A 922,746-nucleotide genomic window follows, 5' to 3' on the forward strand; every position below is an offset into this window, starting at 1 on the left:
TGTGATAAGTTTTGCTGCTTCTGCAATGTTTTGCGGAACGCCTAGTGTGCGAGAGAAGTCATTGCAAGTTCCGCCTGGAATGATTGCAAGTGTAGGTCTAGTTTCAAGAGGTGCTAAGCCGTTTGTGCATTCAAATACTGTTCCGTCACCACCAAAGACGATAATTAAATCTACTTTACTAGCAAACTCTTGGCAATATTTTGTTGCATCACCTTGTTTTTTCGTATGAAGGATATGTAAGTCAGGAAAAGCTGCGGCAAGAGGTGGTACGATTTTCGTTAAATTTGTATGTAAGTCGCCTTGTCCAGCTTTTGGATTTACGATGAGGAGTACTTTTTCAAATTTTGTTTTTGTCATTTTTCATCTCTCCCTGTTTTTTTTGGTAATGGAAAGTAAGGAGCTGTTCCGATGTATTTCAGAACAGCTTTTTCCTATTAATAAGGCGCTAAGATTGTCAGTTATTGTCGGTAAGTCGATATATTTAAAAAATCGCCGATATACATTTTATGTACTATCGATTTTTTAAGTTATACGATTATTCCGTTACAACTGAAGCAATGAATGGTAAGTTACGATATTTTTCTGCACAGTCGATACCGTATCCAACGATGAATTCGTCTGGAATTTGGAAGCCAACATATTCAGCTGTTAAGTCTACTTTACGACGTTCTGGCTTATCAAGTAATGTACAGAACTTGAGTGCCTTTGGTTTATGCATAAAGAAGTGGTCTTTTAGGAAATGAAGTGTTAAACCAGAATCGATAATGTCTTCTACGACAATGACGTTTTTTCCAGTAATGTTTACATCGATATCTTTTAATAGTTTAACTTTTCCAGTTGTTTCTGTTTGATTTCCGTAGCTAGATGCAGAAATAAAGTCGATTGTTACATCGTTTTTAATGTGACGAATTAAATCAGCAGCAAATACGAAAGATCCTTTTAATACAGCAATGACTACGATTTCTTCTCCTTCAAAGTCACTTTCGATTTGAAGTGCTAGTTCTTTTACTTTTTCTTGTAATTGTTCTTCAGAAATTAAAGTGTCTTTTATTTCAATATTCATTGGAGTCCTCCTACAGTGTAAAACTTGTGAACATTTCGACTGTAAAGGATAGAAAGAAAAAAGTCAAAGGAGATAGTAATTTTTTACAAAGATAACGACAAAATCATCTGATGATATGATATAATAAGCATATTAAGAAAACGCTTCCATAAAGGGTGAATATGATGAAGAAGAAACAGTACACAAGTGTAACATTTATAAAAGCATTACTTTTAACAATTGTTCTTGGCCTGTTGGCTTACGTAATTGATGTACCTGCGATTCGTATTTCATTAATTGGAATGACTTTAGTGTTAGGAGCAATTTCGCACGGTATGATGTCGCAGCTAAAAGAAGCTGGACTTGATGATATGAGAGATCATATAGATACAAAGTAAGAAACCTTCATTATATAGAGTGAAGGTTTTTTTGTTTCTTACAAAAATGTAAGGTAGTTGTAAGGCAAATCGATAGTTGCATAAGAGCATTTTGGATAAACTATGGGTGTAAGGTAAAAGGCAAGCATATTTTAGGTAAATTAAGTTTTAGGCACTCTATATGTGAAAAAGGAGTAGGAGGGCATGGAGAAACGTTGGACGACCTTTTCTTTTTTAGCAACTAGCAACACCGTAATGCTAGCTGGCGAGATGGATTTTTTGCACTTGTTTGATCAAGAAGATGATCATTCTTCTTCTAAATTTACAATGAAATGGAATAAATGGAGCGAAAGTTGCAGGTTTGAAGAAGAGGCCCCTAACGAAGAGCAAAAGATTATTTTGACAAACCCTATTAAAGCGTGGGTTGTTCAACGTCGTAAGTGTAACGTCAAAAATCACTTAAAGAAAACTGAGCCGAGACAATTAGTTATCGCTCCGGCCTGTTCTACTTCTACATCACGCGAAAGTAATATGTAAATATTGAGACACACACCCGAAAAAACATCGTATATATTGCGATGTTTTTTTATTTCTCTACAATGAAATCTTTAAATGAAATATATTTCATCTGCATCTTAAATTTATATCTCTTGTTTATTCTAGTGATACATCCGATGCGAAGTGATGTAAAACGTATAAGAGGAGAGAAATAAAATGAAAAAGAAACTATTACCAATTTGTGCGATGGCACTTTTAACAGTAGGATATTCTTCAGTAGCAAGTGCTTCAACTGGAACATTGACAAAGGAAGAAGCAGCGCAAATACAGCAAGATATAGCAAAAAAAGAAGCAGCGATTCAGGCGCAGCAAAAAAATGATACAGAGAAAAAACAAGCGGCGCAAGCGCAAGAGAAGAATGAAGTAGCGAAAAAGCAAGCGGCACAAGTACAAGAAAAAGAAAAAAGTAATATGGCTAAAGAAGTAGTAGCGCCACAAGTGAAAGAAAAGGAAGCTATTGCAAAAAAAGAAGCTGGAGAGAAATTACCAAACACAGCATCTAATAATGTAGCAATGATGGGACTAAGCGCATGTCTTGTAGCACTAGGTACATTATTTGGTTTGAATCGTCGGAATAAAGTTAAGGCATAAATCAAATATTGTCCTATAAAGAATGGCATAATTTCATATATTAAAAATGGTAGGTTATTCCTACCATTTTTTGCATGGAGGGATGAAACATGAAGATACTCAATTATATCGGTATCATATTGATGGCTATAGGGCTATTTATGGGAGCATATTACGCTGTCGAATGGTATAAAGGAAAAAGCTCTGCTCAACAATTAACAAAAAAAGAACTAAAGAGCCTTGAAAATATACAAGATAATGAACTTTCTTCCGAAACACCTGTAACTTCCCAAGTGCCTTCTTCTCAAACAGAACATAAAGAAGGAGAAAAGGTAGCGATGTTAAACATACCAAAAATAGGGAAGAAGTTTTCTATATATTGGGGAGCGGATGATACGACTTTGAAAAAAGGAGTGGGTATGTTCGTTAGTGATTTAACGACAACGCCATCTGGAGGTGGACATACTGTTTTGAGTGGACACCGGGATACTGTATTTACCGATTTAGGGGAGTTAAAAGAAAAAGATACGCTTGTTTTAGAGTATGATAATAAAATTTACACATATGAAATTCAAAAGACGTGGATTACCCACGCGGATGATCGTACTGTTATTATAAAAAAAGAAGAACCGGTATTAACACTGACGACTTGCTATCCATTTGATTATATAGGGGATGCACCAGATAGATATATTATCGAGGCGAAGTTAACGGCTAGTTATTCAAAATGAAGTGATAGTTTCTGAAAACGGAAGGGGATACATAAGTTATGTCAAAAAACATTTTAATTGTGGAAGATGAAGATATTTTGCGTGAAATATTAAAAGATTATTTTTTGAGTGAGCAATATGTAGTGTTTGAAGCAAGAGATGGAAAAGAAGCTTTAGTTGTATTTGAGCAAGAAAAGGTGGATTTAGTTATTTTAGACATTATGTTGCCAGAACTCGATGGATGGTCTGTTTGCCGAAGGATTAGGAAGACGTCCGAGGTGCCTATTATTATGCTGACGGCGCGCGTAGATGAAGACGATACGTTACTTGGTTTTGAACTTGGAGCAGATGACTATGTGACGAAGCCGTATAGTCCGCCAATTTTATTAGCAAGAGCGAAACGATTATTAGAAAGTAGAAAAGCATCGAAGAAACCTTTAGAGAACGAAGATGATACGTTATCGATTCATGGCATCCATGTCCATTTTCCGTCGCGTACTGTTACTGTTGATGAGGCAGATGTTAGTTTAACGCATACGGAGTTTGAAATATTGGTGTATTTCATGAAAAATCAAGGAATAGTTTTAACGCGAGAGCAACTCATTTCAAGAATTTGGGGATATGAATTTGCTGGCGATGATCGAACGGTGAATAGCCATATTCGTAATTTAAGAAATAAATTAGGAGAGAAAGCAAAGTATATTACAACTGTAGTACGAACTGGTTATAAATTTGAGGGGAATGTATGAGAAAAGGAATTGTACTAAAATTATTTACCCTCACAACAGCATTATGCATGTTAATTTTAGTGACGATATTTATTGGACAAACGATATTTTTTAAACAATATTATGCGAATCGAAAAGTAGAAGATATTAAAGTGAACTTAAATTCCTTTGAGAAGAGTTATTTGAATTATGTAGGAAATGCAGAAGAAATTAAGCGACTGGAGCAAGACTTTTTAAGAGAAAATAATACGTGGATTACGACATTAGATCAGAATGGGAATTTAAAACATGCGGATGATTTTTATTTTGAGGTAACGATAGATCGTAGGCAACAAAAGAGCTTTGGACAACAAATATTCAAAATTCCTTTATACAATCTCATCAATATAGAGGAGATTGATAATAAATCATCAAATGCATTTTTAGGGCAAGAAATTTATTTTTCTGGCGTGAAAAAAGATGATAATTATATTCCATTCTCTTTCACGTTAGGCAAGCAAAATTTAAGTGGATCTAATAAACCGTTAGAAAAAGCGTTTCAGGAGAAAATGAAATTAAATGAGGAGAAAAAGAGAGCAGCCGAAGAACAACTTGCTAAGGAAAAGAAACCAGCTGTCCAGAAAGAATCTGCTCAAGAATTAGATGCTTACATAGGTGGGCGTGTTACGAAAGTTCAGCTTCCTGATGTAACAGGTCCTATAAATCAAATTTATAAAAATAGCATCTTTTTAGATAACATAAAAGAATTTCAAACGGATTTATTATTAAAAGAGAGCAAGCATATACAATATGCAATACAAACAATGGACTATGAAAAGAATGATATAAAATATAAATTATTAATTAAGCCGATAAAAGAAAAAGGCGGATCAGTAACATATATTTATGCGATGGCTTCTTTACAGCCCGTAGATGAGGCTGTACAAATGGTGCAAGATTATTATATCTATATCATTGCATTTGTAGTCGTTCTTATTTTTTTAGCTTCGTTCTATTACTCAAAACAAATTGCAAAGCCATTATTGAAAATAAATGATACAACGAAGAAAATAGCGCATTTAGACTTCACAGAAAAAATACCGATTACTTCAAAAGATGAAATTGGGGATTTATCAAAAAATATTAATGTGCTATCAAATAAACTCCATTCGCATATTGGACAGTTAGAAGAAGATATTGAAAAGGAAAGAAAGTTAGAAAAGACGCGAAAAGAATTCATTTCTGGTGTTTCACATGAATTAAAAACACCGCTAAGTATTATGAAAAGCTGTATTTCTATTTTAAAAGACGGGGTAGCTGAACATAAAAAAGAGTATTATTTTCAGGCAATGGAGAGAGAAGTAGACAAAATGGATACGTTAATTTTGGATATGCTTGAGCTAGCTAAATTTGAATCTGGTACATATAAAATGAAAAAGGCTTCGTTTTATATTGATACAGTAATTGAAGATATATGTGAACATCTATCTGTGGAAATAGAGAAAAAAGAACTTCATGTTCATAAAAATATATGTTCATTTGAAGTAATTGCAAATCAAGGCCGGATTGAACAAGTCATCGTGAACTTTATTACGAATGCCATACGCTACACACCAAATAAAGAGGATATTATTATTTCTACAATAGATGAGAAGGATCGTATAAAAGTGTGTATTGAAAATAAAGGTACTCACATTGAAGAAGAACAATTAGATAAAATTTGGGATCGTTTTTATCGCGTGGATACAGCTCGTCAGCGTTCACAAGGTGGGACGGGGCTTGGGCTTGCCATTTCAAAGAACATTTTAGAACTACATGATGCTGAATATGGGGTAAAAAATACAGAAAATGGTGTGTTATTTTATTTCTATTTACCGAAAAAAGCGTAGATCATATTATCTACGTTTTTTTAATTTATTTTCATATTATCTTTACCTAATCTTTATTTTTAATCAGTATAATTTGTTTAGAATATGAGGTTATGTAAGGAGTCGATGAACCGTGCATAGCAATTGGCTAAGTATGATGGTATTTATTTTCTTTTGCGCATTTATTGTATTTTTAATTGATATTACGATATGAAAAAAGAGCGCTCATTAAGCGCCCTTTTTGTTTGCATTTATTTGATAAGCATTGATGCTTTTGAATAATCGTGGTGAAGTAAGGAATAAAAATATAAGTAAAACTGTACATAAAATAAAAGAACCGAGCATTGTACTGCCGTTTACGATTAATGAATATAACACAGCTGATTGACCTTTCGGTGCATATTGTCCCCAGAAAATAATGCCAGCAATAAAGTGGCAGAAATAGCGAGCAAAGCTACCGATAAATGTAGCAAGGATAATATAAGCAAGGACTTTCTTACCCTGGTTTTGTTTTGATGAAGGTTTGTCTTTACGGCTACCTAAATTTGATTGTTCTAAGCTATTTTCATTAGATGTTAAAAGTGCTTTTTGAATTGGACGATAGAATAAGCCAGCAAATCCAATAAAAGCAAAGGCAATGAAGTACTCAATGAATGCTTGAACAGGTGTTAAAATGTAAGCATCTCCCACGACAATTTGTAATAGTCCCCAAACTAAACCGCCTAAGAAAGCTGATTTAAAGCCCCAGCGGTAAGCAATAATAAAAATAGGAATCATAGCAAATGAAATGGAACCGCCTGTTGGAAGTTTAATTGATAATGGTAAAATGTCGATGATCATGGCGAAGGCTGCAAGAATAGCAGATTCGATCATCGCTTGTAAATTGGTGTTACGCATGTTGTCTCCCCCTAAATCCAAGTTGTACAAAAAAGAATAGATATCATAGGAGGATACGAAATACGTAAATAAAAAAGAGGTATGTATTTCGGACGTTTGCACAATCCCTGCGTTAGCATTAACTAACAGGTTCGAAGGGTCGGAACGAAGTGTTCCCTCTCAGCGGCATGGCTCCCCCTGTGATAACGAAATTCTTTATTTGTTATTGTTTATTGTAAGCGAAATGGATGAGAATGGCAAACGAATCTATTATGACAATAATTGAAATAAAATTGTAGAGAAATGTTAATAAATATGAAGTCAAAGGGTATAGTGCTCAAGAAATAGAGTGTGCTATAATTCTTTTGAAAATAATTATCATTCTCTTCGGAGGGGGAAGGTTATGAGCTTAGTAGATATTAAAATTGGTGAGAAAGTGTTAGTAAAAAGTATTCAGTCGTTAGATCAGTTACTAAAGAGAAGACTGGCTGCTTTTGGTCTTTCTGAAGGAAGCGAACTTCGCATGAAGCAAAAAGCGATGTTCAAAGGTCCTTGTACATTGGAGTGTCGTGGACAGTTAATTAGTATTCGTCATTGTGACGCGAAAATGATAAAGGTGGAATTAGCGTGAATAAGGTAGCTTTGCTAGGGAATCCGAATACAGGGAAAACATCATTATTTAATGCACTTACTGGTTCTTATGAGTATGTAGGAAACTGGAGCGGTGTAACAGTAGAAAAGAAGGTTGGTAAATTAAAAGATAAGCAAGGAACATTAATTGATTTACCAGGTGTCTATGATTTAAATCCAGTTTCACGTGATGAAGGTGTTGTAACAAACTTTCTATTAACAGAAGAATTTCAGCATATGTTAAATATTGTGGATTCTTCGCAGTTTGAACGAAATATGCATTTAACGTTGCAATTACTTGAATTTGGTAAGCCCGTTTCAATTGGTTTAAATATGATTGATGTGGCGAAGCAAAGAGGCATTGTAATTGATGTTAAACGATTATCAGAACTATTAGGTGTAACAGTCGTTCCTGTCGTTGCAAGAAGCGGAAAAGGTTGTGAAGAACTACTTGCGACGCTTAAAGAAAATGACAAAAATGCGAAAAAGCCATTCATTATTTCATATGGTGTACGAATGGATGAAGGAATTGGAGGAGTAATTTCTCTTTTAGAGAAAGCGAATTACGAGCATCCGAGATGGTTAGCTCTTCAATTTTTAAGCAATAACGAAGTAGTAGAAAAAGAGATGAAAGCATTACCAATTTATAAGGAACTTGCAGCCATTCGATCTCGCTTAGAAGAAAAACTTGATTGTACGTTGGAAGAGCACATTTACAAAACTCGTGAAGCGTATATTGAAAAGTTAAAAACAAATGTTATGAAGCATGAGAAAGAAGGAAAAATTCCTTTTTCAGAAAAAATTGATAGATTAATTACACATAAAATTTTAGGACTTCCAATCTTTTTAGCAGTTATGTTTTTTATTTTTCAGGTTACGTTTACGTGGATTGGTACACCTTTATCGGATATGTTAGATGAGTTTTTTGGTGGCCAGCTTACGGATTGGGTGACAGCTGGACTTACAAGTGTCGGAGCTTCTGATTTTATTCAAGCACTCGTTACAGAAGGTATTATTGCCGGTGTTGGTGCGGTATTAGTATTCGTTCCACAAATCTTTGCACTATTCTTTTTCATTTCATTATTAGAAGACTCAGGATATATGGCGCGAATTGCAGTTGTTATGGATAGAATTATGGAGTTCTTCGGTTTAAATGGAAAAGCATTCATTCCGATGATTATCGGTTTTGGATGTAATGTTCCAGGTATTATGGCAGCGAGAACGATTGAACAAGAAAAAGAACGTTTACTTACAGTTCTTGTAACACCATTTATGTCTTGTTCGGCACGTTTACCTGTATACGCATTATTTGCGGGAGTATTCTTCCCTCATAGTCAGGCAACTGTTGTGTTTTCTTTATATGTTGCAGGTATTGTTCTTGCATTATTAGTTACAAAAATTATGTCTCTTACCATTTTAAAAGCGGAAAAGTCTATTTTCGTCATTGAACTACCTCCTTACCGCGTGCCACAAGCGAAAACGTTATGGCTAAGCACGTGGGAGAAAGGTAAGGGATTTGTTCGTAAAGCAGGTACATTCATCTTCGGTGGTTCTGTTGTCATTTGGTTATTAAACTACGCAGGTCCATCAGGATTTGGTGTGGATATGGGAGACAGTTACTTAGCGATGATTGGTGGATTTATCGCACCACTATTTGCACCGCTCGGCTTTGGAACGTGGCAAGCTGCAGCATCTCTTTTAACAGGATTTTTAGCGAAAGAAGTTGTCGTTTCTACAATGGCAATTATTTATGCGGTGAAAGAAGATGTGCTTGGAAATGTAATGGGAGCACATTATACTGCGTTATCAGCATATGCATTTATGTTCTTTATTTTATTATATGTTCCGTGTTTAGCGACAGTAGCTGTTATTAAACGTGAAACAGGATCAGCGAAATGGACGATTTTCTCAGTCGTTTATCCGCTCGTAGTTGCTTACGTATTAACGCTCATTATATACCAAGTCGGATCCTTACTCGGATTCTAGAAGGAGATGTATTGTGATGATGGTCAATATTATAATTGGAGCTATCATTTTTGGTTATGCAGCATACACGTTAGTTCATTTTGTAAAGAGAAGTAAAAAAGGAAAATGCGCGGCATGTTCTTTAAATAAGTCATGTCAGTCGCAAACTTGTAGTCCGGATATGGAGCAAATTGCTCATAATAAATAGAAAAAAGCTTTGCGAATTTCGCAAAGCTTTTTTATTACTTCTTAATTTTTACAAGTTGTGATGATTCTACACCATTCTTTCCAGGGAATTCTTTACTTGGGTCTTTATCAAATTTTAATACACCTACAGATTTTTCTTCACCTTTTACATTTCCGTATGTTGCATCATCAACAACCGCGAACATGTCGGCATATGCACGGCCACTACCGATAATTGTATTGCCTTCGTATTTTAATTTTGCCCCATCAAGTGTAGCATTTTCTACTTTTTCTTTTGCGAATAATACACCTTGTTCTGTTGTTACAGCTGGTAATTTATCAAGTGGCTTCGTGTCGTCTTTTGCATCCACTTTGCTAAGTAACTCTTTCTTCACAAGTTCTTCACCAGTTTTCTTATCCATGACAAGAACTTTTTTACCGTCTAATGTTGTCATTTTCATTTTATAGAAGTCTTTTTCTTTCACTTCTTTTTTATTTTTATCTGCAATTTGTGTTACTTGATCTTCTGTTCCGTACAGTACAAATCCGTTTGCTTTTTCTCCTAATAAAGAACAACCTGATAATGCTCCGAATGAAATTGCTGCTGCTAATCCGATTCCTACTAATTTTTTCATGATGATTTCTCCTTTTTAATGTTTTATAGTAAATACAATTTTTGTATTAGTTTTGAAATGATGAGAAGCTTGTTTGTTGCTTCTGGTATTAGTGTATAAGAAATATGGAAACGTAACTATCGAGTTAGCTTACAGTAATATTACACTTATGTAATTTAGTGAAATTGCAAAAAAGTAAGTTAATTTTAAAGGGAGATAATGAGAATATATTAGAAATACAATATTGCATCTAGAATGTCATATTATAATGGATGTATTTTGGAAATAACATGTAAGTACATCTTCATTTTGTTATAATAAACACATAGCTGTAAAAATTACTATTCTTTACTGTTAAGGAAGATTTTTATTTTTCCAAGTAGTGAATTTAAAATATGAGGTATATCATAGGAGGAATTTAGATGTCTGTATTTAAACGATTACGAGATTTAACAATGTCGAATGTGTATTCATTAATTGAAAAAGCGGAAGATCCAGTTAAGATGACGGATCAATATTTACGCGATATGCAAGCTGATGTACAAGAAGCTGAGAAAAGTGTAGCAGCTCAAATTGCGCTTGAGAAGAAATTCAAAATCTTATTTGAAGAGCAAGAAGCACTTGTGAAAAAACGTGAAGAACAAGCTCATATGGCTGTTCAAGCTAGTAACTTAGATCTTGCGCGCCGTGCACTAGAAGAAAAACAAAATGCAGAGCAAAAGATGAATGAGTATAAAGCAAGCTATGAGCAAAACAAAGCTGCTGCTGATAATCTGCGCCTGAAGCTAGAAGAAATGCGTAAGCAATTAAATGAACTGAAAAATAAACGTGAGACACTTGTAGCACGTGTAAATGCGGCGAAAGCACAAAAGAATATTAATCAGGCGATGTCTGGATTTGATTCAAACTCAGCAAAAGCTGGTTTAAGCCGTATGGAAGAGAAAGCTCTTCAATTAGAGGCTGAAGCAGAAGCAAGCGGTGAAGTGTACAAAAAAGAAAAATCATTAGATGATGAATTCGCAAGCTTAAATAAAAATTCTGCTGTTGACGATGAATTAGCTCGTATTATGAAGCAGTATGAGAAATAATATAGAATAGAGACAAATGAACCGACATGTCTAAACAAATTCATGTCGGTTTTCTATTATTTTTTAGAGGAGGTTTTGCAATGACATGGACAAATGTGTTAGCCATGCTTGTATGGACTGGAGCGAGTGCAGTACTTTTATTTGCAATTATGTGGGTTGATTCAATTTTTACAAAATACAATGATTTAAAAGAAATCAAAAATGGAAATACAGCTGTAACAACTCGTTTTATTATGAAATTATTTGCACAAGGGTACATTTTATCCCAATCGATAACGAAAGCAAATGATTTATGGCAAGCACTTCTTGCATCAGCAGTTTCTTTCGTTATTTTATTAGTGGTAGAAATGTTTATCGAATTCGTATTAAAGAAAATGTCTGGTCTTGATTTAGAAGAGGGTACGAAAGAAGGTAGCGTTGCACATGCGATGCTAGCCGGATCATTACATATTGTTGGTGCACTAATTTTAGGTGCGTGTTTATAAAGAGAAAAGGAGGGGTAGATCATGAGTTTATTTAAACGAATTAAAAATATAATGAAAAGCCCAGAGCCACCGAAGCCGGAAAAGAGTCTTTTAACGTTAGCTCCTGGCGATATGATTGAAGTTTCATTAGTTATGTATGAATTAATTGGGAAAACGAGTATGCATTCTCGTAAAGAAATTGTTTTGACACTGCAAGACGGGAAAGATATTCGTTATTTAAAAATTGAAGACCGTGAAAATACGTATTACAAATTATATACTCCAATTGATGGTCGCTTAGATTCAATTGATGAAATTCCGACGACAATTGAAATGGATGATACCGAGTACCATATGGAAGAACAATATAACGGACGTGTTGTTGTGATGGGAAAAACTCCATTCTCAGCTTCAGAAGAACAGTATATATGGGAATTCCAATCAGATAATCGAAAATTATTGCGTATTGAATGGCAAAATGGTCGCACAATGATGTATGAGGGAGAAGCAATCATTCCTGCTGATGTACAAATTATAAGAGCAACGTAAGGGGGCGTAATCATGTCAAACCGATTGTTTACCATGATTAAATCGTTTGTGATCCCTATACTTGCTATCGTTATATTACTTGTTGTTGCTGGTTATGCCTTATCAGGTTGTCAAGGCGGGCAGACAAAGTCGATTCAAGACCGTTATCCACTTGAATCTGTTGCCAAGGAAGGTAAACAAGAATCTTACGTGTATAGGGCCGCCAATCGGTCGGTTCCTGAAGTAGCGAAGGAACTCATTAACGAAAGAGAACCGAAGCAAGCATCTAAAGAAGACGAAAATCAAATGTTCCTCGTTTATTCTGATAAGATTTATAACCTGCAAAAGGATAAAGAGAAACCATCTGATACGTTAATTGAAATAAGTAATAAAGAATTTGTCCGTCAAAATTACCAACCGTCCTTCTTGCAAGGGTATATTATGGGAAGTATATTAAATGATATATTTGGTTCACGAAAATCATCGTACGGTGATTACCGCGGGTATAATGACAGACAAAATCATAAACCGGTTATTCCAGAGAGACCGCCTACGAAAGAAGAAAAGAAAACCCCTCCTCCAATTACGAAGGAAGGAAAAGGGTCTATCATTAAGCGAGGCGATCATGTAGATTCGAAACCTTCCGTAGGAGATACAGGAAGTATTACTAAAAAAGGAAGTAGTACGCCTCCGCCTCCTACTGGAAGCAAAGGGAAAATAACGAAAAATCCAGGTGGTTCAAGCGGATCAGATGTGAAGCCAAAATCATCTATTAAAACCCCGCCAAGGAATACATCTCCTCCGAAAACGAGGGTCGGTGGTTCAGGAAAGATTACGAAGAGAAGATAGTGTAGAGACCGAAAAGTGTGAGTTGCTTTTTGGTCTTTTTTCTTGTTATGGGAATTAATTCCTTATTATTAGTGCGATTTAGGCATAAGGGGGAGAGTAAAAATATATCAGCGATTATTGAAATATATCGACTTACCGACAAAAACTGACAACGATAGCAACTTAATAATAAAAAGAGGGTGTGCCAAATTGTTGGCACACCCTCTTTTTCATAACGATTAATGAATATCACGTTTCTTGAAATTACCGCCTTTTACTTCTGCTACATCATAAACTGTAATAAAAGCGTGTGGATCGATTTCATTAATAAGTTCTTTCATTTTACTTTCTTCTAAACGGTTAATTACACAAGAAATTTCTTTGAACTTCTCTCTTGAATAACCACCGTATACTTCGTTATATGTTGCACTTCGGCCTAAACGATCGCGAATTGTTTCTACCATTAATTCAGGCTCTTTTGTAATGATTTTAAATGCTTTTGAACCACTTAAACCAACTTCAACGATATGAATCACTTTCGAAGCGATAAAGTAAGCAATTGCCGAAAGGATAGCTCCTTGAAGGCCGAATACCGTTGATACGAAAATAAATACGAACATGTTTAAGAATAAAATAAGGTCACTCGTTCCAAATGGTAACTTACGAGAAAGCAATACAGCAAGCATATCGATTCCATCTAATGCCCCACCGTTACGTAATGCTAGTCCCATACCAAAACCGATGATAATACCACCAACAACTGTAACTAATAATGTATCACCTTCAATAATAGCTGGTATTCCGTGCATGACAACGGTACCTACTGCTAATGAAGCAATTCCGATAATAGAATAAATCGCAAAGCTTTTACCGATTTGCTTATACCCTAACCAAACGAAAGGAATGTTAATAACTGCGATTAGAGCTCCTAATGGCAATCCAAATAATCTTGAACTAACGATACTTAAACCAGTTACACCACCGTCTGATACGTTATTTGGAATTAATACCGCTTCTAATCCGTACGCTGTGATAAATGCCCCAATAATAATCATCAAAGCTTTTGAAGCAATTTTTAGCTTATTGGGCTTGTTTTTGATAATTTTCTCCATATAATTTCCTCGTTTCAAACTAGTTTCTTATTTGTTACGTTATTCACACCTAAATTTCATTTTAACATTTAATTTGAAAAAATTCTCCTTTAATGGATGTATGCAGGGAATATTATCACCATATTATCTTTAAAATATTTTTGAAATGAGTATAAGAAATCCCATCCTTTCAAAGGATGGGATACTATTAAGAAAATATAAAACTAAGTACTGATATGAATAAAGCGAAACCTAAAATAGTTCCACATATTTTCATATGACGCTTACGTCCCATTACGACAATTGCAACATATTCACGAATCATTGCGTTAGGCCAGTAATAAAATGCAGTTTTTGACCCGATTCCTTGGCTATTAAGACCAGCTTGTCTAGCGTATATACCAGCGCGGAAAAGGTGGAAATTATTCGTTGTAAAAATACTTTTATATTTACCTTCAGGTTTTAAAGAATCCATAATTTCTTTAGAGAACAACATATTTTGATATGTGTTTACAGAGCGATTTTCTTGTACTGTATGTTCAAGCGGAATTCCTTTTTCAACAGCATAATTTTGCATTGCTTCTGCTTCTGGAAGGCCTTCATCTGGACCTTGACCACCAGAGAAAATAATTGTTGGTGGTGTATTCACAGCGGCTTGTTTCCAATAGAAGTCGATAGCTTTATTAATGCGGCTTGCAAGTAATGGTGGTACTTTATCATTAATTAAGCCGCTACCAAGAACGATAATGAAATCTTGATTACGTCTTGGTCTGTTGAATTGGTATAAAAAATATGCGCTTAAGAAGTTAGATAAGTGTATAAAGAAATAGAAGCTTATAAGAGAAATAGCTGCAAAAATAGGCTCTAAATGCGATGAAACTAAACTTGCTGGGTTTATGATAGGGAGCGTTATAAAGAATAAAATCCCTAAAGCAGCAATTAAAGTTAAAGAGTTTGTGAAACGCCTTCCTTCACGTTGCATTAAAATTTTTGCATTAAGAAAAAGTCCGAACATTAAAGCGACTATAGCAAAAGGTATCATTACAAGTAGTGCTAACATGGGGATGATAACGATAAAATGTAAATCGTTATTACCAGACTCAAATGAGGCTATAGCGCAAAATAATAGAAATGAACAGATAAAGGCATTAAATAAAAAGCCGTTTATTATTTTTCGCGGATCTTTTAAATACGAGATAAGAAAAATAATAAACAGTATAAGAGGAATAATTCCAAAATACATCATAAATATAGTACACCTCAACTTGTATAAGAATTTGACATACCTTTTATATTACATGATTTTATAATTGAAAATGAAAGAAAAAGGATTTTGAATTTTCTCAATAAAATATATAGATACATATGTTACAATATATTCAAAGCGATATATTAAAAGTAAAATGGTTGAAAAGGCACTCAGTAGAGTGCTTTTTCTTTTTGTATGCAATTGTGCATATTATATTTTTTTTCAAAGGCAGAGGATTACAATATAAGTTGTAGACAGACTTTATAAAGCAGAATTTAATACAAACATTTCCCTCTACTTTTTGTATCTAACAATCATATAACAATAAATAATTCTGTTTTATAGTGTCTGTTTTTGAAAGTTGTCTTTTTTGAAGGCACCTTTTTTTATTAGTATAGATAGTTTTCACTGTTAGCATAGTGTAAACTATCTATACTAAACATTAGCAATCTTCCGTATAAACATTATCAATTTACTATATATTCCAGTGGTGTTAATCTACATATGAAAGGCTTTCTTTTTCAAAATATTACCCCTAATAAAATTTTGAAGAAGTCAACTGTCTCCAAACTTGTCTTTATGCTTAAAGAAAAAGCACTCAAATTGAGTGCTTTTTCTTATTAAAACATGCTATTTTTCTAGGCGATTTTCATAAAATAAAAGTAAAGAAATGAAAGTGGGTGACAAAATGCCGGCAGTTGTGGAAGGTGTTATTATTGAAAATTGCAATGGAACAATTAATGTAGGTGACAAATATAACGTACAGCCGATTGAAAAGACGAAGGCTTATAATGGATCGGGATCATCAAATACAGGAATGAAAGTACAAACATTTAGCGGGATTAGTACAGCTGATGTATGGGATAATGATGCGAATGATCAGGGAATACAGTTTACTTTATAGTGTGATATGCAAAGTTGCATAAAATGATGAACTTGTCCTGTGCTACAATCTAGCTGTGAGCTGTTAATGATTCTTCTGTAGTATAGTTGTTAGATTAGAAATATAACATCTTATCGAAAATCATACGTATAAAAAAGACACTTCAAATGAAGTGTCTTTTTTTTACCTTAGTGATACCCTTTAGCAGAGTCTTTATGAATTTTATTTTTAAAGATACTGTAGCTCCAAAGCTGATATCCAATAACGATTGGTACCATGACCATTGCAACGAAGAACATAATTTTTAAGTTTAATTGACTACCAGCTGCGTTGTATAACGTTGTACTGTATGCATCGTTAATACGAGATGGTAACATTCTTGGGAACATACCTGCAAAGCCAGTTGTCATAAACATTGCGATTGTTAGGCAAATGAATGTGAATGCAAGGCCAATTTTATGTTTGTACACCATAATAAGTGCGAGTACACTCATTAACATTGCAAGTACTGGAAGAATGAATAGTACCGGATATTCCGTAAAGTTTTGGAATAAGTTTGTCCGATTAGCAGTTGCTACATAGAAGATAGCTAAAATGATAGCAGCTGCCATTGAAAACGGTCTTGCGATTTTATAAGCACGATCAGATACTTCACCAGTCGTTTTAATCATGACCCAAAGGGCACCGGATACGACAAATATAGCAGTGAAGAAAAGACCACCTAATATACCGTAATGGTTTAATAAGCTAAGCAAATTTCCTTCATAGCCATTTTTTCCGATTTGTAGTCCATAATACAAGTTAGCGAATGTAACACCGAATAAGAAGGCGATTAGGAAACTGCCAATTGCAAATGCCCATTTACAAGTTTTTTGCCAAATTGGTGAATCATCTTTATGCATGAATTCTAGTCCAGCGGCACGAGCAAACAGTGCAAGTAATACTAAGAATAATGGTGTATATAAATAGCTAAACATATTAGCATATGTGACTGGGAAGGCAGCAAATGTTGCGCCACCAGCTGTAATCAACCATACTTCATTACCGCCCCAGAACGGGCCAATTGCTTCTTGTAATTGATTTCGTTCTTGTCGGTCTTTCGTAACGAAGGGAAAAATCATTCCGTTACCAAGTGCATACCCGTCAAGAATGAAGTAAACTGTCCAAATCACGCCCCATAAACCGAACCAGATGATTGCAAGCATATCATGAGACATGGGCTACACCTCCCTCAGTAGCAGGTTCTTCTAATGCTGCAGGTCCTTTTTTCGCGAACTTCAGCATTAAGTATACGTCTGCGATTAAAAGTAAAGTGTAGAACAAAATTAAACTAATTAATGAGAACCAAATTTGTGGAACTGATATAGGCGATACAGATTCCGCTGTACGCATTAGTTTATATACTGTCCATGGTTGACGACCTACTTCAGCGACAATCCATCCTGCATTAATCGCAATATAAGGAAGTAAGACAGACCATATTGTAATTTTTAAATAGCGTTTTGAGTTTTCTAGTTTTCCTTTTCGGTTTAAATAGAAGCCGTACCAAGTTAATGCCATAAAGAACATACCAAGTGCAACCATTAAGCGGAAGCTATAATACACGAGGTTAACATTTGGACGTTCATCTTTCGGAATATCTTTTAAACCGACAATTTCGCCATCAAATGAGTTTGTATAGAAGAAGCTTCCGAGTTTTGGAATCGTAAGGAATTCCAAGTTCTTTTCATTTTTCACATCAGGAATTTGAACAATTGAGAAGCCTTGTCCTTTTCCAGTTTCCCAAACTGCTTCCATCGCAGCTCCTTTTGCGGGTTGATATTTAGCTGCTGATACACCAGATTGATGTCCCATAAACGGTGTAATTGTTGCGGCGAATAAGCCTAACATTAAACCAAACTTAAATGATTTTTTGAAGAATTCTACTTCATTTTTACGTAATAAGTGATAGGCACTAATTGCCATAACGAAGAAAGAACCTACGATATAACAACCAACTACAGTATGAAAGAACATATTCCAAGCGTATGGATTCGTAACGAGTGCCCAGAAATCATTTAATTCAGCGCGACCGTTACGTACTACATAGCCAACAGGGTTTTGCATAAAACCATTTGCTGTAATAATCCAAAGGGCGGAAATATTTGTTCCAAGTGCAACCATCCACATACAGAAGGCACGAAACTTTGGTGAAATTTTGTCTTTACCGAATAACCATATTCCCATGAAAGTAGATTCTAAGAAGAAGGCAACAAGTGCTTCGATTGCGAGAGGTGATCCGAAAATATCTCCCATATATTTGGAGTACTCAGACCAGTTTGTTCCAAATTGGAATTCCATCGTAATCCCGGTTATAATCCCCATTACGAAGTTAATTGTAAATAATTTACCCCAGAAATTTGCCATTTTGTGGTATGTTGGATTCAATGTGCGGGCGTATTGAGTCTCCATACATGCTACCAAAATAACAAGTCCAATTGTCAAAGGTACAAATAAAAAGTGATAAAAAATAGTAATTGCAAATTGAAAACGACTCAGTAACAGAACGTCGGACATAATAAATATTCACTCCTTTTTTACATTATCTACAATCAGTTTATAGTGAAAATACGTTTAAAGTATGTGAGACTTGTTACAAAGCTGTGTGTATATTTTGAAAGAATTATGTCGATTATCTGAAAACATCTTATTTTTACTATAAAGCGATATCCTTTTTGAGTTTTTCATATTTTGGTACACTATATAAGTAATGTAAATGAGAGAAAAGAGGGTAACTAACTGTTACGATTTATTTAACCAATTATAACTAAAGTTAATTAAATATATCAGTAAGCCCTGCTAGTCAAGTGATTGGCTAGTAGTGAGGGTTAACTGCGGGCAATCCCTAAAGCTGATTGAACTACAACGTGGCTAGAAATAGCGAGCGTGAATGTTGCGAAAGCAGAAAAAATCAATCAGATGGTGCAAGGTTAAATCCTAAACACTAGAACAATGGGTCTTCCGCATCGAATCATCTAAGTCAAAATGGATAAGATGAACGTTCAACGACTATCTCGTGTAACTGACGAGAGTACATCACAAGCCTATGGTGATGGAAAAATCCTCTATCTCTAAAGAGATAAACATATAGTCTGCGCTCATGTGAAAACATGAGAAGTTCATAAGAGAACTGGCTAAGGAATTGCGCCCTTAGTTGAACGAGATACATTTAATTAAATCTATCAAACCTCATTGAATATATCGAACGTATGTACTATGTTAGATTCAATGAGGTAAGAATAATAATGAAATTTTTACGAGTTAGTCAAGTATCAGAATTAACAGGTTTGCATCCGAGTAGTCTCAGGAGAATGCTGGTGGAACACGCTACTATTCAGAAGAACAAATCTTTCATTATCTGAAAGGTGAGTGCCTGAATAATCGCACAGTAAAGGAGTAGACTTCTGATGATATTGGCGAAGAAAGTTAGACTAATCCCAACGCCTGAACAAGAAAAAGTGCTTAGAAACCATGCTGGTGCTGCAAGATTTGCTTATAACTATTGTAAAAGAATGAGTGATAGATATTATAAGCTATTTGGAAAATCTGTTTCACAGTTAGTTTTACAGAAACGATTTACAAAGATCAAGAAGCGAAAGAGATATGAGTGGTTAAATGACATCAATGCACAAGTTCCCAAACAGGCTTCAAAAGATTTTGATACGGCGAGAAAAAATTCGTTCAAAAAGTACAAAAATGGTTATCACACTTCTTATAAATCCAAAAAAGATTTAATCCAAGGATTTTATGCCAATTATGAAAGACTAATTATAGGAAAGAAAGTAGTTCATATTCAGTCTATTGGAGAAGTGAAAACAAGCCAACAACTACCAAGAAACAAAAAACCATCCAATCCAAGAGTTACCTTTGACGGTCGTCACTGGTGGATTAGTGTAGGGTTCCAAGAAGACTTTGAATCACAAGAACTAACCGATGAGTCGATTGGTGTGGATGTTGGTTTAAAAGAGCTGTTTGTAGCTTCTAATGGTACGAAAGAACGAAATATAAACAAAGATGCCAAGGTTAAAAAACTTTTGAAAAGGAAAAAGTCAGCGCAAAGAGATATGTCTAGGAGATTTAAAAAAGGTGTAAAAATTCAATCTACCGGATATGAAAAAGCGAAAGCTGAGCACCTGCGGTTATCTAGGAAAATTACGAATATCCGAAATAACCATATCCATCAAGCAACAGCTAAATTGGTGAAAACCAAACCAATGAGGATTGTTGTGGAAGACTTATCTATTTCAAACCTGTTAAAAAACAAAAAACTATCGAAAGCATTTTCATTTCAAAAATTACACTTCTTCTTTCAATGTTTATCATACAAGTGTGAGAAGTACGGCATTGAGTATGTAAAAGCTGATAAATGGTTCGCTTCAAGTAAGATTTGCTCATATTGCGGCGTAAAATACGACCATTCAGTTCAACCAGAAGGACAGTGGAGTTTAAAGATTCGTGAATGGTGTTGTGCTTCATGCAATAGCCATCACGATAGGGATGTAAATGCGTCGATAAATTTATCAAGATGGGTAAAATAAATGCTTGATAATAGGAGGTAACGATACTGCCTCGTGTGGAGTGTTATACCCCTCGTCCCTTTGGGGCTGCGAGAACACGATGAAGCACAAACTTGTGTAAATTTGATTGAATTGTATAGATTTAGTTAAGTTTATCGTATCGGTTCTTTACTATGAAGTCATTAGAAGAGATTTTACAATACAATGAAAAATTTGTTGAAGAGAAAAGATACGAAGAGTATGAAACGGGAAAATTCCCGAATAAAAAAATGGTAATTATCTCTTGTATGGATACTCGTCTTGTTGAATTATTACCAAAAGCAATGAATATGCGTAACGGTGATGTGAAAATTATTAAAGTAGCAGGAGCTGTTATCTCACATCCATTCGGAAGTATTATGCGTAGTATTTTAGTTGCTGTATATGAACTTGGTGCTGATGAAGTTTGTGTAGTTGGTCACCACGATTGCGGTATGGCAAAAATTCAGGCAAGCAGTACAATTGAGAAGATGAAAGAGCGCGGTATAACAAATGAGAAATTAGATACACTCCGTTATTCTGGAATCGATTTAGAAAGATTCCTACAAGGGTTCTCTAGTGTAGAAGAAAGTGTAGAACATAGTGTATCAATACTTCGCAACCATCCATTACTTCCAGAAGAAGTACCTGTTCACGGTCTTGTTATAGATCCTGATACAGGAAAATTAGATTTAGTTGTGAATGGTTACGACAATTAAGAATTTACTTTGTCATCCTTTTTATCTGGGACAGGATCAAATCCTCCCGGGTGGAAAGGGTGACATTTTAATATACGCTTACAAGTAAGCCAAAAGCCTTTGAATGCACCATGTTTTTGGAACGCCTCTAATCCGTAATGAGAACAAGTCGGATAAAAACGGCATGTTGGTGGTGTCATCGGAGAAATGAACTTTTGATAAAAGCGTATAATCCCAATAAAAATCTGTTTCATAACGGTCTCCTTTTCAGCATATTCTTAAAGTATTATAGCACGACTGTACATAATACTTTACTAATGTGCATTTCCGTTATATCATATTGGATATAACGGAATTAAATTAAAAGCGGGAGAGATGTTGTATGCCATCAGTAGAAAGCTTTGAATTAGATCATACGATTGTAAAGGCACCTTATGTAAGACATTGCGGAGTTCACAATGTAGGTAGTGACGGTATTGTAAATAAATTTGATATTCGTTTCTGCCAACCGAATAAACAAGCAATGAAACCAGATGTTATTCATACGTTAGAGCATTTATTAGCATTTAATTTACGTAAATATATTGATCGTTATCCGCACTTTGATATTATCGATATTTCACCGATGGGCTGCCAAACAGGATATTATCTTGTAGTAAGCGGAACACCGACAGTACGAGAAATTATTGATTTATTAGAACTAACATTAAAAGATGCGGTTCAAATTACAGAAATTCCAGCTGCAAATGAAACACAATGTGGTCAAGCGAAGCTTCACGACTTAGAAGGAGCACAACGCTTAATGAACTTCTGGTTAAGCCAAGATAAAGATGAACTTGAGAAAGTGTTTGGATAAAGAAAAACTGCCTGTTAAAGGGCAGTTTTTTTATTTGTAAAAGAGAAAAGTACAGATTTTATAGAAAAACAATGAGTTTCACTTATGAGCATTTTTAAGAAATGAAAGGCAGTAGGTGAACATATTAATGAGAGCTCCTGTTTGAAAAACAGGAGTTTTTTGTGTGAATGGAGTATTGACTTTAACGTATACGTCAAAGTTTATAGTGAAGATAAATAAGGCGTGAGGAGGAAACGATGGATAAGTATAGCATTGGTGAAATTTCAAAAGAAACGAATGTAACGACGAGAACACTTAGATATTATGAGGAAATTGGATTATTAAAACCGTCGTACGTTGCTGAGTCAGGATATCGTTACTATTCAAAAGATGATGTAATTACATTGCAACAAATAACAACGTTTAAAAAGCTTGGTTTTAAGCTTTCGGAAATAAAAAAAGTGTTAAAAGAGGAAAAGGGGAATTCAGAAGAAAGATGGAAAAGTGCAATTCAAAATGAAATTCAAACAATACAAGCGGAAGTAAAAAGATTAAAGGACTTAGAAAAACTATTATATACAGCATTTCATTCCATTGAATTAACAGGAGAGCTTAAAACAGAAGATTTAATGTTATTCATAAAATCAGTACAGGGAATTGAGCAGAGAGAAAATTTCCGACAAAAATATTTTACGGAGGAAGAACAGAAGGTTATAGAGGATTTACCAACACTTGAAGAAAACGATGAAAGAACAAAAGAATGGTTACAAGTATTAAGAGAAATTCGTCAGCGTATAAATGAACCAGTAGATTCACCGGAAATTCAAATGTTAGCGGAAAGGGTAGTGGCTTTTTCAATGCACGTATTTCATGAAGATGAACAATTAATAAATAAGTATTGGGATTTAATTAAACCTGAAGAGGGAGAGATTGCAAGAGTATACGGACTTGATTTAGAAACGATGAATTATATAGAAAAGATGATAGATTGTTATTTAAAAAAGGAGGAGGGTAAATGACTGGCGCGGGAAAAGAGAAGCTATATGGAATTAAGCATGCGCGGATGGAGAGGCAATATTTTTATAAGCATCTGGGGATTTTCATTTTTGCACAGCTTCTATTTATTTTTATAGTAGGGCTTGTACCAGCTCAAGAGTTGCCAAGCGGTTCCTATTTCCTTCATATGAAAGAGTGGATTTTAAATAAACAAATTGGATTTTATAAAAATGAAACGATTAATACGATTACAAGTGTCTGGACATCAGTGCTTATTATTCATTTTATATGGGCGATGTCTTACATTCTTTTTCCGAAAAAGAAGCGTAATTCTTCGAAACAAGAAACAAGAGAAGAGATAAAAGAAGAAGTGAAAAAGAAAAAGGAGATTAGCATAAATAGGGCGTGGATGTATTTAGTATTTGGGGGCTTAATTGAAATATATTGGGCGACAGGATTAAAAACAAATTCAATGAGTATTTTGACACTCATTGCAATTTTAGTGAGCTTTCAACTACTAATTGAAGCAACTAAAAAAATTCCAATTGGTACGGCATATGCAGTATTTACTGGGATTGGTACAGTTGGAACGATATTGGTAGATATTTTATATTTCAAAGAACCATTTTCGCTCATCAAAATTTTCCTCGTTTGCTTATTGGCACTATTTATTATCGGATTGAAATTTAGTGGGAATAAGGAAGAGGTGAAATAAAGTGGCATGGATCTATTTAATTATAGCTGGGCTCTTTGAAATTGTCGGTGTAATTGGGATAAAGAAAGTAGCAAAAAATAATAGTTGGACGAATAATATTATTTTAATAGGTGGTTTTATTATTAGTTTTCAATTTTTAACGATGGCGCTTCAAGAAATTCAGTTATCGATCGCATATGCAGTTTGGACTGGAATCGGAACGCTCGGGGCAGCAGTTGTCGGTATTTTATTTTTTCAAGAACCTAAAAACGCTTTTCGGATTATTTGTATTGTTGGGATTATGGGGACGATTATTGGATTGAAAGTAGTGAGTTAAAGAAGAGCACACAAGCTCTTCTTTTTTATGGAAGTATGTCAGAAATCTCAACGAAGAAAGTGATTATCCCAACTATAAAACAAAAGATAGCTTTCGATTTTTGCTTTTGTTGTATTTCAGCAACTCCCGAAAGAATAAATGTGATGCTTAAAAGGATAAATACATAAGAGAAAAGAATAGAAATTCGTGTAAAAAGACTAAAAAAAGCAAGAATAAAAGCAATAGCAGATAGTAAGATTCGAAGGTTTGTTAGCATAGTATCCTCCAATTTATTAACTGTTTAAAAAATCCAAATTAGTGAGAGGTAATGGTCAGTAGGTGATTGGAAATTACATGTTATCTTTAGTGAAAGTAGTTCGATATTACAATGAAGAGCATAAGACTAGAAACGAAAAAATGCGAGATACCCATTGATTTTCTTCCGGATTTCAGTTCATTAATTCCTAGAAGAATAAAGAAACAACTGAGAGCAAATTGCATGTATGGGAGAAGTGTGAAGTTGTCGGTAGCAAGAGAATAAGTGCAAAGAGAGAGTGTGAGAAGCATGAAAAAATAGCGTAATCCAGTTAGCATTGTATACCTCCTTTAAAGAGACTATTTATCGAAATATTTCTGAGAAGCCAAGAAATAAAGCACCAGCTCCTGCTAACAGAGCAAGTATACTACCACCTTTTTGCTGTTTTAAGATTTCCTCTATACTAATAACGAAAGCCATCATCCCTAAAAAGATGAACATATAAGGCATAATTTCTCTATTACTAGAAAAGAAACTATAGATTGCTATACATAAAGCAATAAGTGATAAAGTAATCCGTACTCCTTTTAGCATGCATGTACCTCCTTTTATTTTATATAGCTAATGATGAGAACAATCCAAATGAAAGCACCGGAAATAATACAAATAAGCCCAGTTGCTGCCTCCTTTTTCTTTATTTGTTCAAATGCGATGAGAAACATTAAAGCCCCTAATAGAAATTGTGAAAGAGGTAGAAAATTATTTTGACCTGTATATAATCCAATTGCCGACATAACGAACACAGTGAGTGCGATTGTGATGCGGAGTATACGAAGCATATTAGGAATTCTCCTTATTCTTTTTTGTATAAGGATTATCTTCTAGTTTATCAACGGAATGTTTATAAGCATAGCCTTTATTAATTGTCATGATGGAGAGTACGAGGATGATTAGGACGATGATAATACCGATAATTAATATTTTGAACATAAAACCCCTCCTTTTCTTTATTTTACATAATTTTGTAATTGATGAAAACAATAGAAAATAAAAGGATGAAAGAAGGGTGTTACATGGAAACGAAAAAAACATATTATATATCAATAGGAAATGGTCAAATTTCACAAGTGAAGACGGCGGATACGTATAATTTTGAAATTTATGCAAATGATGAGGAAATTACGGAATTAAGAGAGCGCTTCGATCAAGCATATGTAGAAGATTTAGGTTCATTTGTACGCTCTCACGTTCCATTTGTTGAGTATCATCACGATTCAAATAATGACCGATATGATGAACAACTACAAAAAGCATATAGAATGATTTACGATTTAGGAAATCATGAGACGAAAGAATTAGTCGCGCAAATGGGAATAATCAATGGATTGTAATTGGATAATATTATGCAGAAAAGCGAGAATATGCTACAATTTGTGGTAGGAAAAACTTGTAACCATCAATAGGGGAGTAATGGCATGTACAAATTTAAAGATTATTACCACAACACTGTACAATTATCGTTTGAACGTTATCCATTTTCTCCTGAGCCAAAGCATGTTTGGGTTGTATGCCGGTACGGGGATCAATGGTTATTAACGCATCATTTACGTCGCGGTCTTGAATTTCCAGGTGGTAAAGTAGAACTAGGGGAAACACCGGAAGAAGCGGCAGTTCGAGAGGTTCATGAAGAAACCGGCGGCATAGTTTCTGATTTAACTTACTTAGGACAATACAAAGTATCTGGAAAAGACAAAATAATCATTAAAAACATTTATTTTGCAACAATTAGTGCGGTAGAAGAACATACGCATTACGAAGAAACGAAAGGGTCTGTTTTATTAAAAGACATTCCTGACAACATTAAAACGAATAGAAAATTTAGCTTTATAATGCGCGATGACGTATTAGCGCGTACGATGAAACATATAGAAGAAATCGGCTGTTTTACGAAGTAAAGTAGCCGGTTTCTTTTTTTGTATGTAAGAATAAATGTAAATATATCTTTATATTATTTTGGGTATATTATACAATTTTGTAAAGATATATTTACATTTTAGGAGGGGGAAGATGGATAAAAGAAAAGAAACGACTGTTACTGTTTCGATGGTTAAATTAAACTTTTCTTTATTTTTTATAATAATTGCTTTGGCGTTTGGAATTGGTTATTTACATATATTTCTTTCAGGTGGGGTTCAAGTTGAAGTTACATTATTAACGATGTTTCTTTTTATTATAGCAATAATTGTTCTCGTTTGTATTCATGAAGCGATACATTTAATTGGCTTTCGCTATATCGGAGGTGTTCCGTGGAGTGAACTAAAATGGGGCGTTAATTGGAAATTAGGTGTTGCATATGCTCATTCTAAACAGGCGGTTACAGTAAAGCAAATGAAGAAAGTGTTAATGCTTCCATTTTTACCAACTGGAATTTTGCCAATTGTATTGGGATTAGCTATGAATCTGGAGCTACTCTCATTTTTAGGAATTCTACTAACAGCAGGTTGTATCGGTGACATTGCCTTATATCAAAAAGTTTCAAAGTTTCCAGATGATGCGCTAGTAAAAGATCATCCGAGTAAACCACAGTTTACAGTGTATGAATAATAATAGAAGGCGTTTTTGAACAACACCTCCTATTATTATTTTTATTTTTTTTCAGTAAATCGATATGTTGTGAAAATCATTGATATAATTTAATTACTATTATTGTGTTTTTATCCCGTTATTTGTCCGTAAAAGCCCGATTGGTGAGGGCTGATTAAAGTTTCACTTTATCTCCACTTCTAAAAACGAAAGCACCTCCAACAAATCATCTACGATACGTGAATGCTTAAAATCACCCCAAAACGAATCTTTTTTCCAAACACCAAGAATCCCTACTTGTTCAGAACCAAGCACATCGTTTTCTGGATGATCTCCAACATAAAGACATTCTTCTGCCTTAACATCTAGTCTTTGCAAAGCACGTTCGAAAATTTCAGGATGAGGTTTTTTAATTCCTTGAGCTTCTGAAACGAGAATGGTGTTTGCATACGTATGTATATGTAGTGCTCGAAGGTTGCTCATCTGAAAATCAGTAAAACCGTTTGTAATAATACCAATTTTAATGTCTCGCTGTTTTAACTGTTGAAGTAGTTCATGCGTGTTTTTGAAAGGAATACAATGATGTTGGAAGTTTGTAATGTAGTCGTGCAGCAGTTGCTCGTGCGTTAAAGTAGTAATGTTATATTCGGAAAGGAGAGTAGCATATACTTTATCTTTCCACGTATAGCCATTATTATCGAGTTCGAGAAATCTAGAACAATACTTTGATTTCTCTATACTCATCAAATGTGAGGAGAAGCGATTATATTGCTCACAAATAAATTGTTCTAAAGATTGGCGCCGATCTAATAGTGTTCCATCTAAGTCGAATAAGATTGCACGAATCATGAGAAGCCTCCTTGCAGTTTTTATAATTAATTATCGCATATTCGCAAAAAAATGATTATGATATTTTGTAGAATGGAGTAATGGGGGATTGTATGAAGGAACTATATGGCAAGTTAGTATGTTGTATTATAGCAAGCAGTTTAGTTGCAGGATGCGATAGTGCTCTCGAGGTTACGAAAGAAAAAGAAATTTGTAAAACAGAAGAAGAGTGCAAGCAAATAGGAGATAAAACATTACAAAAAGTGTATAAAAAGATAGAGGGACTTTCAGAACTTGAAAAAGTAGAGGATTATGACATAGAAGAGTATGAAAGTATGAATATGAAAGAGGCGGAACAGAAAAAAGAAGAGGATGATAATTACTTTTTTTTAGCTTCTTATTATATCGATGATGATGAAATTGTAGATCCTTATTTTGAGAAATTAGATCGTAAAAGATTGAATAAAGCTTTTGCAGATGACGAAGAAGCAAAAGATGATTTGTTAAGCCAGCGGCAAGATAGAGAGTATCATGAAACTTTATGGGACATGTATCGCACTCTCATTCCAGTGAAATATCGTGAGAATATAACAGGGTTTGATCTAATAACGGATGGTTATGACGGCGTTGTTGCTCATGTCATGCCAAGTATGGATGACCCGAGAGATTGGGTGCTTAGTTTAGACGTGCTTGATTCTGGGGTGAATATAGATGAAGTGATGAAAACATTAATTCATGAAACGGCTCACGTATTAACGATTGGACATAAACAAGTACCAGTGGATAGAAAGTATTTAGAGGCGTTTGATGAAGAGAAAGACATTTCATCATATCGAAATAAATGTAAAACGCTGTTCGTGAAAAATGGATGTGTGAGAAAAAGTTCGTATATTAACCAATTTTATAATGAATTTTGGAAACCAATTGAGCAAGAGTGGACAGAAAAGAAAGTAGAAGAAAGTGAAGAGGCACAAGTTGAATTTTATAAAGAAAAGCATGATGATTTTGTATCGCTGTATGGAACAACAAATGTAACGGAAGATATCGCAGATACATTTACAGCGTTCATTTTACAAGATTCAAAAAAGGTGAAAGAAGGTACAGAGTTAAAATATAAGAAAATTGCTTTCTTCTATCAGTTTCCTGAACTTGTAAAAATGAGAGCGGAAGTGCTGTCAGGATTAGATGATGTTTCGAAAACGATAGAACAACAAAGTGGAGATTAATGTGAGTTATGTGTTCGATATAGTTTCGTTAAAGCAAAACGCAAAGAATTAAAAATTCTTTGCGTTTTTTCTTATGTTGATGAAATTGAAAATTCTGTATTTTTTATTTAAAAGAAGAAGGAACTGGCGGTATAAAATAGAATTAGTATAAAAATGTCACAATTTAGACACAATTATAATGCACGTGTTGTAGGGACTATAAGTTTACTCTCGAGGAGGTAATGAAACGTATGAAAACGATTCTTGCTGTTGCTGGTCTCATTTGGGTAATGTCTCACGGTTTTCCGATTTTTGAAGGGGAGCAAATTCGTAGTGCTTTGAATGAAAAGTTTAATGATTATCATGTGATAGATCGAAAAGATAATGTCGTTACAGTACGTGTGAAAGACTGTTTTCATACAGTTACGGTTGCGGATGGAAACATTACAAATGAAACGAAAATGTGTGATAAAAGGTAAAAGAAAGAAGCTGACTATAGCGCACTGTTTTGAGTCAGCTTCTTTTTCTTGTTCCAATTAGAATTTTTTCAAATGCCTCGACAAATACATACATAAGAGTTGCGAGAACACATGTGAGTAGTACGCTAAGTAAAACGAGTGTGAAGTTAAAGACTTGGAATCCGTAGCTAATTAAGTAGCCAAGTCCTTGTTTGGAAACGAGAAGTTCACCGAAAATAACACCGACCCAGGATAAACCAACATTTACTTTTAACGTTGAGATAATTGCTGGAAAGGATGCAGGGAGGACGACTTGCTTATAACATTGCCATTTATTTGCGCCAAATGTGTTCATTACTTTTATATAGTTAGAATCGACTTCTTGAAATGCACTGTAAATAACGAGAATGGTAATGATGATGGAAATGATTACTCCCATTGCGATAGAAGATGAAATGTTTGGACCGAAAATAACGATGATGATTGGACCGAGTGCAACTTTTGGCATTGCATTTAGGACGACGAGGTAAGGATCAAGCACGCGGGCTAGAAGTGGCATCCACCAAAGAAACGTGGCAATAATAGCACCGAGTACCGTTCCAAGAATGAAGCCTAATCCTGTTTCCAGCAATGTCGTCCATATGTGGACCCAAAGTGAACCGTCGATCCATTTCGTTAAGAAGAGATCCCAAATACTCGAAGGAGAGCTAAAGAGTAAAGGATCGATCCATTCTTTTTTGCTAGCTATTTCCCATAGTGCAAAGAAAAGAATAAGTAGTAAAAGCTGTAGTGAGCGAGCAATCCAAGCACGCCTGCGTTCTTTCTTTCGAAATTGTTCATGTAGTTGTTTTATATTATCCAAGTCGTTCCAGCTCCTTCCATATATCTTGAAAGAGGGCTGGGAAATCGTAGTGATGGCGTGCTTCTAATGGTGATAAAGAACGAATACTTTCCGGGACGATAAAGGTTTTCGCGATTTTTCCAGGATTCGCTTGCAGTAAATAAATACGATCACTCATCGCAATCGCTTCTTCAATATCGTGAGTAACAAGTAATGATGTTTTCTTATATTTATTTAGTAAATTGAAAACGAGTTCTTCTAGTTTTAACTTCGTTTGATAATCGAGTGCGGAGAATGGTTCATCTAGTAATAAAATTTTCGGATTAGTCGCTAACGTTCGAACGAGAGCGGCACGTTGACGCATACCGCCGGATAACTCACGAGGATATTGTCCTTCTACCCCATGTAGACCGACTTGTTTTAAAAGATTTAAAGTATGTTTTTTCATCTGTTCATCATAAATCTTTCGAATATGAAGTCCAAGCATAATATTTTCTTCAATAGTTTTCCACGGGAATAAGTAATCTTGCTGCAACATATATCCCATAGATGAAGTTTTCGTTGTAATCGGTTCACCATCTAAAAAGACGATACCGTCAATTGGATCAAGTAGTCCAGCAATGATTGAGAGGAGCGTTGTTTTACCGCAACCACTTGGGCCGAGTATAGAAATAAATTCGCCTTCTTCCACTTGTAAGCTCATATCTTCGAGAATAAGTTTGGCATTCTCTTTTGCAAAAAAGCAGTGAGAAACGTTACGTATTTGTAAAAAACTCATACAATTCGCCTCTATTTCTTAATAACGCTTTCGGCAATTTTTGTATTGACGAGCGCTTCATGTGGGACTTCTTTTTGTAATTCACCAGCGTCTTTCATAATCGTTTGGAGCTGTTTCCATTCTTCCGCATCTAATAGTGGATTTGTCGCATAAGAATGTTGCTTTTTATATCGTTCAATTACTTTTACTGTAATGTCTTTTGAAGTGTCTTTAAATAGCGGGGAAACAACATTAGCAATCTCTTCTGGGCTATGTGTATCAACCCATTGCTGTGCTTTATAGAGCGCACGTGTGAACTTTTCAGCAGCAGCTTTATCTTTCTTTAAGAAACTTTCTTTTGCCATGAACGTTGTATAAGGAACAGTACCAGATTCATTTCCGAATGAAGCGACGATATAACCTTTACCTTCTTTCTCAAGTATACTTGCAGTCGGTTCAAAGAGCTGTACAAACTCTCCAGTACCAGATGCAAAGGCATTTGCAATATTAGCAAATTCGATGTTTTGAATTAAGTTTGTGTCTTTGTGAGGATCAATGCCATTTTTCTTTAAAACGTATTCTCCAACCATTTGTGGCATGCCGCCTTTACGCTGTCCTAAAAACGTAACACCTTTTACGTCATTCCAATTAAAAGAGTCTAATTTTTTACGCGAAACTAAAAATGTTCCATCTGTTTGTGTAAGTTGTGCGAAGTTAATAATCGGGTCTTTTGCGCCTTGTTGATGAACGTAAATAGATGTTTCAGAACCGACGAGAGCAATATCAATCCCACCAGATAATAGGGCCGTCATCGTTTTATCTCCGCCCGCTGTTGTTTGGAGGTCAACATTTAATCCTTCATCTTTAAAAAATCCTTTTTCAATCCCGACATATAACGGGGCATAGAAGAGAGAGTGGGTAACTTCGCCGACTCGAACATTTTGAGTTTGTTCTTTTGTACCTTCTTTTTTACTACTGCAAGCAGTAAATGTGAAAACAGCTAGTAACGTGATACAAAAAACAGCTATTAATTTTTTCACTATATAACACCTCCTAGAAGTCACTCTACAAGCATGATATGTAGGTAAGTGCCCATATGTGAGTGTAGATAGAAGGAATTTTTCTGGTGATAAAGAAGTACAAATATAAGGGGTGATAAAATGGAGTACGAATATGATGATAGCGTACATTTACATCTTGATTATTTCGGAACAGAATGTGATATGGAATCGATTGCTTATAAGAGGAAGAATGAAGACGTATGGGATGTGTATTTTAATTTTGGAGTATACGGTATTCAGAAAGACGATGTAGAGTTAGGTAGGTTTATGGATGAATATGCTGGTCATTACGTTTTTTCTGTACATGCTCGCGATCTTAGCTGGGAATTTGGAAGTGCCCAGTTTGAAGAGTGGGTTTTGAAAAATCGGATAGTAGAAAAAACGCTACAAAAATAGGAAGAATTTTGTGATTGGATTTCTCATCGTATTATTTATTTTTTTAGCCGGATTTTTTATCATGCAAATACTTATTTACCGATTTGCAAAGAAAAACATCCATAAATATACAAAAATAAAATGGTTTCATATGTGTTTACATATGAATATGAAAAAAGGTCCAAGATTAGATTTTTTTGATTTTGTAATTATAGTACTCGTATGTATCGTATGGAAAATATGGCTGCTTCTCTTTATATAATATACATGCTAATCATTTTCTCTTTTCGTTATAGTAATAGTTATCAAAAACTTGCATTTATAAGTAAAACAGTGAGTGGTGTTGTGAAAGAGATTTTGACAAATACAGAAACACATACATACGGAATTAAAGTACGATTACAGAATGTACAAATTGGCCGTGTGTAAAGTGTTGGATAATAAGAAAGAGGTCGGCCATCTGTGGCCGACCTCTTTCTTATTATGCTTGGTTAGTGCGGAAGAATGGAAGCTTCTGCACAATGTGAATTAATCCGTATGCAAGAATTAAGCACATAAGAGGATTAATGAAAAATCCGTAGCGGTTAATTGCTAAGAATAAGTTTGAGAAGATAATGTAAATAATAGAACTTGCTACTAGCATCATAACGCGTTTATGTTTAAATGAATTTAGCATGAGGCAGAAGCTGCTCAAGAATGTACCGATGATAAACACTCTATGACATAGTTGCATAAAGTTATGAATACGGTATTGGTCTACAGCAGGAGCTGTTTTGAATAACTCAATTGTTTTACCGACAGTGAACCAAGAGAACCAATAAGTGAAGTCCGTCTTAAATCCATTCTTGATTAATTCTTTAGCGTATGCACCTTTGTCATCTAAGCCTTTAGCTCTCATTTCATTTACTATATTTTCATAGCCAATTTTATTAAATGGATCTGCACCGGCAATCAGTGGATCTGCACCTTGGGTTGAGAATAAAATAAATTGGTTGAGCGCTAAATAGTTACGAACAACCCATGCGCCAATAATCAAGAACGGTCCGATAAACCATAACAATCCGATTCGAATGGAGTCTTTAAATCCATATGTAAATAACACAACAAGAACAGGAATGAGCATCATTGGAGCTGGATTTGGACGGAACATAAGTAAAATTGAAACGACAATTCCAAACCATATATGGAATTTCGTTTTATTGTATTTCCATGCGAGAACAAATACATATACACATAACGCCAATAAGAATATGGATGGAACTTCTGTTAGTAATGTACGGAAGTATGTATAGTTACTTGGATAAATAGCATATAAAATACTTGCAACAATTCCATAAATGTTTTTTTCGAACAATTCTTTTCCTATTAAGAATACTAATAGTACTGTACAAAGGTTCATGATCATGTTAATAACAGTTGCTACGTAATAGTAAGGAATGGATGTAATATCAGAAATAATCATAGCGCCAGCTAATAGTAATGGCTGACCTGGTGTGATATATGCATTTTTCCCTGGAACCTCACTAGGTTCTAAATACACATAACCAAATACACCATGTTTTAATAGTTGTTCAGCTGTTAACGAATAGTTAAATGCATCATTTGCACCATATGTTACTTTGACTAACTCTCCATCTAGTCCTGGCTGTTTTACTAAACAAAAAACGTGCAACAGGAAAGAAAGCGCCAAAATTGCATATACCGCTTTAGGCAAACTCTTAAACTTAGTAAGCAAAAATGAGCAACTCCTTTTTTATTAATTCTTTCGTATTTTCATGTGAAATCTTTAATAGTATTAAGGATTTCCAAAACATAGTTATTATATCATAAAGTAGAATATTGAAATTAGGTTTTTCAAGAATGAGTAATTTGTATGCCAAAATTTAACTATTTATTAAGGGAATATTAAGAAAATACATCCATGATAGAAGCAAGTATGCAGACGAAATATGTAATATATGTTATTTTAATAGAAATAGTTTTTTCGATGCGGGGTGAAATTAATACATAGAAACGAGGGAATGAATTGAAGTATGGTTCTACACTTTTTCATCTTCCAAAAAGAAATATATTAATTTCTAGCATTATAAGTAGTATGGTGACTTTATTAGTAATAACTATGCTGTTTATAATTTTAAAGGTTTTTAATTTAGACATGATGAAAGATCATTTAAATCAAAAGCTTGTTTTAAGTGTTATGATGATTTTCATATGGGGCATAACGTTTTATATTACGCATTTCAATAAAAAAGAGATGTCTATACTTAGAGCATCCCTGCGAGTGCATTTTATATTATTTTTGCTAGCTCATACAGTAGCGTTATTTTATATTGTCATGCAAGTTAATATGAGTTTCATAGAGGCAATGAATTGGATTTACTTTTATAATATGCAGTTTATATTAAGTTTTGTAGTAATTTATGCAATATATATTCTTGTATATAATTTAATAGGTAAGGTTTTTCTAAGTATGGTTTTAACGAGCTGTACGTTAGTCATTTTATGTATTGTGAATTATTTGAAGCTTATTTTCAGAGGTGATCCGTTATATCCTTCTGATTTCACACAAATTACGCATATGCAATCAGTTATACCGATGGTGATGGACTATTTTAGCTGGAGTTATATGTTTATCATTATCGTAAGTGTCGTAGTTTGTATTGTAGCAGGGATATATATGAGAAGGTATATTCAAAATGTAAAGATTCATCTAGGAATAAGAGCCTTATTAGTAGTAGGATCTATTTTTGTTCTATATGCGTATGGTAATTTTGCGAATACATTTATGAATAAAGTATTTCAAAAATCAGGTGTAGATTTTGTTTTGTGGAATCAAAATGAAAACTATGCTTCAAATGGTTTTGTACTTGGGTTTATTAGCAATTTAGATACAACAGTTATGGAAAAACCAAAAAATTATTCTAATGAAAATATGCTTCAAATAGCAAACGATATAAAAAAACAATATAGTGGAAATATAGGGAATCAAAAGAAAAAAGAGAAACCGAATATTATTTTTGTAATGAGTGAATCGTTTTGGGATCCCACGAAAATAACCAACCTTTCTTTTAGTGAAGATCCTGTACCAAATTTACATCATTATATAGAAAACTTTCCTGGTGGACAAACTATTTCTCCTACATTTGGGGGAAATACGGCGAACGTTGAATTTGAGGCATTAACAAGTTATTCAATGAGTTTGTTAAAGCCAGGTTCTATACCATATCAGCAAGTTATTACAAATAAGAAAGAAATTCCATCAATCCCTACGGCGTTGAAAAAAGAAGGTTATTACACAAGTGCAATTCATTCATTTGGTCGCACATTCTTTAAACGTGATGATGTATATAAGGTGTTAGGATTTGATAAGTTCAATGCAGAGGATACGATGGAAAATGTGGATATTGATGGAGATTATATTAGTGATTTAGCGATGAGTAAAGAGATAATTGCTGAGTTAGAGAAACAAAAACAACCTACATTTATTCATGCTGTTACGATGCAAAATCATTTTCCGTTTACAGAAGGCCGATTTGGTGAAAACCTAATAGAAATTAGCGGCCTAGAAAATGAAGAATCAAAGGGAGAATTAGAGACGTATACAGAAGGATTAAGACGTTCAGATGAGGCACTTCAATATTTAATTGAGCAACTAGATAATTTAGATAGACCTACATTATTAGTATTCTTTGGAGATCATCTTCCATCATTAGGAACCAATAAATCTTTTTATAAAAAAAATGGGTATATAACGAATGAAAAAACACCAAGTGAACGTTTAGGGATGGCGGAAACGCCGCTATTAATGTATGCAAACTTTGATATGCCAAATGATAATTTAGGTTTAGTAAGTCCAATTCATTTTTCTAATCTTATTTTTGATTATGCAGGATTAAATAAATCCTCATTTTATCAATTTTTATCGGAACTTTACAAGGAAATACCAGTGCTTAGAGATGAATTAAAAGTTGATAAAAATGGAGAAGTAATCAATGATTTAACAAAGAAACAAAAAGAAATGTTAGAGCAATATAAAATGCTCCAATATGATTTACTCGTCGGAAATCAATATAGTAAAGATATCCTCTTTAAATAAAAGAAACAAAAAGAACTTGTATAACGATACAAGTTCTTTTTTCATAGTATTTAACGGGGTAACCAGACAAGCTGGGTTTAGGGAGTATTACTTGTACATTTAGTATATATGAAAATGTAATCGTTTTATTTGTGTATTTGTGAGAAATGTGTGAATTTTATGTTTTGTAAAAAATCGATCATATTAACTTTCATTCTTGTATTGCAGTTGTTATGCATGTAAAAATTTTATCAGTTCTTTATTTAATTCATTCGCTTGATCGATTGGTGAACCATGACCACTATTTGTAAGAGCATGTAACTGAGAATTTTTAATTCGTTGTTGCGTAAGCTCAGCGCTTTTGTAAGGAATTAGTTGGTCGTGAACGCCGTGGAAGATTTTTGTTGGAACGTTAATTTTATTTAAATCTTTCGTTACATCTTCATTTGCAGCTGCTTGTAAAATTTTGATAAGGGCATAAGAAGCGGACTGCATACCGAGATAAGAAAACCATTCAAGGGTTGCGGCTCCTAAGTTTCTATTGAAAAAGGACAAAGATACATCATTTAAAAATTTTGGTAAATTAGCATAAATTTGATTAATAAGGGCATCTGCTTGTTCTTTCGGTACACCGTAAGGGGACTCTTGATTTTTAACGAAAGAGGGGGAGACAGCGTCAATTAATGCGAGCTTAGAAATGCGGCGCCCATTATAGCGAGACATATAGCGAATAGAAAGAGCACCACCAACTGAGAAACCGACTAACGTAGCGTTCTCTACTTGGAGTGCTTCTAGAACAATTGCGATATCATCGGCTAATCGATCATACGTGTAACCAGTCCATGGCTTATCAGATTGCCCATTTCCTCGTATATCCATGGCGATACAGCGAAAGCCATGCTCTGGTAAAACATTGAGTTGATATTGATACATTTGATGATTTAAAGGCCATCCGTGAACGAAGAAAACAGTCTTACTACCTGGACCAGGATTAACGTCTTGCACAAAAATATGCACATCTTTCTCGACCGTAACAAACATAAAACTCCCCCTGTTCTATCAATAGGTTCCATTCTAAAAGCTTTGTTTTACTTTTTGGGCCGTCTATATAAAACATCCTCCATAATATACGTATTAATGATCATAGATTTTATGCTCTGTATATAGTCTAAATATATTGCGTTTTTGGTACGATTTTCCTCAAATGTTCGATTTATCTTTGTTTGTCTGTGAAAATCATTTATTATAATAAATGGTATTCTTTGAGATGTTATTTTGAAGGGGTGTTGAAGTGAAAGAAAGTTTCCTATCATATAAAGAAGAAGAAAGGAATGCAAAAATCCTTTTATGGGTGTTATATGTCATTGTTATTGCATATCAAATTTTTTATGCAATCGTATTAGAAGATAAATCAATAATGGATAAGGGATACAACATAATATGGCAAGTTATTTGCGGAGTAGCAATACTGTGCGTGAATATATATTTACTAAAAAAAGAAAAGGCAAACCTTGTTAAATATGCATGGATATTTGCATACATAGGGATAGAAATCGCTAATATAATTTCGTATATTTTTTATAATAAGGCGGCGTTTGATGCGACAAATATAATAGAGATTATTCTCATTTTCTTTGTACCCATATTTTTAAATAAAAAATTTTATGTGTTTTTGCTTTCCTCTATTGTAGGAAAATATTTAATTTATTTATTTGTATTAGAGGAAATAAAAGCATTTATGTTCCTTATTATGTATACCCTTATGTTAATAGTTGCATATATCATTTTAAACCGATTTTTACAATATCTTTCAGCTGTAAAGGAAAGTATTGCGATTGCTAGTGAATCACAAAAATTAGCAGTAATCGGAAAAATGGCAGCGACGGTTGGACATGAAATTAAAAATCCACTCGCTTCATTAAAAGGATTTACGCAATTACAAAGAGAGAAGCATGAAGAGGATCCTGTTTATAAACGTATGATTTTTGAAATAGAAAATATGAATAATATGATAAGCGAGTTGATGGAAGTTGCTACATGCAAGCCTTCTATTTATAAGAAACATGATCTAGGAAAGATTGTATTACAAGCAACAACAACTCTTCGCGAAAAAATGAATGAATTAAATGTGCAGCTTATTTCTAATGTGGAAGAAAAAACAATAGAAGTTGAATGCGATGAACGAAAAATAAGAGGAGTCTTTTTATATACAATAAAAAACGCTTTAGAAGCAATGGAGCAAGGTGGCATATTACATTTACGATTAGAGAATAAAGGAAAAGAGTATGTAATGATCAGCTTAATTGATAATGGTCATGGTATTAAGCAAGAAAACTTAGCCCGTGTTACAGAGGCCTTTTATACAACGAAACAAGATAAAATTGGTCTGGGTCTTACAGTAGCGAATCGAATTGTCACCGAGCACCTTGGTGAGCTACATATTTCAAGTGAAAGAAATACTGGAACGAGAATAGACATTATTTTGCCAAGGAAGTGTGGAAATACTGAAATCCAAGTGGAAGAAAAGCTAGGAGTTACCATATGAATAAAGGCTATATATTTAAAAATGAAGAAATAAAGGCGTTGAAAGTATTTTTAAGTTTATTTTTTATTATATTTTTTGTGTATGATCTTGCCTATGAATTTATCGTACCTTTAATCGCGGGAGAGCAAGAAGGCGTAGGAAAGTTTGAAGATGGTTTAGGTTTATGGCTTTACTTTTTGATGGTAGTATTGTTTTGCATTGGAATATACTTTATGAAATGGAAGAATGTTTTTCCGGTAAAGTATATTATTCTAATTGGCTATAATGTATTAGATTGTATCCATAACATTATGATTTATTATGGTAGCGATGCGGAATTTGACGGTGGAAATATAGTAGAAGTATTTTTTATTTTGTTCGCACCAATCTTTGTAAATAAAAGATATTTCTGGTTAGTTCCAGCGATACTTGTTGGGAAGTACGCTCTTACAGGAATCATTATTCAATCTTCTCTCGTTTTAATCCCAATGGCATTATATAGTATATTTACTATCATATGTTGGATTATATTTTTGAGGGTTCAGTCTTACGTTCGAACGCTTGAAATGATGGACAAAGAAATAAAACAGACAGAAAAACTAGCAGCTGTTGGAAAGATGGCAACGGTTATTGGTTATAAGATTAGAAGACCTTTAGCAAACTTAAAAAAACTTGTGAATAAACAAGCAGACAAGCATCCGGAAGATAAAATTTATAGTGATATTATGAAACAAGAAGTAGATCGGATCCATATAATTGCTACAGAACTTAGTGGATTTGAGAAATCTAAATCACTAGAATCAGAAACTCATAACATACAAGAAATTATCTCTTATGTTATTCGAGTTATGGAAAAGCCTGCTTTAAAACAAGGAGTTCACATACAAGGTATTTACAGTAAAGACTTACCGTCAATTACATGTGATGAAAAACGATTAAAACAAGTCTTTTTTAATTTAATCAAAAATGCAATTGAAGCAATGTCAGTTGGCGGAACAATTACGATTAAAGTTACTGTAAAAGATGGAATCATCATTCAAGTGAAAGATGAGGGATGTGGTATTCCGAAAGATAAAATTCCAAAGTTAAATGAAGCCTTTTATACAACGAAAGAAACAGGAACTGGTCTAGGTTTAGTAGTTACAGAAAAAATTATTAAAGATCACAATGGTAAAATGAGTTTTGAAAGTGAAGTTGGGGTTGGAACGACGGTTGAGGTTATGTTACCACTGCATTAACTACAAAAAACATCACTTATTTGGAAGTGATGTTTTTGTGTTCTTCTTAGGTAGACGTTCTAAAAAAGAGGACGATAACGAAAAATAATATATTGATAGTGAAAAAAGAAAATAATGGATGTTTTACTATGAAAAATATATAATGGCTTTGTCTGTTATTTGTTGTAGTTCATTTATATTTCTATTTGTTGACCCGAATCTCGGGTCTTTTTTTATGAAATGAATTGCTATATATCAGTAATTAGAAAAATAGAACATACAGCACTTGCGGCATGAATATAAAGACAGGTTGTATTCTCCCTCAAAAATAGGTTTCCAGCTATAATACTGGTAGGTTCGTTTTCTGGCACAACGAAAGCATTTACGTTGGTACATGTGCGTTCTCATTTATTCAGCTATTTGCCGGGCAGTCCGATTGGTGAGGGATGATAATCAGTGGGGGATGAAGACCCCCCACTGATTAAGGTTTCACTTTATCTATTTTTCTGTGGTCGATTGTATTGTGTATATAAATTAAAAAAATGATAGTGTTAGAGCCACCATTTTTCCTGTGGAAGCAAAATAACATCCACATCAAAATTCTCTTTAAACCAATCATACATCAATGTCTCTTTCACTAAATATTCAGAGGCAGAGTGTGACACACCAATTAGAGACATATTCGTTTCTTTTACATAATCCATAATGAGTGAGTATTTATATCGGCCGTAATCATTGTCGATATGGCAATGGATTTCTCCTGTAATATATGCTTCAGCACCTTTTTCTTCTGCTTCCTTCATTAAAGATACAACATCGCCACATCCAGCGATAATTGCGATTTTTTTGATGGAATCATGTCGTTTACCTTCGAAGTCTGTGTAAGGAATCTGGAAGAGTTTTTTTAGATGTTTTTGGAGTGCTTCTGTTGATGTTTCATCTATTTCACAAATAAGGCCAACTGGTTCTTGTTCTGGACCTCCATATGCAAAGTCGTCCACTACAGTAGCGTTTAATGCTTTTGCAATTGAAATACTCGTTCCATGCGTTTGATGAAAATCCATTGGTACGTGACATGTATATATAGAAAGTTGTTTTTCTTTTATTTCTTGCAAATATTTTTCAGGAATTGGTATGAAACCTCGACCGGATCTTCCAATTGGATCACCGCACTCCATTACAAGGGGATGGTGCATAAAGAGTAAATCACCGGGTGTGGATTGTGAAATGAATGTTTCAAGAACGTCATCTGTAGGGAATACAGCTAAAAATACTTTGGTTACATGTTCAGATCCGTGCATCATAAGGCCGTTAAATAAATCTACAAAATTTGCTTCAAAAAATTGTTGCCAAGGAAATTTGATAGGATCATATACGGCTGGTATAAATCGACTAAAGGCACTATCTTTTCCGTATTTTTCAATTTGAAATAAGTGATCGAGTGATTGCTCTATTTTTTTTAAGGCTGGCATGTTTAATAATCCTCCTTAAGATGATTCTTGCTTTATGAGTTGTTTATATTCTTCGTAGCAAAATAAGAAGCGGATAGGAAACAAATAAAACCTAGAATCCAGCTAATAGAAGGAGAATAGGGAAGTACATGCTGTAATAGCCTTCCGCTAGAAATGAAGAAAATACTAAATAGACCTAATAACATAGGATAGCGTTGTAGTTTGAACACAGATAGTAAACATCCTTTCTCCTGCATGAACTACTCATAAAAGCTCGATTGCTGAAACTTTATCACATACATTGTATATTAGTCTTAATTTTCTGTATATAACTTTTAAGAAAAATGGTGATACAATATATGAATGATAAGAGAAGAGAGGATGAAGATTAACATATGTACGTTACTGTAACAGAAGCAGCATATAAAAAGATTATGGATACGATTCCAAGTGAAGCGAAATATATAAAGTTATTTTACGATAATGAGGGTTGCGGTTGTGTCATGAGCGGAATCATCGATTTAGTAGCTGTAGCAGAGAAAGATGAGCGCGATGTGGATATTGAATCAAGCACAATGAATTTTATCGCTGATCGTACAAAGCTTGTATTTATGGACGATAAGTTAACGGTTGATTGGCATGAAGGTGGAGGAACTTTTCAGCTGAAGAGTCCGAGCCAATTTTATAATCCGAATATGAAGTTACATGTTCGAGTGTAGTAAAGGAAAGGTGGTCCAAAATGTATGTTGGAACCACCTTTTTTTATTGTATAAGTTGCTATTATTGTCGTTTTTTGTTGATAAGTCGATATATTTAAAAAATCGCTGATATAATTCGAGTTGCGCCGATATATTCGAAAAATCGCCGATATAAATTCATACACCAAATAACGTACACCTCTCCTGACAATACGAAGATTTTTTCACATAATGAAATGTACATGTGATTGAATTTTCTGTATAATCTTCATTGCGGAGGGGATACGCATGAGAAGATGGGGAATTGAGTTATTAATTTTAAGTGTTGTTATTATTTGGGGGATTAACTATACAATTGCGAAGTATGGACTTTTAGAATTTACAGCAATTGAGTTTACTGCACTTCGTATGATGGCGGCGGCACCGCTTCTGTTACTCCTTACCTTTTTTATTGAAAAGTCGGTTTATATGGAGCGAAAGGATATACCTAGATTAATCATCGTTAGCGTTGTAGGTATTGTACTGTATCAAACGCTATTTATGGAAACTGTCAAATATACATCCGCTACAAATGCCTCTTTACTCATTTCTATATCACCTATTTTTACAACTGTATTTGCGATTTTTCTGAAACAAGAAAATTTTTCTTCTCGAAAGTTAATCGGTTCTATGATTGCTTTTGTTGGTGCAGCATTAGTTTTAGTAGCAGGGCATTCACTTACTAGTTCTTTTTATGGCAATGGAATTGGACTTATTACATCAATATGCTGGGGGCTTTATCCTGTTTTAGCAGGACCATTAATTAAAAAATATTCAGCATTACGTGTTACAGCATGGTCTGCGCTAGTGGGTGCGATTCCGCTATTATTGTTAAGTGGTCCGCATGTGTTTGTCATGCCATTTCACATTATTCACGGAATGACACTATTTGCTTTACTATATTCTATTTTCTTTGTAACAGTATTTGGTCTAGTAATGTGGTATGTTGGTGTTCAAAAAATTGGAGCGTCACATACGATGGTATATATGTATATAACGCCGCTTGTAGCTGTTTTATTTGCAGCTGTCTGGGCAAATGAATATGTATCGTTTCAACAGATCATCGGTGGAATTATCATTTTTGTCGGTCTATGGTTTGTGAAATCCGAGAAAGGAAAAGTTCATTCTATTGCAGGGGAACCTATATCAAAATAGGAAAACAGATCACCTATGATCTGCTTTCCTATTTTTTTATTTTTGGTAAGAAGATGAGAAATAAGATAGCAGTAAGAAGTGGAATTAAGTTTAAAAATGGAATACGGAAGAGTGTAATAAGAATAATACCTGGAAGAAGAACACCGAGGACAGCGTAAAAAATGCTATGATTTTTCGTGTACCAATACAATGAAAGTCCAATAAGTGCAGGGATAATGAGGTGAATGAGAGCCATTAAAAAATAAATCATTAGACGCCCCCTTTATTTGTGTGCTTATTACATCATATCCGTATGTTCATAGATTGATATCATTTTTTTCATAAATGGACGAAAAAAGTTTGAAAAACCGTCACAAAATATGAGAATATGATGTTTGAAATCTTGTATAATATTATTTTCTAAAAACATTTAAACAACATAAACATACTGTTTATGTTATTTTTAATTTAAATGAAATGGATTTAAGGAATATGAATTTGAAAGAAATTTTTTGTTGGATAGATAAGAACGAATGAAGAGAGGTACAGCATGATTAGTATGTCACTAAGATCATTTAAAATCCAATCGTATTATATACTAGGTATTTTGTTACTAGGATGGATGTTAACACCGTTTTCAGCACACTTTTTAGGCGCTGGAATTGGGCTTATTGTAAGTATGTATTGCGTTTGGCTTTTAGGGAGAAGAATTGAGAAGCTTGGAGATAGTATTGTAAAGAAGACGAAAGCACCGACACTCGGTATGTTTAACCGTTTTGCAGCTGCCATTTTGGGTGCTATTATTATGTACGAAATTGAGCACCACATGGTTATGTGGGCGTTTGCAGTAGGGATTATGGGTGGTTATTTCTTAATCGTTGTGAATTTAGGTTACTATAGCATGAAAGATGAGAAAGAACTAACAAAGAGCTAAAAAAGATAAAAAGATAAAAGAATTCTTTTTAGATGGAATAGATGATCCAGCCACGGATAGAAGCGGTCAGGGCCTTTTTTAGCCCCATGTGATGTGAAACCCGAGAGATGTAGTGAGTAGGGATATAATTTATATGTTCGAAGCCATGATTTGTCTCTGTTGAAATGGGTTTACTCTGGGATAAGTGATTCAGTGATGGATAGTACAGCAGGAAGCATAACTTTACATAAAATACAGGTTTCTGCTTCCAATAAGTTAACATGAAATTACGTATTAGTATGACTCTTAGCTTCTTTAAAAAAGTTGGATATAAGACAGCAAACTATTCCGGTAATTAGAATAATATATTTTATCGTTTCACTTGTATGCTCAAATAAATTAACGTTAAGCATTACAAGTCCCCAAAAAACTTGAATCGCTCCATAACTGAATAAAATTTTTCCTGTACGAGAAAAATTTTTCATAGGTCTCACCCTTTCCTGTATATGTAAATTGTATCATAAAAAAACTAAAAACGAATAAATATAAAGTGAATTTTCTGTAAAATTATAGATGTTGGCATGCCATTTTATGATTTAAGTCACAGATCAAGAGATTAACGTTTCACTTTATATAAGATATAGAAAGAAGCTTACGTTTTCACGTAAGCTTCTTTTTTATGTAAGTGTGTGTAACCGTTAAGCCGCATTGGGTTTTGTCGGTGAGTACGCGAAACTTTACGTTTACACGACACTTATTCATATGAGTAAAGGGTTATTCCAACAGAAATTTTTAATTTAAGCGATTGGGCCGCCTAAGTTAATAATATCTTCAGAAACGCTTTCGAACTTTTTGAAGTTCTCTTTGAATTCATTTGCAAGCTCGATTGCTTTTGATTTGTAAGCAGCTTTATCAGCCCAAGTTTGTTCAGGCATTAACACTTCGTCAGGTACACCTGGTACGTGAAGTGGAACTTCAAGACCGAAGATGTCATGTTTAGCTGTTTCAGTTTTTGCAAGTTCGCCGCTTAATGCTGCTTGAATCATTGCACGAGTGTAACCTAAGTTCATACGTTTACCAACGCCGTATTCGCCACCAGTCCAGCCAGTGTTTACTAAGAATACTTTCGCATCGTGTTTCTCGATTTTTTCACCAAGCATTTCAGCGTAGCGAGATGCATCAAGTGGTAAGAATGGTGAACCGAAGCAAGTTGAGAATGTAGCTTGCGGAGATGTAACACCGCGCTCTGTTCCTGCTAGTTTACTAGTGTAACCACTTAAGAAATGATACATAGCTTGTTCTTTTGATAACTTACTGATTGGAGGCAATACGCCAGATGCATCAGCAGTTAAGAAAATGATGGTATTTGGGTGTCCAGCAACACTTGGCAGTACGATATTGTCGATCGCATGCATAGGGTATGCAGCACGAGTATTTTCTGTTAAAGTAGTATCGTTGTAGTCTGCGATACGCGTTTGGTCATTAATGATAACGTTTTCTAAAACAGATCCAAATTTGATTGCATCGAAAATTTGTGGTTCTTTCTCGTGAGAAAGGTTTACACATTTTGCGTAGCAACCGCCTTCAATATTGAATACACCGTTATCAGACCAACCGTGCTCATCATCACCAATTAATTTACGGTTTGGATCAGCAGATAAAGTTGTTTTACCTGTTCCAGATAAACCGAAAAATAGTGCTACGTCACCTTCTTCACCTACGTTTGCAGAGCAATGCATAGAAAGAATATCTTGTTCAGGTAGTAAGAAATTCATAATAGAGAAGATTGATTTTTTCATTTCTCCAGCGTATTCTGTACCACCAATTAGTACAATACGTTTTTCGAATGAAACCATAATGAATGCTTCAGAGTTTGTACCGTCAACAGCTGGATCAGCTTTGAAGTTCGGTGCAGAAACAATTGTGAACCCTGACTCATGAGTTGTTAATTCTTCTTCAGTTGGACGAATGAATAATTGATGTACAAATAAATTGTGCCATGCATATTCATTAATAACTTGAATTGGTAGGCGGTAATTGCGGTCAGCGCCTGCAAATCCTTTGAAGACGAATAACTCTTCTTTTTCTTTTAAGTATTCTAAAACTTTAGTATATAATTTATTAAAATGTTCTTCAGAAATCGGTTGGTTTACAGCTCCCCAAGCAATTTTGTCAGCAACCGATGCTTCTTTCACAATAAATTTATCTTTAGGAGAACGTCCTGTATATTTTCCTGTTGAAGCAGAAACGGCACCAGTAGAAGTTAATTTCCCTTCATTTCGCATTAATACTTTTTCCACTAATTGCGGAACACTTAGTTGAATCTGTGCATTGCTTCCGTTCAATAATTCATGTAAACCAATTTGGACATTCACAGTACTCATATTTATATACCATCCTTTTCATTTAATGAAATATTTCTCGTAATCCCCAACAATAGTATAACACAATTATATAAATAATGTATACTATTTATTTCTTTTTGTTTGTGTGAATACATTATTTCCTTATTAATATTTCATTTTAGGCGCATTGAGAAAAACTTTCACGAAAATGTGAATATTAATTGACAAATGAATATCATTTCTTTAGTATAGGTTGGGACGGATACTCTCTTATCCCGAGCTGGCGGAGGGACAGGCCCGATGAAGCCCAGCAACCTCACTTGTATTGATAAATGCAGGTGAATAGGTGCTAAAACCTGTGCGAGGCTACAGGTCTCGAACGATAAGAGCGAAGGGCAAAAAGCAGTATGCAAGTAGCAAATTAAACCTTTCCTCTATATAAAGTAGGAAAGGTTTTTCTGTATGCTTGTGTGGGAGAATAAATGTATGTCGCAATCTGTGGCAAATTAAGGATGAGTTCCGTACAATATATACAATTACTGTAGGGAGGTTTACCACATGACAAAAAAACGTCATCTGTTCACATCTGAGTCTGTAACTGAAGGACATCCAGATAAAATTTGTGACCAAATTTCTGATTCAATTTTAGATGCGATCTTATCAAAAGACGCAAATGCACGTGTAGCTTGTGAAACAACTGTAACAACTGGTTTAGTATTGGTAGCGGGGGAAATTACGACTTCTACTTACGTAGATATTCCAAAAATCGTTCGTGAAACAATTCAAGGCATTGGTTACACACGCGCAAAATACGGATTCGATGCAGAAACTTGTGCAGTTTTAACATCTATCGATGAGCAATCTGCTGACATCGCTATGGGTGTTGACCAAGCGCTAGAAGCGCGCGAAGGTCAAATGACTGACGCTGAGATTGAGGCAATTGGTGCAGGAGACCAAGGTTTAATGTTTGGTTTCGCATGTAATGAAACACAAGAGTTAATGCCACTTCCAATCTCGCTTGCTCACAAATTAGCTCGCCGTTTAACTGAAGTACGTAAAGATGATACGTTATCATACCTACGTCCGGATGGAAAAACGCAAGTTACAGTTGAGTATGATGAAAATGGTAAACCAGTACGTGTTGATACTATCGTAATTTCTACACAACATCACCCAGATGTTACATGGGAAGAAATCGATCGCGACTTAAAAGAGCACGTAATTAAAGCTGTAGTACCAGCAGAATTAATCGATGGAGAAACGAAATTCTTCATTAACCCAACTGGCCGCTTCGTAATTGGTGGACCACAAGGTGATGCTGGTTTAACAGGACGTAAAATCATCGTTGATACTTACGGTGGATACGCTCGTCACGGTGGCGGTGCATTCTCTGGTAAAGATGCAACGAAAGTTGACCGTTCTGCAGCATATGCAGCTCGTTATGTTGCGAAAAACATCGTAGCAGCTGGTCTTGCTGAAAAAGCAGAAGTACAACTTGCATACGCAATTGGTGTAGCACAACCAGTATCAATTTCAGTTGATACATTCGGCACTGGTAAAGTATCTGAAGACGTATTAGTAGAACTAGTTCGTAACAACTTCGATCTTCGCCCAGCTGGTATTATTAAAATGCTAGACTTACGTCGCCCAATTTACAAACAAACAGCAGCTTACGGCCACTTCGGACGTACTGATGTAGATCTATCATGGGAACGTACAGACAAAGCTGCAGCTTTAAAAGAGCAAGCTGGTCTATAATATATGAAAAAAAGCTTTGCGCAGTGAGCGCAAAGCTTTTTTTATTTATAATTACGTTGGAATAAAGCGAAGAGTTCAATGTCATGCCAAGTGCCGTTGCGGAATATAGCTTCTTTACAAGTTCCTTCATGTTGAAAACCGAGTGATTTATATAATTTAATTGCTCTCTCGTTGAAAGAAAATACTCGTAAAGAAAGGCGATGTAAATTTAATTCTAAAAATGCATAATTCAATAATAAAGTGAAAGCTTCCTTCCCATAACCTTGCCCCCAGTAATCCTTTTTACCAATATCAATAATGCATTCAGCGTTTCGATTATACGAATCAATATGAATTAAAGAAGTAATACCAATTGGAAGATGCGTAGCTTTTTCTTCAATGATATAGCTTTTAGAGTTTGAAGAATGAATAAATTGCTGTCAAAGTTTTTCTGTATCTTGTAAGGAATATTTATCAAGGTTAAGGGTAGTTGAACTCATAACGTCTATATCATTATGCCATTTATAATACGTTAGAATATCATCTTCGGAAAACTTTCGTAACTGGATACGGTTTGATTCAAACAATATAAGCCCACCTTTTGTATTTACTAGTTTTTGTTCATTATTTCAATACACGAGCTACAATAAATGTGTCCTTCTAGTTCAATATACTTTCTTATATTAGTCATACCATTTGCCGGAAATGGCATATGAATCCACGCTTTTTCATACGTTTGTATTTCTTTTTCACATGATTTACAAAGGATTGGTTTCTTCTTGAACATATGTAATCAACCTTTCATTTGACGTGCTTTACTTGCGCAAAAGGCACTACTTAGTAAAAATAGTGTCGCGAATATAATGCTTACTAATGTAGCGTATGGAATTGCGCCTTTTAAGGAAAAGCCGACAGTGATGGAAGCGACGAATAAGAGGATGAATGTTGTTGTTAATTTTTTATAAAGTTCCATACTATGTAGACCTCCAATCTATTTTTTAGTACAAGTTTTAAAATTGAATTCTATTATGTAGAAAATATAAAGAGTAGCTAAAGATGTGTAGTCTAGGAGTATAAGAAATTGCACTTTCCTTTTTGTGGGTTAGTATACTTATATTGTATCATGGCGCATGATTGGCTTCATACATAATTGTGTAAAGGTATGTATGATAAAATGAAGAAAAGTCTTTAAGAAAGGAAAGATAAAAAATGAGTGTAACTGAACATAAAAAACAAGCTCCAAAAGAAGTGCGTTGCAAGATTGTTACGATTTCCGATACACGTACGGAAGAAACAGATAAGAGCGGACAACTATTACATGAATTGTTAAAAGAAGCGGGACATAAAGTAACTTCTTATGAAATTGTAAAAGATGATAAAGAAAGTATTCAGCAAGCAGTGTTAGCTGGTTATCATAAGGAAGATGTAGATGTTGTATTAACAAATGGCGGTACTGGTATTACGAAACGCGATGTCACAATTGAAGTAGTATCAGCGTTATTAGATAAAGAAATTGTTGGATTTGGTGAGCTGTTCCGTATGATTAGTTATTTAGAAGATATCGGAAGTAGCGCAATGTTAAGTAGAGCGATTGGTGGTACAATTGGGCGCAAAGTAGTTTTCTCGATGCCGGGGTCTAGCGGAGCGGTTCGACTTGCGATGAATAAATTAATTTTACCGGAATTAGGCCATATTACATTTGAGCTGCATCGCCAATGAGTAAGTGTGCTGGAATTGTATTAGCGGGCGGTATGTCGAGTAGATTTGGTGAGCCGAAAGCGTTAGCAATTTGGAAGGGAACTACTTTTGTTGAGCATATTGTGAAAGTGATGGGAAATACTTTGCAAGACATTGTAGTAATTAGCCATACTGATATAAAAGAGCGAGTAGAGCAATTCGTACAAGTTCCTGTTATAGAAGATATCCCGCACTATAAAGGGAATGGACCGCTGGCCGGCATTGTATCAGGTATGGAATACATAGAAGCAGATTGGTACGCTATTATGCCTTGCGATGCGCCAAATGTTTCGCATGAGTGGTTTACCATTTTATTAGAGCAAACGAGCAATGAATATGATGCGGTTGTACCTATTATTAATGGAAGGAAACAACCGTTACTTGCAGCGTATCATAATCGAGTGAAAGAAAAGATTTATGCTTTGCTTCAGGAAGAAAAAAGAAGTATGGGCCAGCTTTTATCACAATGTAATGTGAAGTATATTGTTGGTGAAGATGTACAAGCGAATGCGGATTGGTTTATAAATGTGAATACGAAAGAAGAATATGTGCAGGCTCAAAAAGACCTTTCAAATGAATGAAAGGTTTTTTTGGATACAGAAATTGGGGAACAATTACTGTATAAAGGTATGTGAGTAAATTGATTTTAAGGGGAATTTCTTAAAATCACTATACAGTTAAAATAGTGTATAACCATATATTAATTTTTATGGGTTTTTATTACAAGTCTGTTTAGTTATGTTTATTTTTGATATAATGAATATAGAAATAAAACAATGTTTAACCTTATGTATTATTTATGAAACTAAAATTTATAACTGTGTAATAAACTCCCTTCGTCTAGTTGAAGGGAGTTCTTCTGTTTAAGCGAGTAATTCTGATGCGGTGTGCTGAAGGACTTCTTCATATTGGTCAAGTAACCCACGGAAAATCTCATCCCAGCTTTTTGTTTTAGCATAAGACGAAGCAGCTATGCCCATTTGTATAAGCTGCTCTTCATTTCGCAATAAAGAATGGATGGATGATAGAAATGAATCCGCATGTTTGGGCGGGCAAAGAATTCCTGTTTTTCCATCTGCAATAATATTTTTAACCCCACCACTATTTGCACCGATGACAGGTGTACCGCATGCAAGTGATTCGAGTACGACATTTCCGAACGTTTCAGTAGCAGATGGAAATATCATGATGTTAGAACAAGCATATACTTCAGCTAAATCTTTACCTTGTAAATATCCAGTAAAAGTGACATTTGCTTTCGGAACAGCTTCACGTAAATTTGTTGCTAGAGGACCGTCTCCTGCGATGAGCCAATGAATGTCATTTCGAGTATGGGCTGTTTTGACGATAAGGTGTTGCAACGTATCAATATCTTTTTCAGGGGCAATCCGTCCAACGTAGGAAAGGACATACTTCGCTGTAATATTATATTTTTTTCGGAATAGGTCTGTATTGTAAGATGGATGAAAGAGTGTGCAATCTACACCACGTCCCCAAATGGATAGGGCCTGAAAGCCTTTATTTTTTAGTTGGTGTAACGTTTCAAAAGAAGGAACGAAATTTTTTTGCATATGACTATGAAACCATTTTAAATAGTTCCAAAGCATATTAGAGAGAAATTCGATTTTGTAATAGCGTAAATAAGCATCGAAATCAGTATGATAAGAACCGACAACTGGGATGTTTAACTTTTTTGCATAATATAATCCACAAAGTCCCATGTTGAAAGGTGTAGCAATGTGAATAATGTCAGGCTTAAAGGAAAGAAGTTCTCGTTTAATGCGCGGAGTAGGAAAAGAAAAGCGACATTCTGGATATAATATTGTTAACGGGATACTTCTCATCTTGTTCACATTGGCCACGAAATTATCTTCAGCTGTATGCTGAGGGGCGAAAACAGAATAGGCGATCTGTTCTTTCTGAAAATATTGTGTTATTCGCTCTAACGTTTTCGCAACCCCGTTAACTTGTGGCGTAAAAGTATCGGTAAAAATGGCGACTCTCATCATATCACTCCTTTATGTGAAAAGTGGGATGAATTGATAAAAAGAGATGATGCCAGAGCAAGTGCCAAGGCACATACCGACGAATACATCTGACGGATAGTGAAGTCCTAAATAAATGCGAGAAATACCGACGCATAATGCTAACGGTAATAAAAAAACAAATAAACTTGGATTATAACAAATAAATGGAATAAGGACAGAGAAAACGGCTGTTGTATGACCAGACGGGAAAGAGTGGTCTTTTAATGGGTGGACTGGATATTTCGCGTCCTGAATTGTTAAATAAGGACGTTTTCGTGGATAACATCTTTTTAATATTTGTACAGGAATATGGCTAATTGTTAAAGAAATAGCAGATGCGATTGCAGTTTGATGCAAAGTCCCTTTTGCAAAAAATAAAAAGAACAGTGTGAGTGCGATTGAGAAAGTAGCACCACCTATATGAGTAATATTGCTGAAAAAGATATTTAATGTTTTTTGATCAAAGTATCGGTTAATTCCTTTGAAAATGTAACATTCTATTTTATACAGTCCACTGGCCTTCATGAAAATTCTCCTCCCTTGCTTACATATATATGGAGATATTAGCTTTTATTTTAATAAGATTTTATTGAGGGAGTAATAATGTTTTGTAAAGAAAAAGTTAGTTTTTATAAAAAAAGCTGCCACTTTAATGGCAGCTGGAAAAGTTACTTCTGTAATGATTTATAATACTGACCTTTTTCAACATATTGTGTGCGAATTCGCTCCATGTCTTTACGGTCTTCCTCCGTTAACTCACGAATGACTTTCGCTGGGCGACCGAAAGCTAACGTGTTTGGCGGGATTTTCTTTCCTTGTGAAACGAGGCTTCCAGCACCGATGAAGGCTCCTTCGCCAATTTCAGCACCATCTAATATAATAGATCCCATTCCAATTAAAGCATCTTGTTTAATATGACAGCTATGTAAAATAACTTGATGCCCAACGGTAACATCGTCTTCTAAAATAAGAGGATACTGCGGGCTTTGGTGAAGTGTACATTGGTCTTGTACATTTACTCGGTCTCCAATGATTGTTGGTGACACATCAGCGCGTATGACTGTATTAAACCAGATACTTGATTCTTCACCAATGGAAACATCGCCTGTAATGGTAACATAATCAGCGATAAAAGCACTACTCGCAATTTTCGGATTTTTTTCTTTGTAAGGATATATCATGTAAAGCCTTCCTTTCCTAGAGACTAGTTTCAGTGTATCAAATTATGAAAAAGAGTGAAATGGAGGAGGTCCGTATGTGGAATTATGAAGCGGAGGAAGCAAAGGCTGTAATCATTATTGTGCACGGCGCGATGGAATATCACGGACGTTACGAGGCTGTTGCAGAAATGTGGAATCATATCGGCTACCACGTCGTGATGGGGGACCTTCCGTCACATGGAACGACTTCAAGAAATAGAGGACATATTGATTCGTTTGATGAATACATAGAGGAAGTTAAATTGTGGGTGAAAGAGGCAAGAAAGTATCGGTTACCTATTTTTCTATTCGGTCATAGTATGGGCGGTCTTATCGTCATTCGTATGATGCAAGAAACGAAGAGAGAAGATGTAGACGGCATTATTTTAAGTTCGCCATGTTTAGGGGTAGTGACTGGACCTTCAGCACCGCTTCAAGCTGCCTCAAAAATATTAAATATTATCGCTCCAAAATTGCAATTTGCAACGAATCTTACAGTGGAAATGTCAACTCGTAATCATGAAGTGAGAGACGCGATGGAGAATGATTCATTGTTCTTGCGCAAAGTATCAGTACGTTGGTATAGTGAATTGATTAAGTCTATCGAAATTGCTCATAAAAAAATAGATGATTTTCCAGATGTTCCGCTCTTGCTAATGCAAGCTTGTGAGGATAAACTTGTAGATAAAACACGTGTCCGCACTTGGTTTGATAATGTTAAAATAAGTGATAAGGCTTTTAAAGAATGGCCGAATTGTTATCACGAGCTATTAAATGAGTATGAGCGTGATGAAATTTTGAGTTATATTCAGTCATTTACTGAAATGCATGTCAATAATATAGTAAAAACAAACAAATAAATCATTATTTGTACATTTAATAGAGGAGATGAAGGAAGAAGTGAACGTACCGAGTAATCCCATAACGCTCATGGCGAAAGTATACCGTGATGTGTTTCCGGTTGTACACCATGAGCTAGCGATGTGGAAAGAGCGTGCCTACCATATTCCGAATGATGAGCTTCATAGTCAGGCAATCGCAAGTATTGAGCATAAAACGTTTCATTGTGAGGGCGGTGGCATTTTAGCTCTGCTAGCAAATGAACACCGAGAAGAATGTATTCGTTTTATCGTAGCGTATCAAACGATCAGCGACTATTTAGATAATTTATGTGATCGCAGTACATCACTTGATCCAAATGATTTTGCCGCACTGCATGAATCGATGTTAATGGCATTATCACCTGAAGTAGAAGGCGGCGGTAATTATTATCGTTATCGTGATGATCAAGATGATGGTGGTTATTTAGATGAACTTGTTGAAACATGCCAAGATGTTTTAAAGAAAACGAAGCACTATGACAAAATTGCTCCTGTTCTTCATGAACTTGCTTGTTATTATTGTGATTTGCAAATTCATAAACACGTGAAATTAGAAGAAAGAGAGCCGCGCCTGAAAAACTGGTTTGAAGCACATAAAGAAAACTTACCTGAGATGAGTTGGTTTGAATTTTCAGCATGTGCCGGTTCTACACTTGGAATTTTCTGTCTTGTCGCATATGCATTTCATGATGAATTACATGATGAAGATATTGCGAAAATTAGACAAGGATACTTCCCTTACGTACAAGGACTTCATATTTTGCTTGATTATTTCATTGATCAAGAAGAAGACCGTATAGGCGGAGATTTAAATTTCTGTAGTTATTACGAAAACGAGCAAGTGATATTAGATCGTATGAAACATTTTGTAGAAGAAGCAGAGAAGAGCATTGGTGATTTGCCTCATGCGAAGTTTCATCGTCTCATAAGCCGAGGATTACTTGGTATTTATTTATCAGACCAAAAAGTATCAGCACAAAAGAATATGCACAAAATGGCACGGCGCATTGTAAAATACGGAGGTCTCACTTCACGATTCTTCTATTGGAACGGGAAGATGTACCGAAAGAAAACGGCGCAGTGATGAAGAAAACCACTCATGTAGAGTGGTTTTCTTTGTTATAATATGGTAAAGGTGGTGGCGGAAATGAAGAGATTGTTTCAAAAGCTATATGACCATATTGAGGTTACATTACTCGTGCTACTTTCCATTTCATTTGTAACTGGAATATATATGATGATGAATAGGCCAAGTGGTCCTACTATGATGGATTATGTGCCCCAGGTAATAATTGGCGTAATTATTATAGTAGATATCGTCTTTTTAATAAGTGGTAGAAAAAAAGAAAATAGTAAATAAAAAAGCATTTGTACAAGGGAGTACAAATGCTTTTTTACTATGAGCGTATTTTTGAAAATACATATATAAGAAGTTCAATCGCAAAAATAACTAAAACAGATAGTCCGAATAAAGGCATGACAGCGCCTAGTATAACCATCATGATAAAGAAAACGAATATGCTTTTCTTATCTCTTTGCTTTGGCGGTGCTGCTAATTTTCCTTTCGGCTTTCTTGCTAACCACATTTTTACTCCGTAATAAATGAGAAGTAATAAAGATAATGTCGTTAGTAAGCATAATATTTTATTTGGCCATCCGAATAAATGTCCTTCGTGAAGCGGGATACCGTAAGTGAACCATTGTGCAAGTAATCCATAATCACGATAGTCTGTTTTCGAAATGAGTTCCCCGCTATATTGATTAAAGTAAGCTGTTATTTCTTCATTTGGTGCAACATGCATACCTGTAATACCAGAACCGCTTGATTTCGAAACTGTGAATACGCCTTTCGGATCAGCTGGTAGTGAGATAACGTATGGCTTCTTTATTTCAATTCCTTTTTGTAATTCATCGACAGAAATAGCTTTCGGTTCATTTGAATCCGATTCAGGAGGAGCTGCTTTTCTTGTTGCCCATGGCAATTCTTTTACCTTTGATTCAGGCGGCGCCATATACAATTTCGGATATCCGAGCGATTCATTCGACGATGCGATTTTATAAATTTGGTTACCCATAAATCCTGACCATGGCAATCCAGATGCGACTAGCAGAACGAGTGGAATTGTAAATATAATACCGATAATAGAATGACGTCGTTTTGCTTTTTCTCGCTTATTGGATGCCGGTGTATTTTTGAATTGGCGTATACTCATGTACAACCCAGTCACAATTAAGAATATTGTCCAGCATGCCGCAAGTTCTACAGTATAGTTGATGACAGTGCCACCAACTAAAAGAGAACTATGTAATTCCCGCATTATATTGGCAAACGTTTCACTTGCGTTTTGATCTCCGACAATTTGATTATTGCTATCTAAATACACATATTTTTGTTGTCCCGTATACTCATTTGCAATCGTAAGTCTCGTATTATAATCCCCATTAAACTCGCTAATTTTTGCCACGCTATAATGTGGATATTTTTTCTCTGTTAAGGAAATAGAATCAGCCATCGAAATAGATTCTGTTTGGGCGCTCTTCCCAAAATATAAATCTTTATAGATTAAATCTTCAACCTCTTCCCGAAATAAATATCCAATGCCACTCAGTGACAACGTAATAAGAAGCGGCGTAATAAAAAGCCCAGCATAAAAATGCCAACGCCAAAAAATGTAATGAAGCGAACGATTTACTTTCATACTTTCAGTTCCCCTAACCTTCCCTATATGAATAAATTCCTCATTTTAATATAGCGAGATTAAGTGTGATTACTTTGAAAGAATTGTGAAGAAAGTTAAAAGTTTATGGGATTTTTATTAAACATAAAACACATTTTAGAAGGAGTGTTTTCTATGTTTATGAAGATCTCTTTATATTTGATAAGTACATCCTAACAACCGCTTTCGCAAGACATTGAGAAGAATCAACAAAATCCTCACTAGCCACAACATTCAAATCAGTACATGCGATAATTGCGGTAGCTACTTCATCCTTCAACTGCACAACGAGTGCGCTCCATAATTTGCGAGCTTCTTCAACTTCTCCGCTTTTAATATACGTAATAATTTGATTAATCATCGTTTGCCATTTTTCATAATGAATGTACTCTATATTACGTTTTGCAATCCCATCTTGATAAATACCAGACTGGATTGTCGCTTCTGTTGCGAGAAGAGCGACTCTTTTTGTATTTTTAGGAATTGCTTGTAACGTCTCATCGACTATATTTAAAATTGGAATGGACAGAGAATGCTGTAATTCCTCGAAATAAAGATGCGCCGTATTGCACGGCATAGCGATAAAGCTTGCGCCAGTACTTTCAAGCTTTTGTGCTCCTTCAATAATTGCTTTTTTCATCGCTTCGTGATCAATAGGGCGATCCATGTAAAACGGTGTTGGACATGAATAAATCATCATATGAGGAAAGTCCATATCATGCTTTGCTCCGTATATTGTTTTGCAATTTGCTACAACTGTATCGACGAATGGCCCAGTCGATTTTGGTCCCATTCCTGCTAGTATTCCAATCATTGTTTCGTCTCCTTTAAGAATGTTTATATCCATTATATAGGAAAATAATAAAAAGACGTGCAGTGAATGCACGTCTTTTTTGTTACGTTTTGTCGAACAATCGATATATCCGAGAAATCGTTGATATATTGTAAGTTATGATAGATATATATCGAAAAAATCGTTGATATATTACCCCGCATTAACGGGCAGTAAAACTCCCACCTTAAAATTCGGCTGGAGCAAAGAAATTAGTTGGGAGATAAACTGCCCATAAATGCCCGATTGGTTCAACTAATGATCAGTGGGGGATTCCCCCCACTGATTAAAGTTTCACTTTATCGTTTCTCAATCGCCACAATAAATGGTGGGTTATTTTGCTGGTTAATGAAGCCATATCGCAGTACGTGAGCTTGTTTTTGGTCTAGTTCTTCGGCGAATTTGAGAACAGCGTCGCGTTCTACTTGTCCTTCTGGATGTCCGTGGTAAATGACAAGGACGATGATACCTTGAGGCGTCATTACTTCTAGTAATTGTTCAATTGCTGAAATTGTTGAGTTCGGTTTTGTGACGATATGTTTGTCTCCGCCAGGAAGGTAACCTAAGTTGAAAATTGCGCCTGTTACTTTTCCTTTTGCACCTTCTGGTAATACGGATAGGAGTGTATCGTGACTATCATGAACTAAAACAGTACGTTCGAAAAGTTCTTTTTCTTTTAGACGAGTTGTTGAGCTTTCAATCGCCTCTTTTTGAATATCAAATCCAAATACTTTTCCGTTATCGCCAACGATTTCAGCTAGGAAGCAAGTGTCATGGCCGTTTCCTAAAGTTGCATCTACAGCGTAATCGCCTTCTTTTACTGCCGTTTGCAAGAGAGTGCGAGCAAACGGTAATACACGTTCTAATTTCATTTTTGTTTCTCCTCATTTGCATATTTTCCTTGCCAGCTTCCGCGGCGTACAAATTCTGCATCAATGGAATTTAATACTTCCCATTTATTTAAGCTCCACATTGGACCAATCATTAAATCAGGTGGACCGTCACCTGTGATACGGTGCACAATTACGTCTTCTGGAATAATTTCAAGTTGGTCAACAACGAGATTTACGTAATCCTCAAGAGAAAGGAATTCTAGTTGTCCTTTTTCATATTGTTTCACCATTGGTGTTCCTTTTAATAAGTGAAGTAAGTGGATTTTAATTCCTTGTACATCAAGCTTCGCAACTTCACGAGCTGTTTCCATCATCATGTCGTAATCTTCAAGTGGAAGGCCGTTAATAATATGAGAGCAAACTCGAATACCATGCTTGCGTAATTTATTTACACCTTCCACATAAGACGGATAATCGTGAGCGCGGTTAATAAGGTTTGCAGTTCGTTCATGAACAGTTTGTAGTCCGAGTTCAACCCAAAGGTATGTGCGTTTATTTAAGTCCGCTAAATATGCAACAACATCGTCTGGTAAACAATCTGGACGAGTTGCGATAGAAAGACCGACAACGTCTTTTTCTGCTAGAAGCGGTTCGAATTTTTCTTTTAACACTTCAAGTGGTGCATGTGTATTTGTGTACGCCTGGAAATAAGCGATACATTTTCCGTCTTTCCACTTTGAGCGCATTTTTTCTTTCATTTCATGATATTGCGTTATAACATCATCGCGGCGATTGCCAGCGAAGTCACCAGATCCAGCAGCACTGCAAAATGTACAACCGCCATAAGCAACTGTACCATCACGGTTCGGGCAATCGAAGCCAGCATCTAATGAAACTTTAAAGATTTTTTCACCAAATTCATTTCGTAAATGGTAATTCCATGTATGATAACGTTTATTGTCGTTTGTATATGGAAAAGGGTTTTGAACCTTCATTATTTTCCCTCCTAAGCCGAGTCAAAATGAAACAAAATACATTATAACATACTCATAAGGTTTAGATGGAAGGGACACACTAAAGGGGAATTGAAGCAAGGAGGGACAATTATGGCAGAGCGTCAATCACTTGAATCGTATATTACACAAGCGGAACAAGCGGTGGAATATGCGAAAGAACAATTAGACCAAGGCATGAGACAAGAGCATTACAATACGATGGAGTATTCGGATGCGCAGTTACAATTAGAACAAGCATATAACGATTTACAAACGATGCAACAACATGCGAATGATGAGCAACGTGAGCAGTTAAATAGAGCACGTATGGCAATTCGCCAATTGCAACATCAAATGATTATTACACCCCACTAATAAGGAGTGAATGTAATGGCGAAACGTTCAGATCAAAATAACCCAGAGCAAAAAACGCAAAATGGACATAACGCAGAGTTTTCAAATGAACTTGATCCGATTGTTCAAGTAAAACAGCGTAACAGTAAAAAAGGACAACCGCAAAAATCGAAACAATCAGAGTAAACCAGGTCGAAATATGACCTGGTTTTATTTTGTTATATGACAATAATGTAAGATTGCTGTAAGGTTTGCCGATAGTTGTAAAATCACATTTCCAGTAGAGTAAGGGAGGATTACATTTTAGACAAGGAGTTGCTTTATGAGGAACAATATTACAAATAAACGAATTGATGAGTTAGATTACATTCGTGGCTTCGCACTACTGGGGATTATTTTAGTAAATATTCTTGCACTACTTAACATTAAAATTCCAGATCCTAATACAGTAGATGCCAGCTATCAAAGGTTTCTATACTTATTTGTAGAAGGTCGTTTCTTCTCAATTTTCTCATTCTTATTTGGAGTAGGATTCTATATCTTTATCTCTAGAGCAATTGCGAAGGGGAAGAATGGATATATTCTATTTCTACGCCGCTTAGTGGCACTATTTATTTTCGGTTTGATTCATTACATGTTTCAGCCTGGAGAAGCATTAACGTTATATGCAATTTGCGGGTTAATCGTTTTGCCATTTTATAAAGCGAAAAAACAAGTGAACTTAGTTATTGGTCTTATTTTAACAATTGTTTTTAGTGTAATGGGTGTTAAAGAACTATTACCACTTGGCTTAATTTTATTAGGACTTGCTGCAGGACAATATCGTGTATTTGAAAATCTCACGCAGAACATAAAGAAAGTCGCTATTTTTACAGGTGTTATGTTTGTTTTAAGTGTCGTAGCTGTATGGTATCAATACGGGCACGTGCCTGCTGATCCATTTGTAAATATGATACTAATGAATGAAGATGGAACAATGGACGCTGCAAGCCAATTTTTAAAAATTGGTGTTACAGTGGGACCAATCATTTCAGCTTTCTATGTTGGAGCGTTAATTTTATTACTTCAATTAAAACCAGTTCAAACATTATTAGCACCACTGAAATATTATGGACGTATGGCGTTAACAAATTATATTGGACAAACTGCAATGATTTTAATTGCCGGTAGTGTATTTAACTTTGCAGGAAACTTAACATACATGCAGACGTTATATGTGTGTATCGCAATTTATGCGATTCAAATTGTATTTAGTATGATTTGGATGAAAATCTTTAAGATGGGTCCACTAGAATGGATTTGGCGTGTTATTACGTATTGGACGGTAACACCTTTAAAGAAATAAAGTGAAACTTTAATCAGTGGGGGTCTTACTGCCCATTAAAGCGGGATAAAGAAAGAAGTGGGCTGTTCCTTTTGCGGAACAGCCTATTTGTATTGTCAGTTTTTGTCGGTAAGTCGATATATTTTGAAAATCGCTGATAAAAGTGAGGGAATCGCCGATATAATTTCATTTATCGATTTACTGTGTCAAAAAACGAACTAGTAGTAAAAGCCAAGCTTACAAGCACACCTTTTTTATATTACAAAAGTGTAAGGTAAATGTAATGTTAACAAATAGCAGTTCATCGCCAAAAGGCGCAAAATAGGTAATGGAAAAACAAGCGTAGGAGGATATATATGACGAAACCAGTTGTAGACGTGAAAAACGTTCAAAAAGTGTACGGTAAAAAAGGTGAGAATCAATCACACGCGTTAAAAGGTGTTTCATTCTCAATTCAAGAGGGTGAGTTTGTAGGGATTATGGGACCATCTGGTTCTGGTAAAACGACATTATTAAATGTAATTTCAACGCTGGATAAAGCAACGGGCGGCGTTGTTGAAATTGCAGGTACGGATATTACAAAAATGAAACAAGGTGAGCTTTCAGATTTCCGTTCACAAAAGTTAGGATTCATCTTCCAAGATTTTAATTTATTAGAAAACTTATCTATTTATGAAAACATCGCACTTCCACTTTCCTTGCAAGGTGTTCCATCACGTAACATTGGACCAAAAGTCGAGAAAGTAGCGGATATGTTAGGAATTACAGAAATACTTCAAAAGTACCCATCTGAAGTATCTGGTGGGCAAAAGCAACGTTCGGCAGCAGCGCGTGCTTTAGTGCATGAGCCTGCAATTATTTTAGGGGACGAGCCAACAGGAGCGCTTGATTCTAAAAATGCAGCGAGTTTACTTGATGCGATGACAAACTTAAATAAAGATCAAGGCGTATCTATTATGATGGTTACACATGATCCGTATAGTGCAAGTTACTGCCAGCGTATTTTATTCATTCAAGATGGTGAGCTATATAAAGAAATTCATCGAGGCGGTACACGTGAAGAGTTTTATAAAGAAATTTTAGACGTGCTTGCAGACTTAGGCACACAAAAAGCATAAGAAGGGAGGTTCTAGAGCATGTTATTTAAACTTTCCATGTCAGGGCTAAAAAGTAAGCTGAAAGATTATATCGTCTTACTTGTTGGTCTTGTCATGTCCATTTCAATTTTTTATATGTTCCAAACATTAGCGTTAAATGAGGCCTTCCTTAAGGAAAATTCTACTATTGGTCAAATTGGATTTGTATTCCAAGCAGGTTCATTTTTACTAGCTATTATAACGTTCTTCTATATTTTATATGCGAACTCTTTCTTACTATCTCTTCGTCAAAAAGAGTTTGGTATGTATATGATGTTAGGAGCAAAAAAGCATAAAGTTACATTACTTATGTTTATCGAAACAATCGTACTAGGTGCTGCGTCTCTTGCGATTGGTATTATAGTTGGAGTAGGCCTTGCAGAAGGTATCGGACAGCTATTAATGAAACAATTAGAATTTGCTGGTAAAGGCTATAAAGCATTTTATTTACCATCAATGACTGTTACTTGCATCTTCTTCTTTGCACTATTTGTATTATCCGCAATTATGAACAGTATTAAATTATCACGTATTTCTGTACTGCAACTTGTACATGCAGATGCACAAACAGAACGTGTTGCGGTAAAAGGAAAAATGACAGGTGTAGTTGCATTCCTTGCGGTTATTTTATTAGGAATGGGCTATGCATCAATGATTTACATGGAAAAACTAAGAGAAATGGGAATCATTATTGCATTAATTACAACAACAGCTGGTACTTACATGCTGTTTGGATCACTTCTCCCAGTCTTTATTAAAAAGTTAAAGGGTAATAAAAAGCGTAGTGAAAAAGGACTTAACGCTTTTACATTTGCACAATTAAATTTCCGTATTAATAGCCTAACAAAGGTACTTGCAACAGTAGCGATGTTAGTTGCTCTTGGAGCCGGTGCAATTTCAGGTGGTATGGCGTTTAAAAATAACGTTATAAAAATGGTTGATGGTTTAGTAATTTACGATTCAGTTGTTCATAATCCAACAGCTGAAGAAAAGAAAGTTTTAGACGGTATTACATTTAAAGAGAAAAATGAATATCGTTACAAAGTTGATAATAAATATGTTTACTATGTAAAAGAAGATTTAGAGAAAAATCGTCCTTTAGTAAGAGATATGGCAAAGATGAAATCGATGAAGGATTTAGTGAACACGAAGAAAGTTTCAGCAGAACTGCCAGTAGGTGCAGTTTCTAGAGAAATGAATGAAAAAGATGCGAATGCTAAAGCACTTCCAGAAGAATGGGATGAGGCTTTTAGAACAATCCAGCCATTCTATGTACATGAAGATCATGCAATTAAAATTGTAGATCAAAAAATGTACGATACTGTAAATGGTAAAGAAGGAATTGTATTTACTGGAAAAACAGATGATTTTGAAGCACACATAAAAGAATGGAAAAAACTTGACGAGTTGCAACTAGATAAATATAAAAATATAGCAATTGAAAGATTAGATAGTAAATATCGAGCTTACGACATGTTCTATGGCGTTGCGAGCGGAACAGTATTTATGGGCTTCTTCCTTGGAATTGCTTTCTTAGCAATGATGGCAAGTTGTCTTATGTTTAAAATTCTCTCTGGTGCATCAAAAGATATTACGCGTTATCAAATGCTTCGTAAAATCGGGGTGCGCCGTGAATTATTAACAAAATCAATTTATAAAGAGTTATTCTTAGTATTCCTATTCCCAGCAATTGTAGGTATTGCACACGTATTAGTTGGTATGAATATTTTCGGATTTATTTTAATCGATCCGTACTTCCGTATTTGGGTGCCAATTGTAATTTTCGTAGTTATTTACACGATTTATTACTTCATTACAGTTCAATTGTATAAAGGAATTGTTCTTCCTAAGGAAGATTAATAAAAAAAACCGAGCGAAACTGCTCGGTTTTTTTATTTTCAGAAAAAATACTTTGACGTTACTGAAATATATAATATAATGTAAATAAGTAACGTAATATAAAAGTAGAAGTAGCTGGATAGGGAAAGGAGGAATCCAATCTGTAGAAAGAAATTGAACTTTTATCCCCACATTTTTTACCGCAACGTATTTATACAATCGTAAGTTTCCACATTGAAAATTTTCAGAACCACCTGAGTATATTGTGAAAATAATGGATAACACATGGAAATCTCATAGCATGATAAGGTAAAATGGACAACATAATGAAAAAATTACCGTTCATAAGATGAGGAGAATACATGTATGGAAGTTGTAGAGCCATTAAAAGATATAAGCCAAATTGAGGCTATGAAAAAATATTTAAAAGAGCACTCCCAGCGAGATTATCTTTTATTTGTTATGGGAATTAACACAGGATTAAAAATTACAGAACTACTTAGTATGAAATTTGAAGATGTATTAAATGAAGATGGGACTGTTAAAGAGTTTTATACTCTTCCTGTGAAAGATGAAAAATTTAAACAAGATATTTATTTAAATACAAAAGTAAAAAAAGCGCTTTTAGATTACGTACAATCTATTGGCGTTAAAAGAGAAAATTACGTATTTCAATCTAATAAAACGCCAAATTCAATTACGCGCCAACAAGCGTATCGTGTAATTCATAATGCTGCAGAAGCAGTTGGAGTTGTTGGTAAGATTGGAACAAATTCAATGCGAAAAACGTTTGGATTTCATGCGTACAAAAGAGGGATAGCGATTGCGTTATTGCAAAAACATTTCCATCACGCGACTCCATCAGAGACGCTAAAGTATTTAGGTATCTCAAAGGATGAGCCCTTTAAAACGGAGATTGATGTCGATTTATAAAAGCCGTAACTAAAAAAATTAGGAGGCGGAAAATATGAATATTAGAGAGAGTGAACTGCCGGGTATTGGATGTAAGTTTGAAGTGATTACAAAAGGTAATGAAAAGATGGTTATCGTTATTCATGATGATGGCCGAAGAGAAATGTACCATTTTGATGCTGATCATGAGGAGAGTATTTCAAGCGTCTCTCTTCGTGATTCCGAAGCGAGACAAATTGCAGCTATATTGGGCGGAATGGTATATAGACCACAAGCTTTAGATACAATTGAAATGGCTTTTGAAGGATTATCAATTGAGTGGTTTAAGGTGGAAAATAATGCACCAGTCGTACAAAAAACAATTGGTAGTTTACATGTCCGAAACACATATAACGTAACGATTATTGCCATTTTGAAAAAAAATATGAAGAAGTTCTTTAATCCAGGTCCAGATTCTATCATTGAAGCTGGTGATATGCTCGTATTATCAGGCGAGAGACATGAAGTAAAAAGAATTATTAATGAGTTGCTTTCAGTAGGAGGGGATTCATAATCGATGGATACTTTAATCTTTGAAGTTGGAACTGCGTTAGTATTAGTCGCTTTTGCAGCTATTCTCGCTGCAAAGTTAAAGTTCTCGATTATTCCGTTTCTCATAATACTCGGCATGCTAGTGGGTCCCCATGCCCCGGATTTAGGGCTTATCGATTTAAGATTTATTGAAAGCGGAGAAGTTATTTCCTTCCTCGGCCGTGTTGGCGTTATATTCCTCTTATTCTATTTAGGCTTAGAATTCTCAATTAAAAAATTAATTAAATCAGGAAAATCAATCGCTTTTGGAGGAACTGTTCATATATCGCTTAATTTTATATTAGGTTTACTTTACGGATATATAATGGGTTTCCCCTTATTAGAAACATTAATTATTGCTGGGATCATAACAATTTCATCGAGTGCAATTGTTGCGAAAGTAATTGTTGATTTAAGAAGATCTGGTAATAAAGAGACGGAGCTAATTTTAGGAATCATTATGTTTGATGATATCTTTTTAGCGGTATATTTATCAGTGGTTTCAGGGTTAGTACTCGGAGGGGCAACGTCATTTGTAGGTGCTCTTACATCTATTTTAATCGCAGTAGGGTATATGTTATTATTCTTTATAGTTGCTAGAAAAGCTACACGATTTTTAAATAAAATGTTAGATATTTCGTCCAATGAAATTTTTATTATTGTAATATTCGCTATTTTGTTCTTTGTAGCAGGATTTTCAGAAACGATTCATGTTGCAGAGGCAATTGGAGCATTATTACTAGGACTCGTTTTTTCTGAAACAGAGCATAGTGATCGAATTGAACAGCTCGTTGTTCCGTTTCGTGATTTCTTTGGAGCTATATTCTTTTTCAGCTTCGGTTTAAGTATAGATCCATTTTCACTTGGCGGAGCAGTGTGGTTGGCATTAGGAGCAGTTTTCATTACTCTTATCGGTAATTTTACCGCTGGAATGGTTGCGGGGCGTAAAGCGGGATTATCGCATAAGGCTTCTACGAATATTGGTTTAACACTTGTATCACGCGGAGAGTTTTCCATTATCGTCGCGAATATTGGAATTGCGGGTGGCTTAATGGCAACGATTAAACCATTCTCAGCCTTGTATGTTTTAATATTGGCATCGTTAGGACCTTTGTTAACGAAAGAATCTGGGAGAATATATTCTTTACTAGATAAAATATTTAAATGGAGCGCTAAAGAACGTGCGAAGCGAGAAAAAGAAGCTGGATAGTACAAATAAGGGTGGACTGCATGAAAATTTCATGCAGTCCACCCTTTTATATATTGTTACTGTTGTCATTTTTTGTCGGTAAGTCGATATATTTTAATAATAGCTGATATATTTGTAGTTGCGCCGATATATTCTAATAATCGCTGATATAATCCAAGTAGCAATCAGTATAATTTCATTTACCGATGAACCGTTATCTGAATTTCATCAACTATTAATCAGTTGCCTTCCTATTTAAAAACGACTACAATTTTACTGTTATATATATGAACGAAAAAAATAGAATAGGAGGGGAAACTATGCCAAGGAAAGTATGGCTATTAGTAGCTGGGATGATTATTAATGTCACGGGTGCTTCTTTTTTATGGCCTTTTAATACAATTTATTTGCATGATCACTTAGGAAAATCTTTATCTGTGGCCGGAATGGTATTAATGATTAACTCGCTTACTGGTGTAATCGGAAACTTGCTCGGCGGTGTTTTATTTGATAAATGGGGCGGTTATAAATCAACTTTAGTAGGGATTGTGATTACACTTGTATCAATTTTAGGTCTAGTGTTCTTCCACGGTTGGCCTTTATACGTTGTGTGGCTAGCGTTAATCGGCTTCGGTTCTGGAATGGTCTTCCCATCGATGTATGCGATGGTCGGTACAGTTTGGCCAGAGGGCGGAAGACGAGCATTTAATGCGATGTATGTTGGACAAAACGTTGGTATTGCGATTGGAACAGCGTGTGGTGGATTAGTTGCTTCGTATCGTTTTGATTATATTTTCTTAGCGAACTTTATTTTATACTTTGTTTTCTTCTTAATTGCTTTTATTGGATTCCGTGGTATGGAAGACAAGAAGAAGCCAGGAGTACAAAAAGAAGTCGAAACGAAAAAAGGTTGGTCACTTACACCTGGATTTAAAGCACTTCTTATCGTGTGTGTAGCATATGCTTTATGCTGGGTTACATACGTACAGTGGCAAGGTGCAATTGCAACACATATGCAAGAATTAAACATTAGTCTTCGTCATTATAGTTTATTATGGACGATAAACGGAGCAATGATCGTTTGTGCGCAACCACTTGTTAGTATGCTAATTCGCTGGATGAAGCGTTCTTTAAAACAGCAAATTATGATTGGGATTTTCATTTTTGCGGCGTCATTCATTGTGTTAAGCCAAGCGCAGCAATTTACGATGTTCCTCGTTGCGATGGTAACATTAACAATTGGTGAGTTATTTGTATGGCCTGCGGTTCCAACGATTGCAAATATACTTGCACCAAAAGATAAATTAGGTTTTTATCAAGGGGTTGTAAATAGTGCGGCGACTGTAGGGAAAATGTTCGGGCCGGTCGTTGGCGGAGCAATTGTGGATTTATACAATATGGAAGTATTGTTTATAGCAATCATGGTAATGCTTGTAATAGCGCTTATAGCAACGAGCATTTATGATAAACGAGTAAAAGTAGAAGATACAGTTGAAGAAAAAATTGCAGTTTAGTTTGACGGAACATGTAACATGTTTTAGAATATATTTAAATAAAACAACCTTTAGAACAAGGGAGATAGCTCGGCTGTCTTAAGATGAATTCGTTAGTTATTAAGAGTAACGATTAACCGAGAAGTCCTCGCTTTAAGTAAGCTCTTAAGAGATACTAGGTGAAGGATAGTTCACTTAACTTATATGTGTAATAACAGTGAGAAGGAGTAGTAGTAATAGAAGCTGGTTTAGAGAGTTGACGGTCGGTGCAAGTCAATCCACGTTTCGTTATGAACTCGCCTTTGAGTTGCAGTTGTGAAACTAATAGTAGCAATTGCCGTTAATCCACGTTACGGATCTAAGCGAATGTATATTTGTACATTAATTTAGGGTGGTACCGCGGGAATCTATAACCTCTCGTCCCTTTCTAGGGATGAGAGGTTTTTTGTATTTTGGGCGGTGAAAATAAATAGAATTTCAAGGAGGGTATCTCATGAGCTTTAATCATCAAGAAATTGAGAAGAAGTGGCAAGGGTACTGGGAAGAGAATAAAACATTCCGTACGCCAGATGAGACAGAAAAACCAAAATTTTATGCACTAGATATGTTCCCATATCCATCAGGTGCAGGCCTACACGTAGGACATCCAGAAGGTTATACAGCGACAGATATTTTATCTCGTATGAAGCGTATGCAAGGATATAATGTTCTTCATCCAATGGGATGGGATGCATTCGGTCTTCCAGCAGAGCAATATGCACTTGATACTGGAAACAGCCCAGCTGAATTTACAGAGCATAATATTAATACGTTCCGTAACCAAATTAAATCATTAGGTTTCTCTTACGATTGGGACCGTGAAGTAAATACAACAGATCCAAACTATTACAAGTGGACACAATGGATTTTCCTAAAACTATTTGAAAAAGGCTTAGCTTACGTTGATGAAGTACCTGTAAACTGGTGCCCAGCACTTGGTACAGTACTTGCAAACGAAGAGATCATTGACGGTAAGAGTGAGCGCGGTGGACATCCAGTTGAGCGTCGTCCGATGAGACAGTGGATGTTAAAAATTACAGCTTACGGAGATCGTCTATTAGAAGATCTAGATGAGCTTGATTGGCCTGAAAGCTTAAAAGATATGCAACGTAACTGGATCGGTCGCTCTGAAGGTGCAGAAGTACATTTCAACATCGACGGTACAGATGAGAAGTTCACAGTTTTCACAACACGCCCTGATACACTATTTGGAGCAACATACTGTGTACTTGCTCCGGAACATGCACTTGTTGCAGAAATTACAACAGCAGAACAAAAAGAAGCGGTAGAAGCTTACATTAACGCTGTAAAAATGAAGAGTGACCTAGAGCGTACAGAACTTGCGAAAGAGAAAACTGGTGTATTCACTGGTGCTTACGCAGTTAACCCAGTAAACGGTGAGAAATTACCAATCTGGATCGCTGACTACGTTCTTGCAACTTACGGAACAGGTGCTGTAATGGCAGTTCCAGCTCATGATGAGCGTGACTATGAATTCGCATCAGTATTCAATCTTCCAATGAAGGAAGTTGTAAAAGGCGGAGACATTACGAAAGAAGTGTACACAGGTGATGGTGCACACGTAAACTCAGCATTCCTTGATGGTTTAAATAAAGAAGAAGCAATCGCAAAAATGATTGAATGGCTTGAAGTAACAAGCGCAGGAAATCAAAAAGTAACGTACCGTCTACGTGACTGGTTATTCAGTCGTCAACGTTACTGGGGTGAGCCAATTCCAGTAATTCACTGGGAAGATGGCACAATGACAGCTGTGAAAGAAGAAGAATTACCATTAGTTCTTCCAAAAACAGAAAACATCCGTCCTTCAGGTACAGGTGAATCACCACTTGCTAACATTGATGAGTGGGTAAATGTTGTTGACCCTGAGACTGGTAAAAAAGGTCGTCGTGAAACAAATACAATGCCACAATGGGCTGGTAGCTGCTGGTATTACTTACGTTACATCGATCCAAACAATAGTGAAGCACTTGTAGATCCTGAAAAAGTAAAACAATGGCTTCCAGTTGATATTTATATCGGCGGAGCAGAACACGCTGTACTTCACTTACTATATGCTCGTTTCTGGCACAAAGTATTATACGACATCGGTGTAGTTCCAACGAAAGAGCCGTTCCAACAATTATTCAACCAAGGTATGATTCTAGGTGAAAACAACGAGAAAATGAGTAAATCAAAAGGTAACGTTGTAAACCCTGATGATATCGTAGCAAGCCACGGTGCAGATACACTTCGTCTATACGAAATGTTCATGGGACCATTAGATGCTTCAATCGCTTGGTCTGAAAATGGCCTTGATGGAGCTCGTCGTTTCCTAGACCGTGTATGGCGTTTATTCGTTCAAGAGAACGGTGAATTAAGTGAGAAAATTACGGATGCACCAAATAAAGAGCTTGAAAAAGCTTACCACCAAACAGTGAAGAAAGTAACAGAAGACTATGCAGAGCTTCGCTTTAACACAGCGATTTCTCAAATGATGGTATTCATCAACGATGCATACAAAGCTGAAACACTTCCGAAAGAATATGTAGAAGGTTTCGTAAAAATGATTGCACCAGTTGCACCTCACATCGGGGAAGAGCTATGGAGCAGACTTGGATACAATGAAACAATCACATATGCAAGCTGGCCAACATTTGATGAGTCTAAACTTGTAGAAGATGAAGTTGAAATCGTTGTTCAAGTCATGGGCAAAGTTCGCGCGAAACTAACAATGAGTAAAGACGCATCAAAAGAAGAAATGGAACAACTTGCACTTGAAGCAATTCAAGACCAAATTGAAGGGAAAACAGTTCGTAAAGTAATTGTTGTTCCTGGAAAACTTGTTAACGTTGTTGCAAACTAATTAACGCTAAATAAAAGCTCAGAGCATTTAGGCTCTGAGCTTTTTTGTGTAGAAAATCATCTCTGGATTAGATTAGTCTAAGTTTTTAATTATTCCATTACGTACAAATAAAAGAGCGGAATTCCCATACAGACAAACACCTATTTTTCTATAGGAAATATGATAAAAAAGGTAGGCTAAATTGAGTAGAAGAGGTGAAAGGAATGAAAGGGATGGACAATAATGCACCACATGGCTTCTTCGGAGGTGGATCGGGTAGTTATGAACAAATGATGTTAATGGGAGGAGCTGACCAACAAGCATACGGTGGAATTCCGAGCTGGATGGGTGGAGGCTCGGGCGGATTTCCAACATCGGTAGCTGGCATGCAAACTGGAATGCCTACATCAATGGGAGGCTTTTCGACAGCAGGGGTTGGAATGCCTACAGTAACAGGAAGCTTCCCAACATCAGTAGCTGGCGTACAGACAGGATTTCCGGTACCAGGAATAGGTGTTGTAGCTGGAGGAATAGGTGGGTATCCGCAAGTTGTTCACGGTCATCATGGACATCACCACCATCAAGGCCATCATGGACACCATCATCACCAAGGTCAACACGGTCATCATGGACACCATCATCACCAAGGTCAACACGGCCATCATGGACACCATCATCACCAAGGTCAACACGGCCATCATGGACACCATCATCACCAAGGTCAACACGGCCATCATGGACACCATCATCACCAAGATCAACACGGTCATCATGGACATCATCATCAAGGCCAACACGGTCACCATGGACACCACCATCATCAAGGTCAACACGGCCACCATGGTCATCAACAACAAGTACATCACCACGGTCACCACCACATTCATCCGCAAGCTGTTCTTTATCAAATGCACCAAGGCCAACAAGGTCAGCACGGCCACCATGGTCAGCACGGCCATCAAGGTCAGCACGGCCATCAAGGTCAGCACGGTCATCAAGGTCAGCACGGCCAACACGGTCAACAGCACCAACAATACCAACAGTATCAACAACAATCTTCTCCTTGGACAGGAGGAATTGGAGCAGGAGGAGCAGGGGCAGCGGCAGGAGCGGCTAGCATTAGTGGAGCAGCAGGGCACGCTGGACACGTGGGTCATTAATGAATTCCAGAAAAAAAGACATAATAAAAAACTGCTAGGAAATTCTAGCAGTTTTTTTCAGCTTCTTGGCGCTGACGTTCGATTTCAGCACGAAGTTGTGGTTCTGGTGCTTGCCAGCCTTCTGGTTTTAGAATTTTGCCGTCGCCTTCACGGAATCGAGGTTTTCCATCAGGGAATAGTTTTGCCATGTTTGCGTTATTTACAATTTCGAATCCTTTATCAGGACGTACACCCATTTCGGCAAACGTTCCGAATGCAAAGTAAATAAGGTCAATTAGTGCATCATATTGATCTTCAACAGTCGTTGCTTCCAGAAATTCTTCTAGCTCTTCTTGCATAAAACTTGCACGGATTTTTGCACGTTCTTCTGTTAGTTTTGTTGGAGTATTTGTCACAGGGTGTCCGAACTCTTTATGCATTTTTGCAACAAGTTCGTATCCTTTATCTAGACCTTTTTCGTTTGTCATGTTGTTTCATCCTTTCTCGCTTTGTCCGAATTTCATTGTAACATAGGGTGATTATGAAATGAAAAGGGACTGTTCAAAAGTTTCATCTTTTAGTTAAGATAGGGAAAGATTATATTGACTAAACGACAAAACATAAACCAATTAATAAAAGAAAGCCATCCCGGAATACTTTTGGGACGGCCCTGCTCGTTATTTTTCTTCTTTTATTAAAATGGATAAAATAAGGTCGATGCCAAACATACCGACGAGCAACATTGGTATAACGACAAGTAAATAACGTGTGAAGGAAACATTTTTTAAATATGTATGAGCAAATAAAAAGACGGTGAGAAATAAAATACCATTTAAAATAGGCTTTACTAATTTTTTAGACATAAGCTCCCCCATAAATATCTTCTCTCTATTTGATAATAAAAAACTCCTCTCTCCGTTGTATCATGCTGGAGAGAGGAGTTCAATCATTTCTCATTCAATTACACCAGAATTTGTAATATCTACGGTGTATTTTATAGTAACTGGAACATCTTTGTACATTTGTTTCCACTTTTCTAATTTAAATGGGCGATAATGTTGCTTATATTTAGCTCCTAGCCCGAGAGGATCGACATCTAAAGATTTAAACTGCTTAATTAATTTCTTACCTTGTGTCTCCAATTGTTTTTGAACGACCTTCTCAATCTTTTTTGTGTTCTTAGCATTCTCTAAGTTAATTTGTTTCGATACTTCTTGAATACGGGCATCAAGCTTCACATGAATGGAAAAGGAGGGCTTTCCGTTTTTTATTTTTATATCGTATGTTGGAACAGAACGAATATTGTTAATCATTACGTACCCAGGATCTGCTTTAAATTCATGTGAATCTAACTTATGCTCTTCTAACAGTCCTTTAAATATAAACATATCTGTTTCCGCGATTTTACCAACGTATTTATCCTTTTTAAAAAGACCAATTCCCGTGATTTTTATTTTATCACCATGTTTCTTTAAAATTGGAATATAGTAGTCTTGCCCTACTTGATAATAACGGAATGCTCCTACATGCAGATTATCTGTTGGTAAAGGACCGGTCTCCATATTATGTTCTAGCATTTTTTTTATATAAATCGCAACGTTGGATGAAGTCGTGTATTTTCCTTTTAAAAGTTCAGTACCATTACCTTCAAGTAAAGCAACATATAAGGCATTACCAATGTTTACATCGCGAATTAATGTATCGAAGGAAGCAACCATTCCTTTCTTAGCGATTCGGGTGGTAAATAGAGCAACCCGCATTTGCCCACTAGCAAATGGTTGAGAAGACTCTAAAGATGTGTCAGCTTTTACTTGTTTTACCGCATTTGCTGTTCCTTCAAAAACTTGAACTTTGTTCCCTTTTTGCTGAATAGGACAAACAAATGTTACCTTTATTTTATTATCTTTTGCTACATCGAAGACAGTTCCTTGGATAAGGTGTACGTCATCAATAATATTTTTTTGTAAACATCCAGTTAGACTAAAGAGTGTTATACAAGAGATAAGTATTAATTTATTTTTGATTTTTTCCATTTTCTTTTCACCCACACAATAATAAATAGAATTGGGATGTATACATAAATGAGCCAAAAGCTTCCTTTTGATGCATTACTAATAAAATTATTAATATCGTGTCTGTTTGTTAAAAGTTGTGAAACAATGAGGGTGATAATGATAAAAGCGATTAAAACACCTCTTTGTTTTACACGGAATATTTCGTGAGTTGCTCTCATTGACGCCCATAAAGGGAGGATAAAACTTGAAATAATAACGAGTGCATAGCCTGAGATTGCAATATATTCTAATCTTTCTATAAATGGTAATTGAATAACTTGGGTCATAGAAAGTTGGGCCCATATCGTTTTTAATAATTGTTTTTCACTAAAAAACGAAAAGGCTAAAAGGGTGCTAAATAAATATAGAAGGTTTGAGAATAGTGCCCCATATTGAGCAAATTTATGAGATTGTTTAGGGTTTTTCACAAATGGATAAACCATGAGGTAAATCTCAAAACCAGTCATACTGTAGATTGACAGTTGAGCGGATTTTAAAATATCTGAAAAAGAATGTGTGAAAATGGGTAATAAATTCTCCCAATGTGAGTATTTCAAAACGAATAAGCTTAGAAATAAATACCCTAGTGTACCACCAACAGAGATGACGCAAATGCCAGTAATGACACGAAATCCAGAAGAAATGATGTAATAGCTAACTAGGCACAAAAAAAGTGTTAACATAAAGGTGGAGGCAGTTGGGAACATCCATACTTGAATAATTTCAACATACGTTCGAATAACCGAAATACTGACGATTAAAAAATAAGCTGCAAAGATGATATTAAAGACGTTCCCTATCCACTTTCCAAAGGTTTGTCGTTGTAAATCAATTAAATTTCCGTTTGTTTCTTTTAATAAAAAATACATCATCCATATAAGAATCTGGATACAGATTCCTGTGATTAGAACGCCTATCCATCCGTCGTATCCAGCGGCTTTTGCGGTGATTCGAGCGAATCCGAGAACGCCAGCACCAAACTGTGCACCGTGAATTAAGAAGAAAACAAAGATAGGAGATATTTGATATTTTTCTTGAACTTTACTCATCAATGCACCTCATTCCTTAATCATCAAAGTCTGATCTATGTTTTGTTGAAATTCCTTTTGCTGATTTTTTTACATGTTGTGGCCTCGCTTGTACATCCCTTGTATCAATCATTGTTAAGGGAAAACGAATCCAAGAATCTTTAACAGATTGTTGTCTTGTTGGATAAAACAAAGCGTATGGCTTACGTAAGGAAGTAAGTCTAAATAGATGAGTAAATAAAAAGATAAATCCAAGAGAAATCCCGAAAAGTCCTCCTATTTCTGCAAATATGAGAAACGGAAAGCGTAGTAACCGAACAGCGTTCCCCATTTTATAAATAGGTGTAATAAAGGAAGCAAGTGCTGATAAGGCAACGATAATTAATAAAATATTACTCGTTAAACCAGCTTGTACAGATGCTTGCCCAATTACGATACCGCCTACAATACCAAGTGTTTGACCGACCTTCATTGGTAACCTTGCACCAGCTTCTCTTAACAAATCGATAACTAATTCCAAAAAAAGTGCTTCAATTAGAGGTGGGAATGGGACTTGCGCTCTAGATAAAATTAATGTTTCCAGCAAATCACTTGGAATGAGTTCATAATGATAATTTAAAACAGCAACATATAATGGAGCTGCACAAATTGAGAAAAGAACAGCGATAAGGCGTAAAACTCTTGAAAATGTTGCATATAGCCAAGAGACATTATAATCTTCTGGTGAAATAAAGAAATCGAAATATGATACAGGAGTTAATAGAACGTTCGGTGAACCGTCGACAAAGATAGCGATTTTTCCATCAATTAGTGCTTTTGTAACTCTATCATTGCGTTCTGTATTGATATAGAGTGGGAAAATTGATTTTTCACCCGTTAATTCTTGTAAGTAAGCACTATCATTAATTTGATCATATTCAAGAGCACGTAATGATTCCTCTAGAAACTCTACATTCTCTTTTTCAGCAAGATTATCTAAATACATCATGACAACCTTTGTTTTTGAAAATTCGCCGACAATTATTTCTTTTGTTTGTAAATCTAAAACAGGAAGACGTTTTCGAACTAAATTAATATTTGTATCAATATCCTCTACAAAACCTTCTTGAGGACCGATAACAGTCGATTCGTTTAAAGGAGGGCTTGGTGCCCGATACGTATCAATTGCAATGTTTGCAAGCAGACACTTTTGATTTTGCTGATTCAATTGAATAATTGCATGCCCCTTTAAAACCATATCCTCAATTTTTTGTAGGTCATTCGTAATTGTAATCCCGCTCATCGGAATATGTTCTTTTAGTTCTTCTAGTGAAGCGTTAGGTCGTTCTAAAAGAGTAGGCATTAAGTACTTTTGTAATTTCTCTCCATCAAGCGAAGGTCGATAGTAAGAAATCCAATAAGGCATCGTTTCATCGTCAGATGTATGGTAATTAACAAAATCACTAGACTTTTTGAGCTTTTCTATTAAATCTTGTAGAGAATGAATACGGTCTTCTTCTGGTTTTGTAAAGTCATAAATACTATTACTTCCAGAGCTTTGCTGTTTATCTTGATTCGAATCATCTTGTTTAGAGCGTTGCTGTTTATCCTGAGCTGAGTCGTTTTGCTTAGAATCTTGCTGTTTATCCTGGTTGGATTCATCTTGTTTCAAACTTTGTTGTTTATCCTGAATTGATTCGTCTTGTTTAGAGCTTTGTTGTTTATCTTGATTCGAGTCATCTTGTTTAGAGCTTTGTTGTTTATCCTGATTCGATTCGTCTTGTTTAGAGTTTTGTTGTTTATCTTGATTCGAGTCATCTTGTTTAGAGCTTTGTTGTTTATCCTGATTCGATTCGTCTTGTTTAGAGCTTTGTTGCTTACCCTGAATTGATTCGTCTTGTTTAGAGCTTTGTTGCTTACCCTGAATTGATTCGTCTTGTTTAGAGCTTTGTTGTTTATCTTGATTCGAGTCATCTTGTTTAGAGCTTTGTTGCTTACCCTGAATTGATTCGTCTTGTTTAGAGCTTTGTTGTTTATCCTGAATTGATTCGTCTTGTTTAGAGCTTTGTTGTTTACCTTGATTCGAGTCATCTTGTTTAGAGCTTTGTTGTTTATCTTGATTCGAGTCATCTTGTTTAGAGCTTTGTTGCTTATCCTGAGCAGAGTCGCCCAGTTTAGAATTTTGCTGTTTGTCTTGAGAAGATTCCTTATGTTCCTCTTTTTTTTGTTCTCCATTGTTATCTTTATTATGTTTCATACTTCTAGTCTGTTCTTTGTTATCATCATCTTGATTGTTAGGTTGTTGCTCCGAATTATCTGTTTCGTTTTTTTCTGTCGTATTTGATTTTTTTTTCTTACGTAACCAATTCCAAATCATATGTACGCCCTCTTTAATCTTGTAATATAGTGCTATTTTGTGGCTAATTTTGTATATTATTCATTTATTTATGAAAAGAAGAAGGAGATTAGTTTGCATGGAAAAAAATCTTTAGTAAGCAGTTCATACTATAACGGAGAGAGGAAGAGTCTGTGCAAATTGTAAAAAAGGAGAAGTTTGTGTTAAAAGAGTTTACGTTTGAAAATGGCAGAGAAATTCCTATTCAAATGGGATACGAGACATATGGCACTTTAAATAGAGAAAGGTCAAATGTGATTTTGGTTTGTCATTATTTTAGTGCAACAAGTCATGCGGCAGGAAAATATACAGTGCATGATGAGGAGTCTGGTTGGTGGGATGGGCTCATTGGACCTGGAAAAGCAATTGATACAAATAAATATTTTGTTATATGTGCAGATAATCTTTGTAATGTGCAGGTGAGAAATCCATATGTGATTACAACAGGACCGAAATCAATTAATCCAGAAACTGGAGAAGAATATGCTATGGATTTTCCGGTTTTTACATTTCTTGATGTAGCTCGTATGCAATATGAGTTAATAAAAGGTATGGGAATTTCAAGGATACACGCTGTAATTGGACCGTCGGCGGGGGGAATGATTGCACAACAATGGGCGGTTCACTATCCACATATGGTAGAGCGGATGATTGGCGTTATTACGAACCCACAAAATCCAATTATTACGTCAGTAAACGTAGCGCAAAATGCGATTGAAGCAATTCGGCTGGATCCAAGTTGGAAAGATGGAAAATATGGAGAAGAGCAGCCGATAAAGGGGCTTCATTTAGCAAATAGAATGATGTTTATGAACGCGTTTGATGAGCATTTTTATGAAATGGCATTTCCTCGTAACAGTATAGAGGTAGAACCTTATGAAAAGTTTTCTACATTAACATCATTTGAAAAAGAGATAAATAAAGCGACATATACAAGTATAGAGTTAGTAGATGCAAATTCATGGATGTATACTGCGAAGGCAGTTTTATTGCATGATATTGCACATGGGTTTTCTTCACTAGAAGAATCTCTTTCTAACATAGAAGCGAATGTACTTATGATTCCGTGTAAACAAGATTTGCTTCAGCCGTCTCGTTACAACTATAAAATGGTAGATATTTTGCAAAAACAAGGGAAGTATGCGGAAGTGTATGAGATAGAAAGTATAAATGGGCATATGGCGGGAGCATTTGATATTCATTTATTTGAAAAGAAAGTTTATGAATTTTTAAATCGGAGAGTATCTAGTTTTGCTTAGAAGACAAATGATGGGGAAAAGGTGCAATGTTTGTAGTAGGCACCTTTTTTTACATGATTTGTAGACGGAAAATATATGTAGCGATTGCTATACCGAAAAACGCTATGCTAAGCAATAGAAATAAGAATGACATTTCTTGTGTTGATTTTATTTTTTTATTATTTTTCATACTAAGAGTAATAATTGCAGCGATTAAGAAAATGATGCCCATTATGAAAAGGGAAAGTGTCATTTTCATTGGCTCCTTTCATAAAACAAGTATATTGAGGATACAATGCAAGAGTTATGTTTGTAAAGAATAAGTTTTGCGAGAAAATTGAGAAATAGTTTTTCGATTCTTTGCGTTCTTTCTTTTGCGTGCTAAAATTGGTAGAGAATGTTTGTGAAAAAGAAACTAAAGGTTTTATTGTATATAAGGAGGAACTACATATGACAGAAGTTAAAACAATTACTACAGAAGAGGTACAAGAGCGTTTAGAAAATGGAGAAACGTTATTTTTAGTAGACGTAAGAGAAGATGAAGAAGTAGCGGCAGGAAAGATTCCAGAAGCTGTACATATTAAAATGGGCGATATCCCACATAAAGTAGATTTCTTTAATAAAGAGAATGAATATATCTTTATTTGTCGTTCAGGAATGCGCAGTGAAAATGTATGTCATTATTTAAATGAGCAAGGATTTAAAACAGTGAACATGGTTGGCGGTATGCTTCAATATGAAGGTGAAACGAAATAGTTAATAGCTAAAAACTTGAAACGAGTCTGTTTCAAGTTTTTTTCTTTTGCATACAGTATAAAAAAGGAGGAGGGGGAAATGGGGATTAATTTGCGTAAAGTAAAAATTATTAATAATACAGGAGCTGTTAATGTCGGCGACTGTTATGATATCTCGCCTTTAGCTGTAGCAAAAGTATATGCAGGTGCTGGAGGGTCGAGTGCGGCTATTTTTTTAAATGGGAAAAGACAGCCAGAAGCGGTCATTAGAACATCAGTGTTTCTTCCGCCATTAGCAACGAGTACACGTACATTAGGTTCATAGATGAAAGGTAGAGTGTAATTATGCCTGCTCATATAAAAGAGTTTGTTATTGTGAATAATACTGGAAATATATTTACCGGTGATAATTTGAGTGATACTTCATTTACTGCTTCGAAATCATACAGTGGTTCAATGGGGTGCACTTGGATTGATGTTGTTACAGTAATAGGGACGGAGACGAAGCTTTGTTTACAGCCGGGTGATTCGGTGACGACAACATATACAAGAGGCACTCCTGCTGGTACTGTAACAGGAACAAACATGGGGCAAAGTGCAAATGTTTCGAGTATAGCACAAGCTGTCCCTAATACAGATAATTTTGATTCGACTGCTGGACTCCCCTAAAATCATAGAGGGAGTTTTTGTTTATAAGAAGAGTTTATATAGCATAAAAATAGGAGTAATTGTTTGAAAAGTAGTATTGGAGGCCTTTTTGAAAAATACAATTCAAATAGAAGGTGGGTTTTTATCCCGCATTAACGGGCAGTAAGACCCTCCTACAAAATATGTTTCACCTTATATGAAACATATTTTGTAGTTGTATTTTTTGGGAGGTGGTGGGAGTAGTGGAAGGAAATGATGAAAATCAAAAAATACAGAGGTTGATAAATTCTAATTTTAAGTTATCCTCAGATCTTGTCGGCCCTACTTTCCCTCCAGTACCGACTGGAATGACAGGGACAACGGGAAGTACCGGGGCCACAGGAGTCACGGGTCCAACTGGGGATACAGGGGTAACAGGAGCAACCGGAGAAACGGGTTCAACGGGAAGTACCGGGGCAACCGGAGAAACAGGTCCAACGGGAGTAACGGGTTCAACCGGAAGCACAGGACCAACAGGAAATACGGGGTCAACGGGAAGTACAGGAGCCACGGGAGATACAGGTCCAACGGGAAATACAGGAGTCACGGGAAGTACCGGAGCAACTGGGAGTACGGGAGCAACCGGGAATACAGGAACAACCGGAGAAACGGGTTCAACGGGAAGTACCGGGGCAACCGGAGAAACAGGTCCAACGGGAGTAACGGGTTCAACCGGAAGCACAGGACCAACAGGAAATACGGGTTCAACGGGAAGTACAGGAGCCACGGGAAATACCGGTCCAACGGGAAGTACCGGAGCCACGGGAAGCACAGGAGTAACCGGAAATACAGGAGCCATAGGAACTACGGGAGCAACCGGAGAAACGGGTTCAACGGGAAGTACCGGAGCGACGGGAGATACGGGTTCAACCGGAAGTACGGGTCCAACGGGAGATACGGGTTCAACCGGAAGCACAGGACCAACAGGAAATACGGGGTCAACGGGAAGTACCGGAGCCACGGGAGATACAGGTCCAACGGGAAGTACAGGAGCCACGGGAGATACAGGTCCAACGGGAAATACAGGAGCCACGGGAAGTACGGGAGCAACTGGGAGTACGGGAGCAACCGGGAATACAGGAACAACCGGAATTACCGGAGTAACAGGAGATATCGGTCCAACAGGAAATACAGGTTCAACGGGAGTAACGGGTTCAACCGGAAGTACGGGATCGACAGGAAGCACAGGACCAACGGGAAGTACTGGGGCAACCGGAGAAACAGGTCCAACGGGAGGTACGGGATCGACAGGAAGCACAGGACCAACAGGAAATACGGGAGCCACAGGAGAAACGGGTCCAACGGGAAGTACGGGAACAACAGGAGTTAGTACAACTGCAACGTATGCGTTTGCGAATAATACATCAGGAAGTCTTATTTCTGTTTTGTTAAGTGGTACGAATATTCCTTTACCAAACAATCAAAATATTGGACCAGGAATAACCTTTAGTGGTGGGAATACTGTATTTACAGTTGCGAATGCAGGAAACTATTATATAGCTTATACAATTAATTTAACGGCGGGATTACTTGTAAGTTCTCGTATAACTGTAAATGGCAGTCCACTTGCGGGAACGATAAACGCCCCGACAGTGGCTACTGGCTCATTTAGTGCAACAATAATTGCTAACTTGCCTGCTGGAGCTGCTATTAGTCTGCAATTGTTTGGATTAGTTGCAATAGCTACATTATCTACGGCAACACCAGGAGCTACTTTAACGATTATTAGATTAAGTTAATAAGCAGAAAACCTTGAAACTTTTATGTTTCAAGGTTTTTTTATCTTTGTATTTGTAAGTAAACCTCGTTAACCAGGTGGAGTGGATCCCCTCTAATTATTTAAAGTTTCACTTTATTCACTTGAGCAAAAACATCGCAGTTCGAAAATATATTATAATAGAATGAAAAGAAAGAAATTTGGCAGAAAGGGAGGGTGGCGATGCAGGAGATGGTTAAAGATTTTTTTAGACGCCCACTTCAAGATTTACGTATATCTGTCATTGATCGTTGCAATTTTAGATGTACATATTGTATGCCAGCGGAAATATTTGGGCCAGATTATGCTTTTTTGAAAGATGAGTTTTTACTAACTTTTGATGAAATTGAGCGTTTGGCAAAATTATTTATTAGCATCGGTGTACGGAAAATTAGACTTACTGGCGGTGAGCCACTGCTTCGTAAAGATTTAACAAAACTTATTGCACGTCTTGTGAAAATTGATGGGCTAATAGATATAGGGTTAACGACAAATGCTATCCATTTAACGAAACAAGCGAAGGCATTAAAAGAAGCTGGATTACATAGAGTGAATGTTAGTTTAGATGCGATAGATGACGACATATTTAGGAATATTAATGGTCGAAATATTAATACAAAACCTGTGATTAAGGGAATTATAACAGCTAAAGAGGCGGGGCTGGCAGTAAAGGTAAATATGGTTGTGAAAAAAGGGATGAACGATCATCAAATACTTCCGATGGCTGCGTATTTTAAAGAGCAAGGAATCACGCTTAGGTTTATTGAGTTTATGGATGTTGGTAGTACAAATGGGTGGAATTTTGATCAAGTCGTTACAAAACGAGAATTGATTGAGATGATTCATAAGGTGTATCCGCTTGAGCCAGCTGAAGCACATTACTTTGGTGAAGTTGCGAAGCGATATCGATACGTTGGAACAAATGTTGAAGTTGGTTTTATTACATCTGTTTCTGAGTCATTTTGTTCCTCTTGTACGAGGGCGAGAATTTCGGCAGATGGAAAGTTTTATACGTGCTTATTTGCGACAGAGGGTTTGGATGTAAGAGAACTTCTTAGAGGAGATTTTTCGGATGAGGAGTTATTAAGTGTTATACAAGATGTATGGATGAATAGAAAAGATAGGTATTCGGATGAACGGACAGAAGAAAGTGCAAAAAATCGTCCGAAAATCGAAATGTCTTATATAGGAGGATAAGAAAGGGGGCTATCGTATGCAGGAGCGATATTCAAGACAAATATTATTTTCTGGTGTTGGAGAAGAAGGACAGAAAAAAATAAGAGAGAAGCATGTGCTTATTATTGGTGCTGGTGCTCTCGGTGCGGCAAATGCAGAAGCGATTGTTAGAGCAGGTGTTGGAAAAGTAACGATTGCTGATCGTGATTATGTAGAATGGAGTAATTTACAAAGACAACAACTATATACAGAAGAAGATGCAAAACAGTATAAACCAAAGGCGGTAGCGGCAGCAGAGCATTTAAAAGCGATTAATTCTGAGGTGGAAATAAATCCTGCTGTGACGGATGTAACGGTGCAAGAAATGGAAGAGTTAGTACGTGATGTAGATTTAATATTAGATGCGACAGATAATTTTGAAACGCGTCTTCTTATTAATGATATTTCACAAAAGTATAATATTCCGTGGATATATGGTGGGTGCGTTGGAAGCTACGGAGTAACGTATACAATTTTACCAGGGAAAACACCGTGTTTTCGCTGTTTAATGGAGCATCCGGCGAGCGGAGCAACCTGTGACACAGCTGGTATTATACAACCGGCAGTACAATTAGTAGTTGCGCATCAAACTACGGAAGCGCTGAAAATATTAGTAGAAGATTACGGGGCGCTTCGTGAAACGATGTTATCGTTTGATCTTTGGAATAATCAACAGATGGCATTTAAAGTGAATAGGCAGAAAAAAGATTCTTGTTTATCTTGCGGAAGGTTACGTACATATCCAAGTTTAACATTTGAAGCACAAACGAAAACAGAAGTGTTATGTGGGCGAAATACAGTGCAAATTCGTCCAGGTGTGCGGAAGAATTTTAATTTAGAAGAAATTAAAAAGCGCTTACAAAGAAGCGTAGAGATAAAGGCGACACCTTATTTATTATCGTTTCCGGTAGAAGAATATCGTTTTGTTTTATTTACAGATGGCAGAGCGTTCATTCATGGGACGAATGATATAAATGTAGCGAAAAGTTTATATGCAAGATATATAGGTTGAACCTAAAGGAAATCCTTTAGGTTCAACGGAGAAAGGATTATGAATTTCTCGTATAATCTCCACTTTTTCCACCTGTTTTTTCAAGTAAGTGCGTTTCGCCGATAATCATACCTTTATCGACAGCTTTACACATATCATACACAGTAAGAGCGGTAGCCGAAGCAGCTGTTAAAGCTTCCATTTCAACACCGGTGCTACCTTCTGTTTTAACTTTTACTTCAATGAGTAAACGATATTGTTCTTCTGATTGTTTCCAATCGAAAGAAACGTCAACACCTTTTAATAGTAAAGGATGGCACATTGGGATAATATCAGAAGTTCGTTTCGCAGCCATAATTCCTGCGATTTGCGCAACTGCTAATACGTCACCTTTCCCAATTTCATTGTGGGAGATTTTATCGTAAATTTCTTTCGTAACGACAATGCTAGAGCACGCAATTGCTGTTCGAACGGTTGCTTTTTTGTCGCTTATATCAACCATTTTTGCGCGTCCTTGGTCATTAAAGTGTGTGAATGAAGACATGGAATTCCTCCTTGAAGTAATTTCTATTTAATATATAAAGTTTAATCGAGATAAAAAAAATTGCAAATATGAGGTGAGAAACGATGGTAGAAAAACGAATTCCAATTCAAGTTGCTGAGGCAGTAGAACGGGTAATGAAATATGCAAAGCATGGTGAAGTAGAAGAAATTTCTATTACGGAAAGTTACGGGAGAATTCTTGGGGAGGATGTTGTGTCTGATCATGACGTTCCTCATTTTGATCGTTCTCCTTACGATGGTTTCGCCATTCGAGCAGAAGATACGAAAGAAGCAACTCAAGAGAATCCAGTTGAATTTGAAGTAATAGGAGAAATCGGGGCGGGTTCTGTTTTTTTAGAAGAAGTAGGCGCTTTTGAAGCGGTTCGTATTATGACAGGAGCAGCTATTCCAGAAGATTGCAATGCAGTCGTAATGCTAGAGCTGACAGAAGGGTTTGAGAAGAACGGGAAAACATATATGAAGTTAAAACGCTCTTTTAATAACGGTGACAATGTGTCGATTAAAGGAGAAGATATTAAACAAAATCAAGTTCTCGTTAAGAAAGGTGTTGCAATTAACCCTGGAGTTGCGGCCCTACTAGCAACGTTTGGATATAGTACTGTGAAAGTTATAAAACAGCCTATTGTCGGTATTGTAACGACAGGAAGTGAATTATTAGAAGTACATGAGCCTTTAGAACCGGGGAAAATTAGAAATAGTAACTCGTATATGATCGCAGCTCAAATTATGAAAGCTGGCGGGAAAGTTCGTTATTATGGTAAACTCGCGGATGAGTTAGATGCATGTTTTACAGCTGTTCAATCAGCGATGGATGAGGTCGACATTTTAATTACAACAGGTGGTGTATCAGTAGGAGATTATGACTACTTACCAGCTATTTATGAAAGGTTACAGGCGAATGTACTCTTTAATAAGATAGCCATGAGGCCCGGAAGTGTAACGACAGTAGCTGAAGTTGATGGAAAGTTACTCTTCGGTTTATCAGGAAATCCGTCTGCTTGTTATGTAGGCTTTGAATTATTTGTGCATCCAACTATAAAAACGTATTTGTATGCGAAGGAACCTCACGTATATAGAGCGGTTGCTATTTTACAAAAAGATTTTCCAAAGCCAAATCCATTTACTCGTTTCGTAAGAGCGAACGTAACAATTGTGAACGGGGCGTTACAAGCGATGCCGGTTGGTTTAGATAAATCGAGTGCGGTATCTTCACTTGCAGATGCGAATGCTTTTATCGTGTTACCTGGAGGAACGAGAGGATTTGAGACCGGAATGAAAGTGTCCGTATTATTGTTAGAGCACTCTGAGGGATGTGATTGGCCATGGGCAAAGCCCCTTCAATCTTACAAATAGTAGGATATCAAAATAGCGGAAAAACGACACTTGTAGAGAAAATTGTGCATGCAGTAGCTGAAAGTGAAATGAAAGTTGCTACAATTAAACATCACGGGCACGGAGGCTTTCCAGAAGTAGCGCAAAAAGATAGCGAAAGACACCGTAAAGCTGGTGCTGTGGTAAGTAGTGTAGAAGGTGCTGGATTGCTTTCACTTTCTTCACTAAGAAAGAAATGGTCTTTGCAAGAAATTATTCGCTTATATGAGTTTTTTGAAGTGGATACAATTTTAATAGAGGGCTATAAAAAAGAGAATTACTCGAAAGTAGTGTTACTTCGTTCTGCGGAAGACGTTGAGATTTTACATAAAGTAGAAAATATAGTGGCGGTTATTACGTGGTATGATGTTCCGGCAAATATACGAGAAGAATATAAAGTATTTCATATAACAGAAGAAGAGCTGTACATAGACTGGTTTTTACAAACGGTTAGGAGTGCGAAATGATAAAGACATATTATGAAGTAATTGACACAGAAATCTCGATTGAAGAGGTAACGAAGAAAGTAATTCGACGTGAATGCGGTGCTGTTACAACATTTATTGGAACGGTTAGAGAGTTTACGAAAGGGCGTCGTACATTATACTTAGAGTATGTTGCTTATAAGACGATGGCAGAAAAGATGCTAGAGAAAATTGGCCTGGAAGTGAAAGAGAAATGGCCAGGTACATATGTTGCCATTACACATCGCATCGGTACGTTGCAAATTTCTGATATAGCGGTTGTTGTTGCTGTTTCAACACCACACCGTAAAGCGGCTTATGAAGCGAACGAATATATTATGGAACGCATAAAACAAATTGTTCCGATTTGGAAAAAGGAGTTTTGGGAAGATGGTGACTCATGGATTGGTGATCAATTAGAAAAAACACCATATCCGGCGGGAGAGCCTGGGAAGGAGCTATAAGTATGATTCGAGTATTGTTATTTGCGCACTTGCAAGAAGAAGCAGGGGCAAGTGAATTACAAATAGAGAAAGAAAATATTACAGTTGCACAGTTAAAAGATGTTGTTGCGAACGAATATAATGTACCAGTTTCAGAGCCAATTATGGTTGCGATTAATGAAGAATACGCAAATGAAGATGACAGAGTCCAATCTGGTGATGTTGTTGCACTAATTCCACCAGTGAGTGGTGGTTAATATTGGATTCATTAAAACGACTTTCCTACATAGGTAAAGTCGTTTTTTTATGGCAGTTTTGAGAACACTAATCTATAGAACAAGGAGGGAACTATGAAAAAAATATGTGTAGTTATCACAATGCTATGTGTGGCCTTTTTCTCTTCTCCAATTGATTCTTTCGCGAAAGAATCAAGAGAACAGCTTTTAGAGAGTGCATTATCAAATAGGTACTATTCAGTTATTAGACAAGTGACAGAAGACCAATATGAATGTGCTTCAGTTATAAATATAAAACGTCTCGGCAAGAAAGGTGAGTTCGTTCCTAGATATGAAGTGACGCTACAATTTCTTACATTTCAAGGAGCGCATAATCCGCCGAATGACAAAGTTACGCTTACTTTGGAAGATCGTTTAGATCACGTAAAGATAAAGAAAGTGGAGCGAGAAAAGAATGTTTCTGGCGCTATTGTAGAAAAAGTTTGTGAACGGGAAAAAGAAAAAATAAAAGCTCACTCTAACGACTTAGAGTGATAACCTATGGCGTTTAGTAAAGAAAGGTAATGAGTGATGGATATATTTTTAGCGATTTTACCAGCTATATTTTGGGGAAGTATTGTGTTATTTAACGTAAAACTGGGCGGGGGACCGTATAGTCAAACGCTCGGAACAACGTTTGGAGCACTTATTTTCTCAATTGTTGTTTATATTTTTATGAAGCCAGTATTAACACCTACCGTTATTGGAGTTGGAGTTGTGTCAGGTTTATTTTGGGCGCTTGGTCAGGCGAATCAATTGAAAAGTATTGATTTAATGGGTGTTTCGAGGACGATGCCAATTTCAACAGGACTTCAATTAGTCGCGACGACTTTATTTGGCGTTATCGTATTTCATGAATGGTCCACGACAATATCGGTCGTCCTTGGGATTCTAGCACTCGTTTGTATTATTATCGGTGTTATTTTAACATCGCTTCAAAGTGAAGAAGAAAAAAATGCAGAGCAAGCAGCAAACTTTAAAAGAGGTATCGTAATTTTATTAATTTCAACAGTCGGTTATTTAGTTTACGTAGTAGTGATTAGGTTATTTAACGTAGATGGTTGGTCGGCTTTGTTGCCACAAGCAGTTGGTATGGTGTTAGGTGGGATTTTGCTTACCTTTAAACATCATCCATTTAATAAATATGCAATTCGAAATATTATTCCAGGATTAATTTGGGCAGCTGGAAATATGTTTTTATTCATTTCGCAGCCGCGAGTTGGAGTCGCAACAAGTTTCTCGCTATCGCAAATGGGGATTATTATTTCCACGCTTGGTGGGATTCTTATATTAGGTGAAAAGAAAACGAAACGTCAATTAACGGGTATCGTTGTCGGTATCGTTTTTATTATCGCAGCCGGAATTATGTTAGGTATAGCCAAAAGTTAAAGGAGGTATGGAAATGTATAGTGATTTAGCAGGGAAAGTTGTCGTTATTACAGGATCAGCAACTGGTCTCGGAAGAGCGATGGGAGTGAGGTTTGCTAAGGAAAAAGCGAAAGTGGTTATTAATTATCGCTCACGAGAATCAGAAGCGAATGATGTGTTAGAAGAAATTAAAAAGGTGGGCGGCGAAGCGATTGCTGTAAAAGGTGATGTAACCGTCGAATCAGATGTTGTGAATCTCATTCAATCTGCTGTGAAAGAGTTTGGTACGCTTGACGTTATGATTAATAATGCAGGGATAGAAAACGCGGTACCGTCGCATGAAATGCCGCTTGAAGATTGGAATAGGGTAATTAATACAAATTTAACAGGTGCTTTTTTAGGAAGTCGTGAAGCGATTAAATATTTTGTAGAACATGATATTAAAGGGTCTGTCATTAATATGTCTAGTGTTCATGAGAAAATTCCGTGGCCACTATTTGTACACTATGCAGCAAGTAAGGGTGGCATTAAACTGATGACAGAAACGTTAGCGATGGAATATGCGCCAAAAGGTATTCGAGTAAATAATATTGGACCAGGTGCAATTAATACGCCAATTAATGCCGAAAAGTTTGCTAATCCTAAAAAGCGGGCTGACGTAGAAAGTATGATACCGATGGGCTATATTGGAAAACCTGAAGAAATTGCAGCAGTAGCAACTTGGCTTGCTTCTTCAGAGGCGAGTTATGTAACGGGAATTACGCTATTTGCAGATGGTGGAATGACGTTATATCCATCGTTTCAAGCTGGGCGTGGGTAATATAAAAGGACGAAGAGATAAAACTCTTCGTCCTTTTTTACAAAAAAAATAGCGGCCAGCTATTTTAAATTTAGTGATTAATTGTATCTTGAAGATATTCTGTTGCTTGATGTTCAGAAACATTTTGTACGAGTGCAACTTCACTAATCATCATTTTTCGGGCGTTATCTAGCATTTGTTTTTCGCTCGCATTTAAAGTTCTCTCTTTATTGCGGCGAAGTAAATCACGAACAACTTCTGCACTATCTAGCAGATTGCCGTTTTTCATTTTTTCCATATTCATTGTATATCTTTGTTTCCATGAGAGTGATGGGTCTGACTCCCCGTTTTGAAATTCAAGAAGTATATCATCTAACGTACCTCGATCAACGATATAACGAATACCTGATTTTTTTAATTGATCCATCGGAAGCATTACTTGCATATCTTTACTAATGATGCGTATCACACAATATTGACGTGAAGTACCTAATATTTCTTTCTCTTCAATTGCTTCGATGATTCCTGCACCGTGCATTGGATAAACGATTTTATCACCAATTTGAAACAAATCATCCACCTCCATATGTGGTAACCACTTTTAATGATAGCATACGTATGTAAAAATGTCAAATTTTATATAATAACATAATATTTATATTTGAGTCAATAATGTAAAGCGCTTTTTTTTTAGATCTTATTTATCCCGCATTAACGGGCAGCCCGATTGGTGAGGGCTGATAATCAGTGGGGGATGAACAAAACCCCCCCACTGATTAAAGTTTCACTTTATAGTGATTTTTTTAGAAAAATAGTACAGGTGAGAAAGAAGGCATATCCACTTATTTTTAAGCATAAAATGTAAAAGCGCTAATACAATATACCTAAATCCGTTCTTTGCAAAGGAGGGAGAGAAGGTGGGGCGCACAATAAAAATTGATATTACAAATAAAGTTGTAGCTAAATTTAGACCAAATTATTTGGAATTATATACGAGTAAATTTATGATAGGTAAGTTTTATGTCTATACTGAAGATAAAAAATATGTGTTAGAAGACGGATATATATATGAGAATGGAAAGTTTTATCGCATCATAGATACGCACCGTGGCAATAATCAAGCGGCGGAGGGCTGCGATCTAGGATGGTGTTAACATGATTCGTGTGAAAGTGTTTGATGAAAGTCACGAAAAAGACTTAGAAGACGCTGTGAATGTGTTTTTGAAAAAGATTGATGATAGCAACTTTGTAGATATTAAGTACCAAGTCGGTGTTTCTATTAACGATGACGAAAACCAAATTTATTGTTTTTCAGCAATGATCGTTTATAAAGCATAAAAAAGAGCTGGATGAGCCAGCTCTTTTTTATGCTTTATGTTGGGACAACATGTGTCGGTAATACGTTCATAATAGATTGGGTTGTGCCTAATTTCTTTGTCGTTAAAAGAGGCTCCCCTGTCTCATGATTTTGGGCATCTTTACACATACCAAGGTGATAACGATCACCTAAAAATGGATCAATATAAAAACCATTTTTGAATACTTTATCATTCGGATGTTTTTCATGGTGAATATCAGAGCAGTTAATGCAATAGAACATAGCGTTCAACCCCTTTTTATTTTGTTTGAAAAAAGTGAGTCGGTAGTCATTTCGCTCCTAAGGAAATGTTGAGGAGAAGAGAAATAACTACCTACTCAAATGGTGGGCATATTCCTTCTGATTTTTCATATCCCGCGTAGTGTCCCTGAGGGAAGGAGGAGAGACGAAATACGCATGATATACGTAAGGCGCTTCTTTCAAGATGAATGATGGAGTTTCATGTTGAGAGAAGTTTTTATTTTTTGTTGCCTTTGTGAGTATATTATGAGGAAATGTGCAGAGGGTGTTTGTCCTGTTGAAAAAATGTTGAGAATTTCTCAACAGTAAAAAAGAATTAGCGTTGACATGAAACTAAAAGGTGTTATATTATCTAAATGAAATCAAAAGGTGTTATATTTGAGTGCTGTATAAAGGAGAATGAAAATGGAACAACAAAATACATTAACTGATATTAAACAAACGATCGTTTTTAACGCGTCTATTCAAAAAGTATGGAATGTAGTATCGACTGCAGAGGGGATTGCATCATGGTTTATGCCAAATGATTTCGAATTAAAGGTAGGACATGAATTTCATGTGCAATCACCATTTGGGCCATCACCATGTAAAGTGCTAGAAATTGATGAGCCAACCCACCTATCTTTCTCATGGGATACAGATGGCTGGGTTGTTTCATTTAATTTGAAAGACCTAGGAGATAATAAAACAGAATTTACATTAATTCACGGCGGCTGGAAACATCCTGATGAAATTCTTCCGAAAGCGAATGCGAAGAGCTCTATTATTCGCGATAAAATGAGCGGCGGCTGGGTAGCGATTGTAAATGAAAAACTGAAAAAGGTTGTCGAAGGCTAAGTGTCCTCATCAGCAGCAAAATATGATGTATTTCAAGCAATTGCTGACCCAACCCGCCGAGAAGTAATACGGTTATTAAGTGATAAAGAGTTACCGATTTCCAAAATAACGGATCACTTTCCTATGAGTCGTACTGCGGTTGTAAAACACCTTCATATTCTTTCAGAAGCGAATTTAGTAAGCGGAAGAAAGAGCGGAAGAGAGAAGATATATCGTTTGCATCCAGAACCATTAGAAGAATTACAACAGTGGCTCTCGTATTATGAACGTTTTTGGGATAATAAATTATCCATGCTGAAACATATTGTGGAGAATGAAGAGTAAAAAGAGGATGACCGAAATGGTCATCCTCTTTATTATTGCTCATTTGTTTGTGTAGCGGGCTTTAATAAAAGCCAAGCGATAATTAATGTACATACTGCTAATACGAAAGTGCTCATATAAATGACGTGTACACTTGCTGCTAATGCGGATTGTGATTCAGTTGCTACACTTGCTGTAGCCCCGCCGTGTCCGCCAGATACAAGATCAAGGTTTTTAATGCCACGTGCGTGAATCATCGTATTGAAGATTGTTCCAAAGATTGCAGCACCTAACGTTTGACTAAATGTGTTAATAAATGTGTTTAAACCAACGGCTGTTCCGCGTGTATGAGCTGGTACAGCTGCTTGAATTGTTACCATGTAAATCGGTGTCACAAGCCCCATTCCTAAGCCAAATAATCCGACTGCTACATAAATAAGGAACGATGGTGAATGTGTTGATAATGTAAATAATAAGAACGTAGCGACTGATAAAATGCTAGCTCCAAGTAAAATGATTTGTTTCGTTTTTAATTTGCCTACTAAGTTACCAGAGAAGATAGCACCAAATGTCCACATAACAGGAATTGGCATTAAAATAAGTCCGGCTTCCGTTGCATTTTTTCCTAATACACCTTGGCTCCAAATTGGAAGGTACATTGTAATACTAATAATCATTGCGCCAGCAATAAGCGTTAATATGTTTATTGTAGATAATGTACGGTTAGAGAAAAGTGCTAGCGGAATTAATGGTTCCGGAGATTTTTTCTCGATGAATAAGAAAATAATGAATGAAACGACGGCGAAGATTAATAGGCCGATAATTGTTATGTCTCCCCAGTTTTGCTTACTGCTACCTGTTAATAATGCGTATAGTAGAGCGATCGTACTTAATGAGAAGACTGTTGCACCAAGATAGTCGATATGGTGTTTAGCGGGCTTAATAGATTCTTTGTAGTAAATGGCAATCATTAAGCAAGCGATAATGCCGAATGGAACGTTTAAGAAGAAAATATAACGCCAAGATAGGGAGTCAACTAAAAATCCACCTACTAACGGTCCGATAACACCAGATACACCCCAAACGGCACTCATCCAGCCCTGTGCTTTCGCGCGGTCTTTCGCTTCGCTATATAAGTCTCCAATAATTGTCATTGTAATCGGCATAACAGCACCAGCACCGATACCTTGAAGAGCGCGGAAGAAAATTAATTGTTCCATCGATGTAACGACTCCGCAAAGTGCAGAACCGACTAAAAAGATTGTAGCTCCGATAAGTAAAACTTTTTTACGGCCAAACAAATCAGCAAGCTTTCCGTATATTGGAGTCGAAACAGCTGTTGCAAGCATATAAATTGCATATACCCAACTAACAAGTTCGACGCCTGACAAATCACTCGTTATACGAGGGATTGCTGTACTAACAATCGTTCCTTCTACTGCAGAAAGAAACGTCATTAGCATTAAAGACATCATGACTTTTTTTCTCATACGTTTTCCCCTTACCCTTTTTCAAATATTCAACAATATAAAATATAAAGGTACTAAGGTATATAAAGCAACAAAAAAGCAATGGGAAGTTAAGGGGAGGGGATGTTTGTCGTTTTTTGTCGGTAAGTCGATATATTTGAAAAATCGCTGATATAAGTAGCAGAATCGCTGATATATTTGAAAAATCGCCTATATAAGTAGTAGAATCGCTGATATATTTACAGAATCGCCGATATAATTTCATGTACTTAAAAAAAGAAACAGGAATCCCTGTTTCTCGGTTTAATATTGCATTTTCGCGTTTTCTCCAGCTGTTGTTCCGGCAATTCTACCAGTAACAAGAGCAGATGTAATATTATAGCCACCAGTATAACCGTGAATATCAAGAACTTCCCCACAGAAATATAAGCCGTTCGTGAATTTAGAAGACATTTCTTTCGGATTAATTTCTTTAACGGATACACCGCCGCCAGTCACGAATGCTTTTTCAATTGACTGCGTACCATTTACATTCACAGTAAATTCTTTAAAGTCTTTCACAAGTGCACGAATCTTTTCGTGAGAAATTTGTCCAGCTTGTTCGCTGCCATCAATTTCATTTTTTTCTAATAAGAATAGGAAGTAACGCTCAGGTACATAACCTTTTAACACGTTTTTAATTCCTTTTTTCGGATCTTCTTTCATTTGTTTCAGCATGCGTTGGAATAGTTGTTCACTATTTTCGTCTGGCAATGCATCGATACTCATTTGAATGGTATTTGTTTTGAACTTTTTCAGTGCTTTCACGACGAATTGACTACAGCGAAGTGCAGCAGGACCAGATAGGCCGAAATGAGTGAAGAGCATGTCCATTTTGTGAGAAATAATAGTTTTTCCTTTTGGGTTTAATACGCTTAAGTTTACATCGCGTAAAGCTAGACCTTGTAAGGAGCGATCACGAATAAATGGTTCGTTTGAAAGGATTGGTACTTCTGTTGGGAATAATTCTGTAATTGTATGCCCGGCTTTTTTAGCCCAAGCATATCCGTCTCCAGTAGATCCAGTTTGAGGAACAGATTTTCCACCAACAGCGATAACGACGTGATTTGTTTCTAACACTTCGCCAGTTTGTAGTACAACTGCTTTCGTTTGACCATTCTCATATTCAATCGTTTCAACGGGTGTATTCGTACGGATTTTTACACCTAAGTCTTTTAATCGTGTTAAAAGTGCGTCTACTACCGATTGTGCTTTATTTGATACAGGGAACATGCGACCATGATCTTCTTCTTTCAGTTTTACACCGAGATTTTCGAAGAATGTAATAATATCTTCATTATTGAAAATAGAAAAAGCGCTGTATAAGAAGCGGCCATTTCCTGGTATATGTTTAACGATCTCATCAAGTGGTAGACGGTTCGTTACGTTACAACGGCCGCCACCTGAAATTGCAAGTTTACGCCCTAGTTTATTTCCTTTATCAAGAAGTAAGACGCTTGCGCCTTCTTCTGCAGCACCGATTGCAGCCATTAGCCCAGAAGGACCGCCGCCGATGACAATAACATCATAATGCATAATATATCGACCTCATTTTCTACATTTCCTGCCTAAAAGAATAGCATGTTTTCCCTTAAAAGAAAAATAGAGTGAAGTACTGCTTAATGAGAGAATTGTGGTACAATACAAAAGTTAGAGTTCAGTACTATCCTGCCATTTGTAGGTGATAAGACTAAAACCTCAAGATTTAGGAGAAGTAAATAGGGAGTTTGTTAGCCTGTAAATGCTCGAATGGTTCAACTAATAAGGAGTAGGAGAGAAGTCTCCAACTAATTATAGTTTCACTTTATGTAGATGTAGGAGGATTTTTGTATGTCCGATTCGAAATTTCTGCGCGGAACGCTTATTGTTACGCTAGGGACATTTTTAGTAAAGTTCTTAGGCATGATTTACGTCTTTCCGTTTCATGCATTAGTAGGAACAGAAGGCGGAACGCTCTATACATATGGATACATTCCATATACGATCTTTTTAAGTATCGCAACGGCAGGTGTGCCACTTGCTGTTTCAAAATTTGTTTCCAAATATAATGCGCTTGGCGATTATAAAACGAGCCGGAGAATGTTCCGCTCGGGAATGGTTATGATGATAGTAACAGGAGTTCTTTCGTTCCTAGTACTGTACATGACGGCGCCATTGTTTGCAGAAGCGATGCTTGGTAAACAAAGTATACACAATAATGTAGGAGAAGTTACGACGATCATTCGTCTTGTAAGTTTCGCACTTATTGTTGTACCAGCAGCGAGTTTAATTCGTGGTTATTTCCAAGGTCACCAGTCTATGGGACCAACTACCGTTTCACAAATTATTGAACAAATTATTCGTATCGTCTTTTTATTAGCAGGTAGTTTTATCGTTATTAAAGTACTTGGCGGTACAGTTGCAACAGCAGTTGGAGTAGCGACATTTGCTGCGTTCGTTTCAGCGGTTGGAGCACTCGGAGTGTTAATTTGGTACTGGTTAAAACGTAAAAAATATTTGGATCAATATTTAATTGAACAAACTGTACCAGAATCAACAGTAAGCACCGTTCAATTGTTTAAAGAATTATTTGCATATGCGATTCCTTACGTTGTAATTGGGTTAACAATTCCTTTATATCAACAAATTGATACATTGACATTTAACTCAATTATGCAGGCGATTGGTCAAGGTGATATCGCAGAGCGAGCCCTCGGTATTTTCACAATGTGGACGCATAAGTTAATTATGATTCCTGTATCACTTGCGACAGCGTTTAGTTTAACGCTTGTACCAGCAATTACAAAATCATTTACTGAAAAACAATACCGCTATTTGAAATTACAAATTACACAAACATTCCAGGCGAATATGTTTTTAACATTGCCAGCAGTTGTCGGTATTTCTTCACTGGCATATCCAATTTATACTGCGTTTTACGATTCAGATCCACTAGGTGGACAAGTATTAATGTGGTATGCACCAGTTGCGTTGTTATTCGCTTTATTTACAGTAACAGCGGCAATCCTGCAAGGTATTAACCAGCAGAAGCATGCGATTATTGCGCTTATAATGGGCGTTATTTTGAAATTTGTATGTAACGTAATCTTTATTCGTTATTTCGGTACAGTAGGAGCAATTCTAGCGACAGCAGTTGGTTTCTTAGCTTCTGTTTGGTACACAAATCAACAAATTAAAAAATACGCACACTATTCATTCGGTGTTGTATATAAAAGAACATTCCAAATTGCAGTACTGACACTTATAATGGTCGTTACTGTAAAACTATCACAATGGATTCTATCCTTCATGATTTCGCCTGATGGCCGTATTGGTGCTCTTATAACAGTTGCGATTTGTGCAGGTATTGGCGGTTTTGTTTATGGATTGTTAGCAATTCGCACAGGAGTACTTGAAAGAGTATTTGGCGGAGAAGCATTAGATAAAATTCAACGTAAACTTGGTAGTAGATTTAAAATAAAGTTGAAATCAAGAGGGGCGTAATTACGTCCCCTTTTCTATGATAAATAAAGAAGGTGAAAAACGTGAGATTAGATAAATTATTAGCGAATATGGGATATGGAAGTAGAAAAGAAGTAAAGAAATTATTGAAAGATGGCGTTGTGAAAATTGATGGAACGCCAGTAAAAGATGCAAAAGTTCATGTAAATGTAGAAGAGCAAGAAGTTATGATTCACGGTGAAGTTGTGGAATACAAAGAGTTTGTTTACTTAATGATGCATAAACCACAAGGTGTTATTTCAGCGACGGAAGATGATAATCATGAAACAGTAATAGATTTATTAGAATTAGAAGATGCTATCTTTGATCCGTTCCCAGTTGGACGACTTGATATCGATACGGAAGGTTTCTTATTGATAACAAATGATGGGAAGTTATCGCATCAATTATTATCCCCGAAAAAGCATGTGCCGAAAAAATATTATGCACACGTTGCAGGAGTAGTAACAGAAGAGGATGTAAAAGAGTTTGCTAAAGGTGTTATTTTAGACGATGGCTATGAAACAAAGCCAGGTGCACTTACAATATTGAAAAGCGATGATATTTCTGAAATTGAGCTTGTGATTACGGAAGGGAAATTCCATCAAGTGAAGCGTATGTTTGAAGCGGTAGGGAAAAAAGTAGTCTACCTAAAGAGAACAGAGATGGGTCCGTTAGTATTAGATGAGGAACTAGAACTTGGACAATACCGAGAGCTAACAGATGAAGAAGTAGAAATGTTAAAAACATATCAAGTAGATACTGAAAAGTAGTACCTTTATAGGCGCAGAAAAGACCCCTTTCTAATTATTAGAAAGGGGTATGTATTTATTTACCATACAATTATTTTTCGTTATGAGGTCATTCTCACTTTCTTTCCTGTTGTTGTCCACTTACCGCGGCAAGGGCTATACACGAGTTCATTAAACTGCAACACATTTAGATCACGTTGTATCGTTCGCGGTGTGATCCCGAACTCATCTACAAGGTCTTTCGTCGTTACCGTTCCGTTTTCATTGATGTACATATAAATTGATTTAATGCGTGTTAGCATACGAGTAGTTGTAGGTTTCAAGAGAAAACCACTCCTCTACTAGTTTTTTTGACCCCATTCAGGAAAGAAGGTCGTTACTACCATTGTACTCTACATGATAAAATTCATGCTTTAATCTACTTAAATTTTACAGAAATTTAACAAATATTCATATAGAAAAATATTGGTAGTTGACATTGTATATATGGTCAGTCAACTAACACATAAAATTCTACGTAAAACGCCAAATTCCTGCAAATTTTTTTAGAAAAATAAAAGAAAAACTAATGAGAAATATCTGAAATATTACAATTGTTCGGTATTTGATTTTCGTGTATGGCATAAGAGATTTCGGTTTGTTATGATGAAAGAAACAATATAGTGAAGGGTGGATGCGTGATGTCAGCAATTAATTGGACAGAAGAAGTTGCAAAACGAAAAGATGATTTAATTCGTGATACACAACAATTTTTACAAATTAAAAGTGTATGGGAAGAAGAGTCAGCGAAAGAGGGCGCACCATTCGGTGAAGGTGTAGAAAAAGCTTTATCTTTCATGTTACATAAAGGAGAAAATGAAGGTTTTACTTCTAAAAATTTAGAAGGATATGCAGGTCATCTTGAAATGGGACAAGGAGAAGAGTTAGTAGGTATTCTTTGTCACGTTGACGTTGTACCAGAAGGAGATGGCTGGACAACTCCTGCATATAGTGCAGATATTCGCGACGGAAAGATTTTTGCGCGTGGTGCAATTGACGATAAAGGTCCAACGATGGCAGCATATTATGCGATGAAAATTGTGAAAGAATTAGACTTACCTCTTTCAAAACGTGTTCGTATGATTATAGGAACAGATGAGGAAAGCAATTGGAAATGTGTAGATCACTACTTTAAAAATGAAGAAATGCCAACGATTGGTTTTGCACCAGATGCAGACTTTCCAATTATTAATGCAGAAAAAGGAATTTCTGATATACAAGTTGTGCAAAATGGTAGTGAAGAGAAAAAAGGTACATATGAACTTGTTTCATTTGATTCAGGGCGCCGTTTAAATATGGTCCCTGATTTTGCAGAAGCGGTTATTACAGGAGAAGATGTAAATGCACTTACAGTAGCATATGAAGAGTATTTACAAACTGCTAAAAAAATAGGGAAATCGACTATAGAAGGAAATACAGTGAAGTTGCAAATAGAAGGAATTTCAGCGCACGGATCTACTCCTGAAAAAGGAGAAAATGCAGGTTTATTATTAGCAAACTTCTTAACTACAGTTTCACTTGATGGAAAAGCAACTGCATTTGCGACATTTGCAACAGAAACATTTACTGGTGATATTTTTGGTGAAAAAGCTACTATTGCTTATAAAGATGAAATTAGCGGTCCGTTAACAGTGAATGTCGGTCGCATTTCTTATACGAAAGAAAACGGTGGTAACTTAGGGCTAAACGTACGTTACCCAGTTACAACTAACTTTGAAGAAACAATTGTGAAGTTGAAAGAATATGTTGGTACGCATGGTTTTGAAGTGGCTGACTATTCTAATTCTCGCCCACATCACGTCGATAAAAATCACGTATTAATCCGTACGTTACAACGTGTGTATGAAGAACAAACGGGTGAAAAACCAGAACTATTAGCAATCGGCGGCGGTACTTATGCTCGTTCATTAAAAGCTGGTGTGGCATTTGGTCCGCTGTTCCCTGGAAAAGAAGAACTTGCGCATCAAAAAGATGAGTATATCGAAATTGAAGACTTATTAAAAGCAACAGCAATTTACGCGCAAGCAATTCATGAATTAGCGAAGTAATGGATATATAAATAATGTCCGCTCTCTATTTTGGAGAGCGGCTTCTTTTTACCTGAATGAGATAAGAAAGAAAAGCAACAATAGAAAGAAGGAGAAGATGTACATGGAACTGCATTATTTTGTCGCAATTACGTTACCGAATCATATAAAAGAAATGCTGTCTAACTATAAAGAGGACATGCAAGAGGAATTGCAATTTCGTTCATGGGTACATAAAGAAGACTATCATATTACCCTTTCATTTTTAGGGAGTGCAACGGAGGAACAGTTAGAGGGAATAAAGAATGGATTACAAACAATTGCAGAAACAAAAGAACTATCGTTCACGTTACAAGGTTTTTCAACGTTTGGTAGGGAAGATCAGCCCCGTATTTTTTGGGCGAAGGTAAGTGAAAATCACGATTTGTTTCAGTTGCAAAAGCAAATACATGCCATTTGTGAAGAAAATGGATTTTCTCTAGAAACACGCCCGTATCACCCGCATATTACCGTTGCTCGTAAATGGATAGGAGAAGAAAAGTTCGATTTAGAACTTATAAAAGAAGTGCCTAAAATATCATTTCAAGCAGATACAATTACTTTATACGAATCCCACGTGAAAGAAACCCCGAAGTATAAATCGATTGCTGAAATAAAATTACAAAAATAGAATGTTGAAAACGTTTTTTATGCAGGTGAATATACTATAGAGAAGAATGGAGTTACTGTATAGAGTCTTGTTGATAAGAAAAGTCTTATCATTTGCAGCTCATTTTATCTCGCCTAATTGGTGAAGGCTAATAATAAGTGAGGATCGAAAAGTTTTCTCGCTCATTAAAGTTTCACTTTATTTTAACTTTGAGAATGATGGTGATTTTTTTATGTTGAAAGTAAAACGTCCATTTGATGCCTATTTAGATGAAATGAATAAAATTACAATTTTGCTCCCACATGCGTATGGAACAAGTCGGACATTTCGTTTGCAAGAAGGAAGTAATGTGAAAGATTTACCGATTGCTCATACTATTGCGCTTCCAGATGCAACGAAGTATGAGTGCTTTATAGAAGAGCCGCTAGATGTGGGGAAGTATTATACAGTACGAGATGAACGGAATGAAGAAACTGATTTACAAATAGGTGCTGTTATTCGAACGACAATTTTCGATGAAAAGTATTATTACGAAGGTACAGATTTAGGTGCTGTGTATCAAAAAGAAGAAACGACATTTAAAGTATGGGCCCCAACTGCAAGGCTTGCGAAAGTAAGAATTTATAAGAGTGATAAAGAATATATCGATCATGAAATGTACAGGGGAGAAAACGGAGTTTGGATTCAAACATTACAAGGTGATTTAGACGGAGCACGCTATACATTTCTTGTTTGTATTAATTTAATATGGAACGAAGCTGTGGATCCTTATGCAAAGTCGGTGACGGTAAACGGAAAACACGGTGTTGTTATCGATTTAGAAAAAACGAATGTAACAAGACGAGAGGGATTACCAACATTACAATCAATGACAGATGCCATATTGTATGAACTGCATATTCGTGATGCGACTATACATCAAAATAGTGGAGTAATTCAAAAGGGAACATATAAAGGATTGATGGAGGATGGAACAACAGGACGGAACGGGGCGTTAACAGGGTTGTCTCATATAAAAGATTTAGGTGTTACACATGTTGAACTATTACCTTTATATTGTTTCGGTGGTGTAGATGAGGCGAATCCTTCATCCGCCTATAATTGGGGATATAATCCATTATATTACAATGCACCAACAGGATTTTATGCTACAAACCCCTCTGATCCGTATAACAGGATAGTTGAGTGTAAACAACTAATCGAAACATTTCATGAACAAGGTATTAGGGTGATTATAGATGTTGTATATAATCATGTTTATGAAAGAGAGCTATCATCATTTGAGAAGCTTGTTCCAGGATATTATTTTCGTCATGGTGAAGATGGTATGCCTTCTAATGGGACGGGAGTTGGAAATGATATAGCATCTGAACGGAAAATGATGAGGAAATTCATTGTAGAGTCTATTTTATATTGGCTTACTGAATACAATGTCGATGGATTCCGATTCGACTTAATGGGAATTTTAGATGTTGATACAATGAATATGATAGAAAAAGAAGTGCGAAACATAAAACGAGATGCTTTGTTATTAGGGGAAGGATGGGATTTACAAACACCGCTTCCTGCCAAAGAAAAAGCAACGTTAAATAATGCGAAGAAAATGCCACATATCGCGCAGTTTAATGATCAATTTCGTGATGGGATAAAAGGGAGTACATTTCATATAAATAAGCGTGGTTTTGCATTTGGTGGGCATGTAGACTGTAACCATTTGCAGTATATTGCAGCAGGAAGTCTTTTAAGTATGAAAGAAACGGGGCTGTTTCTAGAGCCGGCGCAAAGCATTAACTATGTAGAATGTCATGATAATATGACGATGTGGGATAAACTAGTGCGCAGTAATGAAGAATCAGAAGCGATTTTGAAAAAACGTCACCTGTTGGCGAGCGCGATGGTTATTCTTTCACAAGGCATTCCTTTCTTACACGCAGGGCAGGAGTTTTATCGTACGAAGAAAGGAAATGAAAATAGTTATAATGCAAATGATGAGATCAATCAATTAGATTGGGATCAAAAAGAGAAAGAGATAGAGACCGTTAACTATATAAAAGGTTTAATTGCGATTCGTAAAGAGCATGGGGCATTCCGATTACAAAACGCAGACCTTATAAAAAAACATATGACTTTTTTACAAACATCTACAGAAGTACTTGCATATCATCTAGAGCATGCAGAATCGTTTGGGCCGTGGAAAGAGATTGTCGTCTTATTTAATAGCTGTTTAGAAGTCAAAACTGTGCAGCTTCCGAAAGAAGCAACGTGGCATGTGTTAGTAAACGAAAACGAAGCGAAAATAGAGCCAATTTCTTCATTTAGAGGAAAGGAACTTAAGCTGGCTCCAATTAGCACGTATATATTGACGATAATGTGACAAATCGCTACTTGACGATGAGAATGTAATAAATGTAGAATTGACAAAGGTGACGATTTTGATAAGTTGTCATTCTATGACAGGTTTTGTAAAATAAAATAGAGGATTTTTGGCTTAGGCTAATTTTTCTTTTCATTTACAGTAAAATATATGAATCCACAACATATGTAGAAATGTTGCGGTTTTTCTTTTCATAACTATAAAAGATAAGGATTTGTTAACGGGTAATGAATATGGAATGGTTGGAACAATTATTAGGAAAAGAGTGGAGTCTTGTACCGGCTGGTGGAGTAACGGGCGATGCATATATTGCGCAAAACGGACAACAGAAGTTATTTTTAAAGCGGAATACATCGCCCTTTTTAGCGGTATTGTCAGCAGAAGGAATTGTTCCAAAATTACTTTGGACAAGAAGGGTAACGAATGGTGATGTAATTTCTGCTCAAAAATGGCTTCCGGGACAGAAGCTAGAGCCAGAGGATATGAAACTAGAACGTGTTGCGAAACTTTTGAAGAAAATACACTCCTCTAAAGCGCTTGTACAGATGATTCAAAGACTTGGGAAGCAGCCGCTTCACGCACAAGAGTTATTACAACAGCTGCAACTCGTTTTAAGAGGAGATATAAGGGATGATGAAACAATTCAGCAAGGCCTTCAATATTTAATGGATTCATTAAAAGCTATTGAATACAATGAATTCGTTGTATGCCATTGTGATGTAAACCATAACAACTGGCTATTGTCGGATGAAGATGAGTTGTTTTTAATTGATTGGGATGGAGCTGTAATTGCTGACCCAGCTCTAGACCTCGGTATGTTATTATATTGGTACATTCCGCGCCAGGAGTGGAGTGAGTGGCTCGGTTATTATGATATTGAAATGGATGAATCGCTGCTTAGGCGTATGAGATGGTATGTGATAGCACAAACGATTTTGTCTATTCAATGGCACACAACAAAAAAGCAGCAAGCAGAAGCTGAATATTGGCATCAATATTTACAGCAACTACTTGCTTCAGAATAATACTTAAGAAAAATTGTCCATTCCAGCAATCCACTGAGTAAGTTGTTCTTGATTATTGGAAATATGGTTGTCCAAATTAGAGGAAGATTTACCCGATTGACTATAAGAATATACATCGTTTAGCATTGCTTTAGCGTCACTACTTATATTATCGTTTGCGAGTAACGATTGAATGAGGCGCTCTAATTGCTCGCATTCTGAAACTGTCCCGCAACAATCACTTTGGTGGTTGACTAAAATATCTTTCAGCACTTCTAATTGATGTTGTTGATTAATTGGCATGAACGGATCATCCTTTCGATTGTTTTTCTCTTCAAATGTAAGAGAAAAAGCTGTTTCGTCATGGAATGTTTAATGCTGTATGTAGTTTTTATCAAAATGGTACATCTTATACTTGAAAGAAACGGACCGAGTGCTCGTACGTACTTGGTTTTTTGTTTGGTAGATTGATTAAAAAAGAAAGAAGGAATTATTCCTTTAAAATAGCTATGTAAAGAGAGGGAAACATCTATGCGTTTAAGACATAAACCGTATGCAATGGATCGAATTAATGAATATTCACATATCGTAATCGGAAACCCAGAGGAGCGCGCTGGTAGCTGGAAAGAAGTATTTGGAAACGAACAACCAATTCACATTGAAGTAGGTACAGGTCGTGGCCGCTTCATGTATGATATGGCAAAAGCGAATCCACATATTAATTATATTGGAATTGAAAAATTCACAAGTGTTGTTGTAGATGCACTTGATAAATTAATTGAAGAAGAATTACCAAACTTAAAGTTAATTAATAAAGATGCTGAAGATTTAACAGTTTTCTTTGCGAAAGGTGAAATTGATCGCGTTTATTTAAACTTCTCAGATCCATGGCCAAAGAAACGTCATACGAAGCGTCGTTTAACGTATAAAACATTTTTACGTAATTACGAAGAAGTATTAGTAGAAGGCGGAGAAATTCATTTCAAAACAGATAACCAAGGTCTATTTGAATATTCTCTTATGAGTATGGCTGAGTATGGTATGTTACTAACGTACTTAAGCTTAGATCTTCATAACAGCGACTTTGAAGGTAACATCATGACTGAATACGAAGAGAAATTCTCTAGTAAAGGTCATCGTATTTACCGAGTTGAAGCAAAATATCGTACAGAGCCTATGCAGTAATGCATAGGTTTTTTTACAGCTAAAATAATCAGAATTTTATGTTAAGATTAATTGAAAGGGGGATGTGTAATGGAACAGTTACAAATTGGAGATATAAAAGTAACGTGGTTAAAAGGCGGGAATACACATTTAGATGGAGGAGCAATGTTTGGTGTTGTGCCGAAAGTACTTTGGTCACGTAAATATAAACATAATGACACAAATCATATTTATTTACGAACAGATCCGTTACTTTTGCAAACGAAAGACGGAAATATGCTCATTGATTCCGGGATAGGAAACGGTAAGTTGAATGAGAAGATGAAACGAAATCAAGGTGTAACAGAAGAATCATCGGTTTATGAATCATTAGAAAAATTAGGATTAAAGCCTGAAGATATCGACTACGTCTTGATGACACATCTTCATTTTGATCATGCATCTGGTCTAACAAAATGGGAAGATGATCACCTTGTACCAGCATTTCCAAATGCGAAAGTTTACGTAAGTGAAACAGAATGGAATGAAATGAGGAATCCAAACATTAGATCACGTAATACATATTGGAAGGAAAATTGGGAGCCAATTGTAGATCAAGTTGTTACGTTCCAGCAAGAAATAGAAATTACAGATGAAATCAAGATGGCGCATACGGGTGGTCATAGTGATGGACATGCAGTTATCACTTTGGAGAGTCAAGGGGAGACGATGCTACACTTAGCAGACCTATTGCCGACGCACGCGCATCAAAATGTATTATGGGTAATGGCATACGATGATTATCCTATGACCTCGATTGAAAATAAGCAAAAGTGGATGAAGTATGGTGCTGAAAAAGATGCTTGGTTTACGTTTTATCATGACGCGTATTATCGCGCTGTGAAGTGGAATGAGGAAGGGCATATTGTAGAAAAGATAGAGAGAAAAACGAGTATAGAAGCATAGAAAGAGGAGGTTGTTCCATCATATTTATTGGAGCAGCTTCTTTTTTATTGTCGGGTTTTGTCGGTAAGTCGATATAATTGGGAAATCGCCGATATAATTTGAGTTGCGCCGATATAATTGAGGAATCGCTGATATAAAACGAGTTGCGCCGATATATTCGAAAAATCGCTGATATAATTTTAATCAATAGCCGCAATTTCAAAAAAATAAGAGGTTCACCTAATGGGAACCCTCCTTTTTATGCTGCTATAACCTCTAAAACAGTACCTGTTTTAGCATCAACTAAAAATTCAAATCGTTCTTGTATATCATCTAACATTGTTGTAAGACCGCCGCGATAAACTTCATATGCGACATCATATTTTTCAAATGTCTCTGGAACCATATGTACCCAAGAGCCAGTAATTTCACCTTTATGACTTAATGCTTGTTTCACCATTTTCAATGCTTTTTCTGAAGAAATATGGGATTGTTCTTGTACTTTGTTTGCAACGAGACAACCAGCTGCGAACCCAACGCCAAGACCTGCTACTAAACCTTTCCAGCTCATATATTCACCTCAATTCTATAAAATAAAAATAGTGTACCGATAATAATTATAAAGCAAATACAGCCAAAAAAGAAGAAACTAGAAACATTTCGAAAATTTCGTTACAATAAAAGAGGTATTCTACTAAGGTTTGAAAGAAGGGGACTTCGTGAATAAAGAGACATTACAATTATTTCGTACGTTAACAGAATTACAAGGTGCATCAGGTTTTGAACATGATGTACGCCGTTTTATGAAACAAGAATTAAGCAAATATGCGGATGAAATTGTACAAGACGGTTTAGGTAGCGTATTTGGTCTGAAAAAAGGGGACGAAACTGGCCCGCGTGTTCTTGTAGCAGGTCATATGGATGAAGTAGGTTTCATGATTACGCAAATTACGAAAAACGGAATGCTTCGTTTTCAAACGTTAGGCGGATGGTGGAGTCAAGTTCTATTAGCACAGCGTGTACAAGTTATGACGAAGAATGGTCCTGTTATTGGGGTTGTTGGTTCTATTCCTCCTCATTTATTAAGTGACGCGCAACGTGCAAAACCGATGGATATAAAAAATATGTTAATTGATATAGGTGCAGATAGTTATGAAGATGCGATTGAAATTGGTGTAAAACCAGGACAACAAATCGTGCCGATTTGCCCATTCACGCCGATGGCAAACGAAAAGAAAATTATGGCGAAAGCTTGGGACAACCGTTACGGATGTGGCCTTGCAATCGAATTGTTAAAAGAATTAAAAGATGAAACATTACCAAACACATTATACTCTGGTGCTACTGTACAAGAAGAAGTAGGTCTCCGCGGAGCGCAAACAGCTGCCAATATGATTCAACCAGACATTTTTTATGCGCTTGATGCAAGTCCAGCAAACGATGCATCTGGTGACAAAACGCAGTTCGGTCAATTAGGAAAAGGTGCTCTTCTTCGTATTTATGATCGCACGATGGTAACACATAGAGGAATGCGCGAATTCATTTTAGATACAGCAGAAACAAACAACATTCCGTACCAATACTTTATTTCACAAGGTGGTACAGATGCGGGCCGTGTACATACAAGTAACTCTGGTATCCCATCAGCAGTAATTGGTGTTTGTGCACGCTACATCCATACACATGCTTCAATTTTACATGTTGATGATTATGCAGCGGCGAAAGAATTAATTACGAAGCTTGTAAGAACAACAGATAAAACGACGTTAGAGACAATTAAGAATAACGCGTAGAAGAAAGGGCTAAAAGCTCTTTCTTTTTTTAGGTAGGAGAGATGACCCAGCGGTGTGTGGTGGCGGTCAGTGCCTAATGGATGCTCGAATGATGTGTGAAGACCGCGCGTAGGAAGAAAGAAGAAGCCTGTTTTTGTGTCTAGGACCAGTAATATTGTGGAAAGCCACCTTCTTTTATAGGTAGAAGGGATTCCCTGGTGGTATGTGATAGTGGTTGATACTTAATTCGTATTTGATGCGGATATTAGAATAGAATGATGAATTTTTATAGAGGTGGACGAAATGAAAGTAGTAGTTGGATCGAAGAATAAAACGAAGGTTGGGGCTGTGGAGAAGGTTTGGAAAGATGCTGAAATTACATCTCTTTCTGTTCCATCAGGAGTATCAGCTCAGCCTTTCTCAGATGAAGAGACGATGGAAGGAGCGATTAATAGAGCGAAGCGAGCGCTAGAGGAAGGAGAAGCTCCAATTGGTATTGGGCTAGAAGGCGGTGTAATGAAAACGGAGCACGGTTTATTTATGTGTAACTGGGGCGCGCTAGCAACAAGTGATGGGAAAGTATTTGTGGCCGGAGGAGCGCGTATTACGTTACCAGACGATTTTTTAGCACCTCTTGAAGATGGTAAAGAATTAAGCGAAGTGATGGAAGAGTTTGTGCAGCGAAAAGATATTCGTAGTCACGAAGGTGCGATTGGTATTTTTACAGATGATTATGTCGACCGCACGGAATTATTTGTACACGTTGTTAAGTTGTTAGTTGGGCAATATAAGTATGACAAAAAGCAAGCATAAACCTTGCACCGTGCGCGATGTATGGTAGTATAAAAGAAAGATTATAACATGAAAAATGCACTCGTTAGAGGAGGAAATATAGATGAAGTCATTAGAAAGCATGGAGCAATTCCAAGATTTAAAAAATGAAGAGAATGTAGTCTTTATGTTCTCAGCAGAATGGTGCCCAGACTGCCGCTTTGTAGACCCATTTATGCCAGAAGTAGAAGAGAAATATAGTGATTTCTCATTTTACTATGTAGATCGCGATGAGTTTATTGATCTATGTGTAAAATTAGACGTATTTGGCATTCCGAGCTTTGTAGCGTACAATAAAGGTGAAGAAACTGGTCGCTATGTAAACAAAGATCGTAAAACACAAGAACAAATCGAAGAGTTTATTGAAGGTTTAAAATAAGGCAATTTGCCAATTGAATTGTAAAACAACCTCTACCTTCGCGGGGGAGGTTATTTTTTTGGAAGGGAGGAAAAAGAGATGAAGATGACAAGTAAAAAGATGAAAGATGAGTTAATAAAGAAATTATCTCGCCCAGAATGGGACTTTCAGTATGATAGTGAGAAAGAAGTTTTACGTATTGAACAAAAAGACTCCAAAAAAGGTATTAACGTATCGCTTCCAGGAGTTGTGGCAAAATGGGAAGTGAACAAAGAAAAGGCAATTGAAGAAGTTGCTTATTACGTACAAGAAGCGCTAATTGCGATGCATAAAGAAGAAAATAGCGGAGCGAAAATTTTACCTGTTATTCGCTCTACTTCTTTCCCGAAACAAGCAGAAGAAGGAAATCCGTTTATTATGACGGATCATACGGCGGAAACACGTATTTACTATGCGTTAGATTCGAATAAAACGTATCGACTAATTGATGAGCGTCTATTACAAAAATTAGAACTTACAGAACAGCAAGTGCGTGAAATGGCATTATTCAACGCACGCTCGTTAGGTTATGAATTTAAACAAGACACAGTAGCGGGTAATACATTCTACTTTTTAAACACAAATGATGGGTATGACGCGACTCGTATTTTAAACGAATCGTTACTACAATCGATGCGTGAAAAGATTTCTGGTGACATGGTTGTTGCTGTTCCTCACCAAGATGTATTAATTATTGCTGATATCGTCAACGAAATCGGTTATGATATTATTGCACAAATGACAATGAAATTTTTTGCCGAAGGGCATGTTCCGATTACATCACTTTCATTCGTATATGAAGATGGAGAATTTGAACCAATCTTTATTTTAGCGAAAAATCGGAAGAAGACAGATGGAAAAGAGAAAGGATGAACGAAGTGAACGTTTTTTACAACCTTGAAGGAATTGGTGACACTTTAATTGTTGCCTTACAAGATATTACTTTAGAGAACCGTACTTTTGATCGCAAAGGAGATGTTGCACGCGTATACGATCGTGAAAGCAACGAGACAGCAGGATTCAACATCTTTAATGCATCTTCTTACTTAGAAGTAAAAGAAACAGGAAACCTTACATTAACGAAAGAGCTTGTAGAGAAAATCAACGAAATTTTAGCGAAGAATGGCTTTGAAGAAACAGTAGAAGCAGATCTTTCTCCGAAATTTGTTGTAGGCTATGTAGCTGAAAAAGAAAAGCATCCAAATGCTGATAAGCTAAACATCTGTAAAGTAGAAATCGGTACAGAAACATTACAAATCGTATGTGGCGCACCAAACGTTGATGCAGGACAAAAAGTTGTCGTTGCAAAAATTGGTGCTGTAATGCCAAGCGGTATGTTAATTAAACCAGCAGAACTTCGCGGTGTTCCTTCTTCTGGAATGATCTGCTCTGCACGTGAATTAGAGCTTCCAGATGCTCCACAAGAAAAAGGTATTCTTGTATTAGAAGATAGCTTTGAAGTTGGACAAGAGTTTAAATTTTAATTGATATAAGAAAAGAGAGGTTGTCCTTTTGGACAACCTCTCTTTTTTTGCGTTCTTTGTCGGTAAATCGAAATTTCGTGTTGAATCGTTGATATATTGAGAGTTGTGATAGATATATTTAAAAAATCGTTAATATGATAAGGATGTCACCTTTTTTCTTAAAATCTATATTGTATTTTATAAACAAACTAGTTAAAATTTAGAAAAATAGAAGGGGATAGACGTATGAAACAACAACTAAAAATCGCAGAACTTCTAAAACGAATTGAAACTTCAAAACAGCAAGATGTTGAGCTAGGCACTTATGAAATATATGTGTTTAGTGAAAGTGAATTAGAAAAAGGACAAATCGGTTATCGATATGATAAACATAAAAATTCATTAATAAGTGAAGAAAACGGAAAGTGGCAAGAAGGATGGATTACAATTGGATATGAAACGGATATGGGCGATCCAGTTTTCGTAAATATAGATGATGACGCTTATCCGGTTTATACTGCAGAACGTGGTACAGAAAAATGGCAGCCAGTTTATATTGGAAATATGGATGAGATTATAGGGCAATTATAAGAAAAACTTTGAATCCGGTGCAAAGTGATGGGAGAGAAGTATGAAGTATATAAAAATAATGAGCATGATTGCATTCATTGGAATATATATGGCCGGTTGTTCACAAGAGCAGCCGAAAAAAGAAACTACATCTTCTATACAAGAGAAAAACAAAGATACCAAAGAAGACGCACCGGTAGAAAAGCAGCAAGAACAAGAAAAGAATGAAGAGTCACAAGCAATTCAAACGAATGAGCAAGTAGAACATAAGCAAGAGGAAGTATCATCTGAGGAAAAGAAAGAAGAAACTACGCCAGTACAGCCAACTGAGCAACCAGTGCAAAATAATGAACAAAAAGTAGAGAGTAATGAAAAACAAGAGAAGTTTCTCGTCGTTATTGATCCAGGGCATCAACAAAAAGCGAATTTAAATTTAGAGCCGATTGGACCAGGGGCAACAACGCAAAAATATAAAGTGACAGACGGTACAACAGGTGTTGTGACGAAAAAGAGAGAGGCTGTACTTGTATTAGAAATGGCTTTTTTATTAAAAGAAAAGCTTGAAGCAAAAGGGATACAAGTATTAATGACGAGAACATCACAAGACGTTGATATAAGTAATAAAGAACGGGCGACATTCGCAAATAATCATAAGGCGAATTTATTTTTACGTCTTCATGCAGATGGTTCTGAAAATCCAAACCAAAGTGGATTTGCTGTATTGACGCCGGCAGAAGGAAGTCCGTATACGAGAGAGATTTATGCGGAAAGTCTTCAAATCTCTCAAATGATTGTAAATAAAATGAGGGAGAACCAGCAAGTAAAAGTAAATGGAATTAAATTTCGGGATGATCTTTCTGGATTTAATTGGGCAAAGGTTCCTGGTGTGTTATTAGAACTTGGGTTTATGTCAAACCATGAAGAAGATAAAAAATTATCTGACCCGCAGTATGTAAATTCTTTATTGCAAAGTGTAACGGATAGTATAGATGTATATCGGAAGAGTAAAGCTTAAGCGCAGTCTTACATGAAAGGCTGCGTTTTTCTATATGAAACACTCGTAAATTAGAATATTGTGGATAAATATGACATGCTTAATTTTACCTGCACTTTTTGCCGAATGCTGATACAATAAAGGATGTTACTATTTAGTAGAAAGAGTGGTAAGCATGTTAGATTGGATGAAAAAGCTGTTTAACAAAGAGGAAGAACAAACAGCGATGAATAAAGAAGTACCAAAGCAAATTGAAAGTCAGCCGAAAATTCCTCGTGTAAACCACTACACTGAAGCAAGAGAAGCACAAATGGCAAGTAGGAATGCAGGTAAATGCCGTTTTCCTTTAGTACCGGATAATGGGTTCGATGAAGAGGATGAAAGCGAAGTAAATCGCTTCGAAGAACAACCTGTTCAAGGAGTAACATATGAAGAACCGACTGCCCAAAGAGGAATAAAGGTGGAAAGAAGCAGACGACCGTATGTGGAAAAGGTAGTTTCTACATATGAAGAGCCGGAAGTGCAATATGAACCGGTGCGGGAGTCTGTCGTTAAAAAGGCATCTGTACCTTCGCAAGAGAGTAACCGTAGACCATTTCGTCCAACAGAAATGATTTCGCCAATTTATGGATATAATCGTCCTTCAGTAGAGAAAAAGAAAGAAAAGCAGGAGGAAGTAAAGGAAAGAGAAGACCTTGAAATATCTGTAGAGGGTAAATCAGTCGTTGATGCATGGTTAGAGAAAAAAGGATATACATTATCTGATTTCTCGGAAGGACAAGCACCAACTTCTTCTAGTCATAGAGCTGCTAACCAGCATGGAGAGCAACAATATGAAGAGAATAAAAAGGAAGAAAAGTCAGTAGTTGATCAATGGCTAGAGAAAAACGGTTATGAAATTGAACGCCAAGTGCCTTTAGTAGAAGAAAAAGAAGTGATTCAAGAAATGAGTACACCGCAGGAAGTTTCAGCGGATGAATTACTTCATAAAACAGTAGCTGAGCAGATGGAAAGTGCTAAGCTAGAAAAAGATGTAGTGGTGTTAAACGAAAACAATCTACAAGAAGAATTAGTAGCTTCTAAAGTAGAGCACGAGGATACAATATTATCAGAAGAAATTAAACGTAATACAGAAATAAAACAACCTACTATTGAAGTAGAAAAGCAAGCTCCAGAAGAATCAGTGATTGTCAAAGCAGAAGAAAAACTTGAAGAAACAATCATTGTGGAAATACCAGAAGAAGTGTCAAAAGTAGAAGTAATTGCAGAAACGGAAGAGTTTGAAGAAGTAGTTATGGAAACAGAGGCACCTGAAGAAGTGGAAGTAATTGCGGAAACAGAAGAGTCAGAAGAAGCTGAAGTAGTTATGGAAACAGAGGCACCTGAAGAAGTGGAAGTAATTGCGGAAACAGAAGAGTCAGAAGAAGCTGAAGTAGTTATGGAAACAGAGGCACCTGAAGAAGTAGAAGTAATTGCGGAAGCAGAAGAGCTAGAAGAAGTAGAAGTAATTGCGGAAGCAGAAGAGCTAGAAGAAGTAGAAGTAATTGCGGAAGCAGAAGAGCTAGAAGAAGTGGAAGTAATTGCGGAAACAGAAGAGTCAGAAGAAGTGGAAGTGATTACAGAAACAGAAGAGTCAGAAGAAGTGGAAGTAATTGCGGAAGCAGAAGAGCTAGAAGAAGTAGAAGTAATTGCGGAAGCAGAAGAGCTAGAAGAAGTGGAAGTAATTGCGGAAGCGGAAGAAACAGAAGAAGTGGAAGTAATTGCGGAAACGGAAGAAACAGAGGAAGTGGAAGTAATTGCGGAAGCAGAAGAGTCAGAAGAAGCTGAAGTAATTACAGAAGCAGAAGAGTCAGAAGAAGTAGAAGTGATTGCAGAAATAAACGCGCCTGTAGTAGAGACATTTGTAGCACTTGAGGACATTCAGCAAGAAGATGAAGCAATTGAACAAAAGAATGAATTCATACATGTTGCTGAGGCTGATGAACAAACGAAGAAAGATGTTCAAAGCTTTGCGGATGTTTTAATTGCAGAAGAACAACCAGTTGCAGAGGAAGCACGGATTGCAGAAGAACAGCCAACTGCCGAGGAAACACCGGTCGTAGAAGAACAACCAGTTGTACAAAAAGAAGAACCAAAACGTGAGAAAAAGCGTCATGTACCATTTAATGTTGTTATGTTGAAACAAGATAGAACACGATTAATGGAAAGACATGCAGCTAGAGCAAATGCAATGCAGCCTTCTGCTAATGTACGAGTAGAGAATAAGCCAGTACAACAAGAGGTAGCAGAACCACAAGTGGAAGAACGCCCAGTGCAGCAAGTAGTAGCAGAGCCACAAATGGAAGAACGCCCAGTGCAACAAGAGGTAGCAGAACCACAAGTGGAAGAGCAACCAGTGCAGCAAGTAGTAGCAGAGCCACAAATGGAAGAACAATCAATACAGCAAGTAGTGGTAGAGCAAGTACAAAAGCCAATTTCAAGTACGGAAGTACAAGAGAAAGCATATGTTGTAAATCAAAGAGAGAACGATATGCGAAATGTATTGCATACACCACCGACATATACTGTTCCACCATTAGCGCTGTTGTCGATTCCACAGCAATCAGCGTTAGATAATACAGAATGGTTAGAGGAGCAGAAAGAATTATTAGATACAACGTTTAATAATTTTCACGTTGGAGCACATGTTATTAATGTATCGCAAGGGCCAGCGGTAACTCGTTTTGAAGTACAGCCAGACCCAGGTGTGAAAGTAAATAAAATTACAAACTTAAGTGATGATATTAAGTTAAGTTTAGCTGCGAAAGATATTCGTATTGAAGCGCCGATTCCAGGGAAGAGTGCAATTGGAATTGAAGTTCCAAATAAAGAAAGTAAGCCGGTATTTCTTCGCGAAATTTTAAGAAGTCCTGTATTCACAAAGAGTGAATCACCGCTTACTGTTGCGCTTGGACTTGATATTTCAGGGGATCCAATTGTAACGGATATTCGAAAAATGCCACATGGACTTATTGCGGGTGCAACCGGTTCTGGTAAAAGTGTGTGTATTAACGCCATTTTAACGAGCATTTTATATAAAGCGAAACCACATGAAGTGAAGTTAATGTTAATCGATCCGAAGATGGTTGAGCTTGCACCATACAATTCTGTTCCGCATCTTGTAGCACCTGTTATTACGGATGTAAAAGCAGCAACAGCTGCATTAAAATGGGCAGTTGAGGAAATGGAACGCCGTTATGAATTGTTTGCACACGCAGGTGCTCGTGATTTAACTCGCTACAATACGATTGTAAGTGAGCGAGAAATTCCAGGAGAGACATTACCTTATATCGTTATTGTCATTGACGAGTTAGCCGATTTAATGATGGTAGCACCTGGTGATGTTGAGGAAGCGATTTGTCGCATTGCGCAAAAAGCACGTGCTTGTGGTATTCATTTATTAGTAGCGACGCAGCGTCCATCTGTAGATGTTATTACAGGTTTAATTAAGTCAAACATTCCAACGCGTATTGCGTTTACTGTATCATCTCAAGTTGATTCGCGTACGATTATTGATATTGGGGGCGCGGAGAAATTACTTGGCCGTGGTGATATGTTATTCTTAGGGAACGGTACATCTAAGCCAGTTCGTGTACAAGGTGTATATGTATCGGATGATGAGATTGAAAAAACAGTTGATCATGTGAAAAAGCAAATGAAGCCGAATTACTTATTTAAGCAAGAGGATTTATTAGCGAAAACAGAACAAGCTGAGTCAGAAGACGAATTGTTCCTTGATGCATGTCAATTTGTTGTAGAACAAGGGGGAGCGTCCACATCTTCTGTACAGCGAAAATTCCGCATCGGTTATAATCGCGCGGCACGTCTCATTGAAGAGATGGAATCGCAAGGGATTATTTCTGAAGGTAGAGGAACGAAACCGAGAGATGTCCTTATTTCTGAGGATGAATTTGCCGCTATGCAGGAAACAAATGTATAGTAAAAGGTTTTGCTGTATACTAAGAGAAAATGTTGGATAGTAAAGTAGGGAGTAAAGCGACATGAAAGAAATTGAATTAAAATTAAAAGGTGAAATAAATAGACTAACAAATAAAACATTTAAATTTGACGAACGTGTTGGAGAAGGTTGGTTCTCTGCCGTTTACTTTTTAAAAACTAGAGAAATCATCGAAGAATTTCGCCCGAAAAGTGTTGTAACGATGCAATTTTTCCAAAAGGAAAATGCAGTTCTTTGCGGAACGGATGAAGTAATTGCATTGCTACAAACATTCGCTAAAAATCCTGAGGAACTTGAAATTAACTCTTTAAAAGATGGCGATAAAATTAGTCCATTTGAAACAGTGTTAACAATTCATGGTCCTTATGAAAATTTCGGATTTTTAGAAGGTGTCATTGATGGGATTTTAGCTCGTCGTACATCGGTTGCGACAAACGTATATAACGTTGTCCAAGCTGCGCGTAGCGTAGATAAAGAAAAACCAGTTATTTTCATGGGAGATCGTGACGATCATTATACACAACAAGCTGGTGACGGTTATGCAGCATACATCGGAGGTATGAGCGCACAAGCGACGCATGCGATGAATGAATGGTGGGGCAAAAGTGGTATGGGGACGATGCCTCACGCATTAATTCAAATGTTTAATGGTGATGTTGTAGAAGCTGCAAAAGCATATCATAAGAAATTCCCAGAAGATGAATTAGTTGTATTAATTGATTACAACAATGATGTCATTACAGATGCACTTCGCGTAGCGCGTGAATTTGGATCAACATTAAAAGGTGTACGTGTAGATACGTCCCGCACGATGATTGATCAATACTTCATTCGCCACCCAGAAGTACTTGGAACATTCGATCCACGTGGTGTAAACCCATCGCTTGTATTCGCACTTCGTAAAGCACTTGATGAAGAAGGATTCCAGCATGTAGACATCGTTGTAACTGGTGGATTTGATGAGAAGCGTATTCGTGAATTTGAAGCTCAAAACGTACCTGTTGACATATACGGGGTAGGAAGTAGCTTATTAAAAATGAATATTGGCTTTACTGGTGATAACGTAGAATTAAATGGAAAACCAGAAGCGAAAGCTGGTCGTAAATATCGTCCAAACCCACGTTTAGAGCGTGTTCAATTAGAAAAAAGAGAAGAGATGTAAAAGAGAGAAAAACTGATAGGTGATTGACCCTATCAGTTTTTCTGTTATCATAGTATAGCGGCTTCTTTTTTGCTATAATGGACTTGTTATAGACATATAAAGAAGTACGTACGAGTTTATCCTGATAAGTGAAGGGAAAGAATAACTTCACTACATCAAAAATGTATGATGATTACCAAAATAAGAAAAGATTCATATACTGTCTTATAGATAGGCCGTTGTATTAGTTCGAAATGTTGGAGGTTCTTTAAGATGACAGTTTACCATTTTGTAGGAATTAAAGGAACAGGAATGAGTTCATTAGCGCAAATTCTTCATGATATGAAGCATACTGTTCAAGGGTCTGATTATGAAAAGCGTTTCTTTACACAAACAGCGTTGGAAAAGCGTAGTATCTCGATCCTTCCTTTTGATAAGAATAATGTAGAAGAAGGACAAGTGATTATTGCAGGAAATGCATTTCCTGATACGCATGAAGAAATCGTAGCAGCAAAAGAATTAAACATCCCAGTCCATCGTTACCATCATTTCTTAGGTGACCTGATGAACCAATACACAAGTGTTGCTGTAACTGGTGCACATGGAAAAACATCAACAACTGGTTTGTTAGCCCATGTAATGCAAGGTGCACACCCTACATCTTACCTTATTGGAGATGGAACAGGGCATGGGGTAGAAAATAGTAAGTATTTTGTATTTGAAGCTTGTGAGTATCGTCGTCATTTCTTGTCTTATAATCCAGACTATGCAATTATGACGAATATTGATTTTGATCATCCAGATTATTTTGCAGACATCAATGATGTATTCAGTGCATTCCAAGAGATGGCATTGCAAGTGAAAAAAGGCATTATTGCATGTGGAGATGATGAAGAACTTCAAAAAATTCAAGCGAAAGTACCTGTTATTTTCTATGGATTTGGAGAAGATAATGATTTCCAAGCACGCAACATCCAAAAGAGAACAGATGGCACGATATTCGATGTATTCGTTCGTAACACGTACTATGATACGTTCAAAATTACAGGATACGGCAATCACAGCGTATTAAATGCGTTAGCAGTAATCGCGCTTTGCCATTATGAAAATGTTGATGTAGAAGCAGTAAAACATCAATTAACAACTTTTGAAGGCGTAAAACGTCGTTTTAATGAAAAGCCGATGGGAGAGCAAGTAATCATCGATGACTATGCACACCATCCGACAGAGATTAATGCAACGATTGAAGCTGCTCGTCAAAAACATCCAGAGCGTGAAATTGTCGCTGTATTCCAGCCACACACATTCTCACGTACAGAAAAGTTCTTAGATGAGTTCGCAGAAAGCCTAAGCAAAGCTGACCAAGTATATTTATGTGATATTTTCGGATCAGCACGTGAAAACAAAGGTGAATTAACAATTGAAGATCTGCAAAAGCGTATTGACGGTGCAGAACTAATTACAGATACAACAACGGATGTATTAAAGAAACATAAAAACGGCGTTCTAATTTTCATGGGCGCAGGTGACATCCAAAAATTCGAAGCAGCTTATGTAAAAGAAGTTCAAGTTGCAGAGAAGTAATAGGAAAGACGCATAGCTTGGCTGTGCGTCTTTTTTTGTTGTCTTGGTTGTGTATTAATGTTGAAACGTCGATATATATGGAGTTGTGTTCGATATATTTCAAAAATCGTTGATATATTGGTACGCGTTTTGAAATGTAAGTGTTAGAATAATAAGAAAACTAAAAAGGGGACTAAAAAACATGTTCACACTCCGAGTAGATGACGAAATCGAACTACAGTTATTAGAAAAACATCATAAAGAGGAATTATATCAATTATTAGATCAAAACCGTAATCATTTACGGAAATGGCTCCCTTGGGTAGATGGGACAAAATCTGCTGATGCTTATGATGAGATTTTTCCGATGTGGTTAAAGAAGTTTGCAGAGGGAGATGGTTTTGAAAGTGGCATACGTTACAAAGGAAAGCTCGTTGGGATGGTAGGTATTCATCCAGTGAGCTGGGGGAAGAAAGCGACGAGTCTTGGGTATTATCTTGCAGAAGATGCTGGCGGGAAAGGTATTATGACGCGTAGCGTAAAGGCTGTACTTCACTATGCATTTGAAAATTTAAAGCTGAATAAAATTGAAATTCGTTGCGGTGTTGGAAATGCGAAGAGTCGCGCAATTCCAGAGCGTTTAGGATTTAAGTTAGATGGTATTTTACGAGATGAAGAATGGCTATATGATCATTTTCATGATATCGCTGTATATAGTTTACTAGCTTCAGAATGGAAAGAGATTCGATGAACGAGAAGATTCGTATTGTTCCATATGAAGGTACGTTTCAAGAGGAAATAGTAGATCTTATCGTTCATATTCAGCAAAAAGAGTATAATGTTCCCATTACGAAAGAAGAGCAACCTGATTTACTTGAAATAGAAACGTTCTATCAAAAGGATCACGGAAACTTTTGGGTAGCAATTTATGATGGTAAAGTAGTTGGAACAGTAGCTTTATTAGATATTGAGAATCATCAAGTAGCGCTAAGAAAAATGTTCGTGAAGAAAGAGTTTCGCGGAAAAGAATGGGGCGCATCATATATGTTGCTTCAAACAGCAATTTCATGGGCTGAGGATAAAAAGTTGAAAGATATTTATTTAGGAACAACAGTAAAATTTTTAGCGGCACATCGTTTTTATGAAAAGAATGGTTTTCAAAGTGTGAGTATAGATGAGTTGCCGAAAAACTTTCCGGTGCTACAAGTAGATAAGGAATTTTATAGGTACATTGTGTAAAAGGTCATTTAGAAATGGCCTTTTTCTATGAACCAAAATGGAAATATTGGTATAATTTGGATTAGGGGGTGTAGGTATGAACTTTCCAATTCAAAGAAGTAAGTCAGTAGTCATTTTCGTTTGTCTTACGTTAGCTTTTATGTGTATATATCCAATTGTCATGCTTTTCACTAATAGAGCGCATTGGATGTCAGCGTTGATTGGGATGGGTTTATGCTTCCTTGTAAATGTACCACTCGTTTGGGAAGTATTTATTAAAAAACATAAAGTAGAAAATGGTGTATTAAAGTACGGCATTTTAAATGACGATATCGTATTGAAAGAGATAAGAATCATTCGTCAAGTTGGGAAATACCTTGAAATTACGACGAATGCATACAAAGTACATATGGTTGCGATGCCGCAAAATATGAATGAATTTTTGGCGCTTATCGAGAAAGAAAATCCACATGTGAAAATAGAAATGGTAGGGAAGAAATAAAAAAAAGCTCGGAGAAAATTCCGAGCGTTTTTATTATTATTTTAAGTTCTCTGGGTTTAAAGCTTCTAATTCAGGTACAACGAAGCGTCCGTCTTTACGGATTAGTACGTCGTCGAAGTAAATTTCGCCACCGCCGTATTCAGGGCGCTGGATGCATACTAAATCCCAGTGAATGTTCGAGTTGTTGCCGTTCCATGCATCGTCGTAAGCTTGTCCAGGAGTGAAGTGGAAGCTGCCATCGATTTTTTCATCGAATAGGATGTCTCCCATTGGATGTAAGATGTATGGGTTTACGCCGATTGCGAACTCACCAACGTAGCGTGCGCCTTCGTCTGTATCGAAGATTTTGTTAATGCGTTCTGAATCGTTTGCAGTTGCTTCAACGATTTGACCGTTCTCAAACTTAAGTTGTACATTTTCAAATGTATAACCGTTGTAAGGAGATGGTGTGTTGTAAGAAACTGTACCGTTAACAGAATCACGAACTGGTGCAGAGTATACTTCACCGTCTGGAATGTTTAAATGACCTGAGCATTTAATTGCTGGAATGTCTTTAATAGAGAATGTTAAGTCAGTTCCGGGACCAGTTAAACGAACTTTATCTGTTTTATTCATTAATGTAACAAGGCTATCCATCGCCTTATCCATTTTACCGTAGTCTAAGTTACAAACTTCGAAGTAGAAGTCTTCGAAAGCTTCTGTACTCATTTTAGCAAGCTGTGCCATAGAAGCATTTGGGTAGCGAAGAACAACCCAGCGCGTTTTCGGAACGCGAATGTCTCTATGAACTTTTTTACCAACTGTTTGGCCATGAACTTTCATACGCTCACTTGGAACGTCAGCTTGTTCATTAATATTATCGCCAGAGCGAAGGCCGATATAAGCGTCCATGTCTTTCATTACGCTTGCTTCATATGCAGCGATTTGTTCGAAATGTTCTTCAGTAGCACCCATTAATAAAGAGCGATCTACTTGATGATCTTTTAAAGAGACGAATGGGAAACCACCAGCTGCATATGCTTCTTTTACAAGTGCAGTTACAAGTTCTTTTTGTAAGCCAAAGTTTTCAATTAATACTTTTTCACCTTTTTGTAAGCGGATAGAGTAGTTAATTAAATTGTATGCTAACTTTTCAATACGTGGATCTTTCATATGTAAAGCCTCCCTACTAATTATGTATCCTCTCCTATTGTAACCTACTTAGTGGAATTTGTTGAATGATTTATGTTACAGTTAACGAATAAGTATGAAAATTCTAATGATGAGATAGGGATTAGAATGAAACGGAAAATGATTGTATAATAGGGGAAAGTATGAAAAAGATAAAGGAAGTGATGAAATGCAAGTTCTTTTATATGTAAGTGCGGCTATTATCGCGGTTGCTTTCGCAGTATTAGTAGTGTATGTATGCAGAACGTTGTTATCGGTTCAGAAGACGTTAGAAAACGTTGCAAGCACGTTAGAAGGTTTAGAAAAACAAATGCAAGGAATTAGCGTAGAGACAGAGCAATTATTACATAAGACGAATGCGTTAGCTGATGATATTCAACAGAAGTCACAGTCATTAAATAAAGTGGTAGCGGGTGTAGATGGGATTGGAACGACAATCCAATCTTTAAATACGAAGCTTCGTAATGTATCAGACTCTGTAACGGATGAAATTGAAAATAACGCTGATAAAGTAGCGCAAGTTGTACAGTGGAGCAGTGCGGCGATTGAAGTATACAATCATTACCGTGCGTCGAGACAAGAGAAGAAGGTTGAAAAAGAAGAGCGTAAATTAGAAAGAATTGAGAAAAAAGCTGAAAAGAAAGAGAAGCGCTCTAGATTTCGTATGAGAGGTGAATCGTGATGAATATGACAAAACTTGAAACAATTGAAGAGCTTGAAGTCTTGGTAGAAAAGAATGAGCCGTATGTTCTTTTTAAACATAGTACGACATGCCCGATTAGTCACGGTGCATACACAGAATTTCAAGCGTATTGCAGTGAAGAAAGAGCGGTACCAGCGTATTACTTATACGTACAAGACGCGAGAGATGTGTCGAATCGTGTTGCAGAACAGTACAGCATTAAACATGAATCTCCGCAAGTGTTATACATAAAAGATGGGATCGTAGTATGGAATACGTCTCATTGGAACATTAAAAAAGACGCTTTAGAAGAGAATATTAAGTAAAAAGAAGCAAGCTAAAGGTGCTTGCTTCTTTTTTTTGTTTTTGTTGAAATATATTTAATGGTACACTGTTATTAGTTCAAATTAAATAACTAGATTGTTGAAAGTAGGTTTTAAGTAATGAAGAAAATGGCATTATCCTTCGCGGTCGTAAGTTTATTACTGGGAGCTTGTAGTAACGATAGTAATACGATTAGTAAGAAGGATGAAGTTATACAAAAAGATACAAAAGAAAAAAGTATGATTCCGAGAACTGCTGTTTCTAAAGATTATTATAGAACTGTTATTCCTTTAAAAGAACAAAAGGTTATTAATACAGCTAATATAAAAACAAATTCTAAATTAGATTTAGCAGAGTATGAAAATGGTTTAATAAATATTGCAACGCAACAATTTGATACAGAGAGTCACGTACTGCAATTAAATCAGTATATTCCAGAGAAACTAGTTGATGAACTAGTTGCGAAAGTAGAAGCGCCAGTTTTGACGAATATTATAGAACAAGACTATTTTGGAAAACAGAATTCAAATGAATTAAGTTTATCTGGTGTTATGATTGGCTTAGCTATGTCTTCAAGTGTATCGAATGAAGAAGCTATGTCTAAAGGGTCTGAAGTTGCTAAACAACTTATTGAAGCTATTAACAAAAATGATAAGTATAACAAATCTCCAATTACGTTTGCTATCTTTAAGCAAGAAAGTACTAGTTCTTTAAAAAATGGTACGTATATTGCTAGTGCTACTGTTCAAAAGAATGATACGAACCTTGGAAATTGGAGTACAATTGATGAAAAGTCGTATTCATATCCTTCTGATGAATTTACACAAGCACATGGAGAAGATAATACAAAAATAAATAACTTTGCTAAGGAAATAAAAGGTTTTTCTAATGGAGATTTTATTCCAGTCAACGCTAAAGTTTCTTATAAGAAAGATCAAATGGATACATTAAATATGAATATTGTTATTAAATATAACGGTAAAACAGAATTAATGGCTCTTACCCAATTGGCTGCTCAAGGCATGTTAGACAAATTGCCTAAAAATGCGAAAGTACAATTACAGATTAAGTCCGAGAGTAAAATTGAGGCCGTTATTATAAAAGAGAAAAACAGTGATAAACCGTTTGTTTCCTTCTTGTAAAAAAGACAGTATGTAAACTGTCTTTTTTTTTATTTTAAATAAAAATATACAATGTTTTTTGATAGTAATTCATTGCTGTATATCGTGTGACAATCGTATATGTATCAGCTATAATAAGTTATCTTAAAAAAGTAATATATAGGAATTTGAAAGAGGTGGCTTTCTTATGGCATCACAACAATTAGGTCGTTTACGTTCTGAGATTGATCAACTTAATTTACAAATATTAGAGTTACTAAACGAAAGAGGTCGTCTCGTACAAGAAGTTGGTAATTTAAAAGAAATACAAGGTGTGAAACGTTTTGATCCTGTACGTGAAAGAAATATGCTGGATTTAATTGCAGAGAATAATAATGGTCCATTTGAAACTTCGACTTTACAACATATTTTCAAACAAATTTTTCAAGCTGGTTTAGAGTTACAAGAAGATGATCATCGTAAAGCATTACTTGTTTCTCGTAAGAAAAAAACAGAAGATACAATTGTTGAAATTAATGGTGAAAAAATTGGTGACGGAAATCAGCATTTTATTATGGGACCGTGTGCAGTGGAAAGTTATGAACAAGTACGTCAAGTTGCTGAAGCAATGAAAGAGCAAGGTCTGAAATTAATGCGTGGTGGTGCGTTCAAACCACGTACTTCACCGTATGATTTTCAAGGTCTTGGATTAGAGGGATTACAAATTTTGCGCCAGGTAGCAGATGAATATGATTTGGCTGTTATTAGTGAAATTTTAAATCCGAATGATATTGAGATGTCATTAGATTACGTTGATGTTATTCAAATTGGCGCTCGCAATATGCAAAACTTTGATTTGCTCAGGGCAGCTGGTGCTGTAAATAAACCAGTATTATTAAAACGTGGTCTATCAGCAACGATTGAAGAATTCATTAATGCGGCAGAATATATTATGGCAAAGGGAAATGGAAACATTATTTTATGTGAACGAGGTATTCGCACGTATGAAAGAGCGACGCGTAATACGCTTGATATTTCCGCTGTGCCGATTTTAAAGAAAGAAACACATTTACCTGTCGTTGTCGATGTAACGCATTCTACAGGGCGACGTGACCTTGTCTTACCAACTGCAAAAGCAGCGATGGCAATTGGTGCAGACGCAATTATGGCTGAAGTACATCCAGATCCAGCTGTAGCTTTATCAGATGCGGCGCAGCAAATGAATATACCGCAGTTCAATGATTTTATGAATGAATTAAAATCATTTGGAAGTAAATTATAAAAACTTTTAATGAGCTGTTCCAAGAAGGCATTTTGGAACAGCTTTCTCCTATTGTATAGCGACTGTCATTGTCGATTTTTGTTGGTAAGTTGATATATTTAAAAAATCGCTGATATAATTAGAGTTGCGGTCGATATATTTGGAAAATCGCTGATATATTTCGAGTTACAGTCGATATATTCGAAAAATCGCCGATATAAATTTCATTTACTATCGTACTGTTTAAAATAAGATTTCTACTTAGGAAACATCTATTTTTTTACAAAAAATGCCCTTTTTTCATAAAAAATACGAAAATACGAGAAAAGAAGCGAATTTTTTCGAAACTTTTGCGGGAAAATATTGTATGAGCCTGCGTTTTTATCGTATCATTAGTAAAAGGAAGAACTCGGGACGATTGGTGGCATCTGCAAATAGAGTTGATGTCTTTTTTTCATTCAAGTAACCGATACATAAAAATAGATAACAAAAATAGAAGGAGTGTGCGATGAGATGAACGTAACAATATATGATGTAGCGCGCGAAGCAAACGTTTCAATGGCTACCGTATCACGCGTTGTGAACGGTAACCCAAATGTAAAGCCTACAACAAGAAAGAAAGTATTAGAAGCAATTGATCGTTTAGGATACCGCCCAAATGCGGTAGCACGTGGACTAGCAAGTAAGAAGACAACTACAGTAGGTGTTATTATTCCTGATATCTCAAATACGTTTTATGCAGAACTTGCACGTGGAATTGAAGATATCGCAACAATGTACAAATATAACATCATTTTAAGTAACTCTGATCAAAACAAAGAGAAAGAGTTCCATTTATTAAATACGATGCTTGGAAAACAAGTGGACGGAATTGTTTTCATGGGTGAAGATATTACAGACATTCACATTGAAGAATTTAAAAAATCTCCAGTACCAATTGTATTAGCAGCGTCATTTGATGAGCAAAATGAAACTCCATCAGTAAATATTGATTATACACAAGCAGCTTATGATGCAATGAAGCACTTTATTGAGCAAGGACATAAGCGTATCGGTTTCGTCTCTGGTCCTTTCATTGATAAAGCAGGAAGTGCGAAGAAGTTACAAGGTTATAAAAAAGCTCTAGAAGAAGCAAGTATTTCATATGATGAAAATCTTGTAATCGATGGAGATTACACATATGATTCAGGTATTGAAGCATTCGAAAAGCTTTGGAGCAATGATGAAAAGCCAACAGCAATCTTCGTGTCTTCTGATGAAATGGCACTAGGTGTAATCCATGCAGCACAAGACGCTGGATTAAACGTACCAACTGACGTAGAAGTACTTGGTTTCGATAATACACGTCTTGCATTAATGGTTCGTCCGCAGCTTTCAACAGTTGTTCAACCGATGTATGATATCGGTGCAGTAGCAATGCGTTTATTAACAAAGTATATGAACAAAGAAAAAGTGGAAGATCACACTGTTATCTTACCTCACCGTATCCAATTTAGAGATTCAACCAAGTAAGTATAAAAAAGCTCACAGCATTTGCTGTGAGCTTTTATTCGGATTCAGGATAGTATTTTTGTACGACTGTATCCACCGCTTTATTTTTCTTAACGTGTAAAAATCTTGCGTACAATTCTTTTCCAGTTTTAAAGGGGGTATCGTCTAATTCAAACACATGTAACACTTTTCGGAACGTCCACGTTACTTGCTCATCGTACATATTATCGTACGTATCTTCAGATTGCATAGCAATTTTTTTACCAAGTTCGTGAGCATCCTCTAAACTGTTTGCTTTAACAAGAATAATGCTTTCTTCAAAAAGTGTATTGTGATTCTCTTCATAATGCCCATCAATTTTCGTAGAATTAGGCTCACTAGAATGAACAGACTCAAACAATAATTTTACAGCGTACATATTATGCTGCATGTTTCACTTTATAAACAATACTTGCGACAAGCGAAGCAGGTATTGTAAATACGTTACTTTGATAATGGTAATGTACTTGGGATTCTTCATAAGACATATTGTCATATAGTTCGTTTTGTGAGACATTCATTTTTTTCTGTTTTTCTTTGAGCATTTTAATGTAGTTGTACTGTATTGGGACGAGAATGATGAAATAAGCTAATACGATTAGTGAAATCCAAATCATTATGAACACTCCCTTACAAAGGATATTTGTATATGGTAATTATATCAATTTACATGAGGGATATCCATATTTTTCTAGTGGTCAATTTCTTTTCCAAAATGCAAAAAGTTCTTCAGGACTTCGTAAATTATGTTCAAGGCATGTTTGTGAAGTGCGTTTAAAATATCCTACAATATCATCTTCCAATTGAAATCCTCCCTAGTATATAGCTTACCTGGAAGAGTTCTCTATAGATTGTATGATTCCTTGTTATATGTCACATAAGTGTAAAAATAACTATTATAGGGCAATGTCATGTATAATAGAAAGAAAAGGCTTGTGAGGGGGGAAAAGAGATGATCGTTCTTTGGATAATTACGCTTTGTATGACTGCTATTTTTGCATATATGACGTTAAAACAAAATGGTTTAAAGCGATTTGTTCCAGGAAGTATTCTTGCAGGAATTGCCCTTATCACGTATGTAATTTCTATTTTTATTGAAAGTGTATCAGTAGATATGAGCAAAAGTTTAATGTTTATTGGTATTACACTATTTGCAGGTAGCATTATGGTACTTATGGTTGCTGGTATTATTTTGTTTATTCATATGAATTCGGAAACGTTATAGCATATAGAAAAGGCATGTACCCTTGGGGACATGCCTTTTTATCCGTTCAATTATGCTCTATCTTTAGAAGAATTTTGTTGCTTTAATAAGTCACGAATTTCGCCAAGAAGTTCTTCTTCTTTTGTTGGTTCCGGAAGTGCCTCTTCTTTTTCTTCTTCTCTCTTAGATGTTAGTTTGTTGAATACTTTAACGAACATAAAGATAGCCGCTGCAATAATTAAGAAATCAAAAATAGTTTGGATGAAGTTACCGTACATAATAGATGATTTACCGAATGTAATTTTTAAATCTGTAAAGTCAACGCCACCTAATACCATACCAAGTAATGGTGTGATGATATCTTTTACTAAAGAACTAACGATTTTACCGAATGCAGCACCGATTACAACCCCGACAGCTAAATCGATTACATTCCCTTTGAAGGCGAATTTTTTAAACTCGTTCCACATGTGTTAATCCCATCCTTTCCACGATTCATTATGAAATTTATAATTCCTATCAACATATTCTATAGAAATTTGTGACAGAAATAAAGGGGGAATGGGAATGAAAGTAAATTCTGAAAAATGTATCCGTTTTAATTTTTGCTTACATTATCTAGTAGAGATTGCAATAGTTGCTGCGTTTTTAATCCTTCTAATCCATCTACAACAGGCTTTGTATCTCCGTGTACACATTCAATAAAATGACGAACAGCATCTTCAAAACCACGTTGTTTTAACGTCGTATCCCATGATGGGGAACCACTTTGTGAAACTGAGTTTTCCTGTTCAATTTCAAATGTATTCATATTTTTTACGCGAATGATTTTCCCTGGCGTTACAAGTTCAATTTGTTCTAAATTAGTACCGGCATGGCGATGCATTGCAGTAGAAAGTAATAGTCCACTTGGAGTTGTATATGTATGATGTCCGTAAAGAAGTTCATTCTTTTCATTGATTTGTATCATATTGTGAACGGCGTTAAGGTCATCATTAGCTAACCAGCGAGCAGTATCTACAATGTGTAAATAATCATCTAACATAGTGAAGTCGTACGTATATGGCCCGACTTTATTTGTACGATGCTTTTCAATGCGAATCCATGAAATATCATTAGCCTGTTCTTTGGCAGCGACATACATAGGAACGAATCTGCGATTAAATCCGACCATTAATTTTCGGTTATACTTCTCGCTTAACTCGACTAGTTGCTCAGCTTGTTCCACTGTAGCTGCTAGTGGCTTATCAACATAAACGTCGATTCCCTTTTTCAGAAGTTCAGAAACGATTTCATAATGTGAAGCAGTTGAACTATGAACGAAGATTGCATCGCATTCCGAAGCTAACATTTCAATAGAATGAAAGTCTTGAATACGGTATTGCTGGCAAACTTGTTTTCTTTTCTCAGCGTTAGGTGTAAACGCCCCTACAAAATTCCAATCTGTTTCTTTTGTAAGTGTTGGAAGGTAGGCTTTTTGCGCAATACTTCCAAGTCCAATCATCCCAATTTTAGGTTTGTTCATGTGTATTCCCACCCTATTAATAGTAATGTAACGGGTTAAATGTAGCATAGGGTGGGGGAGGAAGGCAAAAAATAGCTTTTTACTTATTCCCTTCTAACAAAATCTTCTCTATCTCTTCAAAGTTATGAGCACGAGCATGCTCTAGCGGGGTAACACCATCGTTGTCTGGAATAGTTACATCTGCGCCGTGCTCAATAAGAAGGCGAATGACTTGTTGCTGTGTTTCGTTTCCGTTACTTAGTACGATGGCTTCCATTAAAGCTGTCCATCCCAGGTTATTTACATGATTTACATCAATATTTGTTCGAGTGAGGAGTTCTTTTATAACGTCAATATAGCCATGTTCTGAGGCTGGGATAAGAGCTGTTCCGCCGTAAAGATTTGTAATCGTAGGATCTGCACCAGCATCAATTGTTAGTTTTAAAATGTCTAAGTAACCTTCCGCACCGGCGTATAGAAAGGGATTGTTTTTCATGTCATCTTGGATATTTACGTCAGCACCAGCTTCGATAAGTGCTTTTGCGGTTTTTACATCATTTTTGTATGTAGCAATCATAAGAGGGGTACGTCCTTGATTATCCGTCGCATTTATATTTGCACCTTGTTTTAGTAAAGATATAACAGTATTCGTTTCATTTTTTTCAGTAGCTGCTAGTAGTGCAGTCTCCATGTTTGTCATCTCCTTTTTGACTTCTTGTTCTTGCGAGCATCCTTGTAAAAAAATTACGCAACATATCATACTGAATGTTTTTTTGAACATGGAATTTCAACCTCCTAATTTCAACTGTAAAATAGGAACATTAAATTTTTATAAACTGACGCTAAAATTACTATAAAATTGCTTGAGTAATTGAACATATATTTTTATGCTTATAAATAATAAGGTTTGATAAAGTGAGGATTTAAGATATGTCTATTAAAACAAGGTTTTTATTTTCTTATATTGCTGTTATCCTCGTTTCCATTACGCTTATATTAGTCGCGGGATTTTTAATCGTTTTTTCGATAACAGGTGACTTGGAAGCAGTAAAAAATTTCTATAAAAGTTCTTATATTCAAAAGCCACTTACACCAGAAGAAGAGAATGCCTATCTTGAGTTGAAGTCAGCAGCTAAACAGCATCAATCTCAATTGTTAGATGAGTCGTTTGTCTCAGCAATAGAAAAAGAGGGTGTGAAAATAGTAGTAAGAAAAGGAGAAACACTTTCATATGCTTCAAACGTATTTGAAAGTGTATCTTTAAAAGAAGCCCTTCCGAAATTTGAAGCGGCAAATATTAATAGTCGTGGTACAACGGAACTAGGCGATACATTTTATCGATATGTAAAGTTTGATTTTTATTTTCCTCAGGAAGAAGAGGGAAGTATATTTGTACTAAAAAAGCAAAGTTCATTTGTAGATCTTACACAAAAATTATTTCCAATCTTATTCGTATCTCTCTTACTACTAGCCATTTTACTCATTGGATTATTAAGTTACCTCGTTTCAAGAAGTGTAATAAAACCAATTTTTGTATTGAAAGGCGCAACGGAGAAAATTAAAGAAGGAAATTTAGATTTTCAAATACCAGTTACATCACACGATGAAATAGGGCAATTAAATCAAGGATTTGAGGAAATGAGGAAGAGATTAAAAGAATCGATAGAGATGCAAACACAGTATGAAGAAAATAGAAAAGAGCTTATTTCAAACATCTCTCATGACTTAAAAACACCGATTACATCAATTATCGGATATGTAGAAGGAATAAAGGACGGGGTAGCAAATACGCCAGAAAAAATGGATAAGTATTTAACAACTATCCATACGAAGGCAAAACATATGGACACACTAATTGATGAACTCTTTTTGTTTTCGAAGCTCGATTTGAATCGAGTTCCCTTTCAGTTTGAAACGGTTGAATTAAATATGTTTATGCAAGAGTTAATCGAAGAGATGCAAATGGATTTAAGTAAAGAAGGTATAGAAGTTAACTTACAATTACATGCATCACCACTATATGTAACGGCTGATTGCGAAAAGATCAATAGAGTTATATCAAATTTAATTCATAATAGTGTGAAATACATGGATAAAGAAGAGAAGAAAATTACTGTAACAGTATCGAGTGATAATAATAAAGTTATTGTGAAAGTGATGGACAATGGATCAGGTATAGAATCTGATACATTGCCGTATATCTTTGAACGTTTTTATCGTGCAGAACAATCGCGGAATTCTAGCACAGGTGGAAGTGGACTTGGTTTAGCAATAGCGAAGCAAATTGTTGAAGAACATGGCGGGGAAATTTGGGCGGAAAGCGAGCTTGGTAAAGGGACAAGCATTTTCTTCTCATTGGAAAAAGTAGAGGAATGTGGTGAGTAAATTGAAAAGAATTTTACTAATAGAAGATGAAGTAAGTATTGCAGAATTACAGCGAGATTATTTAGAAATTAATGATTTCCAAGTTGATGTAGAGCATTCAGGAGAAATAGGTTTACAAACAGCCTTGCAAGAAGACTATGATTTAATTATTTTAGATATTATGCTTCCGAAAATGAACGGATTCGAAATTTGTAAACAAATACGTGCTGTAAAAGATATCCCGATTTTACTTGTTTCAGCAAAAAAAGAAGATATAGATAAAATTCGCGGACTCGGATTAGGAGCGGATGATTATATAACGAAACCGTTTAGCCCGAGTGAATTAGTCGCAAGAGTAAAAGCACATATTGCCCGTTATGAAAGATTATTAGGAAATGTGAGTAAGCAACGTGATACGCTATATATTCACGGAATTTCTATCGATCAACGAGCGAGGAAAGTTTTTATAAACAATGAAGAAATCGCGTTTACAACGAAGGAATTTGATTTATTGACATTCTTTGTAACGCATCCAAACCAAGTATTAAATAAAGAACAGTTATTTGAACGCATTTGGGGATTAGATTCCGCTGGTGATTTAGCCACTGTTGTCGTCCACATTAGAAAACTACGTGAAAAAATTGAAAGAGATCCTGCTCACCCGCAATACATTGAAACGGTATGGGGAGCTGGTTATCGTTTTAATGTGTAGGGAACCTGTCAAAGTTTTGGCAGGTTTTTTTATGTGATCAAAAGGGGAAAATAGGTAATTTATGTTAAAATATAAAGAGAGATAAAACATAGGAGAGTGTGAGAGGGCGTGCTACATTTTGGGAGATACATTAAAAGATAATAAATCAAACAAGGCTTTAAAGATTGGAACCAATATCATACTTATCTTATTAATTATCGGTGCAATACAAATGTTTTATGATGAAGATTATACAAATGATCATTTTGGTTGGTTATTTATGATGGTCTTTTTTGCAATTAAAATAGTTTCTAGTTTTCTAATAAGTTTAAAAGAAGGAGATAAAAAGGCAGTATTTATTGATTTAGGTTTAGTGGTTTTGTGTGTTCTTCTTTTAATTGTTACTAGTTGAAATACTTCTTTTGAAAAAAGCTCATAGTCTCATAGAGGCTGTGAGCTTTCCTTAATAATAACGGTACTGGCGTAATGATTTATAAAATGTTTGAGTAGTAGAAGTAAACTGAGCAGCTTCTTCTAAAAAAGGATAATGATTACTCTCTTCAAGTGTCACAAAAATAGAATTACGTATGCCCTCATGCATATCGATAGAACACTGAATCGGGCACTGCACATCGTGTCTTCCGCATATAATAAGGGTCTTTGTTTGGATGGAAGATAAATTCTTTCTTAAATCAAATGAAAGATATTCATTGGTGAAAGCATTCATACGGCTAGCGGACATAGTTTTTTGGATTGGTTTACAAAAATAAGAATTGTAGTTTTCCGGTTTATATAATGATAATTTTGTTCTCTTAGTAGATAGCTCTTTCCGTTCTTCACTTGTAAGGAGAGGGTTTTTTAAGTTTTCGATGAGTTTTTGCATATAATGAAACTGCGGATGTTCTAGATGATAAATGCAAAAGGGTGTTTCGGTGTAGTTGCTTGCTGCCGCTCCAACGAGTACTAATGATTGTAAGGAATTTGGATAGGTAATTGCATATAAAAGTCCAAGCATACCACCTGTTGAATGACCGGCGAAATGCCATGTTGGAAGTTGTAATGCTTCTCGGATGGCTTCTAAGTCGTGGATTGTTTCAATCATGCTTAATTCGTTTTCTGACTGGGCGGTTACAGAGCGACCAGTATCTCGTAAATTAATGAGAAATACACGATGCGTAGCAGTAAAAACATCCGCAAAGTAATCACCAGTTTCATTAAATTGTGAATAGTGATGTGTAATACAAAGCGATTCGCCATTTCCTTTTGTAAAGAGTTCAAATGTACCGCGTTTCGTGTTGATTATTTGTTGTGTCCACATAATATCACGACCTTTTCTCATAAAAGTTGGGCCAGACTGTTATGAAATAAAAATATATCAGCGATTATTAGAATATATCGGCGCAACTCGGAATATATCAGCGATTATCAAAATATATCGGCGCAACTCGGAATATATCAGCGATTATTAAAATATATCGACTTACCGACAGAAAACGACAATAATAGCAAGCTTTAAATAAAAGGAGGCTATTCAAAAACGAGCCTCCTTTTCGTTTAGTATAAAGATTTTGTCATATTATTCCGAATAATTTCAAGGGATTTCGCTACAGTTAATGCATTCTTTTCTTCAATTTCTGGTTTACGGGGGATAGGTTTATACATGTTGTCTGGATCTTCCCATGTGAGGGGAAGTTCTGTTTCTGCTTGTCCTTTCCAAGCTTCAATCCATTCTGGAGGGAGATAACCTGAGATGTTGTGGATGTTGTTCATTTCGAGCCAAATGAGTGCCCAAGCTCTTGGAACGACACGCCAGTGATCATAGCCACCGCCGCCGACAGCAATCCAGCGACCGTCGCAATATTCGTTAGCGATTTCGCGAGCGAGCTTCGGTATTTCGCGGTAAATATTCATTGTCGCACAAAGATGTGTAAGTGGGTCGTAGTAATGTGCGTCAGCACCATTTTGCGTTAAAATAATATCCGGTTTAAAGTACGCTGCAACTTCTTTTACAACAGTTCGATATGATTCTAAGAACGATTCATCTTCTGTAAAAGCATCGAGTGGAACATTAAAAGAATAACTATAACCATTACCTTGTCCACGTTCGTTTACAGCGCCAGTTCCAGGGAATAAATAGCGACCAGTTTCATGCAGTGAAACGGTGCATACGTTAGGGTCATCATAAAACGACCATTGTACGCCATCACCGTGATGAGCATCTGTATCAATATATAAGACGCGTAAACCGTATTTCTTTTGAATATATTTCATTGCGATAGAACTGTCGTTATAAATACAAAAGCCAGATGCTTTGCCGCGAAAGCCGTGATGTAAGCCGCCGCCCAAATTAAGTGCGTGTTTTACTTTTCCGGAAAGAACAGCATCGACAGCTGTTAACGTACCGCCAACGAGCAATGCGCTTGCTTCGTGCATATTTGGGAACATCGGTGTATCTTCTGTTCCGAGTCCATATGTCATCGCAATTGATTTTTCTAACTTTCCTTCTCCAGCACGTTTTACCGCATTTATGTACTCCTCTGTATGAACGTAGGCAATCTCTTCATCTGTAGCCATCCGTGGTGAGATGATTTGAGAGGGAGAGATGAAACCGCCCTTTTGTAATAAATCATACGTAAGTGTGACGCGCAGTTGGTTAAAAGGATGATCAGGGCTAAATGAATAGCCCAGAAAATCATCCGAATAAATAAACGCGCTACTCATGCTTGCATCCCCATGATGTTTGGCCATAATACGCGGTAGCCTTCTGCTTCAAGTGCATCAATCACTTTTAGAGGATTCATCGTTTGAATGCGGAAAACGAGTACTTTATCATTCTCATCTTTTGCTGGGTAGACGAGAACGCTCACGATATTTATTTGTAAATCACTAAAAATAGCAACGACTTTTCCAAGAATACCAGGTTCATTTTTTACTTGAATTTCAATTTGCGAACTTGGTTGATGTGCTCCTGTTAATTTTACTAACGTGTGCAGTACTGTAGATTCTGAGATTATTCCAACTAACTTCCCAGCTTTTGTAACAGGAAGACAGCCAATTTTATTTTCAAAAAATAAAGTAGCAATTTCCTCAACGAAATCGAGAGGGTGGCAAGTCATTACAGGATGTTTCATAATAAGTTCAAGCGGTTGCTGTAGCATATCGAGTGAAACTTGTTCATCTAGAATAGACGGACTTGCATCTCTTACATCCCGATCAGAAATAATGCCTACGACGTGATTATTTTGATCGACAATTGGAATGTGCCGAATGCCTTTCGTGCGAATCGTTCGGATTGCTGTTTCGATTGTATCGTTTGGATGTAGTGTAACTACATTTTGATTCATAATTTCTTCTACAATCATTCCAGTTGCCCCCTTTATTAATACATAAAACGATTGTGAAAACGTAGACGATCAAAAGCTTGAATAGAATCCGTATCAACGCGTTTACCGATGCGGACCATTAAACAGTTGGCGGGATGTGAACAAATTTCAGGATCGTCTGTAGCCATCCATTGTAACCCGCCGGCATTCATCATCTTTTCCATTACTTTTCGGTATTCCCAAACATTTAATCCTGTTTGTTTCAAATCCCAGTGCCAATAATATTCAGTCGTCAATATAATGTAATCTTCCATATAATCGTCCATCATAGAAACCTCTAGTAAGTTCTTTCCGACAGAACTCCCGCGGAAGGCTGGGACTACTTCAATTGCCCCAAGCTCAATTAAGTTTTCTATTTTTCCTTCTGACCATCGTTCAAGTGGATCAGGATATAAATATGTAACATATCCAACAATCATCTGGTCATGTCTAGCAATAATGAGTCGAGCTTCTGGTAATTTAGAAATTTCGACAATTGCTTTATATTGCTGTTCAGCAGGACGAAATGCAACTAAATCTGGATGAAATTCATACATTTCAAGATTATGTGTAGAGACAGGACCTTCAATAATTAAAGTGCCTTTCGCTGTTTTTAAGTTTCTAGCATTGTATATTTTTTTATGAATCAATGTATTGCTCACCACCTTGAGGGTTTGTGAATCTATTAATATCGTACTTTATAATATATGCGATGTGAATCGAATTTTGTCATTAAAAATTTGTCTAAAAATCAACAAATATACTGAAAATTTTAAATAATGTCATTATAATAGATAATAGAATACATAGGAGGGGGATGTAAAGTATGAAAGTAGAAACGCTTCCTGTCATTAAAGGAGAAAATAATTTGCCGAATTATGATGAGGCATACGCGAATTTTAACTGGGAAGAGGTTAATAAAAACTTTACTTGGAATGAAACAGGCCGAGTAAATATGGCGTATGAGGCAATTGATAAGCATGCGAAATCCGATCGAAAGAATAAAGTAGCTCTTTATTATCAAGATGGATCGCGAAAAGAGAAATATACATTTAAGGAAATGAAGGATTTTTCTAATAAAGCAGGAAACGTCCTTAAGAATTATGGCGATGTAGAAAAAGGCGATCGCGTTTTTATTTTTATGCCACGTTCTCCAGAGTTATATTTCGCACTTTTAGGTGCAGTGAAATTAGGAGCAATTGTTGGACCGCTATTTGAAGCATTTATGGAAGGCGCAGTTCGCGATCGCTTAGAAGATAGCGAAGCAAAGGTGTTAATTACAACGCCTGAATTGTTAGAGCGCGTACCATTAAATGATTTACCGGCTTTAAAAACAGTTTTCCTTGTTGGAGATAATGTAGAAGAAGGCGGTAAAACGGTAGCGTTCAATCCTTTATTTGAACAAGCTTCAAAAGAATTACATATTGAATGGTTAGGCCGTGAAGACGGTTTGATTCTACATTACACGTCTGGCTCTACTGGTAAGCCAAAAGGTGTGCTTCATGCGCAAAACGCAATGGTTCAGCACTATCAAACGGCGAAGTGGGTATTAGATTTAAAAGAAGACGATGTATATTGGTGTACTGCTGACCCGGGCTGGGTAACTGGAACAGCTTACGGTATTTTCGCACCGTGGTTAGTTGGAGCGTCAAATGTTATTTTAGGTGGACGCTTTAGTCCAGAAGCTTGGTATGAAGCACTGCAAGATTACGGTGTGACGGTTTGGTACAGCGCACCAACAGCATTCCGTATGTTAATGGGAGCTGGACAAGACGCAATTAAAAAATATGACTTATCACAAGTTCGTCACGTATTAAGCGTTGGTGAGCCGTTAAATCCAGAAGTAATTCGCTGGGGTATGAATGCATTTGGACTTCGTATTCATGATACGTGGTGGATGACAGAAACAGGTGGACAAGTTATTTGTAACTACCCTTGTATGGAAATCCGTCCAGGTTCAATGGGTAAACCAATTCCAGGTGTGAAAGCAGCGATTGTTGATAATGAAGGAAATGAAGTGCCTCCTTACACAATGGGTAACTTAGCGATTGCGAAAGGTTGGCCATCTATGATGCGCGGGATCTGGAATAACCAGCAAAAGTATGAATCTTATTTCATGCCGGGAGATTGGTACGTATCAGGCGACTCTGCCTATATGGATGAAGATGGATACTTCTGGTTCCAAGGACGTATTGACGATGTAATTATGACGTCAGGTGAGCGCGTTGGTCCGTTTGAAGTAGAAAGTAAATTAATCGAGCATGCTGCTGTTGCAGAAGCTGGTGTAATTGGTATTCCTGATCCGGTGCGCGGCGAAATTATTAAAGCATTTATCGCACTTCGAGCAGGATACGAACCATCTGATGAATTAAAAGAAGAAATTCGTCAATTTGTAAAGAAAGGCCTAGCAGCTCATGCAGCGCCACGACAAATTGAATTTAGAGATAAATTACCGAAAACGAGAAGTGGTAAAATTATGCGCCGCGTATTAAAAGCGTGGGAGCTGAATTTACCAACAGGTGACTTATCAACGATGGAAGATTAAGAGAGAAAGGTCTGAACGAAAAATGTTCAGGCCTTTTTTTTGTCAATAATAAAGGAGCTAATATAGATGAAGATACCGAATTTAGAAGGAGACATAGTGTGTTTACGTTCTGTAGAACCTGAAAAAGATTACACCGAGTGGTATGAGGCAATGAAAAATGCCGATATGCATCGTTGGACGGGGAATACAGTCCCGAAAGATAGTAATGAAATTAAAGAGTTGTTATACACTTATAAAAATTTGAAAGATATTATGGCTTGGTCAATTATAATGAAACAATCAAAGGAAATGATAGGGACATATTGGATTTCTATGCCAACTGTGAATGAAAATAAAAAGTTAATTGTGAGTGCAGAGGCTCAACGGATTGCACGTAAGTTTTGGCGTACAGGTGTTAATCGAGAGGCGAGAAATTTAATATATAATTATATATTTTTAAATTTAGATGTGGATGAAGTTCATGCACAGGCTTGGGATAAAAATATCAATTCATGCAGGTCTATGGAGAAAATAGGATTTAAATTAGAGAAACAAGTGAAACGCTCATTCCCTAAATACAATGAAATATTTTTGGAAAACCATTATGTACTATATAAAAAGGACTGGCTTACATAAAAGGTTATGGTTGAAAAAGATATTTGTTGATGTAAAATAAAAGAAACTTATATATACGAGTTAAAGGGGAGAGGAAAATGAAACCAGAAAAGGAAAAGATGATACTAGGAGAAATGTATATACCGGCTGATCCAGTTTTAGTACAAGAAAGAGAGCAAGCACGTATATTAACGAGAAAATTAAATGATACGCCAGAAGAGCAATTGAAAGAGCGTAGCGAAATCATAAAAGAATTATTCGGAACGACAGGAGATAATATTCATCTTGAATCTTCTTTTAGATGTGATTACGGCTATAACATTCATGTCGGTGAAAATTTTTACGCGAACTTTGACTGTACGATTTTAGACGTATGCCCGGTAACAATCGGAGTGAACTGTATGTTAGCTCCAGGTGTTCACATTTATACAGCAACGCACCCGCTTGATCCGGTAGAGCGTATAAGCGGATCAGAATACGGAAAACCAGTTACAATTGGCGATAACGTATGGATTGGCGGAAGAGCAATTATTAATCCAGGTATAACAATTGGAGACAATGCGGTGATCGCATCTGGTGCTGTCGTAACGAAAGATGTACCTAATAATGTAGTAGTTGGCGGGAATCCTGCAAAGATTATAAAAAAACTAAAATAATATTTGAACGAAGTGCCTTCCTCATCTGTATACATTTATGAAAGAATAGATGAGGGAGGCTTTTTTATATCTAATAAATTACTCTTTGCGACGTTGTAAAGGATTGGAGAGAAGTGAAATTCCACCTCTATTTGACACGCCTATATAAATGATGGTATAAAGAAAAGTATATGAATAATTGAGCGTGGAAAGGGAGAAGTAGTGATCATTTCCCTGTTTTAGAGAGCTGATGGCCGGTGAAAATCAGCACATAGATGATCGCGAATTACGCCCCTAGAGCATCTTTTTTCGATTGAATTGTATTCAAAAGGGAAAAGACGGTGCTAAGCCGTTATGTAAATAAGGTGGTAGGCTTTTTTGCCTGCAACTAGGGTGGTAACGCGATAATCAAAATCGTCCCTTATTTGAAGGGGCGATTTTTTTATGTTTTCAACCTTCACGCCAGTAATGAACTTAAAGGAGAGTATGTAGGATATGGGTATTTTACAAGATCTTGAATTTCGCGGTCTAATTAATCAGCAAACAGATGCTGAGGGCCTTGAGCAATTATTAGAAAAAGAAAGCGTTAAATTATACTGTGGTTTCGACCCGACAGCGGATAGTTTACATATTGGTCATATGTTACCAGTATTAATGTTACGTCGTTTCCAATTAGCTGGCCACCAACCAATCGCACTTGTTGGCGGTGGTACTGGTATGATCGGTGACCCGAGTGGTAAAAAAGCAGAACGTACATTAAATACGAAAGATACAGTTGCTTACTACACAGAAAGCATTAAAAACCAACTTTCAAACTTCTTAGAGTTTGAAAACGTGGACAACCCAGCAACGATGGCTAACAACTATGACTGGCTTGGTAGCTTAGATGTAATTTCATTCTTACGCGATATCGGTAAAAACTTCGGTTTAAACTATATGTTAGCAAAAGATACAGTAGCATCTCGTTTAGAAACTGGTATTTCATTCACTGAGTTCAGTTACATGATTTTACAATCATACGACTTCTTAAACTTATACCAACAACATAATTGCCGTCTGCAAATCGGTGGTAGTGACCAATGGGGGAACATTACAGCTGGTCTTGAATTAATCCGTAAATCAGAAGAAGATGCGAAAGCATTCGGTTTAACAATTCCACTTGTTACAAAATCTGACGGTACGAAGTTTGGTAAAACAGAAGGCGGCGCAATTTGGTTAGACCCAGAGAAAACAACTCCTTACGAGTTCTACCAATTCTGGATTAACACAGATGACCGCGATGTTGTTAAATACTTAAAATACTTCACATTCTTATCTCATGAAGAAATTCTTGAGCTTGAAAAGCAAGTAGCTGAAGCGCCAGAAAAACGTGCAGCACAAAAAGCGTTAGGTTCTGAAATGACAAAACTTGTTCACGGCGAAGAAGCATTAGAGCAAGCGATTAAAATTTCAGCTGCATTATTCAGCGGTTCTGTAGCAGAACTGACTGCAAGCGAAATCGAGCAAGGATTCAAAGACGTACCATCTGTAGAACGTACTGCAGAAGATACAGTATTAATCGACTTACTTGTAGAAAGCAAAATCTCTCCATCAAAACGTCAAGCACGTGAAGATGTAACGAACGGCGCAATCTACGTAAACGGTGAGCGTACACAAGCATTAGACTACGTTGTAACAGAAAACGACCGCATCGAAGGTAAATTCACAATCATTCGCCGCGGTAAGAAGAAATATTTCTTAATTCGTTACTAATCAGAAACGAATATAAAACAAATAGTACCCCGAATTGTAGGCTGAAAAGTCTATGATTCGGGGTTTTTATGTATGAATTTAGATTGCCTGATCTTTTCTTGTAAATAGAATATGAAGAATTAATATGAGCATATAAAGTAAGCTAATGAGCATAACAACAAATGCTGTTGGATAAAATTTTGCCGCATATATAAAGAAATCGATTTGATAAATATCTTGGTAATTTGAAACGGTACCTTTAAAGTAATTCGTAAACTTAGCGCTATATTTCCATTCATCAGGATAATCTATTAGATTACTCCCCTGATACCAACTTATAAGTGCTGAAGTAATAAACAACATAAATGAACTTCCGAGTTGAACCATTTGGTTTATTGTCAAAAAGAATCCACCTCCTATTTTATGGTTATTATAGCGTGCATTCGTATGCCTGTAACCTTTTTGTTGTAATCTCCTTTTCGAGTTCATACGGAAATCACATGTAAGCGGTATGATAAACGTATAACAATTAGAAAGGAGTGGTAAAACGAAATGTCACTAGAAGCATTGATTATTTTTTCTTTGCTAAACGCGGGTCAACTTGCAGAGAATTCGAAGGTTGATATACATAAAGAGCAGAAAGATGCTTATGTATATGTTCAAAAAGAGGAAAATAAATAACTTTATTTTATATATAAACTTCAAAAGCCAATCCATTGGATTGGCTTTTTGTCAGGTTGTTGGAAAAAGAGCGTACATTTTTCTCTTTTAAACATTAGCTAAAATTTGATCATAGCACGAAGTAATAAGTGCTTCCAGATCTTTTAAGTCATTAACGTTATCAATAAAAATTCTACTCACTCCCTGTGATTTTGGGGCTTGTTCAACCACAAAATTAGGGCATAGCTGTTTAGTAGCTTCTAAATCGAGTCTTACAACTAAGGATTTTGCATCGCCATCAAGGAAGAGACGTATAAACCATTTTGTGATTACACGATTCATGATACAAAAATAACTAATGGTATCTTTATATTTGAGGTTATTGATATCTCTTTGATGCTCAGTTAAAATCCCTTTAACAATGTTAAATGCGGTTAGTTCATTTTCTGTAGTGAAAACTCTATCTGTTTTGTCTTCTTTGTTAATGTCTTCAATTATTTCGGTAGAAGCAGCTGCAACTAGGCTTGTTTCTATTTTCTCTGATGTTTTTGTTTCTTTTGGTGTTAAACCATCACTGATTATTTCTAATAGTGTTCGATTAATTGCTTTTTTAACGATTGGTCGGAATCGCTCTAAAACGTTATTTGTAATTCTAGTTGAGCTAAAGTCTCTAATTAGAAAACGAAGGAAGTCATCTGAAGGATTTTTAAATAGTTCTTTAATTGTAGAGTTTAAATTGGTCATATAAATAAGCTCTTCAGCATATTTTACGATTTCTTCAGCTTCAAAATTTTCTTTTGTAAAAGTTTCAATCGTTTCAATATCTAAATTAGTTAAATTATCCATGCTGAATGTGAAGAAAGGTTTTTCATCCATCACATTGTCATTTGTTAAATCAGTATAAAACTTGTATTCTACACCATTAGTTAGTACCCCTACTTTGACATCAGGTAAGGCATTGAAATATCTAGATAGTTGCGCATCGTGTTTAAGGAGATTTTCTGTTACAGATTTTGCCTCGATTAAAATAATTGGAACCCCATTTTTAAAAACCGCATAATCGACTTTTTCTCCCTTCTTAGTTCCGAAGTCTGCAACATACTCAGGTCTAACTTCTAAAGGATTAAAAACGTCATAACCTAGTTTTTGAAGAAAAGGAATAATTAATGATTGCTTGGTCATTTCTTCATTAGTTATGTACTCTGTTCGTTCTAAAATTTGGTTAGCTATTTTGTTTATGTCATTTCTGAATTCCATATCAATGTCTCCTCGTTATAAAGTTTAAAAATCTTTAATATTATTGTTATTCCGTGAAAATTCATAATATAACAGAGTTCTTTATGGAAACAGGGAGGTTATTCTTTTTGTTTTAGATGGGAGTATAGGGTATTGGGATTTTTATGTTATGTAGGATATAAAAATAATGAGGGAATTGAAAAAAGCCAATCCACAGGATTGGCTTTTTGTCATTAACGAGAGTAGAACTCTACGATTAATGCTTCGTTGATTTCAGCTGGTAACTCAGCACGCTCAGCGTGACGAGTGTAAGTAGCTTCTAATTTGTCAGCATCGAAAGTTAAGTATTCTGGTACGAAGTTGTTAACTTCGATCGCTTCTTTAACAACAACAAGGTTGTTAGATTTTTCGCGAACGCTGATAGTTTGACCAGGTTTTACACGGTAAGATGGGATATCTACGCGAGCGCCATCAACCATGATGTGACCGTGGTTTACTAATTGGCGAGCTGCACGACGAGTGCGAGCTAAGCCCATACGGTAAACTAAGTTGTCAAGACGAGCTTCAAGAAGGATCATGAAGTTTTCGCCGTGCTTACCAGGCATTTTACCTGCTTGGTCAAATGTGCGACGGAATTGACGCTCAGTCATGCCGTACATGTGACGAAGTTTTTGTTTCTCTTGTAATTGTAAACCGTATTCTGAAAGTTTCTTACGTTGGTTAGGACCGTGAGGACCTGGTGCGTAAGGGCGTTTTTCTAATTCTTTTCCTGTGCCGCTTAGAGAGATTCCAAGACGACGAGACAGTTTCCAAGCTGGACCTGTATAACGAGCCATAGTTGACTCCTCCTTTAAAAATGTTTTTATTTACGTAAAATAAAAACAGACGTAATCGATATTTACGGGCATTTTGTTTTCATGTACCTTCGCTCCAGCAGCAGGGAGTTACGAGATACACCTCCGTAGAGGAACAAAATACAAACGATAAACTCACATTACAAGGCTGCCTTTTTATTTTACACAAACGCTATTATATCTTTTACCCAGAGTTTCGTCAAGCGAGTACGTTTTTGTTTTATGCATAAAAATTTTGGAAATTAATATAAGAAGGAATTTAAAACAATATAGAAGAAGAGATAGAAACACAAATAAAACGCTTACATAAAATGAAGGAAAACGTTCATCAAATTTTTATGGATGAATATGCGGCAATAAAAACATAAGGGGGATGTTTTTATGAAAAAGAAGCATATGGAGACAGCGTTAATTCACCACGGTTATATACCTGAGGAACATAAAGGAAGTTTAACACCACCTTTATTTCAAACTTCTACATTTACATTTGAAACTGCGCAGCAAGGAGAGGCGAGTTTTGCGGGAGTGGATCCATCTTATATTTACTCACGGCTTGGAAATCCAACTGTGAAATTATTTGAAGAACGTATGGCGGTGTTAGAAGGAGGAGAAGAGGCGCTTGCCTTCGGATCTGGTATGGCAGCTATTTCAGCAACTTTAATTGGTTTTTTAAAGGCTGGAGATCATATTATTTGTTCAAATGGATTATATGGGTGTACGTACGGTTTTTTAGAAGTGTTAGAAGAAAAATTTATGATTACGCATTCGTTTTGTGATATGGAGACAGAGGTTGATATTGAAAATAAAATTCGCCCAAATACAAAGCTTATTTTCGTTGAAACACCAATTAATCCGACAATGAAATTAATTGATTTAAAACAAGTGATTCGGGTTGCGAAGCGAAAAGGCTTACTTGTTATTGTTGATAATACATTTTGTTCACCTTATTTACAAAGACCGCTTGAGCTTGGCTGTGACGCTGTTGTGCATAGTGCGACAAAATATATTGGAGGCCATGGTGACGTTGTAGCGGGCGTAACAATTTGTAAAACGAAAGCATTAGCTGAAAATATTCGCCCGATGCGAAAGGATATCGGCGGTATTATGGCGCCGTTTGATGCGTGGTTATTATTACGCGGGTTAAAGACGTTAGCAGTAAGAATGGATCGTCATTGTGATAATGCAGAAAAAATTGTATCGTTCTTAAGAAAACATGATGCGGTAGAAGGTGTTTGGTATCCAGAAGGGGAGTTAGCATCTCGTCAAATGAAACACGGGGGCGGTGTTATTTCTTTTTCAGTAAAAGGCGGAAAAGAAGAGACGCAAGCGTTTATTAATGATCTTCACTTTATTACAATTGCGGTGAGTTTAGGAGATACAGAAACGTTAATTCAGCATCCAGCAACGATGACGCATGCTGCGATTCCAGCTGAACTAAGAAAAGAAATGGGCATTTTCGATAATTTAATACGCTTATCAGTCGGTTTAGAATCGTGGGAGGATATCGCTTCTGATTTAGAGCAGGCATTAAAGAAAATATCTACTGTTAATCAATAAAAAAGAGTGAGCTATCGGTTTTGTACAGGACGTACTAAATCGATAACTCGCTCTTTTCTTTTTACATATGTTTTAGGAGTGTTTCCACAAACTTTTCTAAATAGCGCTGATCTACTTCATCAAAACGATTCTTTTCAGGACTATCAATGTCAAGTACACCAATGACAACTCCTTCTTTCACAATCGGTACAACGATTTCTGAATTAGAAGCACTATCGCAAGCGATGTGACCTGGGAATTGGTGAACGTCTGCTACAAGCTGTGTTGTTTTCGTTTCAGCTGCTACGCCGCAAACGCCTCGTCCAAATGGAATGCGCACGCAAGCAGGCATTCCTTGGAACGGTCCAAGAACAAGCTGAGTTCCTTCTGTTACGTAAAAGCCAACCCAATTAACGCGATCTAAAAATTGGTTTAATAATGCGGACGCATTTGATAAGTTTGCGACTACGTTTGATTCGCCAGTTAATAACGCATCCAGTTGTTTAATTACTGTCTCATATTGCTGCACGCGAGATCCTGCATAACTTTCTTTAGTAAACATGGAAACAGCTCCTTTTTTATCGAGATGTGTAAAATATTAGCAAAATACGATGTATTTCACATGACTTTGTCGATAGAAAATTAAAGGAATTTGTCTTAAAAGTCAAGAAATTTAAACTATAGCTGTTCATTGAAGGGAAGTGAGCGCATGAAGCAGACGAAACAAAAAGTAATTGATGCGGCAATATCGTTGTTTAATACGAAAGGTTATGATGGAACGTCGGTGCGAGACATTGCAAAGCGAGCGGATGTGAATGTAGCGAATATTTCATATTATTTTGCTGGGAAGCAAGGTTTATTAGAACAGCTTATTACTGATTTTTTAGAAGGATATATTCATGTGATTGAAATGTCGTTTGAACAGAGAGAGTATTTGTCGGCTAAAGATGTGATGGTGCAAATGGTGCGCGGGATTTTACGATATCAATTTGAAAATAGAGAACTAACACGTTTCTTCTACCGAGAGCTTTCGCTTGATACGACATTAATTCGTGAAGTGATGACCGTTTATTTTTCTAAAGAAAGATATTATATAGAACAAATGATTAGACAAGGACAAATGAAACAAGAATTTCAGAAAGTATCATTTACAATGTTTATGACGCAATTAAAAGGTATGATAAATATGCCGTTTTTATATCCACAATATATATCAGAAGTACTGCATTCTTTCCCATCTGAGACATTTTTCATAGAAATGTATACGAAAGAGATTGAGCAATGGATGGAACAAGCATTATGTAAAGCGAATATGTACCATGAATGGCCAAGAGCTGTTCATATGTGAAGAATCCCCACCTAACGAACTGAGGTGGGGATTTTTATGTTTACTTTTCTTTGCCATAAATTGTTACATAATAGCGCGATAATTGTTAATGCTGCTCCAGCGATTTCAATTTTATCGACTGTATAACCTCGAAAGATAGAACCGATCAGTGCAAGGATAGGAACTAAATTCATAAATAATATGCCGTTAATAGATGAAATATAGCGATTTCCCATATTCCAGCAAAATACAGCGATAACGCCTGCGATAATCGACATATAAAAGAGCTCAAAACGAACGCTCACAACTGTATGCAGTGACGGCATAGTAACTATATTTGTGTACGTTAAGAAAGTAACAATAACGATGAGTGAAATGGAGCCAAATAAACAAGTTAATGTCGTGTACCTAAGTGGTGACCAAGATTGAAAACGAGCACCCCCGTTTGTATAAATGACCCAGCAAGTAACGCCGCATAGCATCAATATGTTTGTTGATAAGTGGCTTGCAGCTCCAAATAATAAGTGAATATTTCCTTTTGAAATGACAAGCATAACACCAAGTAATGCAACGAACATACAAAGGAATGTATAGTTTTGTGGGCGGCAATTTTTCGTTATCCATTGCAGTGATAAGGCAATCAGTGGCATAAGGGATTGAATCATAGCTGCATGGATTGCTCCGGAAGGTCCAGCAAGTTGTTGTCCGTAGAAAACGAGAAAACCATACCCCGCGAAACCGACTGTCCCGTAAAAGAATAGAGAAAGTGTTCTTTTTTCTAAACTGAGCGAAGTCTTTCCTTCAGTAATTAATAGCAAAATAAGAAAAATAATAGCTGCTGATCCATAGCGAATCGTTGTGAAGAAGAACGGATCGATAAATTGCAGAGCATTTGCCATTACAGGAAACATAAATCCCCAGGCAGTGACGGCGAGTAAGCATAGAAAGGATCCGAGTAGCATTTGTTTTTTGTTCAAGAGTATCTTTCCCCTTTACATTTCGTTATAGTAAGTTGATGAAATAAGTATAAAGAGTAATTGTTTATAGGAGGAAATAGAGATTTCTTATAACGGTTATAACTTTTTGTTAGAGGTGTGTACGATGGATTTGGAGGCAGTACGATCGTTTATTGAAGTGAAGCATACGCGAAGTTTATCAAAGGCAAGTAAGATTTTACATATATCTCAACCAGCGCTTAGTAAACAAATTCAAAAGTTAGAAGCGGATTTAGAGGTTACTTTACTTAAGCGTTCTGCGCAAGGAGTAGAGTTAACGGAGGCAGGAGAGTTATTTATAAAAAGAATGCTACCGATTTTGGAGCAAATAAATGAAGTGAAAACAGAAATGAGGGGATATCAAGAGAACCAGAAATTTTCAATTGGTATACTACCGAGTTTAGCAGAGCATTACATATCAGAATGTAAAGATATATTAGGTGATGGGTTCGAATTGGAATGGCAAATCGGGCATACGGAAGTATTAAGAGATTTATTTAAAGCGCGGGAGATTGACGCGATGTTCATCGATTCAATAGTAGAAGGGGCTACGTATATAAAAGAAGTACAACAAGAGAAAATTGTTTGTGCCGTTTCAACTAATCATCCGTACAAAGAGAAGATAGTCATTCAAATAGAAGAGCTGCACAATGAAAAATTAATTGTATATCCAGAAATATGTGATGTAAGGAAAATGATTATGAACATGTTTCATGAAATAGGTGTAAAACCAACTATAGCTGTGGAAACATCTTACGCAGAACCGATGCTTGCAATGGTAAAAGCTGGCCTTGGTATCACGTTACTTCCAGAAAGGGCAGTAGAGCAGTCTGTAAGGCAAGGAAATGTACATGTAATTTCTGTTGAACCACCACTCATGCGGAAAATTTATTTCGTATCCCATACGAAAGATTGTTTGTTATTACAATCATTTGAGGATAGGTAGTGAGGTAGGCGGAATATTGAGAAAGATTACAATCACATTGAAAGAAACATGAAATTTTAAAAAAAACTAGGTCAAAAACAAACCATTACATGGTATGATTAGTACATTGTTAGTTGTTAAATATAGGGGAATTCCCTTTTTATACATAATGCCTTCCATTTCATAAACGGAACGGACAAAAAAAGAGATATAACTAGGAGGCTTTTTTGCATGGATTCTATCCTGACGATCGTTATCATTGTAGTAAGCTCTATTCTAGTGCTGCTCATGATAGAGCTTGTGATAAGAAATCGTTCATATAAAGATATTGAAGCACTGGAGCAGTGGAAACAAGAGATAAAAGATAAACCTGTGGCAGATGAACTAAAACGGGTAAAAGATTTAAACATGACGGGTCAAACAGAAGAACTGTTTGGTAAATGGCGTGAAGAATGGGATGAAATTGTATCAACAACCCTTCCGAAAGCTGACAAAGATTTAGCGCAAGCGCGAAAATTCGCCTCGCAATTCTCCTTCCGAAAAGCAAAGCATGCGATGAACGAATCCATAAGTGGTTTAGATGACGCTGATAATCGTATTACGGACATTTTAAATGAATTACAGCAATTGTTAGAAAGCCATGAGAAAAATAGCTCGGAAATTGAAGGGTTACGTGATACATATCGTAGTATGAAAAAGAGTGTTCTTGCTCATAGACATATGTATGGAGCAGCAGAGCAGAAAATCGAAGAGATGTTAGACGCTGAATCTGAGAAATTTAAAACCTTTGAAGAAGCAACAAACAATGGCGACTATTTAAAAGCGAGAGAAATTGTCATTAGTTTGGAAGAAGGTTTAGCAGATTTAGAAATCATTATTCACCAAATTCCAGATTTATTGGTAGAGTGTCAAGCGACGTTACCAGTTCAACTGGAAGATTTATTACACGGACATAATGATATGGTAAGACAAGGTTATGTATTAGATTATTTGGAAGTCCCTAAAGAAGTTCGCGATATGACGAAACAACTACAAACATGTTTAATGGATATACAGGAGCTTCATATAACAGAAGCGGCTGAAAAAGTAGAAAACTTAAAAACACGTTTAGATGGGTTCTACGATCAGCTGGAACAAGAAGTACATGCGAGACATTATGTGGAGCAAAAAACACTTTCTGTTTATGATGACTTAGAAGAAATGCGCATCGAAACGATTGAAACGAAAACAGAAACACAACTTGTGAAACAAAGCTATCAATTGCAAGATAAGGATATTGAGTCTCAAAAAGTAATTGAAAAGCAAATGCACATTTTAACGAAACGTTTTGAAATGTTGCAATTACGCGTTGCTGAACAAGATATTGCCTTCTCTATTATTCGTGAGGAACTAGAAGAGGTTTATGAGCAATGTGAAACGTTAAAAGTACTTCATGCAGAATATAAAGAAATGCTGCAAGCGATGCGTAAAGAAGAATTTGAAGCGCGTGAGAAGTTACAAGAAATGCGAAATACTATTTTCGAAACGAAACGCTTTATGCAAAAGTCGAATTTGCCAGGTCTTCCAGAGAGTATTATGGAAGATTTAAAAAGAGGGCAAATGGCAATGCAAGCTGTATATGAACAATTAGAAGTGAAGCCGTTAAATATGAACGCTGTAAATAGCAGTTTAGAAGAAGCATATACAACTGTGAACGATGTAGCTGAAATGACAGAAGAGTTAATTGGACAAGCATATTTAGTGGAAAAATTAATTCAGTACGGTAACCGTTACCGCAGTCATGATGAAAACCTAGCAGAAAGTTTAAATTATGCTGAGAAATTATTCCGTGAATACCAATACGATGCAGCTTTAGAACAAGCGGCTTCAGTATTAGAGCAACTTGAACCTGGCGTTGTTCAAAAAATAGCTGAATATGTAGACAATGAACAAACCCTTTCATAAAAGGGTTTGTTTTTTTATGTAATTTTGCAGGCGATGTTGCTATAATGAATAGCGGAATACAGCAAGGTTATTCGTTTCAAAATAAAGTGAAACTCTAATCGGTGGGAGGATTCATCCCCACTGATTACTAGCCTTCACCAATCGGGCATTTACGGGCAGTTAATCTCCCATCTAACTTCTTTGCTCTAACTGGATTTTGAGGTGAGAGTCTTATTGCCCGTTAACGCGGGATAAAGTGAAACTGTAATAGGAGGGCATCCTCGCCAATTATTAGTCTTCACCAATCGAGATAAAACGGAACCTTTGCGTAGTCTTAGCGTAATGACACGTATTTATGATATGATTATACGATGTGATAGCGCTGAAAGGGGAAGAACGATGATCTATTTTGATAATAGTGCGACGACGAAGCCATATCCAGAAGCTCTTCAATCATACGTGACGGTTGCTGGGAAATATTTTGGTAATCCTTCTTCTATTCATTCGCTTGGAGGAGAGGCAGAGCGTCTATTAACACAATCAAGAACGATTGCAGCGCAGCTTCTTCGTGTTAAACCTTCTGAAATTATTTTCACATCAGGTGGAACGGAAGGGAATAACCTTGCGATTAAAGGGATAGCGATGAGGAATCGTTCGCGCGGCAAACATATCATTACAACAAATATTGAACACGCGTCTGTGTTTGAGGCATATAAGCAATTAGAAGAACTCGGGTTTGATGTAACATATTTACCGGTTAACGAGCATGGGGTTGTATCGGTAGAAGATGTGAAACGAGCACTTCGTGAAGATACGATTCTTGTGTCAATTATTCATGTGAACAACGAAACTGGAGCAATTCAGCCCGTTGCTGAAATTGGAACGTTATTATCGAATCATCCGAAAATAAGATTCCATGTAGATCATGTGCAAGGGATAGGAAAAGTACCGCTTGATTTATATGCTTCTCATATTGATCTTTGCTCAATATCTGGACATAAATTCCACAGTGTAAAAGGAACGGGTCTTCTCTATGTACGCGATGGCGTAAGATTAGATCCAATTTTATCAGGTGGTCAACAAGAGCTTAAGTATCGCTCTGGTACAGAGAATTTACCTGGCATTGTAGCGATGGTGAAAGCACTTCGCATGACAATGGAACAAGTGAAAGAAAAGGTAGCTCATTTGCAAAGTTTACAAGCAGAGCTTGTTCGTTTCTTTAAAGAGATGGAAGATGTAACGATTAACACGTCGCTTGCCTATGCAGCACCGCACATTTTAAATGTATCATTTGTTGGTTTAAAACCAGAAGTAGTCGTTCATGCTTTAGAAGAACACGGTGTATATGTGTCAACGAAATCTGCTTGTTCTTCAAAAGCAAATGAAGTGAGCAGAGTGTTAGTGTCAATGGGAGTGCCGCATGCAGCAGCTGCAAGCGCTATTCGTATTAGTTTGGCACCAGAAAACACAATGGAAGAAGTAAAACAATTTGAAGGTATTGTAAAAGAGACGATACCAAAATTATATGAAGTGATGAGGTAAAGAAATTATGTTGAAATATGAATATATTTTAGTGCGTTATGGAGAAATGACGACAAAAGGTAAGAACCGTTCTAAGTTTGTAAGCACATTAAAAGATAACGTGAAGTTCAAACTGAAAAAATTCCCAAATATTAAAATCGATGCAACACATGATCGTATGTACATCCAGTTAAATGGTGAAGATCATGAAGCAGTCTCTGAAAGATTGAAGGATGTATTCGGTATTCATAAATTTAACTTAGCGATGAAAGTACCATCAGAATTAGAAGACATTAAAGAAGGTGCATTAGCAGCTTTCTTACAAGTAAAAGGTGATGTGAAAACATTTAAAATTACTGTACACCGTTCTTATAAGCATTTCCCAATGAGAACGATGGAATTATTACCTGAGATTGGCGGACATATTCTAGAAAACACAGAAGATATTACAGTAGATGTTCATAATCCAGATGTAAATGTACGCGTAGAGATCCGCAGTGGCTATAGCTATATCATGTGCGATGAGCGTATGGGAGCTGGCGGTTTACCAGTTGGCGTTGGCGGAAAAGTAATGGTACTTCTTTCTGGTGGTATTGATAGCCCAGTAGCAGCGTACTTAACGATGAAACGCGGCGTATCTGTGGAAGCAGTTCACTTCCATAGTCCACCTTTCACAAGTGAGCGTGCAAAACAAAAAGTAATCGATTTAGCGCAAGAGTTAACGAAGTATTGTAAACGAGTAACGCTTCACCTTGTTCCGTTTACAGAAGTGCAAAAAACGATTAATAAAGAAATCCCATCTAGCTATTCAATGACGGTTATGCGCCGTATGATGATGCGTATTACAGAACGTATTGCTGAGGAGCGTAACGCACTTGCAATTACGACTGGTGAAAGTCTTGGACAAGTAGCAAGCCAAACGTTAGATAGTATGCATACGATTAACGAAGTAACAAACTACCCAGTTATTCGTCCGCTTATTACGATGGATAAATTAGAGATTATTAAAATCGCTGAAGAAATCGGCACATATGATATTTCAATTCGTCCATATGAAGATTGCTGTACTGTATTCACACCAGCAAGCCCAGCGACAAAGCCGAAACGTGAAAAAGCAAATCGTTTTGAAGCGAAATACGATTTCACGCCATTAATCGATGAAGCTGTAGGGAACAAAGAAACAATGGTATTACAAACGGTAGAAGTAGTGGCGGAAGAAGAAAAATTTGAAGAACTTTTCTAAAACCATAAATTACCATATCTAAAACGTGTATGAAGTCATGTTATTTATCACACTCTATACTCACAAGGAGGTGATATAACATGTCACGTAGCACAAATAAATTAGCGGTTCCTGGTGCTGAATCAGCATTAGACCAAATGAAATACGAAATCGCTCAAGAGTTTGGTGTTCAACTTGGAGCTGATGCAACAGCTCGCGCTAACGGTTCTGTTGGTGGTGAAATCACTAAACGTCTAGTTTCACTAGCTGAGCAACAATTAGGCGGTTACCAAAAATAATCCCATATGATGGCTTAGAAAGAGCGGGTTCTCCCGCTCTTTCTTTTTTGTGTTGTGTCGCTATTTGTGGGTAAGTCGATGTAATTTCGTTTGCTAATTCGACAGAACTGAAAAATTTGTCAAAAGAAGAGGGTTCAAAATTAACAGAAAATTCTTTATTATATAAAGGAGGCATAAAGAAAAGGGAGGATATTTTATGAAGCGAGAAGAATTGTTGGCGCCACCGTCTTATAATTTAGTTTCTGAAATAGAGAAATATACGGGTGATAAAGGGAAGTTAGCTTTAATTTGGCAAGATGATAAAGGGAATCGAAGGGAAGTTACATACGCTGAATTAATGCAAGGTGCGAATAAAATTGGAAACGCTTTTATAAAAAGTGGTTTGCAAAAAGGGGACAAGCTTCTCATTATGATGCCGCGTTTAATTGAAGCGTACATGACGTATATTGCTGCTATTAAAGCAGGATTTGTCGTAATTCCAAGCTCGGAAATGTTACGTAAAAAAGATATAGAATATCGAATTGGACATGGAGAAGTAAAAGCGATAGTAAGTTATGAGCCGTATATTAGGCAATTTGATGATATAAAAGCGATGGAATCTCTTCGAAAATTTGTCCTGAGCGAGCAATCAGTAGATGGATGGGTTAATTTGAAAACAGCGTTAGAAACAGAGAGTGACATGTTAGAAATGGCGAAGACAGATAAAGAAGATATGGTCTTTTTATCTTACACGTCAGGAACGACAGGAAATCCAAAAGGTGTCGTTCATACACATGCGTGGGCATACGCTCATTTACGTACGAGCGCTCCAAATTGGCTCGGAATTGAAGAGAATGATATTGTATGGGCAACAGCTAGTCCAGGCTGGCAAAAGTGGATTTGGAGCCCGTTTTTAGCAACGCTAGGATCAGGGGCAACAGGATTTGTATATCACGGTAAGTTTGAACCGAAAACGTACCTGAATTTATTAGACGATAATAAGGTGAATGTGCTTTGTTGTACACCGACTGAGTATAGATTAATGGCAAAGGTAGAAGATTTAAGCCAGTACAATTTAGAGGCATTACATAGCGCTGTATCCGCAGGAGAGCCGTTAAATAGAGAAGTCATTGAAACGTTCCAAAAGCACTTTCATATTACAGTAAGAGACGGCTATGGGCAAACGGAAAATACATTACTTGTTGGTGTAATGAAAGGGATGGATATTAGACCAGGATCAATGGGGAAACCAACGCCAGGTAACCACGTCGATATCGTAAATGAGGAAGGTACTCCAGTTAAAGTAGGCGAAGTTGGTGATATTGCAGTTCACATTGAAACGCCGGCCCTCTTTAAACAATATTACAAAGACAATGAACGTACAGCGATGCAATTTCGCGGTGATTATTATATTACAGGTGATAAAGCGAAGAAAGATGAAGACGGCTACTTCTGGTTTGAAGGGCGCGGTGATGATATCATTATTAGTTCTGGTTATACAATCGGGCCATTTGAAGTAGAGGATGCTCTTGTAAAACATCCGTACGTAAGAGAATGTGCAGTTGTCGCAAGTCCTGATGAAATTCGTGGAAGTGTCGTGAAGGCATTTATCGTATTAAGAGAGAATATAGAAAAGAACGAAGAAACATTAATTCCAACACTCCAACAACACGTCAAAGAACTCACTGCACCATATAAATACCCTCGCAAAATTGAATTTGTAGATGAACTACCAAAAACGATTTCTGGAAAAATTCGCCGTATTGAACTTAGAAAACAAGAGATGGAGATTCCGTCAAAATAATTTTGAAAACAGTGAAGTAAATAGTTGAATGAAATGCAAAACAATGATAAAATAAAAACGAACACAAGTTCTATTTTATAAACTAAAAAAAGAGGTGTCCGTATGATTTTAGGTATTAATCCGTACTTAGTTTTAGATGGCAGTGGGCAAGAAGCTGTACAGTTTTATAAAGAGGCTTTAGATGCAAAAGTAGAAGTCATGCAAACTTTTGGTGATATGCCTGAAAATCCAGAATACCCGGTTCCAGCTGAAGCGAAAGAGCGCGTTTTACACGCTACTTTAAAAGTTGGTAATACGGATCTTATGATTTCTGATACATTCCCGGGTCAAGAGCATGCAATCGGATCTCAAGTAACAATCGCAATTCAAATTAGTAATGCAGAAAAAGCAAAAGAAGTATTCGATAAGTTACAAGAAGGTGGAGAAGTTATCATGCCACTTCAAGAAACATTCTGGAGCCCAGCATACGGACAAGTAAAAGATAAATTTAATATTGAATGGCAAGTTACAACGTCTACTACTGAACAAAAGTAATTTTAAGAAAAGCACCATATTTTGAAATGGTGCTTTTTTTTATACAATAAAAAATAAAGGAGATGGGATATATGGGAGAAATTTGGTATGGCGGCACCATTTACACAATGAGAGAAGAAAATGAAAAAGTGGACGCAGTTTACGTTGAAAACGGTACGATCGTTGATGTTGGAAGTAAAGAAGAGTTAGAAAACCAATATGCCGCGGTTACATTGCACGATTTAAAAGGCAAAACGATGATTCCAGGTCTCGTTGATAGCCACATGCACCTTATTGGACATGGGGAGAGATTACTTCGTCTAGATTTATCAAATTGCACATCTTATGGTGAAGTGCTTACTCTCGTTCAGAAGCAAGCGGAAGAAGCTCCAAAGGGCGCTTGGATTATTGGAGAAGGATGGAATGAAAATAACTTTACAGATACGAAAGATGTTCACGCGCATGATTTAGATGAAATTTCGAAAGACCATCCCATTTTATTAAAGAGAGTTTGTCGTCACGTTACATGGGTTAATTCATACATACTGCAAGAAGCGAACATAACAGAAGCGACGCAAGATCCAAAAGGCGGAAAAATTGGCAGGGATTCATCAAATAAGTTAACAGGGCTTTTATATGAACAAGGGCAAGAATTAATTAAACACGTTCAGCCAGAAATTGATGAAGCTTATTTGCAAAGAGCTCTGCAAACAGCGATTAAAGATTGCTGGAAATACGGACTTGTTGGCGGGCATACGGAAGATTTAAATTATTATGGTGGTTTTAGAAAAACATATAATGCGTTTTCTCACGTTATAAAAGAAATGCCATTTAAAGCCCATTTGCTCGTTCATCATGAAGTAGCACATGAACGAAAAGAATATGAAAATGAACACTATATTGAATTTGGGGCAATGAAAATTTTCTCTGACGGTTCTTTTGGCGGAAGAACAGCATTATTAAGTGAACCGTATGAAGATGCGAAGGAAACGAATGGGGTTGCGATTTTCTCACGTGAAGAACTTGCGGAATTAGTGAAGAAAGCACGAGAATTACATATGCCAGTTGCGATTCATACTATCGGTGATTTATCGCTTGAATATGTCATTGATGCACTCGAATTATATCCACCAGCAAAAGGGTTACGTGACCGTATTATTCATTGTCAGCTTGCTCGTGAAGAGTTGATAGAAAGAATGAAAAACTTGCAAGCCATTATCGATATACAGCCAGTCTTTCTTTCATCAGATTTTCCGTCAGTCATTGAAAAACTAGGCGAGCGTCGTCTTCGTTATGCGTACGCTTGGAAGACGTTATTGGAAGCAGGATTACACTGAAACGGTGGCTCAGATGCTCCCATTGAACAAGTGAATCCATTTTTAGGCATATATAGCGCTGTTACACGTAGAAGTTTTATTGACGGTGTATGCTATATGCCTGAGGAGAGATTAACGATTTATGAGGCTGTTTCTTTATTTACAACAGGAAGTTCCTATGCAATCGGAAAAGAAGCGAAGCAAGGGCAAATTACAAAAGGATATGAAGCAGATTTTACAATATTAGACCGCAATATTTTTGAAATTGAGGCAGAAGAAATAAAAGAAGTGCAAGCAGAAATGACCGTAATAGATGGCCAAGTTGTCTATAGAAAAGATGAGTAAAAATATATGAGCGATTATTAAAATATATCGACTTACCGACAAAAACTGACAAGAATAACGGCCGGATAGTAAGAGATTATTGTCCGCGTCAATTGGGGTAAATAAATAACCGCAGAATTATGGAATTCCATAATTCTGCGGTTATTTTAATCTTATAAAAACGTTCTTTGTACTTTTTCCCAGAAAGAATTGTTTTTTAATTTAACTGTTTTAATTTGTTTATCGCTTAAGCGTACAACAGCTTTTTCTACTTGTTTAATGCTAAGCGCTTCGTTATCCATGCCGATAACAGGATAATCGTTACCGTCTGGTTTTAGTTTTAAAGTTAATGTACGTTCGTGATTTAAAATGAACGGTGAACCGAGCGTACGATATGTGTTGTTATTTAATGATGCTAGTTCGCTTACTTGGAAACATGGGATAAGCGGGTCAACAACTGCACCATGCAATGATTTATTGTAAGCAGTACTTCCTGTTGGGGTAGAAACTACTAAACCGTCCCCTCTAAATGTTTCGAAGTATAAATCATCAACGTGAACATCTACAACGAATGTTTTAATAATACTAGAACGTAATGAGAACTCATTTAAACAATGGAAAGATGTACTATGATCTACATCTACCTGAATTGTTGGATATTTTCGCACTTCAATTTCATTTTTTGTAATTTCTTGAAGGGCTGTATCAACGTGATCAATATGGAAATCGCAGTAGAACGAAGTTTCATCTTTCGTAGAAATCCCTGCGTATAAACAATCTTCTCTAAAACCAGTTTTACGAACGGCTTGTAAGAAAGTTGCATCATCTCCAACACTGACGATAGCGTTTGCATTTTTTGGATGATCTAATATGGTAAATCCATTCTCTTCTAAAATACGATAGATTGGTTTCATTTTTTCAACGAGCGTTGCTTTGTCATCACCATAAAAGAAAAATAAATTGCGACGATCTGCCATTATGTATCCCTCCACTGCAGTTAAATTTTCTGTTTTTCGTGCTACATATCATTAGAGTCTGTTCCTTGATGATATGTTCAAATAATATATTTCGATATAAATTGTCAAAACACCTTTTTATTTTTAGAAAAATTTTTATATTCAATCTTATAGAGCTCTGTTTAATGATGCATAAAGTTGTCGATAATGGGTACGGAGTGAAAGGATGATACGTATGAAGTGGCTCGTAATTGGAATAATAATTCTTCTTCTTTTTATTTTGTTTATACTATTGTCGAAAATAAAGCTTAAGGTGACATTTTTATATTCAGAAATGGAAAAGCAATGTTTGCTTCAAGTGAAAATATGGATGATTCGATATACATTTGATGTGTTGGAAAGAATTGAAAAACAGCAGAAAAAGACAGGACAGAAAATCGAAAAAGCTGAAGAAGACGGCGGACTCGATAATAAAATTATGGCGCAACTTGACAGCATTGGTGAACTGATAAAAAAGCTTCAAGAAGTTCATACTATTGTTAAAGATTTTCTCAAACGAGTGAAAATCAATGGTTGGAAATGGCATACACAAATTGGAGCAGGCGATGCAGCTAGTACTGGAATTGTCACTGGATATGCATGGGGGACAAAAGGTATGGTTGCTGGAGTTGTCGGACAATATATGCATATTGTCGACGTACCAGAATTTGAAATTACCCCAGTTTTTCAAGGGAAAGGATTTGCATCAAGATGCGAGTTAACAGCATCTTTTCGTATATTCCGCGCTATAAAAACTGGCGTCAAATTACTCGTCTTTATGAGAAGACAAAGATCTGGTATGGCAGAAAAATCTGTTCAAGCATAGGGGGGATATAGAATGGACCATCCAATTCAAGGTTTAATGACAACAGCAATGCAGCATTTAAAACAAATGACTGATGTAAATACAATTGTTGGTGACCCAATTAAAGCGGCAGATGGAAGCGTAATTCTTACAGTTTCGAAAGTAAGTTTCGGATTTGCTGCTGGTGGAAGTGAATTTGGTAAAGTAGAACATTCAGGCCGTCATCCATTTGGCGGGGGAAGTGGTGGAGGAGTTTCTATTAATCCTGTTGCCTTTCTTGTTATAAATGGAGATGGTGTGAAAGTATTGCATTTAGATAAACAAACACACGTCATCGATAAAATAATTGAATTAGCGCCACAAGCTGTTGATAAAGTGAAAGAAATGATGGATAAACGAAAAGAAGATGATCCAGAATTTCAAATTTAAAGAATAAAGAAGCTAATCAATAGGTTAGCTTCTTTAATTTTTTTGTAAATAAAGCGATTTTATTTGCATTATCGATAGGGACAAACTATCATTTACATTGTACATATTTTGTTTAAATAAGGGAGGATTTTCAAGTGGCAAACGTAACTTTTAAAGGTAATCCAATGACTTTAGTTGGAACAGAAGTTAAAGTTGGCGATCAAGCGCCAAACTTCCAAGTATTAGCAAACGACTTATCTCCAGTAAGTTTAGAAACATACAAAGGCGAAGTGAAATTAATTAGTGTTGTACCTTCAATCGACACAGGTGTGTGTGATGCACAAACACGTCGTTTTAACCAAGATGCAGCAGGTATTGAAAACGCAAAAGTATTAACAATTAGCGCTGATTTACCATTCGCTCAAAAACGCTGGTGTGCAGCAAACGGTTTAGAAAATGTTGTAACACTTTCTGACCACCGTGACCTTTCATTCGGTGAAGCTTACGGCTTAGTAATGAAAGAACTTCGTTTACTTGCTCGTGCAGTATTCGTAGTAGATAGCAATGACAAAGTAGTTTACGTAGAGTACGTAAGCGAAGGTACAAGCCATCCAAACTATGAAGCAGCATTAGAAGCAGCTAAATCTGCGAAGTAATGTGAAGAAAATGACCTCTTATAAAGAGGTCGTTTTTTCTCATATATTGCTCTGTAACGGCATCGATATATGAGAAAAAACGTTATATCACATATAACTAAAGGGGAGCTCTTTACAGGAGGTCGCTTTTTCTTTTTGGAAAAAATCACTTTGTGGTATGATATAAGTTATGTGTAAAAGAGAGAAGGAGGAATGTACGTGAGTCAGACAGTAGAAACATTATTTTCTATTTTTGATTCTTCTGCGGTAGTTTTACGTAAAGAATTAGATGTAACATATTTAGAGGCGCTTGTAGAAACAGGTGATAACTTGTTTGAGGGAGCGATTTTACAAGAGGAATTATCCGAATCAGCAATTGAAAGGCTGAATCGTGAATATAGTACGTTTAATGAAGAAACATATAAAGGTGAAGAAATTCGTAAAGCATTTCAGTTAGCCATCTTAAAAGGAATGAAAGAAGGCGTACAAGCGAATCACGAAATGACACCTGATGCAGTTGGTATGTTCATGAGTTACTTATTCCATAAATTTATGCAAGGTCAAAACGAGATCACAGTTTTAGATCCTGCAATTGGAACAGGAAATTTAATGACTACAGTGTTTAATAGCGCCAAAGAAGGACTAACAATGAGTGGATTTGGTGTAGAAGTGGATGAAGTGCTAATTAAACTTGCTTTAGTAAATGCAAATTTACAAAAGCATGCAATCGAATTCTTCCATCAAGATGGACTAGCACCACTTTATATCGATCCAGTTGATGCAGTCGTTTCAGACTTACCGGTTGGTTATTATCCAAACGAAATCGGTGCAAGTGAATATAAATTAAAAGCAGATGAAGGAATGTCGTATGCCCATCACTTATTTATTGAACAAAGTGTGAAACATACGAAAGAGGGCGGGTACTTATTCTTCTTAGTACCAAACTTCATTTTTGAAAGTGACCAGGCACCAAAATTACATGCATTTATTAAAGAAACATGCTTTATTCAAGGGTTATTACAGCTTCCTGTTTCCATGTTTAAAAACGAGAAAAATGCAAAAAGTATATTTGTTCTCCAAAAGAAAGGCGCTAATGTAACAATGCCAAAACAGGCGTTATTAGTGGAATTGCCTAAATTCTCTAACATGAAGGCAATGGAAGACATTATGGATCAATTAAATACTTGGTTTGCAACACATAAATAAAGCTAGGTATATGTAACAGTATTAGTGATTTATGTAGTACAGTTTTATATAATATGTCATATTTTTAAATATATACAAGATTTAACTGAATTTTTTTGAAATCTGTAATATATATTTTTTCTTGGTGTTACAATTTTTTCACTTGAAATATATGTCGGACGATGTTTAAATTAAAATCGTGAGTATAAAATTTGCTAATGATGAAACGTTTTCATATTTGGTGAATTTGATCAGATAAAATCGAGCGGTTTGTGGAAACATCCACACAACTACCAAGAGAAAAAGGGGCGAAAGACTAGATGTCAAAAATCATCGCGATTAACGCAGGAAGCTCTTCCTTAAAATTCCAATTATTTGAAATGCCAAGTGAAACAGTATTAACAAAAGGTTTAGTAGAACGTATCGGTTTAGAAGATAGTATCTTCACTATTACTGTAGATGGCGAAAAACAAAAAGAAATTACAAACATTCCAGATCACGCAGTAGCAGTTAATATGCTTCTTAAAAAATTAACTGAAAACGGAATCGTTAAATCTCTAGATGAGATTGGCGGTATCGGTCACCGTGTTGTTCACGGCGGCGAAAAATTTGCTGACTCTGTTTTAATTACTGATGAAGTATTAGCTGATATCGAAGAATTAAGCGATTTAGCACCACTTCATAACCCAGCAAACGTTGTTGGTATTAAAGCATTCCAAGAAGTATTACCAAACGTACCAGCAGTAGCAGTATTCGATACAGCATTCCACCAAACAATGCCGGAATCTGCATTCCTATACAGCTTACCATATGAGTACTATGAAAAATTCGGCATCCGTAAATACGGTTTCCACGGAACTTCTCATAAATATGTAACTGAGCGTGCGGCTGAATTATTAGGTCGTCCAATTGAAAGCTTAAGCTTACTTTCTTGTCACTTAGGTAACGGTGCAAGTATCGCAGCAGTAGAAGGCGGTAAATCTATCGATACTTCTATGGGCTTCACTCCACTTGCTGGTGTAACAATGGGTACACGTTCTGGTAACCTTGACCCTGCGTTAATTCCATACATCATGGAAAAAACAGGCCAAACAGTAGAAGAAGTAGTTAACGTATTAAACAAGAAAAGTGGTATGTTAGGTCTTACTGGTTACTCTAGTGACCTACGTGACATCATTGCGAAAGAAGAAGAAGGCGACCACCGTGCGAAAGTAGCACTTGATGTATTCGTAAGCCGTATCCACAAATACATCGGTTCTTACACTGCTCGTATGAAAGGTGTAGACGCAATCATCTTCACAGCTGGTGTAGGTGAAAACAGTGCGATTATTCGTGAGCGCGTATTAGAAGGCCTTGAGTACATGGGCGTATACTTCGATGCAAAACGTAATAACGTATTCGGTGAAGAAGCATTCATCAGCTTCCCACACTCTCCAGTAAAAATTATCGTAATTCCAACTGACGAAGAAGTTATGATCGCTCGTGACGTACTACGTCTTGGAGATATTGGTTAATATATGAAAAGAAAGACGAGATCCTATAGGATTTCGTCTTTTTTCTTTTGGATGTATTTTAAAACTCCATCCGGATATAATGTTTTTTCTTTCTGAATGAATGCCGTAATAGGAATCCATTTCGCATACGATATTGTTTGCTCATCTTGTATATTCACTTTTTCCATTTCATATAGTGACGTGTCTAATAAACGTAAAGAATATAGTTGAATGATTTCATGAGCAATTTCTCCATCTAGATGAAAGACATTTTCTAAACAACCTAAATAATTGGTGATTTCTATCTCCGTATGAAGCTCTTCTTTAAACTCCCGAATAACAGTATGTGCTGATTTTTCACCAAGTTCAATTGAACCGCCAAGAGGACGATAATATATTTCGCCTTCTGTATAATATTCTTGTACGAGAAGGCGATCTTGATGTACAGCAAGACCGAAAGCTTTTGCACGTGGATACATATACAATCACTCCTTATTTGTTTTGTATAAGGACGATTATAATGTATGGTGTGATAAAAGTATCGTGTATTTAAGTGTGCGGTCTAACTGTAATTCCATCAAATAAGTTTTTCCAAAATGCTTCATTGTATTGGTATACATCCATAATAGGACATTTCATAACGCAAATACGTTGTAATCCCCAATCTTCTTGGGTGATAGTTGGTATATCGGCAGGAATTAGTAATAGGACAGAGAATGTATGTGTAACGATTTGAGATAAAATTTGTTCTAGGGAACATGCTTCTTCATATGTTCCTCCAGTTCGAATAAATAATATGGATTCTGCCGTTTCAATTGTAGTTAGAAAACGATTAATACGATGTTCATAGTTTAACTTAATTTCTGTATAAGAAGGCCAAGAAGTTGGTGTGTTTACATCTGTTTTAAAGTCATGGCAAGAGTCGATTTCATATAGATTATCACGGAGTCTTAATTTTGCACCATCATCCCAAAATGAGATGAAGGATAAATTTTCGAAATTTAAAAAGCGGTCAAATCGATTTTGTAATAATACATTCACTTTTTCTAATGAGGGGCTTAGCATAAAATCAATAACGCCAAAAAAAGGTGATAATTCGAATTGATATAATGCCCAAGCAGGCCAGCAGTTTTGTCCTAAGCTGAATACTGCGTTATAATTTTGTTTTAGATTGGATAGATTCATGTGATGCAACTCATCCTTTTTGCTATTATTTTATGTCGCTTATAAAGGGTATGTGAAAAGAGATATACAAGCATATTTGTAAAGAATAAGCAGAAATATGTTACAATAGAAAAAAATCGAACGAGGTGGTTGTTACGATGCGATCGAAGCGAGAACAAGCCATTTTAGACAATATAAAAGAATGGGAAGCGCAATTAGTTGAGCAAGAAGCGACCGATTTTCAAAAAGTGTTTGATAAATGGTTACATACTGCAGTTGCGAAATTACCTGAGAAAAAGCGAAAAGAATTCTTCACGAAAGCAGATGGATGGCTCTTTCATTTGCATGCATTTATTCAAAGTTCACAAGCACAGTTAGATGCACGTAATCGGATTTTAGGAACATCAAGATTATTTGATGAATCGATTGAACAGCTTGAAGATTTGAAAGCATTATCTATTGATCAATTAACATACATAGCAGAGCAGCAAACAGCACGTCATCGTCTATATTCATTTGTACAAGGCGGGGCAACAGGTGCTGGAGGTTTATTATTATTAACGGCGGATTTTCCGGTTATGATCGCGTTAAATGTGAAGGCAGTCCAACTTATTGCCACATCATTTGGACATGATGTGAACAAGCCGTATGAAATGATGCTTGCGTTAAAGGTGTTTCATGCATCATTACTACCAGGAAGACTTCAGCAATACGCATGGTACAATTTATTGCAAGAGCTGGAACAAGAAGATTCGTTCTTCTACGAAGGAGACGAAGCAGTGCTACAAACAGCTTCTACTGAGGTTGTGTTAAAACAAATTTTGAAGACATTTTCGATTTATGCTCTTCGTCGTAAATTATTCCAAGGTATACCGGTAATTGGAATGGCAATTGGATCTACAGTGAATTATCGTTTAACAAGAAACGTTACTGAATTTGCAAATAGATTTTATCAAGTGCGTCACATAGTCGAGAAAGAAAAAAGAGCATAAAAAAAGCGAGAGGCCGAAGCCTTTCGCTTTTTTAATTTGTTGCATGCTTTTTGGACATTGGAATAGATACTGGTTGCTTTTCTTCTGCTTTTGGATAATAAATTAAATCCAATGTTTTTGCCTGTACGGCAATTGAAAGAATAGTAAAAGCAATTTCTGTCCAATTTAAATAATATAATGAAAGCGCAAGAACAATCGCGTCAAAGACGAAGAAAATTTGCCCAATTGTAAAACGTGTTTTTTTACTTAATACAATTGTTAAAATATCGTCTCCACCGGTTGCACCGCCAAATCGCAATATAAAACCGAGTCCAATACCAGCTAACGCACCGCCAACTACTGCAGCTATAAATAAATTGTTTGATAAATCGACCGTAAATGGAGAATAATTTTCCATAAGAGAATAAAATACTCCGAATGAAATTGAACCTAAGAATGAATAGCCAACCATTTTTCTACCTAACAATGAAGCACATAGTAGAATAATTGGGATATCCATCATTACAGTTGAAATAGATGGTGAAATATCATAAAAATTTTGGATGAATAGTGCGATACCTACAAAGCCACCTTCTGTTAAGTGGTTTTGGAAGTGAATGTGATATAGCGCTGCTGCTAAAATAAATGAACCGATTAAAACCATAAAAACTTCTTTAATAATTTGTCGACTTTGGATGTTCCTCATCGTTATTCCTTCTTTCCGTAGTTAGTAGTCCTTTTTGTGTTGTAAACTAACTACGAGCTCACATGTAGCTTTCAGTTAGTTTACGAAAAAAACTAACTACGCTATATGTCGCTGAAGAAATAACGAATAATCCTCTCGTCCATCAATTCTCCCTACCTTCGTTTTAGTTTAAGTCTTAAAACGACTAAACAAAACGTGGAGTAGGATTCGTCATTTAGCAATCCTGCTCTTCTTTGTTTTGTTTAGCTAGTAACAATTAAGTCCTAAACAAAACGCTATGTGTAAGAAGAGTCTTTTTTTTGCCAAATTATCCTTCGGGCAATCATAATTTCCCCACTCTCGTATTTTTTTCGCTAGACTAAAGTATCTGAGCTGAAAAATACGCTACGTGTATGATTCGTCAATACGATGCCACATGCTCCTTCGAGCGATCATGATATCAAAATCCCTTCCTTCAAGATTTATACTATTATATCATACTTTTAAAAAATGTATGCGGATGGAAACCGACAATAAACGGAGGGAATCTACAAAAAATGTTATGTTTAAATATTTTTGTAGAAAAGCCTAAGTTATTTCTTACTTATTGGACAGTTTGTAACGGTTTGTCCAATAAGTAAGAAAAAAAAGGTTTTATTCCGTTGTATTCTTTTCATCACTTTTATCTTTAAAAAACGCATCCCAACTAATCACACCTAAAAAAGTTAAAGCGATAATAACGAAAGCACGCATAAGCTTTAGACCTCCTTTTGTACATAGTATATGAATCATTCGATTCGGAATGTGTCATTTTTTTACAAGTCTTAACTGTTATGAGAGTATATTAATATAGATAGATGATGGGGGAGTGAAGGTATGCTAAAAGAAATGTTCAAAAGAAAAGAATTAATATGTATTTCATGTCAGAAAAAAATTCAATATGAAGAAGAACTCGTCGCTTTTGTAAAGTTGCCGAAAGAAAGAAGTATATTAGTTGGTCCATTCGATGTATGTTTGGCGAAAACAGCACAAGAAATATATTGTAAATCATGTTACGACAAAAAAAGCATGACCCAAAGTAATTGAGGGGCATGCTTTTTTCATTGGTGTGCTTTCCCCTCAGATACATTTTGAGTGAGTCGATACCAAAGCCAAAGGTCATTAATGATGGAAGCAAGATCGGCAATTTCTGAATTTAGTTTACAAGAAACTTCGAAGTCTTCTTCGTTATTTAAATAATGTTGTTTTGTATTAATATAGTGCTCAAGTTCTTTTATACGATCAGGAATTTTCCCGCGAACTTGTTCCCATTTTAATAAAATAGCGTGTTGCATTTTTTCGGGGATATCTTCCCAATCTTCTTGTAAATGCGGAATTTCAATGCCGAGATGTTCATCGTAAAAGAAATACTTTTCCATAAGTTCACCCCCGTTTTCCTGCTTATATTGTACATAAAAACAGAAAGAAGTTCGACGAAATTGTTTGAAAAAATTTGAAAATGACTCTTGATACATTTTGTAAAAGGTGTTAAAGTGTGAATTATTATAAAAGAAAATGAATATTTATTCTTTAGGGGGATGCAAAATGGAGAAGAAAAAAGTTGTATTAGCATATTCCGGAGGTCTTGATACTTCCGTTGCAATTAAATGGTTACAAGAGAAGGATTATGATATTATCGCGCTTTGTTTAGACTTAGGGGAAGGCAAAGACTTAGCATTTGTAAAAGAAAAGGCACTTTCAGTAGGTGCAATTAAATCATATATGATTGATGTTCAAGAAGAATTTGCAAACGAATATGCATTGATGGCGATGCAAGCACACACATTATACGAAGGGAAATATCCTCTTGTTTCGGCGCTATCACGCCCACTTATCGCGAAGAAATTAGTAGAAATTGCAGAGCAAGAAGGAGCGACTGCAGTTGCACATGGATGTACAGGGAAAGGAAATGATCAAGTTCGTTTTGAAGTTTCTATTCAAGCATTAAATCCTTACTTAGAAGTGATTGCACCTGTACGTGAATGGAAGTGGTCACGTGAAGAAGAAATTGCCTATGCAAAAGAAAACGATGTACCAATTCCGATTAATTTAGATAGCCCATTTTCAATCGATCAAAACTTATGGGGACGCAGCAACGAATGTGGAATTTTAGAAGATCCATGGGCAGCACCGCCAGAAGATGCATATGAGATGACACTGGCATTAGAAGATACACCGAATAAACCAGAGTTTGTAGAAATCGGATTTGAAGCAGGCGTACCGACGACTTTAAATGGTACTGCATATTCACTTGCAGAATTAATTAAAACGCTAAATGCACTTGCTGGAAAACATGGCGTTGGACGTATTGATCACGTAGAAAATCGTCTTGTCGGTATTAAATCTCGTGAAGTATACGAATGCCCAGCAGCAATGACGTTAATTACTGCGCATAAAGAGTTGGAAGATTTAACACACGTAAAAGAAGTAGCGCATTTTAAACCAGTGATTGAACAGAAAATAACAGAACTTATTTATAATGGTTTATGGTTCTCGCCTTTAAAACAAGCGCTTCATGCATTTTTACAAGAAACGCAAAAGAATGTAACAGGTACAGTGCGTGTGAAATTATTTAAAGGTCATGCGATTGTAGAAGGACGTAAATCTGAATACTCTTTATACGATGAAAAATTAGCAACATATACTGCTCAAGATGAATTTAATCATGATGCAGCAGTTGGATTCATTTCATTATTCGGTTTACCGACGAAAGTATACAGCCAAGTGAATCAAAAGAAGGTGGAAGCGTGAGCAAACTTTGGGGCGGACGTTTTACAGAAGAAGCGGAAGCATGGGTTGAAGAGTTCGGAGCATCCATCTCCTTCGATCAACAATTAGTAAATCAAGATATAAACGGAAGTATTGCACACGTAACGATGCTAGCAAAGCAAGGCATCGTTACGAAAGAGGAAGCCGAGAAAATAAAGATAGGTCTTCAATATTTATTAGAAGAAGCGAAACAAAATAAATTGCATTTTTCAGTTGAAGCGGAAGACATTCATTTAAATATCGAAAAGATGTTAATTGAAAAAATCGGTGAAGTGGGAGGGAAACTTCATACTGGCCGAAGCCGTAATGATCAAGTAGCGACAGATATGCACTTATATTTAAAAGAAAAAGTAGAACATATTATAAAAGCTACAAAACAATTGCAGACGGTTCTTGTTCATCAAGCAGAAAATAATATTGAAACGATTATGCCTGGCTATACGCATTTGCAGCGTGCGCAGCCGATTTCATTTGCTCATCATATTCTCGCTTATTTTTGGATGTTAGAGCGTGATGTGAGTCGTTATGAAGATTCGTTAAAGCGTATTAACATTTCGCCGTTAGGGGCAGGAGCGTTAGCAGGGACAACATTCCCGATTGACAGAGAATATAGTGCGGAGCTTCTTGGATTTAATGGAATCTATGAAAATAGTTTAGATGCAGTAAGCGATCGTGATTTCATACTGGAGTTCCTAAGTAACTCATCTATGCTCATGATGCACTTATCACGCTTTTGCGAAGAACTTATTTTATGGAGTAGCCAAGAGTTTCAATTTATTGAAATGAGCGATCAATACGCAACGGGAAGTAGCATTATGCCGCAAAAGAAAAATCCTGATATGGCGGAACTAATCCGCGGTAAAACAGGCAGAGTATACGGTAATTTATTTAGTTTACTTACAGTCATGAAAGGATTACCACTCGCTTACAATAAAGACTTACAAGAAGATAAAGAAGGAATGTTTGATACAGTTAAAACAGTAGAAGGTTGCCTTCATATTATGGCGGGCATGCTTGAAACGATGACTGTAAACAAAGAAAAAATGGGGCAAGCTGTGACGCAAGATTTCTCCAACGCAACAGAAATTGCCGACTACTTAGCAAGTAAAGGACTACCATTCCGTCAAGCTCATGAAATTGTTGGGAAGCTAGTGCTACACTGCACACAAAACGGAATTTATTTAGTAGATGTCCCACTTGCAACGTATAAAGAGATGAGTTCGTTATTTGAAGAAGATTTGTATGAAGTTCTTTCACCATATGAGGCTGTAAAGCGTCGTAATAGTGCTGGTGGGACAGGGTTTGAACAAATCAAAAACGCTTTGGAAAAGGCGAAGGGGTTAACGAAAGAAATTATTAAGAATTGAGTTGGGAAGTACGCCAGTCTAGTAAAGTCTGGCGTACTTTATTTTTTACTAGCATTTAAGTTACAATGTAGTAAAAAATAACAATTTAGGGGAAGTCTATGAAAAAAATAGTGTTTATCATTGTACTGGTAATTAGTTTAATTGCAAATGCTAAAGTGTTTCTTTTGGACAAATATATGTATGTTGGTGAAAAAGAAAAGCGAGAAGAAGCGATTATCGCAACGATGTGGCATTTGCAAGATAAAGGATATAAAGAAAGTGATATTGCATACATAAAACCGGCCTTTTATAGCAAAATGGATTCGTATGGAATGAATGTGCAGTTTAAAGATGAACCAAATGAATCATATACATATAGAGTTTTAAAAGATGCGAAAACAAATAAACTAACTGTACACCAAGATAGCAATGAGCAAGGTGGTATGGGCGGGAAGCATCAAGAGCTTAAATAAAGAAAGAAAACGACTGATGGCATTCGCCTGCAGTCGTTTTTCTTTTAATCATACTTATGTCGATCTTCCGTAATTCGAATATACTCAATATCCATTAAATCTCGTAGTAATGCACCGTTACTTAGTTCAATTCCGTGTGTCTCTTTAAAATGTTCACGGATTGTCTCTAACATTTCAATTTCTTTTCCATTCACATCTAAAATAATACGTTCAGAATCATCCATATAGCATCCTCCTTTTTTAAACATATATATTTTGTCCGTCTATTTCTAAAAAATGTATGTTAACGTAATGTTAGGAAATAAGAAAGGAATGGAAAATGAGGCGTATTTATTTTATAGGGGTAATTTTGTATACGTTAGTTGTATTACATGTTGCATTCCCAAATATCTTTTCATTTGAGGATTTAGAAACAGTACACGTTGCGATATTTATTTTTGCTCTATTTGTAGTAGATTGCTTTATTTCTATATGGCTTTCGAAAAGAAAAGATATACAAGGTAAAAAAGAAATGGAACGGAAAAGGAGAAAACGTTCATTTTGGATGACGACGTATTGCTTTTCTTTAGCAATTGCTGCTGCTTTTTTTAGTGAGCATATTCCGTTAGAAAGATTAAATATTGGATTTGGAGCGTTCGTATTTGCATACTATTTTTTTATGCACTTTCTTCCTTATATGAAAGAAAAGAGAGGAGAAGAGGAAGACCAGCTTGTAGAAGAAGCGAGAGAACAAGAGAGTAAGAGATTTGAAGGAGATATAAAGAAACTTGGAGAACAAAAGTGGTATTTAAAATCAAAAATCATATACGTTCTTTGCTTTATTACGCCGCCAATTGGTTATTTATATGTTTTCTTTCTTCGTAAAAAAATGACAGAAGGTGCAAAGCAAACGTACTTAATGGTTGCGACGATTATGATGGCATTATGGTCTTTGAAGTTTCTACCTCCTTATATCTTGGCAATTACCGTTGTTGTTATAGCTTGTCTTGTATTTCTAGTAAAATATGTGAAATGAAAAACACCAAGCCCATGTGGACTTGGTGTTTTATCTATAAATTAAAGCTCACCTTGTTCCTCATCACCACGAACAACAAGGACATCGCATTTCGCATAGCGAATAATATGTTCAGAGACGCTACCAATTAGGAAACGCTCAACAGCATTTAAACCAGTCGCGCCACACATAATTAAATCTACTTTATGGTTTGGAGCGATTTCTTTTGAAATTTTAGATTTAGGGTTACCAAATTCTAATACAGTTTCAATTTTTTCAAGACCAGCTTCAAGCGCAGTTTTTTTGTAGTCTTCTAATAAGTCTTCTGCAAATAGATTTGCACGTTCAGCAATTGCACGGCTATAAGCCTCTACTGCTGAGTACGCTTTTACATCAACGATATGAGCAATTGTTAATGTTGCATTATTGCGCTTTGCGACTTGAATTGCTTTTTTAAAGGCTTTTTCTGCTTCTTTAGAACCATCCACCGCGATTAAAATATTTGTATATGTATTATTCATAGTAAATTCCTCCCAATCTGTTTTATAACTGTTTACAACTTAATTATAAAACAAATTTTGGTAACGTGCTTGCCAGAAACGTTACAGAATTTTGAAAACTCTGTTTCAATTCATTTTAGTTGTAATTGGAGCGAGAACTTGTTACATATGAAGTATAGCAATTTAAAAGGGGGCAGTTTTGTGAGACATGCGCTCATTACAGCCGGTACGAAAGGTTTAGGAAAGCAAGTAACAGAAAAGTTATTGGCTAAAGGCTATTCAGTAACAGTAACATATCATAGCGATATAACGGCTATGGAAACGATGAAAGAAACATATAAAAACGTAGAAGAGCGTCTACAATTCGTGCAAGCGGATGTCACGAAAAAGGAAGATTTACATAAAATGGTAGAAGAAGCGATAAGCCGTTTTGGCAAAATTGATTTCTTAATTAATAATGCTGGTCCATATGTATTTGAACGAAAAAAGTTAGTCGATTATGAAGAAGATGAATGGAATGAAATGATTCAGGGTAATTTAACAGCGGTATTTCATTTGTTGAAACTTGTCGTTCCGGTTATGAGAAAACAGAACTTTGGCCGTATTATTAATTACGGATTCCAAGGGGCAGATAGTGCACCGGGATGGATTTATCGTTCAGCTTTTGCAGCAGCGAAAGTAGGACTTGTTTCATTAACGAAAACTGTTGCTTACGAAGAAGCAGAATATGGAATTACTGCAAATATGGTATGCCCTGGTGATATTATTGGTGAAATGAAAGAAGCGACAATTCAAGAAGCACGTCAGTTGAAAGAACGTAAAACACCAATTGGTAGATCTGGAACAGGCGAAGATATCGCAAGAACGATTTCGTTTTTATGTGAGGAAGATTCCGATATGATTACCGGTACAATTATTGAAGTAACTGGTGCAGTAGATGTTATTCATAGACATCGATAGAGAAAAATAAAGTGAAGATTCGAATGATTGGACAGTTTATCCTTTATGCTGATAGGTGCGGATAATACTGTCCTTTAATATAAAATTAAATCTATCGGAAAACTTATATTATTTTTTGTCAAATATTGAGATATTATGTTAAAATATAAGAGCGTAGAAAGCGCTTTAAAAAATGATTCAGGGGTCATTTCATAACTCAAGGGGGAACTAATAATGCGTATCGGTATTCCAACAGAAATTAAAAACAATGAAAACCGCGTGGCAATGACGCCAGCGGGAGCAGTACATTTAGTGCAAAATGGTCATGAAGTTTTTGTTCAAAAAGGAGCAGGTTTAGGGTCTGGCTTTACGGATGAAGAATACGTACAAGCTGGTGCGAAACTTGTTGAAACTGCTGAAGAAGCATGGAATCAAGATATGGTTATGAAGGTAAAAGAGCCAGTAGCAAGTGAATACGGCTATTTTCGCGAAGGTTTAATTTTATTCACATACTTACACTTAGCTCCAGAACCAGAATTAACGAAAGCATTAATTGATAACAAAGTTGTATCAATTGCATACGAAACAGTACAATTAGATAATCGTTCATTACCATTACTTGCACCTATGAGTGAAGTAGCAGGTCGTATGTCTGCACAAATCGGTGCACAATTCCTTGAGAAAAACAAAGGCGGTAAAGGTATTTTACTTGCAGGCGTTCCAGGGGTAAAACGCGGCAAAGTAACAATTATCGGCGGTGGTCAAGCTGGTACAAACGCAGCGAAGATTGCAGTAGGTTTAGGTGCAGATGTAACAATCATCGACTTAAGCGCAGAACGTCTTCGTCAACTAGATGACATTTTCGGTAACCAAGTAAAAACATTAATGTCTAATCCATACAACATTGCAGAAGCTGTAAAAGAATCTGACCTTGTTATTGGTGCAGTATTAATTCCAGGTGCAAAAGCGCCAAAACTTGTAACTGAAGAAATGATTCAATCAATGGAACCAGGTTCTGTCGTTGTAGATATCGCGATTGACCAAGGTGGTATTTTCGAAACAACTGATCGTATTACAACTCATGATAACCCAACTTACGAAAAACACGGCGTTGTTCATTATGCAGTTGCTAATATGCCAGGTGCGGTTCCACGTACGTCAACTCTTGCATTAACAAACGTAACAGTACCATATGCAGTGCAAATTGCGAACAAAGGCTACAAAGATGCTTGCCTAGGCAACACTGCATTATTAAAAGGTATTAACACATTAGACGGATATGTAACATTCGAAGCAGTTGCAGAAGCGCACGGCTTACAATACGCTGATGCGAAAGAGCTTCTTGAAAAAGCTCCTGCTTTATCATAATAGAGACAAATTCAAGACCTTCCTTTATGAGGAGGGTCTTTTTTTATGGAGAAATAACATGTGAATAATTGTTATTTATTGGTGTAAATTGATTTTCATTATGATAATTTAGAATTATATAACAAAAAGAGGGGATTCAATGGGGAGCAAAAAGAGGAAGAAAAAGCAAGCTAAAAGACAAAAGTATATAAAGAAAAAACAGGAACAGAACATACCTCTTTCAAAAAAAGTGGTCATTATGATAGAGAAAACATTTCGGTATATTTGTATGGCTCTGTATGTGATTTTGTGTATGTATTCATTTGGAGTGTTGTACAGTTTTGAGATAACCCCCAATATTATTGAGAGCATTCTAGAAGTTACACTTGTCGTAATAGAATTAGCCTTATTCGTTATACTCTTTGCTACAGTATGGCCTAGTCATGAAAGTAAGAAAGATAAGCAAAGAAAAATGAGAAAAAAATTTTCATATGCTTCAAGTTCATCAAGTGGATTCGGTGACTACAGTAGCAATGATTGTAGCAGCTCAAGTGATGGTGGGGGAGATTGCGGAGGTGGTGGAGACTAAGCTAGTTTTTCAGAAGAACGAATAATGAAAGGATGAGACGAAAGATGGAAACTGTGAACTTAATAGAATTAACAAAGGACATTCAAGATCAACATAAAAACTTCGTCGTTTCAAATGTAAATAGTCATTGCTTACGAATCGCTGTATTTACTGGTGAATATGATTGGCACTATCATTCTAATTCGGATGAATTATTCATTGTATTAGAGGGAGAATTACTTATTGATTTTGAGGATGGAGAAACAGCGGTATTAAAGCCAAATGATTCTATTTTAATTCCAGCATGTACGATTCATAGAACGAGAGCATTAAAGAGAACGGTAAATCTTTGTTTTGAAAATATAGAGGCGGATACAATTATAGTGGAGCAATTATGAAAAAATTATCTGTAGCCGAGTATAGAAAAATCCTTCCGATTTTAGAAAGTCATACAAAAACGGCGACGTTTGCTTATGCGGTATGTGATCAAATGATAGATGGTGAAGTTTTTACAAACGGGCAGTTAACAGCAGGATTAATTATTACAGGTAACGGTATCTATTATTTATTTGGTGATACGGATGATCACAAGTATAACGAAAGTTTATTTGCATATTTAAAAATGGCTATTGAAAAAACAGAGAAGAGATTTACACTCTTTACTTCAAGTGAAGAGTGGGAAATGATGATAGAAGGGCGATTTAGTAATATACTTCGGAACATTCCGTGAATGAAATTTCAAAGCATAGCCTTTGAAGAGAAAAAACAAGATTGTAACATAAATACATATGAAGTGAAGCGTATTGATAGAAAAGATATAGCACAAAGCAATGAATTTACAGAGGAATATTATAAAGAATATTGGGGATCAACTAAAGTGTTTTTAAATAATGGCTTTGGATTCTGTATAGAACAAGATGGGATAATTGTAGCGGAATGTGTTTCGATATTTAACGGGAATGGATTTGCTGAAATTGATATTGTAACGCATGAAGCATATCAAGGGAAAGGATTAGCCCAAGCTGTTGCAATGCGGTTCATTGAACATTGTATGAAAAATAATATTACACCGTGCTGGGATTGTTATGTAGACAATATTCCTTCGCAAAAATTAGCTAGTAAATTAAGTTTTTATCATCCAATAGAATATAGATTGCTTGTACGTAAGAAAACGGGGGAATAAAAATGAATGTGGAGTTAACGAGATTCAAAGTGAAACAAGGTAAAAGTCGTCGTGTAGATGAATGGATGCAGCTTCTGAATGACAATATGAAAGAAGTGCTGTTGACACTAAACGACGAAAAAATGTACGTTGAGACAATTTTCCGGGAAATAAGAGATGGAGAAGAGTACTTATATTGGTATTCTGTGCAAGGAAAAGGTGGTATTTTTGTCGAAAATTCGCATCATGAAATTGATAAAAAGCATTTAGCGTTTTGGTATGAATGTATTGATGAAGAAGCACCATCTGTTGATATGAAAACAGAAGTTGTTATGATTCAAGATGTTGTGAAGGAAGCGATGAAATAATAGATTGTTATTTTATAACCGTAAAATGGTCTTCTTTTTTGTTGGAATATATATTATTGGAGATGCTGTAGGATGAAAATTAGTAATAAATATATCACTCTCGATGAAATAGAGATAATAAGAGAATCCTTAAATAAATTGCATGAATATCATAATAATAAATCAAAATATTTTTCTGGCGATTATCCAAGAATGACATTTGAGGAACGTATTGAAAATTATAAAAAGAACTCAAAGTACGGAGAATATAGAATTGAATTATTGATTGAATCAGAAACAGATAATATATTAGGATTTTGTATAGCGTATAGTAAAAGCGTAAGCGGGAAGGTTGAAGTTTTATTTGTCGATGAAAAATACCGAAGAAACGGATTTGGTTTGAAATTAATGAATGGTGCAGTGGAATGGTTTAAAGAAAAGAAGATAGATGAAATTGAATTAACAGTAGTATACGGAAATGAAGCTGTATCGTTTTATGAAAAGCTGGGGTTTTATCCTCGTTCAATTATTATGGCAACTAAGTCATAACGGTAGTATGGGGAGAGAGGAGTGGGAGTCTTTGTTTGAAAAAAATGATTCATATTTTACTAGAATATATGTGAAGAGCGCATCAAAATAGATGTGCTTTTTATTATGAAAAAATTTATAAAAGCTGCATTTGGATATCTTTAAGTGAAAATAAAGAGGGATATCGAGAATATTTTAGGATAAACTATAAAGAAATAAAAAAACACCAAACCAAAAGACTTACCAATATACGGTGTAGTCGTAATAGGGAAAACAGAGGATTTACAAAGTTTACAAGGGTCACCGTATATTAAGGCTGCTGTAAGAGGTGTAACAGTTGAGAAATATTAATTACAGTCTATTAATGTGAATAATCAGAAAATTTATGGTATACTATGTGAAAAGGAGGTTTATATGAGGCAAATACATGGAGCAATTTATATTTACATAACAATGTTTTTCGTGGCGATATCCTATGGATTAGGGCACGTGTATTCGCATCCTATACTAACTTTTTTAAGCGGAGCATGTATGGCGTTTGCGCTTCTTGTCCACCTTTTCTCAGTTTGGATCGTGAAATTTCAATTAAATATTAGTGAAATAGAAGAAGGCACTTTCTAAGTGGCCTTCTTTTTTTAATAATATTTTCGAAGTTCTTGTAGCAATTTTTCAATTTCGCATTCAGTTTCTTTACATATAGACATTGTACGTAATCTGAAAAATAAGCTACGTAAGAAAGATTTTATATTTCCGTATAGATACTCGTACGATTCAATATGTAATGTTTGTTTTTTGACGGGTAATTGAGCTACTAAATCATGAAGGGCTAATATGAGTACTTCTTCTTTTAGACCACTTTGGAGCATTGCGACAATCGGATAAACGAGACGTTCATCTTCCTCATATTTGTAGTAAATAGAATGGACGCAAACTTTGTTTAATAAAGTTTGTAATATTTCCTCGTAATATAAAGTTTCCAGTTTAGGACTACGAATAAGCGCCTCAAATGTATCAGAAGCGTGAGCGATACTATGTGCCCAGCCGTGGTCTTGCACATATCCGCGGAAATCATGCTCGTTGTTCATATATAGAACTAATTGATCTTTTACATGTAAAAGATCAGCCTGTGATAAGAAATTATGGTTTGTATCGGCATCAATAATGAGTGTAATTAATAATGTTGTAAAGGCGCGGGTAAATACCGCATCTTCGTCATCCGAATGAATTTTATACAATAAATATTTGTCACTGATGCTTTCTGATAATAGTTTCTGTAAGTGTGTGTGTGAAATATAGTCCTTCTTGATTAGGTGATAAAAAGTAGAGTAGATAAGTTTATCTCTTAAATAACTATCAGTATCCCCAATATGCTCCAGCATACTGGAACTTAAAGGATCGATATTGAGGACATTATTGATTACGTAATTATTATTACAAATTTCTTCTAACTGTTGTTGTAACATATAAACCTCCTATTTTAGAAAATTCTGTATTTTGACAGTATAATAAGAGGAAGAAATAGACAATAAATAAATGCTTTTGAATGGAGGGGCATGATGAAGAGAGCATTATTCTTTTTCATTAGTATTTTCTTTTTAGGGAGTTGTTCGATTTGGTATGTTACTTTTTCTAGCGAGAGCAAAAGTTGGACGGGACAATATAAGGGCCATATTAAGGACGACAGTGAAGATGGAGTGTTTACGTTTCAGTACAAAGGCGGAGATGGGAATACAGAATTTAAAAATTTAGAGATTGCTATTAATGGAGCCTTTAGCACAATGACACAAACGTCAGAAAGTCATAAAGGAGCAAAGATTGAAATGAAATCATCTTGTGTAAGTTGTGCGCCTTTATCTAAAGATGAACCGATAGAGGTTGTGATTAAATGGGATGATAAGTATGAGGAGAAGATGGTGTTAAATTTGAAATAGCCTAGAGTAAGGAGTTAAAAATGAATAGGCATATGAAAAAATTAATGTTTATAAATGTATTTCTAATCATATTATCAGCGTGCACTACAAAACAAGTAGAGGTAAAAAAAGTACCTGAAGAAGGGTATGTCATAGTAAGAAATGACACGGTATTTTTCGTCAGTGATAAAACGTTTGAAACAAAAATAGAGTTACAAAATTATATAGAACAACAAATGAATAAAGAGTATCCATCACATATAGTTTTGAGCTTTAAGGATAAACGTGCATATAATCAATTAAAAACAGGGGATAAAATAAAATTATGGTCTTCTCAAATGCTTGAAAGTTATCCAGCAAAAATGATTGTAGAGAAATTTGAAATAGTAGAGAAATAGAAAAAGGCAGCAACCAAGCTGCCTTTTTTCTTATTTTACAAATTGTAATTCTTTCGGGAACTTCGTTAAAATTTCTGATCCGTCTTTTGTGATGTAAATATCATCTTCAATACGAACGCCACCTACGTTTGGTACGTAAATACCTGGCTCGATTGTGAAGACCATACCTTCTTTTAATGGAGACTCGTTACTAGCTTTTACATCTGGATATTCGTGTACGCTAATTCCAAGTCCGTGACCAAGGCGGTGCGGGAAGAAGTCACCGTAACCTGCATCTGCGATAACAGAACGAGCAGCATTGTCGATTGCGCCAAGTGTAACACCTGGTTTACATGCTTCAACTGCTTGTAGTTGTCCAGTAAGTACAGTGTTGTAAATACGAGTTTGCTCTTCAGAAATCCCACCGAATGCCACTGTACGTGTAATATCAGAGCAATAACCATCAATGATTACGCCTAAATCAAATAGTACGAAATCGCCGCGTTTCATTTTGTTTGCGCCAGGAATACCGTGTGGAAGAGCTGAGTTCGCACCTGCTAATACCATCGTATCAAATGACATTTTATGTATGCCTTTTGTTTTTAATTCGTGTTCAATAATTGCTAATACTTCTAGCTCGCTGCGGTTTTCTTTAATTGCATTTACACCAACTTCAACAGCATAGTCCGCCATTTTAGCTGCTTCGCGTAAAATAGAAAGCTCTTTTTCATCTTTAATTAAACGAAGTTCACGAACTTTCTCTTCAGCTGATTTGAAAGCTGCATTTGGGAATAGTTTTGTTAATTCTTCGTAGCGTTCTACGTTTAAATGTTCTTTTTCAATTGCAACTGCATTTGCATTGATGCCGCGGTCTTTAATTGCTTTTGCAATCATATCCCATGGTCGATCAGTGTCAGTGAATCCGATAATTTCATGTGCCCAGCCAGCGTTACGAGCTTGACCTTCTTCCATTTTAGGACAAATTAAAATAGGTTCTTTTTCTTGGAATACAAACATACCAAGTAATCTTTCATGTGGTTCACAGTGGAAGTTTGTCATGTAGAAAACGTTCGGTGTAGAAGTTAAGAACGCAGCTTCTATGTTTTTTTCTTTTAGCCATTGCATTAAATTTTCTAATCTAGCATTCATCGATTGGCACCCCCGAGATATTTAATTACAAATATAACTTTAACTCGGAAGAAAGCGTTATGACAAGTAAATAGATGTTAGAAAAGACAGGGGATTCAAAAATCATGTAGAATAAAAAGTGAGAATGTGAATAGGGGAGGAATGTAATAATGAAAGTATCTTATCATGGACATTCAGTTGTGAAAATTGAGGCGAATGGAAAAGTTATTTTAATTGACCCGTTTTTAACAGGTAATCCGAAAACAGATTTAAAAGCTGAAGATGTAAAAGTGGATGCAATTCTTTTATCGCATGGACACGGTGATCATGTTGGAGATACAGTAGAGCTTGCGAAGAAAAATAATGCAGTTGTTGTAGCGCCATTTGAATTAGCAACATTTTTAAGTTGGCAAGGTGTAAATACACACCCGATGCATATTGGTGGTTCACATGAATTTGACTTCGGAAAAGTGAAGTTTACACAAGCATTCCACGGCTCTAGTTATATTGATGAAGAAAATAAGACGATTACATATACAGGTATGCCAGCAGGTATTTTATTTACAGCAGAAGAGAAAACTGTATACCACGCAGGAGATACTGCACTATTCTCTGACATGAAGTTAATTGGGGAATTAAATAAAGTTGATCTAGCATTTTTACCAATTGGTGATAATTTCACAATGGGACCAGAAGATGCTGTACTAGCGGCAAAATGGATTAATGCGAAAACTGTTGTACCGATGCATTACAATACGTTCCCAGTTATTGAACAAGATCCATATCAATTTGTAGAAAAGCTACAAAATTGTACAGGGAAAGTATTAGAAGCTGGAGAAAGTATTACACTATAGAAAAGAAACCCTTCATTTGAAAAGAAAAGTGAAGGGTTTTTTACGTGTGTAGGACAGCTTTTAATGCTTGTATTTGTTTTGGTGATTCTTTTCTTTTGGTAAGTGGTTGTTCAGGTGTTTCATTCAATTCTATTGCAACCTTTTTCCCATCTACGAAAGCTAAAAATACAGCACCTACAACCTCTAAAAATTTTTTCATCATGTGTTCGCTCCTTTGTTTTATTTCTTGTCTTAATTGTATAGGTAATCAAGTGTACGAACTATCGAATGAGATGACGATAGCATTACATTGTTGTAATAGAATGACTGGTGGAATGTAAGAGTCATTTTGTTATAAAAAAAATAGTACAGGTATGCAAAGAGAGAGTGTAACAGTTTTGAAAATATAGTATACTAAAAGTACAACACATGAAGAATTTAGGGAAAAGAAAGTATGGTGAAACCATTTGGCTACCAAGCATAACCAAATTTTAGAACATATTAATAGCCTGCCAGTAGGCCATAAAATTTCTGTAAGACAAATTGCGAAAGATTTGAGTGTAAGTGAAGGGACCGCTTACCGTGCAATTAAAGATGCAGAAAATAAAGGATATGTTAGTACAATTGAACGTGTCGGAACAATTCGAATTGAACAAAAGAAGAAAGAAAATATCGAAAAACTGACATATGCAGAAGTCGTTAACATTGTCGATGGTCAAGTACTTGGGGGCAGAGAAGGACTACATAAAACATTAAATAAATTCGTAATCGGAGCTATGAAATTAGAAGCGATGATGCGCTATACAGAAGCTGAGAATTTACTCATTATTGGTAACCGTACGAATGCACATGAATTAGCGCTAGAAACTGGAGCTGCTGTATTAATTACGGGCGGGTTTGATACGGAAGATCATGTGAAGAAATTAGCAGACGAATTAAAGCTGCCGATTATTTCAAGTAGCTACGATACATTTACGGTTGCAACGTTAATTAACCGTGCAATTTATGACCAACTTATTAAGAAAGAAATTGTACTCGTTGAAGATATTTTAACGCCAATTGAAGAAACGTTATATTTAAGGCCGAGTGATACAGTACAGCAATGGCATGCGTATAACGAAGAGACAATGCACGGAAGATATCCAATCGTCGATGAAAATAACAAAGTGCTAGGAATCGTAACTTCAAAAGATATGATCGGTGTAGCGAAAGAAACACCAATTGATAAAGTAATGACAAAACACCCAATTACAGTGAACGGTAAAATGTCTGTCGCGGCTGCGGCACGTATGATGGTGTGGGAAGGAATTGAATTACTTCCTGTCGTTGAGGAAGGAAATAAGCTGCAAGGTATTATTAGCCGTCAAGATGTACTTCAGGCACTGCAAATGATTCAACGTCAGCCACAAGTTGGAGAAACAATTGATGATATTGTAACGAATCAATTTATGACGCCAAAAGAAGCGAGGAATGAGCATCTATATCAATTTTCGGTGACGCCACAAATGACGAACTCAATCGGAACGTTATCGTACGGTGTATTTGCAACAATTGTGACAGAAGCGACAAATCGCGTCATTCGTGCGCAAAAGAAAAGCGATTTAATTGTTGAAAACTTAACGATTTATTTCGTAAAGCCGGTTCAAATTGATAATGTTGTATCCGTTCATCCGAAAGTATTAGAAATTGGGCGTAAATTTGGTAAGGTCGATGTAGAGGTGCATCATGAAGGTAATGTTGTTGGAAAAGCATTACTTATGGTTCAGTTAATCGATAAATAAAAAGATGGGACAAATCGTTTTGATTTGTTCCATCTTTTTTGCTGTTTTACATTTGAAAGGCATGATTTTAGATGGGAGTTTTAGTGGAATATGTATGGGATGGAGTGGAAAAGTAACGTAATAAAAGACAGAATAGTAATTCAATTCCGTCGTATATTGTGTTATGATTATATTGTAAGAAAATGGATTTCTGAAAGGTGGTATGCATTATGTCGTCAGCCGTACTCTTTTTTTGTAGTATCGCACTATTTTACTTTCTTGTAATGATACCGATCCAATATTTATACTTACAAGGTTTACATGAAAAAAAGGAAAAGACAGGATTATCTCAGCGAGAGCTATATGAAAAAATGTCTTTTGGAGAAGAACAATTACATTTTCACGTACAAGGTAACCCATTTAATATACCATCTGCGTTTGTTGCATATATGATTTTGAAAGTTAGGGGACGTAAAAAAGCATCACAATATTGATGCTTTTTTATGTTGCTTCATAGACTTCGGCTTCTTTAACTGCTAATGGCAAGAAATGTTTGTATTGGCGAAATCCATTAAATACACTTGCACTACCAAATAGAATGAATAAAACACCAACGATAATACGAGCGGTTGAAAGTTCTAAAAAGAATTGGTTTATCCCGAAAAATAAAACGAATGAACCGAGTGCCATTGCGGATTTTCCTGAGAGCCAACCTTTTTCCATTGGGCGGTTTGTACGAAAGTATTTTGTTTTGTAAAAGATGTACAACATAAATGAGACGATAATACAGAAGACTAATACTGGCATAATGAACACTCCCATCGCTTTGTGAAAAATAATAGAAAAGAAAAAGAAATATCTAAACTTTCTAACTTTTATTATAAAGCAATTGTTCGCATGTATGAAATACTTTCCGTTATAATGGAGGATAAAGTGAAACTTTAATTAGTGTGGGGATGTTTCCATGCGCTAATGATTAGCCCCATCCATTGGGCTTTTACTGCACGTTAAAGTGAAGAAGTTGATTAAAAAGGAGATTATACATATGCATGAGCAAATTTTAGGAGCAATTAAAGAATTTGATACAATTATTATTCATCGCCACGTGCGTCCGGATCCAGATGCGTTAGGTTCACAGGGTGGTCTTGGTACAATTCTACAAGAATCGTTTCCAGAGAAAAATATTTATACGATTGGGTACAATGAACCGTCACTAGCATACTTACGAGTAATGGATGATATTGAAGATAGTGTATACGAAAATGCGCTTGTTATTGTTTGTGATACTGCGAATCAAGAACGTGTTGACGATCAACGCTATACAAAAGGGAAGATGTTAATTAAAATTGATCATCATCCAAACGAAGATCCATATGGAGATATTACGTGGGTAGATACGACAGCGAGTTCTACAAGTGAAATGATTTATGAGTTTTATAACTATGGAAAAGATAAGGGGTTAAAAATAACAAAAGAAGCAGCCCGCCTTATTTTAGCAGGAATTGTTGGAGATACAGGTCGTTTCTTATTCCCAAATACGACAGCAAAAACACTTCGTTACGTAAGTGAGCTTGTTGACATGGGTGTGAAATTCACAGATTTATACAATGAAATGTATAAGACAAAAGAAAAAATTGCTCGTTTAAACGGTTATATTTTACAAAACTTTACGATGGTAGAAGAAGGAGCAGCTTACATTAAATTAACGAAAGAAGTATTAGAAGAGTTTGATGTACTTCCTTCTGAAGCATCTGGTGTTGTTGGAGCGCTTGGCAATATTGATGGATTAAAGGCGTGGGTTCTATTTTTAGAGGAAGACGACGTAATTCGTGTTCGTCTTCGTTCAAAAGGACCAGTTATAAACAAATTGGCAATGCAATATAACGGCGGAGGGCATCCGATGGCTTCTGGTGCCAAGGCATCTTCTTGGGAAGAAGCGGATCGTCTTTTTGCTGATTTACGTGAGATTTGTAAATAAGAGACTATATGTTAGAACGAAAAGAAGGAGCGGCGCTAAAGCCCTCCTTCTTTATTTTTCTTTCTCTATAGTTATGCTAATTTCAAGCACTGTATCAAAAGATATTGTATCGACTTTAAAACGGTATAGCCGATCGTAATGTTTGTACGTTTTATTTTCGATTACCTTTTTTAGCAGGTCTTTATTTTTTGCGATACTTTGAATGTTTTTCGTTAAAAGATGCTGGAGATCATTATGGATAGATGTAGTCATATTTTCGAGTGTAAGATTGTCTAAATCGTATTTTTCTCGATTGATAAGTTTTATTTTAATCTCTTGAATGGTTAAGAGTCGTTTATTTTCAGTGTTCAATTTTTCTTGATCTTCGAGAAGGACGTGGAGCTTTGCTTCTTGTTTTTCTATAATTTCTCTTTGTTCTGCTATTTTACTAGCTTGTTCTTCTTGAAAAACACCGTATATGTACAAAAAAATAAACCAGCTCAACACGCCTCCAACAGCAGCACCGGCTAATACTAAGTACCATCTTTTTGCTGTATTGGCACTTGGTACTCTCATACATGTTCCTGCGTTAGCCATTTAATAATAATGAGACCTGTTTGCATACCACCAGTTGCGAAAAAAATAAGGAGAATTTGTTTTACGATATCTTTCATATCTCCGCCAAAGAAACTTCTTTCAAAGCTATAAAAGGTATCGAATGTTCCACCGATTGCTGCAACGAGTGCCCAAATTCTTAAATTTTGGGCGAATTGATTAATGTAAGTTAGAGCTGGTTTTCCGATAAGAAACGCACCAAATCCACCAATTAATGAACCGCCAAGTATAACCCCAAAGGCAATAAAATAACTAATAATAAGCAGAGAGAAAAAAGTATGTTCTCTTACATCCATCGTCATTCCCCTTTCTTCTTCATATATATGGACAAAGTATAAGAAGTATGTTTTGATTTCCGCTTTCCTCATCACCTATAATAAAAGTAGTCAAATAGGTAAAGAGAGGGTACAACAGTGAAGTTTGTGCATTTACAATGTCAAACCGTTTTTAGTTTATTAAAAAGTGCTTGTAAAATTGATGAGCTTGTAGTCAGGGCGAAAGAACTCGGTTTTTCATCGCTGGCTATTACGGATGAAAATGTTATGTATGGCGTTATTCCGTTTTATAAAGCATGTAAGAAACATGGTATACAGCCTGTTATTGGATTAACCGCTTCTATTTTTAGTGAAGAAGAAGAAAGGTCTTATCCGCTTGTATTACTTGCTGAGAATGAAATAGGCTACCAAAATTTATTAAAGATTTCTAGCAGTATTATGACAAAGTCCAAAGAAGGTATTCCTAAGAAGTGGCTTGCGCATTATGCGAAAGGATTAATTGCAATTTCACCAGGTAAAGATGGCGAAATTGAGCAATTATTACTAGAAGACAATGAGAGTCAGGCTGAAGAAGTAGCTCGCACATATCAAAATATGTTCGGCCATTTTTATATGAGTTTGCAGCATCATGCGATTCAAGATGAGTTGCTTTTACAAGAGAAACTACCTGAATTTATTAGTAGGGTTAATATTCCAGTCGTTGCAACAAATGATGTGCGCTATATCAATCAAAGTGACGCGCTTGTTCATGAATGTTTACTATCTGTTGAAAGTGGAACGAAAATGACTGATCCAGATAGGCCGAGGCTGAAAACAGATCAGTATTATTTAAAGTCATCGGATGAAATGGAAGCACTATTTTCCCATGCGCCGGAAGCAATCAAAAATACAATAAAAATTGCAGAGCGTTGCCAAGTAGAAATACCGTTCCATGTAAATCAACTTCCGAAGTTTCCTGTTCCGTCTAATGAAACGAGTGATATATACTTGCGTCGTGTTTGTGAAGAAGGTTTGCGGAAACGATATGGTGCTCCGAAAGAAGTGCATATAAAGCGTTTGGATCATGAATTAAATGTTATTTCTCGTATGGGATTTAGTGATTATTTCCTCATCGTATGGGATTTTATGAAGTATGCACATGAAAATCATATTCTAACAGGACCAGGTCGTGGATCGGCAGCTGGTTCACTCGTTTCATACGTATTAGAAATTACAGATATTGATCCAATTGAATACGATCTATTATTTGAAAGGTTTTTAAATCCTGAACGTGTGACGCTTCCTGATATTGATATTGATTTTCCAGACGTAAGACGTGATGAGATGATTCGCTATGTGAAAGATAAATACGGTCAGCTCCGTGTTGCGCAAATTGTAACGTTTGGTACGCTTGCAGCAAAAGCGGCAATTAGAGACATTGCCCGCGTAATGGGGCTTCCGCCGCGAGATATTGATATATTTTCAAAACTTATCCCATCAAAGCTCGGTATAACGTTAAAAGATGCATATAAAGAATCACAATCACTTCGTGAGTTTATACAAGGGAATCTTCTACATGAGCGTGTGTTTGAAATCGCAAAACGTGTAGAAGGTTTACCACGTCATACGTCTATTCATGCGGCTGGTGTTATTATGAGTCAAGAACCGCTAACAGGCAGTGTAGCAATTCAAGAAGGACATAACGATGTTTATGTTACGCAATATCCAGCCGATGCGCTAGAAGAACTTGGGTTGCTTAAGATGGACTTTTTAGGATTACGTAATTTAACGTTACTTGAAAATATTATAAAATTTATCGCGAACAAAACAGGGAAAGAAATCGATATAAGAAACTTACCTCTTCAAGATGAAAAGACGTTCCAATTATTAGGGAGAGGGGATACAACAGGTGTATTCCAGCTTGAGTCAGGTGGTATGCGAAATGTACTTCGCGGGTTAAAACCGAATGAGTTTGAAGATATCGTAGCTGTTAACTCGTTATACAGACCAGGACCGATGGAACAGATACCGACTTTTATTGAATCGAAACATGGAAAAAGAAAAATTGAATATTTACATCCGGATTTAAAGCCAATTTTAGAAAGAACATACGGCGTCATTGTATACCAAGAACAAATTATGCAAATTGCATCGAAGTTAGCAGGTTTTTCGCTCGGAGAAGCAGATTTACTGCGCCGTGCGGTGAGTAAAAAAAATCGTGATATTTTAGATCAGGAACGTAAGCATTTCGTCCAAGGATGTTTGCGAAATGGATACGATGAGACATCCGCAGAGAAAATTTATGATTTAATTGTAAGATTTGCGAATTACGGTTTTAACCGAAGTCACGCTGTAGCTTACAGTATGATTGGATATCAGCTTGCCTATTTGAAAGCGAATTATACGCTGGAATTTATGACGGCATTATTATCAAGCGCAATTGGAAATGAAGATAAGATTGTACAGTATATACGAGAAACGAAGCGGAAAGGTTTTCACGTTTTGCCGCCGTCTCTTCAGAGGAGTGGTTACAACTTCCAAATAGAAGGGAATGCGATACGTTACAGTTTACTTTCGATCCGAAATATTGGAATGGCTACAGTGACGGCATTATTAGAAGAACGAGAGAAAAAAATGTTCGAAGATTTATTTGAGTTTTGTCTCCGTATGCCGTCAAAGTTCGTAACGGAGCGTAATTTAGAAGCTTTCGTCTGGTCGGGATGTTTTGACGATTTTGGTGTTTCGAGAACGAATTTATGGAAAAGTATTAAAGGGGCGTTAGAGTACGCGAATCTCGCACGTGATTTAGGAGATGCTGTTCCAAAATCGAAATATGTACAAGGAGAAGAGTTATCTTTTATTGAACAACTAAATAAAGAGAAGGAAGCACTTGGCTTTTATTTATCAAGTTATCCAACAGCGCAGTATGTGAAGTTAGCAAAAGAATTAGAAATTCCATCTCTCGCTCAGGCGATGCGAAACAAGAAAAAAGTACAAAGAGCGATTGTGTATATAACAAGTGTGAGAGTGATTCGTACGAAAAAGTTTCAAAAGATGGCATTTATTACATTCTGTGATCAAAATGATGAAATGGAAGCGGTCCTCTTCCCGGAAACGTATATACATTTCTCGGATAAGTTGCAAGAAGGAGCAATTGTTTTAGTTGACGGTACGATTGAGCTAAGAAATCATAAGCTGCAATGGATTGTAAATGGACTATATCCGCTAGAGGAAATGGATGTTTATGAAGAAAAGAAAGACGCATCTGTTTACGTGAAATTGCCATCTCAGTATGAGAAAAAGCTTTTAAATCAGGTTACGAAAATATTGTTCGACTATTCAGGTTTTGCGAAAGTACTAATTTATTATGAAAAGGAACATAAAATGGTACAATTATCTCGGAGTTTATCGATTCATCCAAGTGAAGAATGTTTAGGAGCACTTCGTGAAATTGTCGGGGAAGAAAATGTAGTTGTGAAAATATAATGGACAATTTCCCTACACTTCGATTATTATAGTAGTAGTGTTCGTGGTCAGACCACTTGGAGAAATTGATATCAGCAAGAATAATTTGAGGAGAGTGGATAGTTTGTCAACACTTCGTGAAGAAGCACTTCACATGCATAAAGTGCATCAAGGAAAATTAGAAACTGTATCAAAAGTAAAAGTAGAAAATGCAAAAGATTTAAGTCTTGCATATTCTCCAGGGGTTGCAGAACCTTGTAAAGAAATTTATGACGATAAAAGTAAGGTATATGAATATACGATGAAGGGAAATATGGTAGCAGTTGTGACAGATGGAACAGCTGTACTTGGTCTTGGTAACATTGGACCTGAAGCATCTCTTCCAGTAATGGAAGGTAAAGCTGTATTATTCAAGAGCTTTGCTGGTGTAGATGCATTCCCAATTGCCTTAAATACAAACGATGTAGATAAAATTGTTGAAACTGTAAAATTAATGGAGCCAACTTTTGGCGGCGTTAACTTAGAAGATATCGCAGCACCAAACTGCTTCATTATTGAAGAGCGTTTGAAAAAAGAAACAAATATTCCTATCTTCCATGATGATCAACACGGAACAGCTATCGTAACAGTAGCAGGTCTTGTAAATGCACTGAAATTAGTTGGAAAGAAAATGTCTGACATTAAAGTTGTCGCAAATGGCGCAGGTGCAGCAGGTATTGCAATTATTAAACTTTTATATCGCTATGGTGTACGCGACATTATTATGTGTGACCGTAAAGGCGCAATCTATGATGGTCGTCCTACAGGTATGAATCCGGTGAAGGATGAAGTTGCAAAATATACAAATAAGAATCGTATAGAAGGTTCTTTAGCTGATGTTGTACAAGGTGCGGACGTATTCATTGGTGTGTCTGCAGAAGGTGCATTAACAGAAGAGATGGTTCGTACAATGAATGACGATGCGATTATTTTTGCAATGGCGAATCCAGTTCCAGAAATTATGCCAGAATTGGCAAAAGCAGCGGGCGCAGCTGTTGTTGGAACAGGTCGTTCTGACTTCCCGAACCAAGTAAATAATGTACTAGCGTTCCCTGGTATTTTCCGCGGTGCACTTGACGTACATGCGACACAAATTAACGAAGAAATGAAGATGGCAGCTGTACAGGCTATTGCTGAGCTTGTAGCAGAAGATGAGTTAAATGCAGACTATATCATTCCGGCGCCATTTGACGCGCGTGTAGCGCCTCAAGTAGCGGCTTACGTTGCAAAAGCAGCAATGGAGACAGGAGTAGCTCGCCGTCAAGTAGATCCAAATGAGATCGCTGAAAAAACAAAACAATTAGCGCTGATTGGTAAAGAATAAGCGAGGAATTTCCATTGACATCATCAAATACAAAAGTATATCTCGAAATTGTAAAAAAAATCCGTTCCATTATGGAAGAGGATGGTTTGGTAGCGGGGGATCGTTTGCCGTCTGAGCGTGAGTTAAGTTCACGCTTAAACGTAGGACGTTCCTCTGTAAGAGAAGCATTGCGTGCTTTAGAACTGGTAGGATTGATTGAAACGAGACGTGGTGAAGGGACGTTTATTCGAAACTTTTATGATAACGGTCTTGTACAATTAATTGCTCCGTTCTTATTGCAAGATGAGAAAACAATTCGTGATTTATTACAAACGAAACGATTACTTGAGAAAGATATGATTCGAATTGTATGTAATTTACCGAAAGAAATGTTTTCTAAAGTACTAAGTAGATTACACCAAGTACTTGAAGGAAATGAAAGCTCAATCCCAACGCTTCATCAAACGTTCTTTAAAACCCTTATTGAACAAGTCGATAATTATTTACTATATCGCATTTGGATGATCGTAAATGATTACGTAGCAACTCTTTCTTGTAAAGTTTCAAGAGATTCTATCAATATGTATAGAAAGCTTTATGCTACTTTGGAAGAAAAACAAGAAAATGATGCACTAAAAATTTACGATGAATTAGTAGAGAATATACAGTTTCACTCGTAATGTATAAAATTTGTCGAAATGACCATGACACGTTATGACAAACATTCTACCGCATAGCGGTTAAAGTTAAACGTAAAGAGTGAGGTTATTAGACAGATTGAGAAGATAAGGCTAACATCAAACTTTGGTGTTAGCCCCATTTTCTTCTTACGCTAACCTTAGCTCTCAACGAAGGGGGTCAAATTGTGCTAAGAGATTTATTCGTGAAAAAGAAAAAGTACGCTGCAATACCTTCAGAACAAGTACGAAAAGATGTACCAGATGGCGTTATGACAAAATGTCCGGAATGTAAAAAAATCATGTATACGAAAGAACTTCTAAAAAATTTAAAAGTATGTGTGAATTGTGGATATCATCATCCTATGAATGCATGGGAACGTCTTGATAGTATATTGGACGAAGGGTCATTCCGTGAGTATGACAAAGAAATGGTTTCATTAAATCCACTCGAGTTTCCAGGTTATGAAGAGAAACTAGAGAGCGATCGTAAGAAGACTGAATTGAACGAAGCGGTTGTAACTGGTGAAGGAACAATTGATGACATGCTTGTTGTTGTTGCAGTAATGGATTCTCGTTTTCGAATGGGGAGCATGGGCTCTGTGGTAGGAGAAAAAATCGCCCGTGCGGTTGAAAAGGCGTACGACTTACAAGTTCCATTTATTATCTTTACTGCTTCGGGTGGTGCCCGTATGCAAGAAGGTATATTAAGTTTAATGCAAATGGCAAAAACAAGCGTAGCTTTGAAAAAGCATAGTAATGCAGGAGGATTATTTATTTCTGTTATGACTCACCCAACGACGGGCGGGGTTTCAGCGAGTTTCGCTTCACTTGGTGATTATAATCTTGCAGAACCAGGTGCACTTATCGGATTTGCTGGTAGACGTGTAATTGAACAAACGGTGCGTGAGAAACTACCAGAAGATTTCCAAACAGCAGAATTCTTACTAGATCATGGTCAATTAGATGCGGTGGTGCATCGTGATGATATGAGAGAATCACTTCGCAAGATTTTAGAAGTTCATCAAGGAGGGGAAATGGCTGTATGGCAGAGCTAGAATTTGAAAAACCAGTTGTTGAGCTAAGAAATAAGATTCGTGAACTGAAAGACTATACGAAAAACAGCCAGATGGACTTCAGTGAGGAGATTCGTATTTTGGAAGAAAAGCTAGAAAATTTAGAGGAAGATATATACGGCAATCTGAAAGTATGGGACCGTGTTCAAATTGCTCGTCATGCAGAACGACCGACAACGCTCGATTATATTGAGCACTTATTTACTGATTTTTTCGAATGTCATGGAGATCGTCTATTTGGCGATGATGCAGCGATTGTCGGCGGCATTGCGAAATATAAAGGGATGCCTGTAACTGTAATTGGGCATCAGCGCGGAAAAGATACGAAAGAAAATATTCGCCGTAACTTTGGAATGCCTCATCCAGAAGGATATCGAAAAGCATTACGTTTAATGAAGCAGGCGGAAAAGTTCAATCGTCCTATTATTTGTTTTATTGATACAAAAGGAGCTTATCCTGGTAAGGCTGCTGAAGAACGTGGTCAAAGTGAAGCTATCGCCCGCAATTTATTTGAAATGGCAGGTTTAACGGTACCTGTTATTTGTATCGTTATCGGCGAAGGTGGTAGTGGTGGTGCGTTAGGCCTTGGAGTTGGAGATTACATTCATATGCTAGAAAATTCCACTTATTCTGTTATTACACCAGAGGGTGCAGCGGCAATTCTTTGGAAAGATGCAGGAAAAGCAAAGGAAGCTGCAGAGGCAATGAAAATTACAGCAGCAGATTTGAAAGAATTAGGTGTAATTGACGAAATTATTCCAGAAACAAGAGGTGGAGCTCACCGTAATATTTTGAAACAGTCAGAAAATATAGACTTAATGATTCGGAAAACTTTTGAACAATTAAACGGAATTTCGAAAGATGAATTAATCGAGAAACGTTATGAAAAATATATGAAAATTGGGCAAGTTTCGTTTTCAAACGCTTCCATTTGGATAAAATAAGAAAAGCGTGCGTTCCACTTCGCGAATGCACGTTTTTATTATGAAAAGACACATCTTCTCCATTGTATTTTTATATTTTTTCGTGTTATTTTATTATAAGGCAAATAATCTTTATGAGGTGAGTACAAATGAAACGTATTGGTGTATTAACAAGTGGTGGAGATTCACCTGGTATGAATGCTGCCATTCGTGCAGTTGTTCGTAAAGCGATTTTCCATGATATTGAAGTATATGGTATTTACCATGGATACGCTGGATTAATTTCTGGTCACATTGAAAAATTAGAACTTGGTTCTGTTGGCGATATTATCCACCGCGGTGGTACAAAATTATATACAGCAAGATGTCCTGAGTTTAAAGATCCAGAAGTACGACTAAAAGGTATCGAGCAATTAAAGAAACACGGTATCGAAGGACTTGTTGTTATTGGTGGAGATGGTTCTTACCAAGGCGCTAAAAAATTAACTGAACAAGGATTCCCATGTGTTGGTGTACCAGGTACAATCGACAATGATATCCCTGGAACAGACTTCACAATTGGTTTCGATACAGCTTTAAACACTGTTATTGATGCAATTGATAAAATTCGTGACACAGCTACATCTCATGAACGTACATATGTTATCGAAGTAATGGGACGTCACGCTGGTGATATCGCATTATGGGCTGGTTTAGCTGATGGTGCGGAAACAATCTTAATTCCAGAAGAAGAGTATGACATGGATGATGTTATCGCTCGTCTGAAGCGTGGTAGTGAACGTGGTAAAAAACACAGTATTATCGTTGTAGCTGAAGGTGTTGGAAGTGCAATTGACATCGGTAAGCACATTGAAGAAGCAACAAACTTTGATACTCGTGTAACTGTATTAGGTCACGTACAACGTGGTGGATCGCCAAGTGCACAAGACCGTGTATTAGCAAGTCGTCTTGGCGCAAGAGCAGTTGAATTATTGATTGCTGGTAAAGGCGGACGTTGTGTAGGTATTCAAGATAACAAACTTGTTGATCATGACATTATCGAAGCGTTAGCTCAAAAGCATACAATCGATAAAGATATGTATCAATTATCTAAAGAATTATCCATCTAATCGGCGTAATGTCAGATATTTGGGAACGGTTTCATAATTTTCGGAGGTGCAATATGCGTAAAACTAAAATTGTATGTACTATAGGTCCTGCTAGTGAAAGTATTGAAAAATTAGAGCAATTAATCGAAGCAGGTATGAACGTTGCTCGTTTAAACTTCTCTCATGGTAGCCATGAAGAGCACGGAGCTCGTATTAAAAACATTCGTGAAGCTTCAAAGAAAACTGGTAAAACAGTTGGTATCTTACTTGATACAAAAGGTCCAGAAATCCGTACTCACGACTTCGTAGACGGACAAGCTGAGCTTGTAACAGGTGCAGAAGTAGTTCTTTCTACTGAGCAAGTATTAGGTACTGCAGAGAAGTTCTCTGTATCTTATGCTGGTCTTTATGACGATGTAGACCCAGGTTCTCGCATTCTAATCGATGACGGTCTTATCGAACTAGAAGTAATCGAAAAAGCTGACGGAAACATCCGTACAAAAGTTCTTAACAGCGGAACTGTAAAAAATAAAAAAGGTGTTAACGTACCAAACGTAAGCATTAAGCTTCCTGGTATCACTGAAAAAGACGTAAAAGATATCATCTTCGGTATCGAGCAAAAAGTTGATTTCATCGCAGCTTCATTCGTACGTAAAGCGTCTGACGTATTAGAAATCCGTGAATTATTAGAAGAGCATAACGCTCAATACATCCAAATCGTACCAAAAATCGAAAACCAAGAAGGTATCGACAACATCGATTCAATCTTAGAAGTTTCTGACGGTTTAATGGTAGCTCGTGGTGACATGGGTGTGGAAATTCCACCAGAAGAAGTACCATTAGTACAAAAACGTCTAATTAAAAAATGTAACGTGTTAGGTAAACCGGTTATTACTGCAACACAAATGTTAGATTCTATGCAACGTAACCCACGTCCAACTCGTGCGGAAGCAAGTGACGTAGCTAACGCAATCTTTGATGGTACAGATGCAATCATGCTTTCAGGTGAAACAGCTGCTGGACAATACCCAGTAGAAGCAGTAACAATGATGGCTAACATTGCGGTACGTGTTGAAAAATCATTACAATATGAAGATATGTTCAAAAAACGTATTAAAGAGTTCACTCCAACAATTACAGATGCAATTAGCCAATCTGTTGCGCATACAGCACTTGCTCTTGATGTAGCTGCAATCGTAGCTCCAACAGAAAGTGGATATACTGCAAAAATGATCTCTAAATACCGTCCAAAATCTCCAATCGTAGCTGTAACATCTGACGAGCAAGTAGGACGTCGTCTTGCACTTGTTTGGGGTGTACAAGCATTTATGGCTGAGGAGCGCGCGGCTTCAACTGACGAAATGTTAGATACAGCAATTCAAACAGGTATGGATGCAGGTCTAATCGGACTTGGAGATACTGTAGTGATTACTGCTGGTGTACCAGTTGCTGAAACTGGTACAACAAACTTAATGAAAATCCACGTTGTCGGTGAAGAAATTGCTAAAGGACAAGGAATCGGTCGTAAAGCTGCAAAAGGTAAAGTGGTTGTAGCAAAAACAGCTGCTGAAGCTGTAGCGAACGTAAACGAAGGTGATATCCTTGTTACAACAAGCACTGATAAAGATATGATTCCTGCCATCGAAAAAGCTGCGGCTTTAGTTGTAGAAGAAGGTGGCTTAACAAGCCATGCAGCTGTTGTAGGCGTATCAATCGGTATTCCTGTTATCGTTGGTGTAAACGGCGTAACAGCAACTTTAAAAAATGGCCAAGAAGTAACAGTTGATGCAGCACGCGGAATTGTTTATAATGGACATGCGGAAGTGCTATAAGTAATACAGAGAGAAGGATCGGAGTCCTTCTCTTTTTTTTTACACAAAAACGAGATAGAATTAGCTTAAAGCGCCTAGGATTGCTTTTAAAAGCTGTTTGTTATGGGTTTTAATATGAAAGGGTATCTATATTTCATATGATGTATGTAGGCGTTGTGAGGGCATTAAAAGTGAGTTGTGAGAGAGGTGTAGAACTATGAAGTGGTTACTATTCTTGTTTATTTTAATACCGGCGATTGAGATTACGGTCTTAATTGGATCAAGCCATGTAATAGGTTTATGGTCTACGTTCGCTATGATTGTATTTACAGGTGTTGTAGGTGTGTATTTGGCGAAAAGACAAGGGTTTAAAGTGCTTAGAGAGATTCAATCTAAGTTGAATAGAGGGGAAATGCCAGGTGAGGCAGTACTAGATGGTATTTTTGTATTTGTAGGAGGCGTTCTCTTGGTGCTTCCTGGGTATGTGACAGATGTGCTAGGGTTTATCTGCGTGATTCCTATTACGAGAGCTTTATTGAAGCCTCTTGTTATGAAGTGGATGGAATGGAAATTTAGAAAGAACTCTACTATTATCATTCAGAAATAGCACTTAGATTGTAGAAATCTAAGTGCTATTTCTTGTCTTGTAAGAGGAGAAGAACTTTTTGATTGAAGCTTTGCTTTACCTCACTATTTGTGGGGGATTTCTACCTCAAAGCTGGGCTGCTTGTAAGTGTCTGATGTGGGGTGAATGATGAGTGGGGATGAACAAAACGTCCGCTTATTATATTTGTTATATAATTTTCGTTTGAACTCTTGTTGTACTTCGATTAAATTTGTGATTTTTTAGTGCTATTTATTTAGATGAATAAGATGGAGGGGAGTGCTGTTAAATTAAAGTTTTGCTTTTGTATATTTATTCATTTACATAAAAAGTAATAAATGTAAATAATAATTATAAAATAAATAGAATAAATATGTAAAAACACCACGAAATATGCGTTTTTTATGCAAAAAAACAAGAGAATTATCTTTTTTGAGTGCAATTCTCTTGTTTTATGTAATGAGTATGAAAAATAAGTACAAGGAATAATCAGTGGGAATTTCCCACTGATTACATGTAAGTTTTTTGTTGTGTATGAATTAGAAACTATTATTTTGAAGGTGAACCTTTAATATATTTCCACAAGTCATGGAAGACATTAGCTTTGTGTAATGTATTAAGTAGTACTAAGGTGACTGGACCGATGATTAACCCTAAAAAGCCAAAAAGTTTAAAGCCGACAAATAGAGCGACGAGTGTTGCTAATGGATCGAGACCGATGTTAGATGAAAGTACTTTCGGCTCCATAATTTGTCTTTGGACAATCACGACGATGTATAAAATGAGAAGACCAATGGCGAATGCGGTATCGCCAGTGAAAAATACGTATATAACCCATGGAACAAAGACTGCGCCTGTTCCTAAATATGGTAGTAAATCTACAACCCCTGTAATAATCGCGATAGTAATGGCGTATGGTACGCGTAATATTAAAAGCCCGATTAGTACAATGACAGTTGTCATAGATACGAGTGTAAGTTGTGCTTTCACAAAACCAAACAAAGCTTTTCTTAAGTCGACAAAAATAGTTTTTCCATAGCCATGTACACGATTCGGTAGCAATTTTCTTGCTTTCTGAGCAAGACGGTGCCAATCGTAACTAATGAAGAAAGTGGCTAATAAAATGAATACAAGGACAGTTAAAGTTGTTGGCAGTGCACTAATGAAATTCGTTAACCCGCTTATAATGGTGGTTAAAAGTTCTTTCATTTGTGTTGTCGCTTCTGTTCCTAAGTTTTGAATGTTTTGTGTAATTGTATAGCGCTGTGGTTCTCCAAGATGATTAAATTTAGAGATTAAATCATCGTAGAGAGGCATAATATGATTAAGTGCAAATTGCTGAGCGAATGTAACGATATCTGGAAACTTTACTGTAACAAGTTGTAGTAAGTATGTTGTGGCAGATATTGCTTCAGTCACAAGATATGTAACAAGTCCAACGATAGCTCCAAATACGAGAATTAAGCTAACGAGTACTGCTAGTGCGCGAGGAAATTGTAGTTTTTGATTAAGGAAATTGACGACAGGATTAATCAAATAAGCAAATGCAAAAGCGATAATAAAAGGATAGATAAGCCCTGATATGTATAGTAATACATAGAACCCAGCTACCGTTGCTACAATGACAAATATGAGTCGTAATATCATATATAGTAAGTTTCGGTTCAAAGATGTATACCTCCCATTCCGATTTGGATTATCCTAATTCGTTCAACTTATAACGAGTGTGCCCCACTGATTAAAGTTTCACTTTATGTTATAGTGGAATGATGGATTTTTCCTGCTTTTTCAGTATGTGAGTGACTGTGAAAGCTTGGTGTTGATGCTTCTACTATATGGTAAAAACTTCATTTTCTCTTCTTTTTATTTTACCTGTTTCTAATTAGAAAAGAAAGAAGAGACGCCCGTTTTTAAAAATGTATACATGCTTAAATTTTGATGGTGAAAGTCTCAGTTTGTCATTTTAAAATACATAAAAAATGAAGTGATTCATGTTGAATAGGCATCGATATAGCATGTATAACGATAGGTTTAAAGGTATTTTTGTTTGGAAATGAGTTCATTATTTTCAGAAAGGAAGTGCAAACATGATTAGTCAGTCAACGTTATTTTTATTCATACTACTTATTATCGGACTTATTGCTAAAAACCAATCGCTTACTGTAGCTATTGGTGTGTTATTTTTATTGAAGTTTACATTTTTAGGAGATAAGGTCTTTCCTTATTTACAAACGAAAGGAATTAATCTAGGTGTAACGGTCATTACAATAGCGGTGCTCGTACCGATTGCGACGGGGGAAATAGGTTTTAAACAACTTGGAGAAGCGGCGAAATCTTATTATGCGTGGATTGCTTTAGCTTCAGGTGTAGCGGTCGCTTTGTTAGCGAAAGGCGGCGTACAATTGTTGACAACGGATCCTCACATTACAACTGCGCTTGTTTTTGGGACAATTATAGCGGTTGCGCTATTTAATGGGGTTGCTGTTGGTCCGTTAATTGGGGCTGGAATTGCCTATGCGGTTATGAGTATTATACAAATGTTTAAATAAGGAATTTTATAGTAATATAAAATTTTTGAATTCTTTCTGTTCACAAAAGTCAGATAATTGTTTATAATAGGATTAGAAACTTTGAAAAGTTACATAACAGCAGAGACTTTACACCAGATAAAATAAAAACAACATAAAACAATTTTATAATGATATTGTTTTATGTTGTTTTTATCATAAAACTCTTCGGAATGTATTTTCCTCACTAACTTGTTGTTTTGAGCGTGAGGATTCGGGGAGACATTCACGCTCATGCTTTCCATGTAGACAATGGACAATAAGAGGGGAACATCGCAACAAATTTGCATGATCGTGCATTTTGCTTGCCTAAAGAGTGAACGGGCGTTCATAATTCATAGGGGGAGCAAATAGATATAAGGAGCAAGGTTGGGAGAATTTTCAGGAAAAGGAGAGAATGTCATGACTGTTATTCGAGGTTTAGAAGGGGTAGTAGCAACAACATCATCTGTGAGCTCTATTATTGATGATACATTAACTTATGTTGGGTATAATATTGATGATTTAGCTGAGAATGCTACGTTTGAAGAAGTAGTGTACTTATTATGGCACCGCAAGCTTCCTAATGAAAAAGAACTAGCGGAATTTAATGAAATTGTATCTGAATACTATAAAGTTCCAGGTGAGATTTTAACATATTTAAAACAAGTAGATTTAAAAGTTGCACATCCGATGTCTGTTTTACGAACTGCAATTTCCATGCTATCATTATACGATGAGAGCGCTGAAATTATGGATGAAAAGTCTAATTATTTGAAAGCGGTTAAATTACAGGCTCAAGTGGGAACTTTAGTTGCTGCTTACGCGAGAATCCGTAAAGGTTTAGATATTGTTGAGCCAAGAAAGGATTTATCATTAGCTGCAAACTTCTTGTACATGTTAAATGATCGCGAGCCAAATGAAGTTGAAATTGAAGCTTTTGATAAGGCGCTTGTACTTCATGCAGACCATGAGTTAAACGCTTCTACATTTACTGCACGTGTTTGCGTAGCTACACTTTCAGATGTATATTCTGGTATTACAGCAGCAATCGGTGCATTAAAAGGTCCTCTTCACGGTGGGGCAAATGAAAATGTAATGAAGATGTTAACTGAAATTGGTGAAGAAGAAAATGTAGAGCCATATATTCATAATGCTCTTCAAAATAAAGTGAAAATCATGGGCTTTGGCCACCGTGTGTATGAGCAGGGTGATCCACGTGCAAAACACTTACGTGAAATGTCTAAGAGATTATGCGTGCTTTTAGGAGAAGAGAAATGGTATAATATGTCTATCAAAATTGAAGACATTGTAACAAAAGAAAAAGGTCTTCCACCAAATGTTGATTTCTATTCAGCTTCTGTATACCATTGTTTAGGAATTGACCATGACTTATTTACACCTATTTTTGCAATTAGCCGTATGTCAGGCTGGTTAGCTCATATTCTAGAACAATATGAAAACAACCGTTTAATTCGTCCGCGTGCTGATTATAATGGACCAACGCATCAAGTGTATGTTCCAATTGCACAACGATAAGCGAATAACACTATTTTGATAGTGAAAATACGCTTTCAAAAGTCTGATTTTTTCGGAAAGATGTAATGATTAGAATATTTTAATTTGACTAACGGTTTGAACTGAGGGGTTATTCCCTCAGTTTCATACATATGAAATTTCAAACATGGGGGTTATCACATTGACGACAGGTGAAAAAATTACTGTAACTAATGGTGTTATGAATGTACCAAACAATCCGATTATTCCATTTATCGAGGGAGATGGAATTGGTCCTGATATTTGGGCAGCTGCATCTCGCGTACTAGAAGCAGCAGTTGAAAAAGCTTATGATGGTGAGAAGAAAATCGTTTGGAAAGAAGTGCTTGCAGGGGAAAAAGCATTCAACCAAACAGGCGAGTGGTTACCAGAAGAAACTTTAAACTTAATTCGTGAATATTTAATCGCGATTAAAGGTCCACTTACAACTCCAGTTGGCGGTGGTATTCGTTCTCTAAACGTAGCACTTCGTCAAGAATTAGATTTATATGTATGTCTACGTCCAGTTCGTTATTTTGAAGGTGTTCCTTCACCTGTAAAACGTCCGGAAGATACTGATATGGTTATTTTCCGTGAAAATACAGAAGACATTTATGCTGGAATTGAATATGCACAAGGATCTCCAGAAGCAGAAAAAGTTCTTGCTTTCTTAAAAGAAGCAATGGGTGTTAATAAAATCCGCTTCCCAGAAACATCTGGTATTGGTATTAAGCCGATTTCAGAAGAAGGGACAAAGCGTCTTGTTCGTGCTGCAATTCAATATGCAATTAACGAAAAACGCTCTTCTGTTACATTAGTTCATAAAGGAAACATTATGAAATTTACAGAAGGTGCTTTCAAAAACTGGGGTTACGAAGTAGCGGAACAAGAATTCGGCGACAAAGTATTTACTTGGGCTGAATACGATCGTATTGTTGAAAAAGATGGTAAAGATGCAGCGAATAAAGCGATGGCAGACGCTGAAGTGGCTGGAAAAATCATCGTAAAAGATTCTATTGCAGACATCTTCTTACAACAAATTTTAACTCGTCCACGTGAGTTCGATGTTGTTGCAACAATGAACTTAAATGGTGACTATATCTCTGATGCACTTGCTGCACAAGTAGGTGGAATTGGTATTGCACCTGGTGCAAACATTAACTATGTGACTGGACATGCTATCTTTGAAGCTACACACGGTACAGCTCCAAAATATGCAGGTTTAGATAAAGTAAACCCATCTTCTGTTCTTCTTTCAGGTGTATTATTATTAGAACACTTAGGATGGAACGAAGCTGCGAAATTAGTAACTGCTTCTGTTGAGAAAACAATTGCTTCAAAAGTAGTAACTTATGATTTCGCACGCTTAATGGAAGGTGCAACAGAAGTGAAATGTTCTGAGTTCGCTAATGAACTTATTAAAAACATGGATGTAGCGATAATCAAAAACGCATAATTAAAGCGGGGGGTAAATTATGACAATCAAACGCAAGAAGGTTTCAGTCATCGGTGCGGGATTTACAGGAGCAACAACGGCATTCTTATTAGCACAAAAAGAACTTGCAGATGTTGTATTAGTGGACATTCCACAACTGGAAAATCCAACAAAAGGGAAAGCGTTAGATATGTTAGAAGCGAGCCCAGTACAAGGTTTTGATGCTAACATTATTGGAACATCTGATTACGCAGATACTGCTGATTCTGACGTTGTCGTTATTACAGCAGGTATTGCACGTAAGCCTGGTATGAGCCGTGATGACTTAGTAGCAACAAACTCTAAAATTATGAAAAGTATTACGCGCGACATTGCAAAACATTCACCAAATGCAATTATTGTTGTGTTAACAAATCCAGTTGATGCAATGACATATTCTGTATTTAAAGAAGCAGGATTCCCGAAAGAGCGTGTAATCGGCCAATCGGGTGTATTAGATACAGCTCGTTTCCGTACATTCATCGCACAAGAATTAAATCTTTCTGTAAAAGACATTACAGGATTTGTTCTTGGCGGACACGGTGACGACATGGTACCTCTTGTGCGTTATTCTTATGCAGGCGGTATTCCGTTAGAAACATTAATTCCGAAAGAGCGTTTAGAAGCAATTGTAGAACGTACACGTAAAGGTGGCGGTGAGATTGTAGGCTTATTAGGAAACGGTAGTGCATATTACGCACCAGCAGCTTCTTTAGTTGAAATGACAGAAGCGATTTTAAAAGATCAACGCCGTGTATTACCAGCTATTGCGTATCTTGAAGGTGAGTATGGTTATAGTGACCTTTACTTAGGGGTACCAGTAATTCTAGGTGGTAACGGAATTGAAAAAATTATTGAATTAGAACTTCTTGCAGATGAAAAAGAAGCGTTAGATCGCTCTGTAGAATCTGTACGTAACGTAATGAAAGTTCTTGTTTAATAATTGAATAGTAGTGAAAAAGATTCGGGATCCCGAATCTTTTTCTACTATTTACCGAATTGTTTTTTTGAAATAATATGAAAACGCTATCATTTGTAATATCCTATAATGAAACTGTAGATTTATACTATACATTGCCCTCATCATAGTAAATTTCGGATAAGGTATCGCTTTTAGTAGGATAATAAGGTGAAAAAATCGGAGGGGGTTGTAACATGTTAAAGAAAAAAGTTCAAATTGGTCGTAAAATGGATGAAATTACAGTAGGAGAGAAATTATCTATCACTGAAAAAATTGAGGATAAAGATTTGTTATTGTACTTAGGGTTAACGAATGATGCCAATCCATTATATATTCAGCATGATTACGCATCCCAAACTCCGTATGAAAAGCCGATTGTACCAAGCATTATGCTAACGGGAATGATTACAACGGCGGTTACGAAATATTTACCGGGTCCAGGAAGTCATATTACGAGAAAGGACCTTACATTCGTGAAACATGTTCACCATTATGAAACGTTACAAATCCACTTTGAAGTTGTGGCTGTTTCTGAGGAGGAACATACAATTGATATGCTTGTATCTGCTCATGATGAAAAAGGAGAAACTGTTGTGAAAGGTTCATTAACAGTAACGCCACCTTTTAAATCAGTCTCTATTATGGAAAAAGCATTAGATAATTTTTAAAAGAAGAAAGTATGAATAGCGCTAGCATACCTTTAATAAGGATGATAGCGCTATTTTTAGTTGAAGAATCCTTCTTTGAACCCTTCAGAAAATTCTGAGCACCCCGTTTTAATCGTATCCCAGCTCGGTACGTTAAAAGTAAGGAAACATGTTACTACTAAAGTTAAAATAGGTAGTAATAGTCGCATAATAGAAACTCCTTATCTTTTATATTCGAATTATCAAATTAACAATATTCACTATATTATAATTTAATAATTTAAGTCAATGGAAGGAGTGATTCTTTAAGATGAGGTGGAAAAGAGAAGGTGTGATCTTTGAAACGGTAAGAGAAGCTGAAGTGTGGGCAGACGGGGTTGCGAATGAAATGTACGGGAGAGTATTTGATGGATATGAAACACCAGATTATAAAATAGCGTATGCTCTTTCGTTTTTTCTAGCACAAAATCAAGATTTTATAGTTCATACGGAAGTGAGCTTTAAAGAAGAGAGAGCAATCTATAAAGTTTGGCAAAATCCTGTGTAGTTGCAGGTGAAGCGTAATTACGTCTATTTTCTCAATTCTACACAAACGATCTCCATGAATAGACAATTATATTGAGAGGGACCTTATTTTCTAGTATGATGAGAATAACGGGGAAAATACTAGGATGAAGAAGGTTTCAAGTCTATAACTTGGAGGAAAAGAATGAACAATCGTATTTTAGTAGTTGATGATGAGGAATTTATCTTAACTTTAATTGAATTTAATTTACAACAAGCTGGGTTTGAAGTTATAACAGCGATGGATGGAGAAATGGCGCTTCAAAAAGCGACAACAGAACGCCCAGATTTAATTATATTAGATTTAATGCTTCCGAAAATGGATGGTATGGAAGTGTGTAAAGAATTACGATTGCAGCGCGTTATGACGCCGATTTTAATGTTAACGGCAAAAGATGATGAGTTTGATAAGGTGCTAGGCCTTGAACTTGGGGCAGATGATTATATGACGAAGCCATTTAGTCCAAGAGAAGTTGTTGCTCGTGTGAAGGCGATTTTGCGCCGTACGAAATTACAACAAGAAGAACAAGTTGCAGAAGCGCCAGATGAAGATAGCATCACAATTGCAGAACTTAAAATTTTACCGGAGTTTTATGAGGCTTATTTCCAAGGAAGAAAGCTTGAATTAACACCAAAAGAATTTGAACTACTTGTGTATCTTGCGAAAAATAAAAGTCGCGTGTTGACACGTGATCAATTATTAAGTGCTGTATGGAATTACGATTTTGCTGGTGATACACGAATTGTTGATGTTCATATTAGCCATTTGCGCGATAAAATTGAACAAAATACGAAAAAACCGACGTACATTAAAACGATACGTGGTTTAGGATATAAATTAGAGGAGCCAAAAGGGAATGAATAAATTTCGTTCCAGGCTTCTTTTTACATTTGTTTCTCTTATTGTATTTATTTTAGTTGGACTAGGTTTATTACTAGAAACTGTGTTTGAAAACTACTATATAGATCATGCTAAAGAGAGAATGGTAAAAGAGACGGAGTATGTTGCGACGTTAGCAGAAGAGCAAGGTTTTGATAATGTCTTAAAGAATCCATACGTATTTGAAAAGATAGAAGAAAAAATACCAGCTTCTATCGTATTTTTGGATGAAAAAAAGAAAGTTCAATATAGAAAAGGACAAGAATTGACATTTAGTCCAGAGACGATTAAAGAACTTTCTTCGGAAGTGGCAAAACAACGAAGTAAAGTGATTACGAAAGAAACGGATCGAAAGAATGAATTTTATCATGCGGTGTTCGTTCAAGATGTAGAAGGAAAACAAGGATACATTTTGGTGAAAAGCACAATTGAGCCTTTGAAAGATGTTCACCAAAAAACGTGGGGATTATTAATTATCGGATTTGTCATTGCTTGTCTCGTAGTTGTATTTTTAGGTATGAAAATTACAGGGCAATATATTAGGCCAATTGAATCGGTTACGAAAGTTGCAATTGAATTGGCAAAGGGTAATTATAAAGCACGTGCATACGAAAGTCATTCGGATGAAACAGGAATGCTGAGTAAAGCGATTAATATTTTAGCTCGAAATTTACAAGAGATGACACTTGAACAAGAAATGCAGCAAGATCGTCTGCATACGTTAATTGAAAATATGGGAAGCGGAATGATTTTAATTGATAGCCGAGGATATATAAACCTTGTAAACCGCTCTTATAAGGAAACCTTCCACGTAACAGATGAAGAATATTTAGATCGCTTATATTATGAATCGTTTCATCATACAGAAATTATTGAGCTTGTAGAAGAAATCTTTATGACAGAAGTGAAAGTGCGTAAACAAATGTTATTGCCACTTGGAATTGAACGGAAGCATTTCGAAGTATATGGAGCGCCTATTATCGGGACAAACCATGAATGGAAAGGGATTGTTCTCGTATTCCATGAGATAACAGAGTTAAAGAAATTAGAACAAATGAGAAAAGACTTTTTAGCGAATGTTTCTCATGAATTAAAGACACCGATTACTTCTATTAAAGGTTTTTCAGAAACACTCTTAGACGGAGCGATGGATAATAAAAAATTCTGCGAACATTTCTTGCACATTATTTTAAAAGAAAGTGAGCGCATGCAAGGATTAATAGAAGATTTATTAGATTTGTCAAAGATCGAACAACAAGGATTTAAATTAAATATGGGAACTGTTGACATGAAGGGGCTGCTTGAAGATATTCATATGGTGCTTGATAATAAAGCGGGAGAGAAAGAAATCTCTTTACAAGTGAATGTATTAAAACGAGCCTCTGTTATTGGAGATCCAAGTCGTTTGAAACAAATCTTTATTAATTTAATTAATAACGCAATCGTATATACACCGGCTGGAGGTGTTGTTTCAGTAGAGTTAGCGGAAGATAAATATAATGCTTATATAAAAGTATCGGATACTGGAATTGGTATTAGTAAAGAGGAAATTCCGCGTATTTTTGAACGTTTCTACCGGGTGGATAAAGCAAGAAGTAGAAATACTGGTGGTACCGGCCTTGGATTGTCGATCGTAAAGCATTTAGTTGAGGCGCATCAAGGTACGATTACAGTAGATAGTGAAGTTGGAGAAGGGACAACGTTTACAGTTGTTTTACCGAAATCAGCAACTGAAAAATAGGATGAAGGATGTTTACAATATATTAACAATGGCTTAATTAAATATTAATAAAGCTCTGTTAATATAATACATGAAAACCCCTTCATCCAAGGAGTAATTTTGGACGAGAATAGTTAAGCTGTTCTCGTCACTTCCCTTTATGCCAATATAAGTCTGTTTTATATATGAAAGAAAATAGCCGTTATTTTTCTTCTCTCTATTAGTCATGTTAATATAGAGAGAGGAAAGGAACGGTTTTTTTCTGTGAAAAAAATCATTTCAAATTTGTATGGGGAGGTTTCAATTTTGGAAAAAAAAGTCGTATTAGTAGATGGTAATAATATCGCGTATCGTGCTTTCTTTGCACTACCGCTTTTAAATAACGACAAAGGTATACATACGAACGCAATTTACGGTTTTACAATGATGTTAATGAGAATATTAGAGGAAGAAAAGCCAACTCATATGTTAGTGGCATTTGATGCAGGCAAAACAACGTTCCGTCATAAAACGTATAGTGAGTATAAAGGAGGACGTCAAAAGACTCCACCTGAATTATCAGAGCAGTTCCCGTTTATTCGTGAGATGCTGGATGCGTTCAATGTACCGCGTTATGAATTAGAGAATTATGAAGCGGATGACATCATGGGAACGTTAGCGAAAGAAGCGAGTGAGCAAGGGGCAAGTGTAAAAGTTATTTCAGGAGATAAAGATTTACTTCAACTCGTTTCTGATAACACGCTTGTATGTATTCCGCGAAAAGGGATTACAGAAGTGGATGAATATACGAAAGAAGCTTTATTTGAAAAATACAGCTTATCACCAAAGCAAATTATCGATATGAAAGGTTTAATGGGAGACCAGTCAGATAATATACCGGGTGTACCAGGAGTTGGTGAAAAAACGGCAATTAAATTGTTAACACAGTTTGGAACGGTTGAAGCGGTGTATGAAAATATAGATCAAGTAAGTGGGAAGAAATTAAAAGAAAAACTGGAAGAAAATAAAGAACAAGCTCTTATGAGTAAGGATCTTGCAACTATTATTACAGATGCGCCGATTACAGTTCATGTGGATGATATGGCGTATAAAGGATATGAAGCAAGTGATGTCATTCCAATGTTCGAGAGTTTAGGATTTACATCTCTTTTAAATAAATTAGGCGTTACGCCAGAAGAAACAGCTCCAGCTGAATTAGATGATATTACATTTGATATTGTGGAAGAAGTTACAGAAGAAATGCTTCAGCAAGATAGTGCGCTTATCGTTGAAGTACAAGAAGATAATTATCATAAAGCAGACATTCAAGGTTTCGGTATTCAAAATGAAAATGGATGTTACTTTATTCAGACAGACATTGCTCTTAAGTCAGATGCTTTTAAAGAGTGGCTTGCAGATGGAGAAATGAGAAAGCATACATTTGATGCGAAGCGTGCAATCGTTGCACTGAAATGGAATGGGATAGATATGCAAGGGATTGACTTCGATCTATTAATCGCTGCTTATTTACTTGACCCGGCTGATACAGATAAAGATTTCCGTACTGTAGCGAAAATGAAAGAAACGCATGCTGTGAAATCAGATGAAGAAGTTTACGGAAAAGGTGCGAAGCGTGCTGTTCCAGAGTTAGAGGTAGTAGCGGAGCATGTGGCTCGTAAAGTGCATGTATTATATGATATAAAGCAAACATTTGTGGAAGAGTTAAAGAAGAATGAGCAATATGAACTGTTTACAGAGTTAGAATTGCCGCTTGCACGTGTATTAGCTGATATGGAAGTAAAGGGTGTAAAAGTTGATACAGATCGTCTTCGTAATATGGGGGAAGAACTTGCGGGTAGATTAAAGGAAATGGAACAGGAAATTTATAAGCTTGCGGGAACAGAATTTAATATTAATTCACCGAAACAGCTTGGTGTTATTTTGTTTGAGAACTTAAACTTACCGGTTATTAAAAAGACGAAAACAGGCTATTCTACGTCAGCTGATGTACTAGATAAGCTTATGAATCACCATGAAATTATTCCAAATATTTTACATTATCGTCAATTAGGGAAGCTAAATTCAACTTACATTGAAGGTTTACTGAAAGTTGTACATGAAGATTCATCTAAAATTCATACGCGCTTTAATCAAGTGTTAACGCAAACAGGTCGATTAAGTTCAACGGATCCGAACTTGCAAAATATCCCGATTCGATTAGAAGAAGGAAGAAAGATTCGTCAGGCATTTGTTCCATCAGAAGAAGGATGGATTATGTATGCAGCTGATTATTCACAAATCGAACTGCGTGTATTAGCTCATATTGCAAATGATAAAGGGCTAGTTGAAGCGTTCCAACATGACATGGATATTCATACGAAAACAGCTATGGATGTATTTGGCGTTGAAAAAGATGAAGTAACTTCAAATATGAGACGACAAGCGAAAGCTGTTAACTTCGGAATTGTGTATGGTATTAGTGATTATGGTCTTTCGCAAAACTTAGGAATTACAAGAAAAGCAGCAGCGGAATTTATTGAAAAGTATTTAGAAAGTTTCCCTGGTGTACAAGAATACATGGAGGACATCGTAAAAGATGCGAAACAAAAAGGATATGTGGCTACATTATTAAATCGTCGCCGTTATATTCCAGAAATTACGAGTCGTAATTTCAACTTGCGTAGCTTCGCTGAACGTACAGCGATGAATACACCAATTCAAGGTACTGCAGCAGATATTATTAAAAAAGCGATGATTATTATGGCAGATCGTTTAGAAGAAGAAGGATTACAAGCGCGTCTTCTTCTGCAAGTACACGATGAATTAATATTTGAAGCACCAAAAGAAGAGATTCAAAAATTAGAGCAGCTTGTACCTGAAGTAATGGAACATGCAATTGAACTTGCAGTTCCGCTGAAAGTTGATTATTCTTACGGTCCAACTTGGTACGACGCAAAATAAGGAAGTGATGAAATGCCTGAATTACCAGAGGTTGAAAACGTCAGACGGACACTTGAAAATCTTGTAACAGGAAAAACGATTGAAGATGTTATTGTTACTTATCCAAAAATAGTGAAAAGACCGGATGATGCAGAAATCTTTAAAGAAACGCTAAAAGGCGAGAAGATTGAAAATATAAAGCGAAGAGGAAAGTTTTTGCTTTTATATGTAACGAATTATGTCATTGTTTCACATTTGCGTATGGAAGGTAAGTTTTTACTACATCAAGAGGATGAGCCAATTGATAAACATACGCACGTCCGTTTCTTATTTACAGATGGAACGGAATTACATTATAAAGATGTGAGAAAGTTTGGTACGATGCATCTCTTTAAGAAAGGTGAAGAAATGAACCAAATGCCTCTTGCTGACTTAGGTCCGGAGCCATTTGATGCTGAAATGACACCGCAGTATTTGCAAGAAAGATTGCAAAAGACAAATCGTAAAATAAAAGTTGTGCTACTGGACCAGCGTCTTTTAGTAGGGCTTGGAAACATATATGTAGATGAAGTTTTATTCCGTTCTCAAATTCATCCGGAACGAGAAGCTTCGTCTTTAACAGTAGAAGAAATTGAGCGAATTTATGAGGCTACAGTTACCACGCTAGGTGAAGCAGTAAAGCGTGGCGGAAGTACAATTCGGACGTATATCAACTCACAAGGGCAAATTGGTTCGTTCCAAGAACTCCTAAATGTATATGGGAAAAAAGGAGAGCCGTGCGTAACTTGTGGCACGATATTAGAAAAAACAGTTGTTGGCGGGCGAGGAACGCATTACTGCCCGATTTGTCAGCCTAGAATATAGAAAAGAGATAACATCGGATAGGCATTTGTCATATACATACAGCAGAGCTATGTATAAGGGAGGAGCTTACCGATGTACCTTTATTTATCTCTTATTTTATTAGCTTTTACATTAAGCTTAGACAGCTGTAGTGTAGGGCTAACATATGGTTTAAGAAGCGTAAGAATACCACTAAGATCAATAATAATTATCGGAATGTGTTCAGCGGCTGTTATGCTTGTTTCAATGGGAATTGGACATATGATCGCGAAAGTATTTTCACCTGTTATCGCAACGCGTATCGGTGGGCTTGTTCTTATTGGAATAGGGATTTGGGTATTATATCAATTTTTTCGAAGTGAGAAAAAAGAAGAACCGAAGCAAGAGGAGAAGGTCTGGAAATTAGAGATTGCCTCGCTAGGGCTAGTGATTCAAATTTTACGGAAACCGACTGTAGCAGATTTTGATAAATCAGGCACCATTTCTGCAGGAGAAGCATTGCTTCTTGGTATCGCTCTTTCTGTAGACTCATTTGGTGCCGGAATTGGTGCATCTTTATTAGGGTATGCACCCGCTATGATGGCGATATTAGTTGCAGTTATGAGTTCTTTGTTTTTATTTATTGGAATGAAACTTGGAACGGTTTTATCGAATATGAAGTGGTTACAAAAATTTACATTCCTGCCTGGAGTATTACTCATTATTATTGGAATTTGGAAAATGTAAGTATGGGCGTGGAACATTAGTTTCGCGCCTTTTATTATGAGGAGGATTATGATGACAGTAGTAATTGGATTAACAGGAGGCATTGCAAGCGGAAAAAGTACAGTATCTCAAATGTTTCGCGAGCTCAGTATACCAGTTATTGATGCAGATATTATTGCACGAGAAGTTGTAGAGCGAGGAAAACCAGCATATAACAAAATAGTAGAAGTATTTGGAACGGAAGTTTTACAAGAAGATGGAGAACTAAATCGTCCAAAAATAGGAAGTGTCGTTTTCTATAATGAAGAAAAACGATTGCAGTTAAATAAAATTGTTCATCCTGCAGTGCGTGAGGAAATGAATAGGAAAAAGGAAATGTACATAGAAGAAGGTATGCAAGCGGTTGTGTTAGATATTCCTCTCTTATTTGAAAGTAAATTAACAAGTCTCGTTGACCGCATTTTAGTTGTAGCGGTTAAGCCGCATACGCAATTAGAGCGTTTAATGAAACGAAATAACTTTTCAGAAGAAGAAGCAACAGTTCGTATTCAATCTCAAATGCCGTTAGAAGAAAAAGTGAAAAATGCAGATGAAGTGATAAATAATGATGGCACAATTATGGGAACGAAAACACAATTGCAGGTAATTTTAAAGAAGTGGAACATTATTGACTAAAAAATTGTGAAATTAATGAAAATGCTTAGTGACATATCTCCTTTTTGTGTTATACTATTATTGGGATTGGAGATAAATAGTATAACGCATTCAAGGGGGATAACATATTATGACTCGTGTGGCAATTAATGGATTTGGACGTATTGGGAGAATGGTATTTCGTCAAGCAATAAAAGAAAGCGCATTCGAAATTGTAGCAATCAATGCAAGCTATCCATCTGAAACGTTAGCACACTTAATTAAATATGATACAGTTCATGGCAAGTTTGACGGAACAGTAGAAGCATTTGAAGATCACTTATTAGTTGATGGAAAAATGATTCGCCTTTTAAACAACCGCGATCCAAAGGAATTGCCTTGGACAGATTTAGGTGTTGAAGTTGTAATTGAAGCAACTGGTAAATTTAATTCAAAAGAAAAAGCAATTCTTCACGTTGAAGCTGGAGCGAAAAAAGTTATTTTAACGGCGCCTGGTAAAAATGAAGATGTAACAATTGTAGTTGGTGTGAACGAAGACCAATTAGATATTATAAAACATACTGTTATTTCAAATGCATCTTGTACAACAAACTGTTTAGCGCCTGTTGTGAAGGTGTTAGATGAGCAGTTTGGAATTGAAAACGGTTTAATGACGACAGTTCACGCTTATACAAATGACCAAAAAAATATTGATAACCCACATAAAGATTTAAGAAGAGCACGTGCTTGCGGACAATCAATCATTCCGACAACGACAGGTGCTGCGAAAGCGCTAGCAAAAGTTCTTCCGCATTTAAACGGAAAACTTCATGGTATGGCACTTCGTGTACCAACACCAAACGTGTCTCTTGTTGACTTAGTAGTAGATGTAAAACGCGATGTGACAGTTGAAGCTATTAACGATGCATTCAAAACTGTTGCAAACGGTGCTTTAAAAGGTATTGTAGAATTCAGCGAAGAGCCTTTAGTATCTATCGACTTTAATACAAATACGCATTCAGCTATTATCGATGGTTTATCTACAATGGTAATGGGTGATCGTAAAGTGAAAGTACTTGCTTGGTATGATAACGAGTGGGGCTACTCTCGTCGTGTTGTAGATCTTGTAACGTTAGTTGTTGAAGAGTTAGCGAAACAAGAAAATGTGCAACACATTTAAGTGAATAAGGGAGGAGAGGGCAAGGCAATATTTGCCCTCTTTTTTTATTTTTTTCTGAAAAGGAAAAAAATTATATGAGTATATTTTAAAAAGTGGACATACCACGAAACGTTGTGATTACTGCATTTGTGAATCGTTTATTTTTTTTAGGGAAAAGTAAAGAGGAAAATATGACAGAAAATCGAAAAAACTGTTGTTGCAAAATGAAAATAAACAAAGTATACTAACACTCGTAAACTTAAGAGCTGAGGTACGTAGTCACTACTTAAAGGGTTAGGACCTCTCTGGACTAACTTTCCCCCGTGGTAGTGGAGCAAGCCAAATTGCAAATTAGTTTTCAATTCGAACAGTTAGAATAAATTTACAAGGGGGAACTGTAGAATGGATACTATGGATACGATGGGTCGTCACGTGATCGCTGAACTTTGGGATTGCGATTTCGACAAGCTTAATGACATGCCGTATATTGAACAATTATTTGTGGATGCAGCACTAAGAGCTGGTGCTGAAGTGCGTGAGGTTGCTTTCCATAAATTTGCACCACAAGGTGTAAGTGGAGTAGTAATTATCTCAGAATCACATTTAACAATTCATAGCTTTCCGGAGCACGGTTACGCGAGTATTGATGTTTATACTTGTGGGGATCGTATTGATCCAAATGTTGCTGCAGAATATATTGCAGAAGGTTTAAACGCGAAAACGCGTGAGAGCATCGAGCTTCCTCGAGGCACTGGTAGCTTCGAAATTAAGCAGAGAGAAACAAAAGCTCTTTAAAAAAGAACATAATTGATTTAAAATGTAAAGAGGTGTATAATGCACCTCTTTTTTAGTTTATAAAAAAGGAAAAATATAACGTAATCGTTAGTTGAATAAATTGGACTCTTGCAAATGAGGTAGTGCTCTCTATATACCATCTTATTTTTAAGGATGAGATGATAAAATGATGCGCTGAAACTTAAAGTGGTAAGAGAGTTAGAATGAGTTATATAATATTGTATATATATTTTAGGTGAAGTGAGTAGAGAAAAATAAAGAGTATAGTGTAAAGGAGTGAATGAATTGCGTTGTCCATCCTGTTCTCATAATGGTACAAGAGTGTTAGATTCGCGTCCGGTAGACGAGGGGCGCTCTATTCGAAGAAGGAGAGAGTGTGAAAGCTGCTTAAGTCGCTTTACGACCTTTGAAAGGGTAGAAGAGTCACCTCTTATCGTTGTAAAAAAAGAAGGCACACGAGAAGAGTTTAATAAAGAAAAGATTTTACGCGGTTTAATTAAAGCGTGTGAAAAAAGACCAGTATCTTTAAGACAATTAGAAGAAGTAACACAAAGCGTGGAACGTGAACTGCGTAATTTAGGTATATCAGAAGTGAAAAGTGATATGATTGGTGAAATTGTTATGGAAGAACTGCGCGATATTGATGATGTTGCTTACGTACGTTTTGCTTCTGTATATCGTCAATTTAAAGATTTAAATGTATTTATTGAAGAATTAAAAGATATACTGCAAAAAGAAAGAGAGTAGAAGTTGTATTTTATTCTCTTTACATACCGTAAGTAATAGGATAAGAGAGCTAGAAGCGCAAGCTAATAGCTCTTTTTCACTAAGAATTTATATAATGAAGATAGAACGAATGAAGTAGAGGATAGATTGGATGAGAGAAAGGAAAAGCAAGAATGGAAAAACAGTCATGGATGGAGCTATTGCCGATTGATCGTTATAAAGTAAGTGCGAAAGGGCTACTGCACAATTACGACCGAAAAGTGTTAACGATGTTGTATCAGCCGTTAATAGGTAGTAGAGCTTTTAGCTTATACATGACACTATGGGGAGAGCTAGAGCAAGATCGTGTATTTGGAAAAGAGAATACGCATCATTCCCTTATGGTGACTATGCAAATGCAACTTCCTGAAATATATGAGGAACGAGTAAAGTTAGAGGCAATTGGGCTATTGAAGGTTTATATTAAGAAAGAAAAAGATATTCGAATGTTCATATATGAGTTGCAACCACCTTTATCTCCGAAGCAGTTTTTTGATGATATTGTTTTAAGTATCTTTTTATATAATCGATTGAGCCGGACAAAATATAATCAAGTAAAGCAATATTTCTTAGAAGAAGAATTTGATTTTGCTTCTTATGAAAATGTTACGCGTTCTTTCAATGATGTGTTTGGTTCGTTTAATCCAGGACAGCTTGAGCATGCGCAAGAAGACCTTCGTATTCCAAAAACGACAACTATGCCAAGTAACGAGAAGGGAGACGCTCCGAAAGTTTGGAATGATTTCTTTGATTTCTCTTTATTTGTAGATGGATTGTCCGCTCTTGTTCCTAAAAAGGCGATTACAGATCAAGTGAGAGACTGCGTTATAACACTTGCTTACGTGTATGGTGTAGATGTGTTATCGATGCAAAATATCGTTCTTGGTGCAGTGACAGAGATGCAAACAATTGATATGGAAAGGCTTAGAAAAGGAGCGCGCGATTGGTATCAATTTGAAAATGGTCAAGCATTACCGGTATTAAGTGAAAGAGTACAGCCTCATGCTGCACGTACGATGAAAGAGAAAGAGCCTTCATCGCAAGAGGAGATGCTAATAAAGCAGCTAGAGGAAATCTCGCCAAAACAACTATTGAAAGAGATTTCTGGTGGTGCAGAGGCAACGAAAGCGGATTTGCAGATCGTTGAAGATGTCATGATTAATCAAAAATTGACACCAGGAGTTGTGAATGTACTTATTTATTACGTTATGCTACGCTCAGATATGAAACTTGCGAAAACGTATGTCGAGAAGATTGCTGGGCATTGGGCACGTAAAAAGGTCGGGACAGTAGCGGAAGCGATGGCGTTAGCGAAAGAAGAGAACCGTCAATATCAAGAGTGGGCTGAGACGAAGAAAAAAGGCCGTACGGTGAAGAAAACGGTGCGGAAAGAAATGGTACCAGATTGGCTTAAGGAAGAAGAGCCGAAAGAACAAGAGAAAGAAACAGTGAAGAAAGATGTAAGTGTAGAAAAAGATGCAAGTACGCTAGAAGATGAACGAAAACGACTAGAAGAAGTGTTAAAAAAATATAAGCGTGATTAATAGAAGAGAATGAACGCTCTTTGAGGTGAGAAAATGGAGCATATTCAAAATTCATTTGCAAAATTAATGGAAAATGAAAACTTTAAAAATAGATATGAAGTATTAAAGGCAGAAGTAATGGCGCATCCGCGTGTGAAAGAATTTATAGACGAACATAAGGGTGAAGTAACGACTTCTATGATTGAGCGCAGTCTTGTGAAGTTATATGAATATATTGGACAAAGTGTAGGTTGCGTGGATTGTCCGGATTTAGGTTCATGTAAAAATATGCTGCAAGGTTACGAGCCAAAGCTTGTTATTCAAGGGAAGATGATTGATATTCAATACGATCGCTGCGTTAGAAAAGTAGCGCATGACGAGAGAAAGAAATATGAAAAACTCGTTCAAAGTGTATATATGCCAACGGATATTTTACAGGCAACTATGGAAAACTTAGACCCTTCTGATTTAAATGCACGTATCGATGCGATTGGTGCAGCGAATGAATTTTTAAGTACATATGAACCAGGTAAAAAAGCACAAGGTTTATATTTGTACGGTAAATTTGGTGTAGGAAAAACGTACCTTTTAGGAGCAATAGCGAACGAGCTTGCTCGAAAGAAAATAAGTTCGATGCTCGTATACTTCCCGGAATTTTTACGTGAAATTAAAAGTTCAATTCAAGATAATTCGATTGGTGAAAAGATTGATGCGGTTAAACGCGTACAAGTTTTAATGTTAGACGATATCGGGGCAGAAGCGATGTCAAGCTTTGTGCGTGACGATGTGCTTGGTGCAATCTTGCAATTCCGTATGTTAGAAAACTTACCGACGTTCTTTACGTCTAATTTTGATTTTAAACAACTGGAACACCATTTAACGTATACGCAGCGTGGTGAGGCTGAAGAAATGAAGGCAGCACGTATTATGGAGCGAATTAAATATTTAGCGAAACCAATTCCAATTGGTGGGAAAAACCGTCGTCATAAGTAAAAGAGCAAGCTGAGAAGCTTGCTCTTTTGTATTATAGTGATATTTTCTTTTCAAATATGAGGTCGAAATATTCAGGTTGTCCAGAACTGCCAATCGTAGGGGCAACAATCTGTACGAACCTCCAGCCATCTCTAGCATGTTCTTGAATAATTTCTTGGTAGTCTTCAGCTGGTTTTGAGCGAGTGCCCCCAATGTAATTCGACTTTTACGAATTTATATTCAATCATTCAGATGCATAATTTTATTGATAAGTAAAGTATACAATAAAAATTCATAGTAGCTTGTATCATTTTTTTCTCCCTCCCTTAATATATATAAAATTAGCAAGCCATATTGAGTGGATTTTCTAACAATAGGAAATGTGATTCTACTAAGAGTGAACTTCACGCGGGACGGACTCTTATAGGATTTGTAACGTATAGATACAGTCCTTTAGAGCGGGGATAAAAGGGGGGACAAAAGTGATTGAAATTTGCTTCGAAGAAAAAAATGATGCTATGCACGTATATAGACAATTGCTGAAAAGAGCGGAAGTATTATATAAGGAAACGAGTGTGTATTTACAGGAACAAAAAGTGGTGATTCACATACCAGTACGTGAATCGAATTATATTGAAAAGATCTTATTGCCAGTAATGGTGTATTTCATTGTGAATGTGAAACAAAATGAGTGGATTTATACGATTTTAAAAGAAAAGTTTTTTTATGAAGAACAAGAAGAGTGTCATCAAATATTGCACATGGCACATGAGATTTTAAAGGGAAGAAGAAAAGGTGTAGCTCAGGATTTAACGCGTAACGCATTTGAGTCATATATTAAGTCTTCTTTAAACAATTGGCTTTGTGATCCGCTCTCATTCTCGTTTTCATCATATATCCGTTTTCGTCTTCGTACATATAGGGAAATGGTGGCTAAACTTGCGGAAGTGGCAATTGATGAATATAAGATGGAGCAAGAATACCAAATGTTCATTGAGACGCTTCGGCAACAAGTAAGCAGCCGTAAATCACGTTTGTCTTGTGTGCATCTTATTTTTGATGAAAGCTTTATCTTTTATGATGATAAAGGTAGACGTTTAAAACAGGAGAAGTTGGTCCAATATATAGATGAGGAATTGTTAAAGCAAAATGATGTATATATTGATACGAAAGTAATTGCGCCGCTTCTTTCTATTTCGCCCAAAAAGATTTATTTATATACGAAAGAACAAGATCATAATATGATTATTACTTTGCGAAATGTGTTCCAAGAACGGGTCCAATTACATGGATTACATGATTTTGAGCGCAATGTGAAAAATTTAAAAAATAAAGGTAACGCCCTTGATTTTCTAAGTTTTTGAGCATATAATTACCTACATAAATGAAATATATTGAAATGTCATGATGAGGACATGAGTAGTTTTCTACGATTTTCAGAGAGGGAAGCCTTAGGGTGTGAGCTTCCTAGTACGGGATTATTACTTACCACCTCTAAACTTTAGCAGTGAACGGTTTTTCTAGTAATTGCTAACGGACAACACCGTTATGTTGAACTTGAGCAATTAACAATTATGTTAATTGGAACAAGGGTGGAACCACGAATTCAACACTCGTCCCTTTTTACGGGATGAGTGTTTTTTATTTTGAGAAAAAGAGGAGTGACCAGTGATGGCAGATGTAGTTAAAATTACTTTCCCTGATGGAGCTGTGAAGGAGTTTCCAAAAGGCGTAACAACTGAAGAAATCGCAGCTTCTATTAGCCCAGGCTTAAAGAAAAAAGCTGTAGCTGGAAAATTAAATGATGAGATGATCGATCTTGTTACACCAATCGAAGAAGATGGTGCAGTTTCTATCATTACATTAGATTCTGAAGATGGCCTATATATTTTACGCCATTCAACAGCCCACCTTTTAGCACAAGCGTTAAAACGTTTATATAAAGATGTTAAGGTTGAGCTTGGCATTGGTCCAGTAATTGAAAATGGCTTCTACTACGATATTGATATGGAAGAAGCAATTACAGTTGAAGACTTCAAGAAAATCGAAAAAGAAATGCAAAAAATCGTGAACGAGAACTTAGAAATCGTTCGTCATGAAGTACCACGTGCAGAAGCAATTCGTCGCTTTGAAGAAATCGGCGATGAGTTAAAATTAGATTTAATTAACGATCTTCCAGAAGATGCAGTTATTTCAATCTATGAGCAAGGCGAATTCTTCGACCTTTGTCGTGGTGTTCACCTTCCATCTACAGGAAAAATTAAAGTGTTTAAATTATTAAGCGTTGCAGGTGCTTACTGGCGCGGCGATAGCAATAATAAAATGCTACAACGTATTTACGGTACTGCATTCGTTAAGAAAGCAGAATTAGATGAGCACTTACGTATGCTTGAAGAAGCGAAAGAGCGCGATCACCGTAAATTAGGTAAAGAATTAAAACTATTTACTAATAGCCAAAAAGTAGGACAAGGTTTACCACTTTGGTTACCAAAAGGTGCAACAATCCGCCGCATTATCGAGCGTTACATCGTTGATAAAGAAGCAAGCTTAGGCTATGATCACGTATATACTCCAGTACTAGGAAGCAGAGAGCTTTATGAAACTTCTGGTCACTGGAACCACTACCGTGATGGCATGTTCCCATCAATGGAAATGGATAACGAAGAATTAGTTCTTCGTCCAATGAACTGTCCTCATCATATGATGGTTTATAAAAATGATATTCACAGCTACCGTGAATTACCAATCCGTATTGCAGAACTTGGAACAATGCACCGTTATGAAATGTCAGGTGCGTTATCTGGATTGCAACGTGTACGCGGAATGACTTTAAACGATGCGCACATTTTCGTTCGTCCAGATCAAATTAAAGAAGAGTTAAAACGTGTTGTAAACTTAACTCTAGAAGTGTACAAAGATTTCGGTTTAGAGAACTACTCATTCCGTCTATCTTACCGCGACCCAGCAGATACTAAAAAGTATTATGCGGATGATGAGATGTGGGAAAAAGCACAAGGTATGTTAAAAGAAGCTATGGATGAAATGGGTCTTGATTACTATGAAGCTGAAGGTGAAGCGGCATTCTACGGTCCAAAACTTGATGTTCAAGTTCGTACTGCTCTTGGAAAAGACGAAACACTTTCAACTGTACAATTAGACTTCTTACTTCCAGAACGCTTTGAATTATCATACGTTGGTGAAGACGGTAAACAACATCGTCCAGTTGTAATTCACCGTGGTGTTGTATCAACTATGGAACGTTTTGTAGCCTTCTTAATTGAAGAATACAAAGGTGCATTCCCAACATGGTTAGCTCCAGTTCAAGTACAAGTAATTCCAGTTTCTCCGCAAGTACATTTAGACTATGCGAAGAAAGTACAAGACGAATTGCGTCGTGCTGGTATCCGTGTTGAATTAGACACTCGTGAAGAGAAGATCGGTTACAAAATCCGTGAAGCACAAATGCAAAAAATTCCGTACATGCTTGTAGTAGGTGACAATGAAGTAACTGAAAACGGCGTAAACGTACGTAAATATGGTGAACAAAAATCAGAAACAATCGCATTAGATGCTTTTGTTGACATGATTAAAGTAGAAGGAAAACGATAAGAAAAAGCCGCGGTATACCGCGGCTTTTTTATGTAATATACTTGAGAAAAATTAGAAAAAATAACCATGTAACACTTATCATAAAAAAGTATTGCAAGTATGTTAGTTGTTTGTTACAATGTTTCTTGTTGTTAGTAAAACACATCGCGTCTTCTTGACAGACGTCATGTCCTATGATAAACTCATCAAGGATAATAGAATATTGTTTTGTGGAACAAGTAGAAGCACCCGCTTCTCACCTGATGGACGCATTCGCAGTTAACAGGTAAATGTATTTCTTACTTAAGATTTTACAAGTGTGGGTGTCGTATGCCCGCACTTTTTTTGTTCGGGTTCTATGACTACAAAATATGTTCTGAGAAAACCTTGGAGGTGGCTTACTATTAGCAAGGATATGATGATTAACGAGCAAATTCGTGCACGTGAAGTACGTTTAGTTGGCGCAAATGGCGATCAACTTGGAATCAAGTCTCGTAATGACGCTTTAGACTTAGCTGCAAATCTTAATCTTGATTTAGTATTAGTTGCTCCAAATGCGAAACCGCCAGTATGCCGCATTATGGACTACGGTAAATTCCGCTTTGAGCAACAGAAGAAAGAAAAAGAGCAGCGCAAAAATCAAAAAGTAATTAGCATGAAAGAAGTTCGTTTAAGTCCAACAATTGATGAACACGACTTTAACACAAAACTTCGTAATGCTATCAAGTTTTTAGAGAAAGGCGACAAGGTTAAAGCGTCAATTCGCTTTAAAGGACGTGCCATTACTCATAAAGAAATCGGTCAACGTGTTTTAGATCGCTTCTCAGAAGCTTGTGCTGAAGTTAGTACAGTTGAATCTAAGCCTAAAATGGAAGGACGCAGTATGTTCTTAGTTTTAGCACCGAAAAACGATAAGTAATAGATAGAGGAGGAAATACCTATGCCTAAACAAAAAACTCATCGCGGCGCTGCAAAGCGTTTCAAAAAGACTGGATCAGGTAAACTGAAACGTTCTCACGCTTACACAAGCCATTTATTCGCTAACAAATCTACAAAAGCTAAACGTAAACTACGTAAAGCTGGTGTAGTAAGCGCTGGTGACTTCAAACGCATTCGTCAAATGCTTGACAACTTAAAATAAGTTCGGCTGATATATAGAACAATTAGGAGGTAATATTATGCCAAGAGTAAAAGGTGGTACAGTTACTCGTCAACGTCGTAAAAAAGTAATTAAATTAGCAAAAGGTTACTACGGTTCAAAAAATACATTATTCAAGGTTGCTAACCAACAGGTTATGAAATCTCTAATGTATGCATTCCGTGACCGCCGTCAAAAGAAACGTGACTTCCGTAAATTATGGATTACACGTATCAACGCAGCAGCTCGTATGAATGGTCTTTCTTACAGCCGCTTAATGCACGGTCTTAAAAATGCTGGCATCGAAGTTAACCGCAAGATGCTTGCTGACTTAGCTGTTCATGACGAAAAAGCTTTCGCTGAATTAGCAACAGTTGCAAAAAACAACATTAACTAATTAATTAGTTGAAACCTTAGAAGAATTTTCTTCTAAGGTTTTTTTATTTGTATTCAAATAGAAGTTAGAAGTGAAAGAAATTCTAAAGATTAACGGCTATGTCGTTATCAATATGACAAAATCAATATAAAAGTTATAGCAGTATAGAAGAATATACATATGAAGTCAGGAGAATACTCCTGGCTTTTTTCAATTCTGCTCGTTTGGAAAGAAGAGTATCTTTCCTAGCCGAAACGACACTGCTATAATGGAAAGATGATATGGAACTTTCATCAGATGAACAATTTAAGAGTGATGACTGAAACGTATTTGTAAATTAAGGACAAGCTATTTTATAAAGAGGTAGATAGCTGACTTATTCATAAGAACTGAAACATAATAATGAACTTTGAGATGAAACAACATTGTTGCGTAAAATGCGATGTTGGAGGAGGACAATAGAATGGACTTACTACAACTATTTAAATTACAAAAAGAATTAGATGACCGTATTGCAAAAGAACATGACTTACAACCGAAAAAATTGTTAAAAGAAAAAATGTTAGCTCTTCTTGTAGAAATTGGAGAACTTGCAAATGAAACACGTTGTTTTAAATATTGGAGCAACAAACCAGCTTCGGAACGTGAAGTAATATTAGAAGAATACGTAGATGGTTTGCATTTTATTTTATCAATCGGCATTGATTTAGGTATTGATAAAAACTTCCTATTCTATAAATGTGCACAAACGAATAAAACACAAGTGGAAATTTTCTTAGACACATATGCGAAAGTAATTCGTTTTACAGATCAACCATCTATTACAAACTATATTGAATTATTTACGAGCTACCTTCGACTCGGACAAGCACTTGAATTTGAGCAAGAAGAGATTGAAAAAGCATATTTAGATAAAAATGAAGTAAATCATCAGCGTCAAACACAAGGATACTAATTTAATTTTTGAATATTTCAATTTAATTATTGTATAATGAATTGACTGAAGAAAAAGGAGGGTGTTGGCAATGACAAAATTAGACGCGACATTGACAATGCTAAAAGAATTAACGGATGCACGTGGTATTGCTGGTAACGAACGTGAACCACGTGAAGTAATGAAGAAATATATCGAGCCGTTTGCGGACGAACTTTCTACTGATAATTTAGGGAGTTTAGTTGCGAAAAAAGTAGGGGAAGAAAACGGCCCGAAAATTATGGTTGCAGGTCATTTAGATGAAGTTGGATTTATGATTACACAAATCGATGACAAAGGTTTCCTTCGCTTCCAAACGGTTGGTGGCTGGTGGTCACAAGTTATGCTTGCGCAACGCGTGACGATTGTAACGCGTAAAGGAGATGTAACAGGTGTAATTGGTTCAAAACCACCGCACATCTTACCTCCAGAAGCTCGTAAAAAGCCAGTTGAAATTAAAGACATGTTCATCGATATCGGTGCTTCTAGCCAAGAAGAAGCGATGGAGTGGGGCGTACGACCAGGAGATCAAGTTGTACCTTACTTTGAATTCCAAGTGATGAAGAATGAAAAAATGTTACTTGCAAAAGCATGGGATAACCGAATCGGTTGTGCAATTGCAATTGACGTATTAAAACAATTAAAAGATGAAAAGCATCCAAACGTTGTATACGGCGTTGGAACTGTACAAGAAGAAGTCGGTCTTCGTGGCGCAAAAACATCTGCGAATTATATTAAACCAGATATCGCGTTCGCAGTAGATGTTGGTATCGCTGGAGATACACCGGGTGTAACGTCAAAAGAAGCGCAAAGTAAAATGGGCGATGGACCACAAATCATTTTATATGATGCTTCTGTTATTGGACATACAGGTTTACGTGATTTCGTAGTTGATGTTGCTGATGAATTACAAATCCCGTATCAATATGATTCGGTAGCGGGCGGAGGAACGGATGCGGGTGCGATTCACATTGCTATAAATGGTATTCCTTCTATGGCAATTACAATTGCAACGCGCTATATCCATTCTCATGCGGCAATGTTACACCGTGATGATTATGAAAATGCAGTGAAGTTAATTGTAGAAGTTATTAAACGTCTTGATAAAGAGGCTGTACATAACATTACATTTAATTAATAGAAAAAGCGAAGGAGATTCTCCTTCGCTTTTTTATGTTTTAAAAAGGCCGTTCTAATCCTGCTGCAGTATGAGCGCCTAAAATAATTAAACGAGTTAATTGCATCGCCATAAAATGCGGAGTATATATCATTCCTCTTTTTAACCATGACATAATCATTCCGATGTGAGCCCCTGTCACATAACTAATCAAAATATCACGAGGAACCATAAGATCTTCATCATCTGGTTGTGAAATAGACAAGCTTAATGTTAAATGCACTTGTATTGTTTTCATCATTTTATAAGAGTAGTTTCCGGCAGCTTTATCCCCAAGCATAACGTTATAAAAGTTTACATTTTCTGCGATATGTTCGAATAAAGCCAAAAATGTAGGGTGAGGTGAATCGAATGTAAGTTGAAAATCTTCTTTATTTCTATTTTTCGGTTTAATTACTTCTGCTAGCTTCTCTAACATTTCTTCAATACTTTTGTCTAATAGGTCATATTTATCATGGTAATGGCTATAAAATGTAGCGCGATTTACAGGAGCGCGTTCTGCAATATGTTGAACAGTTACATTTTCAAAGCCTTTTTCGCCTACTAAAGCGACAAAAGCATCCTGAATGAGTTGTCTCGTTCGCTTTACACGTGGATCATTTGTATTTTTAATAGACATTTTTCTTCTCCTCGTTTAATTTTCTATACTTAAACAACATATTGGTATTATATTGTTGTTTAAGCGACATTTCATACGTAAATTGTCGGTTGTAGATTCAAAATAATTATTTATAATTATAAACGATAGTCCTTCAGAAATCAGCACCGCTCGCAGGTAGATAAATTTCGATTTATGCTGCAGATGGTGTGATTTTTTTGTTAAAAGGTTAATATAATTAACAATTAAACAATCTAAACAATAAGGACATAAATAGTTTAGAAAAAAATTATATGCGATATAAGGAGAGGAATGCAATGAATCAGTTTCGAAGAATGGTAATTATCAACATTATCACATTAATTGTACTAGTTGGCGGCGGTATTGGCGGTTATTACTATTACAACCAAACGGAAAATTACTTAAAAACAGACAATGCAAAGATTGATGGAAAGGTAATTCCGGTTGCTTCACCAGTGGCAGGTAAACTAACTGACTGGAAAGCTGAAGTAGGAAAAAATTATAATGAGAACGATAAACTAGGTACTGTTACTGTAGCGGCAGCTAATGGAGAACAAACAGTAGATGTAACAATTCCACAAAATGCAACGGTTGTACAATCAAACGCAACAACAAATGCTTTCGTTGGAGCTGGTAGCCCGATTGCTTACGCATTCGATATGAACAATTTATGGGTAACAGCAAACATTGAAGAAACAGATGTTGATGATGTTCAAAAAGGTCAAGATGTAGATGTGTATGTAGATGCATACCCAGATACAACGTTAACAGGAAAAGTAGAACAAGTTGGCTTAACAACAGCGAATACATTCTCTATGTTGCCATCAAGCAACGCAACAGCGAACTATACGAAAGTAACACAAGTAGTACCAGTTAAAATTTCTTTAGACCATAGCAAATCAGTAAATATTGTTCCTGGCATGAATGTGACAGTTCGTATTCATAAGTAAGGGGGAGATGAGATGTCCTCAATTGTAATTGCAGGATATGCACTATTTTGTATAATCGTCTTCTTCCTTGTAAATCGTCTTTTACGAAAGAAAAAAACGAAAATGGGAGAAGAACAAGTCCCAACCGTAAGTAAAATAGAAGTAAGTAAAGTTGAAACAGAAGAGAAAGAAATTGAACGAAAGCAAGAATCGGAAATTTCTAATGTAGTTGAGTTAGAAACAGGAAAGCAAGAAGAAGGAAAGCAAGAAGAAGTAAAACAAGAAAAAGAAGTGCCGAAAAAACAAATGTCTACGCCTGTAGAGAATGTGAATGTAAAAGCAGTTGTAGCTGTATTAATTCTCGGCATGTTCGTTTCTATTTTAAACCAAACAATCATTAACGTTGCATTACCTCCGTTAATGAATGAATTTAACGTATCAACTTCAACAGCACAATGGTTAATTACAGGCTTCATGCTTGTAAATGGTATTTTAGTACCGATTAGTGCCTTTTTAGTTTCACGATTTACGTATCGTAAATTATTCGTAGCCGCAATGTTATTCTTTACGGTAGGATCTATCATTTGTGCTACTTCAGGAAACTTTACAATGATGATGACAGGCCGTGTAATTCAAGCAGTTGGTGCGGGTATTTTAATGCCGGTTGGTATGAATATCTTCATGACATTATTCCCGCCTCATAAACGCGGAGCAGCGATGGGGTTACTAGGTGTAGCAATGATTTTAGCACCAGCTATCGGACCAACTGTAACAGGTTGGGTGATTGAAAATTATAGCTGGAATGTAATGTTCTATGCGATGTTTATTATCGGTTTAATTATTACGTTCCTATCTTTAAAATTCTTTACACTAGCTCAGCCAGTGTCTAAAACGAAATTAGATATATTCGGTGTGGTTAGTTCAAGTATTGGACTAGGAAGCTTATTGTACGGATTTAGTGAAGCTGGAAATAATAGTTGGACTAGTGCAGAAGTCATTATTTCACTTGTTATCGGTGTAATTGGTTTAGCGTTATTTATTTGGAGAGAGTTAACAACGGACAATAAAATGCTTGATTTACAAGTATTTAAATATCCAGTATTTACTTTTACTTTAGTAATTAACGCAATCGTAACGATGGCACTATTTGGAGGTATGTTATTACTTCCAGTATATCTGCAAAACATTCGTGGCTTTACGCCAATTGAATCTGGTTTACTACTTCTTCCAGGATCATTAATTATGGGAATCATGGGACCAGTAGCGGGTAAATTATTCGATAAATATGGCATTCGTCCATTAGCGATAATTGGATTGGCAATTACGACGTATGCGACATATGAATTTACAAAATTATCGATGGATACACCGTATAGCGTTATTATGACGGATTATATTATACGTTCAATTGGTATGTCATTCATTATGATGCCAATTATGACAGCTGGTATGAACGCACTGCCGATGAAATTAATTTCTCACGGTACAGCAACGCAAAATACGTCAAGACAAGTAGCAGGTTCAATCGGAACAGCGATTTTAATCACACTTATGACGCAACAAACAACTGCTCACGTAGCAGATTACGGCAATATGTTAACAACATCCAACCCAATTTTAGTTGATAAAGTACACGGCATGGGCCAAAGCTTAGCGGCCTTAGCTGGATCGGCTCAAGCAGGAGATGCGATGAGCACACAACTATTATATGGACAAATTTCAAAGCTATCTGCAATTAACGGTATTAACGATGCCTTCTTAATCGCAACGATACTAGCAGGTATCGCTTGGGTGTTATCGTTCTTCTTACAATCAGGCAATAAACCAAATAGAAAAGCAGGGAATTAATTTCCCTGCTTTTTTGTGCTTTTTTATGCAGTAACATATAAAAGATGATAACCAGTTATGGAGCACAGCCCTGTTATAAACAAAATCGTCCCCATAGAACAAATACTCGATATTTGCCTGCCGCTTATAATAGCTAATAGTCCAGCTAAAGAGAACAGGCACCAATATAAAGTTCCCGAAATTGGAACCACCTCCTCTAAATCTATTCCAGAACCTATACAAACGATAGGAACAACGATAAGCGATATGCTAATGAAACCAGCAATAATTAAAAAAATACCAATGCTGAATTGGCATAACATTAAAGTAAGAGCTAAAATCATCCAAGTTAATATTCCGAACACTTCTGTATTACCTGCGATTTGTGGGTTTCGAAAAAAGTTATATATAGAATCAATCACCTACAGACATGAGTACCCAGAAGATAACCCCTAATATTCCAATGGTAAAAATAATGAATCCCATATTACGTATACTTTTAATTTTTGCTTGGAATCCACGTATCCCTGCTAATAATCCAGTTAAAGAGAATAGGGCCCAGTAAAGAGCAGTTGGAATGGGGAAGATTGTATCCATATTAATTCCTATACTTAAAAAAACAAAAGGTAGTGTGACAAAGGATAGGCTAAGTAGCCCCATTAAACCAACGAGTAATTTCCGATATTTAATTCCTGTTACTATTAAAAAAATACCACCAGCAATCCCGCATAGTAAGAGAAGTGGCGTGAAAAGCATCCAAATAACACTGAACATATGTAAACTCCTTTATATGAATTAAGTTATATTTTACTACATGAGGTTTATTTTGGATGTTATTAATAAATATGTATAAATTGATAGAGATGAGAAGTGATCATACGAATTAATAAAAGAGGTATCGTGAGGATACCTCTTTCTAATTCAAGAATGCCAACAAATTATTCATAATATGAAATAACATAGCTGGAATAATGGATTTTGTTTTTTTACATAAAATAGCCATTAATAATCCCATGAAGAAAGTAATGACCATTACGCCAAGTGAGTATGTATGAGCGATACCGAAGAAGAAGCTTGTTATAATCGCTGCAATCCAAAATGGAAAGCGTTCTGAGAAAAAGCGAAGTATAAAGCCACGGAAAATAAGCTCTTCAAAAATTGGTGTGAGTATTGCAAAGCCGAGAAGTAATAATATTTGATACTGCTTAAAGACATCTAAGTTTAGTGCGGAAGATTGCTGTTTTGTTGCGTCTTGGAACACATAATTTAACAAGATGTAATTGAGTAAAATGTTTATAGCGAAGAAAAGAAGTAAGTATACGTATGTACGCCATTCTCTCAGTGCTTTAAAGTTAAATGATTGTAGTAGTAATTTTTTTGCGGGTTCGAATTTAAAAATGAAGAATAACAACACGGCTAGCTGTAATACAATACTTGCAGTATTTACGATAGATTCATACAGGGCAATTTGTTTTTTATCTGTAAGACCAGCTGTATAAATTGTTAAGGGCATTGCGAGGAACACAGTAATAAGTCCGGTTCCGAAAAAAGCGAATACAACGGAGCTAATAAATTGTCCCCATGACATAGAGTATTTCTGTTCATTAGAAAGTTGTGTAGCGGGTTGCATATGTAGAATCACCTCTTTATATTTGTATATTTAATTATAAGGCATTTTGTTTTCAGGCGTAATATTTAAATATTACATATAAAGGTGTATTTTCCACAAAATAATAAAAGAGGTATCACCCTGTAGTGATGCCTCTTTCTCATTGATAACTATGTTCTGTCTTGTTATTCAATTTTGCTTGCTCTATTTGCAATTCACGCTCTACCAATCGATCTAATTGCTGAATTGCTTTAAGTGCTTTTTCATAAGAAATTGTTCGATAATGATGCGCTCCGCCCGGTTCTTCATCTGCTTCATCTGCCCATTTAATAATATTTTGAAGAGATGTTCTTTCAATTTCTTGTTCCACTAAGAAAGAATCTGTATGAAGAAGAATTGCAATAGAAATTTCTTTTGCTAGTTTTGGATGTTCTCCTAATCTAATAAGTAATTTATGTGCTCTTTCAGCGCCTTTAATTGCATGGATATCATTCTTTTTATATAAGTCATAATCCCATTCGCCGCCTGTGTACCACGTATGATGTCCGATATCATGAAGGAAGCCAGCTTTTGTGGCAGCATCGACTGAGGCGTGATGCTTTTTGGCTAGGTGAAACGCATGGTAAGCGACAGCGATCGCGTGGACCATTCCAGAACGGTTTACGTATTTTTGTGTAATGTGGTGTTTAAAAATTTGTTCAAGCGTAATACGGTGCATAAAACATTCACTCCTTTTATCTTATGGTGTATATGAAGAAAAATCGATCGGTTTAAATGTATTTTGAACATTGTACTCCATCATAGTTCGTTAGTAAAGTAGAAATGTTTAGGAGAAGAAAAAAATTTTCCGCAAAAAAATCACCTTAGCTGATGCAAAGGTGATTTTCAAATTGCTTATTTTTTTAATCCTTGCTCTAGTGTTTCTAACATTTCGTGCTTTTCATTTTCATCAGCGTTTTTCCAAATGACTTCAAATAAAACGCCAAGACCTGGAAGCATTTTTTCTTCACCGCTTTGAATTGCATCGACGATTGTTTCTTGTAATTGATCTTGTGAATTTCCAGATACATTCGCTAATACGGCACCGCGTAAATTAAAACTCATTGCTTTCACCTCTTCTTCAGAATTGAAACTGACGTTAGTTTTTGTTCTTTTTTATGTAAATATGTATGAAAAATAGGCTATAATGATAAGACAAGAAGAGAGGGAAATACATATTATGAAAAACATTGATTCAGTACAAAATCCGCGTGTAAAGCAGTGGAAAAAGCTGCAAACGAAAAAAGAACGCGATAAAAAAGGTTTATTTTTTGTAGAAGGATTCCACTTAGTCGAGGAAGCTTTGAAGACAGGGATTGTAACAGAACTTATCGTTTCAGATCAGACAGACCTTCCGAAAGATTGGACAGTTAATGATGTGGAAATGTATATCGTACCTGAGGCGATTGTAAAAATACTTCGTGAAACAGAAACGACGCAAGGTGTATTTGCTGTTTGTGAGAAGCATGAGAAAGAAGTAGCTCTTACTGATGGGAAATTCCTTTTATTAGATGGCCTGCAAGACCCAGGTAATTTAGGAACAATTATTCGTACAGCTGATGCAGCTGGTATTCACGCCGTTGTGCTTGGAGAAGGTTGTGTTGATGTTTACAATAGTAAAGTACTCCGCTCTACACAAGGCTCTATTTTCCACTTGCCAATTGTAAAAGGGAACTTAGAAGAATGGGTAGACAAGTTAAAAGAAAATAACGTTCCTGTATATGGAACAGCTCTTGAAAATGGAGTTCCGTATGGTGAAGTAACGCCGGCTGGCAGTTTTGCATTAATTGTAGGAAATGAAGGGAACGGCGTACGCCAAGAAATTCTTGCAAAAACGGATCAAAACTTGTATATTCCGATTTACGGCGGGGCAGAATCATTAAATGTTGCGGTTGCAGCAGGGATTTTAACGTATTATTTGCAAAGCCCGGTTGCGAACAAATAAAAAACTTCTTATAATAAGTTGAAGTACATTATATTAAAAGTTAAATAACGAAAAACGTTGATAGAGAAGAGTAACTTACAAAATCGCCATATAGGGAGAGAGTGCCGTAGACTGAAAGCATTCTTATGGTAGACGGAAGTGAATTCACCTCTGGAGTTGACGCCAGGACCATGTATATGTAAAGGCGTTCCGGTCAGAATTGATCGTTATAACTAATGAGTGGGCAGACTTGTTCTGTCAATTTAGGGTGGTACCGCGAATTTACCTCGTCCCTTTTTGGGAGCGAGGTTTTTTTATTTTTAAAATTAGGAGGGTTCCAAAATGGAAGCACGTTTAAAAGAGCTAAAGCAAAAAGCGTTAGAGCTTATTGAAGAAGCGAAAGAGCTAAAGAGCTTAAACGACGTACGCGTAGCGTATTTAGGAAAAAAAGGCCCAATTACAGAAGTATTACGCGGCATGGGAAAATTGTCAGCAGAAGAGCGTCCACGTATGGGAGCATTAGTAAATGAAGTGCGTGAAGCGATTCAAACGCGTTTAGATGACAAAATTAGTAACTTAGAAAAAGCGGTAATCGAAGCGAAATTAGCTACTGAAACAATCGATGTTACACTGCCAGGTCGTCCTGTTGAAACAGGTTGTCACCATCCGTTAACAGCTGTTGTTGAGCAAATTGAAGATGTATTCATCGGTATGGGTTATGAAGTAGCTGAAGGAACAGAAGTAGAAAAAGACTACTACAACTTCGAAGCACTAAACTTACCGAAAGATCACCCAGCACGTGATATGCAAGATACATTCTACATTACAGAAGAAACGTTACTACGTACACATACATCTTCTGTGCAAGCACGTACGATGGAAAATAATAAAGAAAAAGGCCCGATTAAAATTATTTGTCCTGGTAAAGTGTATCGCCGTGATGACGACGATGCGACGCATTCACATCAGTTCATGCAAATTGAAGGTCTTGTAATTGATAAAAACATTCGTATGAGTGACTTAAAAGGTACACTGCAAGTATTCGTGAAAAAGATGTTCGGTGAAGATCGTGAAATCCGTCTTCGTCCAAGTTTCTTCCCATTCACAGAGCCATCTGTAGAGATGGATATTTCTTGTATGATGTGTCATGGCAAAGGTTGCGGCACTTGTAAAGGAACTGGCTGGATTGAAATTCTAGGCGCAGGTATGGTTCACCCGAACGTACTTGAAATGGCTGGTTATGATTCAAAAGAATATCAAGGTTTCGCATTCGGTATGGGCGCAGAGCGTATCGCAATGTTGAAATACGGAGTAGATGACATTCGTCATTTCTATACAAATGATGTACGTTTCTTACAACAATTCAAACGAGCGTAAGGGAAGGAGAGGATAAATATGTTCGTATCATATCGTTGGTTACAAGAGTATGTAGATATTAAAGATGTAACAGCACAAGAACTAGCAGACAAAATCACGAAAAGTGGTATTGAAGTAGAAGGCGTTGAAGTATTAAATAAAGGTGTAAAAGGTGTTGTAGTTGGTCACGTATTAGAATGTGAAAAACACCCAGAAGCTGATAAATTAAGCAAATGCTTAATCGATATCGGTGAAGAAGAGCCAGTTCAAATTATTTGTGGAGCTGCTAACATTGCAAAAGGTTTAAAAGTACCAGTTGCAAAAGTTGGAGCTGTACTTCCTGGCAACTTCAAAATTAAAAAAGCAAAACTACGTGGTGAAGCTTCTCACGGTATGGTTTGTGCTCTTCAAGAGCTTGGTATTGATGGCAAGTTAGTTTCAAAAGAATACGCAGATGGTATCTTCATCTTCCCAAGTGACGCTGAAGTTGGTGCAGATGCACTTGAAATTTTAAACTTACACGATGAAGTGCTTGAGCTTGGCTTAACACCAAACCGTGCAGATTGCTTAAACATGTTAGGTGTTGCTTACGAAGTAGCTGCTATTTATGGCCGCGAAGTAAAACTTCCAGCTATCGACTTACAAGAAACAGCAGAAAAAACTTCTGATTATATTTCTGTAAGTGTAGAAGCGAAAGAAGAAAACCCATTATACATTGCAAAAATGGTTAAAAACGTAAAGATTGGTCCGTCACCAATGTGGATGCAAACTCGTCTTATGGCAGCTGGCATCCGTCCGATTAGCAACGTAGTTGATATTACAAACTACATTTTAATGGAATACGGTCAACCGTTACATGCATTCGATTACGATAAATTAGGTTCAAAAGAAATCGTTGTTCGTCTTGCAAAAGAAGGCGAAAAAATTGAAACGTTAGATGATCAAGAGCGTACATTACAAAGCCACCACCTTGTAATTACAAACGGCACGAAAGCTTTAGCTGTTGCTGGTGTAATGGGCGGGGCGGATTCTGAAGTTACAAATGAGACAGTAAACGTTCTAATTGAGTCTGCATACTTTGCAGGTCAAACAGTACGTCGTACATCAAAAGACTTAGGCCTTCGTAGTGAATCAAGTGCACGTTTCGAAAAAGGAATCGACCCAACACGTACATTTGAAGCAATTCAACACGCAGCTGCTTTAATGGCGAAATATGCTGGCGGTGAAGCACTTGAAGGTGTAGTAGAAGCTGACAACTTACAAGTACAAGAGCGTACAGTATCTGTTACTGCTGAAAAAGTAAACCGTGTATTAGGTACAAATATTTCTGCGAGTGAAATGGGTACAATGTTCACAAACTTGAAATTCCCATTCACAGAAGTAGAAGGAACATTCCATGTAAATGTACCAGCACGTCGTCCTGATATTACAATTTCAGAAGACTTAGTAGAAGAAGTGGGCCGTTTATACGGTTATGACCATATTCCAGTTACATTACCTTCTGGAACGATGACTCGTGGTAAATTAACATCAGCACAAACGAAACGTCGTAAAGTACGCCGCTTCTTAGAGGGTGCTGGTTTATATGAAGCAATCACGTATTCATTAACAAGCGCTGATAAAGCGAAACAATATATGGTTGAGCCAAACGAAAAGGCGCCTGTAGGTCTTGCACTTCCAATGAGTGAAGAACGTAGCCAACTTCGTTTAAGCTTAGTACCGCAATTACTAGAAGCAGTTTCATACAATGTCGCTCGTAAAAACGACAGCGTTGCTTTATACGAGGTAGGTTCTATCTTCTTACCGACAGAAGAAGGAGAACTTCCGAAAGAAGAACAACATCTTGCAGGTGTTATGACAGGTCTTGCTCTTCACCATGCATGGCAAGGTGAGAAGAAAGTAGTAGACTTCTTCGTTGTGAAAGGTGTACTAGAAGGACTATTCGACGTGCTTGGCGTTTCAAACCAAATCACATATGCACCAGCAAAACGTGAAGGTATGCACCCAGGCCGTACAGCTGACATCGTATTGGATGGCGAAGTAATTGGTTTCATCGGTCAATTGCACCCAGAAGCAGAAAAACAATTAGATGTGAAAAATACATTCGTATTTGAATTATCTCTTGTAAAAGTATTCGGTGCAGACGCTGAAGAAACTTACTACGCAGCAATTCCACGTTTCCCATCTATGACACGTGACATGGCTGTTGTAGTAACAAAAGAAACAAAAGCTGGTGAAATGAAGCAAGTCATTGCTGAAGCTGGCGGAGAACTTCTGAAAGATGTAACATTATTCGACTTATACGAAGGTGAAAAAATGGAAGAAGGCAAGAAATCACTTGCATTCTCTATGACTTACTTCGATGCAGAACGTACATTAACAGACGAAGAAGTAACAGAAGCACATAACCGTGTACTAACAACGGTAGAAGAGAAATTCGGTGCGGAGTTACGTAAGTAATTAGAAAATTGCCGGATTCATTCCGGCAATTTTTTTATTGGATTGGTTGTCGGACACTATCGGTAAGTCGATATATTACAAAAATCGCTCATATATTTTTTGGCACCTTGCATCTTTCTCTCGAATGTAGTACATTAATTTTAGTTTAACAAAATGAAAGACGATGATAAGGAAAAGTAGTATATACTATAATCCAAAGCGAGTCAGGGATGGTGAGAGCCTGATGAGGCGGTATATGTGAAGAACACCTTGGAGTTGCTAACCGAAATTGAATCTTATATTCAAGAGTAGGCTTAGACGGGAATCCGGCCTGTTATAAACCGGGAAGTATGTATTACATACGAGTTAAAGTTGGTCTTTATGACAAATTGGGTGGTACCGCGAAGTTTAACCTTTCGTCCCTTTATGGATGAAAGGTTTTTTTGTATTTAAATATATGAGCAAAGGAGAATTTCACTATGGAAAACACATTAGTAAAAAGTCTGTATAGAGATACAGAAAAGTATGCAGATCAAACAGTACAAGTATCAGGGTGGATTCGTAACTTACGTGATTCAAAAGCATTTGGTTTCATCGAATTAAACGATGGTAGCTTCTTCAAAAGCGTTCAAATCGTTTTCGATACAGAATTAGAGAACTTCAAAGAAATTGCAAAACTTCCACTTAGCTCTTCAGTTAAAGTAGAAGGTAAAGTAATTGCAACGCCTGGAGCGAAGCAACCATTTGAAATTAAAGCAGAAAAAATTGATATCGAGGGCTTATCAGATTCTGATTACCCACTTCAAAAGAAACGTCATACGTTTGAATACTTACGTACAATCGCTCACTTACGTCCAAGAACAAATGCATTCTCTGCAACGTTCCGCGTACGTTCTATCGCAGCATTTGCGATTCACCAATTCTTCCAAGAGCGTGGATTCGTACATGTTCACACACCAATCATCACTGGTAGTGATACAGAAGGTGCTGGCGAAATGTTCCGCGTAACAACGCAAGATTTAAATAACCTACCAAAAGGTGAAGACGGAAAAGTTGATGAGTCAAAAGACTTCTTCGGTAAAGAAACAAACTTAACAGTAAGTGGACAGCTGAACGCTGAAGCTTATGCATTAGCATTCCGTGACGTATACACATTCGGACCTACATTCCGTGCAGAAAACTCAAACACAACTCGCCACGCTGCTGAGTTCTGGATGGTTGAGCCTGAGATTGCATTCGCTGAACTAGGGGACGTAATGAACCTTACAGAAGATATGCTGAAATATGCAATGAAATACGTATTAGAGCATGCACCAGAAGAAATGGAATTCTTCAACAGCTTCGTTGATAAAACAGTTCTTGAGCGCATGAACAACGTAATTAACTCTGACTTCGGTCGCATCACTTATACAGAAGCAATTAAAGTGCTTCAAGAATCAGGTGCTGACTTCAAATACCCAGTAGAATGGGGAATTGACTTACAAACAGAGCACGAAAGATACTTATCAGAAGAAATCTTCAAACGCCCTGTATTCGTAACTGACTATCCAAAAGACATTAAAGCATTCTACATGCGTTTGAATGAAGACGGTAAAACAGTAGCTGCTACTGACCTTCTAGTTCCTGGCATCGGCGAATTAATCGGCGGAAGCCAACGTGAAGAAAGAATGGACGTTTTAGTAGACAGAATTAAAGAATTAGGTATGAACGAAGAGGACTACTGGTGGTACTTAGAACTTAGAAAATACGGCGGTACAAAACACGCTGGATTTGGTCTAGGTTTCGAGCGCTTCCTAATGTACATCACTGGCATGGCTAACATCCGTGACGTAATTCCATTCCCAAGAACTCCAGGTTCTTCTGAATTCTAAAATATGAAAAAAGCGAGAGGATTTCCTCTCGCTTTTTTATTTTGTATAGTTTATTCTCCCGTAGCAAAAAGTAACGCGAAGGGGTGAATATAAATGAGTAAAAAAGTGAAAAAAGATCATTCAAGATCAAGCCTAGGTTCTCCAGAAGTTGAAGGACAAGGAACGACGACACATGAAACAGGTTCTCATAAAGTATCTTCATCAAATAAGAAGCAGAAACGAAGCTAACATAACAAAGGAGAGTCTTAAGGGCTCTCCTTTGTTATGTGTTACATCTTATTATCGTTAATTTCTTTTGTAATCTTATTTATGTCTTTGTCTAATCGATCTAAATAGAAAAACCACAGTAAACTCATGAACACGTAATAGATGGCCATCATGCCAAGATTATCAGATATATTTTCGAATGTGGATTTAGTAGTGAAAAAAGCTCCCCAAATGGTAGAAATAGTGAAGTAAGAAAGTGGGCCTACGAGGTGTACGAAAACATATAATATCTTTTTAACTTTTACAGCGTTCATATGAAAAAACTCCTTTTTCTAATCATACATTCAAGTTCTTCACAGAAGTGTTGTAGTTTTGTTGGATTATGTATTAACAAGCGTGCATCGTGTTTCCCGATAAATCTTCGAATCCGAAAGTTTAATAAGAAAGATCGACCATAACGCTCTATTAAATCGTTGAACGCTGGTTGTTCACTTAGTAGCTGAATGTTTTCTCTAATTTCGAACTGTCTTTCGTGTGGATCGCCTAGTAAAATATTTAGAATCATTTGTAGAAGTAGCAATGTAGATCTCCTCCTATGTTAGAATAATCTGCATATTATAATTATAACAAAACTATAAGGACAATAGTAGGATGAAACAAAAAACAGGAGTTTGTAGGCTCCTGTTTTTGTCGATACTATTTTAATAAGCGAAGCGCCTTCTCCGTATTAGCGAAATGCAGTTTCACAAACTCAGGTAATCGTTCTTTACCAAGCTTTTGAATTAATTTAGCAGCAGCGATATCAACTTGTTTACTAGCACCTTTTGGAAGTGGCATACCAGCTTTTTTACTTAGTTCGTCAAACTGTTTTACGAATGAGTAGCGAGCTAAAATAGAAGCAGCGGCTACTGCTAAATGGACGCTTTCACCTTTCGTAGCGAAATAAACATTTTCACGCTGTACCTGTTTTTGTTTTGCTAAATATTTATAGTATGTATCAGGTTGTGTGAATTGATCGATTAAGACGCCTTCAGGTTTTGTAGGTGCCATTTTCGCTAATAAGTTTGTAATAGCTTTATTATGTAGCAAGGCTTTTAGCTTACCTTGGTTGTTTCCTTTATCAAATAGCTCGTTATATTTTTCATTATGAAGGACAAGAGAGCTGTAAGGAACAACGTGTAGAAGTTGTTTCGCAATGGCAGTAATTTGATCGTCATTTAAGTTTTTAGAGTCTTTTACACCAAGTTCTTTTAGTAGTGGAATTTGCTTTGCATCCACATATACAGCAACGACTGTCATCGGTCCAAAGAAATCTCCCGTACCAACTTCATCAGACCCTACAATAGACATTGTACTGATGGAAGCAGGCGGCGCATAACGATGGGAATCGACAGGTTTTTTTACAGTTGTTTTTGGTCTTTGAGAGACAGTTTGCCAACGAGAAGCTTCTGCTTCAGCGCGGCCTCCTTGGAACATTACTTTTCCAGATTTATACGCTGTAATCGTGCAAGATGGCACCTTAGCCATAAAGATACCGCCTTGCGGAATTTTCGGGCTAAGCGAATGTTTATATTGTTGTTTCATGTCTTCAATTACTGTAGAATTTGTTTGAATTACGATAGAATTTGACATAATGGTCGCCCCTTTTTTTATATTGTTATTTTTATCATATCGGATTGTTCTTTCTGTTTCCATATTATGAAGGTTCATGGTATGATAAACTTTAGGATTCTGTACGTGATTGGAGGCCGGTGAGTTGTCACAACAAAAGGGAAAGAAAAGTCGAATTAATGTAGAAATCTATGGTCAGCAATATTCAGTTGTTGGCGATGAAAGTACAAGTCATATCCGCATGGTAGCAGCGATTGTGGATGATAAAATGCGCGAACTCAATGCCAAGAATCCTTCGCTTGACACGAGTAGACTAGCGGTATTGACGGCGGTAAACGTCATACACGATTACATAAAATTAAAAGAAGAACATGAGAAATTGAAAGAAAGTATGACAAAAAAAGGAATGGAATAACATGATTGATATTATTATCATTTTACTGCTTGTTATGGGATTTTTCCTCGGCTTACGCAGAGGGTTTATTCTGCAACTTGTAAAGTTAACAAGCTTTATTATCGCATACCTTGTTGCATACTGGTACTGTAAAGATTTAGCGCCAGCACTTGCGAAATTTATTCCGTATCCATTTGATAAAAACGTATCTGTTCCAGAATGGATTGATGCAAATAATATTGAGACAGTATTTTATCAAGCGCTTGCGTTTATCATATTGTTTATTATTACAAAAATAGCACTTTCATTACTTGGTAATTTGTTAAATATGTTTGCAGAAATACCGGTTTTAAAGCAAGTAAATGCGTTTGCCGGGGCAATCCTCGGATTTTTAGAAGTATATATTGTTTTGTTTGTCTTAATTATCATTGGAAACATTCTTCCGATTGAACAAGTACAAACACCATTACAAAAATCATCAATTAGCAAAATAATTGTAGACGATACACCGATTCTATCTGAAAAGGTGAAGGAACTATGGCAGACAGGTAGCAGAGTATAACTTCTCTTTTTTCGGAAAGAGAAGTTTTTTTCTATGAAAGAAAGGCGGGGTAATGATGAAAGTAAATAAAAAACAAGTTATCAAATTATTAGAGACAATCGGGCTTTTTATGGAACTAAAAGGCGCGAATCCATTTAAAATATCTGCATTTCGTAAAGCGGCAGCAGCATTAGAAAGTGACGATCGTAGTCTTTCTGAAATTGAAGATTTCACGAAGATTCCGGGCATCGGAAAAGGAACAGCAGCAGTTATTCAAGAATATATAGAATCGGGAACATCTGAAGTATTACAAGAACTTGAAAAAGAAGTACCAAGTAGCTTATTGCCGTTATTAAAACTACCAGGTCTTGGTGGTAAAAAGGTGGCTAAGTTATATAAAGAGCTAGGCGTTATTGATATGGAGACGTTAAAAGCTGCTTGTGAGGAAAATAAAGTACAAGCTTTAGCTGGTTTCGGTAAGAAGACAGAAGAGAAAATATTAGAAGCAATCGATCAAGTAGGCTCTCGTCCAGAGCGTTTACCAATTGCGATGGTATTGCCTATTGCCGGGGAAATAGAGGAGAAATTGTCGAATATTGCTGAAGTAATTCGTTTCTCTCGCGCTGGTAGTTTGCGCCGCGCGAGAGAAACAGTGAAAGATTTAGATTTTATCATTGCAACGACAGAACCAGCAGCGGTACGTGAGCATTTACTACAATTCGATAATATGATTGAGGTAATCGCAAGTGGGGATACGAAAGTTTCTGTTCGTCTTCAATATGAATATGATATTTCAATCGATTTCCGCTTAGTAAAACCAGAAGAGTTTATTACAACACTTCACCATTTCACAGGATCAAAAGACCATAACGTAAAAATGCGTCAAATCGCAAAAGATAAAGGCGAGAAAATTAGTGAGTACGGTGTAGAGAACTTAGAAACAGGTGAAGTGAAAACATTTGAGACTGAAGAAGACTTCTTTGCTCATTTCGGTCTACCATTTATTCCGCCAGAAGTGCGTGAAGATGGAAAAGAAATTGAATTAATTAAAGAGTATCCGAACTTAATTCAGTTTTCCGATATACAAGGTGATTTACATATGCATACAACTTGGAGTGACGGTGCTTTTTCTATTGAAGAAATGGTACAAGCGTGCCGTGCTCGTGGATATAAGTTTATGGCGATTACTGATCACTCGCAATACTTAAAAGTAGCGAATGGTTTAACGAAAGAGCGTCTTCGTGAGCAAGCGAAAGAAATTGAACGTATGAATGAAAAGTATCCAGACATTACAATTTTACGCGGAATTGAAATGGACATTTTACCAGATGCCTCGCTTGATTTTGATGATGAAGTATTAGAAGAATTAGACTATGTCATTGGAGCGATTCACTCTAGCTTCTCACAAGACCGTGAAACGATCATGAAGCGTCTGCGTACTGCACTTGAGAATAAACATGTCACAATGATTGCTCATCCGACAGGACGTCTTCTCGGGCGCCGTGAGGGTTATGATGTAGATACAGATTTATTAATTGAACTCGCAAAAGAGACAAATACAGTTTTAGAATTAAATGCGAATCCGAACCGTCTAGATTTAAGCGCGAAATTATTAAAACAAGCACAAGATGCTGGTGTAAAAGTAGCGATTAATACAGATGCTCATACACTTGAAATGTTAGAAGATATGGAAACAGGTGTAGCAGCAGCACGTAAAGGTTGGATTCAAAAAGATAACGTGATTAACACATGGGATATTGAACGTTTATTAGACTATATTAAACGTAATAAGTAACACAAGGGGGACCTGCAACATGTTAGAAAGAACGTTGCGTGTATTAGAATACAATAAAGTAAAAGAACAATTACTTGAACATACAGCATCTTCACTTGGTCGTGACAAAGTGAAGCATTTAGTGCCGAGCACTGATTTTGAAGAAATTGTAGAAATGCAAGATACAACGGATGAAGCTGCGAAAGTTATTCGTTTAAAAGGTAGTGCACCATTAGGTGGTATTACAGATATTCGCTCCAATGTGAAGCGTGCAAAAATTGGGAGTATGTTAAGTCCAAATGAATTACTTGATATTGCGAATACGATGTATGGTAGTCGTAATATGAAACGTTTCATTGAAGATATGGCTGATAACGGTGTCGAGCTTCCGATTTTAGAAACTCACGTCGCTCAAATTGTATCTTTATATGATTTAGAAAAGAAAATTACAAATTGTATCGGTGACGGCGGTGAAGTAGTCGATAGCGCAAGTGATAAACTGCGTGGTATTCGTACTCAAATTCGTACGGCGGAAAGCCGTATTCGTGAAAAGTTAGAAAATATGACGCGCTCTTCAAACGCACAAAAGATGCTGTCTGACTCGATTGTAACGATTCGTAACGAACGTTACGTAATCCCAGTAAAACAAGAATACCGCGGCGTATATGGCGGTATTGTTCACGATCAATCAGCTTCTGGACAAACGTTATTTATTGAACCGCAAGTCATTGTAGAATTAAATAACGCGCTTCAAGAAGCACGTGTGAAAGAAAAACAAGAAATCGAACGCATCTTATTGATGTTAACAGAAGAAGTGGCAGTAGAAGCCGATATCGTTTTATCTAACGTAGAAGTAGTTGCGAATCTTGATTTCATCTTTGCGAAAGCTTTTTATGCGAAGCGTATTAAAGCAACAAAACCAATCGTAAACAATGAGTGTTACATGGATTTAAGACAAGCACGCCATCCGCTCATTGATCCAGAAATTATCGTGCCAAATAACATTATGTTAGGTAAAGATTTCACGACAATTGTTATTACAGGACCGAATACAGGTGGTAAAACAGTTACGCTGAAAACAGTTGGTATTTGTGTATTAATGGCGCAATCTGGTCTTCACATTCCAGTAATGGATGAGTCAGAGATTTGTGTATTTAAAAATATATTTGCTGATATCGGTGATGAGCAATCGATTGAACAAAGTTTAAGTACGTTCTCCTCACATATGGTGAACATTGTTGATATTTTGGAAAAAGCTGATTTTGAAAGCTTAGTTTTATTCGATGAATTAGGTGCTGGAACAGACCCACAAGAAGGTGCTGCACTAGCAATTTCGATTTTAGATGAAGTATGTAATCGCGGTGCTCGCGTTGTTGCAACGACGCATTATCCAGAATTAAAAGCATACGGATACAACCGTGAGCAAGTTATTAATGCGAGCGTTGAGTTTGATGTAAATACATTAAGCCCAACGTATAAATTATTAATCGGTGTACCAGGACGTAGTAATGCCTTCGAAATTTCGAAACGCCTTGGGCTATCTGATCGCGTGATTGATCAAGCTCGTAATCACATTAGTACAGATACGAATAAAATTGAAAATATGATTGCGAAGTTAGAAGAAAGTCAAAAGAACGCAGAGCGTGACTGGAACGAAGCAGAAGCACTTCGCAAGCAATCTGAAAAACTTCATCGCGATTTACAACGTCAAATCATTGAATTTAACGAAGATCGTGATGAACGATTATTAAAAGCGCAAAAAGAAGGGGAAGAAAAAGTCGAAGCTGCAAAGAAAGAAGCGGAAGGCATTATTCAAGAACTTCGTCAATTGCGTAAAGCACAACTTGCAAACGTGAAAGATCACGAGCTAATTGAAGCGAAGAGCCGTCTAGAAGGTGCAGCGCCAGAGCTTGTGAAGAAACAAAAAGTAAACGTGAAAAACACTGCGCCGAAACAACAGTTACGCGCAGGTGATGAAGTAAAAGTATTAACATTCGGTCAAAAAGGTCAACTACTTGAAAAAGTAAGCGATACAGAGTGGAGCGTACAAATCGGTATTCTGAAGATGAAAGTAAAAGAATCTAATATGGAATACATTAACACACCGAAGCAAACAGAGAAAAAAGCAGTTGCAACGGTAAAAGGTAGAGACTATCACGTTTCATTAGAACTTGACCTTCGTGGTGAACGATTTGAAAATGCAATGGCGCGCGTTGAGAAATACTTAGATGATGCCCAGCTTGCAAGCTATCCTCGCGTATCAATTATTCACGGTAAGGGGACAGGAGCACTTCGCCAAGGTGTACAAGATTACTTGAAGAAGCATCGCGGCGTGAAAACCTTCCGTTACGGTGACATGGGCGAGGGAGGCCTAGGCGTAACAGTTGTCGAATTAAAATAGAAAACAACGAAACAAAGGGGAAACCATTATATGTTTATGGACAAACTTGCAAAAGTATTGTTAGCTTGTTGCGGAATATTTTTGGTGATTGGGGTTATTTATTTAGTTGTTTTTGCGAAGTGAAAAAGCGTCAATCGTGGCATAATGATATTGCCATAGATTGACGCTTTTAATATATATGAAAAGGAATAGAACATGAAAATCAACCAATACATAAGCGAAGCAAAATCATGCTCCAGACGTGAAACAGATCGCCTCATTAAAGCTGGACGCGTGGCTATTAACGGCGAAATATGTACGCACGGTACACTTGTGAGCGATGGTGATAGGGTAACGATTGATGGGAAAGTTATTGTAAAAGAAGAGAAAGAAAAGGTGTACATCGCCTTCCATAAACCAGTCGGGATTACTTGTACAGCAGCCGATCATATTGAAGATAATATAATTGATTATATCAATTACCCAGAGCGAATCTTTCCAGTTGGACGATTAGATAAAGCATCGGAAGGACTTATTTTATTAACGAATGACGGCGCGATTGCGAATCGAATTTTACATGGTGATCATGAGCACGAGAAGGAATATGTTGTCACAGTCGATAAACCTTTTACGGACTGGTTTATTGATGAGATGTCCAGCGGTGTAAAGATTAAAGATGGAATGACGAAGCCGTGCAAAGTGACAAGAGTCGATCAATCAACATTTCGTATCGTTTTAACGCAAGGAATGAACAGGCAAATTCGTAGAATGAGTCGTGCTTTCGGATTTACTGTAATAAAGCTAAAGCGAGTACGCATTATGAATATAGAGCTAAATGAGCTTAAAGTTGGAAAGTGGCGGAGCGTTACAGCTGAAGAGTTAGAAATTTTAATAGGGCAGTTATAGGGAGGGAAAATTTTCTTCCTATATTTTTTTGTCAGAAAAAATAAAACTATTGATTTTTTAAAAAATAGCCCATATAATAAAAAACAACAAGTTTCGACAAGATATTTTATAAAAGTAATGATGAGGACATGAGTTGTATTTTACGATTCTCAGAGAGGGAAGCCTTAGGCTGTGAGCTTCCTAATACGAAAAGACAAGCTTACCACCTCTAAACTTCAAGAGTGAACTGCATACATGATGCATTGTAATTCTTGGCGGATAAAACCGTTATCAATTTACACGAGCTATAAAATGAGCTTATTTCGTTATAAATTCATTTTATTAGAATAAGGGTGGAACCACGATTTCAACACTCGTCCCTTTGTTAGGGACGGGTGTTTTTTGCGTTCTTTTACGGGGAAGTATGCTTGAAAGAGGATATGTAACGGATTTTAATTCAGAATATTTTGTTAATTTATCATTTTAGGAGGTTAGTAGAAATGAAATCATCTTTAAAGTTTTCAGAGATGTTTGCAATAAGTTTAATGTTATTTGCACTGTTTTTTGGTGCAGGTAATATGATTTTTCCACCAGCGTTAGGGCAAGGTGCTGGAACGGACGTATGGATCGCGCTGTTTGGTTTTATCGTAACAGGCGTTGGACTACCTTTATTAGGAGTAATTGTTATAGCTTTAAAGGGAGATATTAATGAGCTAGCAGGACGTGTACATCCTATATTCGCACTTGTTTTTATCACTGCAATTTATTTATGTTTAGGCGTATTCGTAAGTGTGCCGCGTACAGGAACAGTAGCTTATGAGATGAGTGTTGCACCGTTTTTACCAAGTGAGATAGCTGGTCAGTCATATCCACTTGTTATCTTTACACTTATTTTCTTTGCAGTCACTTTCTATTTAGCTTTAAATCCTTCGAAATTAGTGGGTCGTATTGGTAAGGTGCTAACTCCAATATTATTAGCTGTTATTGCAATTATCGTAGGTAAAGCACTTATTACACCAATTGGAGAATTTGGTGCACCGACAGAAGCGTATAGTGCTCCTCTCTTCAAAGGATTTATTGATGGATATTTAACTTTAGATGGACTTGCAGCACTGGTATTCGGAAATGTTGTAATTCATGCGTTAAAAGAAAAAGGCATTACAAATAAAAACAGTATTGCAAAAGTAACAATCTTTGCAGGATTTATTGCAGCGCTTGGTCTACTACTTGTGTATTTAGCACTTGCTTATCTTGGAGCTTCTAGTGTGTCACTTGGAATGGGCGCAAACGGAGGAATTATTTTAACAAATGTCGTGAATCATTTATTTGGTAGCTACGGAACTTTATTACTAGGGATCGCAATTACAGCAGCATGTTTAACAACTTCTGTAGGTATTGTTGCAGCTTGTGGTGATTACTTCTCTTCCTTATTACCAAAGCTTTCTTATCAAAAAGTCGTTTTCATTTTCTGTGTATTAGCATTTATGGTAGCAAACCTTGGGTTAACTCAGTTAAATGCATTAGCGTTACCAATCTTAATCGCAATTTATCCAATTGGAATCGTACTTATCGTATTATCACTTGTTGAAAACTACGTTCGTCTTCCATTAGCGATGTATGTGGGCGGGATTGTAGGAGCATTTGCAATAAGTTTCTTTGATGGATTACACAATGCAAACCTTCAAATTGCAGCGCTAGCACCTATTTTAGATAAGATTCCATTATATAGTGTAGGAATTGGTTGGTTAGTTCCAGGGATAATCGGTATAGGATTTGGTTATATAGTTTCTAAGTTTCAAAAGCAGGAAATTGCTGTAGAGAAATAGAGAAAAGAGACTTTCTATTATAGAAAGTCTCTTTTTTTGTAAAAAAAGCCGCATATAGAGAAATTCAGATATTAAAAATTTTATACGTAATATAGTTGACAAAAAATTTATGAGTAGGCTAAGATTGACTTAGTTGTGGAAATATTGGAAGGGAAGTGAGGGAAAAGGGGTTTCTATAACTATAGTGTTGTTATGGGAAGAGGTGAAAGAAGAGGAGAAGAGATAGTTTATTTTTTTTGATTCGCATTGAGAATGATAATCAATAAATACGTTTTATAATTTTTTCTCAGTTTCTATGCCTTCGTATAAGGAATAGGGTGAGATATTATTTTTAATATTAAATGAGAATGATAATCAATAATACTTATGTTACATAAAAGAATGCTAATTAAATAATAGGTAGAAGAGATTATTTTTTTCTTATAAATTGAGAATAATTATCATTTTCAAAAAGTGAAATGAAAGATAACCAAGGAGGAAACAAGAAAAATGAAAAAGGTTTCTGTATTACCCGCTTTTATTATAACGTTCGTATGTATGCTAGCTTTTCTTGTAATGCCATACGGGAATGCTTCAGCAAAACTAGCTGATGGTACTTACGATATTAATTACGTAATTCAAAAAGCGGAAAATGATTCAGCTTCAATGGCAAATGACTATTTTGAAAAGCCGGCAAAATTAATAGTGAAAAACGGTGAGATGAGAGTACAAGTTCCGATGAATCATAGTGCTTGGATTACAGAATTTAAAGCACCAGAGAATGGGAATTTTGTTGATGCGAAAGTTGTTAGTAAAGATGAATCGGCAGATAAAAGAACAGTAGAGTTTAAAGTAGATGATTTATCCAAACCGGCAGCTGTAAAAATTCATGTTGTTGTACCAAATGCAAACTATGACCACCACTACACAATTCGTTTTGCTTTTGATGCAAATGTAAAAGCTGTAGGTGGCGATAACGGCGTAGCTGCTACAACAAAAAATAATGATCAAGCGAAAACAGATACACAAGTAAAAGAAGAGAAAACAAAAGTAGAGAGTAAGGAAACAGCTAAAGAAGTGAACAAAGAAACAAAAAATGAAAATGGAAAAGCTGAAAAAACAGATAACCCAAAAACAGGCGATGAAGCACGTATTGGATTGTTTGTAGCGTTAATTCTTATTTCAGGTGCTTTCTTAATTCGTAAAGTGAAGTTGAGTAAATAAATCTTTTGAAGGGTGGTGAATATATGTTTAAACAATTTAAAATGATTATTGCCGTATTTGCTGTTTTATTTACGTTTATCGCAACACTAGGTTTACAAGATGCAAAAGCTGCTACAAAACTAGCTGATGGAAAATATAATATTGCTTTTACTGTATGGAAAGGCGATAAAGATGAATCGTCTAGAATGAATAGTTATTTTGAAAGCCCAGCAACATTAACAGTTAAAAATGGAAAACAATATGTTTCATTTAAAGTGAAAGATAGTGCTTCTATTAAAAGTTTCCAAGTAGAAAAAGATGGTCAATTTGTAGAAACAAACGTGTTAAGTGAAAACAAAAAAGATAATACTAGAGTAGTAGAATTTGAAGTTGCTGACTTGTCAAAAAAACTAAATGGAAAGGTGAAAATTAATATTCCAATTATTAATTATAATGCTTCATATGATATTCGCTTTGTATTTGATGGGAGCAGTATTAAATAATTTTCAAAAGGGAGAGTCGTTCCATTGAACAGGTATACAAAAATTATTGTTGCTATGTTTTTAATGATATTTACATTCGTATCAACATTACAACCACTTGCAGTTCAAGCAGCTACCAAGTTGGCTGACGGTGAATATTCAATTGGCTTTAAAGTTTTAAAAGATACATCAGATGAAGAATCGATGATGAATCAATATTCAGTAAGCCCAGGGACTTTAAAAGTGAAGGATGGGAAAAAGAAAGTATCCTTTACATTAACAAATAGTTCATGGATTACGAAGTTTGAAACAGAAAAAGCAGGTAAGCTAGTTGCGACAAATGTAATTAGTGAAAATAAAGAAAAAGATACAAGAGTAGTAGAATTTGATGTAGAAGATGTAGAGAAGGTATTAAATGCAAAAGTAAAAGTAGATATTGATTTTTTAAATTATCATCATGAGTACGACGTTCGTATTGCATTTGATCAAAATAGTATTACACCAATTCATGTGGAACAACCAAATGAAAAAGAGGACCCAGCTAATAAGCCAGATCCAAATGAAAAACCGGATCCAGGTCAGAAGCCCGACCAAAAGCCTGACCCAGATCAACAACCAAATTCTAACACAATTACAGATGGTGCGTACAGCATTCCATTTAAAGTGTTAAAAGATCAAACAGATGAAGAATCTAAGATGAATACTTACATGGTAAATCCAGGAGTATTAAAAGTAGAAAACGGTAAGAAAAAAGCAATTGTAACATTGAAAAGTAGCTCATTAATTAAAAATTTCCAAACGGAAAAAGATGGCACATTTGTTGATGCAAAAGTAGTAAGTGAGAATAAGGAAAAAGATACAAGAGTAGTAGAGTTTGAAGTAAACGATTTATCTGAAAAACTAAATACAAAAGTATTTATCGAAATGGCATCAAGAAATTATAAGCAAACGCATGATGTACAACTTTTATTTGAACAAGATAAACTTGAACAAATTAAAAATGAAGAGAAACAACCAGAAGTAGAAAAACCAGAAGCAGAAAAACCAGAAGTAGAAAAACCAGAAGCAGAAAAACCAGAAGTAGAAAAACCAGAAGCAGAAAAACCAGAAGTAGAAAAACCAGAAGCAGAAAAACCAGAAGTAGAAAAACCAGAAGCAGAAAAACCAGAAGTAGAAAAACCAGAAGCAGAAAAACCAGAAGTAGAAAAACCAGAAGCAGAAAAACCAGAAGTAGAAAAACCAGAAGCAGAAAAACCAGAAGTAGAAAAACCAGAAGCAGAAAAACCAGAAGTAGAAAAACCAGAAACAGAAAAACCAGATGAAAATAAAAAAACAGATGCTGAGACAATTAAAGATGGTGAATACAGCATCAATTTCAAAGCATTAAAAGATCAAACAGACGAAATTTCAATGATGAACACATATACAAAAAGTCCAGGTGTGCTAAAAGTAAAAGATGGTAAGAAGTATGTATCATTTACGTTAACGAACAGTTCTTGGATTACAAAATTTGAATTTGAGAAAAATGGTTCGTTTGTTGATGCAAATGTAATAAGTGAAGATAAAAAAGCTGATTCACGCGTAGTGGAAGTAGAAGTACCAGATTTATCGAAAAAGTTAAATGCAAAAGTAAAAGTAGATATCGATTCAATGAATTATCACCATTTTTACGATATTCAATTTGCATTTGATAAAGGTAGCATTAAGCCGTTAGATAACCAAGGCGGAAATGACAACCAAGGTGGAAACGACAACCAAGGTGGAAACGACAACCAAGGCGGGAATGACAACCAAGGTGGAAACAACAACCAAGATGAAAATAATAAACCGAGAGTAATAGTTGATCCGAAAAATTTAGTAGATGGCCAATATGATATTACATTTAAAGTATTAAAAGATAAAACAGATGAGATTTCAAAGATGCATGACTATGTTGTAAATCCAGCGAAATTAATCGTAAAAGATGGTAAAAAATATATTGAGATGACGCTGAAAAATAGTGCGTGGATTACGAAATTCCAAACGGAAAACAATGAACTATTCGCTGATGCGAAAGTAGTAAGCGAAGATAAAAATGCAAATACACGAGTAGTACAGTTTGAAGTAGAAGATCTATTTAAAAAATTAAACGCAAAAGTAAAGGTAGACATCGATGAGATGAACTACCATCATTTCTACGATGTGCAAATTCAATTTGATACAAATAATATCGGCGCGTTAGGAACTCTTAAAGAGGAACCGAAAAATGAACCGAAAAATCCAGTGACTACACCGAAAGTAGATAATGTAAAAACAGTAGGTACTCCTGATTTTAACCGAAATGCAGATGGTCAGAAGAAAAAAGAAGATACAAAAAATGATTCAAAAAAAGAGAAAAACTCAAAAACTGCAGATACAGCACAACTTGGTTTATACATGGTGTTACTGCTAGGTTCACTTGCTTTACTAGTTCGTAAATATAGAGCAGGTAGATTGTAATTTTTGGAGTCTTGATGCATATTCGCGTGCATCAAGACTTGTTTCATATTGTATGGAAAGGAGTTGTGATTGAGAGTGAAGAAAATTGTAAGTGTACTAATGGCTATCATTTTGTTAATGAGTATAGCCGGGTGCTCATCACCAAAAAAAGAATCAGCAAAGCAGGTAAAGAGTGAAAGTAAAGAGCGCGTCGTTGCAACAACAGTGGCTGTTACTGAAATTATGGATGCGTTAGAAGTAGATTTAGTCGGCGTTCCAACAAGTTCTAAAACTTTACCGAAGCGATATAAAGGTTTACCTGAAGTTGGGAATCCAATGAGTCCAGATATGGAAAAGGTAAAGTCATTAAAGCCTTCAGAAGTGTTATCTGTGACAACACTTGAATATGAATTAAAGCCAGTTTTTGATGGTGTGGGTATGAAAGCAAACTTTTTAGATTTAACGAGTTTGAAAAATATGCAAAGTTCTATTAGCGATTTAGGTAAGAAATATGGGCGTGAAAAACAGGCCGAAGCAGTAGTAACTAAATTAGATAAAAAGGTTTCTAGCATTCAAAAAGAAGTAAAAGGAAAGAAAGAACCGACAGTGCTTATTTTATTAGGTGTGCCTGGAAGTTATTTAGTAGCAACAGAGCATTCTTATATTGGAGATTTAGTGAAACAACTAGGTGGTAAAAATATTGTGCAAGGTGAACAAGTAGAATATTTAGCTTCTAATACAGAGTATTTAAAGAAAGCTGATCCAGATATTATTTTACGAGCAGCTCATGGTATGCCTGATGAAGTTGTAAAAATGTTTGATAAAGAATTTAAAACAAATGATATTTGGAAACACTTTGCTGCGGTTAAAAATAACCGTGTTTACGATTTAGAAGAGCGTTTATTTGGAACGACAGGCAATTTAGCAGCAATTGAAGCGTTAGATGAATTGAAAAAAATGATGTATCCGTGATGCATTTTAATATAAAGGAAGAGTAGAATGAATAAAAAAACTTGGAGTTTCCTCATTGTTACTGCATTGCTTATTGTTATGACATCATTGTCAGCGATGAAAGGGAGTTTAGAAGTAGGTATTGTTGAACTTGTACAAGGGATATTTACAGGTGGAAATGAAGATGTTGAAGTCATTAAAGATTTACGTTTTCCGCGTATTATTATTGCGTTGTTCACTGGAGCGGCTCTTGCTGTTTCAGGTGTGCTTTTTCAAGCTGTTATGAAAAATCCACTCGCCGATGCTGGGGTAATCGGTATATCTTCAGGAGCTAGTTTTATGACACTTATTATTATTACGTTGTTCCCGCAATTCTTTTTCTGGACACCCGTATTCGCCTTTTTAGGTGGTGCGCTTGCATGTTATCTCGTTTATTCGTTTTCATGGAAATCAGGATTAAGCCCGCTTCGCATTATTTTAATTGGTATTGCCATTAATGCAATGTTTACTGGGTTAAATGAATCATTCGTTACGATTTGTGGGTATTTTATTAAGAGTATTAAGCAAACGACGACTTCTAACATAACAATGAAGACGTGGGGCGATGTAGAAATAATGGTGACTTATGGAACGGTTGGTCTTATTCTTGCTCTGTTCGTAGGAGCTTGGTGTAACTTATTATCGCTACAAGATAAGACTGCGAAAAACTTAGGCTTGCACGTGACGAGAGTTCGTCTTATTATTTCTGCCATTGCAGTACTCTTAGCGGCAGTATCAACAGCGATTGCAGGTGTTATTGCTTTTGTAGGATTACTAGTTCCACATATTTCAAGACAATTAGTCGGTTCAGACCATAAAGTATTAATTCCATTTTCTGCTCTTGCAGGGGCGTTATTAATTTTGACGGCAGATACGATTGGAAGGTTAATTGTGCCACCTAACGAAATTCCAGCAGCAACAATTATGGCGGTTATTGGTGGTCCATTCTTAATATTCTTGCTTAGAAAGAGTGATAAAGTTCATGGAAATTAAAAATGTAACCTTTTCATACGATAACGTAACAAATCGATTAAAGTCTGTTAGTAGTGAAATAGAAATTGGAAAAATTACAACAATCATTGGACCGAATGGATGTGGGAAATCAACATTACTTAGTGTCATGTCTAGAAACCACGCTCCTAGCAGTGGAGAAGTAATACTTGATGGAAAAGCGATTAGTGAATATAAACCGAAAGAGTTTGCTAGAAAGCTAGCGGTTGTCCATCAACAAAATGAGGCTCCAGCAGATATTACAGTGGAAAAGCTAATAAGCTTCGGGCGTATGCCATATAAAAATATATTCTCTCCGCAAACAGATGAAGATAGAGAAGCGATTGAGCGTGCACTAGTATGTACGAATTTACAAAGTAAGCGTGATAAGCCAATTTATGCTTTATCTGGTGGAGAGAGGCAGCGAGTTTGGATCGCAATGACATTAGCTCAAAATACACCAATGCTCTTCTTAGATGAGCCGACCACATATTTAGATATTTACTATCAGCTAGAAATATTAGAGTTAGTGAAAGAGTTAAATGAAGTTCATGGACTAACGATTGTAATGGTATTACATGATATTAATCAAGCCATTCGTTATAGCGACCATATTATCGTTATGAAAGATGGAGAAATCATTACGAAAGGTAATCCTAATGATGTAATAACAGAAGAAATGGTTAAAGCAATATATGGTGTAGATGTCATTGTAAAGCAGGATGAAGATACCGGATTGTACATGGTACCTATGGGAATCTAAAGGCTGAGCATAATCCGTTTTGAGGTGATAATTTGAATAGTAAGAAAGGACGGAAAAAGAATTCTTTTTTTCAACGCATACTTACAATTGTGTTTTTAGGAATCTTTTTCTATTCAATGTATGAGTTGGGCGGGATTTTCATGGATTATTATGAAAATCGTAAAGTAATGGCTGAGGCACAACATATTTATAAAAGAAGTCCAATGGAAGAAAAATCAGAAGATGGAGAGGTACGTAAACAGTTTCAGGATCTCCAGAAAATTAATCCAGAGATAGTCGGATGGATTACGATGGATGATACACAAATTAATTATCCAATCGTTCAAGCAAAAGATAATGATTACTATTTATTTCGTAATTATAAAGGTGAAGATATGAGAGCGGGAAGCATTTTTATGGACCATCGTAATGATGTGAAATCTCAAAATCGAAATACGATTTTATATGGCCATCGTATGAAAGACGGTTCTATGTTTGGTAGTTTAAAAAAGATGTTGGATGAAGACTTTTTTATGTCTCATCGTAAATTATATTACGATACATTATTTGAAGGATACGACGTGGAAGTTTTTTCAGTATACACGACAACAACGGACTTTTATTACATTGAAACGGATTTTGAAAATGATGCAGCATATACATCGTTCTTAAAGGAAATTCAAGAAAAATCACTGTACAAAACGGATACGGAATTAACGGCTAATGATGAAATCGTAACACTTTCTACTTGTGATTATGCGCTTGATCCAGAGGCTGGGAGGCTAGTTGTACATGCAAAATTAGTAAAAAGAAATTAAAGAAAAAAGTATAGAATATGAGAAGTGATAGATAACGCTTCTCATATTCTATACTTTAAAAAAGGACTGTTTTTACTGTGCTGCGGCCATTGGCATACGTACAACTTTTACATCATAGTAAGCAATTTTATTATCAAGAATATATTCTGGCATTCCGCCTTGATGTGAGTGAGCATCTTTAAATGCAGCGCTCTTTGTCCAACCTTGGAAATCTTCTTTTGCATTCCAGCGAGTGCTAATTGTTACTTCATCATAATCAACTGTATTTTGCGTTAAAAGAACTTCTAGACCTAAAAAGCCTGGCATCGTTTCAACTTTACCTACTTTATTAAAACGCTCAATTAATTTATGTCCATTTCCCTTTGTAATTTTAGCTGTATTTGTAACAATAATCATGTTTATTCCTCCTATAAATGTAGCTATATTTTCAAGAACTCATATACATTAAATGATAATGAAAATCATTATCATTGTCAATGGTAATCTTAGTTTATGATAATATTTTTTATCCCGCTATTTGCCGGTCAGTAAGACCCCCACCTCAAAATTCAGCGAAAGCAAAGAAGTTAGGTGAGGGCTGATTAAAGTTTCCCTTTATGTAAGTACAGTGTTCTTTTTTTGAATGGGTTGACTATATATTTAACTTGGTTATATATTATGTAAATAGAATTGATTGAAAATATATAGAAGCAAAGTATGGTTTATACTTTGCTGTCGCAATACTATGAATAAGGAGGGTATTATGGTTGAATCACTTTTACTTAGTATCGTTATTATTATTACGTTAGGTATTGCTTCACAATGGACTGCATGGCGCTTCCAGCTTCCTGCCATTGTTGTTATGGCAGTTGCTGGATTATTAATTGGTCCAGTTTTCGGTATTATTAATCCAAAAGAGGTGCTTGGAGATGTTTTTAGTCCACTCGTATCACTCTCTGTTGCAATTATATTGTTTGAGGGTAGTTTAAGTTTAGATATACGTGAACTGAGGGGACTATCAAAACCAGTATTTCGTATCGTTACGTTTGGTGCGTTTATCGCGTGGATTGCTGGCTCACTTGCAGCTCATTACGTCGCTGGATTAGATTGGGCGGTTGCATTTATTATTGGAGGACTTTTTATTGTGACAGGTCCAACGGTAATTATTCCGTTGTTACGCCAAGCACGATTAAAACCAAGAACAGCTGCAATTTTAAAATGGGAAGCGATTATTGTTGATCCATTTGGAGCTTTACTTGCTGTATTTGCCTTTCAAATTGTAAATTTCTTAACGAAAGATAATGTACAATTACATACGTTGCTGTATTTCTTTGCAGGTTCATTATTTGCAATGGTGCTCGGTTATGTATTTAGTATTTTTATGAGTTATATGATTTTAAAGGGAAAAGTACCAGAATATTTAAAAGCACCAATTTTGTTAGTTACGGTATTATTATGCTTCGGCATTGCGGATGAAGTGATGCATGAAACAGGTATGCTAGCTGTAACCGTAATGGGGATTACGCTTGCACGGATGAAGAAATATATTTCTTCTATCGGTGATATTCGTCATTTTAACGAAAATATTTCAGTACTACTAACGTCGACTGTTTTTATTATATTAACAGCATCGCTTCCAAGAACAACTATTATGGAGATTTTCAGCTGGCCTATTATAAGTTTTGTACTTATGATGTTGTTTGTTGTACGTCCTTTATCGATTTGGATATCGACAATTGGAACAGAGTTAACAAAAGCAGAACGGGTGCTAGTTGGCTGGATTGCACCGCGAGGTATCGTTGCATTAACGGTTTCAAGTTACTTTGCGACGGAGTTATTACAAGAAGGTTATAAAGACGCTTCTATATTAACGGCACTTACATTTGCACTCGTTATTACGACCGTGTGTGCTCACGGATTTTCAATTGGATTTTTAGCGAAGAAATTAGGATTGGCAAATACGGAGCCACCAGGAATCTTAATTTCAGGTGCGAGTACATTCTCATCTGCTTTTGCATTGCACTGTAAAGAGATGGGTGTTCCGAGCTTAATTGTAGATGTATCTGAAGAACATTTGCAATGTGCAAAGGTGAAAGGGCTTAATACATATAATGGCCAAGTACTCTCTGAACAGTTACAATTTGAAGTTGATATGAATCAGTATGAATACTTAATTGCAGTTACAGATACGGATTCTTATAATGTATTAGTTGCAAATACATACGTACCGCAGTTTGGACATCATAATACATTTTTACTTCCAATCCATGATGTGGAAAAGATTGAACAAGAACGCATTTCTCTTTCAAAAAAAGCTCATTTACTGTTTGGTCAAAATGAAATTTATGAAGAGTTAAATAGAAAAATTGAAGATGGTTATATTTTTAAAACGATACAAGTTGCAGAAGAACAAAAAATTAATAAAGAAGAAAGCGATTCAGAGGATTTAATATTATTTATTCGCCATCGAGATGGTAGTCTTACTTTTTCAACATTGTATAAATATATAGCTGTTATGCCAGGGGATGAGCTAGTTGTACTAGCAAAGCAATAATATGGTATAGTGAAACGGGGCTGTTTTTTCAGGCTCGTTTTTAAATGCTTCCTGTAGAGAAAGCATGCAAATGGAAAGGAAGTTATTATATGCGATCAGAAGTAACTGTAAAAATAAAACCGAAATTTATAAAAGAAATTAAAAGTGGATATCCGCTTATTTTAAAAGATGCGATTCAAAATTTAAATGATGTTCGTGAAGAAGGAACAATCATCAAAGTAGTAGATGAGAAGAACAACTTTGTCGGAAAAGGTTATTATGGAAAACAAAATAAAGGATATGGCTGGATTTTAACGAGAAAAGAGAGTGAACAAATTAATCAATCTTTCTTTGAAAGTAAAATCAAATCTGCCTTACATAAACGAAAGCAATTTTACAAATCAAGTGATACGACAGCATTCCGTGTGGTGAATGGTGAAGGTGATGGTCTTGGAGGACTAATTATCGATTATTATGGTGGCTACTACGTAGTAAGTTGGTATAGTGAAGGGATTTACACTTTCAGAGATGAGATTATAGCTGCTCTTCAAAAAGTAGCAAACTTTAAAGGTATTTATGAGAAAAAGCGTTTTGATACGAAAGGGAAATATATTGAGGGTGATGATTTCGTAGCAGGAGAGCGCGGCGAGTTCCCACTTATCGTAAAAGAGAACGGTGTAAACTTTGCGGTTTATTTAAATGATGGGGCAATGGTTGGGGTATTTTTAGATCAACGTAACGTTCGAAAACAAATTCGTGATAAATATGCAAAGGGAAGAACAGTGTTAAATATGTTCTCTTATACAGGTGCTTTCTCTGTATTTGCAGCGCTTGGCGGAGCGAGTAAAACGACGAGTGTTGACCTTGCAAATCGTAGTTTAAGTAAAACGATTGAGCAGTTTAGTGTAAATGAAGTTGATTATGAAGCGCAAGATATTATTGTAGAAGATGTATTTCTTTACTTCAAATATGCAGCGAAGAAAAAAATGAAATTTGATATGGTCGTACTTGATCCTCCAAGCTTTGCACGCTCAAAAAAATATACATTTAGTGCAGCGAAAGATTATAAAAACTTATTAAAAGAAACAATTGCCATTACAGAAAATAACGGAATTATCGTTGCTTCTACAAATTGTAGCGCATTCGATATGAAAAAGTTTAAAGGCTTTATCGATACAGCATTTAAAGAAATGAATGGCAAATATAAAATATTAGAAGAACATTCTTTACCAGAAGATTTCCGTACCATTGATCAATTTAAAGAAGGAGACTACTTAAAAGTAGTTTTCATCGAGAAAATTAAAGGTTAATAAAGAAAAGGAGCTCGAGTTTACTTGAGCTCCTTTTCTTATTGAACGATATTTTGTACTCTACCGACTTGCCCGTCCTGCAATCGTACTTTAATGCCATGCGGATGGGAAGGGGAGTTTGTTAAAATATCTTTTACAATTCCACGTGTTAATTTGCCTGTTCGTTGATCTTGTTTTAATACAATATCAACTTCAAGACCGGGCGCGATATTAGAACGTTTTTGTCCGTTCATTTACACACCTGTACGTCTACGTTGGTTGTTTGTTTTCTTTGTTTGTTGGTTTTGCAATTTTTTCGTTTCTTGGCTTTGATTTTTTGCATTTTGACCATTTCCATTTCCTTGCTTTTTCTTTGCAAGTTGTTCGCGCATTAAATCAGCTAAGCTTACTTTTTTGTTTTCTGACATGATAAGTCTCCTTTATATAAAGTTAATTATGAACAATCATAGTGAATTTCATCATATCATTGTTAAGGAAGGAAGGGAAGTTGGTTTGAAAATTCATATATTTGTTTCAAGTCTGTAGTAGTTAGGATACAATTGAGTTGTTAACGTTTGTAAAAAGGGGATAGACATATGTCACATCATATTTTATTAGTTGAAGATGATATCTCAATTCAAGAGATGGTGGAAAAGTATTTGATAAAAGAGGGCTTTCAAGTAACAATTGCGTCTGATGGAGAAGAAGGCGTGAACACATATTTAAAAGGTTCATTTGATTTGATTATCCTCGACATTATGATGCCAAAGCTAGATGGCTTAGAGGTTGTACGAATTATTCGAGAAAAAAGTGCTGTTCCGATTTTAATGATGTCGGCAAAAGATACAGATGTTGATAAAGCTGTTGGATTAGGACTTGGAGCAGATGATTACATTTGTAAGCCATTTTCTATGATTGAATTAGCTGCACGTGTAAAGGCAGGTATTCGAAGATCTACGAAATATTCGACTACAGAAGAAACAGAAAAGATGATTCAAATTGGCGATTTAACAATCGATCCAATTAATTTTACCGTAGAAAAAAACGGGAAGTCTCTCAAACTTACTTTAAAAGAATTTGAGATTTTAAAACTGTTCGTAAAGAATCAAAATCGTGTATTTACAAAATCGCAAATATATACGTTAGTTTGGAACGAAGAGTATTATGGAGATGATAACGTTATTAATGTTCATATGAGGAGATTGCGTGAGAAAATCGAAAGTGATCCATCTAATCCAGAATATATTAAAACGTTATGGGGCATCGGCTATAAGTTGGAAGTGATGTAATATGGTCAATTTGTTAATAAGTATTATTTTTATATTGTTATGTGTCATTTACATACAATATAAAATGAGAAAAAATAGTAGTAAAAATTTACGATACACATATGAAAAGTTGGAAAGTATTGTAAATGTACAAACAGGCGAGAAGTTACTCGTTATGACAGATGATCTAGAATTGCAAAAATTATTAGTGGCAATTAATCAATTATTAGATGCAAAACAGAAAACGAATGCAGATCATGCAAAAGTAGAAATTTCGATGAGAAAAATGCTTTCAAATATTTCACATGATTTAAAGACGCCGCTAACAGTTATTCTTGGATATACAGAAATGTTAAATAAGGATAAAACGATGAATAAAGAAGAACAGCAAATATTACTTGAAAAGGTGCATGTGAAAACACTAGAAGTAATGGAACTGATTCATAAGTTTTTTGATTTAGCAAAACTAGAATCTGGTGACAAGGCAATCGAGATGACAAAAGTAAATATGAATGAAGTTTGTCGTGAGAAGATTTTATCTTTTTATGATTTAGTGACGGCGAAAGGGTTTCAAGTTCATATTGATATACCAGAAAGAAATATATATGCACTTGGAAATGTAGAAGTATTAGGTAGGGTATTGAACAATTTAATATCAAATGCAATTACATATGGAGACGATGGAAAGATACTGGGTATGACGTTAAGAGATGATGAAACGAATGTGTATATAGACGTATGGGATAAAGGAAAAGGGATTGATGAATCTCATATTGATAAAGTGTTTGAGCGTATGTACACACTTGAAGATTCGAGAAATAGATTGTACCAAGGAAGCGGTTTAGGGTTAACGATTACGAAAAGACTGGTGGAAGCGATGGATGGAAAAATTCATCTTTCTAGTAAGCCGTATGAAAAAACAATTTTTACAGTTGCATTAAAAAAGATGCAGTTTTAGCTTGTAGAGAAGTAGATTCTACAAGCTTTTTTTTCAGCGTAAGGAATTTGTAAGAAACGGGTAAGAAAAAAGAGATTTCCGTTGTCTATTATAAAAATATAAAGTAGTGCGAAAGGGGAAAGTGACATGACCTATATATTAAAAACGAATCAGTTAACGAAAGTGTTTAAAGGGAAAGAAGTTATTTCTAGCGTTAACATGCATGTGAAAAAAGGAGAGATATACGGTTTCTTAGGACCGAATGGTGCTGGTAAAACAACGATTATGAAAATGATTACAAATTTAATAAAACCGACGAGCGGTGAGATTGAAATTTTCGGTGAGAAGTTAACAGACACATCTTATGAAGTATTAAAAAGAATGGGGACAATTATTGAATATCCAATCTTTTATGATAAATTAACGGCGAAAGAAAACTTAGAATTACATTGTGAATATATGGGCTATTACGATAAAAATGAAATTGACCATGCATTACATTTAGTGAAACTGCAAGGGATAGATAATAAAAAAGTAAAAGATTTTTCATTGGGAATGAAACAACGACTTGGTATTGCAAGGGCAATCGTAACAAAACCAGAACTGCTCATTTTAGATGAACCAATTAACGGTTTAGATCCAATTGGTATTAAAGAGTTACGAGACTTATTTAAAATGCTCTGCAAAGAATATGGCATTACATTATTAGTTTCTAGTCATATTTTAGGTGAGATGGAACTAATGGCGGATACAATTGGTGTAATTCAAAATGGAAAACTAATAAAAGAAGTTTCAATGAAGAGTATTAACGGAAAACAAACAGAGTACATTGAAATTACTGTTCCTGATGTGAAGCGTGCAGCTTATATTTTAGAAGATAAACTTGCCATAAAAAATTATAAAATAATGAGCGGAAATATGATTCGTGTGTATGATACGGCAGTGTCTCAGCAAGCCATTTCAAAAGCACTTATTATGAACGATGTGGAAATTGAAAGTATTAATAAGAAACATAGTTCCTTAGAAGAATATTTCTTAAATGTAATGGATGGAGAAGGCATTCATGCTTAATGGATTGTTAGTAAATCTAGTAAGTGGATTGGTCGTAATGTTCATAAGTGGGATTTTATATTATAGGAAACCAGGGCGGAAATGGTTGTTAATTCTACTAATGATAGGAATGTTAAGCTTCGTTACTGCTGGAATTAGAATGTTAGCAGCGTAGAGACAGGTATATAAAGAATGGAGGCGTGGTTTATATGTTTAAATTAATGAAGCTCGAATGGAAGAAACATCAATTATCTAGTTACTTTAAAAGTGTAGCAATTTGTATTATAGCAATTTTCGCTGTAGTAAGCCTTATGGCATGGGGAATGAAAGCCGAGGGAGACGTACTCTTCTTTGACTTCACACAGAATATGGCTTTAGTAAATATTTTTATTAGGATAACATTCATTATTTTTAGTTCGGTCATTTTATCACGTTTAGTAATTGATGAGTATAAGAATAAAACGATACAACTATCATTTATGTATCCGCTTCAAAGGAAAATGCTAATGAGTGCGAAATTAACAATTGTTTTTTGTTTTTGTTTTGTGAGCACGATTATCGCGACTTTCATTATTAGTTTGCTCGTATATTTTGTGAGTCCAATGATGGGACTGATTGAAACACCTGCTACGATAGGTGAAATAATAGCTATCGTTCCAGGTACTTTTATAAGTGCATTTATGATATCTGGTATAAGTTTAATTCCTTTATTTTTTGGAATGAGAAAGAAATCGACACCGACAACGATTACTTCGGCAGTAATAATTGGCATGCTGATTAGTGGTAACTATGGTCCTGGAAACGGTCAAGTAAGTATGTTTGATTTTATAGCTATCCCAATCGTGCTCTGTTTATTAGGAATTTTCATTAGTTATCTATCGTTTCGTAAAATCGACAAGATCGATGTGGCGTGAAGCAAGCCTAAAACAACAACGAACTGGGGTATGACTGGTGAAAAAAATAATAGTAATTGCAATATTATTCATTACAATTGCTAGTGCGGTTTTTGGTTTTAAGATATTTCAGGGGAAGGATTTTAAGAAAGAAAAGTCTTTTGAGATAAATAATATAAAAGAAATAGAAGTAGACAATGAAAACTGGGATATTGAATTTAAAAGTACAGACGCTAATAAAATAGTAATTTCCGCTCAAGGTGAACAAGTAGATAAAGAGATAGATCCCGTCAAGATAGAAAATGAAGAAAATAAAATTGTGATTAAGCAAAAACAAAAGGCAGCCAAATTTTTTAATGGTTTTACGTTTAGAAAGAAAAATAGTATATGTATAGCTATTCCGAAGAAAGAGATAGATAAAATTGTATTAAATAATAAATCGGGTGATGTGAAAATAAACGATATAGTAGTAAAAAGCATTGTGACAAAAGGAAAATCTGGGGATGGAATGATTGTAGGACTATCAGCGGAGAAAGGTGAATTCATATCGCAAAGTGGAGAGGTAGTTGTAAAAGATAGTTCAGTACAAGAATTAAATATAAAGTCTGCGACTGGTGATAACTATATAACAAATGTAAGTAACTCAAATATGAACATCACTTCAACATCTGGGGAAGTCTTACTGAAAGATATGACAGAAGGAAAATCATTATTTGTAGAAACAAAATCAGGAGATATTGGCGTACGGTATAAAGGTGTCCCGGCATCATTGAAGCTTATGGCTAAAAGTAATTCGGCTGACGTAATAGTGGATTTAAAAGGACTTAAGAAAGATAAAAATACAGAAAAAATAAAAGTAGGAACGATTGGTGATGCAAAAAATGAAGCGAAGATTTTAAGTGAAACAGGAGTCATTTATATTGATTAAATCTTAGGAGGAAGGAGGACACTATCATGCTACATTTAATGAAGCTAGAATTGAAAAAGTTTAAGCTTGGTTGGTACGTGAAGAGAGCAATTATTGCAAATGTTGTTATACTGGCATTAATGATCTTTGTGAGCATCATCGCTCAAGTAGAAGGTGATGCAGAAATAAGGAATCCAGAAACGATATTGTTAATGGCTAGCACAATAGTAAGAGCAACGTTTATTATTTTTGGTAGTGTATTAATCGCAAGGTTAATAATTGGCGAATATAAAAACAAAACAATACTACTTATGTTTTCTTATCCTATTAACCGAAAGAAAATGATGGCTAGTAAGTTGACTATTACAGCGATAGTAACATTTATAACAGTTATTGTATCTAACATTTTAGTAGTAGGAGTTTTCTTTGGGATAGATAGTTATTTTTCAATTCTTCCTAATTCATTCACAGTAGATCAATTGATGCAAGAAGGAATAAAACTAGTTCCTTTAGCCATTGCAACTGCGGGAATGAGTTTAATCCCATTATATTTCGGAATGCGTAAACGTTCCGTGCCAACTACAATTGTTTCATCTCTTATCGTTGTCTCAATTGCAATGAATAGCAACCCAGCGTTTTCTATAGCAACTTTTCTTCCCCTTCAACTAGCATTGGCGACAATTGGAGTTGTGATTGCATATTACGGCATTAAAAATATAGAGAAGGAAGATATAACTGTATGATAAGAATATGTGAAAAAGAGTTGGCGTTACACCAACTCTTTTTTGTATATGTACGCTTCGTTACTACTCTATAAATTTAGAGTGTGTGCTTAAATACTTTTGCACTTCTGGAGAAATGTTAAAGTTATTAGGATTTTTATATTCGATAGTAAACTCGCCGTCGGTACTTGTTTCAAAGGAGATTGCATAGCTATTCATTTTAGCATCGTAAGAAGTATTTTTGACTTCTGCATCTAGGTTAAAATATTTTGTAATATACTCTTTTGATTCCGTAATTGCTGCTTGTTTTCCCCAAGGGGTACCATAATAGGTGAAATAAAGAGATACACTAATAACTCCAATAAGAGAAGTTAGTAAAATAGTTCCCATAACTATTTTTTTATTTTTTGTATTCAATTTGGTTACTCCTCTTCATAATATGTATTTATTTTAACCTATCTTTTCCATAAAACAATCATTTAGTAAAAAATAGTTTCACATGAAACAAGTTACAGAAAAAGACCAGATGTGTAAACACCTTGTCTTTTTTGTTGTTACATTTTAGGAGCTTCCATTCCAGCCGCAGCCCATTCTTCTTTTGAAGGACCATATATGCCAGGGACTGTTAAGGCAGCTTGTCGCATTAAAACTGTCATTTGCCCGCGGTGATGATTTTGATGATTAATAAGTGTCATTAAAAATATAGAATTCGGCATAGGACGACCAAAGAAGTCGTTAATAGTAGCTAAGTCTTTATCAGTCCATTTATTTTGAAGTGTTTCAACGAAAGCCGCGTTCACTTTACGGTATTCATCTGCAATTGTTTTTGCAGAAGTTGGAACAGGATAATCTTTTGTTTCTCCTTCAAACTTTAGCCCTGTGCCAGATAGTATAACAGGAATTGCCGTCACGATATGCCAAGCAACCCTGCCTAACGTCCAGTGCCCAGGTGCGATTTCTTGTGACAAAGATTCATCTGTTAATGCATCGAGCATCTTTTGAGTAGACTCAGCCTCGTATGTCCATGATTGCAAGAAGCCTTTAAGTGTTTGATACATTGTTATCCCCCCTAGTTATGTTCATAGATTAAATTCGTGAAAAAAAGATAGTTTCCTTTAGGCTTATGAGAATGAATTAAAAAAGAGGCTTCTCACATAAGAAGCCTCTTTTTTAATTAACCTTCTTCCCGCTCTGCCTCATCAACCATAAGAAATAAGGTGCTCCAAGTACAGCAACGACAAGTCCAGAAGGAATTTCTTTTGGGTATGCAATTGTTCGGCCGAGTAAGTCAGCGATGGCAAGAAGGATTGCTCCAAACAGTGCTGAGCAAACGAATAGTCTTTGATGATTTATACCAACAACAATTCTTGCTAAGTGAGGTGCGACAAGGCCTAGAAAGGCAATCGTACCGACAGCAGCGATATTTACTGATGCAAGTAGTGTCGCTAGCACAATTAGAGCAAGCCGTGTTTTATTTACTGGTTGCCCAAGTCCAGTTGCTAAATCGTCTCCAAGTACGAGAACGTCAAGTTGTTTTATTAAGAAAAAGATAATGAATACAAGAATTAGAGATGGATATAGAATGATATTTTCTAAGTGATTCCACCCTCTTGCATACGTGCTGCCAGATAACCATGTTAAAGCAGCGGCAACATTCAAATTGGCTCTAACGATAAAGATTTGAATAATTGCTGAGCCAAGTGCAGAAATACCAATTCCTATTAAAGCAAGAGCTGTTGGGCTAAACCCTGATTTCCATGAGAAGAAGAGGACAATTCCTACTGCAAGTAGTCCTCCGATAAATGCACCAATTGGTAGGAAGAAACCAGGAAGTGTAGGAAAGACATACATAATAGTTAAAGCACCGACACCAGCTCCCGATGAAATACCAATAATAGAAGGATCGGCAAGTGGGTTTCGTAATATAGCTTGGAAAACAAGCCCACTTATTGCAAGGCATGCGCCAGCAATAGCAGCAACGAGCATTCTTGGTAAACGAAGATTTATCATCATGTTTTTGTCAAATTGTGTTAATTGACCTGATATAACATTTGTAATGCTTTCGATATAAGTGTTACTACCGATTGTAACACCAAGAGCAATCGTCACAATACAAAGTGTGATAGAAATAAGGATTACCTTTTTATAAGAGTAATAGCGGGAACTAGCTCCAGCTGCATTCGCACCGTTATCATTCATATATTGTTTCGACTTCATCATTCGATACACTAAGTAAATAAGCCAAGGAGATCCAATCATTGCTGTGACTGCCCCAACAGGAAGTTCTGCACCGGTTGGATCTATTAATCTACCGACAACATCTGCTCCAAGCAATAATACTGCCCCCCATAAGAAAGAAGAGAGAAGAAGAGTAAAGTGTTGACGGTATCCGATAAGGCGCATTAAATGAGGTGCAACTAAGCCGACAAAGCCAATTGGTCCAACAACAGTAACAATTACTGCTGTTAAAAAGATTGCAGCAATGAAGGCGATAAGACGTGTTACTGCTGTTTTTTCACCAAGAGAAATAGCAACATCATCACCAAGTAAGAGAATGTTGAGTTTACGAGACATAAATAGTAAAACTAGGAAAGAAATAATGATAAATGGAAAAGCAAATTGAACGCCATCCCAGTTATTTTGAATAAGAGAGCCAGCTCCCCATAAAAATAAACCAGCTGTTTCATTTTCATAGAAAAGCTGCATCGTTCCGGTAAAGGCAGAAAGCATTAATGTAACGACCATACCAGCTAATGCCATTCTAAGTGGGGTTCCCTTTTTTCCACCAGAAATACGGTATACAAATAAAGCAGTAATAGCACCGCCGATAAATGTGAACAGAAGAGAATTAATTTGTAAACCTTTCGGTAAGAAAATTGTAGCCGCTACTAGAAAGAAATATGCGCCAGAGTGAATACCCATTGTACTGGATTCAGCGAGTGGATTTTTCGTTAACGTTTGTAAAATAACCCCTGATGCAGCAAGAGCGCCTCCAGCTAAAATGGCAATTACAGCTCTAGGTAATCGAAGCATGATTAAAGTTTGATGTTCTAGCGATTGGTTCGGTGAGATAAGAGCATCAATAATCATACTATAGGAAATGTTTGCTTGACCTTGTCCGATATGAATAAAGAAAAGGAGGAGCAAGAGAGCTGCTCCTCCTCCGAATACAAGACTTGCTCGAAGTGTATGTTTTAGGCTATTCATCGTGTAATCACTTCTTCGCTGTCATGACATCTGCTACTTGTGTTGCTAAAGATGTTGCAGACTCAGGACCACCGAAAATCCAAGTGTCGCCTTTTAATTTATACATTTTGTTTTCTTTTTTGAACTTTAATTCTTCCCAAGCAGGGTTGCCTTTTAGTTGCGTGTCAAAAATGTTATCTTCATCCGCTACAATGTAAATGAAGTTTGAATCTTGTACACTTTGTAATGATTCTACAGTTGTTTGTTTGAAACCATCTGGCTCAGATTTCCCTGCCTCAAAAGTATTTGTTAAACCTAATTTTTTTGTAACTTGTAAAGCTAAAGAATTGTCAGTTAAGATACGGAATGTTGGTACGTTTTTAGCAGTAAATGCTTGTGCCATTGCTATGTTTTTATCTTTTAAGTCTGCTTTCTCAATTTTTGCTTTTGCATTAGCAAATGCTTTATCCATATCAGCTAATACTTTTTTACCTTCTTCTTCTTTCCCAACTGCTTTTGCAATTTGTTTAAATGTTTCTGTCATTTCAGCAAAGTGATCGTTATTACTTGTTGATGGATCAAACATAACTGTTGGTGCAATTTGCTCTAATTCATTTTTAATTGCTTTACCACGGAATGAAGCTGTGATAATTAAGTCTGGTTTTAAACGGCTAATTTCTTCTAAGTTTGGTTGTTGACGTGTCCCTACATCTACAACATCTTTACTCGGTTTTGTTTTTGTATTTACCCATTTATTATAATTCTTAATGTCTGCCATCCCTACTGGCTGAACACCAAGTGCTAATAAGTCTTCTGAATATACCCACTCAAGTACAACTACTTTTTTCGCTGGTTTATCTAACTTCGTTTCCCCTTCAGCGTGTTTAATTGTTATAGCTTGATTTTTATTGTCCGCTTTTGTTTCTTTTTTCTCCTCTTTTTGCTGTCCGCATCCAACAGCGAATAGAAGAACTACTATGAAAATACTGAGAATTTTCTTCATCTTCTGCCCCCAAATTAAGTGTTTTTTGTAACTAGCACCACAAGTGAAAATGGTTATCAATTACAACACCAAAATCATACTATGAGGGTATTTTAAGTGTCAATATATTTTTAAAATTTTGACGAAAAATAACAGATTATACGGATTTTTATATGTTACAGTCGCTATTTATGAAGAATAAGCCTCTTTACTAAAAATATTGGCGAATGTGGAAAGTTTAAATGGGAACTTGGCTGTGTACGAAAGTGTAATGTGTATGGTTAATAATCTGTGGAGATGAGGCGAAAGTACAAGCAAAAGGAGAGTGAATCGCATGTAATAATTACTAGAATGTATGGAAGAAATCTGTGTTTTATCCCCGACTAGGCAAAGTATTTCTTTGTCATTTAGATAGGTGTTTTTTAATTCGGTGATTGCGCTAAAAAGATCGAATGTAAAGGAAGTGATCAACATGTCTTCATGGAGCAATAACATAAATGGATATTGTGGGTGTAATAATCAAAATGGTGTACATGTTGATTCATGCTGTTTTAGTTGCGATGGGACAGTCCCTAAAGTTGGTCCAACAGGTCCGACGGGGGCAACAGGAGCAACAGGAGCAACAGGAGCGACAGGCGACACAGGTCCAACGGGAGCAACAGGCGATACAGGTCCGACGGGGGCAACAGGAGCGACAGGCGACACAGGTCCAACGGGAGAAACAGGCGATACAGGTCCAACGGGGGCAACAGGAGCAACAGGCGACACAGGTCCAACGGGAGAAACAGGCGATACAGGTCCGACGGGGGCAACAGGAGCAACAGGAATAACAGGAGTAACAGGCCCAACGGGAGCGACAGGAGCAACAGGAATAACAGGAGCAACGGGTCCAACGGGAGCGACAGGTTCAACCGGAGTAACGGGAGTAACGGGAGTAACAGGAGTAACAGGCTCAACAGGGGCAACAGGCCCAACAGGAGCAACGGGAGCAACAGGCACAAGTATAACGGCAACGTACGCATTTGCAAATAATACGTCGGGTACAGCAATATCGGTACTACTAGGTGGAACAAATGTCCCGCTTCCAAACAATCAGAATATCGGTCCGGGTATCACAGTGTCTGGGGGGAACACAGTATTTACGGCTGCAAATGCAGGGAATTATTATATTTCATATTCAATTAATATAACGGCTTCATTATTAGTTAGTTCACGAATTACAATTAATGGGGCACCGCTTGCTGGGACTATTAATTCTCCTGCATTAGCAACGACATCATTTAGTGCGACAATTATTACGACTCTTGCGGCGGGGAGTGCAATTAGTTTGCAATTATTTGGTTTGTTAGCTGTTGCAACATTATCAACAACTACTCCAGGAGCAGTGTTAACGATAATAAGATTGAGCTAAACCATAACTCTCTTACTCTTTTAAGATTAGGAGAGTTTCTACATATAATAAGAAGTTAATGAAGTAAAGCATAGTTATAAAAAAGTCAGAATATTATGATTGTAACGCTATGGTGACTATAATATAATGAAAATAACCATCATGAATGAACATTCATTTATCCCGCTATTTGTGGGCAGTAAGATCCCGCCTTAAAATTCAGCGAAAGTAAAGAAGTTAGCTGGGTGATTAACTGTCCGTAAAAGCCCGATTGGTGTGGGCTAATAATCAGTGGGGCTGAACAAAACCTCCACTGATTAAAGTTTCACTTTATTTTTTATGTATTTGAAGGGGGAATGAAGGTGGAAAAACCATGGTTGAAAAGTTATCCAGAGGAAATTCCTAGTACGATTTCTTATGATATTCAGCCGCTTCATAGATATGTAGAACAGATGGCTTCTCGCTACCCAGAAAAGAAAGCGCTTCACTTTTTAGGGAAGGATATTACGTTTTCGGACTTCCATGATAAGGTAAAGAGGTTTGCAAATTATCTTCAAAAGCTCGGTGTGGAAAAGGGTGATCGAGTTGCTATTATGTTGCCGAATTGTCCGCAAGCTGTAATTGGTTATTACGGTACATTACTTGCGGGAGGTATCGTAGTACAAACAAATCCACTGTATACAGAAAGAGAATTAGAATATCAGCTTCATGACTCGGGAGCAAAAGTAATTCTTTGTCTCGATTTAGTGTTTCCAAGAGTAACGAATGTTCAATCTGCTACAAAAATTGAGCATATTATCGTAACTCGTATTGCGGACTTTTTACCATTCCCTAAAAATCTATTGTATCCATTTGTGCAGAAAAAACAGTCGAATTTAGTTGTGAAAGTATCAGAGAGTGAAACGATTCATCTTTGGAATTCAGTAGAAAAAGAAGTGAATACGGATGTTGAGGTGCCTTGTGATCCTGAAAATGATTTAGCTCTTTTACAGTACACAGGAGGAACAACCGGATTTCCGAAAGGCGTTATGTTAACGCATAAAAACCTCGTCTCTAACACGTTAATGGGAGTTCAATGGTTATATAATTGCAAAGAAGGAGAAGAAGTCGTTCTTGGGGTTCTTCCATTTTTCCACGTGTACGGCATGACGGCTGTTATGAATTTGAGTGTTATGCAAGGATACAAAATGGTCCTTATTCCAAAGTTTGATATGAAAATGGTCTTTGAAGCGATTAAGAAGCACAAAGTGACACTATTTCCAGGGGCACCAACTATTTATATCGCTCTTTTAAATAGCCCACTTTTAAAAGAATACGATATTTCTTCTATTCGTGCTTGTATTAGTGGATCAGCACCACTGCCAGTAGAAGTACAGGAAAAGTTCGAAACAGTTACAGGTGGTAAACTAGTAGAGGGATATGGTTTAACAGAATCCTCTCCGGTTACACATAGTAATTTTTTATGGGAAAAGCGAGTGCCAGGTAGCATTGGAGTTCCGTGGCCAGATACAGAAGCAATCATTATGTCACTTGAAACTGGTGAGGAATTACCGCCAGGAGAAATAGGGGAAATTGTAGTGAAAGGTCCTCAAATTATGAAAGGGTACTGGAATAAGCCAGAGGAAACAGCGGCTGTATTGCAAGATGGCTGGCTCCATACAGGTGATGTTGGCTACATGGATGAGGATGGATTCTTCTATGTAAAAGATCGCAAGAAAGATATGATTGTCGCGAGTGGATTTAATGTGTATCCTCGTGAAGTTGAAGAAGTATTATATGAGCATGAAAAGGTGCAAGAAGTAGTGACAATTGGAGTTCCAGATCCGTACCGAGGAGAGACAGTTAAAGCATTTGTTGTGTTAAAAGAAGGTACGGAGTGCTCTGAGGAAGAATTAAATCAGTTTGCACGTAAATATTTAGCGGCTTATAAAGTGCCGAAAGTATATGAGTTTAGAGATGAATTGCCGAAAACGACAGTAGGGAAAATTTTACGACGTGTTCTAATAGATGAAGAGAAGAGAAAGAATGAGGATGAGCAAACGGGCTAAGGCCCTTTCTTTTTGAAAAAATAGGATTGACACTTTTCTAAATAGTCAGTATTATAAGAATATGAATGACTATTCATTCAGTCATCTTCTTGAAGGGGACAGTAAAGTGAAGAAAAATAGACCGAAATACAATCAAATTATTGATGCGGCAGTCATTGTGATTGCGGAGAATGGGTACCATCAAGCGCAAGTTTCTAAAATCGCAAAGCAAGCTGGGGTAGCTGATGGCACGATTTATTTATATTTTAAAAATAAAGAAGATATATTAATATCCTTATTCCAAGAGAAGATGGGAGAATTTGTCGAAACAATTCGTCAAAAAACAGCAGGAATTGAAAGCGCTGTATCGAAGTTATTCATGTTGGTAGAAACGCACTTCTTGCTGTTGTCGCAAAATGATCCTCTTGCTATCGTTACGCAATTAGAGCTGAGGCAGTCCAATCAAGACTTGCGCCTTAAAATAAATGAAGTATTAAAAGGCTACTTACAAGTTATGGATGAGATTTTAGAGACTGGTATAAAACAAGGTGAATTTCAAGCAGATTTAAATGTTCGCGTGGCAAGACAAATGATCTTTGGAACAGTAGATGAAGTTGTGACCAATTGGGTAATGAGCGATCATAAGTATGATCTGGTCGCACTTTCAAAAACGGTACACGGGCTACTTATTGCAGCTTGTGGCTATCGTCAATAATGGGAGGGATCATGTTGAAATTCCTATCTGTAAGAGTTGAAGATCATATCGCGGTGGCGACGTTAAATCACGCACCAGCAAATGCGATGTCTTCACAAGTTATGCATGACGTTACTGAATTAATTGATCAAGTGGAAAAGGATGATAACATTCGTGTTGTTGTTATTCACGGTGAAGGACGTTTCTTCTCAGCGGGAGCAGATATTAAAGAATTTACATCTGTTACTGAAGCGAAGCAAGCAACAGAATTAGCACAGCTTGGACAAGTTACGTTTGAGCGTGTTGAAAAATGTTCAAAACCAGTTATTGCGGCAATTCATGGAGCGGCACTGGGCGGCGGCCTTGAGTTTGCTATGTCTTGCCACATGCGCTTTGCAACTGAAAGTGCAAAACTTGGTTTACCCGAATTAACACTTGGATTAATTCCTGGCTTTGCAGGTACACAGCGCTTACCACGTTATGTTGGGAAAGCGAAAGCTTGTGAAATGATGTTAACAAGTACACCAATTACTGGTGCAGAAGCGTTAAAGTGGGGACTTGTTAACGGATTGTTCTCTGAAGAATCACTTTTAGATGATACGCTTAAAGTCGCAAAACAAATTGCTGGAAAAAGTCCAGCAACAACTCGTGCTGTACTAGAATTATTGCAAACGACAAAATCGTCTCATTACTATGAAGGTGTACAACGTGAATCACAGATTTTTGGTGAAGTATTTACGAGTGAAGATGGAAGAGAAGGTGTAGCTGCATTTTTAGAAAAGCGTAAACCTTCATTTAGTGGCAGGTAGTTCAATTATTTTTTTGATATAAATTAACAGAAAATTAAAATTGATAGAATCTTTCTGAAAAACAAGGGGGTAAATGGAATGAACATCTACGTACTCATGAAACGAACATTTGATACAGAAGAAAAAATCGTAATTAAAAACGGTGCAATTTACGATGGCGAAGCGGAATTCATCATCAACCCTTACGATGAATATGCAATTGAAGAAGCAATTCAAGTAAGAGACGCACAAGGTGGAGAAGTTACAGTTGTAACAGTCGGTGGCGAAGATAGTGAGAAAGAACTTCGTACTGCATTAGCAATGGGCTGTGATAAAGCGGTATTAATTAATATTGAAGATGATGTAGAAAATGGTGACCAGTTCACGACAGCAAAAGTGCTTGCTGAATATTTAAAAGATAAAGATGCAGATTTAATTTTAGGCGGAAACGTTGCAATTGATGGTGCATCTGGACAAGTAGGACCACGCGTAGCTGAAGCGTTAAATATTCCGTATGTAACGACAATTACAAAACTTGAAATTGACGGTACAAATGTGAAGATTGAGCGTGATGTTGAAGGGGATACAGAAGTGATTGCAACTTCATTACCAGTTTTAGTAACAGCACAACAAGGTTTAAATGAACCGCGTTATCCATCGCTTCCAGGTATTATGAAAGCGAAGAAAAAGCCACTAGAAGAATTAGAATTAGATGATTTAGATTTAGAAGATGATGATGTGGAAGCAAAGACAAAAACAATTGAAATCTATTTGCCTCCTAAGAAAGATGCAGGAAAAGTGTTACAAGGCGAGCTGCAAGATCAAGTAAAAGAACTTGTATCGTTGCTCCATACAGAAGCGAAAGTAATCTAATAAAATACGAAATTATATATGCAGGAGGGAAAATCTATGGCTCGTAAAGTATTAGTAATGGGTGAAGTTCGTGATGGATCACTACGTAACGTTTCGTTTGAAGCGGTAGCAGCAGCAAAAACAATTGCAGAAGGCGGTGAAGTAGTAGGTCTTCTAATTGGAGACAGCGTTGCCTCTTTTGCAAAAGAATTGATTCATTACGGTGCAGATCGCGTTGTGACAGTTGAAAATGATAAATTAAAATCATATACATCTGATGGTTATGCACAAGCGTTTTTAGCTGTACATGCTGAAGAAAATCCAGAAGGTATTGTCTTTGGACATACAGCACTTGGTAAAGATTTATCACCAAAATTAGCAGCGAAGCTTGAAGCTGGTTTAGTTTCTGACGTAACTGCTTTAGAGGTTGAAGGTGGAAATGTTATCTTCACTCGTCCAATTTACTCTGGTAAAGCATTCGAGAAGAAGATTGTAACAGACGGCATCTTATTTGCGACAGTGCGTCCAAATAACATTGCAACTCTGGAAAAAGATGAGTCTCGCAGCGGTGACGTATCTTCTATTACAGTTGATGTGAAAGATTTACGTACAATCATTCAAGATGTTGTCCGTAAAACGGCAGAAGGTGTTGATCTTTCTGAAGCGAAAGTTATTATCGCTGGCGGACGCGGTGTAAAGAGTGAAGAAGGCTTTAAACCATTAAAAGAGTTAGCTGACGTACTAGGCGGCGCTGTTGGGGCATCTCGTGGTGCTTGTGACGCTGAATACTGTGATTATTCATTACAAATCGGTCAAACTGGTAAAGTTGTTACGCCAGACTTATACATTGCATGTGGTATTTCTGGTGCGATTCAGCATTTAGCAGGTATGTCTAACTCAAAAATCATCGTTGCGATTAATAAAGATCCAGAAGCAAGTATCTTTAAAGTAGCTGACTACGGTATTGTCGGTGACTTATTCGAAGTTGTACCTCTTTTAACAGAAGAGTTTAAAAAGTTAAAAGTACATTCATGATTTAAGTACCCTTGAGTTCCAAGTGAAGTACCCCTATATATAGAAAAAGGTGAGAGATCCCCTGTCTCTCATCTTTTTAGTTTTTAATCCGTATTTTTATATAGTATAAAGGAACATTTTTTTGTTACAATACATAACGATACATATTATTCGCCACGTATATAAGTTAATGATATACTCTTGGTAGAATATACTTGAAGGAGGAAATAAAATGGCAATTGTAAACGCAAATGACCAAAGCTTCGCAGCTGAAACTAGCGAAGGTGTTGTATTATTAGATTTCTGGGCACCTTGGTGTGGACCTTGTAAAATGATCGCTCCTGTATTAGAGGAAATCGATGCAGAACTAGGCGAAAAAGTAAAAGTGGTAAAAGTAGACGTTGATGAAAACCAAGAAACTGCTCGTCAATTCGAAGTAATGAGTATTCCAGCTCTTTTCGTATTAAAAGACGGTAAAGTAGTTGATCAAGCGTTAGGTTACAAACCGAAAGAAGCGTTAGTAGAATTAGTTTCTAAACACTTCTAAAATAAAGGGGCTACCATTTGGTAGCTTTTTTTATTTTCTTTTTTACAGTCTTTCCGTTACAATAAAAGAACGTATGTTGGGTGTTTGGGCATAGTATGTTTTCAAGGGGAAATAAAAATGCTAAGTATGTAGAAATGGAGGGAGACGAGTGCACGAACATTTGAAAGAGAAGTTGGCCATTTTACCAGATCAACCTGGTTGTTATTTGATGAAAGATAAGCAAGGAACGGTTATATATGTCGGAAAGGCAAAAGTGCTTAAAAATCGTGTGCGCTCGTACTTTACTGGTTCACATGATGGGAAAACACTGCGGCTTGTAGGAGAAATTGTTGATTTTGAATATATTGTAACCTCTTCGAATTTAGAAGCGCTTATTTTAGAGTTAAATCTAATTAAAAAATATGATCCGAAATATAATATTCAATTAAAAGATGATAAAACATATCCCTTTATTAAAATTACGGCGGAGAAGCAACCGCGCTTACTCATTACTCGAAACGTAAAAAAGGATAAAGGGAAATATTTTGGTCCTTATCCAAATGCACAATCTGCTCATGAAACGAAAAAACTGCTAGATCGTATGTATCCACTTCGGAAATGCACGAATATGCCAGATAAAGTTTGTTTGTATTATCATATGGGTCAATGCTTAGCACCTTGTGTGAAAGAAGTGACGGAAGAACAAAATAAAGAAATTGTAGATGAAATTATTAAGTTTTTAAATGGTGGACATAAAGAAGTTCGTTCAGAATTAGAAACAAAAATGTATGAGGCCTCAGAGAAACTAGAGTTTGAACGTGCAAAAGAGTTGCGTGATCAAATTGCTCATATTGATGCGATTATGGAAAAACAAAAGATGATTATGAGTGACTTAGTGGATCGTGATGTGTTTGGATATGCAGTGGATAAAGGATGGATGTGTGTTCAAGTTTTCTTTGTTCGAAAAGGAAAGCTAATTGAACGCGATGTTTCTATGTTTCCAATTTACGATGAACCAGAAGAGGGTTTTTTAACTTTTATCGGCCAATTTTATGAAAACAGTAGTCATTTTAAGCCGAAGGAAATTGTCGTTCCAGGAAGTATAGACTCGGAATTAGTAGAGCGGTTTTTAGAAGTAGAAGCAACACAGCCGAAACGTGGTAAGAAAAAAGACCTTGTAGAATTAGCAAATAAAAATGCGAAGATTGCTCTTGAAGAGAAGTTCTACTTAATTGAACGTGATGAAGAACGAACGATTAAAGCGGTAGATCATTTAGGGAAGCAGCTTGGGATTGAAACACCGTATCGTATTGAAGCGTTTGATAACTCAAATATTCAAGGAACAAATCCCGTTTCTGCAATGATTGCTTTTATCGATGGGAAACCGGCGAAGAAAGAGTATCGAAAATATAAAATTAAAACGGTTCAAGGACCAGACGATTATGAGTCTATGAGGGAAGTTGTGAGGCGCCGTTATACAAGGGCGCTTAAAGAAAATTCACCTTTACCTGATTTGATTATTATTGATGGAGGAAAAGGCCATCTAGCGGCTGCAAGTGATATTTTAGAGAATGAGCTCGGATTATATATTCCGATGGCAGGTCTTGTAAAAGATGATAAACATAAAACCTCCCATTTAATTATTGGGGATCCACCGGAACCTGTGATGCTTGAGAGAAATAGCCAAGAATTTTATTTATTGCAGCGTATTCAAGATGAGGTGCATCGATTTGCGATTACATTCCATCGTCAATTACATGGGAAATCTGTCATTCAATCAGCGTTGGATGATATTCCAGGAATCGGTGATAAACGGAAAAAGGTATTGTTAAAACATTTTGGTTCATTAAAGAAGATGAAAGAAGCTTCTATAGAGGAATTTGTCGAAGCGGGTATGCCAAAAAATGTCGCGGAGACGATTTATACGTATTTAACAGATAAGAAGACGTTGTAGTTTACAACGTCTTCTGTTTTTTGATGTAATTTCTGAAGATTTAAAATAAACACATCTGAATGAAAATACAAAAAAGTCAACTAAACTGATATGTCTAGTTGACTGTAGGTAATGCTTACACTTCAATGAGATCTTTTATATCCCATTTTACAAGAAATGTAATAGAGTCAGAACGTTTTTTCTTTTCTTCGTATGACTCTGCAACGACGTTCCGTTGCTTTTGGATTTGTTCAGCGATGAATCCGGCTTCTAGTTGATAAGAAGAATGTCGTTTTTGTTTTTGACGTTCTGCAATGAGTGTACCTTTAAGTTGGAACTGCATTTCACGACGCTTATGTTCAACAATGCTTAAAGTGCCCCAGCCAGCCTTTTCAAAGAACTGAATGACTTCTTCAATTGTTTCTAGCGGATATTTTCTTGCAAGGTTTCTACCAGACCAGTATAAAATACCATCTAAATCGTTGCCGATTAAATCAGGTAGTAATTCTTCACGTAGCAATTCATAAGCGAAGGCGTTCAATGAAACATCTTCTAAAGATGTTGTATCGATTGTATTTTTGCTCACAATATTCCCCTCTTTCTATAGGGATTATTATATAACATTTCACATTTATAAAAACAGATTTTTCTTTAGGAAAATCTGAATATATAAGAAGAAAAAAAGAATTGGCAAATTATATGCAAATTATGTATACGTTTTCTTGACGCTTCGACAAAAATAGGAGTAAAATGAACTTGGTATCAAATTATGCTGAAATATTTCGAATAATTTTTTCAGTTTTTCTTATGCCAATAGTGAAAAAACATTATTGTTGTAAACTAATCTGAAAACAGCAGTCAAACATTCAAGGGGGGTAATGGGGACATGAAAGGCCGCGAGTATACGTTTCGTAAGTGGCACTCATTAATGGGGGTCATCCCGGTTGGTGTCTTTTTGACGCAACATTTAATTGTAAACAACTTTGCAACACGAGGAGCAGAGGCTTTTAACAAAGCTGCAGGCTTTATGGAGCTCCTTCCATTCCGGTATGCGCTAGAAATTTTCATCATCTTTTTACCGATACTGTACCATGCTATATATGGCTTATATATTGCATTTACAGCTAAGAACAATGCGGTTTCTTACGGTTATTTCCGTAACTGGATGTTCGTCTTCCAAAGAATTTCAGGTATCGTTACGCTGATCTTCATTTCTTGGCACGTCTGGGAAACTCGTATTCAAGCAATGTTAGGTAAAGAGGTAAACTATGATATGATGGCAGATATTTTAAACAATCCAGCTATGTTTGCATTCTACTTAGTTGGTGTTGTTTCAACAATTTTCCACTTTGCAAATGGACTATGGACATTCTGCATCAGCTGGGGAATTACAGTATCTCCACGTTCACAAAGAATCTCTACTTATGTAACATTAGCTATTTTCTTAGGTTTATCTTATGTAGGTGTGAGTGCATTATTAGCGTTCATCGATCCACAGCTAGCAAACCAGTAAGGAGTGGGAGAGCATGAAAGGGAAACTTATAGTAGTCGGCGGTGGCTTGGCTGGCTTAATGGCAACGATTAAAGCGGCAGAAGCAGGAGTAAATGTTGAACTGTTTTCTTTAGTACCAGTAAAACGTTCACATTCTGTATGTGCTCAGGGCGGAATTAACGGTGCCGTAAATACGAAAGGTGAAGGGGATTCTCCATGGATCCACTTTGACGATACAATTTATGGTGGGGACTTCTTAGCGAACCAACCACCAGTTAAAGCAATGTGTGAAGCAGCACCTGGTATCATTCATTTAATGGACCGTATGGGTGTTATGTTTAACCGTACGGAAGAAGGACTTCTTGATTTCCGTCGATTTGGTGGAACGCAACATCACCGTACAGCATTTGCTGGTGCAACAACTGGACAGCAATTACTTTACGCATTAGATGAGCAAGTACGTCGTCACGAAGTAGCAGGACTTGTAACGAAATATGAAGGTTGGGATTTCTTACGAGCTGTTGTTGATGATGAAGGTGTGTGCCGAGGAATCGTTGCACAAGACTTACAAACTATGGAGATTAGAAGTTTCGGAGCAGATGCCGTGATTATGGCAACAGGGGGCCCTGGTATCATTTTCGGAAAATCAACAAACTCCATTATCAATACAGGTACAGCAGCTTCTGCTGTATATCAACAAGGCGCATACTATGCAAACGGTGAGTTCATTCAAATTCACCCAACGGCAATTCCTGGAGACGATAAATTACGTCTTATGAGTGAATCTGCACGTGGTGAAGGTGGACGTGTTTGGACATATAAAGATGGTAAACCATGGTACTTCTTAGAAGAAAAATATCCGGCTTACGGAAACCTTGTACCTCGTGACATCGCAACACGTGAAATCTTTGATGTTTGCGTAGAGCAAAAACTAGGTATTAACGGTGAAAACATGGTGTATTTAGATCTTTCTCATAAAGATCCAAAAGAACTAGATATTAAACTAGGTGGAATTATTGAAATCTATGAGAAATTTACAGGGGATGATCCTCGTAAACTACCAATGAAAATCTTCCCAGCTGTTCACTATTCAATGGGCGGACTATGGGTTGATTATAAACAGATGACAAATATTCCAGGTTTATTTGCAGCAGGTGAATGTGATTATTCTATGCACGGAGGTAACCGTCTTGGTGCGAACTCACTATTATCAGCAATTTATGGTGGTATGGTAGCGGGACCAAACGCAATTGAATATATGAAAGGTCTTTCTAAATCATCGGATGCTGTTTCATCTACTGTATATGAACAAAATGAATTAATCGAAACAGAGAAATTTAACAATATTTTAACGATGGATGGTAACGAAAATGCGTATGTTCTTCATAAAGAGCTTGGAGAATGGATGACAGATAACGTTACAGTAGTTCGTGAAAATAAAAAATTATTAGAAACAGATGCGAAAATTGAAGAATTAATGGCTCGTTACAAACGTATTAACATTAACGATACAGCAAGATGGAGTAACCAAGGTGCTTCATTTACACGCCAACTTGCAAATATGTTTGAGTTAGCACGTGTTATTACAATTGGCGCATATAACCGTAATGAGAGCCGTGGGGCGCATTACAAACCTGAATTCCCAAATCGTGATGATGCAAACTTCTTAAAAACTACGATGGCAAAATTTGAGGGAGAAGGAAATGCACCAGCATTCCATTACGAAGACGTTGATATTTCATTAATTAAACCGCGTAAACGTGATTATTCTTCAAAACACGATGTAGCTGCTAAGGGTGAAGAGAAGGGGGATAAACAACATGTCTGAGAAAACAATCCGCCTCATCATTACGAGACAAGACGGGCCAGATGCGCAAGCGTTTGACCAAGAGTTTGAAATTCCATATCGTCCGAATATGAATATTATCTCAGCACTTATGGAAATCCGTCGTAATCCTGTTGATTCAAAAGGGAACCAAACAACTCCGATTGCATGGGATATGAACTGCTTAGAGGAAGTATGTGGTGCATGTTCGATGGTGATTAACGGAAAACCACGTCAATCATGTACGGCACTTATCGATCAATTAGAGCAACCAATTCGCTTAAAACCGATGAAGACATTCCCGGTTGTACGTGACTTGCAAGTTGATCGTAGTCGCATGTTTAATGCTCTAAAACGCGTTAAAGCGTGGATTCCAATTGATGGTACGTATGACCTAGGGCCAGGACCAAGAATGCCTGAGAAAAAGCGTCAATGGGCTTATGAGCTTTCAAAATGTATGACATGTGGTGTTTGCTTAGAATCATGTCCAAACGTAAACAGTAAGTCTGACTTTATTGGACCAGCACCGTTATCACAAGCTCGCTTATTCAACTCACATCCAACGGGTGAAATGCATAAAGCAGATCGCTTACGTGCAATTATGGGAGATGGAGGACTAGCAAACTGTGGTAACTCTCAAAACTGTGTGCAATCATGTCCGAAGGGTATTCCTTTAACAACTTCAATTGCGGCATTAAACCGTGATACAACAATTCAATCGTTCAAAGATTTCTTTGGTAGCGATAATAACTATTAATAAATATTGCCTCTTCATATCGAAGAGGCAATATTTATAACTGTATTTTTCTGTTTATTCTGTTTATTTAAAGGTGAAAAGGAGAGATAACAATGAAGAGGATTTCTTATATTGAAGACTTTGAGCAATGGGAAAGTGGTTTTTCGTTTTACAACCCTGTAAAGGTTCGTTTTGGTGAAGTAGATATGTTTGGACATGTAAATAATGTCGTTGCTTTTACTTATTTTGAAGAAGCTCGTATTGCGTTGTTTAAAGAACTTGGATTTATGCAAGAGTGGACACATGCATCATCAGAAACGATGATCGTTGTTGCGGATTTACAATGTAATTTTATTAAGCAAATATATTTTGATGAACAGCTGAAGGTGTATGTAAAGGCAGGATCGGTCGGGAATTCTTCTTTAGATTTACATTATATGGTGAAGAATGCAGCAGGAGAGGTTTGTTTAGTAGGTCGTGGAATGATGGTTCAAGCGTCGAAAAAAACAGGAAGAGGCGAACCATGGCCTGAAGAATGGAAGAAGAAATTAATACAATAATAGAGTGAAAGAAAAATAAGAGAGCAATTTGCTCTCTTATTTTTTGTCTTCCATCGCTTCTTCTAATGTTAAGTGATGTTTATATAGGTATGTAGCGTATGGATTACCAACGTAGCGTAAGTGCCATGGTTCATATGCATATTCTGTTGTATCTGTTTTATCTTCTAAGTAACGAATGACAAAGCCGAATTCATGAGCGTGTTCTGCGACCCATTTTCCTTCTGCTGTCTCCCCGAAGATAGGCTCTAATTGAAATTTAGCTGATTTTGAACTAATATCCATTGCTAAACCCGTTTGGTGTTCACTTGTACCAGGGATTGCGCTTACCGAATTAGCTTCGGCTTTTCCTTGACGTCTAACGTATGTATCATGCAACGATTTTTGGCGTTTGTATGAACGATAACCAGATACAGCTGTAAGATCAAGCCCTTCTTTTTTCGCAGCTTTAAACATGTTTTCAAGTGCCTCTGCAGCATCTTTTCGCAGCAATGTTTTTTCTTTATCTTTTGGACTAATAAATGGTACATTTGGTCTCGTTAAGTCTTCAGGAATGTATCCATCTGGTAGTTTTCGATGTTTATTAATTAAGACAAGATTAGATTTTGGATTTGTTACAACTGAAAAGTCATTGTCTATTTTCTTTGCATTATGATCAGCTTTTGGAAAAGCAGGAATCTCTTCTTTTTTATGGTTATTATGCTTTTGACTTTCGACAGCTTTTGCTTCATTATGTAGTGGTGTTTTAGAACCAAAGTAAGCGAAAGATGTGATACCGATTACAATAGTAGTGGCAGAAATAATTATTATCTTTTTCATGATGCCTTGTAATCACAGTCCCTTCTTCATAAAATGTGTAATGTTTTTTTTATTATAAATCTAGTTTGTTGGAAAAGGAATATAAGAGTCATAACGTAATAGAAATGCAAAGAAAATGTCAGAAAATTTGTGAATTTGTAGTATTTTTTTATATAATTCATTTCTTATCTTTCATGAAATGCATTTTTTATGTAATATATATACATAAGAAGATGTAGCGATTATCGAGAATAGAGAACTTCTTGTATAGACTAGGAGTGAATGGGAATGGATTTTGCAACAATTATTGGACTTATTTTAGGATTTGTAGCAGTGGTAGTAGGGATGGTCGTCAAGGGCGCTGACATAACAGCCTTATTAAATCCTGCCGCAGCATTAATTATTTTTATTGGTACATTTGCTGCAGTATGTATTGCATTTCCGATGAATCAACTAAAAAGGGTTCCAAAACTATTTAAAGTTCTTTTTGGTTCAAATAAAAAGGATTTAAGTTATGAACAGTTGCTAGAATTATTTGTTCATTGGACATCTGAAAGTAGAAAATACGGTATTTTGTCTTTAGAGCAACAATTAGACAAAATTCAAGATGAATTTCTTTTGCGCGGTATGAAATTTGTGATTGATGGCGTATCCGCAGAAGATTTAGAGCAGATTTTGGAATCTGAATTAGAGGCAATTGAAGAAAGACATGCAAAGGGAGCTGCTATTTTTTCACAAGCTGGTACGTATGCACCGACATTAGGAGTTTTAGGTGCTGTTATCGGTCTTGTAGCTGCGCTTGGTAACTTAACTGATATTGAAAAGTTAGGTCATGCTATTTCGGGTGCGTTTATTGCAACGATTTTTGGTATTTTTTCAGGTTATGTATTATGGCATCCATTTGCAAATAAGTTAAAGCAAAAATCTTCAGCTGAAATTGAGAAAAAACGTTTAATCATTGATTGTTTATTAATGTTACAAGAAGGTACATATCCGTTTATTATGAAGAACCGCATTTTAGGTGCACTTTCTGCAACTGAGCGTAAAAAGCTAGAAAAAGGAGCAGAAAAAAATGCGGAGTAAGAAAAATAGAAGAGGTAAAAAGAAAAAACATGATGAGCATATCGATGAAACGTGGTTAATCCCATATTCTGATATGTTAACGTTGTTATTTGCATTGTTTATCGTTTTATTCGCAATGAGTAGTATAGATGCTGCGAAGTTTAAACAGATGGCAGTTGCTTTTCGAAGTGAATTAGCTGGGGGAACAGGTAACAAAGAATTTTTAAGTGATCAAAAGCCAAATGATGAAAAAGAATTATCAGCAAGTAGCCTTGAGGCAGAACAAGCAAAAAAACAAGAAGAAGCTAGAGCTAAAGAAAAAAAAGAGATGGATGAATTGAAAGCATTACAAAAAAAGATTGATCAATATATTAATGAAAAACAATTATCCTCTTCTTTTCAAACTAAATTAACTGAAAAGGGATTAATGGTGACAATATTAGAAAATATACTGTTTGATTCGGGGAAAGCAGATGTGAAATTAGAATCTTTAGGGATTGCAAAAGAGATGTCTAGCTTACTTGTTTCAGCGTCACCTCGTGAAATTACAGTATCGGGTCATACAGATAATGTCCCTATTGCCAATGCGCAGTTTGCGTCGAATTGGGAATTAAGTACGCAGCGGGCAGTTAATTTTATGCAAGTATTACTGCAAAATAAAGAATTACAACCAGAAAAATTTAGTGCGATTGGATACGGAGAATACCGTTCAATTGCTCCAAACGATACACAAGAAGGAAAGGCAAAGAATAGACGTGTGGAAGTATTTATCTTGCCTTTAACAGAGAAAGTAAAATAAAAGAGGATGGCGAATGCCATCCTCTTTTATTTTACTTCAAATGATTTTAAGTTGTCGCGACGGATTTTATCTTTTTCTGCATCTGATTTTTTGAAATCATAATCATATAAAGCGCCTTCCCAATCGCCATACATTGGATTCGGGAAAATAATGAATTTCTCACCAAATTGTGCTTTTGAATCTGCTACTGTTTGGTTACGATCTTTTACAGATTTTCCATCAAAACCTGTGAAATCAGATAAGTTATCACCGAAGAATAAGACAATATCATGAGTTTGAGAAACGAGTTCACGGCGTTTTTCTTTTCCTTTTTCTTTCGGATCTTGTAGTAATATATGTTCTTTCGTTGCTTGAGGAGCACCTACACGCTCAAGATTTTTAATTGTTGCATCTAGTTGATTCATTTTACGATTTGAGATGTAGTAAATATCTACACCTTTAGACTCTGTATATTTTAAGAAATCAATTGCGCCTGGAAGGGCTTCAGCCTCAGCTTTGTTAATCCAATCATCCCATTTGTAAGGATAGCCTTTGCCTGTTTTTACGCTCATTGCTTGATGAGGACTGTTATCTAAAACAGTTTCGTCTAAATCAAGCACGATAGCAGGTTTTTTCTCTGTCCCTTTTGCAAGAATTGCATCAAGCTTTAATTGACCAATGTTGTACCCTTGGTAGTAAAGTGCTTTCGCTTCACCGGCTGTTTGATACCATAAATCAGCCATTAATTGTTGTTCTGTTAATTTTACTTTCTCTTCTTTTGCCACTGTTTTCTCTGGTGTTCCTGAACATGCTACAAGTGATGTAGATAGAACCGCTACAGATAATAAAGTGGTAATGCCCCTCTTCATCTTCATATGTATCCTCCTTGATGTTAGAAAATCATTTTATATTATATATTAAAATATAATATTTTTATATGAACATTTGCATATTGTCTTTTGTATATATAGTAGTATGTCCTATATTAGAAAGATGAGCAAAATAATAATAGTTATTTTGACAAATTTTATTGTCGTAATGACAATTATAATTGACAAAAAGAAATTTGTTATTTACAATTTTAACTAAATAGAACAAATGATGGATTAATGACGATGTTTACATATAAGAGGATGAAGCGTGGTGCTATATTTTGTCTTGAATAAACATAGTCTTTGAAAGAGAGTACGAATGATACTAAAGGGGAGGCTTTATACTTGAGTTTACAAATTCAAAACTTAACGAAACAATTTGGGGAATCAAAAGCAGTTAACGGTTTGCAAATTTCGTTACCAAAAGGTGAAGTACTAGGGTTACTTGGACGAAATGGTGCAGGGAAAACAACAACAATCAAAATGCTTCTCGGATTATTAACGCCTAATGAAGGTTCGATTACATGGGATGGAAAAGCATTTGGAAATAGTGGTGTAACAATTGGGTATTTACCAGAAGAAAGAGGTTTATATACAAAAAGTAGAGTAATAGATCAGCTGCGATATTTTGGTAGATTAGAAGGAATGTCGAAGAAAGAAGTGGATCACGCTATTGATCACTGGTTAGAGCGTTTAGCGATACCAGAATATAAATTTAAAACGGCTGGAGAGCTTTCAAAAGGGAATCAGCAAAAAATCCAATTAATTGCTGCTCTTCTTCATAATCCGGAACTTCTCATTTTAGATGAACCATTCAGCGGCCTTGATCCAGTTAATGCTGGGATGTTATCTAGTATTATTGAAGAACAAGTACAGAGCGGAAAGACGATTATTTTATCAAGTCATCGTATGGAACAAGTAGAGGCTTTTTGCCAACATGTATGTATTTTGAAAAAAGGTGAAGCAGTCGTAAAAGGACAGCTAAGTGATATTAAGAAAGAATACGGTTTCCGTAATTTAACGATTGAAGATACAGTAGAGAATGAAAAGGGATTAGAAGCTATACATGTATCGTATGAAAAACAACAAGGCCTTCTTTATGTGAAAGTACAAGACGATGCGGAAGCTCTCAAGATTTTGCAACAGTTGCAAGAGCAAGGTGTTAGCTTACGACAATTCAAAATGTTAGAGCCGACGTTAAACGAAATCTTTGTAGAGAGGGCGAAATAACGATGCGTAAATTTTCTCACGTATTTTCATTTTATTTTAGGGAAGCATTTTTATCTAAAAAATCATTAATTACGAGTGCGATTTTATTTTTAGTTGTGTTTGGGATTTTTGCATTTAATCATTTTACTTCAGGCGATGATAAAAATAAGGATAAAGATAAAATTGCAGTTGTAGTAGAGAGTTCCACATATAAAGTTCAAAAGGATGAGCTAAATAAGCTATTGCCATCAGCAAAAATAACAATTGGTTCAAAGGATGATTTTGATAAACTGCATAAGCAAGTAGAAGAAGGTGATTTAGATGGTCTATTCCATGTGACGGAAAAGGGTGGGGCTCCATCGATTACATATATGTATAATGGATTTCCAAGCCAAGCAACTTCTGCAATTATGGCAGGATATTTAAAGCAACAATATACGATGGTGACGATTGCCAAAAATAATGTTTCACCAGAAATTGCACAGCAATTACAAACAGAAATTCAAGTAAAGCAAGAAGCGATAAAAGATCGTACATCTTCTTTCGGAATTGCCTATTTCTTTACATTTGCTTTATATATGTTTATTGTAGCGTTCGGAAATACAATCGCAATGAATATTGCATCTGAAAAGGCGTCACGTGTAATGGAAGTAATGCTTCCGAAAGTGAAGCCTCTTACGATGATGTATGCGAAAATTTTAGCGGTTGTTTCAACGGCGTTATTGCAACTTGTCATATTGGCGTGTGGTTATCTTATTCCATATTTGTTAGGTTGGGTCGATTTAGAAAGTGCCTCACTATTTGGTATTCCAATTGACTTTACGAAATTAGATGCAAAGGTTATCAGCATGTTTCTTGTTTATTTCATTACGGGATATTTACTTTATGCGATGATGTATGCTGCTGCTGGAGCTGTTGTGTCTAAGACGGAGGATTTACAAGCTGTATCTTTCCCGGTAATGATTTTAATTATGGCTGCATTCTTTATTAGTATTAAATCATTAAGTGATCCGAATAGTACTATCGTTGTTGTAAGTTCTTACGTTCCATTTTTTACACCGATGGTTACCTTCTCACGTATTGTAGCTGGTGAAGCAGGTATGCTAGAAATTACGATAACATTAGCAGTCTTATTGGCGACAATTGCGGTATTAAATGCTGTTACAAGCCGCATTTACGTAAACGGGGTAATGAATTACTCAGATAAAGTGAAATTTAAAGATTTAGCGAAATTTATAAAGCGTCAATAATGAGAGAAAAGCATGATTTCCTATTGAAATCATGCTTTTTCTTTATGTATAAATTAAAAATAGTATATAATAATAAGAGTCGTCTTTTAATAGAATGAATAAAAAGGAGGGTGTGCAGATGGGGATTAGTAGTCGTTTTACAGTAGGTGTTCATATGCTGACATTACTTGCGATAGATCGAAACTCTCGCTGTACCTCTGAATGGATTGCCGGTAGTGTGAATACAAATCCAGTTGTGATTCGTCGCATTACAGGAATGTTGAAGAGAGCAGGACTTGTTGATGTACAAGCTGGTAAAGGTGGTACGACACTTGCTCGAGATTTAGAAGAAATTACATTACTTGATGTATATAAAGCAGTGGAAGTTGTAGAAGAAGGACAGCTATTTTCCTTCCATGAAAATCCCAACATTGAATGTCCAGTAGGAGCTAATATTCAATCAGTATTAGAAATTATTTTAATGCAAGCGCAAGAAGCGATGGAAAACGTACTTGCAAATGTAACGGTAGATCAATTAGTTACAAATTTAAAGTCTAAAATGAAAGAATAAAAAAAGCGAGCTTCCTCATAATGAGGGCTCGCCTTTTTTTATTCAGAAATATTGAAAATTCTATTTTTCAGTATTTAAAATGAATTTACCTACGATAGCTGCGAAGATACCACCAAGAATTGGTGCTACGATGAATACCCATAGTTGAGAAAGTGCTTCTCCACCAACAAATAAAGCTGGTGCGATACTACGAGCTGGGTTAACAGATGTTCCAGTTAACGGAATTCCTAATAAGTGAATTAAAACTAATGTGAAACCAATTACTAGTCCAGCTAAAGAAGAACTTCCTTTTTTACCTGTTACAGCAACGATAACTAAAATAAATACGAAAGTTAAAATGAACTCAACTAAAAATGCTCCAGATAAACCAAGAGTTCCGAAACCATTTTGTCCTAAATTATCTAAAGGTGTTTTAGCAGATTTTAAAATTGTTACTAACGTTGCAGTTCCTAATAAACCACCTAAAATTTGAGCTAATACATAATAACAAAGTTCCATAGCGTTCATTCGTTTGTTGATGAACATAGCTACTGATACTGCTGGGTTAATGTGACATCCAGAAATTGTTCCGATGCTATATGCCATAGCTACAATAGATAGACCGAAAGCCATAGCGATTCCTAATGTTCCAATTCCTTCAATTCCGCCGCCAGTGACAGCTACTCCAGTTCCGAATAATACAAGTACAAATGTACCAATAAATTCAGCGATTGCTTTTTTTAACATAATTTACCTCCTATTAATGCGCATGAAACGTATTATAACATAAGTTTTAGTATAAGCAGCCAATGAAATACTATTCTGATAAGGCGAAATAGGGGGACAATAAAAAAGAGTATGGTTCATCTCTATAGAACCATACCCTTTTTTTATGCCGATTTTTTCTGTTTAACGACTGGAACAGAACGGTTTAAAATACTATTTGCAACCATTCCTAACATGATAATAATCATTCCGATGAGAGAAAGTCCTCCAGGGAGTGAACCATTTAAGAAAATGATTTCTCCAAGTACGGTAAAGACCATCGTTCCAGCTTGTGTTGCTTCAACAGCTCCAAGTAGAGCGAGGTTATCTTTTGCTAAGTCAGTAGCAAAGAAAAATGTCATCGTTGCAATAACGCCGGAACATAATGCTAACAAAAATCCTTGAAGCATTTGGTTGGATGTTGGAATGCCAGTAGTAGAAAATCCGTATATACCAAGCAAGATTGTTATAGGAAGACTTCCAATTGCCATTCCTAATACACGTTGGAACGTATCAAGGTGTCCACCAACAAGCTCCATCATTTTTCGGTTACCGAACGGATATAAGAAAGCGGCTAATACGACAGGTAAAAAACCTGAAATGAACTGAGTCATTGTAATATGGCCTGCGGCAGTTGCTTGCATACAAATTACACCAAGTAAAATAAATAATGCAACATATAAGCTACGAAGTGGAATTTTTCCACGTACAAGTTTCGTACCTGATTTTGTTTCTATTTTCACGAAAAATAGTGGTGATAGTAGTAAACCAGCTAAAATCGTAACTTGCCAAGTTCCAGCAACGAGCCAAGCTGGAGAAAAGACAGCTGCAAAACTTAATAAAGAATAAAAACCAATACCGGCAACAGAACCCCATCCGATCCATGCCAATGGATGTTTTTTTAACTCTTCCCATAATCCCCTAAAGTTTTTGCGAAATAAAACGATAAGGAATAAAATAGGAAGAGCAAATAAAAAACGGAAGGAAGCTGTCCAAGCCCAGCTCGTTCCAGATACATTCATTGCTCTATTGATAATAAAGGTTGCAGAAAAAAAGGCCGATGATAAAAGGCCTAATAAAATTGCGCGCATGAAGTATAGCACTCCTTTCGAAAATAAATAATTATGTATAGTATGATATACTTTTTGTGAATAAAAGTAAACTATTTTATACTTTAAGGTGGTTTTATATATGAAAGAAAATGAAGATATGCAAACGAAAGAAGTCATTCAACAAGTTGGACAGTTATTGAGACAAATTCGAAATGAACAGAAATTAAGTTTAGAAGAATTAGCTCATAAAACAGGAGTTAGTAAATTAACATTAGGAAAGATCGAAAGAGGGGAAACAAATCCGACGCTAGCTGTCATTTGGAAAATAACGAAAGGGTTATCAATTCCTTTATCCAGATTAATGGTTGTTGGAGAACCTGTAGCTGTTGCGCGCTGTGGAGAAGGATTTGCAGTAGATGAAGGACAAGCGTGGCATTTAGAAACGATGTTCCGTTATACGAAAGAAACAGGGATGGAAATGCACCGTGCTTGTTTACGATCAAATAGTATATATGAACCAGAAGCTCATCATGAAGGTGCGATTGAGCTTGTAACGGTAATGAAAGGGAAAGTGTCTATTCAAGTGGAGAATGATGTATACGAATTAAATGAGTTTGATTCCATTCAATTTGAAGCGAATAAGAAGCATATTTATAAAAATGAAGAAGAAGAAGTGGCAGTATTACATTTAACGATGAAATATTCTTCATGAAAAAATCACCTATAGGATTCTATAGGTGATTTGCTCTTCTTAAGTATGTGAAATGATGCCGTTAGTACGAACGTGGCATAAGTAATAAACAAATGAAATAAACTAAAAATCCTGTCCCGAAACATAAAACAGCAATAATCCAAATGATACGAATAAGAGTAGAGCTAATATCAAAATATTCTCCTAAACCACCACATATACCAAATAGCATTTTATCAGTTTCGGATTTACATAACTTTTTTGACATATTCCAATCAACTCTTTTTTATATCAAACTGCATACTTTTATTCTATATGGAAATTTATGAGAAGACTATGGGGTTGTATTACATTTTTTTGTGAGAAGCGATCGTATTAATTGTCTTAATTTTCAGTGGATATTAAACTTGTAGTTATGAGTTGATTTTTAATAAAGGGTGGGGAAATAGAGATGACAGTATATTGGTTGAATAACGTAATGCTTGAATCAGGATATACATATGAAGAAGAGAGAATTTCACAAACAGAAACAGAATTATGCAGTTTACTTATTGAAGATGGTCGAATTAAAAAAATTATAAAAGGGATTATTCAAGAGGAAGATATAGTAACTTTTGATGCTAAGCACTTATTAATGTTGCCAGCTTTCAAAGAGATGCACATTCACATTGATAAAACATATTATAGTGGCCCATGGAAAGCTTGTATGCCAGCAGAAAGTATTTTTACACGTTTTAATGAAGAAGAAAAAATTTTACCAAAGCAATTAGCGACTGCCCAAAATAGAGCGGAAAATATGCTAGAGTTACTACTGCAAAATGGTGCAACGAATATTAGAACGCATTGTAATGTCGATCCGATTATTGGGCTTGGTAATTTGGAGGCGACGTTAGCGGCATTAGAAACATATAAAAATCGAGTGTCTAGTAGAATTGTTGCGTTTCCGCAACATGGATTATTGCGCAGTGATTCTGTGCAACTCGTGAAAGATGCGATGCGTATGGGTGCTCATCTAGTTGGAGGGGTAGATCCAGCTACAGTGGATAATGACATTGAAAAGTCATTACATACAATTATGGATATCGCAGTAGAATTTAATGCGGATGTTGATATTCATTTGCACGATGCGAATAATCTTGGAACGTTTACGATGAAGAGATTGGCAAGTTTAACAGAAGAAGCAGGATGGCAAGGCCGTGTAACGATTAGTCATGCACTTGGACTTGGTGGTGTTACTGATAAAGAGGCTGAAGAAGTGGCAGAAAGACTCGCAAATGTAAATATTGATATTACTTCAACAGTGCCAATTGGTAAACAAGTAATCCCAATTCCGTTATTAGATAAAAAAGGTGTTAAGGTTTCATTAGGAAATGATAGCATTACAGATCACTGGTCACCGTTTGGAACAGGTGATATGCTTCAAAAGGCGAATCGATTAGCAGAGCGTTTTGGGTGGAGTGACGAAGGGTCTTTAGGAAAAGCACTCCGCTTTATTACAGGAGGAAAAGAAACGTTAAATAATGAAGGAAAGCGAGTATGGCCGAATGTAGGGGATGAAGCGAGCTTTGTTTTGACGAATGCGACATGCGCTGCTGAAGCAGTAGCGCGTCAAACAGAAAAACGTTTAGTCGTGTATAAAGGAAATATTGTTGTTGGAAGTTTAAATGAGGTGGAATTAAATAATCTTGTGTAGAAGAATCGTTTAAATATTTTGAGGAGGGTTCTAATGGTGAGTATAGAACTCTTCTTTTTTATTCTTACAATATATTTTTATAGGAAAGCTAGAAGGGATGAAAAAATTGGACAATCAACATAATCAAAATCATATTATGGGAACTTTGCAATGGTTTATATTTCTATTAGCAAATTCAATCGCACTACCAATTGTCGTTGGAGGATTATTTCATCTTACGACGGAAGAAATATTTTATTTAATGCAGCGTACGTTTTTTGTAGTTGGTATATCTTCTTTCTTACAAGGATGGATTGGGCATAGACTGCCAATTGCGGATGGACCAGCTGGATCTTGGGTTGGTGTATTTACAGTACTTGCTTATGCAACGGCCGGACAAGATCAATTGCATAGTACACTGCAAATTTTAGAGTTAGGAATGATAATCTCCGGTGTTATTTTAATAGGATTAGGAGTAACTGGTTTTATAGGACGTATTTTATTTTTATTTACGCCAGTTGTGACAGGGACGTTTTTACTTTTATTATGTTTACAATTAAGTGGTGTATTTTTAAAAGGAATGCTAGGAATTACAGCTACTATTTCTCAAATCGATGGATTTACAGCGATAATTGCGTTTAGTATATTTTTGTTCGTTATTATACTGTCTAATTTTGGAAAAGGTTTTGTCAAAAGTTATGCAGTTTTAATAGGATTAATTAGTGGGTGGATTATTTTTCTTATTGCAGGAAAATTGACAATCCCATCTCAAGTAACTCATTTTGTGCAACTTCCACATATATTTGCTTGGGGACTTCCAAAGTGGAATATAGGTATGGCTGTATCAAGTTTCGTTATGGTATGTATTTTAGTTTCGAATACGGTGGCAGCTATTATAGCAATTAATCAAGCAACTATTCATAAAGCGACTATTGAACAAAAACAGTTGAAAGATGGAACATGGGTTGGGGGGATTTCACATATCATCTCTTCTGTATTTTCAACTGTAGGTGTCGTACCATTACCAGCAACGGCAGGATTTATACGTTTAACAAAACAAAAGTATATACGATCGTTCTTAATGGCATGTGCGTTACTAGTCGTAATGTCTCTTTTTCCAAGTATTATTCGTTACTTGGCATCTTTACCATCTGCTGTCGCATCGGCTGTTTTAATGGCTTCGTTCGTACAGTTAATTGGAATTGGATTTAATAATATAAAACAAGTGCCGATGAGTGAAAGGAATGTAACGATTTTAGGCGTTGCAGTATTATTTGGCAGCGGCGTTATGTTTTTACCGTCTGGAGCACTCCAATCCTTGCCGTCTGTTATGCAATATATATTTGGTAATGGTTTATTTGTAGGTACGGTTGTAAGTATATTGCTAGAACAAATATGGCGTGTTGGAAAGTGAGTGGATAAAAAGAGTGTACGCACTGTATAAAAGTCTAAAATAACATGTGAAATAAAGCCCATTTTCATTCACCACCTGCACATTTCGTTCATACAATATCTTGACTAAATAAACACCCAACTTACACATACACAGCTCTGGCTTAAGCAAGGAGGGTTATACCAGTTGAAGGAAAAAGCGTATCAATCTAAACCTTTACTCACAAAGAGAGAGAGAGAAGTATTTGAATTGCTGGTTCAAGATAAAACAACGAAGGAAATTGCAGGTGAACTTTTTATAAGTGAAAAGACAGTTCGCAACCACATCTCAAACGCAATGCAAAAGCTAGGGGTTAAAGGACGTTCACAAGCAGTTGTTGAGCTTCTTCGCATGGGAGAGCTCGAACTATAAGAAAGCAGCCGACTTTTATATAAAAGTCGGCTATTTTTTTTGTTTATATTTTGAACTTAAAAAAGGTATCTCAGACTGTGAGGGGGAAGATATGTTTAAGAAAGAAATGTTAAAAATAACTATTTTAAAATATGATGAGGTATCCTTGTCATTCATGGATAAGAAGGTGCAAATATGAAGTTGTATTTTAAGGATATGGAGATAGGTGAAATTAAAGATGTTTTTGGAGATATGCCATGGATGTATGGAACAATTCGTCTATACGAGAATAGTAAAACGTTCCAAAAATATTTTCGTGAGATGGTAGACGAAGATAGTGCATTTGATTTTGAAAGCATAGACCCTGAATTTTTACATGAAGAAAATTGGTCTATTTTTGATGAGGATGATCAGCGGTATTTAAGGATTGATATACCTGCTATTCATATGGAGGATACAACAATTGCGTGGCGTTGGAGATAAAAGCTATACAGTTGTGAACATCTTCGTACGAAAGAATTCAAACGATAACAATAAGCTGAATTTTATACAAAAGGTCAGCTTATTGTTATCGTTTTTTTCGCTTGCTATATGAATGATAAGAACACTCCATACATAAATAGGTAGTAAGGAGGGGATATGTTGAAAAGGATATTGTTAGTTTCAACAAGCGCTCATGATATGAATGGACACCCGACTGGTTTGTGGTTGGAAGAGCTCGCAGCTCCTTATAATTTGTTTAAAAAAGCTAAGTTCGATGTTGATATTGTGTCGATACAGGGTGGTAGAGTACCGATTGATAGAGTGTCTATTCCGAATGGGATACCTCGTGAGTTTAAGCATGTTGCATCTTTGTTGCAAAATACGAATCCGATCTCAACGGTTCATTTTGCGGATTATGATGCGGTTTTATTTGGTGGTGGGCACGGGGCGATTGTAGATTTTGCGGGTAATCCGTATGTTGCAAATTTGATTGAAAATATGTACAACAATAACCGGATTGTGGCGGCTGTTTGTCACGGAGTAAGTTCTTTAGTCGGTGTGAAAAATAAAGATGGTTCGTTTTTTGTTGCCGGTAAGCGTATAACAGGTTATACAAATGATGAGGAAAAAGCTGTGCATTTAGAAAAGCGAGTGCCGTTTTTATTAGAAAGTAAATTGAAAGAAGAAGGGGCTTTGTTTTATGTGGCTCCAAATTTCACGCCGCATGTTGTAGTAGATGGGCGTTTAATTACAGGGCAAAACCCGCAGTCTAGTATGGAAATAGGGAAAGCTATAAGGAGAGCTGTAAATAAAGTATAGAAAAAATGCTCGTTACTTATAAAGGTAGCGGGCATTTTTCTATAGTATAAATGACCCCTTAAACTAAAAAGATATATTGAGTATAGTGACTTCATTTATAATTAATTGTGAATTTGCTATACTATCTTGTATGGACAAAAGGGGAGGCTCTTTTAATGAGAAAAGTTGCATGTGCAAACACTTATATTAATAAAATAAAGCCCGTTATTAGAAAAACGAGTTTTAGTCAATTGAAAATAGATGAAATTGCGAAGTATATGGATATTAGTAAAGCTACTTTATATAAACGTTTTTCTTCAAAAGATGAGATTATTGAAGCTGTGGTAGAAGATTTTATGAACTACCTTCTTGAAGGAGATGCGGATAATCAAGATGAAAGTATGTCTTTTACAGAACGTTTCCAAAAGACGTTTATTCACTCTTTAAAATGTGTGACGTATATTTCAGATGTCTTTTTACAAGATTTGAAAGAGGCATATCCGCACTTATCTGATCAGTTAGTCGCTGCGCAACAAAATCGTAATCATAATTTGCAAATGTTTTTTGAAGCTGGTATGGAACAAGGTTACTTTAATAAAATGAACGCACAATTATTTATGGTGCAAGATGACGTGATGTTAAGACGTATTATAGATCATTCTTTTTGTATTCAGTACGATATTACGTTAAAGAAAGCGATACTTGATTTTTATCAACTAAAGAAGTATCAACTTTTTAAACCAGAGTATATAGAAGCAATTGATGATTCGGAAATTGAAAAAGAAGTTATTGCTATTTTGCAAATGATTTCGTAAAAAAGCAGGTTTTCCTATAGTAATGGAAAACCTGCTTTTTTATTACATGTTATTTTTTACGTATTGCAATACTAATTCAGCTACTGCACCACCTGAAGCTGGGTTTTGACCAGTGATAACACGATTATCTTCTACAGCGAAAGCTTCCCAAGGCTCTGCAGCTTTTTCGTAAAGTCCTCCATTTTTAATGAGTTCATCTTCTGTTAAAAATGGAACAAATTGATCTAATTCAGCTAGTTTTTCTTCTTCATTTGAAAATCCTGTTACTTTTTTACCGCTAATTAAACGTTCCCCATTACTTAATGTAATGTGAAATAAACCAGCAGCTCCGTGACAAACAGAGGAAACGATTCCTCCATTTTCATAAATGTTACGGCTAATCATTTGAAGTTCTTTATTTTCTGGGAAGTCCCAAATCACACCGTGACCACCTGCGTAATAAATAACAGCATAGTCTTCTGGATTCACCTCACTCGGTTTCATTGTAGAACCGAGACGATTCATAAATTCTTTCTTTTGATACCATTCCCAATCGATGCTCTCCGCCATTGCTAAACTATGCGGGTCAATCGGTGTATAACCACCTTGTGGGCTAACATAATCTACTTCGTAACCAGCTTCTTCAACTTTTTTAACGAAATGGACAGCTTCACCAAGCCAAAGACCAGTAGCTCGATTTAAATTTGGATATTTTTCTACGCTCGTTAATACAACTAACATTTTTTTCTTCATCATAATCCTCCTGTAATGTTTCTTCTATATAAAAATTTATTATTTTATTAAGTTAGAAATTGCAAATTTGAATAACCATGTCAGCCCTCTTTATATCGGATTCGAAATTAGTGTATAACAATTTTTGAACAAAGTAAACTAAAAACACTAAATTAGTTTACTTTGTATATTTTTCGTTGACAAACTGTAATGCTGAAACTATGATAGTTCCATGAATATCGAACAACATACATGTTGCGTTTCGGATCCAGTTTGTCGCGCGATAAATATATACATTTGATGAAGTTGTTTAGTAGCGATAGAGGCGCTGAATAACTTTATTTTTCATTTTTATTTACAGTTACTATAATCAGGAGAGGTGTTACACATGGGAAAAGATATAAGTAACCATTCAAAATGGTTTGTTTTCACATTATGTTTTATCGTTTTATTAGGACCGATGAATGCGGTTTTATTTAATGTTGCGTTAGAGGATATGGCTTATGATTTATCCATTAGTCAATCGAAAGTAAGTTGGGTTGTAGTAGGTTATTCCTTATTTGTCGGTGTTGGTTCGATAATATATGGGAAGCTTGCTGATCGTTATAGTGTAAAAAAACTATTGATTATTTCAATTATCATATTTGTAGCTGGGTCCATTATTGGATTTGTAAATCAATCTTATGCGATTGTCATTTTTGCAAGATTAGTGCAGGCGAGTGGGGGCGCGGCGTTTATTGCGCTTAGTATGATTGCGGTAGCAAAATTAGTCGCTCCTGCTAAGAAGCCTGGTGCTTTAGCGATGATTAGTTCTTCTATTGCATTAGCGGTTGGTATTGGTCCTTTAGTTGGTGGGGCTATTACAAATACACTAGGGTGGCCATATTTATTTTTATTTATGGTTATTTCAGTATTGGGGATTTTCTTGCTTATAAAATTTATGCCAGAAGAAGCGCGTCATACGGATGAAGCGTTTCATTTTGATTACATTGGAGCGGCGTTACTATTTGTATTTATTACGACTGTTTTGTTAGGTGTTAATATGAATAGTTGGCTATTTGTGTTATCGATAATTTCCTTATTTTTATTCACGGTTCGTATGAAGAAAGCGGAGCATCCATTTATCGATATTGAGTTATTTTCGAACAAAGCATTTCTTCGTTTAATAACAGTCGGATTTATAATTAATGTGGCGTTATGTGCTAGTTTATTATTATTGCCATTGCTGTTAGGAAGAGAGCATGGATTGTCTCCATTCGTTATCGGAATTGCATTGTTTGTTGCATCACTCTTTGGTATTGTATCTAGTTTTATTACCGGGAAGATTGTCCCTTCGTTTGGAAATGTGAACATGATTTATGTAGCGTCTGTCCTTATGATTGTTGGCTTTTTAATTTTAGGGCTTATTCCGAATGGGAACTTAATAGTTATTTTAGTAGCGATTATTTTAACGTTTATGAGTTATTCTGCCATTCAAGTATCATTGAACACATTTATACCGAAAACATTACATGTAGCTAAAGTTGGAGTCGGTCTTGGTTTATACAATTTAATTAACTTCTTCGGTATGGCATTTGGACCAGCTGTAGCGAGCAAAATTATGGAATCCACAAATAGTTATCGTTTTAATTTTATGTTAATCGTCATTTTAATTGCTGCTCATTTCTTCTTATTAATGGGAATGTCTTCTTTTCAAAAAAAGATGGAGCAATGAATATGCACTTTATATAGAAGAAACCGACTTTCTTATAGAAGGTCGGTTATTTTTCTATCTTGCAAATTACGAAAAAAAGGAGCAAAATAAAAAAGGTCCTAGTCTATACATGGGCAAATGAAAATTTTCATACAGAAGCATTTGAAGTGAGCGAACTTAAAGTGTGTAAAATATAATGATAAACATAAAAGATGATGAATGAGAAAACGGGTGATGAAGTTGAATAGAGCAATCGGTGTTATCGATTCAGGAGTTGGCGGTTTAACAGTAGCGAAGGAATTAATTCGTCAGTTGCCGAAAGAGCGTATCATATATTTAGGAGATACAGCACGTTGTCCTTATGGTCCACGTTCTCGAGAAGAAGTACGTCAATTTACGTGGGAAATGACGGAGCATTTACTAGATTTAAATATTAAAATGTTAGTTATTGCGTGTAATACAGCAACTGCAGTTGTATTAGAAGAGATGCAAAAACAATTACCAATTCCAGTAGTAGGAGTTATTCACCCAGGATCACGTACAGCTTTAAAAGTGACAAACACGTATCACGTTGGGATTATTGGAACGATTGGAACGGTGAAAAGTGGTGCATACGAAGAGGCGTTAAAGTCTATTAATAACCGTGTTATGGTAGAAAGTTTAGCTTGTCCACCTTTCGTTGAACTTGTAGAGAGTGGGAATTTCGAAAGTGAAATGGCGTATGAAGTTGTAAGAGAAACGCTGCAACCACTGAAAAGTACCGATATTGATACACTTATATTAGGGTGTACACATTATCCGATTTTAGGACCTGTTATTAAAAAAGTAATGGGAGATAAAGTGCAACTAATTAGTTCTGGTGATGAAACAGCACGTGAAGTAAGTACAATCTTATATCATAGTAAAATGTTGAATGAAGGAGAAGAACAAAGCGATCATCTCTTCTTAACAACAGGAAAAATAGACTTGTTTAAAGAAATTGCATCAAAATGGTTCGGTCAACCGATTGAAAATGTGAAGCATATTCATTTAGAAAAAGAATAATAGTAGAATTCATATAAGTGAGCTCCTGAGAAATCAGGAGTTTTTTGTTTATCCCGCTATTTTCCGCGCAGTAAGACCTCCACCTCAAAATTCAGTGGAAGAAAAGAAGTTATGTGGGGATGAACAAAACCCCCATTGATTAAAGTTTCACTATATAAGAGGCACGGTTTGTTCTAAAATGTGAAACAGCTCGTATACATAATAGTACAAACTTAGATTTTAGGGGGGAATGGCATGCCTAAATCCACTTTTAAATGGGTTGTTGGTGCTACTGTGAGCGCTGTTTTACTAACAGGGTGTGGCTTTATAAATCAGGAGAAAGCAACTGAACAAATTGATCCGCCAAAACAAGTTACGTATACAGAGGGTGGGAAGAAAGAAGTAGCTAAAAAAGATAAGCAAGGGCAAATGGTAAATAGAGAACTATACCTTGTTGATAAAAATGGTTATGTTGTACCACAAACGTTAGCTATACCTACTCCGAAAGCAAATGAGACTGTGAAGCAAACGTTAGAATACCTTGTGAAAGATGGACCGGTAACAAATTTATTACCGAATGGATTTCGTGCAGTCATTCCGGCGAATACAACGATGACCTTAGATTTGAAAAAGGACGGGACGGCAGTTATTGATTTCTCTAAAGAAATGAAAAATTATGCGAAAGAAGAAGAGCGTCAAATCGTTGAATCTATAGCGTGGACGTTGACGCAATTTACAGAGATAAAACAAGTGCAGTTCCAAATAAATGGTGAGAAATTGGCGAAGATGCCTGTTGGGGGTACACCGCTTGGTGAAGGAGTGAGCCGTGCAAATGGTATTAACTTCGATGATGAACAAGTAGCAGATGTAACGAATACAAAACCAGTCACATTGTATTTCATGGCGCAAAATAATAATAAACAGCAATACTACGTACCAGTCACACGTCGCGTTGCGGAAGGTAAAGAAAATGACTATGCAGCAATTATAGATGAGCTTGTAAAAGGTCCGATTCATCAATCGCTCCTGAATGATTTTAATCCAGGCGTTAAGCTTATTACGAATCCGAAATTACAAGACGGAAATCTTACATTAAACTTTAATGAAAATATATTTGTAAACCCAGATAAAAATATGATTTCAAATTACGTACTGAAGTCGTTAGTTTTATCTTTAACAGAAAAGAAAGGTGTGAAAAATATTTCTATTGAAGTGAATGGAAAAGCAAATCTTATAGATGAAAAGGGTGGAAAGTTAATAAAACCTGTAGATCGTCCAGAAAACGTGAATACAGGTAGTTTTTAATCTTGAATAATTTGATATACTTGTAAGAAAGGAGAATTGCTTTTTGGGTTCTCCTTCTTTTATTGTATACATATCATATATTTAAATTTGGCTATACTAACGAGTAGTAATTAAGAGGAGGTTATTTTTATGCGAGTAGATGGTAGAGAGAAAACAGAATTACGCCATATACATATTCATACGAATTATTTAAAACATCCAGAGGGATCTGTATTAATTGAAGTTGGGGATACAAAGGTGATTTGCTCAGCAACAATTGAAGAGCGTGTCCCGCCGTTTATGCGTGGAGAAGGAAAAGGATGGGTAACAGCTGAATACGCGATGATTCCGCGTGCAACAGAACAACGTACGATTAGGGAGTCAAGTAAAGGGAAAGTAACAGGACGTACAATGGAAATCCAGCGTTTAATTGGACGAGCATTACGTGCGGTAGTTGACTTAGAAGCACTTGGTGAAAGAACGGTTTGGATTGATTGTGATGTTATTCAAGCGGATGGTGGAACGAGAACTGCTTCTATTACAGGTGCATATGTAGCAATGGTATTAGCGTTTGAAAAGCTATTACAAGCAGAAAAAGTATCTAAAATTCCAGTAAAAGATTATTTAGCAGCAACGTCAGTAGGAATTGTTGAAGAACAAGGTGTTGTTTTAGATTTAAACTATGCAGAAGATTCTAAAGCAGACGTTGATATGAACGTGATTATGACTGGAAAAGGTCAGTTTGTTGAAGTGCAAGGAACTGGAGAAGAAGCGACGTTTAGCAGAGCACAGTTAAATGAATTACTTGATGCTGCGGAACAGGGCATTTTCCAACTGATTGATATGCAAAAAGAAGCGTTAGGCGACATCGTATCTCATATAGAGTAGAGGTGGAAAGTATGAAACAAGTTGTTGTAGCGACAAAAAATATGGGTAAAGTACGTGAATTTGCTGAGTTATTTGAGCGATTTGATTTAGAAGTAAAATCATTACACGATTTTCCTCATATTGATGAAGTTGAAGAAACTGGTGAAACATTTGAAGAAAATGCAATTTTAAAAGCGGATAGTTTGAGCAAACAGCTGAATGCAATCGTAATTGCGGATGATTCAGGTCTTATTGTAGATGCTTTAAACGGAAAACCAGGCGTGTATTCAGCTCGTTTTGCTGGTGAACCAAAAAATGATCAAGCAAATATCGATAAAGTGTTACAAGAATTAAATGGCATTGAATTTGAAAAGCGTAAAGCTCGTTTCTATTGTGCATTAGCAGTTGCTTTCCCTGAAGGTGATAAAAAGCCTGTCGTTGTAAATGGGACATGTGAAGGATTTATTTTAGAACAACGCCGCGGAGAAAATGGTTTTGGATACGATCCGATCTTTTATGTGGAAGAATACAAAAAGGCAATGGCGGAATTAAGTTCAGATGAGAAAAATGCTATTAGCCACCGTGGTCGTGCTCTTCGTAAGTTAGAAGAAAAAATCCCAGAATGGTTTTTAGAAGAATAAGGGAGAGAGAGCGATGAAAGCTTTAATCGTAAGCGATAGTCATAGCTCTGTGAAGGAATTACAGCAGTTGAAAGAGAAATATGAAGGGAAAGTAGATATCATGATTCATTGCGGTGATTCAGAGCTAACACCTGCTCATGAAGAACTGCAAGGTTTCCATGTTGTAAAAGGAAACTGTGATTATGCTAACTTTCAAGATGAAATTGTAACTGATGTAAATGGAATTCGCTTCTTAGTTGTGCATGGACATCGCCATAATGTGAAAATGACATTACAAATGCTAGCGTACCATGCTGAAGAAGTAGGAGCGCAAGTTGCATGCTTCGGACATTCTCACGTATTAGGTGCGGAATTAATCGACGGCGTTTTATTTATTAATCCAGGCAGTATTTTATTACCACGTCAGCGTGTAGAAAAGACATTTGCTTTATTAGAAATGGATGAAAATCAAATGGAAGTTCGTTTTGAAACATTAGACGGACAACTAGTTGAACAAGCAGTTTTTAAAAGAGGATAAGAAAATTTATCCTCTTTTAAAAAAGGTGTTGACTTTATGTATGGTTATACATATAATAAATATTGTCGATAGGGCAATGGCGCTAACGAAGAAAAGAAAATAACGTATGCGGGTGTAGTTTAGTGGTAAAACAAGAGCCTTCCAAGCTCTGGTCGAGAGTTCGATTCTCTTCACCCGCTCCATGTCCCAGTAGCTCAGCCGGATAGAGCATACGCCTTCTAAGCGTACGGTCGGGAGTTCGAATCTCTCCTGGGACGCTAAAAAAACCTTGTTGGGGAAGCGTTGAATCCCCGTCTAATAAGTCTTTTAATTCGAAAGTTGAAACGTACAGTGTACGGTCAATATCGAGTTAGGAGGCTTATTTTTTTATGTCTAAAAGACGTGATTCTTTAACGATTAGCGAAGACTTAACGAATATTTTTGACCGGAAGCCGGAAAGGAAACATCTGAAGGGGCTATCTATTGAGAAGGCTCTGTCTACAGTGATACGTCAAATGAGAGCAACGGGATTGCGTGTCCGTACTATTAGTGACTATGAGTTGCATGTTGGTCATTTTATGAGTGTGACGGGTGCTAGGTTTCTCCAGGAGTTGACCGTTGAGCATATTTATTTGTGGCTTTCATCCATGAATGTTAGTAATCAAACTAAATTAACTCGTTTGAAGTGCCTCAAGGCGTTTCTTGGACGTTGTTTCGATAACGGTTGGATTGAGTTCAACTTTTGGAAGGGTGTCAAAATAAAGGTTGATAGCCCTGTTAAAGAGGGGGCAACGGATAGGGAGATTAATCTTCTGCTTTCTATTTTAGATTTAACTCGCTTCATAGAATTGAGGGATGCTACATCTGTATTGCTTATGTATCAGACAGGAATACGAGTTGGGACGCTGTCTCAATTGGAGCATAAACATGTGAACTTAGAAAATAAAGTGCTACGTATTGACGGTGGAATTATTAAGAATCATGAATCTATACATTTACCTTTTGATGATATTCTTGCTAGAGTCTTAGGCGCTCTTATGAAGCAAAATGACATTATTAGGAAAGAGTGTAATGTAAAGAATGATTATTTATTCATTACGAAAAATGGAGGGCGGATCGCTACGAGTCCGACAAATAACAATATAACTAAAAGACTGAGTAAGCATTCTAAGGATTACGGTCTGAAGAATATAAATCCTCATGCTTTACGGAGAGGCTTTGCGAAGAATTTACTCGGGAAAGGAGCAAATATAGCTCTAATCTCTAAGGCTCTTGGACATAGTGATTTAGCTGTTACAACAAGATATTTGCATTTAGATAAGGAAGAAGTAGCGGAGAGTCTGAGAAACTTCCTGTAAATAAAATAAGAGCATCTTGGCGGATGCTCCTTGTGGGGTAGACTGTTGGCGCAGTCCGTGACCCAAAATAATCGACTCAAAACTAAATAACGGATAATCCCGTACATTCAGTACCTTCATTCTATCGAAAAAATCTAAGGAGTGCAAGGTCTCTTAAGTATTGCCTTTTTTAGCTACTGAGTTAAGGGATTTCCGCACGAGGAATGACCTAACACTCGCAAAACTTGAACAGGTTAGCTAAGCCGATGTCAGAAAGTTAAGCGTACGCCCCCTAAAGTGTTTCCTTGTTTACACTAGGTGTAGTCTAGGTGCGAACGACCATTAAAGGTTCGGTGGCTGCTTGGTGTCCTACGGGACAGGTGGCAACGGATAGATATAAGCTCATAGGACAAGCTTTGTGAGTAGAAAGTCCGTTGAGGGGGAAATCCCTGTGTTTAAACAAGGTGATACAATACGGATACTTCAACAACTCATCCTAGCTCAGTATTAAGACATCTACTTTATGTCGTATTAACCTTTGTTTTTGCGATGTAAGGTAGATATTTTCTGTCCAAGCCGTTTCTTAATCAATCTAAGCCATGCTCAGTAAAGGGAAGACCTAAAGTCAACTATTGAGGTAAAAGAAAGTGGAAAAGTTCTCAAAAAGTGAACATAAACTGGGTAAGAGAGAACGACTACTTTAAGTAAACTTTTCTTGTAACTTGACCTAAAGTCAAGGTATAATGTTGCTATAAGGATACAAAATGTATCAAAAGTAAGTATGAAATGATAAAAAATGTATCAGGTAGATCCCGGAGGTGGAGGAATTAAGATCCTCTTTAGGAAACAAAAGTTCACTTTTTGAGAACATCAGGGATTATTTTTTTTAGATTAGGGTTAACTTTAAGTAAACTTTTGTAGAGGAAAGTTATTTTTTTAACTTCTAGGTTGCCCTGAGGCTAACTTTGTCCTGAATGTTGTCAAAATGACGACTTTTTATGCCTTGTGAGTAAACTATAGGTTTACTTGAGGGTAACTTTGTCTTGAAAGTTGTTAAAGTGAAAACTTTTGATGCTTTGTGAGTAAAAGTATTACCTGAGTAATATTCCTTGTTAAAAGTGGAATACTATGTAAAGAAAAAAGCCTCTCAGTGCGCCAACACTGAAAAGCTTTCAATAAAATATTACTTTTTGTCTTTACTCAGATTGATTACGCTAATGACAACAACGAGTAAAGAACAAACCGCAGTAACGGTAGGTGCATCCATATGTACTCACCACCTTTAGACTCATCGTACTCCAATACGGTGAGTTTTTCATTTCTATTATACATGACATCTTGTACATAAAACAAAAGTATTTTTCTATACAAGTTTATTTTCTTTATTTTAAACAATGATAGAGATGCGCCAAAGGAGAACACAAATGCTTTTACTCTGATAGTTGTCCGAATCTCTTAAAAATTACTCGATTTAAACAGTTAAATATCACTTGAAAGTATAACCTCCAAAGTAAGTGTAACTCATTGAAGTTAAATACCTTTAAATTGTAAAGTTTTGAAGCATATCACCTTTAAAGTATAAATCGCTAATCAGAACATTGTATGAAAATGTAACTCTTGGTATGATATCAAGACCTTAAGGAACTGAGGTAAATTTAACCAAGAGAGAAGGCTGATCAGATGAATAATGAAGTAAGAAGTTCATACCGAGAGGGACAAGAAAGACAAGTACACTTTGAAGTAGATGAAGCCAAGTATCAGGAGTTTAAGAGATTAGCTGAAGAGTTAGGCATGGATTACAGGAATAAGGAAGCTAAAGCGAAGCAACTTGATGGATTAAGCAGGAAGAAGGCTATTAAGCGCCAACAAGAAGCTAACTATGACACAAGACATTGGAGCATTCAACTAGCAAGCGGGCACCAACAACTTGAACATGTTCCCTTAGAAGTTAAAGGGCTAGTATTGGCGCTTAGTAGTTTACTGAAGCCTAAATCTAAAGGGAAGTTAACAGGTAGAGGTTTGAAGGGATTATCCTTAAATGAAATAGCTGATAAGTTAAACCGTCCAATAAATACATTGCGACCTCTTCTAAAACAAGCTGAATTATATGGACTGATCCATAGTGTAAAAGTTGGGAAAGAGAACAATTACTTCATAGAGATGGAATACTATCAATGTGGAAAATCCAAAGAAGCTGAAGACTTCATAAAAGTATTTCAAATTAAGATGCTGGCAATTGTACAAGATAAGAAGCTGAACTTTACAGACTTGGGTATCTTATCCGTATTGCTTAATCATATGCATTATGAAAGTCATATCATTTGTGAAGAACCTACAAGCCCTCTCTACAGTGAAATGAAAGTTTGGCGACCTCAGAACATTGCAGACAAGTTACTATTAAATATACAAGCGGTTAGACGTACACTCCGCAAGTTTAACAATGAGGGTATCACAGTTGAAATGAAAGCTTACGGGATTAAAACTATCATACTGAATCCAGAAAGTTTCTCGCGTAGCAAACTTAAGATTGATATGGACAAACTAAAAGAGGTCGCCAATCGAGAGAAAGGCAACCTCACAAGAAAGAACTATTTTAAGTGAAGATCCGAAAAAGTCTCGCCTTACTCCTCCTACAGATTGGGCGGGGCTTTTTGTTTCTATAATTATTCTAACATGTTCATATTTTGCTTTCAATCTCAAAAACGTTCATATTTCGCACTACGTTCAACATATACGTTCATATTTCGCACTATGTTAAAATAAGTTTAATCCCTTGGGAGAGTAGGACTGAATCCACTTTTTAGCCATTTAATCCTTATTAGTTATTATCTTTTGGGTTTTAAAACCTTATCCGTTTTCATTATCTAGTAAGGTCCTCTTTTCCACATTAGAGGTCTATTCCTAAAGTATATGAGGGAACTGCCTGAGAGGTGGTTCCTTTTTAGATTTTAAAAGCCATGTACAAAATGTACAATAACCTATATAAAGCTCTAAAGCTAATCCTTTTGTAAGAAGGACAATAGCCGTACTAGTAAGATTAACTTTAACAGATTGAAACCCTGTGACATTCGCAAGCTCATTATCACCGTCAATCTTATATAGTTTAAGTATGAACGGTGGTGAGAGCGTCAGCGAACACGTGCGGAGCACAATGCTACAAGATAAGTCACGCATGTACCTCATGCAAGATATACTCAATAGCTACATCCTCTCAAGTTATAGCTTATTAGATCAACCTCAACGGTATTAATCTCTGTAGAAAATGGAAGCAATCAAGTTCGTTGCTTTTGAAAGTATATAAATGTAAAAAATTTACTTCAGGGTGCGAAAAACTGAAAAGAACTTCTCTGAAGTGAAGTCTCTAGTGAGTACCAGCGTATAAAACAAATATATCTATACTTTATAGATAAAAGCCCTTCTGTGGCTAAAATAATCACCGTTCAAGAAATTCAAATACCCTCAAGGGTAATCTATAGAGTGATTCCTACGTGAAGTCACTACCTACAAAGGTAACTGCATAGAATTGATAACTTTTATGCGGAAAACCTTATAAATACGGAATTTTATAAGAATAAATATTCATCTAAATACATCATTCTCGCCAGATTGAAACCCTAGTGATTTATTCACTTCATGAAATCACCTCAATGAATTTCTAAAGATGCCTGTTGAAGCCTTGCCGCTAACGGACGTACTAAACGATTACATCTTTAGAGGGTATTCTCAATATTATCCATCTAGTTAACATAATAAATCTTATAACCAGCACTTTATAATAGTTAATTATTTATAGTAAGTTATCATCTTAGTAGTTAACCCCCTACAGCTATACTCCATCAGAAGTGGGGCTAGTAAGGGGTAATCTTATCAGATGGAGAGCCTACCTAGTAAGCAGTGAATCTCCTCAGATTGAAATGCTTATCTGTATATCCACCTAGTTAATGTACCTATAAGGGTAAGCTATGTAGCTAAGCATACATGGTTACTATGTGTGATGTTGATACCACACAGCATATTGGAAGCGGACTTGAGAGAGAGTGCAAAAGGGCCGATAAACACAGAGGTAATACAGCAAGAGCTACAACAACAGAGAGCGGCACAGGAGAGTACACAGAGCCGTCATCACTGAGGATGTAACAGAGGATACAAAGAAGAGGAGGCAACAGAGGGAACAACAACAAAGGAACTGATGAGCGATCAGGAAAAAGAAAAAAGAGCTACAACAACAGAGAAGAAGCGAAAGCAAGTCGAATATAGAGGAGAACTTACAAGCTTATAATTCTCTTGTGATTTAATCTTTGACGAATGGCTCGGGGGAAAATCCAACAAGGGCTAGAGGGGAGGGGGCGCTCAAAGAAAAGCGGCGGGGCTGGTTGGGAACCGATTCCTATTATATGTCTAATTACTTCAGAGTGAGAGCTCCGGAGATTTTCTCTAATAAGTTTAGGAAAAAAACTTGACGGATTACTATATTTGATTGTATATTTAAATGTTAATGAGTTGACAAAATAGGCTAATTCATGCTATACTCTTATTAAGAGATTGAGTTTAGGTTCCGCCTTCTTAGATGCAATCTCCGTAGAACTCCTTTCTTTACACTTCAGAAATGCCCTCTTCTCTCTATTAAATCTACTTTTAAAATGTTGCTTTCAATTGCAACGCATTCAAGTTCTTTCCTTTCTCCTTTTTTGTGACAAGCAAACTCCCTCTTAAGCTTGGAAAACTTGGAGGGTTTGCTTGGTTACCCAGTTCAAGCCGCAACTTTTCTCTTTAAAGACACAAGAATCTCGAGTCGACTCTTAAGAGAGTCAATAAAAAATAATACGGAAAGTTTAGATTCCGAAGCTTCCTTATTACGATTGGTATTATACTCATTGTCCGAACTTAAGAGAATCACTTAAGAGCGGACTCGAGATTTTTTTTCACCTATTGAGTCAAAATCTTGACAGATAAATACACCCTAAACAGACATACCCTTGAAAGGATGATTTATATTTGAAAATTGATATTACCTTACCAGATACAGACATTCGAGCCCGAGATCACTTACGTTACATAGTATTCGCGAATAAGTTTCACAACATTTCCATTGTAGATCTTTGCCATAAAGCAAATTTACATTTTAAGCAATTCCAAAGGGCAATTTGCGGTGAATCAAGCTACAGAAATCAAAGCTATGTTGGGCAACGATTAGTAGATGCCTTGCCCTGGGATGTCACCGAAGAGATGATCCAAGAGAGTTTATCTCTAATGGATGCGATTGCTGAGAAGCTTAAGAAATTTGACTCCAAAGTAAATAAGGACGGTGAGTCCCGTGAATAATCAAGGCGAGAAGACTCCTAAAACAACTCCTAAAACGAAAAACTCCCAAAAAGTAAAAGATATCTCCAATAGTAGAACCTTGCGAGACTGGAGAGAGTTAGATACCTCAATTACATTATCACCCTCAAGCTATGATAACGATTTACAATTCCACATGAGTATTCCTATAGAGTTATCAGCATCTCTCAATCTAAAGCAACAAGATTTCCTTCACAACTTAATCGAAACGAAAATGACTATTTCCAGGGCGGCTGAAATGACTGGAATTTCCGAAAGCTACGGGAGAAAAATTACCCAGATGCCCAATGCAAGAGCTTATCTTTCAGCATTGCGCAACCAAAGATCTGCGATTGAGATAATGAGCCATAATGAGCTTCTAGCTGAATTGTCAGCAATCGGAAGAGGAAATTCCACTGACGACTTTGTAAATGCCAAGACTGACAAGGTCACAGAAGTTAGGACTCCGTCAAATGTAAGGGTTCAAGCTATGCAGATTTTAGCTAAGTGGCATAAGGTCTTATTTGATGGTCCCACGAATCAAAACTTACATTTCAGTGATCAGACTATTGTAGTAGACATAGAAGATTTAGATGAGGACTTTCAAGATCCGGAACTTAAGGATGTGACTCCAGAGCCTAACGTTATCGACATTAAAGAATAAAACTTTAAAGCATCAATCACTAAAGAATACCAAAGAAAAGGATGATACATATGAAGAACTCAATTAACTTAGAAGCTTTCCTAAATAGCCCGGTAGGAAGAAAACTTCAAAATGAAGCTGAAAAGCATATTTCTAAACTTAAAGAAGAACGTGACAAGAAGAAGGAGACTCTTAAGGCTAAGGAGTTCATATACGGCGAGTTGACTACAGGAGCTTCTCATCTTCGAAATGTACAACTCTATCGCGAGATAGAGGGAATTCCTTCTGTCGTAGAAACAAACTCTTGGGGACAGGTCGATAAAATCACTCCGCTGAAAAATTACGGAGATGTTCCTCCAACTCTTGCTGAGGACATTAAAAAGGCTAATCCGCTGGTATACAGACGCTTACGTTCCAACGACTTAAAGGATATCCCGAAATCTGACGCCTTCTATGAGACTGAAATCTACTCGGAGAATTGTCCTGTTGAGATTTTTGACGCCTATATTCAAAGACCTAGCAATGATCCAGGGAGTCCAAGATACTCTAGAGATTGGCTCGATCATTATAATAGCCCTAAGGATTTTGAAAACGGCGAAAGCAAGCAACTCAAACAACTTACAGAGCTCTATTCTACAGAGAACCTACGTGTAATTGCTCAAGACATCAGAGCTCTTCAAACTGAGATTGAGAACATCGAGAAGGAGATATACTGATGACGCCCCTCAACGATAAAACTATGAATGACTCACTCCACGAGGTAAAAACCTCGGAGGGTTTTACCTTCATAGTCTCCACTTATGAGCTCCTAAATTTATCCCCATGGATTCAACCCTCTGAGCATTCCTTCGATGACCTAATCTTCTACGGTAAACTTATTTTGGCTGATAGGAAATCTCTAAAGCGACAACTCAAAAGAAAATACAAGCCTATTCGAGTTCTCAATGAGTCTGATCGTTTTGTGTGGTTTATCTCAGAAGATCTCTTCCGCTCGCCAGTAGCTTTCTCTCTAGAAGATAGAAACTCGAAGTTTGAAATCTCGGAGGAAGATAGGGATATCTTGAAAGGTCTAATGACGGATAAACTTGCAAGGCAGTTACTTTCGTAGCTGTCTTTTTTTGTTTGGAATCATAGAAGAGGAAAGAAATCTTTAAAATAATTTCCGGAATTGCATTGACCTAATTTCCGAAATCGTATAAAGTATTACTTGTAAGAGGGAAACAGACAAATACCTTTATCGAACTGAGGTGATTTCATGAATGAGACTACTCAAAAGTTTTACGAGCGAATCCAAGAAGAGTTGAACTTGAAAGATATTAAGGAAGCTCAAAAAGTTTACAGATTCTACAGTGCTCTTAAAGGGATGACTAAGATAATAAGTGAGGAAGAGTTACAGAAGCTATTCAAGATGGCTCTTAATGGAGAAGCTTTGATCTCAGAAGATAGGAGGTTTAAAGGGTAAAACCTTTTTATCTCTTAAGTAATTTCGGAAATTATAAACTAAATAAAAAGCTCAGTGAGTACCAGTCACCGAGCTGAAAGGAGCGTACAGGATGACATTAAAACCATTTTGGAAAGCTTTTCTTGGCGGATCAACTCTCCTAGTCATGATGTACACACTTGTATTTCTATACTCGTATCTTATCACGAGGTAAGTTAGACGGTCAAAGAACTCAATCATTAAAAGGCAACTAAGCCGTAAAAAACTTAATGGAGGAATTTAAAATGAAATTAGTAGGAAACGATACTTTTAACGGAATGAAAAAGCTTAATGAGATGAACAATCAAGAGAAACTTTATATGACATTACTTAATTCGATAGATAACTTGAAGGACGAAATCTATAACTTTGAAGCTGCATACAACGAATTAGCTTTTGTTTCAGGGGATGACATTGAAGAAGATGAGCTTCAAATGGAGATTATTACGAGTAGGTTATCGGATTTCTATAGGGACTTGGAACAGTGTAAGGATCAATTGATTAAAACTGCAAAAGGCTTTACTCTGAAGGAAATTCAGTACTTACATGCGAACTATAAGAGCTATCAAAGTTAATGTCTGTTTAGAGTTACTTAGAAGTAACACATAATCTTGATGAGGGGGAGGAGCGACAAGTCGTCACTCCTCTTTTTCACTAGAGTCCTCAGCCTCTTCTTCCTTATCTTTTATTGCGTTTTCTCTGATTATACTTATGAGCACCTTCACAAAGGTCTCACAATCTAGAGTCCCTACAGTCTCTACAATCATCTTCTCACTCCTTTTTATCCCTTAGGTCTTCAGCCTTTATGATTTCTTTATACTTATTTAAGTCTATTTCACCGTTACGTATCTTCCTACGAACTATCTCCACAAATTTCTCTGCAAAGAGTTTGCAATTAAGTTCTCCTATCTCGGTAACTATCATGCCGTTACTACGATATGTTCTACGGGGCTTTTCCAATCTAATAACCTCCTTTTAGTTTATACAGAAAATTATAACATTCTGAAGAATTAGTTAATTTGAGAAAGTTTTGCCTTGACGGTAGCCTATATAATAAGGTAAGATTTTCTCAAAAGGTCACTTGACCGAAAACTGGAAAGTTTCAATTTCTGAAATGTATAGGCTATTATGATGCAAGTTTTATAGATTGGTTCGGGAGTTCGAATCTCTCCTGGGACGCTAAAAAAACCTTGTTATCAAAAGATAACAAGGTTTTTTGTTTGTCTAAAATTTGATGTTTGGGTTATAGGTGTAGTTCATTCTTGATATTTGCGACCTTTCCTTTGATATTAAGCAGTTGCATATGTACTTCTTTTTCTTAAATAAAAAGAGCGCCATTTATGCGCCCTATTCCTCTTATTTAATTTAAAGAATCAATAGGTTTATGATGGAACTCAAATCCATATCCAGATTCTCTTAATTGTTTACTTACAATATTATAAAACTCTTTACCATTCTAGTACGATTGAGCAGCAGTTATCGGAACTTATTCCCGGTAGTGTGTTACAATTAATAGAAGCGGAAAACGAGAATCTCCAATTGACTGGACCTGTGATTGGTTAGATGGTTTAAGAAGGTCGTATAAAAAAGGGAGATGGCGCAAAGATGGCGAGATCAAATGAGAATGATTTAACGGAGAAATTGGCGGAAGGTCACCGGAAATATGGTGATGGCAATTTTACAGTACAGAACATCGGTGATGAAACTAACCCGAATTGGACTGTCGTAAAAAATGTGAGGAAGGGATCGGCAGGCATTCGCGAAGGAGAAGATATATTAAGACTGCGATCAAAATATATAAAATAGTACGGAAATGGGCGGAGCGGGAGTTCGAATCTCTCCTGGGACGCTAAGAAAACCTTGTTATCTTTTTGATAACAAGGTTTTTTGTTTGTTTTAAATTAGTTGTTAATAAACTTGTCAAAGACAAAACCATAATCTTTCACATTATATTGTTTCTTCGTATCAACAAGCCAGTTAAAGGCGATCTCGTTCATCTCTTTAAATTGCTCTGCTAAGTTTACTTGTGCGTTTGAAATACGGCTGAAAGCGTTAGATGCCATATCTAAACTTTTATGTGCATATTTTAATGTAATGTCGTTGTCGTATGAAATTTCTTCAATTTTAAGTAAAGCCTTATATAAATCTTTTAATTCTTCAATATGTTTTTTATGAACATCAATTGAGTAATGCTCATCTCCCATTTGAAACTTAATTTCTATATCTAAATCAATCGTTCCTGCAGTTTCAAGTGCTACGTTTTTAATTTGATATTTACTATAGCTATAGCGGCGCAGTGTGCGTTTTTTACTTGTTGCGCTTGTACCATCTAGGTGAAGTAATCCTTTGTTTGTGAAGCAATATTCATCTGATTTGGATTTAATTAGAAAATAAATTTTCTCTCCATCTTCGTGCATCACGTAATCATCAGCATCAACTTTATCGTAATCTTTCGGTGTAATGACAGAACCTACATCGCTTAACCCTAAAACATCAGCAGCTACTTTTTTGAACATATATAATCCCCCTTGTAAATTAAATTCTTAATTGTACAAAAATATATTAACATGATTTTAACAAAGAGTTTTCTTTTAATGAGAAAATATTGGGAGGTAAGTTAAGAAAAGGAACGAATATTATTATAAAATATGTAAAAAGGTGCTGAGAAAAAGTGTACCATCATACAAGAACAAAAGGAGATTTAGCTGTTTTAAAGGCACAAGTTGATTTGTATGAAAAAGGATACATGATTTTAATGCCGCAAACAGAGCATTCGCCGTTTGATCTTGTAGTATATAAAGACGTGAGATTTAAAAGGGTACAAGTGAAATATAGAGAATTGAATGCAAGAGGGATACTAGAAGTTAGATTCCGATCTAGTTATTCTACGACAAGCGGAGTCACTACAAAAGAAGTGAATAAAGAAGAGATAGATGTGTATTGTGTATACTGTCCTCAAACAGATCTTTGTTATTATTTCAATCCAAAATTATTTAGTAAATCTATTAGTTTAAGAGTGGATTCTCCGAAAAATAACCAAGAGAAAAAAGTTAATTTTGCAAGTGATTATAGAGAAACTCCGTGAAAGCACCTCAAGCGATATGAGGTGTTTTTCAATCCTCTTTTGAAATCTTACAATTCTGTAAGGTAACTGTAAGGTAGTTCGATGGTAACAAATTGCTAATCCTCTATAATGAAGATAACAACGATAAAACGAGGAGGAAGAAATGATGAAAGGATTAGTTGTAACGGGCTTGACGGTTGCTTTTGGATTTGTAGCGTATGAGAAATTAACGTATGTAGTTGATGTTGTGAAACATTTGATTGCTTAGAGAAAACAGCCATGAGAGGGAAAGGGAATGAGTGAATGAATGGAATGGTTATTTGGAATTATAGGTACTTGTAGTGTAGTGTTATTGTTCTTTGTCCCAAGTGGTATACTTAGTTCGACAACAAGTTTGTTCTTCTTAAGTTTGTTTGCTTGTACGATGCTTATTATTATGTTTTTAATGAAGCGAAGTAAACCAATCTTCTATTTTAGCATGATTGTTATGGCAATTATTGTTCTCCAAATTATTACCCTTGTAATATACCCCACAATTATAAAAGCTTTCCATTAATGATAAATCCTCTGCGTTTGTTGCTGGGGATTTTTATTTGTACAATTTTAATTTTTAGTAGAGATTTATTTGTATTGGAATGTAAAAATTAAATATTTTTATATTTCAAACAAATAGTTTTGGGATGTTGTGTTCTCATTACGCATTTGATATATTTACTTTGAACATAATTAAAATCAAGAAAAAGAGGCGGACGTATGGATAAAAAAGAAAATACGGTCGTATTGTTTCCACAACTATCAGAGCGCTATATTGATGAAGGTTTTTTAGCGCTGAAAGAGCGGAAATTCGAAGATGCATTGCGCTGCTTTGAAATATTACGTCAGTATAATGCGGAAACGGAACAAACGGAATTAGCTTCAGTTATTTGTTTACTCGAATTAAAACGTATGGAAGAAGCGAAAGACAAATGTGAACAGTTGCTTAAAACAGGAGTTGTCTTATTTGGTGATATTCTTGAAACGTACGTGACTATTTTAGTTCAAACAAATGATTATGAAGGTGTTATTGAAACTGTTGAAAAGGTTTTACAAACGAAAGATATAATGCCTGATCAAAAGGAAAAATTAGCGCAGCTTGCTTTATTTGCAGAAGGTATGCTAAATGAAGGAGACGCATCGCTAGTGGATTCGAATTTTGAATTGGATGAGTTTACTAATGAAATTTTTGGAGAAAACTTTGGACAGAAGCTAAGAGCGATTCAGCGACTTTCTTTAAAAGACTTAGATCTTGCATTACCTGTTTTAAAGAAATTTTTAATAGACGAAGAGCAACACCCCTATTTGAAAACTTCTATTTTGTATAAAATGATAGAAAGTCAGGTAGAAGAGGAAATAGAGGTAGAAAAGTTTGGGAATACGATTAAGGTAATTCCAGTATTTACAGGTCATAATGAGGAGCAATCCAATAACATTATACATAAATTATCAAGTCGATTAGAGCAAAATTATCCCGATATATTTGAAGCGATGGTTACATATTGGAAAGAATTGCAAATTAGCGTTTTCCCATTCGCTCTATTAATGGATAAAGAGGAGATTTGGTCAGCTGTTTTAGAGAGAATTGGAAGAAAGCGTTTCGGATTGGCTATTGATGAAGAAGAGCTTATGGCAGCATACAATATCGAATTGGAAGAGTTTCATATTGCCTATCAATGGTTATTACGTGTTGAAAGAGAAGGATATTTGCCCGTATAATTATGAAAAAGAATCGTTCAGTTCTTGAAACGAGCATATTCTATGTTATAATGTAAGGGTTGCAAAAGGCAGAAAACTGCCTGTTTGTAAGAGAAGAGAAGTGTAATTCTCTTACTTAATATGTTTCATATTATTCTCGAACAAAATATACCGTAGTTGTCTTCTGGGCAATTAGTAGATTGGAACATTATATCTGAAAGCTTTTGCTAGAGGATTATTTGTGTATTTGTTATTTCAAAAAAGAGATAATGAAGATCTTAATCTATAGAGGTATGTGCATACATTATTATAGTTGGAGGGAAAGAATAAATGTCTACAAAATGGGAAAAATTAGAAGGTAACGTTGGCGTTTTAACAATCGAAGTTGATGCTAAAGAAGTAAACAACTCTATCGACGCTGCGTTCAAAAAAGTAGTAAAAACAATTAACGTACCAGGTTTCCGTAAAGGAAAAATGCCTCGTCCATTATTCGAACAACGCTTTGGTATTGAATCTTTATACCAAGATGCTTTAGATATCATTTTACCAAAAGCATACGGTGAAGCGATTGAAGAAGCTGGTATCTTCCCAGTTGATCATCCTGAAATCGACATCGAGAAGTTCGAAAAAAATGCTAACCTTATCTTCACTGCAAAAGTTACAGTGAAACCTGAAGTTAAATTAGGTGAGTACAAAGGTTTAGCAGTAGAAAAAGTTGAAACAACTGTAACTGACGAAGATGTAGAGAACGAATTAAAATCTTTACAAGAGCGTCAAGCTGAGCTAGTTGTTAAAGAAGAAGGAACTGTTGAAAACGGTGATACAGCTGTAATCGACTTCGAAGGTTTCGTTGATGGCGAAGCATTTGAAGGCGGAAAAGGCGAAAACTACTCTCTAGCAATCGGTTCTGGTACATTCATCCCAGGTTTCGAAGAACAAGTAATCGGTCTTAAATCTGGTGAGTCTAAAGACGTTGAAGTATCATTCCCAGAAGAGTACCATGCTGCTGAATTAGCTGGCAAACCAGCAACATTCAAAGTAACAATTCACGAAATCAAAACAAAAGAACTTCCTGAGTTAAATGACGAGTTCGCTAAAGAAGCAGACGAAGCGGTTGCAACTCTTGATGAATTAAAAGCAAAACTTCGCACAAACTTAGAAGAAGGCAAAAAGCACGAAGCTGAGCACAAAGTACGTGACGAAGTAGTAGAATTAGCTGCTGCTAACGCTGAAATCGAAATTCCAGAAGCTATGATCAACACTGAGTTAGATCGTATGGTTCGTGAATTCGAGCAACGTTTAAGCCAACAAGGTATGAACCTTGAGCTTTACTACCAATTCACAGGTACTGATGCTGACAAATTAAAAGAGCAAATGAAAGAAGATGCACAAAAACGTGTAAGAATCAATCTTGTTCTTGAAGCTATCATTGAAGCTGAAAACATCGAAGTTACTGACGAAGAAGTAACTGCAGAAGTTGAAAAAATGGCTGAAATGTATGGTATGCCAGTAGACGCTATCAAGCAAGCTCTTGGAAGCGTAGACGCTTTAGCTGAAGATCTTAAAGTGCGTAAAGCTGTAGACTTCTTAGTAGAAAACGCTGCATAATAAAATAACAAGGCACGATTAAAATCGTGCCTTGTTTTATAAATATAGAAATATATTTATAAAACTTTTCGATGGAGAAGGAAAAGTTCCTTTACAAGTCGAATATACATATTTCAAAAGTTTTAAAAATTTTTTATTTGTACATAACTAGTCATATTATTTGTATTTCTCGCCACGTAGTGACATAATATGTATTTACATACGATACATTTATCGTGTACATACGAAGGCAAGAGGTTAGCACTTTGTAAGGGGTGTGAAAATATGTTTAAATTTAATGATGAAAAAGGGCAATTAAAATGTTCTTTCTGTGGTAAAACACAAACGCAAGTTCGAAAGTTAGTGGCAGGTCCAGGTGTTTACATTTGTGACGAGTGTATCGAACTTTGTACTGAAATTGTACAAGAGGAGCTTGCGAAGGACGAAGAAGTAGAATTCAAAGATGTACCGAAACCGGTAGAAATTCGTGAAATCTTAGATGAGTATGTCATCGGGCAAGATAGCGCGAAAAAAGCACTAGCAGTAGCGGTATATAACCATTACAAACGCATTAATTCTAACAGCAAAATTGATGATGTAGAATTAGCGAAGAGTAATATCGCACTTATCGGGCCAACAGGTAGTGGTAAAACATTACTTGCACAAACGTTAGCGCGTATTCTAAATGTTCCATTTGCAATCGCGGACGCAACATCTTTAACAGAAGCTGGATATGTTGGGGAAGATGTAGAAAATATCTTACTAAAATTAATTCAAGCAGCTGATTATGATGTAGAGAAAGCGGAAAAAGGAATCATTTATATTGATGAGATTGATAAAGTGGCACGTAAGTCCGAAAATCCATCAATTACACGTGATGTATCTGGTGAAGGTGTGCAGCAGGCACTTCTGAAAATTTTAGAAGGTACTGTAGCAAGCGTTCCACCTCAAGGTGGTCGTAAGCATCCGCACCAAGAGTTTATTCAAATTGATACAACGAACATCTTATTCATTTGTGGTGGAGCGTTTGATGGCATTGAGCCGATTATTAAACGTCGCCTTGGTGAAAAAGTAATTGGATTTGGTTCTGAGAAGAAAAATGCTGATGTAAATGAGAAGCATGTTTTATCTCACGTATTACCAGAGGATCTTTTAAGATTTGGTTTAATTCCAGAGTTTATCGGTCGTCTTCCAGTTATTGCGAACCTAGAGCCACTTGATGAAGATGCTCTTGTTGATATTTTAACGAAACCGAAAAATGCACTTGTTAAGCAATTCCAAAAACTATTGGAGCTTGACGATGTTGAGTTAGAGTTTGAAGAAGGTGCACTAATCGAAATTGCGAAAAAAGCAATTGAACGTAAAACGGGTGCTCGTGGACTTCGTTCTATTATTGAAGGCTTAATGCTTGATGTAATGTTCGAACTTCCATCTCGTAAAGATATCGAGAAGTGTATTCTTACAAAAGAAACAGTAGCTGATAATGAGCCGCCAAAATTGGTGTTACAAGACGGTACTGTACTTGATACAAAAACATCTGCATAATGCGAAAGGGAAACAGCAATTTTTATAATTGCTGTTTTTCTTTATGTTTAGCTACGTTCCTCCGCGGAAATACTAAGAGATAAAATATTGCGGGAGGAAATAAATAATGAGCTGGACAAATATATTTTTAGTTGTTCAACTTGTTTTTGGTGTAATTGTCGGATTGTATTTCTGGCATTTACTTCGAAATCAACGAACACAAAAAGTTTCAATTGATCGAGAATCGAAAAAAGAATTAGAACAGCTTCGTAAAATGCGTGAGATTTCTTTAACAGAGCCGCTAGCAGAAAAGGTGCGTCCTACAACCTTTTTAGATATTGTAGGGCAAGAGGACGGGATTAAGTCGTTAAAAGCGGCTCTTTGTGGTCCGAATCCGCAACATGTAATCATATATGGCCCGCCAGGTGTTGGGAAAACAGCGGCAGCACGTCTTGTATTAGAAGAAGCGAAACGAAATCCTAAATCTCCATTTCGTACGAATGCAACATTTATTGAACTTGATGCGACAACAGCTCGGTTTGATGAACGTGGTATCGCAGACCCTTTAATTGGTTCGGTGCATGATCCGATTTATCAAGGTGCTGGGGCGATGGGGCAAGCAGGTATTCCGCAACCGAAAAAAGGTGCTGTAACAGATGCACATGGTGGTATTTTGTTTATTGATGAGATTGGCGAGCTCCATCCGATTCAAATGAACAAAATGTTAAAGGTGTTAGAAGATCGAAAAGTATTTTTAGAAAGTGCGTACTATAGTGAAGAAAATACGATGATCCCAACATATATACATGATATTTTCCAAAAAGGCTTACCGGCAGATTTTCGTTTAGTTGGAGCAACGACACGTTCGCCAGAGGAAATTCCTCCTGCTATTCGGTCACGTTGCTTAGAAGTATTTTTCCGTGAATTAGATACGGAAGAAATTCAAAAAGTAGCGAAAAATGCCGCGGAAAAAGTGGAAATGCAAATAGGTGAAAATGGTATTGAAATGATTGGGATGTATGCAAGGAATGGACGAGAAGCGATTAATCTCGTGCAAATCTCTGCTGGTATGGCGATAAATGAAGAACGTTCTTTCATTAAGGATGAAGATATAGAGTGGGTTGTTCACTCGAGTCAGCTTACACCGAAATATGAAAAGCGCATTTATCCGATTCCAAGGATTGGTCTTGTAAATGGTCTTGCTGTATACGGACCAAATACAGGTGCGTTATTAGAAATTGAAGTAACAGCAATTCTGGCGAAAGATAAAGGATCGGTAAATGTTACCGGAATTGTGGAAGAAGAAAGTATTGGTAGTCAAACGAAATCGATTCGTCGTAAAAGTATGGCGAAAGGCTCTGTTGATAATGTATTAACAGTACTTCGTTCTTTAGATGTGTTGCCAGAAGGATATGATATACATATTAATTTTCCAGGTGGTATCCCAATTGATGGACCTTCTGCAGGAATCGCTATGGCAACAGGTGTATATTCTGCGGTGCACCGCACGTATGTAAATAATGAAGTAGCGATGACAGGGGAAATAAGTATACACGGAGAGGTAAAGCCTATTGGTGGCGTGTACGCAAAAATAAAAGCTGCGAAAAAAGCGGGAGCTAAGAAAGTCATTATTCCTGCTGAAAATATGCAACCATTTTTGTATACGATCAAGGGAATTGAAATTATTCCTGTTCGTAAGTTAAAAGAAGTATTTGAGTTAACGTTTATGCAAGAAAATATGCATAGAGAGCTAGATGTACATACTCACGTAGACGAAACAGATGCACAATCTATGTAAAAATAAACAATAATAAAATTTGCCAGACTTCGTTTAAGTTTGTATGCTTAATCGGAGTCTTTTTTCTTTTCGTGAGGTAGAAAAACAAGCTATTTACAATTGCGCGGAATCTCAGCAATTGCATCTAGGTGTATTGTAATATAAAATAGTTGAACAGGAGTTTAATTTATTATGGAGGTGCTATGTCTAGTATGAATACGAACGAAAGAATCGTGCCCCTCCTACCATTAAGAGGCGTTCTCGTATATCCAACGATGGTTTTGCATCTTGATGTAGGACGTGATAAATCGATACAAGCACTAGAGCAGGCGGCAATGGATGAAAATATCATCTTTTTAGCAATGCAAAAAGAAATGAATATCGATGATCCGAAAGAAGATGACATATATAGTGTAGGTACGGTGGCGAAAGTGAAGCAAATGTTAAAATTGCCGAACGGTACGCTTCGTGTCCTTGTGGAAGGTTTACATAGAGCAGAAGTAATAGAGTTTATCGAAGAAGAAAATGTAGTACAAGTGTCTATTAAAACGGTAACTGAAGAAGTAGAAGATGATTTAGAAGAGAAAGCTTTTATGCGTACGTTACTGGAGCATTTCGAACAATATATTAAAGTTTCGAAAAAAGTTTCAAATGAAACATTTGCAACGGTAGCTGATGTGGAAGAACCAGGGAGATTAGCTGATCTAATTGCCTCTCACTTGCCAATTAAAACGAAGCAGAAACAAGAGATTCTAGAGATTGTATCTGTAAAAGAACGATTACAAACACTTATTTCAATTATTCAAGATGAACAAGAGTTACTTAGCCTAGAAAAGAAAATTGGGCAAAAAGTGAAACGTTCCATGGAGCGCACGCAAAAAGAATATTTCTTACGTGAGCAAATGAAGGCGATTCAAACTGAACTTGGCGACAAAGAAGGCAAGGGCGGAGAAGTAGAAGAACTTCGTGAGAAAATTGAACAGTCAGGAATGCCGGAAGAAACAATGAAGGCTGCGCTGAAAGAATTAGATCGTTATGAAAAGTTACCAGCAAGTTCTGCGGAGAGTGGTGTTATTCGCAATTATATTGATTGGTTATTAGCGCTTCCGTGGACAGAGGCAACAGAAGATATAATTGACCTTGCTCATTCGGAAGAGATTTTAAATAACGATCATTACGGTCTTGAAAAAGTGAAAGAGCGTGTACTTGAATATTTAGCTGTACAGAAGTTAACGAATTCATTAAAAGGACCTATCCTTTGTTTAGTAGGCCCTCCTGGGGTCGGCAAAACTTCGTTAGCGCGTTCAATTGCAACATCATTGAATCGTAACTTCGTCCGTGTATCTCTTGGTGGTGTGCGTGATGAATCTGAAATTCGTGGTCACCGCCGTACATATGTTGGAGCAATGCCAGGACGCATTATTCAAGGTATGAAAAAGGCGAAAACAGTTAATCCAGTCTTCTTATTAGATGAGATTGATAAAATGTCTAACGATTTCCGTGGAGATCCATCAGCGGCATTACTTGAAGTATTAGATCCAGAACAAAACCATAACTTCAGTGATCATTACATTGAAGAACCATATGATCTATCAAAAGTTATGTTTGTAGCAACTGCTAATACACTTTCAAGTATTCCAGGTCCATTACTTGACCGTATGGAAATCATTTCGATTGCTGGCTATACAGAACTTGAAAAAGTACACATTGCTCGTGAGCATTTATTGCCGAAACAATTAAAAGAACATGGCTTACGAAAAGGTAATTTACAAGTGCGTGATGAAGCGCTGCTTGAGATTATTCGTTATTATACACGTGAGGCTGGTGTTCGTACGCTAGAGCGCCAAATTGCAAAAGTTTGCCGTAAAGTAGCGAAGATTATCGTTACAGCAGAACGTAAACGTATCGTTGTGACAGAGAAAAAGATTGTTGATTTACTTGGTAAACACATATTCCGTTATGGGCAAGCTGAAAAAACAGACCAAGTTGGTATGGCAACAGGTCTAGCTTACACAGCAGCAGGCGGCGATACACTTGCCATTGAAGTTTCTGTAGCGCCAGGAAAAGGGAAACTAATTTTAACAGGGAAACTTGGGGATGTTATGAAAGAATCAGCACAAGCTGCGTTTAGTTATATACGTTCTCGTGCAGAAGAGCTTCAGATTGATCCGAATTTCCATGAGAAAAATGATATTCATATTCACGTTCCAGAAGGAGCAGTTCCAAAAGACGGACCGTCAGCAGGTATTACGATGGCAACGGCACTTATTTCTGCGCTAACAGGTATTCCTGTAAGTAAAGAAGTGGGTATGACAGGTGAAATTACACTTCGTGGTCGTGTATTACCAATTGGTGGTTTAAAAGAAAAAACATTAAGTGCTCACCGCGCAGGCTTAACAAAAATTATTTTGCCAGCAGAAAACGAGAAAGATTTAGATGATATTCCAGAGAGCGTAAAAGAAAACCTTACGTTTGTGCTTGCATCTCATTTAGATGAAGTATTGGAGCACGCATTAGTAGGAGTGAAACAATGAAAGTAACAAAAGCAGATATTGTAATTAGTGCTGTTAAACCAGAACAATATCCAGACAGTGATTTACCAGAAATTGCATTAGCAGGTCGTTCAAATGTGGGGAAGTCTTCCTTTATTAATAAAATTTTAAATCGTAAAAAGTTAGTGCGTATTTCTTCTAAACCAGGAAAAACGCAAACGCTGAACTTTTTCTTAATCAATGAGATGATGCACTTTGTTGATGTTCCAGGTTACGGATATGCAAAAGTATCTAAATCGGAGCGCGCTGCATGGGGGAAAATGATTGAAACGTACTTTACAACTCGTGAGCAATTAGACGCAGCTGTATTAGTAGTTGATTTACGTCACCAACCAACAAGTGATGACGTGATGATGTATGATTTCTTAAAGCATTATGAAATCCCAACAATTATTATTGCGACGAAAGCCGATAAAATTCCGAAAGGGAAATGGCAAAAGCATTTAAAAGTTGTAAAAGAAACGCTTGCTGTTGAAATTGGCGATGAAATTGTTCTATTCTCTTCTGAAACAGGACTTGGAAAAGAAGAAGCGTGGAAAGCAATTCATAAATTTACAAAAACAAAAAACGCGTGACGAATGTCGCGCGTTTTTGTTTTGCTAAATTTTTTAGCGTACGTTTAATGTAACTTCAATATTTCCTCGTGTTGCTTTCGAGTAAGGACATACACCGTGAGCCGCTTCTACAAGTTCTTGTGCTTCGCTATGTGAAACGCCAGCCACATGTACATCAAGTACAGCAGATAGACCGAAACCACCATCTGTATCTTTTCCGATAGAAACGTGAGCAGTTACTTCTGTACTTTCTACTTTCATACGTTTTGTACGAATGACAAGTTGTAATGCACTATCGAAACAAGCTGCATAACCAGCTGCAAATAGTTGTTCTGGATTTGTTGCTTCTCCGCCTGCACCACCTAGTGCTTTCGGCATTTTTACATCAAGATTTAATATGCCATCATCTGAAACTACTTTCCCATTTCTTCCACCTGTTGCTGTTACTGAAGCAGTATATAATTTATCCATATTTATTCCCCTTTTCCATCATTAATTGTTTTCATTGTGTCAATTAGTTTATTTAGTTGAATTAATAAAGAGAGATATTCTTGCTCTGTAATTCCTAAGTTTGTAGCCATCGTTGTCGGTAATGAACAAGCCTTTTCCTTTAAATCTTTGCCTTGTTCTGTTAATTCAATACAAACTTTTCGCTCGTCTTCTTTGGAACGAACACGTTTTACAAGTTTTAATGATTCCATTCGTTTTAACATAGGTGTTAACGTACCAGAATCTAAAAATAGACGTTCTCCAATTTCTTTTACTGTTAGTCCATCTTGCTCCCATAGTACGAGTAAAGTAATGTACTGGGGATACGTAATACCCATTTCTTCTAAATAAGGTCGATAAAAACGAGTAACCTCTCTAGAGCAGGCGTAAATAGAAAAACAAAGTTGGTTATCTAGATGCAAAGAGTTTTCTGTCATAAATAACTCCCTTCTAATTAAGTTGTGCACAATTTAATTTTGTAAAACTAATATAACGAAAAAGAAATACAATGTCAAATACATTGTATTGAGAAAGTCTTTGTTACATTTTGGAACAATCATACATATTTTCCTTCATGATGAAAGAAGATAGGGAAGATGATGTTATAATTTATATGGAATAGTTTCCATCACTTGATTATGAGGGCTTTTTTTGGTAACGTACAAATAGAGTTATTAATTTATAATCATTATAAAGTAGAAGTTTTTTTATTAGTGTTACTGAATCTCCTTTATTACATACAGAGAATAATTAAAAAATAATCGGTTGTTCACACGATTGTCAGATTCATAAGAGGAAAGTTGTATTATGATAGTAGATAAAGTGATAAAACGGGTGAAGGGGGACATGCTGCGTGCATATTCTTGTTGTTAGTGTAAATTATCGAACAGCCCCTGTAGAATTTCGTGAGAAACTCACATTTCAGGCAGCAGAACTAGAGCGAGCGATGACTACATTACAAAATCAAAAGAGCGTGTTAGAGAATGTCATTGTATCAACTTGTAATCGCACTGAGATTTATGCTGTTGTCGATCAATTACACACGGGACGGTATTATATTAAGAAGTTTTTAGCTGATTGGTTTCAGCTTGAAATAGAAGAAGTTGCGCCATATTTAACTATTTTTGAACAAGATGGTGCAATAGATCATTTATTCCGCGTAACGTGCGGTTTAGATTCAATGGTAGTCGGAGAAACGCAGATTTTAGGTCAAATAAAAGATAGCTTTTTAGAAGCGCAACAAGTTAAAGCAACAGGCACAATTTTTAATGAATTGTTTAAGCAAGTCATTACATTAGCAAAACGTGCCCACTCAGAAACAACAATCGGGGAAAGTGCGATGTCTGTTAGTTATGCTGCTGTTGAGCTTGGAAAGAAAATATTTGGCGAGTTAACAGATTGTCATGTGCTTATTCTTGGTGCTGGTAAAATGGGCGAACTTGCACTGCAAAACTTATATGGAAGTGGTGCTCGTAAAGTAACAGTTATGAATAGGACGCTTTCGAAAGCAGAAGTAATGGCTGAGAAATATATGGGACATGCAAAATCGTTAAGCGAATTACAATGTGCATTATTAGAAGCAGATATTTTAATTAGTTCAACTGGTGCATCTGAGTATGTCATTACGAAAGAGATGATGACAAAGGTGGAGAAAATGCGCTCTGGTCGCCCTTTATTTATGGTTGATATTGCAGTACCACGTGATATTGATCCAGCGATTGATGAGTTAGAAGGTTCTTTCTTGTATGACATTGATGATTTGCAAGGAGTAGTGGAGGCAAACCGTGCTGAGCGTTTGAAAGAAGCAGAGAAAATTCAATTTATGATTGAAGAGGAAATTGTTCTATTTAAAACGTGGTTAAGTACACTTGGTGTTGTTCCATTAATATCAGCTCTTCGTGATAAGGCACTTGCAATCCAAAGTGAAACAATGGTAAGCCTAGAGCGAAAAATACCAAACCTTAGTGATCGTGAGAAAAAAGTTATTAGTAAGCATACGAAAAGTATTATTAATCAATTATTAAAAGACCCAATTTTAGTAGCGAAAGAAATAGCTGCTGAAGAGGGAGCGAGCGAAAAATTAGCGTTATTTGCGAAGATTTTCGATTTAGAAACGGAAGAAGTAGAACATAAAAGAGTGTGGACACCATCCGTTCCATCTTTATAATTTGGAAGGATGATCGGATGAGTTTTTTAAATAACAGTATTATTTATCATATTGCAATTATTTTATATGCTTGTAGCATTAGTTTATATTTTATAGATTATTTCCAAAGTAACCGAAAGGCGAACCGATTTGCTTTTTGGTTACTTTCGATTGTATGGGTATTGCAGTCTATTTTTATGTTGCTTAGGGCGACAGATTCAGAAACGAACCCCATTTTAACTTTATTATCAGGGATTTATTTTTATGTTTGGTTATTGATTACGATGTCATTAGTCATAAATCGATTTATGCGCGTTGACTTTTTAGTCTTCTTTACAAATGTTGTTGCATTTGGCGTAAGCGCTTTTTCTATTTTTACACCGCTCGGAAAGATGTCGCCAGTACTTGCAGAGCAATTAGTTTCAGAACTTGTATACGTGCATGTTGGAATGGCGATTATTTCTTATGCAACGTTTACGGTATCGTTTATTTTTTCTATTATGTATTTACTGCAATATCGCCTATTAAAAAAGAAAAAGTGGAATGCGAGATTAAGAAGGTTAGGGAATTTACCGAAGCTTGAATCTACGTCTTACGGATTAAATTTATTTTCTGTTCCATTTTTCTTACTAGCAATTTTATTAGGATGTATATGGGGATATACAAAATTAGATAATTTTCATTGGTATGATACGAAAGTAATTGGTTCGTTTGTCGTTCTATTTGTATACTGTGCGGGCTTGTATTTAAGAGCGGCAGATGTGTTGCAAGGGAAGAAAATTGTACTGTGGAATGTAGGGGCCTTTCTCGTAATGCTAGTTAACATTTTTTTATTAAGTAGTTTATCTAATTTCCACTTTTGGTATTTATAATGAGGAGAGAGAATTATGCGCAAAATTATTGTAGGGTCACGAAAGAGTAAGCTAGCATTAACACAAACAAACTGGTTTATTGATCAGTTAAAAGCACTTGGTTTACCATATGAATTTGAAGTGAAAGAAATTGTCACTAAAGGTGATGTGATTTTAGATGTTACTCTTTCAAAAGTAGGCGGAAAAGGTTTGTTCGTTAAAGAAATTGAGCATGCGTTACTTACGAAAGAAATCGATATGGCTGTACATAGTATGAAAGATATGCCAGCCGTACTTCCAGAAGGATTGATGATTGGCTGTACACCAAAGCGTGTTGACCCTCGTGATGCTTTTATCTCAAAAAATGGAGCATCGTTTAAAGAGTTAGCGGAAGGTGCTATTTTAGGTACGAGTAGTTTAAGACGTAGTGCACAGCTACTCGCTGCGAGACCAGATTTACAAGTGAAGTGGATTCGCGGAAATATCGATACACGTTTACGTAAATTAAAAGAAGAGGATTACGATGCGATTATTTTAGCGACAGCTGGATTACAAAGAATGGGCTGGGATGATGAAGTTATTACAGAACATTTAGATGAAACGTTATGTGTACCTGCTGTAGGACAAGGTGCATTAGCGATTGAATGTCGTGAGGATGATAAGGATTTATTGCAGCTGTTAGCGCATATTAATGATGCGATAACAGAAAGAACAGTGGCAGCGGAGCGAGTATTTCTTCATAAACTTGAAGGTGGATGCCAAGTTCCAATCGCTGGATATGCAACCCTTACAAAAAATGATGCAATCGAATTAACAGCTCTTGTCGGCTCTATGGATGGCTCTGTTTTATTAAAAGAGACAGTAGTGGGTACTAATCCTGAGGAAGTAGGATTAGAGGCCGCAGACCGTTTAATTAAGCGAGGCGCCAAAGAACTCATTCTTGCTGCAAATAAGGAGCAACAATAAATATGAACGCTCTCGCTGGAAAAACGGTATTGATTACACGTGCCCAGCATCAAGCGAAACAAATGAGTGTAGCAGTGAAAGAAAAGAGCGGAATTCCATTGGAAATTCCGCTTTTGCGTATGGAAGGTATGTCTCATAGGCAAATTCAACATATCAAAGAGCAGCTACATTCATACGACTGGGTTATTTTTACGAGCAGAAATGGTGTAGCTTTTTTTCTAGATAGTTTAAAAAAGAAACTACCACTAACCATTAAAATCGCTGCAGTAGGTGTGAAAACAAAATTAGAGTTAGAAAAAAGGGGCTATCAAGTTCATTTTGTTCCGACTTCATTTGTTGCAGAAGCATTTGCAGAAGAGTTTCTAAAAGAATTAAGTGGAAACGAACGTATTTTATTTCCGAAAGGGAATTTAGCAAGAGAGGTAATTCCGGTTGCACTTCGGGAAATTGGTGTTTCTCTAGATGAGCTAATCGTATACGGTACGAAAGTGAATATAGAAAAAAAGCAAGAGCTTATAGCGGCATTGAAGTTAGGGAAAGTAGACATTATTACATTTACGAGTCCTTCAACTGTTACTAGTTTTGTTCGTTTACTTGAGGGTACAAACTGGAGAGAATGGACAAAAAAATGTACAATTGCTTGTATAGGACCTATTACGGAAAAAGAGGCAAGTCTTTATTTTCCGTCTGTTATTGTGCCGAAAGAGTATACTGTAGAAGCATTACTACAATATGTTTGTGAATCTATAAAATGAAAGAATGGGGATAGAAATCTATGAACTCTTTACAATTTAATCGTCATCGTCGTTTAAGACAAAGCGGGGGCATGCGTGCGCTTGTGCGTGAAACGTTTTTACATACGGAAGATTTTATTTACCCTATTTTTGTATTAGAAGGTGAAAATGTTCGTAATGAAGTTCCTTCTATGCCAGGCGTATATCAAATGTCTTTAGATTTATTGCAAGCTGAAATGCAAGAAGTTGTTGATTTAGGTATTCGTTCTGTTATTGTATTTGGTTTACCTGCTGAAAAGGATGAAGTTGGATCATCAGCATATTGTGATCATGGAATTGTACAACGTGCTATTCAGCAAATTAAAGGTGATTTCCCTGAGCTAGTAGTAGTTGCAGACACATGTTTATGTCAATTTACAAGCCATGGTCATTGCGGTGTAATTGAAGATGGTATTATTTTAAATGACGAGTCTCTTGCGGTTCTTGCGAAAACAGCTGTAAGTCAAGCGAAAGCAGGAGCGGACATTATTGCGCCATCAAACATGATGGACGGCTTCGTAACAGCAATTCGCCAAGCATTAGACGAAAATGGTTTTGAACACGTGCCAGTTATGTCGTACGCTGTGAAATATTCATCAGCATTTTATGGACCATTCCGTGATGCTGCGCATGGTGCACCACAATTTGGTGACCGTAAAACATATCAAATGGATCCGGCAAACCGTATGGAAGCATTCCGTGAAGCAGAATCAGATGTAATGGAAGGTGCAGATTTCTTAATCGTAAAACCAGCTCTTTCTTACTTAGATATCGTTCGTGATGTGAAAAATAACTTTAATTTACCAGTTGTCGCTTATAATGTAAGTGGTGAATATTCGATGATTAAAGCGGCAGCGCAAAATGGTTGGATTAATGAAAAAGAAGTTGTTCTTGAAAAATTAATTAGTATGAAACGTGCAGGGGCAGATTTAATTATTACGTATCATGCAAAAGATGCAGCAAGATGGTTACAAGAAGGAGGCACTAAATAATGAAAAAGTTTGATAAGTCAATTGCAGCGTTTGAAGAGGCGCAAGACTTAATGCCTGGTGGCGTAAATAGCCCGGTTCGTGCCTTTAAGTCTGTTGGGATGAATCCGTTGTTTATGGAGCGTGGAAAAGGTTCTAAAGTATATGATATCGATGGGAATGAATACATCGACTACGTATTATCATGGGGTCCTTTAATTCATGGTCATGCAAATGATCGTGTTGTAGAAGCGTTAAAATCTGTCGCTGAAAGAGGTACAAGCTTCGGTGCACCAACAGAAATTGAAAATAAATTAGCAAAACTTGTTATTGAGCGTGTGCCATCAATTGAGATTGTGCGTATGGTTAACTCTGGAACGGAAGCAACAATGAGTGCACTACGTTTAGCTCGTGGTTATACAGGTCGTAATAAAATCTTGAAATTTATTGGTTGTTACCACGGTCATGGTGATTCGTTATTAATTAAAGCTGGTTCTGGTGTGGCGACTTTAGGTTTACCAGATAGTCCTGGTGTACCAGAAGGTGTAGCGAAAAATACGATTACAGTAGCTTATAACGATTTAGAAAGCGTAAAATACGCGTTTGAACAATTCGGTGATGATATTGCTTGTGTAATTGTAGAACCAGTAGCAGGAAATATGGGGGTTGTTCCACCGCAGCCTGGATTTTTAGAAGGGCTTCGTGAAGTAACAGAACAAAACGGTGCATTGCTTATTTTTGATGAAGTAATGACAGGGTTCCGAGTAGCTTATAATTGTGGTCAAGGTTATTATGGCGTAACACCTGATTTAACATGCTTAGGTAAAGTAATCGGTGGTGGTTTACCGGTAGGAGCATACGGTGGTAAAGCAGAAATTATGCGCCAAGTTGCGCCAAGCGGACCGATTTACCAAGCTGGTACTTTATCAGGTAACCCACTTGCAATGGCGGCAGGTTATGAAACGTTAATACAGTTAACGCCAGAATCATATGTAGAATTTGAGCGTAAAGCTGAAATGTTAGAAGATGGATTACGTAAAGCAGCTGAAAAACATGGCATTCCGCATCATATTAACCGTGCAGGCTCTATGATTGGTATTTTCTTTACAGATGAACCTGTTATTAATTACGATGCAGCAAAATCTTCAAATTTAGAATTCTTTGCGGCTTACTATCGTGAAATGGTAGAACAAGGTGTATTCTTACCACCATCTCAATTCGAAGGTTTATTCTTATCGACAGCACATAGTGATGCAGATATTGAAGCGACGATTGCAGCAGCTGAAATTGCAATGTCAAAATTAAAAGCGTAATGTATTAGAGAAAATCGCTCTCCATAAGGGGAGCGATTTTTTTTATTCATAAAGTAAGCTTTCCACACATAAATCTGTAATGACATATAGTTTGGGAGGGGGAAAAGAAGTGGCTGCAGATCATTCATTACGATTTTCATTAAAAGAATCTGTGTGGTTCCAAAAAGGACAGGAAGTCGAAGAACTTTTGTCAATTTCGTTAGATCCAGACGTTGAGATAGAAGAGCTTGATCATGAAGTAATCGTGAGAGGACAATTAGATTTAACGGGAGAGTATGTTGCACGAAAAGATGATTCCGCGTATTCATTAAGAGAACTATCGCCAGCAAAGTCAATTGATTATGTAGAAACAAGAGAAGATGGGGTTAATGAACTTGTTCATTCCTTTCCACTTGAAATATCAATTCCGAGAAATCGAGTGAAAGTAATTGAAGAGCTATATGTATCAATCGAGGAATTTGATTATGAATTAAAGGAAAATGGTTGCTTACAATTATTAGCGGATATATCTATTACCGGTTTGTGTGATGAAGAGAGAAGCGAGGATGAAGTTGAAGAGGAAGAAACGGTGTATGCTGAGTTAGAAGAAGATTCAGCGCAAGAGGATGAAAATAGACCGGCGCCGCATGTAGAAGAAACAGCATATAAGGAATCAGATGAGTGGGAAGATTACGCATTTGAACCGTTCCAATTAGAGGAAAGAAAAGAGCAGGAATTAGAAGAAGAGAAAATAGAAGAACATGAATTTGTGGAACGTGAAGAGGAGCAAGAAACAACGCCGCAATTTGAACTGTTCGGACGAAAAGATTTCAAGAAAGAAAAAGCGAAAAAGCAGGAAGAACAAGAAGAAGAGTACTCACAGCGAGATGAAAATGCGCTTTATTTAACAAAACTATTTACGAAAGAACCGGAAGAAGAATTTACAAAGTTAAGAATGTATTTCGTGCAAGAAGGAGATACAATTGAATCTATTGCAGACCGTTATGAAACGTCTGTACAAAATTTATACCGTGTCAATCAAACAGAAGATATATTTTTAAATACGGGGCAAATTATTTATATTCCCGTTTCAAGGGTAAAGGCGAAATAAGGAAGTGAGTGTTTTCACTCACTTCCTTTCTTAGAGGCTATGTTTTGAATAGAAAGGGTTATTCGTATGGATATTGAGTTGCGAAATCACTATGAACCTATCGTGAGGCAATATAGATTGGATACGCAGCATATGGAAGAGCACGGAAATGTAATGAAAATTTATACGAATCAAGGTCCATATGCACTCAAGAAAATAGAAGGCAGAAAGTTAGAGCGGAATAACTTTCTGCATCATATTCAATATTTGAAGGAGAAAGGTTTTTCAAATTATGTACCTATATATCATGCGACGGATGGAAGTTATATTTTAAGTGACGGGACGTATAATTATTATTTAATGCCTTGGTTAGAACGTGCAGAAGGAAACGGTGAGGACAATGATCAATACCATAAAATGTTTCAGACACTTGGAATGTTGCATCAAAAAACTGTGAAGGAAGAAACGTATACGGAAGAAGATTTAGAAAAACATTATACAACTATATCCGATTGTTGGGAAAATGATGGTGAGATGTTAGAAGAGTTTCTCGTAGAATCTGAATCAAAATGGTATATGTCCCCGTTTGAATTGCAATATTGTACGTACTATCATCATGTAATGAGAGCGCGTGAATTTGCAACGAAGCAATTAAATGAGTGGAACGATGCGATGAAAGAAAAAGAGAAAACGCGTATTACTTTTGTGCATGGTAATGTGTCACTTAATCATTTTTTATTTGACTATGAGCGGAATGGCTATTTTATTAGTTTAGAAAAATCGAAGTTTGCAACGCCTGTGCAAGATATAGTAGGTTTTTATTCACGGTCTTTAAACACATATCCAATCGCAAGAAGTGATCGGTTTGAATGGTTTCAAATGTATCAAAAAAATTTCCCTTTTACGAAAGAAGAGCAACTACTTATGTTTGCGTATATGACGTATCCATCGCAATTTATTCGGCAAATCCAGTCTTATAAGAAAAGAAGAGAGCGTCGTAATGAGGAAAATGAACTTCTCGGAGTAAAGAGTTTGCAACAATCGCATTGGCTCGTTAGTAATATAGAATATTTCCTTTCGCAATTACAAGCTGCCCAGCAAGGGAACGGATAAAGAAGATAAGTAGAGGGTACTACTTATCTTCTTTTTTTCATTCCAAAAGCTATAGTCTTAAATTTATCTTGACGAATAAGGTTTCGTTTTTTACACTATTGTATATAATAATTAACAATCATATAAATGCCTTGAAGGGGAAGAGTATAACAAGAAACGTCTTCAGAGAGGAGAATCATTAGCTGGGAGATTCTCTAGATAGTTATGTTAGAAGGTAGCCCTGGAGCATCTTTTCTGAACGGAATAGTTCTCATTAGGAAAAGACGGATTTGTCCGTTATCAAATTAAGAGTATAAGCAAATTATGAATTTGTTTGTAAATAAAGGTGGTACCGCGATGTCCCTCGTCCTTTTTGGATGAGGGACATTTTTTATTTTAAGGAGGGAAAATAATGTCAAACACGGAAAAGAATTTACCAACTAAATATGATCATATGTCCGTTGAAGAAGGCCTTTATCAATGGTGGCTTGAAGGCAAATATTTTGAAGCAACAGGAGACGAGAAGAAACAACCGTATACAATTGTAATTCCACCTCCGAACGTAACTGGTAAGTTACACTTAGGTCATGCTTGGGATACAACTCTTCAAGATATTTTAACTCGTACGAAGCGTATGCAAGGATACGATGTACTATGGCTTCCAGGAATGGACCATGCTGGTATCGCAACACAAGCGAAAGTAGAAGGAAAACTTCGTGAAGAAGGTATTTCACGTTACGATCTTGGCCGTGAAAAATTCCTTGAAAAAGCTTGGGAGTGGAAAGAAGAGTACGCTTCTCACATTCGTCAACAATGGGGGAAAGTTGGTTTAGGACTAGACTATTCTCGTGAACGTTTCACATTAGACAAAGGTTTATCAGATGCGGTTAATAAAGTATTCGTTCAATTATACGAAAAAGGCTTAATTTATCGTGGTGAATATATCATCAACTGGGATCCAGCAACACGTACAGCTCTTTCTGATATTGAAGTAATTCATAAAGAAGTTCAAGGTGCATTCTACCATATGAACTATCCGTTAACAGATGGTTCTGGTCACATTCGTCTTGCGACAACTCGTCCAGAAACGATGCTTGGTGATACAGCAGTAGCAGTTCATCCAGAAGACGATCGTTACAAACATTTAATCGGAAAAACAGTTACACTTCCAATCGTAGGCCGTGAGATTCCGATTATTGCTGATGAGTACGTAGAAAAAGATTTCGGAACGGGCGTTGTAAAAATTACACCAGCTCATGACCCGAATGACTTTGAAGTAGGTAACCGTCATGACTTACCACGCATTTTAGTAATGAACGAAGATGGAACAATGAACGAAAAAGCTGGTAAGTATAACGGTATGGATCGTTTCGAATGCCGTAAAGAATTAGTAAAAGACTTACAAGAAGCTGGCGTATTAGTAGAAATCGAGCCACATATGCATTCAGTAGGTCATAGTGAGCGTAGCGGTGCAGTTGTTGAGCCTTATTTATCAACACAGTGGTTCGTAAAAATGGCTCCACTTGCTGAAAAAGCAGTAGCGCTTCAACAAAAAGAAGAAGAAAAAGTAACGTTCGTACCAGAGCGTTTTGAAAACACATATTTACGTTGGATGGAAAATATTCATGACTGGTGTATTTCTCGTCAATTATGGTGGGGACACCGTATTCCAGCTTGGTACCATAAAGAAACTGGTGAAGTATACGTAGGTACAGAAGCACCAGCAGATATTGAAAACTGGAATCAAGATAACGATGTACTTGATACATGGTTCAGTTCAGCATTATGGCCATTCTCCACACTTGGTTGGCCAAATGAAGATTCAGCAGACTTCAAACGTTACTATTCAACAGATGCACTAGTAACGGGTTATGATATCATCTTCTTCTGGGTATCTCGTATGATTTTCCAAGGTTTAGAGTTTACAGGCGAGCGTCCATTTAAAGATGTATTAATTCACGGTTTAGTTCGTGACGAGCAAGGTCGTAAAATGAGTAAATCTCTTGGTAACGGTATTGATCCAATGGATGTTATCGAGAAGTACGGTGCAGATGCAATGCGTTTCTTCTTATCAACAGGAAGTGCACCAGGTCAAGATTTACGTTTCAGCATGGAAAAAGTAGAATCTACTTGGAACTTCATTAATAAAATTTGGAACGCATCACGTTTCGTATTAATGAACATGGATGATATGAAGTATGAAGAAATCGATTTAACTGGTGAAAAATCAGTTGCGGATAAGTGGATCTTAACTCGCTTAAACGAAACAATCGAAAGCGTAACACGTAACATGGATAAATATGAGTTCGGTGAAGCTGGTCGTTCATTATACAACTTCATTTGGGACGATTTCTGTGATTGGTATATTGAAATGGCGAAACTTCCACTATACGGTGAAGATGAAGCAGCTAAGAAAACAACTCGTTCTATTTTAGTTTACGTATTAGATCAAACAATGCGTCTATTACACCCATTCATGCCATTCGTAACAGAGAAAATTTGGCAACATTTACCGCATGAAGGCGAGTCTATTACAGTAGCTGCGTGGCCAACAGTTCGCGAAGATTTACAAGATACGGAGGCTGCGGCAGAAATGCACCTTCTAGTTGATATCATTCGCTCTGTTCGTAACATCCGTGCAGAAGTAAATACGCCAATGAGCAAAAAAGTTCAAATGCAAATTAAAGCAAAAGATGAGGCTGTACTTGCTCAACTTACGAAAAACAGCTCTTACATTGAGCGTTTCTGTAACCCAAGCGAATTAACAATTCAAACAGACTTACAAGCGCCAGAAAAGGCAATGACTGCAATCGTATCAGGTGCAGAGTTATTCTTACCGTTAGCTGATCTTATCAATCTTGATGAAGAGAGAGCTCGTCTTGAGAAAGAACTTGAGAAGTTCGATAAAGAAGTAGAACGTGTACAGAAGAAACTTTCTAACCAAGGTTTCGTAGCGAAAGCTCCTGCAGCGGTTATTGAAGGAGAGCGTGCGAAAGAGCAAGATTACCTAGAAAAACGCGAAGCAGTTCGTCAACGTCTAGCAGATCTTGAAAAGTAAAAATGTTTTTAGAGACTCACTATATTGGTGAGTCCCTTTTCTTTGCGTATAATAGAACTATGAAAGTTGTCTTTTGAAAGGGGAAAAATATACGTGATACATACATACAAAGAAGCGATAGGGTGGATCCATAGCCGATTGAAATTTGGAATGAAGCCAGGATTAGAAAGAATGAGATGGATGTTAGAAGAACTTGGAAATCCAGAGCGTCATATCAAATGTGTTCATCTTGCTGGTACAAATGGAAAAGGTTCAACGTTAACATATATGCGTTACATGTTAGAAGGCGCGAAATATAAGGTAGGAACGTTTACCTCTCCTTACATCGAATCATTTAATGAACGCATTAGTGTGAATGGAACACCAATTGCAGACGAAGAGATTACTGAACTTGTAAAGCTGGTAAAACCAGTCGTGGAAAAACTAGATGAAACGGATTTAGGGGAAGCGACAGAGTTTGAAATTATTACTGTTATGGCGATTTGCTATTTCGGCAAATTCAATTTCTGTGATGTTGTTTTATTTGAAACAGGGCTTGGTGGACGTTTTGATTCTACCAATGTTATACACCCTGTTCTCACGATTATTACGAATATCGGTCACGATCATATGCATATTTTAGGAAATACACTAGGAGAAATTGCATATGAAAAGGCGGGGATTATTAAGTCTGGCGTGCCGGTAATTACTGGTGTACAAGATGAAGAAGCTTTGCAAGTCATTCAAAATGTTGCAAAGGAAAATCATGCAAACTTATACGAGATGGGCAACCATTTTACAGCATTACATAAACAGTCTAGTGAAGATGGAGAACAGTTCGATTTCACTTGTCCTTTCGCCTCTTTTGAAGATGTGCGAATCACAATGAAAGGCAGCCACCAAGTAGGAAACGCAGCACTTGCGCTTATGGCAGTCATGTATGTAAAAACATATGTATCATTTTTAATTGAGGAAGAAGAAATAAGAACTGGATTACAGGAAGCGTATTGGGTGGGGCGCTTTGAAAAACTGCAAAGTAATCCAGATATTATTATAGATGGTGCTCATAATCCAGAAGGTATCGAAAGCCTTGTGAAAACAGTAGAAGCGCATTACAAAGATAAAAATGTAATAGTGTTATTTACTGCCCTTGGTGATAAACAATTACATAACATGGTAGGCCAATTAGAAACCATTGCAGATGAAATTATTTTTACAACATTCGCCTTTGATCGTGCTATTTCTGCTGATAAGCTTGCATCATATTCACAGAAAGAATCAAAATTAGTTTTTGAAAATTGGAAAGAGGCAATTGATACAAAAGTTGAAATGATAGCAGAAAATGATGTTTTTATCATAACAGGTTCTCTTTATTTCATTTCTGAAGTACGAAAATATATTTGCGAGAAAAACTAGATAGTCTTTGCTATCTAGTTTTTTGTTCTACAAATGAAGTCAAATGCATACATATAAGATAAATATATAGGGTTATTTGGCGAATTCCTCTGACAAATATCTCGTTTTTTTGTGAAATGAATATGATATGATGCGGACAACGATAAGAGGTGAGGTGTGAGTGTATGGACAAGCAATCACGAACGATCTCAGTGAAAGTGAATGGAACAGAAGCGAAGTATGAGGAAAAGAAGAAAGATGAATTTGAATGGATGGTAGTAGAAAGTGAACGACCGAAAAATGTTGTTCCGTTTCAAAAAGCGAAATCAATGTCTGTGGAAAAATACAGAAAGAAGTGGAGTAATACATTAATTGTAATCGTTGCAACCGCAATTATTATCGGTACGGCGTTTGGAATGGGGATGCTTCATTTACTTACTGGACAAGGAACGACAGGAGGAAGTGAAGTAACTGCTTCAAGGCCGACTGGAAATGGAGAATCAAAGGTGGGTGGAACGGCAGAACAAACACCAGCACCGAAAGAAGAAAAACAAAAGGCGCAGGCAGGAACGTCATTGGATCCGATGAAATTATTTTTTGTTCAAGGGGGGCTTTATTCTTCTGAAGAAAAGGGACAGGCAGCTCTTGAAGAATGGAAAGGCAATGGGGGTATTGGTGCTTTGAGACCGAGCGGTGATAAGTATGCAATAGTTTTTGGTATTGCTAGCGATGAACAGTCTATAAATCAATTAATGACTAAGTATAAAAATGATGGTGTCTCCGTTTTAAAAAAGAACTGGGATATAACAGATAAAGTATTGCTGAAAGATGATAAAGAAGTAGGAACATTTTTAACAAAAGTGCAGCCATTATACAATCATTTAGCAAAATATGCTTCTAGCGTACAAGTTGGTGGAAAAAGCAGCGCAAAAGATATAGAAGTAATTGAAAAAGAATGGAAAAAGGTTGAAAAAGAAGGGAAAAGTATGAAACAAGAAGAAGCAAAGAAACTGTATATGTATACGTCGGTAGCTGTACAAACAGTAAAAGATGGGAAGATGGATAAGGAATCTTTGGCGAAATTAAATCAAGTTATTATTGATGGTTTACTCTCGTATGAAAAAATTGTTTCGTAGAAAGTGAAATGATAGGATAATAAAATGAGTAAGAAAGAAGTACATGTACTTCTTTCTTTTCTTTTGAATTTAGAGCAAAGTGCTTTCTCTATGACAGGAATATAATCGTATGCAATAAAGAAGTGTTATTTTAGTTAGAGAAATTAATATTTCTTTCATTTGTGGACAAACTATTCCTTTGATACGATTAATATAAATTGTTCTGCTTCATGTGAGAAAGGAAGGAGAAAATATGAGAAAAATAATTTTAGCTTCAGGGTCACCTCGGAGGAAGGAATTGCTTGAGTTAGCTAGTGTGCCATTTGAAATCGTTGTAAGTGAAGTAGAGGAAACAATTGGTGCATATTCATCGCCTTCTGATATTGTAATGTCGCTTGCCTTGCAAAAAGCATCAGCGGTGGCAGAAAATAATAGTGATTACATTGTGTTAGGTGCAGATACAATTGTTACATATGAGTCGCGTATTCTTGGTAAGCCTTCTAATGAGGATGAGGCGAAAGAGATGTTGCAATTACTATCAGGGAAAACACATGAAGTGTATACAGGTGTTGCAATTATAGCAAAAGAAAAAACGGTTACTTTTTATGAGCGTACAGAAGTTACATTTTGGGAGTTAACAGAAGAGGAAATTGATACATACGTCGCGTCGAAAGAACCTCTTGATAAAGCCGGTAGTTATGGGATTCAAGGTAAAGGATCTATTTTCGTTCAAAATATTCAAGGGGACTACTATAGTGTAGTTGGCTTACCAATTGCACGTCTCGTTCGGGAATTAAAACAATTTGATATTGATGTAACCCATGCGTAAAATTGCATGGGGTTTTCTTTGAGAGAACAAATAAAGGGGTGGAGAGATGAACGGTATTCGTGATGTTGTAAGAGAAGAACAGCCACGGGAGCGTTTATTGTTAGAAGGTGCTGGAAGTTTATCAAATCGAGAGCTTCTCGCAGTGTTACTCAGAACAGGTTCTAAAGAAGAAACAGTTTTAAAGTTGTCAGATAAAATTTTACATCAATTTGATGGCTTACGTATGTTGAAAGATGCAACATTAGAAGAGCTAATTAGTATACATGGTATTGGGATTTCAAAGGCATCGCAACTTATGGCAGCCTTTGAACTAGGCAGAAGAATGGTACGTTTAGAATATCAAAATAGATATAGTATTCGAAGTCCAGAAGATTGTGCGAAATACATGATGGAAGAAATGCGTTTTTTACAACAAGAGCATTTTGTTTGTTTATATTTAAATACAAAAAATCAAGTTATACATAGGCAAACGATCTTTATTGGAAGTTTAAACACGTCAATTGTACACCCGAGGGAAGTTTTTAAAGAAGCCTTCCGTCGTGCAGCAGCCTCTATCATATGTCTTCATAACCATCCCTCAGGAGATCCCACGCCGAGCCGTGAAGATATTGCAGTAACAAAACGCTTAGTAGAATGCGGCCAGATTATCGGAATTGAAGTGCTTGATCATATTATAATAGGTGACCATAAATTCGTGAGTTTAAAGGAAAAAGGTCATATTTAAGACTATGCTTTTTACTTATTTTGTTTTATAATGTGATTTATGAGTTTTTTGTAGAAATTTATCTACAAAAAGGATAAAGATATAAAAAACGTACTGTTTTTATAATATAAAGTAAGAAAAAATGAGTCCGTGAAAACAAGAAAGGAAGATAAATAATATGTTTGGATTTGGTGGATTTACTCGCGATCTTGGAATAGACTTAGGAACTGCGAACACGCTTGTATATGTAAAAGGAAAAGGTGTAGTTTTACGTGAACCTTCAGTAGTTGCGTTACAAACTGATACGAAACAAATCGTTGCTGTAGGTAGCGATGCAAAACAAATGATTGGTCGTACACCAGGGAACGTTGTGGCACTTCGCCCGATGAAAGACGGTGTAATTGCTGATTATGAAACAACTGCAACAATGATGAAATATTACATTCAACAAGCTCAAAAATCAAACGGTTTCTTCTCACGTAAGCCGTATGTAATGGTATGTGTACCATCTGGTATTACAGCTGTAGAAAGACGTGCAGTAATCGATGCGACTCGTCAAGCGGGTGCTCGTGATGCTTATCCTATCGAAGAGCCATTTGCAGCAGCAATTGGTGCAAACTTACCTGTTTGGGAACCAACTGGTAGTATGGTTGTTGATATCGGTGGTGGTACAACAGAAGTTGCAATTATTTCTCTAGGTGGTATTGTAACAAGTCAGTCAGTTCGTGTTGCTGGTGATGATATGGACGATTCAATCATTCAGTACATTAAGAAAAGCTATAACTTAATGATTGGTGAAAGAACAGCTGAAGCATTAAAATTAGAAATTGGTTCTGCAGGCGAGCCAGAAGGTATCGAGCCTATGGAAATTCGCGGTCGTGATTTAGTAAGTGGTTTACCAAAAACAGTACTAATTCAGCCAGAAGAAATTGCAGATGCATTAAAAGATACAGTAGATGCGATTGTAGAATCAGTTAAAAATACGTTAGAAAAAACTCCACCTGAATTAGCGGCTGATATTATGGACCGCGGTATCGTATTAACAGGTGGCGGGGCATTACTACGTAATTTAGATAAAGTAATTAGTGAAGAAACGAAAATGCCAGTTCTTGTTGCAGAAGATCCATTAGATTGCGTAGCAATTGGAACAGGTAAAGCATTAGACAATATCGATCTTTTCAAAACTGCTGCTCGATAATATTGCAAAATAAAAATCAGTGAAATTAAGAGGGTGTGAACGTGCCACAGTTTTTCTTAAACAAAAGATTAATTGTTTTGTTGGTTAGTATTATTCTTCTCGTGGCATTGATTGGAATCTCATTGAAAGAACGGAACAGTTTAACATGGCCAGAGCAGTTTGTTAAAGATACTGTCGGTGTTGTAGAACGTGTATTCCAAAAGCCAGCGAAATACGTAGCTGGATTCTTCGAAAATGTAGAGGATGTAAAGCGCACGTATGAAGAGAATAAAGAATTAAAAGCAAAATTAGATAATTATGCAGGTCTATCAGGGAAAGTAAAACAATTAGAAGATGATAACAAGAAGCTACAAGAGCTAACTGGTAAAAAAGAGTTAAATAGTGGGTATACTGAAATTCCAGCTACTGTTGTTTCTCGTAATCCAGATAAATGGTACGATTTAATTGGAATTGATAAAGGGGCACAGCAAGGAATTAAGAAAGATATGGCGGTAGTAACTTCACAAGGGTTAGTTGGAAGAGTGAAAAGTGTATCTCAGTTTACATCATCAGTAGAATTACTAAGTTCTATGAGCCGAACAAATCGCGTTTCTGCTATTGTACAAGGGCAAGAGAAAATCTTTGGATTGATTGAAGGTTATGACAAAGAAAAGCAATTACTTCTTTTCACAAAGATTGGCTCTGATGCACCGGTAGAGAAAGATCAACTAGTTGTAACATCTGGACTGGGTGATATTTTCCCGAAAGGTCTTGTAATTGGAAAAATCGTTGAAGTTCAGCCGGATGCATATGGCTTAACAAAAACAGCTTATGTAAAACCTTCCGCTGATTTAAATGACGTAGAGCATATTACGGTTGCTAAACGTGCAACACCTTCAGCGCCATTAGAATAGGAGGAGAAGAAGAGATGATGAAGATATTAAAAAGAGCAGCTCTTCCTCTTTTGCTCCTTTTTGTGTTTCTATTTGAAAATATGTTTGCTACTTTTGTTCCAACGGATGTGTTTTGGAAAGACAGCATAGTAGCACCGCATTTCTTTATAATCGTCTTATGTTTTATTACAGTGTATTATAGTCCGGTTCAAGGGATTTATTACGGACTATTATTTGGCTTCTTATTTGATACCGTATACACAGAGCTTGTCGGGATATATATTTTTGCTTATCCGATTTTAGCTTATTTAGTTTATAGTGTGATGAAAGTACTACAATTGAATTTATTTATTGTTGTTTCTATCATATTAGCTAGCGTTGTAGCACTAGAGTATTATGTGTATGGATTCTTAACTTTGTTAGGACGTACTCATATGCCAGCGTATGTCTTTTTCACAGATCGTCTCCTTTCTACTTTATTGTTAAATGCTATTTTCTTATTGATAGTTTGTTTCCCACTGAGACGATATATAGTGCGTCTTTCAAAAGCGATGGAAGAAAAAGAAAAAAGGATTTTCTAATTTTATGTCGAATTGAATCGGTGGGGTGAACTTTAGTGGAAGAAAAAAAGCAACAAAATGTAACGATAAAAGGGACAAAAGATGGGATAACGCTTCATTTAGATGATTGTTGTTCATTCTCAGAATTATTGATGGAATTAGAAGAAAAACTTTCTACACATTACTACGATGGTGATGGGCGCTCTTTAATTGAAGTGCATGTGAAAGTAGGAAATCGTTATTTAACAGAAGTCCAACAAGAAGAGATTCGTACGTTAATTCGTAATAAAAAGAATCTTGTTGTGGATTCAATTGAAAGTGATGTTATCACTAAAGCAGAAGCAATAGCTTGGAAAGAAGAAACAGAAATTGTCCCTATTTCCAAAATTGTTCGCTCTGGACAAGTTTTACATGTAAAAGGAAATTTGTTGTTAATTGGTGATGTTAATCCAGGCGGAACGGTTATCGCTGGGGGGAATATTTTTGTCGTAGGATCATTAAGAGGAATTGCACATGCTGGGTATTATGGGGATTCGGATGCTGTAATCGCTGCATCTGTTATGAACCCGATGCAACTTCGAATTAGTGATGTGGCAATGCGGGCTCCGGAAGAGAAAGAAGACGGAGCGGAGGCGGCAGAATGTGCGTATATTAATGAGAACAATCACATTGTTGTCGATCGCCTGCAACTTCTCACTCATCTTAGACCTAATTTAACAAAGTTAGAAAGGGGAATTGTATAGCTGTGGGAGAGGCAATAGTAATTACATCTGGAAAAGGCGGAGTAGGTAAAACTACTACATCTGCGAACATTGGTACGGCCCTAGCGTTATCTGGAAAGAAAGTGTGCTTAATTGACACAGATATCGGTCTTCGAAATTTAGACGTAGTAATGGGGCTGGAAAATCGTATTGTATTTGATCTTGTTGATGTCGTTGAAGGGCGTTGCCGTTTACCTCAGGCTCTTATTAAAGACAAACGTTTTGATGATCTTTATTTATTACCTGCAGCACAAACGAGTGATAAATCAGCGGTAACACCTGAACAAATGGATGAATTAATACAAGTATTACGTCAAGATTATGATTACATATTAATCGATTGTCCTGCGGGGATTGAGCAGGGATTTAAAAATGCGGTAGCTGGTGCGGATAAAGCAATCGTTGTTACGACTCCAGAAGTATCCTCAATGCGCGATGCGGATCGTATTATTGGGCTTTTAGAAAAAGAGGATATTGAACCACCGAAACTTGTTATTAACCGTGTACGTAGTCATATGCTTCATGAACAGGATATGTTAGATGTTGATGAAATTGTACGTACATTGTCAATCGAGCTTCTTGGTGTTGTCGAAGATGACGATGAAGTTATTCGAGCTACAAATACAGGTGAACCTGTGGCGTTGCAACCAAGCGGAAAAGCAGCGTTGGCTTATCGTAATATTGCAAGACGCTTGTTAGGTGAGAATGTACCATTACAAGCATTTGAACAAGAAAAGGTATCGGTATTTGCAAAGGTGAAAAACTTCTTTGGAATCCGTTAAGAGCACTTCGCACATATGCGAAGTGCTTTCTTTTTTCTTCACACGAATATCTTTCTTTCTTAGCTCATACATATGTACAAACTGTATACAACTGTTTCTATTGAAATTAGCTTAACGAAAGAAAGGAGACAGTATGAAGAATAGACGCGTAGAAGAAATTAAAAAGCGGATTGCAAAAAGGAAGGCCGAGCAAGAAAGGATGGAGGAAGAGCAGTATTTTAACGGAGGGAATTTTGATAGTGAAGCGGTATTTATTGAAGATGGAGAAAAGGAAATGCATCCTTTATTTCGAAAGGAAGTCTTTTTCTTCAAAGTTTTATTATCAGCAATATTAGTTCTTTCGGTTGCTATTTTATATAAGAATGCTCCTTCTTCATTTAATGGAGCTAAAGCTGTTACGGAAAAAGTGATGAAAGAGGAATTTCAGTTTGCTACTGTAGCGAAATGGTACGAAAAGCAATTTGGAAAACCGCTTGTATTCTATTCGCCGAACGAGAAAAAAGAAGGAAGTATTCAGCAAAAAGATTATGCAATTCCTGCTTCTGGAAAGGTAATGCAAGGGTTTCAAAAAAATGGCCAAGGTGTATTTGTCCAAACAGCTACAAATGCAAAAGTGGAATCAGTGAATGAAGGGTTAGTTGTTTTTGCAGGCAAGAAAGAGGAACTTGGAAATACAGTTCAAATTCAACATGCAGATGGTACGGAGTCATGGTATGCAAACTTAAATGATATGTCAGTGAAATTATATGATTACGTTTCAAAGAAACAAAAAATTGGAACGGTGAGTAATGATACAAATGATAAAAATGGAAAGTTTTATTTCGCGATAAAAAAGAATGAAAAATTTATTGATCCGATCCAGGTGATCTCATTTGATTAAATATAGGGACGTTTTAACGAAAATTTCCGTGCATCCATTATTTTGGGTTATTATTGTCATTGGTATTTTTACTGCGCGTTTTAAAGAGTTACTACTGTTATTTTGTATTGTTCTTATTCATGAACTTGGGCATGCTTTTGCAGCAGCACACTATAATTGGCGTATAAAAAGAATTCAGCTTTTGCCGTTTGGTGGCGTTGCCGAGCTTGAGGAACATGGTAATAAGTCATTGAAAGAGGAACTTGTTGTCGTAATTGCAGGACCGATTCAACATGTTTGGATGATGCTGGTAGGTTATATGTTGTTCGAAGCCGGTTGGCTGAATGCAGATTTATATTATTTCTTTATGTGGAATAATATAATTATTTTAGCATTTAATTTACTCCCTATTTGGCCGTTAGATGGCGGGAAAGTATTGTTTAATGTATTATCATATCGTTTCCCTTATTTACAAGCACATGAAAAGATGATGAAATTGTCATGTGTTTTTTTTGGTGTAATATTAGGATGGCAGTTACTCTGGAATAGTAACAATATTATGATGTGGGTACTACTCGTATTTTTAGCAGTGTCATTATATCGAGAGTGGAAACAAAGACGGTATGCATTTATGCGTTTTTTATTAGAACGTTATTATGGAAACAAAAGAGGAATCGAAAAGATTGCACCTATTGAAGTGCAAACGGAAGATCGTTTATATACGATATTCACAAAATTTCGTAGAGGATATAAGCATTCTATTATCGTCCGTGGAAAATATAAAGAGCATTACACATTGGATGAAAATGAATTGCTCTATGCATATTTTACTGAAAAACGAACAACTTCATCAGTTGAAGAATTAATCGGTTAGTGTTGACGATAGCACTAACCTTTTATTATTGTAAAAGCAAAGAAGATTATAAAGTGAGGAAATAATTTTGAAAACGTTATATGTAAATTACGCTGGTTCGGAAAAGCGCGTTGCAATTGAAGAGAAGAAAAAGATTGTTGAATTTTTATGGAAACGTAATGAAGAGCAAGAGATTGTTGGGCATATTTATGTTGGGCGTGTCGTAAGAACAATTGCTGGAATGAATGCAGCTTTTGTAAACATCGGTTTAGAAAAGCATGCTTACCTTTCGTACGATGATGTACCATCTTCTTATCGTATACATGAAGGGCAAGCGATACTCGTACAAGTTGTGAAAGAGGCAATTGATACGAAAGGGCCTAAATTGACAGCGAATATAGAATTTACCGGGAAATATGTCGTTTATATGCCGTTTGATGAGATGCGCGCTGTTTCTCGAAAAATAAAAAATAATAAAAGAAGACAACAGTTACTCCAAATTGAAATAGAGGGAACGGGGGGATACATTTTCCGCTCTGCTTCTGAAAAAGGAGAAATTGAAGAAATACAAGCTGAAATGCAAAGGTTACAGCAGTTATATGAAGAGTTAAAAAGAAAAGAGAGCCAAGGAAAGGCACCGTTACTACTTCATCGACCGGCAACTTTTTTAGATCGTGTATTTCAAGAAAATCCGATTGAGACGATTGAAAAAGTAGTTGTAGATACAAGGAGTATAGTAAAAGAATTAGAAGAAAAGGTCGGTAAAGAGAAAGTATCTTTTTATAATGAAAAGTCTTCGATGTTTAACCATTTTGGAATAGAGCGTGAAATTGAGAAAGCACTCCAAAAAATTGTTTGGCTTCCAAATGGTGCTTATTTAATTGTAGAACAAATGGAGACGATGACTGTAATTGATGTGAATACGGGCAAGTTTACGGGAAAACAAAATTTACAAGATACAGTACTTCGCACAAATGAGATGGCAGCTGAAGAAATTGCACGCCAATTAAGACTTCGTGATATTGGTGGTATGATATTAATTGATTTTATTAATATGAAAAAAAGAGAAGATAAAGAAAAGGTAAGAGAATGTCTCATAGCTGCTATGCAAGATGACCGCACATATACAAGGGTGCTCGGCTTTACGGAGCTAGGGATTTTGGAAATGACACGTAAACGTAAAAAGCATTCTTTACGGGACGTATTATTAAAAGAGTGTGTACCTTGCAAAGCGACGGGTTATGTGATGTCGTATGAAACAATTGCATATGAGTTAGAGAGAGAACTAATCACATATGGCAATATAGAAGATGAAGCAGTATTAATCGCTGCGCCTAAAGAACTGCAAAAACAGTTTTTGCAAAAAGAATTACAAAAAAATATTCCATTTGAAATTTATTTCAAAGATGATAATATCGAAAAGTATGCTATCGTTCGTTTTGGAAGTAAAAAAGAAATTGTAGAACGGAAAAAATAGTTAGCAGAACATTTATTGACAACTGTCTATGATTCATGATAACATCTTTATGTTATAGTTTATAGCACCTAAACGGCTATATGCTACAACCGCACAAGACAGGTTCCCTAAAGGCATTTATGTCTACCTCGTTTTTGGCGAGTCTTAGTAATTAAGAGGAGGTGCAAGTATGTACGCAATTATCGAAACAGGTGGAAAACAAATTAAAGTTGAAGCTGGTCAAGCAATCTACATTGAAAAATTAGATGTTGAAGCTGGTGAAACTGTTACTTTTGACAAAGTTCTTTTCGTTGGTGGCGAAAACGTTAAAGTTGGTAGCCCAGTTGTAGAAGGTGCAACAGTTACTGCGAAAGTTGAAAAACAAGGTCGCGCTAAGAAAATTATCGTTTTCAAATACAAAGCGAAAAAGAACAATCGTAAGAAACAAGGTCATCGTCAACCTTACACTAAGCTAGTTGTTGAAGCTATCAACGCTTAATTCTGGTTAACATGATTAAAATTACGATAAGTCGCACGAAATTAGGAAGTATCCAATCATTTAAAATGACTGGACATGCCGATTATGCGCCACATGGACAAGACCTTGTCTGTGCTGGAACTACAGCGGTTGTGTTTGGTTCTATAAATGCAGTGGAACAACTTTGTAATGTGCAAGCAACTATTGAACTCGGAAGTGATGGCGGATTCTTAACGTATGAATTGCCTAATGATTTAGACGTTCATGCAGCAGAAAAAGCACAAACGCTTTTAGAAGGATTAGTTGTTTCGCTTAAGACGATCGAACTTGATTACGGAAAGTATATCCGTTTAATAGAAAAAGTGCAGGAGGTGTAACGTATGTTAAGATTAGATCTTCAGTTTTTCGCATCTAAGAAAGGTGTAGGTAGTACAAAGAACGGTCGTGACTCTCAGTCAAAACGTCTTGGTGCTAAACGCGCAGATGGTCAAACGGTTACAGGTGGTTCAATTCTTTACCGTCAACGCGGTACAAAAATTTATCCAGGTGTTAACGTTGGTCGTGGTGGCGATGACACTTTATACGCGAAAGTTGACGGCGTAGTACGCTTTGAGCGTCTTGGCCGTGACCGCAAACAAGTGAGCGTATATCCTGTTGCTCAAGAAGCATAAGAACTCACGGAAAACTCTAACCTGAGTGCAGGTTAGAGTTTTTCTATATTAAGGGGTATCTAAATGAATGAAAAATGGACAATTATAGATGCATTGCGCCATTCAAGACATGATTGGCTCAATCGTATGCAGATGGTGAAAGGAAACCTTTCCCTTGGAAAAGTGGAAGAAATTCATAGTCTCATCGATCGTTTTGTCCAAGAAGCGAGACAAGAATCCAATCTGATGGGGCTATCAATGCCTTTATTTTCAGAGTGGATTTTAACATATAATTGGAAACAGCAGCCGTGCTTATTGGAGTACGAAGTATTAGGGAAATTACATAACTTATCTCACTTAGATGAGACTGTATGTACATGGACGAACCAATTTTTCTCGATGCTTCAGCATAGTTTAGACGTATATGTTGAAAATTATGTTTGTATCACAATTGAATGTGACGCGGATAATGCTCGTTTCTTTTTTGATTTTCGTGGTAAGCTAACGAGTGTAGAAGAACTACAGAATTGGCTTGCGACCCAAAACAATAAATGGTATTCCATTTCTTATACAGTGCGAGACGAAGAAGTCTCAGTTATATTACAACCAATTGAAAAAAGTGTGGTGAAATAATGTTTGTAGATCAGGTCAAGATATATGTAAAAGGCGGCGACGGTGGTAACGGTATGGTTGCGTATCGTCGTGAGAAGTATGTACCAAAAGGTGGCCCAGCAGGTGGCGACGGCGGTAAAGGTGCAGATGTTGTTTTCGTAGTTGAGGAAGGCTTACGTACATTAATGGACTTCCGCTACCAACGTCATTTCAAAGCTGATCGCGGTCAGCACGGAATGAGTAAAGGTCAGCACGGACGTAAATCTGAAGATTTACTTGTAAAGGTTCCGCCAGGAACAGTAGTAAAAGATGAAAAAACTGGTCAAATTCTTGCCGATTTAGTAACGCATGGACAAACTGCTGTAATTGCAAAAGGTGGCCGCGGTGGCCGTGGTAACTCACGTTTCGCAACAGCTACGAACCCAGCGCCAGAAATCGCTGAGAACGGGGAACCAGGTCAAGAGCGTGATGTTATTCTAGAACTTAAAGTACTAGCAGACGTTGGACTCGTTGGATTCCCAAGTGTAGGTAAATCTACATTATTATCTGTTGTATCATCAGCGCGTCCGAAAATTGCAGAGTATCACTTCACAACAATCGTTCCAAATCTTGGTGTTGTTGAAACTGGTGATAACCGCAGCTTCGTTATGGCTGACCTTCCAGGACTAATTGAAGGCGCACATGCTGGCGTCGGACTTGGACACCAATTCTTACGTCATATTGAGCGTACACGTGTAATCGTGCATGTTATTGATATGTCTGGTTTAGAAGGCCGTGATCCATATGAAGATTACGTAACGATTAATAATGAATTAAAAGAATACAATCTTCGCTTAACTGAGCGTCCACAAGTTGTTGTTGCAAACAAAATGGATATGCCAGATGCAGAAGAAAACTTACAAGCATTTAAAGAGAAAGTGGGAGACGAAGTAAAAATCTTCCCAATCTCAGCTGTAACAAGACAAGGTGTTCGTGACTTACTGTTTGAAGTAGCGAACTTAATAGAAACAACACCAGAATTCCCAATACATGAAGTTGCGGATGAGTCTGATACAAGTGTAATGTACAAATTTGATACTGAAGGTGTTAAATTTGAAATTACACGTGAAAGTGATGGCACGTTTGTTATCTCTGGTTACGATATCGAGAAAACATTCAAGATGACAGACTTCTCACGTGATGAATCTGTACGTCGTTTCGCTCGTCAAATGCGCGGAATGGGTATTGATGAAGCGCTTCGTGCACGTGGCGCGAAAGACGGAGATATTGTGAAAATTCTTGAATATGAATTTGAATTTATCGATTAAGACTGCCGAAATACGGCAGTCTTTTTTATATCGCAAAAATCGGATTTGTACAGGAAAAAATCCCCACTAATTAAATTTTCAATTTATAATAAAAAGGGGAGTGGTTTTAGAAGAATTTTTTTATGGGGAGAAAACGAACATGTATAAAATATTAATTGTAGAAGATGATGAGAAAATCGCGGGAATATTAGAAGAGCATTTAGAAAGGTATGGCTATCAATCATTTAGAGCAAGTGATTTACGTCAAATAAAAGATGAGTTTGTAAAAGTGAATCCTCATCTCGTGTTACTTGATATTAATTTACCGTACTTTGACGGTTTTTATTGGTGTCGTCAAATTCGTACTGTATCGAATGCGCCAATTATTTTTGTTTCTGCAAGAACAGGAGAAATGGATCAAGTAATGGCGATTGAAAATGGCGGCGATGATTATATTACAAAGCCATTCCATTTAGATATCGTAATGGCAAAGGTGAAGAGTGCACTTCGCCGTGGTTATGGAGAGTATGCTTCTGCTGCTGAGAATGATTGTTTAGGTGTAAATGGACTGTTGTTATTCCCGTCTCAGCATATTGTTGAGTGGCAGGGACAACAAACTGAACTGACAAAAAATGAGTTCTACTTATTAGAGTGTTTAATGAAACAAGTGAATCAATATGTAACGCGCGAAGAACTGTTAGAAGCTCTATGGGATGAAGTAGCATTTGTGGATGATAATACATTAACCGTAAATGTAAAACGTGTAAGGAAGAAACTAGAGGAGTTAGGCATTAAAAATGCAATTGTAACGAAACGTGGATATGGTTATGCGCTTCTTACGGAGTGGGGCGAAGGGCATGAAGGTTAAAAATTACTTCATGGACCGCTTTTCTTTAATTCTTTCTTATATTGTTAGCCTTTGTTTATTTGGGCTCGTTTTGCAGTTGCAAAGTCTTTTAGAAAAGGAATCCATTGATTGGAGTACGTGGTTATATGGACTTTTATTAGGAACTGTTGTATTTACTGTATACCTCATTTACGATTACCGAAAACGGAGTGTGTTTTTAAAGAGGATCGAAAAGTACGTTACTGGCGGAAATACATTACATGACTCTTTACTTATTGATGAATCTTATACATCAGAGCAAGAAATGGTCGTTGAATCTTTTACGTTATTAAGACAGCAATATATGAATGAAGTTCATAAACAGCATGCGAAAGAGCAACAGCAAATGATATTTATGAACCAATGGATTCACCAAATGAAAACACCAGTATCTGTTATTGAATTATTGTTGCAGAAGTTTGGCAAAGAGCATCGTGAGGCAAGAGTAACAGTTGAAAGTATCCGTGAAGAAAATAACCGCATACTAAATGGTTTAGATTTAGCGTTACATATGGCAAGACTAGAACAGTTTGCGAAAGATTATAAGGTAGAAGTAGTAAATGTTATAGATGTAGTGCGAGGTATTATTAATGAAAATCGAAAATCCTTCATTCAATCGTCTGTATTTCCGAAAGTGATGTTTCAAGAAGATACTTGTATGGTTGCATCTGATAGAAAATGGCTCAGTATTGCTATAGGTCAAATCGTTGTAAATGCAATTAAGTATACGAAAATTTCAGAAGCAGAGAAAAAGGAAATTCAATTTCAAATTGAAGAGAAAGATCAAAAAGTGTTATTACATATTAAGGACAATGGAATCGGTATTCCAGAGCAAGATGTAAAGCGTATATTTGATCCATTCTTTACGGGGATAAATGGCCGTAAAACGAGAGAAGCGACTGGGATGGGTTTATATATTACGAAGGAAATTTGCGATAATTTACATCACGGTATTTATGTGCAATCGGTTGAAGGAGAAGGGACGACATTTACGTTCCAATTTGCAAAAGATGAAGAATATCATACATTAATGAGAAAAATGACAAAACTGTAAGATAACAAAACGTTTTGTAAGGGAAATCACTCGTTTCTTTTTCTTATTTTTCTTATAGTAAATGTAAGAAGAAAACACATAGGGGGATTAGAAATGAGTGTTCTTGAAGTAAAAGGATTAACGAAGGTGTACCAATCAAAAGGTTCAGTAGCGACGACTGCTTTAAATGATATAAATTTTAAAATAGAAGAAGGCGAATTTGTAGGGATTATGGGTCCTTCGGGAAGCGGGAAAACAACGCTTTTAAATTTATTGGCGACAATTGATAAGCAAACTTCAGGTCATGTGCTTGTAAATGGGGAAGAAATTAATCAAATGCGTGCTGCAAAATTAGCGGAGTTTCGCCGTACACATTTAGGGTTCATCTTCCAAGATTTTAACTTACTTGATACGTTATCCATTAAAGAAAACATTATTTTACCACTTGTAATGGCGAAGAAATCTGTAAATGAAATCGATGCGAAAGTACTGGAAATTGCGAAGTTTTTAAACATCGAAGAAATTTTAAATAAAAAAGTATACGAAGTATCAGGCGGACAACAGCAACGTGCAGCAGCTGCGAGAGCGATCATTCATGAGCCTACGTTAATTTTAGCAGATGAGCCGACTGGAAACTTAGATTCGAAGTCAGCAAAATCATTAATGAGCGCGTTGCAAGACTTACATGAACAAAAGAAAGTGACAATTGCAATGGTAACGCATGATCCAGTAGCAGCGAGTTATTGCGAACGTATTCTATTCATTCGCGACGGAGAAATTTTCTCAGAAATACATAAAGGAAGAACGAAACAAGCCTTTTTCCAAGAAATTCTGGACGTACTTGCGATGCTAGGAGGAGAATATCATGAACTTTCGCCAGCTCGCGCTTAATAACGTAAAAGGAAATTGGCGTAACTATAAAGCGTTTCTTATAAGTAGTTGTTTATCGATTGTCGTATTTTTCATGTATGCTTCTTTTATTTATCATCCAGATGTCGTAAGCGGTAATATTAGTATGAGAAAGATGATCACAAAAGGATTAGAATCGATGAATTATATTGTGGTCATCTTCTCGGCACTCTTTATTTTATATGCAAATTCAACGTTTTTACGAGCAAGAAAAAAAGAGTTTGGCCTACTAACATTAATAGGCGGAACGAAATCGCAGCTCGGCCGAATGATTATATTAGAGCAACTGATGTTAGGTAGTATTGCAATTGTAGTTGGTATTGGGGTTGGAATGCTTTGTTCAAAATTATTTTTCCAAGCGTTAAGCGTATTATTAAAAATAGATAAGACACTTCCACTCGTTTGGAATAGTAAAGCAGTTCTTATTACAGCTGGTGTATACTTTATTCTATTTTTAATCCTGTCATTGTTTAGTGTTTGGACAGTAGGACGCTTGCAAATTATTGATTTATTAAGAGAGGCAAGAAAGCAAAAAGTAGAGCCGTTTGCATTTACATGGTTAAGTATAGTTGGTATAGGATGTATTATTGCTGCATATGTACTTAGCTTCCAAGTAACGTTTCTGAATTTCCTCATCCTCTTTTTACCGGTGGTAGGACTGACAATTGGCGGAACGTATTTACTATTTACACAAGGTAGTACAGTTGTATTAAAAGCATTACAAAAAAGAAAGCAATCTTTCTATACATATCCAAATATGTTTGTTCTTAGCAACCTTATTTATAAAATGAAAGATAATGCTCGTTTTCTATTTGTAATTTCTATTATTACGGCGATTGTATCCTCGGCCGTTGGCACGCTTTACGTATATTTTGAGGATATGAGTTATAAAACGGTAGTCAAAACTCCACATGCTATTTCATATGAGGAAAAGGGGTTAAATACGCATAGCCTTATTAATGAAGAAAAGGTACAGGAGCTTGTGAAGAGACACGGGTTTGAAGATGCGCGAAAAGTAACATACATAAAACTACCGGCAACACAGAAAGTAACGTTTTTTAACGGTGAACATGAAGTGCCGATCACGATTATTTCAGAAAAAGAATATAATGCAGAAGTGCGCAAACAAAAGAGAGAGCAAGTTACAGAAGTTCATAATGTACCAGGTAGTGCAACGATGGTTATGGTCGATATGGCAAATGAACTGATGAAGATAGATCGTACGAAACCGTATGAATTTACAATGAACGGACAAAAGCAGTCTGTTCAGCTAAATAGCCCAACTTCATTTTCTGTTTTTAATGATAGTGAATATCTCGTTGTAAATGATCAAGATTTTGAGAAATATGCAAAACTCGTACCAGATGAAGAAAAGACGAAATATTATGGTTATTATATTGAGGATTGGAAAAGTACAGAAGATCTTGTATTAGATTTGAAAAATGAAATTGCACCAGAAAAGCAAGGGGAATTGAGAAATTCAGTGTTTGCGTATAAGGATATAAGAGAAGGTGGAGCAATTACAATGTTCATCGGTTTCTTCGTAGCGGTACTGTTCTTCTTCTTCGCTTGTAGTATGACATACTTTAAATGGTTTAACGATAAAGAACAAGATCGTATTCAATTTAAATCGTTAAAGAGAATCGGTATGACAGATAAAGAAATTCGCAAAATTGCGATTCGACAAATGGGAGTTATCTTCTTTATCCCAATTTTAATCGGTTCCATTCATAGTGGAGTTGCTCTTCATACGTTAGGGAAAATGCTTTATATTGATTTGTGGAAATCAGGTGCGCTTGTAATTGGAGCATACATTTTAGCTTCTGCCATTTACTTTATGATCGCGCAAAGAGGATATTTAAAACACGTAAAAAGCTAGGGGAATCTCTAGCTTTTTGCCAATGTAGTAAGTTACAGGAGGACGATAGATGAACATTCGGCAACTAGCGCTGCAAAATATAAAAGGAAATTGGCGTAATTATAAAGTGTTTTTCTTAAGTAGTTGTTTTGCAATATTTGCTTCTTACGCATATATGTCTGTCATTGTGCATCCATATATGCAAGAGACGATGTGGTATCAAAACGTACGCTGGGGACTTATCATATGTAATGTTATAATCATTTCTTTTTTCGTCATATTTATTTTGTACTCTACTTCTATTTTCATAGAAGCACGTAAGAAAGAATTAGGGTTATATATGTTAATGGGAGCAACGAAGTCTAACGTAATAGGAGTGATTATGACCGAGCAAATTTTAATCGGGGTCTTCGCGAATATTTTCGGTATTGGGCTTGGTATGATATTTTTAAAACTCTTTTTTATGGTATTTAGTATGTTACTGGGGCTTCCGAAAGAACTACCTGTTATATTTGACGTAAGGGCGATTGGTGTAACATTTATTACATATATGGTCGTTTTTATTTTGTTATCTTTTATAAGTGCTTTACGTATATGGAATATAAAAATCATTCGGTTATTGAAAGAATTTCGAACAGATAAAAAAGAGAAAAAAACATCAAAGTGGCTTTGTTTATTCGGTTTTGCTTGTTTAGTGGGCGGGTATGCGTTGGCGCTACAAGTGACGATGGCTACGATAGTGATATACTTTTTCCCTGTGTCTATACTTGTCTTTTTTGGAACGTACTTTTCTTTCGCGCATGGAGCTACCCAAGTGTTAGAAATGATAAAGCGAAATAAAAAGATTATGTATACATATCCATATTTATTTATAGTGAATCAATTGTCACATCGAATGAAGGAAAATGGTCGCTTTTTCTTTCTGATGTCTATGGCAACGACGTTTGTAGTTACAGCAACAGGTACGGTGTTTTTATATTTTTCTAGCATGCAAGATATGTGGCGAACTGGAGGGGTACACTCGTTTTCGTACATAGAAAAAGGTATTTCTACTCATGAGGTCTTTGAGGAAGGTGCGGTTGAAAAATTACTGCATCAATATGAGTATGATGATTTTCAATATATGAGTTTTATTGGAGTGTATGCATCCTTTCAGTCTAATAAGGGAGAAACAACAATAGCACCGCTTATAAAAGAAAGTGAATATAACCAAGAAGCGAGGAAACAAAAACAGAAAACGTATCGTCCTAAAAAAGGTACAGTGACACTCGTTTATTATAATAAATACAATAATTCGAATGTATATAATCAAAAAGAGATTCAATTGCAAGTAATGAATCAACCATATCAATTCGTATTTAACGGTCAGAAAGAAGGTGTTCAATTTAACCATCATCCCTCGTACATTAATGGTCTGTTCTTCGTTATGAATGATGAAGATTTTGACAGTATAGCAAATCAGGTTCCTGATTCTGAAAAAATGATATATAGAGGCTACACATTACCAAATATCGAAAAGACGAAGAAATTAAATGAAGATTTACGGAAACATATGAAACAAGATAATAATGCATTTCGAAGCAATATGGAGTTATATGTAAATATGAAAGAAGGCGGCGATATTACTCTATTTGTAGGCTCATTTATTAGTATATTATTTTTTCTTACTTCATGTAGTATCGTGTATTTTAAATGGTTCCATAATATTGCATCGGACCGAAAGCAGTATGGTGCACTCTCTAAACTTGGAATGACGAAGGAAGAAGTATGGAAAATTTCTCGTTGGCAATTATGTATGCTATTTTTTGCGCCAATTATAGTAGGGAGTATGCATAGTGCAGTTGCGTTATATACGTTTCATAATACGCTTTTTATGGATGGATCATTAAGAAAAGTAGGTTTGTTCATTCTGTTTTATATCGCAGCATGTATCATTTATTTCTTCTTCGCTCAAAGAGAATATAAGAAACATTTAGACTAGCGAAAGCCAGTCTTTTTTTAATATTCGAAATTTACATAGAAGAATATAAAAAAGTATGGTATAACAGTAAGAAAACGAAAAAGAGGGGAAAAGACGATGATTCGAGTAGGATATTTAGGACCAGAAGCAACATTTACAAATATGGCGGTGAGTCGTTTTTTTCCAGAAGCAGAGCATGTACCGTATCGAACGATTCCAGATTGTATAGATGCAGCTGCAAATGAAAATGTAGACTTCGCAGTTGTACCGTTAGAAAATGCAATAGAAGGTTCAGTGAATATAACGGTTGATTATCTTGTACATGAGCAGCCGCTTTCCATTGTAGGAGAAATTACAGTACCAATTCAGCAGCATTTACTTGTACATCCGCAGTATGCAGAAGTGTGGGATGAAGTATATGCGGTGCATTCTCATCCGCATGCCATTGCACAGTGCCATAAATTTTTAAATGAAGAATTAAAAGGAGTAACTGTTCGAGATATGACATCCACAAGTGCCGCTGCGCAATATGTGAAAGAACATCCTGAAGAGAAAATTGCCGCTATTGCAAATGAAGCAGCTGCAGAAAAATATGGATTAACAATTGTGAGGCGTAGCATTCATACGCATAAAAATAATCACACACGTTTCCTAGTACTCCATAAGAAAAAGAAAGCAGTACTCCCGAATAACGGAGAGAACCGCGGAGAGAACCGCGGAGAGAAAACGACGCTTATGATAACGTTACCTGCAGATTATGCAGGTGCCCTATATCAAGTGTTATCAGCTTTTGCATGGAGAAAATTAAACTTATCAAAAATCGAATCGCGTCCGATGAAAACAGGTCTTGGAAATTACTTTTTCTTAATCGATGTCGATAAAGCATATGATGACGTATTATTGCCAGGCGTAACGATGGAACTTGAAGCACTCGGTTTTTCTGTTACTGTGCTGGGGAGTTATTCTTCTTATTGGTTGTAAAGGGAGCTGTTGTTAAACTTGTTTGAAATGAAAAGTTGTTTATCGGTTTGAGGCAGAGTAAGCTATCGATTCTATTGAAGTAAGTGATTAATTAAGCTAGCAAAATAAAGAAGCCATCCTAAAAGATATTTAGGACGGCTTCTGTTAGGAATAGATAACTCTTTTGTCGGGTTTTTAGTACGCATCATTACAACTATTATAATAATAGGATTCATCATTGTTCGAATTACTGCAGCAAATACAATTCGTTTGTTGTATGAATAGATTGAGTGTAGATGGAGCTACAGTATCTGAGAAAGTAATACTCTCAACATCTTCTACTAAAAATGTTTTAATATCTCCTGGTGTTAAGGTAAATGTAAGTGGAGAGCGATGGTTTAATCTTGCAATTGTTAATCTAATCGTTGTTGCAAATGCAGGACTGAAACTAAATTTAATAAGTGTCTTATTATGATTTTTAGTGAAGTTTTCAAATACAGTTCGAGGAATTCCAGTTGTTATATCAAGATCTTGAGGGGTATTTCCCGTACCGAAAATAGTATAGTTCTGTATAAAACAGTTATTTGAATCTGAATTTGAAGAATTACATGGGCGATCATTTTTCTTATAATATTTTTTTTCATTTTTTAAGAAGTAATCCGCCATAATTAATCACTCCCTTCACATATAAGAATTAAAGGTTGTCCATATATAATATGAAATATATTTTTATATGTTTGGACGTGAAGGAAGAGAAAATAAAAACAGTCCATCTGGTATGATGGACTCAATACTGTTTTACATGGTGTGATTCTTTATTTTAACTTCGCAAGACGATCTTCTAACTGACCACGCCAAATATCAGCTAGTTCTGGAACGGCAAGAATTTTTTCAATGCCATCTTTATCTTTTCTATTATGAAAATAAATTTCGTTAGAGAACAAAACAGAAACATTGCTCGGTTGACGTTCTAGTAATGTAATTTTAGAATCTTTACGTACAGTACCTTCTTGAAGAACGCGGCATAGGTAGCCAGTAAATCCAGTTGCTACAATGCGCGGCAAAATGCCAGGAATACCGAGGCGTTTTGAAATAGTGCTACAAGGTACTCTTGCTTGTGTTACTTGAATGATTGCTGCACCTAGTTGATATGTATCTCCGATGCAAACATCACGCTCTAACATATTTGTTACGGTAATGTTTTCGCCAAATGTGGAAGCTGGAAGCGTAGTTTGAAACTCCTCTTCCCATAGTGCGTAATGCTCGTGTGGGTATACACAAACAGCGCGATCAGGACCGCCGTGATGTTTTAAATCCGCTACGTCATCACCACGAAATCCGTCTTTTGAGAGAAAGGCCTCTTCTGTAGGGTCTTTACATATACCTGTTATCATTTCTTTATCTTCGCTATATTTCATTTGTTTCGGCTTGCCAATGCTAAAGTGAACGAGTTCAATTCCCATATTTGATCTCCTTTACGATTGATTACAATATTATAGCATTAAAAAAGCACAGAGAATGATAAAAACTCTGTGCTTTACATTAATAAACGAGAAATCCTGCTTTATCTAACGCCTCACAAGCAGCATCTAACTTTTCTTTAGAATCTGCCTCAATTGTATGTAAGTGAATACCATCTGTTAGTTGTGAAAGATAGGAAGCATTTGTGTTTTCGATTTTTTGTAAATATTGCTCTACATCAAAGCGATTGCTTACCATGATGGATGCTGTTAAGTCACCGTATACAGGATGCTCAACTTTTACATCTTTAATCGTAACGCCGTGGTCAACAAGCATTGTAAGTTCTTGACGTACTTCTGCTGGTTTGTGCTGGCATACGATTACGCGTTCAAAAGCTTGTTGTTTCTCTTGTGGTTTTAAATATAAATAGCCTTGGGCAGTCGCAATAATTGGTTCGTTTCGTGCTTTAAGCAAGGAAATATCTTGCACGATAACTTGCCTACTTACGTTTGTCTTCTTCGATAGTTCATTCCCAGATAACGGCTCATTTGCAGCGAGAAGCCACTGAAGGATAAGCTGTCGTCTTTCTTCACCTAAAATCTTTTTTTGGTCATTTTGTTTCATTATGATTTAACACCTCTATAAAATTGATTTCCAATTGTGTGTAGTGCATGAATAGTAGTATCAATTTGATCTTTCGTTGTTTGTTGTCCGAAAGAGAAGCGGACATATTGTTTGGCCTCTTCATACGTTTTTCCAATTGCAAGCATGGTTTTCGAAGGTTCTTGTTTACCGACTTGGCAAGCACTTCCGGTGGAAATGGCGATACCATGGCGATTACATTCTAGCATAGTATATTGACCTTCTATTCCTTTTATTGTAACCCCAACAATATGTGGTAAACAAGAAGTAGAATGACCTTCTACTTCAATTTCTAGCGGAAGGGTTTGTATTTGTCCTAAAAAGTAGGAGCGTAACTCTTTAAAACGTAAACTTTCTTCCCATTGAGTTTTTAATATATTTTCAGCAGCTGTTAAAAAAGATGCGATGCCGGGAACGTTCACTGTACCTGGGCGAAATCCCTTTTCGTGAGAAGTTCCCGGAAATACTTGCTCCCAGCGAGATTGCGGATTTATGTAGCAAGCGCCGACACCTTTTGGTCCGTATATTTTATGTGCTGAAACAGAAAGACTATCAATGCCCATCTCAAAAACATGGATAGGCAGTTTACCAAACGTTTGCACACAATCTGTATGAAATAAAACATTATATTTTTTTAAAAGTGCCCCGATTTCTGTAATGTTTTGAACGGTTCCGATTTCAGAGTTTCCATGCTGTATACTTGCTAGCACAGTATCTTCTGTAATAGCAGCCTCTAAATCTACTAAACAAAGGAGTCCGCTTTTATCAACAGGAATTTCAGTGATCGTATAGCCTTTTGATTTTAGAGATTGAAAATAACTTCGAATGGATGCATGTTCCATAGGTGTCGTAATAATATGCTTCTTAGTTTGGGCATTTAGAAGTGATTGAATCGCAAGATAGTTTGATTCCGATCCGCCACTTGTGAAAAATACTCCTTGTTCTTTTCCTCCAATCATTTCCGCAAATGTTTTTCGGCAAACTTGTAATAAAGAAGCAGCTGTTCCTCCAATATCATGTAAACTTTGTTCATTTCCGAAGTATTGCGACGCTGCTTTCATATATGTTTGTAACGCTTCCTCGCTCATAGGTGTAGTAGCTGCATAGTCAAGATATATCATCATGTAAGTTCCTCTCTCTAGTAAGAGTTACAGTTCTTTTACTTTTTAAATGGTAGTGAAAATAAGAATTATAAAAAAACTCTTGTCATTATTTTAAAACTATGTAAATATAGGTGTCAAGACAGTTGAAAAGTGTAAAGTAGGAGGCAACAATTATGCCAAGTGCAGATGTCTTAATTATTGGAAGTGGTGTTGCGGCACTTCGTGTTGCAAAAGAGATTTGTCACGAAAAGAATGTGATTATTATCACAAAGGAGACGAAACGTAATAATAATACACATTTAGCTCAAGGTGGAATTGCCGCAGCAGTAGCTACATACGACAATCCTAATGATCATTTTGAAGATACGTTAGTAGCAGGGTGTCATTATAACAATGAAGAAGTGGTCCGTTATTTAGTTGAGGAAGGACCGAAAGAAATTAATAACCTTATTGAAAATGGGATGAAATTTGATGGAGATGAAACAGGTCCTCATCTTGGAAAAGAAGGAGCGCATCGAAAACGTCGTATTGTACATGCAGGTGGCGATGCAACAGGAAAGAATTTATTAGAGCATCTTATTCAAGAAGTAGCTCCATATGTTACGGTAGTGGAACAGGAAATGGTGCTCGATTTTATTATAGAAAAAGATAAATGTGTTGGGGCTTTAACTCGCAACAATAAAGGAGAATTGAAACGTTACAATGCAGATTATACGGTGTTAGCTTCAGGCGGTATTGGCGGTTTATACGCCTTTACTTCTAATGATGAGACGATTACAGGCGATGGACTTGCAATGGTGTACCGTGCAGGTGGAGAGCTTGTAGATTTAGAGTTTATACAATTTCATCCGACGATGTTATACGCGGGTGGGCGTTGTTCTGGTCTTGTGTCCGAAGCTGTTCGCGGAGAAGGAGCTGTCCTTATAAATGGAAAAGGGCAGCGTTTTATGATGGATATACATTCCGAACAGGATTTAGCGCCTCGTGATGTAGTCGCAAGGGCTATTCATGAACAGCTACTTGCGGGTGAAAAAGTGTACTTAAACATCGAAATGATTCAAAACTTTGAACAACGCTTTCCGACCGTGTCATCGATATGTAAAACAAATGGAGTCGATATAAATAAAAAACTTATTCCAGTCGTGCCTGGTACTCATTTTCACATGGGCGGCGTGAAAACGAACTGTGATGGAGAGACGTCTATTTCGAACTTATACGCAGTCGGTGAAGTAGCTTGTAACGGGGTTCATGGTGCAAATAGATTAGCGAGTAATTCATTATTAGAAGGTCTTGTGTTTGGAAAAAGAATCGGACGACACATTTTATCTAGAGAGACAAAAGAAAAGGTGAATATGCTAGCCGAAAAGGAAGCAACGTTTATCGTTCTGAATCATTTACCGACGAAAGAAGAAATACAAAAATGCATGATGAAATATGTTGGGATTGTGCGAACACAGCAAAGTTTATCTTATGCGAAGAGATGGCTTAGTAAGTATGGTGTTCGAAATATGATATTACAACATGATGTTCTTACGAATGAAGAGATAACGCTTATTAATATGTTAACGGTTTGTGAGCTTATAGTTGTGTCAGCCTTGCAAAGAGAAGAAAGTATTGGCGGGCATTACCGGAGTGATTATCCAGATAGAAATATAGGAAAGAAAGAGATTGTTCGAGTAAAGAGAAAACGACAACTTGTGTGATGAGGGGAAGAGGGGCTTTATGAACACGATAAAAGTTAAAGAAGCATTAAATCGATTTTTTTTAGAAGATATAGGGGAAAGAGATGTAACATCTCAGGTTATTTTTCCAGATAATTTGCTTTCGAAAGGAACGTTTCTTGCGAAGGATACAGGGGTCTTTGCAGGACGTTTAGTAATTGAATCAGGATTTAAATTAATTGATGAGAGAATTGAAGTAGAGCTTCATAAAAAAGATGGGGACCTTGTAGAAAAAGGCGAAATCATTGCAACTGTGCAAGGTCCAATTGCATCGTTATTAACAGCAGAGCGCGTTATATTAAACGTTATTCAGCGTATGAGCGGAATAGCGACGATGACGCATAAAGCGGTTCTTGCTTTAGATAGTAGTCATACTCGCATTTGTGATACGAGAAAAACGATGCCAGGACTACGTATGTTTGATAAGCATGCAGTCGTGTGCGGCGGTGGATTTAATCATCGCTTCGGTTTATATGATGGGGTCATGATTAAAGACAATCATATTGCGTTTGCTAGTTCTATTACAAAAGCTGTTACATCAGTGAAAGAAAAGTTAGGACATATGGTGAAAGTAGAAGTAGAAACAGAAACTGAGGAACAGGTGAGAGAGGCTGTTGCTGCTGGTGCGGATATTATTATGTTCGATAATCGTACGCCAGATGAAATTCGGGAGTTTTCAAAAATTGTACCAAGCGCTATCGTTACAGAAGCTTCAGGTGGCATCACAATTGAAGATTTATCGAAATACGGAAAAACAGGGGTAGATTATATTTCACTTGGAGCGTTAACACATTCAGTGAAAGCACTTGATATTAGTTTCAATATTGAAGGGTAAGGAAAGTGGCTTAGAGGGGGAGAAACGTATATGAGTATTTTAGAACAAGTACAGCCAATTGAAACGATGTTACCAGAGCGTTATTACACGATGTCAACGGAAGATATGGAAAATCGGGTTCGTGAAATTAAAGAGAAAATGGGGAAAATGTTATTCATTCCAGGGCATCATTATCAAAAAGATGAAGTGGTACAATTTTCAGATGCAGCAGGGGATTCACTTCAGCTTGCGCAAGTTGCAGCGAGCAATAAAGACGCAAAATATATTGTGTTTTGCGGGGTGCACTTTATGGCGGAAACAGCAGATATGTTAACGACAGATGATCAAGTTGTCATCTTACCAGATATGCGTGCAGGTTGTTCGATGGCGGATATGGCAGATATTGAACAAACAGAAAGAGCGTGGAAAGAGCTCACAAAATTATTTGGAGATACGATGATTCCGTTAACGTATGTTAACTCTACAGCTGCAATTAAAGCGTTTTGCGGTCGTAATGGCGGAGCAACAGTAACTTCTTCTAATGCAAAGCAAATGGTATCTTGGGCGTTTACTCAAAAAGAACGTCTCGTCTTTTTACCAGACCAACATTTAGGGAGAAATACAGCGTACGATTTAGGTATCCCGTTAGATAAAATGGCAGTATGGGACCCACACACAGATTCATTAGAGTACGATGGAGATGTAGAAGAAATTCAAGTGATTTTATGGAAAGGACATTGTTCTGTTCATCAAAACTTTACAGTGAAAAACATTGAGAACGTACGGAAAAATCATCCGGACATGAACATTATTGTACATCCAGAATGTTGCTACGAAGTTGTAGCTGCTTCGGATTATGCAGGTTCAACGAAATATATTATTGATATGATTGAAGCGGCTCCATCTGGAAGTAAATGGGCGATTGGTACAGAAATGAATTTAGTGAATCGAATTATTAAGCAACATCCAGATAAAGAAATTGTTTCACTTAATCCATTTATGTGTCCGTGTTTAACGATGAACCGAATTGATTTGCCGCACTTATTATGGGCACTTGAAATGATAGAAAGAGGAGAAGTAATTAACGTTATTAGCGTAGATAAACAAGTGACTGAAGAGGCAGTTCTTGCATTAAATCGTATGTTAGAGCGTGTGTAAAGCAGCGGATTCCCGTTGCTTTTTTTCGTACATATAATCATAACGAGAACAAAATGGGCATACATTGTTTTGAAGAAATCATTGTGGTTCTTTATGCTTATTCCGCTTCTAATGATATTGAAAATCGAAGAAGTGATAAAAGTGAAAAGAAGTTAATGTTATTTAGAAAAAGAGTTACTTCATGAGATTTGTTACTTATAGATAAGTTATACAGGAGGGGGAAAATTTGAAAATTCATATCGTGCAAAAAGGGGATACCCTTTGGAAAATTGCGAAAAAGTACGGAGTGGATTTTGACACGTTGAAAAAAACAAATACACAACTTAGTAATCCAGATTTAATCATGCCAGGTATGAAAATTAAAGTGCCATCAAAGAGTGTTCACATGAAACAACAGGCTGGAGCAGGTTCAGCGCCTCCAAAGCAATACGTAAAAGAAGTGCAGCAAAAAGAATTTGCAGCAACACCAACTCCGCTTGGAATAGAAGATGAGGAAGAAGTTACGTATCAATCAGCACCAATTACACAGCAGCCAGCTATGCAACAAACACAAAAAGAAGTGCAAGTAAAATCGCAGAAGGAGATGCAGGTAAAGCCGCAAAAAGAAGTACAGGTGAAACCGCAAAAAGAGGTACAGGTGAAACCGCAAAAAGAAGTGCAAAAAGAACAGCCAATTCAAAAAGAAAAACCAGTTGAAAAACCGTCTGTTATTCAAAAACCACCTGTGATAGAAAAACAAAAACCGGCGGAAAAAGAAAACACGAAGTTTTCGGTAAATGTATTACCGCAGCCGCCACAACCACCAATAAAACCGAAAAAAGAATATAAAATTTCAGATGTAATAAAAAAAGGAAGCGAGTTAATTGCTCCTCAAATTAGTAAAATGAAACCTAACAATATCATTTCTCCGCAAACGAAAAAAAACAATATAGTATCGCCGCAAGTGAAGAAAGAAAATGTAGGAAATATAGTATCGCCGCAAGTGAAGAAAGAAAATGTAGGAAATATAGTATCGCCGCAAGTGAAGAAAGAAAATGTAGGAAATATAGTATCGCCGCAAGTGAAGAAAGAAAATGTAGGAAATATAGTATCGTCGCAAGTGAAGAAAGAAAATGTAGGAAATATAGTATCGCCACAAGTGAAGAAAGAAAATGTAGGAAATATAGTATCGCCGCAAGTGAAAAAAGAAAATGTAGGGAATATAGTGTCACCGCAAGTGAAAAAAGAAAACGTAGGGAATATAGTATCGCCAAATATATCGAAAGAAAATGTAGTTATTCCACAAGTCATACCGCCAAATATTCAAATGCCAATCATGGATAACAACCAACCACCGAATATAATGCCAATCATGGATAACAACCAGCCACCGAATATAATGCCAATTATGGATAACAACCAGCCACCGAATATAATGCCAATTATGGATAACAACCAGCCACCGAATATAATGCCAATTATGGATAACAACCAGCCGCCGAATGTAATGCCGATTATGGATAACAATCAAATGCCGAATATGATGCCGATCATGGATAACAATCAAATGCCGAATATGATGCCGATTATGGATAACAATCAAATGCCGAATATGATGCCGATTATGGATAACAATCAAATGCCGAATATGATGCCGATTATGGATAACAATCAAATGCCGAATATAATGCCGATTATGGATAACAATCAAATGCCGAATATGATGCCGATTATGGATAACAATCAACCACCAAATATGATGCCCTATCAAATGCCATATCAACAGCCCATGATGCCGCCGAATCCGTATTATCAACAACCAAATCCATATCAAATGCCATATCAGCAAGGAGCGCCGTTTGGACCGCAATATACGTCTATGCCAAACCCGAATATGATGCCAATGGATAATAATATGCCGCCGCTTGTGCAGGGTGAGGAAGATTGTGGATGCGGAGGAGAAAGTAGACTATATAGTCCACAACCAGGCGGTCCGCAATATGCGAATCCTTTATATTACCAACCAACTCAGTCTGCATATGCACCACAGCCAGGAACGATGTATTATCAACCAGATCCACCGAATGTATTTGGAGAGCCCGTTTCAGAAGAAGAGGACGAAGAAGAAGTTTAAAAAGGCGGGAGTATTCCCGCCTTTTTTACATTCCTGTTAATTAAGAAAATGAAGTTTTTTTATGAAGTGCTAGAAAATTCCCAGTGAAATATTAACAGTGTAAAAACCTTCTCGGTTACTCATCATAAGAGGGAGCTTTTCAGTAGAGAAGCTCATTCTAACAGAGGGGGTTTTTGTATTGAATACGAAAGTAAAAGTGATTGCTGCTTCTTTGTTAGTTACCAGTGCATTAGCTGCATGTGGTACACCGAAAGATAACAATGCAATGGATGGACGTAACTACAATTACGAGCGTACATCTTATAATGATACACACCAGTATCGTGATAATGTGACACGTAATGATCGTTATACAGATTATGTAACATATAGAAATGGTCGTAACGATACAGGATACAATTATTATCGAGATGTAAATTACAATGGACAAATTGCTAATCCGCATCCAACTCGTAATATTACAATGAACAATTCATACATTAACAATGATGGTAAAACAGCTGAAAGAATAACAAATCGTGTGAAACGTATGAATAACGTAGACCGTGTGTCTACAGTTGTATATGGAAACGATGTAGCGATTGCGGTAAAACCACGTAACACAGTGACAAATGAAACGGCGATGGCTAACGAAATTCGTCAAGCTGTTGCAAATGAAGTTGGAAACAGAAACGTATATGTTTCTGTAAGAAATGATATGTTTACTCGTGTCGATGCAATGAGTACGCGTCTACGTAACGGTACAGTTACAAACGATTTTAATCGTGACATAGTGAATATGTTCCGAGACATTCGTTACGGTTTAACTGGTACAGTGCGATAACAAAACAAAAGAGGAAGGGATAGCCCTTCCTCTTTATTCATCGTTGTCTTGTAAGCGACGTTTTTTAATAAAATAACTAACGGAATAAGAAACTAAAAAGCATATGAAAAGAATACTACCTGTTGAAATAGCTTCAAATAGAGGTCTTTCTGGACTGAAAATAATATAAATAATAGCCGTAACGATTCCTACAATAAGGGAGTGGAAGACAAGTTTGTAATAAGGAGTTAACTGTATTTCCTTTTCGCCTTCTTCTACATCGATTGAAACACTTAACTGTAAATAAGCAAGTAAAATACTTGTAAACATAAATAATAGCCACAATGGAGATTTCGTAATTTGATCAATGCCTTCAGTGAATCCGATATAGCCTAAAATTCCAACTACGCCAATGTATTGAAAAAGAAAGACAATACGTATGTTTTTTAACATTTGAAGAATGAGGCGTTCATCCTTTATTTTTTTCATAATATTCATCCCCTGCTTATTATGATTTCGCTGTCACATTAATTGTAACATATATATTGCAATTATCAATTTATAATTTACATAAAATAATTTGGATGAAAGAGGAAATAAAATATTTTTATAAACATGTTGCACTTATACTTTATTAATGTTATATTAGCAAAGCGATGAGCTAATTTACGTAAGACGAGAGATATGCTTAAGTGCTAAACACGCGAATGTGGTCGCCTGGTCTCTCGCCGTAAACGCATCAAGACGCCTGCTTTGCAGGCGTCTTTCATTTTATATAAAAGTAAATGATATATGCAGATGAGGTAAACCCTTATCTGCATTTTTTATTTTTCGAAAGAAATGTAATATGGATAAAACCCCCATTTCCGGAAAAACTACTAATGAAAGTATGATCTTGCTTAAAAGAGGTGAACGGAAATGAAATGGATACTGATTGCGATGCAAGCTTTCGTTATGATGTTTTGTTTCGTTTATGGAACGAATGTGAAGGCGGAAGGGCCAGTACCAGAAGTAACGAAAAAAGAACCTGAGGTTACAATTTTATTAGAGCGTATGTATGTTGATGGCGAAGTAAGCGAAGAAATACTTACAGAAAAAGTGACGGATTTAGAAAAGTTTTTACAGCAGTATAAAGAATGGCAGCTCGTTGATCGTGATGATGTACAAATTGTATTGCAAAAGAAAGTTGATGATATTTCTCCGTTATTGAAAACGAGCGGGTATTTTGGTGTTTCAGAGGAAGGGATATTACAAATTTTCAAAGGTGTACCGAAAAGTGATAATGCGATCCATTCTTTCTTTCAAATTGATATGAAAAAGCTTGAGAGCTATGAACGTGCGAAATTGAAACGTGGCATTCGTATTAAATCAAAAGAAGGTTTTGTGAAGACGATTGAAAAAATGAAGCAATACGCAGTTCAGAGTAAGAAAAAAAGCAGCTCATGGTGAGCTGCTTTTTTTCTTATTTGTTTTTAGCTAAAATTTCTTTTGCGATTTCATCAATTAGCATATCTTTTCCGATTGGATTGAATGCTTTCGTATTGAAGACTTCATTTGATACTTCATATACGTGATTATTTTTAACTGCTTTATTGTCTTTCCAAACGGCACTGTTTTTGTAGTCTTCGTAAACTTTATCAGCTTCGCCGCCGAAGTTTACAATAAACATTTGGTCAGGCTGGAATGCAACTAGACCTTCTAGTGATACTTGCGCCATCGTTTGTTTTAAATCCGTACCTTTTGTTGCTGGAAGTTTTAAGTCATTAAAGATGATGTCACCGTATCCGAAGCTACCGTATACACGGAAGTTTTGTGGTGTAACTGCAACGAACATAAAGTTCTCATCTTTTGTTTTCTCTTTAATTTTTTTAGATAAAGAGTCTGCTTTCTTATCGTAGTCTGCAATCCATTTGTCTGCTTTCTTCTCTTCGTCAAATAGCTTACCTACTTCTTTAAACTTACCACGCCAGTCTTCTAAGTTTGTTTCTAGAACAACTGTAGGTGCAACCTTTTCTAGTTGATCATAAATTTTTAATTGACGGTTGTTTAAAATAATTAAGTCTGGTTTTAAAGCAGTAACAGCTTCTAAATCAACTTTAGGTGCCCAGTACCAACCTACTGCTTTTACTCCATCTAACTTGTCTGTTAAGTGAGTTTGGATTTTATCTTTATATGTATTTGCTGTACCAACAGGTTTGTGTCCAAGAAGTAATAGTTCTTCTGTTGATCCAGATAAGTCAACAATTCTCTTTGGATTTACTGGAATTGTAGCTTCACCTTTAGCATGTTTTACAACTTTTGTTTTCGGTTGTTCTTTTGCCTTCGATTCTTCTTTTTGAGAAGAACAGCCAACGATAGAAAGAACAACGAGCATAATAGTAAATAAAATAAATAGCTTACGTTTCATCCTGATGCAACCCCTTTAATTAGTATTGATAATCATTATCGACTTCTGTATATTAAGGTGCTTTAACCTTTCTGTCAATGGAAAATAACAGAAGTTTCAAGTGGAGAACATTTGTTGGGGCAGTCTCGCTTTTCTATCATTAAATATGTTAAAATGGAATACATGATTTAAGAGGGAGAGATCGTATTTTGTTTGAATATGTTACAGGTTACGTGGAGTATGTAGGGCCGGAATATGTCGTAATTGATCATAATGGAATTGGTTATCAAATTTTCACACCAAATCCGTATGTATTTCAAAGAAGTAAGCAAGAAATCCGTGTCTATACATATCATTATGTGAGAGAAGATATTATGGCACTTTACGGGTTTAAAACACGTGAAGAGCGTTTATTATTTACAAAGTTGTTAGGCGTGTCTGGCATTGGGCCAAAAGGAGCTCTTGCAATTTTAGCTTCTGGTCAAACAGGACAGGTCGTTCAAGCGATTGAGCATGAAGATGAGAAGTTTTTAGTGAAATTCCCAGGCGTCGGAAAGAAAACAGCACGCCAAATGATTTTAGATTTAAAAGGAAAACTAGCAGATGTCGTACCAGATGCATTTGTTGATTTATTCTCAGACACAGAACGTTTTGATGAGAAGAAAGGTTCATCAGCTGAGCTTGATGAGGCACTGGAAGCTCTCCGCGCACTTGGATACGCAGAACGCGAAGTTTCTCGTGTTGTACCAGAGTTATTAAAAGAATCATTAACGACGGATCAGTATATTAAAAAGGCACTTAGTCTTTTACTAAATGGTAAGAGGTGAGTATAATGGACGAACGTCTCCTTTCAGGGGAATCTGCATATGAAGATGCGGATTTAGAATATTCATTACGGCCACAGACGCTCCGTCAGTATATTGGCCAAGATAAAGCAAAACATAATTTAGAAGTATTTATTGAAGCGGCGAAAATGCGTGAAGAAACGTTAGATCACGTGCTTTTATATGGACCACCAGGTCTTGGTAAAACGACGCTTGCGAATATTATTGCCAATGAGATGGGCGTTAATGTTAGAACAACTTCAGGTCCCGCAATTGAAAGACCAGGAGATTTAGCTGCTGTATTAACAGCGCTTCAGCCAGGGGATGTATTATTTATTGATGAAATTCATCGTTTGCATAGATCAATTGAAGAAGTATTGTATCCTGCGATGGAAGACTTTTGCCTTGATATCGTAATTGGAAAAGGGCCTTCAGCACGTTCTGTACGCCTAGATTTACCGCCATTTACATTAGTTGGAGCAACAACACGTGCTGGAGCATTATCGGCACCGCTTCGTGACCGCTTCGGTGTACTTTCAAGGTTAGAGTACTACACAGTAGATCAGCTTTCTGCGATTGTTGAACGTACAGCAGAAGTATTTGAAGTTGAAATCGATTCGTTAGCTGCATTAGAAATTGCAAGACGTGCTCGTGGTACACCTCGTATTGCGAATCGTCTTTTAAGACGTGTACGTGATTTCGCGCAAGTTCGTGGTAACGGAACGGTTACGATGGAAATTACACAAATGGCATTAGAGCTACTGCAAGTAGATAAATTAGGTCTAGATCATATTGATCATAAATTACTGCTTGGTATTATTGAGAAATTCCGTGGCGGTCCAGTTGGATTAGAAACGGTTTCAGCAACAATTGGAGAAGAATCTCATACGATTGAAGATGTGTATGAGCCGTATTTATTACAAATTGGCTTTTTACAACGAACGCCAAGGGGCCGAATTGTAACGCCGCTTGCGTATGAACATTTCGGAATGGAGATACCAAAAGTATGACGGAGATGCCAAAGCTGCTTATTACAGCCGGGATCTTACTCATCGTTGTTGGATTAGCTTGGAAGTTCATTGGAAGGCTTCCAGGCGATATTTTTGTGAAAAAAGGAAACGTTACCTTTTATTTTCCTATCATTACATGTATTGTGTTAAGTATTGTATTATCTTTTATTATGTATATAATAAATCGATTTAAATAAGAAATAGGTGGATATAGCTATGGATATAAATCTGTTTGATTTTCATTTACCAGAAGAACTTATTGCACAAGTCCCGTTAGAAGATCGTGAAACATCAAGATTAATGGTGTTAGACCGTGAAACAGGTGATATTGAGCATAAACATTTTACGGATATTCTTTCTTACTTACATGAGGGGGATTGCTTAGTTTTAAATGAAACGAAAGTTATGCCTGCTCGTTTGCACGGTGTGAAAGAAGATACAGGCGCGCACATTGAAGTACTTCTTTTAAAACAAGAAGAAGGTGATAAGTGGGAAACGCTTGTAAAGCCAGCGAAACGTGTAAAAGAAGGAACTGTTATCTCTTTTGGCGAAGGGAAATTAAAAGCAACTTGCACAGGAACTGCAGATCAAGGTGGACGCCAGCTTGAATTTTCATATGATGGCATCTTCTATGAAATTTTAGATGAACTTGGGGAAATGCCGCTTCCTCCATATATTAAAGAGACGCTGGAAGATCGCGATCGCTATCAAACAGTATATGCGAAAGAAATCGGTTCAGCAGCAGCGCCGACTGCGGGACTTCACTTTACAGAAGAGTTACTTGAGAAGTTAAAGCAAAAAGGCGTTCAGTTAGCATTCATTACACTTCACGTAGGACTTGGAACATTTAGACCAGTTTCTGCAGACACGATTGAAGAACACCATATGCACGCAGAATATTATCATATGTCTGAAGAGACAGCGGCATTATTAAATCGTGTGAAAGAGAATGGTGGACGTATTATTACTGTAGGTACGACATCAACTCGTACGTTAGAAACAATTGCAACAGATCATGACGGTAAGCTCTGCGCCGCTTCTGGATGGACAGATATTTTCATGTATCCGGGATATGAATTTAAAGCAATTGATGGTTTAATTACAAACTTCCATTTACCGAAATCAACATTAATTATGCTTGTAAGTGCATTTGCAAATAGAGATAATGTACTTCATGCTTATAATGAAGCAGTAAAAGAAAAATATCGTTTCTTTAGCTTCGGTGATGCAATGTTCGTTGCATCTCACGCTAAAATGAGAAACAAATAAAAGGAGTAAGTTATGACAGCAATTCGTTATGAATTTATTAAGACATGTAAACAAACGGGTGCCCGTTTAGGTCGTGTGCATACGCCGCACGGTTCATTTGATACACCAACATTTATGCCAGTTGGTACACTTGCAACAGTTAAGACAATGTCACCAGAAGAATTAAAAGCAATGGATTCTGGCATTATTTTAAGTAATACGTATCATTTATGGCTACGTCCAGGTCATGAAATTATTCGTGAAGCAGGCGGCTTGCATAAATTTATGAACTGGGATCGTGCAATCTTAACAGACTCTGGTGGTTTCCAAGTATTCAGTTTAAGTGACTTCCGTCGTATTGAAGAGGAAGGCGTTCACTTCCGTAATCACTTAAATGGAGATAAATTATTCTTATCACCAGAAAAAGCGATGGAAATCCAAAATGCATTAGGTTCAGATATTATGATGGCATTTGATGAGTGTCCACCATTCCCAGCTACTTTTGAATATATGAAGAAATCTGTAGAGCGTACGAGCCGCTGGGCAGAACGTTGCTTAAAAGCGCATGAACGTCCGCAAGATCAAGGTTTATTCGGTATTGTACAGGGCGGGGAGTACGAAGAGCTTCGTCGTCAAAGTGCGAAAGATCTTGTTTCAATGGACTTCCCTGGTTACGCTGTAGGTGGTTTATCTGTTGGTGAACCGAAAGATATTATGAACCGTGTTCTTGAGTTTACAACACCACTTCTTCCAGATAATAAGCCTCGTTACTTAATGGGTGTAGGTTCTCCTGACTCGTTAATCGATGGCGCAATTCGTGGTATTGATATGTTTGACTGTGTACTTCCAACTCGTATCGCTCGAAATGGTACATGTATGACAAGTGAAGGTCGCCTTGTTGTAAAAAATGCGAAATTCGCAAGAGACTTCGGTCCGCTTGATCCAAACTGTGATTGCTACACATGTAAAAACTACTCACGTGCGTACATTCGTCACTTAATGAAATGTGATGAAACGTTCGGAATTCGTTTAACGTCTTATCACAACCTTCATTTTCTGTTAAACTTAATGGAGCAGGTGAGACAAGCTATTCGTGAAGACCGTCTTGGCGATTTCCGCGAAGAGTTCTTTGAACAGTATGGCTTTAATAAACCGAATGCTAAAAACTTCTAATACATAATTTAAAAGGAGGAACAAAAGATGAATGCAGGTATGATGAATATCGTTATGATCGTTGCGATGTTTGCGATTTTCTATTTCTTATTAATTCGCCCGCAACAAAAACGTCAAAAAGCAGTTGCTCAAATGCAAAGTGAGTTAGCAAAAGGTGATGCTATCGTAACAATCGGTGGTTTACACGGCACAATCGAATCAGTAGATGAGACAAAAATCGTTATTAAATCTGGTGGTTCACACTTAACTTTCGATCGCAATGCGATTCGTGAAGTTGTGAAAAACTAATGTGGAAGGCCCTGCATGAAATGTGCAGGGCCTTTTTTAGTTACTTTGCTTTGACATATTTACACCGAAAATACCACCGAGTGTACTCGCCCCCATTAATGCTAATTGATATAGTAATTGTGAGTTCGATAAGGTTTGAGAAAAGCCTAAATAGTTAACTAGAAAGACGAGTATAGTGAACGTGAGCCCTGTTGTGAAACCTACTAGCCAACCTTTTCCTTGAGCCTTTTTGCCGGCAGTAAATCCAGACATAAGCATAGATAAAAGAGCGAGTATAAAAATAGTAACGGTTAATGTCCCTTCATTTATATTCGTAAACTTTAATAAAAGAGCCATAATCATACTAGTAATAGATGCGAGAATTAGTAGCGTAACAATACCGAAGCCAATTGCAGTTGATAATTTTTTCGTTCCATCCATTTATGCATTCCCCCTTTTTAATACAAGCATATTTTCCTTTTGCCCAAGTTAGACTAGTTTCTTTTTTATAGGGGAGTCTATACGTAAAAAAGGAGATGTAGGAATGGAATGGATATCGGTAATTGGACGGACAATGCTTTTGTATATCATTATCTTAATTATTTTTCGTCTTATGGGTAAACGTGAGATAGGAGAGCTAAGTGTATTAGATTTAGTCGTATTTATTATGCTTGGAGAAATGGCTGTAGTAGCAATTGAAAATACCGATAAATCACTTTGGCATCAATTAGTTCCGATGGCTTTTCTTATGTGCATACAAATCATTTTGTCAGTCATTTCATTAAAGTTTCAACGATTTCGGCATTTAATAGAAGGTGAACCAGCAATTATTATTAATGCGGGAAAGATTGATGAAAAAAAGATGAGAAACCAGCGATATAATATTGATGATTTAATGATGCAATTAAGGGAACAAGGAGTTGGAGATATTCGGGATGTAGAATATGCTATTTTGGAACCGTCTGGGAAGTTATCTGTCTTTCAAAAACAAAAAAATAAACAAGATACATTGCGGTTTACGCTTCCTCTTATTATTGATGGAGAAATTCAATCTAGCCATTTACAAATGATTGAGCATACAGATGAATGGCTTATTGAGAAATTAAAAAACTTAGGTTATAACGATATAACACAAATTTTATACTGTAGTTTTCAAAACGGACAATTTTTTGTTGATTTAAAAGAAAATTAGATACTTATTCTTTGAAAGAGTAAGAATGATTAGTGTAACTAATAATCAGTGGAGATTACCCCACTGATTAAAGTTTCACCTTATTTCAAAAATGAAAGTTTACGAATAATAGGGAGGCGACTTAACTCTTCTTTTCGAATGAGTTTGAAAGTGAAGAGAAGTACGATATAAACAATTGTTGTTAAAGTGATTTCCCATAATGTTTGTATGCCAAGGGAATGAGAGAAAATAATATATTTATGAAGATAAAAACCGAAGGCGCCTGCGATACCGATGGCAAGTCCGCCGAAAATATAGTCTTTTGCGTAAATGGTAAATGTAATCTTTTTCAAAACAGTAGCGTAGTGAAGAAATGTTACTGTTACAATATTTGCAGCGATAGCAAGGGCAACCCCCATCATTTGAAATTCTGGCCTTGATGCTAGTACAAAAATAACGATTAATTTCACGATGGCACCAATAAATGTATTCATCATTGCAGCTCTTGCTAAGTTTAAAGCTTGCAAAACAGAGGTAAGTGGACTTTGGAAATAATGAAATAAAAAGCAAGGCGCAAGAAGTTGAATGAATGCTGTTGCGCTGTCTGATCCATACATAAGAGTTAAAACAGGAGAAGCGAATACGTATAATATAACGACAGACCATCCGCCGGTAATTAATGAAATTCGAAGTGCTTGTTGTAAACGGTGCTCTACTAATTTATGTTGTCTTTTTGCCATTGCCTCACTAATAGAAGGAACGAGCGCTGTAGAGAGAGCGTATGTAATAAAGGCGGGTAGTGATAGGAGTGGGAATGCATAACCGTTTAATATACCGTATTGCTGGGTTGCAACAGAAGCAGCGACACCAGCGATTGCTAAACTTTGCATAACGACAATAGGTTCAAAAAAATATGAAACGGAACCGATTAAACGACTTCCTGTAGTTGGAAGGGCAATATCCATCAGAGAATAAAATGTCCCTTTGCTTTCTTTTACAGTAGTGAAAAATTCAGAACGTATTGATAAATGTTTTTCTCGCTGAAATAACGTGAGTAAAAATAATAACGATGCAACTTCACCGAGAACAGCTGATAACATAGCGCCGGCTGCAGCGTATTCTATGCCGTAAGGTAAAAATAATTGGATGCATATAGCGATAATGGTAATGCGGACGACTTGTTCTAGAACTTGCGCATAAGCGCTAGGTTTCATGTTTTGTTTCCCTTGAAAGTAACCACGCAAAACAGAAGAAACAGCAATAACGGGAACAACGGGCAAAATGGCCATTAATGGATAGTACGTTCTTTCGTCGGTTAATAATGTTTTTGCTAAAATAGGTGTGAGGAACATAATTCCGATTGTTAAAATGATACTAATAACGGATGTAACAGCTAGTGATACGGTTAATATTTTTTTAACTCTTTGTTTATCGTTCACAGCTTCCGCTTCTGCTACAAATTTTGCGATGGCGACAGGAAGACCAATTTGTGTCAATGTAATTGCTAAAATGAATGTAGGAACGGCCATCATATAAAGACCAACGCCTTCTTCTCCTAAAATACGTGCCATTACTATGCGGTTGATAAAGCCGAGTATTTTTGTAATAAAGCCGGCTATCATTAAAATAAATGCGCCTTTTAAAAAGCTTTGTCTCGTCATGTTCTTCTCCTACCTTCTCAAAATCAATGGAATGATTTACAATAATTTATATGCACGTACGAGACAAGAATGACAAGCATTTAAGAGAGTGAAGTATGATAGTGCTCTTGAAAGTAGTTATTGCTGTCCATTAGAGCGGGATTAAAGCGACTTTTTCGTGCTGAAATAAGAAGGAGATGTTATAGATGTTAGATAGAGAGGCTTTGGTAGAATCATACCGCGGACAGTTACAAGTCGTTTTAGAAAGTAAAGTAGAAGAGTTTCAAATGTTCGGTTACGACCGAGTGACAGATGATGATATTTGGAAGTTTCTTAAAGTGAAAAAGTGGAAGAAGATAGACAGCGATGTTAGATTGTATGAATTAGTTAATGACGTATTAACAGTAACAGCTAATGAATATATGACATATTTAACTGTTGAAGCTTACCAAGCGCCACTTTGGTCATTTGATGAGTACGAAAATAAATAACCGACTGCAATTGGTTTGTTCTTCCTTTTGCAGTATAATGATATGTATTGATAAAGAGGAAATAATTATGTCTAAGATTATATATAAAGGAGGTAGTGAAGAGGAAAATAAATGATGGAAGTGTAGGTAGTGTAAAAGCTTACCTATACAGCTAGTGATGAACTAGCAAAAATTATAGAAAGGAAGTCTACTAACTAGGCGTATGCACACGTATAGCAGTGAATCGTAAGAGATTTATTGAAAGTGTTAGTAGCAGAAAGAGGGTACATATGGCAAAGCGTGGTACGAGAATTGCTGCCTTTTTCATCATCGTCTTATTAATCGGTGGAGTAATTGGTTCGGCAGGAAAAGACATAGCAAAAGGAATTAGTCTAGGACTAGACCTTCGCGGTGGTTTTGAAATTCTGTATGAAGTAAAACCAGCCAAAAAAGGTGATAAAATCGATCGAGACGTACTTGTAAGTACAGTAGGTGCTCTTGAAAATCGTGTCAATGTTCTCGGTGTAAGTGAGCCGAACATTCAAATCGAAGGGCAAGATCGAATTCGTGTACAGCTTGCTGGTGTACAAGATCAGCAAAAAGCGCGTGAAATGTTATCGACACAAGCGAAATTAACATTCCGTGATGTAGATGACAATCTCCTTATGGATGGAGCGGATTTAAAAGGCGGCGGAGCGAAGCAAACATTTGATGAGCAAGGCCGTGCAAGCGTAGGTCTTACACTAAAAAGCGCTGAAAAATTCCGTGAAGTAACTGAAAAAATTTCAAAAATGCCACCACCAACGAACTTAATGGTAATTTGGCTTGACTTTGAAGAAGGAAAAGATTCGTATAAAGCAGAATCTGCAAAACCGAATCCGAAGTTCTTATCAGCAGCAACAGTAAACCAAGTATTTAACCAAGCTGAAGTATCTATCGTAGGTGGAAACTTCACAGTTGAAAGTGCGAAACAACTTTCATCTTTATTAAATGCAGGTGCACTTCCTGTTGATTTAAAAGAAATGTATTCAACATCTGTTGGAGCGAAATTTGGTCAACAAGCGTTAGAGCAAACGATTTTCGCTAGTGCGATTGGTATCGCTCTTATTTTCTTATTTATGCTTGTATTCTACCGTTTACCAGGACTTGTAGCGGTTATTATGTTAGGTTTATACATTTTCGTTACATTACTTGTCTTTAACTGGATGCATGCAGTTCTTACGTTGCCAGGTATTGCAGCGTTAGTGCTCGGAGTAGGTATCGCAGTTGATGCGAATATTATTACGTACGAGAGACTGAAAGAAGAGCTGAAAATTGGTAAGTCCATGATGTCGGCATTCCGCGCTGGTAACCATCGTTCATTAGCAACAATTTTAGATGCAAACGTTACAACACTTGCAGCAGCTGGTGTGTTATTCGTGTATGGTAATAGCTCTGTAAAAGGATTCGCAACAAGTTTAATCGTAAGTATTTTAGTTGGTTTTATTACGAACGTATTCGGTACTCGTTTCTTATTAGGTTTACTTGTAAAGAGCCGTTACTTTGATAAAAAACCAGGATATTTTGGTGTGAAACAAAAGGATATTATTCCATTAACAAAAGGTGTAGTACATCCACCGACAAGATTTGATCGTATTAACTTCGTAAATATCGGTCATAAATTCCTTATTTTCTCGATTGTAGTTGTAATTGCAGGAGCAATTATTTTACCAATTTTCAAATTGAATCTTGGTATTGACTTTGCGAGTGGTACACGTATCGACTTGCAATCAAAACAAGCCGTTACTGTGTCTGATGTTCATAAAGATTTTAAAGAATTGAACATTGATGTGAAGGAAGAAAATATTGTACCGACTGGAGATGACAATAAAGGTTTCGCAGTTCGTACATTAGGTGTTTTATCAAAAGATGAAATTGCGAAAACAAAAACATTCTTCCACGATAAATATGGTACAGATCCAAACGTAAGTACAGTTTCACCGACAATCGGTAAAGAAATTGCACGAAATGCATTTATCGCTGTACTGATTGCTTCTGCGGTTATCATTTTATACGTAAGTATTCGTTTCCGATTTACGTATGCGTTATCTGCAGTACTTGCATTATTACATGACGCATTCGTTATGATTGTTATGTTTAGTATTTTCCAACTAGAGGTAGACTTGACGTTTATCGCTGCAGTATTAACAATCATCGGTTATTCTATTAATGACTCGATTGTTACATTTGATAGAAACCGTGAATTATACAAACAGAAAAAACGAGTGCGCGATATAAAAGACCTAGAAGAAATTGTAAATGCAAGTATTCGCCAAACGCTTGGTCGTTCGATTAACACCGTATTAACAGTGTTATTCCCAGTAATTGCACTGCTTATCTTCGGTAGTGAGTCACTACGTAACTTCTCGTTTGCGTTACTTGTTGGATTAATTGTAGGTACGTACTCTTCTGTTTTCGTTGCCTCTCAAATTTGGTTAATGCTTGAAAACCGTCGTTTGAAAAAGGGAAGAAACAAGAAGAAGGTTGAGAAAGTAGAATCTGAACCGCAAGTATAGAAAAGATGATGTCTCTTTATGAGGCATCTCTTTTTTCGTTTGTGGATACAATAAGATAGCAACTTTTTTACAGAAAGAAGATGGAAGAAAGTGGTGGTGTTATCACTGTATTTGTTAAAATAAAAAGATAGGTTAAGAAAAGAAGGGATTTTAATTATGGAAAAAGATGAACGTTTTAAACAGGCCGAGTTTGGTGCTATTGTCGGGATCGTTGGTAATATTATATTAGCGATTGTAAAGGCGGTAATTGGTTATATTGGGAACAGTAAAGCACTGTTAGCGGATGCTGTGCATTCTGCATCAGATGTAATTGGTTCGCTAGCTGTACTTTTTGGATTGCGAGCGGCAAAGCAGCCACCTGATGAAGATCATCCGTATGGTCATGGTAAAGCGGAATCGATTTCAGCGATTATTGTTGCGGTATTATTATTTATTGTGGGACTCGAGATAGCGATTTCGTCTATAAAAGCTTTTTCGCAAGAACTAGAACCGCCAAAAGGAATTACGATTTTTGCTGTTGTTCTTTCAATCGTCGTGAAAGAAGGAATGTTTCAATATAAATTCCGATTAGGGAAAAGAGTAAACAGTGATGCAATTATTGCAAATGCATATGAGCACCGTTCGGATGTATTTTCTTCAATTGCAGCTTTAATCGGTATTTGTGCAGCTATAATCGGTGGTAAGCTTGGTATAGACTGGCTTGTATATGCCGATCCGATTGCGGGATTAGTTGTTTCACTTCTTGTTGTAAAAATGGCATGGAGCATTGGAGCGGAAGCAATTCATGCAACGCTTGACCATGTTCTTCATGAGGAGGATGTTATTCCGCTTAGGGAAGCAGTTCTTCAAGTAGATGGTGTGAAAAAAATTGGTTCTTTATATGCACGGGAGCATGGTCATTATGTTATTGTCGATATTAAAGTGTCTGTAGACCCATACATTACCGTAGAAGAAGGACACCGTATTGGAAAACATGTGAAAGAAATACTTATGAAACAAGATAATGTACAAAATGTATTCGTACATATAAATCCGTATTCTCCAAATTAAACATCATTAACATTTTAGTATATAGATATTGCATCGTAGTTTGCATTATATTGTCACCCCTTAATCTGTCTTGTATAATGAACAGGTTAAGGGGTGATTTCGTGTTACAACCGAAGACGCGTTGGAAAGAAAAAGAATATAATGACGAGCGAGTGAGTGAATTAGCAAGTAAATTACAGTTATCGCCACTTGTCGTTTCATTATTCCTCGGTAGAGGACTAGATACAGAAGATAAGATTTTAGATTTTTTAAATACAGAAAATCAAGAATTTCATGATCCATTTTTATTAGAAGGAATGGATAGAACGGTAGAACGTGTAAATAAGGCGATTCAAAATGGAGAGCAAATATTAATATTTGGTGATTACGATGCGGACGGAGTAAGTAGTACGACGGTTTTATATCTTGCTCTTCAAGAATTAGGTGCAGAAGTAGAATTTTACATTCCAAATCGTTTTACAGAAGGGTATGGACCGAACGAAGAAGCGTTTCGTTGGGCGCATAGCGCAGGGTTCTCACTGATTATTACGGTCGACACGGGCATCGCAGCAGTACATGAAGCGAATGTAGCGAAGGAGCTTGGAATAGATCTAATTATTACAGATCACCATGAGCCACCGCCAGAATTGCCAGAAGCACTTGCGATTATACATCCGAAATTAGAAGGTGGCGTATATCCGTTTCACTATTTAGCTGGTGTAGGTGTTGCGTTTAAAGTTGCGCATGCATTATTAGGCCGTGTACCAGAACATTTATTAGAGATTGCAGTAATCGGTACAGTAGCCGATTTAGTATCACTTCATGGTGAAAATAGGTTGCTAGTGAAACGTGGTTTAAAACATATGCGTATGACGAGAAATATTGGTTTGAAGGCATTGTTTAAAGTTGCTAATGTTTCGCAAAGTGAAATTACAGAAGAGAGTATTGGCTTCTCAATTGCACCGCGTATTAATGCGGTCGGGCGTTTAGAAGATGCAGCGCCGGCTGTACACCTTTTATTATCAGATGATCCAGAGGAAGCGAAGGAGCTAGCTGAAGAAATTGATGAGCTGAACAAACTGCGAAAAGATATTGTAAAGCAAATTACAGAAGAGGCTATCGCTGAAGTTGAAAATAACTTCCCGCCAGAAGAAAACAAAGTATTAGTACTTGCAAAAGAAGGCTGGAACCTAGGGGTAATTGGAATTGTTGCTTCTAAATTAGTTGAACGTTTTTATCGTCCGACGATTGTATTAAGCATTGATCCTATAAAAGAAACAGCAAAAGGCTCAGCACGTAGTATTGCAGGATTTGATTTGTTTGCAAATTTATCAGATTGTAGAGAGTTATTACCACACTTCGGAGGGCATCCGATGGCAGCGGGAATGACGCTACATATGAATGATGTAGATGAATTACGTCGCCGCTTAAATGAACAAGCAGATGCAATTTTAACAGAAGAAGATTTTATTCCAATTACAGCAGTTGATGTTTTTTGTAAAGTAGAGGATGTAACGCTAGCGGCAATTGAAGATATGCAAAAACTAGCTCCATTTGGTGTTGGAAATCCGAAACCACGTATTGCAGTAAAAGATGCAGAGTTAGAAAGCATTCGCGCAATCGGATCAGATGGCTCTCATTTAAAAATGGCTCTTCGTGATGGACAAGCAACACTGGATACAATTGGATTTGGTTTTGGTGCATATGCGAAAGAAATCTCTCCAGTTGCAAAAGTATCTGTAATAGGAGAAGCGTCCATTAATGAATGGAATAATTTTAAGAAGCCACAACTAATGGTACAAGATATTGCTGTAGAGGCGTGGCAATTATTTGATTGGCGTAGTATGCGTAATGCAGAAGCAAATTTAGCAGAACTTCCGAAAGAAAAAATAACAATGGTGTATTTTTCTGAAGAGGTATTGAATAAATTTTCTTTAGAGAGCTATAAAGAAAAGCTCATGCATGCTTCAGAAGTAACGCATTTAGATGATCAATATATCGTGTTACTTGATTTACCAAAAGGAACAGATGAATTACGTGAGCTATTTAAGGTAGGATTCCCAGCGCGAATTTATACGCTATTTTATCAAGAGAATAACCATTTATTTAGTACAGTTCCGACGAGAGAACACTTTAAATGGTACTATTCTTTCTTAAGCCAAAAAACACCATTTTCTTTAAGACAATATGGAGAACAACTATGTCGTCATAAAGGTTGGTCAAAAGATACAGTAAATTTCATGACACAGGTGTTTTTTGAGTTAGAATTTGTTACAATAAAAGATGGCGTCATTTTTATGGCAGACAAAAAACAAAAGCGTGATTTAATTGAATCGAACACATATCGTGAGAAAATGAACCACTTACAATTAGAAAAAGAATTGGTTTATAGCACATATCAGCAACTATATACATGGTTTGAAACGATTCGTAATCATAAAGAAGTAGAACAGTTAGGGTAAAGGATTTGTATTTACAAACCTTTTAGATCTGAGGAGGATTCAGAAATATGGATTTCAAGCAACATATCGCAATTGTACCGGATTATCCGAAAGAAGGTATTGTGTTTAAAGACATTACACCTTTAATGAATGACGGTAAAGCATACAAAGCAGCAACAGATGCAATCGTTGAGTACGCAAAAGAAAGAGATATCGATGTTGTAGTAGGACCAGAAGCTCGTGGTTTCATTATCGGTTGCCCAGTTTCTTATGCGTTAGAAGTAGGATTTGCACCAGTTCGTAAATTAGGAAAATTACCACGTGAAGTAATTACTGTTGACTACGGTAAAGAATATGGTAAAGATGTTTTAACAATCCATAAAGATGCAATTAAGCCAGGTCAACGCGTATTAATTACAGATGATCTATTAGCTACAGGTGGAACAATCGAAGCGACAATTAAGTTAGTTGAAGAACTTGGCGGAGTTGTAGCAGGGATTGCATTCTTAGTAGAACTTACTTACTTAGATGGTCGTAAAATGTTAGATGGTTACGATGTATTAGTATTAGAAAAATACTAATCACTATATAGGTAAAACTACGGTGATAAAAAGTACCCGTGAATCTCTTGGAGAGGAGCGGGTACTTTTGTATAATTGAACAAAAAATCATGGTGAAATGTCAGTAAAATCTTTTCCTTTTCACAATTCACAATCATTGGGTTATAATGATAGAATATAATTTATTCTATTAAATAAAGATAAAGTCAATTTTCAATAAAAGGTGATTCGATGGCAAATGAGCAGGTACTAACAGCTGAACAGGTACTCGAGAAAGCAAGTCAATATTTAGCGGATGAAGATATTGAGCTAGTGGCACGTGCCTATGAATATGCACGTGATGCGCATAGCGAACAATATAGAAAATCGGGTGAACCGTATATTATTCATCCGATTCAAGTTGCAGGTATTTTAGTTGATTTACACATGGATCCAGCTACGGTATCAGCAGGTTTCTTACATGATGTAGTGGAAGATACAGAGATTACGTTAGAAGATATTGAACGGGAATTTAACAAAGAAATTGCTATGCTTGTTGATGGTGTTACAAAGCTTGGGAAGATTAAATATAAATCTCACGAACAACAACAAGCAGAAAACCATCGCAAAATGTTTATTGCAATGGCTCAAGATATTCGAGTTATTTTAATTAAACTAGCTGATCGTCTTCATAACATGCGTACATTGAAACATTTGCCTCAAGAGAAGCAGCGTCGCATAGCGAATGAAACGTTAGAAATCTTTGCACCTTTAGCACATAGACTCGGAATTAGTACTATTAAGTGGGAGCTAGAGGATACGTCACTTCGCTATTTAAATCCACAACAATATTATCGTATTGTAAATTTAATGAAGCGTAAACGTGCAGAACGTGAAGAATATTTAGAGGAAGTAATGACTGGTATTCGTGAGAAATTAGACGAAGTTGCGATACAACCTGAGATTTCTGGAAGACCGAAACATATTTACAGTATTTATCGTAAAATGGCACTGCAAAATAAGCAGTTCAATGAAATTTACGATTTATTAGCTGTACGTGTCGTTGTAAATAGTATTAAAGATTGTTATGCGGTGCTTGGAATTATTCATACGTGCTGGAAGCCGATGCCAGGTCGTTTTAAAGATTATATTGCAATGCCAAAAGCAAATCTATATCAATCTCTTCATACGACTGTAATTGGACCGAAAGGTGATCCACTTGAAGTGCAAATTCGAACGAAAGAAATGCACGAAATTGCAGAATTCGGGATCGCGGCACACTGGGCGTACAAAGAAGGAAAAACAGCAGAAACAACAGGTACATTAGAGAAGAAACTCACATGGTTCCGTCAAATATTAGAATGGCAAAATGAAGCTTCTAATGCAGAAGAATTTATGGAGTCATTAAAAATTGATTTATTCTCTGACATGGTGTTCGTCTTTACACCGAAAGGCGATGTAATGGAATTACCACTTGGATCGGTTCCGATTGATTTCGCGTATCGTGTCCATTCGGAAATTGGGAATAAAACAATTGGTGCAAAAGTAAACGGGAAAATGGTGACGCTGGATTATAAATTAAAAACAGGCGACATCATTGAAATTTTAACGTCGAAACATTCATATGGCCCAAGTCAAGATTGGGTAAAACTTGCTCAAACATCTCATGCGAAAAATAAAATTCGTCAATTCTTTAAGAAACAACGTAGAGACGAAAATATTGAAAAAGGCCGTGAACTTGTTGAAAAGGAAGTACGTGGTCTAGAGTATGAGATGAAAGAAGTATTAGCGCCTGATAACTTAAAACGCGTCGCTGAAAAATTTAACTTTGCAAATGAAGAAGATATGTTTGCAGCAGTTGGATATAGTGGAATTACAGCTTCGCAAATTGTTACGCGACTAACGGACAAGTTCCGCAAACAACGCGAAGAAGAAGAAATTGTTGAAGTTAAAGAAGTTCGTAAACCGATGAAAATTCGAAAATGGGATTCTGGTGTAAAGGTAAGCGGTGCTGATAATTTATTAATCCGTTTATCGAAATGCTGTAACCCAGTTCCAGGTGATGATATCGTTGGGTATATTACGAAAGGTCGAGGTGTATCGATTCACCGCCGTGATTGTGTAAACGTTCATACAGAAGAAGCTGTAGAACGATTATTAGAAGTAGAGTGGGAAGGTAGCCCTGAAAAAGAAATTGAGTATAACGTTGATATTGAAATTTCAGGTTACGATCGCCGTGGTTTATTAAATGAAGTACTGCAAGCTGTTACAGAGACGAAAACGTACATTTCAGCTGTTTCTGGTAGAAGTGACCGTAATAAGATGGCAACAATTAATATGTCAATCTCGATTCGTAACTTACAACACTTGAAAAAAGTAGTAGAACGCATTAAACGCGTTCCAGAAATTTATGCAGTACGACGCATGATGCATTAATAGGGAGTGTAGAAAGATGAGAGTTGTTTTACAACGATCAAAGAAAGCGTCTGTCACAGTAGACGGTGAGATCGTAGGACAAATTCCGTTCGGTTTAACATTACTAGTTGGCATTACGCATGAAGATACAGAAAAAGATGCAACTTACATTGCAGAAAAAATTGCGAACTTACGTATTTTTGAAGATGAGAGCGGAAAGATGAATCATTCTGTACTTGATGTAGAAGGACAAGTTCTATCTATTTCGCAATTCACATTATACGGAGATTGCCGCAAGGGAAGACGTCCAAACTTTATGGATGCTGCGAAACCTGACTATGCAGAGCGTTTATACGATTTCTTTAATGAAGAAGTTCGTAAACAAGGATTACATGTGGAAACAGGAAAGTTCGGAGCAATGATGGATGTTTCTTTGATCAATGATGGTCCGGTGACCTTAATTGTAGAAAGTAAATAGTGTTGATAAAAAAGAGAGGGTTATATAATCCTCTCTTTTTTATACATTGTTGTATGTTTTGTTCATTTATCATAGGATTAATTTAAAGGGGAATAAAAGGAAAAGAAGGTGTAGTATGCTTCAAGAATTTAATATAGCTTTACGTTTTATGCTAGAGTTATGTATTCTTGGGATTGTTGGATACTGGGGGTTTCGAGTAGGAACAACAATGGCTATAAAAATTACACTTGCTATTATAATTCCAATTGTTTTTGCTGTCATTTGGGGGCTATTTGGAGCTCCACATGCAGAATGGGAAGTACAAGGTATATTACATGTATTACTAGAAATTATCGTATTTGGAGTAGGTATTGTAGCGTTATATCATTTGAAGCATCATATGCTAGCAAGTGGACTGGCTATTGTTATTGTTGTAAATCGAATACTAATGTTTATTTGGAATCAATAGCAGTTTCGGTTATGTATAACTCTCTCATCAATATGGAACAATAAAAAGTAAAACATCCATATTGAATGTGAGGGATATACGTATGCGTATGAATGAAAAAGGGCATTCTGTTACAAATGGTGCAAATCAGCTATTTAACGTGAATTTTCATGATTTTATTTCAAAAGAGCAAAACAATACTTCAATGGAGCTTGCTTCCGAGTTTGGGATTTCTCTTCAAGATGTAAAGCGTTTAAAGAAGCAGATTGAACGCTCTTAGAGCACTTGACAATCCTACTGAACAAACGTATAGTAATTTTATATTTACATATGAATATAACCGTTGATAGAGAAGAGTAAATGAGACACACATGGAAAGAGAAGAAATGTCTTAGGCTGAAAACATTTCTACATGATGACTGATTGAATGACACTCTAGAGGTTTCAACTTGAACGGCATATACGCTTAGTAGGGATGAACGCACATTTAAGCGTTATTAAAAAAGTGGAAGCATACGTGCTTCAATTAGGGTGGCACCACGGGTATAATACTCTCGTCCCTACTGTTCAAACAGTAGAGGCGGGAGTTTTTTTATTTTTATTAAGATTAAAACAATTTGAGGAGGAACTGAATATGTCTATTCAAATCCCACGGGGAACGCAAGATATTCTTCCAGGCACTGTTGAGTTATGGCAGTATATCGAAGGGCAAGCACGCGAAATTTGCCGTCGTTACAATTATAAAGAAATTCGTACACCGATTTTTGAACACACTGAGTTATTTTTACGTGGTGTTGGTGATACGACAGATATCGTACAAAAAGAAATGTACTCATTCCAAGATCGTGGAGAGCGCAGCTTAACATTACGTCCAGAAGGCACTGCACCTGTTGTACGTTCTTACGTTGAAAATAAAATGTTCGGTGACGCAACACAACCAACGAAATTATATTATATCGGTCAAATGTTCCGTTATGAAAGACCACAAGCGGGTCGCTATCGTCAATTCGTACAATTCGGTATCGAAGCAATCGGCAGTAATGACCCTGCAATTGATGCAGAAGTAATTGCGCTTGCTGTTGAATTTTACCGCGGCATGGGCTTAAAAAATATTAAAGTTGTATTAAACAGTTTAGGTGACACAGCAAGCCGTCAAGCACACCGTGATGCATTAATCGCACACTTTGAGCCACGTATCGGTGAGTTCTGTTCTGACTGTCAATCTCGTTTAGAAAAGAACCCTCTTCGTATTTTAGATTGTAAGAAGGACCGTAACCATGAATTAATGGGAACAGCACCATCTATTACAGAATACTTAAACGAAGATTCAGCAGTATACTACGACAAAGTTCAAGAACTATTAACGATGATGGATGTTCCATTTGAAAAAGATCCGAACTTAGTACGTGGTTTAGACTACTACCAACACACTGTATTTGAAATTATGAGTGAGGCAGAAGGTTTCGGTGCTATCACTACATTAAGTGGTGGTGGACGTTACAACGGACTTGTACAAGAAATCGGTGGACCAGAAATGCCAGGTATCGGTTTTGCGATGAGTATTGAACGTTTAATTATGGCGCTAAAAGCTGAAAATATTGAATTACCAATTGAACATAGCATTGATTGTTACGTTGTAGCGCTTGGTGAAAAAGCAAAAGATCATGCTGCAAAAGTTGCGTTTGATCTTCGAAAAGCTGGATTATCAGTTGAGAAAGATTATTTAGACCGCAAAATGAAAGCACAATTTAAATCAGCAGATCGTCTAAAAGCGAAATTTGTAGCTGTATTAGGGGAAGATGAGCTAGATAAAGGCATCATTAACTTAAAAGATATGGCAACGGGCGAACAAGAAGAAGTAGCATTAGATGTATTTGCTTCATACGTAGCAGAGAAATTAATATAGGGGGAACTTACAGTGGCTGAAAGAACACATTCATGTGGAAAAGTAACAGTAGAAGCAGTTGGACAGACGGTTCAATTAAAAGGTTGGGTACAAAAACGCCGTGACTTAGGTGGATTAATCTTTATCGATTTACGTGACCGTACAGGTATCGTACAAGTTGTATTTAACCCAGAAACATCAAAAGAAGCGTTAGAAGTAGCAGAAACAATTCGTAGCGAATACGTATTACACGTAGAAGGTACAGTTGTTGAACGTGGTGAAGGCGCAATTAATGACAATATGGCGACTGGTCGTATTGAAGTACAAGCAATAAAAGTAAATGTACTAAATGCAGCGAAAACAACGCCAATTATCATTGCTGATGATACAGATGCATCAGAAGATGTGCGTTTAAAATATCGTTATTTAGACTTACGTCGTCCTGTAATGTTCAATACATTCAAAATGCGTCACGACGTAACAAAAACAATTCGTAACTTCCTAGATACAGAAGAGTTCTTAGAAGTAGAAACACCAATTTTAACGAAAAGCACGCCAGAAGGAGCTCGTGACTATTTAGTACCAAGTCGTGTACATGATGGTGAATTCTATGCGTTACCACAGTCTCCACAGCTATTTAAACAGCTTCTTATGGTCGGCGGATTTGAGCGCTACTATCAAGTAGCACGCTGTTTCCGTGACGAAGATTTACGTGCAGACCGTCAACCTGAATTCACGCAAATCGATATCGAAGCTTCATTCTTAACACAAGATGAAATTTTAGATATGATGGAGCGTATGATGACGAAAGTTATGAAGGATGCAAAGGGTGTAGAAGTTAGTGCACCATTCCCTCGTATGAAATATGCTGATGCAATGGCTCGCTACGGTTCTGATAAGCCAGATACACGCTTTGAAATGGAACTAACAGACTTATCTGAGTTTGCAGCAGGTTGTGGCTTTAAAGTGTTTACAAGTGCTGTAGAAAGCGGCGGACAAGTAAAAGCAATTAATGCAAAAGGCGCTGCGAGCAAATACTCTCGCAAAGACATCGATGCATTAACTGAATTCGTGAAAGTATACGGTGCGAAAGGTCTAGCTTGGCTTAAAGTGGAAGAAGACGGCCTAAAAGGACCGATTGCGAAATTCTTCAGTGAAGAAGATGCAAATGTGTTAATGAGCACATTAGAAGCTACTGCTGGCGACTTATTACTATTCGTAGCAGATAAGAAGAGCGTTGTTGCAGATAGCTTAGGCGCACTTCGTTTACGTCTAGGTAAAGAGCTTGAGCTAATTGACGAAAGTAAATTTAACTTCCTATGGGTAACGGATTGGCCACTTCTTGAGTACGATGAAGATGCAGATCGTTACTTCGCAGCTCACCACCCATTCACAATGCCATTCCGTGAAGACGTTGAGTTACTAGAAACAGCACCAGAAAAAGCACGTGCACAAGCATATGACCTTGTATTAAACGGTTATGAGCTTGGTGGTGGATCACTTCGTATTTACGAGCGTGACGTACAAGAAAAAATGTTCAAAGCACTTGGATTCTCACAAGAAGAAGCGCAAGAGCAATTCGGATTCTTATTAGAAGCATTCGAATACGGTACACCACCACACGGCGGAATCGCATTAGGTTTAGATCGTCTTGTTATGTTACTTGCAGGCCGTACGAACCTTCGTGATACAATTGCATTTCCGAAAACAGCAAGCGCAAGTTGCTTATTAACAGAAGCTCCAAGCCCAGTTGCAGAAGCGCAGCTTGAAGAGTTAAACTTAAAATTAAGCTTAAAAGAAGAGAAGTAAGAATAGGGTCTAGATGGTTATACTAATACCATCTAGACTTTTTTTGGAAGGAAGTTAAAAAAGTCCGGTTCAGATAACTATCGCATCTCATCGTTACGTATGCCAGTCCGGTGCTCGAGTAGTATTTCTACACTGCGCTCCTCCTGGCTTCAGCGCCTGAATCTGCTCGGTTCTCTGAATCAAACGTGTATTTAGGAAGAAAGAAAATTCTGGTCTATGTTTTCATTCTCGAAATATGTATTTTTAGGAATTCTATAACTTTTTCTATACAAATAGTCGGAAAAACGCTAGAATACATGGTAGACCATTTTTGTAATAGGAGTGTAGAGCTGAATGTTACATCAATTTTCACGTAATGAATTAGCCTTCGGTAAAGAAGGACTTGAAATATTAAAAAATAGTACAGTCGGTATTTTAGGAATTGGCGGCGTAGGTTCTTTTGCAGCTGAAGCGTTAGCACGTTCTGGCGTAGGGCGTCTCGTATTAGTTGATAAAGACGTTGTAGATATTACAAACGTAAACCGTCAAATTCACGCTTTAGTATCTACTGTAGGGCGTTCAAAAGTAGAATTAATGAAAGAGCGTATCGCAGACATTAACCCAGAGTGTGAAGTAATTGGACTAGAAATGTTTTATACAGATGAAACATATGAAGAGTTCTTTAAGCACGGTTTAGACTTCGTAGTGGATGCATCTGATACGATTACGTTCAAAATTCATTTAATTAAACAGTGCTTACGTCGCAAAATTAAAATTATCTCAAGTATGGGTGCTGCAAATAAAATGGACCCAACTCGTTTCCGTATTGCAGATATCTCTAAAACACATACAGATCCAATTGCGAAAGTCATTCGTACGAAGCTTCGTAAAGAGGGTATTAAAAAAGGTGTAAAAGTTGTCTTTTCTGACGAAAACCCAATCGTAATTCGTGAAGAGGTACGTAAAGAAATTGTACCAGACGAAAATGCAAAAATTCGTAAAGCGAAATTACCGCCTTCATCAAATGCATTCGTACCATCAGTGGCAGGCCTAATTATGGCAAGTCACGTTGTACGTGAACGTATTAAAAACGTAGAAGTGAAGCGTGTAGGGCAAGAATAAAGTGAAAGCATATATCCATTTCGGATATATGCTTTTTTATATGTATTAAAGAAATATGGATATTTGCATCACTACTAGTTCAAATGTAAGTAAGGTTAGTAAGTAATAATCATATTTATCTGATTTATAGGCGGACGTCTTGTGTAGACTTTTAATGGTGAAAAGAGCTAAAGTCAGGATGAGAAGGCCAAGAGTTATTTTGAAGATTATGAATGAAATAGCAACCATCTCCCTTTAAAGATATATGTTTACAATAACATTTTAGTGAAAATTATCCAATAAACATTAGGAGTTTCCTTGTATGACAGGGAGGAGTGTTATTGTCAATCTTTGTCGAATCGTTGATATATTGCAAGTTGTGATAGAAATATTTGAAAAATCGTTAATATAATTTCATTTACCGACACGCGCATATATATGTACGCTTCACCAAAAACAAACAGGGATGTCACTCAGTTAAAAAAGTGACATCCCTGTTTTTAATTCTCTGCAGAATAAATAATATCTAAATTCCCGTTTTGATCAGTTTTGAAAATCGGGGCAATTTGCTCTTCTTGCTCTTCGACTGAAACAAGTTTTCGAGCACGATCCATAATTCGAACAAGCATCGCGTAATCTTCTTCGATTGCTTGTTGTTTTTTTGTGAGTACCGCTAATTTCGTTTCAAGTTCATGATTCGTTTTTTGCAGAGAAGTGAGCTGAGCTTGTAATACATCATTTTCAGTTTGCAACTTTGCAAGTGAAGGATTGTTATGTTCTAAATTTTGTAAAAATGAGATGACATTTTGCATTGTAAGATCTTGTTTACTTGGCGTAATATCTTCTGAAAAATCGGCGTCAATTACGAGTTGCTTCGTTTTTGTGAACCGATCTTTTTCTATATTAGCTTCAGAACGTTTTAATTCTTTACGTTGTTTTTTTGCAAGCTGCACCGCATCTTCGTAATTCGGTCTTACTTCAGCGTTCCATCTAAAGCCGCAAGCTGCTGAAGTCCGGTTCAACGCATCGCCAACTTCATCGAATGCTTTTATTTGTGTACTTCCGCTGCGAATATGTCGTAAAACAGTTTCTGCTAAAAGGAGATCATCTTCTTTTGTCCATGCATCTTGACGTGTTTTCATAAGCGAAGCCTCCATAATGGTGACGTTTTCGTTTATGTTACCCTTTATTTTTCGTTTTATTCGAAGTTTGTAATCTTTCATAAACAGTAGAAAGAGCTTGCTCAAATTTCCCTGTCGTTTTCGGTTTATAATATTGCTTGCTTTTTATTTTATCAGGTAAGTATTGTTGCCTTACCCAGCCGTTTGGATGGTCGTGTGGATATAAATATCCAATGCCTCTTCCAAGTGATTCTGCGCCTTTGTAATGACTATCTTTTAAATGGCTTGGAATGTCACCTGTTTGACCGTTGCGTAAATCGTGTAATGCAGCATCAAGTGCTTTATAAGCTGAATTTGATTTTGGTGATAAGCATAGCTCGATAACGGCATTTGCAAGTGGGATGCGTGCTTCTGGGAATCCAACTCGTTCAGCTGATTCAATTGCAGCTAGTGTACGTGGTCCAGCTTGTGGGCTAGCAAGTCCAATATCTTCATAAGCCATAATAAGAAGGCGTCTGCCAATACTTTGTAAATCACCTGCTTCAATAAGGCGTGCTAAATAATGGAGCGCTGCATTTACATCACTTCCGCGCACTGATTTTTGAAATGCTGATAATACGTCATAATGAGCATCGCCGCCTTTGTCGTGAACGAAGCTCTTCTTTTGTAAGCATTCTTCCGCAATCTCGAGTGTGATTTCAGCCGCTTGATCGTCTGTAGTAAAGCTAGATAATACAGCAAGCTCAAGTGCGTTATAAGCGGAACGCATATCACCACCAGAGGCGTTTGCAAAGTGATGTAGTGCTTCATCTGTTACCGTTACAGCATATTCTCCAAGGCCTTTTTCTTTATCTTCTAAAGCTCTTTTTAACCCAATTAAAATATCATCTTCTGTTAGTGCGTGTAATTCGAAAATTTGACACCTGCTTCGAATAGCGGAGTTTATTGCATGGAATGGATTACTTGTCGTTGCACCAATTAAAGTAAGAAGTCCGCTTTCTAAGTGAGGTAATAGAAAGTCTTGCTTTGCTTTATCTAGACGGTGAACTTCATCTAAAATTAAAACGAGGTGTCGATGCATCTTCGCTTCTTGTACGACAACTTCCATATCTTTTTTATTGTGAGTAACAGCATTCAATAGACGAAACGGGGTACCGGTACTTCCAGCAATTGCACTGGCAATGGATGTTTTTCCTGTACCTGGAGGACCGTATAAAATCATAGATTGAAAATGATTGGCTTGGACCATTCGCCATAAAATCTTTCCTTCACCAACTAAATGTTGTTGCCCAATAATTTCTTGAATATTTGTAGGGCGCATTCGATGTGCGAGTGGTTGTTTCATTTGGACCGTCTCCCTTAATATATAATCTCGTTCTATCGTATCATTTTTTTCTACGAAATTTGAAATAGGATGCTGTTTTATGGGAAAAATGAAGGATAATATTTTCATTTTTCTTTCAATTGTAATAATTTCCGAGTTTTTCAATGTGATTTTATGTTATCATTTTGATACACAAGTTGAAATTTCTTATAATACTATATTATGCTATAATTTCATAGGATTTTAAATTGTGTTCTTTTTATAAATAAGATATAACCAATAGAAGTGAAAATTTGAAACGAGGTGCAAAATAGATGAAGATTTCAACAAAAGGCCGCTATGGCTTAACAATTATGATTGATCTTGCAAAAAAGTTTGGTGAAGGTCCGATTTCATTAAAATCAATTGCGCAGGCGCATGACTTATCTGAACATTACTTAGAGCAATTAATTTCACCACTTCGTAACGCTCGTCTTGTAAAGAGTACGCGCGGGGCATATGGCGGATATGTATTATCTGATCAACCGGCTAACATTACAGCTGGGGATGTAATCCGTGTATTAGAGGGACCGATTAGTGTTGTAGAAATGATAGAAGAAGAAGAGCCAGCGCAGCGCCAGTTATGGATGCGTGTTCGTGATGCGGTGCAAGAAGTGTTAGATAGTACAACGTTAGAAGATTTAGTACGTTATGAGGAAGAAAATCACGGGGGCTATATGTTTTACATTTAATTCCTTGTGAAACGATTTGGAAAGAAGGAGATTTAATGGAACGCATTTACTTAGATCATGCTGCGACATCTCCGACTCACCCAGAAGTGGTCGAAAAGATGATTCCATATATGACAGAAATATTCGGGAACCCGTCTAGTATTCACTTTTATGGACGTCAAACTCGTCACACAGTAGATGAGGCGAGACGAGTGTGTGCACGCAGCATTCATGCGAATCCGAATGAAATTATATTTACGAGCGGTGGTACAGAAGCTGATAATTTAGCGCTTATAGGTGTAGCACGTGCGAATCGTCATAAAGGTAACCACATAATAACGACGCAAATTGAACATCATGCGATTTTGCATACGTGCGAATTGTTAGAGCGTGAAGGGTTTGAAGTGACATATTTACCTGTCGATGAAACAGGGCGCATTCAAGTTTCTGACATACAAAAGGCATTAACAGAAAAGACGATTCTTGTATCTGTTATGTTTGGGAATAATGAAGTAGGGACAATGCAACCGATTGTGGAAATAGGAAAGCTGTTAAAAGAGCATCAAGCTTATTTCCATACAGATGCGGTACAAGCTTACGGTTTAGTAGAAATTAATGTGAAAAAGTTTGGGATTGATTTATTATCAATTTCAGCTCATAAAATTAACGGGCCAAAAGGTATAGGTTTCTTATACGCTGGTGCAAATGTGAAATTTGAACCGTTATTAATAGGCGGAGAGCAAGAAAGAAAACGCCGTGCTGGTACGGAAAATGTTCCTAGTATTGCTGGGCTTCAGCATGCAATTCTTATAGCTGAAAAAACTCGTGAGCAAAAAAATGCCCAATATGAAGAGTTTAAAGATATAATGGTATCTGTCTTCAAAAATGAAGGCATTACTTTCGAGGTAAACGGAAACTTAGAACATCGCTTACCGCATGTACTTAATATAAGTTTTACAGGAATGAACATTGAACCGTTTCTTGTGAACTTAGACCTAGCTGGCATTTCAGTATCAAGTGGTTCTGCTTGTACAGCTGGTTCGATTGATCCATCACATGTATTAGTAGCGATGTTTGGAAAAGACTCCGATCAAATACGTTCATCCGTACGCTTTAGTTTTGGACTTGGAAATACGAAAGAGCAAATTGAAAAAGCGGCGTACGAAACAGTGAAAATCGTGAAGCGATTAACACAAAATTAGCATGGGAGGTGACATGATGAACAAACTACCTCACGAAACACGCGTTGTCATCGGAATGTCCGGTGGCGTCGATTCATCTGTAGCAGCACTTTTATTAAAAGAGCAAGGTTATGATGTAATCGGAATTTTTATGAAAAACTGGGATGATACAGATGAGAATGGTGTCTGCACAGCAACAGAAGATTACAATGATGTAATTGAAGTGTGTAACCAAATTGGTATTCCGTATTATGCAGTAAACTTTGAAAAACAATACTGGGATAAAGTATTTACGTACTTCTTAGATGAGTACCGAGCTGGTCGTACACCAAACCCAGATGTAATGTGTAATAAAGAAATTAAATTTAAAGCATTTTTAGAGCATGCAATTGCGCTTGGTGCGGATTATGTGGCAACAGGCCATTATGCACGCGTTGCTTATATGGACGGCGAATATAAAATGCTTCGCGGTGTTGATGATAATAAAGATCAAACATATTTCTTAAATCAATTAAGCCAAGAGCAATTATCAAAAACAATGTTCCCGTTAGGTGAATTAAAGAAACCGCAAATTCGTGAAATGGCGAAAGAAGCTGGTTTAGCGACAGCGGCGAAAAAAGATAGTACAGGTATTTGCTTCATTGGTGAGCGTAACTTTAAAGATTTCTTAAGTAACTACTTACCGGCACAACCAGGTGTAATGCAAACATTATCTGGTGAAGTGAAAGGGAAGCATGACGGTTTAATGTATTATACAATTGGACAACGTCATGGCCTTGGAATTGGTGGTAATGGTGATCCATGGTTTGCTGTTGGGAAAAACCTAAAAGAAAACATTTTATATGTTGATCAAGGATTCCATAACGAACTTCTATATGGTGATGAAGTTATTGCCACCAATGTAGGATGGGTAAGTAACAAAGAAAAAGAAACAGAATTTAAGTGCACGGCGAAATTCCGTTATCGTCAAGAAGACAATAAAGTAACGGTTCAAATCGTTGATGAAAATACAGTTCGTATTCTTTGTGATGAGCCAATTCGTGCAATTACACCAGGACAAGCAGTCGTTTTCTATGATGGAGATGAGTGCTTAGGCGGTGCTACAATTGATGAAGTATACCGTAGTGGTAAGAAATTGGATTATTTAGGATAAACGAGAAGCCTCTGCCGATTAGCGGTTAGAGGTTTCTTTTACATAAAGCGAATTTTCGTTCGCTTGGAAAATACATTCTTTGTTATAATTTGTTGTAGAGGTGAAGGACATGTCAAACAAACTTGAAACAGGTATTCAATATATGCAAGAAGGAAATTGGGAAGAAGCAGCTAAAAATTTTACAGAAGCAATCGAAGAAAATCCGAAAGATGCGCTGGGATACATTAATTTTGCAAATTTATTAGACGTATTAGGTGATAGTGAGCGAGCGATTTTATTTTATAAACGTGCACTAGAGTTAGATGATAAATCTGCAGCTGCCTATTATGGTTTAGGAAACGTATATTACGGCCAAGAGCAATTTAATGAGGCGAAAGCTGTATTTGAACAAGCAATGCAAGCTGGGTTACAATCAGCTGATGTAACATTTATGGTAGGTATCACACATGTGCAGCTTGGAAATGATCGTCTTGCACTACCATTCTTACAAAGAGCAACAGAATTAGATGAAAACGATGTAGAAGCTGTATTCCAGTGTGGACTTTGCTTCGCGCGACTAGAACACATTCAAGAGGCGAAACCTTATTTTGAAAAGGTATTAGAAATGGATGAAGAGCATGCAGATGCGTATTACAATTTAGGTGTTGCGTACGTATTTGAGGAAAATAATGAGAAGGCTCTCGCTTTATTTAAGAAAGCAACTGAAATTCAGCCAGATCACTTTTTAGCGGGGAATGGCATTCGTTTATTAGAGCAAGAAGCTGAATAAGATAAAAATATAGTTTAATGGGTAGTTATCCCTCATCTAAAAAGGTGGGGGATGTACTGCTCATTAAAGTGAAAATATCGGAAAGGAGAGGAAAGATGGGAAATCAACATGCAATGGATTTGTTTGAGGAAGAGAAAAAGTTTATAAAAGCGCAAGTTCTTCATACCATTTTCCACAACGAAGAAAACCTCTATTCCGTTGTCAGTATGAAAGTCATTGAAACGAATGAAATATATGACGAAAAGAAAGTAATGATAAACGGTCATTTTCCCCGCATGCATGAAGATGAAGTGTTTACATTGACAGGTCACTTTAAGGACCATCCAAAGTATGGAAAACAATATATGGTTGAAACATTTAAAAAAGAATTGCCGCAAACAAAAGCAGGTATGGTGCAATATTTAGCGAGTGATTTATTTAAAGGGATAGGAAAGCGTACAGCTGAAAAAATTGTGGACCATCTCGGAGAACATGCTATTTCGAAAATTATGGATGACCCTGAGGCATTAAATGGTGTTGTTAATAAACAAAAGGCTCAGGAAATATATGAGACAATTGTTGAACATCAAGGGCTAGAGAAAGTAATGAGCTTTTTAAATGGCTACGGTTTTGGAACGAAACTTTCTATTAAGATTTACCAGCAATATAAAGAGATGACATTAGAAGTGATTCGTAATAATCCGTATCAACTTATCGAAGAAGTGGATGGGATTGGTTTTGGAAGAGCGGATGATATAGGGCGTGCGTTAGGGATATCGGGTAATCATGACGACCGTGTACGCGCAGGATGTTTTTACACATTAGAGAATGTCTCATTACAACTTGGTCACGTTTATATGAGGAAAGATCAACTTGTAAGAGAAACGATGTCACTTTTAAACAATCAAGAAGGAAGAGTGACTGAGGAAGATATTATAGGTTGTATTGAAACGATGCAAAGCGAAGGGAAAGTCATCATAGAAGAAGAACGAGTGTATTTAGCAACGTTATTCTACTCTGAGAAAGGTGTTGTAAAGTCTATTCGCAGGCTTATGAATCAAGAAGAAACACCTTCATTTCCAGAAGCAGAAGTGTTAAAAACGTTAGGTGAAATTGAAGAACAACTGAACGTACAATATGCACCGTTTCAGCAAGAAGCAATTCAAACGGCACTTCATAAACCGATGATGTTATTGACAGGTGGACCAGGAACAGGGAAAACAACAGTTATTAAAGGGATTGTTGAAATGTATGCATCACTACACGGGTTATCGTTAAATCCGAATGAATACAGTGATGATAATCCATTTCCAATACTATTAACAGCTCCAACAGGAAGAGCAGCGAAGCGAATGAGTGAATCAACAGGACTTCCAGCTTGCACAATTCACCGTTTACTTGGTTGGACGCCAGAAGGATCGTTCCAGCGTAATGAAACGGATCCTGTCCAAGGTAAGCTCCTTATTATCGATGAATTTTCAATGGTTGATATTTGGCTTGCAAATCAGCTATTTAAGTCGTTGCCGACGAACATTCAAGTTATCGTTGTAGGTGATGAAGATCAGTTGCCATCTGTAGGACCTGGACAAGTATTAAAAGATTTATTAAATGCAGGCGCAGTTCCGACAGTGAAGCTTACTGAAATTTATCGTCAAGCGGAAGGCTCATCAGTGATTCAACTTGCCCATGCGATAAAAAATGGAACCCTACCACCAGATTTAGCACAAAATCAAAAAGATCGTTCATTTATCGGCTGTACAGGAGCTCAAATTGTTGAGGTTGTGAAAAAAGTTTGTGAAAATGCTAAAACAAAAGGCTTTAGCGCAAGAGATGTACAAGTATTAGCACCGATGTACCGCGGGCCTGCTGGTATTAATGTATTAAACGAAGCGCTGCAACAAGTATTTAATCCGAAGAGGGAAAAGAGTAAAGAAATTGCTTACGGTGATGTTGTGTACCGAAGAGGCGATAAAGTACTGCAACTCGTGAATCAGCCGGAGAGCCAAGTGTTTAATGGTGATATTGGGGAAATTGTTTCGGTGTTTTATGCGAAAGAAAACGTTGAGCAACAAGATATGATTATCGTTTCGTTTGATGGAATTGAGGTAACGTATACGAAGCCCGATTTAAATCAAATTACGCATGCATATTGTTGTTCCATTCATAAATCACAAGGTAGTGAATTTCCGATTGTTATTATGCCAATCGTGAGGAGTTACAACCGTATGTTACGTCGTAATTTAATTTACACGGGCATTACAAGAAGTAAGAAGTTCCTTATTATTTGCGGAGAGGAAGCAGCTTTCCAATCTGGTGTAAATCGCCTTGATGATGCAATGCGTCAAACAACCTTAGCTAGTCGCTTGCAAGAATCACAAGGAGAAGTACAGATGGTCACAGTTAATGGCGAGGAAATGGACGTGGAAAACATTTCACCGTATGATTTCATGTAACAAGGTGAAATTATATAGTGAAACTTTCAAACGCATAGCGTTGAAAGGCTCCAGCAATGTATAAATGAATGCAGTTTGGACATAATGGCGAATAGAATCTGGGAGACTGTAAGGAGATGAAAGCCATATGTTCATTTGTCCAAATTGCAAAGGGAAAGACATTGGAAAAATAGGTGTCAACCAATTTTATTGCTGGAATTGTTATATCGAATTATCGGTTTCAAAGGGGAAAATCCATACACATCAAGTTGAGGAAGACGGTTCATTAAGCTCTCTTGATGATTTATTTGATGAGAATGAAAGAACTATCGGATAACGAAAAGGGGGATTTACTTTGAATCTACGCAATTCATTAATCGCATTAGGTGTTGGAGCTGCAGCGTATCAATATGCTCGTAAACAAGATGTATTTTCAAAACGCAATATGAAAAAAGCACGTAAGATGATTAAGTCTTACTTATAATCATTTCGATAAAGTGAAAAACTCCCTTATAGACAAGGGAGTTTTTTTATGCACTCATATGTAAATAAAAAAGTCCGATTTCTGAGAAAAGATAAGATAGACCGTAGCAGCCAACGCCAAGTATTCCATACTGCCATAATTGCTTCGCTTTTTCTTTACGTGAAGAACGAATAAAGAACCCCTTCCAAATACCGAACCCGATACAAATCCATTCAAGAATCATAAAAAGTGCTGATAATCCAAGCATAAACAAAACCATAATTAGCCCTCCTGATTATATTAATTCATGCTGTATTCTCAGGGTGGTTGTCCTTGTTATGTTATTTATATGTACGTCTTTAAAAAACAGTATGGTCCGTATGAAAAGATTTTAAAAGTTTCGCACATAACCTACCCCATTTATTTTCAAAATAAAGGTGGAGGAGGTTTTTCATGTGAAGAATCTTAAAATCATTTGGATATATCGTTTAGGATTATTGTTACTTGTTTTTCTTTGTCTGCTCGTCTTTTTAAAAATTAAGCCGCTATGGGCACCGATTATTTTTGTATTTAAAGTAGCAATCACGCCGTTTCTTATCGCGTGTTTTATTGCGTATTTATTGCACCCTTTAATTGAAAAAATTCATAAGGAAGGGATGCCCCGTACACTTGCCATTTTGCTCATTTATATCCTTTTCTTTGGCGGAATTGGTTATGGGATTTATAAAGGAACACCAGTCGTTATTAAACAGTTACAAGAGATTAATGAACAATTTCCCCAGTTTACAAAGATGTACGATTCGTGGATGGATGGCGTTACAGAACAAACAGCGAATTTCCCTTCGTTCATTCATGAAAAGGTGAAACAACTTTTTGTGGGTGTGGAAATGAAGATTCAAGCGCTTTTAAATAAAGTGATGAGTACAGCTCGTGGTGTACTCGATTCATTGCTCATTATTTTCTTAATACCGTTCATTGTATTTTACATATTAAAAGATTATGGTGAGTTTTATCATATCTTTTGGAAACTAGTCCCAAGTAAATGGCGAGGTACGGGGCAAATGCTTGCGAAAGAAATTGATAAGTCACTTGGAAGTTATATTCGAGGACAGTTATTTGTTTGTTTAGTATTAGGGGGAGTATCAGCTCTTTCTTTTTGGTTTATCGGTATGAAATATCCATTATTGCTTGGCATTATTATTGGGGTAACGGATATAATCCCGTACTTCGGTCCTATTTTAGGAGCGATCCCGACCTTAATGATTGCAGCAACAGTATCAACGAGTTTACTTATTAAGGCGGGGATCACGATTGCGATTTTGCAATTTGTGGAGAGTAACATTTTATCGCCTTACATCGTTGGTAAGTCACTTCGTATGCATCCCGTTATTATTATGCTTGCCTTACTAGTTGGGGGAGAGGTAGCTGGGATTGTAGGATTGCTAATATCGGTTCCGATTTTAGCAGTTATTCGCACTGTCATTGTTCATGTGAGACCGCTCTTGAAAAAAGAAGATGTGTAAGTATAGAAGCCCTCTATGTAAGAAATAGAGGGCTAATCATATATTTATTTAGAAAGTTGCTCGTGTATTTTTTGAACGAGGGAGCTCACATCATTTGTTTGAATATGTTTTATTTTTTCCATTCGCTATCATACATAAATATAATTTGATTGTTGAAAAGACGCTTTTGTTCTTTTAAATTAGAAATTTTTGCGAAAGAGTACTCTTCAAATATTGGATTCTTACTTACATCTGGCCCATAAAAGAATAGCCTTTTGTTCGTTAAAATTAGCAATCCTGGCCTTGCGACGGAACGATAAATAAATATGTCTAATGAACATGCTGCGTAAAATAATATCGTTTCGTCAGTCGCTAATATGTTTTTAGCTTTGCTAAGTAAGGTTGTCATTGTAATCGCTCCTTTATTTTATTAACAATAATTTAATTATAGCAAAAAAAGTAATATTTAGAATTTTTATAAACCATTCTTATAAGGAGATTCCGATTTGTTAATAAACGCATAATATATGAAAAGGCTGTTAAGAATGAATAGTAGAATAGCTATGATTAATAAGCAATTAATACAATATAAATGATTATCTACATTGACAAACTTAAGAGAATTCTATTATATTTAGTCATATAATACATTAAATCAATGACGGAACAAGTACGTTACAGTCCATTTATAGAGAGAAGCTTCCATATGGCTGAAAGAAGCTTTAAATGAAGGGTAACAGAAAGCTAATCCTGAGAGCAGCTAATCACTGCCGTCTTGCCACGTTACGGCACCATGAGGTGATGAATTGATTGTTAATGTAATCAATTCATAATTAGGGTGGTATCGCGAGTTAACTCTCGTCCCTTTTATAGGGACGGGAGTTTTTTATATTTAAGGAGGAAAATATAATGAAACAACTAACAGGCGCACAAATTCGTCAAATGTTTTTAGACTTTTTCCAAGAAAAAGGACATGCAGTAGAACCTAGTGCATCACTAGTTCCACATGAAGATCCATCTCTTCTATGGATTAATAGTGGTGTAGCCACATTAAAAAAATATTTTGATGGACGTGTAATCCCACAAAATCCACGTATTACAAATGCTCAAAAATCAATTCGTACAAACGATATTGAAAACGTAGGGAAAACAGCTCGTCACCATACATTCTTTGAAATGTTAGGAAACTTCTCAATCGGTGATTACTTTAAAGAAGAAGCAATTACTTGGGCTTGGGAATTCTTAACGAGCGACAAATGGATCGGATTCGATAAAGAATTACTATCAGTTACAATCCATCCAGAAGATGAAGAAGCATTCAAAATTTGGAATGAGAAAATGGGCGTTCCAAAAGAGCGTATCATCCGTTTAGAAGAAAACTTCTGGGATATTGGTGAAGGACCAAGTGGACCGAATACAGAGATTTTCTATGACCGCGGAGAAGCTTACGGTAATGACTTTAGTGACCCAGAATTATATCCAGGCGGAGAAAACGAGCGTTACTTAGAAGTATGGAACCTTGTATTCTCTCAATTTAACCATAACCCAGACGGTTCATATACACCGCTTCCTAAGAAAAACATCGATACAGGGATGGGTCTAGAGCGTATGACATCTATCGTTCAAGATGTACCTACGAACTTTGACACAGACTTATTCATGCCGATGATTGGTGCAACAGAAACAATTTCTGGTGAAAAATATCGTAATGGTGACTTAGAAAAAGATATGGCGTTTAAAGTAATCGCTGACCATATCCGTACAGTAACATTCGCTGTTGGTGACGGCGCTCTTCCATCTAACGAAGGCCGTGGTTATGTATTACGTCGTTTATTACGCCGTGCTGTTCGTTACTCTAAGAAATTAAACATCAACCGTCCATTCATGTTTGAATTAGTAACGGTTGTTGGAGAAGTAATGAAAGACTTCTATCCAGAAGTACTTGAAAAGAAAGATTTCATCGCAAAAGTTGTGAAAAATGAAGAAGAGCGTTTCCACGAAACACTTCATGATGGTGAAGCAATTTTAGCTGAAGTTATCGCAAAAGCAAAAGAAGAAAAAACAACTGTTATTTCTGGAGTAGATGCGTTCCGTCTATATGACACATACGGTTTCCCAATTGAACTAACAGAAGAATATGCAGAAGAAGCTGGTATGACAGTTGATCAAGAAGGCTTTGAAAATGAAATGGAAAAACAACGTGAGCGCGCACGTGCTGCTCGTCAAGACGTTGATTCTATGCAAGTTCAAGGCGGTGTCCTTGGAGAAGTGAAAGTAGCGAGTGAGTTCGTTGGTTACGGTACAGTTGCAACAGAAAGTAACGTTGTTGCACTTGTGAAAAACGGCGAATACACAGACAGCTTACAAGCTGGTGAAGAAGGACAATTAATGCTTGATGTAACACCATTCTATGCTGAGAGCGGCGGACAAATTGCAGACCGTGGTTACCTTCTAGCTGACGGTGTGAAAGTTCTTGTAAAAGACGTACAAAAAGCACCAAACGGTCAAAACTTGCACAAAGTTGTTGTTGAAGAAGGTACATTAACGAAAGATGCAGCTGTGAAAGCTATTATCGATACGAAAAACCGTGGTAGCGTTGTGAAAAACCATACAGCAACTCACTTACTACACCAAGCATTAAAAGATGTACTTGGAACGCACGTTAACCAAGCAGGTTCTCTTGTAACTTCTGAACGTTTACGCTTTGACTTCTCTCACTTCGGTCAAGTACAAGCTGACGAATTAGAAAAAATTGAGCGTATCGTAAACGAGAAAATTTGGGAAAGTATTGATGTTGAGATTTCTCAAAAAGCAATCGAAGAAGCGAAAGAAATGGGTGCAATGGCATTATTCGGTGAAAAATACGGTGATGTTGTACGCGTTGTACAAGTTGGCGATTACAGCTTAGAGCTTTGTGGTGGTTGTCACGTTGATAATACAGCTTCTATCGGTATTTTCAAAATCGTTGCTGAGTCTGGTATCGGTGCAGGAACTCGTCGTATTGAAGCAGTAACTGGTAAGTCTGCATACGAATTAATGAACGATCAAGTAGGTTTATTAAAAGAAGCAGCAGGAAAAATGAAAACAAATCCGAAAGATATTTTAACAAGAGTTGATGGTCTATTTGCTGAAGTGAAACAACTGCAAAAAGAAAATGAATCTCTTGCTGCGAAATTAAGCAATATTGAAGCTGGAAACTTAACTGATTCTGTAATGACAGTTGATGGCGTAAACGTATTAGCGGCAAAAGTAAATGTTGCAGATATGAACAACTTACGTACGATGATGGATGACCTAAAAAATAAATTACAATCTGCAGTTGTCGTATTAGCGTCTGTAAATGATGACAAAGTAAACATCTTAGCTGGCGTAACGAAAGATTTAATTAGCCAAGGATACCATGCTGGTAAACTTGTGAAAGAAGTAGCTTCTCGTTGTGGCGGTGGCGGTGGTGGTCGTCCTGATATGGCACAAGCGGGCGGTAAAAACCCAGCGCAAGTTGAGGAAGCTTTAGCATTTGTACAAGAGTACGTTAAATCTGTTTCAAAATAAAGAGATAGTAGTGTACAATGGTAGGGAGAGGAGAAGTTCTTCTCCCTATACTTACTATATAAGTGAGGTGCTTGAAATGGACGGTTTTGATAAAACAATGAAGTTTAGCATTCAAGATGAAAAACAGAGTGTCCATGTAAATGATGTACTTTTAACTGTGTATGATGCACTTCAAGAAAAAGGCTATAATCCGATTAACCAAATCGTCGGTTATTTATTAAGTGGAGACCCAGCATACATACCTCGCCATAAAGATGCACGTAGCATCATTCGCAAGCTTGAACGTGATGAGTTAATTGAAGAGCTTGTGAAGTCTTACTTGAAACATCATCGTGAGGAGTAGTTTATGCGGATATTAGGTTTAGATGTAGGTACAAAAACAGTCGGAGTTGCAATTAGCGACGAAATGGGCTGGACAGCACAAGGATTAGAAACAATTAAGATTAACGAAGAACGAGGTCACTTTGGTTTTGATCGTATTTCTGAGTTAGTAAAGCAGTACAATGTGGACAAAATAGTAGTAGGTTTACCTAAAAATATGAATGGTACAATTGGCCCACGTGGCGAAGCGTGCCAACAATTTGCAGAAAACCTACGAGAGCTGTTACAATTAGACGTTGTAATGTGGGACGAGCGTTTGTCAACAATGGCAGCGGAACGTCTACTCATTTCAGCTGATGTAAGTCGTAAGAAGCGAAAACAAGTAATCGATAAGATGGCTGCAGTCGTAATCTTACAAGGATTTTTAGATAGAAAATAAGAGGTGACCAAAATGGAAGAACGTCAAATTACAATTGTAGACGAAAAAGGTAACGAACATTTATGTGAAATTATTTTCACTTTTGATGCTGACAAATTTGGTAAAAAATCATACGTAATCTTCTCTCCAATCGGTGAAGTAGATGAAGATGGAGACCCAATTTATGATGCAATGGCTTATGAGCAAAATGAAGAAGAGGGCGGAGTTTTACTTCCAATCGAATCAGAAGAAGAGTGGGAAATGGTACAAGAAACGTTTAACACTATTGCTGATGAGCAAGAAGCTGAATAATAAGTACTGAAAAGATGGACGACATACAGTCCATCTTTTTTTGTATTTATATGTAAAATGAAAGATTTTTTGTCGAAACTGTGTAAGTCTTTGTAGTATAATGAGACGGATTGTAGAAAAATAAAGTGTCAATTAAAAAAGATAAGTGAATTTGTTGCGTTTTTACATCGTGCTGTATAGAAAGGTGTACATACGGTCTACAATTAAGTAAGGAGGAAATGTTTTGATAGAGAATCAAGTGAAAAAGAAGCGTAGACGCATCTTTTTATTTTCGATTATTGCACTGCTTTTAGTTTGTGGTTCAGTCTATGCGTATATTTCATCCGCATTAGGACCAGTTGATAGCGGGAATAAAAAAGAGATTGAAGTAGAAATTCCGAAAGGATCATCTACAAGTAAAATTGGAGAAATTTTAGAAGAAAAAGGCGCTGTAAAAAACGGTACAGTTTTTAGTTTTTATACAAAGGCTAAATCGAAAAGTTTACAAGCAGGTACATATTTATTAAATCCTTCAATGAATGCTGAAGATGTGATCGAACAAATGTCATCTGGCAACGTGCATCGTCCAGCTCTTTATAAAGTGACGATTAAAGAAGGGGCGCAAGTAACTGAAATTGCAGAAACGATTGCGACAGAACTAAAGTGGAATAAAGATGATGTTACGCGTCAATTAAACGATAAAGCATTTATTCAAAAAATGCAGCAAAAGTATCCGAAGTTATTAACGGATAAAATCTTTGATAGTAATATTAAATACCAATTAGAAGGTTATTTATATCCTGCAACGTATTCGTTTTATAAGAAAGATACAACGTTAGAAGAAATTGTAATTCCAATGCTTGAGAAAACAAATGCAATCATTGTTCAAAATGAGGCGAAAATGAAAGCGAAGAATTGGGATGTTCATCAGCTTTTAACATTATCTTCACTTATTGAAGAAGAGGCAACTGGTTTTACAGATCGTCAAAAGATCTCTAGTGTCTTTTATAATCGTTTAGCAAAAGGTATGCCGCTTCAAACGGATCCAACGGTATTATATGCACTTGGAAAGCATAAACAACGTGTATTATACGAAGATTTAAAGGTCAACTCACCGTACAATACGTATGTTGTAAAAGGATTGCCGGTAGGGCCAATCGCAAACTCTGGTAAACATTCAGTAGAAGCTGCGTTAGAACCTGCGCAAACAGATTATTATTATTTCTTAGCCGCACCAAGTGGTGAAGTGTACTATGCGAAAACATTAGAAGAGCATAATGCATTAAAGCAAAAATACATTACGAAAAAATAGTGAAATGGGGAGGGATAGCGAAAAAAGTCGCACATCCCTCTTTTTTGTGGTAAAATATATCGGGTTAAAAACTGGCAGAAGAATCGTTTTTAATATCAAAACGGGACGTACAAGCTAAGGATAAAGCTGGCTTGTATTTTTATTGCATTCTATGTGTGAAAAGACGTCATAGAGGCACTTCTCCATGTAAATAAGGAGGACCATTTATGGAGGATGCAGTTAACGAGTACCTATTATCATTTATTGATCCGAAAGATAAATTAATTCTTGAAATGGAAGAATATGCAACAGAAAATCATGTGCCGATTATGGATCGACTTGGAATGGAATTTATGCTGCAATTTTTACGTTTAATTGGACCGAAAAGCATTTTAGAACTTGGAACAGCAATCGGTTATTCTAGTATTCGTATGATGCAAGCTATTCCAAATTCACGTATTGTGACAGTTGAGCGCAATCGTGAGCGATATGAAAAAGCACTTGAATATATAGAACGTTCCCCAGTAACAGATCGTATTTCAGTTATTTACGGTGATGCGTTAGAGACAGGTGAACAAGTAAAAGAACACGGGACATTTGACGTTATTTTTATTGATGCAGCAAAAGGACAGTATCGTCGCTTTTTTGACTTATATGAACCGTTATTAAATCCTGGTGGCGTAATTATTTCAGATAATGTTATGTACCACGGTCTTGTAACGACAAAAGAGAAAATTGAAAACAGACGTACACGTGGTTTAATCCGTCGTATTAAGACGTACAATGAGTGGCTTATGAACCATGAAGGATACGATACAACGATTTTCCCAATTGGTGATGGAGTAGCTGTTAGTAAAAAGAGAGGGTGACCAAGGTATGAAGAAACCTGAATTGTTAGTAACGCCAAGAGCGGTGGCGGATATCGAACAACTTGCGAAAGCAGGAGCAGATGCGGTAATGATCGGTGAGCAAAAGTTTGGTTTACGTTTAGCAGGGGAGTTTTCACGTGAAGATGTAAAACAAACTGTGAAGATTGCACATGAAAATGGTGTGAAAGTATACGTAGCCATGAACGCTATGTTCCACAACGATAAAGTAGAAGAATTAACAGATTACGTTTCATTTTTAAACGAAGTAAATGTAGATGCAATTGTTTTCGGAGATCCAGCGGTATTAATGGCTGTTCGCGAAGTAGCGCCAAATATGCAGTTGCACTGGAATACAGAAACGACAGCAACAAACTGGTTCACTTGTAATTACTGGGGACAAAGAGGAGCGAAGCGTGCTGTATTAGCTCGTGAGCTGAGCTTAGATGAAATTGTTGATTTAAAAGAAAATGCTGAAGTGGAACTGGAAGTACAAATTCACGGTATGACTTGTATGTTCCAATCGAAGCGTTCATTAGTAGGAAACTACTTTGAGTATCAAGGACGTAATCTAGACATTGAAAAGAAAAAATATGAAGAGAATATGTTCTTATATGACCCAGAGCGTAACAATAAATATCCAATTTATGAAGATGAAAATGGTACTCACATTATGAGTCCGAACGATATTTGTTTCATCGATGAATTAGAGGAACTAATCGAAGCTGAAGTTGATAGCTTAAAAATCGACGGAGTACTAAAAACCTCTGAATACATTATTGAAGTAACGAAAAAATATCGTAAAGCAATTGATTTATGCGTAGAAGATCGTGATGCATATTATGACGTGAAAGATGATCTATATAAAGAAATAGAAGAAATGCAACCAGTAAATCGTCCGTTAGATACAGGATTCTTCTTTAAAGAAACGGTTTACTAAACGAGGAGGGTGTAGGAAATGACTGTACAAGAAATTTCACGAGTAATCGATGGCAAACGTGTTATTGTGAAGAAACCTGAACTGTTAATCCCTGCGGGTAACTTAGAAAAATTAAAAGTAGCTATCCATTACGGGGCAGATGCTGTATATTTAGGTGGACAAGAATTTGGTCTTCGTTCGAATGCAGGTAACTTTACGCTAGAAGAAATGGCAGAAGGCGTTGAGTTTGCAAAGAAGTATGGAGCAAAAATATACGTAACAACAAATATCTTTGCACATAATGAAAATATGGACGGGCTAGAGGAATATTTAAAAGGGATTGAAAAAGCTGGCGTAACGGGAATTATCGTTGCTGATCCGCTTATCATTGAGACTTGTAAACGCGTAGCGCCTTCTGTTGAGGTGCATTTAAGCACACAGCAATCACTATCCAACTGGAAAGCAGCACAGTATTGGAAAGAAGAAGGTTTACATCGTCTTGTATTAGCTCGTGAAGCAAGCTATGAAGAAATGAAAGAAATTAAAGAAAAAGTGGATATTGAAATTGAAGCATTCGTACATGGTGCAATGTGTATCGCATATTCAGGAAGATGTACATTAAGTAACCATATGACAGCGCGTGATTCTAATCGTGGTGGTTGTTGCCAATCTTGCCGCTGGGATTATGATTTAGTTCAAACAGTATCACAACATAAAGATGCAAAAGAGCTTCCTCTATTCCAAGAAGGAGATGCTCACTTTGCGATGAGTCCAAAAGATTTAAATTTAATTTTATCAATTCCGAAAATGATTGAAATCGGAATCGATAGCTTAAAGGTAGAAGGACGTATGAAATCAATCCATTACGTAGCGACTGTAGCAACTGTATATCGTAAAGTAATTGATGCTTATTGTGCTGATCCAGATAACTTTGAGTTTAAACAAGAATGGTTAGATGAGCTTGATAAATGTGCAAATCGTGATACAGCTCCTGCATTCTTTGAAGGGGTTCCAGGACATCAAGAGCAAATGTTTGGAAATCATAGTAAGAAAACAACGTATGATTTTGCTGGTTTAGTGTTAGATTATAATGAAGAAACGGGCATCGTAACGATTGAGCAACGTAATCATTTTAAACCAGGACATGAAGTGGAGTTCTTTGGACCAGAAATAGAAAACTTTACGCAAACGGTGGAGAAAATTTGGGATGAGGATGGAAACGAATTAGATGCAGCGAGACATCCGTTGCAAATCGTGAAATTCAAAGTGGATCAACGAGTGTATGTGAATAATATGATGCGCAAAAGCATACTTCAATAAGAAAGAGTGATAGTCGAATGGGGACGAATAAGCCTGTTGTAATTGGAATTGCTGGTGGTTCGGGATCAGGTAAAACGAGTGTAACGAAAGCGATTTTTGACCATTTTAAAGGTCATTCTATTTTAATCTTAGAGCAAGATTATTATTACAAAGATCAAAGCCATTTACCAATGGAAGAGCGTTTAAAAACAAATTATGATCATCCGCTTGCGTTTGATAATGATCTGTTAATTGAACATTTGCAGCAGTTGCTTGCATATGAGCAAATTGATAAGCCTGTATATGACTATACATTGCATACGCGTTCAGAAGAAATTATTCCGGTTGAGCCGAAAGATGTAATTATTTTAGAAGGAATTCTTATTTTAGAAGACCCACGTCTTTGCGAGTTAATGGACATTAAATTATTCGTTGATACGGATGCTGACCTTCGTATTCTGCGCCGCATGCAACGTGATATTAAAGAGCGCGGTCGTACGATGGATTCAGTTATTGATCAGTACGTAAATGTTGTACGTCCAATGCACAATCAATTTATTGAGCCTTCTAAGAAATTTGCGGATATTATTATCCCTGAAGGTGGACAAAACCACGTTGCAATTGATATTATGGTGACAAAAATTGCAACAATTCTTGAACAAAAAGTAAATTTGTAATAGCATAGTAAAAGATATACGGTAGGAAGGGATTTTTTCCCTTCTTATCGAATACAATGAAACATGCAACCTCATCTATATATAGGTGAGGGCATATTTATATCAACTTTCCATACATATCTTCTTTATATAAAGAAGAATTGGAAATACGGGGTTGTATGTGACAACTCCGCTAGTGCAAGGGTACTAGAAACCTCCGCTAACAATGGAAGCGGAGGAGTTTTCATATGGAACTCCTCTTTTTTTCGGGGGATTGGTATATAAAAGGAGTGGAAAATATGTCAACAGAAAAAACATACCCTATGACGCAAGAGGGTAAGCAAAAACTAGAGAACGAACTTGAGCAATTAAAAACAGTAAGACGTAAAGAAGTAGTAGAACGTATTAAAATCGCACGTAGCTTCGGAGACCTTTCTGAGAACTCTGAGTACGATGCAGCAAAAGATGAGCAAGCGTTCGTAGAAGGGCGCATTACACAATTAGAAAATATGATTCGTAACGCAGTTATCATTAAAGATAATGGCGAAGTATCTACTGTTGTTACATTAGGTAAAACAGTAACATTTAAAGAATTACCAAACGGAGATGAAGAAGCGTATACAATCGTAGGTAGCGCGGAAGCTGATCCATTCGAAGGAAGAATTTCTAACGATTCTCCAATCGCAAAAAGCTTATTAGGTAAGCAAATTGGTGAGAAAGTAACAATCCAAACACCAGGCGGAGAAATGCAAGTAGAGATTGTCTCTGTAAAATAAAAAAAGATTCTCCTATCGGGAGAATCTTTTTTTCTGTAGAATGAAAAAAATTGTGTAAACCTTAGAGTGATTCGACAAAAAATGTCAAAAAAACAATTTAAGATTTGATATCATAATTGGAGAATATAGGTTTTAAAAGGGAAAAGGGGCTAATTATGAAACATAAAATCTTTACAGGATTGGTGTGTAGTATATCCATATTAGGACTTGCTGCATGCGGAACGAATGAAGAAACTACATCATCAAAGGGAGAAAAAGTAAAGCAAGAAGAAAAAAAGGATATTAAAGCAACTGAGAGTTCAAAAACCTTAGAAAATCCACAAGATAAAAAGGAATTTAATGATTTTGATGTAGCGTATCAATTAGCTATTGTCATGAAAATATTTCAAGATGTAACGATTAAGTATGATTACGCAATTGGGAATCCAGATTATTTATTGCGAGATTCGATGGATCAAAAAACAATAGATGATATGAAGAATATGTTACAAGAACAGGCGAAGAATAATGATAAAATTTTAAAAGATGAAGTGAATCAAGCGTATACATATTTAAAACAATCGAAAGTAAGTAATAAAGATGATATTCAAAAAATAATAGATGCACAAAATAATTATTTACATATTGTAGATAAGATGATTACTTGTATTGATTCTGTAACAGTTGAGAATGCAAAAGAAAAAAGAAATGAAATGGATAATCTTAGTAAGGATTATTTAAAAATAGCGGCTAATGTAACAACCACTGTAATTGAAGTTGCTAAAAACACTGGAGTGAATGAAACTGAATTTAGATCGCTTCTTATGAAATTTTTAGAGAAGCCAAAGAAACAATAATAACCTTATATAATATCTGTTTTTGTTTGGGGATTGTATAAATAAAATAGTACCTCGTCTAAACTACAATAGACGAGGTGTTTTTTATGAAAATAAAACGGAGAATTACAATTGTTTTAATTTGTTTTATGAGCGTTATGTTTGTATTGCTTTGTCGTTTAATCCAAATTCAAATTATAGATACAGAATCATTTACTGATCGCAAAATAAATTTAATTGAAAAAAGTGTTACGCAACGCACACAATCCATTACAGTAGACGATGGACGTGGGCAGTTTATAGATCGTAATGGTAAAAAAATAGGTGAGGGAAAATATCCTGTTTTAATTATTTTTCCATTTTTACAAATAAAAAATGACATGTTAGAGAAAATCGCGCATATCATTGGTGTGTCGAGACAAGAGATTAGAAGACAAATGAAAAATAACAAAAATGCATTTACACTACAAGGAGAAACTGCTCCATTTCGAGTGACACGAGAGCAGATGGAGAAGGTAAATGAATTACATGTATTAGGTATTGTAGCAGCTGAAGTGCGATTAAAACAGACTGGAGAGATAAATCATTTAATTGGTGATGTAGGGGAGAACGAAAGGGAGTTTCAAAAGCGATATGGAGAATTGAAAAGAATTTCCAAACAAACGCCGATAGGTATTTCAGGATTACAGCAATCATTTGATGAATTTCTATTGACTGATGGAGAGGCAAAAGTATTATATCAAGTAGATCGGCAAGGAGAACCAATTTTCGGAAAGCAAGCGAAATACACTTCACCAGGAAATCCATTTTATCCAGTTAGGATTCAAACTACTTTACATAAAGAGTTGCAGCAAAAAGCAGAAGAAGTGATTGAAGCAAACGAAATAAAGAAGGGGGGATTAGTATTAATTGATGTAAAGACAAATGAAATATTAGCGATGGCTAGTAAGCCGTCTTTACAAGTAAGGGATGAGAAGTTATATAAAACTACACTTGAAAATCAAATGTTAACGCCACATTTTCCAGGCTCTGTTTTTAAAACAGTAGTTGCAGCTGCAGTCATTGATCAAAAAGTAAATTTGTTTAATCGGACATTTAACTGTAATAAAGATTTATATGGTGAAAACGACCCGCAAGTTAGGATGGGTACACTTAACTTTAAAGAGAGCTTTGCTAGGAGCTGTAACAGGACATTCTCCGAGTTAGGTAACGAGCTATTACAAAAGGATAAGACGGTGCTAGAAACATACGTAGCAGCTTTAGGAGCAAATGAAAAGGTTGGATGGAAAGGTTCTGTATTTCATACACCTCATTTTGAGCAAATGCCAGAAGAAAAGGATACTACTATTTGGGGGAATGAAGAAAATAAAAATAGTAAAAAAGCGGTAGAACAAACAGCAATTGGACAGAAAGATGTACGTATATCACCTCTAGCAATTGCAAATATGATGGCGACGATTGCGAGGAATGGGGAAAAGATGGAAGTGAAAGCTGTCGAAAAAATAGTATATAAAAATGGAGCGGATTTTTTTACATTTGAGAGTCATACGTTAAATGGAAAACAGCTTTCGTATGAAACAGTGAAAACATTACAAGAGTTATTAAGAGGCGTTGTAACAAGGGAGAAAGGAACAGGAACGGCATTCCGTTCGTTGCCACTAAGTGTCGCTGGAAAATCCGGGACAGCGCAAACAGGGAAAGGGACGAGGGTGAATCGCTGGTTTGCAGGTTATTTTCCGTATGAGAATCCAAGATATGCTTTAGTTGTTGTTGATCTAGAGACTGATAGCAAAGTGAATAAAGTTACACCTATTTTTAAAGATATGGTAGGAGCAATCTATCAATTGGAGAATGAAAAGTAATCTTGCAATTTATAGTGAAATGTCTTCATTTCATGAAAATATCATTGTAAATGTTCAACCTTTCTAGATTTAATGTTACAATAGCAATTAGGAAAAACTGCATGGAGGTTTGGAGAATGGCAGGAGGATCAAGATTCCAACAGAAACAACAAAAACGTCGTCAAAACGGTGTTTTAAATATTGCAATCGCTATTGTATTACTATTAGTAGCTATTGTAGCATATCAATTGTTCGTTCCTAGTACGAAAGAGCAAGCATCTTCTACTGATAAGAAAGTCTCTCAACAAACAACAAAGAATGAGAAAGCTGGAAAATCAGAAGATAAAGAATCTGCTAAGAAAAAAGAAAAAGAACAAGAGCAAGCAGAAGCTAAGCAAAAAGCTGAAGAAGAGAAGTTAAAGGCTGAAGAAGAACAGAAAAAAGCTGAAGAAGAAGCGAAAGCTAACGAGAAAGTATCAGCTGAAAAAACTGTATCCAAGGCAAAAGAGGCTTACACAAAACCTTCTTGGAAAGCTGTAGGAACAGAACAAGGTTCATCACCGGCGATGACGTTTAAACAGGGGTCATCAGATTGGAATGAGATGCAAAGTGCAATTGCTGCGGGTATTGAAGTACCGAAAGAGCAATTAGTATTCCATTTTGTTGGAAGAGACAAAACTGGAAAGAGCAAAGCTTATGGTGATGTTCAAGATAAGCAAAGTGGGAAAAGATATTATGTAAATATTGATTGGGTAGACAATGAGGGCTGGAAACCAGTACTTGTTCAAACTCTAAACTAAAAAAGAGAGGCTCCTTAGGAGCTTCTCTTTTTTGTTAACGCAATTTCTTTAATTTAAAATGAACAACCGCGCTATAATACGGTCTTTTGCTTTCAGGATCCATAACCATTTGATGTGAGATGTGATGAACTTCAAGCATAAGTGCTTTATTATTATCAATTTGTTCACTAATTTTTCGTTCTAAAGAAGCTAAGTCTCCCGCTTCAAAAAACTCTACTTTATCTTCTAACATTTCAAAGGTAAATGACATGAAGACGGCCCCTCTCCTATGTAATCAACTATAGTGTAACAAAGAAAAGAAGGAAATACCATGTACATTTCAATTGACATTTTTAGAAAGAGGGAATATCATACTGATAAAACCGATAAGAAAAAGGGGAATTTTTATGGGTACAGAATTTAATGGTTTATTTGATGAGTGGGCTCATACGTACGACTCATTTGTACAAGGCGAAGATATACAATATAAAGAAGTTTTCGCCCATTATGAGGACATTCTAGAGGATGTAGTTAACAAGTCATTTGGTAATGTATTAGAATTTGGTGTCGGTACAGGTAATTTAACAAATAAATTATTACTTGCTGGCCGCACAGTTTACGGTATAGAACCGTCGCGTGAAATGCGCATGATTGCAAAAGAGAAATTGCCAAAAGAATTTTCAATTACAGACGGTGATTTTCTTTCATTTGAAGTTCCAAATTCAATTGATACCATTGTAAGCACCTATGCATTTCATCATTTAACAGATGATGAAAAAAATGTAGCGATTGCGAAGTATAGTCAATTGCTAAACAAAGGTGGTAAAATAGTGTTTGCTGATACGATATTTGCAGATCAAGATGCATATGATAAAACTGTTGAAACAGCAAAACAAAGAGGTTTCCACCAGTTAGCAAACGATTTGCAAACGGAGTACTATACACGTATTCCAGTTATGCAGACTATTTTTGAAAACAATGGCTTCCATGTAACGTTCACGAGATTAAATCATTTCGTTTGGGTAATGGAGGCAACTAAGCAATAGAAAGAGGGATTAGATTGAGAATTGCTGTAATTGGAGCAATGGAAGAAGAAGTACGTATTTTACGTGACAAATTAGAACAAGCAGAGACAGAAACGGTTGCAGGTTGTGAATTTACGAAAGGGCTATTAGCAGGGCATGAAGTAATCTTGTTAAAGTCTGGTATTGGTAAAGTAAATGCAGCGATGTCAACGACAATTTTATTAGAAAAATATAAGCCTGAAAAAGTAATTAATACTGGTTCAGCAGGTGGATTCCATCACTCTCTAAACGTTGGTGATGTAGTTATTTCCACTGAAGTTCGTCACCATGACGTAGATGTAACAGCATTTAACTATGAATATGGTCAAGTACCAGGAATGCCGCCTGGATTTAAAGCTGATGAGGCGTTAGTTGCATTAGCTGAGAAATGTATGCAGGCTGAAGAAAATATTCAAGTTGTAAAAGGTATGATTGCAACAGGTGATTCATTTATGAGTGATCCGAACCGCGTTGCAGCCATCCGTGATAAATTTGAAAATCTTTATGCGGTAGAAATGGAAGCAGCAGCTGTTGCACAAGTATGCCACCAATATGAAATTCCGTTTGTTATCATTCGCGCACTTTCTGATATTGCTGGTAAAGAATCAAATGTTTCATTTGATCAGTTTTTAGATCAAGCAGCTCTTCATTCTACAAACTTTATCGTAAAAGTGTTAGAAGAGTTAAAGTAATGTAACAAAAAGGCAACTGTCTCATATAAAGAAAATACATACAGTTGCCTTTTCTTTATTGGCAAACAAGGGGGAGAACACGATGAATGTATATCGTGGAGTTCATGAGTTAATTGGTCATACACCAATTGTAGAAATTACTCGTTTTCCACTTCCGAAAGGGGTCCGTTTATTTGCAAAGCTTGAATTTTATAACCCAGGCGGAAGCGTTAAGGATCGTTTAGGAAGAGAATTAATCGAAGATGCGCTAGAAAAAGGGCTTGTTACCCAAGGTGGAACAATTATTGAACCCACTGCTGGGAATACTGGTATTGGACTGGCACTTGCAGCATTAGAATATGATTTACGTGTTATCGTTTGTGTACCAGAGAAATTTAGTATTGAAAAACAAGAATTAATGAAAGCGCTAGGTGCAACGGTCGTGCACACACCGACTGAGCAAGGAATGACCGGTGCAATTGCAAAAGCAAAAGAGTTAGTAAATGAAATACCGAATTCATACTCTCCAAGTCAATTTGCAAATGAGGCAAATCCTCGTGCATATTTTAAAACATTAGGACCTGAATTGTGGGACGCATTGAATGGAGAGATTAACATATTTGTTGCTGGAGCAGGAACTGGCGGTACGTTTATGGGGACTGCATCTTATTTGAAAGAAAAAAATATAGATATTAAAACAGTTATCGTAGAGCCAGAAGGATCTATTTTAAATGGTGGTAAGGCTGGTTCACATGAGACCGAAGGAATTGGACTGGAATTTATCCCGCCATTTTTGAAGACATCTTATTTTGATGAAATTCATACGATTTCTGATCGAGATGCATTTTTACGAGTGAAAGAATTAGCGCAAAAAGAAGGACTTCTCGTTGGGAGCTCTTCAGGAGCAGCATTTCATGCGAGCTTACTGGAGGCAGAGAAGGCACCACCAGGTACAAATATTGTAACCATTTTTCCTGATAGCAGTGAGCGCTATTTAAGTAAAGACATATACAAAGGATGGGAATAAAAAATGAGAGCAAAGACAAAGTTAATTCATGGTATTCGCATAGGAGAACCTTCAACTGGATCTGTAAACGTACCGATTTATCAAACAAGTACGTACAAACAAGAAGCAGTTGGTAAGCATCAAGGATATGAATATTCACGTACAGGTAACCCAACACGTGCAGCTTTAGAAGAAATGATTGCTGTATTAGAAAACGGGCATGCTGGATTTGCATTTGGTTCAGGAATGGCTGCTATTACAGCGACAATTATGTTGTTCTCAAAAGGTGACCACGTTATTTTAACAGATGATGTTTATGGTGGAACATACCGCGTTATTACGAAAGTATTAAACCGTTTCGGTATTGAGCATACATTTGTAGATACAACAAACTTAGAGGAAGTTGAAGAAGCAATTCGTCCAAATACGAAAGCAATTTATGTGGAAACACCAACGAACCCACTACTAAAAATTACTGATATTAAGAAAATATCTACTCTTGCTAAAGAGAAAGACCTATTAACAATTATTGATAACACATTCATGACGCCATATTGGCAGTCGCCGATTTCTTTAGGAGCAGATATTGTGCTTCATAGTGCAACGAAATATTTAGGAGGTCATAGTGACGTAGTTGCAGGTTTAGTAGTTGTAAATAGCCCACAACTAGCAGAAGATCTTCATTTTGTACAAAACTCAACAGGAGGTATTCTTGGGCCACAAGATAGCTTCTTACTACTTCGCGGTTTAAAAACATTAGGAATTCGTATGGAAGAACATGAAACGAATTCACGTGCTATTGCTGAGTTCTTAAATAATCATCCAAAAGTAAATAAAGTATATTACCCAGGTCTTGAATCACATCAAAATCACGAATTAGCAACAGAACAAGCAAACGGATTTGGTGCTATTATCTCATTTGATGTAGATAGTGAAGAAACATTAAATAAAGTACTTGAGAAACTACAATACTTTACACTTGCTGAAAGCTTAGGAGCGGTAGAAAGTTTAATTTCTATTCCATCTCAAATGACACATGCATCAATCCCAGCGGATCGCCGCAAAGAATTAGGAATTACAGATACATTAATTCGTATTTCTGTCGGTATTGAAGATGGTGAAGATTTAATTGAAGATTTAGCACAAGCGCTAGCATAATACAAAATGCACTGCTAATATTAGCAGTGTATTTTGTATTATGTTATTTTGTGAAACATTTCACAAAATAGACATACACAAACGAAATGATTTCGTGTATATTGAATTCAGGAAATGTTACTCACAAATAAACTTGTGAAATATTTCACAAACAATGAAATTCATGTAGGAAAGCATCTCTATTTTTTTGTGTTAATTGGGACTTATTTTGACCTACAGGGACATATAAGGACCGTAATAGTAGAATAGGAGGAAATTCACATGGTAGTCAAAGAGAAAGTTGTAAATGAAATGCAGGAAGTAAAAAAGATGATTGATACGCTAGTAAATAATGGTCAACAAGCTTTACAAGCATTAGAAAGTTTTACACAAGAAGAAATTGACAACATTGTTCATGAAATGGCATTAGCAGGTGTTGATCAACATATGCCGCTAGCAAAATTGGCAGTTGAAGAAACTGGCCGTGGTGTATATGAAGACAAATGCATTAAAAATATTTTTGCCACTGAATATATTTGGCATAGTATAAAGCAAGATAAAACGGTAGGGATTATTCACGAAGATCCTCATGAAGAAATAATAGAAATCGCGGAACCTGTCGGTGTAGTAGCTGGAGTAACACCAGTAACGAATCCAACGTCGACAACAATGTTTAAAGCGTTAATTGCGATAAAAACAAGAAATCCAATTATTTTCGCATTTCATCCTTCCGCACAAAAATGTTCTGTGGCAGCAGCGAAAACCGTATATGATGCAGCGATGAAAGCTGGTGCCCCAAAACACTGTATTCAATGGATTGAAAGACCGTCTGTTGAAGCGACGAAACAATTGATGAACCATGATGGTGTAGCACTCGTTCTAGCAACTGGAGGCGCTGGTATGGTGAAATCAGCTTACTCTACTGGAAAACCAGCGTTAGGCGTTGGTCCTGGTAATGTACCGTGTTATATAGAAAAATCAGCACATGTAAAACGAGCTGTTAATGATTTAATTTTATCAAAAACATTTGATAACGGTATGATTTGTGCATCGGAACAAGCAATCATTGTCGATAAAGAAATTTATGATGATGTTAAAACAGAAATGATTGAAAACAGTTGTTACTTTGTAACAGAAGAAGAAAGAAAAAAATTAGAAAAGCTCGTTATAAATGAAAATACATGTGCAGTAAATAGTGATATTGTAGGGAAATCAGCACAGTATATTGCCGATTTAGTTGGGATCACTGTTCCTGGACATACAAAAATGCTTGTAGCTGAAATTCAAGGTATCGGAGCAGCATATCCGTTATCCCGTGAGAAACTGAGCCCAGTATTAGCTTGTGTGAAGGCAAATTCATTAGAAGAAGGATTTACATATTGCGAAGAAATGTTGAACCTCGGTGGTTTAGGACATTCAGCAGTTATCCATTCTACAAATAAAGATGTGCAAAAGCAATTTGGGTTACGTATGAAAGCTTGCCGTCTCATTGTAAATGCACCTTCATCACAAGGTGGAATAGGGGATATATATAATGGATTTATGCCATCACTTACACTTGGTTGTGGTTCATACGGAAAGAATTCAGTTTCCCAAAATGTAACAGCGACTCATTTATTAAATATAAAAAGGCTGGCAAATAGAAAAAAGAATATGCAGTGGTTCAAACTGCCACCAAAAATTTATTTTGAAAAACATGCTACAGCTTATTTAGCAAATATGCCTAACATTTCACGTGCATTTATTGTAACGGACCCCGGAATGGTTGAACATGGCTATGTCGATACAGTCGCGCACTATTTAAACAAGAATGCAAATGATGTGAAAGTTGAAGTTTTCTTTGAGGTCGAAACAGATCCATCAGATGAAACTGTTTTCAAAGGTGCGGAAATGATGAAAAGCTTTAAGCCAGATGTAATTATCGCACTTGGTGGTGGTTCAGCTATGGATGCAGCAAAAGGAATGTGGTTATTCTATGAGCATCCAGAAACGACATTCTATGGTATTAAACAGAAATTTTTAGATATAAGAAAACGTACATGTAAATATCCGGAATTAGGAAATAAGGCGCAGTTTGTTGCGATTCCAACGACATCAGGAACGGGATCAGAAGTGACACCATTTGCGGTTATTACAGATAAGAAAAATAATATAAAGTATCCGCTCGCAGATTATGAATTAACACCAGATATAGCAATTGTTGATCCACAATTTGTAATGACAGTACCACCACATGTAACAGCAGATACTGGTATGGATGTTTTAACACATGCAATTGAGGCGTATGTGTCTGTTATGGCAAATGACTATACAGATGGATTAGCATTAAAAGCTATTGATCTCGTATTCAAATATTTACCGAGAGCATATAAAGATGGAAATGATGAAGAAGCAAGAGAAAAAATGCATAACGCTTCTGCAATTGCAGGGATGGCATTTGCAAATGCTTTCCTCGGTATTAATCACAGCTTAGCACATAAGATTGGACCAGAATTCCATATTCCGCACGGACGCGCAAATGCCATTCTAATGCCGCACGTAGTCCGCTATAATGCTATTAAGCCAAGAAAACACGCATTGTTCCCAAAATATGAGCACTTTGTGGCAGATGAAAGATATGCACATATAGCGAGAATGCTCGGGCTTCCAGCAAGTTCGGTAGCAGAAGGGGTGGAATCACTCGTCCAAGCAATTATTGAGCTTGGAAAAAGCTTAAATATTAATATGAGTATTGCGGGACAAGGAGTCGATAAAGAGCAATTTGAAGAGGTTGTTGGAGTATTAGCAGAAAGAGCTTTTGAAGATCAATGTACAACTGCTAATCCAAAGTTACCGCTTATTTCAGAGCTGAAAGAAATTTATATGGAAGCATATAAAGGTGAATAATGATAAAAAAAGAGCCGCAGTAAAAGCGGCTCTTTTTTTATTGGAAAACATCTCCCAGAATGGCTGTATTTACTGGTCTTTCAGTTTCATAGAATATGATACAGTGAAATGGAGGAGTGAGAATATAATGAAAGAATTAAAAGGAAAAATAGAAGATTATACTCGGTTTGGACAAATGCTTCTCGCTGTAAGTACATTGTTAATGGTTGGCTTATTGATTCCGAGTGGAGCAAAAGAGACAATCCAATTTTTTGTTATGATGGGGAGCATCGTTATATTTTTAAGCTTATCGTTCTTTTTCTTTCAGCGTGTGAAAGTGATGCGTGACCAGCTAGAGGAAAATGAATGTGAATAATATTGTTAACTAGAGCGCAGCGAAAAGAAAAAATCTTTTTGTTGCGCTTTTTGTTTTTTGTAGGAAAATATATGCGTTTCGTGTTGACAATGATAATCCTTATCAATTAAAGTAGAATAGTGGTTAATGATTATCATTATCAATTAGAGGTGAAGAAATGAAAAAATCTATTACGCTATTTACAGCGATTTTATCTATTTTTTTCTTGTTAATAGGTTGCAGTGCCAAAGGGGACGGAAAAGCGTCTGCAACCAAAACAGAAAAAGGAAAAAAGAAAATCGAAATTACCGACCTATCAGGAAGAAAGGTAACATTCGATAAAGTGCCAGAAAGTTTTGCAACATTAAGTATGGGAGACATGGATATTATTCATGCTTTAGGTGGAAACATAGTAGGTCGCCCAGATACGAAATTAACTCTTCCAGAGGAGTTAAAGAAAGCACAAGTAATTGGGAATGCACATCAACCGAACTTTGAGCAAATTGCTAGTTTAAAGCCCGATGTACTTGTTGCTAACAATGGATTCCAAAAGAATGTGCCAACGGTTGAAAGACAAGGAACGCAAGTTATCATTTCTTCTGCGAATTCTGTACAAGATATTCAAAAGAATATTGAATTATATGGAACGGTAATGAAGAAAGAAGATAAAGCAAAAGCAATTAATCAAAAAATGAATGATCAAATAAAGAAATATGAGAAAAAGAGCGATGTGAAAGCATTGCTAGTGTATGGCGCACCAGGTACTTATTTAGCGGCATTACCAACATCTTTATCAGGTGATATTTTAGAAAAAACAGGCGGGAAAAATATTGCTTCTGATTTTCCAGAAACGAAAGAATATCCGCAATATGCACAGCTAAGTATAGAACGTATTATTGAGGCGAATCCAGATGTGATTTATTTAATTACACACGGAGATCCAAAAAGTGTGAAAAAAGCATTCGAAGGCGAAATGATGAAAAATGAAGCGTGGAAAAATTTAGCGGCAGTAAAACAAAACCGCGTAGTTATTTTGCCACCTGATTTATTTGGATCTAATCCTGGTACAAAAGTTACAGAAGCAATGGACTTTATGTATAAAAGTATACAAGATGTAAGGAAATGATACGTATGGAAAGTAGTGAAGTAGTAAGAGAAAAGGAACATCCTTTTGCGAAAAAAAGATGGATAATAGCATTCACTTTAGTTGTATTAACAATCCTAGTTCTCTTTTACGGTCTTTTCGCAGGAAGTTTATCCTTTTCTGTACGAGATATTTTAACAGGTATACAAGAGGAAGGTTCGACAGTTCATCGAATTGTATGGGATCTTCGCATACCGAGAGTGCTTATTGGGTTTATAGTAGGAACATGTTTAGCTGCATCTGGTACACTGCTACAAGGGGTTATGAGAAACCCTCTTGCAGATCCTGGTATTATCGGAGTTTCATCTGGAGCAGGCCTTGTAGCAATTGTCATCATGATTTTATTCCCACAGCATCTAGCTTTTTTACCACTAGGGGCGTTTTTAGGAGCTTTCATAACAGCGATGGTTATTTATGCTTTATCATGGCAAAAAGGGGCACCACCTTCAAGAATCGTCTTAGTAGGGGTGTCGATCAATGCATTAATTGGTGCAGCAACGTCAGCATTAATGTTATTACATAGTGACAAAGTACAATCGGTGTTACCGTGGCTAGCGGGCGGTATTGGTGGTGTAAGTTGGGCACATTTAAACATGATTATTTATTATGCAATATTCGCCATTATATTAGCTTTCTTTGGTATTAAGCATATTCGAGTGTTAATGCTTGGAGATGAAATGGCAAAGTTATTAGGACATAATGTGGAAAAAAGTCGGTTTTATTTAATCGTAGTAAGTACATTATTAGCTGGAATTGCAGTAAGTGTGTCTGGTCTTATTGGATTTGTCGGTCTTGTCGTACCACATATGCTACGTTTATTAGTTGGAAATGATTATAGATATTTGCTACCTTTATCATGCCTTGGCGGCGGGGTATTACTTGTTTTTGCGGATGCAATAGCTCGAAGTTGGTTTGACCCAATCGAATTGCCTGTTGGTATTTTACTGTCCTTCTTAGGTGGTCCGTTCTTCTTATATTTAATTCATAGAGGAGGAAAACAAAGTGATTTCCGTTAACAAAGTGTTTTACGCACACTCTGAAAGATTTCAAATGCAAAATATGAATGTACATATTAAGGCTGGAGAAATCGTTAGTTTAATTGGTCCGAATGGATCGGGAAAATCTACTTTGCTTCGTTTAATAGCAAGGCTACTGAAACAAAGCGAAGGGGACATCATTTTAGATGGGAAAAATATTCATATGATGAAGAGTGCTGATGTAGCGAAGCAATTAGCAATGTTACCACAAATGCATGATCATCAATTAGATTTAACAGTGAAAGAACTAATTGAGTTCGGAAGAGGTCCACATAAATCATGGAGTAGCCGCTTAAATAAAGAAGATGAAGAAATTGTTGATTGGGCATTGTCTGTTACAAATCTTGAAGGGTATGAATATCGTCTTTTACATTCTTTATCAGGAGGGGAACGGCAACGTGCTTGGATTGCGATGACGCTAGCGCAACGTACAAATGTCTTATTATTGGATGAACCAACAACCTTTTTAGATATCGTTCACCAGTTGGAAGTAATGGAACTTGTGAAACGATTAAATGAGGAGTTTGGAATGACAATTATAATGGTTTTACATGACATTAACCAAGCTGCTCAATATAGCGATCGTTTACTTGTATTAAAGCGAGGAAAAATTCAGTATGATGGTATACCAGAAGAAGTACTATGCCACGAAATGTTTCAACATGTATTTGGCATAGATGTAGATATTTTTCAGGGAAGTGACAAGCCTTTTTTTACACCGAAACGAATTTTTAAAAGGGGAGAAGAGCGATGCAAACAGAAGAGCGTATTACCACTGAATTAGTAAGAGAATTTGTTATGGCAGCTCACGGGGATTTAGAGAAAGTACAAGAGCTATTGGTTGAATCACCAAGCTTACTTCACGCCTCTTATAATTGGGGTGGATCAGATTGGGAAAGTGCGTTAGGCGCATCGGCACATGTAGGTCGTAAAGATATTGCTCTTTATTTACTAGAAAAGGGTGCTCGTATGGATATTTTCGCGGCAGCTATGCTTGGGGAATTAGAAGTCGTACAAGCTATTTTAGTAGCTCAACCAGAAGCATTACGTGCATCTGGTCCTCATGGTATTTCTCTTCTTCAGCATGCACGAATGGGTGGAGAGAAAGCTAAGCGTGTATATGATTATTTAGCAATACTATCTTAATGAACGAAGGAAGTTCTTATGTGCGGTAAACTTTTCACTTGAAACAATTGGAAAGTTTACCGCCCGTTAGAACGGGATAAGTATCTAGTATATTTGAAAATCCTACACCCCCCTCAATTGTAGTTTTCTTTATGCTAGTTATGATATGGATGCAGTAGACAATATTTGTCTACTGCTTTTTTTGTTTCTATAAGATTGAATATTCTGCGTTATGTAGTTGATTCATTTATAATAAATGGTAACATTTATTGTGCATACAAAATATGATCGTGAAATTAAGAAGAAATTAGTAGAAAGGAGTGAAGGAATGTTTCATACAGACCGTTTACAAATTCGTAAATATACAATGGATGATTTACAGTTCTACGCTTCACTATGGGGAAACGAAAAAGTAATGCGCTATATTGGAAATGGGACGTTAAAAACATATATGCAATGTAAAAAAAGTTTGGAGGAGTGGGTAATTCCTAGCTATAAAAATGGCCTCGGTTTATTTGTATTAATTGAAAAGGAAACGAGGATACGGATTGGTCATGCAGGATTAGTAAAGCAGCAGATAGATGGAAAAGAGGAAATTGAAATTGGTTATTGGTTATTACCTCAGTATTGGGGAAAAGGCTATGCGAAAGAAGCAGCGGCAGCATTTCGAGACTATGGCTTCCAAGCGTTACGAATGAATAAATTAATTTCTCTTATTAATCCGGACCACCCCGCCTCAATCTTTGTTGCTAGAAAAACGGGGCTTAGTTATGAGAAAACAACTTCATTTCATGGGATGGATGTTCTCGTTTATTCCATTAGGCGCATTGGATGAAAAAAGGTTAATTTCATTTTTTGAAGAATGGTATATAAAAATAAAGGGGGGATTACATGTACATTTATCATAATGGACTTATTATTCGTGAGGGAACGAATGGTGTACCTGCATATGCAATTAAGACTTTATTCGAAGATGCCGGTTGGAGCAATGATAATATCCCTTCTTGGCAAATTGAAAAATTCACGATAGCATTTGAAAATTCAACATGGGCATTCACAATTTGGGATGAAGAAGAGATGGTTGCGATGGTTAGAGTCATTTCTGATGGAATCATGGTCGCGAACATAGTAAATTTAGTTGTGAAATGTGAATATAGAGGGAAGGGATTAGGTAAGAAACTTGTCGCTCTTTGTTTGCAAAAGCTACCACATGGTGACTGGTTTGCACATACTTCTGCGAACAATTTTGATTTTTATAGAAGCTGTGGATTTGAAGTTAGAGAGCTATCGAGAAATGGAACATGTGCGTATTATGGATATCAAGTCGCGAGAAGAGATGGTCACCGATAAATGAATGAAAAGTAAAAAGTTTAGCGAGGTAATTTTGAGGCTATTGATAATAGAGAATGGATTGAGGCTCATTTTATGATAAAATAAAAGAAAATTCTGTTTATTGTTAGGGGGATAAAAATGAGCATAAAAGTTGGGGATGTATTTAAATATGAAAGAAGATTTACTGAGGAAGAGGTTTTTGAATTTGCAAATATTACCGGAGATAAAGGCAGACACCATGTGGAATATGATGAAAATGGAAGATTAATGGTCCATGGTTTATTGACTGCTAGCATTGGAACGAAAGTAGGCGAAGAATTACATTACATAGCAAGAGAATTAGTAAGTGAGTTTATTAGACCAGTTTTCACAGGAGATACAATCACTTGTGAATTAACTTTAACAAATGTTGAGCAAATGGAAGGCTATAAAAAAGTTTCAATCGAGTCAGTTTATCGCAATCAACACGAAAAGACTGTACTAGTGGGGACAAGTTATGGAATTATAAGGGGATAAAAAAGAAGCCTGTTTAGCAGGCTTCTTTTTTATTATTTAGTAAACACGTTTTCGATTTTCCGCATAACTAGAGATGAGTAGTAATGCAGTTTCTTCTCCTATATTACGAACAATATGAGGAACGCATGCATTCCATGAGAAAGAATCACCTTCTTCTACAATTGCAATATCTTCACCGTGCTGAACTTCTAGTTTTCCGCGTAATACAAGGTGACATTCTTCCCCTTCATGGGCATTTGGTGAGTTTTCTTTCGGGAATCCAGTAGGTATTTCTACTAAAGATAGGCGAAGGCCCCCTTGCTCAGCGACATGTTCAATTCTTTGTTCATCTTTTCCGTATACACTGTATTTCCGTTCTTCTTTTTTGACAATTTTTAATCGATCTTTTTGCTCTAACAATAAATAGGGAAGGGGAACGTTTAAAAAGTTGGAGATCGTTTCTAAAGTTGAAATAGATGGTGATGTTTTATTATTTTCAACCTGACTCATAAATCCTTTAGAAAGACCTGTTCCCTCGCAAATTTGTGCGATTGTTATGCCTCTACGTTGACGAATTTCACGTATTGCAGAACCAATATTCATAAAATCAAGCTCCTTTTTGTAAACAACTATTTGTATCATAGCAAAAAAAATATATATTTTCCCAGTGAAAATGAATTGACGAATAAAAAAAATTAGTGTATGTTTTGTAATATAAATAAAAGATTTGTATAAGAAAACTATAAAGGAGAGAAAGAAATGAATCAACATATTGGTAACTTAATTATTCGTATCGTGTTAGGGGTAACATTCTTCATGCACGGTTTAACAAAATTCCAATCAGGAATTGACAATATTGCAGGGTGGTTTACAAGCATTGGTTTACCAGGAGGACTTGCATACGGTGTAGCAACATTTGAATTAGTTGGAGGCCTATTATTAATTCTAGGTTTAGGTGTAAGATATATTGGATTATTATTTGCACTTGTTATGGTTGGAGCAATCGTAAAAGTGAAATGGTCAGCTGGTTTATTGGGAGATGGAAAAAATCCTGGTTTCGAATTAGAACTTGCATTATTAGCAATGGGTGCATACTTATTTGTTGCAAAAGCTGATGGTTTTTTAGATAATTTCTTAAAAGAAAAAATGTCAAAGAAGAACTAATTTAAATGGGGGCTAACAAGATGAGTTTTCAACTTCATCCCGATACAACACTTGATGTTGTTCATTTATACGTATCTAATGTAAAGAAATCACTAGAGTTTTATACGGAAGTACTAAGTATGAAGGTGCTAAAAGAAGAAGAAGCAGTCGTTACATTTGGGAATGAAAATGATGAACCACTTCTTATCATTGAAGAAAAGAAAGAAGCTTTTCCGAAGCAAAGAGCAAGAACAGGGTTATATCATTACGCAATTTTATTACCAAGTAGACAGGATTTAGCGAATGTTCTTCGTCATCTTGTAGAGATGGTATATCCACTACATGGCGGAGCCGATCATTACTTTAGTGAAGCTCTTTATTTAGCTGATCCAGATGGAAACGGGATTGAAATTTATCATGATCGACAAAAAGAAGTTTGGCGTGATGAGAATGGAGAACTCCCATTTGTTAGTAACCCGTTAGCTGGTGAAGAATTATTACAGCAAGGAAGTACATGGAATGGATTTCCATCTGGTACTGTGATGGGGCATATTCATTTCCATGTAGCTGATTTAGAGGAAGCGAAACGTTTCTATGTTGATGGTCTTGGTTTTGAAGTAACGATCCCAGCTCGTAATGGAGCGTTGTTCGTATCAGCAGGTGGTTATCATCACCATATCGGCTTAAATACGTGGCAAGGTGAAGGGGTGCCACCGCAAATGCCAGGTTCTGTTGGTTTAAAATATTTCACAATTGTACTAGCGGATGAAAAACAAAAAGAGCAAGTATGTGAAAGCTTAAAAAATATTGGCAAGATTGCTACGTACAAAGATGGAATATTACAAGTCGAGGATCCATTTGGACATTGTATCCATTTCAAAATAAAAGGAGAAGCCTAAAAAGGCTTCTCTTTTTTATTTTCTTATAATTGCATTTTCGTTTTGTAAAAATAGTTCATCAAATTGTTTTGCAAGCTCAAAATCTAGTTTCGTTAAACCTTTTGCATTCCAAGATGACAAAGTAATAATAACTGCTTTATACTGGATAAGGATAAATGGATGGTGATTATGTTCTTCTGATAGTTTGGCGGCTTCAGAGACAAATTCGATTCCTTTTAAGTAGTCGGAAAACATATATTTTCGTTCAATCCATTTCTCATCTTTTACCATCCATTTATCTACCTTCAATAATTCCTCGTGAACTTCTTCTTCAGTTAATCTTAGCATCATTTTTCACATCCTTTACTGGAAGTAACGCAAGACCATTGTTAATAAGGCGTGTTACAGCTTCGTCAGTTGTGAAAGTAGAAAGTTGATGTAGTAATGCTGCCGATGTTTCATGCCCTTTGTTATGCTCTAAAAGTAACTCTAATACTTCAAGGCGCAGCAACCATTCTTTCGCATAAAATTTATTTAATACTTCTTGAATTGCTACTAATTGATCGATATGCGCGTCATGTAAAATCCCCTCACTTCGAATATCTCGAACTGTTTGATACATACGTTCAAGTTCATTCAGTACAAGTGGAGCAGGAATTTCTTGAACTTCTTCATCCATTGGGAAAAATGCTGCTGCATCTGCGGCACCTGGGAATACTGAAGTGATTTGTGAGCCAACAGCCATATCAAATGCGCCCCATGAAGCATCAAATAAAACGCGGGCGTTATAAGTAACTGTACAATCGATAAAGGAAATAAGGGCAATTTTCTTATCGTTTTTCACAATATCTGTTACTGTTCCTTTTACATGAATACCACTTGCAAAAGTAAACTCAGCGATAGTTCCAATTGTAACTCCTAATGATTGTAGTTGTTCGTCTGTACAATTTTCTAATGCAATATTTTCAGTGAGTAATCCAATTGGTGTTCCAAATCCGTCACTGTGTACAGAAGTAGAATGATTCGCTAACTGTTTATTATGAAGCGCTAATGCTGTTGGCGAATTTGTTCGCATGTAAATTAATTCACCTGCATCGTTTTCAATTGTCTCGCTAAATGTACCTGTAATTTGTAATCCGCTATTTAGCTCAGCTGTTGCATAGTTCTCAGAGCGAATTGCTTTTTCTAAACCTTCTTTTCCACCTGTTTTAAAGGCCATTGTTTTAGAAAATGTTTCAAGCGCATCTGTTAATTCTTCAAAGGACTTACAAACAAATAGTTGTGGTTGCATTTTTGTTACGTCATAAGTTGTCCCTGTACATGCTTCGATAGAAAATGGAACTTTTTCTACAGCGTCTGTTAAGCAATGTTTGCTTTCGCCAACAGAAGAAAGGAGACCAGCACCATATATTTTTGGATCATCTATATTTCCAATCAATCCATATTCTACTGTCCACCAGAAAAGACGTGAAATTTGTTCAGCTTCTGATAAACCAGAAACTAAGTTTTGTTTTTCAATTACAGCATTTTCAGCAGCCTTAACTTCATCAGGAGTAGAAGTAGGACTTTCTTTTACTATCGTTAATGTACGAACAGCTTCAAATGCATCATGTTCTTCTTTTGTAGAGAAAGCTTTTGCACCAATTTGCCCAAAACGTTTCACATATTTTGCATATGTAGGATCAAGTAAAATCGGTGCGTGTCCTGCGGCTTCGTGTACGATATCTGGAGCTGGTGTGTACTCGATATTTTCTACTTTCCGAATATCTGTTGCGATTGGTAGTAATCCGTGTCCTTGAAAATCGAAGAATGCTACGCCGGGAATAAGTCCGTCAATCGTTACAGCGCCCCAGCCACTTGGTGCCAAACACTCATTCATTTCTTCTACTTTTGGAATTGAATCTATATTAATACCAGATGATTGTAGTCCGTTCACATAGGCTGGATGAGCAACGTCTTTTAAGAAGCTATGATTTTGTCTCATAATATAACGCCACACAGCGTGATTCACCGGTGTGTATTGATCATAATGTTGTGTGGATACGAATGGTTTTAAATGCGATGGAATTTCTGTTTTCTTTGTCATTTAGACATCCTCCTTTTTTTCAATAAAATTGAATATCGATTTCGTATAGCTTGTATCACCTCCTTTCATTTTTGTAAGCGCTTATAAAATTTTATCATAAGATTCGGAATTATTTAACATATGTTTCTATGAGAAATAGAAAAAGCCCCTATCGGAAAATCCGATAGGGGCGAAAGAATCGCGGTACCACCCTATTTGTAAGTGAAAATATACTTACATCTCAATTAATGATAACGGAAAAATTCCGTCTTTTCCTTCATACATAAAAGCACTACGAAAAAGAAGCTCCAGAATTGTAATTCATACTTATATATGTGCTAATTTCCACCGACCATTAGCTCTCTGTAACAGGGATATAAGATACTACTGCGATTCTTTCAACGCGTATATATGAAATTGTGTAAGAGGATGGATGCAAAAAAGTCCCTATCGGAAAATCCGATAGGGACGATAAAAATCGCGGTACCACCCTATTTGTAAACAACTAATTGTTTACCACTCACTTTACGATAACGGAAAGATCCGTCTTTCTCTTCATGCATAAAAAGCATTACGGGAAAGAAGCTCCAGAATTGTAATTCACGCTTGTATATGTACTGATTCGCACCAACCATCAGTTCTCTGAGACAGTGATATAAGTCGCTACTAGTATTCCTTCAAAGCCGATATATAATTCGTTCAACTAAACTATGTTTTGTATTATAAAACTATATTAAAAAAATTGTCAACAAAAATTTTTTATCCCGTGTTAATGAGCAGTAAAATTCCTACCTCAAAATTCAGTGGAAGTAAAGAAGTAAGATGGGAGCCTAACTGCTCGTGAACCCCCGATTGGTGAAGGCTAATAATCAGTGGGGATGAACGAAATCTCCACTGATTAAAGTTTCACTTTATTTCACTTCTAAATTAACAGTTAAATTAGAGGTATTGCCAGCTGCATCAGTTGCTACAATGTGAATAGTATTTTTTCCTTCTTGTAATTGAGTACGATCGAAATAAATGTCATAGCTTTTCTCCCAAGGGTTCAGGAATGCCTGTTCCCATACACCATTTCCGTTAGTTTCATATTGCATTCTCACTGGAATGCCAGGTGCTATCCAACCAGATTCTGACATCCAATCTAGTAGAATATCATCAACTTTTCCTCTAATTACAAGATTTTCTTGGTCAACCTCATGTGTTAACTTAGGTGCAGTTCGATCAAGGAATACAGCAGCTGTTTGCTTTGTTTCTCCGCCAGAATTAGAAGCAACTGCTTCAATTTGATATAAACCATCCGCGAGTGGTGATCCATCTACTTTTGTACCATCCCATTTGAACGGTTTATAACCTGCTGTTTCATTTTTACCTTCATAAATGATTCCTTCGTATGTCACACGTTCTTTTGTAACTAAGTTACCATGTAACGTTACATCTTCAACAGGAGAAACTAAATAGTAGTTGATGAGATTATCATCTAATATGTTATCCCCGTTTGGACTAAAAGTAGAATTCACAATTTCGAGACCATCAATTCGTTTATAATCTTTAGGATCGATACTAAATGTAAATGGAATTCGAATTTCTTCTTTTGCTCCTTGCTCTTTTACATATACATTCCCAGTATACACACCTTGTGGTAGTGAGCTATCGACAGTGATAGTAAATGGTTTTTCCGTATTACTATTTGGTTGTACGCTAATCGATGAAGGAACAGAATCTTTTACTTTTGTTTTTGTGGTTGCATCTAGTAATTCTACACGAGTTGAAAAGCTTTTCTTTTTACTAGAAAGATTTTGTAACGTAATATTTTGCATCAGTTTTACTTTACCACTGTTTGGCTTTATAAGACCGAAGCTGATATTGTTAGGCTTTACTAATACATTTGTTTGAACAGCTTTTGGAATGTTAATTAAGCCAGATCCTTGCGTCATAACAGGATACGTATTTTCATTAACATCTTTTAAAGTTTTTGCTGTATTGGCAAGTGATGCTTTTAATTGTTCCGTCGTCCAATCAGGGTGCATTTGACGCAGGAGGGCAACCGCTCCAGCTACTTGCGGAGCAGCCATACTTGTTCCGTTATGCGATTCATAGCCGCCTCGTGGTACTGTACTAGTAATTTGTACGCCAGGTGCAACGATATCTGGTTTTATAAGCCAGCTTCCTTGTGACGGACCTCTGGAACTAAAGTTTCCAATTAATTCAGTCGGAACCGGTTGTCTAATTTTTATATTTTTCTTGCGCTTTGTAATTAAGTTTTTCAACTCTTCACCGTTTACATTGGATAATTGCATAACTGGAAGGGCTAGGTTTTCACGTGTAAAGTATTCAGGCATAATATTGATTTCTTTTTCTGTAGAAATGAATAGTACACCAATTGCACCAGCTTGCTTCGCTTGTTCAGCTTTTACTAACGTACTAGAAGTACCTTGTAAAACAAGTGCAAATTTTCCTTTCACATCTTGTTTTGCATAATCGCTTGGATTACCATAGCCAACATATACAAGTGGAGAAGCATTTCCTATTGGGAAATCTGATTTTGATAACGGTAATCCTTGGTAGGTTTTGCTGGAACCAGCTATTTGGAATGTTGGAAACGGAATAGAAACTGTAGATGTTCCAACTGATATCACGCTACTTGCATTCCCAGGTGCATCAACAGACCAAGGTTTTGGACCATCATTTCCATTGGAAACGACTGCAGTAACCCCAAGCTTTGCTGCACGTTCTAACGTTAAAGTTACAGGCTGATCAGGTACATTTAAATCTTGTCCAAGGGATAGATTTAACACATCAGCACCATCTTGAATCGCTCGTTCAATACCTTGAATAATATCATCTGTTGTACCAGTACCACCGTCATTCATGACACGATAAGCTAAAATAGAAGCATTTGGAGCAACGCCTTTAATTTTTCCATTACCAGCAATAATTCCAGCTACATGAGTACCATGTACGTTACCATCCATTGGATCGTTGTCTTCATCGACAGTGTCATATCCACCAATATAATTTGCCTTTAAGTCAGGGTGTGTATAGTCTACGCCAGAGTCGATAATAGCTACTTTCATACCTTTTCCATCAAGAGGTTTGCCAGAGGGGTCTTTTAAATTCCAAGCTTTAGGCGCACCAATTGTCGGTCCACCGATATTAGGTACTTCTTCGTTAGTAGCGCTTTTCGTTGTTTCGTGCAATTTATATGTTAAGTTCGGATAGATTGTCTTTACTTCAGGTAAAGAAGCAAGAGCAGTAATTTGATCTCCTGGAACTGAAATAGAGAAACCGGAAAATAACGTATTATAAACTTCTTTAATTTTTGCACCAGGTGCTTTTTCTTTTATTTTCTTAGTCGTCTCTTGTTGTGCTTTTTTTAGCTCGGCATGATAAGACTGTGCATTACTATTTTGTAAATCTGGAGCATGCTGAATGTTACTTTGCGCAGCAAGAGGCGCATGTTGCAATTCTACAATTACAGATATTTCTTTTGTTGTTTTCGTTTCAACATTTTGAGCAATTTTATGTTCTCCCCACTGTTCAATCGTTGTTTTTAATTGTGGACTAAATTGCTTCTCCTTTTGTATTGATTCAGCATGAGCGCTTAAAGCTCCAAAACTAGAAAAGACGAGTACCATACTTAATAGTGTAGATGTAGTTTTTTTCATTGAGACTCCCCCTAATAAAAAGTGCTAATATTCCGAAATATAATCTTACAAATTTCTCTTAAATTACATAATCGGATGTTAGCTAAACTATATTTTCGGTATAATTCATACTAATCCTCTATGAATTGAAAATTTCTTGAGAAATTTTTTCTGATTATGTCGAATAGGTATTTTTCACATATTGTAGGTGGACATTGAGGAATGCTATGAGGGAAATGGAGGAGTGTTATGAAAAAGGCTATAGCAAGTGTCACCGCATTATTATTCATATTTTTAAGTTCAATTACTATTACTAAAGCAGAAAATAGTGGAGTGAAAATTGCTTTTATTCGTCATCATGACCTCTGGATTAAAGTTGATGGAAAAGAAAAACAACTTACAAAAGGAGAATACATAACAGGACCGAAATGGTCATATGATGGGGAGTGGCTAGCATATGTAAAAGGGAAGAAACAAAGTACTCTTGAGTTATATCGGCTGAAAGATGGAAAGAAAGTTACGCCGTTTCACTTAGAAGTATCAAATTATCAATGGTCACCAATAGAAAATATAATTGCATTTATATTTACAGGTACATTACATACATTTGAGGTAGAAAAAAAGAATGCTGATTTTGAAAATGTATCAGCTGGTGTAGGTGATTATGCATGGTACCCTGATGGAAAGAACTTTCTTATATCATCTGAAGCACACTTACTTCCAACAGGATGGACAGGAGCCCAGCTATATGAAGTGCAAAAAGATGCACATATGAATCCTCACAAAATGAAGCATTTGTATGCATTGCCAAATGAGCATGATGATTTTCTAGCGCTAGTTGCAAGTGGATTTGAGTGGTCACCAGATCGAAAGTGGATTTCATTTTTAGCGGTACCGACAGCTTCATGGTCAGCTGATAGTAATACGCTTTGCTTAGTTCGAGCAGATGGCAGCCGGTTTGAAAAGATAGACCAAATGTTATTAAACACACAATGGTTCAAATGGGCGCCATCTAGCAACATATTAGCCTATATTGAAGGAAGCGGGAGAGTTGCGTTAGAGAATAAACATTTAAAAGTAAAAGAATTGCCAGTACTTCAGCAGAACACATTTACGCCGAAAGGATATGTCGATTGGGATTTTGCATGGAAGAACCACAAAGTAATTATCGTTTCGAGGGCAAAAGAGGCAGGAATAGAAACTCCGCCGGAAAAAAGGCCACTGCCATCTTTATATGAGATTGATCGTACAAGCGATAAACAACATCAAATTACAAAGCCACCTCATGAGCAGGGTGATTATCATCCAATCTTTATAAAGAAGAACAATCACTTAATATGGATACGTTCAGACCGTAAGAAAGCCAATGTATGGCTTGCCAATAGTGATGGAAAGCAAGAAAAGAAGTGGATTGAAAATATAGATGTACCAGAGTGGTATTATGAGAAATGGAATTGGGAAAATGTCATTTCGGTAAAAGAAGAATAAAAAACCTGCCTAAAAGATAATTTTAGGCAGGTTTTTATTGTTATTTATGCGTTTTATTTGGCTTTTTTTTCGCTGGGTTTCCGTTCCCTTGGCGCTTTCTATTTTGTTCATCTTTTGCTTGTTTTTCATGCAGTGTATCTAAAAAATCATTCGAGTTACTCATTTTTATATCGCTCCTTTCATTTCGTTCTAATTACTATAACCATTTAGGAGGATAATCATGAGATAAAAGTTAAGCACTTAGTTTTCTTCTATAGTATACGTAAAATATGCCATACGTAATAAATAGCATAAATAAAATTTGTAGCTCTACATTTTCTTTTAAAATAGTTGCGACAGAAGGTGGTAAGTAAGGTGACGCGTTGCTCGTTTCTACACCTAACCATTTGTTTAAGAGGTTAATGATACAAAACATAAAAACACCAGACCAGCTTGCAATAATTGCTTTCTGCTTAATTTTTGTTTCCCGTTCATCATCTGTAATCCAAGGATTAGCAGTTTTATCACTACTAAAAAATCCGTTTATATATACCCATATGATCATTCCGATTAAGATGGTTATCCATTTCATATTTGTGATTCCCCTCTCTCTTGTAAAAAGTATTTGACATATCGGTTTTTTATATAGCAGGAATAATGGATGAGATAGGGAAGAAATTATGTTGAAGGATTTCATAGAGAGAGGAGGGTGGGTATGAAACTCGTCTTTGTTCGGCACGGTGAAGGAGAACATACAAAGGACTTGCCGTCAAGTTTACAAGTGTTGCATCCCCCATTAACGGATGAGGGAAGGAATCAGGCTAAATTACTTCAATGCAATGTGCCATTGCAAGAAACGGATATATTAATTGCTAGTCCTACACTTAGAACTTTACAAACGGCGACAATATGGAGTGAGAAGGTAGCTTGTCAAAAAATCGTCCATCCATATGTATCCCCGCGTATTTTTCCTTATCGAGAAGAAGCGAGAACATTACCGTGCGATTATATAGTAGATCAGGGAATGATAACAAAGTTATTTCCGCATTTTTCGATAGAGAAAAGCTCAAATAATCAGTTATGGAAGGAAGGTATAAACACTATTTCAAAGAATAGTTTTCAGCAAATAGTAGATGAATTTCTTCTTTGGTGTTATGAACTGAGTGTTGAAAGAATTTGCATTGTATCCCACGATGGAACAATTACAGCATATAGGCAATATTTACAGAAAGTCGTTTTAACTAGATCAGATTTTTTGCAGGAAACGGGCATATATGAAATGGATTTATACCATAAAATTCTGATTGATAAGGGCTGATTATAGGATGGGGTTGTATGTTGAATATTGCATTAGTAGTTGGTTTTAATTCGGATTTAGAGGCGCAATCAATCCGAGCATCTCTTGAATATTTTGGTGCAAGGGTTGTGACATATTGGATTGGTAGACCGAAAGATTTTGTGGAAGTTCTTTCTGGAAAGAACTTATTTAATGGTATTAATTATATTATTTTTTGCTTTCATGGTGAAGAAGGGAAGTTTGTCATGGAAGAGTTAGGCGAAGAAGTATATGAACAAGATGAACCGAGAGGGTATTTTGGTACAGAAGAAATTTATGAATATGCAAAATTGCATAATACACATATTGTAAATAGCGGGTGCACGTTAGGGGAGCAAAATCTAGCAAAATCTTTTTTACATAGTGGTGCGAAATCGTATATTGGATCGATTGATTATGTAGATGGAAATGCAGCACTTATGTTTACTATACGCTTATTTTATGGGGTTATTAACCATGGGAAAACGTTAGAAGAAGCGTTTCAAGAAGCAAGTTTAATTGATGAGGAGACACATACATTTCGATTCTATAATTAGTGTGAAACACGTTTATTCTATATTCGAATAAACGTGTTTCACATTTAACTCACATTTTTTTTACAATTTTTTCAATGAAAATGATTATCACCTGTGGTATGATATGTTCAAGTTTTTACAGGTAATAAAAGTTACTATATAAACGTTAGTTTTTAATGTTTCATACACATGTCACGGATTATTCATAATTAACGTTTGAAAAATAAGTAACTAATGTTATTATATTATCTGTAACTAATTTAATTACAACTTTAGGAGGAAGATATGGTTATTCAATTTTTAAGAGAAAACAAAGCAGTTTCTTTTGTATTAGCAGTAATTCGAGTATATCTTGGTTACACATGGTTAATGGCTGGAATCGGTAAACTACAAGGGAAAGGATTCGATGCAACAGGTTATTTGCAAGGTGCAATTGAAAAATCTAAAGGTGCACAACCGGCTGTTCAATCTTGGTGGGCATCATTCTTACAAGAATTTGCAATTCCAAATGTAGATTTGTTTAATACACTTGTAACATGGGGAGAAATTTTAGTAGGAATTGGTTTAATTGTAGGCTGTTTAACAAAAACAGCGGTCTTTTTTGGCCTTGTAATGAACTTTTCCTATATGTTTAGTGGGTCAATTGGAGTGAATCCTGAAATGGTTATCTTATCTATGTTCGTTCTGGTTTCTGGTATGAATGCTGGTAAATTTGGAATTGACGGCTTCGTTATCCCAAAAGTATTAGGATCAAAAACTCAAAAACGCCAAAAGCAAGCTGCTTAATATATGAAAACGGGTATCTCAAAATGAGATACCCGTTTATGTTATTTTTCAGATTGTATCGGATTGTTTTTAAAGAATTCTTTTACATAACCAACAAATTCTTGTGGCTCTTGACGAAACGGTGCATGATAACCTTTTTCGATAATATGGAAGGTACTATTCTTTAAGAATTGATGATACGTTTCTCCTTCTTTCCATGAAACGCTACTATCATTTCTTCCCCATATAATTAAAGTTGGCTGTTTCATTTCATTTGCATTAATTTTAAGACGCCTAGGCCATAATTTCATTTTATTATAATGCTCTTCATCATTACGTTTGAATTTCACTTTGCTTTCATCATAATCTGCAATAGAAGAAACGGCATTTAAATCAGTCGACAATTGTGGTTTTGGTGAGCCTTGTTTATTAACGAATGTATGAGGGCCACCTGTAGCATCAGTTAAAATAAGGTGAGTAACTGCTTCAGGATATAAATATGTTAAATTTAGAGAAATTTCTCCCCCCATGGAATGACCCAGTATTGCGAATGAATCATACCCTAGTTTTTTCATTAATTTATAATACAAATTTGCATGAGTTGGAAAAGAATAATAAAAATCCATTGGTTTAGATGAGCGCCCGAATCCTAAAGCATCTACAGAAATAATTGTATGATCTTTTGCTAAATCGGAGTAAATCTTTTGAAAACCATCTGATGACCCTCCAAAGCCATGAATCATAAGTAAAGGTGGTTTTTCATTACCAATTTTTTTAAAGTAAATGGTTTGACCATCTATTTCTACCATTTTTTCCTCGGTAGCTAGTTTCGCTGTAATTGTATTTTTCACTTGCTTTACTTGTTCTACTGGCTTTTCTGTTGCACTACATCCTACTAATAGTGTAAGAGTAAGACAACCTACCATAAAATAGCTAAATCGCTTCAATTAGGTGTCTCCTTTCTAACATAACGCTGTATCTATCATAGCAAATAGCATATTACGATTTCCAGGAAGTCGGCTACCATTTTTTATCATAAGCGGTGAAAGGAGCGTTTCTTGGAAATTTTCTGTTTGAAGAAATTTACGAAATGTAAATTGTGAGTGTGGGACATCAATTCGTACTATACCATTCCAACATTCACATATCTTTTTTAATAATTGAATAGCATCTTTTTCTTGCTTGGCGATAAGTGGATTGATACATAATATATTGCCCTTTTGTATGCATAATGAAAAAGCTTCTATACAGTTATTTCTTTCAATTTTAAAAGAGTGTACGGCCCTTGGTAGTAGCAAAGAGTAAAGTAGAGAACGATTCATACCAGTTGCAATTTGATCGAGAGAAGTAAGAGATATAAGGTCTTCTTCTTGTACTTCTTGTAAGTGAGAAGGGTCCGTCTTAATAGTTTGCTTTTCAAAACGATGAATCTTTGTTGCTGTTTGAAATCCGCATGATGTGTATAGAGGTTCGCCAGCTTTTGTCGCAATAAGTGCAATGGGTTGTTTTGGATGAATTTGTTCCAAGCAATGATTTAGCAACATGCGCCCTATTCCTCGTTCTTGAAAATTAGGGTGAACGATTAACATACCAATGGAAGCGAAGTTACGTGTAAAGGGAAATACTCCTCCAGTCGCAATGAGTTTGTTTTCATGAATGTAACCTACAAGTGTGCCGATAGAAAGATACATTTCGAATTGTTTTTTCATAAAAATTTCATCGTGTAACCATCCAACAGATTTGCAAAGATTAAGTAATTCAAAAATAAAAGACTCATTTAGCTTTACTATTTTCATAAAGGCTCACCGCATTTCTATTTATTTTCATAAAAATAGAGTCAAAATGTAAAAAAGAGATTTAGGTTAATAAATGAAATCCAACTTGTTTATATTTAAATTGTAAAGGGCGGGATGATTGATACCAAAAGACAAAGTTATACAAATTATAACTGATATTTACATAAGTTAACAAAAAATTTACATACAGCTAATTTTCTCTTAATAGTCTTCCATTAAATTTGATAGTGGGAAATGAATAACCTAATTAGGGGGACAAGACAGTGAAAAAGTTTGTGAAAAAAGCATGGCCATTTGCAGTTGTGGCATCATTAGCAGTTACTTCGGTAGCAACATGGAATTTTACTCGTTCTAGTGAGGTTAATGCAGATGAGAACGGAAGCAATGCAAAGATTAAAAATGTTATCGTATTAATTGGGGATGGTATGGGCCCTTCATATATGACGGCTCACCGTTATATGAAAGATAATCCGAAAACCTTTGAAATGGAATCTACAGAATTTGATAAGCATCTTGTAGGAACACAAAAAACATACCCAGAAGATGAACATGAAAATATTACAGACTCTGCATCGGCAGCAACAGCTATGTCAGCAGGGATTAAAACATATAATGCTGCAATTGCAGTTGATAATGATAAAGCGGAAGTGAAAACAGTTCTTGAGCAAGCGAAAGAAAAAGGGAAATCAACGGGACTCGTTGCAACTTCTGAAATTACACATGCAACACCAGCTGCTTTCGGTGCGCATGACATTAGCCGTAAAAATATGGACGCAATTGCAAATGATTATTTTGATGAAAAAATTAAAGGGAAGCATAAGGTAGATGTTATGCTTGGCGGCGGCGTAAAGAACTTTGTTAGAAAAGATCGTAATCTTACAGAAGAGTTTAAGAAATCTGGTTATAGCTATGTAACGGATAGAGATCAATTGTTAAATGATAAAAATGATCAAATTCTTGGTTTATTTGCACCAGGTGGATTAGATAAAATGATTGACCGTAATGAAAAAACACCTTCATTAGAAGAAATGACTAATGCAGCAATTGAGCGTTTGAACAAAAATAAAAATGGTTTCTTCTTAATGGTGGAAGGAAGTCAAATCGACTGGGCTGGACATGATAATGATATTGTTGGTGCAATGAGTGAAATGGAAGACTTCGAAAAAGCTTTCAAAGCAGCGATTGAGTTTGCGAAAAAAGATAAAAATACGTTAGTTGTTGCAACGGCAGATCACGCTACTGGTGGCTTATCTTTAGGTGCCAATGGCGAGTATAACTTTAAAGTAGAACCAATTAAAGCTGCAAAGCGCACACCAGACTTTATGGCAAATGAGATTGCAAAAGGTGCAAATGTAGAAGAAACATTGAAAAAGTATATTGATTTACAATTAACTCCAGAAGAAATTCAAGCTGTAAATGATATAGCTCCGTCAAAAGATGTAACAAAGATTGATAATGCAATTGAAGATATTTTCAATAAGCGCTCGGTTACAGGCTGGACAACGGGTGGACATACAGGGGAAGATGTGAACGTGTATGCATTTGGTCCAGGTAAATACTTGTTCTCTGGCGTTCAAGAGAATACAAATATAGCGAAACGTGTCTTTGATATTGTTGGCGGTGGCGATCCGAATAAAGGAAGACGCTAATTAAGAGCGAAAGTGAGGCGAAATGCCTCACTTTTCTTTTTAGGAGTTGGGAATATGGAAAAATTATTTAGAAAATTAAGGTTCCTTTTAGTATTTGTAGTATTACTAGTTGGATGTCAACAAGAAGAGAATAACGTAGAACAAAAATCTACTACTCAAAAAACTGAGGAAAAGGTACAAATACCAAAAGAAGAAGAGAGATCTATTCAAGATGTTATTAATGCATTTGTGCGAACGACGAATGAAAAAAATCTTGCAGAACATATGGAGTTATTTTCAAAGAAGATGCCTAGTGCCGAAGACTTAAAAATACAAAAAGAAGCCGCATTTCAAAAGGGAAATAAGAAAATTGAATTGGAACATATAGATATGAAAGTTAGTAAAGTAGGGTATGTTATTGTTGAAACGAAAGAAAAGGAAGTAGACGACAGCATTACTCTTCAAAAGAAAGTACAGTATGCCCTTGGAAAAGAAGAGGATAAATGGAAGATTGAAGAGGTTCGAATAATAGAGAAAAAATAACGTGAAACTTTAATAAGTGTAGGAGTCATATTTCCCAAAATGGTATAAAAAAAGGTTCTCATTGGCGAGAACCTTTTTTTATAGTGGTAGCATAATTTGATTTGAGCATGCCTCAATATCATCAATATCTTGACGAATTGTGGCCATTTTATTATCAAGATCTTCAGCTTTCATTGCTGCATCATGTAGTTCATCTTTTAAATACTCCGGTATTTTCCCTTCATATTTATAATAAAGTTTGTGTTCTAAACTTGCCCAAAAGTCCATTGCCAGTGTACGTAACTGAATTTCTGCAAATACATCTTTTGTACCAGAATTTAATGATAAAGGGTATTTAATAATCATGTGTAAACTTTTATATCCGTTTCGTTTTGGGTTAGCGATATAATCTTTTACTTCTATGACTTCCATATCTTCGCGTTTTTGAATGACTTCTTTCAAATGATAGATATCTTCTACGAAGCAACATGTAATACGAATACCAATAATATCTTGTAAATGTGTTTGAGCGTTTTCAACTGTTGGTAATAAGCTTTTGCGCTCTAGTTTTTTAATAATACTCTCAGGTTGTTTTAGTCTTGTTTTTATATGTTCAAACGGGTTGTAATCCTCTAGAAATTGAGCTTCCCGGTTCATAATTTCAAATTTAGTTTTTAACTCTTCTAAAGCAAATGTATATGGTAATACAAAAGCTTTCCAGTAGTTAACTGTTGATTGATTATATTCCATTTATATACACACCTTTTCCTATTTGCAAGTGAGGTCGTTATTATACTAAATACCAAATCATATAAGCGCAAGCAGCAAATGATGAGATCATAAAGCGATATTTAGTTTTCATACTTTCAACTCCTTTCGAGTAAGATTTTATATAAATAAACGTGATTGTTAATAAGTTCACTATGTACAGTTTCTATAGTAATAGATTCGTGTGAATTTCGTATGAACTAATTGTTTCAGCTTTTTGTCTTTTTTGCTGTTAATCATAATTATTATTCGAATTTAAAGTGTTTTTATTTTATTTATCCATTTGTATAAATTAATGTATATTTAAATTTATAGTTAAATTTATAGTTATTGAGGAGGATATATGGTGAACTTTGAAGAATTAGCAATTGCTAGACGTTCTGCAATGAAATTTATACAAGGTATAGAAATCTCTAATGAGGACTTTAAAAAAATATTTGAGTTAACTAAGCTTTCTCCATCTTGCTATAATTTGCAGCACACACATTATGTTGTAATTCGTGATCAAGAGCGAAAAGAAAGATTAAAAGAATTAGCTTTCGGTCAATATAAAGTATCGAGTGCATCAGCGGTAGTGCTCGTTTGTGGTGATAAAAAAGCATACCAAAATGTTGAAAATATTTACTTCGGTATGAAAGTTTTAAAAATGATTGATGAATGTGAATATGAAGATACAATTAGGCAAACGAAAGGTTTATATGAAGGAAAAGGAGAGCGTTTCATGGAGGATGAAGCGATTAGAAATGCTTCGTTAAGCGCGATGACTTTTATGTACGCAGCTAAATATTATGGCTATGATACATGTCCAATGATTGGTTTCGATGAAAAAGCAGTACAAAGTGAATTAAATATGCCGGAGCATATAGTACCTGTTTTAATGATTACGATAGGAAAAAGTGATACGACTAAAACTCGCCCACGAGGATATCGAAAGCCGATTAGTGAGTTTGTTACATACGAAACATTTTAATACAAAGCATAGATTACTTAAACAAAAGGGTTCTATTTAGACCCTTTTGTTTTGTAATTGACAAATAGAATGAAGTTATATAATATATAAATCGTAATCATTACGTTTTAGTTTGCGATCTTAAAAAGAAAGGAGAATTACATATGCGTGTAAATATTACACTAGCTTGTACGGAGTGCGGTGATCGTAATTACATTTCTAAAAAAAATAAACGAAACAATCCAGAGCGCATCGAACTAAAAAAATATTGTCCACGATTAAAGCGAGTAACGTTGCATCGTGAGACGAAGTAGAAGACTAGAGATATCTCTAGTCTTTTTTTGTTTATATTTTTTGGTTGTGTTTGTTATAATTACCTTAAATTGTAATAAAGGGAGCGGTATGATGAATCAAAAAGATAAAGAAAGAAAAGAGCAGGTGGCTCATATTATTAACATTCCAGATGATTATAGGCTTGTTGTAGATGATCAAGAAGGTGTGGATGACCCATATCATCTATTATGGTGGGAGCATAAAGCGGATGAGGAGAGAACAATACAGATTACGTTGAATAGACATACTGGTAGTTTAGTTGACCTTAGGATAGAGGATGAAAAAGCTTTTTCGAGCGGTGAGGAAGCGATAGAGGAAAATAAAGCAAGAGCGATTGCAAATACATTCTTAAAAAAATATACAAAAGAAGGATCTGAATTTTATACATATGTAACTGTTAAGGATGACAGGCGCAGTTGGAAAGAAGTAAATTATATGCAAGAAGTGAATGGCTATCCATTGCCGAATACAGGGTGTGTTGTGCGAGTTCATCCTTCAGGAAATATTGTGAATTTCCATTATAATGGACAAAAAGCGATAGAGAAAAAGCCGTCATGGCCAAGTGAAATTGTTGAGGAGAACGTCGTTTTAGAAAATTTGAAAGCTAGACAAGATATGAGACTTGTATTTGTAGATTTAACATACTCTTCGTGGGAGTATGAAAACGGGGAAGAAGTAAAAGGGTACCATCTTGTATATGAACCAGAGCCTAGTCATGCATTTATTGATGCAAGTACAGGCAAAGATTTATACGGGCCAGAACATTATAAATTACCTTCTACAGTACTTGTTGATAAACCGCTAAAGAGTAGTCAAAAAAAAGATGTGTTTGATTTATTTGATTGGGACAAGGGGAAGTTTGTCAAAATAGATGAAAAAGTAGATGAGGATGAAGTCCGGATAAAATTTGTATTAAAAGAAGAATTACAAAAAGAAATAGAAGAGAAGGATTCATATTCAATGGATGAGTTTTATAAAAAACATTTTCCAATGTTGAAACATGATGAATTCGTTGTAATTACTCTAGATAAAGAAACAAATCAATTGCTTTCTTTTTTTATGTGGAAGGATGAGAAAAAAAGGAAAACAATCTTATCAAGAGAGCAATGTTTAAGCAAGGCACTTCAATTTTTAGAGCATATTATCCCAGATGCGACAAAGTATGTTCAACTTTGGGATAATTATGAGGAGGAAGAGGGGATAGAGAGGTTTTCCTTTTCAATCTATGTAAATGACATTCATGTAGAGCGGAAATATATTATGATCAACATCAATGCAGAAAATGGTGCTGTGATGCACTACTCTGGAGAGTGTGGCAACTTTATAAAAGAATTACTTACATATGAAACAACACCAAAAGTAACAAAAGAAAAAGCATTAGAAATATACAGAGAGGCTATCCGAGTTAAATTAGAATGGTTTGTAGATCATGATGCAGAGGAAACCAAGTACAAACTACTGTACAAACAAACGACAGATGAAAAACATAAAGAACCTTTTGATTGTAGTCGAGAAATTCGTTATATTGATGCCAAAACTGGGAGAAAGATTTGGAGTAAGTAAAATAAAAAGAGTTATTTTTCAAAGAAAATAACTCTTTTTATTTTTATACTTTGCCTGTTCGTTTTTCAAAAGTAAATGTGATAGGAAGATGGGAAGAAGAATTATCACTTTTAAATATTACGTTCCATTCTTTAGTATGGGCTTTAATTTCAAAATTAAGAAGATTCATCGCTCTACGTTTATCTATTTCTAAAAACATATTATGAATTTCTGGTTCTTGCTGTAAATTAAAAGCTTTTAGTGTGACTGTAAATGTGAAAAAATTCTGCCCTTCATATACTATTTTTGATATTTTTGTTTTTTGTGTATTTAACAGTATATAAAAACGGTCTGATGGAGTTAATTGTACAGAGTCATCAGTAATTTCATTCTCGCTATTATGAAGTTCAACTAAGAAAGATGTACTATGGGAAGAATCTTTTTTGCTTGTAATCTGTAATTCAGTAGGAATCATCGGTATTTCATAAAAATCATTCCTTATTATGTTATTATAATCCTCTGAAAATTTACGGACTTCTTTTGGAAAAGAGTCTTCTTGTGTACTTAAAAAAGTTTTATGTTGATTTGGAGTTTTTTTACTAAAATTTAATGTTTCTTTAAAGTAATAATTGGAACCAGTTAAAAATAAAAAACTACAAATTAATAAAAAAATTCGATACGGATTTTGAAAGTGAAAGAACAGTAGTATACATGTAATAATTCCAATTACATAGAAAATAAAGATAAGTAGTTCTAGTTTTGAGTGAAACGAGAAACCATAGTTATGAAAAAAATTTATTCCAGTTATAATTTGAGCTCCAAAAAATAAAGAAATTCCAAATTGAAAAAATAATAAATCAGGCCCTCTTTTAATAACAAAAGTAATGAACGAAATGAAAAGTAAAAATACCCCTAAATAAATTGTTACATTTAATAATCGATCTAATGTAATCATGAATAGTGTCCCCTTTAATAGCATATTCATATAAATAACAATTTTATTTAATTATAATATAACGATAAAATATTTTAAATGTTGGAAGTGTTGAGTTTTATAAATAAACTGTACAGACACAAACAACCTCACGCCCACATACACATAATAAAGACCACTATTTTGGCGGAGGTGAAAGGTTTGAGTCTATTCGCCGCAATTGGATACATGGTTCGAGAAGTGTTTGTCTTTGTTTCTTATGTAAAGAATAATGCGTTCCCGCAGCCGTTATCATCAGATGATGAGAGAAAGTACTTAGAGTTAATGGAGCAAGGTGATGCTCAAGCGAGAAATCTTTTAATTGAACATAATTTACGGCTTGTAGCTCATATCGTTAAAAAATTTGAGAACACAGGAGAAGATGCAGAAGATTTAATTTCAATTGGTACGATCGGGCTCATTAAAGCGATCGAGAGCTATTCTGCAGGAAAGGGAACGAAGCTTGCGACGTATGCAGCACGCTGTATTGAAAATGAAATTTTGATGCATTTACGTGTACTAAAGAAAACGAAAAAAGATGTTTCACTTCATGATCCGATCGGGCAAGATAAAGAGGGCAATGAAATATCGCTTATTGATATATTAAAATCAGAGTCTGAAGATGTAATTGATATGATTCAGCTTAGTATGGAGTTAGAAAAAATTAAAGAGTATATCGATATTTTAGACGAAAGAGAAAAAGAAGTGATTGTGAAACGTTTTGGACTTGGGCTAGATAAGGAGAAAACACAGCGGGAAATCGCTAAGGCACTTGGTATTTCTAGAAGCTACGTATCACGGATCGAAAAGCGTGCTTTAATGAAAATGTTCCACGAGTTTGTAAGGGCAGAGAAAGAGAAAAAAGCGAAAGAGTAAAGTGTATTAGAAGCAGCCATATTTTAAAATGGGCTGCTTTTCTTATTGTAAATAAGAAAAGAAAACGCGTTATGCTAAGAAGAAATACATGTTCACTGTTGAAAATGACGGATTCTATCTGTAATATTAGAAGGTGCTAAATAATTTAAGAATAATACCATACTTAGTTTTCTGTATGTATAATAAGGCTGCTTTATATGATATGTGGGAATAAGAACCAATTTTACATATGATATAGAAAGAAAAGAAGGGAAAACTAAAGTTATAGACTGATTAGGGGGTTTCGCAATTTGCGACGTACATTATATCGACTTATGATAGAACTTACAAATGGTCGCTTTACTTCTTATATATTACGTAAATTTGCACAATCTCGTTTGAGCTCTATCATTATTCCATCGTATGCGAAAGTTTTTCAAATTAATCAAGATGAGATGGAAAAGGGTTTGAAGGAATATAGAACATTGCATGAATTATTTACGCGTAAGCTAAAAGAAGGAAAGCGTAGTATTGATGCAGATGCATCGAGTATCGTTAGTCCTGTTGATGGTGTTTTTGCAGATCATGGTCCTATTGAGGATACAAAAACATTTGATATTAAAGGAAAGCGTTATTCGATTGTGGATATGCTAGGTAATGAAGAACGTGCACAGCGATATGCAGGTGGTACATATATGGTTATTTATTTAAGCCCAAGTCATTATCATCGTATTCATAGTCCGCTTTCTGGTTCTGTGACTGAAAGATTTGTACTCGGTAGAAAATCATATCCGGTAAATGCAGCTGGTATGGAATACGGGAAAGAACCACTGTCAAAAAATTATCGTTCTGTTACAGAAGTAAGCAGTGATGGCGAGCATATGGCTCTTGTAAAAGTAGGTGCCATGTTTGTTAATAGTATTGAGCTTTTGCATGAGAGAGACACTGTTCAAAAAGGTGAAGAAATGGCATACTTTACATTTGGTTCAACAGTTGTGTTATTGTTTGAAAAAGATATGATAGAAGTAGTGCAGGAATTAAAGAGTGGACAAGAGCTTCGTCTTGGTGAAAAAATAGCTACTCGCTTAGCTCATAAATAAAGAAAAGCTTTTATAACCGTAAGTAAGAGTTATGGGCAAAGATACTTAATGATGAAATCCCCTAGATGGGAGTACTTGTTTATTCGAGAGCCATCGTAGGATGGCTCTTTTTACAGGGCATCCAATAATGTATCCTTTAACTGTTTAATTGGTACGGGCTGATTAAACTTTCACTCTATATGTAATCAAGATGATTTGACAAGCTTGTCCTCTAATGAGCGTCTAATGATTTCTTGTTTTATAAGTAAAATGAAGTCGGGATTTAATTTTAGTTCTTTTGCTTTATAATAAGACTCAGTGAGTAACTCAGTGGATAACTGTTCCATATGTTTTGTTTTCAAGGTGAGTCACCTCCTAATAATATAAGGATTGATTCGTTGATGCATTTAATGTACCAAAAAAATATGACAGCCACAAACGAGTGGTTATCCACATACCTAGGTGGATAAAGTGTGTATAGTTTGTTAGTAAATTCCAAATTAACTGAAAAATTAATGTGGAAAATGTGTACAATTTTATCCACAGGTTATATATCGAAAAATGTTGTCGAAAAATTTTATGAAAAATCCTCAAAGAGGTGAAAGAAATTGAAACTATTTTTACCAAATGAATATGTAAAAAATGTATATCATGTTCAACCAGAAGATTTAAAAAAACGTGGGATTAAAGGCGTTATTACTGACTTAGATAACACTTTAATTGAATGGGATCGTCCTAATGCAACGCCGCAACTTGAAAAATGGTTCTTGGAGATGAAAGAGCAAGGCATCCAAGTAACGGTCGTTTCAAATAATAATGAGCAACGTGTGAAAGATTTTGCTGATCCATTAGGTATTCCATTTATTCATAGTGCACGTAAACCATTTGTTCGCGCATTTAAGCGTGCGATACAAGAGATGCGTTTGCAGCCAGATGAAGTTGTAGTAATTGGAGATCAGTTACTGACTGACGTGCTTGGTGGAAACCGAGTAGGCCTTCATACAATTTTAGTTGTACCGGTGGCACAAACGGACGGATTAGTAACGCGCTTTAATCGAAAAATCGAACGAAGAATTATGAAAAATATGAAGAAAAAAGGTTTAATTAACTGGGAGGAATAAAGTTTGACTGAAACAATTAAATGTATTGGTTGCGGTGTAGAAATTCAAACAGAAAATAAAAACGAAGTGGGGTATGCTCCTGCCTCATCTTTAGAAAAAGAACAAGTCATTTGCCAACGCTGTTTTCGTTTGAAACATTATAATGAAATTCAAGATGTATCGTTAACAGATGATGACTTCCTACGCATTTTAAATGGAATTGGAAAATCAGATGCATTAGTAGTCAAGATTGTAGATATTTTTGATTTTAATGGTAGCTGGTTACCTGGCTTACATCGTTTCGTAGGGAATAATAAAGTATTACTTGTTGGAAATAAAGCTGATTTAATTCCAAAGTCAGTAAAACATGATAAAGTAAAGCATTGGATGCGCTATAGTGCAAAGCAGCTAGGATTAAAACCAGAAGATGTCTTTTTAATTAGTGCAGCGAAGGGACAAGGAATTGCTGAACTAGCAGATGCTATTGAGTATTATCGCGGCGGCAAAGATGTTTATGTTGTTGGATGTACGAATGTAGGGAAATCGACATTTATTAATCGTATGATTAAAGAATTTAGTGATGAGACTGAAAATGTAATTACAACATCTCATTTCCCAGGAACAACACTTGATTTAATTGATATCCCGTTAGATGAAGAATCTTCTTTATATGATACGCCAGGTATTATTAACCACCATCAAATGGCTCACTATGTTGGAAAACAAAGCTTAAAGCTTATTACACCAACAAAAGAAATTAAGCCGATGGTGTTCCAATTAAATGAAGAACAAACATTGTTCTTTAGTGGACTGGCACGTTTTGATTATGTAAGTGGCGGTCGTCGTGCATTTACTTGTCACTTCTCGAATCGTTTAACAATCCATCGTACAAAGCTTGAGAAAGCAGATGAATTATATAAAAATCATGCTGGAGATTTACTAAGCCCGCCAACACCAGAAGAATTAGAAAATATGCCAGAGCTAGTGAAATACGAGTTTAATATTCGTGAACCAAAAACGGATGTTGTATTCTCTGGATTAGGATGGGTTACTGTGAACGAACCGGGAGCAAAAATTGTTGCACACGTACCAAAAGGAGTAAGTGTTTCATTGCGTAAATCTTTAATTTAATATGGAGAGGGATTTATGAAACAATTATATGGTGTAATCGGAAATCCAATTGGACATTCACTATCACCCGTTATGCATAACGATGCATTTGAACACTTGAATATGGATGCCCATTATCATGCCTTTCTTGTTAAAGAGGAAGAGCTAGGGGAAGCAGTAAGAGGTTTAAAAGCATTAGGTATTTCAGGATTTAATGTAACAACTCCGCACAAAGTTGCGATTATGGATTATTTGGATGAGATTGACCCGCTAGCAAAACAAATTGGTGCGGTAAATACAGTGGTTCATAAGGGTGGAAAGTTGATTGGCTACAATACAGATGGAATTGGTTTTGTCCGAGCATTGCAGTCCGTTAGTAGTGAACCACTTCAAGAGAAACGTATTTTATTGCTTGGCGCAGGTGGTGCTAGTCGAGCGATTTATTTTTCTCTTGCCGATGTAGGTGTGAAAGAGATTGATGTAGCCAATCGTACAGTAGATAAGGCGAAAGAACTTATTGCTGCATGTACGGCTACTGTTCATTCTGTTCCTTTATCTTTAGAAAAAGCAACAGAAGAGCAAGGGAATTATGATATTATCATTCAGACGACAACGATAGGTATGCATCCACGCGTTGAACATACGCCGTTACAAATTTCTTCGTTAAAAAAAGGGACGATTGTATCAGATATAATTTATAACCCATTTGAAACGAAAATTTTATGCGAGGCGAAAGAGCAAGGTGCAATCATTCAAAATGGTATTGATATGTTTGTTTATCAAGGTGCACTTGCGTTTGAAATGTGGACAGGCCGCGCGCCAAATATCGAACGAATGAAACAATTAGTTATAAGAAAGCTTGGAGGCTAACATATATGTTAACAGGAAAACAAAAAAGATTTTTACGTGCACAAGCACATCATTTAACACCAATTTTTCAATTAGGAAAAGGCGGAGTAAATGAAAATATGATTAAACAAATCGCAGATACTTTAGAAGCTCGTGAGCTATTTAAAGTAAGTGTGCTACAGAACTGTGAATTCGATCGCCGTGAGGTTGCAGAAGAACTTGCAAAAGGTGCACGTGCTGAAATCGTTCAAGTAATTGGAAGCACAATCGTTTTATACAAAGAATCAAGAGAAAATAAACAAATTAAGCTTCCTCGATAAAAAGACTAGCATGCGCTATTTTTATTGCTGATGCGTAATGATGTACAGAGCGAAACCAATTGAACTTTTATTAATAGCAACTCTCTTCATTCCTAACCGAGGAGAGTTGCTGTATGTAAAAGGAAGGGGCGTTTCTTTTGAGAAAAATTGGCATCATTGGCGGTACATTTGATCCGCCTCACTATGGACATTTGCTAATTGCAAATGAAGTATATCACGCTTTGAACTTGGAAGAAGTATGGTTCTTGCCAAACCAGATTCCGCCACATAAACAAGGGCGGAATATTACAAGTGTGGAAAGTCGTTTACATATGTTAGAGCTCGCGACTGATGCAGAAGAACACTTTTCTATTTGTTTAGAAGAGCTAAGTAGGAAGGGCCCATCTTATACGTATGACACTATGTTACAATTGACGAAGAAGTATCCGGATGTGCAGTTTCACTTTATTATTGGTGGGGATATGGTTGAGTATTTACCGAAGTGGTATAACATTGAAGCTTTACTTAATCTTGTAACGTTTGTTGGAGTTGCAAGACCTGGGTATACATTGCATACACCATATAAGATTACTACAGTGGAAATTCCGGAATTTGCAGTTTCTTCATCCTTATTACGTGAGAGATATAAGGAGAAAAAAACATGTAAATATTTACTTCCTGAAAAAGTGCAGGTATATATCGAGAGGAATGGGTTGTATGAATCGTGAGAATGCACTGCATATTGTCAAACAACAAATGCATGAAAAACGTTATATACACACAATTGGTGTAATGGAGACAGCGATTGAGCTTGCTAAGTTATACGGTGTGGACGAGAAAAAAGCAGAGATGGCAGCTATATTCCATGATTATGCGAAATGTAGAGCAATTTCAGAGATGGAAGAGATTATTAAACGTGAAGATTTGCCGAAAGATTTACTTTGCTATAACAAAGAGTTATGGCATGCACCTGTTGGGGCATACTTAGTAGAAAAAGAAGTAGGCATTACGGATTCTGAAATTTTGCAAGCTATTACATATCATACAAGTGGTCATGAGAACATGACGATGTTAGATAAAGTGATTTATGTAGCTGATTACATTGAACCGGGGCGAAAGTTTCCAGGAGTGGAAGAGGCTCGTAAACTCGCATATACGGATATAAATCAAGCTTTATTATTTGCGTTAAAGAGAACAATTCAATTTTTAATGGAAAAAGATCAGACGATTTATCCATTAACATTCCAAACATACAATGCAGTTATCAAGGAGGAAATGAGTAAATGAACGATAAAGATTTATTAGTATTAGCGGCAAAAGCAGCTGATGATAAGAGAGCAGAAGATATGGTTGTCCTAAATATGCAAGGTATTTCACCAATTGCAGATTATTTCATTATTTGTCACGGTAATTCAGATAAACAAGTGCAAGCAATTGCACGTGAAATTAAATCAAAAGCACATGAGTTCCAAATCGACGTACAACGTATGGAAGGATTTGACGAAGCACGTTGGGTATTAGTTGATCTTGGAGATGTAGTTGCTCATGTATTCCATAAAGATGAGCGTAATCACTATAATTTAGAGCGTCTATGGGGCGACGTGCCACGTGAAGATATTACAGAAGAGTTAGGCCAATGAAATACGAACAATTTGCATTGTTGTACGACGAACTAATGAATGATGTCCCTTATGATAAATGGGTGGAATTTACAGAGGAAAGTTTACAGCAGGCAGATATGAAAGAGGTAAAAATTCTTGATGTAGCATGCGGTACGGGTAATGTAACCCTTCCGCTTGTGCAAAAGGGTTACGATTTAATAGGTGTCGATCTTTCAGAAGAAATGTTAACAGTCGCTCAGCAAAAACTAGGAGGAGAGGGATACTTTATTCCTTTTTATCAACAAGATATGCGCGAGCTTGATGTTCCAGGTGAGTTTGATTGTGTAACCATCTTTTGTGATTCATTAAATTATGTATTGCAAGAAGATGGAGTACAAGAAACATTTAGAAGAGTATCTCACCATTTACGTCAAGGTGGTTTGTTTTTATTTGATGTACATTCTTTATATAAAATACATCATGTATTTCAAAATGAAACGTATACAGTAAATGGAGAAGAAATATCTCTTATTTGGAATTGCTTCCCTGGTGAAGAATCAAATAGTGTAGAGCATGATTTAACATTCTTTGTTCAAGATCCGGAAGAAGATGTGTACCATCGGTTTGACGAATGTCACGTGCAACGTGCATATCAAGTGGAAGAGTTAACGAAATGGCTTGAAGAAGCAGGTTTTACAGTGCTTCGTGTAACAGGTGATTTTGAGCGACTTGAAGTTACAGAACAAACAGAGCGTATTTTCTTCATGGCGAAGAAAAACGGATAAAACAAAAGCAACCGAGAAGGTTGCTTTTGTTTTATAAAGAAGATGTATTTTTAGTTCTAGCATAATCTGAAGATTGTATGCGTAAAGTGTGGGAATAGTAGTTGAAGTGAAAATGTATTGTAAAAAAGTAAGTATTTATAAAAAGGATTTGGAATGAAAATGACGTATTTATTATGTGTGTTTATTGAATTGCTGATCAACGCATTCTAAATCTTCATCAAATTTTTCATGTGTTCGCTCAATTAACTTATGGAACATATCTCCAACGTGTTCTTCTAAAACCCGGATGCCTTCCCCAGTAACGCCGCCTTTCACGCAAACCTTTTCTTGTAAGGTAGGTAATGTGAAGATTTCTTTTTCAAGTAATTTCCCCATCCCCACGACCATTTCACTTACTAAAGTAGTAGCCTCTTCGTGTGTAATATTTGTTTTATCTACAGCAGCGTTAATGAAGCATTGTAGTAAATAACTAAAGAAAGCAGGACCGCAACTTGCTATATCAGATGAAACGCGCGTTATATCTTCTTCTATTACAAGAGGTGTCGAAATATTTTTGAATAGACGAAGTAGTTTTTGTTGCCATTCTTCAGAGCAATTATCTCCAAATGTAAATAGTGAGGCGCCAGAGAGCGCGCGATTTGTGATACTTGGAATGATACGCGCGACGTGGCAAGGTACGAGAGTCTCTAATTGTGATGGAGATATTGGACTTGTAATAGAAACTAAGCACGTGTCATCAGAAAAATGTTCAGTGTATTTTTTTAGGATAGGGTATATATCTATCGGCTTAACACAAATAAAGATCAGTTGTGATTGTTCGATTATTTCCGGGATAGTTTTTGCTATATGAACAGAAGGGTATTTTTCTTTTATATGATATGCTTTGGCAGGCGTCCGATTAATGATTGTAAGGCACGAAGGTTTGGCAGCACGGGTTTCTAAAAATGCATCGATTAGTATATTCCCCATGTTTCCTGTCCCTATAATTCCTATGTTCAAAGTTTCATCCCTCCTTCGTAACAGCTTTCTCCTAAACAATATGAATGATGTTATAAATTTATGATTAGAGGTGTAAAATGATGTGGGATTTTCCGAAAAAGTGGTTAGGTTTAGTAGCTATTATTGGAACTTTACTTTTTCTTGTTTTTTGGAAAACGAATCAGAGTGTAGAACGAACGCCTATTACAATGAATGTACAAGAGAAGGATATAGAAAAAAAGAGTAAACCGAAAATGTCGGATACAAAGGAACAGAAAAGAACAATTATAATTGATGTGAAAGGAGCGGTTAATAAAGAAGGGGTATATGAAATGGAGGAAGGAGATCGCGTAAAGGATGCGGTTCAAAAGGCTGGTGGTTTTTTATCAGAGGTAGATATGAAAAAAGTGAATTTAGCACAAATTGTACAAGATCAAATGCTTCTTTATATACCGAGTAAAAATGAGTCAGAACAAGGGATGCTTACTTCTTCTAAGGAAGATGGCAAGATTCGAATAAATACAGCGGCGAAAGAGCAATTAGAAAAAATTACAGGGATTGGCTCTAGAAAGGCAGAAAGTATTTTGAAATATCGAGAAGAGCATGGTCCGTTTCAGAAAATAGAAGATTTATTAGAGATTGATGGGATTGGTGCGAAATCTCTTGAAAAGATAAAAGATCAAATTATTATTCCGTAAAAGATTGACGAAGTTTTTCTTCTTTCGCTACACTACAAGTAGACAAAAAAGTAGGTGAAAATATGGAACGAATTTCATGGGATCAATATTTTATGACGCAAAGCCATCTACTATCGTTACGTAGTACATGTACAAGGCTTGCGGTAGGAGCAACAATCGTTCGCGATAAACGAATTATTGCGGGTGGATATAATGGTTCAATTAAAGGTGGTGTACATTGTATAGATGATGGTTGTTACGTAATCGATAATCATTGTGTTCGGACAATTCATGCCGAAATGAATGCTTTATTACAATGTGCCAAGTTTGGTGCGAAAACAGAGGAAGCAGAAATTTACGTTACGCATTTCCCTTGTTTACAATGTTGTAAGGCAATTATTCAAAGTGGTATTACAGCGGTTTATTATGCGCAGGATTATAAAAATCATCCATACGCCATAGAATTATTCGAACAAGCGAATGTAACAGTGAAGCACGTTCCGCTAGAATATGATATTGCTGCATTAGAGGAGCAAAAACGTTATAAGGAGTTAAAAGAATTATTTGCGCCTTTAGAAAAAGATAATTTATCAATGGAAGAATTACAGCATGTATTCACGAAAGCAAAAATGATGCTATAAGGAGTGAGTATAAGTTGCAGGAACAATGGGGGTATGTTGCAATCTCGTTTATAATAGGGGTTGCAATTGCCTTTTCCTCGTCACTTTTATTGATAGTTTTTTGCCTCTTTTTAAATGTTTTCTTCTGTTTATATCGCACTTCGCGTAAAACCTTCATTTTTTGTATTGTAGCGTGCTTTAGTAGCGCTATATACACTTCCTATGTTCAAACGTGAAATAAGCCTCTAGGGGAGTCCTATGGAGTTACAAGAGGGGTTATACAAAATACACCGCTTGTTAATGGGGATCGCCTATCTTTTCAATTTGAAGATCAGAATAAAAATATAGTGCAGTTAAGTTATAGAATCAAATCAGCCTTGGAAAAGAAAAAAATGCAACAATTATACATAGGGATATCATGTGTATTCGAGGGTGAGAGGAAAGAACCGGAAACAGCTCGGAATTTTCATGGTTTTAATTACCGTGATTATTTATACAAACAACATATTTATTTCACATTTGAGGCTACATATATTTCTGAATGCTATAAAACATCACTATCGCTCACGCAATGGATTCTTCTTTTGAGGCAACAAGCAATCTCGAAAGTTACAGAAATGTTTCCAGAGCAATCAGGTGCTTTTATGAATGCATTACTATTTGGTGATAGACAACAAATGACGTTTGAAGTGGAAGAGCAATATCAACAATTTGGTCTTGTACATTTGTTAGCAATTTCAGGTTCGCACATTGTATTGTTAATGGTGATAGTATATTTTATTTTGCTAAGAAGCGGTGTGACAAGGGAGGTAGCAACAATTTGCCTTATCGTTTGTATTCCTTTGTATATGGTTTTAGCAGGGGCGTCACCCTCTGTTATAAGAGCTTCTATAACAGGAGTTTTGATGTTGATTGCTTTTATGTGCTCGATTCGTTTATCTAGTTTAGATGCTTTAAGTGTAACAGCTATATGTATGCTTATATATGACCCTTATCTTGTTTTTAATATTGGATTTCAGTTTTCTTTTGTAGGTAGCTTCGCTTTACTTTTGTCTGCTCCGTTATTGTTAGGGAGTAGCAACGGAGTAATCCGAAATTCTATTTATATTTCTATCATTTCACAGCTCGTTAGTACTCCGATTTTGTTATATCACTTTGGTTATTTTTCTCCATATAGCATTCTCCTCAATCTCTTATACGTTCCGTTTTTATCTATCATTGTATTACCATGTAGCATTATTATTTTACTGTGTATGCCAATTGTCCCGTTTCTCGCAAAAGAATTTGCGGATATATTATCAATAGGCTTGAGTATGTCTAATGATTTTCTGAGTTATTGTGAAAGTTTACCATTTACCCAGCTTATTTTCGGGAAAACGCCCTTCAATCTTGTAGCTGTATATTGCGCGAGTATTGTCAGTATATTGATGGTTTGGGAAAGGAGAGCGCCGAAAAAAATAGTTTGTATAGTTGCCAGTGTATTTCTTTTTATTAGCACATGTCATTATGTATATCCATATTTTAGAGGAAGCGGAAGTGTAACATTTATTGATGTTGGACAAGGTGATGCAATATTAATTCGCCTTCCGTATGATAAAGGAATTTATCTTATTGATACAGGTGGAACGCTTCGTGTGAATAAGGAAGAATGGCAGCAAAAAAAGCATGAATTTTCTGTTGGGAATGATATTTTAATACCCTATTTACAAAAAGAAGGTATTAAAACAATTGATAAATTAATCGTAACGCATGGAGATGCAGATCATATAGGTGCTGCGCAAGAATTATTATCATATATACCTGTAAAAGAAGTGGTATTTGGCCGGAAGGGAAAAGATGCAGTATTAGAAAAAGTAGTAAAGAAACAGGCATTAGAAAAGGAAATGAAAATAACTGAAGTGGGGGAAGGGGAGAATTGGAGTGTAAATGAAGCAGAATTTTTCGTTTTAGCTCCAAAAGGAAAAGAAAAAAGCGAAAATAACGCTTCAATTGTAATATGGGCAAAATTTGGAGGGCTGAAGTGGCTATTTACAGGCGATTTGGAAGAAGACGGGGAGAAGATTTTAGTAGAGGCATATCCAAATTTACGAGTAGATGTTTTAAAAGTTGCTCATCATGGGAGTAATACGTCATCTATAGAGCCTTTTTTGAACGTCATACAGCCTCGTGTAGCGATTATATCTGTTGGTAAGCAGAATAGGTATGGACACCCGCATAAAGAAGTGATAGAGCGTTTTGAGAAGATGGGGAGTGCGATATGGCGCACGGACGAGCAAGGTGCTATTTCCTATGTTTTTAAAGGGAAAAATGGAACCTTTAAAAGTAAAATCACATATGATAAAACACATAATAGATGAAAAAGAGAAGACTGCCATGAAGTGGCAGTCTTTAAGAACCGATAAATTTAATAACAGTTGCAATGATGAAAAGTGTTGCGAAAAAACCAAATGAGACGATAAATCCTACCCCTGAATCAATAGCGTCATTGCGTTTACTTTGAACGTTTTGTTCAAAATCATTCATTTAGAATCCCTCCCCAACATTCCACTTTAGTATAAAATATTGTCAGAAAAAAATCTACAATTTCCATATGAAGAGAAAACGAGCTTTTTTGTTACTTTTAAATCATGAAGTAATGTGAGTTTTTCGTTTCCAAGCATGTTAACAGTTGGCACTTATACTCAAATTTTTATTGTGAATAATAAAGGGAAGGTGATTACCGCACACCAATAAGAAACCCGGGGCTTATTGCGTGGCGTTTAATATAAATAAAGGGACGGGTTATAAAGCCTGTTCCTTTGTACTTGTAAAACAAAAGCTAGGGCATTAGTATAAATATATATTGCCAAGTTAGGGAGTAGGAAAAAGTATGAGTGATATACATAAAAAAATTAAAAAGAAACAGTTTGCTCCGTTATATTTACTATATGGAACGGAAGCTTTTTTTATAAATGAAACGATAAAGCTTATTACGACAGAAGCACTTGAAGAAGAAGATCGAGAGTTTAATGTTGTGACATATGATTTAGAAGAAGCGTATTTAGAAGATGTGGTTGAGGATGCGCGTACGCTTCCTTTCTTCGGAGAACGGAAAGTACTGTTAATAAAGTCACCGCTATTTTTGACTTCGCAAAAAGAAAAGTTAGAGCAAAATATAAAAATTTTAGAAGAATACATTGGTGAACCTTCCCCATTTTCTATTCTTGTTTTTGTTGCGCCTTACGAAAAACTTGATGAGCGAAAAAAAATTACAAAACTATTAAAGAAAACAGCAGATGTAGTAGAAGCAAATGCGATGCAAGTGCAGGATGTTCAGAAGTGGATTGTTGCTCGTGCAGATGAAGTACATGTGCATATTGATAACGCGGCTGTTAGTTTGTTGCTAGAGCTTGTGGGGAGTAATGTAACAATGTTGGCGAAGGAAATGGACAAGTTAACGTTATACGTTGGTATGGGCGGAGAGATTACGACGAAACTTGTTGCAGAGCTTGTGCCAAAATCAGTTGAGCAAAATGTATTTGCTTTGACAGAAAAAGTGGTGAAAAAAGATATTGCAGGTGCAATGCAAATTTTGGATGGATTATTTACGCAGCAGGAAGAACCGATTAAATTGCTTGCGTTATTAGTGAGTCAATTCCGCTTGTTGTATCAAGTGAAAGAGCTACAGCAACGTGGTTATGGCCAAAATCAAATTGCATCTCATATTGGTGTACATCCGTATCGTGTAAAGTTGGCAATGAATCAAACGAAGTTTTTCTCTTTTGAAGAATTAAAAAAAGTGATTATAGAATTAGCGGAAGCTGATTATAGTATGAAGACGGGAAAGATGGATAAGAAGCTTGTGCTCGAGTTTTTCTTAATGCGATTAAATCATATGTGATGACACAAAAAAGTTCATGTACTAAGTATATGAACTTTTTTGTATATAAAAAAACGATCCAAATGGATCGTTTTTTAAACGCCTTACGCGTTTACTTGTTTCGCTAAGCGAGATTTTTGACGAGCTGCAGCGTTCTGGTGGATAAGACCTTTGCGAGCTGCTTTGTCAAGTTTTTTAGAAGCAGTTTTGAAAGCTTCTTTAGCATTTTCAAGATCGTTATTAGTAACTAAAGCTTCTACAGTTTTAACAGCAGAACGCATGTCAGACTTGATAGAAGCGTTATGTGCACGACGCTCTTCGCTAAGTTTAGCGCGTTTGATAGCAGATTTGATGTTTGCCATACTTTTCACCTCCCTGGTGCAATCGAATGACTCGATTCTTACATAGAACAAGTGATATTCTATCAAACGGTGAAGAGAATTGCAATAGTATATCCATGAAATTTCACGTAAAGGAAAGAATGACCTTATATAACTTTGGGAAATCTAACGATATTTACTATGAATTACGGAGGAGATACGATGAAAGAACCATTAGATTTAAGTAAATATAGCATTAGAACTGACCTAGCTGTAGAAGCTCATCAAATGTTGCAAGAAAGCCAAGAAGAACAAAAAGGGATACAGGGAGTTATTGTAAAAGAGAGGGAAGAAGAAGGTACTATAATTACAAAAGTAACAATTGATGAGGCTGCCTCTGAAGCGATGGGTAAAAAGCCTGGAAATTATTTAACGCTTGAAGTTCAAGGTATACGTCAGCAAGATACAGAACTTCAACAAAAAGTGGAGCGTATTTTTGCAAAAGAATTTTCTTATTTCTTAGAAGAGATTGGCGTTACAAAAGAAGCAAGCTGTTTAATTGTAGGTCTTGGGAATTGGAATGTAACACCAGATGCTCTTGGACCGATAGTTGTAGAAAATGTATTAGTAACGAGACATTTGTTTCAATTACAGCCTGAAAGTGTAGAAGAAGGGTTTAGGCCTGTTAGTGCAATTCGGCCGGGGGTAATGGGGATTACAGGGATCGAAACGAGCGATGTTATTTATGGGATTATTGAGAAGACGAACCCGGACTTTGTAATTGCGATTGACGCATTAGCTGCCCGTTCTATTGAACGAGTAAATAGCACGATACAAATTTCTGATACTGGAATTCATCCCGGATCGGGGGTTGGGAATAAACGTAAAGAACTAAGTAAAGAAACATTAGGTATCCCTGTTATCGCAATTGGTGTTCCGACTGTGGTCGATGCTGTTTCGATTACAAGTGATACGATTGATTTTATTTTGAAACATTTTGGCCGGGAGATGAAAGAAGGAAATAAACCTTCACGATCTTTGTTACCAGCGGGATTTTCATTTGGAGAAAAGAAAAAATTAACAGAAGAAGATATGCCGGATGAAAAGAGCAGAAATATGTTTTTAGGTGCTGTTGGTACGTTAGAAGAAGAAGAAAAAAGAAGGCTGATTTATGAGGTGCTATCTCCTCTTGGTCATAATTTAATGGTAACCCCAAAAGAAGTAGATACTTTTATTGAGGATATGGCGAATGTAATAGCGAGTGGTTTAAATGCGGCGCTGCATCATCAAATTGATCAAGATAATACGGGAGCATATACACATTGAGGGGAACAGATGATTATCGTTTGAGTCGCTTTACGCTTTTGTGTATATGTAGTGTAGCTTTATGTTTACTTATGATGATAGCAGGAGTGGCACTTGCTAATCATGGTTTGAAAAGTATGAAAGGCTATCAGCAATTGTCATATGAACAAATCGCTCATATGACAGGGACAGAAAGTACAGGTGCTGAATCAGAAATTTTGGGTAGCTCGTTTTCGGCCTCAGAAAAACAACAACAATTAGAACGTTTAAGAAGTTTTAATGTTGTAGAAGGAATTGGGATGGCTGTAGCAAGTGTAGCTTATGAAATGACGAAGTTCGGAACGGATATAGTTGTTGGGAAAATAAAAGAAATTTTTAGCTAAGAGTAACATGGGAGAAGGTTGTTTTACTGATTTGTAAGACAGCCGTTTTAAAATTTGAAAAGGGTTTGTCTCTTATGGTTTATTCGCATAAGATATAGATAGAATGATTTGTATCGTAAGCAGCACGAGTTTTCATTGAATCTTTGTTGCTCTATTGATATAATCAGTGCTAGTGTATATTGGCGAGACTATTAGGAGTTGAGAACATAGATGAATAAAGAAGAAAGAGCAAAAAGACAGTCCAAAATTCGTAATTTCTCTATTATTGCTCATATTGACCACGGAAAATCAACGTTAGCAGACCGTATTTTAGAGAAAACAAACGCGTTAACACAACGCGAAATGAAAGCTCAGTTGCTTGACTCTATGGATTTAGAGCGTGAGCGTGGTATTACAATCAAATTAAACGCAGTACAATTAAACTATAAAGCAAAAGATGGTGAAGAGTATATTCTTCATTTAATTGATACACCAGGACACGTCGACTTTACGTACGAAGTATCACGTAGTTTAGCGGCTTGTGAAGGCGCGATTCTTGTAGTAGATGCAGCGCAAGGTATTGAAGCGCAAACGTTAGCAAACGTATACTTAGCGCTTGATAATAATTTAGAAATTTTACCAGTTATTAATAAAATCGACTTACCAAGTGCGGATCCGGAACGTGTACGTCAAGAGGTGGAAGACGTAATTGGTTTAGATGCATCAGAAGCGGTACTTGCTTCTGCGAAAGCTGGAATTGGTATTGAAGAAATTTTAGAGCAAATTGTTGAAAAAGTACCAGCTCCGGCGGGTGATTCAGAAGAGCCGTTACAATGTATGATTTTCGACTCTTTATATGATCCGTACCGCGGTGTAATTGCTTATATCCGTGTTGTAAATGGAACAGTAAAAGTTGGCGATAAAGTACGTATGATGGCAACGGGTAAGGAATTTGAAGTAACAGAAGTAGGTGTATTTACACCGAAAACTACACAACGTGACGAGTTAACAGTAGGTGATGTAGGTTTCTTAGCAGCATCGATTAAAAATGTTGGTGACACACGCGTTGGTGATACGATTACACATGCGAAACGTCCAGCTGCAGAGCCGTTAGCAGGTTACCGTAAGTTAAACCCGATGGTATTCTGTGGTCTGTATCCAATTGACTCTGCTCGTTATAACGATTTACGTGATGCATTAGAAAAATTAGAGTTAAACGATTCTGCTCTTGAGTTTGAACCAGAAACATCTCAAGCGCTAGGATTTGGTTTCCGTTGTGGTTTCTTAGGACTTCTTCACATGGAAATCATTCAAGAACGTATTGAACGTGAATTTAAGATTGACTTAATTACAACAGCGCCAAGCGTTATTTATAAAGTTTATTTAACTAACGGTGAAGATGTTATAGTTGATAACCCATCTAATATGCCAGATCCACAGTCTATCGATCGTGTAGAAGAGCCGTTTGTGAAGGCTTCAATTATGGTTCCGAATGACTATGTTGGAGCTGTAATGGAGATTTGCCAAGGTAAACGTGGAACGTTTATTGATATGCAATATTTAGATGAAACGCGTGTTACATTAACATATGAAATCCCGTTATCAGAAATCGTATATGACTTCTTCGATCAATTGAAATCAAATACGAAAGGGTATGCATCATTTGACTACGAGTTAATTGGCTATAAACCATCTAAACTTGTGAAAATGGATATTCTTTTAAATAATGAACAAGTGGATGCTTTATCATTTATCGTACACCGTGATTCAGCGTATGACCGTGGTAAAGTAATCGTAGAGAAATTAAAAGAATTAATTCCGAGACAACAGTTCGAAGTGCCAATTCAAGCGACTATCGGAAATAAAGTTGTAGCACGTTCTACAATTAAAGCGATGCGTAAAAACGTACTTGCAAAATGTTACGGCGGTGACATTTCTCGTAAGCGTAAACTTCTTGATAAGCAAAAAGAAGGTAAAAAACGTATGAAGTCTGTTGGTTCTGTAGAAGTACCACAAGAGGCATTCATGGCTGTACTGAAAATGGATGACAACTAATATTTGAAATAAAAAAGAAGTCGTTTGTGCGGCTTCTTTTTTCTGTATAATTACTTTTTAGACATCTGAGCAGCTCTCATTTACAATAATGAGAGAGCTTTTTAGTTCATATAGAGTTAGGAGACTGTTAATGTCCGAAAATATTCGAAAAGATATTCAAGATAAAATACAAAATGGTAATTTTAATTGTGAAAAGGAATTGACGCTTTCTATTATTAGTGGAAAGTGGAAAGTTGTGATACTGTGGCATCTTGGTGTGGAAGGGCCGCATCGTTTCAGTGAATTACAACGGTTATTCCCAAGCATTTCTCATAAAGTTTTGTCGAACCAATTAAAAGAGTTAATGGAAGATGGGATTGTTGATCGGACAGTATATCCCGAAATTCCTCCTCGCGTTGAGTATTATATGACGGAACTAGGCATGTCACTTTTACCGATCGTTGAAATGATGTATGATTGGGGAAAAATGCGAATGGAACAAATTCGTAATACGTTAGAGAAGTAGAGAACCCTCCGGAGTGCGGAGGTTTTCTTTTTAGAAAGGTAGGAGTTATATTTGGTACAAGCTGCATATATTCATATTCCGTTTTGTCAGCACATTTGTCACTATTGTGATTTTAATAAAGTGTTTATTGAACGCCAACCGGTTGATCAATATTTAGATTATCTAGAGAAGGAAATAATAAATACGGTTCAAAAAGTTCCGTTTGATAGTATGAAAACGATTTTTGTGGGCGGGGGAACTCCGACAGCGTTAAATATGGAGCAGACAAAAAAATTACTCGAGATTATTAATCGTCATTTGCGTCCGTTCGCCCCGAATTGTGAATTAACATTTGAAGCGAATCCAGGAGATCTACCGAAAGAGAAGTTGAATGTACTGCTAGAAGGTGGAGTGAATCGAATTAGTTTTGGTGTGCAAACGTTCCGTGATGAACTGCTTGAGAAAATTGGGCGCAAGCATACGAGGGAAGATGCATTCCTAGCGATTCGAGAAGCACAGGAAGTAGGCTTTAAAAATATTAATGTAGATATTATTTATGCTTTGCCAGGACAGACGATAGAAGATGTAAAAGAAACATTAGATATTGCTTTTATGCTTGGTGTACAACATTTCTCGGCATATTCATTAATTGTGGAACCAAAAACAGTGTTTTATAACTTAATGAACAAAGGGAAATTGCGTCTTCCGGGTGAAGACCATGAAGCGAAAATGTATGAAATAGTAATGGATGAAATGGAGAAACACGGTTATAACCAGTATGAAATTAGTAATTTCTCAAAAGGTGACAATAAAAGTAGACATAATCTCACATACTGGAATAATGAAGAGTATTATGGATTTGGAGCTGGAGCTCATAGTTATGTGAACGGGGAACGTATTCAAAATGTAGGTCCCCTGAAGCAATATTTTAATAAAATTGATGAAACAAGATTTCCGTATTTAGATGTTCACAAAGTGACGGAGAAAGAAAGAATGGAAGAAGAACTGTTCTTAGGGCTTCGAAAAACAAAAGGTGTTTCTAAAACGTCGTTCCGCAATAAATTTAATGTGGAGATGGATCAAGTTTTCGCGAAGCAGTTACAAAGCAATCAAGAGCAGGGATTGCTTGAAGAGGAAGATGGACATGTACGTTTAACGCGAAAAGGAAAATTATTAGGGAATGAAGTATTCCAATCATTTTTGATTGACTAATTAAATGTTCCATAGGTGTGAAAAATTTTCATTATTTCGTGACGTTTCCGTTGACAATTGAATGTCAATTTTGGTAAGTTATTAATAGATTTAGCACTCAAAGACAAAGAGTGCTAACAGAGGTGATGATGAGATGCTTACGGAACGTCAGCTCTTAATTTTACAAACAATTATTGATGACTTTATTGGATCAGCGCAGCCCGTTGGGTCTAGAACGTTGGCTAAAAAAGATGAAATTACATTTAGTTCAGCTACTATTCGAAATGAAATGGCGGACTTAGAAGAATTAGGTTTTATTGAAAAAACGCACAGTTCTTCTGGACGTGTTCCTTCTGAGAAAGGCTACCGATTTTATGTAGACCATCTTTTAGCGCCGCAAAACTTACCAAACGCTGAAATTGTACAAATTAAAGATTTATTTGCCGAAAGAATTTTTGAAGCGGAAAAAATTGCACAGCAATCTGCTCAAATTTTATCAGAACTTACGAATTATACGGCCATTGTTCTTGGACCGAAGTTAAGTACAAATAAACTTAAAAATGTACAAATTGTGCCGCTTGATCGTCAAACTGCAGTCGCTATTATTGTAACTGATACAGGGCATGTACAAAGTAAAACGATTACCGTTCCGGAATCTGTTGATTTATCAGATTTAGAAAAAATGGTTAATATTTTAAATGAAAAGCTATCTGGCGTACCGATGGAAGAACTTCATAATAAAATCTTTAAAGAGATTGTTACAGTTTTACGTGGGTATGTTCATAATTACGATAGTGCAATAAAAATGTTGGATGGTACATTTCAAGTTCCGTTATCGGAAAAGATATACTTTGGAGGAAAAGCAAATATGCTTTCGCAGCCAGAGTTCCATGACATTCAAAAGGTTAGATCTTTACTTACCATGATTGATAATGAAGCCGAATTTTATGACATTTTGCGTCATAAACAAGTCGGGATTCAAGTGAAAATTGGTAGGGAAAATTCTTCGACGGCTATGGAGGATTGTAGTTTAATTTCTGCAACATATTCGATCGGCGAAGAGCAACTTGGAACAATTGCTATTTTAGGTCCTACGAGAATGCAATATTCTCGTGTAATTAGTTTGTTACAGTTATTTACGAGACAATTTACTGATGGGCTTAAAAAGTAAATGAGAGTAATACATTCGCTCAAGTGATGAAATTTTCATTGCTGTGTGTAATATATAATCCTTAGGTAATCATGCTATGCATGATACCTAATACCTTTTAAGGAGGTGAATATTGTGGAAGAGCGTAACGAACAAGTGGTAGAAGAAGTAAAAGAAGCGCAAGTTGAAGAAGCTGTCACGCCAGAAAACAGTGAAGAAACTGTAGAAGAAAAAAGTGAGGCTGCTCTTTTACAAGAAAAAGTAGATGAGTTACAAGCGAAACTAACGGAAACGGAAGGTCGCACATTACGTCTACAAGCTGATTTTGAAAATTATAAGCGCCGTGTCCAAATGGATAAACAGGCTGCTGAAAAATATAGAGCACAAAGTCTAGTTTCAGACATCTTGCCAGCTCTTGATAATTTTGAAAGAGCGATGCAAGTGGAAGCGACTGATGAGCAAACGAAATCCTTGTTACAAGGTATGGAAATGGTGCATCGTCAATTGTTAGAAGCACTGAATAAAGAAGGTGTGGAAGTGATTGAAGCTGTTGGTAAACAGTTTGATCCTAATGAACACCAAGCTATTATGCAAGTGGAAGATAGTGAATTTGAATCAAACGCGGTTGTAGAAGAATTCCAAAAAGGTTATAAACTAAAAGACCGTGTGATTCGCCCATCAATGGTAAAAGTAAATCAATAATTTACATAAAACTAGGAGGATTCGCCATGAGTAAAATTATCGGTATTGACTTAGGTACAACAAACTCTTGTGTAGCTGTTATGGAAGGTGGAGAACCAAAGGTTATCCCAAATCCAGAAGGAAATCGTACAACACCTTCTGTTGTAGCTTTCAAAAATGAAGAACGTCAAGTTGGGGAAGTTGCAAAGCGCCAAGCAATTACAAACCCAAATACAATCATGTCTGTTAAACGTCATATGGGTACAGACTACAAAGTAGAAGTTGAAGGTAAAGATTATACACCTCAAGAAATTTCTGCAATCATTTTACAAAACTTAAAAGCTTCTGCTGAAGCATACTTAGGTGAAACAGTAACGAAAGCTGTTATTACAGTACCTGCATACTTCAACGATGCAGAGCGTCAAGCAACGAAAGATGCTGGTCGTATCGCTGGTTTAGAAGTTGAGCGTATCATTAACGAGCCAACAGCAGCAGCACTTGCTTACGGTTTAGAAAAACAAGATGAAGAACAAAAAATCTTAGTATATGACTTAGGTGGCGGTACATTTGACGTATCTATCCTTGAGTTAGCAGACGGCACATTCGAAGTTATTTCAACTGCTGGTGACAACCGTCTTGGTGGCGATGACTTTGACCAAGTTATCATCGATCACTTAGTAGCTGAGTTCAAAAAAGAAAATAACATTGATTTAAGCCAAGATAAAATGGCGCTTCAACGCTTGAAAGATGCAGCTGAAAAAGCGAAAAAAGATCTTTCTGGTGTAACACAAACTCAAATTTCATTACCATTCATTAGTGCTGGAGCTGCTGGTCCATTACACTTAGAATTAACGTTAACAAGAGCGAAATTCGAAGAGCTTTCAGCAGGTCTTGTTGAAAGAACATTAGAGCCAACTCGTCGTGCATTAAAAGACGCTGGTTTTGCTCCAAGCGAATTAGATAAAGTTATTCTTGTTGGTGGATCTACTCGTATCCCAGCTGTACAAGAAGCTATTAAACGTGAAACTGGTAAAGAGCCATATAAAGGTGTAAACCCTGATGAAGTTGTAGCATTAGGTGCTGCAGTTCAAGGTGGCGTACTTACTGGTGATGTAGAAGGCGTTCTATTATTAGACGTAACTCCACTTTCTTTAGGTATTGAAACTATGGGTGGCGTGTTCACGAAATTAATCGAGCGTAACACTACAATTCCAACAAGTAAGTCACAAGTATTCTCAACAGCTGCTGATAATCAACCAGCAGTAGACATTCACGTATTACAAGGTGAGCGTCCAATGTCAGCTGACAACAAAACGTTAGGTCGTTTCCAATTAACTGACCTTCCACCAGCACCACGTGGTATTCCACAAATCGAAGTAACATTCGATATTGATGCGAACGGTATCGTTAACGTACGTGCGAAAGACTTAGGAACAAGCAAAGAGCAAGCTATTACAATCCAATCTTCTTCAGGTCTTTCTGATGAAGAAGTAGAACGTATGGTACAAGAAGCGGAAGCAAATGCTGACGCTGACCAAAAACGTAAGGAAGAAGTTGAACTTCGTAACGAAGCTGACCAACTTGTATTCCAAACAGACAAAGTTGTAAAAGATTTAGAAGGTAAAGTAGATGCAGCTGAAGTTGCAAAAGCAACAGAAGCAAAAGAAGCATTACAAGCTGCAATTGAGAAAAACGAGCTTGAAGAAATTCGTGCGAAAAAAGATGCTTTACAAGAAATCGTACAACAGTTAACTGTTAAATTATACGAGCAAGCTCAAGCTGCTGCTGGTCAAGCAGAAGGTGCGCAAGGTGCACAAGACGCTGGCGCGAAGAAAGATAATGTAGTTGACGCTGAGTTTGAAGAAGTAAAAGAAGACAAGTAATTCAACTGTAAACATAATAAGTAAGATGACAAAAAGTCAAAGTCAAGCGTGCCTTGACTTTGGCTTTTTTCACGAATGAGAAGCGATGTGTGAGGATCTTAAGTTTTCGCTTTGCATACTGTAAGTGAGGAAACTTTGTTGCAAAGCACTTTCTTTCGGTGTTAAAATTACGTTTATGTGAAAGATTCGGGGGTTGTAAATTTATGAGTAAACGAGACTATTATGAGGTCCTTGGACTTAGCAAGGGCGCTTCAACAGATGAAATTAAAAAAGCGTATCGTCGTTTGGCTAAAAAATACCATCCAGACGTAAGTAAAGAAGAAAATGCAATTGAAAAGTTTAAAGAAGTACAAGAAGCATACGAAGTGTTAAGTGATGATCAAAAGCGTGCGCAGTACGATCAATTTGGTCATGCTGGTGCAAATCAAGGATTCGGTGGATTTGGCGGCGGAGGAGACTTCGGCGGTGGCTTCGGTTTTGAAGATATATTTAGTTCTTTCTTTGGCGGTGGCGGCGGCAGACGTCGTGATCCAAATGCTCCGCGCCAAGGTGCTGACTTACAATATCAAGTCACTTTAGATTTTGAAGAAGCTATTTTTGGTAAGGAATTAAATGTGGAAATTCCAGTAGAAGATCCATGTGATACTTGTAAAGGTAGTGGAGCAAAACCAGGAACTTCAAAAGAAACATGTAAACATTGTTCAGGTTCTGGTCAAGTGAGTGTTGAACAAAACACACCATTTGGTCGTATCGTAAACCGTCAAGCTTGTGGTCATTGTTCAGGAACTGGACAAATTATTAAAGAAAAATGTACGACATGTCACGGTTCAGGTAAAGTTCGTAAACGTAAAAAAATTAATGTTAAAATTCCAGCGGGTATTGATAATGGTCAACAAATTCGTGTGTCTGGAAAAGGTGAAGCCGGCGTAAATGGCGGACCAGCAGGAGACTTATATGTTGTCGTTCATGTAAGAAATCATGAATTCTTCGAGCGTGAAGGAGATCACATTATTTGCGAAATGCCATTAACATTTGCGCAAATGGCGCTTGGTGATGAAGTGGAAGTTCCTACTGTTCATGGTAAAGTGAAGCTGAAAATTCCAGCAGGAACACAAACTGGAACTGAATTCCGCTTAAAAGGAAAAGGTGCTCCGAACGTACGTGGATACGGCCAAGGAGATCAATATGTAGTCGTTCGTGTTGTTGTACCAACGAAATTGACTTCACAGCAAAAAGATTTATTACGTGAATTTGCAGGACAAGAAGAGCAGGATGATAGTTTATTCGGAAAGCTTAAACGTGCTTTCAAAGGGGAATAATGGAAATAAAAAATGGAGTTGGTAAATTGTGAAATGGTCAGAAATTAGTATTCATACAACAGAAGAAGCAGTAGAAGCTGTCTCTCATATTTTACACGAAGCTGGTGCTAGCGGAGTTGCGATTGAGGACCCAGCGGAGTTAACGAAAGAGCGCGAGCAACAATATGGTGAAATTTATGCATTGAATCCCGATGAATATCCAGCGGAAGGTGTATTAATAAAAGCATATTTCCCGCAAACCGATTCTTTACATGAAACGATTGCAGGTGTAAAATCATCTATTGATGTGCTTCCATCTTACGACATCGAAATTGGTACTGGAAATATTACCGTTAACGAAGTCAATGAAGAAGATTGGGCTACTGCTTGGAAAAAATATTACCATCCAGTACAAATTTCTGATACATTCACAATCGTACCGACTTGGGAAGAATATACACCATCTTCTCCTGATGAAAAAATCATTGAATTAGACCCGGGTATGGCGTTTGGTACAGGAACTCATCCAACAACAACGATGTGTATACGTGCTTTAGAAAAAACAGTACAGCCAGGTGACACTATTATTGATGTAGGAACAGGTTCTGGTGTACTTAGTATTGCAGCGGCAAAATTAGGTGCGTCTTCTGTTCAAGCATATGATTTAGATCCGGTTGCGGTTGAAAGTGCAGAAATGAATGTACGTTTAAATAAAACAGATGATATCGTGTCTGTTGGACAAAATAGTCTTTTAGAAGGTATTGAAGGTCCTGTTGATTTAATCGTAGCTAACTTATTAGCAGAAATCATTCTATTATTCCCTGAAGATGCAGCAAGAGTTGTGAAATCAGGTGGATTATTTATTACATCGGGCATTATTGCTACGAAGGAAAAAGTAATTTCTGAGGCGCTAGAAAAAGCTGGATTTACAATTGAAGAAGTGTTACGAATGGAAGATTGGGTAGCAATTATTGCACGAAATGCGTAATATAGATTTTAGTCTATAATGAAAAGGGGAGTCTCTCACTATAAGGTGAGGGACTTGCCGTTTGTTATATGAAAAATGATAACGTTTCGTTCTTTTCGTAAGTGTTGACTTACGAAAGGAACGAAACTCTACTAAGGTGATTATATGCAACGTTATTTTGTAGAAGAGAAATATGTAAATGAGACAAGTATTCGCATTGTAGGTGATGACGTACATCATATCGCAAGAGTGATGCGTATGTCAGCTGGAGATCATATTTATTGCTGTGTAAACGGAAAAACAGCAGTATGTTCAATTGATGAAATTACCAGTGAATTTATTAATACGACTATTGTAGAATGGGTAGAGGCGTCAAGTGAACTTCCTGTTTTCGTGACGATTGCAAGTGGACTGCCAAAAGGAGACAAGCTAGAGTTAATTTTTCAAAAAGGAACTGAGCTTGGGGCAGCTGCATTCTTACCATTTCAAGCATCTCGCTCTATCGTAAAATGGGATGCGAAAAAAGCTGATAAAAAAGTTGAGCGTTTAAGAAAAATTGTGAAAGAAGCTGCGGAACAATCACATAGAAGTGAAATTCCAGAAGTACATGCTCCGGCATCATTTAAGCAATTGCTTTCAATGAGTGGTGAGTATGATGTTTGTCTTGTTGCTTACGAAGAGGAAGCAAAACAAGGCGAGAAATCTAATTTTGCGAAAGCTTTAACGACAATGAAACCAGGTCAAAAGCTATTGATTGTATTTGGCCCAGAAGGCGGTTTAGCTGAGGAAGAGATTACAGCGCTTCGTGAACATAAATTTGTACCATGTAGTTTAGGACCAAGAATTTTAAGAACAGAAACGGCGCCATTATACGCGTTAAGTGCTGCTTCGTATCATTTTGAATTGATGGGGTGATGATCAATGTCAACTGTTGCGTTCCATACGTTAGGTTGTAAAGTAAACCACTATGAAACAGAAGCCATTTGGCAATTGTTTAAACAAGGTGGTTATGAAAGAACAGAATATGAAAAGAAAGCTGATGTATATGTTATTAACACATGTACAGTAACGGATACTGGGGACAAAAAAAGTCGTCAAGTAATTAGACGTGCTGTGCGTCAAAATCCAGATGCAGTTATTTGTGTAACGGGATGTTACGCACAAACATCTCCAGCGGAAATTATGGCAATCCCAGGTGTGGATATTGTAGTTGGTACACAGGATCGTGAAAAGATGTTAGGTTACATCGAAGAATTTCGTAAAGAGCGTCAACCAATTAATGCTGTCCGCAATATTATGAAAACACGCGTGTACGAAGAACTTGATGTACCTTATTTCACGGATCGTACACGTGCGTCTTTAAAAATACAAGAGGGTTGCAATAACTTCTGTACATTCTGTATCATTCCTTGGGCGCGTGGTTTAATGCGTTCTCGTGATGGAAAAGAAGTTATTAAACAAGCACAACAATTAGTGGATGCAGGCTATAAAGAAATCGTATTAACGGGTATTCATACAGGTGGATATGGCGAAGACATAAAAGATTATAACTTAGCTGGATTACTTCGTGATATGGAAGCGGAAGTAGGCGGATTAAAACGTCTTCGTATTTCTTCTATTGAAGCGAGTCAAATTTCAGATGAAGTAATTGAAGTGTTAGATAAATCTGAAGTAGTTGTACGCCACTTGCATATTCCGTTGCAATCTGGTTCTAATACTGTATTAAAACGTATGCGTCGTAAATATACGATGGAGTTCTTCCAAGAGCGTTTAGATCGTTTGAAAGAAGCGTTACCAGGCCTTGCGATTACATCTGATGTAATCGTTGGTTTCCCAGGTGAAACAGAAGAAGAATTCATGGAAACATACAATTTCATTAAAGAGAACCGCTTCTCTGAGTTACATGTGTTCCCTTACTCAAAACGTACAGGAACACCTGCAGCACGCATGGAAGATCAAGTTCCTGAAGATGTGAAGAACGATCGTGTTCATCGTTTAATTGAGCTATCTAATCAATTAGCGAAAGAGTACGCATCAGGGTTTGAAGGTGAAGTGCTTGAAATCATTCCGGAAGAGCAATTTAAAGAGGGCGACCGTGAAGGGTTATATGTAGGTTATACAGATAACTACTTGAAAATTGTATTTGAAGGATCAGAAAAATTAATTGGTAAGCTAGTGAAAGTGAAAATTACGAAAGCTGGTTATCCATATAACGAAGCGCAATTTGTTCGTGTTCTTGAAGATGATGTAAAAAAAGAATCAGCTAGTGCATAAAAAGAGCGTGCAACCGGAAACGGTTTGCATGCTTTCTTTATTTGAATCGGTTAAGTACTAGAGGGCGTGGAGGCGTTTCATGCATCCCTGTATGAAAAAAGATGAAATGATAAAAATATAGTTGTCTTCATCAGTGAAGGATACTAGCTATTTGCCATAACTTTTGAAAAGGAAATGCTTCTATTCTTCTTTTATTCTGCCAAATAGTTGACCTGAAGTGATAAAATGTATTATAATCGTAAAAGACATGCTGAAGAAGTGTTTCTTTTTGCATGCTGAAGTTAGTATGTAAGTGTGATGTTTCGGAGGGAGGGAAAGAGAATGTCAAAAACAGTCGTTCGTAAAAACGAGTCTTTGGAGGATGCACTTCGCCGTTTTAAAAGATCGGTTTCTAAAACTGGTACACTTGCTGAAGCAAGAAAGCGCGAGTTTTATGAAAAACCAAGTGTAAAACGTAAGAAGAAATCTGAAGCGGCAAGAAAGCGTAAATTCTAAGAGAGGGTGTAAGTTATGAGTCTTCTCGGTCGTTTAAACGATGATATGAAACAAGCGATGAAGAATAAACAAAAAGAAAAATTAACCGTTATTCGTATGGTTAAGGCTGCTTTACAAAATGAAGGTATTAAACTGCAACATACTCTTACTGAAGAAGAGGAAATAACAGTTTTAGCTCGTGAAGTAAAACAGTATAAGGACTCCCTCCTTGAATTTAAAAAAGCTGGTCGTGAAGACCTTGTTAATAAACTGCAAAGTGAAATTCAGATTTTAAGCGCATATTTGCCAGAGCAATTAACTGAAGAAGAACTAGTTGATGTAATCAAGCAAGTTATTTCTGAAGTTGGTGCGACTTCTAAAGCAGATATGGGTAAGGTGATGACTGCTGTTATGCCGAAAGTAAAAGGTAAAACAGACGGATCACTTGTGAATAAGCTGGTTATCCAGCTATTAGCATAAAAAAACGTCTCATTTCGTATGAGACGTTTTTTTATTGTTCTTATTAAGGAGAAACGCTATATTGCTTAAAAAGCGTTTCTGTAAGTGATAGAAACCCCTCTAGTTAAAGTTTCAATTTATTATTTCCTTGTATAATTCTGATTCTACACCTGTTCTTACTTCCTTGACTAAAACTTCTTTCGCAAATAAAAGCTAAGTACCGAGCCTTCTGAAACTCAGATTGAAGTTTTATAGCGTGCTCTTCAGCATAATCCTCGAAGGTAACAAAAGAGATTCTAACTATATTAGATTTTGCATCAGTTGCATAAAATGGCCGGATATGACTGTCGATAACTTGTTTTATAGCATTCAAAATTTCTTGACCAAAGCCAATTTACTTTCGTATTTCCTCATTTATTAATTCATCTTTTAATGAACCCTAATATTTTTTGAAATTCATATAACAACCATCTATAAAATATTCTTACTTACAACGTAACATTCAGAGCGGGGAAATTTTCTTTTTTGAATTTTATCCCGCATTAACAGGCAACCCGATTGGTGAGGGTTGATTAAAGTTTCACTTTATCTCATTTGTCCAATAAATGACAACTACTTATTCTATGGTCAGTATGTCACGTCCAGAACGAATTGTAACAGGTTTTTTCAAGTTTCCAACTTCTCGCTAGGCTCAATTTCTTAATGTAACTTGTACTGATATCCTGTAGGGGCGCATATTCTTGTATTAATACTTCTATTATTAAAGGTAATATCCTCTGATCCATCATTGTCCTGACAAATATGATTTCATATAGCGACTGTTTTAATTAACATGATATGAACTCTTACAGAATATAGTTATGTTAGTGAAGTCGTTATAACACGATAGGCACTTGTGAAGAAATACATATATATATGGGATGAGGAGGGGGTCTTTCGAGATGAAGAAATTAGAACAAATGAAAAATTGGTTAACAAAACAAGTAGATCTACCAGTGGATGTATTAATGGATCTGCCTCGGATTACTCTTGTTGGGCAAATACATATTTATATAGAAAATCATCGGGGGTTATTAGTGTTTTCAGATAAAGAAGTGCGATTACTTTTAAAAAATGGTCAATTATTAATTAAAGGACAATCCTTTGTTATTAAAACGATTCTTCCAGAAGAGCTTTTACTCGAAGGTATAATTGAGCAAGTAACATTTTTAGAAAATGAAAAAAAAGGTGATTGAAGTGAAACTTCCATTTGTGAAGTTTTTCTTCTTTATCCTGTAAAAGTTCCGTTGATAGAGACTGATTACAGTTTTACTCTGTTTCATTTTAGTACGAGCTATTTTAATGCTTCAAATAAAAAGTCGTATACCTACTTTTAGAAAGGTAGTGAAGGTGGTAAATGAAAAATAAATGGTTTATAAAGTGGCTTGGGTATGTAAAAGTGCGAATTGAAGGTAGAGGGGCAGAACGGTTTGTTAATGAATGTGTACGGAGGAATTTATTAGTTTGGGATGTTAAGAAGATAGCTGATGAAACGTTAGTTTTTTGTATATTGTTACGCGATGTGAAAAAAATAAAACCAATTTATAGAAAAAATGAATGTAAATTATATTTTATTGGACGTTATGGTTTTCCTTTTTGGAATAAGCGTTTAATTAAAAATAGTGGATTTTTAATTGGGTTTTTAATTTTCTTTTTTGGTGTGATTGCAATGTCAAATATGGTTTGGAAAATTGAAATTACAGGAGCAAAACCTGAAACAGAATATATATTAATGAAAGAATTGGATAAAATGGGTATTAAAAAAGGGAAACTACAGTTTCAAATGCCGAATGTAGAGGATGTACAACGCCATTTGACAGATAATATTAATGCCATTACTTGGGCGGGACTAGAAGTAAGAGGAACGACGTATCATTTTAAAATTGTTGAAAAAAACGAACCGAAAAAAGAAAAGGAACAAAGGCCACAAAATTTAGTAGCAAAAAAAGAAGCGATTATTACAAAAACGTTTGTAGAAGTTGGAAAACCGGTTGTACTGAAAAATGATCATGTGGAAAAAGGGCAGATTCTCGTATCTGGAATATATGGTAATGAGGAAAGCCCGACAATTGTTTCAGCGAAAGGTATTGTGTATGGCGAAACGTGGTATACCTCTAAAGTGAATGTCCCGTTAAAGACGCAATTTCAAGTGTATACTGGTAATGTATACAATGAACATTTTCTTAAATTTGGGGATACGAAAATAAAAATATGGGGATTTCAACATGATAAGTATAAACGCTCTCGTACTGAAAGTGTAAAGCACGATGTGAAATTATTTGGTTTTACACTGCCGATTGCATATGAAAAAGATGTTGTGAGAGAAGAGGAAGAAGCGAATCGAGAATATACAGAAAAGCAAGCGTTAAAAGTAGCGAAAGAGATGGCCGAAAAAGAACTAAAGAAAAAATTGGATGAACATGCTATGATTGTAAGTGATAAGATTTTGAGTAAAGAGGTTGAGGCGGATCAACTAAAGGTCACATTGCATTATACTGTAGTTGAAAATATTGCAGAGCCACAACCAATATCTGAATCCGATATTCAAGGAGACTGAGTAATGGCAGAACAATTAGTAGAAATGAACCAACAATTGGAAAATACTAACGAAGCAATCGCTCTTTTTGGAGTCAATGATGCGCATTTAAAAGTAATTGAACGAGAACTCAATGTATCGATCGTAACTAGAGGAGAAACTGTTCATGTATCTGGGGCAGTTGAAACGGTAACACTCGTAGAAAAAATCTTACAGCAATTACTTGTTGTAATTCGTAAAAGTATATCAATTTCGGAGAGAGATGTTGCGTATGCAATTCAGCTCGCACAACAAGGGAAAATTGCTCAATTTGAAGAGTTATATGAAGAAGAAATTTTCAAGACTGCAAAAGGTAAATCCATTCGTGTAAAAACAATGGGGCAAAGACGATATATTCATGCGATGAAGAAGAATGATATTGTCTTTGGAATAGGGCCAGCAGGAACTGGAAAAACATACTTAGCTGTAGTAATGGCTGTGAGGGCTTTAAAACAAGGATATGTAAAGAAAATTATTTTAACAAGACCTGCTGTAGAAGCTGGAGAAAACTTAGGTTTTTTACCAGGGGATCTGAAAGAGAAGGTTGATCCATACTTACGTCCATTATATGATGCCTTACATGATATTCTTGGACAAGAATATACGCAGCGTATGATGGAGCGAGGAGTAATTGAAATCGCGCCACTTGCTTATATGAGGGGACGTACGCTTGATGATTCATTTGTTATTTTAGATGAGGCTCAAAATACAACGGGTGCTCAAATAAAAATGTTTTTAACGAGATTAGGTTTTAGTTCTAAAATGGTTATTACAGGGGATCCTTCACAAGTAGACTTGCCAAAAGGGGTAAAATCAGGGCTATCTATAGCCTCTAATATTTTATCTGGTGTATCAGGTCTGTCATTTATTACATTAGAACAAACAGACGTTGTGAGACATCCATTGGTGCAACGTATTATTGAGGCATATGATAAAATGGAATGATCCTATTTGTCAGGATCATTTCTTTTTGTATGATAAGGTTGGCGAACGTCATATTTTTTACTATCATGAAAGATAAGGAAAATAAACTATAGGTACTGGTGTATAAAATGTTGCCTCAAAGTATCGTTGGGTAGAAGAAATGAAAGCTATAAATAGTTTCACTTTATTTCTGGAGAGGAGAAGTATTGAAATCATGTCAAGATCTCAAGAAATTTCTAAGTGGTTTCGTAATTTACAACATTCGAAAAAACTAAGTTGGATTTCTTACGTTGTATTAGGAGCAGTGCTGTTTTTTGCGCTTATGAATAATGTAAAACCAGAGCAATTAGATGTTAACATGTATTCTATTGCGAAAAAGACAATCCATTCTCCTATAAAAATTGAAGATAAAGTTACAACGGATAAAAAGAAAAAAGAAGCCGCTACAAAAGTTGAAGATCAATATACATATAAAAGTGAGTATAAACAAAATAAAGTTGATATTGTGAATGACGTCTTCGCTAAAGTGGATGAAGTGGTGCAAGAGATTAAAGCTGTTGGACCGGATGATCAAAAAAAGATTACTGATGCTGAGAAAGTGGATAAGTTAAAAAAGAAACTACCTGCTGACTTAACGAAAGAATTATCTGATTCAAACTTACTAAATTTGATTAATGCAGATTCGGGCCAATTAGTATTAGCGAAAGATGCTGCGGTCACAGCGATTAATAGTATCATGACTGAGCATATTAAAATGGACGAATTGAAAGATGCGAAAGAACGATATGTAAGTGAGATGAATAGTGTTAATGTTGATAATGGTTTAAAAGAGTCAATTAAGGCGCTAGGAAGATATGCAATTTCAGCGAACTATTTTTATGACCCGATCTTAACGAAAGAGAAGAGAAAAGCAGAGGAAGATTTAGTTCCACCTGTTTATATTCTTCAAGGACAAGTTCTTGTTAGAGAAGGTGAAACAATTTCAAGTGATGTGTATAATCAGTTGAAATTAGTTGGTTTGTTAGAAAAAGGGAATGGCTTTCAACCTTATGTTGGATTAGCGGTACTCATTAGTGTGTTACTATACTTTATGCATAAACAATTTGAATTGTTTTTAAAGAGAAAAAGAGAAGATAGACCGTATGTTTTAGCGTATATTACAATTTTGTCTATCACAATCGTCTTAATGAAAATCATTAGTTTGTTTCAAAAACTTGAATACGCAGGGATTGCATATGTTGTCCCAGTTGCGATGGGAACATTACTTGTAAAACTAATGATTGGTGATCGATTTGTCTTTTTAACGAGTATGATTTTTTCTGTATGCGGAAGTATTATGTTTAATGAAGGAGTAACGAGTACGTTAAATTATAGTGTAGGGATTTACGTATTGTTAAGTTCATTATCGGTTAGTATTTTCTTGCGAGAAAAAAATCGTCGTACAATGATCTTACAAGCTGGTATACTCGTTTCTGTATTAAATGTAGTCGTATTGGCGGCGCTCTTATTATTACGTAATGGGAATTTTTCGCCTCTTGAAATTGGTACGCAATTATTAATGGCTTCACTTTCAGGGATTATATCGTCCGTTTTGGCTATGGGGATTTTACCATATTTAGAAAGTGGACTTGGAATCGTATCAAGTATGAAGCTTATGGAACTATCAAGTCCAAATCATCCGCTTTTACGTAGAATTTTGTTAGAAGCGCCAGGGACATATCATCATAGTGTAATGGTAGCGAATCTTTCTGAGGCTGCGTGTGAAGCAGTCGGGGCAAATGGTGTATTAGCACGTGTAGGTGCATATTATCATGATGTAGGAAAAACAGTACAACCGCAATTCTTTATTGAAAACCAAATGGGAATTGAAAACCCGCATGATAAATTAGATCCTGTAACGAGTAAAGATATTATAATTGCTCACGTAACGGATGGAGTAAGAATGCTCGAAGAATATCATATTCCACAAGAAATTATTGATATCGCTGGGCAACATCACGGTACAACGTTACTGAAATATTTTTATTATAAAGCAATTAAAGAAGATAAAGAAAAATATACAGAAGAGATGTTCCGTTATCCAGGTTCAAAAGCAACTTCGAAAGAATCGGCAATTGTTGGTATTGCTGATAGTGTAGAAGCTGCGGTACGTTCTATGAATCACCCAACGCCAGAACAAATTAATAATTTAGTGCAAAGTATTATTAAAGATCGATTGCAAGACGGTCAATTTAGTGAATGTGATTTGACGTTTAAAGAACTACAAATCGTTGGGAAAACGTTGTGTGAAACGTTAAATGGTATTTTCCATTCGCGTATTACATATCCGGAACTTCCGGAAGAAAAGGAGAAAGAATGAGTTTGTTAATTGATTTTATTGATGAAACAGAAGAAGTAAAAGAAGCGTATATGAGTTTAATTCGTGAAGTGTTAGAAAAAGCAGCTCAAATGGAAAATATCGAGGATGGCGTGGAGGTATCGGTAACATTTGTAGATAATGAGCGCATTAGAGAAATTAATCGTGATTACCGAGATAAAGATCAACCTACAGATGTAATATCTTTTGCCATGGAAGAGATGGGAGAAGGAGAAATGGAGATCGTTGGTGCAGAGATGCCGCGCATGTTAGGTGATCTTATTATCTCTATTCCAAGGGCGAAAGAGCAAGCTGAAGAGTACGGACATTCTTTCGATCGTGAACTTGGATTTTTGGCGTTACATGGCTTTTTACATTTACTTGGTTATGATCACATGACGGAAGAAGATGAAAAAGAAATGTTCGGAAGACAAAAAGAAATTTTAGAAGCTTTTGGATTAGGAAGATGAAAAAAGGAAAACTTATAGATAGTTTTGGATATGCTATAGCTGGTATATTCTTTTGTTTTCGTCATGAACGAAATATGAAAATCCATTATTTAGCCGCAGTCATTGTTATATGCTGCGGCTTTTATTTCCATATTACGAAAATAGAGTGGATGATATTACTTATTGTAATAGGGATTGTAATGAGTTTAGAGATGGTAAATACGGCTGTGGAAAAAACGGTAGATTTAGCGACTGCCGATATTCATCCGTTTGCAAAAATTGCAAAGGATGTTGCGGCAGGAGCGGTTTTATTATTTACAATTATAGCTGTTATAATTGGTGCTATTATCTTTTTACCGTATATGGTATAGTTGCATTCCGAAGCTTTTATTAAGCTTTGGAAGTGCCGTAAGGGCCTTTAATGAGAGAGTGTATCTCTTCATAGCTGTGAACAGGAAGGATGCGGGAATATGAATAGTAAACAATTAATTCTAGAAGCAATCGAAGCGCGTAAACAAGCGTACGTACCATATTCTAAATTTCAAGTAGGTGCAGCATTATTAACGCGCGGTGGAAAAGTATATCGTGGGTGTAATGTTGAGAATGCATCATATGGCTTATGTAATTGTGCTGAAAGAACAGCTTTATTTAAGGCGGTTTCTGAAGGAGATAAAGAATTTGTAGCCATTGCGGTTGTAGCAGATACAAAGCGCCCAGTACCTCCTTGTGGAGCATGTCGACAAGTTATGGTAGAATTATGTAAACAGGATACGAAAGTATACTTATCAAATTTACATGGTGACGTTCAAGAGACGACAGTCGGAGAATTGTTACCAGGAGCATTTTTAGCGGAGGATTTACATGAATAGAAAAGGTTATAAATCAGGTTTTGTCTCTATTATTGGCAGACCGAATGTTGGAAAATCTACATTTTTAAATCGTATTATCGGCCAGAAAATTGCTATTATGAGTGATAAGCCACAAACGACTCGTAATAAAATTCAAGGTGTATATACAGAAAATGATGCACAAGTTATTTTCATTGATACACCAGGAATACATAAACCTAAACATAAACTAGGCGACTTCATGGTGAAGATGGCGCAAACGACATTAAAAGAAGTTGATATCGTTCTGTTTATGGTTAATGCTGTCGAAGGCTTTGGTCGTGGTGAGGAATTCATCATTGAGAAATTAAAAGAAACGAAACAACCAGTATTTTTAGTAATTAATAAAATTGACCAACTTCATCCAGAGCAATTACTAGAGTTAATTGATCAATATCGTAAACTACATGAGTTTGCAGAGATTGTACCAATTTCTGCGTTAGACGGTAATAATGTGGACGCTTTAATTGGAACAATTAAAAAGTATTTACCAGAAGGACCACAATACTATCCAGATAATCAAGTAACGGATCATCCGGAGAGATTTATTATTGCAGAGCTTATTCGTGAGAAAGTACTACATTTAACACGTGAAGAAGTACCGCATTCTGTGGCTGTTGTTATCGATGCGATTCAAAAGCGTGAGGGTGGGGCAGTTTATATAAATGCAACGATTGTTGTTGAACGTGCATCACAAAAAGGAATCATCATCGGAAAACAAGGAAAAATGTTAAAAGAAGTTGGTAAACGAGCTCGTTTTGATATTGAAGCGCTACTTGGTTCTAAAGTATTTTTAGAAGTATGGGTAAAAGTGCAAAAAGATTGGCGTAATAAAATGTCTCAGCTTCGTGACCTAGGTTTCCGCGAGGATGAGTACTAAAATAGAGTCAAGCTGTAATCAGTGGATGGTTGGTTCATCCGCTGATTATTGGTTTTTATGAACTTTGATAAATTAGGAAAAATTTTTCTCACATGAAAATGGACAAAATGGGTCAATTTAATAACAACAAAGGAAATTGGTTTATAGGCTACGCTTATTGAGAAAGGTGGATTCTTATGCTAGATTTTACCTGGAAGTTTTTCTCCAAAACAGGAAGCATTGAAACGTACTTGCTTTTGAAAGAAATGGAAAAAGACGTAAACGATGAGATGGATCAACATGAAGAGGAGCTAGCGCATCTAGACTCTCCAATTTCTTGACCCGTTTTGTTCAAACCTTGGATGGTGACGAACATGTTTCAAAAAGTTGAGGGCATCGTTATCCGTACGACAGATTACGGAGAAACGAACAAGATTGTTACAATATTCTCAAGAGAACTTGGTAAGGTAAGTGCAATGGCACGAGGAGCAAAAAAACCGAAAAGCCGATTAGCATCTGTGTCGCAATTAATGACACATGGCCATTTTCTTATTCAAATGGGATCTGGGCTTGGAACATTGCAACAAGGCGAGATTATTTCAACTATGAAAGAAATTCGCGAGGATATATTTTTAACTGCTTATGCATCATTTATTGTTGAGTTAACTGATAAAGCAACAGAAGATAAAAAACATAATCCGTACTTATTTGAAATGTTATATCAAACGTTGCATTATATGTGTGAGGGTGTTGATTCAGAAGTATTATCATTAATTTATCAAACGAAAATGCTTCCAGTATTAGGGATGCGCCCGTACTTTGATACTTGTGCGATTTGTCATCAAGAAACAGACTTTGTCGCCTTCTCCGTCAGGGAAGGCGGTTTTCTGTGCTCACGTCATGCAGAGCAAGACCCATATCGTATACCGGTAGGAGAAGCTGTTCATAAATTATTACGTCTTTTCTTCCATTTCGATTTACATAGGCTCGGAAATGTATCGGTAAAGGATAGCACAAAAAAACAAATGCGTTTAGTATTGAATACATATTATGATGAATATTGCGGAATTTATTTGAAATCAAGACGTTTTTTAGAACAACTTGATAAGTTTCAAATATAATTTTGGACCGTATACGGTCCTTTTTACATACTTTCTTTTTCGAATAGCATATTTAGTATATAATATTTAAGAGATAGTATAACTTTTTTCGTTGTGCATTAAAGGTGGTGATTATCATAGAGCTGAATAAACGGCAAGAACATATCATTCAGATTGTAAAAGATCACGGTCCTATTACAGGGGAATCAATTGCAGCACAATTGGGTCTAACACGTGCGACGCTAAGACCAGACTTAGCAATTTTAACGATGGCTGGTTATTTAGAAGCACGTCCACGCGTAGGTTATTTTTATACGGGTAAAACTGGGGGGCAGCTATTATCTGAAGCTGTTAAGAAAATTAAAGTACAAGATTATCAATCTAGACCGGTTGTAATTGATAAAAATGTTTCCGTATACGATGCAATTTGTACGATGTTTTTAGAGGACGTTGGTACATTGTTCGTTGTAGATCAGATGACTCTATTAGTTGGTGTTGTGTCTCGTAAAGATTTATTAAGAGCGAGCTTAGGAAAGCAGGATTTAACCTCTCTTCCGGTTAATATTATCATGACAAGGATGCCAAACATTGCGATGTGTCGTAGAGAGGATTCTTTATATGATATTGCGATGGAATTAATAGAAAGACAGATTGATGCAATGCCAGTTGTAAAAGATACGAAACAAGGTTTAGAAGTGATTGGGCGAATTACAAAAACAAATATTACACGTGCGTTTGTAAATTTAGTAAATAACGAATAAGTGTAATTTGTTTAAAGTGAGGTAATGTAATGGATAATAAAATCGTATATGTCGTATCTGACTCTGTAGGGGAAACGGCTGATTTGGTTGTTCGAGCAGCAATGGGGCAATTCCCGTTTGCTCCTGATATTAGACGTGTACCGTATGTAGAAGATACAGGGACATTAAAAGAAGTGATTTCGATTGCTAAGAGTAATCAAGCACTTATATGTTTTACGTTAGTTAAGCCTGATATGCGCCAGTATTTAGTAACAGAGGCTGCAAAAGAAGGGGTAGAGGCATACGATATTATTGGCCCTCTTATTGATCAAATTGAAGAAATTACGGGGCAAGTGCCGAGATATGAGCCAGGTGTTGTCCGTAGGTTAGATGAAGAATACTTTAAAAAGATTGAAGCGATTGAGTTTGCTGTGAAATATGATGACGGCAGAGATGCACGAGGTATTTTAAAAGCAGATATCGTGTTGATCGGTGTTTCGCGTACATCAAAAACACCACTTTCCCAATATTTAGCTCATAACAAACGCTTGAAAGTTGCGAATGTACCACTCGTGCCAGAAGTTGACCCACCTGAAGAACTATATCAAGTGGCAAAAGAAAAATGTTTCGGTTTGAAAATTACGCCAGATAAGTTAAATCATATTCGAAAAGAGCGATTAAAATCACTTGGATTAAGTGACGGAGCAACATATGCAAATATTAATCGTATTCAAGAAGAAATTGATCACTTTGAGGAAGTAATTAGTAAAATAAATTGCCAAGTAATCGATGTATCGAATAAAGCGATTGAAGAAACAGCAAATATTATTGTGAATGCAGTGCAAAACCAAAAAATGTTTTAGCACATTTACCAAAGGTGAATGTGCTTTTTTCGCTCGTGTGAAATATGACACCTATGGATTTTGTAATAGATTGTATTGTAATGGTTATACTTATACTCCTTTGTCTTTTAGTATATTCAAGGTGTGAGTTTGTCATCCTGAAATGTAAGATGAAAAAATAAAGGGATATGTAGCGTAGTTGAAGAAAATATATTATAATAAAAAATTGTGATAAAAACCTATATTTTACGTTTAGACTTTAATTTTTCAGAATAAACTAGGGATAGGATTTACGAAAAAGACATGTAATTACGTTAAATCGACAAAATCTATACAAGAAAACGCACATTATGGAAGGATTCACAGAAGGGATGTAGAATACAGAAATATGCAAAACATCAACAACATATCAGTTGGTGTATATGTATGTCCCGTGAAGGCTGAAGTTGTGCAAGTTGGAGCGGAATTTCATGTCGGAATTTTGTTTGTCGCATCATATGCTCATCCTTTTGGAAAATAGCAAGGCAATTGGATCTTTGTAGATACTGAACAAAATGTAGTTGATTGTTATATGGATCAACATGGAAAAGTTACAGATCTCAAGGTCAAACAGTATATGTGGCTTGCTACTGTTCTTGTAAAAAGGTCTATATGTATTGTTTCTAAGAGATACATTTGTAACAGATGAGCAAATGTATACAATTTTATATAGCAAGTATGTATATGCGATTTATGCATATAAAGGACCTATAGGAAGGTTCAAAATCGTTTATACAATGTAATCGGCAACATTTTCTAACAAGTTTAGAAAAATATTGTCGAATTATAAAGGAATTTTTTAATTTATATCGAATACAAAATACGACACGGAGATGGAGTTATGGGGAACAGAATTCCCGAAGAAGTTGTTGAACAAATTCGGACATCATCCGATATTGTAGAAGTCATTGGTGAATACGTTCAACTTAGAAAACAGGGGCGTAACTATTTCGGCCTTTGTCCATTTCATGGTGAGAACTCTCCTTCATTCTCTGTTTCATCCGATAAGCAAATTTTTCATTGCTTCGGATGTGGAGAAGGTGGAAATGTATTTTCCTTTCTAATGAAAATGGAAGGACTGGCTTTTACCGAGGCTGTTCAAAAGCTAGGCGAAAGAAATGGAATTGCGGTTGCAGAGTACACATCAGGGCAAGGACAACAAGAAGACATATCTGATGACACTGTCATCATGCAGCAAGCTCATGAATTGTTGAAAAAGTATTATCATCATTTATTAGTAAATACGGAAGAGGGAAATGAAGCACTTTCATATTTATTAAACCGTGGTATTACGAAAGAAATGATTGAGAAGTTTGAAATTGGTTATGCATCACCTGCTTGGGACGCAGCGACGAAAATTTTACAAAAAAGAGGTTTATCGCTGTCTAGTATGGAACAAGCTGGCCTTCTAATAAGAAGTGAGAAGGATGGTAGTCATTACGATCGCTTCCGCGGAAGAGTTATGTTCCCGATCTATACGTTACAAGGTAAGGTAATAGCATTTAGTGGAAGGGCGTTAGGAGATGACACTCCGAAATATTTAAATAGCCCTGAAACGCCGATTTTTCACAAAAGTAAATTGTTGTATAACTTTCACCAAGCAAGACCGTTTATTAGAAAGCGTGGGCAAGTGGTTCTTTTTGAAGGATATGCCGATGTGCTAGCTGCGGTAAAAAGTGGTGTGGAAGAAGCTGTTGCGACAATGGGAACAGCTTTAACTGAAGAACAAGCAAAACTTCTGCGACGTAACGTTGAAACTGTTGTTCTTTGCTATGATGGTGATAAAGCAGGGCGAGAAGCGACGATAAAAGCAGGGCAATTATTGCTAAAAGTTGGTTGCCAAGTGAAAGTCACATCCTTGCCAGATAAGCTTGATCCTGATGAATATGTGCAACAATATGGCACTACTGCTTTTGAAAATCTTGTGAAATCAAGTGTGAGTTTTGTTGGTTTTAAAATAAATTATTTGCGTTTAGGGAAAAATTTGCAAGATGAGTCTGGCAAAGAAGAATATGTGAAAAGTGTTTTAAAAGAGTTATCGTTGTTACAAGATGCGATGCAGGCAGAGTCATATTTGAAGTCATTATCGCAAGAATTTTCGTATTCAATGGAAACACTTTTGAACCAATTGCACCAATATCGCAAAGAACAAAAGGTACAGCAAAAACAAATAAAGCAGGTTGCTAAACCGTCTCAAGTCGTTCAAACAAAACCTAAGTTAACAGGTTTTGAAAGAGCGGAAAGAGAAATTATTTACCATATGTTGCAAAGTGCAGAAGTAGCTGTTCGTATGGAATCCCATATAGAAGATTTTCATACAGAAGAACATAAAGGGATTTTATATGAACTATACGCATATTATGAAAAGGGAAATGAACCTTCAGTTGGAACATTTTTAAGTTGGCTCTCTGATGAAAAGTTGAAAAATATTATCACTGATATTTCGACGGATGAATTTATTAATCCAGAATACACTGAAGAAGTGTTGCAAGGCCATTTGGAGACGCTTAGACGGCATCAGGAAAAACTTGAAAAGATGGAGATCATCTTTAAAGTGAAACAAATGGAAAAAACAGATCCTGTAGAGGCTGCTAAATATTATGTAGCATATTTACAAAATCAAAAAGCGAGAAAATAGCTTTTTTGATAAATTTTTAGTATAATGAATGTTTGTATCTCGCGTAAGGAGGGGAACAGATGGCTGACAAACCAGCTCGTTCTAAACAAATTGAAACTGAAATGACCCTTGAGCAAGTGAAAGAACAACTCACTGAGCTCGGAAAAAAACGTGGCGTTCTTACATATGAAGAGATTGCAGAACGCATGAATGGATTTGAAATTGAATCCGATCAAATGGATGAATACTATGAATATTTAGGTGAACAAGGCATTGACTTAGTTGGTGATAATGACAACGAAGAAGGCCCTAATAATCGCCAAATTTCAAAAACAGAAGAAGAGTTTGACCTCAATGATTTAAGTGTACCACCTGGGGTTAAAATCAACGATCCTGTTCGTATGTATTTAAAAGAAATTGGTCGTGTAGACTTACTATCTGCAGAAGAAGAAATTCGACTTGCAACGCGTATTGAAGAAGGCGATGAAGAAGCGAAACGTCGTCTTGCAGAAGCAAATTTACGTCTTGTAGTAAGTATTGCAAAGCGCTATGTAGGCCGTGGTATGCTTTTCTTAGACTTAATTCAAGAAGGTAATATGGGTCTAATTAAAGCTGTTGAAAAGTTCGATTATCGTAAAGGTTTCAAATTTAGTACGTATGCAACTTGGTGGATTCGCCAAGCTATTACACGTGCCATTGCAGACCAAGCGCGAACAATTCGTATTCCAGTTCATATGGTTGAAACGATTAATAAGTTAATTCGTGTACAACGTCAATTATTACAAGATTTAGGTCGCGAACCGTCTCCTGAAGAGATTGGTGAGGAAATGGATCTTGCTCCAGAAAAAGTACGTGAAATCTTAAAAATTGCACAGGAGCCAGTTTCTCTTGAAACACCAATTGGTGAAGAAGATGACTCCCATTTAGGTGACTTTATTGAAGACCAAGAAGCAACATCGCCTGCGGACCATGCAGCCTATGAATTGCTAAAAGAACAATTAGAAGATGTGTTAGATACGCTAACAGATCGTGAAGAAAATGTTCTACGTCTTCGTTTCGGTTTAGATGATGGACGAACTCGTACGCTTGAAGAAGTTGGGAAAGTATTCGGCGTAACGAGAGAGCGTATCCGTCAAATTGAAGCAAAAGCACTTCGCAAATTAAGACATCCAAGCCGTAGTAAGCGTCTTAAGGATTTCTTAGAATAGGTTATTTTTTAAGTTTACTTCACCTTTGTGAAGTAAACTTTTTTATTTTGTTAATTTTTGTTAAAATTTAGCTGTGGGCAACGATTACAATTTCTTGTAATTTATTTTACAGAATTGTCTTTTGATTTGCAAATGCTCATTTTTCGATTTTTCGATTAATTTTGTTTATTATATACAAAAATATATGTAGAAAAGCGAAAAATATGATGAGAAACGTTAATAATTATCGAAATAATAAGCGATATGACAATAAAAAACAATAAACTGAATTTATGGAATATTTTTAACAAGTAGTAGTTTGCTCTTTTCTGATAGAGCGTTTTCAAGTACAATATAAATGACTGAATCATCTAACTATTTAGGGGTATAGAGGGGGGAGAAGAGATATGAAACGTAATCCGCTGATTCCGTTCGCTCTTATTGCAGCATTGGGTATTATCATTATGTTTGTATTTTCATTTCAGGGGCTAAATAAATCTAAAGAGTTAGCTGATGCAAAAAATGGCGGGAAGCCAGCACAAACAGCATCAAAACCAGAGGATATTGTGAAGCAAAGCTGTACGAGCTGCCATGGTGATCAGTTACAAGGGGCAGTTGGACCTAACTTACAAAAAATTGGTGGGAAACTTTCAAAGGATGAAATTAAAGAAATTCTTTCGAAAGGAAAAGGCAATATGCCTGCCAATATAGTTCCAGCTGATCAAGCTGCTAAAGTAGCTGATTGGTTATCGAAGAAAAAATAAAGTTCCGTATGACAAGCCTTTTGCTTATGCAAAGGGCTTGTTTTTCTATATTTTCTAAAATACGATGAATGATAGAGTGGTGAATTGTTGTTATGGGCTTGCAACAACTACTATAAATTCATTATCATGGAGACAGACTGACAAGAGAAGGAGTAATGGAAATACATGAATGAAGTAAAGCTTTCAAAACGATTAGAAGAAGTTGTGCGTGAAATACCAGTAGGATCTACAGTTGCTGATATTGGATCGGATCATGCGTATTTACCGTGTTATACAATTATAAATAATATTGCTACAAAAGCAGTTGCAGGAGAAGTTGTAGATGGACCATTCCGCTCTGCACAAGCAACTGTAGCTGAAAGTGGCTTACAAGATAAGATAGATGTGCGTAAAGGGAATGGATTAGCTGTTATCGCGCCAGGAGAAGTAGATGTAATTACGGTTGCTGGGATGGGTGGAGCGTTAATTCGTGATATTTTAGAAAGTGGTAAAGAAAAATTAAAAGGTGTAACGCGTTTAATTTTACAGCCGAATATTGCAGCGCATCACATTCGTGAATGGTTTATTGAGAATGGATGGGAGCTTATCCATGAAAAAATCGTAAAAGAAGATGGAAAAATTTATGAAATTCTAGTAGGGGAGCGGGGAAACATCGCGTTGCCTTATTCTGAAAATAAACAAGCTGAATTGTTTATGGGACCATTTTTAATAAAAGAAAAAAGTGAAGCTTTTGTTGAAAAATGGGAAGGAGAATTAAAAAACTTCCAAAATATTTTAAAACAGTTAGAACGTGCGACTGATTCTGAAGAAACAAAAGCGAAACGTGAAGAAGTAGAAGCGAAAATGAAAATGATAGGGGAGATTTTATCATGAGTAAAATTCCGAATGGTCATGAAATAATTTCTTTATTTGAAAGTATGTATCCAAAGCATTTAGCGATGGAAGGTGATAAGATTGGTTTGCAGATTGGAGCGCTTAATCAACCTGTGCAGCACGTATTGATTGCTTTAGATGTAACAGAGGAAGTTGTGGAAGAAGCGATTCAATTAGGGGCAAATGTCATTATTGCTCATCACCCTTTAATTTTTAACCCGTTAAAAGCGATTCATACAGATAAGGCGTATGGGAAAATTATTGAAAAGTGTATTAAAAATGATATTGCAATCTATGCAGCGCATACAAATGTGGATGTTGCTAAGGGCGGGGTAAATGATTTACTTGCTGAGGCGTTAGGATTGCAAAATACAGAAGTTTTGGCACCAACATATGCAGAAGAAATGAAAAAAGTTGTTGTGTTTGTGCCAGTCACTCATGCAGAAGAAGTAAGGAAAGCATTAGGAGACGCAGGTGCTGGTCATATCGGCAATTATAGCCACTGTACGTTTAGTAGCGAGGGTACAGGCACATTTGTACCTCAAGAGGGGACAAATCCTTATATCGGGGAAACTGGACAGTTAGAACGTGTAGAAGAAGTGCGAATCGAAACGATTATTCCAGCTTCATTACAGCGAAAAGTGATTAAAGCAATGGTAACGGCGCACCCTTATGAAGAAGTAGCATACGATGTGTATCCGCTTGATAATAAAGGTGAAACGTTAGGCTTAGGAAAAATAGGATATTTACAAGAAGAAATGACGCTTGGTCAATTTGCAGAACATGTGAAACAATCATTAGATGTTAAGGGTGCAAGAGTTGTCGGTAAGTTAGATGATAAAGTGCGTAAAGTAGCTGTACTTGGTGGAGATGGTAATAAATATATAAACCAAGCGAAATTTAAAGGAGCAGATGTATATGTAACTGGTGACATGTACTATCATGTTGCTCATGATGCGATGATGCTTGGTTTAAATATAGTTGACCCAGGACATAATGTTGAAAAAGTAATGAAGCAAGGTGTACAAAAGCAACTGCAAGAAAAAGTAGATGCAAAGAAATTCAATGTTCAAATTCATGCTTCGCAGTTACATACAGATCCATTCACATTTGTATAAGAAAAATAAAAACCGTTGCTCCATTAGGGCAACGGTTTTTATTATTGTTCTTTTTTCACCTTTACGCGAGGTAATATCTTTTGTAACGGTACTTTTCGAACTCTTTCCCATGTAGCGGGATTCATTGGATTATATTGCTCTAAGAACGCGATAACTTCTTTTGTAATCGGCGTTGGTGTAGAAGCACCTGCTGTGACAGCTACGTTTTCTACACCTTGTAGCCACTCTAATTGAATTTCGCTTACATCAGCAACTCGATATGCTTTTGTACCCGCGATTTCTTGTGATACTTGTGCTAGGCGATTTGAATTGTTACTTTTCGGATCACCAACAACAATTGTTAAGTCTGCAACATCAGCTTGTTTAGCGACAGCTTCTTGGCGAACTTGAGTTGCTAAACAAATTTCTTTATGGAATTCTGCTGTTGGGAATTTTTTTTGAATGTCCTCCATTAAATGTTGAACATCCCATTGACTCATCGTTGTTTGATTCGTTACTAAAATTTTATCTGTTGGGATTTCTAATGTTTTTAAATCATCGGCTCTTTCGATAAGGTGAACGATGTCAGGTGCAATACCAACTGCGCCTTCTGGCTCAGGATGATTTTTTTTACCGATATAAATGACATGATATCCTTCCGCTTTTTTAGCTTCGATAAGATCATGCGTTTTGGTAACATCTGGGCAAGTGGCATCGATTGTTGTTAAACCTTTTTCTTTTGCACGTTGTTTAACTTCTGGAGAAACACCGTGTGCTGTGAAAATAACAGTACCAGAATCAATTTTATCTAAAATTTCTAAGCGACTTGGACCGTCTAATGTGATGATTCCATCTTCTTCAAAAGCGTCTGTAACATGTTTATTGTGAACAATCATACCTAAAATATAAATGGGTCTCGGCAATGATTTATCTAATGCGGCGTTACGTGCAATTACCATTGCATCGACAACACCGTAGCAATAACCACGAGGGGAAATTTTAACAATTTTCATATGAGTAATCCTCTCCTTCTAAACAAGGGATACTTTTGTGCATAGTCTTTTACATTATAAAGGAGGAGTGGATAGAAAACAAAGGATTGTTACACATATAGTTTTGGTTTTGTTGCTGTTTGTTGAACTGGTTCTTTCGGTAACTCTTTTTGTATTACAGGTTCAATCACTATTTTCTTTCGTTTTCGTTTCTTTTTTTGAGGTGCAGGAGGCGGACTTTCTACCTCAACTGGCTCTGTTACATTTTCTGTTTGATTTTCTTCCGTGCTTTTTCCAGAGGTGAGGATTTTAACAATGCTTGGTAGACTACGCATAATAGGACCGTACTGTTCGACAACAGGACCTACAGATTGAACGACTTGGGATACTTTTTCGATGTTATTTATCATATTAGTTGGATTCGAAATTAAGTTCGAAAAAAAACTGCCGATGCCACTGCTTGCTGTTGCCGCAGCTGTAGTTGCGCCGCCGCGCGTTTCATTTGATTCATACATTTGAGGCGGTATCATTTGCTCAGGGTGTTGCTGCATGTATGGTTGATATTGTGGATGTTGCTGCGGATATTGTTGGTGGTATTGCTGCTGATATTGCTGTTGATATTGCGGCGGCGACGGTGGTTGCTGATGCATCATCGGTTGCCCTTCCATTTGTCGGTAAGGTGGAACCATTTGCATAAAAGGCTCGGTTGGATCGTGTTTTTTAAAAAGCTTGGCAAGAAAACCTTTCTTTTTTTGTGCCATTGGTGGTAGTTGTGGAATTGGATATGGTGTATAAGGTTGCTGCCCTGGATTCGGATACATTTGCCTTGTAGGGGATTTCGGAAACATGTGAGAAATCCTCCTTTCTTCAGTTAGGTATATACACATACAATATGCAATAAAAGGGAAGAAGGTTAGTTTTTGAAGTGAAAACCTAAACTAAAGATGGATTTTACTTGTAGATTTCGATATAATGTAGACTTGACTGATTTGTGCGCGCAGTAGAAATTTTAGAAAGAAGGTGTAACTTATGACACAACAAACTTTTACACAGTATGATTTTAAACCATTTTTAATAGATGCAGTTCGTGAACTACGCTTTACAGAGCCGACAGGAATTCAGCAGAAAATTTTCCCGGTTGTGAAAAAAGGTGTAAGTGTAATTGGACAATCCCAAACAGGTTCTGGGAAAACACATGCATACTTACTTCCTACATTAAACAGAATTAATGCAAGCCGTGAAGAAGTACAACTTGTTATTACAGCGCCTACTCGTGAGTTAGCACAACAAATTTACGAAGAAATCGTGAAATTAACAAAGTTTTGTGCGGAAGACCAAATGATTACAGCACGTTGTTTAATTGGTGGAACTGATAAACAACGCTCAATTGAAAAGTTGAAAAAACAACCTCATATCGTAGTTGGAACACCAGGACGTATTAAAGATTTAGTAGAAGAGCAAGCACTATTTGTTCATAAAGCAAATACGATTATTGTCGATGAAGCAGACTTAATGCTTGATATGGGATTCATTCATGATGTAGATAAAATTGCAGCACGCATGCCTAAAAACTTGCAAATGTTAGTTTTCTCTGCAACAATTCCTCAAAAACTAAAACCGTTTCTGAAGAAGTATATGGAGAATCCAGAACATATTCATATCAATCCAAAACAAGTTGCAGCTGGAAACATTGAACACTATTTAGTGCCTTCTAAACATCGTAATAAAATTGATTTAGTGCATAAAATGCTACTTCAATTTAAACCGTATTTAGCAGTTGTTTTCACGAATACGAAAAAGATGGCAGACCAAGTTGCTGATGGATTAATGGAACGTGGCTTAAAAGTTGGACGAATTCACGGGGATTTATCACCACGTGATCGTAAAAAAATGATGAAACAAATTCGTGACCTGGAATTCCAATATATTGTTGCAACTGATTTAGCAGCACGTGGTATTGATATTGAAGGGATTAGCCATGTTATTAACTATGAGCTACCATCAGATTTAGATTTCTTCGTTCACCGCGTTGGAAGAACAGCACGTGCGGGGCATTCTGGTATTGCAGTGACGATTTATGATCCAGCAAACGAAGAAGCGTTAGATAGCTTAGAAAAACAACGTCATATCGAGTTTAAACATGTAGATTTACGTGGAGATGAGTGGGCAGATTTAGGTGAGCGTCGTCGTCGTAAGAGCCGTAAAAAGCCAAATGACGAACTTGATGTTATGGCAACAAAAGTTGTTAAAAAACCGAAAAAAGTAAAACCAAACTATAAACGTAAACTTGCAACAGAACGTGACAAAGTGAAGAGAAAATACAGCCATAAAAAAAGATAAGGGATTTCCCTTATCTTTTTTTTATCCTGCTAATTTAAATGAAGAGTATAGTCTGTCTAAATAGTCATATGAATTTGTGTAGTGCGTCTTTTGTGAACAAACAATTCACTACATATTTCTACAAATTATGCTATCATTATATCTATTGTATATTGAAGAGGTGATTGTATGTTAAAGATTGGATCTCATGTTTCCATGAGTGGTAAGAAAATGTTATTAGCAGCAAGTGAAGAGGCTGTTTCATACGGTGCAACAACGTTTATGATTTATACAGGTGCACCGCAAAATACACGAAGAAAACCAATTGAAGAATTGAACATAGAAGCAGGAAGAAAACATATGGAGCTGAACGGAATTGAGGAAATTATCGTCCATGCACCGTATATTATTAATGTTGGGAATACGACGAAGCCAGAAACATTCCAATTAGGCGTAGACTTTCTTCGCATGGAAATTGAAAGAACATCGGCATTAGGTGTAGCAAAACAAATTGTTCTTCACCCAGGAGCGCACGTTGGTGCTGGAGCAGATGCTGGTATTCAACAAATTATTAAAGGGCTTAATGAAGTATTAACGCCAGAACAGACGGTTAACATTGCGTTAGAGACGATGGCAGGAAAAGGAACAGAATGCGGTCGTAGCTTTGAAGAAATTGCAAAGATTATTGATGGTGTGAAATATAATGAAAAGCTATCTGTATGCTTTGATACGTGTCATACGCACGATGCAGGATATGATATTGTAAATGACTTTGACGGCGTATTAAACGAATTTGATAAGATCGTTGGTATAGATCGTTTACAAGTACTTCATATTAATGATAGTAAAAATGTACGCGGAGCAGGAAAAGACCGTCATGAAAACATTGGATTTGGTCACATTGGGTATAAAGCATTGCATCACATTGTACATCATCCACAGTTAATGCATGTACCAAAAATTCTTGAAACACCGTATGTAGGGGAAGATAAAAAAGATAAGAAGCCACCATACAAATTGGAAATTGAAATGCTGAAAAACGGCACTTTTGATGAAGGGCTTCTTGAAAAAATTAAAGCGCAATAAGGAGGGGAAATCCCCTCCTTATTTTAGTAGTTGCTGAAATAACGTATTTACTTGTTGGGCAGTGGCAGGGGAAGTTACTTTTGCGATCTGTTTTAAGAGCGCTAGTCGCTCGTTGTTATCGTAAATATTAATATTTTTACCCTTCATAAGTAAAACAATTTGATCAGCTTGTGCTGCTGTAATGGGAACTTCGTATTCTTTGCTATATTTTAATAACTCTTTTGTAGAAATATGATTTAATTTTTTATTAACAATTTGTTTAATGAGGTTCATCTTGTTATCCTCCTTCACGCGTTCTTCTATCGAAATATATGAGCATGTAGCTTGTACATATTCGTATGGAGTTTCTTTTTTCATGAGGAAAAGAAGCGTATGTTATAATATAAGAACGAAACTACAGAAAAAGAGTACAGGGAGGGCTTATGGAGCAAAAGCAACATCGAAAAGAAAGTGTTATTCATCTCATTTATCGTTTAGTTATGATTATTTTTGGAGCAGCATGCGCGGCGGTAGCAATTGAACTATTTTTAATGCCAAATAAAATTATTGATGGTGGAATTATTGGTATTTCTCTTATATTAGATTATCTTACTCCTAACATTTGGTGGTTAAGTTTTTCTACTTTAGTCGTTGTTCTCAATATCCCATTTATGTATTCCGGTTATAAGCAAATTGGAAAAACATTTATGTTATCTTCGACATTTGGTATTGTAGCGTTAGCTTTCATTGAGTCAACGTTACATGCGGTACCACCATTTACAACAGAACCTATTTTAGCGACAGTGTTTGGGGGTCTTATTTTAGGGCTTGGTGTAGGACTTGTAATTCGTCATGGTGGATCGCTAGATGGAACTGAAATTATGGGGATTTTATTAACGAAGAAATTACCGTTCTCTGTTGGTGAATTCGTAATGTTTGTGAACTTATTTATTTTTGCATGGGCAGCATTTGTGTTTGGTGTGGAACAAGCGATGTATTCTGTTATGACGTACTATATCGCATTTAAAACGATCGATACAGTAATTCAAGGGCTAGATGAAACGAAGGCGGTTTTAATTGTATCTGATCAATATGAGGAAGTATCAAACGCGATTTTGCATCGTCTTGGCCGTGGAACTACAAAGCTTGTAGCGAAAGGTGGTTACACGGATAAAGAAAAAGAAGTTATTTATGCAGTTGTAACGCGTCTAGAAGTGACGAAGTTAAAATCAATTGTGCATGAAATTGATGAAAATGCGTTTGTTACGATTATGAGCACGCAAGAGACAAATGGTGGTAAGTTTAAATCGGCTATTCACTAAAAAGTTTATAGGAATATTTTTCGAAAGCAGAGAATTTTTCTCTGCTTTTTGTTATAATAGTAAGGTTTCTTGAAAAAATAGATATATTTTAGGCAGATTGGTTTACAACTATAATAAGCTGTACTATAATTCAAATAGATATAAATCGGAATCATTCTGAATTAAAATAGGTGAGATGCTATGAATAATATATTAGAAATTGAAGGTTTAACATTCCGATACGAAGATCGGAATGTGTTAGAAAATATTAATTTGCAAGTTCCGAAGGGAGCTTTTTTAGGTTTAGTGGGACCGAATGGTTCAGGTAAATCAACTTTACTTAAGTGTTTATTAGGTGTTTTAAAGCCAAAAGAAGGAAGCATTCGCGTGTTTGGCGTTGATAGTAAGAAGTTTAAGGAATGGAACAAAGTTGGTTATGTATCCCAAAAGGCAAATAGTTTCAATTCTGGTTTTCCAGCAACTGTTTCTGAAGTTGTGTCAATGGGACTTGTTTCGAAAAAAGGGCTTTTTCGCTTTTTCACAAAAGAGGATAAGAAAAAGGTAGAAAAAGCAATTGCTGATGTAGGGATGAGTGAGTTTCAAGGTCGTAACATTGGAGAGCTTTCTGGTGGACAGCAACAGCGTGTATTTATTGCTCGTGCGCTCGTTAGTGATCCTGAATTGCTTATTTTGGACGAGCCTACTGTTGGAATCGATGTGAAAAATGTGGAAAGTTTTTACGAAATATTAGAGGATTTAAACAAAAGGCTCGGGATCACATTAATTCTTGTTACTCATGATATGGGAGCTGTTACTGAAAAAGTAACACATGTTGCATGCCTAAACCAACATCTACATTTCCATGGAAATGTAGAGAAGTTCCGAGAGTTAGAAGATGCAGAAATGTCCGTTTTATATGGACATCATGTTCATCGTTTAGAACACGAACATGAGCATCACGGGAGGATATAATGATACAAGATTTTTTACAATATGACTTTTTACGTAATTCTTTATACGCAGGTATTTTAATTGGACTTGTTGCACCACTAATTGGTGTGTTTGTTGTTATTCGTCGTTTATCTCTTATTGCGGATGCATTAAGTCACGTGACGTTATCGGGTATTGCAGCAAGTTTATTACTTGAAAAAACCATTTTTACAGGTGGATTTTTAAACCCCTTATATATGGGGATGATTTTCTCGATTGGTGGAGCGCTACTAATCGAAAAGTTACGAACTGTATATAAGCACTATCAAGAATTAGCAATTCCGATTATCCTTTCGGCAGGGATGGGGGTTGGAGTTATTTTCATTTCACTTGCAAATGGATTTAACACAGACTTATTTAGTTATTTATTTGGTAGTGTCAGTGCTGTAACAAGTACAGATTTAATTATTATTGGGATTGTAGCAATTGTTGTTGTTGCGACAATTATTTTATTATATAAAGAGCTGTTTCTATTATCATTTGATGAGGAATACGCAGTATCAACTGGTTTAAGAGCGAAATGGATTCACTTTATTTTCATTATATTAGTTGCTCTTGTCATTGCAGTATCAATGCGTGTAGTAGGGGTTCTTCTCGTATCATCATTAATGACGTTACCAGTTGCAGCAAGTATTCGTATTGCTAAAGGATTTAAACAAACAATTTTCTTTTCCATTTTATTTGGTGAAATTGCAGTAATTGGTGGAATGTTTGCTTCGTATCAACTTGATCTAGCGCCAGGTGGTACAATTGTTATGATAGCAGTTCTTATTTTAATCGGTGCGATTTTATGGAAGAAGAAAAAAACTGCATAAAGTAGGGATAGGTATGAATCTAACAGAAGCTTTACGCCTAATGAAAGAAAAAGGATACAAACATACTGGAAAAAGAGAAGAGATGCTCAGATTATTTGCAGCACATAATCGTTATTTAACTGCGAAAGATGTTTTAGAGCATATGAAAGATGATTATCCAGGGCTTAGTTTTGATACGATTTATCGTAACTTAACAGTTTTTGCTGAGATTGGTGTTTTAGAACAAACGGAATTAAATGGTGAAAAACATTTTCGTTTTACTTGTTCTATTATGGAACATCATCATCATTTTATTTGTTTGGATTGTGGAGGAACGAAAGAGATTACTTCCTGCCCAATGGATTTTATGAATAAAGATTTTACCGGTTATGAAGTAACGGGTCATAAGTTTGAAATATATGGTCGTTGTCCAAAATGTGCAAAGTAAAAGCTCGTCGGTTATATAACTGACGAGCTTTTTTACGTAGAAAAGAAGGTTGCTCACAAATATTGTGGCAACCTTCTTTTTATTGTTCTTGCGTCTCTTTTTCTTTTTCTCGTTCAGCAGCCATTTCAGCAGCAATTACGTCGATTTCTTTTTTCAGTTCTTCTACCATTGTTTCTTCTGGTACTTTACGAACGACTTGCCCTTTACGGAACAATAATCCCTCTCCACGTGCACCGGCAATACCGATATCAGCTTCACGAGCTTCACCAGGGCCATTTACAGCGCAACCAAGTACCGCGACTTTAATTGGTACTTGAAGTGTAGAGATGTATTCTTCCACTTCGTTAGCGATGCTAATTAAATCGATTTCAATACGACCACAAGTTGGACAAGAGATAAGTGTTGCTGCGTTAGATGCAAGACCGAATGATTTTAATAGTTCACGAGCAACTTTTACTTCTTCAACTGGATCAGCACTTAATGAAATACGTAATGTATTTCCGATGCCTTTATTTAAGATTGCTCCAAGACCAGCAGCACTTTTTACAGTTCCGGCAAACAATGTTCCAGATTCTGTAATACCTAAATGTAATGGATAATCAAAAGCGCGAGCAGCTTTCTCATATGCTTCGATTGCTAAGTTAACATCAGAGGCTTTCATAGATACGATAATATCGTGGAAATCTAAGTCCTCTAAAATTTTAATATGATGTAGCGCGCTCTCGACCATACCATCTGCAGTTGGGTACCCGTACTTTTCTAAAATGTGACGCTCTAATGAACCAGCGTTTACACCAATACGGATTGGAATACCGCGCTCTTTTGCTGCATTTACAACAGCTTCTACTTTATGGCGACGACCGATGTTACCTGGATTGATACGTACTTTATCGATGCCACCTTCAATTGCTTTTAAAGCAAGGCGATAATCAAAATGAATATCAGCAACAAGTGGAATGTTGATTTGTTTTTTTATATCAGCAATAGCATCTGCTGCGCGTTCATCTGGAACGGCAACGCGCACGACTTGACAGCCGGCTTCTTCTAAACGCTTGATTTCAGCAACTGTTGCTTCAACATCATGTGTTTTTGTTGTTGTCATACTTTGTATAATTAATTCATTATTACCGCCGATTGTTAAATTACCGACTTTAACTGGACGTGTTTTTGTACGATGAGTCATTTCATTCACGAATAGATCGCTCTCCTTATAAAAGAAGTTTCTTATTTAGTCCCTCATATCAATGATAGTATACGTGATATAGGGCTATAGAAACCGAAGTACTCAGTTTCACTTTTACTATTGTATCAGCGCCTTTATGTAATTGACAAGGATTAAGTGATAGCTTATTGATATAAGGGGAATTTATAAGACTTTCCAATTTGTATTTTTGTAGCAGATGTACTTTTGTTTAATTGTTTAAAGTCGTCAATGACTTTTTCTATGGAAGGAATTTTTTTCTTATTAATTTGTTCTGTAATAGAAAGAACTGTCTCACCAGTTTTTACTTCAATTGTTTTATAAGATACATCCGTTTCTTTTTCTGTTTTGTTCTCTTTATTTTGTTGGCTGTCTGTGTTTTCTTTTTTAATCGTTTGAGCAGTAGTTGTTTTTTTATATGCACTTAACATCGGTAAAGTACCGATTTTTATATCGTAATAAAATATATAACCGAGAACAAGCACGAATAGGAATATACCTAATCTCTTCATATTCTTCACTCCTTTGCTAGGAATATATGCTTGTCCAAAAAAAAAATGCCTATTTAGGCATTTTTTATTTTTCTTTCGGTTTGGGTACCTCTTTAATCGTTAAGTATAGAACGATTAAAACAACAGCGATATAAATGAACGTTGCCCCAGGTACGACGATTTTGAATAAATCCATAATCATGAAGAAAATGGTTGGGATTGTGTAGCTATATGCAGTTAGTGTCCAAACTTGTTTATAGGATAGTTTACGTTGACCGCTCATAGCAGAACCGATGAACGCAAGTAAAGTCACGCCTACAAAAGTGATGAATAATTGGAATAGGTACACTAAAAATCCAATAACAAATAATAAAATTGGGTAAATATTATCGAATAAAGAAATAAATTCTTGTAGATCTTTTTTCTCAAGAGATGCACCTAACAAATCGTTATAAGAATACGTTTGTGTTTGACCATTTCCCATAGAGACTACTTTATCTTTTAAAACAAATAAACCTGTTTTATTTTGATATTTTTCTAGGTCTGTTGAATTTGGATCAAATACGAAAAGTGCATTTCCTTCTTCTTTTTCAATAGGTTGATCAATATCGGCTTTTAGTTCGCCATTTTCAATTTTAAAATCAGGTAAATCTTTATCGATGACTTGATTTACCATGCCTACACCATCCTGGATAAAACTACCGTACAAAAAAGTTCTTGGAATAGTAGTAATTAAGCAAAGTAGCATAATATACAAAATGGTTTTACCGATTTTTTGAAAACGGAATAGCGCCATATCTTTAGGCGAGTATATGCTTTTTACGAATTGGGTAAATATGGACATAGATTCACTTCCTTTATGTATGTATAAAATCATTGTAACGTAGGAATCTAGAGAATCTCAAGATATATTATATTTACATATAGTGGAGATAACTAAATTTCTTTTTATTAACTTTCTTCTTTTAAATAAGAAAAATACAATTGACACTTTTCTTTTCTATATGGTAAATTTATCTTACCTTTCTTAAAGGGCATATCCGATAGGAATTCCTTTATTTGATATGTTGTTACATACATAATTGTGGACCCTTAGCTCAGCTGGTTAGAGCAGACGGCTCATAACCGTCCGGTCGTAGGTTCGAGTCCTACAGGGTCCATATCCATTTCACATGTTTATTATGTTAGCAGGAAGCTTCCTTGTAGAAGGAAGCTTTTTTTACGGAATATATGAGCATTTTAATTGAAAAGAAGTGGGAATTTTGCTACTTTAATGATAGCAAGACAATGTGATTTATTTGTTTGCACCCTATGGCAATTAGGGTAGAATGAAGTTGTATGTCACTTAAGTGGCAATACATAAACTGGGAGGAATATAACAATGGCAAAACACGAATTACCAAATTTACCTTATGCGTATGATGCTTTAGAGCCTCACTTTGACAAAGAAACAATGAACATCCATCATACAAAACATCACAACACGTACATTACAAACTTAAACGCTGCTTTAGAAGGTCATGCAGAATTAGCTGACAAAAGCGTAGAAGAATTAGTTGCGAACTTAAACGAAGTACCAGAAGCAATCCGTACAGCAGTACGTAACAATGGTGGCGGACATGCTAACCATACATTCTTCTGGACAATCCTATCTCCAAACGGCGGAGGACAACCTGTAGGTGAACTTGCAACTGCAATTGAAGCAAAATTCGGTAGCTTCGATGCATTCAAAGAAGAATTCGCAAAAGCTGGCGCAACTCGCTTCGGTTCTGGTTGGGCTTGGTTAGTAGTAAACAATGGTGAGTTAGAAGTAACAAGCACTCCAAACCAAGATTCTCCTTTAACTGAAGGTAAAACGCCAGTTATCGGTTTAGATGTTTGGGAGCATGCTTACTACTTAAACTACCAAAACCGTCGTCCAGACTACATCGGTGCATTCTGGAACGTTGTAGATTGGAACGCTGCTGAAAAACGTTACCAAGAAGCAAAATAATTGTAATAAATATAGAAAAAGCTAGGGGAGAGCCCCTAGCTTTTTTCTATGCTTTCCTTTTACATAATTGGGCTTGTCTTTGGAAGACTAGAACATGAAGTAAAGGAGAGTTGTGTATGAAATGGAAACATATAATTGGTGACGTTGAAGTGAATCGGGATTTAGTGTTATTGCTCCTTATAGGAGGTTTATACACGCTCGCAATTTCTTTATCGAATACGTTTGTAAATATTTATTTATGGAAACAAACACAAAATTATGTGAATCTTGGCTTGTATAATTTAGCCAGCGTGGTATTACAGCCTCTCACATTTCTTGTAGGGGGGAAATTAGCGAAACGTATCGATCGCTCGATTTTATTACGGATAGGGGTAGGAACGCTCGCAATTTTTTTTATCGTTGTCTTAGTAGCAGGAAAAAGTGCTTCTCAGTATATTTTATTAATGGGGGCTCTTTTAGGAGTAGGATACGGTTTTTACTGGTTGGCTTTTAACTTATTAACATTTGAAATTACAGAACCAGAAACAAGAGATTTCTTTAATGGGTTTCTTGGACTTCTTACATCCTTCTCTGGGATGATCGGACCAATAGCAGCAGGATACACAATTTCACGTATGGAGAAATGGAGTGGTTATACTGTTATATTCTTTCTTTCATTAGTTCTATTTGCAATTGCTGTCGTCTTAAGCTTCTTTTTATCTAAAAGAGAATGTGAAGGGCGTTATGAAATCGTGCAAGTATTGAAAGAACGACGGATTGATAAAAATTGGGGAAAGATTACACGAGCTCATTTTTTCCAAGGATTGAGAGAAGGAACGTTTATTTTTGTCATTTCAGTATATGTTTATTTAGCAACTAATAGTGAGTTCGCATTAGGAAAATACAGTTTAGTTAACTCTGCTGTATCCTTTGTATGTTATTACTTAGTTGCTCGTATGTTAAAGAAAGAGTGGCGAAAAAAAGCAATTTTACTTGGGGGCATTATTTTATATGCTGTCGTCTTTTTAGTCATTTTCAATGTTACATACACGAAATTACTTATTTATGCGGCATGTATTGCGGTTGCATATCCTATTTTACTTGTTCCGTACGGATCAATGACATATGACGTAATTGGTAGAGCGAAAAATGCGAGAGAATGGCGTGTGGAATATGTCGTTGTTCGGGAGCTGTGGTTAAACGCCGGAAGAATCTGTTCCATTTTAAGTTTTTTATGTGCTGTACTATTCTTTCCACCTGAAAAAAGTTTACCTTACTTATTATGTATTTTAGGTGCTGGACATTTTCTTATTTATTTTGCAGTTAAAAATGTCAAATATGATGAGGGAAATGCGAGTAAAACAAGTGTTGTAACGCAAGGGAACGCGCAAAACCAAACTGAACCAGAAGGTTAACTTCTCGTTTGTTTTATGCTAGAATAGAAAAAGATGTAAGACAGCAGTGAGGACACCTGTAGAAGGTGTCCCTTTCACATTACATAGCTGTTGGTAGAGGGGGTTTGTATGAGCAAGAAGCAGAAGCAAAATAAGAAAAAGACCCACGTTCCTTTTCGGTTAAACGTGCTGTTTTTCTGCGTGTTTTTAATGTTCTCCGCGGTTATTGTAAGGCTCGGATATGTACAAATTGTTCGCGGTGAAGAATATAAGAATGAAGTGGAGAAGAAAGAAAACTCAACGATAAGTAATCCTGTACCGCGTGGGAAAATATTTGACCGTTATGGGCGACCTGTAGTAGATAATGCAGCCGTTCGTACTATTACATTTACAAAAATGAAAGGATCAACTGCAGAAGATCGCTTAGAAACAGCGAAAAAGCTAGCAGATTTGATTGAAGTACCGACAGATAAATTAACAGATCGCGATAAAAAAGATTATTGGCTTGCTATGCATAAAGAGGAAGCTAAAGAAAAAATTACGAATAAAGATCGTCAAGAGTTTAAAGATAAAAAAATTGATGATAAAGAATTAGACGAGCGTCAGAGAAGTCGTGTAACAGAAGAAGAGATTAATCAATTATCCGCAAAAGATCTAGAAATACTAGCGATTAAAAGTAAGATGGACGGCGGATATGCAATGACACCTCAAGTTATTAAAAAGGATGCTACAGAAAAGGAATATTCGATTATTAGTGAAAACCTAGCAGCATTACCAGGTGTAGATACGAATGTTGATTGGGAGCGAAAATATACGTACGATGATTTATTCCGAAGTGTACTTGGTGGGGTGTCGACATCTGATGAAGGCTTACCGAGAGAAAGACTAGATTACTATCTTGTTCGTGATTATAATCGAAATGACCGAGTAGGAAAAAGTTATCTTGAACAACAGTATGAAGATAGTCTGCACGGTACGAAAGCAGAAGTTAGAAATGTTACAGATAAAAACGGTAATATTTTAGAAACGATTAATGTATCAAAAGGACAAAGTGGTAATGACCTGAACTTAACAATTGATATGGAATTACAAAAGCGCGTGGAAGATATTCTTGCGAAGAATTTAATGAGGTTTAAAGGAAGCGAACCTCTTTTAGATCGCGCATTCGTTGTAATGATGAACCCAAAAAATGGTGAAGTTTTATCTATGGCGGGGAAACAATTAGTTAACGAAGATGGCCAAACGAAAGTAAATGACTTTGCATTAGGTACCATGACAAGTTCTTATCCGATGGGATCAACTGTAAAAGGTGCAACAGTACTTACTGGATATCAAACTGGTGCGATTCAACCAGGGGCAGTACAATTGGATGAACCAATTAAATTAAAAGGTACACCTACGAAGTCGTCTTGGAAAACGATGGGATATATTAATGACCTTACAGCTTTAAAAATGTCTTCTAACGTTTATATGTTTAAAACAGCGATGAATATCGCCGGTGTTCAGTATGTGAGAGGTGGTACGTTAGATATACCTCAAAAAGCATTTGATACGATGCGTTATTATTTCGGACAGTTTGGACTTGGTGTAAAAACAGGAATTGATTTACCGAATGAATCTGCTGGTCAGATGGGTAGAAGTAGTCAACCAGGTTTCTTACTAGATTTATCAATTGGACAGTATGATACGTATACACCGCTTCAATTAGCGCAATATATTTCGACGATTGCCAATGGCGGATATCGTATGCAACCACAAGTTGTAAAAGAAATTCGTCAACCGGCAGTGAAACCAGATGAAGTTGGGAAAGTTGTTCAATCTATGGAACCGAAAGTATTAAATCGTGTTGATATGCCGGAATCGCAAATTAAACGCGTTCAAGAAGGATTTAGACAAGTGTATAATGATTCGGGTGGTACAGCTACAAAATACTTTACAGGTGCAAAATATAAAGCGGCAGGGAAGACAGGTACCGCGCAAACTGTGTATGGCGGAGATAAAGAGATTGGTAGAAAGGCAAACGGTGAACGTGTGGAAACATATAACTTAACATTAGTAGGTTATGCGCCACTTGAAGATCCAGAAGTAGCATTCTCTGTTGTCGTTCCGTGGGTACATGATGATAAGACTGGTATTAATGGATATATTGGTCGTGAAATTATGGATGCTTACTTTGATTTGAAAAACAAAGAAGTAAATGGTCAAGCTTCAAAAGATGATAAAGACAATAAAAATAAAGATCAAGATGATGAATAAAAAAGTTGTAAAAAAGCACACTATCTGAAAAGATAGTGTGCTTTTTTTTATGGTTTATGCATATCGTGTAATAAATGTGGACAAGTATACAACATTGGAAAAAGCGCGGCCGTATAAATGATACTTGTATATGGTGGGATAGGGGATAAATATTTTATAGGGAAATCATCAGAGGAAATGAATAGCTACTAATGAATTAAAATTGTATCGTATGTTGATTTTTGTGGAACTTTACAAAACTTTTACAAACAATTAAAACCGAATTAATAGTTTAGCAGTATTCTTATATCTGTAATCCTGTTATTTCCGGTTACTTCTAGGAGGAAGAACACGTGAAATGGATGCGTACACCTATTAAAATTTTCGTATTATCAATATGGTTCCTCTGTTTTGAAATGTCTACTGCATTTGCTTTAAATGATACGGGAGAAGTGAGAGTTGATGGATCCTCAACGGTTTTTCCTATTATAGAAGCAGTAGCGGAGGAATATACAAAGGTGCATCCAGACGTGAAAATTTCCATCAGTATTTCTGGAACTGGGGGAGGATTTAATCGTTTCAGTAAAGGAGAAGTAGATATAAATAATGCTTCGAGAGTAATGAAACAAGTCGAGAAAAATGAAATGAAGAAAAACTCTATTCAGTTCACACCTTTTGAGGTTGCTAACGACGGTCTTACGATTGTTGTGAATCGCCACAATACATGGGTAGACGATATGTCAGTAGACGAGTTACGACTACTTTGGAGTGAAGATGGAAGAGAGAAGCGATGGTCACAAATTCATTCAACATGGCCACGTGAACAAGTGAAGTTTTATGCACCAGGCGTAGACTCTGGTACGTATGATTATTTTCAAAATGTCATCTTACAAAATCATCGCATTGTAAAAAAAGTCTCTTTGTCTGAAGATGATCAAGTTATTATGCAAGGGGTAATGAATGATAAACATGCCATTGCTTTTGTAGGATATGCTTATTATATGGCTAATCGAGATAAGGTGAAAGCAATAAAAGTAAATGGTGTATTTCCGACGAAAGAGACCATTCAATCAGGTAAGTATAAGCCGTTATCTAGGCCGCTACTTGCTTATGTGAATAATGCATCTATCCGAAATAAAATGAATGTAGCAAACTATGTTGAGTTTATGATTCAGCATGTCGGTAACCTCGCTGAAGAGGTCGGGTATGTAAAATTACGAAAAGAAAAATACAATGAACAGCTGCGTATGTTAACAGAAATAAAAAGGTAATGTCGGGGTGGAAAGGGGTTTTCATCTTTGGCTCATAATGACAAAAGTCAAATTACATTTTCTGTACAACATTTGATTGAAAGAAATACAAAACAAAGAAAAAAAACGCAGCGAATCAATCGAATAGTACCTTTATTACTAAAAATAATTGCTAGCGTTTCTATTGTGACGACACTTGGAATTGTTTTTACGCTCTCTAATGAAACAATCATGTTTTTTCAAAAAATATCATTATACTCCTTTTTGACGGAGAAAGAATGGTTACCATTTTTTGAAGATCCTAAATTCGGCATATTACCACTTATATGTGGAACGTTCCTTGTAACAGCAATTGCTATGTTTGTAGCAATTCCTATCGGTTTAGCGTGTGCCGTATTTTTAAGCGAATATGCTTCAAATAGTGCACGGAAAATATTAAAGCCGATGTTAGAGCTATTAGCAGGTATCCCGACAATTGTATATGGTTTTTTTGCATTAACAATTGTTACGCCACTTTTACAAAGGATTATACCAGAATTACAGTTTTTTAATGCGATTAGTCCAGGAATCGTTATCGGATTTATGATGATGCCTACAGTTGCATCTCTATCTGAAGACGCGATGAGAGCTGTGGCGAAAGGGACGAAAGAAGCTTCATTAGCACTCGGAGCGACGCGGTTTGAAATGGTAAAACAAGTGGTGTTTCCGTCCGCTTTTACAGGGATTATGGCAGCAATTATATTAGCGGCTTCTCGTGCAATTGGTGAAACGATGATTGTTGTAATTGCAGCAGGATCCACACCAAATGTATCGCTTGATCCGACACATTCTATTCAAACGTTAACAGCCTATATTGTACAAGTAAGTTTAGGTGATGCTCCGCATGGAACGATTACGTATTACAGCATGTATGCTGTAGGTGCAACGTTATTTTTGTTTACTTTTATTATGAACATCATTTCGCAGTCAATTATGCGCCGTTTTAGGAGGATGACATAATATGCGAATGTTGAATCATAAAAAAATACAAAAAAACATGGCATCACGCTTTTTAAAAGATCGAATTTACAAATTGTTATTTTATATAGCAATTTTATTTTCAATTGTAATTTTGTTTTTGTTACTGTTTCAAATTGTTGAAAAAGGTATAAGTTATCTTTCAATAGATTTCTTTACAAATTTCGCTTCACGTAATCCGAAAGAAGCTGGTATTGCTGCAGCTTTGTCAGGGACAATATTATTTATGAGTATTGTTATACCTGTTTCTTTTATATTTGGAGTTGGAACAGCACTTTATTTAGAGCAATATGCGAAGGAATCTCTATTTAAAAAAATAATAGTGATTAATAATCAAACGTTAGCAGGAGTACCATCCGTTGTATTTGGATTGCTTGGTTTAACTATTTTTGTATATGCTCTTCATTTAGGAGAGAGTATAGTTGCAGCAGCACTGACGATGAGTTTACTCGTTTTACCAACAGTTGTTGTGGCGAGTCAAGAAGCAATTCGATCAGTACCAAGTGTATTATTAGAGGGTTCTTACGGATTAGGTGCTACGAAGTGGCAAACGATGTATCAAATTGTATTGCCATATGCTTTCCCAGGGATTATAACGGGCTGTACGTTAGCGATATCAAGAGCAATTGGAGAAGCTGCACCACTATTAGTTATTGGGGCACTTGCGTTTGCAAATTATGTTCCATTTAGTATGTTTGATAGATTTACAGTTCTACCAATTCAAATTTTTAATTGGATGAGTAGGCCAAAAGAAGAATTTCAGTATGTAGCAGCAGCTGGGATGATTGTTTTGTTAGGTTTGTTGCTATTTATTAATATATTTGTTTTATGGTTACGAAATCGAAAATAAGTTGGAAGTGGATGAAAGGGGAATTCAAATGGTAGCAACAGTAGTAAATGTACAGGTGAAAAACGAAGAGAAAATCGAGACTGCGCCAAAGAAGGTAGTATTTGATACGAAAAACTTAAATTTATGGTATGGGGAAGACCATGCTTTAAAAGATATTAATTTAAGTATTCATGAGAATGAAGTTACAGCCATTATCGGTCCAAGTGGCTGTGGTAAATCAACTTACTTAAAAACATTAAATCGCATGGTAGAGCTAGTACCGATCGTTCGAACTACAGGTGTAATTGAGTATAGAGAACGCAATATATTTGATAAATCATATCCGGTTGAAGAATTAAGAACGCATGTAGGAATGGTGTTCCAAAAGCCAAATCCATTTCCAAAATCTATTTATGAGAATGTAGCATACGGTCCAAAAATCCATGGTATTCGTGACAAAAAGGCATTAGATGAAATTGTTGAAAAAAGTTTACGTGGAGCAGCGATTTGGGATGAGTTAAAAGATCGTTTGCACGATAATGCATATGGTTTATCTGGTGGACAGCAACAGCGTCTATGCATCGCACGCTGCTTAGCTATTGAGCCAGACGTTATTTTAATGGATGAGCCAACATCGGCATTAGACCCAATTTCAACATTAAAAGTAGAAGAATTAATTCAAGAGCTAAAGAAAGATTTTAGTATTGTTATCGTAACGCATAATATGCAACAAGCAGCGCGTATTTCAGACAAAACAGCTTTCTTCTTAAGCGGGGAAGTTGTGGAGTATACAGATACAAACAAATTATTTACGACTCCTTCAGATAAGCGTACAGAAGATTATATTACAGGTCGCTTTGGTTGATATCGTTTCAAAGCTAAGAGCAAATGCCCTCTTAACAGAGGGCATTTCTTATTTTATCTTACTGTTAATAGAGAAGTAATACTTCTCCTTATCTTAAGGTTTATTACAAGCGCAAGAGGCTATGTAGGAGATTTGCCCCGCTATTTGCAGGCAGTAAGCCCCCACCTTAAAATTTAGCGAAAGCAAAGAAGTTAGGGAGGGGATCTTGCTGCCTATAAAAGCCCGATTGATGAGGGTTGATTAAAGTTTCACTTTTATATAATGGCACATAATATTGAGGGGGAAGAAAAATGGTAAGAGAACAGTTTCAAGGTGATTTAAAAGCGTTACAGCAAAAGGTGATCGAGCTTGGAGAATTAGCAAATACGGCTTTATTGATTGCTATGGAAGGTCTGCATACAAGGGATGTAGAGAAAGCGTTAGAGGTCATTGATGGTGATTACCGCATGGATAATTTAGAAGAGGAAATAAACGATCTTGCGCTTATGCTCATTACGAAGCAGCAACCTGTAGCAAGTGACTTAAGAAGGATTTTTATTTCAATTAAAACAGCGACAGATTTAGAGCGTATTGCAGATCATGCTGTTAATATTGCAAAGGCTACAATTCGTCTTGGGGAAAAAGAAGTGGCTGTTAGTTTGCACAACCTGGATGAAATGTTTGCGGTTGCAAATGAGATGTTGCATTTAGCGTTAGAAGCATATGAACAAGAAAATTTAACTTTTGCGAAACAAATTGCTGAAATGGATGATTCCGTTGATGAAATATATGGAAAAGCAATTCGTGAGTTTATATCTTCAGTTCCGGAACAACCAGAAGCAATTACGCAAATTACACAATTATCATTTGTCGCGAGATATATTGAGCGTGTAGCAGATCATATTACAAATATTGCTGAAAATGTCTTTTATTTAGTAAAAGGAAAGCATTATTTATTGAATGAGTAGGAATTAAAGTAGGTGATGAGAAATCACCTGCTTTTTTTAGTCAAAACATGACAAAAAAAGCTCGTTGTTTCCTTTAGTTTATGATGATAAGATGTATCATAATATAATGGAAAAATTAGTATATATGTTTGTCGTTAATAAGTATTATTTAACAATTAATAGTAAGCGCTTTCTTGTTGTTTGAAACGTACGTTTTTATAGGTGAGAAATTTAATTATATGGTCTTCTAAATGAGGATTTGTTTAACTAATCAAGTTTATGCTGCTAGTTCATGTGGGATAGGGAATATACATATGGTATATGGAGTTATTGAACATTATATAAGTGGAGGCTGAAGTATATGAAGGGGGTTATTTTAGCTGGAGGAAAAGGAAGACGCCTTAGGCCATTAACATGTAATACTCCAAAGCCGATGTTACCATTATTAGAAAAACCAGTTTTAGAATATAATATTGAGTTATTACGCCAGCATGGTATTCGTGAAATTGCAATTACTGTTCAATATATGAGTACGACCATTAAGCAATATTTTGGTGACGGTAGTAAATGGGGAGTTAACTTGTATTATTTTGAAGACTCTCCTCCGCTTGGCACAGCAGGGAGTATTAAACAAGCAGAACAATTTTTAGATGAAACATTTGTTGTGATAAGCGGGGATGCATTAACTGACTTTCAATTATCAGAAGGAATTGGGTTTCATGAACAAAAGAAAAGAATGGTAACAATGTTTGTGAAAGAAGTAGAAAATCCACTCTCATTTGGATTGGTTGTAATGAATAAAGACCAGGAGGTTACACGATATATAGAAAAGCCGGGCTGGAATGAGGTAGTATCTAATGTTGTGAATACAGGCATATATATTATGGAACCAGAAATCTTTTCTTACATACCGCCTAGGCAATTTTTTGATTTCAGTCATGATGTGTTTCCGCTATTGGCAAACAAAAATGTGTTATTCGCATATTTGTCAGAAGGTTATTGGTTAGATATCGGCACATTTAATCAATATCGACAAGCACAATTTGATTTGTTAACGAAAAAGTTACAAGTACCTATTCCTTATACGGAAGTATTACCGATGGTATGGATGGGAGAAGGGGTGACGATTGGTAAAGGGACGAAAATTCATGGCCCCTCTTTTATTGGAGAAGGAGCAAAGATTGGTACAGGAGCTGTAATTGAGCCATATTCTATTATTGGGAAAAATAGTATCGTTTCAAATTATTCTCATCTTCAAAAGAGTATTGTTTTTGCAAATGCCCACATTGGGAAGTATTGTGAACTATTAGAAACGACAATAGGAGAGCGTACAATAGTTGAAGATGATGTTACACTGTTTCAAAAAAGCGTTGTAGCGGATCACTGTCATATCGGGAGAAGTACGGTAATTAAGCAAAAAGGAAAACTATGGCCTTATAAGGCGATTGATAGTCATTCGATAGTAGGAGCGGCTGGTATTCAAGAGAGTGAAATGAGTGCAGGGTGGTTACAAAAAAGCCGCATTGTAGGAAGAGGGAATGTTGAAATTACTCCCCAGTTTATCGTGAAGATTGCGATGGCGTATGGTTCTCTTTTTACAAAAGGAGAAAGTATATTAATTGGAAGTCAAGAAAATATAGAAACAACCTCTTATAAAAATTTATTTTTACATGCTATTCATGGTATAGGGATTCATACGATGGAATGTAAAGAAATGAACGAGTCACTTTTTCAATATAGTGTTCATCATTTGCAATGTGCAGGTGGTGTTTTCATTCAAGTGGAGAATGGGAATGAGATTGTTATAAAGTTATACGGTCAAGCTGGCATGCCGTTAACGTATAAGCAGCAAAAAGAGATAGAACAAGTATATATGTCCGAATTGTTTTATTACGTGCATGAGAAAGAAATGGGGCGTAATAAGCTGGTTCATGTTTCTATGAATGAGTATATAGAAGTTATATTGGAGCATATTGATATCGAGAAAATACAGATGCAGAAGTTTCATCTTCTTATTAATAAGAGAAATGATACGTTGCAACATTTACTCATGCTCTTTCTGCAAAGACTTGGTTGTACAGTTACATGGATTTATGCAAGCGAACAAAAAGATCATGTGAAAGCTTTGATGAAATCAAGTAAAGCGAATATGGCTCTTATGTTTTCTGAGCAAGGAAATCATTTCGAGTTATACGATAAACATAGTAATATTTACCAAGGTACAGATTTGGAAGAGGTAGATATTCCGGATTTCTTACTCGAATCGACAGGAAATATTTACCCAATGTCTTTGAAGTTAGGAGAATGTTATCTTCTATTTTATACGCAGGATGAAAGAAAGTCGTTTCAAGTAAGGTGGAAGCGAGATATTTTATATCGAATTGGAAAATTATTTGAGCTAATAGCATTGCAAGGAAAAACGTTTCTCAGCATAGTAGAGCAATCACCTCCGCTCTATTTACTTTATGATGAAGTGGTATGTTCATGGAATGAAAAAGGAGAAATTATGAGGAAATTATTGGATGATATGGAAAGGAAGGGAGAAGGTATATTTGAAGGAGTACAGTTCAAATATACTGAAAAAGAGTGGTCTTATATCGTTTCTGACACAAAACAACCAAAGTTTTTGGTGTATTCACATGCTAGAAACCCAGTAATAGCAAGGGAAAACATGAAAAATCTTATAGAAAAAATTAGACAATATCAAAAGGTGTAGAATTTTTATTTTAAAAGTGGTATTATAGTATAGTCTGATTTAAGTTATTAGTACTGGAGGGAAATAAGAATGCGTGTGAATATTACTCTAGCATGTACAGAATGCGGAGATCGTAACTATATCTCAAAGAAAAATAAACGTAACAACGCTGAGCGTATCGAGCTTAAAAAGTATTGCAAGCGTGACAAGAAGTCTACGTTACACCGTGAAACAAAGTAAGCAGTAGGAATATTTTCCTACTGTTTCTTTTTTTATTCGATTCCTATGTTAAAAGTGATACACTATCAGCATAGAGTAAAGTGTCACTGTAAGGGGGAGAGTGTGTGAAAGTAGAGAAAGTACGTTTACGTAAACAAATAATAGAACACATGAATTCTTTATCAGAAGAACAGTATACAACTTTATCAGAACAGATTGCATTTTCGTTGTATGCGCAAAAAGAGTGGGTTGAAGCTAAAACAATTGGAATTACTCTTTCAATGGAAAATGAAGTGAATACATATCCTATTATCGAAAAAGCTTGGGAAGAAGGAAAGAAAGTTGTAGTTCCTAAGTGTAATAAAGGAACAAGAACGATGTCTTTCCGGCAAATTAATAATTTTGATCAATTAGAAACGGTGTATATGAATTTACGTGAACCGATTCCTGGGCTTACGGAAGAAGTGAATATGGATGAAATTGATCTTCAAATTGTGCCGGGCGTAGCTTATACAGAACGAGGAGAGCGAATTGGGTACGGCGGTGGCTATTATGATCGTTATCTCGTGCATTATAAAGGGAAAACGCTATCATTAGCGTATGATTTTCAAATGGTAAAACACATTCCGGTAGAGCCATTTGATAAAAACATAGAAAAAATTATTACAGAAAAAGGAACAATACTTATAAATAAGCTTGTATAGACAAATAAAAATTGACGAGACTTTTTCTTCTTGATTATAATAAAATATGTGAACGTTTTCTTATTATAATTTTTTATAGTAAGTGAGTATAGAGGGTGATGAAATGGTATCTATTTATGATATTCAGCAATTGCTAAAGAAATTTGGTACGATTATTTATACGGGAGATCGAATTGCAGATTTACAATTAATGCAAGATGAATTGCGTGAATTAAATCAATCACAGCTAATCGATCCACAAGACTATCAAACAGCTTTATTTTTATTGAAGCAAGAAATTCAAAAAGAGCTAAATAAGAATTAGATAAAGGTAGGTAAGCAACATGGAAGAGAAATGGTTAGTTGGTGTTGACCTTGGTGGTACAACGATTAAATTAGCATTTATTAATGTATACGGTGAAATTTTACATAAGTGGGAAATCCCTACGAATACAGGTGAGCAAGGAAAACATATTACACTTGATGTTGCGAAAGCAATTGATAAAAAGCTAGAAGAATTAGGCGAATTGAAGAGCAAGTTAATTGGTATTGGTATGGGGGCTCCTGGTCCTGTACATGTGGCATCTGGAATGATTTATGAAGCGGTTAATTTAGGGTGGAAAAATTATCCACTAAAAGATTTATTAGAAGTAGAAACAGGATTACCTGTTGTTATTGATAATGATGCAAACTTAGCAGCGCTTGGTGAAATGTGGAAAGGTGCTGGTGAAGGTGCAAAAGATTTAATTTGTATGACACTTGGTACGGGCGTTGGTGGTGGTGTAATCGCCAATGGTGAGATTGTACACGGCGTGAGTGGTGCTGCTGGTGAGATTGGACATATTACAGTAGTTACAGAAAATGCTTTCCCATGTAATTGCGGGAAGTCTGGTTGCTTAGAAACAGTAGCATCTGCGACAGGTATTGTACGTGTTGCTATGCAAAAAATACAAGAGACTAATAAAGAGAGCATGTTGCGTTCTATGTTAGCTGAAGAAGGACGTATTACATCAAAAGATGTCTTTGAAGCACTTGGACAAGGTGATGAATTAGCAGGAGAAGTAGTAGAAAAAGTAGCTTCTTATTTAGGATTAGCTGTAGCGAACCTTTCTAGTACGTTGAACCCAGAGAAAATTGTTATTGGTGGAGGCGTGTCTAAAGCTGGAGATGCGCTATTAGAACCAATTCAACGCTATTTCGAGCAATATGCTTTCTCACGTGCTGTAAAGAGCACGAAGTTAGCTATTGCAACACTTGGTAATGATGCAGGTGTTATCGGAGGAGCTTGGCTTGTAAAAAAGCACAAATACGAAGCGAAGATGATATAAGTTGTGAAATATGAAAAGAGGAAGGGGAACCCTTCCTCTTTTTGTGTGAAATCTCGATGAAGAATAAAGTGTAAACGAATTAAGCTGCTGGTGGATACCCGTTATATAGAACAGTCATGATCGTAAACCATCCGAAAACGAGTACAGTTGCAATTGCAAAGCCGCTTGCGAAAAAGTTTTTTTCACGAAGTGTTCTAAGCGTAGCGAATACAGCTAACAGAGTGACAAGTGTAAAAATAATAACAAGGCCCATACAATATCCTCCTCTGTCTACCCATTTCTTATTATGAGTTTTTGGAATATTTACTCTTTTATATTGTACATGTTTTAAAAATGATTGTCGAGATAGCATCCTTTCTTTTCCTCAGAGAAAGAAATGTTGTATCATTAAAAGTAAGTTTAATAACTGGAGGAGATTTTCATATGAAATGGATACAAATGCCGTTAGGCCCATTACAAACAAATGCTTATATTTTAATGAACGATCAAAAAGAGTGCATTATCTTTGACCCTGGTCATGAAGGTGAAAAGCTCGTTACATATTTACAAGAAGAACAATTAAAACCATTGGCTGTTTTATTAACACATGCTCATTTTGATCATATCGGTGCTGTTGATGCGGTAAGAGACGCTTTTCATATTCCTGTGTACGTACATAAAGAAGAAGCAGATTGGTTAGGAGATGCAACTGTAAACGGCTCTCAAATTTTTATGATGAACCGCAGTATTACAGCAAAACCGGCGGATCATATTATTGATGCAGAAGGTACATTAACAATTGGATCATTTAATTTTGAAATTTTTGAGACACCAGGACATTCTCCAGGAAGTATTTCTTATTATAGTAAAGAGGCGAATGCTGTATTCTCAGGAGATGTATTGTTCCAAATGAGCATTGGAAGAACAGATTTACCTGGTGGAAGTTTCGCTGAATTAATTGGAAGTATTGAAGAGAAATTATTTGTATTACCAGATGAAACAGCGGTGCTATGTGGACATGGTCCAGAAACAAGCATTGGCTTTGAAAAAGAAAATAATCCGTTTTTACAATAAGGAGTCATTATGGGAATGGAGCTCATTTTAAGAGAATGGATGGGGAAAGAAAAGGATTATTCAATTTCATATAGTACGTATATGAACCTTGTATTGTATACAGAAGGTCATGGATATTATATGAAAGAACGTGAAAAGATTGGAAGACAAGGTGATTTTTTTACAAGTAGCAACGTATCCTCTGTGTTTGCAAAAACTTTTGCTAAACTTTTTATTCGTCTTGTTGAAAATGGTGAAGTTGCTCCGAATATTTGTGAAATTGGTGGAGGAACAGGGAAGTTTGCCTATGATGTTTTACAAGAATGGAAGCAATTATCTCCAAAAACCTTTATTGATTTAAACTATTCAATGATTGAAGTGAGCCCTTTTCATAGAAAATTACAGCAGGAGCACCTTGGCTCATTTTCTAATGTATCGTACTATACCTCTTATAGTGAAATGGGAGATTCTTTCGAGGGAATTCTTTTTTCGAATGAGTTGTTTGATGCATTTCCTGTTGAAATAATTGAGAAAAGAAATGGTATGTTGTATGAAGTGCGTATTACATATACAGAGGAAGGAAACCTTTCGGAAGTATGTAGGCCGTTAGATAAAAGAATTGGTCGCTATTTATTGAAATATAATATTCATATTGCTGAAGGGCAACGTTTTGAAGTACCAATTGTGATGGAGGATTATATAAAAGAAATTGCGAAATGGTTTCAAAAAGGTATATGTATTACAGTTGATTACGGATACACAAAAGAAGAATGGATGCATCCAGCACACCGTGAAGGAAGTTTGCGAGGGTATTATCAGCACAAGCTAATACGTAATCCACTAGCGCATCCAGGTGAAATGGATCTTACTACTCATATTCATTGGGACGAGCTAAAGGAGATGTTTAGTATGCAAGGAATGAGTGCAGTATGGCATAAGAAACAATCTGAGTTCTTGTTAGCTGCAGGGATATTAGAACAGCTTACGAGCCATCAAGATATGAATCCTTTTTCTGAAACGCAAAAACAAAATCGAGCAGTTCGTTCTATGATTTTAAATGGAGGAGTAGGGAGTTCGTTTGATGTTGTTATACATACAAAAGATATGCAACATTTACATTTGGATCGGTATGTAACAATATAAAAAACAAGACACAGTATATACTGTGTCTTGTTTTTTAATACGACTTATGTAGTATTATATATTTCCTCTCATGATATATATTTATATTAAAGATATGAGATAAAAAATATAGAATACGTTCTTTTTCTGCGATTATTAGTCCCTAACCTAATAATACGCGAACGAGTTGAATTATTGTTTCGTTCTCTACTTTGTAATAAATTTCTAATCCTTTTCTTTCACTAGAAACGATTTTAGCGCTTTTTAATTTTGCTAAATGCTGTGAAATTGTAGATTGTGGCATGTTTAATCCAGTATACATTGTAGAAACGTTGCTTGGACCGCGCTCGATTAATCCTTTTACGATACATAAACGAACAGGATGAGCTAGCACTTTTAATAATTCTGCATTACTTTCATATAGTTCTAATTCTTTTTGAAAGGTTTCTAACATGTTCTTTTCCACCTCCGTGTGAGCTATTATACCATACTATACATACCAAAAATTTAAAGAAAAGAAAATAGTTGTTGCAGAAAAAAAGTCCTAAAGTAAAGAAATTGTAAGAAAAGAGACCCTGATGTAAATAAAATAGGTAAATTAGCACGTTTTTGTAAAATGACATTTTTGGGTGAAAATTTCGATGCGTTTTAAAAATTGAAAGATATAAATATATTTGTAACACAATTTTATCATGATTTTCTTATTCTTTCAAATGAATATACTAAATTTTTAAAATAATATGACAAAGGAATTATAATGATATATATAGAATATAAAACAGGTTAAAAGAAAAGAAGCTGAATGTAATTCGCTTCTTTATGGTGATAATGAAATATTTGATTACGGCTGATAAATCTTAGGATAATCAAGTCAGTAGTCATTTATTCTAAAATTCATCTTTTAGCAACGTTAAAAATCTGTGATTCCATATGTTCTCGTAAAAATCAATTGTCTCTTTTGCGGACATAAAAGGATTATTCAACGTAGAGGTTGTTTTCTGTTCCATAAAGTTTTCGTATCCCAGCCCGTGGGCAAACTTAATCGTAGCATCCATACAGTACTCTGTTTGGGCACCACAAAATTCAATGCGATTTACAGATAATTGATCTAAAATTTCTTTTAAGTTTGTTTTATAAAATGAATTTGCATGTGTTTTTCTTACAAAAAAATCTTGTTCTTGAACATCTAGATCGGTATGAATAGTCCAAAGTTCTTTCTCGGGTACTAAATCATCATCACAATGTTGAACAAAAAGGATTGGTTTATTTAATTTTCTGTATGAAGAAATTCTTTTATTTACTTTTGTTAGTAAGTTCTGTAAATCAAATAAATGCTCTCCGCTATAACATACGCCATTTTGTAAATCGATAACGATTAAAATATCTGCACAAGTAACCATTATTTTCACCCCTGTTCATTTCTTAATATATCAATTAATCCATTATTTAGAAATAGATGATATACTTTTATTTTTTTATGGACTATAAGAAAAGAAGAAATTCAAATGAATATAACTAAACCGCATAAAAAGAAGATATGAAAACCTAATCTCATATCTTCTTTTTTCTCTATGCATTTATAGGTTCTTCTACATAAGAAAGGGCATTTTCAAAATCGGATATTAAATCGTTAACATTTTCAAGACCGACTGATAACCGAAGTAATGAATTAGAGATTCCTCTTTCATCACGAGCTTCTTGCGACAGTGCTGCATGTGACATTTTTGCTGGATAAGAAAGAATAGACTCTACAGCTCCTAAACTAACTGCAAAAACAGGTAATTTTACTTTTGATAAAAATTGGCGGAGTGCATCTTCAGACTGCAAAGTAAACGACAAGACCGCGCCAGCTGATGTTGCTTGAGATTGTTGAATATCAAATCCGAGATGTGTTTGTAATCCCGGATAATAGACATTTTGTACTTTAGCGTGCTCTTGTAAATAATGTGCAATTTTATTGGCATTTTTAGCTGAATGCTCGAGGCGTACATGTAATGTTTTTAGACCGCGAAGTACGAGAGAACAATCTTGAGGCCCTAAAATAGCACCGAATGCATTTTGTAAAAATCCAAGCTTTTGAGCGAGTTCTGCATCTTTTACTACTGCTAATCCGGCAGTAACATCACTATGACCAGCAATAAATTTTGTAGCACTATGAAGAACTACATCAGCTCCAAGTTCAAATGGTTTTTGGAATAGTGGTGTCAAAAATGTATTATCAACAAAAGTAAGAGCGCCAATAGACTTTGCGAGTTTAGAAACCTCGCGAATATCTGTCACTTTTAAAAGTGGGTTAGAAGGTGTTTCTACATAAAAGAGCTTTGTATTTGGTTTAATGTTTTGTTTTATTTCTTCTAAATTGGTCATATCAACAAATGTATGTGAAACACCGTAACGGGAGAGTACCTCAGTTATCACTCGGTAAGTGCCTCCGTATACATCTTCAGAAATGAGTACGTGATCACCTTGTGAAAGAAGGAGGAATGCAGTGGAAATCGCTGCAATGCCTGATGCAAAGGCGAATCCTTTTGTTCCGCCTTCTAATAAAGCAATGATATCTTCAAGAGCTTCACGAGTTGGGTTTCCTGACCTGCTATAGTCATATTTTCCGAACGTATCTACATCAAACTGGTGAAAAGTTGATGTGTTATAAATAGGAACGTTCACAGCGCCTGTTTGCGAGTCATGTTTATATTGGTTGTGTAGTAAGAGTGTATCTATAGAATAGCTCATATTCTTACACCTTCTTTTACGAGTTTAATAGCTTGCTTTAAGTCTTGAATTAAATCGTTACTATTTTCAATGCCAACTGAGAATCGAAGAAGACGATTACATACGCCGTTTGCTGTTCTAATTTCTTCAGGAATATCAGCATGTGTTTGCGTTGCTGGATAAGTCATTAAACTTTCTACACCACCAAGACTTTCGGCAAATGTAATTAAGGATAAAGACTGTAAGAATGGATTAATCCAAGCTTCATCTTTAAGGCGGAATGAAATCATGCCGCCTCTTCCTGGATAAAATACATCTGTTACCCCGTCTTCATCGTTTAAATACGCAACAACTGCTTTCGCATTTTCTTCGTGTTGTCTCATGCGAAGCGCTAACGTTTTCATACCGCGAATTAATAACCATGAGTCAAATGGACTTAAAACTGCACCTGATGCATTATGATAATGAGCGATTTCCTCGCAAAGTTCCTTTCCTTTTGCAACGACAAGCCCGCTTAGTACATCGTTATGTCCCCCTAAATATTTCGTTGCGCTATGAAGTACAATGTCAGCACCTTCTGTTAATGGTTGCTGTATATAAGGTGTGTAGAATGTGTTGTCTACAATAAGAAGTAGTCCGTGCCTTTTCGCGACAGTTGCGACAGCAGCAATATCAGTAACTTGCATTAATGGATTAGTTGGAGTTTCTATGAAAATAGCCTTCACTTCAGTTGTGATAGCTTGCTCAATTTGTTTAATAGACTGTGTATTTACGTATCTACATCGAACATTCCACTTTTTTTCATGCTCAGAAAATAATCGATACGTTCCCCCGTATAAATCTTCAGATACAATAAGTTCGTCTCCAGAGCGGAATAGAGAAAGGACGAGGAGAACAGCCGCCATCCCTGAACTACAGGCATAACCTTGTTCGCCATATTCTAAGTCTGCGATCGCCCGTTCTAAAAGACCGCGAGTTGGATTGCCAGTTCGTGAATAGTCAAAGCCAGTAGATTTACCAATTCCTTCGTGACGATAAGCGGTTGAGAAATAAACTGGTGGATTAACCGTTCCAGTTTTAGTTTCACTGCGATTTCCGATTTGTGCTAGTTTTGTTTCGATTGTTGACATGTGAAAATTCCTCCTTTTTAAATTGAAACATTAAGTGAATATAAAATAAAAAAAGCCTTCTAAGAAGAAGGCTTTCGGTTTAAATAGAGTCTTCTTCTCATCTGTCAAATCTTTCACAATTTGCTGGAATTAGCACCTTATTAACAAAATGTTAATGGTTGCTGAGGCGTCACAGGGCCAGTCCCTCTACCTCTCTAGATAAGAATGTTCGTATGAAATTTTTATTATGTTTTTAACTTTACAACAAAAGATAATTGAATTGCAACTTTATTTTAAATAATTTTTATTTTTCCGCAATTGTCATTGACTTTTACTTTTGTGCATGCTAAATTTATAAAAAATTAACAAACATTGTTAAAAGGGGAACACATTTCCTTTTAGCTACATAAATAAAATAATAAAGACAACTCTTATTGAGAGCGGTGGAGGGAAAGGCCCTGTGAAACCCGGCAACCTTCAAACGAAATGTTTGAAACGGTGCTAATACCTGCAAAACGAATGTTTTGCATAATAAGAGGAGGAACGATTATGTCCCCCTCTTCAAAGTGAAGAGGGGTTTTTTATATTGATAGAAATGAGGGAGATTCGTGAAATTACTAGATTTATTATCAAAAGGAATTGTAATAGGTGATGGTGCGGTTGGGACGTTATTGCATTCACATGGTTTGCAAAGTAGTTTTGAAGAATTGAATGTATCTGATCCAGACTTAATTATATCAATTCATAAACAATATGTAGCTGCTGGAGCAGATGTAATTCAAACGAATACGTATGGAGCAAATGAGGCGAAATTACGTATGTATGGTTTAGAAAATCAAGTTACAGAAATTAATAGAGCGGCAGTAAAACTGGCGAAAGCATCTGTGGCAGATAAAAATGCAATTTTAGGAACAATCGGTGGTATGAAACATATCGGAGCTGTTACAACGACTGATATGGAAAGAGAGTTTATGTTACTTGAACAGGCGGAGGCTTTACTAGAAGAACAGGTTGATGGATTACTATTAGAAACTTTTTACGATGAATTTGAATTACTTCATGCCGTTAAAGTATTGCGTAAGCAAACGAATATTCCAATTGTTGCTCAATTAGCGTTACATGAAGCAGGTACGACTCAAAATGGAAATGATGTCAATGAAATATTAAAGCAACTTATAGATTACGGTGCAAATGTTGTTGGATTGAATTGTCAACTAGGGCCGCTTCATATGACGGAAGCTTTCAAAATGATATCGATTCCGCAAAATGGCTATTTATCAGCATACCCAAATGCAGGTCTCCCGAATTATGTGGAGGGACGTTACGTATATGAGGGAAGCCCAGCTTATTTCGAAGCGATGACACCGAGATTTATTGAGCAAGGTATTCGGTTATTGGGTGGTTGTTGTGGTACGACTCCAGAACATATTCAAAGTATGAAGCGCGCTGTTGCGAATATTACCCCTGTAATAGAAAAAGACACGATTCAAAGGCCGAAAGTCGTTCATACGCATGAGAAACGCTCGAAGGCTCACGTCACTCTAGCAGAGAAAGCGAAAAAACAAACGACAGTTGTAGTGGAATTAGATCCACCGAAAACGTTAGATACACAGCGTTTTTTTGAAGGAGCAAGAGCGTTAAAAAGAGCGGGAGCAGATGCTATTACTCTAGCAGATAATTCATTAGCATCACCTCGTGTTTCTAATATGGCAATGGGTGCGTTATTAACGAAGCATGATATCCCGGTATTGACGCATTTAACGTGTAGAGATCATAACGTCATTGGACTACAATCTCATTTGTTAGGTTTATCGGCGTTAGGGATGGAAGAAGTGTTAGCTTTAACTGGTGATCCAGCGCGCGTTGGTGATTTTCCCGGTGCCACTTCTGTATATGATTTATCCTCTATTGAGCTTATTAAAATGATTAAAGAAATGAACGGTGGACGTTCAATTTTAGGGAAATCAATTGGACCGGCGACAAGGTTTTCTGTAGGCGGCGCATTTAATCCTCATGTAAGGCACTTAAAAGCAGCGGTTAAGCGGATGGAACGAAAAATAGATGCTGGAGCGGAGTATTTTTTAACTCAGCCAATTTATGATATCAAGTTAATTGAAGAAGTGTATGAAGCGACAAAGCATTTGGAACAACCTATTTTTATTGGAATTATGCCGTTAGTAAGTAAGCGGAATGCAGATTTTCTTCATTTTGAGGTGCCGGGTATTACTCTTCCTGAAGAAATAAGAGAGAGAATGGATGGACATGAAACGAAAGAGGCAGCAATTGAGGAAGGGATTCGCATTTCACAAGAATTGATTGACGCAGCGATGAAATATTTTAATGGTATTTATCTTATTACACCATTTTTAAAGTATGAAATTACAGAACATCTTGTTAAATATGTAAGAGAAAAGCAAGAAGTGAAAGAAGGTATTAATTGATGAAGTGTATAGAAGAAAAATTAAAAAATAGCATTTTAATATTAGATGGTGCAATGGGGACAATGATTCAGCAAGAGGATTTAACTGCTGAAGATTTCGGAGGGGAAGAGTACGAGGGCTGTAATGAATATTTAGTAGAAACAAGACCAGACGTTATTTTAAAGATTCATAAAGCTTATATTGAAGCTGGAGCGGATATTATTGAAACAAATACATTTGGGGCAACGAATATTGTACTAAGTGATTATGAGCTGTCTCATTTAGATGAAGAACTAAATGAAAAGGCAGCACTTTTGGCGAAGCAAGCTGTTAAAGAAAGCGGGAAGGAAGTATATGTTGCGGGAGCGATGGGACCAACAACGAAAGCAATTAGTGTTACTGGTGGTGTGACTTTTGAAGAATTGATTGAGGCTTATACAAGGCAAGCACGAGGATTATTAAAAGGAGAAGTTGATGTATTACTCGTTGAGACGAGTCAAGATATGCGTAACGTGAAAGCAGCTTATATTGGAATTCAAGCTGCATTTGAAGAACTGAAAAAAACGGTTCCTATTATGATTTCAGGAACGATTGAGCCAATGGGAACGACTCTGGCTGGGCAAACAATTGAAGCTTTTTATTTATCAGTAGAACATATGAAACCATTATCTGTTGGGTTAAACTGTGCGACTGGTCCGGAGTTTATGAGGGACCATATTCGTTCACTATCTGATTTATCGGAGTGTTACATTTCTTGTTATCCAAATGCAGGTCTTCCTGATGAAGATGGACATTACCATGAATCTCCATCTTCTCTTGCTGAAAAGGTGAAGCGATTTGCTGAAGAAGGATGGGTTAATATTATTGGTGGTTGTTGTGGCACGACACCAGAACATATAAAAGCAATGAAATCCGCGCTAGCACCTCTTAAGCCTCGTGACCATCATGAGAGAGAAGGACATGGAGTTAGTGGATTAGAAGCACTGCAATATGATGAGTCTATGAGACCGTTATTTGTGGGTGAAAGAACGAATGTTATTGGGTCACGTAAATTTAAACGATTAGTAGCAGAAGGGAAATTTGAAGAGGCTGCTGAAGTGGCAAGAGCGCAAGTGAAGAAAAATGCTCATATTATTGACATTTGTATGGCAGATCCTGATCGCGATGAAATAGAAGATATGGAAAACTTCTTAGCAGAAGTTACGAAAGTTTTAAAAGTACCGATTATGATTGATTCAACAGATGAAAATGTGATGGAGCGAGCTCTTACTTATATTCAAGGAAAAGCTGTTATTAATTCAATTAATTTAGAAGATGGAGAAGAACGATTTAAAAAAGTGACACCGCTTCTTCAGAAGTATGGTGCCGCTATAGTTGTAGGAACAATTGATGAAGACGGTATGGCGGTTAGTGCGGAACGAAAGATAGAAATTGCGAAAAGAAGCTATGAATTACTTACAAAGAAGTATGGAATACGCCCGTCAGATATTATTTTTGATGCACTTGTGTTTCCAGTAGGGACAGGTGATGAAGAATATATTGGTTCAGCGGCAGCGACTATAGAAGGAATTCGCCTTATTAAAGAAGCGTTACCAGAGTGTTTAACGATTTTAGGTGTAAGTAACATATCATTTGGTTTACCACCGGCTGGACGTGAAGTATTAAATTCAGTTTTTTTATACCATGCTACGAAAGCAGGATTAGATTACGCGATTGTGAATACGGAAAAATTAGAACGCTATGCGTCGATTCCAGAGGAAGAAAAACGACTTGCAGATGCATTACTGTTTGAAACGACGAAAGAGACATTGGAAGAATTTACAAATTTTTACCGAGTTGCTAAAAAGAAAGATGTCGTTGTGCAAGAAACGTTAACGCTTGATGAAAGACTAGCAAATTATATTGTAGAAGGTACGAAACAAGGATTACACGAGGATTTAAGTCTTGCACTTGAAGAAGGAAGAAAACCTCTTGATATTATTAACGGTCCGCTTATGACAGGGATGGACGAGGTAGGACGACTATTTAATAATAATGAACTTATTGTTGCTGAAGTATTGCAAAGTGCCGAAAGTATGAAAGCCGCTGTAAGCTATTTAGAGCCACATATGGAATCTAGTGATAGTGCGAAAAAAGGGAAAGTGTTATTAGCAACTGTAAAAGGTGACGTGCATGATATTGGGAAAAATCTCGTTGAAATTATTTTAGCGAATAACGGATATGAGATTATTAATTTAGGAATTAATGTACGTTCGGATCGAATTGTTCAAGAAGTACAAGAAAAGAAGCCAGACATTATAGGTCTTTCAGGTTTATTAGTAAAATCAGCGCAACAAATGGTAACGACTGCTGAAGATTTAAAAGCAGCAAATATTGATGTGCCCATTGTTGTAGGTGGTGCAGCGTTAACGAGAAAGTTTACAGATAATCGGATTTCACCATCATATAAAGGGCTCGTTTGTTATGCGAGTGATGCGATGACGGGGCTCGATATTATTAATAAGCTTCAAAAAGAAGAAGAGCGTGAGAAGATGAAACAGGATAAAAAAGAACGTCATCTTCATATCGTAAAAAAAGAGGAGAAGAAAGTAGAAATTCCAGCAGTAATTGAGCTATTACCGAAGGCTGAAGTTATCGTGCCTGATTCAACAAAACGAATTGTATTACGCGATATTCCGGCCCTTCATCTCGCCCCATTTTTAAATAGACAAATGCTACTTGGGCATCACCTTGGATTAAAAGGAAATGTGAAGAAGCTTTTGAAAGAGGGAGATAAGAGAGCGCATGAATTAAATGATTTAATAGATGAATTATTGCAGGAAGGACAATCTTGGTTAAAGCCGAAAGCAGTGTATCAATTTTTCCCAGCGCAAAGCGACGGACAAAACATTGTAATATATGATCCAGAAGATCATACACGTGTTATAGAGCGTTTCACATTCCCTAGACAAGGAAAGGCCCCCTATCGTACTTTAAGTGATTATTTGCGCCCAATTGGAGATGAGATGGACTATGTTGCTTTCTTATCTGTTACGGTTGGGGAAGGAGTTCGGGACATTGCTGAAGAGTGGAAGGGGAAAGGTGATTACTTACGTAGTCATGCCATTCAATCGTTAGCGCTTGAATTAGCAGAAGGACTTGCTGAAAAAACACATATGCTCATTCGTGATCGCTGGGGCATTCCGGACTCACCTGAACTGACGATGGAAGAACGTTTCCGTACGAAATATAGAGGAATACGTGTGTCATTTGGTTATCCAGCGTGTCCAGAACTTGCAGATCAAGAAAAGCTATTTCGCTTAATTCATCCAGAGGAAATAGGTATTTCATTAACAGAAGGATTCATGATGGAGCCAGAAGCATCCGTAACGGCTATGGTATTTTCTCACCCTGAGGCAAGATATTTTAGTGTATTATAGTCTTGAAGGGGGAGACGTATGAAGAAAATAGTCTTTACAGGTGGCGGTTCGGCAGGACATGTAACACCTAATTTAGCCATTATCCCATATTTACAGGAAGACAACTGGGATATCTCTTATATTGGTTCTCATCAAGGTATTGAGAAAACGATTATAGAAAAGGAAGGCATTCCCTACTATAGTATTTCGAGTGGAAAGCTACGTCGTTATTTTGATTTGAAAAATATAAAAGATCCTTTTCTTGTAATGAAGGGTGTTATGGATGCGTATGTAAGGATTCGAAAACTAAAACCAGATGTGATTTTTTCAAAAGGCGGTTTCGTATCTGTACCAGTCGTAATTGGAGGATGGCTAAATAGAGTACCAGTTTTATTACATGAATCTGATATGACGCCAGGACTAGCAAATAAAATTGCGCTTCGTTTTGCTTCGAAAATATTTGTTACATTTGAAGAAGCAGCGAAACATTTACCGAAAGAAAAAGTAATATATACGGGATCTCCTGTACGTGAAGAAGTGCTGAAGGGAAATCGTGAAAAAGGTTTAGCATTTTTAGGTTTTTCACGTAAAAAGCCAGTTATTACGATTATGGGGGGCAGCTTGGGCGCGAAAAAAATTAATGATACGGCTCGAGAAGCATTACCAGAACTTCTTAACAAGTATCAAATTGTTCACCTTTGCGGAAAAGGTAACCTTGACGAAAGTTTACAAAATAAAGATGGATATAGACAATTTGAATATGTACATGGAGAACTGCCAGATATATTAGCGGTAACAGATTTTGTTATTTCACGCGCGGGCTCCAACGCAATTTTTGAATTTTTAACATTACAAAAGCCGATGGTTTTAATTCCATTATCGAAATTTGCAAGCCGTGGAGATCAAATATTAAATGCAGAGTCCTTTGAAAGGAAAGGGTATGCCTCCGTATTATATGAAGAAGATGTAACTGTAAAATCTCTTATAAAGTATGTCGAAGAATTGAATCAAAATAATGAGAAGTATAAAACAGCACTAAAAAAATATAATGGAAAAGAAGCAATTAAAACAATCATTCAAAATATTTCAGAGGCATGATGAAACAATCATGCCTCTTTTAGTAGGGTGAAAGATTCCAAGAATTGATATTTTTATGTTACAATAAAGTGAAACTTTAATCAGTTGGGTGCATCCCACATCTAACTTCTTTACTTTTACTGAATTTTGAGGAGGGAGTCTTACTGCCCTCAAATAGCGGGATAACAAATGGGTTAATAGGGAAATTCCAATTAATGAAGCGTGAAAATACGAATGGATTAGGAGTGACTGTGTTGGAGCTAAGTCTCTATGAAAATACTGCACTTATTATATGCTTTGTGTTGTACGTTGGTAGTGTTATTGTTTATATTTCAAGGAAATTTTCGCAAGAAAGAGAGCTTGAAAAGTCAGAGATAACAGCTGAACTAGAAATGTTAGCTGATGAAAGTTATAAAAAACAAAAAATAAAAGAAGACCATGAAGCATCTCATCATTTAAACGCAAATAAGTTTTAAAGATGGGGATTTTTTTTGAAGTTGTTCTTTATTATAGCTATAACAAATAACGCTAAAAAGGAGTTTCCCCATACATAATGAAGGAGTGTATATAAATGAATTTTTATATCGCCTCAGGTTTCCAAAATAAACATCTTGTACGTTCCGTAGCAAATGAACTGAAACATGCAGGATGGCACCATACATATGATTGGACAAAAAACGAAAGAGTAGCGAATGAAGAACAATTAAGAGAAATTGGTCAGGCAGAACAAAACGCTGTAAAAAAAGCGGATGTATTTTTACTTATATTAGATGGCGGAAACGGGAGCCATACAAAGTTTGGAATGGCGATTGCACTAGAGAAAACGATATATGTATATCAGGCAGAAAACCCGCTCCAAACAACGTTCTATCACTTGCCGGAAATAAATATTTTTGAAGGAGATGTAGCTGAGTTTGCATCTTATGTTATGAATCATATGAAATAATAGTAACTACCTAAAAGGTTATAAAAGTGATCTTTTGGGTACAGTGATGATAAGAAACGTATATAAAGGAGTACATAATATGAAATTAGAAAATGGATGGGAAACGAGCTTTTTAGAAGTCGTACAAAATAGTGAATTTAAGAAAGAGGCACTTCTTAGTCAATTGCTTTGTCAGGATAGTGAAGAAGTAGAAGAGCTTGTGGATGATTACGGCTACGAAGAACTTGTTGAACGTGAACATGATGATGAGTTAGCTGAAATCTTAGGAGAAGAACTTTTTAGTGAGATGGAACGCCAAGTATTCTTATCTTCAAACCCAGAAGAAAAACTTATTTCATTCGTCAATGGATTAGGTTTTCATGTGCTAGATTGGATAGTTCTTCTTGAAACAGAATTTGGCATTGATAGTGCAAGCTTTACATCAGATGCTGTGAAGGTGTTAGAAAAGCGTTTCAGACAATTTCCATACATAGAGGACAAGACAATTTTTGATATGACATTTGGAGAATCGATGGATGTATTAGAATCTGTTACAGGATTACAACTAAAGGAAAAGATGAACGTATAATGAAAAAAGAACGTGATTGGATCACGTTCTTTTTTACATAATAATAATTTTATCATCTAGTTTTGTCTGCCCGGTAAGAAGTGCGTTTAAATATTCCACTTTTCTTATACAAGCTTGTATATGTCTTTCAATCTCTTGTAACTCTGCTTGGTGATGTGTTTCAATTGGATGAATTTGTACGTTGAATTTTTCAAATTGACTACTATATGTTATTTCTGCATAGCCGCTCATAATATCGGTTTCGTTATGAAATAAAAATTGCTTCGTTTTGTCACAGAATGATACATCCTGAAAGCCATATACTTTTAATGCTTCAATTACTTTTTTAATCATTTTTGTATTCATTTTTTAACCCTCTTTGCGAAGTTCTACTTATATATTATAACATAAAAAATTACATAGAAAGCGCTTCCAAATGTATTTTATTATAAACTTTACGTTTCAATCACAAAAATGAAACAAAGAAAAAATAATTGTAAAGAAGGAAGGACTCTTTTATTGTTTCGTCATATATATAGAGAAATAGTGCAATGAAAGGAAATTTTCCGAGGTGGAGATCGTATTTCCAATTTGAGCGCAGTAAAAGAGGTGAGAATCTTGAACTTTGATATTGTAGGACAAAAAGCATATATAAAAGATGGACCGCATCGGAACCGAATTGGAATTGTAAAGAAAAACAAGACAAAATTAGCATCGCAGTTTGCTATTGTAATTGGAGAACAAATCATTGATGTAGAGCTAAAGGATATCGTGTTAGTTGGAGTAGACGTAGGACAATTTCATAAATGGTGCGAACAAAATGGTTATTTGTGAAAAGGACGGGCTGTGAGATAATGAAATATATTTGAGGAAAGAGGATATGTTATTGTATTCTCTTTTTCTATGTTTAAGGAGGCGAAAATGAAATATAAAGAACAGGAGTTTATGTTGGAGTTAAAAGAGAACATTCAATGTATGGAGAAGGAAATAGAGCGAATATCACTTAAACTGCATAAAGAGTATTCGCATTTATAAATAGAAAAACACATGGAATTAGATATGGGATTTGCAAGAGAAAAAGAGAATCCCTTTGAGGTGGGTTATTATTCATCAGTTGCTATAGCTATATTAGATGAAGAAAAAGAGATGATTGAATTTCATAATATTCTAATTTGGAAATGCGAAAGAATCTTTTTAGGAATGCCAATTCAATCAAACATTTTGGGGAGTAAGAAAGTAGGGGAACTCGCTGATGAATCTTGTTATGAGATTGAGGAAGAGTTAAAAGAGTAACTAGAAGAATACTTGGAGTGATAATTCTCAAGATAAAATCTATAAAGAGGGAACGGAATAAAAAAGACGCTAACAATTGTATGTTAGCGTCTTTTTTCATTATGAAGCAATTTCACCAGTTTTTGTATCATCTTGATTGTACGTATCTTGATCTAATTCACCAAGCCATTTACTTGAAATAAGACCTGCTGTCATAGAACCACTTACGTTAAGAGCTGTACGCCCCATATCGATTAATGGCTCAACCGAGATAACTAGAGCAACAATACCGATTGGTAAGTTCATCGTAGATAGTACGATTAAAGCTGCGAATGTTGCGCCGCCACCAACTCCGGCAACACCGAATGAGCTAATAGCAACAACAGCGATTAAAGTTAAAATAAATTGTGGTTGTAATGGATCAATTCCTACAGTTGGAGCGACCATCATTGCAAGCATTGCTGGATAAATACCTGCGCAACCGTTTTGTCCGATAGATACCCCAAATGAAGCTGCGAAGTTTGCAATTCCTTCGGAAATACCAAGCTTTTCTTTTTGAGCTTCAATATTTAATGGCATCGCACCAGCACTAGAGCGAGATGTGAATGCAAAAGTTAGTACAGGGAACACTTTTTTCAAATATTGAATTGGATTTAAACCAGACAATGCAATTAATAATAAGTGAATGATAAACATTACGATAAGTGCTACGTAAGAGGCTAACACGAAGTTACCAAGTTTTAAAATAGCATTTATATCGCTACCAGCAACTGTTTTTGCCATAAGAGCTAATACGCCGTATGGAGTAAGGCGTAAAATTAATGTTACCATACGCATTACGATTGCATATACAGCATCAAGCATATTCTTAAATAGTTCTGCTTGTTCTGGATATTTTCGTTTTACACCTATAAAGGCAATGCCGATAAAGGCTGCAAATATTACGACAGAAATTGTTGATGTTGGACGAGCGCCTGTTAAATCAAGAAACGGATTTGTAGGTAATAGCTCTAATAATTTATCTGGAATTGTTGTCTTTTCAATAGAAGTAAATCTTTCTTCAACTAGTTTCAGACGAGCAGATTCTGCATCACCTTGTTGTAGGCCTGTTGCAGATACATCAAATCCTGCACTTGCAGCGATACCGACAGCTGCAGCGATTCCTGTAGTAAGAATTAAAATACCGATAATAAGGCCACTAATTTTACCAAGATTTTTCGTTAACTGTAATTTTGTAAATGCTGAAATAATAGATACTAAAATAAGTGGCATAACGATCATTTGAAGTAATTTTACATAACCGTTACCGATTAAGCCAAACCAAGTATTTGATTCAATAATTACTTTAGAAGTTGGCTCATAAATAAATTGTAATATAAGACCGAATAAAATACCGACTCCTAAAGCGGTAAATACACGTTTATTAAAAGATACATGCTTACGTTGCATATAATATAATACGCCAACTAAGATGAGCATGACTGCAACGTTAATTCCGACAAGCAGTGTATTCATGTTGATTCCCCCTAATTCCAATCTGTTATATAGAATATAAGGTAATAAAACCTATAAGTCAACTAGGAAATTACGGAATTAAAAAAAAGATGGCAAAATGCCATCTTTTAATGTCCAGCTCCAGGCACAAGTAAGAATGTCGTGTAGTATGTAAATCCTATGAAGAAAACAGTTAAATATGCCCCGAATACGTATATATACATACGCTCTGTTAATTTTAAATAGCTTAAAAGTACGAAGAATCCTGTTTGTCCTAAAAATAGTAGTGCGGCCTGTTGCATATCCCCTACGTAAAACATAACCGAGAAAATTCCAGTCCAAAAGCCGAGAACGCGAAACATGCGCTCCATGCCATCTCCCTCCTTTTCTAAAAAAAGTAAACCTCACCTCATTATAGTTTATTTTTCTTACTATTGTAAATATTCGTTCATATAAAAAGAAGCCATTTATAAATGGCTTCTTTTTATATGAGAAATTAAATTGTTAGTTTATAATTACAAGATTTACATCCATCTAATAGACTATCATTTCGAGTTAATTCCATGTTAGGGAATAGGATTTCAAAAATTCCTTTCATCATATCTCCGTGCATGTTACAAATTTCAGTTGGGTGATGAACAGCAACTTCCTTAAATGGACAATTGTGTACATCATAGAAAATTTTTGTTCCATCTGCACTTAATTCAAATGCAGGTGATAAGCCAGCTGTTGAGAAAGCTTCTTTTGCAATTTGAACCTTTTGTTCCACTGTTAAAGCATCTTCACTCACATTTAAACGCAGCATATGTTGTTGCATTAATTCTGCCCCAAATTGTTTTCCTGTTTCGTATAGCGCTTTCTCACCAGCAGCGCCAAGGCTAAGTAAAGAATTGAATGCGATTCTTGCTAACAATTGATAATCACGGAATGGAAATTGCAATTGAATAACATCTTCAGATAAGACATATAATCTGCTTGGTCTTCCGCCTTTTCCAGTTTTCTTCGTTTCCGATTTAAGCATATGAACATCTTCTAATTTAGATAAATGTAAACGTGCTACGTTTGGATGAATATCGAATTCATCTGCAATTTCTTGTACCGTTACGTAACTATGTTTTTGCGAAATATATTTATAAATGTAATAACGAGTTGGGTCAGCTAAAACACCTGTAATTTTTAAAGCTTGTTCCATGAGGATCTCCACCTTTATCACTTTATCCAAGATAATAACATTATAATACAGATAAACATAAGTATAGGTAATTTCAGACAATAATTCGGAAATTGTTCATAATTTCACAAACATATTTTTCCTTTTTCTTCTATTGAAAATACAAAAGTCCCAATTTTTATTGCGCATGTTTTCATGCTATATACATAGTGAGGAGGGAAAAGTGATGAATGGGATTGGAATTTTTGCGAATGCAATTTTAAAAGAAGCGTGTAGGGTACAAGCGTCAGATTTACATATTGTGCCCCGGCAGAAGGATGTAGCGGTGCAACTACGTATAGGAAAAGATTTAATGACGAGACAGTGTATTGAAAAGGAGTTTGGAGAAAAACTTGTCTCACATTTCAAATTTTTAGCATCTATGGACATAGGAGAGAAACGGAAGCCACAGAATGGTTCGTTGTATTTGCAAATTGATGGACAAGAAGTGTATTTACGCCTTTCAACACTTCCAACAGTATATCAAGAAAGTCTTGTTATTCGCCTCCATTTACAAGCATCTGTTCAGCCCTTATCACATCTTTCGTTATTTCCAAGTACAGCAGCAAAACTACTCTCGTTTTTACGCTATTCACAGGGGCTACTCGTGTTTACTGGACCGACTGGATCTGGGAAGACGACGACAATGTATGCATTATTAGAGGTAATTAGAAAAAAGAAAACACGCCGCATCATTACACTTGAAGATCCGGTTGAAAAAAGAAGTGACGATGTATTACAAATTCAAATAAATGAAAAAGCGGGTCTCACATATGAAACAGGATTAAAGGCTATTTTACGTCATGATCCAGATATTATTTTAGTCGGTGAAATACGTGATGAAGAAACAGCAAAAATAGCTATAAGAGCAAGTTTGACAGGACATTTAGTAATGACAACGCTGCATACGAATGATGCGAAAGGAGCAATCATTCGTTTCATGGATTATGGTATAACGAGGCAAGAGATTGAACAGTCTTTATTGGCTGTGGCTGCACAGCGACTTGTCGAATTGAAGTGTCCGTTTTGCAGAGGAAAGTGCTCAACTTTATGTAAATCAATGAGGCAAGTAAGGCAAGCAAGCATTTATGAGCTACTATATGGATATGAGTTAAAACAAGCGCTTAAAGAAGCAGATGGAGAATGTGTTACTTACAAACATGAGACTTTAGAATCGTCAATACGAAAAGGATATGCTTTAGGTTTTTTAGAAGAAGATGTTTATGTTTAAGAAAACTTGGAGTTTAAGTGATCAAGTAGTATTGTTGAAACGTTTAGGAGAATTATTAGAAAAAGGCTACTCTCTTTTACAAGCATTAGAATTTTTACAGTTTCAATTACCTGTAGAAAAGAAAGTACAATTGCAGGGCATGATTGAGGGGTTAAAAGATGGGAAAAGTCTACACGATTCTTTTCATCAGTTAAAGTTTCATCAGGACATGTTAAGTTATTTATTTTATGCCGAGCAACATGGTGATATTTCTTTTGCTTTGCAACAAGGAAGTGCACTTCTTTATAAGAAAGATAAGTATAGGAGAGACATGATGAAAATAATGCAGTATCCTATGTTTTTGATGTTTTTTTTACTAATCATGCTTTTTATTTTTAAACTCATTTTATTACCTCAGGTTGAAATGGTTTATAGTTCGTTCGGTTCTAATACACCACTACTTACAGAACAAATTCTAAGTGCAATAAAACTGCTACCTTACATTATTTTAACCGCTATTTTAACTGTTATTATTGGATGTAGTTTATATATGTTGTATTTTAGGAAACTTCCACATATTAGACAGGTAAAAATCATGCTTCGTATTCCTCTCATCAAAACATTTCTTATTTTAAAGCATTCACATTATTTTGCTACTCAGTTGAGTGGTTTATTAAATGGTGGACTATCAGTATGCGAAGCTTTAACAATAATGATGGAGCAAAGATATCATCCGTTCTTTCAATATGAAGCGAGCCGGATTGAAAGACAATTAATTGGAGGAGAACAGTTACAATCTATCATTGCTAAAAGTGGGTATTACGAGAAAGAACTTTCTTATGTTATTACGCATGGACAAGCAAACGGCAATTTAGGGATTGAATTAGGTGACTATAGCGATCTTATTATGGAAAAGATGGAACGGAAAATTAAACATATGTTAGTTATCATTCAGCCTATTTTATTTACATGTATTGGAGGAATCGTTGTCCTTATGTATTTAGCGATGATTATGCCGATGTTTCAAATGATGGATTCTATTTAGGGGGCATTTGTATGCAAAATGAGGAAGGATTTACTCTGTTAGAGATGCTATTAGTAATGGTTGTCATAACTATATTATTACTATTAATTATTCCGAATGTAGTTACACAGCGCTCATCGGTCCAAGGAAAAGGGTGTGCAGCTTACGTGAAATCTATAGAAGCGCAAATACAAGTATATCAATTACAACATAATAAAATTCCATCGTTAAAAGAACTGGCAGATGAAAAGTATATTACAACTGATAAGTGTCCGAATGGCGAATCTATTCATATATCAGATGATGGCACAGTATCAATTAGGGCATTGTGAAACAGCAAGGATTTACTTTTTTAGAAATGTTACTCGTTTTATTTGCTATTTCTGTATTAAGTATAGTTACGTATTTTAGTGTTCATTCCTTATACGAGCGACAAAAAGTTGAACAATTTTTGAGACAGTTTTCAAATGATATTTTATATATGCAGCAATTAGCGATAAACCGTCAAAAGCACTATACATTACGTTGGCATAAAGATAGAAATATGTATGCTATAAAAGAGTCAGGTACAAAGTATTATATCGTCAAGCGAGAGTATGAAGAAGATATACAAATCGATTTGCATACGTTTCCAAATCCGATGACATATAATCCAAGTGGAAATATTAATAGAGGTGGTACGATTATAATTTCGTATAGAAATTATAAATATGAAATTGTATTTCAGCTTGGAAGAGGGAGATTTACGTATCGTGAAATGTCAAAAAGGATCCATAATGGCTGAAATGATTGTATCGTTAAGTGTTTTAATGATGGCTGTATCGTTACTACTACCGCAAACAGCATTAGTTATGCAAGAAAGAAAAAATATACAAATTCGTTATAAGGCATCTGGGTTATTAAAAAAAGAAGCAGCTATATATATGTATGGAAATGAAGAAAAGCGAATAATAGAAAAGAATATAAATGGAATTGTGTATTACACATATTGGGGAGGCAACGAAGTTTGTACCATGTGGAGAGATGTGAAAGACAGAATGATGGAACAATGCTTTTATGTAGGAGAAAAAATAAATTAGAATTTGGTTTTTCATTAATAGAAATGATTGTATGTCTGTTTCTATTATCAATATTTTTTTTGCTCTTTCCCCGCCTACATTTCATTGAAATGGAAAATAAACAGTCGAAAGGGTTAAATGATTGGGAGTGGAATGTGTTTTTAGGTCAAATGCAATTGGAGTTTCGTGAAGTATCATCTGGAGAACAGCTAGCATTTGAAAATGGAGAAAGTATTTTACGATTCCGATCGCGTAATGGGAGTGAAGTATCGTATGAAAAAGAGAATAGTCGTCTTATAAGAAAGGTAAATAGGCGCGGGAGGGAAGTTGTTTTACAAAATATTGGAACGGTTTCTTACAAACTAACACCTCATGTACTCATTATAAATGTGAAAGATACTAGTGGGGAAATATATGAAGGTGTAGTTATGCGATATAGCGAAATAGGAATAAACGTATGAGAAAGCAAAATGGATTTACAATGCCTGGGACGATTATCTTTCTTATTTTATTAACTTCTTTTTTTATATACGAAACAAATATGTTGTTTACAGATAAAAATTTTTATATAGAAATAGAACAAAAGTTTTTACTGGATGAACTACTTAACCGATCTATTACAGATATAAAAAAAGACTTACAGCAACAAGAAAATGAAGGTACATTCTTCTTTCAGTATGAAAAGGGAGAAGCGAGTGGAAATTATGTCTTTGAAAATGATTTAATTCTCGTTGCGTTACAGTGCACACTCAAACAGGAAGCTTTCTATACGGTGAGCTTTCGGTATAGAAAAAAGGATGGAAAAATAGTCGATTGGATAGAAGGATAATATGTAAAAAATACGAAGAAAAACCAGGGATTTCTATTGTAAATTGAATTGATTTTTTAGAAGAAATGGATAAATATAATGATTAAAAGTTTAAATTTTCTCAAAAAAGAGAAAGGTAGAAAGAATGTGATATATTCATGCTATCCAATCATTATTTTTAGGGAGAATAGGGAAATGACAAACAACAATCAAATAGGTGAAAATAAGGAACAAACTATTTTTGATCATAAAGGAAATACGATTATGACAGAAGATAGAGAAATACACATTATTTCAAAATTCGAAGAACCTCTTATTGTCGTATTAGCAAATGTACTGAGTGATGAAGAGTGTGATGAATTAATTGAAATGTCTAAAAATAAAATGAAGCGTTCTAAAGTTGGTTCATCACGTGATGTAAATGATATTCGAACAAGTAGCGGTGCATTTTTAGAAGACAGTGAACTTACTTTAAAGATTGAAAAACGAATTTCATCTATCATGAATGTTCCTGCGTCGCATGGTGAAGGATTGCACATTTTAAATTATGAAGTGGATCAACAATATAAAGCACACTATGATTATTTTGCGGAACATAGTAGATCAGCTGCTAACAATCGTATTAGTACGCTTGTAATGTACTTAAATGATGTAGAAGAAGGCGGGGAAACGTACTTCCCGAAATTAAATCTTTCTGTACACCCTAGAAAGGGAATGGCAGTATACTTTGAGTATTTTTATCAAGATCAATCACTAAATGAGCTTACGTTACACGGAGGGGCACCTGTAACGAAAGGCGAGAAATGGATTGCAACGCAGTGGGTGAGAAGAGGTACTTATAAGTAAAAGCGAGTGTTACGTTTTGTTCTTCATAGTATAAGAACAAAACGTTTTTTATTAAACAAAGTAGCATCTTTCGTTATAATAACAATTAATAAATGACGATTGAGAGGACAGAAAATGAAATCTATATACATAACCGGCTATATGGGAGCAGGAAAAACAACAATTGGAAAAGCGTTAAGTAAAGAACTTCAAATAGATGTTGTAGATACTGATCAAAAAGTTGAAGAGAAGCAAGAGAAGGCAATTCGAAATATTTTTGCCGAAGAAGGTGAAATGGCTTTTCGGGAATATGAAAGCGAAATGTTACGTTCGCTACCAGTCCATAATGTCATTATTACAACTGGTGGGGGAATTATTGAACGAGCGGAAAATCGCAAGTGGATGAAAGAGAACGGAACTGTCGTGTATTTATATTGTGATCCGCATGTAATTGCAGAAAGGCTTCGTGAAGATACGACACGTCCACTATTTCAAAAGAAAGATATAGATGCATTCGTAAAGAAATTTGAATCACGCCGAGCTTATTATGAAGAGGCTCACATTCATATCGATACGACAAATAAGCCTGTAAGGCAAATTATGAATGAGTTAAAGGAAAAGATTAATGTATAAAAAAGTGGACATACTAATCAAGTAGAGGTGATGATAATATGTCTACTAATGATTATGTTCGCTTTGTGACGCAGCAGTTTGTGTCGTATATGGATGCTCCAAAAGAAGATCGAAAACAAAAGAAAGAACAACGCCGTGCTGAAAAAGAGCCATTTATGAATAAGTGGTTTGGTGTTATGCCGCTGAGTGCTGCTTTGTTTTACCGAAATGTAAAAAGTAAAAGAAAAAAATCAAGTTAAATTTTAGTCATATGTCTAGCAAACCAAAAATCCCCTAGTGTCGTATTACACTAGGGGATTTTTATTTACTGCACGGATTCTTTTTCTTCCGTAACGGCATGTATTTTATTGTTAACCCATACGAACCCTATTCCGATACAAATAGAAATGCCCCAGCCGACAGCGGTCATAATCGCTCTCATTTCACCATAGCCATCTACACCAAAAACAGAGATGAAATAAATTTTTAAAAAGCTTTTTAATATAAATTGCAGCCCGAAAAATAACGTTAAATATTGTAGTGCTGGATAGATACGACTATCACGATAAAGCTCACGACTTTTATCGCGGTCATGCCCTTGCAGCGCTGCAATATCCGCAGCGAAATATAACATGAGTGGTTTTTTTATGAAAATTGTACAGATGACGATAATACCGAGTACGATGTGATAATATGCATCATTCCACAACATTCGTTCAGCTGACCCAGATAATAAATCTACCGTTGTATTAGAAATAAGTGTAATTAAAATAAAGAACCCTGTCACGTTAAACTGTTTTTCTTTTTTAAAGGTATACAGTGTATAAATAATCCCCGGAACAGAGGAAAGTAACATCGCGTAATAAGGATCGATATAAGGTTTTGCAAATTTCCAAATGAGGAATGGGATTACGAGATAAAAGACAAGATCTAATATAGCTTTTTTATTTTGATTCATACAAAGCCTCCTTAAGTCATACATATATTTTATAATATAATTTCTGAAAATTGTATAAGGTTTAATGGGAAAAGAAAAAATATATCAATTTTCGAGGGGTTAGTAGATTGAAAAAAATTGCCCCTAGCGTAGTAAGTTTTTTTAGTATATAATAAAGGAAACGCTTTCATTTTGATTTGTTCACAAAATGGACGGAAAATCACATATTTACTATCTATATGTTGCTTTATAATGAAACTAATTAAATATACATGCATACAATATTGTGAAATAAATAACATAAATAATCTATATAAATGTAAACGTTATCAAAAGAGAGAGGTGGAGACAATGAGTAAATTTTTCTTCAATCATAATCCAGCAACAGTAGAGGATGGAAGGCTTGTTAAATATGCTGAAATTATTTATGGAGAAGGTGGCCGTTCTGTATTAGAAAATTTAATGGTGAAGGCATCTATCAGATTGCGTGATCGTTATCCGAATAAATCTGACGAGCAGATCTCGAACCTAGTAAATAAAGGCATCCATGATATGTTTCAAAAATATGTGAGCGAGTAAGAGTGGCCAATGGCTGCTCTTATTTTTTTTTGTATAAGGATTGTAACTCTAGCTGAAAATAAACATGTATTCTGAAAAACGTAAAAAGGAGTGGGAAAGATGAGCAATGGAATTGGACGTTCGAAAGAAAATCTTCCAACTGATGCAAATCATGTGAGCGCGAAGGATCGTGCGTATCAAAAACGCATGGCAAAGCAAAAACAACAAGAGCGTAATGAGGATAGAGAATAACTCGAAATAAAGCTCCTTCTAAAGCAGAAGGAGCTTTATTTTGATAGAAAATGATTCGCGGTAACATAAAAGAGTCCACCGTTAATAATTTGCACTGTAATACGTGGTTCATACTGTTCTTGCAGAGCTTGTTTTTCAATTTCATAGCTCTCAGGAAGTTCGTCACTTTCTTCATAAAAACGGTTTAAAAGGTCTAAATCATGATTCCAACGCACTCTTGCTTCTTTTGCCCACGTATGGTCATCTTCTGCAATTATATTTTTTAAAGCGTCTTCTATGCGTTGTAAACCACTTTGAGGTTTAATGATGGGCGAGAGCGTAAAACAAAAATCAGGTATTTTTGGTGTAAGTTTAATGTTTGTTAATGTTTCATGAAAGTTTGCCATCATTGTTCCAGAAATGAGATGAATACCAATCGAGTGAAGGATGTCTTTTTTTCGATCACATTGATAGGAAACTTTTATATTAATACCGAGCCAAGGGTGGAGCGGTGTATGTGTTGCCCCATTATGTCTTACATCCTCATATAAACGTATGTATGAGCCTAATTCTTTTGTCGTTTGGAAAATTTGATGTAGACGTGGTGAACCGTAGTGAATAAGCTCACCATCATTTTCTTCATTTTCTGGATTTGTAATAAGAGTAAGGCGCATTGGATTCGGTACGCCTCCTGTTTTCTCAAGATAGTGCCAATAAAAAGGGCGATTCATTAATAATTTATCCATCTCAATTGTTAACTGTACATCTAATAAATGAGGAGAACGTTCTAAAATTTCACAGTTATTCGCCTCAAAGAAATTGTATAAGTAATTATGAATTTCATGTTGCTGCATAGCCTTGCACCTCAGCTTCATTTCGTTTCGCAAAGTCGATAATAGATGTTAAGTTTTCCATCTTAATTCTAATTTCACCTTCGCTTTTTGATTGCGCGAAAATTTCTTGAATGTGCGCGTCGATGTTTTTCATATTAATTCTTGTTAAAATTTCATCGAGTTCACCGATAACACGCTCGAATAAGTTGATTTTTTCATATAACAGTTTCAGAATATGTTCTTCAACAGTATGCTTTGTAGCTAAGTTATAAATATGAACATCATTTTTTTGTCCAAGACGGTGAATACGTCCGATTCTTTGCTCAAGACGCATTGGATTCCATGGCAAATCATAATTGATCATATGGCTACAAAACTGTAAGTTAATCCCTTCACCACCAGCTTCAGTTGCAATTAATACTTGTGCGTGGTTTTGGAAAAGCTCCTTCATCCAATCTTTCTTCCCGCGTTTAAACCCGCCGCGGAATGGAACGGAAGAAATACCGTGTTGTTGTAAAAACCATTGTAAGTACATTTGTGACGCTCGATATTCTGTGAAGATAACGACTTTATCGTCAATTTCTTTTATAAGCTCAAGAGCTTTATTTGCTTTTGAGTTGAAAGGAATATGATTAATTTTGTCCATTAGCACATCGATATGTGGATCTTTTATATAATGTTCATTTTCTTTCTGTCTTTTTTCTACATGCTTTTTCAATGAATAGTAAACAGCTTCCCGACTACTACACGCTTCACGTTTTAAAGTTAACGATGAGAAAGCAGATGTGAAGGCGTCTTGTCCTCGCCAATTTTCGATATCATTATATAGAGCTTGTTCTTGTTCATTAAACTCAACAAAAATTGTACGTACATGTCTCTTCGGCCAATCGATACCGGTATTATGTCGTCTATTTCGCACCATTACTTTATTAATGAGAGCTTTTAAGTCTTCATCTGATTCGGCTGAGCGATTTTTGGAAGCGTAATATTCTTCAAAGTTGGATTGATTGCCTAAATGTCCTGGTTTTAATAAAGAAACAAGGTTAAAAATTTCATCAATCTTATTTTGAACAGGAGTAGCGGTTAGTAATAAACAAAACTTCTTTTTTAATCGTTGTGCAAATTCATAGTTTTTTGTTTTATTGTTTTTCAGTTTATGTGCTTCATCGATAATAATAAGGTCATATTCCAAGTTCAACACGATATCGCGATGTGGTGAACGTTTCGCAGTATCAATTGATGATACGATTACGTCAGCTTGTTCCCATGAGTAGCTTTTCTTTTGTGCTACAGCGGGAATGAAAAACTTTGTATTCAGTTCGTATGCCCATTGTGATACGAGAGAAGCTGGGACAAGTATAAGTACCTTTTTCACAAGCCCGCGGACCATGTATTCTTTCAAAATAAGTCCAGCTTCGATTGTTTTTCCAAGGCCTACTTCATCTGCTAGAATCGCTTTACCGTTCATTTGTTCAATCACATTTTGAGCGACTTCTAATTGATGCGGAAGCGGTGTGAAATGGGATAAATGTTTCGGTGCTTGTAGTCCATCAAAAGTAGGAACAAGTAACGATTTTTCTGTTTCATAAGCTAAGTGATATAAATCCCAGTTTGTCCAAGGACCATCTTCGTCAATTCTATTTAAAAAATTGTTTTGCCATGTCCGATCTACGGAAATATCGACATTCATTACAACTCTCCCACCTTTTATAAACTAAAGTAATTATTTTTTAATGTATGATGATTTGCCTTAAAAGAAGGCATAATTATCGTTATTAAAGGCTATATGATAGACAATAATAAAGTATTAAATCTCAAAAGCTGTATTTATTGTGTTTTAACATAAAAAATTCTAAATTATTTTTTATGCTAGAATATTGATGAAATATAGCGAATGATGTTAGGATAATGGTGTGAAATGTGTGGAATCTTTCGTATTTTATCCAAGAAAGTGATTTTTTATTTACGCTTTCATAAAAAAATATAATGAGATTCCGTATATCCTATCTTTTCAGAATGAAAATGTTTAGAAAAGGGAAGCAACTTTTATTGATTTGTCAAAGCATAAGGGGGAGAGAGCATGATTACATTACAACGTACACCGTTATTTGATGTATACGCGAAGTATGGTGGGAAAACAATCGACTTCGGTGGTTGGGAATTACCAGTTCAATTTTCAAGCATTAAAGAAGAACACGAAGCTGTACGTACAGCTGCGGGTTTGTTCGATGTGTCTCATATGGGAGAAGTTGAGGTAAAAGGTGTAGATAGTTTAGCATTTTTACAACGTGTTGTTACAAATGACGTATCTACCTTAAAGGTAGGGGGCGCACAATATACAGCTATGTGCTACGAAAATGGTGGTACAGTAGATGATTTATTAATCTACAAACGTGGTGAAGAAGACTATTTATTAGTAATCAATGCATCAAATATCGAGAAAGATTACGAATGGTTAGCAAGTCATGTAATTGGCGATGCGACAGTAGTCAATGTTTCTAGTGAAGTTGCACAGCTTGCAATTCAAGGACCAAAAGCAGAAGGCATTTTACAAAAAGTTGTGTCAGAAGATTTGAAAGAAATTAAGTTCTTTAAATTTAAAAACGATATTCTTGTAGATGGAATTCCAACACTTGTATCTCGTACAGGTTACACAGGTGAAGATGGATTCGAAATTTATTGTAAGAGTGAAGATGCTGCAAAACTTTGGGAGAAACTTCTTGAAGTTGGAGCAGAAGAGGGCTTAAAAGCATGTGGTTTAGGTGCTCGTGATACACTTCGATTCGAAGCAACATTACCACTTTATGGACAAGAATTATCAAAAGATATTACACCGATTGAGGCTGGAATTGGCTTTGCGGTAAAAACAAATAAAGAAGCAGACTTCTTTGGAAAAGCAACGTTAAAAGAGCAAAAAGAAAACGGTGCGCCTCGTAAATTAGTCGGCATCGAAGTAATCGAACGTGGAATTCCTCGTACGCATTACCCTGTATTTATTGGTGAAGAAAAAATTGGGGAAGTAACGAGTGGTACACAATCTCCAACGTTAAAGAAAAGCATTGGTTTAGCACTAATTGATGTAAAATACGCAGCAGTTGATACAGAAGTAGAAATTGAAATTCGTAATAAACGCGTCAAAGCAGTAGTTGTTCCAACACCATTTTACAAACGTTCAAAGTAACGGGGAGAGGGGTAGATTTCATGTTGCATCGTTATCTTCCAATGACAGAAGAAGACAAAAAAGAAATGTTACAAACGATCGGTGTTCAAACGATCGATGAATTATTCTCTGATATTCCAGAGAGTGTTCGTTTTAAAGGGGATTTAAAAATTAAAGAAGCAAAATCAGAGCCAGAGCTTTTAAAAGAGCTATCTCAAATGGCTAGTAAAAATGCTAACTTAAAAGAATACGCTTCTTTCTTAGGAGCAGGCGTATACGATCATTACGCTCCAGTAATTGTAGATCATGTTATTTCTCGCTCAGAATTTTATACAGCTTACACACCATACCAACCAGAAATTTCACAAGGGGAATTACAAGCAATCTTTGAATTCCAAACAATGATTTGTGAATTAACAGGAATGGATGTAGCAAACTCTTCTATGTATGACGGGGGAACAGCTTTAGCTGAAGCGGCAATGTTAGCAGCTGGCCATACTCGCAAAAAGAAAATTCTTGTATCTAGTGCGGTTCATCCAGAATCAAGAGCAGTACTTGAAACGTATGCAAAAGGTCAAAATCTTGAAGTTGTTGAAATTAATCATAAAGATGGTGTAACAGATTTAGACGTATTACAAAGTGAAGTAGATGATACAGTTGCTTGTGTAATCGTTCAATATCCAAACTTCTTCGGACAAGTTGAAAAATTAGCTGATATTGAAAAAATCGTTCATCAACAAAAATCATTATTTATCGTTTCTTCAAATCCATTATCATTAGGCGCATTAACACCACCAGGGAAATTTGGTGCTGATATTGTAATCGGTGATGCACAACCATTCGGTATTCCAACGCAGTTTGGTGGACCGCACTGTGGTTACTTTGCAACAACGAAAGCATTTATGCGTAAAATTCCAGGACGTCTTGTTGGACAAACTGTAGATTCAGATGGTAAACGTGGATTTGTATTAACGTTACAAGCACGTGAACAGCATATTCGTCGTGATAAAGCGACATCTAACATTTGTTCAAACCAAGCGTTAAATGCATTAGCAGCTTCTGTTGCAATGACGGCACTTGGCAAACAAGGTGTGAAGGAAATGGCACGTCAAAACATTTCTAAAGCACAATATGCCAAACGTCAATTTGAAGCGAAAGGCTTCACAGTAACATTTTCTGGACCATTCTTCAATGAGTTTGTTGTAGATTGCAAACGTCCAGTGAAAGAAGTAAACGATGCATTATTACAAAAGAATATTATCGGCGGTTACGACCTAGGCCGTGATTATAAAGAGCATGAAAACCATATGCTTGTAGCAGTAACTGAGCTTCGAACAAAAGAGGAAATTGACACACTTGTAAACGAAATGGGGGCTATCCAATGAAGAACCAAGACCAAGCACTTATCTTTGAAGTGAGTAAAGAAGGACGCATAGGATATAGCCTACCAAAATTAGATGTAGAAGAAGTGAAACTAGAAGATGTATTTGAGAGCGATTATATTCGAGTAGAAGATGCGGAGCTACCAGAAGTATCTGAACTTGATATTATGCGCCATTATACAGCACTTTCAAACCGTAACCACGGTGTTGATTCTGGATTCTATCCACTTGGATCTTGTACGATGAAATATAATCCGAAAATTAATGAGAATGTAGCTCGTTTCGCAGGATTTGCAAATATTCATCCACTGCAAGATGAAAAGACAGTACAAGGTGCAATGGAATTAATGTACGACTTACAAGAGCATTTAATTGAAATTACAGGTATGGATACTGTTACATTACAACCAGCAGCTGGTGCACACGGAGAATGGACAGGGTTAATGTTAATTCGTGCATACCATGAAGCAAATGGTGATTTTAACCGTACGAAAGTAATTGTTCCTGACTCTGCTCACGGAACGAATCCAGCATCTGCAACTGTAGCTGGTTTTGAAACAATTACAGTAAAATCAAATGAACATGGTCTTGTTGACTTAGAAGATTTAAAACGTGTTGTAAACGAAGAAACAGCAGCACTTATGTTAACAAATCCTAATACATTAGGTCTATTCGAAGAAAATATTTTAGAAATGGCAGAAATCGTCCATAATGCAGGCGGTAAATTATACTATGATGGTGCAAACTTAAATGCGGTATTAAGCCAAGCACGCCCAGGAGATATGGGATTTGACGTTGTGCATTTAAACCTTCATAAAACATTTACAGGTCCTCACGGCGGTGGTGGCCCAGGTTCTGGTCCAGTAGGTGTGAAAGCTGATTTAATTCCGTACTTACCAAAACCGATTTTAGAGAAAACGGAAAATGGTTATCACTTCAACTACGACCGCCCAGAAGCAATTGGTCGTGTGAAACCATTCTATGGTAACTTCGGAATTAACGTTCGTGCATACACGTATATTCGCTCTATGGGTCCAGATGGCTTGCGTGCAGTAACTGAGTATGCTGTATTAAATGCGAACTATATGATGAGAAGATTAGCACCATTCTACGATCTTCCATTCGATAGACATTGTAAGCATGAATTTGTATTATCAGGTCGTCGTCAAAAGAAACTTGGTGTACGTACATTAGATATTGCAAAACGTCTGCTTGATTTCGGTTACCATCCACCAACAATTTACTTCCCATTAAATGTGGAAGAATGTATTATGATTGAGCCGACAGAAACAGAATCAAAAGAAACATTAGATGGTTTCATTGATAAGATGATTCAAATCGCTAAAGAAGTAGAAGAAAATCCAGAAGTTGTACAAGAAGCACCGCATACGACAGTCATTAAACGTTTAGACGAAACGATGGCTGCACGTAAACCAGTTTTACGTTATGAAAAGCCAGCTCCTGTACAAGTTTGATTAGAATAACAAAGGAAGAACTCGCTATATGCGAGTTCTTTTTTTGTATGGAGAATTTGTCCCGCATTAACGGACAGTAAACTCCCAACTCAAAACTTAGCTGGTGCAAAGAAGTCAGGTGGGAGATAAACTGTCCGTAAATGCCCGATTGGTTCAACTAATAATCAGTGGGGATGAACAAAAATTCCCACTGATTAAAGTTTCACTTTATGCAGAAATAGTGAAGAAAATGTTGAAAAATTATATTTTTTCTTTCCTAATGGTGTAAAGATGTAGTTTTATAGGTAGTTTTGTTGAAAAAGTCGGTTTGATAAAAGTATTTATTTTTGTTAGAATTTTATTGAAATTAAGAAGGTGTGATGAGGCAAAGATTACTCATTTTTATGTATATGTGAAAAAACGAGCAAGACGGGGGTGAAAGTGTGGGATATCGATGTTATAGAATGGTATACCATTTAGAAAATGGAGAAACAATTAAAGATGTAAAAGAATTTTGCTATCGAGACCAAGGAAAAGTGTTAGAAAGAGTAGCAAATCGTGTAATGGATAATAGAGAAGTGACGGCGATTGATAAACAAGGAACAATCATTTCAATAGCATGTGAGGATATTGTAAAGGTGGAACTTGATTACATAACAGAAAGTTAACCTTGAGTCATATCGAATTATTCGATAAAATAAACTGTTGAATGGTGAAGTGAGAAGAGAGGAGTTTATCATGGGTAGTACAAGACACTTTTATATGTTTATCTTAGCGTTTGTTCTTGTTGTGGCATTAACGGTTTACTTAATCGTTGACAGCAGCTGGTACAACACGGTTCATCCGGCATTCCTTCTGTTTATGTATATAGGAATTGCAGTAGTAAGTTTCGGAATGAGAGACGAGATGTTAGATCGCTTTGAAAAGTGATACATATACGAAAGACCAACAGGGCAATGTTGGTCTTTTTTTCTTGCCAAAAATAGGATGGTGTGTATATACTGTATATATAAGGTATATACAGTATATACACACTGGAGGAAAACATGAATATTATTATTTCGAATTCTTCCCAAGACCCTATTTATGTACAAATAAGAAAACAATTAAGCCAGCTTATTTTAAATGGTGGTTTAAAGGGTGGAGACCAATTACCGTCTATTCGTAGCTTAGCGAAGGAATTACAAATTAGTGTAATTACAACGAAGCGTGCGTACGAGGAGCTTGAAAAAGAAGGATATATAGAAACTGTTGCTGGGAAGGGGACTTATGTTTCACGTAAAAATAATGAACTACTAAAAGAACAAAGGCTTCGTCTATTGGAAAGTAAAGCGGAAGAGGTTGTAAATGAAAGTAAAGCGTTGCAGCTTTCACTTGAAGATTTACAGCAGATGATTGCGTGTTTATATGAGGGGGAATAAAGGGTGTTAGAGCTAAAAAACGTTTGTAAAAGTTATGAAGATTTCGCAGTGGAAAATATAAGTTTTACACTGCCACGCGGATATATTATGGGGTTTGTCGGACCGAATGGGGCCGGAAAAAGTACGACGATCAAAATGATTATGAATTTAATTAGAAAAGATAGCGGCTATATAAAAATTTTTGGCAAAGACAATAAGAAAGCCGGAAAGGACATAAAACAAAATATCGGCTTTGTATATGATGAAAATCATTATTACGAAGATTTAACGTGTGAACAAATGAAACGTATTATTGCACCGTTATATAAAAAGTGGGACGAAAATCAATACCAATCGTATATGCACAGATTACAAGTTCCAAAGTATAAAAAAATTAAAGAGCTATCTAAAGGGATGAAAATGAAGTTTGCGATTGCAATCGCGCTTTCACATCATGCTGAATTCATTATTATGGATGAACCGACAGCAGGATTAGATCCAGTTGTCCGAAGTGAATTACTTGATATGTTGCAAGAAATTGTAATGGAAGATGAAGTATCTGTATTATTCTCAACACACATTACAACAGACTTAGAGCGCATTGCAGATTATATTACGTTCATCAATGATGGAGAGATTATATTTACTGGTGAAAAAGATGAATTAATGGAGAACTACGTAATCGTAAAGGGAAGCAATGATTTATTAGATCAAGAAGGAAAAGAACTATTTGTTGGATTACGAAAAAATAAATTTGGTTTTGAAGGTTTAGCGAAGGATAAACAAGCAATTATCGATTGGTTTGGAAATGAGGTTGTAATAGAAAAGCCTACATTAGACGATATCATCGTTTACACTGCGAAAGGGAGAGGTGCCTATGCGTCAGCTCGTATATAAAGATTTGTTCTTTTTTCGGGTTATGTGGTTAGTGAATTTTGTTATGCCCCTTTTGTTCTTTATGTTAGATGCAAGTGGTGAATTGTTATTTCCAATGAGTTGTCTATTTATAACCTTTTCATCGGTTATGACGTTAACCGTTATGGATGAAAGAAATAAAAGTGACATTGTTATAAATAGTTTACCGGTAAGTCGAAAGGAAATCATAATTGCTAGATATATTTCCTGTGCAATATTCATTGTAGGTGGCATGATCTCTACGATGTTAGTTGTTTTTCTTATAAGAGGTATTGTGATTATTAGTGATATCGGTGTATATCATACTAATCTATACATTGAAATTCCATGGTATGAAGTCATAAATGGAGCTGTTTATGCCACATTTTTTGTTGTCACGTTTTTTCCTAGTTATTATGGTACAAAATCGAAGGTAGTAAGAAGTATAGTATCAGCAGCATCAATAGGAGTGGGTGTAATTCTTTGGATATTTATTAGTGATGGACTGAATGAAACAACATCTTCATTCAGTGAGTGGATTATGAATCCAGTACATATTGGTGTATTTATAGTTGGAGGAATGATATTAGCTAGTGTCTATATCGCTTCTATGTTTCTTACAATTAAAATTTATGAAACGTGTGATTTATAGAGAGGAGAGTTCATATGCAACAGTTGATTTTGAAGGAGTTTTTCTTACAGAAGAAGATGTTTCCTTTCTATTTTTTAATACCCATTTTATCTATTTTTAAGAATTCCGTCGAACCAATGGGGATTGCAATAGGATTATTTATAACATGTAGTACGATTATATATATTTCTTTTTATTATGACGAGAAAAGTAAGGCAGAAAAAGTATTAGTGAGTTTGCCTATAACGAGAAAAGAGATAATTATAGCTAAATATATTTCAAGTACATTATTTATTATGGCTGGTTTGAGTGTAACTTTTATAGTCGTAATATTAGGAAATATTTTATTGAACAGAGATATAGTTATGCCTGGATATGCAATATTTTCAGCAATAGTAGCAACTTTGATTTATTGTGCAGTAACGATACCGACTAATTACATTGGGGGATATAAAGCTATTACTGTCTTGAATTTGATTATGCTTTTTCCTTTAATGGGTATGATTGGTCTTATGTGCAATATTTTTGGTGATAAAACAATTATGTTAAAAGTACTTCACTCTCAAGAGGCTACACAAGCAATGGGTGTTCTTGGTATCGGAGTGTTAGTAAGTATAGTCATATCAATGTTTCTCTCAATGAAAATGTTTCAGGAGGCAGAGTTATAGAAGGGACATTTTCATATTAGGAGGGGTAATACATGATCAAGCCACTAATTTTAAAAGATTTCATCATTCAATGGAAATTTTTAATTTGGTACATATTGTATCCTGTTTTCTTTTATATGGCCTTAACAGATACGGAAAATTTGTTCATCATTATGTCAGTAATTATTACAATTGGGGCAACAGTAAAAACATTTGAAGCAGATAGTAAAAATGAGAGTGAAGTTATAGTAAATAGTTTACCAATATTGAGAAAACAAATTGTGTATGCGAAATATATAGTAGCAATTATTATTCTTTTTATAAGTGTAACGGTCGGTTGTTTCACGATGGGAATGAAGAGCGGGGTTAACTTATTTGAATTTATTGAAACGACAATGGTTGCTAGTATTAGCTTTATTTTATTGTATTTAAGTTTTGTTTTACCAATATCCTTTTGGCTAGGGTATAAGAAAACCATTTTCATTACGATAGTAATATTCATGGCACCGATAGTTGTTTTAGAAGCTTTGTTTCAAATTAACTTAGAACAAATTCAACTATACAACAGCTTGTTATTCATTAGTTCAATGTGCATGTTCATAGCATCTATCTTTGTTTCAGTAAAAATATATGAAAAAAGAGAATTTTAAAAGGTGCCCTATAAAAGGCACCTTCTTCAATAACGACAATACGAGAGCAGTAGTTTATAAAAAGAAACGCTATTTGGCACATCTTTCGGAGTATGTAATATAAAGCTGAAAACGATAACGAGAATAAGAAAGAGGAAAAATAAAAATAGGATTTGCTTATGTATAGAATTTTGCATATTATTCACTCCTTTTTTAGGTAGTATGTCCAAAAGAAAGGAGTGTATGAAAAATTTTAGGAGGGGAGAATGATGGACAAAAGAAAATGTTTATATAGAATAGGGGTACTTTTCGTTTCAATCGGTCTCATATTAGCAAATTTTTATTCAGACATACCATCACCGTTTCCTAATTTGCATAAAGCAATTGGTATAAGTATTGTTATAATTGGTCTGTTTTGTCTTATCACATCTAACTTCTACAGAAAGTCTGAATGAATATAAAAAAGGACAGTTATTCTTTTTCAGAAGTACTGTCCTTTTTTAATAACTTATTCCATAGTTTGGCGATACTCCATATAATGACGATTGCAATGGAGGCGATAATGGACCAAACAATCGATATAATTTCAAGTGTCATGTTAGGAAGGAATGTGAGAATGGATAATACTTTATGAAACAATGATTCTATTATATGAAAACTTATTTGTAATAGAATGACGATACCAAGTGTGATCCATGCTAATATTTTCTTTCCTTTTTCTTTCCACATGACATTCACCTCACGTTAGCTTAATAGTTTTAAGCCAACAGCGCCGCATAGAATGCAGCTTAAGAAAGCAAGACGACGCCAATCCGCTGATTCTCGGAAAATGAGAATGCCTAGAAGTGCACTTCCGGCAGTTCCGATTCCAGTCCAAATCGCGTAAGCAGTTCCCATCGGTAATGTGTTCATCGCAAGGGATAAGAAGAAGAAGCTTACACCGAAGTTAGCGATTAAGATAACTTTTGGTGCCCAGCCTTTCTTTTCAGTGGCTACTTTCATAAAGAGTACACCAATAATTTCACAAATACCAGCTAGAATTAAAAATACCCAAGCCATTTTATGCGGCCTCCTTCGCTTCTTTTTCTTCTGTTACTCGTTTTAAACCAATTACTCCGAAGAAGATTAAACCGATTAATAAAACTTTTACGATAGAGAAAGGTTCTCCGAAAACGAAAATCTCAGTAAGAACGATTCCACCAGCTCCAATACCTGTAAAGACTGCGTATACAGTGCCGACAGGTAAATCTTTATAAGCTCTAAATAATAAGACGAAACTAATTGTAATTAATAGAGCAACACCAGCCCATTGAAGTGGTGCTTCCGCGTGTTTTAATCCAATCACCCAAAAGATTTCAATAATACCAGCTAAGATTACATAAATCCATGCCATTTTTCATTTCTCCTTCCTACCAGTCGTTAGGTAAAGGGCTTAAAAACGACGCATTGCAAAGGAGCAATCCGTCAGTTTGAAAGGCCTCGCCAAAATACTTGCCAAGAGGCGTTTAAACGAGTCTCAAAGCGATTTAAACCTGCGAATAGTAGTTCAACCATAAGTCCGTCCAGTAAGCATAGAAAAGCTTCTAGAGCGTCTTTCACTTCAATGTTATGCAGTTCACTTTGCTCGTTTGCCTGTTTAAATATAGGGAATAAAAGTTTTCCGACGTTTTCAATGTGCGCATTCGCTTTTTCGATAATTTGTTCGCGAAATGCATCAGGCGGAAAATAAGAAGTTCGTAACCAAAACATTGATTCTTCACTTTCACCAAATCGTTTTGCGTAGCCCTTTAGTAATTGTAAGAGCAATTCTTCAGTAGACGAATTTGAAAATTTTTCGATATCTTCAGTGAAGCTTTGTAAATCTTTTTGAAGAGCGGATTCTAAGCATATAAAATATAGCTCTTCTTTTCCTTTAAAGTGTGCGTAAATCGATGGCTTTTTAATCCCAACTTCTTGAGCAATATTTGCTAATGAAGTTCCTTCGTAGCCGTAGCGTGCGAAATGAGAAAGTGCTACAGCTTTAATGCGGTTTGCTGTCATTTTCATCCCCTACCTACCGTTCGTTAGGTTCATTATATGAGATGGAAAATATAAAGTCAATAGGTGAAAAGCTGAAAAAGAGCGTTATAGGTAACGCTCTTTTTAGACAGTCTCTCGCTCAATTAAATGGAATGAAAGCTCTTTTGCACTGCCGACAATTTGCTCGCTTTGGATCTGCTTATGGAATAAAGAAAAAGCATGTGAGCCCATTGCGAGACCGGGATGTTCAATTGTGGAAATTTCTAATGCCTTTGAAATTTCATGATTATCAAACCCAAGGATAGCAAGGTCTTCAGGTACTCGAATGCCATGTTTTCGAGCCTCTGTTAATAAACCAGCTGCAACTTGATCGTTCGCTGTAAAAATAGCAGTTGGACGATTTTTCATGTTTACAATACGATGGAGTACTTGTGCACCATCCTGCATTGTATAGCATTGGTGGAAAATCCATTCAGGATGCAACGTTTTCCCTTCGTTACGAAGTGTATCGGCGAATGCTTTTTCGCGCTCCATGGAATTTACACTTGTTTTTCTTGCTAAACAAATTCCGATTTTTTCATGGCCTCTACTTAGTAAATAGGCAGTACCGAGACGGAAACCTTCATAATGATCTACGTAGATGGATGAAATGAGGGGATGCTTCATTTTTTCACATGAAATAATAGGGGCAAATTTTGCAAAAGGTTCGATTTGTTCCCAAGAGCTCGTTCGGGAGCAAATAATCATCCCATCAAATTGTTTCATTTTCATCATTTCAAGAACACGAATTTCTTCAATGCTATCGTAATTCGTTTGACATAAATTAATATGATACCCAGCTAATAACGCTTCGTTTCCGATTCCTTCAATAATCGTACTGAAGTAGGGGAGGTTAATGAAAGGAAGCATAACGCCAATTGTATATGTTTTCCCTTTTATTAAATGGACAGCATTTATATTTTTTGCGTAGTTTAATTCTTCAACAGCATCTAGAACACGCTTACGCTTTTCTTCTTTTACGTAAGGGTGATTATTCAGGACACGAGAAACAGTTGATATCGATACACCAGCAGTTTTAGCAATTTGTTTTATATTGGCCATATGTATCACCTCTTTCCCTTATTATAAAGGGAAAATAATAAGAAAGAAAAAATCTTGACCTGAAAAGCTTTTCACAAACTATGGTATTAATAAGACTTCTTTTTATTCGCGTAACCTTTTCACTTGGGCGTAAGAATAATAGGGGTCTTTTTTGTTTGCAAAAAGTGTTGTCAAAATGTGTGAGAATAACGTGGAAAGAGAAAGGCATTGAATATCGCCTGCTATATCGGAATGTAGAAGAGAACGATGAAAAGGTAATCAAGCAGAGTTTATTATACATTGTGAATAAGATGAAATGAAAAAACTAGCTGATTTATTCAGCTAGTTTTTTGTATGTTATTATTTCTTTTTAATTTTGCCTGTCCAAGATTTAAATCCACCTTGTAATTGGTAGAAATCTTTGTAGCCTTGTTTTTTTAAGTATTGCGCTGCACGACCTGTACGGAATCCGCTTTGGCAATATAAGTAAACAGGTTGATCTTGACGAAGTTCTTTATGGCGAAGGCGAATTTGTGATAACGGAATGTTACGTGCACCTAAAATATGCCCTGCGTTATATTCGTCTGCTTCACGAATATCGATAAGCTGTGCTTTACGGTAGCCAGCGCGAAATTCTTCTTCTGTAAGAGTTTTAATTAATTTTTTCTGATAGAAGTACATCCATACAGTGTAGCCGATAAATGCTACGATTACGGCTAATAAAATAATCCAAGTTGTTGACACGATTCTATCGCTCCCTTTTTTCTTATCCTACTTTCAATATTATAATGCCCATATGTATTTATGCAACAGATTCATTTGCATATAAGAAGAAATTTCGTATTCTTTCACAAATTTTGTCGAATTTGGTAGACTAGAGAATGTGAAAAATAATTGGTTATATGAGGTGCAGGATGGGAAAAGAAAAATGGTGTTATATTAACTCTGGTCAATGTTCACCGGCATTTAATATGGCGTTAGATGAATGTTTGTTAAATTGGCAAAGTGACAAGAAAATGCCACCAACAATTCGTTTTTATGAATGGGAAGTACCAACATTAACAGTTGGATATTTTCAACGTGTTGAAAAAGATATTAATATGGATGTAGTTAACGAAAAGAAATATGGATTCGTTCGTCGTCAAACAGGCGGCAGGGGGGTACTACATGACAAAGAGTTAACGTATAGTGTTATTGTGTCTGAAGATCATCCGAACATGCCGAAAACAGTTACAGAAGCGTATCGTGTTATTTCGCAAGGTTTATTAGATGGTTTTAAGGCATTAGGGTTAGAAGCCTATTATGCAGTTCCAAAAACAGAAGCAGATCGTGAAAATTTAAAAAATCCACGTTCAGGCGTATGTTTTGATGCACCATCTTGGTATGAAATTGTAGTGGAAGGACGAAAAATTGCTGGTAGTGCTCAAACACGTCAAAAAGGTGTTATTTTACAGCATGGATCGATTCCATTAGAAATTGATTTAGATGAACTATATGATCTATTTTTATTCCCAAATGAACGTGTGAAGGAACGTATGAAGAGTATGTTCTCTTCTAAAGCAGTAGCAATTAATGAATTAACAGACCGTACATTTACGATAGAACAGTTAATTAAAGCGTTTGAAGTTGGCTTTGAAGAAGGATTAGATATAGAACTTGTTCCATATGAATTAACAGAAGAACAGTTACATGAAGTTCAAACGTTAGCGAAAGAAAAGTATGAAAGTAATGAGTGGAACTATAAAAAATAAGAGATGGCAATTGCCATCTCTTATTTTTTATAGTAAATTAAGTACTTTTTCTACTTTGATTCCTTTATCTTGTAAAGAACGAAGGCGACTTACAACGTCCATAATTTCTTTGTCAAATGTAACGCTAATACCTTGGTTTTGTAGTTCTTCTTTTAAGCTTTCAATAGAATCATCTATGTCGATGCCAAGCTCGTAATCTTGACAAACTTCAATTGTCTTTTTCACGAGTTTAACATAATTTTCTTGTAGTTTTGAATTTGTTTCAGTCAAAGCAGGCTGCTTCGGTTTTGCAGGAGCAACCGGTGCTGTCTCTTGCTTTGTAACTGGAGTAGGGACTGCTTTTTTCACAGGCGCTGGAGTTGCTAGTTCTACAGCTGCTTCTACGCTTACTGGCTTCGGTGTCGGTACCGGAGTAGGCTTAGGTGCCATAGCAGGTGTTTCCACCCGCGTAACAGGCTTAGGAGCAGGTGTAATTGCTTTTGGAGCTTCTACAACTACTTCTTTTTTCGGTGCTGCTTCTACCCGTGTTTCTTCTTGCTCGGCAGCTTCTTTATTTTCTTTACTCCACATAACGCGTTCAATTTCTAGAGAAACATTGTTTTTGTTCATCGCTGTTAATGTAACTTTACCAACTTCAGCGTTTCCAGTGAAATCAACAATTTTATAAATAACACTCTTGTTCCAATCCACGTTTCCGCTCAAAAATAATTCTTCGTTACATTTCGGCGTTAAGCCCTCGATTTTAATTTCTGCGTTTACACCGTTTTCACTATATACCATAATTAGCGAAGCATTTACATCTTCGTCTGCTAACATTAGTTCACGTACCATTTTGCCGGTGCGTACTTGCGTTTTCTTCTTAACTGACATCTAATTTCTCCTCTCAAAAATTCAGTAATAATAAAAAAATCGTATAACGAAAAATAATTGCTCACGAAGATTTATGATACCGATAATAAAAGCATCACGTCAACAATTAACTTTAATTATTTTGCATTTTTCTTATTTTCTTTATGAAATTTTTCAATTTGTAAAATTAGACAGAAGAAAAAACAGCCTTTTGAAGGGCTGTTAAAAATTTGATTTTTTATATAGTAATTTATATAAAATAAAAAATAAGATAGCAATTAAAGCATTTTGCCAAAAGTTTAGATGATAAATGAGATAAGGTTGCTTTTGGAAATAAATATTTAAGAATACAGCGGAACAAAATGGAGTAGCAAATGCGAATCCAAATAGAATTCTTCTTTTCCAATTCATTTTCTGATTAAATGAGTAACGCTTTAATAAATATAAAATAAATAGTATACCTAGTATAATTATTGAAACAGACAAAGTAGTTCCAAGGATGCTAAAAGGCGGACTTGATAATGTATTGTTTTTTTCAAAGAGAAACATAAAAAATGAAATAATTGCATTTATGCCAAACTGTATAGCAAGAAGTAAGCTAACAACAAAACCGATTAAAGAAGTTTTTTCTAATTTTGTTTGGGCTGGTAAAGCTGATATAAGTTCATCGCAATAAGATTGTAAATCACTACCGAAAATGTCATAAGCGCTTTTATTTTCTGTTTGTGCTTCGATGAGGTGATCTAATATTTCTAGTAACAGTTCCTCCATTTGTTGCTCAGGTACGTTTGATATTCGAAGATATACTAACATATCGCCATAAGCAGCTTCGTTTTCGGAAGTTAGAAACTCACGTTTTTTATTATTCAATTCAATCATGTCTTGTGCATTCATCCCTATCACTCCCCCTGTAATAAGTTATTTACCGTAGTAGAAACCATTCCCCAACTTTGTTTAAATTCTTCAAGTTGTTCTAACCCTTTATCGGTTACGTGATAATATTTTCGCTTTGGACCGAGTGAGGAAGCTTTTAATGTTCCTTCGATCAATTTTTCTTTTTGCATACGTAATAATAAAGGGTAGATGCTTCCTTCGCTTACGAATGTAAAGCCATGTTTATTTAATTTTGTGCTCAGTTCATATCCGTACACTTCTTCTTGTGAAATGATGTATAGGATGCAACCTTCTAGTACACCTTTTAACATTTGGCTGTGCATGATTTCACCACCTTTTACTCAGGTAACTTGCGTTGCAAGGTAGCTGTTATCCAAATTATAACATCCAGTAACTTGCAATGCGAGTTACTGAAGTGGAAAACTTTAATGTGTTTTAATTTTTCCGCGTTCCTCATACTAACAAGAGGAGGGAAGCGTATGAAACCATTTATGCCAAAACTCGTTTACTTTGAACCGAAGGCACTTGAATATCCACTTGGAAAAGAGCTTTATGAGAAGTTTACGAAGATGGGATTAGAAATTCGTGAAACGACATCACATAATCAAATTAGAAATTTGCCAGGAGAAAATGATTTGCAAAAGTATCGTAATGCAAAGGCTACACTTGTTGTTGGAGTAAGGAAGACGCTAAAGTTTGATACGTCAAAACCGTCAGCTGAATATGCAATTCCGCTCGCAACAGGGTGTATGGGACATTGTCATTATTGCTATTTGCAAACGACACTTGGGAGTAAGCCTTACGTTCGTGTGTATGTCAATCTTGATGAAATATTTGAGAAGGCAAAGCAATATATGGATGAAAGGGCACCTGAAATAACAAGATTTGAAGCAGCGTGTACATCAGACATTGTTGGGATTGACCATTTAACACATGCATTAAAGCGGGCGATTGAATTCATTGGAGAAAGTGAACATGGGCGCTTACGTTTCGTAACGAAATATTCGCACGTTGATCATTTATTAGATGCAAAACATAATGGGAAAACTCGTTTCAGGTTTAGTATAAATTCACGATATGTAATTAAAAATTTTGAACCAGGGACATCGCCGTTTGAGGAGCGAATAGAGGCGGCGCGTAAAGTAGCAGGTGCAGGTTATCCACTTGGTTTTATAGGCGCGCCACTTTATATGCATGAAGGATGGGAAGAAGGATATCGTGAACTATTTGAGCGACTGTACAATGCGCTGAAAGATATGACGATACCAAATTTAACGTTTGAATTAATTCAGCATCGTTTTACGAAACCAGCGAAAAAGGTTATTCAAGAGCGTTATCCAAATACGAAGCTTGAAATGGATGAAGAGAAGCGAAAGTATAAATGGGGCCGATATGGCATCGGAAAATATGTATATAAAAAGGATGATGCAACAGTATTGGAAGAAACGATAAGAGGTTATATAAATGAGTTTTTCCCTAATGCCGAAATACAATATTTTACTTAAGGGGAGTCTGTATGCAAATACAGATTCTTTTTTGTTTTATATATTTAGGCTCGTTTCCACCTTGTCACGTTATTCTTTCTGGTGTATCATTTTATTGATTGCTTCGTACGGAATAAGCAAAATGAACTTGGATGGAGGAAACCGATGCCTACCCCTAGTATGGAAGATTATATTGAACAAATTTATTTGTTGATTGATGAAAAGGGTTATGCCCGCGTATCTGATATTGCTGAAGCGCTTAGTGTACATCCATCCTCTGTAACAAAAATGGTGCAAAAATTAGACAAAGATGAATATCTAATTTATGAAAAATATAGAGGGCTTGTATTAACAACAAAAGGTAAAAAAATCGGAGAACGTCTCGTATATCGTCATGATTTGCTAGAGCAATTTATGCGTATTATCGGTGTGGATGAAGGTAAAATTTACAATGATGTAGAAGGAATTGAACATCATTTAAGTTGGGAAGCGATTGATCGCATTGGTGATTTAGTGCAATACTTTGAACAAGATGCAGTCCGAGTGGAAACACTTCGCGGTGTTCAAAGAGCAAATGAAGAGAAAAGTAATTAAGGGGAACGTATGGCGTTTCCTTTTTTATTTCAATTCGAAAAGGATGGGAGAATTATGAAAGCAATTATTTTTGATTTTGATGGATTAATTGTGGACACAGAAACGATATGGTTTCACTCTTTCAGAGATGCTGTTCGTGAATACGGCGGGGAACTACCTTTAGAGGAATTTGCGAAATGCATTGGAACAACAGATGAGGTACTTTATGCATATTTAAATGATCAATTAAAAGAGAATTTTAACAAAAGTGCATTAAAAGAAAAAGTGGCAACTTTACATAAAGAGAAAATGAAAATACCAAAAGCTCGTGACGGGGTAAAAGAATATTTAGAAGAAGCGAAAGAAATGGGATTAAAAATCGCACTAGCTTCTAGTTCGTCTAGAGAATGGGTTATTCATTTTTTAGAAGAACTACAAATTCGAGAATATTTTGAAGTAATTAAAACGAGAGAAGATGTTGAGAAGGTAAAACCAGATCCAGCTCTTTATCGAGTTGCAATAGAAGAATTAGGAATTAAGCCGTCTGAAGCTGTTGTATTTGAAGATTCATTAAATGGATTGAGAGCAGCAGTTGCAGCGGGATTAACGTGCATTGTGGTACCCAATGATGTGACGCGGAATTTACCATTTGAAAATCATCATCTTCGAATTGAAAGTATGAAAGAGAAAAGTTTAAAAGAAGTGCTTCAAAGTATAAAAAAAGACCGTACTTCCTAAAAGGAAGCACGGTCTTTCTTTTTGCTTTTTTTGCCTTCAATGACAGTTAAATGAGACTGTTTTCTTTTTCGTTTCAAAGTGGAAGAATTCCCTTTTTTAATTTTGTCATTAGAAGTATTTGACTTAAAGAAAGAATTGCCTAGGGGTGCTACATTTTGTTTCCCATGTTTGCGGTTCGATTGTTTTGCCGCACGCTTATATGAGCTTTGCGAATTTGCAGAACCACTGGAATTTGTAAACATCTTGTATAGCAAGTAAAAGATACCGACAACAAGTAACATGTACCCGATATTTCTTAATACACCCATGGGATTTGTAATAACAGATGAAACAAGGCCGAATATTGCCAATCCGATAATAAGCACAAATATAGCGAAAGTAAACGAACGACCGTTCATAAGGGACACCTCCTAAAAACGTATATTAAAATTAGTATATTAACGATGAGGAAAGGAGTTGAACACCATTTTTAAATAATTATTGTTTGTTCTCTAAACGTAATAATTCTTCAAACGATGCAATTGCTACTTCCACTTGGTCATCTGTTGGTTCTTTCGTTGTTAATAGTTGTAGCCATAACCCAGGATATCCAAGTACGCGTAATACGGGAATATCTCTTAATCGATTTGTAAATTGCAATACTTCAAAAGAAATACCAAGTACAACTGGAATTAATAAAATTCGGTTTATAACTCGTGCCCAAAGAGGGTCTGTAGGGACTAGGAAATAAACGAACATTCCAATAATGACTGTAAATATAATAAAGCTACTGCCGCATCTATAATGGAGACGAGTTTGCTTTTGAACGTTTTCTACAGTCAGAGGAAGGTTATTCTCGTAAGCATTGATTACCTTATGCTCTGCACCGTGATACTGAAATACCCGCTTAATAAGTGGGGTTAAAGAAATAAAGTATATATAGCTCAATAATAGCATGAGCTTAATGACACTTTCGACAATGATTTGCCCAGTATGAGATGGGAAAATCGGTCTCGTTAATTCAGCTAATAGTGCAGGAACTGCTGTGAAAATGACTTTACCGAATATAAAAGATAAAACGCCAACAGCTGCAACTCCTAATACCATCGTTAATTTTGATTGTTCTTCTTTTTTATTTGCAATTTGTTCATCATCTTCTGGGTGGACGTCAAATCGTTCTGAAGCGAAGTTTAAATGCTTTGCTCCATTCGCACTTGCATCCACAATAGCGGCAATCCCTCGTAAAAATGGAATTTTTTTTAGGGTAGATAGTACTTTATTACGAACGCGTGGTAATCGATAAAATTCAATCGATTTATCTTTACGACGAACCGCTGTAACAGTATATTCTCTACCGCCAAACATAACTCCTTCTATGACCGCTTGCCCGCCATATATTTGTTTTGACTCTTCTGCCATGTTAACACCAACCTGTATTTGTTTCTCTCTTATGTAGAAAAAGAGGCAATTGTCATACTGGGTTCTGTCGTTTTGAAATAAGACAATCACCGAGTTTCCTTTATTTTATCGGCAAATACAAGTAGATGACAAGTGAAAATGTTATGAGAGTCGGACATTTCTTATTCTTTTTATAGACAAATTTCGCAGTATTTAAACATGCTTCAAAATAGTTTCGGGCATACTATTGAGCGGAGGTGTTGATGTGAGTCAAGAACAATTAGGAACAAGGAATTTTGTGCAGATTGGTTTGTTTGGTGGAATCTTTTGGGGCGGAATATGGTATTTCCTTCATATATTTTCATTCACGGAGGCGGGACCAAATTATTTCCTTTTACCATTTGCGTTTGGAAGTTGGAAAGAGGGTGTATGGGGCAATGTGTCCGGAATAGTGTGTATGGGACTTCTTTCAATTTTGATTGCCTTTTTGTATAAAGCATTTTTTGCGAAGTTTGAAGGGATTATAGCGGGAATTATTTATGGGCTATTTTGGTGGGCACTACTGTTTTTGGGGATGGGTTTAATGGCTCCTGCTATTAAAAGTGCACTCCATTTACCGAAAGAAACAATTGTGACGACCATATGCATTTTTATATTGTATGGTGTGTTTATAGCCTACTCTGTTTCTTACGCAGTAAATACCAATAAGGCCGAGCGAGAAGGGGAAGAGAAGACAAACTATTCAAATAAGTAACTCCTATGTTAAAATGTTGTATAGACATTTAATAATAAGGAGTTTTAAGCATATGAAAAAGGTACTCCTCGTAAACGGTCCTAACCTAAATCGCCTTGGTGTTCGTGAGGTAAATGTATATGGAAAGGGCACGCTAGCGACACTTGAAGCAGATATGAAGCAAGAAGCAGAAACAATGGGAGTGGAGTTAGAATGTTTCCAATCGAATCATGAAGGTGCGATTATCGATCGTATTCATGAGGCGGAAGATATATATGAAGGGATCATTTTAAATCCTGGAGCATTTACACATTATAGCTATGCGATTCGAGATGCAATTGCGAGCATTTCGATTCCTGTTATTGAAGTACATATTTCTAACATTCACCAGCGTGAGTCGTTCCGTCATGAATCTGTGACGGCAGCTGTTTGTGCGGGACAAATTGTTGGATTTGGTTTTTATGGCTATAAGTTAGCGTTATTTGCATTAATGGAGAAATTGAGGGAGGCATAAAGTAATGGAGAAAATCGAAAGATTACGAAGTGCATTTGATGAGGCTGGTATTGACGGTATTTTGTTAACAAATGAACATAGTCGTAGATATATGGCTAACTTCACAGGAACAGCTGGTGTTGTTCTTATTTCAAAAGATCGTGCTCAATTTATTACAGATTTCCGTTATGTCGAGCAGGCAAGTAAACAAGCGGTTGGATATGAGATTGTGCAGCACGCAGGATTGATCATTGATGAAGTGGCAAAGCAAGTGAAAGAGCTTGGAATTCAAAAGCTTGGTTTTGAGCAAGATACTCTTACATATAGTTCTTATTCAGTGCATAAGGAAGCGATTGATGCTGAATTTATCCCGACTTCTGGCCTTGTAGAAAAGTTACGCTTGATAAAGACTGATTCAGAGATTAAGATATTAAAGGAAGCTGCACAGATTGCAGATGCTGCCTTTGAGCATATTCTATCATTCATTCGCCCGGGAGTATCTGAAATTGAAGTGTCAAATGAACTTGAATTTTTCATGAGAAAACAAGGAGCAACATCTTCTTCGTTTGATATTATCGTTGCTTCAGGTCTTCGTTCGGCATTACCGCACGGCGTGGCATCTGAAAAAGTGATAGAAACAGGAGATTTCGTTACATTAGACTTCGGCGCTTATTATAAAGGATATTGTTCTGATATTACTCGTACGATTGCAGTTGGTGAACCATCTGATAAATTGAAAGAAATTTATAATATCGTTTTAGAAGCACAACTACGTGGTGTGAACGGTATTAAAGCTGGTTTAACAGGCCGTGAAGCGGATGCGTTAACGCGCGATTACATAACGGAAAAAGGATACGGTGAATACTTCGGACACTCTACTGGCCATGGAATCGGTCTTGAAATCCATGAAGCACCAGGTTTAGCGTTCCGTTCTGATACAGTTCTTGAACCAGGTATGGCTGTAACAGTAGAACCAGGTATTTATATTCCAGGTATTGGCGGCGTACGTATTGAAGATGATATCATTGTAACAAGTGAAGGTAATGAAGTAATTACGAAATCACCAAAAGAACTTATTATTTTGTAACATACAGGAGGATTTTTTTACATGATTTCAGTAAACGATTTTCGTACAGGTTTAACAATTGCAGTGGATAATGGCCTTTGGCAAGTACTTGATTTCCAACACGTAAAGCCAGGTAAAGGTGCTGCATTCGTTCGTTCTAAACTACGTAACCTTCGCACAGGTTCTGTTCAAGAGAAAACATTCCGTGCAGGCGAGAAAGTAGAAAAAGCACACATCGAAAACCGTCGTATGCAATACTTATACGCAAGCGGTGAGGCTCACGTATTTATGGATAACGGAACTTATGAGCAAATCGAACTTGGTGAAAACCAAATCGAGCGCGAGCTTAAATTCCTAAAAGAAAACATGGAAGTAGCAATCATGACTTACCAAGGCGAAGTACTTGGTGTTGAACTTCCAAACACAGTTGAATTACAAGTTACAGAAACAGAGCCTGGTATTAAAGGTGATACTGCTTCTAACGTAACAAAACCAGCTACATTAGAAACTGGTCTTGTTGTACAAGTACCAATCTTCATTAACGAAGGCGAAATGCTTATCATCAACACTGGTGAAGGTAAATACGTTTCTCGTGCATAGTAGAAAAGCACTCGTGATAATTCACGAGTGCTTTTTTATAGGAAATAGGGTAGATAGTAAATAGCTGTTATTATAAAACTGACTAAAACAAGTGAAAGAGTACCCATAATAGATGGAGTCAAAACAATTTGAAATGGTTTTATTTCGCCAGTCTCAACGCCAGTTAATGTTTTACTTATTGCGTGATCTGTAATGTTATTTCTATGGTTACTCATAATAATTAACCACATAATTGCAAATATTGCTAAACTACCAAGGAAAAAGGTCTCTATAAATGACCAACCGACCAATAATGAAAAAAGATAAATAAGAGCTAATTCTACTACAACGGTTAAACTAACTTTCAATGCCTTCATATTTTTCCTCCTCATTCTGTAATTTCAACCAGTTTAAAAAATTTTCACGTGACACGACATGCAGAGAGCAAGGTGACTTTACTTCTTTCTCTAGTGCAGCGTGTTCGTCTGGAAACTTGTTTTCCACATGCAATGAAATATAAGGTAGTTTTTCTTGTGCTTTTAATGAGCGGATATTATTCGTTTTAGCACCAGCAAATACGTAGGAAAGTTGTAAGTCTAAAAAGGCTATTTTAAAGATTTCTTTTTTAGCAGCCTCGTTATAGCCTTTTCCCCAGTACGGATAGCCAAGCCAACTACCAATGTGAGATTGCTTCTTCTCATTATTAATATGTTTAAGTGTGGTGAGGCCAATTATTTCATCCTCTTCATTCACAATCATTCTCGATAAGGATTTCTTTTGACGTTCTTCTTCTATTGCAAAAAGAAGAAATGCTTTCGTATCTTCGATGTTTTCTACCGTTATCCCCAATGCATTTTTTATATGTAGATCATTTGATAGCTCGAAAATCACATTTGTATAGCATAAATCTAGTGGTAATAAAGTGACGTGCTGCATGGTTTATACCCCTTTTAAACTAAATGTACCATAATATACCATAAAATAATATGAATATTCAGATTGTAATTCAGACTTTAGAGAAAAATTATGTTTTTACTTCTGAAATAGACAACCTCTGCATATGGTTGTACAAATATATTCTTTTTTAGAATACGAAGTTAGTAACTGTTACGGGAGAAGGTGGAAGAATGAAACAGTGGCTAGCGGCAATGGAAACATCTGTGCTTGTTATGGGAGCACTTCGATTATTTTCAGGTAGTGCGGAGATATTTGCTGCTTTGCTTATGCTTTATGTGAATGATGCGAAGAAAGCGTTGTTTATAAATGGTATGTTGGCGTTTGTTGGACCTACCGTATTAATTTTAACAATGACAATTGGGATAGCGAGTGTAGCAAGTGAAATTTCTTTCTTGAAGCTCTTTTTTCTAGCGCTTGGAATTTGCTGTATTTTTATCGCATTACTGAAATAGTAAGTCGAGTATAGTGGGGAGAAGCCGATGAAAGAGGTATTAGAAGTTTTACCAAAAACGATGAAGTACTTAATTGAAGAATGTAAGCAATACGATGCTTTAGAGGAAATTCGTGTTCGAATTGGAAGGCCGCTAGAGTGTATTGCACACGGAAAGGTGTTTTTTTATGACTATATTACTACTGCAGAGGATGCTATTTACTTATTGAATAAGTTAAGTCAATTCTCAATTTATACGATGGAAGAGGAATTAAAACGTGGGTATGTGACGCTTCGCGGGGGGCATAGAATCGGGTTAGCAGGAAAAGTCATTACAGAAAAAAGCGCAGTGAAAATGATTCGTGATGTCTCTTCCTTTAATATTCGTATTGCTCGTCAAAAAATAGGGATTGCTGAACCGCTTTTGCCATATTTGTATGAAAAAAGGTGGTTAAACACGATGGTAATTGGCCCTCCCCAAACAGGAAAAACGACACTTTTAAGAGATGTAGCACGTTGCATGAGTCAAGGGGTAAGTGCTTCGGAAATTCCTTCCTGTAAAGTGGGGATTGTTGATGAACGGTCAGAAATTGCTGGCTGTGTGAAAGGGATCCCGCAATACGATTTTGGTACCCGAGTCGATGTGTTAGACGCATGTCCAAAGGCAGAAGGAATGATGATGATGATTCGTTCTATGAGTCCTGATATTTTGATCGTAGATGAAATTGGCCGTAAAGAAGATAGTGAAGCAATTATGGAGGCAGTGCATGCAGGTGTTCAGCTTTTTATAAGTGCACACGGATTTTCCTATGAGGATGTTGTGAGACGTCCATCGCTCAAGGCAGTGCTAGAGCTTGGTATATTTGATAGGTTTGTGGAGTTGTCAAAAGCGAGGGGTCCAGGAACGGTTATGCAGGTGAAAGATAAATATGGAAAACCAGTGTTATCAAATAGAAAGGCTGAGGGCGTATGGTGAAAATATTTGGTGCAGTGTTAATCGTTGCGGTCAGCACCTTTTTCGGGTTTTCGTACGCTAAAAGATACAGTGAGAGGCCTAGGCAACTTAGGTTATTAAAATCAGCACTTCAATCATTAGAGGCAGAAATTATGTATGGACACACACCTTTATCTGAGGCTGCCGAGCGATTAGTTAAACAAATGCCAAAGCCATTAAATTGGATATTTCAAAGTTTCGCTAAAAAACTAGAAAGTGGAGAACAAACAGTAAGGGAAGCTTGGATAGATAGTTTGAAAGAGAATTGGAAGTTGACGGCTTTTCAACAAACCGAGTATGAAATACTGCAGCAATTTGGTGAAACTCTCGGGCAACATGATCGTGAATCACAACAAAAACATATTCGCTTATGTATTACACATTTGGAGAGAGAAGAAGAGGAAGCAAAAGCTTTACAACTGCAATACGAAAAAATGATCAAGAGCTTAGGGGTACTAGCAGGGCTACTAATTGTAATTTTACTGCTATAGGGGGGAGAAAGGCGATGTCCATTGATGTTGGATTAATATTTCAAATCGCCGGAATCGGCATTGTTTTAGCTTTCATTCATACTGTACTAAAAGAATTGAAGCGTGAGGATATTGCAAATTGGGTTATCCTTGTCGGTTTTGTCGTCATTTTATTTCATGTTGCATTTTTAATTAATACGCTATTCGACAAGATTAAAAGTGTCTTTCTCTTCCAGTAAAGGAGGCGGTTCGAATCGAAATTATACAAATTGTCGGATTAGGCCTCGTTGCTACGTTTTTAGCTGCTGTTTTGAACCAGCATAAATCTAGTATTACATCTTTATTTATTGTGTTCGTAGGCAGTGTGATGTTTCTTATTTTAATCGATCAAATTCATTCTATTTTACAAATGATTGAGAGAGTAGCGAGTGAAGCGAAAGTTAGTAATGTCTACGTGGAAACGTTACTAAAGATTATTGGAATTGCTTATATTGCTGAGTTTGGAGCTCAAATCACAAAAGATGCTGGTCAAGGTGCCATCGCTTCGAAAATTGAACTTGCTGGGAAAATCTTAATTCTCGTTATGGCAATTCCTATTTTGACGGTTGTAATTGAAACTATTCTCGGATTTTTACCGACAGGATAAGGGGGAGTGAATGTTGAGGAGGTTTGGAGCTAAGCTGCTATTTGCTTGCTTCCTTTTCTTTTCTTTACCGGTTGTTGTACAAGCTTCTCCTGTAGAAACAAACGTCGTTGATCAACAATTGGATAAGCTCGGAATTGAAGATGTGAAGCAATTTTGGGACGGGCTTGTTACAAAATATGGAGGCTATTTGCCAGAGAGTCAAAAAGGGAGTTTTATGGAGTTTGTAAAGGGAGAAAAAGAATTCTCTCTAAAAGAGTGGATGATAGGGTTATTAAAATATTTATTTCATGAGCTTGCAGCTAATGGAAAACTGCTTGGCACACTCATTATGCTCACAATCTTTAGTGCATTGTTGCAATCACTACAATCTGCTTTTTCAAAAAGTAGTGTAAGTAAAATTGCTGATGCTGTTGTATATATGGTACTTATTATTTTTGCTTTGAATAGTTTTTATGTCGTTATGACATATGCAAGAGAAACGATACAAACAATGGTAGATTTCATATTAGCGCTATTGCCAATTTTATTGGCGCTTATAGCGACTGGTGGCGGGGTTGTATCTGTATCTTTCTTTCATCCGATTATCATTTTCTTAATGAATACAAGCGGGCTTCTTATGAATTATATCGTTCTACCGCTTTTATTACTGGCAACGATATTAAGTATTGTAAGTACAATGAGTGATCAATATAAAGTTACGAAATTGTCCAAGCTTCTGCAAAACGTTAGCGTTGGGATTATCGGTATCTTCTTAACGATTTTTTTAGGAGTATTATCTGTACAAGGAACAGCGACAGCCGTTGCTGATGGAATAGCTGTGAAAACTGCTAAATTTGTAACAGGAAACTTCATTCCAGTAGTTGGAAGGATGTTTACCGAAGCGGCAGATACTGTTATTAGCGCATCAGGATTATTGAAAAACACAGTCGGAATTATTGGGCTCGTCATTTTATGCTTAATTGTTGCTTTTCCTGCGATTCAAATTTTCTGTATTGCATTTATTTATAAATTTGCAGCAGCAGTATTGCAACCGGTTGGCGGCGGAGCAATTATTCAATGTTTAGACATTATTGGACGAAGCATCATTTACGTATTTGCTTGCTTAGCTATCGTATCATTTATGTTCTTTTTAAGTATTACAATTATTATTGCTGCGGGGAATATTACACTTATGATGCGATAGGAGGTGAAGAGTATGCAATTTGTTACAGAGTGGATCAGAAATATTATCGTTTTTTTGCTCTTAGCAACAATGCTTCATCTTATTCTTCCAAATTCGAATTTGCAAAAATACGTTAAATTCGTTGTAAGTCTTTTGTTAGTCGTATTAATTTTAACGCCTCTTTTTAAACTATTGCAGACAGATATAAATGAAGTAATTGCAAATTTTAATGAAGAAAAGTACGTAGCAGAAGGATCTGTAAAAAATTCAATAGATTCGAAGAAAAAAGAAATACAAGCTCTAACACGTGCATATAGTTTAGAAGAGATGGCTACCAAAATGAAAAAAGAAGTAGGAAAAGAGTTTGAGAAAAAGTATGGTATGACTGTCTCCGAAATACAAATAGTCGCAGCAGAAAATACAGAAGAAGTAAAGTCAGCGAAAGATATTCAATCTGTTGTTGTGACGTTGAAAGAAAAAGAACGTAGTAAAAATGATGCAATTGAAACAGTAAAGCCAATTGAAATTAACACGAAAGAGCCTCCAAAAAAAGTGGAAGAAACGAATGGAGAAATGAAAGATTTCTTTTCAAGCAGGTGGCAACTAGGGAGTAAACAAATCCAAGTTCAAATGGAAGGGAGGACAGGTAGAGTAAATGGACAATAAAGATAAAAATTCGAAGTTCTCATTTTTTCGAAACTTATTGAATGGGGATCAAAAAGAAAGCAACGAGAAGGGTAAAAAGGTAACACCTAAGTTTTTACTTGTCCTACTCATACTTGGAATTTTGCTTATGTTTTCTAGTAGTCTCTTTTCAAGTAAAAAAGAAGAAGTACCTGTATTTAAAGAACAAAAAACTCAAAACAAAGAAAAAGACGTACCAACTTTCGGACAAAAAAGTAATGATAGTATGTCAAATGTAGAAAAATATGAAAAAGCGTATGAACAAGAATTAAAAACTGCTTTAGAAGAAATAGCAGGAGTAAAAGACGTAACGATTAAAGTGAATTTAGATTCATCTGAAGAAAAAATTTTAGAAAAAAATACAGTGAAACGCTCACAAACAACAGGTGAAACAGATAAAACAGGCGGTAAGAGAGAAGTAGAGGACGAGTCTCTTGATGAAAAGACTGTCATTATACGTGAAGGGGATAAAGAAACTCCTGTTGTTTTACGAACAGAGAAGCCGAAAGTACGTGGTGTTCTTGTCGTAGCAAAGGGAGTGGATAATATACAAGTTAAAGCAATGGTAAAAGAAGCTGTGATAAGGCTGCTAGATGTACCGGCCCATCGCGTTTCAGTTTCACCGAAAAATTGATAGGGAGGAAATAAAGTGTTAAAAAAACAAACAGTTTGGCTATTAACGATGTTAAGTTTAGTTGTTGTACTATCTGTGTATTACGTGACAACTCCTGACAAAATGAATACAGCATCGCCAGCAACAGGTGAAAAGATTGGACAAGAAAAACAAGGTACTGATAAAGCGGTAACAAACGAAGCGCCTAAAGAAACTCCGAAAAAAGAAAATACAAGCAAGGAAACAACAAATAAAGAAACAGACAAAAAAGAAAATGCAAAAAAAGAAACAAGTAAAAAAGAGGGTAATGTATCAGTTCAATCAAGTGATGAGAATTTCACAGCTTTACGTATGCAAATGGAAGATCAGCGTAGTGAAGAGAAAGCAAAATTACAAGAAGTGATGAATTCTTCGAAATCTTCAGCGACAGAAAAGAGTAAAGCGAAAGATAACTTTGATGCAATCACTACAATGGAAACGAAGCAAGAATTACTTGAGACAGTAATTAAATCTCAAGGAGGATATCCAGATGCTCTTGTAAGAGCTGATGGTACTGATATTAGAGTAACGGTTAAAGCGGCAAAACATTCACAGAAAGAAGCAAATAAAATTATTCAACTTGTAAGAAGTGAAGGTGGATCAAAAGATGTAGGTGTGAAATTTGATCCACCAGCGAAATAAGTGAAACTTTAATCCGTAGGGATTTCCCTGCGGATTATTATCTTTTACTAAGCAAAAGGTATGCAAATAGTAAAATAGAGTATGTAAGTAAGCGTGTGAATAGAAAAAAGCTATCATTTTCGATAGCTTTTTTCTATTTCGTCTTTGTATTTATTTTTATTATGTTCAACTCGGAATGGAGAAACACGTTGTGAGTAAAAGATTAATGGTTCATGGTACTGATGATTACTTTTTCCGGATTTGACGTGGATGAAAAGAACGCATGCCCAAACGATTACGGCAGGTAAAAAGAGAATGAGCCATATCATATTTCCACACCTCGACACAATATATTTTCTACACCTTGAACATACTATTCTTATATGAAGGAATGATGAACGGCGTGTAAACAAAAAAATAATATTTGGTAAAAATATATTATTGACTATAGATGTGGTGAAGAGTGGAGAGGGAATGGCATGTTTGCTGTGTAACGTTTTGAAAAAGTAGTGAATGTTTTTTAAGAAGTGGTCTTGCCAATTTCATGTGAAACTTGGTATTATTACTAGGTATTAAATTTTTGTTGGAATAATATTTTTACAGGAGTTTCGATTTATTATAAAGAAATATAAATTGGAATGTTTAAAAAATTTATCGTAAGATGGAAATAGTAAATATTTCTATTAGTTAATGAAATATATTTTCTAATAGAATACATCGTATTTTTACAGTCAATCTAGTTTTCGTGACGAGAATCTGTAAAAACGGGACAAACAAGAGTATGGGAGTGGATTTTACATGTTTAAAATTCAAGAAGTTCGCGAATTAATTAAATTAATTGATAGCTCTAATATTGATGAATTTGAATACAAAAAAGACGGTACAACAATCAAAATGAAAAAGCGTGGTAATGAAGTTGTTGCTGTGCAAGCACCTGCAGCAAAACAAGCTATGCAACCAGTAGCGCCTGTTGAAGTTGAAACGAAAGTAGCAGCAGCGCAAGCAGAAGCACCAAAACAAGAAGAGAAGAAGGCTGTTCAAAATGAAAACCTACATAAAATCACATCACCGATGGTAGGTACATTCTATTCTTCTTCTTCGCCTGATACACCTCCATATGTAAGTGTTGGGGATAGAGTATCGAAAGATTCTATCGTATGTATTGTCGAGGCTATGAAGTTATTTAACGAAATTGATGCTGATGTAGAGGGCGAAATTGTTGAAATTCTTGTTAATAACGGACAGCTTGTTGAGTATGGACAACCGCTATTTCTTGTAAAAGCGTAATAAGGGAGTCTTTGTGATGATAAAAAAAGTATTAATAGCCAATCGTGGGGAAATTGCTGTACGAATTATTCGTGCTTGTAAAGAAATGGATATTGAAACAGTTGCAATTTATTCAGAAGCAGATAAAGAGTCACTTCACGTACAGATTGCAGACGAGGCGTATTGTGTAGGACCAACGATTTCGAAAGAAAGCTATTTAAATTTGACAAACATTATTAGCGTTGCGAAGTTAACAGGCTGCGATGCTATTCATCCGGGATACGGATTTTTAGCAGAGAATGCAGATTTCGCAGAGTTATGCCGTGAATGTAACTTGATTTTTATCGGTCCAAGTCCAGAAGCTATTTCAAAGATGGGCACAAAAGACGTTGCTCGTGATACAATGAAAGAAGCAGGGGTTCCGATTGTACCAGGTTCACAAGGGATTATTAAAAATACCGAAGAAGCGATCGAGCTTGCTAATCAAATTGGATATCCAGTTATTATTAAAGCGACTGCAGGTGGCGGCGGAAAAGGTATTCGTGTTGCACGCCATGAAGAAGAGCTTATAAAAGGAATTCAAATTACACAGCAAGAAGCTAGTACCGCTTTTGGGAACCCTGGTGTATACTTAGAAAAGTACGTTGAAGATTTCCGCCATGTTGAGATTCAAATAATGGCAGATACACACGGAAATGCCATTCATTTAGGAGAGCGTGATTGTACAATTCAGCGCCGTTTGCAAAAACTATTAGAAGAAAGTCCATCACCTGCACTTGATGAAGATATTCGCAAGCAGATGGGTGAAGCGGCAGTTAAAGCGGCGGTAGCGGTTGATTATACAGGTGCTGGTACGGTTGAGTTTATTTATGAATATAAAACGAAAACCTTTTATTTCATGGAGATGAATACGAGAATTCAGGTTGAGCATCCGGTTACTGAAATGGTAACGGGAATGGACTTAATTAAAGAGCAAATTCTTGTTGCTTCAGGAGAAAAGTTATCGTTACAGCAAGAAGAAGTACAATTTAATGGTTGGGCAATTGAATGTCGAATTAATGCGGAAAACCCTGCCAAAAAATTTATGCCATCTCCAGGTAAAGTAGAAATGTACTTACCACCAGGAGGATTTGGTATTCGCGTCGATTCAGCTGTATATCCGGGATATTCAATCCCACCTTTCTATGATTCGATGGTTGCTAAATTAATTGTTCACGGAAAAACACGTGAAGAGGCAATTGCAAAAATGAAGCGCGCACTTAGTGAATTTGTCATTGAAGGCGTACATACAACAATCCCGTTCCATTTGCAATTGTTAGATCATCCTGATTTTGTAAAAGGTGAGTTTAATACGAAGTTTTTGGAAGAGCATGAACTTGTGACGCAGTGATACATTAAAGGAGGTTTTTTTCATGGCTGAACATATGTTAGATATGGGTCAAGATACAACTCTTGGTAAAGTAGAAATTGCACCAGAAGTAATTGAAGTAATTGCAGGTATTGCAGCTGCTGAAGTAGAAGGTGTAGCGGCAATGCGCGGTAATTTTGCTACAGATGTTGTTGAGAAGTTAGGTAAGAAAAATCATGGTAAAGGTGTAAAGGTTGAATTAGCAAACGAAGATATTATCGTTGACCTTTATGTTGTAATGTATTTTGGTGTAGCAATTCCAGTTGTTGCACAAAAGATTCAAGACAATATTCGCCAAGCACTCTTTACAATGACAGGACTTGAGCCAAAAGAAGTGAATGTTCACATCGTTGGCGTAACATTCGAAACACAAAAAACAGAAATCGAACCAGTGTAAGAATGAAAAGGTGCCTAGTAACATAGGCATCTTTTTTATCGTTTCATTTCTTCACAAATTACAACCCTCTAATTATTATACTATTTCAAAAAATAAGAAATAAACAAGAAAATGTGTCGTTTTTCCAAAAAACGTACATTGTGATAAGATATGGAACTTGAAGTTAATCTTTTTATTATTTTTCAGCCTTGTAACCCGTGTGTGAAACGATAAATTGTGTTATTATCATTGTATTATAAGGTTGGAAAATCAATGAAAACTGTAAGAGTAAGTGAATTGACGGCTTATAAATTATAATAATATAACAAAGTATAAGGAAAGACTTGAAGCATAAAGGAGAGTTACAATGAAACGTAGGACGGCTAGAGAAAGAGCAATGCAAGCATTATACCAAATGGATATTACAGGTGAATTAGAACCGAAAGTAGCAGTGGAAAACACGCTAGATGAAGGCGAAGAAACAAATGAGTTTCTAGAGTCACTTGTAGTAGGTTTTGTAGAAAATAAAGAAGCAATCGATGAAGCGATTCGTCAAAACTTAAAAAAGTGGAAGCTTGAGCGTATTAGTATTGTTGATCGCAGTATTTTACGTGTAGCTGTGTATGAAATGAAGTACATGGAAGAAATTCCACATAACGTAACAATTAACGAAGCAATTGAAATTGCAAAAACATTTGGGGATGAGGAATCTCGTCGTTTTATTAACGGCGTTTTATCTAATATAAAAGATACACTGTAAATTCTTTAAGGGGGAATCTTAAAATGGTAGCAGTAATCATCAAAGGAAATGAAGTTGCGGAGAAAAAACGAGCACAATTAACAGAAGAAGTTGTGAAGTTGAAAGAGCAAGGTATTGTACCAGGATTAGCAGTTATTTTAGTTGGAGAAGATCCAGCATCTCGTTCTTATGTGAAAGGAAAAGAAAAAGGCTGTGAACAAGTAGGAATTTACTCAGAGCTAATTGAACTTCCTGAAACAATTACTGAGGAACGTTTGCTTGCTGAAATCGATCGCTTAAATGGCGATGACCGTATTAATGGTATATTAGTGCAATTACCTTTACCAAAACATATTGAAGAAAAAGCTATCATTGAAAGAATTTCACCAGAAAAGGATGTAGACGGATTTCACCCAATCAGCGTGGGACGCATGATGACGGGACAAGATACATTCCTTCCATGTACACCGCATGGTATTGTAGAATTAGTAAAAGAAACAAATCTTGATATTTCTGGGAAACATGTAGTAGTAATTGGAAGAAGTAATATTGTCGGTAAACCAGTGGGGCAATTGTTTTTAAATGAAAATGCAACTGTCACATATTGTCATTCTAAGACGCAAAATATGAAAGAGTTATCGAAGTTAGCTGATATTTTAATCGTAGCTGTTGGACGACCTAAAATGATAACAGCTGATTATATGAAAGAAGGAGCGGTTGTAATTGATGTTGGTGTTAACCGTTTAGAAACAGGAAAACTTTGTGGTGATGTTGACTTTGACAACGTGTTAGATGTTGCGGGTTACATTACACCTGTACCAAAGGGTGTTGGTCCAATGACAATCACAATGCTTCTTCATAATACTGTTGAATCTGCCAAACGTGCAGGTGTCGTTTGTAAATAATTTGAATCGGCTATGAGGAGAGAGAAATGGAGAAGCAATATTTAACCGTTACAGCGTTAACACGCTATATAAAAACAAAAATAGAATATGATCCGCATTTGCAGTCTGTTTGGTTAAAAGGTGAAATTTCCAACTTTAAAAATCATAGCCGTGGCCACATGTATTTTACATTGAAAGATGAAAATGCAAGAATCGCAGCGGTTATGTTTGCGGGTCATAATCGTAATATTAAATTCAAACCTGAAAATGGGATGAAGGTACTCGTGAAAGGGAAAATCTCTGTTTACGAGGCGAGTGGTTCTTATCAAATTTATATTCAAGACATGCAGCCTGACGGAGTCGGAAATTTACATTTAGCGTACGAACAGTTAAAAGTTCGTTTAGAAGAAGAAGGACTTTTTTCTCAAGTTTATAAAAAAGCAATTCCTCCTTACGCTAAAACAATAGGTGTGATTACGTCGCCAACAGGAGCAGCGATTCGTGATATTATAACAACGATTAAACGTCGTTATCCAATTGGGAATGTTATTGTATTTCCGGTACTTGTACAAGGGGAGTCAGCGGCTCCCTCGATTGTACAAGCGATTCGTACAGCGAATGAAATGGGAGAGATAGATGTACTAATCGTTGGCCGTGGTGGAGGTTCTATTGAGGAATTATGGGCTTTCAATGAGGAAATGGTTGCAAGAGCAATCTTTAAGAGTGAAATTCCTATTATTTCGGCAGTAGGCCATGAAACGGATTTTACAATCGCAGATTTTGTTGCAGATTTACGCGCGCCAACACCGACTGCAGCAGCTGAGCTGGCAGCACCTAACATTATAGAGTTACAAGAAAAGGTATTACAAAGAACTCTGAGATTGCAAAGAGCGATGAGAGAGTTAGTACATAAAAAAGAAGAAAAACTACAAGTGTTGCAAAAATCGTATGCGTTCCGTTATCCAAGACAAGTATATGAGCAAAAGGAAGAGCAATTAGATAGAGCGCTAGAACAGCTTGTTTTAGCGAAAGAGCGCTATATTGATAAAAAGGTGAATCAGTTAAAGCAACTTTCATTTTATTTAGAGAAGCACCACCCATCTCAAAAAATTATGCAAACAAAGGTAGCTGTTGAAACGTTGCAAAAGCAATTACAACGTGAAATGCAAACGTTACTTCAAACGAAAGAATTTGCCTTTGTAAGAGCTGCTCAAAAACTTGAAGCGTTAAGTCCGCTTAAAGTAATGATGAGAGGGTACGGGCTTGTATATGATGAAGAGAAGCAAGTGTTAAAAAGTGTGAAAGATGTAAGCCTTGGAGATGCTGTTTCAGTTCAATTACAAGATGGAATACTAGATTGTAGCGTATCAGGCATAGAGGAGCGTGAATTGAATAATGGAAAATAAATTAAGCTTTGAAGAGGCAATTTCGCAACTTGAGCATCTTGTTTCTAAGCTAGAACAAGGTGACGTACCTTTAGAAGAAGCGATTTCTTATTTTAAAGAAGGTATGGAATTATCTAAGCTTTGTGATGAGAAGCTGAAGAATGTACAAGAACAAATGGCAGTTATTCTTGGGGAAGATGGAGAGCTTGAACCGTTTACTGCTTTAGGAGATGAAGCATAGTGACGATTGCTTTTGATACTTTTTTGAAAGAAAGTAAAACTTTCGTAGAAGAAAAACTTGTAAGCTATGCAAATGAATTACAATGTCCAAATGTACTTCGTGAAGCAATGGCATATTCTTTGGAAGCGGGTGGAAAACGTCTCCGCCCGTTACTTTTGTTTGCAACATTACAAGCGTTTGGGAAAGAAAGAAATCTTGGAGTAGGTGCAGCTTGTGCTCTTGAAATGATTCATACATATTCGTTAGTTCATGATGATTTACCTTGTATGGATGATGATGATTTAAGAAGAGGAAAGCCCACAAATCACAAAGTATTTGGTGAAGCGATGGCAGTTTTAGCAGGAGATGGCTTATTGACGTATGCTTTTCAAGTTATTATGGCATATGAGCAAAAAGAAATTTCTGCTGAAAAAAAAGTAAGACTTGTACTTGAACTTGCAAAAGCAGCAGGACCAGAAGGAATGGTTGGCGGACAAGTGGCAGATATGGAAGCGGAAGGGAAACGCCTTACGATTGATGAATTGGAGTACATCCATAAACATAAGACCGGAAAACTGCTTGAATTTGCTGTACTTGCGGGTGCGATACTTTCTGATGCGACAGAAGAGCAAGAAGAAAAGTTGCTTACTTTTGCTAAATATATCGGTCTAGCTTTCCAAATTCGAGATGATATTTTAGATGTCGAAGGAACTGAAGAAGAGATTGGAAAACCGATTGGTAGCGATCTTTCTAACGAAAAGAGCACATATACGACGTTGTTTACTATAGATAGAGCAAAGGATATTTTAGAAGAAACAATTGCAGAAGCAAAAGGTGCGATTAGCTCCTTGCAATTACAAGATGAATATTTACTATCTATTTGTGATTTGATTGCAAAACGTAATAACTAATATAACAGCGTTTTCATTTGTTGAGTCATTCATCATTTTATGATATAAATGTAGGAAAAGGTTTTTCTTTTCTTGTTATTGGCAAAAATATATGTAGATTACATTGCCGTTATCACTTCGTGTTAGCGGCTATTTTTTTCATCGCCTAAAGAAATATGGTTTATAATAGGATTAGGGCGCAATAGACTGGTTAATAGCGGGACAAGACGAAAAATAGAAAAGAGAATTTCTTGTTTTGTGTAAATGTTTTTTTATAATATTTGACATGTTGACAGATTATGAAATGAAAGTGAGTGATCCATGTGGATCTAACGCAAATTCAAAACCCTAGTTTTTTGAAAGATATGTCTATCAGTGAACTAGAGGGATTGAGTGAGGATATTCGTAAGTTTTTAATTGAAGAGCTCTCTCAAACAGGTGGACATATTGCACCTAATTTAGGTGTAGTAGAACTCACAATTGCTCTGCATAAATTATTTGATAGCCCGCAAGATAAATTTTTATGGGATGTAGGACATCAATCCTATGTACATAAAATTTTAACTGGACGCGCGAAAGAGTTTGGTACATTAAGGCAATATCAAGGTCTATGTGGTTTCCCGAAACGTTGCGAGAGTGAGCACGATGTATGGGAAACTGGTCATAGCTCGACTTCGTTATCGGCTGCAATGGGAATGGCTCTGGCACGTGATTTAAAGAAAACGAAAGAATATGTTATACCAATTATTGGAGATGGTGCTTTAACAGGCGGAATGGCTTTAGAGGCATTGAACCATATTGGACATGAAAAAACAGACATGATTGTTATTTTGAATGATAATGAAATGTCAATTGCACCAAACGTTGGTGCGCTTCATAATGTACTCGGTCGTTTACGTACTGCAGGAAAATATCACTGGGTAAAAGATGAATTAGAGTATATATTAAAGAAAATTCCAGCAGTTGGCGGGAAAGTGGCTGCGACAGCAGAGAAAATAAAAGATAGTCTTAAATATTTACTAGTATCTGGTGTCTTTTTCGAAGAGTTAGGCTTTACATATTTAGGTCCAGTCGATGGGCATGATTATGAAAAGTTATTCGAAACGTTGCAATATGCAAAGAAAACAAAAGGCCCAGTACTCGTTCACGTTATTACGAAAAAAGGAAAAGGTTATAAACCGGCTGAGAGTGACGTTATCGGTACTTGGCATGGAACAGGACCTTATAAAATTGAATCAGGTGACTTCGTTAAGCCGAAAGAAGTTGCACCAGCATGGAGTGCTGTCGTTAGTGAAACAGTACTTAAGCTAGCGAGAGCAGATGAGCGTATCGTAGCAATTACACCTGCAATGCCTGTTGGATCAAAACTTGAGAAATTCCAAAAAGAATTCCCAGATCGTATGATTGATGTAGGTATTGCAGAACAGCATGCTACAACAATGGCAGCAGGTATGGCAACGCAAGGAATGAAGCCATTCTTAGCAATTTATTCGACATTTTTACAAAGAGCATATGACCAAGTTGTTCATGATATATGCCGCCAAAATTTAAATGTTTTCATCGGAATAGATCGCTCGGGATTAGTAGGAGCAGATGGTGAAACGCATCAAGGCGTATTTGATATCTCATTCTTACGTCACTTGCCGAATATGGTGCTTATGATGCCGAAAGATGAAAATGAAGGGCAACATTTAGTTTATACGGCGATGCAATATGAAGATGGACCAATCGCATTGCGTTATGCGCGCGGTAATGGACTTGGCGTTCATATGGATGAAGAATTAAAGGCGATTCCAATCGGTACGTGGGAGAAGTTAAAAGAGGGTACACAAGCAGCTATTTTAACGTTTGGTACGACAATACCAATGGCAATGGAAGCAGCTGAGCGTCTTGAAAAAGCTGGGGTTTCAGTGAAAGTAGTGAATGCTCGCTTTATTAAACCAATGGATGAAGCATATTTACATGATCTTCTAGGAAAGAATATACCGATTTTAACGATTGAAGAAGCTTGTTTAATTGGTGGTTTTGGAACAGGAGTAGTTGAATTTGCATCTGAAAATGGTTACCATAGTGCATTAGTTGAACGAATGGGTATTCCAGACCGCTTCATAGAGCACGGAAGTGTAACAAAATTATTAGAAGAAATTGGTTTAACGACAGATGCTGTTGTAGACCGTATTCATACAATGATTCCATCAAAACAAAAAAGGGCGTAACAAATGAGCGTAAAAAAAGAAAGAGTAGATGTACTATTAGTAGAGCGAGGACTTATAGAAACGCGTGAGAAGGCAAAGCGCGCCATTATGGCCGGACTCGTATATGCAAATGAGATGAGACTTGATAAGCCAGGAGAGAAAATCTCGCAAGATACTGAGATTACGGTGAAAGGACAAGTTATGCCGTATGTAAGTCGTGGTGGTTATAAACTTGAAAAGGCATTAGAGACATTTCATCTTGATTTACAAGATAAAGTTATGATAGATATTGGTTCATCAACTGGTGGCTTTACAGATTGCGCGCTTCAAAATGGAGCGAAATTATCTTATGCATTAGATGTAGGATACAATCAACTAGCGTGGAAATTACGTCAAGATGAGCGTGTTGTTGTAATGGAACGAACAAACTTCCGTTACGTGACACCAGCAGATTTAGAACGTGGTTTACCGCAATTTGCAAGTATTGATGTTTCATTTATATCATTAAAGCTTATACTGCCAGTTTTAAAAACAATGCTTATGCCTAACGGAGATGTAGCAGCGTTAATTAAACCGCAGTTTGAAGCTGGAAGAGAGCAAGTTGGGAAAAAAGGTATCGTTCGTGATAGAAAAGTACATGAAGCTGTTGTAGAAATGATTGTCGATTTTGCTTTAAAAGAAGGCTATGATGTGGAAGGTTTAACATTCTCACCAATTACGGGTGGGGATGGTAATATTGAATTTTTAATTCATCTGAAATGGCATGGTGAACGTGAGAATGGCGAAAATCATTCTCCAATTTCTATAGAGCAAGTTGTTACAGAAGCGCATGACGTTCTAAAACAAAAAGGGAAAGGGGAATAACATACGTTGTTCCTCTTTTTGCTGTAATTGTATAATGATTGCAAAAACAATTGTGTACAAGAAACGAATTATAAGTTAACATAAATAAGTGAAGTATACCAATGTTTAAACTATGGTAAGAGATAGTGTGAGGTGCAAATGTATGAATAAAGGTCAGCGCCATATTAAAATCAGGGAAATTATTGCAAACAAAGAAATTGAAACACAAGATGAATTAGTTGATATTTTACGTAATGAGGGATTTAATGTAACGCAAGCAACAGTATCGCGCGATATTAAAGAATTGCACTTAGTGAAGGTGCCATTACATGATGGGCGCTATAAATATAGCTTGCCAGCAGATCAACGATTTAACCCGTTACAAAAATTAAAACGAAATCTAGTGGATTCATTTGTAAAATTAGACACGGCAGGACATATGCTTGTGCTAAAAACATTGCCTGGTAACGCTCATTCACTTGGAGCACTTATTGATCATTTAGAGTGGGATGAGATCATCGGAACCATCTGTGGTGATGATACTTGCTTAATTATTTGCCGTACACCTGAAGATACAGGTGTTGTCTCTGATCGTTTCTTAAATATGTTGTAACAAAAAATCTTGTTTGCTTTCCATCATAAAGTGGAAAGTGAACAAGATTTTTTTATTGTTTAAAAATATGAATTTTCAATTGTAATATAATATTTTGTGTGTATAAAGTTAAAAAATAGATGGATTGACCCGTAAAACAAATGTTTGGTACAATGAAGCGGGTTAGAAGAGTATATACATACAAATATATAGCATGATTATTTGAATGAAGAACTGAGAAAATCCTTTAGTAAGGGATTATTTTATAACGAGGTGAATGGGGCATTGTTATCGGAATTATCGATTAGAAACTTTGCTATTATTGAAGCATTAAATATTTCTTTTCAAAAAGGTTTAACGGTTTTAAGCGGTGAAACAGGGGCCGGAAAATCGATTATTATTGATGCAATTAGTTTACTTGTAGGTGGCCGTGGGTCAGCAGAATTTGTTCGATATGGAACAGAAAAGGCTGAGATTGAAGGGTTATTTTATGTTGAAGATGAGAAGCATCCATGTATTGAAAAGGCAGAAGAGTTAGATATAGAAATAGAAGATGGCATGATTATTTTAAAGCGTGATATTGCTGCGAACGGGAAGAGTGTATGTCGTGTAAATGGGAAGCTTGTTACACTTAGCATATTAAAAGAAATTGGGAAAACACTTGTTGATATTCATGGACAGCATGAAACGCAAGATTTAATGAATGAAGAACGACATCTGTTTATGCTTGATCATTTTGATGGGGATCGAATCGTTAAACAATTAGATATATATCAAAACGTATACGCTGACTATGAAAAATTAAAAAAACAATTGAAATCGTTAAGTGAAAATGAACAACAAATGGCACATCGCTTAGATTTAATTCAGTTTCAGCATGAAGAAATTCGCAAGGCGGATTTAAAGCTGGATGAAGAAAATGAATTAACTGAGGAACGATTACAAATTTCTAATTTTGAAAAGATTTATAAAGCGTTAGGTGATGCATATCGTTCGTTAAGTGCCGACGGACAAGGATTAGATAATGTAAGAAGTGCAATGGGGCAAATGGAAAGTATTACACATTTAGATGAAGTGTATCAAGAGAATCATGATTCAATTGCAAATAGTTATTACTTATTAGAAGAGGTTGCCTATCAACTGAGAGAAAAGCTCGATATGATGGAATATGATCCAAATCGTTTAGATGAAATCGAAACACGTTTGAATGAAATTCGTATGCTAAAGAGAAAATATGGAAATACTGTAGAAGAGATTTTAGCGTATGCTGATAAAATTGAAAAGGAAATTTTTACGATTGAAAATAAAGACGTTCATATTGAAACGACGAAGAAACAGTTGAAGGAATTAGAAAGTGTTATTCTGAAAGAAGCAACGTTGTTAAGTAATATGCGTCATGAGCTTGCAGAACATCTTACAAATGCAATTCATCAGGAATTAAAAGAATTATATATGGAGAAAACGAAATTTGAAGTGAGAATTATGAAGAGAGAAGGAAATGCAGAAGAGCCCCTTGTGGAAGGTGCACCGGTAAGACTTACGGCGGACGGTTACGATCATGTGGAATTTTATATTTCAACGAACCCAGGAGAGCCGCTAAAACCACTTTCAAAGGTTGCTTCTGGAGGAGAGTTATCTCGTATCATTTTAGCTTTAAAAAGCATTTTTTCTAAGCATCAAGGGGTTGCATCTGTTATTTTTGATGAAGTGGATACGGGTGTAAGTGGCCGGGTCGCACAGGCTATTGCAGAAAAAATTTATCGAGTATCAGTAAACTCGCAAGTACTTTGTATTACGCACTTACCTCAAGTAGCTTCAATGGCGGATTCGCATTTATTTATTCGAAAACAAGTAGCGAATGATCGGACAATTACTTCGGTTACTGTTTTAACTATGGAGGATAAAGTAACAGAAATAGCTCGAATGATTTCTGGTGTGGAAATTACAGATTTAACGACAGAGCATGCGAAAGAATTACTTACGCAAGCGCATCATTTTAAACAGACAGCAGAGGCTATCCAGTAATGGATAGCTTTTTTTCTCAAATGAAGATTTCTTAATTCTTCCGGTTATAAATAAAGCATTGCAAGGAGAGATTAAAAAGTGAAGCCAAGAGGCTGAATGTGGGGTAGGAGCGAGGAGAGTGAACAAGTTGAAATTAGAAAAATTTCGAAAAATAATAGGTCTTTGTCTCCTTGTTTCTTTAGTTTTTATTGGATGTTTTAAACCGCTTCGAACGTTTATTTCATCACCGAAACAACTTGTTGTTTTTGAAGGACAACAATCAGAAATATCATCATTACCAGTTTTCAAAGCTTCATCCACAAATCGTCATGTATTTACAGTGAGTTCGAATGAACAAAAACAAGGACTTATGGTAAATTCTCATCAAAATGGTGAAGCTGATATGGTATTTCAGCTTGCTGGTTTTCCAGTGAAAAAAGTAAATGTGAAAGTGTTAAAAGATTTTAAAGTGATTCCAGGTGGACAATCAATTGGTGTGAAATTAAATACAAAAGGTGTACTTGTTGTAGGCCATCATTTAATTCAAACTGAAAAAGGTAAAATATCTCCTGGTGAAACAGCAGGTGTACAAATCGGAGATATGATTACTGAAATTAATGGTAAAACAATTGAAAGAATGAGTGATGTAGCACCGTTTATTCATAATAGTGGAGAAACAGGTGAACCGCTTAATCTTGTATTGTTAAGAGATGGAAAATATATTCGTACGAAGCTAACTCCACAAAAAGACAACGGTGAATCGTCTTATCGAATTGGCTTGTATATCCGTGATTCGGCAGCTGGAATTGGAACGATGACATTTGTTCATCCAGATTCTATGAAATATGGGGCACTTGGTCATGTTATTTCTGATAATGATACGAAAAAGCCGATTCAAGTCGAAGATGGACAAATTATGCGCTCGACAGTTACATCGATTGAAAGAGGTAGTCATGGGAATCCAGGAGAGAAATTAGCAAGATTCTCACCAGACCGTGAAGTGATTGGCGATATTACAATTAATAGTCCATATGGTATTTTTGGAAAATTAAAGACGAATATGAAAAACGGTATAATGGATAAAGCAATGCCTATTGCATTATCTCATCAAGTAAAAGAAGGACCAGCAAAAATATTAACAGTTATTAATCAAGATAAAGTAGAGGCGTTTGATATTGAAGTTGTTAGTACAGTGCAGCAAAAATTCCCAGCTACAAAGGGTATGGTAATAAAAGTAACAGATAAACGTCTATTAGCGAAAACGGGCGGTATCGTACAAGGAATGAGTGGAAGTCCAATTGTACAAAATGGAAAAGTAATTGGTGCTGTTACACATGTATTTGTAAATGATCCAACATCAGGATATGGTGTTCATATTGAATGGATGTTACATCAAGCTGGAATTAATATTTATGATCAAGAGAAAAAAGCGAGCTAATATATATTATTAGCTCGCTTTTTCTGTTGAAAAATTCGTTGAAATTTTGTAAAAGCTCCGCAAGAGGTGTTTTTTGTTGTAAAATAAAAGGAAAGGGTTGAACGTTTCGTTGTATTTCTATGATGGAATGTGTTGCGAAAGGGAATAAATGAACGATAAACATATTTTTTTGTGATTTTATCGGAAAGTAAGAAACTTTAAAAGGGAATTTTCACACAATTGTCGAACAATTCATGTAGCCTAGAAGGATACACATGTCGGAGAATCGATTCGGTAAGGGAGGAAAAGCTGTGGAGAAAATTAAAGTATGTCTTGTGGATGATAATAAAGAACTAGTATCAATGTTAGAGAGCTATGTAGCCGCTCAAGATGATATGGAAGTAATCGGTACTGCTTATAATGGTCAAGAGTGTTTAAACTTATTAACAGATAAGCAACCTGATGTACTCGTTTTAGACATTATTATGCCACACTTAGACGGTTTAGCTGTATTGGAAAAAATGCGACATATTGAAAGGTTAAAACAGCCTAGCGTAATTATGTTGACGGCATTCGGGCAAGAAGATGTGACGAAAAAAGCTGTTGACTTAGGTGCCTCATATTTCATATTAAAACCATTTGATATGGAGAATTTAACAAGTCATATTCGTCAAGTGAGTGGTAAAGCAAACGCTATGATTAAACGTCCACTACCATCATTCCGATCAGCAACAACAGTAGATGGAAAACCGAAAAACTTAGATGCGAGTATTACGAGTATCATTCATGAAATTGGTGTACCCGCTCATATTAAAGGATATATGTATTTACGAGAAGCGATTTCCATGGTATACAACGATATCGAATTATTAGGATCGATTACGAAAGTATTGTATCCAGATATCGCAAAGAAATATAATACGACAGCGAGCCGTGTGGAGCGCGCAATTCGTCACGCAATTGAAGTAGCGTGGAGCCGTGGGAATATTGATTCTATATCGTCCTTATTTGGTTATACAGTATCCATGTCAAAAGCAAAACCTACGAACTCTGAGTTTATCGCAATGGTTGCGGATAAGTTGAGACTTGAACATAAAGCTAGCTGAGAGTAGAAGTACCAAAGGGTTTTCGTTTTAGTAAAACCGATGCATGCTGGAACTCTATGCTCAATAGTAATTTTAAAATCAATAAACTTTTTAATGAAAGACCAATGAATGTTATAATTCGTTGGTCTTTTTATTTTGTTGAGAAAAAGAGACTATTTGATATCATGGAAAATAAAACCTACTTTTAGTAATATTACATGTAAGTGAGTTTTTTATAAGGCAATTAAATAGATATAGATAGGGAGAAGGGGAATGAAAAATAAAATTTCAACTTGGCTAGGAATAGTAGCAGCTATGGGAGTTCTTGCTATTGCAGTTACATTTGGAATGTTAGAACTTGCCCATAATCCAGTAGATAAAGAAGAGAGTGCTCAAATAGATAAAAAAGAAGACCAAACAATAGTAGATAGATGGAGTCTTTGTTGATGTGTATGTTACTGAAAATTCTACTGAAAGAGAAGTCATTACAGCAATGCATCGCATGACTCATCAAAAAGTGGTGGCAGGACGAAAATCGGGCTCTATCCCAATTATTCAAAATAATGCTAAAAAATTAAAAGAAATTATAAATAAGGATAGCTTTGCGAAGAAAAATGAGCTATTAGCAATTGCTAATAGATGGGTACAAAAGGATTTTAGTAAAATTGTAGAAGATCACAGTTATTTGTCGGATGCTCAAGAAGATAGCATTTGTAAAGCAACTAGAGCAATGGATGCGTTAGAAGAGCAACATTATATTTTAACTACATTCGGGGAGGAAAAAGCGAAAGAATTGTACGAATCAGGGGATGCTCCGCACGTTCAATAAAAAATAATATAAAGGGCTTCTAGTTTTTTTATGATCGTGTTTTTAGGACGCAATGGGAACTTATAAATAAATGGTCTGCTTTCTTTATTACATGTAACAAAAAAGAAAAGGTGTGATTCATTATTAAATGATGAAGGGACGGCTAAATTGCATCGTAGCACATCTGTTAAAGGATTTTAGTAGGAAAGGCATCCATGATATAATAGAAAATAATAAAAAGTCCTGCAAAACAGGACTGTATTATTCTTCGTCTTTATTTTGTTTTTCTAATTCAACTAGCTTTTGAATTAAAATGTGCTGCGGCATATGCATGAGTTGTTCAAGTGGAACACCTAGTGCTTTTGATAAGCGGACTGCAGTGTCTGGAGAAATTTGTAATGGTTTCATAGAAGTACCTCCTTTTTCGTATAGTATAGCATAAGATTGGGGGAGTGAGGATGACTCTTATATTTGCACATCGTGGTGCGGCTGGAACGTACCCAGAAAATACAATGATTTCATTTGAAGCGGCTGAGTCTTTTAGAGCGGATGGAATTGAACTTGATGTTCAATTAACGAAAGATGGGAAAGTTGTCGTCATTCATGATGAAACGGTGGACCGGACAACAAATGGAAAAGGTGCGGTTCGGAATTATGTATATGAGGACTTATGTAAGTTAGATGCAAGTTATAAATTTGGTGATAAAGTAGGTTTTTGTAAAATACCACTTTTAGAAGAGGTATTAGAATGGCTTGAACAAACGAGTTTGCTACTTAATATTGAACTTAAAAATAATAAAATTCCATACAGAGGTTTAGAGGAAGAAGTTATAACGCTTGTACGGAAATTTAGTTTAGAGGATCGTGTTGTATTTTCTTCGTTTAATCACTACAGTATGAAACGGTGCCATATGATGGCTCCTGATATTCAAACAGCAATTTTATATCGCGAAGGTTTGCATAGTCCGTGGGCATACGCGAAAAAAATGGGGGCTACAGCAGTACATCCGAATTATCGTTACCTTCAAGATGCTATTGTCGAACTAACGATGGAAAGTGGTGTAGAGGTTCGCCCTTATACAATTAATGAAGAAACGCTTATGCGTAAATATTTTGATATGAATATATCGGCGATTATTACTGATTACCCTGAAACGGCAAGAACGTTATTGCCAATAAAAAAATGAGACCGCGTGTAACGGTCTCATTTTTTTATTTATAAATAGTGGGGCATTCCTATCTTCTAAAGCGAGCTTGTACTTTATTTCGTTTGCGATCTCGGTGCAAGACGAAGCCACCAAAGATATAAAAGCCGAGCGCGAAGCAGAGAGCGCCGATTAAAAATTGTAACCACAGTATAGAAATTGGTGGAAATAGAATCCCGAATACCGTATCTCTCATTAACTTTATACCAAATACAGCTAATGAAATAGGGATGAGTGCTAATAGTAGAGCAACGTAACGCTGCATACATAATACTCCTTTTCAGATTATTTCGTATATTTTAATGATGTTATACGGAAAGGGGTTTGTCAAGAGGGTGCTGAACGAGTAAGATAAGGGTGTGAAAAAATTTGCAGAGTTACTTCGAGAGGAAGTGTAATATATGAAACAAAAAGTATTAATTGTTGGTGCAGGTGAAGGCGGGAGCGCACTGCTGAATCTGTTACAAAGTTCGAATATATTTCAAATTATAGGGATTATTGATATAAATCCATTGGCAAAAGGATTACAAATTGCTAAGGAATACGGGATTGCAATTGGAGAAAGTGTAACTCCATTTCTTTCTATGCATATTGATGTAATATTTGATATGACAGGTGAAGATGATGTACATAAAGTTTTATTGGAAAAAAAGAAAAAAGACACTCTTCTTATACCAGGTGATATCGCAAAAATTGTTACAGGATTAGCGCATGAGAAGGAAGGGCTAATTGGGCAGTTAGAGGAACAAACGCAACAAGGAGAATTAATTTTAAATTCTACACATGACGGCATGATCGTAATTGATCGAGAGGGACAAGTTCGTCTTTTTAATAAAAGTGCAGAGCGTATTATCGGATATAAAAAAGAAGAGGCGATAGGAAAATATATTTTAGAAGTCATTCCAACTAGTAAATTACTTCGCATTATACGTACGAAACAAATAGAAGTAAATTATGAACTGACATTAGAGAATGGAAAGAAAATTATTACAACGCGTATTCCAATATTAAAAGAAGGCGGAGAGGTGCAAGGGGCATTTGCAATTTTTAAAGATATAACAGAAGTTGTAGATCTTGCGGAAGAAGTTACAGATTTAAAAGAAATTCAAACACTATTAGAGGCAATTATTAACTCATCTGAAGAAGCGATTTCAGTTGTGGATGAAAAAGGAAGAGGTTTAGTCATTAACCCGGCATATACGAAATTAACGGGTTTAACAGAAGAAGATATTATTGGGAAGCCTGCTACAACTGATATTGTAGAAGGCGAAAGTATGCATATGAAAGTACTTCGAACGCGTCGTGCGGTGCGCGGAATACATATGAAGATTGGGCAAAAAAAGCGAGATGTAATTGTAAACGTAGCACCAGTTATTGTGGATGGAATATTGAAAGGAAGCGTCGGCGTTATCCGTGACGTGTCGGAAATTCAAAAATTAACAAATGAATTGAATAGAGCAAGGCAAATTATTCGCACATTAGAAGCGAAATATTCATTTGATGATATTGTCGGAAATTCAGATGAAACAACTGCAGCTATCGAACAGGCGAAGCTAGGAGCGAATACACCAGCAACAGTACTGTTACGCGGGGAATCTGGGACTGGTAAAGAATTGTTTGCACATGCAATCCATAATGGAAGTAATCGAAAATACAATAAGTTCGTCCGTGTAAACTGTGCGGCCATTTCGGAGACGTTGTTAGAAAGTGAATTATTTGGTTATGAGGAAGGGGCGTTTTCTGGAGCGAAAAGAGGCGGGAAACGTGGGTTCTTTGAGGAAGCGAATAACGGTAGTATTTTTTTAGATGAAATAGGGGAGTTGTCTGCAAATACACAAGCGAAACTCCTTCGTGTATTGCAGGAAAAAGAAATTGTAAAAGTTGGTGGAACGAAAGCGATACCTATTAATGTTCGAGTAATTGCAGCGACACATGTGAATTTAGAAAAGGCTATTCTAGAAGGGAAGTTTAGGGAGGATTTATATTATCGATTAAATAAAATCCCAATTCAAATTCCATCTCTTCGTCAACGTAAAGGAGATATACCGACAATTGCGGACAGGTTGATTCAAAAAATTAATCAAGATTACGGTCGTAATGTAGAAGGGCTCACTGATTCAGCCGTTTTATATTTACAATCATACGAATGGCCAGGAAATGTGAGGGAACTTGAAAATATTTTGGGGAGAGCTATTATCTTTATGAATTATAACGAGACCTATATTGATGTACACCATTTACCGCCATTACATAACGAAGAGCAGGTGGAGTCAAAGCAATCTCATTTATTACCTGAATTAGAAGAAAAGCCACTTGAACATTTAGTGACAGAGTTTGAAGGGAATATTATTTATGAATATTTGGAGAGATTTGATGGGAATAAAACAAAAACTGCAAAAGCGTTAGGAATTTCCGTTCGAAATTTATATTACAAGCTAGAAAAGTATAACCATGCAAAAAATAGCACGCAATAAATTGCATACCGTGCAATTTATTGCATGGTATACAAAAAGCGACAAGATAAGACAGAATTTTTCGTTATTTTCCAAAGTATTGATTTTACTGCATTTTGAATACGTTTTCATTATTGGTAAGACCACTTTTAAAAGTTGGCACGGTATTTGCTTTATAAATGGACGAGGGACGACGGAAAGGGTTGATTACAAAATATGAAGTTAGAATACTTAATTGATCAAGCAGGACAGCCTAAAAAAACTGTGGCTGTAGCAGTAGCTGAAGATCATGAAGTAATTGAAGCTGTAGCGAAAGCAATTAAATTACAGCTAGCTCAATTTCGTCTATATGGAAATCAAGAAAAAATAATGGGGATGCTACAAGAACATGGTTTACAAACTTCAGAACATGTTGAAGTGATTGCAGCAATGTCTAGTGCTGAAGCTGCAGAACTTTCTGTTAAAGCTGTGAGAAATGGTGAAGCAGATGTGCTTATGAAGGGGAACATCCCAACAGCAAATATTTTGAAGGCTGTGTTAAACAAAGAGTGGGGCCTACGTAAAGGTAGCGTACTTTCACATGTAGCAGCATTTGAAGTTCAAAATTACGACCGTCTTATTTTCGTTACAGATGCAGCGATGAACATCGCACCTGACGTAACACAAAAAGCTGCTATTATACAAAATACTGTAGAAGTTGCCCAGGCAATAGGAATCGACTTGCCCAAAGTGGCACCAATCGCAGCAGTAGAAGTTGTGAATCCAGCGATGCAGGCGACAATTGATGCAGCGATGTTAACACAAATGAATCGCCGCGGACAAATTAAAGATTGTATCGTTGATGGACCACTTGCTTTAGATAATGCAGTATCACAAATTGCAGCAGAGCATAAAGGCATAGTAAGTGATGTAGCAGGTAAGGCAGATATTTTACTCGTCCCAACGATTGAAGCTGGAAATGTGCTATATAAATCACTCGTATACTTTGCGGATGCAAAAGTAGGAGCAATGATTGCTGGCGCAAAAGCACCGATTGTTTTAACATCTCGTGCTGATTCAGCAGAAACAAAAGTATATTCATTAGCATTGGCAGTTGCGACTGCTTCAAAATAAACCAAAAAGGGTAAAACATTAGGGGGAAACGACAATGACATTAGAAATCTTCGAATACTTAGAAAAATATGATTATGAGCAAGTAGTATTTTGTCAAGATAAAGAATCTGGTTTAAAAGCAATTATTGCAATTCATGATACAACACTTGGACCGGCTCTTGGTGGAACAAGAATGTGGACATATGATTCTGAAGAAGCGGCGATTGAAGATGCATTGCGTCTTGCAAAAGGGATGACATACAAAAACGCAGCAGCTGGTTTAAACTTAGGTGGTGCGAAAACAGTAATTATCGGTGATCCTCGTAAAGATAAGAGCGAAGCAATGTTCCGTGCACTAGGACGTTATATCCAAGGACTAAACGGACGTTACATTACAGCTGAAGATGTTGGTACAACAGTAGATGATATGGATATTATCCATGAAGAAACTGACTTTGTAACAGGTATCTCACCATCATTCGGTTCTTCTGGTAACCCATCTCCAGTAACTGCATACGGTGTTTACCGTGGTATGAAAGCAGCTGCAAAAGAAGCTTTCGGTACTGACAATTTAGAAGGAAAAGTAATTGCTGTTCAAGGCGTTGGTAACGTAGCATATCACCTATGCAAACATTTACACGCTGAAGGAGCAAAATTAATCGTTACAGATATTAATAAAGAAGCTGTACAACGTGCTGTAGAAGAATTCGGTGCATCAGCAGTTGAACCAAATGAAATTTACGGTGTTGAATGCGATATTTACGCACCATGTGCATTAGGCGCAACAGTTAATGATGAAACTATTCCACAACTTAAAGCAAAAGTAATCGCAGGTTCTGCAAATAACCAATTAAAAGAAAATCGTCACGGTGACATCATTCATGAAATGGGTATTGTATACGCACCAGATTATGTAATTAATGCAGGTGGCGTAATTAACGTAGCAGACGAATTATATGGATACAATAGAGAACGTGCACTAAAACGTGTTGAGTCTATTTATGACACAATTGCAAAAGTAATCGAAATTTCAAAACGCGATGGCATAGCAACTTATGTAGCGGCAGATCGTCTAGCTGAAGAGCGCATTGCAAGCTTGAAAAATTCTCGTAGCACTTACTTACGCAACGGTCACGATATTATTAGCCGTCGCTAATCATTCATATATAACTTTTACAAAAGGCGTGGTTACCTCTTATGAGGTTTCCGCTTCCTTTTGAATTTATTAGTGGAGGTAGCAACATTGTCTGTAAATCGAATTCTTGTTATTAACCCAGGTAGTACATCCACAAAAATTGGTGTTTTTGATAATGAAAGACCCGTTTTAGAAGAAACGATTCGTCATGACGTAGAACAGATTGGGAAATACAAGCGAATTATCGACCAATATGAGTTTCGAAAAGAAACGATTTTAGAAGTTCTACATTCTCATGGTATTAACATTTCAAAATTAAACGCTGTTTGTGGACGTGGTGGATTACTTCGTCCAATCGAAGGCGGTACGTATACAGTAAACGATGCGATGTTAGAAGATTTAAAAAATGGGTTTAGCGGTCATCACGCTTCAAACCTTGGAGGCATTTTAGCATATGAAATTGCTTCTGGATTAAACATTCCTGCATTTATTGTGGATCCTGTCGTTGTAGATGAGATGGAGCCAGTTGCTCGTATAAGTGGTATTGCTGGTATGGAACGTAAAAGTATCTTCCATGCATTAAATCAAAAAGCAGTTGCTCGTAAAGTAGCCGAACAGTTAAACCACAAATATGAGGATTTAAATTTATTAGTTACACATATGGGCGGTGGTATTACAGTTGGTGCTCATAAAAAAGGAAGAGTAATCGATGTGAATAACGGTTTAAACGGAGAAGGACCATTTAGTCCAGAGCGTGCTGGTACAGTACCAGTAGGGCAACTAGTAGAAATGTGTTTCTCTGGTGAGTATTACCGAGATGAAATGATTAAAAAGCTTGTCGGACAAGGTGGACTTGTAAGTTTAATCGGTACAAATGATGCGATTAAAGTAGAGAAAATGGTTGAAAAAGGTGATCCTGAAGCAACTCTTATTTATAAAGCAATGGCATATCAAGTTGCAAAAGAGATTGGCGGAGCTAGCGCTGTACTTCACGGGAAAATCGATGCAATCGTATTAACTGGTGGACTGGCATACAGTAAAATTCTTGTCGATGAAATAAAAGAGCGAGTGGACTGGATTGCAGATGTTATTGTACATCCAGGCGAAGATGAGTTAGAAGCGTTAGCAGAAGGAGCACTTCGTGTATTACGTGAAGAAGAAGCTCCAAAAGAATACGTTGTACGTGAAAAAGAAACGGTAGCTAGGGGTTGAGATAATGGCAAAAGAATATGATTTAGTCATCGTTGGCGGCGGTACTGGTGGATATGTTGCTGCAATTCGTGCATCACAACTAGGGTTAAAAACTGCACTAGTCGAAAAAGAAAATCTTGGTGGTACTTGTTTACACAAAGGATGTATCCCTAGTAAAGCTCTTTTACGTAGTGCGGAAGTATATGCAACTGCTAAAAAAAGCGAAGAGTTCGGAGTTATTGCAAGCAATGTAGAACTAAACTTTGCGAAAGTACAAGAGCGTAAAGAGAAGATTGTAACGCAGCTTCATAAAGGCGTTCAACACTTAATGAAACAAGGTAAAATTGATGTGTTTGAAGGTATTGGCCGTATTCTTGGCCCATCTATTTTCTCTCCGATGCCAGGGACAATTTCAGTTGAACTTGCAAGTGGAGAAGAGAATGAAATGTTAATTCCAAAAAATGTACTTATTGCAACAGGTTCTCGTCCAAATTCATTACCAGGTTTAGAATTAGACGGAGAGTACGTAATGTCTTCAGATCATGCTCTAAAAATGGAAACGCTTCCTAGTTCGATTATTATCGTTGGTGGCGGTGTAATCGGTATTGAGTGGGCATCTATGCTTGCTGACTTCGGTGTAGAAGTTACAGTATTAGAGTATGCGAAAACGATATTACCACTAGAAGATCAAGACGTCTCAAAAGAAATGCAACGTCTATTCAAGAAAAAAGGTATTAAAGTAGTAACTGGTGCAAAAGTATTACCAGAAACATTGGTAAAAGATAATGGAGTAACAATCCAAGCTGAACACAACGGTGAAAATAAAGAATTTAAAGCAGAAAAAATGCTTGTATCTGTAGGAAGACAAGCGAATACGCAAAATATTGGCTTAGAGAACACAGATATCGTTGTGGAAAAAGGATACATTCAAACAAATGAGTTTTATCAAACGAAAGAATCGCATATTTACGCAATTGGAGATGTAATCGGTGGCCTGCAACTTGCTCACGTTGCTTCTCATGAAGGAATTGCTGCAGTAGAACATATTGCAGGGAAAGAAGTTACACCAATTGATTACTCTATGGTATCAAAATGCGTATATAGCAGTCCAGAAGTTGCTTCTGTTGGCTTAACAGAACAAGAAGCGAAAGAAAAAGGCTATAAGTTAAAAGTAGGTAAGTTCTCATTCCGCGCAATCGGAAAAGCACTTGTATACGGAGAATCAGATGGTTTCGTAAAACTTGTAGTTGATGAAGAGACAAATGACATTCTTGGTGTTCATATGATTGGACCACATGTAACAGATATGATTTCTGAAGCTGGTCTTGCAAGAGTACTTGATGCAACACCTTGGGAAGTAGCACATACAATTCATCCGCATCCATCATTATCTGAGGCGATTGGTGAAGCAGCACTTGCTGTAGATGGAAGAGCGTTACACGCATAAAAATGTGGATTTAGGAGGTTATGAAAAATGGCAGAAGTAAAAGAAAAGCGCCATGAAGAGCTTGGCTTAAGTGATGAGCAAGTATTAGAAATGTTCCGTACGATGTTACTTGCACGTAAAATCGACGAACGTATGTGGTTATTAAACCGTGCTGGAAAAATTCCATTCGTAATTTCTTGTCAAGGACAAGAGGCTGCACAAGTTGGAGCGGCGTTCGCTCTTGATAGAGAGAAAGATTATGCATTACCATACTACCGTGATATGGGTGTTGTACTAGCATTTGGTATGACAGCTAAAGAGCTTATGTTGTCTGCTTTCGCGAAAGCTGGAGATCCAAACTCTGGTGGTCGTCAAATGCCTGGTCACTTCGGTCAAAAGAAAAATCGTATTGTCACAGGTTCATCTCCAGTAACAACGCAAGTACCACATGCAGTTGGTATTGCACTAGCTGGAAAAATGGAGAAGAAAGATTTAGTAACGTTCGTTACATTTGGAGAAGGTTCTTCAAACCAAGGTGACTTCCATGAAGGGGCAAACTTTGCTGGTGTACACAAACTACCTGTTATTTTTATGTGTGAAAATAACAAATATGCAATCTCTATTCCGGTTGAAAAACAATTAGCATGTAAAAACGTATCAGATCGTGCAATTGGTTATGGTATGCCTGGATATACAATAGACGGAAACGATCCGCTTGCAGTATATAAAGCTGTAAAAGAAGCAGCAGATCGCGGTCGTCGTGGTGAAGGCCCAACTTTAATTGAAACAGTATCATATCGTTTAACAGCACATTCTAGTGACGATGATGATCGTGTTTATCGTGATAAAGAAGAAGTAGAAGAAGCAAAGAAAAAAGATTCAATTATAACATTCGCGGCTTATTTAAAAGAAGCTGGTGTGTTAACTGAGGAATTGGAAAAACAAATGTTAGACGAAATTATGCATATCGTAAATGAAGCAACAGAATATGCAGAAAATGCTCCGTATGCAGCACCTGAAGATGCATTGAAGCACGTATACGCAGAATAGGGGGGGAACGTTTCATGGCTGTAATGTCTTATATTGATGCTATTACATTAGCAATGCGCGAAGAAATGGAACGCGATGAAAAAGTATTCGTTTTAGGAGAAGATGTTGGTAAAAAAGGTGGCGTATTTAAAGCGACACACGGTTTGTATGATCAATTTGGTGAAGATCGTGCGCTTGATGCACCGCTTGCAGAATCTGCAATTGCTGGGGTAGCAATTGGTGCAGCAATGTATGGTATGCGTCCAATCGCTGAAATGCAGTTTGCTGATTTCATCATGCCAGCAGTAAACCAAATTGTTTCTGAGGCAGCAAAAATTCGTTATCGTTCTAATAATGATTGGACTTGTCCAGTTACAATCCGTGCACCATTTGGTGGGGGTGTTCACGGTGCATTGTATCATTCACAATCTGTAGAAGCGATGTTTGCAAACCAGCCAGGTTTAAAAATCGTTATCCCTTCTACACCATATGATGCAAAAGGCTTATTAAAAGCAGCCATTCGTGATGAAGATCCAGTATTATTCTTCGAACATAAACGTGCATATCGTTTAATTAAAGGTGAAGTGCCGGAGGATGACTACGTATTACCAATCGGAAAAGCAGATGTAAAACGTGAAGGTGATGATATTACAGTTATCACGTACGGATTATGTGTTCATTTTGCTCTTCAAGCAGCTGAAAAGTTAGCACAAGATGGCATCTCTGCACACATTCTTGATTTACGTACTGTATATCCATTAGATAAAGAAGCAATCATTGAAGCAGCTTCTAAAACAGGTAAAGTTCTTCTTGTAACAGAAGACAATAAAGAAGGAAGCATTATGAGTGAAGTGGCAGCAATTATTGCTGAAAACTGTCTATTTGATTTAGATGCGCCAATCGCACGTCTTGCAGGTCCAGACGTTCCAGCAATGCCATATGCACCAACAATGGAAAAATTCTTTATGGTAAATCCAGATAAAGTTGAAAAAGCAATGCGTGAACTTGCGGAATTTTAATCGGGGGGACTATACATGGCTGTAGAAAATATTACAATGCCTCAGCTCGGGGAGAGCGTTACAGAGGGCACAATTAGTAAATGGCTCGTTAATGTTGGCGATCACGTAAACAAGTATGATCCGCTTGCAGAAGTAATGACTGATAAAGTAAATGCTGAAGTACCATCTTCTTTCACTGGTATTGTGAAAGAGTTAATCGCTGGTGAAGGTGATACGTTAGCTGTAGGTGAAGTAGTTTGTGTGATTCAAGTAGAAGGCGCAGACGAAGTAGCAGCAACAGCTGTTGAGGAAAAAACGAAAGAAGAACCAAAGGCAGCAGCAATTACGCCTGAAAAAGCACCGAAAGTAAAACAACCAACTGATGGAAAACCACGTTTTTCACCAGCTGTGTTAAAACTTGCGGGTGAGCATAACGTTGATTTAGATCTAGTAGAGGGTACGGGAGCAAACGGCCGTATCACTCGTAAAGATATTTTAAAGCTAGTGGAATCTGGAAATATTCCGCAAGCAGGTGCGGCGAAGAAAGAGGAAGCTGTAGCGGCAGTAGTAGAAGCTCGCCCAGCAGCACCAGTAGCGCAAAAAGTAGAAGCTGCGAAACCAGTTTCTGTACCTACAATGCCTGGAGATATCGAAATTCCAGTAACAGGTGTGCGTAAAGCAATCGCAGCAAACATGTTACGTAGTAAACACGAAGCACCACATGCTTGGATGATGATTGAAGTAGATGTGACAAACCTTGTGTCATACCGTAACTCAATTAAAGGCGACTTTAAGAAGCGTGAAGGCTTTAACTTAACGTTCTTTGCTTTCTTCGTAAAAGCAGTAGCACAAGCGTTAAAAGAGTATCCTCAAATTAATTCAATGTGGGCTGGCGATAAAATTGTTCAGAAGAAAGATATTAACCTTTCTATCGCTGTTGCAACAGAGGAAGAACTATTTGTACCAGTAATTAAGCAAGCGGACGAGAAAACAATTAAAGGTATCGCTCGTGAAATTACAGAACTTGCAGGAAAAGTACGTACGAAATCGTTAAAAGCAGACGAAATGCAAGGTGGAACATTTACAATTAATAACACAGGATCATTCGGTTCTGTTCAATCTATGGGTATTATTAATTACCCACAAGCGGCTATTTTACAAGTTGAATCAATTGTAAAACGCCCAGTAATTATGGATAACGGTATGTTCGGTGCTCGTGATATGGTTAACTTATGTTTATCACTTGATCACCGAGTACTTGATGGTTTAATTTGTGGTAAGTTCTTAGGACGTGTTAAAGAAATTTTGGAAAACATGTCAGAAAATAATACATCTGTATATTAATAAAAAGCTCGCTTATGCGAGCTTTTTATTATCTTATTTCTTCATCTACATCCTACTATATGTATAAATACCTTTCCCAGTAATCTTACAATAAACGATTATGTATTAGGAATTTACGAAAATACATTGCTGATATATGGTATATGGATATAAAATAAGAAAAGAATAATTTTTTTGGCAAATCTTACTGATGAAACTGTAGTATAATATATTGTATTGTATGAAAAAGAGAGTTATTCTATATAAGTGTTTTATAGATAATGTGTAATCAGTCGTCAAAACATGAAGAATGTTGACTCCTGGTTTTTTATTTTTGCCGTAACAATGTTTCAGGAGGATGTCATGAAAAGAAGTACCGAGTTTCTAAAAAGTTTAGATGTAAAATTAATTTTAATTTTGTGTGCACTATGTGTGACGAGTATAGCTGCTATATATAGCAGTCAGCAAACTGGCCAATATGGGGCTGAGAATTTTGCTTTGAAACAAGGTATTAACTACATAATTGGAATTGTAATGTTACTTCTTGTTGCAAGTGTTGATTCAGATCAGCTACAAAAATTATCATGGCCATTGTATATTGCAACGTTTTTGTCAATTATTCTACTAAAAATATTACCGGTTTCAACCTTTACACCGGAGATACTAGGAGCAAAAAGATGGTTTAGATTTCCACTAATTGGATCTATTCAGCCGTCAGAGTTTTTCAAAATTGCACTGGTTATGTTAGTAGCAAATTTAGCCGTAAAGCATAATGCACAGCATATGGTTCGAACATTTAAAACAGACTTAATATTAGTAGGAAAGATTATGCTAGTATCTATTCCTCCTACGGCAATTGTATATAGCCAACCGGATACAGGTATGGTGTTCTTATATGCTGCTGCTATTGCATGTATTTTATTTATGTCAGGTATTCAGAAGAAATTGATAGCAATATGCACAGTTATTCCGGTGACGATATTATCTGTGTTAATGTTTATTTACTTTAAGTATCAGGATTTTTTCTATAATAATTTAGTTACATTACTAAAACCTCACCAACAGTCACGTATTTTAGGTTGGTTGGACCCATTTGAACATACAGATCAAGGCTATCAAACACAGCAATCGATTCTAGCTGTAGGTAGTGGAGGTATGGAAGGTAAAGGATACGGTGGAGGAAGCGTCTATATCCCAGAGAAGCATACTGACTTTATTTTCGCTACAATTGCCGAAGAAGGTGGATTTATCGTAGCAGCGTTAGTTGTCTTCTTGTTCCTGTTGCTACTATATCGAACAATTATTATTGGTTATTCCGCTGATAATTTATTTGGTACATTATTATGCGCTGGATCTATCGGTATATTAACAGTTCAAATATTCCAAAACATCGGTATGATCGTTGGGTTAATGCCTGTAAAAGGTATTGCATTACCTTTCTTATCGTATGGGGGAAGTTCCTTATTCTCGAATATGATTATGATGGGGCTCATACTATCGGTACGGAAAACTTATAAAAAATATATGTTTTCAGTTAAGTAAAAAAAGCTGGTTCGTTTTTAAACGAACCAGCTTTTTTTACATATATGCTCATAAACGTTGCAAACTAAAACAGGATAGCAGTTTGAGACGGGTAAGGAGTGCAAAGTGATGCATATGCATATATTTGAAGGAGCACGGCATCTTTCTAATAGTGAATGGGTTATTCGGGCTATTATAGCATACATATTTTTAATATTAGTTGCGAAAGCGATGGGCAAAGGTCTATCGCACAACTTCGTTTTTTAGATGTTGTATTAGTGTTATTACTTGGCGGGAATATTTCTAATGCAGTTTTTGATGAAAAGGTCGGATTACTTGGTTCAATGAGTACAATTTGTATACTAGTTGTACTTCATATTGTAAGCTCTATTTTAATGTTGAAATGGGATAGATGGAGACGGTTTTTAAAGCCTGCACCGATTATTCTTATACATAATGGTTCCATTGATTGTAGCAATTTGAAAAAGGCGAGAATTACCGTGGAATATTTGTTTTCGGAACTTCGTATGCGAAATGTGAGCGATATTCAAACGATTAAATTAGCATTATGGGAAGCGAACGGTGTCGTTTCTATATTTCGGTATCCAGAATATGAAGCAGTTTCGCGGCTTGATCTTAAAGTGGCGGGAAAAAAATCTCCAGTTTCTTTTGTATTAGTAAAGGATGGGAGGATACAGAAAGATGTTCTTGCATTATTAGGAAAAACAGAAGCGTGGGCGAGAGAATTTATAGAGGAGAGTACAGAAGTCGAATCTATTATGTTAGCTACAATAGATGAATCACATAAAATAAATATTTTGTTAAAAAAATGAAAGATATACGCATTTTGTCGTTTCGTACATATGATACAATAGTGTGGACAACGAAAAAGGAGGCGATACGGTGGGATATGTAGAAGAATTACGAAAAATAGTTGGTCATCGCCCTTTAATTTTAGTTGGTGCTGTTGTACTCGTTATAAATGAAAATGGATATGTTTTATTACAGCAGCGGACAGAGCCGTACGGAAAATGGGGGCTACCTGGCGGGCTAATGGAGCTTAGTGAATCACCAGAAGAAACAGCTTATCGTGAAGTATATGAAGAGACAGGAATAAAAGTGAAGAATTTGCGACTAATCAATGTATTTTCTGGAGCGAACTACTTTACAAAATTAGCAAACGGTGATGAATTTCAATCTGTAACAACCGCCTATTATACGGATGAATACGAAGGGGATTTTGTTATGAATAAAGAAGAAGCAGTTCAGCTTAAATTCTTTTCACTAACAGAACTACCTGACTATATTGTAGGATCGCATAAAAAAATGATTGCTGAATATATGAAGATTATGGAAAAAAAGATATAATAATAGTGAAAGAAATACAAAAACACAGCTCTGGTTGGTAGTCCAGACGCATGATTTCATGTCAGTAACCTTCCCCTCCGGGATGTCCCGTATTTCTAATCTTTTAAAGGAGGGGCTGTCAATGGATTTGACAGTATATCACGATGGTCAATTTTTTGTTGGAATTATTACATGTAAAGAAAAAGGGAAATTGTATGGAGCGAGGTATATTTTTGGAGCGGAACCGTCAGATGAAGAAGTGCTTATGTTTGTGAATGGTTCAATTTTAGAGCATTTTCAGCACTTTGCAAAATGTGGTGTAGAAGTTAATGAAAAACAGCGTCCTAAAAACATAAAGCGTATCATACGACAAGCAGCAAAAGAAACAACTATTAAACGTTTTACTAAGGCGCAAGAGGCGATTAGTTTATCTTATGAATTGCATAAGCAAGAAAAGAAAGTGCAGTCTAAAGAGAAGCGAGAAGCTGAAAAAGAAAGAAGACGTTTAATTAAAGTACAAAAAGCAAAGCAAAAACATCGTGGTCATTAAAGAAAAGGTGTTAGAGCAAGAGCTCTAACACCTTTTCTATACTTAAATACAAGTAAACTTACTTGTATTTCATAAACATTAACTGGTAAGATACAAATAGGTAGTTTTAGAGGAGGGAAAAGAGTGATTAATTTTAACTTTTTTATGAATGATGTTGTCCGCCAAGCGCGTGAAGAGATTGTCTCTGCTGGATATACAGAATTGACGACGCCAGAAGCGGTAGAAGAAGCATTTAAAAGAAATGGAACAACACTTGTAATGGTAAACTCTGTATGTGGTTGTGCAGGTGGTATTGCTCGTCCTGCTGCTGCGCATTCCGTACATTATGATAAACGTCCTAACCACCTTGTAACGGTGTTTGCAGGTCAAGATAAAGAAGCGACAGCAAGAGCGCGTGAATATTTCGAAGGGTACCCACCTTCTTCTCCATCATTTGCTTTATTAAAAGATGGAAAAATTGTAACGATGGTAGAGCGTCATGAAATTGAAGGTCATGAACCGATGCAAGTTATTGCGAAACTACAATCGTATTTCGAAGAGAATTGTGAAGAACTATAAAAAATAAGAGAAAAAGCGGCACATCCACAATCAAGTGGATGTGCCGCTTTTTTATTTATTATTAAAATTTCTGAGATATGCATAGTTATGTTGTTTTATGCATTTTTTTATACATAATAAACATCGTTTGTATTGCTGTTTTATTTATTTTTATTTTATATATTGCATAAAAATAAAAGTGCTGATACAATACAAACATCGAATAAATATTCTATTAAACTTTTAAATATACATTATTAGGGGGAAGAAAGATGAAGAAGTTAGTATCAATATCGTTTGCACTTATTTTAATTGTAAGTATATTCAGCGCTTGTAGTAATGGGGAGTCGAAAGAAACAAAAGGAAATAAGAAAGTACTCGTAATGGGGACTTCAGCGGATTATAAACCATATGAATACGTGGAAGCTTCAAAAAGTGATGAAATTATTGGTTTTGATGTTGATGTTGCTAAATATATCGGAAAAGAACTTGGGTATGAAGTGAAAGTGAAAGATATGGATTTTGGTGGTTTATTAGCATCTCTTAGTTCAGGAAAAGTTGATTTCGTAATGGCAGGCATGACGCCAACTGCAGAGCGTAAAAATAACGTTGATTTTACAGATATTTATTTTGTTGCGAAAAATATGGTCGTTTCTAAAAAGGATTCTAACATTAAATCTGTAGAGGATTTAAAAGGGAAAAAAGTAGGAGTACAAACAGGGTCTATTCAAGAAGAGAAAGCAGCCGAATTTAAAAAACAAGTAGATTTCCAAGTTGAGGGACGTGACCGTATACCAGAAATCGTACAAGAAATTAAAGCTGGTCGTTTTGAGGCTGCAATTATAGAAGACACAGTTGCTAAAAATTATTTAGAGAAAATGAAAGATTTACAAGGAATTGAAATTAAAGAAGCACCAGAAGAAGTTGGAGCAGCAATTGCCCTTCCGAAAAACAGTGATAAAACAGCTGAATTTAATAAAGTAATTAAAAAAATGCAAGAAAATGGAGAAATGGATAAATTAGTGAAGAAATGGTTTGGCAGCGGAAAATAAGCTGCCTTTCACTTTTCTGTGAGGGGAATGAAAAGAATGAATTTAGATTTTTCGGCGATTACGCCTTCGATACCATATATACTAAAAGGTTTAGAAGTTACTTTGAAAATTGTAGCGGTATCAGCTTTAGCAGGATTTATTTTAGGAACGCTATTAGCACTTTGTAAAATTGTTAGAATACGAGCATTAAATATAGCAGCAGATTTTTATACATCAATTTTTCGTGGTACACCACTTGTATTGCAATTAATGATTATTTATTTCGGTGTCCCACAAATAATTGGTTATGAAATACCAGCATTCTTAGCAGCTGTACTTGCGTTTAGCTTGAATTCAGGTGCATACATGTCAGAAGTAATTCGTGCTGGTATTCAAGCGGTTGATAAAGGACAAACAGAAGCAGCAATGGCTTTAGGGATACCATACGGAAAAATGATGAGAAATATTATTTTCCCTCAAGCATTAAAAAATATATTACCAGCGCTTGTGAATGAATTTGCGACACTTACGAAAGAATCGGCTGTAGTAACAGTAATAGGCGCGACTGATTTAATGCGTCGTGCTTACATTGTAGGCGGTGAGACATTTAAATATCTTGAACCATTACTTTTTGTTGGACTGATTTATTATATGTTAGTCATTATTCTTACATTAGTCGGGAAGGCAATTGAAGGGAGAATGAAGAAAAGTGATTAAAATTGAAAACCTTCATAAATCATTTGGTAAAAACGAAGTATTAAAAGGAATTACAACAACGATTGAAAAAGGGGAAGTAGTTGCAATTATAGGACCTTCTGGATCAGGAAAATCAACATTTTTACGTTGTATGAATATGTTAGAAGCACCAACGGATGGTCACATTTGGATTGGAACGGAAGAAGTAACCAATCCGAAAACGAATGTTATGCATGTTCGTGAAAATGTCGGTATGGTATTTCAGCATTTTCACTTATTTCCTCATATGACTGTATTAGAAAATATTACGTATGCTCCTATCAATGTAAGAGGGGTAACGAAGCAAGAAGCTGAAAAGAAAGCTGAGAAACTTTTAGAAAAGGTTGGATTAGTAGATAAAAAAGATACGTATCCAAATCGTCTTTCGGGAGGACAAAAGCAACGTGTAGCAATTGCAAGAGCGTTAGCAATGGAACCGGAAGTTATGTTATTTGATGAACCGACATCGGCGCTAGATCCAGAGATGGTGAAAGAAGTGTTAGAAGTTATGAAATCGTTAGTTACGACAGGAATGACGATGGCTATCGTTACACATGAAATGGGTTTTGCAAAAGAAGTGGCAGATCGTGTTCTTTTCTTGGACGGAGGAAAGCTTGTAGAAGATAGTGCGCCAGAAGAATTTTTTGCAGCGCCGAAAAGTGAACGTGCGCAACAATTTTTACAAAAAATATTGTAATATGAAAAGGTTATGTGAATAATAAGTAGAAAAGGATGACATTGTGTCATCCTTTTTTTATACTAGCTGTAAATACGTTTATACATATAGGAGTAATGATATGTTTAAAATTGGATATCGTACAGTAAAAACAGCAATAGGGACAGGCGCGGCAGTTTTTATTGCTCAGTTATTAGGGTTAGAATTTTATAGTTCAGCAGGTATTTTAGTTATTTTATGTGTACAAAATACGAAGCGCAAATCGCTTCAAGTGTCGTTACATCGTTTTCTAGCGTGTGTATTATCAATGGTATTCGCGTTTTGTATTTTTGAAACGATAGGCTATACACCACTTGCAATTAGCATATTGTTACTTACATTTATTCCGACTGCAGTAATGCTTAAAATTCAAGAAGGTATTGTCACGAGTTCAGTTATTGTTATGCATCTATATTCATTGAAGCAAATTACATGGCTTATAGTTGGAAATGAAATTGCTATATTAACGATAGGGATTAGCGTGGCGTTATTAGTAAATATGTATATGCCGAGTAGTGAAAATAAGCTAAAAGAGTATCAGGATAAAATAGAGAGTAATTTTAAAACGATTTTGTTTGAAATGGTTGTGTATTTACGAAATCGAGAAAGTAGTTGGAGTGGAGCAGAACTCATTGAAACCGAGAATATGTTAAATGAAGCAAGGGATTTATCGTTTAAAAAACTTGAGAATGCATTTATGCGAGAAGATGATTATTACTATCGTTATTTTAATATGCGCATGCAACAATTCGAAATTTTAGAGCGAATGATACCACTAGCAGCTTCTTTATCGTGGACATATGAACAAGCTGACATGATTGCAGATGTTGTTGAAAACATTGGTAATGCTATTAGCCCTGAGAGTACTGGCGTTATTTCCTTAAGGCAGCTTCAAGAAATGAGGGAATTATTTAGAGACATGCCATTGCCAGTTACACGCGAAGAATTTGAGATACGTGCGAAACTTGTTCAACTTGTGTATGAAATGGAACAATATTTACTCATTAAAAGTCGCTTTAAGGGAAAGGATAATATAAAAGAACTTATATAGAAGGTAGGAATTATCTATGCCGTATCTTCTCTCTATCATATTATGTCTTTCTTTATCGCCGATTTGGCCTCTTGGGGATAATCCACGTGCCGGAGATCCTTTTATTATTGTAAATAAAGCAACGAATAAATTAGCTTACATTGACGATGGAAAGATTCAAAAGGTTTTTCCAGTAGCGACAGGGAAAACGAATGAATTAACTCCAGAAGGAACTTTTGATGTTGTAATGAAAGCAAAGGATCCGTATTACATTGCGAAGGATATTCCAGGTGGATCGCCAAAAAATCCACTTGGGTCAAGGTGGATTGGATTTAATGCAAGAGGAACTGATGGAAGTAAATATGGAATACATGGAACAAACCAACCGAGTTCAATTGGAAAGTATATTTCACAAGGGTGTATAAGAATGAAGAAAAACGATGTGGAATATTTGTTTGATCGCATTCCAATTGGAACGAAAGTATGGATTGTGAAATCGAAAAAATCATTTCAGCAATTGGCAAAAGAAAAAGGAGCCGTTGCATATGAAAAAGCCAACGAAAAGGTTGGCTTTTTCTATTATAATAAGTTGTCTTGACATGTGTACATAACCGTGCGTTAATGAGAGTATAGAAAGATAAAATTAGATAAAGGGGTTGCTCATATGTACTTGAATCCGAAACTTTCATATATGCAGTTTTTTATGGGATTTCTATTTGTTATTACATTCATATTGGCAACTTTTAATATATGTTCTTATCTTGTAGCGATTGTATGTATGGCATTACTTAATCTCACTTTTGTTATTGGGGCATTTCAGCAGAAACAATATACAAGTTTTGTAATAGCACTTGTAATGTCATTTTCCTTTAGTATTGTAGCGATTGTGTTTTATATAAAATAAACCATCTCGATGTCGAGATGGTTTATTTTTTCATGTGTAAAAAGTAAAAAAAGGACGAACACATCGCCCTTTTTACCAAAACATACTCGCGCCAGCAAGTAATGTTGTTACAAGCATAGAAATTAGCATCACATAAACCATAATTTTTTGAGCTTTTTTATGCATCGTTATACCTCCTTGCAAATCAGTACAATTTCATTGTAACGAGAAATGAAATTATGGACAAGAGGAGAGTGAGGACAAAATTCGGGAGGGGATTGCAAAATATAACAGGAAATTTGAGTGTGTATAGAGAATATAGTTAAAGGGTATATTGTTAATTTTTAGTTGGGCAAGCTGAAGAATGGAGATACGATGATGAAAATATACGAAACAGATCGTTTATACTTAAGGGAAATTGATGAGTCGTATGCTGAAACAGTTCTTCAATATTACGACAGAAATCGTGAATTTTTAAAAGCTTGGGAAGAGTATAGACCGGATGATTTTTTTACGCTAGATTATCAAAAGAAAAAATTGCAAAAGGATAGAAAAGAGTTCGAAGAAGGGAAAATCATCAGACTATGGATTTTTAAAAAGGGTGATGATACGAAAATAATTGGGTGTATTTCATTTAATTTAATCGTTCGTGGCATTTATCAATCTTGTGTACTCAGTTATAAATTAGATAAAGCAGAGTTAAACAAAGGGTATACGACAGAAGCACTTAGAAAAGCGATTCAAGTTGCTTTTGAGGAATTTCAGTTACATCGTATAGAAGCTCCGATTATGCCTCGTAATTTAGCATCTATACAAGTAGTAACGAAGATAGGTTTTCAATATGAAGGCGTGTCTAGGAAGATGTTAATGGTAAATGGTGTGTGGGAAGATCATATGCGCTGGGTATTGTTAAATGAGTAATAGAAAGCAGATGGTTATCTAGACATGTAAACCATCTGTTTTTTGTCTTGTATTTCGAAACTTTTGCGAAATTCTGTTATAATTAATAGTGTTACATACATAATGGTAGTGCAGGAGGCGCAGTCTTATGATTAATCAAGAACGTTTAGTAAATGAATTTATGGAATTAGTACAAGTAGATTCTGAAACGAAATTTGAAGCAGAAATCTGCACAGTATTAACGAAGAAATTTACAGATTTAGGTGTAGAAGTATTTGAAGATGACACAATGGCTGTAACTGGTCATGGTGCAGGTAACTTAATTTGTACTTTACCAGCAACAAAAGAGGGTGTTGATACAATTTACTTTACTTCTCATATGGATACAGTAGTTCCTGGTAATGGAATTAAGCCTTCTATTAAAGATGGATATATCGTATCAGACGGTACAACAATTTTAGGTGCGGATGATAAAGCTGGATTAGCATCAATGTTCGAAGCAATCCGTGTTTTAAAAGAGAAAAATATCCCTCATGGTAAAATTGAATTTATTATTACAGTCGGAGAAGAATCAGGTCTTGTTGGTGCAAAAGCATTAGACCGTGAGCGTATTACAGCGAAATATGGCTACGCATTAGATAGCGATGGAAAAGTTGGTGAAATCGTTGTTGCAGCTCCAACACAAGCGAAAGTGAACGCAATTATTCGCGGGAAAACAGCTCACGCTGGTGTAGCGCCGGAGAAAGGTGTATCTGCAATTACTATCGCAGCGAAAGCAATTGCGAAGATGCCACTTGGTCGCATTGACTCTGAAACGACTGCAAATATTGGACGTTTTGAAGGTGGTACACAAACGAATATCGTTTGCGATCATGTACAAATCTTTGCAGAAGCTCGTTCTTTAATCAATGAGAAAATGGAAGCACAAGTTGCGAAAATGAAAGAAGCATTTGAAACAACTGCAAAAGAAATGGGCGGTCATGCAGACGTTGAAGTAAACGTTATGTACCCAGGATTTAAATTTGCTGATGGCGATCACGTTGTAGAAGTCGCAAAACGTGCAGCTGAAAAAATTGGTCGTACACCTTCTCTTCACCAAAGTGGTGGCGGAAGTGATGCAAACGTAATTGCAGGACATGGTATCCCAACAGTTAACTTAGCAGTTGGTTATGAAGAAATTCATACAACAAACGAGAAGATTCCTGTTGAAGAGTTAGCAAAAACAGCAGAATTAGTTGTTGCAATTATTGAAGAAGTAGCGAAGTAATGGAATAGAAAAAGCGTGTAAATCAATTGTGATTTACACGCTTTTTATTTTGACTCGATTGCTTTGACAAAACGTATAAGCCAATATAAGAAAACCTATGGAAGTATATACGTTGTTGCTACATATACTAGACGAGGGAATAATCCTAACGTATTCATATTGAAAATGGGAAGTAGTAAATAATTAATTGCAATGATTAATATAACAAAAAGGAATGTATAGTTGAGTTTATCCCGCTATTTGCCGGGCAGTAACACCCCTACCTCAAAATTCAGCGAAAGTAAAAAAGTTAGGTGGGGCCCTGCTGCCCGTAAAGGCCCGATTGGTGAGGGCTGATTAAACTTTCACTTTATTATATAGCCTCTTTATATCGACTATAAAAAAGAACAAGTAATTATTATAACTATTGTGCAAAATTTGATATAATAAAAGAACGAACGTTCTGATTAGGAGTGAGTACTATGCGAGAAATGTATCCGAAAAATGGTCGTGTAATTTTACATGTAGATATGAATTGTTTTTTCGCATCTGTTGAAATTGCTCATGATCCATCATTACAAGGAAAGCCATTAGCGGTTGCTGGAAATGAAAAAGAGAGAAAAGGAATTATTATAACATGTAGTTATGAGGCGAGAGAATACGGAATACGTACGACGATGCCCCTTTGGGAAGCGAAAAGGTTATGCCCGCAATTAGTTGTAAGGCGTCCTAATTTCACATTATATCGCGAAGCTTCATTTCAAATGTTTCAAGTCATTTCTCGTTTTACAGAAAAGATACAACCAGTCTCAATAGATGAAGGATATTTAGATATTACAGATTGCTACGCACTTGGTTCGCCTCTTGAAATAGCAAAGATGATTCAACAAGCACTACTAACAGAGTTGCAGCTTCCGTGTAGTATCGGAATCGCTCCAAATCTTTTCCTAGCAAAAACAGCTTCTGATATGAAAAAACCTCTCGGTATTACCGTACTTCGAAAACGTGATATTCCAGAAATGATTTGGCCACTTCCAGTTGAAGCAATGCATGGGATTGGAGAAAAAACAGCTGAAAAATTAAATGAAATTCATATACATACAATTGAACAATTAGCGAAGGGAGACGAGCATATCATTCGCGCTAAAATTGGGAAGCACGGTATTGATTTACAAAAGCGTGCAAAAGGTACGGATGATAGGGAAGTGGATCCGAGTCAAATGGGCCAACATAAAAGTGTCGGTAACTCGATGACTTTTTCAAAGGATATGGATGAAGAGAAAGAATTACTTGATATGTTAGAACGGTTATCAAAATCAGTGAGTAAAAGATTACAAAAGCGAACCCTTGTCAGCTATAATATTCAAATTATGATTAAATACCATGATAGGCGAACAGTAACACGGAGTAAGCAATTGAAAAATGCAATTTGGGAGGAACGTGATATTTTTCAAGCAGCATCCCGTTTATGGAAGCAACATTGGGATGGTGATTCCGTTCGTTTACTAGGTGTTACAGCTACTGAAATAGAGTGGAAGACAGAATCGGTGAAACAATTAGATTTGTTTTCATTTGAAGAGGATGCGAAAAAAGAACCACTACTTGCTGTCATTGATCAAATTAATGATAAGTATGGAACACCAATTTTACAACGAGGTAGTCAACTACTACGTAAGCAAGAGAAGTCGTTTCAACAAAAGTTAGAAAATAAGTTTATGTAGAAGGTGTCATGAAGTAGTAAAATCATGACACCTTTCCTATTATACAGGCACCAAGTGATGAGAATGGAATATAAATCCCGATTGCCATAATAAGCATGAATGTAATTAAGAGCCAGCTTACTTTGTTTACACCTTTATCAAAGCTTGTTTCTACACGCTTTCCAATTACCTTATTTGCTAAAGAGCGGAAATACGTATCGGTACTTGTTGAGATGCCAACAGCTTTTGCGCTACCACTTACAATATTTGTTCCCATGAAGCAAAGGTTTTCCGTATCGAGTGGATTGTAATTTTTTTCATGTTTTTCGGTAAGATATGCTTATTTTCTGTATGGTAGCAGTGTTCGTATTTTTCTACAGGAAGTGCTTCCCCTGTCAAAGAAGATTGATTAAAAAATAAATCTTTAATTGAAAATCAAAAATGGTTGTTTAATGAGCAGGAAGATTTATGTTCTCATGGAGAAATATATTTAAATGTGGCTGGAACGATTATTAAGCGGACAGGTATGGATGAGGAATGGGGAATAAGTGAATCAGCTTTAGCTTTGTTACGAACTTTAGATAAAGAATATATTTGTGATATTGAAAATGAAGAGGGGCTTATTTTGCACGGATGTGGCACTATGTTAATGTTAGGCTGCCGAATTTCAATTCATTGGACTATAAACCATATAGGTGAAAACGTGAGTTTAAAAGACTTTGTCAAAGTTATTTCTACTAATCAAAAGGCTATATACTATGAAGGACTTCATATAGAATTGAATGAAAATGAATATAGAAAACAAATTGTTTCTTTTGCACTACAAGCAAAAGAATTATTTAATAAATCAAGTGAAAAGATAATTTCAAATGAGTTTGAGCGAAGTATGTATACCGACTTTTGGACGGAATATGATTATTTGTTAAATAAGTATAAATAAAAAAAGCACTGTAACTAGTGCTTTTTTTATTATAGATTACGAGATTGTAGGGTTTTCAAAAATAACAATCTCTGAACTGTTTGTAGTTGAAACGCGTTGGGCGTAATATGTTAAAGCTGAAGAAATATATGCTGGTAACGTATCATTTGTATGTGATGTTGTATATTCATGGATTAATTCCTTTAAAGTTGTCCATTCTAATTGTGCTGGGTGATCAGACACGAAAGAACTTACCCAGCGATCAAATGAAGATGAAAAATCAGTTTGTAAACGAAATACTTCTTTCATAATAAAACGCTCCCTTAAAATGTAGTATAATTATTTTAACACAAAAAACGAACGATAGCTAAATTTTTTAAGTATAACGTTCGTGTTATATAGTTGTCTAGATGTTTCGTTATGTAAATTCAATTTGCCATTTGAAATAACATTCCGTAAGATGAGAGATAGAGTATATTTAGAGCTGGAGGAAAGAAAGTGGAATTTGTATTTTTAGGAACTGGTGCAGGTGTTCCTTCAAAAGGAAGGAACGTTTCAGCAATTGCTTTACAATTGTTAGAAGAACGAGGACAAACTTGGTTATTTGATTGTGGTGAGGCCACGCAACATCAAATATTACATACATCTGTACGTCCGCGCCGCATTGAAAAAATATTTATTACGCATTTACATGGCGATCATATTTTTGGGTTGCCTGGTTTATTAGGTAGCCGTTCATTTCAAGGAGGAACTACGCCTTTAACGGTGTATGGACCGAAAGGAATTAAACAATTTATTGAAGTGGCATTATCGGTAAGTACGACGCATGTGAAATATCCACTTGAAGTTGTGGAGATAACAGAAGAAGGTACCGTATTTGAAGATAATGAATTTTATGTAGAAACGAAAAGATTGTCACACGGTATAGAATGCTTTGGATATCGTATTGTAGAGAAAGATATACAAGGTGCTCTTTTAGTTGATAAGTTGCTTGAGATGGGTGTGAAACCAGGTCCAATCTTTAAACGTTTAAAAGATGGTGAAGTAGTTGAATTAGAGGATGGCACGATATTAAATGGAAATGAGTTTATCGGCCCACCTCAAAAAGGAAGAATTATTACTATCTTAGGTGATACGCGATATTGCGAAGCGAGTAGGGAGCTTGCGCAAGATGCAGATGTACTTGTCCATGAAGCGACTTTCGCAGCAGAAGATGAGCAACAAGCGTATGATTATTTTCATTCTACATCTAAGCAAGCTGCGAGCATTGCACTTCAGGCAAATGCGAAGCGACTAATATTAACTCACATTAGTTCTCGCTATCAAGGAGATACATATAAGGAATTATTGAAAGAGGCTAGAGAGTTGTTTTCTAATACAGAAATAGCGACAGATTTGAAATCATTCCCAGTAGAAAAATGATAATTTCGTAAAAAATGGTAACGGCGGGTTACCATTTTTTTATGTCTAAAAAAATTTAAAAATAAAACTGTTATTATTTTATACTTATACTTGGATGATACAGAAAATTAGGATGGTTTGAATATATAGGATAAAAATACGAAATAATGATTATTTAGAAAAACTGTTATATAAGTCAGATGACATACAAGTGATACAAATAGCAGAAATGGACTTTTATTCAGAACTTTTAAAATTCAACAAAAGTAAGCGTTTTATAAAAAACAAGCTATAATGAGGGCAGATTATAATTTATGATAAGTCACATGTATTTTAGTCATTATCGTAACAAGTGAAGTTGACTAAATCATGAGAGAGTAACACGAGAATTATAATAGGAAAGATATTACTATTATTTGTCATAAGTCTTTTTCACTTTTTAGCTAAACGATATGATTAGCAAGTGTATCTATTGCGAGTTCCTTAGTAGAAGCTTTTTATTAATAAGGTGGTGGAGATTTAATTGGTACACCACTCTTTAAAAGAGTTCAGAACATCAGCAGGTAGTATAGGCGGAATAGCGGGTGCAAATTTAGTTGCATTAGCAATGGTTATATCACTTGTTTATGCTATGCTTCCAATGGCTTCTGTGTTAAACTTTGGATTGCTACCAGACTTTATTGTGGATTATCTTATATCATTTTTTAATAAAAATAATACTAAGATTCTTATGTATTATGATAACTGGTATTATTTCAGGTTATATTGGATTACTTTTATTCAAAACTATCCAATTCGTACAGCAGAACAAATTCGTGGTACAACTGGAAAAGCGACAGATGTAGCAGCTTAATAGAATAGTAGAATAAATTTTTTTCATAGAGGTTTAGGGGGAGTTATGATGAAGTATCGCTCAGTATTTGATATTATCGGTCCAGTTATGATTGGACCATCAAGTTCACATACAGCAGGCGCAGCAAGAATGGGGCAAGTTGCTCGCCAGCTGTTTCGTCATGAACCAGAAAGAGTAAGCATTTCGTTATATGGATCATTTGCAAAGACGTATCGAGGGCATGGTACGGATGTAGCACTAATCGGTGGAATATTAGGATTTGAAACAGATGACTTACGTATTCCAGAGGCGCTAGAAATAGCAAAAGAGCGCGAAATTGAAGTGGAATTCATTGAAGAAGATGCCAATGCACCTCACCCAAATACAGCGAGAATTCGTTTGTATAAAGGTGAAGATGAAATTGAAGTTGTTGCTTGCTCAATTGGTGGCGGTAAAATTGAAGTTGTAGAATTAAACGGATTCGATCTTCAATTATCAGGCACGAGCCCAGCACTACTTATTGTAAATAACGATCGCTTCGGTGCTATTGCAGCGGTAGCTTCAATCCTTGCGAAACATGAGATTAACATTAGTACAATGAGTGTTTCTCGTAAAGAAAAAGGAAGAAGAGCACTTATGGTCATTGAAACAGATGAATTATTAGCAGATGAAGTAATTGAAGAAATAAAAGCGCAACAAAATATTTGTCAAGTAACTATTATGGAATAATTGCAGGGGGGACACACCATGTTTCGGAACGCAGCGGAACTAGTGGCGCAAGCTAAAGAACAAAATGTAAAAATCGCAGAAATTATGATTCAATGTGAAATGGAAACAAGAAGTATTTCACGTGAAGAAGTAATTGCTGGTATGGAAAAGAACTTAGTAGTGATGGAGCAAGCAGTAGAACGTGGTATTCGCGGCGTGAAATCACCAACTGGTTTAACTGGTGGAGATGCTGTAAAAGTTCAAGCGTATATGAAGAGCGGAAAAGGCTTATCAGGAGATACGATTTTGGACGCAGTAAGCAAAGCTGTTGCAACAAATGAAGTAAACGCGGCGATGGGAATTATTTGTGCAACACCAACAGCAGGGTCTGCTGGAACAGTGCCAGGTGTACTATTTGCACTAAGAGAAAAATTGCAGCCTACACGTGAAGAAATGATTGAATTCTTATTTACAGCAGGAGCTTTCGGTATGGTTGTTGCGAATAACGCTTGTATTTCTGGTGCAGCGGGAGGATGCCAAGCTGAAGTTGGTTCAGCAAGTGGAATGGCGGCTGCAGCTGCAGTTGAGATGGCTGGTGGAACACAAGATCAAGCAGCTACAGCGATGGCAATTTCATTAAAGAACATGCTTGGTTTAGTGTGTGATCCTGTTGCAGGACTTGTAGAAGTACCTTGTGTAAAACGTAATGCAGCAGGAGCTGCAAATGCGATGATTTCAGCAGATTTAGCATTAGCTGGTGTAACGAGTACAATTCCATGTGATGAAGTAATTGAGGCAATGTTTAGAATCGGACAAACGATGCCAGTAGCACTTCGTGAAACAGCAGAAGGTGGACTTGCAGCAACGCCAACTGGTCGTCGCCTGCAAGAAGAGATTTTTGGGAAGAACAATAACTAAGTGTAATTATAGAAAAAGGAGCTCAAATAAACTTGAGCTCCTTTTTCTATTTTTCTTTTGTTAGTTGTTCTAATGTTTTTCCAAGGTTATGTGATCGTTTCGTTGCCTGTGTAATACAAGAAATAAGTGCTTGTTGAAATTTATGTTCTTGTAATACTTCAATACCTGCTTCGGTAGTTCCACCAGGAGAAGTAATTTCCTTTCGCAAAATAGAAGGGTGTTTGTCACTTGCTTTTAGCATTTCAGCAGCACCAATCATCGTTTGAAGAATAAGTGATTTTGCAACATCTTCTTTTAAACCAATATTTTTTGCAGCTTCTTCCATAGCTTCCACTACGTAATAAATATAAGCAGGTCCACTTCCGGATAATGCAGTGACAGCATGCATATCTTCTTCCTCTACAACAGAGACGAGACCAATCGTTTCAAATAAAGATGTTGCAGTGCGAATATGCTCCGCTGTTACATGTTTTGAAGGGGAGATAGCGGTAGCTGATTTTAAAATGGCTGCGGATGTATTTGGCATTGCACGAATAATTGGAATGTCTTTTTGAAGTAGTTTTCTAATTGAGTCAGTAGAAACACCTGCTAGTAATGAAATAATAAGCACGTTATTATTTATGTATTCTTTAAAAGGGGTAAGCGCCTCTGCAACATCCTTTGGTTTCATTGCTAGAAAAAGAATATTTGCATCAGTAAGTAATTCTTTTTTATTATGAGTACCTTTGACACCGTATTTTTTATGTAGCTCTTGTAATCTTGTCTCGTTAGAACGATTACTTACAGTAATTTGTTCACCTTTAACGACATTTGCATGTAACAAGCCACCAATAATAGCTTCGGCAATAGAGCCTGCACCGAGAAAGGAAATGTTTTGAATAGACATGATGTTCCTCCTTTAATTTTGGTTAGAAATTCTTATAAATGTACATACATTCGTTTTTTTATAGGAAACACCTCTTTTTGTCTGAAAATAATGACAAATATATATAGAAGTTGTAAACTGAAGAAGTATTCATTTTTGAACCGGAAAGAGACAGGGGGGCTAAGCATGACGGCGATTCACCGAATGGAGATTCCTGTACCATTTGCAGTGGAAACTGTGAATGTGTTTTTAGTTGAGGGGGAGACATTAACATTAATTGATACAGGGACGAATACAGAAGAGGCAAGGAATGCGTTAGAAAGTCAATTAGGTGCATTAGGGCATACGATAGAAGAAATTGAAACAGTAGTCATTACGCATCATCATGCAGATCATTGTGGACTTTTAAATATATTTTCTGAGAAGACGAATATTATTGGACATCCTTGGAATGAGCCTTGGATTACACAAAATCCAGAATTTTTAAAGCGGTATCATGAATTTTTTAGAGAGACGGCCTTACAGTTTGGTGTGCCAGCAGCATTTTTGAAAGACGAGTCGTTATTGACGACGAGGACACTTAAATATTCTTGTAATAGATCGTTAACGCATACTGTCAGAGAAGGAGATCGTATTGATTCTTTGCCTGGATTTATAGTACTTGAAACACCAGGTCATGCTTCTACTCATATTTCTTTATATAGAGAATCTGATGGAATATTAATTGGTGGAGATGCTCTCATTAGTCATATTTCTTCGAATCCAATACTAGAACCGCCATATGAAGGGCAAACAGAGCGGGCACGCCCATTACTACAATATAATCAAACATTACAGCGTTTAAGCGAAATGAATATTTCACGCATTTTATCAGGGCATGGGGAAGATGTTCTAAATGTGAAACAACTTATTGAAACGAGATTACAAAAGCAAGAAACACGTGCTTTAAAAGTGCTTGAGTTATTAAAGGAAAAACCAATGACAGCATTTGAAGTATGTGTAAAACTATTTCCGGTATTATATAAAGAACAGTTACCACTTACTATTTCAGAAACGGTTGGACAATTGGACTATTTAGCATATAATCAACAAGTGATGATTGATGAGTCATCGCAACAATTGATTTATTATGCAAAGTAGGTGACAGCAATGACAGGACGTTTACAAAATAAAGTAATCGTCATTACAGGTGCTTCTAGTGGGATTGGTGAGCAAGTTGCAATGCAAGTTGCAGCACAGGGAGCGACTCCCGTATTAATGGCTCGAACAGAAGAGAAACTACAAGCGTTAGTAGACAAAATTAAAGAAACTTATAATACGCCTTGCTATTATTATGTATTAGATGTAAGTGAAGAGATAGAAGTACAGTCTGTTTTTTCAAAGGTATTACAAGAAGTAGGACGTATTGATATATTAGTAAACAACGCGGGATTTGGTATTTTTAAAACGTTTGAAGATGCGTCAATGGATGAAGTAAAAGATATGTTCCAAGTAAATGTATTTGGATTAGTAGCATGTACGAAAGCGGTACTACCTTATATGGTAAACAAGAACGAAGGACATATTCTTAATATTGCTTCACTTGCTGGAAAAATTGCAACTCCGAAATCGAGTGCTTATGCAGCAACGAAACATGCTGTATTAGGTTTTACGAATAGTTTACGCATGGAATTAGCGAATACACATATTTATGTTACAGCAATTAATCCAGGTCCGATAGATACAAACTTTTTTGAAATAGCGGATCAATCTGGTACATATGTAAAGAATATGGGACGTTACATGTTAAAACCAACATACGTAGCAGAACAAATCGTAAAGTCGATGCACACGAAAAAACGTGAAGTAAACTTACCGAAGTGGATGGGAATTGGCCCGAAACTTTATGCTTTATTCCCAGGTTTATTTGAACGTGTAGCAGGTAAATCATTAAGTAAAAAATAGGAGATTTCCACATGGAAATCTCCTATTTTTTATTGTTTTCCAGTCACATAATCATAAACAATATCCTCAATCTCCTCGTATAAATCAATTTCAATATTTGAATGAGTCACCGTTTGAATATGTTTCACTAGCATTTCCCGATCTTCTTTTGATATTGGACTGCATTGATATTGTTGAAAACTTTTTATAATCATTTTCTCAATTAATTTTTCGTTCATATTTTTTCCCGCCTGTATGTACGTATGTATTGTTTTATTGTACTTGAAGTGAAATAAAAAAACTACCATGCACTATTTGTGTATAAAAATTCGGGTGTGTATATTATTTTTCTAGTAAAATTAAGTTTTTTAAGTTTAAAAAATTTATAAATATTTAATTGACTCTATAAATATACAATATTATAATCATACTTAATTTAAAGAATCGATATGAGGAGGAACTTATGAAAGTCGCAATTATTGGAGCAACTGGGTATGGAGGTATTGAATTAATTCGGTTATTAGAGCAACATCCATATTTTTCGATAGCATCTCTTCATTCTTTTTCGCAAGTTGGCGAGTGTATAACAAATGTATATCCACACCTTCGAAATGTTCTCGTTCATACGTTACAAGAAATTGATGTGGAGACAATAGGGAAAGAAGCAGAAATTGTATTTCTAGCAACACCAGCAGGAGTATCGGCGGAGTTAACTCCCAAGTTATTAGCAGAAGGTTTAAAAGTAATTGACCTATCTGGAGACTTTCGTATGATAGATCCTTCGTCATATGAACTGTGGTATAAAAGGCCAGCAGCGAAAGAAGAAATTCTTAGAAAAGCAGTGTATGGGTTAAGTGAATGGAAAAGGTCTGAGATTCAAAATGCAAATTTAATTGCAAACCCAGGATGTTTTGCTACAGCCACATTGCTAGCGATAGCGCCGTTAGTACGTAGCGGCATGATTGAAGAAGATTCGATTATTATTGATGCGAAATCAGGGGTATCAGGAGCAGGAAAAACACCAACAACAATGACTCATTTTCCTGAGCTATACGATAACTTACATATCTATAAAGTAAACCAGCATCAGCACGTTCCAGAGATTGAGCAAATGCTTACAGAATGGAATAGTGAATTACAGCCAATTACATTTAGCACACATTTAATACCGATATCACGAGGAATCATGATTACACTTTATGCAAAAGTAAAACAAAAGATGGAAATAAAGCAACTTCAAAAATTGTATGAAGAAACGTATGAACAATCGCCTTTCATCCGAATTTGTACGCAAGGCAAATTTCCAAGTCCAAAGGAAGTGAGAGGCTCAAATTATTGTGATATTGGCATAGCTTACGATGAAAGAACAGAAAGAGTTACGGTCGTTTCTGTTATAGACAATATGATGAAAGGCGCGGCTGGGCAAGCGATGCAAAATGCAAACATAATAGCGGGACTAGAAGAGACAACAGGTTTACAACATATGCCGCTTTATCCATAAGGGGGACATGATGATTAAAGTAGCGTCTATTACAAAATTAGAAAATGGTTCAATTGTAACGCCGAAAGGCTTTTCGGCAATTGGTACTGCAAATGGTTTGAAAAAGGAGAAAAAGGATTTAGCTGCCATCGTTTGTGATGTACCAGCATCATGTGCCGCTGTGTATACAACGAATCAAATACAAGCAGCCCCCTTGCAAGTAACGAAGGATAGTATAACGGCTGAGGGGAAATTACAAGCTATTATCGTTAATAGTGGAAATGCAAATGCTTGTACAGGAATGAAAGGATTGCAAGATGCTTACGAGATGCGCGCATTAGGGGCAGAACATTTTGGGATGAAAGAAAACTACGTTGCAATAGCCTCAACAGGTGTAATTGGTGTTCCGCTGCCGATGGATATAATCCGAAAGGGAGTTGCAACTCTTATACCGACGAAGGAAGAAAGTGAATCATATTCTTTTTCGGAAGCAATTTTAACGACGGATCTTATAACGAAAGAAACTTGCTATGAAATGATTATTGATGGGAAGAAAGTGGCGATTGCTGGTGTTGCAAAAGGTTCAGGGATGATTCATCCGAATATGGCAACGATGCTTAGTTTTATTACGACAGATGCCAATATAGAACATGAAGAATTGCAAACAGCATTATCACAAATAACGAATCGTACATTTAATCAAATTACGGTAGATGGAGATACTTCTACGAATGACATGGTCATCGTTATGGCAAGTGGATTATCAGAAACAAGGCCGATAAATATGGAACATGCAGATTGGGAAACTTTCGTATTTGCTTTACAGAAGGTATGTGAAGATTTAGCGAAAAAAATCGCACAAGATGGTGAGGGCGCTACGAAGTTAATAGAAGTAAATGTGTTAGGAGCTCGAACGAATGAAGAGGCAAAGAAAATTGCAAAGAAAATAGTCGGTTCGAGTCTTGTGAAAACAGCAATACATGGTGAAGACCCAAACTGGGGGCGAATTATTAGCAGTATTGGACAAAGTGAAGTCACGATTAACCCAAATACAATTGATATTACTCTTCAATCTATTACGGTGCTGAAAAATAGTGAACCTCAAATGTTTTCTGAAGAGGAAATGGAAATGAAATTAAAAGAACATGAAATTATGATTGATGTGTATTTACATTTAGGAGAAGAGACAGGATCAGCTTGGGGCTGTGACTTAAGCTATGAATATGTGAAAATAAACGCTTGTTATCGTACATAAGGAGAGGGAAGATGAGCGATTATATTGTAGTGAAATGCGGCGGTAGTATGTTGGATCAATTAAATGATGTGTTTTTTGATTGTATAAAGAAATTACAGCAGAAGTATAAAGTAGTGATTGTCCATGGTGGTGGGCCAGAAATTGATGCCAAATTAAAAGATTGTAACATCAACGTAGAAAAAAGAGATGGATTACGCGTAACACCAAAAGAAGTTATGGATATTGTTCAAATGGTGCTATGCGGAAGTACGAATAAAAAACTCGTAATGAATTTACAAAAGCACAATTTACTTGCGGTAGGTTGTTCAGGGTGTGACGGCAATTTACTTCAAATTCAACCTGTCAACGAGGAGATAGGATATGTGGGAGAAGTAAGTTATGTCGAAACGTCCTTACTAAAAGGGGTAATGAATATGAATTATATTCCTGTTATTGCTCCAATCGGGGTAAATGGTAATGAAATTTATAACATAAATGCGGACAATGCTGCAGCTGGGATTGCGGCCGCGTTAGGGGCAAAAGAGCTTGTTTTTATTACGGATGTAGATGGAATATTACATGAAGGGAATTTGGTAAAGGAAACGGATGAATCTGAAATTGCTACTTTTATAGAAACAGGTGTTATTACAGGTGGGATGATTCCGAAAGTACAGGCGGCACTAGCATCATTAAAAATGGGAGTGCAAAAGATAAGTATTGTGAATGGTACAAAAGATTTTACTGAGGTTACGGGAGAGTGTATTGGAACGACGGTAACGAAAGGTGTGAGTATTGTATGACGAGTCATCTTTTTCAAACGTATGGCAAAAGAACTATTGAGTTTGTAAAGGGAACTGGAACGAAAGTTATTGATAATAAAGGTAAGCAATATTTAGATTTTACATCAGGAATTGGCGTATGTAATTTAGGACATTGTCACCCTACTGTTTTCAAAAGTGTACAAGAGCAACTTGATGATATATGGCATATATCTAACCTGTTTACAAACAGCTTACAAGAAGAAGTTGCGTCATTATTAACAGAAAATAGAGCATTAGATTATGTGTTTTTCTGTAATAGTGGGGCAGAGGCAAATGAAGCGGCTTTAAAGTTAGCACGTAAGCATACTGGAAAATCTCTCGTCGTAACATGCCAGCAGTCTTTTCACGGTAGAACATTTGGAACGATGAGTGCAACGGGCCAAGATAAGGTAAAAGAAGGATTTGGTCCATTACTTCCATCTTTTTTACATATCCCTTTTAACGATATTAAAGCATTAGAGGAAGTAATGAATGAAGAAGTTGCGGCGGTAATGGTAGAAGTTGTTCAAGGAGAGGGAGGAGTAATACCTGCTGATCTATCTTTTTTGAAAGAGATTGAAATATTATGTAATAAGTTCGGTTCCTTATTTATTATAGACGAAGTTCAAACGGGGATAGGAAGAACTGGAACACTATTCGCTTATGAACAAGTACGAATAGAGCCTGATATCGTTACCGTTGCAAAGGCACTTGGGAATGGGATTCCTGTCGGAGCAATGATTGGCCGGAAAGAACTTGGAACATCGTTTCCTGCAGGATCACACGGTTCAACGTTTGGTGGAAATTATATTGCAATGGCTGCAGCGAAAGAAGTATTGCAAATAACTAAGAAACCATCGTTTTTAAAAGAAGTAAAGGAAAAGGGCGAGTACGTATTACAGAAGTTGCAAGAGGAATTACGACATGTCGAATGTATTCAAAATATACGTGGTAAGGGGCTTATGATTGGAATTGAGTGTACGCATGAGGTTTCAAGTTTTATAGAACAACTAGAGAAAGAAGGGCTTCTTGTATTACAAGCAGGACCTAATGTTATAAGACTATTACCACCACTCATTATAACGAATGAAGAGTTAGAACAGGCAGTATATATGATAAAAAAAGTAGTTTGTACAAAAAACGTATCAATTATATAAGGGGGAAGTTCCATGTCAACTGTACAAGTACCAAAATTAAATACGAAAGATCTTTTAACATTAGAAGAATTGACGCAAGAAGAAATCATTTCATTAATTGAGTTCGCTATATATTTAAAAAAGAATAAGCAAGAGCCTTTATTACAAGGCAAAATATTAGGGCTTATTTTTGATAAGCATTCAACTCGTACTCGTGTATCTTTTGAAGCGGGAATGGTACAACTCGGGGGACATGGTATGTTTTTAAGTGGGAAAGAGATGCAAATGGGAAGAGGAGAAACCGTTTCAGATACTGCGAAAGTATTATCACAGTATATTGACGGGATCATGATACGTACATTCTCACACGCGGATGTAGAAGAGCTTGCAAAAGAATCGAGTATTCCTGTTATTAACGGTTTAACGGATGATCATCATCCTTGTCAAGCATTGGCAGACCTCATGACGATATATGAAGAAACAAATACATTTAAAGGAATAAAATTGGCTTACGTAGGTGACGGAAATAATGTATGTCATTCATTGTTGCTAGCGAGTGCAAAAGTCGGAATGCATATGACTGTTGCAACGCCTGTAGGATATGAACCGAATGAAGAGATTGTAAAAAAAGCGTTAGCGATTGCCAAGGAAACAGGAGCTGAAATTGAAGTTTTGCATGATCCTGAATTAGCGGTGAATGAAGCAGATTTCATTTATACTGACGTTTGGATGAGCATGGGGCAAGAGGGCGAAAAAGAGAAATATACTTTATTTCAACCTTACCAAATCAATGACGAACTTGTTAAGCATGCGAAGCAAACATATCGTTTCTTACACTGTTTACCTGCCCATCGTGAAGAAGAAGTAACAGGAGAAATTATAGATGGACCACAGTCTATCGTCTTTGAGCAAGCTGGTAATCGATTGCATGCTCAAAAAGCGTTATTAGTGAGTTTATTTAAAAATGTAGAAGAGCCTTCCTAAAAGGGAGGTTTTTTTATATTAAAATGTTGGATGTATATTTGGTTAACCATTTTGATATCATTTATAATAAAAGAGAAAACTAAATTTGTTGTTCAGAGTGTGTAAGGACATACTACATATAAAAATATAGTTAAAGAGATGATGAGGGTGAAAACAACTAAGAAAACATATTCGTTTTTTCAGCGGATGTGGAGAATATTAAAGTTTCAATATTATAAGTTGCTTCGATCGCCAGAAGGCGCAAAGAAAGTATCGTTAGGGTTTGCTATAGGATTCGGCTTAGAAATGTTAGTCATTTATACGGCATCGCTCGTATATGTAATATTTTATCCAATCGTCAGGTTAGCAAAGGGATCTTTTCCTGCGGCAGTTATTGGCAATATTATTGGGAAGATATCGTTTCTCCCAGTATTTTTATTTCCGCTTGCGTATGCGCTAGGAAAAATGATTTATCCATTTCATGTACAGAAAATTCAACATGAACCATTTACGATATCGGACTTGTTTTCAAGTCACATTTTTACGATATTAAAGAGCTTATTACAAAGTGAAGTGTATGTATTAATTGGAATGACGATTTTAGGAGTTGGGTTTGGTCTCATTTCATATTTCGTTGTGCATTATTTATACGAAAAGAACCGTAAGTTACGTTTGAAGAAAAGGAAGAAACGAGTGAGAGAACCACTTGTACAATTATAAACAATGTCACATTCATTTTCTCCTTTGAATATGTTTAAGAAAAAGGAGGAGAGGATAATGTATTATTATTACGTACCTCAAGTATATCCATATGTAAGTTATTATCCGGTTTATGATACGAGTAGACAATACGAATTATATCGGCAACAACAATTACAGCAATTATCACAAATACCACAATTATCAACACAACAGCCTACGCAGGAAAAAAAACCATATTTAACAACATGGCCATATTCCAATGTATACTATGGTAACTATTACGAATCATAAAGCTGCTTCTATTTAGAAGCAGCTTTATACGTTTGTTTTCAAAATTAAATTTTGAATGGTTTGAAGAGAATGAATGAGCTTTTCGCGCTCTTCCTCAGATAATGTTTGGAAATTTTCTTTTAGTTTGTCTAAAATGAATTGCTGATACTGATTTACTAATAATTTCCCTTCAGCTGTTAAGGAAATTAAAATGACCCGTCGATCTTTTTCGCTATAATGACGCTCTATTAGTTCTTCTTGAATAAGTTTGTTTAATAGAGGTGTCATGTTAGGCCGTGAAATCGCTAGCCGCTTGCCGATTTCGGAAACTGCTAATGTGCCGTTTTCATGCAAAAGCAGTAATACTTGTGTATGTGATGGCGGCATATGTCTTTGAGAAGAAAATTCTCCAGGAAGCATAAATTTGCGATAAAAAAGAGGCACTAGCGAAAGAAGATGATCAACAATACGTTCCCACTCGCGTGATTCCATATAAAGGCCCCCTTCCACTATCATTGTAACAAAAAAGACATGTTATAAAAATAGAATTGTTTCATGGTCGCTTTAATATTTGTAGGATAACACTTGCTTTGTAAATGTATTGGCAATAATCGCATAGCCGTTATCATTTGGGTGTACTTGGTCAAATAATAACTCTTTTTTATCATTCGATATTAATTTGCGAATTGGTAAAACGATAGATGGTTGATTTGCTTTGGAAATGGAATAAACAGATTCATTCCAGCCATCTAAAAACATATCTGCATAACTTGCGATGGAGTCATCGAGTTGTAACGGATTATAGAGTTCTGAGAGAATGAGTAAAGCGTCCGGATTTTGATCTCGAACTGTCTTTACAATACTTTTTATATCTGCTTCAAAATGGGCTTTTTCTTTATTTAACATTTTTATACCATCTATAACACCAACATCACGATTTAAACGAAATAAATTATTTCCTCCAATATTAATTGTAATTATATTTGCTGCTCTAATTTTTTCCTTTACATCTTCTGATTGAACTTTTTTAGCGAGACGATCTGTTGTAAGACCGTTTACCCCAAGGTTTTCTACTGTAATTGGTTTATGAATTTGTGCTTCTATTTGCTTAGAAGCTAATTCAGCAAACCCACCTTGTGTCGATCCATATCCTTTAGCGAGTGAATCACCTAATACAAGATGATAAAAAGATTCGTTTGTTTGCTTATCAATCCAATTTGGGGCAGATGTTTTTTCTGTTTTTTCTTCAGATTCATTTTGTTTTGTCTCGTCGTTCTTTTCAAAATAAGAATAAGAAATGATCAGAAGGAGGAGACAAACAATTGTTAAGATGACTTTTTTCATAAATTCATCCTCCTTGTAATTGGTAATTGTATCATATTCAGCAGTATTAGCAATGTAAGGGCATATTATATGTTTATGAAAAGTTTATAATAACTTTACAGAAAATTTGTTGAAGTTTGTCAAAAAATATTGACGATAGGAAAGAACTTTATATATGATAATGTCAGATAAGGTGAAACTTTAATTAGTGGGAGCTTTATTTCCTATTAATTGTTAGTCATCATCAATCGGGCGTTTAAGGGGACTACTCGTTAGCGCAGGGTGAAATGAAAATTGTGTCTCTAATAGAAGAAAAAAGGTATGTGGTTAGAGACAGATAGGGATTCATTTCATTATTTCTGGTAATTGTATAAGGGGGATTTTTTGTGAAAAAGTCAAAAAAAATGCTAGCTGGAGCAACTCTTGCGATTGGTGTTATAGCACCGCAAGTAATGCCAGCAACAGCTCATGCAGATGAGAACACTGGGGAGAGTACAGTTAACTTACGAATTCTAGAAACATCAGATATTCACGTTAACTTAATGAATTACGATTATTATCAAACGAAAACAGATAATAAAGTAGGTCTCGTACAAACGGCAACACTCGTTAATAAAGCACGTGAAGAAGCGAAAAACTCTGTCCTATTTGATGATGGGGATGCATTACAAGGGACACCGCTTGGAGATTATGTAGCGAATAAAATAAAAGATCCGAAGAATCGTGTGGATCCTAGTTATACACATCCATTATATCGTTTAATGAATTTAATGAAGTATGACGTCATCTCTCTTGGGAATCATGAATTTAACTACGGTTTAGATTACCTAAACAAAGTGATTGAAAAAACGGATTTCCCGGTTATTAACTCGAATGTCTATATAGATGACCATGATGGTAATGATGAGAATGACGAGCATTACTTTGATAGACCATATCATATTTTAGAGAAAGAAGTAGTGGATGAAGCAGGCCAAAAACAAATAGTGAAAATTGGTGTAATGGGATTTGTTCCACCACAAATTATGAATTGGGATAAAGCGAATTTAGAAGGAAAAGTAAAGGCAAAAGATATTGTGCAAACAGCGAAAAAATTAGTTCCGGAAATGAAGGCGCAAGGTGCGGATATTATAGTTGCACTAGCGCATTCAGGTGTTGATAAGAGTGGATACAACGAAGGAATGGAAAATGCATCGTTTTATTTAGCAAAACAAGTTCCTGGCGTAGATGCAGTATTAATGGGACATTCACATACCGAAGTGAAGGATGTATTTAATGGTGTTCCAGTTGTAATGCCTGGTGTTTTTGGTAGTAACTTAGGTATTATTGATATGCAATTGAAAAAGGTAAACGGAAAATGGGAAGTGCAAAAAGATCAGTCTAAGCCGCAACTTCGTCCGATTGCTGATAGTAAAGGTAATCCATTAGTAGAATCTGATCAAAAACTAGTTAATGAAATTAAAGATGATCATCAAGCGACAATCGATTATGTGAATACAGCTGTAGGTAAAACAACTGCACCAATTAATAGTTATTTTTCATTAGTACAAGATGATCCTTCCGTACAAATTGTGACAAATGCGCAAAAATGGTATGTAGAACAAGAACTTAAAAAACCAGAGTATGAAAAGATTAAAGATATTCCGGTTTTATCTGCAGGTGCACCATTTAAAGCAGGTGGCCGAAACGGTGCAACATATTATACTGATATTCCAGCTGGAACGTTAGCGATTAAAAACGTTGCAGATTTATACGTATATCCAAATACGTTATATGCTGTAAAAGTAAATGGGGCACAAGTGAAAGAATGGCTTGAAATGTCTGCAGGTCAGTTTAATCAAATTGATCCAAAGAAAACAGAAGAACAGCCGTTAGTAAATATAGGCTATCCTACATATAACTTCGATATTTTAGATGGCTTAAAATACGAAATTGATGTAACACAACCGGCGAAATACGATAAAGATGGAAAAGTTGTAAATGCAAATACGAATCGTATTGTAAATATGACATATGAAGGTAAGCCAGTAGCTGATGATCAAAAGTTCATCGTTGCTACAAATAATTATCGCGGTAGCAGTAAAACGTTCCCTGGTGTAAGTAAAGGAGAAGTTATTTACCAATCGCAAGATGAAACACGTCAAATTATTGTGAAGTATATGCAAGAAACACCAGTTATTAATCCAGCAGCTGATCAAAATTGGACGTTTAAACCGATTGTTGCAGATAAATTAAATACAACATTTGATTCTTCACCAAATGCACAAAAGTATATAAAGGCAGATGGAAAGATTTCATATGTTGGACCATCTGAAAATGAATTTGCTAAATATGCAATTGATATAACGAAGAAGAATGATGATAAAGAAACTGGTGAAGGAAATCCAACAACACCACCAAAAGGTGATGGAGAAAACCCAACAACACCGCCAACAGGTAATGAAGAAAAACCAACACCACCAACAGAAGAAGGTAATAATGGTAATGAACCAAAGCAAGATGGAAACACTACTGGATCTGGACAAACTACAACAGATGATCAAAATACAAAAGAAACAACAACTGTAAGTGAAAATAAAGAAGCTGAAAAAGATGAACGTGATTTACCGAAAACAGGTGCAAGTATTGCTTCTACAATTGGAGCTGGTCTTGCGTTTGTTGGAGCGGGATTACTTATGTTATTTAGAAGAAAGAAAGCGAATAGATAGTCGAGAAATATAAAAAGGATTACCGATTTGGTAATCCTTTTTGTTATATTATGAAACTGGTACTGCTTTTTCTTTTTTCCATGAAAGACCGAATCCAGTAAAGCCGACGATAATGGTTACGACTGGACAAGCTAAACAGAAGATTGCGTATGGCAGGTAATCGAATGTTGGAACGCTAAGAACGTTTGTTAAGAATACGCCACTGACACCCCATGGTACGAGTGGGTTAATTACTGTACCAGCATCTTCTAATACTCGTGATAAATTACGACGTTCTAAACCGACTTCATCGTATTTATTAGCAAATGCTTGTCCTGTTAAAACGATGGATAAGTACTGCTCACCAAGTAAGAAGTTTACACCAATTGCAGTTGAAGCAGTAGAAATAATTAAGCGTGTACTAGTTTTTACGAAGCTAGAGATAATATTCATCAGCTGCGCTATAATACCCATTCCTTGTAATAATCCTCCCATACAAAGAGCTAGGAAAATAAGAGCAATTGACATCATCATACTTTGCAGGCCACCGCGAGATAATAAGCTGTCAATGTCTTTGATACCAGTTTTAGAAACGTAACCGTCTTGCATAATTTTTATTAAATCAGCTAAAGAAGTGCTAGGTTTAAAAATAAAGAGAATAATAATCCCTACCACAATTCCTGCAAGTAATGTTGGAACTGCGGGTACCTTTTTAAATGCGAATAGGAACAGTAATAAAATAGGAATCAGTGTAACGATAGAAATCGTTGCATTTTTTTCTAGTGTGTTAATAAATGCTGAGAAATCAACGTTTCCACCAGATCCGCTTCCTAAAATGAAAAATGCGATAAAAGCAATAATGAAAGCTGGAACTGTTGTCCAAAGCATGTTACGAATATGTTCAAATAAATCTACACCCGTTACAGCAGGCGCTAAGTTTGTTGTATCAGATAAAGGAGACATTTTATCTCCGAAGAATGCACCAGAAATAATTGCACCAGCAATAAGAGCTGGATCGTATCCAAGGGCAGTACCCATTCCCATAAAGGCAAGTCCTACAGTTGCAGCAGTTGTAAAAGCACTACCGATACTCGTTCCAACAATTGCACAAACAACAAAAACAGTTGGAACGAAAATTTTTGGAGATACAAGTTGGAAGCCGTATACCATTAAAGTCGGAATAGTTCCAGCTGCGATCCAAACGCTAATTAATACACCTACAAGTAAGAAAATAAATATAGATGGAATACCAGCTGAAATACTACTAATCATCCCTTTCTCCATAGTAGACCAAGAGATTTTCTTTAAGAATCCAAATGCTAATAAAAGAACGATACCAAATAAAATTGGGATGTGTGGTGAAACTTCTAATTGAATAACACTAAAACCAATACAGAAAAAGATAAAAATTGTTAAAAGAACAGACTCAATTTTTGAAACCATTGTTTTCCCCTCCTAAGTAATGTGAAATAGCTCTTTTTTATATAAAATTCGCCAATATTGTATATTTCCTTCTAAAATTTAGAATTTTGTGACAAATTACCGGTAATTGTTAGTTCTTCTATATGATGCGGAAATGATTGGATAAAAAAACGTCCCTGCATATAATTATGCAGGGACGAAGAAATCGCGGTACCACCCTAGCTTGTGAAATGAATGTATCACAAAATAAAGGGTCATATGATATGCGCTTATAAAATAAAAAACGCCCCTGCAATATATGCAGGGACGAAAAATTCGCGGTACCACCCTAAATTGTGAAACAGTGTCGTTTCACCACTCTTTAGACATAACGGTCTATAACCGTCTTTCACTACTCCTCACGTTTCGTAAAAGAAGCTCCAGGGGGTAATTCATAATTCGCTCTGTACTGGTTCGCACCGACCACCAGCTCTCTGAAATCAGAAATCGAAATACTACTAAATCCTATCAACGCCGATTCATATGATGTTAGTTAAATTTTTATCATATTTTCATCTTACATGTCAATAAAAATATTAAATGTTTTTTTAGGGAAATAAAGGATAATTGTTTTAAAGCTCTAATTTTGTACGTTATAATGAATTTGAAAGGGGAGGAAAGAGTGAAGAAAAAAATAATTCTTTTTACCACCTTACTAGTCGTTGGCGGAAGTGCTGGAATTTACACAGCTTTTGCGGCTGAATCACAGCAGTTGAAACAAAAGCAAATACAACAGTCAGAAGTGAAGAAAGTAAAAGAAATAGAAGAGAAGAAATCAATGGAAAAAGCAGCAGAGAAACTAGGAGTTTCTACTGAGGGGAAAACAAAAGAAGAGGTTACGAAAGAAGTAAATACCGCTAGGTTTGAGAAGCGTCATGATTTATTAATTGAGCACGCTAAGCAACTTGGAATTGATACAGAGGGGAAAAAAGATGAAGAAATTATTTTAGAAATTGGAAAGATACAGCATGGAAAGTAGAACAACTTATCGTATGATAAGTTGTTCTTTTTTAAGAACTATTTGATTTTAAAATAATTGACAGTCATTCGGATTTAATGTTAACTATATTTATAAATAAGTTAACATTAGGGGTGGCAATTGTGACAATAAAAAGTAAAACGATTGAAAAATCATCTTATACATATGAAGAATTAGCAGAGAAAAATAAAGCTTACGTATGGCACCCATTTACACAAATGAAAGATTATTTAGAAGAAGATCCTGTCATTATTGAACGTGGAGAGGGAAGAAAGCTATACGATGTAAATGGTAATGAATATTGGGATGGTGTTTCATCTATATGGTTAAATGTTCACGGACATCAAGTACCGGAATTAGATGAAGCAATTCGTGAGCAATTAAATAAAATTGCTCATTCTACTATGTTAGGACTTGCTAACGTTCCATCTATTTTATTAGCAGAAAAAATTATTGAGGTTGTACCAGATGGATTGAAGAAGGTATTCTATTCTGATTCAGGTTCTACGGCTGTTGAAATTGCAATTAAGATGGCTTTCCAATATTGGCAGCATAAAGGGAAACCAAAGAAACAAAGATTCGTTACATTAAAAGAAGCATATCACGGTGATACAATTGGAGCTGTTTCGGTAGGAGCAATAGACTTGTTTCACCAAGTGTATAGTTCGCTCTTATTTGATGCGATTAAAATGCCGTATCCATATACATATCGTTCTCCTTACGGAAATAATAAGGAGGAAATTGTAAAAAGCCATTTAGAAGAAATGGAAGAATTGTTGAAAGAAAAGCATGAAGAAGTAGCTGCCATCATTGTAGAGCCATTAATGCAAGGTGCTGGCGGGATGATTACAATGCCAAAAGGATATTTAAAAGGACTGCGCGATTTATGTACTAAGTACAATGTATTATTTATTACAGATGAGGTAGCGACTGGATTTGGGCGTACAGGGAAAATGTTTGCGTGTGAACATGAAAATGTGACGCCAGACATTTTAACTGCTGGGAAAGGTTTAACAGGTGGATATTTACCAATTGCAGTTACGGTAACGACAGATGAAATATATAATACCTTCTTAGGAGAATATGAAGAACAAAAAACATTTTTTCATGGACATAGCTACACAGGCAATCCGTTAGGGTGTGCGGTAGCAATCGCGAATCTAGAACTATATGAAAAAACAAATTTAATAGAAGAAGTGGCACGTAAAACGGATTATGTGGCAGCGCAATTAGAAAAGCTCTTTGCGTATAAACATGTAGGTGATATTCGTCAGTGCGGATTAATGGTTGGTATTGAGCTTGTGAAGAATAAGGAAACGAAAGAAGCGTTTGACTGGACAGAGAGGATCGGTGTTCAAGTATGTAAACGCTCAAGAGAGCTGGGTATGATTTTACGACCGCTAGGTAACACGATTGTATTTATGCCGCCACTTGCTTCTACTTTTGAAGAGATTGATGATATGTTACGCATTTTATATAAGGCAATCTCGGATGTTACGGAGGGAGAATAATGAGTGGTTTTTTCATAACAGCAACGGATACTGAAGTTGGAAAAACAGTAGTTGCAGGTGCTATAGCAGGTGTATTTAGAGAATTAGGATATAACGTAGGGGTGTATAAACCGTTACAAAGTGGGCATGTTGCATCAAACCCTGAGGGAGATGCAGCAAGGTTAAAAGCATTATCAGGTGTACCGACACAAGAAAATGAAATTTGCCCTTATTCTATTGAAGAACCACTTGCTCCGAGACTTGCCATGAAAAGAGCTGGAAGAGTAGTAAAGTTAAAAGAAATTACTGATTACTATAATGAACTATTAAAAGAGTTTAATAGCTTATTTGTAGAAGGAGCAGGTGGGCTTGCTGTCCCATATACAGAAGATGCTTTAGTAATTGATTTTGCAAAAGAATTACAGTTGCCTCTTATTGTAGTAGCTCGTCCTACATTAGGAACAGTAAATCATACAGTGTTAACGATTGCTTACGCAAAGGCGCATGGCTTAACCGTAGCGGGTGTCATTTTATCAGGTTGCAAAGAATGTGAAATGGAAAGAGTGCAAGAAAATAAAGAAATGATTGAAGAGCTGAGCGGGGTACCAGTTTTAGGATTATTACCATTCTTTGAAGGTGAGTTTACGAAAGAAGAAGTATTAGAATCTGCAAAAGAACATATTATGATTTCAAAATTAGAGGAGTTTATCCAAAATGAATCAAAATTGGCGGGCGCACCTTCAATCTAAATTACAACAATTACATGAGCAAGGGCAGTATCGTGATTTGCATGTAACAGAGAAGGCAGAAGAGACTTGGCTTATTCGAGATAAAAAAAGGATGTTAAATTTAGCGTCAAATAATTATTTAGGGTTAGCTGGAGATGAAAGGTTAAAAGAAGCTGCTATTGCCTGTACAAAAAGATATGGAACTGGAGCGACTGCCTCTCGTCTCGTTGTAGGAAATCATCCATTATATGAAGAGGTTGAGAGAAGCATATGTGACTGGAAAGGTACTAAAAGAGCTTTAATTGTAAATAGTGGGTATACGGCAAATATAGGTGCCATATCTTCTTTAGCCTCTCGGCACGATATTGTTTTTAGTGATAAGTTAAATCACGCAAGTATTGTTGATGGAATCATATTAAGCGGGGCAGAGCATAAAAGGTATCGTCATAATGATTTGGATCATTTAGAGAAGCTGTTGAAAATGGCTTCGCCTGAAAAAAGGAAATTAATCGTAACAGATACCGTTTTTAGTATGGATGGTGATACTGCGTATTTGAGAGATTTAGTACAGCTGAAAGAGAAATACGGGGCAATCATTATAGTCGATGAAGCACATGCGAGTGGAATATATGGAATCGGCGGAGCTGGGTTATCTCATATAGAAAAAAAACTTGCTCAAAAAATTGATATACATATGGGGACGTTTAGCAAGGCTTTAGGGTGTTATGGTGCGTATTTGACAGGCGATGAAATTTATATAGAGTATTTACAAAATATGATGAGAAGCTTTATTTTTACTACGGCTTTACCACCAAGTACGTTAGGAGCAGTGCAAAAAGCAATTGAAATTGTAAAAGAAGATAACGAAAGAAGAGAGAACCTTATAGCAAACGGAGAATACTTCAGAACTAAATTAAGGGATGCTGGTTTTGATATTGGGAATAGTTCAACTCATATTGTACCGATTGTAGTCGGTTCAAATGAACATGCTTTACGATTTAGTAAAAGGTTGCAAGAGGCAGGGATTGCGGCCATTGCAATTCGTCCGCCAACTGTGCCGGTTCATAGTTCTCGAATTCGCTTTGCAGTTACATCGCAACATACAATAGCTGATTTAAAATGGGCTATTGACCGAATTATTCACATTGCGAAAGAAGAGGAGATTTTCGTATGAACGAGCTAAAGATTATTTTTATCCCCGGATGGGGAATGGAAGAGAATATTTGGGATTTAGTACTTCCGTATTTTAAAGGATATCCTGTTGAATGCATAGATTGGCGTAATGTGAAAGAACGAAGTGAATTTACGGAACGAATTATAGATGTAGCGCATAACGACAACGTAATTTTAGTTGGATGGTCACTAGGAGCGTTAACAGCAGTTGAAGCTTATAAAAAGATTGAGGCAAAAGGTATCGTATTAATTGGTGGGACCGCTAAATTTACAAATACGAGCGACTATAGTAATGGATGGAATGCTTTGCATGTAGAACGGCTGAAAAGGAATTTGGCGAGAAGGAAAGAAGATACGCTCAAGCGGTTTTATGAAAATATGTTTACGAAAGATGAGCTAAAAGAGAACAAAAACTTTGAGGACATTGTAGAACATTTTAAAGGTGATTCTATTCAGTCTTTACAACTAGGTTTGGATTATTTAATAGAAACAGATATGAGAGAAGAACTAAAAGAAATTAAAGTACCTATACTACTTATCCACGGAGAACAGGATGTAATATGCCCATTGTCTGCGGCACGTAGTATGACGGAGAATAGCAGCAGCGAGCTGAAAGTAGTAAGTGAAGCAGGGCATGCATTATGTGTAACGAATTTTGAATATTGCGCAAATGAGATAATTCAATTTGTAGAGGGGATACGACATGATCAACAAAACGTTACTACAAAAACGGTTTAATGGGGCAGCCGTATCTTACGATCGATATGCAAATGTACAAAAAAAGATGGCACATTCATTACTTTCAATCTTAAAGGAACGATATAGTGAAACGGCACCGATACGTATTTTAGAACTGGGGTGCGGGACGGGTTATGTAACAGAGCAATTATCAAAGTTATTTCCGAAAGCACATATTACAGCAGTTGATTTTGCTGAAAGTATGATTGCGATTGCGCAAACTAGACAAAATGTAAAAAATGTAACGTTTCACTGTGAAGATATTGAGCGATTACGATTAGAAGAATCATATGATGTCATTATTTCAAATGCTACATTTCAATGGTTAAATAATTTACAACAAGTGTTAAGAAATTTATTTCAACATTTGTCTATAGATGGGATATTACTCTTTTCAACGTTTGGACATGAAACATTTCAAGAATTGCATGCTTCGTTCCAACGTGCGAAAGAAGAAAGAAATATAAAAAATGAAACATCGATTGGTCAACGTTTTTATTCAAAAGATCAGTTGCTTCATATATGCAAGATAGAAACAGGGGAGGTGCATGTTTCTGAAACATGTTACATAGAGAGTTTTACAGAAGTTAAGGAGTTTCTGCATTCTATTCGAAAAGTAGGAGCAACTAATAGCAATGAAGGATCATATTGTCAAAGTCCCTCACTCTTTCGTGCGATGCTACGCATATACGAAAGAGACTTCACGGGAAATGAAGGGATAATGGCAACGTATCATGCTTTATTTATGCATATAACAAAAGAGGGGAAGAGATGAAATGAAACAAGTGCAAACAAAAAAGGATTGGAAAAAACTAGCATACGACGTAGTGGAAGAGAAGATGATTACGAAAGAAGATGCAATAGCGATATTAGAAGCTGATGATACAGAAGTTTTAGAAATTATGAATGCAGCTTACATTATTCGCCATCATCATTTTGGTAAGAAAGTAAAATTGAATATGATTATTAATACGAAATCTGGATTATGTCCTGAAGATTGTGGATATTGCTCACAGTCTATTATTTCAGAAGCACCGATTGATAAATATGCATGGTTAACGCAGGAGAAGATTGTAGAAGGGGCACATGAAGCAATACGCCGTAAAGCAGGTACATATTGTATTGTAGCGTCTGGTCGTCGTCCGACGGATAAAGAGGTAAATCACGTAATTGGAGCAGTTAAGGAAATTCGTGAAACGACAGACTTGAAGATTTGTTGTTGTTTAGGTTTCTTAAATGAAGATCAAGCAGGACGTTTAGCGGAAGCAGGCGTGCATCGTTATAACCACAACTTAAATACACATGCAAATAATTACGATAGTATTTGTTCAACTCATACGTACGATGATCGTGTTGATACAGTTCAAAAAGCAAAACAAGCTGGTATTTCACCATGCTCTGGAGCGATTTTTGGCATGGGAGAAACAATTGAAGAGCGTGCTGAAATTGCATTTGAATTACAACGTATAGATGCAGATTCTATCCCTTGTAATTTCCTTGTTGCTGTAAAGGGGACACCTCTTGAAGGGCAAAAAGAGTTAACACCAGTAGAATGTTTAAAAGTACTGGCAATGATGCGTTTTGTAAACCCAACAAAAGAAATTCGTATTTCAGGAGGACGTGAAATCAATTTACGTTCTGTACAGCCAATCGGTTTATTTGCAGCAAATTCTATTTTTGTCGGGGACTACTTAACGACAGCTGGACAAGAGCCGAATGCGGACTGGGGTATGATTGCAGATTTAGGATTTGAGATTGAAGAATGTGCATTATAGGATAGATGAAAAAGCAAACTTGTAAAAGGGTTTGCTTTTTTTGTAAATAAAATGTAATAAATAGTTGTAAACGCTTGATGCTATTGGTTTTTGAACGAAAAAAAGAATTTTTGTGGACGAATTTTCCAAGCCCTAGTTGTACATAGTAAATATGTAATTTATATTGGGTTGGAGGATTTTACATGTACAAATACATATTAGCGATTATGACTTGTTTAATTTTAATAAAAGCAATAAGTTCTGATCCAGTTAAGGCTGCTGAAAATCCTGAACAAAAAGAGATGCAACAAAGAATCGAACAACACTTTCGAACGAAAGCTGAACATTTTGGATTGAAAACGGAAGGAAAAGATTTAAAGGAAGTTAGAAAAGAAATTACTATTATAGAAGAAGCGAAAAAAAGAGAGAATGTATGGAGAACAGCACAAGCTCTTCATATAAAAACAGAAGGAAAAACGATGAATGAATTAATAAAAGATGTACAAAAAAAGGTAAAAAAATAAAAAGAGGCCGCAGCCTCTTTTTTTATGCCCATTGTTTTGATAAGTGAGCCATTTCAATTGCAGCAACAGCTGATTCATATCCTTTATTACCAGCTTTCGTACCTGCGCGTTCAATCGCTTGTTCAATTGTTTCTGTCGTTAATACGCCGAAAATAACTGGGATGTCCATTTGTAGTGATAATGACGCAACACCTTTTGCTACTTCATTACAAACGTAATCGTAGTGAGTTGTAGCACCTCGGATTACAGTACCTAATGTAATAACAGCATCATACTTTCCGCTACTAGCCATCTTTTTAGCGATTAAAGGAATCTCAAATGCACCAGGAACCCAAGCAACATCAATATCATTTTCTTCTACACCGTGACGCTTTAATCCGTCTAAAGCGCCGCCAAGTAACTTACTTGTAATAAATTCGTTAAAACGTCCAACAACAACTCCAACTTTTAATCCTGTACCAACTAAATGACCTTCGAATACCATAATAAATCTCTCCTTTAATTATAAGTTTAGTAAGTGTCCTAATTTGTTTACTTTCGTTTGTAAATACGATTTATTCTCTTCTTTTGCCGGCATTTGCAACGGTACACGCTCGACTACTTCTAAATCGTAACCTTGTAAGCCAGCAATTTTTCTTGGGTTATTCGTTAATAATCGTAAACTTTGTAAACCTAAATCTTTTAATATTTGAGCACCGATACCGTAATCACGAAGATCAGCAGGGAAGCCGAGTTTTTCATTTGCTTCTACAGTATCGAATCCTTCTTCTTGTAATTTATAAGCACGAAGCTTATTAAGAAGCCCAATGCCTCTTCCTTCTTGTCTCATATAAAGAAGAACACCTTTTCCTTCACGCTCAATTTGAGCAAGTGCTGCATGGAGTTGTGGTCCGCAATCGCAGCGATGTGAACCGAATACATCTCCTGTTAAGCATTCAGAATGAACACGTACAAGTACCGGTTCACCTGTTGAAATATCACCTTTTACAAGTGCGATATGTTCTTTCGTATCTAATGAGTTAGAATAGCCAATTGCGTGGAAAGTACCGAAATCTGTAGGTAATGTAATTTCCACTTCTCTCGTCACAAGTGTTTCATGATGGCGGCGGTAAGCAATTAAATCTTCTATTGTAATCATTTTTATATCAAATTGTTTTGCGCATTCTATTAAATCAGGTACACGTGCCATCGTGCCGTCCTCATTTATAATCTCGCAAATAACTCCAGCTGGTTCGGCACCGCATAGCTTTGCTAAATCAACAGCAGCTTCTGTATGACCTGCACGACGCAGGACACCGCCTTCTTTCGCAATTAATGGAAAGATATGTCCAGGTCGATTGAAATCAGTGCCTTTTGATGCAGGGTTTAACAATTCTTGTATCGTAGTTGCACGTTCGTGAGCGCTAATCCCTGTTGTTGTAGAAACATGGTCAATGCTCACTGTAAACGCAGTATGATGTGAATCTGTATTATGAGATACCATTGGTTCTAATTGTAGACGTTCTGCGTACCCTGCTGTAATCGGTACACAAACGAGACCACGGCCATGTGTAATCATAAAATTAATTGTTTCTGGTGTAATGTACTCTGCTAAAGCAATAAAATCGCCTTCATTTTCTCGGTTTTCATCATCACATACGATAACGACTTTACCTTGTTTTAAATCTTCTAGAGCTTCTTCAATACGATGAAACATTGTTCTTCCCCCTTATAGAAATCCGTTTTCTTGTAAAAAGCTTTCAGTCATTGAACCTACTCGTTTTGTAGGTTTAGTAATAAAGCGTTCGATATATTTACCAATCATGTCACACTCAATGTTTACGATATCTCCGGCATTTTTTTCTCCAATGACAGACTCGCTTACTGTGTGCGGGATGAGTGAAATCGTTATGGAAGATTCGTCTATATCAAATATCGTTAAACTCGTTCCATCAACAGCAATGGACCCTTTCTGCAAACAATAGTGCAGCAGTTCATCAGAAATTGCTATTTTGTAATAGACGGCATTGTAATGTTGTTTTTTATTTAAAATCGTTCCGATGCCATCAATATGTCCTGAAACGAAATGTCCACCGAATCGTCCGTTTGCAGCCATTGCTCGCTCTAAATTTACTTTAGAGTGCGGTTTAAGCATGCGAAGTGATGTCGACTGCATCGTTTCAGGCATTGCATCAACTGTAAATGAAGTAGTTGTAAAGCTTGTTACAGTTAAGCAAATACCGTTAACCGCGATACTATCACCTAAGTGAACATCTGATAAAATTTTCTTTGCATGAATCGTTAATTTCATCGCTTCTCCGCTTTGTTGCATGTTTGCTATCGTTCCTAATTCTTCTACAATTCCTGTAAACATTTCGTCACCTCGTTTCGGGCATTCGCAACGATTTTTATATCATCACCAATTTGTTTCATCTCTTGAATTTTCAAGGAAAGCGCATCTTGTAATTTTGAAAAACCATTTCCTCCAAATAAAGTAGGAGCATCTTTCCCACCAATTAATTTCGGGCTTATATAGGTTACAATTTCATTAAAATTATTTGTTTTTAAGAAACTTGCATGAATTGATTGGCCACCTTCAACGAATAGAGAAAGAATTTGTTTCTCTCCAAGAAAGGAAAGAAGGTCCTCGATTTCTATATACTTCGTTTCCATTTGGAATATAGCTATATTTTTAGATTCATAAGAAGATATCTTCGCTTTCTTTACATCCTTACCGACAATAATCCATGTCGGTGCTAAACCATCTGTTATAACATGAGAAGATGGTGGCGTTCGTAAATGGGTATCTAAAACAACGCGAATAGGATGTTTCCCACCATTTGGAATTCTTGTTGTTAAATGAGGATTATCAGCTATAACTGTATTCACTCCAACAAGAATTGCATCATGTGTATGGCGATATTGGTGAACATCAGCACGTGCTTCTTCACCTGTAATCCACTTACTTTCACCAGTTACAGTTGCTATTTTTCCATCTAAGCTCATTGCTGTTTTGATTGTTACAAAAGGGCGTTTCGTTTTCATGTAGTGAAAAAAGTAGCGATTTAATAAAAGCGCTTCTGCTTCAAGAATACCGGTAGTTACTTCAATTCTAGCTTCCTCTAATCTTCTTTTTCCGTTACCAGAAACGAGCGGATTACAATCGAGAGTAGCAATTACAACACGCTTAACTCCTTTTTCAATGAGCAATTCACAGCAAGGTGGTGTTTTTCCAAAGTGGCTACACGGTTCCAGTGTTACATAAACGGTAGCGTCTTTGGCGTTCTGACCAGCCATTTGAAGGGCATGAACTTCTGCGTGTTCTTCACCAGCTCGTAAATGAGCGCCCATACCAACGATGTTTCCATCTTTTACAACAACAGCACCAACCATAGGATTCGGACTTGTTTGTCCTGATGTCCCTTCTGCTAACTGCAGGGCAATCCTCATATATTCTTGATCTGTCATTTTCTTCACCTCTCCTAAAAAAATCAAAAAACCCCAAGGATTTAATATCCTTGGGGTTTGGGAGACGTGATTTCTAGAAATATAGTTTGAATACGAAAGCATAGGAAAGAAACCTAACGATAATTGATATTTCTGCATAAGGAAAAAACCTAGCAAAATATCGAATTTTTAAACGCTAGTTGTCTCTTTTTATTTCAGTATAAAAAATAAGTATAGAAAATTAAACATATATAAAGAATCAAAATGAATCTTTAAAAATATGCATACTGAAATAAAAGTGTATTCACTATATAAAAAACTAGAAACATATCCTTCTCCCATCCAGACTATACTGTCGGCCCTAGAGTTTCACTAGATCCACCGTTTTCGAGTTGAAAACGGGTCACGGACTTAGAAGTTTTCACTTCATCACCGCCGGTTGGGAATTTCACCCGACCCCGAAGGATGCTGTTTGCTCAAATTATAGCACAAAAAAAATAAAAGGCTAGTAAAAAATATTCGAATGTGAAGAATTGTGTGAAAATATATGCAGGCTGGAATGGAAATAAAAGTATTAGAAATGTTGTAAGGAGAAGAGATATAACGGAGTTGCTAAAAAGAAAAAACATGCACAAAAAAATGTGCATGTCACATGTAAAATTATTCTGCCTCTGGTGCTCTAACAACAGACTCGAATTTACCTTTATGCGAAGCGTCGCAATAAGGCATATTTTTTGATAAACCACAACGGCATAAAGAAAATGCCGGTTTTGCTGGGAATACATTCCCTTGTGAGTCGACTAATTCCACGTCCCCTGTAACGCGAAAAGAGCCATTATCATTTACTTTAATTTGTACTTTTGCCAACGTTATCCCTCCTTCCCAAACGCTTAATTTCATCATATAATCAAGGGAAGTGCTTGGCAATATAAAGTGAAACTTTAATTAGTGGGGAAGGCATCCCCCACTAATTATTAGTTGAACCAATCGGGCTTTTAGGGGCAGTTAATCTCCCACCTAACTTCTTTGTTTCAGCCGAATTTTGAGGTGAGAGTTTTACTGCCCGCAAATAGCGGGGAAAAAAGAGCACTTTGTTTGAGAAAGAAGAGAGTGTTATAATAGTTTTCATAACTGACTAGAGTAAGGTGACGAGAGATGGATAAACAATTACATACATTACGAAATATTGCAAATGAGCGCACGTGGGCATCATTTTTGAATGATAATCATCCATATAGTTTGTTACATTGGTCCATTGCAGGTGTAGGGCAAGAGGCAAAGGATGTTTGGTTACTTCAAGATGAAGTAACATTTCAAACGACAGAATTCCCAACGTTAGATGATGCAATGCACTGGATTTCTGAAAATATGGAACAAGTTACAGACGTTTTAGCGCAATAAAAAACAGGCTTATGCAAGCCTGTTTTTTGTTTCTTTCACATAGGTGTTTAAAAATTGATCGACGGCTGCTTCGTATTCTTCTTTATTTTCGTTATAAGAGCAAGCGTGTGCACCGTGTTCTGCAATATAAAGTTGTTTATTATTTTCTTTCGCTTCATATAACGCTTTTGTCATATCAGCTAAAATATAGTCGTCATCTTTACTATGAATAAAGAGAACGGGATTGTTAATATTTTTTATACAGTCGATTGGTGAAACTTCACGAATTGTATAACCGTCACGAACTTTCAAAAATGCGTTTGCTAAAGGTAATAAAGGCCATTTTGGTAAATGGAATTCAACCTTTAAACGGTGCTGTAATTGTCCGTGAAAATCAGAGAAAGGACAATCTGCAATATAGAAATCAGCACCATCTTCTAAAAGTCCTGCGTATTGAAGAAGTGTTGCAGCTCCCATAGATTCACCATGAATACCAAGTGTAATATTGGTGCCAAAACGGTTTTTTAGCCAGTCAACTACGGATTTTAAATCATGTTTTTCATAGTATCCATAGCTTGTTGTTTTTCCGCCAGTTTTACCATGACGACGATGATCGTAAATGAGGACGTTATATCCCCTTTTTAAGAATAAGTTTGCATATTTTACAGAGTTTATTTTATTTACAGTTACACCGTGGCAAAAAACCATAAACTTATTGGAGTGACCAGCAGGAATGTAATATCCGTGAAGGTCGTATCCGAATTGAGAAGGGATATGAATTTCTTCTTTATGAAGAGCATCAAAATCCTCTATACGAAAATGTTTTTTCGTTTCTCTTTCGAGTACTTCTTCCTCTGTTTTTTTCTTTAAGTACATCACTTTATTTGTAAAGAAAATCCCAAGGGCAGTTATTGCACCTAGTATAGTAAACAATGCTGCAAAAAAACGTTTCATACTTTACCTCATCCTCCAAATACCGTTACATGTGATACACTTATATTGTATCACAATGATATAAAAGGGGAGAAATAGGAAATGCTGCATATACAAAAAATTACGTCAGCGATGAAAGAAACAATCCGAATGTTCATGTGTGAGAACTGGGGAAGTTCATTGATGATTTCACGTGGTAAGGGACATCAGTTAGAAGAGTTGCCAGGTTTTGTTGCACTCTTAGATGACAGAATAATCGGAATTGTAACGTATGAAGTGAGCGGAAATATGTGCGAAATTGTATCGCTGGATAGCTTTGAAGAAAGAAAAGGAATAGGGACGAAACTTGTGGATTGTGTATTACAAGTTGCAGAAGAAGAACGGTGCAGCCAGGTCTGGCTTATTACAACAAATGATAATATGAATGCGTTACGATTTTACCAAAAACGTAATTTTGTAATGACTAATTTATATGTGAATGCGGTAGAGGAGGCACGAAAAATAAAGAAAGAAATTCCACGTATTGGATATGATAATATCCCAATTTTACATGAAATTCAGTTGGAGTATCGTTTAGTGAAATGATGTAACAATTTTCAGAAATATAAGTCATTAATCTTGACGGTGAGTGTAATTTAGGTTACCGTAAAATTGTAATCTATTACCATATTAAGGGGTGACGATGTGGCAACTATACGTGATGTTGCAAAATTGGCAGGTGTTTCAGTCGCAACCGTTTCACGAGTTATTAATGAAAAAGGATACGTTCATGAGGACACAGTAAAACAAGTAAAGGAAGCAATTGAAGAATTACGTTATAGGCCAAACAGTGCAGCGAAGCCACTATTTAAAGAGAATTCAACGATAATTGCATTACTTGTAGATAATTTAAGTAACCCATCAAACATCACTTTGCTACATTGTATTGAGGGAATAGCATATAAAGAAGGCTATCAAATCATTATTTGTAATATAGAGAATAAAGATAGATACATACATATGCTGAAGCAAAATAATATTGCAGGTGTTATTTTGACAAGAGCAGTTTTTAAAAGTATAGGAGAAATTCCATTTCCGTTTGTTGTGATTGATGAGCAACAATCACATGGAAATTATTATGAAAGTGGACAGAGAGCTGTTTCTTTATTAAAAGAGAAAGGGTGTCACTTTCTTGCATATTTCGGTGAGGGAGAAGAAAGTGAAGAAATGGAAAATCATATAGCAGGGTTTTTAGACGCTGTTTGGGATGAAGGAATCTCTTATCGAGAAGAATGTGTACAAGGGTATACAAATAAACAATTTATTACATTATTGCAAAACAATCCGTATATAGATGGAATTGTAGCCTCAAGTGATCAGATTGCTATTGAGTTAATTCGGTCAGCGAGATTTCTAAATATACATATACCAAATAAATTAAAAATTGTTGGACCGAATGGGAGCATAGAGTGTGAATGGATAGGTTCATCACTATCGACAATTGAAAGCAGTGTCAAAGATAACGGAAAAGTAGCTTTTCAACAATTAAAAGGAAAAATAAAAAAGTAAAAGGTGCGTTTTATACGCACCTTTTTATAATGTAATTGCGGCAATAAAGCCAAATATAAGTAACGGTATATTGTAATGTAGAAAAGTGGGTACACATGTATCCCATATATGATGGTGCTGACCATCAGCATTTAAACCGGATGTTGGTCCAAGGGTGCTATCCGATGCTGGAGATCCTGCGTCACCTAGCGCTCCGGCTGTACCGATAATTGCAATTGTGGCCATTGGACTAAATCCAAGCTGAATGCAAAGAGGTACAAAAATGGTTGTTAAGATAGGGATGGTTGAAAAGGATGAACCAATTCCCATCGTGACGAGAAGTCCAATAACGAGCATAAGAAATGCAGCGAGTGGTTTGTTATTTCCGATTATATGTGCACTCGTTTGCACCAGAGATTCAACATGTCCTGTTTTTCGAAGAACAGCGCCGAATCCAGCGGCAGCGATCATAACAAAGCCAATAAAGGACATCATACGCATTCCGCTTGTTAATATCGCATCTGCTTCTTTAAGTGGTAGACTGCCACTAACTGATAAGACGATAATACCTGCTAAAGCACCGAAAATCATTGATTCTGTAGTTAATTGAACAGTTAATGTAGCAATGATAGATAATAACCCGAAAGTAATGCTACGTTTTGTATAGGGAACGATTTCATTTTCGGTAGTATGAATTTGTTCTGTTTCATACGTACGAGGTTTTCGGTACGTAATGAATACCGCTACACATAATCCAATAATCATACCGATTGCTGGAATAGTCATTGCTTTTGGAATAAGTGTGACATCGAATGTAAGGCCGCTTTGCGCAGCGTTGGTTTGTAATACGTCATGATAAATTTTTCCGAACCCTGCAGGGATCCACATATAAGGAGTAATCAATCCAAATGTAATAATACATGTGACAAGTCTGCGATCCACTTTCAGCTCATTTAATACTTTTAAAAGTGCTGGAATTAAGATGGGGATGAAAGCAATGTGAACAGGAATCACATTTTGTGAGAAACAAGCCATCGTTAAAATAATGAATAAAATAAGTATTTTAGAATAAATTTGTTTTTTCGTGTCTTGTTCATTGCCAATCCATTTTAATGCAGTTTGAATCATAGCATCTGGAAGTCCTGTTTTGGAAAGGGAAATAGCGAAACCACCAAGCATTGCATAACTTAAAGCGATTGGAGCACTGTTTCCAAGACCAGTTGTAAAAGTGTTAATTGTTTCTGAGATACCGAGTCCGCCGATAATTCCGCCTGTTAAAGCTCCAACAATGATGGCGACAATGACCTGGACACGTAACAAACTAAGCAATAGCATAATTGCTACTGCGACGAGTACAGCGTTCATAATAAATGTAATCTCCCTAAATTTTTATTCTGTTAAGACAAGTAAATATGAAACATTTTGCTATGTTTATACATACTTGCGACATATTATTATAAAATGTTTTCTATGAAATGTAAAAGAGCCTTTTGTTACTAATGCTGAAAAGCTAGCTCTTGTTTAATTGATTGCAAAGAATTGGCGAATAATTCTGGTTCTTCTAAATCAGGAGAATGTGCTGAATTTGGGAACCAGATCATCTTTTTTATAGGCGCTTCAATAATATCGCAATATTCCTGAACGAGTGCATAAGGAGTTTGATAATCATAGCGACCAGAACAAAAATAAACTGGAATAGATAAACTTGAGATAGAAGAAAAGAAATCGATTGTCAGCATTTCTTCCCATAAAACGCCAGATTTTAAATTTCCTGCGAGAAACTTGAACCAATCTAATAGCGTATACTCAGGAGAAAAGAAACCTTTTCGTATGAAAGAGAAGGAAGATCCGTTTTGGATTGCGCCTCCAAATGTGCCAAGCCACTTTCTCTGAATAATGAGACGTCTCGTATCTAAAAATGGTGGTTTGCCTAATTTTAAAAGGGAAGCCAATGCTTTTTTATGATCATGTTTTTTGGCAGAATGAATTAAATGTTGATATAGCAATTCTTCATTTTGTTTCATATGTACAATTTGCCCAATACCGATGTAAGCCTGGATATACTTTGGATATTGATGTGCTATGTTAAGCCCAATAATACTTCCCCAAGAATGACCAGCGAGAAATAGTTTTTGTTTGTTGAACCTTTTAAGTACATATTGAATCACTTCTTTTGCATCGGAAACGAATTGTTCGATTGTGAAATTTGCTCCGAAATCTTTCATTGAAAAGGATTTACCAGCCCCGCGCTGATCCCAATTAATAACAATAAATTGCTTCTCTAATTCTTTTTGAAAATGGCGAATAAATCCGATTTGTGCCATCCCAGGTCCGCCGTGACAGCATAATAAAATAGGCTGCTCTACGTTTTGCCCACGCATAAGGAGAGTTTGTTTTCGATTATTAATCATAACGCTTTCTATCGTAGCGATACTATTAGGAATGAGTTGTTTGTTTTCGTTATAGAACTGAGGGGTGTAGCTACGAAAAAGCATATTGAAAACCTCCTTTTGTGAAATCGTATGAATCGCACAGGCTATTCATTTTGCATATACTGTTAGAAAATCATTGTAACATACCATACTAGTGTCATTTCAACACGGGAGGAGGGAAATTGTGACGATTGGAGAAATTATAGATGGTTTAAATAGACGGGAATCCATCGCTATTATAGCAAAGCGTCTTGAAATAAGCCCGTATACATTATCGAAGAAATTAAGATTGATTGGATATGAATATGATGGAGAGCAGAAGAAACGTATTTTTGTAGGAGATGGAGAAGAACCACGTCACTTACAACTCCAAGAAGCGACCGCCCTTCAATATGAGAAAACAGATTATCAATTATTAATTTATGAGCAATTACAAAGCATTTATGAGTTATTAAGAAAAAGAGAAGAAGTAATTGCACCAATTGTGAGTAAAAGTACAGAGAAAAAGAGACGAACCTTTTCTATTAATACAGAAATATTAGCAAGATTGGACCTTATATCAGAATCGAAAGGAATTCAAAAATCTAAACTTGTAGAAGAAGCGTTGCAACAATTTTTACAGCAATATGAAGTTGACAAAGCATCACATTTTGATAACTAAAGAAAAGGATACTATGTTCATTGGAAGAACGAGTATCCTTTTTATGATGTATATTACGTATAAAATAGAGGATCAGTACAAATCCTTTATGGTGTGAAAAATGAAATTTATTATTAGAGAAAAACTTAATTTACTTTTTGAATTCTTCCATCAATAACTGGCTGAATGGGTTCTTTTAATTGTTTTACGTAATCGACTAACGCTTCAAAGTCGTTTGGACCAGTTTCTGCATTTTTACCATTTTTAAATGATACAAATCCGTCACCGCCAGAAGCTAAGAAGGCATTTGCAACTACGCTATACGTTGTAGATGGAGATAATTCTTCTCCGTTTGTTAAACGTATATTTGTAACTTTTTCACCGTTTGGTTTATTTGCATCCCACGTATATTGAATACCTGAAATTTGAAGCATTCTTGTTGTTCCTTTTTGCCATTGCTGATTTAAAATATCGCCAATGTCTTGACCTGTTAAATCTACTTTAATCAATTGATTTCCAAAAGGTTGAATGCCGTATAACTCACCCCACGTAATATCACCAGCATCTAAGTCATTACGAATGCCACCAGGATTCATGAGGGCGATTTGGGTTTGCATCGTTTGACGCTGAGCATCGGCAACTAAATTTCCAAGAGTGGATTCACCAGCATCATTTTGTTTACGGTCGATAGGTGCTGTAGATTTTCCGACTACTTCATTTACAAGTGGTGCGATTTTTTCTTTATATTGATCTAGTTTTTTCTTTACTTGTTTATCAGGTTCTACACCTTCATGATACGTTGTAACAACTTCAGCTTTTTTCTTTACAATATCCTTTGTTTTACGATCAATTGTTACATCCACGTCTGAGAAAGCCGTTCCGTATGAATTTGCTTGGACAATTAGTTTATTATTTACTGTACCATTTACATACGTATGACTATGTCCACCGAAAATAACATCAACTTCTGAGTCTGTTTCATTTGCAATTCGAGTAAGATCGCCATTTGTTATCCCAGACTCATCGGTTGTTCCACCGACATGAGCAAGAACGATGATAGATTTAACGCCGAGGCGTTTTAATTGTTGTGTTGATTTATTAATTGCTTCTACTTCATCAGTAATTTGTACATTTTTAAGCATCGTAGGCATAACGACATTTGGTGTATCAGTTGTAACAACCCCAATGAATCCTACAGGAACACCATCTACCATTTTTATAGTAAATGGTGGTAAAAATAAGCGGCCAGTTGATTTGTTATAGAAGTTAGCAGCTACATAGGGGAAGTTAGCACCTTTGAAATTCCCTGTTTTTTCATGATATCCACCGTAAATGAGGCGTTTCATTTCATCAATGCCTTCATCAAATTCATGGTTCCCGATTGTACCGACATCAAATTTTAAGTCATTTAAAAATTCAATCGTCGGTTCATCTTGTAATAATGCTGAAACTGGTGGACTAGCTCCGACGATATCACCAGCATGTACGAGAAGTGTATTAGGGTTTTGTTTTTTATGTTCTTTTAAATAAGTAGCTAAGTAATCGGCGCCACCAGCTTCTTTATTATTGATTTTTTTAACAGTATCTAGTTGTCCATGGAAATCATTAATACCAAGCATTTGTACGTCTATGTAGCGGTTTTGTTCAGCTGGATTCTGAGATGGGGGAGCGGCGAATACGGTTGAAAAAGTAATGGTGCTTAAAACGGCAACAGCAGGAATGATTTTTTTCCACATAATATAATTCTCCTTTTTTTATAATCTGACATCATACGACATAATTTTAATAGATTCATAGGATTATATCTATATAAAAATTTAGTTTTTTCGAAAAATTAACATATTTACAAAAAGTGAATAATAGAGTAACGTCCCTTTTTTGTTGTCGATTTCATGGTGTATCTACTATAATGGAGAAAAAAGTAAAAGGTGAGCAGCATGAAGAAAAAGAAACAAAGACAAATGCAAAGACAATCGCAAGTGAATCAACCAAAGAAAGAATCTCTTACATTAGGTGATCAATTAAACGATTCACTTATGCAGCAATTAAAGAGTAAGAAGAAAGAATTGCAAGTGAGAGAAGAGAAAAAAGAGGCAGCAGAACTGGAAAGAAAGCGTCAAGAACAAAAAGAACGTGAAAAGAATAAATCATTTGAAGAACTGTTAAGTGAAAGTAACCTTACTTGGAAAGACTTTAAATAATAACGAAAATGATCAGTGAAATAACGCTGATCATTTTTTTGACGAGCTTGTAAGAAAAGGGGAGTTAGAATGAGAAAAATTGTAGTTGTTCCGCATGAAAATCATTGGGGTGAAAAGTTTCAAATAGAGGCTGAAAGATTAAAATCTGCGATGCCAGAAACAGTGAAAATTCATCATATTGGAAGTACGTCAGTGCCAGGACTGGCAGCTAAACCAATTATAGATATGATTATGGAAGTAGAGAGTATCGATAGAGTAGATAGGTGGAATGAACGATTTATAGAGCTTGGTTACATCGTAAAAGGGGAAAATGGTATTCCAAGACGCCGGTATTTTATTCATGGAACTGAAGAAAAACGCTCGTATCATTTACACGTGTTTGAAAAAGGAAATCCAGAGATAGTAAGGCATTTAGCATTTCGTGATTATATGATGGCTCATTGTGAAGAAGCTGAGGCATATGCAACTTTAAAGAAAGAATTAGCTGAAAAGTATACATATGATGGTGCGTTATATTCAGAAGGGAAAACTGAGTTTGTACGTAATGTTGATGAAAAAGCGAAGAAATGGATAGAAAATAACGTGAATGAATGAGTTCGCATTATTTTTGAATATGTATAAATTTATTATGTAAACTGTACATATGTTTTGACTTTTTGGTTGAATCTTGTTCAAATAAAGTGGTGGCTTATAAAAAATGTAATAATGAAAGGGAGACGACTGTGCACATTCCAACAACTACACTTCATAATGGCGTAAAAATGCCGATGATTGGTTTAGGCGTTTATAAATCGAAAGAAGGCGACGAAGTAAAACAAGCAGTAAAAACAGCGTTAGAAGTTGGATACCGTTCGATTGATACAGCAACTGTATATGAAAATGAAAGCGGTGTCGGAGAAGCGGTTCGTGAATCAGGAATTCCGAGAGAAGACATCTTTATTACAACAAAAGTTTGGAACGACGATCAAGGATACGAGGAAACACTTGAGGCGTTTGAAAAGAGTTTGAAAAAATTACAAATGGACTATGTAGATTTATATTTAATACATTGGCCGGTAAGAGGGAAGTATGTTGATACGTACCGAGCTTTGGAGAAATTGTATGAAGAAGGTAAAGTGCGCGCGATTGGTGTTTCGAATTTCCATAAACATCATTTAGAACTGCTATTACCTAATTGCAAAATAAAGCCGATGGTAAACCAAGTGGAACTTCATCCGATGTTGACGCAATTTGAGTTGCGTAATTTCTGTCAAGGTGAGCAAATTCAAATGGAAGCATGGAGTCCATTAATGAGAGGCGGAGAAGTATTTCAGCACCCGATTATTCAGGCCATTGCTACTAAATATGAAAAAACACCTGCGCAAGTTATATTAAGGTGGGATATTCAAAGCGGGATTGTGACCATTCCTAAATCTGTTACACCATCTCGCATTCAGGAGAATTTTTCTATCTTTGACTTTTCACTAACGGAAGAAGAGATGACTCAAATTAATACGTTAAATCGTAATTTACATGTAGGAACGAATCCTGATAAATATGATACGTTATAAAAAGACGCTACCATACTGGTAGCGTCTTTTTAACGATGTAAAGCGTAGGTATCACATTTAGCGATTTGCTGAAGCTGTATATATTCTTCTGTTGTTAACTGTGTTTGTTTACTAGCCTGTACATTTTCTTGTAATTGTTGAATAGAGCTTGCACCAGGTATAACAGCTGCAACAGTCTTATTATGTAAGCAATATTGAATAGCTGTTCCTGTTAAAGAGCGCTCTCCAATCGTTTCTTTTACACTCGCTAGAGTTGTATGTAATTCATCGTAAGAATAAGAGAGATAATCCTTTTCCTTTACTCTTTCTATTTTTCTTGCATTGTTGTCAGTTAAAATTCCTTTTGCAAGTGGCCCGCGGGCAATGACGCTAATTTGGTGTTCATTCAGAAGGGGGAACCATTCTTCTGGACGACGATTTAAAAGGCTATATTCCATTAGTACACTAACGATATTTGAACGTTGTGCATATTCACGGATGACATTTGGACGTATAGAAGAAATACCGTAATGGCGAACGATACCTTCTTTTTTTAATTCTTCAAAGGCTTCAATTGTTTCATCTATAGGATCTTCAATCGTTCCGCCGTGAAGTTGATAAAGATCAATATAATCAGTTTGAAGTCTACGTAAACTTTCTTTCACTTCAGCCTTTATGTAATTCTTAGAAGGATCCCAGGACCAGCCGTTTTTTTCTTCTGTCCATCGATTTCCAACCTTTGTTGTAAGAACAATTTGGTTTCGTTTTCCTTTTAATGCTTTTCCAACAAATTCTTCATTTAATCCATAATCATATAAATCTGCTGTATCAAAAAAATTGATTCCTAAATCGATTGCTCCATCGATAATACGCAGGGCTTCTGTTTCAGATGTACCGAGAGACATACAGCCAAGTCCCATTTCTGTCACAAATAAATCTGAGTTTCCTAATTGACGTTTTTTCATAGGTCAACCTCCTTACCTTTATTGTACGAAAGGGAAAAGAGGTTGACAAACGTTTACTTTTTATTTGCTGTAATCCACTCTTGTACAGTTGTATACTCTTTGCCATATTGTTTTAGCTTATGGCGAATTTGCCATGCTTTTCCGACTAAAGTGACGCGATTTGGTAAAATATAAACTTTCATTTCTATCACGCTCCTTTCAATGTGGTAAAATGTATGAGGAAAGAATAGGAAATAGAACAGGGAGATGAAGTAGTATGAGTAATCTTGCAGAGAGAACAGTAAAAACTGAGCCAATTTTTGATGGTAGAGTTATAAAAGTTCGTGTTGATGATGTAGTATTACCAAATGGAGCAATGAGTAAACGTGAAATTGTAAATCACCCTGGTGCAGTTGCTATTATTGCTATTACTGATGAGGGGAAAATGGTACTTGTTGAGCAGTATCGTAAAGCGCTTGAAAAGGCGATTATAGAAATTCCAGCCGGCAAGTTAGAACCCGGTGAAAAACCTGAGGTGACAGCAGTTCGTGAATTAGAAGAGGAAACAGGATATGTATGTGAAAATATGGAGCTCATTACTTCTTTCTATACATCTCCAGGATTCGCAGATGAAATTTTATATGTATATAAAGCGACAGGTTTGACAAAAAAAGAAAATAAAGCTGAGTTAGATGAAGATGAGTTTGTGGAATTAATGGAAGTATCGTTAGAAGAAGCGATTACTCTTATGAAAGATCTTCGTATTCATGATGCGAAGACGATGTTTGCAGTACAATATTTACAACTACAAAGATAAACACTCGCCAAAGGCGAGTGTTTTTTAATTGATTTTTGCATATACACGTGCATCACGTAAGCTACCATCTGGTGCTAGGAAATCATTTTCCATTGTACCTTCTAGAATGAATTCTAGACGTTCTGCTAAGCTACATGCATTTATATTTGTTGCATCAGTACGAATTTCAATTCTTCTAGCGCCTAGTTTATCAAAGGCGAACTGAATCGCACCTTTAACAGCTTCGGTCATATAGCCTTGTTTTGTATAGGCACTATGTAGCCAGAAGTGAAGTGAAAACTTTGGAATATCCCAGTTTTCAGGCTTTAGTGTAATTGCTCCGATGAATGTACCAGATACTTTATCATATAAGTGAAAATCAAGTGTTTCACGAAGTAAAAACTGTCCGTGAGCTTCGCGAACAATTTCTTCAGCACTCTCTTCTGTTTCAGCGTTAATTGGTATCCACGGTACTAAGTCTTCTAGAGAAGCTTGGATTGCTTCATATACTTCGGCACCATCACCTGGAAATGGTTTACGAACTTGCAAGCGTTCAGTTTGAAATAATGTTGGAAAATCTAATAATAATGGTTTCAAGAGAAATCCCTCCTATTCTCTACTTTTTAGTTTAGCAAAGTAGAGCGGAATTTCAATGCTAATTCGTCATACTTTTTTCTTTCTTTCATACATTTTTAATAAGAGCGTGAACGGAGGGAAGAAAAATGTGGCGAAAAAATTGGCAAGACCGTGTAATGTCTCACATACAGGAAAACTCTTCATTATATATATTTAACGCTGTTTTATTATTGATGGGAGTAATATTCGGAGCCATTCTTGTGAATAGTTTACAAATCAATCAAAAACAAGATTTATCATTTTATTTACAACGTTTTTTTGGACAAGTCTCTAAAGGAGAATTTGCCATTGCGGGCGAAATGTTTCGAGAAAGTTACTTTTCGCAATTAAAATACATCGGATTTATTTGGATTTTAGGAATTTCAATTATTGGATTACCACTTATTTTTATTTTATTATTTGTAAAAGGAGTTGTCGTCGGATTTACAGTTGGTTTTTTAGTAAGTCAGCATGGATGGAATGGACTATTATTAGCATTTGTATCTGTTTTGCCACAAAATTTAATTATCATTCCAGTCTTTCTCGTTATGACAACCATTGCTGCAAGTTTTTCTTTACGGATGATTAGGCATCAATTTATTAGAAAAATAACCGAACCACTATTACCATTATTAATCCGTTATACATGCTTCTTTCTCGTAATTGGAGTGGTGTTAGCACTTGCTTCTAGTGTGGAGGCTTACGCATCACCAGTTTTAATGAAAGAAGTCGTTGAGGCTATTAATAAAAAATAAATACTTTTTGAGAATAATTATCAATTTGTTTTTATTGTTTTTTCTTTTGACAGAAGCCCTTCTTCTGATATAATGGTGTAAGAGTGGCGAGGAGGGAGTAGTACCGAATGGAAGAAAGAATTGAACGAATTAAGAAGCAATTACATGCAGCGAGCTACAAATTAACACCGCAACGTGAAGCAACAGTTCGTGTGCTGCTAGAAAATGAAGAAGATCATTTAAGCGCAGAAGATGTTTACCTCCTTGTAAAAGAAAAGTCGCCAGAGATCGGATTAGCAACCGTCTATCGAACTTTAGAACTATTATCTGAGTTAAAAGTTGTCGATAAGATTAACTTCGGAGACGGTGTTTCACGCTATGACTTACGCCAAGAAGGTGCGCAGCGTTTCCACCATCATTTGATTTGTACACAATGTGGTGCTGTACAAGAAATACAAGAAGATTTACTTGGTGAAGTGGAAAGGAAAGTAGAACGAGACTGGAGCTTTAAGGTGAAAGATCATCGTTTAACATTCCATGGGATTTGTAAAAATTGTCAAGAAAATGAAACGGATGAAAAATAACCTTTTCCTATTTATCTAGGAAGAGGTTTTTTATTTGAATAAGGTATAAATAGGTGAAAGCTTGGCATATGTTGTAATAACTTATATTTTGGAGGAATTTACAATGCGCCGAGCTTTAAAATTAACTTTTGATGGAATAAAAGTATTTTTATTATTTACAAGTTGTACGATTTTGTTTTATTTCGCTATACTATGGATAAATGAAGAATATGAAAGCTATCATCGTTATGAAAAACCTAAAGAAGAGACTGTAGAAAAAGTATCAGGGAATGAAGAACCGGCAAAGGATGCTTTCGTAAATAGAATGATGTTTTTCTATGAAAATGGGGAGTAGTGTAGAGTGGAAGATCAATTAAAAGATTTTATTCATTATATGGTTGTCGAAAAAGGATTAGCAAAGAATACAGTAGTATCTTATGAACGGGATTTAAAAAGCTACGTAAAGTATTTGCAAAATGTGGAACAGACGAAAACTTTTCATGAAGTGACCCGTTTACACATTGTTAACTTTTTGCAGTATTTAAAAGAGAACGGAAAATCTTCGAAAACATTGGCGCGTCATATCGCATCAATTCGTTCGTTCCACCAATTTTTACTGCGTGAACGAGCGGTAGAACACGACCCATCCGTACATATTGAAACGCCACAAGGGGAACGGAAATTACCAAAAGTATTATCAGTTGATGAAGTAGAGGCGTTACTTCAAACACCAAAAATGACAAGTGCTTTTGGGATTCGTGATAAGGCGATGCTAGAGTTACTGTATGCGACAGGACTTCGTGTTTCAGAATTGATTGCACTCAATTTAGAAGATGTACATTTAACGATGGGATTTGTTCGTTGCATAGGGAAAGGGAATAAAGAAAGAATTATTCCACTAGGAAGTTTAGCAACGGAAGCGATTCAAAAGTATATTGAAAAAGGAAGAAGAGAATTAATGGGGAAAAAAGTAGTAGATGCACTCTTTTTAAACCATCATGGTAATCGATTATCAAGACAAGGATTTTGGAAAATATTAAAACGATTAGCGAAAGAAGCAAATATTGAAAAAGAGCTTACACCTCATACGTTGCGTCACTCGTTTGCTACGCACTTATTAGAAAATGGAGCAGATTTACGTGCTGTACAAGAAATGCTTGGACATGCAGATATTTCAACGACTCAAATCTATACGCACGTTTCAAAAACTAGATTAAAAGATGTATATAAACAGTTTCATCCGAGAGCATAGTTACTATGCTCTTTTTTTATAGATTAAGAGGGGAAGACTGTTTCACAGAAACTTCACAAACATTTCGTATATTGTTTTCAGCAGAAGACTGGAATATTACAATGTATTTCCTCTATACTAAATAAAGTATAAAGGAGGAAATGATGATGAAAAAACTGATTATGACTTTATTTATCGCGATGCTAGCATTGGCTGGCTGTAATACAAACAAAGAAGAGCCGAAAAAAGAACAGAAACTTGAAGCTGTAAAAGTAGCAGTCCAAACAAATCCGAAAGAAATTAAACCAGGTGAAAAAACAGAAGTACAAGCACTTGTTACACAAGGAAAAGAAAAAGTAACGGATGCTGATGATGTAAAGTTTGAAATTTGGAAAGATGGCGACGAAAAACACGAGATGTTAGATGGTAAGCATAAAGGGAAAGGTGTTTATGCAGTCGAGAAAACATTCGAAACGGATGGAGTATACCATATTATCGCTCACACAAATGCACGTGAAATGCACGTTATGCCAGAAGTAAAAGTTGCTGTAGGAAATGCGAAAGTAGAAGATGCGAAAAAAGAAAATAGTGATCACAGTGCAGGACATGGAGATCATAAAAGTGACACAATGATCCATCTTATGGCTGGAGACATAAAGGCAAATGCTGAATCTACAATGAAAGTTCATTTGAAGCAAAAAGAAGAAGCATTAACTGGTGCTGAAGTACAACTAGAGATTTGGAAAGATGGTGTTGAAAAACACGAATTTATTCCAGCGAAAGAAGGGAATAAAGGAGAGTATGAAACGAAACATACTTTCAAAGAGAACGGTGCTTACAAAGTGAAAGTACATGTAAGAAAAGGCGAATTGCATGAACATAAAGAAGAAACGGTAGAAGTAAAATAAAAAGTAGCTCTTTAGAGCTACTTTTTATTTTTAATATGAAGAAATAAATCATAAAAAAATTAGCACTTCGTTGCAGAATGGATTACAATAGAAGTGTGAAGAAAATGAGAAATTCTACGAAAATGTATTAAAAAGAAAGCGTAAACATGTTATGATATCAGTATCAGATGTCTGACATCTGACTTAGAAAAAACTAGAAATGTTTTTGAATCGTTTCAAGTAAACGAAATAGGTTAGAAAATGATTTAAAGAAGTACTGTTTGACAATGAGAATTCTTTTGGATAACAGTTTCACTTTATAGCGTTTTGAACATACTACAAGAAGTAGAACTGAACTTATAGGAGGTCGCAGTTATGAATAAATATAAACGTATATTCCTAGTCGTAATGGACTCTGTGGGAATCGGTGAAGCACCAGATGCTGAGCAATTTGGTGATCTAGGATCTGACACAATTGGTCACATTGCTGAACATATGAATGGGTTACAAATGCCTAACATGGTGAAATTAGGTCTTGGTAACATTCGAGAAATGAAAGGTATCTCTAAAGTAGAGAAACCACTTGGATATTACACAAAAATGCAAGAGAAATCTACTGGTAAAGATACAATGACAGGTCACTGGGAAATCATGGGCCTTTACATTGATACACCATTCCAAGTGTTCCCGGAAGGATTCCCGAAAGAATTACTTGATGAATTAGAAGAAAAAACAGGCCGTAAAATTATCGGTAATAAGCCAGCTTCTGGAACTGAGATTCTTGATGAACTTGGTCAAGAGCAAATGGAAACAGGCTCTTTAATCGTTTATACTTCTGCTGATAGCGTATTGCAAATTGCAGCACACGAAGAAGTAGTGCCACTTGATGAGTTATATAAAATCTGTAAAATTGCACGTGAATTAACATTAGATGAGAAATACATGGTAGGTCGTGTTATTGCTCGTCCATTCGTTGGTGAACCTGGAAACTTTACACGTACACCAAACCGTCATGACTATGCATTAAAACCATTCGGCCGTACAGTAATGAATGAATTAAAAGATAGTGACTACGATGTAATTGCTATCGGTAAAATCTCTGATATCTATGATGGTGAAGGGGTAACTGAATCACTTCGTACGAAGTCTAACATGGATGGAATGGATAAGCTTGTAGATACATTAAATATGGACTTTACAGGTCTTAGCTTCTTAAACTTAGTTGACTTTGATGCATTATTCGGCCACCGCCGTGATCCACAAGGATACGGAGAAGCTCTGCAAGAATATGATGCACGTCTTCCAGAAGTATTCGCAAAACTAAAAGAAGATGATCTATTATTAATTACAGCAGACCACGGTAATGATCCAATTCACCCTGGTACTGACCATACACGTGAATATGTACCATTATTAGCATATAGCCCAAGCATGAAAGAAGGCGGACAAGAGTTACCACTTCGTCAAACATTTGCTGATATTGGTGCAACAGTAGCAGAAAACTTCGGTGTGAAAATGCCAGAATACGGAACAAGCTTCTTAAACGAGCTAAAGAAATAGGGGGATAAACAAATGAATCGTGAACTTATTACAAAATCAGCTTCATACTTAAAAGAGAAATTTCAAGAGACACCACAAGTAGGACTAATCCTTGGGTCAGGACTAGGTGTATTAGCAGACGAAATTGAGAACGCAGTAACAGTACCTTACAGTGAAATCCCTGAATTCCCAGTATCAACTGTAGAAGGCCATGCAGGTCAACTAGTATTTGGTACACTTCAAGGTGTAACAGTAGTAGCAATGCAAGGACGTTTCCACTTCTATGAAGGATACGACATGCAAAAAGTAACATTCCCAGTTCGTGTTATGAAAGAACTAGGTGTAGAAACAGTAGTTGTAACAAACGCAGCTGGCGGTGTAAATACATCATTTGAGCCAGGCGATCTTATGTTAATTTCAGATCACATTAACTTCATGGGTACGAATCCATTAATCGGACCAAATGATTCTGAAATGGGCGTACGTTTCCCTGATATGTCTACATCATATACAGTAGAACTTCGCGAAATGGCGAAACAAGTTGCAGCAGACTTAAATATTAAAGTACAAGAAGGTGTATACGTAGGAATGACAGGTCCTGTATATGAAACACCTGCTGAAATTCGTATGCTTCGTACACTTGGCGGAGATGCAGTTGGTATGTCAACAGTACCTGAAGTAATTGTAGCGCGTCATGCTGGTATGAAAGTATTAGGTATTTCTTGTATTTCAAATATGGCAGCTGGTATTTTAGATCAACCACTTCACCACGATGAAGTAATTGAAACGACAGAACGTGTTAAAGCTAACTTCTTAGCATTAGTAAAAGCAATCGTAAAACAAATGAAGGGGTGACTTCACAATGAGAATGGTGGACCTAATTGCAAAAAAACGTGACGGACATGCATTAACGACAGAAGAAATTAACTTTATTGTTGAAGGATATACGAATGGTAATATTCCTGATTATCAAGTAAGTTCACTTGCAATGGCAATTTTCTTCCAAGATATGAACGATCAAGAGCGTGCGGATTTAACGATGGCAATGGTAAATAGCGGTGATACAATCGACTTATCAGCTATTGAAGGTGTAAAAGTAGATAAGCATTCAACAGGTGGTGTTGGTGATACAACGACACTTGTATTAGGTCCATTAGTAGCTGCTTTAGATGTACCAGTAGCGAAAATGTCTGGACGCGGCTTAGGACATACTGGTGGTACAATTGATAAATTAGAAGCAGTTCCAGGATTCCATGTGGAAATTGAAAACGATGAATTCATGCGTCTTGTAAATGAAAATAAAATCGCTGTTATCGGCCAAAGTGGTAACTTAACACCTGCTGATAAAAAGCTATATGCACTTCGTGATGTAACAGCAACAGTAAACTCAATTCCGCTTATTGCAAGTTCGATTATGAGTAAAAAAATTGCTGCTGGTGCAGATGCAATTGTTCTTGATGTAAAAACTGGGGCAGGTGCATTTATGAAAACGGATGAAGATGCAAAACGTTTAGCAGAAGCAATGGTACGCATCGGTAATAACGTTGGTCGTAATACGATGGCAGTTATTTCTGATATGAGTCAACCACTCGGTGAAGCTATCGGTAACGCATTAGAAGTTCAAGAAGCAATTGATACATTACAAGGTAAAGGGCCGAAAGATTTAGAAGAGCTATGTTTAACACTTGGAAGTCAAATGGTGTACCTTGCTGGACAAGCTTCATCTTTAGAAGATGCACGTGAAAAGCTAATTGAAGTAATGAACAACGGAAAAGCACTAGAATCATTTAAAACGTTCTTATCAGCGCAAGGCGGCGACGCATCTGTTGTTGATGACCCTTCTAAATTGCCACAAGCACAATTTAAAATTGAAGTGGAAGCGAAAGAAGACGGATATGTATCAGAAATCGTTGCAGACGAAATCGGAACAGCAGCAATGCTTTTAGGAGCAGGACGTGCAACGAAAGAGTCTGAAATTGATTTAGCAGTTGGTCTAATGCTGCGCAAAAAAGTAGGCGATAGCGTGAAGCAAGGTGAATCTCTTGTTACAATTTACGCAAACCGCGAAAATGTTGAAGATGTAAAAGCGAAAATTTATGAGAACATGAAGATCTCTAAAGAACACGTAGATGCACCAACTTTAGTACACGGTATCGTAACGAAGTAATAAAAAAAGCTGAGGAGATTTCTCCTTGGCTTTTTTTACTATTTTTTGTTTATAATAATAATGGGTGAAATTATGATTAGAATTTGTGCAGTAACAAAAACAGATGAAGTATTATATGATGTTTCTCTAGAAGAAACAAAGAAAGACCATATTGTATGGTATTGGCTAGATTTATATAAGCCAACGAAAGAAGAGTATACATATATTCTGCAAGACCATTTTAAGTTCCATCCCCTTGCAATTGAAGACTGTATAGAATATGTACAGAGGCCAAAAGTTGATTTTTATGATGGATATAACTTTTTAGTTCTTCATGCATTTGGGGAAGATGGACTAGAACCGCACGAAATCGATTTATTTATTAGTGATCGTTATATTGTTTCTTTCCACTTTTCTCATAACAATGCAATCGAAAGAGTATGGAAAACACTTGGAGAAAAGAAGCGTATTAAAAATAGTCCTTTACACGTAGCTCATACAATTATCGACCAAATTGTAGATGACTATTTTGCGCCTGTATATTACATTGAGGATCATTTAAATGCAATTGATGATAATTTAACGGGGGAGACAGCAGGAAGTGTATTAGAAGAGGTATTTGATATACGTGCAGATTTATCAAAGCTAAGGCGTACAATCATTCCGATGCGTGATTTATTATATCGTATTTTAAATTCGACTCGTTTTTACGGTATAAGCGATCATGAAATTTACTTTAAAGATATACATGATCATTTGCTTAAACTAACAGAAATGATTGAGGCAAGCCGAGAGTTAACAGCAGATATTCGGGATAGTTATTTTTCATTAAACTCACATCATATGAATAACATTATGAAAACATTAACTGTATTCTCGACTATTTTCATGCCATTAACATTTATTGCGGGAGTATATGGAATGAACTTTACGCATATGCCAGAGCTTGGTGGACAATATAGTTATTTTATTTGTCTACTTATCATGGCACTAATTGGCGGGGGAATGATGGCCTGGTTTTATAAAAAAGGATGGTTTAAGTAAAAAAACACCGAGGATTTCCTCGGTGTTTTTTCTTAACCAATAGCATGTAATACAAACATAGCTAAGAATAAGCATGTAATGATATACATAGATGGTGCGACTTCTTTACGCTTTCCAAGAGCAACTTTTAAGATAGGGTAAGCAATAAATCCGAACGCAATGCCATCAGCGATACTATATGTGAGCGGGATCATAACGATAATTAAGAATGCTGGAAATCCTTCTGAAAAGTCATTCAGAGGAATTTGTTGAATGCTTGTAATCATTAGACCGCCAATAATAATTAAGATTGGTGCAATGGCACTATCAGGAATTAATTTGACAAATGGAAGAGCAAACAGTGATGCAAAGAATAGCAACCCAGTAACGATAGACGTCAGACCTGTCTTACCACCTGCAGTAATACCTGCGGCACTTTCTACTGTTGAAACGGTAGGACTTGTGCCAAATAGACCACATGTCATTGCTGAAATTGCATTGGCTTGGTAAGCACGTGGGAATTTACGATCATCTTCTAATAAACCGTGCAGAAGTCCCATATTCTCAAAAATAAGCACCATGCTTAAAGAGAATGTTGCAATCCAAAATGGTAAGGAGGAAAGTTTCTCAAATGACATAGCTCCAAACACATCACCGTAATTAGCGAATGAGAATGAACTATTTCCCACTTGACTCGTATCCACAAGACCAAATAGCCATGCGATACCAGTTCCTATTGCAATCGTCCATAAAAAGTTTCCACGTACGTTGCGAATAAATAATACAAGTGCAATGATAAGAGTAAGTAATGTCGCAAGAACGACAGGATTACTTAATTTCCCCATTGCCACAGCAGTATTTGGGTTCGAAACGACTAAACCACCTTTTTGCAATCCGATAAACGCTAAAAATAATCCGATGCCGACAGTAATCGCTTCCTTTAATGACTTTGGAATTGATACTGATAGCACGCGAGCGATTGGTGTAAAAGCGGCAATTGCAAAAATAATACCAGAGATAAAGACAGCAGCCAAAGCTTCTTGCCAAGTTAGTCCAAGCGTATGCACAGCTGTGTACGTAAAGAATGCATTTACACCCATACCCGGGACAAGAATAGCAGGTGCATTTGCCCAAAATGCCATGAGTAGACATCCGACAAATGAACTAAAAACAGTTGCTAAAATTCCAGCTTCAAGAGGAATGCCAGCATCTGATAAGATTGACGCATTTACAATCATAATATATACGATTGTGAAAAATGACGTAACTCCAGCTAAAACTTCTTGTTTTGGTGATGTTTCGTGTAAACCTAATTTAAATGTTCTTTCAAGTATTCCTTTCATGTTAAACCTTCTTTTTCATATCCCTCTCCCACCCGTGATATCTCTTTTGTAAGAGCTCACCGTTCTTTATTATATCAGAACATCATGTTTTTACAACAAGTAAAATGATAACGTTTACTTATAAAGAGAATTCGTTATAAATACGTAAAAATAGCCCGTATGGATGAAATGATTTCTAATTCACCCGATTGAATGGGCGGGGCTGCTTGTGCATGTAAAGTAGCATAAGACGTAACCTCCCTTGGTAATTGGGCAGATTCTTCAACGAATGAGAGGGGAACAGGATTAATATTTAAATTATATGTACTCGCAATAGCACGAGCTTTTTCTACTGCTTGGTGCAGAGCTTGAATGAGAGCTTGCTCATAATATTTATTTGGATGAGATACTCGGAAACGTAAACCTTTTGCTACATTTGCGCCATTTGAAACGGCTATATCATATACTTCCCCAGCTTTTTGTACATTTAAAACGGTAATTTCATACAAATGCTCCACGCGGTATCCTTGTAGCAATGCTTTATCATTTACATATTCGTATTGAGGAGTGATCGTATAAGAAATCGTTTCTATATCTTTATCGGCAATACCAAGCTGTTTAAGTGCATCCAGCAATTGTTTGGATTGCACTGCATTTTCTTCTTGAGCCTGTTTTACATTTTTATCATCTGTTCGAATGCCAAGCGTTAATATAACAACATTCGGTTTTGCTTTGACAATGCCTTCGCCTTGTACAGTAATAGTAGCTTCTTTACCAGTATTAGCAGTGCGTACGTTGTGTAAATAAGGATTCATTCCACCCTGCATTTTCCATCACCATCCTTTTTATATGTATATGTGTGAACAAAAAAGAAATTTATATGAAAAAAGTTACATAAATGAGAATGTTGAGGAAAGAAAGCATATACAACATAGGTATTTATAGATTATAATATGTGTAAATATGATAAAAAAGGGACGAGGCTATTGAACGAAAAAAGAGAAACGCTGATTTTAGATTTATCTGCATCATTTCGAAAAATGATACGTTTATTACAAAATGATATTAATACACGTTTTGCAGAACATATGCCATATAATGAATTTTCTGTATTACGTGCGTTATTTTTAAAGAGTCCACAGATGGCTTCGCAAATTGCGAGTGAAGTAAACGTAACCTCCAGTCATATTACAGCTGTTACAGATCGTCTCGTACGAAAAGGATTAGTAGAAAGAAAACGTTCTAATTCAGATCGTCGAATCGTGTACTTAGAAATTACAGAGCACGGAAGAGAAGTAACTGAAAAACTTGAAGCTGTGCGTAAAGAATATTATAAAGAGAGATTTAAAGGTTGGAGCGACCAAGAAATAGAAATGGTCTTAGAACTATTTGGCCGCGTATTATAATAAATGAGGATAGGAAGCGAAAGCATTCCTATCCTTTTTCTTTTGAATAAAAATATTTTGAAAATCCGATACTTTAATTAAAAGATCGGAGGAAAGATTATGAAATATATTGCTGCACTTACCATTTTATTTGGTGGTTTTTTCTATTTTCAAACATTCACGTACGCAGATACGCCTATCCAAGTGGTGCGAAAAGAAGTGAAGTATATTGAAAACGACAATACAGTTTTATATTCGAAATTATGGGTTCGTTCTATGCAAAACGCAGTATTATTCCACCATAGCGATAATATTCGTAATCAGGACACATTACGTAATGTAACAAGTTCATCGCTTGTTAAAGCGAAGCAACTATCTTTTCAGAAAGCGGCCCTCTATATACCGAGATTATCGCAATACGTATCAAAAATAGGAAAAGAAAACATTCAAGTGTACTACATTGCGATTCACTATAATGTGAAAAAACAAAATGCATATCAACTAGATGGTATGAACTATTTTCTACAAGTATTCGTGAAAGAGCGTGGGGAATGGAAAATTGCCGAAAGTATAGTTGCACCGACAGAGCAAATTGTGCAAAATGGTGATGGATTTGGGATGAAAGAAGAGATGGTGTATGGGGATAGGAGAGAGAATGTGAAATAACCTCTTTATTTAGATAGGGACATATATAATAAAAAGCATTGCTCTTGTGCAATGCCTTTTTATTTAGTTCATATAAGAGTTAAATAATTCATAACATCTTTCTTTTGTCAGCTTCTCTTAATGCCATTGTTCCGTGTTTATAGTTTCACATCTATAATGCTTTTTGAAACATGTATTCATCATCTTAATGTATGTTTATTTCCCTCCAAAAGCAAACTTCAATTTTAATAGACGTGTAAAAATGAAGTAACTTATGATAGCGAATAGGAAAAATCCAACATAATAAGACAGAAGTGCATCTCGTCCACCTAATATTCTACCGCCAAGCAGTCCGAAGCATAGAACAGTGCAAATCATGAACCATTTTTGCAAGTTAGGAAACAATAGTATTTTTCCGTTTTGTTCGTTTGGTGTACGTGTGTATAGAAAGGTTGCCATTGATAAAAAGATAATGATGTAAGCAAATGGTGTTAATAGTGTCCAAGGAGAAGGTACAAAAGTATGCTCCATTGGATTGTCCTGTGGTACACTAGAAAGTTTATTGCCATAGTTATCAAATGTTTCTATCGGGTGGTAATCATAAGTAATAGAAAAAGATTCTAATGGTGAAATGATATCTATATGTTGTAAGTACTCATGAGTACGTTGCTCTATTTCTCCCATTGCATCTAAAGACCATTGTGTATGGGAATAAATGAATCCGGAAATTAACAATCCAAAACCGTATGGTAAAAATAATAGAATGATAGTTAAACTACTTTGAGAGAATATATGTCCAGTAATGGTTCCGATAAATAAGGTGAATGTATAAATAGCGATAAGTACAACCGTAGCATATAGAAAGTAACTATAGAACGGAGTAAAGATTTGATACTCATTGTGAAACGACATGTTCTTTATTCCGTACATACTAAGCCAGCAAACAATTTGCACTGTAATAATATTCAAAACACCAAGCCACCATTTTGTTAAAAAAATATCTTTTCGTTTAAAAGGCATCGAGAAGAGAAAATCAGTTGATTGATTGTTACGTTCCCACCCAATTAAAAGACAAGCAAGTGCAATAAGAGTAAATCCTTGAAAGAGGACGGCACCATCAGATGCATGAAAATAGTAGGAGTAGTAATATGCATAGTCATCAAACTTCATTTTTGATTGTTTTAGCTGCATTTGCGCTTCTTGATAATATTTATAAGGTAGTTGATATAAACTAATTAACCAAAATAATAGAATTATATATTTTCCTTGCTTCCATTGCCTTATCCATAAAGCTTTATGAAACATGCGAATCCTCCTCAAACGTTGTGATAAAAATATCTTCGAGTGACATGGCTAATTCTTCAATGAGCAGTGGCTGTTCTTTATGAAACTTTTCTAATGTAGCTGCCACATTTCCCTCAATTAAAATTGTATATACTTTTCCCGTTTGGTTTAATATTTTAATATTGCTTAAGTTTTCTAGTTTTTGAGGTAATGAGCGTTCATAGGCTACTTGGATTTTAGCAAATTGTGATTTTGCATCGTCTAATGATGTAATAGAAGATACGGTATGTCCTTTTAACATAATGATTGTATCTGCAATTTGTTCTACTTCATCTAAATGGTGAGTGGAGATGAAAATGGTAATTTCTTTTTCTGCAACTTCTCCAACGAGAAACTGTAAAATCTGTCTTTTAACGATAGGATCCAGCCCGTTTGTTGGTTCATCTAAAATAATATATTCTGCCTGTGCAGCAACAGCTAAAATGATGGCAAGCAGTGCTTTCATTCCTTTTGAATAACTACGAATTCGTTTGTTTGGTAAGTTAAAACGTTCTAACAGTTCATAGAAATATGCTTCATTAAATGCGGTATAAACTTCTTTATAAAACTTTACGATTTCTTTTATCGTATAGCCGTTCAGTATATTAGTAGAATCAGGAACATATACAATTTTTTGCTTTATTTCAGGAAACTGATGAATGTTTGTATCTTCATATGTAACAGTTCCCTCGTCTGGGTCTAAAATACCGACCATCGTTCGCAATAAAGTTGTTTTTCCCGCGCCGTTTCTTCCGAGTAATCCGATGATACTCCCTCTTTGCAATGTGAAAGAAACATCGTCTAAAATTGTTTGATTATCAATTGTTTTCTTCAAGTTTGTCACTTTCAACATCCGCATTCCCTCCAATCTCTTTATAGTATGAATCTATCCAATCATGAATTTTATCTTTCGTAACACCAAGATAAGAGGCTTCTAATAGTAATTGATGAAATTGCTTTTCAACCATAGCGATTTTCCTTTCGTCTAATGTTGGGGTAATCGATTGAGATACAAATGTTCCTTTTCCTCGTAACGTTTCAATAATTCCTTGTCGCTCTAACTCTTGATACGCTTTACTCACTGTATTTGGATTTATAACGAGTAAAGAAGCGAGTTCGCGTACAGAAGGAAGTTTATCACTTGGAGCCAACATGTTTTTCAATACGAGTTCTTTTATATTTTGAACAATTTGTTCCCATATCGGAGTGTTGCTTCTTGGATCAAGTTGAATATGCAAGAGCAATGTCTCCTTCCTCATATGTATTAAGTGTACTACTTCGTGTAATACACTTAATACAATATAGGGGATGAATGTGTTTGTCAACTGAAAATGTTAGAAAAATTTGGTATTAAAAAAGAGTAAATTGGAAAAAATAGGTCTGATATAGAATGGAGGGTTAGTCATGAAGCGAGTTTTTGGAATACTTGTTTGTTTCATGTTATTGCTTTCTGGAACTTCAGTGAGTTTCGCACAATCTGAGAAAACGAAGCAGGAGAAAACAGAAGAAACAACACCGAAGTTAGCGGAACAAGCGTCGTCAGCAATCGTAATTGAGCAAGATACAGGTAAAGTTTTATTTGATAAAAACCCAAATGAAAAATTACCACCTGCTAGTATGACAAAGATTATGACAATGCTTTTAATTATGGAACAAGTTGAAAAAGGAAAACTAAAACTGACCGATAAAGTTAGAGCGAGCGAACATGCAGCTTCAATGGGTGGATCGCAAATCTTTTTAGAACCTGGGGAAGAGATGACTCTAAATGAGATGTTAAAGGGTATTGCAATTGCATCTGGAAATGACGCATCTGTTGCAGTAGCCGAGCATATCGCAGGTTCAGAAGAAGGATTTGTAAATATGATGAACAAAAAGGCGAAAGATCTAGGGCTGAAAAATACACATTTTCAAAACCCGACAGGTCTTCCGGCTAAAGACCATTATTCCACAGCAAATGATATGGCTATAATGGCGAGAGAATTGATGAAGTATCCACTTATTCGTAAATACACAGGTAAGTACGAAGATTATTTACGTGAAGATACGGATAAAAAGTTTTGGCTCGTTAATACGAATAAGCTAGTACGTTTTTATCCTGGCGTAGATGGAGTAAAAACAGGTTTTACGACAGAAGCGAAATATTGTTTAACAGCATCGGCTCAAAAAAATGGCATGCGTGTCATTTCAGTTGTCATGGGAGCACCAACATCAAAAGAACGGAACAACCAAGTGACGAAGCTTCTTGACTATGCATTTGGACAATATACGACAAAGAAATTGTATACGCGCGGCGAAAAAATTAAGACAGTTCAAGTAGGGAAAGGGAAAAAAGAAAAAGTAGATTTAGTTGCATCAGATAATGTTTCTCTTCTTATGAAGAAGGGCGAGAATATGGACAAGGTAAAACAAGAAGTAATTGCTGAAAAGAAAGTAAAAGCACCGATTAAAAAAGGTGACGCGCTTGGTACACTTGTTATTAAAAAAGATAAAGATGTTTTATTAAAACAAACAATTGTAGCAAAAGAAGATGTTGCTGCAGCGAGCTGGTGGGAGTTATTTAAAAGAAGTTTTGGGATGTTTTCAACATCAAAATAGCGGCAAATATTTTGCCGCTTTTCTATTCGTATGTAAGTGAATAATGCTGAAAGGTTTCACTTTATGACGAAATAGTTCTTCTTTTGTCAGCAGGAAGGATTCTTATTTTGTATCACGAAAATCTTTATGTATGTGAAAAAGTAAAGTTTGAGCATAAGGAGGAAATCGTGTGAGTCTTTCCATGCAATTAGAAGTGAAACGTGACGTCCTATGTGTGAGACTAGAGGGTGAATTAGATCATCATACGGCTGAAGAGTTGCGAACGAAAGTAACAGATATGATTGAGACACATGGTGTTCATCATATTGTTTTGAGCCTAGAGAACTTATCGTTTATGGATAGTTCTGGTCTAGGTGTTATATTAGGCCGATATAAACACGTAAAGGGATTAGGTGGAGAAATGGTTGTTTGTGCAATTTCACCGCCTGTTAAGCGTTTATTTGAAATGTCGGGCTTATTCAAAATCGTTCGCTTAGAAGAAAGTGAAGCGCACGCGCTCGCGACGTTGGGGGTGGCATAGATGAGAAATGAAATGAACCTTCAATTTTCAGCATTAAGTCAAAATGAATCGTTCGCTCGCGTTACAGTGGCGGCTTTCATTGCACAACTAGATCCAACGATGGAAGAATTAACGGAGATTAAAACAGTTGTGTCAGAAGCGGTTACAAATGCAATTATTCATGGATACGAAGGAAATGCAGAAGGTATTGTTTATATTTCTGTAATTTTGGAAGAAGCAATGGTGAAACTCACGATTCGAGATGAAGGGATTGGAATCTTTAACTTAGATGAAGCGAGACAACCCCTTTTTACAACTAAACCTGAATTAGAGCGTTCCGGAATGGGATTTACTATCATGGAAAATTTTATGGATGAAGTAGAAGTTATTTCAAACGAATCTTTCGGGACAACAATCCATTTGACAAAATACTTATCAAATAGTAACGCTCTATGCAATTAAGGAGAATAGCCTATGGACATAGAGGTCAAAAATGAGAAGAAGAAACCTCAGTTAAAGGACCACGAGCTAAAAGCGTTAATTCAAAAAAGTCAAGATGGAGATCAACAGGCAAGAGATACAATCGTTCAAAGTAATATGCGTCTTGTTTGGTCGGTTGTACAGCGGTTTCTTAATCGAGGATACGAACCAGACGATCTATTTCAAATTGGATGTATTGGGCTCTTAAAATCGGTAGATAAATTTGATTTATCTTTCGACGTGAAATTTTCAACATATGCAGTTCCCATGATTATTGGAGAGATACAACGTTTTTTACGTGATGATGGATCAGTGAAAGTTAGTAGGTCTTTAAAAGAAACAGGGAACAAAATTCGAAAGATGAGAGATGAGCTTTCGAAAGAGTTCGGAAGGGCTCCAACGATTAATGAAGTGGCAGAGGCACTAGAACTAACGCCAGAGGAAGTTGTTCTAGCGCAAGAAGCGAGCCGTGCTCCTTCATCTATACATGAAACTGTATATGAAAACGACGGCGATCCAATCACTATTTTAGATCAAATTGCAGATCAATCTGAAACGAAATGGTTCGATAAAATTGCTTTAAAAGAAGCGATTAGAGAACTAGATGAACGAGAGCGCTTAATTGTATACTTGCGTTACTATAAAGATCAAACACAGTCAGAAGTAGCAGAGCGCATAGGCATTTCACAAGTACAAGTTTCAAGACTTGAAAAGAAAATATTAAAACAGATGAAAGATCGAATAGACGAATAATTGTCTATTCGATTTTTTTATGCCGTTAATAGGAGAGAGATGTTAATTTTCGAAAAAATTAACAGAATTTATTGATAATTTAGTCAATTTAAAATATAATCCAAGTATGAACTTGTCATAAAGGGGGAAGGAAACATGGAAACGAGGCAACAATGGGGAACGAGAGCTGGATTTATTTTCGCAGCGGTCGGATCTGCCGTTGGATTAGGAAACATATGGCGTTTTCCTTATACAGCGTATGAAAATGGAGGAGGAGCATTCTTTTTACCGTACTTATTTGCATTATTAACGACTGGTATTTCATTGTTAGCGTTTGAGTTTGCCCTTGGTCATCGTCATCGTGGTTCAGCACCACTTACATTTTTCCGTATTAGCCCGCGTGCCGAATTTATTGGATGGTGGCAAATGTGCGTAACATTTATCGTTTCAACATATTATGCAGTGATTATTGCTTGGTCTATATCGTATACATACTTTGCAATTACTGGAGCATGGGGAAAAGACACGCAATCATTTTTATTTAAAGAGTACTTACATGTTGCAGATAAGCCAGGACAATTTGGAGGACTTGTACCGGAAGTATTAATTCCGTTAGCTCTCGTTTGGATTATTGTGCTTGGCGTTGCATTTAAAGGAGTTAAAAAAGGAATCGAAGTGGTTAACCGTATATTTATTCCTTTATTAGTTGTTATGTTCCTTATTATCGTCGTTCGTGCAGTGACGATGGAAGGTGCTATGCAAGGACTAGATGCATTCTTTAAACCAGATTGGAGTCGTATTTTTGATGGGAAAGTATGGCTTGCTGCTTATGGTCAAATATTCTTTAGTTTATCTTTAGCATTTGGAATTATGATTACTTATTCTAGTTATTTACCGAAAAACTCGGATACAACAAATAATGCCTTTATTACTGGATTTGCAAACTCAGGATTTGAATTATTAGCAGGTATTGGGGTCTTTGCAGCTCTTGGGTTTATGGCAAATAATATGGGAGTACCGGTTGATAAAGTAGCAAGTGCTGGCGTTGGGCTTGCGTTCGTAGTGTTTCCGCAAATTATTAATGAATTACCGATGTCACCGTTGTTTGGTGTATTATTTTTCTTATCGTTAACGGTTGCTGGAATCACATCACTTATTTCACTCGCGGAAGTATGCTTTGCTGCTGTGTCTGAAAAATTCAGTTTAAGTCGGGAAAAAACCATTGGAATTATGGGAACCCTTCTCGTGTTAGTTTCTCTTGCTTTTGCAACACGTGGTGGGCTTATGTTCTTAGATGTTGTCGACTATTTCGCTAATAATTTCGGATTAATTACAATTGCACTTGCGGAAGTAGTGACGATAGGGCTCATTTTACGTCGTTTACCAGTTTATCAAAATCATGCAAACTTTGTATCTGACATTAAATTAGGAACGTTTTGGAGAGTGAGTTTACTCGTTATTACTCCGCTTATGTTAGGGTATATGCTAATTGATGGTACAATCCAAAATATTAAAAAGAACTACGGAGATTATCCGACTGAGTTTGTTGTAACGTATGGTTGGTCGATAGCAGTAGCCTTCCTTATTGTTGCGCTAATTATTAGTCTAAAGAAATGGGATGCACAAATACATTCGGATTCTGCAAAGCTTGAAAAAGAATGGAAAGATCGAGGTGTTTCATAATGAGTGGATCAGCGATTATGATGATGGTTATTGGAATCGTAGTCATTTGGGGAGGGCTTGCATTAAGTATTGCAAACTTATTTAAGAAAAAGGCATAAGTAAAAACATCTGTACCGAAATGGTGCAGATGTTTTTTTATGAAAAAATTGTATTAGAAAAAAATTCAATAACCATACTACAACTACGAGGAAGAGTGAAGGGGTGAATGAAAGTTGGAACAAACGATTTATATTAAAATGCGCAATCGTTTAAAAGTTTCTCCTACTTATGAAGTAAAGCTGGGTGATGTTGCTCAACTTGCCGGAGATTCTTCCGTAGTTGAGTTGTTACAAAATGAGATAGTTTACAAAATAACAGTGCATGATAAGACTCATGTTGTAATTGATGTTATGAAAGTAATTGAGATTATTCAACAGAAAGCATCTCATGTACAAATTAATTTACTCGGTTCTGGACAAACTCTTGTTGAAATTATATACGAAAAAAAGAAGGCACAACCAATTTTTTTCGGACTTGTATGGTTGTTACTTTTCATTGGAGCGGCCCTTGCGATCATTTATTTCCATGAAGATGTAAGTATGCAACAAGTACATCAACGGTTATATTACATGATTACTGGAGAATTTAATGCGCAACCACTTTTATTTCAAATTCCTTATTCTTTAGGCCTTGGCTTAGGAATGGTTTTATTCTTTAATCATGTATTTCAAAAACGAATTAATGAAGAGCCAAGTCCGCTAGAAGTTGAGATGTTTCAATACCAACAGTCACTTGATCAATATGTAATCGTTAATGAAAACAAGGATAATATGAAACAACTTACCGATGATTGAGTCTGGATTTGTTATTTTAATTGGTTTAGCTGGAGGGATTGCGGTAGGTAGCGGATATGTCGCATTTTTAGCTGTACTTGGTATAATCCCCCGTTTAGCTCAATTAACGAGAAGTGGAAAGCATATTCAATATTTTGAGTGGGCGGTCATTGCAGGTACGTTAACAGGGGCTTGGTGCAGTTTGAAAAATATTACATTTCAAACGTCGCAATATTGGCTCGTTATATTAGGGATATTTTGTGGCACGTTCATCGGAATGCTTGCTGCGGCATTAACAGAGGTGTTAAATGTTCTACCTATTTTAGCGAAACGAGTAGGGGTAGAGGGGAAGATTATTGTTTTACTCGTTGCTCTTGTACTTGGGAAAGTAATAGGGTCGTTGTTTCACTGGATTTATTTCGTAAGGTAGGAGGCAGTATATAAATGACAAGTCAGAAATTGAAGGATGATTACATAAATAAAGTGAAGAAGTATCATCCAAAGCCAAACTATTTACTAAATTGTATCAAAGCATTTCTTGTAGGTGGACTCATTTGCACAGTTGGAGAAGTATTGATGAAATTGTATATACATTATTTTCACTTCAGTGAACAAGAGGCAGGAAACCCAACTGTTGCAACTCTTGTTTTAGTATCAGCGATTTTAACAGGATGTGGTGTATATGATAAAATCGGTCAATTTGCTGGAGCAGGATCAGCGGTACCGGTAACAGGATTTGCAAATTCTATGGCGAGCGCTGCCTTAGAACATAAGAGCGAAGGGGTTGTTCTAGGGATTGCTACAAATATGTTTAAATTGGCAGGAAGTGTGATTGTATTTGGAGTTGTTGGTGCATATATCATTGGGTTAATAAGGTATACCTTTAAAATTTTTATGTCTTAAAGGAGGGGCTAGTATGAGGTTGACCGGAAAACAAACGTGGGTATTTCAAAATGATATATATGTAAATGCAACGGGCACTGCTGTCGGTCCGAAAGAAGCTGAGGGCCCTCTTGGAAAAAAATTTGATATTTCATATGATGACTTACATTGTGGAGAGGAAAATTGGGAGCTCGCCGAACGAAGGTTAATGTCGGACTCAATTCAACAAGCAGTGCAAAAAGGGAATATAAAAACATCGCAAATTGATTTCTTTTTAGCGGGAGATTTATTAAATCAAACAGTGACAGCGAATTATGTTGCGCGTAAGTGGGGTATTCCTTTTTTAGGAATGTTTAGCGCTTGTGCGACGTCTATGGAGACTTTAGCAGTTGGCTCAGCTTTTATAGACGGTGGATTTGCAAATCGTGTCTTAGCTACAGTAAGTAGTCATAATGCAACGGCTGAAAGACAATTTCGCTATCCAACAGAGTACGGTGGACAAAAGCCAGGGACAGCAAATTCAACTGTGACTGGTGCAGGATCTATATTAATTAGTAATGAAAAAAGTGCAATTAAAATTACGGCGGCTACAATCGGAAAAGTGCAAGATTTAGGAATCACAAATCCTTTGGACATGGGGGCAGCGATGGCTCCAGCAGCAGCTCATACAATTCAACAGCATTTTGAAGATTTGAGAAGAAGTGCTGATGACTATGATTTGATTGTTACGGGTGATTTATCAGCTGTTGGGACGCCGATTGCGAAACAACTTTTACTTGAGGAAGGTTATGATCTTGGGCATATATACAATGATTGTGGATTGATGATTTATGAATCAAGTCAAGAAGAAGTGTTTGCAGGTGGTAGTGGTTGCGCTTGTTCAGCGGTTGTCACATATGGTCATTTATTACACGAGATGCAAAAAGGGAATTTACAACGAATTTTTGTCGTTGCGACTGGTGCATTATTAAGCCCGATGATGATGCAACAGAAAGAGACGATTCCAACAATTGCACATGGTGTTGTATTTGAGAGAGTTAAAGGAGAGTGAATTGTGGACTTTATATACGCATTTCTTGTAGGTGGAGCTATTTGTGTAATTGGGCAACTATTGTTAGATTTCGCAAAGTTAACACCAGCTCATTTAATGGCAACTTTTGTAGTCATCGGAGCAATATTAGATGGATTTGGCTTGTACGATAAACTAATAAAGTTTGCAGGTGCTGGAGCCACAGTCCCTATTACAAGTTTTGGACATTCACTATTGCACGGAGCAATGCATGCAGCAGAAAAACATGGATATTTAGGAATTGGTATTGGCATGTTTAGTTTAACGTCTGCGGGCATTTCCGCAGCGATATTGTTTTCATTTTTTATAGCACTTATATGTAAACCGAAAGGATAAATCAAATGAGACGAAGGGTTGTTTTGGTCACAGATGGAGATGAATATGCAAAGCGGACAATTGAGCTTTTAACGAAGGAATTTGGGGGTAGGTGTATTTCAGCATCACAAAGTAATCCAACCAAATTGACAGGGAAAAAAGTTGTTGAGCTTATTATGCAAACGCCATATGACCCTGTATTTGTCATGTTTGATGACAGTGGATTTATTGGAGAAGGATCTGGTGAAAAGGCTTTAAAATATGTGGCTACCCATAAACAAATTGATGTGCTTGGCATTTTAGCAGTAGCGTCTAATACGCATCATTGGGAATGGGCACGCGTAGATGTAAATGTAGATCGGAACGGGAACTTAACCGAATATGGTGTGGATAAATTTGGACTTCCAGATGGTGAAATTGGCAGAATTAGCGGAGATACAATTTATTGTTTAGACGATTTGAATGTTCCTGTCATCGTTGGAATTGGTGATATTGGTAAGATGTGTGGAAATGATGAATGGGAGAGAGGATCACCAATTACAAAAAAAGCAATTCAATTAATTTTGGAAAGGAGTGGATTTTATGACGAAGCCTAAAAAAGTGGATATCCCAATTTCATCTTTCATAAGTGATAATGAAAATTACTTAAAGCAAACAGCTGGACTGGGTGTTACATACGATGTTGGCATTCGTAAATTTCAAATTTTAAATAAAGAAATTGGTGTGTTGTTTGTAAATGGACTCTGTGATACGAATTATATTATCCCTATTTTAGAAGAAGCGGTGGATACAAATGAAATAAGGGATGTAGAAGAAGATACAGTGAAGCTTCTAGAGAATCGTTTAATTCATCAACAAGTAAGTAAAGTGAAAACGATGGATGAGGTAATGCTCCAAGTATTATCAGGACTCATCGTTATATTTGTGGAAGGTGAAACGGAAGCGTTCGCAATAGATGTTCGTAGTTATCCAGGGCGGACTCCGACAGAACCAGATACAGAAAAGGTTGTACGTGGTGCAAGGGATGGGTTTGTTGAAAATATCGTTGTAAATACAGCGTTAATTCGTAGAAGAATACGTGACCCACGTCTTCGAAATGAAATGATTAGAGTAGGAGATAGATCGCAAACGGATATTTGTATTACGTATGTACAAGATGTTGCAAATCCGGATTTAGTTAAGATTATAAAACAAGAATTAAATAACATCGATGTCGATGGAATTACGATGGCTGATAAAACAGTGGAAGAATTTGTTGTAAAGCAAAGCTATAACCCATTCCCACTTATTCGATATACAGAAAGACCAGATGTAGCAGCAAATCATTTATTAGAAGGACATGTGTTAGTACTAGTAGATACATCACCGAGTGCTATGATTACTCCAACAACATATTTCCACCACTTACAGCATGCAGAAGAGTTTAGACAAAATCCGGCTGTCGGGACATTTTTACGCTGGGTACGCTTTTTAGGTGTCTTATTCTCCTTATTTTTACTACCGTTTTGGTTAGTGTTTGTATTTGACCCAACTCTTTTACCAGAAAATCTTGCTTTCATCGGACCGACTAAGATGACGCATTTACCAATTTTATTACAGGTAATAATGGCAGAGGTCGGACTTGAATTTTTAAGGATGGCAGCCATTCATACTCCAACGCCGTTATCGTCTGCAGCAGGATTAATTTCCGCCATATTAATTGGTCAAATAGCAATCGATGTAGGTTTGTTTGTACCAGAAGTTATTTTGTATGTTGCGGTTTCTATGATCGGTGCATATGCAACACCGAGTTATGAATTAGGACTCGGAAATAAGGTTGGAAAATTGTTTGTTATTATTTTGACAGGTCTCTTCCAGGAGATGGGATTTGTAATTGGTATGACGATATTAATTTTATTTTTAACGTCTATAAAAAGTTTACAAACACCTTATTTATGGCCGTTTTTACCATTTGATTGGGGCGCGTTAACAAAAATTTTACTCCGTCCAACGATGTCTAGTTTAAAAGTACGACCAAGTATTGTAAGACCTCAAAATGTAAAAAGACAAAAATAAACGGGATTATACACCCGTTTATTTTTTTTAGCAAAAATTTATTATTTTTTAACAAAAATCAAACATTTTTTGTGTACACTTAGAGTAGATATTGTGTATGGAAGGGGAAGAGGACATGATTAAATTATTTGTAAGTGATTTAGATGACACGCTCGTTTACGATGTGAATCATATGCAAAAAGAAGATGAACGTGCGCTGTGTTGGTTAGCTGAGAAAGGGACAAATATTTGTTTTGCCTCTGGCCGTTTTACACACAGAATTGATGAAGTTGTAAAAAGGTTTTCATTCCCATATTACACAACTGGCTTAAATGGAGCGACAATGTTACTTCCGGATGGGAATTTATTTCATGAATCGAGTTTTGAAAATACGGTTGCCCAGGAAATATATCGATATATACATAAAAAAGGACTAGCGGATATTGTTTGTGGAAATGAGCAGCGATATACAAAAAGGAAGAATGAACATCACCATAATTTTGAAGCGTATATGGGCGTGCATATTGCTGAAATTGAAGCGTTAGAAGAAGAGTTTGGTAAGACTGTACACCCTGCAAAATTGTTTGTTTTTGGAGAAGAAGAGAAAATTGTAACGTTAGATCAAGAGCTACGAGATACGTTTCAAGGCGAAGCGGAAGTTTTTATATCAGGTAAACGCTATGTTGATATTATGCCAAGAGGGGTGAGTAAGGGGAGTGCTCTAAAGCGACTAATGGACCATTTGCAAATTGAAGCAAATGAAGTTGCTTGTATTGGAGATTCTTTCAATGATATTTCTATGTTTGAAGTAACCCCGCATTCATTTACTCTTCATCATGCCCATCCATATGTAAAGGAGAAAGCAAATCATATAGTGCGTTCGGTTGAAGAGGCTGTTATGAAATTACCGTTACTTGTATAAAAAAGAAGCCCGTCACTGACGGGCTTCTTTTTACTTGAATAAAGATTTAACAAAATCAATGATACTTGAGAAGAAATCTTTCACTTTATCTAGAAAACTTTGTCCTTCTTCAGAACCTAAGAAGGCAGAAACGTGTTCTTTTGCTTTGTTTAATTGACTACCAACTTGATTCCAATCAATATTAAGATTTTTCATTTTATCAAATAACGATACTAAGTTATCTAACTGTTCATCTGTCAATGTAATGCCGAGTTGATCAGCAATTTTTTTAATTAATGAACGTAAATCTTCTGTTGTTTTTGGCTGTTCTTTTGCAATTTCTTCTTTAATTTTTGCAACAAGTTGAACTGCTTTTTCTTCACCAATTTTATCACCAAGCTGGGCTGTTTGTACCATTTCTTCATTCGCTACTTTTTTAACTTCTTCAGGAATTTGTTTATTGGACGCAGTTTCGTATGCTTTCATTAATCCAGTTAAAGCTGCAGTTCCTGAAACTTTAAAAGGTGCAGTAATTTGAATTTCTGCATCTTTTACACCTGCTGTAATCAAAGCGTTAGTGTACATTGCATCTGTTACCCAGTTAATGTTCTTTGATCGTACAATAAGACCAGATCCTGGTTTTGTGTATGTAATCATAGAAGAAGAAATTGCTCTCGTACCAATTTGTGCTTTTGGAACAATGCCTTCTAGAAATTTATGTTCTTCCGCATTAGATACAGTAATAATTGTAGCATCTTTCGGTGCTTTCATTTCTTTTAACAGATCTTGTTTTTGTTGTTCAGATAAGTTCTCTCCTAATGTAACAATTGATTCTCCCTCGATGATGTCTGCAAACGAAGCTGTTGGCATCATAAATACCGTTACAGCTAATAGCAGAGCTAGTAATTTCGTTTTCACGAAAAATCGCTCCCTTTCTCTTTCTAAAATTTTCGGGCAACAAAGTTATTATAGTATATATTTCTTATTTGTCACCTGACTTTTTCCACATTTCAAAAAAGAAGTATCTAGATTGTCGGATTCTTTTTGTTTCTAGTCATGAATGTGGTAATATAGTGCTGAGATAGTTGAAAGGAGACATATACGTATGAAAACTTTAGGATACATATTAATGGAAAACGGTGAAAAAATCGACTTGGAATTTTTTCCAGAAGAAGCACCAAAAACAGTAGAAAACTTTAAAAAATTAGCAGAGCAAGGATTTTATGACGGTGTTACATTCCACCGTGTTATTCCTGGCTTCGTAAGCCAAGGTGGAGACCCAACAGGTACAGGTGCAGGTGGCCCAGGTTACTCTATTCCATGTGAAACTGATGGAAACCCTCATAGACACCTTGTAGGATCACTTTCTATGGCTCACGCTGGCCGTAACACAGGCGGTAGCCAATTCTTTATCGTTCATGAGCCACAGCCACATTTAGATGGTGTTCATACTGTATTCGGTAAAGCAACAAGCGGTATTGAAACAGTATTAAAAATGCGTCAAGGCGATGTAATGAAAGAAGTTAAAGTTTGGGAAGAATAAGGTAAGGAAAAAGAGAGCTTTTGCTCTCTTTTTTATTTTTAATGAAATCGAGTACTTCTTCTACAGCTCATCATACAAGTAGTGTTGTTGCTAAAATATATTGCTTGTGAGAACAAACCTTTAACAAATTACATAGAATACATTACATTATATGTTTCAATAAATATTTTTTGTTATATTAATTTTGCTAGAATTGTGCTGCTTTAGAGTAACTATGAATGAAGTGATGTTGAATGATGTGTTTCTTTCCATTCCATATAAAATTTTCTTTTTTTAACTCTATTTATTAAAGGAATAGTGCTGAAACATAGATTTGACTTTCTTCTTTTCGCTTTGTATGATTATCAAGTTGTTTTAGACTCTTCTCACTCTGTTGAAAATATTGTAAAATGAATGTGATATGAAAAGAGTGATTGAGGGGATTACTAGTTTGTAACTTTTGTAAGAAGGGATAAGGGTTATGTTAATTCGTTTTAAAAAAAGTTATGAAAAAATTGCAATGGGGCTTCTTTCGTTTATGCCAACTGAAAAAGATGTGAAAACATTACAATTGACAATGAAAGAATATGAAGCAAAAGATGATTGGCAATTGTATTTGTGGAAAGAAAATGAAGATTTTGTTGGAATAATGGGGATTGTAAAAAAAGAGAATCATGTATTAGAAATTCAGCATTTGAGTGTGAACCCGTCTCACCGTCATGTGGGGATTGGGACGAAGATGGTTCAAGAGTTAAAGAGTAAATTTCTTGAGTTTACAATTTGCGGAAATGAGCAAACGGCAAGTTTTTGCGAAAAATGTAAAGGGCTAGAACAAAATATACATTCGTGAAAGCAGAGATAAGTAGTTTATTATCTCTGCTTTCTTTTTTGTAATTGTTCGTATCGTTCAGTAATGACCTCTGTGCGATCACGCAAAGTGTGCTTGTTTATAATATATTCAACTGGGATAGCATTCAAGTCTTTCCAAGAGAGGTTTTGTTTTTGACATAACTCTATGCACTGCTTCTCTAACAATGGATCTGATAAGGGTAAAAATAAAGGTACAAAACGTTCTTTTTTATGGATAGATTGCAATCTTTCATTGAGTAAGGAAAGAAGTTGTACTTGATTAATTCCTAAACGTTGTAAAGGCACACCGCTTTTTTCTAAAATTGTGATTGCGCTTTTCATCATTTTTGTGGAACCATTCCAGTTAGCACGTCTTTGGTGGTATAAAGAAACTGCAATTTGAATGAGACCAACTAAGTAATGATCTCGATTACCTCTTGGTTTTGTCTTCCAGTACTCTTCTAGTATTTCGTGACATTCAAAATAGTCATAATCTCCATGGAAATGAATTAAAAATTGTATGTATTCGGTAGGATACATGTTTTTTCGCCCCTATCTAACGGTTATACATATAAGTGTATCATAGAAATATGAACAATAAACGACTAGGAGGTTTCCCCCTAGCCGTTATTGTTCATATTAGCAGAAGCAAGCTGCTCCTACAATAATTAGTAAAATAAACAGTACAACAAGTAATGCGAACCCACCGCTAAAACCACAATCAACGTGACCCATAGTTTTTTGACCTCCTACATTGTTCTTACTACACTGTTATCATATGAAGTGGTGGGCATGATGACATAGGCATTGGTCTATTTTTAATTAAATTTCTTAAAAAGGTTGGATAGAACATGAGTATGCTCTATACTTATGTTGTTATAGAAAAAATGTGGTGGGATGCTTTGTGCAATATAATTTTAAAGTAGAGGCTTTTGAAGGGCCTTTGGATCTATTGTTACATTTAATACATCGTTATGAAATTGATATATATAATATTCCTGTAGCAGATATTACAGAGCAATATTTATCTTATGTGCATACGATGAAAGAACTTCAATTAGATGTTGCAAGTGAGTATTTAGTAATGGCCGCAACGTTATTACAAATTAAAAGTAAGATGTTGTTGCCGAAACATGAAGAAGATGTACTTGATAACGGTGATGATTTTATAGATGATCCTCGTCAAGAATTGATGGAGAGGTTAATTGAATATAAGAAATATAAGCAAGTTGCTACTGAGTTAAAAGAAAGAGAACAAGAAAGAGCACAGCTATATACACGTCCGCCAATTGACTTTACATCGTTGGAACAAGAAGCGGAGACAAGTTTACCTCTTGATGTTACGTTATATGATATGCTAGCAGCATTTCAAAAATTAATGCGCCGTAAAAAGGCAAAAAAACCTGTAACAACACGTATTACTCGTCAAGAAATACCAATTGAACAACGAATGACTGATATTTTAAAGCAGTTAAAAATAAAGGGTGGTCGCCAAAGTTTTTATGATTTGTTTGTTGATGATGAACGTGAAATAATGGTTGTAACATTTTTAGCAGTTCTGGAACTTATGAAAAATCAACAAATCACAATTGAGCAAGAACATAATTTTGATGAAATTTTCGTATCAAGCTCTAATAAATCTGCATAGAGCAAGTATGTGAAAATGGGATAGAAACATTTTATCTCATGCTATGTTTTAATGTATCGTTTGGAACAAGAGAAAAAGTATTGAACCGAACGCATTGATTGTGATTCGGTTTTTTGATGTGTATTTTTATGGAAAAATAGAAGGAAGGAGCTCGTGAAATGGATAGGAAAGAACAAAAGTCAATTATTGAAGGCCTTTTATTTGTTTCTGGTGATGAAGGGATTTATCCAGAACAAATAGCGAAAGTTCTTGAAATTGAAATGAATGAAGTAATTAATATTTTAGAAGAAATGCAACAAGAATGTGAAGGTGCAAACCGTGGTTTGCAAATTGTACAGTATGCAAAAGTATATCGTTTTGCTACAAAGAAAGAACATGCTTCATATTATCAAAAATTAATGGATACACCAACAGCTGCTTCGCTTTCGCAAGCTGCCCTCGAAACGTTAGCGATTGTTGCATATCGTCAACCAATCACAAGGACTGAGATGGAAGAGATTAGAGGAGTTAAAACCGATAAGGCGTTACAAACGTTGGTTTCCCATTTACTTATAAAAGAAATGGGAAGAGCAGAAGGACCAGGGCGGCCTATTTTATATGGAACAACAAAAGAATTTTTGGACACATTTGGATTGAAAACATTAGATGATTTACCACCGCTTTCTGAAGAGAATGAACAAATGAATGAAGCTGATTTATTCTTCGGTTCCTTACAAGAGATATCGAAATAAAAGCTTAGCATTTTGCTAAGCTTTTTTTGTATATCAATTATTTACAGTGCCATACTAAATGAAAAAAGGAGACGAGTTATGAGAGGTATGCGGATTATTCTATTATTAGCTTCTGTTTTATTATGTTTTTCTTTAAATAGCGCATCAGCTAAAAGGTATATGATGTCTATTCATACTACGTCTCCTTTACATATGCATCGGCAACATCTTAGTAAAATGAAAGTGAGCTTTTTAAAAGTGGGGCAAGGTGACGCAACACTTATTATAATGCCAAATGGACAAACAATGTTAATTGATGGAGGACCTTATGAAGCAGGAGAGGTTATTATTCAGAAATTAATTGAGAAAGGGATTAATCATTTAGATGTAATTGTCAGTACGCATCCCGATATGGATCATATAGGGGGGTTAATTCCAATTGTAGAGCAAATGCCGGTATCGCTTATATTAGATAGTGGAAAAACATATAGTTCTCTTACTTATCATACGTATCGGAATAATATTAAAAAAAGAGGGATACCTTTCGTTTCAGTAAAGGAAGGACAATATATACCGCTGGATCCACATGTTTCTATACAAGTATTAAACAACGGGAAATCAAAAGATGAAAATAATGAATCCTCAATTGTTTTAAAGGTACGATATGGAAAAGCGGATTTTTTATTAATGGGTGACGCGGATGTACGGACAGAAAATGAAATATTAAAACAATTTGATGTGCATGCAGATGTTTTGAAAGTGGGGCATCACGGCTCATATACTTCAACAAGTGAAACGTTTATAAAAAAAGTGGAACCGCAGTTTGCTATTCTGTCGTACGGGAGTAGTAATCCGTATGGACATCCTCATCAAAGTGTAGTAAAGCGCTTGAAAAGGCACGGTATAATGGTATATAGAACAAATAAACGTACAGTAGAAATAGAAACAGATGGTGAACATGTTATGTTAAAATCTAGCGGGTTAATGCCATTGTTGAAGTGATTTCTATATTAGGGGTGGATACTGTCCCTTTTTGGAAAAATGAATAATATATATTATAATTATAAGGGACGTAAGAAATTTCCTTTTCTGTTGAATAAAAAGGAAATTTCATTAGAATGTATAGACAACTACTCGTGCATATATTAAGATGGAACTAGGCGAATAAGGTAATAATAACAAGTAGGTATTTCATGGGAAAGGATCGATGAAAATGAAAACGCAAATTGTCATCAATGCCAAAATTTACACAGGTCAAGAAATAGTGGAAAACGGATTTATTCGTTACGCAGAAACCATTAAAGAAATTGGTTTGATGGCTCAATATGTACCACAAGAAAATGAAACTGTTTTTGATGCTACAGGGAAGATTGTAATTCCAGGTATGATCGATGTTCATATTCATGGTGGATACGATATTGATGCGATGGATGCAAATAGCGATGGGTTAGTAACTCTAGGTAAAGAAATGTTAAAAGAAGGGGTTACAACTTACTTCCCAACAACAATGACACAAGCTCCAGAGGCAATTGAAGCAGCGCTAACTGCTGCGAAAGAAGCAAAAGAAAAAGGAGCGCATTTCGAATATATTCACTTAGAAGGACCTTATGTTTCAAAGAAACGTGCAGGTGCACAACCACTTGAACATATCGTTCCTGCAAATATTGAGCAATTTAAACAATGGCAAGAAGCAAGTGGGAATTTAATTAAATTAGTAACATATGCACCAGAAGAAGAGGGAGCATTAGAGTTTGAACAATATCTTGCTGAAACTGGTGTAGTTGGCACAATGGGGCATACAGATGCAATTGATGCACAACTAAAAAATAGAAAGATTACACATGCGACACATTTATACAATCAAATGCGTGGATTACATCACCGTGAACCAGGAGTTGTTGGTCATGTGTTATTAAATCCAGATGTAATGGTTGAAGTAATTACAGATGGTATTCATATTCACCCTGATATGGTGAAATTAGCATATAAGTTAAAAGGACCGAAAAAAGTAAGTGTTATTACTGACGCAATGCGTGCAAAAGGTCTTGAAGATGGATTATATGAGCTTGGCGGACAGCCAGTACATGTAAAAGATGGTAGTGCTCGATTAGAAGATGGAACGTTAGCTGGTAGTATTCTAAAAATGGATCAAGCTTTCCGAAATGTAATTGAATTTACAGGTTGTTCAATCGAAGATGCAGTACTGATGACATCAGTTAACCAAGCAGAAGAGTTTGGATTAAATAATAAAGGTGCATTAGCGGTAGGAAAAGATGCAGACTTTGTTGTGATGAATGAAGATTTACATGTATATGATACGGTTCGTTTAGGAATTCATATGAAGGAAGGGAAGTAATTAAATGAATATTCTTGTTGTAAAAACTCCAGAAGAATTAGCAGAAGCAGGTTATAAATTAATTGAAGAAGTTGTAAAAACAAAAGAAAATCCAACATTAGGAATGGCTACAGGAAGCTCTCCATTAGGTATTTATGCAGAAATACGAAAAAATAAACTTGATACAAGCCGTGTAACCACTGTAAACTTAGATGAGTACGTAAATTTACCACATGAAGATAAAAACAGCTATCACTATTTCATGCAAGAACAGTTGTTTGATCATCTTCCATTTAAACAAACTTATGTACCAAACGGGATGGCAAGTGATTTAGAGGAAGAGTGCAAACGTTACGAGAGCATTCTAGCTGCTAACCCAGTTGACCTACAGATTCTTGGAATCGGTGAAAACGGTCACATCGGATTTAATGAGCCAGGAACACCGTTTAATTCTCCAACAAACATTGTTGAATTAACAGAATCTACACGCCAAGCAAACCTTCGCTTCTTCGAAAAAGAAGAAGATGTGCCAACTCATGCGATTACAATGGGAATTGGAAGCATTATGAAAGCGAAACAAGTTCTACTTGTTGCGATGGGTTCTAAAAAGGCAGAAGCTGTTAAAGAATTATTGCAAGGTGAATATAGTGAAGAGTGTCCGGCTACAGTTTTACAACGTCATCCGAATGTAACCGTAATCGCTGATCAAGAAGCTCTATCTTTATGCAGTGAGGCGATTGCTGATGAACATCGACAAGTATTCACCATTTCCGATCTATTATCAGATTCAAGAGTGGGTGAAACAGCTAATTGAGGACGGCGAATGGAAGCCGGGAGATAAAATCCCATCTGAGAATGAACTTTGTGATAAGTTCGAAGTGAGTCGTATGACAATCAGACAGGCGATTAATAATTTAGTGGAACAAGGCTATTTATATCGGAAGCGTGGAATTGGAACATTTGTCCAACTTCCGAAAGTGGAACAAAAGTTGCAAGGAATGACGGGATTCACAGAAGACATGATTTCTCGTGGAATGAATCCAAGTAGTCAATTACTTAGTTTCCGCCTAGTTCCAGCTACTGCTAAAATAGCAGACCGGTTAAGAATACAGGAGGGGGAATCGGTTTATGAAGTGAGGCGTATTCGCTTAGCTGATGATGAACCGATTGCTTTTGAGACGACATATTTGTCGCCAGCTCTTGTAAAAGATATTAACGAAGAGATATTGCAACAATCTTTATATGAACATTTAGAGAAAAAACTGGGCTTTAAACTTGTTAGCGCTACTCAGTCAATTGAAGCTTCCGTTGCGACGGAAAATGAAGCTGAACATCTGCATATTCCTAAAAAGGCGCCTGTACTTGTCATGCGTCAATGGTCATATTCAGAAGGTGAGGTACCGCTAGAGTACGTGAAATGTATTTATCGTGGAGATCGTTATAAATTTATTACGAATATCGCACGTAACAAATAGTATATTTCAGTTTGTGAAGTACAGTGGAATTGAAAATGGTTAACATGTAAAGAAATAAAAATACGACTCATCCTTATAAGGAATGAGTCGTATTTTTATTATGAGTAATTACGTGGTTAACAGCATCTTTGACGTGATTTACTACATAGTGAGCGTGATTTTTTACTGCATCATCTGCTTGCGACATAGCAAAACTGTGAGGAGTTAAAGAAAACATAGGAATGTCATTATATGAATCCCCTATACAAGCAATTTCCTCAGGTTTTATTTGAAACTCATTTAATAAAACAGAAATGGCAGAGCCTTTACTAACATTTGGTGGCATTACATCTAAACATTGTTCTGCAGAGATGAAAGTACTAACTTTCCCGTGGAATTTTTCATCAATTTTTTTCTGAAGGAGTTGTAAGTTCTCCTTTGTTCCACCGACAGAAATTTTATTTGGGAAAATTGTATCATCAATTTTCTGTAGTAAGTTTGGTTCTTCAACAGAAGTCATAGTTACCTGTTGTTCAAGTTCTTGAATAAAAGGTGTTTTCTCTTCAATGTAATAATTATGTTCATCACTTACATAACGGAAATAAGGATCTTCATTCGTCATAGCTAACAAATCGGGAAGTATGCTGGAATCAAAAGTTGCAGATAATAGTTGTTTATTTTCATGTGTATATACAAAAACACCATTTACACTAATACGATGAAAATTTGTATTTACAGCTTTCATTAAGTCTGCAATTTCATTATCAAGTCTTCCGGAAGCGAAGCAAAGAATAACATTTTGCTCGGCAAGGCTGCGCAGTGCCGCAACATCTTGTTCGTCAATAAGACCTCCGTGTTGCATCATTGTACCATCGATATCACTTACAAACATTTTAATCATGCTGTTATCCCCTTTCTATGTACAGTTGCTCTTACATTATACGCATCATATATAAACATGTCTAAAAAATGAATTTTTATTAAATGGCAGATGTTTTACATTGACGACAAAGAAGAATATTCTGTAACATAAAAGTAGGCTATTTAAGTACGAGGGTGGTGTTATATGAGTAATTATCTAGAAATTAAAAAAGTTTTAAATAATAATGTCATCATTGCTAGCCATCCGGAACACGAGGAAGTAGTAGTGATTGGTAAAGGAATTGGATTTGGGAAAAAAGCGAAAGATGTCTTGGAGCAAGAACAAATCGAAAAAATGTTTGTCTTAAAAAATGAACGTGATCGTGAACAGTACAAATTATTAGTGCCGCATATTAGTGAAAAATTAATTGAATTGATGAACGATATTATGCTGTACATTCAAGGGAAAGCGAAATCTCCACTAAATGAACATATTCATATTGCGTTAACAGATCATATTTCATTTGCGATTAAAAGGTTAAAACAAGGACTTACAATTGATAACCCTTTTTTAGTTGAAACAAAAATGCTCTATCCAGAGGAATATGAAATTGCGGAAGGTGTTGTAGAACTTTTAAATTCTCGTTTGCAAATTGCATTGCCTGAAGGAGAAATTGGTTTTATTGCACTTCACATTTACAGTTCGCTTACAAATTCTGATTTATCTTCAGTTAATCAAAACTCCCGTCTCATTGCACAACTTGTATCTTTAATTGAGACAAACTTACAAATTACATTAGATCAAGAGAGCATTCATTATTTACGTCTTATTCGTCATCTTCAATATGCTATTGAGAGGGTGAAAAAAGGAGAAAAAGTAGAGGAATCACAAAGTTTTGCTGATTTATTAAAGGCCGAGTATCCAGTTTGCTATAACTTGGCTTGGAAGCTAGTTAAGGTCATGCAAAAAGAGTTGCAACTACCTGTATATGAAGCTGAAAGTATTTATTTAACGATGCACTTGCAACGCTTAGTAAAGGCAGAGCATGTGTAAAAAGTTATATATTTTTGTCTAAAATGAAAACGTTAAAAAAAATGATTGAATCGCTTACAATAGTTATGTATAATAACTATTGCAAAGTTATACAAATTTCGACAAACACATTAAGGTGAGTAACGAAAACGTTTGCCTTAATTATAGTGAACTTATACGTAAACCTATTTTTGACACGTGTTACTGATTCGATCAGGCATGAGTGGAGAAAAGTAAGGAATGTAAGCTAGAGAAAGGGATATACTACCCTTTGTATAGCTATCGTTCTATCTTTTTTTCCTCATGTCTTTTTGGCGTTTGTCGGAAGGTATCAATATAGATAAGAGAGGAAGGGTTTCCATGTTTAAGAAGATCTTTGGTGTTCTTCAAAAAGTCGGGAAAGCGTTAATGCTTCCAGTAGCGATTTTACCGGCGGCAGGTATTTTACTTGGATTTGGTAATGCATTTCAAAATCCACAGTTAACAAATGTTATTCCTGCTTTAAAAGCAGATTGGTTCGTAATGGTTGCAAAAATTATGGAACAATCTGGTGATATTATTTTCGCTAACCTTGCATTATTATTCGCAGTTGGGGTAGCAATTGGTTTAGCTGGTGGAGACGGAGTAGCTGGTTTAGCAGCATTCGTCGGCTACTTAATTATGAACAAAACGATGAGTGTGTTCTTAGAAGTAGATAAGCTAGTGAAAGTAACAAGTTCTGGAGCAGACCCAGTAAAAATTGGATTTGCAGATCCAGCGTATGCAAACGTATTAGGTATTCCAACGCTACAAACAGGAGTATTTGGTGGTATTATCGTCGGGATAGTAGCGGCATATTGCTATAATAAATACTTCAACATTGAATTACCATCATACTTAGGTTTCTTTGCAGGTAAGCGTTTCGTACCGATCGCAACTGCAACATTCTCTTTAATAGTAGGTATTATCATGTGCTTCATTTGGCCATACATTCAAGGTGGCTTAAACACGTTCTCACATCAAATGATTGATGCAAATAGAACAATCGCAGCATTTATATTCGGTTTAATTGAACGTTCATTAATTCCATTTGGATTACATCACATTTTCTATTCACCGTTCTGGTTCGAATTCGGTCAGTATACAAATGCAGCTGGCGAATTAATCCGTGGTGACCAAAAAATCTTTATGGCACAGTTAAAAGACGGTGTAGAATTAACAGCAGGTACATTTACAACTGGTAAGTATCCGTTCATGATGTTTGGTCTTCCAGCAGCAGCTTTAGCAATGTACCATGAAGCACGTCCAGAAAATAAAAAATTAGCAGCAGGTATTTTAGGTTCTGCAGCATTAACATCTTTCTTAACAGGTATTACAGAGCCACTTGAATTTTCATTCTTATTCGTAGCGCCAGTATTATTCGGAATTCACGCTGTATTTGCTGGTCTATCATTTATGACAATGCAAATTTTAGGTGTTAAAATTGGTATGACATTCTCTGGTGGTTTAATTGACTTCCTATTATTCGGTGTACTACCAGGCCGTACAGCATGGTGGTGGGTAATTATTGTTGGTCTTGTACTAGCAGTTATTTACTACTTCGGATTCCGCTTTGCAATTCGTAAATGGAATCTAAAAACACCTGGTCGTGAAGTGGCAAATGCAAATGACGGCGCAGGAAAAGCAGAAGCAGGCGAACTTCCTCGTGAAGTATTAGTAGCACTTGGTGGTAAAGAAAACATTGCTTCTTTAGATGCTTGTATTACTCGTTTACGTGTTCAAGTTAACGAACAAAAGAATGTAAACAAAGACCGCTTAAAAGAACTTGGAGCAGCTGGTGTACTTGAAGTTGGAAATAACATTCAAGCTATTTTCGGACCGAAATCTGACACATTAAAATCACAAATTCATGATATTATGTCAGGCCGTACACCTCATGTTGAAAAAGAAGAACCTGTAAAAGTGGAAGAAACTCCTCAAAAAGTTGATGAAAATGAAACAATTGTATCACCAATTGAAGGGAAAATCTTACCGATTACAGAAGTGCCTGACCAAGTATTCTCAGGAAAAATGATGGGAGATGGATTTGCAATTGAGCCAACTGAAGGAACAGTAGTTTCTCCAGTTAATGGTGAGATTGTCAATGTATTCCCTACAAAACATGCGATTGGTATTCAATCTGAAGGCGGAAAAGAAATTTTAATCCACTTTGGTATTGATACTGTAAAATTAAATGGTGAAGGTTTTGAAGCGCTTGTAGCACAAGGCGACAAGGTGAAACAAGGCCAACCATTATTAAAAGTAGATCTTGCATTTGTAAAAGAAAATGCACCATCTATCATTACACCAATTGTCTTTACAAACTTACAACAAGGGCAACAAGTCGAATTGAAAAAAGATGGAAATGTTAAGAAGGGCGAAACCGCTATTATTGACATTCAGTAGGAATTTGACGCAAAATGTTTATAATTATAATAGGCGATGTGGTTGACCGAACATCGCCTATTATATACAATAGATGGTGTAGTACTCACGTCTATACAACTAAAAAATACTGTAATTTAAAGGAGATAAATTATCATGGAAAAAATCTTTAAAGTAACTAGCGACTCAGGAATTCATGCTCGTCCAGCAACTCTACTTGTAAACACTGCAAGCAAATTCGGTTCTGACATTAACTTAGAGTATAACGGAAAGAACGTTAATTTAAAATCAATCATGGGCGTTATGTCTTTAGGCATTCAACAAAACGCAGAAATTAAAATCACTGCAAATGGTGATGATGCAGCTCAAGCACTAGCAGCTATCGAAGAAACTATGAAAAACGAAGGATTAGGAGAATAATGACTCTTAATATTCAAGGGATCGCTGCATCAAGTGGGATTGCTATTGCAAAGGCTTTCAGACTTGAAAATCCTGAATTTAACATCGAAAAGAAATCAATTACAAACGAAGCTGCAGAAATTGCACGCTTAGACGCTGCGCTTGAGAAAGCAAAAACTGAATTAGAAGCTATTAAAGACCACGCATTTGCTGAACTAGGTGCTGACAAAGCTGCGATCTTTGAAGCACATTTATTAGTGTTAAATGATCCAGAACTAGTAAACCCAGTAAAAGATAAAGTAAATAGCGAAAAAGTAAATGCTGAATTTGCAATGGATGAAGTTGCATCAATGTTTATTTCTATGTTTGAAAACATGGATAACGAATATATGAAAGAACGTGCTGCGGACATTCGTGACGTAACAAAACGCGTTCTTGCACATTTACTAGGAATTAACTTCTCAAATCCTGGTACAATTTCTGAAGAGGTAATCATCATTGCTGAAGATTTAACACCATCTGATACAGCTCAGTTAAACCGTAAGTATGCAAAAGGTTTTACTACTGATATCGGTGGACGTACATCTCACTCTGCAATTATGGCTCGTTCTATGGAAATTCCAGCTGTTGTTGGTACGAAAGTTGTTATGGAAAAAATCCAAAACGGCGATATCGTTATCATTGACGGTTTAGATGGAGAAGTAATTGTAAACCCATCAGAAGAAACTCTTCGTTCGTTTGAAGAAAAGAAAGCGAAATTTGAAGAGCAAAAAGCTGAATGGGCAAAATTAAAAGATCAAGCTACTGTAACAAGTGACGGACATCACGTTGAGCTTGTTGCAAATATCGGAACACCAAATGATGTACAAGGTATTATCGATAATGGCGGAGAAGGCGTTGGCTTATACCGTACAGAATTCTTATACATGGGCCGTGACAATCTTCCAACAGAAGAAGAGCAGTTCGAAGCGTATAAAGCAGTTCTTGAAGGTGTAAAAGAGGGTCAACCAGTCGTTGTTCGTACACTTGATATCGGTGGAGATAAAGAGCTTCCATACTTACATTTACCAAAAGAAATGAACCCATTCTTAGGATACCGTGCAATTCGCTTATGTCTTGATGAGCAAGATGTGTTCCGTACACAACTTCGTGCATTACTTCGTGCTAGCGTATACGGTAACTTAAAAATTATGTTCCCAATGATTGCAACTCTTGATGAGTTCCGTCAAGCGAAAGCAATTTTATTAGAAGAGAAAGCGAAACTTGTAGAAGCGGGTACAACTGTTTCTGATTCTATTGAAGTTGGTATGATGGTTGAAATCCCAGCTTCAGCAGTATTAGCAGATCAATTTGCGAAAGAAGTTGACTTCTTCTCTATTGGAACAAATGATTTAATCCAATACACAATGGCTGCAGACCGTATGAACGAACAAGTATCTTACTTATACCAACCATATAACCCATCTATTTTACGTCTTGTAAAAATGGTTATCGATGCTGCTCATAAAGAAGGCAAATGGGCTGGTATGTGTGGTGAGATGGCGGGCGATTCACTTGCTATTCCATTATTATTAGGATTAGGTTTAGATGAGTTCAGTATGAGTGCAACATCTATTCTTCCTGCAAGAACACAACTAAGCAAGTTGTCAAAAACAGAAATGGAAACATTAGCAGAAAAAGCATTAATGATGTCAACTGCTGAAGAAGTTGTTGAACTAGTTAAAAGCATATAAGTAATAAAAAAACCTGAGTCGATTGAAATCGGTCTCAGGTTTTTTCTATGAGAAAAGTAAATCTTATTTTCTTACTAGAGGATAAGGTACAGAATTAGATAGCGATAGCAACGATATCAGATGGGCATACACGTAAAATACCAGTAAAAGTATTTCGGTTTTGATTGTGCTTATCATCTTTGTTGTTATCTTTATTGTCTTTGTCATTGTTATTACGAGCTAAAGCAGAGAAAAGAGCAACACCGTTACAGAAACCTTCAAAAATTACATTGTTGAAAGATCCAACACCTTTAACGCTTAATAGAGAAAGCTCTGTTCCAACTGAAATGCTAGCAAGTACGTTACATACAGCTGGTTGTTGTGGCTTAACCTCTCTCTCCTTCTCACGATGGTCGCGCTCTCTTTCATGATGATGACAGTCTCTAAAGTTATCACAGCATCCAAATGATCCAAACATAATCCTCATCACCCCCTTCACACTTATAATCTATGTAAGTTCGGTAGTAAGTGACTGGACAGAGAGTGGAATTTTTTCTAGGAGATTTTCTCATTTTAAATGACTAGCTGGGTATTTAGTATGGAATGATGTTTAAAATAGGGGTAATATAACAAAAAAAATGTAAAAACCACCGAAATAAATGAAATGGGTAGCCTTTACACTTTTTTACTTTTATATAAAACGATGATATATACAGGAAGAGCTAGGAGTAGTGGTACAATGGATCGTGCAGTATGTTTTTCTGATTCTAATTGGAATGCTTCTTCTTTTGGGAATTGTAAAATGGAGATGTTTGCGGCATCACCAATAAAATATAGAAGCAGTACAGTTACTATGTAGCATAAAAGTGCGATAAAGCTTCCGTATGAACTCAATGAAAATCCCTCTCTTGTTATCTATTTGTTATCATTGTATCACAATTGTAACAAAAATACACGGGTATATTTCAATACCTAAACAAAATTCGACACGAAACGTCACGTTTACTTATGAGGAGGGAATAGAATATACTTTTCCATAAGTATAAATGTCGAATGATTTGTAGTAATATTACAAAAGTGTGACAGGAAATAAAAAAACGAAGGCAACGTAGTTACCTTCGTTTTTTATTATTTTGCCCACTCGCTCACTTGCTCTACGCTCATACGTGGTGCAGGGTGGCCTTTTAAAGTTGATTCACCAATTGTAATAAGCATAATTGGAACGTAACGAGATGAAACGTTAAATTCGTCTGTCAGTGCTTGTGGATTAAAGCCACCAATAGCACAAGTGTCCCAACCAGTCGCTTTAGCTGCAAGCATAAGTTGCATTGCTGCTAAAGATGCATTTGAAAAGGCAGCATCTCTTGAGAATTGTTCACGAGCATATGCAGATTCAATATTTTTAGCTAAGCGTTCTTTTGCTTCTTCTTTCATAAATCCTTGTTCTACAATTGGACCATATACTGGCTCAACATTTTTATAAGCTTCTAAATCACCTAAAATAGCGACTACTGCAGAAGCATCAAGAATTTGTTGTTGGTTATAAGCTATCGGGTGTAATCGTTTTTGTACATCTTCACCTTGAAAAACAAGGAATTTCCAGTGTTGTAAGTTCCAAGCGGAAGGTGCTTGTGCTGCGGCTTTTAAAATCTCGTGTAATTCTGTAGATGAGATTTCTTTATTTGGGTTGAATGCACGTGTAGATGTGCGTTCATATAGAACGTTAAAAAAGTTGTCGTTTGTCATTATATATCCTCCAAATTGCATATAAAATTATCGAGAAAACGCAATATATATTACTTACATTTTGTAAGTTATCGAATTTAAGAATATAATATCTTTATTTTAATTGTCAAGTTTTAAGAAATAAGCTAGGGCATTCATACAAACGATATAATTCCTATAATCATACACTAAAAAAGGAATTTATAGAGTGAAAAGGGAAGATAACATTCTCAATTAGCTTGTTAATATGTATCTCTCACAAATTAAAGTTTATTGGGTAATAGTCTTTTAAAAATGTTTGTGAGGAATTCAGTAGAACAAGATATATGAAGTGAGTGAAGACTAGTGATGAACATACTACATTTTTTATTAGAGAATACGGTTTTCCAAAATGTGTTACAAGATTTGCAGTTAAATGTCCTTTATATAGAAAATGGATGTAAACATCAACAAACGATAGAAAATATTCATCCAAAATGTATGTTTATAGCAAATAGTTTTGAAGAGGGCGAATTATTATTTCAAAGAACGAAACCGCACATTATAATTATGTATGTAACAGATTATTCTCAAATAAAATATATAAAGAATATGTATACCTTGCAAAGTACATTTATTGTCATTTGGGATCAACAAATAACAAAAGAATTTACAGATGTACTCGCATTAGGAATACGTAATATTGTAATAGCCCCTGTAACTCCGCAAGCAGTGTTAGAAGAAGTGAATAAGAGTTTGTATCAACTTTCTTTAGTAAGGCAAGTTAGTTTGCAACAGGAACTGCTTCAAACGATGTTTGATTTTCAAAATGATTTATTATTTATAGTAGAAGATGATGAAATTGTTGATTGTAATACAAATTTTTTAACGTTTTTCGGATATGAAAATTTGTTTGCCTATCGTGAGCAACATTTAGTATTTGCTGAACATTTTATTAGAGAAAATGGATACTACTCGACGACGCATGATATAACATGGCTAGACGATACTTTATCAAGCGGTAGAAGAATTAAGATGTTAAATTATGAAGGGACAGTATCTACTTTTCTATTACGTGCGACACCATTGCCAGAAGATTTATCAAGATTTATTGTAAAGTGCACGGAAATTACAGAATTAGATGAAATCTATCAAGAACAAGAAAGACTTGCTATGATAGATTCATTAACAGAGATTTATAATCGTTTAAAGTTTCAACAAATACTAGAGGTAGAATGGGAAAAGGTAATACGTACTGATGAGAAAATAGCAATTATTTTATTTGATATAGATAATTTTAAAACAGTTAATGACACATATGGTCATGATTTTGGCGATTTGGCATTAATACAACTTGCAGAGCTTATGAAATCTAAAGTGGAGCAGCAACATGTATTTGCAAGATGGGGAGGAGAAGAATTCATTATATTAGTGACAAATACAGTAGAAAAGGAAGCATTTCAAGTTGCGGAGTCATTACGATTCTTCATTGAAACAAAGCAATTCACTGGAATTTCAAAGTTAACAGCTAGCTTTGGAGTTGCGTTATATGAACAAGGAACTACAAGAGAAGAATTAATGCAACGAGCGGATATTGCATTATATGAAGCGAAAAAAAATGGGAAGAATCAAGTATGTGTGTATAGAAAAGAAAAAATGTAATTTTTCGCAACAAATTGTTGCGATTTTTTTTTATTGTTTGATAATAGAATAGGGGGACAATTTTTAGCTAAGGAATTATGGAGGATCAATATGATAAAAAAAGTAATGGTCATGGCTTCACTGTCTGCTATAGTTGGCGGTGGGGTATACTATTTTCTTGTTAGCCCCAATATAAAGGAAAACACTGTATTAACAACTAAAGTGAATCCTACTATTGAATCGGAAGTACAAGGGAATATAGAAGAAAAAGAAGAGCAACAAATTGATTATGCTAGCATATCTCAAAAATTAGATCAATATTTAGTCGGAAAGCAATTCAATGGAACAGTTTTGGTAACAGATAAAGAGCATGTTATTTTGAATAAAGGATATGGGTATGCTGATGTTCAAAATAAAATTGAAAATACGCCTCAGACAAAATATCGTATCGGTTCTATTACGAAAACAGTGGTTGCCACATCTATTTTACAGTTGCAAGAACAAGGGAAATTGAATATTCAAGATAATGTAAATAAATATATTCCTTCATTTCCGGAGAATAAAAATATTACGCTATATCATTTATTAACGCATACCTCTGGTTTACCTGAACACGCAAAAGGCAATGTTAATGCTGCTTCCCGTTTACAGTTAATTAATTGGATTGGACGTCAAAATTTAGAATTTCCTGCAGGAACAGGTTGGAGATATACAGATTATAATTATATGGTGCTTGCTTATATAATAGAACATATATCGAAAAAACCTTTAGGAGATTACATAAAAGAAAGTATATTTGTAAAAGCAGATATGTATGAATCCGGCATGGGAAATATGGTGCCTGGAGATAAAAATTTTACAAAGGGTTATGTGAAAAAAAATCAAGAGCTTGTACCAGCACAAAAGCTAGGCATGGATTGGCTATATGGTTGTGGTGAGATGTATACGACAGTTGGAGATATGAAGAAATTAGACGAAGCAATTATAAATGGAAAACTTCTTTCAGAACAAAGTATACAAACAATGTTTTCACCTTCAGCGGAACGGAAATATGCATTTAGTTTTTATATATATCCAGATTATTTTCATAATCATGGTGTATTATCTGGTTGGAACACTTTCAATAATTTTAATAAAGAAAAAGGAACTTTTGTTATGTTATTTTCAAATGTGAAAAATAGTATGGATGATGACTTTAATAAAGAGTTCCGAAAGATGGTAAATGATTTATTAGAACAAAGGGGATGAGAAAATGGAACATAAAACTTTATCAATAGGTTTCATTGGTATTGGCGTAATGGGAAAAAGTATGGTTTATCACTTAATGCAGGATGGTCATAAAGTATATGTATATAATAGAACGAAGGCAAAAACAGATTCTTTAGTACAAGATGGTGCACATTGGTGTGATACGCCAAAAGAGTTAGTGAAGCAAGTTGATATTGTAATGACAATGGTTGGATATCCACATGATGTAGAAGAAGTGTATTTTGGTATAGAAGGAATTATAGAACATGCAAAAGAAGGTACGATAGCAATTGACTTTACGACATCTACACCTACTTTAGCAAAACGTATTAATAAAGTTGCAAAAAGCAAAAAAATATATACGTTAGATGCACCTGTCTCAGGAGGAGATGTTGGCGCGAAAGAAGCAAAACTCGCAATTATGGTAGGTGGAGAGAAAGAAATATATGATAGATGCTTACCTTTACTTGAAAAGTTAGGAACAAACATTCAATTACAAGGACCGGCTGGGAGTGGACAACATACAAAAATGTGCAATCAAATTGCGATTGCTTCCAATATGATTGGAGTATGTGAGGCTGTTGCTTACGCGAAGAAGGCTGGACTGAATCCAGATAAAGTGTTAGAGAGTATTTCAACAGGGGCAGCAGGTAGCTGGTCATTAAGTAATTTAGCTCCTCGAATGTTAAAAGGAGACTTTGAGCCAGGATTTTATGTAAAGCATTTTATGAAAGATATGAAAATTGCTTTAGAGGAAGCAGAAAAATTACAATTACCAGTTCCAGGCTTAAGTTTGGCGAAAGAATTGTATGAAGAGTTAATTAAGGGTGGCGAAGAAAATAGTGGAACACAAGTATTATATAAAAAATATATAAGGGGGTAAACGAGGTGGACTTTCAAAAGTTTGATGAGATGATTGATACTTTACAGCGAGCTACTTGTATGCAAATCAATGAAAAACAAAAAGAAGCTTTTAAACAAAAATATGATTTTGAACCAGAATTTGAATATGGAAGAGATGAGAAGGGGCATTATGTAATTCGAACCTCAAAAAAGATGTTAGAAGAAATGGAGTTTTATTTGGCATTGAAATATGATCGTGATGGAGTGGATCTTTATATGCAAGCTGAGATTGATGGTATATTTCATGTATCTGTTAGCTATGGTGAAGATGCCCTACATCTACAAGAATTGTTTCAATTTCTAGAAGAAAATAAATAAAAGTCCTCATTTGAGGACTTTTATTTATTTAGTCATCTTTAATTTTTATAATTATAAGTTAGAAGCACGGCGGCATCGTTCAACCGGGAACGGGATAATTTGTGCGATGTGATTAGGACCAAATTGTTTTGTACGAGCATGGCGTATTATATAAAAAGCACACAGAATTGAAACAGGAATAGCGCCGAATAAACCAAATAATAAAGCGCTTACACAAGATGCGACAAATCCTAAAACACCAATTTCTAACTCTTCCATAATAGCTCCTAAAATAACAGGAAATGCTCCACATGTAACTCCAAGTATAAGTGCGATAAGTAAGCTCATGATTATCCCCCTCTGTTTGCGATATTCTTTTCCTTCTTAGTTAATTGTAGTATATCACATATAAAACAGAATTTTCAGAAAAAATTCAATAAATGTTCAAAAAATGCACTTGAAAAAATCAAGGTGTTAAATTTGTGATGAAATGGTACTTTCAAGTAAATAAAAAATCAGGCTTATTTCAAAATGAAATAAGCCTGTTCCATAGGAGGATGTATATATGTAGAGTGAATAAAAGTTTGGAAAAGGGGATCCAAGTCCTTTTATTCAACTAACTACCTTAATAGATTGGAACCCAGCCTTCAGTTGTAACAAAAATACGAATAGCTACAACTTGGCGATCATCTTGCAAAGTAAAATAATGTCTTGCATTTTCAGGAACAGATATGAGATCACCTGGCTCAAGTTCAACGTCAAAGAATGTTCCGTCTTTTCCTTCAATGGCAAAGATGCCATGACCACTAACAATAAAGCGAACTTCATCATCAGTATGATGGTGTTCTTTTTGAAAATTAATTAATAGTTCGTCAAGGTTAGGTGTGCTATTTGAAAGTGAAATTACATCATGCGCTTTATAACCTCGGCGTGCTGAAACATCAGCAATTTCTTTTGAAAACACAGCTAATATTTCAGCTTTGTTTTCATCTGTTAAAGAATAATTTTCATTTAAATGAGTAGGAAGTTTAGAAATATTCCATTTCTCATATAAAACGCCTTCCTTTTGTAGAAATTTAGATACTTCCACTTCATTTTCAATGCGAGTATTTACTTCATGAATACGAATTTGCGCCATTAGAAACGCCTCCTTGAATTGATAATAGTTTTATATGAAATTGGAATAGAAACTCATAAGCTTCTAATCTCTTCTTTGCATCAAAGCTATCTCGGCCCCATACGGTAATACCGTGGTTACGAATCAATATTGCTCCCGAATCTCCTTGTATATGCTTTCGGAAGTTTTCTCCAAGTGTTGGGATATGGGCATGGTTTTCAATAATAGGAATTTGAATTGTTGCACCTTCTTCCCAAATATCGAGAGCTTTAATAATTTCTTGATTTTGAAGTGTGACTGCATCACTATATAAATTTGTGATGACATTATTATCAGTTGTATGAACATGAAGTACACACCCGGCATTCGTATTGTTATAAATGTGTGTATGCAATATTGTTTCTGCTGAAGGGCGTAATTCAGTCTCTAAAATGGGAACTCCTACATGATCTACTAATAGAAAATCATCTGGAGTGGTTTTTGTTTTATCTTTACCGCTTGCTGTAATAAGAAAAGTAAGTGGTTCATGACTAACCTTTATAGAAATATTACCACTTGTTGCCGGGAACCAATTTCGTGTTGTTAATTCTTTTTTTATCTCGCTCAAGTCATACCATTGACGAAAAAGTTGTTTCATAATTTCACCTCCAACAAAAGTTTTAATTCAGCTTGCACATCTTGAAATGTTTCAAACGGTGTATAAGCAATATGATTTTCTTCACACTTTGTAATAAGAAAATCGCGAGCGAATACTTTATCCGCTTGTTTCGCGGCTTGTAAATCAGTAATAGAATCTCCAATTACAATATGAAAGTCATTTGTATCACTTAATTTACGGATTAATGATGATTTACATAATCCGCAATGATTTTGGCAATGATCATCACAAGAATGAGGCCATTTAACTGTAATAAACTCTGCTGAAAAGTCTGTTTCATTACAATAAATTTGCTCTTTTGGAATGATTCCTTGTAAGAGTGGATAGACGAAGAAATCCATTCCACCTGATATCACGTAAAAAGAAATGTTATTTTCCTTTACGAATTGTATAAATTCATGAAAACCACTACGGATTTCAGCAGTTTCTATTAAAAATTGAATAATATCATCGTGCAGATTAGTAGGTATTAATTGAAATAATTGAGAAACACCTTCTTGAATGGATAGTTCTTGTGATAAAATTTTATTCTTTACTTCTTCGGCTTCTGGTGGTGCGAATTTTTCCATAATGGACATAATGTTATCATTATTTGTAATCGTGCCATCGAAATCACAAAATACTTGAATACTCATAGTTTCACCTCATGAGAGGGATTTCCCCATATTTGTAGTGCACTATGCAAATTTATGTCGTCTACTTCATGGAGCGGTTTATTTTGCAAAGTAGCATCAATTGCAGTACGGAAAGCTTTACCCCCGCCTTGCGCTCCATTTGGATGTCCGTGTATCCCGCCACCAGCATTAATAACAACATCTTTACCGAAATCTCGTACAATAAAGGGAACGAAACCAGGATGAATACCAGCAGACGGAACAGAAAAGCTCTTCTTGAAAAATGCATCGTCTTCAGTTAAATATTTTGAGATAGCAAGAGCCTCCTCTTTTTCTAGCGCAACACTTCCGTATGGAGATGGGAATAATGAAAAGTCAGCCCCAGCATAACGTAGTAGCTTTCCAAGTAATAATGGAGATGAAACTCCATATAACTTGGATGCTGAATAAGCACCACTTACAGCAGGATGTGCCATAATAGGAACTGGGATTTCATCATCTTCTGCAAGTGATTGTAGTACATCTAGTCCGTAAGCAAATGCGTTAAATAATAGAATATCAGCTCCAGCTTCTACTGCACGTTTTGCATTTTCTTTTAAATCAAAAGTTCGTCCTGTTAAATTTACGGCATATAACGTTTTATGTCCGTATGTTTCGTAGACAGATTGTAAAACTTCTTTTCCGGATACAATGCGTTTCGTAAGTGGTGTTAATGCATTTTCAAATAATATTTCATCATCTTTTACTATATCTACACCACCAATTGCTTGATCGCGTAATTGTGTTTTTAAATACCCAATGTTTCGTCCAATCATTCCTTTAAAAATACTCATTAAAAGGGGACGATCATGCACTTGTAAAAGATTTCGAATACCATCTATCCCGAATTTTGGACCAGGAAAATATTTTTTTAACTCGTCTGAAAAAGTTAAGTCAATTAATTTTACTTCGCCATCAAGTGATAGCTTTCCAAATGTAGTCGTTAAAATCGCTGGTAAATCTGGACTGAAGTTTAATAGCGGATATTCGATTTTAATAATTCCGCGTTTTACTTTTTTACGTAAATACGAATTGGTATGTTCATGTTCAGCTAATTCCTCAACATGAATGACGTTGCCTTTATGCTGCTTTAATTGTTCTTGCAATAAATGTGGCAAATGAGTCCAAGAGCCAATTGTTAAACCGAGTGCAATTTGTTCCGCCTTTTTTTCTAAGTGATGTGAATCATCATGAATTAAATATGTCGCTATAATTCCGCTCATTGTTATAACCTCCTAGTTAAATAAAAAAACCTCTCAGCTAAGGAGAGGTTTTTTTACAACCAGCTCCTTATCTGTCAGCGTAATGCTGCGAGAATTAGCACCGTGTCTACAATTGTAGATCGGTTGCCGGGTTTCATCGGGCTCGTCCCTCCACCTGCTCTTGATAAGAAGTATTTAGAAATGTTTAAATTTTTAAGATAACTGAATTTTGTCAGATATTTTTTATGTTGTCAATTACTTTTTGAAAAAATTCAAATTATCAATTCGATTAATGGCTTCTCGTAATCTATCTTCTGTATGCAAGAGACCAACGCGGACATACCCTTCGCCATGCTCACCAAATCCAACACCAGGAGCAACTGCAACATGTGCTTTTTCTAGTAAAATATCAGAAAATTGCTCAGAGGTATATCCTTTTGGAACAGGAAGCCATGCAAAGAATGACCCTGTTGGAATGTCTACATTCCAACCAATTGAGTGACAAGCTGAAATAAGAGCGTTTCGTCGAGATTCGTAACTATTTACAAGGTCTATTACGCAAGACTGTGAACTTAATAGTGCTTCGCGGGCAGCATCTTGAACTGCACCAAAAATACTAACATACATATGATCTTGTAATAAGTTAATGGTTTCAATGACACTTTCATTTCCTACTGCAAAAGCGATACGCCATCCAGCCATATTGAAAGTTTTCGATAGAGTGTAAATTTCAATACCTGTATTTTTAGCACCGTCTGCTTGTAAGAAACTCACGGGCTTTTGACCATCAAATCCAATAGCGCCGTAAGCAAAATCGTGAACAACTAATATATTATGTTCATTAGCAAAGTTAATGGTTGTATCAAAAAAATCTTTTGATGCAGTAGCACCGGTCGGATTATTTGGATAGTTTAAAAACATTAATTTTGCACGCTCGGCAATAGAGTCATCGATTTTCGTATAATCTGGTAAAAAATTATTTTCTGCAATAAGCGGCATTGTTTCAAATTGTGCTTTTGCTAAAGCAACTCCTGATAAATAATCTGGATAGCCTGGATCTGGAACGAGAATAGTATCACCAGGGTTTGTAAAACAAACTGGTAACTCTACTAATCCAGCCTTTCCCCCAAACAAAATAGCAACTTCTGTTTTTGGATTTACTACTACATCATATTCACGTTGATAGAATGTTGCCACGGCTTCTTTTAAACTTTCATGTCCGCGAAATGGCGGATATTTATGATGAATGGTCTTTTCTGCAGCATCTTGTAAAGCTTTTACGATATGCTGCGGTGTTGGTTGATCTGGATTACCTTGACCTAGATTAATAACATCGTGACCAGCTGCTACGACTTTGTTAACTTTTGCAACAAGTGAAGCGAAAAATTGTGTCGGCAATGATGTTACTATCTCAGAAGGTTGAAATAATTTCATACTTTCCACCTCTTTTGAAAGTTGTTACAATTCTAGTGACAAATGATATAATCTTTCCAGTATTTTGTAAAGAAAAAATAAGAATGGGGCTGACAAAATGAAAGTCGCATGTATTCAAATGGATATTGTTTTTGGAGATGTAGAAAAAAATATTGAGAATGCTAAAAATAAAATAAGCGAAGCTATGAAGGAAAGGCCAGATGTTATCGTCTTACCAGAATTATGGACAACAGGATATGATTTAACAAGACTTTCTGAAATTGCAGATAGGGATGGATTGGAAACGAAAGAAAAGTTAAAAGAATGGTCGAAACAATATGGTGTACATATTGTTGGTGGTTCCATAGCGAAGCAAACGGAACAAGGTGTTACAAATACAATGTATGTTGTAAACAAGGAAGGAGAACTAGTTAATGAATATAGTAAAGTACATTTATTTCAGCTTATGGATGAACATAAATATTTAATAGCTGGTAATGGTACGGGCGAATTTAAGCTAGATGATGTTGAATGCGCTGGAACAATTTGTTATGATATTCGTTTTCCAGAGTGGATGCGTGTCCATACTGTTAAAGGGGCAAAAGTATTATTTGTTGTAGCTGAATGGCCATTAGTTCGTTTAGCACATTGGCGTTTGCTATTGCAAGCAAGAGCAGTTGAAAATCAGTGTTATGTTGTTGCTTGTAATAGAGCAGGAAAGGATCCGAATAATGTGTTTGCAGGTCATTCTTTAATTGTGGATCCTTGGGGTGAAGTTGTAGTAGAGGCGAATGAAGAGGAATCAATTTTATTTGGAGAGCTTGTATTCGAGAAAATTAAAGAAGTACGTAAAGGAATTCCAGTTTTTGCGGATCGTCGTCCAGAATTATACAAATAAAATGTTGACAAGTGATTTTTATTCTTGGTATAGTCTTCAACATAAAGTTAAAAATTCAAAAAATTATATAACTCTTATCAAGAGCAGGTGGAGGGATTTGGCCCGATGAAACCCAGCAACCGACCGTAATACCATTGTGAAATGGGGCGTTTATTACGCCAAAAGGCACGGTGCTAATTCCAGCAGAAAGTAAAACTTTCTGGCAGATAAGAGGGGAGAAGATAAACTTCAAACCTCTTTCTTAGTGAAAAGAGGTTTTTCTGTGTTAGAAAAACCTCTGAATTTAAAAAGGGGGAGAAGACGATGGGATATTATTCATTAACAGAAATAACAGCTGTACAATATGCGAAAGATCATGGCTATTTTGAAGCGAAGGCAAATGTCGTTTGTCATGAAATTGGAGACGGAAACTTAAATTACGTGTTCAAATTAGATGATGGAGAGAAGTCTATTATAATAAAACAGGCACTGCCATATGCGAAAGTAGTTGGTGAAAGCTGGCCATTGTCTATAAAAAGAGCAACGATTGAAAGCAAGGCATTACAAATTTTTGCGCAGTATGTACCGGATTATGTTCCAGTAGTGTACAGTCATGATGAAGAGTTAGCGATAACGGTAATAGAAGACTTATCAAGACTAACAATTACAAGAAAAGGATTAATAGACGGAGAAGAATATCCGCTTTTATCCCAGCATATCGGCCGTTTTCTAGCACATGTTTTATTTTATACTTCAGATTTTGGTTTACAGTCAGAAGAGAAGAGGGTACTAGAAGGTACCTTTGTAAACCCGGACCTTTGTAAAATTACAGAGGATTTAGTGTTTACAGATCCGTTTGGACATTATGATACAAATGATTATGAGCCAGATTTACAGCTCGTGGTTGATGAACTTTGGAGTGATAAAACTTTAAAACTAAAAGTAGCACAATATAAATATAAGTTCTTAACAAGAAAAGAAACTCTTATTCATGGTGATTTACATACTGGTAGTATTTTTTCGTCACCTTCTGAAACGAAAGTGATTGATCCAGAATTTGCGACATATGGCCCATTTGGATTTGACATAGGTCAATTTATTGCAAATCTATTATTAAATGCTTTATCTAGAGAAGAAGAAAAAAGAAGTGTACTATTTTTCCATATAGAAAAGACGTGGAGTTATTTTGTAGAAACTTTTACAAAGTTATGGATTGGAGAAGGTATAGAAGCATATACGAAAGAAAAACAATGGTTACCAATTATTTTGCAAAATATCTTTACTGATGCAGTTGGATTTGCCGGATGTGAACTAATTCGTAGAACAATTGGTTTAGCTCATGTAGCAGATTTAGATGAAATAGAAAATAAAGAAACAAGAATTCAAGCTAAGAAACAAGCGCTATCCTTAGGAAAAGAACTAATAAAATATGAATCTAAAAGTGCTGATATTCAACTGTTTCGAACATTATTTCAACAGACAGTTTCAAGGGGTGTAAAAGCATGAGTACAATCGTTACTGTTCCGAGATCTGTAAGTTGGAAAGGTGATGCAATTGCGGTATTAAATCAAACGAAATTGCCACATAGCACAGAATACAAAACATTAACGACTATTGAAGAGGTTTGGAAAAGTATCATAATGTTAGAAGTACGCGGAGCGCCTGCAATTGGAATTGTAGCTGCATTTGGCTTGGCGCTTGCAGCGAAAAAATATAATACTTTACATATCGAAGAATTTCAAAAGAAGTTTAATAGAGACTGTAACTATTTAGGGACATCACGCCCAACGGCAGTCAATTTATTTTGGGCAATTGATCGTATGAGAGAATCTATTCGAGAGATTACTACAATAAAAGAAGCACAAAAAATATTAGAAGAAGAAGCGCTTCGTATTCAACAGGAAGATGAAAAGGTGTGTCGAAATATTGGGGAATATGCGTTAACATGTTTTAAAGATGGCGATAATATTTTAACAATCTGTAACGCTGGAAGTATCGCAACTGCCAGATATGGAACTGCATTAGCTCCCTTTTATATTGGAAAAGAGAAAGGTGTGCGTTTACATGCATATGCGTGTGAAACGAGGCCAGTTTTACAAGGTGGCCGTTTAACGACGTGGGAATTGAAGCAAGCAAATATTGATGTGACCCTTATTACAGATAATACTGCAGCTCATGCTATTCAAACGAAAGAAATAAACGCGATTATTGTGGGGGCGGATCGAATTGTCGCAAATGGAGATACAGCCAATAAAATAGGGACAATGAATTTAGCTATTTTAGCAAAGCACTTTAATATCCCATTTTACGTTGCTGCTCCACTGTCAACATTTGATGTTACGAAAGAAACTGGAGCCGAAATTATTATTGAAGAAAGAGATGAAACAGAAGTTACGAAAATCTTTGGAAAACAAGTAGCACCAATTGGAACAAATGTTTATAACCCTGCATTTGACGTAACGCCGAATGAATTAATTACAGGTATTATTACTGAGAAAGGGATTTTACGTGGAGACTATAAAAAAGAAATTCTGACATTATTTGAAAGACAAGCTGAAATTTAATAGCTTGTTTTTTTATGCCTAAATGGTCCATTATTCCTTATTTATATAGTGAAAGGAGGAGAGAAAGATGGAAGAATGGATCAGAATGATAGGTAATGTAGGGTTTCCAATTGTTGTAACATTATATTTACTTCACCGTATTGAAAGTAAATTAGATGGGGTAATTGTTGCAATTGAGAAACTCCCGCGGCAATTACTAAAGTACGAAGATCCTCGCGATAAAAAATAAAGTTTGCTCTTCTTGAGCAAACTTTATTTTTTATTGAGCAGTATAACCACCATCGATAATGACAGCTTGACCAGTTATACCTTTAGCTTTTTCACTCGCTAAAAACATAGCATAATCAGCGATTTCTTGTACTTGTAATAAGCGTTTTTGTGGTACAAGTGGATAAATAACATCTTCTAAAACATTTTCAAGTGGTACATTTCGTGTAGTAGCTAAGTCTTGTAGTTGATTACGTACAAGAGGGGTATCGACATAACCAGGGCAAAGGGCATTAACAGTAATACCATGCGTAGCGCCTTCTAAAGCGGCAACTTTTGTTAATCCAATTACGCCATGTTTTGCACTATTGTAGGCAGCTTTTCCAGCAAACCCGACAAGGCCGTTAATAGAAGCGACATTAATAATGCGACCATATTTTTGTTGTTTCATAATCGGAAAGGCATGCTTAATTGCGATAAACGGAGCAATTTGCATAATTTGAATTAGTAGCTCGAACTTTTCAGTTGGAAAGTCTTCAATGGGTGAAACGTGTTGCATTCCTGCGTTGTTAATTAATATATCTAATGAACCGAAATGATCAACTGTTTGAGAAATTGCTGCTGTAATTTCCTCTTCAGATGTAACGTCACATTTTAAACCGATAGCTTGAAAATCTTCATTTTGTAATTGTTCAGCAGCTTCTTTTGCACGTTCTTCAAGCCGATCGGTAATCACAACTTTTGCACCTTCTTTTGCAAAAGCCTTTCCCATTTCATAACCAATACCACTCGCAGCACCAGTTAAAAAGACAACTCGATTTGTAACCATGATGAAAAACATCCCTTCATAATAAAGTTTTCATAGTGCACTATTTAGAGAGGCTACAATGAAATTCCTGCAAACATTTGGAAAAAATATCGTTAGCTATCTTGTTTTGCAAAATAGTCTTTGCTATACTATTTTGTAAAGCAAGATACTTACGCTTATCTATCTTGTAAAACAAGATAGTAGGAGGATTTAAATTATGTCGACAAGTCAAATGCTGAAAGGGATTTTAGAAGGATGCTTACTTGCTATTATTTCTGAAGGCGAAATATACGGTTATGAAATGAGTGAAAAGCTAGCGAAGTATGGTTTTACAATGGCGAGTGAGGGAAGTATTTATCCGTTATTAATACGAATGCAAAAAGAAGGACTAATAACAAGCGTAATGAAGGAATCTCCATCTGGTCCAAAGAGAAAATATTATACATTAACAGAAAAAGGCGAGGAAGCACTTGATGAATTTATGGATCGCTGGGAAACGATGCAAAGTAGTGTAGAACGTCTACTTGAAGGGAAGGGGGGGAAAAATAATGCTATCAAATGAAGCACGAAAGTTTTTATTAGATATGAGATTATTTTTGACGGCAAAGAGTGTAAAAGAAAGTGATATTGAAAACTTTTTAGAAGATGCAGAGTTGCATTTAATAGAAGGTGAGAGTAAGGGGAAGAGTGTAGAAGATATTTTCGGAAGCTCACCGAAAGAATATGCAAATGAACTTGTAAAGGTAATGGAAAAGGATAGATGGGAAACGTGGAAGCAAATTGGTTTTACAGTAATGAATATCGTATCATTTTGGATTATTGCTTCTATCTTAATAGTGAATAACGGAATGTTACAGATTTCACTTATTCAGTGTATCGGTTATAGTTTTTCATTTATTTTAGTTGTTATAGGTCCTAATTTTCTACTTCGCAAAATGACCTTCGTAACAAGCTTTACAAAAACATGGTTTTCTATGTGGTCTCTAGTTATGATTACTCCAATGTTTTTATTAGGAGCTGTTACGATATTAGATGTGATATATCCGACAAAAATGCTCACATTCACCGAAGTGCAAAGTTATATAGTGGCTGGTGGGATTTTTATCATCACAGTAGCTATAAATATATATTTTGAAGGATGGTTTAAAAATTTATATTTAATCATTCCACTTTCAATTATGTTAGTGTTTAAAACATTTACATCGGAAGATCTCGTGCCAATGTTATTTCAAATTATATGTTTATATGGAAGTTTATTTATTTTAATTTTCGTTGAAATTATGATGAAGACGAATAGAAGAGAAGCGGTTTAATAAGGGAGGGATTATTATGAAGATTTCTAAAGAAGGGGAAAAGTTTTTAATCGATACGAAAGTGTATTTAATAACAAAAGGAATTAAAGAAGAAGATGTGGACGCCTTTCTAGAAGATGCAGAGCTTCATTTAATAGAAGGTGAGAAAGAGGGAAAGACGGTAAGTGATATATTTGGTGATTCACCAAAAGAGTATGCGGAAGAATTAGCGAAAGAGATGGAGAAGGATAAAAGCGGGAGTATAAAAAGTATCTTAGGAATGATAATTGGGATAGGTGGATATTGGTTACTTACAAATATTTTATTTGGAAATCCGAATCAACAATTTACATTAACAAATGTACAGTTAATTGGTTATCCAATCGTTTTAATTATTACGATTATTGGAACGATTGTTGCGTTTAGAATTTCTTCTTTTAAAAGTAAATTAGTAGAGTTTGGAATTATTTATGTAATAGTGATGATACCTATTTTATTATTGGTGTTATTAATGTTTATGAATAAATGGTATGGGACGCCAATTTTACAATTGTCGACAATGCAGACATATATATTAGCAGTAACTATATTTTTATTACTTCTTATTGGTGAAGTATATGTTCTTGGTTGGATAGGTGTTGTGGTACTAATTGTTCCTCTTGCAATTATGTTCTTATTTAAAGACTTAGAAGAAAGAAATGTATTTTGGGGAATTGCAAAGATCTTACTTATGTATGGAAGTATATATGGATTAATGAGATGGTCTTTAAAAATTGAAGAAAGAAAAAGTGTGAACTAGAAGTTCAATAAAAAGCGGCTGCTCTGGATATACCAAAAATTATTTCCAAAGAAATATTATATAGGGATTTTTAGAGGGATTACATTTATATTTAGTTGTCTATTTTTATTTCTAGCAGCCGGGATTTGGTTTTTTGATCGGAATAAATTGTTTTAAACAGTAACATGAGGGTTACTGTTTTTTTCTTTGTAATAAAGAGCTTTGTAAAGAGAGGGCTTTTTGTTCTGCAGTTAATAAGGAATGAATATGAACGTTTTCTGGACGAGGGACTATCGGATACATAAGATTTGTTGGAGAAGGATGGTGCTCCGAGCCGGTTGGAGAATGAGGATCTGCATGAGTAAGTTTTCCATGAACACGTCTTGTAAATAAAATATGACCGATTTCGTGAGCGAGCGTATATATATTTTTCATAGGGGCAGCCGAATTTGTTAAAACAATATAGCCGGTAAGTTGCTGTTGTTTTGCTAAAGAGTAAGCGCAGGCAATTACTGCTGTTTCTTTGAAATAATCACTGCCAATATAACAAATATAAAGGTCGCATTCAGGAGCTTCATTTACACATGTTTGGAAAAAGGATGCCAACTTTTCTTGACTTTGAATGGAATTTCTATAACTGATTTCACGGTCAAAAAAACGGAAAAGTTCATTTAATACAATTACTTCTTGAATTTGAAATGTAATGGGGTGCCAAATTGATTCTGCAACAGCTAAATCTTTTGCGATGCGGTCATCAGAAATATCGGCGCCGGGAGTAATGCAAATACATATATTGACGTATGGATCCATAAGGAACACCTCAAATGAAAAAGTTCTTCCTATAATATATGTGGGAAAAAGATGTCATGTATGGATAAACGCCTTCTTTATTGAATATATAGATGACAAGTCGAAAAAATTTCATAGTTCTATAACATGGTGTGGTCGTCTTTTTGATATAGTAAAGGAAAGGGGGAGAATATATGTATACATTAAAAATCGTTTCAGACAGAGAAGCACTTTATCAATTTGCGAGTTATGTAAGAGTTGTACAAGGGGTTGAAGATGTATATGTAGAGGTAGGAGAACCTTTATATGAACATCCTTTAATGAAGTTTTATGTACATATTAAGCTGAAAGAAACATATGAGCAGCATAAAGCGTTACAGGAAATAGCAAGATTAGTAGAATTGGGGCGTTTTACATATGTCCATTATCGTAATGATGAAATTGAGGAAGCTTTTGAAGCTGTAAAATATGAAAGTTTTAAGAAATAAAGGTGAAAAAAAGGAGGCGAAAGCTTCTTTTTTTCTTTAAAATTACATGAACAAAAAGAGAAAAATTTTGTTATGATAAGGGAGGTTAGGGAAAGGGGGATTTACATATGGGGTATATTGAAGAGTTACGCAAAGTCGTTGGTACAAGGCCGCTTATTCTCGTAGGATCAGCAATCATTATATTAAATGATAATCAAGAAGTATTGCTTCAATATCGTTCAGATACATATAATTGGGGTGTACCTGGTGGGGCGATGGAACTGGGCGAAACGACAGAAGAAACTGCACGTAGAGAGTTATTTGAGGAAACGGGGTTAACTGCAAAAATAATGCAATTTCTTGGTGTTCTATCAGGAAAAGAAGTATATTTCCGTTATCCGAATGGCGATGAAATTTTCAATGTCATTCATCTGTATCAGGCACATCATGTGAGTGGGGAATTAAAGCTCGATCATGAAGGGTTGAAACTCCGATATTTTCCAGTAGATAAGTTGCCAAAATTGAATGAAACGACAGAGAAAATTTTACAAAAGTTTTTATATGCACTGACAGAATAGAAGGTTAATTCCTTCTATTTTTATTATATGAAATATTTTGATTTTTTAGTATGTTTATAGTATGATAGTTATAGATATACATCTTATGGAAGTTCACCTAAAAACTTACTAGGGTACATAAGAGAGGGGCAAGTACAAAATGCATAATGTTGTTATTACAGCTGCAGTTCGTTCGCCAATTGGAACTTTTGGAGGAGCGCTAAAAAATGTAACGCCAGTAGAATTAGCTGTTCCTGTACTTCAGGAAGCTGTAAAACGAGGCGGGGTAGAACCACATGAAGTTGATGAAGTAATTTTAGGTCATTGTATTCAAAGAACTGATGAAGCAAATACGGCGAGAACAGCTGCATTAGCGGCAGGATTTCCTGACACAGTTACGGGATATACAATCCAACGTCAATGTTCTTCAGGTATGCAAGCAATTATGTCAGCTGCAATGCAAATCCAATTAGGTGTAAGTGATGTTGTTGTTGCAGGTGGAGTAGAAGCGATGAGTTCGAGCCCTTATGCATTGAAACAGCACCGCTGGGGACAACGTCTACAGCACGGAGAAATTCGTGACACGGTGTGGGAAGTGTTAGAAGATCCGATTCACCATATTATGATGGGTGAAACAGCGGAAAATTTAGTTGAACAATATGAAATTACAAGAGAGGAACAAGATGAAGTTGCTCTTCGCAGTCATACATTGGCACTGAAGGCAATCGAGTCTGGACACTTTGACGATCAAATTGTTCCTATTACAATAAAAGAACGTAGAAAAGAAGTAGTATTTTCGCAGGATGAGCATCCACGTGCAGATATTACAGCGGAAAAATTAGCAGGGTTAAAACCAGCATTCCGTAAAGATGGATCTGTAACTGCAGGTAATGCATCTGGCCTGAATGACGGAAGTGCAGTTCTAGTATTAATGAGCGAAGAAAAAGCGAAAGAAAAAGGCTTACAACCGTTAGCTAGAATTGTTGGATATTCAGTAGCTGGAGTAGACCCGAAAATTATGGGTATTGGACCAGCACCAGCAATCCGAAAAGGATTAGAGAAAGTAGATTGGTCATTAGAAGATGCAGATTTACTTGAAATTAATGAAGCTTTCGCGGCTCAATATTTAGCTGTAGAGAAAGAGTTAGGCTTAGACCGTGAAAAAGTGAACGTAAACGGTAGTGGCGTAGGACTTGGGCATCCAATTGGTTGTACAGGGGCTCGTATTACAGTAAGTTTAATTCACGAATTAAAAAGACGTGGTTTAGAAAAAGGAATTGCCTCTTTATGCGTTGGTGGCGGTATCGGGGTTGCCTTATTTATAGAAGCACTATAAAAAAGAAGCAGCTATTGCTGCTTCTTTTTTTACGACTTAAATAGATGATGGAATAATCGATCGCGATTTTCAAAGAAAAGTTTCGTCGTTTGGTAATGCTCAGTTTCTTCTAATGTGGATTCGTGAATTCCCTCTTGTGTTAAAGAGTATATAGTAGATTCAGGGTAAGCCATTAAAATAGGAGAATGCGTCGCAATAACAAATTGTGAACCTTGTTCCGCTAGCTCATGCATTCGAATGAGCATGGAAAGTTGTCTCATCGGTGATAAAGCTGCCTCAGGCTCATCTAAAATGTATAAACCTTGTCCTGAAAAACGGTTCATAAATAAGGAAAAGAATGATTCACCGTGAGATTGTTCGTGTAGTGAAACGCCGCCGTAAGATTTTATAGCATCTATTTCATCAATATAAGAAGCAACGTTATAAAATGATTCAGCGCGAAGAAAGAAACCGTCGTTTGGTGTATTGAAACTTTTGGAAATTCGAAGGTATTCATGTAAAGATGAATGTGAATCGTTTGTGCTAAAGCGGAAATTCTTCGTTCCACCTTCTGCATTAAAACCTAACGCAATTGCAATTCCTTCAAGTAATGTTGATTTACCTGTTCCGTTTTCTCCAATAATGAATGTTACATTTGGATGGAAAGCTAGTGACTGTAATGTTCGAATAGCGGGTAAACAGTAAGGATATACGGAAAAACTAGGGATATTTTCTTTTTTTAATGTGACATTTTGTAAAAAGGGTACGTCAATCAATATATAAACCTCAATTCATAACGGATTTTGAATTTAAAAAGGCAGCAAATAAAAGTGTTAATGACACCTGAATCCCTTCTTGTTTTTTGAATATTTTATGTGGATTATATCATTTAAACTATCATATTCCAATGTGAAAATAAATATTGCATGAAGATCCATTCTCTCGTTATGATATATGGTATTCTATTGAAAATGTGAGAAGGAGTTAAAGTATGCCGTTTACATTTGCACATCCAGCAGCAGTTCTTCCTTTTGCGAAAAAGCATTCTAAACATATTTCAGTAACGGCTCTTATATTAGGTAGTATGGCGCCTGACTTTGAATATTTTTTACACTTTAGACCCTATGGTGTTATTGGCCATACATGGCTTGGGTTCTTATATTTAAATTTACCGCTTGTATTTCTACTCGCATACATATATCATTACATTTTAAAAAAGCCGTTTATAACGCATTTGCCTAAACCGTTTGCTGGTTATTATTCATATGCAATAGATGAGAGGTGGGGGCTACATACCTGGAAAGAATTCTTTGTATTTTGCTATTCTGCATTATTCGGTATGCTCACGCATGTCGTTTGGGATGCATTTACTCATAATACAGGCTATTTCGTTATGAAAATACCATTGTTACAAATTGAATTACGCAGTATTCCATTGTATAAATATATGCAACATGGGAGTACATGTGTTGGCTTATTATTGCTATTATACGTACTATGGAAGTATAAAGATGAAACAGGGAAAGATATGATTGTAGCTTTAGAAAAAAGAAAGTATTGGGTTTCTATAATCATTGTGACAGCTTTTATATTTATCGTGCATGCGTTCTTAGATCCTTATTTTCATATTTTCCAAATTGGAGGTATAATAGTATCTGGACTGACAAGTTCATTTTGTGGAATTGTCATTGTTTCTATAGTTTACAAAGCAAGGGACTAATTTTATATTCATGAATGATAGCGTTAGGAGAAATGAAATGATGAAAGCATGGAAAAGTATTTTTGTTTTATGTAGTTTTCTTCTTATGTTAAGTGGTTGCTTCCATCAAGAAGAAAAGAAAGCTGAACCGAAGAAGAAAGAATCTATTCCTGAAACGAAAGAATATGGTGGGCGTGAGCTGAAAAAAGTAGGACAAAAAGTGAAAGAAACAGGATGGGGTACTTTCAAGTTAGAGCAGATGCATTCTGTGAATCAAACATTTGAAGTAGCGCCAATGAAAATTTACGTACAAGATGTGAAAGTAATCTCTTTATCACAAATGAGTGAAAAGGCAAAAAATACATTGAAAGTATACACGGCACTAACTCCTGAAGAAGTAAAACGTAGATTAGGGGATAAAGTAAGCCAAGAAGATGCAGAATTATATGCATCGCTAAGTGGAACAGAAATTAGTAATACAATTCGTTACGTTGAGATTACATATAAAGTGGAGAATAGCGGAAATAAAAATATGCAATTTTTCTCTATGAATGATGTTATGATTAATGGTAAGCAACATTTTAAAGTAGCCACTCAAAACTTTTTATATGACGAAGATACGTTAGTTGGTACAAAAAATGTATCAAGAGAAGACTATAAGCCTGGTGAAACAAGAGATGGTATTATTGGTTTAATACTTGACGATGGAAAAGACAAGGTAAAGGATATTCAGTTTACAACTGATGATTTACTTGCAGGAGATTCAGAAACACAAGATGTTGTAAAAGAGCCACAAACGTTTAACATCTCACTAAAATAATGTAAGACAAAACAGTCAGCATTCAAATATTATGCTGACTGTTTTTTTATTTCTTTTATGTATAAATCTACATTTTGAAAAGGCACCTTAATTTTAAACGCATCTTTTTGTTCATTAAATTGCTTTTCATTGTAGGGACCGAAACGTTTATTGTGCTTTACGTCAATAATCCAATAATGTTCACTTTTTCTATTTGCAATTGCTGCGTCAGGGTTATTTGGATCTGATTTTTCCTCAGTTTGTTTTGCAATAATGTATTTATCATCCCAAGCAATGTCTGTAATTTTTGCAGGGATGTATTGTGTGGCATATACAGCATCTTGCGAGGGGAAAAGTTCAAATGCATTTCCAGAAGTACGTATGAGTTCGTATTCATCGTTAACCGTATAAGTTAAGTGACTTGTGTTTCCTGCACAACCAGTTAATAGGAAGGCGACGAATAGGATTATCCATTTTTTCAATATGGGAACCTCCTTTATAATGCTATTGTAACAAATTGTACAAGAAAAGTAAGAGAAACGCTAGTTTACAATGTTTTTTAGAAGTGGTACGATGAGACGGGTAAAGAAGGAAATGAAGGAGTCGACATAAAATGAAGTTAAAGATGCATCGTCCAGCGCTTGTAATGAATCGCATAGGTGCTTCCCTAATTGACATGTTTTTAATCTCGGTTATGTATGGTGCAGTAGTAGCTATTATGACCGGAAACTATAGTGCTATGTTTAAGCGCTTTAATATAAGCTTAGGTGATTTTAGATATGATTTCGCAGTAGTTTTCATATTAATGGCGATATATTTTATTGTATTACCCTTTCTTTGGAACGGTGTAACTCTTGGTAAAAAGGTAACGAGAATAAAATTAATTTCATTGAAGAGTGAAAAGCTAACGTTGCAAACATTAATTATAAGATTTTTTGTAGTGTTATTACCGAACGTATTGCTATTAGGAATTCCATTAATATGTAATGTATATATGATGTTGTTCCGCAAAGATAATTGTGGTTTTCAGGATTTAATGACAAAAACGAAAGTAATAAGTCTTGTATAATGAAAAAAGACCTTTTTATATATAAAAGGGTCTTTTTGATTTTATAAGTATATTGGGAATGTTTACAGTAAGGAAAAGCTAAAATGTGTCATTTCCATTTATAATCGATTGAAAATTAAGAAAATGGTATAATGATTAAAAATAATATCTTTATTAAGCTATATTGGAGCTGAGTAAAATTTCACTTTATATAATAAGGGGGAAGTTAAAATGACAGGAGGAAGCATAATTTTTTGGGGTATTCTCATTTTTATCGGTCTAGTTTTTGATCAGCGTAATAGTAAGAAAAAAGAAGGATAAAAAGTAAGCGTTCACAAATAAAATAGCGATTTTTCTTGCTTGCAGATTATTCTTATAAAGGAGTATACTGAATGACGGTAAGACTTATAGAAGGGGTAATGAAAATGAAGCTTGCAGGAAAAGTTGCTATCGTAACTGGCGGTGGCATCGGTATTGGACGTAATACAGCTCTTTTGTTGGCTAAACAAGGCGCAAAAGTTATTGTGACGGACATTGATCAAGAGAGTGGACAAGCAACAGTGGAGGAAATTATGAATCTAGGCGGAGAAGCACTTTTTGTATCCTATGATATGGGAAAGCAAGGAGATTGGCAACGCGTTATTAGCATTACTTTGAATGCATTCAGTCGCATTGATATGCTTTTTCAAAATGCTGGTTTATATAAAATAGATTCTATTTTTTCTCGCCAACAAGAGAACGATTCCAATGTACTTTGTATTAATGACGTTTGGATAGAGATAAAACAATTAACGTCATCTTTTATGAAACAGCAAGAAGAAGTGGTGCTTAGTGATTTACCGATTTTCGGTATTATTAGCACGAAAGGACAATCATTTCATACAGTAGAAGCCCTAGTATAATAATGAAAACCGCCCTCAATATATGTGGACGGTTTTTTTGTATGTGTATAGTAAAGATAAATTTTTTAGCGAATACGTTGTTCAGTTTGGTTATCAAAGAAATGCGCTTTATTCATATCAAATGCTAATTTAATTTGGTCACCAGGTGAAAACGTATGTCTTGCATCTACACGTGCTGCAAAATCTTGATTTCCAAGTTTCATATATAAAATGGATTCAGCACCTAATAATTCAGCGACTTCAATTTTTGTTGTGAAGGCAGTAGATTGCGAAGCTTCTAAAAATAGTAGTTCATCATGAATGTCCTCTGGGCGAATACCTAAAACAATTTCCTTATTTACATAGCCTTGTTCACGTAGCATCTTCATTTTTCCTTCAGATACTTTAATTTTTATAGTATTATCTATAACGAAATCGGTTTCAGTCAATTTACCACGGAAGAAATTCATCGCTGGTGAGCCGATAAATCCACCCACGAAAATGTTTTCTGGTGTTTCGTATACTTCTTTTGGAGTTCCAATTTGTTGGATTTTTCCATCCTTCATAACGACAAGACGCGAAGCCATAGTCATTGCTTCTGTTTGGTCATGTGTTACATAAATTGTTGTTGTTCCCAGGCGATGATGTAGCTTAGAAATTTCTGAGCGCATTGCAACACGGAGTTTAGCATCTAAGTTTGATAATGGTTCATCCATTAAGAAAACTTTTGCATCTCGAACGATTGCTCTACCTAACGCAACACGTTGGCGCTGTCCACCTGATAATGCTTTCGGTTTTCTATCTAAATATTGTTCAAGTCCTAAAATTTTTGCTGCATCTTTCACACGACGATCGATTTCATCTTTTGGTATTTTTCGAAGTTTTAATCCAAATGCCATATTATCATATACACTCATATGTGGATAAAGAGCGTAGTTTTGGAATACCATTGCGATATCTCGATCTTTTGGAGGAACATCATTCATTAGTTTACCATCAATTGAAAACTCGCCTTTTGAAATATCTTCAAGTCCAGCTACCATTCGTAATGTTGTAGATTTTCCGCATCCAGAAGGACCGACAAATACGATAAATTCTTTATCTTGAATGTGTAAATTAAAATCAGTTACAGCTGTTACGTTATTATCATATATCTTATAAATGTTTTCTAATTTAAGTTCTGCCATGGTATTTCCCCCTAGAAATAATTATGCAAACGTTTTCTTTGAATTCATTATAAACGAATAGATTCAAAAAATAAATAAAAAAATAAAACGTTTTCATTTATTGGAGAGTTATTAGTAATTTTCATATGTTTTCTTAGAAAAAGAACAATAAAAATTGTAAGCGCTATTTTAAATTGAGATAGAATCTGTTATCATTCATTAATGAAAACGTTTGCGCCTTGAAAAAGAGAAAAATGAATGAAATGGGGTAGCATAATGGAAAAACAATGGTGGAAAGAAAGCGTAGTATATCAAATTTATCCTCGTAGCTTTATGGATAGTAACGGTGATGGTATAGGAGATCTTCAAGGGATTATTTCAAAGCTAGATTACTTAAAAGAATTAGGGATTGATGTGATTTGGTTATCACCAGTCTATGAATCTCCAAATGATGATAATGGTTATGATATAAGCGATTATTGTAAAATTATGAACGAGTTCGGAACAATGGAAGATTGGGATGAGCTATTACATGAAATGCATGAACGCAATATGAAACTGATGATGGATTTAGTTGTTAATCATACATCTGATGAACATAATTGGTTTATTGAATCACGTAAATCAAAAGATAATAAATATAGAGATTACTATATATGGCGTCCTGGAAAAGAAGGGAAAGAACCGAACAACTGGGGAGCTGCTTTTAGTGGATCTGCATGGCAGTATGATGAAATGACGGATGAATATTATTTACATCTGTTTTCTAAAAAACAGCCAGATTTAAACTGGGATAATGAAAAGGTAAGACAAGATGTTTATGAGATGATGAAGTTTTGGTTAGAAAAAGGAATTGATGGATTCCGCATGGATGTTATCAATTTTATATCTAAAGAAGAAGGGCTACCAGCTGTTGAAACAGATGAAGATGGTTATGTTTCAGGTCATAAACATTTTATGAACGGTCCAAACATTCATAAATATTTACATGAAATGCATGAAGAAGTATTATCGCATTATGATATTATGACGGTTGGTGAGATGCCAGGTGTAACGACAGAAGAAGCCCAACTGTATACTGGAGAAGAACGAAAAGAGTTGCAAATGGTATTCCAATTTGAACATATGGATTTAGATTCAGGAGAAGGTGGAAAGTGGGATGTAAAACCATGCTCACTTCTTACTTTAAAAGAGAATTTAACAAAGTGGCAAAAAGCATTAGAGCATACAGGATGGAATAGCCTTTATTGGAATAATCATGATCAGCCTCGCGTTGTATCTCGTTTTGGTAATGATGGAATGTATCGCATTGAATCAGCAAAAATGTTAGCGACAGTTCTTCATATGATGAAAGGAACGCCATATATTTATCAAGGAGAAGAAATCGGAATGACGAACGTCCGATTTGAGTCGATTAATGAATATCGAGATATTGAAACGTTAAATATGTATAAAGAAAAAGTGATAGACCATGGTGAAGATATAGAAAAAGTAATGGAATCTATTTATATAAAGGGCCGTGATAATGCTAGAACTCCGATGCAGTGGAATGATCAGAATCACGCTGGATTTACAAAAGGTGAACCTTGGATTACTGTAAATCCTAACTATAAAGAGATTAATGTGAAACAAGCAATTCAAGATGAAGGTTCAATTTTTTATTACTATAAGAAATTAATTGAACTACGCAAAAATAATGAAATAGTTGTATATGGATCATATGATTTAATATTAGATAATGACCCTTCTATTTTTGCTTATGTAAGAACATATAGAGATGAAAAACTACTTGTCATTGCAAACTTTACTGCGGATGAAAGTGTATTTGAAATGCCTAAGGATATTGGTTATAGTGAATCAGAGTTATTTATACACAATTACGATGTAGAAATCGGATCGATAGATAACATTTCATTACGTCCGTATGAAGCGATAGTATTCAAATTGAAATAAGAAAAAGCCTTATGCCACTTCAAACTTGGCATAAGGCTTTTTGGATTACCATTTTAATATGGAGAATCCATATGGAGGAAGTGTAACTTGTAATACACTTGCTTCCGCTGAAAATTCTTCGTTTGTATAAATATTAATTATTTTCTTACCAGTAACATGAAGAGGGAGTGAAACTGTAACTTCACTATTAGTAGGGTTTAAAACGAAAAAGATAGTTTCATCCTCATATGTTTTCGTATAAGAAATATAATTATGTTCATCATTTGTTTCGATGAATTGAAAAGTACCATGTCCTCCAAATGCTTTATGTTCTTTACGTAATAAAATCAATGTTTGTATATGGGTAAATAATGCATGATCTTGTTCTTTAGTATCCCAAATCATACATTTACGGCAATCAGGGTCCATGCCGCCATCCATACCAATTTCATCCCCGTAATAAATACAAGGAGAGCCGATGAAAGAAAGATGGAATACATAGAGCAATTTCAACTTATTTTTATCTCCGTTGCATGTTGTTAAAATTCTTGGAGTATCATGGCTGTCTAATAAATGAAATGCTGCTTCATTTACATTCATAGAGTAGGAATGTAGAGATTCTGTAATTTGCTTCGTGAATTCACTTGCTTTAATGGAATCGTTAGCAAAGTAAGAAAGTAGAGCGTTTGTAACAGGATAACTCATGACAGCATCAAATTGATCGCCTTGTAGCCACGGAAGGGCATCGTGCCAAATTTCTCCCAAAATATATACTTCAGGATTTAGTGTCTTTATTTCAGTTCGGAATTCTCTCCAAAAGTTGTGATCGACTTCATTGGCGACATCAAGGCGCCAGCCATCTATATTGAATTCGCGTACCCAATAACGTCCTACTTCAAGTAAGTATTCTTTTACATCTGGATGAGCTGTATTTAATTTAGGCATATACGGTGTAAAGGCGAAAGTATCATAATTTGGAAGTGGTTCGGTTATAATCGGGAATTCATGAATGTGGAACCACTCTTTATATGCGGACTTCTCACCATTCTCTAGTACGTCTTGAAATTTCTCGAAAAAGTATCCACTATGATTAAACACAGCATCGAGCATTACTTTTATACCGTGCTTATGACATTCTTCAACGAGCTCTTTAAAAGTTTCTTTCGTCCCAAATTGTGGGTCAATTTCCATATAGTCAATTGTGTCATATTTATGGTTTGAATGAGCTTTGAAAATAGGTGTGAAATATATTCCGGAAATGCCAAGGTTAACAAGGTAATCAAGGTTTTGAATAACACCAGCAAAATCTCCTCCGAAAAAATTAGTTGTAGTTGGATTCGCACTTCCCCAAGGAAGGGTGTTTTCTGGATTCAGCGTACTATCGCCATTAGCGAATCGTTCAGGAAAAATCTGATACCAAATGGTGTCTTTAATCCAAGATGGTGCTTTGAATACATCATCTGCATGAATAAATGGAAAACAGAAAAAGTTACCAACATCATCATTTGGAATGCTAGAAAAAAATCCTCGCTCTGCATAAATAAGAGTGTCTGTTTCAGATTTTAATTCAAATCCATAACGTAAGCGCTTAAATTTCGGTTCGATTGCAATGGACCAATAATCAAATAATGCAGTAGAACCCGTTTTTTTCATGGGTGTACTTGATGATATCCATTTCCCGTCTTTCCATTCGTAAGGATCACCGTAAATAAGATTGGCGCATTGAACATCATCTCTCTTAGTACGTACTCGGATGTGAATTGTTTGTTCATCATAAGCGTATGCATAATTATCTTTCGGCCTATGATAAATGGCTTCTTTAAACATATAGAAAATCCCCCTTCAATATCTCTATACATAGTATTCCCTTAAGTGTAATAATAAAGCCTATATTGCAAACGATTGCCTTTCTCGTAGCTTTAATATTGCTTATAAGAGTAGTATTCATTTCATATAAAGTCAATGTATAAAGAGTATAATGACATAATTTTTAAATTAATATTTGCAAAATGAATAAAAGAATGTATAATGATAGACAAATAGCGCAAACGTTTTCATAGATTGAGATATTGTTTGCGCTTCAATTAAACTATTAAATGCAAACGTTTTCAGTTACTGAGGTACATAGACAATTTAGGGAGGTTTTTGGGATGAAGAAAGCATTATCATTATTAACGGTTTCAGCATTATCTATTGGTATGTTATCTGCATGTGGACCGAAAGATTCAGGGAAAAAAGAGGAAAGTAAAGCGAAAAAAGATTATGATCTTCTTGTTTGGGAAGATGATAAAAAAGGTGTTGGTTTAGAAGCAGCAGTGAAAAGCTTTGAGGAAAAATATAAAGTAAAAGTAAAAGTTGTTGAAATGCAAATGACAGATCAAGTGAAGAAGTTACGCCTTGATGGGCCAGCGGGGACTGGACCAGATGTTGTAACATTGCCACACGATCAAATCGGAAATGCAGTAACAGAAGGTTTACTTTCTGAAGTGAAAGCAGATGATGCTGTAAAGAGTAAATTTACTGATTCATCAATAAAAGCACAGACATATAACGGAAAATTATATGGTTTACCAAAAGCAATTGAGACGCCAGTCTTTATTTACAATAAAAAACTAATGCCAAAAGCGCCAGAAACGATGGACGAGCTGTTTAACTTCTCAAAAGAATTTACGAAAGATGGCAAGTACGGATTTTTAGCATTAGGAGATAACTTCTACTTTGCTAATGCATTTATGGCAGGTATGGGCGGTTATGTATTTGGTGAAAAAGATGGAAAGCCAAATGCAAGTGATGTTGGATTAAATAATAGCGGAGCAGTACAAGGTGCTGAATATCTTCAAAAATGGTACAAAGAAAAATTATTCCCGAAAGGTATTATCGGTGAATCAGGTGGGCCTGCTGCTGATGGGTTATTCAATGAAGGAAAAGCAGCATCTATCATGAATGGCCCATGGGCGTTCCAAGCAATGGAAAAGAACGGAATTGATTATGGCGTTGCTCCAATGCCGAAATTACCAAATGGTCAACCAATGAAAACGTTCGTTGGGGTTAAAGGGTGGCATGTAACTAGTTTCTCTAAACAAAATGATTTAGCTACAAAATTCACTGAGTGGGTAACAAATGAAGAAAACGCAAAAATTCGATTTGAAAAAACAAAAGAAATTCCTCCAGTAAAATCAGTAATGGAAGATCCAATTATTAAAGATAACGAAGCTGCAAAAGCAGTTGCAACGCAATCTGAAAATGGAATTCCAATGCCAAACATTCCAGAAATGCAAGAAGTTTGGAAACCAGCTGGAGATGCGCTTCAATTAGTTGTTACAGATAAAGAGGCACCAAAAACGGCGCTTGATAGTGCAGTGAAACAAATTAAAGGTAATATTGAGGCAAATCATAACAAGAAAAAATAAGGTGAAATTCGTGCCTCTAATATGAGAGGCACGAATTCTCTCCCTTCCATGTAGGAAGAAAAAAGGGGGAAGGAACATGCAAACATCTATGGAACCAGCAAATGGGTTGAATCATTCTAAGCATAGGAAAATGGCAACCATGTTATCAATCATTCCAGGCGTGGGCCAAATGTATAATAAACAATTTGTAAAAGGTCTTATTTTTCTAGTATTAACAGGTTCATTTATTGTAGCCTTTGCTGATTTATTAAATATGGGATTATGGGGTATTGTAACGCTTGGTACAGAAGTTCCACGTGACCATTCTGTCTTTCTATTAGTAGAAGGAATCTTGGCCCTTATCGTTATCGCTTTTGGACTCGGCATATATGCATTTAACTTATATGATGCATACCAAAATGGAAAGAAACGTGATATCGGAACACCGTTAAATTCTGTAAAAGAGCAATACCGTAATTTGTTAGATCAAGGTTTTCCTTATTTAATGGTTTCACCAGGTTTTCTACTACTTATCTTTGTTGTCGTATTTCCAATCATCTTCGTAGTTTTAATTGGATTTACAAACTATGATTTATATCATTCTCCTCCAGCTAAATTAGTAGATTGGGTGGGCTTTAAAAACTTTATTGATATTTTCACTTTACCGATGTGGAGAGAGACATTTGTAAGTGTATTCTCTTGGACTGTCATTTGGACATTCGTTGCAACAACATTACAAGTTGCGCTTGGTATTTTCTTAGCGATTATCGTAAATCAGCCCGGTATTAAAGGAAAGGCGATTATTCGAACAATCTTTATTTTACCGTGGGCTGTTCCAGCATTCGTATCTATTCTTGTGTTCTCTGGTATGTTTAATGAAACATTCGGAGCGATTAACAATCAAGTATTAGCTTTATTCGGAATTGAAAAGATTGCTTGGATGACAGATCCATTTTGGGCGAAGATTGCTTTAATTATGATTCAAACGTGGCTTGGGTTCCCGTTTATCTTTGCGATGACAACAGGTATACTGCAATCGATTCCGGGAGAATTATATGAAGCGGCTACAGTAGATGGAGCGACAGCTTGGCAACAGTTTCGTAAAATTACATTGCCACTAGTGTTATACGCAACAGCGCCAATATTAATTACGCAATATACGTTTAACTTTAATAACTTTAGTATCATCTATCTATTTAACGGTGGAGGTCCTGCTGTAGCTGGACAAGACGCAGGTGGAACGGATATTTTAATTTCATGGATTTATAAGTTAACGATGACTTCAGCGCAGTACGGAAAAGCAGCAGCTCTTACAATGATATTATCGTTAATCGTTATTACAGTTGCGTTATGGCAATTTAAGAGAACAAAATCATTCCAAGAAGAGGATATGATGTAAATGAATATTAAAAGACAGAAGATGTTACGTCTCTCATTAAGTTATTTAGTTATTTTCGTAATGTGTGCCATCATTTTCTATCCGTTATTATGGATTATTGGCTCATCGTTTAATCCGGGTGATAGTTTATCTGGATCAAGTATTATTCCACAAAATGCAACGTTAGATCATTATCGTAAGTTATTAGATCTAGAGAATAGTAATTACTTACTATGGTATAAAAACACATTAAAAGTAAGTGTTTTAACGATGATTTTCTCAGTGTTAGCAATTAGCTTTACTGCTTATGCATTTTCGAGATATCGTTTTGTTGGAAGAAAAAATGGTTTATTAACATTTTTAATTCTGCAAATGATTCCAAACTTTGCAGCGTTAATTGCTCTATACGTATTAGCTCAATTAACAGGATTAATTGATACACATCTTGCATTAATTTTAATTTATGTAGGCGGGGCCATTCCGATGAATACATGGCTTATGAAAGGGTATTTTGATACGATTCCGAAAGAACTGGATGAATCAGCTCGTATGGATGGAGCAGGACATTTTCGTATTTTTTGGCAAATCATTATGCCACTTGCAAAGCCAATCGTAGCGGTTGTAGCGTTATTTACTTTCATTGGTCCGTTTACAGATTTCATTTTAGCGAGTATTATTTTGCGAACACCAGAAAATTATACTTTAGCAGTTGGATTATATGAAATGGTTGCGAAAAAATTCGGTAATGAATTTACAACGTTTGCAGCGGGTTCTGTGTTAATTGCAATCCCAATTTCAATTTTATTCCTATCACTACAAAAATACTTTATTTCTGGTTTAACAGCTGGAGGTACAAAAGGATGAAAAATGGGACATTACGTCCCATTTCTCTTTTCATCTCCCTATAAATAAGTTTATAGGGAGATGAAAAGAGATTTGACATCACATGTGAAAAGAAGTGAAATAAATAGTATATTATAGTATAGGAAAAAATAGCTATATCCCTTACAATACATGAAGAGGGAGAATAGGATTAGTTTTGCAAGATATAAGAAATGAAAGTTTATGACTTGCAATGAGTGCGAGATAAAATATATGAAAAATGGCAGAGAAATGAGAGGAGGGGATTTTTATGACAGTTACAATTAAAGATGTGGCGAAGCAAGCGAATGTTGCACCATCAACAGTTTCTCGTGTAATTGCTGATAATCCAAGTATAAGTGAAAAGACAAAGCGCCGTGTTAGGAAAGTGATGAGTGAATTAGGGTATCATCCCAATTTAAATGCGAGAAATCTTGCGAACCAAACGACGAAGACACTTGGTCTTGTTATGCCAAGTTCTGCAAGTAAAGCTTTTCAAAATCCATTTTTCCCAGAAGTTATAAGAGGGATTAGTTCATTTGCACACGTAGAAGGTTATGCGCTTTACATGTCGACAGGTGAAACGGAAGAAGAAATTTTTAATGGTGTCGTAAAGATGGTACAGGGACGCCAAATTGGTGGCATTATTCTTTTATATTCAAGAGAGAATGATCGGATTATTCAATATTTACATGAACAAAATTTCCCGTTTGTTTTAATAGGAAAACCATATGATCGAAAAGATGAAATTACATATGTAGATAATGACAATTATACAGCTGCAAGAGAAGTGGCAGAATATTTAATTTCATTAGGGCATAAGCAAATCGCGTTCATTGGTGGTGGATCAGATTTACTTGTAACGAGAGATCGTTTAGCTGGTATGAGTGATGCCTTGAAATTAGCAGACATTGTATTACCAAAAGAATATATTTTACATTTTGATTTTTCGAGGGAAAGTGGTCAACAAGCCGTTGAGGAATTAATGGGACTGCAGGAACCGCCGACGGCAATTATGGCAACGGATGACTTAATTGGACTTGGTGTGTTAAGTGCTCTTTCTAAAAAAGGATTCGTTGTACCGAAGGATGTTTCTATTGTAAGCTTTAATAATGCTTTATTATCAGAAATTGCAAGCCCTCCACTTTCAACAGTTGATGTGAATATTTATCAGCTAGGATATGAGGCAGCAAAAGCATTAGTTGATAAAGTAGAGAATGCAGAATCCACTGCAAAGTGTATCATTATTCCTCATAAATTACTAAAACGTCAAACTTGTGATCATTATGCATAAAAAAAGCTAAGAGTTTAACTCTTAGCTTTTTTCTTTAGAAAGGCTTCTAATCGGTCGCAGCCTTCTTTTAAAGTTTCGATACTATACGCATAGGACAAGCGAAGGTAGCCTTCACCGTATTCAGAGAATGCTGTTCCAGGAACTACAGCTAGTCCTGCTTCTTTAACAAGATTAAGTGCAAAATCAAATGATGAAGATGTCAAATGACCAACATATGGGAATAAATAAAATGCACCTGTTGGCTTTTCAACTGTTAATCCCATTTGAGTGAGTCTATTATATACGTAATCACGGCGTTTTTTATATTGGTGGCGCATCATTTTAGGTGCGTCTTTAGCCGCTGTTAATGCTTCAATTGCAGCGTATTGAGCGATTGAAGTAGCGCACGTTACGTTGTACTGATGAACTTTTAATATGTGTCCTGCTAAATAGCTTGGTGCAAATAAAAGTCCAACACGCCAGCCGGTCATAGAATGTGATTTAGATAAACCGTTAATGACAATTGTCTTTTCACGCATTTCTGGGAAATGGGCGATAGATGTATGCTTTTGTTCATATACAAGCTCGCTATAAATTTCATCTGAAAGGACGAAAATATTTTTATCTTTTAAAACATCTACAATATCTTTTAATTCTTCGGTGGATAAAGTTACACCAGTTGGGTTAGAAGGATACGGTAGTACGATACATCTTGTTTTTTCTGTAATAGCATTTTTAAGCACTTCAGCTGTTAAACGAAATCCAGTTTCACGAACATCTACAAAAATAGGCGTTGCACCGCATAATCGAATAATAGGTTCGTAGCCTGGATAAATAGGAGCAGGTAAAATTACTTCTGTTCCTGGCTCTAAAATCGTTCGGAATGCAACATCAATTGCTTCGCTAGCACCGATTGTAACGATGGTTTCGTTTTCAGGTGAATAATGTAAATCGTAGTTATCTTTTACGAAGTTACAAGCTGCCTTGCGTAATTCTAGTAAACCAGCGTTATGTGTATAGCTTGTATAGTTTTCTGTAATAGCCCGTTTAGCCGCTTCTTTCACGAGAGAAGGTGTAGGGAAATCGGGTTGTCCAATTGTTAAAGAAATCAAATTATCATAGTTTTGAATCATGTTAGAGAATTGACGGATTCCAGAAATTTGGATGTCCTTCACTCTAGGGTTAATGAATTGTTCCATTGTATCTCCCTTTCTTCCGTTTGAAAATTAAGTTCATTTTATCATATTTTCTATGATTACGCTTTGTATATGTTATTTAGAAAGAGAGAGAAAAGAGAAAAAAAGCCGCTATAAGCGACTTTTTAATATCCGTATTCCCAATCTATTTCATCTTCATTCCAGAGTACAGAGGATACCTTGCCAAGGTGAACAACTGATTCGTTCACAGCACATGTGCAGTTTTCATCTCCCGCTTTATGCTGTAACTCTTCATATACTGATTTTTCAACATTTTCTAGAACAACCAAATTTTCTTCTTTTAAAACAAGCGTAGTACCCGCCATATTTATCTTCCTCCTACTAAAGTAATGATCACTTATTTGTAAACATAGATAGTATGGATTATATGCTGTATTTTGCTATAGTTGTCCGTCTAAAAAAGTATTTTTATATTTTCTTTGTAATCCGTATTCATTGTATACTGCACGAAGGAAATTTGGTACAGGGTTTACAATCATTTCGAAAATCTGTAACAATTATTATGAGCTGTTAACAAAGAATTAACAAATATGTTAAGAAAAATCAAAATTTTAAAACAAATACACCTATAAAATGATATAATCATATCAAAATACATATAGGGGATGAGAGGTTATGGAGCTTATCCGTGATTTGTTGATTCAAATTGCCATCATAATTTTGCCACTATTTTTATATGAAGCGATTCGTTTAAATCGCTATCAAGAAATGCCTCCGAAGCCAAATCGTTACTTTATTATGTTTTTATCTAGCGTTACGCTCATTCTCTCCATGACATACTCTATTTGTTTTGGCAATGTGTGTGGGTATAACTTTCACCCCATTCCAATTGTCAGTGGTTTTTTATATGGTGGGATTGTTGGTTTAATCCCAGCGGTTATTTTTGTTGCATATGAATGGTTACTAAAGGGAATGAGCTTTCTTCCAGTTTTAGAAGTAATATTTCTATTGATAGTTCCGCTATTTTTATCAAAGAAATGGTCTCTTTTTTCAAAGGATAAGAAATTAATTTTAGCATTTATGATTTCATCATTTTATGTGCTTGTTTCTTTAGTATTAGGCATGATTAATGTTCTTTTGGAAACAGGATTTACACCGTATATTTCGCAAATATATAGCGGATTTATATTTGCCTCGCTTATCATGGTCATGACAATGGTATTTCAGGTGTATTTAACTGAATATTTAAATGAAAATGCATTGCTACGTACAGAGATGCAAAAATCAGAAAAACTTAATATTGTAAGTGAATTAGCAGCAAGTGTGGCACATGAAGTTCGCAATCCCCTTACTGTTGTTCGTGGATTTATCCAATTGCTAGAAAGCACGGAAGATGTGAAGAATAAGGATTATATGCGTCTCGTATTAGCTGAATTGGATCGGGCGGAACAAATTATTTCAGATTACTTAAATTTAGCAAGGCCGCAAATTGAGAAAAAAGAACACATTTGTTTATCAGCCCAATTAATAGAAATGACCACTCTTATGTCGTCATTTGCAGCGATGCAAGGTGTATATTTACAAGTTGAAATTTCAGAAAGTCTTTATACGATTGGTGATAAGACAAAATTGAAGCAAGCTATTATGAATGTTGTTAAAAATGGTATTGAAGCAATTCAAGGAAATAAAGGATATTTAAAAGTAACAGCTATTCAAAAAGACGAAACAATCATAATAAGAGTTAAAGATAGTGGTGTTGGTATGACGAAAGAACAGTTAGCAAGGCTGGGGCAACCATATTATTCTTTAAAAGAAAAAGGAACAGGATTAGGGCTTATGGTAACATTTAGTATTTTACAAGCGCATAATGGTACATTGGAATATAAGAGTGAGAGCGGAAAAGGCACTGAAGCAATTATTATATTACCAGCTGTACAAAATAAGGAATAAAAGTTACCGATGGAAGGTAACTTTTTATTTTATATTGTTTATTCGTTTGTTTTTTCTTGTTTTGCTCGGCTAAATAAACTTTTAAATGATTGAAAGAAGCTTTGCTCTTTTGAGGCAGCAACCATTCTTTTTGTTTCTTGAATTTCTCGAATAACTTGCATAAGCTGTGCATCACGGTTACTATCCTTGTTATAAATTTGACTAACAAGTTTATTCATTTTTTCTTCCTGTTTGGATTCTCGTTTATACATATGATTCATTAATAAGTCCACCTTTTCTTTTTGCAATGCATCTGTTTGAGCGGCGTGATCGACTAACTCTTGAAGCATTTTTTCTTGAGAGCCTTCTTTTACATAAACTTGTTGCATCAATTCGTCTAGTTTCTCATCCTTTAAACGATTTTGTGTAATTAGAGTAGAATTTTGATGAATAATTGCTTCATTTAATTGAGCGAGCATTTCAAGTTTTAACATGAACTCCTCAAAGTTACGCCCATCTTCTTTTTCTTTCGGTTGTATTTCTTGTTTATCTTGTATAACTGGTACAGGTGGGGCCTCTTTTTCTTTTAAAATAATTGGTATCGTTTCTGAAATATCTTCTTGCAGTGTAGCAGCTCTTTCATGAATAGATTTCAATAGTTTTAAATCATCCAGCTTATAAATACGAGCATCAGCTGTTTTGGAAATCATATAACCATGTTCCTCTAACAGTTGACTATATTTGCGAACTATATGTTTTGGGATGCCTGTTTTATTCGTGACATCTTTCGTTTTATAGGTAGCTTCCATAATATTTCCTCCCCAAAAAGTATCGTATATATCATTTCAATCTTTTATGAGGACTTCCTTTGAAAAAGAATGTCGGAAGGTTATTAGTTTTCTACAGCATTAGTGAAAAGATGAAGAAAAATGAGAGTTTTTGGCGGAATGGCGAAGAAGAGCTGCAATAATGTCTGAAAACATATACAGAAGAAGTTTGTTATAATAACGGAGGAAAAGAAACTGGTAGAAACATGGAGGTATACATGAAGCAATTAAAAGGTATTATCATTTCAATTATCGCAATTCTGTCTATTTTAGTAGCAGTTTATGAAGTACTTGTGCCAGAGGAAACAAGTGTAAAGAAAACGAATACGTATGATCAAGTGTTAGAATTTCCGAAAGAACGTTATCCAGAGACAGGAAAACATATTACGGATGCTATAAAAGAAGGGCATTCAGAAGTTTGTACAATCGATCGTGGTGGTGCTGCAGATAGAAGGAAATTGTCGTTAGCACCATATCCATCAAAAAAAGGGTATGATCGTGATGAATGGCCAATGGCGATGTGCAAGGAAGGCGGAAAAGGAGCACATATTGAATATATAAGTCCGGCGGATAACCGCGGAGCAGGCTCTTGGGTAGGGAATAAGTTAGATAAATACCCAGATGGTACGCGAGTAAAATTTGAAGTGAAGTAGTAGTTGTATATTTCATAATGAAGGAGAAGGGGAACTATGGAGTTAACGATTTCTTATTCGCAATTAATGTTGATGAACTATGACGGTGAGCAGCCTTATGTAGATTGGACTGATGAAGATTTTGAAAGAGGTTATGCTAAGGCAGATGGAACTGTTATTTTTGAAGCGCTTTCTGATTATACTTGTGAAGTGAAAGTGACCCCAGGGAAACATATTGAAAAAGAAGAAGTAGTTAGAACGATTACGGTTCCTTTTACAGTTGAAAATGAAAGTATCGTTATAACGAGTATTCTTTCTAATAAATTTCAAATACCTATTCCAAATGGTGAGTATATAGTTGTATTACAAGCAATTCCTCTTGAAGAGCCAACGGATGATGAATTATATAAAATACAATACGAATTCTTTTTTGAAAGTAAAGAATAAAAAATGGGTTATCCTGAGAAAAGGATAACCCATTTTTGTTATGCGTTTGTTTTTAAAAGGGAACGAGCATCTTTCGCTGCTTGCACCATATGTTCTAAAGCTGGAATAACTTCTTCTGTTCTTCTCGTTTTTAAACCACAATCAGGATTAATCCAGAAATATTTAGGATCACATACTTGTAAAGATTGTTCTACGATTTTATACATTTCATCTTTACTCGGTACACGTGGGCTATGAATATCATATACACCTAGGCCGATGCCTTTTTCATATGTTGTATGTTTTAAAGTATCAATAAATTCTCCGTGACTTCTTGATGTTTCGATAGAAATTACATCTGCATCTAATGCGCGAATCGCGTCAACAATATCTTCGAAGTTACTGTAACACATATGAGTATGAATTTGTGTTTCATTTGCTACAGAAGAAGTTGCTAAAAGGAAGGATTGTACTGCCCATGTAATATAAGCATCCCAATCTTTTTCTTTTAGTGGCATTCCTTCACGAAGTGCGGGCTCATCGACTTGGATTACTCTAATTCCGGAAGATTCAAGTAGTTCAATTTCGTGACGAAGAGCTAGTGCAATTTGATACGAAACTTCTTTTCTTGGAATATCATTTCGAACGAAGGACCAATTTAAAATTGTAACAGGTCCGGTTAACATTCCTTTTACAACTTTCTCCGTTAAGCTTTGTGCATAAACTGTTTCCTTAATAGTCATGCCGTTAATAAAGGCTACATCACCATAAATAACAGGTGGTTTTACGCAGCGGGAACCGTAAGATTGTACCCAACCGTTTTTAGTGAATGAGAAACCAGCAAGGCGCTCACCAAAATATTCGACCATGTCAGTTCTTTCAAATTCACCATGTACAAGGACATCAAGACCAATTTCTTCTTGGTAACGAATCCATTTTTCTGTCTCTTTTTCAATAAATTGTTCATATTGTTCATTTGAAATAACGCCGTTACGCCATTCTTTTCGCGTTTGACGAACTTCAGTTGTTTGCGGGAAGCTACCAATGGTCGTTGTTGGTAATAGCGGTAACTCCAGGGCAACTTGCTGTAATTCGTATCGTTTTTTAAATGGAAGAGGGCGTGAAAAATCTTCTTCTTTTAGTGCTGTTCGTGCTGCTTTGACATCTTCTCGGTTACGTGCAGCAGATGAACGAATTGTATGATGTACGTTTCGATATGTTTCCAGCTCATTACTAATGCTTTCTGTACCTTGAGTGAGAGCGGAATGAATAAGAACTAACTCTTCTAATTTTTGATTTGCAAATGCTAACGCATCAAACAGCTCAGTCGATAAGTGAGTTTCTTCTGTTTTATCGATTGGTGTATGCAATAAGCTACAAGAAGGCTGAACGATGATATCTTTCGTTTGGACTTGTTTTTGTAACGTTGTAAATAGCTCAAGGACTTCATCAAGGTCAGCTCTCCAAATGTTACGGCCATCTATACAACCGACAGCTAAAGTTTTATCAGCTGGGAATCCATATTTTGAAATAGCATTTAAATTACCTTCTTTACCATGAATGAAATCTAATCCAATACCGGATACCGGGAATGTAATAATTTCTTCATAGTTTTCTTCTACGCTATCAAAATATGTTTGTAAAAGAAGAGTCGCATTTGGAACTTCTTTACGAATAGCTTCATAAATTTCTTTTGCTTGTTGAACTTCTTCTTTCGTTAAAGAAGCAAAAATCGGTTCATCAACTTGAATGGCTGGTGCACCAGCTGCATGTAGTTCTGAAAGCAGTTGTACGTATGGTGCAACTAACTGTTTTAAAATAGTAGCAAATTGCTCTTGTGTATAGCCTTTAGCTAATTTCAAAAAAGTATATGGTCCTAAAATAACAGGTTTGCCATCTACGCCTAATTCTTGTTTTGCCTCTTCGTATAAGCGAAGTGGACGATTATCTTTTAAAGAGATTTGTAATCCCTCTTCATATTCAGGAACGATATAATGATAGTTTGTGTTAAACCATTTTGTCATTTCGGAAGCTACGTGATCTTTAGAGCCACGCGCCATTGCGAAATATACATCAAGGTAAGATGTAAACTCAGAAAAACGTGATGGGATAAATCCTAGCATATAAGCGGTATCCAAAACGTGATCGTAATATGTAAAGTCGCCAATTGGAATGAGTTCAATCCCTTTTTCTTGCTGTACTTTTACGTGTTGAAGGCGGATTTCTTTCATTGTTGTTAAAAATTGTTCTTCATTGATTTTATTGGACCAAAAAGCTTCTAATGTTTTTTTCCACTCTCGTTGTAATCCGATACGTGGATAACCTAAGTTACTTGTTTGAATTGCCATTTCAAATTCCTCCCTAATTAAAAGTAAGCACTTCCGTTTACTAGGAAATACCTATAACAAAAAGTATAAAGGCATAGAAAATAAGCCTTCCTTTTTGTTTTAACACCTCATCATCATCCGTGAATCTATCAGTGTTGTTAAAACAGGCAGGTCTCCTGACTTATGCTTCATATAATTTCTTTCACCTTCCCGTTTTCACAGTGGCACTAAAAAGAAATCTCAGCATTTACAGTGGCGGGACCGTGTTGGAGTTTCACCAAGCTTCCCTTTTAAACACGAAACGAAACTTTCGTGTACCTATTTTCCTTTTGAAAGGAATTTAACAAGCGATATGATATTGAAACAAATTCTAACACAATTTTTGGAATTTTGTCTACTGTTTTAAAATAAGAAAATTCAAAAGTTTTTATTTCTTATTATTATGACTTTTTATTCTGGATTAACTAATAATATTACAGTATAAAAAGAGAAATTGAGCTATGAAAGAAGTAGGATGTCTTCTTTCATAGCTCAATTTTCATCTATAGCAACTTCTGAAAGTCGGCCTGCTATAGCATCTTTAAGGAGGGTGTTTAGCCATTGTAATTCAACTGTAATATGCTCAATTACACTTTGCAGAATATATAGTTGTGCACGTGAAACCTTTCCTTTATTACAATCATATATCGTTTGCATAGTATGTAAATATTGAAGAGTATCGTTTTTCTTTTTTTCTAAAATAGGAACTAATTCGTGATCATTGCTAAAGTGAGCGAAAGATAAGGCTGAATAAATAGGTTTATATATTTGGTTTTTGGCTTCGAATTGTTTTAATAGTAAAGTGTGAAATAGTTTTTTACCTTCTTCTGTTATATGAAAAATCGTTTTGTCAGGTCGATTTGTGTCTTTAATTACATTTGTAATATGAATTGCGCCTTGCTTTTCTAATTGCTCGAAGGCGTAATAAAGTGATCCTTTAGCATATTTAATGTAACAATCCATTTGTCGTTCTTTCATAATATGCTGCACTTCATATGGATGTTTATCTCCTTCGAGTAGCAAGCCGAGAATGACTAATTTCATGCTCATGCTGTCTCAACTCCTGTATATAAAAACTTTATCCCGCATTAACTGCCCGTAAAAGCCCGATTGGTGAGGGCTAATAATCAGTGGGGGGATGCCCCCACTGATTAAAGTTTCACTTTATACATATTATAAACGGCATATCCTTTTTCATAAAGGGATATGCCGCTTCTTTTTTATATTAACTAACTTGCTTTTGTTTTTCTTTCTTTTTAGGACCTGTAAAGAGGCGTTCATTTCCCATAAGTAAAATACAAATAATACTTAGTACAGCCGGGATGAGTGCCCAGAAGAATGTGTTCGCAATAGATGTAGCGAGAGCTTCTTTAATACCCGCTAATATTTCAGCAGGAATTTTGGCGGTAGCGCCTGGTGATAATAAGAAACTTGTGTCTCCGCCTTTTGGAGCTAATTTTGCTAGTTCAGGGGGGAATACAGAGTTTAGTTTATCTGTAAAAATATGATTTTGAATTGTACCGAAAATCGTTACACCAAGAGTCATACCGAGTGATCGGAAGAATGAGTTTGTTGATGTCGCCGAACCACGGTCCCGCATTTCCAACTTGTGAATAGAGGACATACTTAATACTGAGAATGAGAAGCCAACACCAAGCCCAGCGAGAATCATAAATAGTGTTACGAGTAAACGAGGTGTGTCCATTGTTAAAGTACTTAATAAATAAATACCAAGAACGAAGAAGACACCAGATACCATCATAATGTTACGATAGCTTGTTCGAGAAGCTAATTGTCCTCCTGTTTGACTTCCAATTACAGAACCGACCATCATTGGTGTTAAAATTAATCCAGCATTAGAGGCGGAACCTCCAAGAACGCCTTGAATGAAGATTGGAATATAAACTGTACAGATAATAAAAGCGGCACCATAGAAAAAGGCAACTCCTTGACTAGCTGCGAATAAAGGTTTTTTAAATAGATGGAACGAAATAATAGGCTCGGTTGCTTTTCGTTCTACAAAGAAGAAAATAATAAGCGTAATAACTACTGTTGTAAATAAGCCAATAATTACAGTGGAATTCCAGGCATATTCCTTACCACCAAGTTCTAATGCAAACATTAAGCAAACAATACTTATGACAAGTGTAATAGCACCAGCCCAATCAATTTTTTGTTTTCTAAATTCTAGAGACTCACTGTAGTATTTAGTAATGAAGAAAAAGGAGATAAGTCCTAATGGAATATTGATATAGAAGACCCAATGCCAACTTATATAGTCTGTAATATAAGCACCTAATAAAGGACCGAATACACTAGATGTCCCGAAAACAGCACCGAATAGTCCTGTCATCTTCCCGCGTTTTTCTGGTGGGAAGATATCATACATAATTGTGAAGGCGATAGGCATAAGGGCACCACCACCGATACCTTGAATAGCTCTATAAATACTTAATTGCTCAATACTTGAAGCTGTTCCGCAAAGCGCAGAACCGAATAAGAAAAGAATGAGGCCCCCAATATAAAAACGTTTCCGTCCGTACATATCAGAAAGTTTCCCGAAGATAGGCATCCCTGCCATTGTTGCTACCATATAAGCTGATGTGACCCAAACGAACTTATCAAATCCTCCTAGGTCTCCAACAATTGTTGCCATTGCGGTTGCAACGATTGTATTATCCATTGCGGCCATTAATATACCAAGCAGTAAACCAGCAACAACAAATTTTGTCTTGTTGGTGTCTTTTTTTAATGGTTGAGTTTCCAAATATAACCCTCCTTTAGAAATAAGTAAACTATATTAAGTTTTGAGTGCAGTGGATAAAAATTTAAATGTATAGTTGATTTTAATTTCTTTTCCATAAGTGCACTAATATGCCATAAAGAATATTATAGTCAAATTTGACTATAAGGCAAACTTTTTCTTCCGCCAAAATATTCTTTCATATGAGTGGAGAGCAAGTGAGCCATACTGAATATTGCCATAAAGTAAATTGTAAAAAATTTTCATTAAGAACACCTTCTGTTAATAGATGAAAAATGGTTTTTTCTTCATATTGTCGAATAGGATAAAAGGAAGAGAAATATTAAACATTGCTTGTAGCAAACTTTAGTAATCTGGGGAATTCATTGTGTGTATGGTACATCTGAAATGAGGTGAATATATATTATGAAAATATGGGGAAGAATTTCGGATACAGGAAAGTATTCAATACCGCTACAACCAGTATTGTGGATTGACGGATCGAAAAAGGAAAACGAACCTCCTCAAATAGCCGTTACATTACAAATTGGTAGTATGTATACAGAACAATTTTCGTATGAATTGACCTATGATGTAAACGACATACTTATTATGCGAATTGAAGTGGAAAATAAAGGGTTAGAAATGATTTCGAGAGTTGTTGTAAGTCATATGATTCGAGATTACTTTGCTTATATTCCTAATTCTTTAAAAGTTGATAAGGGGATAAGTGAGTTTTTATTCCAGCTTGTAAGATGGCGAATTGATGATTTGTTACCAAATGAGAAGGTGGAACTACGTTGTAAAATAAAAGCTAATAAAGATAAAGCTCTTAAACAAGTATTCTTTCAGGCTACATATACATTTCAAGACAAAGAGGTATCATATGGCCCATTGCAAACAAATGAAGTTGTTGTGCGTCAATGATAAAAAGGAACCTGTACAAAAGGTTCCTTTTTTAGTGAAGGTTGTGTTTTTTGAGTATTTTCTTTTGCTCCACTCCTTTTTTTCCTACATAGTTATTTTTGTAGCCAAAGTATAGAATAAATAAAAATGAAACAACATTAACAATAGCGTCGATTTGATCGTTTGTAATAAAGTGTATGCCGAAAGAGGTAAATAATAATTTTAATGATAATAGAAAACCAGCTAGTAAACGCATAGCATCTGATAGATTCTCTTTTTGTAGCATATAGATTACTCCTTTCTATAAAAGTTATATATTATATATATGAAATAGAGTAGAAAAGGTATACAAGCTTAAGCGGAAATGTACATTGGATATGTACATTTTTTATTTTGTAGAAAAACATTATTGATATAGAAACATATATTGGTATAAAAGGGGGAAAAGTATGAAACATAAAGGGAAAATTAGTGGATTATTGCTTGGTAATACTGTGGCAGTTACAGAATGGATTGCACTTCAGGATGTAATTGCAAAACTAGATTCACGATCATTTTATACCGTCTTTATTATTTATATATTGCAAATGATACTAAGTTATTATTTTGGACATTGGTACGATAAAAGAGCGAGCGAGCGTATGGATGTGGAAGTAGGAGGAATGGCAAGCAACGATTTTGTTGTTGATTTTTTTGGGAAAGTAGCTGCTTTATCTGAAAGAGATTCTCGTAATATTACAGTGTACATTCTTTCTGTAAAAGAATGGGAAGGATTAAAAGACACGTTGCAAGAAAAAAAATTGGGAGTGTTAGTACAAAAATTAGAGAATACCATTGTAAAGACAATTCGGAAGGGCGATGTTGTTACAAAGTGGGATGAAAATAAGTATGTTATTGTAGCAATTGATAATGGTCATGAAACATCAACAATAACAAAACGATTAATGAAAAATATTGAAAGTGAAATAGAAGGGGATTTACTCAGTGTCACTCTTTTATTTGGAGCAGCTAGCTATCCAGTAGAAGGAAAAACGTTTGAAGAACTGTTGAGAAAGTCGCAAAATCAATTGTACCAGTATAGAAATTTGCAAGAAAATGAGTGAAGCTTTGATTTGAAGATATATGATAGGAAGATGTTTTGTTTGTAACATTTTTTTGACTTTTATTACAAAAAACGCCACGTTTGTAATAAAAGTCTTTAAAAATATATGAAATAAGCATATAATTATGATGGTAATGCCAATGCAATTTGCACAGTGTGTTTTATTTTAAAAGTGTAGAGGAAAGCAAGCTCTACACTTTTCCTTTTTAGGAAATGAAAAGAATATTTGTAAGTTGTTGCGAGACATCGATTGTACTGTGTAAAATGAACAAAGAGATTAATTGATAGAAAGCTGGAAAGGGAATGATAGACGTGAGAGCGGAGTAATCACCTTTTATCAGGTGAATTATTATAGTCTTATTAAGACTGAGGTGAAATTCCGTGGACATTAAAGTAATACATAGTGTGAACAGGCCTTAAAAAACACGAAGTAGTATACTTAAAGATGGATATGGAATTGCTAAATAATTCAAAAAGAAGAATGTAATATCAAGTAATAATTTGTACAAACAATATTAATGATCTTCGTAAAAAAGATGCGAGTGTATAGAACAATTACATATTTTATAACTTTTTTATATTACACGATGGTCGTTTATAAGTAGGAGGAAGAGATGTTGAAATATAGTAAATTAGCAATTGTAACTGCATTATCAATGATTTTATTAGCCGGTTGTTTCGGTCCGAAACCAGAAGAAGAATTATATGTAGCGTTTGAAAACGCTGCTAAACAAGAAAAAACAATGTTTGAAGATGCAAAAAAACTTGAGACTTTAGAGAAAGAAGGACAAGAATTATATAACCAAATTGTGCAAGAAGGAAAAGATAATAATCAAACTGTTAAAGAAAAACTGAATCAAGCAGTGAAAAATACAACTGAACGAGAAAAAGTGCTTACAAAAGAAAAAGAAGTTTTAAATAAAGCGCAAGAAGAAGTGAAGTCAGCTGATAAGTATGTGAAGAAAATTGAAGATAAGAAATTGAAAGATCAAGCTGATAAAGTGAAAAGCACGTATGAGAAACGACACGATTCATTTAATAAAATGTATGACAGCTATGACAAATCTTTAAAACAAGAAAAAGAGTTATATACAATGTTACAAGATAAAGGTACTAAATTAAAAGATATTAGTGAAAAAGTAAAAGTAGTTAATCAGTCTTATAAGGATATTGAGTCAGAAAAAGATAAATTTAATGAATTCACAAAGTCTTATAATACAGAAAAAGTAGCTTTTTATAAACAAGCAAATATTAAAATTAAAGAAGAGAAAAAATAAAACAGTTTGGCCAAGTGTAGGCCAAACTGTTTTATTTTTTTGTATAAGTACGACTATACCATGGAACAGGTTCACTTAATTTTTTTTCTTGTTTTAATGCTTCAGGACCAATATAATCTTGAAGTGTTTTTTTTGCTACTGTTAATGATAAGGTTGTTTTCGGATTTCGATAGGAGGATTCAAGATGACCAAGATGCGGTAGAATTCGAAAATCTTCTTTCGTAGGAGGGATGTGGAAAAAATAATCGCCTAAACGTATAAGGACATCAGATTGTTGTTGGCTAAAACGTGGGTTTCTAGAAAAATGTAATCCTTCTTTAATTGCTTTTTTTTCAGCAATCAAACGTTCTAAAGCTGTCTTTTTTAACCAGTATAAATATTTAGGATTAGTAGCTGCTTTAGCATGACGATTCACAACGAAAATAGATTGAGCTAGTCGATTAATAGAATGTTGATTTTGTAATTGAGATTGTGGTTGTGAAGGTTTCATATTGAATCTCCTTTCAATTTTTCATTATTATACCATAAATAAAATAGGTATTTATTATACGCAAAAAGTGATTGTATATATTTTCAATATTAAAGCAATATTGTTACAAAAAACAACTATTTTGTATAATAGTAATAGAATATGTTTTTGAAATTTGATAATGAAAGAGTGAGAAGTTTGAAAGAAATATTAAAACAACAGTATGCCATTATAGATATTGGATCTAATACAATGCGTTTAGTTATTTATGAAAAGCAAAATGGAGGTTATTATAAAGAGATTGAAAATACGAAAGTTGTTGCGAGGTTAAGGAATTACTTAATTGATGGTGTGTTGAATGAAGAGGGAATAGAAGTATTATTACAGACATTATTTCAATTTCAAGAAAGTACAAGATTCCATCAGTTGCATCATGTACTTTGTGTTGCAACAGCAACAATTAGACAGTCGGAGAATCAAGAGGAAATTAAAAAGCTTGTTGAAGGACAAACAGACTTTACTCTTAGAGTATTATCAGAGTATGAGGAAGCGCGTTACGGATACTTGGCGGTTATGAATTCTACATCGTTTTCAGAAGGAATAACGGTAGATATTGGTGGGGGAAGTACGGAAGTTACATACTTTAGAAATAGAGAGATTTTAGAGTACCATAGTTTTCCTTTTGGGGCACTTTCTTTAAAGCAACAATTTATTAAAGGTGATATTCCTATTAAAGATGAGTTAGAGGGAATGCAACAGTATTTAGAGTCTCAATTTCGAACGTTACCATGGTTAATCAATAAGAAATTGCCTCTTATTGCAATTGGTGGTAGTGCTAGGAACTTAGTAAAAATCCATCAAAATTTAATATGTTATCCTATAGCAGGATTACATTTATACAAGATGAAAGAAGAAGATATTGAAAGTGTAAAAGAGGAATTAGAAAAATTGTCGTTCATAGAACTTCAGAAATTGGAAGGATTGGCAAAAGATCGAGCAGATACGATTATTCCAGCGGTTGAAGTATTTCATACACTTGTTAATGTTATAGAGGCACCGGCATTTGTATTAAGTAGAAAAGGGTTAAGAGAAGGTGTTTTCTATGAAGAGTTGACAAAAGATTTGGGGATTTCATATTATCCGAACGTAGTTGAAGAAAGTTTGCATTTACTATCATATGAATACGAAATGGACATGGAATTTGTTATTCAACTTATTAAACATGGAAGACTAATTTGCAAACAACTTGAGGAAATAGGGCTTATTTCTATGTCAGTAAAAGACTGGGAAGTGTTCCATCAAGCAGCGAAAGTATTTAATATAGGCAAATATATAGACGAAGAAGCGAGTCGTTTACATACGTTTTATTTATTAGCGAATAAGACAATTGATGGCATGATGCATAAAGATAGAGTGAGGTTAGCACTTATTGCATCTTATAAATCAAAAATGCTATTTAAACAACATTTATCTCCATTTGAAGGTTGGTTTGATAAAAGTGAACAAAAAAAAATCCGCCTATTAGGAGCTGTTTTACAATTTTCAGCTACTTTAAATGTAAGGCAACGATCGCTTGTTGATACCATATCTATAACAGAAAGCGAAGAGGGATTAACGTTTAAAGTTTTATGTGAACAGTCTGCATTAGCAGAAAAAGTGCAAGCTGAAAAACAAAAAAAACAGTTAGAAAGAGTATTAAAAACGAATATTAATTTATTATTTGAATTAAAACATTAGGTTGTACGGATGTCTTTACGAAAAATTTACACTTTGTAATATTGTAATTTGATAAAATGAAATTAACTAAATTATAGTAAAAAAGTTTCAAGGGGAAGTGTGAAGAGAATGGAATTATCGAAGGGGAATGCAGTAGATTTAAATGATACAGCTTATTACAATAATCGAGAGTTAAGCTGGTTAGCATTTAATGAACGTGTACTACAAGAAGCGCAAGATGGAAATAATCCACTTTTGGAAAGATTGAAATTCATTAGTATTTTTAGTTCGAATTTAGATGAATTCTTTATGGTACGTGTAGCGGGATTAAAGGATCAAGTGAGTGCTGGATTTAATCAGCCAGAAAATAAAGCTGGCTTAACACCAAAAAAGCAATTAAATAAAATTGCGATAAAAGCCCATGCACTAATGACAGTACAATATGATACATTTAAAAATTATGTATTACCAGCGCTTGAGTTAGAGGGAATTGAACGTTTAACATTCAATGATTTGACGAAAGAGCAGCGAGAATTTATAGAAGAGTATTTTGACGAGCAAATTTTCCCGGTGTTAACTCCTGTAGCTATTGATGCATATCGCCCATTTCCAATGTTATTAAACAAAAGTTTGAATTTGGCTACTCTTTTATATGATGAGAAGCAAGCGGAAGAAGAAAACAGGACGAAGTTAGGGATTGTACAAGTTCCTTCATTACTTGAGCGCTTCATAATTTTACCGAGCGAAGGGCAAAAGCATAAATTTATTTTATTAGAAGACGTAATTAGTAGCTTTACTCATAAATTATTTACGGGATATACAGTATCATCTGTTACTCGTTTCCGTATTACACGCAATGCAGATTTAACGATTCATGAAGAAGGTGCGAGAGATTTATTAAAGGTAATTGAAAAAGAATTAAAAAAGCGTAAGTGGGGGGCTGCTGTTCGTTTAGAAGTTGGGAAAGAACACATTGATGAAAGAGTATTAGCGTTATTATATGAGGTTCTGGAAGTAAAAGATGAAGATGTATATATAATGGATGGTCCATTAGATTTAACATGTTTGTTTTCTTTATATAAAAAACTAGCTCCTTTATATGAACATCTTGTATATCCGGCTCTTATTCCGCAACCGCCTCAAGATTTAGGTGATGAAGAAGATGTATTTGAAAAAGCAATTGAGCATGATATTTTATTACATCATCCTTTTGAATCATTTCAGCCGGTAGTTGATTTTGTCCGTGATGCGGCAGACGATCCGAATGTACTTGCGATTAAACAAACGTTATATCGTGTAAGTGGTGATTCACCGATTATTCAGGCGTTAAAAATAGCGGCTGAAAAGGGAAAACAAGTGACGGTATTAGTTGAATTAAAGGCAAGGTTTGATGAAGAAAACAATGTTCATTGGGCTAAAGAATTGGAACAGGCAGGCTGTCATGTTATTTACGGTGTAAGTCACTTGAAAACTCATAGTAAAATTACGTTAGTTGTAAGAAGAAAAAACGGAAAAATCGAAAGGTTCGTACATCTCGGAACTGGAAATTATAATGATGCAACAGCGAAGTTATATACTGATTTTGGATATATTACATCAAGAAAAGATTTTGGGGTTGATGCAACCAATTTCTTTAATTATTTAAGTGGTTATACAACAAAGCCACATTTTCATCATTTATCGGTTGCTCCATTTGATATAAGAGAGCAGTTTATGGATTTAATAGATGAAGAAATCCGTTATCATAGACAATATGGAAATGGATATATTATCGCTAAGATGAATTCATTAACAGATAAACCGTTAATAAAAAAAATGTACGAAGCATCGCAAGCTGGAGTAAAGGTAGAGCTCATTGTTCGAGGAACATGTTGTTTAAGACCTGGTATTCCAAATGTAAGTGAAAATATTCGTGTAGTTAGTGTTGTGGGAAGATATTTAGAACATAGCCGTATTTATTATTTCCATCATAATGGAGAGGAGAAAATATATTTATCTTCAGCTGATTGGATGACGCGAAATATGGAGAAGCGAGTGGAAATATCTTTCCCGATATTAGATATTGAAATGAAGGCACGAATTAAGGCGATTTTACAGCTTACATTAGCTGATAATGTGAAGACACGTGAACAAAATAAAGATGGTGATTACTATTATGTTATTAATGGTAGTACAGAAGAAATTGATAGCCAAGTGAAGTTGTTTAAGATGGCGTATCAAAATACAGACGCTGAATAATGAAAAAAGTAAAAACCTCTTATGTCCATAAGAGGTTTTTACTTTTTTCTACTCATATGCTCCAAAAATGGAAGGATGGGTAGAAACAATAGTTTTATTATAAGCGTGTAATGAGGTGGCTCGTTGAGAGAATAACATTTGAAAGAATCGTTATTTTAACTTAGTAATAGTATGGTTGCTGACATGGTCCACCGTAACAAGGATAAGGTGCTGTCGGCGGGAAAGGTGGTGGATAAGGTGGATAAAATGGTCGAGGGCCGAAAGCTAATGCTCCGCCGAGCAATCCACCAGCAATTCCAGCTAGAAAGGGAACGCCAAAAAACGGGAAGAAGCGTGAGTCGCCTACTGGACCAATAGGTGCTGAACGGACTGGAATTGGTTGATAATATGGATACATGAACATACCTCCTTTATTGGACTCACTTTTATCATATGGTAAACAAAACGTGGATGAGCGCGTACAAGAAAGGATATGTAAGAAAATAGGCGAATTATTACGAATGTTGGAGTGTAAAAATTGTGATTTCAGGTTTTGACATAAAACGAAATGGAACACGTGTTCTTCCGAGGCCTCGATTGACATAGAGGGTTAAATCCTGCATCGTATAGAAGCCTTCAATATAGTCTTTGGCGAGTGATGGTGTAATAATAGCTCCTAAAAAAGGGATTTGTACTTGTCCGCCATGGCTATGACCAGAAAGTTGCAAGTTGATTGGATATTTGGAAATTTGCGGTGCGATATCTGGCTCGTGAACAAGAACGATGTTATAAGTATTTTGCCGTGCATGTTGTAATGTTTTCTCTATTTTTGGTTTGCCTAGTAGTATATCATCGAGACCGAAAATAGAAATTTCACTATTATCCATTAGACGAATTCTTTTTTCACTATTGAGCAATAGTTCAAATTCTGATTCACGCATGATGTGCTCATAGTATTCAGTTCCATATCCACCGTGATCATGGTTACCATAAATAGCGAATTTACCAAAGGGGGCTTGTATATTTTTTAAAATGGATGCGACGAAAGGAGTGTCAGTATACGTTTGATAATTATCAATGAGATCTCCAGTAAAAAGGACAATATCTGGATTTACAGCATTAATTTTAGAAACAACTTGAGATAAATGCTGGAGCGAGAAATAGTATCCGAGATGTAAATCGCTGAATTGAAGAATTTTCATACCATGAAAACTTTTTGGGATGAGTTGTGATTTTAATGTGTGCTGTGTAAAAGAAATGAAATGGGGCTCTATATATTTAGCATAGTAGTATCCGATGCTACTGGTTATAAATGAATAGAGACAAGTACGCATACCAATTTTCAAAAAAGTTCTTCTTGTAATGTGCTTCATAAAAATATGAGTATACCTCAAGGTTTTTATTCCATTTATAGGCTACTCAAATCTCCTTTCAGTTTATTTAAAAATATACTTTACATAATAAAAAATTAGTATAGGTTACGAAAAAAAATGAATGAAAAGAAAGTTCTTTACGTTAAAATATCAGAAAACTTTAAAAATATAAAGATTTCTATTAAATAAAGTGATAAAATGAATATGTATTCATTTTTTGGAGGGGATGTATGTGAAAGAAAAGGTAGTTATTATAACAGGTGGATCGAGTGGAATGGGAAAAGGAATGGCGACTCGTTTTACAAAAGAAGGGGCACGAGTTGTTATTACAGGACGTACGAAGGAAAAACTAGAGGAAACGAAGTTGGAAATTGAACAATTTCCAGGGCAAGTATTACCTGTACAAATGGATGTAAGAAATACGGATGACATTCAGAAAATGATTGAACAGATTGATGAGAAGTTTGGTCGAATTGATGTTTTAATAAATAATGCAGCTGGAAACTTTATTTGTCCAGCAGAAGATTTATCCGTGAATGGTTGGAATTCAGTCATTAATATTGTATTAAACGGTACATTTTACTGTAGCCATGCTGTTGGAAAATATTGGATTGAAAAAGGGGTAAAAGGGAATATCATTAACATGGTAGCAACATATGCATGGGATGCTGGTCCAGGAGTTATTCATTCGGCTGCAGCGAAGGCAGGAGTATTAGCGATGACGAAGACGCTCGCTGTTGAGTGGGGACGTAAATATGGAATACGAGTTAACGCTATCGCGCCAGGACCAATTGAACGTACGGGCGGTGCTGATAAATTATGGATTTCAGAAGAAATGGCTAAGCGTACGATACAAAGTGTTCCGCTTGGAAGGCTGGGTACGCCAGAAGAAATCGCTGGTCTAGCTTATTATTTATGTTCAGATGAAGCTGCGTACATAAATGGAACTTGCATGACAATGGATGGAGGACAACATTTACATCAATATCCATTTTAAAAGGGATAAAAAAATGAATGTTTGATTCATTTTTTATGGTTAAATGTGACGGAATTGTGACATATGAAAGAAAAGTGTTTACAAGAGGTCATATATACGTTATATTTAAGACCTCTTTTTTCTTCATAGTAGAATTGCTAATTCCCCTTAGCATTTTACCCCTCTAATCCCTTCAGGAAAACTGAAGGGATTTTTTATTATTTTTCCGTAAATATCATGTTATAATTTTTGAAAAGTAAAGGGAGGGAAGCACGTTGATAGATGCATTAGATGTAATGAGTAACTTGGATAAAGTCCTTCCTTATTATCAAGCTATTTTTAGTGCTGATGAGCATACTGTAATTGGATACGAAGTAGTAGGACGTATTCAAACAGAAGAGGGCATACAAAGTTTAGCTTCTTTCTTTCACGATGATTCGATTCCAAGTGAATTTCAACTGGAAGCGGATAATATTATAGTAGAAAAAGCTTTAAATCGTTATTTAGAAAGCGATCAAAAATTATTATTATTTATACATCGGAATGCTAATGTATTAATGAATGATGATGATGAAAGCTTGCTTCAACTTTTATTGAGGTATGAAGAACAAGGTTTAAATTTAAAACAAATTGTTTTAGAGATTACAGAGCATGAATGTAAAGAAGATATAGAGCAATTTAATCATTTGCTTATGTATTATCGTACATATGGTATTCAAATTTCAATTAATAAAGTCGGAACGGGCACAAGTAATTTAGAGCGTATTAGCGTGTTAGCACCTGATATTTTAAAAGTAGATTTAACGAACTTAAGGCAAACAGCACTTTTACAATCTTATCAAGATATTTTATATTCTTTATCATTACTTGCTAGAAGAATTGGTGCAACTTTGTTATATGAAGAAATAGATGCTTTTTATCAACTGCAATATGCTTGGAAGAACGGCGGAAGATATTATCAAGGTAATTATTTGAAAGAATGTTTACCTGATTTTATTGAAACGAATGTTTTGAAAGAGCGACTTGGTAATGAATGTCATCAGTTTATTCAGCATGAAAAGAAGAAGTTACAAAAAATTTATAATTTAACAGAGATGTTACGCGATCGCATTGGCGATGTTTTATCAAAACAAAAAAAGAATGAAGATATAAATGATTGGTTATTACAATTTAGTCAAAGTGTATCACAGTGTAGTTTTCGTATATTTATTTGTAATGAAGATGGTTTCCAGCAATCAGGAAATGTTATGAAAAAAGATGGAGAATGGATTGTGATGCCGGATTATTATATGAAGAACTGGAGTTGGCGCCCGTATTTTCTCGAGAATATCATGAAAATGCGTTTTGAGAATAAGGCGAGGCTTTCAGATTTATATGCAGATATTGAAACGGGAGAAATGGTACGAACATTTTCTTTCCCGATTGATGATGACAACTTTTTATTTATAGATTTATCTTATGAATATTTATATGAAGAAGATGTTTTATTTTAATGCACGAAGAGATTCGTGCATTTTTTGTTTGTTTTTATCATAAATTGGTAATAGTGAAAATGGTGATGAAAATGCTGTCTATCGTTGTAAAGATTTTACGAACGAAACCTGTCCTTTCTTTGCATAATCATTGTTACAATGAATACTACAAAGACAAGTTCTTTTAAAAGGAAGGTGAAAAAATGAGGAAATATGGAATATGGCTTGTTCTATTTGTATGTGTTGCCTTTCTAGTTGGTTATAGTGTTACGACTGTTTTAGGAAAAGAGGAAGTGGAAGTCGATCGGAAAGAAGTATTTACAACGATACAAAAAGGCTATGAAACCCAATTTTCAATTCGTGGAAAGAATTTGCCGATGAATAAGATGATAGAGATGTTATCACCGTATTTTACAGATAATTTCCTTCAAGTATTTACAGATGAAAATAGCAGAAGTGATAAACAAAGTGGTGAATATTTACTTCCGGCAAAAGAAGCACCGTTTTCTTTTAATTCAGAAACGAAAATGTCGTATGATGAAGAACATAAAAATTTATATGTATATGAGCGGACAAAAAGTGGACAATATCAAATTGTAACATTGAAAAGGGATCAAGATAAATGGAAGTTAGCAGGATATCATGAAAGTCAGGAACTTTTAACTGAAATAAAAAGGTTGCAACAATTATAAAGTGAAACTTTTAATCAGTGGGAGGGATTACTCTTCCATCTAACTTCTTTGCTGTAGCTAAATTTTGGGTGGGAGTTTTATTACCTACAAATAGCGGGATAAGAATAGGAATAGGTATTTACCTATTCCTATTCTATATTGAGTAGTTTTTGTAACTTTTCAATTTGAAAACCTGCAACTACTTCGCCATCAATTACGACTGTTGGAGTTGAATAAGAATCATAGTCGTTTAAAAGACGATTGCGAGCAGCAGCGTCTTTTTTTACGTCAAATTCTTTATATGCAACGTTATTATGCTTCAAAAATTCTTTTACAATAACACATGGCGGACAATCGGGTTGTGTATAAACCTCAATTTTTTTCATTGTAATTCCTCCTTTTTTCTGTTTTTTATTATATTCTTCCAATATAAAAACCGCAATAAAGAAGGGGAAATATGTTCTTTCTGTTTTTTCCTTCGCATTTCGACAAATTTTTAGTTGAGTTTCTGGCCAATAACCTTTATCCTAGAGTGTGGAACATTTTTTCTGTTATGACGGATAGAATGAGTATAGCTGTAAAACCTATTGGTAGGAAGATCAGAGAAAGGAGAGATTTCATGTCTCTACTCCAAGGAATTTTAACTCGACTTGTTAGTCTACAAGAACAAGCTGAAAGCGGTGAAGTAGCACAACGCTATTTTGAAGTGAACGGTGAGCGCAAATGTAGCGTGAAATTTTTCGATAAAAGTGAAATGTATGAGTTAGAAGTGTATCAACAAGGTGAAAAACCTCAAGTGTATCAATTCGATAATATCGACATGGTTGCAATTGAGATTTACGATATCATTTCTTGATACATATAAAAAAGGTACTGCCACATGGCAGTACCTTTTTTAGTTCTATTACTTTCCGGCGTAATGTATAGAAGTTTTTTATTTTTCCTACAATGGTATTAAAATGAAAATTTAATCCGTGCAAGTTTGCTTATCCATGTGGATAATTAGTCCCGTCAACCGGCTGAATATGTGAAGCTAAATTTCTCACAATCGTTGGGTTCTGCAAATAGCGGGGGAAATATAACTAGGAGGTTATCGTATGGAACGTTTACCAGTTGTGATTTGTCCTAATTGTCAAAGTTCTGCTGAGATTATTCATGTATTAACGGCTCAATCTAATCAAAATGTAATTTATACGTGCCAAGTTTGTCACTTTATAATTCGAAATATTGAAACGAATAAAGGATAGGAAGTTATAATTTTAGTTTTTGTCCCATACAATGAGAATACAAAAAGTCTGTCTAATTGAAAGGACGTGACTCTATGGACGGTGCACATAAATTTTACAATGTTTCAGAGAGACATTTAAATTTCGATATGGTTTTTAACCGTATTTGTAGTTTCATTGAAAAGGATCCACGAAATTTATATCGATTATCCATTGGGACAGACTCGCAAGCCCATCAAAAGGATACGAGGTTTATTACAGCAATCCATATTCATCGTGTTGGAAAAGGTGCCTGGGGTTGTTTACACCATAGATCAGTAAAAGATAAGCCAACAACCTTACGTGAGAAAATATATTTAGAAACACAGTTTAGTCAAGAAATCGCATGTCTATTTACGCCTACTCATATACAAACAATATGGGAGTTATTGCACCCTTATGCTCAAGATGGGGCTGGATTCATAATGGAAATTCATTTAGACATTGGGAATGATGGTTTAACAAAAGAATTTATTTTAGATATGACAGAAAAAATTCGAGCGATGGGATTAACTGCAAAAATTAAGCCGGATGCTTATGCGGCGTTTAGCTATGCAAATCGATATACGAAATGATTTTTTGTCTATTTACGATTGCTACATATCTTTTAGTAAAAACTGAATATTACATCCATTAAATAGGTTGAATTTTTTATATAATAAGAGTAACGATGCGAGTGTAAGGAGAGGGGTATATGCAAAGGGAAGTTGTTTTAACGAAGGAAGAAGAAAGTTTGCTACTAGATATTTTATTTCAGCAAAATTATGCAAGTGAAATTTTAGCTGTGGAACTTACAGATATTGAGAATGGTTTGAAACAGACAGATGTGATGCAATATAAAAAAATCACAAGGTTATTTTACAGATTAAAAAATAAAGGGTATTAAGCGCTACCGGAATGGTAGTCTTTTTTTTGTACTGTATGCTAAAATAGCTGTGTGATTGTATTTTTATTAAAATAAATTTAGGACAAAATAATAATATGAAAACGCTGTCATAAAATGTGAATAGAGTTGTGAACATAAGCAGGAAAAAGGGAAAATGGGGGATGTAATATGATTAGTATTCCGAAAGACGAATTTCAACAAATTCTTGTGAAGGATTTAATGATTTCATCGGAAAAAGTAGCTCATGTCCAAATTGGAAATAGTTTAGAACATGCTTTACTCGTTCTTGTGAAATCTGGATATTCGGCGATACCTGTCTTAGATCCAATGTATAAACTACATGGTTTGATTAGTACTGCCATGATATTAGATGGTATGTTAGGATTAGAGCGTATTGAGTTTGAAAGACTTGATGATATGAAAGTAGAGCAGGTGATGAAGGAAGATATACCTGTTCTTAAATTAGAAGATTCATTTGCAAAAGCTTTAGAAATGACAATTGATCATCCTTTTATTTGTGCTGTTAATGAAGAAGGCTATTTTGAGGGGATTTTAACACGTCGGGCTATTTTAAAATTGTTGAATAAGAAAGTAAGGCAACATAATCGATAACGTGAGAAAAGTGACTTCATAGAAACGAAGAAGTCACTTTTTTTTTCGTGCATATCACTTGTGTATGTATTATATTTAAAAAGACATAAAACATAAGGAAGTTTGCGCTCGGAAATTGTATTTTCTGAATGAAAGCATTCGGCTAAATTAAGGATGAAAAGCTTATTGAAATAAGGTGTATGGAAGCTAAGGAAAGAGGGAGAAAGTTGCAAATTGATGATTTTCAAATGATGGTTGTGTTAGCTCAGGAATCAAATATGAGAAAAGCGGCGGAACGTTTATTTGTTTCCCAACCTGCGCTGAGTCAACGATTACAATCTATGGAGAAACAATGGGGAATGAAGTTTTTTATTCGCTCACAAAAAGGATTGACAATTACACCTGAAGGGGAAAAAGTAGCAAATTATGCTAAAGAAATGTTGCAAAGGGAAGAAGATATAAAAAGTGAGCTAGCTGTTTTTAGAACGGAAACTCATGGAACGTTAAAAATAGCTGTTGCATCAGTTATTGGTCAATATTGGCTCCCTCCTGTTTTGAAAAAGTTTGTGCATAAATATCCTTCTGTAAAGATATCGCTGTTTACTGGATGGAGTAGTGAAGTGCAAAAGCAGTTTTATGAAGGAGACGTTCATGTTGCTATACTGAGGGGAACACAAGAATATAAAGGTCAGAAGCAACAATTATTTGAAGATGAACTGTATTTAGTTGATAAAGAAATAAAAGATATTTCGATGTTAAAAGAAACAAATAGGCCGTTCATTCAATTTAAAAGTGATTCGACTTATTATGGACAAATACAAAATTGGTGGTATGGTTTATTTTCTAATCCGCCTAAGCGAACGATTGTAGTTGACCAAATTGAAACATGTAAACAACTTGTTTTAAATGGTATAGGTTATGCCCTTTTACCTTCTACTGTTTTAAAGGAAGTACAGGAAAATATGTATAAAACACCTGTTCAACTGACGAGAGAAACATGGTTGTTAACAAGTGACTCGGCAAGGCAGTTGAAACAAGTACAAGCATTTTTAGAAATTATAGAAGAAATTCAAAGAGAAAAATAAGATTATTATCTTGCTACTCGCTCTTTCGTTTGGTAGAGTAACATTATAAATGGATTTAGGAGGCAACAAGAATGAAAATGATGGACGCTAACGAAATTATTTCGTTTATTCAAAAAAGTGAAAAGAAAACTCCTGTAAAGGTATACATAAAAGGGGATTTAAAAGAAGTAACATTCCCTGAAACAGTACAAGCATTTGTGAATAAAAAATCAGGTGTATTATTCGGAGAATGGTCTGAAATTAAGACAATTCTTGATGAGAATAATAAGCACATCGTTGACTACGTTGTAGAAAACGATCGTCGTAATTCTGCAATCCCAATGCTTGATTTAAAAGGTATTAAAGCTCGCATCGAGCCAGGTGCTATTATTCGTGACCATGTTGAAATTGGTGACAACGCTGTAATTATGATGAATGCAACAATTAACATTGGTGCTGTAATTGGTGAAGGTTCTATGATCGACATGAACGCAGTACTTGGTGGACGTGCAACAGTCGGTAAAAACTGTCACGTAGGTGCAGGTGCTGTACTTGCAGGTGTTATTGAGCCACCTTCTGCAAAACCAGTTATCGTTGAAGATGATGTAGTAATCGGTGCAAACGTAGTTGTTTTAGAGGGTGTTACAGTAGGTAAAGGTGCAGTTGTGGCAGCGGGAGCTGTTGTAACAGAAGATGTGCCTCCATACACAGTTGTTGCAGGTACTCCAGCACGTGTAATTAAAGAAATTGATGAGAAGACAAAAGCAAAAACAGAAATTAAACAAGAGCTTCGTCAATTAAACCCAGAGAAATAAAAAGTAAAAAAGCGTAAGAGCGTAAATGGGCTCTTACGCTTTTTATAGATAGAGGTGCAAAAATGACAGTAAGCAAATTTGTCCAAATTCGTAGAGATCTACATAGAATTCCAGAAATCGGATTTAAGGAATGGAAAACGCAACAGTATATTTTAGATTATATAGGAACACTTTCTCATGAATTTGTGGAAGTGAAGACATGGAAAACGGGTGTAATCGTTAAAGTAAATGGAAAAAAACCCGAAAAAATAATAGGTTATCGTGCAGATATAGACGGTTTACCAATTACAGAGGAAACTGGATACGAGTTTGCTTCTATTCATGAAGGAATGATGCATGCATGTGGCCATGATGTACATACAGCGATCGGTTTAGGCCTTCTAACGAAAGCTGTGAGCGAAAGAATAGATGATGACCTTGTATTTCTATTCCAGCCAGCAGAAGAAGGACCAGGCGGTGCTCTTCCTATGTTAGAAAGTGAAGAGTTAAAAGAATGGAAACCAAATATAATTCTTGGTCTTCATATTGCACCAGAATACGCTGTAGGGACAATTGCAACGAAAGAAGGACTGTTATTTGCCAATACTTCAGAATTATATATTGATTTAAAAGGAAAAGGTGGCCATGCTGCCTATCCGCATACTGCAAATGACATGATTGTTGCAGCGAGTCATCTTGTTACACAGCTTCAATCTGTTATTAGTCGCAATGTAAATCCTCTTGATAGTGCAGTAATTACAATCGGGAAAATTACAGGTGGTACGGTTCAAAATATTATTGCAGAAAAATCTCGTTTAGAAGGAACGATTCGAACATTATCAGTGGAATCAATGAAGCGTGTGAAAAGCAGAATTGAGGCAATTGTTGCAGGTATCGAAGCTTCTTTCCAGTGTGAAGCGATTATAGATTACGGAGCAATGTATCATCAAGTATATAACCATGAAGAGTTAACGAGAGAGTTTATGCAATTTGTACATAAACAAACTGATATGAATGTTATTACATGTACTGAGGCAATGACAGGTGAAGATTTTGGTTATATGCTTCGAGAAATCCCTGGATTTATGTTTTGGCTTGGAGTAAATTCAGAATATGGTTTACATCATGCAAAATTAAAACCAGACGAAGAAGTGATTGAAAAGGCAATTACATTTCTAAGCCAATATGTAAAGTGGAAAGGGAATAGAAAATAAAACTTCCGCTTTCATGAAGGTTCCAAAAAACTTTTTGTTTTGAGGTGTAAGTAACGCTCGTATAGATTGATTTTAGACATTTACATACAAATAAAAGAATTAAAGTTAATTGTACTGTTTTAATAATGAGCAGGGGGTTTTAGCCACTGCTCATTATTAATTATCTGACTAACTTATATATGTTTACTTTTAGTATGAAAAGTGTGTAAAATCAATGTGAAACATAGAAAAAAGGGTGGGGAATTACGTGCAAATTAGCAGTGCGATTTTATGTTTCGTCTTATATGCGTATGTTATTATTGCGGCGGTTTATTTTGGGATAAGTTTTTATGCCTATCGTCTAGTAGATAATAATGAATATGACGAAACATACAAATGGGTAAAGAGATATTTATCACCTGTACTAGAAATTATGAATGGGTTTGTGCTCTTTTTATTTATTGGATTAATTGCTTTCTCAACGAGTTTAGTAGGGAATAAAACTACGTTATTTGTATTGGGTATCATTATTTTTATGTTGTTAGGAATAAGGATTGGTAATACGGTCTTTTGGAATGAAAGAAAAGTAGATGGTTGGACGGGAATGTTAATTCCGTGCATGTTAGCTGCAATCGTGACAAATATAGAGCATGAATATTATCAATTACATTTTTGGCTCATTATCGTTTTAACAATTCTTTCTGTTTTGTATATAAGCACAGTAGTACTAACATATATTGCACATGAAAAAGGAGACGTTAAAGGCACTCGTTTCTTTAGAGGACGGGCATTATTTTGGAGTGTGCCGACGATGGCAGTTATCGCGCTTATTGCGATATTAGTAAATGGATATCAATTTTTTAATTGGCAACTATTTTTAGAAAACTGGTGGATCTTTATCTTTTCATTTATTGCTTTTTTAGGTGCAACGCATTATTTATTCCATCAACATCATTACATATGGGCATTATTATTTGCCTTCACACAGCTTCTATTTGCCTTTTTTGGTCAAGAAACATTATTATTCGTTTTTGAAACATTTAGTTCGTTTGGAAATATATTTGTATTTGCTATGTTACTTGTTGGTATCGCTTTTTACTTGCAACAATATTTTTATATACAAAAACAAAAATAAGAGCTAATTACAGTTTTTGTGACGCATATAAAGTGTGTTACACTGAAAATAAATAGTACTTGAAGTTATTGGAGGAATTCCTGTGGGTGAGAAAGAAAAAGAATTTGCTGTCATTGGACTTGGTCGCTTTGGTGGAAGTATTTGCCGAGAACTAGCTCAATTAGGTATGGAAGTAATGGCAATCGATTCAGATGAGGATAAAATTAATGAATTTGCAAATATAGCTTCGCATGCTGTAATTGCAGATTCAACAGATGAGATGGTATTAAAAAGCCTCGGTATTCGAAATTTTGATCACGTAGTCGTTGCTATTGGAGATAATTTAAATTCAAGTATTTTAACGACTTTGATTTTGAAAGAGCTGGGTGTAAAAAATATTACTGTAAAAGCTCAAAATGATTATCATGAAAAAGTGTTAAGTAAAATAGGTGCAGATCATATTGTGCATCCAGAACGTGATATGGGAAAAAGGATTGCTAATAATATTGCATCAAGCAATGTGTTAGACTACCTTGAGCTTTCAGATGAGCATAGTATTGTAGAGATTATTGCGAATAAAAAAATTGATGGGCACTCTTTAATTGAATTAGATATTCGTGCGAAGTTTGGATTGAATATTGTAGCAATTAAACGAGGTAAAGAAGTTATCGTATCCCCTCGAGCTACGGAGAGTATTCAAGCAGGAGATATATTAATTGTCATTGGTCATGACGATGAAGTGGATCGATTTAAACACTTTTTAAGATAAGAGAAAAGAAAAGGACAATGCCTTCATGGCATTGTCCTTTTTCTTATATTTCCATAATGATTGGTAAAATCATTGGACGGCGTTTCGTTTTCTCATATAGGAATGGGGCTAATGTGTCTGTAATTTCATTTTTAATTTCAGACCATTGTGTTGTTTTACGCTCCATTACTTTTTCTAAATGAGTTGTAATTAATGTTTGTGCATCATTGATTAAATCGCTGCTTTCACGCATGTAAACGAAACCGCGTGAGATGATATCAGGTCCTGCTGCAACTTTAAATTCTTTCATATCAATGCTTACAACTACAATTACAAGTCCTTCTTCAGAAAGGATACGACGATCTCGTAATACGATATTGCCAATATCTCCAATACCGTTTCCATCAATGTAGACCGAACCAGATGGGATTTTTCCAGCTACGCTAGCTTCATCCGAACGTAAAGCAAGAACATCGCCATTATCCATAATGAAGCAATTTTCTTCAGGGATGCCACAATCATTTGCTATGTTCATGTGCATACGTTGCATACGATATTCACCATGAATTGGCATGAAGTACTTCGGTTTAATTAGACGTAACATTAACTTTTGTTCTTCTTGTCCACCGTGTCCACTTGTATGGATATTTGAAAGTTTACCGTGAATTACATCAGCGCCAGCGCGGTACAACATGTTAATTGTACGACTTACGCTAATTGTATTTCCTGGAATTGGTGAAGAAGAGAAAACAACTGTATCTCCAGGAATAATTTGAATTTGGCGGTGTGTACCGTTTGCAATACGTGAAAGTGCTGCCATCGGTTCACCTTGACTACCTGTACATAAAATAACAACTTTATTAGCTGGTAAGCGGTTTAGTTGAGATGCATCTATGAATGTATCTTTCGGGCAACGAATATAACCAAGGTTTTGTCCAATTTCAATCGCTGCTTCCATACTTCGACCAAACACAGCTACTTTACGGTTGTTTTCAACAGCAGCTTCAACAACTTGTTGTAAGCGGTGAATATTTGATGCAAAGGTTGCGAATATAATCCGTCCTTCTACTTTACGGAAAATGTCTTGAATGCTATCACCAACGCGACGCTCAGACATAGTAAAGTTTGGAACTTCACTGTTCGTACTATCAGATAATAGACATAGTACGCCATCTTTACCGATTTCAGCCATTTTCGTTAAATCAGCTGGTTCACCAACTGGTGTGAAGTCAAATTTGAAGTCACCTGTATGAACAACTTGACCTTGAGGTGTTTTCACAACAACGCCGTACGAATCTGGAATACTGTGAGTTGTACGGAAGAAGGATACAGACGTTTTTTTGAATTTAATAACGTCATCTTCTTGAATCTCGTAAAGTTTTGCTTTACGAAGTAAGCCGTGTTCTTCTAATTTGTTTTTGATGAGCGCAATTGCTAATTTTCCACCGTAAATTGGAATGTTCACTTGACGTAATAGGTAAGGGATTCCACCGATATGATCTTCGTGACCATGTGTAATGAATAACCCTTTAATTTTATCTTCGTTTCGCACAAAATAAGTGTAGTCTGGTATTACATAATCGATTCCGAGAAGTTCGTCCTCTGGAAATTTAATTCCAGCATCAATTATAATAATTTCATCCTGAAATTGAACAGCGTATGTATTTTTACCGATTTCACCAAGCCCACCGAGAGCAAATACAGCAACTTGGTCGTTTTTTAGAAATTTCATATCGCTATACGATTTCCGCTAATGTTAAATCAGCGTTTTCTTTTTCATATTCAAGATGAGCGCCAGTAACAGACTGAACAAACTCGATATTATATGCGAACTTATTTAATTTTGTACGAACATCCTTTTCAGACGTAGCCTCTAAATATAAAACTTTTGTATTTTCACGTACTGGAACCTCAGTTAATTTTTCTTGATAAAATACTTTAAAAATCATTTGGAAAACCTCTCCTTGTCTATGTTTTGCATTATCTGTTACTTATTATAAAGCAAACAGTCACGATTTTCATGTTTTTTCGAATGAGAATGAAGAAAAAGCCCTAAATGGGCATAATTTAAGCGATTGTCTTTTTACGGACTAGACCGTTTAAATAACGCTTGAGCTTTTTCTTCAGCTTCTTCAGCATGATTACTCCTTCCTTTCCTTATTTTAAACATGCCTATTACTAGTGAAAACTCTATCTCTGATATAAGAGATAGGACAAAAGTGAATGGTGAATCTTGTCCTTTCCCATACAGTGAAAGTTATTCTATAGTAACGATTAGTAGCCGTTAGTTATAGGTATAGTATGAGGAAGAATGGAAAAGAAAATTCATCCGAACAAGTATCCACATGTTTTACTAATATATATATGCAAAGTTTACAAATAAGGTCAGAAAGGGAACGCTTTCTTCACAGATGTTTAATATGTTATACTTTTTTTTAGAATTTGAAAAGTGATATTCAAAATAGGAATATAGAGTGCCAGAAAGGATTTTGACAAATGAATGATAAAATTGTCTTTTTTGATATTGATGGAACGTTATTAGATCATGATAAAAAAATTCCACAATCTACACGAGATGCAGTAAAACAGTTACAAGAGAAAGGTGTACATGTAGCAATTGCGACAGGGCGCGCGCCATTTATGTTCGAAGATATTCGCAAGGAACTTGATATACATAATTATGTTAGTTTTAATGGACAATATGTTGTCTTTGAAGATGAGGTAATATTTGATAATCCGTTACATCCAGATGCTTTACATAAGTTTACTCAGTTTGCAAAACAAGAAGGATATCCACTTGTATACCTTGACCATCAAAATATGAGAGCATCAGTGGAATATCATGATTATGTGAAAGAAGGCTTCGGAAGCTTAAACTTTGAGCATCCAGCATATGAGCCTAATTTTTATGAGGAACGTAATATTTATCAAACACTACTTTTTTGTGAAGTAAATGAAGAGGAAAAGTTTATTAATCATTATCCAGATTTTCATTTTATTCGTTGGCATGCATATTCAATGGACATCATTCCTAATGGTGGTTCTAAGGCAAAAGGAATTGAGAAATATATTGAAAAGTTAGGTTTTAATCGTGATCAAGTGTATGCATTCGGAGATGGCTTAAATGATTTAGAAATGATCGAAGCCGTTGGCACAGGTATTGTGATGGGAAATGGCCATGAAGACTTAAAAAAACTTGCAAATCATGTGACAAAGGATGTTAGTGAAGACGGTATATATCATGGACTAAAGTGGGCTGGATTGCTGTAAGTGAATATGGAACCCATTTCATAATAAAAAGGCGGAAGTTAACTTCCGCCTTTTTATTATCGCTCTAGAGGTTTGGAATCATCAGGAGCGGCAAAAGGATTTTCTTTATTAATATGGTCATAGAACATAACTCCATTTAAATGGTCAATCTCGTGCTGGAATACGATTGCTGGTAAACCTTTTAAACGTAATTTTACTTCTTCTCCGTTAATAGAAGTTGCTTTTACTGTAATTCTTGTATAACGAGGAACATAACCAGGTACTTCGCGGTCTACAGATAGACAACCTTCACCACCCTGTAAATATGTACGTTCAACAGAATGGCTAATGATTTTTGGATTGAATAATGCATGGCTATATAATGTACCGTCCGCATCGGTTACATGAACTGCAATCATTTTTTTTGAAACACCGATTTGCGGAGCCGCTAATCCGATTCCAGGGCGTAAACTATATTTTTCAGCCATTTCAGGATCTTGGCTATTTATTACGAATTCAATCATTTCTTTTAAGGTATTTGTATCTTCTTCGCTTGCCGGTAATGACACCTCTTCTGCAACGTTGCGCAAAATAGGATCTCCTTCGCGAATAACATCTTTCATTGTAAGCATATGTAATCTCTCCTTTCCTCTTTAGTCTACCAAAGGAGATGGAAAAAGTCATCGGCAAGAAAGGGAAGGCATTTTGGAAATCGTTCTATTATAGAGTATCTATGTATGTGATAAACAGAAAAAGACGGCAAAGCCGTCTTTTTCTTTCCATAGTTGTTTCGTTTTACATTAGCGAATGCAAGCAGCACCAACGATAATTAAAAGAATAAACAACACAACGATTAAGGCGAAGCCGCGTCCAGACCCGCCACAAGAACCGCCATAACCGTAGGAAGGATATGAACAAGTTGGATAGCAATATGAGTATCCGTACATGAGATGACCTCCTTTATCATTTCCCGCTAATACTGCGGTTACTATAATGTATGGAAGAGAGGGTGGAAATGTATAGGTATTTACCTAAAAAAGGAAGAGTAGTTTGTATATTTTTGTTACGAAGAGAGAAAAACTAAAGAGAATTAAATCATTTACATATTATTCTAAGAGAAAAAATAAGTGAAAAAGGGAATAATATAACAGTAGGTCAATGCTTACTAATACAGATGTAAAAAATAAAAACACGTTTGTGTAGTAGAAACCTGCATATTATTTATAAAAAAACGTATTCAAAGTAATTGACATCGTAATTAGAATAGTTGTAAACTAAAAAACGTGATCAAGATTGTATTAATATGTTTCTGAAAAAACATTAGTACAGATTGTTAGGTACACAAAATTATTCTCAACCGACAGACAAACATGTTGGTTTACATCGTTGCGCTTTTTAAACTGGAAAATAGCCAGTGAAAGCGTTTCAGAATATGGTTCAAGAGAGGAAGAGGTGAACGGAATGGGTACTAAAACAAAAAAGACCCTATTTAATGTTGATGAGCAAATGAAAGCTATCGCAGCTCAATTTGAAACATTACAAATTTTAAATGAAAACGGTGAAGTTGTGAATGAAGCAGCTATGCCTGAATTATCTGATGATCAATTAAAAGAATTAATGCGTCGTATGGTGTATACTCGCGTATTAGATCAACGTTCTATTTCTTTAAACCGTCAAGGACGTTTAGGTTTCTACGCACCTACAGCTGGACAAGAAGCTTCTCAATTAGCAAGTCATTTCGCACTTGAAGCAGAAGATTTCATCTTACCAGGATACCGTGATGTACCACAATTAGTATGGCACGGATTACCATTATACCAAGCATTCTTATTCTCTCGTGGACACTTCATGGGTAACCAAATGCCTGAGAATGTAAATGCATTAGCTCCACAAATCATTATCGGTGCGCAAATCATCCAAACTGCTGGTGTTGCGTTAGGTATGAAACTACGTGGTAAAAAATCTGTTGCAATTACTTACACTGGTGACGGTGGTGCTTCACAAGGTGACTTCTACGAAGGTATGAACTTTGCAGGTGCATTTAAAGCTCCAGCAATCTTCGTTGTTCAAAACAACCGTTATGCAATCTCTACTCCAGTAGAAAAGCAATCTGCAGCTAAAACTGTAGCACAAAAAGCAGTAGCAGCAGGTATTTACGGAATTCAAGTAGACGGTATGGATCCACTAGCTGTATACGCAGCGACTGCTTTCGCTCGTGAGCGCGCAGTAAATGGCGAAGGCCCTACTTTAATCGAGACTTTAACATTCCGTTACGGTCCACATACAATGGCTGGTGATGACCCAACTCGTTACCGTACAAAAGATATCGAAAACGAATGGGAACAAAAAGACCCAATCGTACGCTTCCGTAAGTTCTTAGAAGCTAAAGGCCTATGGTCTCAAGAAGTTGAAGAGACAGTAATCGAAGAAGCAAAAGAAGATATCAAACAAGCAATTGCTAAGGCTGACCAAGCTCCAAAACAAAAAGTAACTGATTTAATGGAAATCATGTACGAAAAAATGCCTTACAACTTAGCTGAACAATATGAAATCTACAAAGAAAAGGAGTCGAAGTAAGCCATGGCTCAAATGACAATGATTCAAGCAATCACTGATGCTTTACGCGTTGAAATGAAAAATGACCCTAACGTACTTGTATTTGGTGAAGACGTTGGTGTAAACGGCGGTGTATTCCGTGCTACTGAAGGTTTACAAGCTGAATTTGGTGAAGATCGTGTAATGGATACTCCACTTGCAGAGTCTGGTATTGGTGGACTTGCAGTTGGTCTTGCACTTGAAGGATTCCGTCCAGTTCCAGAAATCCAATTCTTCGGTTTCGTTTATGAAGTAATGGATTCAATTTCTGGTCAATTAGCTCGTATGCGTTACCGTTCTGGTGGACGTTGGACTGCTCCAGTAACAGTTCGTTCTCCATTCGGTGGTGGTGTTCATACTCCTGAACTACATGCTGATAGCTTAGAAGGATTAGTGGCTCAACAACCTGGTCTAAAAGTTGTTATTCCATCTACTCCATACGACGCTAAAGGTCTTTTAATCTCTGCGATTCGTGACAACGATCCAGTTATCTACTTAGAGCATATGAAATTGTACCGTTCATTCCGTCAAGAGGTACCAGAAGGTGATTACACAATTGATTTAGGCAAAGCTGATATCAAACGTGAAGGTACAGATGTATCTGTTATCGCTTATGGCGCTATGGTTCACGCTGCATTAAAAGCTGCTGAAGAACTTGAAAAAGAAGGTATCTCTTTAGAGGTTGTTGACTTACGTACAGTTCAACCATTAGATATCGAAACAATCATCGCTTCTGTTGAAAAAACAGGTCGCGTAGTTGTAGTTCAAGAAGCTCAAAAACAAGCTGGTATTGCAGCTAACGTTGTAGCGGAAATTAACGACCGTGCAATCTTAAACTTAGAAGCTCCAGTTGTACGTGTTGCAGCTGCTGATACAGTATTCCCATTCTCTCAAGCAGAGAGCGTATGGTTACCAAACCACAAAGATATTGTTGAAGCTGTAAACAAAGTAATGAACTTCTAATTTTTAGCTTTTCATGTGCAAAAGAAATCAGCACATGCTGGTTTCTTTTGTACATATTCCATAATAATGAAATGAATCAGGGGGCTGAATTCCGTGGCATTTGAATTTAAACTACCAGATATCGGTGAAGGTATCCACGAAGGTGAAATCGTAAAATGGTTTATTAAACCAGGCGATGAAGTAAACGAAGACGATGTACTTCTTGAAGTACAAAATGATAAAGCAGTAGTAGAAATCCCTTCTCCTGTTAAAGGTAAAGTACTTGAAGTACTTGTAGAAGAAGGAACAGTTGCAATCGTAGGAGATACATTAATTAAATTTGATGCTCCTGGATACGAAAACCTTAAATTTAAAGGTGACGATCATGATGAAGCTCCAAAAGCTGAAGAAGCAGCAGTAGAAGCTCCAGCAGCGGAAGCTACTCCAGCAGCAACTGCAGAAGTAGTAAATGAGCGCGTAATCGCTATGCCATCTGTTCGTAAATACGCTCGTGAAAAAGGTGTAGACATTCATAAAGTATCTGGTACTGGTAAGAATGGCCGTATCGTAAAAGCTGACATCGATGCATTTGCAAATGGTGGACAAACTGTAGCAGCAACTGAGGCTCCAGCAGCAGTAGAAGCTACTCCAGCAGCAGCGAAAGAAGAAGCACCAAAAGCACAACCAATCCCAGCTGGTGAATATCCAGAAACTCGTGAGAAAATGAGTGGTATCCGTAAAGCGATTGCGAAAGCAATGGTTAACTCTAAACACACAGCTCCTCACGTAACATTAATGGACGAAGTAGATGTAACAGAACTTGTTGCTCACCGTAAGAAGTTCAAAGCAGTAGCAGCTGACAAAGGTATTAAATTAACTTACCTTCCGTACGTTGTTAAAGCTTTAACATCTGCATTACGTGAATACCCAATGTTAAACACTTCTTTAGATGATGCATCTCAAGAAGTAGTTCATAAACATTACTTCAACATCGGTATCGCAGCTGATACAGACAAAGGTCTATTAGTACCAGTTGTTAAAGATACAGATCGTAAGTCTATCTTCACAATTTCTAACGAGATCAATGATCTTGCTGGTAAAGCACGTGAAGGTCGTCTAGCTCCAGCTGAAATGAAAGGTGCTTCTTGCACAATTACAAACATTGGTTCTGCAGGTGGACAATGGTTCACTCCAGTTATCAACCACCCAGAAGTAGCAATCCTTGGTATCGGCCGTATCGCTGAAAAACCAGTTGTGAAAAACGGTGAGATTGTTGCAGCTCCAGTATTAGCATTATCTCTAAGCTTTGACCATCGTTTAATTGACGGTGCAACTGCTCAAAAAGCGTTAAACCAAATTAAACGTCTATTGAATGACCCACAATTATTAGTAATGGAGGCGTAATAACAATGGTAGTAGGAGATTTCCCAATTGAATTAGATACAGTCGTTGTTGGTGCAGGTCCTGGTGGATACGTTGCGGCAATTCGTGCAGCACAATTAGGTCAAAAGGTAGCAATCATTGAAAAAGCTAACCTTGGTGGCGTATGCTTAAACGTTGGATGTATTCCTTCAAAAGCGTTAATCAATGCAGGTCATCGTTATGAGAATGCAATGCATTCTGATGACATGGGTATTACTGCAGAAAACGTAAAAGTTGACTTTACAAAAGTTCAAGAATGGAAAAACGGCGTAGTTAAGAAATTAACTGGCGGTGTTGAAGGCCTTCTTAAAGGTAACAAAGTTGAAATCATTCGCGGTGAAGCTTACTTCGTAGATGCTAATACATTACGCGTTATGACTGAAGATGCAGCTCAAACTTATACGTTTAAAAATGCTGTTCTTGCAACTGGTTCTACACCAATCGAAATTCCAGGATTCAAATACTCTAAACGTGTTATCAACTCTACAGGTGCTTTAAGCTTACCTGAAATTCCTAAAAAACTTGTTGTAATCGGCGGCGGTTACATCGGTATGGAATTAGGTACTGCATATGCTAACTTCGGTACAGAAGTTACTGTAGTAGAAGCTGGCGACGAAATCTTAGCTGGTTTCGAAAAAGCTATGAGCTCTGTTGTTAAACGTGCTCTACAGAAAAAAGGTAACGTAAATATCCATACAAAAGCTATGGCTAAAGGCGTTGAAGAAACAGAAACTGGCGTAAAAGTTAGCTTTGAAGTTAACGGTGAAATCCAAACTGTAGAAGCAGATTACGTATTAGTAACTGTAGGTCGTCGTCCAAACACTCAAGAAATCGGTCTTGAGCAAGTTGGAGTTAAAATGACTGACCGCGGCATCATCGAAATCGATGAGCAATGTCGTACAAATGTACCAAACATCTATGCAATCGGTGATATCGTTCCTGGACCACCATTAGCTCACAAAGCTTCTTACGAAGGTAAAGTAGCTGTAGAAGCAATTAGTGGCCATGCATCAGCTATCGATTACATCGGAATTCCTGCAGTATGCTTCACTGATCCAGAATTAGCATCTGTTGGTTACACTAAAAAACAAGCTGAAGAAGCTGGAATGACTGTAACTGTATCTAAGTTCCCATTCGCTGCTAACGGTCGTGCATTATCATTAAACAGCACTGACGGTTTCCTACAACTTGTAACACGTAAAGAAGATGGTCTTCTTGTAGGTGCTCAAGTTGCAGGTGCAGGTGCTTCTGATATTATCTCTGAGATTGGTTTAGCTATCGAAGCTGGAATGACAGCTGAAGATATCGCTCAAACAATCCATGCTCACCCAACATTAGGTGAAATCACAATGGAAGCAGCTGAAGTTGCTCTTGGAATGCCAATTCACATTGTAAAATAATTAAGTAATGTAAATAGCCCCTCTCTTATTGTAAGAGAGGGGCTATTTTTATTTTCATCAAATGACCTGCAAGGTCTTTAAACGTACTTGTCGAATGAATATATAATACTTTAACAAATGATTCAGGCGTAACTTACTTCAAAGGTAATGTATATCATCCTATAATATGTAATTGATTCAAACTTAACCCCATATATTAATAAAATAGAGCATGTCAAAGGAGAAGGTTCCATGAAAATATTACATGTTATATTTTATCATTTACTACTATGGAGTGGCTTTTCCACTGTATTAACATTATCGAATGGTGATAAGTTTCATTATAAAGTTATTCTTTTTTTCGTATTCCTATATCTAGCCTATGTAATAGCATATTTTGTATTGCACGTGAGAAAGCAAGCTTTATTTCTTACATGTTCAAATTGTATACTATTTTTAATCATATTATCTATTTTTTAAATTAGCGTTTATAAAAATACATTGTTCTTCCATTAAATAATTGTAACTCTCCTTCTAATTTCTTCGCTAAAAAACGGCAAAATTCATTTGCTTTCCCTTTGTCACCAAATGTTGCATTAGGTGGTAAAGAAACTTGGATGAAAGATTGTTCATTTTCTATACCAACACCAATATAAATTGAGTCATAGCGGTCGTGATTGGATTGAAGTTTTAATGTTGTTGTAGATGTATCTAAAATTTCATAAGGAAAAGCGGTATTTGTATACGTGTAATTAATTTGGGCACCAGTTTTAGAAGTAACTGTTTTATAATAATGAAAAAGTTGTTTTATATCATCTATTGAAACTGATTGTTGGTTGGATTTAGGTACAAGCGTAATAAAGGCGTGTTGCATATAAGTTCCCCCTAACTTAGTAGAATACTATCATTCTACATCCTACTGAATTTTTTGACAATTAAAAGGAGTATCACATGTTTTGTTTAATATACTAGTAATGAAACGTGATATAGAAAGGTGGAAACCAATGTTTGAAAAATTGTATGATGAGCATGAAAGTGTGAAGGTACGATTTTTAGGGTTTATGACACATGATACACGTTATGATTTTGGTGTTATTTATACAAATATGTTTTTTGGAAAGCCGCTCATTGTTTGTATGCAAACAGGAAGGTCTACTTTACTCGGACGAGATGATGTAGAGAATGTTCAATATATACAGGAGATTTTTAAATTAGGATCAGAAGAGGAAGCAAAGGAGTTAGCTCAATTTTTCAAATTTCTAGTTCCGTCAACTTCTTTACATGCGGAATATGAAGAATAATTAATGTGAAACAGTCGTACTTATAAATATGGCTGTTTTTTCATTTGAATATTGCATACTAATTTAAATTGAAAATATTTAATGTGTTATACTAAAAACCTATTGACGTAAAAAGTATAACATATTAAAATAAAGACAGAAAGTTAAGCGGTTACAAAAAGTTTTTGGGATTATAAACTTAGGGGGAAATGAAAAATGGGAACAATCGTATGTCAAGATTGTGAAGGTACAATTGCACACTTCGAAGATGAGAAAGTAACAGTACTTTACGGGAAATGTGGATCTTGCGGATGTGATCACACAGAGCATACAAAAGCCCAATAATTGATAGGAAATGGACAGCTAAAAGTTTTTAGGACCATAAACTTAGGGGGAAATGAAAATGGGAACAATCGTATGCCAAGTATGTGAAGGAACAATCGGACATTTTGAAGATGAGAAAACGACAGTACTTTACGGAAAATGTGGAACAAATTGTGACTGTGCTAGAAAAGATAATGCGAAAGCTTAATGATAAATAAATAGATTACTATTAAAACTCAGGGGGAAATGAAAATGGGAACAATCGTATGCCAAGTATGTGAAGGAACAATTGGACATTTTGAAGATGAAAAATCAACAGTACTATACGGGAAATGTGGATCTCATTGCGAATGTGACCATAAAGAACATACAAAAGCTTAATAATAAGAAAAAGCGCCTACATGTGTAGGCGCTTTTTTAATAAATTGTAGTTGTATGACCAACTGTTGCAACGATTGCATCATCCCTAATCGGAATAAAGCTTATGGAGGTCTGTGGTGTACTAGAAGAAGCGTATTGGCTCATTATACGACTATCGATACGGGTAATAGTATCGGTCAAGAAAGCTGAAATAAAAGCGTAAGGAACTCGTCGTTCATTTAATGAATAAATAATTTCTTCTTTTGTTTTTACACCTACGCCATGTCCGTAAAAAAAGAAATTTCCTAAATAGATTGTGTTTTCTCCTTGCCACTCAATCGTAGCTGGATTCACTTGTGGGTTTTTAAAGTAAACGAGGTCACCTGGAACAAGATCGCCACCGTTTTTTGTTATGAGTCTTAGATCTTGATCGTAGTCCCATGTGTAAAGTAAAAGGTTTGCAAATAGACGATTGAAAGTTTCTTCCTCATACAATGATAGTAAAGCTTTATAAAAAATAATGATCATAGCGGTTGCGCATTCAGTTCCATATAGTTTTCCGTTTTTGAAAATATCTTGTATGGCAATAGAAGGTGGTATGTTTGGAAGAAGCTCGAATCCTCCAAGGGATGTTCTTTTCCAATACTGGGGGTTGCAAAAGGATTGTTGAAATGTACGAAACTGAAAACCACTTTGAAAAAGCTCTAGTGAAGAGATAATAATATTAACTCGTAAATTGAGATCAAAGCTGAGTTCATCAGCTGTTCGGAAGGAATAAACTTCTTGATTTCCTGCCATTATTGATAAAATTTGTTGTTTCTCTGCTGCAAATGGCTCATATTCATTTGTAATATAAGGATGTACAATAGAACGGCCTATTACAATCATAATAGTATCCCCACCTATACGTTACATTCTTTAGTATCGTATGAAGAAAAGGAGAAAAGGTGAAAAAAAAGCCTATCAACTGATAGGCTTGTACTCTTTAATAACACGTAATGTTTGTAATGTCATATCTTCAGGACCTTGTACAGGTAAACCTGCTTCTAAGTTTTTACGAATATACTCTAAGTTTTCTTGTGTAATAATTTCCCCCGGAGTAAAGATTGGAATCCCTGGCGGATAAACCATAACAAAATCAGCTATAATACGCCCCGCTGCATTTTCAAATGGAATGACTTCTGTTTCCGAATAAAAAGCATCTCGGGGAGAAAGTGCTAGCACTGGAATTTCTGGAATCTCTACTTGTACTTGAACACCTTTATCTGCCCTATTTCTAAATGTTGCTGTTAAATCTTGTAATGCTGCAATAAGTGTATTTGTATCACTTTCTGTATCTCCCAAAGTGATAAGACATAGTATGTTGTATAGATCTGAGAGTTCTACTTCAATGTTATATTGCTCTCTAAGCCATACTTCAGCTTGGTGGCCGGTAATACCTAACTCTTTTACAGATACAATTATCTTTGTAGGATCATAGTTAAAGGTAGCATCTGTACCTAACATTTCTTTTCCAGGACAGTAAAGATGCTCAATAGAATTTATAGCATCACGAACATGTTCAGCTAATTGTATTGTTTGTTCTATGAGTGCTGTTCCTTCTGTAGCAAGACGTTTTCTCGCAACATCAAGGGATGCTAACAAGATGTAAGAAGTTGATGTAGTCGTAAGCATGCTAATAATAGATTGGACATGTTTTACATTCACCAAGCCTTCTTTCACATTAAGAATAGAACTTTGAGTTAAAGAGCCTCCTAATTTGTGAACACTTGTTGCTGCCATATCTGCCCCAGCTTGCATCGCTGACATCGGCAATTCATCGTGAAAATGAATATGAACACCATGAGCCTCGTCAACTAGTACAGGGATGTCATAAGAATGTGCTAATTGTACAATCTGTTCTAAGTCTGCAGCAAACCCAAAGTACGTTGGGTTAATAACAAGTAAGCCCTTTGCATCTGAGTGCTCTTCAAGTGCTTTTTTGACAGATTGAATTGTGATTCCATGAGAAATACCGAGCTTCGGATCGATTTCAGGATGCATGAAAATTGGTTTTGCACCTGAGAAAATAATAGCTGACATTACTGATTTATGCACGTTTCGTGGTACTAGGATTTTGTCACCAGGACCGCAAACGCTCATCACCATTGTCATAATAGCGCCACTTGTACCTTGAATAGAAAAGAAAGTATGATCTGCACCGAATGCAGCGGCTGCTAAATCCTGTGCTTCTTTAATCATACCTTTTGGATGATGTAAATCATCGAGTGGCGCAATATTAATTAAATCAATTGCTAATGCATTATGCCCAATAAATTCGCGAAATGTAGGATCCATGCCCTGTCCTTTTTTATGACCAGGAATATGGAATTGAATTGGATTTCGCTTACTGTGCTCAACTAAAGCGGTAAACAATGGTGTTTCGTATTGGGACAATCTATACACCCCTTCTTCTTCATAATATTTAGTGTAATTTGTTTTATATAATCCTGCTCTAAAAAAGTTTAGTCTTTTTTAGAATAAGGCTTGTTTTTCTGCCATTCAAAAAATCGTTTTTGAGATGGTAGCTTCACTTTATTTTCTATAAAACAAAAGCATTATATCACCAATAATTATAGATGTATAGAAAAAAATGTTTTTAAGGTGAGTATGTTTAATAGTTAGCCTCAACTAATGAATAGAGGAAGACAATTCCATTAAAATGAATAAATAGTGTATAATGCAGAGTGGCTATAATGAAGAATAAAATATTCTCTTTAAGATAGCATAATGAAACAAGAAGAAATGATAAATGAGGTGCGAAATGGAATATCAATATCCGTTAGATTATGATTGGTCAAATGAGGAAATGGTTACAATTGTTAAGTTTTATGAAGCGATTGAGAAAGCTTATGAAAAAGGGATTGTAAGAGAAGAATTAATGGGTTTATATCGTCGTTTTAAAGAGATTGTTCCATCGAAAGCAGAAGAAAAGAAAATTGATAAAGAATTTCAAGAAGTAAGTGGATACTCTATATATCGTGCTATTCAAAGGGCAAAAGAAGTCGAAGAACAAAAGCTTGTAAAAATGTAAAAAATATTTTGAAAAATAAAAACTGAAGTGATATAATGTGATAACAACTAAAAACGGACAATATAAATTGTCCGTTTTCTACTATCGATTACAAAGTGCATATAAAGGAAGGAGTGATTGCATCGTAGATTCAATCTTAGCAAGGAATTGTTCGTTGGTCATTGCTGAAAACTCCTCTGGTGATATATGAATACCAACTAATAATTCTGCTTTTTTTACAGTAGCTAGTCGTTCAATCATCTTTTGTAAGTCTTCGGTTTCAAGTGTTTTATGTAATTTCACACTTGGTTTAGTATGGTCAATGGACCAAACGAAGTCATTTGGAATATTTGTTTTTAAATCATTTAAATGTTCTAAGAAGGCATGAGCCGTCTCAACTTTTTGTGGACACTCATAGATTAAACCAAAGTATATGAAGGCATGAGTACCCCATAAGCCGATTTGGAAATGCGGTAGCATTTTATATCCTCGTTTATTTGTTGAAAAAGCAACCCAAGTATCGTTTGGTGGATTGACTTTGCGGCGTGCGTGTTTTGCAACATGATAAAAAAAGTTCTCATCAGTTTGTTTGGATAAGTATTCTGCAAATTGTTCCCCTAAAGCTTCTAGCTTAGGATGAATGTTCGTTTTAATTGCACTCATTCGTTCTTCGAGACCATCAACTGTAAAGACATCAAAATCAGTTGACTTGAATGTTTGTATTGTCATGATTGTTCCTCCAACTCCTATTTTGCTTTTATTTTAGCATAGCTTGTACTATTCATAAAAAAAACAGCACAAAAAAATTTAAATAAAAAAATATAATTTTGTTGCATAGATGATTTATCCAACATAGTATAGTATAAAACAAAAAATCAGAAAATTGAATTAATTCTAGTCCGAGGGCAGACGAATATTGGGAGGAGGCAAATAATATGAGACAGGTGATTAATGCGTTAAAGAGAACAGATGCTGAAAAGAGAATACCGGTGCTACGTTTGGAGCTAGATTATGAATTAGCAACTTTATATGATGCGATGATGGAAGATGATAAACAGAAAAAAGAAGAGTGTGTACAAAAGTTAGAAGTGTTAAGACTTGAAATGATTCGTTTAGAAGCGTAATAATAGTATATGTATAAAAAATTAGTTGGTGCGAACCTTATAAAGGGTTCGTTTTTTCTGTGAACAGTATAGATCGGAGTGTTTAAACATGCAAGAAGTATGGAAAGACATTGATGCACACGCCAAACGGTGGATTCGGGATGCAGGAGAGCATTTAATGGCATCAATGAAAAAAGCACTTATTATAGAAACAAAATCAAATGCAGCTGACTTAGTTACAAATATGGACCGAGAGATAGAACAGTTTTTAATTGGGAAAATTAAAGAAACATTCCCGAATCATAGTATTTTAGGAGAAGAGGGTTATGGAGACGAGATAACGTCTTCTGACGGGGTTGTTTGGTTAATTGATCCAATTGACGGCACGATGAACTTTGTTCATCAAAAAAGAAATTTTGCGATTTCAATTGGGATTTATGAGAACGGTATCGGAAAGATTGGACTTATATATGATCCAGTGCATGATGAACTATATCATGCAGTCAAGGGATCTGGAGCTTTTTGTAATGATATATCAATTCCTCCATTGAAAAAAGGAACTGTAGAGGAAGGTATTGTAGCTTTAAATGCGATATGGCTTACAGATAATCCATTGCTTAATATGGAAAGTATGATGGCACTTGTTAAGAAAGCAAGGGGCACAAGATCATATGGCTGTGCAGCGTTAGAGATGGTATACGTTGCAACAGGAAGAATAGATGCATATATAACGCCGAGATTATCACCATGGGATTTTGGCGGAGGACAGATAATTGTAGAAGAAGTTGGAGGTAAGGTGACGACATTCTCTGGAGCGCCACTTTCTATCATAGAGAAGAGCAGTGTGTTAGTTGCAAAACCAGGAGTGTATGAAGAAGTGTTATCGTTTATATGAGAGCAACAAAAAAAGTAAGAGGCTGTGTATAAGCTTCTTACTTTTTAGCGTTATTGTGATTTGCGCATTTTTCTTTTTGTTACAAAACCGTATCCAACTGTAACAAATGTGCCGATAATGCAAATAATAATACCGATTGGACTATTTTCAGCAATCATAATGCCGATACCGATTAAGAAAATAACACCGATAATTGCAGTTAATAAAAAGCGATATTGAATGTGTTCCATTTCTTCACCCTCCAATCTCATTTTACTTTCACAAAAGTAAGAATACAACTATATTTTCATTCTTGCTTTTATTTTAATTGCTATTGTATCCCCTTCGCTCTTATAATAGAGAAGGATTAAAAAGACATTAGGAGTTGGACATGTTGAAAAAACGACAAGATTTACGTAATATAGCAATTATTGCCCACGTTGACCATGGTAAAACAACACTTGTTGACCAGTTATTACGTCAAGCGGGGACTTTCCGTGCGAACGAACACGTTGAAGAACGCGCAATGGATTCAAATGATCTAGAAAGAGAACGCGGTATTACAATTTTAGCGAAAAATACAGCGATTCACTATGAAGATAAAAGAATTAACATTTTAGATACACCTGGTCACGCTGACTTCGGTGGAGAAGTAGAACGTATCATGAAAATGGTTGATGGTGTTTTACTTGTTGTTGATGCATATGAAGGTTGTATGCCACAAACACGATTTGTTTTAAAGAAAGCTCTTGAGCAAAACTTAACTCCAATCGTAGTTGTAAACAAAATTGACCGTGACTTCGCTCGTCCAGATGAAGTAGTTGATGAAGTAATCGACTTATTCATTGAGCTTGGTGCAAACGAAGATCAATTAGAGTTCCCAGTTGTATTTGCATCAGCAATGAACGGAACAGCAAGCTTAGATTCAAACCCAGCAAATCAAGAAGAGAATATGAAATCATTATTTGATACAATTATCGAACATATTCCAGCACCAATTGATAACAGCGAAGAGCCACTTCAATTCCAAGTAGCACTTCTTGATTACAACGACTACGTTGGACGTATTGGAGTTGGTCGCGTATTCCGCGGTACAATGAAGGTTGGACAACAAGTTGCTTTAATGAAAGTAGACGGAAGCGTGAAGCAATTCCGCGTAACGAAATTATTCGGTTACATGGGATTAAAACGACAAGAAATTGAAGAAGCAAAAGCAGGGGACTTAGTAGCCGTTTCTGGTATGGAAGACATTAACGTAGGTGAAACAGTATGTCCAGTTGAACATCAAGATGCGTTACCATTATTACGTATTGATGAGCCAACACTACAAATGACGTTCCTTGTAAATAATAGCCCATTTGCAGGTCGTGAAGGTAAATACATTACATCTCGTAAAATTGAAGAGCGTCTTCGTTCACAATTAGAAACAGATGTAAGTTTACGTGTAGATAATACAGATTCTCCTGATGCGTGGATCGTATCTGGACGTGGGGAACTACATTTATCTATCTTAATTGAAAACATGCGTCGTGAAGGTTATGAATTACAAGTATCTAAGCCAGAAGTAATCATTAAAGAAGTTGATGGCGTAAGATGTGAGCCTGTAGAGCGTGTACAAATCGATGTACCTGAAGAATACACTGGTTCTATTATGGAATCTATGGGTGCACGTAAAGGTGAAATGTTAGATATGGTGAATAACGGAAACGGTCAAGTTCGCCTTACTTTCATGGTTCCAGCACGTGGTTTAATTGGTTACACAACAGAATTCTTAACATTAACTCGTGGTTACGGTATTTTAAACCATACATTCGATTGCTACCAACCAGTACACGCTGGACAAGTTGGTGGACGTCGTCAAGGTGTTCTAGTTTCACTTGAAACAGGAAAAGCATCACAATACGGTATTATGCAAGTTGAAGACCGTGGTGTAATCTTCGTTGAACCAGGTACAGAAGTATATGCTGGTATGATTGTAGGAGAACACACTCGTGAGAACGACTTAACAGTTAACGTTGTGAAAATGAAACAACAAACTAACATTCGTTCTGCGACGAAAGATCAAACTTCAACAATGAAGAAACCACGCCTAATGACTTTAGAAGAATCATTAGAGTACTTAAACGATGACGAGTTCTGTGAAGTAACTCCAGAATCAATTCGTCTACGTAAAAAGATTCTTGATAAGAGTGAGCGCGAAAGAGCTGCTAAGAAAAAGAAATCTGTTGAAGCGTAAAAATAAAAAAACAACGACCTTTATAAAGGTCGTTGTTTTTTTATTTTGTTTATTTTTTAGAATATTTACTCATTTTTGTGGACAGTATTTTTTTTGCGAGTTACTCTTGTATTAAGTATATAAAGAAAATTGCATTTTACTGCTAGGGGGGAAGAGTGTGTTAGAAAGGATGTCTTTTTTTGCAAAATTGTGTAAGGTAGATGAAAATCCAGAGTTAGGAATGTGGTTACTTTATGGGACGATTATTATATTAAGTGGTCTCGTTTATAATTTAGGATTTGCTAGAAAGTTGTCTGTACTAAAAAATATTGTGATATACATATCATTAGCAATTGGATGTACAGTATTAACCTTTTTTGCTGTGTTTTTACCTGTTGGAGAAGGACTAGTTGTAGCGGCAATTGTACTTGGAATTTATAGATTGCGTTTGCGTCAAGCGAAACAACAAAAAGCAGGCTGAGGAAGGGGAGTTTTCATGCGTTCAGTACAAGATGCACTATATAATTGGTTAACAATTAAAACAGTTGCGGAAGCACGTCCAAATGATAGTGCTGCAAAAGAAACATATTTGTTATTTCAAAATATGATATATGAAGAACATAAATTAAGAAATGTGGAAGTCGAAAAGAACGAGGAAATGTATTTAATTACATATGAAATAAATGGAGAACGGAAATCTGCAAGGTTTCCGTTAGAAGCCATTGATTGTTTTTTGGATCAGATGAATCGTGAACCAGAAAAATATAAATAAGTCCTTATCTATATGAGTAAGGACTTATTTACATTTTACCAATCATCTTCGATTTTTTTATCACGATATAATCGGAAATTACCACTTGCATGACGTTCCATTGTACGCTCTGCAATTCGTTCCGAACATTCCATGCACATATATGTATGAATAGGGCGATTACGCAGTTTTTTTGCCATAGGATTTTCATCATCTAACATATCTTTTTTATCACAAATCATACATTTGACTCTCATTTCGTCACCTCAATACGAATTCTATCAGTATAAGTATATCATGGAAGTATAATGTTTTTGAATAATAGCGGGAAAAAATAATATTTTCGCAATTCAAAAAATAAGTTATGATAAGGATATACCAAGTATGTTTGGAGGTGAAAATATGGCGAATGTAGTAGAGCCTACCTTAACAGAGGATTTAGTACAAACGTTGCGTAAAGAGTGTATTGTTATGATAGCAACGACAGATTTCGAAAAACAAGTTCCTAACGTAAGTGCTATTTCTTGGGTGTATGCAGTGAGTAAAACTAGTATTCGATTTGCAGTAGATCAACGTTCACGTATTGTGGAAAATATACGTCATAATACAGGTGTGGTATTGACTATAATGGCGAATGAATCCGTATTTTCTATAAGTGGTGCAAGTGAAATTTTGACAGATAGAATGGAAGGTATTTCTCTAAAATTAACTGTAATAGAAGTAAATGTGCAAGAAGTGCGTGATGTTATGTTTTATGGAGCGAAACTTGCAATTGAACCAACATATGAAAAAACATATGATCTTCGGGCAGCGAAAAAGCTGGATAATGAAGTGTTAGTAGGGATAAGAGAATTATAAAGGTGCTAAATAGGAAATTCGTTTATTCACTTTTGTAATCGGTTATTGTGATTTAACGTTAATAATTATAATAAAAAGTAATATATTGAATAGAAATGAATAAAGAATAAATAAAAGGTTTAATGACTATGATTTTCGATTCTACCTCGTTTACACGGTACATATAATTATAACAATGGTTCGTCCATATTTTATGGATGAAACCCTTGTTCTACAAATTTAAAAGTGGAGTCAGGGGGTAACAGGTTGGATAAAATTTATGTGTTAGATACGAATGTACTTTTGCAGGATCCTTTATCTATTTTTTCATTTGAAACCAATGAAGTAGTGATTCCAGCAGTTGTATTAGAAGAGGTTGATTCGAAAAAACGTTATATGGATGAAGTAGGACGAAACGCTCGTTATGTATCTAAGTTAATAGATAAATTTCGTGAAATAGGAAAGCTGCATGAAAGTATCCCGCTAGAAAACGGCGGAACATTTCGTATTGAATTGAACCATCGTTCATTTGTGCAACTACAAGATATTTTTGTAGAAAAAACAAATGATAATCGAATTTTAGCTGTAGCAAAAAATCTATCTTTAGAAGAACAGGAAAAAGAGGACGGGAAGTCTGTTATTTTAGTAAGTAAAGATGTACTCGTAAGGGTAAAAGCTGATGCAATTGGTTTGAAGGCTGAAGATTATTTAAGTGATCGCGTAATTGAAGTAGAAAATATATATTCTGGCTTTTTAGAAGGATATATATCAAAAGAACAATTGGATTATTTTTATGAGAAAGGTGAATTGCCTCTATCTGAAATTGCGAATCATCCTTTTTACCCAAATCAATTTGTAGTAATGAAAGATGCATTGGGAGGCTCTAGTTCTGCGCTTGGCATTGTGGATCACTTAGGTAAAAAGGTAAAGAAACTTATTTTTCACAATGAACAAGTGTGGGGGATACGACCACGAAACGTGCAGCAAATTATGGGATTAGAATTGTTGCTTCGTGAAGATATTCCGCTTGTAACGTTAACGGGGAAAGCCGGCACAGGAAAAACGTTACTTGCGTTAGCTTCGGGACTTATGCAAACAGAAGACTTAGGATTATATAAAAAATTACTTGTGGCAAGACCAATTGTTCCAGTCGGAAAAGATATCGGTTATTTACCAGGAGAAAAAGAAGAAAAGTTAAGACCATGGATGCAGCCAATTTTTGATAACCTAGAGTATTTATTTAATACGAAAAAGCCAGGAGAGTTAGATGCTATTTTAGCTGGAATGGGTTCGATTGAAGTAGAAGCCCTTACTTATATACGCGGGAGAAGTATTCCAGATCAGTTCATTATCATTGACGAAGCACAAAATTTAACAAAGCATGAAGTGAAAACGATATTAACTAGGGTAGGGGAAAAGAGTAAGATTGTATTGATGGGAGATCCTCAGCAAATTGATCACCCATATTTAGATGAATATAATAATGGCTTAACGTATGTTGTAGAGAAGTTTAAAGAACAGCGTATTAGTGGTCATGTGAAGTTTGTTAAAGGGGAGCGATCTAATTTAGCTCAACTAGCAGCAGATTTATTGTAAAAAGGAGTGAGCTTAAGCTCACTCCTTTTCTTTAAATAATTGTAAATTTACGGATGTTACGGATTGGATTTTGTCTATTAGATCCATCATTGTAATATAGATGAACAGGTCCATCCTCTTTTAATGGCTTCCCTTCTTTTGAAAAACCAAGAATAGCATTTTCGACAGTTTCTAATGGAAGTATTAATGTTTGTTCTACTGTTTCAATTTCAACTTGCGTAGCGTCCTCTAAAATTTCAGCGTTAGCAAGGAATGGATGAAGTGGTATACCAAATGTTCCAGTAATCAGCTGTTCTTTTTTATATTTCTTCACACTTTGCTGTATTGGGGGAAAAGCGGCACCATCACGGATTTCGCGATCCCAATGTTCTGAAGTGTTTTTTAAATAAGTTTCTAGTTCAGACGTGTTTTCTCTAGTTTCATCAAAGTAAGTTGTCAAATCTACTTTTCGATCATCAAAGATCCAAACAGTTGGATCAATAGTAATTGGAAAACGTACTTTTCCGTTAATAAATAAAATTTCGCTCATTGTTGTTCCCCCATTTGTGTTATACTCCCACTTTTCAGTATAATAGTATTAGACACTGTTGTCACAAAAAATGTTTCTATTGCAATTTATTAAAACTATCGCTAATATTAATAGATAGGATATAGGAGAGTAGGACGGAAACGGAGGGAATCAATTTGGCGTCTGAGACAGTAGCAAATCATCAGGAAAAGGCACTAGCCCTTCTACAAGCGGATGCAGAGAAGATTTTAAGACTTATTAAGGTGCAAATGGACCATCTTACAATGCCGCAATGTCCATTATATGAAGAAGTGTTAGACACACAAATGTTTGGACTATCCCGCGAGGTCGATTTTGCAGTTCGCCTTGGTCTTATTGCAGAAGAACAAGGGAAAGCAATGTTAGGTGAGCTCGAACGTGAGTTATCTGCACTTCATGAAGCGTTTACAAACAAACAACAATAACGGGTTCAAATAAGGGGGCTCAAACTAAATTAGTTTGAGCTTTTTATTTGTATAATAAAGCAGGAAGAACCAATGTACATATGGAATACAACAATAATTAAATTGAAACAGAAAGAGGAAATGAAATGAAAAAAGTATGGAAATCAATGGATTATTCATTATTACTTCCTCTTGTTATCTTATGTGTGCTGGGAGTAATAATGGTATATAGTTCTAGTTCCATTGTTGCGATTTCGAGGCATAACTGGCCGGCAAATTACTTTTTTAAAAAACAATTAATAACTTTAGCTATCGGAACGGTATTGTTAGTGATTGTAGCTTCGTTACCTTATAAGTTTTGGAGGAAACGAATAATTTTATCGGCGATGGGGCTAGGGAGTATTGCTTTACTAGCAGCAGCCTTGATTTTTGGTAAGGAAATAAATGGTGCAAAAGGTTGGATATTAGGTATACAGCCCGCTGAATTTGTTAAACTATCGATTATTATTATATTAGCTCGCTTTTTTGCAAGGAGACAAGAGACAAATACACCTGTTTTTAAAGGGTCGGGACTTACACTTGGTTTTGTTGGAATGGCAATGTTTTTAATTTTAAAGCAAAATGATTTAGGTACCGATTTGTTAATTGCAGCAACAGTAGGGATTATGTTTCTTTGTTCAGGAGTACGGATTAATTTATGGATTAAACGAATTGTTTTAACTTCTATAGTATGGATTCCAGCTCTATATTTTTTGGCTAATTATAAATTAAGTGGATACCAAAAGGCACGTTTTTCAGTTTTCCTTGATCCATTCAATGATCCTCAAAATGATGGATTCCAATTAGTAAATTCTTTTATTGGAATTGCTTCAGGAGGGCTTAATGGTAGAGGATTAGGAAATAGTGTGCAAAAATATGGATATTTACCAGAACCGCAAACAGATTTTATTATGGCTATTATATCTGAAGAATTAGGTTTTATTGGTGTAGCTATTATTTTAATTTGCTTGCTACTTATTATTATTCGTTCATTCAGGATTGCTCAAAAATGTAACGATCCTTTTGGAAGTTTAATTGCAATCGGAATTGCAAGTTTAATAGGAGTACAAACTTTTGTTAATGTTGGTGGTATGTCTGGATTAATACCGCTTACGGGAGTACCTTTACCGTTTATTAGTTATGGCGGGAGTTCCTTAATAGCTAATCTACTTGCAATGGGAATACTACTCAATATTGCTAGTCACGTGAAACGACAAGAGAAACAACAGAATGGTGTAATGAAAGAAAGAGAACAAAATGGACCACATCTTGTAGTTGTAAAATAAAAACACATTGTGCTTAGAGCATGATGTGTTTTTTATTTTTAAGTAGTTTTAAATGTGATGTATTAATATATCTTTCAGTTAAAAAATATATCACATTAAGTTTAATGTGATATACAATTAAGTTGTTAGAAAAGGAGGAGGTATGCTATACTATTTTTGTGAAACAAATTGTACAGAAAACTTATCATTTGTTAAAAAATAAGGTATGATGGATAAAAATAAAGTGAAGCTTTCTAAGTATAATATAATGTGGAAAGTGAAGAACTTCACGCTTTTTAAGGTGTGTATATATTTTATCTCTAGAGTGGTAGGAAAGTAGAGGGGGAAAATCATGACAAAGCTGCAACGTATTCAAAAAGTATTGGTAGCTAACCGTGGAGAGATTGCAATTCGTGTGTTTCGAGCTTGTTCGGAACTAGGATTAAAAACAGTTGCAATCTATTCTAAAGAGGATAGTGGTTCTTATCATCGCTATAAAGCCGATGAGTCCTATTTAGTTGGGGAAGGAAAAAAACCAATTGATGCTTATCTAGATATTGAAGGCATTATTGAGATTGCAAAAAGTAATCATGTAGATGCAATCCACCCTGGATATGGTTTCTTGTCAGAAAATATTCAATTCGCGAAACGTTGCGAAGAAGAAGGAATTATCTTTATCGGTCCAAAAAGTAAGCATTTAGATATGTTTGGAGATAAAGTGAAAGCAAGAACACAAGCGCAGCTAGCACAAATTCCAGTTATACCTGGTAGTGATGGTCCAGTAGATTCATTAGAAGAAGTCGAAAAATTTGCTGAAAAGTATGATTACCCGATTATTATTAAAGCGTCCCTTGGTGGTGGCGGTCGTGGTATGCGTATTGTGCGTACTAGTGAGGAATTAGGAGAATCATATAATCGAGCGAAATCAGAAGCGAAAGCAGCCTTTGGTAATGATGAAGTTTACGTCGAAAAATTCGTTGAAAAACCTAAACATATAGAAGTACAAATTTTAGCAGATGAAGAAGGTAATGTTGTTCATTTATACGAGCGTGACTGTTCTGTACAACGTCGTCATCAAAAAGTTGTAGAAATAGCACCGAGTGTATCACTTTCAGATGATTTGCGTCAGCGTATTTGTGATGCTGCTGTGAAGTTAACGAAAAATGTAAACTATTTAAATGCAGGAACAGTAGAATTCCTTGTAAAAGATGATGAGTTTTACTTTATTGAAGTAAATCCACGTGTTCAAGTAGAACATACGATTACAGAAATGATTACAGGAGTAGATATCGTTCAATCACAAATTTTAATAGCTGATGGACATTCATTACATAGCAAAATGGTAGGTGTGCCGAAGCAAGAGGAAGTAGTTGTGCATGGATTTGCAATTCAATCTCGTGTAACAACTGAAGATCCGCTAAATAATTTTATGCCGGATACAGGAAAAATTATGGCGTATCGATCAGGCGGTGGTTTTGGTGTGCGTCTTGATACAGGAAATAGCTTCCAAGGTGCAGTTATTACACCGTACTACGATTCTTTACTTGTAAAAGTTACAACTTGGGCACTTACTTTTGAGCAAGCTGCTGCAAAAATGGAACGTAACTTAAAAGAATTCCGTATTCGTGGTATTAAAACAAATATTCCATTCTTAGAGAATGTAGTAAAACATAAAAACTTCTTATCAGGGGAATATGATACGTCGTTTATTGACGCGTCACCGGAACTGTTCTTGTTCCCGAAACGTAAAGACCGTGGAACAAAAATGTTAAATTATATTGGCACAGTAACAGTAAATGGTTTCCCAGGAGTAGGGAAAAAAGAAAAACCAATATTCCCAGATGCTCGTATTCCATGTTTAAAACATTCAGAGCCAATTCAAAATGGAACGAAACAAATTTTGGACGAGCGTGGAGCAGACGGATTAGTAAAATGGGTACAGGATCAAAAACGTGTACTTTTAACGGATACAACATTCCGTGATGCACACCAGTCATTACTTGCAACTCGTATTCGTACAAAAGATTTACATCAAATTGCGGAGCCAACAGCGAGAATGTTACCGAACCTATTCTCAGCGGAAATGTGGGGCGGTGCAACGTTTGATGTTGCGTATCGTTTCTTAAAAGAAGATCCATGGGAACGATTACTAGATCTTCGTGAAAAAATGCCGAACGTGTTATTCCAAATGTTACTTCGTTCTTCAAACGCAGTTGGATACAAAAACTATCCAGATAATTTAATCCAAAAATTTGTGGAATGTTCTGCTCAAGCTGGCATTGATGTATTCCGTATTTTTGATAGCTTAAACTGGGTGGAAGGCATGAGAGTTGCAATTGATGCTGTACGAGACACTGGTAAAATTGCAGAAGCAACAATGTGCTACACAGGAGATATTCATGATCCACTGCGTAGTAAATATGATTTAAATTACTATAAAAATTTAGCAAAAGAGTTAGAAGCATCAGGAGCTCATATTTTAGGTATTAAAGATATGGCGGGCTTACTAAAACCAAATGCAGCATATGATTTAGTTTCTGCATTAAAAGAGACAGTGTCGATTCCAATTCATCTGCACACGCACGATACGAGTGGAAATGGTATATTAACGTATACGAAGGCAATTGAAGCAGGTGTTGATATCGTCGATGTAGCAGTGAGTTCTATGGCTGGTCAAACGTCACAACCAAGTGCGAACACGCTATACTATGCGTTAGGCGGAAACGAAAGACAACCAGATGTTAATATAGATTCTTTAGAAAAACTATCTCATTATTGGGAAGATGTACGCAAATACTATGCACCGTTTGAAAGTGGTATGAATGCGCCTCATACAGAGGTATATATGCATGAAATGCCGGGTGGGCAGTATAGTAATCTTCAGCAACAAGCGAAAGCGGTTGGTTTAGGAGATCGTTTCGATGAAGTGAAAGTAATGTACCGCCGTGTGAATGACATGTTTGGAGATATTGTAAAAGTAACGCCATCATCAAAAGTTGTTGGTGATATGGCATTATTTATGGTTCAAAACCATCTGACAGAACAGGATGTTTTAGAGCGTGGGCATGCGATGGACTTCCCAGGGTCTGTTGTTGAAATGTTCTCGGGTGATTTAGGTCAACCGTACGGTGGTTTCCCGAAAGAATTACAAAAGATTATTTTAAAAGGAAAAGAGCCATTAACAGTAAGACCAGGTGAATTACTAGAGCCAGTAGACTTTGAAGCGTTAAAAGAAGAATTATTCCATAAAATTGGACGCGAAGTAACGATTTTTGATGTAGTTGCATATGCTTTATATCCAAAAGTATTTATGGACTATGAAAAAGTTGCTGAGCTTTATGGAAATGTATCTGTACTTGATACACCGACGTTCTTCTATGGTATGAGACTAGGTGAAGAAATTGATGTAGAAATTGAACAGGGTAAGACATTGATGGTTAAACTTGTATCAATTGGAGAACCACAGCCGGATGGACACCGTGTTCTTTACTTGGAATTTAACGGTCAACCACGTGAAATTATCGTGAAAGACGAGAGTGTAAAAGCAACAGTTGCACAACGTGTGAAAGGAAATCGTGAGAATCCAAATCATATTAGTGCAACGATGCCAGGAACGGTAATTAAAGTAGTTGTAAAAGAAGGGGATGAAGTGAAAAAAGGCGATTCTATGGCAATTACAGAAGCGATGAAAATGGAAACGACAGTTCAAGCGCCGTTTAATGGTAAAGTGAAAAAAGTATATGTTAACGATGGTGATGCAATTCAAACAGGTGATTTACTTATTGAATTAGATCACTAAAATAAGAAAAGAGCTGTGTAAATACAGCTCTTTTCTTATTGCAAAAAATCCCTTGCCGAATTGGCAAGGGATTTTAGTTTTAAATTATTTTGTTTGTTTAGAAGTTGATTCGGCTTCTTTTGCATTCACTTTACTTCTTGTTCCTAACATAACTAAATAGCATAGTACGGCAAACAAGCAAGAAATGAATAGAGAATGTAACAATGCCATTGCTAAACTAGCGTTTGTAAATACAACTAAAACTCCTACTACAGCTTGAAGTGTAACAAGGATAAATGAAATGATCCATCCCCAATATACTACAGGTTGCTGTTTGTAATGGCGGATAGCGAGAATCATCGCGTATAGTATCCAAGCGAAAATTAACATCGCTGCAACTCTATGGCCCATTTGAACCCATTCATGTAGTTGAGTTGGCATAGGTCTGTTTTTGCTACATAAAGGAAAGTCTGGACAGGCTAAGCTAGCTCGTTCGTGACGTACTAAAGCGCCTGTGTAGACGACGATATAACTGTAAATTGTTACACCATAAATATGAAATTTCATTTTTTTGTCCATAATAAGTGAACGTGCATCAAATTTTTGGTCAATTTCAAAGATAAGACACGTTAATAAAATGACAGAAGCAAATGAAATTAAGGAAATACCGAAATGGATAGCAAGTACAGCTGGCATTTGTCCCCAAACAACTGCTGCTGCTCCCATTAATGCTTGTGCAACTAAAAATACGAAGGATAAAATTGCTAACGTTTTTGTTTCACGCACATGTTTATAATATTTCCAGGACAAAATACAAAGGAGTGTGACAAGAATTCCAGCTGATCCGGATGTTAATCGGTGGCTAAGTTCAATAATAGTTTCCATTGATAAATTAGATGGAACAAATTCACCGTTACAAAGTGGCCATGATTTACCACAACCTTGACCAGAACCTGTTTTTGTAACTAAAGCGCCTCCTAATAAAACTATTAATAAATCAAGGCTTGTAATGACTGCTAACCATTTAATAAAGCGTTGCAATCTCTTTCACCATCTTTCTGCTATGAAGTTATTGCGAAATATTTTCATTCCATTATGTATAGAATAAAACGCGCTAGTTCCTATGATATATAAAAAATAATAAAATAGCAAAGAAATGGAGGGGGAAGGAAAGGGAGAGAAAATAGGTGTAAAAACAGGGTTCACAAGGAAAAAATTGGTTGGAAAATAGGCTATTTTGAAAAGAAATGGGGAGAATACGTGTTAAATAGGACAAAATAGTTTATTATAGAAGGTAACATCATGTTATGATAAGGACAAGTCAGAATGAAGTTTTTTATATTCGACACAAAAAGTTCATGTTTTCTTCACAAAATGTTCGGGAAATATGATTTAATATATTGGAGTATGGGCGTAGATTAGTAGTAGAATGGGTTAACAATGTTTCTACTGTAATAATATTGCTATATAGAAGCGAATTATTTCATTTGAAATAGGCGCAAAAAGAAAGATGAAAGTTTTAAGAGGGGGTTAGAGTGATGAACCATGCAACAAGTGAGCTGCATGATGAGTCCGCTGTTACAAGTGTACCGGAAACAACTCGGTTACAAGATTTATCAGCACTCGTTAAAATGGGGATTGTAAACTCAAATACACTTACTGTATTTACAGGATTTTGGTTGGCATTACACTTTAATGGATTAAGTGTGATGGACAATCTGGATAAGCTATTTTTTACAATCGTTGGTTCAGGATTAATTATGGCGGGGGTATGTTGTTTAAATAACTACATCGATAGAGACATCGATCCGTTAATGGAAAGAACAAAGACACGTCCAACGGTTACTGGAAAGTATAAACCAGGATTTGCACTTACATTTGGACTAGTTATATTACTTCTTGGATTTGTATTCTTATTATTAACAACACCAATGGCAGTTTTAATGGGATTTATTGGTGCTTTCACATATGTTGTCCTATATACTTTATGGACAAAGAGAAAGTATACACTAAATACTGTTGTAGGTAGTATATCTGGAGCAGTTCCACCTTTAATTGGATGGGCAGCAATCGATCCATCTTTAGGTCATCCAATTGCTTGGATGTTATTTTTAATTATGTTTATTTGGCAAATCCCACATTTCCTTGCATTAGCGATGAAACGTGTTGATGAATATCGAAATGCAGGAATTCCAATGCTTCCTGTAGTTCATGGATTTGAAATTACGAAACGCCAAATTATGATTTGGACAGTATGTTTATTACCACTACCATTTTATATGAGTGGACTAGGGATAACATTTATGGTAATTGCAACACTGCTTAACATCGGATGGATCGTTTTAGGATTTTATGGCTTCCGTAAGAAAGATGACATCAAATGGTCCGTGCAAATGTTTGTTTATTCCCTAAATTATTTAACAATCTTATTTGTATCAATGATTGTAGTTACATTCTTCTAAGACAACGACATAATTGGATTTCTTTACGTTGAGATTTACTTTACTTAACTATAAAGTACAATCTAATTCACAAGGAAAGTGGGGGTTGTTTGTATGAAGAAACAGTGGCGACTGCTTTCGTTCGTTTCACTGCTGGCTTTACTGTTAGGGGGATGCGGTAAAGCCTTTCAATCTACTTTAATTCCGCAAGGAGAGGTAGCAAAAATGCAATATGATTTACTTCTACTGGCGAGTGCAATCATGGTAGGAGTAGTGCTAGTAGTTACTATTATTTTCTTGTATGTAATTGTGCGTTTCCGCCAAAAGAAAGGCCAGGAAGATTATATTCCAGAGCAAGTTGAAGGGAATCACAAGCTAGAAATTATATGGACAGTTATTCCGATTATTCTTTTACTAATCTTAGCTGTTCCAACGGTTACATATACATTCAAACTTGCTGATGTAAGTGCGATGGAGAAAAAGAATATTGATAAAGATACTATCGTTGTTGATGTAACAGCGAATCTTTATTGGTGGGAATTTTCTTATAAATCAGAAAAGATAGTAACTTCGCAAGATTTGGTCATCCCCACAGGTAAGAAAGTGTATTTAAATTTGAAGGGTGCCGATATTAAACACTCATTTTGGGTTCCATCTTTAGCAGGGAAAATGGATACAAATACAGACAATGTGAACAAAATGTGGTTAAAGGCAGATAAATCGGGCACTTATAATGGTTTTTGTACCGAATTTTGCGGTCCATCACATTCTTTAATGCAATTTAAAGTGAAAGCTTTAGATGAAAGTGAGTACAAAAAATGGCTTGCTGATATGAAGAAGATTGATGGGAAGAAAGAAGTAGCTTCAACAAAGGCGCAAGAGGGCCAAGAAATATTTAATAAAAGCTGTATTGGTTGTCACGCAGTTGGATCTAATGATAGTAGACCACCTTCCGCTCGTATCGCACCAAACTTAGCAAACTTTGCGGATCGCGATATGGTTGCCGGTATTGCCGAAAACAATGAAGAAAACTTAAAAAAATGGCTGAAAGATCCTGAAAATATGAAGCCAGGAAACAAAATGACTGGCAAATATGGCAACTTAACGGATGATCAAATTGATGCATTAAATGCATACTTACAAACGTTAAAAGTTGAAAAGTAAAGAGGGATTATTCGCGAAGGGGAGGTTGAAAACGTGAGTTCTGTAGCAAAAAAACAGGGGATGGGTGCTGTCATATGGGATTATTTAACAACAGTAGACCATAAAAAGATTGCCATTCTCTATTTAATTGCAGGTGGATTGTTTTTTGTAATAGGCGGAATAGAAGCTCTATTTATTCGCCTTCAATTAGCGATTCCTAACAACGCTTTTCTTGTTGGGGATGCTTATAATCAAGTATTAACGATGCACGGTACAACAATGATTTTCCTCGCAGCTATGCCGCTCGTGTTTGCATTTATGAACGCCGCTGTACCACTTCAAATTGGTGCACGTGATGTTGCGTTCCCGTTTTTGAATTCACTCGGATTTTGGTTATTTTTCTTTGGTGGAGTATTTTTAAATTTAAGTTGGTTTTTAGGTGGAGCACCTGATGCAGGATGGACATCTTATGCATCTTTAGCTTTAGCCTCTAAAGGTCATGGGGTTGATTTCTATGTACTTGGCTTGCAAATCTCAGGTATTGGTACATTAATTGGAGGTATCAACTTCCTTGTAACCATTATTAATATGCGTGCGCCAGGGATGACGTATATGCGTATGCCGATGTTTACATGGACGACATTTGTAACATCTTCGCTTATATTATTTGCTTTTCCGCCGTTAACTGTAGGATTAGGACTTTTAATGTTAGATCGCTTATTTGGAACAAGTTTCTTTAATCCAGCGCTGGGCGGGAATACAATTATATGGGAGCATTTATTCTGGATTTTTGGTCATCCAGAGGTATACATTCTTATACTCCCAGCTTTCGGAATATTCTCAGAAATCTTCGCGACATTTTCGAAAAAACGATTATTCGGTTATTCGTCGATGGTGTTTGCGACAGTATTAATTGGATTTTTAGGATTTATGGTATGGGCTCACCATATGTTTACAGTTGGGCTTGGTCCAGTTGCAAATGCTATTTTCTCAGTTGCAACAATGGCGATTGCAGTTCCGACCGGTATTAAAATATTCAACTGGCTCTTTACAATGTGGGGCGGAAGTATTCGCTTCACGACACCAATGATGTGGGCAGTAGCTTTCATTCCATCATTCGTAATGGGTGGAGTTACAGGGGTTATGCTAGCATCTGCACCAGCTGATTATCAATTTCATGATAACTATTTTGTAGTAGCGCATTTTCATTATGTAATCGTTGGCGGTGTTGTATTTGGTTTACTTGCAGGAGCTCATTATTATTGGCCACTGATGTTTAATAAAGTATTAAATGAAACATTAGGAAAGATAACGTTTTGGCTATTCTTTATCGGCTTCCATTTAACGTTCTTTATTCAGCATTTCCTTGGCTTGATTGGTATGCCGCGTCGTTACTACACATATCTTGAAGGGCAAGGGTTGGAAATGGGGAATATGATTAGTTCTATCGGAGCGGTATTTATGGCTCTTGGAACGATTGTTCTTTTATTCAATGTAATTAAAACGACAGTATCAAAAGAAAAAGCTGGTCGTGATCCGTGGGATGCACGTACATTAGAATGGACAATGCCGGCACCGACACCAGAATATAACTTTAAACAATTACCATTTGTTCGCGGATTAGATCCGTTTTGGATTGAAAAACGTGAAGGTAATAAAGAGATGACAGCAGCGGAACCAGTTGGTGATATTCATATGCCAAATCCTTCGTTTTCACCATTTGTCATTTCTTTCGGATTGTTTATAGCGGCATTTGGTGCGATGTATATGCAGGGCGGAAAAGATAAGTTTTGGTTATTAGTAGCAATTATTGGTTTAATCATTACATTTGGCGCAATGTTCCTACGTTCAGTAATCGATGATCATGGATATCATATTCATAAAGAAGATTTAGATGATAAGGGGGGCAAGGCATAATGCATGTAGATGAAAAATTAACGAATGAAACATTTCCAGCAGAGCCTGAAAAAGCAACCCTTGAAGGGAAAAATAAGTTTGTCGGTTTTTGGTTATTTCTTGGAGGCGAAACAGTGTTGTTCGCTTCCTTATTTGGCACATATTTAGCGTTAAAGAATTCTACAAATGGTGGACCAACATCTCAAGAGATGTTCCAAATGCCACTCGTTTTTATTATGACGATGCTTTTATTAACGAGTAGCTTAACGAGTGTATATGCGATGTATCACATGAAAAACTTTAACTTTAAGAAAATGCAACTTTGGTTACTAGTAACTGTATTGCTAGGTTTAGGCTTTTTAGGGTTTGAGATATATGAGTTTTATCATTATACACATGAATTTAAGCATACTATGAGAAGTAGTGCCTTTGGCTCTGCGTTTTATGCTCTTGTTGGTACACATGGACTCCACGTATTGTTTGGGTTATGTTGGATTTTAACATTAATCTTTAGAAATGCGAAGAGAGGTCTAAATTTATACAATGCACCGAAGTTTTATGTTGCATCGATTTATTGGCACTTTATTGACGTAGTTTGGGTGTTTATTTTCACTGTAGTATATTTAATGGGAATGGTGGGATAAACAATGGCGATAAAGCAAACGAATAATCCTAAAGTTGATCTTGTTTATCGGAAGAGAAAAAGTGCGGAGGAAATGAGGCATCAAGTTATTACGTTTGCATTAATGATTTTTTTAACATTAGTTGCATTTGTAGCAGTGGCGTATCCAAAAACTTTTAGTCCGACTTTCTCTGTACCGTTTATTTTACTATTAGCAGTGGTACAAGTAATTTTTCAATTGTATTATTTTATGCATATGAGTCATAAAGGACATGAAGCAGCAAGTTTCTTTCTTTACTCTGGTTTGCTAATAGGGTTAATTACAATTTTAGCTTTTATGACAATCGTGTGGATTTGAAAAGTGAAAAATAAGGGAGCTTGTGTTGTCACAGCTCCCTCTTCATATTATGAGATAACCTTACGAAGGTCGGTGTGAAAATGAGTAACTTGTGGATATTTGGTTTTCAGGCTTTATGGAGTCCAATCTTTTTATTATTTATGCTTTCGATTCTTATTGGGTACTTCTTAATTATTGGGCCATATAGAATGCGATTTGAAAATGCGACGAAGGTAAGTAAGAAGCAAATTTTTTATTTTACGACTGGTATTGTTCTTTTGTATTTTGTAAAGGGAGGGCCTATTGATTTAATTGGCCATATTATATTTAGTGCTCATATGTTTGAAATGGCAGTCATGTATATTGCGGTTCCACCGTTACTGTTGCTTGGTATACCAATTTGGTTATATCGTTATATTACTTCTTTTAAGTTCGTTCAAGTTATATTAAAGGCATTTGCTAAACCACTTATTGCGTTGTTTGTATTTAACGGCCTGTTTTCTTTTTATCATTTACCAGTTGTTTTTGATACAGTAAAACAAAGTCAAATAGCTCATCCTATTTGTCTCGCTATATTGTTTTTTACAGCAATCATGATGTGGTGGCCGATGTTAAATCCATTACCAGAATATCAAACGTTAAGTGATATAAAGAAACTTGGTTATATGTTTGCTAACGGCATATTATTAACGCCTGCTTGTGCGTTAATCATTTTTGCAACAGCCCCGCTATTTGCAACGTATACGGATCCGGCTGCTTGGATGAAAGCGATGGAACTATGTGTACCAGCGGGTACTTTATCTGATTTAAATATAACGGGACCAGAATTTTTGCACTGGATGCCAGTCGTACAAGACCAGCAAACTGGTGGTATCATAATGAAAATTGTCCAGGAAATAGTGTACGGTACAATTATAGGTTATGTATTCTTTAGATGGGCACGTAGAGAACGTGAAAAGGATAAGGAGCAGTTGCAACAATTGCCGCCATATTTACAGACTAAGTAAAAAAGTGTATGGGATTCCATACGCTTTTTTACTTAGTCACTTTAAAAAAAGATTGAATTTTCCAACTATTAATGTTAAGTTAGTGTAGGCGTGTACTAAAAGTGGATATAAAATTTACTACTAGTTTTCATGCGTAATAATTCCATATGTAGTGCAAGTTTTTTAGAGAGTTACAAATATATATATTGTTATATTTAATAAATACGAACTATTTTAAGGGGGAGTTTAAATGGGTAGTAGTGGAAGTATGGTAAAGCCGATTAGTGGTTTTTTGACAGCACTAATTCAATATCCAGTACCAGTAGTAGAGTCACGTGCAGACATTGATAAACAAATTCAACAAATCATAAAAACAATTCATTCGACCAAATCAGGTTACCCTGGATTAGAATTGATAGTATTTCCTGAATATAGTACACAAGGGCTAAATACAAAAAAATGGACTACGGAAGAATTTTTATGTACAGTGCCTGGGCCGGAAACAGACTTATTTGCTGAGGCATGTAAAGAATCTAAAGTATATGGTGTTTTTTCAATAATGGAGAAAAATCCTGATGGTGGAGAGCCATATAATACCGCAGTTATTATTGATCCACAAGGTGAGATGATTTTGAAGTATCGTAAGCTAAATCCTTGGGTGCCAGTCGAGCCTTGGAAAGCTGGAGATTTAGGCTTACCTGTTTGTGATGGACCTGGAGGAAGTAAATTAGCTGTTTGTATTTGTCATGATGGTATGTTCCCTGAAGTAGCTCGTGAAGCGGCCTATAAAGGTGCAAATGTCTTAATTCGTATTTCTGGATATAGTACACAAGTTAGTGAACAATGGATGCTAACCAATCGTTCAAATGCATGGCAGAATTTAATGTATACATTGTCGGTAAACTTAGCGGGTTATGATGGTGTATTTTATTACTTTGGTGAAGGACAAGTATGTAATTTTGATGGGACTACTTTAGTACAGGGACATCGAAATCCTTGGGAGATTGTTACTGCTGAAGTATATCCAGAACTAGCAGATCAAGCTAGATTAGGATGGGGATTGGAAAATAATATATATAATCTAGGTTCAAGAGGATATGTAGCAACTCCTGGTGGGGTGAAAGAAAATCCATATACGTTTGTAAAAGATTTAGCTGAAGGTAAATATAAGGTTCCTTGGGAAGAGGAGATTAAAGTAAAAGATGGATCTATTTATGGATATCCAGTAAAAAAAACGATTCATTCTTAGGGAAGGGAAATAAAACAAGCGCATCATATTGATGCGCTTATTTTTGTTAATCAATAATTTGAAATTCTTTTAACTCTTTTTCGACATTTTGTAGGAGTTGTTCGCTTTTTTGAAGTACATTCGTTGGGAAAGTCTCATCATCACCATATTCAACGCCGTGAGGATAATAATGTTTTCCTAATAAGGGGGGAAGTAGTTTTACTTCAGCATGTCTACTGCCAATGTCACCTTCAATAGCAACTCCTTGTACTCGTAAATAATAAACATCCTTTAATATTTCAAATTTATAATCGTATGTAACCCGTTCATAATCCCACTGTCCAGCAAGTACGAAGTGGTTGTTTTCCATGATTTCAGTTAAAAGAGTTAATTCAACGACGGCTCCATTAAATTTCGTATTTGTAAATCGCATATAATACCTCCTTTTTTAATGTTACACCATTATTTTTATAATAGTATGAATAATAAGAAAGTGCAATTCATATTGAGAGAAAAGGGATAATCCAGACTTTTTTCACAAAAATATGATATAGTGAAAAGAGTACGGTACACACAAAAAGAAAGAAATGGATTTGTGTATATCTCAATTTTATGTTTTGTTCAGGAGGTATATCGTTTGAAGAAATTATTGCGTATCGTAATGATTACATTTTTAATTTTAGCTGTTGATTTATACGGGAAATTACTCGTTTCACAATATATATTAACCCCATCTCAATCAAAGCAAGAAAATAAAATTGTGAAAAAGAAAAAGCAAATGAAGGAAGACTCCCCAGATACTGTTTTAAATATGATTGGTGAAGACTCTGAAAACTTATTAGCGAAGTGGGGAGAACCCTCTCGAATAGAGCCATCTGCATACGGATATGAATGGTGGGTATACAACCAGGATTTAACTCAGTATGTTCAATTTGGAGTTTCTGAACGTAAAGTTGTAACGGCGTACGCAGCTGGTGAACAAGTTAAGGTTCTACCTTATTATATAAATGAAAAATATGAAGAAGTATATAAAAAAAGTCCGCTTTCGCATGAAATTTCATTAAAAAGAGGGAAAAATAGTTATCAATTTGAGCTATCTGATACCGAAGTCATGGAACAACCGTTAATACCTGTAGAAGACGGATGGGCGCAATTGTATTTTGATCAATTTACACATGAGCTTGTTGGTGTTCGTTATATGGATGATGAAACTTTATTACGCCAAAGACCGTATCAGCTCGTTTATTCAGGTGAATTAATAGCAGAACAACCATTGACTCCGGAAAAAATAAAACAAGTAGAAAATGGGAATATGCAACAAATTTTTGATTTAACAAATATCATTCGAAGTCATCATAAATTACCATTACTAACATGGGATCAGGAAACAGCAGATGTTGCTGTTGGTCACAGTAAAGATATGAAAGACAATAATTATTTTTCTCATGACTCACCTACATTAGGTACGCTAGGAGATCGTTTGCAGCGCGGGAAAGTAGGATTTCAACTTGCTGGTGAGAACATAGCGGCGCAACATAGTGATGGAATTGCGGCAGTGCAAGGGTGGTTAAATAGTGAGGGGCATAGAAAGAATTTATTAAATGAACAATTTACAGGATTAGGTGTTGGTGTATACGATAAATTTTATACACAAAACTTTATTCGAAAATAAAGCGAAACTGTAAGCGGTGGGGTGTTACATCACCAAATTAGTTACTTCGTATTCACTGAATTGTAGGTGGGAATCTGACCGTATGCAAATAGGAGAAAAAAAGGTGCATGAATCGTCTAAAAATAGGCGAACCATGCGCCTTTTTTTTCTTACTATATAGTAGATATACATGGAGAGGTGAGGATTATGCCAACAACAAAAGGACCGTTACATCCATCGGTTCAACAGTTTAAAGAATTTGTAAACCATCACCCTAAAATGGTTCATGAGGTTAGAAGTGGTCACAAAACATGGCAACAATTTTATGAAGAATGGTACTTACTTGGTGAAGAGGACCCAATATGGGCAACGTATAGACCGGATGGAGCGCCTGCGTTTTCTTCGGTAAAAGAAAATAAAAAAGAAAAAGATAATCGAACTGAAGAGGAAAAAACCGCTGATGTGATGGGGCAAATGCTTTCTTTTTTTAAAAAGTTGGACGTGGAACAAATGCAGAACCATTTAGCTAATGTGACGAGTGCAATTGGGAGCGTGCAACAAGTTATTCAGCAATTTCAAGGTAACCGTACGCAGCAAGAGCAAAGTACTTCAGAAAATAACCCGTTTTTCTTTCAAAAGGATTAGGGGGAAAGATGATGAGAGCAGAAATTATGGAGTTTATAAAGGCTGATGAGGATTTATCTCGCTATATTAGAGAACAACCATACTGGTATAGAAAATTAACACGAAATCCTGAAGAAAAAGAGGCTTTTGAGTTAGCGGCGATGCAACATTTCAAAAAAACAATACCAGATAAAGTGGAAAAGTTTCAAAATCAATTGGCCGTTGCTTCGATTATGATTGATATGTTTCAGTATATGAAGCAACAAAATGCAACCTAATTGGAAGTGAAAAATATGTCTGTCATGCAGAACTTTTGTTACAATAGAGATTGATTATTTAAAAAGGAGTTGCAGCATGACGGAAATTTGTTTAGTACGACATGGACAAACTGATTGGAATTTTCAAGAAATTATTCAGGGACGAGAAGATATTCCGCTTAATGAAGTTGGTAAGAAGCAAGCGAGTCAAAGTGCAGCTGCTTTACAAAAAGAAACGTGGGATATCATTATAAGTAGCCCGTTAATTAGAGCGCAAGAAACGGCTAATGAAATTGCAAAGGTAGCTGGATTACAATCGATTTTATTAGATGAGCGATTTGTTGAACGGAATTTTGGGGAAGCTTCAGGGAAGCCGGTTGCGGCTGTTAGAGAGTTGATTGCTGAAGGTAAAGTAGAAGGTATGGAGCGAGATGAAGAGATTGTAGCTCGTTGCTTTGCTGCTTTAGAAGATGTTGCGACAACTCATTTTGGCAAACGTATTATTATTGTTGCTCACTCACACGCGATAAAAGCGATTTTACATGCCATTGAACCAGATGAAATTACATTTAAGACACCATTAAAAAATGCGTGCATTAGTTATGTGAAACAAAATAGTGGAAAATGGGATGTTCTTAAATATAATATAGCGGAACATATTAATGTATAAGTGTGTACGGATATAGTGTAAAAATAGTTTCATTATATCTTTCTTTTGAGTAAGTCACTTCAATTAGTAGTTCTAATCTAAATGTGGTATGATGGATACTCGGAGGTGTCTCTCATGATTGTAGCGACGCTAGAAAGCGTATTAATATTAGATAAGGCAGAGCAGCTTGCAAAAGCGATTATCTGTTCAGATATAGCAGAAGATTATCGTAAGTATTATAGAGAATTACATGAAGATATGGAACTTCAGACGCTAATTCAGCAATTTACAGCGATGAAAGAACGGTATGAGGAAGTACAGCGTTTTGGAAAATACCATCCTGACTATACTACCGTTTCGATGAAAATGAGAGAATTAAAGCGTTCTGTGGACTTACATGATAAGGTTGCAGCTTTTAAAAGAGCAGAAACTGCTTTGCAGAAGTTATTAGACGAAGTTAGTGTAGCAATCGGTTCGGAAGTGTCTGCTTCCATTAAAGTGCCAACAGGAAATCCATTCTTTGATGCTGGTGGCTGTGGTGGAGGCTGTGGTACTGGCGGAGGTTGTGGTTGTAAAAAAACGGGGTGATGTACCCCGTTTTTTAGAAGTTGGAAGAAAACGTATACAGAGTTTGTCCTGTAATGTTATAAATTTCTGATCGGTTTTCATAGAATATAAAATATATGTTTTTAAAAGGAGAAGATGGAGAAGATTATGTTCGGGCAACGACAAAGTATGATTGTTTATTTACATTCATTGAAACATGCCAAGATTTTAAGGAAATATGGTAACATACATTACATATCAAAACGATTAAAATATGCTGTAGTATATTGTGATATGGAACAAATTGAGCATATGATGCATAAGTTGAACAAACTTCCTTTTGTGAAAAAGATAGAACAGTCGTATCGCCCGTATTTAAAAACGGAATTTGAAAATTCTCGTCCTGATCGAGCAAAAGAATACGATTATAGCTAATAGAAAAAATCCCCTGCTAAATTTAGCGGGGGATTTTTCACTTGAAATAACGTGTTATTTCATCGGAGGAATGAAATTGTTCATTCGTAAAATACCAATTAAATGATTAAAAAATAGTTCTTTTTCTGGGAAAGTTGTAGATGGTTTTACAGTAAAGGTAGCCACTTTTTTCCCAAGTTGTTCTGCCGTTTCTTCAAATAAAATGACACGTTTACTTTTTTTATTTTCAAATACAGGAATGCCTTCACGACATATGTATAATGGTTGGAAATCACCAGTAGTAGTTGGTTTTAATATTACAACAAGCGAACACACTTTTTTATCGTTTTTTATCGTTTCAAATTGTAACATATGTGCTATACGTTCTTGATTTGTTTTGGCAATTTCAAGTAATTCATATAAATCAGAGTAGCCTTCTCCAAGTTCTATAAAGCGTTGAATCATATCTTTTCCTCCTCTTTCTTTTACTGTACCATTTCACTTTTTAAATGAAAAGCACACAAAGAAAAAAAACCCTGCATAGCAGGGCCCTTCTTATACTAGCATGTACTAGTAAGAAGGCAAAGGGAGAGGAGAAACCGGAGGAAGAACTTATGGGGAAACGTAAGTCTTCTCCGCGGTTGGCAACAACATCGAAGGTGATGTTGTTATAATTATTTATGTCCAATCTAAATGAAGATATACATAATGAAATTAAATTTTATGTTGGGCTTTTTATTTTTCTTTTTTTTATTTTGTGATAGGATAAAAAAGATAAAGTGGAACTAATATACATATTGGGTTCATATTAGTGAATGATGAGATGAATATATATAAATAACGAGAGGTTATTTAAGGCCGAGTTTTCCTATAGTTAGGTGAATGTGGTTTGTTAGCGGTTACCGAAGTGGAAATGGCTTTCAATAATCCCTCGATAGATTGAAATAAAGGTAGTGACAACAGATGAGAGTAGTTTCAGGAAAATGTAAAGGACACCCACTTAAAGCGGTTCCTGGTAATACAACACGTCCAACGACAGATAAAGTAAAAGAATCTATTTTTAATATGATAGGTCCTTATTTTGATGGTGGTATCGCCCTTGATTTATTTGGTGGTAGCGGTGGTCTTGGAATTGAAGCTTTGAGCAGAGGGATCGATAAAGCAATTTTTGTTGATCGGGATAGTAAAGCGATAAAAGTAATTCATCAAAATTTAGAAAGTTGTAGAATACAGGAACAAGCTGAAGTATATCGAAATGATGCGGAACGTGCAGTAAAGGCGTTAATAAAACGTGAAATGTCATTCGATCTTATATTAATAGATCCTCCATATAAAGAGCAAAAAATTGTATCTTTAATTAGTGTAATGGATCAACATGGATTGCTGCATAGTGATGGATTAATTATGGCAGAGCATGGTAATGATGTGGTTTTACCTAATTCAATAGGTAGGCTTGTAAAAGTACGAGCTGAGAATTATGGGATTACTGCAATATCGATTTATAAGTATGAAGGTGAGGGGACAGAATGACAAGTATAGCTATTTCTTCAGGAAGTTTTGATCCAATTACCCTTGGGCATCTGGATATTATTAAAAGGGGAGCAAAAGTATTTGATGAAGTGTACGTAGTCGTTTTAAACAATTCATCAAAAAAACCATTCTTCTCAGTTGAAGAGCGATTAGAACTAATTCGAGAAGCGACAAAGGATATCCCGAATGTAAAAGTAGATTCGCATAGTGGGCTATTAGTAGAGTATGCAAAGATGCGTAATGCAAATGCAATATTACGTGGTTTACGAGCAGTTTCTGATTTTGAATATGAGATGCAAATTACTTCTATGAATCGAAAATTAGATGAAAATATTGAAACATTTTTTATTATGACAAACAACCAATATTCATTTTTAAGTTCGAGTATTGTGAAAGAAGTTGCGAGGTATGGAGGAAGTGTAGTAGATCTTGTACCTCCTATTGTAGAGCGTGCTTTAAAAGAAAAGTTTCAAACCCCGTTAAAGTGAACGGGGTTTTTCTTTATACGTGCGCAAAAATAATAAAATTACATATAAGTATAGACAAAATAATGTGAAAATTGGTCCGTAATGTATAAAAGATGTCCAAATTTCATGTAGTATAGAAGGGTGCTTGGATAAAAATACAGGAATATCTTGTGGCATAGGTGAGAAAGAACTCACTTTCTCATAAAACGGTGTCCAAAATACAAATGTAAAAATAGGGGCAAGGATACTTTGAATAATTCGTGCGAAAAAATAGGGTTTAAATCGGATATCTGTTTCAGCTAATATGCTAGCAATTTGTGCCTGAATAGAAAGACCGCTAAATGCTAAAATGAAGCTTGTTACCATAGCTTGTTGTAAGAGCGGTGTTTCATTTATTTGACTAATCATTTGGCTTCCGAGTGTCATTTCGAAAATACCTGATAATATAGGTATACTAAAATCTGTACTTAGTTGGAAGAATGATAAAATATATTGCATAATAAAAGAAAGAGCTGCTGTAATGTGGAATACAGTAATCATTTTATTTAACACAGAGAATAAAATAATAAATCCACCAATCATAAGTAATGTTTGAATAGAAGAAACAATAGCATCCCCAAGTAATTTACCAATTGGTCTTTTTTCTTGTAAGCGCGTCTCGTGGAGAATTAAAAAAGGGTTTTGAAAACGACGTTTTTTTGTAGTGTGTGTATTATTTTTGTAAGCGGTATTATCGCCGTGAAAACGCATAATTAATCCGACAGCAAAGTTACTGAAATAATGGGCAGCGGCTAATATAATTCCTAATTTCGGATTATTAAAAAAACCGATAGAAACAGCACCGAAAATAAAAAGTGGATTAGAAGAATTTGTGAAAGAAACGAGGCGCTCCGCTTCAATCTGAGTTAAAAGATTGCTTTTTCGTAGTCTAGCGCTTAATTTGGCGCCTGCAGGGAAACCAGAAGCCATTCCCATCGCCCAAACAAATCCGCCTATCCCTGGAACGCGAAAAAGTGGGCGCATGAGTGGTTCTAATATAACGCCAATAAATTTTACAACACCGATACTAATTAGAAGTTCCGCAATGATGAAAAACGGTAGTAGTGAAGGGAATACAACTTCCCACCATATATTTAACCCGCGAATAGAAGCTTGCAAAGCGGCTTGGGGGTGGAGTACAAGAGAAAAGGTTAAAAATAGCGTTGATATGGTAAGGAAAGCGGTTTTCCATTTTTCATACATGTAAGTAAATCCCCCTTTGTCCCAAAAAACGTTCATTTCAGTATACGTGGATACGTAGTGAATTTAGACCATAAGTATGAAAAAGGAATGAAAAAAATTAAAGGGTGAGAAAAATGAAAGAACCAAAGATTGGTTTAGCACTTGGGTCTGGAGGAGCGAAAGGGTTTGCTCATATTGGTGTAATAAAGGTTTTAAGGGAAGCGGGTATCCCTATTCACATGATTGCAGGAAGTAGTATGGGGGCGTTAATAGGTACGTTTTATGCGGCAAGTAGTAACGTTGAAAGATTGTATAAATTGGCATCTGTTTTTAAGCGGAAGTATTATTTAGATTTCACGGTACCGAAAATGGGATTTATTGCTGGAAAACGTGTCAAAGATATGATTAAAATGTTTACATATAATAAAAATTTAGAAGAGTTAGATATCCCGACGGCTGTTGTGGCTACTGACATATTGAAGGGGGAAAAAGTGGTTTTTACAAGTGGGCCAGTTGCAGATGCGGTGAGGGCTAGCATATCTGTTCCTGGAGTGTTTGTACCAGAAAAAATAGATGGACGATTATTAGTGGATGGTGGAGTCATTGATCGCATCCCAGTATCGGTTGTGAAAGAGTTAGGGGCCGATATTGTTATCGCTGTTGATGTATCTCCAATTAAGGTGAATGGCGATGTTACGTCCATTTATGACGTAATCATGCAAAGTATTGAAATTATGCAGCATGAGCTTGTAATGAATCGGCAAATTGCATCGGATTTAATGATGCGACCAGCTGTAGAGCAATTTAGTTCACGTGCTTTTACAAACATTGAAGATATTATTCGAGTTGGAGAAGTAGAAGCAGAAAAACATGTTTCAAATATTTATTTATTAATTGAGCAGTGGAAGGAGAAACATAATGTTTAAGCGTTTTCGGTTTATATATGCAATCTTAATAGGGGTTATATTGGCGATGTTACTTGTTTACGTACGTTTACCGTATTATGTAACAAAACCAGGAATGGCTGCCAAATTAGAGCCTTACGTTCAAGTTGAGGGTGGAACGAAAGAATCTGGTGATTTTATGCTTGTTACGGTTTCAATGGGACCAGCAAATGTGGTGAATTTAATAGCGGCACAGTTTAATAAATATACACATATTTCGAAAGCGGAAGAAATATTGCAAAAAGGTGAGAGTGATGAAGAATATCAATTTCGCCAAAATTATGCGATGAAAGATTCACAAAATGCAGCAATTTATAATGCATATAAACGTGCAAATCGCTCAGTATCTTTTGAAAATAAAGGTGTATTAGTTGCTGGTGTGGCAAAAGGAATGCCGTCAGAAGGAAAGCTTAAGCTTGGTGATGTTATTATAGCTGTTGATGGAAAAACTTTTGAAAAGACGGAGCAATTTATTGAATATATGACTGGAAAAAAAGAAAGCGATGCTGTAAGTATTGAGTACATGAGAAATGGAAAACAATTGAAAGAGAATTTAAATGTAAAGACGATTCCTAATGGGAATGGACGTGTCGGTATAGGTGTTTCTATCGTTACGGAAAGAGAATTAGTGGTCGATCCGAAAGTGAAAATTAATTCTCATGAAATTGGTGGACCATCTGCAGGTTTAATGTTCACATTAGAAATATATAATCAACTTGTGGAAGAAGACTTAACCAAAGGACATGAAATAGCTGGAACAGGTACAATTAATGAAAAAGGAGAAGTGGGCCCGATTGGTGGTATAAATCAAAAAGTGGTGGCTGCTAGCGATGCCGGGGCTGAAGTGTTCTTTGCGCCAAATGAAAAAGGTGCGGAGAAATCGAACTATAAAGATGCACTTGAGACTGCAAAGGATATTAAAACAAAAATGAAAATTGTACCAGTAGATACGCTGGATGATGCGTTAACATATTTAGAAAAGATGGATAAGGAAAAACCTCTCTGAAATAGAGAGGTTTTTTTATAGGAATTTTGTAGATGTTTCATCATAGCGAATAGGATGGTGTGTTGTATCCTGTTTTAATAGTTGCGTGCGTAACGGTTCGTGCATGATGGAGAAATATACAGAGTTTGCTTTTTTCTCTATATCTAAAGCGGCATGGTCAAATGTTTTTGTATGAGTAAGGATTGGAAGTTCGATTTTTTTCTTGTTTTTTGAAAGATAAGTTTGTCCTTTTTGTGACATGCCTAGCAGGCGAATATATGGTGCGTGTTGTTCTATATTTGCGCTACGTATTTCCTCTTTTGTTGTGTTTGTTAAAATGTGTGTACAAGCTCTTTGTAATCTAGTCCATGTATAACGTTTTGTTTTTAATGCTTCCATGAATGAATAGAAGGAGGAACTGTTTTGTATTTTTGATAAAATACGATGCTCTAAACCTTCTTCTATTTCATATATATGTCGTAAGTCCCCTGGAGACATCGTCATGAGTTTATATTTGAAAAATGAAAAGTATTGTTCCCAATTATGTAATATCCCGTAGTTTTGTTTGTAATTTGCTAAAAGCGAAGTGGTTGCCTGTGGGAGAAAAGGTTCAATTGCTGTAAATGATCCTTCTTCGCTAAAGAGTTGTTTTCGGATGCTTGTCGCGCTTGCAATATGTTGGTCACTAAATGTTTCATCATGATAATGAGCGGCAAATCTTTTTATAGTTTGAGCTTGTATAGAGCTATTTTGTGACAGGATTGCTTTCATATATTGGAAGCCTAAAATATTATTTGGTTGTGACATATCTATGTTTTTTTCGGATGTTAAAATGTGTGAGAAAGCATCCGATGTTGCTTTTGCATAACTATTACCAGCGCCCATGAATTGTTTTACAAGGCAGTTAAAAGTCTCTTCTTCGTTTTTTTGTACGGAGATGGTATTATAAAAATTTTCGATTTGTCCATCCTCACTACCGAAACAAATTTCAGAAACACGTAGAGCATTTAAAATGGAAATAGCACCATTTGCGAAGGTTTCAGCCTTTTGTGTTGCAAAGACGTATGGAAGCTCTACAACAAGGTCTACGCCGTTTGCTAAGGCCATTTTAGTGCGATACCATTTGGAAATGAGTGAGGGCTCACCACGCTGTAAAAAAGGACCACTCATAACGGCAATTATTATATCGGATTGTGTTAACTTTTTTGTCTGTTGCACATGATAAAGATGACCGTTATGAAAAGGGTTATATTCAACAACAATACCACCAGCTTTTATGGTAATCTCTCCTTTCGATGTAGCATCTTTTTGAAAAACGTGATACTCTATATATTATTTACTATGATGACTTCATTATAGTGTAAAGAAAAAACTTACACTATAAACGCATTATACCACTTGTTATACGGGTTTTAATCCTCTTCATTTTCAACGATGACCACATTTTGACCACTTCGACCACTTTTTAATACATTTCCTAGCATTTCAGTTACTTCAATTTGACGTTCTTCATAAACATCAGTATAAATATTTAAAGTTGTAGAAACATTTGTATGACCAAGCAATTTTGAAACAACCTTTGCATTTGCGCCAGAATCGATTAAAATAGTTGTAAACGTTCTTCGGATATCGTGGAATCTAATATACGGTACGTCAATTGCTTCGCACAAAGCTTTCATTTGGTAGCGTATCGTATATGGATGCACGATTTTTTTATTTCTTGTGCAAATTAATAAGTCGAAAGAATTCTCCTTCTTATGACTTCGATATTCTAACAACTCTCCCATTAATTCTTCTGTCATCGGGATTATACGATTAGATGCTTCAGTTTTTGTCTCACCTAATTCATACTTTCCATCAACAAGCGTTAATGTTCTTTGTACATGAATAGTCTTGTTTTTGAAATTAATATCATCCCACTGTAAAGCTAATACTTCTCCGATCCGCATGCCTGTATGCAACGCTAAAACAAACGCAATATAATAGCTTCCTTGTATTTTTGCATACTCCATAAACTTCATGGCTTGTTCAACTGTCCAACTAGCTTGCGACTTCTTTTTAACTTTAGGCCGTTTAGCTTTCTTAGCAGGATTAGAGTTAATCATTTCTAGTTCTACGCCTTTATCGAGGATTTGTTTTAACATAACATCAACAGATGAAATGTATTTCGTAGTTAGACCCTCTTTAAGTAGCTTCTGGTGAAAATTATGAACAGTCAATGGTTTTATATCTGATAATCTCTTTTCGCCAAATTCAGGCATAACACGTGAGCGTAGAATGCGTTTGTATTGATACAATGTTGATGGTCTACATGATGATTCTTTTTCTTGCATCCAGATTTCTACGAGCTGAGAAAAGCGAATATCACTATTCTCGTAATCCCCATTTGCTAAATCATTTGTTACTCTTGCCACTTCTTCTTGAGCAGCTTTCTTTGTTTTAAAGCCACCTTTAGTGATTTGTTTCCGTTTACCTGTGATAGGGTCTTTGCCGACATCCATGGTAAAAGACCACTTCTCACCACGTTTACGAAAGTATGCCATGATTTTTCACCTCGTCATAATCGTTTTCTAGATACAAGCTGTGATATGTGGTAGTGGTATAAGAAATGATAGCATGTAAGCCTAATTTCTGTAAAAGGAAATTTACAGATATAAAAGAAGTGAGCTACAATATTTGTATATTAAATAAAGGAGGGGAAAATATGGAGGAATTCACAAAGGACCCTGGTGGTCACAGAGTAGCTGATCCTGGTGTAGGTTGGCATAACGAACCAGGCGGTGGCGGTTGGAAATATGACGAAGATCCAGGAACAGGGTGGAAACCAATTTATGGTCCGGGGACAGGTGTATAAAAGAAAGGGGAGAGTGAGATTATGAAAAGCTACATAAAAGACCCAGGAGGTTCAAAGGTAATTTCTGATCCAGGAGGAGCAGGTGGAAGTCCATTAGTACTTGATCCAGGTAATGGGGGCGCAGGATTAAAAATAGAACCAGGTGGACATAGAATGAATGAGCCAGGTGGTGGAGGTTTAAAAAATAATACTGATCCAGGAGGATGGTAATTATGTTATTACACTCTAAAGAATCACAGAAACCTGGTACAGGATGGAAGTTATACGATCCGGGGACAGGAGTGGGTATTTTCGATCCAGGACCAGGCGGGGGATATACAACTGATCCAGGCGGTGGATGGCGAAAAGAACCGGGAGGTTTAAGAAAATGAAACGAGATAACTATGATCCAGGCGGTTTAGGTGGAAGTCAATTGAAGTATGACCCAAATCCGGGTGGAGGGTATTGGAAAGATCCAGGTGGCGGAATGGGGATGTATGATCCTGGGGCAGGTGGAGGATACATAAAAGATCCAGGCACAGGAATATAAAAAAAGAGAGCCAAGTGCTCTCTTTTTTTGTGAAAATTTGTTAATTTTTACCGTTGCGATTGGAAATGTTTTCTACTACAATCGACTCATAACAATTCTTTTTTCTCGTTTAAGAATTGCGTGTAAAACTTGAGTTGTTTACAGAATTGTTCTCGTTGGGATTCATCTAGGCCTGCGAAAACCGTTTGAATTTCATCGAGAACATTTTCTAAGTGCTTTTCACTTGTCGTGAATTTCCGGCCCATTAGTGTATCGACAGAGATATCAAAAAATGACGCGATACGATCTAGCGAATCCAAATCCGGCTCATTAAAATTAGTTTCCAAATTACTAATCTGACTACGGCTTAATTGGACTTTATCGCCGAATTCGGCTTGTGTTAAAGTGCGAGCATTCCTAAATTTTTTTAAATTTTCTCCAAATGTATTCATGCCTTTATTATAAATAAGGCAATATTTTTAGACTATATATACCAAATAATTTGCCCTAAATATTATATTTGCTTAATTTTTTGGACTATATTTAAAAATAAACTAGAACAAGTGTTCTTTTGATGGTAAAATATTCTTAGTGAAAAAGGAATTTTCGAAAAAAACTTTCTCAACATGATTTGATAATAAACTGAATGGAAGATTCTAAATCTTGTGATAAACTGATTTTAAATATAAAAATAAGAACAAAAAAGACCCATAGCGCAGCAAAAGTAGTGTGCAGCCACTCTTATGCTGTTCCCCTAATACGGTAGGGAAAATACTTGCCATGAGTCAGCACAAGTATAACATATAAACTTTAAAAAAACTTGAATGGTATAGGTTTTCTATTGAGAAAGTTCAGGGAAGGTGTCTCGCGTTCAAAGGAGGCTTCGTTATGAATAAAGTATCTAGTTTAAGTGGTATTGTTTTAGATGATGAATTAAATTCAGTAAAGCTTTCAAAAATCACAAATTTATCACAGTCAAATTTATGGAAAACATTGAATGGAAAAGTACCTATGACTTTCGCAAAATTAGTTAAAATATTGAGTGGTCTTGACTCTGAAGAACAGAAGATGGCAGTGGTTCAAGAATTTTTAAAGTATACAGATAAAGAAGCTGATATAAGAACTGCAATGTATTATTTATATCAGTCAGGTTATACGGAATTACTTCATGATCTTGTTGAGAACGATTATAAACAATCTGTAACTAATAATTATAGAGATATATTCCGAGTTTGTTTAGATAGACAAACTCAATCATTGAGATCGGGAGCGTTTCTTAAAGAAATTGAAACATTACGTACAAAAGTGAATTTAAATAAAACAGGTGTGAATATTCTTGTGAATACTTTAAGTGTATATGGTTATTTTGATTTAGGGGCATATAATGTATTAACTGTTCTCCAAGGAATTATTCAGGAGAAAATTGATAAAATGCCAAAAGGCTTAGAAAAGACATTAAACGAAGTAGAATTAAATATAATCTGTGCATATGCAAGTTTAATGCAAGACGAAGTAAAAACGGCAAGGGAATTATTACAGCATGTACTAGAGAAACAAGAGATTCCGCGTTTATTGAAAGCTACAGCACTTAGTATTTTTGCTGAGAGTTATATTTTCAGTAATCCTGATAAAGCATTGTATTTTTTTGAATTATCGCTTTCAGAATTAAGAAAGATTAAGAATAACAAATCATTACTAAAAAGAAAATTAGTGGAAAATACAACTGCTTTCTGTTGTATTATTCATAATATTCCTGTAAAATTAGAATATATACATGACGACGCTGAAATTGCGTTACAGTGTATTCGTCAAAACAAGAACAGTGAAGCTTGCAAAATATTAAATCAAATCAGCAATCGAACTGCAACTCAAGATTTTTATTTATCGATTGCGATGAATGATGAAGAATTGAGAAAAAAGGCATATCACCGGTTCTTAAAGGACGGAAACTTATTCTACATAAAAATTTTTGATATCTTAAAGTGAGGGATAGTGAGAATGAAAAAAATAATTGCTAGTGTAGTTATTGCATGTACGCTCGCATTATCAGTGTTATCGATTAGTTCGGTACCAACTAAAGATAATCAGGCAACAGGAAAAGTAAAAGAAGTACAACTAATGAAAATGGATCCAGGTACTTTAGGATAACAAATAAATTAAAATGCCATTGCATCTAAGGGTGCAATGGCATTTCGTACGTTTAAGGGGTTATTCATTTTCTACAATTTGATATTTTTGAATAATTAAGGATGATGGGGGAACCGAGTATGGAAAATGTACTAGAGAGCACTTTATGGGAAATGTTAAAATTAGGAGCATTAACTACAGATGAGAATGAAAAAAAATTGGTAGAGAATATAAAAAACATAGTAAAAAAAGAAAAAAATGATTGTTAGCCCAATTGCTGACAATCATTTTTTATTATGGCCTACAGCAGCCTTCATCATATCCAGTAACATATCTTGTTTTTCTTTTGGCATCTTTTCTAACATGTCAATTAGTTCGTTAAATTCTTTTCTTAATTCAGTGAACTGAACTGCATTTAATTCCGGATCATCAGATCGGCCTAATAAATAATCGACAGATACGTTTAATACATCTGAAATGATAACTAAAGTTTCATTAGATGGTGAACTATAGCCTGTTTCATAATTAGAAATTGTAGTTTTAGTTACTTTAGTTTCCGTATCCAACTTTTCTTTTATTTTTAATGCTAATGCATCTTGTGTTAATCCACGTTTCTTTCTAGAAAGTTTTATTCTTTGCCCTAAAATAGTCATAAATTCACCCCATATATATTATATCCAAAACTGTAAACTGTTTTTCTAATTTAAAAGTACAATTAAATTGTACTTTGTTTGTAAAAGTTTTGCATTAGTTTTTTAAAATTTTGTTTAAAAATCCAAAAAACTCAAATATTATTATTGACAGTACAAAAAACTTGGATATATAATGAGTGTAACAAGTTCAAGAAAGTTGGATTTTAGGAGGTGTCATCATGGGAAAGAAACGACATAATTTAATTAAAGCTCGCAAACGTAAAAATTTTACCCAGGAACAACTAGGAGCATTGATAAATAAACAGAAAACGGTAATCAGTAATTGGGAAACTGGCTACGCAACTCCAACATTAGATGATGCAATGCAAATAGCGAAAATATTAGAAGAAGACATATATAATCTTTTTTTAGGTGTTGAGGTTCAAGAAAATCAAACTTTTTTCAAAAAAGTTCAATTGTAAGATGGCTTAAATAAAAAATGAAAAGGAGCTAAAAACATGTACCAAATAAAACAGTTACCATTCTCACTGAAAGCAGAGGATGTACAAGAATTCTTAAATATTTCTCGATCAGCAGCATATGCACTTATGAAGAGAAAGGATTTCCCAACAATTGTGATTGGAAAAAGTAAACGGGTTAAAGCGGAAGATTTTCTTAAATGGGTAGAAGCACAAAAGGTGGGAGCAAATGCTAGTTAAAATAAATTTCGGATTTTTAACAAAATTACCGTTTGATACATAAGGAGGTGATTTAGTGGAAGATACAACATCGTTAGTAGTATTCGCAATGTTTATCGCATGCAGTGTATTGTTGCTTTACATTACTTACGAACCAATAAAACGATGGGCTTGGAGTGACGTAGAACAAAATAAAAAGACCCATGGCAGTGGGTCCTTTAAGAAAAAACAATTGTTATAAGTATATCACGGAAAGTAGGGAAATAGTACATGGATTTAATCGAATGTCAAGTGCTATTACCTAATAAATTTTGGGACTTAGCAGAGAGCAAGGATGAATTAAAGAAGATGATCGAACAGTATTTCAAAAATGGTTATCCGCATTACAAAATAAAGAAAATTATTAGAAGTGGCGAATCGCACATAGCGATTTGTGAAAGGAAGTGGCTGATTTGAACAGCGTAGTTTTACAAATAGGACAGATGAACTTCCGTGGAAATGTCATAGATCATGGTTGGTTTAAAACACTCACACTAGATAATGGAAAACCAAATATGGTCGCGATTTCCATATTAGGAGAGGTTGTTTATTGGTACAAACCTACAGAAGTAAGAGATGAGCATTCAAATAATGTGAGATATAAACAAAAGTTTAAAGCGGATACGCTTCAAAAGAGCTATCAGCAATTTGCAGATTCATTTGGTTTTACAAAAAGACAAGTAAAAGATGCATGTGATTACTTGAAGGACAGAAGGTTAGTCCGTATCGAGTTTCGTACGGTATTTGTAAATGGAACTAGATGTAACAATGTAATGTTTATAGAGCCCATTCCTGAAGAAATACAAAAAATATCAATTTTATATTGGGAGAATGGCACCCCTCCTACATTAGAACGTAAGAGGGTATTACAACAAAATGTACCACCCTCTTACGATAAAACGGAAGAGCCTCCTACATTTAAACGTAAGACAAATACAGAGATTACTACAGAGAATACTACAGAGAATGTAAGTAGTAGTAGCATCTTCTCTTTCTACGAAAATAATTTCGGTATTTTAAATTCATTCATAGCCGAAAGTATTGCTCAATGGGTAAATGATACAAGCGAAGAACTTGTACAAGCAGCTATGGAACGTGCTTTGAAACAGCAGAAGAAATGGAATTATGCTGAGGGCATTTTAAAACAGTGGGTTAACAATAACGTGAAAACTTTAAAAGATGTTGATGCTTTAGAAACTGAATATCAACGCAATAAAGGAGTGAAAAAGCGTGTCGGAATCAATCGGAAGAGTGATGACTCGGATAGTGAATACATCGGCTTGTAGTGAAGAAACGGAAGGGTATACATGCGAACACTGTAATAAATATATCGCCGTAATCACTGTAGAGGTTCCGCAGTTACGTATTAAAAACAAAATACTTCCTACATGTGAGTGTGTTGTAGAACGTGAAGAAGCAAAAATACGTGAAGCTCAAAACTTTGCTAAGAAGAGAGAGATAGAAAAGTTGTTCAGCATTAGTAACTTAGGAGAAAGGTTCTCCAAAAGTACATTTGAATCGTTTCTAGATAGAAATGGATCAGAGACTGCTTATAAAGTTGCAGTGGAATACGTGAAGACTTTTAAAGAGTGGAACGGGGAATCGTTAATGCTTTGGGGAGAACCTGGTAATGGTAAAACACACTTAGCAGCCGCGATTGTAAATGAGCTTTCTAAAAAAGGATACATTGTCGTATTTCAAAGCGTTCCAGAATTATTACAACGTATTCGCAGCACCTTCAATAGTGAAAACAAAGAAAATGAAACACAAATTATGAGAGCACTTTTAGAATGCGACTTACTTATATTAGATGATATTGGAGCAGAAAAAACTACGGAATGGGTAGAAGAAAAATTGTTCAATATCATTGATGGTCGGTACAGAAAAGAACTTCCTACTTTATATACGAGTAATTTGGAACCAAAAGAGCTGAAAAACCAAGTTGGAAAACGTTCGTATGACCGAATGGTTGAAACAAGTCTAACTGTAAAAAATGAAGCCGCTAGTTATAGAAGAGAGATAGCAAAGCAACGTTTACAAAGATTTATAGAAGCGTAAAAGGAGGAATAAACATGTGTGTATTATGCCGTAATACAGGAATTATTCGTAAAGAAATTTATCCGGGTGTAATCGAAACGAACGGTTGTAATTGTGAAGTAGCGAAGCAACAACAAGAAGAAAATGACAAGCGTTGGAAAGCGTACTTAATTAAATTCGAGTTAATGAAACAAGAATTACGACGTAAAAAGCAACAAAAAGTTAGCTAACAAGAAAAAGGAGGATTTCAGTCGTATGAAGCCTACGAAAGTTGAAATCGATGTTACTGATAATAAAATTTATGTGGTTAAAAATGGTGAGGTTACTCCACTGAATCCTCCAGTAACAGGGTTTGGGGAACAAGTAATCACTTGGCAAGGTGGGAAAGTTGATCGTGTATCAACTACCATCACAGAAAAAATAAAATAACTGGGGATGCGATTATGAAGCAATTAACTATTGATGATGTTATGGGTAGTTTCAACTATGCCGCAATAAGTACCAGTGAAAAGTTTTTGAATCCAAGCTACGAAGTGCATTTTTACGATAAAGAGGAACGGCAAAAGATGGATTGTTTTGATGCTAAAACTGAAGTTGAAGCTTGGAATGCAGCTATAGAAGAGCACGGGAAAGGTATTCAGAAGATTAGGATAACTAATTCAAAACGTACTAGAGCAGAATTTCTGGAACTAGATTAGGAGGGGAAATTGATGGCTTTCAATCGATGGTTAGCTGATGAGGAATATCAGCAAGCAGAAGCAAATGGTATTAGTAGAAGGGTTCTTTACATGAGAATGTACAGGTACGGTTGGGACTTACAAGAAGCTTTGACTACATCACCGAGAACATATTGGCATATGAACGAAGGTAAATACAATAAATGGTTAAAATTAGCGACGGAAAACGGAATTAATTCAAGCACCTTTTACAGTAGGGTAAATAACGGTTGGGATCCTAAAGATGCTGCAAGTATTCCAACCCGCAAACAAACTGATAGGAAGGAGCTTGTTAAGATTGCTGAATCAAACGGCATAAGCGCTAGTACTTTCAGGTCTAGATTGAGTTATGGATGGGACCCGATAAAAGCAGCCACTACAAAACTTAAGATAAAAAGAGAAAAGAAAAATATTGGTTAGAAGGAGCGAATGAAAATGAAAACAATGGAAAACGGTGTATTTGGAGTAACAAAATTAATCAGTAAATCAAAGGAAGGACAAGATGTAATGAATATCAATCAAATTAATGAATTAGATCAATATCAAGAAGCGGCATTACGTACATGGAATACAAATAACGATTTCGGTGGACGTGTTTTAAATGCAGCATTAGGACTTACGGGAGAAGCTGGTGAGGTTGCCTATGTTGTAAAAAAAGCTATTTTCCACGGGCATGGTTTTGATCCAGCTCATTGTCCAGGAGAAGAAGAAGGAAATACGCATAAAATCGCTTTAGAGTTAGGGGATATCTTGTACTACATTTCAATCATGTCTCATGAAATGGGATATACCCTAGAAGATATCGCTCAAATGAATATATCTAAATTAGCAACAAGATACCCAGACGGATTTAGTCGGGAAGCAAGTCAAAAACGTGTTGATGTGAAGTAAGACCAAATTTGAATTTTATACAAATATACAGAAATGATTGAGGGATAAACCTATAAATAAAACCTGTACTCTCATTATATAAAGAGTACAGGTTTTGGATACAGTTGCTGAGTTCTTGGGATGGTGAACACCAGCAACAAAATAATATCACGAGTATTAAGAAAAAACATCAGATAATTGTTTCCGATTTTTCAAATAATAGTTAATTAGTTTTAAATAAACCAAAGCGTTATTATATGTAAAAAGTCATATGTTTTTTATCTTCTTTATAGTACTCTAAGCGGTTTTGCAAAGTACCGGTGTGGAACTCAAACTTATGGCCATCTGGATCTGTAAAGTAAAGAGATCTTTGGTCTCTCTCGTCTCTTTCTCGACCAGGTAAAATATTAACATCATTTTGAATTAATAATTCTTTTAAATGATCTAATTCTTCATTTGTTACAGTGAAAGCTATATGTGTATAAGATTGCTTAATTTCATTTCTTGGTATATCTTCTTCAACATTTAAAGCAATCCATAATCCATTTAAATCAAAATACGCTAATTTTCTACCTTTTACTAATAATTTTGCTTGAAGTATTTTTTGATAGAATTCAATAGATTTTTCTAAGTTTGATACAGAAAAACAAATATGATTAATGCCTTGTAGCATAAAAAAATCCCCCTATAATTTAAAAAAATAATATTTTTATATAAAGATTATATAGGTTTAGGGGCGATTTATAAATAATTACTACAAAATAGTTATTTTATAACCCAAAATAAAAGAACCCGTTTGTTATAAACGGATTCTTCCCTTAAGGTGTGCAAGGAATACAAGGTAACTGGCCTAGGGAAACCTGTAGAATTCCTTGTGATTGTAATGTATGCAAAGGAATCAATAAGGTTAATGAGTTTTAAACAAAATCCTTATTGTAAAGAAAAGAGATAGGATTCACAACCCCATCTCTTCCAACAGAGATAATTCCAGTTTTGCTTCTTCGCAATCTGGATTGATGCAGTAATGAATAAACGAATGTTCATCGTGTTGTATAAGAGGTTGATCACAAGATACACATGTATATGGTGAGAGCATTTTATATACCTCCTTACAAATTATGGGTTAATTTTAACACAGTTTTATTAGGTTGAGGAGTAAGACAAAATCGTTATTTGAGAGAAAGGTGAGACGGGATGATAAAGATAAGTAAATCTGAAGAATTTGAAGAGAAATTACGTCGGCACAATAAACGAATGGAAGAAGATGAAGAATATAGAGCGGCTACAAAATTACTTACATTTCCTGCTGGTCAGAAGCTTGAATTAGTGATTGAGGTAACGGATGAATATTATAGTCATAATTTACACAATTTGCTTAGAGGGAATATAGAAGGTGCTGAATTGCTGGGGTTTAAGGTGACTGAGCTTGTAATCAACCCAGTAGAAAGAGAGAAGAGCGCGGTAAGAAAATTCTTAAGGCAGGCAGCACATGATTATAAATTATAATCAAAACGCTATTTTATTAGAAAGGAGGGAGGGCATGACTATTAATAAAGGCATGTTTACTTCTAAAACAGATTTATGGGCAACACCGCAATATTTCTTCGATGAATTACATAAGGAGTTCAACTTTGATTTAGACGTATGTGCATTAGAAGACAATGCAAAATGCGAAAAGTACTTTACTCCAGAAATGGACGGACTAAAACAGGAATGGACCGGTACATGTTGGATGAATCCACCGTATGGTCGAGGTATAGGAAAATGGGTTCAAAAAGCATATGAATCCTCATTAACAGGATCCACTGTAGTATGTTTGTTGCCAGCAAGAACGGATACAAGATGGTGGCACGATTATTGTATGAAAGGTGAGATACGATTAGTTAAAGGAAGGTTAAAGTTCGGTGAAAGTAAGGATAACGCACCTTTTCCTAATGCAGTAGTGATTTTCGGTGAAAGAGCAAAGAAACATACATTAATAGCTATGTAGATTTTTATAAAAATTTCATTTTGTATTAAGTTGGAACATAAAAAGGGCACTTAGTAAAGTGCCCTCGTGACGAGATCAGTTCTATAATGACTATTTTATAGAGAAAGGAACTCAGAATATTATATGTGTGCCCAGTCAATTAAGTGCATTTTTACAAATAAAAGAGCAGCTAGCATAAGCTAACTGCTTTCCAGAAAAGCGTTAAGAAGGAAGTTCAGAACTCAAGTGTATTTATAGTATGGACAATATTTATAAATTTATTCGAGGAGGAACGGATATGATGGATGAATTTGAAGCGTTATTTACAAAAGTGGCTCAAGTGCAAGGTGATCAAGAATTAACATGTAATTGCACAGAGTGTTACTGGAATATGTATTTTCCTAATCGTTCTAATTCAAAGGAATGCGTATCAGAAAGTTTAGCGGATTTTAAAATGACACCTAATTCAACCGAATGTAAAGGGTATTGGGATTATGCAGAAGCATGTGGCCATCCAAAACGATAAAAGAGCAGCTAGCAAAAGCTAACTGCTCAGGTCAGGGAACTGCTGATTGGGGTTCATTTAAATGAGTTATGGCATACAGCCTATCTATATTATATACGGAATATTGAATTTTATTCAGGGAGGTAGAGGAAAATGTGGAAAGTAAAAGATATATTTCGCCTTACAATTGGGAGAAATAATAAAGAACGTAAATATAGTAAAAATAGAAAACCAATCATGCTTCTTGATGATGGGACACCGATTTATCCAATGACAGCGAGAGAAGGCAGAGAATTAGGAAAAGCACTTGTAGATGGTTTTGTTGCTGGTATTGAACAGCATAAACAAACGGTAATAGGGATAGATTGGGGTAACCCTGACAGTTCGTTTAGTGCTACGGTTACGGTCCCATACAAAAGAAACTCAACAAAATAATCCTTTGAATAGAATGTGAGGTTACAAGATGAAGGGTAAAGAGTGGTTTGGCCTTATAGCAATTGCTGTAATGATATTGTTTTCAATTATTTTTGAAGTGATTAATTATGCGCATGTAACAACAGTTAAAGGTGAAGTAATCGATAAATATACTAAGAGAAGTAACGATCACGATAAATTTTATATTGTTGTAAAACAAGATGATAGTTTAGAAAAGGTAATTGTAAATAAAGATAGTGTGTTTATGATGAAATTCGATTCAGCAGATGTTCAAGCGAAAGTTAACAATGGAGAGAAATATGAATTTAAATTACGCGGTTATAGGGTACCAGTGTTATCTATGTTTCCGAATGTAGATACGGTCGAAAATAGAAAGTGAGGTTAAGAGAAATGGCTAGCTTAAAGAAAAGAAAAATTAGAAAAGCGATTGCTCGTCGTACAAAAGAAGTGGAGAAGTATCAAGTTAATAAAGCTTGGAGAAACATTTTTGTACAAGCTGGTATTTTAAAATAAAAAAATAATATCGTCCGGCTAGAAAACTAGAGGACACCAATTCAGTAAAACAGCGATTCAAGCTGTTTGAGGAATAGGTGTCCTTTTTATTTTGAAAAGGGAGATGGGGAAATGAAAGTGCTAAAGGATCAGCTACGTGAATGGAAAAAGCAATCCAAGAAAGGAAAAAAGAAAAATAAGAAAAAGCAAAAAGAGAAATTAAGTACTCGTGAAATTGAGGATTTAATGGGGATGCATAGACCTTGTTATGAACGTAGACGTGGAGCTTTAAGACAAAAGTAATTTAAAAATAAAAAGGAGTGGTCTTACATGACTAAACAATTATCTTTCTTACCAAAAATTGATAGAACAGCAACACAAGAAGAATTAGAAGGTGTGTTGGAAAGCGTACGTATACATAGACAATTTGGGATGATGCGTAAAGAAATGAAAGTCACTCCTTCTTATGAAATGCGTGAGCATGGGCCTACACATACAGTTGGAAAACCATTAGAAGATGTTGCTATAGCAAATATCCAACAAAGTAAACGAGAAGAATGGCTGGAAAGAATGTCAGTGCGTATTGATCAGTTTCTAAATCGATTAGGGAACGGACGTGCAGGAAGCATTCAAAGAGATATTATTTATAAACGTTATTTAGAAGAAGAGGATGTATGTGATTACATGGTTTATAACGAAATAGGGATGTCAGAGCGCACTTATCGACGTTGGAAGTCTAAAGCGTTTTATAAGCTTGCTTTTGCACTTGGATTAGAAGTTTACGAGACAGAAGAAACGGGAGGTAATGAATAATGAATTTTGTTCAACCGATACGTGATCCGGAGCAAATACAGCAGTTAAAAGATTATTTTAAGGAAAAGAGCTTACGTAATTACATTCTCTTCATTATGGGAATCAATACAGGTCTGAGAATCTCGGACATTTTGAAATTGAAGGTAGGAGATGTCAAAGGCAGTCATATATCTATGAGAGAAAAGAAAACAGGGAAACAGAAACGAATACAAATTACCGCAGCATTGAAAAGAGAACTTAAATGGTTTATTGAAGAAAGAGAAGACAATGAATATTTATTGCAAAGTAGACAAGGTAGGAATCGTCCAATCGGTCGCAGTATGGCATATAAGATATTAAGTGGAGCAGCGGCAGAGTTTGGATTAGATGAAATAGGAACACATACGTTGAGAAAGACGTACGGGTATCATATGTACATGCAAACGAAAAACATAGCATTACTCATGGAGATATTCAATCACTCGTCAGAGAAAGTCACACTACGTTATATAGGTGTAAACCAAGATGCAATGGATAAAGCAATGACTAGGTTTAAAATCTAATCATTGCTTTTTTCTTTTTAAATCTATACAGTTACTCATAAATTTCGTACTGTGTAACTCAAAAGAGAAAGTGAAATGAAATCAATGATACCAAGGGATTTGGTAAAGGGGTCAGTTACACACAATACAAGATATGGGTAAGTGGGTGTGTGACTAATAATCGATATATAGTACTATGAAATATAAGTGGAGTTGAAGGGAGAAACGTATAGATGGATATTGATTGGTCAAATATTTTAGCAGGGTTCTTAGGTGGTGCAGGAGTAGGAAGTATAGTAACTCATTATGCAAAGAAAAGGATTGAAAAATTACTGAATGAACAATTAGCAGATTATAATTCAGAGTTACGAAAATTAAACGATAACTATCAAATTGTATTTAGTAAATTACACGCGGATAGAACAGAAACAATAAAAAATCTGTACAACATATTATGCGAAATAGATCAAGATATACGAAGTTTAAAGTGGGCAGAGGAAAGTGGCGATATCGAATGTTTAAAGGTAGTAGAAAGGAAATTAGTCACTAATTCGTTGGAGTTTTATAATAATTATCAACGTAATCGAATTTATTTTTCTGAAGATACTTGTAAATTATTTGAATTGATGCATGTAAAGTTAGCTGATGTTAACGTACCTATAAATGTGTATTACACTTATAGAGGTAATCTATCAGTAGAAGATCAAGAAAAAGAAACGGAACGCAAGGAGAAAATGAAAAAATATATGAAAGAGGACATTCCTAAATTAAAAGAGGAAATCGAGAAAGAGTTTAAAAAAATATTGGGAGTAGTTGAAAAATAAATAAGTGGCAGAGTCGTGACCGCTTTTTGGCAGGAAATGTGCCGGTTGTTTTGGAATTCACGTGATATATTTGTATTGTGAGAAGTGGCGGAAAACACAACTCACAATGTTCCTTTATAAACTATATGTTGTTTAAACGATTTCGTAATGATGGCACATAAAATCCGAAACCAGCAGATGGTAATGATTGAATGGTACCATTATTAGGGAGAGCTTTTGCTCTTCTTTGAGCTAACAACATCCTAGGTAGACAGAATTAGGAGAACCTGATAAGTTTTCCGATGGTGTCTGTTGTGGTTGTTAGCTGAGAGAGGAATAAAACTTCACATACCGTAATTAAAAAGTAAATAAGAAAATGATGAAAAAAGCATCCATACGGATGCTTTTTATTTTGGAGGAGGATGAATGATGGATAATCAAAACAACGAAATGAAAGTTGGAATTGTTGAATTAAGAATCCAAGTTACTGGACTACAACAAACGATTGAAGAACTAAAAAAAAGAGTAACCATGTTAGAAGGAGGATTGGCAACAAAAGCTGATATAACTCATGTTCGAGAAATAGTCAAAGAATCTGTAGTAATTAAAAAGATTAACGATAGCAAATTGGTAGGAGTGGATTGTAAAGTTGGGGTTTCATTAGACGGGAAAGTATTAGCTGAGTCTATAATAGAACACGCTTCTGATTCAATTCAAGGTCGCGTGATTAAAGGAAGTGAGATAAATGAAACTAAATAAACAAGAACAAGCGGTTGCAATTGGTACATTCATTTCAATGTTAGGACAGGATCTTGTAAATGAACGCATCGATAAAAAGAAATTAGAAAGTGTACTTCCTATCTTTAATGAAATGCAAGATAATACAACACCAAAGCAAAAGAGAGAAGCGATGATCAGTTTGCTTGGTAAAGCAGTAGATGGATTCTTAGAAAAATAACCATAAAAAAAGGAAAAGCAACTCGCATTGGGGTGCGAATCACTTTTCCTGATGGCAATGTTAACCTTATTATAACAACTTGTATTTATTTGGTAAATATATAATTGGAATATTCTTTCTAAAGGAGTGAGACAGATGTGTGAGGTTCGTACTGAGACTAACCATTACCATACTTCTAAATGTTTAGTGTGTGGCCATCAGGATAGAGTTAATTATCCGTCAAAAGAAGAATATCAAGAAGTAACTGTTTGTCCTAAGTGTAATGGTGCTTTTGTAGATATGTGGAAGTTAGAGAAGTACAAACAACATATCAATCAGCATAAAGAATGTGAACATAAATATCGATTGATGGATAGTAAAACAACACAGATACAAGCTGATAACAGACAAGTATCTATCCATATCTTGGGGAGTTTCTATTGTGAAAAATGTCTTGATATTCAATTCCGTGGAAGGATTGAGGAAGGAGAATGATAGAATGCTATGGTTATTAGCTTATCTTATTGTTGGGCTTCTTTATACAACAATCAGGTTATATCCATCGATATGTGATGTTGCACAAAAGAATATAGATGATGCTGTATGGTTGATAGCGACAATTGTTATATCAATTGCTGTTATCTTCTTTTTAATTCCATTCTGGATTATCCTGTTAGCTCTTGATATAGCTAAGTTGTTTTATAAACAAAGAGGTAAGCTTCATGAATGAATATAAAACCAAACAACAAAAGCGTAAGTTCTATGACAGTGGTGAGTGGAAGAGTATACGAGAACAAGTAAAGAAGCGTGACAACTATGAATGCCAAGAGTGTAAGCGCAATGGTAGTGTTCGTGTGGACACCAATGAATACAGTGAGAGTGCAAAGCGTAAGAAGATTCAGCTCGTTGTCCATCATATAAAAGAACTCGAACATTATCCAGAGCTTGCATTAGAAATGGATAACTTAGAAACAGTCTGTGTGGATTGCCATAATAAAGAACACGGTAGAGTGTTTGTTAAAAAGATAAACAAATGGGAAAACGATGAAAAGTGGTAAAAATGATTCGATAATAATACCCCCCCTTAAAATATTTCATCAAAAAATGCTCTAAGGGGCACCGGAGGAGGGGGTCGATTTTTCAAATTTATAACCAAATTCGCGCGTTATATCAAATTGGAAAACGATGTAAATCAGAAGGGAGGGATATTGTGGCTAGAGTGAAGCGTGAAACAATGAGAAAAAGGATTGAAAAGGATCTAACAAATCAATTAAAAGAAAAAAAGATTGTAGGTAATCATTATACTGACTTAATTCAAGACTATTTATCGTTGTGGGATTTAAAGTGTATTCTTGTTGATGATATTGAAGAAACAGGAATAAAAGTATCTGGCATGCATGGTCCGAAATCCAATCCTTCTATTAACGATTTACATAAAACAAATGATCGAATGATAAAGATTTTAGATGCACTTGGATTAGAAGCATCGGCAGAAGAAAAGAAAGTTCCTTCAAAACCTGTGCGCTCAGTTAAAGATTTAACATGATTCAAAATAAATATGTCACTGAATATATTGAGATGTATCGCGCAGGGAAAATTAAGCTGAATAAAGAGCGCATAATGCTAATTGAGTACCTGGAGAAATACATTTTAATACGCGATGATTTGTATTTCGATAATGAAATGCATGAGGACTATATAAAATTCACTGAGAAATGGTACTTTGAATTGCAAGCATTTCAAAAGTTCCTAACAGCATTCGTTTTTCTTTTCTATAAAGAAGATGATTCTGTTTTTTACGAGCAATTTTTAATTATGATGGCTCGTGGTGGTGGTAAAAACGGTTTAATTTCATCATTATGCCATTTCTTTATTAGTCCGCTGCACGGAATAGATCGATACAATGTTTCAATTGTGGCGAACAACGAGAAACAGGCCAAAGTTTCTTTTCGTGAAGTCTATGATGCTATTAAAGGAAAAGAAATACTAGAAGATATGTTTTATCGAACCAAGGTAGAGATACTGAGTAACGATACGCAAAGCATTATTCAATATCATACATCTAATGCTGGTTCTAAGGATGGACTTCGTGACGGTTGTGTTATTTACGATGAAATACATCGATATGAAAACTTTGATGTAGTAAATGTATTCTCTAGTGGACTTGGAAAAGTGCCAAATGCTAGAGAATTTTTTATTGGTACAGATGGCTTTGTCCGCGACGGATTCCTGGACAAAACGAAAGAGCGAGCGATGAACATTCTAAAGGGAAAAGATTTAGAAGATCCATTATTCCCTTTCATTTGCAAGATAGATAATCCAGAAGAAATTGATAATCCTGATGTATGGGAAAAAGCGAATCCGATGTTTAGTGAGCCGAGAAGTTCTTATGCTAAACAATTATTTAAAAAGGTATTAACTCAATATAAACAATTAGAAAATAATCCTTCAAACCGTGAAGAATTCATCACAAAACGTATGAATTACCCTGAAACAGATTTAACAAAGTCTGTAGCTTCATGGGAAGAAATCATGCGTACTGGTTTTGAAGAAGATGGAGAAACGCTTAGAGAAGTTCCTGATTTAAAACATAAAGTAGCTGTAGGTGGACTCGACTTCGCCAGCATCAAAGACTTTGCTGCGGTTGGTCTACTATTTAAACATGGTGAAGATTATATATGGAAAGGTCATTCATTTGTACGTAAGGGATTTTTGGACAAGGTGAAATTAAAAGCACCTATATATGAATGGGCTGAAAATGGCTTACTAACTATTGTGGATGAACCAGTTATTAATATCTCTCACATTGTAGATTGGTTTGTAAAAATGCGTGAGATATACGGATTTAACACAATAGTAGCTGATACATTTCGTCTTGATCTTGTTAAAACAGCACTTGAAGCTGAAGGTTTCATATTGTTATATATTCGTAATCCAAAAGCGATTCATTCACTTTTAGCTCCACGAGTTGAAACGTTATTTGCAAACAATCGTATTATTTTTGGGGATAATCCATTAATGCGTTGGTACACCAATAACGTCTACGTCCACATCAAAAAAGACGGCAACAAAGAATACTTGAAAAAAGATGAATTTAAGCGAAAAACAGATGGATTTCAAGCTTTTATACATGCGTTATGGCAAGCGGATAATATTCTTGTGGATGAATTCGACTTTATGTTAGATGGTATTAAATTCTAATAAAGGGGGTGATAATCATTGGATGGCTAGATGCAGTATTTAAAAGAAATAGTGAAGTAGGATTTATGTTTGATGTGGAAATGTTTATTGAGAAAGCCAATAGAGTACACATGAAGCGACTGGCGATTGATACCTGTATATCCTTTTTAGGGAGAACAATTAGTCAGTCAGAATTTAGAGTGAAAAATGGTGAAGAATTTGAAAAGGATGAGCTTTACTACCGATTAAATGTCAGACCGAATAAGAATATGACAGCAAGTACCTTTTGGGAGAGTTTCATTTACAAACTTATTTATGATAATGAAGCTTTGATTATACAAGCGGATGATGGTGATTTACTTATAGCTGATGACTTTGAACATAATGAATATGCTGTGTTTGAAGATACTTTTACAAATGTAACCGTAAAAGATTATCAGTTTAAGCGAAGTTTTAAACAAAGTGAAGTCATTCATTTAAGATACAGGAATGCTAAGTTATCACCTCTTATCGATGGTTTGTTTACTGATTATGGTGATTTATTCGGTAGAATATTAAGTTCTCAAAAACGTAAGAATCAAATTCGCGGAACAGTTGATATGGATATGCTTGCTGCAAAGAGTAAAGAACATCAAACGAAGCTTCAAGAATTCATTGATAACATGTATAAAGCGATTGGAGAAAAAGACGTTGCTATTATTCCGCAACAACCAGGTTTTAAGTATGCTGAAACATCAGGCGGAGGGAATTCTGGTCAGAGTGTGGAGGAAATCAATAAAGTAACGAATGGTTTCTTAAATCAAGTAGCAATGGCTTTTGGTATTCCAACTGCTTTGATATATGGCGAAATGGCTGATGTTGAGAAGCAAACGAAAAATTATATGCTTTTTACAGTGAAACCTTTATTAAAAAAGCTTTCTGATGAAGCAAACGTTAAATTTTTTGAAGAAGAAGAGTTTCTTTCAGGGCAAAAAATTGAAGTTAAAGCTGTTTCTTATCAAAGTATATTTGATCTTGCGACAAGCATCGATAAACTCATTTCTTCAAGTGCATTTACAGGGAATGAGATTCGACTAGAAGTAGGATATGAAGTTTCTGATGATCCTAACTTAAATACACATCATATTACGAAAAACTATACGAAACTAACTGAATCTGAAGGAGGTGAGAATACAAATGACGGTAAAAATTGACGTTAAAGGGCCAATCATTTCGAATGATGAAGCTTGGATTTATGATTGGTTTGAAATGGATGCGACAAGCCCAGGTAAGATTACAAAACAACTGGATAATGCAAATAGTGAGGATTTAATTGTATCAATCAATAGTCCTGGTGGTTATGTAGATGAGGGTTCGGAAATTTACACTGCATTAAAAAATTATCCTGGTCATGTGGAAGTTCAAATTGTTGGTTTAGCAGCAAGTGCAGCTTCTGTAATTGCTATGGCAGGTGATAAAGTTCGAATTTCTCCAACAGCAAAAATCATGATTCACAACGCTGCTAAGTGGCATGGTGGAGATCATCGTGACATGGAAAAGGCGGCTGAGATGTTAAAAATAACAGATCGAGCAATTGTAAATGCCTATGTCATTAAAAGTGGTAAATCAGAAGAAGAACTACTTAACATGATGGCTGAAGAAACTTGGATGGGTCCGCAACAAGCATTAGAAAACAATTTCGCGGATGAAATCATGTTTATGGAGAATCCAGTTAAAATGACAGCTTCAACGGCTACTGCTGCCATGCTTCCGCAGAAAGTAATCGATGGCTTTAGAAATGGAACCATGAACAAAGGCCAAGGAATTACAAAAGAAGATTTAAATGTAGCATTATCAGGATTAAAAAATGAAATTCTGAATGATTTACAAAACAATATAGAAGAACAACCAAAGGAGCCGAATCCTAAACCTGTAAAAAACAGTGGGATTAAAGGGCTCCTTTTAAAATTATAAAAAATGGGGGAAACAAATAATGGTTATTAAATTTAATAAATCTGAAGCATTTAATAAGGCAAAAGCAAAATTGACGGATACTTTAACTAACGCGGAAAGTACAGAACAAGAACAAACGTCAGCGTTTGAAGGTTTCTTTGATGCACTACAAACAGATGTAGCAAATACAGTTCGTGAACAAGTAAATAACGATATGCTTGATCGTTCAATTTTACAGCAACGTGGTCAAAATGTTTTAACTTCATCAGAAACAAAATTCTTTAATGCAGTTGTTAAAGAAGGTGGATTTACAGATGGATCAATCCTTCCTGTAACGACGCAAGAGCGTGTGTTTGAAGATTTAGTTACAGAACATCCCTTATTAGCTGAAATTGGTTTGCAAGACTTAGGAGCAGTTACGAAGTTTATTTACTCTGATGCAACGAAGGCGTATGTATGGGGCGAATTATTCGGGGAAATCCGTGGACAAATTGATGCTATCTTCAAACAAGAAAAAATTGGCCAACTTAAATTAACTGCATTTGCAGCAATTCCGAATGATATGAAGGAACTTGGGCCGGAATGGATTGAACGCTATGTTCGAACTGTTTTAGTAGAAACATATTCTGTTGGTCTAGAATTTGGTTTTATTAATGGTGGAGGATCTGTAGCACATCAACCAGTTGGTTTAATGAAAGATGTAAATCCAGAAACAGGCGCTGTTACTGATAAAAAATCTTCTGGCAAATTAACATTTGCTCCGTCTGATAAAGGGGAAATTGTAGCAGGCGAACTTTATGAAGTAGTAAAAGCTTTATCTGTTGATGCTAAAGGGAAATCCAGAAAAGTATTAAATAAAATTGTAATGGTAGTGAACCCGATTGATGCGATTGGCGTACAAGCACGTAATACAATCCAGACCGCAACAGGTCAATGGGTAATGGCATTGCCTTATAACATTAAACCTGTCGAGTGTGAGGAAGTTCCTGTTGGTAAAGCATTATTCTTTGTAAAAGGACAATATATTGCTGCAATCGCAGGTGGATACAAGCTAAAAGAATTTGATCAAACATTAGCTTTCGAAGATGCTACGCTTTATACAATTAAACAGTTTGCTAATGGTAAACCAAAAGATAATAAAGCAGCTCTTGTATATGATTTAAAGATTTCTTTCACACCGCCTACAACTCCAGAAACTAAATAAGGAATGATGTGAATGGATACAGTGATTTCAACTGAAATATTACAAGAATTTAAAGATAGGATGCACTTGGGTGATGATGAAGATGATAACCTAAAACGCATTCTTTCTACGTCTAACAAGGCATTAATTAGGATTTGTGGAAATTATGATTTAAATAAAGACGAGGAGTTCAAAGAATTAGTCTTTGAACGTTCTCGTTATGTTTATAACGATGCATTAGAGTATTTTGACAAGAATTTTTTAAGTCAGATTAATAGTTTAGGTATCGATAAAGCATTAGAAGAAATTAAATTGGACGGTGATTAATATGCGTCCTTTTCAGTACAAAAAGCCATTGAATACAGGTGATTGTAGAAATCGAATTATCATTGAACAACCTGAAGTAATAAAAGATGAACTGAATCAAGATGTTGAAACAGGTAATTGGCAAGAAGTAAAAAAAGCATGGGCAATGATAAAAACGGTAAAAGGTTCAGAGTACATTGAAGCTTCGGCTTCACAGTCTACACGAATTTATCGGTTTGTAATTCCTTATACAACAGGAATTACAGAATTAATGCGAATTAAAATGAAGGATCGTATCTTTGACATTATCGAACCGCCAATGAATGATGATGAAATGTATCAAACATTGACTATTATCGCAAAGGAGCATGTTTAATATGAACGATTTTGCGAGTGAACTTGCTAGAGAATTACAAAGATATGCGAATGTTGTGGAAGAAGAATTGTTAACAGCGCAAGAAGAAGTTTCTGATGTTGCCGTAGAAAAATTAAAGCAGAAAAGTCCTAAAAAAACAGGTGCATATCGTAAAGGTTGGCGTAAGAAAAAAGAAGGCAATGGTGTTGTTATCCATAATACTCAAGGACAATTAACACACCTGTTAGAAAAAGGACATGCGAAAGTTGGCGGTGGGCGTGTTCCGGCACAGGTGCATATCCGTCCAGTTGAAGAATATGTAATTGATGAATTGCCAAGACGTATTGAAAGGGCGGTTCAACAATGACATTAGGTGAATTAACAAAAATTCTTGAAGCTACAGGTTATCCTGTGGCTTATTCGCATTTCACAGCAACACCAACGAAGCCAGTCCCAGCGCCACCTTATATTTGTTTCCTTGTGGATGGATCAGCAAACCTAATGGCAGATAACAAGGTTTATCACAAAATAAATGATTTAAATATTGAGCTTTACACAACTAAAAAAAACTTAGTTGCAGAAGCCAAACTTGAAAAAGTTCTAGACGATCATGAGATTCCTTATGACTCACCGATTGAAGGAATTATTGAATCTGAAAATATGTATCAGAAAATATATGAAATGAGGTTGATATAAATGCTTAAAGAAAATAAAGTTACGTTTGGTTTAAAGAATGTACATTATGTCCCATTTGATACTCAAGATTTTTTAGTAAAGTTTGCGACACCGATTCCATTGCCTGGTGGGGTTGAACTAACATTTGAGCCGCGTGGTGATTTAATTGAATTCTATGCAGATGACATGCTTTATTACGCAGCAAGTAATAACCAAGGTTACGATGGAACATTAAATATTGCCACTATTCCAGAGCAATTTGCTATTGATGCGTTAGGCGAACAATTAGATGAGACAGATGGTGTATTAAATGAATTAGCTGATGCTAAAGGGAAACCATTTGCATTACTATTTGAATTCGATGGCGATGTAAATGCTACTCGACATGTTATGTATAACTGTGCAGCGAGTCGTCCAACAATTGCATCTAAAACAAAAACAAATTCAGCCGAACCAAATACAAATGAACTGAAGTTTGTTTCTAGTCCAATCGTTTTAGCTCCTGGTGGAAGACCAATGGTTAAAACAAAAACAACATCTAAAACAACTCAAGCAATTTATGATAATTGGTACAAAGAAGTATACGTTAAAAAACCAGCAGCACCAAAAGGAGCGTAATAGTAAATGGAAAAGACAATTACAGTAGATGGTCAAGATATTCGTTTGAAAAGTACAGGAGGGACACCAGTCCGATTTAAAGCGCAATTTGGAAAGGATTATTTTGCACAACTTCTCAAGTTAGCACCACTTGGGAAAATCGATATGGAAAATCTAGATCCAAGTAAGTTAGATAGTGTGGATTTCGAAGTGTTTTATAATCTTGTTTGGACTATGGCGAAAACAGCTGATCCAAAGATACCAGAACCGATGGTATGGTTAGATTCATTTGATGAATTTCCAATCATCGAAATCTTAGAAGATATTCAAGATATGATAGCTTCCACAATTCAATCTAAAAAAAAGTTGTAGATAGCAATAATAGTCAACAAGGAGCGAATCAGGGGGATGTATTCACCACTGAGACGTTCCTTGTTTTGTGTTATAAATGCAAACTTACAAAGGCTGATCTAGAAGATATGACGATTGGGATGTGCCTTGATTATATCGATGAATATTTAGAAATGCAGAAACCCCCACAAGAAAAAACACGTAAAGCAACACAAGCAGACTTTAATAGTTTCTAAAGAAGAGAGGTGAGAAAATGGCAGGAAGAATTAAAGGGATTACGATTGAAATTAATGGTAACACTCAACCGTTACAAAATGCGTTAAAAGATGTAAATAAACGAAGTAATGATTTAACAAAAGAGCTAAAAGATGTTGAACGACTTTTGAAATTTAATCCAGGTAATGTTGAAGCATTGGCGCAAAAACAACAATTACTTACGCAAGCAATTGAAAATACAACCCAAAAGCTAGATAAATTGAAGGCAGCAGAACAACAGGTACAAGCCCAGTTTCAAAATGGAAAAATTTCCGAAGAACAATATCGTGCGTTTAGGCGTGAAATTGAATTTACAGAAGGGTCGCTTAATGGTCTAAAAAACAAGCTTGGAAATATGAAAGCTGAACAAGACAACGTAGCGAGTTCAACAAGGCAATTAGAAACATTATTTAGAGCTACAGGGAAAAGTGTTGATGATTTTGCAGGAGCGTTAGGAAATCGTCTTGTGAATGCAATTAAAAGTGGTACGGCTACCAGTAGACAGTTAGATCAAGCGATTGGTCTTATTGGTCGTGAAGCATTGGGAGCAGAAGCTGATATTGAAAAGTTACAACGTGCGCTTCGTTCTGTTGATGATGGTAATTCAATACAACAAGTTCGAAATGATTTGAGAGACCTTTCACGAGAAGCTGAAAGAGCTGGGAAAAGCTTCAAAGAATTAGATATCGGTTTAGAAAATATGTTAGGCGGAGCAATGGCGGCTGGTGGTATCTCAGGTGTAATTGAAAAAGCACTTGATACTTCGAAATTAAAAACGAAAATTGATGTAACTTTTGAAGTCCCGGCATCATCTAAGAAGTCAGTTGAACAAGCTGTTCGAGGAATCGAAGCGTATGGTGTAGATGTGGAGGAAGCTCTTGAAGGAACGCGTAGGCAATGGGCTTTAAATAAAACCGTAAGCGATACAGCTAATACGTCAATTGTAAAAGGTGCAGCAGCCATTACTACAGCTTATGCTGGTATTGATTTTACTGAGTTAATTCAAGAATCGAATGAAATCGGGAATGAATTAGGGATAACTAATGAAAGTGCTCTAGCATTAACAAATTCTCTTTTGAAAATGGGATTCCCACCAGAACAATTAGACATAATTGCCGAATATGGACAACAGTTAACACGAGCAGGCTATACGGCTGAAGAAGTACAAGCTATTATGGCAGCTGGTGTTGATACAGGCACTTGGAATATCGATAACCTATTAGATGGACTGAAAGAAGGGCGGATTAAAGCGGCCGAGTTTGGTAAAGAAGTCGATAAATCAATGAAGGAATCCCTTGAAGGTACGAAAATTTCAGCCGATCAATTACAAAAATGGGGACAATCTGTAGCAAAAGGCGGTAAAGAAGGCTCAACCGCTATGACAAGTATTGCTAAAGCTTTAAATGAAGTTGAAAATGAAACAAAGCGAAATGAGATTGGTGTAAAACTTTTCGGTAGATGATAAATTGTGCCGAATTAAAATCGCGGTATGAAGCAAGAAGGGTGAGATTCCTGACTTGAACCGAAGGCTATACGAAGTGTAGTCAGGGGCAGAGCATAGAGGGTGAAAAGATATAATCTCTCCACGAGACCGCGACACTTATTAGTGAAAACGTATGCCGAGCTTGCATTAATAGGAAGTGCAAGAAGTAGAGGATAAAAAGCCTTTACGATAACAAAATGACAATGTTTGAAGATCAAGGGCAAAACATTATAGATACATTGTTAAATGCTCAAGGTAAAGTTATAGATTTAAATGTGAGTCAAGAAGAGTTAAATGCAATGATTAAGAAAATGGATGCAAGTCCAGCTGTGAAGTTCCAAAAAGCAATGGGTGACTTAAAAATGGCACTTGAGCCACTGTTGGGTATTGTAGCTAATATTATTGGAGCTTTTGCAAGTTGGGTTTCAGCACATCCAGCATTAGCCGCAGCATTAACAACTGTTGCTGTAGCATTAGGAATATTAATTGGAGCTTGCATGGCTTTAGCCCCGGTATTTGTCACCTTATCCAGTATAGCTGGAATTGCAGGTGTAAGTATTGGGGCTGTTGCTGGTCCAGTTGCATTAGTGGTAGGTGGATTTATAGCCGCCACCGCAGCGATAGTCGGGTTGGTAATCGGAATTAAAAAGTTATGGCAAACAAATGAAGGTTTTAAAAATAGTATTACTGGCGTGATAAGTGGAATACAAAGTTTTATCGACATATTAGTATCTTTAGGTAAATATCTATTTTGGACAGCAGCAGATGGTGATTACTTAAATGATTGGATCACGCACTTACCGAAAGGATTCCAGGATGCGGCTGAAATAATAGGACTGGCAGTAAGTAAAATACGTGAAGCATGTCTTCATCTTTTCGATGCTGTGAAAGCTGTTTTTTCAGGAGATTTTAGCCAATTAGGAGAGGTTTTTAAGACAATTGGCCCTTCTATAGCGGGCGCAATTATTGGTGGACTTCCTGGTGTTCTTGTCTCTGTATCTTGTTATTTGCCAGCGATATCAGAGTATTTAAATGCAAACTCAGGAATAATTCTTGAAACCATAACAAATATCTTTACTAATATAGCAAATTTCGTAACAACAGCATTACCGCAATTTCTTGAAGCTGGATCTCAAATGATTTCTAGTTTTGTGAATGGTTTGGTTGTAGCGGCTCCAATTATCCTTGAAGCCATTGTTGGAATCATTAATACCATTTCACAAATGATTGCTACTTATCTTCCTATGATTGTTCAAACAGGAATCCAAATTATTCAAACCTTAATTTCCGGAATTGTACAGGTCTTACCTATGCTTATAGAGACAGGGCTTCAGTTGATTATGACTTTAATAAATGGGATTATGCAGATGATTCCTCAATTAATTCCAATAGCTGTAACGATTATTGAGACCATTATTAATGGGATTATGTCATTTTTACCTCAGTTAATTGAAATAGGAATAAATTTATTAGTTTCGTTAATCACAGGTATTACACAAGCTTTACCTATGATCGCTTTAGCAATTATTACAGTCATTACAACCTTGATTGAAGCAATTACATCAAATCTACCAAAGATTATTGAAGCTGGTGTGAAAGTATTAATTAGCTTAATAGATGGAATCATTAAAATGCTACCGCAATTAATAGATTTAGCAATAAATCTTATAACGAAAATAGCTGATACATTACTAGCAAACTTACCTAAAATAATTGAATCGGGTATAAAAATTCTAATGGCTATTATCGATGGAATTGTAAAAGTCTTACCGCAACTTATTAATGCAGCCTTAGATTTAATTGTTAAAATAGCATCCACATTAATCGCTAACTTGCCAAAGATCCTTGAAGCTGGTATCAAAATTTTGCTCATGTTAATTACTGGTATTATAAAAGTTCTACCAGAATTAATATCCGCAGCATTAAAACTTATCATTACTTTAGCAGGAGAATTAATTAAAAATTTACCTAAAATCCTTGAGGCTGGTGTTCAATTGATTTGGGCTTTAATAAAAGGGATTGTAAGCATGGTAGGACAATTAGGGTCTACAATCGTAACAGATATTATACCGAAGATTGTTGATACTTTAAGAAAAGTTGATTTAATTAAGATAGGGAAAGACATTATAAGTGGTCTGATTGACGGTCTTGGTAGTATGGCTGGAAAAGTAATGGACAAAGTTAGATCAATTGGTAACAGCATTTTAGATGGTTTTACTGGATTCTTTGATATCCACAGTCCATCACGTGTGATGCGTGATAAAGTTGGTAAACATATTGGTAGTGGTCTTGCAGTCGGTATTCAACAATCTTCAGGTGTAGTTCTTCAAGTAGTTCAAGACCTATCAAATTCTGTATTTGGCATTCTAGAAAACACTTTAAATGCATTTAATCGTTCAAATATGAATGGAATGATGAATAATAATCCACTCCAAAAATACTTTGAAGCAATATTTGAAGACGGTGATTATCTAAATGACTGGATTACACATTTACCAGTGGACATGAGAGATGCATTGAAAGCAGTTGGTAAAGAATTAGAGGGTTATGATGTTAATAGCGGTATGAGTGCTGATAACCCTGTAGCGCGTTATATACGTAGTGTGTTAGAGAGTGGCGATCCGTTCCAAGAAATATTAGAAGAGGAATTTGTAGAATCAGGAAAGTGGCTAGAAATCGGTAAAAAAGTTGCTGGATTTAGAGAACAAATTTTTAAAGACTTCTATAATGATCCGAATTTAAATCCAAATAAAGATAACATGTTATCCTCCGCATTTGAAAACATCTTTAATACTGTAAATAATACTTTTAAACAGTTTAGTCAAATGGGTAACAGTGCTGGGAAAAGTATTGGGGATGGACTTGCAGAGGGCATGAAGAATTCAATAGGGATTATTAATCAAGCTTCTAAAACAATGAGTGCAGCGGCAGTACCAACAGTTAATGTAGGTAATTTAGGAGCACAAGCTAATGGGTTGTATCAAACTCAAGGAATAAATGGTGAATTTGCGGTCCCAGGTGGCGGATTAGCAATTGAAGTGCCTGTTAATTTAGATGGACGAGAAGTTGCACGTGGTACTTATCGATATACAACTGAATATCAAGATAGAGAAAACAAGAGAAACTCAGCCTTTTAGGTTTGGGTTTCTTTTATTTTATAAAGAAATGGGGTGTCAAAATGAGCTCTTTTACATTTAACAATCAACGAAAAGAATATATTCAAATAGAAAAAGGATGGAGTCCACCAACATGGGCACCTCTAAAACGTAATTTCTTAAAAACACCTGGATATCCAGGCGCAAGATTATTAGGAACGGATACAGATCCTCGTCCACTTCCTGTTCCTGTAGGAATTATCGTTCCAGATAGAACAGATTTAGAAACGTTAAAAGAAGAAATAGCAGCATGGTTAATTACAGAAGAAGCAGTTGATCTAGTATTTGATGCAACTCCTGATCGAACATATTTAGCTATAATTGATGAAGATTTTAATCCTGATGATTTCGTTACGTTAGGTAAAGGTACTTTGAAATTTATTTGTCCAATGCCTTATAAATTAGGACCTACTCGAACAGTAGATTTTCAAACAGGTGCGCTTGGGTTAACAGCAAATGTTCAAAACAAAGGAACCGTTCATTCTAATCCTATTATCGAGGTTAACATTACGAAACCAAACACTTTTTTAGATGTATGGTTCGGCGGAGTATCCTTAAGTGATCGAGATTATTTTCGTATCGGTATGCCACTTAAAACTGTAGAAAAGCCTGTAGAAAGGAATCAACGTATAGTATGGGATGAAATGGCTACTACGGTCGGATGGAGTAAAGTCAGTGCAATGGAAGATGGTGAGCCAGTTGGCGAAATGAAATCAGATAAATATCAATTTTATTGTTCTGATTTTGGTACTGGAACAGGTAAAGGATGGCATGGTGCAGCTGTTAAAAAGAGTATACCTGGTGGTCCAGTACAAGATTTTATTATGCAAGCCTACGTAACTTGTAAGAGTAAGAAAATCAATGAAATGGGACGAGTTGAGATAGCAATACTCGATGAAAATAGTAAGGTACTTTCAAAAATTGCTATGAACGATCTCTATTGGCAAGCTGAACAAAATTTTGGAACGATGGTTATTGGATACGATAACAAGCCAGGAAAAACAGGATTGATTTATGAGAGCGGTGATTATCCAAATACATGGAATCAATATTTTGGTCGATTATGGATAGCTAGAACAGGGAATGTGTGGGAAGCGTATATTTCGAAATTTCTTCCGGGGACAGAAAAAGATGATTCAGAACGTTTTGCACGATGGACAGACGAAAATAACTATCATATGGAAAAAGCAGCTCAAATACAGATTAGTATCATGCAATGGCAAGATGTACCGCCAGTAGAAGCTATGTCTGTTAGTGATTTAAAGTTTTGGAAAGTAAATTTAAATACCAAAAATACACCGCCTTATATAGTAGATGTGGGCGATAAAGTTGTAATTGATACAGAAAATAGTCATGTAACGATTGAAGGGAAGGATGCAATTAATATTAAGGACTTTTTCAGTAATTTTCCTGTCATTAATAAAGGTATGAATACACTAGAAATCATGCCTTCTGATATCGGAACAGCAAAGGTTAAATATAGGGAGCGGTTTAGATGAGAACACCAAGTGGAATCTTACATATTATTGATTTTAAAACGAGTCAAACCGTTTCAGCTATACAACCAAAAGATTATTGGGATGATAAACGTCATTGGGAAATCAAGAATAATATTGATACTTTAGAGTTTAAAGTATTTGATAACACGAAATATGCAGCAACACTTATGCAACAAAACTTAGTATTAAAAGAAGTAAGGGATGGGCGTATTGTTCCCTATGTAATCACTGAAGTAGAAAAAGACCCAAACGATAGATCCGTCATTACTTACGCATCGGGTGCATGGATTAATCTTGCTAAAGATGATTATATTCGTCCGCAGAAAATTGAAGGCAAGACAGTAAATGAATTTATGGATATTGCTCTCGTAGGTACAAAATGGAAGCGTGGTAAAACGGAGTACGCTGGATTTCATTCTATGACTATTGACGAATTTATAGATCCATTGAGTTTCTTAAAAAAGATTGCTTCCCTATTTGAACTAGAAATTATATACCGTGTTGAAGTGGCTGGTTCTCAAATTGTAGGTTGGTATGTAGACATGGTGAAAAAAAGAGGAAGAGAAACAGGAAAGGAAGTCACGTTAGGTAAAGATTTAGTTGGAATTAAGCGTATTGAAAACTCACAAAACATTTGTACCGCTTTAATTGGTTTTATCAAAAAAGAAGGCGGAGAAGTTCTCACTATCGCAGATATAAACAAAGGTATGCCATATATTGTGGATAACGATGCTTTTCAACGTTGGAACGAAAAAGGTAAACATAAATTTGGATTTTACACACCAGAAACAGAACAAGATATAACACCGGAACGTTTATTGACTCTTATGAAAACAGAGTTAGCAAAACGTGTGAATACCTCGGTTTCTTATGATGTTCAAGCACAAAGTATAGGGCGTGTATTTGGACTAGCTCACGAGTTAATCAATGAGGGAGATACAATTCGAATTAAAGATACTGGATTCACACCTAAGCTTTATTTAGAAGCGAGAACAATCGCTGGTGATGAATCTTTTACAGATCCTACACAAGATAAATATGTGTTTGGTGATTATCGTGAAATTACTGATCCAAATGAAGAACTACGAAAGATTTACAATCGTATCCTTAGTTCACTAGGAAATAAGCAAGAACTGATAGATCAGTTAGATAGATTAGTGAAAGATGCAAATGAAACAGCTAATAATGCTAAGAAAGAATCCGAAGCAGCGAAAACATTGGCTGAAAAAGTGCAAGAGAATCTTAAAAATAACACGGTAGACATCATTGAAGCTAAGAATCCACCGACAACAGGACTTAAACCTTATAAGACACTTTGGCGTGATATTAGTAATGGAAAACCTGGTATTTTAAAGATATGGACAGGCGCAGCTTGGGAATCGGTTGTTCCTGATGTGGAATCGGTTAAGAAAGAAACATTGGATCAGGTGAATAAAGATATTGAGTCTACGAAAACGGAGTTAAATCAAAAGGTTAAAGAAGCACAGAATCAAGCTACAGGACAATTCAACGAAGTGCAGGAAGGTTTACAAGGTGTCAGCCGTACAATTACTAATATCGAAAATAAACAAGGTGAGATCAATAAGAAAGTAACTCAGTTTGAACAGGATTCTAATGGATTTAAAATTTCTATTGAATCGTTAACGAAAAAAGATACTGATATTAGTAATAAATTAAATACGGTTGAATCAACTGTGGAAGGCACCAAAAAGACAATTTCCGAGGTGCAGCAAACAACAAACGATTTAACAAAAACAACAAATGAAATAAAAAATACGGCCACTTCAAATAAGCAGACTATTGAACAATTACAAACTGATATGAGTAATCTTTCTGTAGGTTCAATCAATCTAGCAAGTGATTCAGAATCAGGATTAAACAAACAGAACATGGCTGGAACCTGGTCAGATAGTAAACAAATGACTCTTTCTAATAAGATTAATTACAGAAATAAGACGTTTACTATTTCTTTTTTATTCACTGGGAAAATGACTAAACTTAATACAAATCCTTGGTTCGGTGTAGAAACAGCGATAACGTATACGGATGGAGAGCAAGAGTATAGGTCTATAAGAACAGACTCGAAATTAAAGGTTAATGTGGATTATAAAGATGAACCATTATCATATACATTCAAGACCAAAGACAAGGACGTAACCCAAATTAGATTTTACTATTCCGGGCGCAATATTGATGGGAATTTAAATTCTCACCATGCAAAATTTGAAGAAGGTAATATACGAACTACATGGCAACTAGCTAATGATGAAGTTACTTCTAAAGAAACATTCACGAAAAAAACAACTGAAATTGAGCAAAGTGTGGAGGGTGTTAAAACCAGTGTAAAAAGTGTTCAAAATAGCCAAGCTGGATATGAACAACGTATGAGTGATGTGGAACAAACAGCAAGTGGACTATCCACCACAGTTAGTAATTTGAACAATGTAGTATCAGATCAAGGGAAAAAGCTTACTGATGCAAATTCAAAACTTGAACAACAGGCAACAGCAATCGGTGCGAAAGTCGAGCTTAAACAAGTAGAAGATTATGTTGCTGGATTTAAGATACCTGAGTTGAAGCAAACAGTTGATAAAAATAAACAAGATTTGTTGGGCGAACTAGCTAACAAACTTGCAACTGAGCAATTTAATCAGAAAATGACTTTGATTGATAACCGTTTTACTATCAATGAACAGGGAATCAATGCCTCAGCTAAAAAGACAGAGGTATATACAAAAGAGCAAGCCAATGGGCAATTTGCCACATCATCTTATGTAAGAGATATGGAAACCCGTCTTCAGTTAACTGAAAAGGGCGTTAGTATATCTGTAAAAGAAAATGATGTAATTGCAGCATTCAATATGAGTAAAGAAAACATTACTTTGAATGCGAACAGAATTAACTTAAAAGGTTTTATTACAGCGAGTCATATTAAAGGACAAGTTTTAGAAGGGGTAACTCTTAAAACGAGTGGAGACAGATTTGTTGAAATAAATAGGCAAGACATGAAGATTTTTGATTTAGATAGACCACGTGGTTATATAGGATTTATGGAAACAACTGATGGAAGTATCCAACCTTCATTTGTTCTTGGCTCTGATAACAGAAAGTTCACTGGTACAGGATCGTTCTATATTTATCAAACGACTCCACGAATTAATGGCGTTGAAGAACCATCTAAAGCTTGGGCTACATTTGGATTATCTAAAGGACAAAATGCGGAAGGTAATAGTATATGGTCATCATATATTCAAATGCAGAATGACGGTGGGCATATGTATACATATGCAGCCGGAAGATTATACTTTGATAATTTGAATGACATTGTTTTTAACTCAGTAGGATGGGCTCGAGGATACGGGAAGTTTATAGTGACAACAACAGAGCCACATTATTTTAAAAATGACTATGGTGAGTTTCATTTTGATAGAAAAAGTACTGGTAACAGTATATACTTTGCCAATGGTGTTAATGATCATGATTTAAACATGGGAAGATTAATGCTAAGAGCAAGTCTTGTATCAGGCTATGATATGAATTTACAAATTAAAGATGTGTATGGTAATGGATGGCGAGATATAGAGTTAAGAACACTGCGAGCTAAAGAAAATATATCTGCCACAGGGCGTATGTGGGCGCAAGAATTTATCCCTAATTCTTCTCGTACGCTTAAAACGGACATAGAAGACCTTCCATTCTCTGCTTTAGATAAAATCAACTCTGTAAACATCAAACAGTATCACTTTATAAGAGATGTTGAACGCTTCGAGTCAGGGGAGTCTATTACACTTCCAATTAATTACGGTATGATTGCGGAGGACTCTGACGATGTATTCACCACACCACAGAAAGACGCTGTAACACTTTATAGCTCGGTTTCAATTTCTATTCAAGCAATACAAGAAGTTGACTTTAAAGTTAAAAATCTTCAATTTGACCACGGTATGTTGAAGCAGGAAGTTGACACTCTTAAAGAACAACTTGAAGCAGAAAAACTTGAGAAAGTTTCAATGAAAGCTGAAATTGATGAATTAAAGGTATTAGTGCAACAATTACTAAACAAATAAAACGAAAAGAGAGTGAATTATTATGGCTAAATTTTTCAAACCGGTATTTGATGAATTAACAATCGATCATGGTTCTGATATCTTATTAGAGGAGAATCATATGATTATCAATATCAATGCTGATAGAGTTCGAGAACAATTAAATTATGATGAATCATTAATGGTTTCTGAATTTCCATTGTTTAAACTTCCGGAAGATTTAATAAACGAGTTAACTACATTAGGAAAACAAGCGATTCCACATACTACACATTCAAATGTGAAAGGATGGTTTAAAATGCGACCGGATTTTGGGAGCGATGTAGTAAATTATGGATTTCAAATGTTATCCGGATATGATGTGTTTGACGGTAAGGAAATGAAGTGGAAGTGTATAGAAAAAGCTTTTGGTGGATTAGAAACGAAACACAAAGTATTACAAAGAGCAACCTATGTAATTGTTTTAAAAGATGTAACGGAAGTGGTCAACTAATATAACGAACTGGCATACTAAAACAAAAGATAAATGAGAAACCAGAGCAGCCATAAGCTGTTTTTTATTTTGCATTAAATACGGCTTTGATTCAATTCATTAATCAAGAGGAGTGATTTCACTTCTCTTTTTATTTTGAGGAGATGATCAGTGTGAAACGAATAGTAGACCAAGTAATTTATGAAAAGCATGTTAGCCAGGAAAATAAAAACCTAGTCAAAGATTTTCTCATTGAAAAGAAATCGCAAGGGAAAGCGGCAAGCACTTTACAGCAATACAGTTGGGATTTACGAATTATTCTGTTTCTGATACATGAACACTTCGAAAATAAAAAACTTATTGATTTAACACGTAAAGATATTCGGAATTTATCTATTATCTTTCAAGAGATGGGAATGTCAAACGCACGTGTGAATGGATTGATGAGTGCATTACGTTCAGCTCTTGAGTTTTGTGCTGACGATGATGATTATAATTACGAGTTCAACGTAGGATCAAGGGTGCGTGGTTTACCTAAGAATCCAATTCGAGACATCACATTTATAACTGAGGACCAGATTAATTGGCTAATCGATGAATTACTTGAGCAAGAAAAATATATGTTAGCAACGTATTTAGCTCTTTCTTATTACAGTGCAGCTAGAAAGAATGAGGTTTACCAGGTTCAAAAAGAAGGGCTTACAGAACATTATTATACAAATGTGGTACGAGGAAAACGTGGTAAGAAGTTTAGATTATATTACAATCACCGGGTGCAGAAATGTATTCGTTTATATATAAATCAGCGAGGTAAGGATACTATTCCAGATTTGTTTGTGCGTGTTTATAAGAATGGTGAGAGAAAAAGATTGAACAAGAGTGTATTTAATTATTGGTGCGACATATTTGCTAAGATGCTAACCGAAAAGGAAGGGAAAGAATTTAAAATGAATCCTCACTGTTTCCGTCATAGCAGATTAGATAATTTAAAAGTACAAGGAGTACCACTTGAAAAATTAAAATCACTCGCTAATCATTCTGATATTTCCACAACTGAATCTTATTTGAAAGATAGAAGTGAGGAAGATATTGCAGAGATATTTGGAATGGACCCAAGTTACTTTGCAGCATAAAAAGGAGTGAAGAAATGACAATTGAAGTAGGAGCACTTATCGCAATCGCGTCAGCATTGATAGGATATATGTCTTATTCACTGAATCGCTCGAAAGAGATTAAGTCAGATGGTAGACAAGGGGCAGAAACAAATGCGAAATTGGAGTACATCAGTAAAGGAGTTGATGATATTCGTATTGATTTAAAGGCAAATGAAAAGCAAATGATTGTACTTGGAGAGCGCATTACAAGAGTTGAAGAGAGTGCCAAACAAGCACATAAACGCTTAGATAATGTAGAAAAGGAGATAAATTAACTATGACAAAAGAGAATATTAAAAAACGACTCCGCAACTGGAAAACATGGGTTGCGGTTTTTTCTTTGCTTGGATTTTTATTTACGAAGTTTGGTGTTCCAGAGGCAAAAAGCTTTTTGGATGAATTAGCGCCTTATTTATTGACTGTTGGTATCACATTGGGGATTTGGTCTGATCATGATGTAAATAGCGAAGGAGAGGATAAATAATGGGTTACACTGTAGATATTTCAAAATGGAATGGTGATATTAATTGGCCCGTGGCAAAACAACACATTGATTTCATCATCGCTCGTGTACAAGATGGTTCGAATTATGTAGATCCATTATATAAGGGATACGTACAAGCTATGAAGCAACATGGTATCCCTTTTGGTAACTATGCATTCTGTCGTTTCGTTTCTGAGAATGACGCACGTGTAGAAGCACGAGACTTCTGGAATCGTGGAGATAAGAGCGCGACAGTCTGGGTGGCTGATGTAGAAGTGAAAACAATGGATGACATGCGAGCAGGTACACAGGCTTTTATCGATGAATTACGTAGATTAGGTGCTAAGAAAGTTGGTTTATATGTTGGCCATCATATGTATGCTCCATTCGGAATGGCAAATGTAAAATCTGACTTTGTATGGATTCCTCGTTATGGCGGGAATAGACCAGCTTATCCATGTGATATCTGGCAATACACTGAAACAGGAAATGTACCTGGTATTGGAAAGTGTGATTTGAATGAATTAATTGGAAGCAAGTCGTTAGATTGGTTTACAAATAAATCGTATAAACAAGAAGGAGTGGAGATTATCGTGAACAAAAATAATAAGGTGATTACTTATGAATTTGGTGTAAATTTAATTCCAGAAATGATTCAAATGATGGATACGCTTGGATACACTTCAAAAATTGTTTCTCGTGGAGATCGTCAGGGGCTTGTTTATTTTGAGTCGGATTATCGTCAAGGTAGTGAGTTAGATAAAGCAACAGCATGGTTAGATGCTAAAGGATTAAAGTATTACTATACAAAAGAATAGTTTAAGGAACAAAAATAAGAGAAATGAAACCTATGTGAGTGGGCTTACATTAACATAAAGAAAAAGAGGACTCCTCACTACTAGCAGTCCTCTTTTGTATTGTTTAGCGATTCCCATCTAATCTATGCAACATAGCTATAATTTCAGCTCTTGTCGCAAAATCATTTCCGCGAGAACCATCATAGAAACCATTGTTAATTCCCCACTGTCTTGCACGGCTAAATCCGTATTTTGAATTCCAAGCAGGTCCGTTACCTAAGCCTTGATAAAGCATTCCTATCATTTCATTACGAGTTATCCAGTCAGTGCCACGAGAACCATCACTAAAATGTCGTTTAATAACATAGGCGCGTGCTTGAGCATACCCATCCCCTGGAGATGCTTGCTTTCTATCACGGTAAATCATTAACCAGGCATCTTGACGAGTAGCTAGATTATCTCTTAAATCAGCTGTAACAATACCATTTTTGAAAGCCCATCTCATATCTAAATCTGCCCAGTGCGCCGCCTGAGCTTCTTGTGGTGCAACTGTTGCAAATCCTGTAGATAATGTTACAGCAGCAGCAGCAACGACCATAGTTTTTTTAAGTTTTTTTAACATCTTTTCCATTCCTTCCCTATGTGTTTATTACGTATGTAATATTATTATATTAAAATTATAAAGTAAATAGATATAGTGGAATTTACAGTATTCTTTTAGTAATAATTTGTGAAGTTAACAAGAAAATGGAATTATATATGATGTCATTTCTTACAAAAGAATAGTTTTATTAATAAAAATAAAAGCCGTCATTATGACGGCTTTTTTTATTGCTCAATTACTGTTGCACTAATTTTAGGCATTCCTGTTTTATCTTTTTCATCGTAAGCGCCATAAATCGTTACTGTTGCACCTTTAGATATTTTCAATCCGCTTTTGAGAGTTATTTCATTTTCGCTTGATTGCACACCACTTTGTGCAATTTGAATAGTGTACATACCTTTTCCATCATTTTCATTTGTGCTTATGACAAATGAAGGTAATGCTGAAGATTTAAGTAATAAATCTACCGTTCCTGTAGCTTTAAGTCTCTTTCCTTTTTCGTATTGATCTCCATTTGCTTTAACAAAACTAACTTCTTCAGCATCTTGCTTGATCTTCTTATTTAATTCATCCTGAGATGTTAAATCTTTTTTAGTTTCTGGTTGAGATTTGACGTGTGTTTTTTCGCTTGATTCATTTGGTTTGGAAGAATCACAAGCTGTTAGACCTAATAATAGGGTACTTCCGACACAAAGACTTATAAGTTTTTTATACATTTGCATTATCCTCCTCTATATCCTCTATCCAAATTTCTTCCATGTGCAATTTTAATTCTTTTGCAATTTTGTAAGCTGTAAGAAAGCTAGGGAGCGTCGTGTTATTAACAAGTGAGCTCATTGTAGTTTGACTAATTCCAATAAGATTTGAAAATTCCTTTTGACGTATTTCTCTTTCAGCAAAAATAACACGTAGTTTACATTTTAATCGCACAATATCACCTCTTTAATTATATACAATTCGCATATGGAAATGTGTCCTCCTTTAATTTAATCAAGGAACATTTAGAAAAGTTTAAATGGACAGGCAATATAACTCTTTCTAAGTCATATACCTATATCAAGACCACCAGGAATACCAAGTGGAACTAAGGACATCAAGAGGGGAGAGGGTTACATGCGTTGGCAGTACAATCATCTGAACACAACTCCATATCTTCATCCGTCAAAGGAATTACGCTCGATGTACAATGAATCCAAATCAAGATCAGAAACGGAATCAATTATGAATCACATGAAAAATCATGAAGTGTTTAATAACAAGGAATATAAAAGATATTTCAGTTTATCCCAGGTTATTGAAGAGGATCTATACGGTGAGGAAGAAGATATTTTAAATTGGGAAACTTTAATGGACTGTTATGATGCAGTCCTTACAAGAAAAGGTATTATATTTCGTGAAAAAGAAGAGGAGGAATAGGCATGACACTCGCAGGAGAAGCGGTAGTTATTTGGACGGCAACAGGTTTGTCAGTAGTTGCAATGAAGGTAGCAGAAAAAATGGGGAAGAACGTTCCACATTGGCTTCCACGTATTACTTTGTACACAACGCTTACAGGCTCGTTTTTATACCTTCTACGTTATGTTCTAGTTATGTTTCTATGAAGGAATAGGATGTGGAAAGCTTATATTCTATATGTCATAAGGGATTTTGCTTGTATGCACGTATTCCTTGAAACAGGGATATATACCCTCTATAAGAGGGATATAGGGAGTGATTTTATGTTGGAGCTATTATCGGTACCGGTCGCAGGATTATTATTCGCCATATTCGGTGATAAACTTAAAAGTAAAGATGATGACCGTAAAAAGATACAAGTATTTTTTGAGGTAAGTGGAATTGCTATCCGGATTGAGGAGAGATTACAGTATCCGGTTTTTCTTGAGCGAAAAAATGATGACCGAAGCACAACTTATGTATATCGATTACCAGTAGGAATGCCAAGTAAAATTATTCAGAAAGTTGAGGATGTTGTTTCTGAAGGATTGAACAAACCTGTTCGAATTGATTACGACAATTACAAATTAAATATTCGTGTGTTTCATAGAGATATACCGAAAAAATGGTCATGGTCAAATGACTTAGTGACACAAGGGAAATGGCGTGTACCAATGGGCCAAGGTTTAGAAAAACTTATCTACCATGATTTTGATAAAACTCCACATATGACATTAGGTGGTCTCACACGAATGGGTAAGACGGTGTTTCTAAAGAATGTAGTTACTTCACTTACTATAGCCCAACCAGAGCATATTCATTTATACATTATTGATTTAAAAGGCGGTTTGGAGTTCGGACCATATAAGAACTTAAAACAAATAGTTTCCATTGCTGAGAAGCCCGTAGAAGCCTTTATGATATTAAAGGACATTCTTGAGAAGATGGAAGAGAAAATGCAATACATGAAAGATAGACATTATACAAACGTTGTAGAAACAAATATCAAAGAGCGGTACTTCATTATAGTAGACGAAGGAGCCGAACTTTGTCCTGATAAAAGTATGAAAAAAGAACAACAAAGACTATTGGGAGCGTGTCAACAAATGCTGTCCCACATAGCTCGTATAGGCGGTGCCTTAGGATTTAGATTAATTTTCTGTACACAGTATCCTACAGGAGATACATTGCCACGCCAAGTGAAACAAAATAGTGATGCGAAATTAGGTTTTAGGCTACCAACTCAAACAGCTTCAAATGTTGTAATAGATGAACCAGGATTAGAATCAATAAAAAGCATTCCTGGTCGTGCAATTTTTAAAACCGATAGACTTACTGAAATACAGGTGCCTTATATTAGCAATGAAGTGATGTGGAATTATTTAAAACAATTTGAGGTGGAGAAACATGAGGATGCAAACGCATATGCAAATCAACCGTCAAATGGCGATTCTTGCGACGATTAGGAAGCTACAGTTTGCGACAAGAAGGCATTTAATGAGTGTGCATGATATGGGCGGGATAAGAAATGCAAATCGAATTATGAAGGATCTCTCTTCTTACACGAGTAAATTAACTCACAATAAAGAATATGTTTATTATTTAAATCAATCAGGGCACAAGCTATTTGGTGAAGGGAAAGTAGTTCATCATAGTAGAGTAGCACATGCTATTTTACGCAATGAAGCTTGGCTACATTTGTTTTGCCCAGATGACTGGCAAATAGAAACAGAAATTAGATATATAAAAGATAATAAAAAGAAGAAGATAATTCCTGATGTGAAATTTCGTGACGAGGACAGAATACTTCATGCTGTAGAAATAGATCGTACCCAAAAGATGGTGGTCAATGATGAAAAATTAAAATGTTATGAGGAGCTTACTAGAATATATAAACAAAAATATAACGGAAAAGTGCCAGTTATTCATTTCTTCACCATAACCAAATATAGAGAAAAGAAATTGGAACAACTGGCAGCAAAATACGATGTGTTTGTAAAAGTATATGTAATTCAAGAAATTTAATTCTGTAGGAGTTAACGGGGATAGTAAATGGGAATATATATATAAGAAGAGAGTGATCGCAAACGACCACTCTCTTTTGACCACGCAGACCACATTGACCACAACTTGTACCACATTTATTATTTACTTTATGTCCATTTTGTCTAAAATAGAAAATATAGCTGGACAAAAACACACGTTTTAACACATAATGGACACAATGCTTCTTTAGAGGTGTAAAGAAAAAACATTGACAAATATAAAATGGCTAGCTATAATTTTGTTTGTTGCCTTGAGGTGATATGATATGAAATGGTCCATCCATCAATTGAATAAATTGAGAAATAAAGGATTGACATTGGATGAGATGGTAGATGTAAGTGAGCTAAAAGAGGTCGAGAAAGATATTCGTGAAATTAATCCTGTTCATGTAACGGGAAGAGTTGATTTTGGCTCCGGTAAGTTTACGTTTCATCTACATATAACTGGAAGCATGGTTTTACCATGTTCTCGCTCTTTAGTAGATGTGACATTACCATTTGACATTAAAACAACTGAGGTGTTCCAAACTTCACAAGAAGAATTTGAAACTGAAGCTGAAATTCACTCTTTAGAAGGAGAAGTACTTGACTTACTGCCCGTAATCAAGGAAAATATACTTTTGGAGATTCCAATGCAAATTTTCAGTGATGATGTTTCTGGTGGAGCACCGACGCAAGGTCAAGACTGGCAAGTGATTTCGGAAGAAGACAAAGAAAAGACTGTTGATCCAAGATTGGCAGGACTTGCAAAGTTTTTTGACAAATAATCGGAAGACTGGTTCAGGCCTTCATATGAAAATAACTATTTCTTTTAAGGAGGTGGGAAGAATGGCTGTACCTTTTAGAAGAACTTCTAAAACAGTAAAAAGAAAGCGTCGTACGCATTTCAAATTATCAGTACCTGGTATGGTAGAGTGCCCAAGCTGTGGTGAAGCGAAATTAGCTCACCGTGTATGTAAAGCATGCGGTACTTACAAAGGTAAAGAAGTAATCAGCAAGTAATTGCGGGAAAATAAACGCAGAAGATATCTTCTGCGTTTATTTTTTTTGTCTTAATCTTTAGTTGTTGTATTCTATCTTTTCTAGTAACTGCATATGCTTAATAAAAAATGCATAGGGAGGACTAGAGAGATGGCGACAACAAGACAAGATGCTTGGACTGATGATGAAGATTTGCTTCTGGCAGAAGTAGTACTCCGGCATATTCGAGAAGGTGGAACACAACTTTCTGCCTTTAAGGAAGTGGGAAAAAATTTATCTCGTACACCAGCAGCATGTGGGTTTAGATGGAATTCTTACGTAAGAAAGCAATTTAAAGAACGTATTGAGGAAGCAAAGCAACTTCGTAAAGTAGAAAATTATGAAGTGAAAGAGACAAAGGTGTTAGAACCTACGTCAATTACGTTGAATGATGTTATTAATTTCTTGCAAAATTATAAAGATGAAAACTCTTTAACGGTGTTGCAACAACAAGTTGAATCATTACAAACAGAAAGAGAGCGTCTTCTGGAGCGGTTATCAGTATATGAAGAAGAGTATAGAACATTACTTGATTATATCGATCAAAAAAGAAGTGTAATGGTAGCGGAAAGAAACAATGCTCGCTCGAATGAGAAGTTAGAGAAGCTTAAGAAATAAAAAACAGCTGTTATACAGCTGTTTTTTTATTTCTTAAGCTGATTCTTCGTTTGTAACCGCATTCAAATTTGCTTCTGGATGCCAAATATAAAAATCTCCATCAGTTACTGATACGGGGTTGAAATTTAATTTATCCCAAAAACCAGCTGAATGAATACGTGCTATCGTTTTAATAGGGAATTGCATTTGTTTCGCATGATTTACAAGCATTTGCCCGAATCCTTGTTTTTGAAAAGTTGGTAATACTTCAAGTTTATAAAGTTCGAGGTAGGGACCTGTAATTTCGAATGGTTCTCCGCCATTTCTTTTCATATATAGACTCATACGTGCAATTAGTGATCCACCGTAATAAATACCGTAAAATGGAGATTCACTGTCGTTTTCAATAATGTTTGCTTGTAATTCTTCCAGCATAGATAGTTCCTGGGCTCCGCACCCTTTAAATTTTTTGAATTCATCTAACGTTTTATAATTGATGAGCAAGCGCTCAACTTTTGGGAATCCCATTACATCACATCCTTTTCTTGTCTCGTTGAATGCAGAAAAGTAAAAATATTTACAATAATATTATAACTCATTTTTTTATTTTTATGAAGAAGATAGTATATTTCTTTTTTTATTTTTTTGAGGATTTGCTAAACTAAGAGTAGAAGCGTATTAATAGGTAGTACATACATAGTGAAAAATGAGAGTGTATTTGTTGGGCAAAGGACAGCGGAATTATAGGGCGTGCTCATGTGCTTTAAAAAGATATAAAGGGGGGAAGGCAAGGGCACTTAATGTGAATTCCTTGTGTGAAAATGAAAATTGGAATTGTCGGACCAGGTGCTATTGGTCTATTGTATACATTTTATTTACAAAAAAATAACCAAGATGTTACGTTGTTTACTAGGACGGTTAAGCAGGCGGAAGAATTGAAGGAAACAGGTGTAACTTGTATTAGAGATGGAAGATGTGAAACAGTATATCCATCTGTTTTACCGATAGAAAGTATGGTAGCGCAAAATTTAGATTATATATTTGTTGCTGTGAAGCAATATCATATAGATCACATACTACCGTTTGTGGAAGGGGCATCATCATTAATCTTTTTGCAAAACGGAATGTCGCATCTTCAAAAGATGCTGAACATAGGGAGTGAAAATATAGCTGTTGGTATTGTAGAACATGGTGCGAAAAAAGAGGGAGGGCATATCGTTCATCATACTGGGATAGGGGTAACAAAATTTGGAGTGGTTTGTGGTCAATCTATACATTTTAAAAAAATATTCAATTATTTTCCTGTTGCTTATTTTCCAGTTCAAATAGAAACGGATTGGGAAGAGATTATGCACAAAAAATTAGTAGTAAATGTATGTATCAATCCGTTGACAGCATTATTGGGAGTTAAGAATGGTGAATTAATCACGAATCGTTTTTTTTATCAAATGATGGAGCAAGTGTTCCAGGAGGTCGCATTTCTTATTAGAGGAGAAAAAGAAATGATATGGCAAATGGTACGAAATGTGTGTGAAGGAACGTCTCGTAATACATCCTCTATGTTAGCGGATGTAAGAGCGAATAGACAGACGGAAATTAATGCGATTGTTGGATATGTATTAGAAGAAGCTAAGAAACAGCAACGAACAGCTCCGACACTTCAATTTTTGTTCGATGCAATAAAAGGTTTAGAAACAAGAGTATAAGTGTTATTCTTTGCTTTTACGTGAAACATTGACTACAATGTGGATTGGTGAGAGAACTGGATACGAAAGGAAGAATTATATGGAGATAAAAGAAATCTCTGTTCCGCAACAAGGTGTTGTAGCGGACTATATGAACGGTAAAAAAGAGATACAGTCATGTTTTGATTATGTGTTAACAGAAGATGCTTTTAAACAACGTTTACATGATTTGCGTGAAAGGGAGTTTTTCCGCCAAGATTTAGTAGCGCATTTATTAGAATATAATACAAAATTACAAGCGGGAGAATCTACAATTCAAAATGTAAAAGCGCTTGGAGATGAAAATACATATGTTGTTATAGCTGGACAACAAGCGGGGTTATTAACTGGACCGCTTTATACAATTCATAAAGTTATTTCAATTTTACAGCTTGCAAAGGAAAAGGAAGTAAGTTTAGGAGTTAAAGTTGTCCCTGTCTTCTGGATTGCGGGTGAAGACCATGATATGGATGAGATTAACCATACTTTCGTAGCGAAAAATAAAAAGTTGAAAAAAACAATTTTTTATGACCGTAATCCGAAAAAGGCGAGTGCTTCTGAGTCTGAACTTTCTGTTGAAGATTGTAGAAATTGGATTGAAGAGATTTTTAAAACATACCCAGAAACAAATTTTACGAAGGATGTATTAAAATTTGTTGATGATGCTTTGAAAAAATCGAATACGTATGTAGATTTCTTTGCTCATCTTATTACGAAAATCTTTGCTAATTCTGGTTTAATCCTTGTTGATTCACATCATCCTGAATTAAGAAAGTTAGAAATTCCATTTTTTAAGCGAGTTATAAGTAAGTATAAAGAGGTACAAGAGGGCCTTCGAAATCAGCAGGAAGTAATTAAAGAACTAGGATACAAACCGATTATTGAAACGAAGTCTCATGCAGTGCATATATTCATGGAAATAAATAATGAACGAGTATTGCTTGAAGAGCATCAAGGTAAGTTTGTTGGAAAGGATGGGGCGCATTCCTTTTCATACGAAGAGTTGATTGAAGAGATGGAGAGAAATCCGGCGCGTTTTAGTAATAACGTTGTAACACGTCCTCTTATGCAAGAGTATGTATTTCCTACGCTCGCATTTATTGGAGGTCCAGGAGAATTAGCTTATTGGAGTGAATTACAACAAGTATTCCATACTGTCGGTTTTCAAATGCCACCTGTCGTTCCTCGTCTTACAATTACTTATATGGAGAGAGATATAGCGACAGATTTATTTGATTTGCAATTGAGAGAAAGTGATCCATTTTTAAATGATGTCGATAAATTGCGTGAAAACTGGTTGTCCAATCAAATAGAGGAACCGATTGATGATCATTTTGAAAAGGCGAAAAAAGAAATTGCTGATATTCATGCATCTTTACAGCAATTTGTAAAGAAAATAGAGCCAGGGTTAGGTGCGTTTGCAGGGAAAAACGAATTGAAAATTAATGAACAAATTGAACTGCTGGAAAGAATGTTGAAAAGAAATGTTGAGAAAAAGTATGAGGTTCAGCTAAATAAATTCCGTCGTATACAATTCGCACTTCGTCCATTAGGTGCACCACAAGAACGTGTGTGGAATGTATGTTATTATTTAAATCAGTTTGGTTTGGATTTCGTTGATCGTGTAATGGAAAACCCTTTTTCTTGGGACGGAAAACATCATGTTATAAAACTATAAAATCTTGCTCTTTGGAGCAGGATTTTATTTTTATTCCGTTGAATTTACTGTGAAGTGATTTTTTTCTGAATTATCAATCAAAAAATGTTGGATATGGTAATTGTGCTGGATACTTAAATATATGACAAAATAGCACAAAATGTAAACGTATTATTCGCTTTTTCGACAGTTTTTTATTTAAATTCCCGCAAAAGATGATAAAATTTAGTATATAATAAAAGAAAATAGCGATTTGTATAGTATGTTGCCTTTGTTGGTAAGTTAAATGAGTCGTTCTTTCGTATTATTTCATTCTCTAAGCGTGAAATATGTGTTTAGAGGAAGGGATACATTCAACATAATTAATTGGAAAAAGAGTAGGTGCAACAATGTTTAAACACGTAACAGTGCTTTTAAAGGAAACAGTAGACGGCTTAGATATAAAGCCAGATGGTACATATGTAGATTGTACACTGGGGGGAGGAGGACATAGTTCTTATTTATTATCCCAATTAACTGAAGGTGGAAAATTAATAGCGTTTGATCAAGATGAGATAGCGATTCAAAACGCGAAAGAAAAGTTCTCTTCATACGGTGAACAGTTTATAACAGTAAAGAGTAACTTCCGTTATTTAGCTGAAAAACTGCAGGAAATAGGTATAACAGAAGTAGACGGTATTTTATTTGATTTAGGTGTTTCATCCCCACAATTAGATACACCAGAACGAGGCTTTAGTTATCATCATGATGCACCGCTAGATATGCGGATGGATCAAGATGCCCCATTAACAGCGTATGATGTTGTAAATAGCTGGTCATATGAACAACTTGTAAGGATTTTCTTCCAATACGGTGAAGAAAAATTTTCAAAACAAATTGCAAGAAAAATTGAAGCTTATCGTGAGAATAAAGCTATTGAAACGACAGGAGAATTAGTAGAGCTAATTAAAGAAGGTATTCCGGCTCCAGCTCGTAGAACGGGTGGGCATCCTGCTAAGCGAGTGTTTCAGGCAATTCGTATAGCTGTAAATGATGAATTAAAAGTATTTGAAGAAGCATTGGAATCTGCTATTGAGATGGTTAAGCCAGGTGGAAGGGTTAGTGTTATAACATTCCATTCATTAGAAGATCGTATTTGTAAAACAACGTTTAAGCGAAATAGTACAACGCCACAATTGCCGCCAGGATTACCGATTATTCCTGATGAATTTAAGCCGAAATTAAAGCTTATTACAAGAAAACCGATTTTACCTTCTGATATAGAGCTAGAAGAAAATAATCGTGCGCGTTCTGCGAAGTTGAGAATCGCTGAAAAACGATAAAAGGGAGAGAGAGGTATGACTAATTTAGCTGTAAAGTACAAACAACAAGCGCAAGAAGAGGTGCAAATTCAAACGCCCCCACAGCAGATGGCTAAGCCGAAGGTTAAAGCGAAAATTACAAGAATCGAAAAACTGTTGTATGTAGCGTTTATTGGCTTTTTATTGTATGCCTGTGTCGCGTTTATTGGAAATAAAGCAGGCCTTTATCAAGTTAATGTAGAAGCAGCGACGATAGAAGAAAAAATTGTACAGCAGCAAAAAGAAAATCAAGAATTACAAGCTGAAGTAGAGAAGTTAAGTCGCTATGAACGAATCGCTGAAGTTGCAAAAAAACACGGGCTAGAAATTAATGCGAATAATGTGAAAGGCCTCAAATAAGGCAATAGGTGTGAAGGAACGATGAAGAAGAATATGACTAAATTTCATACCAATAAGGGAGCAGGTTATTTTATGATATTTTTCCTCCTGCTCTTTTTGCTGTTATTAGCCCGATTTTTTTACATACAATCAACAGGAACAGTTCATAATCAGGATTTAGATGCACTTGCTAAACAAAAGCATAGTAAAAAAGGAGTTCTTGAAGCGAACCGAGGAACTATTTATGATCAAAACGGTCATGTGTTAGCGCAAGACGCAAACTCTTATAAAATAGTAGCTGCGCTAAAAGGAGCTAACTCTGTTGAGAATAAAGAAGATACTGCAAAGAAAATTGCAGGAGTACTTGGAAAAGGCGAAGAGGATATTTTAGCCACGTTAAATAAAGATAAAAGTCAAGTGGAATTTGGGAAGATAGGTAAGGGCTTGACGAAAGAAAAGAAAGAACAAATAGAAGCATTGAAATTGCCAGGGGTCTCTTTTATTACCGAAAATGCGAGAGTTTATCCAAATGGTGATTTCGCATCTTATGTTATAGGGCATGCGAAACCGAATGAAGATGGAATTGCAGTAGGTCAATTTGGATTAGAAAAAAGTTTGGATAAATATTTAGGAGCTTCAAATGGAGAGGTAGCTTATACAGGTGATCGTAGGGGGGTATCTCTTGACGGTGGGAAAGTGAATGTGAAGGCACCTAAAAATGGAGATAATGTATATTTGACAATGGATCAACGTATTCAAAGTTATTTAGAAGACGCGATGAAATCGGCGAGTCAACATTATGAGCCGGAAAGTTTAATTGGAATTGTGGCGGATCCGAAAACGGGGAAAATATTAGCAATGTCTAGTAAACCTAGTTATGATCCGAACATAGAGAATAATAAATACTTTTATAATGACGCAATTGCCAATGCATTTGAACCTGGATCAACAATGAAAATTTTCACGTTAGCGGCAGCTATTAATGAAGGTGTGTACAAAGGACAAGATTATTATCAATCTGGGACATATCAAGTCGGAAATAGGAAAATAAAAGATCATAACGGCGGTGCTGGTTGGGGTTCTATCACGTTTGATGAAGGGGTAGAGCGTTCTTCAAACGTAGCGTTTGCAATTTTAGGAGATCAAAAACTTGGTCCAGAACGTTTCCGAAAATATATTCATAGTTTTGGATTAGATGAAAAAACGAACATTGATTTATCAGGTGAAGGATCGAATACAATTTTATTTGATCAGCAAATACAACAAGTGACAACAGCTTTTGGACAAGGTTCCACTGTAACACCAATTCAGCTTGTACAAGCTGCAACGGCCATTGCAAATGATGGAAAAATGATGAAACCTTATGCAATTGATAAAATTGTAGACCCAATAACAGACAAAGTAAAATTAGAACATAAGCCAGAAGAAGTAGGAAAACCTGTTACAAAGGAAACAGCAGCGCAAGTAAGACAGTTATTAGAACGTGTTGTTACATCTCCGAAAGGTACAGGGACAGCTTATAAAATTGATGGATATTCAGTTGGTGGTAAAACAGGTACAGCGCAAATTCCGGATGGAAAAGGGGGCTATATGACAGGAAGACAGAATTATATATTCTCATTCTTAGGTATGGCACCAATGGACGATCCACAACTTGTTGTGTATGTAGCTGTTAAACAGCCGAAATTAAAAGATGATGAGAACGGTGCACAACCTTTAGCTGATATTTTTAAATATGTAACAAAAAATAGTTTAGAGTATTTAAAGATTAAGCCAAATGAAGTGAAAGATCCGAAAAAACATCTGAAAGAACAACAAACTACTGTTCCAGATGTAACTGGTAAAACGATGGCTGAAGCGGGGAAAGCGATTGATAAAGCAAAACTTCGTCCAATCGTACTAGGTGAAGGGAAAGTACAGCAACAAGTACCAAAAGCGACTGAACAAACATTAAAAGGCGACCGAGTCTTCTTGGTAGGAGATAAGCCTACAATGCCAAATATACAAGGATGGGCACTGCGTGATGTTATGAATTTAGCGAAGACATTACAGCTTAACTTGAAACCTTCTGGTACAGGATACGTAACAGAACAAAGTGTGGCGGAAGGAACATTATTACAACCTGGTACAGAATTAGGTGTCACACTCGTACCGCCACTCGAACCACAGCAAGAAGCAGAAAAGCCGTAATGGTAAAAGAGAATAAGTTCTAATTAAATAAGTACAAGCATATATTGGAACAAGCTAGGCGTAAGGGAGGCTTGTTCCGATATGCGTGTATCAAATGTAACAGTTAGAAAACGACTTATTTTTATACTTATATCAGGTATACTTATTTTCACTATTATCGATATTCGTCTTGGATATGTGCAATTTTTTCTTGGGAATATGTTAACGGATCGTGCGAAAGATTCATGGAGTCGTAATATTACTTTTGAACCCGAACGTGGGAAAATTTTAGACCGAAATGGTGTGGAACTTGCCACGAATAAAAGTGCTCCAACTGTCTTTGTTGTACCGAGGCAAATTGAAAAACCAGCAGAGACTGCAGAGAAGTTAGCTGCAGTATTAGGTGTGGAAAAAGATGAGATTTATAAAAGGATTACAAAAAAAGAATCAATTGTAAGGTTAGATAAAGGCGGAAGGAAAATATCACATGACAAAGCGAAAGAAGTACGAGGATTAAGTTTGAAGGGCGTGTATATCGCAGAGGATTCTATCCGGTACTATCCATTTGGAAACTTTTTATCACATGTATTAGGTTTTGCAGGTAGCGATAACCAAGGTCTTATGGGGCTAGAGAAATATTATGATAAAGAGCTAAATGGGGACAAAGGTCATGTGCGTTTTTTTGCAGATGCGAAAGGACAAAGGATGCCTAATGTTGGTGATGATTTCAAAAAACCAGAAGCTGGTTTAAATTTAGGATTAACAATCGATGCGCGTATTACAAGGATTATGGAAAGAGAAATGAATATTGCGGAGTCAACTTATAATCCTGACGGTATGATTGCGATTGCAATGAATCCTAAAAATGGTGAAATTTTAGGCATGTCTAGTCGACCGAGTTTTGACCCAGCGGATTTTCAAAGTGTCTCTCCAGAAGTGTATAACAGAAATCTACCTGTATGGAGTACGTATGAGCCTGGTTCAACATTTAAGATCATTACATTAGCTGCAGCATTGAATGAAAATTTAGTAGACTTAGAGAAGGATACGTTTTATGATGATGGAGCAGCTGAAGTAGGTGGAGCTAGATTGAAATGCTGGAAAGCAGGAGGTCATGGCAGTCAAACGTTTTTAGAAGTCGTTCAAAACTCATGTAACCCGGGATTTATTGAACTTGGTGATCGCCTTGGTAAAGACCGATTATTTAAATACATTCGTAATTTTGGTTTTGGGCAGAAGACTGGAATTGACTTGCAAGGTGAAGGCAGTGGGATTTTATTTAATTTAGATAAAGTTGGTCCAGTAGAGCAAGCAACAACTTCATTCGGCCAAGGGGTTTCTGTTACACCGATTCAACAAGTAGCAGCTGTAGCGGCGGCTGTAAATGGTGGAACATTGTATCAGCCGTATATAGCTAAGGAGTTTATTGATCCGAAAAATAATCAAGTTGTTAGTAAAAAGACACCTGTTGAGAAAAGAAAAGTTATTTCCAAGGAAACTTCAGAAAAAGTTCGTTATGCATTAGAGAATGTTGTAGCGAAAGGTTCTGGTAAAGGTGCTTATATTGATGGGTATCGTGTAGGTGGAAAAACGGGTACTGCTCAAAAGGTGAAAGATGGTAAATATTTAGAGAATAATTATATAGTATCTTTTATCGGATTTGCTCCAGCGGATGATCCAGAGATTGTTGTGTATGTAGCTGTTGATAATCCAAAAGGGGTTACACAGTTTGGTGGAGTGGTAGCAGCTCCAATTGTCGGGAATATCCTTCGAGATGCGCTTCCTGTTATGGGAGTGAAACCGAGAAAAGAACAAGTTGAGAAAGAATATAAATGGGGCGATACACCAACTGTAGAAGTTCCGAATTTAATTGGAATGAAAAAGAAAGACTTACAAACACAACTCGTCGATTTGAAGCTTGATATAAGTGGAGATGGAGAGAAAGTAATTAAACAATCACCAGAAGCGGGAGCTAAAGTAAAAGAAGGCTCAAAAATTAGAATTTACTTCGGGAATTAAAGGTAACATAGTACGTTTTATGGTACAATTGGTGGAAGTGAGTTCTTTATAGAACAGTTACTTAATTTGAGACAGTAAGTGTCTCATTCATAAATAGGTCAGTAGCACTTACCTCCTTATATAGGAGGTAATGTGTTGCTTACTGAAAAAAGATAAATAAACAATGTAGAGAGGGTTTAGTGAAATGAAGTTGCATACACTTGTATCATGTTTGCATGATTTTCCAGTTGTTCCAAAAGAAAATCCAGAAATCACATCTATAGAAGCTGATTCACGTAAAGTGAAAGAGGGAAGCTTATTTGTATGTATGAAAGGATATACGGTTGATAGCCATGATTTTGCTAAGCAAGCAGCGGCACAAGGAGCGGCTGCTATTGTTGCGGAAAGACCAATTGATGTTGACGTTCCAGTTGTACTTGTGAAAAATACTTTTCGTTCGTTAGCGGTTTTAGCTGATTATTTTTATGGTCAACCGACACACAAGTTACATTTAATCGGAATTACAGGTACAAATGGAAAGACAACAACATCGCATATTATGGATGAGATTATGCGAGCACATGGTCATAAAACAGGGCTAATTGGAACGATTAATATGAAAATCGGTGATGAAACATTTGAGGTGAAAAATACAACACCAGATGCACTAACACTTCAACAGACGTTTTCAAAAATGGTTGAACAAGGTGTGGACAGCACGGTAATGGAGGTCTCGTCACATGCGTTAGATCTTGGTCGTGTACACGGATGTGATTACGATGTAGCGGTGTTTACGAATTTAACACAAGATCATTTAGACTATCATAAAACGATGGAAGAATATAAACATGCAAAAGGGTTACTATTTGCACAGCTTGGCAATAGTTATAATCATAATCGTGAAAAGTACGCTGTGCTGAATAGCGATGATAATGTAACAGAAGAGTATATGAGAAGTACTGCAGCAACAGTTGTAACATATGGTATTGATACAACAAGTGACATTATGGCAAAAAATATCGTTATGACGAGTGGCGGGACTACATTTACGCTTGTCACACCGTATGAAAGTGTAAATGTTACGATGAAATTAATAGGTAAATTTAATGTATATAACGTACTTGCAGCAACAGCAGCAGGACTTGTTTCGGGTGTGAAATTAGAAACAATCATTGCTGTTATAAAGGAACTAGCTGGGGTTCCAGGGCGTTTTGAAGTTGTTGATGGAGGGCAAAATTATACAGTTATTGTTGATTACGCACATACGCCGGATAGTTTAGAAAATGTATTAAAAACTGCAAAACAATTTGCAAAAGGTGGTGTGTATTGTATCGTTGGTTGTGGCGGCGATAGGGACCGGACGAAGAGACCGATAATGGCAAGTGTTGCAACAAAATATGCAACTCATGCAATTTACACATCAGATAATCCAAGAAGTGAAGATCCAGCGGTTATTTTAGATGATATGGTACATGGTGCACGTGGAAATAATTATGAAGTGATTATTGATAGAAAAGAAGCGATACACCATGCAATCGCTAAAGCGAAAGCAGATGATATCATTATTATTGCTGGTAAGGGTCATGAAACGTATCAAATTATTGGTAAAGAAGTTCATCATTTTGATGATCGTGAAGTTGCAAAAGAAGCAATTACAGGGCGTTTAAACAACGAAGAGTAACAACGTGAGAGGAGGACTACATGTGCTTGAGCAAGGTTTATTAGTAACGGCTGGGGTAGCATTCTTAATTTCTGTTGCCCTTTCGCCATTGTTTATTCCATTTTTAAGAAAATTAAAGTTCGGACAGAGTATTCGTGATGAGGGACCGAAGTCACATCAAAAAAAATCAGGGACACCGACAATGGGTGGTATCGTCATATACGTATCTATGATGGTAACTTCACTTATTATGGCGATTAAGTTTAATCATTTAGGTGCAGAGGTTTCGTTATTACTATTAGTGACATTTGGTTACGGATTGATCGGATTTTTAGATGACTACATAAAGGTAGTTAAGAAGAGAAATCTTGGTTTAACATCAAAACAAAAATTAGTAGGTCAGCTTGTTATTGCTATTGCATTCTTTTTAATTGGAAAAGGGCAAGCGTTCCACACATACATCATGATTCCAGGAACGGATGTTAAGTTTGAATTAGGTTGGGCGTATTTTGTACTTGTACTATTTATGCTTATTGGTGGATCGAATGCAGTTAACTTAACTGACGGTTTAGATGGTTTATTATCAGGAACAGCTGCTATTGCATTTGGAGCATTTAGTATTATTGCTGTGGCACAAGAGCAATTTGGAGTAGCGATATTCTGTATGGCAGTTGTAGGAGCTGTACTTGGATTTTTAGTATTCAATGCGAATCCAGCAAAAGTGTTTATGGGAGATACAGGTTCATTAGCTTTAGGTGGAGCCATTGCAGCTGTAGCGATTTTATTAAAACAAGAATTGCTACTTGTAATTATTGGCGGAGTATTCGTAATGGAAACTTTATCGGTTATCATTCAGGTCATTTCATTTAAAACAACAGGAAAACGTGTCTTTAAAATGAGTCCATTACACCATCATTATGAATTATGTGGTTGGTCAGAGTGGCGTGTTGTTGTGACGTTTTGGTCTGCAGGATTTTTATTAGCTGTGTTAGGAATTTATATCGGGGTGTGGATGTAATTGAAAACTGTAACTGAATTTCAAAATAAGAATATTCTTGTATTAGGCATTGCAAAAAGTGGTTATGCAGCAGCTACATTGTTACAAAAGTTAGGGGCAAATGTTATTGTAAATGACGGAAAGCCTTTAGCAGAGAATGTACTTGCTGCAGAATTACAAGCAAAAGGAATGGACGTTGTATGCGGTGGACATCCTTTAGAATTATTAGAGAGAAATATTTCTCTTGTAGTAAAAAATCCAGGAATCCCGTATTCTAATCAAATACTAGTTGCTGCGAAAGAAAAGCAAATTCCGATTGTTACGGAAGTTGAATTAGCATATCGTATTTCAGAAGCACCATTTGTTGGGATTACGGGGTCTAACGGTAAAACGACGACGACAATGCTGACATTTGAAATGCTAAAAGAAGGACAAAAGCATCCTGTAATTGCAGGGAACATTGGAACTGTAGCGTGTGAAGTAGCACAGGATGCAAAAGAAAATGAAGTTGTAGTTACAGAACTTTCATCGTTTCAATTGATGGGAGTAGAATTGTTCCAACCTAAAATTGCTGCGTTTTTAAATTTATTTGAGGCCCACTTAGATTATCATGGGACGAAGAAAGAATATGGTTTAGCGAAAGCAAATATTTTTAAAAATCAAACAGAAAATGATTATAGTGTAATAAATGCGGATGATGCAGATGTGATGGCTTTGTCTGCGTATTCTAAAGGTCAAAAAATCCTGTTTTCGACAACGAAAGAAATTGAAGATGGCGCGTGTATAAAAGATAACGCTCTTTATTTCAAAGGTGAAAAAGTTGTTGAAGTAAGCGATATCGTTTTACCTGGTCAACATAATCTAGAAAATATTTTAGCTGCGATGAGTATTGCGAAATTATTAGGTACTTCTAATGAAGCAATTACGGTCGTGTTAAAACGTTTTACGGGTGTAAAACATCGTTTGGAATATGTAACAACGATTAACAACCGTAAGTTTTATAATGATTCAAAAGCAACGAATATGTTAGCGACTGAGAAAGCACTATCTGCGTTTACACAACCGATTGTGTTACTAGCAGGTGGGCTTGATCGAGGAAATGAATTCGATGATTTAATTCCGTATTTCAAAAATGTAAAAGCGATTGTAACATTTGGACAAACAGCTCCTAAACTAGTAAGAGCGGCAGAAAAAGCGGGATTAGATATAATTGAAAGTGTCGATACTTTAGATGAAGCAGTGGTGAAAGCTTATGCTCATTCTAAAGATGGTGATGTCGTTCTTCTTTCTCCAGCGTGTGCAAGCTGGGATCAATTTAAAACATTTGAAGAAAGAGGAGACATTTTTATACAAGCTGTGCATAAACTTATATAAAGTAAATCAAAACATCAGTAGGCTAACACCTACTGATGTTTTGTTACATAGGGCAAAAGGTTCTGCCTAAAGAGGTGGTGTTTGTGGGTAATGAAGAAAACGCCTGATTTTATTCTCATCATCGTAACACTTTCATTGTTGACAATCGGAATGATTATGGTTTATAGTGCGAGTGCAGTTTGGGCCTCTTATAAAATGGGGGACTCATTCTTTTTTGCAAAAAGACAATTACTGTTTGCGGGTCTTGGTGTAGTAGCTATGTTTTTTATTATGAAAATTGATTATTGGGTGTGGCGTACGTATTCAAAAGTGATTTTGCTAGTTTGCTTCATTCTTCTTATTCTCGTTCTTATTCCTGGAGTAGGTCTTGTTCGAGGAGGAGCACGAAGTTGGATTGGAATCGGTGCATTTTCGATTCAACCGTCAGAATTTATGAAGTTTGCGATGATTATTTTCTTGGCAAAGTTTTTAGCAGAACGGCAAAAATTGATTACATCTTTTAAACGTGGTTTATTACCGGCACTTAGTTTTGTGTTTCTTGCTTTTGGGATGATTATGTTACAACCAGACCTTGGGACAGGAACGGTAATGGTTGGGACATGTATCATTATGATATTTATTTCGGGAGCGAGGGTCTTTCACTTTGCAATGTTTGGTTTGATTGGTGTAGCAGGATTTATAGGGTTAATTGCATCAGCACCGTATCGAATGAAACGCATTACATCATATTTAGATCCGTGGTCAGATCCGCTCGGAAGTGGATTTCAAATTATCCAATCATTACTCGCAATTGGACCTGGTGGATTATTTGGGCTTGGACTTGGACAAAGTAGACAAAAATTCCTTTATTTACCTGAACCACAAACTGACTTTATATTTGCAATCTTATCCGAGGAATTAGGTTTTATTGGCGGTTCATTTGTGTTATTATTATTTAGTCTATTATTATGGCGCGGGATTCGTATCGCATTAGGAGCGCCAGATTTATATGGTACGTTTTTAGCAGTAGGTATTGTGGCGATGATTGCGATTCAAGTAATGATTAATGTTGGTGTTGTAACAGGACTGATGCCTGTTACGGGTATTACCTTGCCGTTTTTAAGTTATGGTGGATCAAGTTTGACATTAATGTTAATGGCAGTAGGTGTATTATTAAATATAAGTCGCCATTCTCGCTACTAAACCCTGTTTATAAGACAGGGTTTTTCGTATGTGTGTAAAAATGCAATATGTATATAGAAATAAATATAATGGAAATAAGAAGCGGAGGAGTTAGTAGTGCGTGTATTAGTGAGTGGTGGGGGTACTGGTGGTCATATTTATCCAGCTCTTGCTTTAATTAGAGAAATAAAAAAGTTAAATCCAGAAGCAAGATTTTTATATATTGGTACGGAAAATGGACTAGAGAGTACAATCGTTCCAAAAGCAGGTGTACCATTTCAATCTATTGTTATAAGTGGATTTAAACGAAAAATATCATTAGATAATGTGAAAACAGTAATGCGTTTTCTAAAAGGTGTACAGGATAGTAAACGATATATTCGTCGTTTTAATCCTGATATCGTAATTGGAACGGGTGGCTATGTATGTGGGCCAGTTGTATACGCTGCAGCCAAATTAGGTATTCCAACTATTGTACACGAACAAAATAGTGTACCAGGTGTAACGAATAAATTTTTAAGCCGTTATGTAAATAAAGTTGCTGTTTGTTTTGAAGCAGCTATAGAGCATTTTCCAGAGTCAAAAGTGGTAATGACAGGTAATCCGCGGGCATCAGAGGTAATGGATCAAAATGGAATGAAAGGGAAACGTTCAGTTGGGCTTTCTCTTCCTAAAAAGTCTGTACTTATATTTGGTGGAAGTCGTGGGGCTAGACCGATTAACGATGCCTTCGTTGAAGCAATTGAACAGTTTGGGAACAAAAGCTACGAAATACTATATGTAACAGGTGAAGTACATTATGACAAAGTGATGGAAGCCGTTAAGCAAAAAGGGAACCCAAGCAATGTTATTATTAAGCCGTTCATTCATAATATGCCAGAGGTACTAACTGGTGTAGACCTTGTTGTTTCAAGGGCTGGGGCAACAACACTTGCAGAATTAACAGCGTTAGGAAAACCAAGTGTGTTAATACCGAGTCCGTATGTAACCAATAATCATCAGGAAAAGAATGCACGTTCAGTTGTTGATAAAGGAGCGGCAAAAATGTTACTTGAAAAAGATTTAACAGCTGAAACACTTATTCGTGATATTGATGAGATTTTATTAGATGCACAAACATTACAAAATATGAAGCTAGCTGCTAAGCAACTAGGTATTCCAGATGCAGCAAATAAGCTGTATGAAGTAATGAATAAGCTTGTAAAAAAATAAAGTGAGGCTTTAATCAGTGGGGAGTGATTCTCTCTCATTGATTATTACCCTTCACTAATCGGATATTTACGGGCATCCCGATTCCGCCTACTTTCTTTGTTTCTACCGAATTTTGATTTAGGAGTCGTACTGCCCGTAAATAGAGGGATAACGTTAGGTGAACGCCCTGCATATTATTGTCATAAGGAGACTTAATATGGGGGAGATTGTCTATGGAACAATTAGTAAATGAGCTTATAGAAGCAGACGTTGGTCGTGTTTTAGTTAACGAGTCGTTAGCACGTTATACAACTATGAAAATAGGTGGACCAGCGGATATTTTAATTGTGCCAAAGCATGTAGCCGGTATTGAAAAAACATTACAGTTAGTAAAGCAATACAAAACGAAGTGGACTGTAATTGGGCGCGGTTCAAACCTTCTTGTATCTGATCAAGGCATAGAAGGTGTTGTTATTCGTTTAGGAGAAGGATTAGATCACTTAGAGGTCGAAAAACATAAGGTAAGAGTTGGTAGTGGATATCCTCTTATTAAATTGTCAACTTTACTTAGTCGTCAAGGGTTAGCTGGATTGGAGTTTGCAAGCGGTATTCCAGGAAGTGTCGGTGGTGCAGTATATATGAATGCAGGTGCACATAAATCAGATATATCGAGTGTATTATCGAAGGCTCTCATTCTGTTTGAAGACGGTACAATTGACTGGTTAACGAATAGAGAACTGGAGTTTTCTTATCGGGCATCTGTATTGCAAACGAAACGTCCTGGTATTGTTTTAGAGGCGGAGTTTCAATTACAGGCGGGAAAACGTGAAGAAATTGTACGTGGCATGCAAAATAATAAAGATTACCGCCGTGAAACGCAACCATGGAATTATCCGTGTGCAGGAAGTGTATTTCGGAATCCAATCCCACATTTTGCAGGAAATTTAGTAGAAAAAGCAGGGCTTTGTGGTTATAGGATTGGTGGAGCTCAAATTTCTGAAATGCATGGCAATTTTATTGTTAATACCGGGGGAGCTTCAGCGCAAGATGTATTGTCCTTAATTGAATTAATAAAACATACAATTAAGGATAAATTTGATGTAGATATGCACACAGAAGTAGAAATCATTGGAAGATAACGGTTATTCATTCCGCTCATTATCATTTATGTTATAATAAGAAGATAAGAACGGCATGAGGAACATGCCGTTCTTTATGTTACATAGGGGGATCGTACATGAATAATAGTAAAGTGATTAAACTACAAGATCGTGTACCAAAATTGAAAAATCAAAAGAAAAAAAACAAAAAAAATGTTAATCATCGATTGATTTTATACATATCAATTTTATTTTTATTAGTGCTCTTTTTAATTTATTTTCGGTCTCCGCTTAGTAATATAAAAAAGATTAGTGTGTTTGGAAATCACTATATGACGGATGAACAAGTAATGAAGGATTCGGGCGTGACATATGATACAAGTTATTTCCGAGTGACAGCACATAAAGCTGAAGAAAACTTAACGAAGCGAAAAGAAATTAAAGCAGTAAATGTAAAAAAACGTTTTCCAAACAAGATTGATATTCATATCGAAGAATATTTAACGATTGGTTATATAAATAAAGAGGGAAAATTACAACCGTTATTAGAGAATGGAAAAACGCTTGATGTACTACCTAATGGAAAACTTCCTGTTGCAGCACCGATTTTTGAACCTTTTAAAGAAGAGAAAATGAAGGAGTTAATCACTGAACTAGAAAAATTAACACCAGCTATTTTAAAATCTATTTCGGAAATTCGCTATTCACCAACGAATGCGAATGAAGATCATCTTACTTTATATATGAATGAGGGTTATGAAGTGAGCACTACGATTCGAAATTTCGCAAAACGTATGGAAACCTATCCGCTTATTTTAAAAACAATTGAGCCAGGTAAGAAGGTATTAATTGACTTAGAAGTAGGTGCATATACGAAAGAATTAGGTGTGGAAGAAAAAAAAGAATAGAATGGTAGTTTTCGCTGGTTATAGCAGAAAAAAACAGAACGAATGTTCTGTTATATGTATATGAATTTAGAAGAATGGTTCATTTGATGAAAAATATGTAAAAATTCTTAGATTCATACTAGTATTGGTACAAGTTTCACTTTTCTATGAGTACATCTTAGTGTAGACTTATACTTGGCGGTAAACTTTACACTCGAAATAGAATTATTTCAAGATAAGCAGTTATTCATAGTTTACTGCGATATTCTTAATTGAATGCTAAATAAAAATAAGAAAAATATAGGGTTAAAAAAGGGAAACGTATAAAGACGTTGAATATTTTTCTTATAAATAGTAAAGTTGCGATTGTTGTTCCATATATTGAGTTGTATGGTATAAATAAAGAAGGAGGTGCCAAAGAATGAACAGCAATGAAATATATGTTAGTCTTGACATCGGTACATCCAATGTTAAAGTCATCATTGGTGAAATGGTTAATGACAGCTTAAACATTATTGGTGTTGGAAATGTAAAATCAAATGGTTTAAAGAAGGGATCGATAGTTGATATAGATGAGACTGTTCGATCAATTAAAAAAGCAATTGAACAAGCTGAGCGCATGGTGGGAATCCACATTGAGCAAGTTGTAGTAGGTGTCAATGCAAACCAGGTACAGCTACTTCCTTGTCACGGAGTAGTCGCTGTTTCAAATGAAGATCGTGAAATCGGGAATGAAGATGTCTTACGCGTTCTAGATGCAGCACAAGTTGTGTCAATTGCTCCAGAACGTGAGTTTATTGATGTGGTACCTCGACAGTTCATCGTAGACGGTCTTGACGAGATTAACGATCCACGCGGGATGATCGGTGTAAGATTAGAAATGGAAGGTACACTTATTACAGGCTCGAGAACTTTACTACATAACCTACTTCGTTGTGTAGAAAAAGCAGGTCTTGAAATTGTTGATATTTGTCTTCAACCTTTAGCGGCTGCAACAGTTGCTATATCTTCAGATGAAAAAAATAGAGGAGTAGCCCTTGTTGATATGGGGGGAGGATCTACAACTTTATCTATTTTTAAAGATGGAGAGTTACAAGCGACGAGCGTATTACCATTAGGTGGAGACCATATAACGAAAGATATTGCGATTGGGTTGAAAACTTCAACAGAAAATGCAGATCAAATTAAGTTGAAATATGGACATGCTTTTTATGATACAGCATCTGAAGAAGAGATGTTTACGGTTCCTATTATGGGAAGCGACCAAACAGAACAATATTCTCAGTTGGAATTATCGGATATAATAGAGGCTCGTGTAGAGGAAATTTTAATGTTTGTTCAAGATGAAGTGCGTAAGTTAGGAGTAAAGCAAGTGGCTTCTGGTTATGTACTAACTGGCGGAATTGCTTCTATGCCAGGTGTTCTTGATCTTGCATATGATATTTTACATGAAAATGTTCGTGTAGCAACTCCTGATTATATTGGTGTGCGTGAGCCCCAATATACAAGTGGAGTTGGATTAATTAAACATTCTTATCAAAAAGCTAAATTACGTGGGAAAAATGTGCAGGAAAAGCAAGAGCATTTTGAACCAGTACCAGCACCAGCACCAATGCCGGTACAACAGCAACCCGCGAAACAAAAAACTCGTAATCAAAACAATAATAATCAAAATGATGACCGCATGATGTCAAAAGTAAAACGTGTATTCCGTTATTTATGGGATTAAAATTGGACACGAAAAATGAGGTTCTAGGGGGATTTCGACATGTTAGAGTTTGATACTACTCAAGATCAATTAGCGAATATAAAAGTTATCGGTGTCGGCGGTGGCGGAAACAATGCTGTAAACCGTATGATTGAACACGGTGTACAAGGTGTAGACTTTATCGCTGTGAACACTGATGCACAAGCATTAAATCTATCAAAAGCTGAAACAAAAATGCAAATTGGTGGAAAATTAACGCGTGGACTTGGTGCAGGTGCAAACCCTGAAGTAGGGAAAAAAGCTGCAGAAGAAAGTAAAGAACAGATCCAAGAAGCACTTCGTGGTGCGGATATGGTCTTCGTAACTGCTGGTATGGGCGGTGGAACTGGAACTGGTGCAGCTCCAGTTGTTGCTCAAGTTGCAAAAGAATTAGGTGCTTTAACAGTTGGTGTTGTAACACGTCCATTTACTTTTGAAGGACGTAAGCGTGCGACGCAAGCAGCATCTGGTATTGCAGCATTTAAAGAAAATGTAGATACTCTTATTGTAATTCCAAATGATCGCTTATTAGAGATTGTTGATAAAAATACGCCAATGTTAGAAGCATTCCGTGAAGCTGATAACGTATTACGTCAAGGTGTTCAAGGTATTTCGGATTTAATTGCAACGCCAGGTTTAATTAACTTAGACTTTGCAGACGTAAAGACAATTATGTCTAATAGAGGTTCTGCTTTAATGGGTATTGGTTCTGGTAACGGGGAAAATCGTGCTGCAGAAGCTGCGAAAAAAGCGATTTCAAGTCCATTACTAGAAACATCTATTGATGGAGCTCAAGGTGTTATCATGAACATTACGGGTGGCGCTAACTTAAGCTTATATGAAGTACAAGAAGCGGCAGATATCGTAGCTTCAGCTTCAGATCCAGAAGTAAATATGATCTTCGGTTCTGTTATTAACGAAGGATTAAAAGATGATATCGTTGTAACTGTAATTGCAACTGGTTTTGATGATAGCATTGCAACTCAACCACCAAAACCAATTATCCGTCCGAATGCGAACCACACGCAACAACAGCAACAACCAGTAGCTCAACCTTCAAAACAGCGTGAAGTAAAACGCGAAATGAAGCGTGAAGAGCCAGTTGTACATGAGCGTCATTCAGATTCAGATGATATCGATATTCCAGCATTTTTACGTAACCGTCGTAGACGATAAAAAAAGGAGCTTTCATGCTCCTTTTTTGTTTTTTAAATGGAAAAGACCTGCTAAGCAGGTCTTTTTTTATTTCGTATATTTCAATATATTTTGTTGGTGAAAATAAGAGTATATCATTCTATGAATTTGTACTTTTATTTTTTACCGACAGATTATGTCTAGAAATCACAAAATAACAAAAAAACACCTCCGCAAATTGACACACTTTCCTATTGGATATGCATTATACTAGTCTCAACTTGAAAAAAGAGGTGAATTGTTTGGTTGTTTACGCCGACGTTGTTTGGTTGTTAAACGCCTGCATTGATTTTCTTTTGCTTTTATTAACAGCTACCGTGTTAAAAAAGAAAATCAAAAGATGGAGGCTTGTGCTAGGGGCATTTATAGGTTCAACTATTGTTATTTTTGCCTTTACTCCTTTTGCTTCTATGATGACACATCCAATTATGAAACTACTGTACTCGTTACTTATTGTGTATACAGCATTTGGGTTTACAACATTTAGAAATTATGCACAAACTGTTTTTACTTTTTACTTTGTAACCTTTATGGTTGGCGGAGGATTAATTGGAACTCATTTCTTTTTGCAAACGAATGAAATGGTAAATGGATTGGTTCAATCTCAGTCAATTTCTTACGGTGATCCAATTAGTTGGTTATTTGTTATTTTTGGTTTTCCAGTAATTTATTATTTTTCTAAAAAGCGTATTGAAAGCGTAGAGGTCACGAAAATACACTATGATCAAATTGTGAAAGTAAAAATTCAATTAGCCGAAGAAGAACTAGAACTGGCAGGCCTTATTGACAGTGGGAACCAACTTTACGACCCATTAACCAAAACACCCGTTATGATTATGCATGTTTCATCATTAGAACATTGCTTACCATCTTGGTTAACAGAGCAAATTTATTCCAAAACAGAAATTCCTCAAATACCAGAAAATGATTCTGGTTGGGCGACCAAATTACGCTTAATTCCTTTCCGTGCAGTAGGAGTAGAGAGTCAATTTTTGTGGGCAATTAAGCCTGACAGTGTGCAAGTTGACCATGAAGGTAGTTCTATTGTTGTAAACAAAGTATTAATTGGATTAAATACACAACAGCTGTCTACTAATGGGGAGTATCAATGTATTGTGCATCCAAAAATGTTGATTTCACAAAAAATGGTGATCGCTTAATAATGAGAGGCGGGATAATATGATGAAATTAAAATTTTATTTAGTATACCTTTGGTATAAAGTATTGCTGAAATTAGGAATTAAGACCGATGAAATTTATTATATTGGTGGAAGCGAAGCGTTGCCACCACCGTTAACAAAAGAAGAAGAGGAAGTTCTTTTGAATAAATTGCCAAAAGGAGATCAGGCAGCAAGGTCATTACTCATTGAACGTAACTTAAGGCTCGTTGTATATATAGCAAGAAAGTTTGAAAATACAGGGATAAATATTGAAGATTTGATTAGTATAGGAACAATCGGCCTTATTAAAGCTGTAAATACATTTAATCCGGAAAAGAAAATAAAATTAGCAACATATGCATCTCGTTGTATAGAAAATGAAATTTTAATGCATTTACGTCGAAATAACAAAAATCGTTCGGAAGTTTCTTTTGATGAACCGCTAAACATTGATTGGGATGGGAATGAACTGTTATTGTCTGACGTGTTAGGTACAGATGATGATATTATTACAAAAGATTTAGAAGCTACTGTAGATCGTCACCTTTTAATGAAAGCATTACACCAATTAAATGATCGTGAAAAACAAATTATGGAACTTCGGTTTGGGCTTGCTGGAGGAGAGGAAAAGACGCAAAAAGATGTGGCTGATATGCTTGGGATTTCACAGTCATACATTTCGCGTTTAGAAAAAAGAATTATAAAAAGATTACGAAAAGAATTTAATAAAATGGTGTAAAGAATAAGACCAGCCGTTATGTAGGCTGGTCTTATTCTATTTAGTTGTATTAGGAAAGATAATTTAAATAACAAATCGTGAAAAAACCACATGCATAAAATCCCCTTCAAAGGAAATACTTTACACTGTACAGCAACTCCCGATAGGAGGGAACACTTTGACGAGAAACAAAGTAGAAATTTGCGGTGTTGATACAGCTAAACTTCCAGTATTAAAAAATGAAGAGATGCGTAAATTATTTCGTGAAATGCAAAGTGGAGAGATAAGCGCAAGAGAAAAATTAGTGAATGGAAACTTACGTCTTGTACTGAGCGTCATCCAAAGATTTAATAACAGAGGAGAATATGTTGACGATTTATTTCAAGTTGGTTGCATCGGACTTATGAAATCAATTGATAATTTTGATTTAGGCCAAAATGTAAAATTTTCAACGTATGCTGTGCCGATGATTATTGGGGAAATACGCAGATATTTGCGTGATAATAATCCGATTCGCGTATCGCGCTCATTGCGAGATATTGCGTATAAAGCTTTGCAAGTAAGAGAAAAGTTGATTGCAGAAAATTCAAAAGAACCAACAGCAATGGATATTGCAAAAGTGCTAGAAGTAACTCATGAAGAGATAGTATTTGCTTTAGATGCGATTCAAGACCCAGTTTCATTATTTGAACCAATTTATAATGATGGAGGAGATCCTATCTTTGTTATGGATCAGTTAAGTGATGAAAAACAAAAGGACGAGCAGTGGGTTGAAGAATTAGCATTGAAAGAAGGAATGAAGCGTTTAAATGATAGAGAGAAAATGATTATTAGAAAACGTTTCTTCCAAGGAAAGACACAGATGGAAGTTGCAGAAGAAATTGGGATTTCGCAAGCGCAAGTATCACGTTTAGAGAAGTCAGCCATTAAACAAATGAATAAAACGATTCAAGGATAAGGTCTCACCAATTATGGTGAGACCTTTTTATATGTAATATAGTTTGTGCTCATAGTAGGGGATTAGTGTTCATATAATGAAACTAGTATGGTGTTTCGTATAGGTGGCTTCCTGTAAATATGAGAAACAGTTTCCAATTCGTCATATAAGGGAGAGGATAAAAATGGTGATACGAATTTCAGAGTTACAGATGAAGGATGTTATAAATATTTCAGATGGAAAAAGGATTGGGAATATTGGAGATATTGAAATTGATATGAACACAGGGAAAGTTTGTTCTGTTATTATTTCCAAACAGACACGTATGCTAGGTATTTTTGGAAAAGATGTTGAGATTGTAATTCCTTGGAAGGAAATTGTGAAGATTGGAGAGGATGTCATACTTGTAAGAGTAAATCCTGTTAATACTGTAACAGAATCAATACAAACACCGACAATTTCATAAAGAATATTACAAATTCCTCTTTTTTTTCTGTTAGGATTATGAAAAAATAAAAGTATGGTAAAATAGACAGGAAGTACCATGCTTTTTTCTGTTATTTTAATTAAAAGGAGCCGCTTTATTATGAGAGAACCATTTAAATATGTGGACGGTATACTGTATTTACAAGCGTGGAAAGAACTTGGAAACATTACTGCTGGATTTACGACAAAAGATGGTGGGATAAGTACGGGCTCCTTTCATACGATGAATTTAGGATTACATGTGAATGATATCGTGGAGAACGTTCATGAAAACAGACGCATTTTAGCAAATAAGTTACAAAAACCATTAGAAAACTGGATTTGCTCTGAACAAGTTCATGCTCATCATGTTGAAAAAGTAGGGCAACAGGAAAAGGGAAGTGGCGTCTATTCATATGAGGACGGCATTTCAAAAACAGATGGCATTTATACGAGTAATGAAGATGTTCTGTTAACGTCTTGTTACGCGGATTGTGTTCCGCTCTATTTTTATGCACCATCACATGGTATGATAGGACTTGCGCATGCTGGATGGAAAGGCACTGTACAAGAGATTGCAAAGGAAATGATTCAAAAGTGGGATGCAGAAGGTATTTCAAGTGATGAAATTCATGTTGCAATTGGGCCGTCGATCGGATCTTGTTGTTATGTTGTGGATGATCGTGTATTAACAGCAGCACAGGAAGTAGTTAGCGGTGCTGTTCCTCATCAAAAAATTTCTGACGGGCAGTACGCAATTAATTTAAAAGAAATTAATCGTATATTATGTGTACAAGCAGGCATAAAAGAAGAGCATATTGTAATGTCATCTCTTTGTACAAGCTGTGAAGAGCAACTATTTTTCTCTCATCGTCGTGATCAAGGTAAGACAGGAAGAATGTTGAGTTTCATAGGTTTTAAGGAGGAAGGAAGCAAGTGACAGTACAAGAAAATTTAGTAATTGTAAACGAAGCTATTAAAGAATCTTGCGCTCGAGCTGGACGTTCGTTGCAAGATATTAAACTTGTTGCAGTTACAAAAACTGTAGGGATTGAAAAAACAAACGAAGTAATTGAAGCTGGAATTATCGATTTAGGTGAAAATAGAAATGAAGGTTTCTTACAGAAATACGAGCATTTCGGTTCAAAAGTTAATTGGCACTTTATTGGCTCATTACAAACGAGAAAAGTAAAAGAAATTATTAATGAAATTGATTATTTACATTCGTTAGATCGTCTTTCCCTGGCGAAAGAAATTCAGAAACGTGCTGATAAGAAAGTAAAATGCTTTATTCAAGTGAAAACCTCATCTGAAGAATCGAAGCAAGGATTGGCAATAGAAGAGGTTGTTTCTTTTATTCAAAGTTTGCAAGAATTCGATAAAATTGAAGTGGTTGGACTAATGACGATGGCTCCATTTACAGAAGAAGAGGAAGAAATCAGACGCTGTTTTAAGGAATTACGTATGCTGCAAACAGAGGTGCAGGAGCTAGAGTTATTACATGCGCCATGTAAAGAATTATCAATGGGAATGTCCAACGATTACACGATTGCAATTGAAGAAGGGGCTACATATATTCGTTTGGGAACGATTTTAGTAGGAAAAGCGTAAAAGGAAGGAGAATCTTATTATGAGTTGGTCAAAAGTAAAATACTTCTTTTTTGATACACCGGAAGAAAAAGAAGCAGCTCAATATGGTTATGAAAAGGAGCAAACAGACATGAAAAAGCAGCAAGATCCACCAGAACAACAAGACGTTACGTTTCCGAAAGCACAACCGAAGCAAAATGTTGTTAGTATTGAAACAGCAAAACAATCTTCAAAAGTTGTTTTATTAGAACCACGCACATATTCGGAAGCGCAAGGGATTGCGGACCACTTAAAAGGTAGACGAGCTGTTGTAATTAATTTGCAGAGAATGTCTACTGATCAAGCGGTGCGTATCGTTGACTTTTTAAGTGGTACTGTATACGCTATAGGCGGGGACATTCAAAAAATAGGACCGAAAACATTTATGTGTACACCTGAAAATGTAGATATTGTTGGTGCAATTTCAGAGTTATTCGGTGAAGAAGAAGAAACAAATATAAAGAGGTGGTAATACGCCATGACAACAGTTTTTATAGTGTTAAGTTATGCTATCGAGATTTACTCGTGGGCACTTATTATTTACATTCTCCTATCATGGTTTCCTGGTGCAAAGGAATCATCTTTTGGAGAGTTCCTGGCACGTATTTGTGAACCGTATTTAGAACCATTCCGCCGCTTTATTCCGCCGCTTGGAATGATTGATATTTCTCCAATCGTTGCAATCTTTGCGTTGAAACTTGCTAAAACTGGTTTGTTCAGTTTATTAAGCTATTTCTTATAGTAAGAAGGTAAATACATGAGCATCTACGAACATTTTAGGCCTGATGAGGAGGTCTTTGTGGATAAAGTGCTAGAGTGGAAGCGAGCGGCGGAGTACCATCAAGTGAAGTTAACGGATTTTCTTGATCCTAGGCAACAACAAATTGTTTCTATGGTAATAGGACAAGGTGATGTTGCTGTGCAATTTGGTGGTGCAACGCCTAATGCAGAGCGTAAAAGAGCACTTATTTATCCAGACTATCTAGAATTAAATGAAGAAGAATTTCAAGTAGAAGTATTAGAAATTGACTATCCTTCCAAGTTTTATACGCTAGAACATAGGCAAATATTAGGTACATTTATGTCTCTTGGTTTAACAAGAGAAAAATGTGGTGATATTTTGCTGCAAGAAAATCGTGCCCAAATTGTAGTTGCGAAAGAAATTGTATCGTATATTGAGATGAACTTACAATCAATAGGGAAAGTAAAAGTCTCTTTAGCGTCAGTGCAAGGAGAAAAAATTCTACAGATACATGAAACGTGGGGAGAGAAATCTGGAACGGTTTCTTCACTTCGTTTAGATGTTATGTTAGCTGAAATGTTACATTTATCTAGACAGAAAGTACAACCTTTCATAAAAAATGGTTTAGTAAAAGTCAATTGGAAAACAGTGGAGCAAACTTCGTATGAATGTTATCCAGGAGATGTTTTTTCTGTTAGAGGATATGGCCGAAGTAAATTATTTTCTGTAGAAGGTAGAACAAAACGCGACAAATGGAGAATTTTGTATGGTATACTAAAATGATTGGTTTTTTAGAAGGAAATCCTCCTATTTTGTCGAAGAAAAGATATAATTGAAAGAGGAAATTTAGATAACTACTTGGAGGTGGCGTTGTGCCGTTAACACCATTAGATATTCATAACAAAGAATTTGGTCGCGGATTCCGTGGCTATGATGAAGATCAAGTAAATGAGTTTCTTGATCAAATTATCAAAGATTATGAATTGGTCATTCGTGAGAAAAAAGCTTTAGAAGAAAAAGTTGCGCAGTTAGAAGGGAAGTTAGATCATTTCTCTAATATTGAAGATACGTTAAACAAATCTATCGTTGTTGCACAAGAAGCAGCGGAAGAAGTAAAACGTAATGCGCAAAAAGAAGCGAAATTAATTGTGCGTGAAGCTGAAAAGAATGCTGATCGTATTATTAACGAAGCATTAGTAAAATCAAGAAAAGTTGCTTTTGATATTGAAGAGCTAAAGAAACAAGCGAAAGTATTCCGAACTCGTTTCCGTATGTTATTAGAAACACAGCTTGAGATGTTAAACAACGATGATTGGGATAAACTAATTGAATTAGAAGACGAAGTAGATGAACTGTTGAAAAAAGAAGAAACAGTGTAAGCTTGACGTTTTTCTCATTATTACATATAATTTTAAACAACATATTTATTAAGAAAAACGAAGATAGGGATAAGTACCTTTTCAAACCTTATATAGCGAACTGAGGATGGTGTAAGCTCAGGATAAGGAGATAGTGGGAATATCACCCTGGAGTTCCGCGCTGAACAAATAGAGTAAGCGTAGGCGTGTATTCGCGTTAAGAATATAAAGAGGATTCTATACATATGTATATGATCTACTAGGGTGGTACCGCGGGAGACTTTCTCGTCCCTTTTTGGGATGAGAAGGTCTCTTTTTTATTCCGTTTTTTAAGTATTTCTTTTATACATGTAAGGAGGAATTGAGCATGGAGTACAAAAATACATTACTGATGCCAAAAACTGAGTTCCCAATGCGTGGGAATTTACCAAAACGTGAGCCTGCAATGCAAGAAAAATGGGCTGAAATGAATATTTACGAAAAAGTACAAGAACATACAAAAGGTCGTCCTTTATTTGTATTGCATGATGGACCTCCATATGCGAATGGTGACATTCATATGGGACATGCATTAAATAAAGTATTAAAAGACTTTATTGTTCGTTATAAATCAATGACTGGTTTTAGTGCACCATATGTTCCAGGATGGGATACGCACGGTTTACCAATTGAACAAGCTTTAACAAATAAAGGTGTAAAACGTAAAGAAATGACAGTTGCTGAGTTCCGTAAGTTATGTGCAGAGTATGCATATGAACAAGTAGAACGTCAACGTGAACAATTTAAGCGTCTAGGTGTACGTGCAGATTGGGATAATCCATATATTACTTTAGAGCCAGCTTATGAAGCACAACAAATTAAAGTGTTTGGTGACATGGCGAAAAAAGGTTATATCTATAAAGGTCAAAAACCAGTTTACTGGTCTCCAACGAGTGAATCTGCTTTAGCGGAAGCTGAAATTGAATATCAAGATAAAAAATCAGCATCTATTTACGTAGCATTCCCTGTAAAAGATGGAAAGAACGTATTAGAAGGTGATGAAAAGTACATCATTTGGACAACAACACCTTGGACATTACCTGCAAACTTAGGTATTTCTGTTCACCCAGAGCTTGAATATAGCATTGTAAAAGTAAATGATGAGAAATATATCATTGCTTCTGAGCTGTTTGAGACAGTTGCAAAAACGTTAGAGTGGGAAAATGCTGAAGTTGTGAAAACAGTAAAAGGTAGCGAACTTGAGTACACAGTTGCAAAACACCCATTCTACGATCGTGATTCATTAGTTATGCTAGGAGATCACGTAACAACAGATGCAGGTACAGGTTGTGTTCATACAGCACCAGGACACGGGGAAGATGACTTCGTTGTTGGTAAAAAGTATGGATTAGAAGTACTTTGCCCAGTCGATGATAAAGGTGTGTTAACAAATGAAGCACCTGGATTTGAAGGCTTATTCTATGATAAAGCTAACAAACCAATTACAGAAAAATTAGAAGAAGTAGGCGCGTTACTGAAACTAACATTCATTACACATTCATACCCACATGATTGGAGAACGAAAAAACCAATTATTTTCCGTGCGACAGCACAGTGGTTTGCGTCTATTGAAGCATTCCGTAAAGAATTAATAGAAGCTGTAGCGGAAACAAAATGGGTACCAGCATGGGGAGAAACTCGTCTTCATAATATGGTTCGTGACCGTGGTGACTGGTGTATTTCTCGTCAGCGTGCATGGGGTGTGCCAATTCCGGTATTCTATGCTGAGAATGGTGATCCAATTATTACGGATGAAACAATTAACCATGTAGCAGATTTATTCCGTGAACACGGTTCTAACGTATGGTTCGAGCGTGAAGCGAAAGATCTATTACCAGAAGGGTTTACACATCCGGGTAGCCCAAATGGCGAATTCCGTAAAGAAACAGACATCATGGATGTATGGTTCGATTCAGGTTCTTCTCACCAAGCGGTATTAGAAGAGCGCGAAGATTTACAGCGTCCAGCTGATTTATATTTAGAAGGATCTGACCAGTATCGTGGTTGGTTTAACTCTTCATTATCAACAGCAGTTGCTGTAACAGGTAAAGCACCATATAAAGGCGTATTAAGCCACGGTTTCGTACTAGACGGTGAAGGACGTAAAATGAGTAAGTCGGTTGGAAACATCGTCGTACCGAAGAAAATTATGGATCAATTAGGTGGAGACATTTTACGCTTATGGGTATCTTCTGTTGACTATCAATCTGACGTACGTATTTCAGATGATATTTTAAAACAAGTAGCAGAAGTGTATCGTAAAATCCGTAACACATTCCGTTTCTTATTAGGAAACTTAGACGACTTTAATCCAAGTGAAAATGCAGTAGCTGTAGCTGAACTTCGTGAAGTAGATCGTTACATGTTAGTGAAATTAAATGACTTAATTACAAAAGTTAAAGAAGCATATGAGACATACGACTTCGCTGCTGTGTATCATGCAATTCATAACTTCTGTACAATTGATTTAAGTTCATTCTATTTAGACTTTGCAAAAGACATTTTATACATTGAAGGTGCAAACCACGAAGATCGTCGTGCAATTCAAACTGTATTATATGATGTTCTTGTTGCGTTAACGAAACTTGTAACACCAATCTTACCGCATACAGCTGATGAAGTATGGCCATATATTCCAGGCGTAACAGAAGAAAGTGTACAATTAACTGATATGCCAGAAGCTGTACAATTAGATGACGCGGAAGCGTTAAAAACAAAATGGGATGCATTTATGACATTACGTGATGACGTGTTAAAAGCACTAGAAGTAGCTCGTAATGAAAAAGTAATCGGTAAGTCATTAAATGCAAGCATTACACTATATCCAACTGCAGAAATGAAAGTTATGTTGGAGTCTATTAGCGAAGACTTAAAGCAATTATTCATCGTTTCTGAGTATAAACTTGGTGGTATGATGGATGAAGCGCCAGCAGATGCACCGAAGTATGAACATACAGCGGTTGTTGTTGCCCAAGCAACTGGTGAAACATGTGAACGTTGTTGGGTAGTTTCAGAAACAATTGGTAAAGATACTGAACATGAAACATTATGTGAGCGTTGTGCAACAGTTGTTAAAGAAAACTATGTAAAATAATAAAAAAGCTGACTGCTATTGATGCAGTCAGTTTTTTTGTTGATGGTATATCAAAATCACTTTCAGACTCTTTCCTGTGAAGGAAAAATGTGTGTGAGGTAAGCAAATAAATTTCGGACACACTAACTGTACATTACAGCTAGGAGGAATGTACACGTGAATGAAATTTACATGGAAATAAAAGAAGAATTGCAATTGATGAGAAAAGAGTTGCAAGAGAGACTAGCTAAAGAAGTAATGCACAAATATGATGTCGAGTTCAGCCAAGAACTTGGATATGAAATTAAGGAAGAGATAAAGAAAAAATTGCTATTACATGATATAAAAGAGGATTTAAAGGATGTAGAACGCGCATTATTTAAGATGGAAATAGACATGTATGGTATTTGTGAAGAGACGGGGAGATTAATTTCGACAAAGCAAATGAAGACAATGCCGACTGCCCGTACGATTCATGAATTCTTTTATGAAAAGGTAAATGTATGAATACGCACAACGATATTATATTACCTTTTTTTAATTTATTTTATTCTTCTATAAAGGTTCATTGTGAAAAGGTAGCAGCTATGCTAAAATTTTGAGGTACACTGTCTTTGTGGGGGAAATGAAAATGATATATTATGTAATAGCGTTATTCGTCATTGCTATCGATCAAATATCGAAGTGGTTAATTGTAAAGAACATGGAATTGGGTACGAGTATTCCAATTATCGACAATGTATTATACATAACATCACATCGAAATAGAGGTGCTGCTTGGGGTATTTTAGAAAATAAAATGTGGTTCTTCTACATTATTACAGTTGTTTTTGTAGTATTTATTGTATTTTATATGAAAAAGTATGCGAAAACAGACAAGCTTCTAGGTATTTCGTTAGGCCTAATTTTGGGCGGGGCAATTGGTAACTTTATTGATCGTGTATTTAGACAAGAAGTAGTGGATTTCATTCACGTGTATATTTTCTCGTACAACTATCCAGTATTCAATATAGCTGATTCAGCATTATGTATTGGTGTTGTATTAATTATTATTCAAACATTATTAGAAGGCAAGAAAGCGAAGGAGTAATTGAATGAGTGAAGTAGTACAAGTAACAGTTGCAGCAGAGCAAAAAAACGAGCGAATTGATAAATTCGTTGCAGGGATAAATAACGAATGGTCACGTACGCAAGTGCAGCAATGGATTAAAGATGACGTTGTGACAGTAAACGGGAAAGCTGTAAAAGGAAATTATAAAGTAAAAGAAGAAGATGAAATTACAGTAACAATTCCTGAACCAGAAGAGTTAGATATTCAACCAGAAGATTTAAATTTAGAAATTTATTATGAAGATGCAGATGTGCTTGTTGTAAATAAGCCACGTGGTATGGTTGTACATCCAGCACCAGGGCATACAAGTGGTACACTTGTAAACGGCCTCATGCACCATTGTACAGACTTATCAGGCATTAACGGTATAATGCGTCCAGGTATCGTGCATCGTATTGATAAAGATACATCTGGACTATTAATGGTTGCTAAAAATGATATGGCACATGAATCGCTTGTAAATCAGCTTGTAGCAAAAACAGTAACGAGACGTTACAAAGCGATTGTACACGGTGTGATTCCGCATGATAAGGGAACGATTGATGCTCCGATTGCTCGTGATAAGAAAGAGCGTCAAAGTATGACAGTTGATGAAAATGGTAAGAACGCTGTTACGCACTTCCAAGTGTTAGAACGCTTTAAAGACTTTACACTTGTAGAATGTCGCTTAGAAACGGGACGTACGCACCAAATTCGTGTTCATATGAAATATATTGGCTATCCACTTGCAGGAGATCCGAAGTATGGTCCGAAGAAAACGTTAGATATGAATGGACAAGCACTTCATGCGGGTATTTTAGGCTTTGATCATCCTCGTACTGGTGAATATATTCAGTTTGAGGCACCAATTCCAGAAGTGTTTGAAGACGCATTAAATATTTTACGAAAATAGTATTGACAAATCATAAGAAAACTGAGATACTGACAACAGTTAAATAATGATCCTTTAACACAGCCCCGTGAGGTTGAGAAGGTAACGGTTTGAAATACTTAGGGTATGTTGTACCCTTTTTTCAAAAGTCCTCTCGCACACGCTGAGAGGACTTTTTTTATACCATTACTCTCACGCAAGAAAAAAGCTTGGAGGTGTAGAGCATGCAAGAGAAAGCTGTCGTTTTAGATGACCAAATGATTCGCCGCGCTTTAACACGAATTAGTCATGAAATCGTGGAACGAAATAAAGGTGTCGATAATTGTGTTCTTGTCGGAATTAAAACTCGTGGAATTTTTATTGCACAACGTTTGGCAGAACGAATTGGTCAAATTGAAGGAAAAGAAATGGAAGTTGGAGAGTTAGACATTACGTTATATCGTGATGATTTAACACTACAATCGAAAAATAAAGAACCACTTGTAAAAGGTTCTGATATCCCTGTAGATATTACGAAGAAAAAAGTTATCCTTGTGGATGACGTATTATATACAGGAAGAACAGTTCGAGCAGCAATGGATGCTCTTATGGATTTAGGTAGACCATCTCAAATCCAATTGGCGGTTCTTGTTGATAGAGGTCATCGCGAATTACCAATTCGCGCTGATTATGTAGGGAAGAACATTCCAACATCAAGTGAAGAGCGTATCGAAGTTGATTTGCAAGAGACAGATCAACAAGATCGAGTAAGCATATACGATAAGTAAAGCCCTTTTAAATGTAGTCCTGTGAGGCTGCCAAAGGGTCTTGGCTTTCATATGTCAAATTTGGCATACGAAAGTGTAGGACTCTTTGTGCACAGGCACAAAGAGTTTTTTTATTGCAAAGATTTAAACTGAAGGAGGATGTAACAATGGAACAAAAGCCAGTGTTAGACGTTAATGAAGTACCGAAACCGGGAAAATGGTTATTTTTAAGTATACAACATTTGTTCGCGATGTTTGGATCAACAGTGCTTGTTCCATTTTTAACAGGATTGAATCCATCAGTAGCATTAATATCAAGTGGATTAGGAACGTTAGCGTTCCTTCTTATAACGAAAGGCCAAGTACCTGCTTATCTAGGATCATCATTCGCCTTTATCGCACCGATTATAACAGCCAAAACGGCAGGTGGACCGGGAGCGGCAATGCTTGGTGGTTTGCTAGCAGGACTTGTGTACATTTTAATCTCACTCGGAATTAAGAAATCAGGATCAGAGTGGATTATGAAATTACTACCACCAATCGTAGTTGGTCCAGTAGTAATGGTAATCGGTCTAGCTTTAGCACATACAGCAGTTAACATGGCGATGAACGATGCGGATGGCAAATATAGCTTTACACATTTTTCAGTAGCGTTAGTAACATTAGCAATTACAATTATATGCTCGATATTTGGAAGAGGATTTTTCAGTATAATACCAGTGTTACTTGGCATTATCGGCGGATATATCTTCGCTTACTTCCAAGGGCTAGTAGACTTAAAGCCGGTAGCTGAGGCAAAATGGTTTGTTGTACCAGATTTCACAGTACCATTTGTAACATACACACCAGAGTTTTCATGGAAGATTGTACTCTTGATGGTACCAGTTGCACTAGTAACAATATCAGAACATATCGGACATCAAATTGTTCTTGGAAATGTTATTAAAAGAGATTTAATTGAAAAACCAGGTTTACACCGTTCAATCTTCGGTGACGGAGTAGCAACATTAATCGCGTCACTAATCGGTGGGCCACCAAATACAACGTATGGTGAAAACATCGGTGTGCTAGCAATTACGAGAGCATACAGTGTATACTTATTCATCGGTTCAGCAGTATTCGCAATCATGTTCGGATTTATCGGTAAGATTTCTGCACTGATTCATTCGATCCCAACACCAGTTATGGGTGGTGTATCAATCTTACTATTCGGTGTAATCGCATCAAGCGGATTACGCATGATGGTAGATGATAAAACAGATTTAAGTGACAAACGAAACCTAATGATTGCATCAGTAATATTAGTAATCGGTATTGGTGGAGCGGTACTTCACGTAGGAGAATCATTCCAAGTAGAAGGAATGGCACTAGCAGCAATTGTAGGTGTACTGTTAAATCTACTACTACCGGAAACGAAACAAATAAAACAATCTAAGCAGATTGCTTCATAATAATAACCTTTTAATTCAGTCCTGTGAGACCGAAAAGGGTGGCTTCTTTCTTGCACCCTAGTCTCACATGACTAGGGTATTTTTATGCAAAGGTTGTTATAAAAATTCAAAAGTGGTAACATAAAAATCAGAAAGATGAGGGATGACGATGAGCCATTTGTTAACGATGAGTGAATTATCGGAAGTAGAAATTTCAGAAATCCTAAAAGATGCAGAAGATTTTGCGAATGGAAAAGAGAGCAAAACGACAGAGCAAACTTTTGTTGCGAACTTGTTCTTTGAGAATAGTACGAGAACGAGATTTAGCTTTGAAGTTGCTGAGAAGAGATTAGGACTTGATGTTTTAAACTTTTCAGCTGATGCATCTAGCGTACAAAAAGGAGAAACTCTATACGATACGATAAGAACACTAGAATCAATCGGAACAAAAGCAGTGGTCATCCGCCACGAGCAAGATCGCTACTTCGATGAACTAAAAGATCAGGTGAATATTCCAATCTTAAACGCTGGAGATGGATGCGGAAACCACCCAACACAGTGCCTACTGGACCTTCTTACAATTAAACAAGAGTTTGGAAGATTTGAAGGTTTGAAGATTGCAATAGTAGGAGATGTTCGTCATAGCCGAGTAGCACGTTCTAATGCAGAAGCATTAACGAAGCTTGGTGCAACGATTTACTTTGCAAGTCCAGAAGAGTGGAAAGATGAAGACAACACATTTGGAACATACAAACCATTAGATGAACTTGTTCCAGAAGTTGATGTAATGATGTTACTCCGTGTACAACATGAGCGTCATGATCATTATGAAACAGACATTATGAAAGAATATCATGAGAAACACGGATTAACAGTAGAAAGAGAAAAGCGTATGAAAGAAGGAAGCATTATTATGCATCCAGCTCCTGTAAACCGTGATGTTGAAATTGCAAGTGAACTTGTTGAGTGTGAGCGTTCACGCATATTTAAACAAATGGAAAATGGAGTTTACGTAAGAATGGCTGTACTAAAACGCGCCTTACCAAATGTATTAGGAGGAATGAAACATGAATTATTTGTTTAAAAATGGTCGTTATATGAATGAAGAAGGAAAAATCGTAGCAACGGATCTTCTCGTACAAGACGGTAAAATCGCTAAGGTAGCAGAAAATATTACGGCAGATAATGCTGAAGTAATCGATGTGAACGGAAAGTTAATCGCACCTGGATTAGTAGATGTACACGTACATCTTCGTGAACCAGGTGGTGAACATAAAGAAACAATTGAAACAGGTACACTAGCAGCGGCAAAAGGTGGATTCACTACAATTTGCGCAATGCCAAATACACGCCCGGTACCAGATTGCAGAGAACATATGGAAGACTTGCAAAAACGTATTGAAGAAAAAGCTCATGTTAACGTACTACCATACGGAGCAATTACAGTACGTCAAGCTGGTTCTGAAATGACAGATTTCGAAACATTAAAAGAACTTGGAGCATTTGCTTTCACAGATGACGGCGTAGGCGTACAAGACGCGAGCATGATGTTAGCGGCTATGAAACGTGCAGCAAAATTAGATATGGCAGTAGTTGCGCACTGTGAAGAGAATACGCTTATTAATAAAGGTTGTGTACATGAAGGGAAGTTTTCTGAGAAACACGGATTAAACGGTATCCCATCAGTATGTGAATCTGTACATATTGCAAGGGATATACTGCTTGCTGAAGCAGCAGATTGCCACTATCACGTATGTCACGTAAGTACGAAAGGTTCTGTACGTGTAATCCGTGATGCGAAACGCGCTGGAATTAAAGTAACAGCAGAAGTAACACCGCATCACCTAGTGTTATGTGAAGATGATATCCCATCAGCTGATCCTAACTTTAAAATGAACCCACCACTTCGTGGAAAAGAAGACCATGCAGCATTAATTGAAGGTTTATTAGATGGAACGATCGATATGATCGCAACTGACCATGCACCGCATACAGCGGAAGAGAAAGCACAAGGAATTGAAAGAGCACCGTTTGGAATTACTGGTTTTGAAACAGCATTCCCGCTTCTATACACAAACCTTGTGAAAAAGGGAGTCATTACGCTAGAACAGTTAATTCAATTCTTAACAGAAAAGCCAGCTGATACATTCGGCTTAGAAGCAGGTCGCCTAAAAGAAGGTAGAGCAGCTGATATTACAATCATTGATTTAGAACAAGAAGAAGAGATTGACCCAACAACATTCTTATCAAAAGGAAAAAATACACCATTCGCAGGTTGGAAATGCCAAGGATGGCCGGTAATGACAATCGTTGGTGGTAAGATCGCATGGCAAAAGGAGAGTGCATTAGTATGAAAAGACAACTTATCTTAGAAGATGGAACAGTATTAATTGGAACAGGTTTCGGAGGCGAAATCGAAAAGTCAGGTGAGGTTGTATTTACAACAGGAATGACTGGATATCAAGAAACATTATCTGATCCATCATATTGCGGTCAAATCGTAACATTCACGTACCCATTAATCGGAAATTACGGCATTAACCGTGACGATTTTGAATCCATTCACCCATCTGTAAATGGTTTAATCGTAAACGAAATTTGTGATCACCCATCAAACTTCCGTAATGAAATTTCGTTAAATGATTACTTGAAAGAAAGAAATATTCCAGGATTAGCAGGGATTGATACGAGAAAATTAACGAGAAAAATTCGTCAATACGGTACATTACGCGGACGCCTTTGTAACATGGATGCAGATGTAGAGTACATTGTAAGCCAATTAAAAGCGACAGTATTTACAGATCATGTAAAACGCGTATCAACGAAAGATCCATACCCAAGCCCAGGTCGTGGTCACCGAGTTGTACTAGTAGACTTCGGTATGAAACATGGTATTTTACGAGAATTAAATAAGCGTGACTGTGATGTAATTGTAGTTCCTTACAACACAACAGCAGAAGAAATTTTACGCCTTAGCCCAGATGGAATTATGTTAAGTAATGGACCTGGAGATCCGAAAGATGTACCAGAAGCAATTGAAATGTTAAAAGACATTATCGGTAAAGTTCCTTTATTCGGAATTTGCCTAGGACATCAATTGTTCGCTCTAGCATCAGGTGCAAATACAAGTAAGTTGAAATTTGGTCACCGTGGTTTAAACCATCCAGTAAAAAATCTTGCAACTGGAAAAGTAGCAATTACATCTCAAAACCACGGATACGCAGTAGAAGAAGAATCAGTTGAAAATACAGATCTTGAAATTACACATGTTGCTTTAAACGATGGAACGGTAGAAGGTCTTCGTCATAAGAAGTTCCCAGCATTTACAGTACAATACCATCCAGAAGCTTCAGCGGGACCAGAAGATGCAAATGATTTATTCGAAGATTTCTTAACAATGATTGAAAACTTCAAGAAAGAAGGGGAAGAGTTATGCCAAAACGCCTAGACATTAACACAATTTTAGTAATCGGATCAGGACCAATTGTAATTGGGCAAGCAGCGGAGTTTGACTACTCTGGCACACAAGCTTGTCAATCTCTTAAAGAGGAAGGTTACAAAGTAATCCTTGTTAACTCTAACCCAGCAACAATTATGACGGATACTGCAACAGCAGATAAAGTATACATCGAGCCATTAACATTAGAATTCGTAAGCCGTATTATTCGTAAAGAACGTCCTGATGCAATCCTACCAACATTAGGTGGTCAAACAGGTTTAAACATGGCTGTTGAACTTGCAAAATCAGGCGTACTTGACGAGTGCGGAGTTGAAATTTTAGGAACAAAATTATCAGCAATCGAGCAAGCGGAAGATCGTGATTTATTCCGTACATTAATGCAAGATTTAAATGAACCAACACCACCAAGTGAAATTATTCATAACCTTGATGAAGCATATGGATTTGTAAATGAAATTGGTTATCCAGTAATCGTTCGACCAGCGTTCACATTAGGAGGAACGGGCGGCGGAATTTGCCATAACGAAGAAGAGCTAATTGAAATCGTAACAAGCGGTTTAAAACATAGTCCAGTAACACAATGTTTATTAGAGAAAAGTATTGCTGGCTGTAAGGAAATTGAATATGAAGTAATGCGTGATTCAAATGATAACGCGATTGTAGTATGTAACATGGAAAACATCGATCCAGTTGGTGTTCACACAGGTGATTCGATTGTAGTAGCACCGAGCCAAACGCTAAGCGACCGTGAATATCAAATGTTACGTAACACTTCATTACGAATTATTCGTGCACTAGGAATTGAAGGCGGATGTAACGTTCAGCTTGCGCTTGATCCATATAGCTTCCAATACTATGTAATCGAAGTAAATCCACGTGTAAGTCGTTCATCTGCACTAGCATCTAAAGCAACTGGATATCCAATTGCGAAATTAGCAGCAAAAATTGCAGTCGGTTTAACGTTAGATGAAATCGTAAACCCAGTAACACAAAAAACTTACGCTTGCTTCGAGCCAGCGTTAGACTATGTTGTTTCAAAAATTCCACGTTGGCCGTTTGATAAGTTTGAATCAGCGAACAGAACGCTTGGAACACAAATGAAAGCAACTGGTGAAGTTATGTCAATCGGACGTAACTTAGAAGAATCATTACTAAAAGCAGTTCGTTCTTTAGAGCTTGGCATTTATCACTTAGAATTAGACCACTTAAAAGAACTTGATAAAGAAACGATGAAAAAACGTATCATTAAAGCGGATGATGAACGACTGTTTATTGTAGCAGAAGCAATTCGCCAAGGTGTAACGAAAGAAGAAATCAATGAATGGTGTGAAATGGACTTCTTCTTCTTACAAAAAGTTGAAAACATCGTAAATATGGAACGTGAAGTAAAAGCGAATGTAGGAAATATGGAAGTACTACAAACTGCAAAAGAAATGGGCTTCAGCGATCACTACATTGCAGCAGCTTGGAACAAAACGGAGCGCGAAATTTATGATATGCGTAAAGAAAATAATATGATGCCAGTATTCAAAATGGTAGATACTTGCGCGGCAGAGTTTGAATCTGCAACGCCATATTACTACAGCACATATGCAGACGAAAATGAATCGATTGTAACAGATCGTAAGAGTGTAGTAGTTCTAGGATCTGGTCCGATCCGCATTGGTCAAGGTGTTGAGTTTGACTACGCAACAGTTCACTCAGTATGGGCAATTAAAGAAGCTGGATATGAAGCAATTATTATTAACAACAACCCAGAAACAGTTTCAACAGACTTCAGTATTTCTGACAAATTATACTTTGAACCATTAACGATTGAAGATGTAATGCACATTATCGATTTAGAAAAACCAGAAGGTGTTATCGTTCAGTTCGGTGGACAAACGGCAATTAACTTAGCAGCGAAACTAGAAGAACACGGTGTGAAAATTTTAGGAACATCACTTGAAGATCTAGACCGTGCAGAAGATCGTGATAAATTCGAAGCTGCACTAACACAATTAGGTATCCCACAACCAGTTGGTAAAACAGCAACAACTGTAGAACAGGCGGTAGCAATCGCTGAAGAAATTGGTTACCCAGTATTAGTAAGACCATCTTACGTATTAGGTGGACGTGCGATGGAAATCGTATATCGTCAAGAAGAACTACTGCACTACATGAAAAATGCAGTTAAAGTTCATGCGGAGCATCCGGTATTAATTGACCGTTACATGGTTGGTAAAGAAATTGAAGTAGATGCAATTTCAGACGGCGAGAATGTATTCATTCCAGGTATTATGGAACATATTGAACGCGCTGGAGTTCACTCTGGTGACTCAATTGGAGTATACCCACCACAAAGCTTATCTGAAAAACTAAAAGAACAAATTATTGAACATACAATTGCACTTGGAAAAGGTTTAAACATTGTTGGATTACTAAATATCCAGTTTGTAGTATTCAAAGATCAAGTGTACGTAATTGAAGTAAACCCACGTGCGAGTCGTACAGTACCGTTCTTAAGTAAAATTACGGGCGTACCTATGGCGAATGTTGCAACGAAAGTTATTTTAGGTCAAGACTTAGTTGAGCAAGGATACGGAACTGGTTATCACCCAGAAGAGAAAGAAGTATATGTAAAAGCACCGGTATTCTCGTTTGCGAAACTACGCTCAGTTGATACAACATTAGGACCTGAAATGAAATCAACAGGGGAAGTAATGGGTAAAGACTTAACACTTGAAAAAGCATTATACAAAGGATTAGTTGCTTCTGGAATTAACATCCCAACGCACGGATCAGTAATTATCACAGTAGCGGATAAAGATAAAGAAGAGGCAATGGAAATTGCAAAACGTTTCCACGAAATCGGTTATAACTTATTAGCAACAGCTGGAACAGCAAAATCGTTAGCGGAGCAAAATATTCCAGTGCAAGTTGTAAACAAAATTGATTCTGAAGACTACAACTTACTTGATATTATCCGTCAAGGAAAAGCGCAGTTTGTAATCAATACATTAACAAAAGGAAAACAACCAGCGCGTGATGGTTTCCGCATTCGCCGTGAATCAGTAGAAAATGGTGTAGCTTGCTTAACATCACTTGATACAACGAGAGCAATCTTACGAGTATTAGAATCTATGACATTCTCAGCTCATTCAATGAAAGAAATTACGCAAACAAAGCGTCACGAGGTGGTACATGCATGATGCAAAAGCAAAATATGATCGTCGTTAACCAAAAAGAAATCGCAAAAAATATTTACGAATTAGTGCTTCAAGGAACGTTAGTACAGCAAATGAACGAACCAGGGCAGTTTGTACACATTAAGGTAGCAGAGGGCATTGCGCCCCTTCTGCGCCGCCCAATTAGTATTTGTAATGTAGATCAAGAGAAGAACGAATTTACAATGCTATATCGTGCCGAAGGACAAGGGACAAAAACATTAGCAACTAGAAAACAAGGTGAAATGGTAGATGTACTGGGACCATTAGGAAACGGTTTTCCTGTAGAAGAAGCAGAAGCTGGCCAAACAGCTTTATTAGTAGGCGGGGGAATTGGTGTACCACCACTTTATGAATTATCACAGCGCCTCGTTGCAAGGGGTGTACGTGTTATTCACATCTTAGGTTTTCAAACGAAAGATGTTGTTTTCTATGAAGAAAAATTTGCAGAACTTGGTGATACGTACGTTGCGACAGTAGACGGTACACACGGTACAAAAGGATTTGTCACAGATGTAATTGATAATTACGGAATCGACTTTGATATTCTTTACTCATGTGGCCCGTTAGCGATGCTTCGTGCATTAGAAGGACGTTACAAAGAGAAAAAAGCCTATATTTCATTAGAAGAGCGTATGGGTTGTGGTATTGGAGCTTGTTTCGCATGTGTATGCCACTTACAAGAAGATCCAAGTGGACATTCTTACAAGAAGGTGTGTAGCGACGGACCAGTATTTCCAATCGGGGAGGTTGTACTATGAACAGATTGCAAGTTGAATTACCAGGATTATCATTAAAAAATCCAATTATACCGGCATCTGGATGCTTTGGGTTTGGTCGTGAATATGCACAGTTTTACGATTTAAGTGTACTAGGATCAATCATGATTAAAGCGACGACAGAACAACCACGTTATGGAAATCCAACGCCTCGTGTTGCTGAAACACCAGGTGGCATGCTAAATGCAATTGGACTTCAAAACCCGGGATTAGACAAAGTAATGAATTCGGAATTACCATGGTTAGAACAATTTGACCTTCCAATTATTGCGAACGTTGCAGGCTCACAAGCTGAGGATTACGTAGCGGTTGCGAAGGAAATTTCTAAAGCGCCTAATGTCCATGCACTAGAATTAAACATTTCTTGTCCGAACGTAAAAACAGGTGGTATCGCCTTTGGTACAAATCCTGAAATTGCTGCTGATTTAACGAAGCGAGTAAAAGAGGTTTCTGAAGTGCCTGTATACGTGAAATTGTCACCGAACGTGGCAAACATAGTGGAAATTGCAAAAGCGATTGAAAATGCAGGTGCAGATGGTTTAACGATGATTAATACATTGCTTGGTATGCGTCTAGATTTAAAAACAGCTAAACCAATTTTAGCAAACCGTACAGGCGGATTATCAGGTCCTGCGATTAAGCCAGTAGCAATTCGCATGGTCCATGAAGTAAGCCAAGCGGTTAACATTCCAATTATCGGAATGGGTGGTATTGAAACAGCTGAAGATGTAATTGAATTCTTCTATGCTGGCGCAAGCGCAGTTGCAGTAGGTACAGCGAACTTTATCGATCCGTTCGTATGTCCGACAATTATTGAAGAGTTACCAGCATTATTAGATGAGTTAGGATTTGATCACATTTCGGAATGTCAAGGAAGGAGCTGGAAGCAAACATGTCACAGTCGTTAATCGTTGCACTAGATTTTCCAGGGAAACAAGAAGTAGAACAATTCTTACAACACTTTGAAGGGGAAGAGTTATTTGTCAAAGTAGGTATGGAGTTATTTTACAAAGAAGGCCCTGCGATTATTACGTACTTAAAAGAAAAGGGACATAAGATCTTCTTAGATTTAAAACTTCATGATATTCCGAATACAGTAAAAAGCGCTATGCGTAGCCTAGCTAGTCTAGATGTCGATATGGTAAATGTTCATGCTGCTGGGGGAAGCAGCATGATGAAAGCTGCGATTGAGGGATTAGAGGAAGGTAAGCAAGAAGGAAAAGAGAGACCGATTTGTATTGCAGTTACACAACTAACAAGCACTTCGGAAGCTATGATGAAAAAAGAGATTGGCATTGAGAAAACGTTAGAAGAAGCGGTTGCTCATTATGCAAAACTAACGAAAGAAAGTGGACTTGATGGCGTTGTTTGTTCAACACTTGAAGTTCCAAAATTACGTGAAGTATGCGGAAATGAATTTGTAACAGTAACACCGGGGATTCGTCTTGCAAGCGATGATGTAAATGACCAAGTGCGCGTAGCAACACCGAAACGTGCGAGGGAACTTGGTTCAAGTTACATCGTAGTCGGACGTAGTATTACAAAAGCAGAAAATCCGCTTGAAGCGTATAAAACAGTAAAACAACAGTGGGAAGGTGTAACAGTATGAAAAAAGAAATCGCATCGCATTTATTAGAAATTGGAGCAGTATTTTTACAACCGAATGATCCATTCACTTGGTCTTCAGGTATGAAATCACCAATTTATTGTGATAACCGTTTAACTTTATCTTATCCAAAAGTACGTCAAGCGATTGCAGCTGGATTAGAAGAGTTAATTAAAGAGCACTTCCCAACTGTAGAAGTTATTGCAGGAACAGCAACTGCTGGTATTGCGCACGCTGCATGGGTAAGCGATCGTATGGATTTACCAATGTGCTACGTACGTAGTAAAGCAAAAGGGCACGGTAAAGGGAACCAAATCGAAGGAAAAGCTGAAAAAGGTCAAAAAGTCGTAGTAGTAGAAGACTTAATTTCAACTGGCGGTAGTGCAATTACATGTGTAGAAGCACTTCGCGAAGCTGGATGTGAAGTATTAGGAATCGTATCAATCTTCACATACGAGCTAGAAGCAGGAAAAGAAAAGCTAGAAGCAGCTAACGTAGCATCATATTCTTTAAGTGATTACAGTGCATTAACTGAAGTTGCAGCAGAAAAAGGTATGATCGGACAAGCTGAAACGAAAAAATTACAAGAGTGGCGTAAAAATCCAGCTAACGAAGCTTGGATCACAGCGTAATACAAAAAAACGACCGCGGGGGAACGCGGTCGTTTTTTATATTATTGTTAAAAATTCAAGTAAAGTTCCATCAATATTAAAGAAAATCATATTACAATCTCCTTAACTACTTAGTGCTTTCTGCAAGCTTATATCCTCTTACAAACAATAGAGTCACATAAGAAACAATAAATGAGAAAATGCTATACATGCCGACCCAAAAGAAAAATTTTGGAGTAAAGGCGATAACACCTATTATTAAAAAACTAGCAAACGTTACAATCGGCATTACGTAATACGTTTTCGTTTTGCGTGTTCCAATAACAGATACGATAAAGATAAATAATGGACAAATTAATAAGACGAAAATCAATTCATTCATAGGTATGTCCCCTTTTCTAATTGCAGTAATCTGTTTCTCGTAAACGTTTTGAAATAATTACTCTCCTAATATAATTTCGCTAAGTAATAACGAATCCCTCTTGAAAACTGATAATTCATGATGAATTGTACAAGCAAAAAACGTAAGCAAGAGAACACTTGCTTACGTTATAGGATAAACATCGCAACGATCGTGGTGACAATTAAACCGATAACAACCGGTAAAAAGTTTCGGCGTGCAAGTTCAAATGGATCGACTTTACAAATCGCAGCAGCAGGAATAAGTGCCCAAGGAATTAACGTCCCGCCCCCGGTCCATATAGCTGCAATTTGCCCGAGTGCTGTTAATGTAGCTGTTCCATGGCCAAGTGCTGTTCCAAAAAGATTGGCAATGGAACCAGCAAGTGATATACCTGAAAAACCTGATCCATCTAAGCCGGTAATGACACCAACGATGGTTAATGTCCCTGCCGATACATATTGATTTAAAGGAACAGTTTGAGATAAAGCGATGCCTAAGTCGTTAATGATTCCGTGTGAACCTTTCGGTAAATAGTCCCCGATAATTTTCACAAAGCCACTATCTCCTAAATAAAAGAGTGCAGCGATAGGAATAACTGGTCCGAAAATTTTAAAGCCAAATTGGAGCCCTTCTATGAAATAATCGGTCGTTTTATTCAGTCCATTACCTTTGTAGGCGATGAGAGAAATGATGATAATCATAATAACAGTTGTTCCGCCGATAAGTGCAGTTGCGTCGCTTCCTTGTAGTTGAAATTGAATCATGCAAAGGATATCAATGATATATACGATAGGGATACAAATAGCGAGCCATTTCTTTGTGCGAGGAGATAATGAAGTGAGCGTTTTAGAAGACTCAGTTGATAGAATAGATTCTTGTATAGCTAAGCCTGTATGAAACTCTTTTCGTAAGAAGAAAAAAGCGACGGAAGTTGTCACAACGCCCATAACGATAACGAGTGGAACACTTGCAGATACGACGCTGGAAACAGGGAGACCAGCAGCGTCTGCGGTTAATTTTGGTGCGCCTTGTATAACGAAGTCGCCGGATAAAGCAATCCCATGACCGAATAAGTTCATAGCAATTGCTACTCCAATTGGGGGGAGACCGACGCGTACAGCAACCGGTAATAAAATAGCTCCCATTAAGGCGACAGCGGGAGAAGGCCAAAAGAAGAAAGAAATTGTCATCATCAAAAGGCCAATAATCCAGTAGGCGAGGGTAGGGGTACGGATCATCTTTGTAAATGGTGAAATCATTGTATCATTTATACCGGTATGAACGAGTAAATTGCTCATGGATACAATAATAGAAATGATTAATATAGTTGGTAATAGCTCAGTAATGGCGTAAATAAAACTTTGAAAAATGCCGCTAACGGCAAGAGGGATAGAACTTGTAGCAGTTAATGCTAATAAAAAGATAAAAACGATACAAATAATTGTAGTATCTTTCCGGAGAATAAAAAAGGTAATAATAGTGAGTAAACAAATAACATAGAGAGCGTGTAATAGCGTTAATTCAACTCCCATAACATTCACATCCTTTAGGCATTCGTGTAGTTTATTGTATGAAAGTAGTGAAAGTATGTGAGTATAGGAAAAAGAAAAAGTAAAATTTCATGTACTGTAATGGTAAGGACGATAAATGGATTTTACAATGCAATTAATCCTAAAAATGGAATTTAAGGAGGGGTATGCGCAAAAAAATTGGATTTTTGGGATTCGTTATATCTTGTAGTCTATTAATCATTTTAAAACTGTTTACAAACTATGAATGGATAAGTATCATACCTGTTTTCGGGTTTGTATTTATACTTTTATATAACTGGAATGACATAAAACAACATAGTAAGAAAAGAATTGGAATTATGATAGGTATCATTGTTGTTTGTTCATTTGTCGCAGGGTTTATTTTGATAGAAGGGCAGAAACAAATGGAGAAAATGTCTATTTTTCAAGAATGGATGTCTTCTGTAAAAGGTCTTTATATTGTAATTGAGTTGTTATTCTTCTAAGAATTGTTATAAATATAGCAAGTTGCAGAGTAAAGGAGAAGTAGAATGGGGGAGTACGAATGAGAGAGAGAATAGGATATTATGGTGTGCTCGTTTGTTTACTATTATCAGTTATTTCAGGGCAATTTCTTAAAAGTGGATGGGTACCAGTTATATTATGTATTGGCGTATTGATTTTTGCTCCTATGTATCGCTGGAATGAATGGAAAGCATATAGTCGAAAAAGAAAATGGTTTTCAGTATCGAGTTTATCATTATAATTAGTATGATCCCATTTTTATTATTAAAAGGAAATGAGATAATAGATGGAATTGTAATGTTTCAAGGATGGTTATTTATTGCGAAATTACTATATTTAATTTGCATTTTAATGTTGGTAGCGATAGTCACTAAAAAATTAAACGAAAAGTTATTCGTTAATGAATAAAAGAAAATGCCACCTTATTCGGTGGCATTTCCTCATTTTACTGCATGAGCTTTTTGCATCTTTTTAATTAAACGAATTTGTCCACGATGATTGATTTCATCTTCAAAAACGTGAAACCACTTAAAATAGTTATTTGCTGGTTTGTCATACCAAAAGTCTGTCGTTTTAAATAACCATTCATCAGGTAACGATTGAAAAGTCTCGATTGTTTTGGAACGTACTTCTTGTAATGTATTGATGTAAAATTTTATAGATTTTCCTTTTATTTTCTCGCGTCCAAGGTTCCCTAACTCAATAGCAGGTAACCAATGTTCTAATTCAGCTTCCGTCGGTTCACGGTCTTCAAAGGTATGAATTTGGTAGTAAAATTCAATAGCAGCCATATGGTACAATAACATACCAATTGAATTTGCGTCCTTATCATATAAATAATCAAGTTCTTCAATTGTTAAACTTTCCACTGCTTGCATTGTTGTATAGCGAGCGTAATTCATCATGGAAACAAGATTTGAAAATTCAGGCTGTAACCCATCTATCTTATCAATTACAAAATTCAATTTAAATTCCCCCTCTTAAACGATGACTCCAGAGAAAGAATTCTATGTGCAATGAAAAACTCCTTTAAAAAAGGTCGTGATTTCAACAAGGAATAACAATTAGTTCTCGATTTGATTTTGTAATAACTTCATATCCATCTTTTGTAATGACGATATCGTCTTCAATTCTACAACCGCCCCAGTTCGGAATGTAAATACCAGGTTCAACGGTAACAACCATACCTTCTTCTAAAGTAGCCGTACTTTCTTGAGATAAGCGAAGAGGTTCATGTATTTCTAACCCAAGACCATGACCAGTAGAGTGTCCAAAATATTGACCATATCCACAATCTGTAATGTATTTTCTTGTTACATCATCGATACTTTTCGCAGTTTCTCCAGGCTTAATCGCTTCAGTCCCACGTTTTAACGCTTCTCGTACAACATTGTATATTTTTTTGAATTCTTCCGATGGTTCCCCTATTGCTACAGTACGTGTTATATCGGAACAATATCCGTCGTAAAGTGCACCGAAGTCTAATGTAACGATATCCCCTCGTTCAATTATTTTATTTGATGCAACTCCATGGGGAAGTGAAGAACGAACGCCTGAGGCTACAATGATTTGGAATGAAGAAGATGTAGCCCCTTTTTTTCGCATGAAAAATTCTAATTCATCTCGAACGTCAATCTCGCTTATTCCAGGCTTTAGAAATGTAACAATATGGTGAAATGCTTGATCAGCGATCGTAGCTGCGATTTTCATTGTTTCTATTTCAGATGTGTCTTTAATAAGGCGAATATTTTCAATGATCTCACACACTGGAACCATTTTTGTATGTATATATTTTTGTAGTTTCTTAAATTGTTGCAAAGTCATATTATTGTCTTCTATACCAAGTTTTTGAATGTTTAATTTTGATACTTGTTTTGCAACTTCTTCTTCTAAATTTCCTTTATGCATAATAATTTCTGCTGCTTTTATTTCCTTTTTTGCTTGATCTACGTAACGGAAATCGGTAATAAAAATAGCTTTATGTGCAGAAATTAAGACAACGCCTGCGCTACCTGTAAAGCTTGTTGCGTATTGACGGTTTTCTTTCTTTGTAATAAGTAACCCGTCGATTCCGTAATTATGTAGTTGTTTTTGGATGTTAGTTATTCTTATATTCATTTTAATTCCTCCTTTTTACATTAATAAAGCAAGAATTGTGCCAATATATTTATTTAGAATAAAAGAGAAGAGGGTAGCTGTGTGTCAAAAAAACTAGACGGATGTAAAATAAATATATATATAATTTTTACAGTAAGTTTTTATGTGAATGAACAATAATGTAAACTTGCAAACAAAATCTTTTTAATTTAAATATTATATTTTTTGTATAAATAAATTAAAAAATTGGTATAATAAGGGATTGTTACGTTTTTTTGTAGGTAAAGAGATGTAACGAAAAAATTGGGTTAAGGAATGTGAATGTATGAAGAAATTAAGTAAAGTAATGTCATTTTGTTTGGCCGCTAGTATGCTTGTTATAACGGGGTGTGAAACAAGTGAAAACAAAGTTCAAGTGAATAAAATGATTGAACAGCTTGATGAAGCGCCAGAAGTGACAGAAAAAGAAGCAAAAAAGATTGTAAGAAAGAGTGTAGATGGAATAGCAAACGCGTTTAGTGAGATGGAAAAAGAAAATGGATGGAGCCGAAATAATCCTGGGGATTTAGAGACAGTTAAAAAAGGAGTTAAGGGATTAGTTTCAAAAAAGTTTGTAGAGAATCAGCTTCCTGAATTGCTTAATAACTTTAATAGATCGAGAGAGACTGATATGTTACCATTCCCAAATTATTTTCAATCTGAAATAAGATTTTCTTCTTCACAAGATAAAGAAAATTTAACGGTACATACATTAAGTTTAGAAGATGAAATAGGTCATGCGGCCCAAGAATGGGAATTTCATTTGGTGTATAAAGAAGGGGAATGGTTAATGGATAAATGGTCATTCGTTTTTCCTGAAGATTTAAAACTTACAAAAGAAGAAGCAAATAGAATTTTACAAATGCCAGACGATAAGAATGTGTCATTTGTAAGTGAAGAAAATAGTGGCGATAAGAAATATATATTCAAAGATAGTAACGGATTAATTACTGTAAATGCGAAAACATCTCTTATTTCATACAATGTAGATGAAAATAGGTATGAAAAAGTAACGAAAGAAAGAAATATTCAAGAAACAGAACAAGTACAGAGAAAGGATTCCAGTGCGTATACAGGCTCAAAAGACGAGAAACAATCGCAAAAAGAATCTTCTTCAAAGATAGATAGAGCAAATGTTTTAAGCGAATTAGCTGCTATAGATAAACAAGAAAAACATACGAATGCTATGTCAACCAATGATATAGTAAATGAAATAGAAGGAAATTATGAACTGTGGGATAATAAACTAAATGAAATTTACAGTACATTAAAAAGTATGATGTCAGCTGATGCGTTCCAGTCGTTAAAAACGAAACAAATTGCGTGGGTTAAAGAAAAAGAAAGTAAAGTTAAAGCAATTGGTACTGATACAAATAACGGAACGATGAGGCGTATCGAAGCCTCAGAAGAGAAATATAAGATGACAAAAGCAAGGTGTTATGAATTAGTAAATGGGTATATGAATTAGTGTGAATGAATATAAAAAATGCGTTGCTTATAAGCAACGCATTTTTTTATTTACGCTTTTAATTTCATTACAATATCAGCATCTGGTGTTACATATACGGTTTGCTGATTGTCGTACGTAACAAAACCAAGTTTTGCACCACTCGGTTTTTTGACATGGCGTATTTTGGTGAAATCAACAGGTACAGAGCTAGACTCTTTCGCTTTACTGTAATAGGCAGCAATTTTGGCAGCTTCTAGCAAAGTTTCTTCAGCAGGCTCTAAAGAACGAATGACAACGTGAGAGCCAGGTATGTCTTTCGTATGTAACCAAATTTCATCACGGCGGGCAAACTTCGTTGTTAAATAATCATTTTGTTTATTGTTTTTACCAACGAAAATCTCTGTGCCATCACTTGCTACATATTTATCTAATACTGGTTTAGTAGGCTTTTTCTTTGCGTTTTTCGTTTTACGATTGCGCACATAACCTTCTTCAGCTAATTCCTCACGAATTTCTTCAATATCTTTTGAAGAAGCAGCTTCCATTTGTTGAAGTAAGCTATCAAAATAAAGAATTTCTTCATTTGTTTTTTCGATTTGTTCTTCTACAACAACAACTGAATTTTTTGCTTTTTGATACTTTTGGAAATAGCGTTGTGCATTTTCAGATGGTGTTTTTAAAGGATCTAATGTGATTTTTACAGTTCCACCATTCTCATCGTAATAATTAACGACCTCAATATCTTTATCGCCCTTTTTTAAAGCGTACATATTGGCTGTAAGTAGCTCTCCAAATAGTTGATATTTATCTGCTTTTCCGGCATCTTGCAGTGTTTTTTCGAGTTTAATGAGTTTTTTCTCGTTTTTGTTTTTTTCGTTTTGCATAAAGCGTTCTAAATCATGAGCTTGTTGTTTTACACGATCACGTTCTGCTTTGCCAAAGAAGAAACGATCTAACAATTCGCTCACTGATGAGAATGTTTTTTCTTCTCCTTGCAAGTGTGTAAGAGGGAAAAGATAAAAGAATTCTTTTCCATTTGCAGTAATCATTGTAGGTGTATATGCATGAGATAGTAATGGTGTTTGTATAGAGAAAAATGCTTCTGATAATGCTTTCTCGTTTACCATACCGGCTTTCTTTACTATTTCTTTTGCAAATAATGGGGATATTCCCATGAAAGCACCGACGAGTTGTTTATCCATATTTCCAGATAGAAAGTCTAGCGGTCTAATAAAATCATCTGCGGTTTCAATTTGCAGAGGATTGATTTTATGTTGGGCTGGTGGCGCGACGTACTCAGCACCAGCATATACAGTTCGGTGACGGTTTACGGCTAATGAAACGTGTTTTAAGCTATCTAAAATCACGTTTGTTTTCGTATCTAATAAGATAATGTTACTATGTCGTCCCATTATTTCAATTACTAATGTTTTTAATGATTCGTCTCCGATTTCATTACGACTGCGAACTGTAATTTGAATAATGCGTTCTAAGTCGATTTGTTCAATTTTTTCAATAAATCCACCTTCTAAATGTTTGCGAAGAAGCATACAGAACATCGGCGGTATTGCTGGCGAATCGTAGTTTTGATTCGTTAAGTGCATACGCGCATATGTAGGATGAGATGAAAGAATTAGTTTTTGGTTCTTTCCATTCGCTCGAATATGTAATAAAATCTCGTATTTTGAAGGTTGATATATTTTGGAAATTCTTCCTGTGTAAAGAGAATTTTCAATTTCATGTGTAATCGCTCTTGTAAATAATCCATCGAATGCCATAAATGAACACTCCTTTCTAACTAAATGTTAATTATAGCATTTTTTTGGACGAGGCTGAATAAGCTTTCAATAGAGTATGTCTGGAATCAGGAGGTCGATAGCAGGATGAACTGGTATGGAATGCGAGCACATGAAGTGGAAGAAAGAACGAATACGAATGTAAAGGTTGGACTTACAGAGAAAGAAGCAGAAGGGCGAGTAAAGAAATTTGGTACTAATGAATTAGAAGAAGCAAAAAGGCCTTCTGCACTAATGGTATTTTTAGCACAGTTTAAAGATTTCATGGTACTCGTTTTGTTTGGAGCAACAATTGTTTCTGCGTTTTTAGGTGAATACATTGATTCTATTGCTATTGTTGCCATTGTTATTATCAATGGTATTCTCGGCTTTTTTCAAGAAAGAAAAGCTGAAAAATCATTGGAAGCTTTAAAGGAACTAGCCGCTCCGCAAGTTACTGTAATGCGGAATGGAAAGTGGGTAAAAGCACCATCTAAAGCACTTGTTTTAGGGGATATTATTAAGTTTTCCAGTGGTGATCGTATTGGGGCTGATGTGCGTCTTGTTGAGGCATCAAGTTTATATATTGAAGAGTCTGCTTTGACAGGGGAGTCCGTACCTGTACAAAAGAAGGTAGAAGCATTGCAAGGGCAAGATGTTGCAATTGGGGATCAAAAAAATATGGCTTTTATGGGGACAATGATTACGCGAGGATCTGGTACAGGAGTTGTTGTAGCAACTGGTATGAATACAGCGATGGGGCAAATTGCAAATATGTTGCAAAATGCAGAGCAAATGGAAACGCCACTGCAAAGAAGGTTAGAACAGCTCGGAAAAATATTAATTATTGTAGCTCTTATTTTGACAGCGCTCGTTGTATTGGCTGGTGTGTATCAAGGGAATGAAGTATATCATATGTTTTTAGCTGGCGTATCGCTAGCTGTTGCGGCTATTCCAGAAGGATTGCCAGCAATTGTTACAGTAGCTTTATCACTTGGTGTACAGCGTATGATAAAAAAGAGAGCAATTGTAAGGAAGTTACCGGCCGTAGAAACGTTAGGCTGCGCTTCTGTTATATGCTCTGATAAAACGGGAACAATGACGCAAAACAAAATGATGGTAACACATATGTGGTCAGGCGGAGAATTGTGGAAAGTGACAGGGCAAGGATATGAACCTAATGGCTCTTTTATGAAAGGTGAAAAAGAAGTGAATCCAGCTAAGACAAAATCACTTTATCAGCTACTTACATTTGGTTCACTATGTAACAATGCAAATATTATTCAAAAGAAAAAGGCGTACGTATTAGATGGAGATCCAACAGAGGGAGCGCTTGTAGCTGCAGCAATGAAAGCTGGGATAACACGTGAGGCGTTGAAAGGGAAATTTGAAATTATTCGTGAATTTCCCTTTGATTCAACTCGAAAAATGATGAGTGTTATTGTACGAGATCGAGAGGGGAAAAAGTTTATTGTTACGAAAGGAGCACCTGATGTTCTTTTGCAAATGAGTCAAACAATCTTATGGGGGGATAAGCAGCAGCCGTTAAGTGAGCTATATAGAAAAGAAGTACAGGCGGCTATTCATAGCTTAGGTAGTCAAGCGCTTCGAACAATTGCAGTTGCGTTTAAGCCTTTAAAAGTCACGGATTCTATTGAACATGAAAGAGACGTTGAAAAAGATTTTATGTTGGTTGGGATACAAGGTATGATTGACCCGCCAAGGCCAGAAGTGGCGCAGGCGGTAAAAGAGTGTAAAGAAGCTGGTATTCGAACAGTAATGATTACAGGTGATCATAAAGTGACAGCAATGGCGATTGCTGAACAATTAGGAGTTTTACCACCAGATGGACGCGTTGTTGAAGGCGTAGAACTCGCGAATATGGATGTGGAGGAATTAGAAAATGTTGTAGAAGATACGTATGTATTCGCTCGTGTATCACCTGAACATAAATTAAAAATTGTTAAGGCACTGCAAAATCAAGGACATATAGTAGCGATGACAGGTGATGGAGTGAACGATGCTCCAGCGATAAAAACAGCGGATATTGGGATAGCGATGGGAATTACAGGGACAGATGTTGCGAAAGAAGCCTCTTCACTTGTTTTACTAGACGATAATTTTGCTACAATTAAATCAGCAATTAAAGAAGGAAGAAATATATATGAGAACATACGTAAGTTCATTCGCTACTTATTGGCGTCAAATGTTGGAGAAATTTTAGTTATGTTATTTGCGATGTTACTTGCATTACCACTGCCGATGGTTCCTATTCAAATTTTATGGGTGAACTTAGTTACTGATGGTTTACCAGCGATGGCATTAGGTTTGGATAAGGCTGAAGGAGATGTGATGAAGAGAACACCGCGCCACCCGAAAGAAGGGGTATTTGCTAGAGGGCTTGCGTGGAAAATAATAAGTCGAGGTTTTTTAATTGGGGCAGTGACGTTAGTAGCGTTCATTATTGCGTATAACCAACATCCAAATGAACTGAAATATGCACAAACTGTAGCGTTTGCGACGTTGGTACTTGCTCAGCTTATTCATGTATTTGATTGTCGCAGTGAGCATTCTGTCTTTCACCGTAATCCATTTGGGAACGTGTATTTAGTAGGGGCGGTTATTATTTCGTTACTACTCATGCTAGTGGTTATATATTATCCACCGTTACAACCGATCTTTAGCACAATGCCGATACAAGCAAGAGATTGGTTATTAATTGGAGGTTTGTCATCAATTCCGACTTTCTTACTAGTAGGCTCTTTATTAACAGGGAAAAAGGCTAAGAAGAAAAAGTCGATGTTATATAAGAAGGGATTAAACTTGAAATAGTCAATGTTATGAAAATGTGATATAATTTACAGAAGGTAGTAGAGCCTTGTCTCTATTACCTTTTTCATTGAGTTATTTTATGGCTTGGATGTGATAAAAATGATTTCTAGTATGACAGGGTTTGGAAGATCGAAAGTAGAAAGTGATACTTTTCAAATTACAGTAGAAATGAAATCGGTGAACCACCGTTTTTTAGAGATGAGTATTCGACTTCCTAAGCAAATGATGGTATTTGAGGACAAAATTCGTAAAATAATTGCACAGCAAGTTCGACGTGGACGCATTGAAGTGTCTATTAGTATAGCGGGTGAAGGACTTGTTGAAAGAAAATTAAGTGTGAATTGGTCACTTCTTGAGCAGTACCAATCGATGATGGAAGATATAAAAGGGAAATTTCAATTACAAGATTCTATTACACTTCAGCAATTAATGGCAATGCCAGAAGTAACAGCAATTGAAGAAATAGAAAATGTAAATGAACATTTTGAGAACAGTTTATATGAGGCTGTTCGTCAAGCTGCTCATATGTTGAAAACGATGAGAGATGGCGAAGGAGAACGATTACATAAAGATATAGCGTATCGTTTACAAGAGATTAGCAATTGTGTAAATGCAATTATTCCACATGCACCAATTGTTACACAAAAATATCGTGAACGATTAGAAAATCGCTTAAAAGAATTACATAATCAAGATCTAGATGAACAAAGATTGCTAACAGAAGTCGCAATCTTTGCAGAGCGTTGTGATATTCATGAAGAGTTAGTTCGTTTGCAAAGTCATTTAGAGCAATTTCGTGAAACACTGCAGATTGAAGAGCCTGTTGGAAGGAAAATGGATTTCATCGTGCAAGAGATGCATAGAGAAATTAATACGATTGGTTCTAAGGCAAATGACTTAACAATTTCAAAATATGTTGTAGAAATGAAAAATAACCTTGAAAAAATTCGTGAACAAGTACAAAATATTGAGTAGCTTTCAAAAAATATGTAAAGTTATACGTGGTGGAGAAATCGGATAGACTTACTAGGAGGCGCAAACTATGGCCATGCGGTTTTTAAATATTGGATACGGAAATATTGTATCTGCTCATCGAATTATTGCTATTGTAAGTCCGGAGTCAGCTCCTATTAAACGAACAGTACAGGAAGCACGCGAACATAATGCTTTGCTTGATGCTACGTATGGGAGAAAAACAAGGGCGGTTATTGTTATGGATGATGGGCATGTTGTATTAAGTCCAATTCAACCAGAGACGATTGCACATCGTTTGAATAATAAAGAAGATTTAAGTGAGGAAGGGTAGGTTTTACATATTTATGAGAAGTAGAAGAGGATTGCTCATCGTTCTTTCAGGGCCTTCTGGGGTTGGAAAAGGGACGGTTCGTAAAGAGCTGTTTAGCCATGAGGATACACGTTTTCAGTACTCTATTTCAGTAACGACACGTAAGCCGCGTGAAGGTGAAGTAGATGGTGTGGATTATTTCTTTAAAGAAAGAGAAGAATTCGAGGAAATGATTCGTAATGAAAAATTACTTGAGTGGGCTGAGTTCGTAGGTAATTATTACGGAACACCGATTGACTATGTTGAAAAAACATTACAAGAAGGAAAAGATGTATTCTTAGAAATTGAAGTGCAAGGAGCAATTCAAGTTAAGAAAGCTTTCCCAGAAGGTGTATTTATTTTCTTAGCACCTCCAAGTTTATCTGAACTAAAGAGCCGTATTGTCGGACGTGGTACAGAGACTGAAGATGTTATTGAAAATCGTTTAACTGTAGCGAAAGAAGAAATCGAGATGATGGACGCTTACGACTATGTAGTAGAAAACGATCAAGTTGAATTAGCTTGTGATAGAATTAAAGCCATTGTGGTTGGCGAACATTGCCGCCGCGAAAGGGTAGCAAAATATTATAAAGAAATGACGGAGGGTCTATAATTATGTTAAATCCATCAATTGACTCATTACTACAAAAAATCGATTCTAAGTACACATTAGTAACAGTAGCTGCAAAACGCGCACGTGAAATGCAACTTGCTAATAACTGTGTTGTAGAAAAACCTGTTTCTCATAAATGTGTAGGTAAAGCATTAGAAGAAATCGATGCAGAAGCATTAAGCTACGTACCAAGTGAAGATAAAGTAGCTGAATAAGCCTTTGCCTTCGACAAAATAAAACATAGACTTTATAATTTTCTATGTAACGGTAACAACCTATTTACAAGTAGGTTGTTATTTTTTTACGAAAGGAATGAAATATTGGTACTGACGAGCTGAGAATTCTATTTCAGTATTATAAGTTTGAAAAAGAAAGAGGACGAGTCATATGCTAAAAGGGAAAAAGATACTTCTATGTGTAACAGGAGGCATTGCGGTTTTTAAAGCAGCTGCGTTAACAAGTAAATTGACACAATCTGGCGCGATTGTAAAAGTAATGATGAGTGAGTCGGCAATGAAGTTTGTTACGCCTCTTACATTCCAAGCGCTTTCTCGCCATGATGTATATACGGATACATTTGATGAGAAAGACTCAGCTGTTATCGCTCATATTGATTTAGCAGATTGGGCGGATGTTGTACTTGTCGCACCTGCTACTGCCAATTGTATTGGAAAGTTAGCTAGTGGTATTGCAGATGATATGATTACAACTACTTTGTTAGCTACTACAGCTCCGGTATGGATTGCGCCTGCTATGAATGTGCATATGTATGAAAATAAAATTGTTCAAAAAAATATGATGACATTGAAAACGCTAGGATATACATTTATTGAGCCTGGGGAAGGCTTTTTAGCATGTGGATATGTAGCGAAGGGACGACTAGAAGAACCTGAAGCAATTATTGCACGTTTAGAGGAAGCTTTCTCAGAACACAAACCATTGCAGGGAAAAAGAATATTAATAACTGCTGGCCCGACACGTGAAAAGGTTGATCCAGTTCGCTTTATGACGAATTTTTCTTCTGGAAAAATGGGGTATGCGATTGCGGAAGTGGCAGCGAATTTAGGCGCTGATGTTATACTCATTTCAGGACCGACAGCATTAAATCCACCGTTACATGTAACGACAGTGCAAGTGGAATCTGCACAAGATATGTTAGAAGCAGTTCTTCAACATTATCAAAACGTAGACGTTGTCATTAAAACAGCAGCAGTTGCAGATTATCGGCCGAAATATGTTCATGATAATAAAATGAAAAAGCAAAATGGTGATGCTGTCATTGAACTCGAAAGAACGGTGGATATTTTAAAAACGTTAGGTCAGAAAAAGAATAAACAGTTACTTATCGGTTTTGCTGCTGAAACGACAAATGTAGAGGAATATGCAACGAAAAAATTACGTGAGAAGAATGCAGATATGATTGTCGCGAATGATGTAAAAGCACAAGGAGCAGGATTTGGCACGGATACGAATATTGTAACAATGTATAGAAAAGATGGAAAAGTTATTGAGTTGCCACTTTTAATGAAAAAAGAGGTAGCTCGTGAAATATTGAAGCAAATTGAAATGATGTTAGAAGATGATCGTTTATGAAATTTGCAAGTGTAATTGTTGATGTACCTGCCCGTCAGACAGATCGACCATTTGATTACATTATCCCTAAAAAATGGGAAGATATTGTACAGACAGGAATGCGTGTAGTAGTTCCGTTTGGGCCAAGGAAATTGCAAGGTTTTATTATTGGGATTAAAGATTCGGTGGATGTAGAAAGTAAGAAGTTAAAGACAATCCATGAAATATTAGATGTAACACCGGTTTTAAATGATGAATTATTAAAGCTTGGATATTGGCTTACAAGTGAAACGTTATGCTACATGATTTCAGCTTTTCAAGTGATGCTTCCAACTGCGATAAAAGCAACATATAAAAAACGTCTACAACTTTGTAAACAGGCAGAACTAGCACCTGAAATACTATATTTATTTCAGGATAAAGAAGCAATTGATTTTGAAGTAATCGAGCAACAGCCACATTTATACCGGACTATTCAACAAGAAATTAAAAATGGTACGGTTGAAGTCGTTTATCAAGTGAAAGATAAGGTACAAAAGAAGAAGCAAAGAGTCGTACAACCGGAGTTGCCAGAAGATAAATTAGAATTAGCAGCATTTGAACTAAAAAGTAAAAAACAACAAGATGTACTTTATTATTTTGTGGAAAATTATAAAAGTGCACCGTTGAAAGTAATTACAGAAGAGTTACAAATAACAGATGCTCCAATAAAAGCACTTGTTAAAAAGGGATTCATTTCAGAAAAGTATGTGGAAGTATACCGAAATCCGTATGACGATGATGATTTTGAACAAACGAAACCATTTCCACTTACGGAGGAACAAAAACAAGTTATTACACCGATTTTATCATCAATTACAAATGAAACTTATAATCCATTTTTACTATATGGTGTTACAGGAAGTGGAAAGACAGAAGTATATTTACAATCTATAGCAGCAGTGCTAGAGAAAGGAAAAGAAGCTATCGTTCTTGTTCCTGAAATTGCACTAACGCCCCAAATGGTGGATCGTTTTAAAGGTAGGTTTGGCTCGCAAGTTGCAGTTCTTCATAGTGCGTTGTCTGTTGGAGAAAAGTATGACGAGTGGCGTAAGATTTTAAGAAAAGAAGTGAAAGTTGTAGTTGGTGCGCGTTCAGCTGTTTTTGCGCCTTTTGAGAATTTAGGGATTATTATTATTGATGAAGAGCATGAATCAAGCTACAAACAAGAAGATAATCCGAGGTATCATGCAAGAGATGTAGCTGTCTGGAGAGGGCAATATCATAAATGTCCTATCGTTCTCGGTAGTGCGACACCAACACTTGAATCGTTTGCAAGGGCGAAAAAGGGTGTTTATGAACTATTAACAATGGAAAAACGTATGAATGAACAAGCTTTACCAACGGTAGAGATTGTTGACATGCGAGAAGAACTTCGTGACGGGAATCGATCAATGTTTTCTAAGGCGCTGCATGAAAAAATAGCAGATCGATTAGAAAAGAAAGAACAAATGGTACTCTTTTTAAATAGAAGAGGTCATTCAACATTTGTAATGTGCCGTGATTGTGGATATGTTGTCCAATGTCCGCATTGTGATATTTCATTGACATATCATAAAATGAATCATCGTTTAAAATGTCATTACTGTAGTTACGAAGAGAATATGCCAACTGAGTGTCCAGCTTGTCAAAGTACATACATTCGTTTCTTTGGTACAGGTACACAAAAGGTAGAAGAAGAAATTACAAAACTATTTCCAGAGGCACGAGTCATTCGAATGGATGTAGATACGACAAGTCGAAAAGGAATGCATGAAAAATTATTAAAGGCGTTCGGGGAAGAAAAAGCAGATATATTACTCGGAACACAAATGATTGCTAAAGGATTAGATTTTCCGAAAGTAACGCTCGTTGGGGTTTTAACTGCAGATACGATGCTTCACTTACCTGATTTTCGGGCGAGTGAAAAGACATACCAGTTATTGACTCAAGTAAGTGGACGAGCGGGTAGACATGAATTGCCAGGGGAAGTTGTGATTCAAACGTATACGCCAGAACATTACAGTATAGAGTTAGCGAAGAACCAACAATATGATGTGTTTTTTGATCAAGAAATGCAAATGAGACGAACAAGACAATATCCCCCATATTACTATGTTGTACTCGTAACTGTATCTCATCCTGAATTATTAAAAGCGGTACAAGTGACGGAAAAAATTGCCTCGTATTTACGAACGCATTGCTCACAGCAAACAATGGTGCTAGGACCAGTTGCTCCAGCAATTCCAAGGATAAAAGATAGATATCGTTATCAATGCATGATAAAATACAAACGGGAACCAAACTTAAAGAACGTGCTCAAAATGGTAAATGAACATTATCAAGCAGAAATGCAAAAAGAGCTACAAATCTCAATTGATTTTAATCCAACAATGTTAATGTAGCGGAGGGAAATATGGCAGTTTTAGAAATAGTAAAGCATCCAAATGAAGTGTTAGAAACACCATGCGAAAGAGTAATTAACTTTGATAAAAAGTTAGTGAAATTGTTGAAAGATATGCATGAAACAATGTTAATTGCGGACGGAGTCGGTTTAGCTGCGCCTCAAGTAGGTGTAAGCTTGCAAGTAGCGATTGTTGATGTCGATGATGATACTGGGAAAATCGAGTTAATCAATCCATCAATATTAGAAAAACGTGGTGAACAAGTAGGTCCCGAAGGCTGTTTAAGCTTCCCGGGACTTTATGGTGAAGTAGAACGTGCCGATTATATTAAAGTAAGAGCGCAAAATCGCCGTGGGAAAGTATTCTTATTAGAAGCGGAAGGATTTTTAGCGCGTGCAATTCAACATGAAATCGATCATTTACACGGTGTTTTATTTACATCGAAAGTGACAAGATATTATGAAGAAAACGAACTAGAATAGGTGTTAAAAGGAGCGGTTTTTAAATGATAAAAGTAGTATTTATGGGAACACCGGACTTTTCAGTGCCGGTGCTTCGTCGTCTTATTGAAGATGGCTATGAGGTAGTAGGTGTTGTGACGCAACCTGATCGTCCAGTAGGTAGAAAAAAAGTATTAACCCCTACACCTGTTAAAGTTGAAGCGGAAAAACATGGTATCCCTGTGTTACAGCCGTTAAAAATTCGTGAAAAAGATGAATATGAAAAAGTATTGGCGTTAGAGCCAGATTTAATTGTAACAGCTGCATTTGGTCAGATTGTACCAAATGAAATTTTAGAAGCACCGAAGTATGGATGTATTAATGTCCACGCTTCTTTACTTCCTGAACTTCGTGGTGGTGCACCAATTCATTATGCAATTATGGAAGGTAAAGAAAAAACAGGTATTACAATTATGTATATGGTAGAAAAATTGGATGCTGGTGATATCTTAACGCAAGTGGAAGTGGAAATTGAAGAGCGTGAAACGACAGGCTCATTATTTGATAAATTAAGTGAAGCAGGAGCACACCTTCTATCTAAAACAGTGCCTTTATTAATTCAAGGTAAGTTAGAACCGATTAAACAAAACGAAGAAGAAGTAACGTTTGCGTACAATATAAAACGTGAGCAAGAGAAAATTGATTGGACAAAAACAGGTGAAGAAGTATACAATCACATTCGCGGATTGAATCCATGGCCAGTTGCTTATACAACTTTAGCAGGACAAGTTGTTAAAGTATGGTGGGGAGAAAAAGTACCTGTAACGAAATCAGCTGAAGCAGGTACGATTGTTGCAATCGAAGAAGATGGTTTTGTTGTAGCAACAGGTAATGAAACAGGTGTTAAAATTACCGAATTGCAACCTTCTGGTAAAAAGCGTATGAGTTGTTCACAATTTTTACGTGGAACAAAACCTGAAATTGGAACGAAGTTAGGAGAAAATGCATGAGACAAAATGTTCGTGAATTAGCTCTTGATGGTTTAATTCAAGTAGAAAAAAGTGGTGCATACAGTAACTTACTTTTAAATAATCTAATTGAAAAGAGTACAATTGATAGAAAAGATATTGGTTTATTAACTGAAATTGTATATGGAACGATTCAACGTCGTGACACATTAGATTATTATTTACAGCCTTTTTTAAAAAAGAAGGTTGAGGCGTGGGTAAGAGTATTGCTTCGCTTATCTTTATATCAAATGATTTATTTAGACCGAGTGCCAGAAAGAGCGGCTATTCATGAAGCGGTTGAGATTGCAAAGCGTCGCGGGCATAAGGGGATTGCTGGTATGGTGAACGGTGTATTACGTTCGATTCAGAGAGAAGGTGTACCTTCTGTAGATGAAATCAAGGATCCAGTAGAACGTCTTGCAATTACAACAAGTCATCCAGTTTGGCTTGTCCAAGAGTGGACTTCAGAATATGGTTTAGAAACTGCAGAAAAAATGTGCGAAGTAAACATGTTACCACCTGTACCAACAGCACGTGTGAATGTTGATAAGGTAACGGTAGAAGAAGCGATTGAGTTGTTGGCAAGTGAAGGTATAGAAGCAAAACGTGGTGACTTGTCAGATGATGCAATTCAGATTGAAAGAGGTAATGTAGCACATACAGAAGCATTTAAAAAAGGATTTCTTTCTATTCAAGATGAAAGTTCTATGCTTGTAGCACGTGCTTTAGAACCGAATACGGGAGATGCAGTTCTTGATAGTTGTGCTGCTCCAGGCGGAAAAACAACGCATATCGCCGAACGATTAAAGGGAACTGGTAAGGTCATGTCCCTTGATTTACATGCACACAAAGTACGTTTAATTAAACAGCAAGCAGAGCGACTGGGTCTAGAAAATGTCGAAACTAAAGCGCTAGATGCTAGAAAAGTGCAAGAGCACTTTGCAAATGAAACGTTTGATAAAATATTGGTAGATGCACCGTGTTCTGGATTTGGTGTAATTAGACGTAAACCTGATATTAAGTTAGGAAAAGATAAAGGCGATAGTGAAAGATTATCGACGATTCAAATTGCAATACTAGAAAAAATAGCACCATTATTAAAGCAAGGCGGTCGTCTTGTTTATAGTACGTGCACAATTGAGAAAATAGAAAATGAACAAGTAATAGAGAAGTTTTTACAAGAACATCCTGAATTTGAATGGGATACTACGCTAAAAGAGCGTATGCCAGAAAAATTAACTCCGTATATTGATGAAGGTCAAGTACAAATTTTGCCGCATTATTTTGCAACGGATGGCTTTTATATTGCTTGTTTAAGGA

At 36.0% G+C, this 922,746-nt stretch carries 999 protein-coding genes, 3 tRNA genes, 20 pseudogenes, 8 riboswitches and 15 other annotated features (2 of these 1045 running past the window's edge); of the genes and pseudogenes, 769 read left to right on the forward strand and 253 right to left on the reverse strand.

The genetic code is table 11. The features are described 5' to 3' along the window. On the reverse strand, positions 1-357 hold the beginning of the coding sequence (locus CGQ22_RS00395) for a diacylglycerol/lipid kinase family protein (RefSeq protein ID WP_000167907.1). It extends 546 nt beyond the left edge of the window; the window shows 357 of its 903 coding nt (coding positions 1-357); it begins with the start codon at positions 355-357; its stop codon lies beyond the left edge, outside the window. A gap of 178 nt (positions 358-535) precedes the next feature. Next, positions 536-1,063, reverse strand: a complete 528-nt coding sequence (gene hpt, locus CGQ22_RS00400) for a hypoxanthine phosphoribosyltransferase (protein WP_001019309.1) — start codon at positions 1,061-1,063, stop codon at positions 536-538. Between the two features lie 161 nt (positions 1,064-1,224). Between hpt and CGQ22_RS00405 the strand changes: the two genes are divergently transcribed. From CGQ22_RS00405 to CGQ22_RS00430, 6 genes are all read left to right on the forward strand, one after another. Next, complete coding sequence (locus CGQ22_RS00405; protein WP_002164213.1) at positions 1,225-1,440, forward strand: hypothetical protein; 216 nt, start codon at positions 1,225-1,227, stop codon at positions 1,438-1,440. Positions 1,441-1,623: 183 nt separating this feature from the next. Further along, positions 1,624-1,956, forward strand: coding sequence for a hypothetical protein (locus tag CGQ22_RS00410; RefSeq protein ID WP_000415590.1), 333 nt, complete (start codon positions 1,624-1,626; stop codon positions 1,954-1,956). Positions 1,957-2,133: 177 nt separating this feature from the next. After that, positions 2,134-2,568 carry an LPXTG cell wall anchor domain-containing protein gene (locus CGQ22_RS00415; RefSeq protein WP_000728028.1) on the forward strand — a complete coding sequence of 145 codons (435 nt, stop codon included), beginning with the start codon at positions 2,134-2,136 and terminating at the stop codon, positions 2,566-2,568. Positions 2,569-2,657: 89 nt separating this feature from the next. Then, positions 2,658-3,278 (forward strand): class D sortase, encoded by a 621-nt coding sequence (locus CGQ22_RS00420; RefSeq protein WP_000698540.1) that lies wholly within the window; start codon positions 2,658-2,660, stop codon positions 3,276-3,278. 38 nt (positions 3,279-3,316) lie between these two features. Continuing rightward, positions 3,317-4,006 (forward strand): response regulator transcription factor, encoded by a 690-nt coding sequence (locus CGQ22_RS00425; protein ID WP_000041865.1) that lies wholly within the window; start codon positions 3,317-3,319, stop codon positions 4,004-4,006. Further along, a complete protein-coding gene (locus CGQ22_RS00430) occupies positions 4,003-5,853 on the forward strand; it encodes a sensor histidine kinase (RefSeq protein WP_089148186.1) in 1,851 nt (616 codons plus the stop codon). Before CGQ22_RS00425 ends, CGQ22_RS00430 begins: the two co-directional genes overlap by 4 nt. Positions 5,854-6,060: 207 nt before the next feature. Here the strand turns inward: CGQ22_RS00430 and thiT are convergent, their stop codons facing one another. Next, positions 6,061-6,729 carry an energy-coupled thiamine transporter ThiT gene (thiT, locus tag CGQ22_RS00435; protein ID WP_001246577.1) on the reverse strand — a complete coding sequence of 223 codons (669 nt, stop codon included), beginning with the start codon at positions 6,727-6,729 and terminating at the stop codon, positions 6,061-6,063. An 86-nt stretch (positions 6,730-6,815) separates the two neighbouring features. Continuing rightward, positions 6,816-6,917: riboswitch (TPP riboswitch) on the reverse strand. A gap of 194 nt (positions 6,918-7,111) precedes the next feature. Here thiT and CGQ22_RS00440 point away from each other — a divergent pair. From CGQ22_RS00440 to CGQ22_RS00450, 3 genes are read left to right on the forward strand one after another with little or no spacing between them, the layout of a single operon-like run. Then, positions 7,112-7,339 (forward strand): FeoA family protein, encoded by a 228-nt coding sequence (locus tag CGQ22_RS00440; RefSeq protein ID WP_000060514.1) that lies wholly within the window; start codon positions 7,112-7,114, stop codon positions 7,337-7,339. Then, positions 7,336-9,324, forward strand: coding sequence for a ferrous iron transport protein B (gene feoB, locus CGQ22_RS00445; RefSeq protein ID WP_001044824.1), 1,989 nt, complete (start codon positions 7,336-7,338; stop codon positions 9,322-9,324). The genes CGQ22_RS00440 and feoB overlap by 4 nt, the downstream gene beginning before the upstream one ends. A 16-nt stretch (positions 9,325-9,340) precedes the next feature. Continuing rightward, a complete protein-coding gene (locus tag CGQ22_RS00450) occupies positions 9,341-9,511 on the forward strand; it encodes a FeoB-associated Cys-rich membrane protein (protein ID WP_000989586.1) in 171 nt (56 codons plus the stop codon). A 34-nt stretch (positions 9,512-9,545) separates the two neighbouring features. Here the strand turns inward: CGQ22_RS00450 and CGQ22_RS00455 are convergent, their stop codons facing one another. Then, positions 9,546-10,124: a lipoprotein BA_5634 family protein gene (locus CGQ22_RS00455; protein WP_000737480.1), complete on the reverse strand. Its 579-nt coding sequence runs from the start codon at positions 10,122-10,124 to the stop codon at positions 9,546-9,548. Between the two features lie 401 nt (positions 10,125-10,525). Here CGQ22_RS00455 and CGQ22_RS00460 point away from each other — a divergent pair, with 401 nt between their 5' ends. The 4 genes from CGQ22_RS00460 to CGQ22_RS00475 all read left to right on the forward strand — a co-directional run bounded on the left by CGQ22_RS00460 (position 10,526) and on the right by CGQ22_RS00475 (position 13,032). Beyond that, entirely contained in the window at positions 10,526-11,191 is a 666-nt protein-coding gene (locus CGQ22_RS00460; protein ID WP_000110286.1) for a PspA/IM30 family protein, read from the forward strand. An 80-nt stretch (positions 11,192-11,271) separates the two neighbouring features. Further along, positions 11,272-11,676: a DUF350 domain-containing protein gene (locus CGQ22_RS00465; RefSeq protein ID WP_000220321.1), complete on the forward strand. Its 405-nt coding sequence runs from the start codon at positions 11,272-11,274 to the stop codon at positions 11,674-11,676. 21 nt (positions 11,677-11,697) lie between these two features. Beyond that, positions 11,698-12,204 carry a DUF4178 domain-containing protein gene (locus CGQ22_RS00470; RefSeq protein WP_000051745.1) on the forward strand — a complete coding sequence of 169 codons (507 nt, stop codon included), beginning with the start codon at positions 11,698-11,700 and terminating at the stop codon, positions 12,202-12,204. Positions 12,205-12,216: 12 nt separating this feature from the next. Next, on the forward strand, positions 12,217-13,032 hold the full coding sequence (locus CGQ22_RS00475) for a DUF4247 domain-containing protein (RefSeq protein WP_000071188.1): 816 nt from the start codon (positions 12,217-12,219) through the stop codon (positions 13,030-13,032). A 218-nt stretch (positions 13,033-13,250) separates the two neighbouring features. Here CGQ22_RS00475 and CGQ22_RS00480 read toward each other — a convergent pair whose 3' ends face one another. Both CGQ22_RS00480 and CGQ22_RS00485 read right to left on the reverse strand, forming a co-directional pair. Continuing rightward, positions 13,251-14,123 (reverse strand): YitT family protein, encoded by an 873-nt coding sequence (locus CGQ22_RS00480; protein WP_000411244.1) that lies wholly within the window; start codon positions 14,121-14,123, stop codon positions 13,251-13,253. A gap of 187 nt (positions 14,124-14,310) precedes the next feature. Further along, on the reverse strand, positions 14,311-15,345 hold the full coding sequence (locus tag CGQ22_RS00485) for a YdcF family protein (RefSeq protein WP_139032837.1): 1,035 nt from the start codon (positions 15,343-15,345) through the stop codon (positions 14,311-14,313). A 676-nt stretch (positions 15,346-16,021) separates the two neighbouring features. On the opposite strand from CGQ22_RS00485, the gene CGQ22_RS00490 reads away from it, so the two are divergent. Further along, on the forward strand, positions 16,022-16,255 hold the full coding sequence (locus CGQ22_RS00490; protein ID WP_002001299.1) for a spore germination protein: 234 nt from the start codon (positions 16,022-16,024) through the stop codon (positions 16,253-16,255). Positions 16,256-16,422: 167 nt separating this feature from the next. Here CGQ22_RS00490 and cydB read toward each other — a convergent pair whose 3' ends face one another. Together cydB and cydA are read right to left on the reverse strand one after the other, a co-directional pair. Continuing rightward, complete coding sequence (gene cydB / locus CGQ22_RS00495) at positions 16,423-17,451, reverse strand: cytochrome d ubiquinol oxidase subunit II (RefSeq protein ID WP_000017660.1); 1,029 nt, start codon at positions 17,449-17,451, stop codon at positions 16,423-16,425. Next, positions 17,441-18,790, reverse strand: a complete 1,350-nt coding sequence (gene cydA / locus CGQ22_RS00500; protein WP_089148188.1) for a cytochrome ubiquinol oxidase subunit I — start codon at positions 18,788-18,790, stop codon at positions 17,441-17,443. The genes cydB and cydA overlap by 11 nt, the downstream gene beginning before the upstream one ends. An 890-nt stretch (positions 18,791-19,680) precedes the next feature. Between cydA and CGQ22_RS00505 the strand changes: the two genes are divergently transcribed. Then, positions 19,681-20,811 carry an RNA-guided endonuclease InsQ/TnpB family protein gene (locus tag CGQ22_RS00505; protein ID WP_089148189.1) on the forward strand — a complete coding sequence of 377 codons (1,131 nt, stop codon included), beginning with the start codon at positions 19,681-19,683 and terminating at the stop codon, positions 20,809-20,811. 152 nt (positions 20,812-20,963) lie between these two features. Further along, on the forward strand, positions 20,964-21,527 hold the full coding sequence (locus tag CGQ22_RS00510; protein ID WP_000838173.1) for a beta-class carbonic anhydrase: 564 nt from the start codon (positions 20,964-20,966) through the stop codon (positions 21,525-21,527). On the opposite strand, the gene yidD is transcribed toward CGQ22_RS00510, so the two are convergent. Continuing rightward, a complete protein-coding gene (yidD, locus tag CGQ22_RS00515; RefSeq protein ID WP_000809330.1) occupies positions 21,524-21,760 on the reverse strand; it encodes a membrane protein insertion efficiency factor YidD in 237 nt (78 codons plus the stop codon). The two genes, CGQ22_RS00510 and yidD, sit on opposite strands and share 4 nt — an antisense overlap. A gap of 128 nt (positions 21,761-21,888) precedes the next feature. Here yidD and luxS point away from each other — a divergent pair, with 128 nt between their 5' ends. The 4 genes from luxS to CGQ22_RS00535 all read left to right on the forward strand — a co-directional run bounded on the left by luxS (position 21,889) and on the right by CGQ22_RS00535 (position 24,368). Beyond that, positions 21,889-22,362, forward strand: a complete 474-nt coding sequence (luxS, locus tag CGQ22_RS00520) for an S-ribosylhomocysteine lyase LuxS (protein WP_001141371.1) — start codon at positions 21,889-21,891, stop codon at positions 22,360-22,362. Between the two features lie 236 nt (positions 22,363-22,598). Continuing rightward, positions 22,599-23,360 carry a MerR family transcriptional regulator gene (locus CGQ22_RS00525; protein WP_000362242.1) on the forward strand — a complete coding sequence of 254 codons (762 nt, stop codon included), beginning with the start codon at positions 22,599-22,601 and terminating at the stop codon, positions 23,358-23,360. Then, complete coding sequence (locus CGQ22_RS00530; RefSeq protein ID WP_089148190.1) at positions 23,357-24,052, forward strand: DMT family transporter; 696 nt, start codon at positions 23,357-23,359, stop codon at positions 24,050-24,052. Before CGQ22_RS00525 ends, CGQ22_RS00530 begins: the two co-directional genes overlap by 4 nt. A 1-nt stretch (position 24,053) precedes the next feature. After that, a complete protein-coding gene (locus CGQ22_RS00535) occupies positions 24,054-24,368 on the forward strand; it encodes a DMT family transporter (RefSeq protein WP_000312334.1) in 315 nt (104 codons plus the stop codon). Between the two features lie 25 nt (positions 24,369-24,393). Here CGQ22_RS00535 and CGQ22_RS00540 read toward each other — a convergent pair whose 3' ends face one another. The 4 genes from CGQ22_RS00540 to ytzI all read right to left on the reverse strand — a co-directional run bounded on the left by CGQ22_RS00540 (position 24,394) and on the right by ytzI (position 25,593). Continuing rightward, positions 24,394-24,624: a DUF3953 domain-containing protein gene (locus tag CGQ22_RS00540; RefSeq protein WP_000957184.1), complete on the reverse strand. Its 231-nt coding sequence runs from the start codon at positions 24,622-24,624 to the stop codon at positions 24,394-24,396. Between the two features lie 342 nt (positions 24,625-24,966). After that, positions 24,967-25,197, reverse strand: coding sequence for a DUF3953 domain-containing protein (locus CGQ22_RS00550; protein ID WP_000912055.1), 231 nt, complete (start codon positions 25,195-25,197; stop codon positions 24,967-24,969). Positions 25,198-25,211: 14 nt separating this feature from the next. Next, a complete protein-coding gene (locus tag CGQ22_RS00555; protein ID WP_000944462.1) occupies positions 25,212-25,442 on the reverse strand; it encodes a DUF3953 domain-containing protein in 231 nt (76 codons plus the stop codon). Between the two features lies 1 nt (position 25,443). Further along, positions 25,444-25,593, reverse strand: a complete 150-nt coding sequence (ytzI, locus tag CGQ22_RS00560; RefSeq protein WP_000472791.1) for a YtzI protein — start codon at positions 25,591-25,593, stop codon at positions 25,444-25,446. A gap of 83 nt (positions 25,594-25,676) precedes the next feature. Between ytzI and CGQ22_RS00565 the strand changes: the two genes are divergently transcribed. From CGQ22_RS00565 to CGQ22_RS00575, 3 genes are all read left to right on the forward strand, one after another. Next, complete coding sequence (locus CGQ22_RS00565) at positions 25,677-25,994, forward strand: hydrolase (protein ID WP_089148191.1); 318 nt, start codon at positions 25,677-25,679, stop codon at positions 25,992-25,994. Positions 25,995-26,078: 84 nt separating this feature from the next. Beyond that, complete coding sequence (gene mutTA, locus CGQ22_RS00570) at positions 26,079-26,558, forward strand: antimutator 8-oxo-(dGTP/GTP)ase (RefSeq protein ID WP_000276385.1); 480 nt, start codon at positions 26,079-26,081, stop codon at positions 26,556-26,558. Positions 26,559-26,670: 112 nt separating this feature from the next. Next, complete coding sequence (locus CGQ22_RS00575; protein ID WP_089148192.1) at positions 26,671-27,207, forward strand: DUF3267 domain-containing protein; 537 nt, start codon at positions 26,671-26,673, stop codon at positions 27,205-27,207. 162 nt (positions 27,208-27,369) lie between these two features. Here CGQ22_RS00575 and CGQ22_RS00580 read toward each other — a convergent pair whose 3' ends face one another. Next, positions 27,370-28,035 (reverse strand): HAD family hydrolase, encoded by a 666-nt coding sequence (locus CGQ22_RS00580; RefSeq protein ID WP_089148193.1) that lies wholly within the window; start codon positions 28,033-28,035, stop codon positions 27,370-27,372. Positions 28,036-28,127: 92 nt separating this feature from the next. Here CGQ22_RS00580 and CGQ22_RS00585 point away from each other — a divergent pair, with 92 nt between their 5' ends. After that, positions 28,128-29,240, forward strand: a complete 1,113-nt coding sequence (locus tag CGQ22_RS00585) for a regulator of G-protein signaling domain-containing protein (RefSeq protein ID WP_139032799.1) — start codon at positions 28,128-28,130, stop codon at positions 29,238-29,240. A 230-nt stretch (positions 29,241-29,470) separates the two neighbouring features. Further along, positions 29,471-29,698 carry a hypothetical protein gene (locus CGQ22_RS00590; protein ID WP_000849112.1) on the forward strand — a complete coding sequence of 76 codons (228 nt, stop codon included), beginning with the start codon at positions 29,471-29,473 and terminating at the stop codon, positions 29,696-29,698. A 34-nt stretch (positions 29,699-29,732) separates the two neighbouring features. On the opposite strand, the gene CGQ22_RS00595 is transcribed toward CGQ22_RS00590, so the two are convergent. From CGQ22_RS00595 to CGQ22_RS00605, 3 genes are read right to left on the reverse strand one after another with little or no spacing between them, the layout of a single operon-like run. Then, positions 29,733-30,539 (reverse strand): ABC transporter permease, encoded by an 807-nt coding sequence (locus CGQ22_RS00595; RefSeq protein ID WP_000368769.1) that lies wholly within the window; start codon positions 30,537-30,539, stop codon positions 29,733-29,735. Beyond that, a complete protein-coding gene (locus CGQ22_RS00600) occupies positions 30,532-31,296 on the reverse strand; it encodes an ABC transporter ATP-binding protein (protein WP_000009031.1) in 765 nt (254 codons plus the stop codon). Before CGQ22_RS00600 ends, CGQ22_RS00595 begins: the two co-directional genes overlap by 8 nt. Positions 31,297-31,307: 11 nt before the next feature. Continuing rightward, positions 31,308-32,315 (reverse strand): ABC transporter substrate-binding protein, encoded by a 1,008-nt coding sequence (locus tag CGQ22_RS00605; RefSeq protein WP_000733222.1) that lies wholly within the window; start codon positions 32,313-32,315, stop codon positions 31,308-31,310. 120 nt (positions 32,316-32,435) lie between these two features. Here CGQ22_RS00605 and CGQ22_RS00610 point away from each other — a divergent pair, with 120 nt between their 5' ends. From CGQ22_RS00610 to CGQ22_RS32305, 3 genes and pseudogenes are all read left to right on the forward strand, one after another. Further along, entirely contained in the window at positions 32,436-32,732 is a 297-nt protein-coding gene (locus CGQ22_RS00610; protein ID WP_000455579.1) for a DUF3986 family protein, read from the forward strand. A 10-nt stretch (positions 32,733-32,742) separates the two neighbouring features. Beyond that, entirely contained in the window at positions 32,743-32,973 is a 231-nt protein-coding gene (locus CGQ22_RS00615; protein ID WP_089148195.1) for a hypothetical protein, read from the forward strand. Positions 32,974-33,035: 62 nt separating this feature from the next. Beyond that, a pseudogene (locus CGQ22_RS32305) lies at positions 33,036-33,140 on the forward strand (DUF2196 domain-containing protein); the annotation flags it as partial. A gap of 52 nt (positions 33,141-33,192) precedes the next feature. Here CGQ22_RS32305 and CGQ22_RS00625 read toward each other — a convergent pair. Then, the gene (locus CGQ22_RS00625) at positions 33,193-34,446 is read right to left on the reverse strand and encodes a glycosyltransferase family 39 protein (protein ID WP_000956216.1); all 1,254 of its coding nucleotides are present in this window, start codon (positions 34,444-34,446) and stop codon (positions 33,193-33,195) included. 291 nt (positions 34,447-34,737) lie between these two features. On the opposite strand from CGQ22_RS00625, the gene CGQ22_RS00630 reads away from it, so the two are divergent. Then, the gene (locus CGQ22_RS00630; protein ID WP_089148197.1) at positions 34,738-36,807 is read left to right on the forward strand and encodes an LTA synthase family protein; all 2,070 of its coding nucleotides are present in this window, start codon (positions 34,738-34,740) and stop codon (positions 36,805-36,807) included. A 210-nt stretch (positions 36,808-37,017) separates the two neighbouring features. Here CGQ22_RS00630 and CGQ22_RS00635 read toward each other — a convergent pair whose 3' ends face one another. After that, positions 37,018-37,827: an alpha/beta fold hydrolase gene (locus CGQ22_RS00635; RefSeq protein ID WP_089148198.1), complete on the reverse strand. Its 810-nt coding sequence runs from the start codon at positions 37,825-37,827 to the stop codon at positions 37,018-37,020. A 250-nt stretch (positions 37,828-38,077) separates the two neighbouring features. Between CGQ22_RS00635 and CGQ22_RS00640 the strand changes: the two genes are divergently transcribed. Together CGQ22_RS00640 and CGQ22_RS00645 are read left to right on the forward strand one after the other, a co-directional pair. Next, entirely contained in the window at positions 38,078-39,331 is a 1,254-nt protein-coding gene (locus tag CGQ22_RS00640; protein ID WP_000664880.1) for an ATP-binding protein, read from the forward strand. After that, on the forward strand, positions 39,328-40,548 hold the full coding sequence (locus tag CGQ22_RS00645; protein WP_001032632.1) for an ATP-binding protein: 1,221 nt from the start codon (positions 39,328-39,330) through the stop codon (positions 40,546-40,548). The genes CGQ22_RS00640 and CGQ22_RS00645 overlap by 4 nt, the downstream gene beginning before the upstream one ends. 530 nt (positions 40,549-41,078) lie before the next feature. Here CGQ22_RS00645 and CGQ22_RS00650 read toward each other — a convergent pair. Further along, positions 41,079-41,999 (reverse strand): Nif3-like dinuclear metal center hexameric protein, encoded by a 921-nt coding sequence (locus CGQ22_RS00650; RefSeq protein WP_001111116.1) that lies wholly within the window; start codon positions 41,997-41,999, stop codon positions 41,079-41,081. Positions 42,000-42,373: 374 nt separating this feature from the next. Here CGQ22_RS00650 and CGQ22_RS00660 point away from each other — a divergent pair, with 374 nt between their 5' ends. Continuing rightward, on the forward strand, positions 42,374-42,697 hold the full coding sequence (locus tag CGQ22_RS00660; protein WP_000289570.1) for an iron-sulfur cluster biosynthesis family protein: 324 nt from the start codon (positions 42,374-42,376) through the stop codon (positions 42,695-42,697). 267 nt (positions 42,698-42,964) lie between these two features. Further along, positions 42,965-43,870: a DMT family transporter gene (locus CGQ22_RS00665; RefSeq protein WP_046946153.1), complete on the forward strand. Its 906-nt coding sequence runs from the start codon at positions 42,965-42,967 to the stop codon at positions 43,868-43,870. Positions 43,871-43,898: 28 nt separating this feature from the next. On the opposite strand, the gene CGQ22_RS00670 is transcribed toward CGQ22_RS00665, so the two are convergent. Continuing rightward, entirely contained in the window at positions 43,899-44,120 is a 222-nt protein-coding gene (locus tag CGQ22_RS00670) for a hypothetical protein (RefSeq protein ID WP_089148199.1), read from the reverse strand. A gap of 279 nt (positions 44,121-44,399) precedes the next feature. Here CGQ22_RS00670 and CGQ22_RS00675 point away from each other — a divergent pair, with 279 nt between their 5' ends. Beyond that, positions 44,400-44,783 (forward strand): ATP synthase subunit I, encoded by a 384-nt coding sequence (locus CGQ22_RS00675; RefSeq protein WP_000624926.1) that lies wholly within the window; start codon positions 44,400-44,402, stop codon positions 44,781-44,783. Positions 44,784-45,049: 266 nt separating this feature from the next. On the opposite strand, the gene CGQ22_RS00680 is transcribed toward CGQ22_RS00675, so the two are convergent. Together CGQ22_RS00680 and pckA are read right to left on the reverse strand one after the other, a co-directional pair. Further along, entirely contained in the window at positions 45,050-45,247 is a 198-nt protein-coding gene (locus CGQ22_RS00680) for a hypothetical protein (protein ID WP_000788123.1), read from the reverse strand. A gap of 312 nt (positions 45,248-45,559) precedes the next feature. Then, entirely contained in the window at positions 45,560-47,146 is a 1,587-nt protein-coding gene (gene pckA / locus CGQ22_RS00685; protein ID WP_000108811.1) for a phosphoenolpyruvate carboxykinase (ATP), read from the reverse strand. A gap of 228 nt (positions 47,147-47,374) precedes the next feature. Further along, a riboswitch (SAM riboswitch) is annotated at positions 47,375-47,496 on the forward strand. Positions 47,497-47,665: 169 nt separating this feature from the next. Here pckA and metK point away from each other — a divergent pair. After that, a complete protein-coding gene (metK, locus tag CGQ22_RS00695; protein WP_000163115.1) occupies positions 47,666-48,865 on the forward strand; it encodes a methionine adenosyltransferase in 1,200 nt (399 codons plus the stop codon). Between the two features lie 41 nt (positions 48,866-48,906). Here the strand turns inward: metK and CGQ22_RS00700 are convergent. The 3 genes and pseudogenes from CGQ22_RS00700 to CGQ22_RS00710 form a co-directional block, all read right to left on the reverse strand. After that, a pseudogene (locus tag CGQ22_RS00700) lies at positions 48,907-49,431 on the reverse strand (GNAT family N-acetyltransferase). A gap of 23 nt (positions 49,432-49,454) precedes the next feature. Then, positions 49,455-49,631 carry a hypothetical protein gene (locus CGQ22_RS31785; RefSeq protein ID WP_000473607.1) on the reverse strand — a complete coding sequence of 59 codons (177 nt, stop codon included), beginning with the start codon at positions 49,629-49,631 and terminating at the stop codon, positions 49,455-49,457. Between the two features lie 6 nt (positions 49,632-49,637). Next, on the reverse strand, positions 49,638-49,817 hold the full coding sequence (locus tag CGQ22_RS00710; RefSeq protein WP_000424808.1) for a hypothetical protein: 180 nt from the start codon (positions 49,815-49,817) through the stop codon (positions 49,638-49,640). A 236-nt stretch (positions 49,818-50,053) separates the two neighbouring features. Between CGQ22_RS00710 and CGQ22_RS00715 the strand changes: the two genes are divergently transcribed. Both CGQ22_RS00715 and CGQ22_RS00720 read left to right on the forward strand, forming a co-directional pair. Beyond that, positions 50,054-50,563 carry a MogA/MoaB family molybdenum cofactor biosynthesis protein gene (locus CGQ22_RS00715; protein ID WP_089148200.1) on the forward strand — a complete coding sequence of 170 codons (510 nt, stop codon included), beginning with the start codon at positions 50,054-50,056 and terminating at the stop codon, positions 50,561-50,563. Then, complete coding sequence (locus tag CGQ22_RS00720) at positions 50,560-51,162, forward strand: molybdenum cofactor guanylyltransferase (protein ID WP_000030830.1); 603 nt, start codon at positions 50,560-50,562, stop codon at positions 51,160-51,162. Before CGQ22_RS00715 ends, CGQ22_RS00720 begins: the two co-directional genes overlap by 4 nt. A 282-nt stretch (positions 51,163-51,444) precedes the next feature. Here the strand turns inward: CGQ22_RS00720 and CGQ22_RS00725 are convergent, their stop codons facing one another. The 3 genes from CGQ22_RS00725 to CGQ22_RS00735 all read right to left on the reverse strand — a co-directional run bounded on the left by CGQ22_RS00725 (position 51,445) and on the right by CGQ22_RS00735 (position 53,789). Continuing rightward, positions 51,445-52,587: a glycosyltransferase family 4 protein gene (locus CGQ22_RS00725; protein ID WP_001261598.1), complete on the reverse strand. Its 1,143-nt coding sequence runs from the start codon at positions 52,585-52,587 to the stop codon at positions 51,445-51,447. A gap of 12 nt (positions 52,588-52,599) precedes the next feature. After that, a complete protein-coding gene (locus CGQ22_RS00730) occupies positions 52,600-53,133 on the reverse strand; it encodes a phosphatase PAP2 family protein (protein ID WP_000647632.1) in 534 nt (177 codons plus the stop codon). Positions 53,134-53,276: 143 nt separating this feature from the next. Further along, entirely contained in the window at positions 53,277-53,789 is a 513-nt protein-coding gene (locus tag CGQ22_RS00735; RefSeq protein ID WP_089148201.1) for a gamma carbonic anhydrase, read from the reverse strand. 74 nt (positions 53,790-53,863) lie between these two features. Between CGQ22_RS00735 and CGQ22_RS00740 the strand changes: the two genes are divergently transcribed. The 3 genes from CGQ22_RS00740 (at position 53,864) to CGQ22_RS00750 (ending at position 56,048) form a co-directional block, all read left to right on the forward strand. Further along, positions 53,864-54,667, forward strand: coding sequence for an alpha/beta hydrolase (locus CGQ22_RS00740; protein WP_000267406.1), 804 nt, complete (start codon positions 53,864-53,866; stop codon positions 54,665-54,667). Positions 54,668-54,707: 40 nt separating this feature from the next. Continuing rightward, a complete protein-coding gene (locus CGQ22_RS00745; RefSeq protein ID WP_001102462.1) occupies positions 54,708-55,772 on the forward strand; it encodes a tetraprenyl-beta-curcumene synthase family protein in 1,065 nt (354 codons plus the stop codon). A 63-nt stretch (positions 55,773-55,835) separates the two neighbouring features. Next, on the forward strand, positions 55,836-56,048 hold the full coding sequence (locus tag CGQ22_RS00750; protein WP_000825350.1) for a hypothetical protein: 213 nt from the start codon (positions 55,836-55,838) through the stop codon (positions 56,046-56,048). 37 nt (positions 56,049-56,085) lie between these two features. Here CGQ22_RS00750 and CGQ22_RS00755 read toward each other — a convergent pair whose 3' ends face one another. From CGQ22_RS00755 to mnmL, 4 genes are all read right to left on the reverse strand, one after another. Continuing rightward, positions 56,086-57,387: a PepSY-associated TM helix domain-containing protein gene (locus CGQ22_RS00755; RefSeq protein WP_089148202.1), complete on the reverse strand. Its 1,302-nt coding sequence runs from the start codon at positions 57,385-57,387 to the stop codon at positions 56,086-56,088. A 157-nt stretch (positions 57,388-57,544) separates the two neighbouring features. Continuing rightward, positions 57,545-58,219 carry an aspartate/glutamate racemase family protein gene (locus CGQ22_RS00760; RefSeq protein WP_089148203.1) on the reverse strand — a complete coding sequence of 225 codons (675 nt, stop codon included), beginning with the start codon at positions 58,217-58,219 and terminating at the stop codon, positions 57,545-57,547. Between the two features lie 317 nt (positions 58,220-58,536). Next, positions 58,537-59,109 (reverse strand): tRNA 5-(aminomethyl)-2-thiouridylate-methyltransferase MnmM, encoded by a 573-nt coding sequence (gene mnmM / locus CGQ22_RS00765; RefSeq protein ID WP_000764494.1) that lies wholly within the window; start codon positions 59,107-59,109, stop codon positions 58,537-58,539. Then, positions 59,106-60,065 carry a tRNA modification radical SAM protein MnmL/YtqA gene (mnmL, locus tag CGQ22_RS00770; protein ID WP_000868042.1) on the reverse strand — a complete coding sequence of 320 codons (960 nt, stop codon included), beginning with the start codon at positions 60,063-60,065 and terminating at the stop codon, positions 59,106-59,108. Before mnmL ends, mnmM begins: the two co-directional genes overlap by 4 nt. A gap of 111 nt (positions 60,066-60,176) precedes the next feature. Between mnmL and CGQ22_RS00775 the strand changes: the two genes are divergently transcribed. The 11 genes from CGQ22_RS00775 to CGQ22_RS00825 all read left to right on the forward strand — a co-directional run bounded on the left by CGQ22_RS00775 (position 60,177) and on the right by CGQ22_RS00825 (position 72,923). Then, positions 60,177-60,440, forward strand: coding sequence for a YtzC family protein (locus CGQ22_RS00775; RefSeq protein ID WP_000840869.1), 264 nt, complete (start codon positions 60,177-60,179; stop codon positions 60,438-60,440). Between the two features lie 15 nt (positions 60,441-60,455). Beyond that, on the forward strand, positions 60,456-60,605 hold the full coding sequence (locus CGQ22_RS00780; protein ID WP_001129340.1) for a hypothetical protein: 150 nt from the start codon (positions 60,456-60,458) through the stop codon (positions 60,603-60,605). A gap of 136 nt (positions 60,606-60,741) precedes the next feature. Then, positions 60,742-61,764 (forward strand): DUF418 domain-containing protein, encoded by a 1,023-nt coding sequence (locus tag CGQ22_RS00785; RefSeq protein ID WP_001245422.1) that lies wholly within the window; start codon positions 60,742-60,744, stop codon positions 61,762-61,764. Between the two features lie 335 nt (positions 61,765-62,099). Further along, positions 62,100-62,861: an ABC transporter ATP-binding protein gene (locus CGQ22_RS00790; protein ID WP_000165843.1), complete on the forward strand. Its 762-nt coding sequence runs from the start codon at positions 62,100-62,102 to the stop codon at positions 62,859-62,861. Between the two features lie 18 nt (positions 62,862-62,879). Then, positions 62,880-64,739, forward strand: a complete 1,860-nt coding sequence (locus CGQ22_RS00795; RefSeq protein ID WP_000897755.1) for an FtsX-like permease family protein — start codon at positions 62,880-62,882, stop codon at positions 64,737-64,739. A gap of 345 nt (positions 64,740-65,084) precedes the next feature. Then, positions 65,085-65,651, forward strand: a complete 567-nt coding sequence (locus tag CGQ22_RS00800) for a tyrosine-type recombinase/integrase (RefSeq protein ID WP_000454232.1) — start codon at positions 65,085-65,087, stop codon at positions 65,649-65,651. 34 nt (positions 65,652-65,685) lie between these two features. Then, positions 65,686-66,183, forward strand: a complete 498-nt coding sequence (locus CGQ22_RS00805) for a cation:proton antiporter regulatory subunit (RefSeq protein ID WP_001026053.1) — start codon at positions 65,686-65,688, stop codon at positions 66,181-66,183. Positions 66,184-66,186: 3 nt separating this feature from the next. After that, on the forward strand, positions 66,187-67,410 hold the full coding sequence (locus CGQ22_RS00810; protein WP_000380170.1) for a cation:proton antiporter: 1,224 nt from the start codon (positions 66,187-66,189) through the stop codon (positions 67,408-67,410). A gap of 299 nt (positions 67,411-67,709) precedes the next feature. Further along, on the forward strand, positions 67,710-68,903 hold the full coding sequence (locus CGQ22_RS00815; RefSeq protein WP_089148204.1) for an MDR family MFS transporter: 1,194 nt from the start codon (positions 67,710-67,712) through the stop codon (positions 68,901-68,903). Between the two features lie 187 nt (positions 68,904-69,090). After that, positions 69,091-69,310, forward strand: a binding site (T-box leader). A 65-nt stretch (positions 69,311-69,375) separates the two neighbouring features. Further along, on the forward strand, positions 69,376-71,784 hold the full coding sequence (gene leuS / locus CGQ22_RS00820; protein ID WP_000009467.1) for a leucine--tRNA ligase: 2,409 nt from the start codon (positions 69,376-69,378) through the stop codon (positions 71,782-71,784). 203 nt (positions 71,785-71,987) lie between these two features. Then, positions 71,988-72,923 carry a hypothetical protein gene (locus CGQ22_RS00825; protein WP_089148205.1) on the forward strand — a complete coding sequence of 312 codons (936 nt, stop codon included), beginning with the start codon at positions 71,988-71,990 and terminating at the stop codon, positions 72,921-72,923. Positions 72,924-72,967: 44 nt separating this feature from the next. Here CGQ22_RS00825 and CGQ22_RS00830 read toward each other — a convergent pair whose 3' ends face one another. The 5 genes from CGQ22_RS00830 to CGQ22_RS00850 all read right to left on the reverse strand — a co-directional run bounded on the left by CGQ22_RS00830 (position 72,968) and on the right by CGQ22_RS00850 (position 78,340). After that, positions 72,968-73,390, reverse strand: coding sequence for a pyrophosphohydrolase domain-containing protein (locus CGQ22_RS00830; RefSeq protein ID WP_000180559.1), 423 nt, complete (start codon positions 73,388-73,390; stop codon positions 72,968-72,970). A gap of 189 nt (positions 73,391-73,579) precedes the next feature. Further along, positions 73,580-73,765 carry a hypothetical protein gene (locus CGQ22_RS00835; RefSeq protein WP_000038786.1) on the reverse strand — a complete coding sequence of 62 codons (186 nt, stop codon included), beginning with the start codon at positions 73,763-73,765 and terminating at the stop codon, positions 73,580-73,582. Positions 73,766-73,855: 90 nt separating this feature from the next. Next, on the reverse strand, positions 73,856-74,935 hold the full coding sequence (locus CGQ22_RS00840; RefSeq protein WP_000411351.1) for a Ger(x)C family spore germination protein: 1,080 nt from the start codon (positions 74,933-74,935) through the stop codon (positions 73,856-73,858). After that, positions 74,911-76,005, reverse strand: coding sequence for a spore germination protein (locus tag CGQ22_RS00845; protein ID WP_000049066.1), 1,095 nt, complete (start codon positions 76,003-76,005; stop codon positions 74,911-74,913). The genes CGQ22_RS00840 and CGQ22_RS00845 overlap by 25 nt, the downstream gene beginning before the upstream one ends. Positions 76,006-76,021: 16 nt before the next feature. After that, a complete protein-coding gene (locus CGQ22_RS00850; RefSeq protein WP_089148206.1) occupies positions 76,022-78,340 on the reverse strand; it encodes a spore germination protein in 2,319 nt (772 codons plus the stop codon). A 152-nt stretch (positions 78,341-78,492) separates the two neighbouring features. Here CGQ22_RS00850 and CGQ22_RS00855 point away from each other — a divergent pair, with 152 nt between their 5' ends. After that, the gene (locus CGQ22_RS00855) at positions 78,493-79,617 is read left to right on the forward strand and encodes a homoserine O-acetyltransferase family protein (protein WP_001167617.1); all 1,125 of its coding nucleotides are present in this window, start codon (positions 78,493-78,495) and stop codon (positions 79,615-79,617) included. Between the two features lie 49 nt (positions 79,618-79,666). Here the strand turns inward: CGQ22_RS00855 and CGQ22_RS00860 are convergent, their stop codons facing one another. Next, entirely contained in the window at positions 79,667-79,849 is a 183-nt protein-coding gene (locus CGQ22_RS00860; protein WP_000175904.1) for a hypothetical protein, read from the reverse strand. 197 nt (positions 79,850-80,046) lie between these two features. Here CGQ22_RS00860 and CGQ22_RS00865 point away from each other — a divergent pair, with 197 nt between their 5' ends. The 6 genes from CGQ22_RS00865 to CGQ22_RS00895 all read left to right on the forward strand — a co-directional run bounded on the left by CGQ22_RS00865 (position 80,047) and on the right by CGQ22_RS00895 (position 85,000). Beyond that, positions 80,047-80,352 (forward strand): rhodanese-like domain-containing protein, encoded by a 306-nt coding sequence (locus tag CGQ22_RS00865; RefSeq protein ID WP_000141207.1) that lies wholly within the window; start codon positions 80,047-80,049, stop codon positions 80,350-80,352. A gap of 78 nt (positions 80,353-80,430) precedes the next feature. Then, on the forward strand, positions 80,431-80,655 hold the full coding sequence (locus CGQ22_RS00870; protein ID WP_000512463.1) for a spore germination protein: 225 nt from the start codon (positions 80,431-80,433) through the stop codon (positions 80,653-80,655). A 20-nt stretch (positions 80,656-80,675) separates the two neighbouring features. Next, positions 80,676-80,999 carry a hypothetical protein gene (locus CGQ22_RS00875; RefSeq protein WP_001110851.1) on the forward strand — a complete coding sequence of 108 codons (324 nt, stop codon included), beginning with the start codon at positions 80,676-80,678 and terminating at the stop codon, positions 80,997-80,999. A gap of 221 nt (positions 81,000-81,220) precedes the next feature. Then, the gene (locus tag CGQ22_RS00880; RefSeq protein ID WP_139032798.1) at positions 81,221-82,756 is read left to right on the forward strand and encodes a BclA C-terminal domain-containing protein; all 1,536 of its coding nucleotides are present in this window, start codon (positions 81,221-81,223) and stop codon (positions 82,754-82,756) included. Positions 82,757-82,956: 200 nt separating this feature from the next. Then, positions 82,957-83,970 carry a GTP 3',8-cyclase MoaA gene (moaA, locus tag CGQ22_RS00890; protein ID WP_074594923.1) on the forward strand — a complete coding sequence of 338 codons (1,014 nt, stop codon included), beginning with the start codon at positions 82,957-82,959 and terminating at the stop codon, positions 83,968-83,970. A 16-nt stretch (positions 83,971-83,986) separates the two neighbouring features. Continuing rightward, positions 83,987-85,000, forward strand: coding sequence for a molybdopterin-synthase adenylyltransferase MoeB (locus CGQ22_RS00895; protein WP_001158082.1), 1,014 nt, complete (start codon positions 83,987-83,989; stop codon positions 84,998-85,000). A 37-nt stretch (positions 85,001-85,037) separates the two neighbouring features. Here the strand turns inward: CGQ22_RS00895 and moaC are convergent, their stop codons facing one another. Next, positions 85,038-85,523: a cyclic pyranopterin monophosphate synthase MoaC gene (moaC, locus tag CGQ22_RS00900; RefSeq protein ID WP_089148208.1), complete on the reverse strand. Its 486-nt coding sequence runs from the start codon at positions 85,521-85,523 to the stop codon at positions 85,038-85,040. 83 nt (positions 85,524-85,606) lie between these two features. On the opposite strand from moaC, the gene CGQ22_RS00905 reads away from it, so the two are divergent. From CGQ22_RS00905 to CGQ22_RS00935, 7 genes are all read left to right on the forward strand, one after another. Continuing rightward, positions 85,607-86,896, forward strand: a complete 1,290-nt coding sequence (locus CGQ22_RS00905) for a molybdopterin molybdotransferase MoeA (RefSeq protein WP_089148209.1) — start codon at positions 85,607-85,609, stop codon at positions 86,894-86,896. Beyond that, positions 86,866-87,381 (forward strand): molybdopterin-guanine dinucleotide biosynthesis protein B, encoded by a 516-nt coding sequence (mobB, locus tag CGQ22_RS00910; RefSeq protein ID WP_000513626.1) that lies wholly within the window; start codon positions 86,866-86,868, stop codon positions 87,379-87,381. Before CGQ22_RS00905 ends, mobB begins: the two co-directional genes overlap by 31 nt. Continuing rightward, complete coding sequence (gene moaE, locus CGQ22_RS00915; RefSeq protein WP_000598369.1) at positions 87,378-87,842, forward strand: molybdopterin synthase catalytic subunit MoaE; 465 nt, start codon at positions 87,378-87,380, stop codon at positions 87,840-87,842. Before mobB ends, moaE begins: the two co-directional genes overlap by 4 nt. Before the next feature lie 2 nt (positions 87,843-87,844). Next, a complete protein-coding gene (gene moaD / locus CGQ22_RS00920) occupies positions 87,845-88,078 on the forward strand; it encodes a molybdopterin converting factor subunit 1 (protein ID WP_000621768.1) in 234 nt (77 codons plus the stop codon). A 93-nt stretch (positions 88,079-88,171) separates the two neighbouring features. Then, positions 88,172-88,591 carry a DUF3888 domain-containing protein gene (locus tag CGQ22_RS00925; protein WP_000717676.1) on the forward strand — a complete coding sequence of 140 codons (420 nt, stop codon included), beginning with the start codon at positions 88,172-88,174 and terminating at the stop codon, positions 88,589-88,591. A gap of 36 nt (positions 88,592-88,627) precedes the next feature. Then, entirely contained in the window at positions 88,628-89,485 is an 858-nt protein-coding gene (gene glcU, locus CGQ22_RS00930) for a glucose uptake protein GlcU (protein WP_000350861.1), read from the forward strand. A 13-nt stretch (positions 89,486-89,498) separates the two neighbouring features. Further along, positions 89,499-90,284: a glucose 1-dehydrogenase gene (locus CGQ22_RS00935; protein WP_000286678.1), complete on the forward strand. Its 786-nt coding sequence runs from the start codon at positions 89,499-89,501 to the stop codon at positions 90,282-90,284. A gap of 70 nt (positions 90,285-90,354) precedes the next feature. On the opposite strand, the gene CGQ22_RS00940 is transcribed toward CGQ22_RS00935, so the two are convergent. Beyond that, positions 90,355-90,849 (reverse strand): CarD family transcriptional regulator, encoded by a 495-nt coding sequence (locus CGQ22_RS00940; RefSeq protein ID WP_000451441.1) that lies wholly within the window; start codon positions 90,847-90,849, stop codon positions 90,355-90,357. Between the two features lie 331 nt (positions 90,850-91,180). Between CGQ22_RS00940 and CGQ22_RS00945 the strand changes: the two genes are divergently transcribed. Then, complete coding sequence (locus tag CGQ22_RS00945; protein WP_000533804.1) at positions 91,181-91,417, forward strand: DUF2553 family protein; 237 nt, start codon at positions 91,181-91,183, stop codon at positions 91,415-91,417. 1 nt (position 91,418) lies between these two features. Further along, on the forward strand, positions 91,419-91,601 hold the full coding sequence (locus tag CGQ22_RS00950; protein WP_000621751.1) for a sporulation protein Cse60: 183 nt from the start codon (positions 91,419-91,421) through the stop codon (positions 91,599-91,601). Positions 91,602-91,635: 34 nt separating this feature from the next. On the opposite strand, the gene CGQ22_RS00955 is transcribed toward CGQ22_RS00950, so the two are convergent. Further along, complete coding sequence (locus CGQ22_RS00955; protein ID WP_000498989.1) at positions 91,636-91,863, reverse strand: DUF3973 domain-containing protein; 228 nt, start codon at positions 91,861-91,863, stop codon at positions 91,636-91,638. 423 nt (positions 91,864-92,286) lie between these two features. On the opposite strand from CGQ22_RS00955, the gene CGQ22_RS00965 reads away from it, so the two are divergent. Further along, on the forward strand, positions 92,287-92,718 hold the full coding sequence (locus CGQ22_RS00965; protein WP_089148210.1) for an SRPBCC family protein: 432 nt from the start codon (positions 92,287-92,289) through the stop codon (positions 92,716-92,718). Beyond that, entirely contained in the window at positions 92,719-93,042 is a 324-nt protein-coding gene (locus CGQ22_RS00970; protein ID WP_000098837.1) for an ArsR/SmtB family transcription factor, read from the forward strand. Between the two features lie 32 nt (positions 93,043-93,074). Here the strand turns inward: CGQ22_RS00970 and CGQ22_RS00975 are convergent, their stop codons facing one another. Together CGQ22_RS00975 and CGQ22_RS00985 are read right to left on the reverse strand one after the other, a co-directional pair. After that, positions 93,075-94,511 (reverse strand): MDR family MFS transporter, encoded by a 1,437-nt coding sequence (locus CGQ22_RS00975; RefSeq protein WP_001228010.1) that lies wholly within the window; start codon positions 94,509-94,511, stop codon positions 93,075-93,077. Positions 94,512-94,793: 282 nt separating this feature from the next. Continuing rightward, complete coding sequence (locus CGQ22_RS00985; protein WP_046945895.1) at positions 94,794-96,065, reverse strand: BaiN/RdsA family NAD(P)/FAD-dependent oxidoreductase; 1,272 nt, start codon at positions 96,063-96,065, stop codon at positions 94,794-94,796. A 294-nt stretch (positions 96,066-96,359) separates the two neighbouring features. Between CGQ22_RS00985 and CGQ22_RS00990 the strand changes: the two genes are divergently transcribed. Both CGQ22_RS00990 and CGQ22_RS00995 read left to right on the forward strand, forming a co-directional pair. Further along, positions 96,360-98,012, forward strand: coding sequence for a putative polysaccharide biosynthesis protein (locus tag CGQ22_RS00990; protein WP_001284031.1), 1,653 nt, complete (start codon positions 96,360-96,362; stop codon positions 98,010-98,012). Between the two features lie 41 nt (positions 98,013-98,053). After that, entirely contained in the window at positions 98,054-98,782 is a 729-nt protein-coding gene (locus CGQ22_RS00995) for a pseudouridine synthase (protein WP_001234947.1), read from the forward strand. 80 nt (positions 98,783-98,862) lie between these two features. On the opposite strand, the gene CGQ22_RS01000 is transcribed toward CGQ22_RS00995, so the two are convergent. Further along, on the reverse strand, positions 98,863-99,084 hold the full coding sequence (locus CGQ22_RS01000) for a DeoR family transcriptional regulator (RefSeq protein ID WP_000805512.1): 222 nt from the start codon (positions 99,082-99,084) through the stop codon (positions 98,863-98,865). 357 nt (positions 99,085-99,441) lie between these two features. Between CGQ22_RS01000 and pepV the strand changes: the two genes are divergently transcribed. From pepV to CGQ22_RS01025, 4 genes are all read left to right on the forward strand, one after another. Further along, entirely contained in the window at positions 99,442-100,848 is a 1,407-nt protein-coding gene (gene pepV / locus CGQ22_RS01005; RefSeq protein WP_001274248.1) for a dipeptidase PepV, read from the forward strand. A gap of 103 nt (positions 100,849-100,951) precedes the next feature. Then, entirely contained in the window at positions 100,952-101,497 is a 546-nt protein-coding gene (gene thpR, locus CGQ22_RS01010) for an RNA 2',3'-cyclic phosphodiesterase (protein ID WP_000418983.1), read from the forward strand. Between the two features lie 211 nt (positions 101,498-101,708). Then, the gene (pulA, locus tag CGQ22_RS01020) at positions 101,709-103,850 is read left to right on the forward strand and encodes a type I pullulanase (RefSeq protein WP_089148211.1); all 2,142 of its coding nucleotides are present in this window, start codon (positions 101,709-101,711) and stop codon (positions 103,848-103,850) included. A gap of 227 nt (positions 103,851-104,077) precedes the next feature. Beyond that, positions 104,078-104,875, forward strand: a complete 798-nt coding sequence (locus tag CGQ22_RS01025) for a phosphotransferase family protein (RefSeq protein ID WP_001986674.1) — start codon at positions 104,078-104,080, stop codon at positions 104,873-104,875. Positions 104,876-104,878: 3 nt separating this feature from the next. Here the strand turns inward: CGQ22_RS01025 and CGQ22_RS01030 are convergent, their stop codons facing one another. Then, entirely contained in the window at positions 104,879-105,157 is a 279-nt protein-coding gene (locus tag CGQ22_RS01030) for a YtzH-like family protein (protein WP_001122234.1), read from the reverse strand. 228 nt (positions 105,158-105,385) lie between these two features. Here CGQ22_RS01030 and trmB point away from each other — a divergent pair, with 228 nt between their 5' ends. Both trmB and CGQ22_RS01040 read left to right on the forward strand, forming a co-directional pair. After that, the gene (gene trmB / locus CGQ22_RS01035) at positions 105,386-106,039 is read left to right on the forward strand and encodes a tRNA (guanosine(46)-N7)-methyltransferase TrmB (RefSeq protein ID WP_001239385.1); all 654 of its coding nucleotides are present in this window, start codon (positions 105,386-105,388) and stop codon (positions 106,037-106,039) included. A gap of 69 nt (positions 106,040-106,108) precedes the next feature. Continuing rightward, positions 106,109-106,963 carry a YtnP family quorum-quenching lactonase gene (locus CGQ22_RS01040; RefSeq protein ID WP_000436850.1) on the forward strand — a complete coding sequence of 285 codons (855 nt, stop codon included), beginning with the start codon at positions 106,109-106,111 and terminating at the stop codon, positions 106,961-106,963. Between the two features lie 238 nt (positions 106,964-107,201). Here CGQ22_RS01040 and CGQ22_RS01050 read toward each other — a convergent pair whose 3' ends face one another. Next, positions 107,202-107,513: a PepSY domain-containing protein gene (locus tag CGQ22_RS01050; RefSeq protein ID WP_089148212.1), complete on the reverse strand. Its 312-nt coding sequence runs from the start codon at positions 107,511-107,513 to the stop codon at positions 107,202-107,204. 148 nt (positions 107,514-107,661) lie between these two features. Between CGQ22_RS01050 and CGQ22_RS01055 the strand changes: the two genes are divergently transcribed. The 13 genes from CGQ22_RS01055 (at position 107,662) to CGQ22_RS01115 (ending at position 121,390) form a co-directional block, all read left to right on the forward strand. Beyond that, entirely contained in the window at positions 107,662-108,735 is a 1,074-nt protein-coding gene (locus tag CGQ22_RS01055; protein ID WP_001031508.1) for a M42 family metallopeptidase, read from the forward strand. Between the two features lie 282 nt (positions 108,736-109,017). Next, positions 109,018-109,527 (forward strand): DUF84 family protein, encoded by a 510-nt coding sequence (locus CGQ22_RS01060; RefSeq protein ID WP_000869936.1) that lies wholly within the window; start codon positions 109,018-109,020, stop codon positions 109,525-109,527. A gap of 82 nt (positions 109,528-109,609) precedes the next feature. After that, positions 109,610-109,924: a thioredoxin family protein gene (locus CGQ22_RS01065; protein ID WP_000838187.1), complete on the forward strand. Its 315-nt coding sequence runs from the start codon at positions 109,610-109,612 to the stop codon at positions 109,922-109,924. A 78-nt stretch (positions 109,925-110,002) separates the two neighbouring features. Further along, the gene (locus CGQ22_RS01070; RefSeq protein WP_000784588.1) at positions 110,003-110,815 is read left to right on the forward strand and encodes a DUF1444 domain-containing protein; all 813 of its coding nucleotides are present in this window, start codon (positions 110,003-110,005) and stop codon (positions 110,813-110,815) included. Further along, on the forward strand, positions 110,812-111,426 hold the full coding sequence (gene ytpR / locus CGQ22_RS01075) for a YtpR family tRNA-binding protein (RefSeq protein ID WP_001006761.1): 615 nt from the start codon (positions 110,812-110,814) through the stop codon (positions 111,424-111,426). Before CGQ22_RS01070 ends, ytpR begins: the two co-directional genes overlap by 4 nt. Positions 111,427-111,651: 225 nt before the next feature. Next, positions 111,652-111,996: a hypothetical protein gene (locus tag CGQ22_RS01080; RefSeq protein WP_000813291.1), complete on the forward strand. Its 345-nt coding sequence runs from the start codon at positions 111,652-111,654 to the stop codon at positions 111,994-111,996. Positions 111,997-112,036: 40 nt separating this feature from the next. Beyond that, positions 112,037-112,990, forward strand: a complete 954-nt coding sequence (locus tag CGQ22_RS01085) for an N-acetylmuramoyl-L-alanine amidase (protein WP_000874047.1) — start codon at positions 112,037-112,039, stop codon at positions 112,988-112,990. Between the two features lie 154 nt (positions 112,991-113,144). Next, positions 113,145-116,948, forward strand: coding sequence for a DNA translocase FtsK (locus tag CGQ22_RS01090; RefSeq protein ID WP_089148213.1), 3,804 nt, complete (start codon positions 113,145-113,147; stop codon positions 116,946-116,948). A 61-nt stretch (positions 116,949-117,009) separates the two neighbouring features. Beyond that, complete coding sequence (locus tag CGQ22_RS01095; protein ID WP_000658370.1) at positions 117,010-118,128, forward strand: nicotinate phosphoribosyltransferase; 1,119 nt, start codon at positions 117,010-117,012, stop codon at positions 118,126-118,128. 252 nt (positions 118,129-118,380) lie between these two features. Continuing rightward, positions 118,381-119,691, forward strand: coding sequence for a UDP-N-acetylmuramate--L-alanine ligase (murC, locus tag CGQ22_RS01100; RefSeq protein ID WP_000219467.1), 1,311 nt, complete (start codon positions 118,381-118,383; stop codon positions 119,689-119,691). A 181-nt stretch (positions 119,692-119,872) separates the two neighbouring features. Next, entirely contained in the window at positions 119,873-120,421 is a 549-nt protein-coding gene (locus tag CGQ22_RS01105; RefSeq protein ID WP_000494681.1) for a GNAT family N-acetyltransferase, read from the forward strand. Further along, on the forward strand, positions 120,418-120,909 hold the full coding sequence (locus tag CGQ22_RS01110) for a GNAT family N-acetyltransferase (protein WP_089148214.1): 492 nt from the start codon (positions 120,418-120,420) through the stop codon (positions 120,907-120,909). Before CGQ22_RS01105 ends, CGQ22_RS01110 begins: the two co-directional genes overlap by 4 nt. Before the next feature lie 76 nt (positions 120,910-120,985). Continuing rightward, positions 120,986-121,390: a PH domain-containing protein gene (locus CGQ22_RS01115; RefSeq protein ID WP_089148215.1), complete on the forward strand. Its 405-nt coding sequence runs from the start codon at positions 120,986-120,988 to the stop codon at positions 121,388-121,390. A 36-nt stretch (positions 121,391-121,426) separates the two neighbouring features. Here the strand turns inward: CGQ22_RS01115 and CGQ22_RS01120 are convergent, their stop codons facing one another. After that, complete coding sequence (locus CGQ22_RS01120; protein ID WP_000654729.1) at positions 121,427-122,542, reverse strand: aminopeptidase; 1,116 nt, start codon at positions 122,540-122,542, stop codon at positions 121,427-121,429. Between the two features lie 187 nt (positions 122,543-122,729). On the opposite strand from CGQ22_RS01120, the gene CGQ22_RS01125 reads away from it, so the two are divergent. The 5 genes from CGQ22_RS01125 (at position 122,730) to ccpA (ending at position 127,439) form a co-directional block, all read left to right on the forward strand. Next, positions 122,730-123,242: a DUF948 domain-containing protein gene (locus CGQ22_RS01125; protein WP_001197720.1), complete on the forward strand. Its 513-nt coding sequence runs from the start codon at positions 122,730-122,732 to the stop codon at positions 123,240-123,242. Beyond that, on the forward strand, positions 123,242-123,568 hold the full coding sequence (gene ytxJ / locus CGQ22_RS01130) for a bacillithiol system redox-active protein YtxJ (RefSeq protein ID WP_001057465.1): 327 nt from the start codon (positions 123,242-123,244) through the stop codon (positions 123,566-123,568). The genes CGQ22_RS01125 and ytxJ overlap by 1 nt, the downstream gene beginning before the upstream one ends. Before the next feature lie 117 nt (positions 123,569-123,685). Further along, complete coding sequence (locus tag CGQ22_RS01135) at positions 123,686-124,708, forward strand: CamS family sex pheromone protein (RefSeq protein ID WP_089148216.1); 1,023 nt, start codon at positions 123,686-123,688, stop codon at positions 124,706-124,708. A gap of 166 nt (positions 124,709-124,874) precedes the next feature. Next, entirely contained in the window at positions 124,875-125,948 is a 1,074-nt protein-coding gene (locus tag CGQ22_RS01140) for a bifunctional 3-deoxy-7-phosphoheptulonate synthase/chorismate mutase (RefSeq protein WP_089148217.1), read from the forward strand. Between the two features lie 492 nt (positions 125,949-126,440). Continuing rightward, a complete protein-coding gene (gene ccpA / locus CGQ22_RS01155) occupies positions 126,441-127,439 on the forward strand; it encodes a catabolite control protein A (protein WP_001103300.1) in 999 nt (332 codons plus the stop codon). Between the two features lie 34 nt (positions 127,440-127,473). On the opposite strand, the gene CGQ22_RS01160 is transcribed toward ccpA, so the two are convergent. Next, the gene (locus CGQ22_RS01160) at positions 127,474-127,836 is read right to left on the reverse strand and encodes a DUF4288 domain-containing protein (RefSeq protein ID WP_003302999.1); all 363 of its coding nucleotides are present in this window, start codon (positions 127,834-127,836) and stop codon (positions 127,474-127,476) included. A 1-nt stretch (position 127,837) separates the two neighbouring features. Then, positions 127,838-128,074, reverse strand: a complete 237-nt coding sequence (locus CGQ22_RS01165) for a DUF3949 domain-containing protein (RefSeq protein WP_000637900.1) — start codon at positions 128,072-128,074, stop codon at positions 127,838-127,840. 335 nt (positions 128,075-128,409) lie between these two features. Here CGQ22_RS01165 and CGQ22_RS01170 point away from each other — a divergent pair, with 335 nt between their 5' ends. Continuing rightward, the gene (locus CGQ22_RS01170) at positions 128,410-128,682 is read left to right on the forward strand and encodes a DUF3917 domain-containing protein (protein ID WP_000636586.1); all 273 of its coding nucleotides are present in this window, start codon (positions 128,410-128,412) and stop codon (positions 128,680-128,682) included. Positions 128,683-128,732: 50 nt separating this feature from the next. Here the strand turns inward: CGQ22_RS01170 and mscL are convergent, their stop codons facing one another. The 3 genes from mscL to CGQ22_RS01185 form a co-directional block, all read right to left on the reverse strand. Next, positions 128,733-129,131 (reverse strand): large-conductance mechanosensitive channel protein MscL, encoded by a 399-nt coding sequence (gene mscL / locus CGQ22_RS01175; protein ID WP_000266999.1) that lies wholly within the window; start codon positions 129,129-129,131, stop codon positions 128,733-128,735. A 128-nt stretch (positions 129,132-129,259) separates the two neighbouring features. After that, on the reverse strand, positions 129,260-130,186 hold the full coding sequence (locus tag CGQ22_RS01180) for a Gfo/Idh/MocA family protein (protein ID WP_001039692.1): 927 nt from the start codon (positions 130,184-130,186) through the stop codon (positions 129,260-129,262). Between the two features lie 79 nt (positions 130,187-130,265). Beyond that, positions 130,266-130,946: an ankyrin repeat domain-containing protein gene (locus tag CGQ22_RS01185; protein WP_000475117.1), complete on the reverse strand. Its 681-nt coding sequence runs from the start codon at positions 130,944-130,946 to the stop codon at positions 130,266-130,268. Positions 130,947-131,095: 149 nt separating this feature from the next. On the opposite strand from CGQ22_RS01185, the gene CGQ22_RS01190 reads away from it, so the two are divergent. The 3 genes from CGQ22_RS01190 (at position 131,096) to CGQ22_RS01200 (ending at position 133,632) form a co-directional block, all read left to right on the forward strand. Beyond that, on the forward strand, positions 131,096-132,550 hold the full coding sequence (locus CGQ22_RS01190; RefSeq protein ID WP_000023862.1) for a sensor histidine kinase: 1,455 nt from the start codon (positions 131,096-131,098) through the stop codon (positions 132,548-132,550). Between the two features lies 1 nt (position 132,551). After that, entirely contained in the window at positions 132,552-133,241 is a 690-nt protein-coding gene (locus tag CGQ22_RS01195) for a response regulator transcription factor (RefSeq protein WP_033673118.1), read from the forward strand. A gap of 118 nt (positions 133,242-133,359) precedes the next feature. Continuing rightward, on the forward strand, positions 133,360-133,632 hold the full coding sequence (locus CGQ22_RS01200; protein ID WP_000502923.1) for a hypothetical protein: 273 nt from the start codon (positions 133,360-133,362) through the stop codon (positions 133,630-133,632). 51 nt (positions 133,633-133,683) lie between these two features. Here the strand turns inward: CGQ22_RS01200 and CGQ22_RS01205 are convergent, their stop codons facing one another. From CGQ22_RS01205 to acuA, 4 genes are all read right to left on the reverse strand, one after another. After that, positions 133,684-134,559, reverse strand: a complete 876-nt coding sequence (locus CGQ22_RS01205) for an alpha/beta fold hydrolase (protein ID WP_139032796.1) — start codon at positions 134,557-134,559, stop codon at positions 133,684-133,686. 215 nt (positions 134,560-134,774) lie between these two features. Next, the gene (gene acuC, locus CGQ22_RS01210) at positions 134,775-135,941 is read right to left on the reverse strand and encodes an acetoin utilization protein AcuC (protein WP_000092790.1); all 1,167 of its coding nucleotides are present in this window, start codon (positions 135,939-135,941) and stop codon (positions 134,775-134,777) included. Then, complete coding sequence (locus CGQ22_RS01215; protein WP_000634583.1) at positions 135,938-136,582, reverse strand: acetoin utilization AcuB family protein; 645 nt, start codon at positions 136,580-136,582, stop codon at positions 135,938-135,940. The genes acuC and CGQ22_RS01215 overlap by 4 nt, the downstream gene beginning before the upstream one ends. A gap of 17 nt (positions 136,583-136,599) precedes the next feature. Further along, positions 136,600-137,232 (reverse strand): acetoin utilization protein acetyltransferase AcuA, encoded by a 633-nt coding sequence (acuA, locus tag CGQ22_RS01220; RefSeq protein ID WP_000581392.1) that lies wholly within the window; start codon positions 137,230-137,232, stop codon positions 136,600-136,602. 176 nt (positions 137,233-137,408) lie between these two features. Between acuA and acsA the strand changes: the two genes are divergently transcribed. From acsA to tyrS, 4 genes are all read left to right on the forward strand, one after another. Then, positions 137,409-139,127 carry an acetate--CoA ligase gene (gene acsA, locus CGQ22_RS01225; RefSeq protein ID WP_000862049.1) on the forward strand — a complete coding sequence of 573 codons (1,719 nt, stop codon included), beginning with the start codon at positions 137,409-137,411 and terminating at the stop codon, positions 139,125-139,127. A 66-nt stretch (positions 139,128-139,193) separates the two neighbouring features. Further along, on the forward strand, positions 139,194-139,742 hold the full coding sequence (locus CGQ22_RS01230; protein ID WP_089148219.1) for a GNAT family N-acetyltransferase: 549 nt from the start codon (positions 139,194-139,196) through the stop codon (positions 139,740-139,742). 77 nt (positions 139,743-139,819) lie between these two features. Continuing rightward, the gene (locus tag CGQ22_RS01235) at positions 139,820-140,377 is read left to right on the forward strand and encodes a maltose acetyltransferase domain-containing protein (protein WP_089148220.1); all 558 of its coding nucleotides are present in this window, start codon (positions 139,820-139,822) and stop codon (positions 140,375-140,377) included. A gap of 176 nt (positions 140,378-140,553) precedes the next feature. Continuing rightward, positions 140,554-140,781 (forward strand) — a binding site (T-box leader). 70 nt (positions 140,782-140,851) lie between these two features. Next, entirely contained in the window at positions 140,852-142,108 is a 1,257-nt protein-coding gene (gene tyrS, locus CGQ22_RS01240) for a tyrosine--tRNA ligase (RefSeq protein WP_000512092.1), read from the forward strand. 78 nt (positions 142,109-142,186) lie between these two features. Here the strand turns inward: tyrS and CGQ22_RS01245 are convergent, their stop codons facing one another. Next, complete coding sequence (locus CGQ22_RS01245) at positions 142,187-142,576, reverse strand: YjdJ family protein (protein WP_081114006.1); 390 nt, start codon at positions 142,574-142,576, stop codon at positions 142,187-142,189. 63 nt (positions 142,577-142,639) lie between these two features. Here CGQ22_RS01245 and CGQ22_RS01250 point away from each other — a divergent pair, with 63 nt between their 5' ends. After that, entirely contained in the window at positions 142,640-142,768 is a 129-nt protein-coding gene (locus tag CGQ22_RS01250; protein ID WP_000050940.1) for a hypothetical protein, read from the forward strand. A gap of 87 nt (positions 142,769-142,855) precedes the next feature. Here the strand turns inward: CGQ22_RS01250 and CGQ22_RS01255 are convergent, their stop codons facing one another. Continuing rightward, entirely contained in the window at positions 142,856-144,004 is a 1,149-nt protein-coding gene (locus CGQ22_RS01255; RefSeq protein ID WP_046945887.1) for a type I restriction endonuclease, read from the reverse strand. Between the two features lie 212 nt (positions 144,005-144,216). Continuing rightward, positions 144,217-144,819 carry a 30S ribosomal protein S4 gene (gene rpsD, locus CGQ22_RS01260; RefSeq protein WP_000135311.1) on the reverse strand — a complete coding sequence of 201 codons (603 nt, stop codon included), beginning with the start codon at positions 144,817-144,819 and terminating at the stop codon, positions 144,217-144,219. A 399-nt stretch (positions 144,820-145,218) separates the two neighbouring features. Between rpsD and megL the strand changes: the two genes are divergently transcribed. Then, positions 145,219-146,394: a methionine gamma-lyase gene (gene megL, locus CGQ22_RS01270; RefSeq protein ID WP_089148221.1), complete on the forward strand. Its 1,176-nt coding sequence runs from the start codon at positions 145,219-145,221 to the stop codon at positions 146,392-146,394. Between the two features lie 61 nt (positions 146,395-146,455). Here megL and CGQ22_RS01275 read toward each other — a convergent pair whose 3' ends face one another. Next, positions 146,456-146,935 carry a GAF domain-containing protein gene (locus tag CGQ22_RS01275; RefSeq protein ID WP_000494343.1) on the reverse strand — a complete coding sequence of 160 codons (480 nt, stop codon included), beginning with the start codon at positions 146,933-146,935 and terminating at the stop codon, positions 146,456-146,458. A 147-nt stretch (positions 146,936-147,082) separates the two neighbouring features. On the opposite strand from CGQ22_RS01275, the gene refZ reads away from it, so the two are divergent. Further along, the gene (refZ, locus tag CGQ22_RS01280; protein ID WP_000814921.1) at positions 147,083-147,721 is read left to right on the forward strand and encodes a forespore capture DNA-binding protein RefZ; all 639 of its coding nucleotides are present in this window, start codon (positions 147,083-147,085) and stop codon (positions 147,719-147,721) included. A gap of 11 nt (positions 147,722-147,732) precedes the next feature. Here refZ and CGQ22_RS01285 read toward each other — a convergent pair whose 3' ends face one another. Then, complete coding sequence (locus CGQ22_RS01285; RefSeq protein WP_002181039.1) at positions 147,733-148,677, reverse strand: DMT family transporter; 945 nt, start codon at positions 148,675-148,677, stop codon at positions 147,733-147,735. A gap of 124 nt (positions 148,678-148,801) precedes the next feature. Here CGQ22_RS01285 and CGQ22_RS01290 point away from each other — a divergent pair, with 124 nt between their 5' ends. The 8 genes and pseudogenes from CGQ22_RS01290 (at position 148,802) to CGQ22_RS01325 (ending at position 158,542) form a co-directional block, all read left to right on the forward strand. Then, positions 148,802-149,641: a LysR family transcriptional regulator gene (locus CGQ22_RS01290; protein WP_089148222.1), complete on the forward strand. Its 840-nt coding sequence runs from the start codon at positions 148,802-148,804 to the stop codon at positions 149,639-149,641. A 210-nt stretch (positions 149,642-149,851) separates the two neighbouring features. Further along, the gene (ezrA, locus tag CGQ22_RS01295) at positions 149,852-151,564 is read left to right on the forward strand and encodes a septation ring formation regulator EzrA (RefSeq protein ID WP_000377300.1); all 1,713 of its coding nucleotides are present in this window, start codon (positions 149,852-149,854) and stop codon (positions 151,562-151,564) included. A 378-nt stretch (positions 151,565-151,942) separates the two neighbouring features. Continuing rightward, positions 151,943-153,085, forward strand: a complete 1,143-nt coding sequence (locus CGQ22_RS01300; RefSeq protein WP_089148223.1) for a cysteine desulfurase family protein — start codon at positions 151,943-151,945, stop codon at positions 153,083-153,085. A gap of 7 nt (positions 153,086-153,092) precedes the next feature. Continuing rightward, a complete protein-coding gene (gene thiI, locus CGQ22_RS01305; RefSeq protein WP_074593284.1) occupies positions 153,093-154,307 on the forward strand; it encodes a tRNA uracil 4-sulfurtransferase ThiI in 1,215 nt (404 codons plus the stop codon). An 80-nt stretch (positions 154,308-154,387) separates the two neighbouring features. After that, positions 154,388-154,585, forward strand: a complete 198-nt coding sequence (locus CGQ22_RS01310; RefSeq protein WP_000091640.1) for an alpha/beta-type small acid-soluble spore protein — start codon at positions 154,388-154,390, stop codon at positions 154,583-154,585. Between the two features lie 196 nt (positions 154,586-154,781). Then, on the forward strand, positions 154,782-156,368 hold the full coding sequence (gene mbcS, locus CGQ22_RS01315; RefSeq protein ID WP_000817776.1) for an acyl-CoA synthetase MbcS: 1,587 nt from the start codon (positions 154,782-154,784) through the stop codon (positions 156,366-156,368). Between the two features lie 102 nt (positions 156,369-156,470). Next, a complete protein-coding gene (locus CGQ22_RS01320; RefSeq protein ID WP_000600361.1) occupies positions 156,471-156,902 on the forward strand; it encodes a VOC family protein in 432 nt (143 codons plus the stop codon). Between the two features lie 71 nt (positions 156,903-156,973). Beyond that, positions 156,974-158,542: pseudogene (locus tag CGQ22_RS01325) on the forward strand (amidohydrolase). Positions 158,543-158,694: 152 nt separating this feature from the next. On the opposite strand, the gene CGQ22_RS01330 reads toward CGQ22_RS01325, so the two are convergent. Further along, positions 158,695-159,498: an NAD kinase gene (locus CGQ22_RS01330; protein ID WP_000785185.1), complete on the reverse strand. Its 804-nt coding sequence runs from the start codon at positions 159,496-159,498 to the stop codon at positions 158,695-158,697. A 205-nt stretch (positions 159,499-159,703) separates the two neighbouring features. Between CGQ22_RS01330 and CGQ22_RS01335 the strand changes: the two genes are divergently transcribed. The 5 genes from CGQ22_RS01335 to ackA all read left to right on the forward strand — a co-directional run bounded on the left by CGQ22_RS01335 (position 159,704) and on the right by ackA (position 164,063). Then, positions 159,704-160,342, forward strand: a complete 639-nt coding sequence (locus CGQ22_RS01335; protein WP_002164202.1) for a DUF2953 domain-containing protein — start codon at positions 159,704-159,706, stop codon at positions 160,340-160,342. 12 nt (positions 160,343-160,354) lie between these two features. Then, positions 160,355-160,750, forward strand: coding sequence for a GerW family sporulation protein (ytfJ, locus tag CGQ22_RS01340; RefSeq protein WP_000350003.1), 396 nt, complete (start codon positions 160,355-160,357; stop codon positions 160,748-160,750). Between the two features lie 134 nt (positions 160,751-160,884). Next, positions 160,885-161,385: a thiol peroxidase gene (gene tpx, locus CGQ22_RS01345; RefSeq protein ID WP_000024529.1), complete on the forward strand. Its 501-nt coding sequence runs from the start codon at positions 160,885-160,887 to the stop codon at positions 161,383-161,385. A gap of 198 nt (positions 161,386-161,583) precedes the next feature. After that, entirely contained in the window at positions 161,584-162,570 is a 987-nt protein-coding gene (locus tag CGQ22_RS01350) for a class I SAM-dependent methyltransferase (RefSeq protein ID WP_000084367.1), read from the forward strand. Positions 162,571-162,869: 299 nt separating this feature from the next. Further along, on the forward strand, positions 162,870-164,063 hold the full coding sequence (gene ackA / locus CGQ22_RS01355; protein ID WP_000034575.1) for an acetate kinase: 1,194 nt from the start codon (positions 162,870-162,872) through the stop codon (positions 164,061-164,063). A 23-nt stretch (positions 164,064-164,086) separates the two neighbouring features. Here the strand turns inward: ackA and CGQ22_RS01360 are convergent, their stop codons facing one another. Beyond that, positions 164,087-164,521, reverse strand: a complete 435-nt coding sequence (locus tag CGQ22_RS01360) for an NUDIX hydrolase (protein ID WP_089148224.1) — start codon at positions 164,519-164,521, stop codon at positions 164,087-164,089. A gap of 70 nt (positions 164,522-164,591) precedes the next feature. After that, a complete protein-coding gene (locus tag CGQ22_RS01365) occupies positions 164,592-165,227 on the reverse strand; it encodes a DUF1796 family putative cysteine peptidase (protein WP_089148225.1) in 636 nt (211 codons plus the stop codon). A 137-nt stretch (positions 165,228-165,364) separates the two neighbouring features. On the opposite strand from CGQ22_RS01365, the gene CGQ22_RS01370 reads away from it, so the two are divergent. Then, the gene (locus CGQ22_RS01370) at positions 165,365-166,198 is read left to right on the forward strand and encodes an EcsC family protein (RefSeq protein WP_001256852.1); all 834 of its coding nucleotides are present in this window, start codon (positions 165,365-165,367) and stop codon (positions 166,196-166,198) included. A 31-nt stretch (positions 166,199-166,229) separates the two neighbouring features. Here CGQ22_RS01370 and CGQ22_RS01375 read toward each other — a convergent pair whose 3' ends face one another. After that, on the reverse strand, positions 166,230-166,883 hold the full coding sequence (locus tag CGQ22_RS01375) for a YitT family protein (protein ID WP_089148226.1): 654 nt from the start codon (positions 166,881-166,883) through the stop codon (positions 166,230-166,232). Between the two features lie 855 nt (positions 166,884-167,738). Between CGQ22_RS01375 and CGQ22_RS01390 the strand changes: the two genes are divergently transcribed. Further along, entirely contained in the window at positions 167,739-167,948 is a 210-nt protein-coding gene (locus tag CGQ22_RS01390) for a hypothetical protein (RefSeq protein WP_000910674.1), read from the forward strand. A 14-nt stretch (positions 167,949-167,962) separates the two neighbouring features. On the opposite strand, the gene CGQ22_RS01395 is transcribed toward CGQ22_RS01390, so the two are convergent. After that, on the reverse strand, positions 167,963-168,280 hold the full coding sequence (locus CGQ22_RS01395) for a hypothetical protein (RefSeq protein ID WP_000417120.1): 318 nt from the start codon (positions 168,278-168,280) through the stop codon (positions 167,963-167,965). A gap of 166 nt (positions 168,281-168,446) precedes the next feature. Between CGQ22_RS01395 and CGQ22_RS01400 the strand changes: the two genes are divergently transcribed. The 3 genes from CGQ22_RS01400 (at position 168,447) to CGQ22_RS01410 (ending at position 171,489) form a co-directional block, all read left to right on the forward strand. Beyond that, complete coding sequence (locus CGQ22_RS01400; protein ID WP_000412307.1) at positions 168,447-169,652, forward strand: argininosuccinate synthase; 1,206 nt, start codon at positions 168,447-168,449, stop codon at positions 169,650-169,652. Next, positions 169,649-171,037 (forward strand): argininosuccinate lyase, encoded by a 1,389-nt coding sequence (gene argH / locus CGQ22_RS01405; protein WP_000041263.1) that lies wholly within the window; start codon positions 169,649-169,651, stop codon positions 171,035-171,037. The genes CGQ22_RS01400 and argH overlap by 4 nt, the downstream gene beginning before the upstream one ends. Before the next feature lie 98 nt (positions 171,038-171,135). After that, the gene (locus CGQ22_RS01410) at positions 171,136-171,489 is read left to right on the forward strand and encodes a DUF3139 domain-containing protein (RefSeq protein ID WP_000724673.1); all 354 of its coding nucleotides are present in this window, start codon (positions 171,136-171,138) and stop codon (positions 171,487-171,489) included. Between the two features lie 44 nt (positions 171,490-171,533). On the opposite strand, the gene CGQ22_RS01415 is transcribed toward CGQ22_RS01410, so the two are convergent. Then, positions 171,534-171,713, reverse strand: coding sequence for a hypothetical protein (locus CGQ22_RS01415; protein ID WP_000342763.1), 180 nt, complete (start codon positions 171,711-171,713; stop codon positions 171,534-171,536). Between the two features lie 95 nt (positions 171,714-171,808). Here CGQ22_RS01415 and CGQ22_RS01420 point away from each other — a divergent pair, with 95 nt between their 5' ends. Further along, the gene (locus tag CGQ22_RS01420) at positions 171,809-172,504 is read left to right on the forward strand and encodes a hypothetical protein (RefSeq protein WP_002164201.1); all 696 of its coding nucleotides are present in this window, start codon (positions 171,809-171,811) and stop codon (positions 172,502-172,504) included. A gap of 41 nt (positions 172,505-172,545) precedes the next feature. On the opposite strand, the gene CGQ22_RS01425 is transcribed toward CGQ22_RS01420, so the two are convergent. Further along, a complete protein-coding gene (locus CGQ22_RS01425) occupies positions 172,546-173,004 on the reverse strand; it encodes a universal stress protein (RefSeq protein ID WP_001066673.1) in 459 nt (152 codons plus the stop codon). Between the two features lie 147 nt (positions 173,005-173,151). Here CGQ22_RS01425 and CGQ22_RS01430 point away from each other — a divergent pair, with 147 nt between their 5' ends. From CGQ22_RS01430 to CGQ22_RS01470, 9 genes and pseudogenes are all read left to right on the forward strand, one after another. Then, positions 173,152-173,943 carry an SDR family oxidoreductase gene (locus tag CGQ22_RS01430; protein ID WP_033703588.1) on the forward strand — a complete coding sequence of 264 codons (792 nt, stop codon included), beginning with the start codon at positions 173,152-173,154 and terminating at the stop codon, positions 173,941-173,943. 213 nt (positions 173,944-174,156) lie between these two features. Further along, the gene (gene ald, locus CGQ22_RS01435) at positions 174,157-175,290 is read left to right on the forward strand and encodes an alanine dehydrogenase (protein ID WP_001219405.1); all 1,134 of its coding nucleotides are present in this window, start codon (positions 174,157-174,159) and stop codon (positions 175,288-175,290) included. 139 nt (positions 175,291-175,429) lie between these two features. Continuing rightward, entirely contained in the window at positions 175,430-175,858 is a 429-nt protein-coding gene (locus CGQ22_RS01440; protein WP_089148227.1) for a hypothetical protein, read from the forward strand. A gap of 44 nt (positions 175,859-175,902) precedes the next feature. Further along, the gene (locus tag CGQ22_RS01445) at positions 175,903-176,235 is read left to right on the forward strand and encodes a cupin domain-containing protein (RefSeq protein WP_000450939.1); all 333 of its coding nucleotides are present in this window, start codon (positions 175,903-175,905) and stop codon (positions 176,233-176,235) included. Then, a pseudogene (locus CGQ22_RS01450) lies at positions 176,232-177,020 on the forward strand (GNAT family N-acetyltransferase). Before CGQ22_RS01445 ends, CGQ22_RS01450 begins: the two are co-directional and overlap by 4 nt. Before the next feature lie 2 nt (positions 177,021-177,022). Further along, positions 177,023-177,367, forward strand: coding sequence for a DUF6176 family protein (locus tag CGQ22_RS01455; RefSeq protein ID WP_001100236.1), 345 nt, complete (start codon positions 177,023-177,025; stop codon positions 177,365-177,367). 72 nt (positions 177,368-177,439) lie between these two features. Beyond that, entirely contained in the window at positions 177,440-177,895 is a 456-nt protein-coding gene (locus CGQ22_RS01460) for a GNAT family N-acetyltransferase (protein ID WP_000703676.1), read from the forward strand. Positions 177,896-178,032: 137 nt separating this feature from the next. Then, positions 178,033-178,225 (forward strand): annotated as a pseudogene (locus CGQ22_RS01465) (anti sigma factor C-terminal domain-containing protein); the annotation flags it as partial. A gap of 63 nt (positions 178,226-178,288) precedes the next feature. Continuing rightward, entirely contained in the window at positions 178,289-178,495 is a 207-nt protein-coding gene (locus CGQ22_RS01470) for a hypothetical protein (RefSeq protein WP_001248905.1), read from the forward strand. 14 nt (positions 178,496-178,509) lie between these two features. On the opposite strand, the gene CGQ22_RS01475 is transcribed toward CGQ22_RS01470, so the two are convergent. Further along, positions 178,510-179,337 (reverse strand): DUF2785 domain-containing protein, encoded by an 828-nt coding sequence (locus tag CGQ22_RS01475; RefSeq protein WP_000941450.1) that lies wholly within the window; start codon positions 179,335-179,337, stop codon positions 178,510-178,512. A gap of 93 nt (positions 179,338-179,430) precedes the next feature. Between CGQ22_RS01475 and CGQ22_RS01480 the strand changes: the two genes are divergently transcribed. Both CGQ22_RS01480 and CGQ22_RS01485 read left to right on the forward strand, forming a co-directional pair. Further along, the gene (locus CGQ22_RS01480) at positions 179,431-179,805 is read left to right on the forward strand and encodes a hypothetical protein (protein WP_000816729.1); all 375 of its coding nucleotides are present in this window, start codon (positions 179,431-179,433) and stop codon (positions 179,803-179,805) included. A gap of 20 nt (positions 179,806-179,825) precedes the next feature. Beyond that, complete coding sequence (locus CGQ22_RS01485) at positions 179,826-180,182, forward strand: DUF3221 domain-containing protein (RefSeq protein ID WP_001079381.1); 357 nt, start codon at positions 179,826-179,828, stop codon at positions 180,180-180,182. Positions 180,183-180,212: 30 nt separating this feature from the next. On the opposite strand, the gene pepQ (CGQ22_RS01490) is transcribed toward CGQ22_RS01485, so the two are convergent. After that, the gene (gene pepQ / locus CGQ22_RS01490; RefSeq protein WP_089148228.1) at positions 180,213-181,310 is read right to left on the reverse strand and encodes a Xaa-Pro dipeptidase; all 1,098 of its coding nucleotides are present in this window, start codon (positions 181,308-181,310) and stop codon (positions 180,213-180,215) included. Positions 181,311-181,459: 149 nt separating this feature from the next. On the opposite strand from pepQ (CGQ22_RS01490), the gene CGQ22_RS01495 reads away from it, so the two are divergent. Then, positions 181,460-182,143: a metal-dependent hydrolase gene (locus tag CGQ22_RS01495; protein WP_000868924.1), complete on the forward strand. Its 684-nt coding sequence runs from the start codon at positions 181,460-181,462 to the stop codon at positions 182,141-182,143. A 40-nt stretch (positions 182,144-182,183) separates the two neighbouring features. Here the strand turns inward: CGQ22_RS01495 and CGQ22_RS31790 are convergent, their stop codons facing one another. Continuing rightward, positions 182,184-182,345: a hypothetical protein gene (locus CGQ22_RS31790; protein ID WP_061884660.1), complete on the reverse strand. Its 162-nt coding sequence runs from the start codon at positions 182,343-182,345 to the stop codon at positions 182,184-182,186. Between the two features lie 244 nt (positions 182,346-182,589). Between CGQ22_RS31790 and CGQ22_RS01505 the strand changes: the two genes are divergently transcribed. Both CGQ22_RS01505 and CGQ22_RS01510 read left to right on the forward strand, forming a co-directional pair. After that, complete coding sequence (locus tag CGQ22_RS01505) at positions 182,590-183,903, forward strand: CBS domain-containing protein (protein ID WP_089148229.1); 1,314 nt, start codon at positions 182,590-182,592, stop codon at positions 183,901-183,903. Between the two features lie 209 nt (positions 183,904-184,112). Beyond that, positions 184,113-184,376, forward strand: a complete 264-nt coding sequence (locus tag CGQ22_RS01510) for a DUF3949 domain-containing protein (protein WP_000093043.1) — start codon at positions 184,113-184,115, stop codon at positions 184,374-184,376. Between the two features lie 7 nt (positions 184,377-184,383). Here CGQ22_RS01510 and CGQ22_RS01515 read toward each other — a convergent pair whose 3' ends face one another. Continuing rightward, on the reverse strand, positions 184,384-184,689 hold the full coding sequence (locus tag CGQ22_RS01515) for a YtpI family protein (RefSeq protein WP_001144757.1): 306 nt from the start codon (positions 184,687-184,689) through the stop codon (positions 184,384-184,386). A gap of 238 nt (positions 184,690-184,927) precedes the next feature. Here CGQ22_RS01515 and CGQ22_RS01525 point away from each other — a divergent pair, with 238 nt between their 5' ends. Further along, a complete protein-coding gene (locus tag CGQ22_RS01525; protein WP_000545130.1) occupies positions 184,928-185,860 on the forward strand; it encodes a DHH family phosphoesterase in 933 nt (310 codons plus the stop codon). A 51-nt stretch (positions 185,861-185,911) separates the two neighbouring features. Here CGQ22_RS01525 and ytrI read toward each other — a convergent pair whose 3' ends face one another. Next, a complete protein-coding gene (ytrI, locus tag CGQ22_RS01530) occupies positions 185,912-186,415 on the reverse strand; it encodes a sporulation membrane protein YtrI (RefSeq protein WP_001265736.1) in 504 nt (167 codons plus the stop codon). Continuing rightward, positions 186,412-186,825 carry a YtrH family sporulation protein gene (locus CGQ22_RS01535; RefSeq protein WP_002005839.1) on the reverse strand — a complete coding sequence of 138 codons (414 nt, stop codon included), beginning with the start codon at positions 186,823-186,825 and terminating at the stop codon, positions 186,412-186,414. The genes ytrI and CGQ22_RS01535 overlap by 4 nt, the downstream gene beginning before the upstream one ends. A gap of 42 nt (positions 186,826-186,867) precedes the next feature. Here CGQ22_RS01535 and dnaE point away from each other — a divergent pair, with 42 nt between their 5' ends. The 8 genes from dnaE to CGQ22_RS01575 all read left to right on the forward strand — a co-directional run bounded on the left by dnaE (position 186,868) and on the right by CGQ22_RS01575 (position 197,697). Beyond that, positions 186,868-190,194 carry a DNA polymerase III subunit alpha gene (gene dnaE, locus CGQ22_RS01540; RefSeq protein ID WP_089148230.1) on the forward strand — a complete coding sequence of 1,109 codons (3,327 nt, stop codon included), beginning with the start codon at positions 186,868-186,870 and terminating at the stop codon, positions 190,192-190,194. 133 nt (positions 190,195-190,327) lie between these two features. Continuing rightward, positions 190,328-191,536 (forward strand): NADP-dependent malic enzyme, encoded by a 1,209-nt coding sequence (ystJ, locus tag CGQ22_RS01545; protein ID WP_161508111.1) that lies wholly within the window; start codon positions 190,328-190,330, stop codon positions 191,534-191,536. A 14-nt stretch (positions 191,537-191,550) separates the two neighbouring features. Then, entirely contained in the window at positions 191,551-192,195 is a 645-nt protein-coding gene (locus CGQ22_RS01550; RefSeq protein ID WP_000204432.1) for a FadR/GntR family transcriptional regulator, read from the forward strand. A gap of 185 nt (positions 192,196-192,380) precedes the next feature. Then, complete coding sequence (accD, locus tag CGQ22_RS01555) at positions 192,381-193,250, forward strand: acetyl-CoA carboxylase, carboxyltransferase subunit beta (RefSeq protein ID WP_000942856.1); 870 nt, start codon at positions 192,381-192,383, stop codon at positions 193,248-193,250. After that, positions 193,238-194,212: an acetyl-CoA carboxylase carboxyl transferase subunit alpha gene (gene accA / locus CGQ22_RS01560; RefSeq protein ID WP_000818809.1), complete on the forward strand. Its 975-nt coding sequence runs from the start codon at positions 193,238-193,240 to the stop codon at positions 194,210-194,212. Before accD ends, accA begins: the two co-directional genes overlap by 13 nt. Before the next feature lie 128 nt (positions 194,213-194,340). After that, complete coding sequence (gene pfkA, locus CGQ22_RS01565) at positions 194,341-195,300, forward strand: 6-phosphofructokinase (protein WP_000821157.1); 960 nt, start codon at positions 194,341-194,343, stop codon at positions 195,298-195,300. A gap of 53 nt (positions 195,301-195,353) precedes the next feature. Continuing rightward, positions 195,354-197,111 (forward strand): pyruvate kinase, encoded by a 1,758-nt coding sequence (pyk, locus tag CGQ22_RS01570; protein WP_001232670.1) that lies wholly within the window; start codon positions 195,354-195,356, stop codon positions 197,109-197,111. A 196-nt stretch (positions 197,112-197,307) separates the two neighbouring features. Continuing rightward, positions 197,308-197,697, forward strand: coding sequence for an FxsA family protein (locus CGQ22_RS01575; RefSeq protein ID WP_000871639.1), 390 nt, complete (start codon positions 197,308-197,310; stop codon positions 197,695-197,697). A gap of 546 nt (positions 197,698-198,243) precedes the next feature. On the opposite strand, the gene ytvI is transcribed toward CGQ22_RS01575, so the two are convergent. Continuing rightward, positions 198,244-199,362, reverse strand: coding sequence for a sporulation integral membrane protein YtvI (gene ytvI, locus CGQ22_RS01580; RefSeq protein WP_001081382.1), 1,119 nt, complete (start codon positions 199,360-199,362; stop codon positions 198,244-198,246). Between the two features lie 419 nt (positions 199,363-199,781). On the opposite strand from ytvI, the gene CGQ22_RS01585 reads away from it, so the two are divergent. The 5 genes from CGQ22_RS01585 to CGQ22_RS01610 all read left to right on the forward strand — a co-directional run bounded on the left by CGQ22_RS01585 (position 199,782) and on the right by CGQ22_RS01610 (position 204,879). After that, a complete protein-coding gene (locus CGQ22_RS01585) occupies positions 199,782-200,243 on the forward strand; it encodes a DUF441 domain-containing protein (RefSeq protein ID WP_000625507.1) in 462 nt (153 codons plus the stop codon). A gap of 387 nt (positions 200,244-200,630) precedes the next feature. Then, complete coding sequence (citZ, locus tag CGQ22_RS01595) at positions 200,631-201,779, forward strand: citrate synthase (protein ID WP_000503654.1); 1,149 nt, start codon at positions 200,631-200,633, stop codon at positions 201,777-201,779. Between the two features lie 160 nt (positions 201,780-201,939). Then, complete coding sequence (icd, locus tag CGQ22_RS01600) at positions 201,940-203,232, forward strand: NADP-dependent isocitrate dehydrogenase (RefSeq protein ID WP_000206898.1); 1,293 nt, start codon at positions 201,940-201,942, stop codon at positions 203,230-203,232. Between the two features lie 19 nt (positions 203,233-203,251). Beyond that, on the forward strand, positions 203,252-204,190 hold the full coding sequence (mdh, locus tag CGQ22_RS01605; RefSeq protein ID WP_000153232.1) for a malate dehydrogenase: 939 nt from the start codon (positions 203,252-203,254) through the stop codon (positions 204,188-204,190). Between the two features lie 215 nt (positions 204,191-204,405). Continuing rightward, entirely contained in the window at positions 204,406-204,879 is a 474-nt protein-coding gene (locus tag CGQ22_RS01610; RefSeq protein WP_000914180.1) for a MaoC family dehydratase, read from the forward strand. A gap of 56 nt (positions 204,880-204,935) precedes the next feature. Here CGQ22_RS01610 and CGQ22_RS32310 read toward each other — a convergent pair whose 3' ends face one another. Further along, on the reverse strand, positions 204,936-205,067 hold the full coding sequence (locus CGQ22_RS32310; RefSeq protein ID WP_089148231.1) for a hypothetical protein: 132 nt from the start codon (positions 205,065-205,067) through the stop codon (positions 204,936-204,938). Positions 205,068-205,168: 101 nt separating this feature from the next. Between CGQ22_RS32310 and CGQ22_RS01620 the strand changes: the two genes are divergently transcribed. The 12 genes from CGQ22_RS01620 to dnaI all read left to right on the forward strand — a co-directional run bounded on the left by CGQ22_RS01620 (position 205,169) and on the right by dnaI (position 218,357). Continuing rightward, positions 205,169-205,405 carry a hypothetical protein gene (locus tag CGQ22_RS01620; RefSeq protein WP_001267386.1) on the forward strand — a complete coding sequence of 79 codons (237 nt, stop codon included), beginning with the start codon at positions 205,169-205,171 and terminating at the stop codon, positions 205,403-205,405. Positions 205,406-205,567: 162 nt separating this feature from the next. Then, on the forward strand, positions 205,568-206,287 hold the full coding sequence (gene phoP, locus CGQ22_RS01625; protein WP_001065220.1) for a two-component system response regulator PhoP: 720 nt from the start codon (positions 205,568-205,570) through the stop codon (positions 206,285-206,287). Then, positions 206,280-208,043: a sensory box histidine kinase PhoR gene (gene phoR / locus CGQ22_RS01630; RefSeq protein WP_089148232.1), complete on the forward strand. Its 1,764-nt coding sequence runs from the start codon at positions 206,280-206,282 to the stop codon at positions 208,041-208,043. Before phoP ends, phoR begins: the two co-directional genes overlap by 8 nt. Positions 208,044-208,328: 285 nt before the next feature. Beyond that, on the forward strand, positions 208,329-210,962 hold the full coding sequence (gene polA / locus CGQ22_RS01635; protein ID WP_000412800.1) for a DNA polymerase I: 2,634 nt from the start codon (positions 208,329-208,331) through the stop codon (positions 210,960-210,962). 12 nt (positions 210,963-210,974) lie between these two features. Next, on the forward strand, positions 210,975-211,805 hold the full coding sequence (gene mutM / locus CGQ22_RS01640) for a DNA-formamidopyrimidine glycosylase (RefSeq protein ID WP_001114495.1): 831 nt from the start codon (positions 210,975-210,977) through the stop codon (positions 211,803-211,805). 72 nt (positions 211,806-211,877) lie between these two features. Then, a complete protein-coding gene (gene ytaF / locus CGQ22_RS01645; protein ID WP_000281744.1) occupies positions 211,878-212,510 on the forward strand; it encodes a sporulation membrane protein YtaF in 633 nt (210 codons plus the stop codon). A 51-nt stretch (positions 212,511-212,561) separates the two neighbouring features. Further along, complete coding sequence (gene coaE / locus CGQ22_RS01650) at positions 212,562-213,164, forward strand: dephospho-CoA kinase (RefSeq protein WP_000219322.1); 603 nt, start codon at positions 212,562-212,564, stop codon at positions 213,162-213,164. 109 nt (positions 213,165-213,273) lie between these two features. After that, on the forward strand, positions 213,274-214,302 hold the full coding sequence (locus CGQ22_RS01655; RefSeq protein WP_089148233.1) for a glyceraldehyde-3-phosphate dehydrogenase: 1,029 nt from the start codon (positions 213,274-213,276) through the stop codon (positions 214,300-214,302). 390 nt (positions 214,303-214,692) lie between these two features. Continuing rightward, positions 214,693-215,076, forward strand: coding sequence for an adenosylmethionine decarboxylase (gene speD / locus CGQ22_RS01665; protein WP_002003660.1), 384 nt, complete (start codon positions 214,693-214,695; stop codon positions 215,074-215,076). 285 nt (positions 215,077-215,361) lie between these two features. Next, positions 215,362-215,823 (forward strand): transcriptional regulator NrdR, encoded by a 462-nt coding sequence (gene nrdR, locus CGQ22_RS01670; RefSeq protein ID WP_001203687.1) that lies wholly within the window; start codon positions 215,362-215,364, stop codon positions 215,821-215,823. Positions 215,824-215,975: 152 nt separating this feature from the next. Then, on the forward strand, positions 215,976-217,385 hold the full coding sequence (locus CGQ22_RS01675; protein WP_000415027.1) for a replication initiation and membrane attachment family protein: 1,410 nt from the start codon (positions 215,976-215,978) through the stop codon (positions 217,383-217,385). A gap of 33 nt (positions 217,386-217,418) precedes the next feature. After that, the gene (gene dnaI / locus CGQ22_RS01680; protein WP_000400104.1) at positions 217,419-218,357 is read left to right on the forward strand and encodes a primosomal protein DnaI; all 939 of its coding nucleotides are present in this window, start codon (positions 217,419-217,421) and stop codon (positions 218,355-218,357) included. A gap of 31 nt (positions 218,358-218,388) precedes the next feature. On the opposite strand, the pseudogene CGQ22_RS01685 reads toward dnaI, so the two are convergent. Further along, positions 218,389-218,584, reverse strand: a pseudogene (locus CGQ22_RS01685) (DUF4177 domain-containing protein). 234 nt (positions 218,585-218,818) lie between these two features. Here CGQ22_RS01685 and ytxC point away from each other — a divergent pair. The 7 genes from ytxC to CGQ22_RS01720 all read left to right on the forward strand — a co-directional run bounded on the left by ytxC (position 218,819) and on the right by CGQ22_RS01720 (position 225,549). Beyond that, on the forward strand, positions 218,819-219,700 hold the full coding sequence (gene ytxC, locus CGQ22_RS01690; protein ID WP_000569629.1) for a putative sporulation protein YtxC: 882 nt from the start codon (positions 218,819-218,821) through the stop codon (positions 219,698-219,700). 31 nt (positions 219,701-219,731) lie between these two features. After that, positions 219,732-219,960: a binding site (T-box leader), on the forward strand. A gap of 47 nt (positions 219,961-220,007) precedes the next feature. Further along, positions 220,008-221,945, forward strand: a complete 1,938-nt coding sequence (gene thrS, locus CGQ22_RS01695) for a threonine--tRNA ligase (protein WP_000786083.1) — start codon at positions 220,008-220,010, stop codon at positions 221,943-221,945. A 210-nt stretch (positions 221,946-222,155) separates the two neighbouring features. Further along, positions 222,156-222,276: a sequence feature (ribosomal protein L20 leader region), on the forward strand. A 63-nt stretch (positions 222,277-222,339) separates the two neighbouring features. Beyond that, on the forward strand, positions 222,340-222,843 hold the full coding sequence (gene infC, locus CGQ22_RS01700; protein WP_000973215.1) for a translation initiation factor IF-3: 504 nt from the start codon (positions 222,340-222,342) through the stop codon (positions 222,841-222,843). 21 nt (positions 222,844-222,864) lie between these two features. Then, the gene (gene rpmI, locus CGQ22_RS01705; protein ID WP_001125945.1) at positions 222,865-223,065 is read left to right on the forward strand and encodes a 50S ribosomal protein L35; all 201 of its coding nucleotides are present in this window, start codon (positions 222,865-222,867) and stop codon (positions 223,063-223,065) included. A 37-nt stretch (positions 223,066-223,102) separates the two neighbouring features. Further along, on the forward strand, positions 223,103-223,459 hold the full coding sequence (gene rplT / locus CGQ22_RS01710; protein WP_001138362.1) for a 50S ribosomal protein L20: 357 nt from the start codon (positions 223,103-223,105) through the stop codon (positions 223,457-223,459). Between the two features lie 442 nt (positions 223,460-223,901). After that, positions 223,902-224,393, forward strand: a complete 492-nt coding sequence (locus tag CGQ22_RS01715; protein WP_000365050.1) for a dUTP diphosphatase — start codon at positions 223,902-223,904, stop codon at positions 224,391-224,393. Between the two features lie 70 nt (positions 224,394-224,463). Beyond that, positions 224,464-225,549 carry a M42 family metallopeptidase gene (locus tag CGQ22_RS01720; RefSeq protein ID WP_000163552.1) on the forward strand — a complete coding sequence of 362 codons (1,086 nt, stop codon included), beginning with the start codon at positions 224,464-224,466 and terminating at the stop codon, positions 225,547-225,549. 40 nt (positions 225,550-225,589) lie between these two features. Here the strand turns inward: CGQ22_RS01720 and CGQ22_RS01725 are convergent, their stop codons facing one another. Continuing rightward, entirely contained in the window at positions 225,590-226,207 is a 618-nt protein-coding gene (locus CGQ22_RS01725; RefSeq protein ID WP_000023661.1) for a TetR/AcrR family transcriptional regulator, read from the reverse strand. A 296-nt stretch (positions 226,208-226,503) separates the two neighbouring features. Here CGQ22_RS01725 and CGQ22_RS01730 point away from each other — a divergent pair, with 296 nt between their 5' ends. Then, positions 226,504-227,157 (forward strand): HlyD family secretion protein, encoded by a 654-nt coding sequence (locus CGQ22_RS01730; RefSeq protein WP_001071419.1) that lies wholly within the window; start codon positions 226,504-226,506, stop codon positions 227,155-227,157. Positions 227,158-227,169: 12 nt separating this feature from the next. Next, entirely contained in the window at positions 227,170-228,984 is a 1,815-nt protein-coding gene (locus tag CGQ22_RS01735; protein WP_000095301.1) for a DHA2 family efflux MFS transporter permease subunit, read from the forward strand. A 23-nt stretch (positions 228,985-229,007) separates the two neighbouring features. Here CGQ22_RS01735 and CGQ22_RS01740 read toward each other — a convergent pair whose 3' ends face one another. From CGQ22_RS01740 to sspI, 5 genes are all read right to left on the reverse strand, one after another. Continuing rightward, the gene (locus CGQ22_RS01740) at positions 229,008-229,328 is read right to left on the reverse strand and encodes a hypothetical protein (protein WP_033673112.1); all 321 of its coding nucleotides are present in this window, start codon (positions 229,326-229,328) and stop codon (positions 229,008-229,010) included. A 49-nt stretch (positions 229,329-229,377) separates the two neighbouring features. Beyond that, complete coding sequence (locus CGQ22_RS01745; RefSeq protein WP_089148234.1) at positions 229,378-229,737, reverse strand: DNA-binding protein; 360 nt, start codon at positions 229,735-229,737, stop codon at positions 229,378-229,380. 142 nt (positions 229,738-229,879) lie between these two features. Next, positions 229,880-230,593 carry a CPBP family intramembrane glutamic endopeptidase gene (locus tag CGQ22_RS01750; RefSeq protein ID WP_001182122.1) on the reverse strand — a complete coding sequence of 238 codons (714 nt, stop codon included), beginning with the start codon at positions 230,591-230,593 and terminating at the stop codon, positions 229,880-229,882. A 139-nt stretch (positions 230,594-230,732) separates the two neighbouring features. Beyond that, positions 230,733-231,290: an HD domain-containing protein gene (locus CGQ22_RS01755; RefSeq protein ID WP_000554786.1), complete on the reverse strand. Its 558-nt coding sequence runs from the start codon at positions 231,288-231,290 to the stop codon at positions 230,733-230,735. A gap of 176 nt (positions 231,291-231,466) precedes the next feature. Continuing rightward, on the reverse strand, positions 231,467-231,676 hold the full coding sequence (gene sspI / locus CGQ22_RS01760; RefSeq protein ID WP_000009509.1) for a small acid-soluble spore protein SspI: 210 nt from the start codon (positions 231,674-231,676) through the stop codon (positions 231,467-231,469). Between the two features lie 82 nt (positions 231,677-231,758). Here sspI and CGQ22_RS01765 point away from each other — a divergent pair, with 82 nt between their 5' ends. From CGQ22_RS01765 to CGQ22_RS01785, 5 genes are all read left to right on the forward strand, one after another. Continuing rightward, complete coding sequence (locus CGQ22_RS01765; RefSeq protein ID WP_002026395.1) at positions 231,759-232,556, forward strand: TrmH family RNA methyltransferase; 798 nt, start codon at positions 231,759-231,761, stop codon at positions 232,554-232,556. A 48-nt stretch (positions 232,557-232,604) separates the two neighbouring features. Next, positions 232,605-232,833: a binding site (T-box leader), on the forward strand. Positions 232,834-232,877: 44 nt separating this feature from the next. Next, positions 232,878-233,912, forward strand: a complete 1,035-nt coding sequence (gene pheS, locus CGQ22_RS01770) for a phenylalanine--tRNA ligase subunit alpha (protein WP_000388226.1) — start codon at positions 232,878-232,880, stop codon at positions 233,910-233,912. A gap of 18 nt (positions 233,913-233,930) precedes the next feature. After that, positions 233,931-236,351, forward strand: a complete 2,421-nt coding sequence (gene pheT / locus CGQ22_RS01775; RefSeq protein ID WP_046945875.1) for a phenylalanine--tRNA ligase subunit beta — start codon at positions 233,931-233,933, stop codon at positions 236,349-236,351. Positions 236,352-236,505: 154 nt separating this feature from the next. After that, positions 236,506-236,757, forward strand: a binding site (T-box leader). A gap of 52 nt (positions 236,758-236,809) precedes the next feature. Next, positions 236,810-238,201 (forward strand): asparagine--tRNA ligase, encoded by a 1,392-nt coding sequence (gene asnS / locus CGQ22_RS01780; RefSeq protein WP_000432177.1) that lies wholly within the window; start codon positions 236,810-236,812, stop codon positions 238,199-238,201. Between the two features lie 93 nt (positions 238,202-238,294). Next, on the forward strand, positions 238,295-238,429 hold the full coding sequence (locus tag CGQ22_RS01785) for a YuzL family protein (RefSeq protein ID WP_000039594.1): 135 nt from the start codon (positions 238,295-238,297) through the stop codon (positions 238,427-238,429). 41 nt (positions 238,430-238,470) lie between these two features. Here CGQ22_RS01785 and CGQ22_RS01790 read toward each other — a convergent pair whose 3' ends face one another. The 3 genes from CGQ22_RS01790 to rnhC all read right to left on the reverse strand — a co-directional run bounded on the left by CGQ22_RS01790 (position 238,471) and on the right by rnhC (position 240,040). Then, on the reverse strand, positions 238,471-238,722 hold the full coding sequence (locus CGQ22_RS01790) for a hypothetical protein (protein ID WP_000994744.1): 252 nt from the start codon (positions 238,720-238,722) through the stop codon (positions 238,471-238,473). After that, a complete protein-coding gene (locus CGQ22_RS01795; RefSeq protein WP_000925538.1) occupies positions 238,719-238,988 on the reverse strand; it encodes a hypothetical protein in 270 nt (89 codons plus the stop codon). Before CGQ22_RS01795 ends, CGQ22_RS01790 begins: the two co-directional genes overlap by 4 nt. A 116-nt stretch (positions 238,989-239,104) precedes the next feature. Next, positions 239,105-240,040, reverse strand: coding sequence for a ribonuclease HIII (gene rnhC / locus CGQ22_RS01800; protein ID WP_000071571.1), 936 nt, complete (start codon positions 240,038-240,040; stop codon positions 239,105-239,107). Between the two features lie 124 nt (positions 240,041-240,164). Between rnhC and zapA the strand changes: the two genes are divergently transcribed. The 13 genes from zapA (at position 240,165) to srtB (ending at position 255,480) form a co-directional block, all read left to right on the forward strand. Then, the gene (zapA, locus tag CGQ22_RS01805) at positions 240,165-240,434 is read left to right on the forward strand and encodes a cell division protein ZapA (protein ID WP_000082701.1); all 270 of its coding nucleotides are present in this window, start codon (positions 240,165-240,167) and stop codon (positions 240,432-240,434) included. 1 nt (position 240,435) lies between these two features. Beyond that, a complete protein-coding gene (locus CGQ22_RS01810; RefSeq protein ID WP_000565412.1) occupies positions 240,436-240,975 on the forward strand; it encodes a CvpA family protein in 540 nt (179 codons plus the stop codon). 55 nt (positions 240,976-241,030) lie between these two features. Then, a complete protein-coding gene (gene polX, locus CGQ22_RS01815) occupies positions 241,031-242,749 on the forward strand; it encodes a DNA polymerase/3'-5' exonuclease PolX (protein WP_000867512.1) in 1,719 nt (572 codons plus the stop codon). Positions 242,750-242,768: 19 nt separating this feature from the next. Next, positions 242,769-245,129: an endonuclease MutS2 gene (locus tag CGQ22_RS01820; protein WP_089148235.1), complete on the forward strand. Its 2,361-nt coding sequence runs from the start codon at positions 242,769-242,771 to the stop codon at positions 245,127-245,129. Positions 245,130-245,324: 195 nt separating this feature from the next. After that, positions 245,325-246,014 (forward strand): 23S rRNA pseudouridine(2604) synthase RluF, encoded by a 690-nt coding sequence (locus tag CGQ22_RS01830; RefSeq protein WP_089148236.1) that lies wholly within the window; start codon positions 245,325-245,327, stop codon positions 246,012-246,014. A 108-nt stretch (positions 246,015-246,122) separates the two neighbouring features. Beyond that, positions 246,123-246,378, forward strand: a binding site (T-box leader). A gap of 115 nt (positions 246,379-246,493) precedes the next feature. Then, positions 246,494-247,819: a branched-chain amino acid transport system II carrier protein BrnQ6 gene (gene brnQ6 / locus CGQ22_RS01835; protein ID WP_000842650.1), complete on the forward strand. Its 1,326-nt coding sequence runs from the start codon at positions 246,494-246,496 to the stop codon at positions 247,817-247,819. A 489-nt stretch (positions 247,820-248,308) separates the two neighbouring features. Then, on the forward strand, positions 248,309-249,022 hold the full coding sequence (gene isdC, locus CGQ22_RS01840) for a heme uptake protein IsdC (protein ID WP_000757952.1): 714 nt from the start codon (positions 248,309-248,311) through the stop codon (positions 249,020-249,022). Between the two features lie 23 nt (positions 249,023-249,045). After that, entirely contained in the window at positions 249,046-249,504 is a 459-nt protein-coding gene (locus tag CGQ22_RS01845; protein WP_000476163.1) for an NEAT domain-containing protein, read from the forward strand. A 24-nt stretch (positions 249,505-249,528) separates the two neighbouring features. Beyond that, the gene (locus CGQ22_RS01850; RefSeq protein WP_089148237.1) at positions 249,529-251,961 is read left to right on the forward strand and encodes an NEAT domain-containing protein; all 2,433 of its coding nucleotides are present in this window, start codon (positions 249,529-249,531) and stop codon (positions 251,959-251,961) included. 69 nt (positions 251,962-252,030) lie between these two features. After that, positions 252,031-252,912 (forward strand): heme ABC transporter substrate-binding protein IsdE, encoded by an 882-nt coding sequence (gene isdE / locus CGQ22_RS01855; RefSeq protein WP_002164197.1) that lies wholly within the window; start codon positions 252,031-252,033, stop codon positions 252,910-252,912. 27 nt (positions 252,913-252,939) lie between these two features. After that, entirely contained in the window at positions 252,940-253,923 is a 984-nt protein-coding gene (locus CGQ22_RS01860; protein WP_001036834.1) for a FecCD family ABC transporter permease, read from the forward strand. Then, the gene (locus CGQ22_RS01865; RefSeq protein WP_000403761.1) at positions 253,913-254,683 is read left to right on the forward strand and encodes an ABC transporter ATP-binding protein; all 771 of its coding nucleotides are present in this window, start codon (positions 253,913-253,915) and stop codon (positions 254,681-254,683) included. The genes CGQ22_RS01860 and CGQ22_RS01865 overlap by 11 nt, the downstream gene beginning before the upstream one ends. Before the next feature lie 32 nt (positions 254,684-254,715). Continuing rightward, a complete protein-coding gene (gene srtB / locus CGQ22_RS01870) occupies positions 254,716-255,480 on the forward strand; it encodes a class B sortase (RefSeq protein WP_001086122.1) in 765 nt (254 codons plus the stop codon). Positions 255,481-255,552: 72 nt separating this feature from the next. Here the strand turns inward: srtB and isdG are convergent, their stop codons facing one another. Continuing rightward, positions 255,553-255,876 (reverse strand): heme oxygenase, encoded by a 324-nt coding sequence (gene isdG, locus CGQ22_RS01875; RefSeq protein WP_000587818.1) that lies wholly within the window; start codon positions 255,874-255,876, stop codon positions 255,553-255,555. A gap of 346 nt (positions 255,877-256,222) precedes the next feature. On the opposite strand from isdG, the gene CGQ22_RS01880 reads away from it, so the two are divergent. Both CGQ22_RS01880 and CGQ22_RS01885 read left to right on the forward strand, forming a co-directional pair. Continuing rightward, on the forward strand, positions 256,223-258,013 hold the full coding sequence (locus tag CGQ22_RS01880; protein WP_089148238.1) for a cation:proton antiporter: 1,791 nt from the start codon (positions 256,223-256,225) through the stop codon (positions 258,011-258,013). A gap of 89 nt (positions 258,014-258,102) precedes the next feature. Next, entirely contained in the window at positions 258,103-259,302 is a 1,200-nt protein-coding gene (locus CGQ22_RS01885; protein ID WP_001255969.1) for a class I SAM-dependent rRNA methyltransferase, read from the forward strand. A gap of 38 nt (positions 259,303-259,340) precedes the next feature. Here the strand turns inward: CGQ22_RS01885 and CGQ22_RS01890 are convergent, their stop codons facing one another. Continuing rightward, the gene (locus CGQ22_RS01890) at positions 259,341-259,535 is read right to left on the reverse strand and encodes a YwbE family protein (protein WP_001014310.1); all 195 of its coding nucleotides are present in this window, start codon (positions 259,533-259,535) and stop codon (positions 259,341-259,343) included. Continuing rightward, positions 259,536-259,709: a hypothetical protein gene (locus CGQ22_RS31795; RefSeq protein WP_001293578.1), complete on the reverse strand. Its 174-nt coding sequence runs from the start codon at positions 259,707-259,709 to the stop codon at positions 259,536-259,538. It abuts the gene before it with no gap. Between the two features lie 168 nt (positions 259,710-259,877). On the opposite strand from CGQ22_RS31795, the gene CGQ22_RS01900 reads away from it, so the two are divergent. The 7 genes from CGQ22_RS01900 (at position 259,878) to CGQ22_RS01930 (ending at position 265,079) form a co-directional block, all read left to right on the forward strand. Then, positions 259,878-260,570: a response regulator transcription factor gene (locus tag CGQ22_RS01900; RefSeq protein ID WP_089148239.1), complete on the forward strand. Its 693-nt coding sequence runs from the start codon at positions 259,878-259,880 to the stop codon at positions 260,568-260,570. 1 nt (position 260,571) lies between these two features. Continuing rightward, on the forward strand, positions 260,572-261,507 hold the full coding sequence (locus CGQ22_RS01905) for a HAMP domain-containing histidine kinase (RefSeq protein WP_089148240.1): 936 nt from the start codon (positions 260,572-260,574) through the stop codon (positions 261,505-261,507). A gap of 126 nt (positions 261,508-261,633) precedes the next feature. Further along, on the forward strand, positions 261,634-262,557 hold the full coding sequence (locus CGQ22_RS01910) for an ABC transporter ATP-binding protein (protein ID WP_000221091.1): 924 nt from the start codon (positions 261,634-261,636) through the stop codon (positions 262,555-262,557). After that, positions 262,550-262,711, forward strand: a complete 162-nt coding sequence (locus CGQ22_RS31800) for a hypothetical protein (RefSeq protein ID WP_000931778.1) — start codon at positions 262,550-262,552, stop codon at positions 262,709-262,711. Before CGQ22_RS01910 ends, CGQ22_RS31800 begins: the two co-directional genes overlap by 8 nt. A gap of 34 nt (positions 262,712-262,745) precedes the next feature. Beyond that, on the forward strand, positions 262,746-263,450 hold the full coding sequence (locus CGQ22_RS01920; RefSeq protein ID WP_000475557.1) for an ABC transporter permease: 705 nt from the start codon (positions 262,746-262,748) through the stop codon (positions 263,448-263,450). A gap of 37 nt (positions 263,451-263,487) precedes the next feature. Beyond that, a complete protein-coding gene (locus CGQ22_RS01925; RefSeq protein ID WP_000720986.1) occupies positions 263,488-264,357 on the forward strand; it encodes a DUF4097 family beta strand repeat-containing protein in 870 nt (289 codons plus the stop codon). Between the two features lie 26 nt (positions 264,358-264,383). After that, on the forward strand, positions 264,384-265,079 hold the full coding sequence (locus CGQ22_RS01930; protein ID WP_000902932.1) for an ABC transporter permease: 696 nt from the start codon (positions 264,384-264,386) through the stop codon (positions 265,077-265,079). Between the two features lie 63 nt (positions 265,080-265,142). On the opposite strand, the gene CGQ22_RS01935 is transcribed toward CGQ22_RS01930, so the two are convergent. The 4 genes from CGQ22_RS01935 to CGQ22_RS01950 all read right to left on the reverse strand — a co-directional run bounded on the left by CGQ22_RS01935 (position 265,143) and on the right by CGQ22_RS01950 (position 269,247). Further along, positions 265,143-265,475 carry a YfjL-like protein gene (locus tag CGQ22_RS01935; protein ID WP_001093309.1) on the reverse strand — a complete coding sequence of 111 codons (333 nt, stop codon included), beginning with the start codon at positions 265,473-265,475 and terminating at the stop codon, positions 265,143-265,145. A gap of 137 nt (positions 265,476-265,612) precedes the next feature. Beyond that, entirely contained in the window at positions 265,613-266,116 is a 504-nt protein-coding gene (locus tag CGQ22_RS01940; RefSeq protein WP_000285030.1) for a DinB family protein, read from the reverse strand. Positions 266,117-266,228: 112 nt separating this feature from the next. Continuing rightward, entirely contained in the window at positions 266,229-268,265 is a 2,037-nt protein-coding gene (gene fhuB, locus CGQ22_RS01945; RefSeq protein ID WP_046945865.1) for a Fe(3+)-hydroxamate ABC transporter permease FhuB, read from the reverse strand. A 7-nt stretch (positions 268,266-268,272) separates the two neighbouring features. After that, on the reverse strand, positions 268,273-269,247 hold the full coding sequence (locus CGQ22_RS01950; protein WP_000722822.1) for an ABC transporter substrate-binding protein: 975 nt from the start codon (positions 269,245-269,247) through the stop codon (positions 268,273-268,275). 451 nt (positions 269,248-269,698) lie between these two features. On the opposite strand from CGQ22_RS01950, the gene CGQ22_RS01960 reads away from it, so the two are divergent. The 8 genes from CGQ22_RS01960 to uvrC all read left to right on the forward strand — a co-directional run bounded on the left by CGQ22_RS01960 (position 269,699) and on the right by uvrC (position 278,471). Beyond that, entirely contained in the window at positions 269,699-270,637 is a 939-nt protein-coding gene (locus CGQ22_RS01960) for a collagen-like protein (RefSeq protein ID WP_139032794.1), read from the forward strand. A gap of 341 nt (positions 270,638-270,978) precedes the next feature. Further along, positions 270,979-272,664 carry a long-chain-fatty-acid--CoA ligase gene (locus CGQ22_RS01965; protein ID WP_046945863.1) on the forward strand — a complete coding sequence of 562 codons (1,686 nt, stop codon included), beginning with the start codon at positions 270,979-270,981 and terminating at the stop codon, positions 272,662-272,664. A gap of 106 nt (positions 272,665-272,770) precedes the next feature. Beyond that, complete coding sequence (locus CGQ22_RS01970) at positions 272,771-273,358, forward strand: TetR/AcrR family transcriptional regulator (protein ID WP_000742223.1); 588 nt, start codon at positions 272,771-272,773, stop codon at positions 273,356-273,358. 11 nt (positions 273,359-273,369) lie between these two features. Next, positions 273,370-274,146, forward strand: a complete 777-nt coding sequence (locus CGQ22_RS01975; RefSeq protein ID WP_000911292.1) for an enoyl-CoA hydratase — start codon at positions 273,370-273,372, stop codon at positions 274,144-274,146. A gap of 78 nt (positions 274,147-274,224) precedes the next feature. After that, a complete protein-coding gene (etfB, locus tag CGQ22_RS01980) occupies positions 274,225-274,998 on the forward strand; it encodes an electron transfer flavoprotein subunit beta (RefSeq protein ID WP_001029027.1) in 774 nt (257 codons plus the stop codon). Between the two features lie 36 nt (positions 274,999-275,034). Further along, the gene (gene etfA, locus CGQ22_RS01985; protein WP_000101942.1) at positions 275,035-276,012 is read left to right on the forward strand and encodes an electron transfer flavoprotein subunit alpha; all 978 of its coding nucleotides are present in this window, start codon (positions 275,035-275,037) and stop codon (positions 276,010-276,012) included. 211 nt (positions 276,013-276,223) lie between these two features. Next, complete coding sequence (gene trxA / locus CGQ22_RS01990) at positions 276,224-276,538, forward strand: thioredoxin (RefSeq protein WP_001018943.1); 315 nt, start codon at positions 276,224-276,226, stop codon at positions 276,536-276,538. A gap of 148 nt (positions 276,539-276,686) precedes the next feature. Next, positions 276,687-278,471 carry an excinuclease ABC subunit C gene (uvrC, locus tag CGQ22_RS01995; protein WP_000544299.1) on the forward strand — a complete coding sequence of 595 codons (1,785 nt, stop codon included), beginning with the start codon at positions 276,687-276,689 and terminating at the stop codon, positions 278,469-278,471. Positions 278,472-278,586: 115 nt separating this feature from the next. Here the strand turns inward: uvrC and CGQ22_RS02000 are convergent, their stop codons facing one another. Next, positions 278,587-279,036: a YslB family protein gene (locus CGQ22_RS02000; protein ID WP_000042226.1), complete on the reverse strand. Its 450-nt coding sequence runs from the start codon at positions 279,034-279,036 to the stop codon at positions 278,587-278,589. Positions 279,037-279,336: 300 nt separating this feature from the next. On the opposite strand from CGQ22_RS02000, the gene sdhC reads away from it, so the two are divergent. From sdhC to CGQ22_RS02020, 4 genes are all read left to right on the forward strand, one after another. Then, the gene (gene sdhC, locus CGQ22_RS02005; protein WP_000678354.1) at positions 279,337-279,963 is read left to right on the forward strand and encodes a succinate dehydrogenase cytochrome B558; all 627 of its coding nucleotides are present in this window, start codon (positions 279,337-279,339) and stop codon (positions 279,961-279,963) included. A 13-nt stretch (positions 279,964-279,976) separates the two neighbouring features. After that, positions 279,977-281,770 (forward strand): succinate dehydrogenase flavoprotein subunit, encoded by a 1,794-nt coding sequence (gene sdhA, locus CGQ22_RS02010; RefSeq protein ID WP_000676750.1) that lies wholly within the window; start codon positions 279,977-279,979, stop codon positions 281,768-281,770. Beyond that, positions 281,763-282,524, forward strand: a complete 762-nt coding sequence (gene sdhB / locus CGQ22_RS02015; RefSeq protein ID WP_001291827.1) for a succinate dehydrogenase iron-sulfur subunit — start codon at positions 281,763-281,765, stop codon at positions 282,522-282,524. The genes sdhA and sdhB overlap by 8 nt, the downstream gene beginning before the upstream one ends. A 92-nt stretch (positions 282,525-282,616) precedes the next feature. Further along, entirely contained in the window at positions 282,617-283,063 is a 447-nt protein-coding gene (locus CGQ22_RS02020; RefSeq protein ID WP_000822733.1) for an acyl-CoA thioesterase, read from the forward strand. Positions 283,064-283,099: 36 nt separating this feature from the next. Here CGQ22_RS02020 and CGQ22_RS02025 read toward each other — a convergent pair whose 3' ends face one another. Next, positions 283,100-283,879 carry a M15 family metallopeptidase gene (locus tag CGQ22_RS02025; RefSeq protein ID WP_000720201.1) on the reverse strand — a complete coding sequence of 260 codons (780 nt, stop codon included), beginning with the start codon at positions 283,877-283,879 and terminating at the stop codon, positions 283,100-283,102. A gap of 267 nt (positions 283,880-284,146) precedes the next feature. On the opposite strand from CGQ22_RS02025, the gene motA reads away from it, so the two are divergent. Beyond that, on the forward strand, positions 284,147-284,941 hold the full coding sequence (gene motA, locus CGQ22_RS02030) for a flagellar motor stator protein MotA (protein WP_000344853.1): 795 nt from the start codon (positions 284,147-284,149) through the stop codon (positions 284,939-284,941). Continuing rightward, entirely contained in the window at positions 284,931-285,719 is a 789-nt protein-coding gene (gene motB / locus CGQ22_RS02035; protein WP_001256734.1) for a flagellar motor protein MotB, read from the forward strand. Before motA ends, motB begins: the two co-directional genes overlap by 11 nt. Positions 285,720-285,745: 26 nt before the next feature. Here the strand turns inward: motB and CGQ22_RS02040 are convergent, their stop codons facing one another. Beyond that, positions 285,746-286,573 carry a 5'-nucleotidase, lipoprotein e(P4) family gene (locus tag CGQ22_RS02040; RefSeq protein WP_046945861.1) on the reverse strand — a complete coding sequence of 276 codons (828 nt, stop codon included), beginning with the start codon at positions 286,571-286,573 and terminating at the stop codon, positions 285,746-285,748. 342 nt (positions 286,574-286,915) lie between these two features. On the opposite strand from CGQ22_RS02040, the gene CGQ22_RS02045 reads away from it, so the two are divergent. The 3 genes from CGQ22_RS02045 to CGQ22_RS02055 all read left to right on the forward strand — a co-directional run bounded on the left by CGQ22_RS02045 (position 286,916) and on the right by CGQ22_RS02055 (position 289,579). Further along, complete coding sequence (locus tag CGQ22_RS02045; RefSeq protein WP_000058121.1) at positions 286,916-287,800, forward strand: ABC transporter ATP-binding protein; 885 nt, start codon at positions 286,916-286,918, stop codon at positions 287,798-287,800. A gap of 2 nt (positions 287,801-287,802) precedes the next feature. Next, positions 287,803-289,029 carry an ABC transporter permease gene (locus CGQ22_RS02050; RefSeq protein WP_001224980.1) on the forward strand — a complete coding sequence of 409 codons (1,227 nt, stop codon included), beginning with the start codon at positions 287,803-287,805 and terminating at the stop codon, positions 289,027-289,029. Positions 289,030-289,147: 118 nt separating this feature from the next. After that, complete coding sequence (locus CGQ22_RS02055) at positions 289,148-289,579, forward strand: Rrf2 family transcriptional regulator (RefSeq protein ID WP_000512998.1); 432 nt, start codon at positions 289,148-289,150, stop codon at positions 289,577-289,579. Between the two features lie 60 nt (positions 289,580-289,639). On the opposite strand, the gene CGQ22_RS02060 is transcribed toward CGQ22_RS02055, so the two are convergent. Beyond that, positions 289,640-290,305, reverse strand: coding sequence for an aquaporin (locus CGQ22_RS02060; RefSeq protein WP_000913213.1), 666 nt, complete (start codon positions 290,303-290,305; stop codon positions 289,640-289,642). Positions 290,306-290,448: 143 nt separating this feature from the next. Then, the gene (locus CGQ22_RS02065; RefSeq protein ID WP_089148241.1) at positions 290,449-291,414 is read right to left on the reverse strand and encodes a DMT family transporter; all 966 of its coding nucleotides are present in this window, start codon (positions 291,412-291,414) and stop codon (positions 290,449-290,451) included. A 100-nt stretch (positions 291,415-291,514) separates the two neighbouring features. On the opposite strand from CGQ22_RS02065, the gene CGQ22_RS02070 reads away from it, so the two are divergent. Further along, positions 291,515-292,087, forward strand: coding sequence for a helix-turn-helix domain-containing protein (locus CGQ22_RS02070; RefSeq protein ID WP_000661924.1), 573 nt, complete (start codon positions 291,515-291,517; stop codon positions 292,085-292,087). 61 nt (positions 292,088-292,148) lie between these two features. Here the strand turns inward: CGQ22_RS02070 and CGQ22_RS02075 are convergent, their stop codons facing one another. Then, positions 292,149-292,334 (reverse strand): PspC domain-containing protein, encoded by a 186-nt coding sequence (locus CGQ22_RS02075; RefSeq protein WP_000038409.1) that lies wholly within the window; start codon positions 292,332-292,334, stop codon positions 292,149-292,151. Positions 292,335-292,517: 183 nt separating this feature from the next. On the opposite strand from CGQ22_RS02075, the gene CGQ22_RS02080 reads away from it, so the two are divergent. The 6 genes from CGQ22_RS02080 (at position 292,518) to CGQ22_RS02105 (ending at position 297,617) form a co-directional block, all read left to right on the forward strand. Then, on the forward strand, positions 292,518-293,759 hold the full coding sequence (locus CGQ22_RS02080; protein WP_089148242.1) for an amidohydrolase family protein: 1,242 nt from the start codon (positions 292,518-292,520) through the stop codon (positions 293,757-293,759). Between the two features lie 97 nt (positions 293,760-293,856). Then, positions 293,857-295,152 carry a purine/pyrimidine permease gene (locus CGQ22_RS02085; RefSeq protein ID WP_002164195.1) on the forward strand — a complete coding sequence of 432 codons (1,296 nt, stop codon included), beginning with the start codon at positions 293,857-293,859 and terminating at the stop codon, positions 295,150-295,152. A 165-nt stretch (positions 295,153-295,317) separates the two neighbouring features. After that, the gene (gerE, locus tag CGQ22_RS02090; protein WP_000659484.1) at positions 295,318-295,542 is read left to right on the forward strand and encodes a spore germination transcription factor GerE; all 225 of its coding nucleotides are present in this window, start codon (positions 295,318-295,320) and stop codon (positions 295,540-295,542) included. Between the two features lie 174 nt (positions 295,543-295,716). Continuing rightward, positions 295,717-296,004 carry a hypothetical protein gene (locus tag CGQ22_RS02095; protein ID WP_000780763.1) on the forward strand — a complete coding sequence of 96 codons (288 nt, stop codon included), beginning with the start codon at positions 295,717-295,719 and terminating at the stop codon, positions 296,002-296,004. A gap of 156 nt (positions 296,005-296,160) precedes the next feature. Beyond that, on the forward strand, positions 296,161-296,823 hold the full coding sequence (locus tag CGQ22_RS02100; protein WP_089148243.1) for a type 1 glutamine amidotransferase domain-containing protein: 663 nt from the start codon (positions 296,161-296,163) through the stop codon (positions 296,821-296,823). Between the two features lie 155 nt (positions 296,824-296,978). After that, positions 296,979-297,617: a TetR/AcrR family transcriptional regulator gene (locus CGQ22_RS02105; protein ID WP_001233028.1), complete on the forward strand. Its 639-nt coding sequence runs from the start codon at positions 296,979-296,981 to the stop codon at positions 297,615-297,617. A gap of 42 nt (positions 297,618-297,659) precedes the next feature. Here the strand turns inward: CGQ22_RS02105 and CGQ22_RS02110 are convergent, their stop codons facing one another. Then, complete coding sequence (locus tag CGQ22_RS02110; RefSeq protein WP_000728508.1) at positions 297,660-298,349, reverse strand: type 1 glutamine amidotransferase domain-containing protein; 690 nt, start codon at positions 298,347-298,349, stop codon at positions 297,660-297,662. A 367-nt stretch (positions 298,350-298,716) separates the two neighbouring features. Here CGQ22_RS02110 and CGQ22_RS02115 point away from each other — a divergent pair, with 367 nt between their 5' ends. The 15 genes from CGQ22_RS02115 to CGQ22_RS02200 all read left to right on the forward strand — a co-directional run bounded on the left by CGQ22_RS02115 (position 298,717) and on the right by CGQ22_RS02200 (position 313,686). Beyond that, complete coding sequence (locus CGQ22_RS02115) at positions 298,717-300,042, forward strand: MFS transporter (protein ID WP_000513869.1); 1,326 nt, start codon at positions 298,717-298,719, stop codon at positions 300,040-300,042. 213 nt (positions 300,043-300,255) lie between these two features. After that, the gene (gene racE / locus CGQ22_RS02120; RefSeq protein WP_000774004.1) at positions 300,256-301,065 is read left to right on the forward strand and encodes a glutamate racemase; all 810 of its coding nucleotides are present in this window, start codon (positions 300,256-300,258) and stop codon (positions 301,063-301,065) included. A gap of 234 nt (positions 301,066-301,299) precedes the next feature. After that, the gene (gene gerM / locus CGQ22_RS02125) at positions 301,300-302,349 is read left to right on the forward strand and encodes a spore germination protein GerM (protein ID WP_001126746.1); all 1,050 of its coding nucleotides are present in this window, start codon (positions 301,300-301,302) and stop codon (positions 302,347-302,349) included. A gap of 129 nt (positions 302,350-302,478) precedes the next feature. Beyond that, positions 302,479-303,216: a ribonuclease PH gene (gene rph, locus CGQ22_RS02130; RefSeq protein WP_001261765.1), complete on the forward strand. Its 738-nt coding sequence runs from the start codon at positions 302,479-302,481 to the stop codon at positions 303,214-303,216. A gap of 11 nt (positions 303,217-303,227) precedes the next feature. Then, on the forward strand, positions 303,228-303,836 hold the full coding sequence (locus CGQ22_RS02135) for an XTP/dITP diphosphatase (RefSeq protein WP_139032793.1): 609 nt from the start codon (positions 303,228-303,230) through the stop codon (positions 303,834-303,836). Positions 303,837-303,849: 13 nt separating this feature from the next. Continuing rightward, on the forward strand, positions 303,850-304,353 hold the full coding sequence (locus tag CGQ22_RS02140) for a metallophosphoesterase (protein WP_089148245.1): 504 nt from the start codon (positions 303,850-303,852) through the stop codon (positions 304,351-304,353). A gap of 108 nt (positions 304,354-304,461) precedes the next feature. Then, a tRNA-Gly gene (locus tag CGQ22_RS02150) sits at positions 304,462-304,535 on the forward strand. Between the two features lies 1 nt (position 304,536). After that, positions 304,537-304,610: transfer RNA gene (locus CGQ22_RS02155), tRNA-Arg, on the forward strand. A 111-nt stretch (positions 304,611-304,721) separates the two neighbouring features. Further along, on the forward strand, positions 304,722-305,690 hold the full coding sequence (locus CGQ22_RS02160; protein WP_089148246.1) for a tyrosine-type recombinase/integrase: 969 nt from the start codon (positions 304,722-304,724) through the stop codon (positions 305,688-305,690). A gap of 1,659 nt (positions 305,691-307,349) precedes the next feature. Continuing rightward, positions 307,350-308,270, forward strand: a complete 921-nt coding sequence (locus CGQ22_RS02165) for a hypothetical protein (protein WP_089148247.1) — start codon at positions 307,350-307,352, stop codon at positions 308,268-308,270. 2,394 nt (positions 308,271-310,664) lie between these two features. Then, complete coding sequence (locus tag CGQ22_RS02175; RefSeq protein ID WP_089148249.1) at positions 310,665-310,991, forward strand: hypothetical protein; 327 nt, start codon at positions 310,665-310,667, stop codon at positions 310,989-310,991. After that, positions 310,984-311,652 carry a terminase small subunit gene (locus CGQ22_RS02180; protein ID WP_089148250.1) on the forward strand — a complete coding sequence of 223 codons (669 nt, stop codon included), beginning with the start codon at positions 310,984-310,986 and terminating at the stop codon, positions 311,650-311,652. Before CGQ22_RS02175 ends, CGQ22_RS02180 begins: the two co-directional genes overlap by 8 nt. A 50-nt stretch (positions 311,653-311,702) precedes the next feature. Next, positions 311,703-312,347: a hypothetical protein gene (locus CGQ22_RS02185; RefSeq protein ID WP_089148251.1), complete on the forward strand. Its 645-nt coding sequence runs from the start codon at positions 311,703-311,705 to the stop codon at positions 312,345-312,347. Positions 312,348-312,886: 539 nt separating this feature from the next. Then, the gene (locus tag CGQ22_RS02195) at positions 312,887-313,093 is read left to right on the forward strand and encodes a hypothetical protein (RefSeq protein WP_089148253.1); all 207 of its coding nucleotides are present in this window, start codon (positions 312,887-312,889) and stop codon (positions 313,091-313,093) included. A gap of 263 nt (positions 313,094-313,356) precedes the next feature. Further along, positions 313,357-313,686, forward strand: a complete 330-nt coding sequence (locus CGQ22_RS02200; protein WP_089148254.1) for a hypothetical protein — start codon at positions 313,357-313,359, stop codon at positions 313,684-313,686. 63 nt (positions 313,687-313,749) lie between these two features. On the opposite strand, the gene CGQ22_RS32315 is transcribed toward CGQ22_RS02200, so the two are convergent. Both CGQ22_RS32315 and CGQ22_RS32855 read right to left on the reverse strand, forming a co-directional pair. Next, a complete protein-coding gene (locus CGQ22_RS32315; RefSeq protein WP_254922570.1) occupies positions 313,750-313,878 on the reverse strand; it encodes a hypothetical protein in 129 nt (42 codons plus the stop codon). Positions 313,879-314,471: 593 nt separating this feature from the next. Further along, positions 314,472-314,564 (reverse strand): annotated as a pseudogene (locus CGQ22_RS32855) (DUF6572 domain-containing protein); the annotation flags it as partial. Between the two features lie 152 nt (positions 314,565-314,716). Here CGQ22_RS32855 and CGQ22_RS02210 point away from each other — a divergent pair. After that, on the forward strand, positions 314,717-314,917 hold the full coding sequence (locus tag CGQ22_RS02210) for a hypothetical protein (RefSeq protein ID WP_000124460.1): 201 nt from the start codon (positions 314,717-314,719) through the stop codon (positions 314,915-314,917). 95 nt (positions 314,918-315,012) lie between these two features. Here the strand turns inward: CGQ22_RS02210 and CGQ22_RS02215 are convergent, their stop codons facing one another. Beyond that, the gene (locus CGQ22_RS02215; protein ID WP_000475212.1) at positions 315,013-315,627 is read right to left on the reverse strand and encodes a PH domain-containing protein; all 615 of its coding nucleotides are present in this window, start codon (positions 315,625-315,627) and stop codon (positions 315,013-315,015) included. Positions 315,628-315,782: 155 nt separating this feature from the next. Here CGQ22_RS02215 and CGQ22_RS02220 point away from each other — a divergent pair, with 155 nt between their 5' ends. From CGQ22_RS02220 to ysxC, 8 genes are all read left to right on the forward strand, one after another. Further along, positions 315,783-316,196: a group I intron-associated PD-(D/E)XK endonuclease gene (locus CGQ22_RS02220; RefSeq protein WP_000274745.1), complete on the forward strand. Its 414-nt coding sequence runs from the start codon at positions 315,783-315,785 to the stop codon at positions 316,194-316,196. 286 nt (positions 316,197-316,482) lie between these two features. Beyond that, on the forward strand, positions 316,483-316,731 hold the full coding sequence (locus tag CGQ22_RS02225; RefSeq protein ID WP_001983650.1) for a hypothetical protein: 249 nt from the start codon (positions 316,483-316,485) through the stop codon (positions 316,729-316,731). 197 nt (positions 316,732-316,928) lie between these two features. Further along, the gene (locus CGQ22_RS02230) at positions 316,929-317,927 is read left to right on the forward strand and encodes a hypothetical protein (RefSeq protein ID WP_089148256.1); all 999 of its coding nucleotides are present in this window, start codon (positions 316,929-316,931) and stop codon (positions 317,925-317,927) included. A 309-nt stretch (positions 317,928-318,236) separates the two neighbouring features. Then, a complete protein-coding gene (gene tig, locus CGQ22_RS02235) occupies positions 318,237-319,514 on the forward strand; it encodes a trigger factor (RefSeq protein ID WP_089148257.1) in 1,278 nt (425 codons plus the stop codon). Positions 319,515-319,778: 264 nt separating this feature from the next. Further along, a complete protein-coding gene (gene clpX / locus CGQ22_RS02240) occupies positions 319,779-321,038 on the forward strand; it encodes an ATP-dependent protease ATP-binding subunit ClpX (protein WP_000472289.1) in 1,260 nt (419 codons plus the stop codon). Between the two features lie 106 nt (positions 321,039-321,144). Further along, a complete protein-coding gene (gene lonB, locus CGQ22_RS02245; RefSeq protein WP_000119178.1) occupies positions 321,145-322,815 on the forward strand; it encodes an ATP-dependent protease LonB in 1,671 nt (556 codons plus the stop codon). Positions 322,816-322,997: 182 nt separating this feature from the next. Further along, positions 322,998-325,328, forward strand: coding sequence for an endopeptidase La (gene lon / locus CGQ22_RS02250; RefSeq protein ID WP_000097285.1), 2,331 nt, complete (start codon positions 322,998-323,000; stop codon positions 325,326-325,328). Then, positions 325,325-325,921 (forward strand): ribosome biogenesis GTP-binding protein YsxC, encoded by a 597-nt coding sequence (gene ysxC / locus CGQ22_RS02255; protein ID WP_000869116.1) that lies wholly within the window; start codon positions 325,325-325,327, stop codon positions 325,919-325,921. Before lon ends, ysxC begins: the two co-directional genes overlap by 4 nt. 33 nt (positions 325,922-325,954) lie before the next feature. On the opposite strand, the gene CGQ22_RS02260 is transcribed toward ysxC, so the two are convergent. Continuing rightward, complete coding sequence (locus CGQ22_RS02260; RefSeq protein WP_000359774.1) at positions 325,955-326,371, reverse strand: organic hydroperoxide resistance protein; 417 nt, start codon at positions 326,369-326,371, stop codon at positions 325,955-325,957. Positions 326,372-326,373: 2 nt separating this feature from the next. Continuing rightward, positions 326,374-326,826 carry a MarR family winged helix-turn-helix transcriptional regulator gene (locus CGQ22_RS02265; RefSeq protein WP_000138546.1) on the reverse strand — a complete coding sequence of 151 codons (453 nt, stop codon included), beginning with the start codon at positions 326,824-326,826 and terminating at the stop codon, positions 326,374-326,376. Between the two features lie 416 nt (positions 326,827-327,242). Here CGQ22_RS02265 and hemA point away from each other — a divergent pair, with 416 nt between their 5' ends. From hemA to pheA, 32 genes are all read left to right on the forward strand, one after another. Then, positions 327,243-328,556 (forward strand): glutamyl-tRNA reductase, encoded by a 1,314-nt coding sequence (hemA, locus tag CGQ22_RS02270; protein ID WP_042595887.1) that lies wholly within the window; start codon positions 327,243-327,245, stop codon positions 328,554-328,556. Positions 328,557-328,573: 17 nt separating this feature from the next. After that, entirely contained in the window at positions 328,574-329,407 is an 834-nt protein-coding gene (locus tag CGQ22_RS02275; protein ID WP_000009002.1) for a cytochrome c biogenesis protein, read from the forward strand. Between the two features lie 15 nt (positions 329,408-329,422). Continuing rightward, positions 329,423-330,352: a hydroxymethylbilane synthase gene (hemC, locus tag CGQ22_RS02280; protein ID WP_001226400.1), complete on the forward strand. Its 930-nt coding sequence runs from the start codon at positions 329,423-329,425 to the stop codon at positions 330,350-330,352. Positions 330,353-330,354: 2 nt separating this feature from the next. After that, positions 330,355-331,107 (forward strand): uroporphyrinogen-III synthase, encoded by a 753-nt coding sequence (gene hemD / locus CGQ22_RS02285; RefSeq protein WP_000992355.1) that lies wholly within the window; start codon positions 330,355-330,357, stop codon positions 331,105-331,107. Positions 331,108-331,127: 20 nt separating this feature from the next. Next, on the forward strand, positions 331,128-332,117 hold the full coding sequence (gene hemB, locus CGQ22_RS02290) for a porphobilinogen synthase (protein ID WP_001087067.1): 990 nt from the start codon (positions 331,128-331,130) through the stop codon (positions 332,115-332,117). Beyond that, positions 332,117-333,406 (forward strand): glutamate-1-semialdehyde 2,1-aminomutase, encoded by a 1,290-nt coding sequence (gene hemL, locus CGQ22_RS02295; RefSeq protein ID WP_000712940.1) that lies wholly within the window; start codon positions 332,117-332,119, stop codon positions 333,404-333,406. The genes hemB and hemL overlap by 1 nt, the downstream gene beginning before the upstream one ends. A 79-nt stretch (positions 333,407-333,485) precedes the next feature. Then, on the forward strand, positions 333,486-334,496 hold the full coding sequence (gene spoVID / locus CGQ22_RS02300) for a stage VI sporulation protein D (protein WP_003302846.1): 1,011 nt from the start codon (positions 333,486-333,488) through the stop codon (positions 334,494-334,496). 66 nt (positions 334,497-334,562) lie between these two features. After that, on the forward strand, positions 334,563-335,588 hold the full coding sequence (gene ysxE / locus CGQ22_RS02305; RefSeq protein ID WP_089148258.1) for a spore coat protein YsxE: 1,026 nt from the start codon (positions 334,563-334,565) through the stop codon (positions 335,586-335,588). A gap of 122 nt (positions 335,589-335,710) precedes the next feature. Next, positions 335,711-335,942: a binding site (T-box leader), on the forward strand. Between the two features lie 37 nt (positions 335,943-335,979). Further along, a complete protein-coding gene (locus CGQ22_RS02310) occupies positions 335,980-338,625 on the forward strand; it encodes a valine--tRNA ligase (protein ID WP_089148259.1) in 2,646 nt (881 codons plus the stop codon). Between the two features lie 93 nt (positions 338,626-338,718). After that, positions 338,719-340,020 (forward strand): bifunctional folylpolyglutamate synthase/dihydrofolate synthase, encoded by a 1,302-nt coding sequence (locus CGQ22_RS02315; RefSeq protein WP_061884638.1) that lies wholly within the window; start codon positions 338,719-338,721, stop codon positions 340,018-340,020. Between the two features lie 164 nt (positions 340,021-340,184). Then, on the forward strand, positions 340,185-341,135 hold the full coding sequence (locus CGQ22_RS02320) for a stage II sporulation protein B (RefSeq protein ID WP_089148260.1): 951 nt from the start codon (positions 340,185-340,187) through the stop codon (positions 341,133-341,135). A 232-nt stretch (positions 341,136-341,367) separates the two neighbouring features. Continuing rightward, positions 341,368-341,943 (forward strand): Maf family protein, encoded by a 576-nt coding sequence (locus CGQ22_RS02325; protein WP_001226294.1) that lies wholly within the window; start codon positions 341,368-341,370, stop codon positions 341,941-341,943. A 46-nt stretch (positions 341,944-341,989) separates the two neighbouring features. Further along, a complete protein-coding gene (gene radC / locus CGQ22_RS02330) occupies positions 341,990-342,667 on the forward strand; it encodes a RadC family protein (protein WP_001013390.1) in 678 nt (225 codons plus the stop codon). Between the two features lie 157 nt (positions 342,668-342,824). Next, on the forward strand, positions 342,825-343,844 hold the full coding sequence (mreB, locus tag CGQ22_RS02335; protein WP_000466736.1) for a cell shape-determining protein MreB: 1,020 nt from the start codon (positions 342,825-342,827) through the stop codon (positions 343,842-343,844). Positions 343,845-343,885: 41 nt separating this feature from the next. Then, positions 343,886-344,737, forward strand: a complete 852-nt coding sequence (gene mreC / locus CGQ22_RS02340) for a rod shape-determining protein MreC (RefSeq protein ID WP_001135489.1) — start codon at positions 343,886-343,888, stop codon at positions 344,735-344,737. 14 nt (positions 344,738-344,751) lie between these two features. Then, the gene (mreD, locus tag CGQ22_RS02345; RefSeq protein WP_000975748.1) at positions 344,752-345,297 is read left to right on the forward strand and encodes a rod shape-determining protein MreD; all 546 of its coding nucleotides are present in this window, start codon (positions 344,752-344,754) and stop codon (positions 345,295-345,297) included. Between the two features lie 35 nt (positions 345,298-345,332). Beyond that, positions 345,333-346,019 carry a septum site-determining protein MinC gene (gene minC / locus CGQ22_RS02350; protein ID WP_000391523.1) on the forward strand — a complete coding sequence of 229 codons (687 nt, stop codon included), beginning with the start codon at positions 345,333-345,335 and terminating at the stop codon, positions 346,017-346,019. A gap of 2 nt (positions 346,020-346,021) precedes the next feature. Beyond that, positions 346,022-346,819: a septum site-determining protein MinD gene (gene minD, locus CGQ22_RS02355; protein ID WP_000503309.1), complete on the forward strand. Its 798-nt coding sequence runs from the start codon at positions 346,022-346,024 to the stop codon at positions 346,817-346,819. Between the two features lie 133 nt (positions 346,820-346,952). Beyond that, positions 346,953-347,699, forward strand: coding sequence for a stage IV sporulation protein SpoIVFA (gene spoIVFA / locus CGQ22_RS02360; RefSeq protein WP_000797471.1), 747 nt, complete (start codon positions 346,953-346,955; stop codon positions 347,697-347,699). Then, positions 347,692-348,552 (forward strand): stage IV sporulation intramembrane metalloprotease SpoIVFB, encoded by an 861-nt coding sequence (gene spoIVFB / locus CGQ22_RS02365; RefSeq protein WP_000599053.1) that lies wholly within the window; start codon positions 347,692-347,694, stop codon positions 348,550-348,552. Before spoIVFA ends, spoIVFB begins: the two co-directional genes overlap by 8 nt. Before the next feature lie 67 nt (positions 348,553-348,619). Continuing rightward, positions 348,620-350,008: an Rne/Rng family ribonuclease gene (locus CGQ22_RS02370; protein ID WP_000855496.1), complete on the forward strand. Its 1,389-nt coding sequence runs from the start codon at positions 348,620-348,622 to the stop codon at positions 350,006-350,008. 77 nt (positions 350,009-350,085) lie between these two features. Then, positions 350,086-350,163, forward strand: a sequence feature (ribosomal protein L21 leader region). A 14-nt stretch (positions 350,164-350,177) separates the two neighbouring features. Beyond that, positions 350,178-350,486, forward strand: a complete 309-nt coding sequence (gene rplU / locus CGQ22_RS02375; RefSeq protein ID WP_000270907.1) for a 50S ribosomal protein L21 — start codon at positions 350,178-350,180, stop codon at positions 350,484-350,486. Positions 350,487-350,497: 11 nt separating this feature from the next. Next, entirely contained in the window at positions 350,498-350,842 is a 345-nt protein-coding gene (locus tag CGQ22_RS02380; protein ID WP_002164192.1) for a ribosomal-processing cysteine protease Prp, read from the forward strand. A 3-nt stretch (positions 350,843-350,845) separates the two neighbouring features. After that, positions 350,846-351,136 carry a 50S ribosomal protein L27 gene (gene rpmA / locus CGQ22_RS02385; protein WP_000944958.1) on the forward strand — a complete coding sequence of 97 codons (291 nt, stop codon included), beginning with the start codon at positions 350,846-350,848 and terminating at the stop codon, positions 351,134-351,136. 63 nt (positions 351,137-351,199) lie between these two features. Then, the gene (locus tag CGQ22_RS02390) at positions 351,200-351,748 is read left to right on the forward strand and encodes a sporulation initiation phosphotransferase B (RefSeq protein WP_001003584.1); all 549 of its coding nucleotides are present in this window, start codon (positions 351,200-351,202) and stop codon (positions 351,746-351,748) included. Continuing rightward, positions 351,748-353,034: a GTPase ObgE gene (obgE, locus tag CGQ22_RS02395; RefSeq protein ID WP_000497128.1), complete on the forward strand. Its 1,287-nt coding sequence runs from the start codon at positions 351,748-351,750 to the stop codon at positions 353,032-353,034. Before CGQ22_RS02390 ends, obgE begins: the two co-directional genes overlap by 1 nt. 139 nt (positions 353,035-353,173) lie before the next feature. Continuing rightward, complete coding sequence (locus CGQ22_RS02400; protein ID WP_002164191.1) at positions 353,174-353,881, forward strand: response regulator transcription factor; 708 nt, start codon at positions 353,174-353,176, stop codon at positions 353,879-353,881. Then, a complete protein-coding gene (locus CGQ22_RS02405; protein ID WP_000865388.1) occupies positions 353,871-354,953 on the forward strand; it encodes a HAMP domain-containing histidine kinase in 1,083 nt (360 codons plus the stop codon). The genes CGQ22_RS02400 and CGQ22_RS02405 overlap by 11 nt, the downstream gene beginning before the upstream one ends. Positions 354,954-355,046: 93 nt before the next feature. Further along, positions 355,047-355,823, forward strand: coding sequence for an ABC transporter ATP-binding protein (locus CGQ22_RS02410; RefSeq protein ID WP_000114530.1), 777 nt, complete (start codon positions 355,047-355,049; stop codon positions 355,821-355,823). Then, on the forward strand, positions 355,798-357,720 hold the full coding sequence (locus CGQ22_RS02415; protein WP_001011427.1) for an ABC transporter permease: 1,923 nt from the start codon (positions 355,798-355,800) through the stop codon (positions 357,718-357,720). The genes CGQ22_RS02410 and CGQ22_RS02415 overlap by 26 nt, the downstream gene beginning before the upstream one ends. Positions 357,721-357,769: 49 nt before the next feature. Further along, the gene (locus tag CGQ22_RS02420) at positions 357,770-359,680 is read left to right on the forward strand and encodes an ABC transporter permease (protein ID WP_001026369.1); all 1,911 of its coding nucleotides are present in this window, start codon (positions 357,770-357,772) and stop codon (positions 359,678-359,680) included. 96 nt (positions 359,681-359,776) lie between these two features. Beyond that, on the forward strand, positions 359,777-360,640 hold the full coding sequence (gene pheA, locus CGQ22_RS02425) for a prephenate dehydratase (protein ID WP_089148261.1): 864 nt from the start codon (positions 359,777-359,779) through the stop codon (positions 360,638-360,640). Positions 360,641-360,814: 174 nt separating this feature from the next. On the opposite strand, the gene CGQ22_RS02430 is transcribed toward pheA, so the two are convergent. The 4 genes from CGQ22_RS02430 to CGQ22_RS02445 all read right to left on the reverse strand — a co-directional run bounded on the left by CGQ22_RS02430 (position 360,815) and on the right by CGQ22_RS02445 (position 363,846). Further along, on the reverse strand, positions 360,815-361,285 hold the full coding sequence (locus CGQ22_RS02430; protein WP_089148262.1) for a hypothetical protein: 471 nt from the start codon (positions 361,283-361,285) through the stop codon (positions 360,815-360,817). 149 nt (positions 361,286-361,434) lie between these two features. Next, positions 361,435-362,082 (reverse strand): MOSC domain-containing protein, encoded by a 648-nt coding sequence (locus CGQ22_RS02435; RefSeq protein WP_000510679.1) that lies wholly within the window; start codon positions 362,080-362,082, stop codon positions 361,435-361,437. A 79-nt stretch (positions 362,083-362,161) separates the two neighbouring features. Further along, positions 362,162-362,704: a transcription repressor NadR gene (locus CGQ22_RS02440; protein ID WP_000812240.1), complete on the reverse strand. Its 543-nt coding sequence runs from the start codon at positions 362,702-362,704 to the stop codon at positions 362,162-362,164. Then, positions 362,704-363,846: an IscS subfamily cysteine desulfurase gene (locus tag CGQ22_RS02445; RefSeq protein ID WP_000973756.1), complete on the reverse strand. Its 1,143-nt coding sequence runs from the start codon at positions 363,844-363,846 to the stop codon at positions 362,704-362,706. Before CGQ22_RS02445 ends, CGQ22_RS02440 begins: the two co-directional genes overlap by 1 nt. A 152-nt stretch (positions 363,847-363,998) precedes the next feature. Between CGQ22_RS02445 and nadB the strand changes: the two genes are divergently transcribed. The 5 genes and pseudogenes from nadB (at position 363,999) to CGQ22_RS02470 (ending at position 370,454) form a co-directional block, all read left to right on the forward strand. After that, positions 363,999-365,528 carry an L-aspartate oxidase gene (gene nadB / locus CGQ22_RS02450; RefSeq protein WP_089148263.1) on the forward strand — a complete coding sequence of 510 codons (1,530 nt, stop codon included), beginning with the start codon at positions 363,999-364,001 and terminating at the stop codon, positions 365,526-365,528. A 19-nt stretch (positions 365,529-365,547) separates the two neighbouring features. Further along, positions 365,548-366,381, forward strand: a complete 834-nt coding sequence (gene nadC / locus CGQ22_RS02455; protein WP_001092248.1) for a carboxylating nicotinate-nucleotide diphosphorylase — start codon at positions 365,548-365,550, stop codon at positions 366,379-366,381. 30 nt (positions 366,382-366,411) lie between these two features. Continuing rightward, positions 366,412-367,518, forward strand: coding sequence for a quinolinate synthase NadA (gene nadA / locus CGQ22_RS02460; RefSeq protein ID WP_089148264.1), 1,107 nt, complete (start codon positions 366,412-366,414; stop codon positions 367,516-367,518). A gap of 226 nt (positions 367,519-367,744) precedes the next feature. Then, positions 367,745-367,901: pseudogene (gene safA / locus CGQ22_RS32860) on the forward strand (SafA/ExsA family spore coat assembly protein); the annotation flags it as partial. Positions 367,902-369,809: 1,908 nt separating this feature from the next. Further along, a complete protein-coding gene (locus tag CGQ22_RS02470; RefSeq protein ID WP_001093536.1) occupies positions 369,810-370,454 on the forward strand; it encodes a YhcN/YlaJ family sporulation lipoprotein in 645 nt (214 codons plus the stop codon). Between the two features lie 33 nt (positions 370,455-370,487). Here CGQ22_RS02470 and CGQ22_RS02475 read toward each other — a convergent pair whose 3' ends face one another. Further along, positions 370,488-370,922, reverse strand: coding sequence for a hypothetical protein (locus CGQ22_RS02475; protein ID WP_000721223.1), 435 nt, complete (start codon positions 370,920-370,922; stop codon positions 370,488-370,490). 429 nt (positions 370,923-371,351) lie between these two features. Here CGQ22_RS02475 and CGQ22_RS02480 point away from each other — a divergent pair, with 429 nt between their 5' ends. Next, on the forward strand, positions 371,352-371,882 hold the full coding sequence (locus CGQ22_RS02480) for a BofC C-terminal domain-containing protein (protein ID WP_000871192.1): 531 nt from the start codon (positions 371,352-371,354) through the stop codon (positions 371,880-371,882). Positions 371,883-371,895: 13 nt separating this feature from the next. Here CGQ22_RS02480 and CGQ22_RS02485 read toward each other — a convergent pair whose 3' ends face one another. Then, positions 371,896-372,840, reverse strand: a complete 945-nt coding sequence (locus tag CGQ22_RS02485; protein WP_000823612.1) for an iron-hydroxamate ABC transporter substrate-binding protein — start codon at positions 372,838-372,840, stop codon at positions 371,896-371,898. A gap of 188 nt (positions 372,841-373,028) precedes the next feature. On the opposite strand from CGQ22_RS02485, the gene ruvA reads away from it, so the two are divergent. From ruvA to yajC, 6 genes are read left to right on the forward strand one after another with little or no spacing between them, the layout of a single operon-like run. After that, positions 373,029-373,646 (forward strand): Holliday junction DNA helicase RuvA, encoded by a 618-nt coding sequence (ruvA, locus tag CGQ22_RS02490; RefSeq protein ID WP_000464511.1) that lies wholly within the window; start codon positions 373,029-373,031, stop codon positions 373,644-373,646. A 5-nt stretch (positions 373,647-373,651) separates the two neighbouring features. Continuing rightward, the gene (ruvB, locus tag CGQ22_RS02495; RefSeq protein WP_000344449.1) at positions 373,652-374,653 is read left to right on the forward strand and encodes a Holliday junction branch migration DNA helicase RuvB; all 1,002 of its coding nucleotides are present in this window, start codon (positions 373,652-373,654) and stop codon (positions 374,651-374,653) included. After that, positions 374,650-374,850, forward strand: a complete 201-nt coding sequence (locus CGQ22_RS02500) for a DUF2905 domain-containing protein (RefSeq protein WP_000138162.1) — start codon at positions 374,650-374,652, stop codon at positions 374,848-374,850. The genes ruvB and CGQ22_RS02500 overlap by 4 nt, the downstream gene beginning before the upstream one ends. Before the next feature lie 19 nt (positions 374,851-374,869). Next, entirely contained in the window at positions 374,870-375,922 is a 1,053-nt protein-coding gene (gene queA / locus CGQ22_RS02505; RefSeq protein WP_000354014.1) for a tRNA preQ1(34) S-adenosylmethionine ribosyltransferase-isomerase QueA, read from the forward strand. A gap of 12 nt (positions 375,923-375,934) precedes the next feature. Continuing rightward, on the forward strand, positions 375,935-377,074 hold the full coding sequence (tgt, locus tag CGQ22_RS02510) for a tRNA guanosine(34) transglycosylase Tgt (protein WP_000125365.1): 1,140 nt from the start codon (positions 375,935-375,937) through the stop codon (positions 377,072-377,074). A gap of 27 nt (positions 377,075-377,101) precedes the next feature. Beyond that, the gene (gene yajC / locus CGQ22_RS02515; protein WP_000991115.1) at positions 377,102-377,362 is read left to right on the forward strand and encodes a preprotein translocase subunit YajC; all 261 of its coding nucleotides are present in this window, start codon (positions 377,102-377,104) and stop codon (positions 377,360-377,362) included. A 36-nt stretch (positions 377,363-377,398) separates the two neighbouring features. Here yajC and CGQ22_RS02520 read toward each other — a convergent pair whose 3' ends face one another. Beyond that, positions 377,399-377,782 (reverse strand): TIGR04086 family membrane protein, encoded by a 384-nt coding sequence (locus CGQ22_RS02520; RefSeq protein WP_000349148.1) that lies wholly within the window; start codon positions 377,780-377,782, stop codon positions 377,399-377,401. A gap of 103 nt (positions 377,783-377,885) precedes the next feature. Between CGQ22_RS02520 and CGQ22_RS02525 the strand changes: the two genes are divergently transcribed. Beyond that, positions 377,886-378,533, forward strand: coding sequence for a DUF421 domain-containing protein (locus CGQ22_RS02525; protein WP_000454836.1), 648 nt, complete (start codon positions 377,886-377,888; stop codon positions 378,531-378,533). A gap of 80 nt (positions 378,534-378,613) precedes the next feature. Here the strand turns inward: CGQ22_RS02525 and spoVB are convergent, their stop codons facing one another. Beyond that, a complete protein-coding gene (gene spoVB / locus CGQ22_RS02530; protein WP_000198295.1) occupies positions 378,614-380,173 on the reverse strand; it encodes a stage V sporulation protein B in 1,560 nt (519 codons plus the stop codon). 185 nt (positions 380,174-380,358) lie between these two features. Between spoVB and CGQ22_RS02535 the strand changes: the two genes are divergently transcribed. The 12 genes from CGQ22_RS02535 (at position 380,359) to CGQ22_RS02595 (ending at position 395,301) form a co-directional block, all read left to right on the forward strand. Beyond that, positions 380,359-380,643: a post-transcriptional regulator gene (locus CGQ22_RS02535; RefSeq protein WP_000886980.1), complete on the forward strand. Its 285-nt coding sequence runs from the start codon at positions 380,359-380,361 to the stop codon at positions 380,641-380,643. 269 nt (positions 380,644-380,912) lie between these two features. Next, positions 380,913-383,177, forward strand: a complete 2,265-nt coding sequence (gene secDF, locus CGQ22_RS02540) for a protein translocase subunit SecDF (RefSeq protein ID WP_001119051.1) — start codon at positions 380,913-380,915, stop codon at positions 383,175-383,177. A 156-nt stretch (positions 383,178-383,333) separates the two neighbouring features. Continuing rightward, a complete protein-coding gene (locus tag CGQ22_RS02545) occupies positions 383,334-384,227 on the forward strand; it encodes a cation diffusion facilitator family transporter (protein WP_000409743.1) in 894 nt (297 codons plus the stop codon). 101 nt (positions 384,228-384,328) lie between these two features. After that, positions 384,329-386,668 carry a single-stranded-DNA-specific exonuclease RecJ gene (recJ, locus tag CGQ22_RS02550; protein WP_089148266.1) on the forward strand — a complete coding sequence of 780 codons (2,340 nt, stop codon included), beginning with the start codon at positions 384,329-384,331 and terminating at the stop codon, positions 386,666-386,668. 47 nt (positions 386,669-386,715) lie between these two features. Continuing rightward, positions 386,716-387,228, forward strand: coding sequence for an adenine phosphoribosyltransferase (locus CGQ22_RS02555; protein ID WP_000346215.1), 513 nt, complete (start codon positions 386,716-386,718; stop codon positions 387,226-387,228). A gap of 210 nt (positions 387,229-387,438) precedes the next feature. Then, the gene (relA, locus tag CGQ22_RS02560) at positions 387,439-389,622 is read left to right on the forward strand and encodes a GTP diphosphokinase (RefSeq protein ID WP_001262803.1); all 2,184 of its coding nucleotides are present in this window, start codon (positions 387,439-387,441) and stop codon (positions 389,620-389,622) included. A gap of 16 nt (positions 389,623-389,638) precedes the next feature. Next, positions 389,639-390,079 (forward strand): D-tyrosyl-tRNA(Tyr) deacylase, encoded by a 441-nt coding sequence (locus CGQ22_RS02565; RefSeq protein ID WP_001266965.1) that lies wholly within the window; start codon positions 389,639-389,641, stop codon positions 390,077-390,079. 115 nt (positions 390,080-390,194) lie between these two features. Then, positions 390,195-390,527 (forward strand): YrdB family protein, encoded by a 333-nt coding sequence (locus CGQ22_RS02570; RefSeq protein ID WP_000938749.1) that lies wholly within the window; start codon positions 390,195-390,197, stop codon positions 390,525-390,527. Between the two features lie 82 nt (positions 390,528-390,609). After that, positions 390,610-390,786, forward strand: coding sequence for a hypothetical protein (locus CGQ22_RS31805; RefSeq protein ID WP_001242605.1), 177 nt, complete (start codon positions 390,610-390,612; stop codon positions 390,784-390,786). A 54-nt stretch (positions 390,787-390,840) separates the two neighbouring features. Then, positions 390,841-391,071: a binding site (T-box leader), on the forward strand. 69 nt (positions 391,072-391,140) lie between these two features. Further along, on the forward strand, positions 391,141-392,412 hold the full coding sequence (gene hisS, locus CGQ22_RS02580; protein WP_033673109.1) for a histidine--tRNA ligase: 1,272 nt from the start codon (positions 391,141-391,143) through the stop codon (positions 392,410-392,412). A 12-nt stretch (positions 392,413-392,424) separates the two neighbouring features. Beyond that, a complete protein-coding gene (gene aspS / locus CGQ22_RS02585) occupies positions 392,425-394,200 on the forward strand; it encodes an aspartate--tRNA ligase (protein WP_000840926.1) in 1,776 nt (591 codons plus the stop codon). A gap of 333 nt (positions 394,201-394,533) precedes the next feature. Then, the gene (locus CGQ22_RS02595) at positions 394,534-395,301 is read left to right on the forward strand and encodes a tRNA threonylcarbamoyladenosine dehydratase (protein WP_000903177.1); all 768 of its coding nucleotides are present in this window, start codon (positions 394,534-394,536) and stop codon (positions 395,299-395,301) included. A gap of 479 nt (positions 395,302-395,780) precedes the next feature. On the opposite strand, the gene CGQ22_RS02605 is transcribed toward CGQ22_RS02595, so the two are convergent. Further along, entirely contained in the window at positions 395,781-396,422 is a 642-nt protein-coding gene (locus tag CGQ22_RS02605) for an RsfA family transcriptional regulator (RefSeq protein ID WP_000857709.1), read from the reverse strand. Positions 396,423-396,459: 37 nt separating this feature from the next. Further along, positions 396,460-397,746, reverse strand: coding sequence for a replication-associated recombination protein A (locus CGQ22_RS02610; RefSeq protein WP_000812921.1), 1,287 nt, complete (start codon positions 397,744-397,746; stop codon positions 396,460-396,462). Between the two features lie 293 nt (positions 397,747-398,039). On the opposite strand from CGQ22_RS02610, the gene cymR reads away from it, so the two are divergent. From cymR to CGQ22_RS02645, 7 genes are all read left to right on the forward strand, one after another. Beyond that, positions 398,040-398,456 (forward strand): cysteine metabolism transcriptional regulator CymR, encoded by a 417-nt coding sequence (gene cymR, locus CGQ22_RS02615; protein ID WP_000704116.1) that lies wholly within the window; start codon positions 398,040-398,042, stop codon positions 398,454-398,456. 35 nt (positions 398,457-398,491) lie between these two features. Continuing rightward, on the forward strand, positions 398,492-399,637 hold the full coding sequence (locus tag CGQ22_RS02620; RefSeq protein WP_089148267.1) for a cysteine desulfurase family protein: 1,146 nt from the start codon (positions 398,492-398,494) through the stop codon (positions 399,635-399,637). A gap of 16 nt (positions 399,638-399,653) precedes the next feature. Continuing rightward, positions 399,654-400,769 carry a tRNA 2-thiouridine(34) synthase MnmA gene (gene mnmA / locus CGQ22_RS02625; protein ID WP_001038010.1) on the forward strand — a complete coding sequence of 372 codons (1,116 nt, stop codon included), beginning with the start codon at positions 399,654-399,656 and terminating at the stop codon, positions 400,767-400,769. Positions 400,770-400,878: 109 nt separating this feature from the next. Beyond that, positions 400,879-401,538 (forward strand): tetratricopeptide repeat protein, encoded by a 660-nt coding sequence (locus CGQ22_RS02630; protein WP_000066405.1) that lies wholly within the window; start codon positions 400,879-400,881, stop codon positions 401,536-401,538. Positions 401,539-401,633: 95 nt separating this feature from the next. Beyond that, entirely contained in the window at positions 401,634-403,970 is a 2,337-nt protein-coding gene (gene recD2, locus CGQ22_RS02635) for an SF1B family DNA helicase RecD2 (protein ID WP_089148268.1), read from the forward strand. A 127-nt stretch (positions 403,971-404,097) separates the two neighbouring features. Further along, positions 404,098-404,286, forward strand: coding sequence for a hypothetical protein (locus CGQ22_RS02640; protein ID WP_000469281.1), 189 nt, complete (start codon positions 404,098-404,100; stop codon positions 404,284-404,286). 18 nt (positions 404,287-404,304) lie between these two features. After that, on the forward strand, positions 404,305-404,433 hold the full coding sequence (locus tag CGQ22_RS02645; RefSeq protein ID WP_001053553.1) for a YrzQ family protein: 129 nt from the start codon (positions 404,305-404,307) through the stop codon (positions 404,431-404,433). Between the two features lie 46 nt (positions 404,434-404,479). On the opposite strand, the gene CGQ22_RS02650 is transcribed toward CGQ22_RS02645, so the two are convergent. Beyond that, entirely contained in the window at positions 404,480-404,692 is a 213-nt protein-coding gene (locus tag CGQ22_RS02650) for a hypothetical protein (RefSeq protein ID WP_000242539.1), read from the reverse strand. Positions 404,693-404,867: 175 nt separating this feature from the next. Between CGQ22_RS02650 and CGQ22_RS02655 the strand changes: the two genes are divergently transcribed. Then, positions 404,868-405,935, forward strand: a complete 1,068-nt coding sequence (locus tag CGQ22_RS02655) for an AI-2E family transporter (RefSeq protein ID WP_089148269.1) — start codon at positions 404,868-404,870, stop codon at positions 405,933-405,935. A gap of 44 nt (positions 405,936-405,979) precedes the next feature. On the opposite strand, the pseudogene CGQ22_RS02660 reads toward CGQ22_RS02655, so the two are convergent. Further along, positions 405,980-406,323: pseudogene (locus CGQ22_RS02660) on the reverse strand (PH domain-containing protein). 240 nt (positions 406,324-406,563) lie between these two features. Then, positions 406,564-406,783 (forward strand) — a binding site (T-box leader). Positions 406,784-406,823: 40 nt separating this feature from the next. On the opposite strand from CGQ22_RS02660, the gene alaS reads away from it, so the two are divergent. The 13 genes from alaS (at position 406,824) to CGQ22_RS02725 (ending at position 419,759) form a co-directional block, all read left to right on the forward strand. After that, positions 406,824-409,466, forward strand: coding sequence for an alanine--tRNA ligase (gene alaS, locus CGQ22_RS02665; protein ID WP_089148271.1), 2,643 nt, complete (start codon positions 406,824-406,826; stop codon positions 409,464-409,466). 76 nt (positions 409,467-409,542) lie between these two features. Beyond that, entirely contained in the window at positions 409,543-409,809 is a 267-nt protein-coding gene (locus CGQ22_RS02670) for an IreB family regulatory phosphoprotein (RefSeq protein ID WP_000348590.1), read from the forward strand. Positions 409,810-409,812: 3 nt separating this feature from the next. Beyond that, positions 409,813-410,226 carry a Holliday junction resolvase RuvX gene (gene ruvX / locus CGQ22_RS02675; RefSeq protein ID WP_001221192.1) on the forward strand — a complete coding sequence of 138 codons (414 nt, stop codon included), beginning with the start codon at positions 409,813-409,815 and terminating at the stop codon, positions 410,224-410,226. 12 nt (positions 410,227-410,238) lie between these two features. Beyond that, positions 410,239-410,517, forward strand: a complete 279-nt coding sequence (locus CGQ22_RS02680; RefSeq protein ID WP_000392730.1) for a DUF1292 domain-containing protein — start codon at positions 410,239-410,241, stop codon at positions 410,515-410,517. A 223-nt stretch (positions 410,518-410,740) separates the two neighbouring features. Beyond that, positions 410,741-411,808 carry an endolytic transglycosylase MltG gene (mltG, locus tag CGQ22_RS02685; RefSeq protein WP_089148272.1) on the forward strand — a complete coding sequence of 356 codons (1,068 nt, stop codon included), beginning with the start codon at positions 410,741-410,743 and terminating at the stop codon, positions 411,806-411,808. Positions 411,809-412,014: 206 nt separating this feature from the next. Further along, complete coding sequence (locus tag CGQ22_RS02690; RefSeq protein WP_000389102.1) at positions 412,015-412,656, forward strand: O-methyltransferase; 642 nt, start codon at positions 412,015-412,017, stop codon at positions 412,654-412,656. A gap of 7 nt (positions 412,657-412,663) precedes the next feature. Beyond that, on the forward strand, positions 412,664-413,593 hold the full coding sequence (locus tag CGQ22_RS02695; protein WP_000742808.1) for a peptidase U32 family protein: 930 nt from the start codon (positions 412,664-412,666) through the stop codon (positions 413,591-413,593). 18 nt (positions 413,594-413,611) lie between these two features. Next, positions 413,612-414,892 (forward strand): peptidase U32 family protein, encoded by a 1,281-nt coding sequence (locus CGQ22_RS02700; RefSeq protein WP_000217974.1) that lies wholly within the window; start codon positions 413,612-413,614, stop codon positions 414,890-414,892. Positions 414,893-414,909: 17 nt separating this feature from the next. Continuing rightward, positions 414,910-415,548 carry a uridine kinase gene (udk, locus tag CGQ22_RS02705; protein ID WP_000537078.1) on the forward strand — a complete coding sequence of 213 codons (639 nt, stop codon included), beginning with the start codon at positions 414,910-414,912 and terminating at the stop codon, positions 415,546-415,548. A 278-nt stretch (positions 415,549-415,826) separates the two neighbouring features. Beyond that, entirely contained in the window at positions 415,827-416,303 is a 477-nt protein-coding gene (gene greA / locus CGQ22_RS02710; protein WP_014894880.1) for a transcription elongation factor GreA, read from the forward strand. Positions 416,304-416,458: 155 nt separating this feature from the next. Further along, the gene (locus tag CGQ22_RS02715; RefSeq protein WP_000680879.1) at positions 416,459-417,139 is read left to right on the forward strand and encodes a hypothetical protein; all 681 of its coding nucleotides are present in this window, start codon (positions 416,459-416,461) and stop codon (positions 417,137-417,139) included. An 86-nt stretch (positions 417,140-417,225) separates the two neighbouring features. Next, the gene (locus CGQ22_RS02720) at positions 417,226-418,980 is read left to right on the forward strand and encodes a peptidoglycan D,D-transpeptidase FtsI family protein (RefSeq protein ID WP_089148273.1); all 1,755 of its coding nucleotides are present in this window, start codon (positions 417,226-417,228) and stop codon (positions 418,978-418,980) included. A gap of 116 nt (positions 418,981-419,096) precedes the next feature. Next, positions 419,097-419,759, forward strand: a complete 663-nt coding sequence (locus tag CGQ22_RS02725) for a YrrS family protein (RefSeq protein ID WP_000897101.1) — start codon at positions 419,097-419,099, stop codon at positions 419,757-419,759. Positions 419,760-419,793: 34 nt separating this feature from the next. Here CGQ22_RS02725 and CGQ22_RS02730 read toward each other — a convergent pair whose 3' ends face one another. Further along, positions 419,794-420,009, reverse strand: a complete 216-nt coding sequence (locus CGQ22_RS02730; RefSeq protein WP_000010984.1) for a YrzA family protein — start codon at positions 420,007-420,009, stop codon at positions 419,794-419,796. Between the two features lie 136 nt (positions 420,010-420,145). Here CGQ22_RS02730 and CGQ22_RS02735 point away from each other — a divergent pair, with 136 nt between their 5' ends. The 13 genes from CGQ22_RS02735 to CGQ22_RS02800 all read left to right on the forward strand — a co-directional run bounded on the left by CGQ22_RS02735 (position 420,146) and on the right by CGQ22_RS02800 (position 431,990). Then, positions 420,146-420,784 carry a class I SAM-dependent methyltransferase gene (locus CGQ22_RS02735; protein ID WP_000536315.1) on the forward strand — a complete coding sequence of 213 codons (639 nt, stop codon included), beginning with the start codon at positions 420,146-420,148 and terminating at the stop codon, positions 420,782-420,784. 14 nt (positions 420,785-420,798) lie between these two features. Further along, on the forward strand, positions 420,799-421,494 hold the full coding sequence (gene mtnN, locus CGQ22_RS02740; protein WP_001217024.1) for a 5'-methylthioadenosine/S-adenosylhomocysteine nucleosidase: 696 nt from the start codon (positions 420,799-420,801) through the stop codon (positions 421,492-421,494). A gap of 82 nt (positions 421,495-421,576) precedes the next feature. After that, complete coding sequence (locus tag CGQ22_RS02745; RefSeq protein WP_001103851.1) at positions 421,577-422,500, forward strand: O-acetylserine dependent cystathionine beta-synthase; 924 nt, start codon at positions 421,577-421,579, stop codon at positions 422,498-422,500. Between the two features lie 3 nt (positions 422,501-422,503). Then, positions 422,504-423,637, forward strand: coding sequence for a bifunctional cystathionine gamma-lyase/homocysteine desulfhydrase (locus tag CGQ22_RS02750; protein WP_001201908.1), 1,134 nt, complete (start codon positions 422,504-422,506; stop codon positions 423,635-423,637). A gap of 261 nt (positions 423,638-423,898) precedes the next feature. Continuing rightward, positions 423,899-426,502 carry a bifunctional acetaldehyde-CoA/alcohol dehydrogenase gene (gene adhE, locus CGQ22_RS02755; RefSeq protein WP_089148274.1) on the forward strand — a complete coding sequence of 868 codons (2,604 nt, stop codon included), beginning with the start codon at positions 423,899-423,901 and terminating at the stop codon, positions 426,500-426,502. Positions 426,503-426,629: 127 nt separating this feature from the next. Next, entirely contained in the window at positions 426,630-426,857 is a 228-nt protein-coding gene (locus CGQ22_RS02760; protein ID WP_000661265.1) for a YrhC family protein, read from the forward strand. Positions 426,858-427,014: 157 nt separating this feature from the next. Continuing rightward, a complete protein-coding gene (locus CGQ22_RS02770; RefSeq protein ID WP_000748478.1) occupies positions 427,015-427,962 on the forward strand; it encodes an ABC transporter substrate-binding protein in 948 nt (315 codons plus the stop codon). Between the two features lie 5 nt (positions 427,963-427,967). Then, positions 427,968-428,996 carry a FecCD family ABC transporter permease gene (locus tag CGQ22_RS02775; protein WP_002164188.1) on the forward strand — a complete coding sequence of 343 codons (1,029 nt, stop codon included), beginning with the start codon at positions 427,968-427,970 and terminating at the stop codon, positions 428,994-428,996. After that, positions 428,983-429,801 (forward strand): ABC transporter ATP-binding protein, encoded by an 819-nt coding sequence (locus CGQ22_RS02780; RefSeq protein ID WP_000626529.1) that lies wholly within the window; start codon positions 428,983-428,985, stop codon positions 429,799-429,801. The genes CGQ22_RS02775 and CGQ22_RS02780 overlap by 14 nt, the downstream gene beginning before the upstream one ends. After that, complete coding sequence (locus CGQ22_RS02785) at positions 429,768-430,163, forward strand: ankyrin repeat domain-containing protein (RefSeq protein WP_001192765.1); 396 nt, start codon at positions 429,768-429,770, stop codon at positions 430,161-430,163. The genes CGQ22_RS02780 and CGQ22_RS02785 overlap by 34 nt, the downstream gene beginning before the upstream one ends. A 235-nt stretch (positions 430,164-430,398) precedes the next feature. Further along, positions 430,399-430,977, forward strand: coding sequence for a GNAT family N-acetyltransferase (locus CGQ22_RS02790; RefSeq protein WP_000256013.1), 579 nt, complete (start codon positions 430,399-430,401; stop codon positions 430,975-430,977). 56 nt (positions 430,978-431,033) lie between these two features. Further along, positions 431,034-431,492: a GNAT family N-acetyltransferase gene (locus tag CGQ22_RS02795; RefSeq protein WP_000276119.1), complete on the forward strand. Its 459-nt coding sequence runs from the start codon at positions 431,034-431,036 to the stop codon at positions 431,490-431,492. A 120-nt stretch (positions 431,493-431,612) separates the two neighbouring features. Continuing rightward, positions 431,613-431,990, forward strand: coding sequence for a hotdog family protein (locus CGQ22_RS02800; protein ID WP_000025015.1), 378 nt, complete (start codon positions 431,613-431,615; stop codon positions 431,988-431,990). A gap of 36 nt (positions 431,991-432,026) precedes the next feature. Here CGQ22_RS02800 and CGQ22_RS02805 read toward each other — a convergent pair whose 3' ends face one another. Next, the gene (locus CGQ22_RS02805; protein ID WP_001020693.1) at positions 432,027-432,572 is read right to left on the reverse strand and encodes a helix-turn-helix domain-containing protein; all 546 of its coding nucleotides are present in this window, start codon (positions 432,570-432,572) and stop codon (positions 432,027-432,029) included. 156 nt (positions 432,573-432,728) lie between these two features. On the opposite strand from CGQ22_RS02805, the gene CGQ22_RS02810 reads away from it, so the two are divergent. Both CGQ22_RS02810 and CGQ22_RS02815 read left to right on the forward strand, forming a co-directional pair. Further along, positions 432,729-433,133, forward strand: a complete 405-nt coding sequence (locus CGQ22_RS02810; protein ID WP_089148276.1) for a DoxX family protein — start codon at positions 432,729-432,731, stop codon at positions 433,131-433,133. Between the two features lie 20 nt (positions 433,134-433,153). After that, a complete protein-coding gene (locus CGQ22_RS02815) occupies positions 433,154-434,011 on the forward strand; it encodes a VOC family protein (protein ID WP_000009836.1) in 858 nt (285 codons plus the stop codon). 15 nt (positions 434,012-434,026) lie between these two features. Here CGQ22_RS02815 and CGQ22_RS02820 read toward each other — a convergent pair whose 3' ends face one another. The 3 genes from CGQ22_RS02820 to CGQ22_RS02830 form a co-directional block, all read right to left on the reverse strand. Beyond that, positions 434,027-434,341 carry a 4a-hydroxytetrahydrobiopterin dehydratase gene (locus tag CGQ22_RS02820; protein WP_000979536.1) on the reverse strand — a complete coding sequence of 105 codons (315 nt, stop codon included), beginning with the start codon at positions 434,339-434,341 and terminating at the stop codon, positions 434,027-434,029. Beyond that, positions 434,322-436,076 (reverse strand): aromatic amino acid hydroxylase, encoded by a 1,755-nt coding sequence (locus tag CGQ22_RS02825; protein ID WP_000163215.1) that lies wholly within the window; start codon positions 436,074-436,076, stop codon positions 434,322-434,324. The genes CGQ22_RS02820 and CGQ22_RS02825 overlap by 20 nt, the downstream gene beginning before the upstream one ends. A gap of 162 nt (positions 436,077-436,238) precedes the next feature. Next, positions 436,239-436,466 (reverse strand) — a binding site (T-box leader). Between the two features lie 50 nt (positions 436,467-436,516). After that, positions 436,517-436,745 (reverse strand) — a binding site (T-box leader). A 221-nt stretch (positions 436,746-436,966) separates the two neighbouring features. Next, positions 436,967-439,720: a S8 family peptidase gene (locus tag CGQ22_RS02830; protein WP_089148277.1), complete on the reverse strand. Its 2,754-nt coding sequence runs from the start codon at positions 439,718-439,720 to the stop codon at positions 436,967-436,969. A 228-nt stretch (positions 439,721-439,948) separates the two neighbouring features. Between CGQ22_RS02830 and CGQ22_RS02835 the strand changes: the two genes are divergently transcribed. Further along, on the forward strand, positions 439,949-441,187 hold the full coding sequence (locus tag CGQ22_RS02835) for an eIF2A-related protein (RefSeq protein ID WP_089148278.1): 1,239 nt from the start codon (positions 439,949-439,951) through the stop codon (positions 441,185-441,187). Between the two features lie 40 nt (positions 441,188-441,227). Here the strand turns inward: CGQ22_RS02835 and CGQ22_RS02840 are convergent, their stop codons facing one another. Continuing rightward, a complete protein-coding gene (locus CGQ22_RS02840; RefSeq protein ID WP_000071861.1) occupies positions 441,228-441,350 on the reverse strand; it encodes a DUF4023 domain-containing protein in 123 nt (40 codons plus the stop codon). A 69-nt stretch (positions 441,351-441,419) separates the two neighbouring features. Continuing rightward, positions 441,420-441,758: a hypothetical protein gene (locus CGQ22_RS02845; RefSeq protein WP_000871283.1), complete on the reverse strand. Its 339-nt coding sequence runs from the start codon at positions 441,756-441,758 to the stop codon at positions 441,420-441,422. Between the two features lie 123 nt (positions 441,759-441,881). On the opposite strand from CGQ22_RS02845, the gene CGQ22_RS02850 reads away from it, so the two are divergent. The 3 genes from CGQ22_RS02850 to CGQ22_RS02860 all read left to right on the forward strand — a co-directional run bounded on the left by CGQ22_RS02850 (position 441,882) and on the right by CGQ22_RS02860 (position 443,803). Further along, positions 441,882-442,484 (forward strand): histidine phosphatase family protein, encoded by a 603-nt coding sequence (locus tag CGQ22_RS02850; protein ID WP_000779734.1) that lies wholly within the window; start codon positions 441,882-441,884, stop codon positions 442,482-442,484. Between the two features lie 17 nt (positions 442,485-442,501). Continuing rightward, positions 442,502-443,038: a hypothetical protein gene (locus CGQ22_RS02855; protein ID WP_000931926.1), complete on the forward strand. Its 537-nt coding sequence runs from the start codon at positions 442,502-442,504 to the stop codon at positions 443,036-443,038. Between the two features lie 264 nt (positions 443,039-443,302). Further along, positions 443,303-443,803 carry a DoxX family protein gene (locus CGQ22_RS02860; RefSeq protein WP_000236609.1) on the forward strand — a complete coding sequence of 167 codons (501 nt, stop codon included), beginning with the start codon at positions 443,303-443,305 and terminating at the stop codon, positions 443,801-443,803. Positions 443,804-443,844: 41 nt separating this feature from the next. Here CGQ22_RS02860 and CGQ22_RS02865 read toward each other — a convergent pair whose 3' ends face one another. Together CGQ22_RS02865 and CGQ22_RS02870 are read right to left on the reverse strand one after the other, a co-directional pair. Further along, positions 443,845-444,729 carry an alpha/beta fold hydrolase gene (locus tag CGQ22_RS02865; protein WP_000819832.1) on the reverse strand — a complete coding sequence of 295 codons (885 nt, stop codon included), beginning with the start codon at positions 444,727-444,729 and terminating at the stop codon, positions 443,845-443,847. 15 nt (positions 444,730-444,744) lie between these two features. Next, positions 444,745-445,578: a GNAT family N-acetyltransferase gene (locus tag CGQ22_RS02870; protein ID WP_000706690.1), complete on the reverse strand. Its 834-nt coding sequence runs from the start codon at positions 445,576-445,578 to the stop codon at positions 444,745-444,747. Positions 445,579-445,841: 263 nt separating this feature from the next. Here CGQ22_RS02870 and CGQ22_RS02875 point away from each other — a divergent pair, with 263 nt between their 5' ends. Then, positions 445,842-447,227, forward strand: coding sequence for an alkaline phosphatase (locus CGQ22_RS02875; RefSeq protein WP_000714913.1), 1,386 nt, complete (start codon positions 445,842-445,844; stop codon positions 447,225-447,227). Positions 447,228-447,281: 54 nt separating this feature from the next. After that, positions 447,282-447,749: a hypothetical protein gene (locus CGQ22_RS02880; RefSeq protein ID WP_000413045.1), complete on the forward strand. Its 468-nt coding sequence runs from the start codon at positions 447,282-447,284 to the stop codon at positions 447,747-447,749. Positions 447,750-447,827: 78 nt separating this feature from the next. Here the strand turns inward: CGQ22_RS02880 and CGQ22_RS02885 are convergent, their stop codons facing one another. After that, complete coding sequence (locus tag CGQ22_RS02885) at positions 447,828-448,478, reverse strand: GTP pyrophosphokinase (protein ID WP_000456230.1); 651 nt, start codon at positions 448,476-448,478, stop codon at positions 447,828-447,830. A 361-nt stretch (positions 448,479-448,839) separates the two neighbouring features. Here CGQ22_RS02885 and CGQ22_RS02890 point away from each other — a divergent pair, with 361 nt between their 5' ends. The 3 genes from CGQ22_RS02890 to CGQ22_RS02900 all read left to right on the forward strand — a co-directional run bounded on the left by CGQ22_RS02890 (position 448,840) and on the right by CGQ22_RS02900 (position 451,341). Continuing rightward, complete coding sequence (locus tag CGQ22_RS02890) at positions 448,840-449,466, forward strand: nitroreductase family protein (protein WP_000245986.1); 627 nt, start codon at positions 448,840-448,842, stop codon at positions 449,464-449,466. Between the two features lie 143 nt (positions 449,467-449,609). After that, positions 449,610-449,759, forward strand: coding sequence for a 50S ribosomal protein L33 (gene rpmG / locus CGQ22_RS02895; protein ID WP_001265617.1), 150 nt, complete (start codon positions 449,610-449,612; stop codon positions 449,757-449,759). Between the two features lie 88 nt (positions 449,760-449,847). Next, positions 449,848-451,341 carry a YcdB/YcdC domain-containing protein gene (locus tag CGQ22_RS02900; protein WP_003302734.1) on the forward strand — a complete coding sequence of 498 codons (1,494 nt, stop codon included), beginning with the start codon at positions 449,848-449,850 and terminating at the stop codon, positions 451,339-451,341. 43 nt (positions 451,342-451,384) lie between these two features. On the opposite strand, the gene CGQ22_RS02905 is transcribed toward CGQ22_RS02900, so the two are convergent. Beyond that, positions 451,385-452,305 (reverse strand): hypothetical protein, encoded by a 921-nt coding sequence (locus CGQ22_RS02905; protein ID WP_003302736.1) that lies wholly within the window; start codon positions 452,303-452,305, stop codon positions 451,385-451,387. A 150-nt stretch (positions 452,306-452,455) separates the two neighbouring features. Here CGQ22_RS02905 and sigK point away from each other — a divergent pair, with 150 nt between their 5' ends. Then, positions 452,456-453,169: an RNA polymerase sporulation sigma factor SigK gene (sigK, locus tag CGQ22_RS02910; protein WP_000051382.1), complete on the forward strand. Its 714-nt coding sequence runs from the start codon at positions 452,456-452,458 to the stop codon at positions 453,167-453,169. A gap of 290 nt (positions 453,170-453,459) precedes the next feature. Then, a complete protein-coding gene (locus tag CGQ22_RS02915) occupies positions 453,460-454,248 on the forward strand; it encodes a phosphatidylserine decarboxylase (RefSeq protein WP_001254988.1) in 789 nt (262 codons plus the stop codon). Positions 454,249-454,433: 185 nt separating this feature from the next. Here the strand turns inward: CGQ22_RS02915 and sda are convergent, their stop codons facing one another. Then, positions 454,434-454,589: a sporulation histidine kinase inhibitor Sda gene (gene sda / locus CGQ22_RS02920; RefSeq protein WP_000850094.1), complete on the reverse strand. Its 156-nt coding sequence runs from the start codon at positions 454,587-454,589 to the stop codon at positions 454,434-454,436. Between the two features lie 246 nt (positions 454,590-454,835). Between sda and CGQ22_RS02925 the strand changes: the two genes are divergently transcribed. From CGQ22_RS02925 to CGQ22_RS02960, 8 genes are all read left to right on the forward strand, one after another. Then, positions 454,836-455,348 carry a YqeG family HAD IIIA-type phosphatase gene (locus tag CGQ22_RS02925; RefSeq protein ID WP_000765314.1) on the forward strand — a complete coding sequence of 171 codons (513 nt, stop codon included), beginning with the start codon at positions 454,836-454,838 and terminating at the stop codon, positions 455,346-455,348. 3 nt (positions 455,349-455,351) lie between these two features. Continuing rightward, positions 455,352-456,458, forward strand: coding sequence for a ribosome biogenesis GTPase YqeH (gene yqeH / locus CGQ22_RS02930; protein WP_000140800.1), 1,107 nt, complete (start codon positions 455,352-455,354; stop codon positions 456,456-456,458). Positions 456,459-456,473: 15 nt separating this feature from the next. Next, positions 456,474-457,307, forward strand: a complete 834-nt coding sequence (aroE, locus tag CGQ22_RS02935) for a shikimate dehydrogenase (protein WP_000812084.1) — start codon at positions 456,474-456,476, stop codon at positions 457,305-457,307. Positions 457,308-457,312: 5 nt separating this feature from the next. Further along, entirely contained in the window at positions 457,313-457,606 is a 294-nt protein-coding gene (gene yhbY, locus CGQ22_RS02940; RefSeq protein ID WP_089148279.1) for a ribosome assembly RNA-binding protein YhbY, read from the forward strand. Positions 457,607-457,743: 137 nt separating this feature from the next. Further along, positions 457,744-458,313 carry a nicotinate-nucleotide adenylyltransferase gene (gene nadD, locus CGQ22_RS02945; protein ID WP_001226043.1) on the forward strand — a complete coding sequence of 190 codons (570 nt, stop codon included), beginning with the start codon at positions 457,744-457,746 and terminating at the stop codon, positions 458,311-458,313. Further along, positions 458,303-458,872, forward strand: coding sequence for a bis(5'-nucleosyl)-tetraphosphatase (symmetrical) YqeK (yqeK, locus tag CGQ22_RS02950; protein ID WP_001078477.1), 570 nt, complete (start codon positions 458,303-458,305; stop codon positions 458,870-458,872). Before nadD ends, yqeK begins: the two co-directional genes overlap by 11 nt. Beyond that, a complete protein-coding gene (rsfS, locus tag CGQ22_RS02955) occupies positions 458,869-459,225 on the forward strand; it encodes a ribosome silencing factor (protein WP_000998173.1) in 357 nt (118 codons plus the stop codon). Before yqeK ends, rsfS begins: the two co-directional genes overlap by 4 nt. Beyond that, positions 459,222-459,971, forward strand: a complete 750-nt coding sequence (locus CGQ22_RS02960) for a class I SAM-dependent methyltransferase (protein ID WP_000873073.1) — start codon at positions 459,222-459,224, stop codon at positions 459,969-459,971. Before rsfS ends, CGQ22_RS02960 begins: the two co-directional genes overlap by 4 nt. A gap of 171 nt (positions 459,972-460,142) precedes the next feature. Here the strand turns inward: CGQ22_RS02960 and comER are convergent, their stop codons facing one another. Further along, positions 460,143-460,970: a late competence protein ComER gene (gene comER / locus CGQ22_RS02965; RefSeq protein ID WP_001020536.1), complete on the reverse strand. Its 828-nt coding sequence runs from the start codon at positions 460,968-460,970 to the stop codon at positions 460,143-460,145. A 77-nt stretch (positions 460,971-461,047) separates the two neighbouring features. On the opposite strand from comER, the gene CGQ22_RS02970 reads away from it, so the two are divergent. The 3 genes and pseudogenes from CGQ22_RS02970 (at position 461,048) to CGQ22_RS02980 (ending at position 464,603) form a co-directional block, all read left to right on the forward strand. Next, a complete protein-coding gene (locus CGQ22_RS02970; protein WP_000989933.1) occupies positions 461,048-461,647 on the forward strand; it encodes a helix-hairpin-helix domain-containing protein in 600 nt (199 codons plus the stop codon). Between the two features lie 62 nt (positions 461,648-461,709). Beyond that, complete coding sequence (locus tag CGQ22_RS02975; RefSeq protein WP_000439771.1) at positions 461,710-462,267, forward strand: ComE operon protein 2; 558 nt, start codon at positions 461,710-461,712, stop codon at positions 462,265-462,267. Between the two features lie 14 nt (positions 462,268-462,281). Then, positions 462,282-464,603 (forward strand): annotated as a pseudogene (locus tag CGQ22_RS02980) (DNA internalization-related competence protein ComEC/Rec2). A 31-nt stretch (positions 464,604-464,634) separates the two neighbouring features. Here CGQ22_RS02980 and CGQ22_RS02985 read toward each other — a convergent pair. After that, positions 464,635-464,769, reverse strand: a complete 135-nt coding sequence (locus CGQ22_RS02985; RefSeq protein ID WP_000997609.1) for a YqzM family protein — start codon at positions 464,767-464,769, stop codon at positions 464,635-464,637. 346 nt (positions 464,770-465,115) lie between these two features. Here CGQ22_RS02985 and holA point away from each other — a divergent pair, with 346 nt between their 5' ends. Further along, complete coding sequence (holA, locus tag CGQ22_RS02990) at positions 465,116-466,126, forward strand: DNA polymerase III subunit delta (protein ID WP_001279923.1); 1,011 nt, start codon at positions 465,116-465,118, stop codon at positions 466,124-466,126. A gap of 83 nt (positions 466,127-466,209) precedes the next feature. Here holA and rpsT read toward each other — a convergent pair whose 3' ends face one another. Next, on the reverse strand, positions 466,210-466,467 hold the full coding sequence (rpsT, locus tag CGQ22_RS02995; RefSeq protein WP_001274011.1) for a 30S ribosomal protein S20: 258 nt from the start codon (positions 466,465-466,467) through the stop codon (positions 466,210-466,212). 180 nt (positions 466,468-466,647) lie between these two features. On the opposite strand from rpsT, the gene gpr reads away from it, so the two are divergent. The 31 genes from gpr to CGQ22_RS03170 all read left to right on the forward strand — a co-directional run bounded on the left by gpr (position 466,648) and on the right by CGQ22_RS03170 (position 498,377). After that, a complete protein-coding gene (gene gpr / locus CGQ22_RS03000; protein WP_061884582.1) occupies positions 466,648-467,751 on the forward strand; it encodes a GPR endopeptidase in 1,104 nt (367 codons plus the stop codon). Next, a complete protein-coding gene (locus CGQ22_RS03005) occupies positions 467,748-468,113 on the forward strand; it encodes a YqxA family protein (protein WP_001215036.1) in 366 nt (121 codons plus the stop codon). Before gpr ends, CGQ22_RS03005 begins: the two co-directional genes overlap by 4 nt. Before the next feature lie 210 nt (positions 468,114-468,323). Then, the gene (gene lepA / locus CGQ22_RS03010; RefSeq protein ID WP_001030949.1) at positions 468,324-470,147 is read left to right on the forward strand and encodes an elongation factor 4; all 1,824 of its coding nucleotides are present in this window, start codon (positions 468,324-468,326) and stop codon (positions 470,145-470,147) included. A gap of 130 nt (positions 470,148-470,277) precedes the next feature. Beyond that, positions 470,278-470,652, forward strand: a complete 375-nt coding sequence (locus CGQ22_RS03015) for a winged helix-turn-helix transcriptional regulator (protein WP_001293539.1) — start codon at positions 470,278-470,280, stop codon at positions 470,650-470,652. A 51-nt stretch (positions 470,653-470,703) separates the two neighbouring features. Beyond that, positions 470,704-471,843, forward strand: coding sequence for a radical SAM family heme chaperone HemW (hemW, locus tag CGQ22_RS03020; RefSeq protein WP_000249430.1), 1,140 nt, complete (start codon positions 470,704-470,706; stop codon positions 471,841-471,843). A 133-nt stretch (positions 471,844-471,976) separates the two neighbouring features. Then, complete coding sequence (gene hrcA, locus CGQ22_RS03025) at positions 471,977-472,993, forward strand: heat-inducible transcriptional repressor HrcA (protein WP_000954941.1); 1,017 nt, start codon at positions 471,977-471,979, stop codon at positions 472,991-472,993. 114 nt (positions 472,994-473,107) lie between these two features. Beyond that, a complete protein-coding gene (gene grpE, locus CGQ22_RS03030; RefSeq protein WP_000392710.1) occupies positions 473,108-473,674 on the forward strand; it encodes a nucleotide exchange factor GrpE in 567 nt (188 codons plus the stop codon). A 26-nt stretch (positions 473,675-473,700) separates the two neighbouring features. Further along, positions 473,701-475,536 (forward strand): chaperone protein DnaK, encoded by a 1,836-nt coding sequence (gene dnaK, locus CGQ22_RS03035; RefSeq protein WP_000034700.1) that lies wholly within the window; start codon positions 473,701-473,703, stop codon positions 475,534-475,536. A gap of 203 nt (positions 475,537-475,739) precedes the next feature. Continuing rightward, entirely contained in the window at positions 475,740-476,855 is a 1,116-nt protein-coding gene (gene dnaJ / locus CGQ22_RS03040) for a chaperone protein DnaJ (RefSeq protein ID WP_000043947.1), read from the forward strand. A gap of 28 nt (positions 476,856-476,883) precedes the next feature. Next, positions 476,884-477,822 (forward strand): 50S ribosomal protein L11 methyltransferase, encoded by a 939-nt coding sequence (prmA, locus tag CGQ22_RS03045; RefSeq protein ID WP_000872104.1) that lies wholly within the window; start codon positions 476,884-476,886, stop codon positions 477,820-477,822. A gap of 144 nt (positions 477,823-477,966) precedes the next feature. After that, positions 477,967-478,716: a 16S rRNA (uracil(1498)-N(3))-methyltransferase gene (locus CGQ22_RS03050; protein ID WP_001190164.1), complete on the forward strand. Its 750-nt coding sequence runs from the start codon at positions 477,967-477,969 to the stop codon at positions 478,714-478,716. Between the two features lie 6 nt (positions 478,717-478,722). Beyond that, positions 478,723-480,075 (forward strand): tRNA (N(6)-L-threonylcarbamoyladenosine(37)-C(2))-methylthiotransferase MtaB, encoded by a 1,353-nt coding sequence (gene mtaB, locus CGQ22_RS03055; protein WP_089148280.1) that lies wholly within the window; start codon positions 478,723-478,725, stop codon positions 480,073-480,075. Between the two features lie 321 nt (positions 480,076-480,396). Next, positions 480,397-480,570: a 30S ribosomal protein S21 gene (gene rpsU / locus CGQ22_RS03065; protein WP_000048061.1), complete on the forward strand. Its 174-nt coding sequence runs from the start codon at positions 480,397-480,399 to the stop codon at positions 480,568-480,570. Positions 480,571-480,585: 15 nt separating this feature from the next. Further along, positions 480,586-481,029, forward strand: a complete 444-nt coding sequence (locus CGQ22_RS03070; protein WP_000054562.1) for a GatB/YqeY domain-containing protein — start codon at positions 480,586-480,588, stop codon at positions 481,027-481,029. A gap of 920 nt (positions 481,030-481,949) precedes the next feature. Beyond that, positions 481,950-482,243, forward strand: coding sequence for a sporulation protein YqfC (gene yqfC, locus CGQ22_RS03080; RefSeq protein WP_089148281.1), 294 nt, complete (start codon positions 481,950-481,952; stop codon positions 482,241-482,243). Between the two features lie 161 nt (positions 482,244-482,404). Then, positions 482,405-483,604, forward strand: coding sequence for a sporulation protein YqfD (gene yqfD / locus CGQ22_RS03085; RefSeq protein ID WP_000792494.1), 1,200 nt, complete (start codon positions 482,405-482,407; stop codon positions 483,602-483,604). Between the two features lie 3 nt (positions 483,605-483,607). Beyond that, a complete protein-coding gene (locus CGQ22_RS03090) occupies positions 483,608-484,567 on the forward strand; it encodes a PhoH family protein (RefSeq protein ID WP_000840521.1) in 960 nt (319 codons plus the stop codon). 193 nt (positions 484,568-484,760) lie between these two features. Continuing rightward, positions 484,761-486,905: an HD family phosphohydrolase gene (locus CGQ22_RS03095; RefSeq protein ID WP_000091508.1), complete on the forward strand. Its 2,145-nt coding sequence runs from the start codon at positions 484,761-484,763 to the stop codon at positions 486,903-486,905. Beyond that, on the forward strand, positions 486,902-487,372 hold the full coding sequence (gene ybeY / locus CGQ22_RS03100) for an rRNA maturation RNase YbeY (RefSeq protein WP_000054682.1): 471 nt from the start codon (positions 486,902-486,904) through the stop codon (positions 487,370-487,372). The genes CGQ22_RS03095 and ybeY overlap by 4 nt, the downstream gene beginning before the upstream one ends. After that, complete coding sequence (locus tag CGQ22_RS03105; protein ID WP_000715462.1) at positions 487,369-487,722, forward strand: diacylglycerol kinase family protein; 354 nt, start codon at positions 487,369-487,371, stop codon at positions 487,720-487,722. Before ybeY ends, CGQ22_RS03105 begins: the two co-directional genes overlap by 4 nt. A gap of 99 nt (positions 487,723-487,821) precedes the next feature. After that, entirely contained in the window at positions 487,822-488,220 is a 399-nt protein-coding gene (locus CGQ22_RS03110; protein WP_001086285.1) for a cytidine deaminase, read from the forward strand. Continuing rightward, on the forward strand, positions 488,213-489,118 hold the full coding sequence (gene era / locus CGQ22_RS03115) for a GTPase Era (protein WP_001080229.1): 906 nt from the start codon (positions 488,213-488,215) through the stop codon (positions 489,116-489,118). Before CGQ22_RS03110 ends, era begins: the two co-directional genes overlap by 8 nt. 176 nt (positions 489,119-489,294) lie before the next feature. Next, complete coding sequence (locus CGQ22_RS03120) at positions 489,295-489,438, forward strand: YqzL family protein (RefSeq protein WP_000883924.1); 144 nt, start codon at positions 489,295-489,297, stop codon at positions 489,436-489,438. A 33-nt stretch (positions 489,439-489,471) separates the two neighbouring features. Next, complete coding sequence (recO, locus tag CGQ22_RS03125) at positions 489,472-490,218, forward strand: DNA repair protein RecO (protein WP_000487011.1); 747 nt, start codon at positions 489,472-489,474, stop codon at positions 490,216-490,218. Between the two features lie 107 nt (positions 490,219-490,325). Next, on the forward strand, positions 490,326-490,958 hold the full coding sequence (gene ccpN / locus CGQ22_RS03130) for a transcriptional regulator CcpN (RefSeq protein WP_000583756.1): 633 nt from the start codon (positions 490,326-490,328) through the stop codon (positions 490,956-490,958). Between the two features lie 29 nt (positions 490,959-490,987). Beyond that, positions 490,988-491,800: a pyruvate, water dikinase regulatory protein gene (locus CGQ22_RS03135; protein ID WP_000368944.1), complete on the forward strand. Its 813-nt coding sequence runs from the start codon at positions 490,988-490,990 to the stop codon at positions 491,798-491,800. Between the two features lie 859 nt (positions 491,801-492,659). Beyond that, positions 492,660-494,456 carry a DNA primase gene (gene dnaG / locus CGQ22_RS03150; protein WP_000528220.1) on the forward strand — a complete coding sequence of 599 codons (1,797 nt, stop codon included), beginning with the start codon at positions 492,660-492,662 and terminating at the stop codon, positions 494,454-494,456. A 59-nt stretch (positions 494,457-494,515) separates the two neighbouring features. Next, the gene (gene rpoD, locus CGQ22_RS03155; protein WP_000764065.1) at positions 494,516-495,643 is read left to right on the forward strand and encodes an RNA polymerase sigma factor RpoD; all 1,128 of its coding nucleotides are present in this window, start codon (positions 494,516-494,518) and stop codon (positions 495,641-495,643) included. A gap of 386 nt (positions 495,644-496,029) precedes the next feature. Next, positions 496,030-496,386 (forward strand): cytochrome c550, encoded by a 357-nt coding sequence (gene cccA, locus CGQ22_RS03160; RefSeq protein ID WP_089148282.1) that lies wholly within the window; start codon positions 496,030-496,032, stop codon positions 496,384-496,386. A 165-nt stretch (positions 496,387-496,551) separates the two neighbouring features. Beyond that, positions 496,552-497,259 (forward strand): tRNA (adenine(22)-N(1))-methyltransferase, encoded by a 708-nt coding sequence (locus tag CGQ22_RS03165; protein WP_001006535.1) that lies wholly within the window; start codon positions 496,552-496,554, stop codon positions 497,257-497,259. Further along, complete coding sequence (locus CGQ22_RS03170; RefSeq protein ID WP_000036253.1) at positions 497,256-498,377, forward strand: Nif3-like dinuclear metal center hexameric protein; 1,122 nt, start codon at positions 497,256-497,258, stop codon at positions 498,375-498,377. Before CGQ22_RS03165 ends, CGQ22_RS03170 begins: the two co-directional genes overlap by 4 nt. Before the next feature lie 41 nt (positions 498,378-498,418). Here CGQ22_RS03170 and CGQ22_RS03175 read toward each other — a convergent pair whose 3' ends face one another. Further along, positions 498,419-499,369 carry a 4-hydroxy-3-methylbut-2-enyl diphosphate reductase gene (locus CGQ22_RS03175; protein ID WP_000706662.1) on the reverse strand — a complete coding sequence of 317 codons (951 nt, stop codon included), beginning with the start codon at positions 499,367-499,369 and terminating at the stop codon, positions 498,419-498,421. 89 nt (positions 499,370-499,458) lie between these two features. After that, positions 499,459-500,196 (reverse strand): VrrA/YqfQ family protein, encoded by a 738-nt coding sequence (gene vrrA, locus CGQ22_RS03180; protein ID WP_000484171.1) that lies wholly within the window; start codon positions 500,194-500,196, stop codon positions 499,459-499,461. 181 nt (positions 500,197-500,377) lie between these two features. Here vrrA and CGQ22_RS03185 point away from each other — a divergent pair, with 181 nt between their 5' ends. Both CGQ22_RS03185 and CGQ22_RS03190 read left to right on the forward strand, forming a co-directional pair. Beyond that, a complete protein-coding gene (locus CGQ22_RS03185) occupies positions 500,378-501,688 on the forward strand; it encodes a DEAD/DEAH box helicase (protein ID WP_000194018.1) in 1,311 nt (436 codons plus the stop codon). 168 nt (positions 501,689-501,856) lie between these two features. Continuing rightward, positions 501,857-502,753 (forward strand): deoxyribonuclease IV, encoded by an 897-nt coding sequence (locus CGQ22_RS03190; protein ID WP_000912460.1) that lies wholly within the window; start codon positions 501,857-501,859, stop codon positions 502,751-502,753. An 18-nt stretch (positions 502,754-502,771) separates the two neighbouring features. Here CGQ22_RS03190 and CGQ22_RS03195 read toward each other — a convergent pair whose 3' ends face one another. Then, positions 502,772-503,026, reverse strand: coding sequence for a DUF2624 domain-containing protein (locus CGQ22_RS03195; RefSeq protein WP_089148283.1), 255 nt, complete (start codon positions 503,024-503,026; stop codon positions 502,772-502,774). Between the two features lie 149 nt (positions 503,027-503,175). Here CGQ22_RS03195 and CGQ22_RS03200 point away from each other — a divergent pair, with 149 nt between their 5' ends. The 4 genes from CGQ22_RS03200 to CGQ22_RS03215 all read left to right on the forward strand — a co-directional run bounded on the left by CGQ22_RS03200 (position 503,176) and on the right by CGQ22_RS03215 (position 506,265). Beyond that, positions 503,176-504,054: a YitT family protein gene (locus CGQ22_RS03200; RefSeq protein ID WP_000435963.1), complete on the forward strand. Its 879-nt coding sequence runs from the start codon at positions 503,176-503,178 to the stop codon at positions 504,052-504,054. 180 nt (positions 504,055-504,234) lie between these two features. Then, complete coding sequence (locus CGQ22_RS03205) at positions 504,235-505,005, forward strand: metal ABC transporter ATP-binding protein (protein ID WP_001059662.1); 771 nt, start codon at positions 504,235-504,237, stop codon at positions 505,003-505,005. Then, a complete protein-coding gene (locus tag CGQ22_RS03210) occupies positions 505,005-505,838 on the forward strand; it encodes a metal ABC transporter permease (protein WP_000613815.1) in 834 nt (277 codons plus the stop codon). The genes CGQ22_RS03205 and CGQ22_RS03210 overlap by 1 nt, the downstream gene beginning before the upstream one ends. 13 nt (positions 505,839-505,851) lie before the next feature. After that, positions 505,852-506,265, forward strand: coding sequence for a Fur family transcriptional regulator (locus CGQ22_RS03215; RefSeq protein WP_001054516.1), 414 nt, complete (start codon positions 505,852-505,854; stop codon positions 506,263-506,265). 79 nt (positions 506,266-506,344) lie between these two features. On the opposite strand, the gene ispG is transcribed toward CGQ22_RS03215, so the two are convergent. From ispG to yqgB, 3 genes are all read right to left on the reverse strand, one after another. Beyond that, complete coding sequence (ispG, locus tag CGQ22_RS03220) at positions 506,345-507,448, reverse strand: flavodoxin-dependent (E)-4-hydroxy-3-methylbut-2-enyl-diphosphate synthase (protein WP_153577907.1); 1,104 nt, start codon at positions 507,446-507,448, stop codon at positions 506,345-506,347. Positions 507,449-507,612: 164 nt separating this feature from the next. After that, positions 507,613-507,978, reverse strand: a complete 366-nt coding sequence (yqfZ, locus tag CGQ22_RS03225) for a protein YqfZ (protein WP_000825404.1) — start codon at positions 507,976-507,978, stop codon at positions 507,613-507,615. 64 nt (positions 507,979-508,042) lie between these two features. Further along, complete coding sequence (gene yqgB / locus CGQ22_RS03230) at positions 508,043-508,801, reverse strand: protein YqgB (protein WP_000021894.1); 759 nt, start codon at positions 508,799-508,801, stop codon at positions 508,043-508,045. Between the two features lie 242 nt (positions 508,802-509,043). On the opposite strand from yqgB, the gene CGQ22_RS03235 reads away from it, so the two are divergent. The 14 genes from CGQ22_RS03235 to glcK all read left to right on the forward strand — a co-directional run bounded on the left by CGQ22_RS03235 (position 509,044) and on the right by glcK (position 523,370). Next, positions 509,044-509,117 (forward strand) — tRNA-Ile (locus CGQ22_RS03235). Positions 509,118-509,338: 221 nt separating this feature from the next. Next, positions 509,339-509,950, forward strand: a complete 612-nt coding sequence (gene sodA / locus CGQ22_RS03240; protein WP_001052031.1) for a superoxide dismutase [Mn] — start codon at positions 509,339-509,341, stop codon at positions 509,948-509,950. A gap of 116 nt (positions 509,951-510,066) precedes the next feature. Beyond that, positions 510,067-511,344, forward strand: a complete 1,278-nt coding sequence (locus tag CGQ22_RS03245) for an MFS transporter (protein ID WP_000871387.1) — start codon at positions 510,067-510,069, stop codon at positions 511,342-511,344. Between the two features lie 108 nt (positions 511,345-511,452). Beyond that, a complete protein-coding gene (locus CGQ22_RS03250; protein ID WP_000038991.1) occupies positions 511,453-513,579 on the forward strand; it encodes a peptidoglycan D,D-transpeptidase FtsI family protein in 2,127 nt (708 codons plus the stop codon). Positions 513,580-513,911: 332 nt separating this feature from the next. After that, complete coding sequence (locus CGQ22_RS03255) at positions 513,912-514,829, forward strand: PstS family phosphate ABC transporter substrate-binding protein (RefSeq protein WP_000871823.1); 918 nt, start codon at positions 513,912-513,914, stop codon at positions 514,827-514,829. A 27-nt stretch (positions 514,830-514,856) separates the two neighbouring features. After that, positions 514,857-515,807 carry a phosphate ABC transporter permease subunit PstC gene (gene pstC, locus CGQ22_RS03260; protein ID WP_089148284.1) on the forward strand — a complete coding sequence of 317 codons (951 nt, stop codon included), beginning with the start codon at positions 514,857-514,859 and terminating at the stop codon, positions 515,805-515,807. A gap of 1 nt (position 515,808) precedes the next feature. Beyond that, positions 515,809-516,675, forward strand: a complete 867-nt coding sequence (gene pstA / locus CGQ22_RS03265; RefSeq protein WP_001242558.1) for a phosphate ABC transporter permease PstA — start codon at positions 515,809-515,811, stop codon at positions 516,673-516,675. A 28-nt stretch (positions 516,676-516,703) separates the two neighbouring features. Beyond that, entirely contained in the window at positions 516,704-517,519 is an 816-nt protein-coding gene (pstB, locus tag CGQ22_RS03270; RefSeq protein WP_000226680.1) for a phosphate ABC transporter ATP-binding protein, read from the forward strand. A 290-nt stretch (positions 517,520-517,809) separates the two neighbouring features. Further along, on the forward strand, positions 517,810-518,466 hold the full coding sequence (gene phoU / locus CGQ22_RS03275; RefSeq protein ID WP_000251244.1) for a phosphate signaling complex protein PhoU: 657 nt from the start codon (positions 517,810-517,812) through the stop codon (positions 518,464-518,466). Positions 518,467-518,806: 340 nt separating this feature from the next. Continuing rightward, on the forward strand, positions 518,807-521,161 hold the full coding sequence (locus CGQ22_RS03280) for a sugar phosphate nucleotidyltransferase (protein WP_000679325.1): 2,355 nt from the start codon (positions 518,807-518,809) through the stop codon (positions 521,159-521,161). A gap of 69 nt (positions 521,162-521,230) precedes the next feature. Continuing rightward, positions 521,231-521,380 carry a 50S ribosomal protein L33 gene (rpmG, locus tag CGQ22_RS03285; RefSeq protein WP_001265616.1) on the forward strand — a complete coding sequence of 50 codons (150 nt, stop codon included), beginning with the start codon at positions 521,231-521,233 and terminating at the stop codon, positions 521,378-521,380. A 104-nt stretch (positions 521,381-521,484) separates the two neighbouring features. Then, complete coding sequence (locus CGQ22_RS03290) at positions 521,485-522,063, forward strand: 5-formyltetrahydrofolate cyclo-ligase (RefSeq protein WP_000861927.1); 579 nt, start codon at positions 521,485-521,487, stop codon at positions 522,061-522,063. Positions 522,064-522,166: 103 nt separating this feature from the next. Further along, positions 522,167-522,367 carry a YqgQ family protein gene (locus CGQ22_RS03295; RefSeq protein WP_000253699.1) on the forward strand — a complete coding sequence of 67 codons (201 nt, stop codon included), beginning with the start codon at positions 522,167-522,169 and terminating at the stop codon, positions 522,365-522,367. Between the two features lie 19 nt (positions 522,368-522,386). Then, entirely contained in the window at positions 522,387-523,370 is a 984-nt protein-coding gene (glcK, locus tag CGQ22_RS03300; RefSeq protein WP_000391701.1) for a glucokinase, read from the forward strand. A gap of 79 nt (positions 523,371-523,449) precedes the next feature. Here glcK and CGQ22_RS03305 read toward each other — a convergent pair whose 3' ends face one another. Next, positions 523,450-523,623 (reverse strand): DUF2759 domain-containing protein, encoded by a 174-nt coding sequence (locus tag CGQ22_RS03305; RefSeq protein ID WP_000524852.1) that lies wholly within the window; start codon positions 523,621-523,623, stop codon positions 523,450-523,452. 170 nt (positions 523,624-523,793) lie between these two features. On the opposite strand from CGQ22_RS03305, the gene CGQ22_RS03310 reads away from it, so the two are divergent. Next, entirely contained in the window at positions 523,794-524,423 is a 630-nt protein-coding gene (locus CGQ22_RS03310) for an MBL fold metallo-hydrolase (protein WP_000871225.1), read from the forward strand. Positions 524,424-524,432: 9 nt separating this feature from the next. Then, positions 524,433-525,545 carry a class I SAM-dependent methyltransferase gene (locus tag CGQ22_RS03315; RefSeq protein WP_074593439.1) on the forward strand — a complete coding sequence of 371 codons (1,113 nt, stop codon included), beginning with the start codon at positions 524,433-524,435 and terminating at the stop codon, positions 525,543-525,545. Between the two features lie 142 nt (positions 525,546-525,687). Here CGQ22_RS03315 and CGQ22_RS03320 read toward each other — a convergent pair whose 3' ends face one another. The 4 genes from CGQ22_RS03320 to metI form a co-directional block, all read right to left on the reverse strand. Then, positions 525,688-525,978, reverse strand: a complete 291-nt coding sequence (locus CGQ22_RS03320; RefSeq protein ID WP_000894377.1) for an ArsR/SmtB family transcription factor — start codon at positions 525,976-525,978, stop codon at positions 525,688-525,690. Positions 525,979-526,411: 433 nt separating this feature from the next. Next, the gene (locus tag CGQ22_RS03325) at positions 526,412-526,924 is read right to left on the reverse strand and encodes a cysteine hydrolase family protein (protein WP_000255614.1); all 513 of its coding nucleotides are present in this window, start codon (positions 526,922-526,924) and stop codon (positions 526,412-526,414) included. Between the two features lie 169 nt (positions 526,925-527,093). Continuing rightward, on the reverse strand, positions 527,094-528,257 hold the full coding sequence (gene metC / locus CGQ22_RS03330; RefSeq protein ID WP_000122295.1) for a cystathionine beta-lyase: 1,164 nt from the start codon (positions 528,255-528,257) through the stop codon (positions 527,094-527,096). Further along, positions 528,254-529,366: a cystathionine gamma-synthase/O-acetylhomoserine thiolyase gene (gene metI, locus CGQ22_RS03335; protein WP_000103871.1), complete on the reverse strand. Its 1,113-nt coding sequence runs from the start codon at positions 529,364-529,366 to the stop codon at positions 528,254-528,256. Before metI ends, metC begins: the two co-directional genes overlap by 4 nt. Before the next feature lie 94 nt (positions 529,367-529,460). Further along, a riboswitch (SAM riboswitch) is annotated at positions 529,461-529,571 on the reverse strand. Between the two features lie 202 nt (positions 529,572-529,773). Further along, positions 529,774-529,883: riboswitch (SAM riboswitch) on the forward strand. Between the two features lie 70 nt (positions 529,884-529,953). On the opposite strand from metI, the gene CGQ22_RS03340 reads away from it, so the two are divergent. From CGQ22_RS03340 to CGQ22_RS03365, 6 genes are all read left to right on the forward strand, one after another. Next, positions 529,954-531,786 (forward strand): bifunctional homocysteine S-methyltransferase/methylenetetrahydrofolate reductase, encoded by a 1,833-nt coding sequence (locus CGQ22_RS03340; protein WP_000770349.1) that lies wholly within the window; start codon positions 529,954-529,956, stop codon positions 531,784-531,786. Further along, the gene (metH, locus tag CGQ22_RS03345) at positions 531,786-535,184 is read left to right on the forward strand and encodes a methionine synthase (protein ID WP_046945819.1); all 3,399 of its coding nucleotides are present in this window, start codon (positions 531,786-531,788) and stop codon (positions 535,182-535,184) included. The genes CGQ22_RS03340 and metH overlap by 1 nt, the downstream gene beginning before the upstream one ends. An 18-nt stretch (positions 535,185-535,202) precedes the next feature. Further along, positions 535,203-536,261: an undecaprenyldiphospho-muramoylpentapeptide beta-N-acetylglucosaminyltransferase gene (gene murG / locus CGQ22_RS03350; protein WP_000724778.1), complete on the forward strand. Its 1,059-nt coding sequence runs from the start codon at positions 535,203-535,205 to the stop codon at positions 536,259-536,261. A gap of 194 nt (positions 536,262-536,455) precedes the next feature. After that, on the forward strand, positions 536,456-536,716 hold the full coding sequence (locus CGQ22_RS03355) for a DUF3966 domain-containing protein (RefSeq protein WP_000817964.1): 261 nt from the start codon (positions 536,456-536,458) through the stop codon (positions 536,714-536,716). 95 nt (positions 536,717-536,811) lie between these two features. Continuing rightward, positions 536,812-537,186 carry a nucleoside 2-deoxyribosyltransferase gene (locus CGQ22_RS03360; RefSeq protein WP_089148285.1) on the forward strand — a complete coding sequence of 125 codons (375 nt, stop codon included), beginning with the start codon at positions 536,812-536,814 and terminating at the stop codon, positions 537,184-537,186. A 79-nt stretch (positions 537,187-537,265) separates the two neighbouring features. Next, a complete protein-coding gene (locus CGQ22_RS03365; RefSeq protein WP_000764269.1) occupies positions 537,266-537,754 on the forward strand; it encodes a hypothetical protein in 489 nt (162 codons plus the stop codon). 33 nt (positions 537,755-537,787) lie between these two features. On the opposite strand, the gene CGQ22_RS03370 is transcribed toward CGQ22_RS03365, so the two are convergent. Then, positions 537,788-538,099, reverse strand: a complete 312-nt coding sequence (locus tag CGQ22_RS03370) for a hypothetical protein (protein WP_001093237.1) — start codon at positions 538,097-538,099, stop codon at positions 537,788-537,790. 252 nt (positions 538,100-538,351) lie between these two features. Here CGQ22_RS03370 and CGQ22_RS03375 point away from each other — a divergent pair, with 252 nt between their 5' ends. Then, positions 538,352-538,567 carry a DUF3912 family protein gene (locus CGQ22_RS03375; RefSeq protein ID WP_001008332.1) on the forward strand — a complete coding sequence of 72 codons (216 nt, stop codon included), beginning with the start codon at positions 538,352-538,354 and terminating at the stop codon, positions 538,565-538,567. Positions 538,568-538,654: 87 nt separating this feature from the next. Beyond that, a pseudogene (locus tag CGQ22_RS03380) lies at positions 538,655-539,026 on the forward strand (hypothetical protein). A 99-nt stretch (positions 539,027-539,125) separates the two neighbouring features. On the opposite strand, the gene CGQ22_RS03385 reads toward CGQ22_RS03380, so the two are convergent. The 3 genes from CGQ22_RS03385 to CGQ22_RS03395 all read right to left on the reverse strand — a co-directional run bounded on the left by CGQ22_RS03385 (position 539,126) and on the right by CGQ22_RS03395 (position 541,691). Next, complete coding sequence (locus CGQ22_RS03385; protein WP_001094346.1) at positions 539,126-540,520, reverse strand: L-cystine transporter; 1,395 nt, start codon at positions 540,518-540,520, stop codon at positions 539,126-539,128. Positions 540,521-540,627: 107 nt separating this feature from the next. Further along, on the reverse strand, positions 540,628-540,870 hold the full coding sequence (locus CGQ22_RS03390) for a DUF2626 domain-containing protein (RefSeq protein ID WP_000440717.1): 243 nt from the start codon (positions 540,868-540,870) through the stop codon (positions 540,628-540,630). Between the two features lie 125 nt (positions 540,871-540,995). After that, positions 540,996-541,691 carry a helix-turn-helix transcriptional regulator gene (locus CGQ22_RS03395; RefSeq protein WP_000434104.1) on the reverse strand — a complete coding sequence of 232 codons (696 nt, stop codon included), beginning with the start codon at positions 541,689-541,691 and terminating at the stop codon, positions 540,996-540,998. Positions 541,692-541,896: 205 nt separating this feature from the next. Here CGQ22_RS03395 and comGA point away from each other — a divergent pair, with 205 nt between their 5' ends. The 10 genes from comGA to CGQ22_RS03445 all read left to right on the forward strand — a co-directional run bounded on the left by comGA (position 541,897) and on the right by CGQ22_RS03445 (position 547,506). Beyond that, positions 541,897-542,940 carry a competence type IV pilus ATPase ComGA gene (gene comGA, locus CGQ22_RS03400; RefSeq protein ID WP_089148286.1) on the forward strand — a complete coding sequence of 348 codons (1,044 nt, stop codon included), beginning with the start codon at positions 541,897-541,899 and terminating at the stop codon, positions 542,938-542,940. Continuing rightward, positions 542,927-543,964, forward strand: a complete 1,038-nt coding sequence (gene comGB / locus CGQ22_RS03405) for a competence type IV pilus assembly protein ComGB (protein ID WP_002164182.1) — start codon at positions 542,927-542,929, stop codon at positions 543,962-543,964. Before comGA ends, comGB begins: the two co-directional genes overlap by 14 nt. Before the next feature lie 11 nt (positions 543,965-543,975). Further along, on the forward strand, positions 543,976-544,275 hold the full coding sequence (gene comGC, locus CGQ22_RS03410; protein WP_001178686.1) for a competence type IV pilus major pilin ComGC: 300 nt from the start codon (positions 543,976-543,978) through the stop codon (positions 544,273-544,275). Next, positions 544,272-544,727 (forward strand): competence type IV pilus minor pilin ComGD, encoded by a 456-nt coding sequence (gene comGD / locus CGQ22_RS03415; protein WP_000813141.1) that lies wholly within the window; start codon positions 544,272-544,274, stop codon positions 544,725-544,727. Before comGC ends, comGD begins: the two co-directional genes overlap by 4 nt. After that, the gene (locus tag CGQ22_RS03420) at positions 544,720-545,022 is read left to right on the forward strand and encodes a hypothetical protein (protein ID WP_000829463.1); all 303 of its coding nucleotides are present in this window, start codon (positions 544,720-544,722) and stop codon (positions 545,020-545,022) included. The genes comGD and CGQ22_RS03420 overlap by 8 nt, the downstream gene beginning before the upstream one ends. After that, positions 544,992-545,462, forward strand: a complete 471-nt coding sequence (gene comGF, locus CGQ22_RS03425) for a competence type IV pilus minor pilin ComGF (protein ID WP_000923105.1) — start codon at positions 544,992-544,994, stop codon at positions 545,460-545,462. Before CGQ22_RS03420 ends, comGF begins: the two co-directional genes overlap by 31 nt. Then, positions 545,459-545,830, forward strand: coding sequence for a competence type IV pilus minor pilin ComGG (gene comGG, locus CGQ22_RS03430; protein WP_001231319.1), 372 nt, complete (start codon positions 545,459-545,461; stop codon positions 545,828-545,830). The genes comGF and comGG overlap by 4 nt, the downstream gene beginning before the upstream one ends. A 174-nt stretch (positions 545,831-546,004) precedes the next feature. After that, positions 546,005-546,655, forward strand: a complete 651-nt coding sequence (locus CGQ22_RS03435; RefSeq protein WP_000183865.1) for a 2OG-Fe(II) oxygenase — start codon at positions 546,005-546,007, stop codon at positions 546,653-546,655. Positions 546,656-546,769: 114 nt separating this feature from the next. Beyond that, positions 546,770-547,267 carry a shikimate kinase gene (locus CGQ22_RS03440; protein WP_000836647.1) on the forward strand — a complete coding sequence of 166 codons (498 nt, stop codon included), beginning with the start codon at positions 546,770-546,772 and terminating at the stop codon, positions 547,265-547,267. A 38-nt stretch (positions 547,268-547,305) separates the two neighbouring features. After that, a complete protein-coding gene (locus tag CGQ22_RS03445; protein WP_000106083.1) occupies positions 547,306-547,506 on the forward strand; it encodes a YqzE family protein in 201 nt (66 codons plus the stop codon). A 65-nt stretch (positions 547,507-547,571) separates the two neighbouring features. Here the strand turns inward: CGQ22_RS03445 and CGQ22_RS03450 are convergent, their stop codons facing one another. After that, on the reverse strand, positions 547,572-548,204 hold the full coding sequence (locus CGQ22_RS03450; protein ID WP_001073110.1) for a VC0807 family protein: 633 nt from the start codon (positions 548,202-548,204) through the stop codon (positions 547,572-547,574). 141 nt (positions 548,205-548,345) lie between these two features. Then, positions 548,346-548,461, reverse strand: a pseudogene (locus CGQ22_RS32320) (GTP pyrophosphokinase). 73 nt (positions 548,462-548,534) lie between these two features. Here CGQ22_RS32320 and CGQ22_RS03460 point away from each other — a divergent pair. Both CGQ22_RS03460 and CGQ22_RS32325 read left to right on the forward strand, forming a co-directional pair. Continuing rightward, complete coding sequence (locus CGQ22_RS03460; protein ID WP_000032702.1) at positions 548,535-548,762, forward strand: hypothetical protein; 228 nt, start codon at positions 548,535-548,537, stop codon at positions 548,760-548,762. A gap of 99 nt (positions 548,763-548,861) precedes the next feature. Next, positions 548,862-548,993, forward strand: coding sequence for a hypothetical protein (locus CGQ22_RS32325; RefSeq protein ID WP_000064668.1), 132 nt, complete (start codon positions 548,862-548,864; stop codon positions 548,991-548,993). Positions 548,994-549,028: 35 nt separating this feature from the next. Here the strand turns inward: CGQ22_RS32325 and CGQ22_RS03470 are convergent, their stop codons facing one another. Then, on the reverse strand, positions 549,029-549,826 hold the full coding sequence (locus CGQ22_RS03470) for a YqhG family protein (RefSeq protein ID WP_001183964.1): 798 nt from the start codon (positions 549,824-549,826) through the stop codon (positions 549,029-549,031). Continuing rightward, positions 549,813-551,495: a DEAD/DEAH box helicase gene (locus tag CGQ22_RS03475; protein WP_001100037.1), complete on the reverse strand. Its 1,683-nt coding sequence runs from the start codon at positions 551,493-551,495 to the stop codon at positions 549,813-549,815. The genes CGQ22_RS03470 and CGQ22_RS03475 overlap by 14 nt, the downstream gene beginning before the upstream one ends. A 390-nt stretch (positions 551,496-551,885) precedes the next feature. Between CGQ22_RS03475 and gcvT the strand changes: the two genes are divergently transcribed. The 11 genes from gcvT to CGQ22_RS03540 all read left to right on the forward strand — a co-directional run bounded on the left by gcvT (position 551,886) and on the right by CGQ22_RS03540 (position 560,457). Further along, complete coding sequence (gene gcvT, locus CGQ22_RS03480) at positions 551,886-552,986, forward strand: glycine cleavage system aminomethyltransferase GcvT (protein WP_000631774.1); 1,101 nt, start codon at positions 551,886-551,888, stop codon at positions 552,984-552,986. Between the two features lie 20 nt (positions 552,987-553,006). Then, positions 553,007-554,350, forward strand: coding sequence for an aminomethyl-transferring glycine dehydrogenase subunit 1 (gcvPA, locus tag CGQ22_RS03485; RefSeq protein WP_000903242.1), 1,344 nt, complete (start codon positions 553,007-553,009; stop codon positions 554,348-554,350). Beyond that, positions 554,347-555,822 carry an aminomethyl-transferring glycine dehydrogenase subunit 2 gene (gcvPB, locus tag CGQ22_RS03490; RefSeq protein ID WP_000795690.1) on the forward strand — a complete coding sequence of 492 codons (1,476 nt, stop codon included), beginning with the start codon at positions 554,347-554,349 and terminating at the stop codon, positions 555,820-555,822. The genes gcvPA and gcvPB overlap by 4 nt, the downstream gene beginning before the upstream one ends. Before the next feature lie 443 nt (positions 555,823-556,265). After that, positions 556,266-556,469, forward strand: a complete 204-nt coding sequence (locus CGQ22_RS03500; protein ID WP_000262496.1) for a DUF3929 family protein — start codon at positions 556,266-556,268, stop codon at positions 556,467-556,469. Between the two features lie 70 nt (positions 556,470-556,539). After that, positions 556,540-556,731 (forward strand): hypothetical protein, encoded by a 192-nt coding sequence (locus tag CGQ22_RS03505; protein WP_000535936.1) that lies wholly within the window; start codon positions 556,540-556,542, stop codon positions 556,729-556,731. A 116-nt stretch (positions 556,732-556,847) separates the two neighbouring features. Then, the gene (locus CGQ22_RS03510; RefSeq protein WP_001021358.1) at positions 556,848-557,222 is read left to right on the forward strand and encodes a GntR family transcriptional regulator; all 375 of its coding nucleotides are present in this window, start codon (positions 556,848-556,850) and stop codon (positions 557,220-557,222) included. Positions 557,223-557,225: 3 nt separating this feature from the next. After that, entirely contained in the window at positions 557,226-558,098 is an 873-nt protein-coding gene (locus CGQ22_RS03515; protein ID WP_000891284.1) for an ABC transporter ATP-binding protein, read from the forward strand. Further along, positions 558,079-558,747 carry an ABC-2 transporter permease gene (locus CGQ22_RS03520; RefSeq protein ID WP_001249561.1) on the forward strand — a complete coding sequence of 223 codons (669 nt, stop codon included), beginning with the start codon at positions 558,079-558,081 and terminating at the stop codon, positions 558,745-558,747. The genes CGQ22_RS03515 and CGQ22_RS03520 overlap by 20 nt, the downstream gene beginning before the upstream one ends. Positions 558,748-558,761: 14 nt before the next feature. Beyond that, positions 558,762-559,394 (forward strand): ABC-2 transporter permease, encoded by a 633-nt coding sequence (locus CGQ22_RS03525; protein WP_001186559.1) that lies wholly within the window; start codon positions 558,762-558,764, stop codon positions 559,392-559,394. Between the two features lie 35 nt (positions 559,395-559,429). Beyond that, entirely contained in the window at positions 559,430-560,023 is a 594-nt protein-coding gene (locus CGQ22_RS03530; protein WP_074593489.1) for an ABC-2 transporter permease, read from the forward strand. 245 nt (positions 560,024-560,268) lie between these two features. Continuing rightward, positions 560,269-560,457, forward strand: a complete 189-nt coding sequence (locus CGQ22_RS03540; protein ID WP_002164179.1) for a hypothetical protein — start codon at positions 560,269-560,271, stop codon at positions 560,455-560,457. A gap of 16 nt (positions 560,458-560,473) precedes the next feature. Here CGQ22_RS03540 and CGQ22_RS03545 read toward each other — a convergent pair whose 3' ends face one another. The 5 genes from CGQ22_RS03545 to CGQ22_RS03565 form a co-directional block, all read right to left on the reverse strand. Continuing rightward, entirely contained in the window at positions 560,474-560,731 is a 258-nt protein-coding gene (locus CGQ22_RS03545) for a DUF3975 family protein (RefSeq protein ID WP_000265370.1), read from the reverse strand. A gap of 15 nt (positions 560,732-560,746) precedes the next feature. Next, on the reverse strand, positions 560,747-561,061 hold the full coding sequence (locus CGQ22_RS03550; protein ID WP_000312623.1) for a DMT family transporter: 315 nt from the start codon (positions 561,059-561,061) through the stop codon (positions 560,747-560,749). Position 561,062: 1 nt separating this feature from the next. Continuing rightward, the gene (locus CGQ22_RS03555) at positions 561,063-561,395 is read right to left on the reverse strand and encodes a DMT family transporter (protein WP_000312354.1); all 333 of its coding nucleotides are present in this window, start codon (positions 561,393-561,395) and stop codon (positions 561,063-561,065) included. Between the two features lie 71 nt (positions 561,396-561,466). Next, positions 561,467-562,048 carry a TetR/AcrR family transcriptional regulator gene (locus CGQ22_RS03560; protein WP_002164178.1) on the reverse strand — a complete coding sequence of 194 codons (582 nt, stop codon included), beginning with the start codon at positions 562,046-562,048 and terminating at the stop codon, positions 561,467-561,469. A gap of 96 nt (positions 562,049-562,144) precedes the next feature. Further along, the gene (locus CGQ22_RS03565; protein ID WP_001273977.1) at positions 562,145-563,122 is read right to left on the reverse strand and encodes a LacI family DNA-binding transcriptional regulator; all 978 of its coding nucleotides are present in this window, start codon (positions 563,120-563,122) and stop codon (positions 562,145-562,147) included. Between the two features lie 185 nt (positions 563,123-563,307). Between CGQ22_RS03565 and CGQ22_RS03570 the strand changes: the two are divergent. Beyond that, positions 563,308-563,421, forward strand: a pseudogene (locus tag CGQ22_RS03570) (DNA polymerase III subunit delta); the annotation flags it as partial. 40 nt (positions 563,422-563,461) lie between these two features. On the opposite strand, the gene CGQ22_RS03575 reads toward CGQ22_RS03570, so the two are convergent. Continuing rightward, positions 563,462-563,845, reverse strand: a complete 384-nt coding sequence (locus CGQ22_RS03575; protein ID WP_000108653.1) for a rhodanese-like domain-containing protein — start codon at positions 563,843-563,845, stop codon at positions 563,462-563,464. 170 nt (positions 563,846-564,015) lie between these two features. On the opposite strand from CGQ22_RS03575, the gene CGQ22_RS03580 reads away from it, so the two are divergent. Continuing rightward, a complete protein-coding gene (locus CGQ22_RS03580; protein WP_000514065.1) occupies positions 564,016-564,852 on the forward strand; it encodes a lipoate--protein ligase family protein in 837 nt (278 codons plus the stop codon). A 27-nt stretch (positions 564,853-564,879) separates the two neighbouring features. Here the strand turns inward: CGQ22_RS03580 and CGQ22_RS03585 are convergent, their stop codons facing one another. The 3 genes from CGQ22_RS03585 to CGQ22_RS03595 form a co-directional block, all read right to left on the reverse strand. Next, positions 564,880-565,722 (reverse strand): hypothetical protein, encoded by an 843-nt coding sequence (locus tag CGQ22_RS03585; protein WP_000111903.1) that lies wholly within the window; start codon positions 565,720-565,722, stop codon positions 564,880-564,882. A gap of 201 nt (positions 565,723-565,923) precedes the next feature. Next, positions 565,924-566,595, reverse strand: a complete 672-nt coding sequence (locus tag CGQ22_RS03590) for a DUF1129 family protein (protein ID WP_000993575.1) — start codon at positions 566,593-566,595, stop codon at positions 565,924-565,926. 5 nt (positions 566,596-566,600) lie between these two features. Beyond that, on the reverse strand, positions 566,601-566,918 hold the full coding sequence (locus CGQ22_RS03595; protein ID WP_000556083.1) for a PadR family transcriptional regulator: 318 nt from the start codon (positions 566,916-566,918) through the stop codon (positions 566,601-566,603). A gap of 156 nt (positions 566,919-567,074) precedes the next feature. On the opposite strand from CGQ22_RS03595, the gene splB reads away from it, so the two are divergent. From splB to CGQ22_RS03610, 3 genes are all read left to right on the forward strand, one after another. Then, entirely contained in the window at positions 567,075-568,100 is a 1,026-nt protein-coding gene (gene splB, locus CGQ22_RS03600; RefSeq protein WP_089148287.1) for a spore photoproduct lyase, read from the forward strand. 144 nt (positions 568,101-568,244) lie between these two features. Next, entirely contained in the window at positions 568,245-568,673 is a 429-nt protein-coding gene (gene mntR / locus CGQ22_RS03605) for a transcriptional regulator MntR (protein WP_001143082.1), read from the forward strand. A gap of 54 nt (positions 568,674-568,727) precedes the next feature. Next, positions 568,728-569,390, forward strand: a complete 663-nt coding sequence (locus CGQ22_RS03610; RefSeq protein WP_033673105.1) for an HAD family hydrolase — start codon at positions 568,728-568,730, stop codon at positions 569,388-569,390. On the opposite strand, the gene CGQ22_RS03615 is transcribed toward CGQ22_RS03610, so the two are convergent. Then, positions 569,387-569,788, reverse strand: a complete 402-nt coding sequence (locus CGQ22_RS03615; RefSeq protein WP_001014460.1) for an SA1362 family protein — start codon at positions 569,786-569,788, stop codon at positions 569,387-569,389. The two genes, CGQ22_RS03610 and CGQ22_RS03615, sit on opposite strands and share 4 nt — an antisense overlap. Before the next feature lie 79 nt (positions 569,789-569,867). Beyond that, positions 569,868-570,788 (reverse strand): DUF1385 domain-containing protein, encoded by a 921-nt coding sequence (locus tag CGQ22_RS03620; protein WP_000807121.1) that lies wholly within the window; start codon positions 570,786-570,788, stop codon positions 569,868-569,870. A gap of 244 nt (positions 570,789-571,032) precedes the next feature. Here CGQ22_RS03620 and CGQ22_RS03625 point away from each other — a divergent pair, with 244 nt between their 5' ends. The 4 genes from CGQ22_RS03625 to efp are packed head-to-tail and all read left to right on the forward strand — an operon-like array spanning position 571,033 to position 573,659. Next, positions 571,033-571,521 carry a YqhR family membrane protein gene (locus CGQ22_RS03625; protein ID WP_000076884.1) on the forward strand — a complete coding sequence of 163 codons (489 nt, stop codon included), beginning with the start codon at positions 571,033-571,035 and terminating at the stop codon, positions 571,519-571,521. Positions 571,522-571,573: 52 nt separating this feature from the next. Next, positions 571,574-572,014, forward strand: a complete 441-nt coding sequence (gene aroQ, locus CGQ22_RS03630) for a type II 3-dehydroquinate dehydratase (RefSeq protein WP_000757087.1) — start codon at positions 571,574-571,576, stop codon at positions 572,012-572,014. Positions 572,015-572,018: 4 nt separating this feature from the next. Next, complete coding sequence (gene pepQ, locus CGQ22_RS03635) at positions 572,019-573,080, forward strand: Xaa-Pro dipeptidase (protein WP_000411038.1); 1,062 nt, start codon at positions 572,019-572,021, stop codon at positions 573,078-573,080. A 21-nt stretch (positions 573,081-573,101) separates the two neighbouring features. After that, complete coding sequence (efp, locus tag CGQ22_RS03640; protein WP_000626510.1) at positions 573,102-573,659, forward strand: elongation factor P; 558 nt, start codon at positions 573,102-573,104, stop codon at positions 573,657-573,659. A 35-nt stretch (positions 573,660-573,694) separates the two neighbouring features. Here efp and CGQ22_RS03645 read toward each other — a convergent pair whose 3' ends face one another. Both CGQ22_RS03645 and CGQ22_RS03650 read right to left on the reverse strand, forming a co-directional pair. Next, entirely contained in the window at positions 573,695-574,015 is a 321-nt protein-coding gene (locus CGQ22_RS03645; RefSeq protein ID WP_000645695.1) for a hypothetical protein, read from the reverse strand. Further along, positions 573,996-574,574 (reverse strand): GNAT family N-acetyltransferase, encoded by a 579-nt coding sequence (locus CGQ22_RS03650; protein ID WP_001164982.1) that lies wholly within the window; start codon positions 574,572-574,574, stop codon positions 573,996-573,998. Before CGQ22_RS03650 ends, CGQ22_RS03645 begins: the two co-directional genes overlap by 20 nt. A gap of 191 nt (positions 574,575-574,765) precedes the next feature. Here CGQ22_RS03650 and CGQ22_RS03655 point away from each other — a divergent pair, with 191 nt between their 5' ends. The 9 genes from CGQ22_RS03655 to CGQ22_RS03695 are packed head-to-tail and all read left to right on the forward strand — an operon-like array spanning position 574,766 to position 580,275. Continuing rightward, positions 574,766-575,047 (forward strand): YqhV family protein, encoded by a 282-nt coding sequence (locus CGQ22_RS03655; RefSeq protein ID WP_000816050.1) that lies wholly within the window; start codon positions 574,766-574,768, stop codon positions 575,045-575,047. 27 nt (positions 575,048-575,074) lie between these two features. Beyond that, complete coding sequence (gene spoIIIAA, locus CGQ22_RS03660) at positions 575,075-576,001, forward strand: stage III sporulation protein AA (RefSeq protein ID WP_000665905.1); 927 nt, start codon at positions 575,075-575,077, stop codon at positions 575,999-576,001. Continuing rightward, positions 575,995-576,510, forward strand: coding sequence for a stage III sporulation protein SpoIIIAB (spoIIIAB, locus tag CGQ22_RS03665; protein WP_000238702.1), 516 nt, complete (start codon positions 575,995-575,997; stop codon positions 576,508-576,510). The genes spoIIIAA and spoIIIAB overlap by 7 nt, the downstream gene beginning before the upstream one ends. A gap of 14 nt (positions 576,511-576,524) precedes the next feature. After that, positions 576,525-576,728, forward strand: a complete 204-nt coding sequence (gene spoIIIAC, locus CGQ22_RS03670; protein WP_000020914.1) for a stage III sporulation protein AC — start codon at positions 576,525-576,527, stop codon at positions 576,726-576,728. 23 nt (positions 576,729-576,751) lie between these two features. Continuing rightward, positions 576,752-577,135 (forward strand): stage III sporulation protein AD, encoded by a 384-nt coding sequence (gene spoIIIAD, locus CGQ22_RS03675; RefSeq protein WP_077393170.1) that lies wholly within the window; start codon positions 576,752-576,754, stop codon positions 577,133-577,135. A 10-nt stretch (positions 577,136-577,145) separates the two neighbouring features. Then, a complete protein-coding gene (gene spoIIIAE, locus CGQ22_RS03680; protein ID WP_000946110.1) occupies positions 577,146-578,318 on the forward strand; it encodes a stage III sporulation protein AE in 1,173 nt (390 codons plus the stop codon). Positions 578,319-578,330: 12 nt separating this feature from the next. Beyond that, positions 578,331-578,963, forward strand: a complete 633-nt coding sequence (gene spoIIIAF / locus CGQ22_RS03685; protein ID WP_001161028.1) for a stage III sporulation protein AF — start codon at positions 578,331-578,333, stop codon at positions 578,961-578,963. Continuing rightward, positions 578,953-579,615, forward strand: a complete 663-nt coding sequence (gene spoIIIAG, locus CGQ22_RS03690) for a stage III sporulation protein AG (RefSeq protein WP_089148288.1) — start codon at positions 578,953-578,955, stop codon at positions 579,613-579,615. Before spoIIIAF ends, spoIIIAG begins: the two co-directional genes overlap by 11 nt. 15 nt (positions 579,616-579,630) lie before the next feature. Next, positions 579,631-580,275: a SpoIIIAH-like family protein gene (locus tag CGQ22_RS03695; RefSeq protein WP_000914709.1), complete on the forward strand. Its 645-nt coding sequence runs from the start codon at positions 579,631-579,633 to the stop codon at positions 580,273-580,275. Positions 580,276-580,388: 113 nt separating this feature from the next. Here CGQ22_RS03695 and CGQ22_RS03700 read toward each other — a convergent pair whose 3' ends face one another. Continuing rightward, complete coding sequence (locus CGQ22_RS03700) at positions 580,389-580,583, reverse strand: hypothetical protein (protein WP_000638001.1); 195 nt, start codon at positions 580,581-580,583, stop codon at positions 580,389-580,391. Between the two features lie 469 nt (positions 580,584-581,052). Between CGQ22_RS03700 and accB the strand changes: the two genes are divergently transcribed. From accB to CGQ22_RS03780, 15 genes and pseudogenes are all read left to right on the forward strand, one after another. Next, on the forward strand, positions 581,053-581,541 hold the full coding sequence (gene accB, locus CGQ22_RS03705; protein ID WP_000472859.1) for an acetyl-CoA carboxylase biotin carboxyl carrier protein: 489 nt from the start codon (positions 581,053-581,055) through the stop codon (positions 581,539-581,541). Between the two features lie 16 nt (positions 581,542-581,557). After that, complete coding sequence (accC, locus tag CGQ22_RS03710; protein ID WP_000592870.1) at positions 581,558-582,910, forward strand: acetyl-CoA carboxylase biotin carboxylase subunit; 1,353 nt, start codon at positions 581,558-581,560, stop codon at positions 582,908-582,910. A 22-nt stretch (positions 582,911-582,932) separates the two neighbouring features. Continuing rightward, positions 582,933-583,325 (forward strand): Asp23/Gls24 family envelope stress response protein, encoded by a 393-nt coding sequence (locus CGQ22_RS03715; protein WP_000807630.1) that lies wholly within the window; start codon positions 582,933-582,935, stop codon positions 583,323-583,325. Positions 583,326-583,671: 346 nt separating this feature from the next. After that, on the forward strand, positions 583,672-584,064 hold the full coding sequence (nusB, locus tag CGQ22_RS03720) for a N utilization substance protein NusB (protein ID WP_000830247.1): 393 nt from the start codon (positions 583,672-583,674) through the stop codon (positions 584,062-584,064). A gap of 23 nt (positions 584,065-584,087) precedes the next feature. After that, on the forward strand, positions 584,088-584,948 hold the full coding sequence (gene folD / locus CGQ22_RS03725) for a bifunctional methylenetetrahydrofolate dehydrogenase/methenyltetrahydrofolate cyclohydrolase FolD (protein WP_000226734.1): 861 nt from the start codon (positions 584,088-584,090) through the stop codon (positions 584,946-584,948). A gap of 26 nt (positions 584,949-584,974) precedes the next feature. Further along, positions 584,975-586,333, forward strand: coding sequence for an exodeoxyribonuclease VII large subunit (gene xseA, locus CGQ22_RS03730; RefSeq protein WP_000415249.1), 1,359 nt, complete (start codon positions 584,975-584,977; stop codon positions 586,331-586,333). Beyond that, positions 586,323-586,553, forward strand: a complete 231-nt coding sequence (xseB, locus tag CGQ22_RS03735; protein WP_000428423.1) for an exodeoxyribonuclease VII small subunit — start codon at positions 586,323-586,325, stop codon at positions 586,551-586,553. The genes xseA and xseB overlap by 11 nt, the downstream gene beginning before the upstream one ends. Next, a complete protein-coding gene (ispA, locus tag CGQ22_RS03740) occupies positions 586,553-587,443 on the forward strand; it encodes a (2E,6E)-farnesyl diphosphate synthase (RefSeq protein ID WP_000150373.1) in 891 nt (296 codons plus the stop codon). Before xseB ends, ispA begins: the two co-directional genes overlap by 1 nt. Positions 587,444-587,745: 302 nt before the next feature. After that, a complete protein-coding gene (gene dxs, locus CGQ22_RS03745) occupies positions 587,746-589,638 on the forward strand; it encodes a 1-deoxy-D-xylulose-5-phosphate synthase (protein WP_089148289.1) in 1,893 nt (630 codons plus the stop codon). 3 nt (positions 589,639-589,641) lie between these two features. Further along, positions 589,642-590,481: a TlyA family RNA methyltransferase gene (locus CGQ22_RS03750; RefSeq protein WP_000111872.1), complete on the forward strand. Its 840-nt coding sequence runs from the start codon at positions 589,642-589,644 to the stop codon at positions 590,479-590,481. A 142-nt stretch (positions 590,482-590,623) separates the two neighbouring features. Then, complete coding sequence (argR, locus tag CGQ22_RS03755; RefSeq protein WP_001032581.1) at positions 590,624-591,073, forward strand: arginine repressor ArgR; 450 nt, start codon at positions 590,624-590,626, stop codon at positions 591,071-591,073. Positions 591,074-591,337: 264 nt separating this feature from the next. Next, complete coding sequence (gene recN / locus CGQ22_RS03760) at positions 591,338-593,077, forward strand: DNA repair protein RecN (RefSeq protein ID WP_000947761.1); 1,740 nt, start codon at positions 591,338-591,340, stop codon at positions 593,075-593,077. 118 nt (positions 593,078-593,195) lie between these two features. After that, a complete protein-coding gene (spoIVB, locus tag CGQ22_RS03765; protein ID WP_002164177.1) occupies positions 593,196-594,494 on the forward strand; it encodes a SpoIVB peptidase in 1,299 nt (432 codons plus the stop codon). Positions 594,495-594,784: 290 nt separating this feature from the next. Continuing rightward, a complete protein-coding gene (spo0A, locus tag CGQ22_RS03775) occupies positions 594,785-595,579 on the forward strand; it encodes a sporulation transcription factor Spo0A (RefSeq protein WP_011110369.1) in 795 nt (264 codons plus the stop codon). Positions 595,580-595,831: 252 nt separating this feature from the next. Next, positions 595,832-596,387, forward strand: a pseudogene (locus CGQ22_RS03780) (PRK06770 family protein). A gap of 240 nt (positions 596,388-596,627) precedes the next feature. Here CGQ22_RS03780 and CGQ22_RS03785 read toward each other — a convergent pair. After that, complete coding sequence (locus CGQ22_RS03785) at positions 596,628-596,774, reverse strand: YycC family protein (protein ID WP_000803575.1); 147 nt, start codon at positions 596,772-596,774, stop codon at positions 596,628-596,630. Positions 596,775-596,824: 50 nt separating this feature from the next. Here CGQ22_RS03785 and CGQ22_RS03790 point away from each other — a divergent pair, with 50 nt between their 5' ends. Then, positions 596,825-597,553, forward strand: coding sequence for a glycerophosphodiester phosphodiesterase (locus tag CGQ22_RS03790; protein WP_000172585.1), 729 nt, complete (start codon positions 596,825-596,827; stop codon positions 597,551-597,553). A gap of 49 nt (positions 597,554-597,602) precedes the next feature. Here CGQ22_RS03790 and CGQ22_RS03795 read toward each other — a convergent pair whose 3' ends face one another. Beyond that, positions 597,603-597,836: a DUF2627 domain-containing protein gene (locus tag CGQ22_RS03795; RefSeq protein ID WP_001190210.1), complete on the reverse strand. Its 234-nt coding sequence runs from the start codon at positions 597,834-597,836 to the stop codon at positions 597,603-597,605. Positions 597,837-597,972: 136 nt separating this feature from the next. Here CGQ22_RS03795 and CGQ22_RS03800 point away from each other — a divergent pair, with 136 nt between their 5' ends. From CGQ22_RS03800 to CGQ22_RS03900, 19 genes and pseudogenes are all read left to right on the forward strand, one after another. After that, positions 597,973-600,045 carry a sigma-54 interaction domain-containing protein gene (locus CGQ22_RS03800; protein WP_089148290.1) on the forward strand — a complete coding sequence of 691 codons (2,073 nt, stop codon included), beginning with the start codon at positions 597,973-597,975 and terminating at the stop codon, positions 600,043-600,045. A gap of 195 nt (positions 600,046-600,240) precedes the next feature. After that, positions 600,241-601,137: a phosphate butyryltransferase gene (gene yqiS, locus CGQ22_RS03810; RefSeq protein ID WP_000764680.1), complete on the forward strand. Its 897-nt coding sequence runs from the start codon at positions 600,241-600,243 to the stop codon at positions 601,135-601,137. Between the two features lie 34 nt (positions 601,138-601,171). After that, a complete protein-coding gene (locus CGQ22_RS03815; protein ID WP_000171357.1) occupies positions 601,172-602,272 on the forward strand; it encodes a leucine dehydrogenase in 1,101 nt (366 codons plus the stop codon). Positions 602,273-602,359: 87 nt separating this feature from the next. Beyond that, positions 602,360-603,463, forward strand: coding sequence for a butyrate kinase (buk, locus tag CGQ22_RS03820; protein ID WP_000115780.1), 1,104 nt, complete (start codon positions 602,360-602,362; stop codon positions 603,461-603,463). Positions 603,464-603,467: 4 nt separating this feature from the next. Next, entirely contained in the window at positions 603,468-604,889 is a 1,422-nt protein-coding gene (gene lpdA, locus CGQ22_RS03825) for a dihydrolipoyl dehydrogenase (protein ID WP_001051289.1), read from the forward strand. Between the two features lie 27 nt (positions 604,890-604,916). After that, positions 604,917-605,918, forward strand: a complete 1,002-nt coding sequence (bfmBAA, locus tag CGQ22_RS03830; RefSeq protein WP_000852550.1) for a 3-methyl-2-oxobutanoate dehydrogenase subunit alpha — start codon at positions 604,917-604,919, stop codon at positions 605,916-605,918. Positions 605,919-605,932: 14 nt separating this feature from the next. Continuing rightward, entirely contained in the window at positions 605,933-606,916 is a 984-nt protein-coding gene (gene bfmBAB / locus CGQ22_RS03835; protein WP_000290071.1) for a 3-methyl-2-oxobutanoate dehydrogenase subunit beta, read from the forward strand. A 15-nt stretch (positions 606,917-606,931) separates the two neighbouring features. Beyond that, positions 606,932-608,239, forward strand: coding sequence for a dihydrolipoamide acetyltransferase family protein (locus CGQ22_RS03840; RefSeq protein WP_000257643.1), 1,308 nt, complete (start codon positions 606,932-606,934; stop codon positions 608,237-608,239). A gap of 342 nt (positions 608,240-608,581) precedes the next feature. After that, a complete protein-coding gene (locus tag CGQ22_RS03850) occupies positions 608,582-609,760 on the forward strand; it encodes an FtsW/RodA/SpoVE family cell cycle protein (RefSeq protein WP_000831183.1) in 1,179 nt (392 codons plus the stop codon). Between the two features lie 108 nt (positions 609,761-609,868). After that, positions 609,869-610,572 (forward strand): annotated as a pseudogene (locus CGQ22_RS03855) (DUF421 domain-containing protein). A 70-nt stretch (positions 610,573-610,642) separates the two neighbouring features. Next, complete coding sequence (locus CGQ22_RS03860) at positions 610,643-611,107, forward strand: NUDIX hydrolase (protein WP_000542550.1); 465 nt, start codon at positions 610,643-610,645, stop codon at positions 611,105-611,107. A gap of 121 nt (positions 611,108-611,228) precedes the next feature. Beyond that, positions 611,229-611,636: a YjdF family protein gene (locus tag CGQ22_RS03865; protein WP_000366582.1), complete on the forward strand. Its 408-nt coding sequence runs from the start codon at positions 611,229-611,231 to the stop codon at positions 611,634-611,636. Positions 611,637-611,780: 144 nt separating this feature from the next. Continuing rightward, a complete protein-coding gene (locus tag CGQ22_RS03870) occupies positions 611,781-612,194 on the forward strand; it encodes a BrxA/BrxB family bacilliredoxin (RefSeq protein WP_001979317.1) in 414 nt (137 codons plus the stop codon). 251 nt (positions 612,195-612,445) lie between these two features. Then, positions 612,446-613,225 carry a transporter substrate-binding domain-containing protein gene (locus CGQ22_RS03875; protein ID WP_000737679.1) on the forward strand — a complete coding sequence of 260 codons (780 nt, stop codon included), beginning with the start codon at positions 612,446-612,448 and terminating at the stop codon, positions 613,223-613,225. 36 nt (positions 613,226-613,261) lie between these two features. After that, a complete protein-coding gene (locus CGQ22_RS03880) occupies positions 613,262-613,921 on the forward strand; it encodes an amino acid ABC transporter permease (protein WP_001046920.1) in 660 nt (219 codons plus the stop codon). Further along, on the forward strand, positions 613,914-614,636 hold the full coding sequence (locus CGQ22_RS03885; RefSeq protein WP_000590204.1) for an amino acid ABC transporter ATP-binding protein: 723 nt from the start codon (positions 613,914-613,916) through the stop codon (positions 614,634-614,636). Before CGQ22_RS03880 ends, CGQ22_RS03885 begins: the two co-directional genes overlap by 8 nt. Before the next feature lie 100 nt (positions 614,637-614,736). Beyond that, positions 614,737-615,705 (forward strand): aromatic acid exporter family protein, encoded by a 969-nt coding sequence (locus CGQ22_RS03890; protein ID WP_000472672.1) that lies wholly within the window; start codon positions 614,737-614,739, stop codon positions 615,703-615,705. Between the two features lie 16 nt (positions 615,706-615,721). Continuing rightward, complete coding sequence (locus CGQ22_RS03895) at positions 615,722-616,282, forward strand: L,D-transpeptidase (protein ID WP_001146566.1); 561 nt, start codon at positions 615,722-615,724, stop codon at positions 616,280-616,282. 66 nt (positions 616,283-616,348) lie between these two features. After that, complete coding sequence (locus CGQ22_RS03900) at positions 616,349-616,588, forward strand: DUF3894 domain-containing protein (RefSeq protein ID WP_000281167.1); 240 nt, start codon at positions 616,349-616,351, stop codon at positions 616,586-616,588. A gap of 72 nt (positions 616,589-616,660) precedes the next feature. Here CGQ22_RS03900 and prli42 read toward each other — a convergent pair whose 3' ends face one another. Then, the gene (gene prli42 / locus CGQ22_RS31815; protein ID WP_000549037.1) at positions 616,661-616,753 is read right to left on the reverse strand and encodes a stressosome-associated protein Prli42; all 93 of its coding nucleotides are present in this window, start codon (positions 616,751-616,753) and stop codon (positions 616,661-616,663) included. A 189-nt stretch (positions 616,754-616,942) separates the two neighbouring features. Between prli42 and CGQ22_RS03910 the strand changes: the two genes are divergently transcribed. The 3 genes from CGQ22_RS03910 to CGQ22_RS03920 all read left to right on the forward strand — a co-directional run bounded on the left by CGQ22_RS03910 (position 616,943) and on the right by CGQ22_RS03920 (position 620,434). Then, positions 616,943-617,488, forward strand: coding sequence for a GNAT family N-acetyltransferase (locus CGQ22_RS03910; RefSeq protein WP_033672813.1), 546 nt, complete (start codon positions 616,943-616,945; stop codon positions 617,486-617,488). Positions 617,489-617,615: 127 nt separating this feature from the next. Next, a complete protein-coding gene (locus tag CGQ22_RS03915; RefSeq protein ID WP_000609824.1) occupies positions 617,616-618,734 on the forward strand; it encodes a tripeptidase T in 1,119 nt (372 codons plus the stop codon). A gap of 461 nt (positions 618,735-619,195) precedes the next feature. After that, entirely contained in the window at positions 619,196-620,434 is a 1,239-nt protein-coding gene (locus CGQ22_RS03920; RefSeq protein ID WP_001208853.1) for a DNA polymerase IV, read from the forward strand. An 82-nt stretch (positions 620,435-620,516) separates the two neighbouring features. On the opposite strand, the pseudogene CGQ22_RS31310 reads toward CGQ22_RS03920, so the two are convergent. After that, positions 620,517-620,845 (reverse strand): annotated as a pseudogene (locus tag CGQ22_RS31310) (P-type ATPase actuator domain-containing protein); the annotation flags it as partial. Between CGQ22_RS31310 and CGQ22_RS03930 the strand changes: the two are divergent. Then, entirely contained in the window at positions 620,841-621,353 is a 513-nt protein-coding gene (locus CGQ22_RS03930; protein WP_089148291.1) for a hypothetical protein, read from the forward strand. The pseudogene CGQ22_RS31310 and the gene CGQ22_RS03930 sit on opposite strands and share 5 nt — an antisense overlap. Before the next feature lie 36 nt (positions 621,354-621,389). On the opposite strand, the gene CGQ22_RS03935 is transcribed toward CGQ22_RS03930, so the two are convergent. Beyond that, positions 621,390-621,641 (reverse strand): DUF3932 family protein, encoded by a 252-nt coding sequence (locus tag CGQ22_RS03935; protein WP_000665709.1) that lies wholly within the window; start codon positions 621,639-621,641, stop codon positions 621,390-621,392. A 189-nt stretch (positions 621,642-621,830) separates the two neighbouring features. Between CGQ22_RS03935 and rnz the strand changes: the two genes are divergently transcribed. From rnz to sdaAA, 4 genes are all read left to right on the forward strand, one after another. Beyond that, a complete protein-coding gene (rnz, locus tag CGQ22_RS03940; protein ID WP_000397455.1) occupies positions 621,831-622,754 on the forward strand; it encodes a ribonuclease Z in 924 nt (307 codons plus the stop codon). A 502-nt stretch (positions 622,755-623,256) separates the two neighbouring features. Further along, positions 623,257-623,586, forward strand: a complete 330-nt coding sequence (locus tag CGQ22_RS32330; protein ID WP_002164171.1) for a hypothetical protein — start codon at positions 623,257-623,259, stop codon at positions 623,584-623,586. 48 nt (positions 623,587-623,634) lie between these two features. Then, entirely contained in the window at positions 623,635-624,294 is a 660-nt protein-coding gene (sdaAB, locus tag CGQ22_RS03955) for an L-serine ammonia-lyase, iron-sulfur-dependent subunit beta (protein ID WP_000877445.1), read from the forward strand. A gap of 18 nt (positions 624,295-624,312) precedes the next feature. After that, positions 624,313-625,191, forward strand: a complete 879-nt coding sequence (gene sdaAA / locus CGQ22_RS03960) for an L-serine ammonia-lyase, iron-sulfur-dependent, subunit alpha (RefSeq protein WP_000489461.1) — start codon at positions 624,313-624,315, stop codon at positions 625,189-625,191. 46 nt (positions 625,192-625,237) lie between these two features. Here sdaAA and proI read toward each other — a convergent pair whose 3' ends face one another. Then, positions 625,238-626,077 carry a pyrroline-5-carboxylate reductase ProI gene (proI, locus tag CGQ22_RS03965; RefSeq protein WP_074593459.1) on the reverse strand — a complete coding sequence of 280 codons (840 nt, stop codon included), beginning with the start codon at positions 626,075-626,077 and terminating at the stop codon, positions 625,238-625,240. Between the two features lie 165 nt (positions 626,078-626,242). Between proI and CGQ22_RS03970 the strand changes: the two genes are divergently transcribed. Together CGQ22_RS03970 and CGQ22_RS03975 are read left to right on the forward strand one after the other, a co-directional pair. Continuing rightward, entirely contained in the window at positions 626,243-627,196 is a 954-nt protein-coding gene (locus CGQ22_RS03970; protein ID WP_089148292.1) for an MBL fold metallo-hydrolase, read from the forward strand. Positions 627,197-627,205: 9 nt separating this feature from the next. Further along, positions 627,206-628,000, forward strand: a complete 795-nt coding sequence (locus CGQ22_RS03975) for an SDR family NAD(P)-dependent oxidoreductase (RefSeq protein ID WP_089148293.1) — start codon at positions 627,206-627,208, stop codon at positions 627,998-628,000. Between the two features lie 29 nt (positions 628,001-628,029). Here CGQ22_RS03975 and CGQ22_RS03980 read toward each other — a convergent pair whose 3' ends face one another. After that, positions 628,030-628,218, reverse strand: coding sequence for a YqzH family protein (locus CGQ22_RS03980; protein ID WP_001003225.1), 189 nt, complete (start codon positions 628,216-628,218; stop codon positions 628,030-628,032). Positions 628,219-628,442: 224 nt separating this feature from the next. On the opposite strand from CGQ22_RS03980, the gene argC reads away from it, so the two are divergent. The 7 genes from argC (at position 628,443) to CGQ22_RS04015 (ending at position 634,585) form a co-directional block, all read left to right on the forward strand. Further along, the gene (argC, locus tag CGQ22_RS03985; protein WP_089148294.1) at positions 628,443-629,480 is read left to right on the forward strand and encodes an N-acetyl-gamma-glutamyl-phosphate reductase; all 1,038 of its coding nucleotides are present in this window, start codon (positions 628,443-628,445) and stop codon (positions 629,478-629,480) included. Between the two features lie 10 nt (positions 629,481-629,490). Beyond that, the gene (argJ, locus tag CGQ22_RS03990) at positions 629,491-630,714 is read left to right on the forward strand and encodes a bifunctional glutamate N-acetyltransferase/amino-acid acetyltransferase ArgJ (protein ID WP_139032791.1); all 1,224 of its coding nucleotides are present in this window, start codon (positions 629,491-629,493) and stop codon (positions 630,712-630,714) included. 11 nt (positions 630,715-630,725) lie between these two features. Then, complete coding sequence (argB, locus tag CGQ22_RS03995) at positions 630,726-631,493, forward strand: acetylglutamate kinase (protein ID WP_001286778.1); 768 nt, start codon at positions 630,726-630,728, stop codon at positions 631,491-631,493. Next, the gene (locus tag CGQ22_RS04000; RefSeq protein ID WP_089148296.1) at positions 631,490-632,650 is read left to right on the forward strand and encodes an acetylornithine transaminase; all 1,161 of its coding nucleotides are present in this window, start codon (positions 631,490-631,492) and stop codon (positions 632,648-632,650) included. Before argB ends, CGQ22_RS04000 begins: the two co-directional genes overlap by 4 nt. Positions 632,651-632,662: 12 nt before the next feature. Then, positions 632,663-633,613: an ornithine carbamoyltransferase gene (gene argF / locus CGQ22_RS04005; protein ID WP_000108892.1), complete on the forward strand. Its 951-nt coding sequence runs from the start codon at positions 632,663-632,665 to the stop codon at positions 633,611-633,613. 138 nt (positions 633,614-633,751) lie between these two features. Beyond that, positions 633,752-634,312 (forward strand): DUF2062 domain-containing protein, encoded by a 561-nt coding sequence (locus CGQ22_RS04010; RefSeq protein ID WP_033672806.1) that lies wholly within the window; start codon positions 633,752-633,754, stop codon positions 634,310-634,312. 57 nt (positions 634,313-634,369) lie between these two features. Continuing rightward, positions 634,370-634,585, forward strand: coding sequence for a hypothetical protein (locus CGQ22_RS04015; protein WP_089148297.1), 216 nt, complete (start codon positions 634,370-634,372; stop codon positions 634,583-634,585). Between the two features lie 24 nt (positions 634,586-634,609). Here the strand turns inward: CGQ22_RS04015 and CGQ22_RS04020 are convergent, their stop codons facing one another. Next, entirely contained in the window at positions 634,610-635,056 is a 447-nt protein-coding gene (locus CGQ22_RS04020; RefSeq protein ID WP_000445819.1) for a MarR family winged helix-turn-helix transcriptional regulator, read from the reverse strand. 72 nt (positions 635,057-635,128) lie between these two features. Further along, positions 635,129-635,908 (reverse strand): GDSL-type esterase/lipase family protein, encoded by a 780-nt coding sequence (locus tag CGQ22_RS04025; protein ID WP_000755850.1) that lies wholly within the window; start codon positions 635,906-635,908, stop codon positions 635,129-635,131. Between the two features lie 365 nt (positions 635,909-636,273). Between CGQ22_RS04025 and cpdB the strand changes: the two genes are divergently transcribed. Further along, positions 636,274-638,595, forward strand: coding sequence for a bifunctional 2',3'-cyclic-nucleotide 2'-phosphodiesterase/3'-nucleotidase (gene cpdB, locus CGQ22_RS04030; protein ID WP_089148298.1), 2,322 nt, complete (start codon positions 636,274-636,276; stop codon positions 638,593-638,595). Between the two features lie 48 nt (positions 638,596-638,643). On the opposite strand, the gene nhaC is transcribed toward cpdB, so the two are convergent. Next, entirely contained in the window at positions 638,644-640,017 is a 1,374-nt protein-coding gene (nhaC, locus tag CGQ22_RS04035) for a Na+/H+ antiporter NhaC (protein WP_000253730.1), read from the reverse strand. 278 nt (positions 640,018-640,295) lie between these two features. Then, positions 640,296-640,516: a binding site (T-box leader), on the reverse strand. Between the two features lie 141 nt (positions 640,517-640,657). On the opposite strand from nhaC, the gene CGQ22_RS04045 reads away from it, so the two are divergent. The 8 genes from CGQ22_RS04045 to CGQ22_RS04080 all read left to right on the forward strand — a co-directional run bounded on the left by CGQ22_RS04045 (position 640,658) and on the right by CGQ22_RS04080 (position 647,421). Continuing rightward, entirely contained in the window at positions 640,658-641,014 is a 357-nt protein-coding gene (locus CGQ22_RS04045) for a hypothetical protein (protein ID WP_000726909.1), read from the forward strand. A gap of 77 nt (positions 641,015-641,091) precedes the next feature. Next, positions 641,092-642,525, forward strand: coding sequence for an adenosylmethionine--8-amino-7-oxononanoate transaminase (gene bioA, locus CGQ22_RS04050; RefSeq protein ID WP_002164169.1), 1,434 nt, complete (start codon positions 641,092-641,094; stop codon positions 642,523-642,525). Continuing rightward, positions 642,525-643,253: a dethiobiotin synthase gene (bioD, locus tag CGQ22_RS04055; protein ID WP_000012471.1), complete on the forward strand. Its 729-nt coding sequence runs from the start codon at positions 642,525-642,527 to the stop codon at positions 643,251-643,253. Before bioA ends, bioD begins: the two co-directional genes overlap by 1 nt. Beyond that, complete coding sequence (gene bioF, locus CGQ22_RS04060; protein WP_001075422.1) at positions 643,219-644,406, forward strand: 8-amino-7-oxononanoate synthase; 1,188 nt, start codon at positions 643,219-643,221, stop codon at positions 644,404-644,406. Before bioD ends, bioF begins: the two co-directional genes overlap by 35 nt. Further along, positions 644,403-645,143 carry an alpha/beta fold hydrolase gene (locus tag CGQ22_RS04065; RefSeq protein ID WP_001004162.1) on the forward strand — a complete coding sequence of 247 codons (741 nt, stop codon included), beginning with the start codon at positions 644,403-644,405 and terminating at the stop codon, positions 645,141-645,143. Before bioF ends, CGQ22_RS04065 begins: the two co-directional genes overlap by 4 nt. Next, the gene (gene bioC, locus CGQ22_RS04070) at positions 645,109-645,918 is read left to right on the forward strand and encodes a malonyl-ACP O-methyltransferase BioC (RefSeq protein WP_000608901.1); all 810 of its coding nucleotides are present in this window, start codon (positions 645,109-645,111) and stop codon (positions 645,916-645,918) included. The genes CGQ22_RS04065 and bioC overlap by 35 nt, the downstream gene beginning before the upstream one ends. Position 645,919: 1 nt before the next feature. After that, entirely contained in the window at positions 645,920-646,918 is a 999-nt protein-coding gene (gene bioB / locus CGQ22_RS04075; protein ID WP_089148299.1) for a biotin synthase, read from the forward strand. Between the two features lie 182 nt (positions 646,919-647,100). After that, complete coding sequence (locus CGQ22_RS04080; protein ID WP_000280032.1) at positions 647,101-647,421, forward strand: hypothetical protein; 321 nt, start codon at positions 647,101-647,103, stop codon at positions 647,419-647,421. Between the two features lie 22 nt (positions 647,422-647,443). On the opposite strand, the gene ribH is transcribed toward CGQ22_RS04080, so the two are convergent. From ribH to CGQ22_RS04105, 5 genes are all read right to left on the reverse strand, one after another. After that, a complete protein-coding gene (gene ribH, locus CGQ22_RS04085) occupies positions 647,444-647,905 on the reverse strand; it encodes a 6,7-dimethyl-8-ribityllumazine synthase (protein ID WP_000230895.1) in 462 nt (153 codons plus the stop codon). A gap of 18 nt (positions 647,906-647,923) precedes the next feature. Then, on the reverse strand, positions 647,924-649,117 hold the full coding sequence (ribBA, locus tag CGQ22_RS04090) for a bifunctional 3,4-dihydroxy-2-butanone 4-phosphate synthase/GTP cyclohydrolase II (RefSeq protein ID WP_000468985.1): 1,194 nt from the start codon (positions 649,115-649,117) through the stop codon (positions 647,924-647,926). A 12-nt stretch (positions 649,118-649,129) separates the two neighbouring features. Further along, positions 649,130-649,774 (reverse strand): riboflavin synthase subunit alpha, encoded by a 645-nt coding sequence (gene ribE, locus CGQ22_RS04095; RefSeq protein ID WP_000493906.1) that lies wholly within the window; start codon positions 649,772-649,774, stop codon positions 649,130-649,132. After that, on the reverse strand, positions 649,756-650,868 hold the full coding sequence (ribD, locus tag CGQ22_RS04100; protein WP_000131982.1) for a bifunctional diaminohydroxyphosphoribosylaminopyrimidine deaminase/5-amino-6-(5-phosphoribosylamino)uracil reductase RibD: 1,113 nt from the start codon (positions 650,866-650,868) through the stop codon (positions 649,756-649,758). Before ribD ends, ribE begins: the two co-directional genes overlap by 19 nt. A gap of 305 nt (positions 650,869-651,173) precedes the next feature. Next, positions 651,174-651,317: riboswitch (FMN riboswitch) on the reverse strand. A 190-nt stretch (positions 651,318-651,507) separates the two neighbouring features. After that, positions 651,508-651,714, reverse strand: coding sequence for a CDGSH iron-sulfur domain-containing protein (locus CGQ22_RS04105; RefSeq protein ID WP_001151582.1), 207 nt, complete (start codon positions 651,712-651,714; stop codon positions 651,508-651,510). Positions 651,715-652,002: 288 nt separating this feature from the next. Here CGQ22_RS04105 and CGQ22_RS04115 point away from each other — a divergent pair, with 288 nt between their 5' ends. After that, entirely contained in the window at positions 652,003-652,248 is a 246-nt protein-coding gene (locus CGQ22_RS04115) for a DUF2552 family protein (protein ID WP_089148300.1), read from the forward strand. Between the two features lie 9 nt (positions 652,249-652,257). On the opposite strand, the gene CGQ22_RS04120 is transcribed toward CGQ22_RS04115, so the two are convergent. After that, entirely contained in the window at positions 652,258-653,181 is a 924-nt protein-coding gene (locus tag CGQ22_RS04120) for an alpha/beta hydrolase (protein ID WP_000819229.1), read from the reverse strand. Positions 653,182-653,262: 81 nt separating this feature from the next. On the opposite strand from CGQ22_RS04120, the gene CGQ22_RS04125 reads away from it, so the two are divergent. Together CGQ22_RS04125 and CGQ22_RS04130 are read left to right on the forward strand one after the other, a co-directional pair. After that, positions 653,263-653,745, forward strand: a complete 483-nt coding sequence (locus CGQ22_RS04125; RefSeq protein ID WP_000902443.1) for a GNAT family N-acetyltransferase — start codon at positions 653,263-653,265, stop codon at positions 653,743-653,745. A 99-nt stretch (positions 653,746-653,844) separates the two neighbouring features. After that, entirely contained in the window at positions 653,845-654,708 is an 864-nt protein-coding gene (locus CGQ22_RS04130) for a LacI family DNA-binding transcriptional regulator (RefSeq protein ID WP_074593469.1), read from the forward strand. A gap of 24 nt (positions 654,709-654,732) precedes the next feature. On the opposite strand, the gene CGQ22_RS04135 is transcribed toward CGQ22_RS04130, so the two are convergent. Together CGQ22_RS04135 and CGQ22_RS04140 are read right to left on the reverse strand one after the other, a co-directional pair. Further along, on the reverse strand, positions 654,733-656,052 hold the full coding sequence (locus CGQ22_RS04135; protein ID WP_074593470.1) for a Na+/H+ antiporter family protein: 1,320 nt from the start codon (positions 656,050-656,052) through the stop codon (positions 654,733-654,735). Between the two features lie 131 nt (positions 656,053-656,183). Further along, a complete protein-coding gene (locus CGQ22_RS04140; RefSeq protein WP_000898976.1) occupies positions 656,184-657,182 on the reverse strand; it encodes an alpha/beta fold hydrolase in 999 nt (332 codons plus the stop codon). 121 nt (positions 657,183-657,303) lie between these two features. Here CGQ22_RS04140 and CGQ22_RS04145 point away from each other — a divergent pair, with 121 nt between their 5' ends. Continuing rightward, complete coding sequence (locus tag CGQ22_RS04145) at positions 657,304-657,780, forward strand: ribbon-helix-helix domain-containing protein (protein ID WP_000151930.1); 477 nt, start codon at positions 657,304-657,306, stop codon at positions 657,778-657,780. 125 nt (positions 657,781-657,905) lie between these two features. Here CGQ22_RS04145 and CGQ22_RS04150 read toward each other — a convergent pair whose 3' ends face one another. Next, positions 657,906-659,495, reverse strand: a complete 1,590-nt coding sequence (locus CGQ22_RS04150; RefSeq protein WP_089148301.1) for a bifunctional metallophosphatase/5'-nucleotidase — start codon at positions 659,493-659,495, stop codon at positions 657,906-657,908. Positions 659,496-659,696: 201 nt separating this feature from the next. On the opposite strand from CGQ22_RS04150, the gene CGQ22_RS04155 reads away from it, so the two are divergent. From CGQ22_RS04155 to CGQ22_RS04165, 3 genes are all read left to right on the forward strand, one after another. Further along, positions 659,697-659,960 carry a YqkE family protein gene (locus CGQ22_RS04155; RefSeq protein WP_000727559.1) on the forward strand — a complete coding sequence of 88 codons (264 nt, stop codon included), beginning with the start codon at positions 659,697-659,699 and terminating at the stop codon, positions 659,958-659,960. 69 nt (positions 659,961-660,029) lie between these two features. Continuing rightward, positions 660,030-660,554 carry a GrpB family protein gene (locus tag CGQ22_RS04160; protein WP_001227167.1) on the forward strand — a complete coding sequence of 175 codons (525 nt, stop codon included), beginning with the start codon at positions 660,030-660,032 and terminating at the stop codon, positions 660,552-660,554. A gap of 128 nt (positions 660,555-660,682) precedes the next feature. Beyond that, the gene (locus CGQ22_RS04165) at positions 660,683-661,510 is read left to right on the forward strand and encodes an aldo/keto reductase (RefSeq protein ID WP_089148302.1); all 828 of its coding nucleotides are present in this window, start codon (positions 660,683-660,685) and stop codon (positions 661,508-661,510) included. A gap of 29 nt (positions 661,511-661,539) precedes the next feature. Here the strand turns inward: CGQ22_RS04165 and lolS are convergent, their stop codons facing one another. Together lolS and mciZ are read right to left on the reverse strand one after the other, a co-directional pair. Continuing rightward, positions 661,540-662,454 carry an aldo/keto reductase gene (lolS, locus tag CGQ22_RS04170; RefSeq protein ID WP_000747201.1) on the reverse strand — a complete coding sequence of 305 codons (915 nt, stop codon included), beginning with the start codon at positions 662,452-662,454 and terminating at the stop codon, positions 661,540-661,542. 53 nt (positions 662,455-662,507) lie between these two features. Continuing rightward, positions 662,508-662,636 carry a Z-ring formation inhibitor MciZ gene (mciZ, locus tag CGQ22_RS04175; RefSeq protein WP_000870295.1) on the reverse strand — a complete coding sequence of 43 codons (129 nt, stop codon included), beginning with the start codon at positions 662,634-662,636 and terminating at the stop codon, positions 662,508-662,510. A gap of 74 nt (positions 662,637-662,710) precedes the next feature. Here mciZ and CGQ22_RS04180 point away from each other — a divergent pair, with 74 nt between their 5' ends. Further along, the gene (locus tag CGQ22_RS04180) at positions 662,711-663,250 is read left to right on the forward strand and encodes an NUDIX hydrolase (RefSeq protein ID WP_000067044.1); all 540 of its coding nucleotides are present in this window, start codon (positions 662,711-662,713) and stop codon (positions 663,248-663,250) included. 24 nt (positions 663,251-663,274) lie between these two features. Here CGQ22_RS04180 and CGQ22_RS04185 read toward each other — a convergent pair whose 3' ends face one another. Beyond that, the gene (locus CGQ22_RS04185; protein WP_000803479.1) at positions 663,275-663,826 is read right to left on the reverse strand and encodes a GNAT family N-acetyltransferase; all 552 of its coding nucleotides are present in this window, start codon (positions 663,824-663,826) and stop codon (positions 663,275-663,277) included. A gap of 155 nt (positions 663,827-663,981) precedes the next feature. Between CGQ22_RS04185 and spoIIM the strand changes: the two genes are divergently transcribed. From spoIIM to corA, 9 genes are all read left to right on the forward strand, one after another. Then, positions 663,982-664,599, forward strand: a complete 618-nt coding sequence (spoIIM, locus tag CGQ22_RS04190) for a stage II sporulation protein M (protein ID WP_013142149.1) — start codon at positions 663,982-663,984, stop codon at positions 664,597-664,599. 107 nt (positions 664,600-664,706) lie between these two features. Next, positions 664,707-665,162: a ferric iron uptake transcriptional regulator gene (fur, locus tag CGQ22_RS04195; RefSeq protein ID WP_000392657.1), complete on the forward strand. Its 456-nt coding sequence runs from the start codon at positions 664,707-664,709 to the stop codon at positions 665,160-665,162. A 103-nt stretch (positions 665,163-665,265) separates the two neighbouring features. Beyond that, positions 665,266-665,496 (forward strand): YqzK family protein, encoded by a 231-nt coding sequence (locus CGQ22_RS04200; RefSeq protein ID WP_001250432.1) that lies wholly within the window; start codon positions 665,266-665,268, stop codon positions 665,494-665,496. Between the two features lie 6 nt (positions 665,497-665,502). Continuing rightward, positions 665,503-666,393, forward strand: a complete 891-nt coding sequence (gene xerD, locus CGQ22_RS04205; protein ID WP_000390088.1) for a site-specific tyrosine recombinase XerD — start codon at positions 665,503-665,505, stop codon at positions 666,391-666,393. 146 nt (positions 666,394-666,539) lie between these two features. Further along, positions 666,540-667,280: a FixH family protein gene (locus CGQ22_RS04210; RefSeq protein WP_000733670.1), complete on the forward strand. Its 741-nt coding sequence runs from the start codon at positions 666,540-666,542 to the stop codon at positions 667,278-667,280. A gap of 354 nt (positions 667,281-667,634) precedes the next feature. Next, positions 667,635-668,819 carry a phosphopentomutase gene (gene deoB, locus CGQ22_RS04215; protein ID WP_001046079.1) on the forward strand — a complete coding sequence of 395 codons (1,185 nt, stop codon included), beginning with the start codon at positions 667,635-667,637 and terminating at the stop codon, positions 668,817-668,819. Positions 668,820-668,831: 12 nt separating this feature from the next. Beyond that, complete coding sequence (locus tag CGQ22_RS04220) at positions 668,832-669,653, forward strand: purine-nucleoside phosphorylase (RefSeq protein ID WP_001078446.1); 822 nt, start codon at positions 668,832-668,834, stop codon at positions 669,651-669,653. A gap of 7 nt (positions 669,654-669,660) precedes the next feature. Further along, positions 669,661-670,965 carry a pyrimidine-nucleoside phosphorylase gene (locus tag CGQ22_RS04225; RefSeq protein ID WP_001243086.1) on the forward strand — a complete coding sequence of 435 codons (1,305 nt, stop codon included), beginning with the start codon at positions 669,661-669,663 and terminating at the stop codon, positions 670,963-670,965. A gap of 60 nt (positions 670,966-671,025) precedes the next feature. Next, positions 671,026-671,988 carry a magnesium/cobalt transporter CorA gene (gene corA, locus CGQ22_RS04230; RefSeq protein ID WP_002000765.1) on the forward strand — a complete coding sequence of 321 codons (963 nt, stop codon included), beginning with the start codon at positions 671,026-671,028 and terminating at the stop codon, positions 671,986-671,988. A gap of 32 nt (positions 671,989-672,020) precedes the next feature. Here corA and CGQ22_RS04235 read toward each other — a convergent pair whose 3' ends face one another. Both CGQ22_RS04235 and CGQ22_RS04240 read right to left on the reverse strand, forming a co-directional pair. Further along, positions 672,021-673,310: an NCS2 family permease gene (locus tag CGQ22_RS04235; RefSeq protein WP_000676239.1), complete on the reverse strand. Its 1,290-nt coding sequence runs from the start codon at positions 673,308-673,310 to the stop codon at positions 672,021-672,023. A 134-nt stretch (positions 673,311-673,444) separates the two neighbouring features. Then, entirely contained in the window at positions 673,445-674,116 is a 672-nt protein-coding gene (locus CGQ22_RS04240; RefSeq protein ID WP_001161437.1) for an SIMPL domain-containing protein, read from the reverse strand. Between the two features lie 159 nt (positions 674,117-674,275). Between CGQ22_RS04240 and CGQ22_RS04245 the strand changes: the two genes are divergently transcribed. Further along, a complete protein-coding gene (locus CGQ22_RS04245) occupies positions 674,276-674,695 on the forward strand; it encodes a MarR family winged helix-turn-helix transcriptional regulator (RefSeq protein WP_001003305.1) in 420 nt (139 codons plus the stop codon). 99 nt (positions 674,696-674,794) lie between these two features. Continuing rightward, on the forward strand, positions 674,795-675,340 hold the full coding sequence (locus tag CGQ22_RS04250) for a hypothetical protein (RefSeq protein ID WP_061884545.1): 546 nt from the start codon (positions 674,795-674,797) through the stop codon (positions 675,338-675,340). A 195-nt stretch (positions 675,341-675,535) separates the two neighbouring features. Here CGQ22_RS04250 and CGQ22_RS04255 read toward each other — a convergent pair whose 3' ends face one another. Genes CGQ22_RS04255 through CGQ22_RS04265 form a run of 3 tightly spaced genes read right to left on the reverse strand, consistent with a single transcriptional unit; the run spans position 675,536 to position 677,880 of the window. Next, positions 675,536-676,624, reverse strand: a complete 1,089-nt coding sequence (locus CGQ22_RS04255; protein WP_000468498.1) for an ABC transporter permease subunit — start codon at positions 676,622-676,624, stop codon at positions 675,536-675,538. Next, a complete protein-coding gene (locus CGQ22_RS04260) occupies positions 676,614-677,495 on the reverse strand; it encodes an ABC transporter ATP-binding protein (RefSeq protein ID WP_046946410.1) in 882 nt (293 codons plus the stop codon). The genes CGQ22_RS04255 and CGQ22_RS04260 overlap by 11 nt, the downstream gene beginning before the upstream one ends. Further along, on the reverse strand, positions 677,461-677,880 hold the full coding sequence (locus CGQ22_RS04265) for a GntR family transcriptional regulator (protein WP_000548037.1): 420 nt from the start codon (positions 677,878-677,880) through the stop codon (positions 677,461-677,463). The genes CGQ22_RS04260 and CGQ22_RS04265 overlap by 35 nt, the downstream gene beginning before the upstream one ends. A 166-nt stretch (positions 677,881-678,046) precedes the next feature. Between CGQ22_RS04265 and dacF the strand changes: the two genes are divergently transcribed. The 14 genes from dacF to CGQ22_RS04340 all read left to right on the forward strand — a co-directional run bounded on the left by dacF (position 678,047) and on the right by CGQ22_RS04340 (position 688,665). Next, positions 678,047-679,237, forward strand: a complete 1,191-nt coding sequence (dacF, locus tag CGQ22_RS04275) for a serine-type D-Ala-D-Ala carboxypeptidase DacF (protein WP_000831991.1) — start codon at positions 678,047-678,049, stop codon at positions 679,235-679,237. Positions 679,238-679,406: 169 nt separating this feature from the next. Next, the gene (spoIIAA, locus tag CGQ22_RS04280; protein WP_000059135.1) at positions 679,407-679,757 is read left to right on the forward strand and encodes an anti-sigma F factor antagonist; all 351 of its coding nucleotides are present in this window, start codon (positions 679,407-679,409) and stop codon (positions 679,755-679,757) included. Next, on the forward strand, positions 679,758-680,198 hold the full coding sequence (gene spoIIAB, locus CGQ22_RS04285; protein WP_001243398.1) for an anti-sigma F factor: 441 nt from the start codon (positions 679,758-679,760) through the stop codon (positions 680,196-680,198). 12 nt (positions 680,199-680,210) lie between these two features. Further along, entirely contained in the window at positions 680,211-680,969 is a 759-nt protein-coding gene (gene sigF, locus CGQ22_RS04290) for an RNA polymerase sporulation sigma factor SigF (RefSeq protein ID WP_000350729.1), read from the forward strand. 135 nt (positions 680,970-681,104) lie between these two features. Beyond that, positions 681,105-682,631, forward strand: a complete 1,527-nt coding sequence (locus tag CGQ22_RS04295; protein WP_000450085.1) for a sodium-dependent transporter — start codon at positions 681,105-681,107, stop codon at positions 682,629-682,631. Next, positions 682,631-682,729 carry a methionine/alanine import family NSS transporter small subunit gene (locus CGQ22_RS04300; RefSeq protein WP_000016826.1) on the forward strand — a complete coding sequence of 33 codons (99 nt, stop codon included), beginning with the start codon at positions 682,631-682,633 and terminating at the stop codon, positions 682,727-682,729. Before CGQ22_RS04295 ends, CGQ22_RS04300 begins: the two co-directional genes overlap by 1 nt. A 114-nt stretch (positions 682,730-682,843) precedes the next feature. Further along, entirely contained in the window at positions 682,844-683,464 is a 621-nt protein-coding gene (locus CGQ22_RS04305; protein WP_000438370.1) for a stage V sporulation protein AA, read from the forward strand. Continuing rightward, positions 683,457-683,873: a stage V sporulation protein SpoVAB gene (gene spoVAB / locus CGQ22_RS04310; protein ID WP_000572937.1), complete on the forward strand. Its 417-nt coding sequence runs from the start codon at positions 683,457-683,459 to the stop codon at positions 683,871-683,873. Before CGQ22_RS04305 ends, spoVAB begins: the two co-directional genes overlap by 8 nt. A 14-nt stretch (positions 683,874-683,887) precedes the next feature. Continuing rightward, the gene (gene spoVAC, locus CGQ22_RS04315) at positions 683,888-684,346 is read left to right on the forward strand and encodes a stage V sporulation protein AC (protein ID WP_000203814.1); all 459 of its coding nucleotides are present in this window, start codon (positions 683,888-683,890) and stop codon (positions 684,344-684,346) included. A gap of 13 nt (positions 684,347-684,359) precedes the next feature. Then, positions 684,360-685,376, forward strand: coding sequence for a stage V sporulation protein AD (spoVAD, locus tag CGQ22_RS04320; RefSeq protein ID WP_001241159.1), 1,017 nt, complete (start codon positions 684,360-684,362; stop codon positions 685,374-685,376). Positions 685,377-685,379: 3 nt separating this feature from the next. After that, the gene (gene spoVAE / locus CGQ22_RS04325) at positions 685,380-685,730 is read left to right on the forward strand and encodes a stage V sporulation protein AE (RefSeq protein ID WP_000345907.1); all 351 of its coding nucleotides are present in this window, start codon (positions 685,380-685,382) and stop codon (positions 685,728-685,730) included. 5 nt (positions 685,731-685,735) lie between these two features. Next, positions 685,736-686,305, forward strand: a complete 570-nt coding sequence (spoVAEA, locus tag CGQ22_RS04330; RefSeq protein ID WP_001254412.1) for a stage V sporulation protein SpoVABEA — start codon at positions 685,736-685,738, stop codon at positions 686,303-686,305. Beyond that, on the forward strand, positions 686,292-687,764 hold the full coding sequence (spoVAF, locus tag CGQ22_RS04335; protein WP_000165589.1) for a spore germination protein SpoVAF: 1,473 nt from the start codon (positions 686,292-686,294) through the stop codon (positions 687,762-687,764). Before spoVAEA ends, spoVAF begins: the two co-directional genes overlap by 14 nt. 97 nt (positions 687,765-687,861) lie before the next feature. Continuing rightward, positions 687,862-688,665, forward strand: coding sequence for a Cof-type HAD-IIB family hydrolase (locus CGQ22_RS04340; protein WP_002181155.1), 804 nt, complete (start codon positions 687,862-687,864; stop codon positions 688,663-688,665). 30 nt (positions 688,666-688,695) lie between these two features. Here the strand turns inward: CGQ22_RS04340 and CGQ22_RS04345 are convergent, their stop codons facing one another. After that, positions 688,696-689,562: a DUF1002 domain-containing protein gene (locus CGQ22_RS04345; protein ID WP_000850515.1), complete on the reverse strand. Its 867-nt coding sequence runs from the start codon at positions 689,560-689,562 to the stop codon at positions 688,696-688,698. 187 nt (positions 689,563-689,749) lie between these two features. Between CGQ22_RS04345 and CGQ22_RS04350 the strand changes: the two genes are divergently transcribed. Together CGQ22_RS04350 and ribT are read left to right on the forward strand one after the other, a co-directional pair. Then, positions 689,750-690,187 (forward strand): peptidylprolyl isomerase, encoded by a 438-nt coding sequence (locus CGQ22_RS04350; RefSeq protein WP_000853782.1) that lies wholly within the window; start codon positions 689,750-689,752, stop codon positions 690,185-690,187. A 460-nt stretch (positions 690,188-690,647) separates the two neighbouring features. Then, a complete protein-coding gene (gene ribT / locus CGQ22_RS04355; RefSeq protein ID WP_000908399.1) occupies positions 690,648-691,016 on the forward strand; it encodes a GNAT family N-acetyltransferase RibT in 369 nt (122 codons plus the stop codon). A gap of 20 nt (positions 691,017-691,036) precedes the next feature. On the opposite strand, the gene CGQ22_RS04360 is transcribed toward ribT, so the two are convergent. Then, the gene (locus CGQ22_RS04360) at positions 691,037-691,555 is read right to left on the reverse strand and encodes a DUF309 domain-containing protein (protein ID WP_000283593.1); all 519 of its coding nucleotides are present in this window, start codon (positions 691,553-691,555) and stop codon (positions 691,037-691,039) included. 99 nt (positions 691,556-691,654) lie between these two features. Further along, positions 691,655-691,750: a YjcZ family sporulation protein gene (locus tag CGQ22_RS04365; RefSeq protein WP_000510194.1), complete on the reverse strand. Its 96-nt coding sequence runs from the start codon at positions 691,748-691,750 to the stop codon at positions 691,655-691,657. Positions 691,751-691,919: 169 nt separating this feature from the next. Between CGQ22_RS04365 and scpA the strand changes: the two genes are divergently transcribed. From scpA to phnF, 6 genes are all read left to right on the forward strand, one after another. Then, positions 691,920-692,663, forward strand: a complete 744-nt coding sequence (scpA, locus tag CGQ22_RS04370) for a segregation/condensation protein A (RefSeq protein WP_001199747.1) — start codon at positions 691,920-691,922, stop codon at positions 692,661-692,663. 158 nt (positions 692,664-692,821) lie between these two features. After that, positions 692,822-693,394 carry a segregation/condensation protein ScpB gene (scpB, locus tag CGQ22_RS04380; protein ID WP_000375172.1) on the forward strand — a complete coding sequence of 191 codons (573 nt, stop codon included), beginning with the start codon at positions 692,822-692,824 and terminating at the stop codon, positions 693,392-693,394. A 78-nt stretch (positions 693,395-693,472) separates the two neighbouring features. Continuing rightward, positions 693,473-694,375, forward strand: a complete 903-nt coding sequence (locus CGQ22_RS04385) for a ComEC/Rec2 family competence protein (RefSeq protein WP_001214823.1) — start codon at positions 693,473-693,475, stop codon at positions 694,373-694,375. 211 nt (positions 694,376-694,586) lie between these two features. Next, positions 694,587-695,729, forward strand: coding sequence for an N-acetylglucosamine-6-phosphate deacetylase (gene nagA, locus CGQ22_RS04390; RefSeq protein ID WP_001987227.1), 1,143 nt, complete (start codon positions 694,587-694,589; stop codon positions 695,727-695,729). Positions 695,730-695,733: 4 nt separating this feature from the next. Next, positions 695,734-696,522, forward strand: coding sequence for a glucosamine-6-phosphate deaminase (gene nagB, locus CGQ22_RS04395; protein WP_001024201.1), 789 nt, complete (start codon positions 695,734-695,736; stop codon positions 696,520-696,522). Then, complete coding sequence (phnF, locus tag CGQ22_RS04400; RefSeq protein WP_021727649.1) at positions 696,452-697,183, forward strand: phosphonate metabolism transcriptional regulator PhnF; 732 nt, start codon at positions 696,452-696,454, stop codon at positions 697,181-697,183. The genes nagB and phnF overlap by 71 nt, the downstream gene beginning before the upstream one ends. A 73-nt stretch (positions 697,184-697,256) precedes the next feature. Here phnF and CGQ22_RS04405 read toward each other — a convergent pair whose 3' ends face one another. After that, positions 697,257-698,063, reverse strand: a complete 807-nt coding sequence (locus CGQ22_RS04405; protein ID WP_000594242.1) for a Cof-type HAD-IIB family hydrolase — start codon at positions 698,061-698,063, stop codon at positions 697,257-697,259. 165 nt (positions 698,064-698,228) lie between these two features. On the opposite strand from CGQ22_RS04405, the gene glcT reads away from it, so the two are divergent. From glcT to ptsP, 4 genes are all read left to right on the forward strand, one after another. Then, positions 698,229-699,077 carry a glucose PTS transporter transcription antiterminator GlcT gene (gene glcT, locus CGQ22_RS04410; RefSeq protein WP_000073857.1) on the forward strand — a complete coding sequence of 283 codons (849 nt, stop codon included), beginning with the start codon at positions 698,229-698,231 and terminating at the stop codon, positions 699,075-699,077. 339 nt (positions 699,078-699,416) lie between these two features. After that, entirely contained in the window at positions 699,417-701,480 is a 2,064-nt protein-coding gene (ptsG, locus tag CGQ22_RS04415) for a PTS glucose transporter subunit IIABC (RefSeq protein ID WP_000473174.1), read from the forward strand. A 135-nt stretch (positions 701,481-701,615) separates the two neighbouring features. Continuing rightward, positions 701,616-701,879 carry a phosphocarrier protein HPr gene (gene ptsH / locus CGQ22_RS04420; RefSeq protein ID WP_000411080.1) on the forward strand — a complete coding sequence of 88 codons (264 nt, stop codon included), beginning with the start codon at positions 701,616-701,618 and terminating at the stop codon, positions 701,877-701,879. Further along, positions 701,879-703,591: a phosphoenolpyruvate--protein phosphotransferase gene (ptsP, locus tag CGQ22_RS04425; protein WP_000174208.1), complete on the forward strand. Its 1,713-nt coding sequence runs from the start codon at positions 701,879-701,881 to the stop codon at positions 703,589-703,591. The genes ptsH and ptsP overlap by 1 nt, the downstream gene beginning before the upstream one ends. Before the next feature lie 94 nt (positions 703,592-703,685). Here the strand turns inward: ptsP and CGQ22_RS04430 are convergent, their stop codons facing one another. From CGQ22_RS04430 to CGQ22_RS04440, 3 genes are all read right to left on the reverse strand, one after another. Beyond that, positions 703,686-704,048 carry a DUF3915 domain-containing protein gene (locus CGQ22_RS04430; RefSeq protein WP_000468026.1) on the reverse strand — a complete coding sequence of 121 codons (363 nt, stop codon included), beginning with the start codon at positions 704,046-704,048 and terminating at the stop codon, positions 703,686-703,688. A 197-nt stretch (positions 704,049-704,245) separates the two neighbouring features. Continuing rightward, positions 704,246-704,464 carry a hypothetical protein gene (locus CGQ22_RS04435; protein WP_000100485.1) on the reverse strand — a complete coding sequence of 73 codons (219 nt, stop codon included), beginning with the start codon at positions 704,462-704,464 and terminating at the stop codon, positions 704,246-704,248. A 234-nt stretch (positions 704,465-704,698) separates the two neighbouring features. Continuing rightward, entirely contained in the window at positions 704,699-705,316 is a 618-nt protein-coding gene (locus tag CGQ22_RS04440) for a nitroreductase family protein (RefSeq protein WP_000180389.1), read from the reverse strand. Between the two features lie 327 nt (positions 705,317-705,643). On the opposite strand from CGQ22_RS04440, the gene CGQ22_RS04445 reads away from it, so the two are divergent. The 4 genes from CGQ22_RS04445 (at position 705,644) to CGQ22_RS04460 (ending at position 709,384) form a co-directional block, all read left to right on the forward strand. Beyond that, positions 705,644-706,936, forward strand: coding sequence for a GGDEF domain-containing protein (locus tag CGQ22_RS04445; protein ID WP_001023183.1), 1,293 nt, complete (start codon positions 705,644-705,646; stop codon positions 706,934-706,936). Between the two features lie 90 nt (positions 706,937-707,026). Beyond that, positions 707,027-708,163 carry a serine hydrolase gene (locus CGQ22_RS04450; protein WP_000592900.1) on the forward strand — a complete coding sequence of 379 codons (1,137 nt, stop codon included), beginning with the start codon at positions 707,027-707,029 and terminating at the stop codon, positions 708,161-708,163. Between the two features lie 4 nt (positions 708,164-708,167). After that, positions 708,168-709,046, forward strand: coding sequence for an NAD(P)-dependent oxidoreductase (locus tag CGQ22_RS04455; protein ID WP_000400427.1), 879 nt, complete (start codon positions 708,168-708,170; stop codon positions 709,044-709,046). A gap of 5 nt (positions 709,047-709,051) precedes the next feature. Then, complete coding sequence (locus CGQ22_RS04460; RefSeq protein WP_000347327.1) at positions 709,052-709,384, forward strand: DUF3909 family protein; 333 nt, start codon at positions 709,052-709,054, stop codon at positions 709,382-709,384. 51 nt (positions 709,385-709,435) lie between these two features. On the opposite strand, the gene CGQ22_RS04465 is transcribed toward CGQ22_RS04460, so the two are convergent. The 6 genes from CGQ22_RS04465 to CGQ22_RS04490 all read right to left on the reverse strand — a co-directional run bounded on the left by CGQ22_RS04465 (position 709,436) and on the right by CGQ22_RS04490 (position 714,427). Next, complete coding sequence (locus tag CGQ22_RS04465) at positions 709,436-709,711, reverse strand: hypothetical protein (RefSeq protein WP_000054659.1); 276 nt, start codon at positions 709,709-709,711, stop codon at positions 709,436-709,438. A gap of 277 nt (positions 709,712-709,988) precedes the next feature. Next, positions 709,989-710,501 carry a 1,2-dihydroxy-3-keto-5-methylthiopentene dioxygenase gene (locus tag CGQ22_RS04470; RefSeq protein ID WP_000057326.1) on the reverse strand — a complete coding sequence of 171 codons (513 nt, stop codon included), beginning with the start codon at positions 710,499-710,501 and terminating at the stop codon, positions 709,989-709,991. After that, the gene (locus tag CGQ22_RS04475; RefSeq protein WP_089148303.1) at positions 710,479-711,117 is read right to left on the reverse strand and encodes a methylthioribulose 1-phosphate dehydratase; all 639 of its coding nucleotides are present in this window, start codon (positions 711,115-711,117) and stop codon (positions 710,479-710,481) included. Before CGQ22_RS04475 ends, CGQ22_RS04470 begins: the two co-directional genes overlap by 23 nt. Next, on the reverse strand, positions 711,114-711,773 hold the full coding sequence (locus CGQ22_RS04480; RefSeq protein WP_000027462.1) for a 2-hydroxy-3-keto-5-methylthiopentenyl-1-phosphate phosphatase: 660 nt from the start codon (positions 711,771-711,773) through the stop codon (positions 711,114-711,116). Before CGQ22_RS04480 ends, CGQ22_RS04475 begins: the two co-directional genes overlap by 4 nt. Further along, complete coding sequence (mtnW, locus tag CGQ22_RS04485) at positions 711,770-713,014, reverse strand: 2,3-diketo-5-methylthiopentyl-1-phosphate enolase (protein ID WP_000014170.1); 1,245 nt, start codon at positions 713,012-713,014, stop codon at positions 711,770-711,772. The genes CGQ22_RS04480 and mtnW overlap by 4 nt, the downstream gene beginning before the upstream one ends. A 64-nt stretch (positions 713,015-713,078) precedes the next feature. After that, a riboswitch (SAM riboswitch) is annotated at positions 713,079-713,184 on the reverse strand. A gap of 64 nt (positions 713,185-713,248) precedes the next feature. Beyond that, entirely contained in the window at positions 713,249-714,427 is a 1,179-nt protein-coding gene (locus tag CGQ22_RS04490; RefSeq protein ID WP_000765530.1) for a pyridoxal phosphate-dependent aminotransferase, read from the reverse strand. 97 nt (positions 714,428-714,524) lie between these two features. On the opposite strand from CGQ22_RS04490, the gene CGQ22_RS04495 reads away from it, so the two are divergent. From CGQ22_RS04495 to CGQ22_RS04510, 4 genes are all read left to right on the forward strand, one after another. Further along, complete coding sequence (locus CGQ22_RS04495) at positions 714,525-715,304, forward strand: carbon-nitrogen family hydrolase (RefSeq protein WP_002164162.1); 780 nt, start codon at positions 714,525-714,527, stop codon at positions 715,302-715,304. 71 nt (positions 715,305-715,375) lie between these two features. Then, a riboswitch (SAM riboswitch) is annotated at positions 715,376-715,517 on the forward strand. Positions 715,518-715,607: 90 nt separating this feature from the next. After that, positions 715,608-716,789, forward strand: a complete 1,182-nt coding sequence (mtnK, locus tag CGQ22_RS04500) for an S-methyl-5-thioribose kinase (protein WP_089148304.1) — start codon at positions 715,608-715,610, stop codon at positions 716,787-716,789. Continuing rightward, positions 716,786-717,847 (forward strand): S-methyl-5-thioribose-1-phosphate isomerase, encoded by a 1,062-nt coding sequence (mtnA, locus tag CGQ22_RS04505; protein WP_000104606.1) that lies wholly within the window; start codon positions 716,786-716,788, stop codon positions 717,845-717,847. Before mtnK ends, mtnA begins: the two co-directional genes overlap by 4 nt. 67 nt (positions 717,848-717,914) lie before the next feature. Then, positions 717,915-718,076: a YvrJ family protein gene (locus tag CGQ22_RS04510; protein ID WP_000393344.1), complete on the forward strand. Its 162-nt coding sequence runs from the start codon at positions 717,915-717,917 to the stop codon at positions 718,074-718,076. 30 nt (positions 718,077-718,106) lie between these two features. Here the strand turns inward: CGQ22_RS04510 and CGQ22_RS04515 are convergent, their stop codons facing one another. Continuing rightward, positions 718,107-718,883 (reverse strand): 3-hydroxybutyrate dehydrogenase, encoded by a 777-nt coding sequence (locus CGQ22_RS04515; protein ID WP_000258425.1) that lies wholly within the window; start codon positions 718,881-718,883, stop codon positions 718,107-718,109. A 196-nt stretch (positions 718,884-719,079) separates the two neighbouring features. On the opposite strand from CGQ22_RS04515, the gene CGQ22_RS04520 reads away from it, so the two are divergent. The 4 genes and pseudogenes from CGQ22_RS04520 to CGQ22_RS32335 all read left to right on the forward strand — a co-directional run. Then, positions 719,080-719,424, forward strand: coding sequence for a PadR family transcriptional regulator (locus CGQ22_RS04520; RefSeq protein WP_000107980.1), 345 nt, complete (start codon positions 719,080-719,082; stop codon positions 719,422-719,424). After that, positions 719,411-720,175, forward strand: coding sequence for a DUF1129 domain-containing protein (locus tag CGQ22_RS04525; protein ID WP_000950438.1), 765 nt, complete (start codon positions 719,411-719,413; stop codon positions 720,173-720,175). Before CGQ22_RS04520 ends, CGQ22_RS04525 begins: the two co-directional genes overlap by 14 nt. 16 nt (positions 720,176-720,191) lie before the next feature. Further along, positions 720,192-720,953 (forward strand): DUF1129 domain-containing protein, encoded by a 762-nt coding sequence (locus CGQ22_RS04530; protein ID WP_000703258.1) that lies wholly within the window; start codon positions 720,192-720,194, stop codon positions 720,951-720,953. Between the two features lie 12 nt (positions 720,954-720,965). Then, positions 720,966-721,109, forward strand: a pseudogene (locus CGQ22_RS32335) (DNA-binding protein); the annotation flags it as partial. Positions 721,110-721,124: 15 nt separating this feature from the next. On the opposite strand, the gene CGQ22_RS04540 reads toward CGQ22_RS32335, so the two are convergent. Beyond that, positions 721,125-721,742: an ImmA/IrrE family metallo-endopeptidase gene (locus tag CGQ22_RS04540; protein ID WP_000371610.1), complete on the reverse strand. Its 618-nt coding sequence runs from the start codon at positions 721,740-721,742 to the stop codon at positions 721,125-721,127. A gap of 173 nt (positions 721,743-721,915) precedes the next feature. Here CGQ22_RS04540 and CGQ22_RS04545 point away from each other — a divergent pair, with 173 nt between their 5' ends. From CGQ22_RS04545 to CGQ22_RS04555, 3 genes are all read left to right on the forward strand, one after another. Then, complete coding sequence (locus CGQ22_RS04545) at positions 721,916-722,209, forward strand: DUF3928 family protein (protein WP_000288330.1); 294 nt, start codon at positions 721,916-721,918, stop codon at positions 722,207-722,209. Between the two features lie 107 nt (positions 722,210-722,316). Further along, on the forward strand, positions 722,317-722,766 hold the full coding sequence (locus tag CGQ22_RS04550; protein ID WP_002164161.1) for an NUDIX hydrolase: 450 nt from the start codon (positions 722,317-722,319) through the stop codon (positions 722,764-722,766). Between the two features lie 139 nt (positions 722,767-722,905). After that, positions 722,906-724,081: an acetyl-CoA C-acetyltransferase gene (locus tag CGQ22_RS04555; protein WP_089148305.1), complete on the forward strand. Its 1,176-nt coding sequence runs from the start codon at positions 722,906-722,908 to the stop codon at positions 724,079-724,081. Between the two features lie 29 nt (positions 724,082-724,110). Here CGQ22_RS04555 and CGQ22_RS04560 read toward each other — a convergent pair whose 3' ends face one another. Next, positions 724,111-724,836 carry an AAA family ATPase gene (locus CGQ22_RS04560; protein WP_000568013.1) on the reverse strand — a complete coding sequence of 242 codons (726 nt, stop codon included), beginning with the start codon at positions 724,834-724,836 and terminating at the stop codon, positions 724,111-724,113. 215 nt (positions 724,837-725,051) lie between these two features. Here CGQ22_RS04560 and CGQ22_RS04565 point away from each other — a divergent pair, with 215 nt between their 5' ends. Next, the gene (locus CGQ22_RS04565; protein ID WP_001116858.1) at positions 725,052-725,780 is read left to right on the forward strand and encodes a DUF4184 family protein; all 729 of its coding nucleotides are present in this window, start codon (positions 725,052-725,054) and stop codon (positions 725,778-725,780) included. Positions 725,781-725,817: 37 nt separating this feature from the next. Then, positions 725,818-726,579 carry a hypothetical protein gene (locus tag CGQ22_RS04570; RefSeq protein ID WP_000973901.1) on the forward strand — a complete coding sequence of 254 codons (762 nt, stop codon included), beginning with the start codon at positions 725,818-725,820 and terminating at the stop codon, positions 726,577-726,579. A 29-nt stretch (positions 726,580-726,608) separates the two neighbouring features. Here CGQ22_RS04570 and CGQ22_RS04575 read toward each other — a convergent pair whose 3' ends face one another. Beyond that, on the reverse strand, positions 726,609-727,040 hold the full coding sequence (locus CGQ22_RS04575; RefSeq protein WP_000758790.1) for a DUF3997 domain-containing protein: 432 nt from the start codon (positions 727,038-727,040) through the stop codon (positions 726,609-726,611). A gap of 131 nt (positions 727,041-727,171) precedes the next feature. Between CGQ22_RS04575 and CGQ22_RS04580 the strand changes: the two genes are divergently transcribed. The 3 genes from CGQ22_RS04580 to CGQ22_RS04590 all read left to right on the forward strand — a co-directional run bounded on the left by CGQ22_RS04580 (position 727,172) and on the right by CGQ22_RS04590 (position 728,508). Beyond that, entirely contained in the window at positions 727,172-727,627 is a 456-nt protein-coding gene (locus tag CGQ22_RS04580) for an RDD family protein (RefSeq protein ID WP_000769083.1), read from the forward strand. A gap of 210 nt (positions 727,628-727,837) precedes the next feature. After that, entirely contained in the window at positions 727,838-727,927 is a 90-nt protein-coding gene (locus tag CGQ22_RS04585) for a hypothetical protein (RefSeq protein WP_000145637.1), read from the forward strand. A 71-nt stretch (positions 727,928-727,998) separates the two neighbouring features. Then, the gene (locus tag CGQ22_RS04590) at positions 727,999-728,508 is read left to right on the forward strand and encodes an SDR family NAD(P)-dependent oxidoreductase (protein ID WP_000218410.1); all 510 of its coding nucleotides are present in this window, start codon (positions 727,999-728,001) and stop codon (positions 728,506-728,508) included. 65 nt (positions 728,509-728,573) lie between these two features. Here the strand turns inward: CGQ22_RS04590 and CGQ22_RS04595 are convergent, their stop codons facing one another. After that, positions 728,574-729,674: an ABC transporter ATP-binding protein gene (locus CGQ22_RS04595; protein ID WP_000818931.1), complete on the reverse strand. Its 1,101-nt coding sequence runs from the start codon at positions 729,672-729,674 to the stop codon at positions 728,574-728,576. A gap of 255 nt (positions 729,675-729,929) precedes the next feature. Between CGQ22_RS04595 and malL the strand changes: the two genes are divergently transcribed. After that, positions 729,930-731,606, forward strand: coding sequence for an oligo-1,6-glucosidase (gene malL, locus CGQ22_RS04600; RefSeq protein WP_050552458.1), 1,677 nt, complete (start codon positions 729,930-729,932; stop codon positions 731,604-731,606). Positions 731,607-731,651: 45 nt separating this feature from the next. On the opposite strand, the gene CGQ22_RS04605 is transcribed toward malL, so the two are convergent. Continuing rightward, positions 731,652-733,412, reverse strand: coding sequence for an alpha-glycosidase (locus CGQ22_RS04605; protein WP_074594960.1), 1,761 nt, complete (start codon positions 733,410-733,412; stop codon positions 731,652-731,654). Between the two features lie 323 nt (positions 733,413-733,735). On the opposite strand from CGQ22_RS04605, the gene CGQ22_RS04610 reads away from it, so the two are divergent. The 4 genes from CGQ22_RS04610 to malR all read left to right on the forward strand — a co-directional run bounded on the left by CGQ22_RS04610 (position 733,736) and on the right by malR (position 738,507). After that, a complete protein-coding gene (locus CGQ22_RS04610; RefSeq protein ID WP_089148306.1) occupies positions 733,736-734,995 on the forward strand; it encodes an extracellular solute-binding protein in 1,260 nt (419 codons plus the stop codon). Positions 734,996-735,071: 76 nt separating this feature from the next. Continuing rightward, positions 735,072-736,373 carry a maltosaccharide ABC transporter permease MalC gene (gene malC, locus CGQ22_RS04615; protein WP_001194994.1) on the forward strand — a complete coding sequence of 434 codons (1,302 nt, stop codon included), beginning with the start codon at positions 735,072-735,074 and terminating at the stop codon, positions 736,371-736,373. Next, positions 736,374-737,216, forward strand: coding sequence for a maltosaccharide ABC transporter permease MalD (malD, locus tag CGQ22_RS04620; protein WP_001022608.1), 843 nt, complete (start codon positions 736,374-736,376; stop codon positions 737,214-737,216). Positions 737,217-737,484: 268 nt separating this feature from the next. Next, complete coding sequence (gene malR, locus CGQ22_RS04625; RefSeq protein WP_000219050.1) at positions 737,485-738,507, forward strand: maltose operon transcriptional repressor MalR; 1,023 nt, start codon at positions 737,485-737,487, stop codon at positions 738,505-738,507. A gap of 14 nt (positions 738,508-738,521) precedes the next feature. Here the strand turns inward: malR and CGQ22_RS04630 are convergent, their stop codons facing one another. Next, a complete protein-coding gene (locus CGQ22_RS04630; protein WP_089148307.1) occupies positions 738,522-739,685 on the reverse strand; it encodes an aminotransferase A in 1,164 nt (387 codons plus the stop codon). Positions 739,686-739,807: 122 nt separating this feature from the next. After that, positions 739,808-740,008, reverse strand: coding sequence for a hypothetical protein (locus tag CGQ22_RS04635; RefSeq protein WP_000929277.1), 201 nt, complete (start codon positions 740,006-740,008; stop codon positions 739,808-739,810). Positions 740,009-740,318: 310 nt separating this feature from the next. Here CGQ22_RS04635 and kinB point away from each other — a divergent pair, with 310 nt between their 5' ends. After that, a complete protein-coding gene (kinB, locus tag CGQ22_RS04640; RefSeq protein ID WP_000420360.1) occupies positions 740,319-741,593 on the forward strand; it encodes a sporulation sensor histidine kinase KinB in 1,275 nt (424 codons plus the stop codon). 38 nt (positions 741,594-741,631) lie between these two features. Here the strand turns inward: kinB and CGQ22_RS04645 are convergent, their stop codons facing one another. Next, a complete protein-coding gene (locus CGQ22_RS04645; RefSeq protein ID WP_089148308.1) occupies positions 741,632-742,381 on the reverse strand; it encodes a DUF3967 domain-containing protein in 750 nt (249 codons plus the stop codon). A gap of 236 nt (positions 742,382-742,617) precedes the next feature. On the opposite strand from CGQ22_RS04645, the gene nucA reads away from it, so the two are divergent. Together nucA and comJ are read left to right on the forward strand one after the other, a co-directional pair. Beyond that, complete coding sequence (gene nucA, locus CGQ22_RS04655; RefSeq protein ID WP_000811494.1) at positions 742,618-743,052, forward strand: DNA-entry nuclease; 435 nt, start codon at positions 742,618-742,620, stop codon at positions 743,050-743,052. 36 nt (positions 743,053-743,088) lie between these two features. Further along, positions 743,089-743,478: a competence protein ComJ gene (gene comJ / locus CGQ22_RS04660; protein ID WP_089148309.1), complete on the forward strand. Its 390-nt coding sequence runs from the start codon at positions 743,089-743,091 to the stop codon at positions 743,476-743,478. A 38-nt stretch (positions 743,479-743,516) separates the two neighbouring features. Here the strand turns inward: comJ and metE are convergent, their stop codons facing one another. From metE to CGQ22_RS04675, 3 genes are all read right to left on the reverse strand, one after another. Further along, a complete protein-coding gene (metE, locus tag CGQ22_RS04665) occupies positions 743,517-745,805 on the reverse strand; it encodes a 5-methyltetrahydropteroyltriglutamate--homocysteine S-methyltransferase (RefSeq protein WP_001007627.1) in 2,289 nt (762 codons plus the stop codon). Positions 745,806-745,933: 128 nt separating this feature from the next. Then, positions 745,934-746,121, reverse strand: a riboswitch (cobalamin riboswitch). 194 nt (positions 746,122-746,315) lie between these two features. After that, the gene (locus CGQ22_RS04670; protein ID WP_000062058.1) at positions 746,316-746,873 is read right to left on the reverse strand and encodes a PadR family transcriptional regulator; all 558 of its coding nucleotides are present in this window, start codon (positions 746,871-746,873) and stop codon (positions 746,316-746,318) included. A gap of 175 nt (positions 746,874-747,048) precedes the next feature. Continuing rightward, on the reverse strand, positions 747,049-748,590 hold the full coding sequence (locus tag CGQ22_RS04675) for an MDR family MFS transporter (RefSeq protein ID WP_000449907.1): 1,542 nt from the start codon (positions 748,588-748,590) through the stop codon (positions 747,049-747,051). Positions 748,591-748,992: 402 nt separating this feature from the next. Between CGQ22_RS04675 and CGQ22_RS04680 the strand changes: the two genes are divergently transcribed. Next, complete coding sequence (locus CGQ22_RS04680; RefSeq protein ID WP_000708124.1) at positions 748,993-749,493, forward strand: hypothetical protein; 501 nt, start codon at positions 748,993-748,995, stop codon at positions 749,491-749,493. 31 nt (positions 749,494-749,524) lie between these two features. Here the strand turns inward: CGQ22_RS04680 and CGQ22_RS04685 are convergent, their stop codons facing one another. Beyond that, positions 749,525-749,758, reverse strand: coding sequence for an SPP1 phage holin family protein (locus CGQ22_RS04685; RefSeq protein ID WP_000939449.1), 234 nt, complete (start codon positions 749,756-749,758; stop codon positions 749,525-749,527). A 163-nt stretch (positions 749,759-749,921) separates the two neighbouring features. Between CGQ22_RS04685 and CGQ22_RS04690 the strand changes: the two genes are divergently transcribed. Both CGQ22_RS04690 and CGQ22_RS04695 read left to right on the forward strand, forming a co-directional pair. Continuing rightward, positions 749,922-750,575, forward strand: coding sequence for a diguanylate cyclase domain-containing protein (locus tag CGQ22_RS04690; RefSeq protein WP_000680819.1), 654 nt, complete (start codon positions 749,922-749,924; stop codon positions 750,573-750,575). Positions 750,576-751,188: 613 nt separating this feature from the next. Then, positions 751,189-751,851, forward strand: a complete 663-nt coding sequence (locus CGQ22_RS04695; RefSeq protein ID WP_000922485.1) for a YkyA family protein — start codon at positions 751,189-751,191, stop codon at positions 751,849-751,851. A 31-nt stretch (positions 751,852-751,882) separates the two neighbouring features. Here CGQ22_RS04695 and CGQ22_RS04700 read toward each other — a convergent pair whose 3' ends face one another. Further along, positions 751,883-752,341, reverse strand: a complete 459-nt coding sequence (locus CGQ22_RS04700) for a YkyB family protein (RefSeq protein ID WP_000804864.1) — start codon at positions 752,339-752,341, stop codon at positions 751,883-751,885. Between the two features lie 141 nt (positions 752,342-752,482). Between CGQ22_RS04700 and ppx the strand changes: the two genes are divergently transcribed. Beyond that, the gene (gene ppx / locus CGQ22_RS04705) at positions 752,483-754,057 is read left to right on the forward strand and encodes an exopolyphosphatase (protein ID WP_061884526.1); all 1,575 of its coding nucleotides are present in this window, start codon (positions 752,483-752,485) and stop codon (positions 754,055-754,057) included. 108 nt (positions 754,058-754,165) lie between these two features. Beyond that, positions 754,166-756,274 carry a polyphosphate kinase gene (locus CGQ22_RS04710; protein ID WP_000423549.1) on the forward strand — a complete coding sequence of 703 codons (2,109 nt, stop codon included), beginning with the start codon at positions 754,166-754,168 and terminating at the stop codon, positions 756,272-756,274. Between the two features lie 160 nt (positions 756,275-756,434). Here CGQ22_RS04710 and CGQ22_RS04715 read toward each other — a convergent pair whose 3' ends face one another. Both CGQ22_RS04715 and CGQ22_RS04720 read right to left on the reverse strand, forming a co-directional pair. Continuing rightward, positions 756,435-756,671 carry a hypothetical protein gene (locus CGQ22_RS04715; RefSeq protein WP_089148310.1) on the reverse strand — a complete coding sequence of 79 codons (237 nt, stop codon included), beginning with the start codon at positions 756,669-756,671 and terminating at the stop codon, positions 756,435-756,437. A gap of 97 nt (positions 756,672-756,768) precedes the next feature. Further along, entirely contained in the window at positions 756,769-757,626 is an 858-nt protein-coding gene (locus CGQ22_RS04720; RefSeq protein WP_002164159.1) for a metallophosphoesterase, read from the reverse strand. A 232-nt stretch (positions 757,627-757,858) separates the two neighbouring features. On the opposite strand from CGQ22_RS04720, the gene fadH reads away from it, so the two are divergent. The 3 genes from fadH (at position 757,859) to CGQ22_RS04735 (ending at position 760,766) form a co-directional block, all read left to right on the forward strand. Beyond that, on the forward strand, positions 757,859-758,623 hold the full coding sequence (gene fadH, locus CGQ22_RS04725; protein ID WP_089148311.1) for a 2,4-dienoyl-CoA reductase: 765 nt from the start codon (positions 757,859-757,861) through the stop codon (positions 758,621-758,623). 254 nt (positions 758,624-758,877) lie between these two features. Then, positions 758,878-760,095 (forward strand): EAL domain-containing protein, encoded by a 1,218-nt coding sequence (locus CGQ22_RS04730; RefSeq protein WP_000564306.1) that lies wholly within the window; start codon positions 758,878-758,880, stop codon positions 760,093-760,095. Between the two features lie 182 nt (positions 760,096-760,277). Further along, positions 760,278-760,766 (forward strand): DUF3993 domain-containing protein, encoded by a 489-nt coding sequence (locus CGQ22_RS04735; protein WP_001233807.1) that lies wholly within the window; start codon positions 760,278-760,280, stop codon positions 760,764-760,766. Positions 760,767-760,894: 128 nt separating this feature from the next. Here CGQ22_RS04735 and CGQ22_RS04740 read toward each other — a convergent pair whose 3' ends face one another. Further along, complete coding sequence (locus tag CGQ22_RS04740) at positions 760,895-761,131, reverse strand: glutaredoxin family protein (RefSeq protein WP_089148312.1); 237 nt, start codon at positions 761,129-761,131, stop codon at positions 760,895-760,897. A gap of 233 nt (positions 761,132-761,364) precedes the next feature. On the opposite strand from CGQ22_RS04740, the gene CGQ22_RS04745 reads away from it, so the two are divergent. The 10 genes from CGQ22_RS04745 (at position 761,365) to CGQ22_RS04790 (ending at position 768,421) form a co-directional block, all read left to right on the forward strand. After that, positions 761,365-761,601, forward strand: coding sequence for a YkuJ family protein (locus tag CGQ22_RS04745; RefSeq protein WP_000055151.1), 237 nt, complete (start codon positions 761,365-761,367; stop codon positions 761,599-761,601). A 241-nt stretch (positions 761,602-761,842) separates the two neighbouring features. Continuing rightward, positions 761,843-761,992, forward strand: coding sequence for a hypothetical protein (locus CGQ22_RS31820; protein WP_000440539.1), 150 nt, complete (start codon positions 761,843-761,845; stop codon positions 761,990-761,992). Positions 761,993-762,066: 74 nt separating this feature from the next. Beyond that, complete coding sequence (locus CGQ22_RS04755) at positions 762,067-762,585, forward strand: ribonuclease H-like YkuK family protein (RefSeq protein ID WP_000348491.1); 519 nt, start codon at positions 762,067-762,069, stop codon at positions 762,583-762,585. Between the two features lie 119 nt (positions 762,586-762,704). Then, on the forward strand, positions 762,705-762,896 hold the full coding sequence (gene abbA, locus CGQ22_RS04760) for an antirepressor AbbA (RefSeq protein ID WP_001188692.1): 192 nt from the start codon (positions 762,705-762,707) through the stop codon (positions 762,894-762,896). Positions 762,897-763,064: 168 nt separating this feature from the next. Next, on the forward strand, positions 763,065-763,508 hold the full coding sequence (gene cbpB, locus CGQ22_RS04765; protein WP_000623581.1) for a cyclic-di-AMP-binding protein CbpB: 444 nt from the start codon (positions 763,065-763,067) through the stop codon (positions 763,506-763,508). Positions 763,509-763,687: 179 nt separating this feature from the next. Next, the gene (locus tag CGQ22_RS04770; RefSeq protein WP_001987174.1) at positions 763,688-764,572 is read left to right on the forward strand and encodes a LysR family transcriptional regulator; all 885 of its coding nucleotides are present in this window, start codon (positions 763,688-763,690) and stop codon (positions 764,570-764,572) included. Positions 764,573-764,643: 71 nt separating this feature from the next. Beyond that, positions 764,644-765,366, forward strand: coding sequence for a 2,3,4,5-tetrahydropyridine-2,6-dicarboxylate N-acetyltransferase (dapD, locus tag CGQ22_RS04775; RefSeq protein WP_000783241.1), 723 nt, complete (start codon positions 764,644-764,646; stop codon positions 765,364-765,366). Positions 765,367-765,428: 62 nt separating this feature from the next. After that, positions 765,429-766,559: an N-acetyldiaminopimelate deacetylase gene (locus CGQ22_RS04780; RefSeq protein ID WP_000218668.1), complete on the forward strand. Its 1,131-nt coding sequence runs from the start codon at positions 765,429-765,431 to the stop codon at positions 766,557-766,559. A gap of 247 nt (positions 766,560-766,806) precedes the next feature. After that, the gene (locus CGQ22_RS04785) at positions 766,807-767,673 is read left to right on the forward strand and encodes a hypothetical protein (protein ID WP_001167319.1); all 867 of its coding nucleotides are present in this window, start codon (positions 766,807-766,809) and stop codon (positions 767,671-767,673) included. Positions 767,674-767,755: 82 nt separating this feature from the next. Then, complete coding sequence (locus tag CGQ22_RS04790) at positions 767,756-768,421, forward strand: potassium channel family protein (protein WP_000504034.1); 666 nt, start codon at positions 767,756-767,758, stop codon at positions 768,419-768,421. A gap of 43 nt (positions 768,422-768,464) precedes the next feature. Here CGQ22_RS04790 and rnjA read toward each other — a convergent pair whose 3' ends face one another. Together rnjA and CGQ22_RS04800 are read right to left on the reverse strand one after the other, a co-directional pair. After that, entirely contained in the window at positions 768,465-770,132 is a 1,668-nt protein-coding gene (gene rnjA, locus CGQ22_RS04795) for a ribonuclease J1 (RefSeq protein ID WP_000670377.1), read from the reverse strand. Between the two features lie 4 nt (positions 770,133-770,136). Continuing rightward, complete coding sequence (locus CGQ22_RS04800; protein WP_000576435.1) at positions 770,137-770,349, reverse strand: DNA-dependent RNA polymerase subunit epsilon; 213 nt, start codon at positions 770,347-770,349, stop codon at positions 770,137-770,139. A 547-nt stretch (positions 770,350-770,896) separates the two neighbouring features. On the opposite strand from CGQ22_RS04800, the gene CGQ22_RS04810 reads away from it, so the two are divergent. Beyond that, positions 770,897-771,670 carry a Cof-type HAD-IIB family hydrolase gene (locus CGQ22_RS04810; RefSeq protein ID WP_000998267.1) on the forward strand — a complete coding sequence of 258 codons (774 nt, stop codon included), beginning with the start codon at positions 770,897-770,899 and terminating at the stop codon, positions 771,668-771,670. Positions 771,671-771,726: 56 nt separating this feature from the next. Here CGQ22_RS04810 and def (CGQ22_RS04815) read toward each other — a convergent pair whose 3' ends face one another. After that, positions 771,727-772,281, reverse strand: a complete 555-nt coding sequence (gene def / locus CGQ22_RS04815) for a peptide deformylase (RefSeq protein ID WP_089148313.1) — start codon at positions 772,279-772,281, stop codon at positions 771,727-771,729. Between the two features lie 168 nt (positions 772,282-772,449). After that, entirely contained in the window at positions 772,450-772,596 is a 147-nt protein-coding gene (locus CGQ22_RS04820) for a YjcZ family sporulation protein (RefSeq protein ID WP_000274562.1), read from the reverse strand. A gap of 514 nt (positions 772,597-773,110) precedes the next feature. Here CGQ22_RS04820 and pdhA point away from each other — a divergent pair. The 5 genes from pdhA (at position 773,111) to CGQ22_RS04845 (ending at position 778,467) form a co-directional block, all read left to right on the forward strand. Beyond that, positions 773,111-774,226 (forward strand): pyruvate dehydrogenase E1 component subunit alpha, encoded by a 1,116-nt coding sequence (gene pdhA, locus CGQ22_RS04825; protein WP_000536895.1) that lies wholly within the window; start codon positions 773,111-773,113, stop codon positions 774,224-774,226. 3 nt (positions 774,227-774,229) lie between these two features. Continuing rightward, positions 774,230-775,207 (forward strand): pyruvate dehydrogenase complex E1 component subunit beta, encoded by a 978-nt coding sequence (gene pdhB, locus CGQ22_RS04830; protein ID WP_000068168.1) that lies wholly within the window; start codon positions 774,230-774,232, stop codon positions 775,205-775,207. Positions 775,208-775,300: 93 nt separating this feature from the next. Then, positions 775,301-776,590 (forward strand): pyruvate dehydrogenase complex dihydrolipoyllysine-residue acetyltransferase, encoded by a 1,290-nt coding sequence (gene pdhC, locus CGQ22_RS04835; protein ID WP_000863422.1) that lies wholly within the window; start codon positions 775,301-775,303, stop codon positions 776,588-776,590. Between the two features lie 5 nt (positions 776,591-776,595). Then, positions 776,596-778,008 (forward strand): dihydrolipoyl dehydrogenase, encoded by a 1,413-nt coding sequence (lpdA, locus tag CGQ22_RS04840; protein ID WP_000260108.1) that lies wholly within the window; start codon positions 776,596-776,598, stop codon positions 778,006-778,008. Positions 778,009-778,239: 231 nt separating this feature from the next. Continuing rightward, on the forward strand, positions 778,240-778,467 hold the full coding sequence (locus CGQ22_RS04845) for a hypothetical protein (RefSeq protein WP_000697469.1): 228 nt from the start codon (positions 778,240-778,242) through the stop codon (positions 778,465-778,467). 1 nt (position 778,468) lies between these two features. On the opposite strand, the gene CGQ22_RS04850 is transcribed toward CGQ22_RS04845, so the two are convergent. Next, positions 778,469-778,861: a DUF1885 family protein gene (locus CGQ22_RS04850; protein ID WP_001163299.1), complete on the reverse strand. Its 393-nt coding sequence runs from the start codon at positions 778,859-778,861 to the stop codon at positions 778,469-778,471. 130 nt (positions 778,862-778,991) lie between these two features. Between CGQ22_RS04850 and CGQ22_RS04855 the strand changes: the two genes are divergently transcribed. From CGQ22_RS04855 to CGQ22_RS04870, 4 genes are all read left to right on the forward strand, one after another. Continuing rightward, the gene (locus tag CGQ22_RS04855) at positions 778,992-779,288 is read left to right on the forward strand and encodes a DUF3055 domain-containing protein (protein ID WP_000462038.1); all 297 of its coding nucleotides are present in this window, start codon (positions 778,992-778,994) and stop codon (positions 779,286-779,288) included. A 195-nt stretch (positions 779,289-779,483) separates the two neighbouring features. Then, the gene (locus tag CGQ22_RS04860) at positions 779,484-779,612 is read left to right on the forward strand and encodes a GapA-binding peptide SR1P (RefSeq protein WP_000536778.1); all 129 of its coding nucleotides are present in this window, start codon (positions 779,484-779,486) and stop codon (positions 779,610-779,612) included. Positions 779,613-779,670: 58 nt separating this feature from the next. Continuing rightward, on the forward strand, positions 779,671-779,799 hold the full coding sequence (locus tag CGQ22_RS04865) for a GapA-binding peptide SR1P (protein WP_000536803.1): 129 nt from the start codon (positions 779,671-779,673) through the stop codon (positions 779,797-779,799). Between the two features lie 44 nt (positions 779,800-779,843). Continuing rightward, a complete protein-coding gene (locus CGQ22_RS04870; RefSeq protein WP_000536796.1) occupies positions 779,844-779,972 on the forward strand; it encodes a GapA-binding peptide SR1P in 129 nt (42 codons plus the stop codon). Positions 779,973-780,008: 36 nt separating this feature from the next. On the opposite strand, the gene CGQ22_RS04875 is transcribed toward CGQ22_RS04870, so the two are convergent. Together CGQ22_RS04875 and speA are read right to left on the reverse strand one after the other, a co-directional pair. Next, positions 780,009-780,839, reverse strand: a complete 831-nt coding sequence (locus tag CGQ22_RS04875; protein ID WP_000635343.1) for a protein-glutamine gamma-glutamyltransferase — start codon at positions 780,837-780,839, stop codon at positions 780,009-780,011. A gap of 75 nt (positions 780,840-780,914) precedes the next feature. Further along, complete coding sequence (gene speA, locus CGQ22_RS04880; RefSeq protein ID WP_139032790.1) at positions 780,915-782,387, reverse strand: arginine decarboxylase; 1,473 nt, start codon at positions 782,385-782,387, stop codon at positions 780,915-780,917. 367 nt (positions 782,388-782,754) lie between these two features. Between speA and CGQ22_RS04885 the strand changes: the two genes are divergently transcribed. Next, a complete protein-coding gene (locus CGQ22_RS04885; protein ID WP_000456557.1) occupies positions 782,755-783,024 on the forward strand; it encodes a UPF0223 family protein in 270 nt (89 codons plus the stop codon). 81 nt (positions 783,025-783,105) lie between these two features. Here CGQ22_RS04885 and CGQ22_RS04890 read toward each other — a convergent pair whose 3' ends face one another. Next, positions 783,106-783,732, reverse strand: a complete 627-nt coding sequence (locus tag CGQ22_RS04890) for a YktB family protein (protein ID WP_000155317.1) — start codon at positions 783,730-783,732, stop codon at positions 783,106-783,108. A gap of 206 nt (positions 783,733-783,938) precedes the next feature. On the opposite strand from CGQ22_RS04890, the gene CGQ22_RS04895 reads away from it, so the two are divergent. After that, positions 783,939-784,127, forward strand: coding sequence for a hypothetical protein (locus CGQ22_RS04895; RefSeq protein WP_001250164.1), 189 nt, complete (start codon positions 783,939-783,941; stop codon positions 784,125-784,127). 88 nt (positions 784,128-784,215) lie between these two features. Then, positions 784,216-785,001: an inositol monophosphatase family protein gene (locus CGQ22_RS04900; RefSeq protein ID WP_001158708.1), complete on the forward strand. Its 786-nt coding sequence runs from the start codon at positions 784,216-784,218 to the stop codon at positions 784,999-785,001. A 50-nt stretch (positions 785,002-785,051) separates the two neighbouring features. Here the strand turns inward: CGQ22_RS04900 and CGQ22_RS04905 are convergent, their stop codons facing one another. Then, complete coding sequence (locus CGQ22_RS04905; RefSeq protein WP_000400127.1) at positions 785,052-785,231, reverse strand: DUF5325 family protein; 180 nt, start codon at positions 785,229-785,231, stop codon at positions 785,052-785,054. Positions 785,232-785,371: 140 nt separating this feature from the next. Here CGQ22_RS04905 and typA point away from each other — a divergent pair, with 140 nt between their 5' ends. From typA to CGQ22_RS04920, 3 genes are all read left to right on the forward strand, one after another. Continuing rightward, the gene (gene typA, locus CGQ22_RS04910; protein WP_000914762.1) at positions 785,372-787,216 is read left to right on the forward strand and encodes a translational GTPase TypA; all 1,845 of its coding nucleotides are present in this window, start codon (positions 785,372-785,374) and stop codon (positions 787,214-787,216) included. 157 nt (positions 787,217-787,373) lie between these two features. After that, positions 787,374-787,676 carry a YlaH-like family protein gene (locus CGQ22_RS04915; RefSeq protein ID WP_000893665.1) on the forward strand — a complete coding sequence of 101 codons (303 nt, stop codon included), beginning with the start codon at positions 787,374-787,376 and terminating at the stop codon, positions 787,674-787,676. A 15-nt stretch (positions 787,677-787,691) separates the two neighbouring features. Beyond that, on the forward strand, positions 787,692-787,967 hold the full coding sequence (locus CGQ22_RS04920; RefSeq protein WP_001258154.1) for a hypothetical protein: 276 nt from the start codon (positions 787,692-787,694) through the stop codon (positions 787,965-787,967). A gap of 35 nt (positions 787,968-788,002) precedes the next feature. Here CGQ22_RS04920 and CGQ22_RS04925 read toward each other — a convergent pair whose 3' ends face one another. After that, on the reverse strand, positions 788,003-788,203 hold the full coding sequence (locus CGQ22_RS04925) for a YlaI family protein (RefSeq protein WP_002082250.1): 201 nt from the start codon (positions 788,201-788,203) through the stop codon (positions 788,003-788,005). 145 nt (positions 788,204-788,348) lie between these two features. On the opposite strand from CGQ22_RS04925, the gene CGQ22_RS04930 reads away from it, so the two are divergent. Continuing rightward, complete coding sequence (locus tag CGQ22_RS04930) at positions 788,349-788,804, forward strand: pyridoxamine 5'-phosphate oxidase family protein (RefSeq protein WP_000024598.1); 456 nt, start codon at positions 788,349-788,351, stop codon at positions 788,802-788,804. Positions 788,805-789,050: 246 nt separating this feature from the next. Further along, positions 789,051-790,379 carry a PhoH family protein gene (locus tag CGQ22_RS04935; protein WP_000358083.1) on the forward strand — a complete coding sequence of 443 codons (1,329 nt, stop codon included), beginning with the start codon at positions 789,051-789,053 and terminating at the stop codon, positions 790,377-790,379. A gap of 31 nt (positions 790,380-790,410) precedes the next feature. Here the strand turns inward: CGQ22_RS04935 and CGQ22_RS04940 are convergent, their stop codons facing one another. After that, a complete protein-coding gene (locus CGQ22_RS04940) occupies positions 790,411-790,908 on the reverse strand; it encodes a hypothetical protein (RefSeq protein ID WP_001289812.1) in 498 nt (165 codons plus the stop codon). A 155-nt stretch (positions 790,909-791,063) separates the two neighbouring features. Here CGQ22_RS04940 and CGQ22_RS04945 point away from each other — a divergent pair, with 155 nt between their 5' ends. From CGQ22_RS04945 to pyc, 3 genes are all read left to right on the forward strand, one after another. Continuing rightward, positions 791,064-791,351: an Fpa/YlaN family protein gene (locus CGQ22_RS04945; protein WP_000135694.1), complete on the forward strand. Its 288-nt coding sequence runs from the start codon at positions 791,064-791,066 to the stop codon at positions 791,349-791,351. 125 nt (positions 791,352-791,476) lie between these two features. Further along, positions 791,477-792,655: an FtsW/RodA/SpoVE family cell cycle protein gene (locus tag CGQ22_RS04950; RefSeq protein WP_000758409.1), complete on the forward strand. Its 1,179-nt coding sequence runs from the start codon at positions 791,477-791,479 to the stop codon at positions 792,653-792,655. Positions 792,656-792,986: 331 nt separating this feature from the next. After that, positions 792,987-796,433, forward strand: coding sequence for a pyruvate carboxylase (pyc, locus tag CGQ22_RS04960; RefSeq protein WP_000164057.1), 3,447 nt, complete (start codon positions 792,987-792,989; stop codon positions 796,431-796,433). Between the two features lie 84 nt (positions 796,434-796,517). Here pyc and ctaA read toward each other — a convergent pair whose 3' ends face one another. Continuing rightward, positions 796,518-797,453 carry a heme A synthase gene (gene ctaA, locus CGQ22_RS04965; protein WP_001188744.1) on the reverse strand — a complete coding sequence of 312 codons (936 nt, stop codon included), beginning with the start codon at positions 797,451-797,453 and terminating at the stop codon, positions 796,518-796,520. Between the two features lie 497 nt (positions 797,454-797,950). On the opposite strand from ctaA, the gene ctaB reads away from it, so the two are divergent. From ctaB to CGQ22_RS05000, 7 genes are all read left to right on the forward strand, one after another. Continuing rightward, complete coding sequence (ctaB, locus tag CGQ22_RS04970; RefSeq protein WP_001015061.1) at positions 797,951-798,874, forward strand: protoheme IX farnesyltransferase; 924 nt, start codon at positions 797,951-797,953, stop codon at positions 798,872-798,874. A 93-nt stretch (positions 798,875-798,967) separates the two neighbouring features. Continuing rightward, entirely contained in the window at positions 798,968-800,017 is a 1,050-nt protein-coding gene (gene coxB, locus CGQ22_RS04975) for a cytochrome c oxidase subunit II (RefSeq protein ID WP_000745268.1), read from the forward strand. 60 nt (positions 800,018-800,077) lie between these two features. Further along, positions 800,078-801,913 carry a cytochrome c oxidase subunit I gene (gene ctaD / locus CGQ22_RS04980; RefSeq protein WP_153577875.1) on the forward strand — a complete coding sequence of 612 codons (1,836 nt, stop codon included), beginning with the start codon at positions 800,078-800,080 and terminating at the stop codon, positions 801,911-801,913. After that, on the forward strand, positions 801,913-802,536 hold the full coding sequence (gene ctaE, locus CGQ22_RS04985) for a cytochrome c oxidase subunit III (protein WP_000557861.1): 624 nt from the start codon (positions 801,913-801,915) through the stop codon (positions 802,534-802,536). The genes ctaD and ctaE overlap by 1 nt, the downstream gene beginning before the upstream one ends. A 3-nt stretch (positions 802,537-802,539) precedes the next feature. After that, positions 802,540-802,872, forward strand: a complete 333-nt coding sequence (ctaF, locus tag CGQ22_RS04990; RefSeq protein WP_000985708.1) for a cytochrome c oxidase subunit IVB — start codon at positions 802,540-802,542, stop codon at positions 802,870-802,872. 80 nt (positions 802,873-802,952) lie between these two features. Then, entirely contained in the window at positions 802,953-803,858 is a 906-nt protein-coding gene (ctaG, locus tag CGQ22_RS04995; protein ID WP_000069029.1) for a cytochrome c oxidase assembly factor CtaG, read from the forward strand. A gap of 229 nt (positions 803,859-804,087) precedes the next feature. Then, positions 804,088-805,086, forward strand: a complete 999-nt coding sequence (locus tag CGQ22_RS05000) for a formamidase (protein WP_000535803.1) — start codon at positions 804,088-804,090, stop codon at positions 805,084-805,086. Positions 805,087-805,132: 46 nt separating this feature from the next. Here CGQ22_RS05000 and CGQ22_RS05005 read toward each other — a convergent pair whose 3' ends face one another. Next, on the reverse strand, positions 805,133-805,498 hold the full coding sequence (locus CGQ22_RS05005) for a YugN family protein (RefSeq protein WP_089148315.1): 366 nt from the start codon (positions 805,496-805,498) through the stop codon (positions 805,133-805,135). Between the two features lie 204 nt (positions 805,499-805,702). Here CGQ22_RS05005 and CGQ22_RS05010 point away from each other — a divergent pair, with 204 nt between their 5' ends. The 6 genes from CGQ22_RS05010 to CGQ22_RS05035 all read left to right on the forward strand — a co-directional run bounded on the left by CGQ22_RS05010 (position 805,703) and on the right by CGQ22_RS05035 (position 809,227). Beyond that, positions 805,703-806,737, forward strand: a complete 1,035-nt coding sequence (locus tag CGQ22_RS05010; RefSeq protein ID WP_000735379.1) for a CAP domain-containing protein — start codon at positions 805,703-805,705, stop codon at positions 806,735-806,737. A 186-nt stretch (positions 806,738-806,923) separates the two neighbouring features. Beyond that, positions 806,924-807,361 (forward strand): YlbD family protein, encoded by a 438-nt coding sequence (locus CGQ22_RS05015; RefSeq protein WP_001143346.1) that lies wholly within the window; start codon positions 806,924-806,926, stop codon positions 807,359-807,361. A gap of 11 nt (positions 807,362-807,372) precedes the next feature. Further along, positions 807,373-807,618: a YlbE-like family protein gene (locus CGQ22_RS05020; protein ID WP_001200990.1), complete on the forward strand. Its 246-nt coding sequence runs from the start codon at positions 807,373-807,375 to the stop codon at positions 807,616-807,618. Between the two features lie 76 nt (positions 807,619-807,694). Beyond that, positions 807,695-808,267 (forward strand): histidine phosphatase family protein, encoded by a 573-nt coding sequence (locus CGQ22_RS05025; protein ID WP_089148316.1) that lies wholly within the window; start codon positions 807,695-807,697, stop codon positions 808,265-808,267. A 114-nt stretch (positions 808,268-808,381) separates the two neighbouring features. Next, the gene (locus tag CGQ22_RS05030) at positions 808,382-808,834 is read left to right on the forward strand and encodes a YlbF/YmcA family competence regulator (RefSeq protein ID WP_000634365.1); all 453 of its coding nucleotides are present in this window, start codon (positions 808,382-808,384) and stop codon (positions 808,832-808,834) included. A gap of 126 nt (positions 808,835-808,960) precedes the next feature. After that, on the forward strand, positions 808,961-809,227 hold the full coding sequence (locus tag CGQ22_RS05035) for a YlbG family protein (RefSeq protein ID WP_002082261.1): 267 nt from the start codon (positions 808,961-808,963) through the stop codon (positions 809,225-809,227). A gap of 54 nt (positions 809,228-809,281) precedes the next feature. Here CGQ22_RS05035 and CGQ22_RS05040 read toward each other — a convergent pair whose 3' ends face one another. Next, positions 809,282-809,671, reverse strand: coding sequence for a DUF7147 family protein (locus CGQ22_RS05040; protein WP_000616017.1), 390 nt, complete (start codon positions 809,669-809,671; stop codon positions 809,282-809,284). Between the two features lie 498 nt (positions 809,672-810,169). Between CGQ22_RS05040 and rsmD the strand changes: the two genes are divergently transcribed. Both rsmD and coaD read left to right on the forward strand, forming a co-directional pair. After that, complete coding sequence (gene rsmD / locus CGQ22_RS05045; protein WP_001266977.1) at positions 810,170-810,736, forward strand: 16S rRNA (guanine(966)-N(2))-methyltransferase RsmD; 567 nt, start codon at positions 810,170-810,172, stop codon at positions 810,734-810,736. Next, positions 810,733-811,224 (forward strand): pantetheine-phosphate adenylyltransferase, encoded by a 492-nt coding sequence (gene coaD / locus CGQ22_RS05050; protein ID WP_000200601.1) that lies wholly within the window; start codon positions 810,733-810,735, stop codon positions 811,222-811,224. The genes rsmD and coaD overlap by 4 nt, the downstream gene beginning before the upstream one ends. Here coaD and ylbJ read toward each other — a convergent pair. Further along, positions 811,216-812,445, reverse strand: coding sequence for a sporulation integral membrane protein YlbJ (gene ylbJ, locus CGQ22_RS05055; protein WP_000273081.1), 1,230 nt, complete (start codon positions 812,443-812,445; stop codon positions 811,216-811,218). The two genes, coaD and ylbJ, sit on opposite strands and share 9 nt — an antisense overlap. 113 nt (positions 812,446-812,558) lie before the next feature. On the opposite strand from ylbJ, the gene CGQ22_RS05060 reads away from it, so the two are divergent. Then, complete coding sequence (locus CGQ22_RS05060; RefSeq protein WP_000662590.1) at positions 812,559-813,350, forward strand: patatin-like phospholipase family protein; 792 nt, start codon at positions 812,559-812,561, stop codon at positions 813,348-813,350. Continuing rightward, complete coding sequence (locus CGQ22_RS05065) at positions 813,343-814,374, forward strand: SepM family pheromone-processing serine protease (RefSeq protein ID WP_000476298.1); 1,032 nt, start codon at positions 813,343-813,345, stop codon at positions 814,372-814,374. Before CGQ22_RS05060 ends, CGQ22_RS05065 begins: the two co-directional genes overlap by 8 nt. A gap of 15 nt (positions 814,375-814,389) precedes the next feature. Here CGQ22_RS05065 and CGQ22_RS05070 read toward each other — a convergent pair whose 3' ends face one another. Both CGQ22_RS05070 and CGQ22_RS05075 read right to left on the reverse strand, forming a co-directional pair. Continuing rightward, a complete protein-coding gene (locus CGQ22_RS05070; RefSeq protein WP_254704089.1) occupies positions 814,390-815,571 on the reverse strand; it encodes a nucleotidyltransferase in 1,182 nt (393 codons plus the stop codon). 194 nt (positions 815,572-815,765) lie between these two features. Then, positions 815,766-816,896 (reverse strand): site-specific integrase, encoded by a 1,131-nt coding sequence (locus CGQ22_RS05075; RefSeq protein ID WP_086395433.1) that lies wholly within the window; start codon positions 816,894-816,896, stop codon positions 815,766-815,768. Positions 816,897-817,057: 161 nt separating this feature from the next. On the opposite strand from CGQ22_RS05075, the gene CGQ22_RS31825 reads away from it, so the two are divergent. Genes CGQ22_RS31825 through CGQ22_RS31835 form a run of 4 tightly spaced genes read left to right on the forward strand, consistent with a single transcriptional unit; the run spans position 817,058 to position 817,736 of the window. Beyond that, positions 817,058-817,207, forward strand: a complete 150-nt coding sequence (locus CGQ22_RS31825; protein WP_033694515.1) for a hypothetical protein — start codon at positions 817,058-817,060, stop codon at positions 817,205-817,207. Between the two features lie 21 nt (positions 817,208-817,228). Continuing rightward, positions 817,229-817,417: a hypothetical protein gene (locus tag CGQ22_RS05085; RefSeq protein ID WP_029438037.1), complete on the forward strand. Its 189-nt coding sequence runs from the start codon at positions 817,229-817,231 to the stop codon at positions 817,415-817,417. 2 nt (positions 817,418-817,419) lie between these two features. Continuing rightward, complete coding sequence (locus tag CGQ22_RS31830; RefSeq protein ID WP_080448604.1) at positions 817,420-817,578, forward strand: hypothetical protein; 159 nt, start codon at positions 817,420-817,422, stop codon at positions 817,576-817,578. Then, on the forward strand, positions 817,575-817,736 hold the full coding sequence (locus CGQ22_RS31835) for a hypothetical protein (RefSeq protein ID WP_175423370.1): 162 nt from the start codon (positions 817,575-817,577) through the stop codon (positions 817,734-817,736). Before CGQ22_RS31830 ends, CGQ22_RS31835 begins: the two co-directional genes overlap by 4 nt. A gap of 86 nt (positions 817,737-817,822) precedes the next feature. On the opposite strand, the gene CGQ22_RS05095 is transcribed toward CGQ22_RS31835, so the two are convergent. After that, positions 817,823-818,167: a helix-turn-helix domain-containing protein gene (locus CGQ22_RS05095; protein WP_001091277.1), complete on the reverse strand. Its 345-nt coding sequence runs from the start codon at positions 818,165-818,167 to the stop codon at positions 817,823-817,825. Between the two features lie 436 nt (positions 818,168-818,603). On the opposite strand from CGQ22_RS05095, the gene CGQ22_RS05100 reads away from it, so the two are divergent. The 3 genes from CGQ22_RS05100 to CGQ22_RS32340 all read left to right on the forward strand — a co-directional run bounded on the left by CGQ22_RS05100 (position 818,604) and on the right by CGQ22_RS32340 (position 820,111). After that, on the forward strand, positions 818,604-819,701 hold the full coding sequence (locus CGQ22_RS05100; protein WP_089148318.1) for an AimR family lysis-lysogeny pheromone receptor: 1,098 nt from the start codon (positions 818,604-818,606) through the stop codon (positions 819,699-819,701). A 12-nt stretch (positions 819,702-819,713) separates the two neighbouring features. Further along, the gene (locus CGQ22_RS31840; protein ID WP_000719898.1) at positions 819,714-819,863 is read left to right on the forward strand and encodes a hypothetical protein; all 150 of its coding nucleotides are present in this window, start codon (positions 819,714-819,716) and stop codon (positions 819,861-819,863) included. A gap of 119 nt (positions 819,864-819,982) precedes the next feature. Next, the gene (locus CGQ22_RS32340; RefSeq protein WP_000432511.1) at positions 819,983-820,111 is read left to right on the forward strand and encodes a hypothetical protein; all 129 of its coding nucleotides are present in this window, start codon (positions 819,983-819,985) and stop codon (positions 820,109-820,111) included. Between the two features lie 15 nt (positions 820,112-820,126). Here the strand turns inward: CGQ22_RS32340 and CGQ22_RS05110 are convergent, their stop codons facing one another. After that, positions 820,127-820,495, reverse strand: coding sequence for a helix-turn-helix domain-containing protein (locus CGQ22_RS05110; RefSeq protein WP_000153812.1), 369 nt, complete (start codon positions 820,493-820,495; stop codon positions 820,127-820,129). 218 nt (positions 820,496-820,713) lie between these two features. Between CGQ22_RS05110 and CGQ22_RS05115 the strand changes: the two genes are divergently transcribed. Genes CGQ22_RS05115 through CGQ22_RS05165 form a run of 11 tightly spaced genes read left to right on the forward strand, consistent with a single transcriptional unit; the run spans position 820,714 to position 824,855 of the window. After that, positions 820,714-820,956, forward strand: coding sequence for a helix-turn-helix transcriptional regulator (locus tag CGQ22_RS05115; protein ID WP_089148319.1), 243 nt, complete (start codon positions 820,714-820,716; stop codon positions 820,954-820,956). A gap of 36 nt (positions 820,957-820,992) precedes the next feature. Then, entirely contained in the window at positions 820,993-821,193 is a 201-nt protein-coding gene (locus tag CGQ22_RS05120) for a helix-turn-helix domain-containing protein (RefSeq protein ID WP_000284332.1), read from the forward strand. Positions 821,194-821,248: 55 nt separating this feature from the next. After that, positions 821,249-821,413 carry a hypothetical protein gene (locus CGQ22_RS31845; RefSeq protein WP_044821776.1) on the forward strand — a complete coding sequence of 55 codons (165 nt, stop codon included), beginning with the start codon at positions 821,249-821,251 and terminating at the stop codon, positions 821,411-821,413. A gap of 29 nt (positions 821,414-821,442) precedes the next feature. Further along, entirely contained in the window at positions 821,443-821,628 is a 186-nt protein-coding gene (locus CGQ22_RS05130) for a hypothetical protein (protein WP_089148320.1), read from the forward strand. Continuing rightward, positions 821,625-822,497 (forward strand): DnaD domain-containing protein, encoded by an 873-nt coding sequence (locus CGQ22_RS05135; protein WP_089148321.1) that lies wholly within the window; start codon positions 821,625-821,627, stop codon positions 822,495-822,497. The genes CGQ22_RS05130 and CGQ22_RS05135 overlap by 4 nt, the downstream gene beginning before the upstream one ends. Then, entirely contained in the window at positions 822,466-823,269 is an 804-nt protein-coding gene (locus CGQ22_RS05140; RefSeq protein ID WP_089148322.1) for an ATP-binding protein, read from the forward strand. Before CGQ22_RS05135 ends, CGQ22_RS05140 begins: the two co-directional genes overlap by 32 nt. A 14-nt stretch (positions 823,270-823,283) precedes the next feature. Then, positions 823,284-823,478, forward strand: a complete 195-nt coding sequence (locus CGQ22_RS05145; protein WP_089148323.1) for a hypothetical protein — start codon at positions 823,284-823,286, stop codon at positions 823,476-823,478. Positions 823,479-823,503: 25 nt separating this feature from the next. Next, positions 823,504-823,677, forward strand: coding sequence for a DUF3954 domain-containing protein (locus tag CGQ22_RS05150; protein WP_000805174.1), 174 nt, complete (start codon positions 823,504-823,506; stop codon positions 823,675-823,677). Positions 823,678-823,691: 14 nt separating this feature from the next. Next, positions 823,692-823,946 carry a hypothetical protein gene (locus CGQ22_RS05155; protein WP_089148324.1) on the forward strand — a complete coding sequence of 85 codons (255 nt, stop codon included), beginning with the start codon at positions 823,692-823,694 and terminating at the stop codon, positions 823,944-823,946. Between the two features lie 12 nt (positions 823,947-823,958). After that, positions 823,959-824,384 carry a hypothetical protein gene (locus tag CGQ22_RS05160; protein ID WP_089148325.1) on the forward strand — a complete coding sequence of 142 codons (426 nt, stop codon included), beginning with the start codon at positions 823,959-823,961 and terminating at the stop codon, positions 824,382-824,384. Positions 824,385-824,399: 15 nt separating this feature from the next. Continuing rightward, a complete protein-coding gene (locus CGQ22_RS05165; RefSeq protein WP_089148326.1) occupies positions 824,400-824,855 on the forward strand; it encodes a nucleoside triphosphate pyrophosphohydrolase family protein in 456 nt (151 codons plus the stop codon). Positions 824,856-825,087: 232 nt separating this feature from the next. On the opposite strand, the gene fosB is transcribed toward CGQ22_RS05165, so the two are convergent. Together fosB and CGQ22_RS31850 are read right to left on the reverse strand one after the other, a co-directional pair. After that, positions 825,088-825,507: a FosB/FosD family fosfomycin resistance bacillithiol transferase gene (gene fosB / locus CGQ22_RS05170; protein WP_089148327.1), complete on the reverse strand. Its 420-nt coding sequence runs from the start codon at positions 825,505-825,507 to the stop codon at positions 825,088-825,090. A 282-nt stretch (positions 825,508-825,789) separates the two neighbouring features. Beyond that, positions 825,790-825,930 (reverse strand): hypothetical protein, encoded by a 141-nt coding sequence (locus CGQ22_RS31850; protein ID WP_175423369.1) that lies wholly within the window; start codon positions 825,928-825,930, stop codon positions 825,790-825,792. Positions 825,931-826,028: 98 nt separating this feature from the next. On the opposite strand from CGQ22_RS31850, the gene CGQ22_RS05175 reads away from it, so the two are divergent. The 35 genes and pseudogenes from CGQ22_RS05175 (at position 826,029) to CGQ22_RS05350 (ending at position 853,254) form a co-directional block, all read left to right on the forward strand. Further along, on the forward strand, positions 826,029-826,340 hold the full coding sequence (locus CGQ22_RS05175) for a hypothetical protein (protein WP_089148328.1): 312 nt from the start codon (positions 826,029-826,031) through the stop codon (positions 826,338-826,340). A 34-nt stretch (positions 826,341-826,374) separates the two neighbouring features. After that, positions 826,375-826,824 carry a DNA N-6-adenine-methyltransferase gene (locus tag CGQ22_RS05180; protein ID WP_089148329.1) on the forward strand — a complete coding sequence of 150 codons (450 nt, stop codon included), beginning with the start codon at positions 826,375-826,377 and terminating at the stop codon, positions 826,822-826,824. 277 nt (positions 826,825-827,101) lie between these two features. Next, positions 827,102-827,329 (forward strand): hypothetical protein, encoded by a 228-nt coding sequence (locus tag CGQ22_RS05185; protein ID WP_046945205.1) that lies wholly within the window; start codon positions 827,102-827,104, stop codon positions 827,327-827,329. 132 nt (positions 827,330-827,461) lie between these two features. Continuing rightward, a complete protein-coding gene (locus tag CGQ22_RS05190) occupies positions 827,462-827,743 on the forward strand; it encodes a hypothetical protein (protein ID WP_000266071.1) in 282 nt (93 codons plus the stop codon). A 28-nt stretch (positions 827,744-827,771) separates the two neighbouring features. Continuing rightward, on the forward strand, positions 827,772-828,122 hold the full coding sequence (locus tag CGQ22_RS05195) for a hypothetical protein (RefSeq protein ID WP_089148330.1): 351 nt from the start codon (positions 827,772-827,774) through the stop codon (positions 828,120-828,122). A gap of 11 nt (positions 828,123-828,133) precedes the next feature. Beyond that, positions 828,134-828,256, forward strand: a complete 123-nt coding sequence (locus tag CGQ22_RS05200) for a DUF3983 domain-containing protein (RefSeq protein ID WP_078187667.1) — start codon at positions 828,134-828,136, stop codon at positions 828,254-828,256. 111 nt (positions 828,257-828,367) lie between these two features. Continuing rightward, positions 828,368-828,538 carry a hypothetical protein gene (locus CGQ22_RS31855; protein ID WP_078187666.1) on the forward strand — a complete coding sequence of 57 codons (171 nt, stop codon included), beginning with the start codon at positions 828,368-828,370 and terminating at the stop codon, positions 828,536-828,538. A 27-nt stretch (positions 828,539-828,565) separates the two neighbouring features. Then, a complete protein-coding gene (locus CGQ22_RS05210; RefSeq protein ID WP_060851588.1) occupies positions 828,566-829,048 on the forward strand; it encodes an ArpU family phage packaging/lysis transcriptional regulator in 483 nt (160 codons plus the stop codon). Further along, the gene (locus CGQ22_RS05215; RefSeq protein WP_001012146.1) at positions 829,048-829,590 is read left to right on the forward strand and encodes a site-specific integrase; all 543 of its coding nucleotides are present in this window, start codon (positions 829,048-829,050) and stop codon (positions 829,588-829,590) included. Before CGQ22_RS05210 ends, CGQ22_RS05215 begins: the two co-directional genes overlap by 1 nt. Positions 829,591-829,802: 212 nt before the next feature. Further along, the gene (locus CGQ22_RS05220; protein ID WP_089148331.1) at positions 829,803-830,393 is read left to right on the forward strand and encodes a hypothetical protein; all 591 of its coding nucleotides are present in this window, start codon (positions 829,803-829,805) and stop codon (positions 830,391-830,393) included. 408 nt (positions 830,394-830,801) lie between these two features. Then, a complete protein-coding gene (locus CGQ22_RS05230; protein WP_089148333.1) occupies positions 830,802-831,131 on the forward strand; it encodes a hypothetical protein in 330 nt (109 codons plus the stop codon). Beyond that, positions 831,118-831,330 carry a hypothetical protein gene (locus CGQ22_RS05235; RefSeq protein ID WP_089148334.1) on the forward strand — a complete coding sequence of 71 codons (213 nt, stop codon included), beginning with the start codon at positions 831,118-831,120 and terminating at the stop codon, positions 831,328-831,330. The genes CGQ22_RS05230 and CGQ22_RS05235 overlap by 14 nt, the downstream gene beginning before the upstream one ends. Positions 831,331-831,465: 135 nt before the next feature. Beyond that, positions 831,466-831,804: a hypothetical protein gene (locus CGQ22_RS05240; protein WP_089148335.1), complete on the forward strand. Its 339-nt coding sequence runs from the start codon at positions 831,466-831,468 to the stop codon at positions 831,802-831,804. Between the two features lie 4 nt (positions 831,805-831,808). Beyond that, entirely contained in the window at positions 831,809-832,039 is a 231-nt protein-coding gene (locus CGQ22_RS05245) for a hypothetical protein (protein WP_000964490.1), read from the forward strand. Next, on the forward strand, positions 832,032-832,367 hold the full coding sequence (locus tag CGQ22_RS05250; RefSeq protein ID WP_089148336.1) for an HNH endonuclease: 336 nt from the start codon (positions 832,032-832,034) through the stop codon (positions 832,365-832,367). Before CGQ22_RS05245 ends, CGQ22_RS05250 begins: the two co-directional genes overlap by 8 nt. Positions 832,368-832,519: 152 nt before the next feature. After that, positions 832,520-832,855 (forward strand): P27 family phage terminase small subunit, encoded by a 336-nt coding sequence (locus CGQ22_RS05255; RefSeq protein WP_000124846.1) that lies wholly within the window; start codon positions 832,520-832,522, stop codon positions 832,853-832,855. Beyond that, positions 832,852-834,510, forward strand: a complete 1,659-nt coding sequence (locus CGQ22_RS05260; RefSeq protein WP_089148337.1) for a terminase TerL endonuclease subunit — start codon at positions 832,852-832,854, stop codon at positions 834,508-834,510. Before CGQ22_RS05255 ends, CGQ22_RS05260 begins: the two co-directional genes overlap by 4 nt. A gap of 8 nt (positions 834,511-834,518) precedes the next feature. Continuing rightward, positions 834,519-835,682 (forward strand): phage portal protein, encoded by a 1,164-nt coding sequence (locus CGQ22_RS05265; protein WP_431521024.1) that lies wholly within the window; start codon positions 834,519-834,521, stop codon positions 835,680-835,682. Beyond that, entirely contained in the window at positions 835,666-836,442 is a 777-nt protein-coding gene (locus CGQ22_RS05270; RefSeq protein ID WP_089148338.1) for a head maturation protease, ClpP-related, read from the forward strand. Before CGQ22_RS05265 ends, CGQ22_RS05270 begins: the two co-directional genes overlap by 17 nt. A gap of 19 nt (positions 836,443-836,461) precedes the next feature. Next, a complete protein-coding gene (locus CGQ22_RS05275; protein ID WP_000234859.1) occupies positions 836,462-837,625 on the forward strand; it encodes a phage major capsid protein in 1,164 nt (387 codons plus the stop codon). 12 nt (positions 837,626-837,637) lie between these two features. Beyond that, positions 837,638-837,931 (forward strand): hypothetical protein, encoded by a 294-nt coding sequence (locus CGQ22_RS05280; RefSeq protein WP_089148339.1) that lies wholly within the window; start codon positions 837,638-837,640, stop codon positions 837,929-837,931. Position 837,932: 1 nt separating this feature from the next. After that, on the forward strand, positions 837,933-838,286 hold the full coding sequence (locus CGQ22_RS05285; RefSeq protein ID WP_089148340.1) for a phage head closure protein: 354 nt from the start codon (positions 837,933-837,935) through the stop codon (positions 838,284-838,286). A gap of 1 nt (position 838,287) precedes the next feature. Beyond that, on the forward strand, positions 838,288-838,632 hold the full coding sequence (locus tag CGQ22_RS05290; protein WP_089148341.1) for an HK97 gp10 family phage protein: 345 nt from the start codon (positions 838,288-838,290) through the stop codon (positions 838,630-838,632). After that, positions 838,629-838,961 (forward strand): hypothetical protein, encoded by a 333-nt coding sequence (locus CGQ22_RS05295; protein ID WP_000172094.1) that lies wholly within the window; start codon positions 838,629-838,631, stop codon positions 838,959-838,961. Before CGQ22_RS05290 ends, CGQ22_RS05295 begins: the two co-directional genes overlap by 4 nt. Then, a complete protein-coding gene (locus tag CGQ22_RS05300; RefSeq protein WP_089148342.1) occupies positions 838,962-839,558 on the forward strand; it encodes a major tail protein in 597 nt (198 codons plus the stop codon). A gap of 6 nt (positions 839,559-839,564) precedes the next feature. Then, a complete protein-coding gene (locus tag CGQ22_RS05305; RefSeq protein WP_000415940.1) occupies positions 839,565-839,909 on the forward strand; it encodes a hypothetical protein in 345 nt (114 codons plus the stop codon). 232 nt (positions 839,910-840,141) lie between these two features. Next, positions 840,142-841,599, forward strand: a pseudogene (locus tag CGQ22_RS05310) (hypothetical protein); the annotation flags it as partial. A gap of 224 nt (positions 841,600-841,823) precedes the next feature. Then, positions 841,824-844,763 (forward strand): phage tail protein, encoded by a 2,940-nt coding sequence (locus CGQ22_RS05315; RefSeq protein WP_089148344.1) that lies wholly within the window; start codon positions 841,824-841,826, stop codon positions 844,761-844,763. A 41-nt stretch (positions 844,764-844,804) separates the two neighbouring features. Further along, the gene (locus CGQ22_RS05320; protein ID WP_089148345.1) at positions 844,805-846,280 is read left to right on the forward strand and encodes a distal tail protein Dit; all 1,476 of its coding nucleotides are present in this window, start codon (positions 844,805-844,807) and stop codon (positions 846,278-846,280) included. Further along, positions 846,277-850,347 (forward strand): phage tail spike protein, encoded by a 4,071-nt coding sequence (locus CGQ22_RS05325; RefSeq protein ID WP_089148346.1) that lies wholly within the window; start codon positions 846,277-846,279, stop codon positions 850,345-850,347. Before CGQ22_RS05320 ends, CGQ22_RS05325 begins: the two co-directional genes overlap by 4 nt. A gap of 22 nt (positions 850,348-850,369) precedes the next feature. After that, a complete protein-coding gene (locus CGQ22_RS05330; protein WP_089148347.1) occupies positions 850,370-850,819 on the forward strand; it encodes a hypothetical protein in 450 nt (149 codons plus the stop codon). A gap of 152 nt (positions 850,820-850,971) precedes the next feature. Next, positions 850,972-851,931 (forward strand): tyrosine-type recombinase/integrase, encoded by a 960-nt coding sequence (locus tag CGQ22_RS05335; RefSeq protein WP_139032789.1) that lies wholly within the window; start codon positions 850,972-850,974, stop codon positions 851,929-851,931. A gap of 14 nt (positions 851,932-851,945) precedes the next feature. Further along, positions 851,946-852,227 carry a hypothetical protein gene (locus tag CGQ22_RS05340; protein WP_089148349.1) on the forward strand — a complete coding sequence of 94 codons (282 nt, stop codon included), beginning with the start codon at positions 851,946-851,948 and terminating at the stop codon, positions 852,225-852,227. Positions 852,228-852,229: 2 nt separating this feature from the next. After that, the gene (locus tag CGQ22_RS05345) at positions 852,230-852,436 is read left to right on the forward strand and encodes a hypothetical protein (RefSeq protein WP_000159647.1); all 207 of its coding nucleotides are present in this window, start codon (positions 852,230-852,232) and stop codon (positions 852,434-852,436) included. Beyond that, the gene (locus CGQ22_RS05350; protein ID WP_089148350.1) at positions 852,436-853,254 is read left to right on the forward strand and encodes a GH25 family lysozyme; all 819 of its coding nucleotides are present in this window, start codon (positions 852,436-852,438) and stop codon (positions 853,252-853,254) included. Before CGQ22_RS05345 ends, CGQ22_RS05350 begins: the two co-directional genes overlap by 1 nt. 103 nt (positions 853,255-853,357) lie before the next feature. Here CGQ22_RS05350 and CGQ22_RS05355 read toward each other — a convergent pair whose 3' ends face one another. The 3 genes from CGQ22_RS05355 to CGQ22_RS05365 all read right to left on the reverse strand — a co-directional run bounded on the left by CGQ22_RS05355 (position 853,358) and on the right by CGQ22_RS05365 (position 854,767). Continuing rightward, a complete protein-coding gene (locus tag CGQ22_RS05355; RefSeq protein WP_089148351.1) occupies positions 853,358-853,855 on the reverse strand; it encodes a protein phosphatase 2C in 498 nt (165 codons plus the stop codon). Between the two features lie 206 nt (positions 853,856-854,061). Next, positions 854,062-854,553 carry a hypothetical protein gene (locus CGQ22_RS05360; RefSeq protein WP_089148352.1) on the reverse strand — a complete coding sequence of 164 codons (492 nt, stop codon included), beginning with the start codon at positions 854,551-854,553 and terminating at the stop codon, positions 854,062-854,064. After that, positions 854,546-854,767, reverse strand: a complete 222-nt coding sequence (locus tag CGQ22_RS05365) for a helix-turn-helix transcriptional regulator (RefSeq protein WP_089148353.1) — start codon at positions 854,765-854,767, stop codon at positions 854,546-854,548. The genes CGQ22_RS05360 and CGQ22_RS05365 overlap by 8 nt, the downstream gene beginning before the upstream one ends. Positions 854,768-854,950: 183 nt before the next feature. Between CGQ22_RS05365 and CGQ22_RS05370 the strand changes: the two genes are divergently transcribed. The 7 genes from CGQ22_RS05370 to CGQ22_RS05405 all read left to right on the forward strand — a co-directional run bounded on the left by CGQ22_RS05370 (position 854,951) and on the right by CGQ22_RS05405 (position 858,954). Next, the gene (locus CGQ22_RS05370) at positions 854,951-855,253 is read left to right on the forward strand and encodes a hypothetical protein (protein ID WP_089148354.1); all 303 of its coding nucleotides are present in this window, start codon (positions 854,951-854,953) and stop codon (positions 855,251-855,253) included. A gap of 2 nt (positions 855,254-855,255) precedes the next feature. Further along, complete coding sequence (locus CGQ22_RS05375) at positions 855,256-855,438, forward strand: hypothetical protein (protein WP_061132202.1); 183 nt, start codon at positions 855,256-855,258, stop codon at positions 855,436-855,438. Positions 855,439-855,555: 117 nt separating this feature from the next. After that, a complete protein-coding gene (locus tag CGQ22_RS05380) occupies positions 855,556-856,737 on the forward strand; it encodes an FtsK/SpoIIIE domain-containing protein (RefSeq protein ID WP_089148404.1) in 1,182 nt (393 codons plus the stop codon). After that, positions 856,679-857,296, forward strand: coding sequence for a replication-relaxation family protein (locus tag CGQ22_RS05385; RefSeq protein WP_002178874.1), 618 nt, complete (start codon positions 856,679-856,681; stop codon positions 857,294-857,296). Before CGQ22_RS05380 ends, CGQ22_RS05385 begins: the two co-directional genes overlap by 59 nt. A 286-nt stretch (positions 857,297-857,582) precedes the next feature. Beyond that, positions 857,583-858,083: a YceD family protein gene (locus tag CGQ22_RS05395; protein ID WP_000872149.1), complete on the forward strand. Its 501-nt coding sequence runs from the start codon at positions 857,583-857,585 to the stop codon at positions 858,081-858,083. A 61-nt stretch (positions 858,084-858,144) separates the two neighbouring features. After that, complete coding sequence (rpmF, locus tag CGQ22_RS05400) at positions 858,145-858,318, forward strand: 50S ribosomal protein L32 (RefSeq protein ID WP_001984764.1); 174 nt, start codon at positions 858,145-858,147, stop codon at positions 858,316-858,318. Positions 858,319-858,447: 129 nt separating this feature from the next. Continuing rightward, the gene (locus CGQ22_RS05405) at positions 858,448-858,954 is read left to right on the forward strand and encodes an RsfA family transcriptional regulator (protein WP_089148356.1); all 507 of its coding nucleotides are present in this window, start codon (positions 858,448-858,450) and stop codon (positions 858,952-858,954) included. A gap of 33 nt (positions 858,955-858,987) precedes the next feature. Here the strand turns inward: CGQ22_RS05405 and CGQ22_RS05410 are convergent, their stop codons facing one another. Further along, positions 858,988-859,461, reverse strand: coding sequence for an N-acetyltransferase (locus tag CGQ22_RS05410; RefSeq protein WP_000506692.1), 474 nt, complete (start codon positions 859,459-859,461; stop codon positions 858,988-858,990). 293 nt (positions 859,462-859,754) lie between these two features. Here CGQ22_RS05410 and panE point away from each other — a divergent pair, with 293 nt between their 5' ends. The 39 genes from panE to pyrE all read left to right on the forward strand — a co-directional run bounded on the left by panE (position 859,755) and on the right by pyrE (position 903,433). After that, on the forward strand, positions 859,755-860,639 hold the full coding sequence (gene panE / locus CGQ22_RS05415; protein ID WP_139032836.1) for a 2-dehydropantoate 2-reductase: 885 nt from the start codon (positions 859,755-859,757) through the stop codon (positions 860,637-860,639). A 79-nt stretch (positions 860,640-860,718) separates the two neighbouring features. After that, positions 860,719-862,335: a bacillithiol biosynthesis cysteine-adding enzyme BshC gene (gene bshC / locus CGQ22_RS05420; RefSeq protein ID WP_089148358.1), complete on the forward strand. Its 1,617-nt coding sequence runs from the start codon at positions 860,719-860,721 to the stop codon at positions 862,333-862,335. Between the two features lie 368 nt (positions 862,336-862,703). Next, on the forward strand, positions 862,704-863,636 hold the full coding sequence (rsmH, locus tag CGQ22_RS05425) for a 16S rRNA (cytosine(1402)-N(4))-methyltransferase RsmH (protein ID WP_000472508.1): 933 nt from the start codon (positions 862,704-862,706) through the stop codon (positions 863,634-863,636). Positions 863,637-863,651: 15 nt separating this feature from the next. Beyond that, the gene (gene ftsL, locus CGQ22_RS05430) at positions 863,652-864,014 is read left to right on the forward strand and encodes a cell division protein FtsL (protein ID WP_000182804.1); all 363 of its coding nucleotides are present in this window, start codon (positions 863,652-863,654) and stop codon (positions 864,012-864,014) included. A 21-nt stretch (positions 864,015-864,035) separates the two neighbouring features. Beyond that, positions 864,036-866,183 carry a penicillin-binding protein gene (locus CGQ22_RS05435; protein ID WP_081113990.1) on the forward strand — a complete coding sequence of 716 codons (2,148 nt, stop codon included), beginning with the start codon at positions 864,036-864,038 and terminating at the stop codon, positions 866,181-866,183. Between the two features lie 81 nt (positions 866,184-866,264). Then, positions 866,265-868,181, forward strand: a complete 1,917-nt coding sequence (locus CGQ22_RS05440) for a stage V sporulation protein D (protein ID WP_001266234.1) — start codon at positions 866,265-866,267, stop codon at positions 868,179-868,181. A gap of 184 nt (positions 868,182-868,365) precedes the next feature. Further along, positions 868,366-869,841 (forward strand): UDP-N-acetylmuramoyl-L-alanyl-D-glutamate--2,6-diaminopimelate ligase, encoded by a 1,476-nt coding sequence (gene murE, locus CGQ22_RS05445; protein ID WP_089148359.1) that lies wholly within the window; start codon positions 868,366-868,368, stop codon positions 869,839-869,841. 22 nt (positions 869,842-869,863) lie between these two features. Further along, positions 869,864-870,838 carry a phospho-N-acetylmuramoyl-pentapeptide-transferase gene (gene mraY, locus CGQ22_RS05450; protein WP_000893057.1) on the forward strand — a complete coding sequence of 325 codons (975 nt, stop codon included), beginning with the start codon at positions 869,864-869,866 and terminating at the stop codon, positions 870,836-870,838. Further along, positions 870,839-872,191: a UDP-N-acetylmuramoyl-L-alanine--D-glutamate ligase gene (murD, locus tag CGQ22_RS05455; protein WP_000860130.1), complete on the forward strand. Its 1,353-nt coding sequence runs from the start codon at positions 870,839-870,841 to the stop codon at positions 872,189-872,191. 90 nt (positions 872,192-872,281) lie between these two features. Beyond that, on the forward strand, positions 872,282-873,373 hold the full coding sequence (spoVE, locus tag CGQ22_RS05460; protein WP_000753519.1) for a stage V sporulation protein E: 1,092 nt from the start codon (positions 872,282-872,284) through the stop codon (positions 873,371-873,373). 96 nt (positions 873,374-873,469) lie between these two features. Next, positions 873,470-874,564: an undecaprenyldiphospho-muramoylpentapeptide beta-N-acetylglucosaminyltransferase gene (murG, locus tag CGQ22_RS05465; protein WP_001265422.1), complete on the forward strand. Its 1,095-nt coding sequence runs from the start codon at positions 873,470-873,472 to the stop codon at positions 874,562-874,564. Between the two features lie 212 nt (positions 874,565-874,776). Continuing rightward, positions 874,777-875,682, forward strand: a complete 906-nt coding sequence (gene murB, locus CGQ22_RS05470) for a UDP-N-acetylmuramate dehydrogenase (RefSeq protein WP_089148360.1) — start codon at positions 874,777-874,779, stop codon at positions 875,680-875,682. Positions 875,683-875,780: 98 nt separating this feature from the next. After that, positions 875,781-876,551, forward strand: a complete 771-nt coding sequence (gene divIB, locus CGQ22_RS05475; RefSeq protein ID WP_001065790.1) for a cell division protein DivIB — start codon at positions 875,781-875,783, stop codon at positions 876,549-876,551. A 400-nt stretch (positions 876,552-876,951) separates the two neighbouring features. Beyond that, positions 876,952-878,259 (forward strand): cell division protein FtsA, encoded by a 1,308-nt coding sequence (ftsA, locus tag CGQ22_RS05480; RefSeq protein ID WP_001087556.1) that lies wholly within the window; start codon positions 876,952-876,954, stop codon positions 878,257-878,259. 39 nt (positions 878,260-878,298) lie between these two features. Further along, positions 878,299-879,453 carry a cell division protein FtsZ gene (ftsZ, locus tag CGQ22_RS05485; protein WP_000888984.1) on the forward strand — a complete coding sequence of 385 codons (1,155 nt, stop codon included), beginning with the start codon at positions 878,299-878,301 and terminating at the stop codon, positions 879,451-879,453. Positions 879,454-879,713: 260 nt separating this feature from the next. Further along, complete coding sequence (spoIIGA, locus tag CGQ22_RS05490; protein ID WP_000261975.1) at positions 879,714-880,631, forward strand: sigma-E processing peptidase SpoIIGA; 918 nt, start codon at positions 879,714-879,716, stop codon at positions 880,629-880,631. 19 nt (positions 880,632-880,650) lie between these two features. Further along, positions 880,651-881,370, forward strand: a complete 720-nt coding sequence (gene sigE, locus CGQ22_RS05495) for an RNA polymerase sporulation sigma factor SigE (RefSeq protein WP_000976948.1) — start codon at positions 880,651-880,653, stop codon at positions 881,368-881,370. Between the two features lie 157 nt (positions 881,371-881,527). Next, the gene (gene sigG / locus CGQ22_RS05500) at positions 881,528-882,307 is read left to right on the forward strand and encodes an RNA polymerase sporulation sigma factor SigG (RefSeq protein ID WP_000197755.1); all 780 of its coding nucleotides are present in this window, start codon (positions 881,528-881,530) and stop codon (positions 882,305-882,307) included. Positions 882,308-882,470: 163 nt separating this feature from the next. Next, complete coding sequence (locus CGQ22_RS05505) at positions 882,471-882,752, forward strand: YlmC/YmxH family sporulation protein (RefSeq protein ID WP_000236748.1); 282 nt, start codon at positions 882,471-882,473, stop codon at positions 882,750-882,752. A 120-nt stretch (positions 882,753-882,872) separates the two neighbouring features. Next, a complete protein-coding gene (gene pgeF, locus CGQ22_RS05510; protein WP_001209016.1) occupies positions 882,873-883,691 on the forward strand; it encodes a peptidoglycan editing factor PgeF in 819 nt (272 codons plus the stop codon). Then, complete coding sequence (locus CGQ22_RS05515; RefSeq protein ID WP_000218005.1) at positions 883,688-884,362, forward strand: YggS family pyridoxal phosphate-dependent enzyme; 675 nt, start codon at positions 883,688-883,690, stop codon at positions 884,360-884,362. Before pgeF ends, CGQ22_RS05515 begins: the two co-directional genes overlap by 4 nt. Positions 884,363-884,381: 19 nt before the next feature. Continuing rightward, positions 884,382-884,852, forward strand: coding sequence for a cell division protein SepF (locus CGQ22_RS05520; RefSeq protein ID WP_000119129.1), 471 nt, complete (start codon positions 884,382-884,384; stop codon positions 884,850-884,852). Positions 884,853-884,858: 6 nt separating this feature from the next. Then, positions 884,859-885,122 (forward strand): YggT family protein, encoded by a 264-nt coding sequence (locus CGQ22_RS05525; RefSeq protein WP_000214233.1) that lies wholly within the window; start codon positions 884,859-884,861, stop codon positions 885,120-885,122. A gap of 15 nt (positions 885,123-885,137) precedes the next feature. Next, a complete protein-coding gene (locus CGQ22_RS05530; RefSeq protein ID WP_002164155.1) occupies positions 885,138-885,905 on the forward strand; it encodes a YlmH family RNA-binding protein in 768 nt (255 codons plus the stop codon). Positions 885,906-885,994: 89 nt separating this feature from the next. Beyond that, positions 885,995-886,501: a septum site-determining protein DivIVA gene (gene divIVA / locus CGQ22_RS05535; protein WP_001131611.1), complete on the forward strand. Its 507-nt coding sequence runs from the start codon at positions 885,995-885,997 to the stop codon at positions 886,499-886,501. A 51-nt stretch (positions 886,502-886,552) separates the two neighbouring features. Beyond that, positions 886,553-886,776: a binding site (T-box leader), on the forward strand. Between the two features lie 71 nt (positions 886,777-886,847). Next, the gene (gene ileS2 / locus CGQ22_RS05540) at positions 886,848-889,613 is read left to right on the forward strand and encodes an isoleucine--tRNA ligase (protein ID WP_089148361.1); all 2,766 of its coding nucleotides are present in this window, start codon (positions 886,848-886,850) and stop codon (positions 889,611-889,613) included. A gap of 156 nt (positions 889,614-889,769) precedes the next feature. Further along, on the forward strand, positions 889,770-890,099 hold the full coding sequence (locus tag CGQ22_RS05545; RefSeq protein WP_001002956.1) for a TraR/DksA C4-type zinc finger protein: 330 nt from the start codon (positions 889,770-889,772) through the stop codon (positions 890,097-890,099). A gap of 124 nt (positions 890,100-890,223) precedes the next feature. After that, positions 890,224-890,682: a lipoprotein signal peptidase LspA gene (gene lspA, locus CGQ22_RS05550; protein WP_000642180.1), complete on the forward strand. Its 459-nt coding sequence runs from the start codon at positions 890,224-890,226 to the stop codon at positions 890,680-890,682. A gap of 4 nt (positions 890,683-890,686) precedes the next feature. After that, entirely contained in the window at positions 890,687-891,595 is a 909-nt protein-coding gene (locus CGQ22_RS05555) for an RluA family pseudouridine synthase (RefSeq protein ID WP_000005828.1), read from the forward strand. Between the two features lie 203 nt (positions 891,596-891,798). Further along, entirely contained in the window at positions 891,799-892,341 is a 543-nt protein-coding gene (gene pyrR / locus CGQ22_RS05560; protein ID WP_001156491.1) for a bifunctional pyrimidine operon transcriptional regulator/uracil phosphoribosyltransferase, read from the forward strand. Between the two features lie 146 nt (positions 892,342-892,487). Then, a complete protein-coding gene (gene uraA, locus CGQ22_RS05565; protein WP_000435923.1) occupies positions 892,488-893,771 on the forward strand; it encodes a uracil permease in 1,284 nt (427 codons plus the stop codon). A 148-nt stretch (positions 893,772-893,919) separates the two neighbouring features. Next, positions 893,920-894,834, forward strand: coding sequence for an aspartate carbamoyltransferase (gene pyrB, locus CGQ22_RS05570; protein ID WP_000018849.1), 915 nt, complete (start codon positions 893,920-893,922; stop codon positions 894,832-894,834). After that, positions 894,818-896,104, forward strand: a complete 1,287-nt coding sequence (gene pyrC / locus CGQ22_RS05575) for a dihydroorotase (protein ID WP_001108367.1) — start codon at positions 894,818-894,820, stop codon at positions 896,102-896,104. The genes pyrB and pyrC overlap by 17 nt, the downstream gene beginning before the upstream one ends. Continuing rightward, positions 896,101-897,198, forward strand: coding sequence for a carbamoyl phosphate synthase small subunit (locus tag CGQ22_RS05580; protein ID WP_000828680.1), 1,098 nt, complete (start codon positions 896,101-896,103; stop codon positions 897,196-897,198). The genes pyrC and CGQ22_RS05580 overlap by 4 nt, the downstream gene beginning before the upstream one ends. Then, complete coding sequence (gene carB, locus CGQ22_RS05585) at positions 897,183-900,401, forward strand: carbamoyl-phosphate synthase large subunit (RefSeq protein WP_001126102.1); 3,219 nt, start codon at positions 897,183-897,185, stop codon at positions 900,399-900,401. The genes CGQ22_RS05580 and carB overlap by 16 nt, the downstream gene beginning before the upstream one ends. Next, the gene (gene pyrK, locus CGQ22_RS05590) at positions 900,398-901,177 is read left to right on the forward strand and encodes a dihydroorotate oxidase B electron transfer subunit (RefSeq protein ID WP_000983365.1); all 780 of its coding nucleotides are present in this window, start codon (positions 900,398-900,400) and stop codon (positions 901,175-901,177) included. The genes carB and pyrK overlap by 4 nt, the downstream gene beginning before the upstream one ends. Beyond that, the gene (gene pyrD / locus CGQ22_RS05595; protein WP_001081049.1) at positions 901,174-902,103 is read left to right on the forward strand and encodes a dihydroorotate oxidase B catalytic subunit; all 930 of its coding nucleotides are present in this window, start codon (positions 901,174-901,176) and stop codon (positions 902,101-902,103) included. Before pyrK ends, pyrD begins: the two co-directional genes overlap by 4 nt. Continuing rightward, on the forward strand, positions 902,088-902,804 hold the full coding sequence (gene pyrF / locus CGQ22_RS05600; RefSeq protein WP_000083512.1) for an orotidine-5'-phosphate decarboxylase: 717 nt from the start codon (positions 902,088-902,090) through the stop codon (positions 902,802-902,804). The genes pyrD and pyrF overlap by 16 nt, the downstream gene beginning before the upstream one ends. Further along, positions 902,801-903,433: an orotate phosphoribosyltransferase gene (pyrE, locus tag CGQ22_RS05605; RefSeq protein ID WP_000711449.1), complete on the forward strand. Its 633-nt coding sequence runs from the start codon at positions 902,801-902,803 to the stop codon at positions 903,431-903,433. Before pyrF ends, pyrE begins: the two co-directional genes overlap by 4 nt. Positions 903,434-903,539: 106 nt before the next feature. On the opposite strand, the gene CGQ22_RS05610 is transcribed toward pyrE, so the two are convergent. Together CGQ22_RS05610 and CGQ22_RS05615 are read right to left on the reverse strand one after the other, a co-directional pair. Then, the gene (locus CGQ22_RS05610; protein ID WP_001003920.1) at positions 903,540-903,794 is read right to left on the reverse strand and encodes a YbeF family protein; all 255 of its coding nucleotides are present in this window, start codon (positions 903,792-903,794) and stop codon (positions 903,540-903,542) included. 167 nt (positions 903,795-903,961) lie between these two features. Further along, positions 903,962-905,347 carry a membrane protein gene (locus CGQ22_RS05615; RefSeq protein ID WP_000537906.1) on the reverse strand — a complete coding sequence of 462 codons (1,386 nt, stop codon included), beginning with the start codon at positions 905,345-905,347 and terminating at the stop codon, positions 903,962-903,964. A 164-nt stretch (positions 905,348-905,511) separates the two neighbouring features. Here CGQ22_RS05615 and CGQ22_RS05620 point away from each other — a divergent pair. Together CGQ22_RS05620 and CGQ22_RS05625 are read left to right on the forward strand one after the other, a co-directional pair. Continuing rightward, a pseudogene (locus CGQ22_RS05620) lies at positions 905,512-905,876 on the forward strand (YoqO family protein). Positions 905,877-905,891: 15 nt separating this feature from the next. Continuing rightward, positions 905,892-906,259, forward strand: a pseudogene (locus tag CGQ22_RS05625) (YoqO family protein). 32 nt (positions 906,260-906,291) lie between these two features. Here the strand turns inward: CGQ22_RS05625 and CGQ22_RS05630 are convergent. Both CGQ22_RS05630 and CGQ22_RS05635 read right to left on the reverse strand, forming a co-directional pair. Continuing rightward, positions 906,292-906,816: a DinB family protein gene (locus CGQ22_RS05630; RefSeq protein WP_089148362.1), complete on the reverse strand. Its 525-nt coding sequence runs from the start codon at positions 906,814-906,816 to the stop codon at positions 906,292-906,294. Between the two features lie 82 nt (positions 906,817-906,898). Next, on the reverse strand, positions 906,899-907,969 hold the full coding sequence (locus tag CGQ22_RS05635; RefSeq protein ID WP_089148363.1) for a M24 family metallopeptidase: 1,071 nt from the start codon (positions 907,967-907,969) through the stop codon (positions 906,899-906,901). A gap of 304 nt (positions 907,970-908,273) precedes the next feature. Here CGQ22_RS05635 and CGQ22_RS05640 point away from each other — a divergent pair, with 304 nt between their 5' ends. Beyond that, positions 908,274-909,455 carry a lysozyme inhibitor LprI family protein gene (locus CGQ22_RS05640; RefSeq protein ID WP_089148364.1) on the forward strand — a complete coding sequence of 394 codons (1,182 nt, stop codon included), beginning with the start codon at positions 908,274-908,276 and terminating at the stop codon, positions 909,453-909,455. 50 nt (positions 909,456-909,505) lie between these two features. Here the strand turns inward: CGQ22_RS05640 and CGQ22_RS05645 are convergent, their stop codons facing one another. Next, positions 909,506-911,215, reverse strand: a complete 1,710-nt coding sequence (locus CGQ22_RS05645) for an Rqc2 family fibronectin-binding protein (protein WP_089148365.1) — start codon at positions 911,213-911,215, stop codon at positions 909,506-909,508. Between the two features lie 105 nt (positions 911,216-911,320). Between CGQ22_RS05645 and CGQ22_RS05650 the strand changes: the two genes are divergently transcribed. The 10 genes from CGQ22_RS05650 to rsmB all read left to right on the forward strand — a co-directional run. Further along, the gene (locus CGQ22_RS05650; protein WP_001104779.1) at positions 911,321-914,044 is read left to right on the forward strand and encodes a calcium-translocating P-type ATPase, SERCA-type; all 2,724 of its coding nucleotides are present in this window, start codon (positions 911,321-911,323) and stop codon (positions 914,042-914,044) included. Positions 914,045-914,143: 99 nt separating this feature from the next. Continuing rightward, the gene (locus CGQ22_RS05655) at positions 914,144-915,019 is read left to right on the forward strand and encodes a YicC/YloC family endoribonuclease (RefSeq protein ID WP_000625869.1); all 876 of its coding nucleotides are present in this window, start codon (positions 914,144-914,146) and stop codon (positions 915,017-915,019) included. 67 nt (positions 915,020-915,086) lie between these two features. Further along, positions 915,087-915,350, forward strand: coding sequence for an extracellular matrix/biofilm regulator RemA (remA, locus tag CGQ22_RS05660; RefSeq protein ID WP_001251456.1), 264 nt, complete (start codon positions 915,087-915,089; stop codon positions 915,348-915,350). Between the two features lie 13 nt (positions 915,351-915,363). Continuing rightward, complete coding sequence (gene gmk / locus CGQ22_RS05665; protein WP_001257741.1) at positions 915,364-915,981, forward strand: guanylate kinase; 618 nt, start codon at positions 915,364-915,366, stop codon at positions 915,979-915,981. A 2-nt stretch (positions 915,982-915,983) separates the two neighbouring features. Beyond that, positions 915,984-916,196 carry a DNA-directed RNA polymerase subunit omega gene (rpoZ, locus tag CGQ22_RS05670; RefSeq protein WP_000933960.1) on the forward strand — a complete coding sequence of 71 codons (213 nt, stop codon included), beginning with the start codon at positions 915,984-915,986 and terminating at the stop codon, positions 916,194-916,196. Between the two features lie 172 nt (positions 916,197-916,368). Further along, positions 916,369-917,574 (forward strand): bifunctional phosphopantothenoylcysteine decarboxylase/phosphopantothenate--cysteine ligase CoaBC, encoded by a 1,206-nt coding sequence (coaBC, locus tag CGQ22_RS05675; RefSeq protein ID WP_000911760.1) that lies wholly within the window; start codon positions 916,369-916,371, stop codon positions 917,572-917,574. Further along, complete coding sequence (gene priA, locus CGQ22_RS05680; RefSeq protein WP_089148366.1) at positions 917,571-919,976, forward strand: primosomal protein N'; 2,406 nt, start codon at positions 917,571-917,573, stop codon at positions 919,974-919,976. Before coaBC ends, priA begins: the two co-directional genes overlap by 4 nt. A gap of 11 nt (positions 919,977-919,987) precedes the next feature. Continuing rightward, positions 919,988-920,458 carry a peptide deformylase gene (gene def, locus CGQ22_RS05685; protein ID WP_000279463.1) on the forward strand — a complete coding sequence of 157 codons (471 nt, stop codon included), beginning with the start codon at positions 919,988-919,990 and terminating at the stop codon, positions 920,456-920,458. Positions 920,459-920,481: 23 nt separating this feature from the next. Continuing rightward, positions 920,482-921,426, forward strand: a complete 945-nt coding sequence (gene fmt / locus CGQ22_RS05690; RefSeq protein WP_000598806.1) for a methionyl-tRNA formyltransferase — start codon at positions 920,482-920,484, stop codon at positions 921,424-921,426. Next, on the forward strand, positions 921,423-922,746 hold the 5' portion of the coding sequence (rsmB, locus tag CGQ22_RS05695; protein ID WP_001249684.1) for a 16S rRNA (cytosine(967)-C(5))-methyltransferase RsmB. The gene runs 11 nt beyond the window's last position; 1,324 of the gene's 1,335 nt are visible here — the first part of the coding sequence; its start codon is at positions 921,423-921,425; its stop codon lies off the right edge, out of view. The genes fmt and rsmB overlap by 4 nt, the downstream gene beginning before the upstream one ends.

Source organism: Bacillus sp. M13(2017) (assembly GCF_002218325.1).
In the GTDB taxonomy this organism is placed as follows: Bacteria; Bacillota; Bacilli; order Bacillales; family Bacillaceae_G; genus Bacillus_A; species Bacillus_A thuringiensis_K.

Coding starts and splice junctions, on each gene's coding strand:
- CGQ22_RS02750 (WP_001201908.1), top strand. CDS start 422,504: ATGAGAGCAAAGACAAAGTTAATTCATGGTATTCGCATAGGAGAACCT.
- CGQ22_RS00530 (WP_089148190.1), top strand. CDS start 23,357: ATGACTGGCGCGGGAAAAGAGAAGCTATATGGAATTAAGCATGCGCGG.
- CGQ22_RS01215 (WP_000634583.1), bottom strand. CDS start 136,582: ATGATTGTAGAAGAAATTATGAATCAAAATGTAGTTACACTACATCCA.
- mciZ (WP_000870295.1), bottom strand. CDS start 662,636: ATGAAAGTTTATATTTTACCAAATCGCGTCACTTTAGTCGGAAAAGCA.
- CGQ22_RS04800 (WP_000576435.1), bottom strand. CDS start 770,349: ATGATTTTTAAAGTATTTTATCAAGAAAAATTAACTGAGGTTCCAGTA.
- recD2 (WP_089148268.1), top strand. CDS start 401,634: ATGGGAAATCAACATGCAATGGATTTGTTTGAGGAAGAGAAAAAGTTT.
- CGQ22_RS00555 (WP_000944462.1), bottom strand. CDS start 25,442: ATGCTTCGTATACTCCGCATCACAATCGCACTCACTGTGTTCGTTATG.
- CGQ22_RS05385 (WP_002178874.1), top strand. CDS start 856,679: ATGAGGATGCAAACGCATATGCAAATCAACCGTCAAATGGCGATTCTT.
- CGQ22_RS02105 (WP_001233028.1), top strand. CDS start 296,979: ATGAGAAAAGTTGCATGTGCAAACACTTATATTAATAAAATAAAGCCC.
- CGQ22_RS02075 (WP_000038409.1), bottom strand. CDS start 292,334: ATGTCAAAAAAGTTATGTAAATCCGAAACTGATAAAATGCTATTTGGT.
- nusB (WP_000830247.1), top strand. CDS start 583,672: ATGAAACGTAGGACGGCTAGAGAAAGAGCAATGCAAGCATTATACCAA.
- CGQ22_RS05640 (WP_089148364.1), top strand. CDS start 908,274: ATGAAGAAATTAAGTAAAGTAATGTCATTTTGTTTGGCCGCTAGTATG.
- ctaE (WP_000557861.1), top strand. CDS start 801,913: ATGCATGTAGATGAAAAATTAACGAATGAAACATTTCCAGCAGAGCCT.
- ftsL (WP_000182804.1), top strand. CDS start 863,652: ATGACTAATTTAGCTGTAAAGTACAAACAACAAGCGCAAGAAGAGGTG.
- argF (WP_000108892.1), top strand. CDS start 632,663: ATGTCAACTGTACAAGTACCAAAATTAAATACGAAAGATCTTTTAACA.
- CGQ22_RS04015 (WP_089148297.1), top strand. CDS start 634,370: ATGTATTATTATTACGTACCTCAAGTATATCCATATGTAAGTTATTAT.
- CGQ22_RS03655 (WP_000816050.1), top strand. CDS start 574,766: ATGAAACAGTGGCTAGCGGCAATGGAAACATCTGTGCTTGTTATGGGA.
- CGQ22_RS03915 (WP_000609824.1), top strand. CDS start 617,616: ATGATTAATCAAGAACGTTTAGTAAATGAATTTATGGAATTAGTACAA.
- CGQ22_RS00740 (WP_000267406.1), top strand. CDS start 53,864: ATGTGGAATTATGAAGCGGAGGAAGCAAAGGCTGTAATCATTATTGTG.
- CGQ22_RS32325 (WP_000064668.1), top strand. CDS start 548,862: ATGAGCAATGGAATTGGACGTTCGAAAGAAAATCTTCCAACTGATGCA.
- CGQ22_RS04720 (WP_002164159.1), bottom strand. CDS start 757,626: ATGAAGCACATTACAAGAAGAACTTTTTTGAAAATTGGTATGCGTACT.
- CGQ22_RS00490 (WP_002001299.1), top strand. CDS start 16,022: ATGAAAGTGGGTGACAAAATGCCGGCAGTTGTGGAAGGTGTTATTATT.
- fosB (WP_089148327.1), bottom strand. CDS start 825,507: ATGCTACAAGGCATTAATCATATTTGTTTTTCTGTATCAAACTTAGAA.
- CGQ22_RS04630 (WP_089148307.1), bottom strand. CDS start 739,685: ATGGAACAATTCATTAACCCTAGAGTGAAGGACATCCAAATTTCTGGA.
- gmk (WP_001257741.1), top strand. CDS start 915,364: ATGAGAAGTAGAAGAGGATTGCTCATCGTTCTTTCAGGGCCTTCTGGG.
- ptsG (WP_000473174.1), top strand. CDS start 699,417: ATGTTTAAGAAGATCTTTGGTGTTCTTCAAAAAGTCGGGAAAGCGTTA.
- CGQ22_RS03170 (WP_000036253.1), top strand. CDS start 497,256: ATGAGTAAAATTCCGAATGGTCATGAAATAATTTCTTTATTTGAAAGT.
- gcvT (WP_000631774.1), top strand. CDS start 551,886: ATGATTACATTACAACGTACACCGTTATTTGATGTATACGCGAAGTAT.
- alaS (WP_089148271.1), top strand. CDS start 406,824: ATGAAACAACTAACAGGCGCACAAATTCGTCAAATGTTTTTAGACTTT.
- CGQ22_RS04635 (WP_000929277.1), bottom strand. CDS start 740,008: ATGGCGGGTACTACGCTTGTTTTAAAAGAAGAAAATTTGGTTGTTCTA.
- CGQ22_RS05315 (WP_089148344.1), top strand. CDS start 841,824: ATGACAATGTTTGAAGATCAAGGGCAAAACATTATAGATACATTGTTA.
- spoVB (WP_000198295.1), bottom strand. CDS start 380,173: ATGACGAGACAAAGCTTTTTAAAAGGCGCATTTATTTTAATGATAGCC.
- CGQ22_RS04920 (WP_001258154.1), top strand. CDS start 787,692: ATGCGTTCAGTACAAGATGCACTATATAATTGGTTAACAATTAAAACA.
- CGQ22_RS04115 (WP_089148300.1), top strand. CDS start 652,003: ATGGATAAACAATTACATACATTACGAAATATTGCAAATGAGCGCACG.
- comGF (WP_000923105.1), top strand. CDS start 544,992: ATGCTTTTATGTAGGAGAAAAAATAAATTAGAATTTGGTTTTTCATTA.
- CGQ22_RS05230 (WP_089148333.1), top strand. CDS start 830,802: ATGGATAATCAAAACAACGAAATGAAAGTTGGAATTGTTGAATTAAGA.
- CGQ22_RS00565 (WP_089148191.1), top strand. CDS start 25,677: ATGGAAACGAAAAAAACATATTATATATCAATAGGAAATGGTCAAATT.
- CGQ22_RS05580 (WP_000828680.1), top strand. CDS start 896,101: ATGAAAAGACAACTTATCTTAGAAGATGGAACAGTATTAATTGGAACA.
- ribH (WP_000230895.1), bottom strand. CDS start 647,905: ATGGTATTCGAAGGTCATTTAGTTGGTACAGGATTAAAAGTTGGAGTT.
- CGQ22_RS00950 (WP_000621751.1), top strand. CDS start 91,419: ATGATTCGTGTGAAAGTGTTTGATGAAAGTCACGAAAAAGACTTAGAA.
- fmt (WP_000598806.1), top strand. CDS start 920,482: ATGATAAAAGTAGTATTTATGGGAACACCGGACTTTTCAGTGCCGGTG.
- CGQ22_RS00635 (WP_089148198.1), bottom strand. CDS start 37,827: ATGTTTGTTACGGTCGAGAAAGATGTGCATATTTTTGTGCAAGACGTT.
- CGQ22_RS04595 (WP_000818931.1), bottom strand. CDS start 729,674: ATGGCAGAACTTAAATTAGAAAACATTTATAAGATATATGATAATAAC.
- CGQ22_RS04510 (WP_000393344.1), top strand. CDS start 717,915: ATGGAAGAATGGATCAGAATGATAGGTAATGTAGGGTTTCCAATTGTT.
- rpoZ (WP_000933960.1), top strand. CDS start 915,984: ATGTTAAATCCATCAATTGACTCATTACTACAAAAAATCGATTCTAAG.
- secDF (WP_001119051.1), top strand. CDS start 380,913: ATGGCAAAGCGTGGTACGAGAATTGCTGCCTTTTTCATCATCGTCTTA.
- CGQ22_RS32310 (WP_089148231.1), bottom strand. CDS start 205,067: ATGCGACTATTACTACCTATTTTAACTTTAGTAGTAACATGTTTCCTT.
- rpsT (WP_001274011.1), bottom strand. CDS start 466,467: ATGGCAAACATCAAATCTGCTATCAAACGCGCTAAACTTAGCGAAGAG.
- CGQ22_RS01510 (WP_000093043.1), top strand. CDS start 184,113: ATGTCGTCAGCCGTACTCTTTTTTTGTAGTATCGCACTATTTTACTTT.
- polX (WP_000867512.1), top strand. CDS start 241,031: ATGAAAGTAAATAAAAAACAAGTTATCAAATTATTAGAGACAATCGGG.
- CGQ22_RS01620 (WP_001267386.1), top strand. CDS start 205,169: ATGAGGTGGAAAAGAGAAGGTGTGATCTTTGAAACGGTAAGAGAAGCT.
- CGQ22_RS04120 (WP_000819229.1), bottom strand. CDS start 653,181: ATGAAACGTTTTTTTGCAGCATTGTTTACTATACTAGGTGCAATAACT.
- CGQ22_RS03615 (WP_001014460.1), bottom strand. CDS start 569,788: ATGAACGGTCGTTCGTTTACTTTCGCTATATTTGTGCTTATTATCGGA.
- CGQ22_RS02610 (WP_000812921.1), bottom strand. CDS start 397,746: ATGAAACAACCACTCGCACATCGAATGCGCCCTACAAATATTCAAGAA.
- CGQ22_RS01335 (WP_002164202.1), top strand. CDS start 159,704: ATGATACGTATGAAGTGGCTCGTAATTGGAATAATAATTCTTCTTCTT.
- argC (WP_089148294.1), top strand. CDS start 628,443: ATGAAAGTCGCAATTATTGGAGCAACTGGGTATGGAGGTATTGAATTA.
- ctaD (WP_153577875.1), top strand. CDS start 800,078: ATGGGTGCTGTCATATGGGATTATTTAACAACAGTAGACCATAAAAAG.
- CGQ22_RS01975 (WP_000911292.1), top strand. CDS start 273,370: ATGTTGAAATTCCTATCTGTAAGAGTTGAAGATCATATCGCGGTGGCG.
- metH (WP_046945819.1), top strand. CDS start 531,786: ATGAAGTGTATAGAAGAAAAATTAAAAAATAGCATTTTAATATTAGAT.
- CGQ22_RS04755 (WP_000348491.1), top strand. CDS start 762,067: ATGGACGGTGCACATAAATTTTACAATGTTTCAGAGAGACATTTAAAT.
- CGQ22_RS04445 (WP_001023183.1), top strand. CDS start 705,644: ATGAACATACTACATTTTTTATTAGAGAATACGGTTTTCCAAAATGTG.
- CGQ22_RS01910 (WP_000221091.1), top strand. CDS start 261,634: ATGACCTATATATTAAAAACGAATCAGTTAACGAAAGTGTTTAAAGGG.
- pstB (WP_000226680.1), top strand. CDS start 516,704: ATGGTAGCAACAGTAGTAAATGTACAGGTGAAAAACGAAGAGAAAATC.
- CGQ22_RS01930 (WP_000902932.1), top strand. CDS start 264,384: ATGCTACATTTAATGAAGCTAGAATTGAAAAAGTTTAAGCTTGGTTGG.
- CGQ22_RS05320 (WP_089148345.1), top strand. CDS start 844,805: ATGAGCTCTTTTACATTTAACAATCAACGAAAAGAATATATTCAAATA.
- CGQ22_RS01370 (WP_001256852.1), top strand. CDS start 165,365: ATGCGATCGAAGCGAGAACAAGCCATTTTAGACAATATAAAAGAATGG.
- CGQ22_RS04900 (WP_001158708.1), top strand. CDS start 784,216: ATGCAAGAAGTATGGAAAGACATTGATGCACACGCCAAACGGTGGATT.
- CGQ22_RS04470 (WP_000057326.1), bottom strand. CDS start 710,501: ATGGCGCAAATTCGTATTCATGAAGTAAATACTCGCATTGAAAATGAA.
- lspA (WP_000642180.1), top strand. CDS start 890,224: ATGATATATTATGTAATAGCGTTATTCGTCATTGCTATCGATCAAATA.
- CGQ22_RS03355 (WP_000817964.1), top strand. CDS start 536,456: ATGAAGCGTGAAAATACGAATGGATTAGGAGTGACTGTGTTGGAGCTA.
- CGQ22_RS00895 (WP_001158082.1), top strand. CDS start 83,987: ATGCAGGAGCGATATTCAAGACAAATATTATTTTCTGGTGTTGGAGAA.
- CGQ22_RS01040 (WP_000436850.1), top strand. CDS start 106,109: ATGGAACAGTTACAAATTGGAGATATAAAAGTAACGTGGTTAAAAGGC.
- dnaI (WP_000400104.1), top strand. CDS start 217,419: ATGGAGCATATTCAAAATTCATTTGCAAAATTAATGGAAAATGAAAAC.
- CGQ22_RS03895 (WP_001146566.1), top strand. CDS start 615,722: ATGCCGTATCTTCTCTCTATCATATTATGTCTTTCTTTATCGCCGATT.
- CGQ22_RS02795 (WP_000276119.1), top strand. CDS start 431,034: ATGTACATTTATCATAATGGACTTATTATTCGTGAGGGAACGAATGGT.
- CGQ22_RS04715 (WP_089148310.1), bottom strand. CDS start 756,671: ATGTATCCATATTATCAACCAATTCCAGTCCGTTCAGCACCTATTGGT.
- CGQ22_RS01165 (WP_000637900.1), bottom strand. CDS start 128,074: ATGATTTGGATTTCACTAATCGTATTAGCTTATTTCATCATTCTCGTC.
- CGQ22_RS03525 (WP_001186559.1), top strand. CDS start 558,762: ATGCAACAGTTGATTTTGAAGGAGTTTTTCTTACAGAAGAAGATGTTT.
- metK (WP_000163115.1), top strand. CDS start 47,666: ATGACAAAAAAACGTCATCTGTTCACATCTGAGTCTGTAACTGAAGGA.
- CGQ22_RS05285 (WP_089148340.1), top strand. CDS start 837,933: ATGCGTCCTTTTCAGTACAAAAAGCCATTGAATACAGGTGATTGTAGA.
- CGQ22_RS04710 (WP_000423549.1), top strand. CDS start 754,166: ATGGAATTATCGAAGGGGAATGCAGTAGATTTAAATGATACAGCTTAT.
- pckA (WP_000108811.1), bottom strand. CDS start 47,146: ATGAGTACTGTGAATGTCCAAATTGGTTTACATGAATTATTGAACGGA.
- CGQ22_RS03590 (WP_000993575.1), bottom strand. CDS start 566,595: ATGAATGCACAAGACATGATTGAATTGAATAATAAAAAACGTGAGTTT.
- CGQ22_RS03450 (WP_001073110.1), bottom strand. CDS start 548,204: ATGAATCAAAATAAAAAAGCTATATTAGATCTTGTCTTTTATCTCGTA.
- pfkA (WP_000821157.1), top strand. CDS start 194,341: ATGAAACGTATTGGTGTATTAACAAGTGGTGGAGATTCACCTGGTATG.
- CGQ22_RS01880 (WP_089148238.1), top strand. CDS start 256,223: ATGGTTGAATCACTTTTACTTAGTATCGTTATTATTATTACGTTAGGT.
- sdaAB (WP_000877445.1), top strand. CDS start 623,635: ATGAAGTATCGCTCAGTATTTGATATTATCGGTCCAGTTATGATTGGA.
- CGQ22_RS03205 (WP_001059662.1), top strand. CDS start 504,235: ATGAATAATATATTAGAAATTGAAGGTTTAACATTCCGATACGAAGAT.
- CGQ22_RS00670 (WP_089148199.1), bottom strand. CDS start 44,120: ATGATTTATTTTTTAATGGCTCTCATTCACCTCATTATCCCTGCACTT.
- CGQ22_RS00760 (WP_089148203.1), bottom strand. CDS start 58,219: ATGATTGGAATACTAGCAGGAATGGGACCAAAATCGACTGGGCCATTC.
- CGQ22_RS04300 (WP_000016826.1), top strand. CDS start 682,631: ATGAGTGGATCAGCGATTATGATGATGGTTATTGGAATCGTAGTCATT.
- CGQ22_RS04545 (WP_000288330.1), top strand. CDS start 721,916: ATGTATACATTAAAAATCGTTTCAGACAGAGAAGCACTTTATCAATTT.
- dapD (WP_000783241.1), top strand. CDS start 764,644: ATGAAAATGATGGACGCTAACGAAATTATTTCGTTTATTCAAAAAAGT.
- CGQ22_RS01725 (WP_000023661.1), bottom strand. CDS start 226,207: ATGTCTATTAAAAATACAAATGATCCACGTGTAAAGCGAACGAGACAA.
- CGQ22_RS03555 (WP_000312354.1), bottom strand. CDS start 561,395: ATGGCATGGATTTATGTAATCTTAGCTGGTATTATTGAAATCTTTTGG.
- CGQ22_RS01095 (WP_000658370.1), top strand. CDS start 117,010: ATGAAAGAAATTGAATTAAAATTAAAAGGTGAAATAAATAGACTAACA.
- CGQ22_RS00420 (WP_000698540.1), top strand. CDS start 2,658: ATGAAGATACTCAATTATATCGGTATCATATTGATGGCTATAGGGCTA.
- spoIIIAE (WP_000946110.1), top strand. CDS start 577,146: ATGTTGAGGAGGTTTGGAGCTAAGCTGCTATTTGCTTGCTTCCTTTTC.
- CGQ22_RS05185 (WP_046945205.1), top strand. CDS start 827,102: ATGATGGATGAATTTGAAGCGTTATTTACAAAAGTGGCTCAAGTGCAA.
- CGQ22_RS03105 (WP_000715462.1), top strand. CDS start 487,369: ATGAAAAAAGGAAAACTTATAGATAGTTTTGGATATGCTATAGCTGGT.
- efp (WP_000626510.1), top strand. CDS start 573,102: ATGATTTCAGTAAACGATTTTCGTACAGGTTTAACAATTGCAGTGGAT.
- CGQ22_RS00575 (WP_089148192.1), top strand. CDS start 26,671: ATGGATAAAAGAAAAGAAACGACTGTTACTGTTTCGATGGTTAAATTA.
- CGQ22_RS02445 (WP_000973756.1), bottom strand. CDS start 363,846: ATGATGATATATCTTGACTATGCAGCTACTACACCTATGAGCGAGGAA.
- cymR (WP_000704116.1), top strand. CDS start 398,040: ATGAAGATTTCAACAAAAGGCCGCTATGGCTTAACAATTATGATTGAT.
- CGQ22_RS04685 (WP_000939449.1), bottom strand. CDS start 749,758: ATGCTACAAAAAGAGAATCTATCAGATGCTATGCGTTTACTAGCTGGT.
- CGQ22_RS05405 (WP_089148356.1), top strand. CDS start 858,448: ATGGCGACAACAAGACAAGATGCTTGGACTGATGATGAAGATTTGCTT.
- CGQ22_RS02690 (WP_000389102.1), top strand. CDS start 412,015: ATGGAGGATGCAGTTAACGAGTACCTATTATCATTTATTGATCCGAAA.
- rnjA (WP_000670377.1), bottom strand. CDS start 770,132: ATGAAATTTCTAAAAAACGACCAAGTTGCTGTATTTGCTCTCGGTGGG.
- CGQ22_RS03890 (WP_000472672.1), top strand. CDS start 614,737: ATGTTTAAAATTGGATATCGTACAGTAAAAACAGCAATAGGGACAGGC.
- CGQ22_RS02850 (WP_000779734.1), top strand. CDS start 441,882: ATGAAACTCGTCTTTGTTCGGCACGGTGAAGGAGAACATACAAAGGAC.
- sspI (WP_000009509.1), bottom strand. CDS start 231,676: ATGAGTTTTAATTTACGCGGTGCCGTATTAGCGAATGTATCTGGAAAT.
- CGQ22_RS01395 (WP_000417120.1), bottom strand. CDS start 168,280: ATGGAAAAGTATTTCTTTTACGATGAACATCTCGGCATTGAAATTCCG.
- pdhB (WP_000068168.1), top strand. CDS start 774,230: ATGGCTCAAATGACAATGATTCAAGCAATCACTGATGCTTTACGCGTT.
- sdhA (WP_000676750.1), top strand. CDS start 279,977: ATGAAAGGGAAACTTATAGTAGTCGGCGGTGGCTTGGCTGGCTTAATG.
- CGQ22_RS04870 (WP_000536796.1), top strand. CDS start 779,844: ATGGGAACAATCGTATGCCAAGTATGTGAAGGAACAATTGGACATTTT.
- CGQ22_RS01655 (WP_089148233.1), top strand. CDS start 213,274: ATGACTCGTGTGGCAATTAATGGATTTGGACGTATTGGGAGAATGGTA.
- CGQ22_RS04695 (WP_000922485.1), top strand. CDS start 751,189: ATGTTGAAATATAGTAAATTAGCAATTGTAACTGCATTATCAATGATT.
- CGQ22_RS04440 (WP_000180389.1), bottom strand. CDS start 705,316: ATGACAAACGACAACTTTTTTAACGTTCTATATGAACGCACATCTACA.
- CGQ22_RS02160 (WP_089148246.1), top strand. CDS start 304,722: ATGTCTAAAAGACGTGATTCTTTAACGATTAGCGAAGACTTAACGAAT.
- ptsP (WP_000174208.1), top strand. CDS start 701,879: ATGACTCTTAATATTCAAGGGATCGCTGCATCAAGTGGGATTGCTATT.
- acuC (WP_000092790.1), bottom strand. CDS start 135,941: ATGAGTAGCGCGTTTATTTATTCGGATGATTTTCTGGGCTATTCATTT.
- bfmBAA (WP_000852550.1), top strand. CDS start 604,917: ATGGCAGAAGTAAAAGAAAAGCGCCATGAAGAGCTTGGCTTAAGTGAT.
- CGQ22_RS01885 (WP_001255969.1), top strand. CDS start 258,103: ATGCGATCAGAAGTAACTGTAAAAATAAAACCGAAATTTATAAAAGAA.
- CGQ22_RS02900 (WP_003302734.1), top strand. CDS start 449,848: ATGATGAATCAAAAAGATAAAGAAAGAAAAGAGCAGGTGGCTCATATT.
- CGQ22_RS01255 (WP_046945887.1), bottom strand. CDS start 144,004: ATGGAATTCAGAAATGACATAAACAAAATAGCTAACCAAATTTTAGAA.
- bfmBAB (WP_000290071.1), top strand. CDS start 605,933: ATGGCTGTAATGTCTTATATTGATGCTATTACATTAGCAATGCGCGAA.
- CGQ22_RS05340 (WP_089148349.1), top strand. CDS start 851,946: ATGACAATTGAAGTAGGAGCACTTATCGCAATCGCGTCAGCATTGATA.
- CGQ22_RS02080 (WP_089148242.1), top strand. CDS start 292,518: ATGACAGTATATTGGTTGAATAACGTAATGCTTGAATCAGGATATACA.
- CGQ22_RS04260 (WP_046946410.1), bottom strand. CDS start 677,495: ATGTTGAAAGTGACAAACTTGAAGAAAACAATTGATAATCAAACAATT.
- CGQ22_RS01470 (WP_001248905.1), top strand. CDS start 178,289: ATGAGGCAAATACATGGAGCAATTTATATTTACATAACAATGTTTTTC.
- argJ (WP_139032791.1), top strand. CDS start 629,491: ATGATTAAAGTAGCGTCTATTACAAAATTAGAAAATGGTTCAATTGTA.
- CGQ22_RS03475 (WP_001100037.1), bottom strand. CDS start 551,495: ATGAATGTCGATATTTCCGTAGATCGGACATGGCAAAACAATTTTTTA.
- yqeK (WP_001078477.1), top strand. CDS start 458,303: ATGAATCGTGAGAATGCACTGCATATTGTCAAACAACAAATGCATGAA.
- yqfC (WP_089148281.1), top strand. CDS start 481,950: ATGAAGAAATTAGAACAAATGAAAAATTGGTTAACAAAACAAGTAGAT.
- CGQ22_RS01905 (WP_089148240.1), top strand. CDS start 260,572: ATGGTCAATTTGTTAATAAGTATTATTTTTATATTGTTATGTGTCATT.
- CGQ22_RS00925 (WP_000717676.1), top strand. CDS start 88,172: ATGAAAAAAATATGTGTAGTTATCACAATGCTATGTGTGGCCTTTTTC.
- spoIIIAB (WP_000238702.1), top strand. CDS start 575,995: ATGGTGAAAATATTTGGTGCAGTGTTAATCGTTGCGGTCAGCACCTTT.
- CGQ22_RS05250 (WP_089148336.1), top strand. CDS start 832,032: ATGAATGAATATAAAACCAAACAACAAAAGCGTAAGTTCTATGACAGT.
- CGQ22_RS03370 (WP_001093237.1), bottom strand. CDS start 538,099: ATGAATACAAAAATGATTAAAAAAGTAATTGAAGCATTAAAAGTATAT.
- coaD (WP_000200601.1), top strand. CDS start 810,733: ATGACAAGTATAGCTATTTCTTCAGGAAGTTTTGATCCAATTACCCTT.
- CGQ22_RS00660 (WP_000289570.1), top strand. CDS start 42,374: ATGTACGTTACTGTAACAGAAGCAGCATATAAAAAGATTATGGATACG.
- ytxJ (WP_001057465.1), top strand. CDS start 123,242: ATGAATATGACAAAACTTGAAACAATTGAAGAGCTTGAAGTCTTGGTA.
- spoIIIAA (WP_000665905.1), top strand. CDS start 575,075: ATGAAAGAGGTATTAGAAGTTTTACCAAAAACGATGAAGTACTTAATT.
- CGQ22_RS05650 (WP_001104779.1), top strand. CDS start 911,321: ATGAACTGGTATGGAATGCGAGCACATGAAGTGGAAGAAAGAACGAAT.
- CGQ22_RS31835 (WP_175423370.1), top strand. CDS start 817,575: ATGAAACGAGATAACTATGATCCAGGCGGTTTAGGTGGAAGTCAATTG.
- CGQ22_RS02565 (WP_001266965.1), top strand. CDS start 389,639: ATGAGAGTTGTTTTACAACGATCAAAGAAAGCGTCTGTCACAGTAGAC.
- leuS (WP_000009467.1), top strand. CDS start 69,376: ATGAGCTTTAATCATCAAGAAATTGAGAAGAAGTGGCAAGGGTACTGG.
- mobB (WP_000513626.1), top strand. CDS start 86,866: ATGGGCAAAGCCCCTTCAATCTTACAAATAGTAGGATATCAAAATAGC.
- CGQ22_RS05655 (WP_000625869.1), top strand. CDS start 914,144: ATGATTTCTAGTATGACAGGGTTTGGAAGATCGAAAGTAGAAAGTGAT.
- malL (WP_050552458.1), top strand. CDS start 729,930: ATGGAAAAACAATGGTGGAAAGAAAGCGTAGTATATCAAATTTATCCT.
- CGQ22_RS00405 (WP_002164213.1), top strand. CDS start 1,225: ATGATGAAGAAGAAACAGTACACAAGTGTAACATTTATAAAAGCATTA.
- ctaF (WP_000985708.1), top strand. CDS start 802,540: ATGGCGATAAAGCAAACGAATAATCCTAAAGTTGATCTTGTTTATCGG.
- hrcA (WP_000954941.1), top strand. CDS start 471,977: ATGCTTACGGAACGTCAGCTCTTAATTTTACAAACAATTATTGATGAC.
- CGQ22_RS00675 (WP_000624926.1), top strand. CDS start 44,400: ATGATTAGTATGTCACTAAGATCATTTAAAATCCAATCGTATTATATA.
- CGQ22_RS04680 (WP_000708124.1), top strand. CDS start 748,993: ATGAAAATATGGGGAAGAATTTCGGATACAGGAAAGTATTCAATACCG.
- CGQ22_RS03090 (WP_000840521.1), top strand. CDS start 483,608: ATGGCAGAACAATTAGTAGAAATGAACCAACAATTGGAAAATACTAAC.
- CGQ22_RS03070 (WP_000054562.1), top strand. CDS start 480,586: ATGAGTCTTCTCGGTCGTTTAAACGATGATATGAAACAAGCGATGAAG.
- CGQ22_RS01750 (WP_001182122.1), bottom strand. CDS start 230,593: ATGCAACCCGCTACACAACTTTCTAATGAACAGAAATACTCTATGTCA.
- CGQ22_RS03975 (WP_089148293.1), top strand. CDS start 627,206: ATGACAGGACGTTTACAAAATAAAGTAATCGTCATTACAGGTGCTTCT.
- CGQ22_RS03190 (WP_000912460.1), top strand. CDS start 501,857: ATGTTAAAGATTGGATCTCATGTTTCCATGAGTGGTAAGAAAATGTTA.
- CGQ22_RS05025 (WP_089148316.1), top strand. CDS start 807,695: ATGACGGAAATTTGTTTAGTACGACATGGACAAACTGATTGGAATTTT.
- CGQ22_RS04365 (WP_000510194.1), bottom strand. CDS start 691,750: ATGGGTCACGTTGATTGTGGTTTTAGCGGTGGGTTCGCATTACTTGTT.
- vrrA (WP_000484171.1), bottom strand. CDS start 500,196: ATGTTTCCGAAATCCCCTACAAGGCAAATGTATCCGAATCCAGGGCAG.
- CGQ22_RS01460 (WP_000703676.1), top strand. CDS start 177,440: ATGAAAATTAGTAATAAATATATCACTCTCGATGAAATAGAGATAATA.
- CGQ22_RS03440 (WP_000836647.1), top strand. CDS start 546,770: ATGAAATCTATATACATAACCGGCTATATGGGAGCAGGAAAAACAACA.
- ytfJ (WP_000350003.1), top strand. CDS start 160,355: ATGGACCATCCAATTCAAGGTTTAATGACAACAGCAATGCAGCATTTA.
- accA (WP_000818809.1), top strand. CDS start 193,238: ATGGCAGAGCTAGAATTTGAAAAACCAGTTGTTGAGCTAAGAAATAAG.
- trmB (WP_001239385.1), top strand. CDS start 105,386: ATGCGTTTAAGACATAAACCGTATGCAATGGATCGAATTAATGAATAT.
- CGQ22_RS05635 (WP_089148363.1), bottom strand. CDS start 907,969: ATGAATATAAGAATAACTAACATCCAAAAACAACTACATAATTACGGA.
- CGQ22_RS04845 (WP_000697469.1), top strand. CDS start 778,240: ATGAAAATATTACATGTTATATTTTATCATTTACTACTATGGAGTGGC.
- CGQ22_RS00415 (WP_000728028.1), top strand. CDS start 2,134: ATGAAAAAGAAACTATTACCAATTTGTGCGATGGCACTTTTAACAGTA.
- CGQ22_RS31825 (WP_033694515.1), top strand. CDS start 817,058: ATGGAGGAATTCACAAAGGACCCTGGTGGTCACAGAGTAGCTGATCCT.
- CGQ22_RS02735 (WP_000536315.1), top strand. CDS start 420,146: ATGGGTACAGAATTTAATGGTTTATTTGATGAGTGGGCTCATACGTAC.
- thpR (WP_000418983.1), top strand. CDS start 100,952: ATGGAACTGCATTATTTTGTCGCAATTACGTTACCGAATCATATAAAA.
- CGQ22_RS04125 (WP_000902443.1), top strand. CDS start 653,263: ATGCTGCATATACAAAAAATTACGTCAGCGATGAAAGAAACAATCCGA.
- lolS (WP_000747201.1), bottom strand. CDS start 662,454: ATGAAAAAACGTCAATTAGGAAACTCAGATTTATTTGTGACAGAAATG.
- glcU (WP_000350861.1), top strand. CDS start 88,628: ATGGATATATTTTTAGCGATTTTACCAGCTATATTTTGGGGAAGTATT.
- CGQ22_RS02480 (WP_000871192.1), top strand. CDS start 371,352: ATGAAATGGATACTGATTGCGATGCAAGCTTTCGTTATGATGTTTTGT.
- yhbY (WP_089148279.1), top strand. CDS start 457,313: ATGTTAACAGGAAAACAAAAAAGATTTTTACGTGCACAAGCACATCAT.
- CGQ22_RS02415 (WP_001011427.1), top strand. CDS start 355,798: ATGAACTTTCGCCAGCTCGCGCTTAATAACGTAAAAGGAAATTGGCGT.
- CGQ22_RS00550 (WP_000912055.1), bottom strand. CDS start 25,197: ATGCTAAAAGGAGTACGGATTACTTTATCACTTATTGCTTTATGTATA.
- CGQ22_RS04770 (WP_001987174.1), top strand. CDS start 763,688: ATGGAAGCTAAGGAAAGAGGGAGAAAGTTGCAAATTGATGATTTTCAA.
- accC (WP_000592870.1), top strand. CDS start 581,558: ATGATAAAAAAAGTATTAATAGCCAATCGTGGGGAAATTGCTGTACGA.
- rpmA (WP_000944958.1), top strand. CDS start 350,846: ATGTTAAGATTAGATCTTCAGTTTTTCGCATCTAAGAAAGGTGTAGGT.
- dacF (WP_000831991.1), top strand. CDS start 678,047: ATGAAGCGAGTTTTTGGAATACTTGTTTGTTTCATGTTATTGCTTTCT.
- CGQ22_RS05270 (WP_089148338.1), top strand. CDS start 835,666: ATGACGGTAAAAATTGACGTTAAAGGGCCAATCATTTCGAATGATGAA.
- rplT (WP_001138362.1), top strand. CDS start 223,103: ATGCCAAGAGTAAAAGGTGGTACAGTTACTCGTCAACGTCGTAAAAAA.
- racE (WP_000774004.1), top strand. CDS start 300,256: ATGAAGTTGAATAGAGCAATCGGTGTTATCGATTCAGGAGTTGGCGGT.
- splB (WP_089148287.1), top strand. CDS start 567,075: ATGAAACCATTTATGCCAAAACTCGTTTACTTTGAACCGAAGGCACTT.
- CGQ22_RS01745 (WP_089148234.1), bottom strand. CDS start 229,737: ATGTTCAGTGTTATTTGGATGCTTTTCACGCCACTTCTCTTACTATGC.
- CGQ22_RS05015 (WP_001143346.1), top strand. CDS start 806,924: ATGCCAACAACAAAAGGACCGTTACATCCATCGGTTCAACAGTTTAAA.
- CGQ22_RS05040 (WP_000616017.1), bottom strand. CDS start 809,671: ATGATTCAACGCTTTATAGAACTTGGAGAAGGCTACTCTGATTTATAT.
- CGQ22_RS02745 (WP_001103851.1), top strand. CDS start 421,577: ATGAATGTATATCGTGGAGTTCATGAGTTAATTGGTCATACACCAATT.
- CGQ22_RS05030 (WP_000634365.1), top strand. CDS start 808,382: ATGATTGTAGCGACGCTAGAAAGCGTATTAATATTAGATAAGGCAGAG.
- trxA (WP_001018943.1), top strand. CDS start 276,224: ATGGCAATTGTAAACGCAAATGACCAAAGCTTCGCAGCTGAAACTAGC.
- CGQ22_RS02775 (WP_002164188.1), top strand. CDS start 427,968: ATGGAAAGTAGTGAAGTAGTAAGAGAAAAGGAACATCCTTTTGCGAAA.
- CGQ22_RS02265 (WP_000138546.1), bottom strand. CDS start 326,826: ATGACAGAAAACTCTTTGCATCTAGATAACCAACTTTGTTTTTCTATT.
- CGQ22_RS02570 (WP_000938749.1), top strand. CDS start 390,195: ATGCTTCAAGAATTTAATATAGCTTTACGTTTTATGCTAGAGTTATGT.
- CGQ22_RS03910 (WP_033672813.1), top strand. CDS start 616,943: ATGATGAAAATATACGAAACAGATCGTTTATACTTAAGGGAAATTGAT.
- CGQ22_RS03520 (WP_001249561.1), top strand. CDS start 558,079: ATGCGTCAGCTCGTATATAAAGATTTGTTCTTTTTTCGGGTTATGTGG.
- CGQ22_RS01230 (WP_089148219.1), top strand. CDS start 139,194: ATGAAGATACCGAATTTAGAAGGAGACATAGTGTGTTTACGTTCTGTA.
- CGQ22_RS02620 (WP_089148267.1), top strand. CDS start 398,492: ATGGAACGCATTTACTTAGATCATGCTGCGACATCTCCGACTCACCCA.
- CGQ22_RS05115 (WP_089148319.1), top strand. CDS start 820,714: ATGGGAAAGAAACGACATAATTTAATTAAAGCTCGCAAACGTAAAAAT.
- CGQ22_RS01115 (WP_089148215.1), top strand. CDS start 120,986: ATGAACTTTCCAATTCAAAGAAGTAAGTCAGTAGTCATTTTCGTTTGT.
- CGQ22_RS00645 (WP_001032632.1), top strand. CDS start 39,328: ATGAATAAAGGCTATATATTTAAAAATGAAGAAATAAAGGCGTTGAAA.
- carB (WP_001126102.1), top strand. CDS start 897,183: ATGCCAAAACGCCTAGACATTAACACAATTTTAGTAATCGGATCAGGA.
- CGQ22_RS02820 (WP_000979536.1), bottom strand. CDS start 434,341: ATGATGCTAAGATTAACTGAAGAAGAAGTTCACGAGGAATTATTGAAG.
- CGQ22_RS00505 (WP_089148189.1), top strand. CDS start 19,681: ATGATATTGGCGAAGAAAGTTAGACTAATCCCAACGCCTGAACAAGAA.
- CGQ22_RS04210 (WP_000733670.1), top strand. CDS start 666,540: ATGAAAAAACTGATTATGACTTTATTTATCGCGATGCTAGCATTGGCT.
- CGQ22_RS02020 (WP_000822733.1), top strand. CDS start 282,617: ATGAAGAGGATTTCTTATATTGAAGACTTTGAGCAATGGGAAAGTGGT.
- ytrI (WP_001265736.1), bottom strand. CDS start 186,415: ATGAGAGTACCAAGTGCCAATACAGCAAAAAGATGGTACTTAGTATTA.
- CGQ22_RS02970 (WP_000989933.1), top strand. CDS start 461,048: ATGATGTGGGATTTTCCGAAAAAGTGGTTAGGTTTAGTAGCTATTATT.
- CGQ22_RS03560 (WP_002164178.1), bottom strand. CDS start 562,048: ATGAAAATGACAGCAAACCGCATTAAAGCTGTAGCACTTTCTCATTTC.
- lpdA (WP_001051289.1), top strand. CDS start 603,468: ATGGCAAAAGAATATGATTTAGTCATCGTTGGCGGCGGTACTGGTGGA.
- CGQ22_RS04580 (WP_000769083.1), top strand. CDS start 727,172: ATGAAGTTAAAGATGCATCGTCCAGCGCTTGTAATGAATCGCATAGGT.
- spoVAF (WP_000165589.1), top strand. CDS start 686,292: ATGACGAAGCCTAAAAAAGTGGATATCCCAATTTCATCTTTCATAAGT.
- CGQ22_RS03565 (WP_001273977.1), bottom strand. CDS start 563,122: ATGGCCAATATAAAACAAATTGCTAAAACTGCTGGTGTATCGATATCA.
- CGQ22_RS31850 (WP_175423369.1), bottom strand. CDS start 825,930: ATGCTCTCACCATATACATGTGTATCTTGTGATCAACCTCTTATACAA.
- CGQ22_RS05290 (WP_089148341.1), top strand. CDS start 838,288: ATGAACGATTTTGCGAGTGAACTTGCTAGAGAATTACAAAGATATGCG.
- CGQ22_RS03935 (WP_000665709.1), bottom strand. CDS start 621,641: ATGAAAGAAGTATTTCGTTTACAAACTGATTTTTCATCTTCATTTGAT.
- CGQ22_RS01140 (WP_089148217.1), top strand. CDS start 124,875: ATGGCATCACAACAATTAGGTCGTTTACGTTCTGAGATTGATCAACTT.
- isdC (WP_000757952.1), top strand. CDS start 248,309: ATGAAAAAGGTTTCTGTATTACCCGCTTTTATTATAACGTTCGTATGT.
- hemB (WP_001087067.1), top strand. CDS start 331,128: ATGAACTCTTTACAATTTAATCGTCATCGTCGTTTAAGACAAAGCGGG.
- ybeY (WP_000054682.1), top strand. CDS start 486,902: ATGAGTTTGTTAATTGATTTTATTGATGAAACAGAAGAAGTAAAAGAA.
- rsmD (WP_001266977.1), top strand. CDS start 810,170: ATGAGAGTAGTTTCAGGAAAATGTAAAGGACACCCACTTAAAGCGGTT.
- CGQ22_RS05380 (WP_089148404.1), top strand. CDS start 855,556: ATGTTGGAGCTATTATCGGTACCGGTCGCAGGATTATTATTCGCCATA.
- murB (WP_089148360.1), top strand. CDS start 874,777: ATGGAACAATTAGTAAATGAGCTTATAGAAGCAGACGTTGGTCGTGTT.
- CGQ22_RS01755 (WP_000554786.1), bottom strand. CDS start 231,290: ATGCACCGTATTACGCTTGAACAAATTTTTAAACACCACATTACACAA.
- CGQ22_RS01080 (WP_000813291.1), top strand. CDS start 111,652: ATGAAACAACAACTAAAAATCGCAGAACTTCTAAAACGAATTGAAACT.
- CGQ22_RS03850 (WP_000831183.1), top strand. CDS start 608,582: ATGAAAAGAAGTACCGAGTTTCTAAAAAGTTTAGATGTAAAATTAATT.
- pheT (WP_046945875.1), top strand. CDS start 233,931: ATGTTCGTATCATATCGTTGGTTACAAGAGTATGTAGATATTAAAGAT.
- CGQ22_RS05355 (WP_089148351.1), bottom strand. CDS start 853,855: ATGTTAAAAAAACTTAAAAAAACTATGGTCGTTGCTGCTGCTGCTGTA.
- CGQ22_RS02070 (WP_000661924.1), top strand. CDS start 291,515: ATGAAAGAAAATGAAGATATGCAAACGAAAGAAGTCATTCAACAAGTT.
- CGQ22_RS03650 (WP_001164982.1), bottom strand. CDS start 574,574: ATGCAGCACGTCACTTTATTACCACTAGATTTATGCTATACAAATGTG.
- pyrR (WP_001156491.1), top strand. CDS start 891,799: ATGCAAGAGAAAGCTGTCGTTTTAGATGACCAAATGATTCGCCGCGCT.
- ribE (WP_000493906.1), bottom strand. CDS start 649,774: ATGTTTACAGGAATTGTAGAAGAATTAGGAACGATAGCAAACATGCAA.
- CGQ22_RS01845 (WP_000476163.1), top strand. CDS start 249,046: ATGTTTAAACAATTTAAAATGATTATTGCCGTATTTGCTGTTTTATTT.
- CGQ22_RS02815 (WP_000009836.1), top strand. CDS start 433,154: ATGAGTTTTCAACTTCATCCCGATACAACACTTGATGTTGTTCATTTA.
- tig (WP_089148257.1), top strand. CDS start 318,237: ATGTCTACAAAATGGGAAAAATTAGAAGGTAACGTTGGCGTTTTAACA.
- nucA (WP_000811494.1), top strand. CDS start 742,618: ATGAAGCAATTAAAAGGTATTATCATTTCAATTATCGCAATTCTGTCT.
- CGQ22_RS00850 (WP_089148206.1), bottom strand. CDS start 78,340: ATGATTTGGAATTGGTTACGTAAGAAAAAAAAATCAAATACGACAGAA.
- CGQ22_RS02210 (WP_000124460.1), top strand. CDS start 314,717: ATGGCGAGATCAAATGAGAATGATTTAACGGAGAAATTGGCGGAAGGT.
- gerM (WP_001126746.1), top strand. CDS start 301,300: ATGCCTAAATCCACTTTTAAATGGGTTGTTGGTGCTACTGTGAGCGCT.
- CGQ22_RS03580 (WP_000514065.1), top strand. CDS start 564,016: ATGGGAAAAGAAAAATGGTGTTATATTAACTCTGGTCAATGTTCACCG.
- nagB (WP_001024201.1), top strand. CDS start 695,734: ATGAATATTCTTGTTGTAAAAACTCCAGAAGAATTAGCAGAAGCAGGT.
- tyrS (WP_000512092.1), top strand. CDS start 140,852: ATGGGTATTTTACAAGATCTTGAATTTCGCGGTCTAATTAATCAGCAA.
- infC (WP_000973215.1), top strand. CDS start 222,340: ATGATGATTAACGAGCAAATTCGTGCACGTGAAGTACGTTTAGTTGGC.
- CGQ22_RS01785 (WP_000039594.1), top strand. CDS start 238,295: ATGAGTAAAAAAGTGAAAAAAGATCATTCAAGATCAAGCCTAGGTTCT.
- panE (WP_139032836.1), top strand. CDS start 859,755: ATGAAAATTGGAATTGTCGGACCAGGTGCTATTGGTCTATTGTATACA.
- CGQ22_RS03120 (WP_000883924.1), top strand. CDS start 489,295: ATGCTAGATTTTACCTGGAAGTTTTTCTCCAAAACAGGAAGCATTGAA.
- mnmL (WP_000868042.1), bottom strand. CDS start 60,065: ATGAAGGTTCAAAACCCTTTTCCATATACAAACGACAATAAACGTTAT.
- holA (WP_001279923.1), top strand. CDS start 465,116: ATGAGTGATATACATAAAAAAATTAAAAAGAAACAGTTTGCTCCGTTA.
- rpoD (WP_000764065.1), top strand. CDS start 494,516: ATGGCTGACAAACCAGCTCGTTCTAAACAAATTGAAACTGAAATGACC.
- hpt (WP_001019309.1), bottom strand. CDS start 1,063: ATGAATATTGAAATAAAAGACACTTTAATTTCTGAAGAACAATTACAA.
- CGQ22_RS04255 (WP_000468498.1), bottom strand. CDS start 676,624: ATGTTTCATAAAGCTTTATGGATAAGGCAATGGAAGCAAGGAAAATAT.
- CGQ22_RS01090 (WP_089148213.1), top strand. CDS start 113,145: ATGTTAGATTGGATGAAAAAGCTGTTTAACAAAGAGGAAGAACAAACA.
- CGQ22_RS01235 (WP_089148220.1), top strand. CDS start 139,820: ATGAAACCAGAAAAGGAAAAGATGATACTAGGAGAAATGTATATACCG.
- CGQ22_RS05100 (WP_089148318.1), top strand. CDS start 818,604: ATGAATAAAGTATCTAGTTTAAGTGGTATTGTTTTAGATGATGAATTA.
- lpdA (WP_000260108.1), top strand. CDS start 776,596: ATGGTAGTAGGAGATTTCCCAATTGAATTAGATACAGTCGTTGTTGGT.
- acsA (WP_000862049.1), top strand. CDS start 137,409: ATGAAAGTAGAAACGCTTCCTGTCATTAAAGGAGAAAATAATTTGCCG.
- CGQ22_RS02810 (WP_089148276.1), top strand. CDS start 432,729: ATGAATCAACATATTGGTAACTTAATTATTCGTATCGTGTTAGGGGTA.
- CGQ22_RS04150 (WP_089148301.1), bottom strand. CDS start 659,495: ATGTGGAAAAAAATCATTCCTGCTGTTGCCGTTTTAAGCACCATTACT.
- cccA (WP_089148282.1), top strand. CDS start 496,030: ATGAAACGTAATCCGCTGATTCCGTTCGCTCTTATTGCAGCATTGGGT.
- CGQ22_RS04065 (WP_001004162.1), top strand. CDS start 644,403: ATGAACGAGCTAAAGATTATTTTTATCCCCGGATGGGGAATGGAAGAG.
- CGQ22_RS01960 (WP_139032794.1), top strand. CDS start 269,699: ATGTCTTCATGGAGCAATAACATAAATGGATATTGTGGGTGTAATAAT.
- CGQ22_RS04025 (WP_000755850.1), bottom strand. CDS start 635,908: ATGAAAAAAGTCATCTTAACAATTGTTTGTCTCCTCCTTCTGATCATT.
- cydA (WP_089148188.1), bottom strand. CDS start 18,790: ATGTCCGACGTTCTGTTACTGAGTCGTTTTCAATTTGCAATTACTATT.
- CGQ22_RS05140 (WP_089148322.1), top strand. CDS start 822,466: ATGACTCGGATAGTGAATACATCGGCTTGTAGTGAAGAAACGGAAGGG.
- CGQ22_RS03215 (WP_001054516.1), top strand. CDS start 505,852: ATGAATCTAACAGAAGCTTTACGCCTAATGAAAGAAAAAGGATACAAA.
- glcK (WP_000391701.1), top strand. CDS start 522,387: ATGGAAGAGAAATGGTTAGTTGGTGTTGACCTTGGTGGTACAACGATT.
- CGQ22_RS01180 (WP_001039692.1), bottom strand. CDS start 130,186: ATGAACAAACCTAAAATTGGGATGATTGGACTTGGAAGTATTGCGCAA.
- CGQ22_RS01320 (WP_000600361.1), top strand. CDS start 156,471: ATGATTTTAGGTATTAATCCGTACTTAGTTTTAGATGGCAGTGGGCAA.
- CGQ22_RS03295 (WP_000253699.1), top strand. CDS start 522,167: ATGGTATCTATTTATGATATTCAGCAATTGCTAAAGAAATTTGGTACG.
- CGQ22_RS03360 (WP_089148285.1), top strand. CDS start 536,812: ATGAATTTTTATATCGCCTCAGGTTTCCAAAATAAACATCTTGTACGT.
- CGQ22_RS02595 (WP_000903177.1), top strand. CDS start 394,534: ATGTTACATCAATTTTCACGTAATGAATTAGCCTTCGGTAAAGAAGGA.
- CGQ22_RS01250 (WP_000050940.1), top strand. CDS start 142,640: ATGTCACTAGAAGCATTGATTATTTTTTCTTTGCTAAACGCGGGTCAA.
- prli42 (WP_000549037.1), bottom strand. CDS start 616,753: ATGCATAAAAAAGCTCAAAAAATTATGGTTTATGTGATGCTAATTTCT.
- CGQ22_RS01735 (WP_000095301.1), top strand. CDS start 227,170: ATGTCCTCAATTGTAATTGCAGGATATGCACTATTTTGTATAATCGTC.
- yqfZ (WP_000825404.1), bottom strand. CDS start 507,978: ATGAAGAGATTAGGTATATTCCTATTCGTGCTTGTTCTCGGTTATATA.
- CGQ22_RS05520 (WP_000119129.1), top strand. CDS start 884,382: ATGAGTTGGTCAAAAGTAAAATACTTCTTTTTTGATACACCGGAAGAA.
- CGQ22_RS01070 (WP_000784588.1), top strand. CDS start 110,003: ATGAAGATGACAAGTAAAAAGATGAAAGATGAGTTAATAAAGAAATTA.
- pyrE (WP_000711449.1), top strand. CDS start 902,801: ATGAAAAAAGAAATCGCATCGCATTTATTAGAAATTGGAGCAGTATTT.
- remA (WP_001251456.1), top strand. CDS start 915,087: ATGGCCATGCGGTTTTTAAATATTGGATACGGAAATATTGTATCTGCT.
- CGQ22_RS00870 (WP_000512463.1), top strand. CDS start 80,431: ATGGGGATTAATTTGCGTAAAGTAAAAATTATTAATAATACAGGAGCT.
- CGQ22_RS00580 (WP_089148193.1), bottom strand. CDS start 28,035: ATGATTCGTGCAATCTTATTCGACTTAGATGGAACACTATTAGATCGG.
- CGQ22_RS02830 (WP_089148277.1), bottom strand. CDS start 439,720: ATGAAAAAAACTACATCTACACTATTAAGTATGGTACTCGTCTTTTCT.
- hemD (WP_000992355.1), top strand. CDS start 330,355: ATGAACGCTCTCGCTGGAAAAACGGTATTGATTACACGTGCCCAGCAT.
- CGQ22_RS04570 (WP_000973901.1), top strand. CDS start 725,818: ATGATGAAAGCATGGAAAAGTATTTTTGTTTTATGTAGTTTTCTTCTT.
- CGQ22_RS01765 (WP_002026395.1), top strand. CDS start 231,759: ATGATAAGACAAGAAGAGAGGGAAATACATATTATGAAAAACATTGAT.
- CGQ22_RS03595 (WP_000556083.1), bottom strand. CDS start 566,918: ATGCACAGCCAAATGTTAAAAGGTGTACTAGAAGGTTGCATCCTATAC.
- CGQ22_RS04480 (WP_000027462.1), bottom strand. CDS start 711,773: ATGAGTATTCAAGTATTTTGTGATTTCGATGGCACGATTACAAATAAT.
- deoB (WP_001046079.1), top strand. CDS start 667,635: ATGAATAAATATAAACGTATATTCCTAGTCGTAATGGACTCTGTGGGA.
- CGQ22_RS01030 (WP_001122234.1), bottom strand. CDS start 105,157: ATGCCAATTAATCAACAACATCAATTAGAAGTGCTGAAAGATATTTTA.
- CGQ22_RS05330 (WP_089148347.1), top strand. CDS start 850,370: ATGGCTAAATTTTTCAAACCGGTATTTGATGAATTAACAATCGATCAT.
- CGQ22_RS05035 (WP_002082261.1), top strand. CDS start 808,961: ATGTTCGGGCAACGACAAAGTATGATTGTTTATTTACATTCATTGAAA.
- hisS (WP_033673109.1), top strand. CDS start 391,141: ATGTCTATTCAAATCCCACGGGGAACGCAAGATATTCTTCCAGGCACT.
- CGQ22_RS02640 (WP_000469281.1), top strand. CDS start 404,098: ATGTTCATTTGTCCAAATTGCAAAGGGAAAGACATTGGAAAAATAGGT.
- CGQ22_RS02260 (WP_000359774.1), bottom strand. CDS start 326,371: ATGGATAAATTATATACTGCTTCAGTAACAGCAACAGGTGGAAGAAAT.
- era (WP_001080229.1), top strand. CDS start 488,213: ATGAATAGAAAAGGTTATAAATCAGGTTTTGTCTCTATTATTGGCAGA.
- CGQ22_RS00865 (WP_000141207.1), top strand. CDS start 80,047: ATGACAGAAGTTAAAACAATTACTACAGAAGAGGTACAAGAGCGTTTA.
- CGQ22_RS00755 (WP_089148202.1), bottom strand. CDS start 57,387: ATGAAAGTAAATCGTTCGCTTCATTACATTTTTTGGCGTTGGCATTTT.
- spoVE (WP_000753519.1), top strand. CDS start 872,282: ATGAAGAAAACGCCTGATTTTATTCTCATCATCGTAACACTTTCATTG.
- CGQ22_RS05120 (WP_000284332.1), top strand. CDS start 820,993: ATGTACCAAATAAAACAGTTACCATTCTCACTGAAAGCAGAGGATGTA.
- CGQ22_RS04865 (WP_000536803.1), top strand. CDS start 779,671: ATGGGAACAATCGTATGCCAAGTATGTGAAGGAACAATCGGACATTTT.
- ysxE (WP_089148258.1), top strand. CDS start 334,563: ATGGATATTGAGTTGCGAAATCACTATGAACCTATCGTGAGGCAATAT.
- CGQ22_RS00725 (WP_001261598.1), bottom strand. CDS start 52,587: ATGAGAGTCGCCATTTTTACCGATACTTTTACGCCACAAGTTAACGGG.
- CGQ22_RS03790 (WP_000172585.1), top strand. CDS start 596,825: ATGACTCTTATATTTGCACATCGTGGTGCGGCTGGAACGTACCCAGAA.
- CGQ22_RS02525 (WP_000454836.1), top strand. CDS start 377,886: ATGGAATGGATATCGGTAATTGGACGGACAATGCTTTTGTATATCATT.
- comGB (WP_002164182.1), top strand. CDS start 542,927: ATGTTTATGTTTAAGAAAACTTGGAGTTTAAGTGATCAAGTAGTATTG.
- CGQ22_RS02545 (WP_000409743.1), top strand. CDS start 383,334: ATGGAAAAAGATGAACGTTTTAAACAGGCCGAGTTTGGTGCTATTGTC.
- CGQ22_RS00935 (WP_000286678.1), top strand. CDS start 89,499: ATGTATAGTGATTTAGCAGGGAAAGTTGTCGTTATTACAGGATCAGCA.
- refZ (WP_000814921.1), top strand. CDS start 147,083: ATGAAGCAGACGAAACAAAAAGTAATTGATGCGGCAATATCGTTGTTT.
- CGQ22_RS01310 (WP_000091640.1), top strand. CDS start 154,388: ATGTCACGTAGCACAAATAAATTAGCGGTTCCTGGTGCTGAATCAGCA.
- CGQ22_RS03095 (WP_000091508.1), top strand. CDS start 484,761: ATGTCAAGATCTCAAGAAATTTCTAAGTGGTTTCGTAATTTACAACAT.
- CGQ22_RS04220 (WP_001078446.1), top strand. CDS start 668,832: ATGAATCGTGAACTTATTACAAAATCAGCTTCATACTTAAAAGAGAAA.
- pyrD (WP_001081049.1), top strand. CDS start 901,174: ATGAACAGATTGCAAGTTGAATTACCAGGATTATCATTAAAAAATCCA.
- CGQ22_RS03785 (WP_000803575.1), bottom strand. CDS start 596,774: ATGAAACCATTACAAATTTCTCCAGACACTGCAGTCCGCTTATCAAAA.
- CGQ22_RS01810 (WP_000565412.1), top strand. CDS start 240,436: ATGATTGATATTATTATCATTTTACTGCTTGTTATGGGATTTTTCCTC.
- CGQ22_RS05095 (WP_001091277.1), bottom strand. CDS start 818,167: ATGAATACATTTGGAGAAAATTTAAAAAAATTTAGGAATGCTCGCACT.
- mscL (WP_000266999.1), bottom strand. CDS start 129,131: ATGTGGAACGAGTTTAAAAAATTCGCCTTCAAAGGGAATGTAATCGAT.
- obgE (WP_000497128.1), top strand. CDS start 351,748: ATGTTTGTAGATCAGGTCAAGATATATGTAAAAGGCGGCGACGGTGGT.
- CGQ22_RS02825 (WP_000163215.1), bottom strand. CDS start 436,076: ATGACAAAGAAAACAGAAATTCCATCGCATTTAAAACCATTCGTATCC.
- CGQ22_RS04905 (WP_000400127.1), bottom strand. CDS start 785,231: ATGGAACACATTCAATATCGCTTTTTATTAACTGCAATTATCGGTGTT.
- CGQ22_RS03610 (WP_033673105.1), top strand. CDS start 568,728: ATGAAAGCAATTATTTTTGATTTTGATGGATTAATTGTGGACACAGAA.
- CGQ22_RS02310 (WP_089148259.1), top strand. CDS start 335,980: ATGTCAAACACGGAAAAGAATTTACCAACTAAATATGATCATATGTCC.
- CGQ22_RS05060 (WP_000662590.1), top strand. CDS start 812,559: ATGAAAGAACCAAAGATTGGTTTAGCACTTGGGTCTGGAGGAGCGAAA.
- CGQ22_RS05350 (WP_089148350.1), top strand. CDS start 852,436: ATGGGTTACACTGTAGATATTTCAAAATGGAATGGTGATATTAATTGG.
- CGQ22_RS03325 (WP_000255614.1), bottom strand. CDS start 526,924: ATGGTTACTTGTGCAGATATTTTAATCGTTATCGATTTACAAAATGGC.
- CGQ22_RS02275 (WP_000009002.1), top strand. CDS start 328,574: ATGAGTTTTTTAAATAACAGTATTATTTATCATATTGCAATTATTTTA.
- rph (WP_001261765.1), top strand. CDS start 302,479: ATGCGAGTAGATGGTAGAGAGAAAACAGAATTACGCCATATACATATT.
- CGQ22_RS05295 (WP_000172094.1), top strand. CDS start 838,629: ATGACATTAGGTGAATTAACAAAAATTCTTGAAGCTACAGGTTATCCT.
- nhaC (WP_000253730.1), bottom strand. CDS start 640,017: ATGGTTTCAAAAATTGAGTCTGTTCTTTTAACAATTTTTATCTTTTTC.
- CGQ22_RS00585 (WP_139032799.1), top strand. CDS start 28,128: ATGAAGGAACTATATGGCAAGTTAGTATGTTGTATTATAGCAAGCAGT.
- mdh (WP_000153232.1), top strand. CDS start 203,252: ATGACAATCAAACGCAAGAAGGTTTCAGTCATCGGTGCGGGATTTACA.
- speD (WP_002003660.1), top strand. CDS start 214,693: ATGGATACGATGGGTCGTCACGTGATCGCTGAACTTTGGGATTGCGAT.
- CGQ22_RS04235 (WP_000676239.1), bottom strand. CDS start 673,310: ATGAAAGGAATACTTGAAAGAACATTTAAATTAGGTTTACACGAAACA.
- CGQ22_RS05305 (WP_000415940.1), top strand. CDS start 839,565: ATGGAAAAGACAATTACAGTAGATGGTCAAGATATTCGTTTGAAAAGT.
- ribT (WP_000908399.1), top strand. CDS start 690,648: ATGTTAATTCGTTTTAAAAAAAGTTATGAAAAAATTGCAATGGGGCTT.
- radC (WP_001013390.1), top strand. CDS start 341,990: ATGAACGGTATTCGTGATGTTGTAAGAGAAGAACAGCCACGGGAGCGT.
- ftsA (WP_001087556.1), top strand. CDS start 876,952: ATGAACAGCAATGAAATATATGTTAGTCTTGACATCGGTACATCCAAT.
- CGQ22_RS05240 (WP_089148335.1), top strand. CDS start 831,466: ATGTGTGAGGTTCGTACTGAGACTAACCATTACCATACTTCTAAATGT.
- CGQ22_RS04940 (WP_001289812.1), bottom strand. CDS start 790,908: ATGAGCGAAATTTTATTTATTAACGGAAAAGTACGTTTTCCAATTACT.
- pepQ (WP_089148228.1), bottom strand. CDS start 181,310: ATGAATGCTAGATTAGAAAATTTAATGCAATGGCTAAAAGAAAAAAAC.
- dnaJ (WP_000043947.1), top strand. CDS start 475,740: ATGAGTAAACGAGACTATTATGAGGTCCTTGGACTTAGCAAGGGCGCT.
- CGQ22_RS03620 (WP_000807121.1), bottom strand. CDS start 570,788: ATGGCAGAAGAGTCAAAACAAATATATGGCGGGCAAGCGGTCATAGAA.
- pstA (WP_001242558.1), top strand. CDS start 515,809: ATGCGAATGTTGAATCATAAAAAAATACAAAAAAACATGGCATCACGC.
- ispG (WP_153577907.1), bottom strand. CDS start 507,448: ATGACTCATCGTACAAAAACACGTCCAGTTAAAGTCGGTAATTTAACA.
- CGQ22_RS01480 (WP_000816729.1), top strand. CDS start 179,431: ATGAAGAGAGCATTATTCTTTTTCATTAGTATTTTCTTTTTAGGGAGT.
- CGQ22_RS02320 (WP_089148260.1), top strand. CDS start 340,185: ATGGACAAGCAATCACGAACGATCTCAGTGAAAGTGAATGGAACAGAA.
- CGQ22_RS00990 (WP_001284031.1), top strand. CDS start 96,360: ATGTCCGATTCGAAATTTCTGCGCGGAACGCTTATTGTTACGCTAGGG.
- CGQ22_RS01105 (WP_000494681.1), top strand. CDS start 119,873: ATGTTCACACTCCGAGTAGATGACGAAATCGAACTACAGTTATTAGAA.
- CGQ22_RS04925 (WP_002082250.1), bottom strand. CDS start 788,203: ATGAGAGTCAAATGTATGATTTGTGATAAAAAAGATATGTTAGATGAT.
- CGQ22_RS00425 (WP_000041865.1), top strand. CDS start 3,317: ATGTCAAAAAACATTTTAATTGTGGAAGATGAAGATATTTTGCGTGAA.
- CGQ22_RS00735 (WP_089148201.1), bottom strand. CDS start 53,789: ATGATATATCCTTACAAAGAAAAAAATCCGAAAATTGCGAGTAGTGCT.
- CGQ22_RS02095 (WP_000780763.1), top strand. CDS start 295,717: ATGAAGTTGTATTTTAAGGATATGGAGATAGGTGAAATTAAAGATGTT.
- CGQ22_RS03315 (WP_074593439.1), top strand. CDS start 524,433: ATGGGAATGGAGCTCATTTTAAGAGAATGGATGGGGAAAGAAAAGGAT.
- brnQ6 (WP_000842650.1), top strand. CDS start 246,494: ATGAAATCATCTTTAAAGTTTTCAGAGATGTTTGCAATAAGTTTAATG.
- CGQ22_RS00940 (WP_000451441.1), bottom strand. CDS start 90,849: ATGGAGGTGGATGATTTGTTTCAAATTGGTGATAAAATCGTTTATCCA.
- CGQ22_RS02405 (WP_000865388.1), top strand. CDS start 353,871: ATGAAGGTTAAAAATTACTTCATGGACCGCTTTTCTTTAATTCTTTCT.
- CGQ22_RS01135 (WP_089148216.1), top strand. CDS start 123,686: ATGAAGAAAATGGCATTATCCTTCGCGGTCGTAAGTTTATTACTGGGA.
- CGQ22_RS04590 (WP_000218410.1), top strand. CDS start 727,999: ATGACGGTAAGACTTATAGAAGGGGTAATGAAAATGAAGCTTGCAGGA.
- CGQ22_RS01950 (WP_000722822.1), bottom strand. CDS start 269,247: ATGAAGAAAATTCTCAGTATTTTCATAGTAGTTCTTCTATTCGCTGTT.
- CGQ22_RS02435 (WP_000510679.1), bottom strand. CDS start 362,082: ATGGGAATTGAACTCGTTCACTTTAGCATTGGCAAGCCGAAACAAATG.
- CGQ22_RS00795 (WP_000897755.1), top strand. CDS start 62,880: ATGTTATTTAAACTTTCCATGTCAGGGCTAAAAAGTAAGCTGAAAGAT.
- CGQ22_RS04605 (WP_074594960.1), bottom strand. CDS start 733,412: ATGTTTAAAGAAGCCATTTATCATAGGCCGAAAGATAATTATGCATAC.
- abbA (WP_001188692.1), top strand. CDS start 762,705: ATGCAAAGGGAAGTTGTTTTAACGAAGGAAGAAGAAAGTTTGCTACTA.
- CGQ22_RS03545 (WP_000265370.1), bottom strand. CDS start 560,731: ATGTGGAAAGAAAAAGGAAAGAAAATATTAGCATGGATCACACTTGGT.
- thiI (WP_074593284.1), top strand. CDS start 153,093: ATGTTGAAATATGAATATATTTTAGTGCGTTATGGAGAAATGACGACA.
- CGQ22_RS01085 (WP_000874047.1), top strand. CDS start 112,037: ATGAAGTATATAAAAATAATGAGCATGATTGCATTCATTGGAATATAT.
- CGQ22_RS00825 (WP_089148205.1), top strand. CDS start 71,988: ATGAAAGGGATGGACAATAATGCACCACATGGCTTCTTCGGAGGTGGA.
- CGQ22_RS02520 (WP_000349148.1), bottom strand. CDS start 377,782: ATGGATGGAACGAAAAAATTATCAACTGCAATTGGCTTCGGTATTGTT.
- CGQ22_RS03815 (WP_000171357.1), top strand. CDS start 601,172: ATGACATTAGAAATCTTCGAATACTTAGAAAAATATGATTATGAGCAA.
- lon (WP_000097285.1), top strand. CDS start 322,998: ATGTCTAGTATGAATACGAACGAAAGAATCGTGCCCCTCCTACCATTA.
- CGQ22_RS02085 (WP_002164195.1), top strand. CDS start 293,857: ATGAAAAAATTGGACAATCAACATAATCAAAATCATATTATGGGAACT.
- CGQ22_RS05615 (WP_000537906.1), bottom strand. CDS start 905,347: ATGGGAGTTGAATTAACGCTATTACACGCTCTCTATGTTATTTGTTTA.
- CGQ22_RS03390 (WP_000440717.1), bottom strand. CDS start 540,870: ATGGAGCGCATGTTTCGCGTTCTCGGCTTTTGGACTGGAATTTTCTCG.
- CGQ22_RS02985 (WP_000997609.1), bottom strand. CDS start 464,769: ATGAATGATTTTGAACAAAACGTTCAAAGTAAACGCAATGACGCTATT.
- CGQ22_RS03645 (WP_000645695.1), bottom strand. CDS start 574,015: ATGAAGGCATTGAAAGTTAGTTTAACCGTTGTAGTAGAATTAGCTCTT.
- CGQ22_RS00430 (WP_089148186.1), top strand. CDS start 4,003: ATGAGAAAAGGAATTGTACTAAAATTATTTACCCTCACAACAGCATTA.
- CGQ22_RS31820 (WP_000440539.1), top strand. CDS start 761,843: ATGGAACGTTTACCAGTTGTGATTTGTCCTAATTGTCAAAGTTCTGCT.
- xseB (WP_000428423.1), top strand. CDS start 586,323: ATGGAAAATAAATTAAGCTTTGAAGAGGCAATTTCGCAACTTGAGCAT.
- CGQ22_RS01420 (WP_002164201.1), top strand. CDS start 171,809: ATGAGGCGTATTTATTTTATAGGGGTAATTTTGTATACGTTAGTTGTA.
- CGQ22_RS31855 (WP_078187666.1), top strand. CDS start 828,368: ATGAAAGTGCTAAAGGATCAGCTACGTGAATGGAAAAAGCAATCCAAG.
- CGQ22_RS04890 (WP_000155317.1), bottom strand. CDS start 783,732: ATGACAATACAAACATTCAAGTCAACTGATTTTGATGTCTTTACAGTT.
- CGQ22_RS05245 (WP_000964490.1), top strand. CDS start 831,809: ATGCTATGGTTATTAGCTTATCTTATTGTTGGGCTTCTTTATACAACA.
- pyrC (WP_001108367.1), top strand. CDS start 894,818: ATGAATTATTTGTTTAAAAATGGTCGTTATATGAATGAAGAAGGAAAA.
- cydB (WP_000017660.1), bottom strand. CDS start 17,451: ATGTCTCATGATATGCTTGCAATCATCTGGTTCGGTTTATGGGGCGTG.
- recO (WP_000487011.1), top strand. CDS start 489,472: ATGTTTCAAAAAGTTGAGGGCATCGTTATCCGTACGACAGATTACGGA.
- CGQ22_RS02605 (WP_000857709.1), bottom strand. CDS start 396,422: ATGAAAACACGTCAAGATGCATGGACAAAAGAAGATGATCTCCTTTTA.
- CGQ22_RS02835 (WP_089148278.1), top strand. CDS start 439,949: ATGAAAAAGGCTATAGCAAGTGTCACCGCATTATTATTCATATTTTTA.
- CGQ22_RS01425 (WP_001066673.1), bottom strand. CDS start 173,004: ATGAATAATACATATACAAATATTTTAATCGCGGTGGATGGTTCTAAA.
- adhE (WP_089148274.1), top strand. CDS start 423,899: ATGGTAGTCAAAGAGAAAGTTGTAAATGAAATGCAGGAAGTAAAAAAG.
- CGQ22_RS02555 (WP_000346215.1), top strand. CDS start 386,716: ATGGATTTCAAGCAACATATCGCAATTGTACCGGATTATCCGAAAGAA.
- CGQ22_RS02440 (WP_000812240.1), bottom strand. CDS start 362,704: ATGAAACAAAATGACCAAAAAAAGATTTTAGGTGAAGAAAGACGACAG.
- CGQ22_RS01110 (WP_089148214.1), top strand. CDS start 120,418: ATGAACGAGAAGATTCGTATTGTTCCATATGAAGGTACGTTTCAAGAG.
- CGQ22_RS00715 (WP_089148200.1), top strand. CDS start 50,054: ATGAGTGTAACTGAACATAAAAAACAAGCTCCAAAAGAAGTGCGTTGC.
- mutTA (WP_000276385.1), top strand. CDS start 26,079: ATGTACAAATTTAAAGATTATTACCACAACACTGTACAATTATCGTTT.
- aroQ (WP_000757087.1), top strand. CDS start 571,574: ATGAAAAAGGTACTCCTCGTAAACGGTCCTAACCTAAATCGCCTTGGT.
- phoP (WP_001065220.1), top strand. CDS start 205,568: ATGAACAATCGTATTTTAGTAGTTGATGATGAGGAATTTATCTTAACT.
- pyk (WP_001232670.1), top strand. CDS start 195,354: ATGCGTAAAACTAAAATTGTATGTACTATAGGTCCTGCTAGTGAAAGT.
- CGQ22_RS04200 (WP_001250432.1), top strand. CDS start 665,266: ATGCGCCGAGCTTTAAAATTAACTTTTGATGGAATAAAAGTATTTTTA.
- rpmG (WP_001265617.1), top strand. CDS start 449,610: ATGCGTGTAAATATTACACTAGCTTGTACGGAGTGCGGTGATCGTAAT.
- CGQ22_RS05065 (WP_000476298.1), top strand. CDS start 813,343: ATGTTTAAGCGTTTTCGGTTTATATATGCAATCTTAATAGGGGTTATA.
- CGQ22_RS03970 (WP_089148292.1), top strand. CDS start 626,243: ATGACGGCGATTCACCGAATGGAGATTCCTGTACCATTTGCAGTGGAA.
- CGQ22_RS02670 (WP_000348590.1), top strand. CDS start 409,543: ATGGACGGTTTTGATAAAACAATGAAGTTTAGCATTCAAGATGAAAAA.
- CGQ22_RS05435 (WP_081113990.1), top strand. CDS start 864,036: ATGAAGAAGAATATGACTAAATTTCATACCAATAAGGGAGCAGGTTAT.
- CGQ22_RS03585 (WP_000111903.1), bottom strand. CDS start 565,722: ATGTCAGTTAAGAAGAAAACGCAAGTACGCACCGGCAAAATGGTACGT.
- CGQ22_RS01160 (WP_003302999.1), bottom strand. CDS start 127,836: ATGTACGCTGTAAAATTATTGTTTGAGTCTGTTCATTCTAGTGAGCCT.
- nagA (WP_001987227.1), top strand. CDS start 694,587: ATGAAAACGCAAATTGTCATCAATGCCAAAATTTACACAGGTCAAGAA.
- etfA (WP_000101942.1), top strand. CDS start 275,035: ATGGCTCGTAAAGTATTAGTAATGGGTGAAGTTCGTGATGGATCACTA.
- cbpB (WP_000623581.1), top strand. CDS start 763,065: ATGATTAGTATTCCGAAAGACGAATTTCAACAAATTCTTGTGAAGGAT.
- CGQ22_RS01065 (WP_000838187.1), top strand. CDS start 109,610: ATGAAGTCATTAGAAAGCATGGAGCAATTCCAAGATTTAAAAAATGAA.
- spoVAC (WP_000203814.1), top strand. CDS start 683,888: ATGACAAGTCAGAAATTGAAGGATGATTACATAAATAAAGTGAAGAAG.
- CGQ22_RS05005 (WP_089148315.1), bottom strand. CDS start 805,498: ATGCGATTTACAAATACGAAATTTAATGGAGCCGTCGTTGAATTAACT.
- CGQ22_RS00750 (WP_000825350.1), top strand. CDS start 55,836: ATGAAGAGATTGTTTCAAAAGCTATATGACCATATTGAGGTTACATTA.
- CGQ22_RS03280 (WP_000679325.1), top strand. CDS start 518,807: ATGAAGGGGGTTATTTTAGCTGGAGGAAAAGGAAGACGCCTTAGGCCA.
- CGQ22_RS03395 (WP_000434104.1), bottom strand. CDS start 541,691: ATGGAACAAGCTTTAAAAATTACAGGTGTTTTAGCTGACCCAACTCGT.
- CGQ22_RS04745 (WP_000055151.1), top strand. CDS start 761,365: ATGTCTCTACTCCAAGGAATTTTAACTCGACTTGTTAGTCTACAAGAA.
- CGQ22_RS02225 (WP_001983650.1), top strand. CDS start 316,483: ATGGAATGGTTATTTGGAATTATAGGTACTTGTAGTGTAGTGTTATTG.
- CGQ22_RS04295 (WP_000450085.1), top strand. CDS start 681,105: ATGGAAACGAGGCAACAATGGGGAACGAGAGCTGGATTTATTTTCGCA.
- CGQ22_RS05195 (WP_089148330.1), top strand. CDS start 827,772: ATGAAGGGTAAAGAGTGGTTTGGCCTTATAGCAATTGCTGTAATGATA.
- ptsH (WP_000411080.1), top strand. CDS start 701,616: ATGGAAAAAATCTTTAAAGTAACTAGCGACTCAGGAATTCATGCTCGT.
- CGQ22_RS04540 (WP_000371610.1), bottom strand. CDS start 721,742: ATGGATCCATACGTCAATATATGTATTTGCATTACTCCCGGCGCCGAT.
- mntR (WP_001143082.1), top strand. CDS start 568,245: ATGCCTACCCCTAGTATGGAAGATTATATTGAACAAATTTATTTGTTG.
- spoIIM (WP_013142149.1), top strand. CDS start 663,982: ATGTCTCACATACAGGAAAACTCTTCATTATATATATTTAACGCTGTT.
- CGQ22_RS03015 (WP_001293539.1), top strand. CDS start 470,278: ATGTCCGAAAATATTCGAAAAGATATTCAAGATAAAATACAAAATGGT.
- xseA (WP_000415249.1), top strand. CDS start 584,975: ATGGAGAAGCAATATTTAACCGTTACAGCGTTAACACGCTATATAAAA.
- CGQ22_RS00480 (WP_000411244.1), bottom strand. CDS start 14,123: ATGGAGAAAATTATCAAAAACAAGCCCAATAAGCTAAAAATTGCTTCA.
- CGQ22_RS02025 (WP_000720201.1), bottom strand. CDS start 283,879: ATGAAAAAGATAATAATTATTTCTGCCACTACTATTGTAATCGGTATC.
- CGQ22_RS02805 (WP_001020693.1), bottom strand. CDS start 432,572: ATGAATATTGGTTCTGCAATACGTGAAATTCGTCAACGTAGAGGCATA.
- CGQ22_RS05000 (WP_000535803.1), top strand. CDS start 804,088: ATGGGTAGTAGTGGAAGTATGGTAAAGCCGATTAGTGGTTTTTTGACA.
- CGQ22_RS03500 (WP_000262496.1), top strand. CDS start 556,266: ATGGTATACCATTTAGAAAATGGAGAAACAATTAAAGATGTAAAAGAA.
- rplU (WP_000270907.1), top strand. CDS start 350,178: ATGTACGCAATTATCGAAACAGGTGGAAAACAAATTAAAGTTGAAGCT.
- CGQ22_RS04550 (WP_002164161.1), top strand. CDS start 722,317: ATGGGGTATATTGAAGAGTTACGCAAAGTCGTTGGTACAAGGCCGCTT.
- dnaG (WP_000528220.1), top strand. CDS start 492,660: ATGGGGAACAGAATTCCCGAAGAAGTTGTTGAACAAATTCGGACATCA.
- dnaK (WP_000034700.1), top strand. CDS start 473,701: ATGAGTAAAATTATCGGTATTGACTTAGGTACAACAAACTCTTGTGTA.
- ackA (WP_000034575.1), top strand. CDS start 162,870: ATGTCAAAAATCATCGCGATTAACGCAGGAAGCTCTTCCTTAAAATTC.
- CGQ22_RS02165 (WP_089148247.1), top strand. CDS start 307,350: ATGAATAATGAAGTAAGAAGTTCATACCGAGAGGGACAAGAAAGACAA.
- CGQ22_RS00460 (WP_000110286.1), top strand. CDS start 10,526: ATGTCTGTATTTAAACGATTACGAGATTTAACAATGTCGAATGTGTAT.
- CGQ22_RS05260 (WP_089148337.1), top strand. CDS start 832,852: ATGATTCAAAATAAATATGTCACTGAATATATTGAGATGTATCGCGCA.
- pyrF (WP_000083512.1), top strand. CDS start 902,088: ATGTCACAGTCGTTAATCGTTGCACTAGATTTTCCAGGGAAACAAGAA.
- CGQ22_RS04180 (WP_000067044.1), top strand. CDS start 662,711: ATGAGTAATCTTGCAGAGAGAACAGTAAAAACTGAGCCAATTTTTGAT.
- CGQ22_RS01400 (WP_000412307.1), top strand. CDS start 168,447: ATGGAGAAGAAAAAAGTTGTATTAGCATATTCCGGAGGTCTTGATACT.
- CGQ22_RS01820 (WP_089148235.1), top strand. CDS start 242,769: ATGTTAGAAAGAACGTTGCGTGTATTAGAATACAATAAAGTAAAAGAA.
- CGQ22_RS01275 (WP_000494343.1), bottom strand. CDS start 146,935: ATGTTTACTAAAGAAAGTTATGCAGGATCTCGCGTGCAGCAATATGAG.
- yqfD (WP_000792494.1), top strand. CDS start 482,405: ATGAAAAATAAATGGTTTATAAAGTGGCTTGGGTATGTAAAAGTGCGA.
- CGQ22_RS04385 (WP_001214823.1), top strand. CDS start 693,473: ATGAGAGGTATGCGGATTATTCTATTATTAGCTTCTGTTTTATTATGT.
- rpsD (WP_000135311.1), bottom strand. CDS start 144,819: ATGGCTCGTTATACAGGTCCAGCTTGGAAACTGTCTCGTCGTCTTGGA.
- spoIIIAF (WP_001161028.1), top strand. CDS start 578,331: ATGCAATTTGTTACAGAGTGGATCAGAAATATTATCGTTTTTTTGCTC.
- rsfS (WP_000998173.1), top strand. CDS start 458,869: ATGAACGATAAAGATTTATTAGTATTAGCGGCAAAAGCAGCTGATGAT.
- CGQ22_RS05220 (WP_089148331.1), top strand. CDS start 829,803: ATGGATATTGATTGGTCAAATATTTTAGCAGGGTTCTTAGGTGGTGCA.
- CGQ22_RS04610 (WP_089148306.1), top strand. CDS start 733,736: ATGAAGAAAGCATTATCATTATTAACGGTTTCAGCATTATCTATTGGT.
- mreB (WP_000466736.1), top strand. CDS start 342,825: ATGTTTGGATTTGGTGGATTTACTCGCGATCTTGGAATAGACTTAGGA.
- CGQ22_RS04950 (WP_000758409.1), top strand. CDS start 791,477: ATGAAAAAAGTATGGAAATCAATGGATTATTCATTATTACTTCCTCTT.
- ytaF (WP_000281744.1), top strand. CDS start 211,878: ATGTACCTTTATTTATCTCTTATTTTATTAGCTTTTACATTAAGCTTA.
- CGQ22_RS04515 (WP_000258425.1), bottom strand. CDS start 718,883: ATGGTTACAAATCGAGTTGTCTTTTTAACTGGTGCTGCGAGTGGTATT.
- CGQ22_RS04885 (WP_000456557.1), top strand. CDS start 782,755: ATGGAATATCAATATCCGTTAGATTATGATTGGTCAAATGAGGAAATG.
- CGQ22_RS00720 (WP_000030830.1), top strand. CDS start 50,560: ATGAGTAAGTGTGCTGGAATTGTATTAGCGGGCGGTATGTCGAGTAGA.
- motA (WP_000344853.1), top strand. CDS start 284,147: ATGGATTTTGCAACAATTATTGGACTTATTTTAGGATTTGTAGCAGTG.
- CGQ22_RS31790 (WP_061884660.1), bottom strand. CDS start 182,345: ATGATGAAAAAATTTTTAGAGGTTGTAGGTGCTGTATTTTTAGCTTTC.
- CGQ22_RS01900 (WP_089148239.1), top strand. CDS start 259,878: ATGTCACATCATATTTTATTAGTTGAAGATGATATCTCAATTCAAGAG.
- CGQ22_RS00965 (WP_089148210.1), top strand. CDS start 92,287: ATGGAACAACAAAATACATTAACTGATATTAAACAAACGATCGTTTTT.
- CGQ22_RS00775 (WP_000840869.1), top strand. CDS start 60,177: ATGGCAGAGCGTCAATCACTTGAATCGTATATTACACAAGCGGAACAA.
- CGQ22_RS05280 (WP_089148339.1), top strand. CDS start 837,638: ATGGATACAGTGATTTCAACTGAAATATTACAAGAATTTAAAGATAGG.
- mreD (WP_000975748.1), top strand. CDS start 344,752: ATGATGAAGATATTAAAAAGAGCAGCTCTTCCTCTTTTGCTCCTTTTT.
- rnhC (WP_000071571.1), bottom strand. CDS start 240,040: ATGTCAAATTCTATCGTAATTCAAACAAATTCTACAGTAATTGAAGAC.
- CGQ22_RS01050 (WP_089148212.1), bottom strand. CDS start 107,513: ATGAGCTGGAAAGGTTTAGTAGCAGGTCTTGGCGTTGGGTTCGCAGCT.
- relA (WP_001262803.1), top strand. CDS start 387,439: ATGGCAAATGAGCAGGTACTAACAGCTGAACAGGTACTCGAGAAAGCA.
- CGQ22_RS02885 (WP_000456230.1), bottom strand. CDS start 448,478: ATGGAATATAATCAATCAACAGTTAACTACTGGAAAGCTTTTGTATTA.
- ysxC (WP_000869116.1), top strand. CDS start 325,325: ATGAAAGTAACAAAAGCAGATATTGTAATTAGTGCTGTTAAACCAGAA.
- CGQ22_RS02860 (WP_000236609.1), top strand. CDS start 443,303: ATGGTTATTCAATTTTTAAGAGAAAACAAAGCAGTTTCTTTTGTATTA.
- CGQ22_RS32315 (WP_254922570.1), bottom strand. CDS start 313,878: ATGATTGTAGAGACTGTAGGGACTCTAGATTGTGAGACCTTTGTGAAG.
- CGQ22_RS02845 (WP_000871283.1), bottom strand. CDS start 441,758: ATGAAATGGATAACCATCTTAATCGGAATGATCATATGGGTATATATA.
- CGQ22_RS03875 (WP_000737679.1), top strand. CDS start 612,446: ATGAAGAAGTTAGTATCAATATCGTTTGCACTTATTTTAATTGTAAGT.
- CGQ22_RS03715 (WP_000807630.1), top strand. CDS start 582,933: ATGGCTGAACATATGTTAGATATGGGTCAAGATACAACTCTTGGTAAA.
- comGG (WP_001231319.1), top strand. CDS start 545,459: ATGAGAAAGCAAAATGGATTTACAATGCCTGGGACGATTATCTTTCTT.
- CGQ22_RS00730 (WP_000647632.1), bottom strand. CDS start 53,133: ATGAAGGCCAGTGGACTGTATAAAATAGAATGTTACATTTTCAAAGGA.
- isdG (WP_000587818.1), bottom strand. CDS start 255,876: ATGATTATTGTTACAAATACAGCTAAAATTACAAAGGGAAATGGACAT.
- CGQ22_RS01190 (WP_000023862.1), top strand. CDS start 131,096: ATGTCTATTAAAACAAGGTTTTTATTTTCTTATATTGCTGTTATCCTC.
- CGQ22_RS01585 (WP_000625507.1), top strand. CDS start 199,782: ATGATTAGTCAGTCAACGTTATTTTTATTCATACTACTTATTATCGGA.
- CGQ22_RS00840 (WP_000411351.1), bottom strand. CDS start 74,935: ATGGAAAAAATCAAAAATAAATTAATACTTATCTCTTGTATAACACTC.
- CGQ22_RS02110 (WP_000728508.1), bottom strand. CDS start 298,349: ATGAAGAAAAAAATGTTAGTTGTATTAACGAGCGTAGAAAAATATCCA.
- CGQ22_RS02390 (WP_001003584.1), top strand. CDS start 351,200: ATGAATGAAAAATGGACAATTATAGATGCATTGCGCCATTCAAGACAT.
- kinB (WP_000420360.1), top strand. CDS start 740,319: ATGGAGCTTATCCGTGATTTGTTGATTCAAATTGCCATCATAATTTTG.
- CGQ22_RS03135 (WP_000368944.1), top strand. CDS start 490,988: ATGGATAATAAAATCGTATATGTCGTATCTGACTCTGTAGGGGAAACG.
- CGQ22_RS00650 (WP_001111116.1), bottom strand. CDS start 41,999: ATGCCAGCCTTAAAAAAAATAGAGCAATCACTCGATCACTTATTTCAA.
- CGQ22_RS03800 (WP_089148290.1), top strand. CDS start 597,973: ATGAAACAAAAAGTATTAATTGTTGGTGCAGGTGAAGGCGGGAGCGCA.
- CGQ22_RS31840 (WP_000719898.1), top strand. CDS start 819,714: ATGAAAAAAATAATTGCTAGTGTAGTTATTGCATGTACGCTCGCATTA.
- CGQ22_RS01940 (WP_000285030.1), bottom strand. CDS start 266,116: ATGTATCAAACACTTAAAGGCTTCTTGCAATCATGGACATACGAGGCT.
- CGQ22_RS03175 (WP_000706662.1), bottom strand. CDS start 499,369: ATGAAAATTGTTAAAATTTCCCCTCGTGGTTATTGCTACGGTGTTGTC.
- ytzI (WP_000472791.1), bottom strand. CDS start 25,593: ATGTTCAAAATATTAATTATCGGTATTATCATCGTCCTAATCATCCTC.
- bioB (WP_089148299.1), top strand. CDS start 645,920: ATGAAACAAGTGCAAACAAAAAAGGATTGGAAAAAACTAGCATACGAC.
- CGQ22_RS04520 (WP_000107980.1), top strand. CDS start 719,080: ATGTCGACAAGTCAAATGCTGAAAGGGATTTTAGAAGGATGCTTACTT.
- ileS2 (WP_089148361.1), top strand. CDS start 886,848: ATGGAGTACAAAAATACATTACTGATGCCAAAAACTGAGTTCCCAATG.
- pepQ (WP_000411038.1), top strand. CDS start 572,019: ATGGAGAAAATCGAAAGATTACGAAGTGCATTTGATGAGGCTGGTATT.
- CGQ22_RS01920 (WP_000475557.1), top strand. CDS start 262,746: ATGTTTAAATTAATGAAGCTCGAATGGAAGAAACATCAATTATCTAGT.
- rpmG (WP_001265616.1), top strand. CDS start 521,231: ATGCGTGTGAATATTACTCTAGCATGTACAGAATGCGGAGATCGTAAC.
- CGQ22_RS01410 (WP_000724673.1), top strand. CDS start 171,136: ATGAAAAAAATAGTGTTTATCATTGTACTGGTAATTAGTTTAATTGCA.
- CGQ22_RS31805 (WP_001242605.1), top strand. CDS start 390,610: ATGCGTATGAATGAAAAAGGGCATTCTGTTACAAATGGTGCAAATCAG.
- CGQ22_RS04810 (WP_000998267.1), top strand. CDS start 770,897: ATGAATGATAAAATTGTCTTTTTTGATATTGATGGAACGTTATTAGAT.
- CGQ22_RS04855 (WP_000462038.1), top strand. CDS start 778,992: ATGTTTGAAAAATTGTATGATGAGCATGAAAGTGTGAAGGTACGATTT.
- CGQ22_RS00815 (WP_089148204.1), top strand. CDS start 67,710: ATGCCAAGGAAAGTATGGCTATTAGTAGCTGGGATGATTATTAATGTC.
- CGQ22_RS01440 (WP_089148227.1), top strand. CDS start 175,430: ATGGGGAGCAAAAAGAGGAAGAAAAAGCAAGCTAAAAGACAAAAGTAT.
- CGQ22_RS05190 (WP_000266071.1), top strand. CDS start 827,462: ATGTGGAAAGTAAAAGATATATTTCGCCTTACAATTGGGAGAAATAAT.
- argR (WP_001032581.1), top strand. CDS start 590,624: ATGAATAAAGGTCAGCGCCATATTAAAATCAGGGAAATTATTGCAAAC.
- CGQ22_RS03245 (WP_000871387.1), top strand. CDS start 510,067: ATGAAATGGAAACATATAATTGGTGACGTTGAAGTGAATCGGGATTTA.
- murC (WP_000219467.1), top strand. CDS start 118,381: ATGACAGTTTACCATTTTGTAGGAATTAAAGGAACAGGAATGAGTTCA.
- CGQ22_RS00485 (WP_139032837.1), bottom strand. CDS start 15,345: ATGTATTTTGGAATTATTCCTCTTATACTGTTTATTATTTTTCTTATC.
- CGQ22_RS31830 (WP_080448604.1), top strand. CDS start 817,420: ATGTTATTACACTCTAAAGAATCACAGAAACCTGGTACAGGATGGAAG.
- tgt (WP_000125365.1), top strand. CDS start 375,935: ATGACAGCAATTCGTTATGAATTTATTAAGACATGTAAACAAACGGGT.
- CGQ22_RS00540 (WP_000957184.1), bottom strand. CDS start 24,624: ATGCTAACAAACCTTCGAATCTTACTATCTGCTATTGCTTTTATTCTT.
- clpX (WP_000472289.1), top strand. CDS start 319,779: ATGTTTAAATTTAATGATGAAAAAGGGCAATTAAAATGTTCTTTCTGT.
- CGQ22_RS01525 (WP_000545130.1), top strand. CDS start 184,928: ATGCATGAGCAAATTTTAGGAGCAATTAAAGAATTTGATACAATTATT.
- priA (WP_089148366.1), top strand. CDS start 917,571: ATGAAATTTGCAAGTGTAATTGTTGATGTACCTGCCCGTCAGACAGAT.
- bshC (WP_089148358.1), top strand. CDS start 860,719: ATGGAGATAAAAGAAATCTCTGTTCCGCAACAAGGTGTTGTAGCGGAC.
- CGQ22_RS02680 (WP_000392730.1), top strand. CDS start 410,239: ATGGAAGAACGTCAAATTACAATTGTAGACGAAAAAGGTAACGAACAT.
- uraA (WP_000435923.1), top strand. CDS start 892,488: ATGGAACAAAAGCCAGTGTTAGACGTTAATGAAGTACCGAAACCGGGA.
- mbcS (WP_000817776.1), top strand. CDS start 154,782: ATGAAGCGAGAAGAATTGTTGGCGCCACCGTCTTATAATTTAGTTTCT.
- spoIVFA (WP_000797471.1), top strand. CDS start 346,953: ATGAAGAATAGACGCGTAGAAGAAATTAAAAAGCGGATTGCAAAAAGG.
- CGQ22_RS03210 (WP_000613815.1), top strand. CDS start 505,005: ATGATACAAGATTTTTTACAATATGACTTTTTACGTAATTCTTTATAC.
- CGQ22_RS00810 (WP_000380170.1), top strand. CDS start 66,187: ATGGATACTTTAATCTTTGAAGTTGGAACTGCGTTAGTATTAGTCGCT.
- def (WP_000279463.1), top strand. CDS start 919,988: ATGGCAGTTTTAGAAATAGTAAAGCATCCAAATGAAGTGTTAGAAACA.
- moaA (WP_074594923.1), top strand. CDS start 82,957: ATGCAGGAGATGGTTAAAGATTTTTTTAGACGCCCACTTCAAGATTTA.
- yajC (WP_000991115.1), top strand. CDS start 377,102: ATGAATGCAGGTATGATGAATATCGTTATGATCGTTGCGATGTTTGCG.
- CGQ22_RS04160 (WP_001227167.1), top strand. CDS start 660,030: ATGAGAAAAATTGTAGTTGTTCCGCATGAAAATCATTGGGGTGAAAAG.
- pyrK (WP_000983365.1), top strand. CDS start 900,398: ATGATGCAAAAGCAAAATATGATCGTCGTTAACCAAAAAGAAATCGCA.
- CGQ22_RS05085 (WP_029438037.1), top strand. CDS start 817,229: ATGAAAAGCTACATAAAAGACCCAGGAGGTTCAAAGGTAATTTCTGAT.
- pulA (WP_089148211.1), top strand. CDS start 101,709: ATGTTGAAAGTAAAACGTCCATTTGATGCCTATTTAGATGAAATGAAT.
- CGQ22_RS02720 (WP_089148273.1), top strand. CDS start 417,226: ATGAAAATAAAACGGAGAATTACAATTGTTTTAATTTGTTTTATGAGC.
- CGQ22_RS02195 (WP_089148253.1), top strand. CDS start 312,887: ATGAATGAGACTACTCAAAAGTTTTACGAGCGAATCCAAGAAGAGTTG.
- CGQ22_RS04000 (WP_089148296.1), top strand. CDS start 631,490: ATGACGAGTCATCTTTTTCAAACGTATGGCAAAAGAACTATTGAGTTT.
- CGQ22_RS02200 (WP_089148254.1), top strand. CDS start 313,357: ATGAAATTAGTAGGAAACGATACTTTTAACGGAATGAAAAAGCTTAAT.
- comJ (WP_089148309.1), top strand. CDS start 743,089: ATGGAGTTAACGATTTCTTATTCGCAATTAATGTTGATGAACTATGAC.
- CGQ22_RS02325 (WP_001226294.1), top strand. CDS start 341,368: ATGAGAAAAATAATTTTAGCTTCAGGGTCACCTCGGAGGAAGGAATTG.
- CGQ22_RS01475 (WP_000941450.1), bottom strand. CDS start 179,337: ATGTTACAACAACAGTTAGAAGAAATTTGTAATAATAATTACGTAATC.
- CGQ22_RS04525 (WP_000950438.1), top strand. CDS start 719,411: ATGCTATCAAATGAAGCACGAAAGTTTTTATTAGATATGAGATTATTT.
- CGQ22_RS00590 (WP_000849112.1), top strand. CDS start 29,471: ATGAAAACGATTCTTGCTGTTGCTGGTCTCATTTGGGTAATGTCTCAC.
- CGQ22_RS01865 (WP_000403761.1), top strand. CDS start 253,913: ATGGAAATTAAAAATGTAACCTTTTCATACGATAACGTAACAAATCGA.
- CGQ22_RS03050 (WP_001190164.1), top strand. CDS start 477,967: ATGCAACGTTATTTTGTAGAAGAGAAATATGTAAATGAGACAAGTATT.
- CGQ22_RS00905 (WP_089148209.1), top strand. CDS start 85,607: ATGGTAGAAAAACGAATTCCAATTCAAGTTGCTGAGGCAGTAGAACGG.
- megL (WP_089148221.1), top strand. CDS start 145,219: ATGAAAAAGAAGCATATGGAGACAGCGTTAATTCACCACGGTTATATA.
- metI (WP_000103871.1), bottom strand. CDS start 529,366: ATGTCAACAATCGAAACAAAACTAGCACAAATCGGAAATCGCAGTGAA.
- phoU (WP_000251244.1), top strand. CDS start 517,810: ATGGTAAGAGAACAGTTTCAAGGTGATTTAAAAGCGTTACAGCAAAAG.
- CGQ22_RS04585 (WP_000145637.1), top strand. CDS start 727,838: ATGACAGGAGGAAGCATAATTTTTTGGGGTATTCTCATTTTTATCGGT.
- CGQ22_RS00800 (WP_000454232.1), top strand. CDS start 65,085: ATGGAAGTTGTAGAGCCATTAAAAGATATAAGCCAAATTGAGGCTATG.
- CGQ22_RS03870 (WP_001979317.1), top strand. CDS start 611,781: ATGAATGATGTTGTCCGCCAAGCGCGTGAAGAGATTGTCTCTGCTGGA.
- mtaB (WP_089148280.1), top strand. CDS start 478,723: ATGTCAACTGTTGCGTTCCATACGTTAGGTTGTAAAGTAAACCACTAT.
- CGQ22_RS00875 (WP_001110851.1), top strand. CDS start 80,676: ATGCCTGCTCATATAAAAGAGTTTGTTATTGTGAATAATACTGGAAAT.
- fhuB (WP_046945865.1), bottom strand. CDS start 268,265: ATGAATAGCCTAAAACATACACTTCGAGCAAGTCTTGTATTCGGAGGA.
- def (WP_089148313.1), bottom strand. CDS start 772,281: ATGCTTACAATGAAAGATGTTATTCGCGAAGGAGATCCTATTTTGCGC.
- CGQ22_RS05370 (WP_089148354.1), top strand. CDS start 854,951: ATGCGTTGGCAGTACAATCATCTGAACACAACTCCATATCTTCATCCG.
- metE (WP_001007627.1), bottom strand. CDS start 745,805: ATGGCAATTCAAACAAGTAACTTAGGTTATCCACGTATCGGATTACAA.
- CGQ22_RS05180 (WP_089148329.1), top strand. CDS start 826,375: ATGACTATTAATAAAGGCATGTTTACTTCTAAAACAGATTTATGGGCA.
- sdaAA (WP_000489461.1), top strand. CDS start 624,313: ATGTTTCGGAACGCAGCGGAACTAGTGGCGCAAGCTAAAGAACAAAAT.
- malR (WP_000219050.1), top strand. CDS start 737,485: ATGACAGTTACAATTAAAGATGTGGCGAAGCAAGCGAATGTTGCACCA.
- CGQ22_RS03365 (WP_000764269.1), top strand. CDS start 537,266: ATGAAATTAGAAAATGGATGGGAAACGAGCTTTTTAGAAGTCGTACAA.
- CGQ22_RS03310 (WP_000871225.1), top strand. CDS start 523,794: ATGAAATGGATACAAATGCCGTTAGGCCCATTACAAACAAATGCTTAT.
- ctaB (WP_001015061.1), top strand. CDS start 797,951: ATGAACCATGCAACAAGTGAGCTGCATGATGAGTCCGCTGTTACAAGT.
- CGQ22_RS00845 (WP_000049066.1), bottom strand. CDS start 76,005: ATGAGTAAAGTTCAAGAAAAATATCAAATATCTCCTATCTTTGTTTTC.
- CGQ22_RS03445 (WP_000106083.1), top strand. CDS start 547,306: ATGTCTACTAATGATTATGTTCGCTTTGTGACGCAGCAGTTTGTGTCG.
- CGQ22_RS02700 (WP_000217974.1), top strand. CDS start 413,612: ATGACTGTACAAGAAATTTCACGAGTAATCGATGGCAAACGTGTTATT.
- ruvX (WP_001221192.1), top strand. CDS start 409,813: ATGCGGATATTAGGTTTAGATGTAGGTACAAAAACAGTCGGAGTTGCA.
- motB (WP_001256734.1), top strand. CDS start 284,931: ATGCGGAGTAAGAAAAATAGAAGAGGTAAAAAGAAAAAACATGATGAG.
- CGQ22_RS04350 (WP_000853782.1), top strand. CDS start 689,750: ATGAAAACTTTAGGATACATATTAATGGAAAACGGTGAAAAAATCGAC.
- typA (WP_000914762.1), top strand. CDS start 785,372: ATGTTGAAAAAACGACAAGATTTACGTAATATAGCAATTATTGCCCAC.
- ccpA (WP_001103300.1), top strand. CDS start 126,441: ATGAACGTAACAATATATGATGTAGCGCGCGAAGCAAACGTTTCAATG.
- CGQ22_RS05210 (WP_060851588.1), top strand. CDS start 828,566: ATGACTAAACAATTATCTTTCTTACCAAAAATTGATAGAACAGCAACA.
- CGQ22_RS00985 (WP_046945895.1), bottom strand. CDS start 96,065: ATGCATTATGATGTTATTGTCATCGGCGGCGGTCCTTCTGGGCTAATG.
- greA (WP_014894880.1), top strand. CDS start 415,827: ATGTCAACAGAAAAAACATACCCTATGACGCAAGAGGGTAAGCAAAAA.
- CGQ22_RS02060 (WP_000913213.1), bottom strand. CDS start 290,305: ATGTTAAAAAAAGCAATCGCTGAATTTATTGGTACATTTGTACTTGTA.
- moaC (WP_089148208.1), bottom strand. CDS start 85,523: ATGTCTTCATTCACACACTTTAATGACCAAGGACGCGCAAAAATGGTT.
- CGQ22_RS05325 (WP_089148346.1), top strand. CDS start 846,277: ATGAGAACACCAAGTGGAATCTTACATATTATTGATTTTAAAACGAGT.
- lepA (WP_001030949.1), top strand. CDS start 468,324: ATGAATAAAGAAGAAAGAGCAAAAAGACAGTCCAAAATTCGTAATTTC.
- CGQ22_RS01390 (WP_000910674.1), top strand. CDS start 167,739: ATGCTAAAAGAAATGTTCAAAAGAAAAGAATTAATATGTATTTCATGT.
- ylbJ (WP_000273081.1), bottom strand. CDS start 812,445: ATGTATGAAAAATGGAAAACCGCTTTCCTTACCATATCAACGCTATTT.
- asnS (WP_000432177.1), top strand. CDS start 236,810: ATGGAAAACACATTAGTAAAAAGTCTGTATAGAGATACAGAAAAGTAT.
- CGQ22_RS05150 (WP_000805174.1), top strand. CDS start 823,504: ATGAAGCCTACGAAAGTTGAAATCGATGTTACTGATAATAAAATTTAT.
- CGQ22_RS03435 (WP_000183865.1), top strand. CDS start 546,005: ATGACAAACAACAATCAAATAGGTGAAAATAAGGAACAAACTATTTTT.
- CGQ22_RS05160 (WP_089148325.1), top strand. CDS start 823,959: ATGGCTTTCAATCGATGGTTAGCTGATGAGGAATATCAGCAAGCAGAA.
- CGQ22_RS01495 (WP_000868924.1), top strand. CDS start 181,460: ATGAAAGTATCTTATCATGGACATTCAGTTGTGAAAATTGAGGCGAAT.
- CGQ22_RS01125 (WP_001197720.1), top strand. CDS start 122,730: ATGCAAGTTCTTTTATATGTAAGTGCGGCTATTATCGCGGTTGCTTTC.
- CGQ22_RS00830 (WP_000180559.1), bottom strand. CDS start 73,390: ATGACAAACGAAAAAGGTCTAGATAAAGGATACGAACTTGTTGCAAAA.
- CGQ22_RS04405 (WP_000594242.1), bottom strand. CDS start 698,063: ATGATTAAAATGTTTGTAAGTGATATCGATGGTACAATGATGCAACAC.
- pgeF (WP_001209016.1), top strand. CDS start 882,873: ATGAGAGAACCATTTAAATATGTGGACGGTATACTGTATTTACAAGCG.
- CGQ22_RS02535 (WP_000886980.1), top strand. CDS start 380,359: ATGTTAGATAGAGAGGCTTTGGTAGAATCATACCGCGGACAGTTACAA.
- luxS (WP_001141371.1), top strand. CDS start 21,889: ATGCCATCAGTAGAAAGCTTTGAATTAGATCATACGATTGTAAAGGCA.
- CGQ22_RS02050 (WP_001224980.1), top strand. CDS start 287,803: ATGCGTAAATTTTCTCACGTATTTTCATTTTATTTTAGGGAAGCATTT.
- CGQ22_RS05215 (WP_001012146.1), top strand. CDS start 829,048: ATGAATTTTGTTCAACCGATACGTGATCCGGAGCAAATACAGCAGTTA.
- CGQ22_RS05165 (WP_089148326.1), top strand. CDS start 824,400: ATGAAAACAATGGAAAACGGTGTATTTGGAGTAACAAAATTAATCAGT.
- CGQ22_RS01830 (WP_089148236.1), top strand. CDS start 245,325: ATGAAAATCAACCAATACATAAGCGAAGCAAAATCATGCTCCAGACGT.
- CGQ22_RS02400 (WP_002164191.1), top strand. CDS start 353,174: ATGTATAAAATATTAATTGTAGAAGATGATGAGAAAATCGCGGGAATA.
- folD (WP_000226734.1), top strand. CDS start 584,088: ATGGTAGCAGTAATCATCAAAGGAAATGAAGTTGCGGAGAAAAAACGA.
- pheS (WP_000388226.1), top strand. CDS start 232,878: ATGGAAGCACGTTTAAAAGAGCTAAAGCAAAAAGCGTTAGAGCTTATT.
- CGQ22_RS02870 (WP_000706690.1), bottom strand. CDS start 445,578: ATGAAAATAGTAAAGCTAAATGAGTCTTTTATTTTTGAATTACTTAAT.
- CGQ22_RS02500 (WP_000138162.1), top strand. CDS start 374,650: ATGACGGAGATGCCAAAGCTGCTTATTACAGCCGGGATCTTACTCATC.
- CGQ22_RS05360 (WP_089148352.1), bottom strand. CDS start 854,553: ATGTATAAAAAACTTATAAGTCTTTGTGTCGGAAGTACCCTATTATTA.
- pyc (WP_000164057.1), top strand. CDS start 792,987: ATGACAAAGCTGCAACGTATTCAAAAAGTATTGGTAGCTAACCGTGGA.
- CGQ22_RS01375 (WP_089148226.1), bottom strand. CDS start 166,883: ATGAGGAACATCCAAAGTCGACAAATTATTAAAGAAGTTTTTATGGTT.
- CGQ22_RS04930 (WP_000024598.1), top strand. CDS start 788,349: ATGGCGAATGTAGTAGAGCCTACCTTAACAGAGGATTTAGTACAAACG.
- CGQ22_RS04475 (WP_089148303.1), bottom strand. CDS start 711,117: ATGAAACAACTTTTTCGTCAATGGTATGACTTGAGCGAGATAAAAAAA.
- sigE (WP_000976948.1), top strand. CDS start 880,651: ATGATGAAATTAAAATTTTATTTAGTATACCTTTGGTATAAAGTATTG.
- CGQ22_RS03110 (WP_001086285.1), top strand. CDS start 487,822: ATGAATAGTAAACAATTAATTCTAGAAGCAATCGAAGCGCGTAAACAA.
- CGQ22_RS04645 (WP_089148308.1), bottom strand. CDS start 742,381: ATGGAAGCTACCTATAAAACGAAAGATGTCACGAATAAAACAGGCATC.
- CGQ22_RS04140 (WP_000898976.1), bottom strand. CDS start 657,182: ATGCTTTTTCGTAGCTACACCCCTCAGTTCTATAACGAAAACAAACAA.
- murE (WP_089148359.1), top strand. CDS start 868,366: ATGAAGTTGCATACACTTGTATCATGTTTGCATGATTTTCCAGTTGTT.
- CGQ22_RS04895 (WP_001250164.1), top strand. CDS start 783,939: ATGAGACAGGTGATTAATGCGTTAAAGAGAACAGATGCTGAAAAGAGA.
- CGQ22_RS05375 (WP_061132202.1), top strand. CDS start 855,256: ATGACACTCGCAGGAGAAGCGGTAGTTATTTGGACGGCAACAGGTTTG.
- CGQ22_RS01185 (WP_000475117.1), bottom strand. CDS start 130,946: ATGTTCAAAAAAACATTCAGTATGATATGTTGCGTAATTTTTTTACAA.
- CGQ22_RS00450 (WP_000989586.1), top strand. CDS start 9,341: ATGATGGTCAATATTATAATTGGAGCTATCATTTTTGGTTATGCAGCA.
- CGQ22_RS05155 (WP_089148324.1), top strand. CDS start 823,692: ATGAAGCAATTAACTATTGATGATGTTATGGGTAGTTTCAACTATGCC.
- CGQ22_RS03865 (WP_000366582.1), top strand. CDS start 611,229: ATGGATTTGACAGTATATCACGATGGTCAATTTTTTGTTGGAATTATT.
- CGQ22_RS03880 (WP_001046920.1), top strand. CDS start 613,262: ATGAATTTAGATTTTTCGGCGATTACGCCTTCGATACCATATATACTA.
- CGQ22_RS00955 (WP_000498989.1), bottom strand. CDS start 91,863: ATGTTCTATTGCATTAACTGCTCTGATATTCACCATGAAAAACATCCG.
- CGQ22_RS04240 (WP_001161437.1), bottom strand. CDS start 674,116: ATGCAGGGTGGAATGAATCCTTATTTACACAACGTACGCACTGCTAAT.
- comGA (WP_089148286.1), top strand. CDS start 541,897: ATGAATGGGATTGGAATTTTTGCGAATGCAATTTTAAAAGAAGCGTGT.
- CGQ22_RS03750 (WP_000111872.1), top strand. CDS start 589,642: ATGAGCGTAAAAAAAGAAAGAGTAGATGTACTATTAGTAGAGCGAGGA.
- CGQ22_RS05345 (WP_000159647.1), top strand. CDS start 852,230: ATGACAAAAGAGAATATTAAAAAACGACTCCGCAACTGGAAAACATGG.
- CGQ22_RS04430 (WP_000468026.1), bottom strand. CDS start 704,048: ATGTTTGGATCATTTGGATGCTGTGATAACTTTAGAGACTGTCATCAT.
- CGQ22_RS05235 (WP_089148334.1), top strand. CDS start 831,118: ATGAAACTAAATAAACAAGAACAAGCGGTTGCAATTGGTACATTCATT.
- CGQ22_RS05145 (WP_089148323.1), top strand. CDS start 823,284: ATGTGTGTATTATGCCGTAATACAGGAATTATTCGTAAAGAAATTTAT.
- CGQ22_RS05525 (WP_000214233.1), top strand. CDS start 884,859: ATGACAACAGTTTTTATAGTGTTAAGTTATGCTATCGAGATTTACTCG.
- CGQ22_RS04875 (WP_000635343.1), bottom strand. CDS start 780,839: ATGATTGTAATAGGCCGTTCTATTGTACATCCTTATATTACAAATGAA.
- CGQ22_RS05410 (WP_000506692.1), bottom strand. CDS start 859,461: ATGGGATTCCCAAAAGTTGAGCGCTTGCTCATCAATTATAAAACGTTA.
- queA (WP_000354014.1), top strand. CDS start 374,870: ATGGATATAAATCTGTTTGATTTTCATTTACCAGAAGAACTTATTGCA.
- CGQ22_RS00440 (WP_000060514.1), top strand. CDS start 7,112: ATGAGCTTAGTAGATATTAAAATTGGTGAGAAAGTGTTAGTAAAAAGT.
- CGQ22_RS04250 (WP_061884545.1), top strand. CDS start 674,795: ATGAAATATATTGCTGCACTTACCATTTTATTTGGTGGTTTTTTCTAT.
- ribBA (WP_000468985.1), bottom strand. CDS start 649,117: ATGTTTCATCGTATTGAAGAAGCTCTAGAAGATTTAAAACAAGGTAAA.
- CGQ22_RS01445 (WP_000450939.1), top strand. CDS start 175,903: ATGGAAACTGTGAACTTAATAGAATTAACAAAGGACATTCAAGATCAA.
- CGQ22_RS01365 (WP_089148225.1), bottom strand. CDS start 165,227: ATGAATCTATCCAATCTAAAACAAAATTATAACGCAGTATTCAGCTTA.
- divIB (WP_001065790.1), top strand. CDS start 875,781: ATGAATAATAGTAAAGTGATTAAACTACAAGATCGTGTACCAAAATTG.
- CGQ22_RS01675 (WP_000415027.1), top strand. CDS start 215,976: ATGGAAAAACAGTCATGGATGGAGCTATTGCCGATTGATCGTTATAAA.
- CGQ22_RS04495 (WP_002164162.1), top strand. CDS start 714,525: ATGAAAGTCGCATGTATTCAAATGGATATTGTTTTTGGAGATGTAGAA.
- CGQ22_RS04860 (WP_000536778.1), top strand. CDS start 779,484: ATGGGAACAATCGTATGTCAAGATTGTGAAGGTACAATTGCACACTTC.
- argB (WP_001286778.1), top strand. CDS start 630,726: ATGAGCGATTATATTGTAGTGAAATGCGGCGGTAGTATGTTGGATCAA.
- CGQ22_RS04080 (WP_000280032.1), top strand. CDS start 647,101: ATGTACAAATACATATTAGCGATTATGACTTGTTTAATTTTAATAAAA.
- CGQ22_RS05275 (WP_000234859.1), top strand. CDS start 836,462: ATGGTTATTAAATTTAATAAATCTGAAGCATTTAATAAGGCAAAAGCA.
- CGQ22_RS02040 (WP_046945861.1), bottom strand. CDS start 286,573: ATGAAGATGAAGAGGGGCATTACCACTTTATTATCTGTAGCGGTTCTA.
- CGQ22_RS04670 (WP_000062058.1), bottom strand. CDS start 746,873: ATGAGCATGAAATTAGTCATTCTCGGCTTGCTACTCGAAGGAGATAAA.
- nadB (WP_089148263.1), top strand. CDS start 363,999: ATGCCAAGTGCAGATGTCTTAATTATTGGAAGTGGTGTTGCGGCACTT.
- CGQ22_RS00790 (WP_000165843.1), top strand. CDS start 62,100: ATGACGAAACCAGTTGTAGACGTGAAAAACGTTCAAAAAGTGTACGGT.
- CGQ22_RS05200 (WP_078187667.1), top strand. CDS start 828,134: ATGGCTAGCTTAAAGAAAAGAAAAATTAGAAAAGCGATTGCTCGTCGT.
- bioD (WP_000012471.1), top strand. CDS start 642,525: ATGAGTGGTTTTTTCATAACAGCAACGGATACTGAAGTTGGAAAAACA.
- CGQ22_RS03320 (WP_000894377.1), bottom strand. CDS start 525,978: ATGTTAGAAACCTTTCAAAAAGAATTAGAACTATATGAAAGTAATGCA.
- ytpR (WP_001006761.1), top strand. CDS start 110,812: ATGAACGAAGTGAACGTTTTTTACAACCTTGAAGGAATTGGTGACACT.
- CGQ22_RS01790 (WP_000994744.1), bottom strand. CDS start 238,722: ATGAACGCTGTAAAAGTTAAAAAGATATTATATGTTTTCGTACACCTC.
- ezrA (WP_000377300.1), top strand. CDS start 149,852: ATGGATTCTATCCTGACGATCGTTATCATTGTAGTAAGCTCTATTCTA.
- CGQ22_RS31800 (WP_000931778.1), top strand. CDS start 262,550: ATGCTTAATGGATTGTTAGTAAATCTAGTAAGTGGATTGGTCGTAATG.
- CGQ22_RS00410 (WP_000415590.1), top strand. CDS start 1,624: ATGGAGAAACGTTGGACGACCTTTTCTTTTTTAGCAACTAGCAACACC.
- rpmI (WP_001125945.1), top strand. CDS start 222,865: ATGCCTAAACAAAAAACTCATCGCGGCGCTGCAAAGCGTTTCAAAAAG.
- CGQ22_RS05020 (WP_001200990.1), top strand. CDS start 807,373: ATGAGAGCAGAAATTATGGAGTTTATAAAGGCTGATGAGGATTTATCT.
- gpr (WP_061884582.1), top strand. CDS start 466,648: ATGAAAGAACCATTAGATTTAAGTAAATATAGCATTAGAACTGACCTA.
- CGQ22_RS05300 (WP_089148342.1), top strand. CDS start 838,962: ATGCTTAAAGAAAATAAAGTTACGTTTGGTTTAAAGAATGTACATTAT.
- rpsU (WP_000048061.1), top strand. CDS start 480,397: ATGTCAAAAACAGTCGTTCGTAAAAACGAGTCTTTGGAGGATGCACTT.
- CGQ22_RS00680 (WP_000788123.1), bottom strand. CDS start 45,247: ATGAAAAATTTTTCTCGTACAGGAAAAATTTTATTCAGTTATGGAGCG.
- CGQ22_RS02770 (WP_000748478.1), top strand. CDS start 427,015: ATGAAAAAATCTATTACGCTATTTACAGCGATTTTATCTATTTTTTTC.
- thrS (WP_000786083.1), top strand. CDS start 220,008: ATGGCAGATGTAGTTAAAATTACTTTCCCTGATGGAGCTGTGAAGGAG.
- CGQ22_RS04020 (WP_000445819.1), bottom strand. CDS start 635,056: ATGGAATCACGCGAGTGGGAACGTATTGTTGATCATCTTCTTTCGCTA.
- CGQ22_RS00475 (WP_000071188.1), top strand. CDS start 12,217: ATGTCAAACCGATTGTTTACCATGATTAAATCGTTTGTGATCCCTATA.
- CGQ22_RS01290 (WP_089148222.1), top strand. CDS start 148,802: ATGGATTTGGAGGCAGTACGATCGTTTATTGAAGTGAAGCATACGCGA.
- CGQ22_RS03550 (WP_000312623.1), bottom strand. CDS start 561,061: ATGGCTTGGGTATTTTTAATTCTAGCTGGTATTTGTGAAATTATTGGT.
- CGQ22_RS00665 (WP_046946153.1), top strand. CDS start 42,965: ATGAGAAGATGGGGAATTGAGTTATTAATTTTAAGTGTTGTTATTATT.
- CGQ22_RS02420 (WP_001026369.1), top strand. CDS start 357,770: ATGAACATTCGGCAACTAGCGCTGCAAAATATAAAAGGAAATTGGCGT.
- phoR (WP_089148232.1), top strand. CDS start 206,280: ATGAATAAATTTCGTTCCAGGCTTCTTTTTACATTTGTTTCTCTTATT.
- CGQ22_RS00710 (WP_000424808.1), bottom strand. CDS start 49,817: ATGGAACTTTATAAAAAATTAACAACAACATTCATCCTCTTATTCGTC.
- CGQ22_RS02790 (WP_000256013.1), top strand. CDS start 430,399: ATGGTAACATTTATTGTGCATACAAAATATGATCGTGAAATTAAGAAG.
- malC (WP_001194994.1), top strand. CDS start 735,072: ATGCAAACATCTATGGAACCAGCAAATGGGTTGAATCATTCTAAGCAT.
- CGQ22_RS02695 (WP_000742808.1), top strand. CDS start 412,664: ATGAAGAAACCTGAATTGTTAGTAACGCCAAGAGCGGTGGCGGATATC.
- CGQ22_RS01360 (WP_089148224.1), bottom strand. CDS start 164,521: ATGTATCCACGTGCAAAAGCTTTCGGTCTTGCTGTACATCAAGATCGC.
- CGQ22_RS03700 (WP_000638001.1), bottom strand. CDS start 580,583: ATGATATGGCTCATTCTCTTTTTACCTGCCGTAATCGTTTGGGCATGC.
- CGQ22_RS01485 (WP_001079381.1), top strand. CDS start 179,826: ATGAATAGGCATATGAAAAAATTAATGTTTATAAATGTATTTCTAATC.
- spoVAB (WP_000572937.1), top strand. CDS start 683,457: ATGATTGAGTCTGGATTTGTTATTTTAATTGGTTTAGCTGGAGGGATT.
- CGQ22_RS04555 (WP_089148305.1), top strand. CDS start 722,906: ATGCATAATGTTGTTATTACAGCTGCAGTTCGTTCGCCAATTGGAACT.
- CGQ22_RS05110 (WP_000153812.1), bottom strand. CDS start 820,495: ATGACTATTTTAGGGCAAAGAATAAAACTTTCTAGAAAGAAACGTGGA.
- thiT (WP_001246577.1), bottom strand. CDS start 6,729: ATGCGTAACACCAATTTACAAGCGATGATCGAATCTGCTATTCTTGCA.
- bioC (WP_000608901.1), top strand. CDS start 645,109: ATGATCAACAAAACGTTACTACAAAAACGGTTTAATGGGGCAGCCGTA.
- gcvPA (WP_000903242.1), top strand. CDS start 553,007: ATGTTGCATCGTTATCTTCCAATGACAGAAGAAGACAAAAAAGAAATG.
- glcT (WP_000073857.1), top strand. CDS start 698,229: ATGAGTAATTATCTAGAAATTAAAAAAGTTTTAAATAATAATGTCATC.
- CGQ22_RS04155 (WP_000727559.1), top strand. CDS start 659,697: ATGAAGAAAAAGAAACAAAGACAAATGCAAAGACAATCGCAAGTGAAT.
- rpmF (WP_001984764.1), top strand. CDS start 858,145: ATGGCTGTACCTTTTAGAAGAACTTCTAAAACAGTAAAAAGAAAGCGT.
- CGQ22_RS31795 (WP_001293578.1), bottom strand. CDS start 259,709: ATGTCAGAAAACAAAAAAGTAAGCTTAGCTGATTTAATGCGCGAACAA.
- CGQ22_RS04010 (WP_033672806.1), top strand. CDS start 633,752: ATGATGAGGGTGAAAACAACTAAGAAAACATATTCGTTTTTTCAGCGG.
- pyrB (WP_000018849.1), top strand. CDS start 893,920: ATGAGCCATTTGTTAACGATGAGTGAATTATCGGAAGTAGAAATTTCA.
- gcvPB (WP_000795690.1), top strand. CDS start 554,347: ATGAAGAACCAAGACCAAGCACTTATCTTTGAAGTGAGTAAAGAAGGA.
- CGQ22_RS05555 (WP_000005828.1), top strand. CDS start 890,687: ATGAGTGAAGTAGTACAAGTAACAGTTGCAGCAGAGCAAAAAAACGAG.
- CGQ22_RS01300 (WP_089148223.1), top strand. CDS start 151,943: ATGATCTATTTTGATAATAGTGCGACGACGAAGCCATATCCAGAAGCT.
- CGQ22_RS04450 (WP_000592900.1), top strand. CDS start 707,027: ATGATAAAAAAAGTAATGGTCATGGCTTCACTGTCTGCTATAGTTGGC.
- murG (WP_000724778.1), top strand. CDS start 535,203: ATGAAGAAAATAGTCTTTACAGGTGGCGGTTCGGCAGGACATGTAACA.
- CGQ22_RS03795 (WP_001190210.1), bottom strand. CDS start 597,836: ATGCAGCGTTACGTTGCTCTACTATTAGCACTCATCCCTATTTCATTA.
- pdhA (WP_000536895.1), top strand. CDS start 773,111: ATGGGTACTAAAACAAAAAAGACCCTATTTAATGTTGATGAGCAAATG.
- CGQ22_RS04850 (WP_001163299.1), bottom strand. CDS start 778,861: ATGCAACACGCCTTTATTACGCTTGTACCTAAATCCAACCAACAATCA.
- CGQ22_RS02650 (WP_000242539.1), bottom strand. CDS start 404,692: ATGGTTTTGTTTATGCTTGGATTATCAGCACTTTTTATGATTCTTGAA.
- mnmM (WP_000764494.1), bottom strand. CDS start 59,109: ATGAAATTAGAACGTGTATTACCGTTTGCTCGCACTCTCTTGCAAACG.
- CGQ22_RS02905 (WP_003302736.1), bottom strand. CDS start 452,305: ATGAATATGCTATTAAAGGGGACACTATTCATGATTACATTAGATCGA.
- CGQ22_RS00860 (WP_000175904.1), bottom strand. CDS start 79,849: ATGACACTTTCCCTTTTCATAATGGGCATCATTTTCTTAATCGCTGCA.
- CGQ22_RS01730 (WP_001071419.1), top strand. CDS start 226,504: ATGAATCAGTTTCGAAGAATGGTAATTATCAACATTATCACATTAATT.
- malD (WP_001022608.1), top strand. CDS start 736,374: ATGAATATTAAAAGACAGAAGATGTTACGTCTCTCATTAAGTTATTTA.
- lonB (WP_000119178.1), top strand. CDS start 321,145: ATGAGCTGGACAAATATATTTTTAGTTGTTCAACTTGTTTTTGGTGTA.
- CGQ22_RS00510 (WP_000838173.1), top strand. CDS start 20,964: ATGAAGTCATTAGAAGAGATTTTACAATACAATGAAAAATTTGTTGAA.
- CGQ22_RS04340 (WP_002181155.1), top strand. CDS start 687,862: ATGGAAGGGGAAGAGGACATGATTAAATTATTTGTAAGTGATTTAGAT.
- pheA (WP_089148261.1), top strand. CDS start 359,777: ATGATTCGAGTAGGATATTTAGGACCAGAAGCAACATTTACAAATATG.
- CGQ22_RS04700 (WP_000804864.1), bottom strand. CDS start 752,341: ATGAAACCTTCACAACCACAATCTCAATTACAAAATCAACATTCTATT.
- ctaG (WP_000069029.1), top strand. CDS start 802,953: ATGAGTAACTTGTGGATATTTGGTTTTCAGGCTTTATGGAGTCCAATC.
- CGQ22_RS31785 (WP_000473607.1), bottom strand. CDS start 49,631: ATGTTCAAGAAGAAACCAATCCTTTGTAAATCATGTGAAAAAGAAATA.
- hemL (WP_000712940.1), top strand. CDS start 332,117: ATGAAAAAGTTTGATAAGTCAATTGCAGCGTTTGAAGAGGCGCAAGAC.
- CGQ22_RS05175 (WP_089148328.1), top strand. CDS start 826,029: ATGATAAAGATAAGTAAATCTGAAGAATTTGAAGAGAAATTACGTCGG.
- CGQ22_RS04690 (WP_000680819.1), top strand. CDS start 749,922: ATGAAACATAAAGGGAAAATTAGTGGATTATTGCTTGGTAATACTGTG.
- CGQ22_RS00785 (WP_001245422.1), top strand. CDS start 60,742: ATGAGGAACAATATTACAAATAAACGAATTGATGAGTTAGATTACATT.
- CGQ22_RS04360 (WP_000283593.1), bottom strand. CDS start 691,555: ATGTATCCTACCGAATACATACAATTTTTAATTCATTTCCATGGAGAT.
- CGQ22_RS05130 (WP_089148320.1), top strand. CDS start 821,443: ATGGATTTAATCGAATGTCAAGTGCTATTACCTAATAAATTTTGGGAC.
- mtnK (WP_089148304.1), top strand. CDS start 715,608: ATGGGATATTATTCATTAACAGAAATAACAGCTGTACAATATGCGAAA.
- CGQ22_RS01330 (WP_000785185.1), bottom strand. CDS start 159,498: ATGGCAGATCGTCGCAATTTATTTTTCTTTTATGGTGATGACAAAGCA.
- CGQ22_RS02065 (WP_089148241.1), bottom strand. CDS start 291,414: ATGCGCGCAATTTTATTAGGCCTTTTATCATCGGCCTTTTTTTCTGCA.
- CGQ22_RS03840 (WP_000257643.1), top strand. CDS start 606,932: ATGGCTGTAGAAAATATTACAATGCCTCAGCTCGGGGAGAGCGTTACA.
- sigF (WP_000350729.1), top strand. CDS start 680,211: ATGGACATAGAGGTCAAAAATGAGAAGAAGAAACCTCAGTTAAAGGAC.
- CGQ22_RS01120 (WP_000654729.1), bottom strand. CDS start 122,542: ATGAAAGATCCACGTATTGAAAAGTTAGCATACAATTTAATTAACTAC.
- CGQ22_RS00455 (WP_000737480.1), bottom strand. CDS start 10,124: ATGAAAAAATTAGTAGGAATCGGATTAGCAGCAGCAATTTCATTCGGA.
- CGQ22_RS02890 (WP_000245986.1), top strand. CDS start 448,840: ATGGTGAACTTTGAAGAATTAGCAATTGCTAGACGTTCTGCAATGAAA.
- CGQ22_RS04225 (WP_001243086.1), top strand. CDS start 669,661: ATGAGAATGGTGGACCTAATTGCAAAAAAACGTGACGGACATGCATTA.
- CGQ22_RS01890 (WP_001014310.1), bottom strand. CDS start 259,535: ATGAACGGACAAAAACGTTCTAATATCGCGCCCGGTCTTGAAGTTGAT.
- CGQ22_RS04490 (WP_000765530.1), bottom strand. CDS start 714,427: ATGAAATTATTTCAACCTTCTGAGATAGTAACATCATTGCCGACACAA.
- CGQ22_RS00780 (WP_001129340.1), top strand. CDS start 60,456: ATGGCGAAACGTTCAGATCAAAATAACCCAGAGCAAAAAACGCAAAAT.
- spoVAD (WP_001241159.1), top strand. CDS start 684,360: ATGAGGTTGACCGGAAAACAAACGTGGGTATTTCAAAATGATATATAT.
- CGQ22_RS02725 (WP_000897101.1), top strand. CDS start 419,097: ATGGCAGGAGGATCAAGATTCCAACAGAAACAACAAAAACGTCGTCAA.
- CGQ22_RS02975 (WP_000439771.1), top strand. CDS start 461,710: ATGGAACGAATTTCATGGGATCAATATTTTATGACGCAAAGCCATCTA.
- CGQ22_RS02800 (WP_000025015.1), top strand. CDS start 431,613: ATGAGCATAAAAGTTGGGGATGTATTTAAATATGAAAGAAGATTTACT.
- CGQ22_RS03510 (WP_001021358.1), top strand. CDS start 556,848: ATGAATATTATTATTTCGAATTCTTCCCAAGACCCTATTTATGTACAA.
- CGQ22_RS02410 (WP_000114530.1), top strand. CDS start 355,047: ATGAGTGTTCTTGAAGTAAAAGGATTAACGAAGGTGTACCAATCAAAA.
- aroE (WP_000812084.1), top strand. CDS start 456,474: ATGAAACAATTATATGGTGTAATCGGAAATCCAATTGGACATTCACTA.
- CGQ22_RS03195 (WP_089148283.1), bottom strand. CDS start 503,026: ATGAACCTCATTAAACAAATTGTTAATAAAAAATTAAATCATATTTCT.
- fur (WP_000392657.1), top strand. CDS start 664,707: ATGGAAGAAAGAATTGAACGAATTAAGAAGCAATTACATGCAGCGAGC.
- CGQ22_RS02840 (WP_000071861.1), bottom strand. CDS start 441,350: ATGAGTAACTCGAATGATTTTTTAGATACACTGCATGAAAAACAAGCA.
- sdhB (WP_001291827.1), top strand. CDS start 281,763: ATGTCTGAGAAAACAATCCGCCTCATCATTACGAGACAAGACGGGCCA.
- mtnW (WP_000014170.1), bottom strand. CDS start 713,014: ATGAGCGGAATTATAGCGACATATTTAATTCATGATGATTCACATCAC.
- CGQ22_RS00600 (WP_000009031.1), bottom strand. CDS start 31,296: ATGAGTTTTTTACAAATACGTAACGTTTCTCACTGCTTTTTTGCAAAA.
- CGQ22_RS01610 (WP_000914180.1), top strand. CDS start 204,406: ATGTTAAAGAAAAAAGTTCAAATTGGTCGTAAAATGGATGAAATTACA.
- CGQ22_RS02380 (WP_002164192.1), top strand. CDS start 350,498: ATGATTAAAATTACGATAAGTCGCACGAAATTAGGAAGTATCCAATCA.
- CGQ22_RS03540 (WP_002164179.1), top strand. CDS start 560,269: ATGATGGACAAAAGAAAATGTTTATATAGAATAGGGGTACTTTTCGTT.
- CGQ22_RS03980 (WP_001003225.1), bottom strand. CDS start 628,218: ATGAACGAAAAATTAATTGAGAAAATGATTATAAAAAGTTTTCAACAA.
- spoIIAB (WP_001243398.1), top strand. CDS start 679,758: ATGAGAAATGAAATGAACCTTCAATTTTCAGCATTAAGTCAAAATGAA.
- CGQ22_RS02475 (WP_000721223.1), bottom strand. CDS start 370,922: ATGAAAAAAATAAAGGATGAACGCCTCATTCTTCAAATGTTAAAAAAC.
- CGQ22_RS03305 (WP_000524852.1), bottom strand. CDS start 523,623: ATGGGCCTTGTTATTATTTTTACACTTGTCACTCTGTTAGCTGTATTC.
- CGQ22_RS01245 (WP_081114006.1), bottom strand. CDS start 142,576: ATGAACTCGAAAAGGAGATTACAACAAAAAGGTTACAGGCATACGAAT.
- bioF (WP_001075422.1), top strand. CDS start 643,219: ATGAATCAAAATTGGCGGGCGCACCTTCAATCTAAATTACAACAATTA.
- CGQ22_RS01430 (WP_033703588.1), top strand. CDS start 173,152: ATGAAGTATAGCAATTTAAAAGGGGGCAGTTTTGTGAGACATGCGCTC.
- coaBC (WP_000911760.1), top strand. CDS start 916,369: ATGCTAAAAGGGAAAAAGATACTTCTATGTGTAACAGGAGGCATTGCG.
- proI (WP_074593459.1), bottom strand. CDS start 626,077: ATGTCTATTCAAAACATTTCCTTTCTCGGTGCAGGCTCTATTGCCGAA.
- CGQ22_RS03250 (WP_000038991.1), top strand. CDS start 511,453: ATGAGCAAGAAGCAGAAGCAAAATAAGAAAAAGACCCACGTTCCTTTT.
- pepV (WP_001274248.1), top strand. CDS start 99,442: ATGTCAGCAATTAATTGGACAGAAGAAGTTGCAAAACGAAAAGATGAT.
- CGQ22_RS04735 (WP_001233807.1), top strand. CDS start 760,278: ATGAGGAAATATGGAATATGGCTTGTTCTATTTGTATGTGTTGCCTTT.
- spoVAEA (WP_001254412.1), top strand. CDS start 685,736: ATGAGACGAAGGGTTGTTTTGGTCACAGATGGAGATGAATATGCAAAG.
- CGQ22_RS01415 (WP_000342763.1), bottom strand. CDS start 171,713: ATGGATGATTCTGAACGTATTATTTTAGATGTGAATGGAAAAGAAATT.
- CGQ22_RS00465 (WP_000220321.1), top strand. CDS start 11,272: ATGACATGGACAAATGTGTTAGCCATGCTTGTATGGACTGGAGCGAGT.
- CGQ22_RS02485 (WP_000823612.1), bottom strand. CDS start 372,840: ATGAAACGTAAGCTATTTATTTTATTTACTATTATGCTCGTTGTTCTT.
- CGQ22_RS03900 (WP_000281167.1), top strand. CDS start 616,349: ATGTACTTGAATCCGAAACTTTCATATATGCAGTTTTTTATGGGATTT.
- CGQ22_RS05645 (WP_089148365.1), bottom strand. CDS start 911,215: ATGGCATTCGATGGATTATTTACAAGAGCGATTACACATGAAATTGAA.
- yqiS (WP_000764680.1), top strand. CDS start 600,241: ATGAAGTTAGAATACTTAATTGATCAAGCAGGACAGCCTAAAAAAACT.
- scpB (WP_000375172.1), top strand. CDS start 692,822: ATGGATAGGAAAGAACAAAAGTCAATTATTGAAGGCCTTTTATTTGTT.
- CGQ22_RS01860 (WP_001036834.1), top strand. CDS start 252,940: ATGAATAAAAAAACTTGGAGTTTCCTCATTGTTACTGCATTGCTTATT.
- CGQ22_RS02430 (WP_089148262.1), bottom strand. CDS start 361,285: ATGGCGGATTACTTCTTAAAAAATGAAAAAAAATATTATAAGAAAAAT.
- CGQ22_RS00975 (WP_001228010.1), bottom strand. CDS start 94,511: ATGAGAAAAAAAGTCATGATGTCTTTAATGCTAATGACGTTTCTTTCT.
- CGQ22_RS03385 (WP_001094346.1), bottom strand. CDS start 540,520: ATGAATACACTGCTTGTCGGAATTAACGTTGCAGTCATGCTCATCTTA.
- CGQ22_RS01575 (WP_000871639.1), top strand. CDS start 197,308: ATGAAGTGGTTACTATTCTTGTTTATTTTAATACCGGCGATTGAGATT.
- ribD (WP_000131982.1), bottom strand. CDS start 650,868: ATGACAGATCAAGAATATATGAGGATTGCCCTGCAGTTAGCAGAAGGG.
- CGQ22_RS02055 (WP_000512998.1), top strand. CDS start 289,148: ATGGGGATTAGTAGTCGTTTTACAGTAGGTGTTCATATGCTGACATTA.
- nadA (WP_089148264.1), top strand. CDS start 366,412: ATGAGTATTTTAGAACAAGTACAGCCAATTGAAACGATGTTACCAGAG.
- CGQ22_RS03470 (WP_001183964.1), bottom strand. CDS start 549,826: ATGCAGCAACATGAAATTCATAATTACTTATACAATTTCTTTGAGGCG.
- CGQ22_RS01455 (WP_001100236.1), top strand. CDS start 177,023: ATGAATGTGGAGTTAACGAGATTCAAAGTGAAACAAGGTAAAAGTCGT.
- CGQ22_RS32340 (WP_000432511.1), top strand. CDS start 819,983: ATGGAAAATGTACTAGAGAGCACTTTATGGGAAATGTTAAAATTAGGA.
- ftsZ (WP_000888984.1), top strand. CDS start 878,299: ATGTTAGAGTTTGATACTACTCAAGATCAATTAGCGAATATAAAAGTT.
- yidD (WP_000809330.1), bottom strand. CDS start 21,760: ATGAAACAGATTTTTATTGGGATTATACGCTTTTATCAAAAGTTCATT.
- moaE (WP_000598369.1), top strand. CDS start 87,378: ATGATAAAGACATATTATGAAGTAATTGACACAGAAATCTCGATTGAA.
- CGQ22_RS02715 (WP_000680879.1), top strand. CDS start 416,459: ATGAAACATAAAATCTTTACAGGATTGGTGTGTAGTATATCCATATTA.
- CGQ22_RS00525 (WP_000362242.1), top strand. CDS start 22,599: ATGGATAAGTATAGCATTGGTGAAATTTCAAAAGAAACGAATGTAACG.
- ystJ (WP_161508111.1), top strand. CDS start 190,328: ATGCATAAAGTGCATCAAGGAAAATTAGAAACTGTATCAAAAGTAAAA.
- spoIIIAG (WP_089148288.1), top strand. CDS start 578,953: ATGGACAATAAAGATAAAAATTCGAAGTTCTCATTTTTTCGAAACTTA.
- sodA (WP_001052031.1), top strand. CDS start 509,339: ATGGCAAAACACGAATTACCAAATTTACCTTATGCGTATGATGCTTTA.
- CGQ22_RS02230 (WP_089148256.1), top strand. CDS start 316,929: ATGGATAAAAAAGAAAATACGGTCGTATTGTTTCCACAACTATCAGAG.
- CGQ22_RS04565 (WP_001116858.1), top strand. CDS start 725,052: ATGCCGTTTACATTTGCACATCCAGCAGCAGTTCTTCCTTTTGCGAAA.
- yqgB (WP_000021894.1), bottom strand. CDS start 508,801: ATGTCCATATTTACCCAATTCGTAAAAAGCATATACTCGCCTAAAGAT.
- CGQ22_RS03420 (WP_000829463.1), top strand. CDS start 544,720: ATGGCTGAAATGATTGTATCGTTAAGTGTTTTAATGATGGCTGTATCG.
- CGQ22_RS05610 (WP_001003920.1), bottom strand. CDS start 903,794: ATGAATGAATTGATTTTCGTCTTATTAATTTGTCCATTATTTATCTTT.
- ppx (WP_061884526.1), top strand. CDS start 752,483: ATGTTTTTGAAATTTGATAATGAAAGAGTGAGAAGTTTGAAAGAAATA.
- CGQ22_RS01025 (WP_001986674.1), top strand. CDS start 104,078: ATGAATATGGAATGGTTGGAACAATTATTAGGAAAAGAGTGGAGTCTT.
- CGQ22_RS04530 (WP_000703258.1), top strand. CDS start 720,192: ATGAAGATTTCTAAAGAAGGGGAAAAGTTTTTAATCGATACGAAAGTG.
- CGQ22_RS02185 (WP_089148251.1), top strand. CDS start 311,703: ATGAAGAACTCAATTAACTTAGAAGCTTTCCTAAATAGCCCGGTAGGA.
- CGQ22_RS05395 (WP_000872149.1), top strand. CDS start 857,583: ATGAAATGGTCCATCCATCAATTGAATAAATTGAGAAATAAAGGATTG.
- CGQ22_RS04135 (WP_074593470.1), bottom strand. CDS start 656,052: ATGAACGCTGTACTCGTCGCAGTAGCAATTATGCTATTGCTTAGTTTG.
- CGQ22_RS00470 (WP_000051745.1), top strand. CDS start 11,698: ATGAGTTTATTTAAACGAATTAAAAATATAATGAAAAGCCCAGAGCCA.
- CGQ22_RS02760 (WP_000661265.1), top strand. CDS start 426,630: ATGAAAGAATTAAAAGGAAAAATAGAAGATTATACTCGGTTTGGACAA.
- nadC (WP_001092248.1), top strand. CDS start 365,548: ATGAACACGATAAAAGTTAAAGAAGCATTAAATCGATTTTTTTTAGAA.
- CGQ22_RS02135 (WP_139032793.1), top strand. CDS start 303,228: ATGAAACAAGTTGTTGTAGCGACAAAAAATATGGGTAAAGTACGTGAA.
- hemC (WP_001226400.1), top strand. CDS start 329,423: ATGCGCAAAATTATTGTAGGGTCACGAAAGAGTAAGCTAGCATTAACA.
- CGQ22_RS04780 (WP_000218668.1), top strand. CDS start 765,429: ATGACAGTAAGCAAATTTGTCCAAATTCGTAGAGATCTACATAGAATT.
- CGQ22_RS01170 (WP_000636586.1), top strand. CDS start 128,410: ATGATCGTTCTTTGGATAATTACGCTTTGTATGACTGCTATTTTTGCA.
- mutM (WP_001114495.1), top strand. CDS start 210,975: ATGCCTGAATTACCAGAGGTTGAAAACGTCAGACGGACACTTGAAAAT.
- comGC (WP_001178686.1), top strand. CDS start 543,976: ATGCAAAATGAGGAAGGATTTACTCTGTTAGAGATGCTATTAGTAATG.
- CGQ22_RS01205 (WP_139032796.1), bottom strand. CDS start 134,559: ATGAGAAAAGGTCGTGATATTATGTGGACACAACAAATAATCAACACG.
- CGQ22_RS03200 (WP_000435963.1), top strand. CDS start 503,176: ATGGAGCAAAAGCAACATCGAAAAGAAAGTGTTATTCATCTCATTTAT.
- moaD (WP_000621768.1), top strand. CDS start 87,845: ATGATTCGAGTATTGTTATTTGCGCACTTGCAAGAAGAAGCAGGGGCA.
- CGQ22_RS01515 (WP_001144757.1), bottom strand. CDS start 184,689: ATGCCAGTATTAGTCTTCTGTATTATCGTCTCATTTATGTTGTACATC.
- spoVID (WP_003302846.1), top strand. CDS start 333,486: ATGACATATAGTTTGGGAGGGGGAAAAGAAGTGGCTGCAGATCATTCA.
- CGQ22_RS02140 (WP_089148245.1), top strand. CDS start 303,850: ATGAAAGCTTTAATCGTAAGCGATAGTCATAGCTCTGTGAAGGAATTA.
- CGQ22_RS03185 (WP_000194018.1), top strand. CDS start 500,378: ATGACACAACAAACTTTTACACAGTATGATTTTAAACCATTTTTAATA.
- CGQ22_RS03920 (WP_001208853.1), top strand. CDS start 619,196: ATGCGAGAAATGTATCCGAAAAATGGTCGTGTAATTTTACATGTAGAT.
- CGQ22_RS02855 (WP_000931926.1), top strand. CDS start 442,502: ATGTTGAATATTGCATTAGTAGTTGGTTTTAATTCGGATTTAGAGGCG.
- CGQ22_RS00805 (WP_001026053.1), top strand. CDS start 65,686: ATGAATATTAGAGAGAGTGAACTGCCGGGTATTGGATGTAAGTTTGAA.
- ruvB (WP_000344449.1), top strand. CDS start 373,652: ATGGACGAACGTCTCCTTTCAGGGGAATCTGCATATGAAGATGCGGAT.
- mnmA (WP_001038010.1), top strand. CDS start 399,654: ATGAACAAACTACCTCACGAAACACGCGTTGTCATCGGAATGTCCGGT.
- phnF (WP_021727649.1), top strand. CDS start 696,452: ATGAACATCGACAAGTATTCACCATTTCCGATCTATTATCAGATTCAA.
- CGQ22_RS05530 (WP_002164155.1), top strand. CDS start 885,138: ATGAGCATCTACGAACATTTTAGGCCTGATGAGGAGGTCTTTGTGGAT.
- coaE (WP_000219322.1), top strand. CDS start 212,562: ATGACAGTAGTAATTGGATTAACAGGAGGCATTGCAAGCGGAAAAAGT.
- CGQ22_RS03460 (WP_000032702.1), top strand. CDS start 548,535: ATGAGTAAATTTTTCTTCAATCATAATCCAGCAACAGTAGAGGATGGA.
- CGQ22_RS01715 (WP_000365050.1), top strand. CDS start 223,902: ATGGACTTACTACAACTATTTAAATTACAAAAAGAATTAGATGACCGT.
- CGQ22_RS01720 (WP_000163552.1), top strand. CDS start 224,464: ATGACAAAATTAGACGCGACATTGACAATGCTAAAAGAATTAACGGAT.
- CGQ22_RS02100 (WP_089148243.1), top strand. CDS start 296,161: ATGTTGAAAAGGATATTGTTAGTTTCAACAAGCGCTCATGATATGAAT.
- CGQ22_RS02215 (WP_000475212.1), bottom strand. CDS start 315,627: ATGTTCAAAAAAGTAGCTGCTGATGTTTTAGGGTTAAGCGATGTAGGT.
- CGQ22_RS02785 (WP_001192765.1), top strand. CDS start 429,768: ATGCAAACAGAAGAGCGTATTACCACTGAATTAGTAAGAGAATTTGTT.
- accB (WP_000472859.1), top strand. CDS start 581,053: ATGTTTAAAATTCAAGAAGTTCGCGAATTAATTAAATTAATTGATAGC.
- udk (WP_000537078.1), top strand. CDS start 414,910: ATGGGGACGAATAAGCCTGTTGTAATTGGAATTGCTGGTGGTTCGGGA.
- CGQ22_RS05440 (WP_001266234.1), top strand. CDS start 866,265: ATGCGTGTATCAAATGTAACAGTTAGAAAACGACTTATTTTTATACTT.
- CGQ22_RS05505 (WP_000236748.1), top strand. CDS start 882,471: ATGGTGATACGAATTTCAGAGTTACAGATGAAGGATGTTATAAATATT.
- CGQ22_RS02115 (WP_000513869.1), top strand. CDS start 298,717: ATGGGAAAAGATATAAGTAACCATTCAAAATGGTTTGTTTTCACATTA.
- etfB (WP_001029027.1), top strand. CDS start 274,225: ATGAACATCTACGTACTCATGAAACGAACATTTGATACAGAAGAAAAA.
- coxB (WP_000745268.1), top strand. CDS start 798,968: ATGAAGAAACAGTGGCGACTGCTTTCGTTCGTTTCACTGCTGGCTTTA.
- CGQ22_RS00610 (WP_000455579.1), top strand. CDS start 32,436: ATGGAGTACGAATATGATGATAGCGTACATTTACATCTTGATTATTTC.
- CGQ22_RS05075 (WP_086395433.1), bottom strand. CDS start 816,896: ATGGCATACTTTCGTAAACGTGGTGAGAAGTGGTCTTTTACCATGGAT.
- CGQ22_RS01060 (WP_000869936.1), top strand. CDS start 109,018: ATGAAAGTAGTAGTTGGATCGAAGAATAAAACGAAGGTTGGGGCTGTG.
- rsmH (WP_000472508.1), top strand. CDS start 862,704: ATGTTTAAACACGTAACAGTGCTTTTAAAGGAAACAGTAGACGGCTTA.
- CGQ22_RS02630 (WP_000066405.1), top strand. CDS start 400,879: ATGTCAAACAAACTTGAAACAGGTATTCAATATATGCAAGAAGGAAAT.
- ald (WP_001219405.1), top strand. CDS start 174,157: ATGCGTATCGGTATTCCAACAGAAATTAAAAACAATGAAAACCGCGTG.
- CGQ22_RS02960 (WP_000873073.1), top strand. CDS start 459,222: ATGAAATACGAACAATTTGCATTGTTGTACGACGAACTAATGAATGAT.
- CGQ22_RS04465 (WP_000054659.1), bottom strand. CDS start 709,711: ATGAGCTTACTTATCGCACTTATACTTGGAGTTACATGTGGAGCATTT.
- spoIIIAC (WP_000020914.1), top strand. CDS start 576,525: ATGTCCATTGATGTTGGATTAATATTTCAAATCGCCGGAATCGGCATT.
- CGQ22_RS03165 (WP_001006535.1), top strand. CDS start 496,552: ATGAATGAAGTAAAGCTTTCAAAACGATTAGAAGAAGTTGTGCGTGAA.
- mtnA (WP_000104606.1), top strand. CDS start 716,786: ATGAGTACAATCGTTACTGTTCCGAGATCTGTAAGTTGGAAAGGTGAT.
- bioA (WP_002164169.1), top strand. CDS start 641,092: ATGTTAACTATATTTATAAATAAGTTAACATTAGGGGTGGCAATTGTG.
- CGQ22_RS04455 (WP_000400427.1), top strand. CDS start 708,168: ATGGAACATAAAACTTTATCAATAGGTTTCATTGGTATTGGCGTAATG.
- CGQ22_RS04740 (WP_089148312.1), bottom strand. CDS start 761,131: ATGAAAAAAATTGAGGTTTATACACAACCCGATTGTCCGCCATGTGTT.
- CGQ22_RS02880 (WP_000413045.1), top strand. CDS start 447,282: ATGGAAAAATTATTTAGAAAATTAAGGTTCCTTTTAGTATTTGTAGTA.
- corA (WP_002000765.1), top strand. CDS start 671,026: ATGGGTGAAATTATGATTAGAATTTGTGCAGTAACAAAAACAGATGAA.
- metC (WP_000122295.1), bottom strand. CDS start 528,257: ATGAGCTATTCTATAGATACACTCTTACTACACAACCAATATAAACAT.
- CGQ22_RS04820 (WP_000274562.1), bottom strand. CDS start 772,596: ATGTACGGATACTCATATTGCTATCCAACTTGTTCATATCCTTCCTAC.
- CGQ22_RS03505 (WP_000535936.1), top strand. CDS start 556,540: ATGGGTAGTACAAGACACTTTTATATGTTTATCTTAGCGTTTGTTCTT.
- CGQ22_RS00835 (WP_000038786.1), bottom strand. CDS start 73,765: ATGTCTAAAAAATTAGTAAAGCCTATTTTAAATGGTATTTTATTTCTC.
- sdhC (WP_000678354.1), top strand. CDS start 279,337: ATGAAAGGCCGCGAGTATACGTTTCGTAAGTGGCACTCATTAATGGGG.
- CGQ22_RS02730 (WP_000010984.1), bottom strand. CDS start 420,009: ATGTCATTTACCTTTGAAATGTTAGAAGATAAAGTAGAGTTTTTTGAA.